Raw genomic sequence first — 922746 nt, 5'->3', positions numbered from 1 at the left:
ACGTTCATGAACACGCAGATCCTGAGCATCGGCTCGCTTCCGAGACCCATTTCCTGCGGCGGGATCTCCTCGCTGACGGAGGAGACGAGACCGTCGGCAGGGCTGATCACGATGTCGTCATCCTGCGGCACGACGCGCTCGGGATCGCGGAAGAAATAGGCGCACCAGAGCGTGGCGAACAGACCGATCCAGAACAGCGGATCGGCGATCCAGCCGAGAATGAGCGTCGCGACGAGAAAGATCGCGATGAAGGGGTAACCCTCCTTGTGGATGGGTACGATCGCCTTCCTGATCGAATCGAAAACGGTCATCTTAATCCTTGGCTCCGGGGCGCTGTTTTGCGCCGTTCCTGTGGTTGACGCGCGGGAAGCTTACAGGTTCCCCCGTGTCTTGAAAATGGTTCTCCGCGACGGCGGGCGCGGGCGGTCAATTGGCCGGATCGAGCCGCATGATCACGCCCATATCGTCGCTTTCCCGCACTTCGCGCAGGTGTTCCTCGGCAAGCGTCGCTTCCCGCTGGCGTTCCCACATCTGCGCATAAAGGCCGTTCATGGCGATCAGGTCGTCATGGGTGCCGCGCTCGGCGATCTCGCCGCGCTTCAGAACGATGATCTCGTCGGCGCCGATGACGGTGGAAAGCCGGTGGGCGATGACGAGCGTCGTGCGGTTCTTCGAGACGACATCGAGAGCGGCCTGGATTTCGCGCTCCGTATGGGTATCGAGCGCCGAGGTCGCCTCGTCGAGCACGAGGATCGGCGGGGCCTTGAGGATCGTGCGGGCGATGGCGACGCGCTGCTTCTCGCCGCCCGAAAGCTTCAGCCCCCGCTCGCCGACCTGGGTGTCGAAACCTTCCGGCAGTTGCCGGATGAAATCGCCCACCTGGGCAAGTTCGGCCGCCGCATTCACTTCCTCGTCGGTCGCCGACGTCCGGCCGTAGCGGATATTGTAGGCGATCGTGTCGTTGAACAGCACGGTGTCCTGGGGCACCATGCCTATCGCTTCCCTGAGCGAATGCTGGCGCACCTCGCGCAGGTCCTGCCCGTCGATCGTGATCGCGCCCTCGTTGACGTCGTAGAAGCGGAACAGAAGCCGGGAAATCGTTGATTTGCCCGCGCCTGTCGGCCCGACGATCGCCACCGTCTTGCCGGCCGGCACCTCGAAGGAGACGCCCTTGAGGATCGGTCGCGCAGGATCATAGGCGAAGTGCACATCCTTGAAGGCGATCGCGCCCTGGCGGATCTGCAAGTCCTCGGCATCGGGCTTGTCGGTGATTTCCGGGTCGACCTCGAGGATATGGAACATCTCCTCGATATCGGTCAGTCCCTGGCGGATTTCGCGGTAGACCGAGCCGATGAAGTTGAGCGGTATGGCCAGCTGGATCAGCATCGCATTGACGAAGACAAAGTCGCCGATCGTCTGCGTGCCGTTCTTCACCGCGATTGCCGAAAGAACCATCATCACCGTCATGCCGGCGCCGAAGATGACGCCCTGGCCGAAGTTCAGCCAGCCGAGCGAGGTCCAGATGCGGGTCGCCGCCGTTTCGTAACGGGCCATGGAGGCGTCATAGCGGCTGGCTTCCATGTCCTCATTGCCGAAATATTTGACGGTTTCATAATTCAGGAGCGAGTCGATTGCCTTGGTGTTGGCGTCGGTGTCGCTGTCGTTCATCTGCCGGCGGATGGCGATGCGCCAGTCGCTGGCCTTGATGGTGAACCAGACATAGAGCACGACGGTAACGGCGGTGATCGCCAGATAGTCGAAGCCGTAGCCCCACCAGAAGATGATCGCGACCAGGACGAATTCCAGCACGGTCGGCAGCGTGGCAAGGATGGTGAACCGGACGATGGTTTCGATGCCCTTGGTGCCGCGCTCGATGATACGCGAAAGTCCACCGGTCTTGCGCGACAGGTGGAAGCGCAGCGCCAGCCTGTGCATGTGCACGAAGACGCGGTGGGCGAGCTGGCGCACGGCATATTGGCCGACGCTGGCAAAGAGCGCGTCGCGCAGCTGGTTGAAGCCGAGCTGGCCGATGCGGGCGAGGTTGTAGAACAGCACCAGCGTGATCGCGCCGAACAGGAAGGCCGGCAGGATGGTGTTGATCTCCAGTTCGCCGGTCAGCGCATTGGTCGCCCATTTGAAGGAGTAGGGGACCATGAGCAGGATCAGCTTGGCGATCACCAGGGCGATCGTCGCATAGACGACGCGGCGTTTCAGGTCCGGGCGGGTGGACGGCCAGATATAGGGCCAGAGATTGATGATGGTCTGAAGCGGATTGGCTGAATCCGCTGAAACGGTTTTCTGGCGGTCTGCCATGTTAATCCCCCGGCTCAAGGCGGGTTTGCCGAGCCAAAACAAATAAGGTTCAAAGACGGGAAAACGACGCACAGGGCGTCGTTTTGTCATGCGAGATAGGGTCGTCTGCGACCGATTGCAATGCCGGCACGGCGTGTTTGCCGCAATTGCGCCTTATTGATCGGCCGGCGGAAGCTGGTATTCCGGGCCCACCGGCATGCCTTCCAGCAGGCGGCGGTGGATGGTTTCCGCCTCGCTGTCCGGCAGTGGCTCGACGGGCACGGAGAACACCTGTCCGGGAAGAATGAGGTCCGGATTGACGATCTGGGTTTCGTTGGCGAGGTAAATCGTGGTGTAGCGGACGCCGCGACCGTAGACCCGGCGCGAGATCCGCCACAGATTGTCGCCGCGGCGAATGATGACGGCATTGTCGCTGCCCTGAAGCTGCGGCTGGACGAAGGTCCGGGTGCCGTCGGTCTGCTCGGCGCTGGTGCCGTCGGCATTGGTCGAGATCGCGGCAATCTGGTTGCCGGGCGGCCGGTCGAAGGGCACCACGGCGCGGGCGACCACCCGGTTGTCGGCATCGAGCATGTCGACGCGGATGGTGTGGAGCCCGACGGAAACATCGGTCTTCGCCTCGAGCACGTAATTGCCCTCGACATTGACCGAGCCCTCGGCCACGAGCGCATCGTCGACATAGCCGCGAATGGTCGCGCCGATCTCGCCTTCGCCGGCGACGAACAGCGTGTCGTCCTCGATCTCCACCGCCTTGATGCTGACGGTGACGGCGACGGGCTTCTGGTCGGATAGGGGTTCCTGCGCCGCCGTGACCGCCTCGGCCGTGTCGCGGTCGCCGCCGCGCGTCTCGACGTTGACGGCGGGAAGGTTGGTTTCCGTGTCGCGGTCGCCGGACGTCTCGCCGGTGAGCATGTCGCGATCCTGACCATTGTCCGGCGCGCCGGCCTTTTGATCGTTTCCGTCGGTCTCGCGGGTCGCTACGACAGTATTCTCGGGCGTTGTTGTCGTCTGCAGTTCCGGCGCGGAAATGATTTCCGAGGCCTTGCCGGGCTCGGTGATCAACGCAAGAAGCTCGCCATTATTGCCGTCGGGTATGGAAACCGTAGCCGTTTGCTCGGAGCGCACCGTCCGTCCGTCCGGCATGGTGACGCTCAGATAGAGCAGATGATCGCCGGGTGAAAGCGGGGTCTCGACGATGGCGACGAAATCGCCGGATTCGGTGACATCGGAGGAGGCGAGGACGTTTTCCTCCTCCTTTACGTCCAGAACACCGAGCGGCTCGGCGCCGCCGGCGATCACGGCGGTGCCATCAGGTTCGACGCGCAGGAGGTCGAATGTGGGAATCCGTAGCGTCGCCTGCTGCTGCTCAACCGTTTGCTCTTCCGTATCCTCGGTCACTCCGGCATCCGGTTCGGCGGTTGCGGCCTCGTCCTTCGGTTCCTTGCGCGAGACCTCTTCCTGCATGTCGGGACTGGGGGGCTCCGTTTGCGGTGCAGCAGTCTGCGTGCTCGGAGCAGGTTGCCGGTCGGCGGAAACATCCTCGCCCCGGTCGCGCAGCGCAAAATAGGCGCCCGCCGCAACCAGCAGCAGGACAAGCACGGCAATGATGACACGTGTGTTGTTGTTCTTCATTCGTCACTCCAGACACGGCGTCACGCAGACGACGTCAATTCGCTGAAAACGCTAGCGATAGTGCGGTTTATACACAAGTGTTCATTCGCGCCTGCGGGAAAGCGTGAACAAGGTAAACGCCTGATTGTGGTCGATTTGCAATGCGCTTGACCGGGAACAGCCAAATGGGGTTCATTAAAACCATGACAAGCGAACACGACACGATTCGATCCGTATGCGTATATTGCGGCTCGAGACCCGGAACATCCGCGACCTATATGGCCGCCGGCAAGGCGCTCGGAACGGCCATCGCCAAGGCCGGCTACCGCCTCGTCTATGGCGGCGGCACGAAGGGTATCATGGGCGCCGTCGCCGAGGGCGTGCTGGAAAATGACGGCCATGTGGTCGGCATTATCCCGGAGTTTCTGGTGGACATGGAGGCGACCCGCCATCAGCTCGAGGCGCTTGACGAATTGCTGATCACGCCGGACATGCACGTTCGCAAGCACACCATGTTCGAACGCGCCGATGCCTTCGTCGCGCTGCCGGGCGGTATAGGCACGCTGGAGGAAATTGTCGAGATCATGACCTGGGCGCAGCTCGGTCGGCATTCGAAGCCTATGATCTTCGGCAATGTCGACGGTTTCTGGAACCCGATGATCCAGCTGCTCGAACATATGAGCGGCGAGGGATTCCTTCATACCAGTCATCAGGTTCGGCCGCGCATGATCGATGACGTTGGCGACATCCTGCCGACGATCGAGGCGCTGTGGGCCGAACAGGATGCCGATGACGAGGGCGAGAGCCATATCATCAGCCGTCTCTGATTCGGTCAGCCGTCGCGTCGTGCGCGCGGCTTGACGCTCAGTCGTTGCCGGCGGCGGCGTTCAGGCGGTCGATATCCGGCACGGTGACATGCCGGTTGTTTTCCACGAGAATCACCTTTTCCTTGCGCAGCTTTGTCATCTGGCGGCTGACCGTCTCGATGGTCAGGCCGAGAAAGTCGGCGATGTCGGCGCGCGACAGCGGCAGGTCGAAGGTGCAGCCGTCGTCGGCCTCCGGGTCGATATGGGTGGCGATCAGATGCAGGAACGAGGCGACCTTCTCGCGCGCGGTCTTGCGGCCGAGCGTCAGCATCCAGTCGCGCGCCTCGTCGAGCTCCTTCAGCGACTGGTCGTAGAGCTTGTGTTCCAGGCCGGGCGTGTCGGCGATCATCCGCTCGATTGCGGCGCGGGGAAAGGCGCAGATTTCCGTCGCCGTCGCCGCTTCCGCCGTAAGCGAGCTTTCGCGGGAGAACGGCCGGCCGAGAAAATCGGGCGCGAACTGCAGGCCGACAATCTGCTGGCGGCCGTCCGCCATCATCTTGGAGAGCTTGACCACCCCGCGCAGGATATTGGAGTAGCTGTTGACGTTCTCGCCCTGGCCGACGACCTCCGTGCCGGGATCGATCGTCCGCTTCGAGGACTGCTTGTTGAGTGCAGCCAGCTGTGAACCGTTGAGGACCGAGCAAATGCCGCCATGGCGCGCCTCGCAGGCCCGGCAGACCTGGGGTATGACGTCATCATCGGTTGCGAAATGCGGCTTCTCATCCATGGTTTCACCAAATCGCAGCCCGTTTTCGAGGCTGCCTTCAATCTTTCGACCCGTCTAGACGCCCTTTGCCCGGCGCGCAACCGTTTAGCGGCCGGCGCGGACGGATGACATCTTCATTCCTTGATTAAAGTCAAAGCCGGGGTGAGCGCAAGGCGATAACGACAATCTGGTTCCGCATGAGCAAGGGTTTTTCGCCATGACATCCAGCCGGCAGTTGCTGAAGACGTTTTCGCGCCCCGTTCCGCGCTATACGAGCTATCCGACGGCGCCGCATTTTCACGGCGGGATTTCGGGAGCGGACGTCAGTTCCTGGGTGAGGGCGCTTTCCCGGGAAGACAAGCTTTCGCTCTACGTCCATATTCCCTATTGCGACCGGCTCTGTTGGTTCTGTGCCTGTCACACGAAGCATACGCTGCGCTACGAGCCGATCACTGCCTATCTGGAAAGTCTCCGCGACGAAATCAAGAGCGTCGGCGCAATGGTCCCGTCCGGCGTCAGGGTTACCGCCCTGCATTGGGGCGGCGGATCGCCAACGATGCTGACACCGGACGACATGCGCCGGCTGATGGGGTGGTTGCGGAACGCATTCGACTTCGCCGATGACGCGGAGATCAGCGTCGAGATGGATCCGAACGATCTCGACGAGGCGCGCTACGATGCGCTTGCCGGGATCGGCGTGACCCGCGCAAGCCTCGGCGTTCAGGATTTCGACGAGCGTGTGCAAAAGACCATAAACCGTCTGCAGAGCTTCGAGCAGACGGCCGCCGTGATTGCCGCCATGCGCGCGCGCGGCGTGCGCTCGGTCAATTGCGACCTGCTCTACGGCCTGCCGCACCAGAACCTTGAGACGCTGTCGCGCACCGTCAAGCAGATCATTTCACTTCGCCCGGACCGGATCGCGCTTTTCGGTTATGCGCATGTTCCGTGGATGAAGAAGCACCAGACGCTGATTCCCGAGGACGCGTTGCCGGATGCAGAGGCCCGGTTCGAGCAGATGACCCTTGCCGGCGATATGCTGGCGGCGGCCGGCTATCAGCCGATCGGTATCGACCATTTCGCGCTTCCCGGCGACAGCCTGGCGGCTGCGGCGAGAACAGGAAGGCTGCATCGCAACTTCCAGGGTTATACAGATGACGGCGCGGATGCATTGATCGGGCTCGGAGCCTCTTCGATCAGCGAGGTGAAGGAGGGCTACTGGCAGAATATTCCGGCGATCGGCGAATATCGCCGTCTGGCGGAGGCCGGCGAACTGCCGGTCGTGCGCGGCATTGCGCTTGATGACGAGGACCGGCTGCGCCGCTTCGTCATCGAGAGGGTCATGTGCGCCTATGGCTTTTCCGCCTGCGAGCTGCGTGCCCGTTTCGGCGAGGCGGCCGAGCACGTGATGGCCGAGGCAAGGGCCTATGCGCGTCACAATCCCGAGATCTGTCGCTTCGACGCCTTCGGTTTTCGTCTGGAAAATGCGGCATTTCCCTTCGCCCGCTCTGTTGCCGCGACTTTTGATACCTATCTGGAAGGCGGCCGGGGACGACATTCCTCGGCGGTCTGATCAAATGTCGAAAAATGAGCATCCGATGCCCCGTGGCCATTGGCTTTTCGCCAATCTTTGCCTATGAGAAGGGCTGAATTGATAGTTTGAAGAGGTACAGGCGTGAGCGCTACATTCGATAAAGTTGCCGATATCATCGCTGAAACGAGCGAAATCGACCGCGACAAGATTACGCCGGAAAGCAACACGATTGACGATCTGGGCATCGACAGTCTTGATTTCCTCGATATCGTCTTTGCCATCGACAAGGAATTCGGTATCAAGATTCCGCTCGAAAAATGGACTCAGGAAGTCAATGAGGGCAAGGTCGATGCAGATGAATACTTCATCCTGAAGAATCTCTGCGCCAAGATCGACGAGCTGAGAGCGGCCAAGAACGCCTGATTTCGTCAGGCAGCCCTCTTCTGCGGACAAGCTTCGGGGCCTGCCGTGGCTTCCGTTTCCTGGCCGTGAACGATGCAGGCGGGAGAGGCTGAAGGCATTCATGCTGCTCGAATACTTCCAGATGATCGACGAGATCGTGTCCGTGGACATTTCCGCGGGCCGGATCGTCGCGCGTTCGACGGTGCCGGAGAAGAGCCCCGTGTTCGAAGGGCATTTTCCCGGCATGCCGCTTGTGCCGGGTGTGCTGTTGATCGAGACCATGGCGCAGGCCTCCGGCATGCTGCTTCTGGGCGTGAACAACTGTTCGGCCATGCCCTTCCTGATGATGGTCGACAGCGCCAAGCTGCGCAGCTTCGTCGAGCCGCATGCCGTGCTCGATATCGAGGCGGCGCTGGAGCACGAAGGCTCGGGCTTTGCCGTGACCAAGGCGAAGATCGCCTCCGCGGGCAAGCCGATCGCCAGTGCGCAGCTGAAATTCCGCACGCTTTCTTTTGAAGACAATGATCTGGCGCCGATCGTCAGGCGACGGGCCGAGGAAGTCGGCCTCTTCGCCGCGATCGAGAACGGCCAGACCGTGGAAAGGTCCTGAAATGACGAAATCGGACAATGATGTCGTTGTCACCGGTATCGGGCTTGTGACCAGTTTCGGCGTCGGCCAGGCGCCGCATGTCGCCATGCTGACCGGCGGCGCGGCGCCCGATATGCGCGTCGATGACGAAATCTGCGCGCCCTATCCGGTGCATCCGCTGCCCGAGATCGACTGGAAAGACCAGATCCCGAAGCGCGGCGACCAGCGCCAGATGGAGAACTGGCAGCGCCTCGGCGTCTATGCCGCCGGTCTGGCACTCGATGACGCCGGCGTGAAGGGCAATGAAGACATCTGCTCGACCATGGACATGATCGTGGCCGCCGGCGGCGGCGAGCGCGACATTGCCGTCGACACGATGATCGTCAACGAGGCGCGCGAGCGCACCGACCGCGAAATCCTGCTGAATGAAAAGCTGACGACCGAACTGCGCCCGACGCTTTTTCTCGCGCAGCTCGCCAATCTGGTTGCCGGCAATATCTCGATCGTCCACAAGGTCACCGGTTCGTCGCGCACCTTCATGGGCGAGGAAGCCGCTGGCATTTCGGCTGTTGCCACGGCATATGCCCGCATACTCGCCGGCCAGTCGACGCATACGCTCGTCGGCGCCTCCTTCGTGGCCGAGCGGCGCGACATCCTGTTGATGTTCGAGGCGGTTCATGCGCTGTCGCGCGGCAAATGGGCGCCGCTCTGGGACAGGGCCGCCGAGGACGATGGCGGTATGGTCATGGGTTCGGCAGGCGCGTTCCTGGTACTCGAATCCCGCGCCTATGCCGAGGCGCGCGGCGCGCATGTCTACGCAACGCTTGCCGGCGTCGAGGGCGATCGCGGCAAACGGGATGACGGCAGGTTTGAAAAGCGGCTGGGCCGGCTCTTTGCCGATGCGGGCTTTGCGGGCGGAGAGGGCGAGGCCGTCTTCTCCGGCGCCACCGGTCTGAGCTCGCTGACGAAGCAGGAAGCCGACTTCCTGAGGACAAGTTTCCCGGCAACGCCGCTGCGCGGCTATACCGGCATCACCGGCCACGCCATGGAGGCCAATTTCCCCCTCGGCATTGCGCTGGCCGCACTTTCGCTCGATGCCAAGGCGCCGGTGCCCGTCTTCAATGACGGAGAGGCATCGATGTCGGCGCGGGCCGAGAAGATCGCCGTGACCACCGTCGGCCTGCAGCGCGGCGAAGGTGTTGCCGTGCTTGTCGGCGAGAAGTGAGAGAGGACGGGCAGATGAGCAAATTTACCGATCACCTTGGCCGTCCGCTGGTTGCCGTCACCGGCATGGGCGTCGTCACCTCGCTCGGGCGCGGTCTTGCGGACAACTGGAAGAAGCTGACCGGCGGCGTTTCCGGCATACACGCGATCTCGCGCTTTCCGACCGACCACCTGTCCACGCGCATTGCCGGCACGGTGGACTTCATCCCGTCGGAGGCAAACCCTGTCGCCCGTTCCTACGCCTTTGCCGAGGCGACGATCGAGGAAGCGCTGGAGATGGCCGGGCTTTCCGGCGATTTCGATGCGCCGCTGTTTCTTGCCGCTCCGCCGGTCGAGCCGGAATGGTCGATGCGTTTCGACCTTGCCGACCGCGCGCCGCCGCCCAGCGAAGACAACGACGCCTATATCCGCTTTCTGGCCGCCATGCGCGAAAAGGCCGATCCGGCCTTCCACGAGGCCGTGATGTTCGGTTCGATCTCGGAGCGGATTGCCGAGCGATTCGGCACGCGCGGCCTGCCGGTGACGCTGTCGACAGCCTGTGCTTCCGGCGCCACCGCGATCCAGCTCGGCGTCGAGGCTATCCGCCAGGGCCGCACCGACAGGGCGATGACCGTTGCCACCGATGGTTCGGTGACGGCCGAAGCGCTGGTGCGCTTCTCGCTTCTGTCCGCGCTTTCGACCCAGAACGATCCGCCGGAAAAGGCCTCCAAGCCGTTCAGCAAGGATCGCGACGGCTTTGTGATTGCGGAAGGGGCGGCAACGCTCATTCTCGAATCGCTGGAAGCCGCCCATGCCCGCGGCGCGACCGTTTACGGCATCATCCGCGGCTGCGGCGAGAAGGCGGACCATTTCCACCGCACGCGGTCCTCGCCCGATGGCGGACCGGCGATCGCCACCATCCGCGCGGCGCTTGAGGATGCCGGCCTCGGCATTGACAGGCTCGACTATATCAACGCCCATGGCACGTCGACGCCGGAAAACGACAAGATGGAATATTCATCGCTCAAGGCCGTCTTCGGCGAGGAGATGATGCCGTCCATCCCGCTGTCGTCGAACAAGTCGATGATCGGCCACACGCTGACGGCGGCCGGCGCAGTCGAGGCGGTGTTCTCGTTGCAGACCATGCTGACGGGCGTGCTGCCGCCGACGATCAACTACAACACGCCGGACCCGACGATCGAGCTCGACGTCGTGCCGAATGTGAAGCGAGAGGCAAGCGTCTCCTCCGTGCTTTCCAACTCGTTCGGATTCGGCGGGCAGAATGCCTGCCTGGTGATGACGCGCGAACCCTCCTGAGGGAGGATCGCGCCGTAAGTTTGCGAGTCGGCCTAAGGCCGTCTTTTCGAAATGTTGAAGGAATGACCCATGCGCGCATTGCAGCTGACAGACGACCGCAAGATCGAGCTTATGGATGTTTCCGAGCCGGAAGCGCCCGGTCCGGGCGAGGTGACGCTGCGACCGAAGGCGGTGGCGCTCAACCATATCGATGTCTGGGGCTGGCGCGGCATGGCCTTTGCCAAGCGCAAGCTGCCGCTCACCATCGGTGCGGAAGCCTCCGCCATTGTCGAAGCGATCGGCCCCGGTGTTTCCAATGTTCTGCCGGGTGATCTCGTCTCGATCTATGGCGCGCGGGTCTGCGGGCGTTGCAAGGCCTGTCGTGAGGGCCGGGACAATCTGTGCGAACATGTGGGCGGCGTCCATGGTTTCCATCTCGACGGCTTCGCCCGAGACAGGATCAACATTCCCGCCCGCCAGCTCGTTGTCGCGCCGCCCGGCGTTGACGCGATTGCCGCAGCGCTGGCGCCGGTGACCTTCGGCACGGTGGAGCACATGCTGTTCGACAATGCGAAGCTCCAGCCGGGCGAGACCATCCTGGTGCACGCCGGCGGTTCGGGCATCGGCTCGGCGGCGATCCAGCTTGCAAAGAAGATGGGCTGCACGGTGATCACCACAGTGGGCTCCGAAGACAAGATGGAAAAGGCGCGCGCGCTTGGCGCGGATCATGTGATCAATTACCGCGAAGACCGGTTCGAGGGCGTGGTCCGCAAGCTGACGAAGAAGAAGGGCGTCGACGTCGTTTTCGAGCATGTCGGCGCGGAAACCTGGGCCGGATCCATGCTGTCGATGAAGCGCGGCGGTCGCCTTGTGACCTGCGGGTCGACCTCGGGCGTTTCCACCAACGTCAATCTGATGATGCTTTTCCAGCAGCAACTGAAATTCTTCGGCTCCTTCGGCTGCCGGATGGAGAACATGGCGGACGCCATGCAGAAGATGGCGCAGGGCATCATCCACCCGGTCATCGATACGCTTGTCGATTTCGACGGCATCGACAAGGCGCTGGAGCGGATGGAAAGCCGCCAGGTCTTCGGCAAGATCGTGCTTCAGATCGGCGACTGAGCGCGTCGTGCTTCTTGCATCCGAATGGAGGCACAAGGGACACTTCAGGCGTCCGGTGTTGTTAAGCTTGGCGTAAACAAGAATCGTCGTTAAAAGGCGGGCAGCGCGGTTTATTCGCGCTGCCCGCAGTCAATTCTGGGATCCTGATTCGTGAAATCCTCCATCACCCGCATCGTGCTCAAGGCCCGACAGTTCCAGCAATGGCTGATAGCCTATCTGGTATTCGGACTTCTCTCCGTGATGAAACTGTTTCCGGCGGACGGTTCGATCAGGTTTGCCGACTGGGCGATGCGCAAGATCGGACCCTATACCGGCCGGCACAAGCTGGTGCTTGAAAACCTGCGCTGCGCCTTTCCCGAGATGGAGGAGGCGGAAGTCGAGCGGATCGCGCTTGCCAGCTGGGGCCATATCGGCCGGCTCGCGGCGGAATACGTATTTCTCGACGAGCTTTTCGATTTCGATCCGGAAAGGCCGGACGCGGGCCGCATCGAAGTGGCGGGCGTGGAACGTTTCATGGATCTTTTGGCACTCGACAAGCCGTTCATCGTGTTCACGGCCCATACGGCGAATTTCGAGCTGCTTCCGGTCGCTGCCGCATCTTTCGGGCTCAACGTCTCGGTCCTCTTCCGCCCGCCGAACAATCCCTATATCGCCGAGAAGGTCTTCCGCTTTCGCCGCAAGCGCATGGGCGAACTCGTGCCCTCCCATGCGGGCTCCGCCTTTGCGCTCGCCAGCGCGCTCGATGCGGGCAGGGGGGTTGGCGTCCTTGTCGACCAGAAGTTCAAGCGCGGTTCGCCGTCGTCCTATTTCGGCCAGGAGGTGCGCACCAACCCGCTTCTCGCCAAACTTGCGCGCCAGTTCGATTGCAAGATATTTCCCGCGCGCTGCATCAGGCTGCCGGACAACCGCTTCCGCCTCGAGCTCGAAGAGGAAATGCCGCTTCCCCGGACGGAGAAGGGCGCGGTGGACGTGGCCGCCACGGCCCAGGCGCTGAACGACAAGGTGGAAAGCTGGGTGCGCGAATACCCGGAGCAATGGCTCTGGTACCACGACCGCTGGGCGCGCCGCAAACGATAGCGGAGCGGACGACGCCCGATTATCTCAGGCGTCCGGCAACGAGCTCCTGTTCGAAAGACAGGTGGCGCCTCAACGCGCCGAAAAGGCCGCGCAGCATGTAGCCGACCGCTTCGGTATTGACCGTGCTGCCGTTTGCAAGCCGGCGCAGGACGTCGGTGACCTCTTCGGCAAAGCAAAGGTCTTCGAAGTGTTCATAGGTCAGTCGGTCGAGCGCCTCGGCGACGGCGCGTGCGCCGGCCGCGCGGCGGATCGCCGGAAAAACCTGCATTTCTTCCGTTTCCTGCGCCGTGCGCAGCGCCGGCACCAGTTCTTCGGCCAGTCGCCGACAGTCGCCGCGATTGACATTGGCGGGAAGCGAGTCGGCAACGTCTTCCAGTGCTTCGCACAGGCGCCGGATCGCGGCGTGGGCCTCGCCCATCGCCACGCTTGCCGGGTTGTTCGTTTCGGGTATCTGCTGGGTCAATTGCGTGTCCAGGCAATCAGTCGCGAGGGTTTCGGCCGTCATGCGTTCCTCCCTGCTGACTCGACCGTTCATGCGCCATTTGCGGTCAAATGCGCTCCGCCTTCATTGACTTAGGTCAAGAATGGCGATGTTGCCGCTTCCCCGCGCGTGAACGCTGTGCATTGCTGATGCCCGGAAGGCCTGCAAATGTCATGAAACTCACAAGTGCGACGGATAAGACATTCCCGTAAAAGGTATATGAGCAGACCGAGAGGAAATGCCATGAATGAGATGTCGACTGACCACGGTCGCCTGGACCGGGCCAGAAGCGTTCAGTTCTATATCGACGAACGTCCCTACTGGGTTGACGGCACGGAAGCGCCGCCTCCGAAAATGACGGGAACCCAGTGGCGCATCTGGTGGCTGTCGGTCGCCGGCAAGTTTTTCGAAGGTCTGGTGGTGTTCATGACGGGCGTCGCCATGCCGCTGATCGCATCGGAATTCAGCCTGAACGCGACGCAGCACGGCATGGTCGGTTCGGCTTCTCTGTTCGGCATTCTCATCGGCGCCAGCGCGCTTGGCGGGCTTGCGGACCGGTTCGGCCGCAAGCGTGTCTTCATCATGGAACTCGGCCTCTTCATCGCCTTCCTTACGGCGATCATCTTCACCCAGAGCTTCTCCTGGCTGATCGTCTGCCTGTTCGGCATGGGGCTGGCGCTCGGATGCGACTACCCGACCGCGCATCTGGTGATTTCCGAAAGCACGCCGTCGAAGACACGGGGCGGGCTGGTGCTGTCGGCCTTCGGTTTTCAGGCCGTCGGCGCGATCTTCGGCACGCTGCTCGGCTATGTCATCCTGACCCTCGATCCCTCGATCGGGGCATGGCGCTGGATGTACGGCGTGGCGATCATTCCGGCGCTCGCCGTGTTCATCGGCCGGTTCTTCATCCCCGAAAGCCCGCATTGGCTTGCCGTCCATGGCCGCGGCAAGGAGGCCGAGTCGGAGCTGCAGAAGCTTCTGAAACGGGTGCCGGCCTATCCGACCAAGGTCAGCGTCTCCGAGCCGCCGCAACTCGCGCACAAGAAGAGGACCGGCTATCGCGCGCTGTTCCAGAGGCACAATCTGCGGCCGCTGATCCTGTCCTCCGTGCCGTGGTTCCTTCAGGATCTCGGTACCTATGGCATCGGCATCTTCACGCCCACCATTCTGGCCGCGACCGTTGGCCACAAGACCGAACATGTCCGCAATGTCGCCGATCTGGTGAACAACGACCTGATCGCCGCCAAGGGAACGGCGCTGCTCGACCTTCTGCTTCTGGTCGGCATCATCGGCGCCGTTCTGCTTGCCGATCGCATCGGCCGCATCCGCCTGCAGGTCTTCGGCTTCATCGGCTGCGCCGTCGGCCTGTTCATCGCCGCGCAGGCCGGAAGCTACTCGGGCCCGACGCAGACGGCTCTGATCTTCACCGGTTTCATGCTGTTCAACTTCATGACCAATCTCGGCCCGAACGCCCAGACATACCTGATCGCGGGCGAGGTGTTTCCAACCCATATCCGCGGCACGGGCGCGGGATTTGCCGCCTCCTTCGCCAAGATCGGCGCCTGCATGACGGCCTTCCTGTTCCCGGTCCTGCTGGCCGATATCGGCACGACGGCGCTGCTCTACGGTCTGGTCGCGACTTCGCTGCTCGGCGCGGCGGTAACCTTCTTCTTCCGCATCGAGACGCGCGGCATCAGTCTTGACGGCCACCATTGAGACCATAGTAAAAGCCCGGCCTCGTTGCCGAGACCGGGCTCTCTTCTTTTCCGCGAACCGCTATCAGTTGGCAGCGGAGCGGGCGGCTTCAAGCCAGGTGTTGACCTGGTCCTGATTGTCCTCGATCCACTTGGCGGCCTGGGCCTGAACATCATCATCGCCGTTGTTCATGGCGGAGTTCTGCGCGAAGATATCCGGCAGCGGGATCGATACTTCCTTCAGAAGCGCATCGACGGCCGGGTTGTCGGCGAGGAACGCGTCATTGACGACCGGAACGATGTCGTTGGCGACAAAGCCCATGTAGCAGGGATCGGCGACGCAGGTGTCGAGGCCCTTGGCCGGAGCCGGCAGTTCGACGCCTTCCTTCTGCGGCACTTCGATCCACATCACGTCCTTGCCGGGTGCGAGCTGGTCAACGGTCCAGTTCGGCGTCCAGGTGTAGAACAGGATGTGCTCGCCGTTCTGGTAGGCGGCGATCGCATCGGCCATGGAGGCGGAGTAGCCGGCCTTGATCGGGTTGATCGAGTCGCCGAGATCAAAGTCTTCCATGTGCTGCGAAATCGTCAGCTCGCAGCCCCAGCCCGGCGGGCAGGCGACCAGATCGGCCTTGCCGTCGCCATTGCGGTCGAAGGCTTCCTTGACTTCATCGCGCTTGAAATCGTCAAGCGTCTTGATGTCGAACTCTTCGATGGCCGCCTTGTCGACGAGGTAACCCTGAAGCGCGCCGCCCTTGGCAACCGCGCCGTCGACGCTGGCCTTGCCTTCGAAGGTCGATTCATAGGTCCTGTGCAGCGGGAACCAGCCGTTGACCCAGAGGTCGACGTCGCCCTGCGAGACGGCCTGATAGAAGGCCGAGGCGCCAAGGGTCATCGGGCCGGTCACGGTGTAGCCGAGGTCCTCGAACATCTGCTTGTAGATTTCAGCCTGGAACCAGCCGGTGTCCCAGTCGGCCTGGGCCATGCGGATGGTCTTGCCGTCGCCGGGCTCCTGCGCGAATGCGGCGGTGGCCGGCACAAGGCTGGCCGCGCCGATCATCAGGGCAGCGGTGAGCTTGCTGAGATTGTTGTTCATGAGTGTTTCTCCGTTTCTACGTGTTGCGGCGTCGCGCCAGCGGGGAGGCGGGCGCTTCGCCTTGGCTACGGGATCGGAGATCCCTTGAAAGCGGCCCTCGGGCCGCCCTCGTGCTTATTCGGCGGCCTTTTTCTGGCCGCTGAAGAGTGTTCCCAACGCCTGACGGAAGGTCATCCGGTTGGGATCGGAAGGCTCGACGAGACCCTGGGTGATGCGGTCGAGCACGATTGCCAGGACCACGATGCCGACGCCGCCGGCGGTCGCGCCGCCGACATCCAGCCGGCCGAGGCCGGTATTGACGACCTGTCCGAGGCCGCCGGCGCCGATGAGCGCTGCGATGACAACCATCGACATGGCGAGCATCAGGGTCTGATTCAACCCCGCCATGATGGTGCGCATGGCAAGCGGCAGCTGAACCTCGATCAGCGTCTGCGTGTAATTCGCGCCGAAGGCCTCCGAGGCCTCGATCAGGTCCGTGCGCACGTTGCGGATGCCGAGATTGGTCATACGGATGATCGGCGGCAGGGCGAAGATGATGGTGGCGATGATGCCCGGCGCCATGCCGACGCCGAAAAGCATCACGATCGGCACAAGATAGACGAAGCTCGGCACGGTCTGCATCACGTCGAGAATCGGCCGTACGACGCGCCACAACATGTCGCTGCGGGCAACCAGAATGCCGACCGGGACGCCGATGATGGTGCAGAAGAACACCGAGGTGAGGATCATGGCGAGCGTCGTCATGGTCTCGGGCCACAGGCCGATCAGGTCGACGAAAAGAAACCCGAATATCGTCACCAGCGCCATGGTCCTGCCGACGATCCGCCAGGCGAGAAGCGCGAAGATCGCGGTCATCGCCAGCATCGGCACCCATGCGAGGAATGTATCGAGCGCCATCAGCACCTGGTTGACGGGCACCTGAAGGGCACGAAAGAACGGCCGGAAATTGGGAACGAGGAAGCCCCGGACGAAGTCATTGACCCACGTGTCGAACGGGATCGTGAAATACTGCGATGGATCTAGCAAATCTCTGGTCTCCTGTCGGCTTATTCCGAAGCCGGCTGGCCTGCAGCCGGTTTGTTCTTCTCTGCCTCGGGTTCTTCGGTCTCCGTTTCAGGCTCCTCCGGATCGGCGGCGAGCTGCTCGAAGATCTGGTCCTGCGAGACAACGCCGACGAGCTTGCCGTCATCATCCGTCACGGCCATCGGCACGCCGGCCTGGGCGGCGCCGTAGACCTCGTTGAGATAGGCCTCTTCCGGCACGGTCGGCGGTTCGGCGAACATCACCTCGCGCACCGGCGTGTCACGCGGGCACTGGAGCGTGTCGGAGCGCATGAGAAGGCCAACGGGCACGCCGCGTTCCACCACATAGGCCAAATCCGACTTGGCCTTGTCCATGACGGCCAGCGCGTCGCGCGCAGTCGCATCGACCTTTACCCATGCGGCATCGTTGGATATGTCGGATACCTTGAAGACGCGGCTGCGGTCGATGTCCGAGACGAAGGCGCGCACATAGTCGTCGGCCGGCTGCGAGACGATTTCCTGCGCGGTGCCCACCTGGACAAAGGCGCCGTCCTTCATGATGGCGATGCGGTCGCCGAGGATCATCGCCTCGTTGAGGTCGTGGGTGATGAAGACGATGGTCTTCTTCAATTCTTTTTGAAGAACGATCAATTCGTCCTGCATCTCGCGACGGATGAGCGGGTCGAGCGCGCCGAACGGTTCGTCCATCAGCAGGATTTCCGGATCGTTCGCCAGACCGCGGGCAAGGCCGACGCGCTGCTGCATGCCGCCGGATAGCTGGCTCGGATAGCTGCTGGCATAGGCGTCGAGCCCGACCTTGGCGAGCGAGGCCAGCGCCTGTTTGTGGCGCTCCTCCTTGTCAACGCCCTTCAGCTTCAGGCCAAAGGCGACGTTATCAATAATCGTTTTGTGAGGAAAAAGAGCGAAGTGCTGGAAAACCATGGTGATTTTCTGTCTGCGAACTTCCCTCAGGGCTTCCTTGCTGCAGTTGGCAACATCGACATCGTCGATGATGATCGAGCCGGATGTCGGCGGGATCAGGCCGTTCAGCGTGCGCACGATGGTGGATTTGCCGGAGCCCGACAGGCCCATGATGACGAAAATCTCGCCTTCATGGACATCAAAGCTCACATTGTCGATGCCAACGGTAACACCGGTGGCCTTGAAGATTTCTTCCTTGCTCTCGCCGGCTGCGAGGCGACGTGCCCCTTCGCCGCTGTCATCGTTGAAAAGCTTGGAAACGTTCTTAGCGGTCAGTTTGACAGTCATACCTCTTCCTTATTCGGCAACAGGGGATGAGGGTCCCTGAGGCGTCCGTTCGACGGTTGAGCCTGCGCATTGCCCGCGCGGGCAATGCAAGGGGCCGGGGATGCGACGTTCGCATCCATCCGGACATGTCTCTCGCATCCGAGCGAAAGCGCAGGATCGGCAAAACCGGCCCGGCGAATGTCCGCGATACCCCGGAGCTCAAAAGAGCCCGACAAGGCCGCCTTGTCTATTGTCAGTTCAACGATTGAGCGGCCCCCGCTGTGTAGAATTATGGCGCTGGAATGTCAAATTTCCGGCGCCCAAGTGTCACGTATCTGGTCATGGAATGGAAATAGGGTGATTTTCGCCGTTTCAAGGGGAAGGGACGGGCAACTGGCGGGCTTTCGGCTTGAACCGCCGGCGCGGGCAGAGTAGTCCAGAGGGAATTTGATCGACACGGCGAGACGGGTAAAATCTTGATCGATCCCTATGAAGTGCTTGGCGTAGACCATGATTGCGACGAGAAGACCGTGCGGGCGGCCTATCGGCGGCTGGCCAAGGAAGCCCATCCGGACAGCGGCGGCGACGAGGAGCGTTTCGCCCGTCTGCAGGCGTCCTATGATCTTCTGAAGGATCCGGTGCGGCGCAGGGTTTTCGATGATACCGGCTATGATCCCGAACTCGCCGATCCGAAGGATCTCAAGGGCCTGATGCTGCTGGAGCCGCTCGTCAACGAGATGATCCTGGACGATCGCGAGCCGGGCAGTTTCGATCCGGTTGCGGCGATGCGGCGCAAGCTTTCCGACGACATTCTCAAAAGCCGCTTTCATATCCTGGAGCTGGAGCGCCATCGCGCCCGGGTTCGCAAGCATATGGACCGGCTCGGGCGGCGCAAGCGCGACAGTTCGACGACCGATGTGCTCGGATCCATGCTGCGGGCCAGAAGCGAGTCGATCGGCGAGGCGATCCGCAATGCCGAGGACCAGATCGAGGCGATCGAGCAGGCCTATACCATGCTCGAGGGTTATGCCTACGAGCTTGAGAACGACGAGAGCGTCGACGAACAGACCGATGCCGACGGCAAGGCGGCCGAGTAGCGCCGGCCGGCCGAGGCCGTGAAGCGGGGGATATCTCATGACGACGATGGAATGGTCGAAACTGCTCGATCTCGAACGGCTGTTTCTGACATCGTCTCAGGAGAGGCCGCGCCGTCCCGCCTATGATCAGGATGCCGACCGCATCACCTTCTCGGCGCCCTTCCGGCGGCTTGCCAACAAGACCCAGGTTCACCCGCTCTATGACAACGACCATATCCACCACCGCCTGATCCATTCCGTGGAGACGGCGAGCGTCGGCCGTTCGCTCGGGCTCGAGGTCGGCTGGTGGCTTGAACAGGAAGGCAAGATCGAAAAGGGCGGACAGGCGACGGTCGCCGGTCTCGTCCATGCGGCGTGCCTTGCCCATGATATCGGCAACCCGCCCTTCGGCCATTCCGGCGAGGCGGCGATCGGCGCATGGTTTGCGGAGAGGTTTGAGCGGGGCGAGGGGCTTTTTGCCGATCGCGAGGCCTGCTTTGCCGAGGAATTCGAGGCGTTCGAAGGCAACGCCCAGGGTTTCCGCATCATTGCCGGACTGGAAATGCACCGGCGCGGCGGCATGCGCCTGACGCATGGCACGCTCGGCGCCTTCCTCAAATATCCGGTCACGGCGCGGACCCGAAAATCCGTCGCCGCGCGCGATGGCGGCCTGAAGAAGTTCGGCGTGTTCGAAACCGAGCGGGAGGCTCTCGAAGCCGTGGCAACCCGGACGGGGCTCATCGCCGGCGACATATCGGCAAGCTGGTGGCGGCGGCACCCGCTGGTCTATCTGGTCGAGGCGGCGGACGATATCTGCTACAACATCCTCGATCTCGAGGACGCCTTCACCGCAGGCGACCTGTCCTATCGCGAGGCAGCCGGGATGCTGTCCGCCGTCGCCGGAACGACTCCGCGCGACGACCGTGGCGATACGCCGTCCGAGAAGATGGCCTTTCTGCGCGCCGTCGCCATTCACAAGGCGTTTGAAGATTGCAGCGCCGCCTTCGGCGCGCATTATGACGCGATCATGAGCGGGACTTTCGCCTCCGGTCTCGTCGAGGCATCGGCCCAGGCGGATCGGTTTGCCGAGATCGGCCGGCTTGCCAGCGAACGCATCTTCACCTCGCCGCGCAAGACGGAGCTTGAGGTGATGGGTCGCAATCTCGTTCATCGCATTCTGGACGGGGTGCTGCCGGTGCTGGAGGCGCTCGCCGAGGCGGATTTCACTGAGGAACGGATCGAAGGCTATCCCCGCCAGTTGCAGCGCGCGCTCGGCATCGATCTGCGCCGGGCGCGCGACCCTTATTCCGCGCTGCATACGCTTGCCGACTATGTATCGGGGATGACGGATCGCTATGCCGTCAAGATTGACCGGATCATTTCCGGTTGACGAGCCAAGTAGCGCGCTTCGGAAATACTCAATAGATTGGCATGTTCTTTGGCAACTCTGCATTGCATGTCATGCGTTTATTCGGTCTTTGCCAGCAAAGCAATGCGACAAAACCTCAGGAAAAGGATCTACACGTCATTCCGCTCTTGCTGAAAATTCAGAAATCGTTGACTCTTCGATCATGATGCCCGCAGGGAGATGTTTATGGCTTGTGTTATTCCGTTGAAGTGTCTCCGGCATGCCTGAAGGTATCGCGCAACACCACGACGGTTGGTTCGAACTCGCCTTGCGGGCGGGCCGCATGGTGGCCTGGGAGCAGGATCTCGTCACCGATCATGTCAGCCGTTCGGACAGTTCGGTTGATCTCATCGGCATAGGATCGGGACCCCTTTCCGGCATTCTCGAGCGGATCCACCCTGATGACCGGCATTTGCGCGCGGGCCTCGGGCGGTCCGGCAGGCAGGAGGAGGAAGTCGTCTTCCGGTTCATGACAGCCGAGGGCGGACAGATATGGCTCGCAACCCGGGTGCGCCGGGTCTCGCCCGAGCGCCTGATCGGCATCAGCTTCGATGTCACGGAGGCGAAGACCGCCCAGGATCGCATCCGCGAGATGGCCCTCCACGACGACCTTACAGGTCTTCCGAACCGGACCTGTTGCGCCGAGCATCTGGAACGCGCGATCGGCGGCGCTCATCCCGACGGCGTCGCCCTGATGGCGCTCGACTTTGATTATTTCAAGGAAATCAACGACAGTTTCGGGCACGAGGCCGGCGATTTCTTCCTGAAGACCATCGCCGGACGGCTCAGGGCCCTGAGCGGGAAGGGCGTGACCGCGGCCCGACTCAGCGGCGACGAATTCCTGGTGATCGCGCCGGGGCTCGACCGGCAGGAGGCCATGGCGTTTGCCCGCAAGCTCGCCCGCCGGGTGGGGCAGCCGGTCGAATATCGGTCGCAAACGCTGTGGGCGGGCGTGAGCATCGGCCTCTCGCGCTACCCCGACGACGCGGAGACGGCCGACGGCCTGGTGAAAGCCGCCGACATCGCGCTTTACCGCGCCAAGAACAGCGGCCGCAGCCGGACGGTCGCGTTCAAGCCTGAGATGGGGCATGTGGTCGAGGAGCGGCAGCGCCTGCTCTCCGAACTCCGCGGGGCGCTGCGCTACGGCCAGGTGCAGCCGTTCTACCAGCCGAAGATCGATCTGCGCACCGGCAGGATCACCGGTTTCGAGGCGCTGGCGCGCTGGTTTCACCCCGAGCGCGGCATCCTCACGCCGGTTTCATTCCAGGCCGCCTTCGAGGATCCGCATCTCAGCCTTCGGATCACCACCTACCTCTTTCGCCGGGTGCTGGTGGACCTGGTCAATCTCCGCCGGATCGGCCTGGATCCCGGGACCATTTCATTCAACCTGTCCAACGCCGCCTTCGGTCATCCCAAGATTGTCAGGCGCATTGTTGCGGCGCTCGAGACATTCGATATACCCGCCGAGAGCTTCGAGATCGAGGTCACGGAAAATGTCCTGTTGAACCGCAACGAAATCGTCGCGCGCCGTAAGATCAATCATCTGCGCCGCAACGGGATCCGCATTTCGCTGGACGACTTCGGCACTGGCAATGCGTCGCTTTCGCATCTCCAGACCTTCAGGGTCGATACCATCAAGATCGACAAGAGCTTTGTCGATGATATCTGCGATGACGCGAAGGGCCGCGCCATCGTCAGCGGGATCGTGACGATTGCGGGCGCTCTCGGCCTGACCGTTGTCGCCGAAGGCGTCGAAACCATCGGGCAGAAGGAATGCCTTCAGGCCGTCGGCTGTGATCAGGCGCAGGGCTACCTGTTCAGCAGGCCGATGTCGTATGATCGGGTGGTTGATCTGCTCAGAAAGGAGACGGCCGACCAAGGCCGGTGACCGGCGGCGGCCCGCGTCCGTTGTGCGGCCTATCTGTGCAGCGATGCGTCGTGAAAGTGTTCGGCGAAAAAATCGCCGAAGATGAAGGGCGCCGCGGTCCAGACGCTTGTCCACAGCAGCGCGCCGACCATGTTTGCCAGCAGGAAGGGCCGCCAGCCCATTGCCATCATGCCGGCGACAATGCCGTTCAGCTGTCTGAGGATGACGACGAACCGCGCGCCGACGACGACGACCGTGCCGCGCCTGGCATAGAGCCCCTCGATCCACTCGCGCCTCTGGTCGTTGAGGCCGATGTAGCGGCCATAGCGTTCAATGACGGTCCGCCCGCCATAACGGCCGATCGCATAGCCCGTATTGTCGCCGAGCACGGCGCCGATGAAGACGGCCAGGAACACGCCCTCGATCGGCAGCTGGCCGCCGGAGGCGAGCAGCGATGCGCCGATGACCGCGCTTTCGCCCGGCAGCGGCGCGCCGAGCGATTCCAGATAGACGATGAGGAACAGCGCCGCGACGCCGTAATGGCGCAGATAGGGTTCGATCAGCGCGATCGATTCGTGGATGAGATGCATGTCCGCTCCTCGTGCCGCTGTGCTTCGGTCTGGTTCCGCCGGTTTTCGATGCCTGCGAAAGCCGAAGGCAACATATTTTGCCTTGTTAATAAAGGGCGGGCGGCGAGGACGGTCAAGAAGGCTGCATCGGGCGATCGCGGCAGGGCCGCGGGACCGCGGCGACCGGAGACTGTGGATAACTGGTACGCCCTAGGGGAATCGAACCCCTCTTTCCAGAATGAGAATCTGGCGTCCTAACCGATAGACGAAGGGCGCATGCGTTGGCCGCAGGCGGCATATATTGGCGGTCGCCATCTCTGTAAAACAGGGGTGGTTGCCGTCAGGCAGACAATGAGTGGCACGCCCTAGGGGAATCGAACCCCTCTTTCCAGAATGAAAATCTGGCGTCCTAACCGATAGACGAAGGGCGCGCATCTCATGTTTTACGGAATTGCCCGAGGCTCTCCCGCCGGTCAGCGAAAACACGTGATCCGAGGCTCGCCCCGGACCCACGGCGACGCGGCTTTCAACCGCGCGCGAATGGCACGCCCTAGGGGAATCGAACCCCTCTTTCCAGAATGAAAATCTGGCGTCCTAACCGATAGACGAAGGGCGCGTGCGTTCGCTGGGCGCCCTTATAATCAGGCAACAGAATTGCTGCAAGCGTAAAACAGCGATTTCTTCAAAAAAACGACATGTTCAGACAGATCGTTCGGGCTTTGGTGTAACCGATTGATTTTAATGGCAAGATGCCGCGCCCTACGGCGCGGCATGAAGGCCCGTCACCAGCTTCCCGTGTTTGGCATCGACGCCCAGGGCTCTTTCGGCTCCAGCGGATCGCCCTCCTGAAGAATCTCGATCGAGATGCCGTCGGGCGAGCGGACGAAGGCCATGTTGCCGTCGCGCGGCGGCCGATTGATGATCACGCCGGCATCCGACAGCTTCTGGCAGAAATCGTAGATGTTTTCGACGCGATAGGCGAGGTGACCGAAATTGCGGCCGCCGTCATATTCTTCCGGATCCCAGTTGTAGGTCAGCTCCAGCTTCGGCACGTGTTCGCCGTCGCCGTTTTCGATGTCCTTCGGCGCGGCGAGGAAGATCAGCGTGAATCGGCCCTTGTCGTTGTCGATCCGGCGCACTTCCTTGAGGCCCATCAGGTCCCGGTAGAAGCGCAGCGAGGCATCGATATCCGTAATGCGGACCATGGTGTGGAGGTAATGCATATTCTCTTCCCTGTTGTTTGTTCGGCAGAAGGCTTTCGCACGATAGCGGGACCCGCTTGGCGGGGTCTTGCGTTTAGAACTTGCGGGAACCCTCGGTATGAATGTTATTCTTGTGACAAGAATCAGTTAATTCGCAGCCGGGTTTTTTCAAGGAGCGGGGCGGTATGGCCGGAAGGTCTGAGGCAGAACGATACTCGGCCGGAGAAGAGGCGGGCACGGAAACGGGCGAACTGCTGGAGGTTACCGGGTTCGTGAAATGGTTCGACGTCGGCAAGGGCTTCGGCTTCGTCGTGCCCGACAACGGCATGGAGGATATTCTCCTGCACGTGACCTGCCTGAGGCGGGACGGCTACCAGACAATCCTTGAAGGCACCCGCGTCGTGGCGCTGGTGCAGAAGCGCGAACGCGGCCTGCAGGCTTTCCGCATCCTGTCCATGGACCAGTCGACCGCGGTTCACCCCTCGCAGCTGCCGCCGGTCAAGACCCATGTTCAGGTCGAGCCGTCGAGCGGGCTCGAGCGGGTCCTGGTCAAGTGGTTCAATCGCGAGAAAGGGTTTGGTTTCCTGACCCGCGGCGAGGGGACGCAGGATATTTTCGTGCATATGGAAACGCTGAGGCGCTACGGCATTACCGAGCTTGTGCCCGGCCAGAGCGTGCTGGTGCGTTTCGGCGAGGGGCCGAAGGGCCTGATGGCGGCCGAAGTCCACCCCGACATGCCGACGGCCAACCGGCGCACGCATTGAGGCCGCGCCGGCCGCTCTCGGCGCCGGCTGCCGGCGGCATCGAAACGAACGCCTCGCAGTCCGGCCTTCCGCCCGTGCCGATATTGCCCTCGCGCAAGGACAGCACGAGTCCTCGAACCCGGCTGTATCGACGCTCTATCGGAAAGGATATGGGATGAAACGCGGTCTCGGCAACAGGGCGCTCGCCGTCCTGATCGGGCTTGTCGCAATACTGGCGGCGGGCATGGCGTCGGCAGAGGACGACGTCGTCCTGTTTCCTGTCTCGCAGTTGACGCTCCACACGGAAACCGGGGATTTTCCGCTTGTCGTCGAGGTCGCCAGGGACCCGCGGCAGCGGCAGCGCGGGCTGATGTATCGCACCGAGCTTGCCGCGGATCGCGGCATGATCTTCGATTTCGGCCAGACGCGTCCGGCCTCGATGTGGATGGCCAACACGCTGATCCCGCTCGATATGGTCTTCATCCGGGCCGACGGCACGGTCTCGGGCTTTCACGAAAACGCCGTGCCAGGGTCGAAGGCGGTCATCAGCTCATCGGAGCCCGTGCGCTACGTGCTGGAGATCGGCGGCGGCAAAGCGGAAAGCTACGGCCTCAAGCCGGGCGACCGCGTCAGCGGCCCGGCGCTTTCATATTAGAGCATCGGGCGAAAAGTGGAAACCGGTTTTTCGACAGCCCGACGCGACCAAGGGAAGAAACAAGCTGATCCTGCGCTTCACGCCAGGCGCAGGATGATCCCGGCGGAGCTTTGGCAAAAGCCATTTTCCTGTTGCGGCGACGGTGCCTTCGGTGTATCCGGGCCGCAGTCGGAGTGTAGCGCAGCCTGGTAGCGCATCTGGTTTGGGACCAGAGGGTCGGGAGTTCGAATCTCTCCACTCCGACCATTTGAACGCACTGAAATCGCTAGAGATACTGATTTCATTGGTTTTTCGGCCAACTTTCTGTTACAAAACACGTAACAAAATGGAAGTTGGGAATGTCTTCAAAGCACCGCTATCTTCTCAATCGCGACGGACGCTATTTCGCCCGGATCGTGATCCCGAAGCCTCTTCGGCCTTTCCTCGAAAACAAATCAGAACTTCGCGAACCGCTCGGACCTGACCGACGCACGGCGATTGCGCGCCTAGATGTGGGCTTTCAGGAGGTTGTCCATTCGGAGCGGACCGGACATCCCGGCCCGCTGCTGGCGTTTCCTGTCTCAAATAAGGTGATTTCGTGTTCCGCCGAACGTGACGGAACATCTGTGCCACGGTCCCGTTTCATCCAGACGCCCTCAATCCAATCCGGGAAGCGCAGATGTACCTTCACCAGAAGCAGACGGAGACCCCGAAGCAGATGGAGAAACAGCAGCGCGCGGATGTCGTCGCGCTCTTGCCGGCCTTGCGGGCGTTTGCCCGCACCTTCTGCAAAAATCCCAACGATGCCGACGATCTGGTTCAGGAGACAATGCTGAAGGGCATTGCCAATCTCGACAAGTTCAAGCCGGGTACGCGTCTCAAATCCTGGCTTTTCACCATCATGCGCAACACCTTTTACACCCAGATCAGGGTCCGCAACAGGGAGACGCCCGGCGAGGAGGATTGCGTGGCCTCTACGCCGCAGACCGATGCCACGCAGGACTGGTCCGTCAGGGGGCGGGAGTTGCAGGATGCGATCTCGCGCCTTCCACAGCATTATGGCGAAGTGCTGGTGCTGGTCCTTGTGCTGGGCGAGAGCTACGAAGACACGGCCGAAATCTGCGGATGCGCGATGGGCACGGTCAAAAGCCGGGTCAATCGTGCCAGGCAATTGCTGCTGGAAGAGCTCGGCGAGAGCCGGTAGGGGCTTTCCGGCCCGGACGGTATTTAAGCGGGAACACAGCGGCACCCTTGTTGTTCGGAGGAGAACGTCGGCACTTTCGCCGGCACGACAGCAAGGAGTGAGATAATGGCAAAACCGACAGCAGGTGATATTCTCATCGAATGCCTGATCGACTGGGGCGTCGATACGATCTTCGGCATTCCCGGCGACGGCATCAACGGCGTGATGGAGGCGCTGCGCAAGCGCAAGGACGAGATCCGCTTCATTCAGGTGCGTCATGAGGAGGCGGCCGCGTTCGCGGCCTGCGGTTACGCGAAGTGGACCGGCAAACTCGGCGTCTGCCTCGCGACGTCGGGTCCAGGCGGCATTCATCTGCTGAACGGGCTTTACGACGCCAAACTTGACGGCCAGCCCGTGCTCGCCATTACCGGGCTGCAGTTCCATGACCTGCTCAATACCCATACCCAGCAGGATGTCGAGCTCGACAAGCTCTTCATGGACGTCGCCGTCTACAACACCCGCGTCATGGGCCCCGCCCATATGGAGAATGTCGTTGAACGCGCCTGCCACACGGCGCTCGGCCAGCGCGGGGTTGCCCATATCACCATTCCCGTCGACGTGCAGTCCCAGCCGGTGTCCTCGAAGCGCCGCTCGGCACGTAATGTTGCCGGGCATGCGCTCGGCGCGGATTTCGGCCGCAGCGCTGCAGTGCCGGCAAGGCAAGAGCTTGAGAAGGCCGCCGCGGTGCTGAATTCCGGCAAGCGCACTGCCATACTGGCGGGGCAGGGCGCGCTCGATGCCGGCGAAGCGCTGGAGCGGATTGCCGAAAAGCTCGGTGCGCCCATCGTCAAGGCGCTGCTCGGCAAGGGTGCGGTCGCCGATGACAGCCCCTATACGACCGGCGGCATCGGCATGCTGGGCACGTGGCCGTCCCAGGAGGTGATGGAAAACTGCGACACGCTGCTGATCGTCGGGTCGAGCTTCCCCTATATCGAATACTATCCCGAGCCCGATCAGGCGCGGGCGGTGCAGATCGATCTCGATTTCTCTCGTATCGGCCTGCGCTATCCCGTCGAATGCGGGCTGGTGGGCGAGGCGGGCGCGGTTCTCGACCAGCTCGAGCCGCTGCTGGAATCGCGTACGGACTACTCCTTCCTTGAGAAGGCGCAGGAGAACATGGCGGAATGGCGCGATCTTCTGGCGGAACGCGGCACGCTGGACGAGGAGCCGATGAAGCCGCAGGTCGTGGCGCATGAACTTGACCGGCTACTTGCGCCGGACGCCATCATCGCGACGGATTCGGGCACCGTGACGACCTGGGCGGCGCGCTACCTCACCATGAGCGGCGAGAGGATGTTTTCCTGCTCGGGCACGCTTGCCTCCATGGCCTGCGGGCTGCCCTACGCCATTGCGGCGGCCGTCGCCTATCCCGAAAGACAGGTTGTCGCCTTTGTCGGCGACGGCGCCATGACGATGCTGATCGGCGAGCTTGCCACCTGCGCGCGCTACGGACTGAACAACCTAAAGGTCATCGTGATCAAGAACAACGCGCTCGGGCAGATCAAGTGGGAACAGATGGTCTTCCTCGGCAACCCGGAATATGAGTGCGACCTGCAGCCCGTCGATTTCGAGATGATTGCGCGGGGTTTCGGTGTCGACGGCTATCGCATCGAGAAGCCGAAGGATTGCGGTCCGCTTCTGGAACAGGCGCTCTCCGCACCCCGACCGGCCGTCGTCGAGGCCGTTGTCGATCCGCACGAGCCGCCGCAGCCGCCGAAGGTAAGTGCCAAGCAGGCTGCTCATTTCGCCCGTTCGCTGGCGCGCGGCACGCCCGAGCGCAGCAAGATCGCGCTGACCGTAGGTTCTGATGTCGTGCGTGAGGTGCTGTAGGACGCCCGATCTCTCTCGGGTGAGAACGCCGGCCACAAGAACGGCCCGCGCAAAACTGTTGCGCGGGCCGTCGTCCTTTCGGCTGGGCTATCATGGCCTCGAATTTCAAGATGCGTCCGATCGCCACCTGTGACTGGGGGTCTCCTCCCTTTCAGTTCAGGGTGTCACTGCGGTTCAAGTGCGTGCTGCGGCGCCCGATTGGCCTCAGCCGCATTGTCTTCATTGGTGAGGCCAAAGATAACGACAGCTGCGATTGCGGCGATGATGGCGGCGGTGGCAATAAGCATCCAGATGGTCATGATTGTTTTCCTTCAAGCGGCCCGAGAAGGGACGAGCGGCGGCCGGAAAGGCCGCCGCGATTTGCGGGAAACCGCAGGCCTACTGGCTGTTGTCTTCCACCGAGCCCGGCGGCTCCACAGCCGGGGCGATTTCCGTCTGCGACGGCGAGGCTTCGCCCGCCGAGGACGGTTGCTGGCCGGTCAGTTGTTCATCGACAGTGGGTGAGGGCGTGCCATCCTGCTGGGCCGCGGCCGGCGGTTCTTCTCCCTCCGGCGTCGCTGCGGTATCCGCCGCTCCGGCAGCGCTGCCCTGCGGGGCCGTCGTGTCGGTTTCGGCGGCCTCTGCAGCCGCCGCGGAGCCTGGCGGCATCCGGTCGGTGCCGATCGGTTCATCGATGGTCGTGCCATCGGCTGCGGCCACCCTCCAGACGGTGTTGCCGGCATCATCAGCCACGAGGAGCGCACCGGTGCCGTCGATCCCGACGCCCACCGGTCGGCCACGGGCCTCGTCACCATCGAGGAAACCCGTGACGACATCCTGCGTGCTTGCAGCCGGCTCGCCGTTGACGAACGGCACGTAGACGACCCTGTAGCCGTTGAAAACGGTGCGGTTCCAGCTGCCGTGCTCGCCGATGAATGCACCGCTCGCATAGTCCTCCGGCAGGGCGGAGCCGTGCGAGAAGGTCAGGCCGAGCGAGGCCACATGGCTCGAAAGTGCATAGTCGGGTGCAATGGCCTTTTCGACCATGTCCGGTCTCCTGGGGTGGACGCGTTCGTCGACATGGTCGCCGTAATAGCTCCAGGGCCAGCCGTAGAACGCGCCTTCCTCGACAGAAGTCATGTAGTCGGGCACCAGGTTCGGACCGAGTTCGTCGCGTTCGTTGACGACGGTCCAGAGTTCGCCGGTGTCGGGGTTGAATTTCAGGCCGTTCGGATTGCGCAGCCCCGAGGCGTAAACCTTGGATGCTCCTGTTTCGCGATCGACCTGCCAGATCGCGGCGCGTCCCTTTTCGGCCTCAAGACCATTTTCAGCGACATTGGAATTCGAACCGACGGAAGCGTAAAGCGTCTCGCCATCAGGGCTCAGCGCCAGATCCTTGGTCCAGTGGTGGTCGATCGGTCCGCCCGGAAGCGGCGTAAGGACTTCGGGTTCTGCGGTGATCTCGTTCTGGCCGAGTTCGTAAGGGTAGGTCAGGATCGCGTCGGTCGCTGCCACATAGAGCGTGTCATCCGCCCAGGCGACGCCGAAGGGGGAGTTGAGGCCGGTCAGGAGATCATGGCGTTCGTCCACCGTGCCGTCGCGGTCGCTGTCACGCAGGAGCGTGATGAGATTGCTCTCCTTCTGCTCGCCGCCGCCGCCGTGGGCCATCGACATGATCCAGCCGCGGATCAGGTCCTTGGGCCTGTTCGGCGGCTCGCCAGCCGGACCACGACCCTGCACGACCAGCACATCGCCATTGGGCAATGTGTGGACGGTACGGGGGTTTGCCAGATCCTGCGCGTAGGCGGAAATTGTCAGGCCTTCGGGGACGTCGGGCGTCTCGCCCTCCTGCCAGCCGGTGACTTCGGCGACTTTCATGCTGGGCAGGAGCGCAGAGGTCGGCTCGGGCAGGACCGGATTGGCGCCGATCTGCTCGGAAGGTTGAACCTCGTCGCCATTGCCGCAGGCGGCAAGCGGGACGAGGAGGGTAACGGTGGCCAGTAGGCCGGCGATACGGCTCTTGTGGTTTGTCTCAGTCATGATTGAGCCTCCATTCCTGTGCGAGCGGACGGACCGCCGCTAGCCATAGCGTGATCAGGATCACGACAAAGGTGATGGTGGACAGGATCAGTCCGTTCGGGACGACCGCTTTCCAGCCGTCGCCGGCGTGGACAAAGCTATTGAAAATGCCGAGGACGAGAACGACGGCAAAGCCGATCGTCTCCGGAATGGCAGGCCTGGTGGCCTCCGAGCGGAAGGCGTCAACGAGGCCGGCAATGACGGCAATCGCGCCGAAGACGAGCCCGCCGAAGAGCAGCCATGCGGAAAAATTCTGCCACATCAGCATGGACGTTCGCCAGTATAGGATATCTGTGAACAGCGCGAAGGTGAAAGCCACCAAGGGAAACGGCACGAAAACGGCCCGAAGCGGATAGCCGTGATCAGGTTTCAGTTGCGAATGCATGGGCGTGCCCTCCTAAAAGTGTCTGTCTTCTGGACGGGCACCCAACAATCCCTTGCGACGATTGTTCCAACGCGGCGATGCTGGTTATTCCGGCGCGGTGATGGCCGGGCTGGCCTGCTGCTGGTCGGTGTCCTCCCGCCAGGGATAGAACATCGTCGACAGCGCGAGCAGAATGATCAGGACGAGGCCGCCTATGAAGACGAGCCGGGCGAAACGCGTACGCAGGACCGTCGTCCCTTGCTTTGCGTTCTCTTCTGACGTGATCGTCCTGTCCTGATCTGTTGGTTCTCTCTCTGGTGCCATGAAGCATTCTCCATCGGTGATACCTGGTTGCGTGCCGAACCTTATCCCCCCGCTTTTGTTCCAGAACGCCGAGGACGCCGTTCTATCGGTCGATTTCGTGACCCATGCGCGGCGTTTTTCAGCGGTGGGCGGGAACATCGGGGCGGTTTCACAGTTGGCAGGGCGGCGAATGCGAACGAGCCAGTTCAGGCTGTCATTCCCTTTCGCGGATCATTGCTGAACACCAGGGAGGGACCCGAAATGTCTTTGACCAAATACACGTCCACGGTGGCGATTTGTGCGCTGTTTGCGAGCGGCGTCTGCGCCCAGGATCAGCCTGTTGGCGATACGGTGAACGAAACGGACGCGCTGCGATCAGGCGAGACACTGTCCGTCGACGTCACGCAGTCGCAGATACTCGGGTCGGAACTGCTGGGAGCCACCGTCTATACGACTGGGGGACCTGATGGCGAAGCCGTTGGCGACGTCGAAGATCTGCTCGTCGGACAGGACGGGATGATTGCCGGTCTGGTCATCGGCGTCGGCGGTTTTCTCGGACTTGCCGAGAAGAATGTCGCTGTTCCCTTCACGCAGGTGGAGCAGTATCGCGACGATCAATATATGCTCCATCTGACGCTCGCCACGAGCCGTGAACAGCTCGAAGGCGCCCCGGAATTCGACTATCGCGCGGTTACGCCCACGCCGGAATTGCAGACGGGCATCTCCGGCAGCTCTGACATGGCAAGTGAGCGGGGCGACCGCTCGCCTGATGCGGAAACCGCCCCCACAAGGCCGATGGATCGAATGGCGGGCGAGGGAAGCAGCAGGGCGCCGGACGTCGACGGCGACATGAGCGAAAGCGAACTCAGCGGCTCTCCTGCCGGCACGATCTGGCGAGATGCCGAAAGTGTTTCGAACGCGAGTTTGCGGGCCGAGGAGCTGCTTGGCGCCGATGTCTTCGGCGGTAATGGCGATCAGGTTGGCGATATCGGGGATGTCATCCTCAAGCCGGAAGGCGGAGTGCAGGCCTTCATCGTTGATGTCGGTGGCTTTCTCGGTATCGGCGAGAAAGAAGTGGCGATGTCAGCCGAGAATCTCGACGTGCGGAGCAATAACGGAGATTTCGCGGTCTTCACCCGGTTCACGGTGTCTCAGCTGGAAGGCCAACCCGAATATGATGCCGATGCCTTCAACGAAAATCCGGGTGAATTCATGATGCGCTGAACTGCAGCCACGACGAAAGCAGAAATGCCGTGCGGTCCGCACGGCATTTTTTCTGACAAGAGGATGGTGAGAGGCGCCCGGCTCAGGAGGCTTTGTCTTCCCGCTCCTTCAGGGATTGCTGCAACTTCAGGGCCAGTTCCAGCAGGCGGTCAGGGATTGGCTCCTGTTTGATTTCAGACAGTAACTCGGCGGTCTTGCGATCCAGATATGCATCTGTGCTCCGTGCTACCTCCGCGTCCTTGTCATTGTCTTTTGCCATTGCTGTTTGGTCCCGTTTTCCTGTGTCTTCATCTCTTCATATCGTTACGGTGCTGAAGCCCGAACGGTTTGATTTCTTCGCAAGGACCGCTGATTCAATCAAAACGCCTCGATGCTGAGCGCATTCGCCAATGCGGACTAGCCTTATCTCATAGGGGCCTCGATGGACAGCGCTTTCAAGGCTCTTCGTCTGACCGCGTTTGCCGGACCATGGAATTTGCGGTTGAGTAACCTTCAAGGCCGCCGCCATCGCTATGGGCGACCAATCGAGTACGGGGAGCGGAAAGCGTGACACGTGTTCATTCCAGCTTGCCCCACTCCGGATTCCATTCGGCGTCTTCTTCCAGTTCCACCATGACCGGTCCCCCGGTGTCGTTGCGGTTTTCCGCAAGGCGAATGGCTTCTGGCATGGGGAGTTCCTCGGTCGGATAATAGGGCGTGTCCTCATTGCCGAAGTCGATCGAGTCGACAAAACCGTAGGAGCGCTCGCCGCGCTGGACGACCCTAAGGAGAACGGTGTCGCGGGTCGCGGCTTCCTTCGAATAGCGACGGAATGCGGGTGCCATTTTCTTTCCTTTCTTTCATCTGGAGGCCTCAGAACTGAAGCGCCCGAGCGTTGTTCCCGGGTTTTTGTCCGGCGCCGACGGGAACATCCCCGCCTTCTTGCTGTTGGGGACGAACAGGACCGAAAGGAAACCCGATGTCTCTATCCGCAATCCTCTGGTTTTTCGCGGTTGCTATCGGACCGGTGCTGCTTGGAGGTGCCATTGCCTATGGCAAGTACCGGGAGCGCCGTTATTCGAGCCGGGAACAGGCGGAAAGCCGCGCCTCGGTCGAGCGCCTCTATCAGGAAAAAGGGGACGAGCCGGAAAGCGCAAGTCCCGAACCAGATCGACACCATAGAAAGGTCAATTCATGACAACCGATCAGAGTTCACGGCAGACGAGTGAGCGAACTGCAGATCGCCAGCGCGACATTCAGGATGAAATCCACGAACGAGACCGGCGCGAGGCGTCGGCGGGCGAGGACGGCGCGATGCAGGCGGGTGCCCGGCATTATCCCGTGCCGCCAATGCCCGAGCAGCGTCTTTCAAAGCCCGGTGAGGAGCACGAACTCGAACCGCGCCCGATGTATGATGCGCCTTTCTACAAGGGCTCGGAAAAGCTCAAGGACAAGGTGGCGATCATCACCGGCGGTGATTCCGGCATTGGCCGGGCCGTCGCAATCTTCTATGCCCGTGAAGGCGCGGATATCGTCGTCTCGTATCTGTCGGAAGATACCGATGCCGAGGAAACGAAGCGCGCCGTGGAGGCGGAAGGACGCAGGTGCATTCTGAGTCGCGGCGATGTCGCAGACCTTGCCTATTGCCAAAGCCTCGTCGACGAGGCGGTGAGCGAGCTCGGCAAGCTTGATATCCTGGTGAACAATGCGGGCTTTCAGGTCCACGCCAATGAGATCGAGGATCTTTCGGCAGAGCATTTCGACCAGACGATGAAGACCAACCTCTACGGTCTCTACAACATGTGCAAAGTTGCGGTCCCCAGGATGGGAAAGGGTGGCGCGATCGTGAACAGCGGTTCCGTCGTCGGGCTTCACGGCAAGGCGCAACTGCTCGATTATTCGATCACCAAGGGCGGCATACACGCCTTCACCCGCTCGCTTGCTTCCAGCCTGATCCCGCGCGGCATCAGGGTGAACGCCGTTGCCCCGGGGCCGGTCTGGACGCCGCTCAATCCGTCGGATCGGGAAGCCGAGGATGTCGCCCAGTTTGGCGGATCCGTGCCGATGAAGCGGCCAGCCCAGCCGGAGGAACTGGCTCCGGCCTACGTGTTCCTCGCATCGGCTCATACATCGAGCTACATTACCGGTGAGGTTTTGCCGGTGACGGGCGGCGGCTAAAAGCGGCTCGCAGACCATGTGTCGGGCCGCCGCGTTTCAGGCGACCCGATGGAGGGGGAGAGAATTCACCCGGCCATCTTGTTCAGGTGAGCATCGAATTGCAGGGACTTTCCCCCGTGTCCGGCAATGCCTTCCTGCAGTATCTGACCTCCTCGCTCATGGTTTCAGCTCCTTCGTGATGACCCTTTCCGGGCCGGGAGGCACTTTAATTGTGAGGGCGCATGGTTGTTCTATTAGCGCCCGCGATAATCGTCATGACAATGCAGGAACATTGCGCCGTTCTCCCTGTTGGGACACTGCCTCGACAATGAGGAAACAGGGAGTAGCAAAATGGCAGACGAAAGATTGAGACATATACGCGATCGCGAACGGAACATCCCGTCGCGCCCGGGGCGGGGCCGTCCGGCGCAGGAGGACTGGCAGACGGACGATCTCGGATATGCCGATCGCCGTGCCCGCCAGGGCAATCCGCGCTATGAAGAGGAACGCTATTATTCAGATTATGACGAATTGGGCTTTCCGTTGTTTCCCGGCCTCTATCCGCCGGCCCGCAGCCATCCTGACCATTATTACGGATGGGACGATGCGCGCGGGCGCGGCAGAGGACGAAATGACCGCGACTTCTGGGACAAGGCCAGCGATGAAGTTCAGTCCTGGTTCGGCGATGATGATGCCGAGCGGCGTCGTGAGGCCGACCATCGCGGCAAGGGGCCGCGCGGCTACAAGCGCTCCGACGCACGCATCAACGAGGATGTTCATGACCGCCTGACCGACGAGCCGACGCTGGATGCGAGCGACATCACGGTCTCGGTCGATAACAGCGAGGTGACGCTTGACGGCTATGTCATCGGCCGGCGGCAGAAGCGCCGGGCTGAGGATTGCGTCGACAGCGTCTCCGGAGTTACCCATGTTCAGAACAATTTGAGGGTGAAGCCGCAAGGCAGTTTCGACTCCCCGGCCTCGCAGCAGAACAACGACGAGCGGTAGACGGCGTTGGGCCAGACGGCTGCAATGCCGTCCGGTCCTTCGTTCGCCGCGTTCCCCCGAAAAGACATCAACCTTGCACACCCAAAAAGGCCCGCCGCTTGCAAGCGGCGGGCTTCAACGTGTCATATTTGCACCCGGCTGCGGGCGCTTGATCAGTTATTGCCGGTATGCCCCTTGGGCAGGACCGCGGTGACGCTGGCGGCGACGGGATCGCTGGCCGGGAAACTGTCTTCCAGCCCCTCTTCAAGCGCACGCTCCCGAGCAGCTTCTTCGTCCCGCGCGGAAATGGAGCGCGCCAGCCCACTGATCACCGCACGGGCGGCGTATTCCGGATTTTCGACCGGCTCGGGGAAGACGACGGTTACGTCAGCGTTGTTCACCGTTTTGAAGACCACCGTGCGGTGATCCGGCGTTGCGTGGACAGCTTGTGATGTCATGGTTTCAATCTCCGTGGCGACATGTCCCGCCTAATCGCGATCATGGCTGCTTTGTTCCTGCCAATTGGCGAAAACGGTTCCGGAACATATTGCGCGGGATCGGATTAGGCGGGCGAACCGAGTGTCAAGGAGGTCGGTATCTCGACATCAGCCAAAGACGATAACGCCAGGCCCGGCTGGCCGTGGCCGCAGATCATCGCCGTCGCAGTTCTTGCGCTCATCGCGCTTGCCGCCTGGAAGCTCGCCAATCTTCTCCTCCTGGTTCTGGGCGCGAGCCTGATTGCGCTCGTGCTTGTTCGCTCCGCCGCGATGCTGAGCAAGCTTTCCGGCATCGGCTATCGGCTCTGCCTGATTGCAACGGTGTTGCTGTTCGCCCTGTCGCTGTCCGGCTTCTTCTTCTTTCTCGGCGCGCGCATCGCTTCCGAAATGACGCGGCTTGCCGGCGAGTTGCCGCAGACCATGTCGGCGGTTGGCGACTATATCGAACTCGGCGAAGTGGAAGACTGGCTCGGCGCCCACGCGCAATCCCTTATCGGGGACAGCGCAATGCTCGGCAACATCACCGGCTTCTCGACGGGGCTTGTCTCCGCGGCGGCGGGAGCCCTGCTGATGGTCGCAGGCGGGATTTATTTCGCAGCCGATCCGGCCGTCTACCGTCGCGGCCTGCTGGCTCTGGCGCCGGCCCGTGCGCGCGCGAGGTTCGATGAACTGCTCTCGGCGCTTTCCGACGCGCTCTTCCACTGGTTTGCCGGCCAGCTCGTGGCGATGGTCATCATCGGCGTGTTGACCACGGCGGGGCTCGCGAGCCTGGGCATCTCGTCTGCTTTCGCTCTCGGGCTGATTGCCGGCGTTCTCGAGATCGTGCCCTATATCGGGCCGATTGTCAGTGCCGTGCCGGCCATCGCCGTGGCGCTGACCGGCGGCATCTGGGACGCCGTCTGGGTGGTCCTGCTTTATCTCGTCATCCAGCAGGCCGAAGGCGTGCTGATCGCGCCGCTGATCCAGAAACGGTCGGTGCATATTCCGCCGGGATTGATGATCTTCGCCGTTCTGGGATTCGGCGGATTGCTCGGCGTCGGAGGTCTTCTCATGAGCGCGCCGCTCACGGTCGTCGCTTTCGTGCTCGTCCGGAAGATTTGGGTCGAACGCCATGTGCCCGTCACCGGGGCATCGGCCAGGCGGGGCGAGGCCTAGTTCAGCACGCTCCGGCCATCCTTCAGGCGCATCTCATCAAGCGTCGACAGCAGCCATTCGAGGCGCGAGGCATCGGCGGGCTTTTCCTCCACATGGGTGATCGCGTGCTCGAGCGTCCGTTCGACCAGCCTGTCGGCGGCTGCATCATCGGTGATCAGCAGACGCGCAGCGAGCCGGAGGCTCGGCACGAGTGCGACAATGTCCTCGCCGTCTTCCTTGGCGCGGTCCGTTTCGGGGCGATCATAGGTCGAAACGAGGGAAGCGATGATTTCGCGGATACCGTTCGGCTTCGGCAGCGTGCTGACGAAGCGGAACCGGTCGGGGATGATAATCTCGGCGCATCCGGAAAAGAACACGAATGGTGTGTGGTTCTGGTGCAGGATATCCGCCAGCGGGAACACCGGCGTGCCGTCGAGATTGATATCGAGGACGGCGGCATCGGCCTTGCCGAGATGGGGGATGGCCTGCGCGATGGACGAGACGGGCCCCAGCACGCGGGCGCCGATCTTTTCAAAGGTGCGGGAAAGGTTTCGGGCGATCAGATATTCGTCCTCCACGATCAGGATCCGCGATCCGCGCAGCCTGTCGAGGTTTCCCTGAAGGGCGTTGTCATCGCGGTCCCGGATATCCTTGTCCGGCATTTCCGGTTGGTATTGCATCTGAGGCCTCCTATTCGGTGAATTTCAGTATGCACGACGCAGGGATCACCGGCCGAAGACGGTCGGTGTTCCAAACGCATTCGCGACTGAACTTACCTAAAAAGCAGGTATCCCGATGGAGTGGCCGGCTTCCTGAACAGCACGCGCGGGAACGGTTGCTGTTCCCTTGGATGCATGCTCGCGGGTTTCGCAAGTGCTTGTCCGGCATGGATAGACGTTGCAACCTTGGCGAGGACCATACGCTCATCATCCCCCGAATGATACCCCTCCATGCGAAATCGGCACGGAGGCCCTATTCCTCGGCGGCATTCAGCTTGTCGAAGGGCACGCTGATTGTGGCGGTCAACCCCGAGGGCGTATATTCCGTTTCGATCGTTCCGCCCAGGCGATAGGAGATCTCGCCCTTGATCAGAGTGCTGCCGAAGCCATGGTTCTCGGGAGGCTCGATCGGAGCCTCGCATTTTTCCTGCCAGTTCATCTGGAAATGACCGTCGCTGACGAGCCAGGTGACCTCCACCTTGCCGCCGCTGGTGCTGAGCGCGCCGTATTTCGCGGCATTCGTCGCCAGTTCATGAACCACCATGCCGAGCGCCAGGCTGCTTTCGGGTGCCACCTTCAGTTCCGGGCCGTCAAGGGTGATGCGGGGAAGGCTGAAGGGCTCCAGCCCGGTCGTCAGGATCTGCCGGATCGAAGTCTGCCGCCATTGTTCGCGCGACAGGAGCACATAGGCGCGCGACATGGCATTGAGCCGGCCGACGAGCGCGCTGTGGTATTGCTCGACGGAGGAAGAGGAATCGAGCATCTGATCGGCCACGGCGGAGACCACCGCCAGCATGTTCTTGACCCGGTGATTGAGCTCGGAGATCAGTACCTTCTGATGCGCTTCCGCTTCCTTGAGATTGGTGATGTCGGTGAGCGTGAACACCGCGCCGTCGGTTTTTCCGCCGGCGGTGCGGTAAGGCAGGATACGCGCCAGAAAGGTCCGTGCGCCGCCATCCTGCCGGATGTGTTTTTCGAGCCCTGTTTCCGTCGCGAGAACCGTTGCGAGGTCGTCTGCCAGGTCCGGATAGTCAAGCGTGTTTGAGAGCTCGGTGAGGGGCCGGCCGATGTCATGGCTTCTGAGGTTGAAGTGGGCGCTCGCCGCCGGGGTGAAATTGCGCACGACGAGACTTCGGTCGAGAAAGATCGTGGCGATTTCGGTGCTGGCGAACAGATGCTTCAGGTCGTTGTGGACCCGGCCGAGCTCCTCGATCTTGCTGTTGAGCTCCGCGTTGATGGTGCCCAGTTCCTCGTTGAGCGACTGCATTTCCTCCTTGGAGGCTTCAAGCTCCTCGTTCGTCGACTGCGCCTCCTCGTTCACCGACATGAGTTCTTCATAGGAGGACTTGAGCTCCTCAAGCGCGGTCTCGTATTCCTCGATGGTCGAGTGCATGCGCTCGCGCGTTTCCTGGAGTTCTTGCTCAAGGCCCGCGACTGCGTCCGCGCCGGGCGAGGGCACCTGACGGTCGGAAAGCTCGGGCCTCGTGCCGGTCGTCTCGAACAGCACCAGATAAAGCGGATTGGCGTCGTCCTTGCCGTGGCGCAGGGGGTCGATGGTGATGCGCACGAGTTGTGGACGTTCGCCAGCCTGCTCGAATGCGATGTTTTCCTTTACCACCCTCTCACCGCGGGACATCGCTTCGGCAAAGGCGGCCCTCAGCTCGAGCCGCAGACCGTATTTCGCCATCGCCAGCAATTGCCGGTTGGGCAGGCCCTGCTGGGCTTCGAGAAACTGCCCGGTGCGGGCGGAATAGTAGACGATATCGCCATCCTTGTCGGTGACGACATGTGGCGGCGAGAAGTGTTCGAGCACCTGTTTTTCGACATTCGTCGTCAGCGCAAAGCCCGACGACCCGCGGCCTTCGCCGCGCCCGCCCGCATTGCGCGGCACGGAAGGCCCTTCGCCGAAGAAATGGCGCAGATGGCTGGTCGGGTTGGCGTAGGGGCTCGCCTGATAGATGCGGTTGCGCTTGTCGACAGGCGTGAACAGATCGGTATGGCGGCCGATGCTCTCGGATGTGCCGAGGAACAGATAGCCCGTGGGCTTGAGCGCATAGTGGAAGGTCGGGATCACCCGGTTCTGAAGATCCGGGCCGAAATAGATCAGCAGGTTGCGGCAGGAGACAAGCTCCATGCGGGAATAGGGCGGGTCCTGGATGACGCTGTGCGGGGAAAAGATGCAGAGTTCGCGGATATCGTTCTTGACCACATAGCCGGTGCCTTCGCGGGTGAAGAACCGGCGCCGCCGCTCTGCGGACACGCCCTCCAGCAGGATGTCCGGGTAGCGGCCAGCCCGCGCCACGGTCAGCGCGTCCTCGTCGATGTCTGTCGCGAAGATCTGGACGCGGGGCTTTGGCCCCTCATGCGCGTTCAGATATTCCCGCACCAGGATGGCGATCGAGTAGACCTCCTCGCCGGTCGCGCAGCCGGGCACCCAGATGCGGACGCTGTCGGCAGCCCGCTTGTCCTTGAAGATGCGGGGCAGGATGTCGTTGGCGAGGGTCTCGAACGCTCTGGCATCGCGGAAGAAGCTTGTCACATTGATCAGCAGGTCGCGATAGAAGGCGTCGACCTCTTCCTCGTCCTTCTCGAACAGGTCGAGATAGTCCTCGATGCGTTCGATACTCTTCAACTGCATGCGGCGGCGGACCCGGCGCAGGAAGGTCTTGGTCTTGTAGCCGGAAAAGTCGTGGCCGGTATGCTCCTTCAGAACCGAGCAGATCGACAGGCGAGCGGCATCGAGGATGCGGTCAACGTGATCGTCATCGCGTTCCAGGTCAGCAAGCAAAACGAACCCGCGAGCATAGTCGGCGAGCCGCTGGCCCATGTGCCCGGCTTCATCTGTGATGTCGATCACGCTTTCGCTGAGCGTATTGCGGAACTCACCGGATTCTGACGAAGAGGCATCGCTCGCCTGCGCCAGCGTGAGGCCGCCTTGTTCCTTGATCGCCTTTGCGCCAAGCATCCCATCAGGGACGGAGAGGATCACCGCTGCGGCATGGTCGCCCTTATCCCTGGCAATCGCGCTCAACAGTGCATCGGCGGGGCGAAGCGCGGATGTTTCCGAGGACGTCAGCATGCAAAAGGCGCCGTCACGGATCGAAAGCGATGCGCCTTCCGTGGCGAGATAGACGTTGCGCTTCTCCAGCCGCCGGCCGTCCGTCGCCGTTACCACCGGCATCGACGTCAGGCTCCTCAGGGTTTCGACAAGCTCTTCGGTGTCTCCGTCGTGGTGGACCAGAAGCACGAACGCCATGTCATGGTCGTGCGGCAGACCCCGGAACAAGCGCTCGACGGACCCGATGTCCCGCGCCGAGGCGCTTACACCGACTGTCAGGAAGGAATTTGGAGTGGGCATCGTGCGGGTTCCTGTCGTGGATCTTCATGGATGAGCCGGAGATTCGTCAGGGCCATTGGCCATTCATATCGCGCCAATCGTGATCGTGCAAAAAAGCCGACATCTTCACCTTGATCCCTGGCAAAGGAGACAGGCTGGGCGACGGCTTGATCGCGCGATACCGGTAAATGGCAGCATGCGAGAAGGTCATGCTGCTCATCCCGTGGACGGTTAGCGATCCGCCCTGTTTCATGCTTCCATTCTCCGCTCACACCGCGCCCCGCGACAGATAATCCACGAATGTCAGCAGCAGCAGCGCTGCGAGCCAGAACAGCGCGCCGGTGCCGAACAGGCGGATCATCGGCGTCTCGTGGCGCATGCCCATGAAGAACCAGAGGACCAGTCCCGCCTTCAACGCCGCAATGAACAGGCCTGTGAACAGGCTGACGGGGCCGGTGAGCACATGGCTTGCCAGCACCGTCAGGCCCAGCAGGAGGGCAAGAAACAGCCAGATGACGGATGTCTGCAGATATTGGCGCATAGCGATCACCGCGCGAGATAGAGGACGGGAAACAGGAAGATCCAGATGATGTCGACCAGATGCCAGTAGGTGGCCGCCGTCTCGGTGGCCGTGGCGCCTGCCGGGAGCTTCACGCGTCGGGAATGGATGAGCCATGCGAACAGGCTCAGCACCACGATGCCGATCGTCAGATGCAGGGCATGGAGTGAAGTTGCGATCAGGTAGATGTTCATGAACAGATGCTCGCCGGGCGAAGTGAAATCGGTTCGGGCGCCGGGCAGGGGCAGCAGGCCCTCCTGATACTCGCTCCAGTATTCATAGGCCTTGAGGCCGAGGAAGGCGGCGCCGAGCACGGCCGCAAGCGCAAGGCAGAGCGAGACCGGCCTCGTTTGGCCGGCGCGCGCCGCCTTCACCGCGATCGCCACAAGTGCGCTCGATGTCAGCAGGATCATCGTGTTAGCGGCGCCGATCGCCACATGCATCTTCTTCGAGGCGGCGATGAATTCTTCCGGGTGCAGGTAATGGGCAACGAAGATCACGGCGAACAGGCCGCCGAACAGCATGATCTCGCTTGCGAGAAACAGGTAGACGCCGAGCATGTCGGCCTCGCGCTGCTGCCCGCGCGTGCTGTAGGGCTCCTTCAGGCGCGGCAGATCCTCGGTCATCGGCTGTCCTCCTTGTCGACCGGATAATCGTAGGGCCTGCCGGTGACGGTCGGTATCTCGACGAAGTTGTGCTTCGGCGGCGGTGATGGCACCGTCCATTCGAGCCCGGTCGCGCCCCAGGGATTGGCGCTCGCGCGCTTGCTGGCGACGAGCGAATAGCCGAGATAGACGAAGGGCAGCAGGTAGGCGAAGCCGAGCAGGGTCGAGCCTGCGGACGAGAGGACATGCAGCGTCTGGAACTCCGGTGCATAGACGTGGTAGCGCCGCGGCATGCCGAGAAAGCCGAGGATGAACTGCGGAAAAAATGTCAGGTTGAAGCCGAAGAAGATCGTGGCTGCGGTGATCCGGCCCCAGGTGAGCGGGTACATCCGCCCGAACATCTTCGGCCACCAGAAATGCAGCGCGCCGAAATAAGCCGAGATCGTGCCGCCGACCATGATGTAGTGGAAGTGGGCGACCACGAAATAGGTGTCGTGGACATGCACGTCGATGGAGAGCATCGCCAGTGCCAGCCCCGTCAGCCCGCCGACGACGAAGAGCCCGATGAAGGACATGGCGAACAGGAAGGGCGGATCGAGCAGGATATTGCCTTTGTAGAGCGTCGCCGTCCAGTTGTAGACCTTGATACCGGAAGGGACGGCGACGGCGAGGCTGAGGAACGAAAACACCGCGCTTGCATACATCGACTGACCGGAGACGAACATGTGGTGGCCCCAGACGAAGAAGCCGATGATCGCGATCGCGATCGACGAGCCGGCGACGAAGCTGTAGCCGAAGACCGGCTTGCGGGCGGCGGCGGCTACGAGCTCGCTGATCACGCCGAGCGCCGGCAGCACCATGATGTAGACCGCCGGGTGGCTGTAAAACCAGAAGAGATGCTGGAACAGCAGGGGATCGCCGCCGAGTGACGGATCGAAGATGCCGAGGCCGAACAGCCGCTCGGCTGCAATCAGCACCAGCGTGATCGACAGCACCGGGGTTGCCAGCACCAGGATGATCGACGTGGCGTAGTGCGACCAGACGAAGAGCGGCATCCGCCCCCACCCCATGCCGGGCGCGCGCAGCTTGTGGATGGTGACGATGAAGTTGAGGCCGGTCAGGATCGACGAGAAGCCGACGATGAACACGGCGGCGGCAACCAGCACGACATGGCCGTTCGAGAACATCGATGACAGCGGCGTGTAGAAGGTCCAGCCGGTATCGACGCCGCCGACAAGCAGCACGATCAGCGTGAACAGGCCGCCCAGCATATAGATGTACCAGCTCAGGAGGTTCAGCCGGGGAAAGGCGAGATCGCGCGCGCCGATCATCAGCGGGATCAGGAAATTGCCGAAGACATTGGGGATGGACGGGATCAGGAAGAACCAGACCATGATGACGCCGTGCAGCGTGAAGGCGCGGTTATAGCCCTCATTGGTCAGCAGATCGCCTTCGGGCGTCAGAAGGTCGGCGCGCACCAGCCCGGCGGCTGCCCCGCCGACCAGGAAGAAGAAGGTCACCGAAATCAGGTAAAGGACGGCGATGCGCTTGTGATCGGTGGTCAGCAGCCAGGAGCGGATGGTATGGCCGGCATCGAGATAGCTTGGCGGGTTTTCGGTCACGGCGTGTCCTCCGTCGTGGCGAGCGACTTGATATAGGCGACGAGCTTCATGACCTCGTCCTCGCTGAGCACGTTCTTGAATGTCGGCATGATCGGCGGATAGCCGGCGGCGATCTCGGACTGCGGCAGCAGGATGCTGTCGCGGATATACTGGTCATCGGCCGTCACCATGCTGCCGTCGGCAAGCGGAACCGGGCTGCCGTAAAGCCCTTCGAGATCGGGCGCTTTCACGGTGGCGGCGGGCCCGTGGCAACCGCTGCAGCCATTGCTGCGGAAGAGTTTTTCACCCTCCGCCGCCAGCGAAACATCGGTGCCGGACTGCTCCAGCCAGGCGGCGAAGGCGGGTTTTTCCATGACGATGAAACGGCCGGTCATTTCCGAATGGTCGGCCCCGCAGAATTCCGCGCAGGCGAGTGCATAGATGCCGGGCTTGTCGGCCTCGAACCAGAGCGAGGTATAGCGGCCGGGAACCACATCCTGCTTCAGCCTGAGCGCCGGAATATAGAGGCTGTGGATCACATCCTGCGAGGCCATCGATAGTCTGACGGGCTCGCCGACCGGCACATGCAGTTCGTCGATCTCGCGCTGGCCGCCGGCATGCTCGAATTTCCACATCCACTGTTTGGCGACGACGTTGATCTCCATCGCATCCGGCGGCGGCTGATGGACGGTGAAGAACATCCGTGTCGACCAGACGAACAGCGCCACGATCAGGATGAAGGGGATCAGCGCCCAGGAAATCTCGATCAGGGTGTTGCGGTTGACCCGGTCGCTGCGGTCCGCCTTGCGGCCGGCGCGGTATTTCCAGGCATAATAGGCGATCAGGATGAAGACCGGCGCCGAAAGCGCCACGACCAGTGCGGTGAACACCCACATCAAAAGGTCGATCCGGCCGCTATAGGCGGAGGCAGATTCTGGCCAGAGCGCGATGAAATCGCTCATTCCGCCGCCTCCTTCCGCTTCCGGCGTTCGCGCATAAGCGCCACCGCGATCAGCCCGCCGCCGGCAAGCGCCGTCAACCCGCCGCCGATCCTCAGCATGGATTGCACCAGCGAGCCATAGCGGCCGGTGACCGGGTCATAGTGGTAGCAGAGCAGCAGGATCTGGTCGCCCCAGTCGCCGATCCTGCCTTCGCCGGCCTCCGTCAGCGCCAGCTTCATGTCAGTCGGCTGCGGCGTCAGGCCATAGATCCAGCGGCTCAAATGGCCGTCGCGGGTCAGGAAGGCGGTGGCGGCGACATGGGCGTACTGGCTGATGCGCTCGTCATAGGCATAGCGATAGCCGAGTGCGTCGGTCACCGCGCGGATGTTTTCCTTCGTGCCGGTCGTCGCGTGAATGCCGCTCATGTCGATGTCCGGGAAGGATTTTTGCAGCACTGCGAGGTCGGCACGGGCAACCTCCGGCCCTTCGGCCGGATCAATGCCGAAGGCGATCATGGTGAAATCCTCGCCCGGCTCAAATTCCTGCGCCCGGATTGCCTGCATGACGCCCGAAAGCGTCACCCCGCAGATGTTCGGGCAGTCGTGCAGAACCGGGACCAGCACGATCGGCTTTCCGTCAGCAAATTCGGCGAGCGTCACCGTCTCGCCATCGGCGTTCCGAAAGGGCAGATCGAGGGGGATCTCGGCGTCCGGCCGCTCGTCAATGCCCGCAAGCCCGAACGGGTCGAAATTGGCGTCGCGGGCGGCGAGTGCTGGAACGGCGAGAAGCGCGAGGAGCAATGCCAGGAACGGGAGCTTCGTCATCGGCCATCTCCATTGGTATCGTTCGGCCAGCCGCGGTCGGCGAGGATGTCGATGGCGCGAGCGGCGGGAATGCGGATGCGGCCGTCCTCGCTGCGGCCGTAGGTTTCGACAAGGCGTCGGTTGCTTGCGTTCAGCGCGTCAAGATCGGCCTTCGGATAGACTTCCAGCCGTGGGCCGGCGACGGGCCTTTCGGCGGTCCGGACGGGCGTCGGTTCGCGATCCGGCACGCTGAAAAGGCCGGTGAGGAAAGCGACGAAGGCCAGCGACACGGCCACGAAGACCACGAGGAGGGCGCCGGCATAAAGGACCATGCGGACGGAGACGTCGCGCTGTTCATACTTGGCGCCTTTATTGTTCTCGTTCATGACCGGGCCTCCCGTGGCGGGCGAAACCCGGCGCTTGCGGCGAGCATCAGGCCCGCGCCGGAAAGGAGTGCCACGGCAAGGCCGCCGCGGCCGGGAAGCGCAAGCCAGAGGCATTCGATCGCCTTGCCGCCGAGGAGGATGGCGGCGAGCGCCACCGTCCAGCGTCGCGACTGGCGGATCGGGGGGAAGAGCAGGAGCGCTGCAGGCAACGCGCCGCTTGCCGCCAGCAGGTATTCGACATAGCGCCAGAGCCCCGCGCTGCGCGGCGCGAACCATTCGAGCCCGGCGGCGGAATTGACGTTCCAGGACACGAAATACTGGATGTAGGCGAAATAGAGCCAGAACAGCACGGCGACGAGCAGCAGCGTGCCGGAGAGCGGCAGGCGCGATGCAGGGGCTGAAAGCACGAGCAGGCAGAATGCGATACCGACCTGGAGCGACAGCACATAGAGCGCGAGGCCGGAGGAAAAATAGCCCGGCGCAAGCGGCATCAGCCACAGGCTTGCCGCCAGCCCCTGCAGGATGACGAACAGGATGAGGGCCACGGCCGCTGTGGCGCGGGAGCGCGCCGCGCACCATGGCGCGAGCAGCAATGCCAGCAGGAAGCCGATCGTTACAAGCGCGTAGGACCACTCGTTGAGAAACAGAGCACGGAAGGTGGTGTCACGCTCCATCCCCTGCCAGCCGTAAAGTGTCGGCGAGAGCAGAAGCAGCGGCAGAAAGGCCACGAAGATCGGCGCAAGCCGGACGAGACCCGCCGTCGCCCCGGCGAGTTCATGCTGCCAGCGTCCGCCGGTAAGCGCCATGACGAGCAGCAGGAAGGCAGCGCCGATCGGGATGGCGCTCGCGAAAACGCTGGCCGCGAGCAGGCCGGCGAGGCCCGGTTCCGGCCGGTCGACGATCAGCAGTCCGGCGACCGCCAACAGCAGCAGGCCGACAACCAGGCGGATCAACGGGACGGTCGGTCGAAGGGTCATGGCCGCGGCTCCGCAAGCTTTTGCCGGTCTTCCTCCGATAGCAGCCGCTCCGGCGCGTCCTGGCTGAGCTGCAGCGCCTTGACATAGGCCGCGATCGCCCAGCGGTCGCGTGGCGGAACGCGGCCGGCATAGGAATACATCACGCCATAGCCATCGGTGATGACGTCGACGATATGGCGCGGATCGACGTTGCGCAGACGCTCGGAATGGAAGCTCGGCGGGGCGGGAAAGCCGCGCGAGGGGATGCGGCCATTGCCGTAGCCGGCGGGATCATGACACGGCACGCAGAAGATCGCGTAACGCTCCTGCCCCCGCTCCAGCAGCGCGCGGTCCATCGGCGGGCGGGTCTGACGCGCGGCGATCTCGGCCGGGGCGCTGCGCGAGACCGTGCCCTCCGGCGGATGCTGGAGCGCCTTGCCATCGGGAAACAGTGAGCTTTCCTCATAATCGTCATAGCGCGGCTGGTGGTCCATGCCGTCACAGGCGGCAAGGATGAGAAGACAGGCGAGTAGGGGCAAGGGCTGCAGGGTCATGACGGCGCCTCCGGCAGCGGCACCAGTGCGACGGTTTCTGCGCCGAGGTTCTTCAGGTCATCCGGGGTTCGCGCGGTGTCGAAGTGCTCGTCGGTGGCGTGGACGAGGATGTAGAAGCGGTCGCCGGCGGAAAAATCCGGGATCTCGAAATCTGGGTGATGCAGCTTCGGCAGCCGGCAGGACAGAAGCGTGCCGATCACCGCGAAGACGATGGCAGACATCACCGCGACTTCGAGCGTGATGATCGGCAACGGCTGCCAGGCGAATACGGGCCGCCCGCCGATATTCAGCGGATAGGCGTAATTGGCGTAAAGCTGCACGCCGAGCCCGGCAAACGCGCCGAAAAGCCCGCCGGCAAGCGTGATCCAGGCAACGCGATGATCGCCGGCGTCGAGCGCGTCGGCGATCTCCTCGGAGAAATAGGGGCCGAGAACGTCCAGCTTGCTATAGCCGCGCTGCCGCAATGTTGCGAGATGGCTTGCCAGACCTTCCGGCCCGGCGAAGCCGGCGGCTGCGGCGTGATAATGCGTCTCGGAGCGGTCAGCGGGCATGGCGGGCCTCCTCTGACGCCTTTTTCAGCTCGAAGCCGGAGACGATCGGCAGCAGGCGGACGAACAGCAGGAACGGCGCCAGGAAGACGCCGATCATGCCGGCAAACAGCGCCCAGTCCCAGAGGCTTGCCTGAAACGTGCCCCAGGAGGAGACGAGATGATCGCGGTAAAGCCCGGTAACGATCAGCATGTAGCGCTCCATCCACATGCCGGCGGCGACCGAAACGCCGATGGCGGCAAGCAGCAGGCTGTTTCGCCGCACGCGCCGCAGCCAGAGCAGTTGCAACGGCACGAAATTGCTGATGACCGCGCCCCAGAAGCTCCAGGCATAGGCGCCGGAAAGCCGGTCATGCAGCGTTTCGAGCTCCGATTGTTCGCCGGAATAGAGCGCGTTGAAGATATCGGCGAGGTAGCCGTAGGCCGTCATCAGCCCGACCGCGAGCAGGAGCTTGCCGATCAGGTCGCTATGGGCATCGGTCAGAATGTCATCGAGCCGGAAGGCGCGCCGCAGCACCGCCATGATCACCGCCACCACGGCAAAGCCGGAAAACACCGCGCCGCAGAGGAAATAGGGCGGAAAGATCGACGAGTTCCAGCCGGAGATCGGGCCGCCGCCGAGCAGCAGCGAATAGGCCGCGGTGATGATGAACACCATCGTGACGGCAAGTCCGGCGCAGAGCCGATAGGCCTGCTCCCAGCGCCTCCAGTGCCGCATCGAGCCGCGCCAGCCAAGGGCGGCGAGCCCGTAGCAGACCTGCCCGAGGCGGCCCTTTGCGCGGTCGCGCAGACGGGCGAAATCGGGGATCGCGCCGACATACCAGAAGGCGGCGGAGGCCACGAGATAGGTCAGCACGGCAAAGAAATCCCAGGAGAGCGGGCTCTTGAACTGCGGCCAGATGCCCATCGTGTTCGGATAGGGCGCCGTCCAGTAAAACAGCCATGGCCGGCCGAGATGGAGGATCGGATAGAGCCCGGCGCAGATGACGGCGAAAAGCGTCATCGTCTCGGCAAAGCGGTTGAGTGCATTGCGCTGTCCGACGCCGGTCAGGAGCAGCAGCGCGGAGATCAGCGTTCCGGCATGGCCGATGCCGAGGAACCAGATGTAGTTGACGATCGGAAAGCCCCAGGCGACCGGGATATTGTTGCCGAACACGCCGACGCCGCGCCAGAAGAGTACCGTGACGGCGACGGCGAAGCAGAGGAGCAGCAGCAGGGCGAAGGCGAACGAGAGCGCCCACGCCCGTGGTGCCGGAAAACCGAGCGGCAGATCGGTGACGGCGTCGATCCGTTCGGCAGAAAGTGGTCTTGCCTCCGCCATCACCCCTCCACCCGTGCGAGATAGGATGTGCGCGGCTTGGTGTTGACCTCTTCCAGCAGCAGGTAGTCGCGCGGCTCCGCCTTCCGCCGGCTGACCTCGGTGTCAGGATCGGCGACATCGCCGAAGCTGATCGCCTGTGTCGGACAGGCCTGCTGGCAGGCCGTCACCACCTCGCCATCGCGGAGCGGCCGGTTTTCGCGGTCGGCGTCGATGCGCGCGGTCTCGATCCGCTGGACGCAGTAGGTGCACTTCTCCATGACGCCGCGCGAGCGGACGGTGACCTCCGGATTGCGCATGGCGCGAAGCTGCTCGGGGTCGTCGCCGGTATAGTCGAACCAGTTGAAGCGGCGCACCTTGTAGGGGCAGTAGGAGGCGCAGGTGCGGGTGCCGATGCAGCGGTTATAGACCTGTACGTTGAGCCCGTCGGAACTGTGGACGGTGGCATTGACCGGACAGCCCATCTCGCAGGGCGCGTCCTCGCAATGCATGCAGGGCACGGGTTGGAAATAGGAAAGCGGCGCCTCCGGCGGGCCTTCGTAATAGCGGTCGATGCGCAGCCAGTGCATCTCGCGCCCCTCGGCCACAAGGTCCTTGCCGACCACCGGAATATTGTTCTCCGCATTGCAGCCCACGACGCAGGCATTGCAGCCGATGCAGGCGTCGAGATCGATCGACATGCCCCAGGCCGGGCTGGTCTTTGGCTTTTCCGGATAGAAGCTTCCCGGCTTTTCTTCGTGCTTTGCGGCCGCCTGACGCGATGCCTCGGCGGTGACGGTCCTGACGAAATCATGCCCCTCCATCGCCTGGTGAAGTTGGGTCGAGGCGAGCTTTTCGCGCGCGCCCGATTTCTTCAGCGTGACCCCGCTTAGCCTGGTGCGGCCCGCCACCAGCGAATAGGCATTGGTGCCCAGACCATCGGCGAGCGTACCGAAGCTTCGGTGGCCATAGCCGAGGGTGAGGGTGAGTGTCTCGGCCTGCTGGCCGGGCAGGATCCAGACCGGGCCTTCCGCCGTTCTGTCGCCATGGCGGAGCCGGATGACGTCGCCGGCGGCGAGGCCTTCATGCTCGGCAAGCGCCGGGCTGATGAGGATCGGATTGCCCCATGTCAGCTTGGTCATCGGCTTCGGCGTTTCCTGAAGCCAGCCATTATTGCCGAAGCGGCCATCCCAGACCGACGGATCCGGCTGGATGAGCAGGGTGAGCGCGGCGTCTTCCGGGGTCGGCATCGCCAATGGCCCGCCGGCGGCTTCAGGTGGGGCAACCGTCGCGGCCGCCGTGCCGTCAACGAAGCCCGCAAACAGGGCTTCATTCCATTGCGCGTCAAAATCGCCCGTAAGCCGCGCGCGCCACGTCGCCATCACGATCGCGCGGGCATCCGTCTCGGCTTGGCCCATCAGGTTGGCGATGAGCGTATGTGGCGAGCGGACCGCATAGAAGGGCCGCACCAGCGGCTGGAGGACGGTCGCCGTGCCGTCGACCGCACGCGCATCGCTCCAGCTTTCAAGGTCGTGAGGGATCGGCAGGTGCCAGTGACAGAGCGCGGCCGTCTCGTCGAAATAAAGCCCGGCATGCAGCGACGTTTCGACCTTGGCCATCGCTCCGGCGAAAGCGGGCGGTCCGGCATAGGCGGGGTTGCAGTCGAGGACGAACAGCGTCGAAACCGCGCCCGCATCCATGTCATCGATCAGGCTGTCGAGATCGCGCTGGCCGGCCGGCGTTGCGGCGACGGGTTCGGTGAAGGCGAGCGTCTCGCCGATCGCGCCGAGACGCTGGTTGATCCTGCAGGCAAGCGCATGCAGCGCCGGCGCGTGATGCGCCCCGACCGTCACCAGCGCCCGGTCCGGCCGGGCCTCGATCGCCGTTGCGGCGCGGTCTACCCAGCGGCTGTCGCTTTCGCTCAGTTCCGGCGCCTCGTCGATGATGCCAAGCCGTGCCGCAAGCGCCGACAGCAGGGCCGGCATTCGCTGTTCGGCGGCGATCAGCCGCTCGTCGGCGCGGGCTCCGGTAAGGCTCGGGCTGGCCTCGGCCACAAGGATGCGGCTCTCGCCGTCGCCATCGCGAAAAGCCTTGCGTCGTTGGCTCCATTGCCGGGCGTTGACCGACTGGCGCGGGCCGGGGCCCAGAAAATCATCGGAGAACGAGAGGATGGTTTCGGCGCGGCTGAAATCCGGCTGCGGCATCAGCGCCCGGCCGAAGGCGGCCTCGGCGCCGAGAATGCGATTGTCCTCGTTGACCGGTTCAGTGACGTGCCAGCGCGCCAGCGGCCAGCGGGCAAGCAGCGCTTCAAGCTGGCGGATCATTGTGGGGGAGGTGATCTGACCGGTGAGAATGCTGAGCCCCGCGCCGGCGGTCGCGTCCAGGGTCGCGCGTTTTTCCGCCAGAAAGGCGTCGAAGGCTGCCCAGCTTGCCGGGTCGCCGAATTCCCTGGGCGCCTGCGACCGGTCGGGGTCGTAGAGGCCGAGGAGGGCTGCCTGCAGAAAGACATCGGTGGCGCCGCCGGTGGCCGGATGATCGGGATTGCCCTCGAGCTTCACCGGTCGGCCCGCGACCGTCTGACCGAGAACGGGGAGCGCATAGCCGGAAAGCCGCGTGGCGGTCGCATAGAGCACCGGCTTTTCGCGGCTTGCGGCGGCGCGCACATAGGGCAGCGCGTTCTCGTCAGAGCGCGCCTCGCAGCCCGTGAGCCCGGCAAGCGCGAAGGAAGCGGCCATGGTCTTCAACAGCCCGCGCCGGGTGATGCCGTCGCCGATGGCCTGAAGCGCCGGAAATTCCGACGTCAGGAAAGCGTTGAACTCCTCCGTGGCTGACAATTGCTCCAGTCCGCGCCAGAGCGCCTTGCCCGAGCGGCCGTCGAGATGCTTGCGGAAGATGTCGGATTCTTGCGTCACGTGCCCTCCTTCATCGGTGACAGACATTGCAGTCGTCGAGACGGTCCGGCTCGATGCCGCGCGCCTCGACGACGAGCGCGCCGTAATCGCGATGCGCCGCGAGATCGTCATCAAGGCTCGACCAGTCCATGCGGGTGACTTCGCTCGGGGGGCGCAGTTCGGGGGCGGGATCGCGATGGCAATCGAGGCACCAGCCCATCTCGAACGGCTTTGCCTGTTTCATCAGCGGCATCTGGTCGACGCGTCCGTGGCAGGTCTCGCAGGGCACGCCGGTGGCCACATGGATCGAGTGATCGAAATAGACGTAGTCGGGAACCCGCGCGACGCGGTTCCACTCAAGCGGCTCTCCCGTGGCGAGGCTCTTGCGCACCGGCGCCAGCATCTCCGCATCTGTCCAGATCTGCGAATGGCAGGTCATGCAGGTCTCGGTCGGCGGCAGGCCGGCTTGCGCGCTGGTTTCGACCGTGTCGTGGCAATAGCGACAGTCGATGCCGAGTTCGCCGGCATGGTGCTGATGGCTGAAGGGGACGGGCTGTTCGCTGACCCAATCGACGTCGGTGCGATAGCTGGAGCTCGCCGCCGACCACCACAGCGCGCCGCCCACCACCACGGCAAGCGCGACCGCTCCGGCGAAAAGCCGAAGCTTCGCATCCGCTGAAGCGCTAAAAATCTGTGCCACGCCGGCCCCCTTGATCGGCGTCGCCCCATGGGAGCAACTTTCTGATTAACACCGGCACTCTCGTTCGGTTCCGGTTCCTGGCGCTGGTCACGCAAATCCAGCAGGTCTTCGTTGAAGTCGAACATCCAGGCTTGGGATTTGTTCCTGAACTTTTCCCGGCGCGGAACATTTGCTGCCCGATCAGGTTCGATGGGCAGCCGAGATCGTTTTCCCCGACAGACAAGGAGCATTGCCCATGACTGCAATCAGCGAAGACACAAGCATTGCAGCGTCAGCCGAGAGCGAGGGTCCAGGCTCGCCGCAGGTCGGGAGACATCGCATCGTCATCGTCGGCGGTGGCTTTGGCGGGCTTGCCTGTGCATCAAAACTCGGCGGCGCGCCGGTCGATGTGACGCTGATCGACAAACGCAACCACAATCTGTTCCAGCCGCTGCTCTACCAGATCGCGACGGCCATCCTTTCGCCCGCCGATATTTCCGAGCCGCTCCGGCGCACGCTCGGGAAAAAGCGCAATGTCGACGTGGTGATGGCCGAAGTCGTCGGCATCGATGCGCAGCGCAAGGCCGTGCTGACGCGGGACGGCGCACCGGTGGAATACGATACGCTGGTGATCGCAACCGGCTCCGTCGACAATTATCTGGGCCATGACGAGTGGAAGCCACACGCCCCCGGCCTCAAGACCAATCGCGATGCCCGGCAGGTGCGCGAGACCCTGCTTCTCGCCTTTGAACGTGCCGAACTGACGCTCGACCCGGACGAGCGCCGCAAGCTTTTGACCTTCGTGATCGTCGGCGGCGGGCCGACCGGGGTCGAACTCGCCGGCGCCATCGCCGAACTGGGCGTTTTTCTGCTTCGGCGCGATTTCAGGAACATAGCCCCCGAAGAGCTGAACATCATCCTGCTGGAGGCCGGGCCGGGCATTCTTTCGGGCTTTGACGAGAAGCTTTCGCAGTATACGCTGAAACGGCTTGAGGCTAGGGGCGTAGATGTCCGCGTCAACACACCGGTCGAGGCGATCGCTGCTGAAGAGGTCGCCGCGGGCGGTGAAACAATCCCGACCGGCTGCGTCATATGGGGTGCGGGCGTCAGGGCGACGCCGGTGGCGGAGTGGCTGGGCGTGGAGCCGCAGCGTGGCGGCCGGGTGGCGGTGGCGGCCGATCTCAGCGCCATCGGCTTCGAGGATATTTACATTCTCGGCGATGCGGCTTCGGTTCAGAGCGAAGACGGGCCGTTCCCGGCGCTGGCGCAGGTCGCCAAGCAGCAGGGGAAATATCTCGGCAGGAAGCTGCGACGAAAAGCCGAAGGCCGTGATGATGATACACCGTTCCGCTTCCGCAATCGCGGCATCACCGCCGTCATCGGCCGCAATGCGGCGGTGTTCCAGTCCGGCCGGTTCAAGCTGACAGGCCGCCTCGCGTGGTGGCTCTGGGCGATCATCCACGTCTACCTGCTGGTGAACTTCGAAAAACGACTGCTCGTCAGCGTTCAGTGGCTCTGGACCTTCCTCACGGGGCAGCGCAACGCCCGCCTGATAGATGATGAGTCATGATCGATTGGAATTTGCGGAAAGTCTCCTGCCGAAGAGAGAATACCGTCTCGGTGTACTTTGCCTATGTTAGAACACCCGCAAGTAGTGTTCTCAGGCCAGAGGCTTGGTTTTCAGCTTTTTCGGCGTGGGCCCGAGGAATCAGGTCATCGAGTTGGTTGTTCAGATGGCAACTGACGATCTTGTCGACGGCGGCGGACAGATAGGAAAGTGGCTCAACCTCATCGAGCTTGGCCTTTTCGATAAGCGAGGCGATGGTCGCCCGGGGTTCGACCTTGGTGCCCGTGCCTGCGAACAGGCACTTTTCCGATTCAGGGCAATCGGCCGGATGGAACGCTCGACGGTATTGGAATCGATCTCGATACGACTGTTATTGATGGACGGGTCCCGTCTCTCGCCGATAAGTGCAATTGTCGCCGCTGGATCCACATAGCTGCACAATTGCGCAAATCGACCGGTCGGGAGATGACGTAAATACCGTCGATACCTTTTGACGGATCGTGAATGGGCTGTAATTGCCTCACTGATACCGCCGGCCAAGCCCGGTGGGTGGCCACGGAAAACGAATATAAGGGAAGTGGTGAACGCGATCCTTTATATTGCGGGCAGCGTCAGTCAATGGCGGGCTCTGCCGAAGGACTTCCCCCGTTACCCGATGCCAAGAGAGGGGCTGCCGCCTGCCTGTCCAGACGCGGCCCCTGCGGTTGCTTTCCGGATAAAAGGCAGGAAGCAAGAGGTGCGAGACCTGAAGACCGAAACATGTCGGTGAACACGTCGCTTCGCTCTGGATGATGCCGGGATGGCGGAGGAGGTGGGATTCGAACCCACGGTACGCTTTCACGCACGCCGGTTTTCAAGACCGGTGCCTTAAACCGCTCGGCCACTCCTCCGTGAGGGCTGCGCTGCAGGTCGGCGTTGTTGCGACCGTCGTCCATGCAGCGTTCCGCGCTTTATCACCGCTTTCTTGCAGCGGTCAATGCCGTATTGGAACGCCGTGCGTTCCTTCGGACGCACAAAGGACGTTCTAACCTATTGAATCTTCGCATCGGCCCGAGAATCGATTCCGATTATCGGGCCGATGCGCTAGCCCGCCTGCGCCGGTATGCTCCTCCCACGCCTGTGGTTGCTGTGCTTCCGGCAATTGCGGGTTGAACACGGCTCTCGAATTTGCTACGCGCCTTAAAGCGGCCACTAAGTCTCCGCATAGGGGACGATATCCAAATTTCAAGATGGCGGTTTCAGGCGAGGTTTTCCCGCCGGCCGGTCAAGACAAATGGAAGAATTGCTGGCATGAGAGAGTTCCGGTTATCCGCTTCGGTCGCAATCTTGGCCGTGACAGCCATGCTGAGTGCTTGCACGACCACCGGAGATACATCCGAAAAGGCCGGGGATGAGGCCAAGGACGCCACGGAGACTGCTGGAGAGCAGACGGCAACTGCCACGAGTCTCGGTTACCAGAAGATCGGCAAGCCCTATCAGGTGAGGGGCAAGTGGTATACGCCCAAACATGTCGAGGAATATTCGAAGGAGGGGCTCGCCTCCTGGTACGGGCCGAACTTCAACGGCGGGCGCACCGCCAACGGCGAGACCTACGACATGAACCATCTTTCGGCGGCCCACAAGACGCTGCCGCTGCCGAGCTATGTCCGCGTCACCAACAAGAAGAACGACAGCTCCGTCATCGTGCGCGTCAACGATCGTGGTCCCTTCGTTTCCGGCCGGATCATCGACCTGTCGAAAAAGGCGGCCGAGATGCTCGACATGACCCATGAGGGCGTTGCCGATGTGCGCGTCGACTATATCGGTCCCGCGCCGCAGTCGCCCGATGACATGGATTATCTTCTCGCGTCCTATGAAAAGAAGGCCGTGCCGGAAGGCGTCGATCCCGGCCGTTTCGGCGAAGCAGGCGTTCAGGTTGCGCAGGCGGAAGCGAAGCCTTCGGCCGAGCCTTCCAACACGCTGTTGGCCCTCGTCGAGAACAAGGCCGAGAAGAAGCCGGCGGCGACGGCCGCCAACATGAAGGTCGCGGCAGTCGCCTCCGCAAAGGCGCCGCAGGAGGCGCTGGCGCTCGTCGACAGCGCGCCCGAAGCGCCGACAAGCGCAGCCGGAAAGGCGGCGGAGTCCATCCTGACCGACGATGCGAGCCTGCCCGTCGTCGCGCCCATTCCGTTTAAAAAATAGGGCCCCGCGCCCCCGGGGCTTTTTCCCGCCGCCGAAATCCTCTAAACCGGCGTCTGTCGGGACAAAAGGCGACGGACGACATGGCTGAACAGGGCATTTTCATCAGTTTCGAGGGCGGGGAAGGCGTCGGCAAATCGACGCAGATCCGGCTGCTCGCCGAACGCCTCGGCATGCTGGGACACAAGGTTCGCGTTACCCGGGAGCCCGGCGGTTCGGCCGGCGCGGAGGCCGTGCGCCATGTTCTGCTCTCCGGCGCTGCCGAACCCTTCGGCGTCGGCATGGAGGTGCTGCTGTTCGCCGCCGCGCGCAACGATCATGTCGAGGAGATCATCCGGCCCGCGCTCGCGGCGGGACAAATCGTGCTCTGCGACCGGTTCATGGATTCCTCAAGGGCCTACCAGGGGGCGACCGGCCCGCTGGCGCCGGCATTCGTCGCCACGGTGGAGCGGGTCGCCGTGAACGGCGTTCGCCCGGACCTGACGCTGATCTTCGATCTCGATGCACTGGAAGGATTGAAGCGGGTGCGCGGGCGGCTGCCGGAAACCGCGCTTGCCGGCGCGCCCGACCGTTTCGAGAAGGACGACATCGCCATTCACGCGGCGCGGCGGCAGGCATTTTTAAGCATTGCCGAGGCCGAGCCCGAGCGTTGTCGGGTCATCGATGCCGCGGCCGCGCCCGAAACGGTTGCCGGGGCGGTCTGGCAGGTCGTGTCGGAAGTCCTTGCCTCCCGCAATCTCGGGAGTGGCGCCGATGGCTGACGAACTGCTCCTGGAGGGCGCTGTCGAGCCTTCGCGCAACCGCCATCTCTTTGGTCACGGCGAGGCCGAAGCCTATCTCGCCCAGTCCTATCGCGGCGGCAAGGGACATCATGCGCTGCTTCTGGAAGGGGCGGCCGGCATCGGCAAGGCGACGCTCGCCTTTCGCTTTGCCAACCACGTGCTGCATTTTCCCCATCCCGCCGATGCGCCGGATCACCTGATCGAGCCGGACCAGACATCGCCGCTGACGCGCCAGATCATCGCCGGCGCATCGCATGACCTTTTGCATCTGAAGCGCCCGGTTGATGCGAAGAGCGGCAAGCTGAAGACCGCGATCACCGTGGAGGAAGTGCGCCGGGCTGGCCACTTCCTGTCCCAGACCTCGGGAACCGGCAATTGGCGCATCGTGATCGTGGATGCGGCCGACGACCTTAATCGCAATGCCGCCAACGCAATTCTGAAAATCCTCGAGGAGCCGCCGAAAAACGCTATGTTCCTGTTGATTTCGCATGCGCCGGGAAGGCTCCTGCCGACGATCCGCTCGCGCTGCCTGCCGCTGCGCCTGCGCCCGCTGGCCGCGCAGGACCTGGCTGCGGCGCTCGGCGCGCTCGGCCTTTCTGCGGGGGGGCAGGACGAAGAGCGCATGGCGGCGCTCGCAAACGGCAGCGTCGCCGAAGCCCTGAAGCTGGTCAACTATGGCGGGCTGGAGATCATCGATGCCTATGACGCCGTGCTGGAGGGAACGGTCGCCAAGGCGCGTCTCGTCATGCACAAGCTCGCGGATACGGTTGCAAAGCGCGAGAACGAGACCATTTTCGATTTTCTGCTCGGCCATATCGACGGGGACATCAAGACGCGGGCGCGCGAGGCGGCACTTTCCGGCGATCTCCCGCTTGCCGAAAGGCTGGCCGGTCTGTCCTCCAGGATCGCGGCCGACGTGGCGGAAGCCGATGCCTACAATCTCGACCGCAGGCAGCTGGCGCTCGATCTGCTGTCGCGGCTGCGAACCACGCTTGAGCCCCCGGGCGCCGACGCCTGAAGCAGGTTTGACTTGATGCGCTGATTGAGGGGCGGTAAGACCGGTCAGATTTCAGCACCGGTTCCGGATTTCAGCGGACGCCGGCTTGCCCGCAATATCAGAAACGTCCCGGAGCGAACCGGCTCCCAGACAGCCATGCACACGGACAGCGGAATGAGCGACAACAACAGGTATTTCATCACAACGCCGATCTTCTATCCCAACGGCGCGCCGCATATCGGTCATGCCTACACCATGATCGCCACCGACGCGCTTGCGCGTTTCCGCAGGCTGGACGGCATGGATGTGCGCTTCCTCTCCGGCACGGACGAGCACGGGCAGAAGATGCAGCAGACCGCCGAAAAGGAAGGCGTCGCCCCGATCGAGCTGGCGGATCGCAACTCGGCGGTCTTCCGCGGTCTTCTCGCCACGCTCAACTGTTCCAATGACGATTTCATCCGCACCACGGAAGAACGCCATCGCAAGGCCGTGCAGGCGCTGTGGAAGCGCATGCAGGAGAATGGCGACATCTATCTCGGCAAGTATGGCGGCTGGTATTCGGTGCGCCAGGAGGCCTATTTCGACGAGGGCGAGACCACGCTCGGCGAAGACGGCGTGCGTCGTGAGCCGCTCGGCTCCCCGGTCGAATGGGTCGAGGAGGAGAGCTATTTCTTCAAACTGTCGGCCTATGGCGAGCGGCTGCTCGAATATTACGACGACCACCCCGATTTCATCGGCCCGGCGGAGCGGCGCAACGAGGTGATCTCCTTCGTCAAGTCGGGCCTGAAGGATCTGTCGATCTCGCGCACGACCTTCGACTGGGGCGTGCCGGTTCCCGGCGATCCGGACCATGTCATGTATGTCTGGGTCGATGCGCTGACCAACTATATCACAGCGCTCGGCTTTCCGGACGAAAACGGGCCGCTGTGGTCCTACTGGCCCGGCATTCACATCATCGGCAAGGACATCATCCGCTTCCACGCGGTCTACTGGCCGGCCTTCCTGATGTCGGCGGGCGTGGCCCTGCCGGAACGGGTCTACGCCCACGGCTTTCTTCTCAACAAGGGCGAGAAGATGTCGAAATCCGTCGGCAATGTCATCGATCCCTTCAATCTCGTCGACCATTTCGGGCTCGACCAGATCCGCTATTTCATGCTGCGCGAGGTCTCCTTCGGCCAGGACGGCAGTTACAGCGACGAGGCGATCGGCACGCGCATCAATTCTGATCTCGCCAATGGCATCGGCAATCTCGCCAGTCGCTCGCTGTCGATGATCGCCAAGAACTGCGACGGCAAGATCCCGGAATGCGGGCCGCTGACGGCTGAGGACGAGGCGATGCTGGCCTCTGCCGACGGCGTCATCGAGACGGTGCGCGAGGCGATGGAAAAGTTTGCGATCCACAGGGCGATGGCGGCGATCATCGGTCTCGTCTCGGAGGCCGATCGCTATTTTGCCGGGCAGGAGCCCTGGGCGCTGCGCAAGACCGATCCGGACCGCATGGCCACCGTCCTTTACGTCACGGCGGAAGTCGTGCGCCAGGTCTCGATTCTGCTCCAGCCGGCCATGCCGGCCTCGGCGGCGAAATTGCTCGACCTGGTGTCAATTCCGGAAACAGAACGCGATTTCGCGCATTTGGGAAAGACGGGCCGGCTGAAATCGGGCACGCCGCTTGAAAAGCCTTCGCCGGTCTTCCCGCGTTACGTTGCGCCCGAGGAATAGGAATTCATGCTGATCGATAGCCATTGCCATCTCGATTTTCCCGACTTTGACGCCGAACGCGACGACCTCGTGGCGCGCGCGAAGGAGGCGGGTGTCGCGCAGATGGTGACGATCTCAACGCGGGTGAAGAAATTCAATCAGATCGTTGAAATCGCTGAAAAGTACGAGAATGTCTTCTGCTCTGTGGGAACCCATCCGGCCAATGCCGATGAGGAACTCGATATCGGCACGGACGAACTCGTCCGTCTGAGCGGCCATCCGAAAGTGGTGGCGATCGGCGAGGCGGGGCTCGACTATCACTATCAGCCGGAAAAGGCCGACGCGCAGAAAACCGGGCTGAAACGGCACATCGCCGCCGCGCGGAAAACCGGCCTGCCGCTTGTGATCCACAGCCGCGATGCCGATGACGACATGGACGCGATCCTGCGGCAGGAAACGGGCGAGGGCGCGTTCCCTTTCATCCTGCATTGCTTTTCTTCCGGGGCGGCGCTGGCCCGCACGGGGGTTGAGCTTGGCGGCTACGTGTCCTTCTCCGGCATCCTGACTTTCAAGAAGTCCGATGAGCTGCGCGCCATCGCCGCCGATGTGCCGATGGAGCGCCTTCTGGTGGAAACCGACGCGCCCTATCTGGCGCCGACGCCTTTTCGCGGCAAGCGCAACGAACCGTCTTACGTTGTCAACACCGCGCGGGTTCTGGCCGAGGTCAAGGGCGTGAGCGAGGCGGAGATGGCCGATATCACCACGGAGAATGCCTTTCGCTGCTTCTCGAAGATGACGCGGGTCTGACCTTGGTCTACCGCCGCCGCTTCACCATTCTGGGCTGTTCTTCCTCGCCGGGCGTGCCGCGCATCACCGGCGACTGGGGCGCTTGCGATCCCGATAACCCGAAGAACCGGCGCACCCGTACGGCTTTTCTCGTCGAGCAGATTGCACCTGACGGCGGGGTGACGACGGTTGTGATCGACACGGGGCCCGATTTTCGCGAGCAGATGGTGCGCGCAGGCGTGAAACGCATCGATGCCGTGTTGTTTACCCACGCCCATGCCGATCATATCCACGGCATTGACGACATCCGCGGCTATTTCCATGCCCAGCGCCAGCGCATCCCCGTCTATGCCGACGAGGCGACGATGGCGCGTATTCTGGAAGGCTTTGCCTATTGCCTTGAGACCCCGAAAGGCAGCGCCTATCCGCCGATCGCCCGTGCCAATATCATCACGGATATCGGCAGCCCGGTCGAAGTCGACGGCCCGGGCGGCGTGATGCGGTTCATGCCGCACCGCCAGCAGCATGGCGACATCATCTCGCTCGGATACCGACTGGGCGGCGTTGCCTACTGTACGGATGTCAGCGATTTTCCCGCCGAATCCGTTGCGAAACTGCGCGATCTCGACCTTCTGGTGATTGACGCGCTGCAATATCATCCGCATCCGAGCCATCTTTCGCTCGGGCAGGCGCTTTCCTGGGTGGAGCGCCTCGGCGCGAAGCGCGCGATACTGACGCATATGCACATTCCGCTCGACTACGACATCGTGGCGTCCGAAACCCCAGCCCATGTCGAACCCGCCTTTGACGGGTTGAGCGTCGAGTTCTCGGTCGCGGACGAAACGGTCTGAATTAAAATTTTACCCTTCAGTTCAGTTTGCGTATTGCGATTGCGCGGCATCTCCGCGCTCGCGTATTTCGGCGCTAAATGCGTGATCCCTCAGGTTAAACTGACTACGACGAAAGTCTGTCAACCCCAGAAAACAGCAAATCCCTGTTGAAATCGGGAGCGATTTCTGCCCATTCTTTGTCCGTTCTGGAAATTTGAGGTTGATTTAGGCAGCGCGAATTGCAGTATGAAGCCGGATTGCTTGAGAAGGCCCGTACAAGAATTGGGCCCGCGAGGTCCACAATGACAAGGGGACAAAATGGCTGAAAACCGGGGTGCTTCGGTTAAGTACGATAGTGTTCAAAAGAGTTATGACGGCGAAAGCCTCGTTGTTAAGAAATTAAATCTGGATATTCCGCCGGGCGAGTTTTTGACCATGCTCGGTCCCTCCGGCTCGGGCAAGACGACCTGCCTGATGATGCTGGCCGGTTTCGAGCCCGCCACCTACGGCGAGATCTATCTCAACGAAAAGCCCATCAACAACGTGCCGCCGCACAAGCGCGGCATTGGCATGGTGTTCCAGAACTACGCTCTGTTTCCCCATATGTCGGTCGCCGAAAACCTCGCCTTTCCGCTGCAGCTTCGCAACATGGGCAAGGCCGAGCAGGAGGAGAAGGTCAAGCGCGCGCTCGACATGGTGCAGCTCGGCAGTTTCGGCGGACGCCGCCCGGCGCAGCTTTCCGGCGGCCAGCAGCAGCGCGTGGCCGTCGCGCGCGCCCTGGTGTTCGATCCCGAACTGGTGCTGATGGACGAGCCGCTCGGCGCGCTCGACAAGCAGCTGCGCGAGCAGATGCAGTACGAGATCAAGCATATTCATGACAACCTCGGCGTGACCGTCGTCTATGTGACGCATGACCAGACCGAGGCGCTGACCATGTCGGACCGCGTGGCGGTCTTCAATGACGGCGTGGTGCAGCAACTGTCCGAGCCGTCGATGCTCTACGAAAACCCGCAGAATTCGTTCGTCGCCCAGTTCATCGGCGAGAACAACAAGCTGAGCGGGACGGTGACCGAGATCCGCGGCGACGAATGCGCGGTCAAGCTCGACGACGGCACGGTGATCGTTGCCGACAAGGTGAATGTCGACAATGTCGGCGATCGCACAACCATTTCGCTCCGGCCGGAGCGTGTCGAAATCGTTCCCACCGATGATCATGCCAACACCATTACCGGCACGATCGAGGAACTGATCTATCTTGGCGACCATATCCGCGTGCGCATGAATGTGTGCGGAAACGACGAATTCGTCGTCAAGGTTCGAAATCGCGGCGAACGCTGGGATCTCCATGAAGGCAAGCAGCAGACCATCGGCTTTGCCGCCGGCGACTGCAAGGCTCTCGATCCCGTCGCGTAACAGCAACTGCCGGTCCTCTTGACCGGCGGTTCTCGAAAATCCGGGCTTTGAAGGTCCGACCAATCATCTCGAAGAAGGGGAAGAAAGACTATGAAATCCAAGTCTATTATTCTTGCACTGGCGGCTACGCTCGCCACGTCGACGGCCGCTTATGCCGAACAGATGACCATCGTTTCGTGGGGCGGCGCCTATCAGGCTTCGCAGAAGAATGCCTACACGGATCCCTACATGGAAATGAATCCGGATATTGAAGTTGTCTGGGACGAATCCTCGAATGAGGCCGTTGCCAAGCTGCGCGCCATGAACGAGGCCGGCAATGTGACGTGGGATCTGGTGGACGTCGTTGCCGCCGACGCCATGCGTCTTTGCGACGAAGGGCTCGCCATGGAGTACGATCCGGACGAACTTCTGGCGCCTGCCCCGGACGGCACGCCGGCTTCGGAAGACTTCGGCGATCTGATCGTCTCCGATTGCTTCATTCCGCAGATCGTCTATTCGACGACCGCCGCCTACCGTCCGGACCTGCTGCCGGAAGGCGCGCCAGAGCCGGAATCAATCTGCGCCATGTTCGACACGGAGACCTATCCCGGCAAGCGTTCGCTCGAGAAGCGGCCGATCAACAACATGGAATGGGCTCTGATCTGCGACGGCGTTGCCAAGGAAGACGTCTATGACGTGCTCGAGACGGAAGAGGGCCAGGATCGCGCCTTCGCCAAGCTCGACACCATCAAGGACGACGTGATCTGGTGGTCGGCCGCCGCCGAGCCGCCGCAGCTTCTGGCCGACGGCGAGATCGTCATGGGTTCCTCCTATAACGGTCGCTGGTTCTCCGCGATCGTTGAAGAAGACCAGCCCTTCAAGATGCTCTGGGATGCGCAGGTGTTCGACCTCGACGGTTGGATCATTCCGGCCGGTCTGCCGGAAGATCGCCTCGCCATGGTCAAGGACTTCGTCAAGTTCGCGACCGACACCCAGCGTCTTGCCGACCAGGCGGCCTACATCTCCTACGGCCCGGCCCGCAACTCTTCGGCTCCGCTCGTCGGCAAGCATGCCGAACTCGGCGTCGAAATGGGTCCGCACATGCCGACCGCTCCGGAGAACTCCGAGAACGTCTTCGTCTACAACTACGAATGGTGGGCTGACTACCGCGATGACCTGGACGCCAAGTTCCAGTCCTGGCTGGTACAGTAAGAGCCATTTGCTCTGACGATATCGTGGAAGGGCCGGCTCCGGCCCTTCCGCACCGACAACGGACCAAGGCCGCATCAGACGGTCGAGCATGATGGCCGAAGGCCGAACCAGCAAAAGAAGCGGGGACCATGAGCGACACGACCTCCAACACGGCGGAGAAGTTGACGACTTCCGACGGCAAGCCGCTGAAGGCGAGCTTTGCAAAGGCGCTGCGCCGGCAGAAGATGCGCGCCCTCATCCTCATCGCGCCGCTCCTGCTGTTCGTGCTGATTTCCTTCGCAGCGCCGATCGTCGATATGCTGTTCCGCTCGGTGCAGAACGAGATTGTCCCCGAAACGCTGCCGCGCACGGTAACCGCGCTTGAAAGCTGGGATCCGGCTTCAGGCGAACTGCCCGATGAATTCGTGTTTGCCGCGCAGCGCGATGACCTGATCATTGCTGCCGAGCGCAAGCAGCACACAAGACTTGGCTCGCGTCTCAACTATGAAATGACCGGCATGTCGAGCCTTTTCCGCAAGACCGGGCGCCGCGTTGACGATTTCGGCGAGATCTTTACCGAGCAGTTTGAAGACCTGAACGGGGCCTGGGTCGAGCCCGCCACATGGGTGTCCCTGATGGCCTCCGAAGACTGGATCGCGGCGCAGACCGAATGGGCCTCTGCAGACGATGATACGGTTGCCGAACCTGCCTTCGAGGTCTCCGAAGCGGCGAAGGAAGCGTTGCCGCGTACTGCAGAGATCTATGCCGGATTTGCCAATGTCATCCAGACCGAAGACGAAGACAGCCCGACGGAAGAAGAGCCGTGGAACCCTGTCTATGCAGCGCTTTACGGCGACCTGATCGCCAATCCCGATGCGGCTGCCAATTATTCGGGCGCAACGGCTGAACTCCTGGCGACCGCTGCCGCCGCTGTTCCAGATTTCGAGGCGACCACGGCGCGTGAGGAATTCATCGACGCCGACGAGGACTGGGGCTCACTCGACGTCTGGCAGACGCTCTATCGCTTCAAGGGGCCCTATACGGCCGGCTATTATCTCGCCGCGCTCGACGCCCAGATGACGGCCGACGGGATCGAAATGGTGCCGGAAGACCAGCGCATCTATCTGCTCCTGTTCATGCGCACGCTGGTCCTGAGCGTGGTCATCACCTTTTCCTGCCTCATTCTCGGCTACCCGATCGCCTTCCTGCTCTCGCATCTGCCGCTCCGCTCCGCCAATCTCCTGATGATCCTGGTGCTTCTGCCGTTCTGGACATCGCTTCTGGTCAGAACCTCTGCGTGGAAGGTGCTGTTGCAGCAACAGGGCGTCATCAACGATATTCTGGTGTTCATCGGCCTTGTCTCCGATGACGGACGGCTTGCGCTGATCAACAATGCGACGGGCACGGTCATCGCCATGACCCATATTCTGCTGCCCTTCATGATCCTGCCGCTCTATTCGGTGATGAAGACGATATCGCCGACCTATGTGCGCGCGGCGAAAAGCCTGGGCGCGACGGACTGGACGGCCTTCTGGCGGATCTATTTTCCGCAAACCGTGCCCGGCATCGGCGCCGGCGCCGTTCTCGTCTTCATCCTGTCGATCGGCTACTACATCACCCCCGAGCTCGTCGGCGGCACTTCCGGTATCTTCATCTCCAACCGGATCGCCTACCATATCTCGAGTTCACTGAACTGGGGCCTCGCGGCTGCGCTCGGCACGCTGCTTCTGGTCGTGGTTCTGCTCTGCTTCGTCATCTATGACAAGCTCGTCGGCATCGACAATGTGAAGCTCGGATAGGAGAGGGACCATGGCCAAACTGCCCCCATACATGACCACCGGCCAGCGCGTCTGGCACTACGGCTTCCGGGTGATCTGCGGACTGATCTTCTTCTTCCTGATCTTTCCGATCCTGGTGATCATTCCGCTCAGCTTCAACGCGACGGACTTCTTCACCTTCACGCCTGAAATGCTGTCCTTCGATCCAGCCGGCTATTCCTTCAAGCATTACCAGGACTTCTTCACCAATCCCGACTGGCAGCAGGCGCTCAGGAACTCGGTGATGATCGCGCCGGCCGCGACGCTTCTGGCGACCGGCTTCGGCACGCTGGCCGCCATCGGCCTGTCGCAGAGTCATGTGCCCTATCGCGGCGCCATCATGGCAATCCTGATCTCGCCGATGATCGTGCCGCTGATCATCTCGGCCGCCGGCATGTATTTCTTCTATTCCCGCCTCGGTATTCAGGGCACCTATTGGGGCGTCGTTCTGGCGCATGCCGTGCTCGGCACGCCCTTCGTCATCATCACCGTGACGGCGACGCTGGTCGGTTTCGACCGGTCACTGGAACGGGCGGCGGCGAGCCTCGGCGCAAACCCGGTCACCACCTTCTTCAAGGTGCAGATGCCGCTGATCCTGCCTGGCGTGATCTCGGGCGCGCTGTTTGCCTTCATCACCTCGTTTGACGAGGTGGTCGTGGTACTGTTCGTCGGCTCTGCCTCGCAGAAGACGCTGCCCTGGCAGATGTTCACAGGGCTGCGCGAGCAGATTTCGCCGACGATCCTGGCCGTCGCCTCCATCCTGGTGACGATCTCGATCGTTTTGCTGACGGTGCTGGAGCTGTTGCGCCGCCGTTCGGAAAGACAGCGCGGCCTTTCGCCGGGCTGACGGGTCCTATTTCGATCCGCACCGTCGCGCCCTCCGTAGAGATGTGTGAACCGCATTTTTCCGGAGGGCGACGTGTCTTTATCACTGCTGATTTCCGTTTTCATCGGGCTTTGCCTTGGCATGGCCGGCGCTTGGGCCGTTCAGAGGCTCACCGGCAACAGCGGCTGGATCGATACGATCTGGGCCGCTCTCACAGGGCTTGGCGGGCTCTCCGTCATCGTCTTCTCGGAAGCCGGAAACCCGGCGCGCAAGTGGCTCGCCGGCATTCTCGTCGGGCTCTGGGCCCTGCGGCTCGCCGGCCATATCGCCACGCGCAGCGCCGGCAAGAAGGATGACCCGCGCTATGCCGCGCTGATTGAGGAATGGGGTGATAGAGCCGGGCCGCGGCTGCTGTGGTTCCTGCAGATCCAGGCGTTTGCCGCCTTTGTCCTGGCGCTGTCGATCTATGGCGCAATTCTCAATCCGGCGCCGTTTCCCGGCGTTCTCGACGGACTGGCCCTCGTTGTCGCCCTGATCGCGATCGCGGGCGAGGGGACAGCCGACTGGCAACTTTCGCAGTTCAAGCGCAAAAGCCCGGAGGGCAAGACGGTCTGCGATATCGGTCTGTGGGGCTATTCGCGTCATCCGAACTATTTCTTCGAATGGACCTGGTGGTGCGCCTGGCCGCTGCTGGCGCTTGCCGGTTTCCAGTCGTTCCTTCCCTTTGTCCTGTCTCTCCTCGCGCCTCTGATGATGTATTGGCTGCTCAACCATGTGTCGGGCATCCCCTATCTGGAACAGCATATGGAGCGTTCGCGCGGGGAGGCGTTCAAGGCCTACCAGAAACGCGTCAACGCCTTCTTTCCCTGGTTTCCGGACGGTAAAAAGTCAACGTCTTCAGCGCTTTGAGCCGAGTATATGATGTTCAATAACAAATCCGGACATGAGGGCGTTTGCCGCGCCGACCCGCTTGGCGGGGCGGCCGGCGCCACGGCTCTGGTGCTGGCGCTCAACAAGCCGGTCTACCCGCTCTATGTCTGGTTCCTGGCCGAAAGCGCGTTTCATCTCTCCCTGCTGACCGCGCTGACCATGCCGCTCTATCTCGTCGTCTGGCATCTGTCGCGTATCGGCAAGGGGCGTGCGGCCCGTCTCGGCATGGTGATTGTCGGCGTGGTCGACACGTTGGCGATCGCCTTTGTTCTCGGCGGGGAGAGTGAGACGCTTGCCTTCCTGTTCGCCTGCCTGATGCTCGCCGGACTTTGCTTCTACCGCACGGAGGTCTGGCTCTCGCGCGGACTTGTCGCGGCGATCTTTGTCCTGTTTGTCGCCCTTGAGGGGCGCATCGGAGCGCCGTTGATGCCGGTTGCGGCAAACGACATGCGAAACCTTGCCTTTCTCAACGTCACCGGAGCGGCTGCGCTTGCCGCCTTCATCATGCTGCGCCTCCCGAGGGCGGAGCGGCCTGAGTGAACTTCAGAGCGCCGGCTTCATCAGGTGGAATTGCGCGACGTCGATCCGTCCGGCGCTGAAGCCGGAGGCGCAGTAATTGAGGTAATAGCGCCACATCCGGCGGAAGCGCTCGTCGAAGCCGAGCGGGTGGATTGCCTCCCATTCCGATAGGAACCGCTTTTCCCATTCCAGCAGCGTGCGCGCATAGTCGTTGCCGAAAGAGAACAGGTCCTTCACCGCCAGACCGGCGCTCGATGCGCCCTTGCGGAAGGTTTCAATAGAGGGAAGCATGCCGCCGGGAAAGATGAAGTGCTGGATGAAATCCGGATTGTTCCGGTAATCGTCGAGGCGGTGATGCTCGATCGCGATCGACTGGATGACGGCCGTGCCGCCGGGCGCCAGCCGCTGGTTGACCGTGTCGAAGAAGACCGGCCAGTTTTCCTCGCCCACGGCCTCGAACATCTCGATCGAGACGATTTTGTCAAAGGTGCCCCGGCAATCCCGGTAATCCTCGAGCCGAATGTCGGTCTGCGCGGCAAGGCCATTGTCGGCAAGCCGCTTGCGGGCGAATTTTGCCTGCTCCTCGGAAAGCGTCAGGCCGGTGACGTGGCAGCCGGTGGTTCTGGCCGCATGCTCGGCAAAGCCGCCCCAGCCGCAGCCGATCTCCAGGATCCGGTCTTGCGGGCCCACCTGGAGGCAGGCGAGGATGCGATCGTATTTCGCCGTCTGCGCCTCCGGCAGGGATCGCTCGCGGCCCTCGTAGAGCGCGCTCGAATAGGTCATCGTCTCGTCGAGCCACAGCTTGTAGAAGGCGTTGCCGAGATCGTAGTGGAAAGCGATGTTGCGCTTGCTGCCCGTCTTGGTGTTGGCGCGCAGGCGGTGGCGCAGGCGGCTCATCTGGGTGAACAGATAGGAGGAGGAGAGCGTCTTCGACAATTCCTCCTCATTGGCGATCGCCAGATCGATCACCGCGCCGAGATCCGGCGTATCCCAGTCGCCGTCAATATAGGAGCGCGCAAAGCCGAGGTCGCCCTCGCTCAAAAGGCGGAAGAGCGGGCGGGGGTTATTAAGACGGATTTCCGCGGCAGGGCCAGCCTTGGCTCCGGAGACGCGGGTGCTGCGGCCATGGGGGAAACGAAGCGTCAGCGAGCCGGTGTTGATCCTGGCCGCCATGCCGGCGATCGGCTTCTGCCAAAGTTTCAGGCTCTTTTGCGGTGCGTCTTGATCATTCATCTCGGTCATCGGCTCTGTCCGTTCGCGACGGGCCGCCCGCGACAACGCTTTGAACGCGCAATGCGGATGGCCGGTGTTTGAATACCGGTATTCCCTTCATCAACAGACGTAAAGCTTCGAGGTGGATCCCCGCAATGATTTTGATGGTCATCAGCGGATAGGCCGCAAAGGCGGAAAGAAGCGCACGGTCGGAGAGCGCCCCGCGCTTGCCGTTGAAGGCCGCGAACAGAAGCGGACCTTCGCCATCCTTCTCGTTGATCCGTACCGACACCGTTTCGCCGGGCGGCGCGATGGAAAAGTGATAGGTGCACTCCATCGGGATGAAGGGGGAGACGTAAAGCTGCTTTTCCGCCGTCTGCCGCACGGGCCGGCTGTCATCGGCGACGGGGATGACGTAGGTCATCCGCTCTTTGAACGTGTTGCAGACCTCGTAGAGGATCGCGACGAGGCCGCCGTTTTCGCGGTAGCAGAAGTAGACCGTGAGCGGGTTGAAGACATAGCCGAGAATGCGCGGATAGCAGAGCATCTCCACACGGGCGACCGGCTCGGAAATGCCGGCTCGCTCGACTTCGCCCAGCGCCCAGGATTTCAACCCGCCGCCGTCAAGAGCGCCGTGATCGCGGTCATGGACGCTGAAGAGGGCGAAGCGGTTGTGACCGAAGAGCCGCATTGCGCGATCAAGCTTCGGCAGCTCGTCAAGGTCGATCAGCAGCGAGAACACGCGGTAGTGCAGCCGATGCGTCTTCGGCCGGTGACGCCGGTGAATGACATCGCCTTTGAAGAGGGCGGAGTTCCAGCTCATTCGGCGGCAACCAGGTTCGGTTGAAGGTGGATGCGGCCGGACTCGTTTTCCACCGACCAGGGGCGCCGGACGCCGCCGAGCGCTTCCGCCACAGCGAGGCCCGACTGCAACCCGTCCTCGTGAAAGCCGCTGCCGAAATGCGCGCCGCAATACCAGACATTGCCGCGTCCCTGGATCCGCCAGAGGTCGTGCTGGGCCTCGATCGCGCCGCGGTCGAAGAGGGGATGGGTGTAGGTGTAGCTGGCATGGATTGCATCCTCACGGATGGGCTCGGCCGGATTGAGCGTCACGAACAGCGGATAGTCCTCATCGATATTCTGCAGCCGGTTCATCCAGTAGGTCACGCACAGCGAGATGTCGTCGGCCCTCTTTCGCTCGAGATAGTTCCAGCTCGACCAGACCTTGCGACGTCTCGGCATCTGCCGCTCATCACTGTGCAGATAAGCATCGTTGACGGTGTAGCGAAAGGCCGAGAGAAGCTTTTTCTCGGTTTCGCCGGCATCCGCCAGCATGGCAAGCGCCTGGTCGCCATGCGTTGCGACGACGACGGCGTCGAATCCCTGTTCCTCGCCATGATCGAGCGTCAGGCGCACGCCAGTGTCGATACGATGGATCTGCCGGACCGGCGTCGAAAGGCGGATATCGCCGTTGATCTGCTCCAGCATGCGCGTGACGTAACTCCGGCTGCCGCCGGACACCGTGCGCCACTGGGGCCTGTCGACGAGCGTCAGAAGCCCGTGACTTTCAAAGAAACGGGTGAAGGCGGCCAGAGGGTAGGCGCGCATCTGATCGGCCGTGGTCGACCATATCGCCGCGCCCATCGGCAGGATGTGATCTTCGACAAAGCGTCTGGAATAGCCCTTGGCGTCGAGATAGTCGCCAAGCGTCAGCTGAAGTCCGGACGTCTCCTTCGCCGCTGCCGGCGCCTCCCGATAGAAGCGGAAGATATCATAGACCATCCGCCAGAAGCTGAAGCGCAGGATATTGGACTTCTGCGCCAGCATGGTGGCGATGTTTGTGCCTCCATATTCGAATGCGCCGTTGTTGAGCGAGGCCGAGAACGACATGTCCGAATCCTCCGTGGCCACGCCGAGATGGGAGAACAGGGCGGTGAGGTTCGGATAGTTGCGTTCGTTGTAGACGATGAAGCCTGTGTCGACGGGGATGTGCCGGCCGTCAATGACCGCATCGGTAGTGTTCGAATGGCCGCCGGGGCGGCTGTCGGCCTCGAACAGCGTGACATGGGCGGATTTGCTCAGGAGCCATGCCGCCGAGAGGCCGGAAATGCCCGAGCCGATGACGGCAATCTTCCTGTCGGCGCGGAACTTCCGGTGGGCCTTGTCCAGCGTGTGATGCATGCGCGGTTTTCCTCTGTTCTTTGCCCTGAATAACGTCTCCGACAGCCGGACGGATTGAAATCGGAAGAAATTTGTTGGAACCTTCAATCCGGTTGGAAAACCGCGCCGTTATAGCTGGCATGACAGACCTTGCTCATCATATGCCGGCCGCCGGCACGGTTTCCAGCGCCGCCCGCTCCAGGGCGGCACCCATGATCGTGGGACTGCGGATGCCAAAGTCGAAAGGCCCAGCCTTGCCGGAAATGACGGCCGAAGAAATGACGCTCTGTCTGGTGCGGACCGGACGGTCGCGCGATGTCGCCTCCTTCGAGCGCCTGTTCGTCCATTTCGGTCCGCGCATCCGCAGCTTCATGCTGAAACGCGCGCTCGACGGACAACTGGCCGAGGAACTGATGCAGGAGACCATGATGATGGTCTGGCGCAAGGCCGCGCTGTTCGATCCGCAGCGCGGCAATGCGTCGGCCTGGGTCTTCACCCTTGCCCGCAATGTGATGATCGACAACCTGCGCAAGGCGAAACGTCCTGAATTCGATCCGACCGATCCTGCTTTCGTGCCGGATGCCCCGGAGACGCCGGACATCAATTACGAACAGGATGAAACTGCCGTACGGATCCGGCAGGCGCTGGCCACCTTGCCGGAGGAACAGGCAGAGTTGCTGCGCATGTCGTTTTTCGAGGATATTTCACACAGCATGATCGCTGAAAAGACCAATTTGCCTCTCGGGACCGTGAAGTCCCGGATCCGGGCCGCGTTTTCCAGACTGAAAGCGGCGCTTGGAGAAGACCGATGACCCCGATCACCCACCACATCTCTGATGCCCTGTTGCTTGAATATGCCGCCGGAACGCTGGAGGAAGGCTGGAGCCTTGCAGTTGCCACCCATCTCGCGCTCTGCCCCGATTGCCGCAAGCGCCTTGCGCTGATGGAGGCCGCGGGCGGCGCGCTGATGGAAAGCATCGCGCCTGAGACGACGCCCGAGCGCGAGCGCGAGAGCTGGGAGGCCATGCTGCAGCGGCTGAAGGCAGAGCCGGCCGAAGCGCCCGAAAGCGAGACGAAGCCGGCGCCCCGGACAATCGACGACGTGGACCGGGCGATCCCGGAACCGTTGCGCTCCTATATCGGCGGTTCGCTGGAGGCGGTCGAATGGCGTCGCCTCGGCATTGGTGCTGCACAGTATCAGGTTCCCGTTGATGGCGACCTCAACGTCAAGCTGCTGCGCGTCGGGCCCGGCCGGCCCCTGCCCGAACACGGCCATGGCGGCCGCGAGCTGACGCTGATCCTGAAGGGCTGCTATCGCTGCGATGGCGAGGCCTTCGGTCCCGGCGACTTCGACGAGGAGGACGAGGAGACGGTGCACGAGCCGGTGGTGACGCCGGATGGCGAATGCATTTGTCTGATCGTGACCGACGCGCCGCTGAGGTTCAAGAGCCGCATGATGCGCGCCGTCCAGCCGTTCCTGGGCATATGAGGAGGCGTCGATGACCCGCTACCTGATCGCCTTCGCCGTCATGGCCGCCTGTTTCTCGGTTCTCGACTTCATCTGGCTCGGCACGGTCGCTTTCAGCTTCTACGAGGCGCATATCGGCCAGTTGCTGCTGCCTTCTCCGAATTGGACCGCCGGTTTAAGTTTCTACTTTATGTACTTGATCGGCATATATTATTTCGTTGTTTATCCCGGGGTGAAGGCGCGCTCCTGGCTGAAGAGCCTCGTCAATGGCGCGGCGTTCGGCTTCATCGCCTACGGCACCTATGACCTGACCAACATGGCAACGCTGAAGGACTGGTCCTGGGCCGTCGTCGGCGTGGACATGGCCTGGGGCACCTTCGCGACCGGACTGACCGGCTTCCTCAGCACCTTTGCGACCGGGCGGATCATGGCCCGCCGGGCCCGCGCTTGACTTCACCGCGCATGTGGCATTCAAACGGCTGATCGTCCACCACGCGGATTGCCATGTTCAAGCTCACCCGTCCCGCAACAGCCGAGCGCGAAATCAAGAGAAGCCGGTTTGCGACCATCGCCGCGCCGATCGCCGACGAGGCGGCTGCGAAGGCCTTCATCGCGGAAAATTCCTTCGCCGATGCGAGCCACAATTGCTGGGCCTGGCGGATCGGCGCCGACTATCGTTTCTCCGATGACGGGGAGCCGGGCGGGACGGCCGGCAAGCCGATCCTGCAGGCAATCGAGGGCCAGGAGGTCGACAATGTCGTCGTGGTCGTCTCCCGTTGGTTCGGCGGGGTGAAACTCGGCACGGGCGGGTTGGCGCGTGCCTATGGCGGCAGTGCCGCGGAGTGCCTGCGCGAGGCCGAGAAAGAAGAGATTATCCCGACCATCATGCTCTCCGTCGCGATCGCCTTTACCGATCTGGCGCTGGTGGAATCACGGCTGGAGGCCTTTGACGACATCGTCACGGCCGCGCGGGATTTCGACGCTCAGGGTGCGGTGTTCCGCCTTGTGGTGCCTGATGCGAGGCTTGTGCCGCTCGCCGAATTGCTGCGTGACCTCACGAACGGCCGCGCTGTGATCGATCCGGACATTCTGGCTGATCCCGCCTTTTCCACCTAAAAAAACGTGGCTCCGCCGCTTTCTTCCGCGAGCGCCGGGCCTATTTAGCCTATGGTGATGAGGCGCTGCGGGAACCGGTGTGGTTTGCGCGGCGTTTTGACCGATCGATTTCTCTTTTCCGACAGAGGTGACCTTCATGCGCATGACTGCCCCCATTCTCGCTCTCGCCGTGCTTGCCGCCGGCTGCACCCAGCGCTCCGAAACGATCGGCGCCATGCCCGTCTCTCCGGGCGAATACGAGGGCGCGAGCTGCGCGCAGCTCTCTTCGCTGATGGTCTCGGAGAAGGACAGGCTGGAAGAGCTCTCGCGCCTGCAGGACGAGGAAATCGTCGGCGATTTCCGGGTGATGGGCGCAAATCTGGGCGCGGTGGCGGCCGAGGGCGCGGGCAACCAGGAAAACGCGATCGCCTATGCCAAGGGCAAGGTCAACGCGATCGACATCGCCATGCGCCGCAAGGGCTGCGCGATGTGAGCATCGCGCCCGGCGCGCGATGATGCGATGCGCCGGGCGGTCTGCCTTGGCGGATCGCATCCTTGTGTGTAGAAGAGGGCGACGCAGCGGAAAAGGCAGAGAATTGCATGACATCGGCAGGCGAACCGGAGGGGGAACGCCCCGAGGCTGAGGCCTCTTCCGGAAAGGCGCGCGGGGCGGCCCCCTGGCTCTGGCCCGGGCTGGTCGCCGCCTCCGCCGCCCTTGTCGTGCTGCTTTCCCTTGCCGGCCTTCCGGCCGCTCTGCTGCTCGGGCCGATGCTCTCGGCCATTGCCTTCTCCTTTTTCGGTTTTCGCATCGCCGTGCCGCGCGCGCCCTTCAGCCTGGCCCAGGGCCTTGTCGGGCTGCTGATCGCGCGGACCATGACATGGCCGGTGGTGCAGGAGATCGGCCATGACTGGGCGATTTTCGCCGCCGGGGTGCTGTCCGTGGTCTTTGCCGCCGTCGCCCTTGGCTGGCTTCTGGCGCGGTTCCGGGTGCTTCCGGGAACGACGGCGATCTGGGGCGCCTTTCCGGGCGCCGCCACGGTGATGACGCTGATGTCCGGCGCATTCGGCGCGGATATGCGGCTCGTTGCCTTCATGCAATATACCCGCGTCGTCATCGTCACCATCGTTGCCGCCACCATTGCCCGGCTCTGGACCGGAACCGGCGGCGGGGGCGCGCCCGAGCCCATCCTCTGGCTGGCGATGCCGGACTGGCAGGCGCTGCTGCAGACGCTCCTCCTCGTCGTCATCGGCGTCGTCATCGGCCGCCGCTCGGGCCTTCCGGCGGGCGCGATGATCGTGCCGGTGATCATCGGATCGGCGCTCAATGTTGCGGGCCTCGTGACAATCGAACTGCCGCAGCCGCTGCTGGCCGCCTCCTATGCGCTGGTCGGCTGGGCGATCGGCGCGCGCTTTGACCGCGACGTCATCCGCCATGCCAGCCGGGCGCTGCCGCGCGTGCTCGCTTCCATTCTGGCGCTCGTGGCGATCTGCGCGGTGTTTGCCTTTCTGCTGGTGGAATTCGCCGGCATCGATCCGCTGTCCGCCTATCTCGCCACCAGTCCCGGCGGCGCGGATGCGGTTGCCATCATCTCCGCCTCGACCGATGTCAACGTCGCCTTCGTCATGTCGATGCAGATCGCCCGCTTCTTCTTCGTCATGGCGCTCGGGCCGATGCTGGCGCGCTTTGTCGCCAGGCGGAGCCATTTTTAGGATAAAGCGCAAATAGCGTTGTCGGTCGAAGACGATCGGGTTAGCCTCAGCCAACCACAAAATCAGGGTCAGGCGGAGGAAATCCCATGTGCACGCGCATCTTCTATGAAACCGGAACGTCAACCTATATCACCGGCCGCTCGATGGACTGGCGCGATGTGACGATGGAATCGGACCTCTGGGTGTTTCCGCGCGGGATGGCCCGCAATGGCGGCGTCGGCGAGGGCTCGGCCACCTGGACCTCCAAATACGGATCGGTGATCGTCGCGATCTACAATCTCGCCACTTCCGACGGCATGAACGAGGCGGGCCTTGCCGGCAACATGCTCTATCTGGTGGAATCGTCCTATGGCGATCCGGCCGAGCGCAACAAGCCGCTGATCTCGGTCGGCGCCTGGCTGCAATACATGCTCGACAATTTCGCGACCGTCGCGGAAGCGGCCGAGGCCATGGCCGACGACCCGCTGACGGTGATCACCGGCGAGGCGCCGAACGGAGCGCCGGCGACCGTGCATCTGGCGCTTTCCGATGCCTCCGGCGACAGCGCGATCTTCGAATTCGTCGGCGGAAAGCTCACCATCCATCATAGCCGCGACTACAAGGTGATGACCAATTCGCCGACCTATGACCAGCAGCTTGCGATCAACGGCTACTGGAACCTTGTCGGCGGCAAGAGCTTTCTGCCCGGCACGGTGAACGCCGCCGACCGCTTCGCCCGCGCCAGCTACAACCTGAAATCCGCAACGCCGCTCAAGGACCGCCGCGCGGCACTCGCCTCCGTGTTCTCGCAGGTGCGCGCGATCTCGACCCCGCTCGGCATGTCCGACCCCGAAAAACCCAACATTGCCTCCACCCTCTGGCGCACCGTCGCCGAACACGAACACCGCCGCTACTATTTCGACTCCGTCATCAACCCGTCGGTGTTCTGGGTCGATCTCGCGGATTTCGATCTCTCCGAGGGCGCTCCGGCAAAGACGCTGGGGCTGAACGATCCGGCACTGCCGGGCGGGGATGTTGCGGGGCTGATGAAAGAGGCGGCGCCGTTTGAGTTTCTGGTGCCGTGAGCAGAGAGGTCCAAAGGCTTGATCTTCTCAAAGACGTTTTCTGCCCAACCAACTGGGTCGATCGCACTCTGCTGTGCAACGCCGAACTTGCGGAGTCGGATCCAGATGCCGATTCTGCATTTTCCTGGGACCTGACCTCAATCAAATGCCTTGCCCATAAAAACGGCTAAATCTTTTTATAACTTGGGTTTTCCTTTACCATTTGCGTGATGGACGATGCTCGGACGGCTTCAGATAAAAATGGTGGCTTTTTTAGTTCTGCTGGGCTTTATGGCAGCAGCGGGAGCAGGCCATGCGTTTGAGAAACCGTCCGAAAACCTCTGTGTCGTGTTGGCTCTGTCGCATGAAGCGCCGGGGGATATCTCGTCCGGCTGCGACAAGACCGTGCCTCACGACAGCTGCCTTGGTCATGCCAGTTGTGTGCTCTATATCGAGCCTGATATTTCTTCCGGTTGGTTTGCTCCCATAGGCACTGGCGGCTCGGTCGGGCTGGTAAATTTTATAACTGGTCTGTCGCTGCCGCCGGATACCCCACCTCCCATTATCGTTCTCTGAGCTGTTCTGCATCAAGCCGCTGCCGGCCACTTCGGCCTTCTCGAGCCGAAACTGGCGGCGCCATGGCAGAACGAACGAGTCCCTCGGTGCGTCCAACGACGTGCCGGCGCGATCCAGTCGCAAACATGGGCAATCCCGCCCGTGCGGCTGATCCTGATGACAATACGCTCAGAAGGGAGATATCCATGAGCAAGTTTCTTATCGCATCTGCGATTGTTCTCACCCTCGGCGCTGCGGCTGCCGTAGCGAACCCGGCTCACCATTCGGATGGCCAAAACGGCATGATGATGGGCGAAGGCATGATGCCGGGGAATGTAATGGGCAGGGGAATGATGAATTCCGACATGATGGTCGTCATGCTGGACACCAACGGCGACGGCGCGATTGCGCTCGCTGAATTCCAGGCCATGCACGAGCGGATGTTCCGTTATCTCGATACCAATGGCGACGGTCAGCTTGACGCCTCCGAACTGGCTGCGCATCACGACGGCTTTACCCCCGACGCGGATCAGGAGTGAGACCCATGCACCATACTCTTGCCAGAGCCGCGCGCCTTGTCACCACGGTCGGGGTTTCCGTCATGCTCGTCGGCGTCTCCGCCGCTTTCGCGGCCGGTCCGGCCATTCCCGAGGGCACGGGCATGACCTCATGGGTCGAAAACGGGGAGGGTGGCGTCTACCTTCTCGAGTTGCGTGAGGGCGGTTTGCCGGAAGGTGAAGCTTCTGTCGTTGGCGAGGTGCTTAGCGACAGCAATTGTGCACCGGATGCCGACAATATCAACCATTGCGAAAACGTGATCCGCTTCTCCGATGGCAGCACGCTAATGGCCGTCAATAACCACCGCATGGCCGTCAACCGCTGCCTGAGGCGTGGCGAGAAAGTCTACGTTTCCAATCTGGAAGAAGGTTGGCTTGTTGTCAGTACCGGTGCTGAGTGAGGGCGACGAATACTGACTGAAAGCAAGGAGGCCGGCGTTTCCGCCGGCCTCAAATTACATTTAGCGTTATGGTTCGCGCTTACTCCGCAGCCTCCGCATACGTACTCATCGGCGGGCAGGCGCAGGCCAGGTTCCGATCCCCATAGACATTGTCCACGCGGTTGACCGGTGGCCAGTATTTGTCGACGCGGAAGGCGCCGGGGGGGAAGCAGGCTTGTTCGCGGGAATAGGGATGGTTCCATTCGCCGACGAGATCTTCCACCGTGTGCGGGGCGTTCTTCAGCGGGTTGTCCTCCCGGTCGGCGCGGCCTTCCTCGATATCGGTGATCTCGGCGCGGATCGCGATCAGGGCGTCGCAGAAGCGGTCAAGCTCGGCCTTGGTCTCCGATTCCGTCGGCTCGATCATCAGCGTGCCGGGGACGGGGAAGCTCATCGTCGGCGCGTGGAAGCCGCAATCGATCAGGCGCTTGGCGATATCGTCGACGGAGACGTCGGCGCTGTCCTTCAGCGGGCGCGTGTCGATGATGCATTCATGCGCGACGCGGCCCTTGTCCGACTTGTAGAGCACCGCGTAGGAACCTTTGAGCCGTGCGGCAATGTAGTTGGCGTTGAGGATCGCCACGCGGGTTGCCTGCGTCAGCCCTTCGCCGCCCATCATCAGGCAGTAGCTCCAGGAGATCGGCAGGATCGAGGGCGAGCCGAACGGGGCGGCCGAGACCGCGCCGCCATCCGCATCCGTCGCCGGATTGCCGGGCAGATGCGGCGCCAGATGCGCCTTGACGCCGATCGGCCCCATGCCCGGACCGCCGCCGCCATGGGGAATGCAGAAGGTCTTGTGCAGGTTCAGGTGGCTGACATCCGAGCCGATATCGCCCGGCCGCGAAAGCCCCACCATCGCGTTCATGTTGGCGCCGTCGAGATAGACCTGACCGCCATATGTGTGCGTGATCTCGCAAACCGCCTTCACCGTCGCCTCGAACACGCCATGGGTCGAGGGATAGGTGATCATGCAGGCGGCGAGATTGTCGGCATGTCGCGCGGCCTTTGCGGCGAAGTCATCGAGGTCGATATCGCCATTGTCGCGCGATTTGACCGGCACCACCTTCATGCCCGCCATCTGGGCGGAGGCCGGATTGGTGCCGTGCGCCGAGGTCGGGATCAGGCAGATGTCGCGATGCGCCTCGCCATTGGCGCGGTGGAAGCGGCGGATCGTCAGAAGCCCCGCATATTCGCCTTGCGCGCCCGAATTCGGCTGCATGGAGAAGGCGTCATAGCCGGTGATGGCGCAGAGTTTTTGCGACAGATCCTCGATCATCTCGCGATAGCCGAGCGCCTGGTTTTCCGGCGCGAAGGGATGGATATCGGCGAATTCCGGCCAGGTGATCGGCAGCATTTCCACCGTGGCATTGAGCTTCATCGTGCAGGAGCCGAGCGGGATCATCGCCCGGTCGAGCGCCAGATCGCGGTCGGCGAGGCGGCGCATATAGCGGGTCATCTCGCTTTCGGCGCGGTTCATGTGGAAGATCGGATGCGTCATGTAAACGCTTGTGCGCAATAGGCTTTTCGGCAGGCGATAATCCGCCTCGAACTCGGCGATCGAGAATTTTCCGCCGAACGCCTCCCACACCGCTTCCACATGGGCGGGACGGGTGCGCTCGTTGACCGAGATACCGATCTTCGTTTCGCCGACCTTCCTCAGATTGACGTTGTTTTCCACCGCGTTCCTGAGGATCAGGCCCTGAAACGCGCCGACCTCGACCGTGATCGTGTCGAAGAAGGTTTCGGGCTCGACGGTGAAGCCGAGCGCTTCCAGCCCCTTGGCCAGCAGCACGCCCTTCCTGTGGACCTGCTGGGCAATGGCCTTCAGCCCGTCGGGACCGTGGAAGACGCCGTACATGGCGGCCATGACGGCGAGCAGCACCTGGGCGGTGCAGATGTTCGATGTCGCCTTTTCGCGGCGGATATGCTGTTCGCGCGTCTGCAGCGCCAGACGATAGGCGCGGTTGCCGCGGCTGTCGACCGAGACGCCGACAAGGCGGCCGGGCATGGAGCGCTTGTAGGCATCTTTCACCGCCATATAGGCCGCATGCGGGCCGCCATAACCGAGCGGCACGCCGAAGCGCTGGGACGAGCCGATGGCGATATCCGCATCCATCTCGCCCGGCGATTTCAGGAGCGTCAGCGCCAGCGGATCGGCGGCGACGGTCGCGATCGCCTTCGCCTCATGCAGTGCGGCGATCACGTCGGTGAAGTCGCTCACATGGCCGTAGGTGCCGGGATACTGGAACAGCGCGCCGAAGACGTCCTCGGCCTTCAGGTCGGTAAACGGATTGCCGATGATGATCTGCCAGCCGAGCGGTTCGGACCGGGTTTTCAGGAGCGCGATCGTCTGCGGGTGGCAGTTCTCGTCGACGAAGAAGGCGGTTGCCTTCGATTTCGCCACGCGGTTGGCCATGGCCATGGCTTCTGCCGCCGCCGTTGCCTCGTCCAGAAGCGAGGCATTGGCGATGTCGAGGCCGGTGAGGTCCGCCATCATCGTCTGGAAGTTCAGGAGCGCTTCAAGGCGACCCTGGCTGATTTCCGGCTGATAGGGCGTATAGGCCGTGTACCAGGCCGGGTTTTCCAGAATGTTGCGCTGGATCACCGGCGGCACGATGGTCGGGTTATAGCCCTGGCCGATCATCGAGATCATCGGCTTGTTCTTGTTGGCGGTCTCGCGCAGCTTGTCGAGCGCCTCGCGCTCGGTCATCGCCGGGCCCCAGGCAAGCGGCTGCTCCTGGCGGATTTCGGGGGGCACGGTGTCATCGATCAGCGCGTCGAGACTGTCATAGCCGATCGTCTCCAGCATTTTCGCCATCTCGACGGGCGAGGGGCCGATATGGCGGCGGTTGGCGAAGTCGTAGGGCTGGTAATCGGTGAACTGGAATTCGGCAGGCGTCGTCATCAGGCGATGAACTCCTTGTAGGCCGCTTCGTCCATCAGCGCATCGGCATCGGCGGGGTTGGCGAGCTTCAGCTTGAAGAACCAGCCGCCCTCCATGGGCTCGGCGTTGACGAGCTCGGGATTGTCGGTGATCGCTTCGTTGACTTCGGTGATCTCGCCGGCAAGCGGGCAGAACACGTCCGATGCGGCCTTGACGGATTCAACGGTCGCGGCATCGTCATTCTTCTCGAAGGTCGCGCCGACTTCCGGCAGTTCGACGAAAACGAGGTCGCCGAGCTGTTCGGCGGCATGCGCCGTGATGCCGACGGTCGCGATGCCGTCCTCGATCTTCAGCCACTCGTGTTCTTCGGTAAATTTGATGGTCATGGCAATAAGGTTCCCGCTCAGCGTTTGTAGGTGGGTTTGATAAAGGGGGTGTCGGTAATGGTGACGGGCAGGAATTTCCCGCGCACCTCGGCATAGAGGGTCGTGCCGGTCTCGGCGTGGTCTGCTGCCACATAGCCCATGGCGACAGGCACGCCGACGGAGGGGCCGAAACCGCCGGAGGTGACGTGGCCAATCTCGGTTGCGCCCTTGTCATCGGCAAAGAGTTTCGCCGGCGGGCGGATCGGCGCGCGGCCTTCCGCCTTCAGCCCGACGCGCAGGCGCTTTGCACCTTCGGCAAGCTGCTGCAGGACGATATCAGCGCCGGGAAAGCCGCCTTCGCGATCGCCGCCGGGCCTGCGGGCCTTCTGCATGCCCCAGACGAGCGAAGCCTCCACCGGCGTCGTGGTCGTGTCGATGTCGTTGCCGTAAAGGCAGAGCCCGGCTTCGAGCCTCAGCGAATCACGTGCGCCAAGGCCGATCGGCTCGCAGTCCTCATGCGCCAGCAGCGCGCGGGCGAGCGCCTCGGCATGTTCGGCGGGGACCGAAATCTCGAAACCGTCCTCGCCGGTATAGCCGGAGCGCGAAATCACGCAGGTCACGCCCAGGATTTCGCAGGCGCGCACATCCATGAATTTCATCTCGGCAACGGCCGGGCAGAGCGGGGCCAGCACGTCTTCGGCCTTGGGACCCTGCAGCGCCAGAAGCGCCTTGTCTTCGAAATGCGTCTCGACCTCGCAAAGGTCCGAGAGGTAGGCCTTCATATGGGCAAGGTCGGCATCCTTGCAGGCGGCGTTGACGATGACGAGCAGGTGATCGCCGCGATTGGCGACCATCAGGTCGTCCAGAATGCCGCCTTCCTGATTAGTGAAGAAGGCATAGCGCTGGCGGCCGGGCTTCAGCCCGAGGAGGTCGACCGGCGCCAGTTTTTCCAGCGCGATCGCCGCATCGGCGAGGTTGCCGGAGCGCGGTTTCAGCCAGACCTGACCCATATGCGAGACATCGAAAAGGCCTGCCTTTTCACGGGTATGCAGGTGTTCCTTGAGAACGCCCATCGGATATTGCACAGGCATGTCATAGCCTGCGAACGGCACCATGCGGGCGCCGAGCTCCAGATGAAGCGCGTGAAGCGGGGTTTTTTCTAGCGGTTCTTGCGAGACCAAGACTTGCCTCCGGATTGCGTTTGACGAAAACGCCGGCTCAAAGGGGTGGGCGCGTGTGACACGCCCGTTTCGAATGAGCCCCCTCTGTCCCGTTTGCCTGAGATTATTATCCCTTCGGCCGGTCCCGGCGGATGCCGGACCTTGTCTCCAGAGTTCAGAAACACGCGCTGGTCCTTTGGCCTGAGAGTTTCCGGGGCAGTTGCTCCTTCGGCACCGCTTCACGAAAAAGCGGGTTCTCCCAACGCGAATTTTCAAACGGATTATCCAAGTTGTGGCGGGATTTGCAAGAGGGCACGGCATGCCGGTGCACCGAAATTGGCGCAAGCCCCGCATAACGCGCGTAGAGGCTTGTGAATTGAAGCAAAGCCAAGCTAGGATATTAGGGCACTCTGGCTGGCGTTTCCATTATCCAGGCAGAGCGCATGGGAGGCGTTCATGCGCCGCGCGCATTCGGTTTAATGCGGGAACCGCTGCGGTCGGGACTAGAAGGAAATGCAATGCCTCAGATCGTCTCTCATGCCCTGATCGCCGCCATCGGCGGCGGGCTTGGCGCAGCGTGCCGCTACCTTGTCGGTGTCCTCGCCATTCGCGTTATCGGCCACGGTTTCCCCTGGGGAACATTTATCGTCAATGTTCTCGGCTCGCTTTTGATCGGACTTCTGGTCGAAGCCGTGGCCCGCCTTTTGAACCAGTCCGCGGAAATGCGCATGTTCCTGGTGACCGGCTTTCTCGGGGGCTTCACCACATTCTCGTCTTTCTCGCTCGATGCGATGAATATGATCGAGCGCGGCGACTACATGCCTGCGCTCGTCTATGTCGGCGCCAGCGTCGCGCTCGGCCTGGCTGCCGTATTCGCGGGCCTCGCGATCGGGCGTATGGTGTTCTAAGACCATTTCATTCCGGCGCGTCATGCGATAGAAGCCACGGCTTGAAAGAAGGGTTTTTCGCACGATGGCGGGCATTGAACATATCAAGGTGGATCAGGACGAGGCGGGCATGCGTCTCGATCGCTGGTTCAAGCTGCATTATCCGGGGCTCGGCTTCGGCGCGCTGCAGAAGCTGCTGCGCTCAGGCCAGATCCGCGTCGACGGCGGACGGGTGAAGAGCGACACGCGTGTCGAGCCGGGTCAGATGGTCCGCATCCCGCCAATGAATGTCGATCCGAAGACGTCCGGCCCCATACCGGGCAGGGACCTCAAGCACTCGCCCGACGGCGAGCTTCTGTCGCGCATGCTGTTGCATGAGGACGAGCGCGTTTTCGTGCTGAACAAGCCGGCCGGTCTGGCGGTGCAGGGCGGCTCGGGCGTGGTCCGTCATATCGACAAGATGCTGGAGGCCTGGACCAACAAGAAGGGCGAGAAGCCGCGCCTCGTCCATCGCCTTGACCGCGACACCTCCGGCGTTCTGGTCGTCGCCCGCTCGCGCCGCGCCGCGCAGTCGCTCACCGACGCCTTCCGACAGCGCACCACGAAGAAAACCTACTGGTCGCTGGTCAAGGGCGTGCCGCGCAAACGGGAAGACAAGGTCTCCACCTGGCTGGTGAAGGAGCAGACGCCGGACGGCGACAGGATGCGGATCGCCAGGCACGGCGAGCCCGATTCCGACCACGCTGTTTCCTATTACCGGGTCATCGATACGGCAGCCCACACGCTTTCCTGGCTGGAGATGGAGCCCTATACGGGGCGGACCCACCAGCTGCGCGTCCATGCGCTTCATATCGGCCACCCGATCATCGGCGATCCGAAATATTTCGACGACGATCCGAACTGGGAATTCCCGGGCGGTATCCAGAAGCGGTTGCATCTGCATGCCCGCCATATCGATGTGCCCCATCCCGACGGCGGCAGGCTGAAGGTCACGGCACCCATGCCTCCGCATATGGTGCAGAGCTGGAATCTGCTCGGCTTCGATGCCGATCGCGAAGATCTCGACAAGGATTGACATGAAGCTCGTATTGTTTGACTGCGACGGCACGCTGGTCGACAGCGCCGTGCGCATCCATGAGACCATGCGCCGCGCCTTTGTCGCCTTCGGTCATCCGGAACCGACCCTTGCCGAGACCAAGACGATCATCGGCCTGTCGCTCGACTACGCGATTGCCCGGCTGCTCGGCCGGCACCGGATCGACGACGAGGTTCTGGCGATCCGGGTGAAGTTCAAGTCGCTCTTTGCCGAGGTCCATTCCGATCCCAACATGATGGAACAGCTGTTTCCGGGCATTGCCGAACTGATTGGCGGCCTTGCCGCGCGCGGCGATGTGACCATCGGCGCCGTCACCGGCAATTCGCGCCGGGGCCTCAGCCATGTTCTGGATCTGCACGGACTGGCGCCGCGATTTACCGTTTCACGCACCGCGGATGACTGCCCCTCCAAGCCGCATCCTGCCATGGTGCTTGAATGCTGCGCGGAAGCGGGCTTCAATCCGGCCGATGCCGTGATCATCGGCGACGCGGTCTTCGACATGGAAATGGCGGCGAAGGCCGGGTCCCATGCGATCGGGGTGGCCTGGGGCTACGGCGAGATCGCCGATCTGCAGGATGCCGGAGCGGGCGCGATCGTCTGGCATCCGGAAGAGATCCTGAAACTTGTCTGAGCCGGGAGTGCTCCTCATGAAGCTGGTGCTTTTTGATTGTGACGGTACGCTGGTCGACAGCCTGGCGATCATTCAGGAGACCATGGCCCGCACCTTCCGCGCCTTCGGACACGAGGCGCCGGATGAGCAGGCAACACGCGGCACGGTGGGCCTGACGCTGGACGTGGCGATCGCCGGGCTACTGGGGCGTGAAGATGTCGATCATGAATGCCGGGACATGATGGGCTATTACCGCTCGCTTTTCGCCGAGGTGCGGCGTGATCCCGCCATGCAGGAAAAACTCTATGACGGCGTCGCCGCCATGCTGGCGCATCTCTTCCTGCAGGACGATATTCTCGTCGGCGCGGTCACCGGCAAGTCGCGGCGCGGGCTCGACCACATGCTGAAAACCCATGGCTACAGCGAAAAATTCATTACCACGCGCACGGCCGATGACTGTCCCTCCAAGCCGCATCCGGCCATGGTGCTGGAATGCTGCGATGAAACGGGCATGCGGCCGGAGCAGGCGGTGGTGATCGGCGACACGGTGTTCGATATCCAGATGGCCCGTTCCGCCGGCTCCGCGGCCGTCGGCGTTTCCTGGGGCTATGGCACGCCGGATGCGCTGAAGCTCGCCGGCGCGGCGGCGATCGCCGAGACGCCGGATGACATTCTGAAATTCGTTCTGAAGGGTGCATGATGACCAATGATCCCATCCGCCGGTCGCAGGAACTGATGCGCGCCGAATTGCCGAAGAAATTCTACGCCGAGGCAACCATCGCCGCGGAAGACGGGGGCTTTGCGGTGAAGCTCGACGGCCGGCCGGTCAAGACCCCGTCGCGAAAGCCGCTGATCCTGCCGACGGCGGCCGCTGCCGAGCATGTACGGGCCGAATGGCAGGCGCAGGAGAAGGTCATCGATCCGGCGAAAATGCCGATGACGCGGCTTGCCAACACCATCATCGACGGCGTGGCCGTGAATGCCAACGCGGTGTTCGAGGAAATCGTCAGCTATGCCGGCAACGACATGCTGTTCTATCGCGCGGAAAGTCCGGAGGAACTCGTTGCCCGGCAGGCCGAGCGCTGGGGGGCGGTGCTTGACTGGATGGCCGAGGAATATGGCGCGCGCTTCGTGCTGGTCGAAGGCGTTATGTTTGCCGAACAGCCTGCGGAAAGCCTTGAGGCCTTCCGTAGGGAACTGGAGCATCACCGGGCGCCCTTCGAGCTTGGCGCCTTGCATGTGATGACGACGCTGACCGGTTCGGCGCTGGTGACGCTGGCCCTGGCGCGCGGCCGCCTGACGCTTGACGAAGCCTGGGCGCTCGGCAATCTCGAGGAAGACTGGACGATCGAACTCTGGGGCCATGACGAGGAAGCCGCCCGCCGCCGCGCCAAGCGGTTCGAGGACATGAAAGCCGCGCATGATTTGTTCGTTGCGCTGGGGTAGGCGACGCGTCGGTCTGGCCCCGTAATCTCCCCCTCAAGGGGGAGATTGATTGCTGCGAAACACTCAAGAAACGCGGTCACCACATTTCATGGCGAATACCTGCCGAGCCCCTCACACCCGCTCGGCGTGCCAGCGCAGGTGATCGTCCATGAAGGTGGAGATGAAGTAGTAGGAGTGGTCATAGCGCTCGTGCATTCTCAGCGTCAGCGCGATGTCCGTATCCTCGACCGCCGCCTCGAACAGCCAGGGCTTCAGGCCCTCCTCGAGAAAGCCGTCTGCCGTGCCCTGGTCGATCAGAAATTCCGGGAAGCGGGCGCCGGCGGCAACCAGCGCGCAGGCATCATGCTTGCGCCATGCATCCGTGTCGGTTCCGAGATATTTCTCGAACGCGCCCTGCGCCCAGGGCGACGTTGATGGCGAGACGATCGGGGCGAAGGCCGAGCAGCTTCTGTAGCGATCGGGATATTTGAGTGCGAAGGTCATGGCGCCGTGGCCGCCCATGGAATGGCCGAAAATCCCCTGACGATCCATGTCGGCGCGGAAGCTGCCGGCGATCAGCGCGGGCAGTTCCTTGGTGATATAGGTTTCCATCCGGTAGTTCAGCGCATAGGGGCTTTCGGTGGCGTCGACATAGAAGCCCGCGCCCTGGCCGAGTTGCCAGTTGGTCAGCGAATCGGGAACGTCCTTGCCGCGCGGGCTCGTGTCCGGGCAGACGATGATCAGGCCCAGTTCGGCCGCCATGCGGCGATACTCGCCCTTTTCCATCACATTGGCATGGGTGCAGGTGAGCCCTGAGAGATACCAGAGCACAGGGCAGGGGCGTTCGGTCGCCTGCGGCGGCACGAAAACCGCGAATGTCATCTCGCAGTTACAGGCTTCCGAATCATGGGAAAAGACGGCCTGCATGCCGCCAAAGGCCGTGTTTTCGGACAGGATGTTCATGATCTTCCCTTCGTTTCGTCATCAGGCTTGGCTTGAATGGATTTCGCCTGCCGGCAGAGCCGTTCCATGGTCTGCAGGAAGGCCGAACGGTCCCTCGGCGAAAAGGCGGCGTTATAGCCCTTGCTCTCGCCGGTCTCACGCAGATGCTGGCCAAGGTCGCGCATGGCCCGCGCCATACCGATATTGGCCTGATCGAACAGCCGGCCGGTCGGCCCGGTCACCAGCGCGCCGCCTGCCACGCACTGCTCGGCAAGCGGCACATCGGCGGTGACGACGATGTCGCCGGCGCCGGCGCGTTCGGCGATCCAGTCATCGGCAGCGTCAAAGGCGCCGGAGACGATGACATTGCGGATCATCGGATCGCGCGAGGGCCTGAGACCGGAATTGGCCACGAAGGTGACCGGCAGGCCGTGGCGCTCGGCGACCTTGATCACCTCGGGCTTTACCGGGCAGGCATCGGCATCGACATAGATCATCCGGCGACTTCCGTTTGCACTCCGGCGGCATCACGCACCATGTCGATATGCGGGATGCCGTCCTCCAGATATTCTTTCGACACGGTCTCGAAACCGAAGCCCGCATAAAATCGCTCGAGATGCGCCTGGGCGGAAATCGCGATCGGGGCGCCGGGCGCAAGTCTTTCGCAGGCGGCGACCGCTTCGCCCATCAGCCGTTCGCCAAGCTTTTGTCCCCGATGGGAGGGCGCGACGACGATACGGCCGATACGCGCCTTCTTGTCCGCTCCGGGCGCGAAGATGCGACCGTAAGCGACCGGCTTTCCGTCCTCGAGAAGCCGCAGGTGAAGCGCATCCGCGTCCTTGCCGTCGAGCTCGGGATAGGGGCAGTTCTGCTCCACCACGAAGACATCGACTCGCAATCTGAGCACGTCATAAAGTTCGCCCGCAGTGAGCGCATCCATGCGGGCGATATCGACGGTAAGCGAACCCATCAGTAGACGACGACCGAGCGGATGCTTTCGCCCCTGTGCATCATGTCGAAGCCCTTGTTGATGTCCTCGAGCTTCAGGAGGTGCGTGATCATCGGGTCGATCTCGATCTTGCCGTCCATGTACCAGTCGACGATTTTCGGCACATCCGTGCGTCCGCGCGCGCCGCCGAAGGCCGTGCCCATCCAGGAGCGACCCGTCACAAGCTGGAACGGCCGGGTGGAGATTTCCTGGCCGGCGCCGGCAACGCCGATGACGACGGACTTGCCCCAGCCGCGATGCGAGCATTCGAGCGCCTGGCGCATGACGGTGGTGTTGCCGGTGCAATCGAACGTGTAGTCGGCGCCGCCGATCGTGTCATTGCCGCGCTTGGTCAGGTTGATCAGATAGGGGACGATGTCCTCGCCGATTTCCTTAGGATTGACGAAATGGGTCATGCCGAATCGCTCGCCCCATTCCTTCTTGTCATTGTTGAGGTCGACGCCGATGATCATGTCGGCGCCGGCAAGGCGCAGGCCCTGGATCACGTTGAGGCCGATGCCGCCGAGACCGAAGACGACGGCGGTCGCGCCGACTTCCACCTTGGCCGTGTTGATGACCGCGCCGACGCCGGTCGTGACGCCGCAGCCGATGTAGCAGACCTTGTCGAAAGGCGCTTCGGGGTTGATCTTTGCGACCGCGATTTCCGGAAGGACCGTGAAGTTCGCAAACGTCGAGCAGCCCATATAGTGATGGATCGGCTTGCCGTCGAGCGAGAAGCGCGAGGTGCCGTCCGGCATCAGCCCCTGGCCCTGTGTCGAGCGGATCGCGGTGCAGAGATTGGTCTTGCGCGACAGGCAGGACGGGCATTCGCGGCATTCCGGCGTATAGAGCGGGATGACATGGTCGCCTTTCTTCACCGAGGTGACGCCCGGCCCGACGTCGACCACGACGCCCGCGCCCTCATGGCCGAGGATCGCCGGGAAGATGCCTTCCGGATCGGCGCCGGAGAGCGTGAAGTCGTCCGTGTGGCAAAGGCCCGTCGCCTTCACCTCGATCAGGACTTCGCCTTCCTTCGGGCCTTCAAGTTGAACGGTCATGACTTCGAGCGGTTTTCCTGCTTCGACCGCTACGGCTGCGCGCACATCCATCGGTGTCTCTCCACTATCGCCTTTGTTGTCCGTCAATCTTTGGCATGGTCGCTCCTTGATCCGCAAGCTCAAGTCTGCGTGATCGCGCATTTCTCCCGTCTTCCCGCTCCCTGGCCGGGCGGACTGGCACTTTTGCCCGGTTTTGGCTATGAAGGGCGACCAGAACCGGAAAATCCGGCATGCCCAACGGGACGGAAAGGCCGACTATGATGGAAGAGGAACTTTACGGCGACGATACGCTGGGCGGGCGCCTGCTCGCGGCCCGCGAAAGCGCCGGACTAAGCCTGGCGGAACTTGCCGGGCACTTGGGGGTAACGCGCGAGACGGTGAGGAACTGGGAATGCGACCGCTCGGAGCCGTCGCTGGAAAGGCTTGTCCGGATCGCCGGCCATCTGAATGTCCGCCCGCTGTGGCTGATTTCCGGCGATGTCGAGAAATCCCTTCCGGGCCACCGGCAGAAAAGCCTCAACCTCAAGGACGTCGTCATCGAAGTCAATCATGTCGGCCATGCGGGGCGCTATCCCGATGCCATCAAGCGGCCGCGCCGGCCCGGGCCGTTCGGCTTTACCGTAACCGGCGGACGGACGCTGCACTAAGGTTTCAGCGCGCCTCTGCCGCTGTTTCGCCGAAGACCTCCTCAAAGGCCTGCCGCAGACAGATATCGACATCCTCCGTCGTCACCGGCAGGCCGAGGTCGACAAGGCTGGTGACCCCGTATCCCGAAATGCCGCAGGGAACAATGCCGGCGAAATGCTCGAGATCCGGCTCCACATTGATCGACAGGCCGTGAAAGCTGACCCAGCGGCGCAGCCTGATGCCGATGGCCGCGATCTTGTCTTCGGCCGGGGAGCCATCCGGCAGGGGCGGGCGCTCCGGCCGTTTCACCCAGACGCCGACCCGGTCCTCGCGCCGCTCGCCGCGCACATTCATCCTGTCGAGCGTCTTGATGATGGTCTCCTCGATCGCCGCGACGAAGGCGCGGACATCGCGCCGCCGCCGCTTCAGATCGAGCATCAGATAGGCGACCCGCTGTCCGGGGCCGTGATAGGTGTATTCGCCGCCGCGTCCGGTCTCGAAGACGGGAAAGCGGTCGGGCGTCAGGAGGTCCTGGCGAACCGCGCTTGTGCCGGCGGTGTAGAGCGGCGGGTGCTCGACCAGCCAGACAAGCTCGTCCGCCTCGCCGCGCGCGATCAGGTCGACCTCCCGTTCCATGGCGGCAAGTGCTTGCGGATAGGGGACAAGCCCCTCCGAAACCCGCCATCTTACCGGCGGCGCGCCGGGTTCGGCATGCATCAGAAAATCGATTTCGCGTCGTTCCATGGCTCTGTCCTTCGACTTTCTCCTTGCAGATTTCACGGCCGGCGGCAAGGCGAAAGGGCGGGAGCAAAAGGCCGGTCCGGAGGCGCTTGAAAGTTTGTCCCGCCGAAATGAAAAAAAACCGTCACAGACGCTTGTGCGCCGAGAAGGCTTTTGCTACATGCAGCGGCGCCGGCACAAACCGGCCCTACCACGATGCGGTCGTGGCGGAATTGGTAGACGCGCAGCGTTGAGGTCGCTGTGGGGCAACCCGTGGAAGTTCGAGTCTTCTCGACCGCACCATCAGCCAGCCAGTCAGGCTCGGTTTTGCTGCTTATCCTATCGATATCACCATGTCGGAGCGCGATTGCCAGAGGCGCTCTTTTGTTGTGCTGCCTCCTGTCCATGAGCATGCTGTTTTGGCGATGAGGAGGGGGATCTGACCGTTTGCAGGCATCTATGCCTACGAGCACCCGCTACCGAAGCGTCCTGCCGATCTCGACAGTCGGACCCGGCCGCGCCTGTTTCTCCTGGCAGGTGAAACCTTTCCGAGGCCCAGGCGAAGCGGTATCCAAGAAGACGCTGACATAACGCCTTGAACGACAATGTCTGGCCGGCGGCGACCGTGTGCATGCCGATTTCCGTTGCGGCGTTTCGCTCGGCTTTCGGCCTCCTCAGTCTTGAACTGCCGATCTGGCGGGCCGCACCGACTGACGTTCGACCAGGCTGACGGGGATGAAATGGTGGGAGGAGGGGGCGCGCGCCGGGCCGGTGATTGCCTTCAGCGTGGCGCTGGTCAGCGAGGAGAGCGACTGGCGGACGGTGGTCAGCCGGTGCGAGGACCAGTCGGAAATCGGAGCATCGTCGAATCCGATCACCGAGACATCGCCCGGAACGGACAGGCCAAGCTCATGGCGCGCCGTATTCATCACACCGAGCGCGATCTCGTCGGTCACGCCGAAAATCCCGTCAATGCCGGGCTTCGCGAGCAGGCTGCGCGCTGCTTCGATACCTGTCTCATAATTGTTGCGACCCTGGCTCCACTGGCTGACCGGCACCCGGTTTGCCTCCATCACGGCGATAAAGGCCTCTGCGCGCGCCAGCTTGGCGGAGGTGCGGGATTCCGACACGACAACGGCCACGTTGCGGCAGCCGGCCGCAATCAGCCGCTGTGCGGCAAGCGCGCCGCCGGCAGCCGAATCGGCCTCGATCTGGTCGACAAGACCAATATTCTCCGGCAGCGGCCGGTTGATGAGAACGAGACGCGTGCCATTGGCCGCGGCGAGCCGCATCAGCGTGTCCGGCACGGCCCCCGACAGCAAGACCACCGTTCGCACCCGGTATTCAAGCAGTTTTGCGAGTGCGTTTTCCACATCGTCCCGCGCGCCCGCCAGATTGAGCAGCATGCATTGCAGCCCGTATTCGTAAAGCGCCGCGGTCAGCGCATCGACCTGCGCCGAGATATAGGGGTTGGAGAGATTCGCCCCGACAAGGCCCACAAGATCGGAGCGTTCCTTGTGCAGCGTGCGGGCGAGGAGGTTGACCCGGTAGCCAAGCTCTTCTGCCGCCTTCATCACCCGGGCTCGGGTCTTCGGCGCAACGCTGGCCCCCTCGGTGAAGGTGCGCGAGACGGCCGAGCGGGAAACCCCGGCCAGACGGGCGACATCGGATGCGGAGACAAATTTCTCGACCATGGCGTAGCTATGTCCAGCGCGCGGCGACAAGCAGATTGCGCAGCCTGACCTCTTCGGCAAGGTCGAGCATCGGCGGCAGGGGGTAGCTCTCGTCCAGGCCGCGCAAGGCGCGCAGGTGAGCGAGTGCGGCATCGAAGCCGTCGAAACTCTCGCCCGCGAAGGCGGACAGCCAGAGCGCGATCAACGCGACCGAGCGCGAGCGCCCGCCGCGGCAATGGACCAGAACATGGCCCTTGCGATGTTTCGGGTAATGCGGCTTGGCCGGAACATAGCCGCGCATCAGGCCCTCGATGGTGTGGACGGCTGCGGCGAGAAGATGCGGGCTGTTGCCCGCGCCGTCGATCATGCCGAGCTGGTAGCGGCGGACATGCGTGCCATCGGCCAGCCTCAGCGGGCCCGGAAACATGTTGATCGAAACGTTGAGCGTTTCGGTAATCCCGGCTTCAAGCAGGCAGGCAGCGTCTTCGGCCGCGGCGAGATTGCCGAGATAGAGCGTTTTCTCGTGCGGGCCGAAACCTTCGATCACCGGATATAGAAGCGGGCGGACATCCTCGCGCGCTTCGGCTTCGGGAACATGGTCGGGGATGCCGAGGCGTTTTTCCGTCATGGTCTATATCTCCGTCTCGGTTTCCAGTCTTAGCCGCGCGCCGAGGGCACGGGCAAGTTCCGGGGCCATGGCCATGTCGACAAAGGCGGGCAGAACCTGCCGGGAACCGCAATGCTCGGCGAGCGCGAGGATATCACGCTTGCGCGGATGGACGTTCCAGGGAAGCCAGACCGCCTCTTCGCGCCCGATCAGGGCCGCTGCCGGCGTGCCGTTCGGGACATGGCTTGAAAAAACGAAGCGGAATCCGCCGCGTTTCAGGAGTTCGGCCGAAAGACCGGCCTCGGCGTTGGATTCCGTCGCCACAATCACCTGGTGGGGTTGCGCGGTTTCGCCATTCACGACCGGAAATCGCTCGCCCGTGGCCGCTTCGACTTCCTCGCCGACCACCGCGCTGACGTGCACGGAAAGACCGTGCGAGGCCATCGCCAGCACCATATCCGTGCCACGACCGGCAGCGGGACAGCACAGCACGGCGCCTCCTCCGGCATAGTCGGCCATTGCCGAAATCTGGTCGCCGAGATCCTGTTCGCGGTCACCGTAGGATGCATCGACCAGAAGCGTGGCTGCCTGAGGAGGATAGTCGAAAGGCATGCCTTGCGATTCGAGGCTGATATCCCCGGTGTAGATGAAACCGCCTTTTTCCGTCTCCAGGTGGAACCAGACGCCGCCAGGCGCATGGCCGCAGCGGCCGGTCGAAAGCTTCAGCCCGTCGACATCGAAAGCGCCCCGCTCGGGAATGGCGTGCGCCGTTTCCGGACAAAGGCTGCCGCGAAGGAAATCGAGGGTTCTTGCGGTCGCGAATACCGCTGGGTTTCCGATCTCGCCGAGACGCTCGAGAGAACCGGCGTGATCCTTGTGCGCATGGCTGAGGAAGACGGCATCCACGGCGCCGATCACATCGATGTCGGGATGTTCGCCGGCATCCAGGCCATCGCCGAAATCGAACAGGATACGTTTGCCGCCCGCCTCGACCAGAGCGATGGCGGCGCTCTTGCGGTTCAGGCCGCTGATCACGTTCAGTCGTGCCAAGGCAACACTCCTTGCGGAAGCCTTCTCGCGAAGGTGAGACTGACAAGCATCAGCGTGAGGATGACCAGCACCATCAGGCAGCCGACAGCGGCGGCCAGCGTCGAAGATCCGGCTTCCTCGAGGAATATGATCATCGGACCGATGGTCTGGGCGCGTGAGGAAACCAGCAGCACCGACGTCTGGATCTCGTTGATCGCCGTCATGAAGACAAGGATGGCGGAGGCCGCAGCGGCCGGGGCGAGAACCGGCAATATGATATCCTTGAGCCTGCGGAAAATCCCGGCGCCGACCACTTGCGCGGCCTCGTCCAGCGAGCGCTCGATCTGTTCGAAGCCGCCCAGGACCGGCTGCAATGCCAATGCCAGAAAGTTGGAGAGATAGGCCGCGAGGACGACCCAGACCGTGCCGTAGAGGCCGGTTCCGAGAACCGGCAGAGGCTTCAGGAAAAACAGGATCATGGCGACGCCGATGATGATGCCGGGAAGCGCATAGGCAAGCTGGGAGGAGAGGTAGAGCAGGCGCGGGGCGACGCCCCGACGCCAGCTCAGAAAATAGCCGAGCGCGAGCGAAACGGGAATGAGGATCGCGACAGCGAGCCCCGTCAGCCAAAGACTGGTGAAAAACGCCTCCCGAATGCCTTCGTGATGAAAGAGCGCATTGGAGAAATTCTCGAAGGTCAGCGTCTCCAGATTGAGCGGCTGTCCGTAGCCGCGCACCAGGGCCGAGCCGGCTAGCGCCGAAAGCGGCAGCGCCAGCGCGAATACGAGATAACCCCACGCCAGAGCCGTGACCGGAAGGCGGAAATGCCCGAGCGGGAACTTGAACGGCCTGGAAACGCCATCGACGCGCTGGTCGCCCATGCGGCTCAGGAAACCGGCGGTGCCCATGCCGAGAATGGTCAGCACGGCAAGCAGCAGGGCCAGAAGCGCCATGTCGTTGAGCGCCGACGGACCATAGGAATTCAGCTGCCGATAGATGAGCGTGATCAGGGTCGGAACGCGGGCTGGTATGCCGAGCATGGCCTGGATACCGAAATTGCCGATCGATGAGACGAAGGCAAGCGCTGCTCCGGCGAAGATGCCGCCGCGGATCAGTGGCAGGATGATGCCAAGCGTCGCTCTAAAGGGTGTGGCGCCGACCGCGCGGGCCGCTTCCACCAGATCGGCGGGAACGCGGCGCAGGTTGGCCCGAACGGCCAGAAAAACCAGCGGGGCATTGTAGAGACCGAGCAGGAGGACGATGCCGCCGGCAGAATAGAGCGGATGGCGCATGCCGGGCTGAAGCGAGAAACCCAACAGGTTCATCACCGGGCTTGCCGGCGAAAATGCCTGAACCCAGGCGAGCGCGATGACTTGCGGGGGGATCATCAGCGGCAGCACGAATCCGAACACCCAGGCAGTCCGCCCGCGCATGTCGCTGGCGCCGACGAGAAGTGCTGCGATCGTTCCGGCGACCGTGGCAAGCGCGGTGGCTGAAAGCGAAATCCAGATCGTGTTGAAGGTCGCTTCGAACACGCGGCGCCCGCCCAGAACATCGGCCAAGCGGTCGAGCTCGAACCCCGTGCCCGTGACGAATGCGGCGTAAACGAGCCGTCCGAGCGGCAGAATTGACAGGATGCCGACAAACAGCGCCAGCACCAGCATCAGCGTGCGCTCGTTGCGCAGCAGGCTGCCGAGGGTGGAGAGCGTCCATATCGGACGCTCTCCCGTCGTTGCGGTTGATACGGACATTGCGGTTACAGGCCGAAGATCTCGGCGAACTGCTCGCGCACCTGTTCGTTGCTTTCGACGGCTTCATCGACATCATAGCCGATCAGCTTCATTGAGGAGAGATCGGGATAGCCTTCCGGCGCGGCGACCCCCGGCAGAAGCGGGATATTGCCCTGGGCGGAGACCAGTTCCTGGCCTTCCTTCGAGAGCAGGAAATCGACGAATTTCTTCGCGGCTTCCGCGTGTTCGGTCGTGCTCATGATAGCGACCGGCTCGCCGATGAAGGACACGCCTTCCTTGGGCGCGATGTAGTCGACGGGCGAACCGTCAGCCTTGGCGCGCAGCGTGTTGGCATCGACGATGATGGCATATTTGGCCATGCCGGAGGCGACGGCCTTGGTTGCCGGACCGTTGCCGCCCTCGGGCACGATGTCGAGATCGTTCAGGCCTTCATAGAAGTCCCAGCCGATTTCCGGCGTGTTGATCAGCGCATGCAGGTGGTTGAGGGCGGCGCCCGAATAGAGCGGGCTCGGAACCGCGATCATGCCGCGATTGTCTTCGACCAGGAGGTCGTTCCAGCTTTCGACCGGCTCGGCGATCTCGGTGTTGTAGGCGATGCCTGTGGTGATCGCCTTGGTGCCGAAGAAGGTCATGTCCTTGTCGTAGGCAGCCTTGTCATAGCCTTCGACGGGCGCTTCGGGATAGGCCATCAGGTGACCGTCGGCCTTCAACGTTCCGAGGTTGATCGGATCGGCAACAAGCAGGACATCGGGCTGGATGTTGCCGGCTTCGATTTCCGCACGCATCACATTCATCAGCGCGGAGGTGCCGTTGCGGGTCCAGTTGACCTTGATATCCGGGTTGGCGGCCTCAAAAGCGTCGACCGTCTCCTGGGCCTGTTCCGGCGGCTGGCTGGTGTAAAGCGTGATGGTTTCCTCGGCGTGTGCCGCCGAGAAGGCAAGCGTGCTGATGGTTGCAAGGGCAAGCAGGGAGAGTTTCATCGGGGATTTCCTCGATTGTTGGGTGCTAGGCATGTTCGGTTTGCAGGTCCGGAAGGACCCAGCCGTCTGCAAGCGTGACGGCTACGCGCTGCCCGGCTTCGATGCGCGCCGGGGCAGGGACGTTCATGAAAAGGGTTTGGTCGTCCGGACCGATCGAAAGCTCGACCCGCAATATGTCGCCGCGATAGGTGACGCGGCGGATGGTGGCGCCGAGGCCGCCGGTCTCGGTCAGCTTCAGGTCGCCGGGGTGAAAGGCAATGCGCGCTTCCTCGCGGGGCAGGGCCGAAGGGCGGTTTCGCACCCGCACCTGCTCGCCGAAGAAGCGGGCGAAGCCATAGCCGCTGCGGTCGGGCCGGAAATCAGCAATCTCCGCAATCTGGCCCTCTCCGATAAAGGTCGCGACCATGTCATTCGCCGGTTGACTGTAGAGATCGGAAGGGCTGGCGAACTGGCTGATCCTGCCATTGTCCATCACGGCGACGCGGTCGGCAAGCGCAAGGGCCTCGGACTGGTCATGGGTGATGTAGAACATCGTCGCGCCCGAGGCCTTGTGGAAGCGGGCAAACTCTTCCTCCATCTCGCCGCGCAGATGGACATCCAGATTGGCAAGCGGTTCATCGAGCAGCACGAGCCCGGCATCCATGGCAAGGCAGCGGGCAAGCGCCACGCGCTGACGCTGCCCTCCCGAAAGCGCGGCCGGCCGGCGGTCTGCGAATTCCGTCAACCCGACCGTCTCGAGAACGCGTGCCGTGCGCGCCGCGCGTTCGCCGCGCCCCAGCCCCTTGATCCTGAGGCCATAGGCGACGTTGCCGGAGACCGTCATGTGCGGCCACAGCGCATAGTTCTGAAAGACGACGCCGATGCCGCGCTCCTCGGGCGGGACATGACGTCCCTCGCCGGAAAGCAGCGCATCGCCGACCCGGATTGTGCCGCGGTCGATCGGCTCGAAGCCGGCAAGCGCGCGCAGCAGCGTGGTCTTGCCGCAACCGGACGGGCCGAGCACCGCCACGAACTCGCCCGAGCGGATGGAAAGCGAGATCCCGCGCAATACGCTGGTCTTGCCGAAAGACTTGTCGACTGTCTCGATTTCGATGGCGCTCATGCGTGTTGACCCGACGTGTCGGTCGCAGGCCGGAAATCCGGCCAATGACCATGGGAGAGGCGTTTTGCACTGCTGTGCAATCTTCGCCGCCATCAATGCACCGGGCATGTGACAGTTCTGTTTCAGTGCGTTTTCGGTTTTATGAAGATTTGCTTTTCGGGCGCGCACCGCGAACCAAGACCGTGCCGGAAACGTTCGCATCGAGGCTTTGTGCTGACTGCCCGGTTCCGAGCCGGTGAACGAGACACAGTCACTTCGTTGCCGATGATCCGGTCTGAAATCTCCGACGCGGTCGGCCGCTTTGCGTTGCTGCGTTCGGAAAACCGGCGGGAGCCCCGGAAAGCAGAAATGAAGGAGAAAGATTTGTGTTCCTCAACCTGGCAAACACCCCCCGGTACGGTCCGCCGTCAGGTCAAATTCAGATACAGCCCGCTTGGCTCTATCGTCTCGATGCCGGCATACGGGCTTGCGTGCACCGTCAGCAGCCAGAGGCTTGTTGTTGCTGCAAGCACATAGAGGAATATCGCTATACTCCCCGCGCGCGTCCTGTCTGCGTGCGTCACGGCGATCGTAAGCGATGTCAAGATGGTCAGAGTCAGCAGCATATACCATTTATACTGATTGACGGTCGTGCTGGCGATGGCGAGGCGCACATCGCGCGTTTCCTGCAGGTCATTGAAAATGGCAACGGTCTGATTGATGATCGGCGCGGGCGCGTCGCCCTCGGCGATATCCATGATGATGATACGTATTTTCTGAAGAGCCTGCTCGACCGAAGCCGCCGGATGAAGGTTTCCGTTGGCGCCCCATTCGTCCGAGATCACCGTTTCACGATAGAACTCCATCGCTGCTTCAAGGTCAGGCCTGTTCAGGACCTCGGCGTCTGCGTTCCCGATCAGTCGATTGATCGCGGAACGTTCCGAGGTGAGCTCCTGGTCGGCCTTTGCATGCAGCGTCCAGATATCGGCAGCAACGAAGCCGAGAGACAGAGCCCAGGATGTCGCAATCGTTCCAATGAAGGCGCCCAGCGGAATGACGAGAGCATCGGTGCGCGCAAATCGGGCAAACAGGCGCAGAACCCAATAGGTCACGGCGAACAAGGCAAGACCGAAGACCAGAAACAGCAGGATTGAGGGGACCAGTGCCAGGTTCAGGAAATACGACATTGAAATCCATTTCAGGGAAAATTCGGAATACGCTTTCCTGAAAATAGAATTGCCCGGTTAAAGATCTGGTTACTGAAACGCTCGCCTGCCGGCAACAAACCGCACGCCCATCGCTGTTTCTGTGGAACCGCAGAGATGCAGCTGGCTTCTATGAAGGCAACTGCTTACAAAAGGCGATGATGGAAGTAAAATCGGTTTTCAGGTTGCCGGACCGGGGGAAACACATTGAAGAAATATATCCTTGCATGCGCTTTGTCTCTATGTGTTCCGCAAGTGCTCCATGCGGCCGACAGTGTCACTGCGCCCCCGGAAGCCCCTGCGGCGCGTGCGTCTGACTGGGCGCTTCAGATCACCCCCTATCTGTGGGCAACCGGCGTCAAGGGGAAGGTTTCTCCCTTCGGCGTCGGGCCGACCGTGAACGTCGACCGCTCTTTTTCCGAGGGTCGGGACGGGCTGAATATAGCCGGATTTGTCAATGTCTGGGGGCGCTACGACCGTTTCGTTCTCTCCGCGGACATGATGTATACGGATACGAGTGACGAAAACACGTACTGGTTTCCGGGCACATCGCAACTGCCGCCCTTTGAAGCGACCGGCAAACTCAATACCAGGCAGTTCATGGCCACCGTGCAGGGCGGATACCGCGTTGTCGATACGCCCGCTTTTACGTTCGATGCCTTGGCCGGCATACGTCTGTGGCATGTTTCGAGCGAAATCACGGCCAGTGGACTTGGCAGATCGATCAGTTATGACGAAAGCTTCGGTTGGGTCGATCCCGTTGTCGGCGCTCGTGCGTTTTTCAATGTGACGGACAGGTTGTCGGTTCAGGCTCAGGCCGATATCGGCGGCTTTGACGTCAACTCCGATTTGACCTGGTCCTTCCTTTCGACGGTGAACTATACCTTCACCGAGCACCTGTCATTTTCCGCAGGCTACAAGATCGTCGACACCGACTACGAAAAAGACGGTCATGTCTATGACACGAGACTGAGCGGGCCGGTTGTGGGGCTTACCTACCGCTTCTGAACGGGATCAGTAGGCAGCCGCGCTTTGAATGAAAAGGCCCGTCGAGTTTATCTCGCGGGCCTCTTTGCGTTGCGGTTGGTTCGGCCACCACAGGGAAATGCGGTGGCCGGCATGTCTCAGTTGACCGGTTCGAACTGGAAGGGTTCGGCGGGTTTGAATTCTGCCGAGACCTCGCCTGACTTGAGTTTGACCATGTCGACGCCCAGATCCAGCATCCGCACCCCGGCCTCAGCCGCGAAATCCAGATTGTTCAGGTCGACCCAGAACAGGTTCGGCGAAATGGCTGATTCAACATAAAAAAGCTTGTCCTTGTGGTCCGCGACCACTCTCCAGCGCGTGGTGGAAAGGTTCGGCGCGTCCGGCGTGTTGATGCCATAGGGAACAGACGCATTGCGGATCACGCTCATGGCGGCGGCTGCCGCGATACGCGGTTCATCCGACTGAACCACCATGTCGATATAGGTGTCGGCACGGGTAAAACGATCGGGAGAACGGGTCGTGCCGGGCAGCGACTCACGCGGATTGACGTCCTGCCAGTACCTTTTGATCGCCAGTTGCTGGTCGTATGGCGGATCGTTCGTCATGGTGCGGTATTGCGGGCCGTGATGGATGACCAGTTCGCCGTCCAGCCATTCCAGAATGGCGCTGTCACCGCTGGCGTCCGAGAGGGAAAGATGCACCTTCGCCAGGCGGCCGGGCTGATCGGGAACGTCGGCAGTCACCACGTCGAAAGGATTGGCTTCCATATCGGCGACCGCCTCGGCAACGCTGCCGTAATTGTCCAGGAAATACTGTGCCCAGATCGACAGCGATATCTCGGGCCTTGACCCGTCATTCTCGGGGTATTCGGACGCCACCAGCCAGAGCATGTTGGCCACCAGACCGGCTTCGTTCATGCCGTCCACGGTGGAGAAGTCATAGCCAGAGACAATCATGCTTCCGTATTTCGACGTCCAGGTCAGCGAATTCTCGCCCGCCTCGCCATTTCGCTCCATGCCGCGCGGAAACACCCACAGGTTGGAAAGCATCGGCAGGCTCCAGTCCATGGAACGCGCCGTCAGAATGCGGTCTTCCGGACCATGATAGACAACGCGCGTGCAGGCGTCAGCGATTGGGGCCGCAGCGACGGACAGAGTAACTGCCAGTGTCAGACTACGCCAAAGCGATCTGTTTGCTTTCAAAATCATCCCTCCGGTTTTGTACAGCGGTCACCCTTTGAATCTCAGGGAGGCAACCGGCCGAACCAGCTTGGATGCTCGCGAGCGGGTTGGTCAAGGTTAAGTGACGACAAACACATCGCAATTCACCTGAAACTGAAGTTTGCCTGTTCTGTCAGGCAGGCTGTCCCGGCGTGGAATGGGTCCTGCACTGTTGCGGCTGCGGCCGGTCAGAGATTGTAGTAGAACGGCGCCAGAAGGGCGAACGCGACGGCGATGATGACCACGAGCGGAAGGCCGCCGCGCACAAAATCCGCGAAGCTGTAATGCCCCGGGCCCATGACCATAAGGTTGGTCTGGTAGCTGATCGGCGTGGCGAACGAACAGTTTGCCGCATAGATCACCGCGGCGGCAAATGCCAGCGGCGGCGCGCCGATCTGGTGGGCCATGTTGAGGGCGATCGGCATGAACAGCGCGGCCGCCGCATTGTTCGACAGGATGTTGGTCATGATCGCGACCGTGACGAACAGGATTGTGATCGCGATCACCGCCGAGGAGCCGCCGGCCAGCGCGATGGCGCCCTGGGCTATCAGGGCCGCGCCTCCCGAGACCTCCAGAGCCGTCGCCATCGCGATAGAGGATCCGATCAGGAGGAAGATCTGTCGATCGAAGGCGCGGGCGGCCTGCTGCAGGGAGAGGCAGCCGGTTGCGATCATCGCCAGCGCGCCGAGCACGGCGTTGACCGCGATCGGCGAAACGCCGACGGCGGAAAGCCCGACGACGGCGGCAAAGATGATGAAGGATATCAGGGCGCGGCTGCGGGGCGGAACGGACTGCGCCGAATGCTCGAGCAGAAGGATATCGTGGTTGCCGCGCATCGACATGATGTCGTCCTCCGCGCCGGCCAGCAGAAGCGTATCGCCGGCCTCGAGCCGGAGGAAGCCAAAGGCGCCGCGTCCCATGCGGCTCTTGCGCCTGATGCCGACGATCGTGACGTGAAAACGCGGCTGAATGCCGCAAAACCGGACCGTCCGTCCCTCGAAGCGCGAACCGGGCGCGATGACTGCTTCGGCCAGATGATAATTCGGACCCTGCCGGCGGGAAGCGTGCATATGCGCTTCCTCTTCCGTTTCGCCGAAGGTGACCGCTTCGCCGCCGGCAATCAGATCCATGAAGGCCTTGCGATTGGCCGATATCTGCAGAAGATCGCCGGGCTGAAGCCTCAGTTCTTCGCTGAAGGGCGGGAAAAGCACCTTGTCCTCGCCGTCCGAAGCGCGAACGATCGAGTGCAGGGAAAATGGTCTGAGCTGCGGGAAAAAGCCCGAAATCGGCAAAAGCCCGGCAAACCGGCTTCCTGCCGTAATGGCGATTTCACCGATGAACTGGGCTCCGTCGCCGTCATTGCTCGTGCGCAGTTCGGTCTGTCTCGCGCTCAAGAGCCGCGGCAGGAAGAAGAGCACGTAGACATATCCGATCACCGCCAGGATGACGCCCATGCCGGTGATATCAAAAAAGCCGATTTCAAGTCCGCTCTCGGCCGCTATGCCGGCGGCGATCATGTTGGTCGATGAGCCGATGACGGTTGTCATGCCGCCAAGGATCGTGATGAACGAGAGCGGCATGAATATCTGGTAGGCGGGCAGGCGGAATGTCGCGGCAAGCGAGGTGAGCACGGGAATGAAGATGACCACCACCGGCGTGTTGTTCAGGAAGGCCGAGATCGATCCCGCCACGACGAGAATCAGCGCCACGCCCATGCGCGGTCGACTGCCGCAAAGTCTGCCGACGTGGCTCGTGATTCCCTCCATCGCGTCTGTGGCAAACAGTCCCTTGCCCACAATCAGAAGCGCCAGGACCGTGACGAGCGCGGGCGATGAGAAGCCGGACAGAAGCTCCGTCAGGCTCAGCGTCGCGCCGTTCGGGCCTTCGTAAGGGACGATGCCGTAGATGAGAAGCAGCGCCGCAAGCACGCTCAGCGATATCGCTTCGATGGAAAACCTGTCGAGAGCGAACATGACGATCGCCCCGAGCACGACGATGAACGTCGAAATCAGATAGAAATGATCCACTGTATTGCAGCCTGAAATTGAATACTGAAATAAATTATCGCTGTACGTCGCACAGGATTATCAAAATTCCTCCACAAAAGCCATGGCCGGTAGCGTTGCGCGACAGGCGGAAGGAAGTTTGTGGGCAAACCCGCCGCCTTCGGCCTCGCGTCCCTGACAGCCGGACACCTGTCGGCTTGCGTTTGCCCGGCTTATGTGAAAATATCCGCGCAGAACGGCAAATTCTTTTGAAGGCAATTTTTACTCTGCGGATTTTCAAAGCGGTCTGGCTTGCTGTCCGCGTCACGCCGCTCTATTTTGTATGAAGTTTCGATCCGGACGTTCTTGTCCCGCATTGTTATAATAATTGCAGTGTATTTTGTTGACTTAAGAGTTTTTGCATATTTCTAAAGGTCTATCCCTAAGACGGTTTTGAATTTCAATTTCAGGAATAGAAATGTCCCTTACGCATCTGCAACGGTTGGAAGCAGAATCCATCCATATTTTCCGTGAAGTCGCTGCGACATTCTCTCGTCCGGTCATGCTCTATTCGATCGGCAAGGATTCGTCGGTGATGATGCATCTGGCGATGAAGGCCTTCTACCCGGCCAAGCCGCCGTTTCCTTTCCTTCATGTCGACACGACCTGGAAGTTCCGGGCGATGTATGATTTTCGCACGAAGATGGCCAAGGATCTCGGGATCGATCTCCTCGTGCATGTCAATCCGGAGGGCGTGGAAGGCAAGATCAATCCGTTCGATCATGGTTCGAATACCCACACCCATATCTGGAAGACGGTCGGTCTGCGCCAGGCGCTCGACAAGTATGGCTTTGATGCGGCTTTCGGCGGCGCCCGGCGCGACGAGGAGAAATCCCGCGCCAAGGAACGCATCTTCTCCTTCCGCAATGCCCAGCATGCCTGGGACCCGAAGAGCCAGCGTCCGGAAATGTGGAAGACCTACAATACCCGCGTCGGCAAGGGCGAATCGATCCGCGTGTTCCCGCTGTCGAACTGGACCGAGCTCGACATCTGGCAGTACATCATGAAGGAGAATATCCCGATCGTGCCGCTCTACTTCGCGGCGAAAAGGCCGGTCGTCGAAAGGGACGGCGCGCTGATCATGGTCGATGACGAGCGCATGCCCATCGGACCGGACGAGAAGGTCGAGGAGAAGATGGTGCGCTTCCGCACGCTCGGATGCTATCCGCTGACAGGCGCGGTCGAATCCGAGGCCGATGACCTTCAGGGGATCGTCCGCGAGATGCTGACGGCGCGCACATCCGAGCGCCAGGGACGCATGATCGACAAGGATGAAGCCGGGTCGATGGAGAAGAAGAAGCGCGAGGGGTATTTCTGATGAACGAGTTGACCGATTTTTCCGGCGACATGATCGAATACCTCGCCGAGCAGGAGAAGAAGTCGCTGCTGCGCTTCCTGACGTGCGGGTCCGTTGACGACGGCAAGTCGACGCTGATCGGACGCCTGCTTTACGACACCAAGCTGATCTTCGAAGACCAGCTCGCCTCGCTCGAGAGCGACAGCGCCAAGCATGGCACCACGGGCGCGGACATCGATTTCGCGCTTCTGGTCGACGGGCTTGAATCCGAGCGCGAACAGGGCATCACGATCGATGTGGCCTATCGCTTCTTCGCCACCGCCAAGCGCAAGTTCATCGTCGCGGACACGCCCGGCCACGAAGAATATACCCGCAACATGGCCACCGGCGCCTCGACGGCGGATCTTGCGATCGTGCTGGTCGACAGCCGCCAGGGCATTCTGCGCCAGACGCGCCGTCACTCCTACATCGCCTCTCTGCTTGGCATCCGCCACATCGTGGTCGCGATCAACAAGATCGACCTGATGGACTATTCCCAGGAGGTGTATGACAAGATCGTCGCCGACTATCTGGAATTTGCCAAGGATCTTGGCTTCGAGACGATTGTCCCGATCCCGATGTCCGCCCGCTACGGCGACAACGTCACCATGCCGTCGGAAAACATGCCCTGGTATCAGGGGCCGGTATTGCTGGACCATCTCGAAACCGTTCCGGTGGAATCCGACCTGATCGAGAAGCCGTTCCGCATGCCGGTCCAGCTCGTCACCCGTCCCAACCTGAACTTCCGCGGTTTCTCCGGCGAAATCGCCTCGGGCCAGGTCGCAGTCGGCGATACGGTCACCGTGGCCAAATCGGGCCAGGCCTCGAAGGTCCGGCAGATATCGACCATGGATGGGGATCTCGCGCGCGCGGAAGCGGGGCAGGCCGTCACGCTTGTGCTCGATGACGAGATCGAGGTTTCGCGCGGCAACATCCTGGTTGCGCCGGAAGAGCGTCCGAATGTGGCCGACCAGTTCCAGGCCAAGATAATCTGGTTCGATGCCGACGCGATGATTCCCGGCCGTTCCTACATCCTGCGCACCGAGGCGGACTCGACGCCCGCAACGGTGACGGCGCTGAAATACCACGTCAACGTGAACACGTTCGCGCATGAAGCGGCCAAGGCCCTGCACATGAACGAGGTGGGCGTCTGCAACATCTCGACCCAGGCGCCGATCGTCTTCGATGCCTACAAGGACAACCGCACGACGGGCAATTTCGTCATCATCGACCGGCTCTCCAACAAGACCGTTGGGGCCGGCATGATCGACTTTCCGTTGCGCCGCGCGCAGAACGTCCACTGGCAGGCCGTCGAGGTCAACAAGAAGGCGCATGCCGAGCTCAAGGCGCAGAAACCCGCCGTCCTCTGGTTCACCGGCCTTTCCGGCTCCGGTAAGTCGACGGTCGCCAATGCGCTGGAGAAGATTCTGCATGCCAAGGGCAAGCACACCTACATGCTTGACGGCGACAACATCCGCCACGGTCTCAACCGTGACCTGGGCTTTACCGCCGAAGACCGCGTGGAAAACATCCGCCGCGTCGCCGAGGTCGCGCGGCTGATGGCCGACGCCGGCCTGATCGTGCTGGTCTCGTTCATTTCGCCCTTCCGCTCCGAGCGACGGCTGGCGCGCGAGATGATGGATGACGACGAGTTTGTCGAGATTTTCGTCGACACGCCTCTGGAAGTATGCGCCGAGCGCGATCCCAAGGGCCTGTACAAGAAGGCGCAGGCCGGCGAAATCGATAACTTCACGGGCATTACCTCGCCGTATGAGACGCCGGAAAATCCCGAGATCCACCTGCACACCGTCGGCCACGAGCCGTTCGAGCTGGCGGGCCGGATCGAGGAATACCTGTCGAAGCTCGAGCGGAAGGACTGAGGGCAATGGCAGGAATGGACCAGGTCTTTCTGGACGCCGCGCTCGAGGCCGGCAGGGCGATCATGAATGTCTACGAGAACGGCATTGATGTTTCCTACAAGGACGATGCCTCTCCGGTGACGATTGCCGATGAAAAGGCCGAGGAAATTATCCTCGGCCATCTCGAAGGGGCTTTTCCGGATATTCCGGTGGTTGCCGAGGAATCGGTCGCCGCCGGCCGGGTGCCCGATATCGCCGGCAAGTCATTCTTCCTTGTCGATCCGCTCGACGGGACGAAGGAGTTCATCAACAAGCGTGAGGATTTTACTGTCAACATCGCGCTGATCGAAGGTGGCGTGCCTACAGCCGGGATCGTTTATGCTCCAGCCAAGGGTGTCGCCTATCGCACGGTTGCGGGCGGAGCTGAAAAGCTCGTGATCGCGGACGGCGCGGTCACCGCGGCGGCGCCGATCAGGGTGCGCGAAAAAGGCGGCGAACTGGTCGCCGTTGCCAGCCGCTCTCACAACAGCCCGGAAACCGAAGCCTTCATGAAGGAGATCGGGGTCTCCGATTTCACCTCGGTGGGGTCCTCCCTGAAGTTCTGCATCGTCGCCGAGGGGCTGGCCGATGTCTATCCGCGTTTCGGCCGGACGATGGAATGGGATACGGCTGCCGGCGACGCGGTTCTGCGTGCGGCCGGCGGCATCACGGTTGGCCTGGACAACGCCAGCCTGCCTTATGGAAAGACAAACCAGGCTTCCGACAGCGATTTCGCAAATCCGTTCTTTGTCGGCTGGGGTAGCTCTCGGGCCGGCTAGGCGTTCATCAGCCGGCGCGTTTTTTATTTTTCCTTCCCTTTCCGGGAAGGGTTGAGTTTTGATGCCGATCCCGGATCGGGTTCGTATTTTCGACTACGCTGCAATATGACATTTTGAGCTAAAGAGATTTGACTATGAAAATCGTAGTGTCCGGGATCGGCTATGTGGGTCTCTCGAATGCCGCTTTGCTTGCCCAGAAGCATCAGGTCGTGGCCGTTGATCTGGATCCGGGGCGGGTGGCTGCCGTAAACGAGCGGCGATGCCCGATCATAGACCATGACATCGAGGATTTCTTCAAGAACAGGCAACTCGATCTCGTCGCCACCACGGACGGCGCTTCCGCCTACCGGGATGCCGATTTCGTGATCGTGGCGACGCCGACGAACTACGACCCCGGCAATGATCATTTCGACACGTCTTCGGTGATCAGCGTCATCAAGTCTGTCATCGAGGTCAACCGTCAGGCGACGATCGTCATCAAATCGACGGTTCCGGTCGGTTTCGTCAATCGGGTTCGTGCCGACCTTGCCACGGACCAGGTCATCTTTTCGCCGGAATTCCTGCGGGAAGGGCGCGCCCTTTACGACAACCTCCACCCTTCCCGGATCATTGTCGGCGAGCATTCGGAACGCGCGCGGACATTTGCCGATCTGCTGAAGGAGGGGGCTGTCACCAAGGATGTGCCGGTCCTTTTCACCAATCCTTCGGAAGCCGAAGCGATAAAGCTGTTCGCCAATACCTACCTTGCCATGCGCGTCGCGTTTTTCAACGAATTGGACAGCTATGCGATGGCCCATGACATGAACACGCGGCAGATCATCGAAGGAGTCGGACTCGATCCGCGCATCGGCAGCCACTACAACAACCCGTCCTTCGGCTACGGGGGTTATTGCCTGCCGAAGGACACCAAGCAGCTTCTTGCGAATTACTCCGAGGTGCCCCAGAACCTTATCAAGGCCATTGTCGACGCGAACCGTACCCGCAAGGACTTCATCGCGGAGCGGATTCTTTCCCGCAAGCCGAAGGTCGTCGGCATCTACAGGCTCGTGATGAAGACCGGTTCCGACAATTTTCGCCAGTCCTCGATCCAGGGCATCATGAAAAGAATAAAGGCCAAAGGCATAGAAGTCGTCGTCTACGAGCCGTCCCTGCTCGACGACAGTTTTTTCAACTCGAAGGTCGTCAGCGATATCGACGAGTTCAAGTCGATCTCCGATGTCATCGTCGCCAACCGGCTGAAGGATGAGATCTACGATGTTCGTGACAAGGTCTTCACGAGAGACATATTCAACAGTGATTGATACGAGGCGTCCGGAGAGCCGAAATGAATAAGAAAAACGTGTTGGTATTTGGTGGTTCTGGCTTCATTGGCTCCCATCTCATAAGGGCCCTTTCAGAGCAGGCAGACTCCAATATCTATAGCGTGGATATCCGGCAGCCCAAGGTCAGGACAGAGGGCGTGACCTACATCACCGGCGATGTACGCGATCTGTCAGGCTTTGAATTCGACCAGGATGCGGATGTCATCTACAATTTTGCCGCCGTGCACACCACGCCGGGGCACGAAACCCACGAATATTACGAGACCAATATCCGGGGAGCGACGGAAGTAACGGCATTCGCCCGGCGAAAGAACTGCCGGACGATCGTCTTCACGAGTTCGATCTCCGTCTACGGACCCAGTGAAGAGGCAAAGACGGAGGAGTCCGCTCCGGCGCCTGAATCGGCCTATGGCTGGTCGAAATGGCTGTCCGAAGGCATTCATCGGGCCTGGCTCGAGGAGAATGAACAGCACCGGCTGGTGATCGTCAGGCCGGCCGTCATTTTCGGTCATCGGGAGGGCGGCAATTTCACGCGCCTTGCGAAACTGCTGAAGAAAGGCTTTTTTGTCTATCCGGGCCGGAAAGACACGATCAAGGCGTGCTATTACGTCGAGGACCTGTTGTCGTCCGTCAACTATGCGCTCTCCCTCAACGAACGTTATGTTCTGTTCAACGGCTGCTATCCGGACCGCTACACCCTTGAACAAATCGTAGAGACCTTCAAGACTGTGGAGTTCCACGATGCGCGGACTTTCCTTTTGCCGCGGTTCGTTGTCAGCATGGTGGCGATGGGTTTGAAGCCTTTCTCCACAATGGGGCTCGGCGTCCATCCCGACAGGGTGACGAAACTCGTCCGCTCGACCGATATCATTCCCGGTTGGCTCGAAGCGCAGGGACAGGCCAAGCCGGACATGCTGGCTTCCGCTCTTCAGCGGTGGAAGTCGGATTCGCGCGGTTCATTTGAGTAAATATACGATTATCGATCTTCTTTTTTCGGACAGGTTTCATAAGGATTTACATCAGTGATTGTTGCCATCCTTTCAATCTTGCTTCTGGTATGCATATTCCTCGTGGTTTATCCTTATGCGATCTATCCGCTCATCCTGCGGCGCCTGCCTTCACGCGCGATCTTGCGGGAAGAGGGAAACAGCCTGTCTGCGACCCTGGTATTTTGCGCCTATAACGAAGCGCAGGTTATCGGCGAGAAGATCGCCAACATCGAGAAGCTGAAGGAACGCCACCCGGATCTGGAGGTTCTCGCCTTTGACGACGGGTCGTCCGATTCGACCTTCGAGCAGCTCGATGCGCGCAAGGACCTGCTGACGGTTGTTCGCGGCGGCGGGCGGAACGGCAAGGCGCACGGCATGAAAAGGCTCGCTGCGATGGCGACCGGCGACATCATGATCTTCACCGACGCCAACGTTCTGCTGAAGGAAGATGCCATCGACAGACTGATGGCCTGGTATGCCGATCCGGACGTGGGCGGCATTTGCGGATCTCTGCATTATCTCGGCGGTGCGGATTCGACCACGGCCAACGTCGGATCGCTATACTGGCGGCTCGAGGAGTATCTGAAAAAGGAGGAGTCGCGCACCGGCAATGTGATGGGCGGAGACGGCTCCATCTTTTCGTTGCGCCGGGCGCTTTATCCCAGCTTTCCGGATACGGTTCTGGATGACCTCACCGTATCCATGGCCGCGGTCTTCAGCGGCAAGAGGCTGATCAAGGTGGAAGACGTTATCGCCTATGAACGCCTGGTGGCCCTGCGGAGCGAGGAATATGCCCGGAAGGTCCGCATCGCCGCCCGTGCGTATCACACCCATCTGTTCCTTTCTCCGCAACTGAAGAAAATGCGGCGCCTGGACAAGTTCAAATACGCATCGCGGAAAATGGTTCGCTGGTTCGGCGGCTTCTTCCTGCTGCTGGGCGTGGCGATCGCCGCCGTTCTGGCCGCAATGATTTCCTGGTACCTGTTCCTTGCCGGCGTGGTCGTCCTTGGCGCTTTCGTGGTTCTGGGGCTGAAGGCCCAGCATGGCCCCGTGGCCTCGCTGATGGAGATCATTCTGGCATTGCTCGCCACATTGCAGGGCGTTTTTCGCGCCATGCGCGGCAAGACATTCGCCGTCTGGAATCCCGCCAAATCGCGGTAGCCGGCCTTTGTTTCGCCGCAAAGCGGACATGGCGCGCAAAGCACCGACAGGCAAGAAAGAGGAGAGAGCACGACATGGTCACGATTATTCCTGATGACGCCCTGCGGCTCGGCCTTGGATGCAGCCGGCTCGGCTCGGTGAACGGCAGCACGGGCGATGAAGCGCGGGCCTTGTTGCGTGCCGCGCTCGATGAGGGCGTCCGTTTCTTCGACACGTCAAACATCTATGCCCAGGGCGACAGCGAGCGTTATCTCGGGGAAGTTCTCGGTGACCGGACAGATTGCGTGATCTGTTCCAAGGGCGGTAAATACCTGTCGCTGACGAAGCGGGCCCTGGTGCCGTTCAAGGGGATGCTGCGCAAGGTGGCGCGGCGCTCCGGCAGCGCCCGCGAAGGGGTCGCGCGCATCCGTTCGAACCCGATGCCCACGCGCTGGGACGGTCCTTTCCTGACATCCAGCCTCGAACAAAGCCTGCGGCGCCTGAGGCGCGAACGACTCGACATCTACATGCTGCACAGTCCGTCTGCCGAGGTTCTGAAGGCAGGTGAGGCGATGCAGGCGCTTGAGAAGGCGCGCGATGCCGGCAAGACCCGATGGATCGGCGCGTCGGTCGATGATCCGGACGCCATGATGGCCGCCCTCGCGGATCCGCGCGTCGAGGTGCTGCAGGTGCCGCTCCATCCCGGCGACGCCAGCTTCGATGCGGCGATGCTGCGCGCAGCGGAACAGGGCATCGCGATTGTGGCGCGCGAGGTTCTGGGCGGACCGAAGGTGATCTCCGGCAGCGTTTCCGTCGCCGCATTCGCGGCCGAACGCATTCCCGAAATGGTCGCCCGCAGCGATGTGGCCGTCACCCTCGTCGGCACGACGAAAACGGAACATTTGCGTGCAGCCGCCGGCTACGCGCGCTAGCCCGAAAATCGGAATCGATTTTCGGAAAGCGCGATGCGTCAATTTCAATAGGTTAGAGCGCCCTTTATGCGTCCGAATGGACGCACGGCGCTCCAAAGGATCGGGCGGTTCCTCAGCATCACCCGATGCTCTGGCGCAGCTTCAAGGTTCGGTCGGCTCAGGACAAAGTCTTCAGCAGGTCCCGTGCGCGCTGTTCCCAGGAAAACCTCTGGGCGCAATCTTCGAAGGCGGTCTTTTGAAGCGCGTCGAGGCGTTCCGTGTCGTCGATCGTATCGCAGATGAGGTCGCTCAGGGACGCAAGGTCCGGCGCGCTGAGATAGCCTTCGCCGCGCGCCGTCGGCAGCCCGCTGATTGCTTCGTCGAGGCCGATGATCGGCAGGCGCTGGAAGATGTGTGACAGCAGGCGCAGCTTGAACCCGCCGCCCACGGTATCGGCAATGATGCCGGCGCGCGCGGATGCGATCAGCGCGTCGAGGTCATCGACAAAGCCCAGCGCGCGGGCCTTGGGATAGTCCGCCTTCAGCGTCGCGCTGAGCGCCTCGTCCATATCGCCGACGATGACGATTTCGACGCCGGCTTCCGTGAGCGGGCGATAGCCCACCTTCATCCAGTCCAGCAATATCTGCCGTTTCTGCTGTGCCCTGCGACCGCCGAGGAGAAGCACGCGGCGCGGCACGGCGGAATCGATGCGGCGCTCTTCCGCCACCGGCCCGTCATATCCCGGCGTCAGCAAAAAGTAGTTTTGCCGCGGCGCTATTTTGCGGAATGCCGACGCATCATTCTCGTTGATCACGGTCACGAGATCGCTTCGCTTGAGCAATCTCTCTTCCTGGCGGCGGACCTTGTTCAGGTCGAGAGCGGCTGCGAAACGTGCAACAGGGCTGAGGCCGTAGGCTCCGTATTTCGAACGCCGCACTTCATACTCCTGCTCGTGCGACAGGTAGACGAGGCGCACGGCGGGGCGGGATCTGCGATAGGCCTCGAGCTTCGGCAGGGCATGTGCCGTGCCGATATTGTCGAGAATGATAACGTCCCAGTCTTTCGTCAGCAGGGAGTCCAGTTCGGCATGCCATTGAGGCGTCGCGCCCTTCCATGCGATCAGCGGCCAGCGCGAGAGCACCGATTTGGCCCGACCCTCGCGCTGCGGGCCAGCCACGTGCCAGTCGACGCCCTTGACCGCGCGCCGCGCGGCGCCGCTTTCGGCGCACAGCACCGTCAACGGCGCGACGCCCGCTATCGCTTCGATCACGCCGCGTGAATAGACGGCGTCGCCGGCAACCGCCGGCGGGTAGGGCAGGACCTTCGACAGAAAGAGAATTCTGGGCGTGTTGGGCGGAGGCGCTTCGTGCTCCTCGGTCTGGGCATATGATGTCATATCGGAGGTGACCTGGTTCATGAGGCGGAAACGGATGCGCTTTCGGTTGAGGCGGCGACATTGATCTGGTGCGTGATGCGCCAGGACAGGTCTGCGCCGCCAGGAGTCTCTTCGGGTTCGAGAACCAGAATATGGGCATCGCTGCTCTTGAGATAGCGAAACGCCCATTGCCCGGTCGACAGATCCGCGATCCTGCCGCGCAGAACCTCGAGGCGCACGCGAACGTCCTCGCGGAGAAAGACGACCTCCCGCTGGTCGCGATCGCTCACCTCCCACTCACGCGGTATGGTCAGCCGCACGCGCGGGCCTGTGCACGCCCCTTGCCAGCGATCCGTGGCGGCGAGCCCATTCGGAATGAGCTGCAGTTCGCGCCGGAGCTTAAGACCGTCGGGAAGCTGAAGCTCTCCCGCGACCGCGCGTCCGTCTGTCGCTTCGGCCTCGACCAGCCGCGCCTCGGCCAGCCGCCCGACGCGGAAGCAGCCGTAATAGCTGACCGGTTCCAGTCCCTTGCAGCTCGGCCCGTTATGGCTTTGCGCCGAGCGTTCGTACATCCGCCGCGGACCGGTGGAGTATTGATACGTCCCAGGATCCGCAACAAAGCGAAGGCCCGCCACATCGATCTCGGCGGAGAGGAAATCGGCATGGCCGTGTCCCGGGTTCCATCGCGGTCCGATCGGTCCGGCGTCAAGAAGAGCGAAGATGCCGCCGTCGGCCAGTCTCGCATATCCCGCCTGGGGCAGAAGTTCGCTGGCATTGAAGCGCGCCGGTTCGATGACGCTATGGGCCGGCGGCACTTCGCCGAACCACGAATCGTTGAAGAGCGCGATCTCGCCGTCGGGATGGGTCATGAACGACCACGCCCGTTTGGCGCGCTCGAGGCGTTCGGCGGCAAGCCCTCGGGTCTTCTCGGACAGAAAGGGCGTTTGCGAGAAGACCTGCAGGGCCATCACGGAAAGCCCCTGATACATGGCGGACCGTTCGGCAAGGAGGCCGTCGGGCAGAATGCAGGCGTGGATGATGCCGGCAACGTCACGATCCAGCTTCCGCTTCAGACCGGGGGGCACATCCTCGGCATGGGTGTAGTAGAAGCAGAGCGCCGCGAGATTGCGCTCGACGTGGTTGTTCTTGAGCTCATGTTCGATGTTTTCTTCCACGAAAGCGACGTTCCAGCGCAGGAACTGCTCGATGTCATCGCAAAGCGCCGCGGGCAAGGTATCCTGCCGCCGGGCGATGAGATAGCCGCTGAGTACGGCAAGGATCCGGTGTGACACGCTGTAGGGAAACCAGTAGGACGAAAAACAGCCCGGACGGTCGAAACGCGCCTCGGCGCGATATCCGGCGAGCATTTCGGCGACGGCTTCGTGGTGAAGGGTCTCTCCGTCGATCAGCATCGGGCAGATGAACCCCATGTGGGCGAGCTTCATGCGCCAAAGATGAAAATCATTCTCGGCCGCAACGGTGTGGTGCCAGTCGATGCTGGCTGGCCCGCCGAAATCGACTTCCTGCCCGAAAAAGGAAAAACGACCCCGGGCGGCATCGTCGATATGGTCGCGGTACTCCTCCCGGTAAAACGCGGCCACGGCCTGGGCCATCGAGGCGGCCGGTGATTGCGCGCTCAGACTGCCGGGTGCGAGCTTCGGCACGCCGGCTGCCAGCCGATCGATCCTGCGGGCGTAGTGCTCGGGCCTGCGCGGCGCCAGCTTGTTGCGGGCAAGCCGTTTCAGATGGTAACCGATCATCCGGGGCGACAGGCGGGAAACGGCCTGAAAGGTCGAAAGGCTGATCATTGGCCAGTCCTTTTCAAGGAGGTGTAAGTGGGGGCTGACAGCTGCCGCCGCATTTCTGCCGGCTTCCTGATCACAGTCGGATTGAGCCCGGAATGGATCCGATCGGTTCGAAACTTGTCGTGGGCTTGACCGCCACGCCATCCGGCCCGGCGCCTTGTATGAGCAGGGTCAGCTCGTTGAGGTGCAGAAGAAAGTCCGGCGAAAGGAACTGTTTCTCGTCGGCCTCGATCTCCCGCGCCATTTCCGCCACGCCAACCAGCTTGTCCTGGGCGTAAACCTCGCGCCGGCGCACGAACTCGATCAGCCGCTGGCGTAGCGACGAGCGCATCTGCTGGTCCTTTTCAACGGCCGCAGACTTCCAGTTCTTTACCAGTTTCTGGCGCTTCCCGCCGATGCCGAAGAGCTTTCCGAGAAGGGGATGCGCCCGCAGCGTATGCAGCTTCCGCGCGCTCAGGCTTCGCTTGGAAAATCTCTCGAGATAGACCGGCGACTGGTAGTGGCGGTAGCTGTCGGCGCTCACCTCGCCGGCATCGCCGATGACCCGCATCCTGTGGTCGCGCGGCGCGACGACGCTGCAGGTAATGCGCGCGGCGGCGCCGTTGGCAAAGGAAAGGTTGGCGACGGAGTAGTCGGGAGTTCCCGAAAAACCGGCAACAAGCGGCGATTTGGCGGGAAGCAGTTCGCTTGAAAAGGCGGTCACGGAAACAGCCGGGCCGAGCAGGCCGCATATCCATACGAGGTGATATCCGACATGCTCGAAGGTGCAGCCTTCGTTGATTTCCTCGACCACCGGCCACGGCGCGTCAGTCGCGCTGCGTACCTTCTCGAACTCCATCAGATGGATGGGGTTGTCGTCCAGTTCCGCATAGATCAGCCGCGGCGAGCCGATCCGCCCTTTTTCGACCGCATCGAAGATGGTGCGCACGGAATCGCTGAAAATATTGCTCGGCGCCGCGTAAAGCCGGACCCCGTGGGCGGCAGCCAGCTCAAACAGTTCCCGCGATTGCGCCAGGTCAGTGGTCAGCGGCTTTTCGGAGTAGACATGCTTGCCCCGCATCAGGGCTTTTTTGGAGACTTCGAAATGCGAACCGATATTGGTCAGATTGACGACGGCATCAATGTCAGTGTCGTCAAGCAGGGCTTCGTAGCTGTCATAAGTCCTGAAACCGTAATAATCCGAGACTTTGCGCATCCGCTCGGACTTGACATCGAAAACCCCCGCAATCTGCAGTTCGGGATGCGCTCGGATGGTCTTCATGTAAATATCGAACACGAATCCACAACCTACGAAAGCAATATTCATGCCCTTGGTCGACTCCACGAAATATGTCTGAAATAGTTTTAAAGTAATATTTTTGCACAAATTCAGCGGGCCAAATTGCGGCCCGTTTCCGAGTGCGGATATTGCGGTCCGGCTGCGCGGATGTCAAGCCGAACGCCTGTCCCGGTCGCCGCCGCGCCGATGCGGCGTGCCGGTCCGAAGCGCCGCGCGCTGTCGTCCACAGGTCGTTTCGCCGTATCGGCTGTCCGGGATGGAAAAACGCTCCGGACAGCGGCTATCATCGTCGTTGAAATGGTCGCACGCCGGTTCGGGCGGAATCCGCGACCGGTGAAGAGGAGGGGATTCGCGCAGTGGTTTCGAGCAGTTCAGGGATTGATCGCACCGGCATCTGGCTGAAGGGGGACTGGCACCTTCACTCCCGGCACAGCAGCGATTCGACCAACAATCCGGTCGAGAAGATCATCGGTTTTGCCGAGCGCCACGGATTCGACTATCTGACGATCACGGATCATGATGTGCATGTGGGCGGCGATGTCGCCGGTCATACCTGGTCCGACCCGGCCTATCGCTCCGACCGGCTGCTTCTGCTCTATGGCGCCGAGCTCACCGCGCCGCGCGGACACGTCAACCTTTACGGCACGCAGCCCTATGACCACCAGCGCTTCTTCGACCATCGCAACGTGCGGGACTGGGACCTCGCGGCCCTGAAGCGGGAAAGCGCCGTCCACTGGTCGGCGAACCATCCCGTCACAAGCAACCATTACGGTTTTTCCTTCGATCTTGCCGATTCCATCGAGGTCTGGAACGGGCCGATGTGGCCGAAGAACGCGGCCAATGTCCGCGTCTGGGACAATATGCTCCTGTCCGGGCGGATGATCGGCGCACGCGGCGGCTCGGATGCCCATCACGGCGTTCCCGACCGGCCGGAACTTGCCAGCCAGTGGACGCCGGAAGCCACGATGAACTATGTGGGAACGCCGACGACCTGGGTTTTTGCCCGCGAGCGCAGCAGCGACGCTCTGCTTGAGGCGCTTGTGGCCGGCCGGGCATGCGTCTGCGCCAACCCGTTCAATCCGCGCGTCGAACTTGTCGCCGATGCAGGCGGCGACGCCGAGATGATGATGGGCGACAATGCCAAAGCCGAAGGCCAGCCGGTCTCGTTCGAGGTTCGTCTGTCCGGGGGCGGACCGGAAGGCACGGCCTATTCGGTCAGGATCATCAAGAACCGCGAGACCTTCGCGACCCTTCCCGTCGACCCCAAGACCCGCACCGCGCGCTTTACCGATAGGCCTGCGGCCGGCGAACGGAGCTACTACCGCGCGGAGGTGGACGGACCGCAGGCCGCCTATGCCGATGTACCGGGCTCCATGGCGCTGTCCGCCGACAAGGTCGCGCTTTCGAACCCGCTCTATTTTAACTACGACCCGGGTTTCTGACCCGAAGAAACAGGACCGTTTTCGTCAAACGGACACTATCGCTTCCGGGTTGAAGCCGGGCGGCAACGGTTCCGGTCGTTCGATTGCGATGTTTTCCAGGCGCAGGTCCTCGGCGTTGCATGCAAAGACCGCCGGCATGCCGCCGGGGTAATCGACAAGGCCGATTACCCGGCCGTCAGCACCCTTGCGCCAGGCATTGGCGCGGCCTTCCGACGCCGGCGCTTCCGCAAGGTCGGCAGGCGTCGGCCGAAGGTCGTAGCAGAGTGCCGTGCCGTAGGCGCCCGGCCTCTGGTGGAGCGCTACAGTGCGCATCTCGATGTTCTCGATGCCGCCTCTGCGTTCGCTATAGAGATTGATCGCGCCCTCCATAGACCCCGAAATGTTTTCGATGATGACGCCGCTGATCCTGCCTGCGGGCGTTGTTTCCGGACGGCGGTCGACAAGATTGATCGTCAGTGCTTCGCCCGAGCCCCAGAACCCGGGCGGCGTCTCGCGGCAATCCAGGCTGATATCCGAGAAGCGGACGTTTTCGACCACTCCGCCGTCGCGCGAGAAGATGCCGAGGCCCCGATTGGAGGCGATCACTTGGCAATTCCGGAAGGTGATATCGCGAAAGTCACCGAAAGATTCGGTCCCGATTTTCAGCGCGCAGGAATGCGAGCGCACGCGGCAGTCGGCGACTTCGATCCCTTCGCATGCGCCGACGACGGTTCCGTCAGGCCGGCAGGAGGTCTTCAGCACAATGCCGTCGTCGGCGGTGGAGATGTCGCAGCGAGAGACTGTTACGTCGCGGCAGCCGTCGATCACGATCCCGTCCGTGTTCGGCATGGTGAGGGCGTTTTCGACCCGGACGTCGTTGATCGAAAGGCCCTCGCAGTTGACGAAGTGAAGCGTCCACATCGGCGAGTCGGTCACGCTGAATTCGGACAGGGTCACCTGCGTGCAGCTGTCGAGGACCAGCAGGCGGGGGCGATGCGTTGCGGGCGTGAGCGTTCCCATTTCGGCATCCTCGCCCGTTGCAAAATGCTTCCCGCCGCAGACGATGCGTCCCTTGCCGGTGATCGCGATGTTGCGGGCGTGCGCGGCGGAGATCATCGCCCGGTCGCTGTCCTCGGCGATGACGCGCACAGGATGGGCGGCATAGGCGTCATAGTCCGGCAGAAACTGCAGCACGGCGCCATCCTCAAGTCGCAGTTCGACGTTCGAAATCAGCTCCAGGCCACCGCAAATATGGGTTCCGGCCTCCAGGATAACGACAAGCTGTGTGCTTGCGGCGGTGCGAATGGCGCCCTGGATGCGGGTCGTGGCGTCGCCGCCGGCCGCGGGAATACGAATTTCCTGCACTGACTACTCCCAAAAAAAATTTCATGACTCTCAACGCATTCAGGGAGTCAGAACTGGACAAGAGCGAAATTATTTGCAATTTTCAACCGAAATTTCTACCGAAAATGAAAAAAGAAAAGCGATGGCAGTGTAAAAAATTTCACTGCCTTGCAGGGATGGAGGACATTCTGGCCAATTATTCGAAGATCTTTCATCTCGTGGAACTGCTTTCGGAGCGGATCTTCACGCCGACGGAAACCACCGTTGATCTCCGCTACCGCCAGGCGCCGCCTTCGGAGCGGGCGCTCATGCTGCAAGGTCCTCATGAGGACTGGTCGCCGGTGACGCCGGACACCGTCTGGGGCGAGCCGCAGAGCTATTTCTGGTTTGCCGGCAGTGTGCGGATACCCGATACTCTTGAAGGAAAAAGGATCTGCCTCGGCATCGAGGCGATGTTCGGGCGGGTGATGGGGCGCTCCGATCCGCAATGCCTCGTGCGCGTCAACGGCGAGATCGTCCAGGGCGCGGACTATAACCACCGCGAGATCCTTCTGACTGCCAGGGCGTGCGGCGGCGAGCGTTTCGACATCATGATCGAGGCCGGCACGATCGAGGATCGCCGCCAGCTTGGCTTTGCCGGGCGGTTGCTGGTGCATGACCTTGAGGCGGAGGCGCTCTATTACGATCTGCGCGCGCCGCTCGACGTCGCCAAGCATCTCGATATCAACGACCATCGCCGGGATTTTATCCTGAAGACCGTCTATCAGGCCATCAATGCGGTGGATTTCAGGCCCGGAAATCCCGCGCGGTTTGCCGAGAGCCTCGAGACGGCGAGCGCGATCGCGGAAGGGATATACATGGCCGGCGATACCGAGATCGCCCCGCACATCACCGTCACCGGTCACACCCATATCGATGTCGCGTGGTTGTGGCGCATTCGCGAGACGCGGCAGAAGATGGCGCGGTCCATGGCGACGGCGCTCTCTTTGATGCGGGAATATCCCGAATACCGTTTCATGTATAATCAGGGCCTGCTGCTCGATTATCTGGAACAGGACTATCCGGCGCTTTTCGCCGGCATCAGGGAACAGCACGGCGAGGGCAGGTTCGAGATCGAGGGGGCTCTGTGGCTCGAGCCCGACGCCAATATCACCTCCGGCGAATCGCTTGTCCGGCATGTGTTGCGCGGGGTCCGCTATCACGTCGAGAAATTCGGCGTGCGGCCGCGTATCCTGTGGCTGCCGGATACGTTCGGCTACTCCGCCGCCATCCCGCAGATCATGAAACTCGCCGGGCTGACGGTCTTTGTTACCCACAAGCTTTCCTGGAACGATACCAACCGCATGCCGGGCGAGGTGTTCTTCTGGCAGGGGATCGACGGCACCCGCGCGCCGACATATTTCCTGACCACCCAACCGGCCGACAGCACCTCGATCGGCACCACTTATTGTCCGGACCTGAAGGCGAGCCATGTGATGGGCGCCTGGCGGCGCTACGCCCAGAAGGAGACCAATGACGAATTGTTTCTCGTCTACGGCTTCGGCGACGGCGGCGGCGGGCCGACGCGGGAAATGCTGGAGCATATCCGGCGGATGGAACGCGGTATCCCGGGCTGCCCGCGCGTGTCGCAGGGCTTCATGGGGCCGGTGCTCGAACGGATCGTCGGACGAATGCATGAAAGCCCGAAGGAGTATCCGGTCTGGGTCGGGGAGCTTTATCTCGAATTCCACCGCGGCACCTTCACCTCCGTTGCCAAGGTGAAGCGCAACAACCGGCGGGCCGAGGCCATGCTCCGGGAGCTGGAAGCGCTTGCGAGTCTGGCGTGGTTCTCCGCCGGCATCGATTATCCGGAGGCTGAGATCAGGGCGCTCTGGGACATCGCGCTGCTTAACCAGTTTCACGATATTCTCCCCGGCTCCTCGATCGGGCTTGTGTTTGACGACAGCGATGAGGACTACGCGACCTTTTTCGCCCGTGCGGAAGCGTTGCGACGGCGCCTTGCGTCCTGCGTCGCGAGCGAGGGCGAGACGCTCCTGGTCAACGCGCTTGGAAGGCCGAGAGGCGGTCTGGTCAGGATTGCCTCCGAGGCCCCCCTCCGGCTTGGCGATCGCGGCTCGCAGGTCCTGGTGGCGGCAGACGGCACGCTTTCGCAGGCGGTTCCCGTCGATGCCATTCCGGGGCTTGGCGCCGTGCGCCTGACGCTGGCCGCATCACCCGAACCGGCGGCGGGCGATGGCGGGCTTGCGGTCACGCCGAACCGGCTCGAGAACGCGTTCCTGCGCGCCGAATTCGACGCCGGCGGACGTCTCGTTTCGCTGGTCGACAAGAAGAGCGGGCGCGAGTGCCTGACAGGCGTTGCCAACCGGTTGCAGGCCTACCGGGACTTTCCGGAACAGTTCGATGCGTGGGATATCGACCGCACCTTCGAGGATCAGGTCTTCGAGATCGACGGGCTGGTGAAGGCCGAGGTCGTCGAGACAGGTCCGTATCGCGCGGCCCTGCGCTTCGAATGGCGCTACGAGGCCTCGCGCATCGTCGAGGTCGTTTCACTCGAAGCGGAGAGCCGGGCGTTGGAGTTCGACAGTTTCATCGACTGGCGCGAGCACAATACGATGGTGAAGGCCGCCTTTCCGCTGGCCGTTCGCACCGCGGATTGCGATGCCGAGATCCAGTTCGGTCATGTTACCCGGCCCACCCATGCCAACACGAGCTGGGACCAGGCGCGATTCGAGAGCCCGATGCATCGCTGGGTCTCGCTTTGCGAAGACGGCTTCGGCGTTGCGCTGCTCAATGACTGCAAATATGGCTACGACGCCCGCGACACGACGATCCGGCTGACGCTGCTGCGGTCGCCGACCTATCCCTGGCCCGAGGCGGATCAGGGCGAGCACCGGTTCCGCTATGCCATCATGCCGCATGACGGGCTCGGCTCCGTTTCTCTCGCGGCCGAGGCCTTCAATCACCCTTTGATGCCGGTTGCAGGCAGCGGCGATGGTTCCACAGCAAAGCTTACGCCGCCGTTCTCCGTCGACAACGACGCGATCGCCGTCGAATCGGTCAAGCGCGCCGAGGATAGCCGCGGACTGGTGGTGCGGCTCTGGGAGCGGCGCGGCGCGCGTCAGAACGCAAGGCTGACGCTTGACGCAGCCGTCAAAAAAGCGAGGGAAGTCGATCTGCTGGAGGAAGCTGTTGTCGACCTCTGTCCGGAAGCGGGTATTCTGACGCTTGGTTTTGCTCCGTTCGAGATCAAGACTCTGAAGCTGGAGCGGGAATGAGAGAGCACGCCGAGGGGAACTGATATGGCCAAAGGCGATAAGGTCGGCATGCGCGAGGTCTCCGAGCGCGCCGGCGTGGCGATTTCGACCGTTTCGCATGTGATGAACGGCACGGCGCCGATTTCGGAGGAAGTGCGCGAACGCGTGCTGGACGCCGCCCGGGACCTCGGTTATCTGGCGCGGCGCTCCGCCAGGGCTTCAATCAATGCGGTCAACAGGGCGCTTCTCGCCGTGCCTGAGGACGCCCTGCCGGACAGCGACGTCAATCTCGTCTCGTGGACGATCCTCAATGCCCTGACGCGCGACTGCGAGGCGCGCGGGGTGCGCCTGGTGCCGCACACGCTGCGCCGCGACGACCCCGTGGGCCGTGTCGGCGCGGAGGCGCGCGCCGCCAGGGCGGACGGGATCATCGTCATCAATGATGATCGCAGCGCGCTTCTCGACGCGATCGGGCGTTCGGGCATTCCCTCCGTGCTGATCAACGGCGAAGACCCGAACATGCACATCGACAGCGTGACGCCGGGCAATCGCTTTGCCGCGCTGAAGGCGACCCGGCTGCTCCTCGACAGAGGCCATCGCAGGGTCGTTCATCTGACATGGTCCGGGCGCAAGACGGTGGAGCGCCGCGTGGACGGATTTCTAGACGCATTCCGCGACCGCGGTCTGCCGCTTTCCGACGCGCTCGTCATCAGGGCGGAGGGGTTCGAGCCGCGGCATGGCGAGGCGGCGGTGAAAGCCTGGCTTGAAGCCCATCCCGACCGCGAGGGCGCGACCGCTCTGTTCTGCGCCGCCGACAATCTCGCTTTCGGCGCCATGCGCGCGTTGAAACAGGCCGGGCTCCGCGTGCCGGAGGATCTGTCCGTCATGGGGTTCGACGGCGTGGCGCTCGGCGAACTCCACAGTCCGCCGCTCACGACCGTCAGCGTGCCGCTCGAGCAGTTCGGGCGCGCTGCACTCGATCTTCTGGAAGCGCGCGCGAAGAGCGGGCAGGGGCCGCGCGCCGCCCACCGCCTGGAACTCGGCTGCGATCTGGTATTGCGCGAAAGCATATCGCCGCCGACAGCCCAACCGTCTCAGAACATTGAATAAAAAAAATTTCATGAATTGAAATGGAACGCATTTCGCTTTCATGGAATTTTTTTATTGATAAATGCCGCATTTCCTTGTTAAAAAGGTTCAGAAATTGGGGTGAGGCCGGCAAGTCGAGGGTTTGCTGTGCCATTTCATGTTTCGATGGGAGGATATCAATGCAAAAATTTTTACGATCCGGCACGCTTACGCTTGCCCTTCTGGCAAGCGTCGCCATTCCGCAGGCCGCCAATGCCTTTCAGGAATCGCCGATGCTGAAAGCCATGGTTGAGGCGGGCGAGCTTCCGCCGGTCGATGAGCGTCTGCCGGCGAACCCGACCGTGGTCGATGCCGTTGAGGTTGGCGAATATGGCGGTGTCTGGCACCGCGCCTATCGCGGTCCCGGCGATCGCTGGGGGCCGACCAAGCTGCTGGAAGAGCGCGTCCTGAAATATGTGCCCGACGCGGACGGCAACATCACGCTCGTGCCCGCCTATATCGAGAGCTACGCGGTCAATGAGGATTCGACGGAGTTCACCTTCACGCTGCTCGAGGGGCTGAAATGGTCCGACGGCGCGCCGGTGACCACCGAAGATGTCGAGTTCTGGTACAAGGACGTCTTCCTCAACAAGGCGCTGACGCCGACGATCGACCCGACCTTCTCGCCGGGCGGCGAGCCGATGAAGCTCGAGGTCAAGGATGACCGCACCTTCACCGTCAGCTTCGCGCAGCCTTATGTCTATTTCCTGAATATCCTGGCGAAGGATTCGACCGGCGAGCCAAGCCTGGACCGCCCGTCCTTCCTGTTCCCCAGCCATTATCTGAGCCAGTATAACGATCATTACGCCAGCGCTGAGGAGCTCTCGAAGGCGGCAGAGGAGTTCGGCGTCCAGCGCTGGAGCGATCTCTGGGGCTCCAAGGGGCCGGTCACCTCATGGTGGCAGAATCCGGACCTGCCGGTGATCACCGCCTGGAAGATCGAGACGCCCGCGCCGGGCAATGTCGTCACCATGGTACGCAACCCCTATTACTGGGCCGTCGACCAGGAGGGCAACCAGCTTCCCTATATCGATCGCATCGAGCATCGTCTTTTCGAGGCGGCGGACTCATTCAATCTGATGATCGTTCAGGGCCAGATCGACATGCAGATGCGCTACGTCAATTCGAGCGACTTCACCTTCTACAAGGAGAACGAGGAGAAGGGCGGTTACCACGTCGGCACGTGGAAATCGGCCAATGTCTGGTCGTTCGTTCCCAACCTCAACGTTCAGGACGAACAGCTGAACAAGCTTTTCTCCAACAAGGACTTCCGCCACGCGCTCTCCGTCGGGATCGATCGCGAAACGATCAACGAGCTCGGCTTTGCCGGTCTCGGAGAGGCCCGCTCGGTGTCCCCGATCTCCGGCTCGCCCTATTTCAACCCCGAATGGGAAACGCACTGGACGGAATATGACCCCGACCTTGCCAACGAGCTTCTGGACAAGATCGGCCTGAGCGAGCGCGACGACGACGATTTCCGCCTGCTTCCGAATGGCAAGCGGCTGCAGATCGTGGTCGAGGCCTACCAGGATTTTGCAGCGCCGATACTGGAGATCGCCGCCGACTATTATCGCGATATCGGCATCGAGCTGTTGCCGCGCATCATCGACCGCACCCAGTGGGACGACAATCGCGACAACAACAACTTCCAGATCCAGTATACGCCCGTCGACCGCCTCTCGGTCGTCTCCGCCGACCCGCGCAACATCATGGGCAATGACAGCTACGCCCAGCAATATTACGCCTGGTACGAGACCGACGGCGAAGCCGGTATCGAGCCGCCGCAGGATGCCGTGATCCGCCAGATCTGGGCGGATTGGGAGAAGGCCTCCGTCGCCGGATCCATGGAAGAAGCCGATGCCGCGCTCAACAGCATGATCGGCGCCTTCGTCGACGAAGGCTATGTCATCGGTCTGGTTGGCGAGGTTTCCATCCCGGTGATCGTGAAGAACGACTTCATGAATGTCCGCAACGGGCTTGTCGAAGACGACATCACGCGCGGCGTGGGCCTCGGTCAGACCCAGCAGTTCTGGATCGACCAGAACAAGCAGTAACCGACAGGCAAAGCTCCCTCCCGAGCAAGGGTTCCGCGAGAATGCGGAGCCGGCCGGCCGCCCGTTTGTCCGCGGGCGGCCGGTGGGTGGCAATGCGGAGAGCAGACGATGGCAAACTTCCTCTGGCGACGGCTTCTATGGGCGATTCCGACCCTGATCGTCGTTTCCTTCATATCCTTCATCATCATTCAGCTTCCGCCGGGCGATTATGTCACCGCCTATGCTGCCGAGCTTCGCAACAGCGGTGAATACATCACCGCCGCCCAGGAAGATGCGATCCGCACGCAACTCGGACTGAACGATCCGATACTCGTGCAATATGTGCGCTGGATCGGCAACATCCTTCTCCACGGGGATTTCGGCCAGTCCTTCCACTGGAACGCGCCGGTTTCCGAACTGATCTGGGGACGCCTGGCGCTGACGCTGCTGCTGTCGTCGCTGTCCCTGGTGTTCACCTGGATCATCGCCATCCCGATCGGCGTCTATTCGGCCCAGCGGCAGTATTCGATCCTGGACTATGTCTTCACCGTGTTCGGTTTTCTCGGCAAGGGCATTCCCGATTTCCTGCTGGCGCTGATCCTGATGTGGATCGGATTTGCCTGGCTCAACATCGATGTCGGCGGCCTGATCTCGCCGCGTTTCGAAGGCGCGCCGCTGTCGCTGGCGAAGATCGGCAACATCCTTGAACATGTCTGGATCCCGATCGTGGTGCTGGCGACGGGCGGCGCGGCCGGCCTCATCCGGGTGATGCGGGCCAATATGCTGGACGAACTCGGCAAGCCATACGTGGAAACGGCCTATGCGCAGGGGCTTTCCGAGCGCCAGGTGGTCTGGGGCTATCCGGTGCGCGTCGCGCTCAATCCGTTCATCTCGACGGTCGGCTGGGCGCTGCCGGCGCTCTTTTCCGGCGACGTGATCACCGCCGTCGTGCTCAACCTGCCGACCACGGGACCGCTGATGCTGCAGGCGCTGAAGATGCAGGACATGTATCTCGCCGGCGCCTTTATCCTCATCCTCAGCGTCTTCACCGTCATCGGCACGCTGCTCTCCGACATTCTTCTTGCGTGGTCCGACCCGCGCATCCGTTACGCGTGAGGCCTTCATGACCTACGAGACTTCCGTTTACGCAGAGGAAAACGAACTGGCGACGGCCGAACAGGGCATCTACACCGCCAATTCCTGGAAGCTGATGTGGTGGCGCTTCCGCCAGCACCGGCTCGCGCTGGTTTCGCTGATCTTCCTGGTTCTGGCCTATCTCGTTGCGATCTTCGCAGAAATCGTCGCGCCCTATGCCCCTGATTCCATCGAACGGCTGGAAACCTTCGTGCCGCCGCAGATGGTGCGCTTCGTCCATGAGGGCGAGCTGACGCGGCCCTTTGTCTATGAACTGAAGCGCACGCGCGATCCGGAGACGGCACGCGTTACCTATGTCGTCGACAAGTCCAAGCCACTGCCGATCAAGTTCTTCGTGCATGGCGAGAAATACAGGTTCTGGGGCATCTGGAAGGCCGACCTGCATCTCTTCGGCATCGACGCCCGCCGCCAGAAGGTCAATCTTCTGGGCACGGACTCCCTTGGGAGGGATCTGTTTTCGCGCCTCGTCTACGGCGCGCGCGTGACCCTGTCGGCCGGCTTGATCGGCGTGTTCTTCGCCTTCGTGCTCGGCCTCTTCTTCGGCTCCATCTCAGGCTATTACGGCGGCTTCATCGACACGGCGATCCAGCGCATGATGGAGTTCATCCGCTCAGTGCCGACCATTCCGCTCTGGATGGGGCTTGCGGCGGCCCTGCCGATCGCCTGGAACCCGCTCTTCGTCTATGTGCTGATCACCCTCATTCTGGCGCTGATCGGCTGGACGCATCTCGCCCGCGTCGTGCGCGGCCGTTTCCTCTCGCTGAAATCCGAGGACTACGTGATGGCCGCCCGCCTTGCCGGCGCCTCGGAATACCGGGTGATCACCAAACACATGCTGCCGGCCATGACCTCGTACATCATCGCGGCGATGACGCTTGCCGTGCCGGAGATGATTCTCGGCGAGACGGCGCTGTCCTTCCTCGGTCTCGGCCTCAGGCCTCCCGTCGTCTCCTGGGGCGTGCTTCTGCAGGATGCACAGAACCTCCGTTCCATCTCGCTCGCCCCCTGGCTGCTTGCGCCCGGACTTGCCGTGGTCGCGGTCGTGCTGGCCTTCAATTTCCTCGGCGACGGCCTGCGTGACGCGGCCGACCCCTACGGACAATAGGTTTTTCCATGCTGGACAAGACGAACAACAAAATGCCTCCGGAGCGGCTCCTGCAACTCGACGGAGTCGAGGTCGCCTTCAAGACCCGCGACGGGCTGGTGAAAGCGGTCGACGGCGTCAACTATCATGTCGATCGCGGCGAGGTGCTGGGCATCGTCGGCGAGAGCGGTTCCGGCAAGTCGGTCACGGTCAGGGCGATCATGCGGTTGCTGGCCAGGAATGCCGAGGAAGGGAAGGGGGAGATCCGCTTCAATCCGGACGGAGACACGGAGTACCGGCTTGACGGGCTGAGGCGCGACAGCCGGCTGATGCGGCAGTTGCGGGGCGGACGGATCGGCATGGTCTTTCAGGAACCGATGACGGCGCTTTCGCCCGTGCATTCGATCGGCACCCAGATCATGCGCACCGTCATGCTGCATCGTCGCGTCGGCAAGGAGGAGGCGCGCGCCCGCGCGATCGATCTCCTGGCGCGCGTGCAGCTTCCCCAGCCGGAACGCCTTGTCGACAGCTATCCGCACCAGCTTTCCGGCGGCATGCGTCAGCGCGCCATGATCGCGCTCGCGCTTGCCTGCGATCCCGCACTTCTGATCGCCGACGAGCCGACCACGGCGCTTGACGTCACCACGGAGGCGCAGATCCTCGAACTGCTGAAATCGCTGCAGCAGGAACTCGGCATGGCGATCGTCTTCATCACCCACAATTTCGGGGTGGTCGCCGACATCGCCGACCGGGTGGCGGTGATGTATCTCGGCCGCGTGGTGGAGACGGGGCTTGTCGACGACATCTTCTACAATCCGCAGCACCCTTACACGCGGGCGCTGCTCGGCTCCATTCCGCGTCTCGGCCAGAAGAAACAGAGACGGCTGAGCGTTATCAAGGGCTCGGTGCCCGACCCCTACAACATTCCCTCCGGCTGCGTGTTTCACACGCGCTGTAATTACGCCGATCCATCGGTCTGTTCCGTCAGAACGCCGCCGCGCGTGCCTTTCGAGCGTGGACAGGAGGCGCTGTGCCACTTTGCCGGAAAACTGCCGGAGGCCGGACAATGAGCGACGCCACCAACAAGACCCTTTCCATGCCCGACGACGTCCTGATCGCCGTGCGCGGCCTGAAAAAGCACTTCACCGTCAAGGGCGGGAAGAAGGGGCGCGAGTTGAAGGTGCTGCGCGCCGTGAATGACGTCAGCTTCGACATCCGCAAGGGCGAGACCTTCGGCCTCGTCGGCGAAAGCGGCTCGGGCAAATCCACCGTCGCCCGATTGATTCTCAGGGCCTACACGCTGACCGGCGGTCAGATCCTCTTCCGCGAGCAAGACGGCAAGGTGATCGACATCTCGGCGATGAGCGACAAGGAACTGCGGCCGGTGCGGCGCGAGATGCAGATGATCTTCCAGGATCCCTATTCCTCGCTCAATCCGCGCATGACATTGCTCGACCTCATCGGCGAGCCGATGGTGGTGCATGGCTATTCCAAGGACGAAATCGCCAAGCGGGTGGGCGAGCTTCTGTCCTTCGTCGGCCTGAGACCCGAATACGCGACGCGCTACCCGCATGCCTTCTCCGGCGGCCAGCGCCAAAGGATCGGCATTGCCCGCGCGCTGGCGCTTTCGCCGGCCTTCATCGCGGCCGACGAGGCCGTCTCCGCGCTCGATGTGTCGGTCGCGGCCCAGAACATCAATCTCCTGCAGGATTTGCAGGAGCAGTTCAATCTCACCTATCTGTTCATCACCCATGACCTCGGCATGGTCGAGCACATCTCCGACCGGATCGCGGTCATGTATCTCGGCGAGATCGTCGAACTCGGGGAGACCGACCGACTGTTCTCCCGTCCGCGCCATCCCTATACGGAAGCGCTTCTGGGGGCTGTGCCGCAGCCCGATCCGCGCAAGCGTTCGTCGGAGAGGCGCGGCGTGCTGAAGGGCGAGGTGCCGGATGCCTCCGACCCGCCCTCGGGATGCGCCTTTCACCCGCGCTGCGCCTATGCGACGGAGCGCTGCGCCGCCGAGAAGCCGGAGCTTCGTGAGGTCGATGGCCGTGCGGTGCGCTGCCATTACGCCGAAACGCTGACGCTTCGAGGCGTCGCAGACGGGGCCGAGGCATGACGCTGTTTTCCGTTGCCGATCCCGCGCCGCCCGCGGACGTGCGCGACGCGGACTTCGCGCTGGCCGAGAGGCATCGCCCGGTGCTGATGCTCGATCAGGCCGAGCCCGCGCCGCCGCTGGCGATGGGCTACAGCGTGGTCCGGGAGGCTCAAAAGTCTCCTTCGTCGAAATTCCGGCTGACGCCGCCTGACCGCGGCGCGGTGATCGAATACGCGATCTGGCATGACTGGGATATCCAGCACCTCTACGACCTCGAGCACGTCTGGGTCCATCTCGACCGGCGAGGCGATGTCATTCGGGTCGAGGGATCGATGCATGGCATGCGCGTCTCGATCGATGATGGCAGCGGGTTGCCGGAAATGCGCAACGGACGGCCGGTGCTCTATGTCGAACCGGGAAAACACGCGCTCTGGGGCGTTTCCCGGATCATGCAGTCCATGAGCGGTTCGAAGATTGCCGAAATGTGCGGCCGTGAGGCAGGCGCGGGCGGCATTCATGCCGGCAACGCATTTGCCGAGGCCGGTGCCTGGAGCGCGTCAGTCGGGGAACACCGTTTGGCAAGGCTCGCCATGAAACGGGCCGCCTTTGTTCCGCGCTTCGCATTCGTGACGGCCGAAGAACCGGTCCTCATGCCGTGGAAAACGCTTGAGGCCTGGATACCCGAGCGGATGAAAGCGCTGATCGCGGCGCTTCCCGGGAGGGTGCCGCATCTCGCCGCTGTGTTCCTCGATTGCGGCGACACGCTGATCGACGAGGCGACCGAGGTGAAGAAGCCCGGCAGCGAAGTGGTGGTTCAGGCAGAGGAGATTCCCTTCGCCATGGACGCGGTTCGCACGCTCCACGGACTCGGCTACAGGCTGGCGCTGGTTGCCGACGGACCGCGCGAGACCTTCGAGAACATGCTGAAGCCCCGCGGCATCTGGGACCTGATGGAATGCCACGCGATTTCGGGCGATGTCGGCGAGAACAAGCCATCGCCGAAGATGTTTTCCGCAGCCCTTGCCGGCCTTGGCCTCGGCGACGGCGACCGGTCCCGCATCATCATGGTCGGCAACAATCTTGCCCGCGACATTCGCGGCGCGAATGATTTCGGCCTGATCAGCCTCTTCGTCGGCTGGTCGAAACGGCGGACCCATGTGCCGGCGGATGCCTCGGAGGAGCCGCATTTCCGCATCGACCGGCTCGACCAACTGGTTTCGAGGATCGAGGCCATCGAACTTTGCCTGCCTGTCCGGGAGAATGAACATGTCTGAACGCGCATGCTTTGTTACGCACACGGGCGAGACCGTGACCGCGTTCGCCCTGGGGCGGCTGGAAGCCAGCTATTATCCCGGAGCGGTGACGCGCGGTGTGGACAATGTCGACTACAAGTTCATCAACGGCTTTGTCGATGTCGGCGAATTGCCCTGCCGGACCGCGGTTCGCGCCGAAATCGCCGGCCGCACGGTTGCGCTCGATGATGATTTCGAGATCGTCTCGACCAATCTTCCGGGCTTCAATCGCAGGCTGGAATTCTCCGGTTTCTGGCACCGCCCGACGCGGCTTTCCCGCTGGGTCCGCACCCGGCTCATCCCGCCGGCAGGCGGCAGTTACCCCTTCCGCCTTACCACCTGCGGCGGCGTCCACATCTTCGTTGATGGCAAGAAGATCGCAGCCTTCGAGCCCTATACCCGCAACGCGGCGCAGGAGACGGAAATCGTCCTGCCGCTGGCACAAGGCGGTTCCGATCTGGTCATGCTGGTCGAGGAAATCGCCGAGCGCGACACCAATTATTTCGTCGAGCTGACCTGGCTCGGCGAGGGGCCGCTTGCGGCGGAAGTGCCTGGTAACGCCGATGGCAAGACGCTTGAAATGCTGATGGCGCTTGCCCGCGCCATCCGGCCGGCCCACGTCGTCTTCGGCGAAGGCGAGGATCTGCGTCTTGTCGTCGACCAGCCCGCGGCATCGGCCGTCACAATCGAGGCGAAAGTGCATCAGAGCGTCCACATGCGCCATCTGCCGCCGCTGTTCGAGGCGGTATCGACGCTTGCGGTTGGCGATAAGGAGGTGGCATTCGCCCTGCCTGAGGGTCTTCCCGATGGCTATCACGAACTGAATATCGCGTTTTCGCTCGGCGAAAGCCGCATCAACCGCACGATTGCCTTCGCGCTTCTGCGGGATGAGAGGCCGCAGCGTCTGACCGGCGATCTCGACGCGCGCAAGCGGGCGGGGCTTTCCTGGCTCGCGGAGCACGGCGAACTCAGGATCGGGCGCGTTCTGGCCCGCCTTGCGCTCGGCCGCGATCTCGACGAGGGCGACCGCGCGGCGCTCGAGGACACGCTCGATGCGATCGACACGCGGCGGGACTGCTCGGACTTCGTCATCGTTCCGCTGTTGTGGATCTATGCCGATCATCGCGAAGCGCTGCCGCCTTCACTTCGTACGCGCATCGAGGCGGCCATTCTCGGCTATCGTTACTGGATGGACGAGCCGGGCAATGACACGATGTGGTTCTGGAGCGAGAACCACGTCCTCTGCTTCCATGTCGCTGAACTGATCGCCGGCGGATTGTTCGCGGAGAACGTCTTTGCCAATTCCGGCATGAACGGGCGCGCGCATGCTGCCCTCGCGGAAAAGCGTCTCGCGCGCTGGTTCGATGCGGTCGAGGATCACGGTCTCGCCGAATGGAACTCGGCGGCCTATTACCCGATCGATTTCATCGGCCTTCTGGCGCTGCAGCGCTTTGCCGGTGAGGGGCTCAGGGCGCGGGCCGAGACGATTCTCGACCGGCTGTTTTCCATGATCGCGCTGCACACAATCAACGGCGTCTCCGCCGGGTCGATGGGCAGGGCCTATGACAAGGAGCTGCGCGCCGGGCCGCTGTCGGAACTCGCGCCCTTTGCAACCATCGCCTTCGGAACCGGCTGGCTCAATCGCGGTGTGGCGGCGCTGCCGATGTTCTGTGCCGGCGATTATGTTCCACCTGAAGATGTTGGCCAGTTCGTCGACCCGCCCGAAGGCCGGGCAATTTCCGCCCATTACGTGCAGGGCTACGGACGGGCGGCCCGGCTTGCGCTTTACAAGACCGCAGGCGTGCAGCTTTCCGCGAGCATCGATGCGGCGCCCGGTGCAAAAGGCCACCAGCAGCACCTCATCGACGTGCAGGCTGCAGGTCATCCCATGGCCCGCGTCTGGGTCAATCACCCGGGCGCGGACGACCCCTGGGGCACGGACAGGCCGTCCTACTGGGCGGGCAACGGCGTCATGCCGCGCGTCGGCCAGCACCGGAACTGCTGCCTGTTCCTGAGCGACCTCGGCGAAAACCCGCGCCTTGCCTTCACCCATGCCTATGCGCCGCTCTCCGTCTTCGACGACCATATCGCGGGAGAAGATTTCCTGGTGCTGCGCTCGGGGGAAAGCTTCGTCGCGTTGAAGGCGACGGGACCGATCGAGCCGGTCGGCGAAGGACCGGGGGCGGGCATCGAGCATCGCGTCCGGGGAAAGCGCAGCGGCTGGGCGATCATGGTCGGCGCCCTTGGCGGCCGGGAACTGGCCGAGCTTGCCGCGATGGCCGAAGAAACGAGCCTCCGCCTCTCGGATGATTCTCCGAACCTCTTCTGCGAGGGGCCGCTCACGCCCGCGCTTCGTCTCGATTATCGCGACGGCCTTTTCGTCGAGGGGCGGCACGCGCCTTTTCCGACCGAGTCGCAAACGCCTGAAATCGCCTGGCTCACAGCTTTCGCCGTGCCGGCTCCGAACTGAAAAGACAAGAACAATGCACCACGACAGACAGGAACTTCTCGGCTATCTTCAAAACGTTGCCACCGGCCTTTCGCGGATCAGAGGCATCAACGAAACAGCGCCGATCACCGAAGGCACATTCTCGATCCAGTTTGACGAGTGGGACTGGGAAATCGGAGTCGGCGTCTACGGGCTTTACCGCCATGCCTGCCAGACCGGCGATCTGGACCTGATCGGCGCGCTTGCCGACTGGTATGAGTGGCAGATTTCGCGCGGCCTGCCGCCGCGCCAGGTCAATTCCACGGCGCCGATGCTGGCGCTCTCCTTCCTGATCGACGATGTCGACCGGCCCGAATGGGAGGCGCTGGTCAAGGACTGGGCCGAATGGCTGATGACGGGGCTTGCCCGCACCGAGGACGGCGGCTTCCAGCACGTGGTCAAGGAGCGGATGAATGACGGCGAATTGTGGGATGACACGCTGTTCATGACATGCCTGTTCCTGGCGCGCGCCGGCAAGCGCTTCGACCGGCCCGACTGGGTGGAGGAGGCGGTGTATCAGTTCATGATCCACACCCGCTATCTCGGCGACGCGAAGAGCGGCCTCTGGTATCACGGCTGGACCTTCAAGGGACGCCACAATTTCGCGAACGCGCTTTGGGCGCGCGGCAATTCCTGGATCACGATCGCCATTCCCGAACTGTTTTCGATCGTGGAGACCCTGCCGCCGGCAACGCATCGCTATCTGACGAATGTTCTGTCGTCTCAGGTATCGGCGCTCGCCGAATTGCAGAATGAGGAGGGCTTTTTCTACACCCTTCTCGACGACCCCTCGGCGCCGATCGAGGCATCGGCGACTGCCGGCATCGCCTATGGCATCTCCCGAGGCATTTCGCTCGGCATCCTGCCGCGGACTTTCCGCCCAGTTGCCGACAAGGCGTTTCGCGCCGTTCTCGGCTGCATCGGCGATGACGGCATCGTGGCTCATGTCTCCGACGGCACGCCGATGGGCCACACGCTCGACTTCTATCGCCGTATTCCCGATATCCCTGCGCCCTATGGCCAGGCGCTGACCATGCTGATGCTGGTTGACGCGCTGGCGCTGTCGGCGGAAACGGAACGCTCGCGGGTCTCGTGAATGCTTGCCGCAAGAGGTCGCGCCGGTTCGTCTTTCGGGCGTGCGCCCGGAGCGGCTGCGGCATGGGATGGATTTATGGCCGTCCTGATCCGGGGCAATTATCACAAATCAGGTTAGAAAGTCTCCATATCTATATGAAAATAAATCCTAATGTATTTCGCATGTGGTGCTTGCGTCCAGCACATTTCGTCGCTGGGGTCAGGCCGGTCGGTGAAGATCGCGAAAAAAACATTTCGGCAAATCCGTCGCTGGATATATGAATGGCGCCTCTGACAAACGGAGGAGAAAATGGCCGCGAGACTGTCCGTCAACCTCAATGCGATCGCCCAGCTGCGAAACCGCCGGGATTTGCCCTGGCCGAGCGTGCGCCATCTCGGCAGGATCGCGCTTGACGCCGGCGCCTATGGACTGACGGTTCATCCCCGGCCCGATCAGCGCCATATCCGTTTTTCAGATCTTCCGGTTATCCGCGCCCTGATCGATGACGAGTTTCCGCAGGCGGAGTTCAATATCGAAGGCTTTCCGAGCGATCATTTCATCGGTCTTTGTCTGGAAAGCCAGCCGGAGCAGGTGACCCTGGTGCCGGACGACCCTGCCCAGTCGACCTCCGATCACGGCTGGGACTTCATCGCCGGTCGCGATCTTCTGAAGCGCACCGTCGCGCGGCTGAAGAAGAAGAGAATCCGCGTTTCGCTGTTTGCCGATGGCGATTCGGGCAGGGCGCAGCTTGAGGCCGCGCGCGACAGCGGCGCAGACCGGATCGAGCTCTATACAGGGCCTTATGGCGGCGCCTATGACCGGCCGGAACAGCAGAAAGCGATTGCCGCGCAGCTCGGCGAAACCGCTGCTATCGCTCTTGAACTCGGCCTCGGCGTCAATGCGGGACACGACCTGACGGTCGGCAACCTGCCGCTGCTGGCGAACCATATTCCGCATCTCGCCGAAGTGTCGATCGGCCATGGGCTGACCGCCGACGCACTGGAATACGGCATGGCCGAAACGGTCCGCCGGTTCCGCCGCGCCTGCGGGGAACACGTCTGAAACGCGCGACGGCTGCATGCCCGGCCGAAACCGGGCATGCTGATGGGTTTGCCAAACGCCCTAGAAAGCGGCCTTGTTTTCCTCGAAGAAGGCGCGCAACGAACGCGGCTTCCTGCCGGTAAGCCGTTCGAAGTCGTCATTGACGATATTGAAGCCGCCGGCGCGGATGTTTTCGTCGGCGCTGACGGAAAGGTCGATGACGAAGGGCGGCAGACCTGCCGCGGCGAGGCCTTCGCGCAGGGTCTCGCTGCTGATGTGGTCGACCTTCAGCGGCTTGCCGGTGATCTCGCTTGCAAGCACGGCTATGTCCTCAACCGTGCGGCTATCACCGTCGTTCAGCGTCAGAATGCTGTTCTCGTCGCTGTCGGACAGAAGCGCCGCCGCGATGGCGCGGGCGCAATCCTCGTGGCCGATGAAGGATTGCTTGCCGTCGCCGGCAGCACTCGCCCATACCCCTTGCGAAAAGGCATGCGGCAGGCTCATCAGCAGGTTTTCCTGATACCAGCTGTTGCGCAGGATGGTGTAGGAGAGGCCGCTTGCGATGACGGCTTTTTCGGAGCCCAGATGGTCGGGCGCGAAACTGATTTTCGAGTGTTCGGGATCCGGCAGCGATGTGTAGACGAGGTGTTCGGCCCCCGCCTTCTTGGCCGCCTCGACGGCGGCGGCGTGCTGGACGACTCGGTCAGAGCCCGGATCGATCGCGTCTGTGGAGATGATCGCGATCCGTGTCGCGCCGGCAAAGGCCTCTGCCAGCGAGGCGGGGTCATTGAAATCCGCCCGGCGCACATCCACGCCCTTTTTCGCATAGTCTGCCAGCTTTTCGACCGTGCGCGTTGTGGCGATAATCTGGTCGGCCGCCTTTCCCGAGGCCAGCAGAATATCCAGCGTCTCGCGTCCAAGCTTGCCCGAGGCGCCCGTCACCAGAATCGTGTTGTCCGTCATGATCTGTCCTTTCATCATGCCCGATAGAGATATGGTCTCGAAACGAGACTGAACTTCATGTATGGATCGTCCGGCGATTGTAAAGAAGGCATCATTTTGTGCCGGGGTTACATCCCTGTGCCTGCAGACGGGAGTTTTGATCGATGGACAAGAGTGTCGGCGAGCGGACGGAGGCTCTTCTGGGAGCGGGAGAATTAGAGTCCTGTCCCGTGCGGGACGTGCTCGCCCGTGTTTCCGGCAAGTGGAGCACGCTTCTGCTTCTGGCGCTCAGCGACGGCCCGCGGCGGTTTTCCGAACTGAAGCGTTTTGCCCCCGATATTTCACAGCGCATGCTGACGAAGTCCCTGACCGATCTCCGGCGGGACGGATACATCACCCGCAAGGTTTATCCGACGCAGCCGCCGCAGGTGGAATATGCATTGACGGAGGAGGGGACCTCGTTTCTTGCCGCCTGGCAGGGCGTCGTCGTCTGGGCTAGGGAAAACCGCGACCGCGTTCACGCGGCAAGGAGGCGTTTCGACGCCGAAGCGAGCGGGGACTGATCAAAAGCAAACACCCCGGCGCAGGGGAATGCCGGGGTGCCTGTTGGAGGTCGTTTGGAAGATATACCGCCTTAACGACGGCGATGTCATTCTTGTTCCCCGATATGGTTAATTTTCGCGCGTTTTCAATCCAGACGGCGAATGAAAGCGGCGAAAGCGGGGGAGCCTGCCATCAGCGCCGTGCATGAACGGGGCCAGACGCAATGGCGGGCGCGGCATCCGGCCGGCTTCGCAAACCGTGCCTCTCGATGCGGGCGTTGAGGCGGTCGGGGGCGAAGACCGCAGGGAATGCCGCGGTCGATGATCATTGACAAATATGATTATTATACTCAAGAAAAGAGACTGTGTTCCCCAGCTCCCGGATTCTCCTGATGCCTTTCAGACTTCTTGCTGCCGCGCTCTTCGTCCTTTGTCTTGCCGCAGGCGGACTTGCACGGGCCGAAAACACGATCGAACACGCGATGGGCATAACCGAGGTGCCGTCGGAGCCCCGGCGGGTGGTCACATTGACCAATGAAACCACCGAGGCCGCCCTTGCCGTTGGCGTCAGGCCGGTCGGCGCGACGCGCTCCTGGTATGGCGATCCCTGGTACCCGCATCTTGGCGACAGGCTTTCCGACACGGCAGACCTTGGTACGGAGCTTGCCGTGAATGTTGAGCTGGTCGCGGCGCTTGAGCCCGATCTCATCATCGGCAGCCGCAAGCGGGATGAGGAAATCTACGGTCAGCTCTCGGCCATTGCGCCGACGGTCTTCGTGGAAGGCCTTGGCGCCTGGAAGGACAATCTCGCCTTTGTGGCGCGCGCGCTCAATCGGCAGACGGAAGGCGAGGCGGCGCTCGCGTCCTATGAGGACCGCGTGAAAGCTCTGCGCGGCGGGCTTGGAGAACACGCCGGGGAGCGCGTTTCCGTGGTCCGTTTCGTGCCCGGCCAGACCTATCTCTATCTGCGGGGAAGCTTTCTGGGTCATGTGCTGGCCGATGTCGGCTTCTCCCGCCCCGTGCAGCAGCAGGGTGACGGACTTTCCATCGCGGTCGGGCGTGAAAGCATCCCTGATATGGATGGCGATCGGATATTCTGGCTGACCTATGACAGAGGCGACGGCAAGGGCGAGGAGGCGGCTGCCGCGTTTCTCTCCGACCCCTTGTGGGCACGCCTGCCGGCAGTCCGGGACGGCCGGGTAAGCGAGGTGGATGACGGCGTCTGGGCGACGGCGGGCGGTTGGTTTGCGGCGCAGGCCATGCTGGATGACCTTGCCGATATCTACGCCGTGTCGCTGCCGCCGATATCAGGCGAAGGCAGCAAGCCTTAACACTTGCAGCGCCGAAGCCACTGACCGCGGCCCTATTTCGCCGTTCCGCGACGGGTGAAGGGTACGATCACGGGCATTTCCTCGCCCGGCAGCGACAGAATGCGGCAGTCGATGCTGAAAACGCGGCTGATCAGTGATTCGGTCAGTACCTCGCCTGTCCGCCCCTGGGCAGCGATCCTGCCGTCTTTGAACAGGACGACATGGTCGGCATAGCGCAGTGCGTGGTTGAGGTCGTGCAGAACGATGACGAAACTGCGTTTTTCCCGGCGGTTCAGCATCCGCAGGAGATCAAGAATTTCCAGCGCATGCGCGATATCGAGGTGATTGGTCGGCTCGTCGAGGAAGATGCGGGGCGCATCCTGCGCAAGCGTCATCGCGATCCACGCCCGTTGCAGCTGTCCGCCGGAAAGCTGGCCGAGACTGCGCGCGCGCAAGGCCGTCATTCCCGTCGTCTCCAGCGCGCCGTCAATGGCCCGGCCGTCTTCGGCAGACGGCGCGGAAAAACGGCTGCGCCGGGCATAGCGGCCAAGCATGACGAGATCTTCGACCGTCATGTCCGGCGGCGCCTCGGGTGATTGGCTGAGCATGGCGATCTCCCGGGCAAGCTCCCGCGACGTCCAGTGGGAAAGCGGGCGCCCGGCCACGCTGACATTGCCGGATTGCGGCATATGGAGCGCCCGCAGGACCTTCAGCGCGGTGGATTTTCCGCTGCCATTCGGCCCGCAGAAGGCGATGATCTCTTCCTCGGGCAAGGTGAGGTCGATGTTGTCGAGCGCGCTGAACCCGTCATAACTGGCTGAGAGCGCCGAAAGGGTTGCGAGCGTATCAGCCATTGCGGACTTGCCTCCGTAAGATGAGTAAGAGGAACAGCGGCGCGCCGATCAGCGCGGTCACGGCGCCTGCCGGAAGCTCCAGCGGGCTGGCGATCGTTCGGGCAAACGTGTCCGCGGCAAGCACCAGGATGCCGCCGATGAGTGCGCTGCCCAGAAGGTAACCCGACCTGAACTGGCCATGGAACAGCCGCGCGGCGTGCGGCGCAATCAGCCCGACGAAGCTGATGGCTCCGACCTGCGAGATCGCAAGGGCGGTCAGCATCACCGAGAGCACCAGAAGCCCGATCCGGTGACGGTTGACCTGCAATCCCGTCGTGATCGCCGTTTGCCGATCAAGGACGATCTGCCGCAACGGCAGGCGCATGAGAATGAGGACCGGAACGCTGAGCGCGAGCCCCGCGGCCACGACGCCGACATCCATCCAGTGCGCGGCGTTGACCGACCCGGTGATCCATTGCAGAGCCTGGCTTGCGCGATAGACCGGACCGACGATCATCATCAGCGTGACGCAGGCCTTGGCGAGCGCGGCAAGGGCAATGCCATAGAGAATGAGACGGACCGGATCGTTGCGGGCCCGGTCGGCCACCGTCAGCAGGCCGACGAGAAACGCGAAGGCAAACGCGCCGGCGACGGCCGCCAGCGGCTGCCAGTGGATCGAAACCGTCAGCACGTTGGCGTCGTCGGAGAAAAACCACAGGAAGGTAACCACGCCGAGTGCGGCGCCATCGGTCACGCCGAGAATGGAGGGGGCGGCCATGGGGTTGCGCAACGCCCGCTGCAGGATCGCGCCGGACAGACCGAGCGCCATGCCGGCGAGCGTGGCCAGCGCAACGCGTGGCAAGCGGAGCGTCCACACGATGATCTCATCGGTCCGGCTGCCATTGCCGAGAAGCGCGGCGGCAACCCTTGAAGGCCCGATGAAGCTCGAGCCGAGCCCGGTCGCGACAACCAGGCCGCCGGCCAGGATCACGAGCAGTGCGGCTATGGGGAGCGGACCGGTCTTCACACGCCGACCCCGCGCAGCCGTTTTGCTCTCAGAAGATGGATCAGGAACGGCACGCCGACAAAGGCCAGCACCGCGCCGATGGGCGCTTCGCCCGGCGCCACGATCAGCCGCGCCAGAATATCGGCAAGGACGGCAATGATCGCGCCGGTCAGCATGGCCAGCAGCGACAGGGCCAGGAAACCCGGGCGGGCCGCCATCAGCCGGCGGGTGATATGCGGCGCGATCAGGCCGAGAAAGGCCACCGGACCGGACATGGCGACGGCGCCGGCGGACAGCAGGGCTGCCAGCGTCAGCGCCGAAAGGCGCGTGCGGGCCACATCGACGCCGATACCGCTGGCGCTCTGATCGTCGAGCTGCAGCGCGTCGATGGAGGTCGAAAGGGCGGCTGCGCCGGTGAAGGCGATCGCCAGCGCGCCGACTCCGATAGAAAGGAGCGGCAGGGGCCGGTCGGCGAAGCCGCCGGAAAGCCAGAACAGCAGGGTCTCGAGCGCTGTCTCGTCGATGAGCAGGACAAGCTGCGTAAGCGAGGCCAGCATTGCCGTGACCGTGACCCCGACAAGAAGTATTCCCGTCGGCCCTGCGGCTGGTCCGAGCGCGCCCGAAAGCCCGAATACCAGGGCTGCCGCCGCAAGCGCCCCGCCAATTGCCAGAAGCCCGATTCCGGCGATCGAAACGGCGCCCAGAAGCACGAGGCCAAAGGCAACCGCGAAAGCGGCTCCCGCATTGACGCCAAGAAGGCCGGGCTCGGCCAGGGGATTACGCGTAACGGCCTGCATGAAAAGACCTGAGAGCGAGAGCGCGGCGCCGGTCAGGACCGCGTTGAGCGTGCGCGGAAGCCGCAATGTCCGGACTATGATTTCGGAAGAACTTTCCGCGCCGCCAAAAAGCGCCTGCCATACCGTTGCCGGCCCATAGACGTGGACGCCGAGATGCAGGCTGGCAATCACGGCGATCAGCAATGTCAGCAGGAGCAGCAGCAAGGTGCGTATCACGACGTTCCATCCTTCCGGGGACGATTTGACATTGCGGAGTGCGACGGTCAACTTTAAAACAAAATATGAAAGTAATAGTCAACTTGAGGAATCCGATGCCGTCCTTGACCAAACTCGCCGCGCTTGCGGCTTTCGCGATAGGGCTCTGCTCTACGCCTCTTTCCGCGCGCGATGTGAAGGATGCGATGGGGACCGTGACCGTGCCCGACGATCCGCAGCGTGTGGTGGTTCTCACAAACGAGGGCACCGAAGCCGCGCTTGCCCTTGGCGTTCGGCCCGTCGGCGCCGTCAACTCCTGGCGCGGCGATCCGTGGTGGAATCATATCGATGACCAGATGGGCGCGGCTGTTCCCGTCGGTACGGAAAGCGCGGTGAACCTTGAGATGATCGCGGCACTCGAGCCGGACCTCATCCTTGCCAATCGCCAGCGCCAGGAGGAGGTCTATCCGCAGCTCAGCGCCATCGCGCCGACGGTGATGTCCGGGGAATTGCGCGGTGACTGGAAGGTGAATTTCAGGCTCTATGCCGATGCGCTGGGACTTGCGGACAAGGGCGCCGCGGAAATCGCTGCTTATGACGAGGCGGCCGCCGATCTCAGGGACAGGCTTGGTGATGCCGTTGACGAGAAGGTATCGGTCATACGCTTCCTGCCCGGCCAGATCCGCATCTATCAGCTCGACAGTTTTTCCGGCGTGCTGCTGAAGGATATCGGTTTTGACCGGCCCGAGAACCAGAATGTCGATGCCTTCGCCATCCGCACCGGAAAGGAAAGCATTCCCGACATGGATGGCGACCGCATCTTCTATTTCACCTGGGAGACCGGAAACGGCGAGGGCGAGGCGATGGAGAAGGACGTGCTCGGCGATCCGCTCTGGCAGTCGCTTTCGGCCGTCCGGGCAGGCAGGGCTCACGCCGTTTCGGATGCAGTCTGGAACACTGCGGGCGGCATCATCGCCGCGCGGCTGATGCTTGCGGATATCGCCCGCATCTACGGCGTGCAATAGAGGGCGCGCCCGCGCGCCTGTTCAAAACCCCCATCGCATCTGCGGCGCGACCGGCCGCGCCCTGCCAGACGCGACGGAGACTACTCCTCGCCGCGCTCGGCCTGTCGCTCGACGATCGCGAGGGAGGAGCGGGCCTCCTGAAGCAGCGGCTCCAGGTCCTCGCCGCGCTCGCTGGCCTTCGTGCGGCTTTCCAGTTCCGTGATGATGTCCTCGAGGCGCTGTCTGCGATCCTCCACGGGATCGCCTCCGAAGGTCTGTGCAGAGATCTGGCGCGTGGTGATTTCCTCGGCGACGCTTTCGACGTCGCCTTCGCCGCCGACAGGGGAATCAAGAGGGTCGGCCTTACCGTCTTTTGGGCCGCCTTTTGGGTCGTCTTTTGGCTGGTCGGTCATTTGTTTGCTCCTTTCAGAGGTTTCAAACGTTTGCCCGACAACTTTGTTCGGCAGATTGTCGCAGAGCGTTCAGCTCCGGCGTTTCATCGCCGGAGTTTTCCGCCGGGCGGCCCTCGGGGCGGGCGCGGCGCGGCGTGCGAAGCGGCAAATTGATTTTACAAACGGCCGGACAACGGCTAGTGTTTCGAAAATATGGGACAAAGACGGTATTCTCAGTAGTTTCAAGAGCAATGGTTTCTGGCGGCAGGCCTCGCGTTTTCATACTAAATCCTTTTCGGGAAACACGCCTTTAATCCTGATCGCATTCTTCGGCTATTCCCTGTATCCAGCATGGGGAACCGGATTCGGGTTGAGCGTTCAATATTGGAAATCAATGGTAAAATGAAAAAAGCACTTATTACGGGCATAACGGGACAAGACGGTTCATATCTCACCGAATTTCTGCTTGAAAAAGGCTATGAGGTACACGGCATCAAGCGCCGCGCATCGCTTTTCAACACGCAGCGCGTCGATCACCTTTACGAGGATCCGCATTTCGACCATGCGCGCATGCGGCTGCATTACGGCGATCTTTCGGACACCTCGAACCTGACCAGGCTCGTTCGCGACATCGAGCCCGACGAGATCTACAATCTCGGCGCCCAGTCGCATGTCGCCGTTTCGTTCGAGGCGCCGGAATACACCGCCGACGTGGACGGAACCGGCGCGCTGCGGCTGCTTGAGGCCGTTCGCTTCCTCGGGCTGGAAAAGAAGACGCGCTTCTACCAGGCCTCGACCTCGGAGCTTTACGGGCTGGTGCAGGAAATACCGCAGCGCGAGACGACGCCGTTTCATCCCCGCAGCCCCTATGCGGTCGCCAAGCTCTATGCCTACTGGATCACGGTGAACTATCGCGAAGCCTATGGCATGTATGCCTGCAACGGCATTCTGTTCAACCATGAAAGCCCGCGCCGCGGCGAGACCTTCGTCACGCGCAAGATCACCCGCGGCCTGTCGAACATCGCGCTCGGCCTGGAGCCCTGCCTTTACATGGGCAATATCGACAGCCTGCGCGACTGGGGACACGCCAAGGACTATGTCCGCATGCAGTGGATGATGCTGCAGCAGGATGCGCCGGAAGACTTCGTCATCGCCACCGGGGTTCAGTATTCGGTCAGGGAGTTCATCACCTGGGCGGCCTCGGACCTCGGGATCAGCCTTGAATTCTCCGGCGAGGGCGTCGACGAGATCGGCACGGTCTCCCATGTCGAGGGCGACCTCGCGCCGAATGTGAAGGTCGGCGATGTGATCGTCAGGATCGATCCGCGCTATTTCCGCCCCGCCGAGGTGGACACGCTGCTCGGCGATCCGACCAAGGCGAAGGAAAAGCTCGGCTGGGTGCCGGAGATCACGGCCCGCGAGATGTGCCGCGAGATGGTCGCCTCCGATCACAAGGCCGCCCGGCGCTACGCGCTCCTGAAGGCGCACGGGCTGGATCTGCCCGTCAGTCTGGAGGGTTGAGGATGAGCTACGACCTTTCGGGAAAGCGGGTCTGGGTTGCCGGACATCGCGGCATGGTGGGCGGCGCCTTGGTGCGCCGTCTTGAAGGCGAGGGATGCGAGATCGTTACCGCGGGACGCGACGTGGTCGATCTGGTGGACCAGAAGGCGGTGCACGCCTTCATGGCGGAGGCGAAGCTTGATGTGGTCGTGGTCGCCGCCGCCAAGGTCGGCGGGATTCTGGCCAATGACACGCATCCGGTCGATTTCCTCTACGACAATCTGATGATCGAGAGCAACATCATCCACGCGGCCCATGAATCGGACGTGGAGCGGCTGCTGTTCCTCGGCTCGTCCTGCATCTATCCGAAGATGGCCCCGCAGCCAATTCCGGAAGACGCCCTGCTGACCGGACCACTGGAGCCGACGAACGAGTGGTATGCGATCGCCAAGATCGCCGGCATCAAGCTGTGCCAGGCCTATCGCAAGCAATATGGCCGCGACTGGATTTCGGCGATGCCGACGAACCTCTACGGGCCGGGCGACAATTACGACCTGCAGTCCTCCCACGTGCTGCCGGCGCTGATCCGCAAGTTCCACGAAGCGAAGCAGGCGGGCGCCGCGGAGGTGGTCGTGTGGGGCACGGGCACGCCGCTGCGCGAATTCCTCCACTGCGACGACCTCGCCGACGCGCTGGTGTTCCTGCTGAAGGAGTATTCCGGCTACGACCACGTCAATGTCGGCTCGGGCGTGGAGGTGACGATCCGCGAACTCGCCGAGACGATCGCCGCGGTCGTCGGCTACGAAGCCCGGCTCACCTTCGACAGCACGAAGCCCGACGGCACGCCGCGCAAGCTCATGGACAGCAGCCGGCTGCACGCCATGGGCTGGAACCGCGCCCGCTCGCTGAAGGACGGCGTTGCGGACGCGTATGAGGCTTTTCTGTCCGGTGAGCAGAGATGATTAAGAGATATGTCGCCGCGTTGATCTGGATTGCTCTGGCGATTGTTTCCCGCTTCCCTTCGCAGCAATTTCGGAAGTTTCTATATTCGAAGCTGTTTGGGATGAAGCTTGGCAAGTCATGCGCGATATACGGCGGAGCCGAAATCCGCAAACCCTGGTGGGTCGCTATCGGGGCGGGCTCTTCAATTGGCCACCGCGTTACGTTGGATGGCCGTGGCGGACTCGAGATCGGCAAGAACGTCAATATCTCGAGTGAAGTTATGCTCTGGACGGCACAGCATGACTACAATGATCCCCATTTCAAGACGTACTATAAGAAAATCACAATAGAAGATTGGGTTTGGCTAGGTCCACGTGTGATTGTTCTGCCGGGCGTGACGGTGGCTAAGGGGTGCGTCATTGCCGGAGGAGCTGTCGTCACAAAAGATACAGAGCCATTCGGTCTCTATGGCGGCATACCGGCGAAGAGAATTGGCGAAAGGTCGCAAGACGTAGTTTTTGATTATTCACCTGGAAATAAATATACCCCTTTTGTTTAATTAATAACTGGAGTTTAGATTTTGTCTGATTTTAAAGGGCGGACGAAGAAATTTCTTCAACGTGCCTTGATGGGCACAAGACCATCTTTTGTTATCGCAAGTTTCGGGCGTTCAGGTAGCACGCTTATTTATGACGGAGTGATAGATGGCTTAGTCCGCGATATGCCGAGAGTGCTGCGTCCGCTGACTAAACGCCTGGCCGCAAACCAATCGTGGGCACTTTCTGAATCCGAACTTATGCGCGGTTGTGTCTATAAGACACATGATTACCCAGAAGGCCTTAGTTCCACCTCTGACGTAAAGTGCATTTTTTTGTTCGGCTCGCTGGCCGACGCGGCGCTCTCGGTTCATTCAAGTGTTGAGAGGTTCGGGGAGGATTGGACAAAATTGCATTTTAAGCATCTTAAGTCTGACGATTCGCATGAGAGCATTCTTGACTTTGATGTGCTTCGTTTTGAGGACCAAATGCGTCGATGGGGAACGTATAGAGAGCACCCTGTCTTGTGCCTTCGGTATGACAGACTTTGGGAAAACCAAAATGTCATTAGCGACTTTTGCGGTTTTCCAGTCGTTCTGCCCGCAAAACGTGAGCGAGTAGCTAAGTCCTACCGTCCTGATCTTGTTGCGCAGGCGCAATCTACATATGGTCAATTGGACGAGTTCTTTGGGGCGCTCCCGGATAGTTTTATTGCAGGCACGCAGGATCATATTCTGGCGAAGAATTTCGACAGCGACAATGTCTAGTGTTACCGAGCGCTTTGTTCGAGGCAACTTTGTACGCTCAAGCGGCATTATTATCGCCGCCTTCCTCACGACTGCGATCACCAACGTTGTTTTATTAGGTTGGCTCGCTAAGTACGGTGGTTTGGAAGTCGTGGGTACATGGGGCTTCGTGAATGCGTTGCTCCTATACACGCTGATCATCGATTTCGGGTTCACGGACTCTCTTACCCGAAAGACGGCGCTTGACGGAACGGCTGCAGCGATGTCCTGCATCGTCTGGCTGTTCTCCCGATTGCTGCTGCCCGCGATATTGCTCGTCTCGGGAATATTTGCGGTGGCTTTCTTTGTCCCATACGGGTCGCACTTTATCGCCGGCGGCGCGCTTGCCATTGCGTCCGGCTTGTTTCAGTTGGCAAGCAACTGGTTGATCAGCGTGAGGCTGGGCAATCATGAACAGTTCTGGTTCAATGTAAAAACGATCTTACGCGTGCTTACGCAGGCTTTGGCCGTCTTCCTGTTGTACGAGCCGGAAAGCAACAGTCCGGCGTTGATTTTCGGAACAGGGCTGCTTTTGGGAAGCTTGGTGGAAGCGCTTCTCGCTCTTTTGCTGTCTCTGAAATTCGCATCGAGTTGGCGTCGGCGTCGCGAGCATCCGACCGACTTTGCCGCGCTGAAAGGCCTGTCACGGGGTTTCGGTCTCACCAGTGTCCTTCAGCGGGTTCAACAACCTGCCTGGCAGACCGTCGTTATGGTCTTCGGAGGCACTGCGGCGCTCGGCGTTTTTACGATTGCAATGCGAATCCCCATGATCATTAACTCATCGATCAGCGAGGCGCTTCGTGTTCTGCTGCCGGGTTTGAGCCGACTTCAAAAAGACGGTGAGAAAGATTCGCTGTTGCGTTTGATTCGTGATGCTACGCTCTTGCAAATATTGGTTGTCGTTCCGCTGTGCTTTTGTTTCCTGACCTTCAATAGCGATTTTTTCATAATCTGGTTAGGTGAAGCAAACCCGCTGCTGCTCGAAAGCACGCGTATCATCACAATCGGAATTGCGATTCAGAGTATTGGCGTTCCTTATTTCTGGGCTCTCCAGTCCTTCGGTGATGCGCAGAAAATTTCAGTTTCAACGTCCATCAGCCTGGCCGCAATGATTTTGCTGGGAGGGGCCGCCCTGTATCTTTCTGACGGAAATCTTGTATATTTTTCATATGTTTTTCTGGCGACCCGTATATTTAATGTCGGCCTCATGATGCGGTGGTGTCAAACTAGATGGGATGTTGTCTTCTCTAGCCTGAAACTTATCGCGTTTCTTCCGACAGTTGCGTTTCTGGCGTTCGTTGCGGTGGCGGGTTGGCTGTGTCACACTCTGGCTTTAGGGGAAACGCCGCTGATCAGGTTGATAACGGGGGCAGGCACATTCTTGACTGTCTACGCAGCCGGGCTTCTGCTGATGTATCGCAAGAAGCTCTTTCACCGGTCCCTGTCCCGAGTTTGATCTACCGGATCACAAGCACTTCGACCCGCGCGGAACCACAGGCCAATTTCATTTACTCGCTGAGCAAGTCTTCAGAATAATGTCAAAGTCATTTGCTTCAACACTCCCATCAACCAGTGAACGCCGTAAGCGCGTGGCGTGGGGTGAGTATGCGGTTATTTGTTTTCTCATAGTTCTGATCACCCAGCCATATTCGAAGTTTATATTCGGCAACAATTGGATCGAGGTCGGTCGCGGAGAGATCGTCGATACCGACTACCGCACGGTGATGATCTCCAGAATATCAACCATCATTGTTATACTCGGGCTTGTTTTGGTTTCCGCAGCGGCCAGAACGGACACTCGCAGAATATCAAGGGCACTGAAAATTTGGCTTCCTTTTCTTTGTTATATTACATTTACCTTGCTGTGGCGGCATGATTTTCAGACGATTTTTCGCTATGTAAACTTTGTTGCAGTAATTGTTGCCGTCGTTATATATGTAAGTCTTCCAGGTCGTGGAGACCGTTTTCTTCATTCCTATTTTGTTGTTACTATCGGAATGCTCACTTTCAGTCTTTTGTTGATGGTAGTTGGCTCAAAGTTAGTATATTTTTACAATGGTTATGATTTTCAATATACGGCGCTTACGGAACAGAAGGGTCTTCTGGCTTTTTATGCCTCAACAACGACGATTTACTCCTTCATAAAATACACACAGAAGCAGAATAAATATTTTTACCTTTTCTGTCTTGTAGTTTCTTTAATTAATTTGATTCTTTCTACAACTGTTACATATTATTTTGCAACATTGGTGGCGATATTTGCTATTGGCCGGTTCAAGCTTGTTGGTTACGCCTTTCTTTTTCTCGCGGTTACTCTACCTTTCTTTTTCGAAGTTTTTTCTTCTTTTTTTCAATTGATAGGGAAGGACGTTACGCTTACTGGTCGTGTGTATCTCTGGCGATACACGCTGGAACATTCGCAGGGGTTTTGGGCCATATTTGGTCACGGCACGGCTTATGTCAGCGAAACGCCCGGATGGAAGTATATGATGCAGCAGTATTTCCCAACAGGTGCCTTTGCCATTCCGCATTCGCATAACCTCTGGGTTGAGACAATCTATAAGTACGGTATCATTGGTTTTTTTATATTATTGTATATTTTTGTTCGCGCTGCCAGTGCTCGTCGGCCTAAAGGGTACAAAAACGGCGTAATTTTCAAGTCGTTTTTTATTGTTTATATTGTATCCAGCGCCGCTAACGTTTTGTTTTATCAGACTGCAATGCAAGGTATTTTGTTTATGGTTTTGGTTACTCAGTTGTCTCTATTTTCAAGCGAACGATTTCGTAGAGATCTGGAAAGTGTCTAGGCGAGTTGAAGGAAGTGCTATTCGAATAGCCAGAAAACTCTATTTCCTGTCTGCGGTCGCGATTTCGGGTCGTTCCAGAGCCTCGGGCGGCCCTTTGCGTGGATCATTGCGATGAAAACCTTCACCTATTTTGAACCCAAGACCGAGGGGCACAGCGCCATCTGGGCCACTTGGCTGCTCGAGCGGCTGCTGCGCCACGAGGCGGGCATGCCGGTGCGGCTGGCGGCGGGCGCGGCGCTGATCGAGCGTTTGCCGGCGGCCCTCAGGGACGATCCGGCGCTGTCGATCGATCCGCTGCCGGACGGCGAGATGCGCGCCCTGATGGAGGGAAGCCTTGTCGCACGGGGTCTTGCGCAATGGGGCAAGGCGCGGCGGCTGCTTGCCGAGCGACCGGGCGTCTGTTTCATTCCGGCCTTCGACCACGCGCTGCTCGGCGCCTGCGTCGACCGGCGGCCCGTCGACGGCATCATCACCGGCATCATCTTCCGTCCGCCGAACCATTTCGGCCTCACGCCGTCCCTGAAGAGCAGGGTGGATACGGCGCGCCGCCGCGCCATGTATTTCGCCTCCCGGCGCCGCGCCACGCCCTTCCTGTTCACGCTCGACGAGACGGCGGCCCGCGACAGGATGACCGCCGGTCGGCTGCTGTTTTCGCCCGATCCCGCGCCCGACCTCTCGCTGCTGGCGGTGCCTGGCCGCAAGCCCCGCGATGACGGCCGCCGGGGCCTGCTGATCTTCGGTGCGCTCTCCCGCCGCAAGGGCGTGGTGACGCTGCTGCGTTCAATACGCCATATCGCGCCCGAGAGGCAGCGCGGGCTTGCCCTGCGCATGGTCGGACGCATCGCCGGGGAGGACAGGGCGGAGATCGAGGCGGCGCTTTCCGAATGCAGGTCCGCAAACCCCGACATGGCAATCGAGCTGGTGGACCGCTTCGTGACCGACGCGGAACTGGCGCAGGAAGTCGTCAATTGCGATGTGGTGCTTGCCCCCTACCAGAACCATGTGGGCTCGTCCGGGGTGCTGTTCTGGGCCGCTGCCGCCGGAAAGCCGGTGATTGCCCAGGAGACCGGCCTGATGGGATATCAGGCGCGCCTGCACCGGCTCGGCACGACCACCGACACGACCGACCCGCAAGCGCTGGCGCGGGCGATCGAGGGCGAGCCGGCGATTTCGCGCGAGGATGCCGGCGCCTTCGTCGCCGAACATACGGCGGATAATTTCGCGCGGTCCATTTTTGACCGGCTTCTGGCTTGAATTCTGCCTGCGGAGGGCATAACCCCGCTGCTGGAACGTCCCGCATGCGCGGCGGACGCGCCGTGACGGCCGTCCGCCCTTCGCGCCGCAAGCGGGGAGGGCGTGTGGCCCCGTATCCCGAGACGCAGGGGACAAGCTTTGAAGATCTGGGTTTTGACGGACGGGAAGATCGGCGACCGGGTGCAGTGCCTGGGCGTCGTCTCGCGCCTCGGCGCGCAAGCCGAGGAGAAGGTGATCGTTCCGGGCAAGCCCTGGGAATGGTGGATGCCGCGCGGGCCGGTCCCGCCGAAGCATCGGCCCGGCCGGCCCGACAGCCCGATTTCGCCGCCCTTTCCCGATGTCGCGATCGCCAGCGGCAGGCGGATGGTGCCCTATCTGAAGGCGGTGAAGAAGGCCTCCGGCGGCAAGACCTTCACCGTCTTCCTCAAGGATCCGCGCATCGGCGCATCGGCGGCGGACCTGATCTGGATGCCGCGCCACGACCGGTTTCGCGCCGACAATGTGCTGGTGACCGACACCGGCCCGCATCCGCTGACTGAGGAAGCGATTGCCGAAGCTGTCGCCGAGCGGCCAGAGGCCTGGGAACGGCTGCCGTCTCCCCGTCTTGGCCTGCTGATCGGCAACCCGGTCTCCGGCACGCGTGACGAGGCCGCCGCGCTGCGGCATTTCATGGCGCAGATCGATCACGCGAAATCGGAAGTCGGCAGCATTATCGTCACCCAGTCGCGCCGCACGCCGGAGACGGTGATGACGGCGCTCCGCGCGCGCCTTGCCGGTTTTCCGCACTGGATCTGGTCGCCGGACGAGGCCAATCCCTACCGGGCGCTGCTCGGCTTCTGCGACATGCTGGCGGTGACGGGGGATTCCCACAACATGGTGAGCGAGGCGCTTTCCACCGGCAGGCCGGTGTTTCCGCTCGCCCCCTACGCGCTCAACCCGAAGCTGGCGGGTTTCCTGAAACGGCTGGAGGAAGCCGGGCAGACGCGCCCCTTCGACGGCCCGCTTCGCCCATACAGTTATGACCGTGTGGACGCGACCGAGGAGATCGCCGCGGCGATCAGGCGCGGCCTTGCGGCGCACGGCCGCAAGGGCTGATCGTCAGGCGGCGTCAGGCCGTGCGGATCGGATCCTCGGGGAAGGCGAGCTGTTCGCGCGCGCGCCATTCCGGCTTCACGTAATTGATGATCAGCGACTTGCGCACGCCCGCGATCGGCCGTTTCTCGAAGCCGTGCCAGGTGTTGTCCGCCGGCACGAAGATCATCGCCAGATTCGGGCCGAAGGGCGAGCGGCCGATATGCTCTTCCTTGGAGGCATAGATGTCGGTCCCGAGAGTCTCGTGGCCGGGTTCGTCGGAAAGATAGACCAGCAGCGTGAACAGCTTGACGCCGATATCGGTATGCGGCTCCAACCAGAATCCGTCCGTGTCCTGGGCATATTCGATCCTGAGGCTTGAGCCTTCGAGGCGCGTGCCGAAGGTCTTCGCGATGAAACCGGACACGTCCGGCGACTGGAAGGCGGCGGCGACGGCGGCGCAGCTGTCATACTTCGCCTTGTTCTCCTGGTCGAAATAGTGCCGGCTCTTGTTGTGGACCTCGCGCGTGCCGGAGACGCCGCCGAGATCCGGCCGCGGAAAATCAAGGGCCTGAAGGTCGGCAAGCAGGGCGCCGGGAAACAGGTCCTTGACCAGCCAGTGCCGATAGGGGGTCGGGTTTGCCTCGGCATTCGCAAACGCCGTTTTCACGTGTTCGCCGACATTGCCGTATTTCGCTTCAGTCATATTGGAAACCATTCTGCGTTTGAACTGGCGCAACCCTACATGCATCGCCGATGCCGCACAACTGCCCGGGCGATCAAGCGCCAGACCGGCTATTTGCCGGGTTTGCCGGTCTTGCTCCTGCGCCGGCCGCGCTGTTTCTGCTCGGCGGGATCCTCATAGGAGCCGGCACCGATCTTGCCGCGCTTGACCGGATTGTCATCGCCGCCGCGCGGCTTTTCGGTGCGCCCTACCGTCATCTCGTCCAGCGTGTTCTTGCGGAAAAGCGGCCGCGCCGTGTCGGTGCCCGGGCCCATGTCATCGAGCGACGGGCGGGCGAAATAAGAGCCGCTGTCGTCGCCCGATGATTTCGGCGCTGCCTCGGCCTGGCGCGATTCGGCTTTCTCCAGCTTGTCGTCCATGCCCTCGAGTTCGGCGGCCTTCAGCCGCTTGATCTCGTCGCGCAGCCGTGCGGCGGTTTCGAAATCGAGATCGGCGGCGGCGTCGCGCATCTGTTTTTCCAGCGCTTCCAGATGGGCCTGCAGATTGTTGCCGACAAGATGTCCGTCCTTGGCAAAGCCCTTGCCGCCCTTGGCGCCGATATCGGCGCGGACATGGTCCTTCTCGTAGACCGAATCGAGAATGTCGGAGATTCGCGCCTTGACCGATTCCGGCGTGATGCCGTGCTCTTGGTTGTAGACGAGCTGCTTCTCGCGGCGGCGGCTGGTCTCGTCCATGGCGCGCTGCATCGAGCCGGTCACCTGATCGGCATAGAGGATCACCCGGCCATCGACATTGCGGGCCGCGCGGCCGATCGTCTGGATCAGCGAGGTCTCCGAACGCAGGAACCCCTCCTTGTCGGCATCGAGGATGGCGACGAAGCCGCATTCGGGAATGTCGAGACCCTCGCGCAGAAGGTTGATGCCGACCAGCACGTCGAAGGCGCCGAGCCGGAGGTCACGAATGATCTCGATTCGCTCCAGCGTGTCGATGTCGGAATGCATGTAGCGCACGCGGATGCCCTGTTCATGCAGATATTCGGTGAGGTCCTCGGCCATGCGCTTGGTCAGCACCGTCACCAGCGTGCGGTAGCCCCTGGCGGCAACGTCGCGGATCTCGCTCAACACGTCGTCGACCTGCGTCTTCGCCGGACGCACCTCGACCGGCGGATCGATCAGCCCGGTCGGACGGATCACCTGCTCGGCGAAAACGCCGCCGGACTGTTCCATCTCCCAGCCGCCGGGCGTGGCCGAAACGGCGATCGTATCGGGGCGCATCGCGTCCCATTCCTCAAAGCGCAGCGGCCGGTTGTCCATGCAGGAGGGCAGGCGGAAGCCGTATTCGGCGAGCGTCGCCTTGCGCCGGAAGTCGCCGCGATACATGCCGCCGATCTGCGGAATGGTGACGTGGCTCTCGTCGATGAAGATCAGCGCGTTGTCCGGGATGTATTCGAAGAGGGTCGGCGGGGGCTCGCCCGGTCTGCGTCCGGTCAGATAGCGCGAATAGTTCTCGATCCCGGGACAGGAGCCTGTCGCCTCCATCATCTCGATATCGAAACGGGTGCGCTGTTCAAGCCGTTGCGCTTCCAGAAGGCGTCCAGCCTTTTCAAGCTCCTGCAGGCGTCCCTTCAACTCCTCCTTGATCGCCTTGATGGCCGCGTTCAGCGTCGGGCGCGGCGTGACATAGTGCGAATTGGCGTAGATTTTCACCGATTGCAGGTCGCCTGTCTTCTGCCCCGTCAGAGGATCGAATTCGGTGATCTGGTCGATCTCGTCGCCGAACATGGAGATGCGCCAGGCGGCATCCTCAAGGTGGGCGGGGAAGATCTCGATCGTATCGCCGCGCACGCGGAATGAACCGCGCTGGAAATCCATGTCGCGGCGCTTGTATTGCTGGGCCACCAGATCGGCGAGCAGTTGTCGCTGGTCGAGCGTGTCGCCGACGGACATCTGGAAGGTCATCGCGGTATAGGTCTCGACCGAGCCGATACCGTAGATGCAGGAGACCGAGGCGATGATGATGCAGTCGTCACGCTCGAGAATGGCGCGGGTCGCGGCGTGGCGCATCCGGTCGATCTGTTCGTTGATCGAGGATTCCTTCTCGATATAGGTGTCCGAGCGCGGCACATAGGCTTCCGGCTGGTAGTAGTCGTAATAGGAGACGAAATACTCGACCGCATTGTCCGGGAAGAAGTTCTTGAACTCGGAATAGAGCTGAGCAGCAAGCGTCTTGTTGGGTGCCAGGATGACCGCCGGGCGCTGCGTCTCCTCGATCACCTTGGCCATGGTGAAGGTCTTGCCCGAGCCGGTGACGCCGAGAAGGACCTGGCTGCGCTCACCGTCGTTCAGACCGCCGACGAGGTCGCGGATCGCCGTCGGCTGGTCGCCGGAGGGCTTGTATTCCGTTTCCATGCGGATCGGGATGCCGCCCTCGGACTTCTCCGGACGGTCCGGCCGGTGCGGCGTCCAGATCTTGCCGTCCTTGAACAGCGGATTGCCGCTCTCGATCAGCTTGGAGAGCGCATCGACTGTCGCGGTAACCGCGCCAGGCGCGAGGTTCTTCGCGTCTTCCAGAGAGACGTCGACGCCGGAGACCGGATTGAGGCCGGCGGCCGCGCGCGTTTTCGGGTCGGATGACGCGCCGATCGAGACGCCGCGCGACGTTCGGCCGGCTTTGCTCTGTTCTCCCGCGCTGTCCTTGCGCTCGGAGGCTTTCTTGCGGTGCTTGCCCGCCTTGGAGGCGAGCGATCGCTGCGATTCGACCGCCTCGGACTCGGCTTCGGCCTCGAGTCCGGCGAGCCAGTCCGCCATCGAACCTTCGCCGGCTTTGCCCTCGAAGGACGCCTGCGGCGCTTCCTCGAAGCCGGAGTTCCTGTTTTGTTTGCTGAGTCTGTTTGCCATGAGATGAATATGGAGAGAGTCCTGCAAAAAGAAAAGAGATGGAGGGTTCAATTCAGAACAAAAACAGAACTGAATTTTGCTCGCGCGAAGCGATTTTTCAGGATGCGTTCGCCCGAATCTGACGTACAAGACAAGCGTTTGGGTCGGTCGATCTCACGGGAGTCGCTAAATGCCTTTTTCTTTTTCCCCGGCGGCTTTCTGGCCGGTGGTCATGCTCGTATGTTCCAATGTGTTCATGACCTTCGCGTGGTATGGCCACCTGAAGTTCCGCGGGGCGTCGTTATTGGTCGTTGTCATGATCAGCTGGGGCATTGCCTTTTTCGAATACTGCCTCGCCGTTCCCGCCAACCGCATCGGCGCGGCTGTTTATTCCACCGCCCAGCTCAAGACGATTCAGGAAGTGATCACGCTCACCGTGTTTACCGGTTTTTCCGTGTTCTGGCTCAAGGAGTCCCTGACCTTCAACCATCTGATCGGTTTTGCTCTGATCGCTGCCGGCGCGGCCTTCATATTCCGGGCCTGACCATCTGTGACGCCGCAACGTCCGGGTGAGCCGGTTGTGCTGGCCCGGACGCTTCAGTTCCTGAGCACGACATAGGCGCGGATGAAGCCGTCATAGAGCATGCGGCCGCGCCAGAGGGCAAACGGCCAGACCCACCAGACGAACAGAACCAGAAGCGTCGCGGCGTTGAGCACGAGGATGTCGGCAATGGCGCGCTGGTCGGTTCCCACGGTCTCGAGCATGGCGACGGCCTCGGAAACGGAGGCGGGCTTCGGCGCGTTGGCGGCAATGACGAACTGGAAAAGATTGTTGGCGATCAAGGGCCAGAACTTGAGGTATTCCCGCGTGACGGTCTTGCCCGGCGAGAGCGGCGGCGGGTCCCTGGCGAGCGCGTCCGTGGTTACGCGGAGCGCCATCAGCCGCTTGCCGGGCGTCCAGCCGAGGAAGATCGTCGACAGCGCGAGCGCCAGCGGGAAGGCGAGGAGCTGAAGCGAGGAGACGGCGCGCTCGATCAGCGGCGAGGGAAAGACGGGATCGCCATTCCCGTCAAGCTGGATGGAAACGGAGCGGGTGAAGGTGCCACCGTTCTCGCCGGTGCGGCTCTCGGTAACCATGGCCAGGCGCTTTTGCGGCAGGAAGAAACTGTCGACCGTGCAAGACTGCGCGCTCATGGTCGTGCCGTCGCCTTCCGTGCCCGGCCAGTTCTGCTCGATCTCGGCAAAGACCGGCAGGCTTCTGTCCGCCGGCTGGCAGACGCGGGTGTGGAAGAAGGAACTGGCGACGCCGTCCCTCAGCCCAGGGCTCGCCAATGCCAGCGCGCCGACCGCGAATGTGGCGAGAATGCCGAAGATGAGGAAGTCGACGAGCAGCGCCGCCAGCCGGCGCAGGAACAGACGCGGCGGGCGCTGGGGAGCTGCGGTCTGGTCGGTCATGCTTCACTGTCCGCTTCGCTGATGGATGGCTGCTTCGTTTTCGGCACGGGAGCAGGCCTGCCGCTGTCGTCCATCGCCACCATCACGAACTCGGCGGCCGTCACCTTCTCGCGCCGCGGCCGGTCATGGCGATGAACCCAGGCCTCGACGTTCACCGTCATCGAGGTGCGGCCAATCTTCTTGAACTGCGTATAGACGCAAAGCGTATCGCCGATCTTGACCGGCTTTTCGAAGGTGATCGAGTTGACCGCGACGGTGACCGTGCGCATGCCGGCATGTTCCGAGGCGGCGACGAAGGCGCCGAGGTCCATCTGCGACATCACCCATCCGCCGAAAATGTCTCCCGCCGGGTTGGTATTCGCCGGCATCGCCACGGTTCTGAGCGTCAGATCGCCCTTCGGTCTTTCGTCCACTGATTCTTCTCCTCTGACGGCGCATGCAGCAATCTACCCTCCGGCCGGGCCCGCGCAAGAGCCGGCTAGCCCATCGGCCCGAAAATCGGGTCTGATTTTCGGAAAGCACGATGCGTAGATTCAATAGATTAAAGCGCTCTAATGAGAAGCGCGGCGCGGCAAAGCTTTTGTTTACATATGTCTGTTTTACTCGCTCACAGGTTTCAACCCTGGGCACGATGAACGGTATGGCGTCTTTTTCTCATCTGCGAAACGCGGCTTCCCTGACGGCTGTCTCCCTTCTCCTTGCGGGTTGCTCGATCGGCGGATTGATGACGTCGTTTTCGGTCGATACCAGCCCCAAGGATACCCAGGTGGTCACCCGCAGCCAGGCGGCCAGGGGGCAGGCTGCCGCCGTGGCTTCCGCCACTGCCCCGCGGCCTTCCGCCGCCGCGCTTGCGCAGGATGATCCGCCGCCTGAGAGCATCGAGCAGCTGATCGCCGAGACGGAGACCTCGGCCGGCCTGCCGATCGACAGCTATCTCGGCTTCAACGAAACCGAAGACAGCGCCGACGTCGCCGCGATTGCGGACGCGGAGGCGAAAGCCGCCGAGGCGCAGACGGCGGCGGCCACGGATCCGGGCATCGACCCGATCAACACGGCATCGCTTCTGCCCCATGTTGATCCCGGTGCGGGGACGGACGCAGGGCAGGGGGGCGCGGCCGAGCCGAAACAGAACCGCATACCGGGCCTGATGCCGCTGGCCGAGCGGCAATGCCGCAGCGAACTCAACGCCATGGGCGTCACCTTTTCAGAAGTCGAGGCGATCGCATCGGGCAGCCAGTGCGGCATTGCCTATCCGGTCAAGCTACAGAAACTGCCGGGCAATATCGCGATCTCGCCGGATGTCACCGTCAATTGCGAGACCGCGCTCGCCTTTGCCCAGTGGGTCCAGAACGACGTGGCGCCTGCGGTGCGCGTGCGTTATCTCACCGGCCTGAAATCGATCGAAACAATGGGCGGCTATTCCTGTCGCCGTGTGAACAACGGCACCAATTCGCGCACCATGTCCGAGCATTCGAAGGGCAATGCCATCGATGTCGGCGGCTTCACGCTCAATACCGGCAAGGCGATCGACGTTTCTCCCAAGGGGTTCTTCGCCTTCCGGGAGAAGGGTCTTTTGAAATCCGTCCGCGCCAGCGGCTGCGCGTATTTCAGCACTGTGCTCGGACCAGGCTATCCCAAGCATGATGACCACTTTCACTTTGATTTGAAGCAGCGCTCGTCCGGCAGGACCTACTGCAACTGATCGCCTCGCTGCCGCAGGCGGGCCGGTAACGGTCCGAAGGCCGGGCAGGCGCGTCTTTCCACCGCAATCACCCTGCGTTTCATCGCAAGCTCCAGAGACGTAACGTTTCGCGCAAGAATGCGTAACGTTACGTGCCGTGCCGACAGGCGGCAGCGTGCCCTGCGCACAAGGCGTGATGTTCGAGAATGTTCGATTTCTCGCCCTTAGGTTGCGCCTCATCTTGCTTGGGATTGCTTGCGAGCAGGGCCGTCGGGGAATGCAGACCGGAGCGCGCGGCGGCGCGGAATTTTTTCTTAATGACAAGGCCTGAAGATCGGCATTAAGATCGGATCAGTCTCAGGGAGCTTGAAACGGTTGCGGTACATACAGATATGAACGTCAACGAAGACCGGTGTACGCGGCCCAGAATTTGAAGGACGGACGGAGTTAATAGGAATGATCGCGATGTCGATCCGGATGCAGAACGACCCTTCCAAGAACGGGGGCAATCCGAACCGCGGAACGGCGGTGATCGCGCGCACCAAGCCCAAGACGAAGAAACCCAGCCTCTACCGGGTTCTCCTGTTGAATGATGACTACACACCAATGGAGTTTGTAATCCATATTCTGGAGCGTTTCTTCCAGAAGGATCGCGAGGCGGCGACCCGCATCATGCTGAACGTCCACAATAACGGCGTCGGCGAATGCGGAGTCTTTACCTATGAAGTGGCGGAGACCAAGGTCAGCCAGGTCATGGATTTTGCGCGCCAGCACCAACACCCATTGCAATGTGTCATGGAAAAGAAGTGAGGATCTGATCGTGCCAACATTCTCTCCCAGTCTCGAAAAGGCGCTGCATCAGGCTCTAACCTATGCAAATGACCGGCACCATGAATACGCGACGCTGGAGCACCTGCTCCTGGCGCTGATCGATGATGGAGATGCCGCCGCCGTCATGGGTGCCTGCAATGTCGACCTCGACGCCCTGCGCAAGACGGTCACCGAATATGTCGACACCGAGCTTGCCAATCTGGTGACCGGTTACGACGAGGATTCCAAGCCGACCTCCGGCTTCCAGCGCGTCATCCAGCGCGCGGTGATCCACGTCCAGTCCTCCGGTCGCGAGGAGGTGACAGGTGCCAATGTGCTCGTCGCCATCTTTGCCGAGCGCGAAAGCCATGCGGCCTATTTCCTGCAGCAGCAGGAAATGACGCGTTACGACGCGGTCAACTATATCTCGCACGGGATCGGCAAGCGGCCGGGCTCGTCGGAAATCCGCACGCCGCGCGGCGCCAATTCCGAAAACGAGGATACCGACGGTGCGGCTCAGCAGGCCGATGAAAACGGGCGCAAGCAGCCCGACGCGCTAAAGGCCTATTGCGTCAATCTCAACGAGAAGGCGATGAGCGGCAAGATCGACCCGCTGATCGGTCGCGATGCCGAGGTCAACAGGACCATCCAGGTCCTGTGCCGCCGCTCGAAGAACAATCCGCTCTATGTCGGCGACCCCGGCGTGGGCAAGACGGCGATTGCCGAGGGTCTGGCGAAGCGGATCGTCGAAGGCAAGGTGCCGGAAGCACTCATCGATGCGACGATATTCTCGCTCGACATGGGCACGCTGCTCGCCGGCACGCGCTATCGCGGTGACTTCGAGGAGCGGCTGAAGCAGGTGGTCAAGGAACTCGAAGAGTATGAGGGGGCTGTCCTCTTCATCGACGAGATCCATACGGTGATCGGCGCGGGAGCGACCTCCGGCGGCGCGATGGATGCGTCGAACCTGCTGAAGCCGGCGCTCTCCTCGGGTGCTATCCGCTGCATTGGGTCGACCACCTACAAGGAGTACCGCCAGTTCTTCGAAAAGGACCGCGCGCTGGTGCGTCGGTTCCAGAAGATCGATGTCAACGAGCCCTCCGTGGACGATGCCATCGAGATCATGAAGGGACTGAAACCCTATTTCGAGGAATACCACAATCTGCGCTATACCAACGACGCCATCAAGGCGGCGGTGGAACTGTCGGCGCGCTATATCTCCGATCGCAAGCTGCCGGACAAGGCCATTGACGTGATCGACGAGAGCGGCGCGGCGCAGATGCTGCTTCCGGTCTCGCGCCGGCGCAAGATGATCACCGAGAAGGAGATCGAGGCGACCGTTGCCACCATGGCCCGGATCCCGCCGAAGTCGGTGTCCAAGGACGACGAGCAGGTGCTTGCCAATCTCGAGCAGGAACTGCGCTCGGTGGTCTATGGCCAGGACAAGGCGATCGACGCGCTTGCGACCTCGATCAAGCTTGCCCGCGCGGGTCTGCGCGAACCCAACAAGCCGATCGGCTCCTATATCTTCTCCGGCCCCACGGGCGTCGGCAAGACCGAGGTATCGAAGCAGCTTGCCTCCTCGCTCGGCGTCGAGCTTCTGCGCTTCGACATGTCGGAGTATATGGAGCGGCACACGGTGTCCCGCCTTCTGGGCGCGCCTCCCGGCTATGTCGGCTTCGACCAGGGCGGCCTTCTGACCGATGGCGTCGACCAGCACCCGCATTGCGTCGTGCTTCTGGACGAGATCGAGAAGGCGCATCCGGATATCTACAATATCCTGCTGCAGGTGATGGACCACGGTTCGCTTACCGACCATAACGGCAAGAAGATTGACTTCCGCAACGTGATCCTGATCATGACGACCAATGCGGGCGCTGCCGAAATGTCGAAATCGGCGATCGGGTTCGGTTCGTCGCGGCGCACCGGCGATGACGAAGAGGCGCTGAACCGCATCTTCACGCCGGAATTCCGCAACCGTCTCGATGCGATCATTCCGTTTGCGCCGCTGCCGACGGAGGTTATCCATCAGGTCGTCCAGAAGTTCGTTATGCAGCTCGAATCGCAGCTTTCGGAGCGCAACGTCACCTTCGAACTGGAGGACAAGGCGGTCGAATGGCTGGCCTCGCGCGGTTATGACGAGAAGATGGGCGCCCGCCCGCTCTCGCGCGTCATCCAGGAGCACATCAAGAAGCCGCTCGCCAACGAGATCCTGTTCGGCAAGCTGAAGAAGGGCGGCGTCGTCCGCGTTGACGTGAAGACGGACGAGAACGGCGGGCAAGAACTGACGCTCGATGCCATTCCGGACTCGACGCCGGTCAAGCCGTCCGAACTGAAGTCGGACGGGCCGAAGGGCAAGGCCGGCAAGAAAGGCTCCAAGTCCAGCAAGTCCGCCGCCGACAGCTGAGCGGCGTGCACATGACGAACTGTGGAAGCGCCGGGCCCGTTGCCCGGCGTTTTCTTTTGAAGGTCGCTCTGAAAAGAAGGGGCGCGACGGCGGCCCGCGCGCTTGGAGCGCGAAGGCTGGCCTCGACTTTCGGTTTGGCGCCCGCCGCTGTAGTGGTACAGTTCCGCCCATGATTGAGACACCCGGATTTCAACGCTGGCGGCACAGCGCGCCGAAAGCTGAAACGCACATCGTCTTTCCCGACGGTTGCCGTGATCTGCTGGTCCTTCGCCCGCCTTGCGCGCCTGTTCGGGTTCTCGTGACCGAGATTGATTTCCTGCCGCGCCGGGCCGCCCTCGATTCCGGCGTCGAAATCGAAGGGTTTCGTCTTCGTCCGGGCGCCACGATCTCGCCCATGGCGTTGGAGGCGATTGCCGCGTCGCCCGAATGCGTCGAGACGATCCTCGGAGAGGAATGCCAGTGGCGCGACAGCCTGGACGACGTGATCATGGCGTTGAGCGAGCCGGGCGCCACCGTCCTGTCGGCGTCCAAACGCCTCGGCGTATCGGTGCGCACGCTGCAACGGTCTTTTCTCGGCCGCGCCCTGCCTCCGCCCGATTTCTGGCGACTGCTGGCCCGTGCCAGACGCGCCGTCGGAATGCTGCGGTCGGAGATGCCACTTGCCGAAATCGCCGACGCCTGTGGCTTCAGCGACCAGGCGCATATGACGCGCGACCTGACGCGATGGTTCGGCGTGACGCCGGCGGGGTTGCGCCGGCATCAGCCTATGCTCGCACTGCTCTGTCAGCCGGCGCTTGGCAACTGGACCGGCGAGCAGATTTCAACGAGATAGCCATTCGGATCGCAGACATAGGATGTCGTCTGGCCCCAGGGTTCGTGACGCACCTCCTGCACGGGTCTTGCGCCGGCGGCGAGCGCGCGATCGAAGCCGGATCGGACGTCATCGGTCTCGAAAGCGATTTCGAAAACCGGAGATTCGGGGCGGGGCTTGCCCGGCGCCTTGCCGAGTTCGCGCATCAGCCGGGTGGAGGAAAAGGCGAGCTTCGTCTCGCCGGTGGCGAGCTCGCCATAATCTCCCGATTCATGCAGGAAGCTCCGCTTCATGTCAAAGGCGCGCTCGTAAAAGTCGAGCGTTTCGGCGACATTGTCGACGTAAAGGATCGTGTATCTCAGGATCATGATGGTTCTCCGGTTGGGTGGTTCCGAAGACCATTCTGCGCCGTGCGGCTGCCCCGGTCTTGAAAAATCACGACACAAGCACGTTGGCGTCAGGGGGAGATGGGCAACCACGCGCGCCAGTCAGCCCTGTCAGCCGGTGTGGGCGGGCGCCAACAGGGTGAAAGGCGGAACAGATCTAGAAGTTTTTCGCGATGCCGAGGCCGCCATAGGTCAGCCCGCTGTTGGGGCTTGCGAGTTCCGCATTGGAGGAATGGCGCACGGTGGCCGTGATGCTCCAGCTGTCGTCGAGGTCAACGCCGAAGGCGATATACTCGTGAAACAGAAGGTGGGAGCCGATGCCCGGGCCGCGGCCGCCATATTCATCAAGGCTGCCATTGGAAAGGGCGCCGCCGAAACCGATATCGATGAAGGTTGGGCCGGCAACCGGGAACTTCCAGCTTGCGCCGGCCATGATCTGCGACGATTCGTCCGCCGTCGAGATGCTGGCGCTCAGAAAGAAACGGGGATGCAGGAACTTGTCGAAGCCTTCCCGGCCTTCGCTGTGGAGCGGGTCGAAGAACAGGCTGGGAATGAGAAAGACGCCCTTCTCGAAATCGGAGTTCGAACCGAGCGAGGCGGCGACTTCAAACCGGGCCTCGTCGAAAATGCTCTCTTCGACAACCGGGGACGGGCCTGCGGGAGATCCGGCATCCGCCGCGAAAGCAGATCCCGCGCCCAAGGCCAGACAGGCCATCAGGGCGGAGGGCCTGAGAAACGATACTGAAGTCATGCGTCTTTCCAATCGGCAAGCAATCCCCGATCGCCTGGAAGACCGACCGGATTTCAGACTGCATTACTGACGATTCCATTCTCAACGTCAAGCTTAAGTACGACTGATTGACGGGTCAGGAAGCGAAGAGTTTCAGGCTGTGGCGATCATGTCGAGGGCGGATTCGAACAACCGCCTTCCGTCCGTTCCGCCGTGAGCCGGTTCGATCAGGTTTTCCGGATGCGGCATCATGCCCAGCACATTGCCCTGTTCATTGACCAATCCGGCGATGTCGTTGATCGAACCGTTTGGATTGGTGTTCTCCGCATAACGGAACACAACCTGATTGTTGTCCTCGATGCGGGCGAGCTCGTCGGCCTCGGCAAAGTAGTTGCCGTCGTGGTGGGCGACCGGGCAGTTGATGATTTCGCCGGCTTGGTAGGCCGAGGTGAAGGCGGTGCGGTTGTTGGCGACCTGAAGCCGGACCTGGCGGCAGACGAATTTGAGCGAGGCGTTGCGCATCAGCGCGCCGGGCAAAAGGCCGGCCTCGAGCAGGATCTGGAAGCCGTTGCACACGCCGATGACGCGTACCCCGGAACGGGCCTTTTCCGCGACCGCGCGCATGACCGGCATGCGGGCTGCGATCGCCCCGCAGCGCAGATAGTCGCCATAGGAAAAGCCGCCGGGAATGATGATCAGGTCGGCTTCCGGCAGTTCGGTCTCGGTCTGCCAGACGGTCACCGGGTCATGGCCGGATATGGTGCGGATCGCGGCGAACATGTCGCGGTCGCGGTTGAGGCCGGGAAGCTGGATCAATGCGGTTTTCATGGCGTTCGCTTTCTTGCCTTCGCTCAGGCCTGGGTCAGTTCGATCGCGTAATTTTCGATCACCATATTGGCCAGAAGCTTCTCGCACATGGCGGCGACATCGGCCTCGGCCTTGGCGCGGTCGTCTGTGTCAAGCGCAAGGTCGAAGACCTTGCCCTGGCGCGCGGCGGACAGGCCGTCAAATCCAAGACCGTGCAGGGCGCCCTCGATCGCCTTTCCCTGCGGATCGAGAACGCCGTTCTTCAAGGTAACGATGACGCGTGCATTGATCACTGGTTCAATCCTCAATCTGCTATTTGACAAGCACCGGGCCGGCGGCGCGGGCGGGTTCGTTCTCGTTCATGATGCCCAGCCGGCGGGCAATTTCGGAGTGGGCATTGGGTGCTGCGCCACCGCGCGCGTCGCGGTCCATCCGCTGGCGCGTCTGCAGGTCGATGAGGCGGCAGGAATCCGGCGAGATCTCGTCGGCCAGGATGATGCGCATCATGTCGCCTTCGAACAGGCGGCCGCATTCGATCTTGAAATCGACAAGCTGCATGCCGGCGCCGAGAAACAGGCCGGACAGAAAATCGTTGATGCGGATCGCCAGCGCCACCATGTCGTCGAGCTCCGGCGGTACGGCCCAGCCGAAGGCGGTAATGTGCTCTTCTGTCACCAGCGGGTTGTCGAGTTCGTCCGATTTCAGCGAGAACTCGACAATGGAGCGGGGAAGGGGCGTGCCCTCCTCGATGCCGAGCCGGCGCGAAAGCGACCCGGCCGCGATATTGCGGACGGTCAGGATGAGCGGGATCATCTCCACCTCGCGCACGAGCTGCTCGCGCATGTTGAGGCGGCGGATGAAATGGGTGGGAATGCCGATCGCGTTCAAATGGCTGAAGACATATTCGGAGATGCGGTTGTTGAGCACGCCCTTGCCGTCTATGACCTCACCGGAGATGCCCGGCTCGGCATCGTCCTTGAAGAACTGGATCAGCGTTCCGGGCTCGGGGCCTTCATAGAGTATCTTGCCCTTGCCTTCAAAAACCCGGCGGCGACGATTCATTTTTTGTCTCGTATCGTTGGCGTGGCATTGGCCCACGCGTTATTTCAGTCTCTCTCGCTGGAATAGCGAAGTCGTGCGGCTTTCTCAATCAAAACCAAGCGTTTTTCAAGGCATTTGCTTCCAAGGGTTGACGGGGCGGCACCCTCGGAGCCGATTTTATCTTGGATTTTAAACGATCTTATTAAAATAGTTAAATCTGACTGCTTTTCAAATGTCAGTTTTGAAGCCATTCTCGTCTTCAGAGGAAACGAGCCGCCGCGGCGCGGCAACAAGGAGGTGGACATGTCCGGATCGATCTTCACCGATCGCGAGCGTGCCTTCGAGGCAGCCTATGTGCAGCAGGAAGCCGCGCGCTTTCGCGTGATTGCGCGACGCAACCGGATGCTTGCTGCCTGGGCAGCGGACCTTCTTGGCCGCGATGATCTCGAAATATACGCAAGCGAAGTGATCGCCGCTGATTTCACCCATGCCGGCCATGACGACGTTTTGAAGAAGCTGATGCGCGATTTCGCCGAGGCGGGCGTCAATATTGACGAGGAGACCGTGCGGACGAAGATGCAGGCCTTTCTTCAGGCTGCCAGCCGGCAGAGCGAGCAGATCTGAGTTTCAGGAGATATCCCCGCCCAGCAGCATCACGTCAAGCGGGGCGCCGGGCCGCACCGCATCGTCTCCGGGCGGACGGACGATCAGGCAATCGGCGTCGGCCAGGGCGGCGATCAGTGACGAATCCTGGCTCTCGCAGGCAGCGACCCGTTTCTCGCCCCGATCGGTGAAACGGGCGCGCATATAGTGGCGACGCGGCCCGTTGGGTCCGATCGCCTCCGCGGCGAAGGCCCGGCGAAGGCGATTGCTGGCGGGAAGCGCAGCGAGACGACGGATGAGCGGTTCGGCGAAGATCAGCGCGCAGACATAAGCCGAGACGGGATTGCCGGGCAGGCCGAGCACCTTCATGTCGCCGAGATTGCCGACCATGAGCGGTTTGCCCGGCCGCATGGCGATCTTCCAGAAATCGAGCGACATGCCCAAAGACTGCAATGTCGGGCCGACGAGATCGCGGTCGCCGACGGACGCACCGCCGATGGTGATCAGGACATCCGCGCCCCATCGGCGGGCGCGCTGGACCGCAGCCTCGATCGCGGCCACGTTATCACGGGCGATGCCGAGGTCGCGGGTCTCGCCGCCGTTTTCGCGGGCAAGGGATTGCAGCGCAATCCCCGCCGAAGCTGAAATCTGGCCCGGGCCGGGCATTTCTCCCGGCGGCACAAGCTCGTCCCCGGTGGCCAGCACGGCGATTTTCGGACGGCGATGGACGGGCAGCGTCCCGTGGCCGCCGGCGGCGGCGAGAGAGAGGTTGCGCGCGTCAAGCAGACGGCCTTCAGCGAGCAGAACCTGCCCTTCGCGAAAATCCTGCCCGGCGGCGCGGATATTCGCGTTTTTCGCCACAGACTCCGTGATGCGGATACGGTCGCCCATGACTTCCGTATTCTCCTGAATCACGACGCTGTCGGCGCCTGGCGGCAGCGGCGCGCCGGTGAAGATCCGAATCGCGGTACCGGGGGCGACGGACATTTCCGGCGTCTCGCCGGCGGCAACCGTGCCGATCACCGAGAGTGTCGCGCCGGTCGTTGCATCGTCGGACCTGACCGCATAGCCGTCCATGGCAGAGGCGCTGAAGGGCGGCTGGGTGATGCGCGAGAGCAGATCTTCGGCCAGCACGCGACCGTCGGCCTCGACCAGATCGCAGGTTTCCCTATCCGGGATCGGCAATACGCCGTCCAGCAGGATAGCGAGCGCTTCGTCAACGGGCAGAAGCGAGCCGGCCATGATCTATGCCTCCGATCGTTTGTAGTCGCCGCTCGCGCCGCCGGACTTCTCCACGAGGCGGATCGCGCCGATTTCCATCTCCCTGTCGGCCGCCTTGGCCATGTCGTAGATCGTCAGGCAGGCGACGGAAACGGCCGTCAACGCCTCCATCTCTACGCCGGTCTTTCCGGTAAGCCGGGTCGTGGCCGTAACGCGCAGGCCGGGCAGGGCGGCATCGGCAACGATATCGACCGCGATCCTGGTGAGCATCAGCGGGTGGCAGAGCGGAATGAGATTGGCGGTCTGCTTGGCGCCCATGATCCCGGCAAGGCGCGCGGTGGCGATCACGTCACCCTTCTTCGCATTGCCGCTTTCGATCAGCGCCAGCGTCTCGGGCTTCATGCGCACGAAACCTTCTGCCGTGGCCGTGCGAACGGTCTCGTCCTTGCCGCCGACATCGACCATATTGGCCGAGCCGTCGGCCGCGATATGGGTCAGATTTGCGGGCCTGTCGCTCATTGCGCCGGAAGCCCGGCGTCAACGCCAGTCAGAAGCGCGCGTGTCGCGCCAGCAATATCGTCCTTGCGCATCAGGCTCTCGCCGACGAGGAAGGTGGTGATGCCGCTCTTTTTCAGACGTAGACAATCGTCATGGACGAAGATGCCGCTTTCTCCGACGAGCAGCCGGTCGTCCGGCACCATCTTCACCAGGCGTTCGCTGGTCTCGAGCGTAACCTCAAAATTCCTGAGATTACGGTTATTTATACCGATCATTTGAGAGGAAAGCTTAAGCGCGCGCTCGCATTCTTCCTCGTTATGGACCTCAAGCAGCGCATCCATGCCGAGTTCGAAGGCGGTCTCTTCCAGCGCGCAGGCCTCGTCATCGGAAAGGCTTGCCATGATGATCAGGATGCAGTCGGCGCCCCAGGCGCGGGCCTCGTGCACCTGATAGGGCTCGAACATGAAATCCTTGCGCAGCGCGGGCAGGGCGCAGGCATTGCGGGCGGCGGCGAGGAACTCGGGCGCGCCCTGGAAGCTCGGCGTATCGGTGAGCACCGAAAGGCAGGCCGCGCCGCCCGCCTCGTAGGCCCTGGCAAAGGCTGGCGGATCGAAATCCGTGCGGATCAGACCCTTGGAGGGACTCGCCTTCTTGATCTCGGCGATCAGGCCGAAACAGCCCTCGTCCTGTTTGCGACGGAGCGCTTCCAGAAAGCCGCGCGGCTTTTCCTGGTCGGCTGCGCGCGCCTTCAGCTCATCGAGCGAAACCTTCGCCTTGGCGGCGGCGATTTCCTCGCGTTTGTAGGCTTCGATCTTTCGCAGGATGTCGGTCATGGCCGGTCCTCAGCCTTCGCTTTTCTGGTTGGAGACGGCAACGAGCCGATCGAGCGCGAGCGCCGCGTTGCCGCTTTCCAGTGATTGGGCGGCGATCGACATCGCGTCGGCGAGCGTCTCGCCCTTGCCGGCGATCATCAGGGCGGCGGCGGCATTGCAGAGCGCAATGTCGCGATAGGCATTGCGCTCGCCGGAAAGCACCTTGCGCAGCGCCGCGGCGTTGACCTTGCCGTCGCCGCCGCGAAGCGCGTCGAGCGTCACTGCCTCGACGCCGAAATCCTTTGGCGTCAGCGAATATTCGCGGATCTTGCCGTCAGAGAGTTCAGCGATCTGCGTGGTCCCTGTCGTGGTGATTTCGTCGAGCCCTTCGCCGTGCACGACCCAGACGGTCTCGGACCCGAGATCGCGCAGCACCTCGGCGAGCGGCACCAGCCATTGCGGTGCGAACACGCCAAGCAACTGGCTCTTTACGCCGGCCGGGTTCGAAAGCGGGCCGAGAAGATTGAAGATCGTCCGCGTGCCGAGTTCGACCCGCGACGGGCCGACGTGGCGCATGGCCGCATGATGCTTCTGCGCGAACATGAAGCCGATGCCGGCTTCCTCAAGGCAGGCCTCGATGATCTCCGGACCGGTATCCAGTTCCACGCCGAGTTCCGACAGGCTGTCGGCCGTGCCCGAACGCGAACTCAGAGCCCGGTTGCCATGCTTTGCCACCGTCACTCCGGCGCCGGCCGTCACGATGGCGGCCAGCGTCGAGATATTGTAGGTGCCCGCGCCATCGCCTCCGGTGCCAACGATATCGATCGCGTGGTCCGGCGCATTGACCGGCAGCATCTTCGCGCGCATCGTCGTGACGGCGCCGACGATCTCGTCGACCGTCTCGCCCTTGACCCTCAGCGCCATCAGGAAACCGCCGATCTGCGAGGGCGTGGCCTCGCCCGACATCAGGATATCGAAGGCCTGGCGGGATTCCTCGCTCGAAAGCGACTGGCCGTCGGCGACCTTGGCGATGAAGGGTTTCAGTTCGGACATGGCTTTTCTCGCTTACTGCAGGTTCACCGCCTGCTGTGCGAGCGTCTGGTTGATCGAGACGCCGTACTCGCTCTGCAGCTTGTTGATCATTTCATCGAGGATATCGTCTCCGGCCGAAGACGCAATGGCGGTAATGACCTGGTTGTCACCGCTGGTCTCCAGCGTATCGGAAGGATTGACCACGGTCGCCACCGACAGGACGATCTGCTCGGTCCCGCCATCGCGCGGGGCGGTCGCCACGGTTCCGAGCGGGCCGCTGAAGGCCGCGGCGATGGCCTCGGGGCCGAGGTCGCTGTTCTGCGAATTGCGCGTGATCGACGGGCTCTGCTGAACGTCGATGGCAAGATCGTCGGCCACCTGCTGCAGGCTCTCGCCGTTCTCCACGCGCTGTTTCATCTGGTCGGCCCTGGCCGCGAGCGCGTCGCGCTGCTGTTCGGCCGCCCAGTCGGCCTCGACCTGGCTGCGGACCTCATCGAAGGTACGATCGCGCGGCGGGGTAATATCTTCGACCTCATACCAGACCACGCCCCCGTCATTGAGGTTCAACGGCAGGTTCTCAAGGCCGGTATCGCTTTCGAAGGCGGCGCCGACAAGCTCGGTACCCAGCGGAATGTCATCGATCGGGTTGCCGTCCGGATCGCGGCCATTGGCGTCGATGGCGTCGATCGTGACCGCTTCGAGGCCGAGGCTCTGTGCCGCCTCGGCCATGCTGGCGCCGCCGGCGCGCTGGTCCTCGTACTGGTTCTCGACGTTCAGGATGTCGTCGGCGGCCTGCTGTTCGGCAAGCTCCGTGCGGATCTGGTCCTCCACGTCGGCAAGCGGCGTCGTGCTTTCCGGCTGGATATCCGTCACGCGCACGATCACCGGACCGAAATTGCCCTGGACGACGCCGCTGACGCCGCCTTCCTCGGGAATGGCAAAGGCTGCCTCGTCGATCGCCTGGTCGGGGAACCGGCCCTTCTCGTAGATGCCGAGCGTCACGTCGGCCGGCGTGCGACCGGCTTCGGAGACAAGCTGGTCGAAGGTCTTGGTGCCGTCCTCAAGCGCCTGGGCGGCCTGTTCGGCGGTAGCCTGGTCGGCGAAGGTCATCTGCTGGATCCGGCGCTCTTCGGGCGTCGTGTAATTGGCGATCCGAGCCTCGTAATCGGCCCTGACGGCGGCATCGGAGACCGCGCCGGGATCGGCGATGTCGGAAGGGCGGAGCGCGACATAGGAGATCTTGCGATATTCGGGCGCGCGGTAGGCGGCCTGGCGCTGTTCGAACCAGGGCTGAAGAACCTCGTCGCCCGGCGACTTGATCGGCGCGACAAAGGCGTTGTTGAGAACGATATAGTCGACCACGCGGCTCTGGGAGCGGTATTCGCGGATGGCATCCACGAGCGTTTTCGGCGGCACGAAACCGTCAGCCATGCCGTCGACGATCTGGGAACGCACGGCGACTTTGCTGCGCTCGGCCACATAGTCATCCTCGTTGAGGCCGACATTGCGCAGGAGCGCGCTAAAGCGCTGGCGGTCGAATCGCCCGTCGGCGTTCTGGAAGGCGGGATCCTGGGCGATGATCTCGGCAAGCCGGTCTTCGGAGAGGCCGAGATTCATGTCGTCGGCAAGCTGGTCGAGGGCAGCACCCGCAACGAGCTGGGCATAGACCTGCTGGTCGACGCCGATCATGCGGGCTTCCTCGCCGGTCAGCCGGCGGCCGAACTGGTTGCTCAGGCTGTTCATCTGGCGTTGGTAGGCAAGGCGGTATTCATTTGCCGAGACGGTCTTGTCGCCGACCTGTACGACCACATCCGAATTGCCAGAAAACAGCGCGCTCGAGGCGCCCCAGACGCCGAACGAAATGATCAGCAGGATCAGCAGGAGTTTCGCGACCCAGGTCTGGGCGCCTTTGCGCATTGTTTCAAGCATTCTCGAGCGGTCCCTGTTTTCCGGTCATAAGGGTTTGTGACGCTTCTTAGACGAAGATTGAGCGGAATTGAAGCCATAGCTGCATGCGCGGCTAAAACAGGGAGCCCAAGCGAATTAACCAAGCGCTAACCATAAACATTAAGCATGACGGCCAATTCTCCCGTCGCAAGAAGTTCTTAATTTACTGCAGTCCAGAATTGCAGGCATGCGAGACCGGCCGCCGGACAGGGCCGGCGATAAGAGGTTCGAGCGTTTCTTTGCTGGAGGTGACATGCGTAATGTGAGTTTGCGGCTGAAGGCGGCCCGTTCGGTCTTCCTGAGTTCGTCCGCGCTTTTCCTCCTCTGGGGCACGCCGGGCGTTGCAGCCGACTTCCTGTGGACCGGCGCCGAATCGACCGACTGGTACACGGCCAACAACTGGCTCGAAAACGGCGCGGCCACGACCAATACGCCCAAGGCCGGTGACAACGTTACCATCGATACCACGACCAATGCGCCCGTTCTGCCCACCGATGGCGGCACGGAATATATCAACACGATCATTATCGGAAGAACCGCGACCGGTCAGATGACATCGAATGCGACGATCAACGGCGAGAACACCCGCCTTGGTTCGTTGGCCGGCGGCAACGGCACGCTGACGCTCGGTGCAGGCGGCGCGATTCAGATGGATAAGTCGATCATCGTCGGTGATTTCGGTACTGGCAGGATCGGCATGACGGACGGCGCCACCGGGCAGACCGCGTCGATCATTCTCGGCAATTCAGCAGGCAGTTCGGGTACAGTCACGCTTTCCGGCAGCGGAACCAGCCTGAGGACCTACGGCAGCGGCGACAACGGTCTGTCAGTGGCAAACAGCGGTACCGGCACACTGACGGTTTCCAATGGCGCCTATCTGGAATCGGATCAGGCGATCATCGGCCGCCATGCCGGTGGTGAGGGGAGCATCACGCTTTCGGGCACCGGAACGGAATGGAACGGCTATGGGGCAACGACGATCGGTAGCAGTGGCACGGGTACGGTTCTGGTTGAAAGCGGCGCGCATGCGATCAGCGGATCCCTGACGATTGGCGAGAATGCTTCTTCTCTCGACAATGAAGCGACGGTCACCGGCAGCGGTTCACTGTGGAACGTCTATAACGACATTTCGCTCGGCGGCAATGTGAACACCGGCGGCACGGGCGGCGAAGGCACGCTTTCGGTCCTCAATGGCGCGACCATGACCGCAAGCAATGCCTATATCGGCAATGTTTCGGGCGGCGAAGGAACCGCCTATGTCGACGGCGCGGGTTCGAAGCTTCAGCTTTCCGCCTCGCTCAGGGTCGGGCGCAATGGCGATGGCCGCCTGGCGGTTTCCAGCGGCGGTTCCGTTTCGGCGGATTTCGCGCTGGTCGGGGCCAATGAAAACAGCACCGGTCTTCTCGTCATCACCGATGCCGGCAGCGAAATGACGCTCACAAATCGCATGACGGTCGGTGCCACGGGCGAAGGCCTGCTGGATCTGGAAAACGGGGGCACGCTGAACTCGAACGGCGGCATAATCGGGCGCGACGCCGGCAGCGTCGGCGTCGTCGGCGTTCTGGGCGGCGCTGCGTGGAACAATACCTCTACCCTGGATGTCGGTTCCGAAGGCACAGGTCTTCTCGATATTTTCGACGGTGGCACGGTGACCAACGGCACGGCCAGGATCGGGACGAACGCCACGGGACAAGGTGTTGTCGTTGTAAGCGGCGCGGGTTCGTCCTGGGCCGTGGATGGCGGCATCACCGTCGGCGTCGAGGGCGAAGGCCTCTTGCTCGTGACCGATGGCGGCACCGTCACCTCCACGGCGAGCACGCTTGGATCCGCCGCCGATTCGATCGGCATCGCGATGATCGACGGCGCCGGGTCGTCATGGGCGATCGAAGGCGACCTGACAGTCGGCGAGGACGGCAATGGTGCGCTGGTTCTGTCAGACGAGGGAACGCTTTCGGCCGACAACCTTGTGCTGGCAGAAAATTCCGGCTCGGTCGGCATCCTTGTCATCGGCTCGATCCCCGACGAGGATCCTGCGGCTCCCGGAGCGCTTGACGTCAACGAGCTGTCCTTCGGCGACGGACAGGGCTATCTCATCTTCAACCACACCTCCTCGGACTATGAGTTTTCGAGCCCGATCAGCGGCACGGTCGATATCGAAGCCTATGCCGGCACGACCATTCTGACGGCCGACAACACCAATGAAGGCAACACCTATATCGACACGGGCGCTGAAATCCAGGTCGGCAATGGCGGTATGACCGGCACGCTGCAGGGCAATGCGGCAATCGAAACCGGCGGCAAGCTGAGCTTTGCCCGCTCCGACGACATCGAATTCGCCGGCCTCCTGCGCGGCACCGGCACGGTCTCGCAGAAAGGGCCGGGCACGCTGCGGCTGACGGCCGACAACGACCAGTTCGCAGGCACGCTCGAGGCGGAAAGCGGCACCTTCCTGGTGGACGGTTCGCTTCGCGGCACGAAAGCGGATATCAAGGCCGGCGCATCCTTCGGCGGCTCGGGCGAGATCGGCTCGACCACGGTGCGCACCGGCGGCACCTTCCTTTCCGGCGACGAGAAGGGGTCGATCACGGTCAATGGCGACCTCGACTTCGAACCGGACGCGACCTATGCGGCCGTGATCCAGACCAGCCAGGTTCCGGCCAAGGTCACCGGCACGGTTGCCTTCGATGAAACCGAGCTCGATGTCGACTTTGTCGATGGCGGCGAGTTGAAGCAGCAATATACGCTGCTGGAGGCCGGCGAAATCACCGGCACCTATGAGGCGCCGCTTGCCTCGCTGCCCTCGCAGTTCCGCGGAACGATCTCGCAGGATGCGAACAGGCTCAACATGTCGCTCGCCTATGTCGGCGGCAATTTCAATTTCTCCGCCCTCGGCAGGGGCGTCAACGATCAGCTGGTCAAGGCCTTTAACGACGGCGTGCCGCTGACGGGAACCTTGTCTGCCGGCATGCTGCAATCGGGCAGCGCCTATGAGGCGGCGATGACGACCCTTGGCGGCGAACTGGGCATCAACGCGACGATGACGGCCAATCTCGGCATGCAGGATTTCCTGCGCCGCTCGTCCAATCCAAGCCGGTTGTTCGCCGGATGGCGGCCGATCGAGGAAAAGGACGAGGACACGCTTCCTTCGGCAGGCGAAACATCAGCGCTTGCCTACTGGAACCTCGGCACGCCGTCGAGCCGCCAACCGCAATGGGACTGGGCCTCGGCCGGTCGCGGCGCGACCTATGGAGGAGCTTACGGAAGTTCCTACGGCGCGCCCTACGCGCCATATCGCTCCCTGACGCCGGCCAATTCGATCTGGCTGGAGTATAACGGCGAGACGGCGAGCGTGGACGGCGATTCAGGCGCCGGCAATTCCGGCGCCGACATCACGGGCAATATCGTCGAGGGTGGCTATCTCGCCCAGCTGGACGATACGACCGCGATCGGTTTTGTCTTCGGCGGCGGGCAGACGCGCTACGACCAGACCGAACAGAACGGCTCGGCCGATAGCCAATCTCTTCATGCCGCCGTCACGGCGGCCGGGCAGACCGCGCAGGGGCTTTACGGCCTGGCAACCGTCGGTCTCGGCGTCGACAGTATCGACACCGAGCGCACCGTTGCCTTCGGAACGACGAGCGACCGGCTGCGCGGCAGCTATTCCGCGACCACGTTCGGCGGTCGGTTCGAGGCGGGGGGCCGCATCGTCAACGGCGGCATGGCCTTCATACCGTTTGCAGCGGCAAGCGCTGTCTACACCAGCGCGCCGTCCTATCAAGAGGAGGTTGCCGCCGGGCTTGGCAGTTCGGCGCTTGCCTATTCCGATTCCAGTCTTTTCCGGGGAACCGTCGAGGCCGGCCTCGGCTTTGACACGGCGGCCGGGGACTATGCGCAGCGCTTCTCGTTCAATTCGCGCGTCTCCTATCTCTACCGCTATGGCGGCGGCGGCAATGCGAACGCCAGCTTCCTGGCCTTGCCCGGCTACGGTTTCTCCATCTCCAGCAATGCGCCGACGGGCAGCGCCGTCACGGCCAATATCGGCGCGCGCATCCAGCTGACGCCGCAGGCCGATCTTTCGCTCGGCGCCTACGGCGAATGGGGCGCGGAATATTCGGCGCTGATCGCCTCGGCCAAGCTGCGCTACATCTGGTAGCGCCGCTCTGACAGGCCCTTGCGGGCGGGTTTCGACAATCGCTTGAAGCTCGTCTGCTTTCATGCCATCAAGGGTGCCTCTCAAAGGAGGAGCCTGATGTCTCTTTCGCACCGAGCCACGCGTCCGCTTGATCACCTCGTGCTGCCCGTCGTCGACCTGGCGACGGCAAGGCTTCGGCTGAGCGCGCTCGGCTTCAGCGTCGCGCCGGAGGCTCGCCACCCGTTCGGCACTGAAAACGCCTGCGTCTATTTCACCGACGGCACCTATCTCGAACCACTCGGGATCGCCGATCTGCAGATCTACGGGAATCACATTCGCGACGGCCTCGAATTCGTGGCGCGCGACCGCGCCTTCCGCTTCCGCGTTGGCGAGGATGGGCTGTCAGCAATCGTGTTCAAGAGCGAGGACGCGTCCGCCGACCACGAGGCTTTTGCGGCGGAAGGCATCGCCGCGGGCGGTCTCTTCCGCTTTACGCGCCGGTTCCAGCGCGAGGACGGCAGCGAGGCGGAAGCCGGTTTCCGGCTGGCCTTCGCGGCGGATCCGCGCGCGCCGGACCTCTTCTTCTTCACTTGCGAGCGGCTGTTGCCGTTGAGCCCGCCGGAAGCGCTGATGGCGCACCAGAACGGCGTGACGGGCATTGCCGAAGTGCTGATCGGCGAGGATAACCCGATGGAATTCGAGCCCCTGCTGCAGCAGCTCGGCCATTGCCATGAAACGGAGATCCATCCACACGGCGTGACGGTGGAGGGGATCGGCGCAGACATCTCCATCTTTACCCATGCGCATCTGAGCGATCGCTTCGGGATTTCCCCGCCTGACACAGGACGCGGTCTTGTCGGCAGGGCGATTGCCTTCGAGGCAGCGGATATCGGCAATACCGCTGATATTCTCGCCAAGAACGCGGTTCAGCACATAGCGGCGGACGGAATGATCTGCGTTCCGCCTGCGCCCGGACAGGGCGTGACATTCATATTCAAGGAAGCATGACATGAACAATCGGACCGTTTCGGCCGGTGAGGGCGCGGCGAAGGTTGCCTTTTCCAACGACGGAAAACTGTCGCTGATTGCCGGACCCTGCCAGATGGAAAGCCGCGACCACGCCTTCATGATGGCGGGGCGACTGGTCGAGATCTGCCGCGATGCCGGGATCGGCCTCGTCTACAAATCCTCCTTCGACAAGGCCAACCGCACCTCGCTCAATGCCGAGCGCGGCATGGGTCTGGAGAAATCGCTGGAAGTCTTTTCCGATCTGAAGCAGGAGTTCGGCTTCCCGGTGCTGACCGACATTCATACGGAAGCGCAATGCGCAGAGGTGGCGAACGTCGTCGATGTGCTGCAGATCCCCGCGTTCCTGTGCCGGCAAACCGACCTTTTGATCGCCGCCGCAAAGACCGGACGTGTCATCAATGTCAAAAAGGGTCAGTTCCTGGCGCCCTGGGACATGAAGAACGTGCTCGCCAAGATCGTCGACAGCGGCAATGACAACGTGCTTCTCTGCGAGCGCGGCGTCTCCTTCGGCTACAACACGCTGGTCTCCGACATGCGCGCTCTGCCGATCATGGCCGAAACCGGCGCGCCGGTGATCTTCGATGCCACCCATTCGGTGCAGCAGCCGGGCGGGCAGGGCGGCGCGACCGGCGGCCAACGCGAATTCGTGGAAACCCTGGCGCGCGCGGCCGTTGCAACGGGCGTTGCCGGCGTCTTTATCGAAACCCATCAGGACCCCGACAACGCGCCATCCGACGGGCCGAACATGGTTCCGCTTGATCAGATGCCGCGACTTCTTGAAAAACTTCTCGCTTTTGACGCAATCGCGAAGGAAAGATAGTCTCGGCTGAGGCGGGCGTCCGCATTTTCATGGCGTCCGCCCGGAAAATTTTTCATTCGTCATAGTTCTGGCGAATGAACTGCTTTATGCAGTTTTGCTGCAATGCTCAGGTGACCCAAGACGCCGGACGCATTAAGAAAAATCCCAGCGCCTCGGCGCGCCCGTTACAAATTCGAACAGCAAGGTCGACAGGTAGACAGACATGACGACAATCACCGACATTCTCGCCCGTGAAATCCTCGACAGCCGTGGCAATCCCACGGTCGAGGTGGATGTGTATCTGGAAGACGGCACCATCGGGCGCGCCGCCGTGCCTTCGGGCGCATCGACCGGCGCGCATGAGGCCGTTGAGCTGCGTGACGGCGGCGAGCGCTATCTGGGCAAGGGCGTCGAGAAGGCCGTCAATGCCGTCAATACGGAAATCCTCGAAGCCATCGTCGGCCTGGATGTCGAGAACCAGATGGAAATCGACCAGACGATGATCGAGCTCGATGGCACGTCGAACAAGGGCCGTCTCGGCGCCAACGCCATCCTCGGCGTTTCGCTCGCTTCCGCCAAGGCCGCGGCGACGGCCTGCGGCCTGCCGCTCTACCGTTATGTCGGCGGCACCTTCGCCCATCTCCTGCCGGTTCCGATGATGAACATCATCAATGGCGGCGAACACGCCGACAACCCGATCGACTTCCAGGAATTCATGATCATGCCCGTCGGCGCCGACACGCTGCGCGACGCCGTGCGGATGGGCTCGGAGATCTTCCACACGCTGAAGAAGGAACTCTCCGCCGGCGGCTTCAACACCGCGATCGGCGACGAGGGCGGTTTCGCTCCGGCGCTTCCCAGCACCATCTCCGCGCTCGACTTCATCATGAAGTCGATCGAAAAGGCCGGCTACAAGCCGGGCGATGACGTCTATCTCGCCATGGATGCCGCCTCGACCGAATTCTACAAGGACGGCAAGTACGAGATGGAAGGCGAGGGCAAGACCTTCTCTTCCGGAGAAATGGCCGCCTATCTCGCCGACCTCATCGGCAAGTACCCGATCTTCTCGATCGAGGACGGCCTGGCCGAAGACGACTGGGATGGCTGGAAGGAACTGACGTCGATGATCGGCGGCAAGTGCCAGCTCGTCGGCGACGACCTGTTCGTCACCAACACCAAGCGCCTGAAGGACGGGATCAAGATGGGCGTCGGCAACTCGCTGCTCGTCAAGGTCAACCAGATCGGCTCGCTGACGGAAACGCTCGACGCCGTCGAGACCGCCCACAAGGCCGGCTACACCTCGGTCATGTCACACCGTTCGGGCGAAACCGAGGACGCCACGATCGCCGACCTCGCCGTTGCCACCAATTGCGGTCAGATCAAGACCGGTTCTCTGTCGCGCTCCGACCGTCTGGCGAAATACAACCAGCTGATCCGCATCGAGGAAGAACTCGGCGCCCAGGCCGTCTTTGCCGGAAAGTCGATCCTGAAGGCCTGATCGGCCTGAAGGTTTGCTGTTTGATTTGGTCTGAGATGCCCGTGGCCTGTGCCGCGGGCATTTTTCTTGGATGGGTGTAGAGGCGGGGCCGATCGGAGCCCCCGCCTTTCTATTCGTGGCGCAGAGCCTCGATCGGGTTCATACGGGCCGCGCGGCGGGCGGGGAAGAAGCCGAAGATGATGCCGATCAACGCCGAGAAGGCAAACGCACCGAGGATCATCCAGGGGGCGATGACGAAAGGCACGGAGAGATACTGAACCACCGCATAGGCGACGGCAAGACCCGCCACCACGCCGACAATGCCGCCAAGCAGCGACAGCACGACCGCCTCGACCATGAACTGAAGCAGCACCTGGCGTTCCAGTGCCCCGACGGTCAACCGCAGCCCGATCTCGCGGGTACGCTCGGTCACCGATACGAGCATGATGTTCATGATGCCGATGCCGCCCACAAGCAGGCTGACGGCCGCTACGGCGGTCAGCATGCCGGTGAGATGGCTTTTCGTGCCGGTCACGGCATTGGCGATCTCGGTCATGTCGTTGACTTCGAAATCATTGGCCCGTCCGGGCTGGATGTTGCGGCGCTGGCGGAGGAGGGCGGTGACGTCGGCCTCGAGATTTTCGGTCGAAACGCCATCGCGCGCGGCCAGAAGGATGCTCTCGATATAGCTGTCGCCGCCGACGCGGCGCTGGAAGGCGCTGATCGGCATCAGCACGATGTCGTCCTGGTCGCGGCCCATGCTGCTCTCGCCCTTTTCCCCGAGCGTGCCGATCACCGCGCAGGAAACATTGCCGACGCGCACATTGCTGCCGACAGGGTCATTCTCGCCAAACAGTTCGCGCCGCACGGTTGCGCCGAGAATGCAGGCGGTGTCGCCGCCGCCGGACGCCGCCGCGCGGGAGAAATCGCTACCGGTCTCGATAGACCAGTCCTGGGCGGCGAGAAAATCGTCATTGGTGCCGATCACTGTCGTCCTGCGGTTCTCGCCCTCGGCAACGACCGTCACCGTCGAGATATTCTGCGGCGCGACGGCGCGCAGATCCGGCACCTGGTTGCGCAATGCGGCGATATCGCGCTCGCTGAAGCCCTTTGCAGCCTCCGCCGGCGCGCCGGGCGCCCGCTGGCCGGGCCTGACGAACAGGATATCGGTTCCAAGGCGGGCGACCTCGCTGCGCACCTGTTCGGCCGTGCCGTTGCCGATCGTGACCATGGCGATCACCGCCGAAACGCCGATGACAACGCCGAGGACGGTCAGGAAGGAGCGCAGCAGGTTACGGCGGACGGCGCGAAGCGCAAGCTTGATCATCTCAAGAAACATGGCCGTTCTCCTGTCTGTCACCGCGTCCCGGCCGGTAGCCGCGCTCGAGCGCGCCATCGAGGAACTGCATGCGGCGGCTGGCATAGCGCGCCACGTTCTCCTCATGCGTCACCATGACGACGGTGATGCCGATCTCGGTGTTGAGGCCGGTGATCAGTTCCATGATCTCGTTGCTGGTGCGGGTATCAAGGCTGCCGGTCGGCTCGTCGGCGAGCAGGACGGCGGGCTCCGTGATCAGCGCGCGAGCGATCGCCACGCGCTGCTGCTGGCCGCCGGAAAGCTCCTGCGTGCGCTGGTCGAGACGATCGGCGAGACCGACCTGGGAAAGCGCGAACTCGGCCCGCTCGCGCCGCTCCCGACGGTTGACGCCACGATAGAGCAGGGGCAGTTCCACATTCTCGAGCGCCGAGGAGCGCGGCAGAAGATTGTAGCGCTGGAAGACGAAGGCCAGGAGGTGGCGGCGCAGCAGGGTCAGCTTCGTCGTCTTCAGTTCGGTCGTGTCGACCCCCTGAAAATAGAACTGCCCGCTGGTTGGCCGGTCGAGCCAGCCGAGGATGTTCATCGCCGTCGACTTTCCTGACCCGGAAGGTCCCATGATCGACACGAACTCGCCGGCCTCGATCGCGAAATCGACGCCGTTGAGGGCGACGATCTCGGCCTCGCCGGTGCCATAGGTCTTGTAGACATTGCGGAATTCGATGAGCGGCGCCGTCGTCATGATCCTACCTCACTGCCCGTTTCTGCCGGTTGCGGTGATGACCTTGTCACCGGCGCGCAGATCGCCGCCGGTCACGGCGGAAAACCGGCCGTCGCTGGCGCCGACCGTGATCTCAACCGCCATGGGTTCGCCGTTGCGCAGGATCCAGACCGTGCGCGCGTCGCCCTCTGCGGAGCCGGCCGCCTCGCCGGGCGGGGTGAAGCGCAGCGCCGCATTCGGGACCAGAACGGCGTCCGGCGTCTCGTCCACGAGAATATCGGCCGTTGCCGTCATGCCCTGGCGCAGGAGCAGGTCCGAATTGTCGACGGCAAGCACGGCCTTGTAGGTCACGACATCGCTGTTGAGTTCGGAGGCATAGCGGATCGACCGGATCTCGGCCGGAAAGCGTCGGCCGGGAAAGGCCTCGACCGCGAACGACGCCTTCTGGCCCGGCTCGACCTGGCCGACATCGGCTTCGTCGACATTCACCCGGAGCTCCATCTCCGTCAGATTGCCGGCGATCACGAACAGTGTCGGGGCTTCGAGCGAGGCGGCGACGGTCTGGCCGACATCGACATTGCGGTAGAGCACGACGCCATCGATCGGCGAGCGGATGGTGGCCTTGCTGAGGCGCAGTTCGGCAAGCTCGAGCTCGGCGTTCGCCACCGCAAGCCGCGCCTCGGCGCTCTGCTGGTCGGCAAGGGCCGCGGCATGGGCGAACTGCGCGTCCTCCAGTTCCTGGCGCGGCGCAACGTCGCGCTCGGCGAGCGTGCGCGTGCGCTCCATCGTCGCCTTGGCGGATTCGAGATCGGATTTAGCCGCCGCGACATCGGCCTCGGCGGCAGCAAGCTTCGCCTTGGCGCTCAGGATATCGGCCCTCAGCTCGTCGGTCTCCAGTTCAAGGAGCGTGTCGCCTGCCTTGACCGCGTCATTGAAGTCGGCGCGCACGGCCTTCACCGTGCCCGACAGTTCGCTCGATATGTCGACCCTGACCGTCGGCTCAATCGCGCCGGTGGCCGCGACCGTCACCGTCATTGGCCCGCGCTCGATCTCCTCTGTGACATAGGTTGGCTTTGCCGCGACGATCTGCAGATCGCCGGATGTCAGATAGCGGTAGCCGGCATAGCCGCCGGCAGCCAGCAGGACGACGAGGATGATCGCCCCCCAGGGCATACGAAAACCGCGCCGGGGCTTGTCATCGCCAAGGATGGCATGAATATCAGGCACTTGCGGGCGAGGGCGCTCATTGGCATCCGCGCCGCCGCGCCGGCCGGTTCTGTCCATGTCGGAGGACATTGTCGAATAGCTCCTGTCTGGGGCTGCGCATTTGACGATTTGCCGCGACTATGGCCACGAAGCGGCGCGCATGCAAGCCGTTGCCGAAGCGAAAATGAGGCCGGTGCGCGGACGATCCGTTCAGGCCCCGAAGCCAACGCCCGCATTCGGCCTGGCCGCCTGCCGTCTCACGCGATAGCCTCGGAAACGAATCGTGTTATCGTAAAGTCAATGAAAGTTCGAACGCGGCGCCGGACGCCGGGAAGAACAGAACGCACATCCGTGGAGGAAATCCCTTGAGCCATCGTCGTCTTGCAGCCATTGTCACCACGGCGTTCCTGAGCGTCGCGTCGTTCAGCCCGGCCTCTGCGACATTGCCGGACGGCGCAAGCTCTCTCAGCGAAACCTATCAGGACTGGCGCGTCGAATGCGTCTCGAACGGAGAGACTGACCGCTGCGTGATGGTTCAGGTTCAGGTTGCGCAGGAAGGCGGGCAGCGCGTCATTTCCGTCGAGCTCAATGCGCCGGCCGCCGATCAGGCCCAGGGCGTCGTCGTGATGCCGTTCGGCTTTGCCCTGGCCCAGGGCGTCACGCTTTCGATCGATGCGGAGACCGACGGCCCGAAATTCGGGTTTTCGACTTGTCTGCCGCAGGGCTGCTTTGTTCCGGTGTCGATCGATGCGAACATGCTTGATCGCCTGAAGAGCGGCGGCACGCTTCACATCAAGGGCATGCCGATCAATGGCAATGAGATGGTCGACTACACGATCTCCCTCAAAGGGTTCACCGCTGCCTTTAACCGCTTGAATGCGTTGCGTTAAATCGCTGCGCTATTTCCCGTATGCAAACGGCTCCGCGAACAGACCGTCCGGAGCCGTTTCTGTCTTCGGCAACGCGTGAGTTCCATAATCTACCTTATGCGATTTTTGCATTGCCGGAACTGGGGTCGCCCCCGGACAAGCGTTGCGTCCTCAGTTCGCCGGCAGATCGCCCCGCGCCCAGCCTTCCTGCGTCTCTGCCATGAAGTCGGCATATCGCCCCTCGGGGATCGCGGTGCGGATGCCCTGCATCAGGGACTGGTAGTAATGCAGGTTGTTCCAGGTCAGCAACATGCCGGCGAGCGATTCATTGGCGCGCACGAGATGGTGCAGATAGGCACGGGAGTAATCGCGCGCAGCCGGGCAATTGCTTTCCGCATCCAGCGGCCTGAGGTCCTCTGCATGGCGGGCGTTCCTGAGGTTCACCTTGCCGCGGCGCGTGAAGGCGAGACCGTGACGCCCTGCCCTGGTCGGCATCACGCAGTCGAACATGTCGATCCCGCGCGCCACCGATTTCAGAATATCGTCGGGCGTACCGACGCCCATCAGGTAACGCGGCTTCGTCGTCGGAAGCTCGGGCAGCGTCGTCTCCAGCATCGCCAGCATGACCTCCTGCGGCTCGCCGACCGCAAGGCCGCCGACGGCATAGCCTTTCAGGTCGAGATCGGCCAGGCCGCGCGCCGAACGGATGCGCAGGTCCGGAATGTCGCCGCCCTGGACGATGCCGAACATCGCCTTGCCCGGCTGGTCGCCGAAGGCCTCGCGGCAGCGCTCGGCCCAGCGCAGCGACATCTCGGTCGATTTTTCGATCTCCGCCCGCTCCGCCGGCAGCCTGACGCACTCGTCAAGCTGCATCTGGATATCGGAACCCAGAAGCCCCTGGATCTCGATCGAACGCTCGGGGCTCATGTGATGCACGCTGCCGTCGATATGCGACTTGAAGGTGACGCCCTTCTTCTCGTCGATCTGGCGCAGCGCCGCGAGCGACATCACCTGAAAGCCGCCGGAATCCGTCAGGATCGGGTATTTCCAGCGGATCAGCGAATGCAGACCGCCAAGTCGCGCCACGCGCTCGGCCCCCGGCCGCAGCATCAGATGGTAGGTGTTGCCGAGAATGATGTCGGCGCCGAGGTCGCGCACCTGGTCAAGATACATCGCCTTGACCGTGCCGGCGGTTCCAACCGGCATGAAGGCCGGCGTGCGGATTTCGCCGCGCGGCATGGTGATCGCGCCGAGACGGGCATTGCCGTCTGTGGTCTTCAGGGTGAACTGAAATTCTTGGCTCATACGTCTTTCCTGAACAGCAGGCTGGAATCGCCGTAGGAATAGAAACGGTAGCCGGTTTCGATCGCATGGGCGTAGGCCGCGCGCATCGTCTCCAGCCCGCAAAAGGCCGAAACCAGCATGAACAGCGTCGATTTCGGCAGGTGGAAATTGGTCATCAGCATGTCAACGGCACGGAACCGGTAGCCGGGCGTGATGAAAATGCCGGTCTCGCCCTCCCAGGCGTTGATTGTCCCGTCTTCCGCGGCGGCGCTTTCCAGCAGCCTGAGAGAGGTGGTGCCGACGGAGATGATCCGCCCGCCGCGCGCCTTCACCGCATTCAGGGCTTCGGCGGTTTCCGGCGTTACGATGCCGCGCTCGAAATGCATCACATGGTCGTCGGTGTCGTCGGCCTTGACCGGCAGGAATGTCCCCGCCCCGACATGGAGCGTGACGAAATGTTTCTCGATGCCGGCCTCCTCCAGCGCGGTCAGAAGCCGCGGCGTGAAATGCAGGCCGGCCGTCGGCGCGGCAACCGCGCCGTTTTCACGGGCATATATCGTCTGGTAGTCGTCGCGGTCCCTGCCGTCTTCGGCCCGTTTGGAGGCGATATAGGGCGGCAGCGGCACGTGGCCGACCCGCATCAGCGCTTCGTCAAGCGCAGCGCCGCGGGCATCGAATGTCAGTGCCACCTCGCCCCCTTCCCGCTTTTCCTCGACCGTCGCAGAAAGCGAGATCGCACGATCGGCAGAAACGAAACGCAGCACGTCGCCTGGCCTGATCCGCTTGCCCGGCCGGGCAAAGGCATGCCAGACATTGTCGGCCTTCCTGAGATGCAGCGTGGCCGAGACCGGCACCTCCTCGCCGCCTTCGCGGTGGCGAACGCCCTCGAGCTGCGCCGGGATGACCTTCGTGTCGTTGAACACCAGCGCATCGCCGGGTCTTAGAAAGGCCGGCAATTCACTGACAATGCGGTCTTCGAGCGCCGGAGCGCCGTCGGGTCGCACCAGCAGCATGCGCGCGCTGTCGCGCGGATTTGCGGGCCGCAAGGCGATATTCTCGTCCGGAAGATCGAAGTCGAAGAGGTCTACGCGCATTGTATCAGGACATTTCTCAAATTCGAAAACCCGCCGGCTGGCGCCGGACGGGTCTGTTGCTTGTTCAATCACAGCGTCATGCTCGGGCCTGACCCGAGCATCCAATCCCATAAGCCGCGAGCGGCGGTTGCGGTTCTTGAAAGACGTTGTGCCTCCGCAAATCAACGCCAAAACATGTCGTGTCGAACCGTGTTTGGATCCTCGGGTCAAGCCCGAGGATGACGCTGCAGCGGGAGGAGCAAATCCTGCGTCCCCTCGCCCAATCAAGCGTCCGCTGCCACCTTCATCGAGATGATGTGGTCGGGGTTGCGGACGGGCTCGCCGCGTTCGAAAGCATCAACGGCGTCCATGCCTTCGACGACCTGGCCCCAGACGGTGTACTGCTTGTCGAGCCAGGGGGCATCGGTGAAGCAGATGAAGAACTGCGAATTGGCGGAGTTCGGGTTCTGCGAGCGGGCCATCGAGCAGGTGCCGCGTACGTGGCGCACGGAGGAGAACTCGGCCGGAAGGTCCGGCTTGTCCGAACCGCCCGTGCCGGCGCGGCCTGCATTGCCGCCCTTCTTGCCATGCTCGACGTCGCCGCCCTGCGCCATGAAATCGGCGATCACGCGGTGAAAGACGACGCCGTCATAGGCGCCCTCGCGGGTCAGTTCGCGAATGCGGTCGACATGCTTGGGGGCGACATTCGGAAACGCCTCGATGACGACCTTTCCCTTGGTCGTCTCCATGATGAAGGTGTTTTCCGGGTCTTTGATTTCGGCCATCTGGTTCTCCTGTGGCTGAGCGGGAGCATAATCCGAGTGAAGCGAGGATGGACGGGATTATGCGGCTGAAACAAATGGGATAGAGCGCCCATCAGATGCAATCGGATCGACAGGCGCCCTATGTCGAAACGGCTTACTGGCTGACGGTCGCGCTCAGGATCTTGTCCGGATTGCTGACCTTGCCGTTCTGCGCGGCGTCGCCCTTCTTGATCTTGTCGACATTATCCATGCCGTCCACGACCTCGCCGATGACGGTGTACTGGCCGTTCAGATGCGGGGCATCGTCAAACATGATGAAGAACTGCGAGTTAGCGGAGTCCGGGTTCTGCGAACGGGCCATGCCGACCACGCCGCGCTTGAACGGAATGTCGGAGAATTCGGCCGGCAGGTCAGGCATATCGGAACCGCCCATGCCAGCCTTGTTGAGATCAAAGCCGTCCTCGGTATCACCGAACTGGACATCGCCGGTCTGCGCCATGAAGCCGCCGATCACGCGGTGAAAGACCACATTGTCATAAGCGCCTTCCTCGGCCAGTTCCTTGACGCGGGCGACGTTCTGCGGCGCTTCCTCATCGAACAGCTCGATGACCACCGGGCCATCGGTCGTGTTGAGGGTCAGAAGGTCTTTGCCATCCTTTGCCTGTGCCATCCCGGTAAGCGAGACCACAGACATCATCGTGGCCGCAGCCAGTCCCGTAATCGTCTTCCTCATGGTTTTCTCCTTGAAATTCGTTTCCTCTAACCGGGCTTTAGCGTTGGAATTTCGCCCTGAGCGCGGCTGCCACAAAATCCGGCACAAAGCGCTCCACATCGCCGCCCATGGCAGCGACCTGCCGCACCAATGTGGCCGATATCGGACGGGATAGCGCCATTGCCGGCAAAAATACGGTCTGGATATCCGGCGCCATGGTCTGGTTCATGCCGGCCATCTGCATTTCGTAGGCGAAATCGGTGCTGTCGCGCAGGCCGCGGATGATCATGCCCGCGCCATTTTTCCGCGCAGCGTCAATAGCAAGGCCTTGAAAGGCCACGACGGAAAGATCATTCGCTCTTTGCGGCAGGTTTTCGGCGACCGCACGGCGCAGGAAGTCCGCGCGCTCCTCAAATTCGAAGAGCGGCTTCTTGCCCGCATTGATGCCGATGCCCAATACCAGCCTGTCGGCAATATTGAGCGCCTGCAGCACCACGTCGAGGTGGCCATTGGTCATCGGGTCGAAGGAGCCGGGGTAAAAAGCCGTTGCCATTCGTCATGCCTCGGTTTCAGTCTCGGCCTTTTGTCATGGAATGTGGCAAGCCGCAAGCCGCATTCCAGCAAGGCTCTGAAAAGGAAAAGCCGGGCACGACGGCCCGGCTTTCCATGTCATCCTCGCAAGGCTCAGGCCTCGCTGTCGCCCTCGCCTGTTTCGGCGGCGGGTGCGCCGTCGGCCGAAGCCTCTTCCGCGCCTTCGTCCTCGACGGGCTCGGCCTCTTCGGGTTCTGAGATGACCTCGACGGAGACGACCTTTTCGTCAGCCCCGGTCTTGAACACCGTCACGCCCTTTGTGGCGCGGCTGGCGATGCGGATATCGTCGACCGGCACGCGGATCAGCTGTCCCGCATTGGTGACCAGCATGAGCTGGTCACGGTCGAGAACCGGGAAGGCCGCGACCAGGCGTCCGATCTCGCCGGTCTTCGACGTGTCGGTGGCGCGGATGCCCTTGCCGCCGCGGCCGGAGATGCGGAAGTCATAGGACGACGAACGCTTGCCGAAGCCCTTTTCCGTCACCGTCAGGATGAACTGCTCGCGGAACTTCAGTTCCTCGTAGCGATCATCGCTGAGCGTGCCCTCTTCCGCGACTTCCTCGCCGACTAGCGCGATGTCCTCGCCCTCCCCGGTCTCGGTGCGGCGCTCGAGCGCGGCGCGTTTCAGATAGGCGGCGCGTTCCCAGGGTTCGGCGTCGTTGTGGCTGACGATGGTCATCGAGATCACCTCGTCGCCCTCAGCCAGCGCGATGCCGCGCACACCGATGGAGTTACGTCCGGCGAAGACGCGGATGGTGGGAACCGGGAAGCGGATCGCCTGCCCCATGGCCGTCGTCAGCAGCACGTCGTCATCCGGCGTACAGGTCCAGACCGAAAGAATGCGATCATTCTCGTCATCGAGCTTCATCGCGATCTTGCCGTTGCGGTTCACCTGGACGAAGTCCGACAGCTTGTTGCGGCGGACCGTGCCGCGGGTGGTGGCGAACATCACGTCGAGCTCGGCCCAGCTTTCCTCGTCCTCCGGCAGCGCCAGAATGGAGGTGATCGCCTCGCCCTGCTGCAGCGGGAGCATGTTGATCAGCGCCTTGCCGCGCGATTGTGGCGTGCCGATCGGCAGACGCCAGACCTTTTCCTTGTAGACGATGCCGCGCGAGGAGAAGAACAGCACCGGCGTGTGGGTATTGGCCACGAAGACGCGGGTGACGAAATCCTCGTCGCGGATCGACATACCGGCGCGGCCCCTGCCGCCGCGCCGCTGGGCGCGGTAGGTATTGAGCGGCACGCGCTTGATGTAGCCGTTGCGCGACACGGTGACGACCATGTCCTCGCGGGCGATGAGATCCTCATCGTCCATGTCGGGGCCGCCCTCGAGAATTTCGGTGCGGCGCGGCGTGCCGAATTCATCCCGAACGGCGATCAGCTCCTCGCGGATGATCTCCTGGATCTTCACGCGTGATGACAGGGTCTCGAGGTAATCCTTGATTTCATCGCCGATCTTGTTCAGCTCGTCGCCGATCTCGTCGCGGCCAAGGGCCGTCAGGCGCGAAAGGCGCAGTTCCAGAATGGCGCGGGCCTGTTCCTCGGAAAGCTGATAGGTGCCGTCCTCATTGATCTTGTGGCGAGGATCGTCGATGAGGCGGATCAGCGCCTCCACATCCTGCGCCGGCCAGTGGCGTTCCATCAACTGCTCGCGCGCCGTCTGCGGATCGGGCGCACGGCGGATCAGGTTAATGATCTCGTCGATATTGGCAACGGCAATGGCCAGGCCCACCAGAACATGGGCGCGTTCGCGCGCCTTGCGCAGCAGGTATTTCGTCCGGCGGCTGACGACGTTTTCGCGGAAGGCGACGAAGGCCTTCAGAATGTCGAGCAGATTCATCTGCTCCGGTTTGCCGCCGTTCAGCGCAACGAAGTTGCAGCCGAACGAGGTCTGCAGCGGCGTATAGCGGTAAAGCTGGTTCAGGATGACGTCGGCATTGGCGTCGCGCTTCAGCTCGACGACGACGCGGTAGCCTTCGCGGTCGCTCTCGTCGCGAAGGTCGGAAATGCCCTCGATGCGCTTCTCGCGCACCAGATCGGCCATTTTCTCGATCATCGTCGCCTTGTTCACCTGGTAGGGAATCTCGGTGATGATGATCTGCTCGCGGTCGCCGCGCATCGGCTCGATCGTCGCCCGCCCGCGCATGATGACCGAACCGCGGCCCGTCTCATAGGCCGACTTGATGCCGGCGCGGCCGAGGATCTGCGCCCCTGTCGGAAAATCGGGACCCGGAATGATCTGCATCAGCTCCGGCAGTTCGATTGCCGGGTTCTCCATCACCGCGATGGCGCCGTCGATAACCTCTCCGAGATTGTGGGTCGGAATGTTGGTCGCCATGCCGACGGCGATGCCGCCGGCGCCGTTGACCAGCAGGTTCGGGAATTTCGCCGGCAGAACCACAGGCTCGGAGAGTGTGCCGTCATAGTTCTCGCGGAAATCGACGGTCTCCTTGTCGAGATCGTCGAGCATGGTATGCGCGACTTTCTGCAGCCGGCACTCCGTATAGCGCTCGGCCGCCGGCGGGTCGCCGTCAACGGAGCCGAAATTGCCCTGCCCGTCGATCAGCGGCAGTCTGAGCGACCAGTCCTGCGCCATGCGCGCCAGCGCGTCATAGATCGCGGCATTGCCGTGCGGATGGTACTTACCCATGACGTCGCCGGTGATGCGGGCGCACTTCATGTATTTCTTGTTCCAGTCGACGCCGAGTTCCGACATGCCGTAGAGGATGCGGCGGTGGACCGGCTTCAGCCCGTCGCGCACGTCCGGCAGCGCGCGGCTGACGATTACGCTCATGGCATAATCGAGATAGGAGCGCTGCATTTCTTCCACGATGGAAATGGGCTCGATGCCCGGCGGGAGCCCCCCGCCCGATGGTGTCGTTTGATCAGTCAAAATGAATCACGATCTCAAGCTAGAATCATATCGCGCGTTTATAGCCGAATCCGACGCCGAACGCCAATTTGGCGGGGCCTTCCGCGGTGGACAGAAGCGGCTTTTCTCAGATTTAATTCGGATTTGACGGCGGAGTTGTGGCAGGGTGTCGAAAGCGCGGGCAATGCCACTCTGGGTTTTCTCCGGACGACCAGTGCCTGCACCCTTGGGATCAACGGGATCGGGACATTTCAATGGCAGACATGGGCACGCTCCTGAGCGGCTTCACCACATTGATGGTGACGATGGACCCGCCCGGTATGGTGCCGATCTTCCTGGCGCTGACCGTCGGCATGACGCAGGCGGAGCGCCGGCTCGTCGCCGTGCGCGGCGCGCTCATCTCCTTCTGTCTTCTCGTCGCCTTTGCGCTTATCGGCGATCGCATTCTCGGCGCGCTCGGCATCTCCATGAGCGCCTTCCGCATCGCAGGCGGCATCCTTCTGTTTTGGATCGGCTGCGAGATGATTTTCGAGAAGCGACAGGAGCGCAAGGAAAGGACCACCGAGACCGCGATCACCAAGGACAATATCGCCCACCTCGCCGCCTTCCCGCTGGCCATGCCGCTGATCGCGGGCCCCGGCGCCATTTCGGCGACGATTCTTCTGGGCTCGAAGATGGAAACGGTGCTCGACAAGCTGGCACTGGTGGGGGTGATCTTCATCGCTTCCTTGGTGGTGCTTCTGGCGATGCTAGCCGCTGGGCTGATCGACCGGTTCCTGGGCGAAACCGGTCGCAATATTCTCACCCGCATACTCGGCATGATGCTGACGGCGCTTGCCGTGCAGTTCGTCATCGACGGTATGCAGACCGCATTTCACCTGACGACTGTTACAGGCTGAAATGCGCTAGTTTTCGATAAAGCCGAGCAGGGTTTCGGCGAAGGCTTCCGGTTCCTCCAGCGGCGGCGTGTGGCCGCTATTGGCAAAAACCACGCGGTCAACCTTCCTGAATACCGGTAGAATGTCATCCCAGCTGTCAGGCGGCGCTATCAAATAGTCGCTTGCGCCAAGCGCGATCAGCACCGGCACCTCGATCTTCGTCGCCAGCGCGCGAATTTCTATGTCACGAAATACCTCGCCCCACAGATGATCAAAGACCCGATCGTTGATCGGAATTCCCTGCCATAAGGGGCGGGCATCGTAGCCAGGATCATGCCAGCTGCGCGCGCCGAGGCGCACGAGCAAGTGCCGAAAGCGGGCGCCGGGCTCTGCCGCGATATCTGCGTCGAGTTGAGCGAGATCCTTCGCAAGGATCGCTTTCCGTTCTGCATCTGCGTGAGCGTCAAACCGATGCTCCGCTGCTTTGAGCATCAGTTCCGATTGGCTTGGCGCGGTTGCGACCATCACAACGTGACTGACACGGTCCGGGAAACGAGCGGCATAAGCAAGCGCCATATAGCCGTGACCGGAGTGCCCCAGTATAGCAAAGCGTTTCACGCCGAGCTGACGGCGAACGCCTTCAATATCGTCGACGATCCGATCCAGACTGAAATCGTCGTCTGCTTGCCCATCGGTGCGAGCAGCGAAACCGCAATGGTCAAGAAAGTAGAAGCGGAATCGGTCTCGCGTGAACGCGGGGAAGCAGCGCGCGTAATAATCCGCGCTGCCAATGACGAGAACAGGCTCGCCCTGCCCCTCGCACCTGTATGTAAGTAGAAAGCCGCCACGCTCCACAGAGCCGGAAAAATCGCGCGCATGCGCGGCCGCGGAAAGAACATCTGACATGTCATGATCCCATAGAAAAGCGATCGCCGTCTGCATAGGCAGACAGACACCAAAACCGGCAGACGAGTTCGAACGATCAAGCTCACTGCCGCCTTCATTGGTTTGGTGCAATCGTCGCTAACGGACCAGTTTCATGTACGAGACTCCAATCCCGGCATTTTCATACGCTAGGTTTATCGGGCAACTGTCATCACATCGCAAGAGGGAGGATGCCAGGTGAGTAATCAGCAGGCCTCAAAACGGAATGTCGTCGTCGAGGTCCTGCGAGAAACCGCCGCCGCCACCGCTGCTGCGGCCGCCGCCTGAGGCCGGCTGGGAGCCGTAGTCGTCATAACCGCCGCCCTGGCTGCCGCCAAAGCCGCCGCCGCCCTGGCCGCCGCCTTCGCCGCGACCGTCGAGCATGGTCAGCGTCGAATTGAAGCCCTGCAGAACGACTTCGGTCGAATACCGGTCCTGGCCGCCCTGGTCGGTCCATTTGCGCGTCTGCAGCTGGCCCTCGATATAGACCTTGGCGCCTTTGCGCAGATATTGCTCGGCGACCTTGCACAGGCCCTCATTGAAGATGACGACGCGGTGCCACTCCGTGCGCTCCTTGCGTTCGCCGGAATTGCGGTCACGCCAGGTTTCCGAGGTTGCGACCCTGAGATTGGCGATCGGCCGGCCGTCCTGGGTACGCCGGATCTCCGGATCCGCTCCGAGATTGCCGACGAGGATGACCTTGTTTACACTACCTGCCATGAAACCACCTGTTTGGCCGCAATCGCGGCCCTCTTGAAGAATTTCGCGCCAGCATAAACGATCTGCCGCATGGCGACCAATGGCGGGCGTGAAATCCACAATAAAAATGTTCTTTATTTGTTCTAATGCGCTGATATGATGCCGTCAACCGATTCATTTCTCGCGCCGTATTTAAGGCAGAGCCTCGACAGCCCGTCCCTGCGAACTACATAAGAACCGATTTTTTCTTGCCGAGAAGCCGAAAGCCATGAGCGAACTCAAAAATATCTCCATTCGCGGCGCGCGCCAGCACAATCTGAAAGGCATCGATGTCGATCTTCCGCGCAATTCGCTGATCGTGATGACCGGGCTTTCGGGCTCCGGCAAGTCGTCGCTCGCCTTCGACACGATCTACGCGGAAGGCCAGCGCCGCTATGTGGAGAGCCTGTCATCCTATGCGCGTCAGTTCCTGGAGATGATGGAAAAGCCTGACGTCGACCGGATCGACGGTCTGTCCCCGGCGATCTCGATCGAGCAGAAGACGACGTCGAAGAACCCGCGCTCCACGGTCGGCACGGTCACTGAGATCTACGACTATATGCGCCTTCTGTTCGCGCGCACCGGCGTGCCCTATTCGCCGGCAACGGGTCTTCCGATCGAAAGCCAGACGGTGACGCAGATGGTCGATCGCATTCTGGACCTTGAGGAGCGCACCCGGCTCTATCTGCTCGCGCCGCTCGTGCGCGGTCGCAAGGGCGAGTTCCGCAAGGAGCTGGCGGAGCTGCAGAAGAAAGGCTTTCAACGGGTCAAGATCGACGGCGCATTCTACGAGATCGCGGAGGCGCCGAAACTCGACAAGAAATACAAGCATGACATCGATGTCGTGGTCGATCGCGTCGCCGTGCGTTCCGATCTTGCCACCCGGCTTGCCGACAGTCTCGAGACCTGTCTGGAGCTTGCCGAGGGTCTGGCGATTGCCGAATTTGCCGACAAGCCGCTGCCCGAGGGCGAGACGGCGGCCGGCGGCGCGAAGAACAAGTCGCTCAACGAAACGCATGAAAGGCTTGTTTTCTCGGAGAAATTCGCCTGTCCGGTTTCGGGTTTCACGATTTCCGAGATCGAGCCGCGCCTGTTCTCCTTCAACAATCCCGTCGGCGCCTGCCCGACCTGTGACGGACTCGGCTTCCAGCAGAAGATCGATGAAGGCCTGGTCGTTCCCGACCGCGCCAAGAAGCTCTCCGACGGCGCGATCGCGCCCTGGGCAAAGTCCTCCTCGCCCTATTACAGGCAGACGCTGGAGGCGCTCGGCAGGCATTTCGGCTTCAAGATGACCGAGCGCTGGGACAAGCTGCCGAAGGCCGCGACGGACGCGATCCTGAACGGCACGGAGGAGAAGATCGAGTTCCACTATGCCGACGGCGCCCGCTCCTACAAGACGACGAAGACCTTCGAAGGCATCATGCCGAACCTCGAGCGGCGCTGGAAGGAAACGGATTCTGCCTGGGCGCGCGAGGAGATCGAACGCTACATGTCGGCGGCTCCCTGCCCGGCCTGCAACGGCTACCGGCTGAAGCCGGAGGCGCTTGCCGTCAAGATCGATGGCCGTCATATCGGCCATGTCAGCGAAATGTCGATCAAGGGCGCGCGCGACTGGTTCGACGGGTTGCCCGAGCGGTTTTCGCAAAAGCAGAACGATATCGCCGTGCGCATCCTGAAGGAAATCAACGAGCGGCTGCGTTTCCTCAATGATGTCGGGCTGGAATATCTGACCCTGTCGCGCAATTCCGGCACGCTTTCGGGCGGCGAGAGCCAGCGCATCCGTCTTGCCTCGCAGATCGGCTCGGGCCTCACCGGCGTGCTCTACGTGCTCGACGAGCCCTCCATCGGCCTGCATCAGCGCGACAACACGCGGCTTCTCGACACGCTCAAGCATCTGCGCGATATCGGCAATACGGTGATCGTTGTCGAGCATGACGAGGACGCGATCCTCGCCGCCGACTATGTGCTCGATATCGGTCCCGCCGCCGGCATTCACGGCGGCGAGGTGATTGCCGAGGGGACGCCCGCGGCGATCATGGCCAATCCGAAATCGCTGACCGGACAGTATCTGAGCGGCGTGCAGGCCGTCGCCGTGCCCGCCGAACGGCGCAAGCCGAAAAAGGGCAAGGCGTTGAAGGTCGTCGGCGCGCGCGGCAATAATCTGAAGAACATCACCGCCGAAATCCCGCTGGGCATGTTCACCGCCGTGACCGGCGTCTCCGGAGGCGGCAAGTCGACCTTCCTGATCGAAACGCTCTACAAGGCGGCGGCGCGCCGGATCATGGGCGCACGCGAAAACCCGGCGCCGCATGACCGCATCGAGGGGCTGGAATTCGTCGACAAGGTGATCGACATCGACCAGTCGCCCATCGGCCGCACGCCGCGCTCCAACCCGGCGACCTATATCGGCGCCTTCACCCCCATCCGCGAATGGTTCGCCGGCCTGCCGGAGGCGAAGGCCCGCGGCTATCAGCCCGGCCGTTTCTCCTTCAACGTCAAGGGCGGGCGCTGCGAGGCCTGCCAGGGCGACGGCCTGATCAAGATCGAGATGCACTTCCTGCCGGATGTCTACGTCACCTGCGACGTCTGCCACGGCCAGCGCTACAATCGCGAGACGCTGGAGGTGCATTTCAAGGGCAAGTCGATCGCCGACATTCTGGAGCTGACGGTCGAGGAAGGCGTCGAGTTCTTCTCAGCCGTCCCCTCGGTGCGCGACAAGCTGCAGACGCTGCAGGATGTCGGGCTTGGCTATATCAAGGTCGGCCAGCAGGCAAACACGCTGTCGGGCGGCGAGGCCCAGCGCGTCAAGCTTGCCAAGGAGCTGTCGCGCCGCTCCACCGGCAAGACGCTCTATATTCTCGACGAGCCGACCACTGGCCTGCATTTCCACGATGTCGCCAAGCTGCTCGATGTGCTCCACAAACTGGTCGAACAGGGCAATTCCGTAGTGGTGATCGAGCACAACCTGGAAGTAATCAAGACCGCCGACTGGGTGATCGACATCGGTCCCGAGGGCGGCGACGGCGGCGGCGAGATCGTCGCAACCGGCACGCCGGAGGACATCGTCAGGGAGAAGCGCTCCTATACCGGCGTCTACATGCAGGAGCTGCTGGAGCGGCGTCCACAGAAGAAAACGGAAGCGGCGGAATAGAAGGGGAGCTGAAGCGATGACATCCGAGGCAGGTGAAATCCGCGCCGGGATCGGCGGCTGGACCTTCGATCCGTGGAACGAGAGTTTCTATCCGGACAAGCTGCCGAAAACCCGGCAGCTGGAATATGCTTCGGAGAAGTTGCGGATCATCGAGGTCAACGGCACCTATTATTCGTCGCAAAAGCCCGCCACCTTCGCCAAATGGGCGGCGAGCGTGCCGGATGGTTTCGTGTTTTCGCTGAAGGCGAGCCGCTATTGCACCAACCGCAAGAAGCTGGCCGAAGCGGAAGGCTCGATCGAAAAATTCCTCAATCAGGGGATCACCGAGCTGGGTGACAGGCTCGGACCGATCCTCTGGCAGTTCATGCCGACAAAGAAATTCGAGGCGGACGACTTTGAGGATTTTCTGAAACTTCTGCCGCAAAGAATTGACGGAATTGAGCTTTCCCACGCGATCGAAGTCCGGCATCCGTCGTTTGTCACGCCGGAGTTCGTCGGGCTGGTGCGCCGCTATGGCGCGACGGTGGTCTGTGCGGATCATCCCGAATATCCGATGATCGCCGATGTCACCGGCGACTTCGTCTATTGCCGGCTGCAGAAGGGCGCGGATGACAATCCGCATTGCTATTCGGATGACGAGATGGACCGCTGGGCCGGACGGCTGAAGACATGGGCCGAGGGCGGCGCGCCGGATGACCTGCCGCTGCTTGACGAGACGAGCCCGAAGAAAACGCCGCGCAACGCCTACGCATTCTTCATCACCAATGGCAAGGTCCGCGCGCCCGCCGGCGCGATGGCGCTGCAGCAGAAGGTCAGCTGATTGCGCTCAAGGGCGGCAGGTGGTTCGGCAAATCCTCCGCCGTCAGCCCCTCGCCGGCGCGGCTTGCCGCTTGCCCGTGAAGCCAGGCGCCTGCACAGGCCGCCTCGAAGGTCGGCATCCCCTGCGCCAGAAGGCCGCCGATGATCCCTGCCAGAACGTCGCCGGAACCCGCCGTTGCCAGCCAGGGCGGGGCGTCCGCGTTGATGGCGATACGGCCGTCCGGGGCCGCGATCACGGTATCCGCGCCCTTGTAAAGCACGATCGCATTGGCGCGTTCGGCCGCACGGCGGGCTTTTTCCGGTTTGCCGCTATCTTCGTCGGCGGCGATATCGGGAAAGAGCCGCGCGAACTCGCCCTCATGCGGCGTCAGCACGCAATGCGGATCGGCGCCCGATAACAGCGCGAACAAGGCATCGGGCTCTTCGGCAAAGGATGATATCCCGTCGGCGTCCAGCACCAGCGGCCGGGAAGCCAAGGCCGAGACGAAAGCCCGCGCCTTTTCTCCAATGCCGAAACCCGGTCCGAGCACGAAGGCGGAAAGGCGGCTGTCTTCAAGCCATTGCGCAAGCTCCGCGGCATCGCCGATTGTCTTCACCATCACCGCGGTCACCTGGGTCGCAACCACCATCGCCGCATTCGCCGGCACGGCGAGCGTCACCAGCCCTGCCCCGATCCTGAGCCCCGCCGTCGCGGAAAGCCGCGCCGCGCCCGTGGCCGACGGCCCGCCGCTGAAGACGCCGAGATGGCCGCGTTTGAACTTGTGCGAGAAAGCCGCGGGCGCGGGCAGCGAGCCTGCGAACAGATCCGGCCCGTTGAGATGATGGGCCCCGCCCGCCTCTTCAAGAATGCGCTGCGGTATGCCGATGTCGAAAACCTCCAGTCTGCCGCAATGCTCCCGCCCCGGCAGCAGGTAGTGACCCGGCTTCGCCCGCATGAAGGTGACCGTGTGGTCAGCCCTGAAGGCGGCGCCCATAACCTTGCCGGTCAGTCCGCTGATGCCGGACGGCAGGTCGACGGCGATCACGGGTACCGCGGCTTCGCTCACCTGACGGGTCATTGTGCAGAGCGCACCGGAAAGCGGGCGCTGCAGCCCGGCTCCGAACAGGGCATCGATGATCACCGCGCCGGCGGTTGGCCGGTACTGCTCCAGCGGCCTGCCGTCCACGCTGCAGGCCTGAAAGGCGCGTCGGGCGTCGCCCTTCAGATTTTCCGGATCGCCCAAATGAAAAAGCGCAACCGCGACGCCCGCCTGTTTCAGCGCCTCTGCCGCGACATAGCCGTCTCCGCCGTTATTGCCCGGGCCGCAAAGGACATCTGCTCTCAGGGCCTCGGGATAAAGCCGCAGAAAGGCGGCGGCGACCGCGCGGCCGGCCTTGACCATCAGCCCGTAGCTGTCGATGCCGCTATCGGCCGCAAGCCGATCGGCGCGCCCCATCTCTGCCGGTGTCAGAAGAAGCATGTCGGAGACCTCCGTGATGTGCCGACGAGTAGAACGGCAAATGCGTCTGGAGCGCAAGCGCCGCTTCGATATTGTTCATACAATAATCAATTGCCTATTATTTAAACACGAATGTCTGCCAAATCGTCAGGCAACAGCCATATTTCCCGGTGAAAAAGTCCTGCCCTTGACGCAGCTCCGCCTTTTGACGAGCCTTATTTCGGTGGCACATCAGCAAAGCTGCGGCTTCTGTAAAAACACCCTTCCCTTTTGGTGTGATTGCGGGACAATATGATCAAACTGGCATGCAATGTGCATATGAAGTTCCGAGCGGGCCTGTGCCTGCTTCAACGGGAGAAGCGGAGAGCAATTTTCTCATGAAAAAGATCGAAGCGATCATCAAGCCTTTCAAGCTCGACGAAGTGAAGGAAGCCCTTCAGGAAGTCGGCCTGCAGGGCATCACTGTCACGGAAGCGAAAGGCTTCGGGCGCCAGAAGGGTCACACGGAACTTTACCGTGGCGCCGAGTACGTCGTCGACTTTCTTCCCAAGGTCAAGGTCGAGGTTGTGCTGGCAGACGACAATGTGGATGCCGTCATCGATGCCATCCGCAATGCCGCGCAGACCGGCCGCATCGGCGATGGAAAAATCTTCGTTTCCAATGTCGAGGGCGTCGTGCGCATCCGCACCGGCGAAACCGGCGTTGACGCCATCTGATCCATCCCTCCGCTTTCCATCCGGAAAGACGGGGAATCCCTATCGTCATCTTCTTATGCAAGGAAAACGTTAAATGACGACAGCTGCTGAAATTATGAAACAAATCAAAGACAACGACGTCAAATTCGTCGATCTGCGCTTTACCGATCCCAAGGGCAAGCTGCAGCACGTGACGATGGACGTTTCGGCTGTCGATGAAGACATGTTCGCCGACGGCATCATGTTCGACGGTTCGTCGATCGCCGGCTGGAAGGCCATCAACGAGTCGGACATGGTCCTCATGCCCGATACCGAGACGGCCCATATGGACCCCTTCTTCGCACAGTCCACCATGGCTGTTTTCTGCGACGTTCTCGAGCCGCTTTCCGGCGAAGCCTATAACCGCGACCCGCGCGGCACGGCCAAGAAGGCTGAAGCCTATCTGAAGTCGACCGGCATCGGCGACACCACCTTCTTCGGCCCCGAGCCCGAATTCTTCGTCTTCGACGACGTCCGCTTCTCCGCCGAACCCTACAACACCGGCTTCCAGCTCGACAGCACCGAACTGCCGTCGAACGCCTATACCGAATACGAAACCGGCAATATGGGCCACCGTCCGCGCACCAAGGGCGGCTACTTTCCGGTTCCGCCGGTCGACAGCGTCCAGGACATGCGTTCGGAAATGCTGACGGTTCTCGCCGAAATGGGCATCACCGTCGAGAAGCATCACCACGAAGTGGCTTCCGCCCAGCACGAACTCTGCATGGTCTTCGACACGCTGACCCGCATGGCCGACAAGACCCAGATCTACAAGTACGGCGTCCACCAGGTTGCCCATGCCTATGGCAAGACCGCGACCTTCATGCCGAAGCCGGTCTATGGCGACAACGGCTCGGGCATGCACGTGCACCAGTCGATCTGGAAGGACGGCAAGCCGACCTTCGCCGGCGACGAATATGCCGGCCTGTCGGAAACCTGCCTCTATTACATCGGCGGCATCATCAAGCATGCCAAGGCCATCAACGCCTTCACCAACCCGCTGACCAACTCCTACAAGCGTCTGGTCCCGGGCTTCGAGGCGCCGGTTCTGCTTGCCTATTCGGCCCGCAACCGTTCGGCCTCCTGCCGCATTCCGTTCGGCTCCTCGCCGAAGGCCAAGCGCGTTGAGGTTCGCTTCCCCGATCCGGGTGCCAACCCCTACCTCGCCTTCGCGGCCCTGATGATGGCTGGCCTCGACGGCATCAAGAACAAGCTCCACCCCGGCGACGCCATGGACAAGGATCTCTACGACCTGCCCAAGGAAGAACTGAAGGAAATCCCGACGGTTGCCGGTTCGCTGCGCGAAGCGCTCGAGAGCCTGGATGCCGACCGCGCCTTCCTGACGGCCGGCGGCGTGTTCGACGACGACCAGATCGACGCCTATATCGACCTGAAGATGGAAGAAGTGCTGCGTTTCGAAATGTCGCCGCACCCGGTCGAATTCGACATGTACTACTCGGTCTGATTGCAGCCCGGGCAGTCTTTCGGACAGCTCAGGACCGGTCGCCCTCGGGCGGCCGGTTTTCTTTTTACTTTCAAGAGCTTTTGCGGCAAATCCGATGCGCCTCTTGCAGTCTCCGTGGTGCGTTTCCATATAGTATCCGAAAGGAAATGCTCATGAAGATACGCGAAGCGAAATACAATATCGGCGACATCGTCCGTCATCGTACGCTTCCCTTTCGGGGCGTCATATTCGATGTGGACGCGGAATTCTCCCGCACCGATGAATGGTATAATTCCATTCCGCCGGAAATCCGGCCTGACAAGGATCAGCCTTTCTATCATCTCGTCGCCGAAAACGACGAGAAGGGATATGTGGCCTATGTCTCCGAAGGCAATCTCGAACATGATCTGAGCGGCGAACCGCTGCGCAACCCGCAGATCGGCGAGATTTTCACCGTGACGGACAACGGACAGCTTGCCCCGCGTTACGCAGTCTCCCACTGATGCGACGCGGGCGCTGACCCCGACATGAAAAGGCCCGGCCGCCATGAGGCGACCGGGCCTTTCTTTTTGTACGGATGTGCCGGATCAGTTGCCGCCGGTGGCGCTCTGCTGGGCTTCCTCGATCTTCTTGCGGCGATCGACGGCCATCTTCTTGATCGATTCATCAAGATTGCGCTGGCTCTCGACGAGGTCGGGCTGGCTGATCGGGTCGCCGTCATATGCGGCTGTGAAACCGGAGAGCGTGACGTCGACCGGGTTCGGCTGCTGACGAACGTTGACCGAGGTGAAGGTCACCTTGCCGCCGCGCTTCATGGCGTTGACCAGCGTATCCGTCAGCGGCGCCTGGGCGATGCACTGCTCGTTGGTGCACAGCGCATAGTCGACCCGCTGCGGGTTGGCATTGTCAATCTGCATGGTCACGCCGGCCGGGATCACGCGGAAGGTCGGCACGGTGATCTGCAGCATCGGCTGGCCGTTGCCGCCCTGGGGCGTGATCAGGCCGACGGCGGTCAGGACCTGGCCGTTTTCGGCGCGGGCATAGTTCTGGACGATGCAGACATTGGCCTGACCATTGTCGTTACAGGTCTTGAACCAGCCCTGCGTGGGCAATCCGTTGCCCTGCTGGGCCGCCTGCTGGGCTGGCTGCTGGTCCTGGGCCGAAGCGCCGCCGGCGGAGATGCCGGCAATCGTGAAAGCGCAAACCGCGACATGCTTCAAAAATCTGGCGCGTGAAAGCATGAAATTTCTCTCCTGGTTCGTCTGCATGAGGTCAATGGTGCTGGAACCTGCATGCCTAATGTTACCGAAATGCGGCAGACCATCCCTCATTCGGGCCTCAACCGCCAGTGTTTCCCCTGATATCGTCACATTGGTTCGTGTTCCACCCCCGAAAACGTCTAAATTGCCGCGAGACGGCAGAAACCCGCCCGTATTTCGCAAGGCGCGGCGCCCATGCTAGTCTCGGGCATCAAAGGATCAAGACAGGACGAATCGATGCGCATCATTGTTCCTCTCCTCTTTTCCGTGGCATGGGCGGGTGCGGCCGTCGCCGATCCGCTCCATGGCATCGCCATGCACGGCGACCCGGCGCTTTCGCCGGACTACGAGCATTTCAGCTACGTCAATCCCGATGTCAAGAAGGGCGGCGAGATCACCTACGGCGTGGTCGGCTCCTTCGATGCGCTCAACCCCTTCGTGCTGAAGGGCATGCGCTCGTCGGCCAGGGGGCTGTGGGACGAGGTGCTGGGCAATCTCGTTTTCGAGCCGCTGATGCAGCGCTCGCGCGACGAGCCGTTCACGCTCTACGGCCTGCTTGCCGAAAGCGTGGAATGGGACGATGACAGAAGCTATGTCCAGTTCAACATGAACCCCAACGCCAAATGGTCGGACGGCGAACCGGTGACCGCCGACGACGTGATCTTCACCTTCAACCTTTTGAAGGACAAGGGCCGCCCGCCCTATAACCGTCGGCTTGCGCTGGTCGAGTCGATGGAAAAGGTCGGCGACGACAGCGTGAAATTCACCTTCAACGCCGATGCCAACCGGGAAACGCCGCTGATCTTCGCGCTGATGCCGGTGCTGCCGGAACATGCGATTGATCCGGAAACCTTCGACACCGATACGATGACGACGCCGGTCGGCTCCGGGCCCTATTCCATCGCCAAAGTCGAGCCCGGCCAGCGCATCGTCTACGAGCGCCGCGACGATTACTGGGGCAAGGACGCGCCTTCGATGGTCGGCTTTGCCAATTACGACACGGTCACGATCGACTATTACCTTCAGGATTCGACCCTGTTCGAGGCCTTCAAGAAGGGCGCAGTCGATGTCTATCTCGACGATGACCCCAGCCATTGGGCGCGCGCCTATGATTTTCCCGCGGCCAGTGACGGCAAGGTGGTGAAGGATGTGTTCCACCCGAAGACGCCGACCGGCATGCAGGGTTTCGTGTTCAACACCCGCCGGCCGAAATTCGAGGATGCGCGGGTGCGCAAGGCGCTGTCGGATGTGTTCGATTTCGAATGGGTCAACAAAACCCTGTTCAACAATGCCTATCAGCGCACGCAAAGCTACTGGCAGAACTCGACGCTCGGCGCCTATGGCAATCCGGCGAGCGAAGCCGAACGCGAGCTGCTGGGCGATGCGATCGACGTGATCGATCCGGCGATCCTCTCCGGCGACTACGCCATGCCGGTCACCGACGGTTCCGGTTCCGACCGCAAGGTTCTGGGCGCTGCCGTGCGTCTTCTGGCCGAAGCCGGCTACAAGATCGATGGCGGCAAGATGATCGGGCCGGACGGCAACCAGCTTTCCTTCGAGGTGATGACCACCAATTCGGCCCAGGAGAAACTGGCGCTCGCCTACCAGCATTCGCTGAACCTGATCGGCGTTGCGATGACGATCCGCACCGTCGATGACGCTCAGTACCAGAAGCGGCTCAACACCTTCGATTATGACATGATCGTGCTGGTGGCGCCGGGCTTCTATTTCACCTCGTCGCTCTCTCCGGGCGCCGAGCAGGTCTGGCGCTGGGAATCGCGCTCGCGCGACATCGAAGGCACGTTCAACTTCGCCGGCGTCGCCAGCGCCGATGTCGACCGGATGATCAACGACATGCTGGAAGCCCGCTCGACCGAGCATTTCACCGATTCGGTGCGCGCCTTCGACCGGCTTTTAGTCAACGGCCATTACATGCTGCCGCTCTATCACCGCGAAGGCCAGTGGGTGGCGCGCTGGGCGACGATTGAACATCCGGCCGAAACACCGATCTACGGCTATCAGCTGCCCACCTGGTGGGATGCGTCCGCGCAGTGAGGTTTCGGTTGCCTGATAACTGCCTCCGGACCAAGTCCGAGCATGACTCCAGAATGTAAGGCTGCGGTCTCCGAGCGCGGCAATTCTTCGTATTCAAGGAAAGGAACGGCATGAACACCGTAACAGTCGACGCCGTCATCGATGTTGTCTGCCCGTGGTGCTATCTCGGCAAGGCCCGTCTCGACCGCGCCATCTCCGCGCTCGAGGGGGATGTCGACGTGATCGTGCAGTGGCGTCCCTTCGAGCTCGATTCGACCATTCCGCCGGAAGGCGTCGACAACCAGGCGATGCTCGCCGAAAAGCTCGGCAGCCCGATCCGCCGCGACGAGATGCATGAACAACTCACAAATCTTGGCCGCGAGGAAGGCATCACCTTCAATTTCGACCGTATCCTGATCCGGCCGAACACGCTCGATGCCCACCGCCTGCTGCTCTGGGCCCACACCGAAAGCATCGCCATGCAGAATGTGGTGGTCGATCGGCTCTACAAGGCCAATTTCGAGGAGGGGCGCAATCTCGGCGACCACGCGGTTCTTGCCGATATCGCCGCGGAAAGCGGCATGGACCGCGAGATGGTCGCGCGGCTTCTTGCCAGCGACGCCGACATCGAAGTGGTGCGCAACGAGATCGCCAATGCCGAGAAGATGGGCGTCACCGGCGTGCCCTTCTTCATCCTGAACCAGAAATACGCGCTGAGCGGCGCCCAGCCGGCCGAAGTGCTGCAGAACGCGCTGCAGCAGCTGGTGTCGGGCGACATCGGCAATGGAGACGGAGCCGCCTAGGCTGCTGACAAACCAATAAGGCGCGAGCTCCTACCGCCCGCAGGCTTACCTACGGGAGTCATGCTCGGACTTGATCCGAGCATGCAGGCGACTCCAGTTATTTAATTTAGAAAAACTTATTGTGATCTCTTGTCGTGCTGCCTGGATCCTCGGATCAAGTCCGAGGAAGACGCCGAGTGTGAGGATAGGTTTGTCAGCAAGCCGGGGCCGCCTAACCGGCTTCGGCAATCTTCGATAGCTTGTTCATGATGATCGCGGCCTGGCCGAGGCGCTTGTCCGGCGTCGGCAGGTCGCGGTTGAAGAACACGCTCTGGTCCGGCCTGATCTTCGCCGAGACGCTCTGCTCGGCGATGAACTGCACCAGTCCCGCCGGGTTCGGAAATTCCTTGTTGCGGAAAGTCACGACGATGCCCTTCGGTCCGGCATCGAGCTTCTCGACATTGGCCGTGCGGCAGAGCGATTTGATGAACACCACCTTCAGAAGCGACTGCACAGCCTCCGGCATCGGCCCGAAGCGGTCGATCAGTTCCGCGCCGAAAGCGTCGATATCGCCGGCATCGGTCAGTTCGCCAAGGCGGCGATAGAGCGCCATTCGAAGGTTCAGGTCCGGCACATAGCTCTCCGGGATCATCACCGACGTTCCGAGCCCGATCTGCGGCGACCAGTCGCTGCCGCCCGCGTCCTCGTCGCCCTTGGCCTCGGCGACCGCTTCTTCCAGCATCTGCTGGTAAAGCTCGAAGCCGACCTCCTTGATGTGGCCGGACTGTTCCTCGCCCAGAAGATTGCCGGCGCCGCGAATATCGAGATCGTGGCTTGCAAGCTGGAAGCCGGCGCCGAGCGTGTCGAGCGACTGCAGCACTTTCAGCCGCCGCTCGGCGGTATCGGTCAGCCGCTTGTTGGCCGGCAGCGTGAACAGCGCGAAGGCGCGAATCTTCGAACGGCCGACGCGGCCGCGCAACTGGTAGAGCTGGGCCAGACCGAACATGTCGGCGCGGTGGACGATCAGCGTGTTGGCCGTCGGTACGTCGAGGCCGGATTCCACGATCGTCGTTGACAGCAGAACATCATAGCTGCCGTCGTAGAAGGCGTTCATGATGTCCTCGAGCTGGCCCGCCGCCATCTGCCCGTGGGCAACGGCAACCTTCAGCTCCGGCACTTCCGCCTGCAGGAAGGCCTGCACCTCTTCCAGATCGGAAAGCCGCGGGCAGACGTAAAAACTCTGGCCGCCGCGATAGTGCTCGCGCATCAGGTTCTCGCGGATCACCAGTGGATCGAAGGGCGAGATGAAGGTCCTGACCGCCATGCGGTCGACGGGCGGCGTGGTGATCAGCGAGAGTTCGCGCACGCCGGTCATGGCAAGCTGAAGCGTGCGCGGAATGGGCGTCGCCGAAAGCGTCAGCACATGCACGTCGCTCTTCAGCTCCTTCAGCCGCTCCTTGTGGCGCACGCCGAAATGCTGCTCCTCGTCAATGATCAGGAGGCCGAGATTGGCGAACTTGATCGAGGTGCCGAGGAGCGCATGGGTGCCGACCACGACATCGACCTTGCCCTCGGAAAGATCCTTCTTGGTCTGGGCCAGTTCCTTGGCGCTGACGAGGCGCGAAGCCTGAGCGACCTTGATCGGCAGTCCGCGAAAACGTTCGATAAAGGTCTTGTAGTGCTGGCGCGCGAGAAGCGTCGTCGGCACCACCACGGCCACCTGGACGCCGTTCATGGCGGCCAGGAAGGCCGCACGCAGGGCCACTTCGGTCTTGCCGAAGCCGACATCGCCGCAGATCAGGCGGTCCATCGGCCGTCCGAGGCCGAGATCGCCGCGCACCGCCTCGATGGCGTTATACTGGTCCTCCGTCTCCTCATAGGGAAAGCGGGCGGCGAATTCGTCATAAAGCCCCTCGGCCGCCACCAGAGGCGGCGCCGTGCGCGTTGCCCGTTTGGCGGCGATCGCGATCAGTTCGTCGGCCATGTCGAGAAGCCGCTTCTTCAGCCGCGCCTTCTTCGCCTGCCATGCGCCGCCGCCAAGCCGGTCGAGCGGCACGTCGGCGGCATCGGAGCCGTAGCGCGACAGAAGCTCGATGTTCTCCACCGGCAGGAACAGCTTGGCATCGTCTGCATAATGCAGTTCCAGGCAATCACGCGGCGCGCCCGCCGCCTCGATCGTTCTCAGTCCCGTAAACCGCCCGATGCCGTGTTCGGCGTGAACGACCAGCGATCCTTCATCCAGTCCGGAAACCTCGGTGATGAAGTCACTGGCTTTCCTGTTCTTTCTGGTCTTGCGTATCAGCCGGTCGCCGAGAATATCCTGCTCGCCGATCACATGCAGGTCGCCGGTCTCGAAACCGCCCTCAAGACTGAGGACCGCGCTCGCCGCCTCGCCCTTGGCAAGGCTCTGAAGGTCCGCAAGCGCCTTGACCGGCTTGATCTTCGAAAGCCCGTGTTCCTTCAGGACCTGCAGCAGACGATCGAGCGAGCCCTCCGACCAGCCGGTGATCAGCACCTTGCCGCCCTTCGAGCGCGTGTCGGCAATATGCCGGACGGCCTCCTCGAACACATTCGCCCGCTCGCCGTCTTCTTGCCTGCGCGCCTGCGCGGCAACGGCCCAGCGCGGGCCGGCATGGGCCTCAAGCGCGATCACCGGCTTGCCGAGCGAGGATGCCTCGTTGAAGGGCGAAAGCCGCACGGCCTCGCTTGCTTCGAGACCGGCGACAAATGCCGTCTCGTCGAGATAGAGCATGTCCGGCGGCACGGGCTTGTAGGGCGCGCCCTGCCCGGCATGGGCGGCGCCCAGATTGGTGCGCCGGGCCTCGTAATAGTCCTCGATCAGGTCAGCACGCTCGCTCGCGGCCTCGCGCGCCGTATGGTCGAACACGATCCGGAAGCCGGAAAGATAGTCGAACATGGTCTCCAGCCGCTCGTAAAACAGCGGCAGCCAGTGTTCCATGCCGGCATAGCGACGGCCTTCCGAGACGGCCTGGTAGAGCGCATCGTCGCGCGTCGAGGCGCCGAAGAGCGACAGGTAGTTCTTGCGGAAGCGGGCGATGTTCTCGTCGTTCAGCGTCACCTCGCTCATGGCGTTGAGCGTGAAGGCCTTGACCGAGCCGATGGTGCGCTGGGTCGCGGCATCGAAGGCGCGGATTGATTCCAGCGTGTCGCCGAAGAAATCGAGCCTCAGGCCGTTCTCTTCTCCCGGTACGAAGACGTCGAGAATGCCGCCGCGCACCGCATATTCGCCGACGGCGCGCACGGTCGGCACGCGCTCGAACCCCGCATCGGTCAGCCGACGGACGATGACGTCCATATCGATCACCTGCCCGGCGCGGGCGGAAAAACCGAGCGTCGCGACGATCTCGCGCGGCGGCAGTTTCTGCAGCATGGCATTGACGGTGACGAGGATGATCGCCGGATGCGGCTTTTCGGCATGGGCGATGAGGCCGGAGAGCGCCGAAAGCCGCCGTGCGGAGGTATCCGCCCCCGGCGAAACGCGGTCATAGGGCAGGCAGTCCCAGGCGGGCAGCGTCAGCACCGGAATGTCGGGCGCGGCAAAACCGAGCATCTGTTCGAAATCGCCAATCCGCTGGCCGTCGGAGAGCACATAGGCAACCGACTGGCCGGCGCGCGCCATCTCCGCCAGCACCAGCGGTTCGGTGCCCGGCACGGCATTGGCGATGGTGACGGCGCCGCTGAGGCCATCCAGCTTTTTCGGGTTAAATCCGGCTATCATGTTGTCGCAAAAATCTTCAGATATCTTTTTCAACCGGATCGAAATCCGGCCTGTATGCGCAAATGCGTTCGAAGAGCGGAATACGCAAGTGGTCTGGCACCGGTTCGGCGCCGTTGATCCATCTGATCAGGTCATTGTCTTCCTCGGCCATGATCGTTTCGAGCGCAGTGAGCGTCTCGTCATCCATGTCGGCAAGATTTTCCTCGGCGAACTGGCCGAGAACCAGATCCATCTCGCGGATGCCGCGGTGCCAGCAGCGAAACAGGATCCGCCTGCGACGGGGATCGAGGTCGGCGCTCGAACGTTTCAGACCGGTCATTTCAAAAACCTTCTTTGTTGATTGGTCTCTATAACCGCTCGTTTCGCGCTTGTCAGCCTTGCCAAAGCGCTTCCTTCGGTCCAATTGGGAATAATGCGCCCGGCTCTGCTCGACCCCCTGTTCGCGCCCGTCACCTCGCTTGCGGGGATCGGGCCGAAACTTGAGAAACTGCTCGCGCGCCTCACAGGGCGCGAAGACGAGGCGCGCGTCATTGATCTGGTGTTCCACGCGCCGACGTCGCTGATCGACCGACGGCTGAGACCCGGCATCGCGCACCTGCCCGAAGGCGCGATCGTGACGGTGGAAGGCCGCGTCGACCGGCACCAGCCGGCCCCGGCGCGCTCCAGCGCGCCTTACAGGGTGTTCATCCATGACGATACGGGCGAACTGACGCTGACCTTCTTCCGCGCCAAGGCCGACTGGCTGGAAAAGGCGCTTCCCGTCGGCGAGACGGTGCTGGTCAGCGGCCGGGCCGAATGGTTCAACGGCCGGCCGTCGATGGTGCATCCCGACTACATGGTGAGCGCCGACAAGGCCGACACGCTGCCGGACTGCGAGCCGGTCTACCCGATGACGGCCGGACTTTCGGCCAAGGTTCTGCGGCGGGCAATCGAGAATGCCAATGAGCGGGTCCCCGATTTTCCCGAATGGATCGATGGCGAGATCGTCAGGCGTCAGGGCTTTCCGGCGCTGAAGGAGGCGCTTCTTTCGCTTCACAACCCGCGCGACGCGACCGATCTTGACCCGCAGGCCCCGGCACGGCGCAGGCTTGCCTATGACGAACTTCTGGCCGGCCAGCTGTCGCTCGCCCTTGTGAGAAGCCGGATGCGGCGCGCCAGGGGAAGGCCGGTTAATCCCACAGACGCGCTTTCGGGCAAGGTTCGCGCCGCCCTGCCCTTCGCGCTGACATCCGGCCAGGAAGACGCCGTCTCTGCGATCCTGGCGGACATGGCCCAGGAAACGCGCATGCTGCGCATGCTCCAGGGCGATGTCGGCTCCGGCAAGACGGTCGTCGGGCTTCTGGCGATGCTGGCGGTGGTGGAGGATGGCGGCCAGGCCGTGCTGATGGCCCCGACCGAGATCCTCGCGCGCCAGCATTTTGAAGGCATCGCCGCGCTGGCGGAAAAGGCGGGCGTAACGGTCAAGCTTCTGACCGGCAAGACAAAGGCGGCCGAGCGACGCGTGATAGAGGCGGAGATCGCCGACGGCACGGCGCGGATCGTCATCGGCACCCACGCATTGTTTCAGGACAATGTCAGCTATCATGACCTCAGGCTGGCGATCGTCGACGAACAGCATCGCTTCGGCGTTCACCAGCGGCTGAAGCTCACCGCCAAGGGCATGGCGCCGCATCTTCTGGTGATGACGGCAACGCCGATCCCGCGCACGCTGGTGCTGGCGGCCTTCGGCGACATGGATGTCTCCAACCTGACGGAGAAACCCGCGGGACGAAAACCGATCCAGACGGTCACCATCCCGGCCGAGCGCATCGGCGACGTGGTCGGCCGGTTGCGGCAGGCGCTGAATGAAGGAAAAAAAGCCTACTGGATCTGCCCCCTGGTGGAGGAGTCGGAGGCCGTCGATCTGGTTTCGGCGGAAGAGCGGCGGGAAACCCTGGCAAAGGCGCTCGGGCCGGAGACTGTCGGGCTCGTGCATGGCCGCATGTCGTCCGCCGAAAAGGAAGCGGCGATGGAGGCGTTCAAGAGCGGCGAGACCCGGCTTCTGGTGGCGACGACGGTGGTGGAAGTCGGCGTTGATGTGCCGGACGCCACAATCATCGTCATCGAGCATGCCGAGCGCTTCGGCCTTGCCCAGTTGCACCAGTTGCGCGGCCGGGTCGGTCGCGGCGACGAGGCCTCGTCCTGCATTCTGCTTTACAAGGGGCCACTGTCGGAAACCGGCCGGGCGCGGCTCTCCGTCCTGCGCGAGAGCAATGACGGGTTCCGGATCGCCGAAGAGGACCTTAGGCTGCGTGGCGAGGGCGAGCTTCTCGGCACGCGCCAGTCCGGCATGCCCGGTTTCCGTTTCGCCCATCTGGAGGCCCACGGCGACATTCTGGCCCTTGCCCGCAAGGACGCCGCCTATGTGGTCAACAGGGATCCGGAGCTTCAGGGCGAACGCGGCAAGGCCCTGCGCATGCTACTCTATCTCTTCCGTCGCGACGAGGCGATTCGCTACCTGAATGCCGGATAGCCCGACGTCAGACCTCGCCGAAGAAGGCCCGGTGGAAAGCCACCTCGCCCTCCGGCATCTCGTCCTCAAACGGCAGAATGAGGAGATTTTCGGCGGGAACGCCCTTGTGCGAGATGCCGGGCTCCGCCCGGAAGCCGAAGCGATGGTAGAAGCCGGGATCCCCGACCAGAACCGCGCCGCGCGCGCCGTCATCCTTCAGGAGTTCCAACCCGCCGAGCATCAGCGCCGAGCCTATGCCCTTGTTCTGATGGTCCGGATCGACGGCAACGGGGCCAATGCCATACCAGTCCCTTGCACCGCCGGAAAAGCCGACCGGAGAAAAAGCGATGTGACCGACGATCCGATCGTCTTTCTCCGCCACCAGCGCAAGCGAGAGCGCGCCTGCTCCTCTCAGGCGGCGAATGATATCCGGCTCGCTGCCGTCGCTGTGGGGATGCCCATAAAAGGCCCGGCGCACAAGCGCATCCACGGCACGGACATCGCTGAATTGTTCACGGCGTATCTTCATCTTCGTGATCCTCCTCGTGGCGGAGATTATCACATTTGCTAGCCCGGTCGCTTGATCCGGCTCACTCCACCGTCACGGCCTTGGCGAGGTTGCGCGGCTGGTCGGCATCCGTGCCCATGAACACTGCGGTATGATAGGCGAGCAGCTGGATCGGCAGGGCGAACACCATGGGCGCGATGAATTCCGGCATGTCCGGCAGCACGATCGTTTCCATGGTCTTGAGGTCGGACGCCGCCGCGCCCGCCTCGTCGGTGATGAAGACGATGCGGCCGTCGCGGGCGGCGACCTCCTGCATGTTGGAGACCGTCTTTTCGAAGAAACGGTCATGCGGGGCGATGACGATGACCGGCATGTTCTCGTCGATCAGCGCGATCGGCCCGTGCTTCAGCTCGCCCGCGGCATAGCCCTCGGCATGAATATAGGTGATTTCCTTCAGTTTCAGCGCGCCTTCCAGCGCCAGCGGATAGCTGGTGCCGCGGCCGAGATAGAGCACGTGATGGAAGCGCGACAGTTCCCGCGCCAAGCGCTCGATCTGGGGCTGCACCGCATGCAGCACCCGGCTCATCAGGCGCGGCACTTCGGAAAGCTGGTGCACGAGGGTTTGCTCCTCCTCCGGCGACAAGGTTCCCCGTTCGTGCCCCGCCCTGAGCGCCAGCGATGCCATCAGCGCGAGCTGGCAGGTAAAGGCCTTGGTCGAGGCGACCGAGATCTCCGGGCCGGCGAGAATCGGAAAGACCGCATCGGCCTCGCGGGCAATCGTCGAACCGGTGACGTTGACAAGCGCGCCGGTCTTCACCCCGTTTGCCTTGCAGTAACGCAGCGATGCGAGCGTATCGGCGGTCTCGCCGGACTGGGAGATGAACAGCGCCAGTTGGTCTTGCGCCAACGGCATTTCGCGATAGCGGAATTCCGAGGCGACGTCGATCTCGACGGGAAGCCTGGCGAAGCGCTCGATCCAGTATTTGCCGATCAGGCCGGACAGATAGGCGGTGCCGCAGGCCGCGATCGCCAGCTTCGAGACATTCGAGAAATCGATCCCGTCGCCGCCCGTTTGCGCGCGCTGATTGGCAAAGTCGCAATAATGGCCGAGCGTGTGCGAGATCACCTCCGGCTGGTCGAAGATTTCCTTCTCCATGAAGTGGCGGTGATTGCCCTTGTCGATCAGCATCGAGGCGAGCTGCAGCGGCTGACGCTTGCGGGAAACGGGCGCACCGGAGAAATCGCAGAACTCGACGCCGTCACGATCGACGATCGCCATGTCGCCGTCCTCGAGATAGGAAATTCCCGCGGCAAAGGGCGCAAGCGCGATCGCGTCCGAACCGACATACATTTCCGAGGCGCCGTAGCCGACGGCAAGCGGCGGACCGTAGCGGGCAACATAGAGCGTTTCCGGCCGGTCCTGGAACAGGATCACCAGGGCGAAGGCGCCGGTGACCCTTTGCAGCATGGCGAGCACCGCGTCACGCGGCGCAAGGCCATCACGGCGGTGCTTGTCCAGCAGCCGAGCAACGACTTCCGTGTCGGTCTCCGTCTCGAAGACCACGCCGTCCGCCGCAAGCTCGGCCCGCAGTTCGGCGAAATTCTCGATGATGCCATTATGGACCACGGCGACATCGCCGGCGACGTGCGGGTGCGCATTGGTCTCGTTCGGTACGCCATGGGTCGCCCAACGGGTGTGGGCTATGCCGGTCACGCCGTCGACCGGATCTTGCGAAAGACGGGCGCGCAGATTTTCCAGCTTGCCTGGCGCGCGCCTTCGAGAGAGCGCTCCGTCAGCCTCGATGACGGCGATGCCGGCGGAATCATAGCCGCGATATTCAAGCCGTTTCAGAGCATCGACAAGCCGCTCGGCGACGGGCTCGCGGCCGACAATTCCGACAATTCCGCACATTCCGCTGTTCTCTCCGCTGAAATTCTAGGATTTTGATTGCTTCGCCGCCTTGATGGCGAGCGCGCGGGCGCGGATCAGTTCGGCCCGCCCTTCCCTGTTTTCCTGCCGACCCCGCGCGATCGCCAGCGCATTGTCCGGCACATCGGTGGTGATCACGCTGCCGGAACCGACATAAGCGCCGTTGCCGATCGCAACCGGCGCGACCAGCGCCGAGTTGGAGCCGATGAAGGCGTTGTCGCCGATCGTGGTCCGCGCCTTGTTGACGCCGTCATAATTGCAGGTGATCGTCCCCGCGCCGATATTGGCCTTCGCGCCTATGCTGGCGTCGCCGATATAGCTCAGATGGTTGACCTTGGCGCCGACGCCGATATCGCCGTTCTTCACTTCGCAGAAATTGCCGACCTTGGCATCGTCATGCAGTACCGCGCCGGGTCTGAGGCGCGCAAACGGCCCCACCTGGCTGCCGGAAGCGACCGAAGCGCCTTCGATATGGCTGAAGGCATGGATGGTGACGTTGGCGGCAATGCGCACGCCCGGTCCGAACCAGACATTGGGTTCGATCACCGTGTCGGGGCCGATCTCTGTATCATAGGACAGGAACACCGTCTCCGGCGCGATCATGGTGACGCCGGAGAGCATCAGTTCGCGGCGGCGGCGCGCCTGCCAGATGCGTTCCAGTTCCGCGAGCTCCGCGCGGTTGTTGCAGCCAAGCACCTCTTGCGGGTCGGCCATCACCACGCTCGCCCGGCCGCCCTTTGCAAGCGCCACTTCCACCACGTCGGTCAGGTAGTATTCGCCCTTGGCGTTGTCATTGCCGATGGCATCGAGGAATTCGAGCGCGCGCCGACCGTTGATTGCCATCAGGCCGCTGTTGCAGAGCGTTACCGCGCGCTCGTCGGCGCTCGCATCCTTTTCCTCGCGGATTGCCGTCAGCGCCCCGTCGCGCACCAGAAGTCGGCCATAGCCCGTCGGATCGGCGGCTTCGAAGCCGATGACCACCACGTCACTGCGTTCGGCCAGCGCCGTGCGGGCCCGGCCGAGCGTTTCGGCGGTGATCAAGGGCGTATCGCCATAGGTCACGATGAGGTCGTCAAAACCTGCTGCAATCGCCTCGCGCGCGGCGAGCACGGCATGGGCGGTACCGAGGCGTTCAGTCTGCTCGAAGGTCCTCAGGGTCTTGTCCGCGGAAGCGCAGGCGGCCGCCACCTTGTCGCCGTCGCGGCCGACGACGAGCACGGTCTCGTCCACGCCGGACCGTGCAACGGTGTCGACCACATGGGCCGCCATGGCGCGGCCGGCCACTTCATGCAGCATCTTGGTCTTGTCCGATTTCATCCTGGTGCCGTCGCCGGCGGCAAGAACAATGGCCAGAGCGCTGCGTGACATGAAACCTCCATCTGCGAACCGGTTACCGCTTGTAGCGGATTCGTGCCCGAGACCTATTCAAAAATTATGAATGAAGTTTATCCGTTTCGGGCATGAGGCGGGCTGCAACAAAAAAGGCGCCCTTTCGGACGCCTTTCCTGTATCAGTTGTGCCTGGATTACTCCGAACTCGGAATGGTGCCGTCCACACCTTCGACCAGAACATTCAGTCCGAGCAGCGTGCCGTCATCGGCGGTCTCGCCTTCGGCAAGCCACGGCGTGCCGTCCTGCAGCGTGACCGGGCCCGTAAACGGCTTCAGTTCGCCGGAAATGATCTTGGCTTCGGTCTCTTCGGCCAGAGCCTTCACGTCATCGGGCATGTTGGTATAGGGCGCCATGGACAGGATCCCGTCCTTCAGGCCGTCCCAGCTCTGCTCCGAGGTCCAGCTGCCGTCCTGAACCGCCTTGACGCGCTTGATATAGTAAGGCGCCCAGGTATCGAGGATCGCCGTCAGCTGGGTTTCCGGACCGGCCTCGATCATGTCGGAAGCCTGGCCGAAAGCCTTGATGCCGCGCTCGGCGGCGATCTGCATCGGCGCGGTCGTGTCGGTGTGCTGCGCCAGGACGTCGACGCCCTGGTCGATCAGCGCCTTGGCGGCGTCGGCCTCGCGGCCCGGGTCGAACCAGGTATTGGCCCAGACGACCTTGGTCGTGAAGTCGGGGTTGACCGACTGCGCGCCGAGCTGGAAGGCATCGATGCCCATGACGACTTCCGGGATCGGGAAGGAGCCGATATAGCCGCCGATGCCGCTCTCGGAGATCGAGCCGGCAATGACGCCGGAGATGTAGCGGCCTTCATAGAAACGCGAATTGTAGGTCGCGACATTGTCGGCGGTCTTGAAGCCGGTCGCGTGTTCGAATTTGACATCGGGATATTTGGCGGCGACCTTCAGGGTCGGCTCCATGAAGCCGAACGACGTGGTGAAGACGATGGTGCAGCCGGAGCGGGCCATGCGCTCGATCGCGCGCTCGGCGTCCGGGCCTTCCGGCACGTTCTCGATATAGGCGGTCTCGATGCCGAGCGTGTCTTCCAGCTCCTGGCGGGCAATGTCGTGAGCCTGGGTCCAGCCGCCGTCCGTCGCCGAGCCGACATAGACGAAGCAGGCTTTCACGTCTTCCTGGGCGCTCGCACCCGAGGCGGCGAAGCCGGCAATAGCAGCCGCGGATGCGGCGAGGGTCAGTTTCAGGGATTTCATCGTTCACCTCTTTCGGTTTGATCGAATATGACAAGTTTACCGTGCCTAGCGGTCCGGCACAAAGGGTTTGCCAAGCGCCGCCGGGGTATTGATCAGCGTCATCCTGCGGTTCTGCGAGATGATGACGAGGACGAGAATGGTCACGACATAGGGCAGCGCCGAGAGGAACTGCGAGGGAATGGCGATGCCGAAGGCCTGGGCGTGAAGCTGGCCGATGGTGACCGCGCCGAAGAGATAGCCGCCAAGCAGCACGCCCCAGGGCCGCCAGGAGGCAAAGACCACCAGCGCCAGCGCGATCCAGCCCCGGCCCGCCGCCATGTTCTCCGTCCATTGCGGCGTGTAGACCAGCGAGAGCTGCGCGCCGGCAAGGCCCGCGCAGGCGCCGCCGAACATGACGGCAAGATAGCGGATGCCGATGACGTTGATGCCCAGCGCGTGAGCCGAGGCGTGGCTGTCTCCGACGGCGCGCAGCACAAGCCCCTTGCGCGTCCTGAACAGGAACCAGGAGGTTCCGGCGACGATGGCGATCGACAGGTAAAAGAACAGGTCCTGATCGAAGAGAAGCGGCCCGATGAAGGGAATATCGGAAAGCAGCGGAATATCGAATGACGGCATTTTCACGCCCGCCCGGCCGACAAGGCTTTCGCCGATCATTGCCGAAAGCCCCTGGCCCAGGATGGTGAGCGCCAGGCCGGTCGCGACCTGGTTGGCGACCAGCGTCAGCGTCAGGAAGCCGAACAGCAGCGAGAAGATCGCGCCTGTGGCGAGACCCGCCAGCATGCCGAGATAGGGCGAGCCGGTGGCATGCGCGGCGGCAAAGGCGCCGACGGCGCCCATCACCATCATGCCTTCGACGCCGAGGTTCAGCACGCCGGCGCGTTCGCACACGAGTTCGCCGATCGCGGCCAGAACCAGCGGCGTCGACGCCGTAATGACGGTCAGGAGAATGGCTTCGACGATCATGACGCTTTCCCCTCAGACGACTTGCCCGCGAAAATGACCCGCACCTTGTAGAGGATCAGCGTGTCGCAGGAGAGAACGAAAAACAGCAACATGCCCTGGAACACGCGGGTGACCTTGTCGGAGACGCCGAGCGTGAACTGCACGCCCTCGCCGCCGATATAGGTCAGCGCTAGCACGAGGCCCGAAACGATCGCGCCGAGCGGATTGAGGCGGCCGAGAAAGGCGACGATGATGGCGGTGAAACCGTAGCCGGGCGAAATCTGCGGTTGGAGATAGCCGAGCGCGCCGGAAATCTCGCTGATGCCGGCAAGCCCTGCCAGTCCGCCCGAGAGCAGGAAACAGAACCAGACCATCTTTCGCGACGAAAAGCCGGCGAACCGCCCTGCCCGCTGAGACTGGCCGATGACGTTGACCTCGAAGCCCTTCAGCGTGAAGCGCATCATGAACCAGACGACGAAGGCGGCCAGGATGGCCAGAGCGAAGCCGTAATGGGCGCGTCCGGACGAGACCATTTCGGGCAGCATGGCGGCATCGACGAATTCGCGCGTCTGCGGAAAGTTGAAGCCCTGCGGATTGCGCCAGGCGCCGCGCACCAGCCAGTCGAGGAAAAGCTGGGCGACATAGACGAGCATCAGCGAGGTCAGGATCTCGTTGGTGTTGAAATAGTTCTTCAACAGCGCTGGAATGCCGGCATAGAGCGCGCCGCCGACGGCGCCCATCACCAGCATGATCGGCAGCAGCAGCGGCGACGACCATTCGTAGAAATAGACCGGCACGATGGAGCCGACGATGGCGCCGACGGTGAACTGGCCCTCCGCGCCGATGTTCCAGATGTTGGAGCGGTAGCAGACCGTGAGCCCGACCGCGATCATGATCAGCGGCGCAGCCTTGATCATCAGTTCATGCAGCGACCAGATGTCAAACAGCGGCTCGATGAAGAAGCTGTAGAGCGCCTCGATCGGGTCCTTGCCCAGAAGCGCGAACATGATCGCGCCGAAAAACACGGTCAGGCCGAAGGCGATCAGCGGCGAAAGCAGCGAAAACAGCGGCGAACTGTCGGCGCGCCGTTCAAGTTCAATGCGCATCGGCGGTCTCCACATCCTTGCCCGCATCCTCGCCATGGATGCCGCCCATCAACAACCCGATCCGCTCGCGCGTCATCGTCTCGGCCGGATGGCTGTCGGAAAGCCGCCCCTCGGAAATGACGGCGATCCTTGTCGCGATCTCGAAGATCTCGTCAAGGTCCTGCGAGATGACCAGCACGGCGGAGCCCGATTTCGCGAGATCGACGAGCGACTGGCGGATATGGGCCGCAGCGCCGGCATCCACGCCCCAGGTCGGCTGGTTGACGATGATGACCTTGGGCTTGCGGTCAAGCTCGCGCCCGACGATGAATTTCTGCAGATTGCCGCCGGAAAGCGAGCCCGCCGCCGGGTTCTCGCCGCTCTTGCGCACATCCATGAAGCCGGCGATTTCGCCGGTTCTTGCGCGTGCGACAGCGCGGCGGATGACCCTCAGCGGACCGCCGGCCAGAAAGGTCTCCGATTCGGCCTGATTGCGCGCAAGGATAAGGTTTTCCGAAAGCGTCATGCCGGTCACCGCGGCATGTCCGTGTCGCTCCTCGGGAACGAACCCCGCGCCGAGCTTTCGCCGGGCGTTGATGCCCTTGGCGCCGACAGGCTGGCCGTCGATCTGGATGGAAATGTTGTCGTCCACCGGATATTCGCCCGAAAGCGCGTCGAACAGTTCCGACTGGCCGTTGCCCGCCACCCCCGCGATCGCCAGGACCTCTCCGGCCTTGACCTCGAGATAGATGTTCTTCAACGCCGTTGAGAACGGGGTGCGCGCCGGCGCGGTCAGCCCCTTTGCCTCAAGCAGGACCCTGCCGGCCGTCATCGCTTCCGGCCGGGTGATCTCGGATACTTCGCCGCCGACCATCATGCGGGCCAGCGAGGACGCCGTCTCGTTGCGCGGATTGCAGTCGCCCGTCACCTTGCCGTGGCGCAGCACGGTCGCCTTGTCACAGATGCGCTGCACTTCCTCCAGCCGGTGGGAGATGTAGAGAACCGACCGTCCCTCCGCCTTCAGCTTGGCGAGCGTCTCGAACAGCCGGTCCGCCTCCTGCGGGGTCAGCACCGATGTCGGTTCGTCGAGGATGATCAGGCTCGGGTTCTGCAGCAGCGCGCGCACGATCTCGATTCGCTGGCGCTCGCCGACCGAGAGATCGGCCACATGGGCGCGCGGGTCGAGCGGCAGGCCGTACTCGACCGAGAGCCTGCGTGATTCTTCCGCGATCTTCGCAAGCGAAATGCCCGGATCGAGCGACAGCGCGATGTTTTCGGCGACCGTCAGCGCCTCGAACAGCGAAAAATGCTGGAACACCATGCCGATGCCGATCTTGCGCGCGGAAGCCGGCGCCTCGATGCGCTGCGGCTTGCCCTCCCACAGGATTTCGCCTTCGGAGGGCTCCAGCACCCCGAACAGCATCTTCACCAGTGTGGATTTGCCGGCGCCGTTTTCGCCGAGCAAAGCGTGAATTTCGCCCTTGTCGACGTTGAGATCGATGCCGTCGCAGGCAGCAAAGGTACCGAAATATTTCGTCAGACCCCGGACGGACAGGAGCGATCCGCCCGCCTGATTATTGTTTTGGTTCAAACTGCCCTCCGGTCTTCACCCGAAAACGCATACCGGGTCCTGCCGCACGCATCATGCCCCGGAAATTGACTAAAAAATAGAACTTCCCCCGTATTGCGTATAAATGAAGCACGAACCCTCATTGAAACGCAATGACTTTTGCCGGTTTCCCAAAGACTTTATTCAACTAAGCGGCGGCCCCGTCAAAACTCGGCCCGGGTCTCGGCCGCTCGTGAGCCGAGCTTCGGCAGAAACTGAAGCACCATTCCGATGAGATAAAGATACACGCCGCTTGCGACGAACAGAGCCTCGATGAAGACCGGCGCATCGAACCGGGCGAGAAGCGCGATGAAGCCGGTGACACACCAGACCGCGAAGACGCCGAGATTGAGCGGCCGCAGCCGTTTGACCCGGACCGGATGCAGGAAGTTGACCGGAGCGAAGGTGAGCGCCACCGAGACGAGAACGATGGCCATGGCCAGAAGCGAGGATGGCTGGATGACGAAGAAGGAGAAGACGACCATGTTCCAGACGACGGGAAAGCCGGAGAAGAAGTTCTCATCGGTCTTCATGCCGCTGTCGGCATAATAAATGGCACTGGAAACAACGATCAGCGCCGCTGCAACGAAGGACATCGGCTCGCCGATCATGTGCGACTGGTAGAGCGCGAAGGCCGGCAGCAGCACATAGGTGACATAGTCGATGATGTTGTCGAGCATGACGCCCGACCAGGTCGGCAGCACTTCGCTGACCTTGAGGCGGCGCGCAATCGGTCCATCAATGCCATCGACCAGAAGTGCGGCGGCAAGCCACCAGAACATCGCGACGAATCGCCCTTCCGCGGCGGCGACCACTCCGAGGAAAGCCAGAAACGAGCCCGATGCCGTCAGGATATGGACGGAAAACGCCCGGATCTCCGCGTAAGGTACTCTGCGCCGACTGAATAAACCCATTCGATTTCCGTCACGTTCCGGCCTGAAACGGCCCTGTGGCCTCGATACCCCCACAATGCACCAGAACCGGCCCGAGGTACAAAAAAAACATGTTTTTCCATAATTTTTCGCGGCAAAACCGGGAAAGCCGCATTATATCGGATGCTGACGGTTCCCGGTTGAGACGAGGTTTTTCAGATGTCGGATTATGAGATTGCCGTTGTCGGCGGCGGACCTGCCGGAATGATTTCCGCGCTGGCGCTTGCCCGCGCCGGACGAAAGGTCGCGCTTGTCGCGCCTGCGCCGAGGGTGAGCGACCACCGCACCACGGCGCTGATGGATCACTCGATCGCGCTTCTCGCCCGTCTCGGCCTCTGGCAGGCGATCAAGCCGGAGGCGGCGCCCCTGAAAACCATGCGCATCATCGACGGCACGGGCCGGCTTGTGCGGGCGCCAACGGTCGCCTTCCGATCCGCCGAGATCGATCTTGAGGCTTTCGGCTACAATATTCCCAACAGGGTTCTCGTCGCCAGACTTGCGGATGCGGTGCGGGGCGAACCCAACATTGCTCATCTCGAAAGCAGCGCCGAGACGGTCCTTGCAGGCAAGGACGCGGTTTCGCTGACGCTTGCCGACGGCGAAGCGATTTCGGCCGATCTCGCGGTCGGCGCAGACGGGCGGCGTTCGAAGGTGCGCGAAAGCGCCGGCATTTCCGTCAGGCAATGGACCTACAAGCAGTCCGCCGTTGTGCTCAATTTCGCTCATGCGCTCGCCCATGACGATATCTCGACGGAGTTTCACACCCGCGGCGGCCCCTTCACCCAGGTGCCGCTGCCGGACAGGCACCGCTCCAGCCTCGTCTGGGTGATGGACACGCCGGCCGCGGAAGCCATGGCCGCCCGCCCCGAGGAAGAGATTGCTCAAGCCATCGAAGAGCGCATGCAATCGCTGCTCGGTAGCGTTTCGGTCGAAGGGCCGGTGCAGAAATGGCCGCTCTCCTCCATGGTGGCGAACCGCTTCGGCAAGGGCCGGATGGTTCTCGTCGGCGAGGCCGCCCATGCGTTTCCGCCGATCGGCGCGCAGGGGCTCAATCTTTCGCTGCGCGACATCATGCGCCTCGCCCGTATGCTGGACGGCATCGACGGCTCTAAGATCTCTTCGCGGACCGGCGAGCGCTATGACTTCATGCGTCGCTCGGACGTCTGGAGCAGGACGGCGAGCGTCGATTTGCTGAACCGTTCGCTGCTCGCCGATTTCATTCCCGCCCAGCTTGCCCGTTCGGCCGGACTTTACATGCTGTCGGCCGTGCCGCCGCTGCGCCAGTTCGCCATGCGCGAAGGCGTGGAGCCGCTCAGAGGCGTCAAGGCGCTCTTTGCGGGCTAGAGCGCCTTGCGTCCTTTAGGACGCACAAAGGACGCTCTAACTTATTGAATCTGCGCATCGTTCTTTTCGAAAATCGATTCCGATTTTCGAGCCGATGCGCTAGAGCGGGATCACGCTCCCGTCGATCAGCGCCAGGAGCACGGCAAGCGTGGCGGCCGAGCAGACGGTGGTGATCAGGATCGTCGCCGAGGCGCGCTCGTACCAGATGCCGTATTGCTGGGCGATGACGAAGACATTGGTGGCCGTGGGCAGCGCCGCCAGCAGCACCGCCGCCTCGACCCAGACCGGATCGAAGCCGCCATGGATCATCATGAAGGCATAGACCAGAAGCGGGTGAAGGACGAGCTTGGCGGGCACGATATAGCCGATCTCAGCCGGCACGCGTTTCACCGGCCTGAGAGCAAGCGTCACGCCCATGGCGAAGAGCGCGCAGGGCGCGGCCGCCTGCGCCAGATAGTCGACCAGTCTGTCGAAGGCTTCCGGCACGGGGGCGCCTGTCGCCGCAACCGCAAAGCCGAGCGCGGTGGCAATGATGAAGGGATGCAGCAGCGCCTTTGCCAGCACCTGGCGGGCAAGCGCGCTCTTGCGCACGGTCCCGCCTTCAGCCACCGCCATCACCGTCGGCGCCACGATGAAATGCAGGGCGTTTTCGAAACAGACGATCAACGCCACCGGCACGGCCGCCGCCTCTCCCAAAGCCAGAAGAGCAAGCCCCGGCCCCATATAGCCGATATTACCGTAGGAACCGGCAAAGGCCTGGATCGTGCTTTCGCGCACGCCGTTGCGCTTCCAGAAATAGCCGGCGGCAAACAGGGCCAGAAAGACGCTGTAGGTCGCCATCAGGTCGACCGATATGAAATCAAGCCTTGTCAGTTGGTCGAAGGGCGTGTTCGAGACGAGCTTGAAGAACAGCGCCGGAAGGGCGGCATAGACGATGAAGATATTGAGCCAGACGAGCCCCTCCTCCTTCTGCCTGATGATCTTCGCGGCGATGAAGCCGACGGCGATCAGCCCGAAGAACGGAAAGAGAAGCTGGAAAATGCCTGACATTGCGCGAAACCCCGGGTTTCGCAGGCCCTAGCCGATTTGCGAGAGAACGGGGAAGGTCTGCTGGAACCAGATCGCCATATCCGCAATGAAGCCGAAAAGAAAGGCGAGCCCGGTGAGAATCAGCAGCGCGCCCATAGTTTTTTCCACCGCGCCCAGATGTCTTCGAAAGCGCGAGAGGAAGCGCATGAAGGCGCCCGAAAACAGCGCCGCGATCCAGAAGGGCACGGCAAGGCCGAGCGAATAGATCGCCAGCAGCACAGCGCCGTTGGCAACGGTCGCCTTGGTCGCCGCCACCGCGAGGATCGCCCCCAGAACCGGACCGATGCACGGCGTCCAGCCAAAGGCGAAGGCAAGCCCCATCACATAGGCGCCGGAAATGCTTGCCGGCTTTCCGCCGCCGTGAAACCGCGCCTCGCGCGACAGGAACGGGATTCTCAACACGCCGAGGAAATTCAGCCCCATGATGATGATGATCACGCCGCCGACCTTGGCGAGGATATCCATATATTGCCGCAGCAACTGGCCGATCGACGATGCCCCTGCGCCGAGCGCCACGAAAACCGTCGCGAAGCCGAGGGTGAAGAACAGCGCCGGCAGGAGAACGCTTGCCGGCCGGACCTTGGTGTCGCCCTTGAACTGGTCGATCGAGATCCCGGCCATGTAGCACAGATAAGGCGGCACCAGCGGCAACACGCAGGGAGACAGAAAGGACAGCGCGCCGGCAAATAGCGCGGTCCACAGCGAGATATCACCAATCGACACCAGGTATTCTCCCGTTTGCCAGCCAGGGAATTCTAACAAACAGATTCAGAAGAATCCCCTAAGGCCTTGTTTTATCTTATTGCCGTGTTCCCGCCTCACCACCGGTCCCTGACCTGCGCGGAAGCGGGCGCCGGCGCCGGCGCGCATCGTTCAACCAGCAACACATGCGACGCGGGACCCGCCGGCTTCATAAACCAGAGCGCCGATCAATTCCAATCACCTTTCGGCAAAGTTTCCGTGACGCCGAATTGTCGTTACAAGCCGAATTTCCGGGTTGACCTTCGCAAAGACCCTTTCTATGTTCCGCCCACTTTCCGCTGGCCCTTTGCACAGGCGCCGGACGAGGGAGCGCGTAGCTCAGCCGGTAGAGCAACTGACTTTTAATCAGTAGGTCCAGGGTTCGAACCCCTGCGCGCTCACCAACAAAATCAAGGCTTTAGGCCTACACATCCTCTCAGAAATAGCCTAAAATACCCGGACACACAGTGGACACAGTTTCGAGGGTGTCATGGGCTCGCATTACATACTGGGTGACAAGGTCAGAATTTACCGCCGCGAGAACAGTTCGGTCTGGCAGGCACAGGCCCGGCTGGAAGGCAAAAAGTGGCGCGTCAGCACCAAAACAGATAGCCTGGCGCAAGCCAAGGAGTTCGCTGAAGACTGGTATTTTGAGCTACGCGGCAAAAGCCGGGTCGGTCAATTGACCGCCGAGCGCACCTTTGCCGATGCCGCCAAACAGTTTCTACTGGAATACGAGGCGATCACCAACGGTGAACGTAATCCGCGCTATGTCAAGGATCACGCCGCCCGCCTCAGGAATCACCTGATCCCCTACTTTGGCGACAAGCCGCTGTCCCAGATCACCGCAGGCATGGTGCAGGATTACCGAATCATTCGCCTACAGCCGAACGCAGACACCGGCAAGGTGCCGACCCGCAGCACCCTCCACCATGAAACCGTCACACTGCGGCAAGTTATGAAAACCGCCCTGCGGCACGGCTGGCTAGCCCACCTGCCCGACTTCTCAGCCCCCTACCGGGCTTCAGGAAAAATCAGCCATCGGGCGTGGTTTTCGCGGGAAGAGTACAAGAAGCTCTACACCTACACACGTGAACGCGCCAAGTCAGCCGTGGGGCTGAACTGGCAGCACGCCGCCGAACAGCTGCATGACTATATTCTCTTCATGGCCAACACTGGCCTGCGGCCGGATGAGGCCAATAGTCTGGAGTACCGTGATGTGACGCTTGATGAAGGCGAAGAGGGTGACGACCCGATCTTGCTGATCGAAGTGCGCGGCAAACGGGGTGTCGGGTATTGCAAGAGTACGCACGGCGCGGTTCAGCCCTTCAAACGGCTGGTCGAGCGCAATCGTCCGCGACCAACTGATCTCGTGTTCCCGCAAGATCACAAGAAGCAGTTCAACCGGGCGCTCACCGACTGTGACCTCAAATTCGATCGCGAAGGCAATCGCCGGTCGGCTTACAGCCTGCGGCATACCTATATCTGCCTCCGCCTGCTGGAAGGTGCCGATATCTACCAGATCGCCAAGAACTGCCGCACCAGCGTCGAGATGATCGAAAAGCACTATGCCGTGCATCTCAAGAACACACTGGATGCCAGGGCCATCAACGTGCGACGAAAAGCATGATCGGTTGTCGAATCATCTTGTTGCAATCCAGGATTCATAACGGCAAAGTAACGTCAGTCGTTGCTACCGAAGGTTTCTGGTGTGGATCAGGTTATCCGGATAGAGCCGATACACTGCCGTGTGAAGAATGTTTCGCGCGGCAACGGGCCTGCCGATAATCCCCATTCTGTTGTCGCGGCGGCGGCCTACCTGTCCCGTACGCGGATCAAGGATGAGCGCACCGGGCGGATTCATCGCTATACCCGGCAGGATACCGATATTGTCCACGAAGCAATCCTGCACCCGTCCGACGCACCGGACTGGGCCAGTAACCGCACGGGCTTGTGGAATGCGGTGGAAGCTGCCGAGCGGCGCAAGGATGCCCGTCTTGCCAAAAGTCTGGAAGTGGCCATTCCGCGCGACCTTGATGCGCAGCATTGGCCCGCGCTGATGGAAACCTTCGCTGCGCGGTTTGTCGCCATGGGTCTGCCGGTCCACTACGCCATTCACAACAACGCCGATGGCACCAATCCGCACTGCCACCTGCTGTTGGCGACCCGTGTGCTGGAAAGCACCGGCTTTGCCAAAGCCAAGTTGGCCGCACTGAACAAAAAGTCCTTTGTCGATGACACGCGCGCCCTGTGGGCCGACACCTGCAATCTGTTTCTGGCCGCAGCCGGAGCGGGCGTGCGGTTTGACCATCGCAGCTACAAGGCACGCGGCATCGCCAAAGTGGCAGGCACTCACCGGGGACGTCGCCGTCCCGATCGCAGCTGGATGAGGGAGATATCCATGCGTCAACGCCCTACCCCTGAAGATATTGAACGTTACCCGCATCTGACCGCGCTCAGTGACTGGCCGCCGCGCACGAACGCGCCGGAATGGAGCTTCTCACGGGAAGAACGCGAGGAGCTGAAGCGCTACATCGCGGACCACCCCGAACCCAAGCGGGAGTTTCGGCACGACGATGGCCATTTTGAAGACTGGATCAAGCGTAAATGGCAGGAACAGGAAGAAGCGCGTCAGCCACGTGTTATAAGGCTTGAACCTGAACAGGAAGGGAGCGAGCCGACACCGGAAGAACGGCAGCGTCAGGAAGAAGAGCGCCAGCGCGATGAAGAAGGCATGCGGCGCGATGACGCTGCGCGCCTGCCCGTTACCCAGTCCGAGAGCGAGCGCCTGGCAGAAGCCCGCAAACATGGCGATGCCGAGGTTCAACGCGTTGAAAAGCAGATACTGGAAGAGCGCCTTGCCTATCTGGAGCGCAAAGACTGGGATGATTATGCAGCAGGCATGGAACGCCGGTACGAAGAAGAATATCTGAAATCGGATCACACGACTGAGATCCTGCGCGACACGCTGGGCAAGGCTGAAGCTGACCGTTTGCTGAAGTATGCCCACACGGACGAGCAGTTCCGCCGCATCTTCAAAGACCCGGAGCATGCCATCAAGCGCTTCAATCTGGCCTTGAAGGATATGGGAGAAAAGCGAGCGCTGGAAGTGTTGGTTCGTGAGCCTAACCGGATCAGCCCGACCAAGGATTCGTGGCGGGCAACCTTCCAGCATTCAACACTGGAGCGAGAGGAAGCCCGCGAGGCGCGGCGCAACGTCACTGAATCCTATCAAGTGACGAAGGAAGCCGTTGAGAAAGAACGCGACGCCCGGCGTGCGGCCGAACGGCACGAAGAAGAAAGGCAGTGGAAGCGCTAGCGGCGCGAGCGCTCCAGCTCCCGGCCAAGCTCTTCCATCATGAGAGCTTCACGACGGCCTTTAGGCTCGGCTGAACGGACATCATGCACCAGCAGCTGAAATTCCTTGTAGGTGCGCATGCACCACGGAATGTTCAGCCGCAGCACCCGAACCACGAACCATGCCAGCATGTATTCGAGGTTGAAACGGATCGACGGACTGAATTTCATGCTGCCTATGATAAAACAGCCTGAAACAAAGCGCGAACAAAAACCTGATTATTTATGTGGTAATTGCTTGATGTAGGTCTCGTTGCGGATAGCCTCGATGCGCTTGTCGAGCGGCGGATGGCTGTGTAGCAGGCCATTGAACATCAGGTTTTCATAGGCGGCCAGCGCGTGGCGTGGCTTGCCGTCATCGGCTTTGATTGCTTCCAGCGCTCCAATCATGGCTTGTGGACTGGTCAGGCTGGCTCCGATGGCATCCGCATAAAACTCCCGTTGACGGGAAAAGCGCATGATCTCCATTTCGGAGACGAAGGTGAACAGCTTCAGCGCCAGCATTTTGAGTTTGCGGAACACCAGAAAGAACGTCAGCGAGTCCCGCACGCCATAGGCATAGGTCATGCGCTGCATATCATTGCTGGCGATATGGCCGAGCTCGTGCGCCAAGATGGCTTCGAACTGGTCGCCGGTGGTCTTTTCGATGCAGCCGCGCGTGAAGGCAATCATGGCATTCTCGCGGGATTGGCCGCAGGCAAACGCGTTGATGCTGTGGTCCTCGAAATGGCCGACGTAGCGGACCGGTGGCAATCCCATCGACTGCGCCATGGCCTGCACCTTGTCGTAAATCGGATGCCCTTCCGGCAGGAACGTGATCTTGAGGTCTTTGGCGACTTTGCCGGACTGTCCGCCCACCCGGTTGGCAAAAAACTTGCCGCCCACATAGGTCCACACGGGCAAGCCGAGAAAGACCCAGAGCAACTGAACCGCCATGGTCGCCATGGCGAGCGGCAGCAGGGTCAGGAAGATCACCGCCAACGGGGTGGCACTCATGCCGAACAAGAGGCCAAGAAACTCCACCACAATACCGATGATGCCCCCGATGGCGGCACCCACCATCAGGAAAAGCACGGTTCGGGTCATCGGATTGGCAAGTCGGCTGGCGTCGATTGTCGGGGGCTGCGTTATTTCCTGTTCCATGTCAGTCCACACCTTTTGCTGGCGATCGGGTCGAGATGCCAGGGGATGAGGTCTGCTTTCACGCGCAGCCCTCCCCTGAAGAAATGCAAGGCGTTGCGCGGTTTGGCCGGGTTATGCGACGCCATGAACGTTTCGACTTCCTGCGGCGTCATCAGCTCGCGGCCGTGCAGTGACAGGGCTTCGTTGATGGAATACGACGCCGAGCCGCCGCCCAGCGATGTCCCGACCGACCCCGGCATCAGCAGGGCCTTGGTGTCCTTGCCCAGATGGTCGGAGATATACTGGCTGGTTTCGTGGTCATCCGTGCCGAAGAATGACTTGGCTTCGGCTTGCATGAAAGATTGCCAGTTGGTCGGGTATTTCTGCTTGAGCGTGGCCATATCCTGCAGGAAGAACCACAGCCGCACCCCTGCCCCGGCATGTGTCCTCAATGCGCTGACAAACCGGTCGGAGGCATCCAGCATCAGAAATTCATCCAGCAGGAACAGGACCGGGATATCCGGCTTGGTCTTGTTGCGCAGCATGGCGTCCAGAGCGTTGGCGAAGACCATCTGCACAAATGTGGAGTACGGGCCAATCGCATCGAACGGCAGCACCAGATAGACCGTGATGTTGCGTTCTTTCAGGCCCTCAAACAGAAAATCGGAACGCGCGGTGGCGCGGCGCAGTCCCTTGGTGTCCCAGATACTCATATGCTGGCCGATACTTTCGATCAACCGGGGAATACCGACGTCGCGTGTCTTGCTCTCGACGGCTTTGGCGGCGTTGCGGATAAATGGGTCATCTGTGCCGCGCATATCCTTCAGCAGGCTGGTGAAGTCCCTGTCATAGCCGGACACGCGGTCCCGCAGGGCGCCGATATTGCGTTCGGCGGGGTCGGCATAGTGGGCGTAATAGAGCAAAGCACCCGCCAGAAAGCCGATCGCCTCATTGGCGAAGAACGGCTGTTTGTCATCCTGCTGGCGCGGGTAGATCATTTCCGCCAGTTTGGTGGCGTCACGGTCGTTGTTAATCGTGTCCAGCGGGTTAAACCCGTCGGTGAATGTTTTCAGTTTCCCTTCCTCGAACGGATTGAGGATATAGACCGGGCCGACGTTTTCGTCGCGCCACCTGCCTGTGGCTTCGACCAGCTCGCCCTTGGGGTCCAACACCACGGCAGAGCCGCGATAGCGCAGCAGGTTCGGAATGATCTGCATCGCGCCCTTGCCCGTGCGGGTCGGCGCAAGGGTCAGCAGGTGGCTTTCGCCATTCCAGTGGATTGGTTTGCCGGTTGCCTTGTCCCGCCCGAAATAAATCCCGTCAGGCGTTTCATCGGCGTCATTCAGCAGTCCGGCATCTGCCAGATCGCTGCCGCTGGACCATGCAGCGGAGCCATGAATTTTAGGTGGGTTGCGCAGAAGCTCGGCTTGCTGTTGGAGAAGCGCCAGGGTGCGGTTGGCGGCGGCGATAATACCCTCATAGGGCTCGCCCTTGAGTACCGCCGAGACGACGGTATCGACCGTGATCGGATCATAGCCTTGCTGCAGGAGCTGGCGGCGCAGTGACGCGGCCTTGAGGTTGCGGCCGATCTTGGTCGCGGTTTGCACCATCGCCTGTGACGAGCGAATGGTATCGCCCAGCCGCAATGGCTCGGTCCCGCCAAGCTTGACCGGCATTTTTGTCAGGTCCGCAAACGGATCGTCCCCGCTCATCCTGCATCAACCCCCCAGTATATGCTGGATATTGCAGGTAATCGAAGCAGGTTGACGCAGGGTTGTAAATACCTGCGGTAGCTTTTATGAAGACCGCTCTCTTGACGGGCATCAGGTCCCGTCAAATGCAGTAAAAGCGCACTTACATGTTGCCTCAGCCGGGAACCCGGCGAAATGCAACATTGCGGCGTTCGAAACGGCGCGAAGCGACCGTCCCGAACCCCGAAGTGCGGCGGGGGATACCCCCTGCACCCCCTCCGTGCGACTCGCCGTGTCCGTATTTTACCTTCGAACGTCGCACTCTTCGCAAGATGCGCCCGGCTCTGCCGGGCTCTGCTGCGGTGCCCGCAGCAAGGCCGTTACCGGCCGCAGCGCGGGTGCCGTAGGCGGGCATGAACACGACCGACCTTGCGAGCCCGCATATCAATCCAATAAAGAGCGTATCTGAGTTCTCAGCGGATCAAGAGTGCCGTTAAAGCTATCGATCATGGCTTGCAGAAACGCATCCGGCTGCAGGTTATCTTCATGCAGCTCATATCCGGCGTTTCGAGCCAGCATCGTCAGATAGACAAGCTGTGAACGACCATTACCCTCTCGGAACGGATGAATTGCGTTGAGCTCCGACAGAAACCATGCGGCTTCGGTCGCGAACTCATCTTCATCCCCTACCTCGGCCAGACAGCCCTTCCGGGCCAGTTTGGAGAACAGCTTTGTCGCTTCCGTTTCGATATGCTCGGGATAGCAGAACATGCTGCCGCCTTTGCTGGTGCGGATTGTTCGCACCTGCCCTGCCCAGCTATAAACATCCTGGAAAAAGTGTCGATGGACGGCGCAGTAATGGGAAAAATTCAGATCACCATCCGGCAGGTCCTCTTCGGCCCGCGAATGGAACATCAGCTGTTCGAACTCGTCGAGCTCATCCTGATCCCGCAGATCAGCCTTGTTGCGCAGAACCTGAGTGCCGGGAAAGCACAAAGGGTCTTCGATCGCATCATAGCGCGACACGACACTCAGCCCTTCTTGAACGCCTTCGTGACCGCAGTACGATAGGCATCCCCTTTAAGATTGGACGACGCCAAACTCTTGGAAAGTGATCTTGACGCAGGCTTGAGGGACAGCCCCTCAACCGCCGCAAAACGCTCCGCTTTGCCCGCACCGATAGGCCGGGTGATAAATTTCCCGGAAACTGCAGAACGACTGATTTTTGTGCTCTTTGCCATGCTTTCAAAATACCATCTTTTATGGCTTCATGCCTATCTATTTATGGGCCCCGGCGCAAGATGTCCCTGACGGTCCAAAAAACTGCACCCTGTTCTTTAGTTCAAAAATTCTGGCTAAAATTTGCATTGCCAATTATACTTTTCATGTATTCCAAGGGGAGGAAAACATGTCGAAATTACCAAAGTATACACTGTCGCATGATGAGGCAAAAAAGGATTGGGTTCTGAAGCAGGATGGTGCCGATCGAGCCACGAAGCGCTTTGAAAGCAAGTCCGAAGCGACCAAAGGCGGTGCTCTTTCGGACGCTCTGGGCAAATCCGGTGGGTCAGTAAAAATCCAGAAACAGGATGGGAAATATCAGGAAGAACGGACATTCCCCCGCTCCAAAGACCCCAGAAAGTCCAAAGGCTGATCAACGGAGGTTTTGCACTTCATGAATATTCTACCAAGTTGTTCGATCAAAAATCTGGCTGATTGCGAGCCACGCCAACTCGTACGCGTGGTGGAGTATGGCAGAGACGCTGATGCACTCGGCCTGGTCGCGGATATTGAAGGCAATGAGGGAGCACGCGCGATTATTGTACTGAACGAAGCCATTCCCGCTTATTCGATTATCAACAGCCCTGAGAGCTATCAGGTTTTGGCCTTTGTCGCCCAACCGTCCCTCGTTATTGATCCTTTCTGCGGGTTTGAAACTCAACCCGACAGGATATTCAGTGCGCCAGGCTGCATTAGCCGACATCATAATCGCTGGCTGATGCGAGTCCGTGAAAAGCACAGCAGCTTCAGACCGCGTCAGGCTAGTTTTGATCTTGAGACAGGCAGGCTCATCGATCTGGTAGAAGAACTGCGCAGCGCTGTATTCTTCGGTAAATGGTGCCTAACCCTTCCGAATTCGGAACCGCATGAAAAAGCCATTACCGTTGCCAGCTTTGAATGGAAAGCGCCCCAGAATTCATGACCAAACTCTTTTTTTCATACTCCCACGCTGACGAAACATTTCGCGATACCCTTGAAAAACATCTGGCTGCGATGAAGCACGAAGGGCTGATCGATACATGGCACGACCGGCGGATTCCGGCGGGCGACGAACTTGACACTGCCATTGACGAAAACCTCGAGCAGGCCGATGTCATTCTCCTGCTGGTCAGTTCTGATTTCATCGCGTCGCGCTATTGCTACGATATCGAGATGAAACGGGCTCTTGAACGGCATCATGAACGGACATCTCGGGTCATTCCTGTCATCCTCCGGCACTGCGATTGGCAAAACGCCCCCTTTGCCAAGCTGTTGGCTGCGCCAACTGATGGCAAGCCTATCAAATCTTGGGCGGACATTGATGAAGCCTACACTGATGTGGTTGGTCATATCCGTCGGGCACTTGCGGCAATGGGAGCAAGCCCAAAACAACAGGAAGCCACGCAGCAGGCCCCATCTGCAGCCAAGTTTGGTTTTGCCGAGCCGGAAACGGTCTCCTCGCCCCATGCCTCGGCCCGCTCTAGCAATATGCGTGTCAAAAAAACGTTCTCGGATGCTGACCGGGAACGTTTTCTGGAAGATAGCTTTGCCTTTATGAGCCGCTTCTTTGAGAACTCGCTAAAGGAGTTGGCAGATCGGAATCCCGGTATTGAGGGACGCTTTCGGCAAATAGATGCCAATCGCTTTACCTGTGTGATTTACGCTGATGGCAAGGCTATTTCACGGTGCAAGATCATGTTGGGAGGCATGTTTGGAAGGGGTATCACTTATTCCGCGAACGACAGCGCTTCAGACGGTAGTGTCAATGAGAACCTGTCTGTCGAAAACGACGACCAGGACCTCTACTTCAAACCCCTGATGGGCGCTGGCTTTTATAATCGACAAGACAAGGCGAAACTCAGCACGGAAGGCGCGGCAGAATTGTTCTGGTCCATGCTGATGTGGCCGCTGCAGTGAAGTCGGCGGGGTTCTATTTCTGACCGCTGTTCTTTTCTGGGTAGCGCTCTCGATACGTCTCTGTAGCGAAATCAATAAAGGTTACGGCAGCGCCAACTGCCAACCGTGCATGACGAGGCTCAAGACCGCGATGTTTGCCATCACGTCCGTGTCCCGTACCGTATAGACCGCGCAACTCCGCGAGATATTTTGTCAATGCTGATAGATTTTGCAGAATGAGACGAACTTTTTCCGCTCCTTTTGCTTCATCTGGAATACCTTCTGGAACGAGCTTCAACTCTTTGGAAAGTGCTTTGGTCAACTCGGGCAGGCTAGCTGAACGAGAAATTTTGACACCGCGTTTTGCCAAGATGCTTTTGCAACATGTTTCGACGAGATCTTTTGCGGTTCCAATGGCCAGCGCCGGATCACGATCGACTGCGTTTTCCAGGCGCTCGATCTCTTTTTGCATCCAGCCTGCATCCAAGGCGTCCGCAACATTTCTTGCGCGTGAGATTGAACGGCCACCAGCATTTTCCACCCTTTGAGCAACGAAACGGGGGCGCCCTGCGATCTTTTCAACTTCGACTAACTGCCACCCTACAGGCCTTAGCTGATCGTTGAATTGCTGAACCAATTTCAGCGCCTCGTTCCGATCCGGGCGCACCACCGGATGCACGATCTCACATAGAAATCTCAGAAACTGGTCCGTAGGACCTTTGAGCAGATTGAATCTTTCGTCGTTGTAGATCCAGTCGTCATCCCAGTCTTCCGGATTATTCACGCGATGCTGCCATATGTCGCCTGCAGCATCAGGAAAACGGCTATCATACGATGCCATGGATTTAAGATCATAAAGCCGTTGCAGAAATTCCACCTCTTCGAGGCATCCGCTCCACTTCACATTTTCGATTTTAAGCCCATCAAGGATATTTTGTTTCGCTAACCGCGATATATCATCACTCTGTTGACGCCAATCCGGCCGTGGTCTGGCCTCAGGAACGATTTTTACACTGAACCAGTCGTCGGTATACTGCCTAACGATCGATTCTATTCGCTGACTGACTTGCTCTTCCAGTGCTTCACGATTTGTGCCCAACTGCGCGTATCGCGCCGGCTCGATCCGAAGAAAAATCGTCCAAATATCCGTTCCACCGTTCCAGTTGTCATATCCGGTTTGATCAACCTTCGGGACCGCTCGCCGTAAGACATCCACTGCCTCTGACATACCTTCAGCAGCGAGCAATTCGGCTGCCGTCGAAAGATAGGTTTCAAACTGTTCGTCAATATAGCTCAATGTTGTAGGCCTCAATTTACACCGCCGCGAGGCATGGTCATTTTCTTGCTAGGTGTTTGATATTTTGACCTATATTAGAACACTCGGCAAACATTGATTGCAACCTAACCCACATTCTCCCCCTTCCCCCCACACCGGTGCTGCCCCCTCCCTGCCCGCTTGCGCACGCGTGGCCTTCATCGGTTGTAGGATGTTTGGTTCTGTCTTGCTTTGATGCGCCGGTCCGATTGGTGGGGTGCTGCCCTGCCCACGGTGGATATGTGGGTCGGGCGGTGTGGTGTTTGCGGTGCATTCCTCAGGTGTGGAGCCGGGCTTCCCTTGGCCGGTTTATTCGCCAAGCTGGGCTGATCCGGTTCGCGCGCAATGGTCTTCCACCGCAAGCGGTCTCCCGAGAAGACCATGCACTTGGCCCTCGAAGATCATCCTCGTTGCGTTGGCGACCGGCCGCATGGGTGGCCGGCATAACCAACAGAGGAAATGCACCAATGGCAAAACAATACACACCGAAAATCCCGTCCCACGAAGTCTTCCACGTCGTGGGTGAAAAGGACAAGGCACGCTGGACCAAGATCGGGATCGGCTGGCGGCATCAGGACGGCGACGGCATGAACCTGATCATCAACTACACGCCGCTGGTTGAAGGCCGCACGGTTGTGCGCAAGATCAAGGCCAAGGAGGCGGACGTATGAACACCGTTAGCCTGGGAATGGGGGCGGAGTCCGTGTACTTCGCCCAGCCTTACAACATCGATGCCGTCGGGTTCTACTTCACCGATCTGGCTGACTATCAGGACAAGGCTGCCAAAGCCGTCGATCGCTTTGGCTTCCCTGTCGAAGAGTTCGAGCTGCAGTACATTGATGGTGACTATGCCGAGCTGTTCAACGCGTTGAGCGTCAGTCAGGCCAGTCTGGCAGACTGGTTCGAGCTCGTTGACGAGATCGATGACGTGGATGACCGGTATGTTATCGCCTGCCATCTGGCTGGGCTCGGTGTCGCCGTTGGCGAGATCGCCGGGCAATGGGATGACTACTGGCTGTATCGCGATAGTGCGGCAGACTATGCCGCCGAGCTGGTGGCCGATTGTTACGAGCTGCCGCAGCAGCTCGAATACTACATCGATTACGAGCGCATGGGACGGGATATGGTGCTGAATGGCGATATCGTGGAAATCGAGCGTGAGCTCATCCTCATCGGAGGGTGAGCTAAGCGCAGTTCAACGGAGATATAAGAATCTAACTCCGATATCCAGAAGAAATAATTTCCATATCCTTGATGCAACTCTGATCTACAACTGAAACAATTACCGCTGATTTATCAAATATCCAAGAGCTACGATGTAATGGGCTTCCCTCAATAAATGCGGACCTAACTAAAGTTGGGGCAGGTAAATTTCGAATTTCTCGCAGCTTACGTTCAGTTGCAACTAGTAAATCGACAAGACGGTGGTCTAGTGGGTGGCTTAAGTCTAGTTTAAGCTCATCTGACCGCATAGGCCGAACCAGTGTATCTACTCCGTTTTGCCGCAAGGACCTCAAGGCTGGCTCATGCGCCTCGTAAATTTTCCGAAGCAATTTCCAATGAGTATTTTGTATTAAATCAATGCCATATTTAATATCAATAGTAGCCCTGATTACAGCATTCGTATATCCGTCAGGTTCACCATCCTCTTTATGATTAATACGCAATCGTCTACAAACCGATTCAGACCACTCTTGGCTAAGGTCATATGCTTCCTGAAAAAAATAGTTCCCAGTGCCTAACCAATTTCTTCTAGCGGGTGACGGCCTGAATCCGTGTTCGATAATATGTCGTGCACGACATAACGAAGTTCCATGATAACATAAAATCAACATAATGGCCGGCCGCAGCAAAAAGCGGGGACTAGTTTCCCCGCTGATATAATCTTTTACTCGCCAAAAACTCCACGAGCACTTCTTCGTCTGTTGGTCCCTGATCATAGGGATCGACATCCGCAGCATTTTTTAGCCGATCATTTACCATTTGCGCAACGGCCTTCTGAAAAGCTGGATCAGCAAGGTATCGATCGTATTCTTCATCAGACAACGGCTGCTGCACTAATAATGAATCTTTCATTGGTCCCTCCTTGTTCACCTCAAGATGAGCCAACTCGGAACCCGCCGCTGCGGCTTCCGCAACGGCTCTTTTTCGAACTAAACGTGATGTCGGTACCCAATTCCACCTAAATTGGAAGAGGATCCACAATATATGTAAGAATGTTAAAGAAAAATTCACAAAAAGGGAATAAATAAATAATTTTTCAAATTTATAACCAATCGTATTCGACAAATCACTAATGTTCGACAATTCACTAATGGATGAGCCGATGTAAATCGTAAATAGGCAGATTGTAATAAACGCAATTATAAAATTTATAGAATTAATCCATTCATCCAATACCGCAGATATACTAAATCTTCTATCGCTCCTCTCAACCCAGAAGCTTTTCAAGCTAAGCACTCTGTGCTTGCTCAAAATAAAATCTAACTTATCATTCTTCCATGAGCTTGCCATGTTTGCATGCCTAATCGGCGCAAGCGCAAAAACTGCTAAAGGAATAGCTATAAGCAAAAAAACAACTGCGGTCATGGCGATATCGAACTTCGATCTCCTTTTTTGCATTAACTTGCAGGCAGGCTCTTAATTTCAAGGCGTATCCTAGCTTTCTTCACTGAATTTATTCCATTTTATGTTTTTTTTGAGAGGTTGTTGCCATAAATCCACACAGGTCGCCAAAACATGACCAGCAATGCATTTAAGAGCCATGCCATACTGGCCACGAGCCCCACGAGCTCTGTGGCCAGTATCAGAATGACGATGGTAATGAGGATCAGTGTTACCACTCGATCACCAGTTCAGGGTATTCGATGGAAGGTGGGCGACAGATCGGGTCGATGACCATGATGGTGCTGCGCCACCTGTACCGGAACCCCTGCTCTTCCAGCCATTTTTCCAGTTGTTGGGCGGCTTCGGTCTGTTTGAGGTCGAACGGCAGCTGTTGTTCGATGCGGTATTCGCGGTAGCCCTGGGAGGCTGCGTTGTCGATCTCGGTGGCGATGTTGGCGAGGCCGAACAGAGTGGCGGCGTAAGTGTCGCGGGCCCTGGTGGCCATGAGGTACGTACTTTCGGCGCGTTTCATCGGGCGGCACTCCCCAGATAGGTATCGGTGATGCTGATGCGGCCGTGGCCGAGCTCAAGGGCGATGGTCTGGCGGGCTGTGCGGTCAGCGGTCTTCTCTTCCGGAGTCATGTCCTGCCAGAGCTTGCCGCCGTTGATGGGGCATGGCTGGCCGGTCAGCACCTTGTAGCGTTGCTGGGCATAGGTATGCCGGAACCCGTGGGTGTTGCGCATCCCGGCTTTCAGCGTCTGGTACTCGTACTGTTTGAGCTGTTCGACATAGGTCAGCTGCGGTGGGATCAGGGAGCCATCGCCGGGCACCAGCTTCTGCAGGTGTTGCAGGACCTGTCGTTGCTGGAGGGTGGTTATGGGGATGACGCGCGGGCGGCCGCCTTTGGTCCAGCTGGCTTTAAGGCTGATTAGGTCCCGGCCGATCGCGTACTGTGGCCGGAACTTCATCGCCTCCTCCCGGCGCAGGCCGAAATGGGCCTGCAGCAGGATCGCACCCTTGATGTACGGGCAGGTCAGTTTGTTGAACTTCTCCTGGCTGAACTGTTTGGCGCGGTTGCGGGTTGCGTTGGTGCGGTCGTTGACGCCGTAGCGGGCGTTGTCGCGGTGGATCACGTTGGACTTGTCGACCTTCTCTGCCCACCAGCGCAGCCAGGTGAGCCGGTTGCGGATCGTGGCGTCGGTATGCTCGTTGTCGAGCCATTTCTCGACAAGGGCGTCAACGTGTTTGGATTTGAGTGATTTTGCGGCGGGCATCCGGTAGCCGAGCTCCCGGAGCTCGTTGGCCATGGCGGTGAGACCGCGCAGTCTGTTTGCCTGTGTGCCATAAGAGCCATCCCGATTACGGCGGCACAGCCGTGTCAGGTCCATTGTCAGATCGTCCATCTTTCCTTGCTTCCATTGAGTGGTTGCTGAGTGTTGATGGCCGATGCCTGTCCTTGGATCAGGTCACCCCGCGACGTTACATTCGCGGACTGGCCGGAATGCGTAGGTTCTCCTTTCGTGCGGTAAAAAGCCTCCCTTGACCGGTCTGGGGACCGGCCATACTGGTTTGCCCTGTTGGGCACCGGTACGCTCCGCCGACGGGCGACACGTGTCGGGTTTAGCGCAGCCGAGGTGGCGCGCGGCTGTGGTGAGCAGGCATGTGCTCTCCTTTCGTGAGTGGTGAAACGGTAGGGTAAGATGGATCGCGTTTGGCACTTGATCCGGGAGTCATGCTGGCGCAAGCCGCTGATATGTGCCACAAATTTATGCAGAAAATGATCGGGACGGGTGCGTCATCGATGCGTAACGCGCGGGCATTTGTGCTGAAACCGCAGGTATCATGGGGTGTGGTGGGTTCCGTCACTACCTGATGTCACGGTAGTGACGGAACACGCCGCCGCCCGCCCTGTCCGACATAGGACGTCGGACAACACGGTCGGTGGCTCCGCAACGCTGATCGTGGTGATGGCGCGTAAGTGCGTGAGGGGAACGCCTTCCCCTGTCTGCAACCCGTGGAGAACGGTTTTACGCCACCCCTTCTGAGGGAGAGCCCGCAACGCCCCTGCCCGGTGAAGCCGGCATCAGAGTTTTAGCCACACGAAAGACCCCAATTCGGGCCACCTATTACTTATCAGAAGGCGACTTCTTTTGCTTTCCTTCGCGCTGCCTGACAAGCTCAAAGAAAGGTGGGGTGCCTTCTCCTACAGGCACTACTACGTCGTCGTCGGACCGGACAGCAACAGCATCAATATCATGTGGGCCGATCTCCCAAGCCTCTCGTACATTGAATTGTCTCTTCAAGATCGCCTGTTCCATTAGCAAGTTAGGAGTGCCAACACCATCTAGAGCAACGGGAACAAGATAATATGCACCAGAGGCTTCCAAGTGCTCACAGAAACGATCAAGGTTTGCATGATTTTCTACTGTCATGGTATTCATTCGGGATGTATTAACAAGTGTCTTTCCAGATAGACCTGTTAACGCAAATAGATTCTGGGTAATGTGCCCTCGGTAATGGAATGGATTTTGGCGATCTATGCCCTTGATCACAGAGATATGGAGTGCATCGTGGGTGTCTTCCTTCCCAAAACGCTCTATCCATTCTCCAAAAATTGCTTCTCCTTTTGAAGAATTCGCGAACATCAAGCCCAGAACGGGAGGCTCTCCCAGCGCGGACACGCCGTACATCATACCCTTCCATTCTGCTGCGTCCCAAAGCCGAGGGTTGATGATTGCTTGAACCACAATGTCATCGTGCCTGCGAATCTCATCAAAACCTTGGGGCCGTTCCTCTTCATCACCCGCTGCGCGAGGAGGCAGTTCGTTGATCGCCGGAGAATCAGGTGCATTTGAAGTCATCGGGAAAGGCTGTCCAACGAAGTCACTCCAATCGGAAATGCTTCCCGCATGTGTACCAAAAACTCTATTCCTCGCGATACCTGCGCGACAAAACATTGTAGCTCGTTCAAGACCATTCTCGACTTGAACTAATTCTTCAATGGTCTTTTCAGGATTTCCAATTACTGCCACACTTACTAAAGCATGGATGCAATATGAAATGATATGTTCGTTGTAATTCCCGATGTTGGAAAAATCAGTAAGTTGCCAATTGGTTGGGACACTCACTTCCATTACACGATTGTCGTCTACTGTAATTGATGCATCCTGGATATCGTCGAGTTGACGAATTCGGACTTTCAGCTTTTCCGTATGAGGGAGAACGTCGGTATTGAGCAAAGTAGCAGAAAACCCCTCAATCGCAGCTGCATATGTCTCCGCTTGCAGCACTCCTTCAAGTATGCTTGAGGTCTCAATTTCGATATCAACGCCCAATATTTTGGTTTGAACACCACTGAACATATCATCAAATAGAACGACGCTCTTCGGAAGGCTGCGGCATGCAGGCTGCGACGCGAGCAACGTCATCATTTCATAGAAATCTTCGTCTTTTTCCTCTTTGGGGATCGATCCATCTGCTCTCAATGCATCAATGTGCCCAAGGCGATAGAGTAGTGTTAAGCGCGCTGAAAACAACATCAGCCCTTCCAACACATCAGGTAGTCCCTGCAGTCGTCGGACTTGCTCAGACGGCTGAACTATAAATAGGCATGAAAGCAACCTATCAAGCTCGGTGAGCTTGGTATTCAACATTGCTTCGCTGTCCTCATCAAGCGGCGCGCTACGACCGATAGCTTGCAGAAAACGAACTGCACTGAGGAAATCGAAAACATGACCCAACTGTAAAGACACCAACGCGAAAAGGTTAAGAGCGGGAATGGTCTCAACCCGCAATTTTCCTTCAATCTCGGAAAGAGCCAAATACTGAATGATCGCAGCTAAAACAGCGGCCCGGGCGGCCCAATAAAGGCCAGCCCCACGATAACCCACTGTCAGATAGTAAAGTGCTTTTGCCTGATCCTCTCTACTTTCATCCTTTGAAAGGTAGAGGACGGCACGACCGAGCCATTTAATGCCGTCGATGGGTTTTTCCGCATTAAGCTTACGTTCCCCTTGCTGAAGGTAGAAGGTTCCAGCTTTGACCTCCTTACTGCGGTCGGCCATGAATTCAGCTAGGGTTTCCACGAGGCGGTCAAAGGCTTCGCTATCTGGCATGAATTCAGCAATAGCGTTGACCATTGCTTCAATTAGATCTGCTGGATATTCGGCCAACCCCGCAGCTCGATGAATAATATCGATCAGATCCAACCAGATAGAATCAAAATCTCGTTGCTCTCCTAAAAGAGTATTTTCGCTCATGCGCCGAAAAACAAGTAACGTCTCTGCATGCAAAGCGTTACTGGGTCGTGACCCGTCTGCGGCTAAATCTTCCAGCTTATCCTTGAGCCGTTTTGTCCTCTCAACAAAAAAAAGTTCTTCAGAAGTTTCATACCCTTTTGACACCCGACCAGCTAAAATTTGATGGAGATTGCACACTTTCGCAATATGGACCGCATGCTCGCTCGCAAACGCTATTTTCTCCACTTCCTCGTATTGCTGATTCATAATCTCGACATCGTCGAACCACCAAAACGCGGTCCAGGCATATTCGTACACTGCACGTAAATGTTGATAGGTCATACCGTATTTCTTCGCGTACGTAATTGCCCTTGAAAAGCGACCTTCGGTCTCGAACCTAGGCTTTTCAAGTTCTCTTGAAAGTCGTGCAGCTTCAAACGTGTCAGTGACTGCCTGCGTCTGCTCTTGAACGGTTGACCCCTGCTTTACCAACCGGGCTTCCAACTCATCTAACGTTTGCTGACGCTTAAAATCTCTCGGACCCAACTTGATCCTATCAGGTTGATATTCCCCAGCTTTTAAGTGCTCATGAACTAAGTCCTTATGACTATGAGAAAATACACGATCAATGATCCATTCTCGGTCGAGAATCGTAACACTGATGCCGTATTGCTCTTTCAGTTCATCTTGGATTCGAAGTCGGTCACGCTGCCGAGTGGGACGACTCGTGATAAATATGATCCGGCCATAATCGCGCTCTGTATCGACGATTCCTTTGACGTCAGACCGCACCTTTTCGGACCAAACTTTCTTTGTGCTGAACGCAAATCCCCAACGCTCAGCCCCGCTCTTGCCATCACCAACATACCAGCGTTCTGAAATTTGTTCATCAACGGGGTATGTTTCAGTGTCGACCTTACCATCTCCACCGCCTTCCGGCCCTGTTTGAGGACGTAAGTTCGGGCAAAGTTCACGCTCGCTTAATTTGCGGCAAAACACTTCAAAATCTTTATGCTGGTTGCGCGCCGTGAGCGTTTCCAGATGATGGCTCAGCTCAGTTTCGCTCAACCTATAGGCATCCGTGCATTCGCTATCTGAATAAAGATAGGGACGTTTGCTTCTCATCAGCTCTGAAGGCGTAGGCAGGCGATTCATGCATCTTTCCTCATAAGAGAATCTTATCACAGACCTAAAAATTGAAGCCAAAATTTACGCGAAAATATATTTCTGTAAAAAATAATTGTTCTAAACTTTATATTACAAATAATACGGTAAAAAATCCCCTTTTATCACAGTTAGCGTCCATGGCATTTTTTGTACTTCTTGCCGCTGCCGCATGGACACAGCTCATTGCGCCCAATTTTCTTGCGCTTGACCGGGCGAGCTCTTTTCGTTGGCCTCTGGTTGCCAACCCGTCGGCCGCGTTCTTTCATTTGCCTTGCATCTTCGTAAACATGCTTGTTTTCGGCGGTTTGCGCGGCTGGAACACTCACCGAAAAGGTTTCAGCGCTGTGATACTGTCCATCAGGACTTACATCGATCAGCAGCCCTATTGGATTGGCGAGGTCGAATGCCAAAGAAGCTGCACTTGCTTTGTCATTAACTGTTTGCCAATCGACGTCAGTTCCATGTCTTTGAAGCCACAAAAAAATCGGCAAGTTGTCTTTCGAAAGAACAAAATATCGGAAAGACCGCTCTGGCAATGTTAAGCGAAGCTCATGAAGGCTCTGCGCAAATTCATCTCGTCCCTCCTCACCTAAATCGCGAATACGACCTTCAGCCGAAAGCCAGCCAGGTGAGCGAGTAGTGCCTATAGCTTTAAGTAATCTTAGCAGTTCATCTGGGAATGTTTGGCTAGGCAGCGGCTCACCTTCCCAATCTGGCCCCTCAAAGCATTTGTCGATGACCTCGCTCATACGATCCCACAGAACGAGGTCATTGCCTTTCAATTGATCAACCAAATCTTGATCAAAACGGTTCTTTGTTAGGTAGGCGCCCAAATGGTCAAACTCGTCGAACAAATGAGCGCGACGTGTTCCAGCGACTGTTTGTCGAACCTCCATGTAATGAACAAATTGACCTGGTGTGCTGAGAAATCGCTTCAGTACGAACAAATCATCGATTGAAAGCGAGATGAACGCATGTTTCCCAAGCAACGGTTCAATATCTGGCAGCTCCTTGCAAAAGGCTGAAAATGGAGAGAACGACTCGACCGTCAGGCCGATCGGAATCATCAACCGATAGTCAGCACGACGGACGCGACCACATTCTTTGTACTCCCCATCCACCAAGTGATAGAGCGTCACCTCGTCTGCAGAGTTCAGATAGTTAAAGAATCTCTCGCATTGCTGATACGCTTTGATTACGAGATCCTTTACCGACTGGGCGTGACGGCCAAAATCAAGCGCCGGTGATGCAATCGTGGCCGCCGCGCCCGCTTTTGCTTCGACCAAAAACAAGACATCATCCAATAGGATCAAGGTGTCATTCTCACACCATTGCTTCGTTTTAGGATCTTTGTAGTAAACTTCATTCAGTACAGTTGCATCAGGGAGTTGAAAAGCCAGAATATCGGCGAATGCAGCTTCACTCATCGCCTTCTGACGCTCTTTGAAGAGCTCTTTGTAATCGGGTTTTCGTTGAAGGAGATTATAGAGTAGAGTGCGATACCCCGCATCTCTCATCGAACACGGATCAATGGCATAGTAGCCATTTTCCAACTGGATTAAGGGTTTTTTGCGTGCTGGCAGCGTCCGGTACGGAGTTCCAGAAAGATCTCCAGCAGCAAAAAACTCTGTTTCTTCTCCTCGTTGATATGCAAGGTCGGACAAGAGTAATTCCGGCAATTCCGTATGGCGACTTACGTTCGAGACTCCTCCTCTAAACATATCCTCCATTGCATGACTCGCGGCTTTGAGGTTTAGAGCGCCAGAATCCTTCAATTCATCAACGACATCTTCCAAAGGCCTATTTTGCTCTTGAGAGAAAGCCTGCGCGGCCTCAAATTGCTTCATCATTTCCGCCATGGCTGCAACATGACCGCTACGCATCGCATCGGCCATGTCCTGAAACCCTTCTGCGATCTCAGCGGCACCTACCCCATAGACTTCGTGTAAAACATCCTCATGAGGTGTCAGCACATAGCGATAGAATTCTCCTTCCAGCACTTGATACCGATTTCCGCGCAGCAATACCCAATTGGCTTTCGCTCGATATTCGATTTCCCTCGTGTCGGGGCCAAATGCTCCATTCTTACTATCGACGGAAGTGGCTATCGCGAAATCCATTGCTCTGGCTAGCAGCTTTCTCGCGAGTTGAAACAACTGGGTACAAAGCGCCTCATCGAACTTTGTATCTGCAGGCTCCACGTCTGAGGCAAGTACAGCGTGAACGTATTCAAGTAAGAACTGATTTTCGTTGATTAAATCACATGGGCCATCGAATTCTTGGTCACCACCCTCTTCGACTCCCCCTGCCATAGCTTTGAATAGATAACGGGAATAGAGATAACCAAGGAGGTCGTGAGGTGGCATCGAGCGGATCAAATCGCGCATTTCCGCTGCAATATCTTCCATCTCTCTTTGCAAAGAAACGATTGATTTATCGAGATTATTAGCGGCCATGAAACTTACCCCTCCGTTTGCATGTATTCAAAACAAAACAGAACAAAAAGCCAAAGGATATTTACAAAAAATAGCGGTAGTTTCCCCTTCTTCCGTTGTGACAGACCGACTGACAGCGTCAAGGCGCCTTCGGCCCGCTGTGCGGCAAGGCCTTGACCCTGCCAGTCGGCCTGTCGGTGGCTTGGGAAGGGCAAATGGTGAGGTGGCGGCAAAGGTGCCGCATCAGCGCCGGTAGTAGGCGTTCCAGGCAAGTCTGATGTCCGCAAAGGTCCATTCCTTGCGGCGGCCGTTGACGGGGCTTTGGCGGAAGGTGCAGTCGGCGAGGCCGGACTCTCTCTGAAACTTCATGAACCAGGCGGTGGATTTGGGTTTGTTGGTGTTCGTGGGCTGGATGTTGCGGATGATGCCGTTATGCGCCCAGCGGTCGCGCGGGTTGAGGATCGTGGTGGGATCGGTCAGGTAGCTGCGCAGGTCTTTGAGGGTGAGGTCTTCCGGGGTCTGGGTGAGCTCGTGGCGGAGCTGAGAGACGGTGAGCTCGGCGGCGCGTTGACCGGCTTGTTCCAGCAGATCGCGCAGTTGGGCGTTGGTCAGGACAACCGCTTGCAGGGCTTCCATGGTGGTGGCTTTCGTTGGTTGGGAGGATGCGAGGTCGCTAGGGTATTGCCGCACGGGCTGGAAATGACGTCAACGTTATATGCCGAGAAGTGATCCGAGTTTTTCGGTGACGGGGCGCAGTGGGTCGACCAGGCCGAGGTCGTAGATCATGGTGGTCTCGATGTTGCCTTTGTGGTCGACGTAGTGGGAGACAGCGTCTCTTGATACCCCCTGCCCGGTCAGCATTAGGGAAATCGCGATCCGTTTGAGATCGTATAGCTGGAAGTAATCCGGGACATCAGGATGATCGCGAAAGCGTTTGGAAATCTTCTGAAAATTATTGCGGCTCTTTGAGTGGTCGATGTGGCATGGAAATACGTGTTTGGCATCGGGCCAGCGTTGGCGCTGGGCAATGACCAGATCCGCCACGCGCGGATGGATCGGGACGGATCGATAGGCATATTCTGACACGCTGCGGGACAGCTTCAGGCCTTTGGTATTATGTTTATGCCAGATCAGCTGTTCCAGGTCGAAATGGTCGAACTCGGCCTGGCGGACCTCGTTCGGGCGCGCCATTGTCAGCAGCAGGATGCCCATATAGGCGCAGAACTCCACCATCTGCTGGTTCATCTGCACGGCTTTGTTATGGACGAGCACCGCATCCCGTTTGGCCAGGCCGGTCTGTTCCTCAATTATCGGCAGGTCATCCTGCGGTGGATTGAAAATCACATGCACCAGTTTGCGGATTTGCGGGAGAGTGTAGTCGCGCCGGTGGCGCACCGTGTGCCGCAGATCGATCGGGTCGGCAGGATTGCGCATGTCGATGAGCTGCATCTTCAGTGCCCAGTTGTACATCGACTTGACGTGCCGAAGTGCCGCGTTTGCCTGATAGTCGCTGGTGATCGCATTCACAAAGGCGGCCACCATACGCGGGGTCACCTGCTCGGCGCTGCAGTCCGCGTATTTAGTGCCGAACGCTTGCTGTGGCCGTCGGCGCGGCCCCCCTTTGGCTGGTGCGCCTTCGAGTATCAACCACGGTGCAACCAATGACCGGAAGCTTCGTTGATGCGCAGGGCTCAGCCGATGCAGCTTGCCGGTATGGTATTCGGTGATGAGCTCCCGGACAGTCATGGTGTGGACCTGCCGGTAATCCGTATAGTCTGCTGCCGGGTTGCGACCGTCGTTGATATTCAGCTCGCGCTTCAGCACCATCATACGGGCGGAAGCGACCGACAGGATGCGCGCATCACCCAGCACATGGCGAACGCGTTTACCGTTAAAGCGGAAGGCATGAACGAAGGCTTTTTTGCCGCTACAGGTGACCCGCAGACCGAGCCCGGCAATTGCGCCATGCCGAACTTTCCCATTTCCTCCGATGGGGCAATCCCAGATGATCTCCTGCTGTTTTGAAGCTGGGCAGGTAGCAGTCCTCACCAGCTCGTCTGTAAGAAATATCTGAGCCATTAGAACGGGTGCCGTGTAACGCTCATGTAACCGGATTATACAATTTAATAGAGTATTGGTGCAACTAAAGCACGCATCATTTTTAGAAAAATGATGATTTTCAAATGCTTGTGCAACCTGCCATTTTACCAGTGTTGCATATTTGTCACAATCATAATCCGTGTGTCCGGGGTTCGAGTCCCTGAACCGCCACCATATTTTTCAATAGCTTAGCAAATACCCATAAAATTTCATCAAGTTTATGTAACCGTGGTGTAACCAATTGATCGGCGCTAACGATGGTTAACTTGCACAAATGCAACAGCACTTACCACTAACAGGAAAAATACCTGCATGGAGTTCTCCTGTCCTGGGGGTGCGGGGGTAGCAGGCTCAAATCCTGTCGTTCCGGCCAATTATTTCAACAGGTTACATGGCACGAACCATCTCAGTGCCGATCGTAAAAATTCCCGTGAAAAAGAGAGCTACGCATGGATACAACTGTTTGGTAAACTGAAAAAATGAAACTACTACAACTGTCAAAAACAGATTGCGGAAAGGCTTGGTTGAGCAACTTCGATACTGCCGACAGAGTGGCGGCACGGTCGTTGCTCGACAGCCTTTTATTGCTCAACCGGGATGAGGTCTCTGAGCTGATTCAAGAGCAACTGTTGACGCTTGCCTCGGAACGCTCAGGCAAACGGAAGTCAGTAGCACTGTACGCCGAGCGTGAGTTCCAAGAAAAGCAATTATTCACAACAGAGCAAATCAAACTGCCGAACGGTTTGACTAGAGAGCGTGCAATAGGCAAAAAAGGACCTCCCTCCGTGCAGCCCATCAGAGGTGGGCGGCGAGTCGGGAGCGAGGGTCTTATTAGCTCACTGATTTCTCAAGCGGTAAAAAAGCACTCAGGGATATTTATCAATACTCCTGGACCTGACCGGTTTCGTAGCAAACATAATCCCATTTCGACTATCGCAATTGTAACCGACTTCATAGGTTCGGGAAATCGTGTCCTTTCAATGCTGGATAAATTATGGAATTTGCGAACGATCCGATCGTGGCACAGCACCAAGCTAATCGACTTTGTGGTGATAGCAGCTGCAGCGACGAGCGATGGCGCGGCGGTGGTCGGATCGCACATTACTCATCCCGACGTTCGCGTCGGCAGGACTGTTCCGACCCTTAGCTCCTCAAAGTTCGATCGACACTGCAGTGACTGGGAAGAGCTTCTTGGGAAGTTTGCAGAAGACCACCCCGATGATGAATACGTTTGGGGATATGAACACTCCGCAGCGATGGTCTTGTTCAACTATGGCATTCCAAATAATGCTCCTTCTATTTTGTGGAAAGCCATAGGCGCTATAAAGCCGTTATACATCGGCAACGCCCCTGCTGAACTAAGCCCCCTATTTTGGTCAGGATCAAAAAGAGAGCAAGTCGAACGAGCAGCGCAAGAAAGGGGGCATGAGCTGGATTCCACAATTGACGTCAAAGAGCAGATGATTCTCTTGGTTCTCCAGGAACTGAGGGGCCGTTTCACACATAAAAAACAATTGGATAAAAAAGTACGGGAGCTTTCAGAAAGATTGTCCCTTCCGGCAAACGACATCGTGGAAGCGTTGAGTGTTGCCTACCTGAAAAATCTAATTGAGGCTAACGGGAGGCTTACTGACAAAGGATATGATGAATTGCGCGCTCAAAGTATCAGCAGAGAGCGAGATATTGTAGTTCCCACCACCAAAAAACCGTACTATCCTATAGCCCTGAGAGCTTCCAAGGTGCCATCTAGTACTCACCGTTCGAAAGAGCGGTCATGATGGTTACTTACACTAATCGTCAAGGGCACTGGGGTTTCCCAGCGCCGTCGATGGAGCGCATGATTGCACGTCTCTGGGCAAAGCAAGCAGTCCCGGAGGGACACAGTCGTTTGCCTTCATTGCTTCCTTTGCCCACAGCACCCGTACCGGGTGAAAGTAGATGAAGCATCCTTGGGACTCTCAAACTTTCAGGCGCGGAGCGCGGGAAAATGGTCTCGACGCGGTCTCGATCGAAGCTGCTCTTTCAATCGCGAAAGCTATTAAAAGTACCGCTCCAGATCTTCCTGTTATCTTCTCATTGTCTCATCTAGCGCATCTCGTTGATGTTTCCCCGAAGCACTTGAGGCCAATTGTCGACCGGATGAGCGACCCATACCGTCATTTCCGTTTACGAAAGAAAAGCGGAAGAAAGGGTAGCAAAGCTCCACGTCGAAGATATCGCGATATCTATGCTCCACAACCACACCTGTTGCGAACACAAAGGTGGATCGCTCAAAACATCCTGAACGTCCTAAAGCCTCATTCATCCAGTTTTGCCTTCGCGCCTGACAGCGACATGCTCGACGCTGCCACACAGCACTGCGGTTGCACATGGCTTCTGAAAATGGATGTCAGCAATTTCTTCGAGTCAATAACGGAACGCCAAGCCTATCAAGTCTACAGAGGCTGTGGGTATACAGCATTACTGTCATTTGAACTCGCCCGGCTTTCCACACGGTCGGTCGATCAGAAGCACTACTTTCATTTACAAGAATCAGAGTTTCCGCATCCGGAAGCTGTAGAGGGATATCTACCGCAAGGAGCCCCAACAAGCCCTATGCTAGCAAATCTGGCTGTCCGTCCTTTGGATATGAAATTGAAGAGAATCGCTGCAGAACTGGGATGGAAGTACACCCGTTATGCCGATGACATGGCATTTTCAACAGATCGCGTCAGAACCAGAAAAGAGGCTCTTCAACTAAAAGCTATAGTGGAAACTGCTCTAACGCGATTTGGACTTTCCGTGAATCAAAGCAAGACAAGAATTTCTCCACCAGGAGCTCGAAAAGTTTTGCTGGGGCTTCTTATCGACCGCGAAAGACCTCGACTCACTCGTCAGTTCAAGGACAATATCGAAACCCATCTTTATGCACTAAATCACGCGAAAATTGGTGCTCAGGCTCACCGTGACAAGCGGGGCTTCAGCTCTATAACGGGAATGCGACATCACATAAGGGGACTGATAGCTTTTGCCCACCATGTCGATCCAGATTACGCACAGAAGTTGTATAAGGACTTCAATCGCATTAAATGGTAATATTTCCTGCTATAGTGCTGTTTAGAGCCACGAAAAAAGGCGACGGTTTCAAACCGTCGCCCACACTTTTTTTCCAATGTTGACCGTTACCGCAGAGCGCCGCAGACGTTCTGATTGGTCACCGCGATATGGTCGAATCTCGTCTTTGGCGGCGGCATCGTGTTTGGAATGTCGTATTCAAAGCGCTTCCCGCCGTAATGGCAGGACACCTCGTGACTTTGATCGAGCCAGCAGTTGCTGACAATGCCGCCGTCGAAATCAAGAATACCGTGACCGTTGCCGACAACCTCACCTTCACCGTTGTAGGTAATCAGCTCGCCACTCTCCAGCAGCACACGGGTTTTGCCGTACGCTTCGACATGCAGGCGTTTGACACGCCCTTCATCCGAATGCACGCGCTTCTCACCGCTGAAACCGAAGGTGCAGGTATAGCCGTCTTTATCGAGCTCACTCCAGCAAGCAAAATCTTGGTGCGAGGCGAATTGGTCAATTTTGAGGTTCATGACCTCGGAACTCCACGAAGCCGGGCTGCCCCACCAACCCCAGCAATACATGCCGCCGCCCTTTTCCCGTGCGCACACTTCCTGCCCGTTGGTGAAGACGTCATCGATCTCGCGGCCCTGAACCACACGTGTCGGGGGATTGAGTTGGCCGGACTGGTTGTTACCCCAGCAGAAAATCTGATCCTTCGTGTCGAGCACGCAGCCGATGACGCCGGCGAGGGACAGTTTCTTGACCTTCATGCCGACCGGCGCATAGCGGTGCCAGTCATCCTCTCCCCAGCACGCGAGATTGTCCTGATCCGTGATCCCGCAGGCAAAGGTGGTCTGGATTTCATAATCCCTGAACTTCACGCCGGATGGAGGCTGCGCCGAAGGGGCAAGATTCCCGCCCCAGCACATGATTTCAGATGTGTCGGAGGCTTCGGTGCTGCAGGAAACGAGTGTGCCGACGCAGAGCGTCAGCACCATGAGCTGTCTGTTTTTCATCGGCTTGCCCTACTGGTCGCGTGATTTGACGGCGTTATAGGTACCGATGCCGATCTGGGCGAAACCCTTGACGATCATACCACTGCCGAACATGACGACGGCCGGTCCCCAGAGCAGGCCGATGATCGTGCAGCAGAATATGATGCCGACGACCACGACCAGAAAGCCATTGAATATCGTGAAGATGCCATTGACTATATTCACAGTCCCTCTCCTGAACGCGCATTTCCGCAGAAATGCCTTGGCGATCAGTGCAACAGAATTACCAATTCTGCTTTTCTTGAGGGAATCCGGGCCCTTTAGTGCTTGATAATGACAGCGTCAATGATTACGAAACCATTAAAGCGCTTCTAACATTCTGTTGTCGCTTGTGTTTTAGCCGTGCAACACAATTGGTAATACTGTTGCAGCATGGGCACGATTTTGGATTGACCGGGAATTCATTCACAACCACGACTGGTTGCGGACCTTGCTGTGTGCGACAACATTGCCCAAAAGGTGCGCGACATAACAATGAACAACGCATGCGAAATGCGGCTCTATGACGAGAGCAACGACCGGCTTTATATCAACCCGGCCGAACGGCAGCGGCTGATCGAGGCGGCAGAACAAACGGCTGATCTTCAGGCTGGCACGCTCTGTCTGACCCTTCTCTATACCGGCTGTCGGATATCTGAAGCGCTGGAGCTGACCGTTTTCTCAGTCCAGCCGGAATCGCGATTGATTTCGGTGCGCTGTCTCAAGAAGCGTAAACGGCATGTCATCCGGGAGATACCGGTGCCTCCTGCCCTGATTGCCCGGCTGGAACAGGTACACTCGGTCAGCCTGCGTCAAAAGACTGATACGCAAAATCCCTGGCTGTGGGCATCCCATGGCAGCCGGATCAATCGATCGACGGCCTATCGCTGGGTCAAACAGGTGATGCAGGAAGCCGGGATTGCCGGGCGGCATGCCAGCCCGAAAGGCTTGCGGCATGGCTATGGCATTCATGCGATCCGCTCAGGCATTCCCCTGCACATGCTCCGCAAGTGGATGGGGCACGCCTCCATGACCACAACCGCGATCTACGCCAGCGCTATCGGCCGAGAGGAAATCGAACTGGCAGATCGAATGTGGTGACAGAGTAGGTCAAAAATACTATCTAGCGGCCACATTTCTGGACACAATATCGGACACACTGAAAATACTGTTTGATTTTACCGTTTAATATCAATCTATTATGGATAGGCTACGTAAACTTTTAATCAGTAGGTCCAGGGTTCGAACCCCTGCGCGCTCACCAAATTCAGATAGCAATGAACCATTAATCGCGGCGAGCGACGGCAACGCGGAATTTTGACGCGTGACCATCCGGCTGGTCGGCGGCCGGTTTTTGAGAGATGGACTCTTTCGCCTTGCGGAACACAGTGAGAACAGATATAAACGTTCTGTATTTGTTTCGAAGGCAAGGGGTTGACGATGCTGACGCGCAAGCAACAGGAACTGCTTTATTTCATCCATGAACGGATGAAGGAGACAGGCATTCCCCCGTCCTTCGATGAGATGAAGGAGGCGCTTGATCTTGCCTCGAAGTCGGGCATCCACCGCCTGATCACGGCGCTCGAGGAGCGCGGCTTCATCCGCCGGCTTCCCAACCGGGCCCGGGCGCTTGAAATCCTGCGCATGCCGGAGAGCATGGGCGCGCAGCCGCCGCGCCGCGGTTTCTCGCCAAGCGTGATCGAGGGCAGTCTCGGCAAGACGCCGCCGCCGAAGCCGGCCGCCGGCGCTTCCGATAGCGGATCATCCGATATTCCCGTCATGGGACGGATTGCGGCCGGCGTCCCGATTTCGGCCATCCAGGAAAACACCCACGCCATTGCCGTCCCGTCCGAGATGCTGGGCACCGGCGAGCACTATGCGCTCGAGGTTCAGGGCGATTCGATGATCGATGCCGGTATTTTCGACGGCGACACGGTGATCATCCGCAACATCAACACTGCCTCCCCCGGCGATATCGTCGTCGCGCTCGTCAATGACGAGGAGGCGACGCTGAAACGGTTCCGCCGCAAGGGCGCTTCGATCGCGCTGGAAGCGGCCAACCCGGCCTATGAGACTCGGATTTTCGCCTCCGACCAGGTCAAGGTTCAGGGCAAGCTTGTTGGCCTGATCCGCCGCTACCACTGAAGAAGGCGAGCCGCGCGGGCAGCGTGATCGGCGCTGCATATGCCCCGGAGCGCCAGTCATAGAGGCGATGCCGGTTCCAGGGCCGTGCCACCGATGCGATTGCGGGAGTGATCGTAACCGCTATCTCGTTGCAGTTGGCGGGCGCGATGGCTTCGCCGCGCGCACCCGCGGGCCGGTTTTGGGCAAAGATTTCGGGATCACTGGCGTCCGGTGCAGGAACGGTCGCAGCTTCGCCGTTTGAGCTAGTGCGTTTCTGCCTTTCATTGACGCGCGGAACCGCTTTATCTGTCTGTTGTGATGCATTTTCGCGGACGTCAGGTGATTCCCTCTGACTGCCCGATGCGCTGGTCGGCCGCGCGGCTTCGTCGGCCTCTGCCCGTTGCGCAAGGTCCGGTTTCGGGCCGGCGCGCGGGCTATCCGTTGGGGCGGCGCCTGCATTGCCCGTCAATTCCGGATGGCTGTCCTCCCAGACGGTCCCTGGCGCGTCGTCGCCGATAACATAGTCAAAATCGCCGAATAGCCCGACGCGCGCATGTGCATTCATGTCCAGTGTTGCGGCAGGGCTGGATGGCTTTGCCTCATCCGGCGTTGCGCCGTCATCCGGTGGTTCGATTGTAAACCGCAGGGCGCCGGTCTGGCGGCGCATCGCCGGCGTCACCAGGAAACTGCCGGAACGGCAGGCCTCGAATCCCGGCCGGTAGACGCTGATGACGATATCGGCGCGGTCGCAGGCCGCGCCGGTGAGCGCGGGCCGGAAAACCTGGGCAACGCGGAGTGGTCGGGCCTGCGCCGACGCGCCTGAAAGCGCCGCCACGCACCATGCGTCTTTCTCGCAGATGAAGCGACCCGGCCGGGCGGCCGCGGCCGCGCTATCGGCTTCAAAAGCGGCGTTCGCCGCGCGCATCCGTTCCCTGTCAAGGCGCTCGAAACGATCGACCCCTTCGAGCAGGACCGCGACCCGTTCGCCTTCGACGGGAAGCGCTGCCGCCTTTATCGCGTAGGCGCTTCGCCACTGCTCGTAAATGAAGGCGGGCGGACGGCTCTTGCTGAGGGCGGCTGCGTTACCCGTCAGAAGCGCCAGCAGTGCGCCGTCCTCCGACACCAGCAGAACCGGCGCGCCATCCTCGCGCGGAAGGATGAGAAGGCTGAGGGCGAGCGTCATCGGCACGAGTCCCGTCAAGCGGAGGCGCGTGCGCAGCAGCACCAGCAGCATGAATCCGGCAAGGAACAACAGCAGGAAGCCGGGCGGCATCGCGCCCGTCTCGAAGGCGCCGCCGAGACCGTCCACCCATTTCGCGATCCCGATCACCCAGTCCAGGCCGAGCCCCATGGCCAGGAGAAACGGCGCATGCAGGCCGAGGGGCATGGCCAGCATGGCGAGAAGCCCCGCCGGCATGACGAGGAAGGTGACGATCGGCATGGCCAGCAGATTGCCGAGGAGGCCGTAGCCGGCCACGCGCTGGAAATGGGCCATGGCGATCGGAGCGGTCGAAAGCCCTCCGATCAGCGCGGTCATCACGATGCCGGATGCGGCCAGAAGGATGATCCGCGCCAGGGCATGCGGCTTGAAGCCGCCCTCCCCGGCATGCCGCTTCTGCCAGAGACTGTAGCCCGCGATCAGCGCCAGCGTCGCGGCAAAGGACATCTGCATGCCGGGTCCGATGGCTTCCGACGGCGACACGGCCAGTATCGCAAGAGCGGCGAGCGCGACATTGCGCAGGCTGATCGCCGGTCGGTCGGCCACCGCCGCGGCCAGCATGATGGCGAGCATGATGAAGGCGCGCCGCGCCGAGACCTGCATCCCGGAGATCGCGAGATAGAAGGCCGCGGCGAAAATCGCCGTAAGCGCCGCCAGTTTCTTCGTGGCGACCGCCTCGGCGGCTTTCGGCGAGAAGGACAGGACCAGCCGCAGCGCGGAAAAGAAGATGCCGGCGGCAAGCGCCATGTGCAGGCCCGAAATGGCGATCACATGGGCAAGGCCTGCATTGCGCAGGGCATCCAGCGTCTCGTCGCTCATCGCCCGCCGCTGTCCGGTGATGATCGCATTGGCGAAGGCGCCGGACTCGCCCGGAAGCACGGCGCGGATTCTTGAAGCGATCGAATCGCGCAGACTTTCGATCCAGCGGCCGGCGGCATCTCCGGCGGATTGGGCGATCCCCTGTTGCGGAAGCGACGCGGGTGCCGGCAACGGCTGCGGGGCGCCGTAGAGGAAACCGACCGCGCCGATACCGTCGAAATAGGAGAGAAACCCGAAATCGACCAGACCGGGCAGCGCCGGGCCGGACGGCGGGGAAAGACGCGCGACGCCGGTCATCGCGCCGCCGATCCCGACCGGCGGCGACTTGCCGCGGGCCACAAGCGTGACCCGCTCCGGCGCACGGCGGATCGCCGGCTCTTCCGTTGCAAGGACCCGCACGACATAGCGCCATCCGCTGTCGGTCGGCTCGCGCGCCTCGACGAGGCCGGTGAGGCGCGTGGTTACGGGCGAATCCAGCATGACCGTCGAAAGTCTGAGGACCTCGAACTGCGCGAACACCGCGCCCGTCAGGAATGCCGCGGCAAGGCCGGCCGCAAGCCTTCCCGCCGGTCGCCCATGCCGCAGCATCGACCACGAAAGGACGGCAATTGCCCAATAGAGCAGCAGGCCCCAGAACGCAGGCGATACAGGCCTCGAAAACCACCATGCCGCGCCGAATGCCATCAACAGCGGGACAAACAGAAAGGCCCGGCCGAAGGCGAGTTCCTCGCCAGCAAGCGCGACAAAACGCCCCACCGGTCGTTGCGGACCGGCATAAGCGCTCCGGTTGTACGGCAAGGCACGGAATGGCCGCCTCAAACGGCGGCGGGCATGCCCCTTCCAGCGGCCGCCCCTTCCGCCGGGGCGGCGTTCCAGGCCTTCAGATTGCTCCCGTTCCTCTTCCATTCCGCCCGCCCGCGTGCAACGTCCGGTATCGTGTATCCGGTCGCAATGAAATGCAACGTTGCAGGCGGAGACGGTCGGCAAATTTTCCTTTTCAGATCATGAAAAAACTTGCTAAACGCAATTATAAATCATCAATTGCACCGCAACATGAACCGTTCAGCGGCTTGGCAGCGGCGCATCGATCCTATACCTAGTTCATACCTTTGCTCGTGTATCTCACGCGTGTCGCGCTGGAAGATTTGGAGGATAGCATGACGGAAACTGGCAAACTCATCTTGGACGGACAGGAACTGGAACTGAACGTCGAAGCAGGCACCTTCGGTCCAAAAGTGCTCGACATCGCCTCGCTCTACAAACAGTCGGGCATGTTCACATACGACCCTGGCTTCACCTCAACCGCGTCGTGCAAGTCCACGATCACCTACATCGACGGCGACCAGGGCGTGCTGCTGCATCGCGGCTATCCGATCGACCAGCTGGCCGAAAATGCGGACTTCCTGGAAGTGTGCTATCTGCTGCTGTTCGGCGAGCTGCCGACGGCAACGCAGAAGAAGGATTTCGACTTCCGCGTCACCCACCACACGATGATCCATGAACAGTTGACGCGGCTCTTCACCGGCTTCCGCCGCGATGCCCATCCGATGGCTATCATCTGCGGCGCGGTCGGTGCCATGTCGGCATTCTACCACGACTCGATCGACATCTCGGACCCCTACAAGCGCGAGATCGCCAGCATCCGGATGATCGCGAAGATCCCGACGATCGCGGCGATGGCCTACAAGTACCATGTCGGCGAACCCTTCGTTTACCCGCGCAACGACCTCGACTATGCGGCGAATTTCCTGCACATGTGCTTCGCCACGCCGTGCGAGGAATACAAGGTCAACCCGATCCTGTCGCGCGCCCTTGACCGCATCTTCATCCTGCATGCCGACCACGAGCAGAACGCTTCGACCTCGACCGTGCGCCTCGCCGGTTCTTCGGGCGCGAACCCGTTCGCCTGCATCGCGGCCGGCATAGCCTGCCTCTGGGGCCCGGCGCATGGCGGCGCCAACGAGGCTGCGCTCAACATGCTCGAGGAAATCGGCTCCGTTGACCGCATTCCCGAATACATCGCCCGCGCAAAGGACCGCGACGACCCCTTCCGCCTGATGGGCTTCGGCCACCGCGTCTACAAGAACTATGATCCCCGCGCCAAGATCATGCAGAAGACCTGCCACGAGGTTCTGGGCGAGCTCGGCATCAAGGACGATCCGCTCCTCGATGTGGCCATGGAACTGGAAAAGATCGCGCTGACGGACGAGTACTTCATCGAGAAGAAGCTCTATCCGAACATCGACTTCTATTCCGGCATCACGCTGAAGGCGCTCGGCTTCCCCACCACCATGTTCACCGTGCTGTTCGCCCTTGCCCGCACGGTCGGCTGGATCGCCCAGTGGAACGAGATGATCGAGGATCCGGAACAGCGCATTGGCCGTCCGCGCCAGCTCTACACGGGGGCCGCCGAACGCGATTTTGTGGCGATCGCCGATCGCTGACAGCGCGCTTCGAGAACGCGCAGAAACGTCGAAGGCCGGTCCATGTGACCGGCCTTTTGTGTATCGTGCTCCGAGCGGATAACGTCTTTTTTGGGCGGGGATCGGGAGCGACGGAAGCAAGGCGGAGGTGAGGCCGAGCGGGGAAAGGCGCTCCCAAGCGGAAGCGCTCGATCCCCGCAGGGCTACTCGGCCAGCATGCTCTCCAGCCGCTGGGCCTCGGCGCCGGGCACGCGGATGTCAAGGGTAACGGAGCCATCCTCAAGGTCGCGGCGCGCGTCAACGATCGCGTGTTCGTAGATCCACGGCAGAAGATGAAGCCTGTCCGGCGAAAGCATGATGGTCGTTTCGGTGAGAACGCCCGCCAGCCGCGCCGCGATCTGTTCCACGAGCGCATCGACGCCCTCGCCGGTCACGGCAGAAACGCCCATCACCGCATCGCTGGCAGCCGCCCGCGCCATCAGCGCGTCGTGCTCTTCGCTCTCAAGAAGGTCAAGCTTGTTCCAGACCTCGATGATCCGCTCGTTCTGCGCCTTTTCGTCAATGCCGAGTTCGCCGAGAATGCGCAGCACGTCGTCGGACTGCGCATCGCGCGCGGGATCGGCCATGTCGCGCACATGGAGTATCAGGTCGGCCTCCAGCACCTCCTCCAGCGTCGCGCGGAAGGCAGCGACGAGATGGGTCGGAAGGTCGGAGATAAAACCCACAGTGTCGGACAGGATGACGGTGCGTCCATGCGGCAGCTTCATGCGCCTCAGCGTCGGATCAAGCGTGGCGAACAGCATGTCCTCGGCCAGCACCCCTGCCCCGGTGATCCGGTTGAACAGGGTTGATTTTCCGGCGTTGGTATAGCCGACGAGCGCCACAATCGGATGCGGCACCTTCTTGCGCTTGGAGCGATGGAGCTTTCGCGTGCGCACCACCTGCTCAAGCTCGCGCTCCAGCTTGGTGATCCGTTCGCGCAAGAGCCTCCGGTCGGCCTCGATCTGGGTTTCGCCGGGACCGCCCATGAAACCGCCGCCGCCGCGCTGGCGCTCCAGGTGCGTCCAGCTTCTGACAAGGCGGCCGCGCTGATAGTTCAGATGCGCAAGCTCGACCTGCAGTCGTCCCTCCTTGGTGGAGGCGCGCTCGCCGAAGATTTCGAGAATGAGCCCGGTTCGGTCGATGACCTTGGCCACCCATTCCTTCTCGAGATTGCGCTGCTGAACGGGGGAAAGCGGATGATCGACGATGACGAGGCCGATGTTGCGTGCATCGAGCAGTTCGTCGATTTCCTTGATCTTCCCGGTCCCGATCAGCGTCGCCGGACGCGGTTCGTTGACCGTGACGATCTCGGAGGCAACGACATCGAGCCCGATCGCGCGGGCAAGGCCGACGGCCTCCTGCAGGCGGCTTTCGGGCGCGCGCGACGTCGCTTCGCCCTCGCTGCCGCGCTGCGCCTTGATGACCGGAACGAGAACCAGCGCCCGGGATGAATCCCGGTTCTCATACTCGCTTTCAGGAAAGAATGTATCGGTAATGGAAGATCACCAGATCAGGAGGCGTTGTCGTCGTTCTCGAACATCTGCACCGGCTGGCCAGGCATGATCGTCGAGATCGCATGCTTGTAGACCAGCTGGGAATGCCCATCGCGACGCAACAAAACGCAGAAATTGTCAAAAGACGTGACAACACCCGTCAGTTTTACCCCGTTGATGAGAAAAATCGTGAGCGAGATCTTCTGCTTGCGGACAGTATTGAGAAAAAGATCCTGCAAATTCTGAGAACGTTCCGCCATGGCGCCGCTTCTTTCTTACTCTTGCCGGCCAGCGGCCGGTGCCCACCTCATATGCGTTGCTTCCAAAGCATGGAAACAACCAGTCAGGCCTTGGTGGTAGCAAATTGACAAGGCTTCCGCAACGGCGAAAACCGATCGCTCGCCGCGACGCAACGCCGTACGCACCCGGAATGTCAGAAATACTGGATCGAGACCCTGAACAGCTGTTCCACATGACGCACGGCGGAGGCCACGGCGAACAGGATGACACGGTCATGCGGCTTGATCTTCAGATCGCCGGTCGGGCGCAGGATCGCATTGCCGCGATAGACGGCGCCGATGCGGATGCCCTCCGGCAGATCGAGATCGCGGAACGGCGTTCCGACCAGCGGTGACGTCGTCAGCGCTTCCGCCTCGATCACCTCGGCCGCTCCCTTCTGCACGGCATAGACCGAGCGGATACGCCCCTTGCGGACATGCTGGAGCACGCGCGAGATGGTGACGGCGCGCGGGTTGATATAGGCATCGATCCCCAGCGACTTGGTCACCTCGTGGAAGGACGGATTGTTGAGCAGCGCCAGATTCGACTTGCAGCCGAGCTGTTTGGCGATCACCGAGGCCAGGATATTGGTCTGGTCGTTATTGGTGAGGGCGACCATCAGATGCGCGTCGGGTACGTCGGCCTGGATCATGATGTTCTGATCGAGCGCCGATCCCTGCAGCACGATGCCGTGGTGCAGCGCATCGGAGACGGTGATGGCCTTTTCGCGGTCGAGCTCGATCATTTTCAGCCGCGTCTTGGGCTGCAGTTCCTCGATCGACTTGGCCACGAAGAAGCCGATATTGCCGCCGCCGGCGATCACGATCCGCCGCGCCTCCTGCTCCTCATGTCCGAAAAGCGCCAGAGTGCGGCGGATATGCTCCTGCTCGCAGACGACATAGACGAGATCGCCGGCGAGAATCTGGTCCGTCGAGTGCGGAATGATCACTTCCTCGTCGCGGTAGATCCCGGTCACGGTTGCGTTCAGATCGGGAAACAGCTGGCTCAGCTGCATCAGCGGCGTGTTCAGAACCGGGCAGTCGTCATTGCATTCGACCGCCAGCATCGCGATCTTCTCATCGGCAAAACGCACGATATCGGTCGCGCCCGGAAAGGAAATGCGCCGCAGCACCATCTTGCCGACCTCGACTTCCGGCGAGATCGTCACGTCGATCGGCATGTGGTCGCGCGAGAAAAGATCCGAATAGTGCGAATGCAGATAGCTCTGCGAGCGGATGCGGGCAATCTTGGTCGGCACGTTGAACAGGGAATGGGCCACCTGGCAGGCCACCATGTTGATCTCGTCGTGCAGCGTCACGGCGATGATCATATCCGCCTGGTCTGCGCCGGCCTTGGCCAGCACGTCCGGATGGGCGCCGTGGCCGACATAGCCGCGCACGTCGAGCAATTCGGTAATGGCGGCGATCAGCGAGGCTGACGTATCGATGACGGAGACATCGTTATATTCCTGGGAAAGACGTTCGGCGATGCCGAATCCGACCTGGCCCGCGCCGCAGATAATGATTTTCATCAGGCCCCTCTGGGGTTTTGGAGTTCCGGTGGCTCAGCGGACCGCAATCTGCCCGGTTTTCCGTCAAATGCCAAGGGACTTCAGCTTGCGGTGCAATGCCGAGCGTTCCATGCCGACGAACTCGGCGGTCCTGGAAATATTACCGCCGAAACGGTTGATCTGGGCCATCAGGTAGTCGCGTTCGAAGCGCTCGCGCGCCTCCCTGAGGGGCAGCGTCATGATATGGGCGTCGCCCGAGGTCTGGATCTGCGGCAACACGTCGGAAAGGTCCGCAGGCAGCAGTTCGGCGCCGATCGGCTGGGCGGCATCCTCCTCGCGCGAGAGGATCAGCAGGCGCTCCAGATTGTTGCGCAACTGGCGGATATTGCCGGGCCAGTCATGCGCCTGGAGGATGGCCATGGCATCATCGCCGATCCGGCGCTGGCGGATGCCCGCCTGCTCGCAAAGCTGGCGCATGATGAAGTCGACGAGGAAGGGAATGTCCTCCCGCCGCTCGGAAAGCGCGGGGATGCGCACCGGCACGACGGCGAGGCGGTGGAAAAGGTCCTGGCGGAACAGGCCATCGTCGATGCGCGCCCTGAGATCGAGCGCGGTCGATGACAGGATCCGAACATCGACCGAAACCCGCCGGCTTCCGCCGACGCGCTCGAACTGCTGGTCGATCAGAACGCGCAGGATCTTCTTCTGCGTTTCGAGCGGCATTTCGCCGATCTCGTCGAGGTAGAGCGTGCCGCGATGGGCGCGCTCGAGTGCGCCGGTCTTGCGGCTCCGCCCGCCGCCCGGCTCGACGCCGAACAGTTCTGTCTCCATGTTCTCCGGCGTGATCGCAGCGGCATTCAGCGCCACGAAGGGCGCTTCGGCGCGCTGGCTCTTCCTGTGCATCAGCCGCGCGACGATCTCCTTGCCGGAGCCCGAACCGCCGAAAATCATCACGCGGCTGTTGGTCGGCCCAACCTTGTCGACGGTCTGGCGCAGTTGCGAGATCAGCAGCGAAGAGCCGACGAGCTCGTCCGGATCGCCGCTCTTGCGCTTCAGCTCCTGGACTTCCGACTTCAGCCGCGAATTCTCCAGTGCCCGCTCGGCAATCAGCACCAGCCGGTCGGCCTTGAACGGCTTTTCGATAAAATCGAAGGCGCCGCGCTTGATCGACGAGACCGCGGTCTCGATGTTGCCGTGGCCGGAGATCATCACCACGGGCAGGTCGGGATAGCGCTGCTTGATCTCTTCCAGGAGCGCCAGCCCGTCCAGCCGGCTGCCCTGCATCCAGATGTCGAGAAAGATCAGGCGCGGCACGCGGTCGGCGATCGCGGCGAGCGCGCTGTCGCTGTCATGGGCGACGCGCGCCTCATGCCCTTCGTCGGAAAGGATGCCCGAGACGATATCACGGATATCCGCCTCGTCGTCGACGACGAGAATATCAGAGGCCATCTTGTTCTTCCTTGTCTGTTTCCTCGCGCGCGCGTTCGCCGTCATGGACATGCGGCAGTTCCACGCGGATCATCGCGCCCCTTCCCCCGGCAAAATCCGCCGGAGCGTCATGGAGTTCAAGCTTGCCGCCATGTTCCTCGATGATCTTGCGAACGATCGCGAGACCGAGCCCGGTGCCTTTCTCGCGCATGGTAATATAGGGTTCAAGGATCATGTGACGGTTTTCGACGGGCAGGCCCTTGCCGTTGTCGATGAAATCGATGACGTAGCGATCCCGCGCCCTGTCGAACTCCGCGCGCACAAGGATTTTTCGCTCTCCGTCAAACTCCGTTACCGGAACGCTTTCAACGGCTTCCACGGCGTTTTTCAGAATGTTTCCGAAGGCCTGACCAAGCATCCTGTCATCGAAGAGCCCCTCAAGCGGCGCATCGCCGAGTTCGCGCAGGAAGGTGATGTCGGTCCGCCCGATCTCCAGCAGGAACACGGCGTCGGAGAGAATCCGGCGCAGGTCCCCGGCCGTTTTGGAGGGTTTGGGCATCCGCGCGAAAGATGAGAACTCATCGACCATGCGGCCGATATCGCCGACCTGGCGGACGATTGTATCAGTACACTGGTCGAAAACCTTCCGGTCTTCCTCGTCCTCGATCTTGCGACCAAAGCGGCGCTTGATGCGCTCGGCGGAAAGCTGGATCGGGGTCAGCGGGTTCTTGATCTCGTGGGCGATGCGGCGGGCGACATCCGCCCAGGCCGTGGAGCGCTGGGCAATGATCAGATCGGTGATGTCATCGAGCGTAATGACATAGGAATTCGAGGCGTTGCGGCTGTCCTCGCGCGTCACCTGAACCGAGAGCGTGCGCTCCTTTCCGAGCCGGAGCAGATTGATCTGGCGCCGGAAATTCTGCCGGCGGCGGCGCATCGCCGCCGTCATAACCATGTCGATCTCCGGCGATATGTCGACGAGCTTGCGGCCGATCAGCTCGTTGCCCTTCACGGCCAGAAGCTCTTCCGCCGAAATGTTGACGATGGTGATGGTGCGGCTGTCATCGACGCCGATCACGGCGGCCGTCACGCCCGACAGCACGGCCTCGATGAAGCGCCTGCGGTCGTCCACCTCGTCCTTCGCCAACAGGATTTCGCGCTGCTGCGCCCGGATCTCCGCGATCATCTTGTTGAAGGTGCTCGACAGCCGGCCGACATCGCCGTCGATGGTGCGCACCGGCACGGCGACCTTCATATCGCCGGACGCGACCTGGTCGGCGGCGCCGATCAACAGGCGGATCGGCAACACGATGCGGTCGGCGACGGCGATGCCGGTCCAGATCGCGGCGAGCAGCACGATCAGAGCAAAGCCGAGATAGAGCACGCCGAAGGCCACCTGGATCGAGAAACGCCCCTCCTCCATGGTCGAGTATTCGGAGACATTGTCCTCGATCATCCGCATCGCGCCCATGACGTTGGGATCGACCGCGCGCACGGTGTAGAGAAGGCTGTCGGGAATAGCTTCGAGCGCGATGATCGCGCCGACGAGGTTGGTATCCCCCGGCGGAATCAGCGTCGGCGTGCCGGACGCCGCCTTTTCCAGCGCATCCTCCGGTATGTCCGGCAGCACCGTCTCGTCGCCCAGATCGGCCTGCGCGATGACGCTGCCATCGTCACGCATCAGGAAGGCGCCGAGCATGCCGCGTCCGCGCGCCTGGCGGGTCATCAGGTCGGCAAAGCCGGTCCGGTCAAGAAAGTAGAGCGACCTGTTCCGCTCCAGATCATTGCCCATGGAGAGCGTCTGCCCCTGCAGATAGCTCGCATTCTCCATCATGTAGGCCTGGGCGACATTCAGCGAAGACTGGACGATCGACTGGGTGCGCAGCGCGAACCAGCGGTCGAGGCCGGCATTGAGCGTCAGCGTCGCGAAGATCGCCACGACGATCGCCGGCGTCACCGCCACGATCGAAAACAGAGCGACGATGCGGATGTGGAGTTGCGCCGCAGCGCGTCCGCGCTTTCGCGCTTTCAGCAAGCGCACGACCTCGCGGCTGATCAGGAAGATCATTGCGAGCACGAAGATCGAGTTTGCCGCGACCAGTCCGACGACGACCCTGCCGGTCGGCTTGATCGGGGTCAGACCCAGCAGGACGAAAAGTGAAACGAAGGCGGTGACGAGCGCGCCGACGACAAGGAACATGCCGGGGGACTTCAGAATGGCGCGCGCACCGCCGCCGCCATAGGCCGCGTCGCCGCCCGGCGCGCCGTCATCATCGGGCTGCGCCCGGAACAAAACCTCTGCCTTGCCGTCGTCTGCTGTCATGCCTGCCGATCTCAAACGCCCTCTCGCCGAAGGACGGCGAAAGCGCTCAAGGGCACACGCGGAAAAGCTGAACGCCACCCGTGCGATTCCATCCCTTGGAGAAGGATATGCAACAGAATGTGGCACAAATGCAACGGAAAGCTGGCCGGAAGGCCGCCATCACCGCATTGTCAGGACGAGCTGCGCGAGCTGCGGTAGACCGAGACGCCGAGCTCGCGGATTTTCTTGCGCAAGGTGTTTCGGTTGAGGCCGAGAAGATCGGCCGCGCGGATCTGGTTGCCGCGCGTGGCCGTCAGTGCGGCGAGGATCAGCGGGTACTCGACCTCGTTCAGCACCCGCTCGTAAAGCCCCGGCGGCGGCAGGCTCTCGCCGAAGCTCGCGAAATAGCTGCGCATGTTCTCCTCGACGGCCTGGGCAATGGTCGGCATCCCGGTTCTGACCTGCGCGCCCTCGGCGGGGGCATCCGGCTGGTCGGCCTGCAGCTCCTGCTCGACGATCTCCCGGGTGATGACGTCCTGGGGATAGAGCGCCATCAGCCGGCGCACGAGATTTTCAAGCTCGCGCACATTGCCCGGCCAGGGATAGGCCTTCATCGCATCGATCGCCGCCTGCTCGAACCGTTTGCCGCCAAGGCCCTCGACCTCGCCCTCGTTGACGAAATGACGGACAAGATCGCCGATATCCTCGGCGCGTTCGCGCAGCGGCGGCAGGCGCAACGGCACCACGTTGAGGCGATAGTAGAGGTCCTCGCGGAAAAGGCCCTGGTGGATCGACTGCTTGAGATCCTTGTTGGTGGCGGCAACGATGCGCACATCCGTGCGGATCGGCGTGCGGCCGCCGACCGTGGTGTATTCGCCCTGCTGCAGCACCCGCAGCAGCCGCGTCTGCGCGTCCATCGGCATGTCGCCGATCTCGTCGAGGAACAGCGTGCCGCCCTCGGCCTGCTCGAACCGGCCGGAGGAGCGGGTCTGCGCGCCGGTGAAGGCGCCCTTCTCGTGGCCGAAGAGTTCCGACTCGATCAGGTCGCGCGGGATTGCGGCCATGTTGATGGCGACGAAGGGGCCGTTGCGGCGCTTGCCATAGTCATGCAGCGCGCGCGCCACAAGCTCCTTGCCAGTGCCGGATTCGCCGGTGATCATCAGCGTCAGGTCGGTCTGCATCAGGCGGGCGAGGACGCGGTAGATCTCCTGCATGGCGGCCGAGCGGCCGACAAGCGGCATGCCGTCCTGCATGTCGTCGCCGAGCGGGGCCGGCTTGCGCTTCGGTTCCGACAGCGCCCGACCGACAATGGCGATCAGCTCCGTCAGATCGAAGGGCTTGGGCAGATAGTCATAGGCGCCCTTTTCCGAGGCGCGCACCGCCGTCATGAAAGTGTTCTGCGCGCTCATGACGATCACCGGCAGTTCCGGACGCGACTTCTTGATGCGCGGCAGAAGATCGAAGGCGTTCTCGTCCGGCATGACCACGTCTGTCAGCACCAGGTCGCCCTCGCCGGACGAGACCCAGCGCCACAGGGTCGCGGCATTGGAGGTGATACGGACATCGTAACCGGCGCGGCTCAGCGCCTGGTTCAGCACGGTGCGGATGGCTGCGTCATCATCTGCGACAAGGATCGTTGCTGTCATTGTTCTTTTTCCGTTTTCGGGTCGGCCTCGGCGGGCAGGACATCCTTGGAAACCGGCATGAGGATCCTGAATGTCGTGCGGCCGTTCATGTTCTCGCATTCGATGATCCCGCCATGGGCGCCGATGATCTTGGCAACCAGGGCAAGGCCCAGCCCCGTGCCGTTCGGCTTCGTGGTGATGAAGGGATCGAACAGATGCGGCATAAGATCGGGCGGGACGCCCGGACCATTGTCCTGCACGCAGAATTCGAGCGGCAGGGATATCTTTTCCCGCGTTCCCGCGACCGACATGCGGATGCCGGGCCGGTAGGCCGAAGTCAGGATGATCTCGCCGTCCGGCTTGTCGACCACGGCCTCCGATGCATTCTTGATCAGGTTCAGGAAAACCTGAACCATCTGGTCGCGGTTGGCGAAGATCAGCGGCAGGGACGGGTCATACTCCTCGGTGATCTTGATGTTGCGGGCAAAGCCCGCCTTGGCCAGCGCCTTCACATGGTCGAGCACGGAATGGATATTGAGCGGCACGCGGTCGATCGGCCGCTCGTCGGAAAATACTTCCATGCGGTCGACCAGCGAGACGATCCGGTCGGATTCGTCGCAGATCAGCCGCGTCAGGGCCCGGTCCTCGTCGCTGGCATTGGTTTCCAGAAGCTGCGCCGCCCCGCGAATGCCGGAAAGCGGGTTCTTGATCTCGTGCGCCAGCATGGAGGCAAGCCCCGTCACCGAGCGGGCTGCGGCGCGGTGCACGAGCTGCCGGTCGATCTTGTCGGCCATGGAGCGGACCTGGAAGACGAGGACGACGGAGCCCTCCTCGCCGACCGGCGCGACATAGATATCCACCAGCTTGTCCTGGCCGAGGCGCGGCGAGGACAGGTCGACGCGGTACTCGTTGACCGGCGCGCGGCGCTCGCGCACCTGCGAAATGAGGGCCAGAAGCGGGCTGTCGAAGGGAATGAAATCGGAGAGCGCCTTTTTCGCAAGATGCGCGGCGCTCGCCCCGAAAAACACTTCGGCCTCCCAGTTGGTGTAGGAAATGCGGCCGTTCTCCTCGATCAGAACGACGGGGTTCTGGATCGCGTTCAGCACTTCGAGCGCGACCATTTCCGCGGCCTTGCGCATGCCGCCAGCATCGGTGGTCATGCGGCGTTCCTTTCTCCGTCCGTGCGCGTCAGCAGACCTGTCAGCCGGCTGATGACGCGATCGGGATTTGTCTCTGTCATGATATGTGCTCTTTCGGCGCCGTCGATACCGGGGGCGAGTCGGTCGAGATACCAGCCGAGATGCTTGCGCGCATGGCGCACGCCCACATCCTTACCGTAAAACGACAGCATGTCCTGGTAGTGTTCAAGCGCGGTTTCGATCTTCATCGCCAGCGGCGGGTCGCCGGCGCCGGCGAGGATCCCGGCGTGCCAGGGCCGCCCCTGGCACGCCCGCCCGACCATGACGGCGGTGATGCCGGGACGCGTCAGGAGGTATTCGACATCGCCGCGACTTTCGATATCGCCGTTGGCGATGAACGGCACCTTGACGACCTCCGCGACAGCGACAACCGCGTCCCAGTCGGCGCTGCCCTTGTAGAACTGCATGCGCGTGCGACCATGCACGGTGATCGCCCTTGCGCCCGCGGCTTCGGCGCGGGCGGCGAGATAGCGGGCATTCATACTCTCATGATCCCAGCCAAGCCGCATTTTCACCGTTACCGGCACGCTGACGGCGGCGACCGTTGCCTCGATGATGGCAAGCGCGCGTTCGGGCTCGCGCATCAGCGCGGAGCCGGTGTAGCCGCCGACGACCTTCTTGGCGGGGCAGCCCATGTTGATGTCGACGATGTCGGCGCCATTCGATTCGGCAATCCGCGCGGCCTCGGCCATGAAATCGGGATCGCGGCCGGCAAGCTGCACGACATGCGGCTTCAGCCCCGCCCCCTTCAGGCGCGCCCAGCTTTCGGCGGTGTTGAACGTCAGTTCGCGACTTGCGATCATCTCGGTAACGACCAGGCCGGCGCCGAAGCGAAAGGCGAGCTTTCGGAACGGCAGATCGGTGACGCCGGACATCGGCGCCAGAATGACGCGGTTACGGATCCCGACATTGCCGATGGCGAAAGAATCCGATGGATCAGGATGGGACAAATGGCTATCTTTCATGCAGCACATCATATTGCCCTATTTTTAGACAAGTCGGTACTCTTTGCCAAGCGATTTCGCCGGCAACTTACAAAATTTAGGCATATGCTGGAAAATTGGTGCAATCCGGGTAAGTTCGCGCCAACCGGAAACGAGTCACAGGTACATATCTGATCATGACAGCAGGCAAAAGCTTCAATCCCGGCATTGTCGTGGTCGCCGCGGGTCGCGGAGAACGGGCCGGAACATCGAAGGAAGGGCCGAAACAATATCGTCCCATCGGCGGTAGCCCCGTGATTTCACACACGCTTTCCGGTTTTGCCGAATGGGGCGGGGCAACCGCCGGCATTGTCGTGGTCATTCATCCCGATGACGAGGCGCTCTTCCGCGACGCTCTGTCGCATGTGCTCAAGGCCGAGAACATCCGCTTCGTGCATGGCGGCGCAACCCGTCAGCAGTCTGTTCTGTGCGGTCTCAGGGCGCTCGAGCCGCAGACCCCCAGCCATGTGCTGATCCATGACGCCGTGCGTCCGTTCTTCGATGCCGCGCTGATCGAGCGCATCTGCGCTGCGCTGAAAGCCGGCGACACCGCCGTTCTGCCGGCCATTGCCGTCGCCGATACGCTGAAACAGGCGGACGCCCGCCACATGGTGGCCGGAACAGTACCGCGCGCCGGGCTCTTTGCCGCCCAGACCCCGCAGGCCTTTGATTTCGACACGATCTACGCCGCCCACAAAAGGGCGGCCGAGGAAGGCCGGCTCGATTTCACCGATGACGCCGGCATTGCCGAATGGGCGGGCCTTGGCGTGCGCCTGGTGGACGGGCTTGCCGACAATGTGAAGCTGACCTTCCGGAGGGATATCGCCATGGCCGATGAAAAGCTTTCGCGCAATCCGATTGCCGATATCCGCACCGGCAACGGCTATGACGTGCACAAACTGGTGCCCGGCGACGGCGTAACGCTCTGCGGCGTGCGCATCCCCAATGACATGACGCTATCAGGCCATTCGGATGCCGATGTCGCCTTTCACGCGCTGACCGATGCGTTGCTTGCCACCTGCGGCGAAGGCGATATCGGCGATCATTTTCCGCCGTCCGACCCCCAATGGAAAGGCGCGGCCTCGAATATCTTTCTGGCGCATGCGGCGAAGATCGTGCGCGGCCATGGCGGCGTCATCCTCAATGCCGATGTCAGCCTGATCGCCGAGGCGCCCAAGATCGGTCCGCATCGCCAGGCGATGCGCCGCGCGATCGCCGACTGCCTCGGCATCGATCTGTCCCGCTGTTCGGTCAAGGCGACCACCAACGAAACCATCGGCTTTGTCGGTCGCGGCGAAGGCATTGCCGCGATTGCGACGGCAAGCGTCAGCTACGGAAACATGCGATGATCAACGCGGATATCGAGGAACGGGCGAGGCTCCTGATCGAGCGCTGCACCAGGGCCGGCAAGACGATTGCCACGGCGGAAAGCTGCACGGGCGGCCTGATCATCGGCGCGCTGACCGATATTGCCGGCTCGTCTGCCGTTGTCGATCGGGGCTATGTGACCTACTCGAACCAGGCGAAGATCGACATGCTCGGCGTCAGCGCCGAAACGCTGGCAACGGCCGGTGCGGTCTCGCGCGAAACGGCGCTGCAGATGTCGGCCGGCGCGCTCTGGCGTTCCGGCGCCGATCTCGCCGTTGCCGTGACCGGAATTGCCGGACCGAGCGGCGGTTCGGCCGAAAAGCCCGTCGGTCTCGTCCATCTTGCTGCCCGCGATCGTTGGGGCCACCTGCATCACATCGAAAGCCGCTATGGCGACATCGGCCGCGACGGCATAAGGATCGCCACGGTACAGACCGCGCTCGGCATGCTGGAAGGGCTTATTCAGTCGTAGATCTTGTCGGCCCGGGCCTCGAAGGCCTCGGAGAACTTGCGGAAGGCCCGGTCGAACATCGAGCCCATCATCGCCCCGAGGATTCGGTTCTTGAACTCGTAATTGATGTAGAACTGCACGGCGCAGGCATCCTCGCCCTCGGGCTGGAAATGCCAGCAATTGTCGAGAAAGCGGAATGGTCCGTCCACATAGCTGACATCGATCCGGCGTTCGTCGTTGTTCAGCAGCACCTGGGTGGTGAAACTCTCGCGGATTCCCTTGTAGCCGACCGTCATGTCGGCGATCAGCAGAGTCTTGCCGTCCTTTTCCCGCGACGAGCGCACCGACAGCGCCTCGCACAGGGGCAGGAATTCAGGATAGCGCTCGACATCGGCAACAAGGGCGAACATCCGGTCGGCGGAGTGGTGGACATGTCGTGTAGTCTTGAACTCGGGCATGGTTTTCAGCTAATGGCCCGCGCCCGAAAGCGCAAGCAATTCGTTCACCGCGCGGTGCGATTTCAACACGCAGACCGGCACGCCCGCTCCGTTCAACTCGATCACGCGCTCCATTTTCGGTGCGGTCAGCCTGTTGAAATTCCAGATATAGCGCAGAAAGGCGAAGTCAATCCGCTCGGGGCACCCCGGCGCCATATCGACTCTGACCTCGCCATAGGAACCGGCTATGCGCTTCATCGCGCCGAAAAGACTGACCAGTCGCGGCGGCGCAAGCCAGAGCACAAGGTCGGCGCGCCTGAGACGCAGCGGCATCGTCTCGGTATTGTTGCCGTCAAACACCCAATCATCGCCATCGGCGTACGCCGCGACGCTGGCGACGATATCGGACCGCTCCCGCATCACCCAGCCGGGCAGCCAGAAGACATCGCGATCCATGGAGACGTAGGGCAGATCGAACCGGGCGCAGATCCGGCGCGAAAGCGTTGACTTGCCGCTTCCCGAACAGCCGATCACCATGATGCGCCGCGCGGTGTGCAAAAGCACGGCGGCTTCCCTGACGGCGATCTGTCTCATGAACTCCCCCAACAAAGGAAAAGGGGTATACAACCCGCCTGCAACCCAGACAAGCCCTTGATCATGTTAGGGTTAAGGCGGACGCCGCCGGCAGAGGGGTCGGCCCCCTGCTCTATTCCGCTGCCAGCTGGGCTAGTTTCTTCGCCCGGTTCTCACGCAACCGCGCGAAGTCTTCGCCGGCGTGGTGGGAGGAGCGCGTCAGCGGGCTGGAAGAGACCATCAGGAAGCCCTTTGTATAGGCGACCGTCTCGTAGGACTTGAACTCTTCCGGCGTCACGAAACTGACCACGCGATGGTGCTTGCGGGTCGGTTGGAGGTATTGCCCGATGGTGAGGAAATCGACATCCGCCGTCCTTAGATCGTCCATCAGCTGCAGAATCTCGTTCCGCTCCTCGCCGAGCCCGACCATGATGCCGGACTTGGTGAACATGTTGGGATCGAGTTCCTTCACACGCTGCAACAGCCGGATCGAGTGGAAGTAGCGCGCGCCGGGGCGAACGGTCAGGTAGTTCGACGGCACGGTTTCCAGATTGTGGTTGAAGACGTCCGGACGGGCGGCCACCACGCGCTCCAGCGCGCCGGGTTTGCGCAGGAAGTCCGGCGTCAGCACCTCTATCGTGGTCGATGGCGACGCCGCGCGGATGGCCAGGATCACCTTCTCGAAATGCTCCGCACCGCCGTCGGCGAGATCATCGCGGTCGACGGAGGTGATGACGACATGGCTCAGGCCCATCTGGCTGACGGCCTTGCCGATGTTCTCCGGCTCATCCGGATCGAGCGCGCCGGGACGGCCCGTGGAGACGTTGCAGAAGGCGCAGGCGCGCGTGCAGATCTCGCCCATGATCATGAAGGAGGCATGCTTCTTGTCCCAGCACTCCCCGACATTGGGACAGCCGGCTTCCTCGCAGACCGTGACGAGCTTGTTCTCCTTCACGATGCCGCGGGTTTCCTGATAGCCCTTCGAGGTCGGCGCCTTCACCCGGATCCAGTCCGGCTTGCGCATCACCTCCGTGTCCGGCCTGTGCGCCTTTTCCGGATGACGGACCCTTTTGGGGGCATTGCCTGTCGTATCGAGAAGCGTAACCATTGCTTATCCTTGCGTGCCGCCGAGCCCGGAGGCCCGGACGGCTTCTCATGCAAACTCTTGTCAGCGCTTTATCAGGCGCCCGACCCAGATCAGGATCACCGCGCCGATGAAGCCGGCGATGAGGTAGCCGAGCCAGCCGCCGAGGGCAATGCCGAACAGGCCAAGAATGGCGTTCGCGACAATGGCCCCGACAATGCCGAGGATAATGTTCATGATGACGCCCATCTTGGACTCCATGAACTTCTCGGCAAGCCAGCCTGCGATGCCGCCGATGACGATGGCGGCGATCCAGCCTACACCCTGTTCTTCCATGAAATGCGCTCCCTTCTCTTTTCAGTGTTGAGGCAGGCCTCCTTCGGGCCTGCCCGGCCACCATAAAGGAATCACGCGTTCAGTGCACGCCCATAAGCATCCAGCACGCTTTCCTTCATCATTTCCGACAGCGTCGGGTGCGGGAAGATCGTGTGCATCAGCTCTTCCTCGGTGGTCTCGAGGTTCATCGCGACGACAAAGCCTTCGATCAGTTCGGTCACTTCCGCGCCGACCATATGGGCGCCGAGAAGCTCGCCGGTCTTCTTGTCGAACACCGTCTTGACCATGCCCTGGTCCTCGCCGAGCGCAACTGCCTTACCGTTGGCGACGAAGCTGTAACGGCCGACGCGGACGTCATAGCCGGCTTCCTTGGCCTTGGCTTCCGTCAACCCGACAGAGGCGACCTGCGGATTGCAATAGGTGCAGCCGGGGACCTTGCGCTTGTCGAGCGGATGGACGTTCTTTTCGCCCGCCAGCTTCTCGACGCAGATGACGGCCTCGTGCTCGGCCTTGTGGGCGAGCATCGGCGGGCCGGCGACGTCGCCGATGGCATAGATGCCGTCAACATTGGTCTTGCAATAGTCGTCGATGACAATGCAGCCGCGATCGGTCTTGATGCCGAGCTTTTCCAGCCCGATATTCTCGATATTGCCCTGGACGCCCACGGCCGAGATCATCCGGTCGGCCGTGATCTTCTCGACCTTGCCGTCCTTGGTCTCCACATGGGCGGTGACGTTGTCGCTGCCTTTCTCCACCTTGGAAACCTTGGCTTCCAGCATGATCTTGACGCCGCGCTTTTCCAGCCGCTTCTGGGCGAATTTGGCGATCTCGGCATCTTCGACCGGCATGACCTGCTTCATCACTTCGACCACCGTCACATCGACGCCGAGCGAACGGTAGAAGGAGGCGAATTCGATGCCGATCGCGCCCGAGCCCATGACCAGCAGCGACTTCGGCAACTTCGCCGGCTTCAGCGCGTCGAAATAGGTCCAGATCAGCTTGCCGTCGGGCTCGATGCCCGGAAGCGCGCGCGGACGGGCGCCGGTCGCGACGATGATATGCTTGGCCGAATAGGTGCCGGCGCCGAGCGCATTCTTCGGCTTCGGCGCCTGCGGCTCGACGATCTTCTTCTTGACCTCGGAAACGGTGACTTCGCCGGGCTTCGACAGCGTTGCCTCGCCCCAGATGATGTCGACCTTGTTCTTCTTCATCAGGAAGCCGACGCCGGCATTCATCCGCTCGGCAATGCCGCGCGAGCGCTTGACGATGGCTTCGAGGTCCGCCTTCACCGAACCGTCGACGGAAAGGCCGTATTCCTTGGCATGGGCGGTGAAGTCGAGAATCTCGGCGGAGCGCAGCAGCGCCTTGGTGGGAATGCAGCCCCAGTTGGAGCAGATGCCGGCCATGTGCTCGCGCTCGACCACGGCCGTCTTGAGACCAAGCTGCGCCGCGCGGATTGCTGCGATATAGCCGCCAGGACCGGCGCCGATGACAATGACATCATAGTTCTGGGACACGGGGCTCATCTCCTTTGCGAGGAGCCGGGCGGCTGCCCGGCCCGATTGAGGGGGATGCCGCGTCTCTTACGCGCTCAGCATCCCGTATATTTCATCTTTCAGAACCATTCGGCGCTTGCGCATCACTTCCATATGCGCATCGTCGGTCGGTTCGATCTTCGTTTCCGCGCGATGAACCGCGCGGTTTACCTCGTGATATTCGTCAAGCAACCTGGCAAAGCGCGGATCCTCGACTTTCAACGCATGCATCCTGTCGACCAGATCCGGGAATTCATCGGCCAGTTCGTGTGGGGTATTCGACATTGGACAGTTCCTCCTGTGATTGAAGACGATATCCAACGCTAAGCTTTGCCGGGTCCTGCTCCTTGATTCCTGTCAAATCCGATGTCGATCACAGACCGAGCATCATGCGCACCATCGGCTCGAGACCCCGGCCGATCGCCCTTGTGTTTTCCGCATCCAGATGAACGCCGTCGATCGGGCTTGCCCGGGCGACCGAGGCCGTATCGTAAAAGCCGCACCCCAGGTCATCGGCGATTTCGCTGTAATAGGTCGAGAGCATCTGCGATTGCTCGACAACCCCCTGCAGAAACCCCATGCCGGTATCGTTCGCCGTGGGCACCGCATGCGGCGGCGAGACCACGAGAATGTCCGGGGCATCATCTCCGAAGGAATAGGGATGCGAACGGACGATCTCGATCAACCGCTTGAGGCCGCTGCGCGCGCCGAACGCGCCGCCGCCCGTCCAGGGCTTCAGGTCATTGGTGCCAAGCATGATGATGACGAGATCGAGCGGCGTATGGCTGGCGAGAAGCGTCGGCAGAACACGCACGCCGTTGCGGTCGGCCGCCGCTCCGTGATCGTCATAGGCCGTGGTGCGGCCGCCGAGCGCTTCGCAGAGGACGTGAACGCCCTCGCCCAGAGCCTTCTGCAGCACCATCGGCCACCTGTCCTCATGGGCATGCCGGCCGTTTCCGACCGGATCATGCCCGAAGGTCAGGGAATCACCGTAGCACAGGACAGTTTTCATGACGCATCATCCCTGTACAAGACCTGTCAGACCAGCATCGATATCGGGTTTTCGATATAGCCCTTGAACGAGGCCAGGACCCGGGCCGCCAGCGCGCCGTCAACGCAGCGGTGGTCGGTCGAAAGGGTCACAGACATCATCGTCGCGATGGTGATCTCGTCGTTCTTGACCACGGCCCGCTTTTCGCCCGCGCCGACCGCGAGGATCGAGGCGTGCGGCGGGTTGACGACGGCCGCGAAATCCTTGACGCCCATCATGCCCATGTTGGAGACCGCCGTGGTGCCGCCTTGATATTCGGCCGGCTTCAGCTTCTTCTCCCTGGCGCGCTTGCCCATGTCCTTCATCTCGTTGGAGATGACGGACAACGGCTTTTCCTCGGCCTTGCGGATGATCGGCGTGATCAGTCCGCCCGGAATGGAAACGGCAACGCCGACGTCCACATGCTTGTGCACGACCATGTTGCTCTCCGTCCAGGAGACATTGGCTTCCGGAACATCTCGCAGCGCCAGAGCCATGGCCTTGATCACCATGTCGTTGACCGAGAGCTTGTAGACCGGCTTCTCGTCCTTGACGGGCGCTGCCTTGTTGAGCTGGCTGCGGAGCGCCAGCAGCGCCTCCAGTTCGCAATCCACCGTCACATAGAAATGCGGGATGGTCTGCTTGCTTTCCTGCAGGCGTTTGGCGATCGTCTTGCGCATGCCGTCATGCGGCACGAGTTCGTAGGAGCCTTCCTCGAACAGCTTGAGGATGGCGTCTTCCGACTGGGCCTGCGGGATGGGTGCGGCGGCAGCCTTCTCGCCGGCGGGCGCTTCCGCCTTCGGCGCGGCCTTGCCGGCGCCCTCGCTGACGGCCTTTTCGATGTCGCGCTTGACGATGCGGCCGTGCGGGCCGGAGCCGGAAAGGGCTGCAAGATCAAGCCCCTCTTCCTTGGCCAGACGACGGGCGAGCGGCGAGGCGAAGATGCGCTCGCCGTCGGCCTTGGGTGCCGCCGGGGCCTCGGGTTCGGGAACCGGGGTGTCGGACGAGGGGATGCCGCCCTTGGCGACAGCATCCCCGGTCTTCTCTTCCTTCGGCGCCTCGGCCTTGGCTTCCTGCTTGGGCTCTTCCCTGGCGGCCGGCGCGGCATCGCCACGGTCCGCCGCCTTGGCGGCTTCGGCGGCGTCTTCGCCTTCTTCGGCAAGGATCGCGATCAGCGCATTGACCTGCACGCCCTCAGTGCCTTCCGGCACCACGATCTTGGCGACCGTGCCCTCATCGACGGCTTCGACTTCCATCGTCGCCTTGTCGGTTTCGATCTCGGCGATCACATCGCCGGCCGAAACGCTGTCGCCTTCCTTCACCAGCCATTTGGAGAGGTTGCCCTCCTCCATGGTCGGGGAAAGCGCCGGCATCGTAATCTTGATCGGCATCGAACGTCTCCCTTACTTGTAGCAGACGGCCTTGACCGCATCGATGACTTCACCGACGTTCGGCAGGGCGAGCTTTTCGAGGTTCGCGGCATATGGCATCGGAACATCCTTGCCGGCAATCGTCATGATCGGCGCATCGAGATAGTCGAAGGCCTGCTGCATGACGCGGGTCGCGATCTCGGTTCCGACGGAGGACTGCGGGAAGCCTTCCTCCACCGTGACCAGGCGGCCGGTCTTCTTCACCGATTCGACAACCGTCGGCAGGTCCATCGGACGGATGGTCCTGAGGTCGATCACCTCGACGTCGACGCCATCTTCCGCAAGCTTTTCAGCCGCTTCGACCGCATAGGTCATGCCGATACCGAAGGAGACGAGCGTCGCGTCCTTGCCCTTGCGATGGATGCGTGCCTTGCCGATCGGCAGGACGAAGTCATCCAGTTTCGGCACTTCGAACTTGTGACCGTAGAGGATCTCGTTTTCGAGGAAGATGACCGGGTTCGGATCGCGGATCGCAGCCTTCAGCAGACCCTTCGCGTCAGCCGCCGTATACGGCATGACAACCTTGAGGCCCGGAATGTGGCTGTACCAGGCGGCGTAGCACTGCGAATGCTGCGCTGCAACACGCGCCGCGGCCCCGTTCGGACCGCGGAACACGATCGAACTCTCCATCTGGCCGCCGGACATGTAGTGGGTCTTTGCCGCCGAGTTGATGATCTGGTCCATCGCCTGCATGGCGAAGTTGAACGTCATGAACTCGACGATCGGCTTCAGCCCGGCAAGCGCCGCGCCGATGCCGACGCCGGCAAAGCCGTGCTCGGTGATCGGCGTGTCGACGACGCGCTTGGCGCCGAATTCCTGCAGCAGGCCCTGCGTGATCTTGTAGGCGCCCTGATATTCGGCGACTTCCTCGCCCATGACGAAGACATCGCCGTCGGCGCGCATTTCTTCCGCCATGGCGTCACGCAGCGCTTCGCGCACCGTCGTCATCACCATTTCCGTGCCTTCCGGAATATCCGGATCGGAAGCGGCTTCGGCGGCCTTCGGCTCGGCGGGAACCGCGTCGGGAGAGGCCTGCGGCTTTTCTTCCTGAGCGACTTCCGGAGCCTTGGTTTCCTCAGGAGCCTTGGTGGCGGCCTCGTCGATATCGTCGGCGCTTTCGCCCTCTTCGAGAAGAACGGCGATCGGCGTATTGACCTTGACGCCCTCGGTGCCTTCGGAGATCAGGATCTTGCCAATCGTGCCCTCGTCGACGGCCTCGACTTCCATCGTCGCCTTGTCGGTCTCGATTTCGGCCAGGATGTCACCGGCGGCGACGCTGTCGCCTTCCTTCTTGAGCCATTTGGTGAGGTTGCCCTCTTCCATCGTCGGGGAGAGCGCCGGCATGAGAATATTGGTAGGCATTTATATCCCTCCCCGTCTTAGCGCAGGATGTCGGTGTAGAGCTCGGAAACATCCGGCTCCGGATCGGTCTGGGCGAAATCGGCAGCATCGGAGATGACCGAGCGCACATCCTTGTCGATGGCCTTCAACTCATCTTCGGTGGCCCACTTCTTCTCGATCAGACGCTTCTTGACCTGTTCGATCGGGTCGTGTTCGGAGCGCATCTTCTGCACTTCGTCCTTGGTGCGGTATTTCGCCGGGTCGGACATCGAGTGGCCGCGATAACGATAGGTCATCATTTCGAGGATGATCGGCCCCTTGCCGGAGCGCGCGTGGGCTTCGGCTTCTTCCGCCGCGGCCATCACCGCGCGCACATCCATGCCGTCGACCTGCTTTCCGGGAATGCCGAAGGAGGCGCCGCGCTTGGAGAAGTCGGTCTCGGCCGAGGAACGGGCGACGGAGGTGCCCATCGCATAGCGATTGTTCTCGACGACATAAACGACCGGGAGCTTCCACAGCTGCGCCATGTTGAAGCTTTCGTAGACCTGGCCCTGGTTCGCCGCGCCGTCGCCGTAATAGACGACCGTGACCTTATTGTCCTCGCGGTACCTATTGGCGAAGGCCAGGCCCGTGCCGAGGGGAACCTGCGCGCCGACGATGCCGTGGCCGCCGTAGAAGGCCTTCTCCTTGGAGAACATGTGCATCGAACCGCCCTTGCCCTTGGAATAGCCGGAACGGCGGCCGGTCAGCTCGGCCATCACGCCGCGCGATTCCATGCCGGTGGCCAGCATGTGGCCGTGGTCGCGGTAGCTGGTGATGATCTGGTCACCGTCGTTCAGCGCCATCTGCACGCCGACGACAACGGCTTCCTGGCCGATATAGAGGTGACAGAAACCGCCGATATAGCCCATGCCGTAGAGCTGGCCGGCCTTTTCTTCAAAGCGGCGGATCATGAGCATTTCGCGATAGGCGTGAAGTTCCTGGTCGCGATCGAAATCGACGATCTTGCCGCTTTCTTCTTTTTTGGATGATTTCCGTGAGCCGGACGCTTGGGACGCCATCAAAACCTCCTTCTGAAGGAAAGACGTGGATTTGGGCGACACAATAGGGCGTTTTGTGCGGCACGGCAATGCTAGATTTGCCGCCAAAATTTGTATAATAACTTATTGAAATATATCAATAAAGACGATATTAACCGAAATTCGGTTTATTTGAGATTCCGCTCGAAAATCACGATCTCGTCCGGCTTCAGCAGGTTGAGCGCATAGCGCGCCTGCTCGTCCAGCGCATCCTTCATCAACGACCCGTCGGACAGCATGCGGACGCGTTCCTCCATCGCCTGGCGCTCGCTCACGAGCCTCTCCAGCTTGCGCTCATTGAGCGCCTTGTGGGCCTCGAAACGCTCGGCGGCGATCAGGCCGTAATCACCATGGATGGAGTGATAGACAAAATAGCTCATGAAACAGGCCGTGATCGCCGGGACGATGAGTCGGCCGTAAAACCGTGGTTTGTGATGGCGGGTCCACATGAGGCTGTCCGGAATTTACGCAGTACACTGATCCTGACTGTAGCCCGTCAACCTTAACCAAGACTAAAGCGCCCGCCATTTTCATGGCGGGCGCGACAATTTGCGAGGAAGCGGGAACAGGGCCGGCTTCTGCGGACTTTGCGGCGACGGGCGCTCAGCCGACGAAGGCCCGTTCGATGACGAATTCGGACGGCTTGTTATTGGCGCCCTCGTCCATGCCCGCCGCCTCCAGAAGCGCCTTCGTGTCCTTCAGCATCGCCGCCGAACCGCAGATCATGCCGCGGTCCGTTTCCGGGTTCAGCGGCGGCAGGCCGAGATCGTCGAAAAGCTTGCCGCTCGAGATCAGGTCGGTGATCCGGCCGGTGCGCTCGAAGGGTTCGCGCGTCACGCTGGCATAATGCGTCAGCTTGTCGCCGACGACCTCGCTCAGGAGTTCGTCATTGTGAATTTCGCTGAGGAGATCGAAGCCATATTGCAGTTCGGCTACCTCCCGGCAGGTGTGGGTCAGGATCACCTCGTCGAACTTCTCGTAGGTTTCCGGTTCGCGGATCAGGCTGGCAAAGGGCGCGATCCCGGTGCCCGTGGAGAACATGTAGAGGCGCTTCGCCGGCGTCAGCGCATCGAGCACCAGCGTGCCTGTCGGCTTCTTGCGCATCAGCACGATGTCGCCTTCCTGGATGTTCTGCAAATGCTGGGTCAGCGGGCCGCCGGGCACCTTGATCGAGAAGAACTCCAGTTCCTCGGCCCAGGAAGGGCTCGCGATCGAATAGGCGCGGTAGATCGGCTTGCCGTCGACCATCAGCCCGATCATCGCGAATTCGCCGGAGCGGAAACGGAAGCCGTCGGGCCGCGTCATGGTGAAGCGGAACAGACGGTCGGTATAATGCTGAACGCTCAGCACCTTCTCGCCGTAGACTCCGGCGGGCAGTGTCGCGGCAAATTCCTCGGTCGTGGCTTGCACATTCATGTCGACGTCTCGTCCTGTCTGCTGCACGCCGGAATGGGACCGGCGCAATCAAAATTCCGCGCATTGGCGACTGTCTACGGGCTCAAATAATACCCTCGGCGAAAGATTGCAAAGGCGGATATGCTAAAAAACCTGCCTCAACTGGTCATATTTTGGCCGTCCGGCGCCAGCTGTAGCCGCCCGGAACGGCTGTGTTGCGGGCAGAGGGCTGGTAGTGACGGTTGACGGACGGAAGGCGTCCTGCGCTGAGCCGACTGATCGCCGTCTTGTTCTCGACCGCGAAACTGTCGAAGCCGCATCGCAGCATCAGCACCAGCGGATCGATCAGAACGTCACCCACGGCGCGAAGCTCTCCGCGATAGCCCAACCGCTCGCGCAGCAAGGTTGCCTGCGAGAAGGCCCGGCCGTCGCTGAATGCATTGAAGGTCAGCGCGACGATCTCGATACGATCGAGCCAAGGCTCCAGTTTCGCCGGATCGTCGAAAGGACTGAGCACAACGCCAAGGCCTTCATTGCCATCAAACCCGTTCTCAAGCAGTTCGGCAAGAGGAACCAGTCTCCGCTCGCCTTCCCCGGCCTTGCGCTCCTCGGTTTCGACCACCCAGGGATCATTCTCGACGAAGCCTGTCTCTCTCCAGATCATTGTCATTGTTCTCTCCTCAGGCGGCCCTGGCTTTTTCGGGATAAAGCGCGTCCTTGAAGGGCTGTGCGCCGAGCCTGCGATAGGCTTCGATAAAGGTCTCGGAGCGATCCGTGCGCAGGTGCAGATAGGTGTCGACGATGGTTTCCACCGCATCGGTCACCTTTTCCGGCTCGAAGCCGCGCCCGACGATCTCGCCGATCGAGGTGTTTTCATCCGCCGAACCGCCCAGCGTGATCTGGTAGAGTTCCGCGCCCTTCTTCTCCACGCCCAGAAGGCCAATATGGCCGACATGGTGATGGCCGCAGGCATTGATGCAACCGGAAATCTTGATCTTCAGGTCGCCGATCTCCGCCTGGCGCGCCGGATCGCCGAAACGCTCCGAAAGCTGCTGGGCCAGCGGAATGGAGCGGGCATTGGCGAGCGCGCAATAGTCGAGCCCGGGACAGGCGATGATATCGGTGATCAGTCCGGCATTGCCGGTCTCAAGGCCCGCCTCCTTCAGCGCCGCATAGACGGCCTGAAGATCGGCCCGTGCGACATGCGGCAGAACGAGGTTCTGCTCGTGGCTGACCCGGATTTCATCGAAACCGTAGCGCTCGGCGATATCGGCGACGGCTTCCATCTGCATGTCCGTCGCATCCCCCGGAATGCCGCCGATGGGTTTCAGCGAGATGGTGACCATGGCGTAGTCATCGCGCTTGTGGGCGGCGGTGTTGCGGGTCAGCCAGTCGAGATAGCCGCTGTCGGCCGTATCGAAGCGATCACGCTCGCGGGCCGGAAGTTCGGGAAGCGCGAAATAGCGACGGATCGCATCAATATCGCCATCGGGCAGCGTCAGTTCGCCGTCCTTCAGCGCCTCGAACTCGCGCTCGATATCCGCCTTCAGCTCCTCAAGGCCGGTCTCGTGGACCAGGATCTTGATTCGCGCCTTGTACTTGTTGTCGCGGCGGCCGTTGAGATTGTAGACGCGCAGGATCGCCGTCGCATAGGCCAGAAGGTCGGCCTCAGGCAGGAAATCGCGCACCTTCTTGGCAATCATCGGCGTGCGCCCCTGCCCGCCACCGACATAGACGGCAAAGCCAAGTTCGCCGGCATCGTTCCTCTTCAGGTGCAGGCCGATGTCATGGACCTGGATTGCCGCGCGGTCGCGCTCGGCCCCCGTCACGGCGATCTTGAACTTGCGCGGCAGGAAGGAGAATTCCGGATGCAGCGACGACCATTGCCTGAGGATTTCCGCATAGGGACGCGGATCGGCAACCTCGTCGGCCGCAGCGCCGGAAAAATGGTCGGCGGTGACATTGCGGATGCAATTGCCGGACGTCTGGATCGCGTGCATCTCGACTTCGGCGAGGTCGCTCAGGATTGCCGGAATGTCTTCGAGCCTCGGCCAGTTGAACTGGATGTTCTGCCGCGTGGTGAAGTGGCCGTAGCCCCGGTCATATTTGCGCGCGATATGGGCAAGCATGCGCATCTGCCGGCCGTTCATCGTGCCGTAGGGTACGGCGATCCGCAGCATGTAGGCGTGAAGCTGGAGGTAGACGCCATTCATCAGCCTCAGCGGCTTGAACTGGTCCTCGGTGATTTCGCCCGAAAGCCTGCGTTCAACCTGATCGGTGAACTGCGCGACGCGTTCCCGGACAAAATCATGGTCGAATTCGTCGTAGCGATACATGTCACGCCTCCACATGTTCGGGTTTGGCGGGCGCATAGCCCGCTGCGTAGGGGATCGTGGGCCCCTCGGCGCGAATGCGCTCGCGCAGCCTGACCGGCCAGATCCGGCCATCGGGCCGCTCGTCGACGTCGATCACGGCAACATCAACGATCAGATTGCCGGAGAAGTCGCGCTTGCCGATCTCGTCCAGGCTTTCAATAGCGGCTTCATGGCGGGCGACGAGCGCATGCTGCAGATCACGCGTCCAGCGACCGTTGGCGTCGAGCCAGACGGCAAGGCCATCGGTCAGGCGGTTGGCGGTCAGAACCTTAGCGGACATGGAGGGCTCCCGTGAATTTCTCTTCGACAAGATTGTTGTTGAACGCGAGCGCGCTCGAATTCTCAAGACTGGCGCCGGCAACCGCATCGCCGATGATCACCATGACCGGCCCCGTCAGGTCCTCGCGCGCTTCAAGCTGCGGCAGCTCGGAAAGGACGCCGTGGAACAGCCGGCGGTTCTTGCGGCTCGCATTCTCGACGACGGCGATCGTGGTGTCGGCGGAAACGCCCGCTTCCTGCAACCGGGCGCCGAGCTTTGCGGCGACGGAACGGCCCATATAGACGGCAATGGTGGCACCCCGGACCGCAAGCGCGGCCCAGTCCGGCAAGGTGTCGCCATTAAGGTCGTGGCCGGTCGTAAAAACCAGTGTGGAGGCAACGCCGCGCAACGTCATCGGCAGGCCGAAGTCGGCGGCGGCGGCGGAAGCGGAGGTGATGCCGGGCACCACTTCATAGGAAACGCCGGCAGTCCTGAGCGCGGCCATTTCCTCGCCGGCCCGGCCGAAGATCAGCGGATCGCCGGATTTCAGGCGCACGACGCGCTTGCCTTCCTTGGCAAGTTTCACCAGCAGGTCATTGATTTCATTCTGCGACTTCGAATGGCAGTTCTTGCGCTTGCCGACAGAGATGCGCTCCGCGTCGCGACGCCCCATATCGACAACGGCCTGCGGCACCAGCGCATCGTAGGCGATCACATCGGCTTCCATCAGCAGTCTGTGGGCGCGGATGGTCAGCAGGTCCTCCGCTCCCGGTCCCGCGCCGACAAGCGCGACATGGCCCGACACGGCGGAGCCGTCGGAGATGATCTCATCGGCCAGGCATTCAGCTTCCAGAAGACGCCCCTTTTCGACGGCACCTGCGACCGAGCCGTTGAAGAAGCGCGACCAGAAAGCCCGTCGCGCGGCCCCGCGCGGGATGCTGGCATCCACCTTGTCGCGCAGATTGGCGGCAAGCCGCGCCAGCGGCCCGAGCGAGCGCGGCAGCATCGTGTCGATCTGGGCGCGGATCATCTGCGCCAGCACCGGCCCCGCCCCTTCCGTGCCGATGGCGACAGCCACCGGCGGACGGGTAACAAGGGCGGGCGTATAGAAATCGCAGTCTTCCTTCTGGTCGACGGCATTGACCGGAACGGAAAGCGCACGGGCGCAGCCGGCGATCAGGTGATCCTGCTCCGGCTCGCCGGTCGCCGCGAAGGCAAGCACCGCGCTGTCAAGCTGCTCGGCGGCAAACGGCGCTTCGACCAGGCGCGCGCCATGAGCGACCAGAAAGGCGCGGTAGTCCTCGTCCGGGTTTTCGCCATAGGCGGCAATCTCGGCACTGGTCTTCGCCATTAGCCGCGCCTTGGCGTAAGCCTCCGCACCGGAGCCGAAAATTGCGACCTTGCGGCCCTCAACCCGGAAAAATGCCGGAAACGCCGACAGCAATTCTTCGTTAGCGACCATCTTCGAGCAGTCCTTCCATTGATACCGGAATGATGAACTGCGTTGGCCCGCGCTTGAAGAAACGAAAATGCGCGACGATGCGCCGGAGAACATTTCATTCCTCAATTCCGGCATCGGCACAGCAAATTTGGCCTTCGCGGGCATCTCATCCCTTGCGCGCGAAATGACTGCCCCCTTAACTGAGGGCGCAAAAGAGCCTGCGAGCAAGGGGAACATGCATGAATGATGCGCTTTTGGCCGAACGCCTGCTTAACGTCATCGAACAGGATATCCTGCCCCTCACTTCGAAGGGGGTCGAAGCCGGCAACAAGGTTTTCGGCGCCGCCATTTTGCGGAAATCCGATCTCTCTCTCGTCATCGCCGGCACCAACGACGAGACGGCTAACCCCCTCTGGCACGGCGAGGTGCACACGCTGAAGCAGTTTTACGAATTGCCGGTGAAACCCGACACGAAGGAGCTTCTGTTCCTCTCCACCCATGAACCCTGCACCATGTGCATGTCGGCGATCACCTGGGCCGGGTTCGACAATTATTTCTATTTCTTCAGCCACGAGGATTCGCGCGACAGCTTCGGCATTCCCCATGACCTGAAGATCATGAAGGAGCTCTACGGGCTCGAGCCCGGCGGCTACCGGCGGCACAATGCTTTCTTTGAAGCGCGTTCGATCGTGGACATGGCCAATGCTGCGGAAGAACCGGAGAGCAGCCGTTTCCTGGCCCGGATCGAGAGAATCAAGGCGAGCTATGCGCTTGCGTCCGAGACCTACCAGTCGCATAAGGGCGAGACCAGCATCCCGCTTGGATGACATTTCCGACGCAACGGAGCATTCCATTGGAGCCTTCCCGCGACATCGCCCGCCTTATCGACATCATGGCAGCCCTTCGTGATCCGGATAGCGGCTGCCCCTGGGACATCAAGCAGAACTTCGAAACCATCAAGCCCTACACGATCGAGGAAGCCTATGAGGTGGCCGACGCGATCGAGCGGAAGGATTTCGACGATCTGTGCGACGAACTCGGCGATCTCCTGCTGCAGGTCGTGTACCACGCCCGCATGGCCGAGGAGGACGGCCTTTTTGCCTTCGGCGATGTCGTGCATGCGGTCACCGCGAAAATGATCCGCCGCCACCCGCATGTCTTCGCCCGCAACGACGCGGATACGCCCGAGACGGTGAAGATCCAGTGGGACGAAATCAAACGGCAGGAAAAGGCCGATCGTGCAGCACGGCGCGCAAAGGCCGGCGTCACCGAAGATTTCAAGGCGGGCCATCTCGGCAATGTCCAGCGCAGCTTCCCGGCTCTGACGGAAGCGCTGAAGCTGCAGGAACAGGCCGCCCGCATCGGTTTCGACTGGTCGGAACCCGAGCCGATCCTCGACAAGTTCGAGGAGGAAATCGGCGAGCTGCGTCAGGCATTGACCAGTGGCGATCAGGCAAAGATCGCTGACGAACTCGGCGATCTCATCTTCGCCGCCGTCAATCTCGGTCGCCACGCCAAGACCGACCCCGAACAGGCGCTGCGCGGCACCAACACGAAATTCAGGCTTCGGTTCAATCATATAGAGCGGTCTCTTGAGAAAAACGGCGAAAGTCTCGACGCCGCGACGCTGGAGCGCATGGAAGCGCTCTGGCAGGATGCCAAGGCGATCGAACGCAGGCTGAAGTAGGTCGGAACGGAAAAGGCCGCAGCGCCTTCGCGCCGCGGCCTCTCTTTTCAGGAACGGGCCTATCGCCGGCCTCGTCTCGTTACATCTTCATCGGAACCGTGAAGAACAGCGTCTCGCCGGAGCTGTCATCCACGCCGTCATTGTCGGTCACGGCATAGGCCGTGCCGTCGGCAGCGATGGTGAAGCCCTCGATCTTGTCGACGACATAGCCGTTGGTGGCCGACTTCATCAGCGGCAGAAGGTCGACGACTTCCTGCTTTTCGACAACGGGAAGCTCCGAGCCGATCGCGGCCGGCTTCATGTCGGCAAGCGATACCTTGAACAGCTTCTTGACCTTTGCGGCCGCGCCGATCTGGTTGTCACGCTCGACGATATAGACGTTCTCGCCATTGGCTGTGATTTCCGAAAGGCCCATCCAGCCCTTTTCCGGCGTTTCCAGCGGATAGGAGACCGCGCCCCACGCGCCTGTTGCCGGCGTATAGGCCAGAAGCTTGACGAAGCCCTTGGCGTCATCGGCCCATTCGCGCTGCACGGCCATCCACAGCGTCAGATCATCGCCCTCGCCCACCGTGGTGATGCCTTCCATGCCGAAGCGCGTCTGGTTGGCAAGGAGTTCCTCCGGCAGGTCGATGGTTTCGGTGATCTCGCCTGTGCCGTCGATGTGGAGAACGGCGTGCGGCACGTCCTTGTCGGGATTGCCTTCAGACGCCAGCCAGAAGCCGCCATTGCCGTCGACGGCTACGCCCTCGAGGTCGAGCTTTTCGGCAGGCTCGCCATTGCGGGTCACGCGGATCGCGTCGGTGATCAGCGCCGGCTTTTTCGAAGCGTCGATGATGAAGACCGAGGGCTGGCCCGAATAGAAGCTGTCATTGACCGCATAGAGCTTCGAGGCGTCCGCCGGATCGGCAGCAAGACCGGAGAGCGCGCCGAAGCCGATCAGCGGATCGCGGGAGACGTCGGAAGCGATCTGCGGATAGTCCGCCTCGCCCTCTTCATAGGCGTAGAGCATCACATGGGCGCGCACGCCGCCGTCGGGGCCGAGGTCTTCCTCATTGGCGGTGACCAGCAGGTTGCGGGCGGGAATGGCGACGCCGCTTTCCGGTCCGATGCCGGACGGCAGAAGCTGGACCAGTTCGGGCGCATCCTGGACATTGTCATTGTAGACGCCGACGACAGAGCCGCGCTCGGACATGACGAAGAGGTAGTTGGTATCGCCATACTGGCCGACGATCAGGCCTTCCGGCTCGACGCCCTTCTTGCCGGCGCGCTTGTCCGGGAAGTGACCGATGGAGGCTACGGCGCGCTCGAAGGAAGCGCCGGCCTCATGCAGCAGTTCACCGGTATCGGAGAAGATCGAGAAGCCGCGCGAACCGCCCTTGTAGTCGCCCTCATTGGCGATGACGAAGCGGTCATTGTCGAGCCACTTGACGGTGTCGGGCTCGCGCGGAACGTCGTTCAGCGAACCGGTAAAGTCGAGCTTGCCGCCCTTCTCGGTGTCGATGCCCGTCAGGTCAACCGTGCCGGCGGAGAAGTGAGCCTTCACCGCGCCGGTATTGCCGTCGACAATGGCGATGCCGTTGTTTTCCTGCATTGTCACGACGATCTCGTTTTCGTCGTTGATGTCGATGAATTCCGGTTCCGGATCGCTCGGCGCGGTCAGTTCCTCAAAGCCGGTCATGGCGACGTGTTTGGTCGTAGCGCAATCGGCAACACCGTCCTTCAGCGAGATGATCACCAGGTCGCCGGCAGGCATCTGCGGAATTTCGCCGTCGTTCAGGTCCTCGTCGCGCTCGTTCTCGATGGCGACGGCCACGATCGAGCCATCGGGAGACACGGCGACCGAATCGGGCTGGCCGCCGAGGTCGCACTGCGCCTCAAGGGTCTTCGACGCGATGTCGATGACGCCGAGGAAGCCGGAGGGCGCGGTGAAGCTTTCCGAGGTGTTGACGCCGACAAAGGCCTTGGCACCGGAAACGGCAACCGAGGTCGGTTCGCCCTCAAGCTTGATGGTGCCGGCGGCCTTCGGCGCGCGCGGGTCGGCAATGTCGATGAAACCGACGGCTTCAAGCGGGCTGTCGGAATAGACGAGCATGTTGCCGTCCTCGGTCGCGGTGATGATCTCCGCAGAGGTGGCGCTCGCGGCGTCCATGTCTGCCGGAAGGTTTTCGTTGACGGCGAAAACGGCGATGCGATTGAAGACCGGGTCGGCGGATGCCGGAATGGCGGCCGATGCAAGAAGCGCGGCGGTAAGCGCCGCACCGGAAAGGCGCAGTTTCATGGGGTTCCCTCCTGGGATTGAAATACCGGAGGGTTGTGCGTCATGCCCGTGACAGGATGATTACGTCTTGATGACGCCGGCATGACAGATTTGTCTCAGCGCTCCCGCCTGCGCTCGATCATCATGATCGAGAGCGACGCGCCGAGGATCATCAGTCCGCCGACCCAGAACAGCGTGTCGGGCGAAAATCCGAAGACCAGCCAGCCGCCGAGCACGTTGAGCGGCAGCTTGAGGTCATCGAAGGGCTGGACGTAAGCTGCATCCGCGCTGGAATAGGCAAGTGTGAGGAAATACTGCGCCAGCACCGTCATCAGCCCGAGCGCCAGCATGATCCAGATGGCGTCGCCCATGGGCACGGCGAAACCGCCGCCGACCGCGACCAGGGCGTTAATCGGCGTCAGCAGCATCAGCAGCCAGACGGTGATCGATTCCGGCCGCTCATGCGCCGTCAGCTTCTTGGTGATCAGCGATGTTCCGCCCCACAGCAGCGCGGAGAGAACCGGCAGCAGCGCCGCCCAGGTGAAGCTCGCAGACCAGGGCTGGAGGATCAGCAGCGCACCGGAAAAGCCGACGGCCGTCGCGATCCAGCGCGACGGACCGACGCGTTCGCCCAGAAACAGCTTGGCGCCAACGATGATGAAGAAGGGCGACGTCATCACCAGGGCGATCGCCTGGCTGATCGGGACGGACTGAAGACCGAACACCCAGGCCTGCACGCCGAGCGCGGAAAGCGCCACACGCGCTATGTGCTGACCGGGATAGGCCGTGCGCATGACTGCAAGCCCCGTGCGCCACAGATAGGGAATGGCGAACAGCAGGGCGATCCCATACTGCCAGAAGGCGACGGAGGAGGACGCAAAGCCCATCTTCATGGTCAACTGCTGGATCAGCACATTGCCTGCGGCGTACACCACGCCGGCAAGCACCATCCAGAATGCGCCGGTCAATGCTGGAGAACGATAGATTGCCTTGCCCATACGGTCTCGATCCTTCACAGCGCTCAAGGCGCACCGAATGCGGGACGACGCATGGTTGCCGCGGGCCATCGGCGAAAACCGGACCCGCGTCAGCCTGCATTCTCTTCCTTCCGGACTTTGACCGTCGGCTCCGGTTTCGCACCGGATCTGCTGACCCTTTCCCGCGCTCTGCGGGAAGGCGCTCGCGGGCTTGCGTCGGAAACGCTTACCGCCGGTGGGGAATCTCGCCCCGCCCCGAGAATGTGCCGCAGAAAGCCCTGCTCGCTGCGGCGATTTGTCGGCTCAGATGTAATGAACTGCAGGGGGTCCGGCAAGTCTTATCTGTGAGCCGGCTTGGTAACTGTTCGTCAACAATACAGACAACAAAAAACCCGGAGCGGAACGCTCCGGGTCAACAGCCTGTCAGAAGACGGCGGATGCTTAAGAGTTGCAAGCTTCCTTGAGACCCTTGCCGGCCGTGAACTTCGGAACGTTGCGCGCCGGAATATCGACCTCGGCGCCCGTCGACGGGTTGCGGCCCTTGCGCGCGGCGCTGTGCGAAACAGTAAAGGCGCCGAAGCCGGCGAGGCGCACTTCGCCGCCGTTCTTCAGTTCGCCCTGCACGGCGTCGAATACGGCGTCGACAGCAGAAGCGGCATCGGTTTTGGACAGACCGGCCTTTTCGGCAACGGATGCTACGAGTTCACTCTTGTTCATGTTTCCACCCTTTCTCAAATGGTTCGAAACGGATCTCTTGTTTCTCGGGCCCCGGCGACGCTTTGACCGACACCCGCTGACATTCAAAAGCCCTGCGTTTCAAGGAATTGCAATAGGCTTGGGGCAATTTGTACGGAAAAGGCCGACCAAAGCGCGACCTCAGGGACCCCTTTTCCACAGGAGCCCCTGAAAAGTGGCGATATTTCGGCCTTAATGCGCCACGGTCTTGTTCGATTCGGCGTCCGATTCATCGGCGGACATGGACACCGGATCGGTCTCCGGGTCCCACTCGATCGGCTGCGGCATCTCCAGAAGGGCATGCTGCAGGACCTCGCCCATGCGTGACACGGGCACGATCTCCAGGCCGTTCTTCACATTGTCCGGGATCTCCGGAAGGTCCTTGGCATTCTCTTCCGGGATCAGCACCTTGGTGATGCCGCCCCTCAAAGCCGCAAGCAGTTTTTCCTTCAACCCGCCGATGGGCAGAACACGTCCGCGCAGCGTGATCTCACCCGTCATCGCCACGTTCTTGTTGACCGGAATACCGGTCATCACCGAGACGATCGCGGTGGCCATGGCGACGCCCGCCGACGGTCCGTCCTTGGGCGTCGCGCCCTCCGGGACATGGACGTGAATGTCATTCTTGTCGAACATAGGCGGCTTGATGCCGAAGTCGACAGCGCGCGAGCGGACATAGGATGCCGCCGCCGAAATCGACTCCTTCATGACGTCGCGCAGATTGCCCGTCACCGTCATGCGGCCCTTGCCGGGCATCATCACGCCTTCGATCGTCAGAAGCTCGCCGCCGACCTCCGTCCAGGCAAGACCGGTGACCACGCCGACCTGATCGTCGCCTTCCGCCTCGCCGTGGCGGAAGCGCTGTACGCCGAGATAGTCCTCGAGGTTGTCGGCCGTGATATGGACGGCAGTCTTGTCGCCCTTGACGATCTCGGTCACCGCCTTGCGGGCAAGTTTCATCAGCTCGCGCTCAAGGCTGCGCACGCCCGCCTCGCGGGTGTACTGCTGGATCGTCCGCGTCAGCGCGGCATCATCGACCGAAAACTCTTCCGGCTTCAGCGCATGCTCGCGGATCGCCTTCGGCAGCAGATGGCGCCGGGCGATTTCCAGCTTCTCCTGCTCGGTGTAGCCGGCAATGCGGATGATCTCCATGCGGTCCATCAGCGGGCCCGGAATGTCGAGCGTATTCGCCGTGGTGATGAACATCACGTTGGACAGGTCATATTCGACTTCCAGGTAATGATCCATGAAGGTCGAGTTCTGTTCCGGGTCCAGCACCTCGAGCAGAGCCGAGGACGGATCACCGCGGAAATCTGCGCCCATCTTGTCGATCTCGTCGAGCAGGAAGAGCGGATTGTTCTTGCCGACCTTCTTCATCGACTGGACGATCTTGCCGGGCATCGAGCCGATATAGGTGCGGCGATGACCGCGGATTTCGCTTTCGTCGCGAACGCCGCCGAGCGCCATGCGCACATATTCACGACCCGTCGCCTTGGCGATCGACTGGGCAAGCGAGGTCTTGCCGACGCCGGGCGGGCCGACGAGGCAGAGGATCGGCCCCTTCAGCTTCTTGGCGCGCGCCTGCACCGCGAGGTACTCGACGACGCGTTCCTTGACCTTCTCGAGGCCGAAATGATCCTCTTCGAGCACCTTCTCAGCAAGCTTCAGGTCGCGCTTGATCTTCGACTTGGTATTCCACGGCAGGCCGGTGAGCCAGTCGAGATAATTGCGCACCACGGTCGCTTCCGCCGACATCGGGCTCATATTGCGGAGCTTCTTCATCTCCGCCTCAGCCTTTTCGTGGGCTTCCTTGGTGAACTTCGTCTTCTTGATGCGCTCCTCGAGCTCGGCCATCTCGTCGCGGCCGTCCTCGCCCTCGCCGAGTTCCTTCTGAATGGCCTTCATCTGCTCATTCAGGTAGTATTCGCGCTGGGTCTTCTCCATCTGCCGCTTGACGCGGGTACGGATGCGCTTTTCGACCTGCAGAACGGAGATCTCGCCTTCCATGAAGCCGAGCGCCTTTTCCAGACGTCCCTTGACGCTGGTGGTTTCCAGCATTTCCTGCTTCTCGGTGATCTTGATCGCAAGATGCGAGGCAACCGTGTCGGCAAGCTTCGAGTAGTCCTCGATCTGGCCGGCAGCGCCGACAACCTCGGGGGACACCTTCTTGTTCAGCTTCACATAGTTCTCGAACTCGGAAACCACCGAGCGGGCCAACGCCTCGATCTCAACTGCATCTTCCTCCGGCTCGCCGAGCATCTCGGCATTGGCCTCGTAGAAGTCGTTCTCCAGGCGCACGTCGCCGATGGCCGCACGCGCCTTGCCCTCGACCAGAACCTTGACGGTTCCGTCGGGCAGCTTCAGCAGCTGCAGCACATTGGCGATCGTGCCGATGCGATAGAGCGCATCGGGTTCGGGGTCGTCATCGCTGGCGTTGACCTGGGTGACCAGCATGATCTGGCGGTCGGCATTCATCACCTCTTCCAGGGCGCGAATGGACTTCTCGCGACCGACGAAGAGCGGAACGATCATGTGGGGGAAAACCACAATGTCACGCAATGGCAACACCGGGAACGCAGCATTTTCCGCTGCAGGCGCGTTCTGCGTCATGTCTTTTTCCTTTCAGGCAGCCCGGCGGTTAACCGGGCATTGACGGACTGCTGGGAGACAGTCCGAGCGTTCTTTTCAGTTGTTGCGGAACAAGTGGCGCTTTGAAAGGCCGATTTCAACCTTTGCCCCGTTTTCGAAGGAACAACGGGCCAGCGCAGGCGTTGGATCAGGTTCGCCGTCAGAAACGACGAAGGCAGGGACCCTGCCCTGCCTTCCCAGTCATGCCTGCCCGACGCCAGGCCTATGCCGAGGCGTTCGCCTTGTCGTCCGAGCGATTGGCGTAGATGTAGAGCGGCTGAGAGGTTCCGGAGACCACTTCGTCCGAAATCACCACCTCGCGCACGCCCTTCATCGCCGGCAACTCGAACATTGTGTCGAGCAGGATCTTCTCCATGATCGAGCGCAGGCCGCGCGCGCCGGTCTTTCGCTCGATGGCCCTGCGGGCAATCGCTGTCAGGGCATCTTCGTGGAAGGTCAGTTCGACGTCTTCCATCTCGAAAAGACGCTGATACTGCTTCACCAGAGCGTTTTTCGGCGCCGTCAGAATCTGGACAAGGGCTTCCTCGTCGAGATCCTCCAGCGTTGCAATCACCGGCAGGCGACCGATAAATTCGGGGATCAGCCCGAACTTGACCAGGTCCTCCGGCTCCAGGTCACGCAGCACGTCGCCCACCTTGCGGTCGTCGGCCGCCTTCACCGAAGCGCCGAAGCCGATCGACGTGCGTTCGCCGCGCGCGGAGATCACCTTGTCGAGGCCGGCAAAGGCGCCGCCGCACAGGAACAGGATATTGGTCGTATCGACTTGCAGAAATTCCTGCTGCGGATGCTTGCGGCCGCCCTGCGGCGGCACGGAGGCAACCGTGCCTTCCATGATCTTCAGCAATGCCTGCTGCACGCCCTCGCCCGAGACGTCGCGGGTGATCGACGGATTGTCGGACTTGCGCGAAATCTTGTCGACCTCGTCGATGTAGACGATGCCGCGTTGGGCGCGCTCGACATTGTAGTCGGCCGACTGCAGCAGCTTCAGAATGATGTTCTCGACATCCTCGCCGACATAGCCGGCCTCCGTCAGCGTCGTCGCGTCCGCCATGGTGAAGGGCACGTCGATGATGCGGGCCAGCGTCTGGGCAAGATAGGTCTTGCCGCAGCCCGTCGGGCCGACCAGCAGGATGTTCGACTTCGACAGTTCGATGTCGGAACTCTTGGAGGCGTGAGACAGACGCTTGTAGTGGTTGTGCACCGCCACCGAGAGAATACGTTTCGCATGGCTCTGGCCGATCACATATTCGTCCAGAACGCCCATGATTTCCTGCGGCGTCGGCACGCCGTCGCTCGACTTCACCATCGAGGTCTTGTTCTCCTCGCGGATGATGTCCATGCACAACTCAACGCATTCATCGCAGATGAATACGGTCGGGCCAGCGATCAGCTTGCGGACTTCGTGCTGACTCTTGCCGCAAAAGGAACAATAGAGCGTGTTCTTCGAGTCACCGCCATTGTTACCGCCGACTTTGCTCATTATCACTTCCTTCCAGTCAGCCGTTCCTTCATGTGAACGGCCTCATATTTTCGCTTCCACCGCACGTCCAAATGCTTTCAAAACATCAGGGCAACAAAACGACGCGGCAGATTTACAAGGCAACAGGCGCAAACGCGAAACAACGCCATAACTCCAAAAACCGGGATAACATCTCCGGTTTTCCATACTATTAACGGCTTCAGCACCGGTTTAAAGCCAAAAAACGCAATCGTGATCCCGAATCGCCTTCAATGCGCATCCGGTTCCGTGTCACGCCGAAAGCATTCCGACCGACGCGGGAGAGCGCCGCTCGATAACCGATACGTCGGATTCCTGGCTGAGGATCAGTTGCCGCCCTCGATTTCGCTGCGCGATGTCATGACCTTGTCGATCAGGCCCCATTCCATCGCCTCGCCGGCATCCATGAAATGGTCACGATCGAGCGTCTTTTCAACCTCTTCGTAAGTCTGTCCGCAATGGCGGACATAGACCTCGTTGAGGCGGCGCTTCATCTTCAGGATATCGCGGGCGTGGCGTTCTATATCGGATGCCTGGCCCTGGAAACCGCCGGAGGGCTGGTGCACCATGACCCGCGCATTCGGCGTGGCAAAGCGCATGCCCTTTTCGCCGGCGGCCAGCAGGAGCGAACCCATCGAGGCCGCCTGGCCGATGCACAGCGTCGAAACCGCCGGGCGGATGAACTGCATCGTATCATAGATCGCCATGCCGGCGGTCACCACGCCGCCGGGCGAATTGATGTAAAGCGCGATTTCCTTCTTCGGGTTCTCCGCCTCGAGAAAGAGGAGCTGGGCGCAGATCAGAGATGCCAGATGATCCTCGACCGGACCGGTCAGGAAGATGATCCGCTCCTTGAGCAGGCGGGAATAGATGTCATAGGAACGTTCGCCGCGATTGGTCTGCTCGACAACCATGGGCACAAGCGCCATCGCGGTATCTACGGGATTTGTCATGTCTGTCCTTCGGCCGGCTGATCGGAACCGTTTTCAATCGAATCTTTCATTGCTCTCCTACATAGAGTGCCAGACCCGGTCACTTCAAGAGATGGATTGCGTCACCGCGCCGCAGTTGGCGGCGGCTTGCCTGCCGCGGCGCGGGATTTGGCCCGGAAGCAAAGCCGGGAAGATTACGGCATCCAGATTTAAATCGTTTAACTTCAGAAATGGTCCATGGCGAAATGTGGTGCCTCCGCGGCAGGACGGGTATGAACCCGCACCGTGTTGTTGAATTCTGGGAGCGGTCTTCGGCTTTGCACTATAATCTGACAGCCGTTCTTGCCTGGGCGGCGGACTGCATTCTGCTCTCCGTCCTGCTTTTGCCGCTCTGGCTGCGCAACAGGGACCGACTGTTCATCCTGCTCTGGTCGGCAGCGCTTGCCCTGATGGGGCTCGGGCTTCTGGGCCTGACCTATGTCACAGCGAACGCACGGCTTTTGCTTGCATTGCCGGTTGCCGCGCTTGTCAGCGCCGAAGCGCTGTCGGCGGCAGGCCTGCTCTCGCTTTACGGCAAGGACCGGCCGCTCCGCTTCACGGCGCTTTGCGTCTGCCTCTGGTTCGTCGCCTTCGTCCTCTTCAGCCTGTCCGCACTCGGGCCTGTCGCCGCCGTCGCCAGTTATTGCCTCGCCGTCATCGCCATTGCCGTCTATGTCCCGCACTTCCTTTTCCGCCATGCCGCATTCGAGGAGGTGCGCTTCCATCTGGCCATTCCGGCGATTTTCCTGCTCGAAGCCCTGTCGGCTCTCGCCGTCGCAGTCTTCTATGTCTTGGAAAAACCGGCCGTTCTGCATCAGGGCACGCTGACGTCGATCACGCTGGTCGCGGGCTTCGTGCTGTTTTCGGCGAAGGTCTGCCTGGCCGTCTGGCTGTCGATCGAAAAATACGAATTCCACCTGAGGAAACTCGCATTCCATGATCCTCTCACCGGCATTTTCAACCGCCGAGGCTTTTTCGAGAGGATCGGCGAGCGTCTGAAAACCGCCGCGCCCTCCGACCTTTTCGCCTATCTGGCGATCGACATCGATCATTTCAAATCGGTCAATGACCGCTTCGGGCACAGCGCCGGAGACGTCGCGCTCATCGCATTCACGCAGACCGTGGAAGAAGAGGTCGGCCGGACGCATCTCTTCGGCCGGACCGGAGGCGAGGAATTCGCCGTCTTTCTAAAGGTCGACAATGTTCGCACGGCGACCGGCCTTGCCGAGCGAATCCGGGGCCGGCTCGCCGATGCCGGTCAACGCCAGGCTGCCGGCTCGTCGCCGCTGACCGTCAGCATCGGCATCGCGGTTCAACCGGGGGCCGGATTCAACCTGGAGAGAATGCTCTCGCAATCCGACCAGGCGCTCTACGAGGCCAAGAACGGCGGCCGCGACCGCATCATTGCCTACGGGCCCGAAGAGACGCCGGCGCCGGCGGACCGGCTTCAGGCGTGACTGCTTCCGCGCGGTCCTGTGGATAAGCCTGAACGAAAAACGGGCGACCCTGTGGATCGCCCGTACTCGGCATCGTCTCCGGCTTCGTCCGTCCGTCAGATCCTGGCGAAGGCCTGCTCGAGATCCGCAATGATATCAGCAAGATCCTCGATGCCAACCGAAAGGCGCACTACATCCGGCCCGGCGCCGGCGGCAACCTGCTGTTCCGGCGTAAGCTGTGCATGGGTTGTGGATGCGGGGTGGATAACCAGTGACTTGGTGTCGCCGATATTGGCCAGATGCGAGAACAGTTCAAGCGCCTCGACAAAGGTCTTGCCGGCCTCGTAGCCGCCCTTCAGGCCGAAGGTGAAGACGGCGCCCGCGCCCTTCGGCGAATAGCGCTGCTGCAGGGCGTGGTTCTCGTCGTCCTCAAGCCCCGGATAGCCGACCCAGGCCACCTTGTCCGACTGTTTCAGCCACTTGGCGACGGCAAGCGCGTTGTCGCAATGGCGCTGCATGCGCAGCGGCAGCGTCTCGATACCGGTCGCGATCATGAAGGCGTTGAACGGCGAGATCGCCGGTCCGAGGTCGCGCAGGCTCAGAACGCGCGCGCCGAGCGCAAAGGCCATGCTGCCGAAAGCCTCATGCAGCACGATATTGTCATACTCGACCCGCGGTTCGCTCAGCATCGGGTAACGGCCGGATTTCGACCAGTCGAAAGTGCCGCCGTCGACCAGGATGCCGCCCATGGAATTGCCGTGGCCGCCCAGGAACTTTGTCAGCGAATGCACGACGATATCGGCGCCGTGTTCGATGGGCCGGACGAGATAGGGCGATGCCATGGTGTTGTCGACGATCAGCGGCAGGCCGTAATCGTGCGCGACCTTGGCGATCGCGGCGATGTCGACGAAGGTGCCGCCGGGGTTGGCAAGGCTTTCGATATAGACGGCCTTGGTGCGCTCGTCGATCTGGGCGGCGAAGCTGTCGATATCGCCGCTGTCGGCCCAGCGCACGGACCAGCCGAAATTCTCGAAGGCATGGCCGAACTGGTTGATCGAACCGCCATAAAGCCGGCGCGCGGCGACGAAATTGTCGCCCGGCTGCATCAGCATGTGGAAGGTCAGAAGCTGCGCGGAATGGCCCGAGGCGACCGCGAGCGCCGCCGCGCCGCCCTCAAGCGCCGCCACGCGCTCTTCCAGAACCGCCGTGGTGGGGTTCATGATGCGCGTGTAGATATTGCCGAATTCCTTCAGCCCGAACAGCGCAGCGGCATGATCGGAGCTGTTGAAGACGTATGACGTGGTCTGGTAGATCGGCGTCGCCCGCGCATTGGTCGCGGTGTCGGGCGCCGCTCCGGCGTGGATCGACAGCGTCGAAAAGCCCGGTTCTCTGTTGTCCATCAAGTATTCCTTCCCTGTTCTGCGGACCGTCCATAGATCTTCCGGCCGGTCCTGTTTTGATCAAGATCAATGTCGCCTTTTATACAAACGTCAATATCGCTGTCGACCAATAGGAGCATCGCAATGGACGTTCTGACTGAGGACAATCGCGCCGGCGACCGTTATGCCGATTGGCGCGACGCCGCCCATTTCGAAGGCGAAGAGGCCGCCCTCCTGGCTTTTCTCCAGCGGATCGCCGAAGAGGACATTGCCACGGCCGAGCCGCGCGACGCCAGCGAAATGAGCGAAATGATGAAGGCGCTCAACATCGATCCGGTGGAGGCGGAATTCCAGTATCGCCGCCTTTATTACGGCATGCAGGCCAATTGCGCGGGCTGCCGCGCGAAAGAGCGCTGCCGCAATGATCTGGCCTGCTGCACGGCAGACCGACATTTCCGCGAATATTGCGAGAACGCCGAGATCCTGAGCGAGATGCGCGCCGATCCCGACCTGCTGCGCTTCGAAGGCTGAGCCGGCCTCAGCCGATCAGCCGCGGATATTCGATCGCCGGGCACCGGTCCATCACCACGTCCAGCCCCCTCGCCCGCGCTTTTTTCGCAGCCTCCTCGTCGACGATATCGAGTTGCATCCAGATCACCCCGGGCGGCGGATCGAGCGCCAGCGCCTCGTCCACAATGCCGCCGACATATTCGGATGCGCGAAAGATATCGACCATGTCGATGGCGCCGGGGATCGCGGCAAGACTTTCATAGACGGTCTCGCCATGAATTTCTTTTCCCGCAAGCCCGGGATTGACCGGCACCACCGCGTAACCCTTCGACAGCAAGAAACCCATCACCCGATGGCTCGGGCGTTCCGGTTTCGGCGACGCGCCGACAAGCGCGATGCGTTTGACCGAGCGCAGAATGTCACGAATTTGTGCATCTTTTTCCGCAGGTTGCGTCATGGTGCTGAAATTCTCCTTATGGTATAAAACCCTGGTGCATGAGCATGGAGGAGCCCCGACAAGGGCATTGGGTAGATCATGAAGCTTTTTCTCGCAACAGCAATGCTCCTGGCAGCGGCCGGTTCCGCAACGGCGCAGGAGCCGATCAATCGTTACGACATTCAGGACATGACCTGCAATCAGGTCCACGGCATTCTTGACCGCGAGGGCGCCGCCATCCTGCGTTATCCGTCGCCGAGCGGCAGCGGCCGCATCCTCTATGACCGCTACGTCGACAGCCCGACCATCTGTTTCGGCCAGGGCGGACATGCCGTGCAGCGGGTCGTGCCGACCAGGGACACCAAGGGTTGCCCGACGCTCTCCTGCAGGCCCGGCCCGCCGGAATGCGACACGCTCGGCTTTGACATGTTCTATTGCGACAATGACAACTGAACGCTTCGCCTGATCAGCGCTTCAGGCCCAGGCTCCGGTAGCCGGGCTCTTTCGGAAAAACGACGCCAGGGCTTCACCTCCTGTCGATCGGTTGTTAAGCTTTTGCTGATCTCCGATGGTCTTTTCTCAAGCTTCGTCATAAGCGGAGCCGGATGATCGCTCCGGCAGATGCAGGCGCCCGCTGCCGGTTCCTCCAGGACGCCAGGCAAGGAAAAGAGCTATCCATGGCAGAAAGCATCGCACATTACATTGCCCGCTATCTCGGCGCGGCAGGGGTGAAACGCATCTGGGGCGTGACCGGCGATTCGCTGAATGGCCTCAGCGACAGCATCGGGCGGCTGAAGACGCTTGAGTGGATGGGCACCCGCCATGAGGAGGCAGCCGCCTTCGCCGCCGGCGCGGAGGCGCATCTTACCGGCGAATTGGCGGTCTGCGCCGGTTCCTGCGGGCCCGGCAACCTGCACCTGATCAACGGTCTTTATGACTGCAACCGCAACCACGTTCCCGTCCTTGCGATCGCCGCCCATATCCCGTCCTCCGAGATCGGCAGCGGTTATTTTCAGGAGACCCATCCGCAGGAACTCTTCCGCGAATGCAGCGTCTACTGCGAATTGATCTCCTCGCCCGAACAGATGCCCTATGTGCTCGAAGTCGCCATGCGCACGGCAATCGCGAAGAAGGGCGTCGCCGTCATCGTCCTGCCGGGCGACGTCGCGCTGAAGGACATGCCGGGCGATACGGCAATCCGCTGGAATGCGCCGGTCGAGCCGGCCATGACGCCGCCCGAGGCGGAGATCGACAGGCTCGCCGAACTGCTGAACAACGGCAGCAATATCACGCTTCTGTGCGGCGCAGGCTGCGCCGGAGCCCGCGACGACGTCCTGGCCCTTGCCGAGGCATTGCAATCGCCCATGGTGCACGCCATGCGCGGCAAGGAATTCATCGAATATGACAATCCCTATGATGTCGGCATGACGGGGCTGATCGGCTTTTCTTCGGGTTACCACGCGATGGAATCAGCCGATACGCTGCTCATCCTCGGCTCATCCTTCCCCTATCGCGCCTTCTACCCCGAGGAGGCGCAGATCGCGCAGGTCGACACCCGCGCGGAAGCGCTGGGCGCGCATACGCAGGTCGATCTCGGCATTCTTGGTGACGTTGGCTCCACAATCCGCGCGCTGCTGCCGAAGCTGAAGAAAGACCGGAGCAGCAAGTTCCTCGACAATGCCGTCAAGCACTACAGGAAGGCCCGCGAAGCGCTGGACTCCCTTGCCTCGGAGAGAAGCGCCAAGGGTAATATTCACCCGCAATATCTCGCGAAACTGCTCAGCGAAAAGGCAACGGAAGACGCGATCTTCACCTGTGATGTCGGCACGCCGACAGTCTGGGCCGCCCGCTATGTCGGCATGAACGGCAAGCGCCGGCTGATCGGCTCCTTCTCGCACGGTTCCATGGCCAATGCGCTGTCACAGGCCATCGGCGCCCAGGCGATCGATCCGGACCGGCAGGTCATTGCCATGTGCGGCGATGGCGGCTTTTCCATGCTGATGGGCGATGTCCTGTCGGTCACGCAACTGAACCTGCCGATCAAGATCGTGGTCTTCCACAACCGCTCGCTTGGCTTCGTCGCCATGGAGATGAAGGCCGGCGGCTATATCTCCGATTCAACCGATCTCAGCAGCCCCGATTTTGCCCGCATCGCCGAGGCTGCCGGCATGAAGGGCATCAAGGTGGAAGACGCCAAGGCGCTGCCCGCAGCCCTCGACGAGGCGCTCAAGACGCCCGGTCCCGTGCTGGTCGATGTGATGACGGCGAAACAGGAACTCGCCATGCCCCCGCAAATCACCATGGAACAGGCCAAGGGCTTCAGCCTCTACATGATGCGCGCGATCCTCAACGGCCGCGGCGACGAACTGGTTCAGCTGACGAAGACAAACCTGCGCTGAGATCATTCAAGAAAAAAAGCCCGCCGGTCTGGCGGGCTTTGAAAGCATCCGGCAAGACCAATCGGCCTCAGCCGACGATCTCGGTTTCGGAGAACCAGAAGGCGATTTCGCGCGCCGCGGTTTCCGGAGCGTCGGAACCGTGAACCGAATTTTCGCCCATGGACAGCGCGAACGTCTTGCGGATCGTGCCTTCGTCGGCCTTTTCCGGGTTGGTCGCGCCCATGATCTCGCGGTTCTTCAGGACGGCGTTTTCGCCTTCGAGAACCTGAACGACGGTCGGGCCGGAGCACATGAACTCGACGAGCTCACCGAAGAACGGACGCTCCTTGTGCTCGGCATAGAAGGCTTCGGCATCGCGCTTTGCCATCCACACGCGCTTGGAGGCGACGACGCGCAGGCCGTTTTCCTCGAAAACCTTGGTGATGGCGCCGGTCAGGTTGCGCTTGGTGGCATCCGGCTTGATCATCGAAAAAGTGCGTTCAATCGCCATATCATTCGTCCTCTGGCAAATTTCGTTTCGGGAAATTCGGCCGGTGTATAGAGGTGTTTGAAGCAAAATGGAAGCGTATCCGGCAGCGCAATCCGCCGAAAAGGCGGGCAATCTCAGCCTTCCTGCGTGAATTCGAGGCAGCGCTCGAACCAGTTCGCCACGGGATCATTGGGGTCGAGCAAGCCGGTATTTCCGGTGAGCGCCGCCCACTGGAACGCGCCGAAGACGATATAGTCACAGAAGAGAGGTTCGTTTCCGCCAATAAAAGGCTGAAATTTCAGCATGTTGCGGAGCGGCGCGCATTTTTCGGGAAAGGCGGCGATCTCCGCCTCGCGGCCCGTGACCACCTCTTCCAGCGTGGCGCCGAGGCGCGCCTCGCGGCTTTCGCGGAAATAGGCCTGATCGACCGGCCCCAGCATGTCATGAATGTGTTTTACCGCAATGCGCGTCACCGCCGGATGCAGCGTGGCCTGCGACCAGGCCTCGACAAAACGCGCCATGGCAAGCCCGCCCTCGCCCGAAAACAGCGAGGGCCGGTCCGGGTAGGTCTGCTCCAGATAGATAGCGATTGCGAAACTGTCGGCAATCAGCTGATCGCCATCCCGCAAAATCGGCACGGTTTTGGAGAACCCGTTCTCAAGCTTGGCAATCTCGGTGAAGCCGACCGGCTTCTCCTCGAAATCCAGGCCTTTGTGTTTCAGCGCCAGGACGACCTTCCAGCAATGCGGTGAAAAGGGCACCGAGCCATCGGCGCCGCAAAGCGAATAGAGTACTCGGCTCATGGCATGACTCCTTCTGTCAAAGAACAGAATGTGCTGCGCTGCGAAAAGTTTCAAGACCGGTGCGCGATTGCCGCCGGCGTAGTATATCCTTAATACCAGTGCGCGGACCATTGCTGCTAGAATTGAGCCTCGTCATTTTTGAGGAGGACAGAATGGCAGCGAAGAAGATTCTGATGATCACCGGCGACTTCACCGAGGACTACGAGACCATGGTGCCGTTCCAGACCCTGCTTGCCGTCGGCCACACGGTTGATGCGGTCTGCCCGGGCAAGAAGGCGGGCGATACCGTCCCGACGGCGATCCACGATTTCGAGGGAGACCAGACCTATTCGGAAAAACCCGGTCACCGCTTCGCCCTGACGGCGGATTTCGAGACGGCCGATCCGGCCGCCTATGACGCGCTGGTAATCCCCGGCGGGCGTGCGCCGGAATATCTGCGGCTCGATGAGCGGGTGCTCGCGCTCGTGAAGCACTTCTTTGCCGAAAACAAACCGGTTGCGGCGATCTGCCACGGCGCGCAGATCCTTGCCGCCGCCGATGTGCTGAAGGGCCGGCAATGCTCGGCCTACCCGGCCTGCGCTCCGGAAGTGCGGCTTGCCGGCGGCGCTTACGCCGATATAGCCGTCACCGACGCCGTGACCGACGGCAATCTCGTCACCGCGCCGGCGTGGCCCGCCCATCCGGCGTGGCTTTCGCAGTTCATGAAGCTGCTCGACGCCTGAGACGCCAAGGCCCGGCTCGGCGCTCTCCCTTGACCCTGCGCCGGGCTGGAGCGTTGTTCAGCTTTTCCTGGAAACGCACTATACTGCGTCCGGAAAAGGGAGGAGATCATGTGCAGACTGTTCATCGAGGCTGACCCAACGCTTTGGGAAAGCACGACACGCTCGATCCGCATCGACGGCATGGTGACGAGCGTCAGGCTCGAGAATTTCTTCTGGAACGTGCTTGCCGAGATCGGCGGACGCGATGGCCTTGCCACCACGCAACTGATTGCGAAACTCTATCACGAGGCTCTCGAGGCCGGCCATGACAGCGGCAATTTCACCTCGTTTCTGAGGGTCTGCTGCGGGCGCTATCTGGCACTGCAGCTTTCCGGCGACATTCCGGGCGGCCTGCCGATCGGCAGGCTCGACGCGCTTTCGATCCTGAAGCGGGAAAAGGAGCGCGGCCGCGCCGTGGCCTGATACGGCCCATCAGGCCGGCTGATATCCGCCATCGCATGTTTTCATGAGGCGAAAGGCGGCGCTTGTCTTATGATCGGCGCACCCGTTCATTGCCACGCAAGAGAGACACATGTTGCAGCACTACCGCATGTTCGCCGCCTATAATGCCTGGGCCAACGCCTTCGTTTATGACGAGGCCGCGGAGCTTTCCGACGACGAGCGCAAGCGCGATCTGGGCGCCTTCTTCCGCTCCGTCCATGCCACACTGAACCATGTGCTCTATGCCGACCGGATCTGGATGACCCGTTTTGCCGGCGCCGATACAGGCCCGGTCAAACTCGATACGATCCTCCACGACGATTTCGCCGCGCTCAGGGACGACCGCGAAAGAGAAGACCTAAGGATCATCGCCTTCGTCGACGGCATGGATGCGGTCCGGCTAGAGGGGGCGTTTTCGTATACGCGCGGCACGCCGCCGAAAGACTATACCGACCGTTATCAGACGACGCTCGCGCATTTCTTCAACCACCAGACCCATCACCGCGGCCAGGTCCACGCCATGCTGACCATGCTCGGCCGGCCGTCGCCGGCAATCGACCTCCTCTATTTCCTCAGAAGCGAAGACGGCCGTCGGTTCGCCTGAATTTAGGGGCGGCGCGGCGGCTCTCCGTCTTGCCAAACGCGGGCGTTTCAGACACAACCGCTGCCATGATCTCGATATCCGACCTTTCCGTCCGCATTGCCGGACGTCTGCTCATCGAAAACGCTTCCGTCTCCATTCCCGATGGGATGAAGGCGGGGCTGGTCGGCCGCAATGGCGCCGGCAAGTCAACGCTCTTCCGCGTCCTCACCGGCGTGCTTTCGCCCGAGACCGGCACGGTGTCGCTGCCGAAGAAGGCGCGCATCGGCCAGGTGGCGCAGGAGGCGCCGGGCACGGAAGACCCGCTGATCGACATCGTCCTTGCCGCCGACAAGGAGCGAGCGGCGCTGATGGCGGAGGCCGAGACAGCGACCGACGCGCACCGCATCGCCGAGATCCAGACGCGGCTGGTCGACATCGATGCCCATTCGGCTGAAGCCCGCGCGGCCAGCATCCTCTCCGGCCTCGGCTTTGACGAGGCGGCGCAGAAGCGTCCGGCGTCATCGTTCTCCGGCGGCTGGCGCATGCGCGTCGCGCTTGCGGCCGTGCTGTTTTCCGAACCCGACCTGCTGCTGCTCGACGAGCCGACAAACTATCTGGACCTTGAGGGCACGCTCTGGCTCGAAGACTATATCCGCCGCTACCCCTACAGCGTCATCATCATTTCGCACGACCGCGATCTCCTGAACACGGCCGCGAACGCGATCATCCATCTCGACCAGCGAAAGCTTACCTTCTACCGCGGCTCCTACGACCAGTTCGAGCGGCAGAAGGCGGAAGCCGACGAGTTGCAGATAAAGGCGCGCGCCAAGAACGAGGCGCAGCGCAAGCACCTGCAGAGCTTCATTGATCGCTTCAAGGCCAAGGCCTCGAAGGCGCGCCAGGCGCAAAGCCGCATCAAGGCACTGGAAAAGATGGGCACGGTTGCCGCCGTGATCGAGGATCACGTCCAGGGCTTTTCCTTCCCGGAGCCGGAAAAGCAGCCCGCCTCCCCGATCATCGCCATCGAGGATGGGGCGGTCGGCTACACGCCCGGCCAGCCGATCCTCAAGGACATCAATCTCAGGATCGACAATGACGACCGGATCGCGCTTCTCGGCGCCAACGGCAACGGCAAGTCGACCTTCGCCAAGTTCATTTCCGGAAGGCTGAAGCCGGAATCGGGCACGCTGAAACTCGCGCCGCATCTTTCGACCGGCTTCTTCGCCCAGCATCAGATCGACGATCTCGTGCCGGACGAAAGCGCGGTTGCCCATGTGCGCAAGCTGATGCCGACGGCAACCGAGCCGAAAGTGCGCGCCCGCGTGGCGCAGATGGGCTTGGCGACTGAAAAGATGGATACGCCGGCGCGTGATCTTTCCGGCGGCGAGAAGGCGCGGCTCCTGATGGGCCTTGCCGCCTTCCACGCGCCGAACCTGCTGATCCTCGATGAGCCCACCAACCACCTCGACATCGACAGCCGCAATGCGCTGGTGCGGGCGCTGAACGACTATCCCGGCGCCGTGATCCTGATTTCGCATGACCGGCACCTGATCGAGGCGACGGTCGACCGGCTCTGGCTCGTCCATGACGGCACGGTCAAGGCCTATGACGGCGATCTGGAGGATTACCGCGACCTGATCGTCTCCGGCGGCAGAAAGGCGCAGAAGGCTGAAGCACCCAATGCCGAGGCGCGCTCGAAATCCGTCCAGCGCAAAAGCGCCGCCGAACGCCGCACCGCCCTCGCGCCGTTGAAAAAGAAGATCGATACGGCCGAGAAGAAAACGGCAAAGATCGAGCAGATCATCGCCAGGCTCGACGCCGACCTTGCCGATCCCAAGCTTTATGAAAGGGCTCCGGAAAAGGCCAAGGTCATGATCCAGGCCCGCGCCAACGCGGCGGCAGAGCTTGCGAGGATCGAGGAAGAATGGCTCGCGCTTTCGGCGCAATATGAAGAGGCCATGGCCGACTGAGTTTCATTCCCCCGGCCCGGCCAAGCCTTAGCACCGCGGCCTTCGGCTACGGGCCCGAGGGTTGGCCGGTTTCGGGATGAAAGAAGACGATGCGCATGTCCCTGGCCATGCGGTCCAGCCAGGGTTTCGGCAGGTGCTCGATCAGCATGCCGTTCCGCACGACCGTGGAATGGCTGCAAACGACGCGGTAACCGGTCGCTTCGCCCTCAGGCGTCGGTAGATTCTCGCGCAGTTCCCAGCGCACGGCGACCCCATCGGCGAGATCGACCCGCCGGCTGATGCCGCCGCTGGACAGATTGGCGCCGATATGGCGGATATTGATGTCATCGACACACGGCAACGGTCTCGGGTTCATGAAGCCGAACAGTCGGTCATGCTGAAGGATATCCCTTCGGGCATAGGGCCAGACGAACTGCCGCAGGAAATGCTGATCGGCAAAATGGCGCGAGTTGAGCGGCGCCTGCAGGAAACGGTTGACCAGAAGGCGCATCGGCGGCAGGGCGCCGGCAACCGCGCCCCAGAGGCCCGCCAGAAGCAATTCGGTATGGGTGAACCAGTCGCGAATGCCGTGAAACTGTCTGCCGCTTTCCACCCACTCCCTGACAGTCTCGGCTTCCCGCGCGCTGATCAGGGAATCCGCGTCGCGGAAAATCACGCGGTGCGCCCCGTTTTCGTCAAGGGCAGCGAAGCGCCACATCGGTCCGGGCCAGCGCCGCATCTTCTGATCGGCGAAAACGATCTCGGCGCCTGCCTCTCTCAATTGCCTGATGGTCACCCCGGGCACCGACTTGTCGACATAGAAGCGGCATGTCCAGTCGGGATAGACGCTTTCGCGCGCCCGCGCGTTCATCACCGCCGTCTCGCAGTAGCGCGGCCGGTCGCCGTATAGCGAGAATGAAATGATGTTCCGCTCGCGCGTTGCCGCAGACGGCGGGGGCGGACGGACGGCGGGCAAATCCTGTTCGGCTGCACATCCGAAGATCGCGTCCCTGAGCTCCAGCGCCCGGCGACCATATTCGCCCGCCTTCCGGTCGTCCTTCTTCTCTCCCCAGGCGTGGGAGAGGGCATCGAAAGCCACGAAGTGCCGGGGATCGAACGACAATGATCGCTCGGCGGCCTCAATCGCATCGTCAAAGCTCCCGAGCCGCAGATGGCAAACCGCGATGTTCGACCAGATCACGGGATTGTCCGGCTGAACCCCGGCGGCGGCGCGTGCGAACGCCAGCGCCTCGCCATAATTGGCATAGTTGTAGGCGCGGTTATAACCTTCCCAGAAAGACGACAGTTGCGAACTCACGGAAACACCAGAAGGCGTTCCGGTAATCAGATTGCTTTGAAAATCCATCTTCGCGCGGCAGCCTCCAAAGTAACCACCGCAGCAGAATAACAAAATAATATATTAAATAAACACGCCCGATTTATATTAGTTTCACCTGAATATAACATCTATATTCTTGTGTTTACCTGTTATCTCCGGTCAGGCGCGCATGCGCTCCGGCACGGCGTCGGACAGCGTGTCGCCGGGCTTGATCCCGAGGCGATCCAGAACGGCGGTCATCAGCTTCGACTTGTTCATGGTGTAGAAATGAAAGTCGGCGACGCCGCGGGCGACGAGGTCCTGCACCTGTTCGGCGGCAAGGTCGGCCGCCGCCTCGAAGCGCCCGTCCGGATCGTCATCGAGCCCCTCGAACCGCCGCTCGACAAAGGCCGGCACGCTTGCCCCGCACATGGCGGCGAACCGTTTCAGCTGGGCCAGGTTCTGGATCGGCATGATGCCGGGCACGACGGGAATGGCGATGCCGGCGCGGCGCACGTCGTTCAGATAATCCTCGAACACGTCATTGTCGAAGAAGAACTGTGTCAGCGCCCGGTCGGCCCCGTTTTCGGCCTTGGCTTTCAGCATGGCAACATCGGCCGCGCGGTCGGCGCTTTCCGGGTGCTTTTCCGGATAGGCGGAAACCGATATATCGAAATCATCGATCGCCTTCAGCGCCGAGACGAGAGCTGCCGCATTGGCATAGCCGCCCGGGTGCGGGCTGTAGGCCGTGCCGATACCGCCCGGCGGGTCGCCCCTCAGCGCCACGAAGCGGCGAATGCCGGCATCGCGGAAGCGGCGGATCACGTCGTCCACCTCCTCCTTGCCGGCCTTCACCACGGTCAGGTGCGAGGCCGTCTGAAGCCGGGTTTCGTCGACAAGGCGCTTCACCGCCGCATAGGTCGGCGCCTGGCTCGTCGCGCCCGCGCCGTAGGTCACCGATACGAAGCCGGGTTCATAGGCCGCGAGCTCTTCCACGGACCGCCACCAGCCGGCTTCGGCCTCGGCGGTCTTCGGCGGAAAGAACTCGAATGAAAAGTCGATCTCGCGCTTGCGGCCGAGCGGCTCTGTGCTTTCGGACATGGTTCAGACATTCCTCGCATACTGTGTTTCGGCTTCTTCCGCAGCCATCAGGATCCGGCGGTCGCGCCCGAGCCAGACGGTGACGGTGAGCGAGCGCCCCGCGGCGCCGGAAAAGGGAAGATCGACGACGTTCTCGACATCGAGGCCCGCCGCTTTCATCCAGTCGGACATCGCCTGGTGGGAAAAACCGAGCCTGAGATGGGCATGGTCGGAGCGCAGATATTCAAGATCGTGCGGGGCGAAGTCGATGACGACAAGCCGCCCGCCCGGCCGCATCACCCGCGCGGCCTCGGCGATCGCGCGTTCGGGGTGTTCAAGGAAGTGGAGGACCTGGTGGATGATCACCAGATCGAAATCCTCGTTCTCAAGCGGCAGGTTCAGGATATCGCCGAGACGCACCGCAGCCTTCGTCACGCCCTCGGCATCCAGATTGGCGCGGGCGACGGCCAGCATGTCACGGCTGGCGTCGATCCCGACGGCACGGCGGTAGAGGTCTTTCAGCAGCAAGAGCATGCGGCCCGTGCCGGTGCCAAGGTCGAGAACGCTTTCGACGCGTTTCGCGCCGATCAGCCTGACAAGGCATTCCTCGATCTCCGCCTCGGAGATGTGCAGGCGCCGCATTTCGTCCCATTCACCGGCGTGCTGGGCAAAATAGGCAAGCGCCTTCTCCGAGCGCGCCTGCTTGACTGCGGCAAGACGGGCCGCGTCGCGGCTGAGCGCCGAATCGCCTTCCGAGGCGTTCTTCAGGAGTTCGCGTACAAGGCGGGCAGGCGCCCCCTCCTCCTTCAGCCGAAAATAGGCCCACGCGCCTTCCTGGTAGCGGTCGATCAGTCCGGCTTCTCCCAGAAGCTTCAGATGGCGGGAAATGCGCGGTTGGGACTGGCCGAGAATGTCCGTCAGGTCGGAAACCGTCAGGTCGCCCGCCGCCAGAAGCGCAATCAGCCTGAGCCGCGTGGGCTCGCCCACAGCTTTCAGGACATCAACCAGATCGTCGAGATCGAGCTTCGTCATTTCCCCTCGCCTTCATCAAGATATAAAGATATGTTTATATCGAAAATAGACCGAATGCAAGTCTCGCCGCGATGGATAAGAGCGAAGCAGGCGCTGTTGTGGCCTGAAGGCGCGCATTCAGGGCGGCCCTTCTCATTCGGGACAGTTCGTTCCGTTCGTCCCGACGCGACGAGAGCCCTTTCCCCTCGCGCCCAGCAAGGCGGCCCGGCAGGAACAGACAAGCAGAATAGCCGGCAAGACAAGATAGCCGCCGAGAACGAGAACCTGCCCCTGCCAATGGCGCGCGCCGTAGCCGGCTCCGCAAGGCGTGCCGCTGAAAACTGCGCCGAGCCAGGCCTGCCGCGTCAGGAAAAGCATGACCGCAGCCACAGCCAGGGTGACAATCGCCCCGCTCGGGCTCACGACGCCCTTGGCCATGCCCCAGAGGACAAGGCAGATGGCGCCAGCCAGAAACGGCGACGACAAAACGGCGCCGGTCACGAACGGCCCGTCGGCCCCTTGGGTGCACGTGCCGGTGAACCCCAGAAGCTGAAGTGGCAGGGCCGGCAGAGCGACGATCCCGGCCGACCATGTCCACAGGCGAAAGAAGGCCAGCACCGCTGACAAAAACAGCAGCAGGCACAGGACTATCCCTCCGATAGCAAGGATGTGCGTCACGTCTTGCCCTTTGCAGACAGGGAGATGCTTTCCGGAACTCAGTGAAATCCATAGAGCCTTTGCGCCGCGGAATCCACCTGAAGTTGATCGTCAGTCCTCGTGGTCGCGGGTCGGGAACTCCGGCCGACGGAAGGTGGAGGAAACCATGGTGAGGCCCGCGCCGATCGCGCCGACGGTGAAGATCACCTGCAGACCGGCGCTGGTGGTCGCCGCCAGCATCATGTCGGATTTCTCGAGCGGCTGGACGGTGATTTCCAGAAGACCGATGATCCATTGGGCGGCAGCGCTGCCCGGCACCATGGGAATGCAGCCGGCAACGGCGATGGCATTGCCGACGCGGCGGACCGGAAAGGGCGTGTTGTAGGAGAGCTCCACGACCAGCGCGACGGCCACGGCTGCGGCAAAGGATGCGGCTTCCAGCGGCCAGCCGTGCAGCATGCAATAGGTTCTCACCGCCAGAGCCAGCGCGCCGGCCAGCGCGGCCCAGCCGAGATTGCGGTAGCCGAAATTGAACAGCACGCCGAACCCGGCAGCGGCAACCGCCCCGAAAAAGGCGTGGTGGGCGATGTTGGGCGCCGATTTCACCGCATCCTGCAGACCGCCGCCCAGCACGATATGCGCCGCGCCGACGCCCAATGTAATAAAGACGAGGATCATCGCCACGGTGACGAAGCGGGCGCTGCCGAGCGTCGGAAAGCCCTCCATGATGTCCGTCTGCGCGTTCATCGACGGCACGCCCGGCACCAGCATCAGCACGGCGGCGCTCATCGAGGTGTCGATCATGGCGCTGCCCATGGCCATGGCGCCGATACCGGACAGCACGGCGGCGGCAAAGGCGACCGTGGCGGTGACGACGAAGGCATTGTAATGCCGCTCCAGCAGCATCAGCCGGATGTACTGGCCGATCATGCTGGCGATCAGCGTCGTGACGAAGGCCGGCGCATCGGCGCCCAGCAGCCTTCCGAATGCGGCGCAGGCCAGCCCGGCGGCAAAGACGTTCAGCAGCTTGTGATGCTTCGGCGTGGACGTGGTCGCTGCGGCCAGCTTCTTCTCCACCGCATCAGCCGTCAGCCCGCCCCTGCCCGTTTCGGCGCAGATTTCGCGAACCCGGTGGTTGATGCGCATGTTGACGCCGTGATGGCCGACCCCGATCATGTGCGTCGACGAGCAGACGCCGTCGCCGACCGTCGTCGAGATCGAGGCGAAACCGACGCGGATATCGGCGCTCTTGACGCCGAGGCCAAGCGCCACCTTCTTGACGCCCTCGCGCACGACGGCGGACTTCGCCCCGGTCTCCATCAGGATGCGCCCGGCCTCCAGCGCGACGAGGGCAGTCTTTTCCAGCGTTCTCTGCCGGAACAGAAGCTCCGCAACCCCATCGTCATGCGCGCCTTCGCGGATCTCGTCGGCCGGTGAGCCTGTTTCAGTCATTGCCTCTCCTGTCGCGCATGCGGCGTTTGGGAACGGGGATCAAGTTGCGGGCTTCGCCTCGTCGGCAGGCCGGCGGCGAAACTAGACGCAGCGCACGCATTCGCCTTGCTCTATGTCAAGCCGGCCGCGCAGGCTGCCTCCTGATCCTAGCCAAAATGCAAAGAAGTGAAAACAGGGTCAGCCGAGGATGACGGAGCTGCGCAGAAATCGCAAGTACTAGCGCAAGTCGATCCCATTTATGACAGTTTTACGACAGTTGTGTGACGGTTTTTTAAAAGGAAACACGGGTTTTTCCCGGTTTATGAATTTTTTACAACATGCTATGCTTGCCTATATTTCGTTGTTATACGACTTCCGTTTTCAACCAAACCTCAAAAGGGCTATCTGATGAAAATCGGAATTTTTACCAAGGGCGCTAAGGTTGCTGCCGTTGCCGCCGCTATGGTCGTAAGCGGCACTGTCGCTCAGGCTGCAGACACCTCGCTGACGGGCTCCGGCGCCTCTTTCCCCTTCCCGCTCTACTCGGCCTGGTTTAAGGATTTTGGCCAGAAGACCGGTATTGAAGTCAACTACCAGGCCAAGGGCTCCGGCGGCGGTATCGAAGACTTCACCAACCGCGTAGTCGACTTCGCAGCCTCCGACGCTGCCATGAACGACGAGGAAATGGCCAAGGTTGACGGCGGCGTCGTTCTTCTGCCGATGACGGCCGGCGAAGTTGTTCTTGCCTACAACCTCGACGGCGTTTCCGAACTGAAGCTGCCGCGCGACGTTTACCCGAAGATCTTCCTCGGTGAAATCACCAAGTGGAACGACGAAGCCATCGCCGCCGCGAACGAAGGCGTCGACCTTCCCGACGAAAACATCACGGTTGTCGTTCGCTCCGACAGCTCGGGCACCAGCTTCAACTTCACCAATCACCTTGCAGCCATCTCCAAGGAATTCGAAAGCACTGTCGGCGGCGGCAAGACTGTTCCGTGGCCGAAGGCTTCGAACTTCGTTGCCGCTCCGGGCAACCAGGGCATCACCGCCACGGTCAAGCAGACCCCCGGCGCGATCGGCTACATCGAGTATGGCTATGCCCAGCAGACCAACACGCCTTATGCCCTGCTTGAGAATCAGGCCGGCAACTTCGTGAAGGCCGGTCCGGAAGCCGGCAGCGCCGCTCTCGCCTCGGCTGAACTCGACGAAAACAACGTCGCCTTCATCGTCGATCCGAAGGGCGAAGAAGCCTACCCGATCGCCACCTTCACCTGGATGCTGTTCTACAAGTCCGGCCAGGATGCCGACACCGTCGCAGCGCTCAAGGAAATGATCAACTACGGCCTGACCACCGGCCAGACGATGGCCGACAAGCTGGGTTACATCCCGCTGCCGGAAAACATCATCGAAATCAACAAGAAGTCGATGGAAGAAATCGGCGGCTGATTTCGGCCAATTCAAGATTTTGCCGGGGCGTAACATGTTGCGCCCCGGCTTTCGTGGAAAAGAATACACGCAGACATTTATGCTCTTTCCAGTCAGATCGCGATACTCGTCCCGATCGCCGTTACCAGGAGCCCCCTGATGGCCGACAAGCCGAAAACCGTTATGCCACGCGATGGCAGTGTTTCGCGACCACCGACCGCTTTCGAATACGGTTACGACAAGTCCTTTCGCTTTCTGACATTCTTCGCAGGCCTGATCACGATCATCCTGCTGATCTACATTTTCTACAAGATCGGCTCGCAGGCCGCTCCGGCGATGCGTGAATACGGTCTTTCCTTTCTGACGACTGTTGAATGGAACGCGAATACGAACGATTACGGTATTCTCGCCGAAATCTGGGGCACGCTCTATTCCTCGCTTCTGGCGCTGCTTTTCGGCGGCGGCCTCGGCATTGCGGTCGCGATCTTCCTGACCCAGGGTTTCCTGAACGCCCGTCTTGCCTGGATCTTCCGCCTGATCGTCGAAATGCTCGCCGCGATCCCGTCGGTCGTCTACGGCCTCTGGGGCATCTACGTCCTCATTCCGGCCATCCGGCCGATCGCCCGCTGGCTGCATGATACGTTGGGCTTCGTCCCGTTCTTCTCCACCTCGCTTGCCGGCCCCGGCATGTTTCCGGCAATGATCGTTCTTTCGATCATGATCCTGCCGACGGTCGCCGCAATCTCGCAGGACGCCTTCAAGGCCATTCCGCTGAAGGTGCAGGAAGCCGCATACGGCATGGGCACGACCAAGTGGGAAGCGATCCGCAAGGTCATCCTGCCGACGGCCTCCGGCGGCATCTTCGCCTCGCTGGTTCTCGGCTTCGGCCGCGCGCTTGGCGAAACCATGGCGCTCGCCATGCTGATCGGCAACACGCAGCAGGTCTCGCTGTCATTGTTTTCGCCGGCGACAACGCTTGCATCGCTTCTGGCCTCGACCTTTCCCGAGGCTGGCGCCAACCAGATCGGCCCGCTGATGTATGCGGCCGTCGTGCTGCTGATGATCACGATGGCGGTCAATATCATCGGCACGATCATCATGAACTACACCGCGCGCCAGACGGTCACGTAAGGCTTGAGAGGGGATCGAAACCATGACCGATGAAACCACGATGAATCCCGAGGTTGTCGCGCTCGGCAATCCGAATCTGAGCTTCTCCTTCGCCGAACGGCGGACGCTGATGAACTTCATCCAGACCTTTATCCTCTGGATCCTGGCCGGCATCGCCGCCATTCCGCTGATCTCGGTCCTGTGGATGCTGATCAGCCGCGGCGGCGTGCGCCTCAGCCTCGCGATTTTCACCGAGCTTCCGCCGGCGCCTTTCGAGCAGGGCGGCGGCATCGGCAACGCCATCGTCGGCACGCTTGTGATGGTGGCGATCGGCTCGGCGATTTCGATCCCGATCGGCGTCCTCGGCGGGGTCTATACCGGGCTGATCAATCCCGACGGCAAGTTCGCCTCGCTCGTCCGCTTTGTCGGCAAGGTGCTGACCGGCTTTCCCTCGATCCTCTCCGGCGTCTTCGTCTATGCCTGGCTGGTGATCGTGATGAAGACCTACTCGGCGGTTGCCGGCGGTCTATCGCTCGCCATCCTGATGTTGCCGACGATCCTGCTGACCTCGGAACAGGCTTTCCGCATGGTGCCGCAGCGCATGAAGGATGCCGCTTACGGCATGGGCTGTAATGCCACGCAGGTTGCACTGAAAATTGTTTTGCCGACGGCGCTGCCAGGTGTTATGACCGGCGTAATGCTCGCGGTAGCGGGTGCGTCCGGTGAATCGGCCCCGCTTCTGTTTACGGCACTCTTTTCGAATTACTGGATCGGAAGCTTTACGGAGCCGACAGCATCATTGTCGATTTTGATCTACAATTTCTCGGCAATGCCCTATGAAAACCAGATTGAACTGGCGTGGACGGCTTCCCTGGTACTGGTGCTGATCGTGCTCGTCTTCAACATTCTCAGTCGCTCGTTCGGCACCCGCCGCGTGTAAGAGAAACAAGGTCGCTTATCATGTCTATCGAAATGGAAATGAACAAGGTTGAGGCCACCGCCGCAAAGCGGGACGGCGGCGATGTCGCGATCGGCGCGAACATCGACAAGATCTATTACGGTGACTTCCTTGCCGTGCGCGATTCAGCCGTCAACATCGAAAAGGGCAAGATCACCGGCTTCATCGGCCCCTCGGGCTGCGGCAAGTCGACCGTGCTGCGCTCGCTCAACCGCATGAATGACCTGATCCCGATCTTCCGCCTTGAAGGTCACGTCCATTTCCTCGGCCAGGACGTCTACGGCAAGAATGTCGATCCGGTGGTTGTCCGCCGCCACATCGGCATGGTGTTCCAGCAGCCGAACCCGTTCTCGATGAGCATTTTCGAAAACGTCGCATTCGGCCTGCGCCTCAATGGCTTCAAGGGCGACATCAACGGCCGCGTCGAGAAGGCGCTTCGCCGCGCCGCGCTCTGGAACGAGGTCAAGGACAAGCTGAAGCAGAACGGCCTGTCGCTTTCCGGCGGCCAGCAGCAGCGCCTTTGCATTGCCCGCGCCATCGCCACCGAACCGACGGTGCTGCTCATGGACGAGCCCTGCTCGGCGCTCGACCCGATCGCCACGCGCCAGATCGAGGAACTGATGCTCGAGCTGAAGAAGGACTACACGGTCGCGATCGTGACCCACAACATGCAGCAGGCGATCCGCGTCGCCGACAAGACGGCCTTCTTCTCCGTGGACATGTCGCAGGGCGGCCGCACCGGTTTCCTCGTCGAGGTCGGCGACACCAAGCAGATCTTCGAGAACCCGAAACAGCAGCTGACCAAAGAGTATCTTTCGGGCGAGTTCAGCTGAGGCTGTCGTTCCACTCGGACTTTTTTCGCGGGCGGCTTTCTTCGCAGAGCCGCCCTTTTGATTGTTCTGCGCGCAGGCGGTCACCCAGGCAGGTTCGGGCCTGCCATTGATCTGAACCCCTGCCCGCCCTACCATTGGCCACATCATTCAATCGTTTCGCGGCCTTGCGCATGCGAGAAACACCGGTCTTGAGGCACTGAAACGCAACATGTTCAAGCACAGCCTTGACCTTGCCAGGATTGAACAGAAGCTGCGCGACACCCAGCGTCAGTTCGACCGCATCAATGCGGTCCTGACCATGCATCGCGACGGCATGCCTGACAGCGTCGTCGAGCACATGCTGGAAGGCTACGCCTATGTGAACGGCCTGTTGCGGGAGGGTACGGATATCCTCAAGCTCGGCCAATTCCATCACCTGCTCGAGCTCAACCATCTGGTCCTGTGCGGCTCCTCGCGTGAAGCCCGGTCGGAATTCAGCAACCATATCCTGCGCACAGAAGAACATTTCTACGATCGCGAGGCGGGCGATATCGGCGGGCTGGTCGACTGGTACCAGCGCGCCAAGGGAAAACCGGTGCGCAAGCGCGCCGCCGGCGTCTATGTGCGCGTCCTCAGCCGCCCGCAACTCTTCATCGAGGGCAACCATCGCACGGGCGCGCTGATCATGAGCTATATCCTCTGCCGCGAGGGGCTTCCGCCCTTTGTGCTCGCCCCGGAAAATGCCGAGGCCTATTTCAACCCGTCGACGCTGGTGCGCGACGCGCACAAATATTCGATGGACGAACTGGTGAAGATCCCGAAGCTCAAGCGTTACTTCGCAAAGTTTCTGGAAGAAACGGAAGACGACAGCCTCGTGGTGAAGACGAAATCGCTGGAAGCAACCTGAGCGGCTTCAGCTCACCTTGACCACGATGCGTCCGCGCACCTTGCCCGCCAGGATCTCTTCGGCGACCTGCGGAAGATCGGCAAGAGCCACCTCGCCTTCGGTCACAAGCGCGATGTGATCCGGCGACAACTGCGCCTGCAGCAATCGCCACGCGGCCTCGCGGCGCTTCCTCGGCGCCATCACCGAATCGACGCCGATCAAGGTCACGGAGCGCAGGATATGCGGCATCACGGTCGCGGGAAGATCCGCCCCGCCGGCAAGGCCGCAGGCCGTCACAGCGCCGCCATAGACCGTCTGCGCCAGCACATTGGCAAGCGTCGTCGAGCCGACGCTGTCGACCGCGCCGGTCCAGCGTTCCGCCTGCAGCGGCTTTCCGGCTTCGGAAAGCTCGCGCCGATCGATGAAATCGGAAGCTCCGAGCTGGCGCAGGTAGTCATACGTCTCCGGCCGGCCGGTGGAGGCGGTGACGTTGAAGCCGAGCGAGGCGAGAAGCGCCACGGCACAGGAGCCGACGCCGCCGGCAGCGCCGGTGACCAGCACCTTTCCCTCTTCCGGGGAAACAACACCCCAGGCCAGCAGCTGGTTGACGCAAAGTGCAGCCGTATAGCCGGCCGTGCCGATCGCCATCGCCTCTTTCTGGGTGAGCCCTTCGGGTTGCGGCATCAGCCATTCAGGCTTCAACCGCTGATAGGCGCTGTAGGCGCCCCATTCCGTCTCCGACATGCCGTTGCCGTTGGCGATCACCTTGTCCCCGGGCCTGAAGGCCTCGGAGGCCGATTCGACGACCGTTCCGGCAATATCGATGCCGGGCACCATCGGGAAGCGGCGCGCGATGCGTCCCTTGCCGGTGACCGACAGCCCGTCCTTGTAGTTGAGGCTCGAATAATCGACCCGTACAAGGACAGGCAGATCCGGAAGGTCGGACAGGCTGAGCTCCGCCAGGCTTGCCTTCGGATTGTCCTTGGCGCGGATCAGCAGAGCTTCAAAGGTTTCGGTCATCATGCACTCCCTGTTTGCCGGGAGGATAGCGTCGTCATCGCGCCGATGGCAATGCGTCCTGTCAATCCGAGATGGCGACGCGCGCCACTGCGATCTGTGCTGCCAGCGCGGCGTTGTTCTTCACCAGCGCGATGTTGGCGGCAAGACTGCGGCCCTCCGATAGCTCGTTGATCCGGGCAAGCAGGAACGGCGTCAGTTCCTTGCGGGTTATGCCCTTCTCGCTGGCTTCCCGGAGCGCGTCCTCGATCGTCCCATCGATGAAGTCGTGGCTGAGGGCATCCGCTTCGGGAACGGGATTGGCGACAAGGATGCCGGTTCCGGTTTCAAGCGCATCGTGCAGTGCCATGGCTTTCGCAATATCCTCGGCGCTGTCCATGCGATGGTCGGCCGGATAGCCGCTCGAACGCGTGAAAAATGCCGGGAAGTCATCGCTTCGATAGGCCATCACCGGCACGCGCTGGGTTTCCAGAACTTCCAGCGTCTTCGGAATATCGAGGATTGACTTCACGCCGGCGCAGATGACGGTGACGGCTGTCCGGCCGAGTTCGGTCAGGTCGGCGGAGATATCGAAGGTCTGCTCGGCGCCGCGGTGAACGCCGCCGACGCCGCCGGTGGCGAAGATCGGGATGCCGGCAAGGGCGGCGATCTTCATCGTCGCCGAGACCGTCGTTCCCGCCGTCTGGCCCTTGACCATGGCGACGGCAAGGTCCCGTCCCGATGCCTTGACGATGCCATCCTCGACCTTCGCGAGGCGCTCGATGACATCTTCTTCCAGGCCGGCATGCAGCTTGCCGTCGATCACCGCGATCGTTGCCGGAACCGCGCCGTTTGCCCGCACCGCGGCCTCGACCGCAAGCGCGGTCTCGAGATTGGCCGGATAGGGCATGCCGTGGGTGATGATGGTGGATTCGAGCGCCACGACCGGCTTGCCGCCGGCAAGCGCGGTTTCGACTTCGCCGCTCTTGATGATTTCGATGTCAGACAAGATGATCTCCTGATGTGGCGTCGAGCCGATAGAGATTGGCCTCGACAAAATGGTTGGACAGGTCCGGATGGACGCTCGATGCCGTCTCGGTGGTCAGCGAGCCGATCAGCGCGCCCTTGCGCACGGCTTCGGTGAGCGTGTCGTTCCGGGAAAAGAAATTGAGCGTTCCGGCGATCATGGCATCGCCTGCGCCGGTCATGTCGATGGGCTCCGCCCTGACCACGGGAATGTGGGTTGTGCCGTCCTGCGCGCAGACCACGACGCCGAGCGTCCCGCACGAAAGGATGACTGCGGTGGCTCCGGCTTGATGAAGAAACTTGGCTGCATCATGCATGCCGTTGATATCACGAGAAAATACCTTTCCGAGATAGGCTGCGGCCTCATCCAGGTTCAGGAACAGAAGGTCTATCCCGTCAAGGCATCGCGGCAGACGCTTCACCTTCGGCGACGAGACCGCATCGATAGCAAGCCGGAAGCGACCGTGCGGACGTCTTGCGATGAGGGTGGCGAGCGTTTCGGCCGGCAGGTTGCAGTCGGCAAAGACCAGGCTGGCGGAGGCAATCGCGGGCCAGGCCTGCTCGATCATCGCCGGCGTCAATTGATCGAAAATCGCCATGTCGGCGATGCCATAGGCAAGTTCCCCCGTGGGCTCGAGGATCGCCGCATACTCGGCCGTACGCTGGTCGGGAAGCGCAACGGCATGGGCGACGTCAACCCCGCGCGCGCTCAGATGGGCGAGAAGCGAGCGCCCGTTCTCGTCGTTTCCGACGGCGGTCACAAAACCGGTGGTCGTCCCAAGCAAAGCGAGGTTTTCCGCAACGTTGCGCGCCACGCCGCCGTAGCTGCGCATGCCCTCAACCGGGTTGGAGGTGCCGGCGATCAGGGGCGTGCGGGCGAGATACTTACGGTCGATCACCGCGCCGCCGATAACCAGGACGCGGCCCTCCGGCGGCAGGACATAGCCCCGGCCGAGAATATGACCGCGCTCCGTCAGCCGCATGATATGCGCCGCCACGGCCGGTCGCGAAATACCGAGCCTCTCGGCCATGGCCTGCTGGCCGGCAAAGGGGTCCTCGCGGATGAGGCGAAGAAGCGCGCTTTCGAGAGGACTGAGTTCCGGCATGAGAGTGCCCTGCTTGGATAATGACGCCCGTATATAACAACAGTTACTATCAAAACAACTGTTATTTGGCGTTCTTCGTCGATCGGGCGCTGTCCGGCGTCCGGCCAGACATCCCTCCGCGCCTGCCGTCCGTCATTTTGAGGCGCCCGGCAAATTGGCCGTTTTTTACCAAAGTTTAGCCTCCGAATGCCTTTTTTCCCCGGCATCGCAGTGCTATAGCCCTCGGGACTTCTTGCAACAAAAGGGCGTTTTCGACGGCGCCCGCTAGACGAGGATGGATAATGACGAAGATCAAGGTGGCAAATCCGGTCGTCGATCTCGACGGCGATGAAATGACGCGCATCATCTGGCAGTTCATCAAGGACAAGCTGATCCTGCCCTATCTCGACCTGCCGATCGAATATTACGACCTGTCGGTCCAGAACCGCGACGCCACCGACGACCAGGTCACCGTCGATGCCGCCAACGCCATCAAGAAGCATGGCGTCGGCATCAAATGCGCGACCATCACGCCCGATGAAGCCCGCGTCGAGGAATTCGGCCTGAAGAAGATGTGGCGTTCGCCCAACGGCACGATCCGCAACATCTTGGGCGGCGTGATCTTCCGCGAGCCGATCATCATGCAGAACGTGCCGCGCCTGGTTCCGGGCTGGACCCAGCCGATCATCGTCGGCCGTCACGCCTTCGGCGACCAGTACCGCGCGACCGATTTCAAGTTCCCAGGCAAGGGCAAGCTTTCGATCAAGTTCGTCGGCGAGGACGGCAAGGAGATCGAGCACGAAGTGTTCGACGCCCCCTCCTCCGGCGTTGCCATGGCGATGTACAACCTCGACGATTCGATCCGCGATTTCGCCCGCGCCTCGCTGAACTACGCGCTGATGCGCGGCGTTCCCTGCTACCTCTCCACCAAGAATACCATTCTCAAGGCCTATGACGGCCGCTTCAAGGACCTGTTCCAGGAAGTCTACGAGAACGAGTTCAAGGAACAGTACGAAGCCAAGAAGATCTGGTACGAGCATCGCCTGATCGACGACATGGTCGCGGCCGCGCTGAAATGGTCCGGCGGTTACGTCTGGGCCTGCAAGAACTATGACGGCGACGTCCAGTCCGACATCGTCGCCCAGGGCTTCGGCTCGCTCGGCCTGATGACCTCGGTCCTGATGACGCCCGACGGCAAGACGGTGGAAGCCGAAGCCGCCCACGGCACGGTGACCCGTCACTACCGCCAGCACCAGAAGGGCCAGGAGACTTCGACCAACTCGATCGCCTCGATCTTCGCCTGGACCCGTGGCCTCGCCCATCGCGGCAAGCTCGACGGCAACGAGGAACTGACCAACTTCGCCCACACGCTGGAGAAGGTCTGCATCGACACGGTCGAAAGCGGCCACATGACCAAGGACCTGGCGCTGCTCATCGGCCCCGACCAGCCGTGGCTGTCGACCACCGCCTTCCTCGACAAGATCGACGAGAACCTCAAGAAGGCCATGGCCGCCTGAGGCGGACCATTCTGCCAATAAGCATGAGAAACCCGGCCCTCGCGCCGGGTTTTTGTTTGCGGTGAACCGAATATGTCCGCGTCTCCGTTCCTTCACGCTTCGCGATCTTCCGGTGAACCAAAGTCGTGCGGGTCATCGCGCGGAAATGCCTTCACACGCTTTCGGTTTTGGATAACAATACCGGATGTGAGCCGCTGAGGAGATCCGTTCGGGCATCGGGAGGTGCCGCGCGGAAGCGGGAGGAGATACCGATGGCTTATGGTTCAAGGCCGGCGGCAAGCCGCGCCCATGCCGATATCGTGACCGCAACGGCGCTTTCCGCAAACGGCCCCGCGCGCTCGTCCGTCGCCGCGTCCTGGTGGCGTTCGCTGGTTCAGCACGGCCTCGACCCCGCAGGCGCCAGGCCGCGCCGTGCCGAAACGCTCAGCGGACCGGAACTGAAACAGCGGATGGAAAATTCCGATCTGCTGATGCATGTGGCGCGCGCCAAGCTCGATCATCTCTACAAATGCGTCTCGCTTTCCGCCTGCGGCGTGTTCCTCAGCGATGCCGATGGCGTCGTCCTCGATGCGCGCTGGCGCAGCGGCGACCAGACGAGTTTCGAAAGCTGGGGCCTCAAGCCCGGCCGAAGCTGGTCGGAGGCGGCTGTCGGCACCAATGGCATCGGGACCTGCCTCGCCGAGGAGCGCGCTCTGATCATCCATCGCGACGAGCACTTTCTCGATCGCAACATCTCCATGAGCTGCATCGACGCCCCGATCTACGGCGCGGATGGCCAGTTGATCGGCGCGCTCGACATTTCGTCCGCCCGCAGCGACCAGACAGCGGCCGCCAACCAGATGATCGCGGCCCTGGTGCGCGAGACTGCGCGGAAGATAGAAGCCGACTGTTTCCGCCACGGGCATAGCGGGGAGCGGGTGATCCTCGTCGATGACAGCGAGGAAGGCGGGACCGCCGGCGGGGCCGCAATTGCGCTCCTGGCCGTTGATGAAAACGACCTCGTGATCGGCGCCACGCGCGCCGCCCGTCTGGCGCTGGGCCTCGCCCCTTCCGGTGCGTTCGCGCCCGTCCCCGCCGACGACCTGCTGGCGGTCGGCGCTTCGCAAACCGGACTTGCCTCTGCCGAGCGCGCCGCCATCCTCAAGGCGCTCGCCCGCCAGCACGGCAATGCGAGCCGCGCCGCCGAGGAGCTGGGGATCGGTCGCGCCACGCTCTACCGCCGCATGAAGCGGCTCGGCCTTTCCTCCCGTTGCTGAACGGCGATACCACGCCACGGCGCAATGATCCGCCGCAAACGCCGCGTGCCCTCGCCGTTTTGGCTCCCGGACTGTCTCAATAGCGAGACAGTCTTCGGCTCCTGCCGGTTTGACAATGATGACAAATATCAATCATGCGCCGACATTGAACTCCTCGACAGTGTTCAGGATGATTTCTGGGAGGAAACGCAATGAACGAGATGACCAAGCCCGAAGGGCTGCTGAAATCCCCGTTCCGGGACCGCTACGAAAACTTCATCGGCGGCAAGTTCGTCGCGCCGAAGAACGGCCGCTATTTCACCAATACCACGCCGATCACCGGCGCCGCGATCAACGAGATCGCCCGTTCCGACGCCGCCGACATCGAACTCGCCTTGGATGCGGCCCACGCCGCGAAGGCGAAATGGGGCTCCACAGCGCCGGCCGAGCGCGCCCGCGCGCTCCTGAAGATCGCGGATGTGATCGAGGCTAACCTTGCCCTGATCGCCACCTGCGAGACCTGGGACAATGGCAAACCGATCCGCGAAACGATGAATGCCGACATTCCGCTGGCCGCCGACCACTTCCGCTACTTCGCCTCCGCGCTGCGGGCCCAGGAAGGCACGATGAGCGAGATCGACGACGACACCGTCGCCTATCACTTCCATGAACCGCTCGGCGTGGTGGGCCAGATCATTCCGTGGAACTTCCCGATCCTGATGGCCGCCTGGAAGCTGGCGCCGGCGATTGCCGCCGGCAATTGCGTGGTGCTGAAGCCGGCCGAACAGACGCCCGCCTCGATCCTGGTGCTGGCGGAGCTGATCGCCGACATCCTGCCGCCCGGCGTGCTCAACATCGTCAACGGCTTCGGGCTTGAAGCCGGCAAGCCGCTGGCGCAGAGCTCGCGCATCTCCAAGATCGCCTTCACTGGTGAGACGACCACCGGGCGGCTGATCATGCAATATGCCACCGAGAACCTCATCCCGGTGACGCTGGAGCTCGGCGGCAAGTCGCCCAACATCTTCTTCAAGGATGTGATGCGCGAGGATGACGGCTACCTCGACAAGGCGGTCGAGGGCTTCGTGTTCTTCGCGCTCAACCAGGGCGAAGTCTGCACCTGCCCGTCCCGCGCCCTGATCCAGGAAGACATCTACGACGCCTTCATGGAGCGCGCCATCGCCCGCACCAAGGCGATCATCCAGGGCGACCCCCGCGCCGACAACACCATGATCGGCGCGCAGGCCTCGAGCGAGCAGAAGGAAAAGATCCTGAGCTATTTCGATATCGGCCGTCAGGAAGGCGCGGAAGTGCTTCTGGGCGGCAAGGCGGCCGATCTCGGCGGCGAGCTTTCGGGCGGCTACTATATCGAACCGACAATCCTCAAGGGGCACAACAAGATGCGCGTGTTCCAGGAGGAAATCTTCGGGCCCGTCGTCTCCGTCACCACCTTCAAGGACGAGGCGGAAGCGCTCGAAATCGCCAATGACACGCTCTATGGCCTTGGCGCCGGCGTGTGGTCGCGCGATGCCAATACGTGCTACCGCTTCGGTCGCCACATTCAGGCAGGCCGCGTCTGGGTCAACAACTACCACGCCTATCCCGCGCATGCGGCCTTCGGCGGCTACAAGCAGTCGGGCATAGGGCGTGAAACCCACAAGATGATGCTCGACCACTACCAGCAGACCAAGAACCTGCTGGTCAGCTACTCGACCGAGAAGGTCGGCTTCTTCTGAGAACACAAGAAGAGGGTGACAAGCCCCCTCCTCCCTGAAGGCGGACGGAGCCCATGCTCCGTCCGCCCACGGCAATGGAAGGAAAGCCCATGGAAACGCCCGCCATCAACTGCGTCACGGACCAGACCCTGCCTGCGGGCGCGGAACCGGGTTGCCGCGTCACCGCCACGCTTGCGGCGCGCGCTCTGATCCGCGAAATCCAGTCCGAGTACGGCGAGATCATGTTCCACCAGTCCGGCGGCTGTTGCGACGGCTCATCGCCGATGTGCTACCCGAAAGCCGAATTCCGTCTCGGCAGCGGCGATGTTCTGCTCGGCGAGGTCGAAGGCGCGGAAGTCTGGATCTCCGGCCCGCAATTTTCCGCCTGGAAACATACCCAGCTCATCCTCGACGTCGTTCCCGGCCGCGGCGGCATGTTCAGCCTCGACAATGGCCGCGAGAAACGGTTTCTGACCCGGTCGCGGGTTCTGAGTGATGAGGAACAGGCGGCGCTGGGAGAAAAAGACCGTGGCCGGAGCGGCGCTTGAAACCAAACTGTCAGCCCGCCGGCTGTCCGACCCGTTATTCCTGGCTCTGACCGATTCCTCCGCTCCAGACGGAGGAACGGCATTTATGCCTTGCCTTTCCGCGGCGGATGGGCAAGAACATAAAAAGAACACCGGGAGACACTTATGAGCAGAATTACCTTGTACACCAACCCGCTTTCGCGCGGTCGGATCGCGCGCTGGATGCTGGAAGAGGTCGGGACGGAGTACGAAACCCACATTCTGACCTATCACGGTACGATGAAGGACCCCGCCTATCTGGCGCTCAACCCGATGGGCAAGGTGCCGACGATTGTCCATGACGGCAAGGTGGTGACCGAATGCGCCGCGATCTGCGCCTATCTTGCCGACGCCTTTCCCGAGGCCGGGCTTGCGCCGCCGCCCGCCGACCGCGCCTCCTACTACCGCTGGCTGTTCTTCGCGGCAGGCCCGCTCGAGGCTGCGGTGGTCAACCGGACCTTCGGGTTCGAGGTGCCGCCCGAGCGCGAACGCGCCGTCGGCTACGGCAATTTCGAGCACGTGATGGACGCGCTCGACCAATGGCTTTCGGAAAACCCGTTTATCGCCGGTGACAGCTTCACCGCAGCCGATGTCTATGTCGGCGCGCAGATCAACTGGGGCGTGCAATTCGGCACGGTCGACAAGCGGGCGTCTTTCGCGGCCTATGCAGAGCGCATATCCACCCGCCCGGCCTTCATCCGCGCCACCGCGCTGGATGACGCGGCGGCGGCGGAGATGGCGTAGCGGTAGATCCGGGCTGCGACCTTTGCGCACGCACCCGCGCGTCTGCCGTCTTCCGTCTTGCCGCTTCATCCATTCGGGCATAAGCCGGAAGCGCAGGAGACGGATGCAGGGGATGCCCGATGGATGATCTGCACTTCTATACCAACCCGCAGTCGCGTGGTTGCATCATTCGCTGGATGCTCGAGGAAATCGGCGTCTCCTACGAGACACATGTGCTGGCCTATGGCGGCGCGATGAAGACGGCAGACTACCTTGCGGTAAACCGCATGGGGAAGGTGCCGGCCATTCGCCATGGCCTGGCTGTCGTCACAGAAGTCGCCGCCATCTGCACCTACCTGGCCGAAACCTTTCCCGAAGCCGGCCTCGGGCCAAGCCCTGGCGAAAAGGCCGACTATTATCGCTGGATGTTCTTCGCCGCCGGTCCGCTCGAAGAACTCGTCACCAACCACGATATGGGCTTCGAGGTTCCGCAGAAGCGCCAGGGCATGATGGGCTATGGTCGGGCTGAAGATGTGACCGCGACACTGGAACAGGCATTGGTCGACAGACCCTATGTCTGTGGCGACCATTTCCGCGCCGTCGATATCTATTTCAGCTCGCAGCTGATCTGGTGCTTCAACGCCGGCGCTATCGAGAAGCGGCCGGTCTTCGAGGCCTATGCCGATCGCGTTTCGGACCGCCCGGCGCTGAAGCGGGCCACCCGCCTTGACGAGGAGGCGCTGGCCAAGATGAAGGCCGACGCAGCCTGAGACCCTTGAGCCTCAGGCAATGCCGGTCCGATCCTCAGGCCGCCGCATCATCCACGCCGCTGCCGTCATTCCCCGGGATATAGTTGAGCACCGGTCCGAGCCAGCGTTCGACCTCCTCCACCTCCATGCCCTTGCGGGCCGCATAATCCTCGACCTGGTCGCGCTCGACCTTGGCAACGCCGAAATAATAGCTGTCGGGATGGCCGATATAGATGCCGGACACCGACGAGCCCGGCCACATGGCATAGCTTTCGGTCAGTTTCACGCCGGTCGCCTTCTCGGCGTCGAGCAGGTCGAAGAGCGTGCGCTTCTCGGTATGGTCGGGCTGCGCCGGATAGCCGGGGGCCGGCCGGATGCCGCCATAGGGCTCGCCGATCAGTTCGGCATTGGTGAAGTTCTCGTCCGGCGCATAGCCCCAGAATTCGCGGCGCACGCGCTCGTGCATCCGCTCCGCGAAGGCCTCGGCAAAACGGTCGGCAAGCGCCTTGACCATGATCGAGGAATAGTCGTCATTGGCGCGCTCGAAGCGCTCCGCGATCGCGATCTCCTCAAAGCCGGCCGTGACGACGAAGCCGCCGACATAGTCCTTTTTGCCGCTTTCGACCGGCGCGACGAAATCCGAAAGCGCCACGTTCGGCCGGTCGCCGCGCTTGGAAAGCTGCTGGCGCAGGGTGAAGAAGGTCGCCAGTTCTTCTTCGTGGCTCTCGTCCTTGTAGAGGCGGATATCGTCGCCGACGGCATTGGCCGGCCAGAAGCCGATGACCGCGCGCGGGCGGAACCATTTTTCCTCGATGATCTTCGTCAGCATCGCCTGCGCATCGGCATAGAGCTGGCGCGCGGTTTCGCCCTGCTTCTCGTCGTCCAGAATGTTCGGAAAGCGGCCCTTCAGTTCCCATGTCTGGAAGAACGGCGTCCAGTCGATATAGCGGGAAAGCTCCTCGAGGTCATAGTCGTCGAAAACCTTTGTGCCCAGAAATGACGGCGCGTGCGGCGCATACCCGTTCCAGTCGACCTTCACGTGGTTGGCGCGCGCGGCGGCGAGCGGCAGGCGGTTCTTCTGCGCCTCGGCCCGGCGGTGGCTCTCGGCGACCTTGGCATATTCCTCCTGAATGCCGGCGATATAGCCGTCCTTCAGGTCCGGCGAAAGGAGGTTGTTGACCACGCCCACGGCGCGGCTCGCATCCGTCACGTAGATCGCCTGGCCCTTGTTGTAGGCCGGGTCGATCTTCACCGCCGTATGGGTCCGGCTGGTGGTCGCGCCGCCGATCAGAAGCGGGATGTCAAAACCCTGCCGCTCCATTTCGGAGGCCACATGCACCATCTCGTCGAGCGACGGCGTGATCAGGCCGGACAGTCCGATGATATCTGCCTTGTGCTCCTTCGCCGCCGCCAGGATCTTTTCCGCCGGCACCATCACGCCGAGGTCGATGATCTCGTAATTGTTGCAGGCAAGAACGACGCCGACGATGTTCTTGCCGATGTCGTGCACATCGCCCTTCACCGTCGCCATGATCACCTTGCCGTTGGAGCCGCCCTCTTCCGCGCCGCTCAGGCGCTTTTCCTCTTCCATATAGGGCAGCAGCACGGCAACGCCCTGCTTCATCACGCGCGCGGATTTCACCACCTGCGGCAGGAACATCTTGCCGGCGCCGAACAGGTCGCCGACGACGTTCATGCCGGCCATCAGCGGGCCTTCGATGACGTGCAGCGGCCGCTCGGCGGCCTGCCGCGCCTCTTCCACATCGGCCTCGACATATTCGGTGATGCCGTTGACGAGCGCGTGTTCAAGCCGCTTTTCCACCGGCCATTCGCGCCAGGCGAGATCCTGCTTGCGCTCTTCCGCCTTGCCGGTTCCGCGATAGCGCTCGGCAATATCGAGCAGGCGCTCGGTGGCGTCCGAGCGGCGGTTGAGGACGACGTCCTCGCAGGCCTCGCGCAGTTCCGGATCGATGGTCTCGTAGACGATCAGCTGGCCGGCATTGACGATGCCCATATCCATGCCCGCCTGGATGGCGTGATAGAGGAACACAGCATGCATGGCCTGGCGCACCGGCTCGTTACCGCGGAAGGAGAAGGAGAGGTTCGAGACGCCACCCGAGACATGCGCGTAAGGCAGGTTCTTGCGGATCGCCCGCGTCGCCTCGATGAAGTCGACGCCGTAATTGTCGTGTTCCTCGATCCCGGTCGCAACGGCGAAGATGTTCGGGTCGAAAATGATGTCTTCCGGCGGAAAGCCGACCGTCTCGGTCAGGATCCTGTAGGCGCGCGAACAGATCTCGACCTTGCGCTCGAAGGTGTCGGCCTGGCCCTTCTCGTCGAAGGCCATGACCACGGTTGCCGCGCCATAGTCCCGGATCAACTGCGCCCGCTCGATGAACTGTTCCTCGCCTTCCTTCAGCGAGATCGAGTTGACCAGCGACTTGCCCTGGGCGCATTTCAGCCCGGCCTCGATGATTTCCCACTTCGAGGAGTCGATCATCAGCGGCACGCGGGCGATATCCGGTTCGGCGGCGATCAGGTTCAGATACTCGACCATCGCCCGCTCCGAATCGATCAGCCCCTCGTCCATATTGATGTCGATGATTTGCGCGCCGGCTTCCACCTGGTCGCGGGCGACATCGAGCGCGGTCGCATAGTCTGCATTGGTGATCAGCTTGCGGAACTTCGCCGAGCCGGTGACATTGGTGCGCTCGCCGACATTGACGAAGGGAATGTCCCTGGTCAGGTGGAACGGCTCGAGACCCGAGAGCGACAGAACCGGGCGGTGTTCCGGCACTTCGCGCGGCGCGAAATTGGAGGCGACCGCAGCGATCGCGGCGATATGCTCGGGCGTTGAACCGCAGCAACCGCCGAGGATGTTGACAAGCCCCTGCTGGGCAAAGGGGCGGATCAGCCCGGCCATCTCCTCCGGATCCTGATCATACTGACCGAACTCGTTCGGCAGGCCGGCATTGGGATAGGCGCAGGTGAAGGTGTCGGCAACGCCCGACAGCTCCTGCAGATGCGGCAGCATCGCGTCCGCCCCGAGCGCGCAGTTGAGCCCGATCGTGAACGGGTCCGCATGCGACAGCGAATTCCAGAAGGCGGTCGGCGTCTGGCCGGAGAGCGTGCGGCCGGAAAGATCGGTGATCGTGCCGGAGATCATCAGCGGCAGTTCGATCCCCTTGGCGCGAAACGCCTGGCGCGCGGCGAAGACGGCGACCTTGGCATTCAGCGTATCGAAAATGGTCTCGATCAGGATCAGGTCCGATCCGCCGTCGATCAAACCCTCGATCTGCTCGCGGTAGGCATCGCGCAATTGATCAAAGGTTACAGCGCGATAGCCCGGATTGTTCACGTCCGGTGAGATCGAGGCGGTGCGGTTGGTCGGACCGACGGCGCCGGCGACAAAGCGGCGGCGGCCATCTTCCTGCTCGGCCCGGATCGCCGCACGGCGGGCAAGGCGCGCGCCGTCGCGGTTCAACTCGTAGACCATCTCCTCCATCTGGTAGTCGGCCTGGGCGATGCGGGTGCTGGAAAAGGTGTTGGTCTCCAGAATATCCGCGCCGGCGATCGCGTATTCGTAATGGATATCCTCAAGCGCCTTCGGCTGACTCAGAATCAGAAGGTCGTTATTGCCCTGCTGGTGGCAGGCGCAGCCGATGAAGCGGTCGCCACGGAAATGGTCCTCGTCGAAGCCCAGCCCCTGGATCTGGGTGCCCATGGCGCCGTCGAGGATGAGGATGCGCTCGCGCGCGGCCTTTTCCAGGGCAGCGCGGATTTCCTTGCCGCTGCGCCGCGGCGCCTCTTCTCCGAACAGTTCGTCAAGCATGAGCCATCTCCAGTTTTCGAGGCCATGAATTCACATAAAGATATCTTTATGTCAACATGTCGATAGCGCCGGTTTTACCTCCCGCGACCGTTCGAAGGGGATTGTCCGCCTGCGGGCGACGTTTTCCGGCATTCTTTGCGCATGATCAAGCGGGATGCAAATCGGAATTGAGATGCTATCCTGCGCGCTATATAAACTAATCAACTGACTGAACGGAACATGCGCGGCCATTTCGGATGCCTCATCCGACAGTAGCGATCAACATTTCCCGCGCGCCGGCGCAGCGCGCGGTTGCATCAAAGGGAGGGTTACCCATGAAACCGAAGATCAACACGCTTGTCGCCCCGCCGCGCTGGATCAACAGGCCCTATCACCGCGAATGGCTCTGGAAGCAGGCGAACGACCTTTTCGACTATTTCCAGTACCGCTCGGTCAACCCGAAGGGCGGTTTCTTTGAATTCGACAAGGACGGCAAGCCAACGGGCGGCGAAAATCCCGTGCGCGGCATCCACACGACCGCGCGCATGGTCCACTGCATGGCCATCGGCCATCTTCTCGGGCGGCCCGGCTGCGACGACCTGATGGACCACGGCATGCACTATCTGTGGGAGAACCACCGCGACAAGCAACGCGGCGGCTATTTCTGGCAGATCAATGAGGACGGCCCGCTCGGCGAACCGACGAAACAGGCTTACGGCCACGCCTTCGTTCTGCTTGCGGCCTCATCCGCCAAATTCGCCGGTCATCCGCTCGCCGACGCCATGATCGCGGACGTCACCGAGATCATCAACAAGCATTTCTGGGAGGAAAAGCACGGCGCGGTCGCCGAGGAGTTCGAAACGGACTGGACGCCTGTGCCCGGCTATCGCGGCCAGAACTGCAACATGCACATGACCGAGGCGCTGATGGAGGCCTACGAGGTCACCGGCGATATCGAATATCTGACCAAGGCCAAGCGCATTGCCGAGCTGATCATCCACAAGCATGCCCGCGAATGCGGCTTCCGCGTCGCCGAGCATTTCACCGAGGACTGGAAGGTCGACCACGACTACTCCGGCAACGAGATGTTCCGCCCGTCCGGCACCACGCCCGGCCACTGGCTGGAATGGACGCGTCTTCTGCTGCAGCTTCACACGCTCACCGGCCGCTCGCACAGCTGGATGCCGAAGGCCGCGCACGAGCTCTTCGTCTCCGCCTTCAAGCTTGGCTGGGACTATGAAAAGCGCGGCATGTTCTACACGCTCGACTGGGACAACAAGCCGAAGAACCGGGCCAAGCTCTGGTGGCCCCATTGCGAGGGCATCGGCGCCACGCATTTCCTGACCTCCCATTTCGGCCAGGACATGCACATGTATGCCTATCGCAAACAGTGGAGCTTCGTCGCCAATCATCTCATCGACCATGAGAAAGGCGGCTGGCACGAGGAGCTTTCGGAGGATCTGGTGCCGCAGGCAACGCTTTTCCCAGGCAAGAGCGACATCTACCACGCGCTTCAGGCCTGCCTCATTCCGCTCTACCCGGCGCTCGGCAGCCTTCCGGAAGTGATCTTCCGCGAAGTCAAGCATTGAACAATTGCGATATTCAGTCAGGTGAAAACATTGCGGGCCTTCGGGGCCCGCTTTATATATGCGCTGAAGCGAAATGCCCCTCACAGCGACAGGACAGGAAAATGGCAGCGAAGATCTTCATCGACGGCGAACACGGCACGACTGGGCTGCAGATCCGCACCCGCATGGCTGAACGCCGCGACGTCGAGCTTCTGTCGATCCCGCATGAGGAACGCCGCAATCCGAAGATGCGCGAAGACCTCATCAACAGCGCCGATATCGCCATCCTCTGCCTGCCCGACGACGCCTCGCGCGAAGCCGTCGGCATGCTCGCGGGCAATAACAGCGTGCGCGTCATCGACACGTCGACGGCCTATCGCGTCAATCCCGACTGGGCTTATGGCTTCGCCGAGATGGACAAGGACCAGGCCGAGCGCATCCGTGGCGCCCGGTATGTCGCCAATCCCGGCTGCTACCCGACCGGCGCGATCGGCCTCATCCGTCCGCTGCGGGCCGCCAGCGTCATTCCGGACAGCTATCCGGTCACGATCAACGCGGTCTCCGGCTACACCGGCGGCGGCAAGAACCTGATTGCCCAGATGGAGGATAAAAGCCGCGACGACCACATCGACGCGCCGCATTTCCTTTATGGCCTCAACCTGGCGCACAAGCATGTGCCGGAAATGACCACGCACGGCCTTCTGCCGCGCGCGCCGATCTTCTCGCCGTCCGTCGGCCGCTTCCCGCAGGGCATGCTGGTTCAGGTGCCGCTTTACCTCGAGGAGCTTGAGGGCGAGCACAATCAGGAAAGCATCCACGCGCTGCTTTCGGAATACTATGCCGGCCAGGACATCGTTCGCGTCGTGCCGCTTGCCGAAAGCGGATCGCTCGTGCGCCTCAATGCCGAAGAGCTTGCGGGCCAGGACATCATGAAGATCTACGTCTTCGGCGGCGGCGCTCATGTCAATCTGGTCGCCCAGCTCGACAATCTCGGCAAGGGCGCATCGGGCGCCGCCGTCCAGAACATGGACCTGATGCTCTCGGCCTGATCGGTGAACAATCCGTCGACCGGTTCGCCCGTCGCGGCCGATCGCCCGCCTCGCTATATTGGGTTAAAGCAATCAGCGAGGATTTGTCCGATGTCTACGCAATCGCGTCTTCCCGTCTTCTTCATTCCCCATGGCGGCGGTCCCTGGCCGTTCATGCACGGGCCCGAGGGCATTCTGCCGCCGGGTGACCCCTGGAAGGAGCTGGAAGTCTATCTCAAGGGCTTCGACAATGCGCTCGGCCGCCGCCCGAAGGCGGTTCTGGTGATCTCGGCCCATTGGGAAAAGGTCGACAGGTTGACTGTCTCCACGGCAGCGCACCCCGGCATGTATTTCGACTATTACGGCTTTCCGCCGCATACGTTCGAGCTCGACTACCCTGCCCCCGGCGCGCCGGACGTTGCCGAGCATGTGCGTGACGTGTTGGCGTCCGCCGGCATTGAAACGGCAACGGATTCCGAGCGCGGCTTCGACCATGGCGTCTTCATCCCGTTCATGATGATGTACCCGCAGGCCGATGTGCCGATCGTGATGATGTCGCTCGACCCGGATCTTTCGGCCGAGACCCATTTCAGGATCGGCGAGGCGCTGCAAGCGTTGCGCGACGAGGATATCCTGATCGTCGCCTCGGGCCTTTCCTATCATAATATGCGCATGTTCTACCGCCAGGACGAGGCCCATGCGGCGGCGGCAACCCGGTTCGACGACTGGCTGAAGGATGCGCTTTCGATCCAGGCGCCCGCGGAGCGCGCGGCCCGGCTCGCCACATGGACGCAGAACCCGGATGCGCTGGAATGCCATGTGCCCGACCACGACCACCTCGTGCCGGTTTTCGTTGCGGCCGGCGCTGCCGGCGAAGACACAGGCAAGCAGGTCTTCCAGGGCAATTTTCGCGGCAAGCCCTATTCGGCCTATCGCTTCGGCTAGAGCATTTCGCAGTCAGATGGAACCATCTGACGTTAAGCGAAAATGCGCAAAACAAATGGATAGAGTGGTTGCGCGTTTCCAAGAAAGGCGGAACCGCTCTTGTCCCTCTCAGACCTCTTCGATGAGAGGCCTGCGATAGCCGCGCAGATGGCCGGTGACGAGGATCAGCACGATGATCGCGCCGGCCTGATGCGAAAGAGCCAGCCACAGCGGCATCTGCAGCACCAGCGTGAAGATGCCGAGCACCGCCTGCAGGAGGATGACGATCAGGATCGTCAGCGCGCCGCGCGCATGCTGGGAGAGCTCCAGGTCAAGCCCGCGCGCCACCGCGCCGCGCCACTCCGCCACATAGTGCAGAAGCGCCAGCAACAGCAGGACATAGCCGCCCATGCGGTGGGTGAACTGCACCGTCTTCGGGTTTTCGAAGAAGTTCAGCCATGCCGGTTGGTGCAATAGTAAATCCTGCGGCACGATCGCGCCATCCATCAGCGGCCAGGTATTGTAGGAAAGCCCGGCATCAAGCCCGGCAACAAGCGCGCCGAGATAGATTTGGATGAAGGCCGCGACGAGAAGCACGATGGCAAACCCGTGCGAAGCGCGCGTCGGCGGGTCTTCATGGCGGCGGGGCTTCAGCCCGCGCGCGATGTACACGCAGGCCGCAATGATCAGACAGGCCATGACCAGATGAACGGCCAGGCGGTACTGGCTGACATCGGTGCGTTCCGTCAGGCCCGAAGACACCATCCACCAGCCGATGAAGCCCTGCAGTCCGCCGAGCGCCAGCACCCCGGTCAGCGGCCAGCCGAGCCCCTTCGGCAGGCGCTTCGACATCCAGAAGAACAGAAGCGGCAGCGCGAAAATCAGCCCGACCGCCCGCGCCAGCAGGCGGTGGCTCCATTCCCACCAGAAGATGTTCTGGAATTCGGCAAGCGACATGCCCTTGTTCAGAAGCTGGTATTCGGGAATCCGCTTGTAAAGTTCGAACTCCTCCTGCCATTCGGCGAGGCTCAAGGGCGGGATGATGCCGTGGATCGGCTTCCACTCGGTGATCGACAGGCCAGACTGCGTCAGCCGCGTCGCGCCGCCGACCAGCACCAGACAGAACAGCGTCAGAACGACGAAATAGAGCCAGCCCCGCACGAGCGCGGCGTTGAAACGCTGTTCGCTCTCGGCAAGGGCGGGGGAAGTTGCGTTTGCCATCGGCCGTTTTCTCCAGTCAAACCAGCATTGCCGTCACTACTCATGTGCATGAAGCGGCGGTTCGCATCGGCCGGGCTTCACACATGCCGATCGACGGCATAGTCTCACCTCACTTCATAAGGGGGGAATTGCGACCGTGCCAGTCAGATTGCGTAAATTTATCGGAACGATCCTCATCGTCACGCTGGTGATTGTCTATGCCCTGACGGCCACAACCCTGGCAACCGTCGTGCTGGACGGGCGGTCCGCCTGGGCCGCCCTTCTCTATTTCTTCCTGACCGGCCTTCTCTGGATCATTCCGGCCATGTTCATCATCAAATGGATGGCCGGGCCGCCGGCGAACCGGCGTTAACCCCGTCTCGGCGATGATTTTTCGACGGCGCGTGGAACCGCCGAAGATTTTCCACATTGGAAATGGTATAGATCGTCAACAGAGACAACGCTCGCCGAAGGCATCACGACCATGATCACATCGCAACAGATCCGCGCCGCCCGCGCCCTGCTCGGGCTTTCGCAAGATGAGGCTGCGGCCTTGACCGGCGTGGACCGGGAAGCGCTGGCCAAGGCAGAGACCGACGGCGGCGAACGCGATTTCGCCGTTGCGGACGCGCTGGAAAAAGCCTTCGCAAAGAAGGGAATCGCCTTCATAGAGGACGGCGAAAACGGCGGTGGGCCCGGGGTTCGTCTCGCCCATTCCATTGATCCCTGCGACGGCATTCGACCGGAAGATCTCAACGCGACGAATGACGGCTGACAGCCGCTCGGCCTTCACACCTCCGGGCGGATGATCAGGCCTTTTTCTGCCATCGCCCGCCCTCGCCCTGCTGCCAGTAGGTCAGGCTGTGGTCGCCCTGACGCAGCGCCTTCCACTGGGCGCGCGCCTTGGTGAGTTCGTCGCCGTCGTGACCATCGAACATCACAACGACGCGGCTGTAATCGTCGACGTCGCGCACCTCCGCGCCCTCGACGAAAAAGCGGATATCGGCGCGGTTGGCGTTGGCGCCCGCCGTCGTCAGCAGCACCGGCTGGGTTTCGCCATTGTCTTCGGCATCGGTTCCGTGCGGAATGAAACTGTCGGCGCGGAAGGTCCACAAGATGCCGTCCAACCGGTCGCGCTCCGCCTCGCTTGCGGTCTGGATCGCGACCCGCCAGCCGCGCTCCAGGCTTTTCTCGACGAGCGGCGGCAAGGCGGCCTCGCGCAGGGATTCCGTCAAATGGTAGAACAGGATCTCCGTCACAGGCTCGCCCTCCCCGTTCAGCCGCGCGTTTCGTAGTGGCAGCGGACCAGTTCGTCGAGAAGACGCACGCCGAATCCGGAGGCCCAGCCGCGGTTGATCTCGCTTTTCGGCGCGCCCATGGCCGTGCCGGCGATGTCGAGATGGGCCCAGGGCGTCTCGCCGACAAAGCGCTTCAGGAACTGGGCCGCCGTGATCGAACCGGCATAGCGCGAACCGCCGGTATTGCGCATATCCGCGAACCGGCTGTCGACCATACGGTCATACTCCTCGCCAAGCGGCAGTCGCCAGATTTTCTCGTCGGTCGTGTCCGCCGCCTTCGCCAGTTCGGCGCAAAGCCCGTCGTCATTGGAAAACAGCCCGGCGCGGTGGGCGCCGAGCGCCACCATCACCGCGCCGGTCAGCGTTGCCAGATCGATCATGAAGCGCGGCTTGAAGCGCTCGTTGCAGTAATAGAGAGCATCGGCCAGCACCAGACGGCCCTCGGCATCCGTGTTGATCACCTCGATTGTCTGCCCGGACATCGACGTGACGATATCGCCGGGGCGTTGGGCATTGCCGTCCGGCATGTTCTCGACGAGGCCGAGGATGCCGACGGCGTTGACCTTCGCCTTGCGCGCGGCCAGCGTGTGCATCAGGCCGATGACGGCAGCCGCGCCGCCCATGTCGCCCTTCATGTCCTCCATAGAGGCCGCCGGCTTGATCGAGATGCCGCCGGTGTCGAAGACGACGCCCTTGCCGACAAAGGCGATCGGACGCTCGTCGGTTTCGCCGCCATTCCATTCGATGACCGCGAGAATAGGCGGACGAGTCGAACCTTGGGCAACGCCCAACAGCGCGCCCATGCCGAGCTCGCGCATCTTTGTCTCGTCCAGGATTTCGACCCTGGCGCCGAGTGATTCGAGCTCCTTGGCCTTGTCGGCGAATTCGCGCGGGCCCAAAACATTGGCCGGCAGATTGACCAGTTCTCGCGCCAGCATCACTCCGTCGCCGATCGCCTTGCGTTCGGCAAAGGCCGTTTCGGCGGCATCCGGATCCGTAGTCACGATCTCGACAGCAATCTCCTTCGCTTCGTCGTCTTCATCCCGACCGGTGGTCTTGAACCGGTCGAAATTATAGCCGCCGAGCATCATGCCGAGGGCGAATTCGGCGACATTGCCGGCAACCGTTGCAACGCCTGCCGATTCGGCAAAGACCACGAGCGTCTCCGCCTTCGGCGCGAGGCTCGCGGCCTTTCCGCCGGCTCGAAGATAGCTGTTCGCGACAAGTTGATCGGCCTTACCGAGACCGAGCACGATGATCCGCGCCGCTTCGCTGTCGGCGGGCGAAAGAAGGTCGAGCGACGATGCGGGCTTGGCCTTGAAACCGGCGGTCGCGGCGGCCTTCCGGTAAAGCGAATCAATCCCGCCAAGCGCCTCGGAACCGGCCGGAGCGCCGCCCTCCGCGGCAAACGTGATGACCGTCTTGTCAGTGATATCTGCCGTTTTCACAAAGGAAATCGAGAATTTCATAGTCAGTGCTCCGGTGTTTCGGGAATGCGCGTCGCAGTTTTGCCGTCAGGTTGTAGCAAGGGAAATCTACCCCTTGTTAACGCAACGGGTCGAGAACGGTTGACCCCGTCCTCATAACACTTAAAACCACCAAATAGGAAACGCCGTGCTTCATGCATGACGAACGAAACCGGATGACCCGCATTTGCCAAGTTCCAGACCGAAAAGATGGCTGACAGACTCATCCGGTCGCCTTGGCGACTTGCCGCCGCTCAAGGCGGCGTTCGTCATTCTGTTTGCCCTGTGGTGGCTGATCCTCCTGTTGTTCTATCTGTTCCCCGGGATTGACATCGGCGCCTCGCGCTTCTTTTTCAGCCAGACGCATTGCGCCACCAGCACGCCGGCAAACGTGGTGTGCGGCAGTTTTCCGATCGCCCGCGACGCGGCGCTCGGCCTGCTGCGCGATCTGATCTTCTATCTGCCGATCATCCTCGGCGTAGGCATTATCATCCGTTTGTTCATGGCCTGGTCGCACCATGGCGCGACCTATGACGGCCGCCTTGTCAAACGGCTGCTGGCGGGCCTTACTGCCCTCATTCTTGGTCCCGGCATCCTCGTCAATCTCATCCTCAAGGAGCATTCGCACCGGCCGCGGCCGCGCAACACCGATCTGTTCGGCGGCGATCTGAGCTTTGTGCCGGCCGGTGATTTTTCAGGCGCCTGCGGCTCGAACTGCTCCTTCATCTCCGGCGAAGCGGCAGGCGCAGGCTGGCTTTTCTGCTATGCCGTTTTTCTCGTGCCGGACCGGTTCAAGCTTCTCTTCTCGCCGCCGCTGATCGCGCTCGCCCTGGCCTCGCCCGCCATGCGGCTCGCCTATGGCGGCCACTATCTCTCCGACGTCATTCTCGCCTGGCTGGGATCGGTCGTCGTCTTCACAGGAACACTTTATTTTTTCACCAGAAAGGAAACGGCAAGCATTGCGTGAGCGGATTTCCCGCGCCCGACAGGCCTGAACCTGCATGAAGATACTGGAACGCTACATCCTGGCCCGCGTGGTCCGCCTGTTCCTGGCAACCCTGTTGCCGGTGCTGGCGATTCTGTGGCTGACGCAGGTGCTCGGCCGAATCAACCTCGTGACCGACAGCGGCCAGTCGATTCTCTCGTTCCTGACGCTCGCCACGCTGATATTGCCCACCGTCATCCCGACCGTGCTGCCCTTCGGCCTCGTCCTCGGCGCCGCCCAGACGCTGACGACGATGAACAATGATTCGGAGCTGGCCGTCATCGACGCTGCGGGCGCCCATCGTTCGATCATCTACCGGCCGATCCTGATCTTTGCCGTGGTTCTCTGTGCCTTCTCCTTCGTTCTCGACAATTACATCGAGCCGAAGTCGCGCGCCGAAGCGCGAACGCTGATCGCCTCGGTCTATGCCGACCTGCTGTCCACGGTGATCGAGGAAAAGACCTTCCGCGAAATCGAGGACGGGCTATACATCCAGATATCGGAACGGCTTTCGGGCCGCGTGCTCAAGGGCCTGTTCGTCGCCGACTACCGCGAGCCGGAGAACTCCTACATCTACTATGCCCGCGAAGGCGCGGTCGACGAAAGCGGAAGCCAGCTGATCATGAAGAACGGCCAGGTCCAGCGCGAGGACGAGACCGGCAACGTCTCCATCGTCCAGTTCGACTCCTACAGTTTCGACCTGTCGGAACTGACCAGCGACCGCAGCCAGGCTTCGCGCAAGGCGACCGACCGCAGCCTGGGATTTCTGCTCAATCCCGATCCCGAAGACCCGGACTACAAGGCCAATCCCGGCGCCTATCGCGCCGAACTGACGCGGAGACTGACCGACTGGTCGCTGCCGCTGATCTACGCGATCTTCACCATCGTCATCGTCGGCGATGCGCGTTCGCACAGGGAGCGGCGCATCCCGCCCATGGCGACCGCCTTCGTGCTGACGCTGATTCTGCGGCTCATGTCACAATTTTCGACAAACCGCGCCGAAAGCGAGGCGCTGTTCGTCCCGATTTCCTATGGCATCGTCATCGTTCTGTTTGCCGCCGGCCTCGTCCTCCTGCTGAAGCCGAGACGGGCCCGCAGGCATGCGAGCCTGCTTGAGCGGGTCTATGCCGCTTCGAATCGTCTCCTCGGTCGACGCGCCCGCAATGACGGAGGCGCGGCATGATCTTCTCCGTTCTCGGCCGCTATTTCTTCACGCGCTATCTGATAACGGTCGGCTGGTTCTTTTTCGGCGTGATCTCGATCATCTACCTGATCGACTTTTCCGAGGTCATCGGCAACATCTCGGTCGAGGCCGGTCAGGGCACGACGGACGCGATGCTGATCACGGCGCTGCGCCTGCCCTATATCCTGCAGCAGACGGTCCCCTTCATCGCACTGTTTTCGGCCATGGTTGCCCTGATCGCGCTCAACCGTCGCAACGAACTGGTCGTCACCCGGTCCGCCGGCATTTCCGTGTGGCAGTTCATCATGCCCTTCGTCATCGGCGCGGCGCTGCTCGGCGCGGCAAGCGTCGTTGCGCTCAATCCGCTTGCCTCCTGGACCCAGAAAAAGGCGCTCGGGCTCGAGGCGATCGGCCATGGCCAGGACCAGACCGTGCCCTGGCTGCGGCAGCTGACCGACGGTCAGGATACGATTATCGGCGGCCGCGGCATCGCCGAGAGCGGAACCGAACTCCTGCAGGCCGTGGTGATCTACTTCGATGATCAGGGCGCGCTCTTCAAGCGCCAGGACGCCGAAAGGGCCGTGCTCAGCAATGGCTGGTGGACGCTTTACGACGTGACCGAAACCGAGGTCGGCGAATTATCCACACATCGGGACGAGGTCCGCGTCAAAACCAATCTCGACGAGCAGTTCGTGCAGCAGAACCTCGTTCAGCCAGACCTTGTAAGCATTTTTGCACTGCCGAGACAAATTGACCTCGCCCGCCAGTTCGGAATTTCATCCAAAGCTTTGGAAACGCAGTATAACTATTTGTTATCCCTCCCTTTCCTTTTGGTGGCGATGACCCTTATCGCAGCCACGGTCTGCCTTAAGTTTTCGCGCTTCGCGCAGTCTCCGGCCGTTATTTTGGGTGGAATCCTGTCCGGCTTTCTGCTTTATGTGACGAGTGTTCTTGTAAAGGCGTTTGGCAGCAGCGGAGTTTTGTCGCCGCTTCTTGCGGCCTGGATTCCGGTGGTCGTGGCGATGGCTTTGGGTCTGACGATATTACTGCATCAGGAGGACGGTTAGTGTCCCGGCGAGTTACGAGTAAATTGGGCCTTGCCGGGCTTCTGGCGCTTGCCAGCGCGCTGACGCCGGTCAGCCTGCTGGCGCAGACGGCAGCCTCCCCGAGCATTGAGGAAGACTACGGTATTTCGGTCCCTGACGATGATTCGGGGCCGATGCTGCTGACGGCCAACGAACTCGTCTACAATCACGACACCCAGATGGTTTCCGCCGTCGGCGGCGTGCAGATATATTACGCCGGCTACCGCATGGTCGCCAACAGGGTGGAGTATGACCAGAAGGCCGGCCGGATGATGGCCTATGACGGGATCGAGGTAATCGACCCCGACGGCAACCGCCTGAGAGCCGAGAAGCTTGACGTCACCGACGACTTCGCCAACGGCTTTCTCGACGCCATCAGCGTCCGCACGCCCGAAGACATCGCCATCGCCGGCGAGCGGGCCGAACGCATCGACGGCACAAAGATGGTGCTCGAGAACGGCGTCTACACGGCCTGCATTCCCTGTGCCGAAAACCCGGAGAAGCCGCCCTTCTGGCAGATCCGCGCCCAACGCGTCATCCAGGACGGCGAGACCCGCACAGTCCGGCTCGAAAGCCCCCGATTCCAGCTCCTCGGCCATACGATCGCGGTCCTGCCGTCGATCACGGTTCCCGATCCGAGCGTGAAGCGCAAGCGCGGTTTCCTTTTCCCCTCAATGAGCATCGGCGAGAATCTCGGCGTCGGGTTTTCCCTGCCCTATTACATTCCGATCTCACCCAGTTCCGATGTGACATTCACCGGAACGGGTTATACCGAACAGGGTTTCCTGCTCGAGGCGGAATACCGCAAGCGTTATCGCAACGGCCAGCACACGCTGCGTTTCGCCGGCATTGACCAGATGGGCAGCGACCAGTTTACCGGCGGCACGACCGATGCCGAGGTGAACGGGCGCGCCATGATTGCCTCCACCGGCCAGTTCCAGATCAATCCGCGCTGGGTGTTCGGCTGGGACGCGATGGTCCAGAGCGACAACAATTTCGCCCGCACCTATTCCATCGACGGCCATGACGACAAGATCTTCAACAACCAGGTCTATCTCGAGGGTCTTGGCAAGCGCAGTTCGGTTTCGATCAAGAGCAATTATTTCGACGTCCAGGACGCCGACAGCGAGGATGCCGCCGAAAGCAAGCAGGCGATCGTGGTGCCGGTCATCGATTATGACTATATCGCGCCCGAACCCGTTTTCGGCGGCCAGTTGTCGGTCACCAACAATCTGACCAATATCGTGCGCCGCAAGAACGACGTCGTGCCGACAAGCGTCAATGACCGTTTCCTCGGGCTGAAGGGAAACAGCACGCGCCTGACGAGCGAGGTCGAATGGGAGCGGACGTTTACCACAGACGGCGGCCTGCAGCTCAGCCCGCTGCTTGCCGCCCGCGCCGATGGCTACCTGCTGAATGTCGATGATCCGAACCGGATCAACAACGGCGCCTATACCTATGCCGGTAATTTCGTCGATCAGGACGCCGCCGCCCGCGCCATGGTCACCGCCGGCCTGGAGATGAACTATCCGATCCTGATGACCAACAGCTTCAGCTCGCACATCATCGAGCCGATCGGCCAGGTTTTTATCCGTCCGGACGAGCAATATGCGGGTGGCCTGCCGAACGAGGATGCGCAGAGCTTCGTCTTCGATGCGCTGACCCTGTTCGAACGCGACAAATTCTCGGGATATGACCGGGTCGAGGGCGGCACACGCGCCAATCTCGGCTTCCGCTACCGCGGCGTCTACGATTCAGGCGTGCTGGTCAACGGACTTTTCGGCCAGTCGTTCCAGCTCGCGGGCAAGAACTCCTTCGCCTCCCCCGACCTGGCAGGCGTCGGCATCGATTCCGGTCTGGAATCGAAACGCTCCGATTATGTCGGCGCAGCCTCGGTTTCCTTCCCCTTCGGCCTTTCCCTCACGGGCGGCGCGCGCTTCGACGAGGAAGACTTCACGCTGCAGCGGACGGATTTCGGCGTCGGCTACACGTCGCGCTGGTTCGACACGGCGCTCGACTACACCAATATTCTCGCCCAGCCGGGCTACGCCTACAATGAACGCAACAGCGAGATCAAATCGACGAGCACCATCCGCCTCAACGACAATTGGGGCGTCTCCGGCTCGCTGACCTATGACCTGGCCAACAATGTCCTGACCAATCGCTGGGTCGGCCTGACCTATGAAGACATCTGCACGATCTTCTCGATCACCTATCAGGAAGACTGGGACAACGACAATCGCGCGGCTGTCGACTGGACGATCGGCGCGCGTCTGACCTTCCGCACGCTCGGCGACATCGTCATCGGCAGCGACTCCTTCAATTGAGCGATACGCCTCTCCGATCCGATCAATGCCTTGCTTTTGCCCCTAAAATGGACAAAACATTGCCATCGGGAGATGGGCATGGATCGCGAAATTACATGTCCACGAATGAAACAGACAGTTTATGGCACCACGCCTCGGGAGGGGCGGCAGACCGGCGCTGGGCCCGCAGTCCGGGAAGGCTGCGCCCTGCCGGACAAGGCCGGACAAGGTGTCGCGCCGGGATCTGACGGCGCACGAAGCTGTTGAAAGGAAAGAACATGACTGCCGCAAGATTTTCAGTGACCGCCTTTGCCGCCGCCATGATCGCCACGGCAGGCATTGTCGGCGCCGCGCCGCAACCGTCCTTCGCCAGGACCGTCGACATCGCCGTCATCGTCAACAACGTTCCGATCACCAATGACGATATCGCCAAGCGCCGCAATCTCCTGCGGCTGATGGGGACCAAGGGCAACCTCAACGAGAAGGCCCGCGAGGCGATGATCGACCAGGCGCTGAAACAGTCGGAGATCGCGCTTCGCAACATGTCGGTCACCCAGCCGGAGGTGGACGAAGCCTTCGCCAATTTCGCCAACAGCAACGGCATGTCCGTTGCCCAGATGAGCAGCGTTCTGGATCAGGCCGGCGTCGGCGTCGATCACTTCAAGTTCTACATCGCCGTCTCGATGAGCTGGGGCCAGCTCCTGCGCGCGCGCTACGGCGGCAACTCGCTCCTGCCGGAAGACCAGTTCATTGCCCAGCTGGAAGAGGCGGAGAAGGAAGGCAAGAAGCCCGAGACCACCGAGTATATCCTGAAGCGCATCGTATTCGTCGTGCCGCAGAAGGAACGCGGCTCGCTGCTTGCCAAGCGCAAGCGCGAGGCCGAGGCCGCACGATCCAAGTTCCCGGGATGTGACCAGGCGATCTCATTCGCCGCGACAATGAACGACGTGACCGTTCTCGACTACGGGCGCTTTCTGGAGCCGCAACTGCCAGCAGAGTGGAAAGACGCGGTCACAAAGGCCAAGGGCGATACGACGTCGGTGCAGACCACGCCCTTCGGCGCGGAGTTCCTCGCCATCTGCGAGCGCAAGACAACCTCCGACGATTATGCCGCGCGTCTCGTGCTCAGCGCCGAAGAAGACTCCGCCGAAGTAGACCGTGACAACGAGAGCGAACAATATATGGACGAACTGAAGAGCAAGGCCCAGATCGTCACCCCGGGCAAGTCCTGATCGCCGCGGAATGATGGCTGATCTTCCCCTTGCCCTTTCCCAGGGAGACCCCGCAGGCATCGGGCCGGAGATCGCGCTCAAGGCCTGGTCTCGACGCCGTGAAACAGGGTTGCCGCCGTTTGTCTATCTCGGCGATCCGCGCATTCTGAAGGCCCGTGCGGCGATGCTGGGCATGGATGTGCCGGTCGCGGTTTCGGCTCCGGAGGCGGCAGTCGCCGCGTTCGGCGCGGCGCTGCCGGTTTTCGCCATCGACGCGGCGGCGCCCGTTTCGCCCGGAAAGCCTGATCCGGGGACATCCGCCGGCACGATTGCCGCAATCGAAACGGGAGTGAAGCTCACCATGCGCGGAAAGACCGCCGCGCTCGTGACCAATCCGATCGCCAAGTCAGTGCTCTACAGTTCAGGCTTCCGCTTTCCCGGCCATACCGAGTTTCTGGCCGAACTCGCGCGGCGCGAGACGGGAACGGAGTATCGTCCGGTGATGATGCTCGCCTGCCCGGCCCTGCGCGTGGTGCCCGTCACCATTCACATTCCCCTTGCCGACGTTCCGGGCGCGCTCGACCAGGCGCTGATCATCGACACGATCCGGATTACCGCGCGCGACCTCGCCCGGCGCTTCGGCATAGACGCGCCGCGCCTTGCCGTTGCCGGTCTCAATCCGCATGCAGGCGAGCAGGGCACGATCGGCCGCGAGGACGAGGAAACGGTGCGACCGGCGCTGGAGGCACTGCGAGCGGAAGGCATCGATGTCACCGGCCCGCTTCCCGCCGACACCATGTTTCACGCCAGCGCCAGGAAGCGCTATGACGCGGCGATCTGCATGTATCACGATCAGGCGCTGATCCCGGTCAAGACGCTCGGCTTCGAGGAAGGCGCCAACGTGACGCTCGGCCTGCCCTTCGTGCGAACCTCTCCCGACCACGGGACGGCCTTTGACATTGCCGAACGCGGCGTCGCCGATCCGAGAAGTCTCGAAGAGGCGCTGAAGCTCGCCGCACGGCTCGCGCGCGGTTCCGAGGACCGCGGATGAGCCAGATCGACGATCTGCCGCCCCTGCGCGAGGTTCTGGCAAATCATGAGTTGAACGCAAAGAAAGCGCTCGGCCAGAATTTCCTGCTCGACCTCAACCTGACGCAGAAGATCGCCCGCACGGCCGGCAACCTTGAAGGCGCGCATGTCATCGAGGTGGGTCCCGGCCCCGGCGGGCTGACGCGCGCCATCCTCTCGCTCGGCGCGGAACGGCTGACGGTGATCGAACGCGATTCGCGCTGTCTTCCGGCGCTGGAGGAGATCGCCGGCCACTACCCGGGAAGGCTCGAGATTATCGAGGGCGACGCGCTGAAGGTGGATTTTGCCGAGATCGCCAGCGGCAGGCCGGTGCGCATCATCGCCAATCTGCCCTACAATGTCGGCACGCAATTGCTGGTGAACTGGCTTCTGCCGCAAGACTGGCCGCCCTATTGGCAATCGCTGACGCTGATGTTCCAGAAGGAAGTCGCCCAGCGCATTGTGGCCGTGCCCGGCGGCAGCCATTACGGACGGCTCGGCGTGCTTGCCGGCTGGCGGACCGAGGCGCGCATCGCCTTCGATGTCCCCCCGCAGGCCTTCACGCCTCCGCCGAAGGTGACCTCCAGCGTCATCCATCTCACCCCGCGCGCGGAGCCGATCGCGGTTGAGGCCGCCGCGCTCGAGAAGATTACCCAGGCCGCCTTCGGCCAGCGCCGCAAGATGCTGCGCCAGAGCCTCAAGGCGCTCGGCGGCGAGACGCTCCTGCAAAAGGCGGGTATCGACCCGACGCGGCGGGCCGAAACACTCGCCGTCGCGGAATTCTGCACGCTCGCGCGCTGTCTTTGATCCGGCCTATTCGGACAGCAACGCTTCGACATGGCGGGGGATGACGCTCTCATATTCGCGCTTCGCCCGCTCCGCCCGCAGGATCGAGCGCACAAGATCATAGGCGTCTTCAAGGTCGTCGTTGACCACCACATATTCGTAGTCGCGCCAGCGCGAGATCTCGCCGGTCGCGTTTTTCAGGCGAACCTCCATCGCGGCCTTGCTGTCTTCCGCGCGCGCCATCAGCCGCTCCTTCAGCACCTTCATCGAGGGCGGAAGCACGAAGATGCCGACGACATCGCGCGGCAGGGCCTGTTTCAGCTGTTCCGCGCCCTGGACATCGATGTCGAACAGCACATCGCGACCGGCCGCAAGCGACTCCTCGACCGCCGCTCTGGGCGTCGCGTAGAAATTGCCATGGACCTCGGCCCATTCGAGAAACGCGCCCTCATCGCGTCTGGCAATGAACGCGTCGGGCTCCAGGAAGAAATAATGCACCCCTTCCTGCTCGCTCTTGCGGCGCGCCCGGGTCGTTGCGCTGATCGACAAATCGATCAGCGGGTCTTCGGCAAGAAGCCGCCGCGCGATCGTCGACTTGCCCGCGCCGGACGGGGCCGCCAGCACCAGCATGATCCCGCGTCGGTTTACAGCATTGCTTTCTGCCATCGCTCTACTCCAGATTCTGTATCTGCTCGCGAAACTGATCGATGACCGTCTTCAGTTCCAGTCCGGCCGCCGTCACCGCGACGGCGTTCGACTTCGAACAGATCGTGTTGGTCTCGCGATTGAACTCCTGCGCCAGGAAATCAAGCCTGCGCCCGCATGGCCCGCCCTGCCGCAAAAGCGCCCTCGCGGCTTCGACATGGGCGTTCAGCCGGTCGATTTCTTCCTGCAGGTCGGCCTTGGTGGCGAGCAGCACCGCCTCGGCGTAGAGCCGGTCCGCGTCGAGCGCGGGTGCGGCCTCCACCAGTTTCGCCACCTGCTCGGAGAGCTTTTCGGCAATCGTTGACGGAGAGCGGGAGGGGTCGCGCGCAATCGTTGCCGTCAGCGTTTCGATCCTGTCGATCTGGCGGGAGAGAACCGCGACGATCTTCTCGCCCTCATCGCCGCGCATGTCCGCCAGCCTGTCGAGCGCGCGATCGAGATCATCAAGGATCATGCGGTCGCGCGTTGCGATTGTCTCCTCGCTCTCCTCGACCTCGCGGAACTCGGCAACGCCGCGCATGCCGAGAAGGCCCTCCATGGTGAGCGGCCTGTCGTCAACGGCATCGCCGAGGCGCGCCTTGAGGTCGAGCACAGCCTGCAGCGCCGCCTCGTTGACGGCGAGTTCCAGCCTGCTCTCGGCAAGGGCGATCGACAGTGCCACCTGGACATTGCCGCGCGACAAACGGCCGGAGAGACGCTTGCGGACCTCACTCTCCAGATGATCGCTGCCCTGCGGCAGCCGGAGCCTGAAATCGAGCCCCTTGCCGTTGACGGATCGGAGTTCCCAGGACCAGCGATAGCGCTGCCAGTGCCCCTCGCTGCGGGCAAACCCCGTCATGGATTGCGGCTTCATGTCTTCCCCTCTTGCCCTCGCCCGGCAAGACCGGACATTCGCGGCGCAAACTACAGCATTTTCCCCGTGACGCTAAGCCGGCACGCCCAACGAGACGTCAATTCGCGCCCTGCTCGGCTTCAATCCTGCGCCAGCGGCGAACATTTGCATTGTGTTCGTCGAGCGTGCGGGCGAAGGCATGTCCGCCGGTGCCATCGGCGACAAAGTACAGGTCTTCGGTACGGGCCGGGTTTGCCACCGCCTCGAGCGCCGCCCGGCCGGGATTGGCGATCGGCCCCGGCGGCAGGCCGTTGATCCGATAGGTGTTGTAGGGCGTTTCCTTGTCGAGATCCGACCGGTAGATCGGCCGGTCGGACGGTTTGCCCTCGCCGCCGAAAAGGCCGTAGATCACAGTCGGGTCCGACTGCAGCCTCATGCCCCGCTCCAGCCGGTTGAGGAAAACGGCTGCGACCTGCGGCCGCTCGGAGGCAATGCCCGTTTCCTTCTCGACGATCGAGGCAAGCGTGACGAAATCGTCCTTGTTGTCGATCGGCAGACCCTGGTCCCGCTTCAGCCAGATCTCGTCGACCATGCGCTGCTGGCCCTCGCGCATCTGCTCGATGATCTCCGTGCGGTCCGTCCCCCGTGAGAAACGATAGGTCTCCGGCATCAGCGTGCCTTCGGGCGGCAGTTCCTCAGGCAGGTCTCCGCTCAGATTGGGATCGGAGGCGAGCCGGTCAAAGACCTGCCGGACGGTGAAGCCCTCGGGAAAGGAAATGCTGTAGAGAATGGATTTTCCCGATTCGAGCAGTGCGGCCACCTCGGACATGGAAGCGCCCGCCTTGATCTCGTAATCACCGGCCTTGAGCGTCTCGCCGTTTCTCAGATGGGCCGCCGTCACATAGCGGAAAATGCGCGAGTCGCTGACAATGCCGTTGCGCTCCAGATCCCGTGCTATGGTGGCAAGGCCCGCGCCGGCGCGCACGGTAAACTCCGCATTGACCGTCAGAGGGCCGGGTTCATTGTAGCTCGACTTCGCGTAGTAATAGATGCCGCCGACGGCCACCGCCGCAAGCACCAGCAGCGTCATGACGAAATTCAGGAAGGTCACGAACTGGCTCTTGGCCTTCCTGGAACGCTGGACGGGCTCGGGAACGCGCTCCGGCCGCAATGCCTCCCTGGCGGATTTCGGCACGACCGGCCGGCGGTCGTCTCCCGCGTTCTCGCCGTTCTTACGCCCGTTTTCCTGGTCAGAACCGCGCACCGGTAACCTCTCAAACAAAAACGGCCGCATCTTCCGATGATGCGGCCTCACACATCCTTGCCTGCGAAGGAGCAGAATCACAGCAGCAACGATATCGAATCCAAAGCCGAAGCCGTTGAACCTAGATAAGAAAACGGCCTCAAGATGTCAGCCGTTTCTTTTTCCCATCCACAAGGCTTGACGGCCGGTCAGCCGTCGTAGCGACGCAGGACGAGCGAGGCATTCGTCCCGCCGAAACCGAAGGAATTCGACAGCGCCACGTCGATATTGCGCTTGCGCGCGACCTTCGGCACGAGATCGATCGGCGTCTCGCGCTCGGGATTGTCGAGGTTGAGCGTCGGCGGCGCGACATTGTCGCGAATCGCAAGCGTCGAGAAGATCGCCTCGATCGCGCCGGCAGCACCGAGAAGATGACCGGTCGCCGATTTGGTGGACGACATCGCCACCTTGCCGGCATCCTCCCCCAGAAGCCGCTCGACGGCGCCGAGTTCGATCGTATCGGCCATGGTCGACGTGCCGTGGGCGTTGATGTAGTCGATCTCGCCCGGCGCAATGCCGGCGCGCTTCAGGGCCGAGGTCATGCAGCGGAAGGCGCCTTCGCCGTCCTCGCTCGGCGCGGTGATGTGGTAGGCATCGCCGCTGAGCCCGTATCCGACCACTTCCGCGTAGATCGTCGCGCCGCGGGCCTTGGCGTGTTCGAGCTCTTCAAGGACTACGATGCCGGCGCCCTCGCCCATGACGAAGCCGTCGCGGTCGACGTCATAGGGACGCGAGGCGCGCTGGGGATCGTCGTTGAAATCCGTCGACAGCGCCTTGCAGGCGGCAAAGCCGGCAAGCGACAGGCGGCAGATCGGCGATTCCGCGCCGCCGGCAACCATCACATCCGCATCGCCGAAGCCGATCAGCCGGCTGGCATCGCCGATGGCGTGCGCGCCGGTCGAGCAGGCGGTGACGACCGAATGGTTGGGTCCGCGCAGCTTGTGGCGAATGGAGACCTGGCCGGAGGCCAGATTGATCAGGCGGCCGGGAATGAAGAAGGGCGAGACACGGCGCGGACCGCGGTCGCGCAGGGTGTAGCCGGCTTCCACGATACCATCGAGACCGCCAATGCCGGACCCGATCAGGACGCCCGTCGAAATCTGGTCGTCATCGCTTTTCGGGTGCCAGTCGGCGTCGTTCAGCGCCATGTCGGCGGCGGCCATGGCATAGATGATGAAGGGGTCGACCTTGCGCTGTTCCTTCGGCTCGAGCCATTGATCCGCGTTGAAGGTCCCGTCGCTGCCGTCGCCCAACGGGATCGAACAGGCGATCTTGGCCGCCAGGTCTTCCGTCTCGAAAGCGGTGACCTTGGATGCGCCGTTTTTGCCTTCCAGCAAGCGCGACCAGGTGACCTCGGTTCCGCATCCCAGCGGCGTTACCATGCCCAGACCGGTGATTACTACACGCCTCATTGGTGGATCGCCCCTTTTCAGTTTCTTTTCGCCTCCGGCGCCGTTACGGAACCGGGTCGCCGCCATCCCAGCAAAGCGGCATTCTTATCCCTCGGTTGAACCGGGCGGCCAAGGAGACCGAACCATATTTGTCGGCCAAAGCAAGGCGCGCAGTGTCGACGCCGATGGCTGCCGGATCCGGTTCAGGATAAAAAAATGGCCCGTTTGACCGGGCCGATCAAGGCGGTATTCGGGCAATGCCCAGAAAACCGCCTGCTATTTGTCGTTCGATCAGGCCTGGGCCTTCTCGATAAACTTGATCGCGTCGCCGACGGTCAGGATGGAGTCGGCTGCATCGTCGGGGATTTCGACACCGAACTCTTCTTCGAAAGCCATGACCAGCTCGACAGTGTCGAGCGAATCTGCGCCCAGATCGTCGATGAAGCTGGCGCTTTCAACAACCTTGTCGGCGTCAACGCCCAGGTGGTCAACTACAATTTTCTTAACGCGTTCTGCGATATCGCTCATGTCGGTATCCTCGACCTGTCTCAAGTTCGATGGGATGCGCCAGGGCACCCCTTGAAAGTTAACGCCGTCCTATCCCTCGCTTCACGAAGAGATGTGGCGGCAAACACGTGAACCAACGCCCACATTGGAAAAAACCGGCCCGCAGGACCGGATCATCTCCGCTGGACTGTTCTTGGCAGTCCCGGCCCGCTTACCATGCTTTGTTCACGGCGCAAAGCCAAAAAAGCGCCGGTTTGCGGCGAGCGCGGGCATTTCAACCGCTCGCGTTCGCCAAAACGCGCCCCTTCGCTCAGACCATCACCATGCCGCCATTGACGTGCAGGGTCTGGCCCGTGACATAGCTCGCCTCGTTGGAGGCAAGATAGGTGACGGCGGAAGCGATGTCATCCCCGCTGCCCATGCGCTTCATCGGCACGGCGGAGAGAATGCCTTCCTTCTGCTTGTCATTCAGCTTGTCGGTCATAGCCGTCTCGATGAAGCCCGGCGCCACGCAGTTGACCGTGACGTTGCGGGGCGCGACTTCCTGCGCCAGCGATTTCGAAAAACCGATCATGCCGGCCTTGGCGGCGCAATAATTGGCCTGCCCCGGATTGCCGGTGACGCCGACGATCGAGGTGATGTTGATAACGCGACCGAAGCGGCGGCGCATCATCGGATGCATGATCGCCCGCGTCAGGACGAAGGCGGCGGTCAGGTTGACCTCCAGCACGCTTTCCCAGTCGGCATCGCTCATGCGCACGAACAGTCCGTCCTTGGTGATGCCGGCATTGTTGACCAGAATGTCGATGCCGCCGAGGTCTGCCTCGGCCTTCTCGCCGAGCGCCTTGACGGCGTCGCGGTCGGAAAGGTCGGCGGGAAACACGTGCGCCCGCTCGCCGAGATCGGCGGCCAGAGCCTCGAGCTTGGCAGCGCGCGTTCCGTGAAGGGCGACGGTTGCCCCCTGTGCGTGCAGCTGGCGGGCGATCGCCTCGCCGATGCCGCCGCTTGCGCCGGTTACGAGCGCCTTGCGCCCAGTCAGATCCAACATGTCAGAACCTCGTCCCGTAATTTCCGTGTGTCAGGGTCCGCGCGCGGCGAACCAATGTCAATCCATTCAGCCCTTGATGGCCTTCAGCACGCCGTCAATGTCATCGGGTCCGCCGACGGCAATGCCGTTGACCGAGCGATCGATGCGGCGCGCGAGACCCGTCAGCACCTTGCCGGCGCCGATCTCATAAAGCGTCTCGACCTCGTTGGCCGCAAACCAGCTCACCGTTTCGCGCCAGCGCACCCGGCCGGTCACCTGGGCGACCAGCAGGCTTGCGATCTCTTCCGGGTCCGAGACGGGTTCGGCGCGCACATTGGCAACCACCGGCACGACCGGCGCGCCCTTGCGCACTTCTGACAGCGCTTCCTCCATGGCATCGGCGGCAGGCGCCATCAGCGAGGAATGGAAGGGAGCCGACACCGGCAGCAGCAGCGCGCGCTTTGCGCCCTTGTCCGTTGCCAGCGCAACGCCCTTTTCAACGCCGGACTTTTCGCCGGAAATCACCACCTGGCCGCCGCCATTGTCATTGGCGATCTCGCAGACGCCGGCCGAGGACGCTTCCTTGCAAACCGCCTCGACATCCTCGAAGGCAAGCCCGATGATCGCCGCCATGGCGCCCTTGCCCACCGGCACGGCCTTCTGCATGGCGTTGCCGCGGATGCGGAGCAGCCGGGCGGTATCGGCGAGCGAAAACGTGCCGGCCGCGCAGAGCGCGGAATATTCGCCGAGCGAATGACCGGCCACATAGGCGACATCGTTTTTCAGGTCGAGGCCCTCGGCTTCCAGAACGCGGATCACCGCGAGCGACACGGCCATCAGCGCGGGCTGCGTATTGGCGGTCAGCTGAAGCTGGTCTTCCGGGCCTTCCCAGATCGTGCGGGACAGTTTTTCGCCGAGCGCGTCATCCACTTCCTCGAAGACGAGTCTTGCGGCGGTGAATTCATCCGCCAGCGTCTTGCCCATGCCGACGCTCTGGCTTCCCTGTCCGGGAAAGGTGAATGCGACTGTCATCTGCGGTCCCCTTGAGCCTCTCTTACCTTCTCTGTTCGCCGCGGCCGGCAAGAACCGCCGCGCGTCAAAGGCCTTCCATTTGACGTTTCGGCTGCTCGAGTCAATAGGCTCAGTGCGGACATCAGGCGACCGGGCGCGCCTCATTTGTGCCGCCGAAGCTTGCGCTTCGGCGCAATCCGGCTAGATTTCGTCAAAATCCTCCACGCTCAACTTTCAGGTAATTTCATGAAAACCAATCATTTAGGCCGTACCGGAATCGAAGTATCGCAAATCTGCCTTGGAACCATGACCTGGGGCACGCAGAACAGCGAGGCGGAAGCCCACGCCCAGATGGACTATGCCGTGGAAAACGGCGTGAACTTTTTCGATACCGCCGAAATGTATCCGGTCACGCCCTTGAGCGCGGAGACCTATGGCCGCACGGAAGAATTTGTCGGCACCTGGTTCGCGGGCCGCAAGAAGCGCGAGGATATCGTTCTCGCGACCAAGATCGCCGGCCCCGGCCGCCCGTGGGTGCGCGAAGGCAAGCCGATCACCCCGCAGGCGATCCGCAATGCGCTTGACGCCAGCCTGAAGCGGCTGAAGACCGACTATATCGACCTCTACCAGATCCACTGGCCCAATCGCGGCCATTTCCACTTCCGCAATTCCTGGACCTATTCTCCTTACGGCCAGGACCGCTACCAGAGCCATGTCGACATCGCCGAGACGCTCGACACGCTGGACAGGCTGGTGAAGGCCGGCAAGATCCGCGCCATCGGTCTTTCGAACGAGACGGCCTGGGGCACGATGCGCTATCTCAACCGCGCCGAACAGAACGACCGGACGCGGATTTCCACCGTCCAGAACGAATACAGCCTGCTCTATCGCCACCACGATCTCGATATGGCCGAGCTTGCCTATTACGAGGATGTCGGCCTGCTTGCCTTCTCGCCGCTCGCCACCGGTCTCCTGACCGGCAAATATCTCGGCGGAACGGTGCCCGCCGGCTCGCGCGCCTCGATCCAGCCGGAGCTTGGCGGCCGCCGCAAGCCGCAGCAGGAGCCGGCCGTTAAAGCCTATCTCGCCGTTGCCGAAAAGCACGGCCTCGACCCGGCGCAGATGGCTCTCGCCTTCGTTCTGTCGCGCCCCTTCGTCACCGCCGCGATCATCGGCGCGACCTCGATGGAACAGCTGAAGACCAATATCGCCGCCCACGAACTGACGCTGCCGGAAGCGGTTCTGGACGAGATCGCCAGGGTTCACCGGCAATTCCCGATGCCGATCTGACGGCAAAAGCCGGCGGCATATTGTTTCCGCGCGGCCACGCCCCATATGCGGTCGCTGGGACGCAATTTACGCCGGTTTATCAACCGGCCTGGCAGGGACAGGGACCGGAACTTGGACTACCTCTACATAACGCTCGGCCTCCTCGGACTTTACTTCGGCGCGGAATGGCTGGTCTCCGGCGCGGTGGCCACGGCGCGGCGGATCGGCATTTCACCCCTGATCGCATCGCTCGTCATCGTCGGCTTCGGCACATCGCTGCCGGAACTGCTGGTCTCGGTCAGGGCCGCGCTCACCGGCGCGCCCGGCATCGCGCTCGGCAATGTCGTCGGCTCCAACATCGCCAATATCCTGCTGATCGTCGGTCTTGCTGCCGTCATTTTCCCGATTGCCGGCTGGGACCGCTCCGTCCGGCGCGACGCGGCGACCATGGTAGCGTCAGCCGTTGTCCTTCTTTTTCTTGTCCAGTACGAGGTGATCGGTCGCCTCGCGGGCATCATGCTGCTGGCAATCCTCGCCCTGTATCTTTTGCGCACCTACATGTGGGCGCGCAGGACCGGCGCAAGCCTGAATGACGACGTCGAAGTCGATGTCGAGGCCATGCCGGTGTGGAAGATGGGATTGCTGATCGTGGCGGGCCTCATCGTTCTGCTTTTCGGCGCGGAATTCCTGATCCGCGGCGCGACCGAGCTTGCCGCCCATTTCGGCGTGTCGGATGCCGTTGTCGGGCTCACTGTCGTCGCCGTCGGCACCAGCCTGCCGGAACTGGCGACCGCCGTCGTCGCCGCGACCCGCCGCCATTCCGATGTCGCTATCGGCAACGTCACCGGCTCCTGTATCTTCAACACGCTCTGCATCCTCGGCGCCACCGCGGCCATCGCGCCGCTGCCGGTATCAGACGGCTTCGCCACGCTTGACGTGCCGGTAATGCTGGCGGCAAGCGTGTTTTTCGCGGGGATGCTGTTCTTCGCGCCGAAGTTTCACCGGGCGACGGGCGTGGTGATGGTGGTGGTTTATGCGGGGTATATCGCCTATCTCGTTTGACAAAGGCTTCAGCGGCCTCGAATTTCATCCCCCGATTCAGTCACGTGCTCGCATGTCGTGCAGGCGGCAATATGTTCGCGCGTCGGCCTGCGCGTGTTAACCCGGCTTTGCCTAATCGGCGCCAGGCTCGGCACCCAATTTACGCCCTTCGGTTGTCTCCTGCTTACTCACATGTTGGGACAGAAACAGGATGGATGTCACAGGTCGCTTCCGCCTGCGACGGGCAAAACCGGGGGCTGCTCGATCGTGCAAATCAACAAGACCGTCATCATTTCACTGCTTCTCTGTCTGCCGATTGGCGCATGGGGGGTGCTTGCGCCTGAGCAGATGGCGGCGAGCGTTCTGGGCTTCACCAGCTATTTCATGATCGGCGCCAGCTGGTGGTGGCTTGGTCTGTGTTCGGGTTTCGTGATTCTCGCCGCCTTTCTCGCCCTTGGCCCCTACGGCAACATCCGGCTCGGCAAGGATGACGAGAAGCCGGAATTTTCCTATTCATCCCGGATCGCGATGCTGTTTGCCGGCGGCATGGGCGCAGGGCTTCTCTTCTGGGGTGTTGCCGAACCGGTAACCCATTTCGAGAACCCGCCGGTCGGCGTCGGCGGATCGGCGGAAGCCGCGCGCCAGGCGCTCGTGATCACCAACCTGCACTGGGGTCTGCACGTCTGGTCGATCTACGGCGTGTGCGCTCTTGTCATCGCCTATTTCACGTTCCGTCTCGACAAGCCGCCGCTGATCTCGACGCCGCTGCGCGGGCTTTTCTCGGGCAGATCCGCCGAAGCTGCCGCAACGACGGCGGATGTCCTTAGCGTTGTTGCCGTTGTCAGATTGACTGCAAAAGCAGCAATTTCCGCGCCGTCGGCTTCTTCGATCCGAATCGACACGATACCGGTCCGGTTCGTTTTTCAGGAACGCCGCCGCGCGCCCGTCCGCCGCATTGGACCGGCATGAATGGAGAGAGCTTGCAATAGGAAACTTGTTAGTATAACAAGCAAGAAACTTAACCGAGGAATTTCAATATGCGGGCGATCATTGTGAAAGAGTTCGGCGCAGCCGATCAACTGTGTCTTGCAAGCCTACCCGCGCCTTCAGCGAACGAGGGCGAGATCGTTATCGATGTCGAGGCGGCCGGCGTAGGGCTCTTGGACGTCCTGCAGCGCAGGGGCCTTTTAGGTGGCACTCTGCCCGGTTTTGTTCCGGGCGTGGAGGTCGCGGGCACGGTTGCCCGCGTTGGCGCAGGGGTTGACGCCGCGCTCGTTGGAAAACGCGTCTTCGCCCTGGGTCAGGGCGGTTATGCCCAGCAATTTGTTGCCCGGGCCAGCAGGATGGTCGTGCTGCCTGAAAACGTTTCTGCCGCGGCGGCCGTTTCCCTCGGAACGAGTGCATTGGTGGCACGCTTCAGCCTCAGGCGAGCGCGACTTCAGGCCGGCGAAAGCGTCCTAGTCCGAGGGGCCAGCGGCGGCATCGGTTCCATGACGGTCCAGATGGCCGTGAATTCAGGAGCGGTTGTAACCGCCCTGACGAACGCCGCCGCCGCCGATCGTGTCGGAGCCCTCGGGGCCGAGCATGTCATACGGCGGGGCACCGGCGCCCGGCCCGACGGTCCCTTTGACGTCATCATCGACCCCGTAGCCGGCGACGATGGACCCGATATGGTCGCAGCCCTGAAGCCGAACGGACGTTACCTTGTGAACGGCGCGGCTGCCGGTTTTCCGCCCTCCGGCATTGATCGCGTCATGCTGCAGAACTTTTCAAGGTCGCTCACCTATTCGCTGTTCAGCCTTGATTCGGTGCGCGACGACGAATTGGTCTCCGCGGCAGAAGATATTTTCTCCGAGGCCGCAGGCGGAGCGCTTCGCCCGCTGATCGCTCAGATACTTCCCCTCCATCAGGCGCCACAGGCGCATGAGATGCTGGAGTCAGGAGGCATTTTTGGCAAGATCGTGATACAGCCGTAGAAAGTGCTCAATACGCGGCAGTGAGGTCCAGCCATGAAAGAAGGCCGTGTTCGGCAAACGCAGGAAGAGCGTCGGGACGAGTCGGAACAACGCATGCTTGCCGCCGGCATGCGCCTTGTCGCCGAGCACGGCCCCGAGAAGCTGACATTAACCGAAGTTGGCAGAAGCGCCGGCTATAGCCGGGGATTGCCTGCCCATCACTTCGGCTCGCGGGAACAGTATCTCAAGGCGCTGGCATCACACGTGGCGATCGAGTTTGATCAGACGCTTGCCTCGGCAGGCTCCGTTTCGGGGCTCGATGCTGTTCTCGAGATTACGCGAGCGGTGCTGGCACAGCTCCATGCGCATCCCTCACGGGGGCTCGCGACCCATGTCGTCCTGGCAGACGCCCGAAGAGACCAGGCCTTGTCCGAGGATATAGCGAGCTTGCGCGACAAAACCCTCGCTCTCCTGGCAAGCCACATAAGGGAGGGCATTCGGTCAGCCGAGATCCGAAGCAACGTCAGTCCCGAAATCGCCAGTCTGCTCATCGCTGCCGGTATTTGCGGACTCATTGACAGCTGGCTGGCCGATCCTGGTTTCAGCATCGCGACGGCCGGCGACCAATTGATCGACATGATTGAACTCGGACTCTCTGGCGAAGCGGCCACTTCTCGCAATACGGGAGTTGGATCGAAAGTCGGATGACGAAGCATTCCGTTGTTTCCCGTGCCGGCAGCAGCCGGGAAGCGCGCAGCGACGGGCCTTTTGTCCCTCCCCCTTGCATTCGGCCCGAAAATCCGTATAAGCCGCTCATCCAAAGGTCCGGTCTTCAGGCTGGTGGCTGAACGGAGGGCTGTTTTCGCCGTGGCGAGAACGCTTGGCGCGTAAAAGACGCCTGCCTCCCGTGTCGCCGCTCTCGACCGTCTCGTCTAACGCTTTTCTTGCCGGGTTTTCCCCTCAGGAGCAGTCGTTGAGGCTTAGCCGCCGAAGTCCGGGTCCTGGAAACGCAAGAAAGGCAAATATCAATGGCACTTTACGAACACGTGTTCCTGGCCCGCCAGGACATTACGGCGCAGCAGGTTGACGGCATCGTCGAGCAGTACAAGGGACTGATCGAAGAGCATGGCGGCAAGGTCGGCCGTATCGAGAACTGGGGCCTGAAGTCCCTCACCTACCGCATCAAGAAGAACCGCAAGGCGCATTACGCGCTGATGGACATCGACGCGCCGGCTGCCGCGATCCACGAGATGGAACGCCAGATGCGCATCAACGAGGACATCCTGCGCTACATGACCGTCAAGGTCGAAGCGCATGAGGAAGGCCCCTCGGCCATGATGCAGAAGCGCGACCGCGACGACCGTCCGCGCCGCGACGGCGGCCGTGACAACCGCGATCGTGGCGACCGCGGTGATCGTGGCGACCGCGGCGATCGCCGTCCGCGCAGCTGATTGCGAGATTTAAGGAGTTTTTATCATGGTAGCTATCGCCTCCATCCCGACGCGTCGTCCGTTCAACCGTCGTCGCAAGACCTGCCCCTTCTCCGGCGCCAACGCTCCGAAGATCGATTACAAGGACGTTCGTCTGCTGCAACGCTACATTTCCGAGCGCGGCAAGATCGTTCCGTCCCGCATCACGGCCGTCAGCCAGAAGAAGCAGCGTGAACTCGCCCGCGCCATCAAGCGCGCCCGCTTCCTCGGCCTCCTGCCCTACGTCGTTTCGTAAGGTTCGGCTTCAAGGTTTTGGCGGGCGGGGCCGGCCTTCGCGCTCCCCGCCCTCCGTGTTCTCTGTGTCATCCTCGGGCTTAACCCGAGGATCCAGGCCAGGTTTTCCGGGCGTCATGGATGCTCGGGTCAAGCCCGAGCATGACACAAGAGAGATTGGCTCCGGCGCGGTGGGCGCGCAGCAGCCAGAAAATTGAACCCAGGTTGGGAAACTTGATTTCCCTAACTGCTCGAAGGGCAGGACAGCGGATGAAAACACTCAATGCAAAGACAGTGCTGATCGGCGCGCTTGCCGGCGTCGCGGGCTTCATGCTCGCTTATGCCGCGAGTTTCAACGCGCTGTTTTCAACGCTGCTTTCCGCCGCCTCCGCCCTTCCGATCCTGATTGCCGGCCTCGGCTGGGGCAATGCCGCCGCCATCGCGGCGATCATCGTGGCAGGCGGACTCGGCGCGACCATGGTCTCGCCATTCTTCGCTCTCTACACGCTCGCCATCACCCTTGTGCCCGCCGGCTGGCTCAGCCATCTCGGCAACCTGGCGCGCCCGGCAAGCGAGATCGGCGGCCCGGAAGGCCTGACCGCCTGGTACCCGCTTTCCGATATCCTCATGCATCTTTGCGCCGTCATCACGCTGGCGCTGATCGTTCTCGGCTTTGCCGCCGGATACGGACCCGATGCGACGGGCGAACTGATCGACGCCTTCATGCAGGCGCTGGCGATGCAGAACCCGGACCTTGCCGCCGACGCGGCGCTGGTGGCGCAGTTCAAGTCGATGTTCGTGGTCATGCTGCCGATCGTCCAGGGCGCGACCTCGGTCATCCTGCTGTTCGTCGCCTATCATTTCGCCGCGCGGATCGCGATTGCGTCGGGGCTGACGAGCCGGCCGCGCGAGGATGTGGCGAAATCGCTGCGCATGCATCGCAATGCCATCTTCGTGTTTCTCGCGGCGCTGGTCGCGACCTTTTTCGGCGGAACGATCGGCCTCATCGGCGCGGCCTGCCTCGGCGCCTTCGGCGGCGGCTTCCTGCTGGCCGGCCTTGCCCGCATGCATCTGGCCGCGCGCGGCCAGAGCTGGGGCGTGCCGGTCATCATCCTCTCCTATCTTTCGCTGATTTTCACCTTCCCGGCCCTGATCTTCGTGGTGATGGGTCTTCTCGACACACGGCGGGCCATTGCTCTCTCGCCGGGAGCAAATCCGCCCGGAAATGACGACGACACAGACGACAACGAAAGGAACAACCCATGGACGTAATCCTGCTTGAACGCATCGCCAAGCTTGGCCAGATGGGCGAAACCGTGAAGGTTCGCGATGGCTATGCCCGTAACTACCTGCTGCCGACCGGCCGCGCGCTGCGCGCCAACGCCGCCAACAAGGCCCGTTTCGAAGCCGAGCGCGCTGTGCTGGAAGCCCGTAACCTCGAGCGCCGCAACGAAGCCCAGAAGGTTGCCGACACGCTTGACGGCAAGTCCTTCATCGTTGTTCGCTCCGCCGGCGAAACCGGCCAGCTCTACGGTTCGGTCGCAACCCGCGACATCGTCGAGATCCTCGGCGAGGAAGGCTACAAGATCTCCCGCAACCAGGTGGTTCTCAACCACCCGATCAAGACGGTCGGTCTGCACAAGGTCGAAGTCCAGCTCCACGCGGAAGTCTATGTCACCGTCGAGCTGAACGTCGCCCGCACCGCCGAGGAAGCCGAGCGGCAGCTCAAGGGTGAAGACCTCACCTCCGCTGACGCCATCTACGGCGTCGATGAGGACGCGCTGCGTCCGGAAGACTTCTTCAACCCCGATGCCGACTACGACCTCGACGAGGACGAAGGCGAAGAAGCCGAAGCCGCTGGCGAGGAAGAAGGCGAAGAGGAAGTCAAGAACGCCTGATCGGCGGCTTGAAGCTTCGGATATCAAGGGCCCGGCCTTCCGCACAGGAGGCCGGGCTTTTCTGTGGTATCATGTACCTTCACACATCCGAATCATGTCAAGGTCGACGGCCTGTTTTCGCCTCGTCCGCTTTTGTCTGGCCCTGCGCCCTGTGGATTGCGGGCAAGACTGGAGAATGTGATCGCGATGACGGTGAGCGGGTGCGGATGATCCGCTAGTGATAGTTTGCCAAGCCAGTCCCAGGACACCGAGAAAAGACCGATCATGAATGACATCGCGCCTTCCCTTTCCTTCCAGACGCCCGGCGCGCAGCAGACGCGTGAGGCGCCGAACAATCTGGAAGTCGAGCAGGCCCTGCTCGGCGCGATTCTCGTCAACAACAGCGCCTTCTACCGCGTGTCGGACTTCCTGAAGCCGGAGCATTTCTACGAGCCGCTGCACCGCAGGATCTACGAGCTTGCCGGCGATACGATCCGCATGGACAAGATCGCCAACACGATCACGCTCAAGACCCATCTGCCCTCCGACGTGAAGGTCGGCGACCTGACGGTGGCGCAATATCTCGCGCGGCTAGCCGCCGAGGCCGTCACCATCATCAATGCGGAAGACTATGGCCGCACCATCTACGACCTGGCGCTGCGGCGGCAGCTGATCGAGATCGGCGAGGATATCGTCAACACCGCCTATGATGCGCCGATCGACCTGCCGCCGTCCGAGCAGATCGAGGACACCGAGCGCAAGCTGTTCGCGCTGGCCGAGACCGGTCGCTATGAGGGCGGCTTCCAGTCCTTCGAGAACGCCGTGACGATCGCCATCGACATGGCGAGCAAGGCGTTTGAAAGCGATGGCCATCTCTCCGGCATCTCCACCGGCCTCAACACGCTCGACGCCAAGATGGGCGGTCTGCAGCGCTCGGACCTGATCATCCTCGCCGGACGTCCGGGCATGGGCAAAACCTCGCTCGCCACCAACATCGCCTGGAACGTCGCCTCCGCCTATGAGCCGGAAGTCCTGCCCGATGGCACGGTCGAGGCGAAACAGGGCGGCGTCGTCGCCTTCTACTCGCTCGAAATGTCCGGCGAACAGCTCGCCACCCGTATCATCTCCGAGCAGACGGAAGTCTCGTCTTCGAAAATCCGGCGCGGCGACATCACCGAGGCCGATTTCGACAAGCTGGTCGCCTGTTCGCAGACCATGCAGAAGGTTCCGCTCTATATCGACCAGACCGGCGGCATCTCGATCGCCCAGCTTTCCGCCCGCGCCCGCCGGCTGAAGCGCCAGCGCGGCCTCGATTTGCTCGTGGTCGACTATGTGCAGCTGATGACGGGTTCGAAGAAATCCGGCGAGAACCGCGTGCAGGAGGTGACCGAGATCACCACCGGGCTGAAGGCGCTCGCCAAGGAACTGAACGTGCCGATCATCGCGCTCTCACAGCTTTCCCGCCAGGTGGAAAACCGGGACGACAAGCGACCACAGCTTTCCGACCTGCGCGAATCGGGCTCGATCGAGCAGGACGCGGACGTCGTGCTGTTCGTCTACCGCGAGGAGTATTACGTCCAGAACCTCGAGCCGCGCGACCCTGACGATCCGGCCTATGACGAGTGGAAGATGAAATACGAGAAGGTGCGCGGGACGGCCGACGTCATCATCGCCAAGCAGCGTCACGGCCCGACGGGCACGGCAAACCTCGCCTTCCAGGCCGCCTATACCCGCTTTGCGGATCTTGCCGACCCGTCCTATGCGAGTTTCGACGATTAGGCATGGGCGAAATGGCGTGAACGCGCTATGATTGCCGAGATTCTGCAATAAACGGCGATTTCATGTCTGAATTTTCGAACGATCTCAACGATGAACCGCTGCAGGAAGGGGAAATCCCCTTTTCGGCGGCTCCCGCCCGGCTGAGCGTCGATCTCGGCGCCATTGTCAGCAACTGGAAGACCATGCGCACGCTCTCCGGCAGCGCCCGGACGGCGGCCGTGGTCAAGGCCGATGGCTACGGTCTCGGGATCGAGGATGTCGGCGAAGCGCTTTACGGCGCGGGCGCTGCCGATTTTTTCGTCGCCGTGCCGGATGAGGGCGCGACGCTCAGGCGGTTTGCGCCCGATGCCCGCATCTTCGTCCTCTCCGGCATGTGGCCCGGTACGGAAGAGCTCTTTTTCGAACATGATCTCGTGCCGGTATTGGCGAGCACCGAACAGCTCTCCTTTTTCTTCGCGGCGGTCGCGGAATATGGCGATTACCCCTGCGCGCTTCAGGTCGACACCGGCTTCAACCGGCTCGGCCTCACCGTGGAGGAAGCGCTGGCGCTTGCCGGCGATGTCTCGCGGCCGGCGAGCTTCGAACCCGTGCTCATCCTCTCCCATCTTGCCTGCGCGGACGATCCCGCCTCGCCGATGAACAAAAAGCAGCTCGAATGGTTCCGCATCGCGGCCGCCGCCTTCGAGGGCGTCGAGGCCAGCCTGTCGGCCTCTGCCGGCATCTTTCTCGGGCCGGACTATCATTTCGATCTCACCCGTCCCGGGATCGCGCTCTACGGCGGCGATTCGCAGCCGGGCACCGCGCGGAAGCTCAGGCCCGCGGCACGGGCGGAGGCCAGGATCGTCCAGATCCGCAATGCCCGCGCAGGCGAAACCGTGAGCTACGGCGCGACCTGCCGGCTTTCCCGCGACAGCCGGCTGGCCATTGCCGCGGCCGGCTATGCCGATGGCTATCATCGGTCGCTTTCGGGTTCCGGCGCGCCGCTGCGCGATGCCGTCAATCCCGGCGGCTTCGGGTTTGTTGCGGGACACAAGGTGCCGATTGCCGGGCGGATCACCATGGACATGACCATATATGACGTGACCGATGTTCCGGAGGAGGCAATCCGCGTGGGCGACTATATCGAGCTGATCGGCCCCAACCTGCCGCTGGACGAGGCGGCCACGGCGGCCGGAACGATCGGGTATGAATTGCTCACCTCCCTTGGCTTGCGTTACCGTCGCCGCTATATCCAGCCGGACTGACGCTTTTTCCGACAAAGAAGAGACCTTGGCCAAACAGAAGACCCAGTTCATCTGCCAGAATTGCGGCAGCATCCATGCCCGCTGGGCGGGGCGATGCGATGCCTGCGGCGCCTGGAACACGATCGTCGAGGAAAATCCCTCGGCCGGCATCGGCGGCGGTCCGGCCCGCGCACCGAAGAAGGGCCGGCCCGTGGCCCTCGTCAAGCTCGACGGAGAAAGCGAGGAGGCGCCGCGCATCGCGAGCAAGATGGCCGAGTTGGACAGGGTGACCGGCGGCGGCTTCGTGCGCGGCTCGGCGGTTCTCGTCGGCGGCGATCCCGGCATCGGCAAATCGACGATCCTGATGCAGGCGGCGGCGGCGCTGGCACGCCAGAACCAGCGGGTGATCTATGTCTCGGGCGAAGAGGCGATCGCCCAGGTCAGGCTTCGCGCGCGCCGCCTTGGCGCGGCGGATACCGAGGTGCTTCTCGCCGCCGAAACCAATGTCGAGGACATTCTGGCGACGCTTGCGGAAGGGCCGCGGCCGGACCTCGTCATCGTCGATTCGATCCAGACGCTCTGGTCGGATCAGGCGGAAGCCGCGCCCGGCACGGTGACCCAGGTGCGCACCGGCGTGCAGGCGATGATCCGCTTTGCCAAGCAGACGGGCACGGCCATGGTGCTCGTCGGCCATGTGACCAAGGAGGGACAGATCGCAGGGCCCCGGGTGGTCGAGCACATGGTCGACGCCGTGCTTTATTTCGAGGGCGAGCGCGGCCATCACTACCGCATCCTGAGAACGGTGAAGAACCGCTTCGGCCCGACCGACGAGATCGGCGTGTTCGAAATGGGCGACACCGGCCTGCGCGAGGTGGCCAATCCCTCGGAGCTTTTCCTGGGCGAGCGCAACGACAAGGCGCCGGGCGCAGCCGTCTTCGCCGGCATGGAGGGCACGCGGCCGGTTCTGGTGGAGGTGCAGGCGCTGGTGGCCCCGACCTCGCTCGGCACGCCGCGCCGCGCCGTCGTCGGCTGGGATTCGGCCAGGCTCTCGATGATCCTGGCCGTGCTCGAGGCCCATTGCGGCGTCCGGCTCGGCAATCACGACGTCTACCTCAACATTGCCGGCGGCTACCGCGTCACCGAGCCCGCGGCAGACCTTGCGGTTGCAGCAGCGCTCATTTCCTCGCTCGCCGGACTTGCTCTCCCGCCCGATTGTGTCTATTTCGGCGAGGTCAGTCTTTCGGGAGCGATACGACCGGTGACCCATGCCGCGCAACGGCTGAAGGAAGCCTCAAAGCTTGGTTTCTCGCGCGCCGTTCTGCCTTCGGGTTCGGCGGAAATTGCGCCAGGCAGCGCAAACGGGCTAAAAGGGCTCGAAGCCTTGCCGGAACTTGTGGCCGATATCGCGGGCATGAAGCCGGAGACCGCAGCGGACGACAGCGATTGAGGCGCCGGCGGGCGCAACGGCCATGCGTGTGCGGGCCACGACAAGCGGAGCAATGAATGCCAGTAACCCTGTTCGATCTGATCGTCCTCGGCGTTGTCCTGTTCTCGGCCCTTCTCGCCATGGTGCGCGGCTTCTCCCGCGAAATCCTCTCGCTTCTGGCCTGGGGGCTTTCGGCCGCGATCGCCTATGTCGGCTATCCTTTTCTTGCGCCGACATTCGAGGGGTTTCTGGACGATCCGCGCATGTCCATGGCCGGCGCCTTCGCCGTCATCTTTCTGATCGCGCTTGTGCTTCTTTCGCTGGTGACCACGCGATTTGCGGATTATATTATCGACAGCCGCGCCGGCGTGCTGGACCGTTCTCTCGGTTTCGTCTTCGGCCTTGTGCGCGGCGTGCTTATTCTTGCGGTGGCCGTCGCGTTCTGGAACTGGCTGGTCGGCGATGCCCAGAGCCCCGACTGGATCCGCAACGCCAAGTCGAAACCCGCGCTCGACATGCTTGCCGCCAAGCTGGAATCCTATCTGCCCGGCGGCGGGGAGTTGGAGAGTTCGCTTGACCGCGACCAAAGCCGGCTACTGGCAATGATTGACGGTAACGCCATTTTGAAGTTCCGGCCGGATGCCCGGCCTATCTGATATCTCTAGTACTGTCTGGATGAACCTGCTTTCGCACGAGCCCTGCCCCAGCCATTTCCGGATCACGCGATGACCACCAGTTTCGACGACTATGACGATTTCAGCCTTGACGACGATACGCTGCACGAGGAATGCGGCGTCTTCGGCATTCTTGGCCATCCCGATGCGGCGGCGCTGACCGCGCTCGGCCTGCACGCGCTGCAGCATCGCGGCCAGGAAGCGGCCGGCATCGTCTCCTATGACGGCCAGCAGTTCCGCTCCGAGCGCCATCTCGGCCTCGTAGGCGACCACTACACCGATCCGGCCATGCTGGAGAGCCTGAAGGGCTCGATGGCCATGGGCCACGTGCGTTACTCCACGACCGGCGGAACGGTGCTGCGCAACGTCCAGCCGTTGTTCGCCGAACTCGGCGTCGGCGGCATCGCCATTGCCCATAACGGCAACTTCACCAACGGCCTGTTCATGCGCCGCAAGCTGATCTCCGACGGGGCGATCTGTCAGTCGACATCGGATACCGAGGTCGTGCTGCACCTGATCGCCCGTTCGCGCGCCAAGACATCCTCCGACCGCTTCATCGACGCCATCGGCCAGATGGAAGGCGGCTATTCGATGATCGCGATGACCCGCACCAAGCTGATCGCCGCGCGCGACCCGACGGGCATCCGCCCGCTGGTGATGGGCGAATTGAACGGCAAGCCGATCTTCTGTTCGGAAACCTGCGCGCTCGACATTATCGGCGCCAAGTTCATCCGCGATGTCGAAAACGGCGAGGTCGTCATCTGCGAGCTGCAGCCCGACGGAACGGTCTCCATCGACAGCCGCAAACCCGCGCTGAAACAGCCCGAACGGCTCTGCCTGTTCGAATATGTCTATTTCGCCCGCCCCGATTCCATCGTCGGCGGCCGCAATGTCTACCAGACGCGCAAGAACATGGGCGTCAATCTCGCCCGCGAGGCGCCCGTCGAGGGCGACGTGGTCGTGCCCGTTCCCGATGGCGGCACCCCGGCGGCGATCGGCTATGCGCAGGAAAGCGGCATTCCCTTCGAGCTCGGCATCATCCGCAACCATTATGTGGGCCGCACCTTCATCGAGCCGACGCAGCAGATCCGCGCCTTTGGCGTGAAGCTGAAGCATTCGGCAAACAAGGCGGTGATTGCCGGCGCGCGCGTGGTGCTGATCGACGATTCGATCGTGCGCGGCACGACGTCGGTGAAGATCGTGCAGATGCTGCGCGAGGCCGGGGCGAAAGAAGTGCATATCCGCGTTGCCAGCCCGATGATCTATCATTCCGACTTCTACGGCATCGACACGCCCGACCGAGACAAGCTGCTTGCCAACAACCACGAGACGCTCGCCGACATGTGCAAGTTCATCGGCGCGGATTCGCTGCAGTTTCTCTCGATCGACGGGCTCTACATGGCCGTCGGCGGCGAGAAGCGCAACAACGCCCTGCCGCAGTTCACCGACCACCAGTTCACCGGGGACTATCCGACCCGCCTGCTCGACAAGGAGCATGAGGGCGAGTTTTCCAAGATCGAGCTTCTGGCCGGCAACGGCTGAAGCCTGAACACGTCCGGAGACAACATCATGAGCAAGTCACTCGAAGGCCGGCTGGCGGTCGTCACCGGCGCCTCGCGCGGCATCGGCTATTTCACCGCGCTGGCCCTGGCGAAAGAAGGCGCGCATGTGATCGCCTGCGCGCGCACCGTCGGCGGGCTCGAGGAACTCGACGACGCGATCAAGGCCGACGGCAACGGCTCGGCTACGCTGGTGCCGATGGACCTTGCCGATATGGGCGCGATCGACAGGCTCGGCGGCTCGATCTTCACGCGCTGGGGCAAGCTCGACATCATGGTCGCCAATGCCGCCGTCCTCGGCGTCGTCTCGCCGCTCGCCCATCTGGAAGCCAAGGTGTTCGAACAGGTGATGGCCGTGAACGTGACGGCGACGTGGCGGCTGATCCGTTCGCTCGAACCGCTCCTGCTGCAGTCGGATGCCGGGCGCGCGGTGCTGATCTCCTCCGGCGTTGCCCACACCTGCCGCCCCTTCTGGGGCGCCTATGCCGCCTCCAAGGCCGCCGTCGAGGTTCTGGGGCGCACCTGGGCCGCGGAAACCGCACACACCGCGATCAAGGTCACGAATTTCGACCCGGGCCGCACCCGCACCGCCATGCGCGCGCAGGCGGCCCCCGGCGAGGACCCGATGACGCTGCCGCATCCAAGCGAAGTGGCGGAAAAGATCGTGCCGCTGGTCAGCCCCGACTTTCAGGAGAGCGGCAGGCTTTTCGTCTCGCGGGAAGACCGGCTGAAGGATTATCGCCTGCCGGAATAGGCACGGCAGGGAGGAACATGATGGCGCAATGGCTGAACGAACCGGCTGAATGGTCGGAAGAGAACGGGACGCTGGAACTGGTGACCGACAAGGCTACCGATTTCTGGCGCAAGACCTTCTACGGCTTTACCCGCGACAGCGGCCATGCCCTGCTTGAGCCGGTCGCCGGCGATTTCTCGGCCAGCGCGACCGTCACCGCCGATTACGAGACGCTTTACGATCAGGCCGGCCTCTTCCTCAGGATCGACGAGACCCACTGGATCAAGGCGGGCATCGAGTTCACCGACGGGCTGATGCACTTCTCCACCGTCGTCACCCGCGATGTCTCGGACTGGTCCGTCATTCCGCTACCTGACGCAGACCCGCAGATACCGGTCTCGATCCGCATCACCCGCCATGATGACGCCGCGCGCGTTCAGTTTCATCTCGGCGACGGCCGCTGGCAGATGGCGAGGCTCTGCCCCTTCCCCGCCTCGGACGCCCTGATCGGCATGACGGCCTGCACGCCGGAACGGGCGGGACTGAGGGTCCGCTTCTCCGGCTTTTCGGTCGGCGCTCCCATCCCGCGCGACTTGCACTGAGCGGGAGTCAGGCCCGGCGCATGCGCCACATCAGACCGGCGCAGACCACCAGACACACGCCGCCGCACAGGCTGACCGCCACAAACCCGATACCCGCGTAGAGAGCGCTCATCAAGAGCGGCCCGAAGAACACCGCGATATAGGTGGCGGTGGTGTTGAGGCCGATCAGCGTTCCGCGGGCTTCAGGCTTGCGTTGGGCGAGAAGCAGGACGGTCAGGTTCAGCCCGAAATGGTTGAAGATGCCGAGCAGGAATGTCGCCGCCAGCGATGACCAATAGGCTTCCGTGGCCGGATAGAGCAGCAGATAGAGAAGCGCCGAGCCGCAAAGCAGGAACGGAAACAGCCTTGCCGGGCCGGCCCGGTCCACATGGCGGGCCGCCGCGCCGCCGACGGCGAACCCGATCCCGTATGTCATGACGGCGAGGCTTGCCGCCGCGGCGCCGATGCCGAGCGTTTCCCGCATTCTCAGACCGAGCAGCGCATAGGTGCCGTAGAAGACTGTCATGAACAGGAGGCCCGTCAAGAGCATGCTGACGACGCCGGGAACGCGGAACAGGTCGCGACGGCGGTGGACGGCCTCAACGCTGCCCGGGCGCTGTCTGTCTCCGGTCAGAGCGAAGGTGAGGCATGCCAGCAGGGCCAGTGCGGCGAGCCCACCATAGGCAAGCCGCCAGTCCATTACATCGCTCAGCATTGCCGAAAACGGAACACCGACAATCAGCGAAAGCGACCAGCCGGAGAGGACGATGCCGAAGGTGCGCGCGCCCTCGCCGCTCGGGGCCGAACGAACGGCCTGGGAGTAGATCGCCGGCAACAGCACGCCCGTCGCAAGGCCAGCCAAGGCCTGAAAAAAGGCAAGCGCCTGCCAGGCCGGGCTTGCGGCGGATCCGGCAAAGCCAAGCGCAAGCACCAGCGCGGCGCCGCCCAGCACCACCCGCATGGCGTTGCGGTCGATCAGGCGGGAAAGAAAAAAGGCCGAAAAGGCGGCCGCCGCCCCGAAAGCGGAGATCGCCCGCGTCACCGCGACCGGCTCCGCGTCGAGCGTCCGCGCCACGTCGCCGAGGATAGGCCCGAGAATGAAGGAGTTCGCGCCGATCAGGAACACGCCGATGACCAACGCTGCCAGCCGCAGGCGTTGAAGAAGGATAGAATGCACGGGAAAGCCTATGCGCGGTGATTCACTTCAAGCCATTATCCGTGATCACCGGCGACAATCAACCGCGACCCTCACGCCTGTTGCTTCGCGATCCAGTCGTGATCCGGATGGTTCTTGAAGCGCCATTTGCGCATCGGCCCTGCCATGACATTCAGATAGTACATCTCATAGCCATGCGGCGCGCCGCAGGGATGATGGCCCTTCGGCACCAGCACCACCTCGCCGTCATGCACAGCCATGGTCTCGTCCAGTTCGCCGTCCTCGGTGAAGACCCGCTGGAATCCGAAGCCCTGCGCCGGGTTCAGTCGGTGGTAATAGGTCTCCTCCAGATAGGTCATATCCGGAAATTTATCCTCGTCATGCCGGTGCGGCGGATAGGAGGACCAGTTGCCCGCCGGCGTGAACACTTCGGTTACCAGAAGACTGTCGGCGATGTCGCGGTCTTCCATGGCGATCGGGTGAATGAAACGGGTGTTTGAGCCCTTGCCGCGCTCTTCCAGGCCGATATTGTCGATCACCTGCGCCTTGTGGCCGCCCTTGCCGGGGGCCGAGCAGACGGCGAGCGTGCAGTCCGTTTCAGCCCTCGCCGCCCATTCGGCATGGTCCGGCACATAGACGGCGGCAGGCTTTTCCCGCTCGAACACGTTCATGCGCTTGCCGAGCATGCCGAAGTCCTGCCCGGCCCCGGAAATCGCGGCCTTGCCCTCGACCAGCACGAGAATGACCTCGCGGTCCTCCGTCTTTTCCGAGACGGTCTCTCCGGCGGAAAGGCGATAGAGCCCGAAGCCGACATAGCCCCAGCCGGCGCTTTCGGGCGTGATGTCGTGAACCTTGCCATGGGTTCCGTTCGGCTTGACCAGCAATCGGCTCATCTCGGTTCTCCTCGTCTTCTCTCTAATTCAGTCCGGCTTCCTCAGCCGCCGCCTTCAGCGCCTTCAGCCCCATACTCTGATATTTGAACGGGTTGCGCACGGCGGGGTCCTGTTCGGCCTCGATCACGATCCAGCCGGAATAGCCGTGTTCCGCGGCAATCTTCAGCACCGGCGTGAAATCGACGATCCCCTCTTCGTCGCCAGGCACGGTAAAGACACCACGCCGCACGCCCTCGAGAAAGCTCAACCCCTCGTCCCGGACCTGCTTCATGATTTCGCCACGCACATTCTTGGCGTGGATATGCCGGACGCGGCCCATATGGCGGCGCGCCAGCGCTTGCGGATCGCCGCCGCCGAAGGTCGCGTGGCCGGTGTCGAGCAGAAGATGCACATCGGGACCCGTCAGCGCCATCAGCCGGTCGATCTCGGATTCGCTCTGAACGATCGTGCCCATATGATGGTGATAGACGAGCGCGATGCCATCCTCGGCGCAATAGGCCCCGATCGCATCGAGCTTTGCGGCAAAACCGTCCCAGGCGGCATCGTCCAGCACCGGACGTTCCGAGAGCGCAAGCGCGTCATTGCCGTGAATGGCATTTGATGTCTCGCAGACGATGCAGACCTTTGAGCCCTGCGATTTCAGCAAGTCGAGGTGCGGGCGGATCGCGGCCTTCTCGTCTTCAACCGCATGCGTGAGCAGGTTCAGCGAGTGCCAGCCGGAGACGAATTTGAGGCCATGGGCGGAGAGTACGGCCGAAAGCGCTTCCGGTTCGGTCGGGAACTTGTGGCCCTTCTCAATACCGTCAAACCCGATTTCGGCGGTCTCGGACAGGCAGGTTTCAAGCGGGATGTCAGCGCCGAGGCTCTGGTCGTCATCATTCGACCAGGCGATCGGATTGGTTCCGAAGAGGATCATGATTTCACCCTTTCAAAGGCAAAAGGAACTCAGTCAAAGGCCCGCTGGCGGGCGCGGTCCTTCAGATAGTTTTCACGCGCCGCATTCACTTGCGTGCGTTCGGAAACTTCCGGCACGGCCACATCCCACCAGTTGCCGCCGGCTTCCGTGGTGATCATCGGGTCGGTGTCGATCACGATCACATGGCTGCGGTCGCTGGACTTGGCGCGCTTCAGCGCTTCCTCCAGCGCTTCGATGCCATCGACCTTCTCCGCGATCGCGCCAAGGGCGGCGGCATGGGCGGCAAAGTCGATATCCGACGGCACGACATGACGCGCGGTATCGATCAGATTGTTGAAGCTCTCGCCGCCGGTCGCGCGCTGAAGCCGGTTGATGCAGCCGAAACCGCGATTGTCGAGCACGACGACGGTGATCTTCTGCCCGAGCATGACGGAGGTCGCGAGTTCGGAATTGGCCATCAGGTAGGAGCCGTCGCCGAGCATGACGATGACGTCGCGCTCCGGCAGCGCCATCTTGACGCCGAGGCCGCCGGCGATCTCGTAGCCCATGCAGGAATAGCCATAGTCGAGGTGGTAGCCATTGGGGCGTTCGGCCTGCCAAAGCTTGTGCAGCTCGCCCGGAAGTCCCCCGGATGCGCAGACCACAATCGCATCCACCCCGCTCTGGCGCTGCACCGCGCCGATCACATGCCCGTCGCTCGGCAGCGCATTGCCGGCGGGCGCATCGGTCGCGGCAGCAACGGCAGCCATCCACGTCTCTTTCAAAGCGGGATCGATCGCGGGCGCCTGATGCCCGCCCAGCTTCTCGCCCAGCATTTCCAGGGCAACCCGCGCATCGGCCACCAGCGGCAGGGCATCATGCTTGTAGCTGTCGAAGGCCGTGACATTGATCGCCAGAATGCGCCGCGCGGGGTTCTTGAACACGGACCAGGAACCGGTGGTGAAATCCTGAAACCGCGTGCCAAGCCCGATCACCAGATCGGCCTCCGCGGCAACCGCATTGGCAGCCGACGCGCCGGTGACGCCGATCGAGCCGAGGTTGAGCGGGTGGCTGGCGGGAAGCGAGGACTTGCCGGCCTGGGTTTCGGCAACCGGGATCCGATGCTTTTCAGCAAAGGCTTTCAGCGCCTCCGTCGCCCCGGAATAAAGTACGCCGCCGCCCGCCACGATCAGCGGCCGTTTGGCAGACCTGATGGCGTCAACCGCCCGGACGAGCGCATCCGCATCCGGCGCAGGGCGGCGCTGATGCCAGGTCTTTTCGGCGAAGAAGCTTTCCGGCCAGTCGAAGGCTTCCGCCTGAACGTCCTGGCAGAAGGAGAGCGTGACGGGACCGCAGCGTTCGGGATCCGTCAGTGTCGACAGCGCGCGCGGCAGTGCGGTCAGCAACTGTTCGGGCCGGGTGATCCGGTCGAAATAGCGGCTGACGGGACGGAAGCAGTCATTGGCGGAAACCGTCGCGTCATCGAAATCCTCGACCTGCTGCAGCACCGGATCGGGCGCGCGGCTGGCGAAGACATCGCCGGGTATCAGCAGCACCGGCAGGCGGTTCACATGGGCGAGCGCGCAGGCCGTCACCATATTGGTCGCTCCGGGGCCGATGGAGGTCGTCACCGCCATGGCCTGACGGCGGTTCTTCGCCTTGGCATAGGCGATCGCGGCATGCGCCATGGTCTGCTCGTTATGGCCGCGCCAGGTGGGAAAGCTGTCGCGCACGCCATAAAGCGCCTCGCCAAGCGCCGCGACATTGCCGTGGCCGAATATCGCCCAGCAGCCGGGAATGACGGGATCGCCGTCCTCGTTCTTCTGGGCAATCAGATAGCGCACCAGTGCCTGCGCGGCGGTCAAGCGGATCGTTCTCATCAAAACGCCTCATCTCTTTCATGCTGTGTCGCAGCCTGCCGGGCCTCGTCCCAGTAGCGGCAGAAGCTGCGGTATTTTCCCGTCATTTCGGCCACGGCCTCTTCGTCGCTGATTGTGCCGGAGAGCCAGGCCCGCGCCGCGTCGGCGAAGATCGAGCGGCCGACAGCAAACCCCTTGACCAGCGGAAAACGCGCGGCCTCGGCAAAGCTGGCCGCCAGTTCCTCTTCCGGGGCATCGAGCCCCAGAACGACGATACCGCGGGTATGGCGGTCATTGCGCTCGATCGCCGCACACACATTGAACCAAGCGGCCTCTGTTGTCAGCGGCTCCAGCTTCCACCAGTCGGGATAGATGCCGATCTCGTAAAGCCGCTCGATCACCCGCGCGGCGCTCATATCATCCGTCTCACCATGCTTTGATGACACGACCTCCATCAGGAATTCCAGCCGGTTTCGTCGCGCGGCGGCAAAGAGCCGCGTCAGCGTCGCTTCCTGCTCGGCCTTCAGCGCCGCATCATCGTCCGGATGGTAGAAGCACAGGACCTTGACCACATGCTCGGCCGGCCATTCGGCAAGCCCGCCCATGTCCTCGCCAAGCTCCGGCTCAAGCGTGAGCGGGCGCGAACCCGGCCATTCGGTCGGTCGCCCGATCCAGAGACCGGTTCCGGCTGCCTTGTAAAGCGAGGAACGGCCGATCCGGCTGTCGCAGAGAATGCCATACCCCGGCCTGCCGTCGGCCACGTCCAGCGCCGCTTTCAGGCAAAGTTCCTTGAAGGCGCCCAGCCTTTGGGCCGGAACCCCGCACTCCTCGGCCATGTCTTCAAGCTGGATCCGGTGGTCGAAGGCAAAGACCCGCATTTCCGGCCAGTCGCCGTGCCGGTTGGTCGACCAGTGCAACTGTTCCAGCGCCTTGTCCTTGCGCAGCGCCAGCGTGGTCGAGCCATGCGCCAGGAAATACTCGAGCTCCGTCAGGCTGGGATAAGCCGGCGTGCAGCCGTGGCGCGAAACGGCGAAGGCGCCGCAGGCATTGGCGATCGTCAGGCTCTCGGCCCAGCCCCGATCCGTCAGCCATCCCTTCAGGAGCCCGGCCATGAAGCCATCGCCTGCCCCCAGAACATTGAAGACCTCGATGCGGAAGCTCCTGCCCGCAACGCCGCCGTCGATATCATCCGGAATAGCGCCCTCGAAGGCGGAGGCTCCGGCGGCGCCACGCTTCAGCACCAGCGTCGCCGCGCTCACCTTGCGCACATTCTTCAGCGCCTCAAGCGTATCCGTCGTGCCGCCGGCAATGTGGAACTCCTCTTCCGTGCCGACGATGAGATCGAAGAGATGCAGCGTTGATTGCAGCTTGGCGGTCACTTTCTCGGACGCAATGAAGCGGTTTTCGCCGTCGCCGTGACCGGAAAGCCCCCAGAGGTTCGGCCGGTAGTCGATATCGAGCGCGGTGCGCGCGCCGTGCTTGCGGGCAAGGTTCAGCGCCGTCAGCACCGCCGCCTCGGTCTGCGTGTTGGAAAGATGCGTGCCGGTGGCAACCAGCGAACGCGAGCGCGCAATCAGCGCCTCGTCGATATCGTCTTCGCAGAGCGCCATGTCGGCGCAGTTCTCACGATAGAAGATCAGCGGAAACTGATCCTCGTCCCGGATGCCCAGGATCACCAGCGCGGAGAGCCGTTGCGGATCGGTGACGACGCCGGTGACGTCTACCCCTTCCCGCTCCAGCTCTTCGCGGATGAAGCGGCCCATATGCTCGTCGCCGACGCGGGTGATCAGCCCGGATTTCAGCCCGAGACGCGCCGCGCCCGTCGCCATATTGGTCGGCGAGCCGCCGAGATATTTCTCGAAGGACAGCATATCTTCCAGCCGACCGCCGACCTGCGCGCCGTAAAGGTCGACCGAGGAACGGCCGATCGTGAGACAATCGAGTTCATGCATGCTCTAGACAGTGCCTCCCAGCGAGGATTCGAGTTCGACAAGTTCGCGCCCGCCCGCCATCAGGTCCTGCAACTGCTCGGCATTGATCTCGCCGCGCTTGGCTGTGCCAAGCGTCTTGCCGTGATTGATGACGGTGAAGCGATCGCCGACGGCAAGCGCATGACGGACATTATGGGTGATGAAGACGACGCCGATGCCCTTCTTGCGCACGGCATCGATGGTGGAAAGCACATTGGCCGTCTGGCGCACGCCGAGCGCCGAGGTCGGCTCGTCAAGGATCAGCACCCGCGCGCCGAAATAGACCGCGCGGGAAATGGCCACCGTCTGCCGCTCGCCGCCTGACAGCGTGCCGACAGCCTGATCGGCCGAGCGCAGATGAATGCCCATCTTCGCCATTTCCTCGACGGTGATGGCGCCCGCCTTTTTGTGGTCGAACACCTTGATCGGGCCGATGCGCCGCTCGGGCTCCCGGCCCATCCAGAAATTGCGGGTCACCGACATCAGCGGGATCATCGCCAGATCCTGATATACCGTGGCAACGCCTGCGGCCATCGCGTCGCGCGGATCGTTGAAACTGACTTCCTTGCCATCGACAAGGATGCGGCCATAGCTCGGCTTGTGCACGCCCGACATGGTCTTGATGAAGGTGGACTTGCCCGCGCCATTATCGCCAAGGAGGCAATGGCATTCCCCGGCCATCACCGAGAGCGAGACGCCGGCCAGCGCGATCACCGGGCCGAAATGCTTTTCGATTTCCTGAAGTTCGATCAGAGGTGCGCTCATCTCTAGCGTTCTCCCGTGATGCGACGGCGGATATAGGTGTTGAGGATGACGGCAAGCAGCAGGATGACGCCGAGGAAGACGCGGAACAGCGAGCTCTCGACGCCCGCGAAGAACAGGCCCTGCTGAACCACGCCGAAGATCAGCGCGCCAAGCGCCGCGCCGATGACGGACCCGTAGCCGCCGGTGAGCAGCGCGCCGCCGATGACCACCGAAATGATCGCCTCGAACTCCTTCAGAAGGCCGCGGTCTGCCGCCGCCGAGCCGAACTCCATCACCTGGCAGGTGGCAAAGATGGTGGCGCAGAAGGCCGTCAGCATGAACATCAGGATCTTCACCCGGTTGACCGGCACGCCGACATAACGCGCGGCCTGGGCATCGCCGCCGGCGGCGAAGATCCAGTTGCCGAATTTCGTCCGCACCAGAAGGAAATGGCCGAGCACGATCAGGATCAGTGCCCAGACCATCAGCATCGGAATGCCGTCGACGACGGGCTGACCGGCGCGCGGGCCGGCGACGAAGGTCGCGATCATGTCATTGTCGGCAAGCCAGCGGAAGAAGCCGCCGAACACCTTGCCGCCGAAAAGCGCGGCGACGAAATCACCCTCGGACGCCTCGCGCACGCCGCCGATGATCGTCTTGCCGGTGGTCGAGATGGCGATGAAGATCGTCAGCCCTCGAAGGATGAACAGGAAAGCGAGCGTGACGATGAAGGACGGCAGGCCGGTGCGGATCACCAGAAAGCCGTTCAGCGCGCCGATAGCGAGCGCGACGGCAAAGGCGGTGATGATCGCAAGCCAGGCGGGCCAACCCCACTGCACTGTCAAAAGCGCGATGATGATGCCGGAAAAGCCGATCATCGAGCCGATCGACAGGTCGAATTCACCCGCGATCATCAACAGGCAGGCACCGACGGCGATGATGGCGAACTGCGCCGAGACCGTGCCCCAGTTGATGAAGCCTTCGGCCGAAAACATTCCACTGTCGCCGGCAATCATGGCAAACAGCACGAAGACGAGAATGGTGCCGCAGATGGAGCCGAGCTCCGGCCTGATCAGCGCCTTGCGCCAGCGCGGCACCGGGCGCATGCGCTCCTCGAGGATCAGTTCCTCGATCGGCCGGTGCGGCTTTTGTTCATGGGTTTTGGACATCAGATTGTCTCCGCCACGTAGGCAATGGTTTCCCGCGCCGGCGGCGCGTTTTCGCTGCCTGCCGTACCGGGCGTCTCAAAAAACCGGCGGTTGCCGGCCAGGACGCCGCGCGGCAAATCCGCGCGGCGTCGCCATTGTCAAACGTCAGCGATACTGACCGGCGTATTTTTCAACCAGTTCGATATTGCTGTCGGTGATGAAGCCGGGCCCGGAATTGATCGAGTTGCCCGGCATCACGCCGTAGCGGGCGTAGTTGGTCAGGATGACCACCGGCAGATAGCCCTGCAGATAGGGCTGCTGGTCGATGGCGAAGTTGATCGTGCCGGCCTTGATCGCATCGGCAATGCCGCTCGAAAGGTCGAACGTACCGAAATAGACCTGCCCCGCCTTGCCGGTTTCATCAAGCGCGGCAATCGTCGGCTCAGCCGAGTTGGGGCCGAGCGTCAGGATCGCGCCGGTATCCGGATTGGCGTTCAGATAGGCCATCACCTTCGACTTGACCTCGGACGGGTCCATGCCGCTGTCGATCATCTGCTGGCCGAGCTCAACGCCCAGACCATCGGCAAAGCCCTGGCAGCGCTCAACGGATGCCGGATTGGTGATGTAGTGGTTGACGCACAGGAAGCTGTCGGCATCCGATTCCTTCTTGGCGCGCTCGCCGGCAAGCTTGCCCGCCATATATTCCGGCTGGCCCACATGCATCATCGCGCCGAGCTGCTTGGACTGCTCCTCCGTGCCCGAATTGATGGTGATCACCGGAATGCCCTTGGCCACGGCATCCGAGATCGGACCGGAAAGAACGTCATAATCGGCGATCGTGACGATGATGCCGTCCGGATTGGACGCGGCCGCCTGCTGGACGATGCGGCCCATATCGGCAAGGTCGCCGGTCGGGGGGTTGCGGTATTCCACTTCGACATCCATCTGGTCGCCCGCGACATTGATCGCGTTCTTGATCGTGTTCCACCAGCTGTCGCTGTCGGGCGCATGCGAGATCAGCACGAAGCGCTCGCCCTCGGCCCAGGCCGCGGCGGGCGCCAGGCTCGTCAGTGCAACGGCAGCAGCCGCCAGCGCAAGAAATCTGCTTTTCATCTTCAAGTCCTCCTCCAAGGGATGAATTCGCCCCGACCTCCTCCCGGCAAGGGCAATATCGGAACGCGAAACCGGTTCACGCCCCGGGAGGGAATTTAAATTCCATTCTGTGACGATTGCAATATTTATTTTCTATTTTTTCCATTCTTGCGTGCGGCGCCCACGGACACTGCAAGCGAGATCGCCAGCGACAGCGATCCGGAGAGGGCCCGGAAGGCGCCGACATCGGGTTCGGCCACGTTGAGCGTGGTGGCGCCGAGCCGCACCAGCGGGCTGGTGACGTAATCGGTGATGGCAACAAGGCCTGCGCCGCGCGCCCTTCCCGCTTCCGCGATCTCCAGCGTGCGCTCGGTATAGGGAGCAAAGGTGACGGCGAGCACGGCATCATTGGGCCGAATGGCATACTCCAGCCCGAGCCCCGCAATTCCCGTATGCAGCATTGCCGGAATATCCATCTTCTCGAAGGCATAGGCGAGATAGGAGGTGACCGGAAAGGCACGGCGGAAGCCGACGAGGTGGATGGTCTCGGCCTTTGCCAGCATCGCCACGGCCTCGTTCAGCGCTTCCGTCTCGACCGAGGCCAACAGGTTCTCAAGCGACAGACGGCCGACCTCTACGAATTCGGCGAGCAGCGCCGCCGGACTGTCGGAACCGTGATTCCTGAGCGAGTCGATACGCGTCGCATAATCCGGCCACTTGCGCGAATAGTCGCTCCGGAACAGACGCTGCATCTGGGAAAAGCCCGAAAAGCCAAGTTCCTGGCAGAACCGCATGAAGGCGGAAGGCTGAACGCCGGCCTCCGCCGAAAGCTCGGCCACCGTCGAGACCGCCACCCGGTCCGGATTGGCGGCAACGAAATCGGCGCATTGCTTCAGGCGCTTGGGGAAGCCCGGTGAGCGCTCCGCGAGACGGGCAAAAAAGGCGTCGATCGTATCGGGCGCATCACTTTCATGGTTGGGCATGGGCAGCTCCGCTATTGCACTTGACATATTCTACATTTGATGTTTTTAGAATTTTTATTCCATTTTCACAAGCGGCACAAGATCGTTCGCCGATACGGAATAGCGGGAGGATATATGACTGTATCGATTGCACTTTTGGGCGCAGGACGGATAGGCCGCGTTCACGCGCGCGCCGTCACCTCGGTGGCAGGCGTCCGGCTCGCCGCCATCGCCGACGCAAATGCTGAAGCCGCCGGCGAGATTGCCGCGCTTTACGAGACCGTTGTCTCGACGATCGACGATATCGCCGCCGATGACACTATCGACGCGGTGATCATCGCCACGCCGACCGGGACCCATGCCGATCTGATCGAGAAATTCGCCCGCGCCGGCAAGGCGATCTTCTGCGAAAAGCCGGTCGATCTCGATTCGGCCCGCGCCCGCCAGTGCCTTGCCGTCGTTGCGGAGACCGGGACGCGGCTGATGCTCGGCTTCAACCGCCGGTTCGATCCCAATTTCCAGGCGCTGAAGCAGACGATCGCCGACGGCAAGATCGGCAATCCGGAAATGCTGCATATTATTTCCCGCGACCCCGCCCCGCCGCCGATCTCCTACCTCGCCTCCTCCGGCGGCTTCTTCAAGGACATGACGATCCATGATTTCGACATGAGCCGGTTCCTGCTCGGCGAGGAGATCGAGACCGTGCAGGCCAGTGGCTCGGCGCTGATCGACCCGGAGATCGGCAAGATCGGCGATTTCGACAGCGCCTCGACCATCCTGACCACCGTTTCCGGCCGCCAGTGCACGATTTCCAACTCGCGCCGGGCCACATTCGGCTACGACCAGCGGATTGAAGTTCTGGGCTCGAAAGGCGCTGTTTCGGCGGAAAACCTGCGGCCCGCGTCGATCGAGCTGGCAACGGCCGAGGGTTTTCTGCGGCCGCCGATCTATGACTTCTTCATGACCCGCTATGTCGACGCCTTTGCCGCCGAAATCCGCAGTTTCGCTGAGAACCTGAAATCGGGCGCGGCGATGTCGCCGAGCGGCGATGACGGTCTGAAGGCGCTGGAGATCGCGGAAGCCGCCGATCTTTCGGCGCGCGAGAAGCGCCTGGTCTATGTCTCGGAGATCCGGGGCTGAGCGTCTTGCCGAAGCCCGAGGCAATGCGAGATTCGAGGATGGGGACTGCTCGAAACGCTGCCCGGCGTTTCGGGCTATTGCCCATGCAGGCACATTTCAGCGGCGGTAAAACGCGCCGGCAGGCTCGATCCGGACGACGGGATTTGCGATAGTGGCGGTCTCTGCCACCTCAAGGAATCGCTCTTGCCCGATTGCACCCTCGCCGAACCGCTCGCCGTCCTCAAGGAAATCTACGGCTACTCGAAATTTCGCGGAAAACAGGCCGCCGTGATCGATCAGGTCGTCTCGGGCGGCGATGCCGTGGTTCTGTTCCCGACGGGGGCCGGCAAGTCGCTCTGCTATCAGGTTCCCGCCCTCTGCCGCCAGGGCGTCGGCGTGGTGATCTCGCCGCTGATCGCGTTGATGCGCGACCAGGTCGAGGCGCTGAAACAGCTTGGCGTCCACGCAGCCGCGATGAACTCCTCGCTGTCGCAGGAGGATTTCATCGCAACGCGGCGGGCCCTTGCGCGCGGCGAAATCGACCTTCTCTACGTCACGCCGGAACGCGTCGCCACGGCCGGTTTCATGGAGATGATGCGCGACCTTCAGATCGCGCTCTTCGCCATTGACGAGGCCCATTGCGTCTCCCAGTGGGGCCATGATTTCCGCCCGGAATACCGCGCGCTCGACCGGCTGGCGGAGGCCTTTCCCGGCGTGCCGCGCATGGCGCTGACGGCAACGGCCGATCCCCATACCCGCGAAGACATCATCGAACGGCTGGCGCTCACGAACGCGGCGGTCTTCACCACCTCCTTCGACCGGCCCAACATCACCTATGAGATCGTCGAGCGGGCCCAGCCGCGCCGCCAGCTTCTCGACTTCCTCTCACGCCACAAGGGCGAGAGCGGCATCGTCTACTGCCTCTCGCGCGCCAAGGTGGAGGAGACCGCGGAATGGCTGAACGGCGAGGGCATAAGAGCGCTCGCCTATCATGCCGGCATGGCGCGCGAGGTCAGGGACGCCAATCAGGACGCGTTCCTGAAGGAGGACGAACTCTGCCTTGTGGCAACCGTCGCCTTCGGCATGGGGATCGACAAGCCGGATGTGCGCTATGTCGCCCATCTGGATCTGCCGGGCTCCGTCGAGGCCTATTACCAGGAGACCGGACGCGCGGGACGCGACGGTCTTCCGGCCGATGCCTGGATGGTCTATGGCATGGCCGACGTCACCCAGCGCGGTCGCATGATCGATCGCTCCGCCGCCGCCGATGAGATCAAGCGCGTCGAGCGCGCCAAGCTCAATGCCCTGCTCGGCATATGCGAGACCGCCGATTGCCGCCGCCAGGCGATCCTTGCCCATTTCGGGGAAAAGCACGAAGGCGGTTGCGGCAATTGTGACACCTGCCTTTCGCCGGTTGAGACCTGGGATGGAACGGAAGCCGCAATCAAGGCCATGGCCGCGATCTACCGCACCGGCGAGCGCTTCGGCGCGGGCCATCTGATCGATGTGCTCACCGGCAACGAGACCGAACGGACGGAACGCTTCGGCCATACGACCATGCCCGTCTTCGGCGCCGGCAAGGACATCGCGCCCAAGACCTGGCAATCGGTCTACCGGCAATTGCTTGCCAAGGGGCTGATCCGGGTCGACCATGAGGCCTATGGCGCGCTGAAGCTCGAGGAAGGGGCGCGCGCCGTGTTTCGGCACGAGCAGTCGCTGCGCTTCCGGGTCGATCGGGCGCCGAAGGGCAAGGCCTCTTCCGGCACGCGCAGACGCAACGACGCCAAGGCCGCGCTTTCCGAACAGGATCAGTCCCTGTTCGAAGCGCTGCGCGCCACCCGCACGGCGCTTGCCAAGGAACTCGCCGTGCCGCCCTATGTGATCTTTCCCGATACGACGCTGATCGCGCTTGCCAGCCATCGGCCAGGTTCCGCCGAGGCCATGCTCGAAATCCAGGGCGTCGGCAAGACCAAGCTGCAGCGCTATGGCGCGGAGTTTCTCGACACGATCCGCGCGCACGGCTGAGGCGAACGCGCGCCTCATCAGCCGCGTTTTCTCTCTGGCCGATGGAACAATTTCCCCTGCCCACCTGTTTTCCGGATGAGTGTCCTAACCAGAGGAGAAATTGCGATGAGCAAGATCGACAAGGATAAGGAAACGGAACGCACGCTGCGCCAGGTCGAGCACATGGGCGCCGGAGGCCATCTCGGCGGCACCTATTTCGGCCAGGAGCCCGACGCCAGCACCTCTCAGAACCACGGCCGCTCGCGCCCGAACGGCAACAGCCAGTCGTGACGATCGCTTGCCGCAAGCGGCATGTTCGCAATCCCGCCGCTTCGCATGATCGGCGGGATTTTCATTGATTTCGCCAGAAGAGAGGACAGTCGCCATGGCTGAAGCAAAGACAGCAAAGCTCTACCGCATGGTCATGCCCGACCATATCTGCCCCTACGGACTGAAATCGCGTCATCTTCTGAAATCCAAAGGATATGACGTCGACGACCATCACCTGAAAACGCGGGAGGAAACCGACGGCTTCATGGAGGAGCACGGCGTCGAGACGACGCCGCAGACCTTCATCGACGGCAAACGGATCGGCGGCTATGACGACCTGCGGGTCTTCTTCAAGCTCGATCCGCCGCCGGAAGAACAGAGCGACACGAGCTACACGCCGGTGATCGCGATCTTCGCGGTTGCGCTTCTGCTGGCGCTCGGCCTTTCCTGGCATCAATACGGCAATCCGCTGACCCTGCGCATGGTCGAATGGTTCATTTCGCTGTCGATGACCATCCTCGCCATCCAGAAGCTTCAGGATGTCGAAAGCTTTTCCACGATGTTCCTGAATTACGACCTTCTTGCGCGCCGCTGGGTGCCGTATGGCAGGATCTACCCCTTCGGCGAGGCGCTTGCCGGCATATTGATGACGGCGGGCGCTCTGGTCTGGATCTCTGCGCCCGTCGCCCTCTTTATCGGGCTTGTCGGCTCGGTCAGCATCTTCAAGGCGGTCTATCTCGACAGGCGGGAGCTGAAATGCGCCTGTGTCGGCGGCTCGTCCTCCGTGCCGCTCGGCTTCGTCTCGCTGACCGAAAGCCTGATGATGACGCTGATGGGCATCTGGATGCCGCTGAAGGCCTTGCTGCTGTGACAAGGGCGGACAGGGCACGGTCGCCCTGCCCGCGTCGTTCTCTCAGCCCTCAGCCAGGCTTTCCTCGGGCGCAGGCTCTTCCGCGTTCCCGGCGATGATGATCGGCACCAGAAGATCGCCCCAGCTCCTGGTCCCGCCGTGGTGACGAGCCGAGCGGATGATCTCGACGGAAACCCCGGCATCGACCGCCCGCATGACCGACTGGTTCAGCCGGTGCAGATCATTGGCGACCATGCGGATTGCCGCCTGCTGCTCGCTGCTCATCCGCGTCGATTGGGCCTCGGCGCGTTCCTTGACGTTGATCCTGCGCGTCATTTCTTCTCCTCCTCTTCGGGAAATAATCTATTCCGCCGGCCTATTCGGCCGCCTGGAACTGCGCGGTTTCGGTTGATTCGCCCATCGCCGTGGTCGAGCCCGTGCCGCCGGTGATCGCCATCGAGACGGCATCGAAATAGCCGGTACCGACCTCGCGCTGGTGACGGGTCGCGGTATAGCCGTTGGCTTCCGCCGCGAACTCGGCCTGCTGCAACTCGCTGTAGGCGGCCATCTGACGGTCGCGATAGCCGCGCGCCAGTTCGAACATGCCGAAATTCAATTGATGGAAGCCGGCAAGGGTGATGAACTGGAACTTGTAGCCCATGGCGCCGAGTTCCCGCTGGAAGCGCGCGATATCCTCGTCGCTCAGGTTCTTCTTCCAGTTGAAGGAGGGCGAGCAGTTATAGGCGAGAAGCTTGCCCGGATGGTGCTTGTGCACGCCCTCGGCGAATTTGCGCGCCTGCTCCAGATCCGGCTTGGAGGTCTCGCACCAGATGAGATCGCAGTAAGGCGCATAGGCGACGGCACGGGCGATGCAGGCCTCGAGCCCGTTGCGGACGCGGTAGAAGCCCTCCGCCGTGCGGCCGGCATCATAATCGACAAAGGGCTGGTCGCGCTCGTCGATATCGGAGGTCAGGAGCTTGGCCGCCTCGGCATCCGTGCGCGCGATGACCAGCGTCGGAACGCCCATGACGTCGGCGGCAAGCCGGGCGGCGGTCAGGTTGCGGATATGGGCCGCCGTCGGGATCAGAACCTTGCCGCCGAGATGGCCGCATTTCTTTTCAGAGGCCAGTTGGTCCTCGAAATGAACGCCGGCAGCGCCCGCCTCGATATAGGCCTTCATGATCTCGAAGGCGTTGAGCGGCCCGCCGAAGCCGGCTTCCGCATCGGCGACGATCGGAGCGAACCAGGTCTCGACAGAAAGCCCACTTCTCTCTGATATCTCAATCTGATCAGCACGTTGAAGGGTTTTGTTGATCCGCTTTACAAGCTCGGGGCCGGCATTGGCCGGATAGAGCGACTGGTCCGGATACATGGCGGAGGCGGTATTGGCGTCGGCTGCGACCTGCCAACCGGAGAGATAGATCGCCTTCAGCCCGGCGCGAACCATCTGCATGGCCTGGTTGCCCGACAGCGCGCCGAGCGCATTGACGAAATCATCCTCATGGATCAGCTTCCAGAGCCGCTTGGCACCCTCCTCCGCCAGCGTCGAGCGGATGCGGACCGAGCCGCGCAGCCGCTTGACGTCGTCCGCGCTGTAGCTGCGCTCGATGCCGTCAAACCGGCCCTCTGCGGCGCCCTCGACAAGATTGTAAAATTCAGACATGCCCATTCCTCCTCTTCCAGGCAATTTGAAAGTCGACCGGTGCTAAACACCACTTGGCGACAGTTCATGTGACATTTTTTACTGAATTGATGATTGCAAATCTACAGAATTGGCTTAGATCAAGCGCGAATTCGGGTTATCTTGTATTCTGCTTGACAGAGACGGCAAGTAAAACTGTAAAATTTGTAAATCATCAAATCGGCCTGGAGGAGACCGGATGACGGAGAAGAAGATTTTCGCGGGGCCGCGGCTGCGGCGCATCCGCAAGGGCCTTGACCTGACGCAGACGGCGATGGCCGAGGCGCTTTCGATTTCGCCCTCCTATCTCAACCTCATCGAACGCAACCAGCGGCCGTTGACCGTGCAGCTTCTGCTCAAGCTCGCCGCCGTCTACAACATCGATATCGGCGAACTCCAGGGCGAAAGCTCGGGCACCATCAGCCAGTTGAAATCGGTGTTTTCCGACCCGTTGCTTTCGGGAGAACTGCCCGGCGACCAGGAACTCGTCGAAGTGGCCGAAGCCGCGCCGAACGCGGCGATCGGCATCATCAAGCTTTACCGCGCCTATTGCGAACAGGCCGCCCGACTCTCCGACCTCTCCGCGCTTCTTGCCCATGACGGGCGTGAAACCCACCTGCCGGGCAAGCGCCTGCCGCACGAGGAGGTGCGCGACGCAATCTCCCGCCGGCCCTATTTCTTTGATTCACTGGACCGCGCGGCAGAAGCCCTTCACGCAGAGCTCGCCCCCGGCGACGAGCTTTCGGCCGCCCTGAAAACCTGGCTGATGCAAACTCACGGGATCACCGTCAGGATCCTGCCGCCGCATGCCATGGTCAATCTCGGCCGCCGTTTCGACCGCCACACGATGCGGCTGTTCATCTCTGCCCGTTTCTCTCCGCGCGACCGAAAGCGCGAGATCGCCATCGAAACGGTGCTCCTGGGGCTGGCCGACGAGATCGCCGCGGAAGTGAAGGCGCTCGACCTGTCGAGCGACGAGGCCCGCCGCATCGCCCGGTTCGAACTCGCCCGCTATGCGGCGCTGGCGCTGATGATGCCTTATGGCCCATTCATCGAAGCCGCCCGCCGGGACCGGTTCGATATCGGCCTTCTCAGCGGCCGTTTCGACGTTTCCTTCGAGCAGGCGGCTACCCGTCTCGTCAGCCTGCAGCGGCTGGAGAATGCCGGACCGGCCTTCTTCGCCATGGAGATCGACCAGGCGGGCAATATCTTGCGCCGCATCGGCGCGGAAGGGTTTCCGCATGCGGGTTTTCGCGGCGAATGCCCGCGCCTTGATCTCTATGACGCCTTCAGCCAGCCCGGCCGGATCGTCTCCCGACATGTGGAAATGCCGGACGGCGTCGGCTATCTGACGCTTTCGCGCACGCTGGAAGGACCGGAACCGGCGCTCGGCGAACGCCTGCATGTGACGGCGATCCTTCTCGGCCTGCGCTGGGACAAGGCATCGGCCACGGCCTATGCAGAAGACGGCGGCGCGCGGGCGGGGTCCGTGCCCGTCGGGCCGGTCTGCCGCCTGTGCGAACGCCCGGGCTGCCTGTCGCGCGCCGAGCCTCCGGTCACCCGGCCGCTCGGCCTTGACGAGATGGTCGCCGGTCTTTCGGCTTTCGACTTCCGCTGAAGCGCCGCGCAGCCAGACGGTAACATCTGACGCCCAAAGACGCCTCAAAGCACATGGATAGAGCGCTTTCGCGATGCGGAGAACAGCAGACGCGCTCTAGAACCGGTTGGTCCAGCGCGGGTGGATGTCATCGATCACAAGCGAATGGCTGTGCGTCCTGTGTCCTTTGAGGTGCGGATGATCAAGCGGCAGGTTGTCGTGGCTGTGCTCGATCGCTTCGTCCTCGCCCGCCGGCCACTGCGAGAGACTGATGACAACGCCAAGGCCGGCAAGAGCGGCCAGAGCCAGAAGGGCGGCCACCGCGCCGAACGCAGTCATGAGCCAGCCCGAAAGCGGATAGGTCAGCAGCCAGCAGGCGTGGGAGAGCGCGAACTGCGCCGCAAACAGGGCCGGACGGTCCTCAGGGTGGGCAGAACGGCGCAGCAATCGCCCCGATGGCGTCAGCACCGCCGAGTAGCCGAGACCGACAAGAAACCAGGCGACAAGCAACGCGAGCCAGACAAACCCACCAAGAGCAATTTCCGCCGCGAGCGCCGCAAGCGCCGCCGCCATCAGTAGGGCGCCGGTGAGCATCACCGGCCTGTCGGGAACCCGGTCGAGGACCTTTGGCAGCAGGATTGCGGCAGTCATCGATCCGGCGCCGAATGCGAACATCGTCCAGGCGAGATCGCTCGCCGAGAGGCCCAGCAGACCGCGCACCAGCACCACCGAATTGACCAGAACCATCGCGCCCGCGGCGGCAACTGCAAGGCTGAGCGCCAGAAGCCCGCGCAGACGCGGCGTGGCGAGATAGATGCGGATGCCGCGCGTCGTCCGGTCGTAAATGCCGCGTGGCTCTGCCGCCCTGGGGCTCGGCAGAACCACCGAGACGACGAGCAGCGCCGAAGCCAGGAAACCGGCGACCGTGCCGAGAAACAGCGCATCGTAGCTCATTGCCGCCAGAAGCAGGGCGGCAAGCGTCGGGCTGGCGATATTCTCCAGGTCGTAGGCAAGCCGGGACAGCGACAGCGCCCGCGTGTAGCGTTCCTCTTCCTTCAGCACATCCGGGATGGTCGCCTGGAATGTCGGCGTGAAAGCGGCCGAGGCCGATTGCAGCAGGAAGATCAGCAGATAGACCTGCCAGACGGCGGTGACGAACGGAAGCGCAAGGGCGCACGCCGCGCGCACCAGGTCGAGCGCAACCAGAAGCCGGCGGCGGTTCATGCGCTCGGCAAAGGCGCCGGCAATCGGCGCGATGCCGACATAGGCCACCATCTTGATGGCGAAGACCGTGCCGAGCACCATTGCCGCCCCCTGCCCGGCCAGGTCATAGGCAAGCAGCCCGAGCGCGACCGTCGCCAGTCCCGTGCCGAGCAGCGCGACGATCTGCGCGAGGAAGAGATGTCGGTAGGTGCGGTCGGCGAGAATGTCCAGCATCGGGGCCTCAGAGATAGCGGGTGATTGCCTTCAGTTCGGCGCGCCCGGTCTCGGCGCCGTCCGCGTCGAGGCAATGGTCCACGTGATCATGGATGAGCGCCTGCTTGGCATTGCGGATCGCGCTTTCGACGGCCTGAAGCTGCTGGGCGACATCCAGGCAGGGACGCCCCGCCTCGATCATCGCGACAACCGAACCGAGATGCCCCTCGGCCCGCTTCAGCCGCGCGACGATCCGGGGATGGCTTTGATGACGATGTTCATGGCTCATGCCCCGATATTATCCACCCGGGGAGGATATGAAAAGGGGTGGAAAAACCCCCATTGGACCACCGACGTGCGTTCCGGCCGCAAGCGGGCGAAATGGAAACCGGGAAAACAGCATGCAGAAGGACAGAACGAGGCCGACCGAAAACTGCCGGACTCAACACGCCACGAAGACAAAGGGAAGGAAAATGGTGGGTGATGTAGGTCTCGAACCTACGACCCGCTGATTAAGAGTCAGCTGCTCTACCAACTGAGCTAATCACCCACGAGACACATCGCTTTCGCGTCGTGTGAGGGCCGTATAATGGGGATTCGGCGGATTGTCCAGCGTCCTGTTTCATTTTTTTGACGCCAATTTCCTTTTCTTTACAAAGCCCCGAACACGGCCGCGAAAACGCGCTAGAGCAACGTGCCGCGCGCCACGCACACGGCCTGGCCGCCGATGCGGGCGGCGCTGATCTCCCCGCCAGGCCCGGTCTCAAGGTTCAACCTGATATAGGAGGGCCGCCCCATTTCGACGCCCTGTTCGATGACGAAGGAATGGGACCCCTCGCCCGGCGCGTCGAAATGCTGGATGGCGCCCGAGAACGCCGCGGCGGCGGATCCGGTCGCCGGGTCCTCGGTAATACCGTCGGTCGCAAACATCCGGGTGTGAAAATGGATATCGTGTCGCACACCGCCGCGGGTATAGACATAGGCCCAGACCGGGAGCCCCTCGATCAACGGAGAAAAGGAATTCCAGCGACGCGGATCGAAGTCGATTTTCTCCGCAACCCCGAGATTTCTGACGGGGATGAGCGCGAACGGAACGCCCGCCGACCAGATCGTTGGAACATGATTTTCAAAACCGATTTCGTCGACTCCGATGCCAAGCGCCTCGGCAAGATTTTCACGCGCAATCTTCTCAACGCAGCGATGCGAGAGTTTTGGCAGATCGAATTCGGCAAAGCTGGCGGCATCCTGCCTGAGTTTGACGGCACAGCGCACCGGGCCGATCTTCTCGCCGATGACGGAGACCATGTCGATCTCGCTGTCGCTGCCGTGCTGGCGCTCGGCGAGCGCGATCGCGGCGCCCACGGTCGGGTGGCCGGCAAAGGGCAGTTCCCCGCCCGGCGTGAAGATGCGCGCGGCGGCCGACTGCGACACATGGTTCGGCGCCAGCAGGAAAATCGTCTCGGAGAGGTTGAACTCGCAGCAAATGGTCTGCATCTCGTCATCGCTCAGCCCCTGGGCATCGAAGACGACGGCCAGCGGATTGCCATGATAGCGCTCCGCCGTGAACACATCATAGATCGCATATTCCCGCATCTCAGCAAAAGCTCCTCTGCCATTTCGCCGCACAGTCTACCCTCTTCCGCGCGTGCCGAAAACAAGATCCAGCACGGGCGGCATGGAATGGGCGTAATCGAAATCGTCCCTGTTGTCGCCGGTTATCGCCAGAACGGCATCGATTTCCCCTTCCCTATCCCGGCGCATATGGTCGCGGACCCGCTCCATCAGGCCGGCCGCGTCAAGCGACGACTGGAAGAAGCGATAAAACATGACGATCTGGCCGCACCATGCGCAGAAATAGTCCGGCTCGGGCTCCATGTCGTCAAGCGCGAGGCCGGTCTCCTCGGCGACCTCCCGCGCCATGTTGGCATCAAGATCGATGCGGCCATCGACGATGTCATCCTCCTCCAGAGAGCCGGAAGCGCAGTAGACCTTGCCGGCATTGGCTGTGATGCTGCTCATGCGAATGGCAATGATCGCCCCGTCGGCCGAGCGGATGACCGGCATGCCGAAACTGTGGAAGGTCCGCGGCTTTTCGTCCTGGCAACGCCACCAGAGGTGATAGGCGTAAGGAACAAGCTGCCCCGTCGCCCTCACCGCGCCGTCGCACAGGTTCACCTGGTTGAGCGCCACAAGGCGACCATTGAAGAGATGGGGGTTGGCAGCCTTCTCGCGTTTCCAGTTCTCAGCGACCTCGGCGTCGAAGCGCTGAAGGCCGACCGGATCCTCCTCCGTGACGCGGATGTCGATCTCGCGGATCGGAAAGGCCTCGTTTTCCGGGGGCCAGTCCTGCGGGGCGGTCAGAAGCGAAACGGGCATGAGAAATCCTGCTGAAATGTGGGTATGACAGAGCGGGCACCTGCACGCTATAGGAGAGGCCCGCCAAACAAAAGGCCCGCCATGACGATGACGGGCCTTGCACGGATGGCAATGAAAAACGCCGGAAATCAGGCCGCGGCGGCCAGTTCCTCGGTCAAGACCGCGCCGAGACGCCTGATGCCCTCATCAATGACTTCCGGAGCGGAACAGGAAAAGGACAGGCGCAGGTGGTTGGGCCCGCTGCCATCGGCATAAAAGGCGTTGCCCGGCACGAAGGCGACCTTGGCGCTCTTCAGCGACACCGGCAGAAGGGCCGCTGCATCCATGCTTTCCGGCAGGGTCAGCCAGACGAACATGCCGCCTTGCGGTCGCGTCCACTCGACGCCGGTCGGCATGTAATCGGCAAGCGCCTTCAGCATCGCGTCGCGGCGCTCGCGATAGACGGTGTTGATCTTTTCGGCCTGCGCCTCGAAATGCGCTTCCGCCACGCGCGCGATCGCCATCTGGTTGATGGTCGGCGAATGCAGGTCGGCGGCCTGCTTGGCGAGAACCAGGCGCTTGATGATCGGCGTCGCGGCGCAGACCCAGCCGACGCGAAGGCCGGGCGACAGCGTCTTGGAAAAGCTGCCGCAGTAAAGCGTGCGGGTGTTCTCGATACCGCCGGAGCGCTCGCAATCCATCGCCAGCAAGGTTTTCTGCCGCTCGCCTTCATAGCGCAGCGCCCGGTAGGCGGCGTCCTCGATCACCGCGATATCGAGCGCTTCGGCAATATCGAGCAGCTTCTCGCGCTCCATCTGCGACAGCGATTCGCCGGTCGGATTGGCGAAGTCGGCCGAGAGATAAGCGAACTTCACGCGGCTTTCGGCCTTTTCCGCTGCCTGCGCATAGGCTTGCGGCGCGGCGTTTCGCGACAGGTCCAACTTATCGTAACGCGGTTCATAGGCGTTGAAGGCCTGCAGCGCGCCCAGATAGGTCGGCCAGTTCACCAGCGCGGTATCGCCCGGCGAGAGCATCAGCTTGCCGAGATAATCGAGCGCCTGCTGCGAACCGGATGTGATGAAGATATTCTCCAGGTCAGCATCGATGCCGCGCGCGCGCATGCGCTTGACGATCCACTCGCGCAGGCGCGGATAGCCCTCGCTCACCGAATATTGCAATGCCTGCCCGGCCTCGGGACCGGCGAGAATATCATTATAGGCCGCCTGGAATTCCGCGGCAGGAAACAGCGCCGGATCCGGAATCCCGCCCGCGAAGGAAATGATGTCGGGCTGGTCGAGAAGCTTCAGAAGTTCGCGGATTTCGGACGCGCCCATGCGTTTGGCGCGCGTCGCGTAGATTTTTTCCCAGTCAAGCATGGGGGTTTCCTCGAAGTCTTTTTTGGTGGCCGTAGATGACCATAGCCGTCCATTTAAGTCAACAATACTGACCTATTTTTCGTGCGGTTTTCGCAATTTTCTGTCCATATTCGCGGCCCCGGCGTAATTTTGTGTAATTTCGAGGCGAGATCAAGGTTGTAAGTGCCATATGATGTCACGAAAGCGTCATAGAACGCATGGCACACTCGGAGCCTGATCGGGAGAGGAGACGTCGGATGGCAGTCAAGGTCGGGACCTTCAATCTCAACAATCTGTTTTCGCGGTTCAACTTTCAAGCCGAGGTCGCGGCGGATCCCGACATCGACGAGGGCGGGCTGACGCTCACCTTCGCCCCGAATGAGGTCGATGTGCGAACTTTCATGGGCAGGTTGGTAAAGCAAAAGGATCCGCAGGACACGGCGGAAATCGCGCGACGGATTCTCGAAATCATGGATGTCGACGTGCTTGCTGTTCAGGAGGTCGAACATGTCGAGATCCTGCGCAAGTTCAATCGCGACTATCTTCGCGGTCTCTACCCGGAGGTCGTGCTGGTTGAAGGCAACGACACACGGCTGATCGATGTGGGGCTGCTCTCGCGGCTCCCGATCGGCCCGATTACCTCTCACCAGGCAGCGCGGCACCCCGATGCGCCCCGCAAGCGCGTGTTCGGCCGCGATCTCGTACGCGTCGATATTCTCGACGCGACCGGCGAGACCGCCTTTTCCGTCTACAACACGCACATGAAAAGCCACTATGTTCCGTTTGATGAAGATCCGGTCGAGGGCGCCCGACGCGCGAATGAGCGACGACGGCAGCAGGCCGAGATGACGCGGAAGATCATCGAAGCGGAACAGGGCGAAAACGGCCGCTTCGTGCTCTTGGGCGACATGAACGACCCGCCGGACTCGCCCTATCTTGCTCCGATGACCGTTATCGCCGGCCGGCCGCTCGTAAACGGCCTTGCGGACGCCAGGGAGACGCGGCCGCCAAAACCCGAGTCGCCGGGACAGGGTGACGGACCGACGGAAACCAACTGGACCCATCGCTACAATCCGCCAGGTCCGGCTCTGCCGCTTTACGAGCAGTATGACCAGATCTGGCTCAGTCCCGCGCTTGCGCCAAGGCTTCAGGAAGCCTTCATCGACCGGCGCACGAAACATGGCGGGGATGGCAGCGACCACGACCCTGCCTGGATTGTCCTCGATCTCTGAGCCCGAATCCGAAAAGGCCGGCGCAAGGGCCGGCCTTCCCGTATCCGTTCGCGCGGACGCGAAAACTCAGTTGCGCTCTTTGTCGACCAGCGCGCCCTTCTTGATCCAGGGCATCATGCCGCGCAGCTTCTCGCCGACTTCCTCGATCTGATGACGATCGTTGAGACGGCGAGTGGCCTTGAAGCGGGCAGCGCCCGAGTGCCATTCCTGCATCCATTCGGCGGTAAACTTCCCGGTCTGGATGTCCTTCAGCACGCGCTTCATCTCGGCCTTGGTTTCCTCGGTGACGATACGCGGACCGGTGACATATTCGCCCCACTCGGCCGTGTTCGAAATCGAGTAGTTCATGTTGGCGATGCCGCCTTCATAGATCAGGTCGACGATCAGCTTCACTTCGTGCAGGCATTCGAAATAGGCCATTTCCGGCGCATAGCCGCCTTCGACCAGGGTTTCGAAACCGGCGCGGATGAGCTCGACCAGACCGCCGCAGAGAACGGCCTGCTCGCCGAAGAGGTCGGTCTCGCACTCTTCCTGGAAGGTCGTCTCGATGATGCCGGCGCGACCGCCGCCAACGCCGGAGGCATAGGAGAGCGCGACATCGAGCGCGTTGCCGGAGGCATCCTGCTCAACGGCCACGAGGCAGGGAACGCCGCCGCCGCGCTGATATTCGCCGCGCACCGTATGGCCGGGGCCCTTCGGCGCGATCATGATGACGTCGACGGTCTTCTTCGGCTCGATCAGGCCGAAATGAACGTTGAGGCCGTGGGCAAAGGCGATCGCCGCGCCGTCGCGGATGTTGGGCGCGATCTCGCTTTTGTAGATGCCGGCCTGCAGTTCGTCAGGCGTCGCCATCATCATCAGGTCGGCCCAGGCGGCCGCGTCGGCAACGGTCTTGACCTCGAAGCCGTCGGCTTCGGCCTTCTTCGCGGTGGCCGAACCGGCGCGCAGCGCGATGACGATGTTCTTCGCGCCGCTTTCCTTCAGGTTCAGCGCATGGGCGCGGCCCTGCGAGCCGTAGCCGATGATGGCGACCTTGCGGCCGTTAATGAGGTTGATATCCGCATCCTGATCGTAATAAACACGCATTGTCTTTCCTTCCCTTGACAAAAGCTTCGCCTGACCGCGCCCTGCGGCAGGCAATTCATGCGGCCGCAAAAAGCGTCCAGAATCTTTCCACAGCCCGTTCGGCCCGGCGCCGGAACAGGCTGCGATCGGCAGCCTCCCCAAGCAGGAAGCGAACATGGCTGTCACCGACGATAAGGCCATAGAACACGCGGTAGGCCTCGTCGCCGTTATCGAACACCAAAAGCCCGGACCGCCGCCCGTCCTCCAGAAGCGCCCTCGCCCGCTGGTCGATCTGGGCGCGGCCGCGCTCCAGCAGCAAGCGGCCAAGCTTCTGTCCGTCCTTGGTCACGCGACCGATCGCAAGGCGGTTGAGCGCGAGCGAAACATCGCCGGCCAGCACCTCGAGCAGGTCCTGTGCGAAGGCAGAGAGGTGATGGCGCAATTCGTCGGCGTCAAGCCTGTGGCCGGCGCTCTCGAATGTCCTGACCTTGCTGGCCTGATAGGCGATCATGGCGGAAAGCAGGCCGTCGCGGTCGCCGAACCACTTGTAGAGGCTTTCCTTGGAACAACTGGCCGCGCGGGCGATGCCCGCCGTCGTGACGGACTTCTCCCCGCCTTCGACAAGCAGCCTGAGCGCCTGTTCGAGAACCGCCTGCTGGCGGGGCGTGAAATGAAGTTCGGTGTCGACGTCGTCGATCAAGGTCCTGCTCTCGCATCTGGTACGGTACGGTACGGTACCTATTGCAGCAGTTTCGCGCCGCCGTCAAGCGGTCAAAACGGCGAATTCGCGCATTGGGGCCGGGTAGGAAGCTTCGGGCATGGAACCGAGAAGAGGTCCAGGTGGCGCCTTCCGAGCCGAAGGCGGACTTTCAAGCTGCGCACACCGCGTGGCCCTGCCGCTTTCCCCGCCTCCGGCCGAGACAAAATACAAGTCTTCATCCGCCAGACGCAAAGCCGCAAATAGCGGCTCAACCGCTGCAGGACAGGGCCTCCAGGCGAGCGTGGCGCCATGCACGAAAAAATTTAATCAAACGATTGACTATGGAACGCAGAGAAACTATCTTTCTTTCAACAGCACGGGCGATCCCTTCCGCCCGTCCCGTCTTCATCGTGATGCGGCTCCTGATCGGCACGTCTCTGCCCTCAGTCTTGCACGTTTACGATGACCTCCGGAAACACCCCGGCAGAACCCTGCGCCGGGGTGTTTCTCGTTTGTCCCCCTGTCGATATAGTCAGGCCGGGTTTCGCGCCGCATTGCCCGTTGGAACCGGCGGGCGACCACCGTTCTTTCCCGGCAGGCTCGCAGACCAAGCTGCCCCCTTGGCGCGAACCATTCGCCAGCCTTCCCGCTTATTCATTCACGCGCGCGAACGTCTCGAAAAACGCCTTCGAGCCGCCGTCGGGCGCCTTGCCGACGCCCCATCGCATCAGGGTCGAGGCGTCCTCGGAAAAGCACCAGTACTGGCCGATGACCACATCGCCGTCGAGCTGTTCAAGCACCTGGAATTCGCGCGCGCTAAGCTGGCGGATGCGCACTTCGTTGTAACGGGCATTGCCCGCAATCGGCGCAGGCTCGTCATCGAGCGTCGCATCGAACTTGTTGATGTAGAGCTTGTCGGGATTGGTGTCGTTGACGCCCTCATAGGCCAGGAAATTCTCGGCAAAGCGCATGGTCAGCGTCAGGCGGAAGCCGGCCGGAAACTGGCCGTTGCTCCAGTAGCTTTGCGGATGCTCGGAACGGTAGACGCCGCTCAGGCGCGTATTGTCGAAGCGTTTCGGTTCGATGGCGGGAAGGCCCCGGCCCGTGGCGAGATCGTCAATCAGCATGGTGGTGTCTTTCATTCTGTAAGTCGATTGTCGAAAAGGCCGTTTGCGGATCAGGTTCCGCTCCGGCCCGAATTGCGAAGGGTCGGGTCAAGCTGGTCGCGCAGCCAGTCGCCGACGATGGATACCGACAGCGCCAGGAAAAAGATGATGGCGCCCGGGAACATGGTGAGCCACCACGAGGTCAAGAGCCGGTCGCGCCCGTCGCTCATGATCTGGCCAAGACTTGTCATCGGCGGCTGCACGCCAAGGCCGAGAAAGCTCAATGCCGTTTCCAGAAGCACCGTCAGCGGCAGGTTGATGGTGAACTGCACCAGGATGACGTTGAAGATATTGGGCAGGATATAGCGCAGGTAGATTCGCGCGGATGATGCGCCCAGAACCCGCTCGGCTGTGACATAGCCGCGTTCGCGCACGGAAAGCGTTGAGGCGCGAACCAGACGGGCATAATTCTCCCAGCCGCTGAAGCCGACCATGATCACGATCAGCAGCAGGCTGCTCTTGAACAGCGCGAGCACGAAGAGCGCGATGATGATGATCGGAACCGAGGCCTGCACATCGACCGCCATCATGATCAGCGTATCGGCCTTGCCGCGCCGTCCGCCGGCGATCAGCCCCAGAAGCGAGCCGAACACCGCGCCGATCAGCGTGCCGAAGATGGCGACCAGAAGCGTCACCTTCGCGCCCATGGCAAGGCGGGCCAGCAGATCGCGCCCGCGCCCGTCCGTGCCCAGCACGTGGTCCCAGGTGCCGCCGAGAAAGACCGGGGGCTCGAACCGGTCGAGCAGCGAGGTCTGGCGGAAATCGTAGGGCGTGAGGAAACCGCCGAAAAGGGCGAACAGCACGAACAGGATGACGAAGCCGATGGCGATGCGCACCGCAAGCGGCATATCGCGGAAGGTCGTCATGACGCGGCCCTCCGGATTCGGGGGTCGAGAAACGAATAGAGGATATCGACCGCGAGGTTGGCGAAGGTCATGGAGAAGGTGACGGCCAGCACCAGGAACTGGACCACGGCGATATCGCGGGTGGCGACCGAGCGCACCAGCAATTGCCCGACGCCCGGCCAGGCGAAGACCTGCTCCGTCACCACCGCGCCGGCGACCAGGCTGCCGAGGCTGAGGCCGAGCATGGTGACGATCGGAATGGCGGCATTGGGCGCGGCATGCCGCCACAGCCGTCTTGAAGCCGGAACGCCGCGCGCCTCGAGCGCCATCATGAAGGGCTGGTTGATCGTCTCCAGCAGCGAGGACCGCGTGAACCGGGCGAATGCGCCCATGGAGGCAAGCCCAAGCGTCGCCGCCGGCGGCAAGAGCAGAAGCAGCGAAATCTGGCCGTTGGCGGCCGCGCCGAAGAACACGCCGAAGACCAGCGCGCCCGTCAAAATCACCACGAGACCGAAGAAAAAGTTCGGCATGGCGAAGGCGAAGACGGAAAAGCCCATCACCAGCCGGTCGATGAAGCTGTTGCGGTTGAGCGCGGCGACCGCGCCGATGGAGATGCCGAAGATGACCGCGATGGCAAGCGCCGTTCCGCCCAGCATCAGGGTCGCCGGAAGCCGTTCGAGAAACAGCGTCAGAGAGGATTTTCCGGTGTGGATCGAATAGCCGAAATCGCCCTGAAACAGGCCGAGAACGTAGTTCGCGTATTGAACAGGCAGCGGCTTGTCGAGCCCCAGCTTGACGCGATAGGCCTCCACCACCTCGGGCGGCGCATCCGGCGGGGCGAGCGCCTGCGCCGGATCGCCCGACAGGCGGATGAAGAAGAACACGATCGTCACCGCGATCAGCAGCGTCGCCAGCGAACGCAGAATGCGGAACAGGATGACCCGGGTCATGAGGGATCGCCTCCCGTGGCAGTGACGCGTGCGGCGCGCGCAAGGGACGATGTCGCACGGCCGGCTCGGTCGGGAACCGCATCGAGCAGCGTTCTTGTGTAGTCATGGGCCGGCGTCACCAGCACCTGCGAGGCCGGTCCCTGCTCCACCGCCTCGCCGCGATACATCACCGTCACTTCATCGCAGATCGAAGCGGCAACGCGAAGATCATGGGTCACGAACAGCATGGCAAAGCCGAGCTTTTTCTGCAGCGACGCAAACAGCGCCAGGATTTGCGCCTGGATCGAAACGTCGAGGGCCGAGATCGCCTCGTCGGCCACAAGAATTTCCGGCTCCACCACCAGCGCGCGGGCAATGCAGAGCCGTTGGCGCTGACCACCGGAAAATTCATGCGGAAAACGGTCGAAGGCCTGTTCGGGCAGGCCGACCAACGCAAGCATTTCGCGGGCGCGTTCAGCCGCTTGCTTCCGGGTCGCGCCGTGGATCAGCGCGCCCTCGGCAACGCTCCACCCGGCCTTCTGGCGCGGGTTCAGCGCGCTGAACGGGTCCTGCTGCACAAGCTGGATACGTTTGCGCATGGCGCGCGTCATGCCGTTTTCGCCGATATCGGTGCCATCGAGAAGCACCGTCCCACCGGAGAGCGGCTCGAGCTGGAGGATGCCGCGCACGAGCGAGGACTTGCCCGATCCGCTCTGGCCGACGAGGCCATGGGTTTCGCCGCGCTTCAGGGTGAGCGATACGCCGCGCACGGCCTCGATGGCGCGAGTGCCGAAAACGCCGTCGCGCTGATGATAGGTGATGGCGATATCGCGCGCTTCCAGCACCACAGGTGCCGCCCGCTCGGGGGACGCATTCGCGCCGGGACGCGGCAGGCTTTCGAGCAGACGGATCGTGTAAGGATGCCGCGGCGCCTCGAAGATCGTATCGCGCGTGCCGGTTTCCACGACCTCGCCCTCGCGCATCACCATCACTCGGTCGGCGATATCGGCGACGACGGAAAGATCGTGGGTGATGAACAGAAGGCCGGCCCCGAATTCATGCTGCAGCTCGCGGATCAGCGCCAGGATTTCCGCCTGCGTGGTCACGTCGAGCGCGGTCGTCGGCTCGTCTGCGATCAGGAGCGCCGGCTTCAGCGCCAGCGCCATGGCGATCGCGATCCGCTGGGCTTGGCCGCCGGAAAGCTGGTGCGGATAGGATTTGTGGATGCGCTCGGGATCGGCAAGCCGCACGGCCTTGATCATCTCCATGGCGCGGGTCCGGCGCGCGCGGGCCGAACCCATGCTATGAACCTTCAGGAGTTCCTCGATCTGCTTTCCGACCGTCATCACCGGATCAAGGGTAGCCGCCGGCTCCTGGAAGATCAGGCCGATCCGGTCGCCACGGATACGGCGCATGGCAGCGGGATCGCCCGCCGGCAGCGGCGCGCCCTCGAACACGATCTCGCCTTCGGTCTTCTCCAGCCCGCGCGGCAGCATGTCGAGCAGGGCTTGCGCGGTGATCGACTTGCCCGAGCCGCTTTCGCCGACGAGGCAGACGCATTCGCCCCGCCGGATCGAAAGATCGAGGCCGCGGACCGCATGGTCGCGGTCCGCGCCCCCCGGCAGCGCTATCGTCAGGCCGCGGATTTCAAGCAGGTCGGTCTGACGGTCCGGCACCGGCGTTTCCTAGGGTTCGATCGTCAGGAAGTCGCTGGTGAAGATCGTCAGCTGCGAGCTGCCCGGATCCCACTCATATTTGTCGCTCATGGCGAAGGTCTGGACGTTGCGCCACAGATACATGCCGGGCGTCACGTCTTCCCAGTCCTTCACGAGGTCGAGATAGGCGGCATTCTTCTCCTCGAAGGTCTGCGCCCGCTCGAACCGCTCGCCATCCTCCAGAAACGCCTCGGTCGGGGTCCAGGTGCGGTGGGCGGCGGTCACGCGGCTCGACGACGGGCCCCAGTCCAGCCAGAGCGGACGGTAGGGGTCGCCTGTGAACTCCGACGACATCGACATGTTGAGCATGTGGAACGGACGCTGATAGGCGAGCGAGAAATTGTCGACGATGTTGAGTTCGACATTGATGCCCATGTCGCGCCACATCTCGACCATGTATTCGGCCGCCGCCTCGTAGTTCGGGTAGAAGCCGCGCACGATGTTCCAGGTCAGCGTCTGGCCGTCATAGTCGCTCTCGGCCAGGAGCTCGGCCGCGCGTTCCGGATCATAGCTGTAGGTCGCCTTGCGGTCGGGATCGAAATAGGGGCCGTATTCCGGGAAATTGAACGGCGTCGGCGTGAAGGTCATACCGTTCCACAGCGCCTCGGTAATGGCGTCGCGGTCGATCGCCATCACCATCGCCTTGCGCAGATTGGCATCGACCAGCGGGTTGTCGTCCATGCCCTCGATGGTGAGCGTGTTGAAGGCGAACATCGGATAATTGCCGATCTGGTCGACGATCAGGTGAATGCCGTCGGTCGCCTCGACCGCCTCCAGCTGGTCGATCGGAACGCTCATGATCAGGTCGTAGTCGCCCGAGACGAGGCCGGCATAGCGCGTCGAGAACTCGGGCACGATCTTCCAGGTCACGCTTTTGAGCGGCGGCGCGCCGTCCCAATAGTCGTCATAGGCGACGGCCACGGCATGGTCGGAGGGATCGAAATCCGTGATCATGTATGGCCCGGTTCCGATCGGCTTCTGGCCGAAGGCCTCGGTTCCGACGCTTTCATAATAGTCCTTCGGCAAAACATAGCCGATCGGCGTCGTCAGGCGGTTGATGAAGGTCGGGTCGGGATAGGCGGTCTCAAGGTCCACGGTGTAGTCATCGACGACGGCGACGCCGACGAGCCCGCGGGCATAGTTCTTGCCGCGCGGCGCCAGAGGCTTTTCGCCCCACAGGCGCTCCTCGGACAGCGAGAAGGCGACGTCCTCGGCGGTCATCGGATCGCCGTTCTGGAAGGTCACCCCTTCGCGCAGATGCAGCCGCCAGGTGGTCGGCGTCACCTGTTCCCAGCTCGTGGCAAGCCCGGGAATGATCGTGTTGCCTTCCGGATCTTCGAAGTAGTTCCGCTTCACCAGCGTGTCGAAGACATTGCCGTAAACCCGGCCGCCGGTGGTCGAAAGACCGATCACCGGGTCGAGCGTCGACCAGAGATTGTCGACGGCAAAGGCGAAATCCGGACGGCTATCTTCCTGCGCGAAGGCCGGCGCGGTGGCAAGCGGCGATACGCCTGCGCCGAGCGCAAGCATGGCGGTCGTCAGTAGCGTTCTGCGTTTCAACATGATGTGCGATCCCTCTGAAAATCGTTTCTTCCGGCGCGCCGGCGGCCCGCCCTTATGCTGACGATGCTGTCGCGATGCTTCAGGCGGTTTGCCGCCCCCGGCGCATCGCCGCCGGTTCAAATGTGTAGTCGCGCTCGTTTGCGAGCGACGGGATGGATCGGCGGACCGCTTCAACCTTCGAAAGGTCGAGATCGGCGACCGCAAGCCCGATGCGCTTGCCCATGTCCGCCACGACCGTGCCCCAGGGATCGACGATCATCGACTGGCCCCAGGTTTCGCGCCCGTCATCGTGCTGGCCGCATTGGGCCGCCGCCACGACATAAGCGCCGTTCTCGATGGCGCGGGCGCGCAGCAGCGTCGGCCAGTGCGCCTCGCCCGTCGACATTGCGAAAGCGGACGGGATGAACAGGACTTTTGCGCCGGCATGGGCATAATCGCGGTAGAGATGCGGAAAGCGCACATCGTAGCAGACCGACATGCCGAACGGCCCCCACGGCGTCTCGGCGAGCACCGCTTCCCCGCCCGGCGCATAGCGGTCGGATTCGCGGCGCGAGACCTCGCCCGGCAGGTCGACGTCGAACAGATGGATCTTGTCGTAGCGCGAGACGATCGCGCCGCTGCCGTCGATCAGGTGACTGGTGTTGGAGAACCGGCCGCCATCCGCGCCGGCAAGCGGCGTCGAGCCGGTGTGGATCCACAGCCCGTATTTCGCCGCAAGCTCCCGGCAGGCGGCAATGAACGGATCCCGCGCCTCGTCCGTGACGGAAAGGCGGGCGGAAGCCACATCCTTGTTGACCATGCCGGACGCCTCCGGAAGCGCCAGAAGCTCCGCGCCCGCCGCATGGGCCTCGGCGGCAAGACCGGTGACGATCTCGATATTGCGCGCATGGGTGTTCGACGCGCACATCTGCGCCATCGCCAGCCGGAGTTTCGCGCGGTCGCCCGCTGTCGTTGTGGTCATCCTCGGTCCCTCCGACCGGTTAGCCATGCCTTCGAAAGCGGCAGAGCTGAAAAATACATCAACGACAGGCTAAGGTGAGAAATTCGACAAAAAAAGTACAAAATTTCCCCTTCCCGTCTATAAATCTAACATATTCTTGCATGAGCCGGGAGAGACCGACATGGCCCAGGATCGCTTGCCGCCACTGAGGGCGCTGAAAACGCTGGAAGCCTTCCACCAGAGCGGATCGGTGACGGCGACGGCGCGGGCGCTGAACGTCTCGCACTCCGCCATCAGCCACCAGTTGAAGCAGATCGAGGACTGGGCGGGCATTCGCCTGATGCGACGCGACGGACGGCAGACGGCGCTGACGGAGGCCGGCGACAGTCTGGCCCAGGTCATCAACGAGAGCTTCGGCGCCATCCGGCACGAGATCGACCGGCTGACGATGCGCGAGAAACTGCCGGTCTCGGTCGCCGCGCTGCGTTTCGTCATCCCCAACTGGCTGCTGCCCGAAATAGAAGCCTTCATGGCGGAGCATCCGGACGTTTCCGTTTACGTTCAGGAACATATATCGGACCAGCCGGTCAGCCCGGAACCCGATCTTCTGATCGGCTTTTCGCTTGACGGCCAGGTTCCGCCGGGAGCCGAGCCGATCATTCCGGGAGCGGCAATCCCGGTCTGCGCGCCGTCCTATCAGGCTCGGCATGCGATCGGAGGCGAAGCCGACCTCGCCCGCGCCACGCTGCTGCACGACGAGGATATGCGGATGTGGCGCACATGGTTTGCGGCTGCGGGGCTGGCGCCGCAATACGAAGGCGAGACGCGACGCCTCTTCTTTTCCGGCTCCGCCCTGATCTGCGATGCCGCGCGACAGGGGCTCGGCGTCGCGCTGTGCCGGGAGGCGCTGATCGAACCCTATCTCGAAAAGGGCGAACTGGTGCGCCTGTCCGATATCCGGATCGATAATGCCTCGGTCTACTATCTGGCGCTGTCGCAGCACGGCATGAACCGCCGCGCCGCAATCGCGCTTGCCGACTGGTTGGCCGAACGCAACCGCGGAAGATGGAAGCCTGCAGACAGCCGCCGACGGCGATCCCGGCAGGCAGGCGCTGAATGACGCGGTTTCCATTGCTTCAGCGCGACTTTAATGGTGGAATTGCGCGGGCTTCATATCGAGGGAAACGATGCTCACTTCTCGCGATCCCGCAAACAAGACGGCCAGGTTGGTAATTGACCAGTTCCGGTGCGTCTCGGACCCCGAGGCGTCTGGGTTCGAGACAGTGCTGCCGTCGGGACGGTGCCAGATCATCTTCAGTCTTGCCGGTAGGTCGCTTCTGGATGGCGCTTCGAATGGCCGGCCATTGGCGGTGTTCCAAGGGCCTTCCACAACGGCCAGGCAAATACCACGCCGACCCCAGCAGTCGGCCTGCGGCATCAGCTTTCGGCCCGGCGGGGCCGGCGCTCTGTTTCGCAGGATCGATGGATTTGCGGATCAGGTCGTTGATCTGACCGGGCTTCTTGGGAAGCGCGCGGAGAGCCTCCGCGAGGAACTGCGAGAGCTCGGACCGCATGCGGCGCGGCTCGAGCGGCTCGAAAGCACAATCGTGTCCCTCGTTGAGGATACCCGTTCCCTGGAGTTGATCTCGCGCGGGCTGGAGGATCTGCGTGCCGGCAGGACTGTCCGCGAGGTTAGCCATGAACTCGGACTATCGTCGCATAGCTTCAGGAAGCTGTTTCTTGTCAATGTTGGCCTGACACCCAAGACCTATCTGGGGATCGAGCGGTTTCGAAGCGCTCTCGCCCGGATGACAGAGGCCTCCTCGCTCTCGGACCTGGCGCTGGACGCACGCTATTCCGATCAGTCTCATATGACACGCGAGGTCACGCGTTTCGCGTCCATGTCTCCGGGCCGCCTGCGCGCGAGCGAACGACCCTATCCGGGACATGTCCGACCCCGTTGACTTTCATTCAAGACGCGCTGCGTCACGCTGCCTATCTTGCCCGGGTGACAAGACAAAAACGGAGCGAAAATGCAGGGAAAAACAACACCAAAGACCGTCTTTACGCGCCTGATCGTGCAGGATGTCGATGCCGCCGTCGCACTCCATCAAGAGGAATCGGGCGCCGAGACGGTCCTTCCGGTCAAGGGCCGCGGGTACGGCAAGCGAGAAGAACACGCGCGCGATCCCTCTGGCCATCTTTGGATACCGCGCCGAGGTGTGACGGTATGAGCGTGCGGCGTATCGTTGCGAATGTTGCCGCAGAGTCGGTTCCGGAGGTACAGGCATTCTATACCGAACTCTTCGACCTCGACCTGCTCATGGATCTCGGCTGGATCGTCACCCTCGGTTCGGATCTGACGGCCAAGACGCAGTTGAGCATCATGAGCGAAGGCGGCTCCGGGGCGCCGGTTCCGGACCTTTCCGTGGAAGTCGACGATGTCGACGCGGTGTATGCCCGCGCCGCCAGGATGGGCTGCGAGATTGTTTACGACCTGAGAGACGAGGCGTGGGGCGTCAGACGCTTCTTCGTGGCCGACCCGACCGGCAAGCTGATCAACATCCTCTCGCATCTAGCGTAACAATTTGAGAGACGCCAATCAAGTGTCGCAGGCGCCCGGCGACCGCGTCGGGGCTCACCATCGGCACTGGGTCGCCGAATACCGGTCCGGCCTTATGCAGGCGAACCGTTTCTGCTCTGTCATGAACACGGGAACTTGAAGGAAGCGAAATCGCCTCTTGACCCCTCGCTTTGTCGGCCATTTGGAATTTTGGATTTGAAAACATCCGGTTCGGAGTGCTAACGGACTGCCAACCTTTTCCAAGCGGTTTCCTGCAGGTTTTCTCGCCGGTTTCCAGCGCAGCAGAAGAGAATCCGATGGCAGAACATGTCTCCGGCCCGACCGAGCGACCGGTTGCTGAAACCGGCTCGCCGATGGTCAGCTTTGAAAAAGTGACCAAAACCTTCAGCAGCCGGGAAACCGGAAAGAACGCCTTCAAGGCGCTCGACAATGTCACCTATACCGTTCCGCGCGGCGCAATCACCGGCATAATCGGCCGCTCGGGCGCCGGCAAGTCCACGCTTGTGCGCCTGGTCAACGGTCTTGAACGTCCGAGCGAAGGCCGCGTCATTGTCGACGGCACGGATGTCGCGGCGCTTGACGAGGTGGCGCTTCGGTCCGTCCGGCGCTCGATCGGCATAATCTTCCAGCACTTCAACCTGCTGTCCTCACGCACGGTCTATGACAATGTCGCCATGCCGCTCGAGATCGCGGGCATGGCAAAGCAGGACATCAAGAAGCGGATCGAGCCGCTGATCGATCTCGTTGGCCTGTCGGAGCGCACGCGCCATTACCCGGCCCAGCTTTCCGGCGGACAGAAGCAGCGGGTCGGCATCGCCCGCGCGCTGGCCTCCGAGCCGAAACTGCTTCTGTCGGACGAGGCAACATCGGCACTCGACCCGGAAACGACCCAGCAGATCCTCGGCCTTCTGAAGACGATCAACCGCGATCTCGGCCTGACCGTGCTGCTGATCACGCATGAGATGGAAGTGGTCAAGGCCGTCACCTCGCGGGTTGCGGTGATGGACAAGGGACAGATCGTCGAGAGCGGCCGCACCTTCGATGTCTTCACCGCGCCAGAGCACGAGACCACCCGCTCGATGCTGGCGGCCCTGCCGGGCGGCAGCCTGCCGGATTGGATCGGCCGCCAGGTAATTGCCGACCCCAAGCCCGGCTGCAATGCGCTTCTCCGCCTGCGTTTCTTTGGCAAGACCGCTGACCAGCCATTGGTCTCGCGTCTGATGGCGGTGCTCGGAAGCCCGGTCAACATCATCGCCGGCACTGTCGACGAGATCGCGGGGGAACCCTATGGCACGCTCTATGTCGCCTATTCGGCCGATCCGTCGGTGATGCGGAAAGCGGACCAATTCTATGCCCAAAGCGGTCTGAACGCGGAGGTCGTCGGCTATGTCGCCTGATATGCTCATCTCTCTTCTGACCAAGGGCACGCTGCAGACGCTGCAGATGGTCATCGTCTCCGGCCTGATCGGAACCGCGCTCGGCCTGCCGATCGGCATTTTCCTGGCGACCAGCGGCAAGGGCGAGCTTCTGCAGGCGCCGTTCCTCAACCGTCTCGTCGGCCTGATCGTCAACGCGACACGGTCCACGCCCTTCATCATCCTCGTGGTCGCGATCATTCCGTTCACGCGGCTCGTCGCGGGAACGTCGATCGGCACCCAGGCGGCAATTGTGCCGTTGACGGTTGCCACCATCCCCTTCTTCGCGCGTCTGGTCGAGAGTGCGATCCGCGAGGTCGACAAGGGATTGATCGAGGCTGCGCGCGCCATGGGCGCGACGCCGATGCAGATCGTCATCAAGGTGCTGCTGGCGGAATCGAAGCCCGCCATCACGCTCGCCTTTACGCTCACCATCGTCAGCCTGATCGGCTATTCCGCCATGGTCGGCGCCGTCGGCGGCGGCGGTCTTGGCGATCTCGGCATCCGCTATGGCTATCAGCGCTTCATGCCTGGCGTCATGCTCGCCGTCGTCGTCGTGCTGATCGTGCTGGTGCAGGCCATTCAGAGTGCCGGCGACCGTCTGGCGCGCAGCTTCGACAAGAAGAACCGGAGCCAGTAAGGCTCCCGTCGGAATGGCGTATGACGTGAAGTTCTCGACCCGTGCGTTGGCAAGAAATTGCGCCAATGGCCCAACTTTGGAAACCGGATTTCTTTAGAACCGTTCGGCTCCTCGATAGATCGATAAAATTACCAGGAAACACAGCGCACCGGAGAAACCGGTGCGCCGGCGTCAAGGACAATAGAAATGAAATTCGCAACCCCATTTGCCGTACTCGCCATTGCATCCAGCCTTGCCGCTGGGACAGCCCTTGCCAAGGACACGATCACCGTCGGCGTCACGCCCGGTGCGCATGAGGAGATCCTCGAAGAGGTTCAGAAGCTTGCCAAGGAACAGGGCCTTGATGTCGAGATCGCAACCTTCAGCGATTACGTCGTGCCCAACCAGGCGCTGAATGACGGTGACCTCGATCTCAACAGCTTCCAGCATGTGCCGTATCTCGACAACCAGGTTGCCGATCGCGGCTACGACCTGAAAGCCGTCGGCAAGACGATCATCACGCCGATGGGCATTTATTCCAACAAGGTCGAAAGCGTCGACGATATTCCGGAAAACAGCCGTGTGGCGATCCCGAACGATCCGACCAATGGCGGTCGTGCGCTGCTCCTGCTGCAGGCCAAGGGCGTCATCAAGCTTGCCGATGGCGCCGGGCTCAAGGCAACGCCGCTGGATATCGTTGAAAATCCCAAGAATATCGAGATTCTCGAGCTGGATGCTGCACAGCTGCCGCGTGTTCTCAATGATGTTTCGGTCGCCGCGATCAACACCAATTATGCGCTCGATGCCGGCTTCAACCCGATCGAGGACTCGATCGCCATCGAGAGCCCCGACAGCCCCTACGCCAACGTGATCGTCGCACGCACGGAGGATGCGGACGCCGACTGGGTCAAGCAGTTCGTCGAAATCTATCAGTCCGATGAGATTCGCAGCTTCATCGAAAATACCTATGGCGGCGCGGTCGTCCCGGTCTTCTGATCAGACCGCCATGAGCGGGAAACGTCTCTGCCGTACAGCGCCCGGCTTTCGCGGTGAAAGGCGTTCCCGCAGCAACGACCGTGTCTCGCCGAGGCAGCAATCATATGCTCCCTCGGCGAAGCCTTTAGAGCTGGGTTCTTCTTTGACATGGCCGTGGTTCTTAAGGCTCCATTGACCCGCCGCTGATAGGCCTCGCGACACGTGGCCTGAGTTTTTGGCTGTCGATCGACCAGCGACCTGATCATTGATGAGGATTTAGAACAGGGGAAGGTTTCGGTCTCGGCGAATATCCTTGCCATCCAGAATGATCACCTCGCCCGCGGCCTTCTGCTCGCCGCTGCCGATCGTGTAGTCGAACTTCACGTCGACGAACCGAAACGCCGAGAAGTTCTCGCGCACCTCCGGTCGGTCATTCAGCGAGAGGATAAACCGGCCCTTGATCCCCGCGAGGCGCTCCGCCATTTCGGCAAAGTCGGCGCGCTTGGGCCCAAGCTAACTCACGACTATTTGGAATCTCAGATAACTGAGAGAATGCCTGTCATTATAAAGTCCGCACCGGATGTCACGCTCGCACGAATACGGATGACGCTGAGAAATCGAGCCCGGGAAAAATATTGGTGGAAAGCGCGGCTGCATCAAGACCGAACTGTCGATACAGCATCGCCGCAGCCACCTCACGAATGTCACCCGTGGGCATTAGGTCACGATTTGCATAAAGTTCGCCGTCACCGACACCTGGCCACTGCCCCATGACCCGTCCACCCGGAAAGGCACCGCCGGCGACAACCGCGCACCCTCCTGTCCCGTGATCAGTTCCACCGGTACCGTTCTGACGCGCCGTGCGCCCGAACTCCGTCATTGCGAGAACGACCGTTTTGCCCCACGCAGCCGGGCCCATCTCGCGCCGCAGGGTCATTATTGCAGTCGAAAGATTATTGGTCGATCGAGCGAAAAGGTCGAACTGGCCGGCATGGGTATCCCAACCATTGATCGAAAATGCAGCAATCCGGTAATTTTCTCTCAGAAAACCGCCCGCCAACCGCGCCAGCCCCTCGGTCGAGGCCTCGATCTTCTCGCCTGCGAAAATTTCGTCGGCGCTCATGTCTGCACTTCGAGCCTGCCGGAATGCGCGGGCAAAGTCCTTGTCGCGGGAATAGAGCGCCTCAAAGAACTGGATCTCATCGGCTGCAATCGGCACATCGGCTTTCGGCGACCACATCTCGGCATCTTGTTCGCCCTGAAGTATGAGATCCGACTCTGATGCGACGTCAATAGCCCTGAGGCGGCCTTGCTGCGACAGTCCGATTGCCCTGTTGAGCCAGCCATCTTGGCCTGCCCGGCCGTTTCCACCAGTCTCCAGAATGTCCTGTCCGTCAAAATGGCTACGGGCATTGCGATAGGGCGTCGAAACCGCGTGAACGAAGCTCAGTTCGCCGCGCCTCCACAGCGGGTAGAGGTCTCGGGCCGCCGGATGAAGACCGAAATAGCCGTCGAGATCATAGAGCCCGCTGTCCGGCGTCATCGCAAGTTCGGGACGCAAAACACGGAAGGCAGGATCGCCATAGGGCTGAACCAGATCAAGCCCGTCCATGGCCCCTCGCAATATGATGGCTACAAACCTGTTGTCGCCGTTGCCTTCAGCAAGGGCAAAGCGCGTCGTCAGCGGCATCGCAGCAAGAGAGCACGCCCCGCCAAGCAAGGCTCGCCGTGTAGGATTGAATGTAATGGACATCGCATTACTCCTAGCGAAGGTTGAACTCCGGTGAGGCCAAAACCAGGGTTACAGCGGCCATCCGGTTCGGTGCCCGCTTCACGAGTGTCCTGGTATTCTCGGTCAGTAACGGTCCGAGAGCATGCTCGGCCAATAGGGAAGGATCAGGGGCTCCCCCGAATTTGCGAACGATGTTTCTCGCAATGACGATACGCCCCGCCAGCTGATTCCCATTCACCCAGCTCGCTCGGCCGCTTTCAAACCCCTCAGGACTGGGTGGGTCCCAGACAGGCTGGCCCAGTCTTTGCAACCAATAGCTGACCAAGTTTCCCAGCTTTCGGTCAACAACAAGTGAATTCCCGTCTACTCCCAGCGCTCGCAGTGACGAAACAACGTAATCGAAAGGTTGCTTGATATTCTGAGGTGGCATAGCAAGTGCTTTCGACGCCGAAAGCATCGCCTCATAAACCGCCGGTAGATTGCCGCCTGTCCGCGTCCAGACCGCAATCATGTTCGACACCACGTCAGAGGGAGGATGTTCGGAAAGGAAATAACGCGCGAGCTTGCCGCTGATATACCGAGCAGTCTCCGGTCGTGACGCAAGGTCATCAAGAAACGTCTCGATCTCGACGATATCGTCTCTTTCAGCCCCGTACGATTTATCTAGGATAGAGAACGTACCCGGCTCAGCACGTTTGTCGTCGAAGATCGTTCTTGCGGCACCGCGATCAACAGTAAGGCCCGTGAGAAGAAATGCTGCTTGACGCACGTCTGTCTGCGTGTATCCGGAGCCGGCACCCATCGTGTGCAGTTCCAGCAACTCGCGACCATGATTTTCGTTCAATCCGCGTTTTCCAGCCCGAGCCGAATTGGGTCCTACGGAGAGCCATTGGTCGAGATAGAAGAGCATTGCAGGGTGCAGGGTTGCCGATTTCAGCAGCGTGGCAAAATTGCCGGCCAGGTTGGGCCGTATCGCCTCTGCCTCGAAAAGCGGCGCGAAAAGTCTCATATCTTCGTTTTTTCTGAACGACACAGAGAAATGGTCGGCCCAGAAACTCGCAAGCCGCTCACTAAAGCCATTGGGAGAGGCGACGGATTGAGCGATCCTAGCGTTGACATCGTCACGAAATCTCTGGTCGTTCTCCTGACGAATGGTTCTCAGCGCTTCGCGCAAGGGTTCGCCTTCCAGCGTCTTGCGGGTATCGCGTCGCTTGTTGAATGTCCGGACCGCCCGTTCCCTGACGGCTTCCACTCCCTCGCATGGAAACAGCAGCACTTCCGACTTCGCAGAGCGCAGTTGTCGTGCGATCCCTTCCGGGGTGCTGGGCGCGTCTTCGCCGGGCCGGAGCCCATAGCCGAAGCGCACCGCCGATATAGCGGATTGCCTGGACATGATCGTTCTCTTTATGTCTGCTGCGATTGATTAAGGACGACGCGACCAACAGTTGCTTCAGCTAGAAATTTTTGCCCGTCCTGCAATTCGTATTTGGAAACTTACGTGCCAATTGCGGAGACAATGTTGCAATATTGGGACCGTTGGATGACCAAACCGACTCCGGCTGAATCACAAAGCATTCAACGGAGCGATATAGTGGTTTAAGTGCTGGCGGACAGCAGGCCGCCCAGGACCCGGGTAGCAAAAAGGCCGGTGAAGTGTTCGCGTCACCGGCCTATTCAACTTACAAGAATACGAAATGCATTCTTGGCAAAGCGCATTTGGTGACTGGCTTGGCCGAAATAGTTCGATTAGAGTAATCATGGCCGTGCATCCGGGGGGATCGTATGGTCGCCTTTGCAAGGCATGGTCCTTGGGGGTCAAGGGACACAGCGAGGTTGGGGATGGAATCTGAAGCTCTCGAGCAGGTCGGGCACCTGCCGTTCTATATTACAGGCCCGGGTCAGACAGACGGTCTCATGGTCGGGATCATCATTCTGGCGCTTGTCGGCGTTGTTCTGATCGGCGTGTTCTACCTTTATCTGCACGCCTGGGACTGTCCTGATTTTTGTGCTCTGGCGTGGTAACTGCTCTTTGAGGAGACCCACGTATGAGCATCGACAAAGAACTCTTGGACCGCCTGATGCAAGGGCGCTCGCCCGGTGATCTTTTCGGCAAGGACGGTATCCTGTCCGAACTGACAAAAGCGCTGGCCGAACGCGCCCTGAGCACCGAGATGGACGTCCATCTTGATGAGGAACGGGCTGAGGCTGTGCCCGAAGGCCATAACCAGTCGGCAAACCGTCGCAATGGCTCCAGCAGCAAGACGGTGACCACCGACAGCGGCAAGGTGGTCCTCGACATTCCTCGTGACCGCAACGGCACCTTCGATCCGGTGCTGATCGCCAAATACCAGCGCCGCTTTCCCGATTTCGACCGCAAGATCATCTCGATGTATGCCCGGGGCATGACAACGCGCGAGATCCAGGGGCATATCGAGGAAATCTACGGCGTCGAGGCCTCGCCCGGCCTGATTTCCGCGATCACCGACAGCGTGATGGATGAGGTCACGGCATGGCAGAACCGCCCTCTGGAGCCCTGCTATCCGATCGTCTTCATGGACGCGATCCGGGTCAATATCCGCAGCGACGGCGTGGTCTCCAACAAGGCGGTGTTCGTGGCGCTGGCCATTCTGCCGGACGGCACGCGCGACGTGCTGGGCCTGTGGTTCCAGGCCAATGAAGGCGCCAAGTTCTGGGCCAGCGTGCTGGGCGACCTGCGCAATCGCGGTGTCCAGGACATCCTGATCGCCGTCGTCGATGGTCTCAAAGGCTTTCCGCAGGCCATCGAGGCCGCCTTCCCGAGAACACAGGTTCAGACCTGCATCGTCCATCTCCTGCGCCATTCCATGAACTTCGCCAGCTACAAGGACCGCAAGGCCGTCGCCAAGGCGCTCAAGACGGTTTACACCGCCGTCAATGTCGAGGCGGCGGAAGAAGCGCTGGCGACGTTCGAGGACAGCGATCTCGCCAGGCGTTATCCGGCGATCGTGCCGAGTTGGCGAAAGGCCTGGAACGAGGTCATCCCGTTTCTCGACTATCCGCCAGAGGTGCGCAGGCTGATCTACACGACGAATTCCATTGAGGCTCTGAATTCGAAAATCCGCCGCGCCGTCAGAACCCGCGGCCATTTCCCGAGCGATGAGGCAGCGGCCAAGTTGATCTATCTGGCCCTCAATGCTACCTCAACCGAGTGGAAGCGTTCAGTGCGAGAATGGCACGCCGTCAAAAGCCAGCTCGCAATCATGTTCGAAGAACGTTTTCCTATGTCCTGAAACAGCGCCAGGGCACAAAATTCTAGACAGTCTCACGCCTGGGACTGTCCTGATTTTTGTGCTCTGGCGTGGTAACTGCTCTTTGAGGAGACCCACGTATGAGCATCGACAAAGAACTCTTGGACCGCCTGATGCAAGGGCGCTCGCCCGGTGATCTTTTCGGCAAGGACGGTATCCTGTCCGAACTGACAAAAGCGCTGGCCGAACGCGCCCTGAGCACCGAGATGGACGTCCATCTTGATGAGGAACGGGCTGAGGCTGTGCCCGAAGGCCATAACCAGTCGGCAAACCGTCGCAATGGCTCCAGCAGCAAGACGGTGACCACCGACAGCGGCAAGGTGGTCCTCGACATTCCTCGTGACCGCAACGGCACCTTCGATCCGGTGCTGATCGCCAAATACCAGCGCCGCTTTCCCGATTTCGACCGCAAGATCATCTCGATGTATGCCCGGGGCATGACAACGCGCGAGATCCAGGGGCATATCGAGGAAATCTACGGCGTCGAGGCCTCGCCCGGCCTGATTTCCGCGATCACCGACAGCGTGATGGATGAGGTCACGGCATGGCAGAACCGCCCTCTGGAGCCCTGCTATCCGATCGTCTTCATGGACGCGATCCGGGTCAATATCCGCAGCGACGGCGTGGTCTCCAACAAGGCGGTGTTCGTGGCGCTGGCCATTCTGCCGGACGGCACGCGCGACGTGCTGGGCCTGTGGTTCCAGGCCAATGAAGGCGCCAAGTTCTGGGCCAGCGTGCTGGGCGACCTGCGCAATCGCGGTGTCCAGGACATCCTGATCGCCGTCGTCGATGGTCTCAAAGGCTTTCCGCAGGCCATCGAGGCCGCCTTCCCGAGAACACAGGTTCAGACCTGCATCGTCCATCTCCTGCGCCATTCCATGAACTTCGCCAGCTACAAGGACCGCAAGGCCGTCGCCAAGGCGCTCAAGACGGTTTACACCGCCGTCAATGTCGAGGCGGCGGAAGAAGCGCTGGCGACGTTCGAGGACAGCGATCTCGCCAGGCGTTATCCGGCGATCGTGCCGAGTTGGCGAAAGGCCTGGAACGAGGTCATCCCGTTTCTCGACTATCCGCCAGAGGTGCGCAGGCTGATCTACACGACGAATTCCATTGAGGCTCTGAATTCGAAAATCCGCCGCGCCGTCAGAACCCGCGGCCATTTCCCGAGCGATGAGGCAGCGGCCAAGTTGATCTATCTGGCCCTCAATGCTACCTCAACCGAGTGGAAGCGTTCAGTGCGAGAATGGCACGCCGTCAAAAGCCAGCTCGCAATCATGTTCGAAGAACGTTTTCCTATGTCCTGAAACAGCGCCAGGGCACAAAATTCTAGACAGTCTCGCACGCCTTGCCTGAGCGGATGGCGCACAGCAGCAACGCCTTTCAGTTGCAGCTGGTGGGCGTGCTCGCGCTTTTGTCCCTATTCACCCACAACAACATATTCTGGATTGCCGCGCTTCTGATCGTTGCCGTACGCGTTCCTGACTTCCTTACGCCCATCAATTCGATAGCGCACTCGCTGCACCGAATTGCACATGGGCGGGACCTGCGCGAGGCGGACGTTCCGCAAAGCGAAGAGAATGATCAGCCCGAAGCCACGCCGACCGAGGATGTCGCTCCACCAGCTGAAACGTCTGCCGAGCCTTCGAAGAAGGAGGGCGACGGTCATGCTTGAACTGCTGTTCTGCTCCCTTTTTACAATTCTGCCCGATTTCCTCTATCGTCGCTACAAGCAGGGCAAGCGCCTCGGCCGCGAGATCAATCTCTTCACCGTCTGGTACGAATTGCGCTGGGGCATTACCGGCTGCACCGTGCTGACGATACTGCTGATCACAACGGTTTTCTTCTACCATCCGACCTCGACGACCGTGTCCTCCTACTTCCGTACGGTCTCGATTCTGCCGGACACCCCCGGCCGGGTGACCGAAGTCTATGTGAAAACCGGGGATACGGTCGAGGCCGGAGACGTGATCTTCACCCTGGACGACCGGCAGCAGCAGGCGGCGGTAAGCGCTGCGCGTGAGAAGGTTGCCGAGGTCGAAGCGCAGCAGGCCGTTGCCGAGCAGGAACTTGAGGCGGCGAGAGCCACGGTTGAGCAGGCGCGCAGCGCGCTTGATCACGCCCGGATCGAACTGGATCGCAATCTGGGTCTACAGCAGAGAAATGCGGATGCCGTGGCCCAAAGGGTCATTGATGCGCTTCAGAGCAGCGTTTCGGAGAAACAGAGCGCGCTGGACGTCGCCCTTGCAAATCGTCGCGCGATCGAGGCGCGCATCGAAACCCTGCTACCCACCCAGAAGGCAGGCGCGGAGGCCGCGTTGCAAGAGGCGGAAGTCGCGCTCGACCAGCGCAGCGTCAGGGCTGGTATTGCCGGCACTATTCAGCAGTTTCAACTGCGACCCGGCGACGTCGTCAACCCGTTCGTTCGGCCTGCGGGCATCCTCGTGCCTCAGGATCAGGAAGAGGGGGTCTTTATCGCCGGGTTCGGCCAGTTGACGGCACAGATCATCCATCCCGGCATGATCGGCGAGCTGGCATGCGCAACCCAGCCATTTAAGATCATTCCTGTCGTTGTCGACGGCGTTCAAGATGTGATTGCAGCAGGGCAATTCCGCCCGTCCGATTCACTGATGGACGCGAATGATCGCAGCGGCAATCCAGGCACGGTCATCGTGCGGCTTCGCCCTCTTTATGATGGGCAGGCTGCGTCGATCCCGCCGGGCAGCGCCTGTATCGCCAATGTCTACACGAGCAATTACGACAAATACAAGGACCCGGATATCGGCTTTGGACAAAGCCTGCTTTTGCACATGATTGATACGGTCGGCATCCTGCATGCCGCTTTGCTTAGGCTCGAGGTGATACTCCTGCCGGTCAATCAACTCGTGCTGTCGGGAGGACATTGAGTTCTGGATCGCCGCAGGAAAAGACAGCGTAATCCGCATGAATAGCAGTTGGTGGAAAGCGCTTTGGGTCGCGTTCGGCCTTGAGCTGGTTGAACGCCCAAGAGATCGATAGTCACCCGCCCTTCAACGCCTTGAGCACCTGCATCAGCCCATCGGACAGCCACACCCCGAACCCGGTCCCGGCCATGGCGGCGCCGAGGATGTAGCCCCGACCGATCTGCTTGATCTTCTGGTATTCGGCGACGAACTCCTCGGTTTCGCCGATCCGCTGTGACAGCGCCTTGTTCTGCTCGAGCAGACGTGCGTTCTGGTGCTCGACCGTGTTCAGACGGTCGTGGATTTCATCATTGCCGCTGCGGTTTTCGTCCACCTTGCGGATCAGGGCATCGAGCTTGCCCTGAACCTCTCCCAGATGACGCGCGAGATCGACCGTCATGCCCTGCCCTCGTTATTTGTTGATTGCGCGAAGCCCGGCAACGCCCGAGCCGACATAGAAGACCCACTGGATCATGTTGCCCGCCCAGGCATCGAGCGGGGCGGGAAAGGCGGCGATCGTCCAGGGCTGCGCATAGATGCAGTCCGGGCACCAGAGCATGTTGTAGAGGCAGATCGCCGCCCACCAGACGGCAAGCGGCACGAGAAAGAAGTCGGCAAACAGCCAGAACCACGGCACGGCGAACTTCGCCTTGTTGAGCGCCGCCATTTCCCGTGTCTCGGCAACCACCTGTCGCAGATATTCCGCCGTCAGTTCGGCCTCGATCTTCTCGCGGTCGTTTGCCTGTTCCACCCGCCTTTCGATCAGGTCGGCGGCGCGGTCGAGAAGACCGCCCGCCCCCATCTTGGCGAGACATGACAGAAGGGCGGCGATCATACCCACACCTCGTGACCGGTCAGCGTGTTGATCCGGCGCGCGATCACATCGCGGTAGCGCCAGGTGAACCAGAGCGCTGCGGCAACGGCCACGCCGCCGACAGCCCAGCCGACCGGCAGGCCGGAGGCCCAGGCGAGCGCGCCGGTGGCCACTGCCGAGGCTCCGGATTTTTGTGCCGCATCCTTCACGGCCTTCATGTCCCGGCGCAGCTGGGCGATGGTCGCCGGGCCGATGATGCCGTCATTCTTCAGATGCGGATGCGCCATCTGATAGGCGAGCACGGCCGCTTTCGTCTTCTCGCCGAACCAGCCATCGATCGCGCCCGGATCAAAGCCGCGTTTAGAGAGCATGGTCTGGACATCGCGCACGACGGGATCGCCCGTCTCGGGGACCGTGCCCGTCGCCTTGCGCGGAACGCCTTCGGGCGCGGAAGCATCCACACCGGTATAGACGCCCTGTTCGAACAGCAGCGCCTCTTCCCGGCGCCGGCGGACAAGCCCGGGCAGGCGCTTGCCCTTCGAGGTGTTGTAATGCGTCGCGAGATAATCGGCCGCCGCCTTGAGCTTGCCGGCGCGCCAGAGCGTGCCGAAGCGCCATTTGCTCACCACGCGGCCACCGAGATTATAGGCAGCACTTGTTGCGGCATCGAGCTGATACTGCGTGCGATCCGCCGGCGAATGGGCAACGACTTCCTTTGCATAGCCCTGATTGAGCACGGCGCGGAAGATCCGGTCGCCGTCAGCAACCGAGATTGTCGTCTTGCCGGGGACGATCCGCGTGATCCCGATCTTTGCCAGTTCCAGCCGGCAATAGGGCGAGTTCATGGTGAAGCCGGCATAAAGCGTCGGCGTGCCGGTTGGATCGCGATAGGCAACAGTCGGAGCCCCCTCGTGACCGCGCACGAAGGCTGCCCCCGGTTCGGAGACCGTGGTGATTTCCATTTTCTGTTTTCCCTTGGATAGTGTGCCGGTCAGTCCGGCATTACATCAGGCCGGCAATCGGTCAGGCCGACAAATGATCAGGCAAAGCGTTCGGCCGGCGTTGCCGGTTCGGGCGCGACCACATGGGCCGCCAGTTCCGCCGGCAGCGCTGTGCCGTCGGCGAGACGGAGATTGACGTGATAGCCGGCGACGACCGCCATCTCCGGATAGGCTATGCCGTCACCGCCGGTTACGGTCTTGCCGGTCGGGGCATAGACGAGACCGTCGCAGGCCGCGCCCACGGGCTTGAGCGCCAGCATGCCCGCCGGCAGGCCGGTATCGCGGTAGCCAAGCCGGGCTTCGCCCTCTTCTTCATACGGGACCGTCACCCCGGCGGCTTCGAGAGCGGCCAATGTCTCGGCATGGTCTTCGAACTTCAGGAACACATCACGCATGGGCCATCGCCTTTCCTTCAAGCGCCGCGTCCGTCATCCGGAACGGCCAGATCACCAGTTGATCGTACCAGCCGGCGGCAAAGCGATCGGCCGTCGTCGCGTTCTCGTCGCGGCCGAGATAGATCTTGGCTGTATCACTCAGCAGATCTCGGCTTGCCGTCACTGCGGCATTGCCATTGTAGGAGCCGCCGACTTCGCCGTCGTTCCTGTCGAAGGTGAACGTGGCGCCGGCGCGCGGCGATGGCTTAACCAGGCCGGACGCGAGAACAGTCGTCATGTCTACATTCAGATCGGCTCCCGAGAAGCCAAGCAAGGGGTAGTAGCTCGCCCCGCCAACGATCCGTCCGACAAAGCCGGTGAGACCCTCGAACTGAACCATCAGCGAGGCCTCGTCTCGCTGCATCAATGCGGCCACGGCATCGGTCAGCCGCGCATTGTCCGCCGGCCGCGTAACGGCCGAGCCGTGTGTCGGAATATAGGACGACGGAAACAGCCCCGCCTCAACCTGGGGACAAGCGACATAGGCAACGCAGCCTGCCGGCACCCTAACTTCAAGAAGATCGGCCGGATTTGTGTTTCCAACCACGATCTCCGCCGTATTGGTGGACACGCGTCGATAGGCGTCCGGGGTGGTCGGCTTTACAGGATAGCCGCCGTAACCGGTCCTCATGGCGATGCCATCGGTTCCCCGCATCCATACGGAAAAAACCTTGGGCGACGTGCTGTCAAAGGTGGTCAGAAAGCGCAGATTGGCCGCGTCGGCGCCCGCGGTATTGTCAAGCTTGTAGCACTTCCCCGCCGTCAGCTCCGCAAGGCCAGCAGCGGTCAGCGCCTCGGTATCGTCCACGACGGAGAGTATGGCATCGTCCGCTGATTGACCGGATTTGGCCACGTTTGTGAGCGTTGCAGGCGCGGCATAGGCATTGAGCACATTAGTCGCCGGTCCTTCGAGCAGCAATTGCCGCCGTCCGTTGGTGAAGTCGAAGCGCGGCACATTCGCCGCCGCGATCCTGATCACGCCGCCCTCATCGACATAGGTCGCCGAACCCGGACGGGTAAAATCAATCATCTCCGCAAAGCCTGCATTCCGCATGGCTCACCTCGCATATCGGTCAGTGGAAAAATCAAGAATAGCGGCCGGCGATCTTCCGATCCTGTCGGCATCGCCCGCCGCATAGGCCGGCAGCTCCCACCAGCCTTCGGTGATGGCGTAACGGTTGCCGCCAAAATCCAGAATGGCGGCAGGCCCGAGCATCAGCCCCGTGCCGGCGTCAGCGGCCGGAAAGGCGGCGGACGCCCACCAGCGACCGCGCCCCGCCGGCCGCATGGCCGCGAGGCTCAGTCCGATTGTCAGTGATGGCATGGTCCTACTCCGGCCAGTGGATATCTGAGGCAAAGTCTGCCGGGATCGGCGAGAGATCCTTCAGCACCCGGGCGGCGAAGATATGCGCCTGCTTGTGGGCAAGGGCTGCCCGCCCGAGCGCATACAGGGTCGCCGCATCCATTTTGTGCGTGCTGTTATCGGCGGCGATCCAGACAAAATCGCTGTCGCCGCCATGCCAGCGATAATCGCCGGCCTCAGCGCCATTGATCATGGCGCCAAGGGCGGCCGTTGCCGCGCCGGCGATGTTCTCCCGGTCCTCGGCCCGGGATTGGTAAAGAACGCCGTTGAAGACGAAGCCTGCCGCAATCCTGCGGTCGCGCTCGGCATCGACGGCATTGCGAAGCACGCGGTTTGCACGCTCCTGGACGAAGGCCTCGACCGCATCGCGATGCGCATCAAGCATGGCATGGAGATCGTCCGGCGTCGGAAAGGGTGCATCGATCTGCCAGTCGAGGATCACCGCCGACCCGATACGCTCGCCGGTGTCGTCATCGACAATATGGCCGGTACGGAAGTCTTTTCCCGGTTCCGCTTCGGGATAGGCCAGCGACAGAAGATAGCCGAGCGTATCGTGATCGAGATCCGGATTGAGCGCATTGGCGCTGTCTGGCGTGAGTGTTGTCGCCATTACTGGTTCCTCGCATATTTGGCCCGGACATAGATCTCGCGCACCGCCCAGTCATAGTTCTGGCAACGCAGGCCGGTGATGAACATGCCATCCGGGCAGTCGACCGTATTGCCGGTCGTCTGGACCGTGCCGATCTCATAGGTGCCGCTGTCATGCTGGACGCGGGCGCCGGCAGCGGCCCGGCTGTTGGCATAGGCCGACGCCCTGCTTTCGATCCGGTTGGAGATGGCGTTGAAGGCATCGTTACTGCCCCAATTGCCCCATACCGAGCCCCCGATATTGCCGTCGGTGTAGATGTTCCAGCTCCCGTTTGAGAGCCGGCCGTCACTGCCGAAGGTATACTCCCTTCCGCGCGACCAGATGAAGCCATCGCCATTGTTGCGCTGACCGACCTCGACATAGCTGTTGGCGCCATTGTTGGAACGGAACTCGATCCGGGCATCGCTCTCTCCGCTCGCCTGGAACGAGGCGAGCGTCGCGCCATCGAAGAGCACCCGCATAAACCCGGTAAGCGTTCCGCCGTTTGTTGCGTAAGCGCCGAGCTTGTTGAGGGCATCTGCCGCATCGCCGGCCGTCATCAGGTCGTTGGTGAATTCGGTTCCGCCGGCGCTCAAAAACCCGTGCCCGTCCGGATCCACCTCCCCGATCGCGACATCGGCTGCCCCGTCGAAGACATAGAGCTTCCACGGCTTGGAGGCCGTGCTGATCCACATCGTGCCGCTTGTCGCATAGGCCGGGCGTTCCACGCCGCTATGCATGGAGAGGCCTGCCGCCCGAAAGCTGTTGATATTGGCCGCAAGCTGCGAACCATTGGTGACGGTCGGGTCGATCGTCACGTTGTTATACTGCGTCATGCATGCACCTTTCCGTAGCCGGCGGCCACATAGTCGAACGTGCGCTCGACCGGCGTGCCGGACTGGTCCTTGAACACGATGTCAAAGCCGCTCTCATCCTTGTTTGCGATCTCGTAGAAGTCGCCGAAGCGAAGCCCCTGGGCCGAGACAGAAAGCCCGGTCAGGCCGAAGTAAGGCGGATCAAAGCCGATCCGCCGGCCGCCGGTCGGCACGGCAAGATTGTTACCGCTCAGGATCCTGTCGGGCATGTCGACCGTCAGTTCGGCCCGCGCCACGATCGGCGTGATGTTGTCATCCACCGAAGAGAGCGCCAGCCGCATCTGATAGGCCCGCGTCGCCACATCGCCGGTCGCCGCTTCCCGCCAGTCTGACCACATGGCGCCGACCGACTTGTGAGCGAAACGGGTCCGATCAATGCGGAGCTAGCGCTCAAGCTTGCAAGATACTTTCGCACGAGCCCTGAATTCTGGATGCACATGCAGGCAAGCTACGATCTCCATATCGCCGCCAACGCGCTTGGAGATCAGCTGGAGACGATATCTGAACTCGAAAGCCTAGCCGACGTAACGCACCCAATGCGTCGCCCGCCTCAACCACGGTCCGATCGGCTCGCGCCGTGACAGCCGCCCGTCTAGATGATGCAGGCAAAGGCCATCCTCGAGCAGAATGCCGGAATGGCACGGCACCTTCGACACAAGCCGCATGAAGAACACATCGCCGGGGCGAGCTTCCAACGCATCGACCGCCCGGAAACCCGCCTCTTCAAAATGATCGGCAAGCAGGTTCTCGCCCTCCTCCCACCAGCATTTGGAACGGGCGAAGTCCGGAAGGCGGATGCCGCGTTCCTGCCAATAGCAACTGCGCACCAGCCCGTAGCAGTCGAACACGCCCGGCACGAAGGATCGGCCCGTCAGCGGCGCATCCAGACAATGATCGCCCCACCACAAGACAGGCGTCGTCACCTCGCCGTCACAGCTCACGATCGCGAAGGGAATATGCGCCGCGATCTGACTGTCCATATCCGCGTTTGACGGCCAGTGCGGATGCACTTTGGCATTATGACTGTGAATGACGGCTTCTGACTGGAACCTCAGCCAGGTCTCGGCCGGCATTTCGAAGCCGTTCTCTGACGTCCCGATCTCCATGCCGAGCACCTCGCGCCGTCCATCGGTGTTGACGCCGACGGCAATGATGACGGCGACCGAGACAATGCGACCGCCACGCCGGACCTTCATGTAGGTGGCGTCGATCCACAGATAGGACCAATCGCCCTCAATGGGCCTGTCGAGGAACGCTTTGACCTTGTCGTCAATCTCTTCGCACAGCCGGGAAACCTGGCTTTTGGAAATACCGCTCATGCCCATGGCCTTGACCAGGTCATCGACCGAGCGGGTCGAGACGCCCTGGATGTAGGCCTCCTGGATAACAGCCGTCAGCGCCTTTTCGGCCATGCGCCGCGGTTCGAGAAAGCTCGGGAAGTAACTGCCTGACCGAAGCTTGGGAATGCGCAGTTCCACAGTTCCCGCACGCGTCTCCCAATCACGATCTCGATAGCCGTTGCGCTGGGCGAGCCGAAAGGCGCTCTTCTCGCCATAGCCCGCGCCGGTCTTCGCGCCGACCTCCAGCTCCATCAGCTTCTCGGCTGCAAAGGCCCTCGGGCTTGACCCGAGGGTCATCGCCAAAAGCAAATCGGCGTCGGCACTCTTCTCAACGAGTGAGCGCAGGTTCATCATGTCGTTGGTCATCGGTGGTCTTTCCATCAGGTTGAGCTTCAACAACCCGACCTTACCGGAAAAACACTGTTGACCACCCGTCAGCTACACCACGCTGCGGGACACGATCATGGAGATCATGGAGACCCTTGGATAGGGAATGCGCGCTTCCAAAACGGCAAAACAATGTTTTTCGATTTTGATGATTTTGGGCATGGCCCTTTCGTGCTCGATCTGAGCACCGCCGTATGGCACTTCGCGCATGAGGAAAGTGAGCAAAACACCGCCATGACGAAAGCGTTGATCACCGGATATCAGAAAGTGCGTCCTCTGTCCGCGTCTGAGCTGGAAGCACTTCCCCTCTTGGTAAAACTTGACGAAGTTCGTTCCCTCTTGTTCCTCGCTCGCCATTTCACCTTGTCAGATGACATGTGGAACAAAGCCTTTGAGGGGGCAAAAAGGGTATTCTCATAGTCGCAGAATACCCACGACCCGCAACGGGTCGGTCTTGCTTCGGCTTCAGTACCTCCCTCCTGTTCAGTGCCGGGCATTCCAGGGGTCGATAACCGGAACGCCTGCCGCGTCGAAGGCGCTGGCATCGCGTGTCGCAACCGCGAAACCATGGGCGGTTGCGATGGCCCCGATGTAGCCGTCAGGCGTCGGAAAGCCCCTGCCCGCCTTGCGAGCTGCCACGGCAAGGTCGGCATAGTGGCGAGCCGCATTGCTATCAAAGGCGAGGATTCTGCCCTCGAACAGCGGCAGCATTCCGTCGAGCGTGGCGGCGAGCTTCTGCTTGCGTCGCCCCTCCGGCAGCGCGCCGATGCCGAACAGGAGTTCCGCGACGGTCACGCTGGAGATGTAGAGCGTTTCGGCAGCCTGTTCGTCCAGCCAGTCACGCACGGCAAGGTCCGGCTCCGGCTTCATCGCCTCGGAGACGACATTCGTATCCAGAACGATCATTCAAAGCTCATCGGCGTGGCGGGCGTCTTGTCGCGGGCCTGTTCCAGCGCCCCGAAATCGGCATTGGTCAGCCCGGCCTTGCGGCTCAACGCCGACAGGGCGGAGCCGAGGCGCAGGCGTTCGGCGGGACGCACCGCCGATTCCAGAATGTCGCGCATTTCCGCCTCCGCGCTGCGGCCATGCTGGGCCGCGCGCACCTTGAGGGCGCGGTGGGTCTCGTCGGAGAGGTTGCGAATGGTGACGGCAGGCATATGATAGCACCTCCTGAAAAGTGATAGCTACGATAGCAATATAGGGAAAATGCTATCACACGGCAAGGTGTGCCTGGCTATTGTTCCATTCCGTCGAGGTGATCCGGCCGCGCGGGAAAGCCGCGCGGCCGCGATTTTTTCCAATGGAAGACCGGAACCGTTTTCGCAGTCCCGGCCCGCCTTTCATTCTGCCGCGACGTGTAAGACTTTGACGCTATCGACCTCCGGCCTGTCCTCGGCAGCGGAGACTTCCTGCTGGTCATCGATCGGCCATGCGGGCCGTTCGGTGCGCAGCACGGGCGGTAGCCAGCCCGTTCCGGCCAGAAGCCGCTCGGCAGCTTCCGCCATTTCCGGCTTCTTCCTGTCCGCGATCCGCTCCGCCGCCTCGTCGCCAAGGGCATCGCGCACGGCGGCGAGGATTTGCGCCTTGGTGACCCGCCCGAGATAGGCGCGCACCGTGGGCGTCCAGTGCGCCGCCATATCGAGCGCAACCGTCGTCGCCAGCCTGTCGGCAGTGGCAAGAGCATGGCGCTTGTGGGCCTCCCACGGCTGTTTGACGGCATTGACGGTCAGCGAGGCGCAATGGGCGAACAGCGCCATGACGCTAGCATGGTCCAGATCGGCGATGAAGCCCCACAGGTCCGCCACGTCGCACGGCATGTCCGCCGCCCATCCGGCATGGCGATCCTCCAACGCCTTCGCCGCCGCCGTGCCCTCGATCCCCTCCGCGTGGCTGGCGAGGTAGCTGCTCGTCGGGCGGATGTCGAGGCAATGAGCGTCCCCGCCGCCGCGATAGAAGGTCTGTGCGGCGAGCGCATGGGTGACGGCGATCAAGGCCATGTCCGGCTGCTCGCCAAGGGCGAGACGCAGCGCAAGGGTGCGATGCGCGGTCAGGTCTCGGATAAGCGAGTCCGACAGCGGCTTGCCGTCTTCCTCCGCGTCCTCGTCCTCCGGCTCATGCCGACCGATCATTCCTGCGGAAGATGTAGCTAGGGACTTTTTCGGCTTGAGCGCCGATAAGTTCGTGCGGAAAGTATCGGCCGGGGCCATCGCCTTCCCCTTGTCCGCATGGAAGCATCGCAGAAATGCGCCAAAGGCGTCCACATCGATGACCTCGCCGACTATCTGGACAAGAGACGGGCGGCGGCGGTCAAGGAATGTGAACAGCTACAGGGGTTAAAATGATGGCTAAGAGGTTATGGCTCGGCGATTTGCGCGATTCAACGACGTAGAGAGATGGCTCGGTTTCTCACGACGCTGCTGGATGAGAGAGGAGCCAGAAGGAAAATCGAAGGCGAGGCATCACCATGCGCGCTAGCTCCGCCGTTCGATACACAACACTTCATCGAACGTCATTTCACGCGCGAGCGTTGCCATAAGCTCTGCTGCGGGCATGGCACGCGCGAGCGGCGCACCTTGCCCCGCCCATTGCGCACCGTAACCAGCCTCGCCGCCGGCTTTGGCGGCGGCGTGAAGGGCCTTTCCGGCGTCGTAGGCAATGGGATAGTCGGGCGGCGTGGTTCCGCGAAGCGTTGTTTCCGCCAGTTCCGTGAACCGGTTGGCAAGCGCGCGCCGGCCGGCCGGAAATCGCGGTTGTCAGCCGCGTGTGGAATGCGCCCTGCCCCTTCAGCGCCGCGCGATAGTCATCATCGGCGGCCGACTCGGGACAGGCAATAAAGGCAGTGCCGAGTTGCGCGGCGACCTTGACGGCTTCGGCCTCGGCAAGGCTCGTCGCCGTCGCGAAAAGTCGAATGCCGGCTTTCTTCAGCGCAGCGATCGTTTCAGCCGGCGGCAGGCCGAAATGAAAGCTGACGACCGCCGGCTTTTTCTCGACCAGAAGAGACAGCATCTCCGGGTCATCGGAAAAGCTCTTGTAGATGACGCGCAGATCGCACGGCGGCGCGGCGCCGAATTCGGCGAAGACGGGCTCGAGTGCCGCCAGCCATGCCGCCTCCCGCTCCGGGTCCTGCACGGCCGGGCCATGCGCGAAGACGTTGACGTTGAAGGGCCGGTCCGTTTGGGCGAAGGTTTCGTCGATCATCGCGCGGGCACCAGCGACATCGCTCGCGCCAATGCCGATCGAGCCAAGCCCGCCAGCGTTTGAGACCACCGCCGCCAGCGCCGGGGTCGAGACGCCAGCCAACGGTCGTGATCGTCCGCATGGGGTTGGTCTCTTCGCCTGTATCGGGGTTTATCCGTTGATGGTCTGTCAGGCATTGCTCTGGAAATCCGACATCGACAGCGCCACCTAAGTGCAGAATGGTCGAGGGCTGGCGGCCGAGCGGCACGAGGGTACCAGAGCGGAAAGATGACGGTACAGTTCGACTTCGACAACAGCTACGCGCGTCTCGGCGCCGCCTTCCATCGGCCGACAGTGCCGACGCCCGTCGCCGCGCCGCCTCTTCTGAAGCTGAACCGTCGGCTCGCCGAGGAACTCGGGCTTGACGCGGATCAGTTGGTCAATGCTGAAGGGGTTGAAATCTTCGCCGGCAACCGGCTCCCGACAGGCGCAGAGCCGATCGCGGCCGCCTATGCCGGACATCAATTCGGAAACTTCGTGCCGCAACTCGGCGACGGGCGCGCCATCCTTCTTGGCGAGGTTGTCGACCGACAGGGCCGGCGTCACGACATTCAACTGAAGGGGGCCAGCTCCACCCTTTTCTCGCGCAACGGCGACGGACGGGCCGCGCTCGGCATCCCAACCACGCGGGCGCTGGCCGCGGTCGCCACGGGAGAGCCAGTCTACCGGGAAACGGCGCTGCCGGGCGCGGTCCCTACGCGTGTCGCCTCCAGCCATATACGCGTCGGCACGTTCCAGTTCTTCGCGGCACGGGGCGATGCCGCCGCGGTTCGCCAACTCGCCGACCATGTGATCGACAGGCATTATCCCGAAGCCGCGGACGCTGCCAATCCCTACCGCGCTCTTCTCCAGACCCCTGCCTGGCTTGTCCGTCACAGCGCGGTCATCGTGCTCGAATGATCGGGGCGACAGCCTGCCATGCGCGTCGGCGCAGGCGATACAGCGATGGGCAGTGAGATCGGCCGGATCCACCGGCGCCGGAAGGTCGCGCTGAGATCGCTGCGCATCTGACGAGCGATTTCTGACGGGAACGCAGGCGTACTGACGGAGTTGAAACAAAAGGCTCCCGGTTGACCATGGCATTTCAATTTTCGCCGGAGTTTGGAGGACGAGGTTGTGAGAGAAATCGGAAACTGGCGGCATATTTGTGTCGATGCCCAACGCATGTTCGCTGAAAACACGCCGTGGCATTTGCCCTGGATGGCAAAAGTGCTGCCCCAGCTTCTTGAAGTGTCCGAAAATCACGTCGCCCGGACAATTTTCACGCGCTTCATTCCTCCGCAGCGTAAGGAAGATTTGGCAGGAGGCTGGAAGGTCTATTACCAGAAATGGTGGATGATGGCTGGCGAGCATCTGCCGCAAGAAATGGTCGAACTGATGCCCGTGCTGCGCGCACTTGTTCCGCCCGCTCGCATCTTCGACAAGATGACCTATTCCCCTTGGGTCGACGGCAGGCTTTATTCCCGGCTGCAAAAGGAAGACGTTGACTCCGTCGTTGTCACCGGTGGCGAAACCGATGTCTGTGTGCTCGCGACCGTGCTCGGTGCCATTGATCTCGGCTTTCACCTGATCGTGCTGAGCGATGCCGTCTGTAGCGGTGCCGACGAAACCCACGACGCCGCAATCAACCTGCTGGGTGAGCGCTTCTCAGTCCAGCTTGAGCTGGTGAAGACGGAGCAGTTTCTATCGCTCGTGTCCCCATGAGACAGGCGAAGCGTGGGAAAATCGGCTGTTGAGCTTTCGAGCATCCGGGCGGAACATTTCACCGCCGCTCTTGTTGTGGGCTTCCTACAACAACAAAGGAGAGAGACTCATGGTCACCATGGTCGGCAACGAAGGAGGCATCGAGCAACTCGTCGAGGATTTGTTGTCTCTCGAACACGATGCCATCGCTGCATACGATTCCTGCATTGAGCGGCTGAATGACAAGTCGCTCAGCGCGAAGATCGCCGAATTCAGAGAGGATCATCTGCAACACGTCGAGATCCTGAACGACATGGCGCGCGAACTCGGCATTGAAGCGCCGAGCGAAGGCGACATGAAGGGGATGTTGACCACGGGCAAGATTGCCCTCGCGGACCTGATGGGCGATTCCGCGATCATAAAGGCGATGAAGACAAACGAGGACGACACCGTCACAGCTTACGAGCGCGCCTCGCGGCATGACGATGCGATCCCGCAATCGAAGGCCTTCTTTACGAAGGCGCATCAAGACGAGTTGCGTCATCGGGAGTGGATGGAGACCACCGCCGAATCAATATGATCTTTCGGTCGCCGCCCGGAATGAAGAGCAGCAGTCGGCGACGCAGTAGTTGACGCTGGCGAAAGCCGGAGCCGGCGCAGAGGTGCCGGTCTCCGGTTTTTCGTTATCGGCACGGACTTATACCCGAGCGGAACGCGCTGCTGCATCACGCGAGAAACTGCGAACCCGGCTTCGGCCGATCGGCAAGGCATCGGACCAAACAACGGACGTCCCGCGCAAGGCGGGCGTCGAAAACCTGTTGGCGCCCCGACTTTTCTGCCTTGGCATTCGACGGCGTCCGAAAACCGCAGCACCCATAGCGAAAATTTGAAGGGACAGGTTCATGTCACATCAAACAGAACATCGACAATCCCGCCATCCCATAGCCCACTGGTATGCCATTCTGCTTGGAGCGCTGCTGGTCCTGCTTGGCGCCGTGATCGGCACCGGCGGCGTCTGGCTGATTGCGCTTGGCGGCTCCTGGTACTATCTCATTGCCGGATTGGGCCTTGTGGCTTCAGGCGTACTGATGACAAAAGGCAAGATCTCCGGCGCGCTCGTCTATGGCGCGACCTACATTTTCACGCTTGTCTGGGCCCTGTGGGAAGTGGGGCTGCAGGGCTGGCCTCTGGTGCCGCGCCTTGTGGCGCCCACCGTTATTCTCGCGCTTGTCGCGCTTGCGGTGCCTGAGCTGCGCCGCCGCGATCCGGCGCTGTGGCGCGGCGGTCGGAGCGCGACCGCTGCGACAGCGGTGCTTGCGGCAATCGGCATCGGCGCGCTGACGGCGCAATGGTCCGAAGAGCCATCCGCCTTCGCCCAGGCCGATGACAACGAAGAAACGCAATCCGCGGCTGAAGCGCCCGCCGACCTGCCGGGCGGCGTCGTGCTGGAGCCGGAGAACGAGCCGGGCGAGCGAGCGATGACGCAGAGCGACGCCGACGCATCGGAAGCCGGCGAAACCCGTCCGGCACTGGCGATGCGCGAGGCGGGAGAAGACTGGCCGGCCTGGGGCGGCAGCATCCATGGCGACAAATATTCGCCGCTCACCCAGATCACACCCGAAAATGTCGGCGAGCTGGAACGCATCTGGGAATTTCACACCGGAGATCTTCCCGGACCGGAAGCCGAGGGGAAATACTCGCCGGAAAACACGCCGTTGAAGATCGGCGACAAGCTGTTCGCCTGCACCCCCATGGGCAATGTCATCTCGATCGATGCGCGGTCGGGCAAGGAGGAATGGCGCTTCGATCCAGGCGTGCCTGCAGATGCAATCCCCTATGGCGCGACCTGCCGTGGCGTCAGCTATTTCGAAGTGCCTGATGCCGGTCTCTACGATCCTTGCGCGACGCGCATCATCTGGGGAACGCTCGATGCCCGCCTGATCGCCATCGATGCCGAAACCGGTCAGCGTTGCAACGACTTCGGCGACAATGGCATGGTCTATCTCGAACGCGGCCTCGGCGAGACCGTTCCGGGGTGGTATGCGATGTCGTCACCGCCAACCATCGTGCGCGGTGTGGTCGTTGTCGGTGCCCAGGTGACGGACGGCAATGCGGAGGATTCGCCGTCCGGCGTCATTCGCGGTTTCGATGCCGTTACCGGCGAATTCGAATGGGCCTGGGACATGGGCCGCCCGGGCGATACGAGCCAGGCCGGGCCCGACGAGGTTTATACGCGCGGCACGCCCAATATGTGGACCATTGCCGCCGGCGACGAGGAGCTTGGCTATGTGTACCTCCCCCTCGGCAATTCCGCGGTCGATTATTACGGTTCCAATCGCAGTGAAGCGGAGAACGAATATTCGACGTCTCTGGTCGCGATCGACGTGACGACGGGCCGACCTGTCTGGCACTTCCAGACGGTCCATCGGGACGTCTGGGACTACGACCTCGGCAGCCAGCCGACACTGGTCGATTTTCCGACCGACGAGGGCTCCGTCCCGGCACTGGTTCTCGCCTCCAAGCAGGGGGATATCTACATCCTCAACCGCGAGACCGGGGAATCGCTGTTTCCCGTGGAGGAACGTCCGGTCCCTGGCGGCGGCGTTGAGCCTGACTATATTTCCCCGACACAGCCTTTCTCCGCCTATCACACGCTGGCCTTTCCGCGGCTGGAAGAGAAAGACATGTGGGGCATGTCGCCGATTGACCAGCTCTGGTGCCGCATCCAATTCAAGCGGTCGCATTATGATGGCATCTATACCCCGCCGACGACGGAACAATACTGGATACAGTATCCGGGTTACAATGGCGGCAATGACTGGGGTTCGGTCGCTGTCGATCCGGAGCGCGGTCTGCTGATCGCCAATTACAATAACATGCCGAACCACAACAGGCTGGTGCCGCGCGAAGAGGCAGACGAAGCCGGGTTGCGGGCCATCTATGAACCGCCGACGAAAGGAGAATCCCCGCTCGGCGAGGCGGGCCCGCAGATCGGCGCGCCCTATGCGATCGACGTCAATGCAGGCTGGCGCGTCAAATTTACCGGTTTGCTCTGCAAGGAGCCGCCCTATGGCGGAATTCGCGCCATCGATCTGGCCACAGGCGATACGGTCTGGGATCGACCCTTTGGTTCAGCGGCCAGGAACGGACCTTTCGGCATTCCCTCCATGCTGCCGATCACGATCGGCACGCCGAACAATGGCGGTCCGGCCGTCACCGCCAGCGGGCTGATCTTCATCGCCGCGACCACGGACAATCTGATCCGCGCGATCGACTCTGAAACCGGCGAAACGCTCTGGAGCGACCGACTGCCGGGCGGCGGTCAGGCCAATCCGCTCGTTGTTGAAGTCGCGGGGCGGCAGTTCGTGATCATCTATCCCGGCGGCCATCACTTCATGGAGACGCCGATCAGCGACACGATCATCGCCTACGGTCTGCCCGAGAGCTGACGGAAGCTTTCGCGCAATAAACGTGCCTTGAATGGCCGATACGGGCCCGCCTCTCCTCAAGGGAGGCGGGCTTCTCTTGGGCGGCGTCGAGGTCCTGCTCATCGCAAAGTGCCGTTACGATGGCTGTTCTGGCCGAAACGCTCAAGTCTTCCGGCGCGTCGGCCAGCGACCGAGCATCACCCGTTTGCCTTTCCACGACCGGAAAGCCTCAGATAGAACACGCTGACGGCGGGGACGACGGCGAGGGTGAAGAACGAGCCGACCAGAATGCCGAAGCCGAGCGCGACCGCTGTCGGGATCAGGAACTGGGCCTGCAAGCTGGTTTCCAGAATGAGCGGCGTGACGCCAAGGAACGTCGTCACGGTTGTCAGGATGATCGGCCTCAGGCGCTCCACCATGGCGTCGACCACCGGCCTGGGACTGCCGCTTTCGGCACATTCAAAGGTGCGGATGACCAGAAGCAGGGCGTTGTTCAGCAGAATGCCCATCAGCCCGATGAGGCCGAACATGGACAGGAGCGTCAATTCGAGGCCCAGCGCCCAATGCCCGAGTATGGTGCCGACGAGCCCGAAGGGCAGAACCGTCAGCAGGATCAGCGGGCGCGTATAGGAACCGAAAGCCAGCGTCAGAAGGGCGTAAATCCCTAAAAGCGCGAGGACAGCATTGCGCAGCAGCGCCGGCGCGAAGCGGCTCTGCTCTTCCTGCTCGCCGCCCAGCGTGATTTCGAGATCCGGATAATCCTGCCGCAGTTGCGGCACGGTTTCCGTCATCAATTGATCCGTCACCTCGCTGCCGGTGGTCGAGCCGCCCGTGACATCGGCGGTGACCGTGGTCACGCGACTGCCGTCGATCCTTGTGATCGTCGATGGCGCCGGCTGGAAGGCGAGGTCAGCGACCGTGCCGATCGGAACCAGCCCGCCCTCGGCCGGCAGCCGCAGGTCCTGAAGATCGGCGATGGTACCGCGGTCCGATGCCGGCAGGCGCACGCGCACCTCCACCTCTTCGCGGTTGCGCTGAAACTCCGTCGCCACGGCGCCGAACAGCGCGTTGCGAAGCCCCCGCGCCACCGAGCTCAGTTCAACGCCAAGCGCCCGGCCCTGATCTGAAAGCGTGGCGACGACTTCTTCGGAGGACGAGCCCCGGCTGTCCCTGACGGCGGTGACGCCGGCTTTTTCAACGAGCGCGCTCCTGATCCGGTCGACCGCGGCTGCGCGCGCCTCCGGGGTGCCGGCCGCAATATTGAGGACGATATCGGCGCCGATGCCGACCTCACTGGTGGAAAAGCTCAGCGAGCGCGCGCCGGCAATCTCGCCCGCCTCGGCGCGCCAGAGGTCGACCAGTTCGCCGGCGGAAAAGTCGCGGCTCTCGGCATCGGCAATCTTGACCTCGATGCGCGCCGTGCTGGCGGCTGTACTTTCCGTCCCGCCCGGCGGACCGCCGGAAACGGCGGGAATGCCGATCAGGATGGCGCTTGCCTGGCGGATATCGCCGGCATCGCTGCCGGTCTGCTCGGCCAGTTGGCCAGCCGCCCGGTCCATCGCCGCTGCCAGCGTTTCGGCTTCCGCGCGCGTGGACGCCACCGATGAGCCATCGCTCATCTGCAGTTCGGCGGAGACGAAATTGCCTTCGATGTCGGGAAAGAACACGAAACGGACGAAACCGAGCGTCAGCGGCGCCAGCGAGGCAAGCAGCAGGCCGAGGCAGAGCACCAGCGTCGGTCCCGGATGACGGTCGACCGTTTCGGCGACCCGGCGAAAACGGGTATCGGCAAAACTGTCGATCCGCCCGCCGACCTGCCGGCGCAGCGGATCGGCCAGACGTCTTGGCGAAAACCGGCGCGGCTCGCCGGAGCGCAGATGGGAGAGATGCGTGGGAAGCACGAAGAAGCTCTCGACCAGAGACAGACCGAGCACCATGATGACCACGGCGGCCACCGGCGCGAGGAAGGAGCCGGAAAGGCCCGGAATGAACAGCAGCGGCACGAAGGCGAGGACGGTTGTCGCCACCGAAAAGAAAACCGGCCGCGCCATTCGAAGCGTTCCGTCGATGGCCGCCTGCGGGCCGGATTTGCCGGACTGGCGCTCGGTGTAGATGGCTTCCCCGACCACAATGGCGTCGTCGACCACGATGCCGAGCGAGAGGATGAAGGCGAACAGTGAAAGCTGGCTGATGCTGACGCCGAACAAGGCCATCAGCGCGAAAGTGCCGATGAAGGACACGGCGATGCCCACCGAGACCCAGGCCGCTATGCGGATGTCGAGCGCCAGCGTCAGGATGACCAGGATCAGCGCCGCGCCGATGATGCCGTTCTTGACCAGAAGGTCGATCCGGCCCTGAAGCGATGTTGCCTGATTGCGCCACTCGGTGAGCGTCACGGTTTCCGGCAGGCGCGGTTCGAGCTCGTTTTCGAGGTAGTCCTGCGTCAGGCTGACGATGTTGAGCAGCGGTTCACTTCCGGCGCGGAAAACATTGACGAAGACGGCGGGCTTGCCGTCGATCTCGGCCAGCACGGGGTCTTCGGCAAGCCCGTCGGAGATTTCAGCGAAATCCTCAAGCCGCACCTGCGCGCCGGCCGGCGAGGAAAACATCACGATCTCCCCGATCGCCGCCCCGGTATCGCGTTCGCCGGCGGTGCGCACCGAAACGCGGTCCTCCGGCCCGTCAAGCGTTCCGGCGGAATAGTCGGCGGTCGCATTGCCGATGCGCTCGGCAAGCGCGCCGAGCGTCGTGCCATAGGCGAGAAGCTGCGCCTGCGGCACCTCGACCGATATGCGGTCCTCGGGCGCGCCGCTAATCCTCACCTGCGATATACCGTCGATGGCCTGGAGATCCTCGCGGGCGGAGACGGCGATCGCCTTCAGCGTGTCCGCAGGCAGATCGCCGGAAAGGACGAACTGTATCGCGAGTTCCTCCGGCTCGACCTCGACAATCACCGGTTCTTCGGCGGACTGGGGTAGCGAGGTGAGACTTCGGACCTCGGTCTGGATATCGTCCTTCACCGTCTCGGGGTCCGCCCCGCGCGTCAGGTCCGCGATTATTCTCGCCTGTCCTTCGCTCGCCGTGGCGGTGATCTTGCGGATGCCCTCGATGCTGCGGATCGCCGATTCGATCGGCTCGACGACGGAATCGGAGACATCCTGCGCCGTCGCGCCCGGATAGGTGACGGTGATGCTGATGGTGCCGGTCGAAAGGTCGGGGAAGTTCTTGACCGTAAGCGTGGCAAGCGACAGAAGCCCCGCCGCCACCAGCCCGACCAGAAGAAGATTTGCAAAAACGCCCGTCTCGAAAACGCGCCTGATCAGCCAGTTCATTGCGCCGCGCCACCTGCCGTATTTGCGCCGGAGGTATTGCCGCCGGTTGCGGTTGCGCCTGCGGCGGAGGACGCCGAGCCGGAGGCAATGTCATCCGGCACATTGACAAGGCCTGAGGGAGCCGAAGCGATACGGTTCGCGACCGGGTCGGAGAGATCGCCGACGGTGACCGGCTTATCGCCATCGACCCTGACCTTTAGCCCGTCGACAGGCGTGTCCACCGGCGTCAACAACAAACGTCGTCCATCAAGATCGCCGCTCAGAAGAACCGCGCCCTCGATCCGCCGGCGCACTTCCGCCTCCAGCCGAACCAGCCTGTTGTCGCTGTCGACGCCCCACACCTGCTGGCCGGCCTGCACGACACCTGACGGGGCTGCGAAAGGGCTTTCTTCATCGGGAAGGGCGAAATGGACGCGAACGACCTCTCCGATCCTGAGCGCCGGCGCGCCTTCGTCGGCGACGAAGGGATTGCGGATGCTGACGATAACCTCGGTGGTTCTGGCGGATGATTCGATGCGCGGAATGACGGCCGTGACCGTGCCGATCCGAACGTCTTTGACTTCGCCCTCACCCCGCACGGGGCGGATGCCGACGGGCTTGCCCAGAAGCGCGGCCTCCCCGCCCAGAAGCGCGAAATCGCGTTCGGAAAGCCCGACAGCCGCCTCCGCATATCCCGCGAGCGCAGCCGTGCCGACGCTTGTGCCGGCGCTGACCAGTTGGCCCCGCGCCGCATCGGCGCTCAGCACCACGGCGGGAAACGGCGCTTCCAGGCGCGTATCGTCGAGCGCGATCTCCGCGCTTTGGCGCTGAGCGCGCGCCGAAGACAGGCTGGCGCGGGCGCGCTTGACCCGTGCGGCGGCATCCTCGGTCGTGGCTTCCGGCGTTGCGCCGCGCTCGGCAAGCTGGTTCTGGCGATCGAGATCGGCGCGGGCTTCATCGAGGCTTGCCTCGGCCTCTTCAACAGCGGCCTGTGCAGCCTGCAGATCGGATCGGAAACGGGCGTCATCGAGCTCGATGACGAGATCGTCCTCGGCCAGTCGGCCGCCCGCGGCGAAATTTTCGCCGATCCGTTCGATGCGTCCGCCAACCTCCGGCGCCAGAACCACCTCCGCGCCCGAACGGACCAGCGCCGTTTGCGAGATCGTCAGCGGCTGGTCCAGTTCGACGGGGCTGGCGACCCTGACCAGCGGCGCGGCCGGCGCTTCCGCCTGGGTCTCGTCCGAGGACCAGAAGAAACCGAAGGCGGCGACAGCGCCGCCTGCCAGCAGAACCACAATGGCAATCGCCCAGCCAATAAGCTGTGTTCGGTTTTCGCGGCCTTTGCCGTCTTCGGGCATGATGTCGCTCGCTCGTGGAGGATAACCTTTGCGTGCGCCGCGATGATGCGGCGGGGTTCATAAGTTGAACCGGCGGGACGGCAGATTGTTCCGATTGCCCGAGAACTGTTGAAAGCGCCGCCCGTACCTCGGTCTCAATTCCCTCAGCGTCTGCCGCCCGCACCCACCACTGCGTTGATCGCGAACCAAGATATGGGCGGCTGGAGTGGGGCGACAGAGCTGACCGTTCGGATCGCCGGTTGCTCGGCGATGGCGTCTGAAAACTTCGTCAGGCGGCGGATTGGTTATGGCTGCCGCCGTCGCGCACGACGCCCTTCAGGCTGCGTCCGGTGTGGCTGAGACTGCCGCGGGCGGCATCCGCGAGCGAGACGATACCGCACATGCGCTTGTTGTCGTCCAGCACGACCAGGCGGCGCACCTGGATATCGCCCATATTGGCGAGAACGTCATCCACCTCATCCGTGTCGCGGCAATATTTGACGTCGGTGCTCATCACCTCGCTCACCTTGCTGCGCCCGTCGAGGCCCGTGGCAACGCCGCGCGTGACGATGTCGCGGTCCGTCACCATGCCGACCAGCCGGTCGTTTTCGCCCACCGGGAGGAAGCCGATATCTTCATTCGTCATCCGCCTGGCGATTTCGACAATGATGTCGTTGGGTTTCGCAAGGGCGACGTCGCGTGTCATGATTTCTGAAATTCGCATCGTTTTCTCCTTGGCGTTTTCTCCTTGGAGCCCGCCCAACTGCAGGCCGCGCGGAATGTTCCAGCGGAATTCCGGCGACGGATCTGCGAACAATTTCCCTCCCTCGCTGTTAGGCGCGGACCGGGCCAAGGCCCGCAACAAGAGGAGATTGTTTCATGAGAACGAAGATCTTTACGCTGACCGTCGCAGTGGCGGCGCTGGCTTCCAACCTCGCAATGGCCGCGGATGGAGACCGCGTTCAGGGCAGCCTTGCCGGAGACAACATCAGCGGAACGGTGACCATGCTGGAGACCGCCTCCGGCGTCGTCCTGGTTGAAATCAACGCAGAAGGTCTGCCGGAAGGAGAGCACGGCTTTCACGTGCATGAAGTCGGTCAGTGCGATGGCGAAAACGGCTTCAAGAGCGCGGGAGGTCATCTCGCGCGCGGGCTCGAGCACGGCATCAAGAGCCAGAATGGTCCCCATCCGGGCGACATGCCGAACCTGCATGTGGGATCCGGCGGCATCGCCAAGGCCGATGTTTTCGTTCGCGGCTTCACGCTCGGGCGGACAGGCAATCAGCGCATCCTCGATGGCGACGGATCGGCGGTGATCATTCACGCCGGTTCCGACGACTACAGCACGCAGCCTTCGGGCGATGCGGGCGATCGCCTCGCCTGCGCCGTGCTTGAGCCGGTGGAGTGACCGAAAGCGGCCGGACCAACATGAGTCCGGCCACATGTACCGGCGAACACAAACCGACAGGAGAACAGAAGTGGTAGATCCGAAAGCAAGCCCAGCGAGGGGACCGCTTCCCGCGCCGCAGACACAGCACGAAAGGCCGAAAGCCTCTGCTGAGGCCAGCGACCTGAAGAAACCGAAAGAGGTCTGGAAGGAAGGCGAGACGACGCCGACCGCAGACGATGCCGACCAACCGCTTTCAGAGCGGGTTGGCGATTCCGCCGATCTTGACGCCGCCAGCCCATCGCCCTACGGCGTCGAGAAGCAGGCGGACAAGGTGGGTGCGCAAACCGCCAGGGATGGAAAGCCGCATCGGGTCAAGGACCGGAAATAGCAGAATTGTGCTGTCACTCAGCCGAGAGGCGGATCGTTTTCCAGAACGATCCGCCTCTTTTCGCGTTGTCAGCGCCGCTCGGCATTTGCCGACAGGGCGGGCGCGGGAGACCGGCCTGCACCGCTTGCATGCACTGGGAGCACGGGCGCGCTTCCACGGAACCAGTCGATCGTCTGTTTCAGGCCGTCCGAAAGCTCCGTGACGGGTCTCCAGCCGAGCAGGGACAAGGCGCGGCCGATATCCGGGCGGCGGCGTTGCGGGTCATCCACCGGCAGCGGCCTGTCTTCAAGGACAAGCTCCGTGGCCGTCAGCTCAGCCACTTTCTCGGCGACCTCACGCACCGTATATTCGCCGGGATTGCCAAGATTCACGGGAAGGCCAGGATTCTCGGGGCGGTTCATCAACCGTACAAGACCTTCAACGAGATCGTCGACAAAGCAGAAGGAGCGGGTCTGACTGCCGTCGCCATAGATCGTCAGCGGTTCGTCACGAAGAGCCTGGAGGATGAAATTGGAAATTATCCGCCCGTCGTCGGGCCGCATGCGCGGGCCATAGGTATTGAAGATGCGGGCGATCCGCGCATCCGCCTCGCCGCGACGCAGCCGGTCGAAGCAGAGTGTCTCCGCGGCGCGCTTTCCCTCATCATAACAGGCGCGCGGACCGGTGCAGTTCACATTGCCCCAGTAATCTTCCTTTTGCGGGTGCTGCTGCGGGTCGCCATACACTTCGCTGGTCGAAGCCTGAAGAAAACGCGCCGAATGTTTGCTGGCGAGCTTCAGAAGCTTGTCCGTCCCGATCACGCTCGTCATCAACGTATGGGTCGGATCCTGCTGGTAGCGCGGTGGCGAGGCCTGGCAGGCGAGGTTGTAGATCTGGTCGATCTGCCCGTCGATTTCCAGATCCGAGCAGATGTCGTGGGCGATGGAGCGGAACCGCATCTTGCGCGACAAATGCTTCAGATTTGCCTTGTCGCCCGAAACATAGCTGTCAACGCAGATGACATAATGCCCCTCCGCTAGAAGGCGTTCGCAAAGATGCGAGCCAAGAAAACCGGCGCCGCCGGCAACAATGATGTGTTTTGGTCGCTCTGTCATTTTCGGCATCGTTTTGAAGTCCTCAATTATGGGCTGCGCGCGCGGCGGCAAGGCACCGCCACGGCAGCGGCCCGCCATGTCATTGCAGATGCTTGTCCGACAGCAACCGGCTGAGCATGCCATGCGGAGATTTACCTCCGGAGTGCCCAGCCTTGGTCGTCCTCGGCGAAGATGCTCCTAACCGGGCGTTGAAGCTTTTGTTCCCATTGATGAAGGCGGTCCGTTTAAGGGCCACAGACGGGACGGATGATCGGCCTGCGAGCGAGGAACATTCGAACCGATACGATCGTTTTCTTGGCAGCGCAGGCGCAATTGGCCGCACACGCTCTATCCGTCTTTCGACCACTCAGAGAAAATGCATGGGAAAAGGCTTGCATTGTTCCTGGATGGCACGCCGACCGTGCTGATATCCGACGGCAGACCCGACCTGAGGGCGTTGAAACGGTCCCGGGTGAGCCTGGAGGACGTCCTGGCGACAGCGCGCCAGCTTCACGGGCTGGAACGTCTCGACCAGATCAAGTCGGCGGTTCTGGAAGCGGACGGCGGTGTCAGCATCATTCCGCGATAGACGGCTCGACCCTCGCAAAAGGCGCGGTTTACGGCGACTCCGGAACCTTTCTCCACCTCACCGGTTCCGGAACAGCCCGCCGCGCGGAAACGGTGGGGCCGTCGGCAACGGATCGACAGAAGAACCAGCAAAACACACCGAGGAGTGAGCATGCCCGATCATTCGAAGTCCAAGAAGCGCATCGAAAAGGATGCCAAACCGCAATTCGCAAAGAAGCAGTCCGGCGGCGAAAGCGACGGCGTGGCCAGCGCCAAGCCGACCGTGATCACCGGATCGGAGGACGCGACCGTGCACCGTCTCCCACCGAACAAGGCGGAGAAGCCGAAGAAGGATGAGCGGTAGACGACGCCATCGTCCGTCAGTCGAATCTCACGAAGCCCTTGACAAAGCCGTCGGGTCTGGCCGCCGCGTCGTCCAGCGCCTCGCCGAGACGATCCAGCGGATAGCTGTGGGTCAGGAGCGGCCAGGGATTCAGCCGTCCCGCGACAACGGCCTCGATGGCTTCCGTCGTGCCCTTGCGATAGGCTTCCGGCGCGCGTTCATGGGCGTTGATGACGTCGAGGCCGCGCCAATTCCAGAGCTGCATGTTGACCTGTCTCGGGCCGTCCTGGTGGTAGCCGGCGATAATCAGGCGACCACGCTCGGCGCAGAGTTCTGCGGCAAGATCGAGCGGCCACTGCTTTCCTGCGGTTTCAATGACCACATCACAGAACCGGCCTTCGGTCAGTTGGCTGACGGTTTCTATGATCTGCCAGTGGTCGTCCATGGCGATCGTCGTTTCCGCCCCGAACTGCTCCGCCAGTTCGAGCGAGGATTGCCGCCGGGAAATCGCAATCACCTCCGCTCCGGCATTGGCGGCAAGCTGCGTGAGCAGGGCCCCGAGGAAGCCGATGCCTATGATCGCCACCCGGTCGCCAGGCCGGATACCGCTGCGATGAAAGATGTTCATGGCGCAGCCGAGCGGCTCGCCCGGCACGGGACGGCCATCCAGTTCCTTCGGCAAGGGGACGATTTCATCCACCTGGGCGATGTCGTATTCGGCAAAGCTCGCATGGGAAAGCGTTGCCACCCGCTGGCCGAGCAGACCGGGATCGACATCCGCGCCGATGCTGTCGACAAGCCCCCAGCCTTCATGGCCGAGATCGCCCGGCGGCAGCGGAAACTCCATCCACTCCGGACCCGACCATGGCACCAGATTGGAAGCGCAGACGCCGCACCCCTGCAGCCGGACGCGCACTTCGCCGGCCTGCGGCGTCGGCAGCGGCCTCTCCTCGATATGCATGCGTCCCGGTCCGGTCACCACGGCAGTCCGCATGGTGCTGCGGGCCGAAATGCGTTCCATGATGTCGCTCTGATCGTTCGGGAATAACGTCATCTCAACTCCTTTCCTGGTTGAGCCCTCGAACTGGAAAAGACGCCAAAGGTTCCGGAAGAAGCCGCGCCCGATGCTCCAGGTCGGAACAATGCGCCGCGAAGGAGGTTCTGGGGCTCCGATCAATTGGATCAGCAAAGGGCGTGAAGACCATGTGGACATGGCTCGATCAACATGGCGCGGCAGTCGACAGCCTGCTCGGCGGCGCAACCCTGGTCGTGTGGGTTCTGTACTTCCAGCTTCTGCTCACCACCTACCGGCATCGCTCGCGGCCCAAAATACTCATCAACCGTGCCGGCGGCGACACAACGGACACGCATTGCATCATCACGAATATGAGCGCCGAACCGATCTATCTGGAATCAGTGTTGCTGCATGTCATCGGGGAGAAGGGGGACCAGACCTTTGCGCTTTCCGACGTCGGCGCCGGCAACCAGAATGGAAGCAGTCAGCAGAAATGGTATCAGGGACCGCTTGCAAGCGGAGAACTGAGCGATATCGGCTCCTACCGCTCGATCCTCGAACGGTTCCGCAGGGGCGAACTTCAGGAGATCGGCAGCGCTGATTTCGGAGCGATCCAGTCGCTTACGGTGATCGCCGTCGCCTCTTACACCGCGCGCGAGAGCCTGATTGCGGCCGAGCGCACCTTCGATCTTGTGGAAGACGAGACCCTGCTGCGACCGCGGCGCTATGCCGCGACCCAGATCCGTTCGGGCCGCCGCCGCCGCCAGATCGAGGACTTCATGGTGGACAATACTGCGGGCAAGCTGCCCCGCTGCAATATCAGGGGCGGCAAGGACCACTGTCCGCCGCTTCCGCAGCGCGGGCCGGCGGCGGACGGCTGAACATCGTCTGATTGCCCATGCCGCCGTGTCCGGTTCCATTCTGGATATCGGACTGCGGCGTCGGGAACATTCTGCGGCCTTTGCGGTTCACCGGTTCGAGCGCACACACTGTTTCAAAGGATTTCAGCCGATGACCTTTCTCGGCTTGACGGCGGAAATGCTGGCGCGAATTCAGTTCGGCTTTACCGTCTCGTTTCATTTCGTCTTTCCCGCCTTCTCGATCGGCACGGCCTGCTATCTGGCGACCCTGAACGCGCTCTGGCTGTGGAAGCGCGACCCCGCCTATCTGAGGCTCTTCGACTACTGGAAAACCATCTTCGCCGTGGCGTTTGCCATGGGCGTCGTCTCCGGCATCGTCATGAGCTACCAGTTCGGCACCAACTGGTCGGTGCTGTCTGAAAAGGCCGGCGCCATCATCGGCCCGTTGATGGGCTATGAGGTGCTGACGGCGTTCTTCCTCGAGGCCGGCTTCCTCGGCATCATGCTATTCGGGCGGAAGCGCGTCGGCGACGGGCTGCACATGGTGGCCGTCTGCATGGTGGCGCTCGGCACGCTGATCTCGGCCACCTGGATTACCTCCGCCAACAGCTGGCTGCACACGCCGGCGGGGTTCAGCCGCGATGCCGCCGGCCACTTCCTGCCGGAAGACTGGTGGGCGATCATCTTCAATCCGTCCTTTCCCTATCGCGTCACCCACACCGTGCTCGCCGCATTGCTGACCACGTCCTTCGTCATCGGCGGGGTCGGGGCGTTTCATCTGCTGAAGAACGCCAACAACCGGCAGGCGCGGATCATGTTCTCGATGGCGATGTGGATGGCGGCGATTGTCACGCCGATCCAGATATTTGCCGGCGACCAGCACGGCCTCAACACACTGGAACACCAGCCGCAGAAGATCGCCGCGATCGAGGGCGATTACGAGACCCATGAGGATGGCATGCCGTTGATCCTGTTCGGCATACCCGATGACAGTGCGGAGGAGACCCATGCGGCGATCGAGATTCCGCGGCTCGGCTCCGTCATCCTGCGTCACAGCTGGGACAAGACGATCAGGGGCCTGAAGGAATGGCCGCGCGACGAGCGCCCGCCGGCGCTGCCGGTGTTCTTCACCTTCCGCATCATGGTCGGGATCGGCTTCCTGATGCTGGCGATCGGCCTGTGGTCGCTATACGCTCGCTATCGCGGCACATTCTATGAAAACCGCTTGCTGCAGAAGGTCGTGATCGCGGCGAGCCCCTCGGGTTTTATTGCCGTTCTGGCCGGCTGGTACACGACCGAGATCGGCCGCCAGCCCTACACCGTCTACGGCCTGCTCAGGACATCGGACAGCCTGTCGCCGGTGAGCGCGCCGGCCGTTGGCGCTTCGCTGATCGCCTTCATCCTTGTCTATTTCGCGGTGTTTGGCGCAGGCGTCTTCTATCTCCTGAAACTGATGCGGCGGCCGCCCGAGACCGGCGACGACCATGACCTCAAGGAAGGACCGCTGCGATCCTCCGGCATCACGCCGGGTCCGGGCGAAGCGACCGGGGAGAACGACCAATGAGCTTCGATCTTGCCACCATCTGGGCCGCGATCATCGCCTTTGCCGTGCTTGCCTATGTGGTGATGGATGGTTTCGACCTCGGAACCGGCATCCTGATGCCTTTCTTCCGCAAGCGCGACGAGCGCGACCTCCTGACCACAACGGTTGCGCCCGTCTGGGATGGCAACGAGACCTGGCTGGTGCTGGGCGGCGGCGGGTTGATGGCGGCCTTTCCGGTCGTCTACGCCACGGTCCTGCCGGCGCTTTACATGCCGGTCATCCTGATGCTGCTGTCGCTGATCTTCCGCGGCGTCGCGCTCGAGTTCCGCTGGCGGAGCGAGATCCGGCGCGGCTGGGACACCGGCTTCTTTGCCGGCTCGCTGGTGGCGGCCTTCATGCAGGGGATCGCGCTTGGCGCGCTGGTTCAGGGCATCCGCATTGAGGATGGCCAGTATGCCGGCGGCTGGTGGGACTGGCTGACGCCGTTCTCGCTCGTCACCGGCATTGCGCTCGTCATCGGTTACGCGCTTCTGGGCGCGACCTGGCTCAACCTCAAGACCGAAGGCCCGGTACAGGCGCGGGCACGCCGGCTTGCCGCGCCTACGACCATTGCCATGATCGCCGCGATCGCCATCGTCTCGCTCTGGACCCCGTTCATCAACCGGGTCTATTTCGAGCGCTGGTTCGGCTGGCCGACGGCCTTCTTTTCGGCGCTGGTGCCGCTCGCCGTGATTGCCTGCGCGTTTTGGCTCTGGATCGGGTTGGATCGCAAAAAGCATCTCCAGCCGTTTCTCGCGGCGCTGGGCCTGTTCGTCCTGAGTTATGCCGGCCTCGGCATCTCCTTTTACCCCTATATGGTACCCGGCGCGCTCACCATTGAGGAGGCCGCCGCTCCGGAGAGTTCCCTGCGTTTCCTGCTCGTGGGCGCTCTGGTCCTGATCCCGATCATCCTCGCCTATACCGCCTATGCCTACTGGGTTTTCAGAGGCAAGGTCGACCTTTCCGAGGGCTATCACTGATGCCCGGTCGGAAGTGGCTGAAGCGCCTGGGCTGGTTCGTCTGCTACTGGGTGATCGGCGTGGCGGCAATGTTTGCGCTCGGTTACGTCATCCGATTGGTCCTGTCCTGATCGTGGTCCCATCATTTCTCGGAACATCGTCCAGTCCGTTCAGTTGGGCGGGCGAACCACATGCCAGGAAAGGACAAGATCATGACTGGACGACTGGACGGAAAGATCGCCCTCATCACCGGAGCCGGTACAGGGATCGGGGAAGCCATCGCGCACAAATTCGCCAGGGAGGGCGCAAGGCTGCTGCTTGCCGGCCTGCCCGGCGATCCGATTGATGACGTCGCTGCCGCCATCCGCGACAAGGGCGGCGAGGCGGAAACCTCCCCCGGCAATCTCGGCGACCATGGCGTTGCTGAAACCTGTGTTGCGGAAGCCATCAAGCGGTATGACCGTCTCGACATCCTGATCAACAATGCGGGGGTGTTTCTTGAGGCCGCTGAGTGCCAGGACTACTCCGTCGAGAATTTCGACCGCACCATAACCGACAACGTCCGCTCGGTATTCCTGATGACCAAATACGCGCTTCCGCATCTGCAGGAGACGCACGGCGTCGTGATATCCGCCGGTTCGGAAGCCGGAGAAGTCGGCGAAGCGAACAACACGCCCTACGGGGGAACCAAGGGTTTCGTGCACGCCTTCATGCGCGGCGTCGCGTTTGAGCAGGGCAAATATGGCGTGCGGGCGAATTGCGTCTGCCCCGGGCCGGTGGACACGGCCTGGACCCATACCGAGACCGGCCCGATGAACGATCAGATGGAGAAGATGACGCTCGCGGGCACCGTGCTCGGACGCCGGGGCACGCCGGAGGAAATTGCCAATGTCTACGCCTTCATCGCTTCGGACGAGGCGTCGAACGTTACCGGCGCGCTATGGTATGTCGACGGCGGCACGACGATCGCCAAGGGCGGCCCGGGCCAGATGGTTCCGGACGAGCTGAAAGCCGAGCCCGAGACGGATCTCGATCTCGGGCACAGCCGCGACGGCATGAAGGGCAAGGACGCCGTCAGCAAAATCTGAGGTCGTCGCCTCCGGCCTCCCGGGCCGGAGGTTTCCTTGCTTCATTCAGGGGGAGCCAGGAGCCACCGCGCCGCTACCCCTTGCGCTCAGCTTTTGCCGGAGCCCGGTTCGGCCATCTTGCGGTGCTGGGCCGCCAGCCTTTCGCTCGATACCATGCCGGAAGCGGCGGCCATGGCCTTGTTTTTCCAGCCCGCGACGACATCGCCCTCCCCTGCCATCATCGCGCCGTAACCGGCCCTGGCGACCTTTTCCGGATCGTCCTTGTCGCCCTGCCCGATCGCAGTATCGGTAAGGCCGGCGCGTTCGAAGAACGCGGTATCGGTGGCGCCCGGCATCAGGCAGGTGACAGTCACGCCCGTGTCCTTCAGCTCCTCGCGCAGGGCGAATGAGAAGGAATTCACGAAAGCCTTGGTGCCGTTATAGACCGCCTGGAAGCTTCCGGGCATCAGCCCGGCGATCGAGCCGGTGAACAGGATCCGGCCGTCACCGCGTTCGCGCATTTGCCGGCCGAGCTCATGCACCAGCGTGATCGTGCCGCTGATATTGGTATCGACGACCTGTTGCGCGTCCTCCAGCGCCTGATCGAGGAAGCCGTGGCCGAGACCGCGTCCGGCATTGGCCATCAGCAACCTGACCGGTTTGCCGGTCTGCTCGATGGCATGGGCGAAACGGGCGACACCCTCGCGCGTCGCCAGATCGACCTCCGCCGCATAGACCTTGACGCCCATTGCCGTCAGCTTGTCGGCGGCGGCCTGGATATCTGGCTCGTTCGCCGCGATCGCCAGGTCGTAGCCGTCTTCGGCCGCGCATTTCGCCAGCTCGAAACCGATGCCCGACGATGCGCCGGTAATGACGGCAAGCTCATTCTTCTGATCATTGCTCATGGTTTCATGATGGCCTTGATGCAGCCATCCTCCTTGTTGCGGAACGTCTTGTAGAGTTCGGGACCGTCCTCCAGCGACGCCGTGTGGGTGATGACGAAGGACGGATCGATTTCGCCGCGTTCGATGAGGTCCATCAGCTTCGGCAGGTAGCGCTGCACCGGGGTCTGCGCCATCTTGAAGGTCAGGCCGCGATTGATGGCGGAGCCCATCGGCACCTTGTCCAGAAAGCCGCCATAGACGCCGACAATCGAGACCGTTCCGAAATTGCGGCAGCAATGGATCGCCTGTCGCAGGACGTGCGGACGGTCGGTGCCCATGAAGGTCGCGACCTTGATCCGGTCCAGCCGGGAATCCCAACTGGCCGAGGCATCGGCCTCCGTCCCAACAGCGTCGATACAGGCGTCGGCGCCGCGGCCGCGGGTTAGTTCCATGATACGGTCGTAGACGTCGTCCTCACGGAAATCGATCGTCTCCGCGCCGCCTTTTCGGGCGAGCTCCAGCCGCTCGGGCACGGTGTCGACGGCGATAACGCGTTCGGCGCCGAGAAGGAAAGCCGAGCGGATGGCCATCTGGCCGACCGGCCCGCAGCCCCAAATGGCGATGGTGTCGCCGCGCTGAATATCGCAGTTCTCGGCCGCCATGTAGCCCGTCGGGAAGATATCGGAGAGAAACAGAACCTGTTCATCCGTCAGCCCCTCCGGCACCTTAGCAGGGCCGACATCGGCAAAGGGGACGCGCAGAAATTCCGCCTGGCCGCCGCTATAGCCGCCGAGCAGGTGCGAATAGCCGAAGAGGCCGCCGGGGGAATTGCCCCAGAGCTTACTGACCTTGTCCCTGTCGGGGTTCGAGCGTTCGCAGCCGGAGAAATATCCGCGCTTGCAGAAGAAGCATTCGCCGCAGGCGATCGTGAAGGGAACGACCACCCGGTCGCCGACCTTGAGATTGCTGTTGTCGCGGCCGACTTCCGCGACCTCGCCCATTGCCTCGTGGCCGATGACGTCGCCATGGTGCATTTCCGGGATCGTGCCCTCGTAGATATGGAGGTCCGAGCCGCAGATGGCACAGGCCGTGACCTTGATGATTGCATCACGGCCATCCTCGATCTCGGGATCGGGCACGGCTTCGCAGCGGATATCGTGTTTTCCTTGCCAACGCAGAGCTTTCATTGGGCGTCCTCCTGTTGGGGCCCCGGTTGCCGCGCGCTCGCCGCGCGGCCTTCCCGGTCGATCCCTGGTTGAGCGCCTAACTGAAGTCATCCCGTTTGGTTCCGGATTCTTCTTGTCGTTTGGACGACGGTGCGAACAATCCGCCGTTTCAATCGTTTGGGCACAGAATGACGGCGGTGTGACCGCCGCACCAACAAAGGAGACGGCAGAAATGAAAGCGATCCGCATCCACGATTTCGGGACGCCCGAGGTTCTGAAGCTCGAGCAGGTCGAGCGGCCGGAGCCGGCCGCTGGCGAGGTTTTGATCAAGGTGCTTGCCGCGAGCGTCAATCCGGTAGACTGGAAGATCCGTTCCGGCGATTACGGCGCCGTTGGCGAGGACAGGCTGCCGATGATCCTTGGCCGCGATATCTGCGGAGACGTCGAGGCGCTTGGCGAAGGGGTCGGACACATTGCCGTCGGCGACCGCGTGTTCGCCTTTCTCGAGATGAGCCGCGGCGGCTATGCCGAGTATGTGGCGGTGCCAGCAGAGCATCTCGCCGCCGTGCCGCAATCGCTGAGCGCCGAGGAAGCCGCGGCCGTTCCGCTTGCAGGCCTCACCGCTTGGCAGGGTCTCATCGATCACGGCGGGCTTCAGCAGGGCCAGCGCGTCCTCGTCCATGGCGGCGGCGGTGGCGTCGGTCATCTTGCCGTTCAGATCGCAAAGGCGAAGGGCGCCTGGGTGGCGACGACGGTCTCGCCCGAAGACATGGAATTCGCGCGCAAGCTCGGCGCCGATCAGGTCATCGACTACAAATCGGAAATCTTCGAGGACGTCCTCGATCCGGTCGATCTCGTGTTCGACCTGATCGGCGGCGAAACGCGCATGCGTTCGTTTGAGGTGCTGAAGGAAGGCGGCATCCTGGTCTCCACGCTCGGCGAGCCCGACCGGGAAACCGCCTCGAAATTCAAGGTCCGCACCGCCGGCTACATGGCCAAGCCCAACGGCGGCCAGCTCGCCGAGATCGCCGAACTCATCGAGCGGCGCAAGCTGCGGATTTCCGTGCAGAACACGTTTCAGCTTTCCGAAGCGGCGAAGGCCCAGGCGGTTCTGGAAAACCAGCATACGCAGGGCAAGGTGGTACTGAGCGTGACCTGAGAAATATCGGCGCCGACGCCCGCTCAAGGGGTGTCGGCGTCGCCCGTGGCGCTCGGCGGCACGTCTTCGATGGGCGGATGCCGGGTCGGCGCTTCAACCGGCGCTGCGTTGAACCGATAGACGCCGACCACCGCCAGCAGCATCAGAACTGCCACCACGAGGGCCAGAGTAAGCGGGGAGAGACCGTTCTTGAACATGATTTACCCAATCCATAGCGCGTGTTTCGGCGTTGGATGCCGTTTCATTGCTCATCAAACTTGAAGGACCTGCGAATGTTCCTGTTTCAGCGCGAAGCGCATAAATCGTCGCGACCGTCTGAAGGCGGCAATGGCAGGGCGAGGCTCGGATCCTTCCCATGTTCACTGGGGCGAGGACATCTTCAGTGAAAGACGAAATGGACGATGAGGTCTACATTCTGGAACAGGCGGGCCTTGTCTATGTCAGCGACCGGGACCCCGGCATCTCGCGCGAACGCCGCGGCCGCGGCTTCAGCTACAGGATGCCGGATGGCGCTCTGGTGCGCGACAAAGCAATGCGTCGGCGGTTGGATGCACTGGCGATCCCGCCCGCCCATGAACGCGTCTGGATCTGCATTCGACCTGATGGCCACCTGCAGGCAACAGGCTACGATGCCCGCGGGCGCAAGCAATATCGCTATCATCCGGACTGGCGGGCGCTTCGGGAGGAAAAGAAGTATGACCAACTCGTCGATTTCGCGGCGGCCCTGCCGCGGATCCGCCGACGCGCCCGTAGCGATGCCGAACAGTTCGATGATCTTTCCCGCGCCGTCCTCGGCGCCATGACAATGCTTCTCGACGCCGCGCATTTAAGAATAGGTAACCGTTCCTATCTCGAGGAAAACGGCACCTACGGCGCCTCGACCCTGCTCAAGCGGCATGTGCGTTTCGGCGATCACCTGGAGCTCGAATTTGCCGGAAAGGGCGGACGGCGAGCGCGCCGCCGACTGCAGGCGCCGCGCCTGCAGCGTGTCCTGGAGCGGATCGCGGACCTGCCCGGTCGCCAGCTCTTCGGCTGGCGGGAGGAGGACGGCACGCCGCGGTCCATCGATTCCGGACAGCTCAACGCCTATCTCGCCGAAATTGCCGGCGCACCGTTCTCGGCAAAGACCTTCCGCACCTGGGGCGGGACCGTCGCCGCCTTCGACGTGGCGCAACGGAATATCCGCAACGGAGAGACGCCGCTCATCAAGACCATGTCGGAAGCTGCCGCGAGCGAACTTTCCAACACGCCGACCATCTGCCGCAACAGCTACATCCATCCCGCCGTGCTGGCGCTTTCCAATGACGCGGCGGAGCGCCGCCTGTTGATGCGCCAGGCGGCGCGTCCGGCAAAACCGATCAACGGTCTGCGGGTATCCGAAAGCCGCCTCACCGCCTTTCTGAAAGGCGCGCGGCGGCTTTCGTAAGTCTCTGCGCTAAATAGCGGCGCCGATGCCCAGCAGCGCGAGCACGAGCAGGATCAGGAAGATCGCGATCGCGATGAAGAACAGGATTTTCGCGATTTTGGCGGCGGCGGCTGATACGCCGGTAAAGCCGAAAAAGCCGGCCACCAATGAGATGACCAGAAAAATCAGTGCCCATTTCAGCATTTAATGCTCCCTTGATCGTTGAAATTCAGGCCCGGCTCTGGCCGCGAGGCAGGCTCGCGGTCGTCCGGCGGTCGGGCCTCATGCCCGCGAAACGAATTTGTTGAACCGGCTCGTCTCGCCGTCGCTTGTCTCTTCCTGATAGAGAAAGGCGAGATCATTCTGTTCGAAGATACGGAAGAACTCTTCCCACTCAATGGGCTCCAGGTTCTCCTCCGGCTCGGCGAAATCGATCCGCAGGATGCCGCCTTCGCCACCCGCCGGTACGATGCTTGGCCGACCGTCGCGGGATTCGGCCCAGCGGCGGATTTTTGCGTGATCTGTCGTGGTCTGTGTCATCCGGACACTCCTTTGCAATGTTCGCCCCGCCCAATCATCAGCTTGCCGATTTGGTTCCCGAAAAATCTCCGCGTCGGGTCTTTTCTCGCAGGTCGATCGATATCGGCCATGGGGATGTCCTCTTGAATTGTCTCAATCGATGGAGTGACCAAACGTCTGAAACGCTTTTTTGTTCGCGGCGGGAACATGTGCCGGCCTCGCCTGTTGGGCGGCAATGCCCATCAGACCAAGGAGCTGACATGCCCGCGAAATCAAAATCCCAGCAGAAGGCCGCCGGCGCGGCGCTTGCCGCAAAGCGCGGCGAACAGAAGAAAAGCGACCTCAAGGGGCCGGCGCGGCAGATGGAAAAGTCAATGTCGCAGAAGGAGCTGGACGAACTGGCATCCGGAGAGCGCAAGGGAAAACCTGAACACAAATCCTGAGCCACGCCTGCGGCCTTCTCGTTCCCCGGCCTTGTCACTCATTGGCCGGGGGCAGCGCCCTTTCCTCGGCGGGTGTCGACTGCCTTTCGACGGCCGGAGGGTCGGCATTCTCCATCGGTTCCTCCGGTGCGATTTCGAGATTGTAGTAGAATTCCACAGCCGCCCAGGCAACGAGGGCGAGCGCGGTTGATACCGCAAGGATGACGAAGATGCGGGGCGAGCGACGCCCCTGCCTGGCTTTCTTGGGCGGGATGTCGGGTTCCATGGCGTCCTCCTATCTTGTGTCTTTACACGGACCAAGCACGGACCGCCTTTCGCGGCTCCCTGCCCTCGCAGTCGTCACTCCGGCAGCGTTATGCTCGCCGGCTGCTGACCTGTGTCCTCACGCCATGGGAAAAAGAGCGTTGAGAGGGCCAGCAAGATGAAGAGGACGAGTCCGCCAATGAAAACGATCCGCGCAGAGCGCGTTCGAAGGACTGTCGTACCTTGTTTCGCCTTCTCTTCCGGGATGGTCGGTCCACGTGTCTGATCGCTGGCCGATTTGTTCTCTTTCGCCACGTCACAATCTCCATCTGTGAATGTCCGTTTGGCGCCGAACAGGCGCATGCCGGTTTTGTTCCAGCGGCGCAGAAGCGCCCTCGGTTTGTCGGGAACATCGCGGCGCGTTCACGGTTGGCAGGTCAGTGGGCGGGACAGAACGCGTCGTTTCCGTTTGCGAGAATCTGCAACAACAGAAAGGGACATTGATATGTTCATGACCAAGTTCACAGCCACCACCGCCGTGTGCGCCGTTCTGGCGGGCACCGCCTGGGCCCAGAGCCAAACTGATGCCGACACAATGCAAAACACGGCCGCCATGCAGACGACCGATATCCACTCCGTGCAGGTGTCAGAAAAACAGATCCTCGGAACGGATCTGATGGGCGGCACGGTCTACACCAACCCGGGTCCCACCGGCGAAGCTGTCGGCGATGTCGACGATCTGCTCATCAGTCAGGATGGGGAAATCGCCGGGCTGATTATCGGCGTTGGCGGTTTTCTGGAAATCGGCGAGAAGAACGTCGCCGTTCCATTCGACAAGGTCGAGCAGAACCGTGACGACCAGGGCATGCTGTACCTGACACTCGCCACAAACCGCGACCAACTGCAAAGCGCGCCTGATTTCGACTATGGCACGGTCAGGCCCTCGGCAGACCTGCAAACCGACATTTCCCGCGATAGCGATACCGCGCTTGATCGAAGCAACCGCTTTCCCGGAGAGGAAACCGCTCCGACAAGGCCGAAAGACCAGATGGCGGGCGAAGGGAGCAGCAGAGCGCCGGACATCGAGGACCGGATGGCCGACAACGCGTTTGCTCAGTCGCCCGCCGGCATGGCCTGGCGCGATACGAAGCCGGTCTCACACACCAATCTGAGGGCGGACGAGTTGCTTGATGCCGTGGTTTACGGTGAGAGCGGTGATGAGATCGGCGACATCGGGGATGTGATTCTTCGACCGCAGGGCGAGGTCCAAGCATATATCGTCGATGTTGGCGGCTTTCTCGGTATCGGTGAGAAGGAAGTTGCAATCGCTTCGCAAAATCTCAACGTGCGGCGTGACGGCGATGACTTTGCGGTCTTCACCCCATTCAGCGAGACAGAGCTTGAGGGGCAGAAGACCTACGACGCAGAGGCTTTTGCAGACAACCCGGACAATTTCCTGATGCGATGAAACCGACAGGTTCCCGAATACACAAACGGGGACTGTCCTGATTTTTGTGCTCTGGCGTGGTAACTGCTCTTTGAGGAGACCCACGTATGAGCATCGACAAAGAACTCTTGGACCGCCTGATGCAAGGGCGCTCGCCCGGTGATCTTTTCGGCAAGGACGGTATCCTGTCCGAACTGACAAAAGCGCTGGCCGAACGCGCCCTGAGCACCGAGATGGACGTCCATCTTGATGAGGAACGGGCTGAGGCTGTGCCCGAAGGCCATAACCAGTCGGCAAACCGTCGCAATGGCTCCAGCAGCAAGACGGTGACCACCGACAGCGGCAAGGTGGTCCTCGACATTCCTCGTGACCGCAACGGCACCTTCGATCCGGTGCTGATCGCCAAATACCAGCGCCGCTTTCCCGATTTCGACCGCAAGATCATCTCGATGTATGCCCGGGGCATGACAACGCGCGAGATCCAGGGGCATATCGAGGAAATCTACGGCGTCGAGGCCTCGCCCGGCCTGATTTCCGCGATCACCGACAGCGTGATGGATGAGGTCACGGCATGGCAGAACCGCCCTCTGGAGCCCTGCTATCCGATCGTCTTCATGGACGCGATCCGGGTCAATATCCGCAGCGACGGCGTGGTCTCCAACAAGGCGGTGTTCGTGGCGCTGGCCATTCTGCCGGACGGCACGCGCGACGTGCTGGGCCTGTGGTTCCAGGCCAATGAAGGCGCCAAGTTCTGGGCCAGCGTGCTGGGCGACCTGCGCAATCGCGGTGTCCAGGACATCCTGATCGCCGTCGTCGATGGTCTCAAAGGCTTTCCGCAGGCCATCGAGGCCGCCTTCCCGAGAACACAGGTTCAGACCTGCATCGTCCATCTCCTGCGCCATTCCATGAACTTCGCCAGCTACAAGGACCGCAAGGCCGTCGCCAAGGCGCTCAAGACGGTTTACACCGCCGTCAATGTCGAGGCGGCGGAAGAAGCGCTGGCGACGTTCGAGGACAGCGATCTCGCCAAGCGTTATCCGGCGATCGTGCCGAGTTGGCGAAAGGCCTGGAACGAGGTCATCCCGTTTCTCGACTATCCGCCAGAGGTGCGCAGGCTGATCTACACGACGAATTCCATTGAGGCTCTGAATTCGAAAATCCGCCGCGCCGTCAGAACCCGCGGCCATTTCCCGAGCGATGAGGCAGCGGCCAAGTTGATCTATCTGGCCCTCAATGCTACCTCAACCGAGTGGAAGCGTTCAGTGCGAGAATGGCACGCCGTCAAAAGCCAGCTCGCAATCATGTTCGAAGAACGTTTTCCTATGTCCTGAAACAGCGCCAGGGCACAAAATTCTAGACAGTCTCCACAAACGCCGTGCAAGCCGCACGGCGTTTCCGCGAGATCTCAGGCAAACGAGGCTTATCAGGATTTGTTCTCCCGCTCGTTCAGCGCCTGCTGCAGTTTCACCGCAAGCTCGAGCAGGCGGTCGGGCACAGGCTCCTGCTTGATCTGGGAGAGGAGCTCTGTAGTCCTTTGATCCAGAAACGCGTCGGAACGCTCGGACGCAACTTTGTTCTTGTCATTGCCTTCTGCCATCTTATCGCCTTACTTTGTTCTCGGGCATATTTTTGGGTTGTCATACGACGCTACGTCTCCGGAGCGCCGGTAGATTTAAACTGTTTGATGCGATCGGTTGGCAGAAGCAAATTGTCGCTCGCGGAACAAATACTACGTTTGCCCGCGAGGGAATTCTCGGATAGCCATGATCTGTGGGCGTTTTCTCGTCCGCTATCCTTATAGCTGTTATCGCTCCCTCGACGCAACTGAGGTTGGTTCAGTTTTCCGTGTAGGCAAACGCCTCCGCTATACATCGGAGGTGCCTTCGTTCATGGACATCCAACTCGCTCGGCCGACGCTTGTTTCAAACAAAATGACCGGAACAAAACCCAGCCGACTTGGTTTGGCGCTGGTTGGACAAACAAGAGGACAAACCATGACCGATAAACCATCCGGCGCCCCTCCGGGCACGAGCGATGAGCGGCCCCGTTGGGAAGGCCCTGAAGAAAGCCGGCCAAGCGCGTATAAGCCGGCCAGGGACGACCCCGGCAAGGATCGCGATGCCATGCGGGAAAATCTCAATCATCCCCGCAAGCGCGACCTCTCCGATGCCATGAAAACAAGACGTGACGATAGAGACCGGCCCACCGAAGGCCCGGCTGACGACAAATGAGGGAGGAGACGACGATGGGACATTTCGCAAGGTGGGTTGCGCCGGTAAATCTCGGCTTCGGCGAAGACGGCCCGCTTGCCGTCAAAGGACCGTCCCAGGCCCGCAACCTGCTCGCGGAAGACTGGCCGCGCCGGCGCGGGCGGCACTACCATGCGGCCGTGAGTTGTTGCGAGCGCGCCGTTGCACAGCCGGGATGGCTGGAAATGTCGAGAGAGGCCTTCATCGCCGCCGCGCTGGAGGCCGGGCTTTTCAGCGGTCATTCGGGGCGTGCCCGCAATTTCGTGCCGGGCGCCACCGGTCCCGGGCCGCATCGTCCCCCGATGCTGTAGATTGCTTGTTCCGGCGCGGCGGGTGAATGGTCAGCTCTTTGCCCGACGCTCCGGAAACGCTCGCGGCCGACCGGCAAAGACAGTCACTCCGCCAAACGACGCTTCTCAGCGTTTTCGCACATTCTCAAGGATAAAGCCGCTTGCGGGGCCTGTGGGCACGGTTCCCAGCGGAACATCCAGTTCCTGCTCCGGCACATCAAAGGCCATATGGTATGTCAGCAGCCGCACAGCCTCTGCAATCAGCGCGACGGTCGCTTTCTCGCCGGGGCAGCGGTGCGACTGCGCCGTTTCGCCTCCGCCCTGCGGAACAAAGCGCTCCCTGTCCTTCTGCCAGGAAAGGTCCCGCTCGGGACGGAATGCGTCCGGTTCCGTAAACCAGCGCGGATCGTGGCAGGTTCCATAGAGATCGAACAACAGCCACTGACCTTTCTGCAGGCGGTAGCCGTAGCACTCGGCGTCACGCGTCAGTATGCCGCCGACGAAGGGGAAGAAGGGCGCATAGCGGCGCACCTCCTCGGTAAACTGGATGAGGCCCTCGCGACTGCCATCGGCAAAACGCGCGCGCCAGGCGGGCTTTTGGTGCAGCATCAGCGCGGCAAAGGTAATATAGCGGCCAACCGCCACGATCGGCCTCAACAGGTTCAGCACTTCTACCGCCGCAACTGAGGCAGGAAGCGGACGGCCGTCGGCATCGCGATAGCCGGCGATCTCCGCGATCGGCGCGCCTTCGCGTACCTTGCGCCTGCCGGAACGGACTGCCCTGATCTCGGCCTGCAAGCGCCTTTCCAGCCGGCGGCGGCGCAAAAGGGCGGTAACCGTTGCCGGACGGAAGCGGCCTGCGTTTTCCACCATGCCCGCAAGCACGGGTGCATCACGCTCTACCGATTGCTGGTTCGCCGGCAGGCCGGCCCATGACAGCGCCGCTTCGGCGAGCGTTGTTTCGGCGGCGGCGGCGAGCGATATCCGCCCTCGCCTTTCCCATGCCGCAAACCTGCGCAGCCAGGCGTCCTCGAAACGGGTCACCAGATCGTCGACGTTCGATGGATGACTGACCAGCATGCGCACGAACATCGCCTTGCGATGGCGGTGCGCCTCTCCGTCGAGTTGCTGGACGCTGTGCTTGTCCTGCAGCAGGCGCAGCGTCGTGCCGGGCGTCGCGCCGCGCCGGGTCACCGTATCGCCGGTATAGAATAATTCGGCGGCTTCGGGACCGGAAACACAAACGACGTCGCGCAGCATCAGCCGTGTGCGCCAGATCGGCGGAGTCCGCGTCGCAAGACGGCGCGGCAGGAAGAGATAACCCTCGCGCAGAAGTGCAAGGGTCTGGTCCTCGATGATCGATGGCTTTGGCAGTCCGCTCATTCCAGCTTGCCCCTTCGCGGATCCCATTCTGCGTCTTCCTCCAGCTTCACCATGATCGGTCCGCCGGTGTCGTTCCGGTTCTCGGCAAGCCGGATCGCCTCTGGCATCGACATCTCCTCGGTCGGAGAAAGGGGCGTGTCCTCATTGCCGAAGTCGATCGAATCGACAAAGCCGATGGCACGGTTGCCGCGCTGAACGACCCTGAGAAGGACAGTGTCGGGCGTCGCGGCTTCCTTTGAATAATGACGGAAGGTCAGGGTCATCTCTTTCCTTTCTCTGAACGGACGTGCCGCAGAACTGGGTTGGCAGACGGTTGTTCCAGGAATTTTGCGCGGCTGACGATGGCAGAGCGTCACCGGAGGCGATCAAGCGCGACGGTAGAGACGGTTTGGCGGCGCTTGCCGCCGTTTCAGTTCGAGGGCTGTTTCTGTGCGCCACGCGAATATCGCCGGCTTGGACAGAAAGAGAGGAACCGCGAGCCCGTCGGCTTCGTTAGGTTCAGAGGGACCAAATCGAGACGGAGCCCATGATGAACCAGCAAGAAGTGAGACTAAGGAGCCGGCAACACCAGGAGGTGGTCGAACTCATCCCGGCGCTCCGGGCGTTCGCCCGAACCTTCTGCCGCAATCCCGACGACGCCGATGACCTGGTTCAGGAGACGATGCTGAAGGGTATCGCCAACCTCGACAAGTTCAAGCCGGGAACAAGGTTGAAATCCTGGCTGTTCACGATCATGCGCAATACCTTCTACACCCAGATCAAGGTGAGGAACCGTGAAGCGCCCGGCGAAGAAGATTGCGTCGCCAGCCTGCCGCAAAATGACGCGACGCAGGACTGGTCGGTCAGGGGGCAGGAACTGCTGGATGCGCTGGCGCGCATTCCGCCGCATTACCGCGAGATGTTCGTCCTGGTGATGGTGCTCGGCGAGAGCTATATCGATGCTGCCGAGATTTGCGACTGCGCGATCGGAACCGTGAAAAGCCGGGTAAACCGGGCGCGTCAACTGCTTCTCGAAGAACTTGGCGAGGTGCAGTAGCCAGTTTTCCTGAGGCCCGATTCCACCAGCGCTGTTTACTGAGACTTCGACCTCCGTTCAACACGTCCCCCAATCGCGACGACAAAGATTTTGTTCCATGAAATCCGTGAAAGCCGGACGGGAACATATCGGCAGCGATGGACAGGATCGCGTGTTGACGACGGCCATGGAAAGCGACGGCGGCCAGACGCTCAGTTGAGAATGCTTCGGCCCTCGACGAGACGCAGATCCTCAAGCGTCGAGAGCAGCCATTCCAGCCGGGACATTCCGGCAGGTCTCTCGTCGACATGGGCGATTGCGTATTCGAAGGTCCGCTCCACAAGCCGGTCGGCGGCGGCGTCATCGGCGACAAGCAGCCGGGCGGCCAGCCTCAGACTCGGCATCAGCGTTATCACATCTTCGCCGTCGCCCTCGGCGGCAACTGTCGCAGACCGGTCATAGGTCGCGATCAGCGACGCGATGACTTCGCGGATTCCGTTCGGCTTCGGCAGCGTATTGATGAAGCGGAAACGATGGGGAATGATGATTTCCGCGCATCCGGAGAAGAAGACGAAAGGCGTGTGGTTCTGGTGCAGGATATCCGCCAGCGGAAAGACCGGCGTACCGTCGAGATTGATATCGAGGACGGCGGCATCGGTCCTGCCGAGATGGGGGATGGCCTGGGCGATGGACGCCACGGGCCCCAACACTTTGGCGCCGACCTTTTCGAAGGTGCGGGAAAGGTTCTGGGCGATCAGATATTCGTCCTCAACGATCAGGATCCGCGATCCGCGCAGCCTGTCGAGGTTTCCGTGCAAGCTGTTTTCGTCAGGATCCTGTAGACCGCTGGAAGGGGTTTCCGGTAAGAGTTGCATCTGCGATCTCCAATTCGGTGAATGTGTCAGTAGGCACGACGCAGAGCTCCCCGGCCGAAGACGGCCGGCGAAACAAACGCATTCGCGACTGAACTTTCCTTAAAAGCAGGTATCACGATGGAGAGGCCGGCTTCCTGAACAGCACGCGCGGGAACGGTTGCTGTTCCCTTGGATGCTTGCTCGCGGGTTTCGCAAGTGCTTGTCCGGCATGGATAGATGTTGCAACCTTGGAAGACCATACGCCCATGATCCGCCGAAAGACACCCCAAAGGTAAAATCGGCCTGAAGGCCCTATTCCTCAAGGGCATGCAGCTTGTCGAAGGGAATGCTGATCGTCGCGATCAGTCCGGAAGCTGCGTACTCGGTTTCGAACGTGCCGCCGAGGCGATAGGATATCTCGCCTTTGATCAGAGTGCTGCCGAAGCCGTGGTTCTCAGGTGGCGCGATCGGCGCTTCGCTTTCACCTGGAAATGACCATCGCTGACAAACCAGGAGATTTCGTCTTGTCAGTTGTAGTGGTTGGTGCTGATGACCAGAGGGCGCGGGCTATTCGCGCACCCAGTCAGCGCCGCTAAAGTGGTGGAACAGCGCGACCCTCCGGCGAAAGGCCGAAGCTTCGCATCCGCTGCAGCGCTGAAAATCTGTGCCACGCCGGTCTCCTTACAGCGTCTTAGCCATCAATCGCGGTGAAGGCTTATGGAAGTGAAGCACCTCCCGGCGCGTTCTGTTCCGGCCTTCACCGCGGTCAGGCAGCCGTAAACCTTATCCGACCTGCGCCTTCTGCGCGCCCGTGCCAGGCCGGGCCTTGCCGAGATCGGGCTTCTGGCCGAGCGGATCGGGCTTTTCCACAACGGTGAATTCGGAGCGGCCGTCGAGCGATTTGCCTTCGGTCCAGCGGCCCTCGGGCGTCGGCTCGTCAAGCGAGGTATTAAGGAAGTAGTAGGAGTGCTCCAGAGCCTCGTGATCCTCGGGCGTCGTGTTCGGGATCGGAAGCTGTTTCTCCATGCCGCCGAGCTCTTCAATGACGGCAAGCCACTGCTGCTGGTGCATTGTGTCGCGGGCGATCAGGAAGGAGAGCATGTCCTTCATGCCGGCATCATCCGTCATGTTGTAGAGCCGGCTCGCCAGCACGCGGCCGCCCGATTCCGCGGTGACGTTGGCGAGCATATCGGTCGCGATATTGCCGGTGGCATAGACATGACTCATGTCGAAGGGCACGCCGTTCGAGTTCACGGGCATTGCAGACAGGCCCGAAGACAGAATATGGCGCGGGTTCATGCCGCCGAGGATGGCATTGACGATCGGATCTTCCGCCGCCTTTTCCTGTTCGGAGAGCGGCGCGCCCTCTAGATTGAGCGCCACGGCATGGCCCAGGAACTCGATATGCGACAATTCCTCTGTCGCCGTCATCATCAGCAGGTCGCGGTATTTGCTGTCGCCGCGCGCGCCCATTGCCTGGAAGAAGTACTGCATGGCAACGCGGATCTCGCCCTCGATGCCGCCGATCGCCTGCTGGAGATGCTTGGCAAACAGAGGATCGGGCTTGTCGACGGTCACCTTGTACTGAAGCTTGGCGGAGTGATGAAACATGGGTTTTTCCTCTTTGTGGTCGTGGAGGTCCCCTAAGCAAAGAGGCTCGGAAATGTTCCCGCCGGATGGCGCAGACGAACTTCTGTTTATGAGATCATTTTTGAGCGGCAACGTCGAACGGATGCCAGGGGATCGCGATCTTGGATTTGCCGGAACATCGGAGCCCCGATCCGGTTAGGCACAACGGCCAGTCCCATCGCCGGCCAAACCTGAATCGAAAGGAGAAACCGATGGCAAATGCCGACAAGAAACACTTCGGACCGGGTTCTCACGGAAAGAGCAGCGGTGAAGGCGCCATGACCAACCTCGAAGACGAGGTTCTGCCGAAAGACAAGGTGCTTTCCAATCGCGACAAGGCGCGCCACACCGAGGAACGCGGGCTCGACAGCAAGAATGTCCAGAATGAGGAATACAAGGACCATAGCGCCAACCGCCGCGACGGCGATTAGGCGTCGTGGAAGGAAATGCCGCAGCGTCGGGCGACCCGCCCGGCGCTGAGCCTTTGCGATCAGTTGCTTGGGTCCATGGCGTGGGGCGGGGCGTTTTCCGGCTGATCACCAGTGCCGCTGCTCACTCTGCCAATGGCAAAGGCAGCGATGATCACGGCGATAATGACTGCTGCACCCGCGATGATCCAACGTCTCATGTTCTTCTCCTTTTGATGTCACGCGAAGGCGAACCGTCGTCGCCTGCCGCAAGCAGCGGTTTGAGCCGGCTCATGCAAGCTCAATCGAGGCGCGGCGCCGGCTCGGCCGCAAAGTAGCGCTCGGCGCTCTCGACGAGGAACACTTCCGGCTCCGGGTTTTCGAGAATAGCGAAACCGGCGCTTCTGAGCATGGCTTCCACGGCGGCCTTGTTGGGTATGAACCAGTTGGTCGGATCGTCGGCGTAGCGTTGTTCGACGAAGTGAAGTTTCGGAAAGTCCGGCCGATCGAACAGCGCTTGCTCGTCGAATGAGTAGTTTTCCGCAAGCTCCGACGTTTGCTGGCTGCCGCGCTGCAGCGACTGGAACAGCATCTTGTCGCCCACCACCGTTTCATGGAGCAGATCGAGCGCTAATAGCGGGTGACGCAGATGGTAGAACACGCCCATGAACAGCACCAGGTCGAAGGTTTCCTCAAGCTGGCGCAGATCGTAGACCGACATCTGGCGGTATTCGATGTCGACGCCGTATTGTTCAGCGGCATAGCGAGCCTGCGCCAGATAGCGTTCGTCGGAATCGATGCCGAGCACGCGCCCTGCATTGCGGCGTTTCATCTCAAGCGCGTAAAAGCCGGCATTGCAGCCGATGTCGAGGACGCTCTGGCCCTCCAGATCGTCGGGAAGCACGTGGCTGAAGCCGGCCCACTTCATCGACGGAAAGTCGCCGAGGAAATGGTCGGGCGCCGTATCTATGCCGTTGATCCGCAGATTGTGGAACCATGGCCCGAGCGCCGCAATATCGGCTTCAGTCTTGTTGCGATCGATTGTCGTCATCGTGTTCCTCCTTGTCATGATCAGACCGCTGAGGATGCGGTCGCCGACGCCTCGGCGCGCCGTCCCTTCAGGCTGGCGAGCGCCGCGATCAGTTCCTCCGCCCGGGCCCGGCCGGTGTGGTCCGCCATCACGCGCCGGCGCGCCGCATCGGCGATTTCGGCCAGGCGTCCGTCATCGGTTTCGGTGAGCGCCGCGACAACGGCTTCGCTGTCCGGTGCGAGAAGGATCGCTTCGCCGTCCGGCAGCAGTTCCTCCAGGCCGGGCCAGATATCGCTGATCACCGGCGTTCCGCAGGCGGCGGCCTCGAACAGCCGCACGCTCGGCGACCAGCCGGCGCGGACCATATCCTGGCGGGTGACGTTGAGAGTAAAACGCTGGCGGCTGTAGAAATCGGCATGCTCGGCTGGCGGCACGTGTTCGATCCGCTCCACATTGTCCGGCCAGTCGATCGATGCGGGATATTGTGCGCCGGCAACGACGAATTTCTTCTCCGGCAGTCTTCGCGCCGGTTCGATCAGCAGGCGTTCAAGCACCGGTTGGCGGTCATCGCTATAGGTGCCGAGATAGCCGAGATCCCATTGCCGCGGCGCGCCCGTCGGCCGATAGAGATCGGGATCGACCGAGCAGTAGAGCGCTTCGGCGCGCTGTGCGCGGTAATCGGTTTCCAGACGCTCCAGATTGGCCCCGCCCGAGAAGGAGAAATAGATGTCGAACAGCGGCACCTGGTCGCGGGTGATGTATTCCTCATTGTCCTCCTGAAGACGCCGTAGGGTAACCGGCGTGTCGATATCGTAGAAGCACAGCCGTTCGGGTTGCAGGGCGGCAACCGCCGCGATCACCTCCGCCCCGTGTGGCACGTAGGAGCCGATAATGACCGCATCGGCCCGCCGGATCGCGTGGCCATGGCGGTCGACGAGGTCCTGGGGCGTGTCGAAGTAGTCGAGCTCGCAGAAATCGGGATGGGGCATATCCCGGTTGGCCGAAAACCACGGGCGCTCGCATTCCAGGAACAGGGTCCGGTGGCCGAGCGCGCGGGCGCCGCGCAGCAGCGAGCGGAAGGTCGTGGCATGGCCATTGCCCCAGGATGAGGAAAGCGTCATGCCGATGACGACGATGGTCATGGGCGTATCGGTTGCGGGGCTGGTCATGCGGCGTTTTCCTTTGCCTTGAAGTGGTCGCGAAATGCGCGATCGACGATTTCGGCGCGGTCGGCATAGGTGTGGTCGCGCAGCACCCGCTGCATCGCCGCCCTGCCGATCGCGCGGGACCGGTCATGGTCAAGGCCGGCCAGCAGTTCGGCAACGTCGCGGCCGTCGCGCGCCACCAGTATTTCCTTTTCCGGTTCCAGGAACATCTCGATCCCTTTCCAGTCGTCGGTGATCAGGCAGGCACCCGCGCCGGCGGCCTCGAACACCCGCGTCGCCGGCGAGAACCCGGTCTCTGCCATGCTGGCGCGGGCAATGTTGAGCACCGCCATGGGCGTGACATTGAAGGTGTTGTGATCGCCTGTCGGCACATGGCCGATAGCCCGCACATTCGACGGCATCGCCTTCGATTCCCAACCGGAGCCGCCGAGGATGAATTTCCTGTCCGGAAGGCTTTCCGCCGGTTCCAGCAGGAAATCTTCCACGCGCGCCTCGCGATCGGGCAGCCGGTTGCCGAGAAAGCCGAGATCGGCCTCGAAGCGCGGGTCTGGCGGAACGGGATGATGGGTGTCGGGATCGAGCGCGTTATAGACCGGCAGGCAGGCGCGCGCGCCGAGCCCGCGATAGGCGTCCACAACCGGATCACCGCCGCCATACGTGCAGACCATGTCGAGCGCCGGAAGCGATCTTCTGAGCGGATGGTCGGGCGCTGCAGCGAACTCGGCAAGCGTCGCTGGCGCGTCGACGTCCCAGAATATCTTCAGCGCGTCCTTGCGGGCCGAAAGCAGGAGGGACTCAAGCAGGGCGTCGTCCATAAAGCCGACGCCGCTTGCCTTGATCACCACATCAGCCGCGCTTGCCTTTGCCGCGGCCTCGCGCATGGCGGGCAGCGTTCCGGAATAGACGACGACATGGCACCAGTCCGGCGGTTCGATATCGCGGTGCGCCTGCCGATCCAAAACATCCGGCTCGTAGAAGGTGATATCGTGGCCAAGACCGGCAAGCGCCTTCAACAGGCCCCGGTAATAGGTCGCCGCGCCGTTCCAGTAGGACGACAGCAGGCTTGATCCGTAAAATGCGATCTTCATCTGGAAACTGCTCCTTCCGCGATCGCCGGCTGTTTGCCGCCGATCTGCTCGATGATGGTGAGAAGTTCGTCGACGCGATGTTCGCAGGTGTGGCGCGCCCTGATGGTTTCGTATCCGGATTTGACGAGCGATGTCGCGAGATCGGGATCGAGGAGGACGGCGCGGAGCTGACTGCGCATCTCGTCTCCGCTTTCCGCCTGCAGGTAATCCGTTCCCGGCCGGAACAGGCCCTCGGCATCGCGCCACGGCGCGCAGATCAGCGGAATACCGCTCGCCAGCGCCTCGAACACGCGAATGGTCGGGATTCCCGGAAGGGATTCCACATAGGGCCGGCGCGGAATATGCACCGTCACCCGGTGGCGCGCGAAGGCGAGCGGCACATCGGCATTGGCGATCCAGCCGCGATAGTCGAGCCGGGTCTTCGCCAGCGCCTCCAGCGCTTTGGGTGGGTAACGCACGCCATGCACGGTTCCGGTAAGGCCAAGCGCGCGCGCCGGTTCGATCAGGAATTCGCTGAGCTCGCTCGACCGCTCGTCATCGCCCCAATTGCCGATCCAGACGAGATTGCGCGAGGCGTCTTCGTCCGGCAGCGGGTGGAACAGCGCGGTGTCGGCCGCCTCGTGCCAGACGAAAACGCGACTGCCCCAGCCGGCCTTCAGGTATCGCTCCTTCAAGGTCGCGCCAAAGGCAAGCACGCCGTCATAGCCGTCGAGATCGAGGCCGGCGATTTCGGTTTCGGCCGAGACGGCGCGGTGATGGGTATCGTGAAACAGCAGGAGGAACTTGCCACCCTGCCGCCGCAGCCTTCCGAGCTTTGCGACCAGCGCCGGATCGGTCCATTCGTGAACCACCACGACATCGGCATCGCCGATCAGCGCTTCGTGGTCAGCATCATCGTCGTAAGTCTCGCTTTGATGATGCGGAAAGTGATCGTGAAAGCGAGCGAGCGCCGCCGGCCCCTGATCCGCAAGCAGGTTTTCTCGGCTCCAGCTCCCCTCTTTCTCAAGCGCCAGCGCCGTATGACCGCGCCGCATGAGCGCGCGCATGACGCCGCGCAGGAAGTGGGCGTTGCCGTGGTTCCAGTCGGAGACAAGCGAATGGGTGTAGAAGATAAAGCGCATATTACCTCACCGTCCGGCCGGCTCCGGCCGTGTTCAGGAGTTCCCGGTAGAGCGCCGTCATGGCGGCGGTCTGCGATTGCGGTGCGAAGTGAAGGCTTCGGTCCATCGCCCGGCTGGCGATCTGCTGCCGCAGAGGGGGATTGCCTGCCAGATGATTGATCGCATGGGCGAAGGCCTGCGGCTCGTGCGGATCCGCGAAGACCGCCGCGCCCTCCCATAATTCGCGGTAGGTCGGAATGTCGGCAAGCACCAGCGCCGCGCCTGAAGCCGCCGCTTCGAGCGCCGCGAGCCCGAAAGGCTCGTAGAGCGACGGCGAGGCAAAGATTGCCGCCTGCGCCATCAGCGCCATGGTCTCGTCGTAAGGCAGCGCGCCACGATTGATCGCGTGTTCGATCCCCGTTTCGCTGCCATCGGGGCCACGGGCGCTGCCGGCAAGCACCACCGGCCACCAGGCGCTGAGGGCTGCCTCATCCAGCGTCCGCGCATTCTTGGCTTCGTCCCACCACCGCCCGGCGGCGAAGACGAAGTTCTGCTTCGGCGCCGGGGCCGGCGCGGCGCAGAGCGCATTGTGGACAATCTTCAGGGCGACAATCTCGCCATAGGTCCTAAACAGTGCGGCGGCATGACTTCCGCTCGGCACGACCACGGCATCGGCATTGTCGAAACCGGTGCGGTTGAGGCGCCTGTGCCAGGCGAGCATGTCGTTTTCCTCGCCCGCGCACATCGCCTCGAACCATGTCGGCAGGCAGGAGTGGCTGACCGCCACGATCGGCACATCGACCTCGAGACTGGCAGCCTGCGTCGGCAGGTTGACCTGAACGATATGGGCATCGAACGCCTCGCGGGCCTCGGCGACCGCCTTGGGAACATCGGCCAACTCGTGCCCGTCAGTCACCATCCAGTCCAGCGGCATGTCGAACCAGCGCAACCGGCCGATGCGTTCGGCCTCGGCAACCTGCTCGGGCCGAGGCGCGGGTCCGAAGCCGGCGAAGCAAATTTCAACCCCGTTTTTCTTCAGCTGTTCGCCAAGCGCCACGGCATAGCGCCAGAGACCGCCGACCGCGTCGACCGTCATCAGTACCCGCAGCGGTTCGTCGTTCCCGTGCTGCGCAACGTTCGCCCCTTGGCCGGCCGCGCCATCGCGCTGGACCCAGACATCTCTCGGATCCTGTTTCATTCCGCGGCCCTCCGGCGCTGTTCACGGTCCCCGCCGGAAAACCGGTTTTCACGAAGCCAATCGGCGAGCGTGCGGATGCCCCGCCGCCATTCCGTCTGCGCCTGCCAGCCGGTTTCCTCGATCAGCCTGCGGGTGTCGGCAACGAAGTAAAGCTGATCGCCCTCGCGCCAGCCCTCGTGACGGACATCGACCGGATGACCGACGATGCGGCCGATTTCACGCAGCAACTGGAGAAGGCTCACCGCATTCTGCGAACCGCCGCCAAGGTTGAACACCCGTCCCGGCATCTTTTCGATCCGCGACAGGAGCAGGCGATAGGCGCGGACCGCGTCGCCAATTTCGAGAATGTCGCGAACCTGCTTGCCATCACCGAAGATGGTGATCGGTTCGCCGGAAAGCGCCTTAAGCAGAAAATGCGCGACCCAACCCTGATCCTCGGTTCCGAACTGCCGCTCGCCGTAGATGCAGCTCATTCGCAGCACGCCGGTCGGAATGCCGTGGCTGCGGGCATAGTCGAGCACATATTGATCTGCCGCGCCCTTCGAGCAGCCATAGGGCGTGTGGAAATCCAGCGGCCGCGTTTCCGCCACGCCGTGACGGCGCAGGATGTCGTCCAGCGGAGTGTAGCGCTCTTCCTCTTCGACAAGGCTGATGTCCTCAAGACTGCCATAGACCTTGTTCGTTGAGGAAAAGATCACCGGCGCGCGACGGCCTGACCGGCGAACGGCTTCCAGAACATTGATGGTGCCGCGTGCATTGATCTCGAAATCGTCGAGCGGATGGACGAGGCTCGTCGTTACCGCCGTCTGTCCGGCGAAATGAAACACCGCACTCGCGTCCGCAAACGCGTTTTCGATCGCCGGCAAGTCGCGCACATCTGCCAGGAACGGATGGGCGCGGTCGCCGTGCCGATCTTTCAGCCAATGCAGGTTCTGGTCCACGCCGAGCCGGCCCAGATTGTCGAGGATCACCACATCTTCGCCATCACAGAGCAGGCTATCTGCGAGATTGGCGCCGATGAAACCGCAGCCTCCGGTAATTACCACGGGGCGGATGCCTTCATTGATGGCAGGCGCTGGAAGGTCGGCAAATTCGGCAAGCCGTTGCGGACCGCCTTCCGTCAGCAGCCTCGCCAGGAGTTTCGGCCGATTGGAGCGGTCGACGACCCCGAGATGGTAGTGCCGCGGGTCGAACCAGTGCCCCTCCTGCACGGCGACGTCTCCCGGGATGTCGCGCCAGCCATACCAGTAGAGCCTGTCGGCGCTGGATTTCATGGTGTCGACGAAGTGGCGGACCTGCTCGAGTTCGCCGTTGCGCCATGTCGAATAGCCGGCCTCGGTGATCCAGATCGCCGCGTCTTGATTGTAGCGCTCGACGACGTTGCGCATCTCGCCCATATGATGGTCCCAGCCGGCCCAGGTGTTCTCCTCGCTCTCCCAGGTGCCGGGAAAACCGTGAAAGCCGACGGCATCGACAACGCCCAGCACGCCGCGCTCGCCCATCAGGTTCAGCCAATAGGGATCAAACGGGCTGGGGCCACCGAGAACCGTTTTCCAGCCGCGTTTCTGCGCCCAGTAGGCCGCGCCGCCGACCATCTCGCAGAACATCTGGAAGTCGGTGTCGAGCCGCCAGTCCCAGTCGAGCAGGTTGTTCGGCTCGTTCCACAGTTCGATATGCTCGAAGTGGCGGCCATAACGGGTCAGCACATGATCGACGAAATCGGCGTAAGCCTTCAAGTCATGCGGCGGACCGGAGGTCTTGCCGGTGCGCGACATCGACGGCGGCGTATAATGGATGCAGGGCAGAAGGTCGATCGCCGGGCCTATTTTCGGGATCAGCCAGTCGAACCATTCCTCGCCGCCCGGGGCGAGATATTCGGCCCAGGAAACATGGGTGCGCAGGAAGCTTGCGCCCGACTCGAGCAGGCCCGGAAGGGTCTCCTCAGCCCATTCATATTCACCCGGTCGGAACCATTCGACAAATCCGTAGGGTTTCTGGTGAAAGGGGCGCCCGCTCATGATACCAGCCCCCGCGATTCGAGTTCATGCCGCATCTGGCTGGCGTTGTCGACAACCGCCACGCTGCGGACCCAGGCCGTGAATTCGTCAAGCCCGTCTTCGAGGAAGCACTCGGGGGCAAAGCCGAGCAGGGATTGCGCCTTGGAAATATCCGCGAAGCAGTTGCGGATGTCCCCCTTGCGCACCTTGCCGAGGATCTCCGGCCGGATATCGGACCGCTCCATCGCTTCTGCCAGCAGTGTGGCGACGTCGGCCACGCGGTAGGCGCGGCCGCTGCCGATATTGATGACTTCGCCGCCAATGCCGGACGTTTCAAGCGCAAGACGGAAGGCCGTCGCCACATCGCCGACATGGACGAAGTCGCGGCGCTGTTCCCCGTCCTCGAAGATCAGCGGCGCTTCTCCGGTGGCAAGGCGGGAGGCGAAGTTCGCCAGAACGCCGGTATAGGGGTTGGAAAGCGCCTGCCCCATGCCGAACACGTTGAACAGCCGGAGAGCGACGGTCTCGACGCCATAGGCCTCGCCGAAGATCAACGCCTGGCGTTCCTGGGCGTATTTTGTCAGCGCGTAGATCGAGGCGAGGTCAACCGGCTTGGTCTCGTCGGTGGCGACCGGCCGCAGCGCTTCGCCGTCCGCAGCGCGCACTTCCCAATCGCCTGCCGCAATGTCGCCGGGCCTGCGCCGTGCGCTTGAGACATGCCTGCCTTCGCGATCCTCGTAGCGACCTTCGCCGTAGACGCTCATCGAGGAGGCGACCACCAGCTTGTTGATGTTCCGGCCGATCATGGCTTCCAGCAACACGGCCGTTCCGAGATCATTGGCGCCGACATAGCGCGCGATCTCGTACATCGATTGGCCAACCCCCACCTCGGCGGCGAGGTGAATGACGCCGTCAACATCCTCGAGCGCCTGATCGAGCGCGGCGCGGTCGCGGATATCGGCACGGACAAGTTCGGTCGCGTCGTCAAGGGTGACGGAACCGCCCTGATGAACCTGATCAATCAGAGCGTCATAGATCTTGACCTGATAGCCGTGGTTGACGAGTTCGTGGGAGAGATGCCGGCCGATGAAACCCGATCCGCCGGTAACAAGAATTTTCGCCATGGGTCACCTGCTGAAATACTTGATGCTTTTGGGTTTGAAATCGGGCTCCCAACTGCAAAGGCGGGTAATTGTTCCTGATGTATTTCGGACAGCTGAAACGGCCGGGGTTCTTCTTCTGGAACATTCGGGAAATCGCGCGGTTTGAAGAGCGCTTCGCCGCCGCTCCCGGCGCCAGAAAAAAACGCAAACCTCGGAGAAGAAGGCATGAACATCAGCCAGACAACAACGAGCCTCACCGCCTCCAGGCCGGCCACGACAAAGCCGCGTGTCGGTTTTCTGGGCACCGGCTGGATCGGCCAAAACCGGCTGAAAGCGATCGCGAACACGAAGCTGGTGGAGATCGCGGCGGTGGCCGATGCCAATGATAAAACGCTTGAGCAAGCGCATAAGCTTGCGCCGACGGGCATTGCGTGCAGCTCGCTTGACGAGCTTCTTGCCTGCGATCTCGATGCCGTGGTGATCGCCACGCCGAGCGCCAGCCATGCGCGCGAGGCTATCGCAGTGCTTGAGGCCGGCAAGGCCGCCTTCGTCCAGAAGCCGCTCGGACGGACAGCGGCCGAGACCGCCGACGTGATTGCGGCCGCGGAGCGGAACGACCGGCTTCTTGGCGTGGATTTTTCCTACCGCGCCACGGAAGGGCTGGAGGCGATAAGGCGGATGATCGCAGGCGGCGAACTCGGCCGCGTCTTTGCCGTCGACCTTGTCTTCCACAATGCTTACGGCCCGGACAAGGCCTGGTACTACGACAGGTCGCTTTCCGGGGGCGGCTGCGTCATCGACCTCGGCGTCCACCTCGTCGACACCGCGCTCTGGTGCCTTGGCTTTCCCGACGTGTGCTCCGTTCACGGCCGGCTGTTCCGGAATGGGGTTGCTCTCGCAAGAGGCTCGGACGAGGTTGAAGACTTCGCGATAGCCGATATTGACCTTGCCGGCGATGCGCGGGTCTCGCTGTCCTGCTCATGGAATGCCCATGCCGGAAAGGATGCCGAGATTTCCGCTCGGTTTCATGGCAGCGACGGCTCGGCTCTCTGGCGAAACATCGATGGCTCCTTCTTCGATTTCGCCACCGAGCGGCATCAGGGCACGAACCGTGCGATTGTCGGTGAAGAGCGCAGCGATTGGTCCGGAGGCATGGCCAGTTGCTTCGCCCGGCGCTTGTCGCAGGGCTGCAGCTTCGATCCGGACATTCGTCACGCTCTCGCCGTCGCTGACGTGCTGGACAGGATCTATGGCAGGTCTTGAGGTTTGGCGGCCTGGCTACGAACGGAGGCGTCGCAACGGGCTTTCGTCACCATGCGCGGGCCGGGAACCGCTCAGTCAGCGCCGAAAAGATCGCGGGTGAAGACCTTCTCCGCCACATCGTGGATTTCGCCTGTCATCCTGTTGGCAAGGATCAGTCCCGCTTCGCTTTTGAACGCTTCCAGATCCTGGAGCACGGGAGAATTGAAGTAGGCGCTGCTCTGCAGCGTTGGCTCGTAGATGACAACCGGTATGCCCTTGGCCTTGATCCGCTTCATGATGCCCTGAACGGAGGATTGGCGGAAATTGTCGGAGCCCGCCTTCATCACCAGCCGGTAGATGCCGACCGACTTCGGCTTCAGCGCGATGATGCGCTCGGCGATGAAATCCTTGCGGGTGGTATTGGCGTCAACGATGGCGCGGATAAGGTTCTGCGGCACCTCTGAATAATTGGCCAGAAGCTGCCTTGTGTCCTTCGGAAGACAGTAGCCGCCATAGCCGAAGGATGGATTGTTGTAATGGTCGCCAATGCGCGGATCGAGGCCGATGCCCTCGATGATCTGCCGCGAATCCATGCCATGGGTCACGGCATAGCTGTCGAGCTCGTTGAAATAGGCGACGCGCATGGCGAGATAGGTGTTGGCGAACAGCTTGATTGCCTCGGCCTCCGAGGCGCCGGTGTAGAGCACCGGAACATCCTTCCTCAGCGCGCCTTCGACCAGAAGGCCGACAAAGGTCTCCGCCCGGGCGGAACGCTCGCCGATGACGATGCGCGAAGGATTGAGGTTGTCGTAAAGCGCCCGCCCCTCGCGCAGGAATTCCGGCGAGAAGATGATGCGGTCGGTTTGAAAGGCCAGCCGCGCGCGGTCGGTAAAGCCAACCGGCACGGTCGATTTGATGACGATCGTGGCGGCGCTGCCCGAGGCCAGCACATCACTTATAACCTTGGTCACCGACGAGGTGTCGAAGTGGTTGGTCTCGGGATCGTAATTGGTCGGCGTGGCAACAATCACGAAATCGGCCTCGCGATAGGCGGCCGCCGCCTCCGTCGTCGCCTTCAGCCGCAGCGGCTTTTCCGCCAGATAGCGTTCGATCTCGGCGTCGCCGATCGGGCTCCTGCCGGCATTCAGCGCATCAACCCGCCCCGGATCGATATCGATGGCCACCACCTCATGGTTCTGCGCCAGCAGCACCGCGTTCGAAAGCCCGACATAGCCGATACCGGCAACCGCGATTTTCATGTTTCACTCCAGCTGTTTCAGTGATCTTGCCAGGATGGCGGCATCTGCAGGAACATCACTCGCCCCGACGCAGACAAAGCGCTGCATTGCCCCGGCTCCTCGTCCCGGTTCGGATGCTGCCAAACCCGGCGCCTGCCCAATTGTTCCCGCGCCGCAGGACCAGCAAGCACCAGACAGAGCGTCGGCTGGAACATTCCCAGCCCCCTGCAGTTGGGTGCAAAACAAGCCCAAGACGCAGGAACTGTGGATGGCGAGGCTGCGCGACGGAATCCGGAGCGCAGAAAGCTGCCTCCGCCTTCTGAAGGACCGAGGAAATCCGCCTAGCCGCGCGGGATTCTTCGGTCTCTGAGCCGCCGGCCCGCCAACCTAATGGAAATGACAACCGACACCGGGAGATCGACATGCCGCTCAAAGCAATTGCACTCAATGCAACACTGAAAGCGTCCAGCAACAAAGCCCCATCCTCGACCGATCGCATGCTTGAGGTCATCGCAGAAGCATTTTCGAAACACGGCGTCGAGATGGAAACGGTGCGCCTCGCAGACCACGACATAAAGCCGGGCGTGAGCGCCGACGAGGGCGAAGGCGACGCGTGGCCCGGCATCAGAGAGCGCATCCTTGACGCCGATATTCTCGTGATGGGCACGCCGATCTGGATGGGTCAGCCATCGAGCGTGAGCAAAAGAGCCCTGGAGCGCATGGATGCATTCCTGAGCGAAACCGACGACGCCGGTCGCATGCGAACCTTCGGCAAGGTCGCCCTTGTCGCCGTCGTCGGCAATGAGGACGGAGCACATCATGTGTCGGCGGAGGTCTACCAGGCGTTGAATGACGTGGGTTTCTCGATACCCGCCAACGCGGTCGCCTATTGGGTCGGCGAAGCGATGCAGTCCGTCAATTTCGTCGACTTGAAAGAGGAGCCTGCCAAAGTGCAGACAACCATCGATATGGCCGTCTCCAACTCCGTGCATCTGGCGAGGTTACTTGTCGATCACGCTTATCCTGAGCCGAGCTCCTAAAAGCATCTTCCCGAATTTAGGCACCCGCCAATGTCGGCCAACGATCTTGCAATCAGACTCGGTGCAGCCGCCCGTCAAGACGCGTCAAGAGACGGCACAGCCCGGCATCTCTTGGCACACAGACCCCGCGCGAGAATCGAACAGCCGCAGATCATTGGCACCTTTCAATTTTGTCGGGTTTGGTCATCGTCGCCTCGGTCCCTGCTGGTTTCGGCCCTTGGTGAGATGAACCGCTCCAACACGCGGACGGCTGTCACCAACAGGATGCCCAGGAAGAGCGCGGTAGACAACAAAATGTACTGTCCAGCCCCCGCCGCTATGCCAAGGGTGGCAGCGAGCCAGAGATTGGCGGCCGAAGTCAGATTATGCACTTCACCGCGTGAGAAAAAGATCGTTCCCGCCGCAATAAAGCCGATTGCCTGCGCCAATCCTTGAATGACACGGAGGGGATCGAGGCCGGCAATGCCACTTCCGGTATGCAAATCTTCGTACAGGAGGAGCGCCGACAAGGTAATGGCGGCAGAACTCAGTCCAACCAGTCCATGGGTCCGAATACCAGCGGAGATTCCCCGAAGCTCCCGATCGAGCCCTATGACGATACCGCAACTGGTGGCGGCAAGCAGACGGATGATGATTTCTGCTTCTGTCATTGCGGTTCCCTGATGTGGCGGCCTTATCAACGAAATTCCATGGTTGCCTCCCTCGGCCGGCCAGCCCGTAAATCGCGGAGAGGTCCTAGGACAAGAAAGGCCCCGCCGGTTAGCACCAGCGGCGGCCAAGCGCTATGCGCTACTTGGAAATCTGGAAATCAATCCCACCATCCTTCGTCAACGCTTTCCCTCTCTTCCAGCTGCTCTTCGGAGAGGCGCGTGACGTAGGCGTAGCTTTTATCGTCAACGGCGACGAGCTTCACGTCTTCCACTGGCAGCATCACATGCTTGTCGCCAATATCGAGAAATCCACCGACTTCGGCAACGATGCCGATCATTTTACCTTCGCGGTTGAGGATCACATCTTCGATTTCACCGATATCGTTCCATCCTGCACCGGCTTCGGTGTAGTATGTTTCGGTAGCCCAAGACCCTTCGTCGTAAGCCTCATTCATGGTGTAGATGGTGCCGCCAGTGATGTCGCGGGTCCGGATCAGGTTGGAGTAGTCGGTCATTTGAGCCAGAACTGGCGCAGAAATCAGAGCGGCTGCAGCGGTGGTCAGAAAAAGGCGTTTCATGGATTCCCTCCAAGCTAGTTTGCAAAATTATGACATGGTGCGATCCGTTGGCATCGCATCTGCCATTGCCCGCCCTATTCCACAGCTCAGGCTTTTGTTCCGGTTTTTTTCACAGTAGATCGGCCGTTTGGTCGAAAGCCGCTGAACTTTGTCACGTTTGTCCAAACAGTCTGATCCGGCAATTTCAGGATTCTGGAACTTGGATTCATCCTCTGTTCACGCTCGCGCCACGAGCGCGGGTAACCTGATAAGTCAGGCTCAGCATGCCGATCTGCAGAAAGTCGAGGGAAAGCTCCGTGCGCAATAGCGGATAGCTCGCGATCAGCAAAGTCGGCTCAACAGTCCGGCCTTGTCGAGCGCGCCGGCTAAAAATCGTTTTCCAGTGTCAGTTCGCCGATCTTCGCATGAAGGTTTTTGACATCGACGGCAGGCGCCGCATCTTCCTTGCGTCCATCACCGAAGACGTTCATCGCCCCTCGAGCAATTGATCTTTCCATTGCTTGATCTGATTGGCGTGAACGTCGCCTGGAATTAATGTTCACGGTCGTTCCGACGTTCCTATGGGGCATTGGTCGTTCGTTGTTCTGCGCCGAGGCACCTTGACACCCTAAACGTTTAGCATTATCAACATAACCATACTAAACGTTTATGACGCAGATAAACGTTGAGCTTGGGCGGAGGAAATGATGCGCAGGAAAACGATGCGTGACGTCAGCGTTGCCACGGGGCTTTCAACCTATACCGTTTCGCGCGCCCTTTCGGGAGCGGACGGCGTTTCGGCGGAATCCCGCGCGCATGTCCTCAAGGTTGCCCGCGAGATCGGCTATATTCCCAATCGCGCAGCGCAGGAGTTGCGGCGCGCCAACCGTGATTCCGTCGCCGTCATCACCGCCAGCACATCCAATTCCTACTATCTCGATCTGATGGAGGGCATCCACCACGCGCTCAGATCCACAGGACGCGCCGTCATCGTCGGCGATATCGCGATTGACGGCGTATACAGCGCCGAACTTGAAGATCAACTCATCCGACGCCTGATCGAATCGCGCACGGCGGGCGTGATCGCCACTCTGACGCTAAGGCCTGAAAACCTGAAGCTCCTTGACCAGTGGGACGTGCCGGTGGTCTTCGTCGACTCAGATCCGCCTGAAGGCGCCGGACATTATCCAAGCGTTACAACAAACAACTATGAGGCCAGCCTTACCGTCGGCGACCACATCGCCTCGCATGGCTATGGCAACTGGCTTCTTCTGATGTATCCGGATAAGTGGTCCACCCGCTTCGAACGCGAACGTGGCATACGGGACGCCGCCACAAGGCACGCGGCTGATCTGATCGTTATCGAATGCGAAAACAATGATCTCGCTGCGCAGGAGGCATTGACACGTCACCTCGAAGGAGCAGCCCGTCTGCCTGACGTGCTGATTGCCGGCAATAATCCGCTTCTGCTCGGCGCTCTCAAGTTCTGCCGCGAGAAGACAATCGGTATTCCCGGAGACATGGCTGTGGTCAGCTTTGACGATTTTGCCTGGGCGCCGCTGATGGATCCGCCGCTGACCGTTCTGGACGAGGACAGCAAATCCATCGGCAGTCGCGCCGCCGCAACGCTGACGGCCATCATCGAGCAGCAGATCGAAAGCGAGAAACGCGGCCGGTCCACGAAACCGGATTATAAACCCGAATACAGACAGCAGATGCCGGCACGACTTGTCGTACGGCGTTCGTGCGGCTGCACTTCTGACACAAGGGAGAGAAACTAGAAAACCGACCGGAGACCAGCCGGTTTCCAGGCCTCTAAAGGCAGCTAACCAATCCGCCGGACAATTCTCCACCTGCGTGCTGGAACACGCCGGAAGGGAAGCGTTTTGCCGGAAGCATCGCCGGAAGCGATGTTGATCAGTCGTTCAATGCAATCCGGAGCGATTTTTAGCGAACAGCTCCGCATCACCAAGGGAGGTATAGTATGAAAACGAAATCCTACACAAGGTCGGGAAGCCTGTTGGCCGCCTCGGCGCTGGCAGCACTCATGGCCTTTTCCCCCGCCAACGCGCAAGACCGGCAATTGCCGGACAAGATCGAGAAGATCGGGCTGATGGTACAGGATATGTCCAATCCCTTCTTCTCCGCCATGGAGAAAGGCGCCAAGGACGCCGCCGACCGGCTCGGCGCATCGCTCAACACTCAGGATGCGCAGCTGGACCTGTCGCGCCAGTATACGCAGATCGACGCTTTCATCCAGCAGGGTGTGGACCTGATCGTCATTTCGTCGGTGGATGAAGCAGGAATCGAACCTGCCATTGAACAGGCGAAGGCCTCGGGCATTATCGTCATGGCCGTGGACACGCCGGCCCATGGCGCCGATGCCGTGATCATGACCGACGCCGTTCAGGCAGGTGAGAAATCCTGCCGTTACCTGTTCGAGCAGATGGGCGGCGAGGGCAAGGTCCTTCTTGTCGACGGCACGCCGATCCAGACCATCATCGACCGGATCGACGGCTGCAACAATGTGCTCAAGGATTTCCCCGGCATTGAAGTCGTAGGGCACCAGTCCTCGATGAACGACAGGGCCTCGGGCCTTGCCGTCACCACCGACATGCTGACGGCAAACCCCGATGTGAACGGCATTTTCGGTATGAACGACCCCTCCGCGCTGGGCGCGGTCCTTGCGGTCGAACAGGCTGGCCTTGCCGATCAAGTGGTCGTGACCGGCGTTGACGGAAGCCCCGAAGGCGTCGACGAACTGAAGCGCGAAGGCTCGCCCTTCATCGGAACGGCAACGCAGAACCCGGCACAGATGGTCCGCGAAGCCGTGCGGATTGCCGAGGACATGATTGCCGGCAATCCCCCGGAAGAAACGACCATTCTCATCCCGAGCGTCCTGGTGACGCGCGACACGGTCGACGAATATCCAGGCTGGTAAGAACCGGTCTACCCAGTCGGCATGCAATACGGGTGCACAGAGCGTCAAGGCGCTCTGTGCATTGGGAAAGGAGCGCCTCATGGCAGGCCCAACTGATAACCCTGAACCGCTGTTGAAACTGGAATCGATCAGCAAGCGCTACGGCGCAACGCTGGCGCTCGACAATGCCAGTTTCGATCTTCGCGCAGGAGAGGTTCACGCCCTTATGGGCGAAAACGGCGCCGGCAAATCCACCCTGATGAAGGTTCTGGCCGGCAACATCACCCGCGACAGCGGACGCATCCTGATGGACGGCAAGAAAATCGAAATCCGCTCGGCACGCGATGCCCGCGCCCACGGCATCGCGATCATTCACCAGGAATTGAATACCGTTCCGCAGATGACAGTCGCCGAAAATCTAGGCCTCGGTCAGGAACCGGTCACAGGACTGAGGATGCTGGATCGTCGCGCCATGCTGGATTCGGCGCGCGAGAAACTCGCCACGATCGGCTCCGACATCGATCCCCGCAAGCCGCTAGGCTCGCTCAGCGTCGGACGACAGCAGATGGTCGAGATCGCCCGCGCCATCGGTGAAAACGCACGCGTTCTGGTGCTCGACGAGCCGACGGCCGCACTTTCACGCGCAGAGGCGGAACAGCTCTATACGCTGATCGCGAAGATGCGGGCCGAGGGCGTCGGCCTCGTCTATATCTCACACCGCATGGAAGAGGTCTGGCGTCTGGCCGATCGCGTCACGGTTTTCCGCGACGGCTGTTACGTCGGCACTAGCCGCATGGAGGACACATCCCCTCAGGAGGTCGTCCGCATGATGGTCGGCCGGTCCGTCGGGCACCTCTACGAACACCCCGACCGCAATCCGGGAAAATCCGTCCTCAGTGTTCGTGATCTTTCCGGAGACGGGGTCGAGGGTCCCGTCAGCTTCGATGTGCACGCAGGCGAAGTGGTCGCCATGGCCGGTCTTGTCGGCGCCGGCCGTACCGAGGTCGCCCGTTTGATCTTCGGCGCCGGCCGCCGCACGAGCGGCACGGTGTTCGTCAACGGGCGGCCTTCCGAGCCAGACGGTCCAAGCGACGCGATTGCAGACGGCATCGGCATGCTTCCCGAGGACCGCAAGGTACAGGGGCTGTTCCTCGACCACACGGTCGCGGCGAATATCTCGATCAGCTCATTGCTGCAGTTCGTGCGCGCGGGCGTCCTGCGTGAAAAGCTGGAGCGGGAAGCAGTCGAACAGGAGATGAAGCGCCTCAACCTGAGGAGCAACGCCATCCGCCTGCCCGTCAAGGCGCTTTCAGGCGGAAACCAGCAGAAGGCGGCGGTTGCCCGCTGGCTGCTGCGCGACAGCGACGTGCTCATCATGGACGAGCCCACGCGCGGCGTCGATATCGGCGCCAAGCGCGAAATCTACGAGATGATCCAGGAGCTTGCCGAGGCAGGCAAGGCCATACTGGTGATTTCCTCCGACCTGCCGGAGGCGATCGGCATCAGCGATCGCGTCCTGGTCATGCGGCACGGGCGTATCGTTCATGAAATGCCGTCGGCATCCGCAACCGAACAGGACGTCATGTTCCACGCGACCGGAACGGCAGCGCAAAACGCGCCGGCCGGCGAAGAGGTGTTACAATGAACCAGAAAGATGAAGCCGTTCGCCGGCAGCCGGTGCAGATGGAAAAGGAACCGTTTGATTTCGCCCGCTGGTGGGACCGTGTCGGTATTCTGATCGTATTGCTGGCGCTGGTCGTGTTCATGTCGATCTTTGCGCCGAACTTCGCGCGGATCGACAACCTTTTCAACATCGCGCGCTCGATTTCGGTCAATGCCATTCTGGCAGCCGGGATGACCTTTGTCATCCTGACCAAGGGTATCGACCTTTCCGTCGGCTCGACGGTCGCCGTTTCCGGCGTCGTCGCCGTGCTGGCGGCCATCGCAGGCGTGCCGGCCCCGATCGCCGTCCTCTCCGGCATGGCGGTCGGCGCGGCCTGCGGTGTCGTCAATGGCGCGCTGGTCGCCTATATGGGTCTTGCACCCTTCATCGTGACGCTCGGCCTGATGACCTTCCTGCGCGGGCTGGCCTATACCATGACAGAAGGCCAGCCGATCGTCTCGAGCAGCCTCAACTTCAAGGCGTTCGGCAGCGGCTATATCGCGGATGTGCCGATCCCCGTCATCACCATGATCGTCGTCTATTTCATTGCCTGGTTCGTTCTGGAACGCACACGGTTCGGACGGCACATCTATGCCGTGGGCGGCAATGAAGAGGCGGCGGAGCTGGCCGGCGTGCGCGTCAAGCGGATCCTGACGGCGGTCTATGTCATTGCCGGCCTTTGCGCGGGCCTTGCCGGCGTCATTTTCGCCGCCCGGGTGATTTCCGCGCAGCCAACGGCGGGCACCGGTTACGAACTTGATGCGATCGCGGCGGTCGTTCTTGGCGGCACCAGTCTTTCAGGCGGTCGCGGCCGGATCATCGGCACGCTGATCGGCGCCGTCATTCTGGGTGTTCTGAGCACCGGCCTGATCCTGATGGATGTACCCTTCTTCACCCAGCTTCTGATCAAGGGCGTGGTCATCATTTTCGCCGTTGCCATCGACAGCCTGAAACAGCGCACATTCCACTTCGGTTTCCTGTCGCGCAAACAGGTCCCCCGTCAAAGCTAGAGCAACACGCAAAGGGTCCAGCACCCTTTGTCCCTCCCAGACTTCAATCTCACGTCTTGTGAAAGACCGACACCATGACCTACCGTATCCGGATCGAAGATCCGCTCAATGGCGCACGCGTGCGCGAGCCGATCGTCTTCACCGTCAACGCCGCCATCGACGCGCCGCTCCTTTGGGCCAAGACCGACGATGGCGAGAAAATTCTCTGCCAGAGACTGAACCAGGGCTCCAACGCTCTGCAGACGCGCTTCGTCGCGACCGTCGACGTCAACCAGACGGCAACTCTGGATCTGGCGGAAGCCTGTGAAACGCTGCCGGCCGATATCGCGCCGGTGATCAGCGAAAAGCAAGGCCGCGAAACCGACTGCTTTGTCCGTCTCGACACCGGCGCCTTCGACCTCGAACTCTGCTCGGGCAAGGCAGAGGGGCTTGGCTCCTCGAAATGGGGCCTGCGGCATTTTCGGGCACTGAGCGACGGCTTCGAACTGCTGCCGTCCGGAAACAATGCCATCGGCGGTTTCTATGGTCCTTTCTTCACCCCGGAAAACGGGCTCATCAATCCGCCGGAACACACGATGGTCGAAATCGAAATCATCGAAAAGGGGCCGGTCATGCATCACTATCGCATGCATGGCCAGATACCCGACGGGCTTCTGGACGAACTGAAGGGAAAGTCCTTCTCAATCGACTGGACGTTCTACGCCGGAACGCCATTCTTCGAGCGCCGCTATGATGTCACGCCATTCCAGACGGTAATCAATGGTCGATCGGTCACAAACAAGATCACGGTCGGGGATGAGTTCGAAGGCGGCAAGGGAAAGCTGGTCTTCGATCGCTTCGCCGCCTATGGCGGAACGCGCTACCGGGCGGGTGACCCCTATGCCGGAGAACTGGTCGATATGGTCGCGGATACGGTCAGGACCGTGAAATCCGGCAGCGCCAAGCTTGAGGAATTCAGGGCGGAACTCGCAGATATGGAATCCGCCCACTGGGATCTTTACTGGCGGTTGTTCTGTGCCTGGGAAGGGGTTTTGAGCGACGATGAGATCCGCGACAGACTGGCGCAGGTGTGTGCATCTGCGCATGTGAAGGCTGATCTCAACGACCGCGAATGGATCATCACGGATGAACCCGTGGACGTCTCCGCCCTTCCCCACGAAACCATCTTCCCGGGACCGGCGAACAAGACCGTCGAATTCGATCAGGAAAGCGGTCGCGCGATGGTCTGGTGGACCTCGAAAGCCTCTGGTGCCTTCCAGATCGTTCAGCGCAAACAGTCGGGCTGGGTCAACTGGGGCTCGAATGGCGAAAACGAATGCCCGGAACTGCCGGTCGGCGTCGACATCAAGACCGCCTATGGTCCGTTCGCAGAACGCTGGATGCAGATCGCAGATCAGCTTGAGACCGCATTGAACGTCAGTGTTGAGGTTCTCTAGCTGTGATCTTGCAGAAGGCTGTTCATTCGGAGCAGACCGAGGAGACTGGAGTTACCACGCTTCAGCATTCACCTGAGGCTCCGAATGCACGGATCGAGCAATGGGAATGGCGCCGATGGAATAGCTTACGGCCTGGCGACTGACACTGGCAAAGGATCTCTTGCGCAAGCGGGAGTTGAGCGTAAGCGCAATTGCCTGCCAAGTCGGCTTCAGTTCCGCGAGCGCCTTCAGCGTGGCATTCGGTCGAAGCGTGGGCATGTCACCGGCGCGCTATGCGCGCGAGGCGGCCGAGGAGTTCGAGGGGGCCACCGTCTGATGCAGCTTGCCGAGCCTGCCCACTGAGAAAAGGAGCAGTCTCCAAAGGGGTGGCAGCCTTTCGGCAAGCGTGCCGAGGAAATCGTCGGGGGTAAGCTCGATGCGTAGATTCAATAGGTTAGAGCGCCGTGCGTCCGAATGGACGCACGGCGCTCTAGCCCTTTTCGCATCCGACGAGATTGGAAAGAGGTACAAATGAGCTGGAGCAAGCTGATAAGACAATGTCATCGCTGGCTGTCGATCGTTTTCACCCTGATCGTGATCGGCATCTTCGGCGCCCAGGGGTTCGGCAGGGAACCCGCCGAATGGGTGTACTTCCTGCCCTTGTTCCCGTTGTTCCTGATGCTGGTCACCGGTCTCTATCTGTTCGCGCTGCCCTATTTCAGCGGGCGACGCGGCAAGTCAGACGAGTGAGGCCGACGACAGTCGGATGTTAAAGGAGAAATGGCGGTCCTGGCGGACAGTGCCACCAGGACGTGGTCTGAGCAAAGAACGCGACGATGGCCAGGAAACCCGGCAATTCTTCTTCGCGCGATCTTCTTGCCGGCACGAACAAGAAAGCACCCGCCAAAGTGTTCCTGTCACGGCGATCGAGATGGTCCCTGACGGCTATTCCACCGCTTTTTCCAGGGCGGCGATGTCGATCTTGCCCATCGTCATCATTGCCTCGAAGGCGCGTTTGGCTTTGTCCCTGTCGGGTCCCGTCGTCAGGTCGAGCAGCAGTTTCGGCGTGATCTGCCAGGAATGGCCCCAGCGGTCCTTGCACCAGCCGCAGGCGCTTTCCTGTCCGCCATTGCCGACGATGGCGTTCCAGAAGCGGTCGGTCTCTTCCTGATCTTCTGTGACCACCATGAAGGAGACGGCCTCGTTCGGCGTGAAGTTGGGGCCGCCATTCAGGCCGACGAACTTGCGCCCGAGCACGGTGAATTCGACGGTCAGTTCGTCGCCTTCCTTGCCGCCGGGATAATCGGAGGCGGCGGTGTTCACGCGATCGACATGGCTGTCGGGAAAAGTGGCGGCATAGAACGCGGCCGCTTTCCTGGCTTCGCCGTAATCGTACCAAAGGCAGTTGATGATCTCGGTCATGACGTTTCTCCCTGTGTCTGTTGTGGTGGGTAAGCCGCCCCGGGCTAGGACGCGACGCGGGCTATTCGAAGAACCCTTTCGGTGTCGTCCCTTGAAGGAAGGGTTCGATGAATGCGTGCAGAAGCGCGGGCTGGTTGATGACCGCGGTGTGGGAGGTCGCCGGCATTACCGCGAGCCGGGAGGCCGGCAGCGGTTGGCCCATGTCGCCCATCACCCCGCCGCCCAGCAGGCGGAACATCGCGACTGAATGTTCCAGCGTCGCGACATCGGCGTCGCCGGTGATGATCAGCACCGGGGTCTCCAATGCTGCCACGTCCTCGCCCCAGGCCATCGGCTCATGCTCGAGCGCGATCAGCTTTTCGACGAGCGCGGGAAACCCATCCGGATCGGCCGCCAGTTCCCGGTATTCGGCGGCAAACGGCATCTCCAGGAACATCTCGACACTCATCTGCGGGACGAAGTCCCTGAAGGCGGGCTGCCAGCCTTCGTAATCATACGCCACCGATGCTGCGACAAGCTGATCGACCCGCTCAGGAAAGTCGATGGCGAACCGCAGCCCGGCGGCCGCGCCCATGGAATAGCCGAATATGTCGGCCTTCTCGATCCCGACTGCGTCCATGAAGGCGGCGACATCGCCCGCAAGGTTCGGATAGGTGATCGGCCGGTCGATGTCGGTGGTGCGGCCGTGTCCCTGGAATTCCAGCGCATAGACCTTGTGCGTCTCGGCGAGCACCGGGATGATCTCGCCCATCGCGGGGATGTTCATATAGGCGCCGTGCAGCACGATCAGCGGATCGCCCTTTCCGGAGACCTCGTAATACATCTTCATACCGTTGACCGCGACGCGATCGCCTGTCGGCTCCTCATCGGCCAATGCCGGGGCGGCGACCGCGAGCAATGCGGTCAGAATGACCATTCGGAACATGATTGTCTCTCCCTGCTTTCGTTGAGGTCCGCTCAGGCGGAGCCCTTGGCGCCCTCGAAATTGAGCATCCACGGCGTGCCGTACCTGTCGGTGAACATGGCGAAGCGTTCTGCCCAGAAGGTTTCGCCGGGCGCCATCTCGACGCTTTCCGCATCCTCTGCCAGCGCGTCGTGGATGCGGTCGAATTCCGCGCGCGAGGACGGCGCGATCGATACGCGGAAGCCGGCTGGCTTCCTGTACATTTCGGTCGGGACGTCCGAGGCCATGACCGTGGCATTGCCTAAACTCATGGCCATGTTCATCACCAGATCGTCGCCGCCGGGCATCCGGCTTTCCGGGTCGGGCGCATCACCGTTGCGGAAAACGCCGCCGATCTCGCCGCCGAGCACCTCGGCATAACGGGTCATCGCCTCGAAGCAGTTGCCCTTGAAGAAAAGATAGATTGTCGGTTCCATGTCAGTTCCTCCCTTACGGTTTATGCCGCCTTCAACGGCGACGATTGGCTACGGCTCCGCCGCAGCGTTGAAGAATTCCCTCTGGGCAGTGAACGCGCGTCTGAAGGCCGGTCGCGCTTCGGCACGGGCCACATAGGCCGCGAGATTGGGATATTCTTCGAGCAGCCCCGATCCGCCCAGCCTGCGCAGAACATCGGCCGTCATCAGGTCGCCGGCGCTGAAACGGCCATCGAGCCAGTCGGCATTGCCGAGGCGGTTGGACAGGTCGGTCAGCCTGGCGCGAATGCGGTCCTCCACAAGCGTCAGGCGCTGCTCGAACCAGTTTTGGTCCCGTTCGAGATAGAGGACGACCTCCCGGTCGACGATCGTGGGTTCGATGGTGCTGAGCGCGGCAAACATCCAGTTGATCGCCCGTGCCCGCGCGGTCGCATCCAGCGGGAGCAGACCGTTATGGCGATCGACGATGTGAAAGACGATTGCGCCGGTTTCAAACAGCGCGAGGTCGCCCTCCTCATAGGTCGGGATCTGCCCGAACGGCTGCAGGGTCCTGTGCGCGGGTTGCTTCATCGCGGCGAAAGACACTGGTCGCACGTCGTAAGGTTGGCCAACTTCCTCGAGCGCCCAGCGCACCCGCATGTCGCGCGCCAGCCCCTTCCCGCCATCGGGCGAACGCTCAAAGACGGTGATGGTGGGCCCGGAGTCGCCGTTCAGCTGCTGGAGGCGTGCCTCAGTCATACGCGTCGTGCCTCCGCCACCACTGGTACGGTCTGGTCTGCGGCGTTCCTTCGGGCGCGTCCTCCCAGTCTTCCTGCCGGCCGAGGGGCGTCAGGTCGAGCAGAGTCCAGACCGTGCCGAGCGTCTCGACCCCGCGACCGGTCGTGTAGTAGGTCCGGTAGATGTCCGCGCCATCGCGATAGAAAACGTTGAGGCCGAACCCCGAAGACACGTCGAAGTCGGCGTTGAAACTGTCCCGTGTCTCGTACCAGGGCATCGACCAGCCCATGCGCTTTCGGAACGCCGCGATCTCGCTAATCGGCGCTTTCGACACGAAGACGAGCGTGGTGTTGCGGGCGTGAAGATGGGAGAGATGCGGGATCTGGTCGGCGACCATGCAGCAGCCTGCGCACGGGCTCGGATCCGCGGGCTTCAGCATATGATGATAGACGATGAGTTGCCGACGGTCGTCGAACAGGTCAGCCAGCGTGCCGGTGCCTTCGGGCCCGGTGAAGGCATACTCGCCATCGACCTTCGTCCACGGCATGCGCCGCCGCCTTGCGGCCAGCCGGTCCTGGGCACGGGTCAGGTCCTTTTCCGCATCGCGCAGGTCGGCGAGTTCGTTGCGCCAGGCATGCGGCGATGTTGTTTGGCGAACGACACCGGACACCATCTTCGTCTCATGGTCTGAAATTCCAGTCATGTTATGAACCTCCTCCTCAGGAACCTGTCGCACCGCTCTTCGATGGCCTCTCGAACAGGAGCAGCAGATAGCGTTTCAGATGATCGACGCTGTCGCGCGCGATGGCGCGGCCACCCGTCGCCTTGGCCAGTATGAATGCACCCTGCAGCACGGCCTGGGTATGCGCGGCCAGGCTGGCGGGCGTCCAGTCCGCCACGATCCCGCGCGCTTTCATCGCAGCCTCGATATCGGGCTCAAGCGTGGCCGCATGCCCGAAAATGCTTGCCGCGCAGGCATCGCGGATCGCCGGATTTGACCCATAGACTTCCTGCGTCATGGTGCCGACGAGGCAGGTAAACTCGGCGAGATCGCCCTCGATGATCGCCTTGCGGAACTCGATATAGCCGATCAGCCGGTCGAACGGATCATCATGGTCGTGATAGGGGGCGCCGGCGAAGAATGCGCCGGTGGTGGCCGACCAGTGCTCCGCCGCCGCGATACCGAGCGCGTCCTTGCTCTTGAAGTGATGGAAGAAGGCCCCCTTGGTCACGCCCGCGGCCGAACAAAGTTCGTCGACGGTGGTGGCCGTATAGCCCTTGGCGCGGATCAGCGACAGCGCCGCATCAAGCAGCTTCGATCTCGCATCCGGCTTTGGGGTCGTTTTGGACATGCGTCGCCTCCTGTTCCGGGAACACATACCAACTAGTCGGTTTGATGTCAAACGCGACGATGATCGCGCAGGGCTCATGAATGCAGTTGCAAGCTGAAGGCGGCGATTACCGCACCGACGGCCGATTCGTATCACCGCCATTGCTGACAATTGCGCGCCATACAGCACTCAACCCCTCCAGCGTTACCGCTGAGTGGAGCTTTAACTGCCCCGTTTGGGCACTTTCTTCCGCCGTTCTGACATTTTTTCCTTGCCCCCACAAATCCTAATGTTATTAGGGTATCTGCTTATAAAATTAGGATATAGAAACGGCAATGGCGAGAGCAGGTTTGACGCGCGAGAAAATCATAGAGGTCGCCGGTAGCCTGGCGGACGAGTCGGGCTTTGAAAAGCTGACACTCACAGCCGTGGCCCGGCATTTTCAGGTTCGCTTGCCGAGCCTTTACGGTCACGTTGCCAATTCCGACGATCTGAAAAAGGGCGTCGCGCTGCTGGCGCTGGGACGGCTGGCGGAGCGGGCGGAAGATGCCGTCGCGGGACGATCCGGGAAAGATGCATTGCGGGCACTGGCAAATGTGCATCGTGAATTTGCGTGCCAGCATCCGGGCCTGTTTCACGCTATCCGCTATCCGCTTGATCCCAGTGGCGCTCCCGGAAACGGCGGCACGCGCTTGGCCAGGGTGAGCCTCGCAATGCTTCGCGGCTACGGCCTGCCGGAGGATGAGAGCGTCCACGCCATCCGCCTTTTCGGTTCGTTCGTGCTGGGCTTCTCCCTGCTCGAAACGGCAGGAAGCTTTGCACACAGACCACCTCCTTCTGAGCTTTCGTGGGAGCGCGGCATAGATGCTATCGACGCTCTCATTCGAAGCTGGAGCAAAGACTGAACAATCGAATTTCCAGCAATACCCGGCAAAAAAAATGAACAATCTCGCAGTCACCACCCCCATCACCGGATCCCTGCTCAAGGGCATCCTGGACCTGGAGGAGACGGAGTTCGGCCTGCTCCCGCACCGCCTGCCGGCATGGGCGCGCGCCCAATATCCAGACCCTCAGCTTGGATTCGTCGAAGCCGAAACCTCCGGTGTCCGCCTGCGGTTTCGCAGCAGCGCGACCGCGATCGAGCTCGATGTTCTTCCGACCCGAAGGGAGCTTGTCGGGGTGCCGCCCCGACCGAAAGGCGTGTTTGACCTTTGCATCGACGGGCAATTGCAAGCACAGCAATCGGCAGAGAGCGCCACGCTTTTGCGCACGGACCTGTCCACCGGCACAACGCGTCGCGAGCCGGGAATTGCGGAAACGTTGCGCTTTGCGAACCTGCCCGACGGCGAAAAGCTGTTCGAGATCTGGCTTCCCCACAATGAGATCGTAGAACTCGCGACCATGCGATCGGATGCTCCCATCAAGCCGGATACCGACGCCGGTCAGCCAGTCTGGCTCCACCATGGCAGCTCGATCAGCCAGGGTTCGAACGCGGCTTCTCCGACCGGGATCTGGCCGGTGGTTGCTTCGCGTATGGAAAATTTCGATCTCGTCAATCTGGGCTTCGGCGGCAATGCCCTGCTCGATCCCTTCGTCTCGCGCGCAATGAGAGATACATCCGCCGATCTTGTCAGCGTCAAGATCGGCATCAATCTCGTCAATGCGGATCTGATGCGTCTGAGAGCTTTCGTGCCCGCCGTTCATGGCTTTCTGGACACGATACGCGACGGTCATCCGGAAACGCCGCTTCTTGTCATCTCTCCGATATTCTGCCCCATCCACGAAAACACGCCTGGTCCTGGCACATTCGATCTGAAAGCGCTGGCAAAGGGGGAGATCAGATTTGAGGCAACAGGTCGACCCGACGAAGTAAATGCCGGGAAACTGACCTTGTCCGTCATTCGGGAGCATCTGAAAGCCATTGTGGAGCAGCGTCGCACGAGCGACCGGAATATCCACTATCTGGATGGTCTCGCGCTTTATGGGGAGCACGATCATTCCATGTTGCCCCTGCCGGATCAACTGCATCCGGAGGCAAAGGCTCACCTGCTGATCGGACGAAGGTTTGCCGCACGCCTAAAGAGACGTTGGCAATGATCGATCCGCCCCCCTTCGGCTATTGGGAAGAGTTTGGGCGGTCGCGCTCTATCCCATCGCGGGCTTGTCAGCGCCCGCGTCTCCGCCTTCCTCGACCATCTGCGGGCGGCCTTTCCGGAGGACTGCCCGAAGAGCTCGCCCGCTATGTCGAGAAGGGACAGCGATAGCCACCCGTTGTTACAGAAAGCTGGAACCGGGTTCGGCCACGGCCCGCATCATTGGTGCACGCCGGCGGCCCTGACGAAGCCGATGAAGGCCTTCAGCGCGGCCGATGGGTGCCCGTCCAGGGGGCAGTACAGAAAGAAACCGGGTTGGGCGGGGCAGAATTCCGTAAGCACCCGCACGAGGCGGCCCGCCTCCGCCAGCGGCGCAACGAGCCTGTCGGGCAGGCAGGCGAGACCCATGCCGCAAAGCACCGCCTCGCGCAGAATGCAGGTGTCGTCGACCGGGCCGGTTACGACCGCACGCCTCAGGACGTGAGGGACGCCGCCCATGCTCAGGACGCCAGGCTGGTTTCGGAAGGCGCCCTGGTGGGGATTGCCGGCGCACCGGTGCAGGTGCGCAATCCGGATGCCGCCGGCGTCAAAAGGCAGGACGGTGCGTTCTTGTCTTCCGGTCTGCCCATCGCCGGCTTCGCGGAGATCGAGGCCGCCAGCCTGGAAGAGGCTGTCGACAAGGTTTCGCAGGTTCCCTGCGCCGTCGCCCGTGGCGTTGTCGAAGTGTGGCCGCTGAAATAAACGTTCAACAGCACTGAGGGAGAGAAGAAATGGCGAAGCTCGTATTCGGTATGAACGTATCACTGGACGGCTATGTCGATCACGACAGGTTCGCACCGGACCCCACGCTCTTCCGGCATTTCATCGACGAGGCTGAGAGACAGGTGGGCAGCATCTACGGCCGCAAGATGTATGAGATCATGCGGTACTGGGACGAGGACCATGCCGACTGGGAGCCGGAGGGAGCAGCCTTCGCTGCTGCCTGGCGAAAACAGACGAAATGGGTCGTCTCCCGAACCCTGGGCTCGGTCGGTCCCAATGCAAGGCTGGTCGGGGATGATCTGGAAAGCGCGGTTCGCCGGCTGAAAGCCGAGCACGACGGGGAGATCGAAATCGCCGGTCCAAACCTGGCGCGAAGCCTCACAGACCTAGGACTGATCGACGAGTACCGGCTTTACCTTCATCCCGTCGTACTCGGTCATGGCACGCCTTGCTTCGCCGGCCCCCGGCCGCCACTCCAGCTGCTGTCGCATGACCGGATTGGCGAGAATGTGGTCAGGTTGGCCTATGTTCCTGCATGATCTCTCGCCGTGCTCGGCGGCGAGCTACGTACGGTCCTGACAGGCGGCCCCGTTATGCTCCGGCACATCGCCGATCTCAGCCATCTTGGCATCCAGCTTTTCCAGCATGTCACGGAAAATCTCCGCATATTCCGGGTCGCCGGCGCGATTGTGCAGTTCAAAGGGATCCGCGTCGCAGTCGAACAGCTCCCACTCGGGCGGATCATCGCCCGATGTAGCCCCGATCTGGCCGAGCGGCTCGTTGTACCAGTAGATCAATTTGTAGCGCTCGGTCCGAATGCCGTAATGGGCGAACGCATTGTGGATGACATCCTTGTGCATCCAGTAGCGATGATAGGCGACATCCTGCCACTCTTCGCCCGCCCGGCCTTCGAACACCGGCCGCATGCTCGTTCCCTGCATGTAGGAGGGGACAGGTACGCCGGCATAATCGAGAAAGGTCGGTGCGAAATCGACATTCATGGCGATCTTCCCGGAAATGCCGCCCGGTTTTATCCCGTCGGGATAGCGCACCAGAAACGGCATCTGCAGCGATTCCTCATACATGAAGCGCTTGTCGAACCAGCCGTGCTCACCCAGGAAAAAGCCCTGATCGGAGGTGTAGATGACAACCGTGTTTTCGGCGAGCCCTTCTTCATCCAGATAATCGAGGAGACGGCCGACATTGTCGTCGATCGACTGCACCGTTCTCAAATAGCGCCTCATATAACGCTGATACTTGAATTCGGCGAGTTTTTGCGGATCGGTGAAGGTGAAGTTTTCGCCAGTCTTCACATCGATCAGCGTCAGGCTTTCACCCTCCGTCAGTTCCGGCACCTTACGCATGTGAACATTCGGATGCTCGAACAGCAATGCGCCAACCTCCGAGCCGCCTTCGGGCTGCACCAGGCCGAGATCCTCATAGGTCATGTCCGAGCGCACCCGCATCTTCGCCTCCTTCGCCGCCGTCGCGCGGTTGGCGTAATCATCGGTGAAGCTGTCTGGCAGCGGCAGGTCCTCCTCAAACATGTCCTCGTGCTTGTGGTCGCAGACGAAATGCCGGTGCGGCGCCTTGTGGTGACACATCAGGAAGAACGGCCGCTCCCTGTCGCGGGCCTTGATGAAATCAATGCTCATGTCGGTGGTGATGTCGGTGACGTAGCCCGGATGCACCTTCGGGCCATCGCGATCGATGAAGATCGGGTCGTAATAGACGCCCTGCCCCGGTATCACTGCCCATTGATCAAATCCGGTCGGCTCGTGCGCCTTTCCCTCACCGAGATGCCACTTGCCGAAGATCGCCGTCTGGTAACCGGACTTTTGCAGGTGTCTGGCGACGTTCGGCAACCGGTTGTCGATATGGGTATCGAGCGTCGTCACCAGGTTCACGTGATTATAGGTGCCTGTCAGGATCGCGGCGCGGCTTGGCGTGCAGATCGAATTGGTGACATAGCAACGGTCGAGCCGCATGCCCTCGTCGACCAGCCGGTCAAGATTGGGCGTATTGTTGAGCCCGCCGCCATAGGCCGAGATCGCACGGGCGGCATGATCGTCGGACATGATGAAGATGATGTTGGGTCGCATGGATCTGCCCCTTTATGTCAGTTCTGGTCCGCGGCAAGCGAGATGCCGGCAAGCGACCGTCCCTCACTGTCGAAGAAATGGGTGCGTCCCGACAGCACCACACCGGTTGCAACGCCCATCGGCGTGTTGGTGCCGCCGGGAACCCGCACCACCAGTTCCTGGCCCCATTCGGTGGCGACATAAACGAACTCGCTCTCGCCGAGACGTTCCACCACGCTGACCGTGCCGGTGAAATGGCCCCTGTCCGGCTCCGTGAGCGTCATCTGGTCGGCCCGTAGCCCCACAACGGCGGTTCGCGCCGCGTCCTCACCTGAAAGCGTGACGGCGCTTTTATCCCTGAAACGGAATGTCAGGTCTTCCCCGCCTTCGAGATCAAGAAAGTTCATCTTCGGCGATCCGATGAAACCGGCGACGAATAGATTTGCCGGATTCTCGTAAAGCTCCATCGGCGCGCCGATCTGCTCGACCCGGCCTTTGCGCAGAACCACGATCTTGTCCGCCAGCGTCATGGCCTCGACCTGGTCGTGGGTCACATAGATCATCGTGGAGCCTGCCAGCTGCTGATGCAGCTTGGCCAGTTCGAGACGGGTCGCGACCCTGAGCTCGGCGTCGAGGTTCGACAGCGGCTCGTCGAACAGAAAGACCTGCGGATGACGCACGATGGCCCTGCCGATGGCAACGCGCTGGCGCTGTCCGCCGGAAAGCTGTTTCGGCTTGCGGTCCAGAAGGTCCTCGATCTGCAGGATTTTCGCCGCTTCGTTCACGCGCCTGGCCACTTCGGCTTTCGGCGTACCGTTCATCCTCAGTCCGAAGCCCATATTCTGGTCGACCGTCATGTGCGGATAAAGGGCATAGGTCTGGAATACCATGGCGACGCCCCGGTTTGACGGATCGACATCATTGACCCGCTGCCCGTGGATCTCGAGGTCGCCGCCGCTGATCTCCTCGAGTCCGGCGATCATCCTGAGAAGCGTGGACTTGCCGCAGCCTGACGGGCCCACAAAGACAGCGAACTCGCCCTTTTCGATCTCGATGTCGACGCCGTGGACGACCTCAAGACCGCCATAGGATTTCTTGATGTTCTTGAGACTGACGCCAGTCATGTCTGGTCTCTCCCAAATAGCTCAGCAATCATCCCTTCACCGCCCCGGCGAGGCCGTCGATGAAGTAGCGCTGCAGGAACAAAAACAGGACCACCACCGGAAGGATGGAGATCGTGGAAGCGGCGGTCATGCCGCCCCAGTCGATGAAGTTCTCCCCGCGAAAGGCGTAGACGCCGACCGAGAGCGTCCGGATCGAGGGATTGGCGAGCGTGACGACCAGCGGCAGCAGGAAATCGTTCCAGGCATAGAGCGTCTGCATCACCACGACCGTGACAACGATCGGGCGGGCAAGCGGCAGCATGACGTACCAGAAAGTCTTGACGAAGCTGACGCCGTCCATCTTGGCCGCTTCTTCGAGCTCGTTCGGTATCTGACTGAAATAGCCGGCAAACAGGAGAACGAAGATGACGAAGGACCCGCCGCAGGTGGCCAGCATCACGCCCCAGAGCGACTGGCCAAGCCCGATGCGCGTCAACAGGTCGAAGATCGGGATGATGGTATAGCCCTGCGGCACGAAGATCGTGAACGCGATCAGCGCGAAGATCAGCCCGCGCCCGACGAACCGCCGGCGCCCCAGCACATAGCCCATCATTGAGGAGGCGATCGTGACAAGGAGAACCGACCCCACCGTGACGAAAACGGTGTTGAAGAAATAGGAGCCGATATTGGCCTCTTTCCAGGCGCGAACATAATTTTCGAACGTCGGCCGCCCGGGGATCAGCCCCTCATTGGCGAAGATCGCGGCATTGTCCTTCAGCGACGCCGAGACCATCCACAACAGCGGATAGATCCAGACGGCGCAGACCGCTGCCAGCACGACGGAGACCAGAACGCGGCGCATGCGCGGCGTCAGCGCCGGCTGCCGGATTGCAACACGGGCATCATGCGGCATGGGGCTTCTCCCTGTTGCGCAGGTGGCGAACCGCCAGCACCTGAAGAATGGTCAGCGACATGATCGCCAGTCCGAAGAACACGCCCGCCGCACTGGCATAGCCGAGACGCGGTATGGCGCCTGCGGTGGCAAAGGCGTAGCGGAAGATATAGACCTCCATCACTTCCGAGGCGAAATAAGGTCCACCCTGGGTCATCGACATGATCAGCGGAAACACGTTGAGCGCGCTGATGGCAGAGATCAGCGCGATGACGATGGCGAAGGGCATGATCATCGGCATGATGACGTAAAGCGTGACTTGCCAGCCCTTCACGCCATCGAGCTTGCAGGCCTCGTAGAGTTCGGCGGGAACCGTCTGCAGCGCGGCCAGCCAGTAGACCATGGTGACGCCGACCCATTTCCAGACATAGATCGCCGCCAGCGTCCACAGGACCAGGTCCGGGTCACCGAGGAAGTCCAGCGGCCGCGACAGCAGACCGATATCCAGGATGGCCATGTTGATCGGCCCGTTGAAGGGCGACAGCATGATCGTCATCACGATGCCGATGACGGCGACCGGCGTCACCACCGGCAGAAAGATCATCGTGCGAAAAAGGGCCGAGAGCTTCAGAAGCTTGTTGTTCAGGATGATCGCGATGATCAGCGAAATGATCATCTGCGCGGGCACGGTGCTGAGCGTGAACAGAAATGAACGCCCGAATGCATTCCAGAAGAACGGATCGCGAAGCAATTCGACATAGTTCGCGAGCCCGACGAATTTGGCATTGGCATCGAAGCCGGACCAGTTCAGCAGCGAGAAATATTCCGCCGCAAAAATCGGGTAGAGAATGAAGGCGCCGAAGATGAGCATGCCGGGAACGAGGAACAGATAGTCGATGCGGCTGCTCCAGATCCGTGCGCCGAGACGGCGCCTCAGACTGGATGACACGGTGAAATCGGACATGGGATAGTTTTCCTGACTGCGGACCCGCCGCCGGCGGCGGGCCCTTTTCGCCTGCTTCCAGCCTCAAAGCGCCTCGTAATCCGAAGCCACATAGTCTTTCGACGGGTCCCAGTTGGGGAAGACGAGATCGTCACGGCTGACATTCGCCCCATTTTCCTTCGCCGTCTTGAAAGCGGCATCCAGCGCCGTATTGGTGGCCGAGACCAGCTTGGTCAGTTCGCCCTTGATGTCGGTTGTCTGGCCGGTGAACAGGCCCTGAATGGTCTGGGCGGCGTTCGGGGTCGGCTCCTGATAGATGCTGGCGACGGCCGCAAGCTCCGGGTTGCGCGCGAACGGGTTGGGCGAAATGCGGATGGTCTGCTCGAACATCTGCAACGCCTTTTTCGATCGCGCCGACATCGTCGATTGCTCGACAGCCTTCGGGAAGATCGGCGGATCGGAGGAGCCAACGACATTGCCCCACGCGATCTGGCCCTCTTCCGTGCCGAGATAATGGAAAATATCGGCGGCAACGGAAGCGTTTTTGGACTTCGAATAGATGAACATCGTGTTCGACGCCGATGCCAGTGAGCCGACGATGGAGTAGCCACCCTTGCCGGGGGTCGGCGCTATGCCGAAATCGAAATTCGGGTTCTCGCGCTCCCACTGGGGAATATTCCACGGCCCCTGGAGGATCATGCCGGCAGCGCCCTGCGGCATCATTGCGCGCGCCTGCGGTGCATTGATGCTCATCACGCCGGGGAAGATCGAGCCGTCCGACTTCAACGCCAGCAGAAGCTCGATGGCGCCGACGATTTCGTTGGCGTCGAAAACCACCTCGCCGGTGCGGAAATCGACGCCGTTGCCGATCGACGTATCGCCGCAGGCCAGGCCGTTGGTCTGTGCCAGCGTCCGGCAGGCATCCCACCAGCGATTGACCTGGTTGCCGCCGATAATGAAGCCGAAGGCGCGCCCGGCATTCATCTCGGTAACCTTGGCCGCCGCCGCGCGGAATGTATCCCAGGTAAACGGCGTCGCCTCCGGGTCATAGCCGGCATCATTCAGGTACTTCCGGTTATAGAGCGTGAAAGCCGAACTGACGCGCGCCGACGTGTATGGCAGGCCATAGGTCCTGCCATTGAAGACATTCAGGCCTTCCAGAAATGCGCCGGGCGGAAATTCCTGCTTCCAGGTTTCGATATCCGGGATGAAATCGTCGTAGGCCTGAACCCAGCCCTCGTTGACGGCGTAGGCCGGCGGCATGTTGAGCGGCAGGTTGAAGACGTCCTGTGCGGTATTATTGCGGATGCCGAGCGGCAGGACCTGGTTGATCTCGTTCCAGGGCAGCCCATCATAGACCACTTCAATGTCACGCGCCCTGGCGTATTCAGGGAAGAACGCCTTGTAGAACGTCGCCTTCTGATCGCCGCTGTCGAGCCAGCGAAATGGACCGTCGGCATTGATCGGGCCGATGGGGGCCGGAATATCAAACTCCTGCGCGAAAGCCCGTCCGGCGCCGGTCAGCGCCAGCGCGCCGAGCGCTGCGCTGCCAGCCAGGAACTGGCGGCGTTTCATCGATGTCATTTGCGTCATAGTCTCCTCCCTTGGCGCCACCTGACCGGTTTTCGGTCAGGACAGACCCGACACGTAAATCTACCATTTTCCGTTTACGAACGGACACGCCTCCTCAGGCGAAAACAGTTCGCAGCCAACGTATGACGCCAACCGCAAATCTCCTCCTGCAGGCGGCGTCGGTAAACCATTCGATGACGGTTGCGAACTGACGGATATCAATTGAAGTTATCAAAAACAAATGCCATTCTTTGCTGCAGCGATAATGGAATTTAATAGCTATGCTGGACAGAATGAGCCTGCTTTTCCGCTTCCGTACGATTGCCGAAGCGGGCAGTGTACGCAAGGCATCGGAAGTCCTGAACGTGACCCAGCCCGCGCTTTCGCGGTCGCTGGCGCAACTGGAGGACTTCTACGATGCCAAGCTGCTGGAGCGCCATGCCCGCGGCGTTCGGCCGACACCTTTCGGCACCAAGCTTCTTTCAACGATTTCGCGGCTTGCCCGCGACTGGGAGCTCGCCGAAGCGGAGCTGGCGGGCAATGACCCGGCCGCCGAAGGTCGGTTGCGCATTCATGCCGGGCCGTTGTGGTCCTCCGTCGTGCTGCCGACGATAACCTCGAAACTGCATGCGCAATTTCCCAATCTGACGCTTGAAATGGCGCCGAGCGTAGCCGGATCATCGCAGGCGTTGATCGACGGGCTAATCGATGTTTCGTTCGGCGGGCTTTACGCGGAAAGCGAACATCCCAACCTGGAGACACGCGCCTTTTCCAAGATCTGCGACCGCCTCGTTGCCCGCGCCGATCATCCGATCCAGCAATGCCGCGCCGACGATTATGAAGCCGTGCATTGCTACCCATGGATCATCTATTCCGCCGATCCGATCTACGAGGCGGAGACGCTGCACGCCGTCATGGAACGCACCGGGCGACTGCCGCAGATCAGGGTGAGATCAAGCTCTCTTCTGGCCATTTTCCGCCTTCTGCAGGACGGCGACTATCTCTGCATCCTTCCCGATGCCGCCGCCCTCGGCATTCCCGGTCGCCCGATCCTGACCGTGCCGATCGAGCTTGGGCGGCGAAACTCAGACACCGGAGCGGTTTACCGCAAGGCGATCAGCCATTATCCGCCGCTTCAGGCGCTGATGGCGTTGTGCGCGGACTATTTCGAGACCATCGACCAACGCCTCGCATAGCGACCTCACGCACCGGCAACCCGCGGCATGCGGGTGGGTTCGGATTTCATGATGCCTTGTATCATGGCATGAAGCATCCTGACCTTGAGGTCCTGCGAAGCGGGATCATCCCAGAGATTGTCGATCTCGCCGGGATCATCCTGAAGGTCGAACAGTTCGCCGAAATGGCCCTGACGGTAAACCGTGATCTTGTAGCGCCGGTCGACATAGGTCTCGACATGCGGCATCACCGGATTGTGCCGGTTTTCGCATAAAATGAAATCGCGCGCTTCCGGTCCGCCCTGCCAGTTCGACCATTGCGAGACGCCCTGCATTTCGCCGGGCACGGCAATGCCGGCGGCCTCCAGAAAGGTCGGCGCCAGATCGACAAGGCTCTGCATATCCGCATTGACCGCGCCGGCGGCCACCTTGCCCGGCAGCCTGACGATCATCGGCAGACGCAGCATGTCCTCATAGTGAAACGGTCCTTTGGCGATGAGGCCGTGCTGACCGAGAAAGTGGCCGTGATCGGTGGTGAACACCACCAGCGTATTCTCCGCCAGGCCCATGTCGTCGAGCCTGTCCAGAATGCGGCCGATCTCGGAATCGAGAAAGCTCATCATTCCGAAATAGGTGGCCTTGTCCTTCTTCAGATCTTCTTCCGGATAGAGATGGCTTTCACAGCCATGCGCCTGATAGGGATCATGCCAGTCTCCGAAATCCGGATTTTCCTCCTGTGTCTTGCCAAAATGCGGCGGGTTGCGGTCATGCTCACCGGGCGTGACCCGATCGATTTCCATGTCGTCCGGATCGTACATCGACGCCCATGGCTCGCTGACGGTGTAAGGCGGATGCGGATCGTGAAAGCTCGCCCATAGAAAGAACGGCTTTCCGCTGCGGCCATGCTCGTCGAGATAGGCGATGCTGCGTTCCGCGGTCCACGTCGTATAGTGCATGTCGGCGGGGAGAGACCATGAACGGTCAAGCCGGGTGTAGCTGCCCTTCTTGCCGGTGCGCGGCGCTTTCGCAGCATTTTCGCCCGAAAGCGGCTGGAAATAGTCGCGCCAGTCGACAAGCCCCTTCTCCTCCATCCAGATCGCATAGTGCTGGCCTGCATGGCTTTCATCGGCGTGGTTGCGGGCAAGTTCCAGGTGTTCGAACCCATACCAGGTCCGGTTAAACCCCCGCCAGAAATCAAGGTCGCGCAGGATCGGCTGACATTCGAGCGATTCGGACTCCGGAGTGCTGGCAAGCGGCTGAAAATGCGCTTTGCCGACAAGCGCGGTATTGTAGCCTGCGGCTATCAGGTGTTCGCCGACAGTCGGGACATCCTCCGGCAGCTTGACCCCGATTGTCCAGGCCCCGTGATGCGATGGGTACTGCCCGGTGATGATGCTTGCCCGCGATGGCGTGCAGACTGGCGAGGAGCAGTAAGCCCGGTCAAAACGCGTCCCTTCCCGGCACAAGCGGTCAAGGTTTGGTGTCTTCAGTCCTGGATCACGAACTCCAAGCGCGTTGTAGTGTTGCTGATCGGTGGTGATCAGCAAAATATTCGGCCTCGTCATAAACGCCTCCCATCCCGACGCCGCACCATAGCGAAATGCGGCGGCAGGAGTTTTCGAAAGGCGTAACCGCTTCATGCAACAATTTTATCGCTCGCAGGTCGGAAGTGTTTCGATCGGAATTCCGTCAAAGCGAAGGCCGAATGACATTTCCGGCATTCCAAGAAAGAGCTTGTGCAAAATCTCACGATCAGTGGACAGACATGGCTGGTGTAGGCGCCTCCGCCGCTTCACATGCGAACGGAGGAACCTCACGGTTTCCATCGAGGCGACCACGGATTTTGCCGATCTCGAAAGCGATGCCATCGACGCGAGCATTCTCGCCGGCAACAAGCGCACGCCACGGCCACGTCCATGCGCCGCTCTTGCACTCAGCCGGGCGAGCTGTCGGTAAAGCGAGTGAGTTCAATGTCGCGAAGAGGAACGGGCTTCGAGTACAGGAAGCCCTGAAGGCTGTCACAGCCAATCCTGATCAGACCGGCGTCCTGAAATGACGTTTCCACGCCTTCCGCGGTCGTCTTGAGGCCACTCGCGTGGGCCAGTTCAACAATGGCCCGGATTATAGCCTCATCGCCGGCTTTCTCGCCGAACCCCCGGACGAAGCTTCTGTCGATCTTGATGCGATCGACATTCAGGGTTCGCAGCCGGCCAAGCGACGAGAAGCCAGTCCCGAAATCATCAATCGCGATCTGCACGCCTATTGCACGCAGGGCGTCGAGATTCGCGACGACGGCAGAGGCCTCGTCGGTCGCGGCTGTTTCAGTCACCTCCAGTTCGAGAGCCTGCGGCGACAGTCCGGTGGACAACAGTATATTTTTGACTTTTGCGGCGTAGCCTTCGTCGCGGAGTTCGATGCCGGACACATTGACGGCAACGGACTTCCCGGACCACTCAGCTGCGGCGGTGCAGGCCTCCCGCAAGACAAACGCGCCGACAGCATCGATCAGCCCGGTTTCTTCCGCTACGGGAATGAACAATTCGGGAGAGATCGAGCCGAATTTGGGATGTTCCCAGCGCAGGAGCGCCTCGTACCCTTTGACCCGATGGTCGCGAGCGTCAATAATGGGTTGATAGTGAACCTGAAATTCATTGCCGGCCTTCAGGGCCGCACGCATATCCCCTTCCATCTCCTGGCGCCTGCTGAGCAACTGGTCCATATTCTCGGAAAAGAAGGTATACCGGCTGCGGCCGGAGTTCTTCGAAAAATACAGGGCAACATCAGCCCTCCGAAGCAGGCTGACACGGTCATTGCCATCGCGCGGCGCCAGCGCCACTCCAACGCTCACGCCGACAAAAACTTCCTGGCCGCCGAGCACAAAGGGACGGCGGACAGAATCGACTATGCGCTGGCAGATACCATCGACTTCCCCCACGCTGACCTTTCCCCTGAGCATCACGGTAAATTCGTCCCCGCCGACGCGCGCAACGACATCGCCCTGACGCACGATAGCCTTCAAACGTTGACCGAATTCGCGAATCAAAGCGTCACCTGAAGGGTGGCCTAGCGTATCGTTCACTTGCTTGAACCGATCCAGATCGAGGAACAGAAGGGCGCTCGCCCCTCCCTTGGTCAACTCGACATCGACGTACTCGTTGAAATAGTTTCTGTTGGGAAGCTCGGTCAACGGATCGTGGAGCGCCATGTACCGGATCTGCTCCTCGCTCGCCTGCAGCTCTTTTGAACGGTTGTGATAAAGGAACAGAGAGAACGCAATTGCGCAAAGTGCCAATACAATAAAGGCGGACAAAACCGGGATAAGCTTTGATAGCATCGTTTCACCCGGGTGATGGGGATGCCACACCATGTATCCCAAAACGGATCCATCAGCCGCATAGAACGGCAGGCTGGAATAATGCGGCGCATCGCTCGCCGACCATGAAAAATGCAGGTCTTCAAACAGATAGTCGGTCTTCAGCTCTTCGATCAGGCTTCCGTCAAGGAAGCGCACAGCCACGTGAACGCTTTCCTCACCGGGTGTCTGTTGAATGTCACCGGTATCGGAAACGATTGGCTTGACGCTGACGACAGCGGGACGCCCCTGGATGACGGCCAAATCAGATACGCCGGGCGTGAGTACGGTATCGCTGACCTGGCTGTCGTCGCCGACCCGAAGCTTGTCGCGAAGAGCAAGAACCAAAGGCAGAGCTTCGTCCTCGACTACGCTAAACGCATCCGGAGCCCGCTGTCCGCCATCTGCAAACGCGTAAACTGCTTGATTCGAGGGATCGAGAACATAGGCCTGATCGAGTCCGAAGTACTCATGCATCCAGGCTCCAAGATTATTATCCATCCATTCGCTGTCACGCGCGCGCACCTGTTCGACGGCATCGTCCCATACAGTCACACTTTCCTGATTGTGGGCGACCTTGGAACGCTGTTGAGAAACAACGAGTTGAGCCAGACTGGCCTGTCGATTGTACGACACGCGATCGGCCTCCTGACCCGCCCAGATCAGGAGCCCCAAGACGCCAAGGCCGATGCAGCCGGTCAACACCAATATTGGCAGGGCGCGCTTGAGAAGGAAACCCGAGTATTTGAGAGAAACTGTCTTGCTGCGCATTTTCGAAACCTGCCATGTAATTAGAAAACTATGAAGGAACACAATCTTCCGCACAAGAGAGTGTCCCCCGACCTCTTGTCCGGAACAGCCCACCAGCCTCGTCTCGCGCCGCTTGGCCGGAGCGGGATTCTTCCCCGGAACACGGGAAGGTATCCGTCTGGACGAATATCCTTGCCGACCGGCATGAACACCTCGCCCACCGGCTTCTGCCCGCCGCTGCCGATCGTGTAGTCGAGCTTCACATCGGCGAACTGAAACGCCGAGAAGCGCTCCCGCGCCTCCGGCCGGTCATTCAGCGAAGGGATGAACCGTCCCTTGATCCCTGCGAGCCGCTTCGCCATTTCAGCAAGGCCGGCACGCAGGAGGCTGTCCCTGCTGCACCCCGTGTCGCAGCCCAAATAGGGCGGGTCGAGCCGGAACAAAGCCCCCTTCCCTGTCATAGCGGTTGATAAAGGCGCGCCAGTCGAGGTCTTCGATAACGACGCCGGAGAGGCATTCACACGCCGCGTCGCCAGCGCAGGCAACCGGGTGCGGCGCGGTTTCGTCGTGCTTGCCGGACGGAACCATGAATATTAATGGCGTTGTTCGTGGCCGCGACGTATATTCACCCTTCCTAATGAATCGGCAGGGTGCAAAGGTTCTTGGGGTTTGGAGGAGGATATCATGTGTCAGGATTGTAAAGACAGGGCCGTAACCAGGCGCAATCTGCTCAGGGGCGGCGCCGCTGCTTCGCTCGCGCTTCCCTTCGTATCGAGCGCGTATGCGCAGGAGCCAGGCAGTGCGCCGATGGCTGCTCCGGCTTCGCCCGACGAAGCGCTGCAGCGCCTTGTGGATGGCAACAAGCGCTACGTGGATGGAACGCCGAATAATACCGACCACTCGGCCGGTCGCTACAGTCGCTCACAGGGCCAGCAGCCCTTTGCCGCTGTCGTTGCCTGTTCTGACTCCCGCGTCATTCCGGAACTGATATTCGATCAGGCTCCCGGTGATCTGTTTGTCGTCAGAGTCGCAGGGAATTTCCTCAATGAAGACGGCATAGCAAGCCTGGAATTTGCCACCGCCGTGCTCGGCATTCAGGCCGTTCTGGTGCTCGGTCACACCAGTTGCGGCGCCATCAGCGCCACGATCACGTCGATTGAGGACAATGAACTGCCGCCCGGCCACCTGCCGAGCCTCGTGAACGCGATCCGCCCGGCGGTCTATGACGTGATCGGAAACAATCCGGAAAACATGCTTGAAGCCGCTACCGCTCAAAATGCGATAATCAATGCGGAGAAAGCAGTCGCAACCGGCCCGATCCTGTCCGATTTTGCGGCCAATGGAAAGATCAAATCCTCCGCCGGCGTTTACGACATCGCTACGGGCGTCGTGACCTTCTTTTAGGCATTCGGCATGCCGGGCCGATCCCTTCGTCCGGCCCGGTATGTCCCCAACCGCGCTCCGTAAGTAACCGGCATGTTGTCGTCCAGGCGAGAACCAAAGGCCTATGGCGCTTCCCGGCGGTTCCTCTCACCCGTCCTTCACCGTCTTCAGATCCTGCATCAGCCCATCGGAAAGGCACTGCGAACACGGTCCCGGCCATGGCCGCGCCGGAGATGCAGCCTCGACCGATCCGCCTGATCTTCTGGACTTCGGCGACGAACGCCCCGGTTTCGTCGAGGAGCCGAGGCGGGTCAGTTCTTCGGTAAGCGCGGGGGACCTGTTCCGCGGCGGTTACCCGAGACCACTGGGTCCCAAGGGGCCCGGCAGTGTTGTCGCTCAAGGCTTTACACCTGTTTGGGCACTGCTATTTTGGGTGGGCAACACGCGAAACGTAGCAGACGATGATTACCGACGCCGATGATTTCTTCACCAAGGGCTGCGGTCGATGCGAGCGCTTCGACACACCGGACTGCTCGACCCGTCAATGGATCGACGGCCTCAATAACCTGCGTCGCATATGCCGCGACATGGGGCTGGAAGAGACCGTGAAGTGGGCCCACCCCACCTACATGCATGCAGGTCGCAACATCGCGATCTTCGGCGCGTTGCGTGGCGACTTCCGGTTGAGCTTCATGAACCCAAGCCTCCTGAACGACACAGACGGTGTGCTTGAGCCGCAAGGGCCGAACAGCCGTACGCCGGGAATGATCCGCTTCACCGATGCGGCGCAGGTCGGCGGGATGGAACCGGTGATCCGGGCTTATCTGCGGCAATTGATGGATCATGCCGAGGCGGGCACGAAACCGCCGAAGGCGCACGCCGAGATCGACATGCCCGATGAGCTGGCCGAGGCGCTGGATGCCGATCCGGAACTGGCCGAAGCGTTTCATGCGCTGACCCCCGGGCGACAAAGAAGCTATATGTTCAACCTCAACCAGGCCAGAAAATCGACGACCCGCGTCGCCCGTATCAAGAAGTTCCGCGACAGGATCATCGCCGGCAAAGGCGCGATGGAGCGCTAGATCGTTTCCGCATTTCCTGGAAACGCGGAAATGATCTATCTATTTGTTTTAGCGCATTTTCGCGGACGTCAGATGTTTCCATCTGACTGCGAAATGCTCTAGCACACCGGCCCGAAGATCGGAGTCGATTTTCGGAAAGCACGATTCGTCAATTCAATAGCTTACAAGCCGGACCGGCCCGGCATCGTCTCACCGTTTCTCGATGATCCCGACGCCGGGCGGGCTTGCGGAACCATCAATGCCCCTCAGCACTCCTCATGGAAAGGTGAATTTGAAATTGTGGCAGGACGCGCAGTAGTTTTCCTGCGGCGCGTGCTGCAGATGGCACAAGGAACATTCGGCGAAGGGAGCGCCGTGCGGCGAGCTGTGCGGGTTGGTCGGGGACGCGTCGGCGGATCTTGCGCCAAGCGCTTCCAGCGGCCCGTGACAGTCGAGACATACCCCTGTTTCCGGCTCCTCCGGCGCCTGCGCATTCCCGTGGCATGTCGCGCATTCCAGCCCCGAAAGGTAATGGGTGTGGTCAAGGTGGAGCCTTCCCTCCAGGGCAAGCGGCGTTCCCGGAACATGGCAGTCCCGGCACCCGTTCATCGTCATCCCTTCGACAGGAGGGTGGGCATCGGGAAGAACGGCTCCGTCGACATGGCAGGCGCCGCAGGCGGAAGGCGTCACGGCATCGGCGACGGTCGCGCTCGTCTTGATGCCGGCGGCGCCCCCCACATCGCGCAAATACCCTGAAGACTGAAACAGAAGGGCGTGTCGCCGGTCCTCCCCGAAGGCGGCATTCAGCGCCTGCAACTGGCAGATGCTCCGCTCGGCCGAGGACATATTCTCCAACGCCGGATCCTGAGAGACCGCCGTTTCAAGGGTCGAACACGCGATATCCTGCGCGCCGGATGCCGGCGGCGCTGCTGCGGACGCCCAGATAGCCGCCGCCCACAACACAAGGGCAACCACTTGGCCTATGCTTGCCTGTTTCATCACGCGAAGCTCCCTTTGAAATACCGATGCGGCGCGCAACCCTTCGCCGCATCGCGTTTAGGCACCGCGCCTCCATCCGAAAACCGGAGGCGCAGGAAGCAGCGGCGCCAGAGCGCCAACCTGTGGAATCGACACATCGCGCTTTCCGAAAATCGATTCCGATCTTCGGGCCGATGCGCTAATCCCAGCGCGGTGCGGCCGCGGCATTGCGCCCGGCGATCCGGCCGAACACGAGGCAATCCGCATAGGCGCAGGAGCCGAGGCGCGAGGCCCCGTGCACGCCGCCGGCAACCTCCCCGGCGGCATAAAGACCGGTAATCGGCGCGCCCGAACGGATGTCGAGCGCCTGCGCATCGGCATTGATCGCGCAGCCGCCCATCGTATGGTGAATTTTCGGCGACAGCCTGACCACATAGAAGGGCGGCGTGGCCACCGTTCCGATATCGGCCGGCAGGTAGCGCCCGAACGCCCTGTCGGCGCCGGCATCGAGATCGCGGTTGAAGGCGCCGATCGTCTCCAGCAAGGGCTCCAGCGGGATCTGATGCGCGTCTGCGATCGCCTCGAGGCTGGCATATTCCCTGACGACGCCGGCGCTCATCATGCTCGCGAGATCTTCCGTGTCACCGCCGGTTGCCTTGGCATAACCCGCAGCATCGGCGATGGCGATCGTCTTGTTGCCCGCCGCGAGAATGGCGTCGGCGCGCGTCTTGCGGTCGGCGTTCTCGTTGACGAACCGCTTGCCGGTCAGCGTGTCGATCCAGAGCCCGTAGGAGGCAGTGACCTCCTGCACGAAATGCGGCGCTCGGCCGAAACCGCGCTCGTCGGGACTGGCCCAGGGGCCAAGCTGGATCCATGACGGCTGCACCAGGATGCAACCGATGCTGAGCGCCTCGCGCAGCGCTTCTGCGGTTGCGCCCGGCTGGTTGGTCGTATCGAGATCACCGCCGAGACGAGGATCCTGCAGCGCCCGGAAAGCCGGATCGGCGCCGAACCCGCCCGTTGCCAGAACGACCGCGCGGCTGGCCCTGATCGTCATCGGCGTTCCGCTTTCAAGATCGGGATGCCTGAAATTGCGGTGCACCAGAACGCCTTTTACACGACCGTCTTCATCACGGATGATACGCTTGAGAAGCATACGCATGCGCGGTTCGACGCCCAGTTCCTTCAGCTTTTGCAGCTGCGGCACGATGATGCCCGAGCCGCTTTCCGCCTCCAGTCCGTAGGAACGCGGCACCGAGTGGCCGCCCATGTGCACAAGCCCGGCATACCGGACGCCCAGCTCATCGATCGTCCACTGCACCGTTTCCATCGATTTTTCGGCGACGGTTCTGGCAAGTTCGGGCTGGTTGAGCCGCAATCCGGCTCTGAGCATGTCCTCGTAAAGGCTCTGCGGCGAATCTTCGATCCCCCGCTCGGCCTGGAGCGGCGATCCCGCCGCAGCGATCACGCCGCCGCTGATGATCGAGTTGCCGCCGGGCGTGCGCATTTTCTCGAGCAGTGCGACGGATGCCCCCGCCTTGGCGGCCTCATAGGCGGCGGCCAATCCGGCAAAACCGGTCCCCACCACCACGACGTCGACAGTCTCATCCCATTCGGCTGGAAGTTCGCTTGTTTGCGCAGATGCTCCGGAAGCGGAAAGCGCAAGACCGCCGAGAACGGTCGATGCGCCGGCGCCGAGCACCTGCCTGCGGCTCAGCCCGCGGGGATCGTCTCTGGACTTCTCCATGGTGACCTCCTCTGTCATCCGCTGAACACGCGTCGCAGAGACCGCAGGTCGGGCAGTCGGGCGACGGCCATTCAACAGAGCCATTCTCCGCAGGCCAATCGCGGGCCGCATTGATCCCTGTCAACGGACCATGTCAAAGCCGCCTCATGGCCGCCGGCTTCAGCACCGGCGGGGGCCCGACCGGGCAGGAGATCGGACAACTGGACGCATCTTGCGGCAACGGGGACGGCTTGACTTGCGGACAGTTCGGGGACACATCCTTGCTCATGATCAACACGCGTCTCCATCTCCGCTCTCATCGGGTGTGCCTCATCGCAGGCAGATAACCCCCGGCCTGGTCGCGTCGCGCCCCGGTCGCGGGGCATAGGCCGTTTGCCACCGGGCGTTTGAGACGGCGCCTGTCAAGCGACACGAAAATCCTCAGACAGAGACCACAACGCCCGCGCGCGGCGTTCATTGTGCTGCTCATACCAGCAAGGAGACGGACTGTGCCTACCAACCACAAGAAACAACGCAAACCGTTAATTGTCCTGACGCAAACCGACCACAAGCGGCTTTCGCTTCTCGCCGAACAGTTTGACGACAAACATGCCGATCTGGCCGACGTGCTGTTTACCGAGCTCGAGCGCGCCCGCATCGTGGCGGACGAACGCATAGCCGACGATGTCGTGCGCATGGGAACGACCGTTCGCTTCACCACCGACCTCGGAGAGGACCGACAGGTAACGCTCGTCTACCCGGGAAAGGCCGATATCGCGGAGGGCCGGGTTTCCATCCTGACGCCGATCGGCACGGCGCTGATCGGCCTGAAGGTCGGACACGCGATCGACTGGACCACACGGGACGGCCGGATATGCCGCCTGACGGTGGAAGCCGTGAGCCAACCGCGCGCCCGGACAGACGGTTAGGCCGTTCATCTTCAGGCAAAGGCGCCCTTACATCCCGGTCGCGCCCTGATCGGACCGGGCATCATCGCGATCCCGGCGTGACGGTTCTTGCCGCAGGCAAGGCAGGCGAGGGAGCCCCGGGGCCGTGCTCGCGCCCGGCCGCGCGGTCACCCTCCCCGTCCTTGGCGCGAAGCGGCTCAGGCGTTTATGCTTCGAGTTGACGATCAACAAAGGGTTCGGACAGACCATGGACGCATACGGACATCTGAGAATCCTGGTCAGTCTCATTCTGGGGCTGGCGATCACGCGCGTCCTGTCGGGGCTGGCCCGCCGCCTGCAGGAGCCCGTTAAGACAGATCGCAGGCATGCACAGATCGTCTGGTCGCTCGTCGTTCTCCTGAGCGCCGTGCACTTCTGGTGGTGGGAGTTCGCCCTTCGCTTCATCGATCACTGGAACTTCTGGATCTATATCTTCATCCTGTCCTACGCCTCGCTATTCTTCCTGATGTCGACGCTGCTCTATCCGGATCACATTCACGAACATGCCGACAGGGAAGAATTCTTCATTCGCAGGCGACATGCGTTCTTCGCGCTGTTCGCCGTCTCCTTCGGGTTCGACCTGGTCGATACGCTGATCAAGGGGCGCGACCATCTCGCCGCACTTGGCATCTGGTACGGCGTCCGTCTTGTCGCGGGCGCGGCCATAGCGTTCACGGCGATGAGAACGGCCGACAGCCGCAAGCTCACCTGGCTGGGCCTGATCTGGCTGGCAGGCAGCATCGTCTGGATCACGGTGCTCTACGGCGGGCTGGACTGAGCCCCGCCTCCCGCGCCGTCCTCGGCCCGGATCGCCCGCCGCACGCCGGAGGCGCGCCTCCGGGTGTACCGCCAGGCGCATGCTCGTATCTTGCGGTATTTCTTTACCGAAGACGATCGTCTACTGTTTGCGGCGAAACAAAGGGGGCTGGAGGAGAGCATTGCGCGTCGGCCCAGGTTCCAAGACCTCGGAAAAGAAAACGGGAGATCCGATGAAATACGCTCTTGCAGCAATCGCCATTCTGGCCGCAACGTCAGCCTCTGCCAACGACCCGCTTCTGGAAGACGCGATCGAATTCACAGGGCAGATCTTTTACCTCGACACCGGCGTCCCGGGTCTCGTCATTGCCGCCGTGCGGGGCGACGAGAGCGCCGTTTTCGGCTTCGGCGAAGTTGCCAGGGGCAGCGGCCTGGAGCCGGATGCCGACACGGTGATCGGGGTCGGGTCCGTGACCAAGACCTTCACGGGACTGTCGCTTGCATCGCTCGCAGCACAGGGCGTCGTTTCCCTCACCGATCCCGTCGGGTCGCATGCCGGGGTGGTCGACGCCCTGCCCGGAGAGGACGGACGACAGATCCGTCTGATCGACCTTGCCACTCATTCAAGCGGCCTGCCGCGCGAACTCGCGCCTGTCGAGGGCGTCGAAAAATACAGCGATGCCTCTTTCGCGGCCAACCTTTCCGATGCCCCGCTGCTCTTCGCCCCGGGAAGCGGCGTCCTTTACTCGAATGTCGGCTTCGATGTCCTCGCCATGTCGCTTTCCGACATTGCCGGCGCGCCCTATGCGGACCTGCTGAAATCCGACGTTCTCGATCGCATCGGCCTGATGTCCACCAGCTATGAACGCCCCCAGGGCGCAAATGCCATGGCCGGCTACGACTGGAACGGCAATGAAATCGATCCGGGCGACCCTATCGAAAACCGCCAGGGCGCGTCGGGCCTTTATACGACCGCAAACGACATGCTGCAGTATCTGCGCTGGAACCTTGACCGCTTCGGCGAGAATGACGCGGAGATGCGCGCCTTGAGCCACGCGGCGTGGTTGATCCGTGACGGTCTGGATCCGGTCTCCGGGATGGATGAGTCCGGCCACATGAACGCGATGGGGCTCGGATGGGTCATTATGATGCCCGAAGGCGACCGGCCGCTGATCATCCAGAAAGCAGGAGGCACCGACGGCGTCTTCAGCTATCTCGCCTTTGCGCCGTCGCGCGGCGTCGGGATTTTCATGGCCATCAACCAGTTCAACTTCTCGGCCAGCGCGGAAATGGCCCAGGTCGTCAATGGCCTGATCGCATCGCTCGCGCCGCGTTGACCGGCGTCGCGCCAGCCTGCCGCCTTCCAGGCCGCCAGGCGGTCATGGATGGCGGCGGTCGAGGCGCCCTCGCCTTTCGGTCCCGCTATCCAGCGGCAGGGCAGACCAATTCCTCTGAATGGTCGTTGCTAAAGCCAGGCCGATTGCCCGCCCGTATCCGAGGGCCCTTCGGTGATGCCCTTGATCAGCACGCGCCGCGAACTCTCCAGATGGGCATGCATGGTCTTGCGCGCAGCCTCAGCGGTTCCCTCGACAATCGACCGGTAGACGTCCGCATGGCCGATGAAATCGGGCCCGTAAAACTCCGGGTGGCTGGCTTCGATGTGATAGAAGCGCTCGAATTCGCGGAGAACGCCGACGACGCAGCGGTGGAGCCTTTCATTGCCCGAGGCGATGGCGATGATCTCGTGAAAGGCGTTGTCGATCCGGATCATGCGGGCGATTTCGCAGGCGTCGGGCTTCATCTGCGGGGGCGTAAGGGCGCTGGCTTCGAGCAGTTCCTCAAGCTCGCATGACTGCCGCGCCGAGATATGCGCGGCCGCAAGCGCCGCCGCCTCGCCGTCGACCAGCGCCCGGAAGGCGAAGAGATCCCTGATGGCGGACATGTGCAACGGCGTCACCATGTAACCGCGCCGCGGAATTGCCTGGACGAACCCCTCCATCTGAAGACGGGCGAGAGCCTCGCGCACCGGCGTCTTGCTCATTTCGAGATGGCGCGCCAGTTCCGCTTCGGTGAAATCGTGTCCCGGCTCCAGACTGCGCTCGACGATGCGCTCGCGGATGCGCTCATAGGCCTTGTCGGTCAGGGACGGCGTCCTGCCGCGGCCGTCGACGATATCGTCCCGCCATTTGAAAACGCGCTCTGCTGCCATTTCGGCTCCACCCCGCTTCTGATTGCGTGCGTTGACTCTAAAAGGTTGATACCTTATTTGCAATGTATACCGTAATATATTATGGTGCGTATTTCCAGAAAAGCCTTCTTTAAAGGCAGAAGCTCAGGCGGCACCGTCCACCACACTTCGGCGCGCCGTCACTGACCGAAACGGAGCCAATGGCTAGCTATATCGCAAGACGATTCGTGCTCGGCGTAGCAGTGCTGCTTGTCGCCATGACCATTCTCTTCCTTCTGATCTACACGGTGCCCGGCGACCCGGCGACGATCGCGCTCGGCCCGCGCGCCAGCGAATTGCAGAAGGAGGCATTCCGGCTGCGCATGGGGCTCGATCAGCCGCTCGCGGTGCAGGCGCTGAATTTTCTCTGGTCGCTACTGCACGGCGATCTGGGCACGGACATCCTCAACCAGCGCCCGGTCACGCAAATGGTGCTCGCGGCGCTTCCCAAGACCGTCCTGCTCGCCGTTACGGGTCTTGGCTGGGCGGCGCTCATCGGCATCCCGCTCGGCATCTGGGCGGCGCTGAGGCCCGACAGCTGGACCGACCGCATCATCGGCTTGATTTCAACCAGCGTCGTCGCGCTTCCGGCCTTCCTGATGGCGATCTACGCGCTGATCCTGTTTTCCGTGCAGTTGGGCTGGTTTCCCTCCATCGGCGCGGGAGAGCCGGGCGATTTCGGCGACCAGATCCATCACCTTGTCCTTCCCGCCTTTGCCGTCGGCGTCGCCTGGGTCGGGTATATCGCGCGGCTGGTGCGCGTCGCCATGCTGGAGACGCTGGCGGAGCCGCATGTGCGCACCTATGAGGCCTTCGGCGTCGGCAAGGCGCACATCGTGCTGCGCTGCGTGCTGCCGATCGCGATCATACCGGTGATTTCCGTCCTCGGCGTCGGCATGGGCAATCTCCTGTCCGGCGCGGTGCTGGTCGAGGTCGTGTTCTCGCGCCCCGGCCTCGGCTCGATGGCCTATGACGCGGTGATCAGCCGCAACTTTCCGGTCGTTCTGGGTTCGGTCGTCGTAACCACGGCGCTCTATGTGGTTGCCAATTTCCTCGCCGATATCGCCATCGCCATGCTCGATCCCCGCCTTGCGGAGAAAGGTTGACCCTTGACCGACGCCACTGCGAACATCACCCCTGCGGCCGCCGCTCCGCGGCGTTTCGCAACGCTCGGACGACTGATGCGCAACCCGACGGGCGCGATCGCGACGATCGTCATCCTTCTCTTCATCGCCGCCGCCCTCGCCGCTCCGCTCGTCGCGCCCTATGACCCGAATGCGATCGTCCCCAGGGTCAGAATGCAGGGCCCCTCCCTTGCCCACTGGCTGGGAACCGACCAGCTGGGGCGCGATCTTCTCAGCCGCGTGATCTTCGGCACGCGCACCGCCTTCAAGGTCGCCCTGCTCGGAACCGGCGGCGCGCTGATCGCCGGCATGGCCATGGGCATGGTCGCCGGCCTCGGCTCGAAGCTTGTCGACAGCCTGTTGGTGCTCGTCAACGATTCCGTGAAATCGCTGCCCCTCGTCCTGTTCGCGCTGGTGCTCGTCTCGATCTACGGGCCATCCATGACGACGCTGATCTTCGTGATCTCGGCGTCCATGGCGCCGGGCTATTTCCGCGTCGTGCGCAACCAGGTACTGGTGCTGCGCAATGCGGATTTCGTGGTGGCGGCCGAGGCGATCGGTAGTTCGCGCGCCCGTCTCGCCCTCTCCCACCTTCTTCCAAACCTGATCGGCCCGATCTTCGTGCTGGTCGCCATGGATATTCCGGCCGTCATCGGCATCGAGTCCGGGCTGAGCTTTCTCGGTCAGGGCGTCCAGCCGCCGCAATCGAGCTGGGGCAACATGCTGGCCGAGGGCTACACCTATGTCCGCCAGGCGCCGCACATCGCGGTCGCGGCCGGGCTTCCGATCATCATCGCCACCATCGCATTCACCTTTCTCGGCGAAGCGCTGCGCGATGTTCTCGACCCCCGCAAGATCGCAAGGCGCTGACCGTGACGAAACCACTCCTGTCCATGAAGAATGTCAGCATCATCTATCCCGGCGAAAGGGGGGATGTCCGCGCCGTGCACAATGTCTCGCTCGACGTCGCGCCGGGCGAAACGCTCGGCCTCGTGGGCGAAAGCGGCTCGGGAAAGTCGAGTCTCGCATCCGCCATGCTCGGCCTTTTGCCGGCCGGCGCCAGGATCGAGGGTTCGGTCCATTTCGAGGATCGCGAGCTGACGGCTCTCGACGCGGCCGAACGCAGGCGGTTGCGCGGCTCCGCCATCGCGACCATCGCGCAGGATCCGTTCACGGCGCTCAATCCCGTCCTGCGGATCGGCCGGCAGATGGTCGCCTTCCAGCATTGGCACAGGGAAATGAGCAAGGCCCAACGCTGGAGGCGCGCGGTCGACATGCTCGAGAAGGTCGGCCTGTCCGATCCCGAAACCCGCATGCGCCAGTTTCCGCACCAGCTTTCCGGCGGCAGCCGGCAGCGCGTCGCCATCGGCGCGGCGCTGCTGGCCGAGCCGCGCCTTCTGATTGCCGACGAACCGACGACGGCTCTCGATGCAACGACCGAGGCGCAGATCCTCGCCATCATGCGCGATGCCAAGGCCGGCTTCACCGGCGCGACGGTGTTCATCACGCATGATATCAGCGTCGTATCGCGCGTCTGCGACCGGGTTGCCGTGCTCTATGCCGGCGAATTGCTGGAAACAGGGCCGGTCAGCGCGGTTCTCGCCAATCCGCAGCACCCCTATACGAAGGCTCTGCTGGAATGCGATCCGGCCCGCATCGACAGGCCGACCCGCACGCTGCCGACCATTCCCGGAACCGTTCCCGCGCCGACGGAGCCGCGCAAGGGCTGCAGCTTTGCCCCGCGCTGCCGCTCGGCCTTCGCTCCCTGCGCCACGGAGCGCCCGCCGCTTGCCGCCTGCGGCCGCGACTGGAACAGCGCCTGCCATCTGGTGACCGCATGAGCAAAAAGGACCATCTCCTCGAAATCGACGAGCTCGAGGTCCGCTATCCCGCGGCGGGCCTTTTCGCGCGGCTGCGCGGGGCGGAAGGCTTCGTGACCGTGCTGCCCGGCACGTCGCTTGCCATCGAACGCGGAACGACGGTCGGCCTGATCGGCGAAAGCGGCAGCGGCAAGACCACGCTCGGCCGCGCGGTCATGGGTCTCGCGCCGATCTCCGGCGGCCGGATCCGCCTCGACCGCGACACGGTGACCTCTCGACGCGACAGGCTCTGGCCGGGCATGCGCCGCAAGACCGCCTTCATGTTTCAGGATGCCGTCGCCTCGCTCGATCCGCGTATGCGCCTCGGCCTGTCGGTGACGGAGCCGCTTGTGGTGCATCGCATGCTGGAAGGCGACCGCCGGGAAAAAGCGATCGCGCTCCTGGGTCTCGTCGGCCTCTCGCCCGATTTCGCCGACCGCTACCCGCACGAGATTTCGGGCGGCCAGGCGCGTCGGGTGAGCGTTGCCCGCGCGCTGGCGCTGAAACCGGAACTGGTCGTGGCGGACGAGCCGACAGCCGGCCTCGATCTTTCCGTCCAGGGAGAATTACTGAACCTACTCAATGATTTGCAGGAGAAGCTTCATGTTTCCTTTCTGCTGATCACGCACAACCTCGCCGTCGCGCGCCATGTCACGGACCGCATCGCGATCATGTATCTCGGCCGCATCGTCGAGGAAGGGCCGTCAGAGACGGTCTTCAGGGCGCCGGCGCATCCCTATACGCGCGCGCTGCTGGCGGCCAAGGAAACGGTCGATGTCGACCGGCTGATTTCCGGCGAGATTCCGAGCCTGAAGCAGCGCCCGGCGGGCTGCGAGTTCCGCACGCGCTGTCCCATTGCCCGCGCCCTCTGCGCGGAGAAGGCGCCGCGCCCGCAGCGCCTGGAAAATGGCCACAGCGCGGCCTGCCATTTTGCCGCGACCGCGCAAGGGTCGGCTCCCTCTCCGCGCGACACGCTCAACCCACCTGAAAGCCAAACGAAGGAAGACAATGACCATGAGTGAATTCAAGATCACCCGACGCCAGGCGATGCAGAGACTGGGCGCCGGCGGACTGGCGGTGGCCGTTGCCAATCTGGCCGGGACGCAGGCCGTTTTTGCGCAGGAGAACAAGGTCCTCAAGATCCGCAATGACGGCGACATGGAACGCCTTGACCCGGCAAGCCGCGGCGGCTGGTACGACGAAACCGTCATGTTCGCGATCTTTTCCGGGCTGGTGCGCTACGGAGACGGCGACAACTGGGACTGGGAGCTGGATGCGGCTACCCTCCTTGACGACGGCGACCCGATGAACATCCGCTTCGAACTGCGGCCCGGCATCCAGTTCACCAACGGCTTCGGCGAGATGACGGCGGAGGACGTGAAGTTTTCCTTCGAGCGTTTCGCCGATCCGGCCGTCAACGCCGTCTACGGCTCCGACTGGGCCGCGCTCGACACCGTCGAAGTGACCGGAAAATACACCGGCGTCATCCGCCTGAAGGAGCCCTTCGCGCCGCTCTTCACATCGACACTGCCGAATGCCTCCGGCCTGATCATCTCGAAAAAGGCTGTGGAGGCTTCCGGCAATGCCGATATTGCCACCGATCCGCTGGCCTGCTCCGGTCCCTACCAGCTTGCCGAATGGCGACCGCGCGAGATCATCCGGCTGACGCGCAATCCCGGCTGGGTCGGTCCCAGGCCCTACTACGACGAGATCGAGCTCTACCCGATCGCCGACGTGACCTCGGCAGAGACCGCTTTTGCCGCAGGCGACCTCGACTGCACGCAGATTGCCGTCAACTCGATCCCAGCCTATGAGGGCACCGACAACACGCTGACGGTCAAGCCGGCGCTCGGCTATGCCTGGATCGGCATGAATGTCGAAAATCCGAAGCTTGCCGACCTCAAGGTTCGCCGCGCGATCCAGCATGCCGTCAACGTTCAGGAAATCGTCGATGCGACCTTCGGCGGCGCGGTCGATCCCGCATACGGCCTGGTTCCGCCGCCCCTGCCTGGCGCGCGCGACAGCGTTCTTTACGGGTATGACCCGCAAAAGGCCAAGGCCCTGCTGCAGGAAGCCGGCGCGGAGGGGCTGGATCTTTCTCTGACCTTCGGCACGGACCCTGACATCATGATTGTCGCACAGGTGCTGCAGGCGCAGCTCGCCCAGGTCGGCATCAACCTCTCGATCCGCCAGATGGACAGCGCCACGATGATTGCCGAGGCGCAGGACAACGAGGGCGGCGGCTACAAGAATATCGACCTGATCATCGAGCCGTTCACGACTACGCCGGACCCGAGCTGGGTGACAGAGTGGTTCACCTGCGAGCAGGTCGGCGTGTGGAACTTCCAGCGCACCTGCTCGCCCGGGTGGGATGCGAAGAATGCCGCCGCCGTGAAGGAAACCGATCCGGCGAAGCGCGAGCGGATGTATGTCGCGCTGCAGAACGAGCTGGAGGAAACCGGCGCCTATATCTTCCTTTATCACGGCGTCAACGCCTGGGTAACGAAGCCGGGTATCGAGCCCGCCTTCAAGCCGGATGCTCAGATCGCCTTCCTGCGCGACTTCAAGGCGTCCTGAACCTGAAACAAAGGCGGCGGACCGGCCGTGCCCGCCGCCCGAACCGCAACAGAGCGACGAGCGAGCAGTCTCTTGCAGAACTTTACCGTGCGCGCGACCGGCGACAGGCCGGCGCCCTTCCGACAGATCGTCATCCCTCTTTCCGACGGCACGCGGCTGACGGCGCGCCTGTGGCTGCCTGAGGCGCCGGCAGCCTCCCAGGTCCCGGTCGTTCTCGAATGGATCCCCTATCGTCAGTCGGACGGCACGGCGCTTGCCGATGCCATGATGCACGGCTACTTCGCCGAATGCGGCATTGCCGCCTGCCGCGTCGACATTCGCGGCTCGGGCAATTCCGAAGGCCTGCTGCATGACGAGTATCTGAAACAGGAACAGGACGATGCCCTCGAGGTGATTGCCTGGCTTGCGGCGCAGGCGTGGTGCAACGGCAATGTCGGCATGATCGGCATTTCATGGGGCGGCTTCGCCGGCCTGCAGATCGCCGCGCGCCGCCCGCCGGCCCTCAAGGCGATCATCACTGCCTGTTCGACCGACGACCGCTACGGTGACGACGTTCATTTCATGGGCGGCGCGCTCTTGAACGACGGCCTGCAATGGGGCGCCGGACTCTTCACCCAGCTCGGACGTCCGGCGGACCCGAAACATGCCGGACAGAACTGGCGCGACATCTGGATGCACCGGCTGGAAAATATCGAGCCCCCGCTTGCCGGCTGGCTGTCGCACATGGAGCGCGACGATTTCTGGAAGCACGGCTCCGTCTGCGAGAATTATGGCGATATCGACTGCGCCGTCTTCGCCGTCGGCGGCTGGGTCGACGGCTATTCCGATCCCATCCTCAGGCTGATGCAGAAGCTGAATGTTCCGCGCAAGGGGCTCATCGGGCCGTGGACGCACATGTATCCGACATGGGGCCAGCCCGGACCGCGGATCGGCTTCCTGCAGGAATGCATGCGCTGGTGGCGCCACTGGCTACTCGACGACGACACGGGGATCATGGACGAGCCGATGCTGCGGCTCTGGGTCGGCGACGATCCGAAGCCGGATGCGGCCTCGCCGGAGATCGGCGGCAGCTGGATCGGGCTTGAAAGCTGGCCGCCGGAAGCGCCCGCAAAGACGCTTTATGCCGATGATCGTTGCCTTTCCGAAACGCCCGGCGGGCCCGCGGGCGCGATCGTTCTCGACAGTCCGCTGACGCTGGGCGCGACCGGGGGCGAATGGTGCCCACTCGACGCCGGCGGCAACGGGCCGGAATTCGCTTCCGATCAGCGCCCCGACGACGGGCAGTCGCTTTGCTTCGACACCCGGCCGCTCGATCACCCGCAGCATCTCGTCGGCCATGCCGCCCTGAAGCTCAGGCTCTCGTTTGCGGGCGAGCGGGCGCTGATTGTCATCCGCCTGAACGAGGTCAAGGCCGACGGCACATCCGCGCGGGTGACCTTCACGGCGCGGCGTCTGAGGCGACCGGAAGGCGTCGCGCCGGGCGAAGCCTTCGATATCGCAATCCCCGTCAATGCCGTCGCGCACCGGTTCTCGCCCGGCAGCAGGCTGCGGCTTGCGCTGTCGACCAGCTACTGGCCGATGATCTGGCCGGAAGCGCAAGACAACGCCATGTGTATCCAGCCCGAAGGCCTGCAGCTGAGCTTGCTCGGCATGCCGCCCGGGGCCATCCACGACCAGCCGGCGTTCGGCGCGGCGCTGCACGCGATGCCCGTTTCCTGCAAGACCGTCGCGGCCCCTGAATACAGGCGCACCACGGTTACCGACCAGGCAACCGGCAGGGTCGCCCTTTTTTCCGAGGACACGCCATCGACATGGGAAATCGACGGTCTGTCGATCACCTCCCGCTATGATCACGACTATTCCATTCTGCCCCGCGACGGCGGGTCGGCGCGCGCCGGCTTCCAGTTTGCCCAAACCTATGAGCGCGACAGCTGGAAGGTTTCGATCGAGACGGACACGCAGGTTTTCCGCGAGGACGGCAAGCTCGTGCTCACGTCGCGCTTTGCCGCGTATGAGGCGGATCGCCAGATCTTCGAACGTCTGTGGACCCACAGCTTTGATGAATGAGAGAAAAGATGAACGACGCGCTTGAAGTGATAAGGGTGCCCGCGCGCCGGGGCCGCATGGTGGCGCTGAACGCCGGAGACACCGTTGACGTCGTCAACATCCATGGCGGCCAGGTGGTCGACACATGGGCTTTCGCCCGCGACAACCCGGCGGAATACATGTCGATGGAACACAGCCACGTCCTGCATTACCGGCTGAATTTCAGGCCGGGCGACGCGCTTTGCACCGATCGGTGGCGCACCATCTTGACCTTTGTCGAGGATACCTCGCCGGGCATTCACGATACGCTTTGCCCGGCGTGCTGCGCGCCGAGCTACACTATCTTCTATGGCCATGAAGGCTACCACGACAATTGCAGCGACAACCTGAAGGGACAGTTCGAAGCCCTCGGCGTGCCGTTTCACCGCGTGCCGACGCCGTGGAACCTTTTCATGGAAACGATTGTCGAGAACAGCAATGACATGAAGGACATGCCGAGCACGACCGGAGCCGGGCATTATGTGCGCCTGCGCGCCGAAATGGATTGCTACTTCGCCGTCTCCGCCTGCCCGCAGGACCTGATCGTCATCAACGGCGAAGACGGCGTGCCGCGCGACATCGCGCTGCATATCCGGCGGAGAACGGGAAAGCTGGTGGCCTAACCAGGACGAGCGCGCCGGCGCCGTCCGGCGCGAGACAATGCATGTCGAAGCCCTCACGGAAGGGCTTAGACGGCAGATCGCGCCAGCCGCCCTGAACCCGTCAGATCAGACCATACTGACTGGCTTTCATCCTGAGGAAGCCAAGCCCGTCCGTCAGCACTTCTTCCCGGGCAGGCGCGACATCCCGCCAGACCGAAAGCGCTTCGGCGACCTGCGGAGGAACCGTGATGAAGCTTTCCATCGCCATGCCGCCCTTGTAGTCGATGGCCGCCAGCGCGGTGAAGACTTCGTCCCAGGCGATGGTATCGCGCCCCGGCGTGCCCCGGTCCGATGCAGAGAGATGGATGTATCTGAGGTGTTCGCGCGCCTTGAGGATGCCCTGGGCAATGCCTTTTTCCTCGATATTCATATGGTAGGTATCGAGATGCACGAAGACATTGTCCGCTCCGATTTTCTCGCACAGCATCACGGCCTGGTCCGATGTGTTCAGCAGGTGGTTTTCGTAGCGGTTGACCGCTTCCAGTCCGTAATCCATGCCCTTTGTCTTGGCATAGGCCGCCGCCTTCTCCACCACGCGGGCGGTGGCGTCGTATTCGGCCTCGGTCGGCCGCTTGCCGGTGCGCTGGCCAAGGCCGCCATAAATCACGCCGCTCATGGCTTTCGCGCCGATCGCGGAGGACTTGTCGATCGCCATGAACAGAAACTCCAGAGCGCCCTCCGGATTGTTCGTCGGCAGCCGGTCGAGCGGAAGCCCGAGGGAGCAGACGCACTCGACTTCGTTCTTTTCCAGCAAACCGCGGGTATGGGCCGCATCGACGCTTTCCGGATCAAGCATGGTGATCTCGAGGAAGTCGATGTCGTACTTGACGGCCTCGGGAATGGCAAACTCGGCCGCCGCACGGTTCCATTCCATCGCCCACATCGCGGTGTGAACGCCGAACCCACTGATACTCATTGTTGTTTTCCTTGATGCAATGTTGAAGGGGAAGGTTTGGTCCTAACGCTGCCGACGCTGCCGACGCTGCCGCGTCGGGACCAGAGGTAACGCGCCACCATGACGGAGAGCAGGATGCCGCCCCAGAGCGCCGTTGCCAGATGCTGGTTGGTGCCGAGCAGGTTCAGCCCGGAGCCGATGATCTGCAGGATGACCAGCGCAAGCACGACGTTGGAGACGCGTCCGAACCCGCCGAACGGATCGACCCGGCCAAGAAAGCACGCCAGAACCGTGATCAGAAGATAGGCTTCGCCGTGGCCGACGCGCACCGAATTGAAGCGGCTCGCCATGATGATGCCGGCAACCGCGCACATGAAGCCCGACAGCGCGTAGATCATGGTCAGGGTGAACCGCGTATCGATGCCGGAATAGCGCGTCGCCTCCGGATTGGAACCAAGCATGAAGATGGAGAATCCGAGCCGCGTGCGGTTGAGAAGCAGCGCCCAGAGCCCGACGCAGACCGCGAAGACGATCAAGGGTGCGGGAATGCCCAATACGGTCCCCTGCCCCAGCGCCGAAATCGCGGGCGGAAAGCCGGAGATGCTGCCGCCGCGGGTCAGAAACTCTCCCAGCCCGCGCAGGAAGATCATCATCGCAAGTGAAGCCAGAATGGGATGCGCCCCGGTATAGGCAATAATCGCCCCGAGCGCCCATCCGATCACGACGCCGCTCGCAAGAGCGGCCACGACAGCCAGCACGATCACCCCCAGACCGGCATCCGCGCCGCCGCCCCAGGTAATGACCCAGGCCAGAACGAGCCCCGAGATGTTGGCTGAAAAGGTGATGGCCAGATTGAGCCCGCCCGACAGGATCGGGATGAACATCGCCAGCGTCAGAAGTCCGAGCTCGGGAAGCTGGAAGGCGATTGAAGAGAAGGTCGCCCCCGTCAGAAACCGGTCCGAAAGCGAACCGAAAAGCGCCATCAGGGCGAGCAGCACGACAACGAGGCCGACGATTTCGCTGGCGGCGGCGGTTCTGGGAAAAAGACTTGTCAAGGCACGCGTCATTTGGCGACTCCTGTCTGGCCGGCGCTTGCCTTGAAGCGGCGCAGCTTTTCGTTCACGAGCCCCAGCGTCTCGGCCGACATCGCAATGGCGATCAGGATGATCGCGCCGACAATCATGCGGAAGGCATAGGGCGAGATGCCGAGCAGGTTGAGACCGTTCTGGGTGATGGCGATCAGGGCCAGCCCCAGGACGGCGCCGAGCAGCGTGCCGCGGCCGCCGCCAAGGCGCGCGCCGCCCAGGACGACTGCGGCCAGCACTTCCAGTTCCCGCCCGTAGAGGGCGTTCGGCACCACTTCCTGGGCGTAGTGGGCCTGCATCAGCCCGGCAACGCCGGCACAGGCGCCGAGCCAGCAATAGGCGAGATAGTGCATCGCGCCGATATTGATGCCGAGACGTCGCGCGCCTTCGGTGTTGTCGCCCATGGCAAACAGCTGGCGGCCGAAACTCAGCCGGCGCAGAAGCAGCCAGGTCGCGAATACGACCACGGCCATGACGGCGACGGGCAGGGTGATTTCCGCCCAACCCATCGCCGTTTCCTGCTCGAAGAGAACGACGCGATCCACCATCCAGTCCGGCAGCAGGTAGATCGAAACGCCACCTGTCGCGAACATCAGAAGGCCGAAAAAGAGGTTGAACGTGGCAATCGTCACGACGATCGATATGATCCGGAAATGATAGATCATCGCCGCATTGACGGCGCCCAGCATGGCTCCGAACCCGATCGCCAGGGCAAAACCGGAAACCCAGTTGCCGCCGCCGAACTGCATCAGCGTCGTCGCCAGAAGATACTGAACCACCGATGCGGCAACGGCGAAGGATATGTCGATGCCGCCTGCGATCAGAACGACCAGAAGGCCCGCGGCGAAGATGATGTTCACCGCCGAATAATTCAGAATATCGAACAGGTTGACGAGCGTGAAGAACGTATCCGTCGTTGCGGAAAGGCCGACCACGATCAGCGCGATGACGGCGGAAAGCCAAAGCTCCGTTCCGGTCAGTCTTGGAAGAAATCTACGCATGGACCGCCTCCTCGATGCGTTCGATATCGGTTTTGGCCGGCTCAAAGGTCTCGACGATCCGTCCGTCGCGCATATGCAGGACGCGGTCGGCATTGAAATAGACCTCCGGCGTTTCATCGGAAATCAGAAGGATCGCCATCCCCTTGGCCGCCAGATCGCTGACGATGTCGAAAATGCCCGCGCGTGCGCCCACATCGACGCCCACCGTCGGGCTGTCGAGGATCAGCAGCTTCGGATTGGTGGCGAGCCATTTTGCAAGCACGATCCGTTGCTGATTGCCGCCGGACAGGCTGGAAACCGGGTCCGTCGTCTCGCCGATCTTCACCCGCAGGCGGCCGATCCAGTCGTCGACCAGCCTGTTCTTCTTCGCCGCTGACAGCAAACCGTTGCTGAGCAGGCGATCGAGAACGGAAATGACGGTGTTGTCGGCAATCGACTGCGGCTGAACCAGCCCAAGCGACAACCGGTCTTCCGAGACATAGGCGATACCGGCCCCGATCGCGTCCCGGTTCGACATCATCCGAAGCGGCTTGCCCTCCATGACGATCTCGCCGTCGTCGGGGTAGTTCATGCCGAACAATGTCAGGGCGAGCTCGGTCCGTCCCGCGCCGAGGCGCCCTGTCAGACCGACGATTTCGCCCGGGGCGATGTCCAGATCGATGTCCTGATATTCTCCGTGGCGCGTCAGACCGCGCACGGAAATCAGCGGCGCCGAGCTGCGCGGTTGGGGCGCGCGCACTTCATAATCGAAGCTGCGCCCGGTCATCAGCTCGGTCAGGCGCGCCTGGGTCATGCCCTCGGTCGGATAGGTGCCCACGTAACAGCCGTCGCGGAGAACCGTCACCCTGGAGCAGACGTCGAGAACCTCCGCAAGCCGGTGGCTGACGAAGACGATGGCGACCCCCTGCTCCGAAAGTCGCCGGACGATTGCGACCAGCGCCTCCGTTTCATGCCGCGACAGCGACGCCGTCGGCTCGTCCATGAAGACAAGCCTGGCGTCGGCAATCAGGGCGCGGGCGACGGCGACCAGTTGCCGGTTGGCGATCGACAGCGACGAGACCTTCGCTTCCAGATCGATCGAGACGCCAAGACGCTCCAGAATGGCCGCGGCCTCGCTGCGCATGGCCTTGTGATTGACGAGTCTGGGCTTGCCGCCGAGATTGCGCTCGAACGCGATGTTCTCCGCGACGCTCATCTCGGGAAACAGCGCGAGATCCTGCCAGATCACCTGAATGCCCATTTCGCGGGCCTTGGCCGGGTCGAGATCGCTCATGTCCCGGCCGTCCCATTCCATCACCGCGCCCGGCTCCGGCTTGTGGACGCCGCTGACCGTCTTGATCAGCGTCGACTTTCCGCAACCGTTCTCGCCGGCAAGGCAAAGCACTTCGCCGGGCCAGACATTGAATGTGACATCGTCGAGCGCCTGCACGCCGCCGAAGCGTTTGGAGACATGCTCGAGGCGCAGCAGGCACGGGCCGTCGCCGGCCGACGCCTCAAGGGGCATTCGCTCGTCCGTCATGGATCCACCTGGTATGTTGAAAGGGTCGGTTGTCGTCCGCGCCCGGCACGGCGGAAAAGCCGCCGGCAGCCGGGCGCAGACATTTTCGCTACAGGCCGAGGGCTGCCAGATCGTCGACGGTATCCTTGTTGATCTGCACGAGCTGATCAACGATGATGTCGCGCCCCTCGAAATCGGGATCGATGACGCCGAGCCCCTCGATGTCCATTCCGGCCTCGATTTTCTCGCCATTGACAAGCATCGTGCCGAGCGTCACGAACACCTCTCCGGCCTGTTTCGGGTTCCACATGAACCCACCGGAGAGCACGCCGTCATGCACGAGCTTTCTGCCCTGTCCCGGCGAAAAGGGACCAAGCACGACGACTTCGCCAGACTTGCGGCGCTCCTCGACAGCGCGCGCCGCGCCGATCGGCCCCTGGCTGCCGAAGCCCAGAAAGCCGCCGAGATCCGGGTTGGCCCGCATCAGGTCAAGGGCGGTCTTGCGCGAGGCATCAACGTCTTCCGCCACGCCATAGCGGTCGCCGACGAGCTCCATGTCCGGGTAGTTTTCCTGAATATAGGCAATGGCAGCATCAGCCCAGGCATTGTGCAGGGGCACCGTGAGGCCGCCGACGAAGACGGCATATTTGCCTTGCCCGTTCATCATTTCGCCCAGTTGCTTGCCGTAGGCTTCTCCGAAACCGACGGCCGAGGCCAGTTCGAAATCCCAGTCGACATTCTGCTGATCGGGCGATTCATGGGTCAGCACGATGATGCCCTGGTCGCGTGCGCGCTTCAGCACCGGCTCGAGCACCGCCGCGTCATTGGGCACGACGCCGATGACATCGACGCCCTGGGCAATCAGGTCCTCGATCGCGCGGACCTGAAGCGCCGGATCGGCGCTGGTCGGCCCGATCATGAAACCGTTGACGCCGAGCTCCGCGGCCTTCTCTTCAATACCCGCTTCCATGGCGTTGAACCACGGAATGCCGCCGATCTTGGCAACAACGCCGATGGTGGTCTGATCCTGTGCATGGACTGCTGTTCCGGCAAACGCCGTCATCACGGCCGCCGCCCCTGCTAGCAGCGTGCGACGGGTCATGGTCGTAAAGGCCATTGGGCTCTCCTCCTGTTGAAATCTCCACATCCGGTGGCGGCCTCCTACTGCCGCGTTCCACCGAATATGTTTAGCTAAAACCTTTTAGCTTGCACTGTCAACCCGGTTTTGCGATTGTAAATCAGCGTTGGGAACGCTAATCGGAATGACCGAAACCGGATGAAGACATGCCAAAACCGAGGAAAAGACCGACGATTCGCGACCTTGCGGAGGCCGCCGGCACCTCCGTTTCGACGGTCAGTTTTGTCCTCAACGGGACCTGGCAGAAACACCGAACCAACCCGGAAACGGCCGAGCGCGTTCTCGCGCTTGCCGCCAAGCTCGGTTATCAGGCCAATCAGCGCGCGCGCGCCCTGCGGCTCGGTCGCTCTTCCCTTGCCGGCATGATCATTCCGCACCATCGCAACCGCTTTTTCGCCGGGCTGGTCGAGAATTTCGAGAGCGAAGCGCGTGCCCGCGGGCTCGTGCCGATCGTCGTGAGCACGCAACGCAACCCCGAGATCGAGCGTCAGGTTGCCGCCAAGCTTGTGATGCAGGAGGTTGAGCTTCTCGTCGTTGCCGGCGTCGAAAACCCGTCGGACATCAACCGACTTTGCCACAACAAAGGCGTGCGCTGCGTCAATGTCGACCTTCCCGGGCCGGACGCGTTTTCGGTTGTCACCGACAATTTCGGCGGCGCGCGAGACCTCACACGCCGCCTGCTCGAAGGGCTCGAGCCCACGGCCCGCGCTATTTTCCTCGGCGGACGGGAGCATGAATATGCCACCGATCGCCGTATCGAGGGCTTTCTGGCGGGCATGCGCGAAGCCGGCCGGACAGCCGGCGAGGCCGACATCGTCCGTTGCGGCTACAGCCCTGTCGCCGCGCACGACGCGCTTTCAAAGCTGCTCAACGACACAGGCAGTCCGCCGCTCGCCATGCTGGTCAACTCTATCACGGCCTTTGAGGGTTTTGCGACATTCTGGCGCGACCGGCCGGACCTTGCCGGCAATGTGCGCGTGGCCTGCTTCGACTGGGACCCGTTTGCCGCCTGCCTGCCGGTAAAGACCATCATGCTCAGACAGGATGTCGAAAACCTGATCAAGGTCTGCTTTTCCTGCTTCGACGGCGAAGAGGACCGGGCGGGAGAAATCTCGGTCGTCCCGCCGCGCCTGATCATCGACGGTCTCGGCCCCGAATATGAATAGCCGTGTTCGGCAACCAACCGCTTTTTGACTGGGAGAACGCACATGGACAAACAGGTAGAACCGGACCAGCTCGCTGTGGAGCTGGAGAAGATCGCCTCCGGCGACCGACGCCGGATTGTCGCTCTGGCAGGCCCTCCCGGCGCCGGGAAAAGCCATCTGGCAGACGCTCTTTTCTCCCGTCTGAACAACCGGTTGCCGGAAAAGGTTCAGGTCCTGCCGATGGACGGCTTCCACTTTGACGACATGGTGCTGACGGCGCGCGGCGATCTGGCGCGCAAGGGCGCGCCCCACACCTTCGATGCCGGCGGCCTGCTGTCGGCACTCAGACGCATCCGGGCAGATGACGGGGAGGAAGTGGCCGTACCGGTCTTCGACCGGTCGATCGAGATCGCCCGCGCGGGCGCGCGCATCATCGGGCCGGAAGCGCGACTGATCATTGTCGAAGGCAATTATCTGCTCCTGGACGACGAACGCTGGCATCCGGTAACGGCAATGTTCGACAGGACGGCCTTTATCGACGTGCCGGAAACGGTGCTTCGCGACCGGCTGGAAGCCCGCTGGGCGCATCTGCCCCCGGAAGAGCGCATGCGAAAGATGGACGGCAATGACCTCCCGAACATGCGCCTTGTTCTGTCAAAAAGCCGCCCGGCCGACTATCGGGTGGTGAACGGATGACGAACCGGCTGCTATAGCTTCGACGAGACGGGGCCCGGAGCCACGGACAACGTGTCTCGGACGGGTCTTGTTTGCGGTCCCCGGGCACTTCAAGGACGCCGGGTAACAGATGGAGTGCAGCGGGCGCCGCCTTGGCATAAGGGCATTCGCACCAAGGGCTCCGTCGTGATGTCGCTCATCAGCGTGAGAATTCCACTGCCCGGACACAAGCCTGCCCCGGCGGGGCAACACGAATGCGGCCGTTTCCTGACGGTCAGCTTCTTTGCGCGAAGCCGGGATAGCGGCCGCTCGCCAAAGGTGGATCCACGCGCCTCTTTGTCCGGGATAGTCCGATCCCCGGGAGCCGGGCCGGATGGCCTTTTCCGATCTGCCTAATCGGTTGGAGAGCGACACCCGTTGCGGCTATGGTGAGGGTGCGAGATGTTCCTCTTGCCGATCCGGCAGGGCATTTCTCGTGAGGGAGTGGAATGGATAGCTGGCATACCGGCAGTGCGGTTCGGTCGCGTTTCTTCAGATTGCGCGCAGGCGCGGCCTTCGTTTTGCTTTTGCTGACACTGGCCGGGACCGCTGCCGCGTGGAAAGTGGCCACCGATCGTTCTCGCGGCTATGTCCAGCGCCAGGCCGCCGAAACGCTGGCCGTTCAGGCGGAGGTCCTCAACGGCGTGCTGGAAAAATACCGGCTCGTTCCGCCCCTTCTTGCGCGGCAGGATGAAGTCGCGCTGCTGTTTTCAAGCCTCGCCTCCGAGGTTTCCATTCAGAGAAGGGCGCGTTCGCTTGCGGAAGAAATCGCCGGCCTTTCCGGCGCGCGGGATGTGGCCTTCTTTGCCGCCGACGGCAAGCTGCTGGCTGCGGCGCGGGATATCTTCGGGGACGAGCCGGCCGGCCGCGCGGAGCTTTTAAGAGCGGCGAACGAAAACCGGCTCGGCCGCACCACAGCCCTCATCAAGGGCAAAAGCCGCGTTTATGCCTTCGGGGCGGGCGTCCGCCGGAACGGGCAGTTGCGCGGCGTGGTCGCCGTCTATGTCGGGTTCGATGCGGTGGAGCGCACCTGGGCGCTTTCTGCCGATCCGATTTTCGTGGCGGACAGCGACGGCATCGTCTTCCTCTCCAACCGCCAGGACTGGCTGCTGAAACCTGTGTCGGAGATCGATGCCAAGTTCGGCACGGGCGGTCACACCACGCATATCGATATCATGCGTGACCTGCCGCTGATGGGCTGGCAGCTTCATGTCCTGGGCAATCGCAGCCGTATTGTTTCCGCACAGTCCGCGACCATCGGCTTTTCGCTGCTGATCTTTCTGCTTGTGGGCGTGATCGTTTTTTTCGTGATCGGCCGGATCGAGGATCGTATCCTGCTGCGGCGGCGAGAACGGGCCGCGGCCCTGCGTCTCGAACGCGCCGTGCGCGACCGGACGAAGGAGCTCAGCCGGGCAAACCGCAACCTGTCGCACGAAATCGAGGAACGGATCGAGGCAGAACGGGAATTGAAACGCGTTCAGCACGAACTGATCCAGGCCGCCAAGCTCGCCGGCGTCGGCCAGATGGCGGCGGCACTCAGTCACGAGATCAACCAGCCGCTGGCCGCGATCGAGACCTATGCAGGCAATACCCGGAAAGCGCTGGCGCTGGGCAGGCAGGAGCTCGCCGCCGGCAATCTGGACCGCATCACGGCCATGGTCGCCCGCATCTCCGAGCTTTCTGGCACACTGTTGTCGTTTTCGCGCAAGCCCGAGACAAAGCTGCAGCGCGTGGCGGTGCAGGCAGCGCTGCACGAGGCGCTGATCCTGATCCGGCCGAAGGCGGAACGGGCCGGGGTCGCAATCGCTGTCGATCCGGCGCTCGATGGCGTGATGGTGGAGGCTGGGCGGATCCGGCTGTCGCAGGTGTTCGTCAACCTCTTCGGCAATGCAATCGACGCGCTCGAGGGGCGCGCGGACGGGCGCATTGCCGTGGAGCTGAAAAGCGCCGGCGACGAGATCTTTCTGCATGTCCGCGACAACGGCCCTGGCATCGCGCCGGAACTGGCGGGCGAGGTGTTCGAGCCGTTCTTCACCACCCGTACCGGACAGGGGAGCGGCCTGGGACTATCTATCGTCTATAACATCATGCAGGATTTCGGTGGCAGTGTTACGCTTTTGCGGGCCGAGGGCGGCGCGGTCTTCGAATTGCGGCTGAAGGCGGCGAAGACAGACTAGGGAGATTTCGACAGGTCATGGCAATGCAGACGGCAACACCGCTCGTTTATCTGGTCGATGATGATGACGATCTGCGCCACGCGCTGGCGCAGGGGCTGGAGCTCGAGGGCGTCAATGTGGCCGTGCATGACAGTGCCGCACCCGCGCTGGAGCGCATTACCCATGAGGCCTATGCCGTGCTCGTTACCGATATCCGCATGCCGGGCATGGACGGCATGGCGCTCCTGAAATCGGCGCTTTCGATCGATCCAACCTTTCCGGTAATCCTGATCACCGGGCATGGCGACGTGCAGATGGCCGTCGACGCGATGCGCGCCGGCGCTTATGATTTCATCGAGAAGCCATTCCAGGCCTCACGCCTCTACACCGTCATCGACCGCGCGCTTGAGAAGCGGCGCCTTGTGCTTGAAAACCGCACGCTGCGCTCGGAGCTTGACGGTCATGACGCGCTGTCGCTCCGGCTGGTGGGGCGGACGGAGGGGATCGTCAGGCTGCGCGAGCAGATCGCCATGCTTGCCGACACCGATGTCGATGTGCTGGTGCGCGGCGAAACCGGCGCCGGCAAGGAAGTCGTCGCCCGCGCACTGCACGAAACCGGCGCGAGAGCGAAAGGCAATTTCGTTGCGATCAACTGCGCGGCCGTGCCGGCCGATATGATCGAGGCAGAGCTTTTCGGCCATGAGGCGGGCGCTTTCACCGGCGCGAGCAAACAACGGATCGGCAAGCTCGAACATGCCGATGGCGGCACCGTGTTTCTCGATGAGATCGAGTCCATGCCGCTCGACCTTCAGGCCAAGATCCTGCGCGCCATCGAAACCCGGACCGTCGAGCGGCTCGGCTCCAACAAGCAGATCGCGCTCGATATCCGGATCGTCGCGGCGTCGAAATCGGACCTCAAGCTTGAAAGCGATGCCGGGCGTTTCCGGGCCGATCTCTACTATCGGCTGAACGTCGTCACCCTCGATATTCCGTCGCTTAAGGAACGCAGGGACGATATCCCTCTGCTGTTCTTTTTCCTGGCTCGGGATGCGCGGGCGCGGTTTCGCCGGGAGATACCGGAGATTTCACCGCTTCTGCAGGCCGAACTGATGGCGCATGACTGGCCCGGCAATGTCCGCGAACTGAGAAACTATGCCGACCGTTTCGTGCTTGGCCTCTGGCGCGGGTTCGACAATAGCGAACCGAACGAAGCCGCCATCACACCCTCGGCAGGCCTGCCGCTTGCCGACCAGATGCGGGCTTTCGAGCGACAGGTGATCGCCAGCGAGCTTGCTCGCCACGACGGCGCGCTAAAGCCCACCTATGAGGCGCTGCAAATCTCCCGGAAGGGGCTCTATGAGAAGATGAAGCGGCTCAGGATAGACTATGTCGACGATGCCGAGTGATCTTCGCAATGTGTCGTTTCCTACCCATTTGGGCGCCAGACAATGTGTCATTGCCGACACATTTGCGCCGCCATGCTCTTCTCCCGAAAATCTGAAAATCGTTAAGCCACTGTTTCAAAGCCATTATTGACGTTTGGCAAGAACTGGCACGCTGCTTGCTGTTAGAATATCGGCAGCGGCGGAGAGGGACGTCGCGGGAGGATTTCCAGATCAACCCAGTTGGCGCTTGAGATTGCCGCTGCCGTGAAACCAGGTGCTGGCCGCGTTCGACCAATACGATGGCGGCCTGCCGGGGCGAAAGCCCCATCCGACACGATTTGGGTTTAACGGGAGGACGTAAACCATGAAGACATTTCTGACTGCCGCCGTTTCCGCCGTAGCGCTTTTTGCCGCGGCCTCCGCCGTTTCCGCCGCCGATCCGGCCTGCAGCGACGACGAGATGGTGATCAAATTCAGCCATGTGGTCGCCGATCAGGGTCACCCGAAGGGCGATGCCGCGCGCATGCTGGCCGATCGCGTCAATAGCGAGCTCGACGGCGAAGCCTGCATGGAGGTCTTCCCCAACTCGACGCTGTTCGACGACGACAAGGTGCTTGAGGCGCTGCTGCTCGGCGACGTCCAGCTGGCGGCCCCCTCGCTTGCCAAATTCGAAGCCTATACGCTGAAATACCGGCTCTACGACCTGCCCTTCCTGTTCTCCAGCCTCGATGCGGTGGAAAAGTTCACCACCAGCGATGCCGGCAAGGGCATGCTCTCGGCCATGGAAGACAAGGGCTATATGGGGCTTGGCTACTGGTCCTCGGGCCTGAAGCAGTTCTCGGCCAACAAGCCGCTGATCATGCCGAGCGATGCGGCCGGGCTGAAATTCCGGGTGCAGACTTCGGATGTGGCGGTGGCGATGATCAACGCGCTCGATGCCTCCGCCCAGAAGCTCGCCTTCAAGGAAGTTTACGGCGCGCTGCAGACCGGCGTTGTCGACGGGCAGGAAAATACCTGGTCGAACATCTATACCCAGAAATTCTTCGAGGTTCAGGACGGCATCACCGAGACCAACCACCAGCTTCTCGCCTATCTGCTGGTCACCTCGACCGACTGGCTTGACGGTCTCGATCCGGATTTCCGCGACCGCTTCCTCAAGATCGTCGAGGAAGTCACGGCTGCGGCCAACGCTTCGGTCGCGGCGACGGAAGAGGAAAACCGCGCCAACATCATCGCCGCCGGCAGCGAGGTGCGGGTGCTCTCACCCGAGCAGCGCCAGGCTTGGGTGGATGTGATGAAGCCGGTCTGGGCCGAGTTCGAAGGCGACATCGGCGCCGACCTCATCCAGGCGGCGGTCGAATCCAACAACTAGAACAATTCCGGGTGCGCCGGTTCGTCGCCGGGAACAGCTGAAAAGCGCCGAACGGCGGACAGGAGGGCAGTGCGGGCACGACCGCGCTGCCCGCAGTTCACCTGATTCATCGAGAGGGGACCTGCCATGGCCGCCTACTGGCCTTACTTTGCTCTGATTTTGATCCTTGTTCTGCTTTATCTGGCCGAACGGCGCCATCGCGCCCTCGTCACCCGGCTGGAGGAAAACGTGCTGGCGACGCTGCTTGCGGCGATCACCGTGATCTCGTTTGCGCAGGTCGTCATGCGTTACGGCTTCAACAGCGGCTGGGGCGGCGCGCTCGAACTGACGCGCATCCTGTTTGCCTGGATGATCCTGTTCGGCATGAGCTATGGCCTGAAGACCGGCCTGCATCTCGGCGTCGATGCGCTGATCCGCACACTGCCGCACCGGGCCTTCCGTGTTTTCGCGCTTTTCGGGGCGCTTGCCGCGCTTCTTTACGCGGTCATCCTCTTGTCCTCCGACTGGCTGCAGATATTCGGCGCCCATTCCAAGGGCGGCGCTGTGTTCTACTGGCATCGCTTCTTCAAGGCGGGGATCGGGCTCGACGATTTGCACTACCCGATGTTCATGCAGGAGTGGTTCGGCATGCAGGACAGGGTCCAGCGCTGGATCGCCTACATCATCCTGCCCGTGGGACTGGCCCTTCTCGCCTACCGTTCAGTCGAGGCCTTTATCCAGATATGGACCGGCGAGCGCGAACTCGTCATCGCCGGCCATGAGGCTGAAGAGCTGGTGGCCGAAAACAAAGACGTGCTGAAGGATTAGCCCCATGGAAATCGCCATTCTGTTTCTGCTGGTCTTCGGCCTTCTGTTTGCCGGCGCGCCGGTTGCCATTTCGCTCGGCCTGTCATCGGTTCTGTTCATCGCGTTTTTCTCGCGCGATTCCATGTCCTCGGTGGCGCTGCAGCTGTTCACCGCCTCACAGAACTATACGCTTCTGGCCATCCCCTTTTTCGTGCTCGCCTCCGCCTTCATGTCAACCGGCGGGGTAGCGCAGCGGCTGGTGCGGTTTGCAATAGCCAGCGTCGGCCATTTTCGCGGCGGTCTCGCCATGGCCTCGGTGCTGTCGTGCATGCTGTTTGCGGCGCTTTCCGGGTCTTCGCCGGCAACCGTCGTCGCCATCGGCACGATCGCCATCGCCGGCATGCGGCAGGTCGGCTATTCGAAGGAATTTGCCGCTGGCATCATCGCCAACGCCGGCACGCTCGGCATTCTCATCCCGCCATCGATCGTCATGGTGGTTTATGCGGCGGCGACCGATGTGTCCGTCGGGCGCATGTTCCTCGCGGGCATCATTCCGGGCCTGATCGCCGGCTTCATGCTGATGGCGGCGATCTATGTGATGGCGCGGATCAGGAAACTGCCCGCAGAACCCTGGAAGGGCTTTCTGGAGATCGTCGAAGCCGGAAAGGATGCGGGCTGGGGGCTGTTCCTGATCGTCATCATTCTCGGCGGCATCTATGGCGGCGTCTTCACGCCGACGGAAGCGGCCGCCGTCGCCGCCGTCTATGCTTTCCTGGTGTCGATCTACATCTATCGCGACATGGGGCCGCTCAAGGGGATGCGCTGGATCGAGGAAACCGACAGCCGGCGTACGAGAACCGGTTTTTTGGCCTCGGTCTATGGCGTCTCCTTCCTGCTGGTGTTCCTGATCCTCGCCTTCTTCGCCACCGATGGCATAGAGGCCGCATGGGCCAGCCTGACATCAAGGGTCATCGCCGGCGTCGTTCTCGCCATCGGCGTCGTCATTGCCTATACGCTCTGGCGCGGGGAGAATGCGCGGGCGAGCCAGGTGCCGGCCTATCTCTTGGCCGGCGTGCCGATCTGGTATCGCAACCTGAAGGCCAATATCCTCAGGACGCCGTTCTGCCTGTCCCATCCCGATACCCGCCAGACGACAGTAAGCGCCGCCAAGACCACGGTGATGCTGATGTTCATCATCGTCAATGCGCTGCTCTTTGCCCATGTGCTGACGGCGGAACGCATTCCGCAGGCGATCACCTCGGTCATGATCGACGCCGGCTTCAACTGGTTCACCTTCCTGATCGCGGTCAATGTGCTGCTCCTGATCGGCGGCCAGTTCATGGAGCCGTCCGGCCTTCTGCTGATCGTCGCGCCGGTGGTGTTCCCGATCGCAATGGAACTCGGCGTCGACCCCATCCATCTCGGCATCATCATGGTGGTCAACATGGAGATCGGCATGATCACCCCGCCGATCGGGCTCAATCTGTTCGTCACATCGGGGATCACGGGCATGAGTCTGATCAAGGTGGTGAAGGCCGCAGCGCCCTTCGTGGCGGTGCTGTTCGTGTTCCTCATCCTGGTCACCTACGTGCCGTCGATTTCAACGGCACTGCCCTACTGGCTGATGGGGCCGGAAATCGTGACGCGGTAACCTTTTGCGACCAGTCCCCCGGTGGTTCTCTTGTCTTCCGGGGGACTGTTGCAACGCATGGGCACAATGCGATCCTCAGCGTGAAACAAGGCCAAGCGGAAGGCGAAGCAGCGGCGTTGCGTGATCAGATTTCGATCTGCATGCCGAGTTCGACCACCCTTTCAGGCGGCAGTTTGTAGAAAGCCGTTGCCCTGAGTGCGTTGCGGTTCAGCACGGCAAACAGCTTCTCCTGCCAACGGCGCAGGAAGGAGGCGTTCTGAGACGGGATGATCGTTTCATGCCCGACGAAATAGGTGACATGCTCGAGATCGATGCTGTCGTCGGTCTCGCCGAGAAGCCTGAGCGCGACCGGAATATTCGGCGACTGCATGAACCCGTAATGCACATGCACCACCGAGAAATTCTGCCCGAGATCCCTGACTTCAAGCCGCTGGCGGGCGTTCACCTTCGGCACCTCCTCGCTCTCGACATGCAGGAGAATGATCCGCTCGTGCAGCACCGGCAGATGCCAGAACTGATGCAGGAGCGCCGGCGGCACGTGCGGCAGCGATGCCGTCAGGAAAACCGCTGTTCCCGGAACCCGCGGGACATCCTTGTGGCGCAATTCTTCCAGAAACGCATCCAGAAATTGCCCCTTCCGGTTCAGATAGGTGATGAGGCGGCCTCGACCGGCCGCCCAGGTGCGCATGACAATGAAGACCCCTCCCCCGACCGCCAGCGGTAGCCAGCCGCCCTCCATGATCTTCAGGCTGTTGGACACCAGGAAGGTCAGGTCGATCAGGGCAAGACAGATTATGAGCGGCAGGACGAAGCGGGCTTTCCACTTCCACCGGTAAACCATCACGAAGTAGAGCAGAATGGTAGTAATCACCATGGTCGTGCTGACGGCGATGCCATAGGCCGCCGCCAGGTTCTCCGAACTGCGGAAGGCCAGCACCAGCGCCACGGTGGAAATGGCCAGAAACAGATTGATCGAGGGGACATAGATCTGCCCGGTCTCTTCCGCGGATGTCTGGCGGATCTCGACGCGGGGAAACTGCCCGAGCTGCACGGCCTGCCGTGTCAGGGAAAAGGCCCCGGAGATGACGGCCTGGGACGCGATGATGGTCGCGACCGTTGCCAGCAGGACCAGCGGAATGCGCAGAAAGCCGGGCGCCAGGCCATAAAAGGGCTCGCCCGCATGGGCGCTGTCGGACAGCACCAGAGCGCCCTGCCCGAAATAATTGAGGACGAGGCAGGGAAAGACGCAGGCAAACCAGGCAAGCCTGATCGGCGGGCGTCCGAAATGCCCCATATCGGCATAAAGCGCCTCGCAACCGGTGACGGCGAGAAACACCGCGCCCATCACGACAGCCGTCATGCCCGGTCTTGCAAGGCCGAATTCCACCGCATGGACCGGGCTGAGCGCCTTCAGCACAACCGGGTGATGAATGATCTGTGCAAGGCCAAGCAGAGCGATCGTCAGGAACCAGACGAGCATGATCGGCCCGAAAAAGACCGCGACACGGGCCGTACCACGCCATTGGACCGCAAAAAGCCCGAGCAGGATCAAGATGGTGATCGGGACGATATAGCCGGCGATCGTCGGCTCGACCGTCTCGACGCCTTCTATCGCGCTCAACACGGAGATCGCCGGCGTGATCATGCCGTCGCCATAAAGAAGGGCCGCGCCGAACAGGCCGACCACCAGCAAGGCGCCCTTGCCCCTGCGCGAAGCGCCGCGCCAGGGCTGGAGAAGGGCAAGAAGCGCCAGAACCCCGCCCTCCCCGTTATTGTCGGCGCGCATGACCAGCAACAGGTATTTGAGCGAAACGACGATCACCAGCGACCAGACGATCATCGACAGAATGCCGAGCACGGAGGTCTCGTCCGGCGTCGCCTTGCCGAGCGCCGTGCGGAAGGCATAGAGCGGGCTGGTGCCGATATCGCCATAAACGATGCCAAGCGCCGAAACCGACAAAGCTGCCAGCCCTGCCGGCTGCTTTTTTTCGTCCTGCCCGGTCGTCAACGTCCCGCCTCCCGAGAAATACGCGCGACCCAGCCGACGCGATTTTGTGGTGGTTTCAGATTTTCCGCGAATATCCAAGGGCACGCGATGCAAACACGCCGCATGCCGATACCGCCCGGTCTTCGCGCCGGCTGATCATTCCTCGTCTTCCTTGCCTTTGGCGCCGCGCGTTATCGCGCCGCGAAGCCCGCCGCTGACGAGGGCGTTCACATCATTGGCAACCAGCAGCGGATCGATGCCGCCCCAGGTCATGAGATAGCGCGAGCGCCACTCCGGCGCGAACTTGTCCTTGTAGTCGCGCAGGCCCGCGAAATTGTAGAAATGGCCGCCAAGCCGGGAGACGGACCCCGCCACATGATCCCAGATTCTCGGGTGACGAGAGGATTCCAGTCCGGTCAACGGCGCCATTCCCAGCGAGAATTGCCGAAAGCCTTCCTGCCTGAGAGCAAGCATCAGCGCGACAAAAAGGAAATCCATGGTGCCCGACGGCGCGCTGGAGGCGTGGCGCATCAGATCGATGGTCCCGACTTTTCGTGTCGAGGTCTCGAAGATATTGGCGAAGGCGACGATCCGGCTCTCCGTGCGCACCAGCGCCAGCCGGAAGTTCTGAAGATAGTCCTCGTCGAAACGGCCAAGGGAGAACCGCTTTTCCCGCACATGTTTCTCGCCGAGCCATTCGTCCGAGACCGATTTCAGTTCCGCGATCAACGCCGCGGAATGGGGAGGCGCGGCAATCTCCATCCTCAGGCCGTCGCGCGTCGCGCGGTTATAGGCCTGCCGGAGCTTGCGCCGTTCCGGCCCCTCCAGGGCAAAGGTTCCGAGATCCACCACAGCCTCCTCACCGAGCTTGCTCGGTATGAAACCGGCATCGACAAAGGTTGCCAGGTCGTCGGCCGCGATCTGATAGAAGGCCGGCCGGCAATTGGCCCGCTTCGCTTCGGAGACGAAGGCATCGATCAGTTCCGCCGTCGCGTCTTTCTGTCCGACAGGACGCCCGAGGGCCACGAAGCTGCGGCCATGACGGCCATACATCACAAAGGCCTCTTTATCGTCCGAAAACAGAAACAGCTTGTCTCCCGAAAGGGCAAAATTCGCATCGGGATCATCCTGCCTTGAAATCACGGAGCGGACGAGATCGATATCGGTTTCAAAGTCAGACGGCGTTGCCCCTGCCCCGGGTCTCAGCGCCAGAAACAGAAGGGCAATCAGCGACACGGAAACGCTGACGCCGGCCGTGCGCAGGGCCCGCGGCATGTTTGCGTCGAATGCGAACTGCCACCAGCGGGCATGGGAATATTCGGCATCCTGGTGGGCGAACAGGAAAAACAGGACAACGCAAATGGCAAAACCGGCCCAAAGCGCAAGCGATGTCATGGAGTGCTGGCCGGCTGAAAGCGGCGTCCTGCGATCGAAACGATCCCGTGAGACCCAAAGCACTGCCGCCAGAAAGGCAAGCGCGAAAGCCAGATCGAAATCGAGCCGCTGAAGCAGCAGGGAAATGACAGCGAGGCCGAGAATGGCAATCGCCATGTAGAAGGCGCTGCGGGAACGCGCGCGCAAACCATTGGCAAGCACGATGAGAATGCCGCCGGCAACACCCATGATCACGTTGGAAAACTCGAAGAGGCCGACCGGAACCGCCGGCTGCAACTCATCAAGAATGGCCTTCGGGATCGGCACGATGCCATCCAGAATGAGGAAGAGCCCTGCGAGGAAGGTCAGGCCGGCGGCGGCGGTCGGCATCAGGGCGGTCAGGGAAGAAAGCACAGAAAGCGCGCTGAGCGCCTTTCCCGTCGGCTTGGCAAGAGGCGCTATTCTTTCGCGGATCTCCACGCCGACAAGGATGAGGACGCCGGCCAGAAGCGGCAGAAGGTAGTAGATGATCCGGTAGACGAGCAGCGCCGCGGCGATGCCGGCCGCCTGGTCCGACACCGTTGCGAATGCCCCGAGGATGACGGCCTCGAAAACGCCGATGCCGCCCGGAACGTGGCTGAGCACCGCCGCGACGGCAGCCGCCGCAAAAACCGCAACGAAGGTCGGAAATGTCACGACCGCCGATGCGGCGGGCGGCAGCAGAATATAGAGCGTTGCCGCCGCGAAGATGATGTCGAGGAGCGAGAACAGAATCTGAAGCGCCGCATCGCGGGGCGGCGGCATGACAAATCTGAAACGGCCAAACCCGATCGGATGCCGGGCGATCGAACTCCAGGCAACAGCGATCGTCACCACGGCGAAGGCGGCAAGCGCCGCAACCCTGATCGTATCGATAGAAAGCGGAACGAAGTGCTCCATGGCCGCCGGATGCCAGGCGATCGCCGCAAACCCGATCACGGTGACGCCGACGCCGAAGGCCATGGCGCAATAGGTGGAGACCACGGTGATATCGGCTAGGGAGAGGCCAAGACCGCGATAGAACCGATACCGGACGGCGCCTCCGGACAGGACGGCAAGCCCGATCGAATTGCTCAGCGCATAGGCGGTAAAGGAGCCCAGTGACAAGGTTGGCAGGGGAACCCCTTTGCCGACATAGCGTAGCGCCGACCAGTCATAACCGATCAGCGCCGCATATCCGCCGGCGGTGGCCAGCACCGCAACAAGCAATGAATGTGTCGGCGTCAGTTTTATTCGGCTGATGACCTCGGAAATCGTGATCCCGTGCAGTGCCTCATAGACGGCGAATGCGCCGAGGCCGAACAGAATGAACGTGGCCAGCACAGGTCCGAACTTCCGGACGAATGAGACTGCTCCGCGCTTGGCCTGTATGGGTTGATCGCCTTCAGAAACCATGGATGACCCGACAAAAAGGGCGGCCCGAAGAACCGGCCGCCTAACCGTTCGGAATCGTAACGTGCGGTTGGCCGATGGTCAATTTGCCATGGCCGCTTCATCGTGCCTGAACACAGGCAACATGTCACATGACCGGTCCTACCTCGCCGACATTCTGAGCTGCGCCAATCCCAGCAGAAATCCAGTCCACAAGGCGATGATGTGGCCGATGTCGGCAAGCGGATCAAAAACAAATGCAATCTTCAGCCCGATCATCAGGAGCACGACCGCCAAAAGCGGAAACCGCCAGCGCATGCCGGAAAGGGCAAGACCGAGAAGCCCGAACCCGCCCAGCGACATGCCGACATCATGCGCCGCCGACAGGCCGACGCCGTCCGGCCACAGGCCGATCCCCAGCAACAGCAGGCACGAGGCCGCAAGGTCGAAGGAGAAGAACAGGACAAGAGTCGAGACGCTGCCCCGATTCCATTCCGTATAGCCCAGAATGGCGGCCGCGAAGAAAAACTGGCGGATAAGCATGCCCCGGTCGTGAGACAGAAAAGTGGCCGTCACGAACCGCCAGATTTCTCCCGACCACACGGCATCCTTGCCGATGCCCCAGTCTGCGAGAGCGTGCGCCGGCAATTCGCCGGAAAACGTACCGGCCAGGGCATTGGCGACCAGCATGACCGCCAGAAACGCCAGCGTGAAACGAAAGCGCCGGAGTGTTGCATAGAGTGTCAATATATCAATCCACTCCGGAATGCGGCGGACAATCAGGCTATTATTCTGCCAAAGGCGGAAGCCGCCGCAGATAACCGTTTAGCCGGGCTGCCGCCGAAGGCGAGAGCGCGGCGCTCGCCGCGTTTCTGATCGGTCTGGTTCATATCCGCCCCTTCACGTTTTCGCTGGATCGAACCAGCCGCCGGGCGGGGCAAAGCTTGTCATTTTCCCGGTGCCCCAGGAGCCGGGTTTGTATGTCTCCGGCTGGGCCTTGTCGTCCAGGATCGGCTCGAAGATCGTCCAGGCGAGTTCGGCGGCATCCTCGCGCGTGAACAGTTCACGCCGGCCGGCCATGGCATCGCCGATCAGCCGGTCATAGGGCGCCAGATCACCGACCCCGTCATCGACGGCCGCAAGCTCCACGGCCTCGCCGCGCATGTCCTCGCCCGGCGACTTGCGCCGCGCGCCAAGGCCGATCGCGATTTCCGGGCCCAGCCGAAAGCGGACATAATTGGCACTGGAATGCTCCACCGTGTCGAAAAGCGCGACCGGCGGGCGCTTGAACCGCACCACGACCTCGGTCGCGTGAACGGGCAGGTTCTTGCCGGCGCGGATGAAGAAAGGCACGCCGCTCCAGCGCCAGGTATTGAGGTGGAACCGCACGGCGGCAAAGGTTTCCGTCATCGAGCCGGCGGCAACGCCCGGCTCATCAAGGTAGCCGTCGAACTGGCCGCGCACCACATCCTCGTGGGTCAGCGGCGGGATTGCCTTGAGGATCTGCACCTTTTCGTCCACCAGATCGTCGGACGAACCGGTCACCGGCGGCTCCATCGCCAACAGCAGCAGCACGTTGACCAGATGGTTCTGGATCACGTCGCGGATGCAGCCGACCTCGTCATAGAACTTGCCGCGTCCAGCAACGCCGAAATCCTCGGCCATGGTGATCTGGACGCTGTCGATATGGTCGCGGTTCCAGACCGGCTCCAGAAAGGCGTTGGCGAAGCGGAAATAGAGCAGGTTCTGGATCGCCTCCTTGCCGAGGAAATGGTCGATGCGGAAGATCGCATCCTCCTCGAACACCGCATGCAGCACGGCGTTGAGCGCCTCGGCCGATTCCAGATCGCGCCCGAACGGCTTTTCCACCATCAGCCGGGCGCCGCTGGCGATCCCCGCCTTGTCGAGCCCGCCTGCGACCGTTTCAAACAGCGATGGCGGGATGGCGAGATAATAGAGCGGGCTTTTGGCGCCCCCGAGCGTCTCGCGCAGCGTGTCAAAGGTCGACTGGCTGCGATAATCGCCGGAAACATAGGATAGAAGCCCGGTGAATTTCGCAAACACCGCCTCGTCGATCGCCTCGACATGGGTCTCCACCGCGTCCCGGGCGCGGGCAATCAACTGGTCGAGGGTCCAGTCGTCGAAGGCGACGCCGATCACCGGAGTCACCAGCGCTCCCCGCTTCACCATGGCGTAGAGCGAGGGGAAGATCATCTTGTGGGCCAGATCGCCGGTCACGCCGAACACGACCAGGGCGTCGGATTTTTGCTCCATCATCGTCTCGATCTCCGCCCCGTCACGATTTTTCCAGATGGCCGCCGAAGGCGTAGCGCATCGCCGAAAGAATCTTACCCGCAAATTCCGCCTCGCCGCGTGAGGAGAACCGATCGAACAGCGCCGATGACAAGATCGGCGCCGGGACGCCCGTTTCAATCGCCGCCTGCAATGTCCAGCGGCCCTCGCCCGAATCCGACACCCTTCCGTCGAAACCTTCCAGATGCGGGTTCTCCTTCAGCGCCGCCGCGGTCAGGTCCAGAAGCCATGAACCGATCACCGAGCCATGACGCCAGACCTCGGTGACGGCCGCGAGATCGATGTCGAACTGGTAATATTCAGGGTTCGAGAGCGGCGTCGTCTCGGCGTCGACCTCGCGTTCTGCCTTGCCGGCATTGGCCGCCTTCAGCACGTTCAGCCCTTCGGCATAGGCCGCCATCACGCCGTATTCGATGCCGTTATGCACCATCTTGACGAAATGGCCCGCCCCGGTCGGCCCGCAATGCAGATAGCCCCGCGATGCCGTGCCCGTGGATGCGTCCGGCGCTGCCCCCGCATCGGCGCCCGGCGCAAGAGAGGCGAAGATCGGGTCGAGCCGCTTGACCGCGGCCTTAGGCCCGCCAATCATCAGCGAATAGCCCCGCTCGAGACCCCACACCCCGCCCGACGTGCCGGCGTCGATGAAGTCGATACCGGCAGGCGAAAATTCCGCGGCGAGGTCGATTGCGTCGCGATAGTGCGAGTTGCCGCCATTGATGATGGCGTCGCCCTTTTCGAGCTTGTCCGCAAGGTCGCGGGCAATCCGCGGCGTGATCGCCGCCGGCAGCATCATCCACACCGCGCGGGGCTTTTCCAGCCTTGCGACAAGGTCCTCGACCGAGCTGGCGCCGACCGCGCCTTCCTTGACCAGCGCGGCGACATTGTCGGCGTTGACATCATAGACGACGCATTCATGGCCGTCCTTCATGAGACGCCGCACCATGTTGGCGCCCATCCGCCCGAGCCCCATCATTCCGATCTGCATGTCCAAACTCCGTTTCCTGTGCTGGTTCGCTCTACTCGCCGACGCGAACGGTGAAATCTACATTCTCCCACTGTCCGCTTTCCGGCCAGAAGAAAGTGAAAATCACGGCATGTCCCGGTTCCACGCCCTTCAATTGCAGATCAGCGAAATGGGTCCCGAGCCCCGATGTCTTCGTCTTGATGTCCTTGACGGTCGACCAGCCGTCGGCGCTCCAGTGGATAATTGCCGCATCCGCCAGTTCGATCCTGAGCTTCTTGCCGAGCGGGATTGTGGTCAACCTGTTGACGAACCGCCATATCCGCAGTTTTGACACTGTGTGCCTCTCGATATAACGGCTCCGGCCCTGCGGCGGCATGTCGAACACGGCGCCATCGGCGAGCGAGCGCAACAGTTTGATATGCTCCGAATGCGCCCAGACCAGCGGCATCGCGCTGCCCGAGGGGCGGCCGAAAAACAGCTCACGATCCGGCATGTCGGGGCCATCCCAGCTTTGCTCCGGGAGCAGCCCGCCGGCATTGGCGGATTTTTCGAGCGTTTGAAGCAGGGCCTTGGCCGTATCGGTCCGTCCGGCGGCAAGCTCGTAATGGGCGCGCTCGCCGGCCAGCAGAGGCCAGGGCCGCCCCTTTCCGATTCCGTCGAAAGCCCGGCCGTCCTCGTGCTCGCCGTAACCGTCGCCGGTGTAGCGGTACCAGAGCGGGCCTTGCGGCAGTTCCCTCCGCAGCGTGTGGTCGATCGCCTTGACGGTATCGACGATATGGGGATCGTCCGCCGCGCGCAGCCCGAAGCGCACCAGCGCCAGCGCGTCCGGACTGATCACGGCATCGCTCGCCATGATCGAACGGTCGGGCGTCTGGTTGCGGATCTGCGTTTCGCCCGCCGGACCGGCGGCATCCGTTGCCCCGGGCGCGGCAATGCGGACGTAGTAGCCCGCGATGTCCAGTGCCCGGCAGAGTTCCGGATCGCCCTCGAAGGTCCATTTCTCGATCTGCTCGTTCCAGCAATCGGCCGTCTCGCGCAGATGGTTGGCCGCTTTCTCTTCGCCCTCGGCTTCCAGAATATCTGCAGCGGCCAGCAGGGCCGTGATTTCGACCGCGAGCGTGAACGGGCTGTATCCGCCGTCCTCTTCCCAGCGGTCTTCTCCGGTGGAAGGACCATTGGCGAGGATATAGCCGGCGGCGCTCTTGATCATCGGCAGAAAGCGGCGCATCGTCTTGCTGTTCAGATGGCCCTGACGCCGCAACATGTCGGCAAGCAGGATCGGAAAGGCGCACTCGTCCATCTGGACGCCATGCCAGTAGGGCTTGCCGTCGAGCCAGAAGTTCTGCGCCCAGCGGCCGGAGGGTTGCTGCAACTCGCGCAGATAATCGAGGATCGCCAGCGCCTCTTTCGCGTCGCCCGCGGCCAGAAAGCCGCCGGCCGTCTCGACCAGGTCGCGCGGCCACACAAGATGGTAGCCGCCAAGATCGTCATCGCCTTTCGAATAGCCCCAGGGGATCGAAAGGCTGGCAACCGCGGCGCCGGGCCGGTCCGACGCCCGGTGGGTCGCGAGCACCGCTGTCGAGACGCGATAGGCGTTGATCCCGTCTTCCGCCTTGTGATCGAGCGGGACCAGACCGTCCTGCCACTTCCGCCAGCCGGCTATGAATCTATCCAGAGCATGGTCGAAGCCGTCCTTCAGGCTCCGCGTGGCGGCGGCGGCGGCTTCGTGTTCGGTCTGGCCGAAACCGAGCGCCAGAACCACGGAACCATCGCTGCCGGAAAAATCGATCTCGCCGGCCAGCGCCACATTGCCGTCATCGGCGCGCTGGTACTGGTCGACGAGCCGCCCATGCCGGGACAATTGCTGCCAGCCATCCGACGTTCCGACGAAACCGGCGGACATTGCCCGCCAAGGCGCGCTTGATACCAGCGCCAGATAGCGGGAACGGCCGCTGGCAAACAGCACCGGCGCGCTCTCGAATTCGCCGATCCAGGTGGAGTTCGATGCGCCGGCATTGACCAGATGCGGCGCCAGAAGCGCGGTCACCCGGTAATCGCGGGTCCTGCCCTTGAGCGCGCTGAACGAAATGCGCTGGAGGACGACCGCCCGCGCCGGATCGCTGATGATCTGCTTTCTGATCCGGTAGGCGCCATCCAGGGCGGTGTTGACGATCGAAAAGGCCGGAACGCCATCCTCGAGCGGCGTTGTTTCCTGCTCGCAATCGCGCTTTTCCTCAGAGAAATAGCCATCCGGGCCGGTCACGAGGAAACCGAAATCGCGGGTGCAGGCGCTGTCGACACGGGGATAATATATCTCGTTGAGAATGCCGTGGCTGAGCGTAAACCAGACCGGCGAAGCCGTCGCAAGCGCGGTGCCGACCCCGCTCTTGGCACTCGATGTCCACCTGGAACCGATACCCGGCGCGCCTGCGGCAAAATCGATCATGTCGCTCATCTCTGCTTCCTCCGACAAATGTGACGCCGTCCGTTTTGCGGTTTCAAAACCAGTCCCGCTATTGAGAACCTATAGCAGGGCAAACTGTCCTATATATTTCCCGTGGATTGCAAGTATGCCAAGCCGCCAGCCCTGCACCGCGGGATATGACAAAAACGCGGTGCAATTGCGGACGGCCTGCTGTTCCGGCGAACGCGCGAGAAGCAGACCCGCGATGGACCTGGACTGAAGCCCGAGAGCCGAAAGCAGCGGCGCGCGCTCAAGGTCGCTCCTTCGACGCCTCTCAAGAACGGGGAGCATCCCGCCGTCGACGCGGATGATCTGGCTGCCATCGAACGCGTCAGGAGATTGATGCCGCCCTTGGCCGCCCGTATGGAGCGCGAACGTGGCGCGCGCCGCCTGGATGCCGGCATGTGGATCAGGATATCGACCCCCTCGGCATCCACGTGTTCGAATGCGGCAATGACGGCATCCTCGGCCGTAACGTCGAACCACGCCTCGTGCATCGTGTGGCCGACAGCGCGCATCTCGTTCGCGGCGACGGCAAGCCGGATCGCATTCATGCCGTTGACCACCTGTGCGCCGCCGCTCCCGGACCTTGTCTCAACCGGGCAGATTCCCCGGTCCTCCTTTCTGTTCCCGAGACCTGGCAATCTCGTCCGAAATGGCCTTGAGCCACAGTGAGACTGCGACAGCGCCCCCGTCCTTCACGCCTTTGGCACGATCGCCGAGATACGCTGCACGTCCGAGCGAGGGTTGCATCTCGGCAGTTGCATCGGCGCCGGATTGTGTGGCTGTGACAGCGGCTTGGAATGCGTCAAGAGGCTCGGCGCCGTCGGCAAGGCCCTTCGCCAAGGCATCGGCAGCCGGACGCAGGGCATCGATCATTGTACGGTTTCCGACCCGAGCGCCACCGAGTTGCTCGACAGCATCGACCGCGGCAGAGAAGGCGGCGGACCAGTCCCGGGCCGAGGCTTCGGCCTTACCCTGCAGGGCGCTGGCCGCGCGAACAAGCCCTACAGCATAAAATGGGCCCGAACTCCCGGCGATGGCCCGCCGGAGCGCGTCCCCGATCTCCGCGCAGGCGGATTCGGGTGTATTGAAGGCGGTCTCGGACAGGGCACGGATTGCTTCGGCGCCACGCACCATGCTGGCGCCCAGATCGCCATCGCCGGCCTGGCTGTCGAGATCGGCGAGAAGGGTTTCGGCGGCGGTCAGTTCGCGCGCGACCGCCAGTGCGCAGGCACGGATCTGTTCGGCCTGATCACCCTTCGCATACGCCCTCGTCACGGTGCTTGTTGCCGGCGCGGCGAGGATGCGACGTTCAGACGCGATCCTGCCGTCACCGCCCCAGGCGCGCACTTCGGTGGGCGCGTCAAGCGCGGCAAGCAACGCATCCGTCAGTGGCAGAATGCTGATGGAGCAGCCCGGCATGTCGAGGGCGGATAGATAGACGCCGCAATAGAGGCGCTCGACGCGCAGCCCCGCTTCGCGGGCGCGCGCCAGAGCACGCCTCGCGACGACAGTCAACTCGATCGGCGGTGTTGCGCCAAGGCCGTTGACGAGAATGGCAACCCGCCGATCGCGGTCAAGCGCCTTGTCGGCGACGATGGCGTCAACCATGCGATCAACGAGGGCGTCGGCAGATTGCATGGGGACCCGCTCGACGCCCTTCTCCCCATGAATGCCGAGACCGATTTCAATCTCCTGTTCCCCGAGGGCGAAGCCCGGCTTGCCGATGGAGGGCACAGTGCAGGCGCCAAGCGCCACGCCCATGGTGCCGACGGCCTCAGCCGCTTGGCGCGCCAGCGCCGCAACCTCATCGACCGGCAGGCCGCGTTCGGCAGCGCTTCCCGCAACCTTGTGCACAAGAACTGTACCGGCAATGCCGCGGCGGCGCTCGGGCGCAACTGTGTCCCTCAGCGCCACGTCATCGGCAACAACGACGATTTCGGTGGGAATACCCTGTGCCGTGGCCATTTCCGCGGCCAGGCCGAAATTGAGGCGGTCACCGGTATAGTTCTTGACGATAAGCACCGCGCCGCGCGGCCCGGCGACGGCCTTGATGCCGGCGAGAACGGCGTCGACGCTCGGAGACGTGAAGACATCGCCGGCAATCGCGCCGGCCAGCATGCCCATGCCGACATAGCCGGCATGTCCGGGTTCATGGCCGCTGCCACCGCCCGAAAGCACGGCGACCGGTCGCTCATCCACGGGACGATCATCCCAGCGGACAAGAACGTTTTCCGTGTCGAGAAGCGCGAGACCGGGCGTGGTGTCCAAAATCCCTTCGAGCACTTCGCGAACCAGACGGCGCGGATCGTTGATGAGTTTTTTCATGGGCTTTTGCCTGTGTAAAATGTCAATTGTTGAAGCCAGCCATCCGCGGCGGGGCGAGCGAGATTTCCGGCACAAGACCAAGCGTGAGCAGGAAAACGACCTGAATCGCATGGAACGGCAGCATGGCAGGACTTATGGTTTCGATCCAGAGCTTGCTGACGCTGGCTGCGGCAAAATGACAGGAGCCGACCGGCGGTGTCGTCAAGCCGACCACGAGGGCGTCGGCGAACTTGACGGTGCCCCTGATGGCGCGCAATGCCGTCACCAGTTCCGCCGTCAGGCGAACTTCAAAAAAGCGGTCGTCATCCCTTCCTCAAGGGTCATCAGGCGTGTTCGCCACGCCGCGTGCGGGCAGACGCATATGCGCGCCCGCCCGCATGGTTCGGTCTGGTTCATTCGGCCGACAGGTTGGCTTCGGCAGACTGGACGGCCGCCATGAAGCCGTCCACCTGGTCCTGATCAGGCATCCTGCGGCAATTGCAGGGCACGCTCCTCGAGGAACTCGGACAATCCGTAGGGGCCGTTTTCACGGCCATAGCCGGAGTGCCTGAAGCCGCCGAACGGGGCGTCCAGGTTAAAGGGCGCGCCATTGATATCGATCTGTCCGGTCTCCATACGCGCGGCGAAGCCTTGCGCGCGCGCCTCATCCCGAGACCAGACCGCGCCGGCAAGCCCATACTTCGTTCCATTGGCAATCGCCAGCGCATCATCCTCGTCGCGATAGCAGATGATCGACAATACGGGCCCGAAAATTTCCTCCTGGGCGATGGCGCTTGCGGGATCGACACGTCCGAACACCGTCGCGCGCACGAAGTGGCCGGGACCGTCAACCGGTTCGAGACCGCCTGCAACCAGCTCCGCGCCGCTTTCGATCCCCTTGCCGATATAGTCGAGCACCCTGTTTTTCTGGCGTTCGGAAACCAGCGGGCCAAGCCGGGTCTGATCGTCAAGCGGATCGCCGGGAACGAAGCGGCTTGCCGCCTTTGCCGCGATCGCCCTCGCCTCTTCATAGCGGCTTTCCGGCACCAGCAGGCGCGTCAGCGCCGAACAGGTCTGTCCGCCGTTCAAAAAGCAGGCACTGACGGTGTTCTTGACGGCGCGCTCCAGGTCGCCATCCTCGAGAACGACGGCGGCGGACTTGCCGCCGAGTTCCAGCGACACACGCGTCAGGTTTTCGGCCGCCAGCCGGGCGATGCGCTTGCCGACAGCAGTGGAGCCGGTAAACGAGATCATGTCCACGTCCGGGTTCGTCACCAGCGCCTCGCCAACGCTTTCGCCATCCCCCACGACGAGGTTGAACACGCCGGCGGGCAGGCCGGCCTGGTCAAGCGCCTCGGCGAGCAGGAAGGCGCTGAGCGGCGCGACCTCGGAGGGCTTCAGGACGACCGTGCAGCCGGCGGCGAGCGCGGCCGCGACCTTTGCCGTTACCTGATGCAGCGGATAGTTCCAGGGCGTGATACAGGCAACGACGCCGACGGGAACCTGAAGAATGCGCGAATTTGCAAGCCGGGTCTCGAAGGCATGGGTTTTGGCGCGCTCGGCATAGCGTTTCCATGCCTCGAGCGGCAATCCTGCCTGGATCGCCCGGCTCATCTTGATCGGCATGCCGACTTCGCTCGTTATCAACTGCGCGATGTCCTCGCGGCGGCCCTCGAGCAGTTCGGCGGCGCGCGCAAGGATGGCGCCACGTTCGGGGCCGGTGGTTGCCGACCACGTCGCAAATGCCCCGCGCGCGTCGCTGACGGCCCTGGCGACATCGGCGGGGGAACCGGCGGGCACTCTGCCCACCGGCTCCAGGCGCGCGGGACTGGCGATGACAAATTCGCCCGTTCCCTCTGGCGGAGCCCAGGCGCCGCCGATGTAGAAGCTGTCGTAATTCATCATCTCGTCCTCCTTCTTGACAAAGCGTCAGATCAGCCTTCGTAGACCCAGGGCTCGATCGGCGTTTTCGACATGCACTCCGCGCCGTCCTCGGTGATCACCCAGGCGCGCTCGTAGCGCAGGCCGCCGACGCCCGGCAGGTTGCAGGTGAGCGCGATGATTTCCATGAAGCCGGGCTGCATCACGTAGTCGGGCTCGCTGACATATTCCATCGCGAAGTCGGTGAAGGACGGATACCATTCATTGCCGAAGGCGCCGATGCCGTGGCCGAAGCCGCGGATCATGTCGCCCCAGCCCTTTTCGACCGTGAAGCGGCGGACATCGCCGGCGACGTCGCCGATCGTGCGACCGGGTTTAAGCGCCGCGGTCAGATAGTGGCAGCTTTCCACATAGGCATCGATCAGCTTCTGCTGCTCCGCCGTCGGCTTGCCCATGATGGCGTTGTGGGAGACATCGCCGAGCATCATTTCATACATGGCGTGCAGGTCGATCAACAGGAACTCGCCGCGCTGGACGACCTTGCGGGTCGAGGGCGTGCAGGCCCCGGTCCATGTGCGGTGGCCGGAAGCGATCTCCTGGCCGCCCGTGAATGTCCAGGCGAATTCGCTGCCGAGGTCGCGCGCCGCCTGCTCGGCAATGCCGGCGATCTCCGTCTCGGCCATGCCCGGACGCGCGACGCGGCGAACCGCTTCCTGCGCGGCGTCGGTGATGGCGGTTGCCTGCCGCATCAGCGCAATCTGCTCGGGCTCCTTGATAAGCATCAGGTGATCGATCGGCTTGGTCAGGTTGGTCAGTTCGGCCTCGGGCAAGGCGGCCTCGAGCGTCGTGTATTCATGCCTGGTGATCATGCCTTCGGGCAGATACCAGGAATAACCGTCCTCGACGGCCACCCGGCCGGCGTGCAGGCCGAGTTCGCGGATACGGCGCACGGCCATCTCGATCATCGAATGGCGGCCATAGCCGACGACATTCTCGAGCCAGCCCTCGGCGAGAATGCGCGGCGCATCCATGTTGACGGTAACGAGCTGGATCTCGCCCTCGGCCGGAACGATCACGACGCTGCGCCACGGCACGAAGCCGCCGGAGACGTGGGTGATGGTCTTCAGACGCGTGCCGACGAGGACGTCGATGCCCTGTTCGCGCAGCATGGACTGGAAGCGCGCGAGACGCTTCTGGAAATCGATATGAACCTGCATTGATTGAACTCCTGGTATGCTAAAGGTTATTCTTCAGTTCGCGCTTCAGGATCTTGCCGGAAGCATTTTTCGGGAGAGAAGAAACGAATTCGACCCGGCGCGGCCGCTTGAAGCCGGCAAGCCGCTCGGAACAATAGGCGATCACCTGTTCGGCATTCGGCCCCGCCGCGCCGTCTCGGACGATGACGGCCACGACCATCTCGCCCCAGACCGGATCGGGCATGCCCACCACCGCGCATTCCAGAATGCCGGGGTGGCTCGAGAGCACGTCTTCGATTTCGCGCGGATAGACATTTTCGCCGCCGCTGATGATCAGGTCGGATTTGCGATCGACGATATAGACGAAACCTTCCTTATCCATCCGGCCGAGATCGCCGGCGGTGAACCAGCCATTGTCGAGAACCGCGGCGGTGCGGGCCTCATCCTTGTAATAGGCGTCGAAACGGCCTTCGCAGCGCGAGAACACCTCGCCGATTTCGCCGGCAGGAAGGGGGCGGCCCTGCTCGTCGCGGATCTGGACTTCGGCGCCGAAACAGGGCTGGCCGCAGCAGCGCTCCTTGCGCCACTGGTCTTGCGGGTGCAGAACCGTTATGAAGCCGCTTTCGCTGGCGCCGTAGAATTCATGGAGCACCGGCCCCATCGCCTCCAGCATGCGGGTCTTGGTTGCAGTCGACAGCGCCGCCCCGCCCGTGACGACCGAACGCAATGCGGAAAAATCGGTTTCGGCGAAACGCGGCTCCTGCAGCAAGAGGTTCAGCATGGTCGGCACCATGAAGGTGGCCGTGATCCCTTGCGTTTCGATGGTCTCGAGCACGCGCGCTGCGTTGAATTCCGGTTCGATGTAGATGCTGCCGCCGGCCGCCAGCACCATCAGCGGCATGAAATGCACCCCGTGGAAGAACGGCGAAAGCGCCAGAAAACGGTCGTGGCGTGTGTAGCCGAATTCGATAATGCCCGCCCAGATGCACATTGCCGTGCGCTGGAAGGAGCGATGGAGACCCTTCGGGTTTCCGGTCGTGCCGGAGGTGTACATCATCCAGTACGGCGCCAGCGGGTCGACCGTTATCGCCGGATCATCATCGGCTGCCTCCTCCAGGAGGCTTGCCCATGAGAGGGCGTCTCCGATGACCGGGTTTCCGATCACCAGGACACGCTCGACCTGGGGAAACAGGCGCCGGTTAGCCGCGATCTCGTTCTGCGCGCTTTCACCGATCACCAGGAAACGGGCGTCCGAGTGTTCCAGCAACACGGCCATTTCCGTGGTTCTGAGCCAGAAATTGAGCGTGACGAGGCGCATGCCGAGCCGGGCTGCAACATGGAAGAGCTCCATATATTCGATCGAATTGCGTGCATAGACGGCTATGGCGTCCCCCGGTCGGGCCCCCATGGCGAGAAGGCCGTTGGCGAGCCGGTTTGTCCGCGCATGCAATTCTGCAAATGTGAACTGCCGGTGCGCATCGGCAAGGCAGACGGCGTCCGGCCATTTGACGGCATTGGCGGCAAGCGCGTCGGAAAGTGTCAGCATGGGTTTACCTCAAAGTCCCAGATAGGCCTTGCGCAGGCCGTCATCGTCGAGAAGGTGTTCGCTGGTGCCGGCCATCACGATCCGGCCATGCTCGATGACGTAGCCGCGCGATGCGAGCTTGAGCGATCGTTTCACGTCCTGTTCCACCAGCAGGATCGTCACGCCCTCGCTGTTGATCGCCGGCAGTTTGGCGAAGATGTCCTTGACCATGACCGGGGCAAGGCCGATGGAGGGCTCATCGAGCAGGAGCAGTTTCGGCGAGGTCATCAGCGCGCGGCCGATTGCCAGCATCTGCTGTTCGCCGCCGCTGAAGGAACGCGCAAGCTGGCGCCGCCTTTCCTTCAGGCGCGGAAACAGCGAATAGATCCATTCGAGATTGCTGCGGGTCTTGCTCCCGTCTTTCAGGATGTCGCCGCCGACGAACAGGTTTTCCTCGACATTCATGTGCGGGAACAGCCGGCGGCCCTCCATCACCTGGGCGATCCCGAGCCGGGCGATCTGGTGGGCGGGCTTTCCGGATATGACCTCGCCCATGAACCGTATCTCGCCGGACGTTGCGGGCAAGGTGCCCATGACCGTGCGGATCAGCGTGGTCTTGCCGGCCCCGTTGGCGCCGAGAATGCTGACGATCTCGCCGGCCGCAACCGACAGCGAGATCTCTTCCAGAATGCGGATATCGCCATAACCGGAATGGAGGCGTCGAATTTCGAGGATATCAGTCATCGTCCCCTCCCAGATAGGCCGCAATCACCGTCTGATCGGCCGCGACATCGGCAGGCAGGCCGTCGCCGATCTTGACGCCGTGGTGCAGCACGACGATGCGGTCGGAAACGCTCATCACCGCATGCATGTTGTGTTCGATCAGCAGCACGGAAAGCCCGTCCGCCGCGAGATTGCGCAGCAGGTCGAGCATTGCAGCCGTCTCCACCGTGGTCAGCCCCGCCATGACCTCGTCAAGCAGCAGGATGCGCGGTTCGGTGGCCAGCGCCTTGGCCACCTCCAGCCGCTTGCGCCCGGCAAGCGTCAGCGTTCGGGCGCGCTGGGTGGCGCGGCCGGCAAGCCCGACACGCTCCAGCACGGCCATCGCCAGCCTTTCGGCCTCAGGGCGACCGGGATGGCGCAGAAAGGCGCCGATCGCGACGTTTTCCAGCACCGTCATGTCGCCGAAGGGGCGGACGATCTGGAATGTCCTGCACAGGCCCATCCGGCAGATCGCCGGCGGCGAAAGCCGGTCGATCGGCCTGCCGTCGAAATGGACACTGCCGCGGGTCGGCTTCAGAAAGCCGGATGCGATCGAGAACAGGGTGGTCTTGCCGGCGCCGTTGGGGCCGATCAGGCCGACGATCTCGCCGTTTTCAACCTCGAACGACATGTCCCTGATGGCCGTCATCCCGCCGAAGGTTTTGGCAACATTGCGAAATTCAAGCAGCGCCATCATTCTTCTCCAGAGAGGGTCTTGTTTTTGAACGGGAAAGTGACGCGGCGATGCGGCCGAAAATTGCGACGAGGCCGCGCGGTTCAAAGGCGATGACCAGCATCAGAATCAGGCCGTAGAGCAACATGTCGGCGCCGACGATGCCGCCGGTGAAACGGCGGGCCGCCTCTTCGCCGAGAAGCAGCAGGACGGCGCCGAACATCGGACCCCACAGCGTGCCCCGCCCGCCGATGATGCAGACGACGGCGATCTGAACGCTGAGCGCCACGCCAAAGACCTTTTCCGGGCTGATGAACAGCACGAACTGGGCATAGAAGGTTCCGCCGATCGCAGTCATGGCGGCGCTCAGCACATAGGCCATGAGCTTGTAGCGCCTGACATTGACGCCGAGCGCGAGGGCTGCCTCCTGGTCATTTCTGATCGCGGTCAGATAGGCGCCGAAACGCGAGCGCAGGACGGCACGGTTGATCAGGAAGGCGACAGCGACCATCACCACCGCCACGGCGTAATAGAATTCCTTGCGGGTGTGCTGGAACATCGCCGGCGCGTCGCGCAGCAGCGTTACCTCCAGTCCGCGCGGTCCGCCGAGCAGACCGTGCGTATTTTCCACGATGATGCGCAGAACCATGGTGGCGGCAATCGTCGCCAGCGCGAAATAGGCGCCCCGAAGCCGGAAGCAGGGCAGCCCGATGAGGGCGGCCAGTGCGCCGGCGATCACCGCGCCGGCGAGCATGCCGATCCATGGGGTGAGTCCGAAATCGATGAACAGCACGGTGGAACTATAGGCACCGATGCCGAACCAGGCCGCATGGCCGAGCGAGAGCTGACCGCCGATACCGCCGATCAGGTTCCAGGCATAGGCAAGATAGGCGTAGAGCAGAACCAGAATGACGATCGAGAGCGAGTAAGGATTGGAAAAGACGAAGGGAATGCCAAGGACAAGAACCGCGACAAGGCCTCCGATAAGCAGTTTCGATGGCATGGTCATTCGCGCTCCAGTCCAAACAGACCCGCCGGCCGGACGTAGAGTACGGCGAGAAATACGATGAAGATCAGGGCTTCGGCGAAGGATACGGGCACGAACTGCGCGCCGACGGATTCGAGAATGCCAATGATGATCCCGCCCCAGAACGCGCCGCCGATCGACCCCATGCCGCCCAGTACGACGATGATGAAGGCGCGCAGGCCGAAAATGTCGCCCACGAACGGGTTTACCGGATAAAGCGGCACCAGCAGACAACCGGCGACGCCGACGACCGCGAGGCCGATTGCGAAGGACATCTGGTAGACATGGGCGCTGTCGATGCCGAGCACGCTTGCGGCTTCCCGGTCCTGGCCGGTCGCGCGGATCATGCGGCCGCTGCGGGTCTTGCCCAGATAGATGATCACGCCGATCGTCACCAATGTGGCGATGACAAAGCCCGCGATCTGCGGCAGCGAGAAGATCAGGTCACCGATCAGGACGATCTCGTTCGACCAGTTGCCGGACATGACCTGGTAATCCGGCCCCGCAATCATCAGGAACAGGTGATCGAGGAAAATCCAGAGGCCGGTGGTGAAGATCAGCACCCCGATCGGCTCCCGGGTTGCTTCCTTGGCGTAGATCGGCTCGATCATGAAGCGCTGGATGTAATAGCCGGCGACAAACAGGATGGCAGCGACGGGAACGATGACGGCGAGAGGATGCAGCCCGAGGCTGCGGGTCGCCCAGACCGCGATATACATCGCGATCATCAGGAATGAGCCGTGGGCGAAATTGATGATTTTCATCACGCCGAACTGGAGGCTGAGGCCCAGGGCAATCAGCCCGTAGACTGCGCCGCTCGCGATCCCGTTCAGGAGCGCCTGAAGTAATATGGTCGACATGGATCGGCCCTTGAATGAGTGTCTGGTGCAGGAGCCGCCCTTCGCGTGAAGGGCGGCGATGCTGACGTTCCATCGGATGGGATCAGTGGGCGGCCTTGCCGGCGGGCCACTTCATTTCGTAGCCGGGCGCAGCCACGGCTTCGGGCCAGACAGTGCGATAGACGCCGTCGGAGATCTGCTGGACGACGAAGCGCTTCCTGGTGTTCTGGCCCTTCTCGTCGAACACGACGTCGTAGCCGAGCAGCTTGGCGACGTCATTGCCTTCGAAACGGGTCTCGGCGAGCGCATCGCGGATTGCGTCCGGCTCGGCGGAGCCGGCGCGTTCCAGGGCGTCCTTGAGGATCCAGACAACGGAATAGGCGACGACCGAGAACTCGGACGGCTCAGTGCCGTATGTCGCGACATAGCTGTCCCAGAAATCCCTGGCGAAGGGGGTATTGATGGTCGATTCGTAGCCGGCCCAGCCATTTGTGCTGACGATGCCTTCCGTTCCGGCCTCGCCGACGGAGGGAATGAAGGACGGATCGACCTGGCCGGCGCCGCTGCCGATGACCGCCTTGGCGTCGATCTGCATCTGCGCGATCAGCTTGTGTAGCTGGATGGCATCGGCGGCATAGGCGGTGACCGAAATCACGTCGGGCTTGCGGCCCTTTACCTTCAGAACCAGCGGCCTCAGGTCCGGCGCATTGGCAGGGTAGGATTCATCAAGCACGACCTCGATCCCGGCCTCGTCGAAGCGCTGGCGCAGGCGCTGCGCCAGATCCTGGCCCCAATCGGTGTTCTCGTAGATGATCGCCGCGGTTTTCGCAGGGTCGCCGGTCTTCTCGTTGGCCCAGGCCACGAAATCGACAACGCTGTCCGCATTGCCCGAAGAGGGAACCTGGGTGGGACGGAACACATACTTGTAGCCGCGCTCGGTGATGTCCGCCTTGGCAGCCAGATCGACGATCCACGGAACGCCGTATTTTTCCGCGACAGCCGTGGCCGGGAAGGTGACGGAACTCTGAAAGGCGCCGATCATGACCGAGACGTCCTCGACGGTGATCAGCCTTTCGGCCTCTGTGAGGGCAACCTTGGGGTCGCCGCGCGAATCCACTTCGAGAAGTTCGATCGGGGCCCCGTCAAGCGATGCAATCCCTCCGGCGGCATTGATCTGCTCGACCGCCATGTGAGTCGCCCTGCTCATCTCCTGGCCGATCGAGGCAGCAGCGCCGCCCGAAAGCGGGATGATATAGCCAACCTTGACGGGATCTGCGGCGGTCGCCGGCAGGGCGGCGGCCATGACACCGAGCGCCGAAAGCGCAGCGGATGCGAGTAATTTCCGAAAACCGTTCATGTTTCAATCTCCTCCTGCTCTTCGTTAAATATGACATCAGTGTCAGCGACAAATTCGCTTATACAAATGTAAAAACCGAAGAGTGACGAATAGATAACTGACACTGATGTCAGTGTCAATCAAAACCCGCCGTAAGTGATTTCCAGAGACCCGCCCATATTGGTCAATAGCAGGAATAATAAGGAAAAATTTCCCGTTTCCGGATCGTATTTACGATTGAAACGAGGTGACATAAATGTCAGTGTTCGAGCCAGGCGCGACGATAATCCAGCAGCGGAAAAACCATTGAAACAGCCAACACACTCCAAGCCTGAGCGCGGCTCGAGCCATGACACCGAGACCCTCATCCTTCAGGCGGCGGAAGCGGTCTTCTCGCAGAAAGGCTACTTCGGAACGACGGTCGCCGATATCGTCGAACGGGCGGGCGTGAGCAGGGGAGCGTTCTATCTCTATTTCAAGAATCGCAACGAGGTGTTCTCGGCGATTCTTGCGACCGTGGTGGGGGAGATGTTCATGCTCTCATCCTCGCGGCAGTCAGGCACGCCGCAGCAGCGCGTTGAAAACGCCAATCGCACCTATATGGAGATGTTCTATCGCCACCGGGCTTTCATGCGCAGCGTCATCCAGGTTGCCACCTTCGATACCGAAGTGGCGGAAACGCTGAACGAACTGCGCGGGAAGTTCATCAACCGCGTCCGCGAACATATCGAACGCGGCGTCGAAAGCGGAAAATGCCATGACGTCGACCCGGACATTGCATCCTTCCTGCTGGTCATCATGGTCGAGTTCACATCCTACAGCTGGCTTTCCTTCGACTGGCAGCCGAAATCCGGCGACTTCGATTTCGACAAGGTCGTGCAGGAGGCAAGCAGCATATGGAGCCGCGCCATCTACAAGGCGCCCGAAGGGGACGCCGGGTCCGGAAACGAAACGTGAAAATTCTTTGCTGCCGGCGCGTTTAGCGGGCGGCAGATCGCCAGGAAGATCGGCGACCTGCGACGTCGGTGAACGACGGTACGCTCGACGTCTTTAGTAACCTTCCCGATCCATGCTTCGCCCGGCGAACGATCGCTTCTTGCGGATAGGGGCAACAGGCGACGTCCCGCGCGCGGGCGGACGCCGCCTGTTGCCTTGCGCGTCAGACCGTGGCCGCGAGCGGCATGGCCGACATGTCGAGACGGTCACCGCTTTTGCTGTCGAAGAAATGAATCTTGTTGGCATCCGCGGTGAAATGCAGGATCTGGCCCGGCTGATAGGACGGGTCCGGCGCAAGGCGCGCGGTGATTTCCGTATCGCCAAGCAGGCAGATGGCATGCGTGTCGGAGCCGAGCGGTTCCAGAACATCGATCCGGGCCGAAAACAGTGCTTCCTCAGGCGCGCAGGGAATGAGGTGCTCCGGCCGGATGCCGATCTCGACCGCCTTGCCGTTCTCGCCGTCGCTGGCAGCGACGACCGGCAGGGAGAATTCGTGGAAGCGCAGCTCCGGGCGGCCATTCTCTGAAACAAGGCGGCTTTCGATGATGTTCATCTTTGGCGAGCCGATGAACTCGCCGACGAAGCGGCTGACCGGGCGCTCGTAGACGCTGACCGGCTTGCCCTGCTGCATGATCACGCCGTCTTTCAGAATGACGATGTGGTCGGCCAGCGTCATCGCCTCCACCTGGTCGTGGGTGACGTAGATGGTCGTGGTCTTGAGCAGGGTGTGAAGGCGCTTGATCTGGGTGCGCATGTCGACGCGCAGCTTGGCATCGAGGTTGGAAAGCGGCTCGTCGAACAGATAGACCTGCGGGCGCCGCACGATGGCGCGGCCCATGGCCACGCGCTGTCGCTGGCCGCCGGAAAGCTGGCCGGGCTTGCGCTCGAGCAACTGGGTGATCTGCAGGATGTCGGCCGCCTCCTTCACCTGCCTTTCGATCTCGGCCTTGGCGACGCCGCGCATCTTCAGTCCGAAACCGATGTTCTCGGCAATCGACATGTGCGGGTAGAGCGCATAGTCCTGAAACACCATGGCGATGTCGCGCTCGCGCGGCTCGAGGTCATTGACGACCTTGCCGTCGATCTTGAGCCTGCCGCCGGAAATTTCCTCCAGGCCGGCGACCATGCGCAGAAGCGTGGATTTGCCGCAGCCGGATGGACCGACAAAGGTCACAAAAGATCCATCCTCAATAGATAAGTCGATACCTTTAATCGCGCGAAACGCGCCGTAATCCTTGACCAGTTTTTCGAGTTCAATGCTTGCCATCAGTGCCTCCCGGATGCCCGGGCCCTATGCTGTTTACCCGGAATTACCATTAATTTCATAGTTTTGCGTGGTCGTCACCGGTCATCGGGCTTGCGGTGGCTGGTGGCGAACCTGACGAAAAATCCGTCTTGCCAAGCTCCGTTGGTATCGCTATATTATCGATAACGTTATCGATATGCAAGCAATGGATTGAATGATGGCGATCGAAAATTTCGGGAAACCGCAGGGTGGTCCTGCCTCCGGATCTTCTACTGCGACCGCCCGGCGCCCCGGCCGGCGCAGCCTGACGGTCTATGGCGACCTGCAGCGCGACATCATGCTCGGCGACATTCCACCGCTCACCGCCATCCTGGAGCTTGATATCGCCGAGCGCTTTGGCTGCAGCCAGAGCACGGCGCGCGAGGCCCTGATCGCGCTTGATCATGACGGTCTGGTCGATCGCCTGCCGCACCGCGGAACATTCGTTGCTGATTCACGGGCGGAAGATGCGCGTGAACTCATCATGATCCGGCGCGAGATCGAATGCCGCGGCGTGCCGCGCATCATGCAGCGCTACGGTTCGCTGCTGCGCAACAGCCTGGTTGAAATCATCATGTCCATGCTTCGCGCCGCGCGGGCCGAAGATGCCTACCTGCTCTCCCAGCTTGACCGTGAATTTCATCTGAAGCTCTACGAGGCGGCCAACCTGCCCTCCGTTCAGCCGATCCTCAGGCGCTGCCTCATCCACAATCACCGCTTCAAGATCCTCAACTCGAAGGATGCACGCGACCTGGTCGAGACGGCCGAGCGACACGAGGCGATCATTGAGGCGCTCGACACCGGCGATGTCGCCGCGGCAAGGGCGGCGCTCTCCCACCACATCACCACGATCGTCGAATTCGGTCCCAGTATTCTGCCGGAAGACGCGCCCGAGGGGAGATGAAGCCATGACGGGGGGAAGTGCACGGGAGGATATCGGCGGCGATCGCTTCGAGGCGCGCGCGAGGGATCGCCTCCTGTCGCCGGAGATGCAAGCCATTCTGACGCGTCTTGCCGAAGAGGATGCAGCGCTCGGCGATCCGACGCTGATGAAGCCCCGGGACGGACGCGCCCAGGCCGAAGCGGTCAACGCCCGCTGGAACCGGAACATGCCAGCGCTTTGCGCGGCAAGCGATTTCGCAATCGAAGGGCCGGACGGCAACGCCGTCGCCTGCCGTCTCATGACCCCGTCGGGCGATGCCCATGGCCTGATCGTCTTCGTGCACGGCGGCGGCTGGGCGTTCTGCAGCATGGCAACGCATGAACATGCCGCCCGCCGCCTGGCAATCGCGGCGAACGCCCACGTCCTCACCTTCAATTACCGCCTGGCGCCCGAGCATCCCTATCCCGCAGGGCTGGACGATTGCGCAGCGGTATGGAACGCCGTGCTCGAAGGGCACGGGCCGCTTGCAGGCCTCGGCAGACCGCGTGCGCTGTCGGGCGATAGCGCCGGCGCCAATCTCGCTCTCGCCCTGATGCTGCGCCAGATCGATGAGGGCGCCGTGCTGCCGGATGCGGGGCTTCTTTTCTACGGCGCCTATGACGACGATTTCGCCTCCCGCTCCTATGTCGACAGCGCCGAGGGTCCCGGTCTGACGCGCGCCAAGATGATGCGCTACTGGGACTTCTACACGCCCGACACATCCGTTCGAAAAAGCCCGTTCGTCTCGCCGCTCAAGGCTGATGACGCCGCGCTCATGAGGCTGCCGCCGCTCTATCTGAACGCGGCGGCGATCGATCCCTTGCGTTCTGACACGGCAAACCTTGCCCGCCGGCTTTCCGCGCTCGGCCGGCAGGACATCTACAGGCTGTATCCCGGTGTTGTGCATGGCTTCATGCAGATGAACCCCGTTCTCGCCGAAGCCCGGACGGCGGCAGAGGAGGCGGCAGACGCCTTCTTGGAAGTTGCGGGCAAAATGAAAACCACTTGAACCGCCCGGAAGGCGGCACAAAGCGGAGGAGCAAATGAGGAAACTACTGACGATTGCGGCGCTTTCAGCGTCGGTCATCGCGTATGGTGCTGCGGCGAATGCCGATGATACCGTGCGCTTCTGGTATCATTTCGACAATGCGGATAACCCGATGTCCGATCTGATCGCCAAATTCGAGGAGCAGAACCCCGGCATCACGATCGAGGCGGAAAACGTTCCCTGGAACAGCTATTACGACAATCTCTACACCTCGATCATCGCCGGCAATGCGCCGGACGCCGCCATGGTCAAGCTGTACGCCCAGCCTCGTCTGGTCGAAATGGGCGCTCTGGTGCCGATCGACGACTATATTTCCAGCTGGGACGGCAAGGCCGACCTTCAGGACGACCTGCTGGACCTCACCAAGGGCCCCGACGGCAACCAGTATTATCTGCCGATCCAGTATGTGGTGCTCTATCTCTATTATCGCGCGGACATGCTGGCAGAACTCGGAATGGAAGTGCCGAAGACCTGCGAAGAGTTCCGCGAAGCGGCAAAGGCGCTCACCCAGGATACCAATGGCGACGGCAATCCCGACATCTACGGCTTCGGCTTCCGGGGCGCCAAGGGCGGCCAGGAACACTGGGGCTCGCTCGTCTTGTCGCGCGATGGAGTCAGCCTTGATCAGCCCGGCGGCCTGACCAATCCGACGGCGATCGAGGGCACGCAATGGGTTGTCGACCTGTTCCAGAAGGATCATGTCTTCCCGCCGTCCGCCCCCAATGACGGGTTCAAGGAAGTCACGGGCGCGCTGAAGGCCGGCAAGACGGCCATGACCATCCACCATATCGGCTCGGCCAACGACATGGTGGCGGCCCTCGGCGACAAGATCTCCGCGACGACCGTGCCGGAATGCGGCGGCGGCCACTGGACGACCTTCGGCGATGAATCGACGGCGATCTTCTCCAGCGCGGAAAACAAGGATGCCGCCTGGAAATGGATCTCCTTCCTGTCGACGACCGGGAACAACAAGGAGTTCAACGAGGCGACCGGCCAACTGCCCGTCACCAAGTCGGATTCGGCCAACTGGACGCTGCATCCCAAGCGCTTCGTCGATGCCACGGTCGCCTCGCTGCCCTTCGCGGTGACGCTGCCGAACACGCCGGAGACCTCGGACTTCGTCAACACGGTCTGGCCCGTCAACATGCAGCGAGCTCTGACCGGCGAGATCACGGCCGAGAAGATGAACCAGAACATCGAAGAGCTCTTCAATCCGTAAGAGTCGCGTAAAAAACCGTCCGGCCCGATTTTCCCGGGCCGGGCTCCTCCCATCCGTATCACCTTCGAGACTGACCCTTTAGCCGGCCCCTGAGGTGTTGGAGCGATAAGGACGCCGGATCAACCGGCGAAAACGGACCATGACCATGACTGCCCCCGATATGCCGGCGGGGCGCGTGGCGCTAGCCAAGCGCGTCTTGCCCTATGCCCTGCTCTCACCCGCCGTACTGGTGACGCTGGCGATCGTTTTCTTCCCGATGATCCAGGCGGCCTGGATGAGCCTGCACGATTATGTGCTGTGGAAACCCAATGCGATCACCTTTGTCGGCCTGAAGAACTTCGTCGCGGCCTTCCAGGATGAAGTCTTCTGGATTTCCCTGAAACATACCGTGATCTGGATCGGCATCACCATTCCCGCCCAGATGCTGCTCGGCCTGGCGACCGCCATGCTCTTGAACCAGGAATTTTCCTGGCGGCCCCTGGCGCGCGCGCTGATTATCATTCCGTGGGCGCTGCCCAGCGTCGTCATCGGCCTGATGTGGGTGTGGATTTATGACAGCAATTACGGCGTTCTGAACGATTTCCTGCTCAGGGCCGACATCATCAAGCAGTCGATCCCGTGGCTCGCCGATCCCGATACCGCGCTTTACGCCATTATTCTGACGCTCACATGGCAGGGCTTTCCCTTCTTTGCCGTGATGATCCTTGCCGGCCTTCAGTCGATCCCGAAGAGCTATTACGAGGCTGCCTCCATCGACGGCGCCAGCAAGTTCCGCCAGTTCTGGCACATCACGCTGCCCGGCATTTCCGGCGTGCTCGTCACCGCCGTGCTTCTGAGAACCATCTGGGTCGCGAACTCGATCGACGTCATCTACGTCATGACCGGCGGCGGCCCCGGATACTCCACCTACACGCTGCCGCTTTATGCCTTCATCAAGGCCCGCACCAATCTCGACTTCGGCTACGGCTCCGCACTCGCCGTGCTCTTCACGATCATGCTTCTGGGTCTTGTCATTGTTTATCTGCGCAAGGTCGGAGGTGACAACAAATGATCGCCGGAAAGAAGTCCAGAACCAGAACCCTCCTGTTCGTCGAACTGCCGATGGTGCTGATCCTGCTGTTCACGCTCGGTCCGTATCTGTGGATGTTGCTGACCTCGCTGACGGCTGAAAATCGGCTGTTTACCGAAGGTCCCAGCATTATCGGCGCCACGTTTGAAAACTATATCCGCCTGTTCAAGACTGTCGGCTTCCTCAACAACATGATCGCCTCGCTGATCGTTGCCGTCGGCACGGTCATCGTCGGTCTGTCGCTCAGCGTCACGGCGGCCTATGCCTTCTCGCGGTTTTCCTTCCGCGGCAAGAAGTACCTGATGATCCAGTTCCTGATCATCAACATGTTCCCGATCGTTCTGCTGATCTTGCCGCTCTTCGTTCTGATGCGCGTGCTCGGTCTGCTCGATACGCATCTGGCGCTGATCATCGCCAACTCCACGGTCGCCATTCCGTTCTCGACCTGGATGATGACGAGCTATATCAACGGCATCCCGAAATCTCTGGACGAGGCCGCCATGACCGATGGCTGCACAAGGATGGGCGCGCTGCGTCGCGTCGTCCTGCCGCTCTGCACGCCCGGCATCGTTGCCACCGGCATCTATATCTTCATCACCTCCTGGAACGAGTACCTCTATGCTCTCACCCTCGGCGGTCAGAACGTGCGCACCATCACGGTCGCCATCCAGACGCTGATCGGCGAATACGAGGTGCAGTGGGGCCTGCTGACGGCGGGCGGCATTGTCGGCGCATTGCCGGCGACAGTGCTGTTCCTGATCGTCCAGAAACGTCTCATCAGCGGCATGACCCAGGGCGCGGTCAAGGGCTGATGGCCAACCACCAACTGTAGAAAAGAGAAAGAAAGCATAACGTGACCAACCCGATCGGTATCATATCGATGCAGTTTGCCCGGCCCTTCGGCCGGGAGCACATGCACCTCTTCGAGCACATCAGGACGCTCGGCTTCGACCTTGTCGAACTGCTCGTCCCTGAACCCGAAGACGGTCTTGACCTCAAGGCGCTCAAGACAGCGCTTGACGAGGCCGGACTTGGCGTGGCGCTGGCCGCCCGCGTCAATCTGCAGCGCTCGATATCCGATGCCGACCGGGACATCCGCGAAGGGGGCATGGGCTATCTCCGCTATTGCCTCGAAATCGCCCACGCGCTCGGCGCCTCAACGCTCGGCGGCCCGCTCTATGGCGCACCCATGGTCTTTGCCGGCCGCGCGCCGACGCCTGTCGCGGAAGACGAAATGAAAGCCCGCGGCGCGCGGGTCATCGAAGGGCTTAGTGTTTTGGCGCCCGAAGCCCAGGCTGCCGGCTGCAAGCTCGCGCTCGAACCGCTCAATCGCTACGAAACCGACGTCATCTCGCTGGTCTCGCAGGCCGTCACCGTCGTCAATGCCGTCAACCACCCGGCCCTCGGCGTCCTTTTCGACACCTTCCACGCCAATATCGAAGAGAAGTCCATTCCCGATGCGATCCGGCTTGCGGGGAACCGTATCGTCTATTTCCAGGCGAACGAGAACAATCGCGGCTATCCGGGCACCGGCCATATCGACTGGACCGGAACCATGCAGGCGCTCGCCGATGTCGGTTATCTGGGCCCGCTGACGCTGGAACCGTTCCGCCGTGACGATGACGAGCGCATCGGCCTGCCGATTGCCCAGTGGCGGCCTCCGCATGAAGACGAGAGCGAGAAGCTGAAATCGGCCATCGCCTTCATCCGGGGCCTTGTCGCAATGACGGGAGGTCGGGCATGACGCTGAATATCGGCTGGATTGGCTGCGGCCGCCATGCAACCCACATGCTGATGCCGCAGCTTGGCCGCAACGACATGCGCATTGCCGCCGTCTGCGACCTCAACCGCGATGCGGCGGTCTCTGCCGCCTGGCAATATGGCGCCGAGGCCGTCTACGGCGATTATTCGGAGTTGATCGCCCACAAGGGGCTTGATGCCATCTGCATGGCCGTCGGGCCGGACCTGCACCGCGTTGCAGCGATCGCGGCGCTGGAAAAGGGCCTTCCGGTGTTTCTCGAAAAGCCGCCGGCACGCGATGCCGCCGGTGCACGGGAGATCGCCGCTGCCGCCGAGAAGGCGGGCAAGCCCGTCATTGTCGGTTTCATGAAACGTTATTCGACCGGCAACCGGATCGCAGGCAACATCCTTCGTGGTGAAAGCTTTGGCAAGGTGCTCGGCGTGACCGGCTCCTATATGTCCGGTCCCGCCTATTTCGCCGGCGTGCCGGATTATTCCGGCTTCTACCTGCACCACTGCGTCCACTATATGGATCTGATCCCGTGGTTCGCAGGATCGGCTTTTGAGGACATGGCGGTGCGCACGGTCGAGACCGCGCCCGGGCATCTGCTGCTTCACCTCAATTTCACCTGCGCAAACGGCGCGATTGGCACGATCGTGATGGGCACGATTCAGTCACGCGGCACGCCGACCGAAGACATCACGATCATGGGCGACCATCGCCGCATCGAGATCGAGAACGTCATCAATGTCCGCTATTTCCGCGATCCGCCCTTCAAGGCCGAGGACCCGGCAGCAACGCTTGCCGGCGGCGCCGACACGCTGAGCTGGACGCCGAATTTCACCGCCGCCGCCAATGAGGATCACAAGGGCTATGCCGCCCTGATGGCCGATGCGGCGAAGGCCTTCCGGGGCGAGGCAAACACAGCCCCCGATATCACCGATGGAGTGAGTGCCATGGCGTCGCTTGAACGCATGACCGCCCTTATCGACGATGATCTCAGGAGACGCCGGAAATGACGGACTGAGGAGACACCAGGCCGGCAGGATGCGCGAACCGCGCCTTTGCCGGAAGACGAAGACGGGGCTTGCCGCGCCCTTCCACAAGCATTGCGGCAAGCCCCTCACAAGGAAAGGAAACACCGTGACAAACAGATATCTTCCAACCCCTGTCCTGCACCGTGTCGTCGAAAAAGACGGATTGGTCTTTGTCGGTGGCACCGCATGCGACGACACAAGTCTCGATATTGCCGGACAGACACGCCAGACCATCGCCAAGCTCGAAACCTATCTTGAGGCTGCGGGCTCCGACAAGTCCAAACTGCTGTTCGCGACGATCTATCTCTCCGATCTCAGCCTGAAACCGGGCATGAGCGATGTCTGGGCTGAATGGATACCGGCCGAAAGCCTGCCGGCGCGCGCCACCATCTGCCCCGGCGACCTCGGCCCGGGCGTCCTGATCGAAGTCACCCTGATCGCCTACAAGTAATGATCCGGGAAGTCTTGGTGTCCGCGCCCCAATGCGCCTCCTCCCGCTTCCCCAGCCTTTCGAGACAAGAAAATGCTGAACAAATCTCCCGCCACCGCCTCGTCCACCGAGCTTGCAAACACCATTCGTGTCCTCTCCATGGACGCCGTGCAGAAGGCTGTTTCCGGCCATCCCGGCATGCCGATGGGCATGGCCGAAATCGCCGTCGCGCTGTGGACCCGCCACCTGAAGCACAACCCGAAGAACCCCGACTGGCTTGACCGCGACCGCTTCGTGCTGTCGAACGGCCACGGCTCGATGCTGCTCTACAGCCTCTTGCATCTGACCGGATACGACCTGTCGATGGACGATATCCGCAATTTCCGGCAATTGCATTCCAAGACGCCGGGCCATCCTGAACATGACGTGACACCCGGTGTTGAGACCACGACCGGTCCGCTCGGCCAGGGCATTGCCAATGCCGTCGGCATGGCCGTTGCCGAAAAGATGCTGGCAGCAAGCTTCAACAAGCCCGGCCACAGAATTGTCGACCACAACACCTTCGTTTTCCTCGGTGACGGCTGCCTGATGGAAGGCGTTTCGCATGAAGCCTGCTCGCTCGCCGGCACGCTCGGTCTCGGCAAGCTGATCGCGCTTTACGATGACAACGGCATTTCCATCGACGGCCATGTCAGCGGCTGGTTCACAGACGATACGCCGAAGCGCTTCGAGGCCTATGGCTGGCAGGTGATCCGCAATGTCGACGGCCATGATGTCGAGGCGATCGATGCCGCGATTGCCGAAGCCAAGACGAACACGAAACAGCCGACGCTGATCTGCTGCAAGACCACGATCGGCAAGGGCTCTCCGACTTATGCCGGGGACGCCCATTGCCATGGCAATGTGCTTGGTGACGCTGAAATCGCCCGCGTGCGTGAAGCGCTCGGCTGGACGCTGCCGCCCTTCGAAGTGCCGGAAAATGTCTATGAGACGTTCAACGCAGAAGAGGCCGGCAAACAAGCCGAAAGCGCCTGGGACGAAGCCTTTGCGGCCTATGAAGAGGCTTTTCCGGCAGAGGCTTCCGAGTTCAAGCGTCGCATGAGCGGCGAGCTTCCTGCCGATTTCGATGCCGCAATGGGCGCCTTCATCACCTCCGCCGAAGGGCTGACGGATACGATCCCGATGCGCAAGGCAAGCCAGAACGTGTTGCAGATGCTGGGCGACGAACTGCCGGAACTGGTCGGTCTTTCCGCTGACCTTGCCGGCTCCTGCCTTTCCATATGGGACAAGATCGAGCCGGTGACGGCGGAAACCGGCGGCAACTACATCTATTGCGGCGTGCGCGAATTCGGCCTCGGCGCAATGATGAACGGCATCTTCCTGCATGGCGGCTTCCGGCCCTTCGGCGGCGGCTATGTGGTCTTCTCCGATTATCAGCGCAACGCCATCCGCATGGCGGCGCTGATGAAGCTCGGCGTCGTCTACGCGCTGTCGCATGACTCGATCGCCGTCGGCGAGGACGGACCGACCCACCAGCCGATCGAGCATCTGGGCTCGCTGCGCCTGATGCCGAACCTTGATGTCTGGCGCCCGGCCGATGCCGTGGAAGCGGCCATCGCCTGGGAAACGGCGCTGAAACACACCGGCACGCCGACGCTGATGTCGCTCAGCCGTCAGGTTCTGCCGCCGCTTGCCCGCTCGGCCTCGCAGGCCGACGCCATCCGCAGGGGCGGCTATGTTCTGGCCGAAGCCGAAGGCACGCCTGCCGCCGTCATCATCGCCACGGGTGCGGAAACCCGCCAGGCGCTCGATGCAAAGGCAGCGCTTGCCAAGGAGGGCATTCAGGTCCGCGTCGTTTCCATGCCGTCGACCTTCGTCTTCGACAGCCAGGACGCAGCCTACAAGGCCGAAGTGCTTCCTGCTGGTATCCCGCGCGTTTCCGTGGAAGCCGCCGGAACCGAGTACTGGCGCAAATATGTCGGCCTTGAAGGCGGCTGCGTCGGTATTGACACGTTTGGCGAATCCGCTCCCCCGCCGGTCCTGTTCGAACTTTTCGGCATCACCGCCGAAGGGGTCGCCAAGACCGTCAAATCGGTGATCGGCTAATCGCGAGGGCCTGTCATCGTAGAGCGCCGCCCTTCCGGCATGGATTGGGGCGGCGCTTGCGACATGAATGAACAATGCCTGGCGCTGGCCGCCGGGCTTGCTGCATAACAAGGAAAGGAGCGTCTTCGCCTATCGAGAAGGCGAACGACGTCTCCGGCATTTTCGGGAGGATACCGCCTTGGCCGGTCACACAATTGAACATGCCGTCATCGGCGAAATCGACGGACAGGCGGTCGATGCCTATCGCCTGAGGGGCGGCGACACGGAAATCGAGGTGATGACCTATGGCGCGATCCTGCGCCGTGTCATGCGCCCGGATCGCAACGGCACGGTCGAGGACATCGTCATCGGCTATGACAATCCGGCCGATTATGTGACCAAGCCCGGCAATGCCGGGGCCATCTGCGGCAGGCTTTCCAACAGGCTCGCTTTCGGCAGGTTCACGCTCGATGGCGTCGACTATCAGCTTCCGACGAATTCCGGCCCGCATCATCTGCATGGCGGGCTTCCCGGTTTCGGCAAGCGTTTCTGGAAGGCCGCACCCGATCCGGACAACAACGCCGTGACCTTCCGCATGGATAGCCCGGACGGCGATCAGGGCTATCCCGGCGCGCTTAATGCGAGCGTGACATACCGTGTTCATGACGGCGGCGCGCTTGCCATCGAGATGGAAGCGGTCACGGATCGGGCCACCATTGTCAACATCATCCATCACGGTTACTGGAACCTTGCCGGCCATGCCAGCGGCAGCGTCGGGAACCAGCATCTGTGCCTGCTCTGCGACGGCTATACGGCGGTGAACGAGGACAAGATTCCGTCAGGCGAGATCGTCGCGGTCGCCGGCACGCCCTATGACTTTACCAAAATGCACCCGATCGGCGACCGGATCGCCGAGACCTGGCCGGGCGTGGGGTACGATCACAATCTCTGCGTCGCCGGTTACGACGGATCGATGCGGCTTGTGGCCGAGGCCGAAGATCCGGAAAGCGGGCGCGGTTTTCGCCTCTTCACAAACCAGCCCGGCGTCCAGTTCTATACCGCCGGCCACTATCGGGCACAACCGACTGAAGGCAAGAGCGGCGCACTATACCGGGAGTTCGCCGGTTTCGCGCTGGAGACGCAGGCCTACCCGGACAGCCCCAACCACGAAAACTTCCCCACCGTCGTGCTGCGCCCCGGCGAAACCTACCGCCACCTGATGCGGTTCGATTTCACGGTGAAACAATAAGGCCTCGCGTTCTCAAACGGAGCGGTGAAAAACCGGAACCAACCACCATCCAAAAGGCCGAAATGGGGGCGCAAAGTTGCCTTTGGAACGAACCGTTTCTTCCGGGATCTTTGCTGGCGCGTTCTGCCGATCACCGTCACCATCGATGTGACGGCGAAGCCCGCCAATATTTTCATGGGGTTATGGCGGAGAGGAAGGGATTCGAACCCTCGATACCATCTCTGGTATACTCCCTTAGCAGGGGAGCGCCTTCGACCACTCGGCCACCTCTCCGGTGAGGGCTCTGATAGGCGTTTTTGTTTCGCCGATCAAGCCTGTGAAAGGAAATCCGGCAAAAAAACGGTGCGGTGCCGGTCCGGCGACGACGAGCCTTTTTTGCGCTGAGCCGCCCGGCTTTATGTACCGTTTTCGGCGGCCGCGGTGTCGGCGGCGCCCGCGCCCGCCCCGCCGGCCACCTGCACGGCCCTGCTGCCAGCGCTGATCGCCGCGGCAAGGCAGCGCTGCGGCGTCCCGCCGTCAAGCCAGGCGTCGACGAAGCCGGCGTTGAACGCATCGCCGGCGCCGGTCGTGTCGACGACGCGGACCGCTTCAGCCGGCGCGTGGATGCGCAGGTCGGAGGCGGCGAGATAGGCGCCGTCCGATCCGGCCTTGATCGCGACGATCGGAAAGTGCCCGGCAAGCCGGGCGCACATCGCCTCCGGCTCGCTTTCGCCGGTGATGACCCGAGCCTCCTCCAGATTGGGCAGGAATACATCCACGCCACGACAGGCGGCGATGAGGCCCGGATCACCGATCAGCCTGTCATCCCAGCTCGGATCAAGCGAGACCGTGAGCCCCGCCGCACGCGCACGCGTCACCAGATCCGGCATTTCGGCAAGCGTCGCGTATTCGGCGATATGGAGATGGCCCGCCCTGCCCCAAGCCAACGCGTTCTCGAGCGTTGCAGGCTCTGCCCGCCCTGCCCGTTTGGTGAGAAAAGCGCGCTCGCTTCCAAGCACGGACGCAACGGTCACCTGTGGGCCGGCATCGTCCACGTGCTCCAGGAAGCCGAGATCGATGCCGCTGGTTTCGAGCTGACGCTCGATGGCGCGCGACAGGGGATCGTGTCCCAACCGGCCGACAAGGGCCGCGTGGCGTCCGATACCGGCGAAATGGGCGGCGGAAATGAAGGCGCCGCCGCCGGCGGCGATTGTCAGCTCGTCGGCGAAGACCTCGCGCCCGAGCACCGGCAGACGGTCAAGTCCGGTGAAGATCAGGTCGCAATAAATCCGCCCCACGCTGAGGACCGCCCGTCTTTCGTCATTTCCGGATGTCATTTACGGCCAAGGCTCTTTTCTGTCGCGGCGTCGAAGAGATAGAGCTTGCCCGGCTGAACCGTGCAGGTGACGCTGCTGCCGACGGCAGGCGAAAGCGTGCCCGGCGAGGTCGCGATCAGCGATTTGCCGCCCACATTCAGGTGCACCATGGTCTCGGGGCCGAGCGGCTCGACGGCCTCCACCACGCCCTCAAGCGTCAGGATCGCGCCCTCCGGTACCGCCCCGTCGACGACCGCCAGAAGGTCATGCGGTCTTATGCCGACCAGCACATCGCCCTCGTCCGCGAAACCGGCCGCCTGGTCGCCGAGCGCCGCTGCCGGCAGCATGTTCATGGATGGCGAGCCGATGAAGCGGGCGGTGAACACATCGGCGGGGTTTTCGTAAAGATCGACCGGCGTGCCCGTCTGCAGGATATAGCCATCCTTCATCACCACGATCCGGTCGGCCATGGTCATGGCCTCGACCTGGTCGTGGGTCACATAGACGGTCGTCGTTTTAAGTTCCTGATGCAACTTCTTGATTTCGATGCGCATCTGCGCGCGAAGCTGGGCGTCGAGATTGGAAAGCGGCTCGTCGAAGAGGAAGGCCGACGGGTTGCGCACCATGGCGCGGCCGATGGCGACGCGCTGTCGCTGGCCGCCGGAAAGCGCTGCCGGACGACGCTCCAGATAGTCGGTAAGGCCCAGAATGCGCGCCGTCTCGTCGATCCGCGCATTCTTTTCCTCTTTCGAGAGCTTCGACGTGTAGAGCCCGAAGCCGATATTCTGGCGCACGGTCAGATGCGGATAGATGGCGTAGTTCTGAAACACCATGGCGATGTTGCGGGCCTTCGGCGCCCGCTCGTTGACCACCGCCTCGCCGATCTTCAGTGTGCCGCCGGTGATCTCCTCGAGGCCGGCGATCATCCGCAGCGTCGTCGACTTGCCGCAACCGGACGGGCCGACAAAGACAACAAACTCGCCATCGGCAATCTCAAGGTCAATGCCATGCACGGCCTCGACCTTGTCATAGCGCTTCACCAGTTTTTCCAGTGCGATTGAAGCCATTATGCTTTTCCCCTCAACCGGTCGAAACATTGACCGCGTTCGCTGGCCGCCGCTTGCATGCGGGCGGCAAGGTCGTCGGCTTGTTTTTGAAATGCGTCCAGATTTTCACGGTAGCCGGCAATGGCGGCATCAAGCGGCTCTTCGGCCGGGCCGCCATAGCGCTTGCGCACGGCAACGAAATACTCCGGCGAAACGATCTCGCGGAAGGCCTCTTCATCGAGAGTCGTCTCGCGGCCGGCATGGTCGGCAAAGGCCTTTTTGAAGGGGCCATAGCCATCCGTACCGAGCGCGCCATCGGCGGCGACCACGGCACGGGCCACGTCGGCGGCAATCTCGTGCGCCTGGCGGAAGGAAAGCGCCTCGCGCCGCACCAGACTGTCGGCCAGTTCGGTGATGGTGATGCAGGAGCGGTCGAGATTGGCAGCAACGCGCCTGCCGTTGATGCGCACCTGGCCGATCAGGCTCGTCATCAGCTCCAGAACGCGCATGCCGCTGTCGAAGGCCTGATAACCCATCACCTGGGTTTCGCCCTCGCTGTCGTTCATGTCGGTAAAGGGCGTGTTGTGCATCACTGTCAGCACGGTCTGGGCGCGGCCCACCGTCTGACTGGCGAGATGGCGCATATGTTCCACCGGCACCGGATTGCGCTTCTGCGGCATGATCGAGGAGATCTGCACCAGCGCGTTCGGCACATAAAGCTGGCCGACCTCGAAACTGGTCCAGAACTGGAAATCCTGAATCAGACGTCCGAGATGCAGGAACATGAGTTCAAGCGCGGAATAGGTCGCCGTGATGTAGTCGACACCGGCAATGCAGCTGTAGGAATTCTGCAACGGCGCAGAAAAACCGAGGAGCTCGGCCATGCGCGCCCGGTCGATGGCAAAGCCGGATGTGGTGATCGCGGCCGCCCCCATCGGGCAGAGGTCCACGATTTTGCGGGCGGCATAGAGACGCTCGATATCGCGGATCAGCATTTCGATCGCGGCGGAGAGGTAGTGGCCAAAGGTGGTCGGCTGCGCCGGCTGGCCGTGCGTATAGGCGACAATCAGCGTGGTCTTCTCACGCTCGGCGGTATCGATCAGGGCCGCCAGAAGCTTCAAGGCTTCGCCTGCCGCAGCATCGATATAGCGACGCAGGTTGAACTTGAACAATGTGTGGTCGATATCGTTGCGCGAGCGCGCCGTGTGCAGGCGCCCGCCAAGATCCGGCCCGAGGCGCGCTTTCAGCTCTTTCTCGATGAGAAAGAAAAAGTCCTCGACCTCGCCGGTGTATTCAAGCGCCGCCGGGTCCACCTCACGGTCGATGGCGACGAGCGCCTCGGCGATCTTTCCGGCCTGTTCTCCGGTCAGGATGCCGGTCTCGGCCAGCATGACGAGGTGGGCGCGGTCGATGGCTCGAAAACCATCGATGAAGTTCGTTTTTGCGCCATCAAACAATGGCTTGAGCACGGTTTCCTTGTAAACCGGATCAGGAAATCTGCTGGTATCGTCTTTTTGGGGATCGTTCGTGTTCATGGGTCTATCCCTTGACGCCCGCCAGCATCACGCCGCGCACGATATAGCGCTGGAAGATGAGGAAGACGAGAAGTGTCGGTATGGTCGCAAGCGCTGCCCCGGTCATGATCATCTCCCACTGGATCGCGGCTTCCACGGCAAAGCTCGAAAGGCCGACAGGCAGCGTGTAGAGCTCGCTCGAGGTGGTGACGATCAGCGGCCAGAAGAAGGCGGTCCAGTTGCCGAGGAAGGTGAAGATGGCAAGCGCCGAAAGCGCGGGCGCGACGAGCGGCATGGCGATCTTCCACCAGATGACGAACTCGTTCATCCCGTCGATCCGGGCTGCTTCCATGAAGTCATCCGGCACGCCCTCGAAGAACTGGCGCATCAGAAAGGTGCCGAAGCCGGTCATCATGCCGGGAAACATGATGCCCCAGTAGCTGTCGAGCCAGCCGAAATTGGCCGACATCAGATACCACGGGATCACCAGCATTTCCGTCGGGATCATCAACGTCGAGAGGATCGCCAGGAAGATGAAACGGCGACCGCGAAAGCGGAATTTGGCGAGCGTGTAGCCGACAAGACTGTCGAAGAACACGTTCGAGCAGGTGACGATGGTGGCCACCAGCAGCGAGTTAAAGAACCAGCGGCCGAAGCCTGTGGTCGTCAGCACCTTCACATAGTTCGAAAATGTCGGGTCCTGCGGGATCAGCCGCAGGTCATAGACCTGGCTCGCGGGCTTCAGCGAGGTGGAGAACATGAAGAGAAGCGGCGTGATCATGACGAGGCCGCCGATAAACAGCAGCGTCCACATCAGCACCCTGCCCGGCCGCACCTTCGGTTTGTAACGCGAGACCGCGTCCTCGTGGCGAAGTTCGGTCATGACTTGTCCCTCAGGATCCAGAGCTGCAGCAGCGAAATGACGAGGAGAATGAGGAAGAGAACGACGGTCTGCGCCGCCGCGTAGCCCATCTGGTAGGACGAAAAGGCCGACTGGTAGATCATCAGCACAAGCGGCTTGGTGGTGCCAAGCGGCCCGCCCGGATCATTCGTGGTCATGTTGTAGACCTGGTCGAAAATCCTCAGGAATCCGATGGAGGACAGCACCACCAGAAACACGGTGGTCGGCTTCAGGAGCGGCAGCGTGATCTTGCGCAGGATCGCCCATTCGCCGAGACCGTCGATGCGGGCAGCCTCGTAAAAGGTCGTCGGAATGGCGCGGAGCCCCGCCATGAAGATGATGATCTGGAAGCCGAGACCGGCCCAGATGGCCGTCACCATGATCGAGGGCAGCGCCTGGGTGGTTGAGCGCAGGAAGGGCTGCTGCGGCAGGCCGAGAGCGGCAAGTACGTCGTTGATGACGCCGATCGGGGCCGGCTGATAGAACCAGCGCCAGACCCAGGCCATGGCCGCCGCCGTCGTCAGGAACGGCATGAAATAGAGCGCGCGGATGAGGCCGTGGCCGAAGCGCACGCGATCGAGAAAGAAGGCGATGGTGAAGGACAGCACCAGCGAGATCGGCGTGCCGAAGATCAGATAGGCGAAGGTGTTCTTGAACACCTGCCAGAAATCCGGATCGGTGAAAAGCTTGGCGTAATTTTCAAAGCCGATGAATTTCGGCGGACGCATCAGGTTCCAGTCCGTCAGCGACAGCCGGAAGGCGTCGAGCGTCGGGTAGAAACGGATGACGCTGTAAAACAGCACGGGCAGCGCCAGAAAGGTCCAGACCCAGACAAGGCGCTTGGTGTGCATGGAAAAACGGTCGGCAAAGCCGCCGCCCTCGGGGCGGCCGGCGGCCGCCCCCTTGGTGTTTTCAGCCTGGAGAGACATCGGCCCGATCCGGCTTACATCGCGTCGTCGATGATGGCCTGTTCTTCCTCGGCCGCTTCCTTGATGCTGTCGGCAGGCGACTGGCCGTTCAGGATCACGCGGTTGACCATGTCGATGGCGACCTGACGCTGGGCGGCCTCATCCACGAACAGCGTGGTGTGGGCGTAGTCGAGCCCCTTGAGGAACGGGCCGTAGATCGGGTTCGAGGTGTTCTCGTCCGTCAGCGCCACGGCGCGCCGCGCCGGCAGTTCGCCGACCACATCGAGCCAGATGCCCATGGCTTCCGGCGATGTCAGATAGGTCAGGAATTTTTCCGCAGCCTCGAGCTCCTCGCCTTCGACCTTGGCGCCGATGCCGTTTGCAAAATAGCTCGAATAGTTGGAGCGCATGCCGTCGGCATTGGCCGGCAGCTCGGTCACGGCCCAGTCGAAATCCTCGATCTGGCTGAAGGAGCCGAGACGGAAGGTGCCGTCGATGGTCATGCCCGCCTTGCCGGCGCGGAAGGCGGCCTGGCCTTCGTCCATGAAGCCGGACTGGCCGATTTTCTCGTTCATCTGCAGGCCGGTGTAGAATTCCAGCGCCTCGGTGCCTTCCGGGCTGTCATAGGTCACCTTGCGGTAGTCGTCCTCATAGGGCACGCCGCCGAACTGGCGCACCAGCACTTCGCGCCACCACTGGTGATCCTGGCCGGCCATGTCGAGGGTCATGCCCTCGGTCACCATGTTTCCGGCATCGTCGAACTTGGCGATCGCCTTGCCGGCGGCCACCAGTTCATCCAGCGTCTGCGGCGGGTTTTCCGGGTCGAGGCCGTTCTCCTCGAAAAGCTTCTTGTTGTAGAACAGCGCCAGCGAGCGCACGGCCGTCGGCAGGCCGTAATATTCGCCGTCGCGCTTCATCGCGGTCACGATCGGGAAGAACGCGCTCTCGATCTGGTCATGCGGGAACGCATCCTGCGGCAGCGGCTGCAGAAGCCCGCCGGCGACGAACTTGTCCAGCCAGCCATAGAAGAGCTGCATCACGTCCGGGCCCTTGCCGGCCATGTTGGCGGCGACGATGCGGGTCTGGTAGTCCGCATAGGGAAAGTTGACCTGCTTGACGGTGATATCCGGATTGGCCGCCTCGAACTTCTCGATCAGCTGATCCATCGCGTTGACGCGGGTCTCGTAGATATACTGCCAGTACTCGATCTCGACGGCGTTCGCCGAATTGACCGAGACCATGCTGATGCCGGACATCAGGCCGGCGAGCAGAAGTGCCTTGCGCATTGAAATCTCCACTTCCCCATGTGCGGCGTCCCGCCGCGTCCGGGGCTTTTTGTTCCCGAAAGCCGTCTGCCAGGGGCGGCGGCCGTTGTTCGCTTTATGCAGGCGCCAGCTGCGCCATCGGGCGCCGTTTGTCCGGCGCCTCGGCGATACGGTCGCGTGACGCCGCGCGTTTGTCAATAAGATAATCTAGTTGAATTATTATATTGACGATAGAAGGGACCGACCCCAGACTGAGACCATCGGAAAGCGGACGGACATGAACGACAAGACACGCGCGCCTTCGGCTATCGGCAACAACCCGGAACGAAACCGCGAGCATAACCGCCGCGTGGTCCTCGACCTGGTGCGCCAGCACGGCATGCTGGGGCGGATGGAGATTGCCCGGCGCACGCATCTGACGGCGCAGGCGGTTGCCAATATCGTCGACGATCTCGTCGGCGAGAACCTGCTGATGTCCACGGGGCGGCGGCGCACGGGACGCGGTCAGCCGCCGATCCAGTTTGCGGTGAACCCGGAGGGCGCTGCCACGATCGGCGTCGAGATCGCGACCGACCAGATGGTCGTGACCGCGCTCGATCTGACCGGCGTGCTGCGCTACAAGCGCATTGTCCCCCTCGCCGACACCACGCCCGAACGCACCCTGCCCGTGTTCGCGCTAGAGGTGGAACGGGCGCGCAAATCGGTCGAGGCCCCGCTTCTCGGCGTCGGCGTGGTGATGCCCGGACCGTTCGGCATCGAGGGCATGAGCTTTGTCGGTCCGACCACCCTTCCCGGCTGGAACGGCATTGACGTCAAGGCGGCACTGGAGACCGCCTGCGGCATTGATGTAACGCTGGAAAACGATGCCGCCGCGGCCGCCGTTGCCGAAAGGCTGTTCGGCGCTGGCCACGCGATCTCCCATTTCTGCATGCTCTATTTCGGCACCGGCATCGGGCTTGGCATGATCCAGGACGGCGCGCCCTATCGCGGCGCCTTCGGCAATGCCGGCGAGATCGGCCATGTGCCGGTCGTGCCCGGCGGAAGGCCTTGCCCCTGCGGCCAGCACGGCTGCCTGGAACGCTACGCCTCACTTCATGCGCTGCATGAACGCTTCGATGCCTGTGACAGAGAACGCCCACAAATATCTGAAATTGAATCGCTTTTTGAAAGCGAAGATCCAGTGGTGGAAGCCTGGATCGCGGAAGCGGCGACGCATCTTTCCACCGTTGTCGGCCTGCTTGAAAACATCTTCGATCCGGAAACCATCATTCTGAGCGGCGCGTTTTCGGACGCCGTCATGGACGCGCTGATTGCCCGCATGCCGGCGCTGCCGTCATCGGTCGCCGCCCGCTCGAACCGCGCGAAACCGCGCGTCATGCGTGGCCAGACCGGACAGTATACGGCCGCCCTCGGCGCCGCCGCCCTGCCGCTTTTCGAGATCCTGACGCCGAAACTCGAGACATTGCCGCCCGCCCGGCAGGTGGCCTGACAAACAGAACCAACGGGGAACGACATGCTTACGCCGCGCCAGCGCATCGAACAGGAAATGGCCTCATCTTCGCTTGTCCGCCTGCACAGGGCGCTCTCCCGGCTGAAATCGCCGGTGACGATGATGAACACGGGCGCGCATCCGGATGACGAACAGTCCGGCATGCTCGCCTTTTTCCGTTTCGGGCTCGGCATGCGGATCGTGGTTGCGTGTTCGACGCGCGGCGAAGGCGGACAGAACGTGCTGGGGCCGGAGCGCATCGGCGCGCTCGGCGTGCTTCGAACCCGCGAGATGGAGGAGGCCGCCCGCGCGCTCGACGCCGATATCCACTGGCTCGGCCACGGGCCGGACGACCCGGTGCATGATTTCGGCTTTTCCAAGGATGGCGATGCCACTTTCGCCCGCTGGGGCGAGAAGCGCATCGTGGAGCGCCTGGTGCGCGCCTATCGGGCTGAACGCCCCGATATCGTCATACCGACCTTCCTCGACGTTCCCGGCCAGCACGGCCACCACCGCGCCATGACGCGGGCCGCCGAGACCGCCATCCGCCTTGCCGCCGACGAGACAGCCTATCCGGAGCATTTCGCCGAGGGACTGAAGCCCTGGCGCGTTGCCAAATACTACCTCCCCGCATGGTCGGGCGGCGGTGGAACCTATGATGACGACCTGCCCCCGCCGCCACCAACCGTCACCGTGACCGCCGACGGGCGCGATCCGGCAACGGGCGCCGATTATGACCGCATCGGCGAATGGTCGCGCTATTACCATGCCTCGCAGGGCATGGGCTGGTGGCCGGAACGACCGGATCATGCCTGGCAGTTGCACCTGCTGCTCGGCCCCGACGGCAGCACGCCGGAGGAGACCATCCTCGACGGACTGCCGAAGACACTGGACGATCTCTGCGTCGGCGAGGCCGAGACGCTCACAGGTGATCTCGTGACGGCCGATGCCGCGATCGCGGCGGCGATCGCCGCCTTTCCCGATCGCGAGGCCGTGACCCGCAGCCTCGTCTCCGCCGCAGGCACGATCGAGGCCGCGCTCAACGCCGCCCCCGATGGCTTCATCGAAAGCCAGGGACACAGGCTCACCCGCAAGCTCGCCGAGATCGATGCGGCGCTTCTGGAAGCTGCGGCGCTGTTCGAGCGCGCCTATGGCGAGGCCGAGTGCCTGACGCCGGGCGGCGAGACAACGCTGACCGTTGTTTTGAGCGAGGATGCCGACACGTCAACAACCGCCATAACACCGCACCTGCCGCGCGGCGTCACGGCGTCAAAACCTGAGACGAAGGCCTGCATCTTCCGCTTCCCCCTTGCCGTCGCCGACGATGCGCCCTTGACCAACCAGTATCCGCCGCTCTGGTCATCGCTCGGCGGCAATGGTCCCGTCTCGGTGCGGCTTGAAACTGAAATTTCAGGCCGCAGGGCCACGGGTCATTTCGACCTCGAAACGGCCTTGCCTGTCGTTCCTGCCCATTCCCTCACCTTGAAGCCGAACGCATTTATCGTTCCAATACAGAATATTAACCATAGTTTCTCATTCACCGCACAAAGCGACGATCCAAAGCTCACGCTTCACTTTAACGCGCCTGAAGGGTTTCGGGTGAGCGGAACGGGCGCGCAGTTTCGCCTCGACCTGCCGCAGCAGGCAACGCCCGGCCTCGCCCATATCATCCCGGAAATCGACGGCCATCCTGCCGCCAACATCACGCCCTTCGCCTATCCCCATATCGGCCGCAACCGCTTCGTCCGACCGGAGGTTCTGAGCGTTCTCACCCTCGACCTCGCCCTGCCCGAAGGCGCGAAGATCGGCTATGTCGGCGGCGGCGCGGACAATGTCTTCCTCTCGCTGAAACGCATGGGGCTCGATGTCACCGAGCTTGATGCGGCTGCCCTCTCCGGCGATCTCTCCGCCTTCACCACGATCGTCATCGGCATCTTCGCCTTCGGCACCCGTCCGGATCTTGCGGCGGCGACAAAGAAATTCCACCGCTTCGCCGAGGATGGCGGCCACCTGGTGACGCTCTATCACCGTCCCTCGGACGGCTGGTCGCCCGAGGCAACGCCGCCGCTTTATCTCAGGATCGGCTCGCCATCGCTGCGCTGGCGCGTGACCAACCCCAATGCCGAGGTCGAGGTTCTGGCACCCGACCATCCGCTCCTCACCGGTCCGAACCGGATCACCGCCGATGACTGGGCGGGCTGGCACAAGGAACGCGGGCTTTATTTCGCTGCCGAGTGGGACGATGCCTATCAGCCGCTTCTGGCCATGCATGATGCGGATGAAAAGCCGCTGAAGGGCGCGCTCGTTTCGGCAAGGATCGGCAAGGGCCGGCACACCCACACCAGCCTCGTGCTCCACCACCAGATGGACCGGCTCGTCCCCGGCGCCTTCCGCCTGATGGCCAACCTGGTGCAGCCGGCATGACACATTGAGCGACAAGGTAACAGAGACGAAGAACGCCGCCGGCCAGGGCATCGCCTGGCTTCTGACGGACATGACGCTGGTGACCTTCATGAGCGTTCTGGTCAAGGCCAACAGCGTCGCCTATCCGGCCATCCAGCTCGTCTTCATCCGTGCCCTCGTCGGCCTTCTCTTCATCCTGCCGATGGTCGTGAAGAACCGCGCGGCGCTGAAAACGATGCGCTATCCATTGCGCAATGCCTTTCGCGTCGCCTGCAACGCCATCGCGCTCACCTCGAACTTCCTCGCCTTTGCCATGCTGCCGCTGGTGATGGTCAACGCGCTCGGCTTCACCCGGCCGCTGGTGACCATGGGTCTTGCCGCGCTTCTGCTCGGCGAGCGCGTCGGGCGGCTGCGATGGCTCGGCGCGGCGATCGCCTTTGGCGGCGCGCTTATCATCGTCTCGCCGAATGAGGTCGAACTCAATCCCGGCCTGCTGGCGGTGCTTGCCAGCATCCTCTTCGGCGCCATGGCGACCATCCAGACGCGAAAACTGGCCGAGGAGAGCACGATCGTGATGATGGCGTTTTATACGGTCGGCCTCGTGCTGCTCACGGGCCTGCCGGCCCTCTTCGTCTGGCAGCCCGTGCCGCTTGCCCACTGGCCGGCACTGGCGCTGATCGGATTCCTGGCCCAAGCCGGGCAATATTGCTGGCTGAAGGCTTATCAGAAAAGCGATGCAAGCCTTCTGGCGCCCTTCGGCTACCTCTCGGTGTTCTTTTCCGCCGCCGCCGGCTTCTTCTTCTTCGGTGAAGTCCCGCCGCCCCGCATCTTCCTTGGCGTTGCGGTCATCCTGATCGCGCTTCAGGGAACGCGGTTCCTCGAAAGGCGGCGCCGGACATGAAAATGCCCGCGCTTGCGCACGGGCATGTCGGTTCGTCGCGAAAAGGGCCGAAGGATCAGGCGTAGGACGGTTCCCGCCCCGCCTTCACGGCCTCGCTGACAACGCGCGCGGTCTGGCGGGCAAGAACGATTTCCTCATCCGTCGGAATGACGCGGACTTCGACGCGGCTTTCCGGGCAGGAGATGATTTCCGCATTGGCGTTGTTGGCGTCGTCGTCCAGTTGAACGCCGAGCCAGCCGAGACGATCGCAGATCATCTTGCGGATGACCGGCGAGTTCTCGCCGATGCCGGCGCTGAAGACCAGCGATTCCATGCCTTCCATGGTGGCGACCATGATCGACAGTTCGCGGCAGGCGCGGAAGACGAACAGATCGATCGCCTTTCTGGCGTTCGGGTCTTTGCTTTCCATCAGCACGCGCAGGTCGCCCGAAATGCCGGAGACGCCGAGCAGGCCGGACTTGTAGTACAGCATGTGCTTGATTTCGGCCGGTGTCAGGTTCTCCGCTTCCATCAGCGTCAGAACCAGGCCCGGATCGACCGTGCCGGAGCGCGTGCCCATCATCAGCCCGCCGAGCGGCGTCAGACCCATGGTCGTGTCGATAGCCTTGCCGTTGCGCATGGCGCACATGGAGGAACCGCTGCCGAGATGGGCAACGACGGTGCGCTTCTTGACCAGATAGTCCGAGATCTCGCGCAGGCGATCGGCGATATAGGTGTAGGACAGGCCGTGGAAGCCGAAGCGGCGGTATCCCTTGGCTTCATATTCCAGCGGAATCGGGTAGCGCGCGGCGCGCTCGTCGATATTGACGTGGAAGGCGGTGTCGAAGCATGCGACCTGCGGGAGGTCAGGACGGATGCGACGGAAAAGCTTGATCGAGGCGAGGTTTGCCGGCTGGTGCAGCGGGCCCATCGGGATCAGCGTTTCGAGATAGGAAACGATCTCGTCATCCAGCAGCACCGGATCGGCGAACCGGCCGCCGCCGTGAAGCACGCGATGGCCGACGGCCTGCAGCGGGCTGTTTACGGTGTAGGGCTTGATGACGCCAAAAATGCGCTCAAGCATATCTTCCTGCATATGTTCCCCGATTTCGAGATCCATATTGCAGATTTCCTTGCCGCCGGCCTCCTTGACCACGAGGCGGGGGTTTTCGTTCACGCCGTCGAACTGACCGCGCAGAACAAGAGAAAAATGATCACCCTCGACTTCGTAAAGACGGAATTTGAGGCTGGATGATCCGGCATTCAATGCCAGTACTGTGCCATTCATAATCGCTATCCAGAAATGGTGAGCGCACCGCCCTGGGAGGAGGCGGTGCGCGAGGCTTCAGAAAATTGGATCAGCCCTTGGGATAAGGCCATTTCCAATCGAGAATCTCCGGCATGTCTTGACCATGCTCGCGGACATAATCGTGGTGTTTGGCGCGCATTTCCTTGAGATAGTTCAATGCGGCCGCACCTCTTTCGCCAAATCCGCCGGCACGTTCGATCGCATCCATGGCCAGATGGTAGCGGTCGAGGCGGTTCTGGACAACCATGTCGAACGGCGTCGTCGTCGTTCCCTCTTCAACATAGCCACGAACGTGGATGTTGTTGTGGTTGTGACGGCGGTAGGCCAGGCGGTGAATGAGCCAGGGATAGCCGTGATAGGCGAAGATGACCGGCTTGTTCTCGGTGAAGAGCGCATCGAAGTCCGCATCGCGAATACCGTGCGGGTGCTCTTCCTTAGGCTGTAGGGCCATCAGGTCGACGACGTTGACGACCTTGACCTTCATTTCCGGCAGCTTCTGGCGGAGAATGTCGACAGCCGCCATCATTTCCAGCGTCGGAACGTCACCAGCCGAAGCCATGACGACATCGGGCTCTTCGCCTTCCGGCACATTGCTTGCCCACTTCCATTCGCCGAGACCGGCATCGCAATGCACGATGGCTTCCTCGATCGACAGCCATTGCGGCTGCGGCTGCTTGCCGGCAACGATGACGTTGACGCGGTTGTAGGTGCGCAGAATGTGGTCACCAACCCAGAGAAGCGTGTTGGCATCCGGCGGGAAATACGTGCGGACAACGTCGGCCTTCTTGTTGACGACGTGGTCGATGAAGCCGGGATCCTGATGGCTGAAGCCGTTGTGGTCCTGACGCCATACATGCGAGGTCAGCAGGTAGTTCAGCGACGAGATCGGCTTGCGCCATGCCATATGCTGGGTGGTCTTCAGCCACTTCGCATGCTGGTTGAACATCGAGTCGATGATGTGGATGAAGGCTTCGTAGCACGAGAACAGACCGTGGCGGCCCGTCAGCAGGTAGCCTTCCAGCCAGCCCTGGCACAGATGTTCGCTCAGGACTTCCATCACGCGGCCGTCGCGGGCAACGCCTTCGTCATACTCGAGGATGTCGGCCATCCAGACGCGGTCGGTGACTTCGAAGACATCCTGCAGGCGGTTCGAGGCGGTTTCATCGGGGCCCATCAGGCGGAAGTTGCGCTCCTCGGCGTTGAGCTTCATGACTTCGCGCAGCAGCATGCCGAGACGCTTGGTTGCCGAGGTCATCACGGCGCCAGGCTGCGTCACGTCCACCGCGAGTTCGCGGAAGTCGGGCATCTTCAGTTCCTTGCGCAGGACGCCGCCATTGGTGTGCGGGTTGGCGCTCATACGCAGGTCGCCTTCGGGCGCCAGCGCCTTCAGCTCGGGTATCAGCTTACCGTTTTCATCGAACAGCTTTTCCGGGCCGTAGCTCTTCAGCCAGTCTTCGAGCTGGCTGCGGTGATCGGCGTTCTGGCGGGCTTCCGAGATCGGAACCTGGTGCGAGCGCCAGAAATCCTCGACCTTCTTGTTGTCGACGAATTTCGGGCCGGTCCAGCCCTTGGGGCTCCTGAGGATGATCATCGGCCAGCGCGGCATTTCGTAGACCGTGCCTTCGGCGCGGGCTTCCGACTGGATCTCGCGGATGCGGGCGTAGCACTCTTCCATGACCTCGGCCATGCGCTGATGCATGTATTCCGGGTCGTCGCCTTCCACGTAGAAGGGTTCGTAGCCATACCCCTGGAAGAGGTCGGTCAAATCCTTCTTGCTCATCCGGGCCATCAGGGTCGGATTGGCGATCTTGTAGCCGTTGAGGTGGAGGATCGGCAGAACGGCGCCATCATTGATCGGGTTCAGGAACTTGTTCGAGTGCCACGAAGCGGCAAGCGGGCCGGTTTCGGCTTCACCGTCGCCGACGACGCAGGCAACGATCAGGTCGGGATTGTCGTAGGCCGCGCCGAATGCGTGGACCAGGGCGTAACCCAGCTCGCCGCCTTCATGGATCGATCCGGGCGTCTCGGGTGCGACGTGGCTCGGAATGCCGCCGGGGAACGAAAACTGCTTGAACAGCTTGCGCATGCCTTCCGCGTCTTCCGTGATCTCCGGATAGACTTCGGTATAGGTGCCGTCGAGATAGGCATTGGCGACCAGACCGGGGCCGCCGTGACCGGGGCCGCAAATATAGATCGTGCTGGCATCGTATTTCTTGATGATGCGGTTCAGGTGAACATAGATGAAGTTCAGGCCCGGCGTCGTGCCCCAGTGGCCGAGCAGGCGCGGCTTGACGTCTTCTTCGGCGAGCGGCTCCTTCAGCAGGGGGTTGCCCATCAGATAGATCTGACCAACCGACAGGTAATTGGCCGCCTGCCAGTATCTATTCATCAGATCCAGTTCTTCGGGCGCCAGAATATTCCGGGCTCCATCAGGCGTGATCTGTTCCATGTCGATTCCCCTTTTCGAAATCAAATTGGCGTTTAAATCGATTTGCTATATCCCTCAGACCGGTTTGAGATCACATGACCTAAATCAACCGAAGCGCGGCGGCAGAGATTTTCCGGCTCTCTCACCGAGGGATTTTGCATCGCTGGCGAAGCGCCGGCGGCGCCCCGTACTCAACGACATAGCAGTTCTTCATGCGCTTTCAACGACTTGACGATTGCAAACTTTGATGCAGCGATCATATAACGTCAACCGTGACAGACTTTTGGCGGACGCAGAATATTTTCAGTAATTCGTTTCGCGGCACAAATCGGCCATTGCCCCTCGACGGCGCGCCGCCGATCTGGCATTGGCAGAGCCAAGTTCACCGGCCGTTCCGGTGCCCGGACTAAACTGAAACACGCCGGTGGCAAGCGCCGGCCAACCTTGCGGTTTGAACGATGCCCGACACCAGCATATCACCGAACCCCATCCACGTCATCGGCGGCGGCCTTGCCGGCTCCGAAGCGGCATGGCAGATCGCCAGTCGCGGCATTCCGGTGATCCTGCACGAGATGCGCGGCGTGCGTGAGACGGCGGCCCACAAGACCGACGGGCTCGCCGAACTGGTCTGCTCCAATTCCTTCCGCTCCGATGATGCGACCAGCAATGCCGTCGGCGTCATCCACGCCGAAATGCGCATGGCGAACTCGCTGATCATGGCCTGCGCGGATGCGCACCAGGTGCCGGCCGGCGGCGCGCTGGCGGTCGACCGCGACGGTTTTTCCAACGCCGTCACCGAAAAGCTTGCAGCCCATCCGCTGATCACGATCGTGCGCGAGGAAGTCACCGCGCTGCCGCCGGAGGACTGGGACCAGGCGATCATCGCGACCGGGCCGCTGACGGCCCCTGCCCTTGCCGAGGCGATCAGCGCAAAGACCGGCAAAGAGGCTCTCGCCTTCTTCGACGCCATCGCGCCGATCGTCTATCGCGACACGGTGGACATGGATATCTGCTGGTACCAGTCCCGCTACGACAAGGTTGGGCCCGGCGGCACGGGCAAGGACTACATCAACTGCCCGATGAACGAGGCGGAGTACAACGCCTTCATCGACGCGCTGATTGCCGGCGACAAGACGGACTTCAAGGAATGGGAGGGCACGCCCTATTTCGACGGCTGCCTGCCGATCGAGGTCATGGCCGAGCGCGGCCGCGAGACGCTGCGCCATGGCCCGATGAAGCCCATGGGCCTCACCAATGCCCACAAGCCGGATGAAAAGCCCTATGCGGTCGTCCAGTTGCGCCAGGACAACGCGCTCGGCACGCTCTACAACATGGTCGGCTTCCAGACCAAGCTGCGCTACAGCGCGCAAAAGGACGTGCTGAAGATGATTCCGGGCCTTCAGGACGCCGAATTCGCCCGCCTCGGCGGCCTGCACCGCAATACCTATCTGAACTCGCCGACGCTGCTCGACGGAACGCTGGCGCTGAAGGGCCGTCCGGGCCTCCGCTTTGCCGGCCAGATCACCGGATGCGAGGGGTATGTGGAAAGCGCCGGCATCGGACTTCTGGCCGGGCGATTCGCGGCGGCCGAACGTCTGGGTCGCGACACCGTCGCCCCACCGCCGGAAACGGCGCTGGGCGCGCTGCTCGGCCATGTCACCGGCGGGCATATCTCGCACGAGGAAGAAGGCGGCAAACGCTCCTTCCAGCCGATGAACATCAATTTCGGCCTGTTCCCCGAGCTCGAGCCCGGCGCGCTGATCGATCCGGAAACGGGAAAGCGCCCGCGCGGCAAGGCCAAGTCATCGGTGAAGAAACAGCTCGTCGCCAAACGGGCGCTGGAGGCGTGCAAGGCCTGGGTGGACGCCTGACGGGACTTTCCCGGGGAGGTCAGCGGGCGTTCAGCATCCAGGTCGAGACGTCCGCGGCGTCCTGTTCGCTCAGGAAATGGTAATTGCCGCTGAAGAAATCGCTCTCGGGGAAATCGACCTGAAGGCCGTTGGCTTCGGGCAAGGCACGCAGGCGATACTCGCTCTGCCGGACGATGATCGCCTGCCCCTTGCCGCGCCGCGAGCGGTACATGCCGACCTTGCCGTCGGCAAGCCTCAGGAAAAAGGTTTCCAGCTCGGTATCGCCGATGACGGAAGCGACCCGTTCGTCGGGATAGCTGCGGTTGAATTCGCGGCGCGCCCAGCCATGGGCTTCCTCAACCGTGAACCCGCCGTCTGATTTCTGCACTTTCGCCCGGCCGAAGAAATAGTACGCAACAATGGCGGCGACCACGGCAACGAGAAGCCATACCCAAGTTTCCATTCGCCAGCATCCTCCTGTTGCGACATTTGAGGCTCGATGTCCCGCAGAAATGCGCCTGATGGGAAAGTCCGCGCGATCGGTCGAAAGCGATCCGCGAGCCTGCGCCAGAGCTTCAAGATAGCCTTTAAAACTTACGAAACAGCAAAGCGCGCATCATCACAAGCTGCCTCTTCCACTGCGAAGGCCGCACCGTGTGTTCCAGCGCACTTTCTCCCAAAGCCTCGGCCTTTACAAGAATGTTCTCCGAGGCTGACATAGGAAGATAGGCCGGCGCAAGCGTTTTCGCGATCCGCCCCTCCGCCCTGAATCTGGCGAGGTGGGAAAGACCGAACGCGGCGAAGGCGCGGATCGCGTTGCCGACCCGCTCGCGATCGCTGGCGATCAGGAAGCTTTCCCGATCAAGACCCGTGGCGGACAGGATTTCGGCGGGCACGAACACCTGACCGGCGGCCCTGTGACGCGGCAGCAACAGGATCGAACCGGCAACGGCCTGCGCCACGCCCGCGTGACCGGCGGTCGTCGCGCCGGCAGCGGCCGCCGTCGGGTCGAGCACGAGGCTCGCGAGCTGAATGAGCGCCGAGGCCGTTTCGCCGGCATAGCCTTCGAAATCCGTCGTCGTGTCCATCGGGTCGTCGTAGAGGTCGAAGATCCGCGCTTCGCACATGCGCGCCAGCGGATCGCGCGGAAGGTTGTAGGTCTCTATCGCCGCAAGAAGCGCTGCAGCAGTCGGGTTTGCCGCCGTCGATCCGTGGTCGGCGCCCTCGAGCAGGTCACGCCAGTATTGCAGCCTGACCTCCCCCGGCAGAGGCTCGCTGACGCGGTCGCGCACCCGGGCCAGTTCGGCATTGAAGAGATAGAGCGCGGCAAGGGCCTGTCGCTTGTCCGCGGGCGAAAGCAGCGCGGCCAGATAGCGGTCGCGATCGGCCTCGCGCAGTTCGGCAAGCAGAAGTCGTTCGGTTTCGGCGTGATCGGTCACGCGCCTTGCTCCAGTGCGTTTGAGACCGTTTGTCGTTTCAAACGGCGATCAGCGCGGCGGCGACCGCGCGCTCTTCTCCGAGCAGAATGTTGTAGGTCCTGACCGCCGCCCCGGTATTCATCGGATCGGCGACGATCTTCTTTTCACGCAGGGCCTCGCGCAGCGGCCTGGGCAGGATCACCATGTCGAGGCCGGTTCCGACCAGCAGAACCTCGATATCGTCGGCCTGGTCCAGCACCCGCTCGAAGGCGGCAATGCTCATTTCCTCCGGCGAGGTCACGTCCCAGCCGTGAATGCCGGACGGCACGCACAGGAGAGAGCCGCGATGCGACATGTCGGCAAAGCGGAAGCCGCCATTGCCATAGGTGTCGATCGGCGCCTTGCCCGGAAAATGCGCCTCGCGAATCTCGATGCCACGCGCCATCGGTTCAGATCCCCGTCACGGTTCCCTGTTCCTCGGGCGCGCCTTTCTCCTCATCCTTCTTCTGGAAAGTGTCCGGGCGGAGCTTGAAGGCGATCAGGATCGGCGCCGCGATATAGATCGACGAATAGGTGCCGATCGCCACGCCGAACAGCATCGCGAAGGTGAAGGAGCGGATCACCTCGCCGCCGAAAAGATAGAGCGCGGCAAGCGCCAGCATCGTGGTCAGGGCCGTCAGGATGGTGCGCGACAACGTGTGATTGATCGAGATGTCGAGCAGTTCCGGCAGCGGCATCTTCTGATATCGCCTGAGGTTCTCGCGCACGCGGTCATAGACCACCACCGTATCGTTCAGCGAATAGCCGACGATCGTCAGCACCGCGGCAATACTGGTGAGGTTGAACTCGACCCCCGTGAGCACGAAAATACCGATGGTCAGGAGAACGTCGTGGGCGGTCGCGATGATCGCGCCGACAGCAAACTGCCATTCAAAGCGGAACCAGATATAGATCAGGATCGCGATCAGAGAGGCGAGAACGCCGATCGTGGCCGAGCGGGACAGTTCGCCGGAGACGACCGGACCGACAACCTCGACGCGGACGAAATCATAGCTGCTTTCCAGAGAGGAGCGGATCTTGGAAATCGCGCTCTGTTCGGCATTCGCGCCGCCGTCCTGCGCCGGGACGCGGATCAGCACGTCCCTGTCGGAACCGAATCCCTGGGCCTGCACGGCGCCGATATTGAGGTTGTTCAGGTCGGAGCGGATCTGGCCGATATCGGCGGGGCCGGATTTCGATTCCACCTGCACGACCGAACCGCCGGTAAAATCAATACCGAGATTCATCCCGTGGGTGGCAAAGCCGACGACCGAGGCGACTGTCAGGATCGCCGAAGCGGCGAAGGAGATCCTGCGGAAACTCATGAAAGAGAAGTTGATCCCGTCGAACATGCCGGTGCGGATGCCCTTCGGCAGTTCCTTCGGACGGCGGCGGCGAACCCATTCGGAAATCATGAAGCGCGTCAGGTAGAAGGCGCTGAAGATCGTGGTCAGGATACCGATCGCGAGCGTGACGGCGAAGCCGCGCACCGGACCGGAGCCGAGGAAGAACAGGATCACGGCCGCGATCAGCGTCGTCAGATTGGCGTCGATGATGGTTCCGAAGGCCTTGCGGAAACCTGCATCGACCGACTGGACCACGCTTCGCCCGTTGCGTCGCCGCTCCTCGCGGATGCGTTCATAGATCAGCACGTTGGAATCGACCGCCATGCCGATGGTCAGCACGATGCCGGCAATGCCCGGAAGGGTCAGCGTCGCGCCGATGACGCTCAGGAGCGCGATCAGCATCACGATGTTGAAGAACAGCGCGATATTCGCGACCAGGCCGAACATGCCGTAGAAGACGACCATGAAGATGACGACAAGGCCCGCGCCGATGACGGAAGCGAGAACGCCCGCGCGGATCGAATCGGCGCCAAGGCTCGGACCGACCGTGCGTTCCTCGACCACTGTCAGCGTCGCCGGCAGCGCGCCGGCGCGCAGCAGCACGGCAAGATCATTCGCGCCCTGCACCGTGAAATTGCCGGAAATCTGCCCGGACCCGCCGAGGATCGGCTCGTTGATCACCGGCGCGGACACGATCTGGTTATCGAGCACGATGGCGAAGGGACGGCCGACATTCTGCTGCGTCGCCTGCGCAAAGCGCTGGGCGCCGCGCGAATCGAAGCGGAAATTGACGACCGGTTCGTTGGTCCGCTGGTCGAAGGCCGCCTTGGCATCGACAAGGTCTTCACCGGAAATCAGCGCACGCTTTTCAATCACGTAGGGCACCGGCGGATCGTCCATCGAGTAAAGCACTTCATCGCCCGCCGGCGGACGGCCCTCGATGGCGTCCTGCACATTCACCGATGTATCGACCATGTGGAAGGTCAGTTTCGCGGTCTGGTTCAACAGCGACTTGAGACGCTGCGGGTCATCGAGCCCGGGCACCTGGACGATGATGCGGTCGTCGCCCTGGCGCTGGATCAGGGGCTCGGTGGTGCCGAGCTCGTCGACGCGGCGGCGGATGACCTCGATCGACTGCTGCACGGCCGAGCGCATGCGGTAGTCGATCCCCTGTTCGGTCAGCGCAAGCCGGATCAGCCCGTTGCCGTCGTCATCGATGGTCACTTCCTGGAAAGTGCCGCCGTTCAGCGTGCCGGCGTTGACGTATTCGGCGAGCGGCTGCAGCGCCTCTTCGGCCGTCACATATTGGTCGGGATCGGTGATGCGCACCTGCGCCGTCTCGCCCGAGCCGGAGAGGCCGGTATAGCGTACCTGCGCCTCGCGCAGATCGGCGCGGACATCGTCGACCAGCGTGTTCATGCGATCGGTGACGATATCGCTGCGGTCAACCTGCAGCATGATGTAGGAACCGCCCTGAAGGTCGAGACCCAGCGTGACCCTGCTGTCCGGCATCCATCCCGGAAGCTTCGCCAGTTGCTGGTTGCTGAGGAGATTCGGCGTGGCAATGACCACTCCGAGCGCCACGACAAGCCAGATGAATAGGGTCTTCCAACGGGAAAAATACAGCATGGAGGTCTCGGTTCGTCGGTTTACACGAAGCAGACGACGCCTTTCGGCATCGTCCTTTCTATTCTCGGCCGGCCGGCCGGGACAGTTCGGCCCCGGTTCGAGCTGTGGCAAAGCGATACCGGCCCAATGTCGCTTTTTGTGGGCGACACCGGGCCGGGCTCATGCTCGTCAGCTTTTCGGCTTGGCATCCTCGGTTTTCACCGGCTCGCCCTTCACGCGCACGTCGGACACATAGCTGCGCATGATCCGGACCCGCACGCCTTCGGCAATCTCGACTTCAAGTTCGCTGTCGTCGACCACCTTGGTAACCTTGCCGACGATGCCGCCGCCGGTTACCACCTGATCGCCGCGCCGGATCGCGGCCAGCGTTTCCTGCCGTTTCTTGGCCTGGCGACGCTGCGGGCGGATGAGCAGGAAGTACCAGATCGCCATCAACGGCACGAACAGGAAGATCATTTCGAGACCCGATCCCATCGCGCCTGCGCCGCCCGCTGCCTGGGCGTAAGCCGTGCTAAACATGTTGTCTACAACTCCTCAGACCATGAACGGGGCTCATGCCCCTTGGATGTGTCGCCGGTATATAGTCGGAGGCCAGTTCAATGCAACAACAGCCGTAAAAACAAGCGTGCTTTTTGGGGGGAAGCGATCATTTTGCCGTCATTTCGACCTTGCAAGCCCGGCAAAAACCGAAAAGCTGTGCGCCTTATCGCCTTTCTTTTCAATGTCACGGGAGTGCAGACTTGGACAAGACATCCGAAAGCGCGCTGATCGCCGAAGTCAGACGCCTGGCCGATGCGCTGGAGCGCCTGGGGCCGGCGAGGCCGCGGGAAAATGACCTCGACGCCGCCGACTGTTTCGTCTGGAAGCCGGAGGAACGCTATCTTTCGCCCGTCGTAGCCCCCAGCCGCGTTCCCCTTGCGCTGATCCGGGGCGTCGACCATGTGCGCGACATCCTGCACGAGAACACGCTGCGCTTCGCCGAGGGTTTTCCGGCCAACAACGCGCTCCTGTGGGGCGCGCGCGGCATGGGGAAGTCCTCGCTGGTGAAAGCGATCCACGCCGAGATCGCCCGCAAGCCTGCAATGAAGCTGAAACTGGTGGAGCTCTACCGGGAGGATATCGGTTCGCTCGGCGCGCTTCTCGACATTCTCAAGACGTCGCAGTACCGGTTTCTGCTGTTCACCGACGACCTGTCCTTCGATCATGATGACGCGGCCTACAAATCGCTGAAGGCGGCGCTTGACGGCGGCGTGGAGGGGCGGCCGGAAAATGTGCTGCTCTATGCCACCTCCAACCGACGCCACCTGATGCCGCGCGACATGATCGAAAACGAGCGCTCGACCGCGATCAACCCGTCCGAGGCAACCGAGGAAAAGGTCTCGCTGTCCGATCGCTTCGGTCTCTGGCTCGGCTTTCACAAGTGCAGCCAGGACGACTATCTCGCCATGATCGACGGCTATGCCGCCCATTTCGGGCTTGAAGGCGGGAAAGAAGCGCTGCACGCAGAAGCGCTGACCTGGGCAACGACGCGCGGCGGCCGTTCGGGTCGCGTCGCCTGGCAGTTTGTTCAAGATGTAGCGGGGCGTCAGAGGAAACACCTGGCCGGCTGAGGCAGAGGGTGGGCAGGACGCCCTGCCCTGCCCAGGCCTCAACCGTTGAGGTAAGGCATCGGGTCGACGGCCTTGGTGTTGTCGCGGACCTCGAAATGGACCATCGGGCGCGTCGCCTTGCCGGTCATGCCGGAAGTGGCGATCGTCTGGCCGCGCTGGACGCTGTCGCCGCGCTCGACCTTCAGTTCCTCCGCATAGCCGTAGACGGTCACGCGGCCGTCGTCATGACGGATGAGGATGGCATTGCCGTAGTCGGACAGTCCGTCATCGGCATAGACGACGACGCCGTTCTCGGCGGCCTTGATCGGCGTGCCCTGCGGCACGGAAATGTCGATGCCTTCGGAAAGCTCGTCGCCGTCCGGCTGGCCGAAGCCGACCACCACAGCGCCCTTCACCGGCCAGCGATAGGTGGCGATGCCGGTCCCTTCGGGGACGTCCCCTCCGGCGTCACTGCGAACGGCGACTTCCTGGACGACAACCTCTTCCTGCTCGACCGCCGGCGGCTGATAGGGTTTCGGATTGCCCGAGGCAGCGTTTTTTTGCTGCGTCTGCTGCGGCGCCGGCTTCTGCGCAGTCTCCACCGGCGTCACCGGCTGGGCCGGAGCGGCGCCGCCGGTCGGGATGGCAAGTTTCTGGCCGATACGGATATTGGACGAGGTCAGACCGTTGGCGGCCTTCAGCGAATCGACCGTGACGCCATTGGCCTTTGCAATCGTATAGAGGCTGTCGCCGCTCTGGACGGTATAGACGTTGCCGCCTGCAGGCGTGCGCCCGTCACCGTTCTGGCCGGTCGATGCCGAGGACGTGGCGCTTGCGCCGGTTGCGCCGGCGCTCTGTTTTTCGCGGCTGCTCGGCGTGGTCGGCAGCACGGCGACGCGTTGATCGGGCACGTTGGACGGCGTCGGAACGGGGGATGCGGGCGGCAAGCCCTGGGCCTCGGCCGTTGCCTTGGCGGCAGACGACTGGGTGGAGACCAGCGGCACGAGCAGCACTTGGCCGGAGCGCACCTGCGAGGCGCTCGTCAGCCCGTTGAGCCGCAGGATATCCTGTTCCGTCGCGCCGTTGCGCGCGGCAAAGGCGGCAAGCGTCTCGTCGGAACGGATCATGACGCGTTTGGTGGCGACATCCTGGGTGCGCGACGGCAGGCTGCTCGGCGCGCCGACGGTGGCCTGCTCGCGGCTGTAGGTCGCGGACGGATTGGCCGGCTGGGTCACGGCCGCGGTCTGGACCGGTTGCGGCGACGGCAGGTTGCCGCTCTGCACGGCAACCGGCGTCGTTGCCATGCGGGCGCCCGAGCCGGCGGTGGTCGCGGTATTGATCGGCTGACGGCTAACGACGGCCGATCCGGAATTCTGGGAGGGAAGCGCCTGGTAGCCGCCGCTTCCGACATTTTCCGGTGGCACCATCTGCCGGTATTGCGGAACGCCGGAGACCGAACCCGTCGTCATCGTATCGGGGCTGCTGCCGAGCCGCGCGCTCTGTGAACTGCAGCTCGCGGCCATGATGGCCAGCGCCGAAACGAACAGAATACGCTGTGTTGCCTTGCCGCCTTCCGGCACACCTGAAATACGCATGAACCGACCCTGTACGCTTGAACTCTTTACTGCACCGTTTTTAACCCTAACAGAGTTACCGTGCGGTTAAGGCGCGGGCGACAATGCGAAAAATCGGTTTGAAGAGGGTTCGGAGAGACGGCCGGGTGATCTCTGCGAGAGGCAGAAACACCCTTTCCGGAAGGCTTCAGAACGCTTTCGAAAGGCCGCGTTCGGCGGCAAGATAAGGAACCTCGAACAGGTCCTGGCGCTCGAACCGGCTGCCGATCCGCGTCATGCGCACCATCAGGGGCGGTGCGCCCTCACGCAGCAGCGGCGCCATGATCACCCCGTTGGAAACAAGCTGTTCGACGCGCGCGCGCGGAATTTCGGGCAACGCCACAGTGTAGAGAATGCGGTCGAAGGTCCCCTCGCCGCTCAGGCCCTCGCGCCCGTCGGCCTGCCGCACCACCACACTCTTCAGCGAGAGATCCGCCATGCGCTTGCGGGCAAGGTCGGCGAGCGTGCGGTAGCGCTCGACGCTCAGCACCCGCTCGGCGACCCGCCCCATGATGGCAGCCGTATAGCCGGAACCGGTTCCGACCTCGAGGACGCGCTGGCCGGGCTTGACCTTGAGAATGTCGATCAGGCGGATGGCAAGGTCCGCGCCTTCCATGAAGGCGCCGCATTCGATCGGGATCGACCGGCCGGAATAGGCATAGGGCGACATGTGCGAGGGCGTGAAGGCGGAGCGCGGCGTGGCCTCGACGGCGGAGAGAAGATCGAGATTGGTGACGCCGCTGGCCCTCAGCCGCATCACCAGGGCCGCAAAACCCTCACGTTCCTGAAGCTTCGTCGCCACCGTCCAACCTCGTCATCTACGCAAGCGCTTCTGTGATCCTGTCGCGAACCGCATGATCGGTCAAGTCGAGCTTCAGCGGCGTCACAGAGACATGATTCTCGCCGACCGCGTTGAGGTCGCTGTCATGGGCAAAGGCGCTGAGCCGCTCGCGGAATGTCAGCCAATAGTAAGGAAGGCCGCGCCCGTCCGTACGTTTCTCCACCGAAAGGCCCGATTCGAGCTTGCCCTGCGCGGTCACCCGCACGCCCTGAACCTCGTCCGGCGCACAACAGGGAAAGTTGACGTTAAAGAACGTGCCTTCCGGCAGTTCCAGCGGCAACAGCTTGCGGATGAGCGGCAGGGCGTGGCGCTCGGCCACCTCCCAGGGAAAATGGCGGCCGTTATCGTAACGCCCGGCCTGGCTGAGCGCGATCGACCGCACGCCCTGGAGCGTGCCCTCGATTGCCGCGGCGATGGTGCCGGAATAGGTGACGTCGTCGGCCATGTTGGCGCCGGAATTGATGCCCGACAGGATCAGATCCGGCGCGTCCGGCAAGACCTCGCGCACAGCCATGATAACGCAGTCCGTCGGCGTGCCGCGCAGGGCATATTGCCTTTCGCCCATCTGGCGCAACCGAAGCGGCTCGGAGAGCGTCAGCGAATGGGCAAGCCCGCTCTGGTCGGTCTCAGGAGCGACGGTCCACACATCGTCGGAGAGTTCCGCCGCGATCTTCTGGAGCACGGCAAGGCCGGGGCCGTGAATGCCGTCGTCATTGGTCAGCAGAATGCGCATGATCGTGCCTCACCCTTCCGCTTCGATCTTCGTCCTGCCGCCCATATAGGGGACGAGGACGTCCGGGATGGTCACCGAACCGTCTTCATTGAGATAGTTCTCGACCACGGCAATCAGCGCGCGGCCGACGGCCACGCCCGAGCCGTTCAGCGTATGGACGAAGCGCGTCGCCTTCTCGTCTTTCGCCCTGTAGCGCGCATTCATCCGCCGCGCCTGGAAATCGCCGCAGACCGAGCAGGAGGAGATTTCGCGATAGGTATCCTGTCCGGGAAGCCAGACCTCGATGTCATAGGTCTTGCGGGCGGAGAAGCCCATGTCGCCGGTCGAAAGCGCCACGACGCGGTAATGCAGGCCAAGCGCCTGCAGCACGTCCTCGGCCGCCGACGTCATCCGCTCCAGTTCGTCAAGCGAGGTCTCGGCATCAGTGATCGACACCATCTCGCATTTTAAAAACTGATGCTGGCGCAGCATGCCGCGCGTGTCGCGGCCGGCCGATCCCGCCTCCGAACGGAAGCAGTAGGTGAGCGCCGTATAGCGCAGCGGCAGCGTTTCGGCCGGCAGGATGTCGCCGGCGACGAGATTTGTGAGCGGCACTTCCGCGGTCGGGATCATCCAGCGATCTTCCGAGGCCTTGAACAGGTCCTCGGCGAATTTCGGCAGCTGGCCGGTGCCATAAAGGGCCGCATCGCGCACCAGAAGCGGCGGGCTGACCTCTAGGTAGCCATGCTTTTCGGTGTGCATATCGATCATGAACTGGCCAAGCGCCCGCTCAAGCCGGGCGAAAGCGCCGGTCAGAACCGTGAAGCGCGAGCCCGAAAGCTTGGCCGCGCGCTCGAAATCCATGCCGCCGAGCGCCTCGCCGATTTCGAAATGTTCCTTCGGCGGATGGTTCCATGTCGGCTTCTTGCCCCATGTGCGGATCTCGACATTGGCATCCTCATCCTCGCCGACCGGAACATCATCGAGGGGTATGTTGGGAATGCCCGACAGGAGCTCTTCGAGGGCGGCGCTCACCGAGCGTTCCTCTTCCTCGAGCGTCGGCATGGCCGTCTTGATCTCGGCGACTTCGGCCTTCAGTTTCTCGGCAAGCGCGCTGTCCTTCCTGCCCATGGCAGCGCCGATCTCCTTCGAGGCGGCATTGCGGCGGGACTGCATGTCCTGCAGCCGCTGCAGAACGGACCGGCGCTTCTCGTCAAGTCCGACGATTTCTGCCGCAAGCGGTGCGGCACCGCGCGTCGCGAGCGCCTTGTCCAGCACTTCCGGGTTTTCGCGAATCCATCTGATATCGAGCATCGTTCCTGCTTTCCCATGAAGAAAAGGGCCGCCGTCGCATCTGCGCCAGCGGCCCTCTTGTGCCCAACTCATCCCCAAAGCGCAAGCCACGCTTTGCGGATATCGCCTAAGTTTCGTCTTCAGGTTCGGAAGCGACGTTCTCGGCCTCTTCGTCCTTCTCTTGCCTGCGCCGCCGCTCAACCAGTTTGGCGGCATAGATCGCCACCTCGTAGAGCAGCACGGTCGGCAGCGCCAGACCGAGTTGTGACAGCGGATCGGGCGGCGTCAGAACGGCGGCGATGACGAAAGCGATGACGATCGCGAACTTTCGCTGCTTGGCAAGCCATTCCGCGGTGACAAGCCCTGCCCGCGACAGCAGCGTGGTAACCACAGGCAGCTGAAACACCAGCCCGAAGGCCAGCACCAGCGACATGATCAGGCTCAGATATTCCGAAACCTTGGGCAGAAGCGAGATCGCCACCTCGCCGCCTTCCGGCGCCTGCTGCATGCCGAGGAAGAACAGCATGACGACGGGAATGAGGAAGAAATAGACGATCGCGCCGCCGATGATGAACAGGACGGGAGACGCGACAAGGAATGGCAAAAAAGCCGAACGCTCGTTCCTGTACAGCCCGGGAGCGACGAAACTGTAGACCTGGAAGGCAATCACCGGAAAGGCCAGCAGAAGGCCGCCGAAGAGCGAAATCTTGATCTGCGTGAAGAAGAATTCCTGCGGCGCCGTGTAGATCAGCTGCATCTTGTCGGGATCGAGGCCGGACCAGATCACCGCCCATTTATAGGGCAGGACGAGAAGGTTGAAGAGATCCTTGGCAAAGGCAAAGCAGAGCAGAAAGCCGGCAAAGAAGGCGGCCAGCGACCAGACCAGCCGCTTCCTGAGCTCGATCAGGTGCTCGACAAGCGGCTGCGGCTTGTCGTCGATATCATTTCCGGCGCTCATCGGCCGTTCCTCCGCCCGCCCGAGCGTCCCTTGCCTGATTTCGTCGGCCGCGCAGTTCCCCTGTAGCCGGCGCGGCGGCTCATCAGCCCGTCATCCTGACGCTTCGACACAAGCTCCGTCGCCTGTTCCTCGTCTTTGCGGACGGCCTTCTGGAAAACGTTCTCCGGCGTGAAAGCCGGCTGTGCGCCGGGCGTCGGATAGGAGGCTTTCGGCAGGTCCGGCTTGTCGGCGGTCGTCTTCGGCTTGTTTTCCAGCGATGTCGAAGTCTTCAGGTCCGACTGGATATCGCGCGCCGTCTGGCGCAAAGGATTGACGGCATCACGCAACTGATTGGCGGGATTGAGCTTTCTCACATCCCTGATGGCGGAGGAAACGTCTTCCATATCCGCCTCTTTCAGCGCGTCATCCATCTGCGAACGAAAGTCGGTGGCCATGCGCCGCATCTTGGTCATGGTCTTGCCGAAGGTCCGCAGGACATGCGGAAGCTCCCTCGGGCCGACGACGACGACCAGCACGATCGCCACGACCAGAAGCTCCGTCCAGCCAATATCAAGCATTCACATTCTCCTGCGGACAGCCTTCAAGGGCTGCCCGGCGCCGTGTCAGCCCTGCTTGGTCTTTTCGTCTGCCCTGTGCTCGACGGTCTTGTCATTGTCCGACGGTTTTTCCTCGTCGTCGGAAATGCCCTTCTTGAAGCTCTTGATGCCCTTGGCGACATCGCCCATCAGTTCGGGAATCTTGCCGCGGCCGAACAGCAGGACGACAATCGCGAGAATGATCAGCAATTGCCAGATACCGAGATTACCCATGGCCAATTCTCCTGTTACCACTTTGTCTCAGGTGTAAGGGGTTTACGGTTGTTTTTCAAACATCAAAATCGCTTCATCGGCAACAAACAGAAAAACACGGCTTATACCTTCGGCGAGCATGCCGGCGCCGATGCTTGCTTCCACCACCCGGCCGCCCTCTTCAAGACCGAGAGTCAGATGTTCCGAGGTGCCGAGATAGCGGCGGCTGATCACGCCGGCCGGCACCGCGCCCGGCTGCTCCACCGTGGTCACGCGGATATCGCTGAACCTGACGGCGAGGGTCAGATCCGCATCGTTCACATTTTGCGGAGCGCGGCGCGCGCCGAAGGGGGTTTCGACGATGCCGCTGCGGGCAACGGCGTCAAACCGGTTGATCTCGGAAAAGAAGGACGCGGCGAAAACGCTGCCGGGATGCTGGAACAGCTCGCGCGCGCCGCCTGCCTGCACGAGCTCGCCATCCTTCAGCAGCGCGATCTGGTCGGCCATGCCCATCGCCTCCTCTGGATCATGGGTCACGATCACCACCGTCGCGCCGGTCTCGCGCAGAACCGAGAGCGTGTCGGCCCGCACCTGCTCCTTCAGGCGCGAATCAAGGCCGGAAAACGGCTCGTCCATCAACAGCACGGAGGGCTTGGGCGCGACCGCGCGGGCAAGCGCCACGCGCTGCTGCTCGCCGCCCGAAAGCATGTGCGGATACTTGCCCTCGTAGCCGGCAAGCCCGACCCGCGCCAGGGCTTCGGCCGCCGCCGACCGGCGCGCCGGCTTGGAAAGATGCGTCAGGCCGAAGGCGACGTTGGCCGCCACCGTCATATGCGGGAAAAGCGCGAAATCCTGGAACATCAGCCCAACGCCGCGCTGCTCCGGCGGCAGAAAGGCGGAAGGGCCGGCGACCTCGACGTCATTGATCAGCAACCGCCCGCCGCGCGGCACCTCAAGCCCGGCCGCAATCCTGAGAAGCGTGCTCTTGCCGGAACCGGACGGCCCGAGAAGGCACAGCACCTTGCCGGGAGAGGCCGTCAGCGACACGTCGCGAACGACGTCGCGCCCGCCATAGCCGTGACGGATATGCTCGAAACGCAATCGGGCGGCCGTGCCGCTTGCGCCTAGGTTCAGCGCCTGAAGGTTCATCGTCGCTCCAGAAAATCCCGGTACGGCCGGTTCCGGCCGCTATTTTTCTAGAGCTTATTCATCATGTTTGCCGCCCGGTGTCAAAAGGCCGAGATCCTCCAGATCGGCGGCCTCCAGCGGATCCTCGTCATCGGCGAGGTCCTCGTCATCATTGAGGGGCAGCGGAATCTGGAAGCCGGGCGGGATGCGGCCTGAGAGGAGTCCCGCGCCCCGAAGCTCGTCGAGCCCCGGAAGATCGCGGATCTCCTCCAGGCCGAAATGATCGAGAAAGGCGCGCGTCGTGCCCATGGTGACGGGCCGGCCAGGGGTGCGGCGACGCCCGCGAAAGCGCACGAAGCCCGCCTCCATCAGCACGTCCAGCGTGCCCCTGGAGGTCTGGACGCCGCGAATTTCCTCGATCTCGGCACGCGTCACCGGCTGGTGATAGGCAATGATCGACAGCACTTCGAGCGCCGCGCGCGTGAGTTTGCGCGCCTCGCGCTCGCCGCGGTGGATAACGAAGGAAAGATCGGGCGCGGTGCGGAAGGCCCAGTGATCCTCGACGCGCACCAGGTTGACGCCGCGATTGGCATAGGTCTCCTTCAATCCCGCCATCACCGCACCGACATCGATACCGCCCGGAATGCGCTCGGCGATATAGGCCTCGCTGACCGGTTCCGCCGAGGCAAACACCAGCGCCTCTGCGATGCGCGCAGCCTCAAGCAGCAGTTCCGGGCTTGTCGCGGTGATGTCGTCGGATCCGTCGATCTCGTCGTCGTCGCTCATTCGGCAGCCTCCCCCGGAGCGGCGTCGGACTGCGGCAATCGGCCGCTGCGGCGCCGCATCAGGATGGGCGAAAACGCCTCCTCCTGCCGCAGGTCGAGCCGCCCCTCGCGCACAAGCTCCAGCGATGCGGCAAAGGTGGAGGCGATCGCCGTGCGCATTTCTTCCGGACGCGTGAGATAGCGCAGCAGGTAGCGGTCGAGCGCCGTCCATTCGCCGATCTCGCCGATCATCTCCTGCAGCCGCTCGCGCGCATCGGTCAGCGACCAGACGAGACGCTTCTCGATGGTCACTTCGCTGACGGCCTGGCGCTGGCGGAGGTTGGCATAGGCATCGAGAAGCTCGTAAAGCGTCGCCGTATAGGCAGAGCCGGTCTCGTCGGGAATATGCTCCGGCGCGCCGCGCTGAAAAACGTCACGGCCGAGCCGGTTGCGGTTGACGATCTTTTCGGCGGCATCGCGCATCGCCTCGAGCCGCTTCAGCCGGTGGGCGAGCGTTGCCGCCATGTCCTCGCCCGAGGGCTCCGCGTCGCTCGCCCGGCGCGGGATCAGAAGCCGCGACTTGAGATAGGCGAGCCAGGCCGCCATCACCAGATAGTCGGCGGCCAGCTCGATGCGGATGCGCCGCGCGCTTTCGATGAACGCGAGATATTGTTCGGCAAGCGCCAGAACGGAGATACGCGCCAGGTCGACCTTCTGCGTGCGGGCGAGATGCAACAGCAGGTCGAGCGGGCCTTCGAAGCCGCCGACATCGATCACCAGCACCGCCTCGCCCGCGGCGCGGACCTCGACGGTTCCGTTCGGGTCTTCCGGGAAGAAATCGTCCTGCACGCGCCTTACCCCTTCCCCGCAAGCACATCATCGAACCGGCGCGCCAATGCCGCAAGATCGCTGTCATCGGCCTCGGGCGGTTCGCCAAGCGCGTGTCCGGCCCGCGCCAGCGCCGCGCCTGCAAGCAGCGGCGCCTCGTCGGCAACGGCACGCATCTCGGCCATATCGCCATTGCAATGCAGGACGATGTCGACGCCGGCGGCAGCAACCGCGCGCGCCCGCGTGGCGATATCGCCGGAAAGCGCATTCATCGAGATATCGTCGGAAATGATCAGTCCGTCAAAGCCGATTTCGCCGCGCATGACCTCTTCGACCAGTTTGCGGGATGCCGAGGCCGGGTTGTCCGGATCGATCGCCTCGAACAGAACATGGCAGGTCATCGCCATGGTGATCCCCCGGATCTCTCGAAACGGCCGAAAATCCGTCTCCCGCAACGCGGCAAGCGGGGCATCGACCACCGGCAGGCGTTTGTGCGAGTCGAGCAGGCCGCGACCGTGGCCCGGCATGTGCTTGATCACCGGTCGCACGCCGCCGGCCTTCAGTCCCTCAGCCTGGGCGGTCGCAAGCGCGATCACCTGGTCCGGGTCGCAACCGAACGCCCGGTCGGCGAGGAAGCCGGCGCCCGGTTCCGGTGGAATATCGAGCACCGGGGCGCAATCGCAATCAATGCCGGCGGCGACGAGATCGGCGGCCATCAGACGGCCGCTGAGAAAGGCCGCTTCACAAGCCGCCGCCCTTGAGGTTTCATAAAGCGCGCCGATCGCGGACGCAGCCGGATAGTCGCGCACCAGCGGCGGCCGCAGACGGCGCACCGTGCCGCCTTCCTGATCGACAAAGACCGGCGCATGCCAGCCGACGACATCGCGCATGGCGTCCGTCAGCGCCCTGACCTGGGAAAGGCTCTCGACGTTGCGTCTGAACAGGATGAAGCCCCAGGGCTGAGCGGCGCGGAAGAAATCTCTCTCCTCCGCGCTGAGGCGTGTTCCGCCGCACCCCAGAATCATGGCCTTGCGTGTCTCGGTCATCCGCGAATCATAGTGGTTTCCCGCCAAAGCGCGAAATTTGCCCGCCCGTCATGCACAGCTTTCTTCCGTCGAAAGACGCCGGAGCCGGGCCTACCGGGGTACAAAGCAGCTGCCGCCCGCTGCCTTGAAGCTCTCGCAGAGCGACAGGGCATCCGAAAGGCTGTCGGCAGGAATACGAACCCGGTAATAGGTCCCCCGCTCGGCAATATCGGCTCTGACAATTTCCACCGGACGACGCCCGAGCACCGCAGGATATTGTGCGGCAAGGCGCCGGTAGGCCTGCTGCGCCTCCGCTTCCGTCGGCAGCGAGGCGATCTGCATCGCATAGCGCGACGACGGCGCTGCGCTCGTCGCGGGCGCGGCACCGGTGGCAGGCGCAGCCGTTGCGACCGGCTGGCTCGGGGCGGCGGGCGCGGCTTGCTGTCGCGTGGCCGGCGGACCGCCGGTCGTCGACCGCGGCGTCGGGATCGGAACATTGGCGATGCCGAAATCCTCAACGGGCGCGGCAGGCTCATCCGCCGCTTCGCCCGCCGCGATATCCTGACCGGCGAGACCCTCGGCCTCCGGCACATCCGTCGCGCCGTTCAGCACATCGGCGACGGAAGGCGTATCGGTGTCGCCCGGCGCAGCCGCGCCGGAATCGGTCGCGGTTTCGGGCGGAACGAGGCTTCCAGCATCATCGGGGGAAGCGGCCACGAAACCGCCCGCGCCGCCGGCGCTGCCGCCCGTGTCCGTCGCCTCGGGCGCCGCGCGCTCGACAAGCGTCCCGTCGGGACGCACGATGATGGTGCGCACCCGGCGCGGCTCGACAACGCCGCCGCCGGTCTGCCCGGCCGCGTTGTCGGCCACGCTATCGGCAAGCGGATTGGGCGCGATCTCGTTCACGTCAACCGGCTCCTGGTCGGAGGCGATCAGGCTGCCCTGACGGGGCGCGGCCTCGAGCGCCTGCGAGGCGTCGTTGAAGATCACATTGTCCTGGTTCGGAACGACCTCGCCGCCGGGATCTTCCGGCGCTTCCTTCACGCTCGTATCGTCGGCGGCAATGATGACCGGGCCGCCCTCGCCGGCGCCGCCGAGATAGCGGAGCCCGGCAAAGACCGCCAGCACGGCGATGACGACAAAGGCAAGGCCGAACAGCAGAATACGGCCATAGCCCATGAAGGTCACGGCAAGCCATCCCGGCCGCCGCTCCTGCTCGTCGCTGTCATAATAGCTTTCGTCGGCGATATCCGCATAGGCAGGCTGCGCGCCGGCAGGCCGGTTTTCCGCGAGCAGAAAGCCCTCCTCGAGCGCGCGTTCAATGTCATCGTCATAGACGCGATCGTTCTGCGGGTGCTGAACCTCTTCGCCGGCCGGCTCCGGATCGCGCGCGGGCTCGCTCAGCGGATCGACGAGCGCCGGCTGGCTGGCCAGCATATCGGCAAGCTCCTCGTCGAGATCGAACTCATAAACGGGCGGCGGCGGCTCGCGAACGGCCTCGGTTTCATCGGCCATACGCGGCAGGTCGAGATCATCAACCGGCCGCGGCATCTCGTCGGTCGGAACGATGGCCGCCGGATCGAACGCATCGTCGCGGCCCGCTTCTCCGGCGCCGGCCTCCTCCAGCGGTTCGGGACCGTCGTTTCCGGGACGGGACACGTCGGCAAGCTCGAGCTCGAGTTCGTCGAGATCGAGCGCCAGGTCATTTTCATCCTGTTCGATGGCCGTATCGGTCGTTGCCTCATCGTCGAGGCGATAGGGCGCTGCCCAGTTCCCGCTTCCGGAACGCTCGTCTTCCGGCATGGCGGCTGGCTGTTCTGCGCCATGGGACGGCGCGGCAAACAGCGTATCGGGATGAATGCCCTCTTCTTCCGCGGGCGGAGTTCCCTGGCCTTCCTCTCCGGGAAGGTCGAGAGAAGCGATCGATTGTCTGAGTTCGTCTTCCAGGAAACCTTCGCCAAGGTTCATCCCGTCATGATCCGGGACATCGGCAATCGGCTCTTCCGTCCACTCCTGCGGTTCGCGAGCGGCTTCCCGCACGGGCGGGTCCAGCGGATGGAAGGATTCGAACACCAGCGGCGGAGCGCGCGGTTCCGGCGCGGGCTCCGGCATTGCGGGCTCTTCCGGCGTGTCGTCAGTCGCCGGGTAATGGCCGGGAAAGGCGTTGAATTCACGCAGCAATTCGTCGGCCAGGTCGTCGGCAGTCTCGGCGGCGCGGGGCCTTTCCGCCTCGCGCGGGGCGATCAGCCGCGCCAGTTCGGCGAACGGATCGTCCGCGTCCGTGTGTGCGGGACCGGCTTTCCCGTGATCCGGCTTGTTGTTATCTGCCATCTTCTTCCACCGATGCTGCCCCGCGCCGCCAAGGGCGCGAGATAAGTGCGGATGGGACGGTCTCTAGCGCATTTCCTGCGGTGCATCCGTACCCGTCAGAGCGAGGCCGGAACGCAGGACGGCGGCCACGGAAGAAACCAGTCCCAGTTTTGCAAGCGTCGATTGTCTATCACCCTCATTAATAAAGCGTAATTCCGTCTTTTCTTTTCCCTTGTTCCAGTGGGAATGGAAGTTCGACGCAAGATCATAGAGGTAAAAAGCCAGTCGATGCGGCTCTCGCATCAGTGCAGCCGACTCCACAACCCGCGGATATTCGGACAATTTTGCCACAAGTTTGAGTTCTTCCGGCTCGAAATCCGCATCGAGGACCGCCTTTTCCAGAGATTTCTGGGAAATATCGAGTCCGGGAAAGGCTTCCTGCGCCTGTCGCATCACCGACATCGAGCGCGCATGGGCATACTGGACGTAGAAAACCGGATTGTCCTTGGATTGTTCGGTCACCTTGGCGAAGTCGAAATCCAGCGGCTCGCTACTCTTGCGGTAGAGCATCATGAAGCGCACGGAATCGCGGCCAACCTCATCCACCACCTCGCGCAGGGTGACGAAATTGCCGGAGCGCTTCGACATCTTCACTTCCTCGCCGTTGCGCAGCAGCTTCACCAGCTGGCAGAGCAGGACGGAGAGCTTGGCGTCGTTGCCGGCGACCGCTTTCGCCACCGCTTCCAGCCGCTTGACATAGCCGCCGTGATCGGCGCCGAGAATATAGACCATCTCATGGAAGCCGCGGTCATACTTGTCCTTGAAATAGGCGACGTCGGCGGCAAAATACGTATAATTGCCGTCAGACTTGATCAGCGGCCGGTCGATATCGTCGCCGACTTCCGTGGAGCGGAACAGCGTCTGCTCGCGGTCTTCCCAGTCTTCCGGAAGCTGGCCCTTCGGCGGCGGCAGCGTGCCCTTGTAGACATGCCCCTTGAAGGTGAGATCGTTGATCGCGGTGCGGATCATCGAGGCATCATCGGCATGCAGCGTGCGCTCGGAGAAGAACACTTCGTGACGGACATTGAGCGCCGCGAGGTCCTCGCGGATCATGGCCATCATGGCATCGATCGCCCTGTCCTTGACGATCGGCATCCACTCTTCTTCCGGGAGGTTGTGAAGCGAGGGCCCGAACTCGGCCTTCAGCGCCTCGCCCACGGGCACGAGATAGTCGCCGGGATAAAGTCCTTCGGGGATGGCGCCGATCGTCTCGCCGAGCGCCTCGCGGTAGCGCAGGAACACCGAACGCGCCAGCACGTCGATCTGAGCGCCGGCATCGTTGATGTAATATTCCTTGGTCACGTCAAAGCCGGCGTAGTCAAGAATATTGGCGAGCGTATCGCCCACGACCGCGCCCCGGCAATGGCCGACATGCATCGGCCCCGTGGGATTGGCCGAAACGTACTCGACATTGATCTTGCGGTTCGCGCCGGTCGCGCTGCGGCCGAAATCCTCCGCCTCGCCGAGGGCTGCGACCAGCATGCGCTTCCAGAAGGCATCGGACAGGCGGATATTGATGAAGCCCGGACCGGCGATCGACAGTTCGGCGATATCCGCGTCGCTTTCAAGCGCCGCGACGATTTCACCTGCAAGATCGCGCGGTTTCTTGCCCAGCGGCTTTGCCAGAACCAGGGCGGCATTGACGGCGATATCGCCATGGCTCGGATCGCGCGGCGGCTCTACCACCAGGCGCGAGAAATCGAGCGCGTCGCGTTTCTCCGCAATCGCCGCAATCGTCAGCAGCCGTTCGTTCAGTCTTTGCTCAAAATCGGTGAAGAGGTTCATGTCATGTTCCATGGGCCGCCTTGCGGCGACAAAAGGCGCTTTTAGCGGCGGCTCTAGCGCAAATCGGGGGTATGGTCAAACAGCTGCCGGTGGGTCTTCTCGGCATAGGTATCGGTCATTCCGGCCAGATAGTCCGCCACATGGCGGGCCCGCTGCGCCGCGGTCAGCGCCTCCACACCGTCGGTCCACGGATGCGAGCCCATCAGTTCCGGATCGGCGAAATAGGCATCGAACAGCTCGCTGACGATCTGCGCCGCGCCGGCGCGGATCTTCATGATGTCCGGATGGCGATAGATATGGCCAAAGAGCAGCTTCTTGATCTGCCGGTCGATTTCGGCCATTTCCGGCGAAAAGGTCGCAAGCGTGCGTCCCGCCAGCCGGACATCGTCGGCGCTTCCGGGCCGCGCCTCTCTGAGGTTGGCCTGGGTCACGCCGATCACATCCTCGACCATGGCCGTGATCTGGCGGCGCATGATCTCGTTGGTAAAGCGGGCATCCTCGAGCTTGGGATAGCGATCACGCACCTCGCGCATCAGGCCGGCGAGGAAGGGCACCTCCTCCAGCATCTCGTAGGTCAGATAACCCGAGCGCAGCCCGTCATCGATGTCGTGCGTGTTGTAGGCGATATCATCGGCGATCGCGGCGACCTGCGCCTCGAGGCTTGCATGGGTGGAAAGCCAGAGGTCATGACGCCGGCTGTAATCGATGATCGGCTGCGGAACGGGGCCGTCGAGCCCCTCGCCGCCCGGCGTCTGAAGCGGCCCGTTGTGCTTCACCAGGCCTTCGAGCGCTTCCCAGGTGAGGTTGATGCCGTCGAAATCGGCATAGCGGCGCTCCAGGCTTGTGACGATCCTGAGCGACTGGGCGTTGTGATCGAACCCGCCGTAATCCGCCATCTCTTCGTGCAGCGCGTCCTCGCCGGTATGGCCGAAGGGCGTATGACCGAAATCATGCACCAGCGCCACGCCCTCGGCGAGGTCCTCGTCGAGCCTCAACGCCCGGGCAAGCGAACGGGCGACCTGGGCAACCTCGATCGTGTGCGTCAGTCGCGTGCGGTAGTGATCGCCGTCCTGGGCGATGAAGACCTGGGTCTTGTGCTTCAGCCGCCTGAACGCGGTCGTGTGGATGATCCGGTCCCTGTCGCGCTGGAAGGGCGAACGCGTCAGGCTGTCGGTCTCGGGAAAGAGGCGGCCGCGGCTTGTCCAGGGGTCGCAGGCATAGACCGCGAGCGCGACGTCGCCGAAGCCGAGTGCCGATCTGTCGATTGTCATTTTCTATCCTGTTGCGCGAGACATGCTTTTTGCGAAACACGGAGAACCCGGATGCAAATTGACCGTTGACGGCCTTCATCGGCGTTCTTAACTAAGATTGGACATGATTGAAAGCCATCGCCGCTTCCGGCGCGGTGGCAAAAGAAATCCTTGCGGCTCCGGGCATTGCAGTTTGGCTCGGGAAGCCGCGCGGCCGGAGAATTGAGATGGATACCCAGACAGTGACGCTTTCCGATGCAGCCGCCCGGCGGATCGCATCGATCATCAGCAGCGACAACGACAAACACGCCCTCAGGGTTTCCGTGGAGGGCGGCGGCTGTTCCGGTTTTTCCTACAAGTTCGACCTTGTGGAAGGCCCGGAAGAAGACGACGTGGTGATCACCAAGGACGACGCGACCGTGCTGATCGACAGCATCTCGCTGGTCTATATGGCCGGTGCGGAGATCGACTTCGTCGACAATCTGCTCGGCCAGTCCTTCCAGATCCAGAACCCCAATGCCGTGGCAAGCTGCGGCTGCGGCACCAGTTTCGCGATCTGATCCGGTCGCAGCCTGAACCGATGCCGGAAATTGACAGAGGCCGCGCCGGAAAGCGCGGCCTCTGTCATTTGGCGGGCTGTCAGTCCTTGATGGCCTTGCCGGCATTCTCCGGAATGACCAGCGAAAGCAGGATCGCCGAGAGGCCGGAGAGCGTGATCGGCGTTGCAAACACCTTCTGGATGATGTCTGGCATCTGCTGCATCGACTGCGGCACGAGGGTGACGCCGAGGCCGAGGCCGAAGGAGACCGCCATGATATAGACCTTGCGGTGGTCGATCGGCTCGGAGGCGAGGATGCGGATGCCGGCGACGGCGATCGAACCGAACAGCACGACGGTGGCGCCGCCGAGCACCGGCTTGGGGACCAGCAGGAAGGCGCCGCCGATGACCGGGAAGAAGCCCATGACCACCAGGATGCCGGCGATATAATAGCCGACATGGCGGCTCGCCACGCCCGTCATCTGGATCACGCCGTTGTTCTGGCTGAAGGTCGTGTTCGGAAAGGTGCAGAACAGTGCCGCGATGCCGGAATTGATGCCGTCGGCGAGAACGCCGCCCTTGATCCGCCTGAGATAGACGTCGCCCTGCACCGGCTCGCCCGAAATCACCGAGTTGGCCGTCAGGTCGCCCGTCGTCTCGATTGCCGTGATCAGATAGACGAAGGCGATCGGAATGAACAGGCCGAGATCGAAATCCAGACCGTAGCGCAGCGGCTGCGGCACGGCAAACAGCGGCTGCGTGCCGAGCCGAGAGAAGTCGACCATGCCGAAGAAGATCGAAACCACGAAGCCGGCCAGGAGGCCGAGCATGATCGCCGCAATCCGCACCATAGGGACCTTCGAGAAGGAGAAGAAAATGATCACGGCGACGACCAGAAGGCCGAGGAAGATGTTGACCGGGGCGCCCAGTTGATCGCCGGCCCCTGCGCCGCCCGCAAAATCGGTGAAGCCCGATTTCACCAGCGACAGGCCGATGACGGTGATGACGATGCCAGTGACGGTCGGCGTGACAATGCGGCCCATCCTGGTGATGAACTGGCTCAGCACGATCTCGACCACGCAGCCGACAAGGCAGAGCCCGAAGATCATCGCCAGGATATCCTCGGGCGTGCCGCCCCTGCCCTTGACCGCGAAACCGGCGGCGAGAATGACCCCGAGAAAGGCGAAGCTGGTTCCCTGCACGCTCAGGAGCCCGGAGCCGACCGGACCGATGCGCCGGCACTGGATGAAGGTGGCGACGCCGGACACGAACATCGACATGGCCAGAAGGTACGGCATGTTTTCGCCGAGACCCAGCGCGCCGCCGATGATCAGCGTCGGCGTGACAATCCCGATGATGCTGGCGAGTATGTGCTGGAAGGCCGCCAGGAAGGATGCGTGCGGCGAAGGCACGTCGTTGAGCTTGAAGATAATGTGGTGGTGCTCCGCACTCGGATTTTGTTCGCTCATGATTTCTCTTTCGAAGGCGGCCGAAGCCGCGCGTTGTCCCCTGCTGCTAGCAATTTCAGCAATGCAATTTCCGTGCCACGAAATTGTCACATTTCCCGGTCGCCTTGCAATTCCTTCTTCTGCACCCCGTCGGTTCACGCGGCGTTTGCAAATCGCGGGCGTCCTCTGCATAAGGGTGAGCTAGAAGCACCGAAAGGCGGCCCCATGAAGATCTCGACCTGGAACATCAACGGCATCAAGGCGCGGCTGGACAATCTCCTGGCCTGGCTTGAGGCGGAGGCGCCCGACATTGTCTGTCTGCAGGAGATAAAGTCGCAGGACGAGGCCTTCCCCCGGGCGCCGATCGAAGCACTCGGCTATCATGTCGAGACCCATGGCCAGAAGGGCTTCAATGGCGTCGCGCTGATTTCGAAGACCGCTCCGGACGAGACCAATCGTGGCCTGCCGGGAGCCGAGGATGATATCCAGGCGCGCTACATCGAGGGCGTTTTCAGCATCGCCGGCGGCGTTTTGCGCGTCGCCTCGATCTATCTGCCGAACGGCAATCCGGTCGACAGCGACAAGTACCCCTACAAGCTCGCCTGGATGGAGCGATTGAAAGGCCATATTTCACAAAGGCTTAAGCTGGAGGAACCGCTTATTCTCGCCGGCGACTACAATGTCATCCCACGCCCCGGCGACTGCCATGACCCGGCCGTATGGGCGAATGATGCATTGTTTCTGCCGGCCACTCGCGAGGCCTTCAACGCGCTTCTGGCCCTCGGCCTCTACGACGCGGTGACGAGCACGAACGATGCCGGCGGACAGTATAGCTTCTGGGACTATCAGGCGGGCGCCTGGCAGAAGAACAACGGTATCCGCATCGATCACATGCTGCTGTCCTGCGAGGCCGCCGACAGGCTGCGCTCGACCGTGATCGACAAGAAGGTGCGCGGCTGGGAGAAGCCGTCCGACCACGTGCCGGTGACTGCAGTTTTTGATTGCGACTGGCCGTAGACCGCGCCCGACAGAACCTTGCCCGAGAAATCCTGATCTCCGACGAGCGCATGCAACGACAATGTGCGCGAAATCGACCGTCAGCCCCTGTTGGAGCTGCTCACGGAAACAACAATCAAGGGTTGCCTGTGCTCATATTTTGCGCAAGCGCGATGGCGCCGCGGCGGTCGTTCTCATCGACAACGGAGAAACACTTTTCCTGCAGCTCGCGGATCCACGAGCAATCGCCGGGCGCGCAACGATCCGCGGCCATGGTTAGATAGGCAAGGCCGAGCACCGGCTGACCCTCATTGAAAACGAGATCGCCGAACACCGCCATGGCGCCGACATTGCCGTTCTTGCGGGAAAGGTTCAGCCATTTCTTGGCCAGGCGCACATTCTTGGCCCCGCCCTCGCCGTTCAGGATCATCCGGGCAAGGCGGAACTGCGCCTCGGGGCTGCCGAATACCGACGCAGCCTGGAAATAGAGCTGACGCGCCTGTACCAGATCCACTTCGACCGGCGTGCCGGCAATGCCCGTCTGGTAGTAGCCTGCGAGCGCCAGCAGGGCATTCACATAAAACCCCGTGTCGGGAGAACCCGGCTCGACATCGTGATTGACGATCTCGGCATAGGCCTTGAAGGCCTCGTAATCATTCTCGGGAACGCCGTCGCCATAGGCATACATATTGGCGAGCGCCCAGCGCGAACCGGTATGCCCTTTCTCCGCGGCATAACGATAGGCTTCGACAGCCTTTTCCTTGTCGCCGTTTTGATAAGCCTTGAAACCGAAACGAAAGAGATCGAACCGGCCGGATTCTTTCGGAACGTCCGTGGTAATATCGAAGGCCCGGGCAGGTCGCCCGACGCCGTAGCCGATCATCAGGCTTGCCATCACCACGACAATGCCGATCTGTCTGTGACCTGTCTTATCCATCATCATTGAACGTTTCTTCACCGAAACACCTGACCGGACACACCTGCCCGGCAAAAAAGCCGGCGGCGCCGATCCACGGCCGGACCGAAAACCCTGGCTCGCCGACAACGCCACCAGACCCTTCTGATGCTCTTCCTTTGTGGCGGGAAATGGACGGCCTTCTGCCAAATGCTTTTACGTGAAATTCTGCTGAATTACTGTGACGCAAGCGACACACTTGCAAGTTTGAGTCTGAAAACGCGGCCAAACCAGACACTTGGCCGCAACAGGGTTAAGACAGCATCACCGGTGAACGCCCCTTGGCCGCGCCGGAAGAACCGCGATCAAGTGTTGCCTAAAGACCATCGCCATAATAAAGCTCTTGGCCGAAGCGGACGTGGCGAAACAGGTAGACGCAAGGGACTTAAAATCCCTCGACCGATTGGTCATGCGGGTTCGAGCCCCGCCGTCCGCACCAGCCCCCCCCCCCTCACGCGCGCGAACATAGAGAAGCGGAATAGCCCGGGCGCGCCGCCTCCGGGCAGCGATGCCGGCCACGCATTCGGCGCGTCCGGATGCGCAAGGCTGCCATTGCCGGAAAGAAGGGCCGTCGTGCAGGTTGCGCCCTGCCCATGCGCAAACCCAAAACAGAAAAACCCGGCCGCAAGGACCGGGTTTCTCCAAACTAGACCTGAGCGCTTCTTAGAAGTCGCGCTGCAGACGGAACCAACCGCCCCAGGTGTCGTCCTTGAAGTAGGAGTCCGGCAGGTCGGCATAGTCGAAGTTGACCTTGGCGGACAGACCGTCAACGATCTCGTAGTCAAACAGAGCGCCGAAGGTGTAGAAGCTCTTGTTCGAAGCCGTCGGGATGTTGACCGAGGTCCACTGGATAGCCGGCGTGATGGTGAACTTGTCGGTCACGTCAAGAGCGTAACCGGCAGCCAGCTGCCATTCGGCGTAGACGGAGTTCGGAAGCGGACCAGCGAAGGGGTAGCTGTCGAACCAGTCATCGAAGGTGTTGGCGTATGCGTTCCAGCCGGAAGCCCACGAAGCACCGAGGTCAAGCTGACCCGGGCCGAGAGCAAGGGTCGTCATCGCACGAACCGAACCGTCTTCGTTGAAGGTGTCGTAGCCACCGTCAACCTTGAAGCCGATACCGCCGGCCTGGAAGCCGACACGACCGGAAACGCCGATGCGGGCCAGATCCGGATCGCCGGTGTAGCCAACCTGCGAAGCCGTCAGAGCGTCAAGCGAGAGACCGGCTACGAAGCCGTCGCCCGTGAAGACGTAACGCATCGAGTTGAACTTGGTGTTGCCCGACAGGTCGTCGATTTCGCCGACGAGACCTTCATCCCAGTAGCTCTGGAAATAACCGGCCTGGAAGCCGCCGAGAGCGAGGTAGGTCTGGTCGAGACCGAAGGTCGTGCCCGAACCGCCGGCGCTGTGGGCTTCGGCGTTCATCTTGATGACGCCGGTCAGGACACCGAGCTCGGTTTCCGTCTTGCTGGCGATGTCAAGCTGCGCCTTGGTGAAAACGTCCCAAGTGCCGGGCGTGGAAGCGGCCCACATCGGGCTCTGCTTGCTCAGGGCGCTGACCTGGAAACGGACGTAACCGCCGATGTCGAGGCAGGTTTCGGTGCCCGGGATGTAGAAGTAGCCGGCACCGAAGGTGTCGCAGACTTCGACGTAGTTGGCAGTTACAGGCTCGATGACCACAACCGGGTCGGCAGCCTGAGCGCCGGAAGCTGCTGCAACTGCTGCAGCGGAGCCGAGGAGAAGGCTCTTCACGTTCATAATGACCTCCAAATAAGGTTTAAAGCGGGTCTGGGATTTTCGCCGAGGCGTTCCCTGCCCCATCCCCTGGTTTCAAGAAGACCGGGCCGTCTCGCCCTCACTTCCGAGGTTGAACATACAAGACCGCGTCACGATCGCAATCACCAATCATCCGGTTTGTCGTCTTCAGGTCGTCCTTACCTGCTTGCTGTTGCGGATTGGCAACAAGTATCCCCTCCGGAGCGGCAAATCTTTACAAAAGGTAAAGAAAACAAGAGCGAAACAGACGCCGGATCGCGGTCGGGAACGAACGAATCCGCCTTAAGAAGGCGTTTCCGGGCGAAAATCCGTCCGTCGCAACACGACATTCGCCCGGAACAGCCTGCCGTCCGCACGCGATTTGGACGGGAATCACCGCGCATGCCGTCCGCCGCACCGATGAACGAGACCGGTAAAGCCAATGCGCCGCGTCCCCGGCGCCATCATCAAACGGTCCGCCCTTGCCAGTTGCCGGGGCTGCCGCCCCGGCTTAAGGCATCAGACCAGTTCCACGTCCACGACGCCGGCGACGGCCCGCATGGCCGAGGCCACCTCGGGGGACAGGCGATACTTGCCCGGCAACTCGACCTCGATCTCGCGAAGCCCGTGATCCTGGATGACGACAAACGATACCAGGCCTTCGCCATTCTCATTCAGGTGGCGCGCGAGCGAGGCGATCGGCGAATCGTCGCGCAGGAAGATCCGCATCGCCTTTTGCTGGCGCACAGCCTCCTCCTCGAGCGACTGGACCGTCTGGATGCGCATGCCGATCCCTTCCGGCCGCATTTCGGCGGAAACGGTAATGACGACCGATGTGCCGGGCTCCAGCAGATCGCGGTACTGATAGAGCATCTCCGAAAACAGCACCGCCTCGAACTGGCCGGTGGCATCTGAAAAGGTAACGATGCCCATGCGGTTGCCGGTCCGGGTCTTGCGTTCCTGCTTGGCCACCACGGTGCCCGCGAGCCGGCCGCGGTCCGAACCGTTCTTCACCGAAAGCTGGAACGCCGAGAAAGCCTGTACGCGCATCTTCGCCAGAATATCGGCATAGGCATCGAGCGGATGGGCCGTCTGATAGAAGCCGAGCATCTGGTATTCGCGCATCAGCCGTTCGGAGTCGGAAAGCGGCGTATAGTCCGGGAGCACGATCTTGGAGACCTGGCCGGCGCTTCCGAAGATATCGGCCTGGCCGCTGGCGCGATCCTCCTGGGTCCGCTGGGCAAGGCCGATGATGCGATCGAGTCCGGCCAGAAGCGCCGCGCGGTCATGCCCGAAACAATCGAACGCGCCGGCGCAGATCAGGCTCTCCAGAACCCGGCGGTTGACGAGCTTGGGGTCGATGCGCTGGCAGAAATCCTCAAGATCGGCAAAGGGTCTCTCGCCGCGCGCCGCGACGATATGATCGACGGCCGCATCGCCGACGCCCTTGATGGCGGCTAGCGCATAGTAGATCCGGTCCTCGCCCGGCTCGAAATGCCGGTGGCTCGTCTGGATCGACGGCGCCACCACCTCGATGCCGAGCCTTCGGGCGTCGTGCCGAAAATCGTTCAGCTTTTCGGTATTGGCCATGTCGAGCGTCATCGACGCGGCAAGGAACTCCACCGGATAATGCGCCTTCAGAAAGGCAGTATGATAAGAGACGATGGCGTAGGCGGCGGCATGCGACTTGTTGAAGCCGTAATTGGCGAACTTCGCCAGAAGATCGAAGATCTCGTCCGCGCGCTGTTTCTTGACGCCCTTTTCGACCGCGCCCTCGACGAAACGGACGCGCTGCTTGTCCATCTGCTCCTTGATCTTCTTGCCCATCGCGCGGCGCAGAAGGTCGGCCTCACCGAGCGAATAGCCCGAAAGCACCTGCGCCACCTGCATCACCTGTTCCTGGTAGATGATGACGCCCTGGGTCTCGGCGAGAAGATGATCGATCATCGGATGCACCGACTCGATCTCCTCCTCGCCGTGCTTGCGCGCATTATAGACGGGGATGTTTTCCATCGGCCCCGGCCGATAAAGCGCGACAAGGGCGATCAGGTCCTCGATCCGGTCCGGCCTCATCCCGATCAGCGCCTTGCGCATGCCGGCGCTTTCCACCTGGAACACGCCGACCGTCTCGCCGCGGGCCAGCATGTCATAGGTGTCGTGATCATCAAGCGGAACCAGCGACAGGTCGACCTTGATGTCGCGCCGGGCGATGAAGTCGACCGCCGTCTTCAACACCGTCAGCGTCTTCAAACCGAGAAAGTCGAACTTCACGAGACCGGCCTGCTCCACCCATTTCATGTTGAACTGCGTGACCGGCATGTCCGAGCGCGGATCGCGATACATCGGCACCAGTCGCGAAAGCGGCCGGTCGCCGATCACGATCCCGGCGGCATGGGTCGAGGCATGCCGGTAGAGCCCCTCGATCTTCTGAGCGATCGCCAGCAGACGCCCGACGATCGGCTCTTCTTCGGCAGCCTCCTGGAATTTCGGCTCGTCCTCGATCGCCTTGGCAAGCGTCACCGGATTGGCCGGATTGTTGGGCACGAGCTTGCTGATCCGGTCGACCTGCCCGTAAGGCATTTCCAGCACGCGGCCGACATCGCGCAGGGCGGCGCGCGCCTGCAGCGACCCGAAAGTGATGATCTGCGCCACCTGGGCGCGTCCGTATTTCTGCTGAACGTAGCGGATCACCTCCTCGCGCCGGTCCTGACAGAAATCGATATCGAAGTCCGGCATCGACACGCGCTCGGGGTTGAGAAAGCGTTCGAACAGAAGCGAGAAGCGCAGCGGATCGACATCGGTAATCGTCAGCGCATAGGCAACAAGCGAGCCCGCGCCCGAACCGCGGCCCGGACCGACGGGAATATCATGTTCCTTGGCCCATTTGATGAAGTCGGCAACGATCAGGAAGTAGCCGGGAAATTTCATGCTCTCGATGATGCCCAGTTCATAGTCGAGCCGCTCGACATAATCCTGGCGACTGTGCCCCTCGCTCAGCCCCACATGAGAGAGCCGCGCCTCAAGCCCCTCGACGGCCTGTCGGCGCAACTCGAGCGCCTCGGCCCGTTCGGCCTCCTCCGGATCCTCGGAAGCGCCGGTGAAGCGCGGCAGGATCGGACTGCGCGTCTGCAGGATGAAGCTGCAGCGCCGTGCGATCTCGACCGTATTGTCGAGCGCCTCGGGAAGGTCGGAAAACAGTTCCGCCATTTCCGCCTGCGTTTTCATGAAGTGGTCCGGCGTCAGCCTAAAACGCCGGTCGTCGGAGACGATGGCATTATGCGCGACGGCCATCAGCGCGTCATGCGCCTCGAAATCCTCGCGCGCCGGGAAAAAAGGCTCATTGGTTGCCACCAGCGGAAGTTCAAGCTCATAAGCCAGATTGATCACATGGCGTTCGCGCTGAAGATCAAAAGCACCCTGACGCTGCAATTCGACATACAACCGGTCGCCGAAAAGCGTCTTGAGCGCTTCCAGACGCTCGCGCGCCTTGGCCTCGAAACCCGAGGCGAGCGCCTGGTCGATCGGACCGCCCGGCCCGCCGGTCAGAACGATCAGACCGTCCGCCCGGCCTTCCAGCCAGGACTTCCGGATATAGATGCTGTCATGCGCCTCGCCGCCGAGATAGGCCTCGCTGACGAGGTGCATGAGGTTCGCATAGCCCGTTTCATTGGCCACGAGAACAACGATCGCCGGCAGTTTTGCCGGGAGGTGGGACCCGCCGCGCCGATCGCCCTCGCCGCCATCTTCCATGTCGATCGACAGCTGACAGCCGATGATCGGCTGCAGCCCCTCCCCGATCGCCTTCTGCGAAAATTCGAGCGCGCCGAACAGATTGTTCGTGTCGGTGACGGCAACAGCCGGCTGCCGGTCGTCAAGGGCAAGCTTCAGGATTTTTTTGAGCGGCAAGGCTCCCTCAAGAAGGGAATAGGCCGAATGGGTCCTCAGGTGAACGAATCGAACCGCTGCCCCGCCCGACCGGTCATCGCCGCCGTGTCCGATCACATCTGCCATTGCCTGCTCCGTCGTGCCTTACCGTGGATCCTGATCCTCGCAGGCCGGCCCGGCCCGCGCAACGCCAACAAAACATATGCACAGAAAGCTCGCGTCGCCGTGGGGCGGCGGGCGTATTTACATTGAGCTGACGATCAGCGCCATGCTGGTCAGGAACAGCGTGATCGAGAAGAATGCCGCCACATCGCGCAGAATTTCCGTCATTTTCGCCTCCGTTTCGCTTTATGTTTTTATTATGTTACCTTTTTGTTCCTTTTGCAAGCATCCTCGGAATATTTTCCGCCGTGGCCTGCCAAATCGGGCCGCGCCTAAGCCGAAGCCTTCGTCGGCATGGGCGGCGTAGGCGCGGCCTAATTCCGGCCATTCAGATCAGCCCGCCGATTTCTCGAAAGCTATCGGTCTGCGTAAGCAACTGCGATGGCCGTGAACGGGCGATGAACGAACCCGCTATGCGGCAAACGCGCACCGCTGTCCGGGGGAGCAGGCGACCGTTGCACTTGTCGCCGAGGCAACACGCCTGATGACACACGAGATGTCATTCGAAGTGCCCGAACAGTCTTTAAAACGCGGAGATGTAAATGATGCCAAGTAGTGGCGCTGCGGGCTTCCTTTGCCAGAGCAACCGAACGGTTCGGTTCGCACACGCTGTTCCGTTCAGGCCAACTCTCCTCTGTGGTCAAGGGAAGAGCTGCGGGCTACCATTCAGGCGACTGGCCAAACCCGCAGATACTGGCAAGTTCCGCGTATGCGCCCGCGCACGCGCCTAGAACTGGCGCTGGCGCGGTCAGCCCGGGACCGTTCGGAAAGGCAAGCACGCGCCCGCCAGCTTCCTGGATAAGGCAGTAGCCAGCGAGGCAATCCCATGCGCTCATCCGCGGTTCAACGTACCCGGTGAGGCGACCGGCGGCGACCCAGGCCAGCATCAAGGCGCCCGACCCGTAGCGGACCCACCCTGCCCCGGCCTCTGACAAATCGGCCAGCATGCGCCCGACACGCTCGCTGGAGACGCGGTCATTGGCCCCGACCCCCAACAGGCCGGACCTGAGATCCCCGTCCAGAGCGCGGACGGGCTTGCCGTTCAACGTAGCCCCTTGCCCTCGCGCCGCGACGAACAGCTCATTCAGGACCGGCACATAGATCACGCCGAGGATCGGGCCGTCCTCGTCACAGGCGCCGATCGACACACACCAGCCGGGCAATCCGTTAAGATAGGGAGCCGTGCCGTCAATCGGGTCAATCACCCAGGTTACGCCGGAACTGCCTTCGCTCAAGCCGTGTTCTTCGCCGAGTTGCGCATCTAGCGGGAATGATGTGTTCAGCCCGTCCCGGATGAGCGTTTCGACTTCGAGATCCGCCTGGGACACCAGATCGGTCACATGGCGTTTTTGCCGCACCAGCAGTTCCTCGCGGTTCTCGAAATAGGCAAAAGCCAGCTTCCCGGCGCGCCTGGCAAGCTCCGTTGCCGTGTTGAGCCTGCTCTCGGTCATGATTGTTCCGGTCATGCATGCTCCTGCGGAATAAGCGCGACGCCCCTCGGGCGAACTTCAAGCCGGACGTTTGAACCGGCTGGCAACGGTACTTCGCTTTCGTCATCGACCACGAATATGCGTCCTAGCGGACCATCGATCTCGTATTCGACATGATCGCCGAGATAAGCCGAGGAGGCGATTGTACCCGGAACCCCCTGCCCTTCAGATCTGACCTTCATGGCATTGGCATGGAGCGACAGCCGAGCCGGGCCCGGTTTGATACCGCGCGACGGCAGCGCGATGGTTACTCCGCCCACATCGACCTTCGCAATATCGCCTTCGATAGACCTGACATGCCCATCCACCACATTGGCCTCTCCGATGAAGTCGGCAATGAACTCGGACGCCGGCGCCTCATAAAGCTCTCGCGGTGACCCGATCTGAGCGACCTTCCCATCCTTCATGACAACAATGGTATCGGAGACAGCGAGCGCTTCTTCCTGATCATGCGTGACGTAAACAGCCGTGAAACGAAGGCGCTGCTGCAGCGTGCGGATATCCGTGCGCACCTGGCGACGCAGTCGGGCATCGAGATTCGAAAGCGGTTCGTCGAGCAGCAGGACCTGCGGCTCAAGAACGAGTGCGCGCGCCACGGCGACGCGCTGCTGCTGGCCGCCGGAAAGCTCTGCCGGCAGGCGGCCTGACAGACCGGAGAGCCCAACGACTTCGAGCGCCTCTTCGGCGCGCTTGCGCGCCTCACCTGATTTGATACCGCTCGCTTCAAGTCCGTAGGCTACATTCTGGCCAACGCGCATATGCGGAAAAAGCGCATAGCTCTGGAACACCATCGATACGTCGCGCCTGTCGGCGGGCAGGCGGGTGACATCCTCGCCACCGATCATGATCTGGCCTTCGGTAGGGCTTTCCAGACCCGCCAGCATGCGAAGGGTTGTCGTCTTGCCGCATCCAGAGGGTCCGAGCAGCGTGACAAGCTGGCCCGGCTCAATGTCGAGCGAGAGATCCGGAATGGCGGTGAAATGGCCGAAGCTCTTCCGCACATTGCGAAACGCCACGGCACCTTTTGTATGAGTCATCCGAGTGCTTCCTTCTTGATGGGGGCTGCGGCGCCCTTCTCTTCTCTTCGGCGAATGCGACGTTCGCCGACCAGAAGCTGAAAGCCGCCAATGACCGTGATCATCACCAGGATCAGAACCGAGGAATAGGCAATGGCAATGCCGTATTCCCCGTTCTCGACCAGGCCAACGATGTAGGCGGTCGCCATGTTATATTTCGCGCTGACCAGAAAGATCACAGCTGAAATCGAGGTGATTGCGCGCACGAAGCTGTAGACCAATGCTGCCAGGATGGCCGGGCGCATGAGCGGCAGGATGACCTTGCGCATCGTGCGGCCCGAGCTTGCCCCGAGGGTCAGAGAAGCCTCGTCAAGCGATCCGTCCAGCTGTGACATGGCCGCCACGCCTCCCCGCACGCCGACCGGCATGTTACGGAAGACAAAGCAGGCAATCAGGATCACCGCCGTACCCGTCATCTGCAGAGGCGGAAGGTTGAATGCCATGATGTAGCTGATCCCGATGACTGTGCCGGGAATGGCAAAGCTCATCATCAGAGCAAATTCGAAGACAGAGCGCCCCGGAAATCTCTGCCGCACAATCAGCCAGGCTGTCAGAAGTCCGACGGCGGCGGTTAGCGGCGCGGCGATCAGCGCGATTTCCATTGTGGTCCAGAAGCTGTCCCAGGCAACGCCTATCCAGCGGATGCCGTTTTCCCAGCTGATACCGAATGCCCTCGTGTAGTGCGCAAGCGTCAGCGAGTGATCAAGCCCCCAGATGCTAACGAAGCCGCCGAAGAGGATCATCGCATAGACCGTGATGGTGAATACGGCCCAGATAACAGCTACGGTTATCACCGGGATGGCTACACGATGCGGCAGCTGTATATGCCGGCCGCCATCCCCTTTCCCCGTCACGGTCGAGTAATTCTTGCCGGAAAGCCACAGGCGCTGAGCAAGAAAGGCCGAAAGCGTGAACACCAGCAGGACTGTGGCGAGTACTGCCGCGCGCGCAGGATCATTCTGCGCACCGACGACAGCAAAGAATATCTCTGTCGACAGAACGCCGCCCGAGCCGCCGAGGACCAAAGGATTGCCGAAGTCGGCCATGGATTCGATGAAACCGATCAGGAACGCATTGGCCAGTCCGGGCGCCATCAGTGGCAGCGTAACCTTGCGGAAGGTGCGCCAGCGGTCCGAGCGCAGCGTCTGGCTTGCCTCTTCCATGGATGGGCTGATCCCATCGACCACGCCGATCAGAACAAGGAAGGAAATCGGCGTGAAGCTGAGCATCTGGGCAATCCAGATACCTGTCAGCCCATAGAGCCAGCGTCCCAGCTCCAGCCCCGTCACGGCTTCGATCACATTGGTCAGGGTGCCGGAGCGACCCAGCAGCATGGTCAGCGCAAGGCCGACGACGAAGGGCGGCGTGATAATCGGCAACACCGTCAGCAGCCGCAGCGATTTCTTGAAACGAAACCCTGTTCTGGTCGCCACGAGCGCGAAGACCAGCCCCAGCAGCGTTGTCCCTGTCGCTGTGCAGATGGCCAGAAAGAAGGTGCGCCAGGCAACACCGCAATTGCCGCCGGCAAGGCAGGCAAGTGACCAGATCTTCGGGTCAATGATGTTCCTGCGCACGCCCTCCGTCGTGAATGAGCCATCGAACTCCTGAAAGGCGCCGGTGAACATGGACACCAGCGGATAAAAGACAAAGACCGCGACAAGCAGCACCAGCAGCGTAATGCAGGCGAGTACGAAGGCATCGCCCTTCAATGCGCCGCGCTCGGCGGCTCCGAAGGCGATCATCAACGCAAAGACGGTGCCAATGACCACGGCACCTGCCCCAAAGGCCGGCTGTCCGGATATTTCCCCGAAGGTGGCCTCCAGAAGGCCCCAGTTCCAGCCACGCATGCCGATCGAAAGGCCCTCGACCAACATCCAAAGAAGTCCCGCAACGCCGATATTGACCAGAGCGCGTCCCCGATCCCCCGGGCGTCGTGTGACACGCAGATAGAGTGCGGCAAGAAGCATGATAAGAAGCGGCAGGAGCTGCCAGCGGCCTGTAAGGAGCTGGGCAATGCCCGGCCACAGGTTGTCTGAAACGACGAAATCACTCAGCCATTCGAAGCTGAAAAATCCGGAGCGGACTCGATACCAAGGCAGGGCGATGAAAGCGACAATCGCCGCCGCCAGGATCAGATCGAGCCTGCGGTTGTCTCTGGATGTCATGACACTGTCCGATGAGTTCAGGGGCGCGAACGCAGGCAGGCTCCAGCCTGCCTGCGTCTGGTCACGTTATTGGAGCGGCAGGGACCCGATTTCATCGTCCCACCGTGCCAGCAAGGCCTTGCGCCTTTCCGCGCTGCCATATTCGGCAAAGTCATAGTCGATCAGCTTGATCGTCGACAGGTCCGGCGCCTCTTCGGGCGGCGTCGCGCTGGCATTTGACGGAATCTGGAATGAACCCGCTTCCGGCATCATGTTCTGCACCTCTGCCGTCAGCACCCAGTCATAGAAGGTCTTGGCCGCTTCCGGGTTCTGCGCACCCTCGATCATGGACATGGAACCGATTTCATATCCCGTCCCCTCGCAGGGGGCGACGACTCCGATCGGGAAGCCGGACACCGCCTGAGCGACGGCATCATGCTGAAAGACAATACCCAGCCCCGTTTCACCGCGTGCTGCCGCTTTCACGGGAGCACTGCCGGACTTGGTGTACTGCGAGACGTTCGCATGCATTTTCTTCAGAAAATCGAAAGCTTCGTCCTCACCCATCAGCTGGACGAGCGTTGCAAGCGTCGTATAGGCCGTGCCGGACGAGTTCGGGTCGGCTATCTGGATCTCGCCCTTCAAGGCAGGATCCAGCAAGTCGGCCCAGCACTCCGGGGCGGTGATGCCCTTTTCCGCAAACAGCTCTTTGTTGTATCCCCAGCCCAAAGCGCCGGAATAGACTCCCACCGTACGGAAATCAGAGACTTCTGCCTGTCCTTGCGCCCAGTCCTGCAACTCGGCCAGCATGGGTGACTTGTATTCGGCGGTCAGCCCGTCATGTCCGGCCTGAAGATGAGGGTCTCCCGTCCCTCCCCACCAGAGATCGGTCTGCGGATTACGGGCTTCGGCCCTGATTTTCGCATAGGCCTCACCAGATGACATTCTCACCATGTTCACATCGGTATCCGGATGGCTGCTCTCGAACTCGGTGACAAGCCGCTCACAGATGACGACATCGGCCGAGCAGATCAGGTTCAGCTCATCCGCCATGGCGCTGGCGGGCAACATTATTGCTGCGCCCGCAAGGGCGCACTTCAATGTATTCATGTTCTCCTCCCATTCCCGTTTCCGGGTGCTGGCTTGATGCACAGCTGTGCATTACCTTGAATTTAAAATTTCCTTATGTCAATAAACTGTAGCAATTTGGCGCTAATTTTATGAAATATGCCAATGCACAGGTTTGCAAGAAGTTGGATTGATGAGAGCTCAGGTAAGTGCAAAAGATGTAGCGGAGCTGGCCGGGGTCTCTCGCACGGCGGTTTCTAGAGCCTTCACGCCAGGCGCTTCCGTTTCCTCCGAAACCCGCGCAAAGGTCTATGAGGCGGCCGAGAAGCTCGGATACCAGGTGAACAATCTGGCGCGCGGTCTTCTGACATCGAAAACGGGGATTGTCGCTCTCATCGCGGCCGAGATTAACACGCCCTATCGGTCCACCCTGCTTGCCGCCCTTTCGAGCCAATTGCAGGCTGCCGACAAGGTCGGCATGCTGATCAATACGGACCGGTCGGACGAAAGCGTCGCCCAGGCCTTGCGCCAGGCCATTTCCTATCGCACGGAAGCGGCGATCATTCTCTCCGGCATGCCGGACACATCGCTGGCCGAGATTTGCCTGCGCAATGGCATGCGCCTGGTCCTGATCAATCGCGATGAAGAGCGCGCCGGCACGCTTCAGCTAAGGCTGGACGACGCTGCTGCCGGGCGCCAAGCGTTTGCCGCCTTGTTCGCCGCGGGTTGCAGGCGCATGGCATTTGCCTCATCACTGGCGGGAACCCCAAGCCTCGAGGACCGACGCAAGGGCTTTGCTGCCGCTGCGGCTGATGCAGGCTTGGCACTCATCGAAGATGCAAGCGGCATGACCTCCTATCAGACGGGGCTCGATGTCGGTATGCGCCTGCTGACCCGGCCGGACCGTCCGGATGGCATTTTCTGCTCGACCGACCTGATCGCGTGCGGCGTGCTCGATGCTGCCCGCCAGCGACTGAAATTACGTGTGCCCGAAGATGTTTCCATCATCGGCTTCGATGATATCGAGCAGGCCGATTGGGACAGCTACAATCTGACGACCTTCAGTCAGCCCGTTGATGATTTTGCCAAGGCTGCAGTCAGCTACCTTTCCGAGCCTGGGCATAATGAGCCGCGTTCGATCATCCTGTCCTCCCGCATGGTGTGGCGGAAGACCGTCCGAGACTAGGACCTTCAGAATCCAGATCCCTGCGATCAAGACAGCCACGGGCATCCAAGCGAACAAGAGTGGACGATCGACGCCTCCGGTATGATGCTGGTGCCTTCTCCCCGTTTCGACCGCTCGAATGGACGTAGGCCCCTAAGGAATCAGCGCGTTCCCTCGGATTCTCCTGCTGTATTCAGATGCGGAAAGCCGAAATTCATTTCCGGCTTCCCGCTTGCTCGATGCTATTTAGCGATTGTTCACGATCCAGAAATCCTGCCAGTCCTGAAGCTTGGCAAAATCATCCGCTGTGGTCGCGGAGTCGGTGACATGCAGCTGGTCGCGGACATCGAACACGCCGGAATGCTCGTCTTCGGGCATGACCGCATTTTCGTTGGTCGAGATCTTGCCGTCGGAGAGCTGCGGCGCCATGCCCTCGCCAGTCATCATATAGTGCACGAACAGCTTGGCGGCGTTCGGGCTGTCGGTTCCAGCCGCAATGACAGCGACGCGCGGCGTCAACTGACCGACAAATGGCTTCAACCCTTCGCAAATCCCCATGCTGTAGCCATCACGGTCGGCATGGCGGAAGATGGCCGCGCTGAGCAAGCCCATAAACGGCTTTTCCTGTCCCGGAGCGCCGATGATCGGACCGACATCGGAATCGCCCTTGGTGACGACCGGCTGGTTGGCGGCGAGTCGCTTCACCCATTCGGCGGTGGCGCTCGCTTCATCGGTCTCGAGCGGCTCGCCGAAATAGGCTTCATAGGCCTCGGCCATTTTGTCGTCTGAATTGGTGGCAAGCTGGTTGAACCAGAACATGGTTTCATTGCGCAGGAGCGGATCGGGGATGGCCACGCGCCCCTTCCAGTCCGGTTCCGTCAGCGCCCACATGTTGTCGATCGGGCAACCGTCGGTATAGACCGCGTCGTTATAGGCCCAGACCCACGGATTGAGGCTGGTGATCGCCGGGTTGCGGTAGTTTTCAGGAACCTCATCGGCAAGATCCGGTGGGAACCAGCTCACGCCGAAGCCCTGCGGCAGGATCTGCGAAGTGACCGACGGCAGGTTGCTCATGTTGAAGACATCCGTGCGCACATTGTTGGACTGCGCCTCGCGGGTGATGACCTGTTCCTGCTCGGAAGCGGACATTTTGACGCCCGTCGCCTGAACGCCGTATTTCTCCGTGAAGTTCTCGGCCATCGTCACAATCTTGCCGGTGGCGTCGATGACCGTGATCGGTTCTTCCTGACGCGCCGCTTCGATGAGGGCGTCAAGCGAGTAGTCCGAATCGGATATGCCGAGATCCTGCGCATTGGCGGTGGACGACAGCAGCACCCCGCCAAGCGCAAGAGCCGTGGTTGCCAGGATCATGGTTTTCATGAGTTTCTCCTCCAGATTAATCCGGTTTTCTTGGGTAAAGATGGAATCGCATGCCGCTCTCAGGCCGTTGCGATCCGGTTGTCCTCGCTGTCGAAAAGATGCAGGTGGCCCCGCTCGACAGCGAGATTGACGGCATCGCCGGCGCGATGCGACGGCGTGCTCTCTGTGATGGCGAAGACCTTGCGGCCTTCGACAAGCAGCTCGATGATCCAGCTTCCGCCGGTCGGCAACACATCGTTCACGCGTGCGCCTGCGGCAACGACGCAGTCCGGGCCGGCGTTTTCTCCCTCGGGAAGAACACGGATCGCTTCGGGCCGGATGCCGACGGTCGCGACTTTCGCCGGCTCTGCATGATCAGCCAGCATCGTCCGCGTCCAGGTGGCGAGAATGCCGGTGTCGCCATGGGAGACATCGATGAAGTTGATCGGCATGCTTCCCACGAAGCCCGCGACAAACCGGTTCGCCGGTCTTTCATAGATATCCGTCGGATTGCCCAGCTGCTGGAGCGTGCCGTCGCTCATCACCGCGATTGTCGTGGCGAGCGTCATGGCTTCCCACTGGTCGTGGGTCACGAAAATGATCGTCGCCCCCATTTCGCGGTGGATGCGTTTCAGTTCCGCGCGCATTTCCAGCCGCAGCTTGGCGTCCAGGTTGGACAGCGGCTCATCCAGCAGGATGATGCCGGGGCGGGTCGCAAGCGTCCGGGCCAGTGCGACACGCTGCTGTTGCCCGCCGGAAAGCTGGCTCGGATAGCGATCGCGATACTGGGCGATCGAAAGCGTCTCCATCACTTCGGCAACGGTCTTGTCGCGTTCGCTCTGCGGCACTTTCCGAAGCCTCAGCCCGAATGCGACATTCTCTTCGACGGTAAGGTGCGGCCAAAGCGCATAACTCTGGAAGACCAGGCCGAGCCCCCTCTTTTCAGGGGGCGTATAGATCCCGTCATCGACCGAAACGATCGGCTTTCCATCGATCAGGATCTTGCCATCCGTTGGGTGCTCCAAACCGGCAAGCATGCGCAATGTCGTCGTCTTGCCGCAGCCCGAAGGGCCGAGAAGGCAGAGGAATTCGCCATCGGCGATTTCGATGTCCAGGTTCTCGACGGCCTTCGGCGCATTCTTCGCATAGGCTTTCGAAATGTTTACGAGATTGATATTCGACATGATTACTTCCCCAACCCGTCAGAGAGCGAACTTCTGGTGAGCTTTTGCACGCCCAGCGTTCCGAAAAAGGCGATCGCGCAGATCATCAGCACGACCGCGTTGGCCGCCTGGCTGTATCCGTAGTCGACGAGACGGATGGCATAGGTGGTGAGGACGTCGGTGCCGGGAACGGCGAGGACGACGACGAGGCTCAGTCCCTTCAGGCCGGATATGAACGGCAGAAGGATGCCCGAGACCAGCGAGCCGCGCTGGATCGGAATGACGACCGAGCCCAACCGCCGGAACCACCCGGCGCCGGCGATGCGCGCCGCGTCCTCGGGATCCCTGCCAAGCTGCATCATGGCGGTGATGCCCGCGCGGGATGCAAAGGGCATCTGGTCGGCGACGAGCGCCAGAAACAGAATGATCGACGTCCCGTAGAGTGCCGGCAGCGGGCCGCGCGGAAAGGCGAACATGACCAGATAGGCCGCGGCAAAGGCAATGCCGGGAACCAGATAGGGCATGAATGTGATCTGGCGCAGCAATCCGCCGACGAAGGGGACCGGCGATCGCACGACCGCGAAACCCACCAGCAGTCCGAGAATTCCCGAGCTGACCGCCGCTCCGCCGACGATGGTCACCGTGTTCCATGTCGCGGCCCAGAATTCCGGCGTGAGAAGAATACCCTGATGCAGTGCTGTCGTCTCGAGGTTGCGCCCCAGCCAGAAATCCAGGGTGAAATTGTCCAGCGCGAAGACGCCGGGACGCAGCATCACCGTGGTCAGCCCCAATGCCAGAAGCGGAATGGCTGCGCTGACGGTGAAAACGAGAAGGGCGAAGCCGGTCGCCGGAAGCCGCCATTTTCGCAACGGCGTCACCCTGTTCATCGCGCTTTTTGAACCGATCGTCTCGAAACGGCGCGCTTCCTTCAAAAGACGCATGTCGATGAGAATGGAGACGGCGCCGAGCAGAACGATCGTTCCGGCCAGGACGGCGGCGACGCCGGTCTGGCTGGTGCTGATCGCGCGGAACAGCGAGGTGGCAAGAACATCATAGCCGACGGGAACCCCGACGATATAAGCCACGCCGAAGTCTCCGAGACATTTGGCGAAGATCAGTGTTGAAGCGGAAACCAGCGCCGGCAGCATCAAGGGCAATATTATGCGGCGCGCCACGTCCCATCGGCCGGCGCCGAGAATGCGGGCGGAATCCTCAAGTTGAGAATCGAACTTGCGCAGGGCGTTTCCGAAAAGCAGGATCACGAAGGGCGTGTAGTGCAACGCCAGGATCAGCGTAATCGGCAGGAAGCCGTAGGCGAGCCAGTCCGGCGGCTCGAAGCCAACCGCCTCCGCCCAACTGGTGGCGCCGCCGGTCGTCCGGTTTTTGAAAAGGGTCGTCCACGCCAGGGCAAAGGTCCATGACGGCAGCATGTAGGGAACGATGAGCGCGGTCGAAAACCAGCGTTTTCCCGGAAGATCGGTGCGACTCAGGAGCCAGCCGAGCGGTGTGCCGACGACAAGCGCGACGACGATCGCACCCGCCGCGATGGTCGCCGTATTGAAAAGCGGCGTCCAGAAAACATCCCGGGCGATGGGTGAAAGCATGACCCGCTGGACGTAATAGGTTGTCAGCGCCCCCACCTCTTTTCCGGTGCGCGCCTGCTCGGCGTACTGAACCCGGAATGCATCGGCCAGCAACAGAAGGACCGGCGCGGCAATCAGGTAGAAGAAGAGTACAAGGAGAACGATGGCGAGCAGTCCCGCCGGCTCGTTCGCCGCAATGCGGCTGTAGTAAAGCCAGCGATGGATCCGGCTTTTGCCCCTGACCGCGGGCACAGTCGTCCCCGGTGGCGATCCCGTGAAAGATCCCATTGAAGTTTACCTCGGCTGTTGCGTGTGTGAGTGAGCGGCGCCGTCGGGCGCCGCCGCTTCGGCTAGGCTCTATTCCGCCATGGCATTTGCCCTGCCCATGACGTCGCGCACCGTCGCCCAGCTGTCCTTGTAGGAAAGCGGAATGAAATTGGTGTCGCCATTGAATTCCGCCTGCATCTCCGGCGGGAACAGAAAGCCGAAAAAGCAGCGTTCCAGGGCGGATGACAGCTCCGGATCGAGATCATGCGCATAGACAAACGAGGATGTCGGAAAGAGCGGGCTTTCATAAATGATCCGCACGCTCTCGGGATCGATCATGCCCCTGTCCGCCATGCGCTCGTAGACATCCGACGCGACGGCGGCCATGTCGTAATCGCCGGCGACCAGTCCAAGCAGGGACTTGTCATGTCCGCCGGACATGATCGGCATATAGTCGATGTCGGGTCGCAGCCCCTGTTCGGGGAACAGGGCCCGCGGCGCGAGGTTTCCGGAATTGGACAACGGACTGGAATGCGCCACCCGCCGGCCCGCAAGGTCGCTGAGCTTGTGATAGGGAGACCCCTTGCGCACCACGGCGATCAGACGATAGCCCCGGACCTCGTCGCCTATTCCCTTGGTGGCGAAAGGCACGGCGCCGGCCTCGCGAACGGCCGTGACCGTCGATCCCGTCGCGAACCCGGCGAAATGCAGACGGCCCGATTTCAGAGCCTCGATTTCGGCGGCACCGGTCAAGACGGGATAGTAGACTATCTGCCGTTCGAGGCACTGGCCCAGGTGGTTGGTGAAAGGCTTGAAGAGCTCGGCGTAAACCGCCGGATCCTCGATCGGCGCATAGGCCCAAACCAGCGTCGGCGGGTTCCTCCACAACGCCGGATCGGCGGGAAGGTCGGCGACGAGATCATTGTTGCAGTCGCTGTATGGCGCCGCCAGATAGGGTCTGGCGCATTGCTCGGCATTCGCGCCCGCCATGGCGGCCGACGCGCAAACGGCAATGGCGCAAGCCAGCAAGCCTGTTCTTCCTGCGTTCGTCAAAGTATAGTCTCCTCCCGGGCCAGGAGAACGCGCGTGCGGTTTCGCCTTGGCCCTTGGGAGAAGAGACTAGGCGGATTTTCTGTCAGAGTCCTGTCATGGGAAGAAATGCGAATACTATTAGTTGAAGACTCCGAGGACCTTGCCGACGCCATTGCGACAAAGCTGCGCCGCGAGGGGCACGATGTCGAACATGTCGGCGATGGCGAGCGCGGCGAGGACTATGCCATGAGCGACGGTTTTGATGTCGTCATCCTCGACCTCAACCTTCCGAAACGCGACGGTTTTGAGGTTCTTTCGGCGGTGCGTCGGAGCGGAAGCAGGACGCCGGTTCTGGTCATGACAGCCCGTAACCAGATTGCTGACAAGGTGGGATTGCTCGATCTTGGCGCCGACGATTACATCGTCAAGCCCTGCGATCTCAGCGAGGTGGCGGCTCGGGTGCGCGCGCTTGCACGCCGCAGCAGCGGCATAACCACGGGTGAGATCGTCTTTGGCGACCTCAGACTGGACATCAATAACCGGGCGGCCAGCCTTGCCGGCGCGCCGCTGGAGCTCGGCCGCCGCGAATACGATATGCTCGAGGCGCTGGCCAAAGCGCCTGGCACGCCGGTCAACAAGGAACATGTCGTGGTCAGGCTTTTCGGTCATGATGACGCGGGCACGCCCAATGCGGTGGAACTGCTGGTCTCTCGTCTGCGAAAAAAACTGCAGGGCGCCCAGGTCGAGATCGTCACGCAGCGCGGCGTCGGCTACATCTTGCGGCAAATAAGCAGCCAAGGTTAAGACGTCTGCCCAAGAGGAGAAACCGGAGCAGGAAATGACCGACGGCCTTTCAATCCGGCAGCGGCTGGCGCGCCTTTCGATCGAAAAAGCGGTGATTGCAAGCGCCGGGTTCGTGTTTCTTCTCGCCGGGGCCCTGATCTACAACACCGCCTACAACAACGCCTATCGCGCCGCCGATGAGGCCTTTGACCGCGTGCTGGGAGCGGCAGCCCTGGCCATCGCCGATACCGCCGCCTATGAGAACGGCAACGTCATCGTCGATATCCCCTATTCGGCCTTCGCCATCCTGGGAACGACCCAGATGAACAGAATATTCTATCGGGTCGTGGCGCCAAACGGGTCGGTCGTCACCGGTTCTCCGGTTCTGGGCCTCGATATCGAGACGCCGCAGACCCCCTCTCTCAGGCTTTCAGACGGAACGATGGACGGCGAGCCGGTGCGCATCGCGGCCGTGGCGCGCTACAGAACCGACGCGACAACCGGAGATGCGGGATGGATTGACGTGTTGGTCGCCGAAACGCGGGAATCACGCAACGCTCTGACCAGCCATCTTATCGTCGACTCGCTTGTTCCCGCAGCGGCCGTCGCGGTCGCCGCCTTTCTCCTTATGTGGGGCGGCATCCGCCTTGCGTTCCGGCCCCTGCGCTCGGTGGCGAGGGTTCTGCGCAACCGAGCCCGCTCCGACCTCAGCCCGATTTCACGGGACGTCCCCAGGGAAATCGAAACGCTCGTCGTCGCACTCAACGATTTCATGGCCCAGCTCGCCTCGACGCTGGAGGGGCTGCGGCGCGTCACGGCCGATGCCGCCCATCAGCTTCGCACGCCACTTGCGGCGCTGCGCGCGCAGGCAGAGGTCGCGCTCGACGAAACCGATGCCCGGATCATGCGCGACAGGGTCGCGAGGATCCATCGCAATGCCGCAACGGCCAGCACCTTGGCAAACCGGTGGCTCACGGACGCAACGCTTCTGCACAAACTCAAGATGCGGGAGGCGGAGACCGGCGACCTCTCCGACTATGTCGAGGAAGCACTGAACCGCATCGGCAGCAATGGCGAGTTCGCGGAAGGTCTTCGCCGCATGGAATTCTCCCGCCCGGACCAACAGGTCCTCATCGACGCCGATCCGGTCGGAATGATCGAAATGATCCGCAATCTGATCGAAAACGCCTTTCTGCACGCGCCGGGTCCGACGCGCGTGGCGGTCACGACAAGGCGCGGCGAGGCCGTTCTGACCGTTTGCGACAAAGGGTCCGGTATCGCGCTCGACCGCAGGGAAGCCGTTTTCGAGCGCTATGTGCGGGACCGGATGGACAGGCCCGGCTCAGGCCTCGGCCTCGCCATCGCCCGTGAGGTCGTCAGCGCGGCGCACGGAACAATCGAACTCGACGAAGCGGACGGCGGCGGATTGCGGGTGGAGGTCCGCCTTCCAATCCCAAATGCCTCCGGCACAGACAAGACGCCCCGCAAGCCCTGGTTTCGGGCGGGCTGGATCAGGTTTCCGGCATTCGCGTTCCTGAGCCTGGCAACGCTCTTGCCTCCGGCAGACCTGAATGCGCAGCAGCCGGAGCCGGGCCTCACGATCGTAAGCACATTGCCGCGCGACAATATGAGTCCCCTACTGGACTGGATTGCCGGGCGCTTTCCCTCACTGGCCATCAACTACACCTCGCTCCGTCCGCCGCAGATTGCCGCTTTGGTCAGAACACCGACCTTCGGTTCCGCTGATATCGTGCTTCTTCCAGCGCCGGATATTTCCGTCTCGCTGAGCAACAATGGCTTCGTCAGGCCATTGGCCGACTTTATAGCCTCGACGGGACCGGACGGGCGCCCGGCGCACTGGCGCAACGAACTCTTTGAAATGCATTCCGATCCCGCCGTCTTCGTGATCCGCAAAGAAGGTACCATGGCAACAGGTGACCTGCCGACGACAAGACTGGCCCTCGCACGCGCCCTGGAGCAGTCACCAAGCCCCTATTACCAACGCATTGGTATCGTCAACGTTGGGATCGACAGCATTTCCTACCTTCTCGCCACACAAGATTCGCTTCGCTCAGCTCTGTCCTGGCGGCTGGCGCGTGATTTCGGAAGCGTACAGGCACGGATATTCGAAACCGGCGCTGAACTGCTTACAGCACTTGCCGCCGGCGAGATCGACCTCGGATACAATATCCCCCTCTCCAGTGTCATCTCTGCACAGGCAAATGGAGCGCGGATCGACTATATAGAACCTCAGGACTACCTATTATCGGTTCCCTGGACAATCTTCGTCCCAGACAAGTCCACTCATCCGCTTGCTGCCTTCGTCGCCGCAGAGATATTATCAGCGGAGGGACGCGCAGTCTTCGCAAGCGACGTTCTTGGGCTTGCTATCCGCGCTGATGCGCCCGGAAGCGAGCAAAGAATAACTCTGGGTCCAGAGTTGCTTGTCTTTCTTGACACCATCAAACGTGGGCGCTTTCTCGACAACTGGTTTCAGCTTGTTACAACGGAATAGCAATGGCTTGCGCGCCGGACGGCGGCGCCCAGAACTGGCGACGGCCTTAGTCTTCGCCATGTTCAGAGCTTCGATCTCGTCTTCGGTCGCAGCGGCTTCGAGTTCTTCGAGCTGCAGCTCCATCTGGTCGATCACCTACCCTGACAAGTCAGCTGAAAGGTAGCGCTGAAGCCGGATGGACCATGGCGGAAGAAGATGGCGGACAAGCCGCCATCTTCTTCCGACTTAAGTTTTCGAGAGTATCGAAATTCAGGCGGCCGACGACTCCTCTGGCTGCCGTGCGATGCAGCCGGATCTCGTTGAGAGGAACCGTATCCGTCACGACATCGCCAAAGGATGCCGCGCCCGGGGATGCGGATCTGCCAGATGCGGACACGGCATCATCAATGCAAAACTACCTGGCAAAGTGTGCTTCTTACAATCAACTTTCATCGGCACTGCGCGACCCGCATATCAGCGCATCAGGCTCGGAAGGCCTGTCGACAGGATCGGGAATGCCGTTACGAGGATCAGCACCACGACCGGCGGGATGAGCCAGGGCAGGATTGCGCGGGCCAGCCGCTGGAACGGTATTTTGCCGACCTGGGCGACGATGAACAGCGCCATGCCCATGGGCGGGGTCAAGATCGAGATCATGAGATTGAGGACAATGATGATGCCAAAATGTACCGGGTCGATACCGTAGCCAAGCGCGATCGGCACCAGGATCGGCACAACGATCAACAGGATCACCAGGCTCTCGATGAAAGCGCCGAGAACGAAAATCATCAGGTTGACCGCGATCAGAAAACTGATCGGATCATTGGTAAGCTTCAGAAACAAGTTCGTAATCTGCTGCGGCGCCTGTTCCCGGGCCAGGACGAAACCGAGCAGGCTGACACCGGCGATGATCGTGGCGATCGAGGCCGAGGTTGCCATGGTTTCATAGAGCGCGTTCCATAGGCGCTTGAAAGTCAGCTCGCGGTAGAACAGCAGATCGATGAGAATGGCGTAGATGACGGTGACCGCCGCCGCCTCCGTCGGTGAAAAGTAGCCCGAGAAGATGCCGCCGATGATCACCAAAGGCGTCAGCAGCGCTGGCAGAGAGCCGAAGAACAACGAGACGATCTCGGACGGGCCGCGCCGAGTTTCGACCGGATAGTTCCGTTTCCGCGCAATGAAATAGACCATCACCATCAGCGAGAAGGCGCACAAAAGTCCGGGAACGACGCCGCCCAGGAAGAGCGCGCCGATCGAGGTGTTTGCGGCAACACCATAGAGCACCATGGTGATCGAAGGCGGCACCAGCGGACCAATCATCGATGAAGCGGCCGTGACGGCGCCGGCGAAATCGTCGTCATAGCCTGCGTCGCGCATCGCCTCGATTTCCATCTTCCCAAGCCCGCCCGCATCGGCCATGGCCGACCCGGACATTCCTGAAAAGAACAGCGATGCCAAAATGTTGACGTGGCCGAGCCCGCCGGTGATGTGGCCGACAAGCGCCCGTGCGAAACCGAATAGCTTTGACGATATCCCCGCCGAATTGAGGATCGCGGCGGCGAGCAGAAAAAGCGGAACGGCAAGTAGCGGAAAGCTGTTCAGTCCGTCCACCATGCGCAATACGGCAAAGCTCAACCCCATGCCGGACACGTAGAAATAGCCCATCGAGACCAGGATCATGGCGACCCCGATCGGCACGCCGACGAGTACGAGGAGAAGCCAGGCGCCACCAACCATCGCAAGGATCATGATGCCAGCCCTTCTTCGTCTCGACGGAAAAGCCCGATCAGGCGGAAGGTCACGCGCCAGGCGACGAGGACAAGACCGATGAGGGCGGCGAGATACAATGCACCATCGGGCAATGACAGCGTCACGCTCTCATTGCGCCAGGTTCTAAGCACGGTGAAATAGCCGATCCGGACGAGGTTCAGCACGACGCCGAGATAGGCTAGATCGATGAGCGTGAACAGGATCTTGCGCCCGCGCGTACCGAGCATCGAGCCGAACAGGTCCATGCGGAGCTGGCTATTGGTGCGCTCTGCCTCGGCGATGCCGATAAAGGCCATCCAGACCCAAAGCCACCGTGCCAGTTCCTCGGTCCAGATAGGCCCGGTGAATAATGGCGTTCGCCCAAGGATCTGTATCAAAAGCACGACGATAAGACCGCAAAAGATCAAGGTCGCGGCGATGCCTTCCGGGCTGTAGATGCTCCGCGGCTTCATGTTTGCTCCTCCGCACTGGAATAACGGCGCGGCCGGCTCGCGCCGACCGCGCCAAATCCTATTCGCCACGCACTTCTGCGATAGCACCCTTGCCGAACTCAACTTCGAGTTCATCATAATAGGGCTGCATGGCGGCACGGAACGGAGTCAGGTCGGGCTCGGTGATGGTCAGTCCGAGATCCTTGAACTTGGACATAAGACTTGCCTCGGAGGAAAAGGTCAGTTCGTCGTTGACCTCGCCGCCGGCCTTGGCAGCCTCGACGACCCAGCCCTGTTCCTGCTCGTTGAGGCTGTCCCATGTGTCGAGGGACACCTGAATCGCCTGGGATGCAATAAAGTGGTTGGTAATCGCGATGGCGCTCTGCACCTCGTAGAACTTCATCGCCTCGATCGTGGGCAGCGGGTTCTCTTCGGCATCGACCTGATTGGTCTGCAGGGCGAGATAGACCTCCGCGAAGGCCACCGGCGCCGGTGTTGCGCCGACAGCCTTGGCATAGGCGATGAGGAACGGCACGTTCGGTGTGCGCATCCTCAGGCCCTTGAGGTCATCCATGGCGTTGATTGGCCGGTTGGCGGTTGTCTGACGCGTGCCGTAGTACCAAAGATCGACGACTTTTACGCCTTCGTCCTCGAACTTGGCTTCCATCTTCTGACCCCAAGGGCCATTGACGATCCTTTCGAGTTCCGGGAAATCGCTCACGACATATGGCGCGCCGATAAGCTTGAGTTCAGGAATAACATAGGACATGTCCGGATAGCCGGTTGTGGCCAGGTCGAGTTCGCCGGCCTGAAGCATGGCGACCATCGCCTTGAAGTCACCAAGCTGGGACGCCGGAAACAGCTTCACGGTCAATTCACCACCCGAAACCTCTGCCAGTTTTTCCTGGAACGCCACCATGCCCTTGTACAGGTTGGAGTTCTCGTTGTCTTGGGATCCCATCGACAGTTCGCGCGCTTCGGCGGTGCCCACCATCACGGCCATGACCGCGGCAGCGGCGAGCAATCTATTGAATTTCATGTTTTCCTCCTTTTGGTATTTTTATGACTCGGTTCGTTCGGTCGATCCTTCGCCGGCGGCTAAGCGCCGGGAAAAAAGCCGCGATCGGTAGGAGCGCCGCATGTGGTGCTCCATGATGTCGGTGGCGCGAACGACATCGGCATCGATCATCGCCTGGAAAATCGCCTGGTGTTCCCCGAAGACCAGGCGATCATGAGCTTTCTGATCCGGATCCGGCGGGCGGCGGGCGAGCAGCTCTGAAACGAACAGATCGTGCAGCGTCAGGATGATGGGGTTATCGACCACTGAGACCAGCGCGCGATGGAAGGCGATATCGGTACCAGGAAAAGCTGGCGTACCGATCGCGGCCTCATTGGCCTCAACGGCTGCATGGATCCTTCTGATTTGCGCATTGTCTGCTCTGATAGTTGCCTCGCGAACGGCGCCGATCTCGATAAAACCGCGGGTCTGTTCGAGATGGGCGATACTTTCGGCGTCTCCAAGGATTTCGCGAATAACGCCACCAGCACCACGCAGGACATCGCTGAGCGAGGGGGAAGCAGCGCGCGGTCGGCGCCCACCGCCACCGCTGAGATAGCCGCGCAGCTGCATCATGGCCAAAGCCTCGCGCACTGTCGGGCGCGAGGCATCGAAACGGACGCAGAGGTCACGCTCCGTGGGAAGCGGATCACCGACGGCGATCTCACCACGAATGATCTCGCCGATCAGGGCATCAGCAATCGCCTGCGCTGCCTGGCGCGGAGTTCCATCGTCATCCTGAAGCGCTGAAAACACCAAATTTCCCTCCGCTCCCATATCTCTGTCTAACTGAAAAATCATTTTGGTAAGTCCATTTTTCGATTTAGTATGAAATAAAATATTTATTGTCAAACCAAAATGACTCTGGCACACAGAAGTCATGCTTGGAGCCCGATTTGGTAAGATCGGGCGGATCTCTAGACGTAATGGACCTCGAAATGACGAAAAGACTTGGCGGCATGTATGCTGCTCTTTTGACGGCGATGGACAAGGACGGCGCATTTTCGCCAGAGCGCCAACGCGCACTAAATACCTATGTGCTCTCACAGGGGCTGAACGGCCTCTATGTCGCCGGCAGCAGTGGTGAGTCCGGACTGCTGGAAAGCGCTGCCCTGAGCGACCAACTCGGCATCGTCGCCGAAGATGCCAGAGGCCATGACGCGACCTTGATCGCCCATGTCGGCCTGCCCTCGCTCGCCCATTCGATCGCGCTGGCAAGACGAGCGGAGTCGCTGGGCTATCATGCCCTTTCAGCGCTGCCGCCGCACTCATATCCGTTTTCCGATGACGAGATTTTCGCCTATTATGAGGCGCTGTCTGAGGCGACTGCGCTGCCCCTCATCGTTTACGAAATCCCGGTCCGGACCGGCCGCCCGCTTCCGTTCGATCTCCTTGTTCGCATCCTTGACCTCAGGGGCGTCGCCGGTCTGAAATTCTCCTCGATGGATCTTTTCAAGTTCGCGTCGCTGCGCCGCGCGCGGCCTGAATCTGTCTTTTATTTCGGCTTCGACGAGGTTTATGCAGCAGCGGCCACGCTCGGGTCCGACGGCGGCATCGGCACCACCTACAACCTGCTCGGCGGGCTCTATGTCGAGATCGCGAATGCCATCGAACGTTCCGATATCGCGCGGGCCCGTGAACTCCAGGGAATCTCACAGCAATTCGTTGAGATTCTAGCCGAGGTCGGCGTCATGCCCGGGGTCAAGGCCGCTTTCCGCCTGCACGGAATCGACATCGGCCCGTCGCGTGCGCCCATGGCCTTGCGCGGTCGGGATCCGGAAGCACGCATCGCTGCATTCCTGAAGCGGCCGGAGGTGGCCAAATGGCTGGGCTAACCGCATCAGAGCAAATCCGTGGCGTCTGGGCCACCGTCATGCTGGATGTCGGCGCAGACGGAGTGCCCTGCCTCGAATCGATAGAAGCTCAGGTGGAAGCCTTAGCCGCTGCCGGCGTCGACGGCATCTACTGCAATGGCACGACGACGGAATTCCACTGCCAAACCGAGGATCAGTTCGTTTCCGTGGCGAGCGCCACTGCGGTTTCCGCGCGGCGGGTTGGGCTGCCATTTCAAATCGGTGCATCACACCCGATGCCGCAGGGCACCCTTCTGCGTCTTGCAGCCGCGCGCGCTCTCGCGCCGTTGGCCATCCAGGTCACCCTGCCGGACTGGACGCCGATGCGTGAGGAAGAGGTGTTGCGCTTCCTTAAGGGGTGTGCCAGCGCCGCTGAGGACGTTGCGCTGGTGCTCTACAATCCGCCGCACGCCAAAACGGTGCTTTCGCCCGATACGCTCGCCATGCTGACCCTGGAGGTGCCGCAGCTAGCTGGCCTCAAATGCGCTGGCGGCGACGAAAACTGGTATCACGCTATGGCTCCGGTTCTGAAGAGAATTTCGGTGTTCATCCCCGGGCATTTCTATGCCAGCGGCACACAGATGGGCGCGCACGGCTCTTATTCGAACATGGCCTGCCTCAATCCCGCAGCTGCCGTTGCGTGGGCGCGCCAATGCTCCAACGACCCGGAGGGGGCAATGGACCTCGAAAAGCGCATTTCCGCCTTCATGGGTGAGGTCATCAGACCTCTGCTGGCAAGGGGCTATTTCGGCAATGCAGTCGACAAGGCAATGGCCGTCGCCGGCGGCTGGACGCGGATAGGCGCCGCCATGATGTGGCCCTTCGACGGCGTACCGGCCGCAGACATTGCGCGTATTCGCAGTGCAGCCAGAAAACTTCTGCCTGAATTCGTCTAGTCGCTTTCAGCTTCGTTCAAGATATTTTCCGTCCGCCACGAACCGCCTGACACGTGGCCTCCCCTGACGGGCGCCGGCTATCGTCTTTTGGAAAACCAGCAGCCGTCAGTCCGTTGTCGGCCCCGTTGGGTTTATCATGTTCGCCTATTCTCCTGGCGGACAATGGTGGCCGAAGGAGTATCAACATGGGAATAGCACAGTATGATCCAGCCGCTTGCGGCAGGCCTGCATGGAACGCCGGACGAATGGTCGGTGTTAAGAAACCCCTGAAGCAGCGCCAGATCTGGGCGATCCGCTTCTTTCTCGATCGCGAAGGGCGAATGCGTGATCGCGCCCTGTTTGATCTCGCCATAGACAGCAAGCTTCGAGGCTGTGATCTCGTCAAGATCAAGATCGGTACGCTGGTTTCAGGGTCGTCGATCCGGACCCGCGCCATGGTGGTTCAGCAGAAAACCGGCCGACCGGTTCAGTTTGAGATCACAGCGGACGTGAGAGCGAGCTTGCTCGCCTGGTTGGAGCGAAGAGGTGGAACTGTTGACGACTACGCTTTCCCCAGTCGGGTCGATCCTGCCGGTCACTTGGGCACCCGGCAATACGCACGATTGGTCGATGAATGGGTGAACCCATCGCACTGGCATGAATTTTAGCTGTAGAAATCCACAATCCGCTTGCCGTTGAAATCGCGTACGACGAAGGGTGTATCGAAGACCTTTTGCAGCATCGTCTCCTCGATGATTTCGGCCGGCGACCCCTCGGCGGCGATGCGACCTTCACGCATGGCGATGATCCGGTCCGAATAGGCGGAGGCGAAATTCAGGTCGTGGACGACCAGCACGACCGTCTTTCCGAATTCATGGGCCATGCGCCGGATCAACCGCATCGTCGCCACGGCATGTTTGACATCGAGATTGTTCAGCGGTTCGTCGAACAGCACGTAATCGGTATCCTGCGCCAGCACCATGGCGAAGAAGGCCCGCTGCCGCTGGCCGCCGGACAACTGGTCGAGAAACCGGTCCGACAACCCCTGGAGGTCGGCAAAGACGAGGGCGTCATCGATCCGGCTTGCATCTTCGGCGGTCAACCGCCCCCGCGAATAGGGAAAGCGCCCGAACCCGACGAGATCGCGCACCGTCAGCCGCGCTGCGATGTGGTTTTCCTGGCGCATGATCGAAAGCTTGCGCGCCAGCACATCGTCAGCCGTTTCCGCAATATCGAGCCCGCCGACACGAACCGCGCCGCTGTCCGCCTTCATCAGCCGGCTGACGACAGCGAGAAGGGTCGATTTACCGGCGCCGTTGGGACCGACGATACTGGTAAGGCCGCCTGTCGGGATTGTCAGCGTCACGTCATCGAGCACGCGGGTGGAGCCGTAGCTTTTTTTGATATTGCTGATTGCGATCATCGGAGATTTCCCCGCAGAAGCAGAAAGATGAAGAAGATGCCGCCGGCAAATTCGACGATGATGGACAGCGCCGTCCCGAAGGAAAAGACCCGCTCCAGAACGGTCTGGCCGCCGACAAGGGTGATCGCGGCAAGCAGCACCGCTGCCGGCAGCACAACGCGATGCCGCCCGTCCGGCATGATCATATAGGCAAGGTTTGCCACCAGAAGGCCGAAGAATGTGACGGGCCCGACCAGCGCGGTTGCGACCGAAACCAGAATGGTGACGACGAAAAGCGTCAGCGTCACCACGCGCTTGTGGGATACACCCAGCGCAATCGCCGTTTCGCGCCCTACCAGAATCACGTCAAGGTCCGGCAAAAGCCGCCAGCCGAGAACCGAGACGGCGAGGATGATCACCGCAGAGATGCCGAGCAGCTCGGTATTGGCGGTGTTGAAGCTTGCAAAGAACCGGTCCTGCAACACCACGAAATCGGTCGGGTCGATCAACCGCTGCATGAAGGCGGAAAGGCTGCGAAAGAGACCCCCGAACAGGATACCGACAAGCATGACAAGATGAATGCTGCGGGCGGCGCCGGAAAACAGCCAGCGAAACAGCAGCAATGCAAAGCCGCTCATGACCGCAGCCTCGAGCACGAACATCACGCGTTGATCGATGGCATTGAGCCCGCCTGCCCCGAGCGCGAACACTAAAAACGTCTGCAGCAGGATATAGAGCACATCAAACCCCATGATCGAGGGCGTCAGGATGCGGTTGCCGACAATGGTCTGGAACAGCACGGTGGAGACTGCAATCGCATAGGCAACCAGCAGCAGGGCCGCAAGCTTGACGCCGCGAAAGCCAAGCACGAAGGACCAGTTGCCGCGGGCGCCAAGCGTCATGAAGGCAACGGTCGACACGAGCGCCAGGGCAGCCAGCCCGGCGATGATCAGTGCGCTTTTGCGGCCTCTTTGATCAGCGTGCATGCGCTTCCTGCCGCAGGAGAAGATAGAGGAAGATCGCCGAGCCGAACACGCCCATCATCGTGCCGACGGGAATTTCGTATGGCGCAATGATCAGGCGACCGGCGATATCGCAGGCAAGCACCAGCACCGCCCCGCTATAGGCAATCCACGGCAGTGTGCGCCGCAGGTTGTCGCCCATCACCAGGCTGACGACGTTGGGCACGATCAGACCGACAAAGGGGATCGAGCCGACGGTGACGACCACCGATGCCGAAATCAGCGAGACGATGGAAAGCCCCGTCAGCATGGCACGGCGGTAGTTGAGCCCGGTCGATATGGCCACGGCCTCACCGAGACCGGCAAGCGTAAACCTCGCCGCGGTGACGTAGGCGACAACACCGAGGCCGAAGGAAATCCACAGCAGTTCATAACGACCGCGCAGGACCATCGAAAAATCACCGTTGGTCCAGGCGCCGAGCGACTGCAGCAGGTCATAGCGATAGGCAATAAAGCTGGCGATCGCGGAAATGACGCCGCCCAGCATGATGCCGGTCAGCGGCACCATCAATACCGCGCGCGCCGGAATTTGCCGCACCAGCCTGAGGAACAGCGCTGTGCCGGCCATCGCAAAAATGGCCGCCAGCAACATTTTGCCGATCACCGGCATTCCGGGAAAGAACAGGGCCGCCGTCAGCATGCCGAGGGCAGCGGATTCCACCGTGCCGGCCGTGGACGGTTCGACGAACCGGTTCTGCGCCAGCATCTGCATGATCGTACCGGCAATCGCCAGTCCGCCGCCGGCAAGGAGCAGCGCCAATGTGCGCGGAAGCCGGCTTGCCAGCAATACAAGTCCGCCGTCCCCTGCCCCGAACAGCGATGAAAGCCCAAGCGTGCTCGCACCCGTCAGGAGGCTTGCGAGAAACAAAACGAGGCCAAGAACAATTGCGGAAAAAATGCGGATCATGAAAGTCTACTTTTCAGCTCCCGGCCTTATGCGGCGCGCGTCGCCCGGGGTCAATGGCACAGGCGTCCGGGTTCACGCCAAAGTGTGCGCCCATCGCACGACACGGCAGAGACATGCTTGCCAGCCATCTCTTTTTGAATATGTTGACCAACACAATCAAGTATAAGGAGTCTCCCGTGAGAATCGACGCAATCCACCGCGCCACGCTCGTCGCCGCCATCGTGATCGTTCCGACCGTTGCCGCCGTGCCGGCGCTTGCCGAAACCATGACGATCGAGCATGCAAGCGGCAGCACCGAGGTTGAAGCGAACCCCGAGACCGTCATTGTCTACGACCTCTCCGCGCTCGATACGCTCGATGCACTGGGCGTGCGCGTGACAGCCGTGCCGGATACGCCGATGCCGTCGTCCCTTTCTGAGTTTTCCTCCGATGACTACGAGAAGGTCGGCTCGTTGTTCGAGCCGGATTTCGAGGCCGTCAACGCGCTGCAGCCCGATCTCATCATCGTTGCCGGCCGCTCGCAGGCAAAATACGACGACCTGTCGAAGATCGCCCCGACGATCGACCTGACGATTGCCAATGATGCTTTCCTCGAAGGCGTTGAAGGCAATGCCCGGCTTCTGGGTGAACTCTTCGGCAAGCAGGAAGAGGCGGAAGCCGAGATCTCGGCCCTGGAGACCATGCTGGAGACGCTTCAGGGGCTGACCGAAGATGCCGGAACCGCACTTGTGCTGCTGACAACGGGCGGCAAGGTTTCCGCCTTCGGCCCCGGTTCACGCTTCGGCGACGTCTATGACCTCTATGGCTTCGAACCGGCCGACGACACGCTCGATGTCGGCACGCACGGACAGGCGGTTTCGTTCGAATATATCATGGAGCAGAATCCGGACTGGCTCTATGTGCTCGACCGCGACGCTGCCATCGGCCGTGAAGGCGAAGCAGCGCAGCAGCTTCTCGACAACGAACTCGTCGCACGCACCAAGGCCTGGCAGAACGACCAGGTAATCTATGCCGATGGCGGGCTGCTCTATCTTGCAAGCGGCGGCGTGCGCGCGCAGAAGGCTTTGGCCGAACAAGTGTTGGAAGCGCTGAAGGACTAAAATCCTGGCGGCAAGCGGCACGGTAGAGAATCGATTGGTCAGGGGTCACTTCCCCAGCGAGGAATGGTCGTTCCACGACCGGCCGGCCTGCTTCCGTGAAGAGTTTCGGGTGCCGTCAGGCGTACGAAAGTCGCCGAGGAAGGAACCTGCGGACGGCGAAGGCAGGACTATGGGGATTTCGATTTTGAGCCCATCCCGGAGCTGACGTGGATGAACATTTTACGCACTGTACCTGTTGCGACCCGGCCGTTTCGGCGTGTTTTGGAGCTGCGGTGTCGGGGAAACATATGCCGGTGAATGGCCTGGTCGGCCTCGGTCATGGTGATGGAGGCGCACGGGAGCGTTACCTCGGGCGGAATATCGCGGGCAGGCGTTGTGGCTATGCCATGCCGGGTCATGACGCATGCTCCCGGTTCGCCGCCGCCGATTCAGGTGGCCCGCGCGGCTGGCGCCAGCGTTCAAACACCTCGATGACGATCATGCACCCGCCGCAGCAAGGACATTGCGGTCGTATGACGGTGGGCTCGTCAGTTGCGTCGTGATCGGACGGCGGGATAGCGTTCAGGAGTTCGCGGGCGTGTGCGACACAGGTCTTGCGGGAGCCGCCGGCGAGCAAGCCGTAATGGCGAATGCGATGGAAGCCCTTCGGCAGAATATGGATCAGGAAGCGACGGATGAACTCGGCCGTGGCTAACGCTATGATCTGCTGCCGGTCCGCGCCGTCGCGGCGATAATCCTTGTAGCGGAAGGTGACGCCGTCCTTGTCGAACGAGATCAGACGACTGAAGGCTCATGGGTAAAGGGGGTTGGCATCGCCGATCCCGGCACAGGAGCGCAGATGGCGCCGGGCATGCACACCCGCATCGGTTCGGTCACGAAGACCTTCACGGGAACCGTTATTCTGCAACTCGCTGAAGACGGCCTTCTTTCGCTGGACGACACGATTGGCGCCTATGTCACGGGCATTCCGAACGGCGATGAAATCACGTTGCGACAACTGGCAAATATGACGAGCGGTGTTGCCAGCTACACCGCCTCGGAGCGGTTTGTGGACTTGTACCTTGAAGACCCGAACATGTTTTTCTCACCCGAGGATCTGGTAGCCTACGCTGTCGAGAACTCTCCGCTGTTCGAACCCGGTTCTGAATTTGACTGCTCCAACACCAACACGATCCTGCTTGGAATGGTGATAGAGAAAGTCACCGGTCAACCGGTCGAGACAGCTCTGAGAACAATGATCTTCGAACCGCTCGGTCTGGAAAACACGATCTGGCCAGGCAGGCAGACCGCAATCCCCGCACCATACGCGCGCGGTATCTCGCTGCAAGGTTATGACGCGACCCCCGAAGCCCCGCTGGACGCTACCAACTGGAACCCGGCATCGCTTTGGACCGCTGGCGAAATCATTTCAGATGTCGATGACCTGCTCACCTATGGCAGGGCCCTGGCAACCGGTCACGGCCTTCTTGAAGCAAAATTGCAGGAACAGCGGCTGCGCTCTTTCCAGGGGCCTGCAGACTATGGCTTGGCGCTGCGTTGCACCGACGGCTGGGTCGGACATACCGGTGAACTGCCGGGATACACCACCGTCGTCTATTACAATACACAAACCGACACGACCGTGGCCATACAAACCAACAGCGACATTCCTTCGGGCGATTGCGGCGAGGCCGAGGTTCTGCCCTCCAATCCGCACGGCATAGCGTGCTCCCTGCCCGCCATGCGCATTTTCAATGCCGTAGCGCCTCTTCTTGGTGGCACAGCAGCCCCGTGAGGCAATTGCGATGCCATCAGCGAGCACTTCACCGAACGTAATCTGATTGTCGTGCTGCGGGCTTGGCATTCAATATTCCGACGCTCGCCTTTGCCGTGCTTTGCATCAGCACTGGCATCACGCTCTCGCGCCCGACCTTCATGGCGGGCCTCTTCGTCCAGGTTCCTCAGGCACGGCGAGGCGATGTCATGGGTGCGATCCAGTCCCGCGGTGCGGTGACGGACATTGCACGCCCGATCGTTGCCGGCTTTATCCTCGGATTGGGTCTTTACGGAGTATGGATCGAGGCGGTGGTGGCGATCGCGCTGACCGGAGCGTTCATCGCATACACGCGCCTGCGTCGCGACGATGGTCCCGAGGCAATAGAAGCCCGAACTGACACCGAAACCTCGGCGCATGGCGACAGCGCGCCCTTAGTTGGACCGGCATCGAATTCGAACTAATATTCGCTGGGATCTACGGATTTGATCGCATTCTCACCGATGAAGGACGGCGGCGAACGCGTTGCTTCGGCCGCTTTCGTCTTATCGATTCGAAAAGCGGTCAGACTGGATACGGCCCCGTTTCTGCCGGTCCGGAAGGCGACCCCATTTCAGTCATTGAAGCTCCACCATCGATCGCTTGAAACATGATCTACGACAAGTCACATGCCCGATATTTCGGCAGGACAGATTGTCAGCGAGGATCGAGCTCTGTTCATTGTTTGCGAGCGCGGCTTTATGTTTGAGTGTTTTCAAAGGCCTCAATCGCCAAGCGACCATGAAACGTTATACAAACCTCTCTCTCTTGCGTGGCGGGGTAGTTGCAGCCTATTGTTTCGTGGATTTCCTGTTCAAATTACAACCAAAACAGATACTGTCCCTCATCAAACGCACTGCTCCGTAAGTTCCACAAACAGGGAGACAACCCGCATGCAAAAGAAACTTCTGCTTTCCGCCTGCCTCGCTCTTGTCATGGCCGCGCCTGCCCTGGCGGCAAACCCGCAGCCGGACGAAAAACTGGCTGATAACCAGAACCTCAATTATTGGCTGCTCGATGCGATCAAGACCAAGGATCCGCAGCTCAACAGCGCCGCGGAAGGCTCGGATGTGGCCCGGCAGTTGTTCGAGGGACTTTACAATCAGGACAATGCCGGAAACCTGGTGCCGGGTGTGGCGACTGATCACGACCTTTCGGAAGACCAGACCGTCTACACCTTCCATCTTCGCCCCGAGGCAAAATGGTCGAATGGCGACCCGGTGACTGCACAGGACTTCGTCTACGCCTGGCAGCGTCTTGTCGACCCTGCAACAGCTTCGACATACGCATGGTATGGAGAACTGATGAATGTGAAGAACGCCTCCTCTATCGTTGCAGGCGAGACCGATCCGTCCGAGCTTGGCGTCAAAGCCGTCGATGACCACACGCTGGAAGTCACGCTTGAAAGCCCGATCCCCTATTTCACCAAGATGATCACCCACACCTCGACCTTCCCCGTGAACAAGGCGGTGGTCGAGGAATATGGCGACCAGTGGACCCTGCCGGAAAACATGGTCGGCAATGGCGCCTACAAGCTCGTTGAAGACAAGCTCGGTCAGGACCTCACGCTTGAGCGCAACGAGAATTACTGGGACAGTGACAATACCGTCATCGACAGCATCCACTTCCAGGCGATCAACGACAAGAACGCGGCGTTGACGCGCTATCTGGCCGGTGAGCTGGACTATATCGAGCTGCCGTCCGGCCAGTTTCCGCGCCTGAAGGAAGAATATCCGGACCAGACCCATGCCGTGCCGCGTTCATGCACCTATGCCTATCTGTTCAATGTTTCCGACAAGGGGCCGGAAGCCTTGAAGGATGTGCGGGTGCGCAAGGCGCTGTCCTATGCGATGAATCGCGACATCATCGTCAACAATATCACCCGCGGCGGCCAGAAGCCTGCCTATAGCTGGACCTATTACGCCACCGCCGATTTCACGCCGCCGGTGACCGATTATTCGCAATGGTCCCAGGAAGAGCGCAATGCGAAAGCTGTCGAGCTGCTCAAGGAAGCCGGCTACGACAAGAGCAACCCGCTGGAGCTGACACTTTCCTACAATACCTCTGACGACCACAAGAAGATCGCCATTGCCGCCCAGCAGTTCTGGAAGGCCATCGGCGTCAACGTCACGCTCAACAACACCGAGTGGAAGGTCTATCTCGATAATCTCAAGAACTACAATTTCGATATCGGCCGCTACGCCTGGTGCGGCGACTATGACGAAGCCTCCACCTATCTCGACTATTTCCGCACCGGCGGCATGAATTATGGCGGGTTCTCCGATCCCGACTACGATGCCGCGATGAAGGCATCGCTGACAGCCAAGGATCCAGCAGCCGACTATGACAAGGCGGAACAGATTCTTGCTGAAGAGATGCCGCTTGTGCCGATCTACTTCTATTCGAAGCCGGTCATGGTGCCTGCCGACCTGAAGGGTCTGCCCGTCGAAAACGTGCTGCAGAACTGGTACGCGAAAGACCTCTATCGCGTAGCCGACTAAGGTCTGAAACCGGCTTCGCGGGCGGCGAACTGGCCGCCCGCGAGGCTGAATCCTCCGTTTCGTCCGGATCCGCGCGCGCCTTGATAACAAGATGTTTGCGGGCGGTAGACCGGATCAAAAGGCCGAGCCAGACCGATCATGACCGGTTACATCATCAAGCGCCTGTTTGTGGCGATCCCGACAATCCTGTTGCTGATTGTCTTCTCTTTCTTTCTGATGCACGCCGCCCCGGGCGGACCGTTCTCCTCCGAGCGCGCCCTGCCGCCGCAGGTGCTCGCGAATATCAACGCCAAATACGGGCTCGACCAGCCGCTGTGGCAGCAGCTTGTCGATTATGTCTGGGGCATCGTTTCCCGGTTCGATTTCGGCCCGTCATTCGTCTATCCGGACCAGACGGTGAACTCGATCATCGCGCAGGGCTTTCCCGTAACGCTGACCTATGGGTTGCTGTCGGCGATCGTGGCGGTGCTTGTCGGGGTCACGCTGGGCGTTGTTGCGGCCGTGAGGCACAATAGCTGGCTGGACAGCCTGGCCGTCGGCATTTCGGTTGGCGCGCAGGTTCTGCCGAATTTCGTCATGGCGCCGATCCTTGTGCTGATCTTCACCCTGTGGCTGCGCTGGCTGCCGGGCGGCGGTTGGGAAGGTCTCGGTCACCCGGCCTATATGGTCATGCCGGTGATCGCTCTTTCGACATCCTATATGGCGTCGTTGGCCCGCATTACCCGTTCATCCATGCTGGAAGTGCTGAATTCCAACCACATTCGCACGGCAAAGGCCAAGGGGCTGCCGATGCGCCGGGTGGTGATGAAACATGCGCTGAAACCGTCTCTGCTGCCGGTCATTTCCTATCTCGGACCCGCCTTTGTCGGCATGATCACCGGTTCGGTGGTGATCGACATGTATTTCTCGACCGGCGGCATCGGCAAGTTCTTCGTCGAATCCGCGCTTAACCGCGATTACGCCGTGATGATGGGGATCACCATTCTGCTCGGCGCGCTGACCATCGCCTTCAATCTTTTTGTCGATATCCTTTACGCCTGGATCGACCCGAAAATCAGGTATTGAGCCATGCTGATTGAAAGAGAGAAGATTCAAAGCCTGTCCGAGGCGATGGCCGATGAAGCGGAGAAAGGGCGTTCCCCCTGGGCGGACGCCCGCGTGCGGTTCTTCAAGAACCGGCAGGCCGTTATCGGGCTCTGTCTGCTGATCTTCGTGATCGCCTTTGCCGTCTTCGGTCCGTTCATCGCCCGCTGGTCGATCGACGAGATCGACTTCATGGTGATGGGCGACATCGTGCGCGAAGGCGCGCCTTCCTTTGCCAACGGGCACTATTTCGGCACGGACGATCTCGGCCGCGATCTTTTTGCCCGAACGGTGCTTGGCACACAAATCTCCCTTGCCGTCGGCCTCATCGGCGCGTCGATCGCGGTGATCGTCGGCACGATCTACGGCGCGGCGTCGGGATTTCTCGGCGGCCGGATCGACAACGTGATGATGCGCACCGTCGATATCCTGCTTGCGATTCCCTACATGTTCGTTCTGATCCTGCTGCTGGTCATGTTCGGCCGATCGATCGTGCTGCTTTTTGTCGGCATCGGGCTTTTGTCCTGGCTCGACATGAGTCGCATCGTCCGCGGCCAGACATTGTCGCTGAAAGGCCGCGAATATGTCGAGGCCGCACGGGCGACGGGCGTCGCCTCGAGCACCATCATCCGCCGCCATGTCGTGCCCAATCTTCTGGGCGTCGTCATCGTCTATGCGACATTGCTGGTGCCGGGCATGATCCTGTCGGAGAGCTTTATCTCCTTCCTCGGGCTCGGCGTCCAGGAGCCGCTGACCAGTCTCGGGGCGCTGATCTCTCAAGGTGCCGCGACGATGAATTACGGCACGCTCTGGCAGCTCATCTTCCCGCTCTTTTTCTTCATCGTCACGCTGTTTTCGTTCTTCTTCCTGGGCGATGGCCTGCGCGATGCGCTTGACCCGAAGGACCGCTGACATGGCGCTTCTCGACGTTTCCAATCTGGATATCCGGTTCACGACCAATTCCGGACCCGTCTTCGCCGTTCGCGGCGTCGACTTCACCCTTGATCCCGGCGAGACGCTGGCCATCGTCGGCGAAAGCGGATCGGGCAAGAGCCAGACGGTGTTCGCGATGATGGGTCTTCTGGCCGCAAACGGCGAGGCCACCGGCTCGGTAAAGTTCGACGGAACCGAAATCCTCAACGCCCCGCCGAAGGTCATCAACCCCATCCGCGCCAACCGCATGGCGATCATCTTCCAGGACCCCATGACCTCGCTGAACCCCTATATGCGGGTTTCCGAACAGATGGCGGAAGTGTTGCAGCTCCACAAGGGCATGTCGAAACGCGCCGCGATTGCGGAAAGCGTGCGCATGCTGGATGCCGTGCGCATTCCCGATGCGAAGTCGCGCGTCAATCTCTTTCCGCACGAATTTTCCGGCGGCATGCGTCAGCGCGTGATGATTGCCATGGCGCTGCTCTGTCGCCCCGAAGTGCTGATTGCCGACGAGCCGACGACCGCGCTCGACGTCACCGTTCAGGCCCAGATCATGCGGCTGCTTTCCGACCTTCAGCGCGATTTCGGCATGGCGCTGATCCTGATCACCCATGATCTCGGCGTGGTTGCCGGCGCGGCCGAGCGGGCGATGGTGATGTATGGCGGGCAGGTCATGGAAAAGGGGCCGGTCGATGCGTTGTTCAGGAATGCGACCCACCCCTACACGCGCGGACTTATCGGCTCCATACCGCGCGTTGACCGCAATGACGATGCGCTGCGTTCCATTCCGGGCAATCCGCCCAACATGGCGCGCCTTCAGCAAGGCTGTCCGTTCGCGCCGCGCTGTGATTTTGCCGGAGAGGACTGTCTGGACCACCTCGACCCGCTGACCGAGTTCGCCCCTGGCAGGTTGCGCGCCTGCAACAGGCCGATCGCCGAGGTGACCGGCGGTGAGATCGAAGCCAAGGGAGATGTCCAATGACGGCAGATGTTCTTCTGAAAGCGGACGATGTCCGCGTCACCTTCGAAATTCACCGCAGGGGCAGCATGCCCTGGCAAAAGCCTCTGTCCCTGCACGCCGTCAATGGCGTCAGCTTCGAGCTGCGTCCGGGCGAGACATTGGGCATTGTCGGCGAATCCGGTTGCGGCAAGTCGACGCTGGCGCGCGCCATCATCCGCATGGTGCCGGCAACGGGCCAGGCGCTGTGGAACGGCCGGACGAACCTGCTGGACCTGTCCGACCGCGAAATGCTGAAATATCGCAGCGATATCCAGATGATCTTTCAGGATCCCCTGGCAAGCCTCAACCCGCGCATGAAGGTCGGCGATATCATCGCGGAACCGCTCATCACCCACCAGAAGGGCATGGCGAAGCAAGAGGTCCGCGAACGGGTGCAGGAGATGATGAGCCGCGTCGGGCTTCTGCCCAACCAGATCAACCGTTATCCGCATGAGTTTTCCGGCGGCCAGTGCCAGCGTATCGGCATCGCGCGCGCTCTGATCGTCCGTCCGAAGCTGATTATATGCGACGAGCCGGTCTCGGCGCTTGACGTATCGATCCAGGCCCAGGTCATCAACCTGCTGATGGAATTGCAACGTGAACTGGGCCTTGCGCTGATGTTCATTGCCCACGACCTGTCGGTGGTCAAGCACATCTCGACGCGGGTCATGGTGCTTTATCTCGGGCGCGTGATGGAAGTGGCGCCGAGTGACGAGCTTTACGCCGCGCCGCAACATCCCTATACGCAGGCCCTGCTTTCGGCCGTGCCGATTCCCGATCCCGAGATCGAGCGCAACAAGAAAGCGCTTCCCATTGAAGGCGACTTGCCGAGTCCCCTCAATCCACCATCCGGCTGCGTTTTCCGCACACGTTGCCCCCGGGCGACCGCAATCTGCGCCGAGGAGATCCCGGCTCTCCGCAACGATCCGGGCAAGGGGCCACAACACAGCTTCGCCTGCCACCACCCCGGACCGGGGACAGAGGCCTTGCGCGCATGATTAGGCTCGCCACCCGTGACACCCGGAAAGCAACCACATGATTCCGTAGTTGCGACATGGCAATGCCGTTGCGGTCGTCTGCATGGGCGGTCAGCGGCATTGGTGGATGAGTTGCCGAACCTTTGCTTCTTCGCCTCTCGAAAGATCGGGTGTGCACGACATGCCGCGCACGATCGTCTGTTGGCCTTGTTAGAGTCTGTTCAAGAAAGCGGATAGCGCGCGAGCCTCCATGACCGATCTCGAGCGCGCCGCCCGCTTCCTCTATCTCCAGCGCCTCGCCTTCGGCGGCAAGGTGTCGGGGCGCAACTTCGGCGTCAGCAAGACCACCGGCGCCCGCTTCAACCTCGTCAAGCTCGCATCGACGCTGGAGGACATCCACGAGCGCCTCGCCGGCGTCGTCATCGAATGCCTGCCCTGGCAGGACTTCATCCGCCGCTATGACCGGCCGGGCATGCTGTTCTATCTCGATCCGCCGTATTGGGGAAACGAGGCTGACTATGGCGCCGGCGTCTTCGTCCGGGAGGATTTCGAGGCGATGGCGGAGGTCTTAGCCGGCCTTCAAGGCACCTTCATCCTGTCCTTGAACGCCGTTCAAGGCGTCTTCGAAACCTTCTCACGGTTCGACATCGAGGAGGTCGATTGCACCTATTCGATATCGGAGGGGAATGGGAAGGGCGTGAAGGAGGTAATAATACTTGCAAGACAGCGCGAAAACGCACCACTTTAGGGAAAAGCCGCCAACCCGCCCCCAAGAGGAAAGACCATGTTCGACCGGTCACTGATAGTTGGATATTCGCCAAAACGGGGTCTTGATGCGGGCCTCCTAGCCGAAACCCTTCTATTCTATCAGGAATCGAGTTTGGTGTTAAACACTGCAAACCTTGTGGCCTTATTCAGACAGATTGGGGAGGACAATATTTGCCGACTTGTCGATGAAGAATACATTCAGGTCTCTTTCCTTCGACCTGAATTCAGCATGAGCAAGACATCCCGGAATTTTGTTAACTATTACGAGCCAGTCCAATTATTTATTGAGAGGAGAATGGATGGAAAAAATCCATTCTCCGTCGCTGAACTGATCACGATGAACTTTGAACGACAAGGGTTTGCCAAGGATGAAGCGTCGCGGCTGGGAAAGAAGTTTGAGCGGCTCCTGAGGGTCGAGAAGTTTCGGCTTTCAGGGAAAGATATTCCGATAATGGGCATGATTAAACAAGACATGAAGGATATTGCCTATCTAGATTCGGCAGCAAAGACCTATGTGGAGACAGTCTTTCCGGGATTTAGGGTTCCTTCGCAGTGGAAATTCAAACTTCAAGAGGCAGGAGACGGATATGCTGTCGAATCGAATTACGACTTCGCAAAATTGAATCGCGATTTTGGGACACGAATGGGTGGCGAAGTGATCGACAGCTCAAAGCTGTTGAGTGAACTCGTACGTAGCCGCGCGGAAATGGTTCTGGCGGCGAAGCATAAGGCTGAACTTGTCGCCGATCCCGTTCGTCTGCGTTTGATGCAAACGAAGTTTGACCTGATGCTCCTGCGAAGAGCTCAAAGCGACTCTGAAATGCAGTTATTTCAAGGTTGTCAGCTGCAGGGCAAAAACGTTAGAGAGGTTATCAATCATGGAGAGCGCTCGTTCAGCGAGTTTATCGATTTGCTGGATGAAACTCGCAAATTCAAGGAGTGGCTAAAAGGCGTTGACCCAGAGCTTGGCCTTGTTTCGGAATACAACAAGGCCATTCTAGCACGGCAGTGGTTCGATTATCTTCCAGCCAAGGCTACTCGTTTTTTCATCTTTGCGGGGGCCGGATTATTGCTTGATGCTGCGGTAACCGGTGGAGCTGCAGCGGCGGCTGGCCTGGGATTGGGCGCGGCCGATATGTTCTTGCTAGAACCAATTTTAAGAGGCTGGCGTCCTAATCAGTTTGTGCAAGGCGACCTGCTCGATTTCGTTCGTCCAGGTGCGGACTAGTCGACCGTGACATCGATCTGATTTTGAGGACGTCCAGTTTGCGATCAATGAAGCCTCCCAGTGATCGCAAAGTCTCCGTCCAGAAGCAGTTTCATTTCTGTCCGGACGGCAGCGGCGCGCCACAGCGGGCGCAGAGATTTCCGTGTTGAGGCTGGTTCATTTCTGCGCCAAAGGTGGCCGCGCGCCACAAACAGAATTTGCTGCCACTCGATTTTGCGCGCCGCGCCATCCGATTTTGCGCGCTACAGAATCAAAGTCGACGTGAAAGGCCTTCAAACGCCCTTTGAAAGGTCTTCAAAAGTTCCGTGAAAGCTTCAAAAAATCGGCGTTTCAAAAACTGGTTACTGCAAAACCAGCTGTCAAAATTGCAAAACCGCGCGTCACGCTACAGCGCGTCACGCTACACTCGAACAATCAACTTGTGGTGCGCGTGGAGGGACTCGAACCCCCACACCTTGCGGCGGCAGGACCTAAACCTGCTGCGTCTACCAATTCCGCCACACGCGCCAAGACCGGATCTGGTCACCAGCCCGCTCCTCTTAGGCGAGCGACGCGGCAGATGCAAGGTCGTTGCAATGTTTCGGCATCGATCCGTCCACCATCCTGAACCGACCTGCAGATATCAGGCCGGCCGAAGCGAAGGCCGACGGCAGACCCCTCCATCAGCCATCACCACCCTAGAACAACCATTGATAGAAAATAAAAAACAAAAGCATTCCGGCCGCGATCCAAGGCGCGACCGGCTTTCGCGGAAGGACGGGGCGGTCAGTGCTGTGCCTCGTCTCCCGAACCACTCTCGTAACGGTCCTTGACATCCTCGATGATCATCATCAACGCCTCGCGCTTTGACTGGCACGCCTTTTCACGGCCGAAACGCTCAATGAATTCAGCGTGTTCCGTTGTGATGACCGTCGACAGACTGGTCAGCCCCCTATCCTTGAAACTGCGTCTGAAATTCCGCATGTAGCGGTTCCAGGCCGTGCGTTCCTCTTCGGATCGTTCAGCTTTTCGGCTGTCCTTGTCCACCCCGCTTTGCGTCATACCAAAACCTCTCCTGTTTTGAAGTTTCACCAACCAGTGCGAGCACTCTACGCATTTACAATTATAACTTCAGTATCCATGAAGTAAATACGAACACGACAATATTCTTACATGTATAAAAATGCTCGATGTCGCGATATATATTCATTACACGTAAATATTAATCGACAGAAATTGACAAACAATATCAAAATAAATTCGTTAATATTCGTTACATGTTTGATGGTTTGCATATTTCGGTCGCATAAACTTTACTTCGATCAAATTAGATGCGTTCATTGCGTTATCCTATCGGCTCAACAAATACTCTGGGTTGTATTGGGCAATATAGGATAATTTTCCTATTTAGCAACCCGCAAAATCGGAAAAGCTTCTGATGAACACACCGCCAGGGCGCCGCACGGCGCGCGCGGTCATCGCCCATGCCCGATCGGGGGAGGACTGTTTGACGAAAGGCAGGGACGATGGAAGGGCGTCGCCTTCTTTGCGGGCACGGCTATCAGGCGGCGGAATGGTCACGGTCGACGACGAGCCCGTCCTTCAGGGTCAGGCGCCGGTCCATCCGCTCCGCGATGTCGAGATTATGCGTCGCAATCAGCGCCGAAAGCCCGGACTGGCGGACGAGCGCCTCGAGCGCCTCGAACACATAGCCGGCCGTGCCGGGATCGAGATTGCCGGTCGGCTCGTCGGCAAGCAGAAGGCTCGGCGCATTGGCAACCGCCCGGCCGATCGCCACGCGCTGCTGCTCGCCGCCGGAAAGTTCCGCCGGCCGGTGCTCGGCGCGATGGCCGATCTTGAGATAGTCGAGCATCTGGTCCGCGCGCTCGGACGCCTCGCGCGTGGAAAGCCCCGCAATCAGCTGCGGCAGCATGATGTTCTCGCGCGCCGTGAATTCCGGCAGCAGGTGATGGAACTGGTAGACGAAGCCGACATCATTGCGTCTGAATGCCGTTCTGGCGTCATCGTCAAGCGCGGAGGCCTCCCTGCCGTTGACAAACACCTCGCCGGCGGTCGGCTTTTCCAGAAGACCGGCGATCTGCAGCAGGGTCGACTTGCCGGTGCCTGACGGCGCCACCAGCGCCACCATCTCGCCCGGCATGAGCTCCAGCGACGCACCGTTCAATATCGTCAGCACACTGTCGCCCTGCCCGTATTCATGCACGATCGACTTCAGTTCCAGAGACGGATTGGCCACATTGTTCTCCCGCTATTCGTAGCGCAGCGCCTGGACAGGATCGAGCCGCGAGGCGCGCCAGGCCGGAACGATCGTCGCGATGAAGGAAAGCGTGAGCGACATGATCACCACCGTGAGCGTTTCCCCGAGACTCATTTCGGCCGGCAGCGTGCTCAGGAAGTAGAGCTGCGGATCGAACAGCACCGTCCCGGTGACCCAGGAGAAGAACTGGCGAATCGACTCGATGTTGAGACAGACGATGACGCCCAGGAACACACCCGCAAACGTGCCGACGATGCCGATCGCGGCCCCGGTCATGAAGAAGATCCGCATGATCGCGCCGGACGTCGCGCCCATGGTCCTGAGGATCGCGATATCGGGGCCCTTGTCCTTCACCAGCATGATCAATCCGGAAATGATGTTGAGCGCGGCGACGATCACGATCAGCGTCAGGATCATGAACATGACGTTGCGTTCCACCTCCAGCGCGGAGAAGAAGGTGCGGTTGTTCTGCCGCCAGTCCGAGATCGCGATGTCCTCGCCGGCGGCCTCTCGGATCCGCGGGATCACCTGATCGACATCATCGGGGTGATCGACGAAGACCTCGATGCTCTGCACATGACCGCCGGCATTGAAATAGGACTGTGCCTCGGCGAGCGGCATGAAGATGATCGAGGCGTCGTATTCCGACATGCCGATCTCGAAAATGCCGGAGATCGTATAGGCCTTTACGCGTGGATTGACGCCGAAGGGGGTCACGTCGCCTTCCGGCGAGATGAGGGTGATCTTGTCGCCGGCAAACAGCCCGAGAGAGGCGGCCATGCGCGACCCGACCAGAACCCCCTCGCCCGCGGTATAGCCGACCATGTCGCCCTCGACGATATTGTCGGAGACGGTGTCTAGCTTCAGCATGTCGTCCGGACGGACACCGCGGACCAAAGCGCCGCTGCCCGCCCCGCGCGCGCCGGAAACCAGCGCCTGGCCTTCCACCAGCGGAAAGGCGAGACGCACGCCCTCGACGCCCTCGAGGCGCTTCGTCAACGCCGCATAATCGGAAAAAGGCTCGCCGGCGGGCAGAACGACGATATGGCCGTTGATGCCGAGAATGCGGCTGACGAGTTCGCTGCGAAACCCGTTCATCACGGCCATGACGATGATCAGCGTGGCAACGCCCAGCATGATGCCGAGGAAGGAGAAGCCGGCGATCACCGAAATGAAGGCCTCCTTGCGGCGCGAGCGCAGATAGCGCCACGCGACCATGCGTTCGAAAACGGAAAAAGGCTTCGCTTTCGCGGGGATCTCCGCAGTGTCCTTCGCGGGTTCGGCCGCAGCCATCTTGACGTACTCCTCAGCGCCCGGCGGTGAGCATGGCAATGGCGGCGTCCGCCGACATCGCCTCGCGCGCGCCGGTCCGGCGGTTCTTCACTTCGACTTCGCCGGCAGCCACGCCGCGCGGCCCGACGATGATCTGGTTCGGAACCCCGATCAGATCGGCAGTCGCGAACTTCGCCCCCGCACGCTCGTCGGTGTCGTCATAGAGAACATCGAGACCGGCATTGGAAAGCGCCTCGTAGAGCTGCTCGCACGCCGCGCCGCAGGCATCGTCCGAAACCTTCATGTTGATGATCACCGCATCGAATGGCGCGACCGAATCCGGCCAGATGATCCCGTTTTCATCATGAGAGGCTTCGATGATGGCGGGAACAAGGCGCGTCGGGCCGATGCCGTAGGAGCCCATGTGGACGGGGTGTTCCTTGCCGTCGGGGCCCTGGACCACGGCATTCATCGGCTCGGAATATTTGGTGCCGAAATAGAAGATGTGACCGACCTCGATGCCGCGCGCGGAAAGCCGCTCGCCTTCCGCCAGCGCGCCGAAGGCATCCGCGTCATGCATCTCGTCGGTCGCCGCATAGAGCGAGGTCCACTGGTCGAATATGCCCTGAAGCTTCTCGATATCGTCGAAGTCGAGGTCTTCGGCCGGAATGTCGAACTTGACGAAATCGCGGTGGCAGAAGACTTCCGATTCACCGGTCTCGGCCAGAATGATGAATTCATGGCTGAGATTGCCCCCGATCGGGCCGGTATCGGCGCGCATGGGAATGGCGCGCAGGCCGAGCCGGTCGAAGGTTCTCAGATAAGCGGCGAACATCTTGCGATAGGAATGCTCCGCGCCCTCGCGCGTCAGGTCGAAGGAATAGGCGTCCTTCATCATGAACTCGCGTGACCGCATCGTGCCGAAACGCGGACGGATCTCGTCGCGGAATTTCCACTGGATGTGGTAGAGATTGAGCGGCAGTTGCTTGTAGGACTTGACCGAGGAGCGGAAGATTTCCGTAATCATCTCCTCGTTCGTCGGGCCGAACAGCATGGCGCGGTCCTGCCGGTCGGTGATCCGCAGCATTTCCTTGCCATAGGCCTCGTAACGTCCGCTCTCGATCCAGAGATCGGCCGATTGCATGGTCGGCATCAGAAGCTCGACAGCGCCGGAACGGTCCTGTTCCTCGCGGATGATGCGGTTGACCTTGTCGAGGACGCGCTTGCCGAGCGGCAGCCAGGAATAGATGCCCTGCCCGTGCTGGCGGATCATGCCCGCCCGCAACATGAAGCGGTGCGAGACGATCTCCGCCTCCTTGGGGTTTTCCTTCAGGATCGGCAGGAAATAACGGGAAAGACGCATCGGAGGCTGCTTTCTTGTCGCCATCCCGGCGTGCCGGGAATCGATTGCATATTGGTTTTATTCCCGGCCCTTTTAGCGGCTTCTTGCAGGAAATTAAAGCCGCGAAACGGATGGAGAACAAACGGCCGGCGGAAGGCCGCCCAAGCATCCTGACGAATGTCAAGCACTTGAAACGTTGCAGAACACAATAAAGTGTTTGTCAAACTGAAAAACCTTTCGCAGTGTCGCAAAAATGCAAAATAAGGGATGACAAGGCCCAATCATTGGGCTAGGTTAAGCCCATAAAACAGGCAGGGAGCTTAAATTCTTGCCTTTTCTTCGCGGTCAAGTCTTGGGAGGATCGATCCTGGCGCGCTTGTTCGCAGCCCCGGAAACGGAACGGATCACGCGATACTTGAAAAACAAGGCCCGAGGCCTTGTTTTTTTTTGTTTTTCTCAAACTTGCTCTCGCCGCTGCCGTTAATCCTTTCTTTGCCACGAAACAAGGCCCCGGCGCCCCCGGCGTTGACCCTTTGCGCCGATTGCCTGAAAACGGCCTGACGACTTCGCGCAATGAGAGTTCTCAGGCCTTGATCCGCAACTCCGTCCCTTCCCTCGCCGCCGCGGCCCTTCTGACCTGGCTTTCCCCTTTTGCCGGAACGGCCAATGCCGCCGACATCTCCGATGCCTTCTATCTCGATCTTTCCGGTGGCCCGGCTGCCTTCATGCTGCACATGAACGAGGATGCGGTCGACGATCTCATTGCCGACACCTATTGGGGCATGGATGGCCGACTGGGCATCTGCAGCAAGGGACCGATCAACCTTTGCGGCGGAATGACCGGGTTCGTGGCGCTCGGCGACGCCACCCGGGAGATCGAGACGCGGGACGGCGGCGGGAAGACCGATACGCAGCTAAGCTCAATCGGCGCCTATGTCGCGGCCAGGGGCAATCTCGGCCTCGTGACGCTTTCGCCCTATGCCGGCTATCGACAGGTCTTTGGCGATGTGACGATCGAAGACAATACCCGGTTTGCGCCTTCGGACATCGACAGCGGCGCCTTCTACGGCGGGCTCGAGACCAGCATCAAGTTCTTCCCCACGGCTCTGGAGCTCGGCGCCCGCTTTGAATACGGCCGCTCGACCGGCGACAACGACGCGAACGATTACGACTACGGCCTCGGCAGCGCATTCCTGCGCATGCGGTTCTAGCGCATCGTGCTGTGGAGCAGTTCACAGTCAGATGGGGACATCTGACGTCCGCGAAAATGCGTCAAAACAAAGAGATGGAGCGGTTCTGCGGTTCCATGAGCGGCGGAAGCGCTGGATCATGACGTCCAGAACAGGGCCGAGAGGTCCTCGAGCCCGTAGCCCAGAACGATCACGACGCCATACCATGCAGCAAAGACGAGCGCCGCCACCAGCGACGTCCAGAGGATCACGCGCCAGGGGCGAAAGCGGTGCGGCGCGCTGGCGGTGGTGCCGGGCACCACATTGCCCTCCTCGTCCTGGGTGCGCAGGCCGAAAGGCAGGACCGCAAACAGCGTCACCCACCAGATGACGAAATAGACCGCGAATGCGGAAAACAGCGACAAGGCTTCCTCCCGTCCTGACAATGCGCCTTGACGACACCTAGACCGTTTCGACGGTCGGATGCAACTCTTCAACCGGAACATCCGCCCGCCGAAAGTGTTTGCCGGGAAAGCGCGGGAATATCCCGCATGCGCCATTGATGATCCGAGGAGGGTGTACCATGACAGCCAGGGCAAGCGAGACGGCGATTGTGAAAGCGGTTCTGGACCGCTATCCCCGAAGCTATGCGCAGATGCTTGGCATCGATTTGGGGAAGAACACGCCTGCGCCGCTCTTCCAGTGGCTCGTCTGCGCGCTGCTGATGAGCGCGCGGATCAGCGCAGACAAGGCCCAGGAGGCCGCGAAGGCGCTTTTCGACGCCGGCTGGACGACGCCGGACAAGATGGCCGCAACGTCGTGGGAAGAGCGGGTGAAAGTGCTGAACGAAAACGGTTATGCGCGCTATGACGAAAGCACGGCGCGTTACCTGGTCGACACGCTCGACCTGCTGGACAAAAACTACGGCGGCGATCTGCGCAGGCTGAGGGATGATGCCGGTCGCTCGCCCTCGGAAGAACGCAAGCGCCTGAAGGACTTCAAGGGTATCGGCGAGACCGGCGCGGATATTTTCTTCCGCGAGGTCCAGCGCGCCTGGGAAGAACACTATCCCTTCTGCGACGCCCGCGCGGCAAAGGCCGCCGAAAGCCTCGGCCTGCCTGCAGATGGCGAAAGCCTTGCGGAACTCGCGGGCGGCAGGCAAGCCCTGCCCCGCCTTCTGACCGGCCTGGTGCGCACCGACCTCGACAAGGCGAAGGACGACATTCTCATGGCCGCCGCATAACGGACAAGGGCGCCGCGGCGGCGACGCCCTTCGAAACACGCCGTCAATTCTATTCAGAAACAGTCGGCCAGAAGCGCTTTCGTGTTCTCCAGCGTCATCTCGACCGGGTTGCCGCCGGTGCTCGGGTCCTCGAGCGCCATCACGGCGAGTTCCTCGATCCGGTCGGGCGCGATGCCCATTGCCGTGAGGTTTTCCGGTACGCCAAGTTCTTTGCGAAATTCCAGAACGAAATTGTAAAACCCGTCGTAACCACCTGAAATTCCGAGATAATCAGCGGCAAGCCTCAGCCTGTCTGCAATCTTGTCGCGGTTGAAGCGCAGCACCGGCGGCATGACGACGGCGTTCGTCATGCCGTGATGAGTGTTATAGACGGCGCCGAGCGGATGCGAGATCGCGTGGATCGCGCCAAGGCCCTTCTGGAAGGCAACCGCTCCCATGGCGGCTGCGCTCATCATCTCGGCACGCGCCTCCAGGTCTTCCGGGTCGTTATAGACGCGCGGCAGATTGTCCTTCACCAGTCGCATGCCCTCCAGCGCAATGCCGTGCGACATCGGGTGATAATGCGGCGAGCAATAGGCCTCCAGGCAGTGGGCAAAGGCATCAAGCCCCGTGCCGGCGGTGATGATCTTCGGCATGCCCACCGTCAGTTCCGGGTCGCAGATCACTACGCCCGGCAGAAGCTTCGGGTGGAAGATGATCTTCTTCACATGGGTTTCGGAATTGGTCAGCACCCCTGCCCGACCGACTTCCGAGCCCGTTCCGGCGGTGGTCGGCACGGCGACGATCGGCGCGATCGCATAGGCGTCGGCCCGCGTCCACCAGTCGCCGATATCCTCGAAGTCCCAGACCGGCAAAGTCTGGCCCGCCATCATCGCCACCAGCTTGCCGAGATCGAGCCCGGAGCCGCCGCCAAAGGCGATAACGCCGTCATGGCCGCCCTCCTTGAAGGCGGCGATGCCGGCGGCAAGGTTCTTCTCGTTCGGGTTCGGATCGACATCCGAAAACAATGCCGAATCGAGCCCTCCCTCGGAAAGGATTTTCAGCGCATTCCTCGTGATCGGCAGGCTTGCCAGCCCCTTGTCGGTCACCAGCAGCGGATTGGCCATGCCGAGGCTCTTGCAGGCATCGGCAAGCTCGGCGATGCGGCCCGCGCCGAACTTGATCGTGGTCGGATAACTCCAGTTGGCTGTGAAGCTCATTGTGTGACTTTCTTCAGATGGTACGACTTCGGCCGGGTCAGGTTGTGGTAGCCGATAACGGAGAGCGAGCCGCCGCGGCCGGTATTCTTGCAGCCCGTCCAGCAGAGGCCCGGATCGAGATAGTCGGCGCGGTTCATGAACACGGTGCCGGTTTCGATCCGGGCGCCAAGGGCGGCGGCGCGGTCGGGATCGGCCGTCCAGAGCGAGGCGGTCAGGCCGTATTCGCTGTCATTCATCAGGGAAAGCGCCTCCTCGTCGGAGGCGACCTTCATGATGCCGACAACCGGGCCGAAGCTCTCCTCGCGCATGACGCTCATCGAATGGTCGACATTGACGAGCACCTGCGGCGCGAGATAGGCGCCGCCGTCATCTTGCGGAAACAGTTTCGGGTCGACCAGCGGCGTGGCGCCGGCGGCGATCGCTTCCTCGATCTGCCTGCGCACCACGGCGGCAAAGCGCCTGTTCGCCATCGGCCCGAGCGTCGTGGCCTCGTCAAGCGGGTTGCCGAGCTTGTAGGCCGAGGCAAAGGTGGCCGCCTTTTCAACAAAGGCGTCATAGAGGCTTGCCGTCACATAGATACGCTCGATGCCGCAGCAGCACTGGCCGGCATTGAACATCGCCGCATCCATCAGCGTCGCGACCGCCGCATCGAGGTCGGCATCCTCCATCACATAGCCCGGATCCTTGCCGCCAAGCTCCAGCCCGAGCGGCGTAAAGGTGCCGGCCGCCGCGCGTTCGATCTGCCGCCCGCCTTCCACCGAACCGGTGAAGTTGATGAAGTCGAAGCTCTTTGCGGCAATCAGCTCGGAACTCGTCGCATGATCGAGAAAGATGTTCTGGAACAGGTCTTCGGGAATGCCCGCCGAGACGAAGGCCGTGACGATGCGCTCGCCGACCAGAAGCGTCTGGCTCGCATGCTTGATGATCACCGCATTGCCGGCAATGAGCGCCGGTACGATAGTATTGATCGCCGTCAGATAAGGGTAGTTCCACGGCGCGATGACGAAGACGACGCCGTGCGGCTCGCGGGCGATATAGCGGCGGAAATTGCCGCTGTCCTCAAGCGCGATCGGCGCCAGACCTTCGGCCGCGACGCTTGCCATATAGTCAGCGCGCTCGTTGACGCCGCCGAACTCGCCGCCATAGCGCACCGGGCGGCCCATCATCCAGGCAAGCTCCTGCACCACCTCGTCGCTCATGGCATTGAGCGCCTTGACGCCCGCCTGAACCAGCGAGAGCCGCTCTTCCAGCGGGCGCTCCGCCCAGCCCTTCTGGGCAGCGCGCGCCCTTGCAACAGCGGCGCTTGCGGTGGCGGCGGAAACCGCCTCCCGCTCGGCGTAAACCGATCCGTCGACCGGCGAAATACATTGGATCATCGTCATGGCCGTTCCAACTCAACCTTTCTAGCATGCAAGTGTTTTGACATGACCCGCCGCCCCGTATGCAAGGATGGCGCGGTCACGCGTGATAATCGTCAGGTCATGCTCGCGCGCGGTGGCGATCAGGACTCTGTCGAAAGGATCCTTGTGGGCGAGCTGCGGCAGAAAACAGGATGCAAGAAGTATTTCAGCCGTGGCTGCCAATTCGCCGACCTCTGCGGTCCGGAGAAAATCTCCATACCAGCGCTCCGGTGATTTTGTCGTACTGAGCCGCCCGCAGGCAATGAGCATGCCAAGTTCCCAAGCGGTCATTACCGAAACGGATACCGCCTCACCGCTTGCGGCAGAAGCATTAAGAGCATCCCGCGCTTCCTTGGCGACGGACGCGCCCTGGGCCATCCAAACCACAGTGCAAGTATCCAGCAGGAACCGGTCACTCATTGTAGAGTTTACCTTCCCACGCAAATTCCGTCGGCTCGGTCAGATCCACCCCCTCACCTATCGTGATCGTTCCCTTCATGCAGCCGAAAATCGGATGCTCCCCGACGCGAGGCGCACGGTTTTCACCCGTGGCTGCGTCGCGTGTCTTGCGAAAGACAAGCTTTTCACCTGCGATATCCACGGCTTCTGTCTCATAGCCCGCCCGAAGCCATTGGTCTGTCATCACATTGTTTGTGGGGTTGTTGCTCCACCACGCGCGGTGCTTCTTGGAAGAAGGAAGCTTGCGGCCAAGGATTTTTTCGATCTCAGAGAAGCTCATAGGAATAAGCTCGCGTGATTGATGCGAGAGATAGATACCCAACGGATCGTACTTGCTCATGACGACATCTCCTTTCTGATTGAACCAACCAGAAAGTAACCCAAAGAAATATGAATGTAAAGTGTGTGTTTATATGTGTTTATTTATGCCCTCTCAAATCCGCGCGCGATCTCCCAGTCGGTGACGCGGCGGTCATACTCTTCCTGTTCCCACTCGGCAGCGCGGCGGTAATGGTTGATGACGCCGTCGCCGAAGGCTGAACGCAGGAACTCGGAAGCGTCCATGGCCTCTGCCGCCGCCCGCAGGGTCTTCGGGATCTCGCGGATATCGCTGCCCGCGCCATAGGCGTCGCCCACATAGGGCTCTTCCAGCGTCATCTGTTTCTCGATGCCGTCGAGGCCCGCGGCAAGCTGTGCGGCGAAGGCCAGATAGGGATTGAGATCGGCGCCTCCGATGCGGCACTCGATGCGGATGCCCTTGGTCTTTTCGCCGCAAAGGCGGAAACCGGCCGTGCGGTTGTCGCGCGACCAGATCGCCTTGGTCGGCGCGAAGGTGCCGGCCATGAAGCGCTTGTAGGAATTGATGTAGGGTGCCAGAAAATAGGTGATCTCGGCCGAATGGGCGAGCAGGCCCGCCACATAATGCTCCATCAGCTTCGACATGCCGTATGGACCGTCCGGATCAAAGAACAGCGGCGTCGCGTCATCCGCGCTCCAGAGCGACTGATGCACATGCGAGGAGTTGCCGGCGGCATCAAAATTCCACTTGGCCATGAAGGTGACGGCCTTGCCCTTCTGCCAGGCGATCTCCTTGCAGGCGTTCTTGATGATGGCGTGGCGGTCGGCCATGGTCAGCGCGTCGCTGTAGCGCACATTGAGCTCTTCCTGGCCCGCATCGGCCTCGCCCTTGGAATTTTCGATCGGAATGCCCGCGCCCTGCAAGCCGTTACGGATTGCCCGCATCACATCTTCTTCCTTGGTGGTCTGGAAGATGTGATAGTCCTCATTGTAGGCGCTGGAGCGCTTCAGCCCGCGATAGCCGGCCTCCTCCGCGCTTTCGAAGGACTGGTTGAAGAGGAAGAATTCAAGCTCCGTCGCCATCATCGCGCGAAAGCCATGTGCCTCGAGACGGCCGATCTGCTTTTTCAAGAGCGCGCGCGGCGAATGCGCGACTTCGCTGTGGGTCGCGTGATCCTCGACATCGCAAAGCACCAGCGCCGTGCCCTCCAGCCAGGGAATGCGCCTGAGCGTGCCAAGGTCCGGTTTCATCGTATAATCGCCATATCCCGCCGCCCAGCTGGTCGAATCATAACCGGAGACGGTGTTCATCTCCATGTCTGTCGCCTGGACATAGTTGCAGCAATGGGTTTCCCTGAAGCCGCTCTCGACGAAATATTCGGCGTGGAAGCGCTTGCCCATCAGCCGGCCCTGCATGTCGACCTGGCAGGCCAGCACGGTGTCTATCCGCCCCTCGGAAACATCCCGCTTCAAGTCGTCGAATGTGTAGCTTGCGCTCATCAGGCTCTTCCTGTGGTTCATGCAATCGTCCAGAGCTGGAACACTCCGGACGATCGGTGTCAATGGTGTGGCGGCGTGAGTGGCACAGGTGCGCTGTTCGCGCCTCCCGCCCCTTGTTCCGCGTCACCCTCGGGCTTGACCCGAGGGTCCAGGCAGCGTTTCCCGTGTCGCCTGGATGCTCGGGTCAAGCCCGAGCATGACACGTGAGAGGAACGGGGGCTAATATAGAAGCCCCGCCCCGGTCGCAGCCCCTATCAACCCGCGCGGTAGGGCGGGCCGGCGGCCTTCATGTCGGCCTGATACTGCTTCAGGATCTTGACCACTTCCGCCGTACGCTCGGTCTCGGCGGCAATCTCGTCCCAGAAAGCGTCGGCGGCATCTTCCACCGTCTTCCATTCCGCATCCGGAATGGTCGTCAGCTTCAGCTTGTCGCCATGGGCGCGCAGCCGCGCCTCGCCGCCCCAGTACCAGTGCAGGCGATGCAGGTGGGAGCTATCCGTGCACATGCGGAACAGCACTTTCAGATGCTCCGGCACTTCCGCCCATTTGTCGGAATTGACGAAGAAAGAGCCGCACCAGCCGCCGGAGATATTGTTGGTCAGGAAGTAGTTGGTCACATCGGCCCAGCCGACGGTGTAGTCCTCGGTAATGCCCGACCATGCGAGACCGTCGAGTTCGCCCGTCTGCATGGCGACTTGCACGTCTTCCCAGGGCAGCGTCACCGGAACGACGCCGAACTGCGACAGGAACTTGCCGGCCGTCGGGAAGGTGAAGATGCGAAGCCCTTCGAGGTCCGACAGGCTCGTCACCGGATTGACGGTGGCGAAGTTGCACGGGTCCCAGGCGCCGGCGGAAATCCACTGCACGCCGACTTCAGAATAGGCCTTCTCCCAGATCTCGGCGAGACCGTATTCGTAAAACAGCGTCGGCACGTCGAGGCTGAATTTCGAGGCGAAGGGGAAATAACCGCCGAACACCTTGATATCGAGCGGCGAGTTCATCGAGTCGTCGTCCGATTGGACGGCGTCAATCGTGCCGCGCTGCATGGCGCGGAACAGTTCGCCCGTCGGCACCAGCTGATCGGCGGTAAAGAGCTGGATCTCCATCTCGCCGTTGGCGGCGGTGTTGAAGGCGTCGATCGACGGCTTGATGACATGTTCGGCAAGCGCAGGCCCCGCATAGGTCTGCAGGCGCCAGGTGATCTTGCTCTGGGCGCGGGTGATGGCGGGCGCGGCAAGCGCCGTGGCGCCGGCTGCGGTCGCAAGGCCCGCATTCTTCAAAAAACTGCGTCTGTTGGTCATTGCTGCTTCCCTCTGTTTTGCTTCTCAGCTCTTGTGCGACCCGACCGCATGCCGGGCCCTCCATTTCCAAGCGTCCGGACGGACCGGACGCACTCCAGGGCGCTTCAGCCACTCTCCTCAGCGCGCATAGACGAGGTTCGGCAACCACAGGGCAATCTGCGGAAATGCCGTGACGATCGCCAGGCCGGTGATCATGATCATCACGAACGGCCAGACGGAGCGGTAAATATCGGTCAGCGAAATCTCCCGCGGGGCCATGGCCCGCATCAGGAACAGGTTGTAGCCAAACGGCGGCGTCATATAGGCGATCTGGCAGGTGATGGTGTAGAGCACGCCATACCAGACGAGATCGAAGCCGAGATGGCCGACAAGCGGCACGTAGAGCGGCGCGACGATCACCAGCATCGCCGTATCATCGAGGAACGTGCCCATGATGATGTAGGAAATCTGCATCATGATCAGGATTTCCCAGGGGCCGAGATCCCAGCGCTCCAGCAGCAGAGTTTCCAGCGCCCGCACCGCGCCAAGCCCGTCGAACACCGCGCCGAAGCAGAGCGCCGCCAGGATGATCCACATGAACATGCAGGAAATGCCGAGCGTCTGTTCCATGGTGCGGTTCAGGAGCTTCCAGGTGAGCCGCTTCTTGACGAGCGCGGCAACGAGTGCGGACAGCGCGCCGATGGCGGCGCTTTCCGTCAGGCTGGTCACCCCCATCAGGAACAGGCCCATCATCAGGAAGAAGATGAGGAAGGGGATGATGCCGGCGCGCAGGAGCTTCAGCTTCTCGCCAAGCGGCATGTCGCGCTCTTCCTTCGGCAGCGAAGGGCCGAGCGCCGGGTTCAGGCGGCAGCGGATAACGATGTAGATGATGAACATGGCCGCCAGCATCAGCCCCGGCAGCGCGCCCGCGACCCAGAGCTTGCCGACGGGCTGGCGGGCGATCATGCCGTATAGCACGAGAACCACGCTCGGCGGCACCAGAATGCCGAGCGAGGAGCCCGCCTGGATGACGCCGGACACCATGATCTTGTCATAGCCGCGCCGCAGAAGCTCAGGCAGTGCGATCGTCGCGCCGATCGCCATGCCGGCGACCGACAAACCGTTCATGGCCGAAATCACCACCATCAGGGCAATCGTGCCGACGGCAAGCCCGCCCGGCAGACCGCCCATCCAGACATGGAAGGCCTTGTAGAGATCCTCGGCAATACCCGATTCCGACAGCATGTAGCCCATGAAGATAAAGAGCGGCAGCGTCAGCATCGGATACCACTTCATCAGCTTCATGCCGGCGGAAAAGCCGATCTCGTAGCCGCCGGTGCCCCACAAGAGGGCCGAGGCGACAACGCCGACAAAGCCGATGGCGGCAAAGACGCGCTGGCCCGTCAGCATGGTCAGCATCATCGAGAAGAACAGCAGAAGCGCGATCATTTCATAGGAGAGGTTCATGCGATCGGCCTCCCCAGCGCCTTGGCGAGGTCCTTGAAGAAGATCGAGGTGGTCTGCAGGAACATCAGGAAAATGCCGAAGACCATGGTAATCTTGATCGGCGCCATATAGGGCGACCAACTGGAATAGGAGGTCTCGCCATATTTCAGCGCGTAGCTGGTGGACGAGATGCCGCCGATCAGCAGGAAGATCAGATAGGTGAACAGCATGAACACCGTGAGCGCATCGACAATGGCCCTCTGGCGCGGCGTCCAGCGGCCATAAAGCAGATCCATGCGCACATGGCTGTCGAGCTGCAGCGAATAGGCGCCGCCGACGAGGTAATAGGCCGTCATCACGAACTGGGCCATCTCCAGCGTCCACAGCGACGGGTTGAAGAAGGTCTTGGACACCGATGACCAGAGCAGAATGCCCATCATCACGAAGATCAGCCACATGGCGATGCGGCCGACCACGCGGTTGAAACCATCGACATAACGGACATAGGTCTTGATCGCCTCAGGCATCAGGCCACCTCCCGCCTGCCGTCAAGGCATTCGTTCAGGAGGCCGGCAACGAAGCCAGCGACCGCGCCCTGCCCTGCCGCATCGGCGATCAGGTCATTGCGGATCTCGATCATGACGTTCGGCAGCTTGCGCGGCAGCGCGTGGCGACGCAGCGTGTGGGTCACGCCGTCAACCGGCGCATAGGGTTCGTTGCGGCGCACATCATAGCCGCCGACAGCTTTGGCCCGGTCGAGCATGCAATCGGCAAGCCTCTTGTCGGCATCATGCAGGATGCCGATTTCGACGTCGCGCCTTTTTCCCTTGAAGACGGGCGTGAAAGAATGGACCGTGACCAGCACGGTCTGACGCCCGATGCGCTCGTCCAGGACATCATCGATGCGCTCGTGAAACGGAAGATAAAGCGCCTCCGCCCGCTCGGCCTTCGCCACCGGGCCGAGCCCGCGATTGCCGGGAACAGCGTGAATTTCGCTGATCTCCGGAATGGCGTCGGCGGCCTCCGGCGGCCGGTTGCAGTCGTAGACAAGACGGGAGAAGCGCTGGTGAACCAGCGCGGCGTCGAGCGCTTCGCTCAACAGCTTCGAAACCGCAAGCGCGCCCGGGTCCCATGCGATATGGCTTTGCAGAAGTTCGGCGGAGAGGCCCATGTCGCCAAGGCAATCGGGTATGGCACGGCCGGCATGCTCGCAGACCAGCACGACCTCGCTTGGACCCGATGCGCGCTCGACAATCACAGGCGCGCCGTCTCGGGCGCTCAACAGCCCCGGCTTTCCCAACATCTGTTCCCCTGCATTTTCTGCAATTCTCGGTTTTGTAAATAGTTCTTCAGATTTCGTGCGCTGTCAATCGCACTTTGAAAACTTCTATTCATTTTTGCCGTTGACGGATGGGCCGCGCCGTTTCTAAATGCCGGGGAAACAGGAGACGAAGATTGACCGACGGGTCCCGAACAGTCGCCGACATCATCGCCGGGCGCTACGGCGAACTCACGCGCTCGGAAAAACGCCTCGCCGACACGATCAGCGAAAACTACCCGGTCTCCGGCCTCGGCAGCATCACCACGCTTGCCGAAAACGCCGACGTGTCGACGCCGACGGTCGCGCGCATGGTGCAGAAGCTGGGCTTCAAGGGATATGCCGAGTTTCAGGCGCGCCTGCACCAGGAGTTGGAGGCCACGCTCTCCAATCCGATCGCCAAACACGACCGGCTGGCGCGCAATGTGCCGGACACGCATATCCTGAACCGTTTCGGCGAGGCGGCGATGGACAATATGCGGCGCACATTGTCACAGCTTGATCAGGAGACATTCGGCGGAGCGGCGGCCCTGCTCTCGGATCTCGACCGCGCCGTCTATTTCGTCGGCGGGCGCATCACCGGGGCAATCGCCAGCTATTTCTATACCCACATGCAGGTCATCCGGCCGAAGACGACGCTGATGTCGTCCAATTCCGGTTCATGGCCGCAGCACATGCTGAACATGGCGGAAGGCGATGTTCTGGTGATCTTCGACATCCGCCGCTACGAGCAGGACATGGCGACGCTGGCGCGCGTGGCAAGCGAGAACGGCGTCGAGATCCTTCTCTTCACCGACCAGTGGGCCTCGCCGGTGACGAAATTCGCCCGCCACACCTTCCGTGTCCATATCGAGGCGCCGTCCGCCTGGGACTCGTCCGTCGTGACCCTGTTTGTGGTGGAGGCGCTGATCGAGGCGGTGCAGGCGAAAAGCTGGGACAAGACCCGCCAGCGCATCAGCCAGCTGGAGGGTCTTTTCGAACAGAGCCGGCTGTTCAGGCGGCCGGGTTAGGGCAGCGATTTCGGCCAAAGAAGCAAGAGGGAGTGGCTAACGACGGCGCCTCTACCCGAAGAAGAGTCATGCTCGGGCTCGACCCGAGCATCCAGGCGACACGGAAATTGCGTCACCCTCGGGTCAAGCCCGAGGGTGACGCAAAGAGAGGAAAGAAGCGCTCTACGAGCATTCACGCAGCTGCGGAAACTCTCACCCGATCTTGTTCACAAACACCGTCACCACCGGCTTCTTGCCCCAGCACTCGTTGGCGGCAGCGCGGACGGAGCGGCGGATGGCCTCCTTGACCATGCCGAGATCCTTGCGGCGCGAGCGCGGAATGCTTTCGACGGCGCCGAGCACGGCATCGAACAGCACGTCCTCCATCCGCTCGTCCTCGTCATCGAAGCCCGGAAGGCCGATCGGCACCACGTCCGGATCACCGGCGAAATCGAACTTGCTGTTCAAGACCACATTGACCGCGACATGACCGACGAAGGAGAGCTTGCGACGCTCACCGATGCCCATCTCGTCAAAGTCTCCGATCAGCTTGCCGTCCTTGAACACGCGGCCCGCCTCGACCTTGCCGATCACCTCCGCGGGGCCCGGGGCAAGGCGCAGAACATCGCCATTCCTGACGCGCGGAACCTGGGAAATGCCGCTCTGTTCGGCGAGTTCCTTCTGGGCGATCAGATGGGCTGCCTCGCCGTGAACAGGCACGAGAATTTCGGGCCTGATCCATTCATACATCTGTTTCAGCTCGTTGCGGCGCGGATGGCCGGAGACATGCACCAGAGCCTCGTTGTCGGTCAGGATATGAACGCCCTGCTCCACCAGTCCGTTCTTGATATCCTGGATCGCCTTTTCGTTGCCGGGAATGGCGCGCGAGGAAAACACCACGAGATCGCCGGCGGCAAGCGCCACATTGCGCATCTCGTCGCGTGAAAGCTTGGCAAGGGCGGCGCGCGGCTCGCCTTGCGAACCGGTCAGGATCGCGACCACCTTGTCGCGCGGGATATAGCCGAACTCATCCTCGTCGACGAACGGCTTCACGCCCTCCATCATGCCGAGATCACGGGCGACGGCGACCGCGCGCTTCAACGAGGAGCCAAGCAGCAGCACCTGGCGACCCGCCTCGTCGGCGGCCTTGGCGATCGAGCGGATGCGGCCGATATTGGAAGAAAACGTGGTCAGCGCGACGCGGCCTTCCGCGTTTTCGATGACCGCCCTGAGGCTTGCCGAAATCTCCTCTTCGGAGGGCGACACACCGTCGCGCATGGCGTTGGTGGAATCGCACATCAGCGCCAGAACGCCATCGTCGCCGATGGCACGGAACCGGGCTTCGTCGGTCTTGGGGCCGAGCGTCGGCGCATGGTCAATCTTCCAGTCGCCGGTATGGACGATATTCCCGAGCGGCGTGCGGATCGAAAGCGCCATCGGTTCCGGGATCGAGTGGTTGACGGGCACGCCCTCCACCGTGAACGGCCCGACATTGATGGTGTCGCCGGCCTTGAAGATGGTCACCGGAATTTCGCGCATCCAGCTTTCATATTCGCGCTTGGCCTCCAGCAGGCCCGCGGTGAAAGGCGAAGCGTAGATCGGCACGTTCAGTCCCGGCCACAGCGTCGCAATCGCGCCGTAGTGATCCTCATGCGCATGCGTGATGATCATGGCTTTGAGGTTGCCGCGCTGTTCGCGCACGAATTCGATATCGGGCAACACGAGATCGACCCCGGGCAGATCGGGCCCGGGAAAGGTCACGCCGCAATCGACCATGATCCATTCGCGTTTTTCCGCGGGACCGTAGCCGTAAAGGGCCAGGTTCATACCGATTTCGCCGAGCCCGCCGAGGGGCAGGAAAACCAGTTCGTTTTTATTGTCCGCCATTTAAGCGTTATCCGTTCTTATTGTTATCGAAGAAGACATCGCCAGCAGCAAAGGTGCGCGTGCCCTCTTCCGTTTCAAGTTTCAGCATGCCGGCGTCATCGATGCCGGCAAAAAGCCCGGAGACCTGCTCGCGGGCCAGATTGATGGTGATCCGTTCGTTGATGCCGCAAGCGGCAGCGCGCCAGCGGGAAACGGTCCGGCCGAGGCCACGCCCGCCATCCCAGATCGAAAGCTCATCCGCCATGATCTCGAACAGATGGGCAAACAGAACGTCAGAATCGGCGCCGGCGACATAATCGGCCAGTCTTGCCACCGGATATGGGGTCCCTTCCGGCGAAAATCCAACATTGATCCCGATACCGATGACAACCGCGAAACGGCCGTCGGCCAGTTTGCGCGCTTCCAGCAGAATGCCGCAAACCTTCTTCCGGTCGATCAGCACGTCATTCGGCCATTTGATCGCGACCTCGCTGCCATGACCGGCCATCATGCTGCTGATCGCGCCATGGACGGCGACGGCCGCGACCAGCGGAAGCGATGAGACAGCAGCAAGAGGGGCCGGATCAACAAGCAGAAGCGAGGCATAAAGATTGCCTCGCTCAGAAATCCAGTTGCGGCCGCGTCGTGCCCGTCCGCCTGTCTGCTCGTCCGCCGTGATCCAGAGAAGGCCGGGGTCACCGGCCTCGGCCCGCTCCATCGCGGAAAGATTGGTCGAGGCGACTGAACCAAGCGCCTCATGCCGATAGGCCGCGGCGGGGTTTCCCCCCGCCATCTAGAACAGCGCCGCGGCGGCGGACTGCGCGGCCGTGTTCAACGGACCGCCGAACAGCAAATAGCCGATGGCAAAGAGACCGCTCAGCCCGAAGACGAAGCGCAGCTCCACGGCAACCCGGGAGAACTCCACGGTCGGCTCATCGAACCACATGACCTTGACGATGCGCAGATAGTAGAACGCGGCCACAACGGAGGAAAGCACGCCGATGATCGCCAGCGTATAGAGCTCGGCGTTGATCGCGGCCAGGAACACGAAATACTTGCCGAAGAAGCCCGCCAGCGGCGGAACGCCCGCAAGCGAGAACATCAGCGCCGTCAGCACCACGGCCATGACCGGCTTGGTCTGCGAAAGACCGGCGAGATCGTCGATGTTCTCGACATTGCCGCCTTCCTTCAAACGCATCGCCATGATGATGGCGAAGGCGCCGAGCGTCATGAACAGGTAGATCGCCATGTAGATAGCAACGCCGCTGACGCCGACTTCCGTGCCGGCGGCAAGACCGACCAGCGCGTAGCCCATATGGGTGATCGAGGAATAGGCCATCAGCCGCTTGATGTTGCGCTGGCCAATCGCCGCGAACGCGCCGAGAACCATCGAGGCGATGGCGATGAAGACCACGACCTGGCGCCACTGGTCAATGGCCGGACCAAAGGCATCGATCAGCAGGCGGATGATGATCGCCATGGCGGCAACCTTCGGCGCGGAGGCGAAGAAGGCCGTCACCGGCGTCGGCGCGCCCTCATAGACGTCCGGCGTCCACATATGGAAGGGAACGGCCGAAATCTTGAAGGTGATGCCGGCCAGCACGAACACCATGCCGAAGATGAAGCCGAGACCGGTCTCGCCGAGCGAGATCTGGGTGGCAATCGCCTCAAAACCGATATTGCCGGTAAAGCCATAGATCAGCGATATGCCGTAGAGCAGCATGCCGGACGACAACGAGCCGAGAACGAAATATTTCAGGCCCGCTTCCGTGGAGCGCAGGCTGTCCCGGTTGATCGCCGCGATCACGTAGAGCGGCAGCGACATCAGCTCGAGCCCCATGTAGAAGGCCAGCATGTCGTTGGCCGAAACCATCAGCATCATGCCCGTGGTCGACAGCAGCATCAGCACCGGAAACTCGAAACGGTCGAGATATTCCGGCTCCTCGTGGCCGACAGACAGGATCATCGACAGCGCCGCGCCAATCAGCACCAGCACCTGCATGAAGCGGGTGAAGGCGTTGAAGGTGAGCGAGCCGTTGAAGGCCGTGCCCGAGCCCGCCCAGAACAGAGCGACGAAAGCCGCGATCAGAAGAAAGACCGAGAGGCCGACGATCACCTGGCCGCTCTTGCGGCCGGCAAATGCGCCGATCATCAACAGGACCATGGCGCCGATCGAAAGGATCAGCTCCGGCATGATCAGCTTCAGACTTGAAAGTAGGAGTTCCGAGGTCATGTCCAAAAGATCCTGTCTCAGTATACCGGCAGCGCGATGTTCTTGGTGGATTCCAGAACAGCGTCATAATGTTGAACGATCTGGGCTACCGGCCCGTGGATCGCCGCGAAGATCGGTTCCGGATAGACGCCGAAGAAGATCGTCAGGATGATCAGCGGGTAGAGTACGAACTTCTCGCGCGTGGAAAGATCGAGCAGCGCCTTGAGGCTGTCCTTTTCCAGTGCGCCGAAAATCACGCGGCGGTAAAGCCAGAGCGCATAGGCCGCCGAAAGGATGACGCCCGTCGCCGCGAACACGGCCACCCAGGTATTGACCTGGAAGACGCCGACAACCGTCAGAAATTCGCCGATGAAGCCCGACGTGCCCGGAAGCCCGACATTGGCCATGGTGAAGACCATGAAGGCGACCGCGAATTTCGGCATGTTGTTCACAAGCCCGCCGAAGGCCGCGATCTCGCGGGTGTGCATGCGGTCATAGACGATGCCGACGCAGAAGAACAGCGCGCCGGAGACGATGCCGTGCGAGAGCATCAGGAAGATCGAGCCCTCGACGCCCTCGGTGGTGGCCGAGAACATGCCCATGGTCACATAGCCCATGTGCGCGACCGAGGAATAGGCGATCAGCTTCTTCATGTCGGTCTGCATCAGCGCCACGAGCGAGGCGTAGATGATGGCGATGATCGACAGCGCGAAGATGAACGGCGCGAAGTAATAGGATGCGTCGGGGAACATCGGCATCGAATAGCGCAACACGCCGAAGCCGCCGAGTTTCAACAGCACGCCCGCCAGCACGCCCGAGGCCGCCGTCGGCGCCTCCACGTGGGCGTCCGGCAGCCAGGTGTGCACGGGCCACATCGGCATCTTCACCGCAAAGGACGCGAAGAAGCCGAGGAACAGCCAATATTGCAGGTTCACCGGGAAATCATATTCCAGCAGCACCGGAACGCTGGTCGTGCCCGTCACCCAGTACATCGCCATGATCGACAACAGCATGAAGACCGAGCCGGCGAAGGTGTAGAGGAAGAACTTCAGCGAGGCGTAGACGCGCCGCTCATGGCCCCAGATGCCGATGATCAGATACATCGGGATGAGGCCCGCCTCGAAGAAGATGTAGAACATCACGATGTCAAGCGAGACGAAGACGCCGATGATCAGCGTTTCCAGAATGAGGAAGGCGATCATGTAGGCCTTCACCCGGTAGGTGATGGCTTCCCACGAGGCGAGGATGCAGAGCGGCATCAGCACCGTCGTCAGCAGGATGAACAGCATCGAGATGCCGTCAACGCCGAGATGGTAGGCGATGCCGGTCCCCAGCCACGCGTGATATTCGACCATCTGGAAGTTCGGGTCCGCCGGGTCGTAATTGACCCAGATGAAGAGCGACACCACGAAGGTGAACAGCGTGGTCAGAAGCGCGACATTGCGGATGTTGCGCAGACCCGTCTCGTTGTCGTCGCGGGTGAACAGGATCAGCACCACGCCGATGAGCGGCAGGAAGGTGACTGTCGTGAGAATTGGCCAGTCGCTCATTACAGCGCCCCTCCGAGCATCATCCACGTTACAAGGGCGGCGAGGCCGATCAGCATTGCAAACGCATAGTGGTAAACATAACCGGACTGCAGCTTGACCACGCGGTTGGTGACATCGACGACCAGCGCCGCGATGCCGTTCGGTCCGAACCGGTCGATCACGCCCACATCCCCCTTCTGCCACAGGAAGTGCCCGAGCTTCTTGGCGGGACGGACAAACAGGAAGTCGTACAGTTCATCGAAATACCACTTGTTGAGCAGGAATGCGTAGATCCGCGGGAAGGCTTTTGCCGTCGCTTTCGCCGACGAGGGCTTGATCAGATACATGTAGATCGCGGCAGCGGTACCGATCAGCATGGCGAAGAAGGGCGAGAGCTTGACCCAGAGCGCGACGTGGTGGTGCTCTTCAAGCACCTCGTTATGCGGCCCGGTGAACAGCGCGCCCTTCCAGAACTCGGCATAGTGATGGCCGTAGAAGAACTCGGCGAAGACCACGCCGGCAAACAGGGCGCCGACCGACAGGACGACGAGCGGGATCAGCATGACCCAGGGCGATTCATGCACGTGATGCATGACATCGGAGGACGCGCGCGGCTTGCCGAAGAAGGTCATGAAGATCAGGCGCCAGGAGTAGAAGGCCGTCAGCACCGCGGCGATCACCAGCGACCAGAAGGAGAACATCGCCAGCGGGCTTGCCGAAACAAAGGCCGCCTCGATGATCGCATCCTTGGAGAAGTAACCGGCAGCGCCGATGACCGTGCCGGGAATGCCGACGCCGGTGATGGCGAGCGTGCCGAAGATCATGCCCCAGAAGGTGATCGGGATATGCTTCCTGAGGCCGCCCATGCGGCGCATGTCCTGATCGCCGGAAACGGCATGGATGACCGAACCGGCGCACAGGAACAGGAGCGCCTTGAAGAAGGCATGGGTGAAGAGGTGGAAGACCGCCGCGCCGTAGGCCCCTGCCCCGAGTGCTGCAAACATGTAGCCGAGCTGCGAACAGGTCGAATAGGCGATCACGCGCTTGATGTCGTTCTGAACGAGACCGATGGTCGCCGCAAAGAGCGCGGTGATCGAACCGATCAGCGTGACGAAGGTCAGCGCCGACGGCGACAGTTCGAACAGAGGCGACATGCGCGCCACCAGGAAGACGCCCGCCGTCACCATGGTCGCGGCGTGGATAAGGGCCGAAACCGGGGTCGGGCCTTCCATGGCGTCCGGCAGCCAGGTGTGCAGCAGGAACTGCGCCGACTTGCCCATCGCGCCCATGAACAGCAGCAGGCAGATCGCGGTGATCGCATGCATCAGGGTGAGGTCCATGCCGAGGAAGTGCAGCACCGGAACCTGTTCGCCGGCGGCGACCGCGACCGCGTGATCATCGGCGATACGCTCGGCGGCGGCAAAGATCGGATCGAAATTGATCGTGTGCGCGAGGAAGAAAAGGCCGGCAATGCCGAGCAGGAAGCCGAAATCGCCGACCCGGTTGACGATAAAGGCCTTCATGGCCGCGGCGCAGGCCGACGGCTTCTTGTACCAGAAGCCGATCAGCAGATAGGAGGCGAGACCGACGCCTTCCCAGCCGAAGAACATCTGCAACAGGTTGTCGGACGTCACCAGCGACAGCATGGCGAAGGTGAAGAGCGACAGATAGGCGAAGAAGCGTGGCCGATGCGGATCGTCATGCATGTAGCCCACCGAATAGAGGTGGACGAGACAGGAGACCGTGTTGACCACGACCAGCATGACCGCCGTCAGCGTATCGATCCTGAGCGACCAGGCGACGTCGATGTCGCCGGAAGAGATCCACTGCATCACCGGCACCTGGATCACCAGGTCCTCGGCATGGCTGAGGAAGCCGACCGAGATGAAGACGTACCAGGACAGGACCGCCGCCACCGCCATGAAGGCGATAGTCACCCATTCGGTGGCCTTGGCGCCGATCCGGTTTCCGAAGAGGCCCGCGATGAGGAAGCCGAGCAACGGCAGGAAAATGATGAGTTTGTAGATCATCTGGAGGTCAGCCCTTCATCATATTGACGTCTTCGACCGCAATCGAGCCGCGGTTGCGATAGAACACAACGAGGATCGCCAGTCCGATCGCCGCTTCCGCCGCCGCCACCGTGAGGATGAAGAGCGCGAAGACCTGGCCGACCAGATCGTTCAGGAAGGCGGAGAAGGCGACCATGTTGAGATTGACCGAAAGCAGGATCAGCTCGATGGACATGAGAATGATGATGACGTTCTTCCGGTTCAGGAAGATGCCGAAGACGCCGATCGTGAAAAGTATGGCACTGACCGTCAGGTAGTGGGAAAGTCCGATTTCCATTGCTCTGTCCTTGAGTCCGTATCCCTGCTGAATTCTCTTAAATTATAGGCCCTGGCCAGGCTTGACCTTGACGACCTCGTGCGCCGTTTCCGGCGTGCGCGCCACCTGCCTGCCGATGTTCTGGCGCTTGACGTCCGTGCGGTGCTTGAGCGTGAGCACGATCGCGCCGATCATGGCCACCAGCAGGATGAGGCCCGCCACCTGGAAGAAATAGGCATAGTGCGTGTAGATCACATCGCCGATCGCCTGCACGCTGGACCGTTCCGAAAGCGGCGGCATCGGCATGGCGGTGTTGGAGGCGATCTCGGGGGAAATGAAGGTCCCGCCGACAACGATGATCAGCTCGGCCAGAAGCACGACGCCGATCAGCGCGCCCACCGGCGCATAGCGCAGAATGCCGGACCTGAGCGCGGTGAAGTCGATGTCCAGCATCATCACCACGAACAGGAACAGCACCGCGACCGCGCCGACATAGACGACGAGCAGCAACAGGCCGAGATATTCCGCGCCGGCCAGAATGAACAGCGCAGCGGCGTTCACGAACACCACGATCAGGAACAGGACCGAATGGACCGGGTTCCGCGCGGAAATGACCATGAACGCCGAGGCCACGGCGATAAACGCGAAAATATAGAAAAAAAGAGCCTGGAGACCCATCTTGGTGCCTTCTCTTCCTGTACGTCGCGGAAACTCCGGACGCGTCTCATTGAAAAACCGGCCGCGCGGGCAAGCCTTCCGTTCTCAGATCGTTTCACCGGTCGGCGTCACGCCGCCCGGCCACTTGCTCTTCGCCGCTCAGCGATAGGGCGCGTCCATCGCGATATTCTGCCCGATTTCGCGCTCCCACCGGTCGCCGTTGGCGAGCAGGCGTTCCTTGTCGTAATAGAGTTCCTCGCGCGTCTCGGTGGCGAACTCGAAATTCGGCCCCTCGACGATGGCATCGACCGGACATGCCTCCTGGCAGAAGCCGCAATAGATGCACTTCACCATATCGATGTCGTAGCGCACCGTGCGGCGCGTGCCGTCATTGCGGCGCGGACCGGCCTCGATGGTGATCGCCTGCGCGGGACAGATCGCCTCGCACAGCTTGCAGGCGATGCAGCGTTCCTCGCCGTTGGGATAACGGCGCAGCGCATGCTCGCCGCGAAAGCGCGGGCTCACCGGTCCCTTTTCAAAGGGATAATTGACCGTCGACTTCTGGGCGAAGAAGTAGCGCATCGTCAGAAAGAACGCTCCGACGAACTCCTTCAGGAAGACGGCATTGAAAGCCTGAGCAACAGAACCCATTTCAAATTCTCCAATCCGGCGCTTCGAGAAGCGCCATCAATCAGCCCACCCAGCCGGTCAGTTTAACAACGAAGGCGACGACGACGACCATGGCGAGCGACAGCGGAAGGAAGACCTTCCAGCCGAGACGCATCAGCTGATCGTAGCGGTAGCGCGGAACGAATGCCTTCACCATGCCGAACATGAAGAAGCAGAGGCAAACCTTGATCAGGAACCAGATGACGCCGGGCACCCAGTTCAGCACCGCGACATCGATGATCGGCAGCCAGCCGCCGAGGAACAGCGTCGTCGTCAGCGCGCACATCAAGACGATGGCCGCATATTCGCCGAGCATGAACATCATGTACGGGGTCGAGCCGTATTCCACCATGAAGCCCGCAACCAGCTCCGATTCGGCTTCGGGAAGATCGAAAGGCGGACGGTTGGTTTCGGCAAGGGCGGAGATGAAGAAGACGATGAACATCGGGAACAGCGCCAGCCAGTTCCAGTCAAGGAACGAGTTCGGCAGGCCGAGCATGGTGCCAAGACCTGTCTGCTGGGCAAAGACGATGTCCGAAAGGTTCAGCGAGCCGACCGTCAAAAGAACGGTGACGATGACGAGGCCGATCGAGACTTCGTAGGACACCATCTGCGCCGCCGAACGCAGCGAGCCGAGGAAGGCGTATTTCGAGTTCGACGCCCAGCCGCCCATGATCACGCCGTAGACCTCAAGCGAGGAAATGGCGAAGATGTAGAGGATGCCGATATTGATATTGGCGATCACCCATCCGTCCGCAACCGGCATCACCGCCCAGGTGGCGAGCGCCAGCGTCACCGAGATCAGCGGCGCCAGCAGGAACACGACCTTGTCGGCGCTCGCCGGAATGATCGGCTCCTTCAGCACGAACTTGAACAGGTCGGCAAAGGACTGGAACAGGCCGAAGGGACCCACCACATTCGGGCCGCGACGCATCTGCACGGCAGCCCAGATCTTGCGGTCGGCCAGCAGGATGAAGGCGATACCGACAAGCAGAAGGACCAGCAAAAGCAGCGACTGACCGACCATGATCAGCCCGGGCCAGAGATAGGTTGAGACAAAAGAATCCATTGTTCGGTCCTTATTCCGCCGCTGCCTTGAAATTGTTGCGCGCCAGCGCCGAGCATTCGGCCATCACGGCAGAGGCCCGGGCAATCGGGTTGGTCAGGTAGAAATCGGTGATCGGCGAGACGAAACCGGCTTCTGCGAGATCCCCACCCTTCGACGCCGCCGTTTCGACGGCCTTGATATCAGCGTCAGCGACCGCGTCAAGCGCGGCGAGATGCGGATATTCGCCGTAAAGCGCGGCCCGCAACGCCATCAGCGAGTCGTAAGGCAGCGTCTTGCCGAGAATGCCGGACAGCGCCCGGAGCACCGCCCAGTCCTCGCGCGCGTCACCCGGCGCAAAACCTGCGCGGTTGGTCATCTGCACGCGGCCCTCGGTATTGACATAGGTGCCCGATTTTTCCGTGTAGGTTGCCGCCGGCAGAACCACATCGGCATTCATCGCACCGGCATCGCCGTGCGAACCGATATAGACGGTGAAGCCGGCCTTCTTGGCGGAGAAATCAAGTTCGTCGGCGCCGAGCAGGAAGAGGACGTCCGTATCGCCCAGCATTTCGGCCGCGGTCTTGCCGCCCTCGCCCGGTACGAAGCCGATGTCGAGACCGCCGACCCGCGCCGCCGCCGTATGCAGCACGGCAAAGCCGTTCCAGTCCTCGCTCACCGCGCCGACATCGCCGGCAAGCTGCGCGGCCCTGGCCAGCACGGCCGCGCCGTCGTCGCGCGTCAGAGCGCCCTGCCCGACCATGATGATCGGACGTTCGGCCTTCTTCAGCACGTCGAGGAAGCCGAGCGAACCGGAGGCGAGGTCGGACAGCGTCTGCGGGCCGGCGCCGAGATATTCGTAATCATAGCGCAGGTCCGCCTGTTCGCCGATCACGGCGATCGGGAAATTGGCCTTGCGGAAGCGCTTGCGGATGCGCGCATTCAGCACCGAGGCCTCAAACCGCGGATTGGCGCCGATGATCAGAAGAGCGTCAGCCTTTTCAATGCCTTCGATCGTCGGGTTAAAGAGATAGCTTGCGCGGCCGTTTGCCGGATCAAGCTTTGCGCCGTCCTGACGACAGTCGATATTGGCCGAGCCGAGCGAAGCCATCAGACCTTTGAGCGCGTACATTTCCTCAACCGTCGCCAAATCGCCGGCAATTGCGCCGATCCGGTCGCCGGACACGCCGTCGAGCGCCGACTTGATGGCGGCGAAGGCATCATTCCAGTTCGACGCCTGAAGGCGGCCGTTGACGCGGATATAGGGCTTGTCGATGCGCTGGGTGCGCAGGCCGTCCCAGATGAAGCGGGTCTTGTCGGAGATCCACTCCTCGTTCACCTCTTCATTGACGCGCGGCATGATGCGCATCACTTCGCGACCGCGCGTATCGACGCGGATCGCGGAACCGACGGCATCCATGACGTCGATCGATTCGGTCTTGTTCAGCTCCCACGGACGGGCGGTGAAGGCGAAGGGCTTGGAGGTCAGCGCGCCGACCGGGCAGAGGTCGACGACATTGCCCTGCAGTTCCGACGTCATCGCCTGTTCCAGATAGGTGGTGATCTCCGCATCCTCGCCGCGGCCGATCAGGCCGAGCTCGGAAATACCGGCCACTTCCGTGGTGAAGCGGACGCAGCGCGTGCAGTGGATGCAGCGGTTCATCACCGTCTTCACCAGCGGGCCGATATACTTGTCCTCGACGGCGCGCTTGTCTTCCTGGTAGCGCGAGGCGTCGATACCGAAGGCCATGGCCTGGTCCTGCAGGTCGCATTCGCCGCCCTGGTCGCAGATCGGGCAGTCGAGCGGATGGTTGATGAGCAGGAATTCCATCACCCCTTCGCGCGCCTTCTTCACCATCGGCGTCTTGGTATAGATCTCCGGCAGCGAGCCGTCCGGGCCGCCGCGAATATCCTTGACCCCCATGGCGCAGGAGGCTGCCGGCTTCGGCGGCCCGCCCTTCACCTGAATGAGGCACATGCGGCAATTGCCGGCGATCGACAGCCGCTCGTGAAAGCAGAAGCGCGGGATTTCGGCGCCCGCCGACTCAGCCGCCTGCAGCAGCGTGTAGTGGTCGGGAACCTCGATTTCCTTGCCGTCTACAATCAGATTTACCATATCCGTTTTTCCCGCTTCGCCGATGATCCGAAAGAGACCGCCGGCATTCCGTTCTCGATTGCGTACGCCCGCTCCGGGTTTCGCCTCAAGCCTTGTGTTCTTTCCACAGCGCGAGCAACGCGCCAACATCGATGCCTTCGATCGTCATGCCATGCAAACGGCATTCGCTGATCGAGACGCCCGAAAGATTGGCATCCGTCACCGTCATGCCGGAAAGGTTTGCGTCCGTGACCGTCATGCCCGAAAAGTTGGCGTTGCTCACCTTCCAGCCCGACATGTTCACGTTGTGAAACTTCGAACCGGACAGATCGACATCATCAAAGACCGAGCCCGAAAGACAGCTCTTGCTGGCATCGATTTGGTCGACCTGATCCTGGAATTTCATCAGTCTACTCCGCCGCTTCCATCACCGCGCCTTCCGACGTGGCGTTGGCCGTGTACTGGTCGATCCGCTTTTCGATTTCCGGACGGAAATTGCGGATGAGGCCCTGGATCGGCCACGCGGCCGCATCGCCGAGCGCGCAGATCGTGTGGCCCTCCACCTGTTTGGTGACTTCGAACAGCATGTCGATCTCGCGCTTCTGCGCCTTGCCGACCACCATGCGTTCCATCACCCGCCACATCCAGCCGGTGCCCTCGCGGCACGGCGTGCACTGGCCGCAGCTTTCATGCTTGAAGAATTCGGCAAGCCTTGCGATCGCCTTGATGATGTCGGTGGACTTGTCCATGACGATGGCGCCGCCGGTCCCGAAGGAGGACTTCACCTCGCGCAGGCCGTCGAAGTCCATCTGCACGTCGATCATGTCCTCCCCCTTGACCACCGGGCAGGACGCGCCGCCGGGGATCACGGCAAGCAGGTTGTTCCAGCCGCCGCGAATACCGCCGCAATGCTTTTCGATCAGCTCGCGGAAGGTGATGCCGAGGCTTTCCTCCACCACGCAGGGCCGGTTCACATGGCCGGAGACCATGAACACCTTGGTGCCGACATTGTTGGGACGGCCGAAGGAGGAGAACCAACTCGCGCCGCGCCTGAGGATCGTCGGCGCAACCGCGATCGACTCGACGTTGTTCACGGTGGTCGGTAGACCATAAAGACCCATATTGGCCGGGAACGGCGGCTTCAGCCGCGGCTGGCCCTTCTTGCCCTCAAGGCTTTCCAGAAGCGCCGTCTCCTCGCCGCAGATGTAGGCGCCGGCGCCGTGATGGACATAAACGTCCATGTCCCAGCCGCACTTGTTGTTCTTGCCGAGCAGGCCGGCCTCGTAGCACTCGTCGATCGCCGCCTGCAGCGCCTCACGCTCGCGCATGAACTCGCCGCGAATGTAGATATAGGCCGTATGCGCGCCCATGCCGACGCCCGCCAGAAGGCAGCCCTCGATCAGGTGATGCGGATCATGCCGCATGATCTCGCGGTCCTTGCAGGTGCCGGGCTCGGATTCGTCAGCGTTCACAACGAGATAGTGCGGACGGTCATCCTTGGGCATGAACGACCATTTGAGCCCCGTCGGAAAGCCCGCGCCGCCGCGGCCGCGAAGACCCGAATCCTTCATCTCCTGAACGATCCAGTCGCGGCCCTTGTCAACAATCGCCTTGGTATTGTCCCACGAGCCGCGCGCCATCGCGCCCTTCAGCGACTTGTCGCGATGGCCGTAGAGGTTGGTGAAGATGCGGTCCTTGTCTTTTAACATGCTTCACTCCTAACGCGCTGTTCTGCCGAACACTTTTTCATATTCCTCGATGCCACCCTTGGCCAGCACGCCCGCCTGACGCTGCCACTCGTCGCGCTCGATGCGGCCGCCGAGTTTCAGCGAGGCATTGACCCAGGCGCATTCGCCCGGCGTCCATGCGGCGATCTGTTCGAACGTGTAGATGCCGATGTCGTTCAGAAGCTTCTCGATCTTCGGGCCGACGCCCGAAATCATCTTCAGATCATCCGGGTCTTCCGGTTTCCGGTCAGCAGCCGGCGGCCGGTCGCCTTCGGCGCCGTCGAGCGCTTCCGGCGAACCGGCGCCCTCGTCGGTCTCGTCGTCAGCGCCGGCGTCATCATCATCATCGTCCGTGAGCGAGGTGAACCCGCCTTCCGGCGCGGAGAACCAGCGGTCAATCTGGGGGCCGGGCTTGATCTCATCGCCGCGGCCTGCCTCGAAGGCATCGATGATTTCTTCCAGCCGTTCCGGCGTCAGGTCCTCATAGGCATCCTTGAAGATCATCACCATCGGCGCGTTGGCGCAGGCGCCCTGGCACTCGACCTCTTCCCAGGACAGCGTGCCCTCGGCATTCGGCTCAAGGGCTTCGGGACCGATCTTCTTCTTGCAGACATTGATCAGGTCGCCGGCGCCGCGCAGCATGCAGGGCGTGGTGCCGCAGACCTGGATATGCGCCCTGGTGCCGACCGGCTTCAGTTGGAACTGGGTGTAGAAGGTCGCGACCTCGAGTACTCGGATCAACGGCATGGAGAGCATATCGGCGACCTTCTCGATCGCGGCACGCGTCACCCAGCCTTCCTGTTCCTGCGCCCGCATCAGAAGCGGGATCACGGCGGACTGCTGGCGGCCTTCGGGATATTTCTTGATCGTGGCTTCGGCCCAACGGGCATTTTCGTCTGAAAACGCGAAAGCGGCGGGCTGGACATTCTCATCGGCTAGTCGACGAACGGACATGCTCTCTTATACCTCTTCGGAGGTTCTGTTCACAGCTCTTGCATATCCCATGTTCTGGCACCGGCCTTCAACCGGTCCGGGACAGCAAAAAGCGTTTCTTGACATTGCAAGGGCGTCAGCGATCACCGGTCCACCTCACCGAACACGATGTCGAGCGTCCCGATGATGGCGGTGACGTCGGCAAGCTGATGGCCCTTCGACATGAAGTCCATCGCCGAAAGATGGGCAAAGCCCGGAGCGCGAATCTTGCAGCGATAGGGCTTGTTGGTGCCGTCGGAAACGAGGTAGACGCCGAACTCGCCCTTCGGCGCTTCAACGGCGGCATAAACCTCGCCTTCCGGCACGTGATAGCCCTCGGTATAGAGCTTGAAGTGGTGGATCAGCGCTTCCATGGAGCGCTTCATCTGCGCCCGCTTCGGCGGCACCACCTTGCCGTCCATCGAATTGAACGGGCCGGTCCTGGCATCGCCGAGGAGCCGTTCGACGCACTGCTTCATGATCTTCACCGATTCGCGCATCTCGTTGATGCGCAGCACCCAGCGGTCGTAGCAGTCGCCGTTCTTGCCGATCACCACGTCGAAATCAAGATCGGAATAGCATTCATAGGGCTGCGCGCGCCTGAGGTCCCAGGCCGCGCCCGAACCGCGCACCATCGGGCCGGAGAAGCCCCAGGCAAAGGCATCCTCGAGCGTGATATTGCCGATATCGACATTGCGCTGCTTGAAGATGCGGTTGCCCGCCAGAAGCGCCTCGATATCGTTGAGCTTTGCCGGGAACTGCTCGCACCACTTGCCGATATCCTCGACCAGTTCCGGCGGCAGGTCCTGATGCACGCCGCCGGGCCGGAAATAGGCCGCATGCATGCGCGCGCCGCAGGCACGCTCATAGAACACCATCAGCTTCTCGCGCTCTTCGAAGCCCCAGAGCGGCGGCGTCAGCGCGCCGACGTCCATGGCGGCGGTGGTGCAGTTCAGAAGGTGGTTCAGCACGCGGCCGATTTCGGAGAACAGCACGCGAATGAGCTGCCCGCGAATCGGGATCTCGACCTCCAGCAGCTTCTCCACGGCCAGCGCGAAAGCGTGCTCCTGGTTCATCGGCGCCACATAGTCCAGCCGGTCGAAATAGGGCACGGCCTGAAGATAGGTCTTGGTCTCGATCAGCTTCTCGGTTCCGCGGTGAAGCAGGCCGATATGCGGGTCGACGCGCTCGACGATCTCGCCGTCCAGCTCCAGCACCAGACGCAGCACGCCGTGCGCGGACGGATGCTCCGGGCCAAAGTTGATCGTGAAATTGCGGACATTATGTTCAGTCATGCCGATGGATCCTGTTGTGCAGCATAAGCCGCAAAGAACTCTGCGGACGTCATCTTCTTGGTATCGTTGGCGAAGTCGTAATTGTCCGGCTTTTCGTCGACGAAAATCTCGCTGGTGAAGCGGAAGCGTTCGGGCTGATCGAAGGCCTGGGCGGAGACAACGATATCGGAGCCATCCTGCATGCGCCAGAAGAGCGTCGATCCGCAGGTCTTGCAGAAAACGCGCTCGCCATAGTCCGATGACTTGTAGACGCCAAGCATATCCTCGTTCTCGACCTCGACGGCCGTGCCGCAGTCGACGCCGAGAAAACCGGCGCCGCCGCTCCAGCGACGGCAGAGGCTGCAATGGCAGACCCCCATCTCGTCGCTTGCTGGCGTCGCGGTAAAACGAACCGCGCCGCAGATACAGCCGCCGGAAAGACGTTCAGCCATTGCGCCCTCCTCAGCTCGCCTTCTCGTCACCCGGCAGGACATATTCCGGTCCTTCCCAGGGGCTCAGGAAATCAAAGCTGCGGAACTCCTGGCGAAGCTCGACGGGCTCATAGATCACGCGCTTGGCTTCCTCGTCATAACGCAGCTCGACGAAACCGGTGGTCGGGAAGTCCTTGCGCAGCGGATGGCCCTCGAAACCGTAGTCGGTCAGGATGCGGCGCAGATCCGGATGGCCGGAGAAGGGAATGCCGTACATGTCCCAGGTCTCGCGCTCGAACCAGTCGGCGCCGGGGAAAATGGACGTGATCGAGGGAACGACTTCGTCCTCGTCCACCGCCACCTTGATGCGGATGCGCATGTTCTGGGTCGGCGACAGGAGATGGTAGACGACGTCAAACCGCTGGGCCCTGCCCGGCCAGTCGACGCCGCAGACGTCGATGATGTTGACGAAAGCGCACTGGCCGTCATCGCGCAGGAATTTGGCGACATCAACGATCGCCGCCGGCGTGGTGAAAACGGTCAGTTCGCCATGGGCGATGCGGGTATCCGTCACGCCCTCGCAGGCTTCGCGGATATGGGCGCCGAGATCGTTCAAAGCTTCACTCATCATTCTCTCCCGCCGCTATCGCTCGATCGTCCCGGTGCGCCGGATCTTCTTCTGCAGAAGAAGAACGCCGTAAAGCAGCGCCTCGGCCGTGGGCGGACAGCCCGGCACGTAAATATCGACGGGAACGACCCGGTCGCAGCCGCGAACAACGGAATAGGAATAATGATAATAGCCGCCGCCATTGGCGCAGGAGCCCATGGAGATGACATAGCGCGGCTCGGGCATCTGGTCGTAGACCTTGCGCAGCGCGGGCGCCATCTTGTTGGTCAGCGTGCCGGCAACGATCATCACATCCGACTGGCGCGGCGAGGCGCGCGGCGCGAAGCCGAAACGCTCGCAGTCGTAGCGCGGCATCGACATCTGCATCATTTCCACGGCGCAGCAGGCAAGACCGAACTGCATCCACATCAGCGAGCCGGTGCGCGCCCAGGTGATCAGCTGCGCCGACGAGGTAACAAGGAAGCCCTTGTCGGCAAGTTCGTTGTTGATTTCGCCGAAAAAGCGGTCGTCAGCGCCGACCGGCTTGTTCGTCATCGGATCGACCACGCCCTTGGGAACCGGCGCGACCAGCGTTTCGTCCTGGCTCACTCCCATTCGAGTGCTCCTTTTTTCCATTCATAGATGAAGCCGATCGTCAGCACGCCGAGGAAGACCATCATCGACCAGAAGCCGAACCAGCCGATATCGCCGAAGGACGCCGCCCATGGAAACAGGAAGGCCACTTCGAGGTCGAAAATGATGAACAGGATCGCGACAAGATAGAAGCGGATATCGAACTTCATGCGCGCGTCATCGAATGCGTTGAAGCCGCATTCATAGGCCGAAAGCTTTTCCGCATCGGGCGCCTTGAAGGCCAGCGCGAAGGGCGCGACCATCAGGGCAAGCCCGATGATGAGACAGATAGCAATAAAGATGACGATCGGAACGTAGGAACTGAGGACTTCAGCCATAAAAACACCCTTGCCGTTTGGTGGCGCCCGGGTCAGCGCACCCGCAGGATAAACCGCGAGACCGAAAATTGATAGATGTCGGGGTTGTGGTTAGCGCAGCCGACGCGCTCGCGCAAGCCATTGCGACTTCATTTCATGGCGCTGCAACAATCTTTCGATAAGGGAATGCGGCGCTTTTGCGTCGCCTGCGGCCTTTCGAACAAGGTGCGGCAATTTGCTGCGCTCTCGGAGGGAGGGCCGGCTGCCGCCATGACGGTCCGCAAGTCCGGAACCAAGGTCAGCCGGGACGAACTTTATTCGCGCGGGAATCGCCGCACCCTGGCGAACAGGACCGACCAGTCGCGTGCGACAGATTATACCGCCTGCGCCACAACGCAGCAGAAGATGAAAAACATGAAGGGGAAGGAGAAAATGGCGCGAGTGACGGGGCTCGAACCCGCGACCTCCGGCGTGACAGGCCGGCACTCTAACCAGCTGAGCTACACCCGCGCATTTGGCCGTTTCAGGGGCAAGCGCTTGTTTTCGCGAGCGCTTGTCTGTCTGGCGTGAGCGGCTGTTTAAGGGGGTCGCCTGCCACTGTCAAGCGACATATCTCGCATTTCTGTTTTTTTTGCGCGTGCCTTGCGGTAAGGCCCGGAAAACCGGCAAAATCGCCACCGGAAAAATACTCGCCGGCCTTGGCTCCGGTTCTGACGACAGCACTTTTCTCTTCTCCCGAGAACGAATCCGAGCGGATCGATCCATGCGTCCTGCAAGACCGTCTGCGTCATTCACAGGCTTTTTGAAAAAAAACGCAAGTTCGGCAAAAACCCTCTTGCGATTTTCGTCCTATCCGCCTATTTCACGCACCACCAACACGGGCGGGCGATTAGCTCAGTTGGTAGAGCGCCTCGTTTACACCGAGGATGTCGGGAGTTCGAGCCTCTCATCGCCCACCATCCCCTTTTTAGGGCACTGTTTTCCCATCATAATTTCCTCAATATGTCTCATCGGCGTTTTTCGCTTTTGAAAGTGAGACATTCCTGTTCCTGAAGCGTTCGACACGCTCGAAGGCATTTCGGGAGAGACGGCGCTTTTCAGCTTCGCGAATGTAGATCTGTGCCGTGCTGAGATTGCGCCATCCGAAGGCCGCGCAAAGCTCCGGCGCTGACACTTCGCTTTCAGCCATGATCACGGCGGCAGCCTTGCGAAGCCCATGGGCGCTGCAACGCTTCAGTCCGGCCTGATTGCACCATTCGCGCATCTTGTTGCCGAGACCTTCTTTCACAAAGGGCTTGCCGAAGCTGGTCACCAGATAGGCCAGATCACCCGTCTCTGTACGTTCGAGCGCTTTGATAAGGTCAGAGGTCATCGGCACCTCAATCAGCACCGGAAAGCGATCACGGTTCTTTTCAGCGGTGAACTTCAGCCAGCGCCGCCCGTTGATCATGGTTTCGTGCTGGCGGCCGAGTCGGCATGCGTCGGAGATCCGCGCGCCGACATTGATCATGATTTCCATCGCCAGACGCGGCTTACTGCCTAGCGGATGAAAGGCGCGGAACCGGTCAACCTCTTCCGGCGTCCATGTGTGGAAGCCTTCCGACTTATTGTTGATCTTGCCCACACGCGCCGCCGGGTTTTCCACGGCAAGCTTTTCGTCAATCGCCCAGTTATAGAGTGCGCGCATCACCTTCACGAGCTTGTCAGCTGCACCGGGCGTTTCGCGGCGCTTGAATTGGCTGGCCTCCATGTCCTTCTTGCGGAACTTCTTGTAGGGAAGCGCACCGGCCGTTTCACAGAACCGCAACAACACACTGCGCTTGTCGCGCCGGGTGGCCTCATTGAGCCGCTGGAAGCGCTGCGAGCGAAAATACTGATCGACCAGCCAGTCGAAGGTTTCTTCGCGAGGCGCTTCCTTTTTCGGTTCAGCCATACCATTAAGGACGGCCAGAGCCGCCCAATACTCAGCCATGAATTCCGGTGTGATGTTCCCCTGATCATCCTTGTACGCCGCCTTGATCCGCACTTTTGGCTTACCAACTTGGCGCACGTAATAGCGCGGGTTTCCGCGCCGATCAGGATCAAACACACAGTAGCGCAATCGGGTTTTCATCAGGCCACCATCCCATCAAAGGGATTCTCATCATCGTCCTGGCTTTCGCCATCTTCAGAAAGACGGCTCCAAGCCGCCCTCACCTTCTCAGTGTCCCAAAGCATCACACCGCCGATCTTGCGCCCCCTCGGCATGCGTCCATCAGAAACCCATGCCTTGAAAAGCGAAGTCGAGATTGCCAGCGATGCCGCCGCCTCTTCTGCCCGTAACGCAAAACGGGGGATCGTCACTTCCCGCAAACTGCTACCTGCCATCTTATTCTTTCCTCGTTTTTCGGTCTCAGCCTCTCCCCGCCATGAGTGAACACGGGGAGAGGCCTTTGCAGCGGCGGACAAAGGATTACGCCGCTAACCAGTCACCTGCGCTTGACTGGCGTTTCGGCGAAGGCGGATTCGGAGACACCCTCGCCGATCTTTGCCCGCATCAGTTTCTGACGCGGACGTAAACGGTCGTTGCAGCGGCGGGCGCAGCGGCCACGGCATGGCCGACAAGCGTGTTGCCCTCGCTCGTGGCCGAGATGGCCGTTCCGTCCCAATAGACGGCCTCACCTTCGCCGAGACTGTCGCCTGCGGCCTTGGGCAGGTCGAAGACGCCTTCAAGCGATACGGCCAGTCTCTGGCCTTCTGCGGCGCCTGTGGTGGCAACGCCAAAGAGCGATCCGAAGAGATAGGCCTGCCCGGAGGCAAGCCCGCCAGCGGGCGCGGTGAGATCGACAATGTTGCCGGGCTGGATGAAGTTCTTCATGGCCTGTAGCCCTTTCGTCCCTGAATGTTGAAGATGCGCGGGTTCGCCTGTGTGGGAACCCCGAGTTCGGCCTGAAGCCTGCGGATGTAGGCTTGCAGGGAAGTGCGGTTTGCAGCGGTGTAGGTGATGCTCTCGCCGTCATAAGAGAGCGTGACGGCGCTCTGACCGATTTCGAGCTTGTGCAGCGCCTGCTTTGCTTCGCTGAGTTGGGCCTGAAGCTCTGTGCGCTCGTCCACTGTCATCAGCCTACCGCCTCAGTGTGATCGAGCCGGGTCCAGGAACGCCATTCCAGCCAGCCGAGGCCGAAGTCCTGCCGGATCTTGAAGTCGATGGCATCGGTGTCGAAGTTCTGGCGGCTGTCGGTGAAGGGCGCTTCATTGCCGCGCAGAAGCACACGGGTCGCCCCGTCCATCTTGGCAGGCTCAGCTACCAGCCAGCTACGCTTTGCGTTGCTGAGACGCGGCTCCGAGACAACCACCAGCTTTCCCGCCAGCGGGTTGACCTCCGCCATATTGGTCGGCGCTGTTGCCAACACCATACGCACGGCGTCAGCTTCATATTCCGGCGGGACAAGCCAGTGGGTCGGATACACACCGATGATCACGTCGCCCTTGCCCTTCCGGCGCGACATGGAGGAGCGGAAGGCCAGAACCTGCCGGGACTTCTCCAAAAGAAGGTTGATGTCTTGAAGGGCATCGCCAGTGTCGGCCGGGTCTTCGAAGACACCAATATTGCCCCGGCTGGCATGGAACACGGCCTTACCGTCGGCCATCTTCGGGCCTGCCCCGTCACTCTGTTCGAGGAATGCGACCTGCCGGTCTGCAAGGTCAGCGGCAAGCCTGCGGCCATACTTGGACCCCATATCGCCAAGCCGCGAACCGGCATTGATCGAAAGCTCGCGGGAAACGGACGTTACCCCGCCAATGGTCGAGACAAAGATCGTCTCGCCGCTTTCGTCAACGTAAGAGGCCTTGTAGTGGCCGTTTTCCAGCTTGTCGCCAATGGCAAGCGTCGTCCAGTCAACAAGGCCGGAGGTTTCCTTGTTGAAGGTCTCGACCGTCGTCTCGCCGAAGAGCGTGGCAATCGGGGAGAGTGCCGCTTCATACTCCCGGCGCATGGAGAGATTGAACGTCCCGCCCGCGATGATCGCATAATCGGCGGTGGCGGCAGCGTTGCGCAGAACCATCGCATCGGAAAGACCGGCGATGTTCTGCCCGGCATTGCGCAGGATCCGGCGGGCGAAGGCGGCTTCGCCTTCGGCAAAGACGGCGGAAGCGGCCCCGGTCGGTGCCTGTCCCCGGTTGATGGCGTCAAAGGCATCGATGGCCGCACGGCAAAGCACCTGCGGGTTATCGAGCGTGTCTTCATTGTGGTTTCCGGCGCTGCGAACCAGCGGTGCAGTGCCGAGGCTTTCAAGCAGGCCGCGCATGCGAGCTTCATTGTCGCCGCCACGGGAAAGCACGGTGTCAATCGTGGCGTCTGCGATGCCTGCCGAGCGGGCAATCGTGCGCAGCGTTGCATCATCGAGACCGGCGTTTTCGTTGCCGGTCTGCGTTTCTGTTTCCATGGTGTCCATCCTCACAAAGGCGTTTGCGTCTGCCGGGTTGATGACAAGCGAACCCTCAACGAACCGCCCGGCAACGGCGCGTCGCATCGGCTTTCCCGTCTGGCCGTCCTTCGACTTCTGCCAGCGGGAAACGGTGTAACCGACCGAGAAACCCGTCTGCGCACCATCCTTCAGGTTGGCGGCAAGGGCGTCATTGTCGGCACGGCCGGAAAGCACGGCATCGGCGACAAGCGCGCGCCTGCCGTCGATGGTCTCAATCCGGAAGTTGTTCATGCGGCCGACCGTGTCGCGGACACTTTGGGAATGGTCGGTCTGAAGCGGCAGGCTTTCGGGCAGGCCTGCGGCAAAGAAGGCATCGAGGTCGAGCACCTCGATATGATCGCCGCGATCAACCGGCGCTTCGGTGGCAGCAATCACGGTGAAGCTGCGGGTTTCGGGATCGTATGAGTTCGGGCGCGCTTGCGTCCTGCGCATGAGAAGCGTCATTCTTCGATGGCCTCCTGTTCCGGCGCTTTGGCCTTGGCTGTTTTTGGGGTGAAAGTGTCGGCCGCAATCTCGGCCTCGACCGTTTCGAAGTCGCGGCCCCGGCCTTCGATGACTTCCTTGCGGCTCTTGAGGCCCGCATCGACCAGATCGATATCGGCCTGCGCTTCCTTCATCGGGTCCACCTGCGGCCACGAGGGCTCGATCCATTCGGGATCCTCGATCTCGACCGAGAGATTGCCGCGAAGCGCTTCAATGGCTCGCCAACGGCGATAGAGCGGCACGAGAAAGCCATCGATGATCAGAAGGGTGCGGCGGGCATCCGCCTTGCGCCGTGCCGTCAGGGCACCGCCACGGAAGCTCGAATAGTTCACGCCCTCAAGATCGCCGATCAGATCCTCGTAGGTGCAGCCGATGGCAGCGGCCACCTGCCGGTAGAGGATCTTGAGGAAAGCAGGCAGGTCGCCCGCCTCGCCGCCTTCGGCCATGTCAACGCTTTCGCCGGGATTAAGGCGAACCGTTGCGCCCGGCTCCATGGAGGGCTTCACATCGCCGCTGAAGACGTCCGAGCCGTCCGGCGTGGTCAGAAAGGCGGTAAAGAGCGCCGCCACCTGAAGCTTTTTAAGCCCGGCATCAACGGCAATGCTGGCCGTGTTCAGAACAGGCAGGACCGAGACCAGCGGGGAGATGCCACGCGTCTGGCCGGGAAACTCACGTTCGAAGATATGCAGCACGTTGGCAGCCTCGAAGCGCTGCGACGGGCGATAGACGCCAAAGGGATCGTCCGGCGACTGCGGCAGGATCCAGTAAGCGACGATGCGGTCGAATTCATCGAATTCAACGCCCGCAATGATCACCCGGCCATTGCCGAGGTCTTCGCTCTTTGCCCGTTCAAGCTGATCGGGGTGCAGCATCTGGACGGAAACCTCGCCCTCAAGGGAGCGCATCAGCGCCAGCGCTTCGCCGTAGACGGCCCAGGAGCGGGCCACGGCGCGTTGAAGGGAAAGCAGGCTCTGTTCTTCGGAAGGGTCAAAGCGGCGGCTGTTGAAGCCCTTGGCGATCTCTGCATCCGCATGCTTCAGACGAACGCCATCACCGACCAGCATGGAGACGATGATCTCGACAGCAGAGCGGACAACCGGGTCGTTCAGATAAAGCCCTGCGACGCGCTGACCGACGATCTGCGTGGACGCGCGAATGTCCCGGCTTGCGGACACTGTGCGGGGATCATCAGGCCAGAAGGCCGCAGCGTTCACGCTACGGCCATGCTTTGCGTCCGTTTTGTTCCTCTTGTGAAAGAGTTTTCTAATATAGGATGCCATCAGCTTATCTATTCGCTCCCGTTATGACCGGTCGGCTTAGTGGTTGGCTTGAAGCGCTTCGAGCAGGGCTTCGGCGGTCATCCGCTCCCGTTCAACGGGGGTCGGAAAGGCTTCGGGGTCGAGAAGCTGAAGCGAGAACAGAACCGATTTGTAGATCTCGAACAGGTCGAGGAAGCTTGCGGCATTCCAGCCGATCCGGTTCCGGTTGTCGGCCGTCTTCAAAACCGTCTGAAGCGAAACCGTCGGCGAATAGAATTCGATATCGACCTCGGCGTCGTCGTGTTCTTCGGCGTCGTCGTCGCTCATGATCACGGCGACCGTGTTCACCAGAACATCATCCAGCCGGGTCTCGTCTTCGCCGTGCTCCCGTGCTGCCCGGTCGATGGCCTCAAAGCGCGGCAGCAGCGCCATTGCAGCTTCAATCGCAAACTTGGCCTGTGCGCCCTGTGCGGTCATGCCCTTGACGGCCGTGGCCGTGCAGATGTCGGCAACGGAGTAATAGCTCCATCCCTTTTCCTGTTGCGTACGCGGAAACAGGCCATTGCGGATCCGCCATTTGTTGAACGTGATCTGCTTCACGCCGACGACGGCAATCATGGTGGAGAGGGGATAGATATATTCGGGGGCAGTCTGCTTCGGTTTCATGAGCGCATTAAAACCACATCCGAACAAAAAATACCAGTGTATTATTTTGGATTATTCCCGGCCCGTTTCATCTCATTAACTCCAGGCTGGTTATCTCAGGTCGCATTTCCCCGGACGAAATCCTGATAGACCAACAGCGGCGCGGCGCGATTCGCTGCCCGGCGTCCGACCTTTTCCGAAAGCAGGTCGGTCGCTACACGGACACCGCTAAGGTCGAAGCCGTAATGGTAGCTCCATTCCTGCGGTCCGGTATCTTTGACCCTGTATTCCTCATCCTGATCGAGTTCTTCGGTCCAACCGCAAAACGGCTCGTTCTCGTCGCCATTGATTTCGAGGTCGCGGTCATACGATGCGCCGGGAAGTCCTGACGTCGTCCAGCCAAGCCAAGGCTCGTATTCCGAATTGTCGACTTCCCGCTCGTCATCGCAGGACATGGCGTTATTGGAAAACTGCCCCTGATTGGGCCATCCGTTCACCGGCTCGTCGCTGCCGTCGTCCTCGTCTTCCGCCTCGCCGTCATAGGCATCGAGGATCATCAGCAGGTTTTCGACCGCGTCCTCGATCTTGCGCTTCAGCTCTGGGGTGAGTTCTGTAATGCGGACATAGTTGTCCCGTTCGCGAAAATGAGCGTTCATTCGCGTTGCTCCGTTGATGCTTTTCAAACCAAGTGATAGTTTATCTATCACGTGACACCTTATCGATCAATAGAAAATCATATGATATGAAACCGATCACAAGTGATCAAATCCGAGCTGCTCGTGCTCTGCTCCGCTGGACTGCTAACGACCTGGCGCAGGCAGCAAAAATCGGAGTAGCAACCGTCCGCCGCGCAGAGGCGCAAGACGGTGAGTTGTCAATGACTGAGGCAAATAGGTCTGCTGTAGTTGCAGCACTGGAAAAGGCGGGAGTAGTATTCGTCGAAGAAAATGGCGAAGGTGCCGGAGTTCGCTTTAAGAAGCGTTGATCAAAGGCGCATCCAGGAAAATGCGGGTACGTTGGTATGAGTGACGACGCCGAATATCAAAAAGATAGTGTACACTGTGTCCAGTGCGCCGAATCCATTCCCGCCGGAGCAACCAAGTGCAAGCATTGCGGAGGTTTTCAAAACTATAGAAGGCACTTCGAAATTTCGAATGCCGCGCTGGCATTGACAGTCGCAATACTTTCAGTGGGAACGTTGTTAATAGATAGAATCCCTTCCCTGATGAGGTATATCGCTTCAGAGCAGATGACTCTTGGTGTTTATGCGCATATCACGAGTGTCTCGATGGACAGCCTCACTGTTGTGTTTTTTAATGGCGGGAATGGCACCGTATGGGTCGATGGAGGCGCACTTTGCCATACGGTGAGTGTTAGCGACTCTGATGACCTTATCCTCGAAGACATTGGCTTTATTAGGCCCGTAAAAGAATCCGAAGTTACAGGTGCGTTCGTCTTAGGTTACGAAACCGATACTGGAAAATCAGGCTTCTTTTTACGACCCGATGAGACAGCCGAGAAAATGTACCACTCCAAATGGTTGATGCAGAACTACCTTGAGTTTGATCGAGATTCACACGAAGAAGTTCAGCGTGGATGCTTCATATCAATCACGTCCATGAATGGTGAAGAAGGAGCGGTAGTGCCAGTAATGAACAACATCTGGCATCACGCCCTGATTGAGGGCGTAAGCGAAATAGACGAAGAGAAATTTCCAAAAAAAGCGGATGGGCTCTGGTGGAATTCGGATTATGAATTTCTGCCCACAAAATAATATCGACCACTTAAAGCAAATTCGGAGCCCCAAAAGGTTGAAAGAAGAAATACAAATTTACCCAAAAGGTTTTGTTTTAAAATCTCCGGATTGGTGGGCGAAGTACTCTCCAATGGTGATTGGATTGAGTTTTCTATTCGGCGTAAGCTACACTTTGGGTGAGTTAGCCGTAATCGGCAATGGAGTAATTTCTTATGTAAGCCTATACGACATTATAGGTAAAACATTAATAGTTTCACCAATTATATTCTCTATGATATCTATTTTTATGATATTTGTCGTTAGCGCCGACGGCGCCGGGATGGTTGGTGACCCCCCGCTCAACAAGGAAGGAAAAAACCTTGTATATGCTTTTCTTCTGATATTAATAATTTGGCCGCTAAAATTATTCCTTCCTTACAAATATTTCGTATTCTTCTCTTCTTTTGCGATTTTGTTTGCAACCATGCTACTGCACTGGAGCCTAGAAGATAGATTCTCGGGGAAAATACCTCCTTTTATTCACTTCGTTTCAAACGTAATTATATTTATGGCGATAATTTATAATTACTCTGTTATTAATACATTTATTAAATATTATTCTGAATCAAATATAAAAGGAATATATTCTATTTGTACAGACAATAAATGTGTGGACTATAGATTAATTAGAAGGTTTCATGATATCACGGTAGCAAGAAATGTTTCTGACAACGTAGTTACATACATAAAAAGCGACAAAATAGATAAGATAAAGTACAAATCAGAGAGAGAAGATGCTAAAGGGCTTGATTTGAGTGTATTTTATGAATTGGGTGTTTCTTTGGGAAACCGGATAAAGAGTTTATTTGACTAGGGGTCGGCCTGATTCTTTTGAGACTTACTGCAACCATTTGCTCCTTACCACCCTCTGCACCTCCTGCCGACCCTGCGGCAAATCATGCCTCAGATCATCCGCCCGCTGAAGCCAGTTCACATTGACCAACTGCCGCGCAGCAAAGCCATAGACAACACAGTCCAGCGCCTCGGCCGCCCTTCCGGGTATCCGCTCAAAGCGCCGTGACGGCTGCCCCCGCGAATAGCGCACCACCAGCCGCTCACTGGCAAGCTGTTCGAACCAGACAGGCGGTAGGTCATTCGCGAAGCGGATCGTGCGCCCACGGGCCAGCCTCGCCACGATATGGGCCTTCAGGCCATCAACCCCCACCAGAAACAGATTGCCGCCGCGCTTGGTCTTTGAGCGCTCGATCCATTGCCGGTTCCCGGCGACACCCTTTCCCGCAACGATCTTGCGCCGGTAACGCGGAAAGCAGAAGGCATAGACCCGCTCCATGGTCTCGCCGTCGCCGCTGTCGACCACGGCGGCATCAAGCCCCATGCGCCCGCCGAGGGCATGCGGCCAGCGTGTCGAGAGCAGGCTTTCGAGTTCGGCCCACGTTTCCTCGTCGTGCGGACTGCCCCAGATGACGCGATGACCGAGGACCAGGCACTCGCCCGCTTCCGTCCAGCCGAGAAAGGAAATCTCAAGCCGGTCTCTCTGGACGTCAACGCCCGCTGTGAGCGCAAGCGCCTCTTGCGGGACCGGTTCAAGCCCGAAGGCCTCGCGGCGGCTGTAGAGGTCATTCTCGTCCAGCTCCTCGCCTGCCTCGTTCCAGCCTTCGGCCAGAATGGTGTTGGTGAACACCTGCAACAGCGCCGGGTCATCCTTGGCGGTAAGAAACTCCTTCGCCAGTTTGGCCCATGAGGCGTTCGCCAGAAGCGACACAAGCGCGTTGAGGCGGAAACCCGCATGATCGGTCACTTCGGGCTGTGTGGCCCGCCAGCGGCCGTCTGAGACCATTTGCGGCTTCCATCGTTCTTCGATCTCGCAGCCGCATGACGGGCAGTGATAGGCGGCGCGCTCCGGCTCGCCCTCTGGCCACTGGATATCCTTCCACTGGATCTCGTGGAATTCGCCGCATTCCGGGCACGGAACCTCAAACACCCGCTTGTCGGATTGCTCATAGGAGCGCAGGACGTGGCTTGTATTGGCATAGACCGGCGTTGAACCGATCACGATCTTGCGGTCGGCAAAGGACAACGTGCGCCGTTCGGCCAGCAGGATCGGCGAGCCTTCCGCGCCGTTCTCCATCCCGTCCACCTCATCGCAAAGCAGAACGCGGACATTGTGGCGGCGCAGGTTACGCGGTGCCTTGGCCGCAACAACCTTCAGAGAGCCGCCGGGAAAGCGCCTTGCCATGAGCGTGTTGCGCTCGCCGTCGCTGCCGCCACGGGCCAGAAGCCCGGTCAAGTCCGGCGAGGCGTTGAAGATCGGCTCGATATCCGAGACCATGTAGTCGCGGCAATCCGCTTCTGTCGGCAAAAGGCAGAGGATCGGTGACGGATCATTGGCGATATACCCGGCAAGGGCGCCGGTCAGCAGCGTTGTGAAGCCAACGCGGACGGGTTTGACCAGCGTGACGCGCTCGATAAGCGGATCACCGATGGCATCGGCAATATCGCGCTGGAAGGGCCAGAGGCGGACGGAACCGGGCAGCGCCGACACGTCATCGGGCAGCATGATCGTTTCCTCGATCCAGTCGGAAAGCCTGCGCTTCGGCGGCGGCATCAGGGCAGCGAGGGCGCTTTTGCGAACGTTCGCAAGGGTGTCAGTCGTCATTGGCGAGATCCTCAAGGGCGCGGCGGAGTTCGTTGTCGAAGACTTCGACGTCATGCGGGGTCAGGTGCGGCAGAAGCTGGCGGACGCGGGAGGGAACGGCGAGGACGCCAGCGCGGACCTTGCGCAGGACCGCCGCCCATTCCCGCTCGACGTCCGAGGCATGAACCAGTTCCTTGCGCAGGATGGCGTTCTTGATCTCGGCCGCGTCGGCCTGTTCCTTCGCCAGCCGGGCGCGCTCTGCGGTGAGCGAGGTCTTTTGCTTTTCCTCTCCGAACAGCGTTGGCCCCTTGGCGTGAGAGGCGGCGCGGGTGTGGTTGATGTTCTCGGAGATCCAGAGCTTGCCGCGCGCCACGTCGATCTTGCCATCTGCCTCGACCGGCAGGCCCTGCTTGACCATCTGCGAGATGCGTCCAGGCGAGACCTCGACAAACTTCGCGAAGGCCGATTTCGAAAGGCTTCGCGGCATCTGCGAGAGCGCCGGATCGGCGGTATTGCTATGCGTTTCCTGCATACCCATTCCAAACTAACCAATTGTTTTTAGGTATAAAATTTACTCTCAGTGACTGAAATCGCGGGGTGCCAAATACCCGCATCAGGGCCTAAAGGAAGGACCCGAGCGCGGTCTCTGGCCGTCATATCCGCCCTCTCTGCCCTGTCATCGCGCCGCAATCCTCAGGACGTTGCCCGCCTCGCTGATCGCTTCCTCCCTCAGGGCTGCATCAAGGCGCGCAAGGAAGCCGTCAAAGCCCTTCGGGCCGCAGTCGGGGAAATGGACCAGCTGATCCTGCGCAGGCGGCAGCGGCCAGCCTCTCTTGCGATAGACCGCTGCCCATTCACGCCACAGGCGATTGTCCTTCGAGGCTGCAACGGGTTCCATCTCATAAGCCAGATCGTCGAAGGCCTCTGCCCAGTGCTCGGGGTTCCCGAGGTTCTCGTAGACGTTCGGCCATCCATGGTTCGCTTGGTGATCCATCAGCCACTCGGGCCTTGGGTCTCTGCGAACGATAGGCGGTGGTGGTGGCAGTGGTCCCGGTCCCTTGATCAAGGCAGACAGCACTGCAACCGCCGCTGAGGCTGGCGTGATGTTGTGAGAATGCAACCTACTCCCTTCATCCCGAACCTTCTGCTCTTCGGCTGGCTGTTGCGGGAGCGGGGTGATTTCGGCTTCCGCGCGCGCGCCTAACTCAAAGGGTTCATTCAAAGATTTATTCAAAGAGTTTGTAGGAAACTGGCTTCTACCTTTTGCACCGTCAGATTTCCACGTTTCGGACGTCGGATTTCCACCTTTCGCAGCGTCAATTTCATCGTCCTGCACAAAACGTGGAAATGTGTTTCCACCTTTTTCAGCGAGGATTTCGGGCTGTTCTTGCTGCTCCGAACGCTTCAAAACAGCGAAGTAGGTCAACGTGCAGTTGCGCCCGCCCTTGCCCTTGGTCTTCAAGTGACCGCGCTTGGCAAGCAGGCGGACAGCGCTCTGGACTGTGCGCTCCGTACAGCCGACTTTCTCCGCCAGCGTGGCATAACTCGGCCATGCGCTGAAAATGCCGCTGTCGTTGAAGCGCTGGCGATTGAAGTGCTTGGAGATGAAGAACGCCACATTGGTGGCCGCGCTCTTGCTCAAAGCCTCGTCTTCGAAAACCTGATCAAGCCATGACAGGCGCAGGCGGGTATAATCGTCAACGCTCATGCCTGCCTCCCCTGCTCGACCTCACGGCCCAGCTTGGCCGCGACGCTGGCCTGAAGGGCGCTCAGCTGGAAGCGTTCAGTCAGGGCTGAAATGATCGCACTGCCGACGTCATAGCGCTTCTTGTGAAGCGTCTGCGTAACTTGCGAAGTCGGGTGATTCGCAGGCTGAAAACGTGAGACACCGGAAATTGAAAAACACTGTTTTCGTTGATCTTTTTCTTTTGTCTCAAATGCCCGTAAGCGGTTGGTTTCTTTTGCAGCAGGCGGTTTCTCATCGCCCACCATCCCTTCCCAGCCAAGATTTTCTTTTTCGCCGCGACGGATTCGGTTTCGGCTTGTGGCGGTTGTTTTCAATCGTTTGTGCTCAGGCTTCATCGTCGGAGACGGCGAACTCTTGAGGTTTTCCGCGTTTCGCGGCGGCGCTCGCCTTCGGAAGCGCTGACGACGCATAATATTAGCAAATCAAACGCTTAGCAGAGATGCTTTGGCCGCTAGAAGCCAGCAAGCCAAACAGCCCGTCAATCGTGTAATTTCCTCAACGTTAACAATAAATTACATTGTTATAATGCCTTGATTGCGCTGCCATTCGGGATTATACTTTGCCATATCGGGAGAGGAACCGAACATGGCTCGCTACAAATGTACCGATTGCATGATGGTGCAGGATACTGGGCGCGTTTGCCGCCGTTGCGGCAGCTATAGCCTCGCTGCGCTGGAAACGCATAGCGGAAGCGCGGTCGAGAAAGAGCAGCACACGCAAATGCCCGCCGCGGCGTCGTTCAACATGCCGGTGTGGATCTCCTTTTTCGGGATCGCCATACTGACGAGCTACCTGCTGATCTTCCACATGTAGCCGGTCTGCGGCAGCCAGCGCGCGACGGCAAACCGCGAATGATCATCAAGGACGGTGAGCGGATGACACCAGTCCCCCGAGACGAGCTGAAAACGTCCTTTGAAGTCCATCTGCCACAGCAGGCTTGGCGCTTCGCGCGCGAAACGTCCATAAGCCGGGCCGCGCGCTCGTGCGTTGCGTTCCCTTTTGTGACGGACCAGGATAGCATGGACGGACGAGGCCGCCGGCGGATCGTTCCCCGAACGCTCCGGCATGCACGCAATCTTGCGGGCACCCTAGGCTGGACGCGCATCGCGCACCGCCTGCTCGACCGCCCGATCGGTGCGCCGCGGACTGCTGTGCGGACGCCGCGAGCGATCCTGCGCCGCCTCGCCTGACCTGACACGCTTCAACCAGACATAACCCGCCTGGCGAGATATACCGAAGCGCAGGCACAATTGCGAAACATTCGCGCCCTCAAGCGCACAAAGTCGGCAAAACGCCAACCGTTGATCCACCGCAGACTTCGCCTCCCACCCCATCCCAACCTCCCGGATTGCTATCCGGGAAGTGTCAGGCATATCTCCGAACATCTGTCAGGTAAGTATCAAGGCCGTACAACAAGCCCGAGCATGACGGCCGGGAATTGGAGCAGGCTTTGTCAACACACTGAGCCGCCCGGCCCTTGTCCGGCACCCCCGCAAAGCCCCGCACCCGCCAGACAGACCCGGAGCAGTCAGCGGGACACGATCCGGGACCGGCCTCGTGCGCCCCGGCGCCTGCGATGCGGGCGCGCAAGGTCCGAAAGAAAACCGGCGAGACCGACAAAGCGCCAAAGGGCTTCCGCCTGTTGAGAAAGCCCGGCCTGTTCTTCGTCTGGATCGCCCTTGCCTGTTCACGTCTCGGCAGCACGAAGCTTCCGACGGCCCGTTCAGGCCGTGCGGTGCTTCTCGCCGTCGGAAAACAGCGATCTGCCGTTCTGGTCGACGATCTGCTTGCCTTTCTTGAGGCTCCACTCGATGGCTTCGTCCTGCGAGGCGAACAGGTCGGCCCGGATGAAGGTGCGAACCAGCGTCTCGTCACCGACTTCCTTCTCGATCCGGCCCTGAAGCCGGTACTGGGCGCCCTCCTTCACCGGCTCGGCGAAGATGATGCAGTCCTCGTGAACGATCGACTTGACGGCCTGCTCGTTCTCCTGGCCGCCGCCAGCGCCGGAAAACAGAGAACCGAGCTTCGAGAAAAACGATGCCATAAAACAAAACTCCCTTTTTAAGCGTTCTTAACCGATCGTTCCGGGTTTCGCCAGTCTCGCGCGGGTCTTTGGACCGCGACAAAGCTTCTTCCCCGCGCTCAGATGATCAGGTTGGCCAGGATCTCGTTTTCGGTGATATCCTGATATCTGAGACCGCTTTCCGTCATCTTCTCAAACAAGGCGGCGAAATTTTCCGGCTTCGCGGTTTCGATGCCGATCAGGATCGAGCCGAAATTGCGCGCCGATTTCTTCAGATATTCGAAACGGGCGATGTCATCCTGCGGGCCGAGAAGATTGAGGAAATCCTTGAGCGCTCCCGGGCGCTGCGGCAGCCGCAGGATGAAATATTTCTTGAGCCCCGCATAACGCATCGCCCGCTCCTTGACGTCCGGAAGCCGGTCGAAGTCGAAATTGCCGCCGGAAACCAGAACGACAATCCTGCGGCCGCGCACCCTCTCCGGCGGCAGCATGGAAAGCGCGGTCAGCGCCAGTGCCCCCGCCGGCTCCAGCACGACCCCCTCGACATTCAGCATCTCGGTCATCGTCGCGCAGATCGCGTTTTCCGGCACCAGCATCACCTGTTCGGGCGAAAACCGGCCGAGCGCCGCGAAATTGGCATCGCCGATCCGGGCGACGGCGGCGCCGTCGACGAAATTGTCGACCTCGTCCAGCGTCACGATTTCGCCCGCCTCAAGCGAGCGCCTCAGGCTCGGCGCGCCCGCGGGCTCCGCGAAGAGGAAGGCCTCGTCAGCAAGCTGCCCGTTGAAGTAACCGGTAATGCCCGCCGAAAGGCCGCCGCCGCCGACCGGCATGACGATCAGGTCCGGCAGCCCGCCCTCCTCCGGCCATTCGGCCTCGATCTCGGCGGCAACGCTCGCCTGTCCCTCGATGATGTCGGGATCGTCGAAAGGCGGCACCATCACGCCGTCATTCGCTTCGACAAAGGCCTTCGCAGCTGCGTAGCAGACATCGAAGATATCCCCGACAAGCTCGATGCGGATGTGACCGGCACCGAAAATCCGGGTCTTGTCAATCTTCTGCTGCGGCGTCGTCACCGGCATGAAGACGACGCCCTGAACGCCGAAATGGCGGCAGCAATAGGCAAAGCCCTGGGCGTGATTGCCGGCAGAGGCGCAGGCGAACACCCTGTCGCCGCCGCCTTCGGCCATGCGCTTGCGCATGAAGTTGAAGGCGCCGCGCAGCTTGTAGGAGCGCACCGGCGTCAGGTCCTCGCGCTTCAGATAAATGTCGGCCTCGAACGCAGCGCTCAGGTGGGCATTGCGCTGGAGCGGGGTCGGCCCGAACAATTGCCGCAAGGCCGTGGTCGCTTCTCTCACTTCGTCGCGCATTCTTCTGCTTCCCATTGAGTTTGTGCCGCTACACCGCTATGGCATAGATCACGGGTTTGGAAAAACCCCGCTAATGACACAGAGTATGACAGGGTACGGTCTCCTTGAACGCCACTCTATTGCGGTCTGCTTTCTATATCGCGGCCATTTGCGGGATCTACCTTGCCGCCGCCATGTTCGTGCCGGCCATGGCCGACCTCTATTATGCCAATGACGACTGGCAGGTCTTCGCCATCTGCGGCTTCATGGTGGGCGGCACCAGCGTCGTCACCGCCGTCGCCATGCGCGGCAATCCTCCGCCCTTCAGCCGCAGGCTTGGCTTTTTTCTCGTCAACCTCCTGTGGATGACCTTCGCGCTGGTCGGCTCGATCCCGATCTTCCTGGCGCGCGGGGACCTGACCTTCGCCCAGGCGCTGTTCGAGGCCGTCTCGGCCATCACCACCACGGGCTCCACGGTCCTGACAGGCCTGGACGACGCGGCGCCCGGCCTCCTGCTCTGGCGCTCGCTTTTGCAATGGATGGGCGGCATCGGCATCGTCGCCCTCGGGCTCTTCATCCTGCCGTTCCTGCGCATCGGCGGCATGGCCTTCTTCAAGATGGAATCATCGGACACGAGCGACAAGCCCTTCGCCCGCATGGCAAGTTTCACCAGGGCGTTCCTGGCCATCTATGTCGGCATCACCATTGCCTGCGCTGTCTCCTACGACCTGGCAGGCATGTCGCATTTCGATGCCGTCAATCATGCGCTGACGACGGTGGCGACAGGCGGCTTCTCGACGCATGACGCCTCGTTCGGCTATTTCGACAATCCGAGGCTGCTCTTGATCGCAAGCTTCTTCATGACGCTGTGCAGCCTGCCCTTCTCGATCCTGATCCTGTTCGTGGTCCGCGGCCGTCTCGATACGCTGCGCGACCCGCAGATCATCCTGTTTCTGTCCTATCTGGCGATCGCGGCCTTTCTTCTGGCGCTCTATATCAGCCTCGACGGGCAAATGGACTTCGTCAACGCGCTGGTCCAGTCGCTGTTCAACGTGTCCTCCATCCTGTCGACCACGGGTTTCGCCAGCACCGACTACACCGCCTGGGGGGCGTTTGCCGTGGTGATGGTCTTCTTCCTCACCTTCATGGGCGGGTGCTCGGGCTCGACGGCCGGCGGCATCAAGTCCTACCGCTTCCTGATTCTCTACAACATGCTGTCCACCGGCATGAAGAAACTGATCTATCCGAATGCCGTCTACTCGATCCGCTACGGCCGTCTGAGCGTCGATTCGGAGACGCAGCGCGCCGTCTCGATGTTCTTCACGGCCTATATTCTTCTGTGGGCCTTCGGCAGCCTCGCCATGGCCGCCTTCGGCTATGACCTGATCACGGCGACGTCGGCCGTTCTGACGGCGCTCTCGAATGTCGGCCCGGGTCTCGGCAATATCATCGGCCCCTCCGGCAATTTCTCGAGCTTCGCCGATCCGGAGCTTTACCTTCTGTCTGTGCTGATGCTGCTCGGCCGTCTCGAAATCCTCACCGTCGCCGTCATCCTGATGCCGATGTACTGGCGGGGCTGAAGTGCCGGAAAACCGTGCAGCAGCGGCGGAGGAGCTTCCATTTCGGCCTGAACCGCTTTATTGAGTGGCGAAAAGCGCCGAACGTCGAAAACCAATGCGGGATGCTCTTGTCTCATGACACTTTCCAACACTCAGGCGATCACGCCTGAACTCGTCGAAGCCCACGGACTGAAGCCGGACGAATACGAGCGGGTTCTGGAGCTTATCGGCCGCGAGCCGAGCTTCACCGAACTCGGTATTTTCTCCGCGATGTGGAACGAGCACTGCTCCTACAAATCATCCAAACGCTGGCTGAGGACGCTGCCGACCACCGGGCGGCGGGTTATCCAGGGGCCGGGCGAAAATGCCGGCATCGTCGACATCGATGACGGCGACTGCGTCGTCTTCAAGATGGAAAGCCACAACCACCCCTCCTATATCGAGCCCTATCAGGGGGCGGCGACCGGGGTCGGCGGCATATTGCGCGACATCTTTACCATGGGCGCGCGCCCGGTTGCGGCCATGAATGCGCTGCGCTTCGGCGCGCCGGACCATCCAAAGACCCGGCACCTCGTCTCCGGCGTCGTTGCCGGCGTCGGCGGCTACGGCAATTCCTTCGGCGTGCCGACGGTCGGCGGCGAAGTGGAGTTCGACGCCCGCTACAACGGCAACAATCTGGTCAACGCCTTTGCCGCAGGCATCGCACGATCTGACGCGATCTTTTACTCGGAAGCCAAGGGCGTCGGCCTGCCGGTCGTCTATCTCGGCGCAAAGACCGGTCGCGACGGGGTTGGCGGCGCGACCATGGCATCCGCCGAATTCGACGAGGATATCGAGGAAAAGCGCCCGACCGTGCAGGTTGGCGACCCCTTCACCGAAAAATGCCTTCTGGAAGCCTGCATGGAACTGATGCAGACCGGGGCGGTGATCGCAATCCAGGACATGGGCGCTGCGGGGCTCACCTGCTCGGCCGTCGAGATGGGCGCCAAGGGCAATCTCGGCGTCGAGCTCGATCTCGACCGCGTGCCGGTGCGCGAAACGGAAATGACGGCATACGAGATGATGCTGTCGGAAAGCCAGGAGCGCATGCTCATGGTGCTCGACCCGGAAAAGGAAGAGGAAGCCGAGGCGATCTTCCGCAAATGGGGTCTTGATTTCGCCATCGTCGGCAAGACCACCGACGATTTGCGGTTCCGCGTGCTGCACCGGGGCGAGGAGGTTGCCAACCTGCCGATCAAGGAACTGGGCGACGAGGCGCCGGAATATGACCGCCCATGGCGCGAGCCGGACAGGCGCGGCGAACTGCCCGCCCATCTCGTCGAGGCGCCGAATGACTATAACGCCGCGCTTCTGAAAATCATCGGCGGTCCGAACCAGTCGAGCCGGCGCTGGGTCTATGAGCAGTATGACACCCTGATCCAGGGCAATTCGCTGCAGATCCCCGGCGGCGATGCCGGCGTCGTGCGCGTCGACGGCCACCCGGTGAAGGCACTCGCCTTTTCCTGCGACGTGACCCCGCATTACGTCGAGGCCGACCCCTTCGAGGGCGGCAAGCAGGCGGTTGCCGAATGCTGGCGCAACATCACCGCCACCGGCGCGGAGCCGCTTGCGGCAACCGACAATCTCAATTTCGGCAATCCGGAGAAGCCGGAGATCATGGGCCAGTTCGTCAAGGCGATCGAGGGCATCGGCGAGGCCTGCCGCGCGCTCGACTTTCCGATCGTTTCCGGCAACGTCTCGCTTTACAACGAAACCAATGGCGAGGCGATCCTGCCGACGCCGACCATCGGCGGTGTCGGGTTGATTGCAGACTGGCGCAAGATGGCGCGAATCGGTTCCTTTTCGGAAGGCGACCATGTAATTCTCATCGGCGCCGACGGCGAACACCTCGGCGCAACCGCCTATATGCGCGACGTTCTCGGCCTCATCGACGGTCCGGCGCCGACGGTCGATCTCTATGTCGAGCGCCGCAACGGCAATTTCGTCCGCTCGGCCATCACCAACGGCCAGGTCACAGCCTGCCACGATATTTCCGCCGGCGGCCTGGCCGTCACGCTTGCCGAAATGTGCATGGCCGCCGACAAGGGCATGAAGCTGAGCGTCGAACAGGCGCGCGGCCTGCCCCATGCCCTGCTGTTCGGCGAGGATCAGGCCCGCTATGTGATCACGGTGCCCGCCGAATACGGCAACTTCGTCTGCGCTTCGGCGGAAGGCAGCGGCGTGCAGTTCCGCCGTCTCGGCAAGGTCGAGGGTGACGCGCTCGAGATCGATGATCTCATTTCCCTCTCCGTCGGGGAGTTGCGCGAGACCCACGAAATGTGGTTCCCTCGCTTCATGTCCGCGGCAGGCGGCAACGGCCCGTCGGCGGAAGAACCGGCGGCAAACGAGGAGCACTGAGCATGGCAATGAGCGCGGGCGAAATCGAAGACATGATCAAGGCAGCCATTCCCGACGCCACGGTCACGATCAGGGATCTGGCGGGCGACGGCGATCATTTCGCCGCCGAGGTCGTGTCGGAAAGCTTCAGGGGCAAGACCAGGGTGCAGCAGCATCAGATGGTCTACGACGCCCTGAAGGGGAATATGGGCGGCGTGCTGCATGCGCTGGCCCTTCAGACATCGGCTCCGCAATAGCGGAGCCCGCCGGCGGTTTACGATGAATGCCGGCAATGATTGATTTCTGCCGGTTTCACATGCTTTGGACTTGGCGGTTGTCAATCGATCGATTATATGCTGAAAGCAAATAAACGCTGCGGACCTTGAACCCGTATGTGAAAGGATTGCCCATGAGTGACATCAACACCTACATCAAAAGCGAAGTCGACGGGAACGACGTCGTCGTCTTCATGAAGGGAACCCCGCAGTTTCCGCAGTGCGGTTTCTCCGGACAGGTCGTGCAGATTCTCGACTATCTCGGCGTCGACTACAAAGGCATCAACGTGCTGGCCGACGGCGATCTGCGCCAGGGAATCAAGGATTATTCCAACTGGCCGACCATTCCCCAGCTTTACGTGAAGGGCGAGTTCGTCGGCGGCTGCGATATCGTGCGCGAGATGTTTCAGGCCGGAGAGCTGCAGGAACATCTGTCCTCCAAGGGCGTGGCGGTGCGCGGCGCGGCATAGGCGCCGGTCACCGGCAGGGTTTTTCCCGACGGGCAGGCGCCCATGCGGCTGCCCGGACAGCATTTTGCAGACCTTCAGGAACGGGCGTCGCGCATGCGGCGCCTTATTTTGCTTTCAGGATTAATTGTTGTGACAGAGACATTACAAAGTGCGGGACCTCTGGTGCGCAAGGCGCCCGGCAAATGGGAGCTGGTCGCGATGATGGCGGGGCTGATGGCGCTCAACGCGCTGGCCATCGATATCATGCTGCCGGGCCTCAAGCAGATCGGCGCCAGCCTCGGCGTCGAGGCCGAAAACCAGCATCAGTTCATCATCACGTCCTATGTGCTGGGCTTCGGCGTGGCGCAGCTTGCCTATGGCCCTCTGGCGGACCGGTTCGGGCGCAAGCTGCCGCTGCTTGTCGGCCTGGTGATCTATTTCATCGGCGCGGTTTTCTGTGCCTTCGTACCAAGCTTCACCATGATGCTTGTGGTGCGCTTCTGTCAGGGGCTCGGTGCGGCGGCAACCCGCGTCATCTCCGTCGCGGTCGTGCGCGACCTTTACGGCGGCCGCAAGATGGCCGAGATCATGTCGCTGATCATGATGGTCTTCATGATCATTCCGGTGATCGCGCCGTCGATCGGCCAGACGATCATGCTGTTCGGCGACTGGCATCTGGTCTTCGTGTTCCTCGGGCTCGCAGCGCTCGGCAATTTCTTCTGGGTCACGTTCCGCCTGCCGGAAACCCAGCACCCCGAAGACGTGATCGAACTGACGCCGAAGGCGGTGCTGCACAGTTTCGCCTATGTGCTGAGCAACCGCGTTGCGCTGTTCTACACGCTTGCGACCACCTTCATCATGGCCTGCATCTTCGGCTTCGTGACCTCGGCGCAGCAGGTCTATGTCGACATCTACGGGCTCGGCACGCTGTTCCCCCTCGCCTTTGCCGGCATCGGCATCATCATGGCGGGTTCCTCGCTCGCCAATTCGCGGATTGTCGGCAGGATCGGCATGCGCAGGCTTTCGCACGGCGCGTTGATCGGCTTCGTTGTGACCAACGGCGTCTGGCTGGCGATCGACCTGATGTTTGCCGGCGCCATGCCGTTCTTCGTCTTCTACGTCATCTTCGCCATCGCCTGGTTCCAGTTCGGCTGGATCGCGCCGAACTTCAACGCGCTGGCGATGGAGCCGCTCGGCCATGTGGCGGGCGCGGCGTCCTCGATCCTCGGCTTCGCCAGCACGGCAGGCTCAGCGCTGCTCGGGGCGGTGATCGGCCTTTCCTTCAACGGCACAACGACGCCGATGATCGCCGGTTTCTTCATCTTCGGCGTCATCGCCCTCGGCTTCACGCTGATTGCGGAAAAAGGCAAGCTGATGCAGCCGCATAACCCCGAAGTCTGACGGCGCTTGCACAATTGCGGCACTGAGACATGTTTTCAGCCTCGGTTGCGCCATGACAATGAACGAAAGCGCTTCCGGGAAAAGTGGATACCGGTTTTCCCGGAAGCGTCGTTTCAAAAGGTTAGACCGTCTTTTTTCCGTCCGAATGGATGTACGGCGGTCTAACCGCCGTTCCCGGCGGAGCAGCCGCAATAGGAGAGGCTCGGATACCAGTCCGCTCCCCTGCCTTCGGGCGTCAGGTCAAGCAAAACCCAGAGCGGGTCCATCTCGTCCGCCCCGCGCGGGTCCTGGCCCGGATCGGCCATGTCATTGGTCATTTCCTCGCTCCAGAAATGATGGATCGTCCCGTCGCGTCGCGTGAACACCGCAAAGCCCGGCTGGTCCCCATCCTCGGCGCTGACATAGGTGCGCGTGTAGGCCCCTTCCGTATCCGAATAGAACGGGATCTGCTTCCAGCCTCGGTCGATCTTCCATTGCAGCAGCCGTTCGATCGGCGAACGCGCGACGACGGCCACGCTGACGCGCTGCCGGAAATCCTCGATCTTGCCCTCCCAGGCGGCGATCAGAGATGTGCACATGGGGCACGGAGCCGCGCGCTGCGGCCCGAACATGAAACTGTAGATGACCAGCGTGTCCTTGTCGCCGAACAGGCTGGAAAGGGTCACCTCGCCTGACGGCCCGACAAAGGGATAGTCGCGCGGAACCTCGCCGCCCGCCGGCAATTGCCGGCGCAGCGCCGCGACGGCCTCATTTTGACGCCTCAGCCTGATCTCCTCCACCAGAAGCGCATTGCGCGCCTCGCGATAGGCTTCGCTCTCGTTCGGGAAGCGCGCCTTGTTCCTGCCCGCCAGTTCCTCGGCAGGTATCAATCCATCAGTCATCTCCGGTCCTCCTCGCAACGGCATGATTTATGTTGATATCAACATAAATCATGCCGTTTAGCAATGCTTTCGCGATACACCGGACCAGGCGGATCGAAATTTGCTAAAGCGTGAAGACCTTCTCCCGCAGCTCCCGCCAGCTCTCCTCGTCCGGCGCGCCGAGAATGCCGCCGTCGAGGTGGTCGGGACGGTAGGGCGAGCCGTCATAGCGGGCGATGTAGCCGCCCGCCTCCTGGCCGATCAGCACGCCGGCCAAATGGTCCCAGGGCATCAGCTTAAAATAGGTGATGAAATGCAGGCCGCCGGCGGCAAAGGCTCGGTATTCCACCGCCGCGCAGCGGTAGCTTGCGGCAAAGCGCAGCTTCACGGTGTTCGCCATCAGCTTGGCCCGCTTCTCGTTCGGCATGAAGGCGACCGAGGCCGTGCCAAGCATTTCCGGAAGCGCGACGGGAGCGGCAACCTTCATCCGGCTCGACGAGCCGTCGGCCCGCTTCAGCCATGTGCCGCCGCCCTTTTCCGCGATCATGAAATCATCGCCCATCGGATCGTAGATCAGACCGGCCACCGTCTCGCCCCTGGAGACGACCGCGACCATGACGCCAAAAGCGGAGATGCCGTGGGCAAAGTTGAACGTGCCGTCGATCGGATCGACGACCACGGCAAGCTCGGCATCCTTCAGCTTGTCAAGCAGCGACGGATCGGCGGCGACGCCCTCCTCGCCGATGAAGACGGCTTCCGGCAGGATCTTCTCGATGCCGGCCTTGATCACCCGCTCCGCGGCGGTATCGGCAATGGTGACGAGGTCGCTGGCCTCGGTCTTTTCCGCCACATCCTCGTCGCCCAGCTTGCGAAAGCGCGGCAGGATCTCCTGCTTTGCGGCGTCGCGCATCAGCCCGGCGATGGCGTCGAGCGTTTCGGAAGTCAAATTCATCTGCTGAAATCCCTTTGGCATAAACTGACACCGGTTAAATCACGCCCGAGCCCGCAAAGTCCATGGCCGGAGGGCCAAAGCGTCGCGCTTTGTCGTTGACATTTTCAAGAAACCCGACTATCTCCGCGCCAACAACGGCCTTGGGCCGATGTTTCACCGACATGTCCCGTGGTTTTCCGGGCGCTTTTTTCCGCGAAAACCTGTCAGGATCTTCCCTCGGGAGGAACCAAAGGAGGGCGTGTTTCCTTGGAGCCGGCGAAGGTCGGTTCTTTTGTTATGACTTAAAGGAAATACGATGAGCAAGCGCGAATCGTCCAAGCATAAAATCGACCGCCGTATGGGCGAAAACATCTGGGGCCGTCCCAAGTCCCCGGTCAATCGCCGCGAATACGGCCCCGGCCAGCACGGCCAGCGCCGCAAGGGCAAGCTCTCCGACTTCGGCGTGCAGCTGCGCGCCAAGCAGAAGCTGAAGGGCTATTACGGCGAACTGCGCGAAAAGCAGTTCCTGGCCATCTTCGAGGAAGCCAACCGCCGCAAGGGCGACACCGGTGAAAACCTGGTCGGCCTGCTGGAAAGCCGCCTCGACGCGATCGTCTACCGCGCCAAGTTCGTTCCGACGGTCTTTGCTGCCCGTCAGTTCGTCAACCATGGCCACGTCACGGTCAACGGCACCAGGGTCAACATCGGTTCCTACCGCTGCCAGCCGGGCGACGTCATCGAGGTTCGCGAGCGCTCCAAGCAGCTTGCCAGCGTTCTCGAGGCAACCCAGCTCGCCGAGCGCGACGTTCCGGAATATATCGACGCCGATCATTCCAAGATGGTTGCGACCTACGTACGGGTTCCGGCGCTTGCCGATATCCCCTACCCGGTCATCATGGAACCGAACCTCGTCGTCGAATTCTATTCGCGCTGATTTTTCTCACGCGGATTGCACTTCGAAAAGCCGCTCCTCCGGGGCGGCTTTTCTTTTGTCTGGTGCATGTTGCGTTTAGTGTGGGTATCAAACCCCGAGAGGACGACCATGGACCTGCAGGCCATTGCCGACGACATTGTGCGCGATCTCAGCCCCAGGCTCGGCGAGGGCAAGGTGGCCGACTATATTCCCGAACTCGCCAAGGTGGATCCGAAGCAGCTCGGCATCGCGATCACTACCGTCGACGGCAAGACCTATCGCGCCGGTGACGCGGAGACCGCCTTCTCGGTGCAGAGCATTTCCAAGGTGTTCATGCTGACGCTGGCGCTCGGCAAGGTGGGCGAGACGATCTGGCGCCGCGTCGGGCGCGAGCCCTCGGGTTCGGCCTTCAACTCGATCATCCAGCTGGAGCACGAGCACGGCATCCCCCGCAATCCCTTCATCAATGCCGGCGCCATCGTGGTCTCCGACATCGTGCTGGCCGGCCACCGCCCGCGCGAGGCAATCGGCGAGTTCCTGCGTTTCATGCATTATGTCGCCAATGACGAGAGCCTCTATATTGACGAGGCGGTGGCCCGATCCGAGCAGCGCACCGGCTATCGCAACTTCGCGCTCGCCAATTTCATGCGCGGCTTCGACAATCTTGAACACCCCGTCGACCATGTGCTCGGCGTCTATTTTCACCAATGCGCGCTTGCCATGAACTGCGTCCAGCTTTCCCATGCCGGCCTGTTCCTTGCCAATCGCGGTACCAATCCGCTGACGGGCTTTTCCGTCGTTTCGCCCAGGCGCGCACGGCGCATCAGCGCGATCATGCTGACCTGCGGCCATTATGACGGCTCCGGCGATTTCGCCTTCCGGGTCGGCCTGCCTGGCAAATCGGGCGTCGGCGGCGGCATTCTCGCCGTTGCCCCCGGCAGGGCCTCGATCGCCGTCTGGTCGCCGGGGCTTGACGAGACCGGCAATTCTCTGCTTGGCAGCATTGCGCTGGAAATGCTGGCCGCGCGCACCGGCTGGTCGGTGTTCGGCACCTGAGCGGAACGGCCGGCGATGCAAATGCTGAATGAAAGAAACGACACCATGAGCGACGCAGAGACCCTCGACGAGATCACGCCGGAAGACAGTGCCTTCCGCGCGCTGTTTGCCGATGCGCCCTCCTCGGTCAGCTTCCAGCGGTTGCGCAAGCGGCTGTTGCGGCAGGTGCGTCAGGCGATCTCCGACTTTTCCATGCTTGAAGGCCAAAAGCGCTGGCTGGTCGCGCTTTCCGGCGGCAAGGACAGTTACGGACTTCTCGCCGTGCTGATGGAGCTGAAATGGCGCGGGCTGTTGCCGGTCGAACTGATCGCCTGCAATCTCGATCAGGGCCAGCCGAACTTTCCCAAACATGTCCTGCCCGACTATCTCGAAAGCCTCGGGATCAAATACCGGATCGAGTACAAGGACACCTATTCGATCGTCACCGACAAGCTTGCGCCGGGCTCCACCTACTGCTCGCTCTGCTCCAGGCTCCGGCGCGGCCATCTCTACCGGATCGCACGCGAGGAGGGCTGCGACGCCCTCGTCCTCGGCCATCACCGTGAGGATATCCTCGAAACCTTCTTCATGAATCTCTTCCACGGCGGCCGGCTTGCCACCATGCCCGCGAAGCTCCTGAATGATGACGGCGACCTGACGCTGCTTCGCCCGCTTGCCTATGCGGCCGAGGACGATCTGGCGCGCTTTGCCGAGGCCATGCGCTTTCCCATCATACCCTGCGACCTCTGCGGCTCGCAGGACGGGTTGGAACGCAACGCCATGAAAAAGATGCTGGCCGACATGGAGACGCGCATGCCCGGCCGCAAGGAGGTGATGCTGCGGGCGCTCTGCAATGCGAATCCATCGCATCTTCTCGATCCGAAGCTATTTGATTTTGCCGGACTACGGCCTCAAACCGATTGAACGCCGCCCGCCCGCAGAGGCCGTTTCCGGCCCGCGATATTATGTCAGTTTCACTAAACTTTCGGTCATCTTCCTGAAAATAGACGGTTCCGCGCCTCGCGGCCTTGCCGTTTGTCTGCCACGATGCCACAAAAGGCCACCATCAAACACGAGAGGTGATGTCGTGGAAAAAGCAGAAATCGGCCTGATTGGTCTGGGTGTCATGGGCTCCAACCTCGCCCTGAACATTGCCGAAAAAGGCAACAGAATCGCCGTTTACAACCGCACGGTCGACAAGACGCGCGCCTTTTACGCAGGCGCCGGCGACCTTCAGAAAAACATTGTTCCGACCGAAACGCTTTCGGAATTCGTGGCCGCCATCCGCCCGCCGCGACCGCTCATCATCATGATCAAGGCCGGCGATCCGGTCGATCAGGAAATCGAAAAGCTGCGCCCCTATCTCGGCAATGGCGACATCATCATCGATGCCGGCAATGCGAATTTCCATGACACCCGCCGCCGCTTCCAGGAGCTGGAAGGCACGGGCCTGACATTTATCGGCATGGGCGTTTCCGGCGGCGAGGAAGGCGCGCGTCACGGTCCCTCGATCATGGTCGGGGGCACGGAAGACAGCTATGCCCGCGTCGAGAAAGTGTTGACCTCGATCTCGGCGAAATATGCCGACGACCCGTGCTGCGCCTGGCTTGGCCCGGACGGCGCCGGCCACTTCGTCAAGACCATCCATAACGGCATCGAATATGCCGACATGCAGATGATCGCCGAAATCTACGGCATCCTGCGCGACGGCGTCGGCATGAGCGCCTCGGAAATCGCCCATGTCTTCAGCGAATGGAACAATGGCCGCCTGAACTCCTTCCTGATCGAGATCACCGCCAAGGTGCTGACGGCGACCGATCCGGAAACCGGCAAGGCCATGCCCGACATCATCGTCGATGCCGCCGGGCAGAAGGGCACCGGCCGCTGGTCGGCGATCGAGGCGCAGCAGCTTGCCGTGCCGGCCACGGTGATCGAGGCCGCCGTTGCCGCCCGTTGCCTTTCGGCGATGCGCGGCGAGCGCAAGGCGGCCGAGCCGATGTTCAACAAGGAAGAGCTCGAATTCAGCATTCCGCCAGGTCCCTGGCTCAACCGTGACCTGGAACTGGCGCTCTTCGCCGCCAAGATCGCGGCTTACGCGCAGGGCTTCGACGTCATGGCCTCGGCATCGGAAGAATACAGCTGGAACCTGCCGATGCCCGAGATCGCCCGCATCTGGCGCGCTGGCTGCATCATCCGTTCGCAGTTCCTCGACGAGATCACCAAGGCTTTCTCCGAAACGCCGGATGTCGCCAACCTGATCGTAACGCCTGCCTTTGCCGCCATGGTCAACGAGTGCCTGCCGTCGCTGCGCCGCATTGTCGCCGCCGCGACCTCCGCCGGCCTTCCGGTTCCGGGTCTCGCCTCGGCGCTCACCTATTTCGACGCCTATCGCCAGTCGCGCGGCACCGCCAACCTGATCCAGGCACAGCGCGACTTCTTCGGCGCCCATGGGTTCGACCGTCTCGACGGCCTCGACATCCATCACGGCCCCTGGGGCAGCGGCGCGGCCTGAGGAAGGGGCGTCGCACGATCATGAAACGGAAAAAGCCCCGCCGGCGCGGGGCTTTTTTTTCTGCAAGGTTCTCGTTCTGCGGGGCTCCCGGAACAGCGAAGAGCGGCTACTCCGCGTGGATCGCCACGCGATTGCGGCCATCGCGCTTGGCCTCGTAAAGCGCCTTGTCGGCATTCTTGATCACCGGATAGACCGAGGGCTCATCTTCGGACGACTGGGCGACGCCGGCGCTGACCGTTACGGTGACGTCGCCGCCGAAAACCTCGCCGGCAAGCTGTTGCCTGATATCTTCTGCAATGCGCGCGGCATTGCTCAGGAGCGCATCATTGAGGATGACGCAGAACTCCTCGCCGCCGTAACGCACCACCAGGTCGCTTCCGCGGATGCGCCGCGAAATGATTTCGGCAAAGCGCGCCAGCACGGCATCGCCAAAACTGTGGCCGTGCGTATCATTGACGGTCTTGAAATGGTCGAGGTCGAACATGATGACGCAGAAGAGTTCGGTCGTGTCGTGGTTCGGATTGCGCCGCTCCAGCACTTCCAGCGCCCGCCGGTTGGAAAGGCCGGTCAGCGCATCGCGTTCGGCAAGCTCCTTGAAGGTGTTGTGCTCGACTTCGCGGTTTTCTTCCATCGCCAGGAGATAGCCGAGAATCATCGTGCCGAGCACATTCCTGACAATCAGCACCGGCAAGGACTTCGCCGCCGTGTTGATCACGAAATCGAGCGGCATCAGAAGAACGCTGGAAAGGCTGAGAGAAATCGCAAGCCCGAGAAGCGCAAGGTTGCCAAGATCGCGCCTCGAGCCGCGAATGCGCACGAAGACGAGCGCGATGACGGCGGCCATGATGATGCTGACCGTTCCGGGCAGCATGCCGGCGCCGCCAATGGATATTCTGACGGCGACGGCGACGATGCAGGCAATCAGCGCCGCCCAGAAGCCGCCGAAAAGCGCGGCCAGGCCCACCATGACAACGCGGATGTCAACGATGATGCCGGGACCGACCACCAGCGGATCGATCATGGTTATGGCTGCGCCAAAGCTGAAGAGGACGCCGATCGCGGGCCCCGACCAGAGCGACGGCAAGCGAGAGCGCAGGATGGCGCGGTAGGTCAGAATGACCAATGCGGCCAAACCCACTTTCTCCAGCATGCTCGCGAGAATACCGAAACTCTCTATCATCAGTCGCTGTCCCGCTTTCCGGTTTTTCGCCCGTTCTCATGATCCGGCAAGAACGACGGTTGATGCCTCCCGTGCCGAAAACGCCTCGCGGCGCCGCAGCTCTGCTTCATCGACAACTTTTCGGGGGTACTCATCACGCTATCGGGGCGTTGGTACGGTTAATGCCCCGGTCACTACAAGTAAAAAATGTCCATAAAGGCTAACCATCCCCTGCTCAATCCCTTTATACGATGCCGGCCGGCTTGATCGGCAGCGCGGAATGGCACAAAACTCGAGGCACCGCTGAAGCAGAAAGAAAGCCCGGCAATGTCAGCAACCGTATTTCCTCCGCCGCCCGCCACAAATCTTCCGATCATCGGACTGGCAGAGCGCTTCCCCGTTCGCCGCGTCTATTGTGTCGGACGCAACTACGCGGCCCATGCGGTGGAAATGGGACACGACCCTGATCGCGAAGCGCCGTTCTTCTTCCAGAAAAACCCCGATAACCTGCTTCTGCCGGGCCTTTCCTTTCCCTATCCGAGCCGCTCGGCGAATGTGCACCACGAGGTCGAGTGTTATGTGGCGCTCCAGGCCGGCGGCAGCGATATCAACCTTGAGGAGGCTCTCGACTGTATCTACGGCTATGGCGTCGCAGTGGATTTCACGCGACGCGATATCCAGGACGAGGCCAAGGCGAAGGGCCGGCCCTGGGAGATGGCGAAGGCCTTCGAGCATTCGGCGCCGGTATCCGAAATCGCGCGCGCTGCGGATATCGGCCATCCGGGCGCAGGCGCGATCACGCTTTATCGCAACGGCGCGGAAACCCAGCGCGGCGACCTCAGCCAGATGATCTGGAAAGTGCCGGAAATCATCGCGGAACTGTCTCGCTACGTCACGCTTGCGCCCGGCGACATCATCCTGACCGGAACGCCCTCCGGGGTGGGGCCGGTTTCGCGCGGCGACAGGATCGTTTGCGCGATCGACACTGTCGCAAAACTTGCATTCGACGTGATCTGATATACTCTCACGTTTCCCAGGAGGACGGAAATTGACGATTTACGCGCTCGGCGACCGCCGACCGACACTTCCCGCGCAAGGCGCATTCTGGATCGCACCCGATGCCGCGGTGATCGGCAACATCATCATCGGCGACGATGTCGGTATCTGGTTCAGGGCCGTGCTGCGCGGCGACAACGAACCGATCACCATCGGCGCCGGCAGCAACATACAGGACGGCGTGATGATCCACACCGACATGGGCGCGCCCGCGACCATCGGCAGGGGCTGCACGATCGGCCATCACGCCATCATTCACGGCTGCACGATCGGCGACAACAGCCTCGTGGGCATGGGCGCCACCATTCTCAACGGCGCGGTTATCGGCAGCAACTGCCTTGTCGGCGCCAATGCCCTGGTGACGGAAGGCAAGACCTTTCCCGACAACAGCCTTATCGTCGGCGCTCCGGCGAAGGCGGTGCGCACGCTCGATGCGGCCTCAATCGAGGGTCTGCGCCGCTCGGCGACAAGCTATCAGGAAAACTGGAAGCGGTTCGAACGCGAACTCACGGTTATCGGAAGCGGTTCAACCGGATGAATCCGTCGCCGTTCATCACCTTGCCGAAACGCGACCAGGCGCTTGACGAATTGATCGGCAGGCAGCTTTCGCGCAAGGGCTGGGTGCTGACATTTCCGCCGGAACTCGAAGAACGGTTCAATGCCCATATCCACGCCAGCCGCCATCGCCAGATCGTCCGCACTGCGCTGGTCGGCATCGCTTTTCTGTTTGCCTTCGTTATCGTCGACCTGGTCTACCGCCCGAACCTGATTGTGGAGCTCTCGATCATCCGGGCAGGCGTTATCGGGGTGCTGGTGGCAGCGCTGTCACTGGTGATCGCGCAGCGCCACGACACGCGACTGCCGGGACTGATGTCGATCCTCGGCATCTCCGTCGCCTCGCTCGGAGCCGGGTTGATGCTGGTTACGGTCGGCAATCCGATCGTGCGCTATGAGCCCTATACCTTCATTCTCGTCGCCGTCATCGCCAATATCGCCCTGCCCCTGCGCCCGCCCCAGGCGCTTCTGGCCTCGGGGATCAACTTCGCCATCGCCGTCTACTTCATCCTGCCTCTGCCGACGCTCACTTCCGACGAGAAGACCTCGCCGCTGATCTTTCTTCTGGCGACGACGACGCTGACGCTGCTCGCCAACCTTCGGATCGAGACCATTGAGCGAAAGATCTTCCTGCTTTACCTGCGCGAGAAGCTGCGCGGCGAGGCGCTCTTGAGCGAGTATCGCTCGCTCGATCATATCTCCAACACAGATGCGCTGACCGACCTTGCCAACCGGCGCCTGTTTGACGAATGCCTGCGGCAAAGCTGGGAGACGGCGCGGTTCAGCGGCGAGCCTCTCACCCTGCTGATGATCGATATCGATCACTTCAAGGGCTACAACGACACCTACGGCCATCCGGCCGGCGATGAGTGCCTCAAGCAGGTTGCCGCCGCGCTCAAGGCGAGCACGCGCGCCGAAAGCGACCTGCCGGCGCGTTTCGGCGGCGAGGAATTCGCGCTGGTGCTGCCGAACTGCGAGGAAAATGGCGGGCTGAAAATGGCCGGCCGGATCCACGAGGCCATCGCCCGGATCGACATCCCGCATGCGACAAGTCCGCTGAAGCGGCTCTCCGTCTCGATTGGCGTTGCGACCGAACGCCCCTCCAGGACGCATCACGAACCCCGCAGCCTGCTGATACGGGCGGACCGGGCGCTCTATGCGGCCAAACAGGCAGGCCGCAACCTGACCTCTCTCGACAATCCGGGCGAGGAAGACCGGCAGCCTTCGGCGGCAAAAAGCGGTAGCGGCACGGCCGAGCAAAAAGCTTCCTGACCGGCGCGTATGCCATTCAGCTTCGGCAGGCCTCGCACAGGCCGCGCATTTCCACCGTCATCCGCTCGGGCCTGAATTTCCTGCTCTGCGCCAGCGCCGCCAGCGCATGCTCGATTTCATGGGCATGGAACTCGATCACCGCGCCGCACCCCTCGCAGATGGCAAAGGCGGTCATGCCGTGATGGGTGCAGTCCTCGTCCGGATGGGCGCAGGCGACATAGGCATTCATGCTCTCCAGCCGGTGCACCATGCCGGCATCGGTGAGTTTGTCGAGCGCGCGATAGACCTGAAGCGGCGCCTTGAAACCGTGATCCCTCAGCCTGTCGAGGATGGTGTAGGCGCTGAGCGGCCCGTCGCTGCCGGAAAGGCAATCGAAGACGAGAGACTGGTTGCGCGTCAATTTACGGGTGGCTATGGGCATCGGAAAACCTCCTTCATGCGCGTCGGACTGCAAGAGGCGCCAGGCCGGCAACGAAAAGCAGCATCGCGGCAACGACGATCGAGGGTCCAGAGGGCGTATCGTAATACAGCGAAGCGTAAAGGCCCATCACCACCGAGACAGCGCCGATCATCGAGGCGATCATCGCCATGGCCTCCGGCGTCCGGGCAAAGCGGCGCGCGGTCGCTGCCGGCACGATCAGCAGCGACGTGATCAGCATGATGCCGACGATCTTCATGGCGATCGCAATCACCAGCGCCATCAGCAGCATGAAGACAAAGCGCGCCGTCTCGGGCCGCAGGCCTTCCGCCTGCGCGATTTCCGGCGAGACGGTCGCGGCGAGCAGCGGCCGCCACAGGGCGATGATCGCGCCGACGACGACCAGGCCACCCAGCCAGACGATGGCAATATCGGCACGCGTCACCGACAGGATGTCGCCGAAGAGAAAGCTGATGAGGTCGACCCGGACCCAGGTGAGGAAGGAAACGATCACCAACCCGACGGCGAGTGTCGAATGGGCGAGAATGCCAAGCAGGCTGTCGGTGGAAAGCGCCCGTCGGCGCTCCAGCAGAATGAGCAGGACCGAAATCGCCGTCGCGACCACGAAGACGCTGAGGGTGAGGTTGACGGCAAAGAGCAGCGAGAGCGCCACGCCGAGCAATGCCGAGTGCGCCATGGTATCGCCGAAATAGGCCATCTTCCGCCAGATGATGAAGCAGCCGAGCGGCCCCGCCATCAGGGCAACGCCGATGCCAGCAATCAGCGCGCGGGTGAAGAAATCGTCAAGCATGGGATTTCTCGCCGTCAGGATGCGCGTGGTGACCGTCCTGCGGATGACAATGGTCGGTCAACGAGCCATCGGCATGGCGCACCCGGCCGTCCGGCATATGGGTGTGGTCGTGATGATGGCGGTAAAGTGCCAGCGCGCCCGATGCCCGCCCGCCGAACAGCGCCTGATAGGCCTCGCTGCCGCTGACGGCCTGCGGCGTCCCCGTGCAGCAGACATGGCCGTTGAGACAGACCACCGTATCGGTCTGCGCCATCACCACATGCAGGTCGTGCGAAATCATCAACACGCCGCAGTCCTGGCGGTCACGGATCTTCGAGATCAGCTCGTAAAGCGCAATCTCGCCGGAATAGTCGACGCCCTGCACCGGTTCGTCGAGCACCAGCAGATCCGGTCTGCGGGCGATTGCCCGGGCCAGAAGCGCCCGCTGGAACTCGCCGCCCGACAGGGTTTGAACGCTTGCCTCTTCCATATGAGACAGGCCGACCGCCTCCAGCGCCTCGGAGATCTCCGCGCGCGACAGCGATCCCGTGACCGTCATCAGCCGACGGACGGTCAACGGCAGCGAGTGATCGATATTGAGCTTCTGCGGCACATAGCCGATCTTCAGGCGGGACGCGCGCCACACCCTGCCCTCGTCCGGCTCGAACACGCCGATCGCCATCTTCGCGCTCGTCGATTTGCCGGCGCCGTTCGGCCCGATCAGGGTGACGATCTCACCGCGGCGCACATCGAAGCTGACGCCGCGCACCAGAAAGCGCCCCTCGCGCCTGATCCCGGCATCCTGCATCGAAACCAGCAGTCCGGCCTCGTCATTGGTCTTGGTCAATTTGTGAAAACTCCGTCTTGCGGCGTTCTATGACATACGTTATAGCATTACGCAATTGATGTAATAACATTACATTCCCATGCAAGTGAGGTCCTGATGAAATCCCTTCATACGCTTCTTCTCGCAACGGTTGCCGTTTCGGCCGCAGGCGCCGCCATCGCGGACGACAACCTGAAGGTGGTCACATCGATCAAGCCGCTCTATTCGCTGGCAACTGCAATCACGGCCGGAACGGAGACCGAGACGACGCTTCTGGTCAAGGGCGCGGCCTCGCCGCACACCTACAGCATGGCTCCCTCCGAGGCCCGCGCCCTGCAGGAGGCCGACGTCGTGTTCTGGATCGGACCGGCGCTCGAGCACTTCCTCGACAAGCCGCTCGAGGCGCTCGGCGGCAATGCCGAGATCGTCGAGCTGGAGGAAGCCCCCGGCGTGGAAACGCTGGAACCGCGCGAGGGCGGCGCCTTCGACGTTCATGACCACGATCATGAAGGCCACAACGATCATGACGAGGATGCGCATGCCGAGCACGACCACGACGACCATGTCGAAGCCGGAGACGAGCACGAGCACGAGCACGAAGAAGCCGGACACCATCATGACGGAGAAGTCGACCCGCATATGTGGCTCGATCCGGTGAATGCACGGGCCTTCGCCGCCGCCATGGCCGAAACCCTGTCTCAACGCGACCCCGCCAACGCCGAAATCTATGCGGACAATGCCGCGAAACTGGAGACCAGACTCGACGAACTGACCACCGGCATCCAGGCCCAGATCGACAGCGTTCCGGCAAAACCCTATGTGGTCTTCCACGACGCCTATCACTATTTCGGTCATCGCTTCGGCGTCGAGGCGGCAGGTTCGATCACCGTCAATCCGGAAGCGACGCCGAGCGCCCAGCGCATTCGCGAAATCCACGAAAAGCTGACGGAACTGGGAGCGGCCTGCGTCTTCTCCGAACCGCAATTCCCGCCGAAAATCATCGACGCGGTAATCGAGGGAACCGACGCCCGCACCGGCATTCTCGACCCCCTGGGCGCCGGCCTTGAAGACGGACCCGACCTCTACTTCGTTCTGCTGGAAAACCTGGCCGGCAATCTGACCGACTGCTTTGTGGCCGAATAAAACGCCATGAAGACTTCCCCCGGGCACGCGCATGGTCGGGGGAAGTGGCCTGCGGGTGTCGTAGCTGCCACCCGCAGGCTTTTTTTTTATTTCTTGCGTTCGGGGCCTTTCCGCTCGGCCGATCTCGCCCAGATGTTGATATTGGCGTCGAGCGCGTAGGTATCGATTTCCGCCAGTTCGGCATCGGTGAAATCGGGATTGTCGAGGGCTGCCACGCAGTCGGTCACCTGTTCGGGACGGCTCGCGCCGATCAGCGCCGTCGTTACCCGGCCCTTGCGCAGCACCCAGGCGAGCGCCATCTGCGCCAGCGTCTGGCCGCGCCGCTCGGCGATCGCGTTCAGCGCGCGGATATGGGCGATCGTCTCGTCCTTCAGGAAGGCCTGCTGCAGCGACTTGCCCTGGGCGGCGCGGCTGTCTTCAGGGATGCCGTTCAGATATTTGGACGTCAGCATGCCCTGCGCGAGCGGCGAGAACACGATCGAGCCGAGGCCGAGTTCCTCCAGCGTATCGAGAAGCCCGTCATCCTCGACCCAGCGGTTGATCATCGAATAGCTCGGCTGGTGGATGACGAAGGGCGTTTTCAGTTCCTTCAGGATCGCATAGGCCTCGCGGGTGCGCAGCGAATTATAGGACGAGATACCCACGTAAAGCGCCCTCCCCGAACGGACGATATGGTCGAGCGCCAGCATGGTTTCCTCAAGCGGCGTGTCGGGATCGAAGCGGTGCGAGTAGAAGATGTCGACATAGTCGAGACCGAGCCGTTTCAGGCTCTGGTCGCAGGAGGCGATCATGTATTTGCGGCTGCCCCATTCGCCATAGGGACCCGGCCACATGCCGTAACCCGCCTTTGACGAGATGATCATTTCATCGCGCAGGCCGGCGAACTCCTTCTTCAGGATCGAGCCGAAAGCCGTCTCGGCGGTGCCCGCCGGCGGGCCGTAATTGTTGGCGAGATCGAAATGGGTAATGCCGCTGTCAAACGCCGTCTGGCAGATCGCGACCTTGCGCTCGCGCGGCGTGTCGTCGCCGAAATTGTGCCAGAGCCCCAGCGAGATCGCCGGCAGTTTCAGGCCGGAATTGCCGCAGCGGTTATATTTCATCGTGTCATAGCGGGTTTCGGACGGTGTCCAGCTCATTATTGTCATCCTGATTTCGACGTGGCGCCCCGGTTCCGGGACGGAACCTTCGCGTAAAGAGGCGCTCGTGGGAGAAAGCGCGCGGCAAAAGGCCGCCCGCCATTGGGAAAATCCAGGCCGGACTATAGTCCATTCGCCTGCAATGATCCATGTTCTTGGCCACCGAGCCGAAGGGATCGGTTGGCGCGATCGGATTGAAGAACGGCATCATCCGCCAATGCGGCCGCTTTCCCTGGCGGCTATCCTGCCATCTCCCGTCGAGATCAGGAAAGGCAAACATCATGACAAGGACCGTTCTTATCACCGGCACGTCGAGCGGCCTCGGCCGCGCTGCGGCGCGGCTGTTCCAGGTCAAGGGCTGGAACGTGGTCGCGACCATGCGCGCGCCCGAGAAGGAAACCGAGCTGACGCGTCTCGACCGCACGCTCGTCGCACGCCTCGACGTGGAGGACCAGAGGTCGATCGAGAAAGCCGTCGAGGCCGGCATTTCGGCCTTCGGGGCGATCGACGTGCTGGTCAACAATGCCGGCTACGGCGCCTTCGGGCCACTGGAGGCGACGCCGCTCGAGAAGGCCCGCCGCCAGTTCGACGTCAATGTCATGGGCCTCATCGCGGTGACGAAGGCGCTGCTGCCGTACTTTCGCGCCCAGAAGAGCGGCGTGATCGTCAATATCTCCTCGATCGGCGGGCGGATGACCTTTCCGCTCGGCGCGCTCTATCACGGTACGAAATTCGCCGTGGAAGGCCTGTCGGAATCACTGCATTTCGAGTTGGAGCCCCTCGGCATATCCGTGAAGATCGTGGAGCCGGGCGGCATACGGACCGATTTTTCCGGCCGCTCCCTCGACTTCAGCAATGATCCAGCGCTGGAGGAATACCAGCCGGTTGTGAACACGCTGCTTGAGGCCATCGGGCCGATGATGGAAAACGGCTCGTCGCCGGAAACCATCGCCGAAGTGGTCTATCGCGCGGCAACCGACGAAACGCCGCAACTGCGTTTTGCCGCGGGCGATGATGCCGTGGTCATTCTCGAGAGGCGCGCTGCAAGCGATGACGCGACCTTCATCGGCGGTCTCAAGGCGCAATTCGGCATGGGCAACTGACGCCGCATCATGCAGAATGCGTTGATGGGTCGAAGCGTTTCCAGGAAGAGCGGAAGCGCTCTATGAGGGATGAAGCCACATATGATGACGACCGGCTATGCGCTTGACGCCACGTGGCGTCCGCTGCTCAAGGATCTCGGCCTTGTGCCGGCGGACGTCCTCAGGCGCGCCGGGCTTGCCGATGATCTTCTGCAGCGTCCCGGCCTCCGGCTCGCCTCGGAGGACTACTATCGTCTCTGGGAGGCGGTCGCGCAGGACGACCGACTCTTTCCCCTGAAACTCTGCCGGGCCATCCGCGCCGAATCCTTCTCGCCGCCCCTGTTCGCCGCCCTGTGCAGCCCGAATCTCGGCGTGGCGCTCGGCCGCATCAAGGCCTACAAGAAGCTGATTGCGCCCATGCGCCTCGACCTCATCGAAACAGAGGATAGTGTGACGGTCGAGATGACATGGCTTGATACGCCATTCCGCCCGCCGCAAAGCATGATCCAGTTCGAACTGCTTTTTGCCGTGACGCTCGCGCGCATGGGCACGCGCGAACAGATCAACCCGGTCGAGGTCGAAACGACCGCACTGCCGGCCCAGGCCGGGCCCTTCGAAAACTTTCTCGGCGCGTGCATGAAACCGGCCGCGCGCAACGCCGTGACCTTCTCCGCAAGCGATGCCGCCCGCCCCTTCCTGACCTCGAATGAAAGCCTGTGGGACGCATTCGAGCCAGGCCTGCGTGAACGGCTCGCCGATCTGGAGGAAGGCGCAACGACCGTCAGACGGGTGAAGGCCGCCTTGCTGGAAGGCCTGCCAAGCGGGCTCGCCTCGATCGAGGCGGTGGCGGCCAAGCTTTCTCTGAGCAAGCGCACGCTGCAAAGACGGATCGAGGCGGAAGGCTGCTCCTACCAGCAGATACTGCAGGAGACGCGCGAGTCCCTGGCCTGGCACTATCTGACGACAACGGCATTGCCGTCGGCTGAGATCTCGTTTCTTCTCGGCTTCAGCGAGCCGAATTCCTTCAACCGGGCGTTCCGGATATGGACCGGCCTTACGCCGGAAGGCGCGAGACATGCCGGAAGGGTCGGAACGCCGCCGCAGCGACGCTCCGCCTGAGGGCAAGGCATAAGGCCCTGTTACCGCAGAAGCGCCGCGGCCGCCTCGGCGTCGAGGGCCGCCGGCTGGGTGCAGGTCGTCGACAGCGGCACGAAAGCGCCGGTTTCGCCCGATTTCAGGATCGCGGCCATCACGTCGACCCCATGCAGCGCGCGTTCGAGCGAACAGCGGGCGTCACGCCCCTCGATCAGCGCCATCGCCATATCCGCCAAGCCCGCCGTGCGGTAGTTTGCCCGCCCGCCCTTGTCGAGGTTCTGGTTCGCCTTGCCGAAGGGATGATCGCCGAGGTCCAGCACCTCAACGGCGCCGTCGCGCCCGGCCGCCTCCACCGTTCCGCCGAAGAAATTCGGATCGGGCACGAACAGCGAGCCTTCCGTTCCGTAAAGCTCCATGGGGGAATGGCGATGGGCAAAGACATCCCAGCTTGCCGCAAGCGAGACCGTCGCGCCGCTCTCGAATTCCAGAAGCGCATGAATGTTGGTCGGTGTCTTGACCGGGATGATCTCGCCCTTGCGCGGTTCGGACGTGATGGTGCGGGTTTCGTTGGCCATTGAGGTCAGCGCCGCAACCCGCTTCACCGGGCCGATCAGGTTGATCAGATTGGCGATGTAGTAAGGCCCGAGATCGAGCACCGGCCCGCCGCCGGGCAGGAAGAAGAAGTCCGGATTCGGGTGCCACATCTCCATGCCCGCGCTCATCACATGGCAGGTGCCGGAGGTGATCCGGCCGATTTCGCCCTCATCGATATATTTGCGGGCGCGCTGGTGGGCGCCGCCGAGAAACGTATCCGGCGCGCAACCGACGGCGAGGCCCTTTTTTGCGGCGAAGCGCCCGAGTTCCTTGCCCTCGTCGACGGAGAGCACCAGCGGCTTTTCCGAATAGACATGCTTGCCGGCTTCCAGCGCGCGCCGCGACATTTCGTAATGCGCCGCCGGAATGGTGAGATTGACGACGACGTCGATCTCGTCATTGGCGAAGAGTTCGTCGACGCCTTGCGCGATGACGCCGTATTCCTCCGCCCGCGCCTTGGCCGCGGCAGCGTTGATGTCGGCGCAGGCCAGCACTTTCAGCCCCTTGAACATCGGCGCGAGCGAAAAATAGGTCGCGGAAATATTGCCGCATCCGAGGATGCCGACACCCAGTTCCTTGGTCATGTTTGCCTCGTTCAGAAGGTCTGGAAAGATGCGATCGAACGCTCGATCAGCCGGTCGATGTCGTTCGGATTGTCATGCTCGACGATGTAATGCTTGATCGGCATCGACTTCAGCACCTTCATCAGGCCCTTCCAGTCGACCGTGCCGTAGCCGACATCGGCCCAGCCATCCTCGTCCTCGTTCTCGCCTTCCTCGGCGATATCCTTCACATGAACGGCGGTGATCCGCTCCTTGAAGAGCTCGATCCAGAAATAGGGATCGGCGTCGCCGCGGATTACCCAGGCGATATCGGCTTCCCAGGCAAGCGACGGGCCGCCGGCCATGATGTGACGCATCGGCGCCGTGCCGTCGGGCAGAAGCTCGAACTCGAAATTGTGGTTATGCCAGCCGAAGACGAGGCCGGCGTCGCGGAAGGGTTTGCCGGCTGCCTCGAGCCGCGCGCCGAATTCCTTCCACCCCGCGGCCGTATCGGGCCGCTGGTCGGGCAGGAGGAACGGGCAGAACACGCTGTCCATCTTCAACCTGGAGGCAATCTCCAGGACTCGGTCGGGATCCGTCTCCAGCATGGCAAGGCCGAAATGGCCGGTCGGCATCGACAGGCCGATTGCCTCGAGGTCGGCGGCCAACCGGTCGAGGCCGGCCTCGTCGAGATCGTCATAAAGCGCGCCGTAGCCCTCGACCTCGCCATAACCCGCGGCCGCGAGCTTTTTGAACACGCCCGAAAAGGGCTGATAGTTGCGCGCGCTGTACAGTTGAAATCCGAGTTTCGTCATCTCTTCCTCCCGGCAGTTGCGTGCTGCCGAACTCCGCATTGAGACCGGCGCGGACATGCGCCGGCAAAGGTGTTTCCGTCCCGCAATTCTACCGCGTTTGCCCGAAAGGGAAAGCCGGGACTTTCCAATTGCATCAGAGCCTGAGCTCCGTTTCCGCGTCGAACAGCGATGCCAGTTCCATGGCGAAGGCGAGCCTGATCTGCTGTCCCGGCTTGTAGCGCTTGTTGCCGCCGACGCGCACCGTGAACAGATGGCCGGCATGTTTCAGCCACAGGAGATTGTCCGCGCCCATCGGCTCCTCGAGATCGACCACGGCCTCATGCACCTCCTGGCCGGCCTGGATCTCGTCATCGACCATCACATGTTCCGGCCTGACGCCGAGCGTGACCTTGCCCGACGACGGCAGAGGGCCGTTGCCGTCATAACCCTCGAGGGCAAAGTCGACGCCATTGGACCGGAAGATCGTCTTCCCGTCCTTTTCCGCCAGTTCCCCGCCAAGGAAGTTCATCGAGGGCGAGCCGATGAAGCCTGCGACGTAACGGTTGACCGGGCGGTTGTAGATCGTCGTCGGCTCGTCGAGCTGCTGGATGACGCCGCCGCGCATGATCGCGATCCGGTCGGCAAGCGTCATCGCCTCGATCTGGTCATGGGTCACATAGACCATCGTGTTTTCGAGCGACTGGTGCAGGCGCTTGATCTCGACGCGCAACTCCGACCTCAGCTTTGCGTCGAGATTGGACAGGGGCTCGTCGAACAGGAAGACATCGACATCGCGCACAAGCGCGCGGCCGATGGCGACGCGCTGGCGCTGGCCGCCCGAAAGCTCGGCGGGCTTGCGCTTCAGAAGCGGTTCGATCTGCAGAATTTCGGAAGCCCGCTTGACGCGCTTTTCGATCTCAGCCTTGGAGACCTTGGCAACCTGCAGTCCGAAGGACAGGTTCTTCTCCACCGTCATCTGCGGATAGAGCGCATAGGACTGGAACACCATGCCGATGCCGCGATCCTTCGGTTCGAGCCAGGTCACGTTCCTGTCCTTGATGAAAATCTGCCCGGCGGTAACGTCCAGAAGCCCGGCGATGCAGTTCAGAAGCGTCGACTTGCCGCACCCCGACGAACCGAGAAGCACCAGGAACTCGCCGTCCTGGATATCGAGATCGAGATTTTTCAGCACGTCGACGGCGCCGAAGGAGAGCGAGAGATCCTTGATTGAAACACTCGTAGTCATCATTCACCCTTTCACCGCGCCGGCGGCGATGCCGCGCACGAACAGCGGTCCGGAAACGAAATAGACGGCCAGCGGAACGAGGCCGGTCAGAAGCGTTGCCGCCATGTTGACGTTGTATTCCTTGACCCCCTGCACCGCATTGACGATGTTGTTGAGCTGCACCGTCATCGGATAGTTCTGCTGGCCGGCGAAGATCACGCCGAAGAGGAAGTCGTTCCAGATGCCGGTCGTCTGGATGATCATGCCGACGACGAAGATCGGCAGCGACATCGGCAGCATGATGCGGAAGAAGATCTGCCAGAAGCCGGCGCCATCGACGCGCGCCGCCTTGAACAGCTCCTCCGGCAAAGAGGCGAAATAGTTGCGGAACAGGAGCGTCAGGATCGGCATGCCGAAAATGGTATGGACCAGCACGATGCCCGGAAGCGTCGAGAACATGTGCAGTTCGCGCAGGATGATCACCAGCGGATAGAGCATCACCTGGTAGGGAATGAAGGCGCCGAAGAGCAGCACCGTGAAGAAGAATTCCGAGCCCTTGAAGCGCCAGTTCGCCAGCGCATAGCCGTTGACCGAGGCGACCGCGATCGAGACGATGATACCCGGAACGGTGATCTTGACCGAATTCCAGAAGCCGACGCGGATGCCTTCGCAGTAGAGCCCGGTGCAGGCCTGGCTCCACGCCTTGACCCAGGGTTCGAAGGTGATTTCGACGGGCGGCGCGAAGATATTGCCCATGCGGATTTCCGGCATGCCTTTCAGCGACGTCACCACCATCACGTAAAGCGGAATGAGATAATAGACTGCGGCGACGAACAGGATGGAATAGAGAATGATCCGCGACGGCGCGAAGCGGCGCCTGGGGCGCGGGCCCGACGGTTCATTGGAAGCAACTGCACTCATCATCCCCACCTCATTTCTTCTTGTCTCTGAATTCCATCAGCGCCCAGGGCACGAGGATGATGAAGACGGTGACCAGCATCACGGTCGAGGCGGCGAGCCCCTGGCCGATATTGCCGCGCTGGAACATCAGGTCGTAGACATATTTGGCGGGCACTTCCGAGGCGAATCCAGGCCCCCCCTGCGTCATGGCGACGACGAGGTCGTAGACGCGCACGATGCCCGAGGCGACAATGACGAGCGTGGTCACGAACACGCCGCGCATCATCGGAATGACGATGAAGAGATAGGTCCGCCAGGCAGGAATGCCGTCGACCTTGGCCGCTTTCCAGATTTCTCCGTCGATGCCGCGCAGGCCCGCCAGCATCAGCACCATGACAAGCCCCGTTCCCTGCCAGAGCCCCGCGATCACCAGCGCATAGATGACCGTGCTCTTGTTGCCGAGCATGGCGAAATCGCCTCCGGGCAGGCCAAGATCATCGAGAAACTTCGGCACGCCGAGGCCGGGATCGAGGATCCATTGCCAGACGAGGCCGGTGACGATGAAGGAGAGCGCGAAGGGATAGAGAAAGATCGTGCGGAAGGTGTTCTCGAAGCGGATTTTCTGGTCGAGCAGCGTCGCCAGAAGAAAGCCGACGACAAAGGAAAAGACGAGGCTCAAACCGCCATAGATCAGGAGGTTGACGATCGCCACATTCCAGCGGGTCGTGTCGAACAGGCGGTCATACTGGGCAAGGCCCACGAAATTCTCGCTCGGCAGAAGCCGCGAGTCGGTGAATGAATAGATAACCGTCCAGGCGGTGCAGCCGATGAAGATGACCACGGCGGTCAGCATCATCGGGATTGCCGCGATCTTGGCGTTCAGATTCTTGAACAGACCGAACGGACGGCGAGCAACAGCAGCCATTGCAGCTCCCCTCACAGATTGGCATGGGACCGGCAGGCGAAGGGGCAGAGCCCGTCAGAGCTGAGCCCGCCCCTTCCCTGTTCGGCCGAGGCTTACATGGCCTGTTCGATGATCGACTGCTGCTGTTCGAGCGCCTCGTCGACCGTCATGTCGGAGGAGAAGAACTCCAGCGCAAGGTCCGTGATCTGGCCCTGCGTATCGGAATCGAGCAATTGCTCGGTCGACGGCAGGACGTTGTCCGGATTGGCGAGGATTTCGAGACCCTTCTTCATGCAGGCATTGGCGGCTTCGAGATCGACATCGCCGCGCACCGGAAGCGAGCCCTTGACGAGGTTGAACTCGACCTGGGTTTCCGGCGAAACCAGCATGGAGGCCAGCTCGAGCTGGGCCGCCGTGATCTCTTCGTCGTTCGTCTTGGGGAAATAGAAGGCATCGCCGCCCGTATCGAGCACCGGGTTGTTGCCGAGCCCGGGAAGGCAATCATAATCGACGCCGGCCTCCTGGCCCGCCTGGGCGAATTCGCCCTGCGCCCAGTCGCCCATGATCTGCGCGGCCGCATCGCCCTGGATCACCATATTGGTGGCGACATTCCAGTCGCGACCGGAATAGGCGTCGTCGACCATGTCGCGCGCCTGGGCGAATGCTTCCCAGATGGCGCGATTCTCGTCGCTCATCACGGCGTCGGGATCCTTGTCGCCGTTGACGGCGAGATAATTGTCGACGCCGCCGATGGCGACCTGCATCACGTTGCGGATGCCGTCGACCTGCCAGGGCTGGCCCGTGGCGAGCGGAATGACGCCGGCTTCCTGCAGCGCCGGCGCCGCATCGACCAGTTCCTGCCAGTTGGTCGGCACCGGAATGCCGTTGTCCTCGAACACGTGGCGGTTCAACCACATCCACTGCCAGGAATGGATATTGATCGGCACGCAATAGATACGGCCGTCATATTCGCACGCCTCAAGCAGCTTGGCGGGACGGATCTTCTCGCGCCAGTTTTCCTTCTCGGCGAGATCCGTCAGGTCCAGCATCAGGCCGGCCTTGATCAGTTCCTCGGCGTCGCGGCCGGTGTTCATCTGGGTCGCGCCCATGGGATTGCCGCCGAGAATGCGGCTGATGATGATCGGGTTGGCGGTCGAACCGGAACCGGCGATGGCGCTGTCCACCCAGTTGTTTCCGGTTTCGTTGAAATTGTCAGCCAGCACCTTCACGGCCGCAGCCTCGCCGCCCGATGTCCACCAGTGGGTTACCTCAAGGTCGGTCGCGCCGGCTGCGACAGGCATGGCTACGCCGGCTGCCAGAGCGGCGGTGAGAATTGCATGTTTCATACTGTCCTCCCAACTGAAACGTTGCCGGAAAAAGGTATGCGAAAGCCAAATAAGGCGCAACCTTTTTGTTCCGTTTTTTGTCAAACTACTACTTTCGACCTAAGGCGCAGATCCGATATACCTCAATATTCTGCATTGCAGCTTTAGTTTAAAGTTCTGTTTTTGTTACGTTAATATTGATTTTTCTGCAACACACGTCAAGCTTGTTCGCATCCGCAACATCCTGGCAACCGACAGTTCCACGCGCATGTATCCCGGCCTTAAATAGTCTGCCTAACACGCGACAGCTATTTTTCTGTATCGTTACAGCAATTCTCGCGCTAGACTGCTGACAACCGGCAGGCGCCAAGCAGGGCCGGCTTGACCGGCGCTACGGAGGGGCGTCGGGAGGGAGGCTCCGCCAGATCCGGATGCAGGGCGGGCGAGGACGCTCAAAAACGACAAGAATGCGCGCAGGATTGGCGTTGCCAGCGAGAATCAGCGTATCGTTGCATTTCAGGCCGGATCCGTCCTGTTGTCCGATACGCTCCGTCAGCAGGGAGGAGACGGGCCGCAGGGCCCGTGCGATCGCGTGGCACGCGCGACGCGGGAGATGAAAGACGTCGATGAAGCCCACGACCGGAAGATCGCGCGAGACAAGCAATGCGCGCCCGACACTGAAGACCATTGCCTACATGACCGGACTCGGCGTGACGACGGTCTCCCGCGCGCTGAAGGACGCGCCGGATATCGCCGAGCACACCAAGGAGCGCGTTCGCCTCGTCGCCAAGCAGCTCGGCTACATGCCGAACCGCGCCGGCGTCAGGCTTCGCACAGGCAAGACCAATGTGATCGCGCTCGTCCTCAGCATGGAGGAAGAGATCATGGGTATGTCCGGCCAGATGATATTCGGCATATCGGACGTCCTGTCGGACACGCCCTATCATCTGGTGCTGATGCCGCAGCCGATCCATCACGATCCGATGGCGCCGATCCGCTACATTCTCGACACCGGTTCCGCCGATGGCGTGATCATCTCGCGCATCGCCCCGGAGGACCCGCGCATCGCCCTGATGCGCGAGCGCGGCATGCCCTTTGCCGCGCACGGCCGCACGGAGAGCGACCATGACTACCCCTTTCACGACTTCGACAACGACGCCTATGCGATGGACGCTGTGGAAAGGCTTGCGGAGCGCGGACGCCGCCGCATCGTCTGCCTGCAGCCGCCGAGCCACCTCACCTATTATCGCTATTTCCGCGCCGGCTTCGAGCGCGGCCTCAGCCGTTTCGGCCTGCAGGAAACGCCGCTGACCTCCGTCAGCACCGATTCATCGCTGTCGGAAATCCGCAACGGCGTGCTGGCGGCGCTGTCTTCATCAACGCCGCCCGACGGGGTTATCGCCTGTTCCGGCAGCAGCGCCGTCCCGATCATGGCCGCACTCAGGGCGCGCGGCCTGAAGCTTGGGGAGGATGTCGATCTCGTCGCCAAGCAACCGGCGGACTTTCTTAACTGGATCAGTCCTGAGATCATCGCCATGAGCGAGGATTTCAGTCAGGCAGGCCGGGAACTCGCCCGCGCCGTGCTCGCCCGGATCGAGAACCGGTCATCGCCGCCGCGACAGAGCATCAGCAAGCCGGACTGGTCCAACGCGCCGCTGTTGAAGACCGCGCAATCACGCTGAAGAAGCCCGGAAAGCGGAGCCGGCCTGCGGACCTCAGCGGTCCGCGCGCACGGCGACAGGCGCCGGACGGGTGACGACGAAAGCGGCGCAACTCAACAGAACCAGGCCGACGGCAAGCTGCAGCCAGAGGAAAGCCGAGGCGAAATAGAGCACGGACAGAAAGCTCACCCCCATCGCTGTTACCGCCAGGATCTTGGCGGGGGTGGCGATCGCGCCTTCGTGGCGCCACTGGCGAAGATGGGCGCCGTAGCGGGGATGGTTCATCAGCCGGGCTTCAAGCTCCGGCGAGGATCGCGCAAAGGCCGCGGCGGCAACAATCAGGAACGGCACCGTCGGCATGATCGGCAAGAACACGCCGATAACGCCCAGCGCAACCATGATCCAGCCGATGACGAGTAGAACCCTGCGTTTCAATGTCCTGTCTCCTGCAAAGCCGGCTCTTCCATAAATACAAATCGCGCTTCAGTCCAGTAACAGCACATATGGGTTTGAAAACGGGCTATTTTTAGAACATTTTCAGGAAAAGTGGATACCGGTTCTCCGTCCGCAAACGCGCACGAACAGAGAGAAAGCGCTTTGGCGATCCCCCCGGAGAAAAGCGGAGGCGCTCGAGGCTTCTCAGGGAAGCGGCGCTTCGACGCCGCGCTGCTCCTCGGCGCCGCGGATCACCGATTCGATCAGCCTGTCCCAGTCGCTCGGCTCTTCAGGCTGCTGCGTGCCGGTCCGGGAAGACCCGCCACCCTCGGCGGGCGTCGGAACGGGAATTGCGGCCTGGTCGCCGGCGGTCGCGTCTTCGGCCTCACGCCGGCGACGTTCCTCCTCCTCGCGGCGCAGGCGCTCGGCCTCCTCGCGCTGGCGGCGCTCCAGCGCCCGCTGTTCCGCACGGAATTCGTAAAGCGTCGCCTCGCGCCTGAGGCGCTGCTTTTCCAGAATATCGGCCTGCAGCCGCTCCACGCGCGCGCGTTCGCGCTCGACCGCTCTGAGAGCGAGGAAGTTGTTCACCTCTGTCAGATCGAGGCTGCGAACCGGATCGGAAAGCGTCCCGTTGAACCCGATGGTGAAGCCGGCGCTTGCCCCCTCCTCGCTCGCTTCGCCGAGTTTCAGCGCCACATCGACCGAGGCTTCCAGGTCGCGTTCGGCTAGGTCGGTTCGCAGCGCGCCGTAGACCCGCGCTTCCGGCAGGTCGACGAAGACATTGCGGGCCTGAAGCACGCCGTCGGTGATGCTGAAGGGAATGGCGATATCGCCTGCGGCAAAGCTGCCGTCGCCAAAGATCAACGACCGCATTTCGTCCTCGATCGCCGCATTGGTAACCTCGGTGCCCTGCGAATCGGCCCAGGCGAGCAGCGGATCGGTGACGGCGAGATCCAGCCCCGCAATGACGGGCGATTTCAGCGTCAGCATGCCGGAGCCGCTTGCATCAGCCATCAACCCGACCGCCGTGTCGGCCGTCGTTTCGACCACGAGGCCGAGATCAAACCGACCGCTGGCAACCGGCCTATCGCCAGCCTTCCACAGCGTCTCCGGCAGGGCAGCATCGGCGAGGTTGAGCTGCGCCTGGAAATAACCGTCGCCGCCCGAATTGCCGAGTTGCAGGTCGCCCGAAAGCGTTCCGTCGAAGAGCCGTCCGGCAAGGCCCGTCACCGTCAGCCCGCCGCCGCGGAAGCCCACCGTGCCGCTCATGCCGGTCACCGGTTCCGGCAGGCCGGCGTCAAAGGCCGCGGCCTGAACGTCGATATCGGCCTCGGCCGTGCCGAAATAGGCGGTCCCGAAGGGCGTATCCGGCAACCCCTCCGGCCCCAGGACGAAATTCGGGCCGAACACCGCTTCCATCAGCCAGGCAAGATCGAGACGGTCGAGGGAGAGCGCCCCGTCAAGCCGGGCGACGGGTTCACCGCGCCTGAGCGCCAGACGGCCCGTCACGCCATTGCCATCGAGATCGCCCTCGATGGCGGAGAGCGCGAACTGCTCCGGGGTGACGTCGAGGTTCGCCTTGACCGAGAGCGGCACGCCGAAGGCGGTTCCCGGCACGGCAAAGGCATTCATGGCAAGATAGGGCTCCAGATCGGGGCTTGCGAGCGAGAGGGAATAGCGGCCGGCCAGGAAATCTCCGGCTTCAAGGCTCGCCTCGCCCGAGGCGGTAAACCGGGTTTCGCCGCTTGCCGCCCTGAGGCCGACTGCGACCGGTCCCTCCCCCTCAGACCGCTCAAATGACAGAGAGAGCTGCGCGCCCGCAGGCGCCGGAATGGGCAGCGGCGCAAGACCGGCCTGGCCGAAGACGATCGCCGCATCCGGGTTGGAAAGCTGCACCTGCCCGCTCACCCCGCCCGGTCCCAGAACGGCGTCGCGCCGCCATGAACCGGAGATGCGGCTGCCATTGGCGCTGCCCGAAAAGACCGCGGAAATGGCCGTGCCATCCTGTCCGAAGGCGAGATCGGCCTCGGCTTCGGCGTTCCGGTACCAGACGGCGTTTTCCGCCAGCATGGTCAGGAACGGATGCGCGCCGAACCGCTTCTGGAGCGTGGCGACGAAGCCGGAGATATCCTCTGCGGAAAATGTCAGACGCCCGGAGCCTGACGGCAGGTCGCGATCCGTCCGGGCCTGCCCGGAAAGCGTGATCGCCGCGCCCGCAAGGTCGCCGATCTCCAGATGATCAACGGAAAGCGCGCCGGACTGGTAAACGAACGCCGTGTCGACAAGCGCTGCGTTCAGATCGAAGGCATTGACCGCGCCGGCCCTCAGCGATGCGCGAATGCGGTGGCGGCTCAGGCCGCTGTCGATATTCTCGCCGACCATCAGTCCCGCCAGCGCCCGCAAAGCATTGAAATCGATGACATTGCCGGAAAGGTCAAGATCGAGTTCAGGCGTCGCCGCACCATTCGACCGGCGCGACATGGCGCCATCGAGCACGGCGTCGCCGGCAACGATCTGCAGGTTTTCGAAGATCTGGCTTCCGTCCGCCAGATCGACATCGGCCGAGAAGCCGGCGCGATCGAGCGCGCGGATCTCGGCGCTGACGCTGCCGGTCAGCCATTGCGAAAGGCCCGAGGGCTGACGCGAGGCGACGAGCAGCGAACCGGTGAACGACGCCTCCTCCCCGAGCGAAAGCCGGCCCGCGGCCTCCACCTGGGTGCGGCCCGGCAGTTCGGCCGAACCGTCCTCGATCCGCCAGCCGTCGCCGTCCGGCGCCGCGTCGAGAACGATCGAGCGGATCGTGGTGTCGCCGGAAACCAGCGCCGGCAGACGGAAGGTCACCGTGCCCGGCAATTGCGGGATCGGCACCTGCTGCAGGAAACCGACCAGCATGTCGAGCCGCTCGCGCGCGTTCGGCGTCGCCACCCTGCCCTTCTTGAGATTGGTGTCGTAGTCGGAAAGCCGCTCGACATTGAACTGCTGGCCGTCCGCCGTCAGAAGGAAGCTGCCGCCCGGGCGCGTATCGAAATTGGCCTCGCCCGAGATCACATAGGGATCGACGCGCGTGCCGATCTCAAGCCGGTATTCGGAAATGGAGATCGATTCATTGGTCAGTTCGAACTGGCCGCTGGCGCGCGGCGGCGGCACGTCCTGCGCGTCTTCCTGGGTGACGGCGAGGCGGAAACCGCCGGCATAGACCGGCTTTCCGTCCTCAAGCGCGACATCGCCCTCAAGCGCTGCTGAAACCGGCCATTCGGCAGGATCGGCCGAAAGCCTCAAACGCATCGTTGCCGTTTCCGGATCCGGCCGGCCGGTGAGGATGCTGAAGGCGCCGGCATGCCCGTCGAGCACGGCATTGCCCTCCATCCGCCACGGGCCCTCGATTGCGTTGGCCGAGAGCATGGCGTCAATATCGGACACCGTGCGCAGCCGGTCGCCGGCATGATCGGCCAGGCGGATTTCGCCGTCTCTGATTTCCACGTCCTCGAACACCACCCGCCGGACAGAGAGCGGCGCGCTGCCGGTCGCCGTCCACGACAGCGCGCCGGTCTCGTCAAGCGTCAGGTTGAGGACCGGATGCTCCAGCAGCATCTTGAAGATGCGGATTTCGCCGCTGAGGAAAGGCGCAAGCTCCGCATCCATGGAAAAGGCATCGGCCGTTGCCAGCGGCGCGCCCGAAGCATCTCGCCCGACCCTGACGTCATGCATGGTGATTGCGGGAAACGGCAGAACCCGGACATCGACATCGCCGACTACCTCGACCTTCTTGCCGAGCGCCCGGCCGGCCTGAACCTCGAATTCCTGACGGAAGCTGCTCCAGTCGACGAAATAGGGAACGACCAGCGCCGCAGACAGCAGAAGAACCAGCAGAGCCCCGATGAAAACAAGTATTCGTCCCAGCAATCTCGCGGTTCCCTTACGTCATTCGCCCGGCCAGCCCCGGCGCAGTCGGGCGGAGGCCCGCGGCGCCGATACCGCTCTCAATCTCAGACGCCCCGTCTCACCCGGCGCCTCGTTGCTGCGAACCTATCACGGTGCGCAAATGCAGGCCAGTTCGGCTTCCCGCACAAAGACAGTTTTGGCGTGTTTCGTCCTTCAGAAAATCTTGCCCGGGTTGAAGATATTGTCCGGATCGAGCGCCTCTTTGATCGCGCGCATGGCGGCAACCGCCGTACCGATCTCGTCAGCGACGACCCTCTTCTTGCCCTGGCCGACGCCGTGCTCGCCCGTCGCCGTTCCGCCCATGGCGATGGCCCGTTCGGCAAGCCGCGTGGTGAAGGCCTCGACGCGGGCGATCTCTTCCGGATTGTTCTTGTCGAACAGGACGAGGAGATGAAAATTGCCGTCTCCCGCATGGCCCACAACGGGCGCCAGAATGCCCTCGCGCTTCACGTCTTCCTGGGTCTCGCGCACGCAATCGGCAAGCCGCGAGATCGGCACGCAGACATCCGTCGACAGACCGTCGAGCTCGGGGGCAAGCGCCCTGCCGGCCCAATAGGCGCCGTGACGCGCCTTCCACAGCTTCGTCCGTTCCTCGGCATTGGCGGTCCACACGAATTCCGAGCCGCCGCATTCGGCCGCGATCTCGGCGAACTGCGCCGACTGCATGGCAACGGCCTCCTCGCTGCCGTGGAACTCCAGAAGCAGCAGCGGCGCCTCGGGAAAATCGAGCCCGGAATAGGCGTTGCAGGCCCTGACCTGGAGCGCGTCGAGAAGCTCGATCCGGGCGACGGGAATGCCCATCTGGATCGTCATGATCACCGCATTGCAAGCCTCTTCCAGCGTCTCGAAGGAAGAAACCCCGCCGGCGATCTTTTCGGGAATGCCGGCGAGCTTCAGCGTGATCGAGGTGATGATGCCGAGCGTGCCTTCCGCCCCGACGAAAAGCCGCGTGAGGTCATAGCCGGCGGACGATTTGCGCGCGCGCCGCCCGGTGGTGATTTCCTCGCCGTCGGCGGTCACCACGGTCAGCGCCAGCACCACGTCCTTCATCGTGCCGTAGCGCACCGCATTGGTGCCGGAAGCGCGCGTTGACGCCATGCCGCCGAGCGAGGCGTTGGCCCCGGGATCGATCGGGAAGAACAGGCCGGTATCACGCAGATAGTCGTTCAATTCCTCGCGGGTGACGCCCGGCTCAACGCGACAGTCGAGATCTTCCGCATTGACCTCGAGCACACGGTTCATGCGCGACAGGTCGATGGAGATGCCGCCTTCGGGCGCATTCACCTGGCCCTCGAGCGAAGAGCCCGTGCCGAAGGGAATGACCGGCACCTTGTATTCCGCGCAAAGCTTCACCGCCGCCTTCACATCCTCGGAACTCTCGGCAAAGAACACCGCGTCCGGCAGCTGCGGCGGCAGGTAGGTCGTGGTATGGGCATGCTGGGCGCGGAAGGCCTCGCCCGTCTGCACCTTGTCGCCGAAACGCTCCCTGAGCAGCGCGATCGCCTCCTGCGCCGCTTGCGGGTCGCGCGGTCGCGTCTGAACGTCTTCAATTGCCAAAACTTGCACTCCGAACCTGTTTTGCCGTAGCCTCCGAAGGCCCGGCCGTCTCAGCGTTGTATGCGAGGATCGCCGCCTGCGTCCAGTGCCGGCCGGCATTGCAGATCTCAACTTACGGCTTTCGCGATGAATGATCTTCAGGATGTGATAGCGAACCTCATCGGCGCCCGCCGCGTCACGCTTTCCCAATTCGCCTCGGGCGACCTTTCGGCGTTGATGCTCGCGGAGACGGAGGACGGAAGGCAATTCGTCGTCAAGGGCGGCCCGGCGCCCGCGGTCGAGGGCGAGATGCTGCGCCTGATCGCCGCGACAGGCGCGCCGGCGCCGGAGGTGGTCGCCGCCAACGAGCGCGTCCTGATCATCACCAGGGTCGAGGGACGAAGCGGCTTTGCCGGCGCCCAGGCCGACCTCGGCCGATCGCTTTCAAAGCTTCACGCGGCAACGGGCGAGCAATACGGCTTCGATCACGACTATGCCTTCGGCACGGTCGCGATCAAAAACGACCGGACCTCTTCCTGGATCGCTTTCTGGCGCGACCGCAGGCTGTTGAACAATATCGGCGACATTCCCGCCGACCTCGCCCGGCGGGTCGAGCGACTTGCCGGCAATCTCGCCACCCATCTGCCGGACGCGCCGCCCGCCGCCCTTCTTCACGGCGACTTGTGGTCGGGCAATGTCATGGCCTCATCCGGGCGCGTCACGGCCTTCATCGACCCGGCCTGCTATTACGGCCATGCCGAAGTCGACCTCGCCATGCTCAACCTGTTCGGCAGTCTCGATCAGGGCTTCTACGCCGCTTATCCGCGACTTGAGCCGGGCTACCTCGAGCGGCAGGCGATCTACAGTCTCTGGCCGGCGCTCGTGCATCTTCGCCTTTTTGGCGGCGGCTACCGTTCGATGGTAGAAGGCTTTCTGTCCCGCGCCGGCCATTGAGGCGGCTGTTGCCGCAACGGTAGCCACGCGGAGATTTCGGTTTATGCTAGTAACAGTTTTTTGAAATCGTCTGATTCCATTGCAGAGTTCATCTTGACCCGTCTTACCAGGACCGCCATCAATCCCGACAGGCACTGTGTTTTCGCGCCGGCCGCGTTTCAGGCTTTGCCCTTCCGGGGCCAGTCGAAGGCGACAAAGACGCCAATCAAAGCCGGATGCGGCACGACGCATATCAGGACATGTGAATGACAAGAACGCTGAAAGTCGCGGTTGTCGGGCTCGGCATCGGCCGCAACCACATTCAAAACGGCTACCGCACCAATACCGACCGTTTCGAGGTCGCGGCACTCTGTGATCTCGACGAGGCGCTGCTGAAGGCAAACGGCGCGGAATTCGGCATCGAGCGGCTTGCGACGGACTACCTCGAGATCGTCGGCATGGACGACATCGACGTGATCGACATCTGCACCCCGCCGGCAACCCACAAGACGATGATCGTCGCCGCCCTGCAGGCCGGCAAGCACGTCATCTGCGAGAAGCCGCTTGTGGGATCGCTTGCCGACATCGATGAACTGCTCGACGCCGAATCGCGCTCCTCCGGCCATGTGATGCCGATCATGCAGTATCGCTACAATGATGGCGCCCAGAAGGCGCGTCACATCATCGCCTCGGGGCTTGCCGGCAAGCCGCTGGTTGCGACCTGCGAGGTGCACTGGCTGCGCGGCCCGGACTACTATGAAAAGGACTGGCGCAGGAGCTGGAGCGGCGCGCTTGGCGGCATTTTGATGAACCATGCCATCCATGCCAATGACCTGATGTTCTATCTGCTCGGCCCGGTGCGATCGCTGTTTGCGCGCACGGCGACGCGAGTGAACCGGGTGGAGGTCGAAGATTGCGCCAGCATCAGCGTCGAGCTTGAATGCGGCGCGCTGGCCACGACATCGGCGACGCTCGGCTCGGTGGAACCCTTGAGCCGCATGCGGCTGTGCTTCGAGAATGTGACCATCGAGACCGACAGCCGCCCGGATTTCACGGCCGACAAGGCGCCCTGGCGTTTCGTGCCCGCCAACGCGGCGATCGGCAGCAAGATCGATGAGGCGCTCGCCGGTTTCACGCCGCCGCCCTCCGGCTTTGCCGGTCAGATGCAGGATTTCCACAAGGCGATCTGCGAGAAGACGCCATTGCCGCTGACCCTCGGCGATGCGCGGCAAAGCCTCGACTTCGCGACAGCCGCCTACTGGTCGGCCAAGACGTACAGCGCGGTGGCCCTGCCCATCCTTCCCGACCATCCCTTTTACAACGGTTGGCAGAACGCCTTCTGACGCAAAGCGCCCGGACATATTCTGCCCGGGCGCGTTGAATGATCGGATTCCGAAAAGCTCAGTAGGAGGCGGCGTTGTCGATCGACTGGCCGGCATCCTGGGTGGCATCGATCGCGTTGGCGGTATCCTGACCCATGCCCTCGATCGTGTTGCCGCAGGAAGCGACGAGAGCGCTCATGGCGAACAGGGTGAAGGCTGCGATGATTTTTCCCTTGAACATTTGCATCTCCTGAATTTGCGTCGGGTTGCCTGTTCAACGTTCCTGAAGCCCCCGGGTTCCGCGGCGATGCGTCATTTTCGGCCGAGCGAACGTATCCACAGTCCGTCCGCCCGTTTTCCACAGCCGGTCCCCGGCTTTTGCACAGCTCGGGCGTGGCTTTGTCGCGCGCTGTGACGCGCCGCCCGCTCCCTGAAAATTGATGGAAAACAACTGGTTTTCTCCGTTCGCGCCCCCATCTACCCTGAAGCCGACCAAAGGAGGAACAAACGTGCACGACGACGAAGCCGGAGCTGAACCGAGATCCCACGAAGGCGACAGGCTTTCAGAGATTCTCGCCTGCCTGCGTCCCGGGCCGGACGGTCGTCTCAGCCTCGAACAGCTCGACGATGCGCTGGCGGAGCGCTCCTTCGGTGCCTTCATCGTGCTGTTTTCGATCCCGAACCTGATCCCGCTGCCGCCCGGCGCCACCTTGCTTCTCGGCCTGCCGCTGATCCTCGTTTCATGGCAGATGATGGTATCGCGCCACACGCGGGTCTGGCTTCCGGAGCGAATCGCGCGGTTCTCCGTCGACGGCGCGCGCGGCATGGCCATCCTTGACCGCGTCCTTCCCTGGTTGCGGTGGATCGAAAGCGCCGTCCGGCCGCGCTTCTGGTTTCTGGAGACGCGCCGGGCCGAACGCGCCCTTGGGGCATTCGCGCTTCTGCTGTCGATCGTGGTGTTCTTTCCGATCCCCTTCGGCAACTGGCTCCCGGCGCTTGCCCTCGCGATCATTGGCCTGTCAGCTACCGAGCGCGACGGTTACGGGCTGATTATCGGCCTTGCGGTCGGTGTCTTCTCGATCCTGCTGGCGAGTCTCGTGATCGTTGCCGCCGGCGCGCTGATCGCGCTGCTTTTCTGAGGCCGCTCTCAGGCCACCCGGCTTTGCCGTTCGGTGGGACGGAAGGCGTGACGGATGGCGTCGGCGACCGCCTCGACCAGTTCGCCGCGCTGTTCGGAGAATTTCAGGCGGATTTCATAAAAGCCGAGCTCCGGAAGCCCCTCCGCCTTGCCCAGCACCTCCATCCCGTCCGACAGGTAATAGGAGGCGATCGGGGCAACGGCGAGATCGGAGAGGACGGCGGCGCGCTGGACCATGGTGGTCGCGCTCATATAGGCGACGCGATAGGCCCGACCGATCTCCGTCAGCTTCTCCACGGCCTCGTTGCGCCACGAACAGCCCTGCTCCCACATCGAAACCGGCAAAGGGTCCTTCGTATGTGCCGTGCCGCCGCAGGCGCCCACCCAGACAAGCCGCTCGCGCAGAATGAGTTCGCTGTCCTCATCCGAGGCGCCCTTGCCGGAATTGAGCAGTGTGAGATCGAGCCGCTGTTCGCCGAGACGCCGGCGCAGACCGACGCTGTTGTCAATGGTGACGTCAACCATGACGCCGGGGAAAGCCTCGGCGAAGCGCTTCAGGATCGTCGGCAGGATGCGCTCGCCGATATCATCCGTCGCGCCGAGCCGGACCACGCCGTGCATGTCCGGATGTCTGAAACGCGACATCGCCTCGTTGGAGAGCGCGAGCATGCGGCGGGCATAGGTCAAAAGCGTCTCGCCGCTGTGGGTCAGGCGCACCGAGCGGGCGTCGCGCACGAAGAGCGACACGCCAAGCTGCTCCTCCAGCCGCTTGATCTGCATGGAGACGGCCGACGGCGTCCGGAACACGGTTTCCGCAGCGCCGGAAAAACTGCCGGTCTCGGCGATCGCGACAAAGGTGCGGAGAATGTCGTTGTCGAGGACCGGTAACGGCGTCTGCAGGAAATTGGCCATGGAGCGCTCCATCAATTCAATTTTGTTGATGAATACCATAACTACATTTCGTTTGATTGAATGTCAAATACACCTACCTTGGCATTAGGTCATCAAGAGACGTATTGAAGGAGACACGAAATGGGACTGTTCATCATCCTCAGACATCTGGTCGCCCCGTTCGCCAGGCTCGCAGAACAGCGCGATGAAGCTGCCCGCAAGGCGCTGAGAGAACGCAATGTCAATCGCATCCCGCCGCATCTGCGCGACGACATCATCGCCCGCGAAGAGCACTGGCGCTATGACTGAGACGCGCGGTCGCCGCTGATCCCCGGCGACCGCCTTTCACCGCGTTGCAGCAACGGCGGCCCACAAGGTCGCCCCGGCCTCGGAGCGGTTGCAATGAAGCGAATGCGCAACGCTTCATAAAAAAATCACAAACCGGATCGGGATCGGCTTTGCTGGCGCATTTGTCTGTGTCAGTGTCGCAATCAGACTATTGGCGGCCATATTTCTTGCAGAAGTTAATTCCACAAGATCAGATTCCGGCTTTGACTGCGGCGGTGTGTGCACAATGGTGAGATCGTTCGTTTTTTATCTGGTTCCTCAATTCTCGCTCCTGCCCTTCTCGGGCGCGATCGAGACATTGCGCATTGCCAACAGGATGCTCGGCTTCGAGGCTTATCGCTGGCGGATCACCTCCGGCAATGGCCAGAAGGTCTGTTCCTCGAGCGGCATCGCCGTCGATCCGGACACCTCGCTTGCCGATGAGCGCCGTTCGCTGATGGGCGAGAAGCGCCCCGATCTCGTGCTGGTCTGTTCCGGCGTCAATGTCGAGGATTACGACAACAAATCCTTCGAGGCCTGGCTGCGCGAGCTCAACAACCGCGGCTGCGGCATCGGCGCGCTGTGTACGGCCGCTCATCTTCTGGCCCGCGCCGGCCTGCTCAAGGGCAGGCGCTGTGCGATCCACTGGGAAAACATGCCGGGCTTTTGCGAATCCTATCCGGAAATCGACGCCCATGCGGACCTGTTCGAGATCGACCGCAATATCTACAGCTGTGCCGGCGGCTCCGCCTCAATCGACATGATGCTGCATATCATCAGCCGCGAGTTCGGCGACGGTCTCGTCAACGCCGTCTGCGAACAGGCGCTGACAGACCGCGTGCGCCCTTCCTCCGAGCGCCAGCGCCTGCCGCTTCGCGCCCGTCTCGGCGTCCAGAACGGCAAGGTTCTGCAGATCATCGAACTGATGGAGGCCAATCTGGCCGAGCCCCTGTCGCTGGTCGAGATCGCCGAAGCGGTCGGCCTGTCGCGCCGCCAGGTGGAACGGCTGTTTCGCCAGGAAATGGGCCGCTCGCCGGCGCGTTATTATCTGGAGATCCGGCTGGACCGCGCCCGCCGCCTTCTGGCGCAGTCGACCATGCCGGTCGTCGATGTGGCGGTCGCCTGCGGCTTCGTCTCGGCCTCGCATTTTTCCAAATGCTACCGCGAGATCTACCAGTGTTCGCCGCAGCAGGAGCGCGCGCTGCGCCGGCAGGCGCGCATGAGCATCGGCGACAACACGTTCAGCCTCGCCGTTTGAACTACCCCTTGAGCAGAAGCGTCACCCAGCCTTCGCGCCAATAGGTGCGCACATGGCGCATGCCCTGGGCGCGATAGGCCGCCAGCACCTTCCAGCGCTGTGTTTCCAGAATGCCGGAGAGGATGACCGAGCCGCCGGGCAAAAGGTTCGCGCGCAGGCCGGGCGCGAGTTTCATCAGCGGGCGGGCGAGGATATTGGCGATCACCAGGTCGAAGGGGCCGTGCTCGGCGAAGGCGGCATGGTGAAATCCCGGCGCGGTGACGAAATCGACGCCCGATACAATGCCGTTCTGGCGCGCATTCCAGCGGGCGACCTTGACGGCGACATCGTCGATATCGGTCGCCAGAACCGGGATCGGCCGGAGCTTGCGCACGGCCATGGCCAGGACGCCGGTTCCCGTTCCAAGATCAAGCGCGTTGCGCGGTGCCTCGGCCTTCAGCAGCGTGTCGATCATCTCCAGGCAGCCGGCGGTCGTGCCGTGGTGGCCGGTCCCGAAGGCCTGTCCCGCCTCGATCTCGAGCGCGATGTCGCCGGGCCGGCGGTCTTCGCGATCATGGGCGCCATGCACCAGAAAGCGCCCCGCACGCACGGGCTTCAACCCCTCAAGCGACCTGGCGATCCAGTCGACGTCGGGGATGACTTCCTTTTCGACCTCCGGCCTTTCGGCCTCCGGGAAAAATCCGAGTGCAGCCTCGAAAACCGCGCGCAGCGCCTCTTCCTCTTCCGCCTCCAGATAGACCGAGGCTTCCCATATGCACGCCTTCTCGTCGATCTCCATGGTCGCCAGCGCGTAGGGCGCCTCGCCGAGCTGCTCGGAAAGGGCGTCCAGAACGCGGCCCGCCCCGGCCTCATCGGTGGTGACATAGAGTCGGATCTGGGTCACTGCGGTCTGCCCTTTCGATGGCCGAGAGGCCCGTGCGTCCATTCGCACGCACAAAGGACGCTCCAGCCTGTTGAATCGACGCATCGTGCTTTCCGAAAGTCGATTCCGATTTTCGGGCCGATGCGCTAGAAAGATATGAAACGTGGCGATACCGCCCCGTTTGACGCAAGGCAAGCCTCAGTTGACCAGGTTCTCGAGCTTCTTTACCGCCACCTCGGGATTTTCGCCATAGGCGATCGTGCCCTTCAGCACCCCGCCGTCATCAAGCAGGAAGACCGAAGCGTTGTGGTCCATGGTGTAATCGCCGTCCGGCTCGTTGGGGTCGAGCGGCACCTTCTTGTAGTAGATGCCGAACTCGTCGACCATCGCATGCACCTTGTCCGGATCTCCTGAAATCGCTTCGATCCGGTCCGTCACGTTGGAGAGATAGCGGTGCATGATCTCCGGCGTGTCGCGCTCCGGATCGACGGTGATCCAGTAGGCATTGATCTTGTCGCCGTCGGGATCGACCTCGTTGAGCCAGCCGTTCATCTCGTAAAGCGTGGTCGGGCAGACCTCCGGGCAATGGGTGAAGCCGAAGAAGATCGCCGTCGGCTTTTCCCTCAAGGCCTCCTGGGTGATTGTCGAGCCGTCGCCCGCCGTCAGCTGGAATTCAGGGCCGAAGGGGATGTTCATCATCTCCTCGTTGGTCTTGCCGATCTCGTAGACCAGCCAGACGATGAGTCCGCAGACGACAATCACCGAACCCCAGAGAACGCGCCGGAAAATCTTCATTGTCTCTTCCCTTCAGGCCCTCCGGCCTCAGTCTTGCAGCAATCCGTGCCTGCGGTGCCATTCCTCGAGCGAAAGATCCGGGTAGCCCTCGAAATGCACATGACCCTCGCCCTCCGGCACATCGACCCATGCAGCCTTCGAGCCGAGCATGATATGCACGATCTCCGGCGGACGCGGCAAGGGCGTGTCGACGACGGAGGCGACCGGGTGGACGAGCTCCGGCCAGCGCGGATCGAAAAGATAGAGCGCCGAGCCGCAGGCCCCGCAGAAATGCCGCTCGGCCTCGCTCTCGCCGTCATGCATGCGGGCGTGATAGAAGCGCTTGTGCTCCGCACCGGAAACGTTGAGCGTCGCGGCATCCGCACCGATGTTGATGGCATAGCCCCCACCCCCGCCGGATTTGCGGCAGATGCTGCAATAGCAGCGCTGGTAGGGCACCGGCGTTTTGCTTTCCACGGAAAAGCGCACCTTTCCGCACTGGCAGCTGCAATCGAGTCTGATGGTCTCTCTCCCTCTTTCCGCCTGTTCGCCTCGCCTATTCAGGGGCTCCATTTTCCCAGACGACGTTCTGCCCGTAAAGCGGCACCGTGGACATCGACATCTTCGCCGATCCTTCGGTGATCTCGCGCGTGTGCGCCAGATAGATCAGCGTGTCATTGGCGCGATCATAGATGCGGTTGATCACCAGGTTCTTGAAGATCAGCGAGCGGCCCTGCTTGAAGACCTCCTCGCCGTCCATCCCGAGATCGATATCGCCGATGCGGATCGGTCCCGTCTGGCGGCAGGCGATGGAGGAATTTGAGGGATCCTCGAACCAGTTGCCGTTCGACAACCGGTCGATCACCGAACGGTCGAAATAGGCGATATGGCAGGTCACGCCCTCGATTTCGGGATCGTGCAAGGCTTCGATCTCGATGTCGTTGCCAACCCAGTCGACGCCGACTTCGCCGACCTGTTCGGCCATTGCCGAGGTCGCCAGGAGCAACACCCCCGCAACGAGGGAAACCAGATATCCACGCATGCCTGCACTCCGTCTCACGTTCCGATATCTCAGGAGATAAGAGCGCGCGCCCGCTTTACAAGCGCGGCGGCACGTCTCACCCGCCGATCAGCGCCAGCCATTCATCCTCGTCCATGGTCTGCACGCCGAGCTCCTCCGCCTTCTTCAGCTTGGAACCCGCGCCGGGGCCGGCGACGACGATATCCGTCTTTTTCGATACCGAGCCGGAAACCTTGGCCCCGAGGCTTTCCGCCTTGGCCTTGGCCTCGTCGCGGGTCATCTTCTCGAGGCTGCCGGTAAAGACCACCGTCTTGCCGGCGACGGGACTGGTCGTGTCAATCTTCTGCGCATCGTCAAGCGGCGTCACGTCTTCCAGCAGACGGGCGATCACGGCAACGTTCTGTTCTTCGGCAAAGAAGTCGACCAGCGCGCGGGCAACCACGGCTCCGATGCCGTCGATATTGTTGAGATCGTCCCAGGCATCCCCCTCGCCTGCTGCCGCCTCCCGCATCGCCTGTTCGAAGGCGGCGTAGGAGCCATAGGAGCGGGCCAGAAGCTTCGCCGTCGTCTCGCCGACATGGCGGATGCCGAGCGCAAAGATGAAGCGCGGCAGCGCGATCTCGCGGCGTCCATTGATCGACTGGAACAGGTTGGCGACCGAGGTTTTGCCCCAACCGTTGAAATTCTCGAGTTTCGTCAGCGCCTCGGCCTGGCGTCTTTCGAGCGTGAAGATGTCGGGCGCCGTGCGGATCGCAAGCCCCGGGTCCTCATGCTCGAAGAAGAAATCGACCTGCTTGCTGCCGAGCCCCTCGATATCGAAGGCATTGCGCGAGACGAAATGCTTCAGATGCTCGACGGCCTGCGCCCGGCAGGAAAAACCGGCCGTACAGCGGCGCACGGCGTCCACCTTGCCGCTCTTCTCATTGATGTCGCGCACCGCATGGGCGCCGCATACCGGGCAGTGGTCGGGAAATTCGTAAGGTGTCGCATCCTCCGGCCGTTTTTCCGGCAGGATATCGACGATCTGCGGGATGACGTCGCCGGCCCGCTGGACGATCACATAATCGCCGACGCGAATATCGCGGCCCTCGCGAATCGGCTCGCCGTTCGAGCCCTTGCCGGCGATATAGTCCTCGTTGTGCAGTGTCGCATTGGTGACGACAACACCGCCGACGGTGATCGGCTCAAGCCTGGCCACCGGCGTCAGCGCGCCCGTGCGGCCCACCTGAATGTCGATGGCGATGAGCCGGGTGATCGCCTGCTCGGCGGGGAATTTATGCGCTGTCGCCCAGCGCGGCGAGCGCGAGCGGAAACCGAGCCGCGCCTGAAGGTCGAGCCGGTCGACCTTGTAGACCACGCCGTCGATATCATAATCGAGGTCCCCGCGCTTGACGCCGATCTCGTGATAGTGCGCCAGCAGGTCATCGACGGAGGAGAGCCGCTTCATCAGGGGGTTGACCGGAAACCCCCATTCTTCGAACGTCCCGACCATGCCCATCTGGGTATCGGCCGGCATCTCCGACATCTCGCCCCAGGCATAGGCGAAGAATCTGAGTTTCCGCTTTTCCGTCACCTTCGGGTCGAGCTGACGCAGCGAACCGGACGCGGTATTGCGCGGGTTCACATAGGTCTTCTCTCCAGCCTCGGAGAGCGCGGCGTTGAGCGCGGCAAAATCGCTCTTCGCCATATAGATCTCGCCGCGCACCTCGACGATCTCCGGCGCGCCGTCCGGCAGGCGGTTCGGGATTTCGGAAATGGTGCGGACATTGGCTGTCACGTTCTCGCCCGTGGTGCCGTCGCCGCGCGTCGCGCCGGAGATCAGGCGACCGTTTTCATAGCGCAGCGACATCGACAACCCGTCGATCTTGGGCTCGGCGGTAAAGGCGATCGAGCCGTCCGGCAACTGGCCGAGAAAGCGATAGACCGAGGCGATGAAGTCCTGCACGTCCTCGTCGGAAAACACGTTGCCGAGCGAGAGCATCGACACGGAATGGGTGACAGGCGCGAAGACCTCCGAGGGCGCGGAGCCGACGCGGGCCGAGGGGCTGTCTTCACGCACGAGATCGGGAAAGCGCGCCTCGATTTCATCATTGCGATGTTTCAGCGCGTCATATTCGGCGTCCGTGATCTCGGGCGCGTCCTTGCCGTGATAGGCAGCGTCATGGCGGGCAATTTCCTCCGCCAGAAAAGCGAGTTCCGCCTCGGCCTCTTCCCGGGTCATCTTGTCGGTCGGGACCTTGTCTTTCGCCATTGCCGCGCGCTCCTTCGTATCATCCGGACGCATTAGAGCATTTGGCGCGCGCTCGGCAAGTTCAAAGACCGGCAGCGGCCGAAAGCCCGTCTCCCGGCGCGCTATCGCCCTTCAGAACCGAGGTGTCGAGCAGCGCCGTCAGCGGCAGATGGTCGGACGCCGCGCGTGCCAGAAGCGAATCATGCACGGCGAGATCGGCCACCAGCCCGTCGCGGTTGGCGATGATCCGGTCGAGCGCCAAAACCGGCCATCGCGCCGGAAAGCTCGCCCGCGCCGGCGGCAGGGAACCGAAGGCCGCCTCGAACTTCTTCAGCGCCGAACCGTCGCCGAGCCGCCATTCATTCATGTCGCCCATGATCACCGAGGGCGCCTCGACGCGCCGGCCGAGAAGCCCGATGATGTGATCGGCCTGCTGGCGGCGCGCCCAGCGCAGAAGGCCGAGATGAACGGCGGCGACGCGCAGGGAAATACCGTTGTTGAGCGCGATGTCGGTCACCAGCGCGCCGCGCGGCTCCAGCCCCGGCAGTTTCTCGCGGTGGATGTCGCGCACCGCGCCGTCGCGGAACAGGAGCACATTGCCGTGCCAGCCATGGGCGCGCGCGCTCGCCTCCACGGGCACGGCCACCAGCCCGGTTTCCGCCTCGATCCGTTTCAGGTCAAGCAGGCCGGTGCGCTCGCCGAAGCGCGTATCGGCCTCCTGCAACGCGATCAGGTCGGGACTGATCTCGCGGATCACCTCGAAGATCCGGTCGGGGTCGAAGCGCCCGTCGACGCCGACGCATTTATGGACATTGTAGGTCGCGACCTTGAGGCCGTCCCCGTTTACGGGCACGGCGGCATCGGGCCGCTTTCCGTTTTCGCGGAAGGAACGCAGCACAGCATTGGCAAGGGGAGATTTGATCGGGCTCATTGTTTCACTTTGAGGAACTGGCGTCTCACCCTTCTATATTGGGTCTCGATCACAGATAGGGCAAGCCCAGCCACAATATCCGGTCGCGCAGCCGGTAGACGAAGGGCCGGCTTTTCAGCGCCTTGCGCGTCACTTCCGTCGAGCGCTCACGCGCGGCGACGATCCGCGCTTCGATCTCACCTGCAAAGTCCGCATCGAAGACTTCCATGTCCGTCTCGAAGTTCAGCCTGAGCGAGCGCGAGTCCATGTTGGATGAGCCGAGATAGGACCATTTTCCGTCAACCGTCATCAGCTTGGAATGGTTGAAGGGGCCGTTGTCGCGCCAGATCCGGCAGCCATTCTCGATGATCTCGTCGAACTGCGCCGTCATCGCCCGGTCGACGAGGCCGAGATTGTTCTGGCCCGGCACGATGATGTCGACCGTCACGCCGCGCCGCGCCGCCGTGGCAAGCGCGGAAACCAGGTCGCGATCCGGCAGGAAATAGGGCGACATGATCAGGACGCGGTCCTCTGCGACCGAGAGCGCGCCCATGATCATGTTGTTGTTGTTGGAGAGGTTCCGGTCCGGACCGGAGGGCACGACGCGGGCGATCAGCGGCCCTTCGTCGGACGACGTCTCGGCAATGTTCCAGGCCTCGCCATCGAGCGCCTCGTGCGTTTCGAAATACCAGTCGGCGGCGGCAACCGTGAAATAGTCGGCAACGGCGGCCCCCTTCAGCATGAAATGCGTATCCTGGGCGGCGTTCGGACCGGTAAAGGCCGCGCGGATATTCATACCACCGGCAAACACCGTCTCGCCGTCGATGACGAGAATTTTCCGGTGGGTCCGGAGATTTGCATAGGGCAGCCGCAACCTGAGCAGCACCGCGCCGTTGAAGGTGGCGACGCGGATGCCGTGCGCGCGCAGAAGCTTTGTAATGCGCGGGCGCGAATAGCGCGCGCCGATGGAATCGACGAGGATACGCACCTCGACGCCGCGCTTGACCGCGTTTGAAAGACTTTCAACGAAGCGCTGCCCGATCGCGTCACTGTCGAAGATGTAGGTTTCCAGAAGGATGGAGCGCTCGGCCTTGTCGATCGCTTCCAGCATCGCCGCATAGGCCTCGTCGCCGGTTTCCAGCAGGCGGACCTTGTTGCCGGCGGTGGCGGGCATGCCGGTCACCGTGTTGCCCAGCATCCACTGCCCGCCCATGCGCGGGCCGAGATCCGCCACCACGCGCTCGCGGTCGACCCTGTGCTTCTGCTCCTCGTGCGCCACGGCATCGGGAACACTCTGCCGCTTGTCGCGCACCGACTGCCGACGCATGCGGTTGATGCCGGCCACGGCATAGATCGCCGCGCCCAGAATGGGCGAGAGCATGATCACGCCGACCCAGCCGATCGCGGCGCGCACCTCATCCTTGGTCATGGTGGCGTGGATCGCCGCCGTCGCCCCGAGGACAAAGGAGATCACCGCCAGAATATGCGGCCAGTAGTGTTCCAGAAAAACGTTCATCAAGGGCAATCCCGTTGGTTTGGCGCGTCTTGCCCGCCTTTTCGGCATGGCCGGGGCTGACCTTATATCAGCAAGCTTTGAATTTCCTAACTGTCGCCGGACAAAAGCTTCGCCGCCGCGGCGCGCGCCTCCGCCGTCACCTTTGCGCCGGCCAGCATGCGGGCGATTTCCTCCTGGCGCTCCTCCGGCCCGATCACCGCCACGCGGGTTGCCACCGTATCGTCCTTGCCCTTGCCGTTCCCGGACTTGGAAATCAGATAATGCCCCTTGGCGCGCGCGGCCACCTGCGGCGCGTGCGTGACCGAGAGGACCTGAACATTTTCGGCCAGCCGGCGCAAGCGCTGGCCGATCGCGTCGGCTACCGCGCCGCCCACGCCGGTATCGATCTCGTCGAACACAAGCGTCGGCGCGGAGCCCTTGTCGGCGAGCGCCACCTTCAGCGCAAGCAAGAAACGGGAGAGTTCGCCGCCGGAGGCCACCTTCATGATCGGCCCCGGCCGCGTTCCGGGATTGGTCTGCACCTCGAAAGACACCGTGTCGATGCCTTCCGGCCCGGCACTGCCGTCATCGCTCGTGACCACGGCGGCAAAGCGCGCGCGCTCCAGCTTCAGCGCCGGCAGTTCGGCCATGACGGCGGCGGAAAGCTGTTCGGCGGCCATATTGCGGCTCGCGGAAAGCGCCTTCGCCTTCTCGAAAAAGGCCTTTTCCGCGGCCTCGGCCTCGGCGGCAAGCGCCTCCAGCTTCGCCTCCCCGGCATCGAGTTCTTCCAGGTCGCCGACCATGCGCTCGGCAAGGGCGGGAAGCTCGGTCACCGGCACATTGTATTTGCGCGCGGCGCCCCTGAGCGCGAACAGCCGCTCCTCGACGCGCTCAAGCTCCTGCGGGTCGAAGGCGGCGCGCTCCAGCGCGGCTTCAACCTCCATCTGCGCGTTGGAAAGCTGTTCGAGCGCCGAATCGAGCAGGTTGACCGTGTTCTCGAGCAGGCCCGGCGCCTCGTGCGACTTGCGCTCCAGCCGGCGCACCATCGATGCGATCATCGGCACGGGCGAGGCATTGCCGTTCAAAAACTCGAGCGCCTCGGAAATGTCGCCGGCGATCCGCTCCGACTTCATCATCGTCGCGCGCCGCTCGGCCAGTTCGTCCTCCTCGCCGTCGACCGGGGAAAGTGCCTGCAGCTCCTCGACCGAAGCGCGCAGGAAATCGGCCTCGCGCTCGGCCTCCTCGATCTGGGCGCGGTGTTTCTTCAATCGCCGCTCGGCATCGCGCCAGACTCGGTGGAGCCCGGCCACGGCCTCGACATCGCCGGAAAGGCCGCCGAAAGCATCGAGAAGGCGACGATGCCCGTCCGTGTCGATCAGCGCGCGCTCGTCATGCTGCCCATGGATCTCGACGAGGAGCCGCCCGGCCTGCCGCATCAGCTGAACGCTCACCGACTGGTCGTTGATGAAGGCGCGGGTGCGCCCGTCGGCGGACTGCATCCGCCGGAAGATCAGATCGCCTTCGTCATCAAGATCATTGTCGCGCAGGAGCAGGCGCACGGGGTGGTCCATGTCCACATCGAACACGGCGATCACCTGGCCGGCATCCTGGCCGTGACGCACGAGCGAACCGTCGCCGCGCGCGCCGAGCGCGAGCGAGAGGCTGTCGAGCAGGATGGATTTGCCGGCGCCGGTCTCTCCGGTCAGGACCGAAAGACCGGCGCCGAGATCAAGTTCCAGCCGCTCGATCAAAACGATGTCTCGAATGGAAAGCTGGACTAGCATTTTGGTGTTCGCGCCCTGGCGAAAAAGAGTTAGCTGGGGGTCGCGCTGGAAACAGAAGAGCCCCGGCCGGCCGATTTCGGCTCAAGCCCCTGCTTGTTCAGCAGGTTATAGGCACGCTGGTACCAGACGCTGTCGGGATAGTTGTGGCCGAGAACCCAGGCCGCGTTCTGGGCTTCCGGAATCACGCCCATGGCATAATAGGCCTCGACCAGCCGCTCCAGCGCTTCCTCGATCTGGTTGGTATCGGAATAATTGTTCACGACCGCGTTGAACCGGGAAATCGCCGCGACATAGTCCTTGCGCTCCAGGTAATAGCGGCCGACCTGCATGTCCTTGCCGGCGAGCTGGTCGCGGGCGTAGCGGATCTTGGCGCGGGCGTCGGTCACATATTCGGAGTCCGGATAGTTGTCGATCACCTTCTGCATCGCCTCGATCGTCCGTTCCGAGATCGCCTGGTCCTGCGTCACATCGACGATTTCCTTGGAATAGGAAAGGCCGACCAGATACTGGGCATAGGCCGCGTCCTTGGAGTTCGGATAGAGCGACAGGTAACGCTTGCCCGAGGTGACGGCCGCCTCGTATTTGCGCGAGCGATACTGCAGGTAGGTCTGCATGATCAGCGCCTGACGGGCGTAGTCCGACAGCGGGTTCTGGTCCTGGATCGACTTCAGTTTTCTCAGCGCCTCGCTGACCTTGCCGGCGTTGATATTGGCAAGCGCCTCGTCATAAAGCTGCTGCGGCGGATCGGCCTCATACTGCAGCGTGGTGATGTCGACGTCCTTGTCGCGGGAGCATCCGGCCAACAACACGCTTGCACTGAGAACGATGGCAACCGGAAGCGCGGCTGCGCGAAACGCGCCGACATTGGTTTTCTTTTTGGTACCAGCCATTCTTCGAGCCTCATTTGCAGCGTCAGTGGATCGCATTTCAAAGTCGAAGGACGTTTTACGCATATCCCGCAGGCAAGAGCAATCTCACGTCGCGGAAAATCCGATAAATTTCTGCGGAGGAGCCGCAGCCATGAAGGGTGTCGCGCATCCGGAAAAACACGTTCTGGATGCACCCCCGTCAGCATCGGCCATGAAAAAGCCGGCGCTCCGAAAAGCCGCCGGCATTGATGGCAACGGCCCGCCCCGGATCAGGAAACCGGGCCGGCGGCGACGACGTCTTCCTGACGCAGGCGAAACGGCAAGGCGCCCCGGGGCGAAACGATGACGCAGGCGCCGGGCGTTTCGAAAAGCTTGCGCACGGCCGCCGCGTTCAGCGCGTGGCCGCCGCGATAGGACCGGAAACTGCCGGCAAAGCGCATGCCCATCATCGCAAGATCGCCGACGGCGTCCAGCGTCTTGTGGCGCACGAATTCCTGCTCGTAGCGCAGGCCCTCGGGATTGATCACGCGGTTATCGTCGGAGATCACCACGGAGTTTTCCAGCGAGGAACCGAGCGCGAAGCCGCGGGCCCACATCGGCTCGACATCGCGCATGAAACCGAAGGTCCGCGCGCCCGACAGTTCCTTGCGGAAGGTCGCCGCGCTCATATCGCCGGCCCATTTCTGACGGCCGATCACCGGCGTGTCGAAATCGATCTCGACCTCGAATCGCGTCCCGTCATAGGGCGTGAACTCGGCCCAGCCGGCGCCGTTTTCCACGCGCACGGTCTTGGTCACCTTGAGATAGCTGCGCTTTTCGGGAAGCGTTACGATTCCGGCCTCGTCCAGAGCCTCGACGAAAACCCGCGAACTGCCGTCCATGATCGGCATTTCCCCGCCCTCGACAGCAACGACCAGGTTATCCACGCCAAAGGCATAGAGCGCGGCCATCACATGCTCGATCGTCGCGATCCATTCGCCTGGATGCTCGCCGAGCACGGTGCAGAGCGCCGTCGGGCCGACATTGTCGGAAACGGCCTGAAACGCGGAAATGCGCCTGCCGCCGGCATAGCGTTCGAAGACGATGCCGTGGTCGGCCTCGGCCGGCTGCAGCGTGATGGTCGCCGGCTTGCCCGAGTGCACACCGATCCCCGAAATCCTGACGGATTTGGCTACCGTTGTCTGCAAACCGAAAAATCCTGACGACATATTCACGCCCTTATCTCAAATCTTACTCAAAAACACGGCTGGCGGGGACGCCCATGCCCGGAAGGTCCGGCGCTGAAGCGTGCTGCGCCCGATTCACGCGCTTGGCATGTAATTACGCATTGGCCCTTGCGAATCCAAATCACTGTTTCTTTCCGTATGTTACGAAAGTCGAAAAACCCGGCCGCCAGAGGCGACCGGGCTCACTTCGCGAGAAGGTTTTCGAATAAACGGTTAGCGCTTCCCTAACGCGGGAAGCGGCAGGACCGTGGCGGATCAGTTCGCCTGGCGACGCAGGAAGGCGGGAATATCGAACTGATCGTCATCCTGGCGGGCGGCGGGCTGCTCCTGAGCACGACGCGGCGCGTAAGGATTGTTTTGCTGAGGCTGCTGCGGCGCCTGCTGGCGGGGCGCCTGCTGCTGCTCGTGATGCCCCTCGAAGCTTTCGTCGCCGCGCCCGAGCGTGTTCGACAGGCGCTTGAACAGGCCCTTCGGGCCGCGCTCTTCATGCTCCTGGCGACGGCTGGCGCTCATTTCCGGCTGAACCACCGGCGGAAAGTCGGCGACTTCCGGCATGCGACGCGGCTCGGCGGCCTGCTGGCGCGGAGCCTGCTGCGGGGCCGGAGCCGGCTGGCTCGGGGCCTGCTGGCGCGGCGTCTGGTGCTGCGGCTCGGCTGCGAAGATCTGGCTCTTCGGCTGCATGTTCATGCCCGGCTGCTGCGGCTTCTGCTGCGGCGCGCGGGAGACGGCCATCTGCAGTTCACGTTCCATTTCGGCCTCCGCCGAACGGATCGTCTCCGCGATCGGGTCAACCGCGCGCGGCTGCGGCGCAGGCTGCGGGGCGGACGGCTGCGGCGCCTGGCTGAAGGTCTGGCCGCCATTGCTCTGGCCGCCATTGACGCTGCGGATTTCCGGACGGGCCTCGCGGCGCGGCTCCGGGACATCCTCATAGCCTTCTGCCAAGGACCGGTCGATGCCGGTGGCAACGACGGAGACGCGAATGATGCCTTCCAGTTCCTCGTCGAAGGTGGCGCCGAGGATGATGTTGGCATCCGGGTCCACTTCTTCGCGGATACGGGTTGCGGCTTCGTCGACTTCGAACAGCGTCAGGTCACGACCGCCCGTGATCGAGATCAGCAGGCCCTGCGCGCCGCGCATCGAGGTTTCGTCGAGCAGCGGGTTGGCGATCGCGGCTTCTGCGGCCTGCATCGCGCGGCCTTCGCCGGATGCCTCGCCCGTGCCCATCATCGCGCGGCCCATCTCGCGCATCACCGAACGGACGTCGGCGAAGTCGAGGTTGATCAGGCCTTCCTTGACCATCAGGTCGGTGATGCAGGCAACGCCCGAATAGAGCACCTGGTCGGCCATGGCGAAGGCGTCCGCGAAGGTCGTCTTGTCATTGGCGATCCGGAACAGGTTCTGGTTCGGAATGACGATCAGCGTGTCGACCGATTTCTGCAGTTCCTCGATGCCCGCATCGGCAAGGCGCATGCGACGCTGACCTTCGAACTGGAACGGCTTGGTGACGACGCCGACGGTGAGAATGCCCTTGTTGCGGGCGGCCTGTGCCACGATCGGCGCGGCGCCCGTGCCGGTTCCGCCGCCCATGCCGGCCGTGACGAAGCACATATGCGTGTTGTTGAGGTGATCGATGATTTCATCGATGCACTCTTCGGCAGCGGCCCGGCCGACTTCCGGCTGGGAGCCTGCGCCGAGACCTTCGGTCACGCCGACGCCGAGCTGGATGACGCGTTCGGCCTTGGTCATGGTCAGCGCCTGGGCATCAGTATTGGCGACAACGAAGTCGACGCCCTGAAGGCCGGCCGTGATCATATTGTTGACGGCGTTGCCGCCGCCGCCGCCGACACCGAAAACGGTGATGCGCGGCTTCAGTTCGGTAATATCTGGCTTTTGAAGCGTAATCGTCATTTGGTTTCGTTCCTTCTCGCTATGGCCGCACCGCCAAGCCGGCCAATCTCTTGGTGTTCTTTAAAAACTTTCCCTGAACCACTGGCCGACGCGTGACAGACGTCCGCCTCCCGATGGCAGAAAACCCCGCTGTTCGCCGCCATAGGTCTCGCTTTCCGCAAGCTGCGGATAGATCAACAGTCCCGCTGCCGTGGCAAAGGACGGGCCCTTGGCCGGAAGCGGCAGACCGGAAACGCCCATCGGACGGCCGATCCTGACATTGCGGCTCAAGATGCGCCGCGCGAGTTCGCACAGGCCGATCAGCTGACTTGCGCCGCCGGTCAGCACCACCCGTTTGCCGACAACCGCCGAATAGCCCGAAAGCTGGATACGGTCGCGGATCAGCTCGAGCGTCTCCTCCACCCGTGCCCGGACGATCTTCGACAGCAGCGCCTTGGAAATCTGGCGCGGCTGGTCATGGTCGTCATGGCCGATCGAAGGCACCGCGATCATCTCGCGTTCGTCCGCGCTCGAGGCGAGCGTCGAACCGTGAACGCATTTCAGCCGCTCGGCATCTTCCAGGCGGGTGGACAGGCCCCGCGCGAGATCGGTGGTCACATGATGCCCGCCGAGACTGATCGCGTCGGTATGCACAAGCCGGCCTTCGGAAAAGACCGAAATCGTCGTCGTGCCGGCGCCCATGTCGATCGCCGCGCAGCCGAGTTCGACCTCGTCGTCGACAAGGGCTGCAAGTCCGCTGGCATAGGGCGTCGCCACCATGCGCTCCACCGAAAGATGGGCGCGGTTGACGCAGAGTTCGAGATTGCGCAGCGCCAGCCGCTCGGCTGTGACCACATGCAGGTCGACGCCGAGCGTCTCGCCATACATGCCGAGCGGATCGCGGATGCCGCGCTCGCCGTCCAGCGTGAAGCCGGCCGGCAGCGAATGCAGCACCTGGCGCTCGTCGTTGATCGAGCGGCGCGAGACGGCCGACAGCACCCGGCGCAGATCCGAGGCATCGACATCCTGGCCGCCAAGATCGATCGCCGCCGTATAGGTATCGCTCTTGATGCGACCGGCCGAGACGTTGACGATCAGGCTGTCGATCGTGATGCCGGCCATGCTTTCGGCCGCATCCACCGCCTGGCGGATCACATGCTCGGCCGCATCGAGATTTACGATGACGCCGCTCTTGATGCCCTGCGAACGCTGATGGCCGATGCCGATGATCTCGATATTGTGGGTGCGCCCCGGGAGGATCTGGCTTTCGGCGCGCGGGGTCAGCCGCGCGATCATGCAGACGATCTTCGACGAGCCGATATCGAGCACGCTCACGATATGCGTCTTCTTCGCGGAAAGGGGTTTTGCCCGGCCGAAGCCGGCGCCGCCGAACAGGCTCACAGGCGCCTCCCCTTGTTCTTGATTGTCTTTTCGAGCGCCTCCGTTGCCGCCTGACGCCGCTCCATGGCTTCGGGCGTCAGCTGTATGGCGATCCGGTCCTCAAGCCTGAGATCGACGGCGGCGATCTCGCGCTCCAGGATCGACCGGCTCTCTTCAAGGCTCTTGAGACGCCCGAGCGCGGTTTCCGTTTCCTGCTGCGGCAGTTTCACGATCATGCCGTTGTCGAGATAGAGGTCCCAGCGGCGGCCGTCGACGCGCTTGTAGGCGCGCACGCGCTCGGAAAGCGCCGGCCAGCCTTCGAGCAGGCCGTCGATGTCGGCGGCGGCAAAATTGCCGCCCTGGCCGAGAACCAGGGGAAGCCGGCGAAATTTCGGCGCGCTGAGCGGGCCGATGACATTTCCGTTCTGCTCGATCATCAGTGTCCGGCCGTCTTCCTGCTGCCAGAGCGCGTAAGGTTCGCGTTCGGTCAGCGTGATCTTCAGCGTCGAAGGATAGATCTTGCGTACATCGGCTTCCGCCACCCATGGCAGGTTCAGAAGCTGCCCGCGCGCCAGCTGGACGTCGATGCCCCGCAGCGAATAGGCGCCTTCGAGGCCGAGGCTTTGCAGAATGGCGATCTCGGAGGTCTGCTCATTGCCGGATATCTCGATATCCTCGACCGCAAAGCCGGCAATCTGGAAGGCCGCGCGGCGCAAAAGGTCGCCCTTGTCGGCAACGGCAATCGCATTCGCGCCGACGGCAACGAAGAAGACGAGCGCGGCGAGGCTTCCCGCATGGCGCGGCACGGGCGTGCGGCCGGTGAGAAGGCCGGTCGAAACGCGGACCACGCGCCTGACGGGACGCGGCAGGACGCCGCTCCGTCCGACGGGTTCGCTGCGGCCGTTCTCGGCCGTATCGCCCTTTTTCGCCTTCATCGCAAACACGAAGCGTCCTCCACCATCCACCGGAGAAATGCACCAAAATCATAGCCGGCATCGGCAGCCATCTCGGGTACCAGGGAGGTTTCGGTCATCCCGGGCTGGGTGTTCACCTCCAGCCAGATGATGCCGTCCTCACCCAGCGTCTCGTCGAAACGGAAATCCGAACGGGAAACGCCGCGGCACCCGATTGCCTGATGCGCCTGAACGGCCAATGATTGAATCTTTTGGTAAATATTCGGTTTAATTTCCGCAGGCAGAATGTGTTTCGATCCGCCGGGCCGATATTTGGCGTCGAAATCGTAGAATTTCTGGCCGACGGGAACGATCTCGGTCACGCAGAGCGCCGTGCCGTCCATCACGCCGCAGGTGAATTCGCGACCCTTGATGAAGCGCTCGACCATGATCTTCTCGCCGAAGGTCCATTCGTTAGACGAGATCGATTGCGGCGGATTTGCCTGGTCCTCGTCGACGATCAGCACGCCGAAGGACGAGCCCTCGTTTATCGGCTTCAGAACATAGGGCGGCGCCATCGGGTGGGTATTGCCGATCTCGCCGCGCTGAAGAATAAGGCTGTCCGCAACCGGAACGCCGCAAGCGGCAGCAACCCGCTTGGCCTGGGCCTTGTCCATGGCGAGCGCCGAGGCCAGCACACCGGAATGGGTATAGGGGATTTCAAGATATTCGAGGATGCCCTGCACCTTCCCGTCTTCGCCGAAGGGGCCGTGAAGCGCATTGAAGGCGACATCGGGCTTTAGTTCGGAAAGCACGGTGGCGACATCGCGGGTCACGTCGATCCGGCTGACGCGGAAGCCTTCGGCTTCCAGCGCATCGGCGCAGGACTTTCCCGACGCCAGGCTGACCTGACGCTCGGAGGAAAACCCGCCCATTAATACAGCCACATGTCCGGAACTCATACCCGTCCCCGCCTTTGCCGGCAAAAGCCGGACCAACACCTGGAATACCGCTTTTTTGAGGAAAGCGTTTCTTGTCCCCATTAGTGAAGGAGGATGGTTAATGAAGTGTTTACTTTGGTTAACCGGATGAGAAAAAGCTGTTCCGGTTGAGGCTTTTAGCCCCGCCTGACAGCGCTAACGCCCTGCCACAAGCGCCTTGCCGCGCCGGGTCTCAATCCAGATCCTGAGGCACGAATTCGTAGACATCGCGGCCAGCGAGGAAACGTCCGACGCGCCGGATTTCCCATTCCAGCAGGATGCCGGAGTGGTTGTAGACGCGTTCGCGCACGGTCTCGCCGAGATATTCCAGATCGTGGGCCGACGCATTGCCGCGATTGATCATGAAGTTGCAGTGCATCGGCGACATCTGCGCACCGCCGATCATCAGACCGCGACAGCCTGCCTCGTCGATCAGCCGCCAGGCCGACTGGCCGTCGGGATTCTTGAAGGTTGAGCCGCCGGTCTTCTCCTGCACCGGCTGAGCGGTCTCGCGGTGGGCACGCACCGTCTCCATCTCGTCGCGAATCGCCGACCGATCCCGGGCAAAGCCCTCGAGCAGCGCGCCGGTGAAGATCACGCCCTTCGGCACGGCGGCGGAGCGATAGTCATAGCGCATGGCCTCGCGCGGGATCGTCACTTTCTCGCCGCTGCGGTCCAGACCATAGATCTCCACCACGCGTTCCGAAATTTCCGTGCCGTGGGCGCCGGCATTCATCGCCAGCGCGCCCCCAAGCGAGCCGGGAATGCCATACATGAAGGAGAACCCGCCAATGCCCTGATCCATGGCAAAACCGGCGATATGCTTGTCCGGCGAAATCGCGCCGGCGATGATCCGGTTCTCGCCCGCAACCTCCTGCTGGCCAAACCCCTTGGCCGAAAGGCGCACCACCGCGCCGGAAAGCCCACCGTCGCGCACCAGCAGGTTCGATCCGACGCCGATGACGCTCAATGGCACATCCGCCGGAAGCGCCCGCAGAAACAGCCGGAGATCGTCCTCATCGAGCGGCTGGAACAGAAGCTCGGCCGGACCGCCGGCGCGCAGCCAGGTCACCCGCTCCATCGCCGTATTGGGCACGAGCCGGCCCCGCAGTTCGGTCGCGGCCTTGCCGAGCCTTGCGATCAGTTCTTTACCGTCAAGCATGGATCCGCTCCATCACGCCGTTTCTTCGAGCGCGAGCGGCAGGCGCGCGGCCCACTGGGTGATGCTGCCGGCGCCGAGCATGACGACGAAATCGCCCGGTTCGGCGACGCCGGCGATGCGTGCCGCCAATTCTTCCTCGGCGGCGAGATAGCGCGCGTCGCGGTGACCGGCGGCCCTTATGCCGGCAGCGAGCGTTTCGCCGTCATAGCCTTCGCGGGGGTCTTCGCCCGCCGCATAGACGGGGGCGATGAACACCGTGTCGGCATCGTTGAAGCAATTGGTGAAATCCTCGAACAGGCTCTCCAGCCGCGAAAAACGATGCGGCTGGTGGATGGCGATGATCCGGCCGTTGCAGGCCTCGCGCGCGGCGCGCAGGACGGAGCGGATCTCGACCGGGTGATGGCCGTAATCATCGAAGATCTGCACATCGTTCCAGGTGCCGACCAGCGTGAACCGGCGCTTGACGCCGCCGAAGGCCGCAAGGCCCTTGCGGATGTCGGCTTCGGAAATATGCAGCCGGTCGGCAACGGCAATGGCCGCCGTCGCGTTCGAGACGTTGTGGCGGCCGGGCATCGGCAGCGCCAGGTTCTCGAGCTTCACCGAAGGCCGGCGGCGGCGGCGGATATCGACGTCGAAGATCGTGTGGATGCCTTCATTGCGGATATTGGAGAAGCGCACATCGGCCTGGCGGTTCTCGCCATAGGTGACGATGCGCCGGTCCTCGATCTGGCCGACAAGCGACTGTACTTCCGGATGGTCGAGGCACAGCACGCCGCAACCGTAAAACGGCACGTTCTCGACGAACTGGCGGAAAGCGGCGCGCACGCCGTCAAACGTACCGTAATGGTCGAGATGTTCGGGATCGATATTGGTGACGACGGCGATTTCGGCCGGCAGTTTCAGGAAGGTTCCGTCGGATTCATCCGCCTCGACCACCATCCATTCCCCCTCGCCCATGCGCGCATTGGTGCCATAGGCATTGATGATGCCGCCGTTGATGACCGTCGGATCGAGATTGCCGGCGTCAAGCAGGGCGGCAACCATCGAGGTCGTCGTGGTCTTGCCGTGGGTGCCGCCAATGGCGATCGCGTCACGAAAGCGCATCAGTTCCGCCAGCATCTCGGCGCGGCGAACCACCGGCAGGTGTTTTTCGCGGGCGGCGACGAGTTCCGGATTGGCGCGCTTGATCGCCGAGGAAACGACAACCACTTCCGCATCGCCCAGATTCTCGGGCCGGTGACCGATGGAAACGGCAATGCCCTTTTCGCGCAATCGCTGAACATTGGCGCTTTCGGCCTGGTCGGAGCCCTGAACCTGATAGCCGAGGTTCTTGAGAACCTCGGCAATGCCGCTCATGCCGATACCACCGATGCCGACAAAATGAACGACACCGATCGCCTGAGGCATTTTCATCTTTCCGTTCCTTCAATCTTTCTGCCCGACGCCAGAGCCTCAGCCATGTCGGCGAGCCGTTCCGTCGCGTCGGGTTTGCCTGCGTCCTTTGCCGCGAGCGCCGCGGCAGTCAGTTTCTCCGGATCATTCACCGCTTCGGTTAACAATTCCGAAAAGCGCTCGCCCGTCAACGCGGACTGGCGCACGACCTCTGCCCCGCCGTTCGCCGAGACCAGCGCCGCATTGGCCGCCTGGTCATGATCGAGCGCATGGGGATAGGGCACATAGATCGCCGGACGCCCGATAACGGAGAGCTCCGACACCGTCGAGGCGCCGGAGCGGCAGACGACGAGATGAGCCTCTGCGATCCGCCGGGCCATGTCGGAGAAGAAGGGCGAGATGTCCGCCGGAATGCCGAGTTCGGCAAAGCGCGCGGTCACCTGATCGACATCTTCCGGCCGCGCCTGCTGCGTGACGCGGAACAGGGCTCGCATCTCGGGCGAAAGGCGGGCAAGCGCATCGGGAACGGCATCGGCAAAGAAATGGGCCCCCTGGCTTCCGCCGAAGACGAGGAGGTTGAAGGGCGCGTCCACCGTCCGCTCGTCATAGGCGGTCTTCGCCGCCTCCAGAACGGCAGGCCGTACCGGATTGCCGGTCGGGAAGATCTTGGCGCCGAGCGGCTCTCCCTCGCCCGTCAGGAAACCGCCGGCAATGGCGTTGACGCGCGGGGCCAGCATCTTGTTGGCGCGCCCCATCACCGCATTCTGCTCATGCAGCATGGTCGGAATGCCGCTGGCCGCAGCCGCATAGAGCGGAGGCACCGTCGGATAGCCGCCGAAGCCGATCACCGCGGCAGGCCTGAACGCGGCGAACAGCGACCGCGCCACGCGCGAGCCCTTGAACAGCGTGAAGCCGGCCCGGACGATCGAGATCGGGTTCTTCGAGCCGATCGTGGCCGAAGGCACGATGTGGATCTTCTCCGCCGGAAAGCTTCCCGAATAGCGCTCGGCGCGACTGTCCGTCACCAGATGGACCGTGTGGCCCCGGCGTATCAGTTCATGCGCCAGGGCTTCCGCCGGAAAAACATGTCCACCGGTCCCGCCGGCGGCGAGGAAGAAGAGCTTGCTTTCCATGGTAAAACCTATTCCGCTGGGACGCCGCGCGATCGGCCCGGCTGAAAGAAATGGTCCTGTCGGGCGCGCTTTTCCGGCCGGTGGCGCGTCAGGGCCAAAATAAAGCCCGCGCCGACGCAGGTTGCGATCATAGACGAGCCCCCGGCCGAGATCAGCGGCAGGGTCATGCCCTTGGCCGGCATCAGTTGCAGCGCGACGCCGATATTGATGATCGACTGCATGCCGATCTGCAGCACGAGGCCGGCGACGGCGAAGCGGGCGAAGTCATCACGTTCGCGATAGGCGTGCGTCAGCCCGCGCAGCACGATGAAGGCGAAGATCGCGACGATGAACATGCAGAACAGGATGCCGAATTCCTCCGCCGCGACGGAGAAGACGAAGTCCGTATGGCTGTCCGGCAGGCGGCGCTTGACGATGCCCTCGCCTGGCCCGAGACCGAAAAGCCCGCCCTGCTGGATAGCCTTGGCGGCAAGTTCGACCTGGAGATTGTCGCCCTCGCCGGTGAGAAACCGGTCGATACGCGAGGTCACGTGCGGCAGCCAGGCATAGGCCGCGAGAAAACCGGCAACGCCCGCGCCCGCGAGCCCGGCAATCCAGATCCAAGACATGCCGGCCATGAAGAAAATGCCGCCCCAGACGATGCCCAGAAGCACGGTCTGACCGAAGTCCGGCTGGGCGATCAGGAGCACGGCGGAAATGATGAACAGCAGTCCGGCAAAGAGATTGCCCGGAATCTCCGGATAGCGGTGGTGCTCGGCAAACAGCCAGGCGCAGACCACGGCGAAGGCAGGCTTGAGGAATTCCGACGGCTGCAGCGAAAAGCCGGCCAGCACGATCCACCGTCTTGACCCGTTATTGGCCGTGCCGATGAAGAGCGTCGCGACCATCATCATCAGCGAACCGACCAGGATGATCACGGCGAGCCTTCGGATCATCCGCGGCGAACAGAAGGAAAGACCGATCATCACGGCAAGCGACGGCGCAAGGAAGATCGCATGACGACGGACGAAGTGGAAACTGTCATAGCCAAGGCGATCGGCAACGGCGGGCGAAGCCGCGAAGGAGAGCATGAAACCGATGCCCATCAGCGCGATGAAGGCCGCGAGCAGCCATCGGTCGATGGTCCAGAACCAGTCCGCGATCGGTCCGCGTTGAACGCGAGAGACCATGGCTTATTTCCCCTTGCCGCTGTCATCGGGCGGGCTTACGCCGTCAAGCGCCATCACGGCGCTGACGAAGGCATCGCCCCGTTTTTCGAAACTTCCGAACTGATCGAAACTGGCGCAGGCCGGCGACAGGAGAACGACCGGCGCCGCCCTGTCATCCGCCGCCGCGTCGCCCGCCGCATCGCGCACCGCCTGTTCCAGCGTGCCGGACAGCACGATTTCACTCCGGCCGGCAAGCGTCTCGGCGAAGGCGTCTGCCGCCTCCCCGATCAGATAGGTTTTGGCGATCTTCGGAAAGAAGGTCTCAAGCGCGGCAATGCCGCCCTGCTTTGCCCGTCCGCCGGCAATCCAGTAGATCGTGTCGAAGGTCTTCAGCGCGGGCGCTGCGGCTTCCGCATTCGTCGCCTTGGAATCATTGACGAACAGCACCCTGCCGCGCCGCGCGATCGGCTGCATGCGGTGGGCAAGCCCCTTGAACGTCGCGATGCCTTTTTCGATTTCAGAATCAGAAAGCCCGACCGCACGGCAGGCGGCAATCGCCGCGGCGACATTCTGGCCGTTATGCGCGCCGCGCAAAACCGCATGACCGGAAAGGTCGACAACCACGCGGCCATCGCCGGCTGAGACAATGGCCCGCCCGTCAAAGGCAAGACCCGCCTCGACATGGGTGATATCCGCCGAAACCGGGACAACCGCATGGCCGGCATCGATCAAACGGCGTGCGATGGCGCGGCAATAGTCGTCATCAGCGCCGACGACCGCGGTCGCAGCGCCGGCAACCAGCCGCGCCTTGATCGCCGCATAGCGGTCCATGTCGCCGTGCCGGTCGAGATGGTCCGGCGTAAGGTTCAGAAGAAGGCCGACATCGGCATCGAGCGTCGGCGCCAGGTCGATCTGGTAGGAGGAGCACTCGACCACGTAGAAACGCTCCGGCGCAAGCGGATCGAGGTCGAGCACGGCGCGTCCGATATTACCCCCAACCTGAGCGTCGCGACCGGCGTCCTTCAGGATATGGCCGATCAGCGCCGTCGTCGTCGACTTGCCGTTGGTGCCGGTGATCGCGATCAGCCTGGCCTCGGGGCAGGTCGCACGGCGCTCGCGGGCAAAGAGCTCCACATCGCCGATGATTTCGACGCCGGCGGCCTGCGCCAGTTCCACCGTCCAGTGCGGTTTGGGATGGGTGAGCGGCACGCCGGGCGCCAGAACAAGCGCGTCGAAGCTATCCCAATCCGCCTCCCTCAGGTCGGCCACGGCAATACCCGCTTCGGCCGCCGCCGCCCGGCTTTCCGCGCGGTCGTCATAGGCGACCACATCCGCGCCGCCCGCCACAAGCGCCTTCGCGCTCGCGAGGCCCGAGCCGCCGAGCCCGAAAAGAGCGACTTTCTTGCCGGAAAAGACGGAGACCGGGATCACGGATTGTTTTCCTATCGAAGCTTCAGGGTCGAAAGGCCGATCAGGGCGAGGCCGAAGGAGATGATCCAGAAGCGGATCACGACCTGGCTCTCGGTCCAGCCGAGCTTTTCGAAATGGTGGTGGATCGGCGCCATCAGGAAGACCCGCTTGGCGGTCTTCTTGTAGACGGCGACCTGGATGATAACGGAGAGCGCCTCGAGCACGAAAAGGCCGCAGATGATCGCCATCACGATTTCATGCTTGGTGGCCACCGCGACGGACCCGATCAGCCCGCCGAGCGCCAGCGAACCGGTATCGCCCATGAAAATCGCCGCGGGTGGGGCGTTGAACCATAGAAAACCCATGCAGGCGCCGATGACGGCGGAGAGCAGCACCACGAGCTCGCCCGTGCCAGGCACGTAGTTGATCTGCAGATAGGTTGCGAAAACCGAGTTGCCGACCACATAGGCGATCAGCGCGAAGGAGCCGGAGGCGATGATCACCGGCACGGTGGCAAGCCCGTCAAGCCCGTCGGTCAGGTTCACCGAATTGCCGGCGGCGACGATCACGAAGGCGCCGAAGGGAATGAAGAACCAGCCGAGATCGATGATCACGTCCTTGAAGAACGGAAAGGTCAGCGCCGAGCCGAGCGTCGCGCCGTCGATCGTCGCCAGATTGGCGGCATACATCATGAAGGCGACGGCAACGCCGGCGATGATGAATTCGAAGAACAACCGCCGCCTGCCGGAAAAGCCCTTGTCGGACTGTTTGGTGACCTTGAGATAGTCGTCGTAAAAACCGATCGCCCCGAAACCGAGCGTGACCAGCAGCGTTGCGACCACATAGGCGTTTGAAAGATCGGCCCACAACAGCGCGGAACCGACAATGCCGGCGAGGATCATCAGCCCGCCCATGGTCGGCGTGCCGGCCTTCTTGAAATGCGTCTGCGGACCGTCTGCGCGGATCGGCTGGCCCTTTCCCTGCCTGATTCTGAGCGCGGCGATAATGCGCGGACCGAAGAGGAAGACGATCAGGGCCGAGGTGAAGACAGCAGCGCCGGAGCGGAAGGTGATATAGCGGAACAGATTGAAAAACTGGAACTTGTCGGACAGCTCCACAAGCCAAATCAGCATGAACGCCCCTTTCCAGCGACGGCGGAACGCGCCGAACCAGCCCCCGAACGGGCCGCAACCGGCGCTTCATAATTGCGTATCTCGCGGCATGTCAAACGTCTGTTTACCACGAAAATCGTTTATCAGCGGTTTATCACCGCGCGGGATAGGCCCCGGTCAGTCTCGCGACGATCCTGCCGAATCCCAGCCCGTTGGATGACTTTACCATCACCGTGTCTCCGGCCGCGACCGCGCCGACGGCGAATTCCGCCAGTTCGTCGGCATTCGCCCGGTATTCCACAGCAATACTTTCCGGAAGAGCGTCTCTGAGAACCTGCATATGCTCTCCCGCAAGCCAGACATCGGTGACGCCGGCCGAGACCAGCGGCCCGGCAAGCGCCTCATGCGCTTCGGCGGCATAGTCGCCGAGTTCCAGCATATCCCCGAGTATGGCGATCCTGCGTCCGTCGCCCGTGCCCGCGCCCAGCAATTCCAGAGCGGCGCGCATCGAGGCCGGATTGGCGTTATAGCTTTCATCGATCAGGGTGAAGCTGCCATTGCCGATCGAAAGCAGCCGGCGCTGCCCCCTGCCCTTCAGCTGTTCGGCATTCTCGAGCGCTTCCAGGGCTGCATGGGCGTCGCCGCCGGACATGGAGATCGCGGCAAGCGCCGCAAGCGCGTTTTCCGCCATGTGCTGGCCGGGCAGACCGAGATTGAAGGAAACCGGCTCTTCCGTGCCGAGCAGCGCCTGGACGTGCCCCTTGTCGCCGACGGTGCGGTAGTCGAGCAGGCGGAACAGCGCCTTGGCATGCTCGCCGAAGGAAACGATCTGCGCGCCGCAATTCTTCGCGACCCGCGCGAGCGCCTCGAATTCCTCGATATCGCGGTTGATGACCGCCGCCCCCTCCGGCTCCAGCCCCTCGAAGATCTCCGCCTTGGCGGCGGTGATTTCCCGGAGCCCGGAAAAATTGCCGATATGAACCGGCGCGATCGTCGTCACCAAAGCGACATGCGGGCGCACCAGTTTTGTCAGCGGGCGGATTTCGCCGGAATGGTTCATGCCGATCTCGAACACGCCGAATTCGGTGTCGGCAGGCATGCGCGCGAGCGTCAGCGGCACGCCCCAGTGATTGTTGAAGGAAGAGACCGCCGCATGGACCTTGCCGGAAGCCTTCAGCCCGCGCGCGATCATCTCCTTGGTCGAAGTCTTGCCGACCGAACCGGTGACGGCGATGATCCGGCCGGAAACGCGGGCACGGGAGGCCTCGGCGAGGCGCACCATCGCCTCCAGCACGTCATCGACCACGATCATCGGACAGGTGAGACGCCCGAGCGCCGGCAGCTTCGCCTCGGAGATGACCAGAAGCCCCGCGCCGTTGGCGGCGGCAAGCCCTGCGAAGGAATGGCCGTCCACCCGGTCGCCCTTGATGGCGAAGAAGGCTTCGCCGGGCGCGATCGAGCGGCTGTCGATGGAAATGCCGTTGACGCCTTCCGGCAGTTCGCCCAGCGGACGGCCATCCATGGCCGCGACCATTTCGGCTGATGTCCATAGCAAACTCACGGTCAGATACCCTCCAGCGCTTTTTTCACTTCGTCAATATCGGAGAAGGGGCGCGTGACGCCGTTGGCCGTCTGCCCTTCCTCATGCCCCTTGCCGGCCACGATCAGCGTATCGCCGGTCTTCAACAGAGAGGCCGAATGGATGATGGCCTCGCGGCGATCGCCGATCTCGATGGCGTCGGGCGCGGCGGCCATGATCTCGGACCGGATCACGTCCGGCTCCTCCGAACGCGGGTTGTCGTCGGTGACGATCACGATATCGGCAAGCCGCGCGGCGATCTCGCCCATGATCGGCCGCTTGCCCTTGTCGCGGTCGCCGCCACAGCCGAAGACGACGATGACGCGGCCGGTGGTGAAGGGCCGGACGGCGGCCAGAACCTTTTCCAGCGCGTCCGGCTTGTGGGCATAATCCACATAGGCCAGCGCGCCGTTTGCCGCCTTGCCGGCAAGCTGCAGCCGGCCGTCTGCGCCTTCGAGTTTTTCGAGAGCGGCAAGCGCATCCTTTGCCGGAACGCCGGTGGCGACCGCAAGGCCGGCGGCGACAAGGGCATTCGATATCTGGAATTCACCGGCCAGCGGCAGGCGCACCTCGTGGATCGCCCCCTCATGCAGAACTTCTGCAAACTGGCTGTCGCGCTTCTGCTCGGCGCGTTTCAGCGTCAGGAAATCGCCTTTGCGGCCCACCGTCAGCACTTCGTGCCCGGCCGCTTTCGCGGCCTCGGCGGCGCGGCCCGACCATGCGTCGTCGGCGTTGATGACGGCCGGCAGGCCGCGCGGCAGAACCCGGTCGAAGAGATGCATCTTGGCGGCGAAATAATGTTCCACCGTCGGGTGGTAATCCATGTGGTCGCGCCCGAGATTGGTGAAGCCGGCCGCCGCAAGGCGAACGCCGTCAAGCCGGTACTGGTCGAGCCCGTGGCTGGAGGCCTCCATCGCCGCATGGGTCACGCCGTCGGCAGCCAGTTCGGCGAGCAGCGCATGCAGGACGGCGGGATCCGGCGTCGTCAGCGCGCCATAGTCCTTGCGGCCCGGCGCCGTCACGCCGGTGGTGCCGATCATGGCGGCAGGATGCCCGGCATGGGCCCAGATCTGGCGCGTGAAGGCGGCCACCGAAGTCTTGCCGGCCGTTCCGGTCACGGCGATCATGGTCTGCGGCTGGGCGCCGAAGAAACGGGCGGCGGCAAGCGCGAGGAACAGGCGCGGATTGTCGACCTGCAGCACCGGTATCCTGGCGCTGTCGAGAGCGGTCGCGCTGACGGCGATCGCAGCTCCCCTTTCGGCCGCATCCTCTATATAGGCCGCGCCGTCGGCCCTGGTGCCGGCAATGGCGACGAACAGGGCGCCGGGCTTCGCCGTCCGGCTGTCGGCGGTCACCCCGGTGATCTCGATCGCGCCGGCGCGCCCGGCAAGCGCCGCATTCAGTTCAGGAAAGGCCGTTCCGGCAAGCATCCGCATCAACATTGTCGATATCTTCTCTTAATCTCCGGCATTGTCCAACGCTGCCCAAGGCCGGTCTCGGGCCGGGCCGGCCCGAATCATATCTCAATATCCTGCAAGAAGCGCATTGCCTTCTTGTCCGAAATCAGGGTCGACCCCAAGGATGGGCGCGATGCGACGAATGACCTCGCCGGTCATCGGGCCGGCGTTCCAGGCAGCCGTACGGCCGGGGACCCCCTCAACCTTCTTGGCATCGTCGATCGTCACCAGGACGACATATTGCGGGTTGTCCATGGGAAATGCGGCAAGAAATGCGTTGAAATTGCGATCTTTCGAATATTTGCCGTCAATGATCTTTTCCGACGTGCCGGTCTTGGCGCCGACGCGATAGCCGGGCACCTGCCCGTTCCGGCCGGAGCCGTTCGTGCCGTTCAGCCTCAGGAGATAGCGCATCTTGTCGCTGGTTTCCTTCGAAACCACGTGCCTGGCGACCCGATCAGCCTCCTCGCGGCTGCGCGGCAGGAAGGTCGGCGTCAGAAGCTTGCCGCCGTTGACCAGCGCGGCGGCCGCGGCGGCGGTCTGCAGCGATGTCGTGGTCACGCCCTGACCGAAGGAAACGGTCGCGGAGAAAACGCCGCCCCATTTCTGCGGCCGCTGGGGCGTTCCCGCGCCGCCGATCTCGGTGTCGACCTTGTCAAGCAGGCCGAGATCCTCCAGGAATGTGCGCTGATAGTCCGGGCCGACGGCGGCGGCGATGCGCGACGCGCCGATATTGGAGGAATAGGTGAAGACTTCCGGATAGGTCAGGATCCGGTTCTGGGCGTGGTCGTCGCGGATGCGCGAGCGACCGAAGATCAGAGGCGTTTTCGCGTCAACCAGGCTGTCCATCGTGAACTTGCCGGACTCCAGACCCATCGCCAGCGTGAAAATCTTGAACGTCGAACCCATTTCGTAAACGCCGGTGATCGCATCGTTCAACATACGCGGATCGGTGGCGGGCGGCGGATTGTTCGGATCGAAGTCGGGCACCGAGGCGAGCGCGACGATCTCGCCGGTATTGACATCGAGAACGGTGCCGGTGGCGCCGATGGCATGGAATTTGTTGACGCCTTCCACCAGCACATCGCGCAGGATGCTCTGGGCGCGCAGATCGATCGAGGTCTCGAACGGCTTCAGGTCCATCGCGCCGGACAGGCCAAGGCCCATCAGGCCGGAAATGCCGTCGGTCCTGTCCATATAGCGCTCGATGCCGGACAGGCCGTGATTGTCGATATCGACGAGGCCGAGAATATGGGCCGCCTGGGGCCCGCCGGGGTAGAAACGGTGCACTTCCGGACGGAAGCCGACGCCGGGCACGCCGGCGGCGAGCACCTGGCTCTGCTGTTTCGGCGTGATCTGGCGCTTGAGCCACACGAACTCACCCTTGGAATTCAGCAGCCGGTAGGCGCGCTTGGCATCGAGATCGGGGAAGATCGGCAAAAGCGAATCGAGAACGTCGTCGGCGCTGGTGATCATCGACGGGTCGGCGTAAAGCGACATCATCCGGACATCGGTGGCAAGGACGGCGCCGTTGCGATCGACGATATCCGGACGTCGCGCCAGCGTCAGCGGCATGGCCGCGCGGGCAACGGTGCCATCCTCCTTGGCCAGCGAATAGTGAACCAGCCTGCCGCCGATGATGGCGTAAACGGCGACGAAGGCGACTGTGACAAAGGCGACGCGGCTGCGCGCCAGGTTAACGCGCTTCTTCGCCGTTCCCTGAAAAACATCCGGCTGCGCCGTGTCGTCGGCGCTGCGTTCCGCGGCTCTCGGCTTTCTCTTGAAGATGCGGGGAAGGTTCATCATGGTGTCACCGATCCGGTTATGACGATATCCGTGCCGTCGGGCGCGTCTCCGGCCATCAGCGGCGGAAGGTCTTCCGGCTGAGGCTCCGGCGCAATCGGCGGAAGCTGGTCAAGGGTCGCGATCTGTTCGGGCTCGGCCGGCTGAAGGCCGAGCTCGGCGGCGAAAAACTCGGAGAGCCGCGCCATGCGGGCGGGCTGGGTCAAAAGCGCCTCGTCGGCCTTCAGCAGGTCGATATTGTTTTCCTCGAGCGCGATCTGGTCTTCCAGGCTGCGCACCTCATCGAGCGTCGCTTCGGCGCTGTATTTGATCGTGTAGGTGACGGTCGCGGTCGCCACCATCACCAGAATGAGAATGAGATCGAGCGGGCGCAGCATCAGTTCTCGAAGCCTCCAAGGCGGTGAATGTCGGCAAGGGCCGGCAGACCGAAGGCATCAAGCCCGGTTTGCGGCGCGGGAACATCGGTGCGGATCGCGACCCTCAGCTTGGCCGATCGCGCGCGGGGATTTTCGGCGGCCTCGGCATCGCTGGCCGAAACCATGGCCTTGCCCTTCTGGAAAAACAGCGCCGGCTCCGGCTCGACCGCCGGCAGATGGCGCGAGCCGCCGGCCTTGCCGAGACGGGCACTGACAAACTGTTTGACGATCCGGTCTTCCAGCGAGTGAAAGGTGACGACGGCCAGCACGCCGCCGGGCTTCAGCGCACGCTCGGCAGCCAGAAGCGCGCCGGCCAGTTCGCCGAGTTCGTCATTGACATAGACGCGCAGCGCCTGGAACACGCGGGTCGCCGGATGGATCTTGTCCTTGGCGCGGCGCGGCGTGACGATCTCGATCAGCCCGGCAAGGTCGCGCGTGGTGACGAAAGGCTCGTCCTGACGGCGCTTTTCGATGGCGCGGGCAATGCGGCCCGCATTCTTCTCCTCGCCGAGAATGCCGAAGATCCGGGTCAGGTCCGAGACCTTGGCGCGGTTGACGACATCGGCGGCCGAAACGCCCTCGCCCGACATGCGCATGTCGAGCGGGCCGTTCTTCTGGAAGGAGAACCCACGCTCGGCCTCGTCGATCTGCATGGAGGAAACGCCGATGTCGAGCACGACGCCGTCGAGCCCGCCTTCGGGCGCGAACCGATCAAGAGCCGAGAACTGGGTGTGATGGAGCGTCAGGCGGTCGCCATAGGCCACCAGCATGTCTTTCGCCGCGGCAAGGGCTGTCGGGTCGCGATCGAGACCGATAACCGTTGCGCCAGCCTCAAGCAGCGCCCTGGAATAGCCGCCGGCGCCGAACGTGCCGTCGAGAATGACCTTGCCGGGTGCCGGTGCAAGCGCACCCAGCACCTCGGCAAGCATGACCGGAATGTGGCGAACCGGTCCGCCATTGGCATCCTCGCTGCCAAGTGTCCCCGACATTCCGCATCCTCGTCCGTTTACCCGCCGGCACGCGGCCTCGAACGCGCCCTGCGCGCCTCGGCCTGTGCCTCCTGAAAGGCCTGCGGCTCCCAAAGCTGGAAGTGGTCCGCACGACCCACGAAAGTGACCTCCTTGTCGATGCCGGTGAAGTCGCGGATGAAATCCGTGATCATCAGCCGCCCCTCGGCATCGAGTTTGGCAAACACGCCGCCGCCATGGATCAGCAGCGACATACTGTTCGCCTCCGCTGAAAACGGGTCCTCCTGATCGATCTGCCGCTCGAAGCGATCGAGCAGATCGGGACCACCGATGGAAATTGCGGGGAAGATGAAATCCTGGAAGCAGTAGAGCTCCGCAATCTTTCGTTCTGCGAGCACCGTGCGGAAGACCGCAGGCACCGAGACCCTCCCCTTCGCATCGATCTTCTTGGTCGCATTGGAAAGAAACCGGTTCATGACGCAAAACCACCGAAGACCCTGGCGGCCTTCGTTCGACAGCCCACTCCAAAAAAGACACAAAAAACCCGCTTCGCCCAAAGGGCGAATTCAGCATGAAATGCAAAGACTTAGAACTGATTTGCCGCCCAAATGCCGCAGACGGCGAACTCGTGGTTAATGGGATAACATGGGCAGAATTGGGCGTCAATGGGACAACCTGCTATTAACCGGGCCGGAAAGCGGCTTCAAACCAGCATTTTATCAGCCGGCTGTTAATGAAAGCTTTCCGTCGCAACCGCCTGAAAATATTAGAAATATTTGATAAGACGCGGAGCTTGCGACAGACGCGTGGCGCGCCTGCCCAAAACGGGCCAAAGAGGGATAAGAAAGACCAGTTGGCCTGTAAGCCGGGTTCTGTATGGCTCTTGCGGTTTCCCGCAGAACGTGGCGGCCATTCATCTGGGACAGCGCTTGCGCGCTGCCTCTCGCAACCCACCCGGATGACCGGCCTGGAAACAGGCTGGCGTCAAGCGCCGCGTCATCCCTATTCGGTTTTGCTCCCGGTGAGGTTTACCGTGCCGCCATGCGTTGCCGCCGGCGCGGTGGGCTCTTACCCCACCCTTTCACCCTTACCCTGCCTAAAGGCGGGGCGGTTTGCTTTCTGTGGCACTGTCTCTGGGGTCGCCCCCGCCGGACTTTCTCCGGCACCGTGTTTCCGTGGAGCCCGGACTTTCCTCACCGTGCCGCCTTTCGGCATTGGCACAGCGCGGCCGCCCGGCCAACTGGTGCGGACGTCCTAATGGGTTTTGTGGCCGAAGGGAAGCCGTTTTGCCGCCATGGCCGTCAGTCAGGAGAAGGAGGGCGCGAAATCGACGCCGTAGCCTTCATCGGCAAGCGCGCCGCCGGCCATCAGCACGGCGCCGAGCCGGCCGATCTCGTCGGAACTCTTCGCGCCCGCGCCGCAGCCCGCCGTCATCACAGCGATCCTGTCCGACGGCGAAAAACCGATCATCGGATAGCCCGAGGGGGAATAGGAGGTGACGCAGGTGCCGGTCGTCGACTGCAAAACGCGGATGCCCGGCATCAGGTCGCAGAGAATGCGCGTCAGATGTTCGCGCGTGGCATTGGTGCCGCGCGACTTGAACCAGGCCCGCACATCCGCCTCTGTCTCCAGCGGCACATCGTCAGGGTCGCCGCCGATCTTGATGTAGAAGCGGCCGTCCGGATAGCGGATCGGCGGCAAAAGATAGATCCCGTCGACATCGAACTCCGGCTTGTAGATCAGGCTCGGCATGGCCTTCAACGCCTCCGCCTCCTCTTCGCTCACCTCGAAATAGGCGACCGTGCGGGCAAAGACTGTCAGGTCGAGATGCCCCGGCAGAATATCCGGATTGATGGAGAAGCCGCCTGCGGCGACCAGAACCTTGTCGGCGGTATAGACCGCGCCGTCTGCCGTTTCGACGCGGACGCCCGCGCCGTTCTCCCGCACCTCAGTGACGGTCGCCTTGATCACGGCGGCGCCGGCCTTTTTGGCGAGAATGGTCTGCGCGGCGACCATCCGGCGCGGCGAGATGAAGCCCGCCCGGGACGGCTCGTAGACTCCCTCTGTCCTTTTCGCGAACTCGAAATAGGGAAATTTCTCGACAAGGCCCTTGGCGTCGATGATTTCGGCGTCGGCGCCGCAGCTTCCCGCCGCCTCCATGATCGTCTCGACATACCGGCCGCGCGACCGGGCGGGACCGACGATCAGCGCGCCGACTTCGTTGAAGATTTCGATGCCGCTTTCCCGCTCGAGCGCGCGATAGCGGCTGATCGAGCGGTTGGCGAGACGCGCCCAGACCGGGTCGCGGTCGATGGTGCGGGTGATGCGGCCTTCGTCATAATGGCTTGCGAAAACGCCGTCGTGGTTCGCCTTGTCGGCGGGCTCGTCCGGGCCGATCACGGCAACGCCGTCTTCCATCCCGGCCAGATGCCGGGCCGCCGCGGAGCCCATCAGGCCGCGCCCGACGATGATCGTCCTGAAATGTGCTGTCATTCCCACCCTCTATGGCCCTTTGCCCCGGCGCATCATCGCACCGGATGGTTCATGGTCAAGGTCCCGAGACCTTGAGCACAGACCGGCAGGAACGCAAGAGCAACCTTGGTCGCCGTTTATTCGGCAGCAATGCCGGGACGTCTAGCACGACGCAGCGCGCATTCTCTTGCGCACGATCAATTCGAGAGGTCAGTTCCCGGCTGCATCATAGAGAACGAAATTCGTCTCGATCAGTTCCTCGGACGGGTCTTCGAGGTTCGCCTCGTAGATCGGATCGATGACAAAATGCTTGAGCACGAAGCGGCCGTTTTCAAGCGTCCACTTACCTGATGAATAGTCATCGCCCAGCCCCCGCCACTTGGCAAAGGAGGTGATCGTGTTGGTCTCGGGATCGAAGCTCGGATTGACCAGCAGCGTTTCGGCGGAAAAGCCGTTCACCTTAGGCGGCGCGGCGAGCTTCGTCTGATCGATGTCGTCATCGGCATAATCGAGCGTGAATGCGGGCACGGCGAAGGAGACCGGCAGCATCGCCTCGGCAGCATCCTCGTTGGGCGCGAAGACATAGGCAACGACGATATTGTAGGCGGCGAGGTAACAATTGATCTCGAACAGCGTGCCTTCCCGCTTGATCGGCGCCCCGTCCCAGTCCTTTTCCTGCCATAAGACGTCATAGGCGACATCCTCCAGCCCCTCGAAATCGGCAGCCAGATCGGCATCGCAGCTTTCGGGATAAAGCGAGAGGATCATGTCCCGCGCCTTCGCCAGCCGGCCATCCTCGGCGGATGCTCCGCCGGCCGTCGCCAGGGCCAGAAAGCAAAGCAGCCCGCGAAGCGGCATCTCAGGCCGCCTTCCGCTCACGCTCGATCGCCTCATATGCGGCATTGATGCGCGCCATGCGGTCATTGGCGGCGGCGTGGAATTCCTTCGGCACGCCGCGCGCGATCAGCCGGTCGGGATGGTTTTCGGCAACCAGGGCACGGTAGCGGGTGCGGATGGTCTTGAAATCGTCGCTGCGCGAAACGCCGAGAATGCCATAAGGGTCGCGATCGCCCATATCCATGTGGCGGGCGCAGATGGCGGTGAAGCGCCCCTCGCTGATGCCGAAGATTTCGGCAACGCGGGCGAGGAAGGCGAGCTCCTTTTCATGCACCGCGCCGTCGGCCTTGGCGATGTGAAAGAGCCCGTCAATGATCTCCTCCAGCAGCGGGCAGCCCTCGTCGCCTTCCGCGCACAGGTTCTTCAGCTTGCGCGCATAGGCCTCGTAGCCGGCGATATCCTGGCGGGCGAGATTGTAAAGCCGCGCGACATTCTGCCGCTCGCCCTCCGGGATTTCGAAAATCTCGTGGAAGGCGTTGACCTCCTCGATGGAGACGAAACCGTCGGCCTTGGCCATCTTGGCGGAAAGCGCGATCAAGGAGACGGAGAACGCGACCTGACGGCGCGTTTCGGGATCGCCCTCGAAAAGCGTGCGCACGGCCTCGACGACGCTGGTCAGCACAGTGCCGGCGGACTGGCTGACGAAATTGACCAGCTTTTCCCAGAATGACATTTACGGTCTCCCGGCGGTGGCGAACCGCCCTTTCAAGTCCTGACAGATTGGACAAAAAACGCGTGTCGCGCAAGTCGAACCGAGCGGTTCAATTTCACTTTTTTGCGACGCGCGCAGATGGTCCCGCCCGCCGCGACGCCGCGCTGAACGCAAAACGGGAAAGTTTTGCGATTGCCCGCAAGACACAGCCAGGGCTATAGACTACGCCTGAAGCGCGAATAGCAGGGGACGGCGAGCGATGGAACGCAAGAATACATTCAATTTCGGCTATTTTCTGGTGGCCTTTCTGGTCATCGTCGGTTTCCAGATGTGGTTTACGTCGCGCGACGTCGCCCAGATCAGCTATTCCGACATGATCAACTATATCGAGAAGGGGCAGGTCCAGTCCGTTTCCATCGCCGACAACACCATCCAGGGCCAGTTCAAGGACGCCGTCAACGGCAAGGACTATTTCGTCACCTACCGCGTTCCCCAGGAGCTCGCGGTCGATTTCGACAAGTACAAGGTCGATGTCACCGGCGTTCCCGACCACACGCTTCTGACCAAGATTCTCTCCTGGGTCCTGCCGATCGTCCTGTTCTTCGCCATCTGGGCCTGGTTCTTCCGCAAGTTCGCCGAAAAGCAGGGCATGGGCCTGGGCGGCATGATGAATGTCGGCAAGTCCAAGGCGAAGATCTATGTCGAGCGCAAGACCGGCGTGACCTTCGACGACGTTGCCGGGGCCAACGAGGCGAAGACCGAACTGAAGGAGGTCGTCTCCTTCCTGACCGAGCGCGACAAGTTCGGCCGTCTCGGCGCGCGCATTCCCAAGGGCCTTCTGCTGGTCGGCCCGCCCGGCACCGGCAAGACGCTGATTGCCAAGGCCGTTGCCGGCGAGGCCGATGTCACCTTCTTTTCCATTTCGGGTTCCGAATTCGTCGAGATGTTCGTCGGCGTGGGGGCCGCGCGCGTGCGTGATCTCTTCAAGCAGGCGCGCGAAATGGCCCCCTGCATCATCTTCATCGACGAACTCGACGCCCTCGGCCGGGCCCGCAATTCCTTCGGCGGCGGCGGCAATGACGAAAAAGAGCAGACGCTGAACCAGCTTCTGGTCGAGCTTGACGGCTTCGACCCATCCGCCGGCATCGTCATCCTGGCCGCCACCAACCGTCCGGAAGTGCTGGACCCGGCGCTGACCCGCGCCGGCCGTTTCGACCGCCAGGTGGTGATGGACCGCCCCGACCGCGAGGGCCGCGCGGCGATCCTTTCCGTCCATATGAAGAAGGTGAAGCTCGCCGACGAAGTGAGCGCCGACGAGGTCGCCGCCCTCACCCCGGGCTTTTCCGGCGCCGATCTTGCCAATCTGGTCAACGAGGCGGCGATCTTCGCGACAAGGCGCGACGGCGAGTTCGTGACCATGGAAGATTTCACCCTGGCCGTCGAACGCATCGTCGCCGGCTCCGAACGCCGCGGACGGCTGCTGAACCCCGACGAGCGCGAGCGCGTCGCCTTTCACGAGATGGGCCATGCGCTGGCCGCCGCGGCCCTTCCCAAGACCGATCCGGTCCACAAGATCTCGATCATCCCCCGCTCGATCGGCGCGCTCGGCTACACCATGCAGCGCCCGACAGAGGACCGCTTCCTGATCACCGCCGGCGAGCTGCGCGACCGCATGGTCGTGCTTCTGGCGGGCCGCGCGGCGGAGGATATCGTCTATGGCGAGATTTCCACCGGGGCATCGGATGACCTGGCGCGCGTCACCGACATCGCCCGTCAATATGTGATGAGCTTCGGCATGGACCCCGAGATCGGCCAGGCGGCGCTGGAGCAGCAGCGCATGCAGTATCTGGACGGCGCGCCGGGTATGGGCAAGCCGAAGGACTATTCAGACGTCACCGCCCGCGAGGTGGACCTCGCCGTGCGCAAGCTGATCGACGCCGCCTATGAGCGCGCCAGGAAGCTTCTCTCCGAGCGCCGCAAGGACCTCGACGAAGGCGCGAAAATCCTGCTGGAAAAGGAAACGATAACCCCTGACGACTTCCCGCCGCTGGTCCAGCAGCCGCTGGCGCAGACTCGGGTTTTGTCGTAGCCGCCAGGACGTTTCCCTCAAGCTTCCTAGACTGGTTCATACTGGGCGCAGACGCTTGTTGATGACGAAAACGCTTCCCCTCATGGCGCCCCCGTTGCCGAAATGCATCACGGCTCCGCAGAAACAGAGATTGTATCACTGATTATCAATACACGTAAGATTGCGGCCGGCATTCTTTCAAGCATCCTCTGTTCATTCTTCAGGATGAGAGGGGAAAGACCATGCGGTATTCAGCCATCGCAATTAATGAACGGCATCAAACCGGACATTTCTTCAGGCAGAGTTTGATCGCGACTGCCTCGACCATATCGATCGCGGCGTTTTCAACATGCCTTGCAGGCGGAAGCGCCAAGGCGGACGGCGGAGCATGCGGCCCCCCTTCCAACAATCTGGTCATCTGCCAGAACGCCTCTTATGGAGACATTACCTACACTGCCGGAACGCGTCTGACGCTGATCCTGAACAACGACAATATGGTGGTCAACGGGACAGTCGCGGTTTCCACGACCCAGACATCCGGCAATGCTGACTCGGAAATCGATCTCAATTCATTCCAGCGCATAAACGGAACAGTTTCTTCAACCAGCGCTGGAGGTCAGAGCCTCGTCTACACTTATGACGGACTCGTTGACGGGAAACTTGTCAGCACCTCGGCGGGCCAGGGCAACGTGTCCGTCACGCTTTCGGGCACTGAAGTTGTTGGCGCGACCAATTCAACGCTCGTCGAGGCACTTCACAACGGCAACGGCGACTCATTCATCATCTTGCAGCAGTCACCTGACCAATCGACCTCCTCCATCAGTGTCCAGTCCACTGGTGGCCAAGAGGCTGTTGCCGCTCATTCCAAGGTGACAGGTTTCCTTTCGGAAGCGAAGATCACGATGAACGGCGGCATGGTCACCGCCCAAGGTGCGAACAGTGTCGGTCTATTTTCGGAAGCGGGAGAGGGCGAAGCCTACGTCAAGGTTTCGGCGGGCAACATCTCGTCGGATGGGACAGCGATACGGGCCATAACCGACAAGAGCGGTTTGAACGGTCATGCCACGATTGAGATCGGCGAAACCAACGTTTTCGTCGGAAGACCCGGTATCACCGGTCTCATCGAGGCACAGTCCAGAAACGTCGATTTCTTTTTCAACGCGGGAATGCTGGCGCATGATGGCGCGGCCGTTGTTCGGCTCGAAGCTTACGGCATCAACGTCCAAACGGGGCCGAAAACCTTAATCGAGTCTTCCGGCGTCGGTACAGCCGGCCTGGAAGTGATTGCCCAAAGCGCGACCGTCAGTATGGATACACCCGATTTCAGAGCCAATACCCTTAACGCGAAAAGCATCCTCCTGAAAGCAGCCGGCGATGGGGCGCGTTTCAGCCTCGACAGCAACGCAGCCGATATCGATGCTTTGGGTGTGGGTGCCAGTGCAATCGTCCTCGACGCCAACCAGAAAAAAAACGTCACCTTTGAAGCATCTTTCGAACGCGGTGAATACTCTGTGGACGCTTCATCAAAAGCGGTCATTGAAGTGATTGCTGCGGACGGCACCAATGCCACGCTGAATTTCAAAGGTGCGTCAATCGAGCCTGTAGACTCGGCGAGGACGACGACAGGCAATGTTGTCCTGATCAGCGCGCCCCAAAGCGCTCAAGGTGCATCGGTCACGCTCAACATCGCAACTCACACCGAATTTGGCTGGTTTGACAATACCGCCATACGCAATACGGTCGACAGCAGCGGCTTCCAATTGAATATCAATGTCGAGGATACGGGTTTCGTGAGAGGCAATACCGTACTCGGCGGCGGAGCATCCACATTCACCATGAATGGCGGCTCTTTCGACGGAACCATCTATGGTGATTATGATCCGTTCGTGCATTTGTCATCGCCGATCGTCAACACCTCGAACGACCACTTTGTCTGGAATGGCGGCGACATCACCGGGAGTTTCCGTGGGCAAGACGGCAGCGATCAGGTCACAGTCAGCCTGAAAAAAGCCCCCTTCGATATCGAAGCATTCACCTTCGATGGCGGCAACCAGAATATCTCCGTCCAAAGGGACGTGGATGTGTTTACCTTTCAGTCAACACGTGTCCTGAAAACCATCGATGCAAACAAAATCGTCAATTTCGAAAAACTCATCCTCGACGACTCAACTGTCTCAATATCGCAGGGCACCTTGTTCCTGTACAATTATGGTCAACCCCTCAGCTATGATTACGGGGACCTGATCCTGAGAAACAACAGTCAGTTGACATACATGCGGGGCGACAACACGGATGTGTTGGCAAATATCATCATTCAGGACAAGGACAGCGCCTTTATCGCACTGGGCCATGGACAGATATCGGCCGGGAACAACGTTTTCAACAGCGGAACGATTTCCTTGAAGAACGGAGTTGCCGATGGGCTGTTCTTCGTTGCCGGAAACTACACTGGCAATGGCGGCTTCGTCTCGCTCGACGTGGACTTCTCAAGGGCGACGGCTGACACTATTGTTCTCTCCCGTAACATTTCGGGCAACACGACGGTTCAGGTCGCCCCACACGGAACCGTAACATACCCCCAAGCCATTCCGATTATCAGAACGAATTTGCCCCCGTCACCCTCGGCCTTCTCGCTTCAAAACGGCCATATCACGGTAGGTGCGTACACCTACAATCTGACGCTGGAGGGGCAGAACTTCTACCTGTCTCCGGCCTCCGGCGTTTCGAGCCTCTCTTCTGGAGAGCTGGAAGCGCTCAAGGGAACCGCAGCGTCCGTGCTTGCAGATGCCGGCGTCAATTTCCAGCCCTACATCCCCCTCTACGAGGCCTATCAGTCGGCGCTTCTGGAGATGACGCGGCTGCCTTCGCTGAAGACGCGGTCGGGCGGGCGTTATGAAGGCGGCGCGGCGCTTTCCTCCGGGCCGGCGCCGGATGCCGTCTGGGGTCGCACCGGCGGCGGGTTTGCCCATTTCGATCCGCAGTCGTCCACCACCGGCTATGACTACGACATGTCGAGCTTCGACATTCAGGCGGGTCTCGACGGCTTGTTCCTCGACAGCGCAGATGGGGCGCTCGTCGGCGGCCTCACCGCCCACTACCGCACCGGCGAGGCCAAGGTGCATTCGCGCTACGGCGACAGCAAGCTCCACCCCGACGGCTACGGCATCGGCGGCACGCTGACCTGGTTCGGCGCTGACGGGTTCTATGCCGATGCCCAGGGCGAGCTCACCTGGTATTCGAGCGAGCTGAAGGCCGAGAACCTTCCGTTTGCGCCCGAAGACAGCGACGCCTTCGGCTATGCGCTCTCGCTGGAAGCCGGGCAGGCTTTCGGCATCGGCGACGGCATTGCCCTCACCCCGCAGGCGCAACTGTCCTTCGCTTCGGTCGAGATCGACAGCTTCACCGGCGCCTATTCCGATCATGTGAGCTTCTCCGACGGTGAGAGCCTGCTGGCCCGCGCCGGTCTTGCCGTCTCCAGGGAAAGCGCCTGGCAGGATGTCAATGGCGAAGCGCGTTCGGCCAATATCTACGGCCTGGCGAACCTCTATTACGAGTTCCTCGGCAAGACGACGGCCACTGTCACCCAGGCGCTCGACTTTTCCTCCGAGCCGGATGATTTCACCGGCGAGATCGGCTTCGGCGGCTCGATCGACTGGCAGGCGGGCAAGCTGCGCTATTCCGCCTTCGCCGAAGTCACCGCCTCCACCGGTTTCGACACCGGCTCCTACGGCTATGGCGGCAATGTCGGGCTGAAGGTCAGGTTCTGACAGCCAGGCGTCTCGAAAGCCCCGCGCCGCTGCAAATCGCACGGCGCGGGGCTTTTTTTTGCTGCGGAAATGCGGACCTGGCTTTCGCCTTGGGTAAACCGATTTTATTTGCGCCCGGTCTTTACACCGGCGAGCGCCTGTCGCATCCATGTCGCACGGCCGGTGGATAGTGCCGGAAGCATTGATGAAAGGGGTCCGATGTCTCGTCACAAAGTCGCCATGCTCACCGCCGGGGGGCTTGCTCCCTGTCTGTCATCCGCCGTCGGCGGTCTGATCGAGCGCTACTCCGATATCGCACCCGCAGCCGAGATCATCGCCTATCGCTCCGGCTATACCGGGCTTCTGACAGGCGACAGTTTTTCGATCACCCCCGCCATCCGCGAAAAGGCCTATCTGCTGCATCGCTTCGGCGGCTCGCCCATCGGCAACAGCCGGGTGAAGCTGACCAACCAGAAAGATTGCGAAAAGCGCGGCCTTGTCGGCGCCGGCGAGGATCCGCTGAAGGTCGCGGCCGAGCGGCTTGCCGATGACGGCATCACCATTTTGCACACGATCGGCGGCGACGACACCAACACCACGGCGGCCGATCTTGCCGCCTATCTGAAGAACAACGGCTATGACCTGACGGTGGTCGGCCTGCCGAAGACCGTCGACAACGACGTCAAGCCGATCCGCCAGACGCTCGGCGCGCTGACGGCGGCCGAATACGGCGCGGCCTTCTTCGACAACATCTCCAACGAACAGAGCGCCGCGCCGCGCACGCTGATCGTGCACGAGGTGATGGGCCGAAATTGCGGCTGGCTGACGGCGGCCACCGCGCGCGCCTATCTCGAACGGCTGAAGACCGTGGACTATGTTGACGGCATGCTGATGAACCCGGCGATGAAGATGATCGACGGCGTCTACCTTCCGGAGATGGCCTTCGACCTTGAGGCCGAGGCCGCGCGGCTGAAAGAGGTGATGGCGAAAAACGGTACGGTTTCGCTGTTCGTCTCCGAGGGCGCATGCCTCGACGCCATCATCGCCGAGCGCGAGGCGGCCGGCGCTGCCGTTACCCGCGACGCCTTCGGCCATGTGAAGCTCGACACCATCAATGTCGGCAACTGGTTCTCCAAGCAGTTCGCCGACCTTCTCGGCGCCGAGCGCGCCCTGGTCCAGAAATCCGGCTATTACGCCCGCTCCGCGCCCGCCAATGCGGATGACCTGCGGCTCATCCACTCCATGGTCGACCTTGCCGTGGAAAGCGCGCTGGACGGCGTCTCCGGCGTCACCGGCCACGATGTCGAGCGCAGCGGACAGCTGCGAACGATCGAGTTCGACCGTATCAAGGGCGGCGGCCATTTCGACCTGGAAACGCCCTGGTTTGCGGGCGTCATGGAAGAAATCGGCCAGGATTTCGCCCCCGCCGATTGACCTTTTCATCCCCCGGGGCTTTTATGGACCCGCGGATGGAGGAACCCGAGTGAGTGTAGAAACCGCGGCCCTTTATGCCGCGCTGGCCTTCGTGACCTTCCTCATGCCGTCCGGCAGGATGCTTGAATTTGCAAGGTGGCATTGCCAGCGCCGGCTGAAGGCGAGCCTGTCCATCGCCATGGGGATCATCGTCGTCCGGGCCGTCTTCTTCGCGGCGGGCCTCGGCGCTTCGGTGGCGCTCGTCTACGCGATGCCCGACGGAAGGGCGCTCGCAGCCGTCGCGGCGTCTGTCTTTCTGGCCGTTTTCGCTGTGAGAAGACTTGTCGCGCTGAAGCGGCCCTCCCCGATCGCCGGAAACGACAACCTGCCGGCAAGGACTTTTCATGCCCGTCTCTGGTACGGCATCCGTTTCGACACGCGCCCGGCGGGCGAAGTCCTTCTGGCCGCCGCAACCGCGATCTTCTTTGTGCCTTCAGGCCTGCCCGGACGTTCGACGCTTGAGCTTTTCGCAGCCGCCCACCTTGCGGCAAGCCTTCTTGCGCTTCTCGTCTACGGTGTCTTCGCCCGCGCGCTTCTTGCCCGCGTCAACCGGCGGCTTGACCGCTCGCGCCAGGAACGGATAGCCAGGCTGCTGCGTTCGGGACTTCCGAGCGTATCCGCCCGCTTTCGCAGGGATGCGGCCTGAGCCGACGCTCGCCTGTGGATTGTGACCGCCCGTCATCAAAGCTTAGCAGTAACCGTCTAGTTCGGGGAGGAGGCGCGCGTCCGCGCGCCGTCAGCGACGGAGCCGCCGATGAGCACTGCCGAACAGGATTTCCGCCAGACCGAGAAGACCAGCCGGCTGAACGCGGCCCTTCTGCAGCACAAGGCCTTTTCGAAGGAAGGGTTTTCGGAACGTTTCTTCGGCCTTTTGTTTTCCGGCCTCGTCTACCCGCAGATCTGGGAGGATCCGGATGTCGATATCGCGGCGATGGAACTCGGACCGGAGCATCGCGTCGTCACCATCGGTTCCGGCGGCTGCAATGTGCTGGCCTACCTGACCCGCGCGCCGGACCGTATCGATGTCGTCGATCTCAACACCCACCACATCGCCCTCAACCGGCTGAAGCTCACCGCCTTTAAGCGGCTGCCGGACCATGAGGCCGTGCTCCGGCTCTTCGGCAATGGCGCGAAGGGCAACGTGCGGCTCTACGACACCCATATTGCGCCTCATCTCGACGCAGAGACCCGCAAGTACTGGGAAAGCCGGGACAGCCTCGGCCGACGGCGCATCACCGTGTTCGAGCGCAACATCTACCGCACGGGCCTGCTCGGCAACTTTATCGGCGCGGGCCATGTCGTGGCCCGGCTGCACGGCGTGAAGATTTCCGAACTGACGGAGGCGAAGTCGCTGCGCGAGCAGCGCCGTTTCTTCCAGGAAAAAATCGCGCCGCTGTTCGACAAGCCGCTCATTCGCTGGACCACGTCGCGCAAGTCCTCGCTGTTCGGCCTCGGCATTCCGCCGCGCCAGTATGAGGAGCTTGCCCGCGCCAGCACCGACGGAACGCTGGCCTCGGTGCTTTGCCAAAGGCTGGAAAAGCTCGCCTGCCATTTTTCGCTGAAGGACAATTATTTCGCCTGGCAGGCCTTCGCCCGCGCCTATCCGAACGACGGGGAAGGCCCGATGCCGACCTACCTGCAACGCGAAGCCTTCCCGCTGATCCGCGACAATGCGGACCGGGCGAGCGTGCATCACGCAAGCTTCACCGAGTTGTTGCGGGAAAAGCCGGCAGCGAGCGTGGACCGCTATGTGCTGCTTGATGCTCAGGACTGGATGAATGACGGCCAGTTGAACGACCTCTGGCGCGAGATCACCCGCACCGCGCGCGACGGCGCCCGCGTCATTTTCCGCACGGCCGCCGAACCTTCGGTGATCGAGGGTCGCCTGGCGGACGAGAGCGCAGCAGGCTGGCGTTATCTCGAGGCGACCTCGCGCGAGCTCGGGATGATGGACCGTTCGGCCATCTATGGCGGCTTCCACATCTATGAAAAGGTCTGATATGGCCGACGCTCACGAGACCGCCGGCAACCAGGCCGAAGCCATGGACGCGATGTATCGCTATCAGCGGCACATCTACGATCTCACCCGCAAATACTACCTCTTCGGCCGCGACCGGATGATCGACAGGCTTGCGGTGCCCGAAGGCGGAACGGTGCTCGAAGTCGCCTGCGGCACGGGGCGCAATCTCAGGAAGATCGCCGCCCGCTATCCCGACGCGCGCCTTTACGGCCTTGATATCTCCGAGGAGATGCTGATCTCCGCGCGGGCGAATTTCGCGGGAAGCGACGCCAGGCCGTTGCTCCTGGCCGCGGACGCCTGCCATTTCTCAGCGGCAGGCTTTGGCGTTGCCGGCTTCGACCGCATCGTCATCTCCTATGCGTTGTCGATGATCCCGCAATGGCCGCTTGCCGTCTCCGCCGCGCTCGATGCCCTCAACAGCGGCGGATCGCTGCATGTCGTCGATTTCGGCCAGCAGGAGGGACTGCCGCGTCTTTTCCGTGCCGGTCTTCACCGCTGGCTCGGGCACTTCCATGTGACCCCGCGCGCAAAGCTCCACGGTGTGCTACAGGCTGAGGCTGCCGCGCGCCGCGCTGATTTCCGCTTTGAGGCCATCGGCCGCGGCTATGCGTGGCACGTCGTGATCACGCGCGCGTGATCACCGGCCAGGTTGCTTCAGCGCCCTCTTAATGAAAGCTTAGGTGGTCTGATATAGGTTGCGGAGCATATTTGCGCGCCCGCCGGCCATGGCTGGCCGAGGTTTACTTGAGGAGACGCCCATGATTTCCAGAACCATCCGAGCGGTTGTGGTGGCCGCCGGTTTTACTTCGCTCTTTGCCGGCTCCGCCGCCGCCCAGCAATGCGGCGGCGATTTCTCGCGCTTTCTGTCCGGCGTGAAATCCGAAGCCGTGCAGCGCGGGCTTTCGCCGAGCGCGGCCGATGCCGTGCTTTCCGGCGCTTCGGTGAGCCAGAGCGTGCTCAAGATGGACCGCGCCCAGGGCGTCTTCAAGCAGACCTTCCTCGAATTCTCCCAGCGCACCGGCAGTTCGGCCCGCCTGAATATCGGCAAGCAGAAGATCCAGCAATATGCCGGGACTTTCGATCGCGCCCGGCGCGAATTCGGCGTTCCGGCCGGCGTACTCACGGCCTTCTGGGCGATGGAGACCGACTTCGGCGCCGTCCAGGGCAATTTCAACACACGCGATGCGCTGGTGACCCTTTCCTACGACTGCCGCCGTCCGGAAATTTTCCGTCCGCAGCTGTTGGCGCTGATCGAGATGACCCAGCATGGCGATTTCGATCCGGCGACGGAGACCGGCGCGTGGGCCGGCGAACTCGGCCAGGTGCAGATGCTGCCGGAAGACATCATCCGCTACGGCGTCGACGGCGACGGCGACGGGCATGTCCGCGTCAAGAAGAGCGCCCCCGACGCTCTGCTGACGGCCGCCAACTTCATCCGCAGCCTCGGCTGGCGCGCGGGCGAACCCTGGATCCAGGAAGTGACGCTGCCGGGCAACCTGCCCTGGGACAAGACCGGCTTCGGCGGCGGCCTGACGGCCGGCCAGTGGTTCAAGCTCGGCGTCCAGCCGCGCGACGGCAACACGCGCTTCGCCAACCTGCCGACGGCGCTGCTGATGCCGCAGGGCCGCAAGGGCCCGGCCTTCCTCGCCTATCCGAACTTCAATGTCTATCTGGAGTGGAACCAGTCTTTCATCTACACGACTTCGGTCGCCTATTTCGCGACCCGGTTCGAGGGGGCTCCGGCCTATGACAAGGGCAATCCCGATCCGGGCCTTTCCGACAGCCAGATGAAACAGCTGCAGACCATCCTGTCGCGCAAGGGTTTTGACGTCGGCAAGATCGACGGCATTCTCGGCGCCGGAACCCGCGATGCGGTCCGCTCGGTCCAGATGCAGCTCGGCATGCCCGCCGACGGCTGGCCCACGCCGCAATTGCTGCGCGCCCTTCAGTAGTTTCGCCCGGGATCAAAAAAGGCCGCTGCGGTTTTCCCGCCGCGGCCTTTTTGATTCGGTCATCGTCGGCGCGCGTGGATCACGCATCCCCTCCCCGGCTGGCGCGTCATGCCGCCGCGCCGCCGGATTTCAATCCGCCATGCCCCGAGAACGCGCGTGCGCACCAGCAAAAAAGCCGGAGGCTCGCGCCCCCGGCTTTTCAATTCATCGCTCACGAAAGACGCGTCTTACGCGGCTTCCATTTCCGCTTCGGCTTCGGCGCGGGCCTTGTCGGCAGCGCCCTTGGCGTCGGCATCACGGTCAACGAACTCGATGACGGCGAGCGCGGCATTGTCGCCATAGCGGAAGCCGGCCTTCATGATGCGGGTGTAGCCGCCGTTGCGCTCGCTGTAGCGCGGAGCGAGAACGTCGAACAGCTTCTTGACGGCCTCGACATCCTTGACCTGCGAGATCGCCTGACGGCGGGCATGCAGATCGCCGCGCTTGCCGAGCGTGATCAGCTTTTCGACGATCGGGCGAATTTCCTTCGCCTTCGGCAGAGTGGTGACGATCTGCTCATGGGTGATGAGCGAAACAGCCATGTTTGCAAACATCGCCTTGCGATGGCTTGCCGTTCTGTTCAGCTTGCGGCCTGCATTCTTATGGCGCATTGCTAGTCTCCTTCACTTGCAGGCAGTTGCCCGCAGTATGACTGGTTAGTACTGATCCTCGTACCGCTTGGCGAGGTCCTCGATATTTTCCGGCGGCCAGGCCGGCACTTCCATGCCCAGATGCAGGCCCATGGAGGCCAGCACTTCCTTGATCTCGTTCAGAGACTTCCGACCAAAATTCGGCGTGCGCAGCATTTCGGCTTCGGTCTTCTGGATGAGATCGCCGATATAGACGATATTGTCGTTCTTCAGGCAGTTGGCCGAACGGACCGAAAGCTCCAGTTCGTCGACCTTCTTGAGAAGGGCCGGGTTGAAGGCGAGTTCGGTAACATCGTCCTCTTCCTGATCCTTCTGCGGCTCCTCGAAGTTGACGAAGACCGAAAGCTGGTCCTGGAGAATGCGGGCCGCGAAGGCAACCGCGTCTTCACCGGAGACCGAACCATCCGTCTCGATCGTCATCAGAAGCTTGTCATAGTCGAGAACCTGGCCCTCACGGGTGTTTTCGACCTTGTAGGAGACCTTGCGGATCGGCGAATACAGGCTATCGACCGGGATCAGTCCGATCGGCGCGTCTTCCGAGCGGTTGCGCTCGGCCGGCACATAGCCCTTGCCGTTGTTGACCGTGAACTCCATGCGGATTTCAGCCGCTTCATCCAGCGTGCAGATAACGAGGCCCGGATTGAGGATCTCGATATCGCCGACGGTCTGGATGTCGCCCGCAGTCACCACGCCCGGCCCCTGCTTGCGCACGACCATGCGCTTGGCTTCATCGCCTTCCATGCGGATGGCGATTTCCTTGATGTTCAGCACGATGTCCGTCACGTCCTCGCGGACGCCCGGGATCGAGGAGAATTCGTGCAGCACGCCGTCGATCTGGACGGCGGTGACGGCGGCGCCGCGCAGCGACGACAAGAGAACGCGACGCAGCGCGTTGCCGAGCGTCAGGCCGAAGCCGCGTTCCAGCGGCTCGGCGACGAGCGTCACCTTCTTGGCCCCGCTGGAGGTGAACTCCACCTTCGAGGGCTTGATCAGTTCCTGCCAGTTTTTCTGGATCATGTTTCTACCTTTCGTTCGCCGCACTATCCAATCGTGACGGCCGAGCTTCGTAGAACCGGCGCTTCATTGCCGAGACGCCGGAGCAAAATGACAGACGATTAAACGCGGCGCTTCTTGCGCGGGCGGCAACCATTGTGCGGGATCGGCGTCACATCGCGGATCGATGTGATGACGAAACCGGCAGCCTGGAGCGCGCGCAGAGCCGATTCGCGACCGGAACCGGGACCGCAAACTTCGACTTCCAGCGACTTCATGCCGTGTTCCTGAGCCTTCTTGGCGCAGTCTTCGGCAGCGATCTGGGCTGCAAACGGGGTCGACTTGCGCGAACCCTTGAAGCCCTTGGCACCGGCGGACGACCAGGCAATGGCATTGCCCTGTGCATCCGTGATGGTGATCATCGTGTTGTTGAACGACGAATTGACGTGGGCGACGCCCGACGAGATATTCTTGCGCTCGCGGCGGCGAACGCGGGTGGCTTCCTTGGCCATGACTTCCCTTTCGTTGATCTCTTCACCGCCGTAGTCCCAGCGGCTCCACCGACCGGACCTTTTGCAAGGCCCCGATCATCTACGCAGAAAGCCGGCGTGAAACCGCCGGCTTGTTCCGGAATGAAAATATTCCGTAGATTACTTCTTCTTGCCTGCAATCGCCTTTGCCGGACCCTTACGGGTGCGGGCATTGGTATGCGTGCGCTGGCCGTGAACCGGAAGGCCGCGACGGTGACGCAGGCCGCGGTAGCAGCCAAGGTCCATCAGGCGCTTGATGTTCATCGAGTTCTCGCGACGCAGGTCGCCTTCGACCATGTAGTCGCGGTCGATCTGTTCACGGATCTGCAGAACTTCCGCATCCGTCAGCTCATGCACCCGGCGTTCTGCCGGAATGTTGGCTGCCGTGCAGATGTCCTGCGCGAATTTCGGTCCGATCCCGTGGATATACTGCAGCGCGATTACAACGCGCTTGGCAGTCGGGATGTTGACGCCAGCAATACGAGCCACGCCGATTCTCCTTAAGCATTGTCTATTGGGCAGCTAGCGGAAACTGCCGGTTTCTTATCGACGGGAAGCCCGCCTCAAACAGCTCTTGCGCAACATCTTCCCGTGGCAAAACCCGTCCTGTTCGAAATCAAAAAGGACCTTGACGGTTCTGCCCCATGTCGCGAGTTGGAGCGCTCATAGCGGAAACAGCGCTTCAATGCAACCGTTTCCTTCACTTTTGTGCCGCCCGAAGACCGTGAGAGCCTCCGGGCGTACAGAATTCATGTTTGCCGGCCGGCGCGGATCGTCAGCCGGGAAGCCGCGGCGGGAATCACGCGCTCGCCAGAACTTTCTCGATGCTGGCGGTCACGGTGTCCATGTCGGCCATGCCGTCGACGGAGCTCAGCTTGCCCTTGGCATAATAATAGCCGATCAGCGGCGCCGTCTCCTTGTAATAGGCCTTCAGGCGCTTCTCCACCGTCTCGCGGTTGTCGTCCGGTCGACGCTTGAACTCGGTCGAGCCGCACTTGTCGCAAACGCCCTCCACCTTCGGCTTGTGGAACTCGTCATGGTAGCCGGCGCCGCAATTGGCGCAGCTATAGCGCCCGGCGATTCGCTCCGTCAGAGTCTCGTCGTCAACCTGGATCTCGATGACTGCGTCGAGTTCGATGCCCTTGGCGGACAGCATCTTTTCGGTGGCATCCGCCTGCACCAGCGTGCGCGGAAAGCCGTCAAGGATGAAGCCGTCCTTGCAGTCGTCCTGATCGATTCGCTCCGAGACGATGGCGATCACGATATCATCCGAGACAAGACCGCCGGCATCCATGACCGCCTTGGCCTTCTTGCCGACTTCGGTCTCCGCGGCCACGGCGGCGCGCAGCATGTCCCCCGTCGAGAGCTGCGGAATGCCATGATTGGCCACGATACGCTGCGCCTGCGTTCCCTTGCCGGCGCCGGGCGGTCCCAGAAGTATAAGTCTCATCGTCCCCTCTTTCCTCCCCGCAATTTCGATTTCTTGATCAGCCCCTCATACTGCTGGGCGATCAGATGTCCCTGTATCTGCGATACGGTGTCCAGCGTGACGCTGACGATGATGAGCAGCGACGTGCCGCCCAGCGCCAGCGAGACGCCCGTGCGCGCCACCAGGATTTCCGGCAGGATGCACACGAACACCAGATAGATCGCACCGACCACCGTAATGCGAGTCAGAACATAGTCTATGTACTCGGCCGTACGCTCGCCCGGACGGATGCCCGGAATGAAGCCGCCATGGCGCTTCAGATTGTCCGCCGTCTCCTTCGGGTTGAAGACGATGGCGGTGTAGAAGAACGCAAAGAACGCGATCAGCGCGCCGTAGGCGACCATGTAGAGCGCCTGGCCGTGGCCGAGCGCCGCGATCGTCGCCGTCGCCCAGCTCGGCAGCTCGCTGGAGGAAAAGCCTGCAAGCGTCGCCGGAAGCAGCAGCAGCGAAGACGCGAAGATCGCCGGGATCACGCCCGAGGTGTTGAGCTTCAGCGGCAGGTGCGACGTATCGCCCTGGAACATGCGGTTGCCGACCTGGCGCTTCGGATACTGGATCAGCAGACGACGCTGCGCCCGCTCGACGAAGACGATCAGCGCGAAAATGGCGACCACGACGACCAGAATGCCGACGGCGACGAAGGCCGAGATCGAACCGACGCGCGACAGTTCAAGAAGGTTGCCGACGGCAGCCGGCAGGCCGGCGACGATGCCGGCGAAGATGATCAGCGAAATGCCGTTGCCAATGCCGCGCGAGGTGATCTGCTCGCCGAGCCACATCAGGAACATCGTGCCGCCAACCAGCGTGACGACGCTCGACAGGATGAAGAACCAGCCCGGATCGGTGACCAGATTATTGCCCGACTGCAGGCCAATGGCGATGCCGTAGGCCTGGGCGGTCGCGAGCACCACCGTGCCGTAGCGGGTGTACTGGTTGATGATCTTGCGGCCTTGCTCGCCTTCCTTCTTCAGCGCTTCAAGCGAGGGCACCACGGCCGTCAGAAGCTGCACGATGATGGAGGCCGAAATATAGGGCATGATGCCGAGCGCGAAGATCGCCATGCGTTGGACTGCGCCGCCCGAGAACATGTTGAACATGCCCAGAATACCTTCGGACTGGCCCTGAAAGGCCTGCGCATAGGCATCGAGATTGATGCCGGGAAGCGGAATATGCGTGCCGAGCCGATAGACGAGGAGCGCGAGAAGCGTAAACCAGATGCGCTTCTTCAGGTCCGTCGCCTTCGCGAAGGTCGAGAAATTGAGATTGGATGCAAGTTGTTCCGCTGCAGAAGCCATGCGTATCTCCGCGTCGCCGCACGGCCGCGACAGGCGCCCGGTGCGATTAAGTGCCAGATCGCCTCAGCCGAGATGCTGCCCTTCAGGGGCGCTCACCGGCATTCGCGATAAACCACCCGCAGGACACGAACGATCGGGCCGGCCGGTGGTCGAGGCACATATGGAAGAAAAAACGCCCGGTGTGAAGCACTCCGGGCGATCATTTTTCAATTCAGCGCTTTTACTCGGCGTTCGTCGCGCCGGCCAGCACGGTTATCGAACCGCCGGCCTTCTCGATCTTCTCGATCGCCGGCTTCGAAGCACCGGCGACCTCAAGCGTGAGCTTCGCCTTCAGTTCGCCGTCGGACAGGATGCGAACACCGTCCTTCACGCGGCGAATCACGCCGGCTTCCTTCAGTACTTCGGCGGTCACCGTGGTCTTCGCGTCCAGCTTCTTGGCATCGACGGCGGCCTGCAGGCGGCCGAGCGAGACCTCGACGAAGTCCTTGGCGAAGATGTTGGTGAAGCCGCGCTTCGGCAGACGGCGGTAGATGGGCATCTGGCCGCCTTCGAAACCGTTGATGGCAACGCCCGAACGCGACTTCTGACCCTTGACGCCGCGGCCGCCGGTCTTGCCGGAGCCCGAGCCGATGCCGCGGCCGACGCGCTTCTTGGCGTGGGTTGCGCCTTCGCGGTCCTTGATTTCGTTGAGTTTCATAATCTTCTCCCGTCTCACTTCTCGTCGACGACGCGCACGAGATGGGACACCTTGTTGATCATGCCGCGCACAGCAGGCGTATCTTCCAGGGTGCGGACGCGATGCATCTTGTTGAGGCCGAGACCGATCAGCGTCTGGCGCTGGACGGCGGGACGGCGGATCGGGCTGCCGATCTGCTCAACGGTGACAGTCTTCTTGGTGCTAGCCTTGGCCATGTTCGCCTCTCTTACTCGTCGACAACAGCGCCGGCGGCCTGGCGGCGAGCCTGGAGCGTGGCGTATTTGAGGCCGCGCTGCGCTGCGATGTCCTTCGGATGCATCTGGCTCTTCAGGGCATCAAAGGTGGCGCGGACCATGTTGTAGGGGTTGGACGAACCGGTCGACTTCGCAACCACATCGGCAACGCCCAGGGTTTCGAAAACGGCGCGCATCGGACCGCCGGCGATGATGCCGGTACCGGCCTTGGCGGTGCGCAGCAGAACCTTGCCGGCGCCGTGGCGGCCCTTGACGTCGTGATGCAGCGTACGACCGTCGCGCAGCGGCACGAAAATCATCTCGCGTTTGGCGGCTTCCGTCGCCTTGCGGATGGCTTCCGGCACTTCGCGCGCCTTGCCATGGCCGAAGCCGACGCGGCCCTTGCCGTCACCAACGACGACGAGCGCTGCAAAGCCCATGCGGCGGCCGCCCTTGACGGTCTTGGCCACGCGATTGATGGCAACGAGCTTGTCAACGAATTCGCTGTCGCGCTCATCCCTGTTCTGGCGATCGTCGCGCGATCCCCGTCTGTCCTGTGCCATTGTCCTGTTCCTTTTTCTTTTCCGGGTGCAATCGGCAAATGTGAAAGCCGCTTCCGCCATTTCTGGCGAGGGGCGGCCGGTGTGTGACCGAAGGCGACTTGAGTTCCGAAGAGACAGTATCGCCTTGGCCGGATATCGGGAGCGCCCTCTCGATGAGGGGCGCTCGAAGCTTCATCAGAAGCTCAGGCCACCTTCGCGGGCGCCGTCGGCCAGAGCCTTGATGCGACCGTGAAAGATGAAGGCGCCGCGATCGAACACGACTTCCTTGACGCCCGCCTTGGTGGCGCGCTCGGCAACGAGCTTGCCGACGGCTTCGGCGGCCTCGCGGTCCGCGCCGGTCTTCAGCGAAGACTTGAGCGAAGCGTCGAGCGTCGAGGCGGAAGCCAGCGTGCGGCCGGCCGTATCGTCGATGATCTGGGCGTAGATGTTCTTGGACGAACGGTAAACCGACAGACGCGGACGGCCGTTTGCCACTTTCTTGACCTGGCGGCGCACGCGGCTGGCGCGGCGTGCAATGGTTTCTTTCCTGCTAGCCATAACGCGTGTTCCTTACTTCTTCTTGCCTTCCTTGCGGACGATGCGCTCTTCCGCGTATTTCACGCCCTTGCCCTTGTAGGGCTCGGGACCGCGATATTCGCGAATGTTCGCAGCGACCTGGCCGACGACCTGCTTGTCGATGCCGGTGACGGTGATTTCCGTCGGCTTCGGGCAGGCAATCGTGATGCCTTCCGGCGGCTGATAGACAACTTCGTGGGAGAAGCCGAGCGACAGCTGCAGGTTCTTGCCCTGCATGGCCGCGCGGTAGCCAACGCCGTTGATCTCGAGCTTGCGCTCGTAGCCTTTGGTGACACCATTGATGATGTTCTCAACCATGGTCCGGGACATGCCCCACTTGGAGCGGGCGTCCTTGGACTGGTTGATCGGGGAAACAACGATCGCGTTGTCCTCGAGCTTGACGCTCACTTCGTCATTGGCGACGAAGGAGAGCTCGCCCTTGGGGCCCTTGGCTGTGACTTTCTGGCCTTCTACGGTCGCAGTCACACCAGCCGGAACCTGAACGGGCTTTTTACCGATACGAGACATTTTCTCTACCTGTCTGTTTCGTTAGGAGGAACGACCCGGATCTTAGAAGACCGAGCAGAGAACCTCGCCACCGACATTCTGTTCGCGCGCCTGGTGATCAGCCATCACACCCTTGGGGGTGGAAAGGATCGTGATACCCAGACCGTTTGCGACCTGCGGAATGGACTTGACCGAGACATAGACCCGGCGGCCCGGCTTGGAAACGCGGGCGATCTCGCGGATCACGGACGCGTTTTCGTAGTATTTCAGCTCGATTTCGATCTCGGACTTGCCGTTCTCGAATTCGGTCTGGGTGTAGCCGCGGATGTAGCCTTCGGCCTGCAGCACGTCCAGAACGTGGGCGCGCAGCTTGGAAGCCGGCGTCGTCACGGAGGACTTGCGACGCGAGGCGCCGTTGCGGATACGGGTGAGCATATCGCCCAGGGGATCAGACATTGCCATTGGACGCCTCCTTACCAGCTCGACTTGACGACGCCCGGCACCTTGCCGGTGTTGCCGAGATCACGCAGCGCGATACGGGACATGCCCAGCTTGCGGTAATACGCACGCGGACGGCCGGATACTTCGCAGCGGTTGCGGATACGCGTCTTGGAGCCGTCGCGGGGCATGTCCGCCAGCTTCAGGGAAGCGCGGAACCGCTCTTCGATCGGCAGCTCCTGGTTCTTGATGATCGCCTTCAGCGCGGCACGCTTCTCTGCGTCCCGGGCGACCGTCTTGCGGCGGCGCTTGTTCTTTTCGACTGCGCTTACTTTCGCCATGTCGTTTTCCTTTTCTACGCTCGTCGTTACGGTTATTTGCGGAACGGGAAGTTGAACGCTGTCAAGAGCGCCCGTGCTTCGTCGTCCGTGTTCGCCGTCGTGCAAACGATGATGTCCATGCCCCACATCTGATCGACCTTGTCGTATTCGATCTCGGGGAACACGATGTGTTCCTTGATGCCCATGGCGAAGTTGCCACGGCCGTCAAAGCTCTTCGGATTGAGGCCGCGGAAGTCGCGAACGCGCGGCAGCGCGATGTTCACCAGGCGGTCAACGAATTCATACATGCGGTCGCCGCGCAGCGTCACCTTGGCGCCGATCGGCATGCCCTCGCGGACCTTGAAGCCGGCGATGGAGTTGCGCGCATGGGTGATCACGGCCTTCTGGCCGGCGATCGCCGAGAGGTCAGCTGCGGCATTGGTCGGCTTCTTCGAATCGCCGACAGCCTCGCCGACGCCCATGTTGATCACGACCTTGTCGAGGCGCGGGATCATCATCGGGTTGGCGTAAGAAAAGCTCTCCTGCAGCTCAGCGCGGATCTTTTCGTTGAAAACCGTCTTCAGGCGCGGCTCATACTTTGCTTCAGCCATCGATCACTTCTCCCGAACGCTTTGCATAGCGGACCTTCTTCTCACCCTCGACCTTGAAGCCAACGCGAGTCGGCTTGCCGTCCTTCGGATCGGCGATCGCGAGGTTCGAAAGGTGAACCGGCGCTTCCTTGGTGATGATGCCGGCTTCGGTGGTCTGCGTCTGCCGCTGGTGGCGACGCACGACATTGATGCCCGAAACGACGGCGCGGTCTTCCTTCGGGAAAACCTGTACGACTTCACCGGTGCGGCCCTTGTCCTTGCCGGCGATCACGACGACCTTGTCGCCCTTTTTGATTCTCTGCATGTTCCGCGCTCCCTTACAGAACTTCCGGAGCCAGGGAGATGATCTTCATATGGCTCTTGCCACGCAGCTCGCGCGGAACCGGCCCGAAGATACGCGTACCAATCGGCTCTTTGTTGTTGTTGATCAGAACGGCAGCATTGCTGTCGAAGCGGATGACGGAGCCGTCAGCGCGGCGGATGTCCTTTGCCGTGCGAACGACAACGGCCTTCATCACATCGCCCTTCTTGACGCGTCCGCGCGGAACAGCCTCTTTCACCGAAACGACGATGATGTCGCCGATAGAGGCATATTTACGCTTGGAGCCGCCCAGAACCTTGATGCACATGACACGACGCGCGCCGGAATTATCCGCCACGTCGAGGTTTGTTTGCATCTGAATCATATCAGGTCGCCTTCTTGTTGTTACCGGCCCGGTTGGGCACCTCTGCCCCCTAGACCAGCTTAATCGACACGTATCAAAGCGCCCGCCCTGCCAAAACCTGACCCGGCGGTCGCTCGAATTTCCTGTCCAGCACTTTCAAAACCATGCGGCCCGAAAAGGATTTCTTTCGGGGCCTGCACCGCGTGCAAGAGCCAGAGCGTCTTCTTGTAGCGTCTTTCGGGGCCCGGGGCCCCTTTCGAAGGGGAAAGCCCTTACGGAAAAGGCCGCCCGTTGCCGGACGCCCCCGCATCTCGATGCCGTGCTACATACAGATATTTCGCCAAAGCGCAAGGGCCCGGGCGAAATAGCTGTTCAATTTTAAAAGTCAGGCCTGGGCGGAGACCACCGTCCAGCGCTTGTCCTTGGAGATCGGCGCGCATTCCTCGATGAATACGGTATCCCCGATCTTGTACTGGTTTTCGGCGTCATGCGCCTTGTACTTTTTCGAGCGGCGTACAGTCTTCTGCATCAGCGGGTGGGCGAAACGACGCTCAACCCGGACTACGACCGTTTTATCGTTCTTGTCGCTGACGACAACGCCTTGCAGGATGCGTTTAGGCATTTTCTTGTCGGTCCTCTATAGTTCTCAGGCCTTGGCGGCCGCCGCCTTCTGGGCAGCAATGGTTTTCACACGCGCGATGTCGCGGCGCACTTCCTTGATGCGCGCCGTTTTTTCCAGCTGTCCGGTCGCCTTCTGGAAGCGCAGGTTGAACTGCTCCTTCTTGAGCTTGGCGAGCTCGTCCTTGAGCTGGTCTTCGGTCATGGCGTGTACGTCAGAAGTTTTCATCGGTACCACTCCTTACTCTGCGATACGCTGGATGAAGCGCGTCTTGACCGAAAGCTTGGCCGCGCCGAGGCGCAGGGCTTCACGAGCAATGTCTTCGCTCACACCATCGATTTCGAACATGATCCGGCCGGGCTTCACGCGGGCCGCCCAGTAATCGACGCCGCCCTTGCCCTTACCCATACGCACTTCGGTCGGCTTGGAGGTGACCGGCGTGTCAGGAAAGATACGGATCCACACGCGACCGGCACGCTTCATGTGACGGGTGATCGCGCGGCGGGCCGCCTCGATCTCGCGCGCGTTGACGCGGTTGGGTTCCTGCGCCTTCAGCCCATATTCACCGAAAGCCAGATCGCTGCCGCCCTTGGCTGCGCCATGGATGCGGCCCTTGAACTGCTTGCGGTACTTTGTACGCTTTGGCTGCAACATTTTCTTCTATCTCCGAACTTCGCGGAAAACGCCGTTGTCAGGCGTTTTCGCGGCGGCGATTGTTGCCGCTGTTACCCTTGTTGTCGCCCTCGGTCGCGCGACGCTCGGAGGCCATCGGATCGTGCTCAAGGATTTCGCCCTTGAAGACCCAGACCTTGATGCCGCAAATGCCGTATGCGGTTTCAGCTTCGGCCGTGCCGTAGTCGATGTCGGCGCGCAGCGTGTGAAGCGGAACGCGGCCTTCGCGGTACCATTCGGTCCGCGCGATCTCGGCGCCGCCGAGACGGCCCGAGCAGACGATGCGGATGCCCTCTGCGCCGAGACGCATGGCCGACTGCACCGAGCGCTTCATGGCGCGGCGGAAGGCAATACGGCGTTCCAGCTGCTGCGCGATCGACTGCGCGACCAGCGTGGCGTCAGTTTCCGGCTTGCGCACTTCAACGATGTTGAGGTGCATTTCCGAGTCGGTCATCGTCGCAAGCTTGCTGCGCAGCTTCTCGATGTCCGCGCCCTTCTTGCCGATGATCAGGCCCGGACGCGCCGAATGGATGGTCACGCGGCACTTCTTGTGCGGACGCTCGATAACGACCTTGGAAACACCCGCCTGCTTCAGTTCCTTCTGGATGTAGCTGCGGATCTTCAGGTCTTCGTGGAGCAGCTTGCCGTATTCGTGATTGTCAGCGAACCAGCGGCTGTCCCAGGTGCGGTTGACGCCGAGACGGAAACCGATCGGATTGATTTTCTGACCCATTATGCGGCCTCCTCTTCGACTTCACGGACGACGATCGTCAGATGCGAAAACGGCTTGAGGATGCGCGATGCGCGGCCCCGGCCACGGACCATGAAGCGCTTGGCGACAATCGACTTGCCGACATAGGCTTCCGCGACGATGAGCTGGTCAACGTCGAGGTCGTGGTTGTTTTCAGCATTGGCGATGGCCGATTCGAGCGTCTTGCGGACGGTCCCGGAAACCCGCTTCTGCGAGAATTCGAGATCGGCCAGGGCCCGGTCAACCTTCTTGCCGCGGATCATGGCGGCGACGAGGTTGAGCTTCTGCGGGCTGACGCGGATCGTGCGCGTAACGGCCTGCGCCTCGTTTTCCTTAAGCCGGCGTGCGGCTTTTGCCTTGCCCATTGTTACTTCCTCTTCGCCTTCTTGTCGGCGCCGTGACCGTAATAGGTCCGCGTCGGTGCAAATTCACCGAACTTGTGGCCGACCATCTCTTCCGACACGGAGACCGGAATGTGCTTGGAACCATTGTAGACGCCGAAGGTCAGGCCGACGAACTGCGGCATGATCGTGGAACGGCGGCTCCAGATCTTGATCACTTCGTGGCGACCGCCTTCACGCACCTTCTCAGCCTTCTTGAGAAGATAGCCGTCAACAAACGGTCCCTTCCATACTGAACGAGCCATTTCAGACTACCTCTCTTACTTCTTCTTCTGGTGGCGCGAGCGCATGATGAACTTGTCTGTCGACTTGTTCTTGCGCGTGCGCTTGCCCTTGGTGGGCTTGCCCCAGGGCGAAACAGGGTGGCGACCACCGGATGTACGGCCTTCACCACCACCGTGCGGGTGGTCGATCGGGTTCATGACGACGCCGCGAACATGCGGACGCTTGCCCCGCCAGCGCGAACGACCGGCCTTGCCGTCATTCGTGTTGGAATGGTCGGGGTTCGATACAGCGCCGATCGAAGCAAGGCAAGAGCCAGGCACGAGACGCTGTTCGCCGGAGTTCAGGCGAAGGATCGCCATGCCCTGGTCGCGGCCGACGAGCTGCACATAGGTGCCTGCCGAACGGGCGATCTGGCCGCCCTTGCCCGGCTTCATCTCGACGTTGTGCACGATCGAGCCGACCGGAATGTTCTGCAGCGGCATCGCATTGCCGGGCTTCACGTCGATCGCGCTGTCGGCGGCGAGAACCTTGTCGCCAACGGCCAGACGCTGCGGCGCCAGGATATAGGCAAGCTCGCCGTCCGCATAGTTGATGAGCGCGATGAAAGCCGACCGGTTGGGGTCGTATTCCAGACGCTCGACCGTGCCCTCGACGCCGAACTTGCGGCGCTTGAAGTCGATCATGCGGTAGGTGCGCTTGTGACCGCCGCCCTGGAAGCGGGCCGTCACGCGGCCGTAGTTGTTACGACCGCCTTTCGAAGACAGGCCCTGCGTCAACGCCTTGACGGGCTTGCCCTTGTAAAGCTCCGAACGCTCGACGATTACCAGTTGGCGCTGGCTCGGCGTTGTCGGATTGAATGTTTTCAATGCCATTTTCTCATTCCCTATTGGGTCTTTACCCTACCGGGTCTGTTTCAAACGCCGGTCGTCACGTCTACGGACTGACCTTCGGCCAGCGTGACGATCGCCTTCTTGACGTCCTTCTGCTTGCCGGAGAAATTCCGGAAGCGCTTGATCTTGCCCTTGCGCACGAGCGTGTTCACGGACTTGACCTTGACGCCGAAGAGCTCTTCGACAGCGGCCTTGATCTCGGGCTTGCTCGCATTCTTGGCAACGTTGAAGACAACCTGGTTATTGTCCGAAACCAGCGTCGACTTCTCGGTAATGACCGGCGAAACGATCACGTCGTAATGGCGGATATCGCTCATTTGAACCGCTCCTCCAGAGCTTCGACTGCGGACTTGGAAAGCACGAGCTTTCCGCGGCGCAGAATGTCGTAAACATTGATGCCCTGAACCGGCAGAACATCGATATTCGGAATGTTGCGCGCGGCAAGCTTGAAGTTGCCGTCGACTTCCGAACCGCCGATGATCAGAGCGTTTTCCAGGCCGAGGCCGGCAAACTGCGCGATGAGCGCCTTGGTCTTTGCTTCCTTGGCGACGAGGTCATCGACAATGATGATGTTCTCGCCCTTGGCCTTGGCCGAAAGCGCATGTTTCAGGGCCAGCGCGCGAAGCTTCTTCGGCAGGTCATGCGCATGGTCGCGAACAACCGGGCCGTGGGCGCGACCACCGCCGCGGAACTGCGGCGCACGCTTGGCGTGGTGGCGGGCATTGCCCGTGCCCTTCTGCTTGTACATCTTGGCGCCGGTCAGAGCGACTTCCGAACGACCCTTGACCTTGTGGCTGCCCTGGCGCTTCTTTGCCAGCTGATAGCGAACCATGCGGGCGAGGATGTCTTCGCGCGGTTCCAGGCCGAAGATCTCGTCCTTCAGGCTGACCTTGCCGGCGTCCTTGCCCTCAAGTGTTTTGACGGTGAGATCCATTACTCGGCTCCATTGGTTTCAGCCGCGCGCAGGCCGGCGGGCCGCGGCGCATTTTCAGGCACACCGGACTTCACAGCGTCGCGAACCGTGATCCAGGCGCCCTTGGAACCGGGAACGGCTCCCTTGACGAGGATCAGACCGCGCTCTTCATCGGTGCGGACGACTTCGAGGTTCTGGGTGGTGACGCGGGTCTGGCCCATGTGACCAGCCATCTTCTTGCCCTTCCAGACCTTGCCCGGATCCTGGTTGGAACCGGTCGAACCATGCGAACGGTGCGAGATCGAGACACCGTGGGTGGCGCGCAGGCCGCCGAAGTTGTGGCGCTTCATCGCACCGGCAAAACCCTTACCGATGGTGGTGCCGGTCACGTCGACGAGCTGACCCGACACGAAATGGCCGGCCGTCAGTTCGGCGCCGATCTCGAGCAGGTTGTCTTCGGAAACGCGGAACTCGACCAGCTTGGCCTTGGGTTCGACAGAGCCCTTGGCAAAATGGCCGCGCAGCGCCTTCGACGTGTTCTTGACCTTCGAACGGCCAGCACCGAGCTGAACAGCCGTATAGCCGTTTTTGTCTTTCGTGCGCGTTGCGACGACCTGGCAGCCGTCCATTCGCAAAACTGTTACCGGGATATGCTCTCCTGCGTCATTGAAGACGCGGGTCATTCCCACCTTCTGTGCTATTACACCTGAACGCATCGGTTCGTTCCTTTTAGAGTTCCGGCCAGGCCCTTGCGGTCCCGGCGTGTCTCTGTTTGGGACGTCATGCGCATCGCATCAAGGCGCGCGCAGCGATTGGTCCCGTTTAATTATCCCTACCCTGAAAGATCAGAGCTTGATTTCGACGTCGACGCCGGCAGCCAGATCGAGCTTCATCAGAGCATCGACCGTCTGGGGGGTCGGATCGACAATGTCGAGCAGGCGCTTGTGGGTGCGCATTTCAAACTGCTCGCGGCTCTTCTTGTCGATATGCGGACCACGGTTGACCGTGAACTTCTCGATCCGGGTCGGCAGCGGAACCGGACCGCGCACATTCGCGCCCGTACGCTTGGCCGTGGAAACGATCTCACGCGTGGAGGCATCAAGGATCCGGTGATCAAACGCCTTCAGGCGGATGCGGATATTCTGGCCGTTCATGCGACTCGTCCTTGTCTTCTTATTCTTCCCGCCTTCTCGTCATCGATCAGGCGCATTCGTTGAACTTCGACCGCTCTCTTCAATCTTCAAAAGTAGGGACAGGTTGCCCCGTCCCTACCTCGCAATCAAAGTGCCTGTCGCGCGTCGATTACTCGACGATCGATGCCACGATGCCGGCGCCGACGGTGCGGCCGCCTTCGCGGATGGCGAAGCGCAGCTTTTCTTCCATCGCGATCGGAACGATCAGCTCGACGTCAACCGTGACGTTGTCGCCCGGCATAACCATTTCCGTGCCTTCCGGAAGCGTGACGACACCCGTCACGTCCGTCGTGCGGAAGTAGAACTGCGGACGGTAGTTGGTGAAGAACGGCGTGTGGCGGCCGCCCTCATCCTTCGTCAGGATGTAGGCTTCTGCCTTGAACTTCGTGTGCGGCGTCACCGAACCGGGCTTGCACAGGATCTGGCCACGCTCGACCTGGTCGCGGTTGATGCCGCGGATCAGCGCGCCGATGTTGTCGCCGGCCTGGCCCTGGTCGAGCAGCTTGCGGAACATTTCAACGCCGGTCACCGTCGTCTTCTGCGTCGCCTTGATGCCGACGATCTCGACTTCCTCGCCAACCTTGACGATGCCGCGCTCGACGCGGCCGGTCACGACCGTGCCGCGGCCGGAGATCGAGAACACGTCCTCGATCGGCATCAGGAAGGGCTGGTCAACCGGACGCTCGGGCGTCGGGACATAGTCGTCCACGGCCGCCATCAGCGCGCGGATCGCGTCTTCGCCGATTTCCTTGTTGCTGTCTTCCAGAGCGGCAAGAGCCGAACCCTTGATGATCGGGATTTCGTCGCCGGGGAACTCGTAAGAGTCCAGCAGCTCGCGCACTTCCATCTCGACGAGCTCGAGCAGCTCCTCGTCGTCGACCTGGTCGACCTTGTTGAGGAAGACGACGATCGCCGGAACGCCGACCTGACGGGCAAGCAGGATGTGCTCGCGGGTCTGCGGCATCGGGCCGTCGGCGGCCGAGCATACCAGGATCGCGCCGTCCATCTGCGCAGCGCCGGTGATCATGTTCTTCACATAGTCGGCGTGGCCGGGGCAGTCGACATGGGCGTAGTGACGCTTGTCGGTCTCATATTCGACGTGCGCCGTCGAAATGGTGATGCCGCGCGCCTTTTCTTCCGGCGCCGCGTCGATCTGGTCATACGCACGGAAGTCACCGAAGAACTTCGTGATCGCAGCCGTCAGTGTCGTCTTGCCGTGGTCAACGTGACCGATCGTGCCGATGTTGACGTGCGGTTTGCTCCGCTCAAACTTTGCCTTTGCCATTTTAGGCTCCTATTCTTTCCAGACCCCGCAAGGGGGCCAACTCGTTAAGGTGACGACCCCGGTTACTTCGAACCGGAATACTTCGCCTGAATTTCCTGCGCGACGTTCGAGGGGACCGGCGCGTTGTGATCGAAGGTCATCGTGTACTGCGCGCGGCCCTGAGACATCGAACGCAGCGTGTCGACATACTTGAACATGTTCGCGAGCGGAACCTCGGCCTCGATGACCGTTGCGTTGCCGCGCGGCTCCTGGCCCTGGATCTGGCCGCGACGGGAGTTCAGGTCGCCGATGACGTCGCCAACGTAATCTTCCGGGGTCACCACCTCGACGCTCATGATTGGCTCGAGGAGCTGGGCGCCGGCCTTGCGGGCAGCTTCGCGGAAGCAGGCGCGCGCGGCGATTTCGAAGGCGAGGACCGAGGAGTCGACATCGTGGTAGGCGCCGTCGACGAGGGTGGCCTTGATGCCGAGCATCGGGAAGCCGGCGAGCGGACCCGACGACAGAACGCTTTCGATACCCTTCTGGACACCGGGGATGTATTCCTTCGGAACCGAGCCGCCGACGATCTTGGATTCGAAAACGAAATCCTCGCCGTCCGGATTGGGTTCGAAGATGATCTTGACGCGGGCGAACTGACCCGAACCACCCGACTGCTTCTTGTGGGTGTAGTCTTCTTCGTGGGCCTGCGTGATCGTTTCGCGGTAGGCAACCTGCGGCGCGCCGACATTGGCCTCGACCTTGAACTCGCGCTTCATGCGATCGACGAGAATGTCGAGGTGAAGCTCGCCCATGCCGGCGATGATCGTCTGACCGCTCTCCTCGTCGGAGAACACGCGGAAGGACGGGTCTTCGGCAGCGAGACGGTTGAGCGCGATGCCCATCTTCTCCTGGTCGGCCTTGGTCTTCGGCTCGATCGCGATGCGGATGACCGGCTCGGGGAATTCCATCCGCTCCAGAATAACGGGCTTCAGCGGGTCGCAGAGCGTGTCACCGGTGGTGGTTTCCTTCAGCCCGGCAAGCGCAACGATGTCACCGGCATAGGCTTCCTCGATGTCCGAACGCGAGTTCGAATGCATCTGCAGCATGCGGCCGACGCGCTCGCGCTTTTCCTTGACCGTGTTCATCACCGAGGAGCCCTTTTCGAGCTTGCCCGAATAGACGCGGCAGAAGGTCAGCGAACCGACGAAGGGGTCGTTCATGATCTTGAACGCCAGCATCGAAAGCGGTTCGTTGTCATCAGCGTGGCGCTCGATATCGGCTTCGGTCTTGACGTCGATACCCTTGATCGACTCGATGTCGATCGGCGACGGCAGGAAGTCGACGACGGCGTCGAGAAGCGGCTGGACGCCCTTGTTCTTGAAAGCCGAGCCGCACAGCATCGGGAAGAACTGAACGCCGATCGTGCCCTTGCGGAGGAGCTTGCGGATCGTGTCATTGTCCGGCATTTCGCCTTCGAGATAGGCTTCCATGGCGGCTTCGTCGATCTCGACGACCGCCTCGATCATCGCTTCGCGCCACTCTTCGGCCTTGTCCTTCATGTCAGCCGGAATATCCGTGATATCCCACTGCGCGCCGAGGTGTTCGCCATCCCAGACAAGCGCCTTCATCTCGATCAGGTCGATCACGCCGGCAAAGTCGTTTTCGGCGCCGATCGGGAGCTGAATGACAACCGGTGTCGCTCCGAGACGGGACTTGACCATCTCGACCGAGCGATAGAAGTCGGCGCCGATCTTGTCCATCTTGTTGCAGAAGATCATGCGCGGAACGTTGTACTTGTCGGCCTGGCGCCAGACGGTTTCCGTCTGCGGCTCGACGCCGGCATTGGCGTCGAGAAGGGCGACCGCACCGTCGAGCACGCGCAGCGAACGCTCGACTTCGATGGTGAAGTCGACGTGTCCGGGGGTGTCGATGATGTTGAAGCGGCGCTTCTTGCCGTCGCGGCCCTGCCAGAAGGTGGTGGTGGCAGCTGAGGTGATCGTGATGCCACGCTCCTGCTCCTGCTCCATCCAGTCCATCGTGGCCGCGCCGTCGTGAACTTCACCGATCTTGTGGGACTTGCCGGTGTAGAAGAGGATGCGCTCGGTCGTCGTGGTCTTGCCAGCGTCGATGTGCGCCATGATACCGAAATTACGGTAATCTTCGATTTTATATTCGCGAGCCATGATGTTAGGCCTTCCCTCGTATCTGAATTACCAGCGGTAATGGGAGAATGCGCGGTTGGCGTCGGCCATCTTGTGCGTGTCTTCACGCTTCTTGACGGCAGAACCCCGGTTGTTCGCAGCATCCATGAGCTCGCCGGACAGGCGCTCGATCATGGTGGTTTCGTTACGCTTGCGCGCGGCCGCGATCAGCCAGCGGATGGCGAGCGCCTGACGGCGCTCGGGACGGACGTCGACCGGAACCTGGTAGGTCGCACCGCCAACGCGGCGCGAGCGGACTTCAACGTGCGGCGCGACGTTTTCGAGCGCCTGATGAAAGACCTCGATCGGGTCCTGCTTCATCTTGCCCTCGACGGCGTCGAGCGCGCCGTAGACGATCGTCTCGGCGACCGACTTCTTGCCATGCAGCATGATGGCATTCATGAACTTACTGATCACCAGATCGCCAAATTTGGGATCCGGGTTGATCTCACGCTTTTCTGCGCTGTGGCGTCGTGACATGCTTTTGTCTCTCAACAGTTGCGGCGCTTAAAACGCGGAGAACCTCGCGCAGCGCCAGAAGAATGAAAACCGAATTACTTCGGACGCTTGGCACCGTATTTCGAACGGCGCTGCTTACGGTTCTTGACGCCCTGCGTGTCGAGAACACCGCGGATGATGTGGTAACGCACACCCGGCAAGTCCTTGACGCGGCCGCCGCGAATCATGACGACGGAGTGTTCCTGCAGGTTGTGGCCTTCGCCCGGAATGTAGCCGATGACTTCGAAGCCATTGGTCAGGCGGATCTTGGCAACCTTACGCAGAGCCGAGTTCGGCTTCTTCGGCGTCGTGGTGTAGACGCGCGTGCAGACGCCGCGCTTCTGCGGGTTCTGTTCCAGCGCGGGAACCTTGTTCCGCTTGACCTGGGGCTGGCGCGGCTTGCGGATCAGTTGGTTTACGGTAGGCATATACCCATCCCTTTAGAATTCGTGTCTCGTCGCCCTTATGGGGCATTTCAATGCCGTCACCGGCGAACAGAAGCACTTTCAGCGTCTATATGCGCACAAGCACGGCCCGACCCGCCTACCCGGCAGATGGACCTTAAAGCAGAGGACACAGGCGCCTTGCCGCGTCATGCGTGCAGCATTTGATCTTCAACGTGCTGTATGAGAACCTAGTCTGAGGTGAACTCCGGGACATTTGGCTTCCCGAACGGCCATGCCTCACATGGGTTCTGTTGGCGCCGACATACTCATTTCGGTTAATGCCGTCAAGCCCAAAGCCCCGAAATTCTGGAATCTCCGGGCCTGCGACGCCTCCTTTGCGGGCGGCCATGGCGCATCGGGCAATATTGACGGCTCTCAAGGCGCGTCCGACGCAATATTCTGTCGCCGGGCCGCGCCTTCGCCGGAAAGCACGATCCGCGTCGCAACGCCGATTCTCTCCAGAAACACGCGGTCGTGGCTGATGACGAGGAGCGCGCCGTCATAGGCGTTGAGGCCCGCCTCCAGCGTCGCCAGGCTTTCAAGGTCGAGGTGGTTGGTCGGCTCGTCGAGGATCAGGAGCTGCGCCGGACGGCTTCCGCCGATCGCGACGGCGAGCCCCGCCCGCAGCAATTCGCCGCCGCTCAGATCGACAACCCGTTTCAGCGCCTCGTCGGCGCGGAAACGGAACCGCGCAAGCGCCGCCCGGCAGGCATTCTCGCCGTCATGCGGGTTGAGGCGCCTGAAATTGTCGCGCACGCTCGCCCCGCGATCGAGCAGGGACACCGCCTGGTCGAAGAGCGCAAAGGGCACGCAGATCTCCGCCGTTCCGCCAAGCGGCCGTAGCCCGCCCGAAAGCGTCTTTACCAGCGTCGACTTGCCGGCACCGTTGCCGCCTTCGATGGCCACGCGCTCGGGCCCGGTCATCTCGAAGGAAAGATCGCGGAAGAGCGGCGCTTGGGCATCATAGCCGCCGGCCAGGTGGTCCGCCTTCAGCAGCCGCCGCCCGGCGGCAAGCCCCGAGGGCGGGAGGGTGATTGCAAAGGGCGCGACCACCTCGAGGCGCGCCTTGGCCTCGCTGAGCGCCTCCGCCGCCTTTTCGGCCTGCCGCTCTTTGAGCGCGTTCTGCCGGGCTGCCGTTGCCTCGGACTGCGCCTTCATGCCGTCGAGCACCATTTTCGGCATGTCGTTGCGCTTGCGCGCCTTGCGCCCCTTGGCATCGGTGCGCGCCTTGCGTTCCGCCCGCTGGCGCGCGGCCGCGGACGCCTGCCGCACCTCTCGCTCCGCTTCGCTCAATCTTCGTTCGCGGTTTTCGATTTCGGCAGCCTTTTCCCCTTCATAGAAGCTGTAATTGCCGCCATAGCGCGTAATGCCGAGGCTGGTCAGCTCCGCGATTTCCATCATCGCTTCCAGCAGTTCGCGGTCATGGCTGACCACCAGCGCTCCGCCGCGCCAGCCGCCAAGAAAGTCCATGAGAAGCTTTCGCCCGGCCGCGTCGAGATTGTTGGTCGGTTCATCGAGCAGGATGAAGTCCGGATCGTCATAAATGAGCGCCGCCAGCCGCGCCCGCGTCAGCTCGCCGCCGGAAAGGCTGACAAGCGGGGTCGTCAGCGGATAGGCGATGGCGAACCGGGACAGGGCGGCGACTGCCTTTTCCTCGGCGAGCCAGTCAATGCGGCCCATGGTCTCGAGGCTTGCCCTGCCCTCGCTGGCCTCCCTGATCATCTCAAGCATGGCCGTAATCGCGAAACAGTCGGCAAGCGTCTCGCCGTTTTCGGGTCGAACCGTCTGGTCAAAGAGCGCGAGCCGGCCCGCAACGGAGACAGTGCCGGACGATGGCGCGATCTCGCCAGCGATCAGCTTCAGCAGCGTTGTCTTGCCGACGCCATTGCGCCCGACAAGCCCGGTCAGCCCCGGGCCGAAGACAGCGTCGAGATTATTGAAAAGAGAATGGCCGTCAGCAGTTGTGAAGGACAGGCCGGAAAGCGTGATGGTCGCGTGCATAATAAAGAGTTCTCCCGTAAAGCCAGTGTGTTTGCTGTCTTCAGGTGAGAAATCATTGGCGGCACGTCCCTTGTGATCACGGTTGAGCTCTCATCTACCCCCGAAGGACGGCGATTTCAAGACGGGCCCGCGCCAATCGCCGGATCGCCAACTTTCAATTGCCCTCGTCTTGTGAAAAGAAGGGCCGAACGGAAACGAGAGGCAGAAAACATGATCGCTATTCCCGGCTACACCAGCGACGGCGAGCGCATGGTCTTCATCATCACCGGCAAGGTCTATCACGAATGGAACGGTGAGGCGGAAGTGCATGTGCTCATCGCCGCCCCGGACGAGGATACCGCCGTACGCAACACGCTGAACGCGCTGGCAAACGAAGGCTATTCGGAAGCCGATCTCGACCAGATCGGCATGATTACCGAAATTCCGGACGAGGAGCCCCACGCCTCCGCCTACCAGACGGCGCTCGAGGGCGAGGTGGCGATCGTGAAGCTTTCGGGCTGAGGGCAAGGCGCACCCTCGGCGGACGGAACAACCTTTGCCTCCGGCAAATTCGCGCCCAGCGGGCAATCCCGCTTGCTTTATCGCGGCGCTTTGCCCACACTCCCCGCTATAAGAACAGGGGAACATCAAGGGGTTCTTCCGGCGCTATCCGGAGGTCCCTTTACCGCCGGCAAGGACGCAGATGTCAATCAAAGCAGCGATCTACCACCTTACCCACTACAAATATGACAATCCCGTCAATCTCGGACCGCAGATCATCAGGCTGAAGCCGGCGGCCCACTCGAAGACCAAGGTCATCTCGCATTCCCTGAAGGTCACGCCGGAGAACCACTTCGTCAACTTGCAGCAGGATCCCTACGGCAACTACCAGGCCCGCTTCGTCTTTCCCGAGCCGGTGACCGAGTTCAAGATCGAGGTCGATCTCGTCGCCGACATGACCGTCTACAATCCCTTCGACTTCTTCGTCGAGGAACAGGCGACCAAATACCCCTTCGAATATGACGAGGCGATCCGCGAGGACCTGTCGATCTACATCAGGCCGGAGCCGGTGGGACCGCGGTTGAAGGCCTATATGGATAAGCTCGACCTTTCGCCCGGCCAGGGCACGGTCGACATGATCGTCGGCATCAATGCCCGCCTGCAGCACGACGTCAATTACATCATCCGCATGGAGCCCGGCGTTCAGACGCCGGAGGAAACGCTGGAGCGGGCCTCCGGCTCGTGCCGCGACTCGGCCTGGCTTCTGGTGCAGATCCTGCGCAATATAGGCCTCGCCGCCCGCTTCGTCTCCGGCTACCTGATCCAGCTCGAGCCGGACCTGAAGGCGCTCGACGGGCCTTCGGGCACCGATCATGATTTCACCGACCTGCATGCCTGGGCGGAAGTCTTCCTGCCCGGCGCGGGCTGGATCGGGCTTGATGCGACCTCCGGGCTTCTGACCGGCGAAAGCCATATTCCGCTGGCCGCAACGCCGCACTACCGCAACGCTGCGCCCATCACCGGCGGCTATTTCGGCAAGGCGGAGACCAGCTTCGACTTCGACATGACGATCAGGCGCGTCGCCGAGCATCCGCGCATCACCAAGCCGTTTTCCGACGAAAGCTGGGAGGCGCTCAACGCGCTCGGCAACAAGGTCGACCGATTGCTCGAAGAAACCGACATGCGGCTGACCATGGGCGGCGAGCCGACCTTCGTCTCGATCGACGATTTCGAGGCCGATGAATGGAACACCGGCGCCGTCGGTCCGACCAAGCGCGGCCTCGCGGACGAGCTGATCCGGCGATTGCGGCAGCGCTTCGCCCCCGGCGGTTTCCTGCATTACGGCCAGGGCAAATGGTATCCGGGCGAAAGCCTGCCCCGCTGGACCTTCTCGCTTTACTGGCGCAAGGACGGCGTGCCGATCTGGAACAACCAGGACCTGATCGCCGAGGAAAAGCGCGAGATAAAGGTCGACGAGAATGATGCCGGCCGCCTGCTGCAGGCGATCGCCAACGAGCTCGACGTCGATCCCGAACTCGTCACCCCCGCCTTCGAGGACCCGGCCGAGTGGCTGATCCGCGAGGGCAATCTTCCGGAAAATGTCGACCCGTCCAATTCGAAGCTGAAGAACGCCGAGGACCGCGCCCGCATCGCCAAGGTGTTCGAGCGCGGACTGACCCGGCCGACCGGCTATGTGCTGCCGGTGCAGGCCTGGCAGGGCCGCGCTTCCGGCCTCACCTGGGTTTCGGAAAAATGGACGACGCGGCGCGGGCGCATCTACCTGATCCCCGGCGACAGCCCGGTCGGTTTCCGCCTGCCGCTCGATTCGCTCGCCTGGATCCCGCAGGCGCAATATCCCTTCATCAATCCGCTCGACCCCTCCGTCAGGCGCGAGCCCCTGCCCGACTACAGGCGCGACGAGGGTCGGCCGCTGCCGCAGGCGAGCTTCACCCCCTTCGAGGAAAGCCCGCAGCCGGCCATGCCTGCCTCCGGCGCGTCGATCGGTGGTCATGTGCGCACGGCGATCTCGATCGAGCCGCGCGACGGCAGGCTCTGCATCTTCATGCCGCCGACGGTGACGCTCGAGGAATATCTCGACCTGATCGCCTCGGCCGAACGCGCGGCCGAGAAGCTCGGCCTGCCGGTTCATATCGAGGGTTATCCGCCGCCGCATGACGAGCGCATCAATGTCATCCGCGTCGCACCCGACCCCGGCGTCATCGAGGTCAATGTCCATCCCGCCGCCAACTGGAAGGAATGCGTGGAGACGACGACGGCGCTCTACGAAGAGGCCCGGATGACGCGGCTGGGCGCCGACAAGTTCATGATCGACGGACGCCACACCGGCACCGGCGGCGGCAACCACGTCGTGGTCGGCGGGGCCAATCCGGGCGACAGCCCCTTCCTCAGACGTCCGGACCTGTTGAAGAGCGTGGTGCTGCACTGGCAGCGCCATCCCTCGCTCTCCTACCTGTTCTCGAGCCTGTTCATCGGACCGACAAGCCAGGCCCCGCGCATCGACGAAGCCCGGCACGACGCGCTCTATGAGCTTGAAACGGCGATGGCGCAGATCCCGCATCCGAAGTCGGGCGTCATGCCGCCGCTGCCGTGGCTCGTCGACCGGCTGTTCCGCAACCTGCTGATCGACGTCACCGGCAATACCCACCGCGCCGAGATCTGCATCGACAAGCTGTTCTCGCCGGACGGACCGACCGGCCGCCTCGGCCTTGTCGAGTTCCGCGGCTTCGAAATGCCGCCGAATGCGCGGATGAACCTTGCCCAGCAATTGCTGGTGCGGGCGCTGCTCGCCCGGTTCTGGAAGAACCCGCTGGAGGGCAAGTTCGTGCGCTGGGGAACCGCGCTCGCCGACCGCTTCATGCTGCCGCATTTCATCTGGCAGGATTTTCTCGATGTCCTGCAGGACCTGAAGGAAAACGGCCTGGAGTTTCGTCCCGAATGGTTCGAGGCGCAATTGCAGTTCCGCTTCCCCTTCTTCGGCGAGGTCGAGTATGAGGGCAACAGGCTGGAGCTCCGACAGGCGCTCGAGCCGTGGAACGTGATGGGCGAACAAGGGGCGCCAGGCGGCACGGTTCGCTATGTCGATTCCTCCGTGGAACGTCTGCAGGTCCGCCTCGAGACGCGGGCGCCGGAGCGCTATATCGTCACCTGCAACGGCCGCAAGGTGCCGCTGAAGGCGACCGGAACCAACGGCGTTTCGGTGGCGGGCGTGCGCTTCAAGGCCTGGCAGCCGGCCTCGGGCCTGCACCCGGTCCTGCCGGTCAACTCGCCGCTCACCTTCGACATTTACGACACATGGTCGGCGCGATCGGTCGGCGGTTGCATTTATCATGTTGCGCATCCCGGCGGGCGGAACTATGAGACCTTCCCGGTTAACGGCAACGAGGCGGAGGCCAGACGGCTTGCACGTTTCGAGGCCGCCGGACACACTGCCGGCGGCTATACGGTATTCGGCGAAGCGCCGTCGCCGGAGTTCCCGCTGACGCTGGACCTCAGGCGCCCGGCAGGGCTTTGAGGCGATTGGCGATCGGGCCCGGCGCCTGATTTTGCGTCGGACACGACACATGGCGCACCGGGGTTCATTCGCCTGATTCTCCCGCGCCGGCAAACGGGCGGCATGGACCGTCCCGACCGAACCGATTTGTGGCGGACAAGGGATCCCTCCCCGCACCAGCGGCCGGGGTCTTCGACAATGGGCGGCAGGAAGCGCTCCAGATGGCAGAACCGAAGGCGGAGATTTCCGCCGACAAGCATATGGCTGACGAGGACCACGAGGCGGAACCCGCCATCGCCTGGAACGCCCGGGACTATGTGCCCCTTCCCGGCGTGCCCGACGAGATGGTCAACGCCGAGGGGAAGGTGCGCCCCGTCTGGCAGCCCTTCGTCAACGCGCTTTCCGGCATGACGGCGTCCGAGCTTTCCGAGCGCTTTGCCCGCGCCGATCGCTATCTGCGCGACGCCGGCGTGTTCTACCGCGCCTATGACGGCCAGGATGACACCCGCGCCTGGCCCTTCTCCCATATTCCGGTGATCATCGACGATGACGAATGGCAGGCGCTGGCCGACGGGCTGAAGCAGCGCGCCGATCTTCTGGAAGCGATGATGGCCGATTTCTACGGCGAGAACCGCCTGGTCTCCGAAGGCTTCATTCCGCCCGCCCTCGTCGCCTCCAACACCGAGTTCCTGCGACCGCTCGTCGGCATCGACCCGCCTGGCGGCCATTACCTGCATTTCGTCTCCTTCGAAGTCGGGCGCGGGCCGGACGGCAAGTGGTGGGTGCTGGCCGATCGCGCCCAGGCGCCCTCCGGCGCGGGCTTCGCGCTGGAGAACCGGGTCGCCGCCTCGCGCGCCTTTTCCGGCATCTACGGCGACATGCATGTGCGGCGCGTGGCGGGGTTCTTCGGCGCCTTCCGCGATGCGCTGCAGGGCGATCCGGCGGGCAATGAGGGCCGCATCGGCGTGCTGACGCCGGGTCCGGCCAACGAGACCTATTACGAACACGCCTATATCGCCCGCTATCTCGGCATCTCGCTTCTGGAGGGCGAGGACCTGATCGTCGTCAACGACCGGGTGATGGTGCGTACCGTGGCCGGCCCCATGCCGGTCAGCGTGCTGTGGCGCCGGCTTGATGCCGGCTTCACCGATCCGCTCGAGCTCAACCCGAATTCGCGCATCGGCACGCCCGGCCTCGTCAGCGCCATTCGCGCCGGCAATCTCACCATGGTCAATGCGCTCGGCTCCGGCATGGTGGAAACGCGCGCGCTGCTCGCCTTCCTGCCGGCCCTGTCGCGTCGCCTTCTGAACGAGGAACTGAAAATCCCGTCCGTCGCCACCTGGTGGTGCGGCCAGGAAAACGAGCGTCGCCACGTGGCCGAGAACCTCGACCAGATGCTCATCGGCCCGGCCTATTCGCGCATGCCGTTCTTTGACGATTCCGGGCAATCCTTTACCGGCGAGCGATTGCGCGCGCGCAAAGAGGGGTCGGTTGCCCGCTGGCTCGACAAGCGTGGCCCCTGGCTTGTCGGCCAGGAAGCGGTCAAACTGTCGACCGCGCCCGCCTTCATTGACGGCAAGCTGGCGCCGCATCCCTTCTCGCTGCGCGTCTTCGCCGCCCGCACCCGCGACGGCTGGAAGCTGATGCCCGGCGGTTTCGCCCGCATCGGCTCTTCCGACGACGTCGCCGCGATCGCCATGCAGTCCGGCGGCAGGGCCGCGGACGTATGGGTTGTCAGCCAGACGCCGGTCGCGCGCCCGACGCTTCTGACGCAGGAAAGCCGCATCCCGCGCAACAAGCCGGCAAACCTGCCGAGCCGGGCCGCCGACAACCTGTTCTGGCTTGGCCGCTATATCGAGCGCGCGGAAGGCAATCTGCGCATCCTGCGCGCATGGCACGGCCGGTTTGCCGAGGTGGACGATCGCGGCCAGGCGCTTCTGACGCGGGTGGAAGCCTATCTCGACCAGATCGGCCTCGACCTTTCCGAGGCCGCCCTGCCGCCGAGCCTCCTGCGCGACATCGACAGCGCCGTCTATTCCGCCGGCAATATCCGCGACCGTTTCTCACCCGATGGCTGGCTGGCGCTGAATGACCTGTCGAAGACCGCGCGACGCTTCGTCGACCGGGTCAAGCCCGGCGATGACGCCGCCCATGCCGTGACCGTGCTGCTGCGCAAGCTTGCCGGCTTTGCCGGTCTGGTGCACGAAAACATGTACCGTTCCACGGGCTGGCGTTTTCTCTCGATCGGCCGCTATCTGGAACGCGGTCTGCACATGACCCGGCTTCTGGGCGAGCTTTCGGGCGCGGACGCACCCGACGGCGCGCTCGACATGCTGCTCGAGATCGGCGACAACGTGATGACCCACCGGCGCCACTACAATGTCTATACGGATCACCTGACGATCACCGATCTTCTGGCGCTCGATCCGCTCAACCCGCGATCCGTGCTGTTCCAGCTGAATCAGATCCTCGCCGAGGTCGAGAAGCTGCCCGACCACGGCTACCCGACGCAGATGTCGCCGCTGCACCGCGAGACGGTGCGGGTGCAGGCGGGCCTCGCGGTAATGACCGCCGACACGGTTTCGACGGATTACTACCTGACGCTGGAGCGCGATTTCGAGGCGCTGTCCGACTGTCTTGCCCGAAACTATCTGTGAGGGACGATGCTTTACGACCTCTCCCTCAAGATGGAATACCGCTACGACACGCCGGCCTCGCTCGCCCGCCACATTACCCGCGTGATGCCGCTCTCGATCGCCGGGCGACAGCGGCTGATCGCCGGCCATGTGAAGTTCGACCCCGAGCCCGACGAGGAACGCGGCTTCATCGACTTCTTCGGCCATCCGGCGATCGCGACGCTGGTCAACCAGCCGCATCAGCGTTTCGCCATCATGATGAAGGCCCGCGTCAGCATCGACGCGCCGCGCACCATGCTGGAATTCGCCACGACGCTTGCCGAACTGAAGGGCGAATATGACCGCGTGCTCGATCTCGGCCGGGATTCGCCGCACCATTTCATCGGCCCGAGCCCCCGCATTCCGCTCGACCGGAAGATCGGCGCCTATGGGCGAAGCCTCGCGGCTGCCGACAGCAGCGTCTACGCCATCGCCAGGACGATCTGCGCGCGGGTGTTCGAGGATTTTGCCTATGACGGCGAGGCAACGACCGTCGACAGCACGCCGGCGGAGGCCTTCGCGCTGCGCCGCGGCGTCTGCCAGGATTTCTCCCATGTGATGATCTCCGCGCTTCGGATGATCGGCATTCCCGCGGGCTATGTCAGCGGCTACCTGCGGACGACCCCCCCGCCCGGCAGGCCGCGCCTTGAGGGCGCGGACGCCATGCACGCCTGGGTGCGGGTCTGGTGTGGCATTGCCACTGGATGGGTCGAGTTCGACCCGACCAACAACATGGAAGCCGGCGCCGACCATATCGTCGTCGGCTATGGCCGCGACTATGGCGACGTGGCGCCGGTGCTCGGGATGATGAAGACCTATGGCGAACACCAGGCGACCCAGGCCGTGGACGTGATTCCCGTCCAGCAACCCCAGTCCGCCTCCTGACGCATCGCGCTGTTGCGGCGCAATATCAGCCGCCCCCGCGCTCGCGGCATACGCTCCGCGACGCTCTCCTCACGGGAAGGCGCGACGGATTGCCATCTTGCTGCCGCACAACCGCGGTTAGAACAGCGGCATTTGATGGTATGACGAGAATTTCCGATGCGAACTCATCGGTTTGTTGCAAGCGCGTCATATCAGTGCATAAATTGGACGCAAGGATAACAGCATACCGGTCCTCCTCAGCGGGGAGACTGTTTTACGGCGCCGCGTATTTCGAAAATTCCAGCCATTTTTGACTGAAAAGAGTTTGACGGAAAAAGCCAATGAGCAAACTGACCCATCCCGACCTGCCCCTGCCGACGCCCCGCCCCCACGATGTTGACGGACTGGCTGCCGACATTCTGGAAAAGCTGACCTACCAGGTTGGAAAGGACACGATCGTCGCCCAGCCGCATGACTGGCTGCGCGCCGTCATCCTGGCGGTACGCGACCGGATCACAGACAAATGGATGGAATCGACCCGCAAGACCTACGAGGCCGGCTCCAAGCGCGTCTATTATCTATCGCTCGAATTCCTGATCGGCCGGCTTCTGCGCGACGCCATTTCGAACCTCGAGATGATCGAGGCGATCAACCAGGCGCTGGCGAAATTCGACGTCAGCCTCGCCGCGCTTGCAGGACTGGAACCGGATGCGGCGCTCGGCAATGGCGGTCTCGGCCGGCTTGCCGCCTGTTTCATGGATTCCATGGCGACGGTCGACGTGCCCGCCTATGGCTACGGCATCCGCTATGTGAACGGGCTGTTCCGGCAGGAAATCGCCGACGGCTGGCAGGTGGAACTGCCGGAGAACTGGCTTTCCCACGGCAACCCCTGGGAGTTCCATCGCCGCGAAAGCACGCATGAGATCAATTTCGGCGGCAAGGTCGACATCATCGAGGAGGCAGGCAAGGAGCCGCGCTATGTGTGGAAGCCGGCCGAGCGCATGATCGCCGAGGCCTATGACACGCCGGTGGTCGGCTGGCGCGCCAAGCGCGTCAATACGCTGAGGCTGTGGTCGGCCGAGCCGATCGACCCGATCCTGCTCGACAAGTTCAATGCCGGCGACCATATCGGCGCGCTGCAGGAAAGCACCAAGGCCGAGACGCTGACCCGCGTTCTCTACCCGGCCGACGCCAACCCGGCGGGGCAGGAACTGCGCCTGAGACAGGAATACTTCTTCTCTTCCGCCTCGCTGCAGGACATCTTGAACCGGCACATGCAGCAGTTCGGTGACATCAAGCTTCTGCCGGAAAAGGCCGCCATCCACCTCAACGACACGCATCCCGCGATCGCCATCGTCGAAATGATGCGTCTCCTGGTCGATATCTACGGCGTCGAGTTCGACGATGCCTGGGAGCTGACCGTCGGCACCTTCGCCTACACCAACCACACGCTTCTGCCCGAAGCGCTGGAAACCTGGCCAGTGCCGCTGTTCGAACGCCTGTTCCCGCGCCACATGCAGCTGATCTACGCGATCAACGCCAAGATCCTGCTGAAGGCCCGCAAGGAGGCGAACGCCACCGACGACGCCATCCGCCAGATCTCGCTGATCGACGAGGGCGGCGAACGGCGCGTGCGGATGGGCAATATCGCCTTTCTCGGCTCGCATTCGATCAACGGCGTCTCGGCGCTCCATACGGAGCTGATGAAGGAGACGGTGTTCTACAATCTGCATCGCCTTCATCCCGACCGCATCAACAACAAGACCAACGGCATCACCCCGCGACGGTGGCTCAAGGAGTGCAATCCGGGCCTGACCGGCCTGATCCGCGAGGCGATCGGCGACGATTTCCTCGATGACGCCGAGGAATTGCAGGCGCTCAACAGCCTCGCCGAGGACAAGGCCTTTCAGGAGAAATTCCACGCCGTCAAACGCGAGAACAAGGCGCGCCTTGCCAATCTCATCGGCGAACGCATGGGCACCCGCATCGATCCGTCGGCCATGTTCGACATCCAGATCAAGCGCATCCATGAATACAAGCGCCAGCTTCTGAATATCATCGAGGCGGTTGCCCTTTACGACCAGATCCGCTCGCATCCGGAGATGGACTGGGTGCCGCGGGTCAAGCTCTTCGCCGGCAAGGCGGCGCCGAGCTATCACAACGCCAAGCTGATCATCAAGCTCGCCAATGACGTGGCCCGCGTCATCAACAACGACCCGTCGGTGCGCGGGCTTCTGAAGATCGTCTTCATTCCGAACTACAACGTCTCCACGGCCGAGGTGATGATCCCCGCCGCCGACCTTTCCGAGCAGATTTCCACGGCCGGCATGGAGGCGTCGGGCACAGGCAACATGAAATTCGCCATCAACGGCGCGCTGACCATCGGCACGCTCGACGGCGCCAATGTCGAGATGCGCGACTGGGTCGGCGCTGAAAACATGGTGATTTTCGGACTGACGGCAGAAGAGGTTGAACAGGCGCGCGCGAAAGGTCACAATCCGCGCGAGATCATCGAGGGTTCCAAGGAGCTTTCGCAGGCGTTGTCGGCCATTTCCTCGGGCGTGTTCTCGCATGACGATCCGGGCCGCTATGTCGACCTCATCGGCGGACTGTACGACCACGACTGGTTCATGGTCGCCGCCGATTTCGATGCCTATGCCGCCGCCCAGCGCGAAGTCGATGCGATCTGGAACGATCGCACCGCCTGGAACGTTAAGACAATCAGGAATACTGCCCGCATGGGATGGTTCTCGTCCGACAGGACGATCAGGGAGTATGCACACGACATCTGGAGTGCTTTATGAAAAAGCCGGAATCAGACGGTCCGGAACAGGCGCGGGGCGGTTTCCCCGCGCGGGAGGAAATCAACGCGATCCTGAATGCCACCCACGGGGATGCCTTCTCCGTGCTCGGCATCCACGATATCAACGGCAGTCACGTCGCACGGTGTTTTCTGCCGGGGGCGGAAACCGTCGAGGCATTCGACCTCGACGGCAAGCCTCTCGGCAAGCTGACATGCCTCGATGAAGCCGGGTTCTTCGCCGGCCCCGTCGACATCCCCGGTTTCGTGCCGATCCGCTACCACGCCACACGCGGCGGGGCGGAATGGACGGTGACCGATCCCTACAGTTTCTGGCCCGTGCTCGGCCCGATGGATGACTATTACGTCCGCGAGGGCTCGCATCTGAGACTGTTCGACAAGCTCGGCGCACACCAGATGACCCATCAGCGGGTGAAGGGCTTTCACTTCGCCGTCTGGGCGCCGAACGCCCGCCGCGTTTCGGTCGTCGGGTCCTTCAACGGCTGGGACGGACGGCGCCACATGATGCGGTTCCGTCGCGATTCCGGCGTCTGGGAAATCTTCGCGCCCGAGGTCGAGCCCGGCCAGCCCTACAAGTTCGAGATCATCGGCGCCGACGGCAATCTCCTGCCGCTGAAGGCGGACCCCTTTGCCCGCCGCAGCGAGCTGCGCCCGCAGACCGCCTCGCTGACGGCCGCCGACCTGGAGCAGGAATGGGACGACGAGGCCCACCGTGAACACTGGGCGAGCGTTGACCGGCGACGCGAACCGATCTCGATCTACGAGGTCCATGCCGGTTCCTGGCAGCGCCATGATGACGGCTCGTTCCTCTCCTGGGACGAACTCGCCGACAGGCTGATCCCCTATTGTTCGGACATGGGCTTCACCCATATTGAATTCCTGCCGGTCTCCGAATATCCCTATGATCCGTCCTGGGGCTACCAGACGACCGGGCTTTATGCGCCGACGGCCCGTTTCGGCGAGCCGGAAGGATTCGCCCGTTTCGTCAATGGCTGCCACAAGGTCGGCATCGGCGTCATTCTCGACTGGGTGCCCGCCCATTTCCCGACCGACGAGCATGGCCTCCGGCAGTTCGACGGCACCTCGCTTTACGAGCATGCCGATCCGCGCCAGGGCTTTCATCCGGACTGGAACACGGCGATCTACAATTTCGGCCGCACCGAAGTCGCCTCCTTTCTCCTGAACAACGCGCTCTACTGGGGCGAGCGGTTTCATGTCGACGGGCTCAGGGTCGATGCCGTCGCCTCGATGCTTTACCTCGACTATTCGCGCAAGCACGGCGAATGGGTGCCGAACGAATATGGCGGCAATGAAAATCTCGGCGCCGTCCGCTTCATCCAGGAGACCAACAAGGCCGTCTACGGCAATCATCCGGAGATGATGACGATCGCCGAGGAATCGACCGCCTGGCCCAAGGTCTCGCAGCCCGTGCACGAAGGCGGTCTCGGCTTCGGCTTCAAGTGGAACATGGGCTTCATGCACGACACGCTGAGCTATCTCGCGCGCGAGCCGATCTACCGCAAGCATCACCACCAGGAAATCACCTTCGGCCTGCTCTATGCCTTCGCCGAGAACTATGTCCTGCCGCTCTCCCACGACGAGGTGGTGCACGGCAAGGGCTCGCTGATTGCTAAGATGGCTGGCGACGACTGGCAGAAATTCGCCAATCTGAGGGCCTATTACGCCTTCATGTGGGGCTATCCAGGCAAGAAGCTTCTGTTCATGGGCCAGGAATTTGCCCAGTGGAGCGAATGGAGCGAGGCCCGCGGACTGGACTGGAACCTGCTCGACTATCCGACCCACGAGGGCATGCGCCGCCTGGTGCGCGATCTCAATTTCACCTACCGCTCCAAGAAGGCGCTGCATGCGCGCGACTGCGAGCCGGAGGGCTTCGAGTGGACGATCGTCGATGATCACGACAATTCCGTCTTTGCCTGGCAGCGCAAGGCGCCGGGCGAAAAGCCGGTTATCGTCATCTGCAATTTCACGCCTGTTCCGCGCGAGGACTATCACGTCCCTGTGCCCAAGGCCGGGATCTGGCGCGAAATCCTGAATACCGACGCCGAAATCTACGGCGGCAGCGGCAAGGGCAATGGCGGGCGCGTGCGCGCCGACGTCCATGGCCACGGCGGCATTTCCGCCACCCTGCTTCTGCCGCCGCTTGCAACCATCATGCTGGAACCGGAAGAGTGAGTGAGAGGGAGGGAAGGATGAATACGCGCACTGGATACCCCCTGGCCCGTGACGCCATGGCCTATGTTCTGGCCGGCGGTCGCGGCAGCCGATTGAAGGAGCTGACCGACACGCGTGCAAAGCCCGCGGTCTATTTCGGCGGCAAGACCCGCATCATCGACTTCGCGCTGTCGAACGCGCTCAATTCCGGCATCCGGCGCATCGGCGTCGCCACGCAATACAAGGCGCACTCGCTGATCCGACACCTGCATCAGGGGTGGAACTTCTTCCGGCCTGAACGAAACGAGAGTTTCGACGTGCTTCCCGCCTCCCAGCGCGTCTCGGAAACGCAGTGGTACGAGGGCACGGCCGACGCGGTCTATCAGAATATCGACATCATCGATTCCTATGGCCCGGAATACATGATCATCCTGGCCGGCGACCACATCTACAAGATGGACTATGAGGCGATGCTTCAGCAGCACGTCAACGAGGGCGCCGACATCACCATCGGCTGCCTGGAAGTCCCGGTGGAAGATGCCAAGGGCTTCGGCGTCATGCATGTGGACGCCACCGACAGGATCGTCGATTTCGTCGAGAAGCCTGCCAATCCGCCGGGCATTCCGGGCAACGAGAAGATGTCGCTCGCCTCCATGGGCATTTACGTCTTCAATACCAAGTTCCTGTTCGAATGCCTCTACCGCGATGCAGCCGACCCGACATCGAGCCGCGATTTCGGCAAGGACATCGTTCCCTACATCGTCAAGAACGGCAAGGCGATGGCGCATCGCTTCTCGCAAAGCTGCGTGCGCTCGAGCTTCGAGAAGGAAGCCTATTGGCGCGATGTCGGTACGATCGACGCCTATTGGCAGGCCAATATCGACCTCACCGCCATCGTCCCCGAACTCGACATCTACGACAAGTCCTGGCCGGTCTGGTCCTATTCGGAGGTGACGCCCCCGGCGAAATTCGTCCATGACGACGAGAACCGCCGCGGTTCGGCCATCTCCTCGGTGGTCTCTGGCGACTGCATCATCTCCGGTTCGCAGCTCTACAAGAGCCTGCTGTTTACCGGCGTCAGGGCGAATTCCTATTCCCGCCTCGAAGGCGCCGTCATTCTCCCCCATGTCCATATCGGACGGCACGCGCGGCTGAAGAACGTGGTCATCGACCACGGCGTCCATATTCCCGAAGGCCTCGTCGTTGGCGAGGATCCGGACCTGGATGCCCGCCGTTTCCGCCGCTCGGAAAACGGCATTTGCCTGATTACACAGTCGATGATCGACAGATTGGATAACTAAGACATGAAGGTCCTTTCCGTTGCATCGGAAATCTACCCGTTGATCAAGACGGGTGGCCTTGCCGATGTGGCAGGCGCCTTGCCGCTTGCCCTTGCCGGCCTTGGCGTCGAAACCCGCACCATCGTTCCGGGTTACCCGGCGATCATGAAGGCCGTCGAGGGGCATGCCGAAAAGGTTCACACCTTCGGCGACCTTTTCGGGGAATGGGCAACGCTCCACGCAGCCAGATACGAGGGCCTCGACCTTCTGATCCTGGACATTCCGGCGCTTTTCGGCCGTTTCGGCAATCCCTACAATTCCGCGAGCGGGGAAGGTTATTCCGACAACTGGCGCCGTTTCGGGGCGCTGTCCAAGGCGGCGGCGGAAATTGCCGCCGGCGTGCTTCCGGGATGGGAGCCGGACCTCGTCCACTGCCATGACTGGCAGGCGGCGTTGACGCCGGTCTACATGCGTTTTGCCGACGTTCCGGAAAAACCCTCGATCCTCACCATCCACAACATCGCGTTTCAGGGCACGTTCGGCCCCGAGATCTTCCCCTGGCTCGGCCTTCCGGCCCATGCGATGGCCGTGGACGGCGTCGAGTATTACGGCAATGTCGGCTTCCTGAAGGGCGGCTTGCAGACCGCCTGGGCGGTGACCACCGTCAGCCCCACCTATGCGCGCGAGATCCAGACGCCGCAATACGGCATGGGGCTCGAAGGCCTGATCGCCGCACGCGCCCATACCGTCCACGGCATCGTCAACGGCATCGACACCGATGTCTGGAACCCGACGACGGACAAGACGCTCGCCAGCCGCTACACGCCGAGCCGTCTGCGCCTGCGCGAACCCAACCGGCAGGTCCTGAGCGAGCGCTTCGGCCTCGATGACGACAATTCGCCGATCTTCTGCGTCGTCTCGCGCCTGACCTGGCAGAAGGGCATGGACCTTCTCGCCGAAGCCATCGGACCGCTGGTGGCGATGGGCGGCAAGCTCGCAGTGCTCGGCACCGGCGAGCATCACCTGGAGGAAGCCTTCCGCAACGCGGTGCGGCTCTATCCCGGGCGCGTCGGCACGATCATCGGCTATGACGAGACGCTGTCGCATATCCAGCAGGCCGGCGCCGATGCCATCCTCATTCCCTCGCGTTTCGAGCCTTGCGGCCTGACCCAGCTTTACGGCCTGCGCTATGGCTGCGTGCCGGTTGTCGCGCGCACCGGCGGTCTGGCCGACACCATCATCGACGCCAATCCGGCCGCGCTCGATATGAAGGCGGCGACGGGCATCCAGTTCTCGCCGGTGGAAACCTGGTCGCTGGTCCACGCCCTGCGCCGCGCCGTCAACCTTTTCGAGGACAAGAAAAACTGGATGCATATGCAGAAACAGGGCATGAAGAGCGACGTGTCCTGGAAATCCAGCGCCAAACTTTACGCCGACCTTTATTCAAGCCTATTCGTGTGACGGTTCGAACATCATGACCAAGACCATTGCCACCAAGCCCTTTGACGGCCAGAAGCCCGGAACCTCGGGCCTGCGCAAGAAAGTGCCGGTTTTCGCCCAGCCGCATTATGCGGAAAACTTCATCCAGTCGGTATTCGACAGCCTCGAGGACTATCAGGGCAAGACGCTGGTGATCGGCGGCGACGGGCGCTATCTCAACCGCGAGGTGATCCAGACCGCGATCAAGATGGCCGCCGCCAACGGCTTCGGCAAGGTCATGGTCGGCCAGGGCGGCATTCTGTCGACGCCGGCTGCCTCCAACATGATCCGAAAATACCAGGCCTTCGGCGGCATCATCCTCTCGGCCAGCCACAATCCCGGCGGCCCGAACGAGGATTTCGGCATCAAATACAACACCGCCAATGGCGGCCCCGCGCCCGAGCGCATCACCGATGCGATCTATGAGCGCACCAAGCTGATCGACCGCTACCGCATCTCCGAGGCCGACGACGTGCCGCTCGACAAGCTTGGCACCTACAAGGTCGATGACATGGACGTGGAAGTCTTCGATCCGGTCGCAGACTATGCGGCCCTGATGGAGGAATTGTTCGATTTCGACGCGATCCGTTCCTATATCGCCGGCGGTTTCCGCATCGCCTTCGACGCAATGAGTGCGGTAACCGGCCCCTATGCCAGGGAAATCATCGAGAACCGTCTTGGCGCGCCGGAGGGCTCGGTGCGCAATTTCGTGCCGCTCGAAGATTTCGGCGGCCACCACCCCGACCCGAACCTCGTCCATGCCAAGGAACTTTATGACGAGGTGATGAGCGCCGACGGCCCCGATTTCGGCGCGGCCTCCGATGGCGACGGCGACCGCAACATGGTGGTCGGAAAGGGCATCTTCATCACGCCGTCCGACAGTCTCGCCATCCTTGCGGCAAACGCGCACCTGGCGCCTGCCTACAAGGGCGGCCTTGCCGGGATCGCCCGTTCGATGCCGACCAGCCAGGCCGCCGATCGGGTGGCCGAGAAACTCGGCATCGAGGCCTATGAGACGCCGACGGGCTGGAAATTCTTCGGCAATCTGCTCGATGCCGGCAAGGCGACGCTGTGCGGCGAGGAGAGCTTCGGCACCGGCTCCAGCCATGTGCGGGAGAAGGACGGGCTGTGGGCCGTTCTGCTCTGGCTCAACATCCTGGCCGTGCGCGGCGAGACCGCGTTCGACATCGTCAAGAAGCACTGGGCCGAGTATGGCCGCAACTATTATTCTCGCCACGACTATGAGGGCATCGAAACCGAGGCGGCCAACGGCCTGATGGACGCGCTGCGCGGAAAGCTTGCCGCCCTGCCCGGCACCACGTTCGGCGACCTGACCGTGAAGGAAGCCGACGACTTCGCCTATCACGACCCGGTCGACGGCTCGATCAGCCGGAACCAGGGCGTGCGCATCATGTTTGAAAGCGGTTCCCGCGTCGTCTTCCGTCTTTCCGGCACCGGCACGTCCGGAGCGACGCTTCGCGTCTATCTGGAGCATTTCGAGCCGGACCCGGCCCGCCATGAAGAAGATACGCAGAAGACGCTTGCCGGGCTGATCGCCTATGCCGAGCACGTCGCCGGCATCAAGGAACGCACCGGCCGCGATGCTCCGACCGTGATTACCTGAGATACCGATGCGTGACCATGAAGCAAGACCCGGCGTGAGGGTTCTCGACCGGGGCGTCGAATTTTCCGTCTATTCGGAGAATGCGGCAGGTATGGAACTCTGCCTGTTTACCCCGGACGGCACGGAGACCGCGCATCTTCCGATGTCGCACGAGCGTAGCAATATGTTCCGCCTGCTCGTTGACGGGCTGAAGCCCGGCCAGCGCTACGGCTACCGCGCCTTCGGACGGTACGATCCGATGGCCGGACACTGGTTCGATTCCTCGAAGCTTCTTGTGGACCCGTACGCGCGCGAAATCGATGCACCCTACCGCTATGATCCCAGGCTCGGACAATATGGCGTCGAGACGGCCGACATCGTGCCGAAAAGCGTGGTGGTTCCAGATCTGGGCGACGAACCCGGCCATATCGACCTGCCGGACGGGGCCTTCATCTACGAGGCCGGAGTAAAATCACTGACGAAGCTCAATCCGCACGTGCCCGAAAGCATTCGCGGCACTGTCGCGGCCCTCGGACATCCCGCCGTGGTGGAGCATCTGCAGAAGATCGGGGCTGACGCGATCGAACTCATGCCGGTGACGGCGTGGATCGACGAGCGCCATCTCAGGGATCTCGGACTTACCAATGCCTGGGGCTACAATCCGGTGACCTTCATGGCGCCCGACCCGCGGCTCTGCCCTGGCGGAATCGCCGAACTGCGCGAGGCGGTGGAAGCCCTGCACAAGGCCGGTATCGCCGTAATCCTCGATCTCGTCTTCAACCACAGCGGCGAAAGCGACCAGTTCGGCGGCACGCTGAGCTTCCGCGGTCTGGACAACGCGACCTATTACCGTCTGGCCGAAGACGACCCTTCGGTGTTCATCAACGACACCGGATGCGGCAACACGATCGCCTGCGACCACCCGATGGTGCGCCGCTATATCATCGACAGCCTGCGCTTTTTCGCCACCCAGGCGGGCATTGACGGCTTCCGCTTCGATCTCGCGCCCATCCTCGGGCGCACCCGGCAAGGCTTCGATACCCATGCCGAGACGCTGGATGCCATTCTCTCGGACCCGGCGCTGAAGGGCAGGACCATGATCGCCGAACCCTGGGATATAGGTCCCGGCGGCTACCAGCTTGGGCACTTCCCGGCGCCCTTTCTGGAGTGGAACGACCGCGCGCGCGACGACATGCGCCGGTTCTGGCGCGGCGATCCGAACATGACCGGCCTGCTCGCGGACGCCCTGTCGGGCTCCTCGCACATCTTCTCCGTGCGCGACCAGCATGTGACCCGCTCGGTCAATTTCATCGCCGCCCATGACGGTTTTTCGCTGCACGACGTGACCGCCTATGTGCACAAGCACAACGGGCCCAACGGCGAGAGCAACCGCGATGGCCACGACGAAAACTTTTCGTGGAACAACGGCATCGAGGGCGAAACCGACAATGGCGTGGTGCTGTCACGCCGCCGGCAGGACATCAAGGCGCTGCTTGCCACCCTGTTTGCCAGTCGCGGCGCGATCATGCTGAAGGCCGGCGACGAGGGCGGCATGACCCAGTACGGCAACAACAATGCCTATTGCCAGGACAACGAGACCACCTGGATCGACTGGCATGCAATGGATGACGACCTGATCGCCTATACCGGAGAGCTGGCCGCCCTGCGCAGGCAGTTCTCGGTCTTCTCCGAAACCGGGTTCTTCACCGAGGACGAGGTGACCTGGCTGCGTCCGGACGGCGATAGCATGTCCGTCGAGGACTGGGAGGCGGCGGAATGCGACAGCCTGAGCGTCGTGCTCTCGACCACGGAGCGCGCCAGCGGACGTCCGACGCGTCTTGCCATACTGATCAATCGCAGCCATGGGGAAATGGCCTTCCGCCTGCCGGAGCGCGACGCCCACGGGTGGCACAGCCTCGCCGACCGGAAACGCGGCATCGTCGAGATCGCGCTTGCGCCCCGTTCGGTATCGTTTTATGCGGAAATGCTCTCCGAGGCCGGATAGGCCAACCAACAACAACCGTGCGCAGCCGAAAGTAGACCATGGCCAAAGACATTTCGCTCTCTGAAGTGAAGGACTATATCGGCCATGAGGTCGGTCTGTCGCGCTGGTTCACCGTCGACCAGACGATGATCGACACCTTCGCCGACGCCACGCTCGACCATCAGTTCATCCATACCGATCCGGAACGCGCCCGAGCCGAAACGGCTTTCGGCGGTACGATCGCCCATGGTTTCCTGACGCTCTCGCTGCTTTCGGCGATGAATTATGATTGCGTGCCGAAGGTGCGCGAACAGACCATGGGCATCAATTTCGGCTTCGACAAGGTGCGGTTCATGACCCCTGTCAAAAGTGGCGCGCGCGTGCGCGGCCGCTTCACGCTCAGGGACGCACGTTTTCGCGGGGCCGAGCTGCTGGCGATCAATTACACCGTGAGCGTCGAAATCGAGGGCGAACGGAAGCCGGCGCTGACCGCCGACTGGATCACGCTTGTCCAGTTTGCCGCCGAAGATCGCCCGGAAACGGCCTGACCGGCCTCACCGGACCGCGTCCTTCGCGCCCTGATCGAGCAGGCCGAAGACGTAAGGCGCGAAGGAGCGCCAGCATTCCACGCGGAAGGTGTTCTCCTCCTTGCGGAACAGCACGATCTCGGCCTTGCCGAGAACGGTGCGTACCACCTTGCCGACGGGAAAGCTGGCAAGCCTCAGGTCCTGCGGGCAGGCGGCGTTGATCGCTGCCGCCGCACCCGGCCCGTCGACCATCACCGCGACGTTGCGGTGGGAGACGTCAACGGCGGAGAACGGCGTTTCGATCCCCTGAAGCCGCGACATCAGATCGTCGCCATATTCGTTGATCACCAGCCATTCATCCGGCCCCAGCCAGAAGGCATAGCGGCCATCCTTCATGGCCGATGACAGCGGCGCGCGCGGCAGGTCGATCTCGAGGGCGCCGGAAAGCGCCCCGAGCGCAGTCTCCCCGGCCCTGAGCGAAAGCCGCGTGGCATCGGCGGCGACCACGAGGCGGGCAAGGCCCGAGCCGCCAAAGGCGCCGGCAAGCGGAAATGCGCGTGTCGCAACATGTTCTTCAGCCATGGATGCGCGCTCCTTCCTTGTCATAGAATACGGTATCAACCACCTCGACGGCGATATTGCGGTCCGGCATCGGCACGTAGAGCGTCTGGCCCTTCAGCGCGTGACCGTTCTTGACCACCGCCATGGCGATGCCGCTCTGCAATGCCTCCGACCAGTAGGCCGACGTCACATGGCCGAGCATGGGCACCGGTTTGGCCGAATTCGGATCGGCAACGATCTGCGCGCCTTCCTCCAGCACCAGCCGCGGATTGTTCTTGACCAGCAGGCCGACAAGCTGCTTGCGATCCTCGGCGACGAGATCCGGGCGCTTGAGCCCGCGTATACCGACGAAATCACGCTTTTTCTTCGACACCGCCCAGCCCATGCCGGCATCGAACGGCGTTACCGTGCCATCGGTATCCTGACCGACGACGATATAGCCCTTTTCCGCGCGCAGCACATGCATGGTCTCGGTACCGTAGGCGCAGGCCCCGAAGCGCTCGGCACGCTCGAAAATCGTCTTCCAGACGGAAAGCCCGTAATCGGCCGGCACATTGATCTCGAAGCCGAGTTCGCCGGTAAACGACACCCGGAAGAGCCGTGCCGGAACGCCGCAGACGGTGCATTCGGCAAGGCTCATATGCGGGAAGGCATCGGCGGAAATATCGACGCCCTCGACAAAGGGGGTGATGATCTCGCGCGCCTTCGGCCCCTGCACGGCGATGACGGCCCATTGCTCGGTCGCAGACGTCAGCCACACCTTTAGATGCGGAAACTCGGTCTGCAGATAGTCTTCCATCAGGTTGAGAACACGCGGCGCGCCGCCGGTCGTGGTCGTCACGTGGAAGCGGTCCTCCGCAAGCCTGCCGACAACACCGTCGTCATAGATGTAACCGTCCTCGCGCAGCATCAGACCATAGCGGCACTTGCCGGGCTTCAGCGTCGACCAGGCGTTGGAATACATCAGGTTCATGAAGGCCTCGGCATCCGGTCCGACCACCTCGATCTTGCCGAGCGTCGAGGCATCGAAAAGGCCGGCCGCCTCGCGCACCGTCCGGCATTCGCGATTGACCGCATCATGCTTGGTCTCGCCGGGACGCGGGAAATACCAGGCACGCTTCCAGTTACCGACATCCTCGAATGCCGCGCCCTCGCCTTCCGCCCATTCGTGGATCGGCGTTTTGCGGGCCGGATCGAAAAGAGCCCCCCGCGAATGGCCGATCAGCGTGCCGAAGGTCACCGGCGTGAAGGGTTGCCGGAACGTCGTCAAACCCACCTGCGGGATCGGCCGGTCCAGCATCTCGGCGGCGATGGCGAGACCGTGCATGTTGGAAAGCTTGCCCTGGTCGGAGGCCATGCCATTTGTGGTGAAGCGCTTGATATGCTCGATCGAAGCCATGCCCTCATGCACGGCCTGGCGGATATCCTTGGCGCAGACATCGTGCTGATAATCGATGAAGGCGCGGGCATGGCTGTCGGCGCTCTCGTCTTCGCCCAGCATGCCGCCGGTCCACGTACGGGCGTTTTCGGCCGCTATATCGGCAAGGCCGCCGCCGGCCGCAGCCGCCTCGCCGATGATGGCGTGAATCGCGTCCGTGCCGTTGCAGGCGCCGACGCAGACGGAATTCTGCGCATGCGTGCCGGGAACGAAGCGCTGCTCATCAGCATCGAAAACCAGCTTGCCGCGCGCCTGGGAAAAGAGATGGACGGACGGCGTCCAGCCGGCGGAGGTGATCAGCGCGTCGACATCGAAGCTGCGCGTCTTGCCGCTATCCTTGTCCTTCACCTTCATGGAGGAGACGCGGAGCCGCCCCTTCGTTCCAACAACGGTGTTGTTGGCAAGAATTTTGATGCCGAGCGCCCTTGCCTCTTCGTCAAGTCCTGCGCCCGCCTCCATCCGGCTGTCGACGATGACAGAGACATCGACACCGGCCCTCTTCAGGTCAAAGGCCGCCTCATAGGCCGAATCGTGGGCGCAGAAGACGCCGATGCGCCTGCCCACGGCAACGCCATAATGATTGAGATAGGTCCGTGCGGCAGAGGCCAGCATGATGCCGGGCCGGTCGTTTTCCGGAAACACCATCGGCCGTTCGATCGCGCCGGTGGCGAGGATAACCTCGCCCGCGCGCACCTGCCACAGCCGCTCGCGCGGGCCTTTGGCCCTGGCATTCGGCAGGTGATCGGTCAGCCGTTCGCAAAGCGCGACGAAATTGTGGTTGTAATAGCCGAAGGCGGTCGTGCGCGGCAGGACGCGGACATTGTCCATGCCTTTCAACTCTTCCACGGCGGCAAGCGCCCACTCATAGCCCGGCATGCCGTCGATGGTCGTGCCGCTTTCATATTGAAGCGCCCCGCCCGGCTCCGGCTTTTCATCGCAAAGGATCACATCCTTACCTGTCCTGGCTGCGGAAAGGGCTGCCGTCAGCCCGGCAAGACCCGCGCCAACCACCAGCACATCGCAGTGGATATAGCGGCAGGCATAGGTGTCCGGATCGTCCTCGGTCGGCGCTTCGCCGAGTCCCGCGGCCCTGCGGATCAAAGGCTCATAAAGCCTGTGCCAGGCAATACGCGGCCACATGAAGGTCTTGTAGTAGAAGCCGGCGATGAAGAAGGGGGAGAGGAAATCATTCACCGCGCCGGCATCGAAGGAGAGCGACGGCCAGCGGTTTTGCGAGGACGCCTTCATGCCATCGAAAACCTCCTGTACCGTGCCGCGCACATTCGGCTGACGTCTGGCGCTGTCGCGGGCAATGTCGAAAAGCGCATTCGGCTCTTCCGAACCGGCCGTCAGGAAGCCGCGCGGACGGTGATATTTGTAGGAGCGGCCGACCAGATGCACGCCGTTGGCCAGCAGCGCGGAGGCGAGCGTATCTCCCTCAAGGGCCGTATAGGTCTTGCCGTCGAAAGAAAAGCGGATGGTCCTGGCCGGCGTGAGCCGTCCCTTGCCGGCAATGCGCAATGCGCCGCTCATCGGCCTTCTCCCTCAAAATCCGCGCGCTCGGGTTTCGGTTCGCCGGTCCTGTAGATCTTCAGGAACCGGTCGGACACGGTGTCGCGCACGGCGTTGAAGAAGCGGCCGCAGCCATGGACATGGCGCCAGCGCTCGTAGTGAATGCCCTTGGGATTGGCGCGCATGAAAAAATAGTCCGCAAACGCCTCGTCGGAAATCTCCGCGATATTTTCCGGTCGGGCGATATGGGCTTCGCCGGCGGCGGCAAATTCCAGCTCGCTTCGCGCTTCGCCGCAATAGGGACAGTGGATGAGCAGCATGTTCTAGTTCCCTTCCAGTTCGGGCAGGGCTTCGGGCAAGGAGAGGATCATGTCGAGCAGCGGACGCGGCGCCTCCAGCTGCGGCATATGGCCGACGCCTTCAAGCGCATGAAGCTGGACGCCGATGGCGCCGGCGAGCTGGTGGCCGCGCGAGATCGGGATCCACGGGTCCTTCTCGCCCCAGATCACGGTGACCGGACAGTCAATCGTCTTCAGCCTGTCGGCAAATTCGTCGGTGAAACGCTCGTCGGCCTGGGCGAACTGCCTGTAGAAGCTCGCCTGCCCCTCGGGCGTCAGCCAGGGCGAGGCGAGTTCGTGCAGCTCGTGCTCATCGAGCTCGCTCACCAGCGCGCTGCGGATATAGGCTGCGACAATGGCCGAATGGATGTGCGGCGGAAGCGGCGTGAAGGCATCGATATGACGGCTGACATGTTCAAAAAATTCAGATCCCCAGGGGCTGACGGCCACGACGTTCATCAACAGAAGATCGGCAAAGGCGACGTCATGCAGGAGATTGGCCCTGAGCGTCACCGCGCCGCCGAAATCATGGGCAAAGACACTGGGTCGGTCGAGCTCCCAGAACTCGACCACCTCCTTGAAGACGCGGCCCTGCACATCGAGCCCGGTCGCCTGCCCGGGATCCTTGGCCGAGCGGCCAAACCCCGGCATGTCGTACCAATAGCAGGTATAGGCTTTTGACAGCGGCAGGATCATCCGGTGCCAGGAAAAGGACGACCACGGCCAGCCATGGGCCAGTACCAGCGGCGGCCCCTCGCCGGCCGACCCCCAGGCAACCGTGCCTGCACTCGTTTCTGTCTTGTTGTTGACGGTCCAGAGCATATCAATACCCCGTCCATTTGTTTCGTTTTACCTTTTTCGTAGCCTCACGATCGTATGCAACAAGAGTACCGGCCAACTTCGTTACAGCGACAGCGTCTTCCATAGCATCATGATAGCCGCCTCGATAGAATGGAACTCGAAACTCTGAACAAGCATCTTCCAAGGAAATTCGAGTTCTATTTTTGCCTTTCCGCGAGACATAGTGACATGCTCGTTTCATAGTACAGTAGAGTGGACGCTCGATTGCGTGCTTAAAACCAGCCCTCTCAAACTCACGCGAAAGGAAACCAGCGTCAAATTCACAGTTGTGAGCAACTATGGGAAGGCCCTCTAGAAACTCTAGCAGCATCTCTGCGTTCTCGGCAAAGTTGCCCTCACCCTCGACATCGAAATCAAAGATTCCGTGAATATTGGACGCCTCGGTGGGGATGCTCCGCTCAGGATCAAAGAGACCATAGTAGTTCGGAAGCTCTGCCTCTTGATCACTTAAGAGGGCATCAAAGTCGGCTCGTATGGCTCCTACAGCAACTATTCTATCTCGCGATGGCGAAAGCCCAGTCGTTTCGACATCGATGACAACCGCTTGAGACAAGGAAGCAAAGGAAGTTCCCCTTACGGATCGCATACCACCCCCCTATTAATTAATGCGCGACGGCGGCAGCTGCCGCCTCGTCGATCAGGCGGCCGCTGCGGTAGCGGTCAAGCGTCAACCCGGCGGCAAGCCTGTGCGGCTCGCCCCTGGCGATCAGATGGGCGAAGAGGTGGGCAGACCCCGGCGTCGCCTTGAAACCGCCCGTGCCCCAGCCGCAATTGACGAAGAGCCCCGGCACCGGCGTGACGCTCTGGATCGGCGAGCGGTCCGGCGTGTTGTCGGTGATCCCGCCCCATTGCCGCATCATCTTCACCCGGCGAAAGATCGGGAAAAGCTCGCAGATCGCGTCGAGCGTATGCGTGATGATCTGCAGGCCGCCGGTCTGGGAATAGGAATTATACTGGTCGGTTCCGGCGCCGATGACGAGTTCGCCCTTGTCGGACTGCGAGATATAGGCATGCACCGAATTCGACATGACGACGCAGGGAAAGATCGGCTTCAGCGGCTCGGAGACGAGCGCCTGCAGTGGCTGGCTTTCGAGCGGCAGGCGGACATCGGCCATCGCCATCACCACCGAATTGTGGCCGGAGGCGGAGACGCCGATCTTCCTGGCGCCGATGAAACCCTTCGAGGTTTCAACCCCGGCAACGGCCCCGTCCGCCCCGCGACGAATGCCCTTTACTTCGCAGTTCTGGATGATATGCACGCCCCGGTCGGAGGCCGCGCGGCCATACCCCCAGACAACCGCATCGTGGCGCGCCGTGCCGCCGCGCCGCTGCAGAGCCGCGCCGTTGACCGGATAGCGCGCCGTGGCCGCGATATCGAGCGGCGGACAGTACGCCTTCGCCTGGACCGGCGTCAGCCATTCATTGTCGATGCCGTAGAGCCGGTTGGCGTGGACGTGGCGCTTGAACGACTGGCGGTCATGTTCGTTATGCGACAGCATCATCACGCCGCGCGGCGAATACATGACATTGTAGTTGAGATCCAACGCGAGGCCTTCCCAGAGCTTCAGGGAATGCTCGTAGATATCCATGCTCTCGTCATAGAGATAATTGGAGCGGACGATGGTGGTGTTGCGGCCGGTATTGCCGCCGCCGACCCAGCCTTTTTCGATCACGGCAATATTGGTGATGCCGTGTTCCTTGGCGAGATAGTAGGCCGCGCCCATGCCGTGGCCGCCGCCGCCGATGATGATGACGTCGTATTCCGGCTTCGGCTCGGGCGAGGTCCAGTGCTTTTCCCAGCCCGTATGGTGCCGCATGGCCTCGCGCGCCAGGGCGAAAACGGAATATTTGCGCATCGGAATGCTCCCTCGGGCCGGCTTGCCTGTTTGTCCTTACCCTATACCAATCGCAAATCGGAAAGTGACGCAACGTCCTTTTTGCGACGCTTTTGCCGCCTGCGCTCGACATCGAAATTTTCGGGGTTGCGCGCGGACGGCAAGCGCGCTAACGACGCGCCGCGTTTCGGGCCCGAAGCTTCTGCGGCGAAACGGGCGCAATCGCCTGCTATCCAGCGCGCGGGGGCTGGACTTCACCGCCGAAATCTGATACTCGCGACGCCAAATGTCGGGCAGAACCCGACGATGACAAGCAACACTGCCTGACGCGCAAGTATTTGCCAGGCTGAACGACACCAACGAAATTTAAGGAACGGGATACACGTGCAAGTACTTGTCCGCGACAACAATGTTGACCAGGCTCTCCGCGCTCTGAAGAAGAAAATGCAGCGCGAAGGCATCTTCCGCGAAATGAAGATGCGTGATTTCTACGAGAAGCCCTCGCAGAAGCGCGCCCGCGAAAAGGCCGAGGCGATCCGCCGCGTTCGCAAGCTGGCCCGCAAGCGCGCCATCCGCGAAGGTCTGGTTTCGCGCTGATTGTCGTTATTTCGGCACATTGAACATGTTGTGATGGCGGGAGCGTAGGCCCCCGCCTTTTTATTTGCTAGATATTTACCTTGCGACGGTAACGATGCCCGCGCGTCTGCACTTTGCGCGCGACGAGACACGAAACGAGGGACGGATATGACTGAGATGACTGCTGGCACATTCATGACAGGCGCCGGCCGGAAGCTGAGGCTCGCCCTCCTCTTCGGCGCCGTCGGCATGCTCGCTGCCTGCCAGAGCTCCCAGATGATGAACCAGAACGTCGTCTCGATCGACGCGACTCAGGGTTCGGAGCAGAACATCGCATCCCTGACCAATGTGATCGCCGCCAACCCCAACGATCCGGAAGCCTATAATGTGCGCGGCGCCGCCTATGGCCGGGCCGGCGAGGACCGGCGCGCGATGGAAGACTTCAACAAGGCGATCGCGCTCAACCCGAATTACTACCAGGCCTATGCCAACCGCGCGCTGATCGAGCGCAGCCTCGGCCAGCGGATGGACGCGCTGAACGACTATAACCGGGCCCTGCAGATCAATTCGAACTACGACGTCGCCTATATCGGGCGCGGCAATCTCTACCGCGAGGCCGGCCAGCAGAACGATGCGTTCAACGATTTCACGCGAGCGATCCAGCTCAACACGACCGATGCGCGCGCCTATCACAATCGTGGCCTGATCTACCAGCAGCGCAGCCAGCAGGAGCTGGCGATCGCCGATTTCTCCAAGGCGATCTCGCTCTCGCCCAAGGCTCCGCAGCCCTATAATGGTCGCGGCGTCTCCTATCTGGCGCTGAATGACGACCAGAACGCCCGCGCCGATTTCGACAAGGCGCTGGCGCTCGACCAGCAGAATGCCGAGAGCTGGGCCAATCTCGGCCTGATCTTCGAGCGCCAGGGCGATTTCACCAAGGCGGCCTCCTATTATCAGCAAGCCAAGAGGCTGAACCCGAACTATCAGCCGGCGCTGCAGGGCCTGCAGCGGACAATCGGCAGTGCGTGAGCGGATATTCTATCGGCGCAGCGTGAGATTGACCGGCAGGGTGAAGCTCTTCTGCGCGCCCGCGTAGCTTTCCGGAAACGGCCCGAAGGAGCCTGCTGCCCGCGCGCGCTGCAGGACAACCGCATCCACCTGGCTGTTTCCCGAGGAACGCGCCAGCGACAGGGCGGCGATATTGCCTGAACGGTTGAGCGTCAGCCGGATGGTCACCGTGGTCGTGAGTGGACCGAGATCACGATAATAGCGTTCCGCCGCAACCGACCGGGCAAGCCGTGCCTGTACCCTGCCCGCATAATTTGCCATTGCCGCCGCGCCATCGCCTGACGAACCGCTGCGCGATTCGGCTGCCTGGGTGGCTCCCCGCTCGGATGTGCCGCTGACAGACCCACGGCGCGCATCGCGCGCCGACTGGCCGCCGGAACCGGCGCTCTGACGCTGCGCAACCCTTCTCTGCTCGGCGGCCTGTTCACGCTGGCGCTCTGCCTGGGCCTGACGGGTTGCCACCTGGTCTTCAGGAAGCGGCTCTGATTCCCAGGGGTTGGGCTGAGGAACCGGCGGCGCGATATCATAGGCAAGTTCAGGGTCATCTTCCTGCGCCGTAATCGTCTCCGCCTGCGGCATCTGCGCTGCAAGTCTCTCGACTGGCGGCGGCGCTTCGACCTCCTCGGTCTCGGGGCGCGCGGCATAAGCCAATTCGGGCGGAGCGGCCACTTCGGTTTCGGGCGGTGGCGCGACCTCGGAGACGAGCGGCGCTGCAGGGGCCACAGTGTCCGGGGCCGTCGCTTCGCTTGGCGCGACAGCCAGCACCTCGGGTTCGGGGCTAGAAAGCGCTGCCGCAGGTGCTGCTTCGGTCGCTTCCGTGGGAACCGCCTCGGCCGCCTCAACCGGCGCTGCAGTTACCGTTTCGGCTGCCGGCGTGGTCTCAGCGAGCGTTTCGACCGGCGGCGGTTCGGAGACTTCGGGGCTCAGGCTCTCGACCTCGGCGGTAGCCGCCTGTTCCACCGGAACCGGCTGGGCCTCGACCTCGGTTGGCTGAGCCTCTTCCGCGCCACTGGCAGCCGCATCGACATCGCCATTGCCCAGCATCACGACGCTGACGACGGCTCCGCCCTCTTCCTGCGGCGCTTCGGGAATGATTTCAGTCACATGCATGGCCATGGCAAAGACCGCGCCATGAAAGAGAACGGAAACCAGCGCAGCCACAGGCAGGCGTCTGCCTGTCGAGGCCTTTTCGTTGCCGCCATTGACGCGCGGCAGGGGGATGCTGCCGAAATCTTCCTGTTCGGCTGCCAGTTCAGGCACATCTTCGGCCGACGCAGGCTCATCGGCCTTGGTTGCGGCGGCAACACCGGCTGCCGCCTTCAGTTCCAGGACGACGGCGTCGAGATCGGCAGGCTTGCGGCTGGCCGGCGCCACGACAGGCGCATCCGCCTTTGCCGCGGTTTGCGGAGGAGAAACGGGCTCCACCGGCTCCGCGTCGCGGACACCGCCCGGCAAACCCATCGCAAACATCGCCCTGTCATCCGTCATCGGCAGCTTCGTCTTGGCATGTCTTATTGTCTTATTGGTCTTGGCGCAGAGCGCGCAGTGTCTTGTCGACCGGCGTCTCAGCCGTCGAAGGGAATGCCGGCTTTCGAACCGGTTTCAAGCTCTGCCATGCAATCGGCTCCGGCCACATCGCAGACCTTGAGGTCGTTGAGCAGCAGGCCGCCAAGCGCATCGCAGCCCGCGCCCGGCAGTTCGAACTGGCGCACCCGCATCTTGCCGGCCGGCAGCGACAGGAAGTCGAGCATGGTCAGCCTGTCAACGACGCCCTCCGTGTCGAACAGCGCCACTTCAGCCTGCAGGCTGTCGATCGGCGCCGACAGGTTGTTTTCCACCAGGAAGGTCAGCTTGCAGCCATTGTCGGTCGTATCCAGCGCATTGAGCGAGATCGAAAGTCCCGCCTTTCCGTCCGCCGGCATGGCGGCATCGCCCGTGGCGGTCTCCTGGGCCAGGATCGGCTGCGACAGGGCGAAAAGCGCGGCGGCGGCGCATGGGAAAATTTTCATTTCTCAAATCTCCGGCGGTTTTGGATCGGAAGTGTCGGGCGGCGGACGTGCTGCCCGGCGACACCCCATCCTATCGCTCACTTCGGAAAACGTCTATTGCGTGGATAGACAAAGGTGACTAATAGAGTCAACTTATAAAACAGGATTCGAAGATTCAAGTTTTAACCCGAACAGACAATATCGATCAGGATGAATGACGACAAAACGGCCGGACGGGCCGAAGCAAGCGAAAACGGCGCACCCGTGCTTCAAAGCGAGACGCTCTTCAAAGGCGGCAATGAGGTCATCATTCGCCACCAGGGCTCCGACTACCGCATGAAGATCACCCGCCAGGGCAAACTAATTCTGAACAAGTAAGACGAGACGAGACCGATGACGACCAAGACACCCGAGGATATCCGCGCCTTCCGCCGTGACAACCCGAAGATGCGCGAGCGCGATATAGCCTCGCAGCTCGGCATTTCCGAAGCAGAACTCGTTGCCGCCGAAGTCGGCCTCACGGCAACCCGCATCTCTCCCGAACCGGCCCACCTTCTGGCGCATGCCGAAGGCTTCGGCGAGATCATGGCGCTGTCGCGCAACGAGAGCGCGGTGCATGAGAAGATCGGCGTCTTCGAAAACATCAGGAGCGGCAAGAAGGCCGCGATCGTGCTGGGCGAGAATATCGACCTCAGGATATTCCCCAGCCGCTGGGCCCACGCCTTTGCCGTCACCAAGACGGATGACGAAGGCCGTGAAAAGCTGAGCCTGCAATATTTTGACGTCACCGGCGCCGCCGTCTTCAAGGTGCATTGGCGTCCGAAATCCAATATCGACGCTTATCGCGCCTTCATCGAGGCTCACAGGCTGGATGACGATAGCCAGACGATCGAGACGGGCGAGATCATGGCCCACGATGCCGATCACGCCCGCGACCCGCAGGCCGTCGATGTCGAACTTCTGCGCGACCGCTGGACGGCGCTGACCGACACCCACCAGTTCTTTGGCATGCTGAATGACTTGAAGGTGCACCGCCAGACCGCCATTTCGACGGTTGGCGACGACTACGCCTTCCGCCTTGCCGATGATGCGGTCGGCACGATGCTGCACAAGGCCGCGGAAGATGAAGACCTGCCGATCATGGTGTTCGTCAACAATAACGGCATCGTGCAGATCCATTCCGGTCCGGTGAAGAAGATCGTCGAGATGGGGCCCTGGATCAATGTCATGGACCCGACCTTCCACCTGCATCTGCGCCGCGACCACATTGCCGAGGCCTGGCTGGTGCGCAAGCCGACGAGCGACGGCCACGTCACCTCTGTCGAGGCCTTCAACGCGGAAGGCGAGATGATCATCCAGTTCTTCGGCAAGCGCATGGAAGGCTATGCAGAGCGTCCGGCCTGGCGGGCGCTGGCCGAAAGCCTGCCGCGCCGCAACGAAACCGCAGCCGCCTGAGGAGAGACATGTCTGCCATCTTATCCGCGCTGAAGACCGCGCCCCTCATCGCCGGCCTTCTTCTGGCCGACGCCACGACGGCATCGGCCGCCGAGCCGCTCGAGGATACGTCGGCGCTCGTCACCATCGGCGGCTCCGTCACCGAGATCGTCTACGCGCTCGGCGCGGGCGATGCCGTGATCGGCCGCGACACGACCAGCACCTATCCGCCGGAAGCGCTCGCGCTCCCCGATATCGGCTATATGCGCCAGCTTTCCCCGGAGGGTATCCTCTCCGTCAATCCCTCCGCCATCATCAGCATCGAGGGCGCCGGGCCGCCGGAGACGATGGAGGTGATGGAGAAGGCCGATGTCGACCTCGCCATCGTTCCCGAAGACTACAGCCGAGACGGCATCATCGGGAAGGTCACCGCCATTGGCACGCTACTTGGCCTTGAGGACAGGGCCAGTACGCTTGCCGACGAGATCGCCGCCGAACTGGATCCGATTCTCGCCAGAAACGCCGCACGCGCGCCGGACGAAAGAAAGAGCGCGATCTTCATCCTCAGCCTGCGCGGCGGCAAGGTGATGGGATCGGGCACAGGCACGGCCGCCAATGGCGTGATCGAGGCCGCGGGCCTCGAAAATGCTTTCGGCGATATCGAGGGCTACAAGACGCTGTCCGACGAGGCAGTCATCGAGGCGGCCCCCGATGTCATTCTGCTGATGGATGGCGCGGCCGGCAACCACGTACCGAAGAACGAGGATATCGCATCCCAGCCGGCCCTGGCCCTGACGCCGGCCGGCGAGGCCATGGCGATCTACCGCATCGATCCGGTCGGCATGATGAATTTCGGCCCGCGCTTCGGCGAGAACCTGTCGAAGCTGACGGCTGAAATCTACGGAGAATAAAGCGCGCATGGTGGTGATCGACACGCTGACATCGGCCGGAAGGCGGCTCAACTGGCGCGAAAGCGGCGACCGCTCGCATATCGCGGCTTTCACCATACTGGTGCTTGCCGTGGCCTCGGTCTTCGCGGTTCTGGTCTCCGTGGCCAACGGCGCATCGGATGCCTCGGTCTTCGATGTCGGTCGGGCTATCCTCACCGGCAATGCGGATGATGCACTCGCCGCGCGCGACCGCATCATCGTCTTCGATATCCGTTTGCCCCGCGCCATCATGGGCTTTCTGGTGGGCGCATCGCTCGCGGTCTGCGGCACGGCCATGCAGGGCCTCTTTCGCAATCCGCTGGCGGACCCCGGCCTGGTCGGCGTTTCCGCCGGCGCGGGCCTTGGCGCGGTGGTGATGATCGTGCTCGGCGGCACGGTCGCCGCGCCGCTGACCAATCTCCTCGGCTTCTATGCTCTTCCCGCCGCCGCCTTCCTGGGCGGACTGGCAACCACGCTGACGCTTTACCGGATCGCGACGCGGCACGGCCAGACATCCGTTGCCACCATGCTGCTTGCGGGCATTGCGCTGTCCGCTCTGGCCGGAGCCGCCACCGGCTTTCTCGTCTACCTTGCCAATGACCAGCAATTGCGCGACCTCACCTTCTGGTCGATGGGATCGCTCGCCGGCGCCACCTGGACCAAGATCTGGGCGATCGCGCCGATCATGCTGGCGGCCTTTGCCGTCCTGCCTTTCATGGCGCGCGGGCTCAACGCCATCACGCTTGGCGAGGCGACGGCCTACCACATCGGCATTCCCGTGCAGCGGCTGAAGAACATTACCATTGTCGCGGTGGCGGCCGCGACCGGCGCGGGCGTTGCCGTTTCCGGCGGCATCGGCTTTGTCGGCATCGTCGTGCCGCATCTCCTGCGCCTCGTCATCGGCCCGGACCATCGCTATCTGCTTCCGGCCTCCGCCCTTCTCGGCGGCGCGCTTCTGGTGCTGGCCGATCTGTTCGCGCGCACCATCGTCGCGCCCGCCGAACTGCCGATCGGCATCATCACCGCAACCGCCGGCGGCCCCTTCTTCCTGTGGATCCTCTTGAAGAACCGCTCGCGCCTCAACCTGTGACCGCATGACCATGATCACCACCTCCCGGATCTCCGTGGCGCTTTCCGGCCGCCCGGTTCTCAACGACGTTTCGCTCGAGGCGCGCGCCGGTGAACTGACCGCCATTTGCGGCCCGAACGGCTCCGGCAAGACGACGACGCTGAAGGCGATTGCCGGCGATCTGAAATCCGAGAGCGGCAAGGTCGCCATCAATGGCGCGGATATCGCAGCGCTTGCGCCGTGGCAGCTTGCCGAATTGCGCGGCGTGCTGCCGCAGGCGTCCAATCTCGCCTTCCCCTTCACCGTGACCGAAGTGCTGCGCATGGGTCTTTCGGGCCGCAGCCACCGCGCGGGTGAAGCCGACCGGCAGACCATAGCAAAGGCCCTGAAGGCTGTCGATCTCAACGGCTTCGAGGGGCGTTTCTACCAGGAGCTTTCCGGCGGCGAGCAGCAGCGCGTCCAGCTTGCCCGCGTGCTCTGCCAGATCGAGGCGCCGGTCGCCGACGGCTCGCCGCGCTGGCTTCTCCTCGACGAGCCTGTGGCAAGCCTCGACATTCTCCACCAGCTGGCGATCATGCGCCTTGCACAGAGCTTCTGCCGCGCCGGCGGCGGCGTCATCGCCGTCATGCACGATCTCAACCTGACGGCGCTCTTCGCCGACCGGATCGTCCTGATGAAGGATGGAAGCGTCGCCGCAGCCGGTACGCCAAAGGATGTGCTGACCGACGACAATCTCTACGCCGTCTTCGGCGCACGGCTTGTCGTCAACCAAGCACCAACGGACGGCACAACCTTCGTCCTGCCGCACAGCGCACTGTGAAGGCTGACGGCTGAAAGCCTAAGGCTGGTACCGGTAGAAATGCATCCGCGTATCGCCGAATTCGCGCTCTTCCAACGGCGCAAATGCCGAAGGAAGCGCAGGGCTGACGTCGGCCGTCTCCTCCAGAATGACGAGCGCATCCGGTTTCAGCCATCCGCCCTCGCCGGCCGCCGCAATCGCCTTTTCGCCGAGCCCCTTGCCATAGGGCGGGTCGGCAAACAGCAGATCATAGGGCTCCAGCTTGCCGACGCTGCCGAGCTTCGTTGCATCCCGGCGCATGATGCGGGTGCGGCCTGCGAGCCCGAGCGCTTCGATATTGGCCCAGATCAGACCGCGCCCCTCGACGCCGTTTTCGACAAAGGTCGCGGCCCTTGCCCCGCGTGAGACGGCTTCGAGGCCCACCGCGCCGGTGCCCGCGAAAAGCTCCAGCACGCGCGCGCCCTCCACCGCATCCGGGTAGCCATGGGCCAGGATGTTGAACAGGCTTTCGCGGGTGCGATCCGTCGTCGGCCTGATCTCAGAGGATTTCGGAGTCGCGAGCGAACGCCCGCGAAACTCACCGCCGACGATCCGCATTGCCCCTCGGCCCCTTGCCGCCTGCACCACCGCGTGGCCGGTTATTGCCCTCCGGCTTGCCGCGCTTGCCGTTGTCGGGACGTGCGGCGCGCTTGTCGCCCGAAGGACGCCCGCCTGCCGGACGGCCTTCACCGCGCGGCGGACGGCCTTCGCCGGCCGGACGTTTCGGCCCGGAGAAACGCTTTTCGCCTCCGGCCGCCGCATCACCCTCGGCGCGCGGCTTGCGCGGCCCCTTGACAAAACCGCCGCCGGGCTTGCCGCCCTGCGGTTTTCCGCCGCCTCTTGCCGGCCTTGAACCAGCCGGGCGTGCTGCGCGCGGGCTATCGCCCTCGCCCCGGCGGCGTGAATCCTTGCGGGCGTCGCGGCGGGCGTCCTCACGGGCCTTGTCCTCGGCCTTCTTCTTCGCCTTGGGGCCGAGCGGACGGGCACCGGCGGCCATCCAGACATTGGCGGAGCGGGTATTGCGCTCGACATCGCGCACCGGCTTTTCCTCGCCCCTGCGCTTGGTATCGAGCCGGTCGCGGCCACGCTCGGCGCGCTCCTGCCGGTCAAGCTTTTCCCTGCGGGGGCCACGCTTCGGCGCCTCGGCCTCAGCCGGCTTCGGCACGGCGGCCTCGCCGTCATGATAGATCGGCGCATCGAAATTGGCGCCGGATTCCTCGATCAGGCGCGGCCCCAACTGGTCGCGCAGCGTGCGTCCGCGCACTTCCAGCACATTGCCCTCGGCCAGCTCGCCCAACTGGAAAGGCCCGTAGGAGATGCGGATCAGGCGCGAGACCTCGAGACCGAGCGCGCCGAGCACATTCTTGATCTCGCGGTTCTTGCCCTCGCGCAGCCCCATGGTGATCCAGACATTCGATCCCTGCTCGCGATCCAGCGTCGCGTCAATCGCGCCGTAGAGCACGCCGTCGACGGCAATGCCGTCCTTCAGCTTGTCGAGGTCGTCCTGCGTGATCCGCCCATGGGCGCGCACGCGGTAGCGGCGCAGCCAGCCTGTGGCCGGCAGTTCCAGCACGCGCGCAAGCCCGCCGTCATTCGTCAGGAGAAGAAGGCCTTCGGTGTTGATGTCGAGACGGCCGATCGAGATGACGCGCGGCAGGTCCTTCGGCAGCTTCTCGAACACTGTCGTCCGGCCTTCCGGATCGGCATTGGTCGTCACCAGGCCGGCGGGCTTGTGATAGATCCACAGCCGCGTGCGCTCGATGCCGCGGATTTCCTCGCCATCGACCTCGATCTTGTCGGCAAGCGTCACGTTCACGGCCGGGCTTTCCAGCACCTTGCCGTTGACCTTGACGCGGCCGTCGAGGATCATCCGCTCGGCATCGCGCCTGGAGGCGACGCCGGCGCGCGCCAGGATCTTGGCGATACGCTCCGGCGCGCGTTCATCGGCCTGCGCCTTCGGCGCGTCCTTGGCCGATGCCGGCTTGCCGGCAGGCTTGCCCGAAGGCTTTCCGCCGCGTTTGGGGAATTTGTCTTTCTGGTTCATTTCGCTTTGCCTGTTGATCCCGATCCTCTAACAGGACAGGAAGAATTGGTTAAGAGGAAACTTGTCAAAATGGCCGCGGGCAGCGATTTCATGGCATTGGCGCTCGATGAGGCGGAGGCCGCCGGCGCGCGCGGCGAGGTGCCGATCGGCGCCGTCATCGCGCTGGACGGAACGGTCATCGCCGCGGCCGGCAACCGCACGCGCGAACTGAATGACCCCACGGCCCATGCCGAAATCCTCGCCATCCGCGCCGCATGCGAGATCATCGGCTCGGAACGGCTTCCCGGCGCCCATCTCTACGTCACGCTTGAACCCTGCGCCATGTGCGCGGCGGCGATCTCGTTCGCCCGCATTGCGCGGCTCTACTATGGCGCTGCAGATCCGAAGGGCGGCGGCGTCGATCACGGCGGCCGCTTCTTCGACCAGCCGACCTGCCACCATCGGCCGGAGGTCTATTCCGGCTTTTCGGAAACCCGCGCTGCGGCGCTTCTGAAGGACTTCTTCAGCGAGCGTCGCTAGAGCGCCGTGCATCCATTCGGATGCACAAAGGACGCTCTAACCTATTGAATCTACGCATCGTGCTTTCCGAAAATCGATTCCGATTTTCGGGCCGATGCTGTAGGCTTCATTGGCCGGCAAAGGCCGAGAGCGCCTCGTCTTCCAGGCGGTAGCGGATCCATTCGCTCTGCGGCTTGCCGCCGACGCCGTCATAAACGCGGATCGCATCGACATTCCAGTCGAGCACGCTCCATTCCATGCGGCCGCAATTCCTTGTCACCGCAACCTCGGCAACGGCGCGCATCAGCGCCTTGCCCAGCCCCGCGCCGCGAAACTCCGGCGACACATAGAGGTCTTCCAGATAGATGCCGTTGCGCCCCTGCCAGGTGGAGAAGGTAAAATAATAGACCGCGAAACCGGCGGGCTTGCCGTCAATCTCGGCAATCAGGCCGCCCGTCACCGAGCCCTCGCCGAAGATCGCCTCGGCGAGCCCCTCTTCGGTGGTCTCGACCTTGTCCAGCGCCTTTTCGAATTCGGCGAGCTCGCAGACAAAGCGATAAATGGTAGCCGCGTCGGCGCGCTCTGCCGGCCGGATCAAATGGTTCATCATATTCCCCGGAAAAGACCCGCCTACTCCTGGCCGGCGTTCTTGGACGAATCGAGGAAGTCCTCGGTCTTGCCGCTCTTGCAGTTCAGGAACAGGAAGCAGCGGTCCGGATCCTTGCCCTCGGCCAGCTTCTGCCGGCGGCGTTCCTTGGCGCGCTCGGGATCGCCCAGGTCATTGAGCGCCTCGGGGCTGGAGGGCGTGCGGTATTCCTCCGGCGGATCGATCAGGTAGCGCCGCTGAGTGATGTCGATCGAATTGGCCTCCGTGCGGGCCTTGCGGAAGGCCTCGAGCTGTTCCTTCTCGGTCAATTGGCCCGTGCTCTTCGCGCCGACGAGCGGCGACTTGTAGAACGGGTTGTCCTCATTGTCCTCGATCTCCTGATAGACGCGCTCGCGCTGTTCTTCCGGCGATTCGATCCAGTTCGGATTGTCGACAGAGGCCACGGATTTCTGCGGCGGGACAAGCGGCTGGCCGGCCATGTTCTTCGACGGCTTCACCAGTTCCGGCCGGGCCTCGTAGTCGATATCGGGCTTATCCGGATTGATCACCAGAACAGCCTCTCCCAGATCCTCGACCAGCTGCGTGGTGGCGGACGTGCCGGTGCCATAGGTCGGCGCGCTGACGCAGGAAGCAAGCGAAGCGGCGCCCGCAAGGGCGAGTGCAAGTTTCATCGAACGGAAAACAAAGGTCATGCGCTCTACTACCACTCCTTCGATCAGCAAGCCACCGCATCCCGGGCCGGCCGCCGATCTCGTTCTTTCCCTGGCGCGCCGGTCTCCCGAAAATCCGGTTCGACCCGACGCACTCCGGCACCGCTGGCGCCACTTACTCTTCCGGCGATCTGCCATCATTCGGCGACAAATCCGGCGAAAACGCGACATTCCTACCGCAGAACGGTCTTTTTCGCAATTCGTCCAAGGAATTGCAGCCGGACGAAATTTCGCCCGGCTGTCCTGTTCGCTCAGGCCTTGCCGGCCAGTTCCCGCAATGCCGCCGCATCGCGCGCGGAGACATCCGGATAATCGGGATCCGAGCCGACATCATCGGTGATCCGCCAGGAGCGCGCGCATTTGCGGCCCTCGGCAAGCGCCGGCACGACGGCGACATTGGCGACGTCGGGCAGGCGGAAAGCCTCTACCGGTCCCTCGCCTTCCTTCACCGTGATCGCCGAGGTGATGCAGATCTCCTCGAAATCGCGGTCATCCAGCGCGGCCAGAAGCGTCTTGTCGTTGACGTAGACGACCGGAGCCGCTTCCAGCGATGAACCGATCCGCTTGTCCCGACGTTCGACTTCCAGCGCGCCGGTGACGACCTTGCGGACCTCGCGGACTTTCAGCCACTTGGCCGCAAGCGCCTCGTCCTTCCAGTCGGCGGGCACGGTCGGGAACTGTTCCAGATGAACAGAAACGGCCTCCGGATTGCGCGACAGCCAGGCCTCTTCCATGGTGAACGGCAGCATCGGCGCAAGCCAGGTCACCAGGCAGTCGAACAGCCTGCGGATGACGACGAGGGCCGAGCGGCGGCGCAGCGAGGACGGCGCATCGCAGTAGAGCGCATCCTTGCGGACGTCGAAGTAGAAGGCCGAAAGCTCGATATTGGCGAAATCCGTCAGCGCGCGGGCGATCTTCTTGAATTCGAAGTCGTCATAGCCCTTGCGCACGAGCTGGTCGAGTTCGGCCAACCGGTGCAGCATCAACCGCTCCAGCTCCGGCATCTCGGGGATCGCGATCTCCTCGCCCTCGTCATGGGCAAGCGTGCCGAGCATCCAGCGCAGCGTATTGCGAAGCTTGCGATAGGTGTCGACATTGGTCTTGATGATCGTTTCGCCGAGGCGCTGGTCTTCCCAGTAATCCGTGGTCATCACCCAAAGCCGGAGGATATCGGCGCCGGATTTCGCCATCACATCCTGCGGGAACACCTGATTGCCCAGCGATTTCGACTGTTTGCGGCCTTGCTCGTCCATGGTGAAGCCATGGGTCACGACGGCGTTGTAGGGCGCGCGGCCGCGCGTGGCGCAACCGACCAGAAGCGAGGACTGGAACCAGCCGCGATGCTGGTCGGAGCCTTCGAGATAAACATCGGCCGGCCATTTCAGGTCCGGACGGTCTTCAAGGACGAAGGAATGGGTCGAGCCCGAGTCGAACCAGACATCGAGAATGTCGGTGACCATTTCCCATTCCTCATTCGCCCGGCTTCCAAGGAAACGCTCGCGCGCGCCCTCGGCAAACCAGGCGTCCGCCCCTTCATTTTCGAAGGCCTCGAGGATGCGGCGGTTGACGGCCTCGTCGACCAGCACCTCACCGGCCTTGTTCGCGAACAGGCATACCGGCACGCCCCAGGCGCGCTGGCGCGAGAGCACCCAGTCGGGCTTGGTCGTGATCATACCGTTGAGACGGTTCTTGCCGGCGGCCGGCACGAAGCGCGTATCGTCGATGGCCGAAAGCGCGCGGGAGCGCAGCGTCGTCTGATCGCCGAGGTCCTTGTCCATATAGACGAACCATTGCGGCGTGTTGCGGAAGATGACCGGCTTTTTCGAGCGCCAGGAATGCGGATAGTCGTGCTTGATCCGGCCGCGGGCAAACAGACGATCGGCGGCGATCAGCGCCTTGATGACGCGGTCGTTCGCATCGCCCTTCTTGCCGTTGTCGTCCATGACGCGGGCAGCCCCGCCTTCAGCCGACGGACCGAAGCCCGGAGCCTCGTCGGTGTAGAAGCCATCGTCTCCCACCGTGAACGGGATCTTGGCCGAGACGCCGCGCGCTTCGAGGTCGCGGGCACGATCCATCCACGCGTCAAAGTCCTCGCGGCCATGGCCGGGGGCGGTGTGGACAAAGCCCGTACCGGCATCGTCGGTGACATGGTTTCCAGCTAGCAACGGTACTTCGAAATTGTAGCCTAGAGCTGCGAGCGGATGAGCACATGTGATACTCGCGACTTCATCGGATTCGAGATGGGTAAGCATCTCCAACTTGACTTTAGCTTTGGCTGCGCACTCCTCATAAAGGCTATTTGCCAAAACAACGCGCTCTCCCTGTTGCGGCCCATACTCGTTTTCTGCAGCCGTGACCTCGTAAAGCCCATACGCTACGTTTGGCGAATAACTGATGGCACGGTTGCCGGGTATCGTCCAAGGAGTGGTAGTCCAGATAAGGACAAAAGCTGACTTGAGCTGAGCCAAACGTTCGGAAGCCTTATCTGGGTCGTTGAGGCGGCGAGCTTCGTTGACACTCGCCTCGACCACCGGAAACTTCACCCAGATCGTGTCCGACTGGACCTCGTGATATTCGACTTCCGCCTCGGCCAGCGCCGTGCGCTCGACCACCGACCACATCACCGGCTTGGAGCCGCGATAGAGCTGGCCGGATTTGGCGATCTTCAGGAGTTCGCCGGCGATCCGCGCCTCGGCATGAAACGCCATGGTCGTGTAGGGCTTTTCAAAATCGCCCTCGATGCCGAGCCGCTTGAATTCCGCCGTCTGCACGTCGATCCAGTGCTGGGCGAAGTCGCGGCATTCCTGGCGGAATTCGTTGATCGGCACCTCGTCCTTGTTCTGGCCCTTGGCGCGATAGGCTTCCTCGATCTTCCATTCGATCGGCAGGCCGTGGCAGTCCCAGCCCGGCACGTAGTTGGAATCGTAACCGCGCATCTGGAAGGAACGGGTGATCACATCCTTCAGGATCTTGTTCAGCGCATGGCCGATATGGATGTTGCCGTTGGCATAGGGCGGGCCGTCATGCAGCACGAATTTCTCGCGCCCGGCGGCGTCCTCGCGCATCTTCCTGTAAAGATTGATCTCCTCCCAGCGGGCGACAAGCTCGGGCTCCTTCTTGGGAAGGCCCGCGCGCATCGGGAAGTCCGTCTTCGGCAGGTAGAGGGTTTGGGAATAGTCGATCGTGTCTCTTGTATCGCTCATGGTTTCGCGGCTTTTTCTCTGGTGCGGCGCCTGAAACGGCGCGCTCTCGCAAGTCTTTAGGAAAACTGTCGGTGGCAGGGGCGTGACAAACGCCGAAATCCCGGACCTTCCGGCGCCCTGTCAGGCTGCGCGGAAAGCCGGGCCGATAATTCGAATGATGCGAAACCGTATCCCAGTCATCATGGGGCCGTCTTTACGGCTTTTTGCCCGGGATGAAAAGAGGAAAGACGGAAAAGCCGATACCCCCGGTCCGAAGAGGCCGGCGCTCCGGCGCGTCCTGCTTTAAGACAACGCGCCGGGCAACGACGATCAGTCGATATCCTCGACCGCGGCACCCGCCCCGCCCTCGATGCGGTGGGCAAGGGCCGCTTCCATGAACGGGCTCAGCGCGCCGTCGAGAACGTCGGACGGCGAGGTGCTTTCAACACCGGTCCTCAGATCCTTCACCAGCTGATAGGGCTGAAGCACGTAGGACCGGATTTGATGACCCCAGCCGATATCCGTCTTCGAGGCCGCTTCCTGATTGGCCGCTTCCTCGCGCTTCTGCAGTTCCGCCTCGTAAAGGCGGGCGCGCAGCATGTCCCAGGCCTTCGCCCGGTTCTTGTGCTGGGAACGCTCCTGCTGGCACTGCACAACGATCCCGGTCGGGATGTGGGTGATGCGCACGGCAGAGTCCGTGGTGTTGACGTGCTGGCCGCCGGCGCCGGATGCCCGATAGGTATCGATGCGGCAGTCGCCTTCATTGACCTCGATTTCGATCGAATCATCGATCACGGGATAGACCCAGACCGAGGAGAACGAGGTATGGCGACGGGCATTGCTGTCATAGGGCGAGATGCGCACCAGGCGGTGAACGCCCGATTCGGTCTTCAGCCAGCCATAGGCGTTGTGGCCCTTGACGTGGATGGTCGCCGACTTGATGCCCGCCTCTTCCCCGTCATGAACTTCCATCACCTCGACCTTGAAGCCCTGGCGCTCGGCCCAGCGGATATACATGCGCAGAAGCATGTTCGCCCAGTCCTGGCTTTCCGTACCGCCGGCGCCGGAATGGACTTCGAGATAGGTGTCGTTGGAATCCGCCTCGCCCGAAAGCATGGCCTCGACCTGCTGGCGCTCGGCCTCGGCGAGAAGCGTCTTCAGGCTTTCCTCGGCGTCCTTGACCACCTCGTCGTCGCCTTCCTCCTCGCCGAGCTCGATCAGCTCGATACTGTCGGAAAGCTCCGTCTCGATGCGGCGCACGGAGGAAATGCCGTCGTCCAGAAGCTGGCGCTCGCGCATCAGCTTCTGCGCCTCGCTCGCGTCGTTCCAGATATCGGGATCTTCAGCCTTGTTGTTCAGCCAGTCCAGCCGTTTGATTGCCTGATCCCAGTCAAAGATGCCTCCTCAGCAGGGTTACAGCCTGCTTGATTTCGTCGACAACGCCTTCGATTTCCGCTCGCATGGTTCTTTCTGCTTCTTTCAAGATTGTGATGGCCGGTGAATAAGGGGGCAAGGCGCGGATGTAAACCCCGCCTCACCCCTCCACCAGGCTCAGTAGAGGCCGCTGGAGCCGGTCGAGATCGCCTTGTTGGCCTGCGAGGAGTCGCGCAGGATCTGCTCCGGCGGCACATAGCCGCTCATGTCGATGATATCGAGCGCCTCTGCGGGCCCCGTGCCGGGCTTGAAGGCCTCGGCGATGACGCCGGGCCCGGAACCGCCGGCGCGCATGCCGGTCGAGCGGTTGACCAGAATGTTGGTCATGCCCTCCGGCTCGATGAAGTTTTCAACCGGCAGTTCCTTCAGCGCATCGGTCATGAATTCGTTGAAGATCGGCGCGGCGAGACCGCCGCCCGTGCCATGGCGGCCAAGGGTCGCCGGCTGGTCGAAGCCGATATAGAGGCCGGCCACGAGGTTCGGCGTGAAGCCGACGAACCAGGCGTCCTTCTCGTCATTGGTGGTGCCGGTCTTGCCGGCGACCGGGCGATCGAGCTTGACCGCGCTGGCCGCCGTTCCGCGCTGGACGACGCCCTCCATCATGGAGGTGATCTGGTAGGACGTCATCGGATCGAGCACCTGCTGGCGGTCGTCGATCAGGATCGGCTCGGCCTGACCGGACCACTCCGGCGCATCGCAGTTCTCGCAGATGCGTTCCTCATGCTTGAAGATGGTCTTGCCGTAGCGGTCCTGAATGCGGTCGATCAGCGTCGGATTGACCTGCTTGCCGCCATTGGCGATCACCGCATAGGCGGAAACCATGCGCATGACGGTGGTTTCGCCGGAGCCGAGCGACATGGCGAGCACCGGATCCATGTGATCGTAGATGCCGAAACGTTCGGCATAATCGGCAACCGTTTCCATGCCGAGGTCGTTGGCGAGGCGCACGGTCATCAGGTTCTTCGACTTCTCGATGCCGGTTCGCAGCGTCTGCGGACCTGAAAAACCGCCTGCATAGTTCTGCGGCTTCCACAACTCGCCGCCGGACTCGATCTCGATCGGCGCATCCATGACCACGGAGGCCGGCGTGTAGCCATTGTCGAGCGCCGCGGCGTAGACGAAGGGCTTGAAGGAGGAGCCCGGCTGGCGATAGGCCTGCGTCGCGCGGTTGAACTGGCTTTCGGAGAAGGCGAAGCCGCCGACCATGGCCAGAACGCGGCCCGTCTGCGGGTCCATGGCGACAAGGCCGCCCTGGACCTTCGGCACCTGCCGCAGCCGGTAGGTGTCGCCCTCGCCGGTCGCTTCCACATAAACGACATCGCCGGGCTTCAGCACGCCTTCGGGGCTCTTTGCATTCGGCTTGCCCTTTTCGAGGAAACGATAGGCCCACTTCATGTCATCGGCCGGGATGAAACCGGTCTCGCGCGCCGTATCCACCTTGCCGGCGGCATCGATCTGCGGGCGGATGCCGATCTCGGCTCCCTCGCCGCTCACGCCGAGCACAACTGCGATCTTCCAGTCCGGCACATCCCAGAGCGGCCGCATCTTGGCAAGCTCCGGGCCCCAGTCGCCGGTGATCGACACCTCGGCGATCGGTCCGCGGAAACCGGCCGCCTCGTCATAGTTGATCAGGCCATCGCGCAGCGCCTTCTGGGCATCGAGCTGCATCTTCGGGTCAAGCGAGGTGCGCACCGAAAGCCCGCCTTCATAAAGCATCTCCTCGCCGTACTTGTCCTTCAGCTCGCGGCGGACGGCCTCGGCGTAATATTCATCGCCCGCGATCGGCCGGTTGCGGTGCGTCGAGACGACGCCGAGCGGTTCGGCGCGCGCCGTTTCGGCTTCCTCGGCGGTGATGTAGCCGTTTTCCTCCATCCGGCTGATCACCCAGTTGCGGCGCTCGATCGCGGCTTCGGGATGGCGGTAGGGATCGTAATTGGCCGGCCCCTTGAGAACGGCCGCGAGATAGGCGCTCTCGGCGATCGTCAGGTCGGAGACCGGCTTGTCGAAATAGGAAAGCGCGGCATCGGCGATGCCGTAAGCGTTCAGGCCGAAATAGACCTCGTTGAGGTAAAGTTCGAGGATCGTATCCTTGGAGTAGGCCTGCTCGATGCGGAAGGACAGGATCGCCTCCTTGACCTTGCGCTCATAGGTCTGGTCCGACGACAGAAGGAAGTTCTTGGCGACCTGCTGGGTGATGGTCGAAGCGCCGACGGGGCGGCGACCGGTGCCCATATTGCGCACATTGGTGATGATCGCGCGCGTCAGGCCGACGACGTCGACGCCGGGGTGGGAGTAGAAATTCTTGTCTTCCGCCGACAGGAAGGCGCCGCGCACGCGCATCGGGATGGCGTCGATCGGCAGGAACAGGCGGCGCTCATGGGCGTATTCGGCCATCAGTTCGCCATTGCCGGCGTAGATGCGCGTCGTGACCGGCGGCGTATATTGCGCAAGCACCTCGTAGTCCGGCAGATCCTTGGCGACATTGTTCAGATAAATCCCGACGCCGATCGCCACCACGACAAAAAGCGCGCAGGCGAGGCCGAAAAGATATCCGATAAGCTTGATCACGTTCACGTCTGTTGAATCCTGTCTCTGGCGAGGCTGGCCGAACTTCCCTCGTGCCGAAATGGTCTCATGCCGGCGCATTTTCCAAATGACCGCAGATACCGCCCCGAGCCCGTGTTGAAAACACCCCGAGCACCTTTTTACAACGAATGTGCGCTTTTTGCGACGCCGCTAAAATGTTGTTTCGACGCATGGATCGATCCGGTGCGGCTGTTGCTCATCCGCCACCGGAGACGAGCGGGTGTCGATACCGCTTGACCGCCTCCACCAGCCGGTCCACCAGCCGGTCGCGCCATTCCGGATCGAGCATGCGCCTCTCGTCCTCGGCATTGGAGAGGAAACCGATCTCCAGCAGGATCGAGGGAATGTCCGGCGCCCTCAGCACCATGAAGCCCGCAAAGCGATGGGGATTGTTGATCAGTCCGATCTGCCCGCTGAACGAGGCAACGACCCTGTCGGCAAGCGAAATCGAAAAGCTTTGGGTCTCGCGTCGCGTGAGATCGAGCAGGATGTCGGTCACCTCCTCGGGCTCGTTGTCGGTCTCGATCCCCATGATCTCGTTGGACAGGTTTTCGCGCCGGGCAAGGGCAGCGGCAAGCCGGTCGGAAGCGCGGTCGGAGAGCGTGTACACCGTCGCGCCGGAAATCTCGGGCTGGTCGAGCGAATCCGCGTGAAACGAGATGAAAAGGTCGGCGCCGTGCTGTCGCGCCAGCTCCACCCGCCTGGAGAGCGAAAGATAGACATCCGAATCGCGGGTCAGAAAAGGCTCGTATCCCGGCTCCTGCGCCAATCGCCTGGCAAAGGCGCGGGCGAAATCGAGCGTGATCGTCTTTTCCAGCGTCTTCGTGTCCTCGCCGATCGCGCCGGTATCGATGCCGCCATGACCGGCATCGACGGCGACGACATAGGTGTCGTCGTCGACGGGCGTCGCAAGGCTGTCGGTGAAGGCGTCGCCCGCCTCGGACTGCCGGCGCTCCAAGAGGGCGGCGAAGCGCGCGGCGTCGGCAATCGCTAGATCGATCACCAGACGGGCGCTGCCCCCCTCCTCCTGCCGAACCTCGCCGAGCGTCATCTGGATCGGCTCGCGCGCCGAAAGCACGATGCGGGACTGGCCCGGTCCGGTCGCGCCGTAGCGCACATCGCTGACGAGCCCGCGCGGTTCGACCGCGTCGGCGGCAAACCCGAAGGCCGTGCTCGGAAGGGTGATCACCAGCCGGGCGGGATCCTTGAGGTAATGATAGCTGAATTCCGGCGAACGGTCGAAGTCGACCACGAGGCGGGCCCGCGCATCATCGCCGACAAGAAGCGCGTTATAGGCGATCAGCGGCGCCTCGGCATCCGCGTCTTGCGCGCTGGCGCGCGCAGCCGGCGCAACGGCCGTTGCAAGCAGGACCAGCAGCGCCGTGAACGCAAGCAGGCGCGCTGCGAACGCATATTCGAACAGACCTTTGCCGCCGGCCACATTGCGTCCCGTCATGCCACCTCTCGTTTTTCGCAGGCCCCGGCCGCGAAGATGCACTTCATCCGTGTATTACCGTAAATGCCGCCCCGCCGACAAGGCCAGGACCATGAACGCCACGGTGATGGCGAAACAATGGCCCGCCGGCCTTTCGCGATCTCCGGCGGACAAAACCGAAAGCGGTCGCTGCCGAACGCGGCCCTTCAGTGCCATGATTCGTCGATCGCTCAAATATAACCGGGGATTGGATTTTTCTTGCTATTGCAGCATGGAATACATACTAATGTGGTTCAGGTGGAGATTTATGACGGGACGATTGCGCGCAAGGGCAGCCGGTCTCTTGTTGATTGGCGCCATATGGAGTGACGGATCACCCGCGTCCTTCCACCACCGAACAGAATATCTTCGCCGTTATACGTGTTTCTCAAAAATCGTTTCGGCGTAAGGGTCAATGCTCTTCGGGCGATCCCCTGAGGGCATATTCATCGCCTCTCTACTCGAGAGGCCCGTTAATATTGGTTTCGACTGGTTTCATATGAGAACGAAGCGTCAATTTCTTCCATCGGCCTTTCCGCCCGCAAGCGGCGACGGACTGATTCGAGAAGCAGCCGCCCGCGTTTCGTTGCACCGGTCGAACGCACATTCATCCGGCGCAACTGCAGGCAACCGTTTCCGGGACAGGACGAGCGTCCTTTCGGAGACCGGCGAGCGACTGCGCCGAGGAGCTCACTATAAATGGCAGACAAAATGCTCATCGACGCCTCTCATGAAGAAGAGACGCGCGTCGTCGTTGTTCGTGGAAATCGCATAGAGGAGTTCGATTTCGAATCGCAGCACAAGAAACAGCTGCGCGGCAACATCTATCTTGCAAAGGTCACGCGGGTCGAGCCCTCTCTTCAGGCCGCGTTTGTCGACTATGGCGGCAACCGCCATGGCTTCCTGGCCTTTTCGGAAATCCATCCCGACTATTACCAAATCCCGCTGGCCGATCGCGAAGCCCTTCTGAAGGAAGCAAGCGAGGAAGATGACGGCGACGACGCCGAGGCCTCCATCACCGAGCCGGCCGAGGCCTCCGAGAAGGCAGCCGAGGCCGACGGCAAGCCGAAGCCCCGCACCCGCAGGGGCCGGGCGAAGTCGCGCTCGAACAAGGCCGACAGCAAGGCCGACGAGGCGACGCAGGAACCGGAAAAGGCCGCAGGCGCCGAAGCATCGGCAGAGGCTGCGGACGCTTCCGAGGCGAAGGCCAAGACCGAAGCAAAATCCGACGACGCGTCCGAGGCAGCGGCAACCGCTGAAACGACTGAAGCCACCGAGGAAACGGCGAAGCCCAAGCCCCGCAGGCGCCGCAAGCCGGCCGCCAAGAAGGCAGCGAAAGGCGAAGCGGAAGCCGCGCCCGAAGGCGGTGACAATACGGCTTCCGAAGACCAGGCTTCGGGCGAAAACGGTTCCGACGACGAGAACAAGGGCGGCCCGACCCATATGGCGGCCGAGGTCGACGCCGACACGATTTCCGAAGACGTTGATGATGACGACGACAGCGTCGAATCCGTCGGCGCCGAAGACGCGATGGAAGAAGTGCCGGACAACGGCCACCGCCGGATGCGCAAGCAGTACCGCATCCAGGAAGTGATCAAGCGCCGGCAGATCCTGCTGGTGCAGGTCGCCAAGGAAGAGCGCGGCAACAAGGGTGCGGCGCTGACCACCTATCTTTCGCTTGCCGGCCGCTATTCGGTGCTGATGCCGAACACCGCGCGCGGCGGTGGCATTTCCCGCAAGATCACGAATCCGGCCGACCGCAAGCGGCTCAAGGAAGTCGCCAAGGGCCTCGAAGTGCCGCAGGGCATGGGCGTGATCCTGCGCACCGCCGGCGCCAACCGCACCAAGGCCGAAGTCAAGCGCGACTTCGAATATCTGATGCGGCTTTGGGAGAACGTCCGCTCCAAGACGCTGACATCGACGGCGCCCTGCCTCGTCTACGAGGAAGGCAGCCTGATCAAGCGATCGATCCGCGATCTTTACAACAAGGACATCAGCGAGGTGATCGTTTCCGGTGACGAGGGTTACCGCGAGGCGAAGGACTTCATGAAGATGCTGATGCCGAGCCACGCCAAGGTGGTTCAGCGCTATCGCGACATTCACCCGATCTATTCGCGCTCCGGCATCGAGGCGCAGCTGGACCGCATGCTGCAGCCGCAGGTGACGCTGAAATCGGGCGGCTACCTGATCATCAACCAGACCGAAGCGCTGGTCGCCATCGACGTCAACTCCGGCCGTTCGACGCGCGAGCACTCGATCGAGGACACCGCGCTCCAGACCAATCTGGAGGCGGCGGAGGAAGTGGCGCGTCAGTTGAGGCTGCGCGACCTTGCCGGCCTTGTCGTCATCGACTTCATCGACATGGAGGAAAAGCGCAACAACCGCGCTGTCGAAAAGAAGCTCAAGGAATGTCTGAAGAACGACCGCGCCCGCATCCAGGTCGGACGGATTTCCCATTTCGGCCTGCTGGAAATGTCGCGCCAGCGCATCCGCGCATCCGTTCTGGAATCGACCACCCAGGTCTGCAGCCATTGCGGCGGCACCGGCCACGTGCTCTCGCAGTCCTCCGTTGCGCTCCACGTGCTGCGCGGCGTCGAGGAATACCTGCTGAAGAACACCACGCATAACATCACCGTGCGCACCACGCCGGAGATCGCGCCCTATCTGCTCAACCAGAAGCGCAACACCATTGTCGATTACGAGAACCGCTTCGGCGTCGAGATCATCGTCGAGGCCGATGGCGATCTCGAGAACAGCCATTTCGAGATCGATCGCCGCGATCCGGTCGAAAATCCGGTGAAGATCGAAGCGCTGTTCAACTTCATCGACGAGCCGGAAGAAGACGTCGCCGAAATACCGGATGCCGACGAGGCGGATGAAACCGACAACGCGCCGGCGAGCGGCAATGCCAATGGCAGCAATGCCAGCGACAGCAATGGCGACGACGAAGGCGGCCGCTCGCGCCGCAAGCGCCGCCGTCGTCGGGGCGGCCGCAATGGCGGCCAGCAGAACGGCAGCAGCGCAGAGAGCGAACAGTCGCAGGACGATGACGACAGCGGATCGCCCGACGACAACGCCCAGGACGCCTCGAACAGCGGCGATGACGACGACAAGCCGCGCCGCAAGCGCCGTCGCGGCAAGCGCGGCGGTCGCCGCAACCGCAGCGAAGACGATGCGCAGCAGGAAACCTCCGGCGATACGGACGAAGCGAAGGGCGAGGACAACGCCTCCGAGACCGTCGCCGAGAAACAACCGCAGGAAACCGCAACGGCTGACGCGTCTGAAGCCCCGCAGGAGAGCGCGGCGGAAGCACCCGAGAACGCGGCAGGCGAGACCGTGACGGAAAAGCCGGCCGAGGAAGCAGCCGAGACCAGCGTCGAGCAACCGAGCGAGACTACGGAAGACGAGGCGATGGCCGAGATCGAAGGCCGCAAGCCGCGCCGCCGCCGCAAGCCGAAGGCCGAGAAGACCGAGGCCGTCGCCGAGGAAACGCTCGCCGAAGCCGCCGAGGCTAAGCCGGAGACGGACGAAACACCCGCGGCGAAGGAAGAGCAGCCTTCGGCCGAGGAGGCCTCAACAGCCGACGCGGAAGCCGAGCCGGAAGCGACGGAGACGCCTGCCGATGATGAAAAGGCGGAAACCAAGCGCGCCAATCGCGGCGCCAATATCGCCTCTTCGGAACCGGTCGTGACCTCCAACGGCGCGGAAAACGACGACGAGCCCGCCAAGCCGAAGCGCGGCTGGTGGCAGCGTCGCGGGTTCTTCTGAGCCTGAAATTCCGAACAGATTGGAAGCGCCGCCGTTTTCGCAAAACGGCGGCTTTTTTTCTATTCAGGTTGCTTCAGCGGTTGAGCGGCGGGCCGTCGGCGACATGACCTGCATATTGCGGAAGATCATCCGCGATCCGGTGCCAGGGCGCCTTAGATCGCACGAAGATGTGGTCGCCCGGGCGAATGGTCGGAGCCGTGTCGAGCGTTCCCATCGCCACATGGACATAGGCGCCGTCGCGCACGCGCGAATAGAGCAGCGCGCCGCAGGCGGCGCAGCGCGCATCATGATTGATGGCATCGCCGTGGAGAAATAGATCTGCGGGTTCGCAGACAAGTTCGAACTTGTCTGCCTCGATCCCGGTGAAGGGCTTGAAGGCAGACCCTGTTGATTTCTGGCAGTCCTTGCAGTGGCAAAATGCGGCATAGGCGAAATCATCCGCCACGCGATACCGCGCCTTGCCGCACAGGCAGCTTCCCGTCAGCATCGTCGTCCCTCCCCGCTCTTCAACCCTTCTCCGGCAACCAGTTGCCAAGGCGCTCCACCGCCTGGCGGATCTCGGCCTCGGTTCCCGCATAGGAAAGCCTCAGATAGCGACCGCCGGTCAGCGGATCGAAATCCGCCCCGGGCGTTGCCGCGACGTCGATTTCGGCCAGCATCTTGCGCGAGAATGCCACGCTGTCATTGGAATAACCACTGACATCGACATAGGCATAGAAAGCGCCGTCCATGGGCGAGACCACGGGAAGTCCGATCTCCGGCAGCGCCCTGATCAGGAAATCACGGTTGGCGCGGTAGATTGCGCGGTAGCCGTCGAGCTGAGGGCGGGCATCGAGGGCGGCTTCGGCTGCGATCTGCGAGAGCTCGGGCGCGCTGATATAGATGTTCTGCGCCAGTTGCTCGAACACGCGGACAAGCTTCTCCGGCAACACCATCCAGCCGACGCGCCAGCCGGTCATGCAATAGTATTTTGAAAACGAATTGATCACCACCGCCGCGTCGGTGAAGGACAGCGCCGTGGCCTCCTCTCCGGAAAACACCAGCCCGTGATAGATCTCGTCGGAGATGAAGGCCGTGCCGCGCGCTTCGCACCAGTCGGCAAGGCGCTTCAGCGCCGCCCGGCCGGTGACGGTGCCCGTCGGGTTTGCCGGGCTTGCCAGAAGCACGCCCTTGATGGCGACGCCCTCAATGCGCTCCGCCTCCTCCAGCGCCTCGGGCGTCAGCGTGAATGCGTGCCGCTCATTCGCCTCCACCTCGACAACCTTGAGGTCCAGCGCCTTCAGAATGTTGCGATAGGCGGGATAGCCGGGCCGCGCGATCGCGACGGCATCGCCGGCATCAAACAGCGCCAGAAAGGCGAGATTAAAACCCGCCGACGAACCGGTCGTCACCGCGATGCGCGCGGGATCGACATCGACGCCCATGCGGACCCGGTAATCGCGCGCGATCGCCTCGCGCAGGCTTTGAAGGCCGAAAGCATCGGTATAGCCCAGACGACCGTGGTCGAGGGCGGCACGCGCCGCCTCAAGCGCGCGGTCGGGGGCGGGATGGGAAGGTTGGCCGACGGCGAGCGAGAGCACCGGACGTCCGGCCTTCCTGCGGCGGTTCGCCTCCGCCAGCACGTCCATGGCCAGGAATGAATCGATTTCGCTGCGTTTCGACGGCATTCTGCTTCTTCCCTTTCACAACGTCCGCTTGGCGGACGGTCCCCATCGGGATTGAACCATTCCCGGGGCCTCTGCAATCCTTCCGAACAAAAAAACGGGATTTCCAGGCCTGGCCGCTGGAATTGAAGGCTTTGCTATGGACATCGCCGCCTTTTGCGCACAATTGGTTTCTAGCTGAAATGATCGTGTCATGCAGGAAGGGGAAATCATGTCATCAAAGGGACTGACGCTTGCCGTCGTCGCGATTTTCGCGACCGCCGTCGCGTCTGCCGCGGCAACGACCGCCGCGATCTACGGTTTTGCTTCCCCGCAGCCGCGGGAGCAGGTTGCAGCGCCCGCAACCGACGATTTCGGCACGCGGGTGCATGACTATCTGGTGGCCAATCCGGAAGTGCTGCTTGACGTTCAGGTTGCCCTGCAGCGCAAGCAGGCCGAGGAACAGCAGCAGGCCGCGCAGGCCGCGATTGCGGAAAACCAGGACAGGATTTTCCAGCCTGAATTCGATGCGGTGCTCGGCAATCCCGACGGCGCCATCACCGTCGTCGAGTTCTTCGATTACAATTGCGGCTATTGCCGTCGCGCCCTTGCCGACATGGACGAGATCATCGCCGACAATGACGATGTGCGTTTCATCCTGAAGGAGATTCCGGTTCTGGGGCCGGAATCGCAGGCCGCGCAGCGCGTGTCCTACGCTTTCTTCAAGGTTGCGCCGGAAAAATATCCGGATTTCCATCGCGCCCTGATGGAAGCGGGCAACCGCGCCACCGATGAAAGCGCCCGCGCCGTCGCCTCGGCCTTCGGCGTGAACAGCGACCAGATCGACGCGGCGATGGCGGAGTTCCCGCCCGAGGCCGCGCTTCAGGAGCATTTTGCGCTGGCAAGCGCCGTCGGCGTTACCGGAACGCCTGCCTATATCGTCGGCGACACGATGCTGCACGGCGCCATCGGCGCGGATCGCATCCAGCAGGTGATCGACAACATCCGCGACTGCGGACAGGGAACCTGCTCTTGAGCTTCTCGCCTGTGCGAAGCTTAACCAAGGCGTTTCGTCGTCCGGTCTTTGGGCTTTTCCTGAATGACCTGAACGTCTATAGGTGAAGGCGAAACTGGAATTGACGGATGACACGCGTAATCTTTGTTCTGAACGGACCCAACCTCAATCTTCTGGGCAAGCGCGAGCCGGGCATCTACGGCGCGTTGACCCTGGAAGCCGTTGAGGAGGCCTGTCGCCGGGAGGCTGAATCGCTCGGCTTTGAGGCCGACTGCCGCCAGAGCAATCATGAAGGCGTTCTTGTCGACTGGCTTCACGAAGCCAACGAAAAGGCGGCCGGTGTCGCCATCAATCCGGGTGCCTACGGGCACACATCCATTGCGCTTCACGACGCCATACGGGCCATCAGCGTGCCTGTCGTGGAGCTTCACATTTCCAACATTCATGCCCGTGAGCCCTTTCGCCACAAGACCATGACATCGGCAGCGGCGAAGGGGGTAATCTGCGGCTTCGGCCAGGACAGTTACCTGCTTGCGCTTCGTGCGCTGAAGACGCTCTCGGAATAAAAAGAAAAAAGGAACACCACCCATGGCAGATCAGAAGAAGGCAGTCGACGCGAAGCTGGTGCGCGAACTCGCCGTTATCCTCAATGACACCGACCTTACCGAAATCGAGGTCGAGCAGGACGGCCTTCACATTCGCGTCGCCCGTGAAATAACCGTCGCGCCGCAACAGGCCATGGCCTATGCACCGGCTCCGGCGGCAGCGCCGGCAGCAGCTCCCCAGCCGGCAGCGGCCGAAGCGCCGGCAGCGCCCGCCGCGAGCAATCTCGACCAGGCCATCAAGGCGCCCATGGTCGGCACCGTCTACCTTGCTCCCGCCCCCGGCGCCCGTCCCTTCATCGAGGTTGGCGCGAACGTCAAGGAAGGCCAGACCCTGCTCATCATCGAGGCGATGAAGACGATGAACCAGATCCCTGCGCCCAAGAGCGGCAAGGTCACCCAGATTCTCGTCGACGACGCCCAGCCGGTTGAGTTCGACGAACCGCTTGTCGTGATCGAATAACGGGTCAGAGAGAATGTTTTCCAAAATCCTCATCGCCAATCGCGGCGAAATCGCGCTCCGCGTCCAGCGCGCCTGCAAGGAGCTCGGCATCGCCACCGTTGCCGTGCACTCCACCGCAGATGCGAACGCGATGCATGTGCGCCTTGCCGACGAGAGCGTGTGCATCGGCCCGCCGTCTTCGCGCGAGAGCTACCTCAACATCCACCAGATCGTTGCCGCCTGTGAGATCACCGGCGCCGACGCCGTGCATCCCGGTTACGGCTTCCTCTCCGAAAACGCCAAGTTCGCCGAGATCCTGGAAGCCCACGGCATCACCTTCATCGGCCCCACCAGCGAACATATCCGCATGATGGGCGACAAGATCACCGCCAAGACGACCGCCGAAAATCTCGGCATCCCGGTCGTCCCCGGTTCCGGCGGTTCGGTCGACACGGAAGAGGACGCGATCAGGACCGCCGACGAGATCGGTTATCCGGTGCTGATCAAGGCAACGGCCGGCGGCGGCGGTCGCGGCATGAAGCTTGCCCGCACCCGCGATGATCTGCTGGAGGCCTGGAGCACGGCCCGCGGCGAGGCGGCAGCGGCCTTCGGCAATGACTCCGTCTATATGGAGAAATATCTCGACAAGCCGCGTCATATCGAGGTGCAGGTCTTCGGCGATGGCGAAGGCGACGCCATTCACCTTGGCGAGCGTGACTGCTCGCTGCAGCGCCGGCACCAGAAGGTCTGGGAAGAAGCCAACTCGCCGGCGCTCAATGTCGAGCAGCGCATGCAGATCGGCGAGATCTGCGCCGATGCGATGCGCAAGATGAAATATCGCGGCGCCGGCACGATCGAGTTTCTCTATGAGAACGGCGCGTTCTATTTCATCGAAATGAACACCCGGCTTCAGGTGGAGCACCCGATTACCGAAGCCATTACCGGCATCGACCTGGTGCATGAACAGATCCGTGTTGCCGCCGGCGCCGGGCTCTCGGTCAGCCAGAAGGATGTCGCCTTCTCCGGCCACGCGATCGAATGCCGCATCAATGCCGAAAACGCCCGGACCTTCCGTCCGTCGCCCGGCACGATCACCCATTTTCACGCCCCGGGCGGTCTTGGCGTACGCATCGATTCCGGCGTCTATCAGGGTTACAAGATTCCGCCCTATTACGACAGCCTGATCGGCAAGCTCATCGTCCACGGCCGCACGCGCGTGGAATGCATGATGCGGCTCAAGCGCGCGCTGGATGAGTTCGTCGTTGACGGGATTGACACGACGCTGCCGCTTTTTCAGGATCTGATCGCCAACCAGGACATCGCCAATGGCGACTATGATATCCACTGGCTGGAACATTATCTGGAAGACAAGGCTGACGCCTAATCCCGCCTGAGCAAAGCGCGGATCGACGGGATCAGGCGACCAAACAATTGGATAATGCCCGTTTCGAACCGCTGCGGGCGGATAGAGACGGGCTCTGAGCAACTGAGAGGCCATGGAAAAGAACGCCGGAAAGAGCAGCAGGATTACGCCGGAGCTGCTTTTGAATGCCTATAGCATCGGCCTCTTTCCCATGTCCGAATCGGCCGATGACACCGAGCTTTTCTGGGTCGAACCGGAAATTCGCGGCATTATTCCGCTCAACAAGCTGCACGTCTCCCACAGCCTGCGCAAGTTCATGCGCAGGTCCCCTTACGAAATCCGCTTCAACCATGATTTTGATGGCGTGATCGCCGCCTGCGCGGAACCGGCCCCCGACCGACCGCAGACCTGGATCAACCACGAGATCCGCACGCTCTACAAGTCGCTCCATGCCATGGGCCGCGCCCATTCGGTGGAGGCCTGGCAGGACGGCGCGCTTGTCGGCGGGCTTTACGGCGTCTCGCTGAAGGCGGCCTTCTTCGGCGAAAGCATGTTCTCTCGCCGCCCGAACGCCTCCAAGATCTGCCTCGTGCATCTGGTGGAGCGCCTGCGCGCCAATAACTTCCTGCTGCTCGACACGCAGTTCACCACCGACCATCTGAAGACGATGGGCGCGATCGATATTCCCAAGGAAGAATACATGACGCTGCTGAATGCGGCGCTCGTCTGGCCCGATCAGCCGTTTCCGTGAACGCCGCCTATGCCTGCCGGTTGTTGAACTCCGCGAGCCAGGGTTCGGCCGGATCGGGCTTGTGGAAGACGAGCCCCTCGCCCTTCAGCCAGTCTCCGAGATAGCGGAAGAAATCGTCCGAGCTATACTGCACGGGCCTGTAGCGCGTGTTCCATTCGCCGGGCACGAACTCTCCATCCGCATTGCGCCTGCCGCCGCTCCAGTCATCCCATGGGGCCTGCGGGTTGATGTGCGCGCCGATGCGGGAGTTGAGGATCACGCATTTGCCGACGGCCTCCAGCACATCAAGCGAAATCGTGCCTTCCGGCGGATGATCGAATTCCGAGGTTTCGGCAAGCCGCGTGCGGTAGCCCTTGACATTCGCAATGCCGTAGGGCGATGCCCTGACCGTCTGGAACCACTGCCGGCCAAGCGAGAATGTGCCGGCAAGCGCGGCCTCGCTGCCGTCATGGGTAAAGTCGCATTCGTTGAAGACGATGCCGTAGCGCGTGTGCATGTTGGTCGAGGGGGCGACCACATAGGCATGGTCGACGCGGCTGCCGAGCGAACGGATTTCGCAACGATCGAAATAGGCGGTCGCGCGGCCGAAGATAAAGTCGATATCGCCCTCGACATCGCAGTTGGAATAATAGGAGCGCACCGTCATGCCCGGCACGCGGCCCTTGAAGTAGAGCGTGTCCTGGAAGCTTGAAAAACGCACATGGTCGAAATGGACGCGGTCGGCATTGTGGACCAGCGTCGCCACGGCCTGGTGCCAGCCTTTGGCGAACTGGCCGGCCGCATTCTTCGGCCCGCCCTTGCCGTCCTCGCATTTCGAGTTCTTGTCCGCTCTATCGCAATTGTAGGCGTTCCGGATGCTGAGGTTCTTCGCCTGAAAGCCATCATTTTCGACCCTAAGCACGCAGGCGTTTTCCGTCGACAGACGATCAAGCGCCGCATTGGCATGATAGATTTCAGCAATCTCGGGCGCGTAATCATCAACCGCTGTCCCGAAGGTTGCCAGAAAATCAGGCCCGCTCATGCCCTGATCAATCGTGGCACGGATCACCGTCTCCTGCGGCGCGTTGCCCGTTCCGAACAGCGTGATCGCGACAGACCGGTCGCCGACGATGAGGCGCGGCACGATGACCGTCTCGTCGTAAATGCCGGGGCGAACGGCAATATAGATGCGGTCGCCCCTCTTGCCCGCGGCGGCATCACGGACGGCCTGGCTGACGGCCATCTGGACGGAGGAAAAGTCTCCGCCTTCTTTGGCGACGGTATAATCCGCCCGCACCTTGGCGCCGCCCGCCATGAAGGCATCCGCCTTAGGGTCCCATGGGTCGATGCATTCGGCCCCGGCGCGCCCGGTATATTTCAGAACTTCGAGATAGTGAAACTTCTCGGCCTCGGCGGCGCTCAGTTGGGGACGCGCATCGGACATGGCGGGCCTTCGCAATATGTTCGGAGATCAGGGAGCGGGAATGCTTGCCTCGCTGACGCAATCGGTCAGCCAGACGTCATAGATCGGGTCTTCCACGGCATTGAGCGCCGGCGAATCGGCAAACATCCAGCCGGAGAAGATGCGGGAGACTTCGTTCTGCAGCGACACCTTGTCGACCTGGACAAAGGCATCGACCTGCTGTTCCTCGGTCTCGTCACGCGAATAGCAGACGCGCGGCGTTACCTGCAGGCGGCCGAACTGCACCGTCTCGCCGACATAGGCGTCGAATGTGTAGGTGCGCCCGGTAATCTTGTCGATGCCGCCGAAGACGGCGACCGGGTTTTCCACCCGCGCGGCAAGAGCCGGACCTGCGACAAGGCCCGTCGCCGCAAGGCCGAGCGAAAGAGTAATGAGACGGCTCAATGCACGGAAATCCATGGATCATCCCTTGATAACAAAAAGCGCGACCGATGCCGCGCTTCATTTACAGACTGACATGAAGGCCAGCCTACCGTCAGATTGCGGCAAAAACCTTACGCGCCCGGTGTCCAGGCGTCGTAGTCGCCCGTTACCTTGTTGCGTTCGCCCTGAACGGCGAGCGAGCCCTTGGGGCGATAGGCAAGCGCGGTGCCCGTCTGGTTCGGATTATGCGGCTTTTCCCATTCGCGCGCCGTGTAGGCAGCCTTGGTCGGCGGCGTGTCGGTGCGGTGGTGCATCCAGCCGTGCCAGCCGGGCGGAATCGCGGAAGCATCGGCATAGCCATTGTAGACGACCCAGCGGCGCTTCAGGCCATAGGTCGACATGCCGCCTTCGTAGTAGACGTTCCCGAACTGATCCTCGCCGACCTTCTTGCCGAAGCGACGCGTGAACAGATCCGTGCCGATGGTCGAGCCGTTCCACCAGGTAAACATCTTCGCCAGAAAGCTTGCCATTCTCTTTCCTTACGTCTTGGACCGCGAACGCGGCCGATTTTCTAAACTCGTGTATGGCGCGTCATGGCGCGCTTGTCCAGAGCGGCGGACCGCCTCAGGCGCCTTTCAGCTTCATTTTGAAGCCGAGATGGGATGGCGTGAAACCGAGCCGTTCATAGAAACGATGGGCATCGGTACGGCTGCGGTTCGACATCAGTTGCACCAGCCGGCAGTCCTTCGCCCTCGCCTCCGCGATCGCCGCCGCGATCATCCTCGCGCCGATGCCGCGGCCGCGCCGATCGGGATGGGTCTGCACTGCCTCGATCGTCAGCATTGCACTGCCGCGACCGGTAAGGGTTCGGGTAAAGGAGGTCTGGAGCGTGCCGACGACCATGCCGTCAAGCTCCGCCACATAAAGCGTATCATTGGCCGAGGCGGCGATCGCATCGAAGGCGGCGCGATAATCGCCATAGGCTTCAGGATCGGTGGTATCGCCGTGGCCGCCAAGGTCATCCGCCGCGAAGATCGCAATCAAAGCCTCAAGATCGCCAGGCACCGCCTCACGGATCACCAAACCGTCGATGTCAGACACCGGGCAGGTCCTTTTCCATGATGATCGCCGGAATGCCGGAACCGCAGGTGCCGCAATTCTCGGTCCGCCCGGCCTCGCTCATGCCATGCGCCTGATAAAAGGCCAGTGCGGCGTCATTGCCGATGACGACTTCGAGCGCCAACTTTTTCGCATTGGGAAAACAGGTTTCGATCTCGGCGAAGAGATCGCGGCCAATGCCCTGGCGTTGGCATTCAGGATGGATGTAGAGCTGGTGCAGGTTGACGACATCCGCACGCTTCTTCGAAGGCGCCGCATAGGCCATGCCGCCGATGCGCGTGCCGTTGTCGGCGACAAGGAATTCCCCGCCCTTGCGTTCCAGCCGGTCCTTCACCGCCTTTGGCGAGTGCCAGCCCGCGACCATCTGGTTGACCTTCTCTGCGCCCAGCAGCGCATCATAGGTGTCGTGCCAGGAGGTATCCAGCAGCGCGCAGACGGCCGGAATATCGGTTTCCATCGCTGTGCGAACGAAGAACAAAAGGCTTACTCCGTAACGCCCAGCTTTTCCTTCACCAGCGCCTGCACGGCCTGCGGATTGGCCTTGCCCTTGGACGCCTTCATCACCTGGCCGACAAACCAGCCGGCAAGCGAGGGCTTGTCCTTGACCTTTGCGGCCTGCTCCGGATTGGCGGCGATGATCTCGTCGACGATCTTCTCGATCGCGCCGGTATCGGTCACCTGCTTCATGCCGCGCTCTTCGACGATCTGCTTCGGGTCGCCGCCCTCGTTCCAGACGATCTCGAACAGGTCCTTGGCGATCTTGCCCGAGATCACCCCTTCCTTGATCAGCGACAGGATGGCGCCGAGCTGTTCCGGCGAAACCGGCGTTTCGTCAATGCCCTTGCCGGCCTTGTTCAGCGCGCCGAGCAGATCATTGATGACCCAGTTTGCCGCAATCTTTGCATCGGAGAGGCCGACCAGCTTTTCGTAATAGTCGGACACCGCCTTGTCGGAGACGAGCACCGAGGCGTCATAGACGGAAAGGCCGAGATCGCCCACAAAACGCGCCTTCTTGTCGTCCGGCAATTCCGGCAGGTCCTTCGCCAGCTCTTCGATGAAGGCATCGTCGAACTCAAGCGGCAGCAGGTCGGGATCGGGGAAGTAGCGATAATCATGCGCGTCTTCCTTGGAGCGCATCGACCGCGTCTCGCCCTTGACCGGATCGAACAGGCGGGTCTCCTGGTCGATCACGCCGCCCTCTTCCAGTATGTCGATCTGGCGGCGGGCCTCGCTTTCGATGGCCATGCCGACGAAACGGATCGAGTTGACGTTCTTGATCTCGCAGCGCGTGCCAAACTCACCGCCCGGCTTGCGCACGGAGACATTCACATCGGCGCGGAGCGACCCCTCATCCATATTGCCGTCGCAGGTGCCGAGATAGCGCACGATGGTGCGAAGCTTTGTGACATAGGCCTTGGCCTCGTCGGCGGAACGCATATCCGGCTTGGAGACGATCTCCATCAGCGCCACGCCCGAACGGTTGAGGTCGACGAAGGAGAACGAGGGATGCTGGTCATGCATCAGCTTGCCGGCGTCCTGCTCCAGATGCAGGCGCTCGATGCCGATTTCGATATCCTCGAAATTGCCCTCTCTGTCCGGCCCGAGGGAGATGGTGATCGTGCCCTCGCCGACGATCGGGTCCTTGTACTGCGAAATCTGGTAGCCCTGCGGCAGGTCGGGATAGAAATAGTTCTTGCGGTCGAAGATCGAGCGCCTGTTGATCTTGGCCTTGAGGCCGAGACCAGTGCGCACCGCCTGCTTGACGCATTCCTCGTTGATGACGGGCAGCATGCCGGGCATGGCCGCGTCCACCAGCGAGACGTTGGCGTTGGGCGCCTTGCCGAATGTGGTGGAGGAGCCGGAGAACAGCTTCGCATTGCTCGTGACCTGCGCGTGCACCTCGAGACCGATGATGACTTCCCAGTCGCCGGTGGCGCCGGGGATCAGGCGTTTGGGATCGGGCGTGCGGGTATCGACAATGGTCATGGTCAGCTCATCGTTCATCTGCGGAAACTTGTTCGTGAGGTAGAGCAAATGGGGGCAAGACGCAAGCGATAGGGTGCGCTGCCGCACGCCAAAAACCTTGACCTTGCGCGCCTGCGGGCGTATTTCCTTCGCGTCAACCTGGAGTTTGGATGTCAAACCGATCGGAATCCCGGTAAGGGCCCTGCCCGCCTTGCTTTGTTGAAGCAAGATGCGCGCAGCGGCCGGAAACCATGAGCCCCGCCGACGAACGCGTCAGCGGGAACATGTTTTTGTGCGCCTTCCCGGCGCCAACCCGGATTTGACGACAATGGACATCTCGCGCAATGAACAGCGCATCCTGCACCTGCTCGCACAGGGCGGCAGGATCGAACTGACACGCACCGAAACCCGAAAGATCGAGAAGGTCGACTGCTTCACCCGCGACGGCTGGCTCTATCCCGGCCTCGACATCACTCTGTTTCGCAAGCTGAAGGCCAAACGCGCCATCCGCTCCAAAGGCGGCAGGCCGTACCAGATCACCGAACGCGGGCTGCGGCTGGTCAGAAGCCAGCCCGACAACACGTAGCAACGGCAGACGGGAGAGGCCGCGCGCCTCTCCCGAGCACTCGTGGCTGCTTTTCGCCCGACGCGTCTACCGCAGGGCTGCGATCTCCGCTTTCAGTCCGTCATATTCCTCAGCGAAACCGCCGCTCTGAACCGGCTTTTTCGCGCGGCGATACCAGTAGCCGGCGTTCCACGTATCGCCTTCGATGCGATGGCAGAGCGCATGCGCCGCATCATAGGGCATCTCGCCCTCATGCGCCTGGCAGATTTCGTGCACCGCCTCCCATTCCGGACCGACGGCGAAGCCCGCCTTGGCGAGGCTTTCGAGCGCCGCGTCAAGGGCTGCCAGTTGGTTGCTGCTCATGAGAAATCTCCTCCTGTTTCTTGCCCGGTCATGCCCGCCAAACGGACTCAGGGCCGCCACCTCACCTCGCCGGCATGCGGCAGATGCTCGAAGGCCGGGCGGCAGAGAAAATAGCCCTGCGCCAGTTCCACGCCCAGGTCCCGCAGCATGGCAAGCTCACCGGCAGTCTCGACGCCTTCGCAGACGAGATCGATCCCCATGTCCCGCGCCATGGCGACGAGATGCTTGACCATGATGCCGCGCCCGGCGCTCTTGTCGATGCCGCGCACCAGTTCCATATCCAGCTTCAGGATATCGGGCGGCATGTTGGCCAAGAGCGACAGACCGGAATGACCGGCGCCGAAATCATCCACCGCCGTCAGGAAACCAAGCTCACGGTAAAGCGTCACGATCGCGTTGAGCTTGTCGGTGTCGGCAACCTCCGATTCCGTGAATTCGAAGATCAGTCGGTCGCTGGACACGTCGCACCGCCTGCCGGTTTCGAGGGTGAGCTGGATGCAGGCGCGCGGCTCGTAGATCGCCCGCGGCATGAAATTGATCGAAAGCTTCGCCCCGGTTTCCATCAGGCCGAGATGCGCCGAAAGCTCGATCGCCTTCACCCGGCATTGCTGATCGAAGGCATAGAGATTGTCATCGCTCAGCTGCGCGAACAGCGTTCCCGCGCCCTCGCCCTTCGTTCCGCGCGCCAGCGCCTCGAAAGCGAAAACCGAACCGTCCCTGAGATCGACGATCGGCTGAAAAGCCATCGAAAAATCAAACGGCAAGGTCTCGGCGTTCAGGCATCCGATACATGATCCGGACATTCAAAAAACTCTCGTCTTAAACGATGCGCTAAGGGTTACCTAATGCATCCTGACCACAAGAAAAGCCCGGCTGCCTGTTTCAGGCAACCGGGCTTCCTGCATTTTCTTCCAAAAAAGCCTTACTCGACGGAGAATTCCAGCGGCTTTGCCTGCTTGATGGCTTCATGGCCGAGCAGCTTGTCGAGCACTTCCGGGGACGGCTGTTCGTCGACATAGAGAAGCGCGATCGCATCGCCGCCCTGATTGTCGCGGCCGAGCTGGAAGTTGGCGATATTGACGCCGGCCTGGCCCAGCGTCGTGCCCATGAAACCGATCATGCCGGGCACGTCGGTGTTGGAGATATAGACCATGTGACGGCCGACATCGGCATCCATGTTGATGCCCTTGATCTGGATGAAGCGCGGTTTGCCGTCGGAGAACACCGTGCCGGCAACCGAACGGGTCTGCTTTTCCGTCGTGATCGTCAGCTTGATATAGCCGTCATAGACGCCCGACTTGTCGCGACGGGTCTCCTGCAGGATGATTCCCTTGTCCTTCAGCATGATCGGCGCGGACACCATGTTGACGTCGGCCACCAGCGGACGCAGCAGGCCGGCGAGCAGTGCGCTCGTCAGCGCCGTGGTGTTCATCTGCGCGAAATTGCCGTCGTAGAGAACCTCGACTTCCTTGATCGGGTTTTCCGTCACCTGGCCGGCGAATTCGCCGAGCACTTCGGCGAGCTTGATCACCGGCTTCAGGCGCGGCGCTTCATCGGCCGAGATCGACGGCATGTTGATGGCGTTGGTGACGGCGCCCTTCAAGAGATAATCCGACATCTGGTCGGCAACCTGCAGCGCGACATTTTCCTGGGCTTCCGTGGTCGAGGCGCCGAGATGCGGCGTGCAGACGACGTTTTCCAGGCCGAAGAGCGGGCTCTCGGTGGCCGGTTCGGTCTCGAACACGTCAAAGCCGGCGCCGGCGACATGGCCGGACTTGATGGCTTCGGCAAGCGCTGCCTCGTCGACGAGACCGCCGCGGGCGCAGTTGATGATGCGGACGCCCTTCTTGGTCTTCGCCAGCGCCTCGGCATTGAGAATGCCGCGGGTCTTGTCGGTCATCGGAACGTGCAGCGTGATGAAATCAGCCTTGGAGAGAAGCTCGTCGAGGTCGACCTTGGTGACGCCCATCTTCTCGGCCTTTTCCTGCGACAGGAAGGGGTCATAGGCGATCACGTTCATCTTGAGCCCGATGGCGCGGTCGCAGACGATCGAGCCGATATTGCCGGCGCCGATGACGCCGAGCGTCTTGCCGGTGATCTCGACGCCCATGAATTTCGATTTTTCCCACTTGCCGGCCTGGGTCGAAACGTCGGCGGCCGGGATCTGGCGGGCAACGGCCAGCATCAGCGAGATGGCATGTTCGGCGGTCGTGATCGAGTTGCCGAACGGCGTGTTCATGACGATGATGCCGCGGCGCGAGGCGGCCGGGATATCGACATTGTCGACGCCGATGCCGGCGCGGCCGATGACCTTGAGGTTGGTCGCGGCCTCGATCAGCTTCTCGGTCGCCTTGGTGGCCGAGCGGATGGCCAGACCATCATACTGGCCGATGATCTCGAGCAGCTTTTCCTTGTCCTTGCCGAGTTTCGGCTGGAAGTCGACATCGATGCCGCGATCCTTGAAGATCTGGACGGCGGCTTCCGACAGGGCGTCGGATACGAGTACGCGAGGTGCCATGGTGGGCCTCCTTCAAAATGGGGTAATTGTCGGGAATGATGAGCCCGCGCCTTTCCGTCAAAGGCGGCGCGAGCCTTGTCAATTCGCCTCGCTTAAGCCGCGAGCTTGGCTTTTTCGGTTTTGAAGGCCCAGTCGAGCCAGCCCATCAGGGCTTCCATATCGGCGGTTTCCACCGTGGAACCGGCCCAGATGCGAAGACCGGACGGCGCATCGCGATAGGCGCCGATGTCATAGGCCACGCCTTCCTTGTCGAGCGCGGAGACGATCGCCTTGGCAAAGGCAGCCTGGGCCGCATCATCGAGCTTGACGACGTCCGGATCGACGATCTTCAGGCAGACCGACGTATTGGAACGGGTCGCCGGGTCTTCGGCCAGGTTCTCGATCCAGTCGTTCTTCTCGACGAAATCGAAGATCACCTTTGCATTGGCGTCGGCGCGGGCAACCAGCCCGTCAAGACCGCCAACGGATTTCGCCCATTTCAGCGCATCGAGATAGTCCTCGACGCAGAGCATGGAGGGCGTATTGATCGTCTCGCCGACGAAGATGCCTTCGATCAGCTTGCCGCCCTTGGTCATGCGGAAGATCTTGGGCAGCGGCCATGCGGGCGTATAGGTCTCAAGACGCTGAACGGCGCGCGGCGACAGGATCAGGATGCCGTGGCCGCCCTCGCCGCCCAGAACCTTCTGCCAAGAGAAGGTAACAACGTCGAGCTTGTTGAAGTCGACCTTCTGCGCAAACACCGCTGAAGTGGCATCGCAGATGGTCAGGCCCTTGCGGTCGGCCGGAATGAAGTCGGCATTGGGCACACGCACGCCGGAGGTCGTGCCGTTCCAGGTGAAGACCACGTCATTGTCGAAATTGACAGTGGAAAGGTCGGGAAGCTGGCCATAGGGCGCTTCGATCTTGCGCGCGTCCTTCAGCTTCAGCTGCTTGATCACATCAGTCACCCAGCCGGCGCCGAAGGATTCCCATGCGAGCATGTCGACGCCGCGTTCGCCGAGCAGCGACCAGAGCGCCATCTCGACGGCGCCGGTATCGGAAGCAGGCACGATGCCGATGCGATAGTCGCCCGGTACGTCGAGCACTTCGCGGGTCAGGTCGATCGCCTCTTTCAGCTTCGCCTTGCCGATTTTCGCGCGGTGGGAACGGCCAAGGGCAGCGTCATTCAACGCTTCGGGCGTCCAACCGGGACGCTTCGCACACGGGCCAGAAGAAAAGCGGGGATTGACCGGACGCACGTCCGGTTTGGTCATATCTGTCATATCTCTACCCTTTCAGATAGTAGCCTCTCGTTGGGGAGAGGTGTCCCGCCGCCGGATATACGGGAGGCTTTGAAAATAGGCAAGGGAAAAGATGACTTGGTGATGACTGCGGGCTGAGATGTGCCTTCTGGGCCGCAGGGAGGCCCATGGCGCCCGGCAGGCCTGAGCATGCGGGCATTGAAACGGGCGGCGCAAAGCCGCCCGTTGCCTTTGTTTTCACACGCCTATTCCGGAGCGCCGAGTTCGTGGGCGGTCTCGTAGCCGTCCATGGTCCAGGTCTTGATGCCCGATGCATCGAGGTCCTGCTTCATCAAGTCGACAAAGCGGATATCGCTATTTTCGTAAGTGCGGAAGAAGAAGCGCTTGTTGGCCGTATCAACGGCGGACGTCCACTGCGTGTAGTCGGAAACCGTGTTGCCGTGTTCATCCTTCTCCTCTTCGCGCGCGACGCCGCGCGGAATGTCGAAATTGTTGAGGATGTGGAAAGCCTGGAAGATCGCGTCGTTGCCGCTCGCGCTCGCCTCCACGCCGTGCGAATAGATCGCGGCGCGCACAAAGCGCGACGGCGAGGTGAAATCACCCGGCATGCCGAGCAGGCCCGTGCCCTGCCCCAGCCCCTCGATTGTCACATCTCCGAGCTTTTGCGGCGGCACATTGTCGACCCCGAGATTGACGTAGTTCTGCAGGTTGGTCATGTGCCAGTCGAAGGGCGGATTGTTGGTAAAGGTGCCGAGCGGATTGTCGCTCACCTGCAGCGTGCCGCCGACATATTCGATCACGATCGTCTCGCCGGAAGCATCGGTGACGACAAAGTGCACCGGCAGAACCATGTTGAACTGCTTGAAGATGACAGGCGCAACGACGATATCGGAAAGCGCCGCCTTCACCTCGTCGACCGTGGCGAAATTGTCGAGAATGTAGGAGCCAAGCTGCCAGGACGCCATCGTCTTGCCGGCCTCTTCCGGCTTGTAGGGCTGGTATTCTGCCGCCTGGGCAAAATAGAAAAGGCCCATGGAAAGACCTTTCTCGTTCACGCCGTCGACAAGATAGGGCAAGCCCATCGGATTGGCGCCGATGCTGGCATATTTCGCATCCCAGCCGAGGCCGGTCTTGCCATCCGGCGTTTCCCCGGTGCGTTGCGTGCCGCGCGGCACCAGGATGACGGAGGCGTCGAGATCGACGTTGAACTCCATCGTGCGCGCGCGCACGACATCGCCGTCTTCGGCCGTCAGCGTGATGCCCGTGCAGGCCTCGGCCACGGAGGCGGAGAACATAACGGAAGCCAATGCCGCCGCCATGAAGGTCCTGCCCTTTGAAGAAAAGATTTTCATGAAACTTCATCCTTGCAATTGAGGCGATCCAATGGATTTCGATTACCGAGGCGAAGCTCTTGAAGACGCTGTGCCTGCAACCTCCCGGACCAGTAAAATCAATAGCTTGACAATCTTTTCCGCGTCAACGAACCAGAAGAGGTAGTCCCAATTTTGGTCTGAGGGGCGCATGCAGCCGGCGGGCCGTAAAGGACTTGCGAACAAGGAGGCGACAGCGATCCTCTGGCGCTATAGGCCGAGCCGGCCCACAGCCCAGGCATAGCCGTCCTTCACGGCGTCGACGGGCGCGACGAGCACGGCCCGGACCTGCGCCTTGTCTGGCAGAACGGAAACGGCCTTGTCCAGAGCCCCGTCTGCGAGGATCAGCAACCTGTTTCCATGCTCCGGCACGTGGCCGTCATTCCCGGGCTGCGGTCCGGCAGCAAGCCTTGTCTGCTCTTCGGGTATCCCTGTCACGGCCATGCCGCCGAGCGCCGTTTCAATCGGCTCATCCTCGGACCGGCAAACTCCGATGACGCTCGCATATTCGGAATATTTGTAGTGGCTGAGATCGCGCTCCAGCGCCTCGTCGCACAGAGCGACGCTTTCATAGGTATCCGGCGCGGTATCGATATACTGGCACCGGGTCAGGCTGTCATCGCAGCCGAGAATGGTCACCACAATCAAAGCTGCCACAGACATCTGCCAGTCCTCCTGCCTAAAAACCCAGAAACGCCGTAGCGCCGGGTGATCCTGCAACAGGAATATGGCCAGATTCGTCCGGCCACGACCGAACCGGCAAGAGAACCGAAGAGAATATGCCTGAGGGCGCCGCCACTTCGGTGGATGCACCAGACCGCGGGATATAACGCGCCAGTCGCCGCGCCCGCGTTCAGATCGTGAGAAGTCCGGTCTTTCGGATGGCCTCAGGCCGCGTCGCGCACGTTGGCGATCACATCGATCAGGCCGGAGACGACGCGCTCGACCTGCGCCGGATCGTCGCCCTCCGCCATGACGCGGATCAGCGGCTCGGTGCCTGACGGGCGGATGACGAGGCGTCCGCGACCCTTCAGCTCCGCCTCGGCATCGGCGATCGCCTGTTTGACGTTGCCGTCCTCCAGCGGCACCGCGCCCGCCGCGATGCGGACATTGCGCAGAAGCTGCGGCACCGGTTCGAACTTGCGGCAAACCTCGCTGACGGGCTTGTCCGCCCGCTTGACGGCGGCAAGGATCTGCAGCGCGGCCACGAGGCCGTCGCCGGTCGTGCCGAAGTCGGAGAGCACGATATGGCCGGACTGTTCGCCGCCGACATTGTGGCCATGTTTGCGCATGTATTCCACCACGTAGCGGTCTCCGACCTTCGTGCGTGCGAGTTCCAGCCCCCTGGCGTTCAGGTGGCGCTCTAAACCGAGATTGGACATCACGGTCGCGACCAGGCCATTGCCCTTGAGTTCGCCGTCATCGGCAAGGTTGCCGACGATCACGGCCATCAGCTGGTCGCCATCGATGATGTTGCCCTTCTCGTCGACGATGATCACCCGGTCGGCATCGCCATCGAGCGCGATGCCGATATCGGCGCGCACCTCATGCACCTTGGCCTGCAGCGTCTTCGGATAGGTCGAGCCGCATTCCTTGTTGATGTTGAGGCCGTTCGGCTCCGCCCCGATCGTCACCACGTCGGCGCCGAGTTCCCAGAGCGCCGTCGGCGCCGCCTTGTAGGCCGCGCCGTTGGCGCAGTCGACGACGACGCGCAGACCGTGCAGCGTCACATCCCGGGGAAGCGTGCGCTTGACGAATTCGATATAGCGGTAGATGTCGCCCTCGACGCGGCTGGCGCGGCCGATCTCGTTGGAACGGGCAAGCTGGGAATAGAAATCGTCGCGATCGACCAGCGCCTCGATCCGGGCCTCGATCTCGTCCGACATCTTATAGCCGTCGGGACCGAAAAGCTTGATGCCGTTGTCGGCATAGGGATTGTGCGAGGCGGAGATCATGACGCCGACATCGGCCCTCAGCGAGCGCGTCAGCATGGCGACGGCCGGCGTCGGGATCGGGCCCAGCAGGTAGACATTGAGCCCGGCGGCGGTAAAGCCCGCGACCAGCGCGTTTTCCAGCATGTAGCCCGAAAGCCGCGTGTCCTTGCCGATCACAACGCGGCGGGCATGGTCGTTGCGGCGGAAGATCGTGCCGACCGCAATCCCGACCCGCATGGCGAGATCGGGCGTCATCGGGAAGGTGTTGGACTGTCCCCGAATACCGTCGGTTCCGAAATACTTGCGTGCCATGTCGTTCCTCGTCTGGGCCGCCGCAGGGGCAACCGTCATGTCTCTGCCGGGCGTGTTCCAGCGTCCTATTGGCAGAAAACCCGCCTCAAGGCACATAAAATAACGTCAACAACGCTAACACGACGTTACCGGAACGTGCAGCGCGGAACGTCCGCCTTCTGTGAGATTGCGTGGATGCAGGCATTCCTGGGTCAGAGTTCGATGCGCAGAAAGAAAAACCGCCGGGGCTGCCGGCGGTTCAGCTTCTCAGTTCGGCTGCGGCTCGAAGCCGTCGCCTTCCTTGCCGTCCGAAGGCTTGCCGGAAGGAGCGTCCTTCTTCGGCCCCATGGAAGGCACCGCAGAGCCGCGCGAGGGCGGCGTGTCGTCGCCGAGATCGCGCGCGGGCTTTTCGCCCTGCAGGATCGCCTTGATCTCGTCGCCGGAGAGCGTCTCGTATTCGAGCAGGCCCTCGGCAACAGCGACGAAGCCGTCATGGTTCTCCTTGAGGATCTTCGTCGCCTCGACATAGGCCTCGTCGATCAGGCGCCGCACCTCGGAATCGATCTTCTGCGCGGTCGATTCCGAGACATTCTTCGACTGCGACACCGAATGGCCGAGGAAGACCTCCTGCTGGTTCTCGCCGTAGGAAACCTGGCCGAGCTCGTCGGAAAAGCCCCATTGCGTCACCATCGCACGGGCAAGCTTGGTTGCCTGCTCGATATCGGAGGATGCGCCGGAGGTGATGTTGTCCTTGCCGAAGGTGATCTCCTCGGCAACGCGCCCGCCCATCATGATTGCAAGCCGCGAGATCATCCATTTGTAGCTCATGGAATAGCGGTCGCCCTCGGGCAGCTGCATCACCATGCCGAGCGCGCGTCCGCGCGGAATGATCGTCGCCTTGTGGACGGGATCGGCCACCGGCACCTTGAGCGCCACCATCGCATGTCCCGCCTCGTGATAGGCCGTGAGCTTCTTCTCCGCCTCGGTCATCGCGGTGGAACGCCGTTCGGCGCCCATCATGATCTTGTCCTTGGCGTCCTCGAACTCGGCCATGGTGACGAGGCGCTTGTTGCGCCGCGCCGCCATCAGCGCCGCCTCGTTGACGAGATTCATCAGGTCCGCGCCGGAAAAGCCCGGCGTGCCGCGGGCAACCACCTTGAGGTCGACATTCGGCGCCAGCGGCGTGTTGCGGGCATGAACCTTGAGGATGCGCTCGCGCCCGACGATATCCGGGTTCGGCACCACGACCTGACGGTCGAAACGACCGGGACGCAGGAGCGCGGGATCGAGAACGTCGGGACGGTTGGTCGCGGCGATCAGGATGATGCCCTCATTGGCCTCAAAGCCGTCCATCTCCACCAGAAGCTGGTTCAGCGTCTGCTCGCGCTCGTCATTGCCGCCGCCGAGACCGGCGCCGCGATGACGGCCGACCGCATCGATTTCGTCGATGAAGATGATGCACGGGGCGTTCTTCTTGGCCTGCTCGAACATGTCGCGCACACGGGATGCGCCAACGCCGACGAACATTTCAACGAAGTCGGAACCGGAAATGGTGAAGAACGGCACATTGGCCTCGCCGGCGACCGAACGCGCCAGCAGCGTCTTGCCCGTTCCGGGCGGGCCAACGAGCAGCACGCCGCGCGGAATGCGACCGCCGAGACGCTGGAATTTCTGCGGATCGCGCAGGAATTCGACGATCTCTTCCAGGTCCTGCTTGGCCTCGTCAACGCCGGCGACATCGTCAAAGGTCACCCGGCCGTGGGCTTCCGTCAGAAGCTTGGCCTTGGACTTGCCGAAGCCCATCGCGCCGCGCGAACCGCCCTGCATCTGGCGCATGAAGAACAGCCAGACGCCGAGGATCAGCAGCATCGGCAGAAGCGTGCCGACATAGCTCAGTATGCCGCCCGAACCATCGCTGACCGGCTTGGCCGTGACGTCGACATTGTTGTTCTCGAGCTTGGTGAGCAGGTTGTCGTCGATGACCGGGGCATAGGTGTGGAAGGGCGAGCCGCCACTGGTGTAGGTGCCGGTGATGTTGTTGCCGGTAATGGTCACTTCCTTGACCCTGCCGGCTTCAACGCTGGATACGAATTGCGAATAGGCCACCTGGTTGCCGGTGTTCTGCGACGGCGTCGACTGGAACATGCTGAACAGCGCGACCAGCAGCAACGCGATTATCGCCCACAGCGCAATATTGCGTAGGTTTGGGTTCATTAAACTCCCCGAAATCATATTTCCGGCACGTCACAATGCCGCTGAATTACGCCTAACATAGGGTCCGTGCCATGTCTTGCCAAGACAAGCCGGTCCCAAGATTCATTTTCTCACCGCAAATAGGCCGGGGCCGGATCGGGATAGGCCGGACGGGCGAAAGCCGCCGCTATCGCATTGGCGAGCGCAAGTTCGAAACCCGGCAGGAAGCGGTCGAACGGCGCCAGGAACGGCGTACAGGAAACGACTTCGAACGGCGGCAGGGCGGGACGAACCTTCCCGGCAAGCCGCGCGAGGCGGCGCGGCAGGAAAGCTTCCGCGCCGGAGCTTGCCGCATCAACGCCGGCAGGGGCAACGCGCAGCGTTTCGCTCGAGCGGTTTTCAATGCGAAAACGCCCGTCCCAGATAACGGACCGGCCCGGCGGGATCTCGTTTTGCCCGAGGTCCCGCCCCTCGCGCACGACGAACAGCGCGTCACGGTGCTTTTCGAGCAGGCAGCGCCCGGCGGTCATGCGTGCGCCGTGCGGGCCCGCACACAACGCCATGGCCCGCTCGAGCGCCGCGCCGCCAGGCCCATAGGCCAGGCCGCCGAGAACGGGAATGAGCAGGTTGAGAAGGTAGCGCGCCGGCGCCGGTGCGTCTGTCAGAAGGCGCGCATCGAGTTCGGCAAGGACGCCCTCGCGGAGCGTGGCGGCCGAAGCGAAGAGGCTCGCAGCCTCCTGAGACAGAGCCCGGCGCACCCGCGCGGCGCTTTCCGCCTCGCCCGCCAGGGCCTCGACCCGGTCTCGCACCATGCGGCGAACGCGCACGCGTTCGAAGCGCGCGTCTTCATTGCTCGGATCGTCGATCCAGCAAAGGCCGCGCCCATCGAGAAACGCCCGGATCGTCCCGCGCCGGACCCGTAGAAACGGGCGCACGACCCAAATCGCGGCATCGACCAGCGTCCTCTCGGCCATGCCGCTCGCAAGAGCGGACCCGTTGCGCGCGCGGCGCATGGCAAGGGTCTCGGCCTGATCCTCCATCGTATGGGCAAGCGCGATGGCGTGGGCGCCGAGACGCTTCGCCTCTCCGGCGAGCAGCCGGTAGCGGGCGTCGCGGGCGGCTGCCATCAGGCCGGATGCGGGCTTCTCGCCCGTCCAGCGCAATGTGGCGTGGGCAATGCCGCGGGCGGCGCAGAAGGTTTCGACCCAGGCGGCCTCTTCGGCCGCTGCTGCGCGCAGGGCATGGTCGACGGTCGCGGCCGAAAGCCTGACATCCTCCCTTCCGGAAGCGCGCCGGGCCTCGTCAAGCGCCGTCAGCAGGCCGATCGAATCGCCGCCGCCGGAAACAGCGACGAGGAGATGACAGTCTTTCTTGAGCGAAAGCAGGAATTGCCGTGCAACGGCCTCAACCGCGCAGGCATTGGAGGAAACGGCGGCGGGCGCCGGCGTCAACATCCGTTGGCCGTCAGTTCCGCGCTCGCCTTGTCGAGAACCGCGCGAGCGGCGTCCGGATAGCGTACGGGCACTTCGGCGAAAGTAGCGCAGGCGGCGTCCTTGTTGTCCATGCCGGCCAGCGACTGGCCGAGCTTCAGCAGCATTTCCGGCGCCTTGTCGGATGTGCCATAGGCCTTGTAGGCGTTCAGGAAGGTCTTGGCGGCTTCGTTGAATTTCTGCTGCGCCAGCATCGATTCGCCGAGCCAAAAGCTCGCATCGGGAATGAGCGGACTGTTCGGATAGCTCAGCACGAATTCGCCGAAGGCATCCTCGGCCTGCTGATAGTCGCCCGAAAGGATGAGGTTGTAGGCGACATTGTAGAAGGCGGCATCATCGCCGCCGCCTTCCGCGCCCTCCGGAAGGTCGGGCGAGACCTCGCCGGGCATGGTGGCGTCATTCATGGCGCTGTCGGGCATCGGCGGAAGGTTGTCGATCGACGCCGTTTCACTGTCCAGTCCGCTGCCGGATGAAGGCGGCGCGGCCATGCCGCTTTCCAGATCCTGCAGGCGGAATTCCATATCCTCCTGCAATTTTCGGATCCGCTCTTCCATCTGCAGCAGCTGGAAGCTCAGGTCCTCGACCTGGCCGTTGAGGTTCCTGACCTGCTCCTCAAGCTGCATGATCCGCATGGCCGGGTCGGTTGCCTGAACCTGAACCACTTGTCCTTGTCCGCCGCCGGTTGCCGGAAACAGCGACAGGCCGGCGGCCGAGGCGCTTGCCTGCATGCCGAGGACGGCGGAGCCTGCCAGCAGACACAAAATTGCTTTTCTCATGATCCCTTTCCCAAAAACTGTCCCTGAAACCAGTAAAACAGACCTGCATGTTCACCGACATGCCGTTTTCGGCCATATTTAGATCAAAACGCATTTTCATGCACTGCGGACACAAAAAAACCGGCCCAAGGCCGGTTTTTTCTTCATCTTTCAGTCCCGATCAGCTTCCCGCGCCCTTGAGCACGGTCACCGTGCGGCGGTTCTGCGACCAGCAGGAGATGTTGTCGCAGACGGCGACGGGGCGTTCCTTGCCGTAGGAGATCGTCGAGATCCGGTTGGCCGGAATGCCGCGCGAGACGAGGTAGTTCTTGGTGGCCGTGGCGCGGCGGGCGCCGAGCGCCAGATTGTATTCGCGCGTGCCGCGCTCGTCGGCATGGCCTTCGACGCGGATGGCATAGCTGGTGTAGCGCTGCAGCCACTGGGCCTGCTTGTCGAGAGTCTGCGCGGCGATCGGCGTGATCGCGGCCGAATCGGTCTCGAAATAGACCGTATCGCCGACATTGAGGTCGAAATCCTGGACGCTGCCCGGAGAGGCGACGCCCGCATTGGCGCCCGCCATGCCCTGGCCGCTGCCCGGCAGGTTGTCCTGCTTGGATGCGCAGCCGGCAAGGCCAAGCGCCATGACCGCGCAGAGCGCGACGATAGCAGGCCTCATCGCCCTTTTCCTGGAAAGGCCTTCAACTCCAAGCGTGGCTCGGCTCATTACCGCTCTCCTTCAAGCGTTCCAATCAAAAGTCCAGCACCCTTCGGCCGGACCAGATACGCGTTTTTTTCTAACGTGACGGCCGTGCGCTGATCGCGTCTTGCGCACCTGCCGACATTGACGAAATGACCTATCAAATCGCCGTTAATCCCCCCTCAACAAACACCGTTAACAAAGGGTGAATGCGAGGTCGAAAAACTCGGGCGCCGCTATTCGAGAAGCGGCGACCAGGCCGGATCGGAGGCAAAGTCAGGCGTCGAAATACGCTGTTCGTTATAGCCTGTCAGGTCGATGGAATAAAGGTGCGGGCCCCCCTCGCCGGCATTCTGGCGGAAGAACATCAGCACGCGGCCGTTCGGCGCCCAGGTCGGGCCCTCATTGTGGAAGCCGGTGGTCAGGATGCGCTCGCCGCTGCCGTCCGGCTTCATCACGCCGATGGAGAACTTGCCCCCGGATTGCTTGGTAAAGGCGATGAGATCGCCGCGCGGCGACCAGACCGGCGTCGAATAGCTGCCGTCGCCGAACGAGATGCGGTGCTGGTTCGAACCGTCGGCATTCATCACGTAAAGCTGCTGGCGCCCGCCGCGATCGCTCTCGAACACGATCTGGTTACCGTCGGGCGCATAGGAGGGCGAGGTATCGATGGCAGCCGTGCTGGTCAGCCGGGTCGTGGCGCGGGTCCTCAGGTCCATCGTATAGATATTGGCATTGCCGTCCTGTTGCAGGCTCATGATGATGCGCTGGCCGTCGGGCGAGAAGCGCGGCGCGAACGTCATGCCGGGGAAATTCCCGACGACCTCGCGCTGACCGGTCTCCAGCTGCAGCAGATAAACGCGCGGCTGGTCGTTCTCATAGGACATGTAGGTGACTTCCTGCCGGTTGGGCGAGAAGCGCGGCGTCAGCACCATGTATTGGCCGTCGGTCAGCATCCGCACATTGTAGCCGTCCTGGTCCATGATCGCGAGCTGGCGCTTGCGCGCCGTCTTGGGTCCGCTCTCGGAAACGAAGACGATGCGGCTGTCGAAATAGCCCTGTTCGCCCGTCAGCGCCTGGTAGATCGAGTCGGCGATGATATGGGCAACGCGGCGCCAGTTGTCGGGCTGGGTATAGAACTGCTGGCCGATGATCTGCTGGCCGGCATAGGTGTCCCACAGCCGGAATTCGGAGCGCAGGCGGCCATCCGCCTCGCGGGTGACGCGGCCGACGACGAGCGCCTCGGCGCTGATCAGTTGCCAGTCCTGAAACCGCGGCGTCTGGTCCGGATCGTTGATCTGCTGGATGAAGGCGGAGCGGTCGACCGGCTTGAACAGGCCGGAACGCTGAAGATCCGCGGCGATCACGCCGGAAATGTCCGCGCCAAGTCCGTCATCCGAAATGAAATCGGTGATCGCAATCGGCAGCGGCTGGACATTGCCGCGCGAGATGTCGATCTCGACCAGCGCATAGGCCGGGGCCACGAAAGCGAGGCCGAGGCCGGCCCAGGCGACAGAAAGAAATACGAGACAGCGTTTGAGCATGACAGGTCAGGCCTTTCAGCGTTGAGTGCGACGGTCTGATGCGGCGGGTTTAGTCCCTCCGCTTTCCTCCGGTTAACCGTTAAAGCATCTGGCTTGGGTCGAAGTTCACGATAACTTCGCTCCAGGCGTCATATTTTTCCGGCGGAAGTTGGACGAAGGGCGAGGATTTCAGTACCGCGCGGCGGGCCCCGCCGGCAAGAATGCGCCGCGCGCTCTCGCTGCCGCCGGTTGCCGTCACCTCTGGCGTTCCGACAATCGCACCGGATGGATCAAGCTTCATGTGTATGCGTATGCGCACGCCTTCCGCGCCGTCAAGCCCGGCAAGGATCGACCAGTTGCGCTGGATCTGGCCGCGAAGCGCGTCGAGCTCGCTCTGGGAAAGCTGCGCTGAATTGCTGGGGCGCTGCGTGCCGAGGGCCGCCGGCGTTTCCGTGCGCCGCGCGCCGCCGCCGGTTGCCTCGGTGCGGTTCAGGAGCGCGGCGATGTCGTCGACATTGAAGTCGTCGGTTTCCGTGGAAGCCGTCGTCTGGCTGTCGGTTTGCGGGGCTTGCGCCGTGCGGGTCTCGCGCAGCGCCGGCTGCGCGGGACGGCGCGTCGGCAGGGGCGCCTGATCCGGGAAGGCCAGTTCAGGCTCTGCCGGCTCGGCTGGCGGAGCGGGCTCCGGTTCGGGCGCGCTGGCCTCGGCCGGCTCCGGCGTTGGCGCGGGTGCGGGCTCGGGCGTTTCAACGGCTTCCGGCTCCGGCGCGGGTTCAGGCGCCGGGGTCGGCTCGGGCGCAGGTGCAGGCTCGGGCTCCGGCGCGGGCGCCGGTTCAGGCGTGGGCTCGGGACGCTGTGCGGGTTCGGGTACAGGCGGCGGGGCCTCCGCGACGTCCTGCTGCGGCGCAGGCTCGGGCGTTTCGGCGGCGGAAGGCGTCGGCAGCGCCGCCTGCTCCTGTTCCACATTGTCAGGCGTCGCCTGTTCCGCCCTGTTCAGGTCGATCTCGTTTTCGCCGACATTCTGCGCATCGGCCACCTGGTCCTGACGCCGCGTCGGGACGGGTGCCGCGATCTCGGCAAGCTCCGCGTCCTGATCGCCTTCCTGCACCTGGGTGATGTCCTGAACCGGGATCAGCGTCACCGGCAGGGCATCGACATCCGCCACTTCCATGGACGGCGGCGTGCCGAGCAGAAACACTGCCCAGCCGATGACCAGACAGTGCAGAACGAAGGAAATGGCGAAGCTGCGCGTCATGGCGGGAAATCAGCTATCCTGTTCCTGCAGGGTCACCAGGCCGATATTCTTGAAACCCGCCGCCGAAATCCGCGCCATTACCCGCATCACCGTGCCGTAATCGGCATTGGCGTCGCCGCGCACATAGATGCGCTCGGAATAGCCGGTCGTGGCGATCGCCTCAAGCTTCGGCACCACCTCGTCGATGCCGATTTCGGTTTCCTGCAGATAGATCTGGCCTTCCGGATTGACCGAAATCGTGATCGGCTGGGTATCGGAATTGAGCGCCTGCGCCTGCGTCTCAGGCAAGTCGATCGGCACGCCGACGGTCATCATCGGCGCGGCGACCATGAAGATGATCAGAAGCACGAGCATGACGTCGACGAGCGGCGTCACGTTGATTTCGCTGACGGGGCCGCGCCGCGCGCGTCTTCGTCCCCGGCGGCTGCCGCCCGTGGCGCTTGTTCCTGCGGTCATTCCCATATCGCAATCTCCCTCGGATTATTCCGCGGCCGGGCGCGACTGGAGTTTCTCGTCGATCTGGCGCGACAGGATCGCGGCGAATTCGTCGGCAAAGCCCTCCATGCGGCCGACAAGCTTTCCGCTGTCGGCGGAGAACTTGTTGTAGGCGACAACGGCGGGAATGGCGGCGACGAGGCCGATGGCGGTTGCCAGAAGCGCCTCGGCAATGCCGGGAGCGACGACGGCGAGATTGGTCGATTTCGAACCGGCGATCGCCTGGAAGGAGGTCATGATGCCGACAACCGTGCCGAACAGACCGATGAAGGGCGCCGCCGAACCGGTGCTGGCGAGGAAGCCGAGGCGGGCCTCCAGCTTTTCCGATTCGCGTTGGATAGCGACATCCATCGCCTTTTCCACGCGCATCTGCAGGCCGACGGGGGCACGCGCGCCGCGCTCGAAGGATTTCTTCCACTCGCGCATGGCGGCGACGAAGACTGCCGACATGCCGGAGGTCTTGCGCTCCGACAGGTTCGAATAGAGCTTCTCCAGCGAGGTGCCGGACCAGAAGGCATCCTCAAACTGGTTATAGGCGCGGCGTTCCTTGTTGTAGGCGATGATCTTCTCGATCACGATCGCCCACGTCCAGACCGAGGCGGCGATCAGGCCGATCATGACCAGTTTGACGATCAGTCCGGCCTGCATGAAGAGCGCCAGAAGGCCGACATCGGCGTGTGCTGCTTCCAACCCAAGCTGTTCCATGTGACGTAAGTCCTTGAATATATGGGCCCGGTTGACCGGGCGGGTACGGTTAGAGCCGCCTGCGAGACAGTGTTCGGTTTGCAATGGGATTGCGAAGCTTCCGCATATTAGCTCCATCTCGTATAAAAACGTGGTGAAACCTAGGCAAAAAAAACCGAAATCCCGCTGCTCGCATGAAACATGATCATGGTTAACGCCCGGTTACCAGAAGGTCCAAAGCCCCTGAAAACCATGGAGACAGCCAAAGATCACGCCGTCGCAGGGCGATGGCTGAATTCCTTCACATAATACTCATGTTTTATCAAGCCCGATGCGGCAAGCTCAGGCCTGGCCGCCGCTGGCCTCGAGCAGCAGTGTCGCCGCCAGATCGTCCGGCATCCGGCGCGCGCGGCCATGCTTGTTGATGACGACCACGGTGACGGTCGCCGTCGTCAGAAGCACGCCGGCCGCTGAAATCGACTGCTCCAGCACCATGCGCGCGCCGGTCGCCTTCTTCGTTCTGGTCGTGATTTCCAGAATGTCGTCCATGCGCGCAGGCCGGATGAATTTCAGGTCCATGTGGTACACGGCAAAGGCGAGGCCCTCGTCGTCGATCGTATGCAGCGTGCGCTGTTCGACGCCGAGGCAGCGCAGGTAATCGGTCCGGCCGCGTTCGAGGAAATGGAGATAGCGGGCGTGATAGACGATGCCTGAGAAATCAGTGTCCTCATAATAGACTCGCTGATGCAGACGATGTTCGCCGCCTTCGAGCCTGCCGCTCAAATCCGGTACATTTCCGCCGCTTCTGTCGGTCATCTCAAACCTCGTCTCGTCGTTCTGCGTCGTGTCCTAGTCCAGTGCAAGGCGGCTTCGCAATGACGAAAGCAAGATCGGAAAGGTCTCTGTGGCGGTATTTGAAGAGATTGCGTAAAAAAAACATTGCATTTATGTCATACTGGTTTCGGTTAACACCGAGTTTCACTGCATGACAAAACGGATCGGAGTGGTTCCATGAAAATTGCGGTTATGGGCGGAGACGGGTTCATCGGATGGCCCACATCGCTGCATCTGTCTGATGCCGGACACGAAATCCACATCATCGACAACCTGTCGCGGCGCTGGATCGACACCGAGCTCGGCGTCCAGTCGCTGACGCCGATGGACTCCATCCAGGAGCGCACCCGCATCTGGCACGCCGAGACCGGTCGCAGGATTCATTTCCACCTGATCGATCTCGCCAAGGATTACGAAATCCTGAAGAAATGGCTTGCCGAGGAAAAGCCGGACGCGATCATCCATTTCGCCGAACAGCGCGCCGCTCCCTATTCGATGAAATCCGACCGGCACAAGAACTACACGGTCGACAACAATGTGAGCGCGACGCACAATCTCCTGAACGCGCTGGTCGAGATCGGTCTCGATTCCCACATCATTCACCTCGGCACGATGGGCGTCTATGGCTATTCGACCGTCGGCGCGGCGATCCCGGAAGGCTATCTGCCGGTGGATATCGAGGCGACGACCGGCGAGAAGGTCAGCCAGGAAATCCTCTATCCGTCGAATCCCGGCTCGATCTACCACATGACCAAGTGCCTGGATCAGCTTCTCTTCGCCTTCTATGCCAAGAATGACGGCCTTCGCATCACCGACCTGCATCAGGGCATTGTCTGGGGCACGCACACCGAGCAGACCAAGCGCCATCCGCAGCTGATCAACCGCTTCGACTATGACGGCGACTACGGCACGGTGCTGAACCGCTTCCTGATCCAGGCGGCGATCGGCTACCCGCTGACCGTCCACGGCGTCGGCGGCCAGACCCGCGCCTTCATCCACATCCAGGATTCGGTGCGCTGCATCGAGCTTGCGCTCAACAACCCGCCGGAAAAGAACGCCCGCGTCGAGATCTTCAACCAGATGACGGAAACCCATCGGGTCCGCGATCTGGCCAAGATGATTTCCGAAATGTCCGGCACCGAGATTGCCTGGCTGCCCAACCCGCGCAAGGAAGCGCCGGAAAACGACTTGATCGTCAGGAACGACAAGTTCCTCTCGCTTGGCCTCAACCCGACGACGCTGAAGGAAGGGCTTCTGGAAGAGATTGTCGATATCGCCAAGAAATACGCCTATCGCGTCGACCGCAAGCGCGTTCCGGCCGTTTCCGCCTGGACCAAGGACATTGCCACCAAGATCAACCGCGATCCCGAAGGCAAGTCGCTGAAATCGGTTTCGTGATTTGATGCCTGATCCTTCAAACGAAGGCGTCCGCCGCAGCGCGGACGCCAAGGCTCCGTTCGCCTTCGTCACGCTTGTCACCAACGCCGACTATGCGATGGGTGCGCTGGCGCTTGCCCGCTCGATCTTCCTGACCGGCACGCCGGCTGATGTCGTCGTGCTTTTCACTGGCGGCACGCCGGAGGAGAGCCTGAAACAGCTCGAAGATATCGGCTGCCGGATGATCGGCGTCGACCACCTGCCCTTGTCGGATGCGTTCAACGCCCGCCATGCGCGGCGCGAAGTGCATGGGAATGCGCCCTTCACCAAGGGCCGCAAGCCGGACTTCCACACGCCGCTCGACAATTTCTGCAAGCTGAGGCTCTGGCAACTGGTCGAGTATCACGCCGTCGTGTTCATCGATGCCGATGCCATCGTCCTGAAAAACATCGACAAGCTGTTCTTCTATCCGGAATTTTCCGCGGCGCCGAATGTCTACGAAAGCCTCGCCGACTTCCACCGGCTGAATTCCGGCGTCTTCGTTGCCCGCCCGAATGTCGCGACATTCGAGGCCATGCTGGAGGCGCTCGATGCGCCGGACGCCTTCTGGCGGCGCACCGACCAGACCTTCCTGCAGACCTTTTTCCCCGACTGGCACGGCCTGCCGGTGTTCATGAACATGCTGCAATATGTCTGGTTCAACATGCCGGAACTCTGGAACTGGTCCGATATCGGCGTGCTGCACTTCCAGTATGAAAAGCCGTGGGAAGAGGATCATCCGCGCGCCGAAGCGCTCAAGCCGCTGATCGATCTGTGGTGGGCCTATTTCGACGGCGATCGGATCCCCGATATCGCATCGCTCGAGAACCCGAAAAAGCCGGCATGAAACATCTTCTCGTCAGCGGCGGCACCGGCTTCGCCGGCCGCTACATCGTGGAGGAATGCCTTGCGGCCGGCCACAAGGTGACCGTCGCGGGACGCAGCCCCCCGGCCGACCGGCTGTTTTCCCCGGCCGTCGGCTTCAGACCGCTCGACCTTGCGGAAAAGAACGTCCCCGAAGCCTTCTTCAACGGGATCGACGGCTTCGTCCATGCCGCGTTTTCCCATCTGCCGGGGCGCTATCGCGGCGGCGAGGGAGACGATCCGGCGGGCTTTCTCAGCCTGAATGTCGATGGGTCCATCGCCCTGTTCGAGGCCGCGCGGAAGGCGGGCGTAAAGCACTGCCTGTTTCTCTCGAGCCGCGCGGTTTTCGACGGCTATCCCGCCGGCACGCCGCTTGCTGAAACGCTCGCGCCCAATCCGGAAAGCCTGTACGGCAAGGCCAAGCTGGAGGCGGAGAAAGCGCTTTTTGCGCTTGCCGCACCCGGTTTCGTGCCCGTCAGCCTCAGGGCGACCGGGGTTTACGGAAACCTCTATCCGAACAAGTGGGAGAGCCTGTTCTCGGATTATCTGGCTGGCAGGACGATTAAGCCGCGTGCGGGAAGCGAGATCAATGGCCGCGATCTCGCCGGCGCCGTGCTCGCCGTGCTCGGCGCCCACATACCCAAGGTCTCGGGCAAGGCGCTCCACGTTTCAGACATCGTGATCGACAACCACACCATTCTGGCGCCGCTGAAGGCCGCGCTCGCCGCCCCCCATCCCCTGCCCGCGCGCGCCGACCATGATCAGGTCAGCGTCATGGCCACCGGCCGGCTCAATGCGCTCGGCTGGCGCACGGGCGGCATGCCGCTCTTCTCCGCCACGCTGCAGACCCTGATCGAGGGGTTTTTGGCCCGCCATCCCGGTTTGCGGCCATCGTGAATTTGATCTGACCGCTCCCAGACCCTATCTCCGGCATGCTATCGTGAAGCGCCCAAGACCGAAATGACCACAGGATTTCTCAATGAGCCGATTTGACCTCATCATATTCGATTGCGACGGCGTTCTCGTCGATTCGGAATTTCTCGCCGCCCAGGTGGAATCAAGACTGTTGAGCGAGGCCGGATACCCGATCACCGCCGGCGAGATCGGCGAACGTTTTTCCGGCCTGACCTGGCGCGATATCCTGCTGACCGTGGAGAAGGAGGCCGCGATTCCGCTGCAGGCCAACCTGATCGAGCAGCACAAGACCATCCTTGACGAGCGGCTGAAGCGCGAGCTGCAGGCCATCGAGGGCGTGCGCGAGGCTGTGGCCCAGCTATCCGAGCCGCGCTGCGTCTGCTCCAATTCGACGGAAGACCGCATCAAGGCGATGCTGACCAAGGTCGGCTATATCGACCTGTTCGAGCCGAACATCTTTTCCGCCGAAAGCCTCGGGCCCGACCGGGTCAAGCCCAAGCCGGACGTCTTCCTGCATGGGGCTGAAAGGTTGGGCGCGCGTCCCGGGAACACGCTGGTGATCGAGGATTCCGTTCACGGCATCACCGGCGCGAAGGCCGCCGGCATGCGCGTCGTCGGCTTTACCGGCGCCTCGCACACCGGACCGACTCACGCCGACAAGCTGACCGAGGCCGGCGCCGAGACGGTGATCCACCGCATGGAAGACCTGCCGGCGGTCGCAACCGCGCTGCTGGAATGGTCGGACGCTGTCTGACGGCGTCCCCACCCCTCAAGGCAATCAGTCGATGCCGAGCCTGACCCGGGTATTTTCCCCGGCGGTCACCGGCACCGGCAGATCGTTTGCCCTGAACAGGAACTGCGTCGAGAGCCCCTCGGCCGGCAGTTCAACCTCCTGGACCGTGACCTTGTCGTAGAGCGCCACGTCGCCGTCGACCACCTCGACGCGCACGGGCACCTTGTATGTGCCGGGCCTTGCCTTCGGTCCTCCGATCAGGCGACCGGCGACGGCGACCTGCAGCAGGAGCTGGTCGCCCGTCGGCGCGACGGTGCAGGTGCGCGTGTATTCGGCAAGCGAGACCTGATAGACGAGATTTTCAGCCGACGTTGAACCGGCCGGCGAATAGACGCGATCAAAGGCCTGGTCATCATCCAGCATCGCCTTGGGGCAGATGCGCGAAAGCGCCGTCAGGTTGACGCCGGGCGTGATCGGCTGGGCGGGCTGAGGCTCCGGTTCGGGCGTGGCCGTGGAGCAGGCCGCAAGGCCGGAAAGGGCCACGACGGCGGCCAGGCGGCGGGTGGTGCGAAATGACACGGCGAGTATTCCTTTCCTCTCTCAAGGGCTTTTCAAGCCCTCCGGCTTTGTTCTATATCAGCGCGAACGCAAGAATTCGACTGTCTGGCATGACCCGCAGGCACGAGGCATGAAAGACGCCTTGCCGAGATAACCGGTAAGGCCAAAGCGTGCCACAAGCTAGACATTTTCAGGAACCTGGCAAGCATAAAGGGGCTTTGCGTGGACTATATTTCGACGCGGGGCGACGCCCCGACCCTCGGCTTCTCGGACGCGCTTCTCGCTGGACTTGCAGCCGACGGCGGCCTCTACCTGCCGCGCGAATGGCCGAAAATGACGGCCGACGAGATCCGCGCGCTTCGGGGAAAATCCTATCAGGACATCGCCTTTGCAATCATAAAGCCCTTCATCGGCGGCGAAATTCCCGATGACCGCCTCGAGGCGATGATCGAGGAGGCCTATGCCACCTTCCGCCATCCGGCCGTGACGCCGCTCGTCCAGAGCGACGCCAACCGCTTCACGCTTGAACTGTTCCACGGCTCGACGCTCGCCTTCAAGGATGTCGCCATGCAGCTTCTGGCGCGGCTGATGGATTATGCGCTCGAACAGCGCGGCGAACGCGCCACGATCGTCGGCGCGACCTCGGGCGATACCGGCGGCGCTGCAATCGACGCCTTTGCGGCCAGCACGCGCACCGACATCTTCATCCTCTTCCCGCACGGCAAGGTCTCGCCGGTGCAACAGCGGCAGATGACCACGCTCGGCGCCGCCAATGTTCACGCGATCGCCGTCGAGGGGCATTTCGACGACTGCCAGAACCTGGTCAAGGCGATGTTCGCCGATCCCGGCTTCCGCAAGGAGGTCAGGCTCTCCGGCGTCAACTCGATCAACTGGGCGCGGATCATGGCGCAGGTGGTCTATTATTTTACTGCCGGCATTTCGCTCGGCGCGCCGGATCGTGCGATCGACTTCACGGTTCCCACAGGCAATTTCGGCGACATTTTCGCCGGCTACGTCGCCCGGCAGATCGGCCTTCCCGTCGGCCGGCTGGTCATCGCCACCAACGAGAACGACATCCTCGCCCGCACGCTCGAGACAGGGCGCTACGAGATGCGCGGAGTCGAGGCAACAACCTCGCCCTCCATGGACATCCAGATCTCCTCCAATTTCGAACGTCTCCTGTTCGAGGCAAGCGGACGCGACGCCGGCTATGTCCGCCGCGCCATGGCGAGCCTCAAGCAGTCCGGCGCCTTCGACATCGAGGAGGAAGCGCTTGAACGCATCCGCGCCGTCTTTGCCGCCGGGCGCACGGACCAGCAGGAGGCCGCCGCCGAAATTGCCCGCACGCTTTCGGATACCGGCGTCCTGATCGACCCGCATACGGCGGTCGCCATGTCGGTCGCCCGTTCTCACCAGGCCTCAAACCCCATGGTTGTCCTCGCCACGGCGCATCCGGCCAAATTCCCTGCGGCCGTAAAATCGGCCAGCGGTATTGACCCCGCGCTTCCGGCGTGGCTTGCTGGAATGATGGACAAGGAGGAGCGTTTCAGTGTCCTTCCCCCCGACCTCGATACGGTGGAAGCGTTCGTTCGCAACGGACTGAGCACTGGAAGCCAACGATAGGAAGCAGGATCGCATGACAGTAGAGTACACCCGGCTGCCGTCCGGGCTGACCGTCGTCACCCAGAACATGCCCCATATCGAGAGCGTGGCCATCGGGACATGGATCAAGTCTGGCTCGCGCAACGAATTCGCGAACGAACACGGCATCGCCCATCTTCTCGAGCACATGGCCTTCAAGGGCACGAAGCGCAGGACCGCGCGCCAGATCGCCGAGGAGATCGAAAATGTCGGCGGCGAGGTCAATGCCGCGACTTCGACGGAGACGACGTCCTACTATGCGCGGGTCCTGAAGGACCATCTGCCGCTCGCCGTCGATATCCTCGCGGACATCCTCACCAATTCCGCTTTCGACGAGGAGGAGCTTGCGCGCGAGAAAAACGTCATCATGCAGGAGATCGGCGCGGCAAGCGACATCCCGGACGACGTGGTGTTCGACAATTTTGCGGGCGCGGCCTATCGCGACCAGATGATCGGTCGACCGATCCTGGGAACCGCCGAAACGGTGATGGGTTTCACGCCGGACGATATCCGCCGCTATCTCGCCCGCAACTACACCACCGACCGGATCTATATCGTGGCAACCGGCGCGGTTGACCATGACGCCTTTGCGCGCCTCGTCGCCGACCGCTTCGCGGCCCTGCCGCAGAAGCCCGCCACGCCGCCGCTCGTCGAGCCCGCCAGCTACACGGGCGGCGAGGCGCGCGAGATGCGCACGCTCTCCGATGCGCAGGTCATTCTCGGCTTTGAAGGCCCGGCCTACCATGCCCAGGATTTCTACTGCTCGCAGATTCTCGCGAATGTGCTCGGCGGCGGCATGTCGTCGCGTCTCTTCCAGGAAGTGCGCGAGATCCGCGGGCTCTGCTATTCGGTTTACGCCTTCCACTGGGGCTTTTCGGATTCCGGCGTCTTCGCCGTGCATGCGGCAACCGGCGGCGACCAGTTGCCCGAACTCGTCCCCGTCATCATCAACGAGCTGCGCGAGGCCGCCGAAAGGGTCGACCCGACGGAAATCGAGCGTGCCCGGGCGCAGATCCGCGCCCAGCTTCTGATGGGCCAGGAAAGCGCCGCCGCCCGCGCCGGCCAGATCGCGCGCCAGGTCATGCTCTGGGGCCGTCCGATCCCGAACGAGGAAATGATGATGCGAATCGAAAACATCACGCCGAAGAGGCTGACCGACCTGGCCGGCCGCGCCTTCTACAATGCCCGCCCGACGCTTTCCGCCGTCGGCCCGATCGAGCAGCTGGCGCCGCTTGAGGACATCGTCGACGGTCTTTCGTTCGAGGAAAAGAAGGCCGCCGGTGCGGGCGTCTGAACGTACGATGGCAAGGATGGAACCGAAGATCGTCCTGATAGGCGGCGCCGGGCCGCTTGAGCGGAGACAGTCAGTTGTTCGCCTTCTTCGCCGCGCCTGACGCCCTGCGGCGACGCCGGTTTGCCATCCGCTCGGACACGCATGTTCTGCGCCTGCCGCGCGTTTCCGACTATCAGGCCTGGCGGCAGCTGCGCATCCGCAGCCGTTCTTTCCTTCAGCCATGGGAACCCCTCTGGAACGTCGACGAAATGACAGAGCGGGCCTTCCGCAGGCGGATAACGCGGCTCAACCGGGAATTCGACGAGGGCAGCAGCATTCAGCTGTTCATCTTCCTCAGGGAGACCGACACGCTTGTCGGCGGCATCACCATCGGCCTCATCCGCCGCGGCGTCGCGCAAATGTGCATGCTGGGCTACTGGATGGGCGAGCCCTATGCCGGCAAGGGCCATATGTTTGCCGCACTTCAGGCCGTAATTCCCTATATCTTTCATGAGTTGAGGTTGCACCGCATCGAGGCCGCCTGTATCCCCTCAAACAATCGCAGCGCTTCGCTTCTGCAAAAGGCAGGCTTCACCAAGGAGGGGCATTTGCAAAAATACCTTCGCATCAACGGCCAATGGCAGGATCATCATCTCTATGCCCTGCTCAAAGATGATCACGACGCCAAAGGGAATTGAAGACCGAAGATGCGAATGCCCGCACATCTCCGCCGGCTCGGCCGCCAGGCCCTCGCCATCATTGCACTGGCCATGGCGGTCTTCTCTGCCGCCATCCCGGCGCTGGCGCTCGAGCCCGTCGAGGTTTCGCGCGGCGATGTCGCGATCGACCTGACCAACCATGTCGACCTCTACCCCAATGAAGGCAGCGTGCTGCAAATCTCCACGGTGCCCGATGCCAACGGCATCCGCCGCCGTATCGAGGTGCGTTCCGGCAACGCCGAGCATTCGGGCGACTGGGCCGTCTTCTCGCTGGCCAATATTTCCGACGAGCAGCTTGATCGCCTGATCGTCGCTCCGCATTTCCGCCTGCCCGGCTCGGGCATGTTCTGGCCGGACCTCGGCTCCTCGCGGATCGCGGCGATCACGCCCTCGGAGGGTTTCGCGCTCAACCGTGTGGCAAGCGACGATGCCGACGTGTTCTCGATCACGCTCAATCCCGGTGCTGTGATCACCTTCGTCGCCGAACTCGACACGGCGGACCTGCCGCAGCTCTATCTCTGGCAACCGGATGCCTGGAAGGATACGGAAAACGCCTTCACGCTCTACCACGGCGTCGTGCTGGGCATTGCCGGCCTGCTGGCGGTGTTCCTCAGCATCCTGTTCGTGGTCAAGGGAACCTCCGTGCTGCCGGCGACGGCAATGCTGGCCTGGTCGGTGCTGCTCTATGTGGCGATCGATTTCAGCTTCCTCAACCAGCTGATCCCGCTCTCGCCCGGCGACCTGCGCATCTGGCGCGCCAGCGCCGACGTGGCGATCGCCTTCAGCCTGGTGGTGTTCCTGTTCACCTATCTGAACCTTGCGCGCTGGCATGCCCAGCTCGGCTATGCGGCCGCGGCCTGGGGCGTGCTGCTGATGGCGCTTTTCGGTCTGGCGCTGTTCGACCCCCCGGCCGCCGCCGGCATCGCCCGCATCTCCTTCGCCGCCACGGTGCTCGCCGGGGTCGTGCTGATGGTCTATCTCAGCCTTCGCCGCTATGACCGGGCGATCCTGCTGATGCCGGCCTGGGCGCTGATCGTCGCCTGGCTGTTTGCCGCGTGGATGACGGCCACCGGCCGTATCGACAACGACATCGTCCAGCCGGCGCTCGACGGCGGCCTCGTGCTCATCGTGCTGCTGCTCGGCTTCACCGTCATCCAGCATTCCTTTGCCGGCGGCGCCTATCAGCCCGGCCTGTTTTCGGATCTGGAGCGCCAGGCGCTCGCCCTGCTCGGCACGGAAGCGACGGTATGGGACTGGGACGTGGGACGCGACCGGATCGTCACGGAGCCGGACTTCGCGCCCAAGCTCGGTTTGGCCGCCGGCACGCTCAACGGTCCGGCCCGCTCCTGGCTGCAATACCTGCACCCCGGAGATCGCGACCGTTTCCGCTCGACCCTCGATCTCTTCCTCGAATGGCGACGCGGCCGGCTGAAACTCGAATTCCGCGTCCGCGCCAATGACGGTCACTACCACTGGATGCTGATCCGCGCGCGGCCGGTGCTTTCGACGGATGGCGAAGTGATCCGCTGCGTCGGCACGATCACCGACCAGACCGACCAGAAGGTCAGCACCCAGCGCCTGCTACAGGATGCCGTCGTCGACAATCTGACCGGTCTTCCCAACCACACGATCCTCATCGACCGCCTGAGTTATCTGGTCGCGCTGTCAAAGACGTCGCCGCACATGCGCCCGACGCTTATCGTCGCCGACATCGACCGGTTCAGCGATATCAACGAGACGCTGGGCTTTGCCGCAGGCGACAATATCCTCATCGCCCTGACACGCCGCATCCAGCGGCTTCTGAAACCGGAAGACACGCTGACGCGACTTTCGGGCAATGCCTTCGCCATCGTGCTGCAGTCGCAAACGGAGCCCGACGCGGTCGCGGAATTCGCCGATGCCCTGGTCGCCGCCATCGATGTGCCGATCACCTTCGAAAACCGCGAGATCGCGCTGACGGCCTCGATCGGCATCGCCTCCTGGCACGATGCCCCCGGCTCCGCCGAAATATTCCTCGAGGATGCGCGGCTTGCCATGCTGCGCGCCAAGCGCATGGGCGGCAACACGGTGGAGACCTACCGCCCGGCGCTGCGCATGCTCGACGACGAGCGCAAGCGCGTCGAAGCCGATCTCGGACGCGCCATCGACCGCAAGGAAATGTCGGTCTTCTACCGTCCGGTCATGCGGCTCGACAGCCACAAGGTGGCCGGTTTCGCCTGCGTGTTGAGCTGGAAGCATCCCCAGCGGGGAGAGATATCCACAGGCGAGATCTTCGAGATCAGCCGCGAGGCGGAACGCTCGGCCGAACTGGTGCTTTATACCGTGCGCCAGGCGCTTGAAGACCTCGCCGGCTGGCAGCAGACGCTGCCCAAGGTCCGCCCCTTCGTCTCGATCGAGCTCAACTGCACGGAGATGCTGAGAACCAGCACATTGATCGAACTGGAAAGCCTCGTGCGCCAGTCCGAAAACGCGCCGCGACAGGTCGTCTTCTCCATTCCCGAAGACGTTGTCCAGAAGGCGCCGGAACAGGCGAAGCTCGCGCTGCAGTATCTGCGCACGATCGGCGCAGGCGTCACGCTTTCCGGCTTCGGCAACGGGCACGGCTCGCTCACCCTGCTCAAGGGCTTCCGCTTCGACGCCGCCTATGTGGACAACGCCGTCTTCAAGCTGAACAACGAGACCCAGACGGATGTCGTCAAGGCTTTTGCCGAACTGGCGTCCAGGCTCGGAACCGCGGTCGGCGTCACCGATGTCGGCACGGAGGTTGACGCGCAGGCGCTGGCCGACGCGGAGTGCACCTATGCCAGCGGCCCGCTCTACGGCGCCTCGGTCGCTGCGCCCACAGCACTGCGCCTGCTCAAGGAAGTCGCCGCCGGGGAAGCGTGAACGTCAACGCTCAGCGACTGTCCTGTTTCGTCTGGCGGACCAGAAGCCCCAGAACGAAATCGAGTTTGCGGATGATCTCGGGGGTCAGGACGAAGGGATAGAAATCCCGCTGGCCCATGGACTTGTGGATGGCGTTCATCGCCAGCGTCAGCGGCACCCAGGCATCGGCCAGCCGTTTTCCGCTCTCGCAGCTATAGGGATCGCCGAGCGGCTCCAGACTGCCATCGTCCAGCATCAGCCCGAAAGCGCGCGCCGTCTCCAGCGTATCGACGATATGGAGCGCATGGGCGAAGCTTTCGGCAAAATCTTCCCACGGATGCGTCGAGGCATAGGCGCTGACGAAGTTCTCCGGCCAGCCCGGAGACGGGCCGTTCTCGTAATGGCGCTGCAGCGCGGCCTGATAGTCTTCCCGCTCATCGCCGAAGAGCGAGCGAAATTCCTCAAGCCTTCCGCCGTCGCGCACCAGCCTGTCCCAGACGTAATGCCCGACCTCATGACGGAAGTGACCGAGCAGCGTCCGGTAGGGTTCGTTCATCTGCTGGCGCGCGATCTCGCGGGTGACGTCGTCGGCCTCGGCGACCCTCAGTGAGATGAGGCCGTTCTCGTGGCCGGTCATGGCCGGCTGGAGATTGCCGTTCTGGTCGACCGTGTCCTCGAGAAAGTCGAAGACGAGGCCGCCGTCCGGATCCTCGCCCCTGGTCGGCGTCTCGACGTTCCAGCGCAGGAGCGAATAGAAAAGATGGCGCTCGGCCGCCACGATCCTGCCGAACCGCGCAAGGCCGTTGTCAGTGCCGGTGTCCGGGATAAGATTGTTGTGCCGGCAGGACGGACAGAACGGCTCGTCGCTGCCTTCGGGCAGAAGCCAGTTGCAGACATTGAACCCGGCGTTCTGACAAAAGCGGAACTGGCGCCGCGTCTCGTCGGCCTTGTGCCAGTTGACGGAATCGACCGGCTTGAGAGCATACATGGCAACGCTCTGCGGATCGAAACCCAGCCGGTGGCCGCAGGCGACGCAGACCTCATTGTCAAAATAGACGGTCTGACCGCAATGGTCGCATTCGAAAATCTTCATCATGGCCTCGCAATTGCGGCCGCCACGATCGACGGCCGTCAGCGCCCTGTAAACGGAAATGCCGTCATTTTGTTTCAGGCATGTCCGATCGTGGAAGAGAGCGAGGATGGGCGAACCCCCATCGAGAAGAGCGCGCGCTCATATTTGCCATCCAGATCGCGGTCGAACAGCAATTCCTCGATCGCGGGACAGGTCAGCCAGTCATTATTGGCAATCTCGCTCTCAAGCTGGCCGGGCGCCCAGCCGGCATAGCCGAGGACCAGGACCGCCCTTTCCGGTCCCTTTCCCGCGGCAACCGAGCGCAGGACGTCGAGCGTGCCGGTCATGAACAGTTCATCGGTGATGGGAATGCTGCCGTCGCCGGCGTAGTCGTCGGAATGCAGCACAAAACCGCGGCCGGGTTCCACCGGTCCGCCGCAGAGCACGGGAAAATCGCCGATTCCGGGGGCGGAGACATCCGGGGCATTCTCATCCATCAGCTTGAGCTGTTCCAGCACTTCGGGAAAGGTGACGGACTGGGCGCGATTGATGACGAACCCCATCGCGCCATCCTCGGAATGGGCGCAGATATAGATCACGCTGCGTTCGAAATCGCTTTCCGCAAGCTGCGGCATGGCGATCAGGAACTGGCCGTCGAATGGGCCGCGTTCACGCTCCGTCATCAGGTTGTCAAACACATCGGCCTCCAGCAAAGTGTCCGCGCCGCTTTCGAAATTCATCCTAGGCATAGGTTAAACATGGGGCAAGGTCACGCGATGTTCAAATCAAATTGTCCGAAAAGGCGATGAGAAGCGTGGCAGGAGGCCCGCGCCTGCGCTAAGTGTCTAGCCATGAGACCTTTGACTCGCCACTTTGTCGTTGCCGCCATCGCGGCCTTTGCTCTTGCCGGCACGGCGCAGATGTCTTTCGCTGCCGCAACGCCCTGGGCTGAGGATACCGGCGGACGCATGCGCGTGATCCTCACGCCGCCAACGGATGACGGCACGATCGAGGCCGCGCTGCAGGTCGAACCGGATCCCGGCTTCATCACCTATTGGCGCGAACCGGGCGAGAGCGGCATCCCCCCGCAGATCACCGTGACCGGTACGGGCGATGCCCGGCTCGAGGCGATCGGGTACCCCGTGCCCAAGCGCCTGAAGATCGCGAACGTGACCGACATGGGCTATGACGGCCCGGTGACCTTTCCGCTCACGCTGAGGGTCGCGCCCGGCCCGCTCCCGTCCCTTACCGTTACCGCCTTTGTCGGGCTCTGCAAGGATATCTGCATCCCCTTCCAGGCCAGTTTCGACATTCCGGCCCGGGCCGAAGCATTTGAGGAAACGCCAGTCGACAAGGCCATTCTGGCCGTTGCCCGCACGACGCTGCCCGAGAGGCCGTCGGCGGATTTCCGGGTCGACGAGGCATCTCTCAGCGCTGACGGCCTCAGGCTTGCCCTCACGCTTCCCGATCCCGGCGCCGGTGACGAGATCACCCTTGCCAACAGTCTCGGCTATATTGTCGAGGCGCCTGCCGGAAGGAGGGAAAACGGGCAATATCTCATCGACATCCCCCTGTCCGCCCTGCCCGAGGATGCAGATCCGCAGAAGGGTGACTGGCTGCTTCTGGCGAAATCCGGCGGCCGGGCCATGGAAACGCCGCTTGTCATCGCGCCCGCGCCACCCTAAGTCCTTATTGCGCTTTTTCAACACACGCAAAGAGGATTTCAAAATGTCGATTGCCAAGGGAGACAGCCTGCCGTCAGCCACCTTCATGGAACTGACGGAGAACGGGCCGGAGAAAGTCGCAAGCGATGAATTCTTCAAATCGAAGCGGATCGTGCTGTTTGCCGTGCCGGGCGCCTTCACGCCCACCTGCTCCATCAACCACCTGCCGACCTATCTGGAAAACCGGGACGCGATCCTCTCGCGCGGCGTTGACGAGATCGCCGTCATTGCCGTCAATGACCCCTTCGTCATGGGCGGCTGGGCCAAGGCGACGGGCGGCGAAGGCAAGATCCGCTATCTGGCCGACCCCGACGGCGCCTTTGCCAAGGCGCTGGGCATGGAGCTCGATCTTTCCGGAGCCGGACTCGGCACGCGCTCCAAGCGCTATTCCATGCTGGTGAAGGACGGCGTCGTGGAAGAACTGAATGTCGAGGACGATTCCGGCGAAGCCACGGTTTCCGCGGCGGCCACCATTCTGGGCCAGCTCTGACGCTTGTCCGCCGGGCCGCCCATTCGACGGCCCGGCCCTCAAGGCCTTTAATGCCCCGCGCGCTCCGCTGAGCGCCGGACCGCTTGCTTTCCGCCGCACAAGGCTGCAATGATCAGGATGTCTCTGTTTTCTGGGGCATCGGTCGGAAATGCGACAGCCGGATCCGAGTGTGATGAAGCGTGAAGTCCTGAAACCCCTCCGCTCGATCGGCACGATCCTCATTGCTGCCGCCCTTGTGGCCGCGACGCCCTTCGTCGTTCCAAACGGCATGGACGCGATGCGGCTGCTTGCGGCGCATGACGATCCGGTTGCGATCACCGATTACCGTCTGGACCGGCTTGCCCCCTCGGAATACGAGGTGGCGATCCTCGAAGCGCTTGCGGATGACGACCCGGACCTTGCGGGAAGCGTGCTGGCGCTCGCCGACAGCCGCGGCATTCCCGTCGACGGCGCGTTGCGCGAACGCACCGAGGTCGCCGTCTTCAACGAGAACAGTCTCGGTAACCGGCTCTCGGACATGTTCGAGGGGGCGCTGACCGGCCGGCCCGACAGCGCGGCAGGCCTGATCGGTGCGGTCGCAACCGATCTCACAACGGTCGGCGACGTTCGCGACATCATCATAGAAGGCGGCGCCTACCTCTCCGGCGAGGACTACGATCCCTTCATTCTCGGCATTTCCGTCGCAGGCATCGCGATCACCGGCGCGGTGATCCTGTCAGCAGGTTCGGCGACCACGGCGAAGGTCGGCACAAGCGCCTTGAAGGCCGCCGGCAAGGCCGGGGCGCTGACGGCGCCGCTGCGCCGTTCCTTCACGCGCCTCTCGCGCCAGGCCGTGAACGCGCCTGCCTTGCGCACGGCCGTTCCCCTGCTCAAGCGCGGCAATGTGCCGGCGGCAAGCCGGGCGCTTTCCGCCTCGCTTAACGCCAAGCCGCTGCTGCGCATGCAGGATGCCGCCGCCAATGTCGGCACAGTGATGACCAAGCAGGGGCTGCGGGCGGGAACCGACATGCTGAAAGTTGCCGACACGCCGGCCGACCTCACCAAATTCGGCAAGCTTTCGGCGCGTGTCGGCAAGCGTTTCCGCGCGATTGTGTTTCTGCTGGGCTCCGGCGCGGTGACGCTGAGCGGCCTTCTGCTGACCGCGGCAGGCTGGACCACGTCCTTTGCCGTCTGGCTGGCGGGCGCGGCCTATTTCGGCTTTCGCTTGCTCCGGTTTTCCTGGCGCATCGCGCTCTTGCCCTTCGGCCGTCTGCTTGTCCGCCTGATCGCGTGAACGCGCTCAGACCTTCATGTCAAAGACAAGAATACCAGACTGACCACCCGCGGCGGCGGCCACGATCTTTTCGCCCACCGCCCTGTGGTCGGGATGGTCAAGATAGGCATCGCGCGCGGAGGCGTCCTCAAAGGTGACGGCGAAACCGTCGGCATAGCCGCTGTCGAGGCCTTCCGGCGAAACATTCGGCCCGCCCTTCACATCGACGATCCCACCTATGACGTCCTTCAGCGCGGCGATGCCGGCATAGATGGCTTCCTTTTCGGAAGCCGTGACGTCCTGGCGAAATCGAATGAATACGCAATGCAAGATCATGAATTTCCTCCAGAATGGCGGCCTGGCCTGCGCCTTCACCGACCCTTCTTATATGGTTCCATCCCCAGGCGCGCCAGTTCATCGGCACGCTCGTTTTCTTCATGGCCGGCATGGCCCTTCACCCAGAAAAGCGTCACCTGATGGCGGTTGCGCTGCTCTTCCAGCGCCTGCCAGAGCTCGACATTCTTGACCGGCTTTTTCGCCGCCGTCTTCCAGCCGTTCTTCTTCCAGCCGTGAATCCATTTGCCGATACCGTCCTTCAGATAGACGCTATCGGTATAAAGCGACACCGCGCAAGGCTCCTTCAGCGCTTTCAGCGCCTCGATCGCCGCCATCAGCTCCATGCGGTTATTGGTCGTGAGCCGTTCTCCTCCCGAAAGCTCGCGTTCCTTCTCGCCATAGCGAAGCACCGCGCCCCAGCCGCCCGGTCCGGGATTGCCCGAACAGGCCCCGTCGGTGAAGATCTCGATCGTTTTCATGTTCACGACAGCCCGTATTCGCGTGCGCTCCTGACCGAGCGGTGGAAGCGCAGATAGCGAAGATATTCCAGCGGATCCTTCTTGACCACCAGCGCGCCCTCAGGCGTCGTCAGCCAGTCATAGAGCCGGGTCAGGAAGAAGCGCAGCGCCGAGCCGCGCGCCAGCAGCGGCAAGGCCTCGATCTCGGCGGCACTCAGTGGCCGCACGCTCTGATAGCCCTCGATCAGCGCCCGCGCCTTGGTGACATTGAAGGCGCCGTCCTTTTCGAAACACCAGGCATTGAGGCAGATCGCCAGGTCATAGGCAAGAAAATCATTGCAGGCGAAATAGAAGTCGATCAGGCCCGAGAGAGCATCGCCGATGAAGAACACGTTGTCGGGAAAAAGATCGGCATGAATGACGCCGTCGGGCAGGTCCACCGGCCAGCGATCCTCGAGCAGCGCCAGTTCGTCTGTGATTTCGCTTTCAAGCCCCGGCTGGACCTCATCGGCGCGGACGGCGGACTTGTCCCAGAGATCGACCCAGCCTTTCAGCGACAGCGCGTTCTCGCGGCGGATCGGAAAATCCTTCCCGGCGATGTGCATGCGGGCAAGCGCCGCGCCCAGTTCGCGGCAGTGGCGCGCCTCGGATTTCCTGAGCCACATGCCCTCCAGGAACGAGATCAGCGCCGCCGGCCGGTCACAGAGCCGCCCGTAAAGCGCGCCGTCCGAGCGTTCAAGCGGCAACGGGCAGGACAGACCCCGCTCGGCCAGATGCTGCATCAGCCCGAGATAGAACGGCAGGTCGTTTTCATCGACCCGTTTTTCGTAAAGCGTCAGGATCAGCGAAAACCGGTCCGTGTGCAGCAGGAAGTTCGAGTTCTCGACGCCCTCGGCAATGCCCTTGAAGGACAGGAGCGTGCCGCAGTCGTAGGCCTGAAGGAAATCCTTCAGCTCGACCTCGTTGATGTCGGTGTAGACGGCCAATGCAAATCCTCGATGGAAAACCTGCTGCTGGTTTTCACGATGGCCGCGTCGCTGTCAAGCAAACACGACAAGAACAGCGAGGCCGAACCGCCTACCGCCCGTTGACGAAGGCCATATCCTCGACCGTCAGCTCGACATCACGCAGTTCCCGGTTCACCAGAAAATGCTCGTTTTCGATTGCGGTTTCCGCAAGCTCGACCGTCGCTTCGAAACGGTCGCGGAAGGCTTCGATGATTTCGTTGACGACCACTTCCGGCGCTGAAGCGCCGGCAGAGATACCGAGCGTTCCAATCTCGCCGATCGCATCGAAATCGAGTTCCGAGGCGCGCTGGACCAGGATGGCGCGCTTTGCGCCGGCGCGGCTCGCGACCTCGACCAGGCGCTTGGAATTGGACGAATTCGGCGCGCCGACGATGATGAAGAGGTCGCTGCCCGGAGCGGCAGCCGACACGGCCTCCTGCCGGTTGGTCGTCGCATAGCAGATCGAATCGGCCGATGGCGCGGTCAGGTTGGGAAATCTTTCCTGCAGTTTGGCGATCACCGCCGCCGTATCCTCCACCGAAAGCGTGGTCTGGGTGACGTAGCCGAGATTGTCCGGGTCGGCGGGCTCGTATTTTTCAGCGTCCTCCACCGTCTCGACGAGCGACACGGCGCCCTCGGGCAATTGCCCCATCGTGCCGATGACCTCCGGATGGCCGGCATGGCCGATCAGCACCACATGGCGGCCGAGCCGTTCATGGCGCATGGCCTGCTTGTGCACCTTGGAAACCAGGGGGCAGGTGGCGTCGAGATAGAAGAGATTACGGCTTTCGGCATCCGCCGGCACGGATTTCGGCACGCCATGGGCGGAAAACACCACCGGCTGGTCGCGGTGTTCTGCCGGAATCTCGTCAAGCTCCTCGACAAAGATCGCACCCATGGCCTCGAGCCCTTCGACCACATAGCGGTTGTGGACGATCTCGTGGCGCACATAGACCGGCGCGCCGTAGCGCTTCAGCGCCAGAACCACGATCTGGATTGCCCGGTCAACGCCCGCGCAAAAGCCGCGCGGCCCGCACAGACGGATGGTGAGTGGGCTCTTGGTCATGTCGGGCTCTTTCGTATCTGTCATTCCGTCGCCTTTTGCTCGTCGCCCCAAGATGGGTTTTCGGCGCGGCAAATCAACGCCCGCAACTGATACCAATGATGACGGTCCCTTGTCCAATGCGCGTTGGCGCCGGATGTGGACGGAAGCGCGACAACGGGGATATCGCCGATGCCGGTTTCCAGCGGACCGCAGCGGATCGTCCGGTCAGCAAAGAATATGCGGGCGGCTGTCAGGCTGGTGAAGGCGATCAGCTTCGGCCGGAAGTGCAGCATCTTTTCGCGAAAGCCCTGAAGGTCGAAATGCTTCTCGCTCAAGACCCGGTCCATGCCGCTTTCGACCTGGTTGAGGTCCGTCAGCCCGATGCCGTAATCGAGCAACCGCCGGAAATCTGCCGGATCGATCCGCTCCAGCGTCAGGCCCGTCTCATGCAGGGTGCGATAGAAGCGGTTTGACGGGTTGGCGTAAAAAGAACCGGTGCGGGCCGAGATCGTGCCCTTGGCGGTTCCGCAGAACACGATCCTGAGACCAGGCGCCAGAAGATCAATCACGGTGGCGGCGCCTTCTGAGCACCAGCACGCCGACCCCGATGGCAAGCACGGCCGCCAGCCCGTACCAGGTGAAGGCGTATTGCAGGTGGTTGTTGGGAAAGGAAATGCGGGTGACGCCGCCGACCGGCAGACCGCCGGGATTTCCCGCATCGCCAGCGTCGATGAAGAAGGGCAACATCGTTTCTCCGTCAAGCCCGGCGGAATCCGCCATGGCGTCAAGGTCCTTCCAGTAAAAGATGTTTTTAGACAGATCGTTCTCGGGAACGAGAAAGGACGGCTTTCCCGAAAGGCGCTCGCGCGCAAGGCCGGTTATGGTGACAGTCCCCTCCACCTGACCTTCGGCCCGCGTAGCAGCCTCCTTCCTGTCGAAGGGCACAAAGCCGCGGTTGACGAAGACGATCCGCCCGTCCTCGAGCCTCAGCGGCGTGTAGATGTAATAGCCGGACAGGCCCTCGAAAGTCGCGAAATAGTGCCGCTCGCGGTCATGTTCAAACGTACCGGTAACCGTTACCGGCCGGTAGCGGATATCCGCGCCCTCCGCCGCCATCGTCTCGATCTCGGCTAGCGACACCGGCGGCGAAGCCAAGCGGGCCTCGACGGTCGCCAGCAGGTCTTCCTTCCAGTGGAGCCGGCGAACCTGCCAGTTGCCAAGCAGGATCAGCGCCGTGAAGGCAACAAACGCCAGCGCGAGCCCGAAAATGCCGAAGGGCGACAGACGGCGCTCAGGCATCGTCGGAGCGATCGATCACGCCTTCCGCGGCGCTGTGGCGATATTGCAGGCCGATCAGTACGCCCTTGAAGGCCCTGAGCGCGCCAAGCGACAGCGCGATGGTGACCGGCACCCAGATGAGCGCATGCACCCAGAGCGGCGGCGAATAGGAAATTTCCGTCCAGAGCACCAGCGCAATCACCAGAAAGCCGACGGCGAACATGACGAAGACAGCCGGCCCGTCGCCCGAATCGGCAAAGCCATAGTCGAGCCCGCAGTTCTCGCATTCCGGCTTCAGCGTCAGGAAGCCGTCGAACAGCTTTCCCTTGCCGCAGCGCGGGCAACGGCCGGCAAGGCCCGGCAATATCATGCCTGCGGGTTTCCGATTGTGGTCGTGATTTGACATGGAACGGTTCGCCCCGCAACGAGACCGGCGCGGCGCCTCTTACTGAATGACATCCCGCCACTCTTCATGGCGGATACTGAGCGCCTTGAAGAACGGACAGAGGGGTACAATTTTCCAGCCGCCCTGGCGCGCCGCATTGACGGCATGTTCGGCGAGCGCCTGACCGACGCCCTTGCCGCGCAGCGCGTCGGGCACGCCGGTGTGATCGATGATGACAAGCTTCGTGGATGCGCGCGAATAGGTCATCTCGGCTTCATGGCCATCGACATTGGCGAAATAGCGCCCGCCCGAAGCGGTCTTTTCTTCATGGATATCGATGACGGTGCCTCACAAAAGAAAGACGGCCGCCGCATTTTCTGACGCGGCGACCGTGAACTTAGGATCAATGTCCGGTTTCGGCAAGCGGCGCGCCCCAGCCGCCCCAGATATAGATCGTGAAGAACAGGAACAGCCAGACGACGTCGACGAAGTGCCAGTACCAGGCCGCCGCTTCGAGCCCGAAATGTCGCTCCGGCGTGAAGGCGCCGCGCGCGGCGCGCACCAGACAGACGATCAGAAAGATCGTGCCGACGATGACGTGAAAGCCGTGAAACCCGGTCGCCATGAAGAAGGTCGCGCCGTAGATCGAATTCTTGAAGGCGAACGGCGCCTCGTAATATTCGTAGGCCTGAACGCCGGTGAACAGCAGGCCGAGCACTACCGTCAGCGTCAGCCCCTGGATCAGCCCCTTGCGATCGCCATGCAACAGCGCATGATGCGCCCAGGTCAGCGTCGTGCCGGACAGGAGCAGGATGACCGTGTTGTAGAGCGGGAAGTGCCAGGGGTCGACAACGGCAATGCCCTCAGGCGGCCACGTACCCCCCGTTGCCTCGACGCGGGAGGCCTGGATTGCCTCTCCGGTAAACAGGCTCGCATCGAAGAAGGCCCAGAACCACGCCACGAAGAACATCACCTCGGACGCGATGAACATGATCATGCCGTAACGCAGATGCAGCGAGACGACCGGCGTATGATGACCCTCCTGCCCCTCCTTGATCGTATCCGACCACCAGCCGTGCAGAACGTAGAGAACGACGACCAGACCGATCAGGAACAGCCATGGCTGCGCCAGATTGAGTCCGAACATGGTGAACGACCCGCCACTCAGATAGCGCATGTAGCCGACGCCGCCGAAGGCCATCAGGAAAACGCCGATCGAGGCGACCAGCGGCCAGGGGCTCGGGTCGATGATGTGGTAGTCGTGGTTTTTGTGTTGCGTTTCCGCCATTGATGGTCCCCGTTTCCTCTCCCACGCAGCATAAGGGCCGAATTCGCTGCGTTAATCAATCCCCGCAGATGACAATCCGCAATTCACGCCGGCCGGTCAACTTTTTGAACCGGCAGCCTTTACCTCCAGTGCCGCAGCTTCGGAAGCGGCAGGCAGATCATGCTCGAAAAATGTATAGGACAGGGTGAGCACCTTGATGTCCCTGGTCTCCTCGGCCTCCGTGATCGCCGGATCGACGAAGAACACCACCGGCATTTCCAGCGTCTCTCCGGGCGGCAGCGTCGTATCGGTAAAGCAGAAGCACTCGACCTTGTTGAAATAGGCTCCGGCCTGCAGCGGCGTCACGTTGAAGATCGCCTGACCGTTGATCGGTTCGCTCGATTTGTTACGCGCCGTAAACATGACCTGCACCGTCTCGCCGATCTTCGGCGACACGGAGGACTGCATCGGCTTGAATTCCCAGTCGAGGCCCGGCGCGACATTGGCGTCGAAGGTGACCTTGATGGTCTTGTCGAGGATGGTGTTCGAATATTGCTCGACGCGCTGGGCCGTGCCGTTATAGCCGGTCACCTGGCAGAATATCCGGTAGAGCGGCACGGCGGCAAAGCTCATGCCTGTCATGCCGACGACGAAGACGAGGCACATCGCGACGATGGCGCCGTTGTTGCGCGGTTTCTGTCTTGTCTCCTCCGTCATGCCTTCCCTCTCCTCAGGCCGAACCGAACTTGACCATGGTGATGACGTAGAACAGCACCACCAGGCCGAACAGAAGCAGGCCGAGCGCGATGTTGCGCCCCCGCCGGGCCTTCTTCTGCTTCTCTGTAAGCTTGACTGTCTCGATCATGGCGCCCTCAGCCGACAAGCATGAAGACGGCGCGATCGACAATCAGCGCGGCGAAGACCGAAAACAGGTAGACGATCGAGAAGCCGAACATTTTCCTGGCCGGCAGCATGCGCTGATCCCCCTCGGGCATCGCCCGGACTTTCAGCGCGGCATAGACGAAATAAGCGCCCATCCCCCCGGCAAAGACGGCATAGAACGGGCTCGCGAGGCCCGTCAGAGCGGGCGCGACCCCGGCAATCGCCGTCAGCACGGCATAGGCCAGCATCTGGTTCTTGGTCGATTGCTCGCCGGCGACATTCGGCATCATCGGGATGCCGACATCGTCATAATCGCGCATCTTGAACAGCGCCAGAGCCCAGAAATGCGGCGGCGTCCACAGGAAGGTGATGGAAAACAGAATGATGCTGTCCAGCGAGATGCCGCCGGTGACGGCCGCCCAGCCAACCATGGGCGGGAAAGCGCCCGCCGCCCCGCCGATGACGATGTTCTGCGGCGTCGAGCGCTTCAGCCACATCGTGTAGAAGACGGCGTAGTACAGAATCGTGAACGCCAGCAGCCCGGCGGCAAACCAGTTGACCGCAAGGCCGAGCGTGGCGACGGAAAAGCACGACAGCGCGATGCCGAAGGCAAGCGCCTCCTGACGCGATACGCGGCCGGCAGGGATGGGACGCCTGGCCGTGCGCGACATGACGGCATCGATATCGGAATCATACCACATGTTGAGCGCGCCAGCGGCCCCTGCTCCGGTGGCGATGCAGAGAATCGCGATCGCGCCCATGACCGGGTTGATCGGGCCGGGCGCCAGGAACAGCCCGGCAAAGGCCGTAAACACCACCAGCGACATCACCCGCGGCTTCAAAAGCGCGAAGTAATCGCGCGCCGTCGCCTCCGATAGGCCGATATCGGCATGTCCCAGGCCGGTCTCGCTGTCCAGTACTGTCATTCTGTGCTCAGTCTCGTTGTTTGAGAAAGCCCGCGCGCCCCAGGTCGGCGCGCGGCCTTCAATGCGTTTCAGTGGCGCAACTCAGCGCACGCGCGGCAGTTCCGACCACTGGTGGTAGGGCGGCGGCGAGGAAAGCTGCCATTCGAGCGTGGTTGCGCCCGGACCCCAGGGATTGTCGCCAGCCACCCGCTTTTTCGCAAAGGCCTCATAGATGCCGTAGAGGAAAATGAGAACCCCTATGGCCGAGATATAGGAGCCGTAGGACGAAACAGCATTCCAGCCGGCAAAGGCGTCAGGATAGTCGATATAACGGCGCGGCATGCCCGAAAGACCGAGGAAGTGCTGCGGGAAGAACACGAGGTTCACACCGACAAACATGACCCAGAAATGGATATGGGCCACGCGCTCATTATACATGTAGCCGGTGATCTTCGGGAACCAGTAGTACCAGCCTGCGAAGATCGCGAACACCGCGCCGAGCGACAGCACGTAGTGGAAATGCGCGACCACGTAATAGGTGTCGTGCAGCGAGCGGTCGAGCCCGGCATTGGCGAGCTGCACCCCGGTCACGCCGCCGACGGTGAACAGGAAGATGAATCCGATCGCCCAGACCATCGGCGGCCTGAAGCTGATCGACCCGCCCCACATGGTGGCGATCCACGAGAAGATCTTCACGCCCGTCGGCACCGCGATCACCATGGTGGCGAAGACGAAGTAGCGCTGCGTGTCGAGCGACAGACCCACCGTATACATGTGGTGCGCCCAGACGATGAAGCCCACGGCGCCAATCGCGACCATGGCATAGGCCATGCCGAGATAGCCGAAGACCGGCTTCTTCGAGAAGGTCGAGATGATGTGGCTGATGATGCCGAACCCCGGCAGGATCAGGATGTAGACTTCCGGATGACCGAAGAACCAGAACAGATGCTGGTAGAGGATCGGGTCGCCGCCGCCGTCGGGCGAGAAGAACGTCGTGCCGAAGTTGCGGTCCGTCAGCAGCATGGTGATGCCGCCCGCCAGAACCGGCAGCGACAGAAGCAGCAGGAAGGCGGTAGCCAGAACCGACCAGGCGAAAAGCGGCATCTTGTGCAGCGTCATGCCCGGCGCGCGCATGTTGAGGATCGTGGTGATGAAGTTGATCGCGCCGAGAATGGACGAGATACCCGCCACATGCAGCGCGAAGATCGCCAGATCCACCGCCGGCCCCGGCATGCCCGCGGTCGAGAAGGGCGGGTAGAGCGTCCAGCCGCCGCCGACGCCGTTGGATCCCGCCGGCCCTTCCACGAACATGGACATCAGCAGCAGCAGGAAGGCGGGAACAAGCAACCAGAACGAAATATTGTTGAGGCGGGGAAACGCCATATCCGGCGCACCGATCATGATCGGGATCATCCAGTTGGCGAAACCGCCGATCATCGCCGGCATCACCATGAAGAAGATCATGATCAGGCCGTGCGCGGTCGTGAAGACGTTATAAAGGTGCTTGCCCTGGTCGACTGCGGCGGCGCCCGCGTCTCCGTAGACCATGGAGGCAAGGCCGTTGAATATCTGGATGCCGGGCTCCTGCAGCTCCATGCGCATGGCGACAGAGAGCGCGCCGCCGATGATGCCCGCGCAGATGGCGAAGATCAGGTAGAGCGTGCCGATATCCTTGTGATTGGTCGACAGGAACCAACGGGCGAAAAAGCCGGGCTTATGGTCGTCGTCGTGAGCGGTGTGCGTGCCTGCTTCGGCCATGTTCGTCTCCCTCCCCCTCAGTCTTTGTCCGCAAGCAGAACGGCGTCCTGCTGCGCATTGTCGATACTGGCCATCAGCGCCCTGTTGGCGGCTTCCACATCCGTTGCGGCGGAAGCTTGCCAGGCCTCGAACTGCTCGGCCGAGACCGCGCGAATCGCGATCGGCATGAAGGCGTGGTCCTTGCCGCAAAGCTCGGAACACTGGCCGTAATAGATGCCCTCCTCATCGGCCTTGAACCAGGTCTCGTTGAGGCGACCGGGCACGGCGTCGATCTTGATGCCGAAGGCCGGCATGGCGAAGGAATGGATGACATCCGTGGGCGCGGCCGTCACCAGGAGGCGCACGGTCTCGCCCACTGGCACCACCATTTCGTTGTCGACGGCAAGAAGCCGCGGATAGACGGCCTTGTCTTCCTTGCCGTATTCGGCGCGCTGGTCTTCCGTCAGCATGTAGGAGGAATAGGAAATCTCGCCGTCCTCGATTTCCGGATAGTCATAGCTCCACAGCCACTGGGTCGCCGTCGCCTTGACCGTCAGCTTGGGATCTTCCGGCATGGTCAGCTGCGCCGTCAGCAGGTTGAAGGACGGCACGGCGAGGAACAGGAGGATGAGAACGGGCGCGACCGTCCAGACCACCTCGATCATGGTGTTGTGACTGGTGCGCGACGCTTCCGGATTCTTCGACGCCCTGAAGCGCACCATCACGGTGATCAGCAATGCCAGAACGAAGAGCACGATCGGCACGATAAACCAGAGCGTATACTGCTCGAACCAGCGAATCTGATGCATGATCGGCGAAGCCGCAGGCTGCATGCCCATTTCCCACGGCTTGGGCTGCGCCGCATAGGCGCTGCCCGTGCCCGCAAGACAGAGAAGAGCTGCCACGCATGCTCTGGTCTTGTTCATCACGTTGAATTCTCCCTCCATCGTTTGACCGTGGTCAAACCGGACCCTTTCCAAGGACGCTATATGGCACAAAGGCCTGAATCGCGTTTAAGGCCATGATAACATCTATTTACGCTCGCGCACGCCTCTGCTGCGCGCAGCGGCGCAGAAGGTGTACCCGTTTTTCTCCCTCAGTCACAATTATGCCATAGCATTTGCCGATTTGAAGCGTCAAATTGTCTCACGCGGAGGGAACAAGAATCATAAATTTCGTTTAGGCTTTGCTCTCCGCCGTGGCGCGGCGGCGTTGAAAATTTCGCCTGAAACCTGCAAAACCCTCGCGGAAGACAAAGCCTTATCCATTTGATGCAGGACACCGCGCCATGCCCACATTTCCAGCAAACCGTCTGACGCACGCAATGAGCGCCGCAACCGCGCTCGCGATTGCGCTGATTATGCTCTCCGCCATGCCGGCGAGCGCCCAGGAGAATGCCGCGCCGGAAACCGCCGCGCCGACGACCGGCCGGAGCATTGATCTCGGCGGAGAGCAGGACCCTACCACGGTGCGCGCGAATCACGGCGCATGGTCCATGATCTGCGACCAGCCTCCCGGCTCGACGCTCGAACAATGCGCGCTGATGCAGAACGTGATCGCCGACGACCGGCCCGAGATCGGCCTTTCCATCGCGGTGCTGAAGACCGCCGACCGGCAGGCGACCCTGCTCAGGGTGCTTTCCCCCCTCGGCGTGTTCCTGCCAGAAGGTATGGGGCTTTTCGTCGACGGCGTGAACATCGGCAAGGCCGCCTTCTCGCGCTGCTATCTCGACGGTTGCTATGTGGAGGTGGATATCGACGAGGACCTGATGAAGATCCTGCGCGCCGGCACCGAGGCCGTGTTCACGCTGAATTTCTCCATCGACCAGGACACGATCGGCATTCCGGTGGACCTTTCCGGCTTCGGCGAAGGCTTCGACGCCCTGCCCTGATATTGCGCCCGTCACATCCTATATGGAGGCGTGACACGGAAAAAGGACGAAAGCCATATGACGGACCGCGACCTGATCAGCCATTTCGACGCCGACGAAACCACGATCCGCGACATCGTTTCGGATACGCTGCATGGCGCCGATGACGGCGAACTCTATGTGGAATACAGCCAGAACGAATCGCTGACCTTCGATGACGGCCGGCTGAAGAGCGGCTCCTTCAACACCGGCCACGGCTTCGGCCTGCGCGCGGTTGCCGGCGAGGCGAGCGGCTTTGCCCATGCGGGCGAATTGTCCCTTGGCGCGCTCAAGCGCGCCGCCGCGACCGCCAAGGCCGTCACCTCCGGCTATGCCGGCACCTATGCCGAACCGCCGCGCGGCACCAATACCAGGCTTTATTCGGATGAAAACCCGATCGGCGCGCCGAGCTTCGAGGAGAAGGTCAGGCTTCTCGGCGAAATCGATGCCTATCTTCGCGAACGCGACCCGCGCGTGCGCCAGGTCTCGGCATCGCTTGCCGCAAGCCATCAGGTCGTCGATATCCTGCGAGCGGACGGCTACCGTGTCGGTGATGTCCGGCCAATGACGCGGCTCAATATTTCCGTCGTCGTCGGCGAGGGCGACCGGCAGGAGACCGGCTCCTTCGGCATCGGCGGACGGGAAGGCTTTGCCGACCTGTTCGCCCGCCAGGATTGGCAGTCGGGCGCGGAAGAGGCGTTGCGCAAGGCCTTCGTCAATCTCGAGGCAATCGAGGCGCCGGCCGGAACCATGGACGTCGTGCTCGGCAATGGCTGGCCGGGCGTGATGATCCACGAGGCCGTCGGACACGGACTGGAAGGCGATTTCAACCGCAAGGGCCTTTCCGCCTTTTCCGGCCTCGTCGGCGAGATGGTCGCCGCCCCCGGCGTCACCATTGTCGATGACGGCACGATCGCAAGCCGGCGCGGCTCGATCTCGATCGACGACGAGGGAACGCCCTCGGGCTATAACGTACTGATCGAGAACGGACGGCTGACGGGCTACATGCAGGACCGCATGAACGCGCGGCTGATGGGCGTCGCCCCCACCGGCAACGGCCGCCGTCAGTCCTATTCGGACCTGCCGATGCCGCGCATGACCAATACCTATATGCTCGCCGGCGACAAGACCAAGGACGAGATCATTGGCTCGGTGAAGAAGGGCATCTACGCCGTTACCTTCGGCGGCGGGCAGGTGGATATCACCTCCGGCCAGTTCGTCTTCTCCTGCACCGAGGCCTATCTGATCGAAAACGGCAGGATCGGAGCGCCGATCAAGGGCGCGATGCTGATCGGCAACGGACCGGACGCGATGAAGCGCGTTTCCATGGTCGGCAACGACCTTGCGCTCGACAACGGCATCGGCAATTGCGGCAAGGCCGGCCAATGGGTGCCGGTCGGCGTCGGCCAGCCGCATCTCAGGCTCGACCAGGTGACCGTCGGCGGCACGCAGGCTTAGCGTTTTTTTTACCGCTCATGATGTTTGATGGGCGCCATGTATTGCGTACCCGAATCTTCAGGCATCGCCGCGGGCGAAACCGGACTTGTCATCCGTCCATTCACGGCGGATGACAATGCCCGGCTGACCGCGATCTGGTATGCCGCCTCGCGCATCTCGCACCCCTTCCTGCCGGACGACCTCCTTTTGCGCCAGCGCCGCGAGATTTCCGAAAAATACTTGCCGGACACGGAAACCTGGGTCGCCGTCAGGAACGGTGACCCGGTCGGCTTCATCGGCCTGATCGATCAGTTCATCGGCGGGCTGTTCGTTTCGCCGGATGTCCAGAGCCTCGGCATCGGCGGACGGCTGCTCGACCATGCGTTTGCCCTCAAGAGCAAGCTGGCGCTTGAAGTCTATGCCGCCAACACGCGCGCGGTCGCCTTTTACCGTCGCCACGGTTTCTGCGGCGTGCGCCGCCGCGAAACAGACGACAACGGCCTGCCGCATCCCCTGATCCTGATGCAGAAACCATGCCCGGCCGGCCAAAGACGCCTCGGCCAGCTACAGAATCCGACGCGGTAGCAAGACCTCACTGCGCGAGATAGGCCTCGAGTACGGCGACAATCAGCCCGTGGTCGTCGGCGCTGGCCAGGCCGGAGACGGTGATGGCGGCAAAGACGCCGGCGCCCTTGATCCGCACCGGAAAACTGCCGCCGTGATCTGCAAAATCCTTGAGATCGAGGCCGATTTCCGGGCCGATGGTGCGGCCCTTGC

Annotated in this window: 859 protein-coding genes, 13 tRNA genes, 1 other RNA gene, 9 pseudogenes and 2 riboswitches (2 of these 884 cut by a window edge); of the genes and pseudogenes, 357 read left to right on the top strand and 525 right to left on the bottom strand. The window is 62.0% G+C overall.

Going from position 1 to position 922746, the window contains the following annotated elements:
- From JET14_RS10720 to JET14_RS10710, 3 genes are all read right to left on the bottom strand, one after another.
- Positions 1-311, bottom strand: partial view of a phosphatidylserine decarboxylase gene (locus JET14_RS10720; protein WP_200333444.1) — the 5' end (the start) only. Its footprint begins 388 nt before the window's first position; 311 of the gene's 699 nt are visible here — the first part of the coding sequence; it begins with the start codon at positions 309-311; the stop codon falls past the left edge of the window.
- A 115-nt stretch (positions 312-426) separates the two neighbouring features.
- The gene (locus JET14_RS10715; protein ID WP_200333443.1) at positions 427-2313 is read right to left on the bottom strand and encodes an ABCB family ABC transporter ATP-binding protein/permease; all 1887 of its coding nucleotides are present in this window, start codon (positions 2311-2313) and stop codon (positions 427-429) included.
- Positions 2314-2466: 153 nt separating this feature from the next.
- The gene (locus JET14_RS10710; protein ID WP_200333442.1) at positions 2467-3942 is read right to left on the bottom strand and encodes a LysM peptidoglycan-binding domain-containing protein; all 1476 of its coding nucleotides are present in this window, start codon (positions 3940-3942) and stop codon (positions 2467-2469) included.
- 182 nt (positions 3943-4124) lie between these two features.
- On the opposite strand from JET14_RS10710, the gene JET14_RS10705 reads away from it, so the two are divergent.
- The gene (locus JET14_RS10705) at positions 4125-4748 is read left to right on the top strand and encodes a TIGR00730 family Rossman fold protein (protein WP_200338067.1); all 624 of its coding nucleotides are present in this window, start codon (positions 4125-4127) and stop codon (positions 4746-4748) included.
- A 37-nt stretch (positions 4749-4785) separates the two neighbouring features.
- Here the strand turns inward: JET14_RS10705 and JET14_RS10700 are convergent, their stop codons facing one another.
- Entirely contained in the window at positions 4786-5514 is a 729-nt protein-coding gene (locus tag JET14_RS10700; protein ID WP_024707085.1) for a Crp/Fnr family transcriptional regulator, read from the bottom strand.
- A gap of 196 nt (positions 5515-5710) precedes the next feature.
- Between JET14_RS10700 and hemN the strand changes: the two genes are divergently transcribed.
- The 7 genes from hemN to JET14_RS10665 all read left to right on the top strand — a co-directional run bounded on the left by hemN (position 5711) and on the right by JET14_RS10665 (position 12713).
- Positions 5711-7063 carry an oxygen-independent coproporphyrinogen III oxidase gene (hemN, locus tag JET14_RS10695; RefSeq protein WP_200333441.1) on the top strand — a complete coding sequence of 451 codons (1353 nt, stop codon included), beginning with the start codon at positions 5711-5713 and terminating at the stop codon, positions 7061-7063.
- Between the two features lie 102 nt (positions 7064-7165).
- Positions 7166-7447, top strand: a complete 282-nt coding sequence (locus JET14_RS10690; protein ID WP_138749545.1) for an acyl carrier protein — start codon at positions 7166-7168, stop codon at positions 7445-7447.
- A gap of 100 nt (positions 7448-7547) precedes the next feature.
- A complete protein-coding gene (locus tag JET14_RS10685; RefSeq protein ID WP_183482529.1) occupies positions 7548-8036 on the top strand; it encodes a 3-hydroxyacyl-ACP dehydratase FabZ family protein in 489 nt (162 codons plus the stop codon).
- Between the two features lies 1 nt (position 8037).
- The gene (locus JET14_RS10680; RefSeq protein ID WP_200333439.1) at positions 8038-9240 is read left to right on the top strand and encodes a beta-ketoacyl-ACP synthase; all 1203 of its coding nucleotides are present in this window, start codon (positions 8038-8040) and stop codon (positions 9238-9240) included.
- A gap of 14 nt (positions 9241-9254) precedes the next feature.
- Positions 9255-10535: a beta-ketoacyl-ACP synthase gene (locus JET14_RS10675; protein WP_200333437.1), complete on the top strand. Its 1281-nt coding sequence runs from the start codon at positions 9255-9257 to the stop codon at positions 10533-10535.
- Positions 10536-10604: 69 nt separating this feature from the next.
- Positions 10605-11636 carry a zinc-binding dehydrogenase gene (locus tag JET14_RS10670; RefSeq protein WP_200333435.1) on the top strand — a complete coding sequence of 344 codons (1032 nt, stop codon included), beginning with the start codon at positions 10605-10607 and terminating at the stop codon, positions 11634-11636.
- Positions 11637-11786: 150 nt separating this feature from the next.
- Complete coding sequence (locus JET14_RS10665) at positions 11787-12713, top strand: lipid A biosynthesis lauroyl acyltransferase (RefSeq protein WP_200333433.1); 927 nt, start codon at positions 11787-11789, stop codon at positions 12711-12713.
- A 19-nt stretch (positions 12714-12732) separates the two neighbouring features.
- Here the strand turns inward: JET14_RS10665 and JET14_RS10660 are convergent, their stop codons facing one another.
- Positions 12733-13218 carry a hemerythrin domain-containing protein gene (locus tag JET14_RS10660; RefSeq protein ID WP_246750285.1) on the bottom strand — a complete coding sequence of 162 codons (486 nt, stop codon included), beginning with the start codon at positions 13216-13218 and terminating at the stop codon, positions 12733-12735.
- Between the two features lie 219 nt (positions 13219-13437).
- Here JET14_RS10660 and JET14_RS10655 point away from each other — a divergent pair, with 219 nt between their 5' ends.
- Positions 13438-14910, top strand: coding sequence for an MFS transporter (locus JET14_RS10655; RefSeq protein WP_200333430.1), 1473 nt, complete (start codon positions 13438-13440; stop codon positions 14908-14910).
- Positions 14911-14973: 63 nt separating this feature from the next.
- Here JET14_RS10655 and proX read toward each other — a convergent pair whose 3' ends face one another.
- The 3 genes from proX to JET14_RS10640 all read right to left on the bottom strand — a co-directional run bounded on the left by proX (position 14974) and on the right by JET14_RS10640 (position 18272).
- Complete coding sequence (proX, locus tag JET14_RS10650; RefSeq protein WP_200333428.1) at positions 14974-15981, bottom strand: glycine betaine/L-proline ABC transporter substrate-binding protein ProX; 1008 nt, start codon at positions 15979-15981, stop codon at positions 14974-14976.
- Positions 15982-16095: 114 nt separating this feature from the next.
- On the bottom strand, positions 16096-17007 hold the full coding sequence (locus JET14_RS10645) for an ABC transporter permease (protein WP_200333426.1): 912 nt from the start codon (positions 17005-17007) through the stop codon (positions 16096-16098).
- Between the two features lie 20 nt (positions 17008-17027).
- Positions 17028-18272 carry a quaternary amine ABC transporter ATP-binding protein gene (locus tag JET14_RS10640; RefSeq protein WP_200333424.1) on the bottom strand — a complete coding sequence of 415 codons (1245 nt, stop codon included), beginning with the start codon at positions 18270-18272 and terminating at the stop codon, positions 17028-17030.
- A gap of 455 nt (positions 18273-18727) precedes the next feature.
- On the opposite strand from JET14_RS10640, the gene JET14_RS10635 reads away from it, so the two are divergent.
- From JET14_RS10635 to JET14_RS10625, 3 genes are all read left to right on the top strand, one after another.
- Positions 18728-19348 (top strand): J domain-containing protein, encoded by a 621-nt coding sequence (locus JET14_RS10635; protein WP_200333422.1) that lies wholly within the window; start codon positions 18728-18730, stop codon positions 19346-19348.
- A gap of 37 nt (positions 19349-19385) precedes the next feature.
- Positions 19386-20717, top strand: a complete 1332-nt coding sequence (gene dgt, locus JET14_RS10630; RefSeq protein WP_200333420.1) for a dGTP triphosphohydrolase — start codon at positions 19386-19388, stop codon at positions 20715-20717.
- A gap of 238 nt (positions 20718-20955) precedes the next feature.
- Positions 20956-22623 (top strand): putative bifunctional diguanylate cyclase/phosphodiesterase, encoded by a 1668-nt coding sequence (locus JET14_RS10625; protein ID WP_200333418.1) that lies wholly within the window; start codon positions 20956-20958, stop codon positions 22621-22623.
- A 29-nt stretch (positions 22624-22652) separates the two neighbouring features.
- On the opposite strand, the gene JET14_RS10620 is transcribed toward JET14_RS10625, so the two are convergent.
- From JET14_RS10620 to JET14_RS10600, 5 genes are all read right to left on the bottom strand, one after another.
- On the bottom strand, positions 22653-23171 hold the full coding sequence (locus JET14_RS10620) for a DedA family protein (RefSeq protein ID WP_200338065.1): 519 nt from the start codon (positions 23169-23171) through the stop codon (positions 22653-22655).
- Between the two features lie 201 nt (positions 23172-23372).
- A tRNA-Glu gene (locus tag JET14_RS10615) sits at positions 23373-23447 on the bottom strand.
- Between the two features lie 80 nt (positions 23448-23527).
- Positions 23528-23602: transfer RNA gene (locus JET14_RS10610), tRNA-Glu, on the bottom strand.
- A gap of 110 nt (positions 23603-23712) precedes the next feature.
- Positions 23713-23787 (bottom strand) — tRNA-Glu (locus JET14_RS10605).
- A gap of 166 nt (positions 23788-23953) precedes the next feature.
- Positions 23954-24394 (bottom strand): VOC family protein, encoded by a 441-nt coding sequence (locus JET14_RS10600; RefSeq protein WP_200333416.1) that lies wholly within the window; start codon positions 24392-24394, stop codon positions 23954-23956.
- 164 nt (positions 24395-24558) lie between these two features.
- Here JET14_RS10600 and JET14_RS10595 point away from each other — a divergent pair, with 164 nt between their 5' ends.
- From JET14_RS10595 to JET14_RS10575, 5 genes are all read left to right on the top strand, one after another.
- Complete coding sequence (locus tag JET14_RS10595; protein WP_024707104.1) at positions 24559-25137, top strand: cold-shock protein; 579 nt, start codon at positions 24559-24561, stop codon at positions 25135-25137.
- A gap of 154 nt (positions 25138-25291) precedes the next feature.
- On the top strand, positions 25292-25771 hold the full coding sequence (locus tag JET14_RS10590; RefSeq protein WP_200333415.1) for a DUF192 domain-containing protein: 480 nt from the start codon (positions 25292-25294) through the stop codon (positions 25769-25771).
- Between the two features lie 169 nt (positions 25772-25940).
- Positions 25941-26017, top strand: a tRNA-Pro gene (locus JET14_RS10585).
- A 451-nt stretch (positions 26018-26468) separates the two neighbouring features.
- The gene (locus JET14_RS10580; protein ID WP_200338064.1) at positions 26469-26954 is read left to right on the top strand and encodes a sigma-70 family RNA polymerase sigma factor; all 486 of its coding nucleotides are present in this window, start codon (positions 26469-26471) and stop codon (positions 26952-26954) included.
- A gap of 105 nt (positions 26955-27059) precedes the next feature.
- Entirely contained in the window at positions 27060-28823 is a 1764-nt protein-coding gene (locus JET14_RS10575) for a thiamine pyrophosphate-dependent enzyme (RefSeq protein WP_200333413.1), read from the top strand.
- Between the two features lie 164 nt (positions 28824-28987).
- Here JET14_RS10575 and JET14_RS22915 read toward each other — a convergent pair whose 3' ends face one another.
- The 4 genes from JET14_RS22915 to JET14_RS10560 all read right to left on the bottom strand — a co-directional run bounded on the left by JET14_RS22915 (position 28988) and on the right by JET14_RS10560 (position 31569).
- A complete protein-coding gene (locus JET14_RS22915; RefSeq protein WP_281435272.1) occupies positions 28988-29122 on the bottom strand; it encodes a hypothetical protein in 135 nt (44 codons plus the stop codon).
- A gap of 79 nt (positions 29123-29201) precedes the next feature.
- Positions 29202-30842, bottom strand: a complete 1641-nt coding sequence (locus tag JET14_RS10570) for a PQQ-dependent sugar dehydrogenase (RefSeq protein WP_200333412.1) — start codon at positions 30840-30842, stop codon at positions 29202-29204.
- On the bottom strand, positions 30835-31266 hold the full coding sequence (locus JET14_RS10565; RefSeq protein WP_200333411.1) for a DUF2231 domain-containing protein: 432 nt from the start codon (positions 31264-31266) through the stop codon (positions 30835-30837). Before JET14_RS10565 ends, JET14_RS10570 begins: the two co-directional genes overlap by 8 nt.
- An 84-nt stretch (positions 31267-31350) precedes the next feature.
- The gene (locus tag JET14_RS10560) at positions 31351-31569 is read right to left on the bottom strand and encodes a hypothetical protein (RefSeq protein ID WP_200333410.1); all 219 of its coding nucleotides are present in this window, start codon (positions 31567-31569) and stop codon (positions 31351-31353) included.
- A 27-nt stretch (positions 31570-31596) separates the two neighbouring features.
- On the opposite strand from JET14_RS10560, the gene JET14_RS10555 reads away from it, so the two are divergent.
- Entirely contained in the window at positions 31597-32772 is a 1176-nt protein-coding gene (locus tag JET14_RS10555) for a PRC-barrel domain-containing protein (protein WP_200333409.1), read from the top strand.
- Between the two features lie 82 nt (positions 32773-32854).
- On the opposite strand, the gene JET14_RS10550 is transcribed toward JET14_RS10555, so the two are convergent.
- Both JET14_RS10550 and JET14_RS10545 read right to left on the bottom strand, forming a co-directional pair.
- Positions 32855-33031 (bottom strand): hypothetical protein, encoded by a 177-nt coding sequence (locus JET14_RS10550; protein WP_200338194.1) that lies wholly within the window; start codon positions 33029-33031, stop codon positions 32855-32857.
- Between the two features lie 298 nt (positions 33032-33329).
- Positions 33330-33596 carry a hypothetical protein gene (locus tag JET14_RS10545; protein WP_200333408.1) on the bottom strand — a complete coding sequence of 89 codons (267 nt, stop codon included), beginning with the start codon at positions 33594-33596 and terminating at the stop codon, positions 33330-33332.
- A gap of 134 nt (positions 33597-33730) precedes the next feature.
- Here JET14_RS10545 and JET14_RS10540 point away from each other — a divergent pair, with 134 nt between their 5' ends.
- The 3 genes from JET14_RS10540 (at position 33731) to JET14_RS10530 (ending at position 35916) form a co-directional block, all read left to right on the top strand.
- Positions 33731-33949, top strand: coding sequence for a hypothetical protein (locus tag JET14_RS10540; RefSeq protein ID WP_200333407.1), 219 nt, complete (start codon positions 33731-33733; stop codon positions 33947-33949).
- On the top strand, positions 33946-34929 hold the full coding sequence (locus JET14_RS10535) for an SDR family oxidoreductase (protein WP_200333405.1): 984 nt from the start codon (positions 33946-33948) through the stop codon (positions 34927-34929). The genes JET14_RS10540 and JET14_RS10535 overlap by 4 nt, the downstream gene beginning before the upstream one ends.
- 330 nt (positions 34930-35259) lie before the next feature.
- Positions 35260-35916 carry a BON domain-containing protein gene (locus JET14_RS10530; RefSeq protein WP_200333403.1) on the top strand — a complete coding sequence of 219 codons (657 nt, stop codon included), beginning with the start codon at positions 35260-35262 and terminating at the stop codon, positions 35914-35916.
- Between the two features lie 152 nt (positions 35917-36068).
- Here the strand turns inward: JET14_RS10530 and JET14_RS10525 are convergent, their stop codons facing one another.
- Entirely contained in the window at positions 36069-36353 is a 285-nt protein-coding gene (locus tag JET14_RS10525) for a hypothetical protein (RefSeq protein ID WP_200333401.1), read from the bottom strand.
- Between the two features lie 138 nt (positions 36354-36491).
- On the opposite strand from JET14_RS10525, the gene JET14_RS10520 reads away from it, so the two are divergent.
- Positions 36492-37547, top strand: a complete 1056-nt coding sequence (locus tag JET14_RS10520) for an AI-2E family transporter (protein WP_200338063.1) — start codon at positions 36492-36494, stop codon at positions 37545-37547.
- Here JET14_RS10520 and JET14_RS10515 read toward each other — a convergent pair.
- From JET14_RS10515 to JET14_RS10445, 15 genes are all read right to left on the bottom strand, one after another.
- Complete coding sequence (locus tag JET14_RS10515; protein ID WP_200333399.1) at positions 37544-38206, bottom strand: response regulator; 663 nt, start codon at positions 38204-38206, stop codon at positions 37544-37546. The two genes, JET14_RS10520 and JET14_RS10515, sit on opposite strands and share 4 nt — an antisense overlap.
- Positions 38207-38498: 292 nt before the next feature.
- Positions 38499-41603, bottom strand: coding sequence for a CheR family methyltransferase (locus JET14_RS10510; RefSeq protein WP_200333398.1), 3105 nt, complete (start codon positions 41601-41603; stop codon positions 38499-38501).
- 46 nt (positions 41604-41649) lie between these two features.
- On the bottom strand, positions 41650-41835 hold the full coding sequence (locus tag JET14_RS10505; RefSeq protein ID WP_200333396.1) for a hypothetical protein: 186 nt from the start codon (positions 41833-41835) through the stop codon (positions 41650-41652).
- 15 nt (positions 41836-41850) lie between these two features.
- The gene (locus JET14_RS10500; protein ID WP_200333395.1) at positions 41851-42123 is read right to left on the bottom strand and encodes a cytochrome C oxidase subunit IV family protein; all 273 of its coding nucleotides are present in this window, start codon (positions 42121-42123) and stop codon (positions 41851-41853) included.
- 5 nt (positions 42124-42128) lie between these two features.
- Positions 42129-42767, bottom strand: coding sequence for a cytochrome c oxidase subunit 3 (locus JET14_RS10495; RefSeq protein ID WP_200333394.1), 639 nt, complete (start codon positions 42765-42767; stop codon positions 42129-42131).
- Positions 42764-44368 (bottom strand): cytochrome c oxidase subunit I, encoded by a 1605-nt coding sequence (locus JET14_RS10490; RefSeq protein WP_200333393.1) that lies wholly within the window; start codon positions 44366-44368, stop codon positions 42764-42766. Before JET14_RS10490 ends, JET14_RS10495 begins: the two co-directional genes overlap by 4 nt.
- Entirely contained in the window at positions 44365-45309 is a 945-nt protein-coding gene (gene coxB, locus JET14_RS10485) for a cytochrome c oxidase subunit II (protein ID WP_200333392.1), read from the bottom strand. Before coxB (JET14_RS10485) ends, JET14_RS10490 begins: the two co-directional genes overlap by 4 nt.
- Complete coding sequence (locus JET14_RS10480; protein ID WP_200333391.1) at positions 45306-46112, bottom strand: SCO family protein; 807 nt, start codon at positions 46110-46112, stop codon at positions 45306-45308. The genes coxB (JET14_RS10485) and JET14_RS10480 overlap by 4 nt, the downstream gene beginning before the upstream one ends.
- Complete coding sequence (locus JET14_RS10475) at positions 46109-46477, bottom strand: hypothetical protein (RefSeq protein ID WP_200333390.1); 369 nt, start codon at positions 46475-46477, stop codon at positions 46109-46111. The genes JET14_RS10480 and JET14_RS10475 overlap by 4 nt, the downstream gene beginning before the upstream one ends.
- Positions 46474-47454: a hypothetical protein gene (locus tag JET14_RS10470; protein ID WP_200333389.1), complete on the bottom strand. Its 981-nt coding sequence runs from the start codon at positions 47452-47454 to the stop codon at positions 46474-46476. The genes JET14_RS10475 and JET14_RS10470 overlap by 4 nt, the downstream gene beginning before the upstream one ends.
- Positions 47451-47987 carry a c-type cytochrome gene (locus tag JET14_RS10465; RefSeq protein ID WP_200333387.1) on the bottom strand — a complete coding sequence of 179 codons (537 nt, stop codon included), beginning with the start codon at positions 47985-47987 and terminating at the stop codon, positions 47451-47453. The genes JET14_RS10470 and JET14_RS10465 overlap by 4 nt, the downstream gene beginning before the upstream one ends.
- Complete coding sequence (locus tag JET14_RS10460; protein WP_200333385.1) at positions 47984-48538, bottom strand: DUF3341 domain-containing protein; 555 nt, start codon at positions 48536-48538, stop codon at positions 47984-47986. The genes JET14_RS10465 and JET14_RS10460 overlap by 4 nt, the downstream gene beginning before the upstream one ends.
- Complete coding sequence (gene nrfD / locus JET14_RS10455) at positions 48528-49856, bottom strand: NrfD/PsrC family molybdoenzyme membrane anchor subunit (protein ID WP_200333384.1); 1329 nt, start codon at positions 49854-49856, stop codon at positions 48528-48530. Before nrfD ends, JET14_RS10460 begins: the two co-directional genes overlap by 11 nt.
- Entirely contained in the window at positions 49856-52744 is a 2889-nt protein-coding gene (locus JET14_RS10450) for a TAT-variant-translocated molybdopterin oxidoreductase (RefSeq protein WP_200333383.1), read from the bottom strand. Before JET14_RS10450 ends, nrfD begins: the two co-directional genes overlap by 1 nt.
- A gap of 10 nt (positions 52745-52754) precedes the next feature.
- A complete protein-coding gene (locus tag JET14_RS10445; RefSeq protein ID WP_200333382.1) occupies positions 52755-53423 on the bottom strand; it encodes a cytochrome c3 family protein in 669 nt (222 codons plus the stop codon).
- A 235-nt stretch (positions 53424-53658) separates the two neighbouring features.
- Between JET14_RS10445 and JET14_RS10440 the strand changes: the two genes are divergently transcribed.
- On the top strand, positions 53659-54972 hold the full coding sequence (locus JET14_RS10440; protein WP_246750283.1) for an NAD(P)/FAD-dependent oxidoreductase: 1314 nt from the start codon (positions 53659-53661) through the stop codon (positions 54970-54972).
- 159 nt (positions 54973-55131) lie between these two features.
- On the opposite strand, the gene JET14_RS23055 is transcribed toward JET14_RS10440, so the two are convergent.
- Positions 55132-55398 carry an IS66 family transposase gene (locus JET14_RS23055; protein WP_246750621.1) on the bottom strand — a complete coding sequence of 89 codons (267 nt, stop codon included), beginning with the start codon at positions 55396-55398 and terminating at the stop codon, positions 55132-55134.
- A 61-nt stretch (positions 55399-55459) separates the two neighbouring features.
- Between JET14_RS23055 and JET14_RS22740 the strand changes: the two are divergent.
- Positions 55460-55615, top strand: a pseudogene (locus JET14_RS22740) (transposase); the annotation flags it as partial.
- A gap of 154 nt (positions 55616-55769) precedes the next feature.
- Here the strand turns inward: JET14_RS22740 and JET14_RS10425 are convergent.
- A tRNA-Ser gene (locus JET14_RS10425) sits at positions 55770-55859 on the bottom strand.
- A 442-nt stretch (positions 55860-56301) separates the two neighbouring features.
- Between JET14_RS10425 and JET14_RS22910 the strand changes: the two genes are divergently transcribed.
- From JET14_RS22910 to JET14_RS10365, 12 genes are all read left to right on the top strand, one after another.
- A complete protein-coding gene (locus JET14_RS22910; RefSeq protein WP_281435297.1) occupies positions 56302-57150 on the top strand; it encodes a septal ring lytic transglycosylase RlpA family protein in 849 nt (282 codons plus the stop codon).
- 80 nt (positions 57151-57230) lie between these two features.
- Positions 57231-57908 carry a dTMP kinase gene (gene tmk / locus JET14_RS10415; RefSeq protein WP_200333377.1) on the top strand — a complete coding sequence of 226 codons (678 nt, stop codon included), beginning with the start codon at positions 57231-57233 and terminating at the stop codon, positions 57906-57908.
- A complete protein-coding gene (locus JET14_RS10410) occupies positions 57901-58947 on the top strand; it encodes a DNA polymerase III subunit delta' (RefSeq protein ID WP_200333375.1) in 1047 nt (348 codons plus the stop codon). The genes tmk and JET14_RS10410 overlap by 8 nt, the downstream gene beginning before the upstream one ends.
- 153 nt (positions 58948-59100) lie before the next feature.
- A complete protein-coding gene (gene metG / locus JET14_RS10405) occupies positions 59101-60645 on the top strand; it encodes a methionine--tRNA ligase (protein WP_200333373.1) in 1545 nt (514 codons plus the stop codon).
- A 6-nt stretch (positions 60646-60651) separates the two neighbouring features.
- A complete protein-coding gene (locus JET14_RS10400) occupies positions 60652-61431 on the top strand; it encodes a TatD family hydrolase (RefSeq protein WP_200333372.1) in 780 nt (259 codons plus the stop codon).
- Positions 61432-61433: 2 nt separating this feature from the next.
- Positions 61434-62261 (top strand): MBL fold metallo-hydrolase, encoded by an 828-nt coding sequence (locus JET14_RS10395; RefSeq protein ID WP_200333371.1) that lies wholly within the window; start codon positions 61434-61436, stop codon positions 62259-62261.
- Between the two features lie 297 nt (positions 62262-62558).
- Positions 62559-63653, top strand: coding sequence for an ABC transporter ATP-binding protein (locus JET14_RS10390; RefSeq protein WP_200333370.1), 1095 nt, complete (start codon positions 62559-62561; stop codon positions 63651-63653).
- Positions 63654-63743: 90 nt separating this feature from the next.
- A complete protein-coding gene (locus JET14_RS10385) occupies positions 63744-64844 on the top strand; it encodes an extracellular solute-binding protein (RefSeq protein WP_200333369.1) in 1101 nt (366 codons plus the stop codon).
- A gap of 128 nt (positions 64845-64972) precedes the next feature.
- Positions 64973-66622 carry an ABC transporter permease gene (locus JET14_RS10380; RefSeq protein WP_246750282.1) on the top strand — a complete coding sequence of 550 codons (1650 nt, stop codon included), beginning with the start codon at positions 64973-64975 and terminating at the stop codon, positions 66620-66622.
- 10 nt (positions 66623-66632) lie between these two features.
- Complete coding sequence (locus JET14_RS10375) at positions 66633-67487, top strand: ABC transporter permease (protein ID WP_246750281.1); 855 nt, start codon at positions 66633-66635, stop codon at positions 67485-67487.
- Between the two features lie 120 nt (positions 67488-67607).
- Positions 67608-68375, top strand: a complete 768-nt coding sequence (locus JET14_RS10370; protein WP_200338059.1) for a DUF1295 domain-containing protein — start codon at positions 67608-67610, stop codon at positions 68373-68375.
- A 12-nt stretch (positions 68376-68387) separates the two neighbouring features.
- Entirely contained in the window at positions 68388-68936 is a 549-nt protein-coding gene (locus JET14_RS10365) for a hypothetical protein (RefSeq protein WP_200333368.1), read from the top strand.
- Positions 68937-68939: 3 nt separating this feature from the next.
- Here JET14_RS10365 and JET14_RS10360 read toward each other — a convergent pair whose 3' ends face one another.
- Genes JET14_RS10360 through JET14_RS10350 form a run of 3 tightly spaced genes read right to left on the bottom strand, consistent with a single transcriptional unit; the run spans position 68940 to position 72308 of the window.
- Positions 68940-70157: an SAM-dependent methyltransferase gene (locus JET14_RS10360; RefSeq protein WP_246750280.1), complete on the bottom strand. Its 1218-nt coding sequence runs from the start codon at positions 70155-70157 to the stop codon at positions 68940-68942.
- Positions 70141-70950 carry a DUF1365 domain-containing protein gene (locus JET14_RS10355; RefSeq protein WP_200333367.1) on the bottom strand — a complete coding sequence of 270 codons (810 nt, stop codon included), beginning with the start codon at positions 70948-70950 and terminating at the stop codon, positions 70141-70143. The genes JET14_RS10360 and JET14_RS10355 overlap by 17 nt, the downstream gene beginning before the upstream one ends.
- Entirely contained in the window at positions 70947-72308 is a 1362-nt protein-coding gene (locus JET14_RS10350; protein ID WP_200333365.1) for an NAD(P)/FAD-dependent oxidoreductase, read from the bottom strand. Before JET14_RS10350 ends, JET14_RS10355 begins: the two co-directional genes overlap by 4 nt.
- 191 nt (positions 72309-72499) lie before the next feature.
- On the opposite strand from JET14_RS10350, the gene JET14_RS10345 reads away from it, so the two are divergent.
- From JET14_RS10345 to JET14_RS10300, 10 genes are all read left to right on the top strand, one after another.
- Positions 72500-73099: a sigma-70 family RNA polymerase sigma factor gene (locus JET14_RS10345; protein ID WP_245308955.1), complete on the top strand. Its 600-nt coding sequence runs from the start codon at positions 72500-72502 to the stop codon at positions 73097-73099.
- Complete coding sequence (locus JET14_RS10340; protein ID WP_200333363.1) at positions 73096-73776, top strand: ChrR family anti-sigma-E factor; 681 nt, start codon at positions 73096-73098, stop codon at positions 73774-73776. Before JET14_RS10345 ends, JET14_RS10340 begins: the two co-directional genes overlap by 4 nt.
- A 10-nt stretch (positions 73777-73786) precedes the next feature.
- The gene (locus JET14_RS10335; protein ID WP_200333361.1) at positions 73787-74206 is read left to right on the top strand and encodes a DUF2177 family protein; all 420 of its coding nucleotides are present in this window, start codon (positions 73787-73789) and stop codon (positions 74204-74206) included.
- Between the two features lie 53 nt (positions 74207-74259).
- The gene (locus JET14_RS10330; protein ID WP_200333359.1) at positions 74260-74871 is read left to right on the top strand and encodes an IMPACT family protein; all 612 of its coding nucleotides are present in this window, start codon (positions 74260-74262) and stop codon (positions 74869-74871) included.
- A gap of 136 nt (positions 74872-75007) precedes the next feature.
- On the top strand, positions 75008-75343 hold the full coding sequence (locus tag JET14_RS10325) for a hypothetical protein (RefSeq protein WP_200333357.1): 336 nt from the start codon (positions 75008-75010) through the stop codon (positions 75341-75343).
- 107 nt (positions 75344-75450) lie between these two features.
- Positions 75451-76560: an AbrB family transcriptional regulator gene (locus JET14_RS10320; protein ID WP_200333355.1), complete on the top strand. Its 1110-nt coding sequence runs from the start codon at positions 75451-75453 to the stop codon at positions 76558-76560.
- 86 nt (positions 76561-76646) lie between these two features.
- A complete protein-coding gene (locus JET14_RS10315; protein WP_200333354.1) occupies positions 76647-77624 on the top strand; it encodes a linear amide C-N hydrolase in 978 nt (325 codons plus the stop codon).
- Between the two features lie 216 nt (positions 77625-77840).
- Positions 77841-78179, top strand: a complete 339-nt coding sequence (locus tag JET14_RS10310; RefSeq protein ID WP_200333353.1) for a hypothetical protein — start codon at positions 77841-77843, stop codon at positions 78177-78179.
- Positions 78180-78364: 185 nt separating this feature from the next.
- Positions 78365-78697: an EF-hand domain-containing protein gene (locus JET14_RS10305; protein WP_200333352.1), complete on the top strand. Its 333-nt coding sequence runs from the start codon at positions 78365-78367 to the stop codon at positions 78695-78697.
- 5 nt (positions 78698-78702) lie between these two features.
- A complete protein-coding gene (locus tag JET14_RS10300) occupies positions 78703-79116 on the top strand; it encodes a hypothetical protein (protein WP_200333351.1) in 414 nt (137 codons plus the stop codon).
- 79 nt (positions 79117-79195) lie between these two features.
- Here the strand turns inward: JET14_RS10300 and gcvP are convergent, their stop codons facing one another.
- Genes gcvP through gcvT form a run of 3 tightly spaced genes read right to left on the bottom strand, consistent with a single transcriptional unit; the run spans position 79196 to position 83519 of the window.
- Complete coding sequence (gene gcvP / locus JET14_RS10295) at positions 79196-82060, bottom strand: aminomethyl-transferring glycine dehydrogenase (RefSeq protein WP_200333350.1); 2865 nt, start codon at positions 82058-82060, stop codon at positions 79196-79198.
- Positions 82060-82425, bottom strand: coding sequence for a glycine cleavage system protein GcvH (gene gcvH / locus JET14_RS10290; RefSeq protein WP_138748983.1), 366 nt, complete (start codon positions 82423-82425; stop codon positions 82060-82062). The genes gcvP and gcvH overlap by 1 nt, the downstream gene beginning before the upstream one ends.
- Before the next feature lie 17 nt (positions 82426-82442).
- Positions 82443-83519 (bottom strand): glycine cleavage system aminomethyltransferase GcvT, encoded by a 1077-nt coding sequence (gene gcvT, locus JET14_RS10285; RefSeq protein WP_246750620.1) that lies wholly within the window; start codon positions 83517-83519, stop codon positions 82443-82445.
- A 224-nt stretch (positions 83520-83743) separates the two neighbouring features.
- Positions 83744-83836: riboswitch (glycine riboswitch) on the bottom strand.
- Positions 83837-84082: 246 nt separating this feature from the next.
- Between gcvT and crcB the strand changes: the two genes are divergently transcribed.
- The 5 genes from crcB to JET14_RS10260 all read left to right on the top strand — a co-directional run bounded on the left by crcB (position 84083) and on the right by JET14_RS10260 (position 87603).
- Positions 84083-84472: a fluoride efflux transporter CrcB gene (gene crcB / locus JET14_RS10280; RefSeq protein ID WP_200337931.1), complete on the top strand. Its 390-nt coding sequence runs from the start codon at positions 84083-84085 to the stop codon at positions 84470-84472.
- A gap of 64 nt (positions 84473-84536) precedes the next feature.
- On the top strand, positions 84537-85526 hold the full coding sequence (locus tag JET14_RS10275; RefSeq protein ID WP_200337930.1) for an RluA family pseudouridine synthase: 990 nt from the start codon (positions 84537-84539) through the stop codon (positions 85524-85526).
- Between the two features lies 1 nt (position 85527).
- Positions 85528-86178: an HAD-IA family hydrolase gene (locus tag JET14_RS10270; protein WP_200337929.1), complete on the top strand. Its 651-nt coding sequence runs from the start codon at positions 85528-85530 to the stop codon at positions 86176-86178.
- A 16-nt stretch (positions 86179-86194) separates the two neighbouring features.
- A complete protein-coding gene (locus JET14_RS10265; protein WP_200337928.1) occupies positions 86195-86857 on the top strand; it encodes an HAD-IA family hydrolase in 663 nt (220 codons plus the stop codon).
- Positions 86857-87603 (top strand): ATP12 family chaperone protein, encoded by a 747-nt coding sequence (locus JET14_RS10260; protein WP_246750592.1) that lies wholly within the window; start codon positions 86857-86859, stop codon positions 87601-87603. Before JET14_RS10265 ends, JET14_RS10260 begins: the two co-directional genes overlap by 1 nt.
- Positions 87604-87714: 111 nt before the next feature.
- Here the strand turns inward: JET14_RS10260 and fghA are convergent, their stop codons facing one another.
- From fghA to JET14_RS10240, 4 genes are read right to left on the bottom strand one after another with little or no spacing between them, the layout of a single operon-like run.
- Complete coding sequence (fghA, locus tag JET14_RS10255) at positions 87715-88545, bottom strand: S-formylglutathione hydrolase (protein WP_200337926.1); 831 nt, start codon at positions 88543-88545, stop codon at positions 87715-87717.
- Positions 88542-89021 carry a YaiI/YqxD family protein gene (locus tag JET14_RS10250; protein ID WP_200337925.1) on the bottom strand — a complete coding sequence of 160 codons (480 nt, stop codon included), beginning with the start codon at positions 89019-89021 and terminating at the stop codon, positions 88542-88544. The genes fghA and JET14_RS10250 overlap by 4 nt, the downstream gene beginning before the upstream one ends.
- The gene (locus JET14_RS10245; protein WP_200337924.1) at positions 89018-89494 is read right to left on the bottom strand and encodes a GNAT family N-acetyltransferase; all 477 of its coding nucleotides are present in this window, start codon (positions 89492-89494) and stop codon (positions 89018-89020) included. Before JET14_RS10245 ends, JET14_RS10250 begins: the two co-directional genes overlap by 4 nt.
- Positions 89494-90621, bottom strand: coding sequence for an S-(hydroxymethyl)glutathione dehydrogenase/class III alcohol dehydrogenase (locus tag JET14_RS10240; protein ID WP_200337923.1), 1128 nt, complete (start codon positions 90619-90621; stop codon positions 89494-89496). Before JET14_RS10240 ends, JET14_RS10245 begins: the two co-directional genes overlap by 1 nt.
- Before the next feature lie 206 nt (positions 90622-90827).
- Here JET14_RS10240 and JET14_RS10235 point away from each other — a divergent pair, with 206 nt between their 5' ends.
- Positions 90828-91217, top strand: coding sequence for a helix-turn-helix domain-containing protein (locus tag JET14_RS10235; RefSeq protein ID WP_200337922.1), 390 nt, complete (start codon positions 90828-90830; stop codon positions 91215-91217).
- A gap of 4 nt (positions 91218-91221) precedes the next feature.
- Here JET14_RS10235 and lipB read toward each other — a convergent pair whose 3' ends face one another.
- Entirely contained in the window at positions 91222-91941 is a 720-nt protein-coding gene (lipB, locus tag JET14_RS10230) for a lipoyl(octanoyl) transferase LipB (protein WP_200337921.1), read from the bottom strand.
- Between the two features lie 194 nt (positions 91942-92135).
- On the opposite strand from lipB, the gene JET14_RS10225 reads away from it, so the two are divergent.
- Positions 92136-92220 (top strand) — tRNA-Leu (locus tag JET14_RS10225).
- A 371-nt stretch (positions 92221-92591) separates the two neighbouring features.
- On the opposite strand, the gene JET14_RS10220 is transcribed toward JET14_RS10225, so the two are convergent.
- The 7 genes from JET14_RS10220 to JET14_RS10190 all read right to left on the bottom strand — a co-directional run bounded on the left by JET14_RS10220 (position 92592) and on the right by JET14_RS10190 (position 100225).
- A complete protein-coding gene (locus JET14_RS10220) occupies positions 92592-93611 on the bottom strand; it encodes a LacI family DNA-binding transcriptional regulator (RefSeq protein WP_200337920.1) in 1020 nt (339 codons plus the stop codon).
- Positions 93612-93618: 7 nt separating this feature from the next.
- On the bottom strand, positions 93619-94218 hold the full coding sequence (locus tag JET14_RS10215; protein ID WP_200337919.1) for a dual specificity protein phosphatase family protein: 600 nt from the start codon (positions 94216-94218) through the stop codon (positions 93619-93621).
- Positions 94219-94221: 3 nt separating this feature from the next.
- Complete coding sequence (locus JET14_RS10210; protein ID WP_200337918.1) at positions 94222-95247, bottom strand: MBL fold metallo-hydrolase; 1026 nt, start codon at positions 95245-95247, stop codon at positions 94222-94224.
- Complete coding sequence (locus JET14_RS10205; protein WP_246750591.1) at positions 95235-96977, bottom strand: ABC transporter permease; 1743 nt, start codon at positions 96975-96977, stop codon at positions 95235-95237. Before JET14_RS10205 ends, JET14_RS10210 begins: the two co-directional genes overlap by 13 nt.
- 5 nt (positions 96978-96982) lie before the next feature.
- Positions 96983-97957: an ABC transporter substrate-binding protein gene (locus JET14_RS10200; protein WP_246750590.1), complete on the bottom strand. Its 975-nt coding sequence runs from the start codon at positions 97955-97957 to the stop codon at positions 96983-96985.
- Between the two features lie 25 nt (positions 97958-97982).
- A complete protein-coding gene (locus tag JET14_RS10195; RefSeq protein WP_200337917.1) occupies positions 97983-99059 on the bottom strand; it encodes an ABC transporter ATP-binding protein in 1077 nt (358 codons plus the stop codon).
- A 407-nt stretch (positions 99060-99466) separates the two neighbouring features.
- Positions 99467-100225 (bottom strand): hypothetical protein, encoded by a 759-nt coding sequence (locus JET14_RS10190; protein ID WP_200337916.1) that lies wholly within the window; start codon positions 100223-100225, stop codon positions 99467-99469.
- Between the two features lie 225 nt (positions 100226-100450).
- Here JET14_RS10190 and JET14_RS10185 point away from each other — a divergent pair, with 225 nt between their 5' ends.
- Positions 100451-101251: a hypothetical protein gene (locus JET14_RS10185; protein WP_200337915.1), complete on the top strand. Its 801-nt coding sequence runs from the start codon at positions 100451-100453 to the stop codon at positions 101249-101251.
- A gap of 116 nt (positions 101252-101367) precedes the next feature.
- Here the strand turns inward: JET14_RS10185 and JET14_RS10180 are convergent, their stop codons facing one another.
- Positions 101368-102438 carry a linear amide C-N hydrolase gene (locus JET14_RS10180; RefSeq protein WP_200337914.1) on the bottom strand — a complete coding sequence of 357 codons (1071 nt, stop codon included), beginning with the start codon at positions 102436-102438 and terminating at the stop codon, positions 101368-101370.
- A 200-nt stretch (positions 102439-102638) separates the two neighbouring features.
- On the bottom strand, positions 102639-104477 hold the full coding sequence (locus JET14_RS10175) for an SLC13 family permease (protein WP_200337913.1): 1839 nt from the start codon (positions 104475-104477) through the stop codon (positions 102639-102641).
- Between the two features lie 430 nt (positions 104478-104907).
- Between JET14_RS10175 and cysD the strand changes: the two genes are divergently transcribed.
- The 7 genes from cysD (at position 104908) to JET14_RS10140 (ending at position 112891) form a co-directional block, all read left to right on the top strand.
- Entirely contained in the window at positions 104908-105813 is a 906-nt protein-coding gene (gene cysD / locus JET14_RS10170; RefSeq protein ID WP_200338055.1) for a sulfate adenylyltransferase subunit CysD, read from the top strand.
- Positions 105813-107711: a sulfate adenylyltransferase subunit CysN gene (gene cysN, locus JET14_RS10165; protein WP_200337912.1), complete on the top strand. Its 1899-nt coding sequence runs from the start codon at positions 105813-105815 to the stop codon at positions 107709-107711. Before cysD ends, cysN begins: the two co-directional genes overlap by 1 nt.
- Positions 107712-107716: 5 nt before the next feature.
- Positions 107717-108508 carry a 3'(2'),5'-bisphosphate nucleotidase CysQ gene (cysQ, locus tag JET14_RS10160; protein WP_200337911.1) on the top strand — a complete coding sequence of 264 codons (792 nt, stop codon included), beginning with the start codon at positions 107717-107719 and terminating at the stop codon, positions 108506-108508.
- A gap of 134 nt (positions 108509-108642) precedes the next feature.
- Positions 108643-109809, top strand: coding sequence for a nucleotide sugar dehydrogenase (locus JET14_RS10155; protein ID WP_200337910.1), 1167 nt, complete (start codon positions 108643-108645; stop codon positions 109807-109809).
- A 23-nt stretch (positions 109810-109832) separates the two neighbouring features.
- Positions 109833-110798: an NAD-dependent epimerase/dehydratase family protein gene (locus JET14_RS10150; RefSeq protein ID WP_200337909.1), complete on the top strand. Its 966-nt coding sequence runs from the start codon at positions 109833-109835 to the stop codon at positions 110796-110798.
- 54 nt (positions 110799-110852) lie between these two features.
- Complete coding sequence (locus JET14_RS10145; protein ID WP_200337908.1) at positions 110853-111980, top strand: glycosyltransferase; 1128 nt, start codon at positions 110853-110855, stop codon at positions 111978-111980.
- Positions 111981-112054: 74 nt separating this feature from the next.
- A complete protein-coding gene (locus JET14_RS10140; protein ID WP_200337907.1) occupies positions 112055-112891 on the top strand; it encodes an aldo/keto reductase in 837 nt (278 codons plus the stop codon).
- Positions 112892-113048: 157 nt separating this feature from the next.
- Here JET14_RS10140 and JET14_RS10135 read toward each other — a convergent pair whose 3' ends face one another.
- The 3 genes from JET14_RS10135 to JET14_RS10125 form a co-directional block, all read right to left on the bottom strand.
- Positions 113049-114266, bottom strand: a complete 1218-nt coding sequence (locus JET14_RS10135; RefSeq protein WP_200337906.1) for a glycosyltransferase family 4 protein — start codon at positions 114264-114266, stop codon at positions 113049-113051.
- A 17-nt stretch (positions 114267-114283) separates the two neighbouring features.
- Positions 114284-116053 carry a heparinase II/III family protein gene (locus JET14_RS10130; protein ID WP_200337905.1) on the bottom strand — a complete coding sequence of 590 codons (1770 nt, stop codon included), beginning with the start codon at positions 116051-116053 and terminating at the stop codon, positions 114284-114286.
- Between the two features lie 70 nt (positions 116054-116123).
- Entirely contained in the window at positions 116124-117416 is a 1293-nt protein-coding gene (locus tag JET14_RS10125; protein WP_200337904.1) for a Gfo/Idh/MocA family protein, read from the bottom strand.
- Positions 117417-117685: 269 nt separating this feature from the next.
- Between JET14_RS10125 and JET14_RS10120 the strand changes: the two genes are divergently transcribed.
- Positions 117686-118771, top strand: a complete 1086-nt coding sequence (locus tag JET14_RS10120; RefSeq protein WP_200337903.1) for a CehA/McbA family metallohydrolase — start codon at positions 117686-117688, stop codon at positions 118769-118771.
- A 24-nt stretch (positions 118772-118795) separates the two neighbouring features.
- On the opposite strand, the gene JET14_RS10115 is transcribed toward JET14_RS10120, so the two are convergent.
- Entirely contained in the window at positions 118796-120115 is a 1320-nt protein-coding gene (locus tag JET14_RS10115) for a glycoside hydrolase family 28 protein (protein ID WP_200337902.1), read from the bottom strand.
- 155 nt (positions 120116-120270) lie between these two features.
- Between JET14_RS10115 and JET14_RS10110 the strand changes: the two genes are divergently transcribed.
- From JET14_RS10110 to JET14_RS10060, 11 genes are all read left to right on the top strand, one after another.
- Positions 120271-123369 (top strand): alpha-mannosidase, encoded by a 3099-nt coding sequence (locus tag JET14_RS10110; protein ID WP_246750589.1) that lies wholly within the window; start codon positions 120271-120273, stop codon positions 123367-123369.
- A 24-nt stretch (positions 123370-123393) separates the two neighbouring features.
- Complete coding sequence (locus JET14_RS10105) at positions 123394-124458, top strand: LacI family DNA-binding transcriptional regulator (protein ID WP_200337901.1); 1065 nt, start codon at positions 123394-123396, stop codon at positions 124456-124458.
- 158 nt (positions 124459-124616) lie between these two features.
- Entirely contained in the window at positions 124617-126530 is a 1914-nt protein-coding gene (locus JET14_RS10100) for an ABC transporter substrate-binding protein (RefSeq protein WP_200337900.1), read from the top strand.
- A 108-nt stretch (positions 126531-126638) separates the two neighbouring features.
- Positions 126639-127625 (top strand): ABC transporter permease, encoded by a 987-nt coding sequence (locus JET14_RS10095; protein ID WP_024709476.1) that lies wholly within the window; start codon positions 126639-126641, stop codon positions 127623-127625.
- A 7-nt stretch (positions 127626-127632) separates the two neighbouring features.
- Positions 127633-128769 (top strand): ABC transporter permease, encoded by a 1137-nt coding sequence (locus JET14_RS10090; protein WP_200337899.1) that lies wholly within the window; start codon positions 127633-127635, stop codon positions 128767-128769.
- Positions 128770-128777: 8 nt separating this feature from the next.
- Positions 128778-129818: an ABC transporter ATP-binding protein gene (locus JET14_RS10085; protein ID WP_200337898.1), complete on the top strand. Its 1041-nt coding sequence runs from the start codon at positions 128778-128780 to the stop codon at positions 129816-129818.
- Positions 129815-130870 carry an ABC transporter ATP-binding protein gene (locus JET14_RS10080; protein ID WP_200337897.1) on the top strand — a complete coding sequence of 352 codons (1056 nt, stop codon included), beginning with the start codon at positions 129815-129817 and terminating at the stop codon, positions 130868-130870. Before JET14_RS10085 ends, JET14_RS10080 begins: the two co-directional genes overlap by 4 nt.
- Positions 130867-132123 carry an HAD family hydrolase gene (locus tag JET14_RS10075; RefSeq protein ID WP_200337896.1) on the top strand — a complete coding sequence of 419 codons (1257 nt, stop codon included), beginning with the start codon at positions 130867-130869 and terminating at the stop codon, positions 132121-132123. The genes JET14_RS10080 and JET14_RS10075 overlap by 4 nt, the downstream gene beginning before the upstream one ends.
- A complete protein-coding gene (locus JET14_RS10070; RefSeq protein WP_200337895.1) occupies positions 132116-134611 on the top strand; it encodes a hypothetical protein in 2496 nt (831 codons plus the stop codon). The genes JET14_RS10075 and JET14_RS10070 overlap by 8 nt, the downstream gene beginning before the upstream one ends.
- A 13-nt stretch (positions 134612-134624) precedes the next feature.
- Positions 134625-135725: a glycoside hydrolase family 88/105 protein gene (locus tag JET14_RS10065; protein WP_200337894.1), complete on the top strand. Its 1101-nt coding sequence runs from the start codon at positions 134625-134627 to the stop codon at positions 135723-135725.
- Between the two features lie 288 nt (positions 135726-136013).
- Complete coding sequence (locus tag JET14_RS10060; protein ID WP_200337893.1) at positions 136014-136766, top strand: pyridoxine 5'-phosphate synthase; 753 nt, start codon at positions 136014-136016, stop codon at positions 136764-136766.
- A gap of 60 nt (positions 136767-136826) precedes the next feature.
- On the opposite strand, the gene JET14_RS10055 is transcribed toward JET14_RS10060, so the two are convergent.
- On the bottom strand, positions 136827-137708 hold the full coding sequence (locus JET14_RS10055; RefSeq protein WP_200337892.1) for an SDR family oxidoreductase: 882 nt from the start codon (positions 137706-137708) through the stop codon (positions 136827-136829).
- Between the two features lie 143 nt (positions 137709-137851).
- Between JET14_RS10055 and JET14_RS10050 the strand changes: the two genes are divergently transcribed.
- Complete coding sequence (locus JET14_RS10050; protein ID WP_200337891.1) at positions 137852-138250, top strand: winged helix-turn-helix transcriptional regulator; 399 nt, start codon at positions 137852-137854, stop codon at positions 138248-138250.
- A gap of 371 nt (positions 138251-138621) precedes the next feature.
- Entirely contained in the window at positions 138622-139560 is a 939-nt protein-coding gene (locus tag JET14_RS10045) for an ABC transporter substrate-binding protein (protein WP_200337890.1), read from the top strand.
- Positions 139561-139592: 32 nt separating this feature from the next.
- On the opposite strand, the gene JET14_RS10040 is transcribed toward JET14_RS10045, so the two are convergent.
- Genes JET14_RS10040 through JET14_RS10030 form a run of 3 tightly spaced genes read right to left on the bottom strand, consistent with a single transcriptional unit; the run spans position 139593 to position 142391 of the window.
- A complete protein-coding gene (locus JET14_RS10040; RefSeq protein ID WP_200337889.1) occupies positions 139593-140393 on the bottom strand; it encodes an ABC transporter ATP-binding protein in 801 nt (266 codons plus the stop codon).
- Positions 140386-141399: a FecCD family ABC transporter permease gene (locus JET14_RS10035; protein WP_200337888.1), complete on the bottom strand. Its 1014-nt coding sequence runs from the start codon at positions 141397-141399 to the stop codon at positions 140386-140388. The genes JET14_RS10040 and JET14_RS10035 overlap by 8 nt, the downstream gene beginning before the upstream one ends.
- A complete protein-coding gene (locus tag JET14_RS10030; RefSeq protein WP_200337887.1) occupies positions 141396-142391 on the bottom strand; it encodes a FecCD family ABC transporter permease in 996 nt (331 codons plus the stop codon). Before JET14_RS10030 ends, JET14_RS10035 begins: the two co-directional genes overlap by 4 nt.
- 95 nt (positions 142392-142486) lie before the next feature.
- Between JET14_RS10030 and JET14_RS10025 the strand changes: the two genes are divergently transcribed.
- Entirely contained in the window at positions 142487-143395 is a 909-nt protein-coding gene (locus JET14_RS10025) for an ABC transporter substrate-binding protein (protein WP_200337886.1), read from the top strand.
- 80 nt (positions 143396-143475) lie between these two features.
- Here the strand turns inward: JET14_RS10025 and JET14_RS10020 are convergent, their stop codons facing one another.
- A complete protein-coding gene (locus JET14_RS10020; protein WP_200337885.1) occupies positions 143476-143787 on the bottom strand; it encodes a hypothetical protein in 312 nt (103 codons plus the stop codon).
- A 381-nt stretch (positions 143788-144168) separates the two neighbouring features.
- On the opposite strand from JET14_RS10020, the gene gmd reads away from it, so the two are divergent.
- The 8 genes from gmd (at position 144169) to JET14_RS09980 (ending at position 152685) form a co-directional block, all read left to right on the top strand.
- Positions 144169-145287, top strand: coding sequence for a GDP-mannose 4,6-dehydratase (gene gmd, locus JET14_RS10015; RefSeq protein ID WP_200337884.1), 1119 nt, complete (start codon positions 144169-144171; stop codon positions 145285-145287).
- A 2-nt stretch (positions 145288-145289) separates the two neighbouring features.
- Positions 145290-146228, top strand: coding sequence for a GDP-L-fucose synthase (fcl, locus tag JET14_RS10010; RefSeq protein WP_200337883.1), 939 nt, complete (start codon positions 145290-145292; stop codon positions 146226-146228).
- A complete protein-coding gene (locus JET14_RS10005) occupies positions 146225-146767 on the top strand; it encodes an acyltransferase (protein ID WP_200337882.1) in 543 nt (180 codons plus the stop codon). Before fcl ends, JET14_RS10005 begins: the two co-directional genes overlap by 4 nt.
- Positions 146768-146788: 21 nt before the next feature.
- Positions 146789-147511 (top strand): hypothetical protein, encoded by a 723-nt coding sequence (locus tag JET14_RS10000; RefSeq protein ID WP_200337881.1) that lies wholly within the window; start codon positions 146789-146791, stop codon positions 147509-147511.
- Positions 147504-148985 (top strand): hypothetical protein, encoded by a 1482-nt coding sequence (locus tag JET14_RS09995; protein ID WP_200337880.1) that lies wholly within the window; start codon positions 147504-147506, stop codon positions 148983-148985. The genes JET14_RS10000 and JET14_RS09995 overlap by 8 nt, the downstream gene beginning before the upstream one ends.
- Positions 148986-149064: 79 nt before the next feature.
- Positions 149065-150336 carry an O-antigen ligase family protein gene (locus tag JET14_RS09990; protein ID WP_200337879.1) on the top strand — a complete coding sequence of 424 codons (1272 nt, stop codon included), beginning with the start codon at positions 149065-149067 and terminating at the stop codon, positions 150334-150336.
- A 111-nt stretch (positions 150337-150447) separates the two neighbouring features.
- Complete coding sequence (locus JET14_RS09985; protein WP_200337878.1) at positions 150448-151590, top strand: glycosyltransferase; 1143 nt, start codon at positions 150448-150450, stop codon at positions 151588-151590.
- Positions 151591-151728: 138 nt separating this feature from the next.
- Complete coding sequence (locus JET14_RS09980; RefSeq protein ID WP_200337877.1) at positions 151729-152685, top strand: mitochondrial fission ELM1 family protein; 957 nt, start codon at positions 151729-151731, stop codon at positions 152683-152685.
- Positions 152686-152698: 13 nt separating this feature from the next.
- Here JET14_RS09980 and JET14_RS09975 read toward each other — a convergent pair whose 3' ends face one another.
- Together JET14_RS09975 and uvrB are read right to left on the bottom strand one after the other, a co-directional pair.
- Positions 152699-153367 carry a 2OG-Fe(II) oxygenase gene (locus JET14_RS09975; protein WP_200337876.1) on the bottom strand — a complete coding sequence of 223 codons (669 nt, stop codon included), beginning with the start codon at positions 153365-153367 and terminating at the stop codon, positions 152699-152701.
- Between the two features lie 89 nt (positions 153368-153456).
- Positions 153457-156243: an excinuclease ABC subunit UvrB gene (gene uvrB, locus JET14_RS09970; RefSeq protein ID WP_200337875.1), complete on the bottom strand. Its 2787-nt coding sequence runs from the start codon at positions 156241-156243 to the stop codon at positions 153457-153459.
- 169 nt (positions 156244-156412) lie between these two features.
- Here uvrB and JET14_RS09965 point away from each other — a divergent pair, with 169 nt between their 5' ends.
- Positions 156413-156766 carry a DMT family protein gene (locus tag JET14_RS09965; protein WP_200337874.1) on the top strand — a complete coding sequence of 118 codons (354 nt, stop codon included), beginning with the start codon at positions 156413-156415 and terminating at the stop codon, positions 156764-156766.
- 53 nt (positions 156767-156819) lie between these two features.
- Here the strand turns inward: JET14_RS09965 and JET14_RS09960 are convergent, their stop codons facing one another.
- The gene (locus JET14_RS09960; protein WP_200337873.1) at positions 156820-157677 is read right to left on the bottom strand and encodes an RDD family protein; all 858 of its coding nucleotides are present in this window, start codon (positions 157675-157677) and stop codon (positions 156820-156822) included.
- Positions 157674-158045 carry an acyl-CoA thioesterase gene (locus JET14_RS09955; RefSeq protein WP_432443083.1) on the bottom strand — a complete coding sequence of 124 codons (372 nt, stop codon included), beginning with the start codon at positions 158043-158045 and terminating at the stop codon, positions 157674-157676. Before JET14_RS09955 ends, JET14_RS09960 begins: the two co-directional genes overlap by 4 nt.
- A gap of 356 nt (positions 158046-158401) precedes the next feature.
- Between JET14_RS09955 and JET14_RS09950 the strand changes: the two genes are divergently transcribed.
- The 4 genes from JET14_RS09950 (at position 158402) to JET14_RS09935 (ending at position 163407) form a co-directional block, all read left to right on the top strand.
- The gene (locus tag JET14_RS09950; protein ID WP_200337871.1) at positions 158402-159379 is read left to right on the top strand and encodes an extensin-like domain-containing protein; all 978 of its coding nucleotides are present in this window, start codon (positions 158402-158404) and stop codon (positions 159377-159379) included.
- Positions 159380-159814: 435 nt separating this feature from the next.
- The gene (gene clpS, locus JET14_RS09945; RefSeq protein ID WP_024707881.1) at positions 159815-160168 is read left to right on the top strand and encodes an ATP-dependent Clp protease adapter ClpS; all 354 of its coding nucleotides are present in this window, start codon (positions 159815-159817) and stop codon (positions 160166-160168) included.
- Between the two features lie 10 nt (positions 160169-160178).
- Positions 160179-162575, top strand: a complete 2397-nt coding sequence (gene clpA, locus JET14_RS09940; RefSeq protein ID WP_200337870.1) for an ATP-dependent Clp protease ATP-binding subunit ClpA — start codon at positions 160179-160181, stop codon at positions 162573-162575.
- Positions 162576-162873: 298 nt separating this feature from the next.
- Positions 162874-163407, top strand: coding sequence for a helix-turn-helix domain-containing protein (locus JET14_RS09935; protein ID WP_200337869.1), 534 nt, complete (start codon positions 162874-162876; stop codon positions 163405-163407).
- Here JET14_RS09935 and JET14_RS09930 read toward each other — a convergent pair.
- The 6 genes from JET14_RS09930 to JET14_RS09905 form a co-directional block, all read right to left on the bottom strand.
- Entirely contained in the window at positions 163359-163754 is a 396-nt protein-coding gene (locus JET14_RS09930; RefSeq protein ID WP_200337868.1) for a VOC family protein, read from the bottom strand. The genes JET14_RS09935 and JET14_RS09930 overlap by 49 nt on opposite strands.
- A gap of 175 nt (positions 163755-163929) precedes the next feature.
- Positions 163930-164523, bottom strand: a complete 594-nt coding sequence (locus JET14_RS09925) for an acyloxyacyl hydrolase (protein WP_200337867.1) — start codon at positions 164521-164523, stop codon at positions 163930-163932.
- Positions 164524-164655: 132 nt separating this feature from the next.
- Entirely contained in the window at positions 164656-165330 is a 675-nt protein-coding gene (purQ, locus tag JET14_RS09920) for a phosphoribosylformylglycinamidine synthase subunit PurQ (RefSeq protein WP_200337866.1), read from the bottom strand.
- 23 nt (positions 165331-165353) lie between these two features.
- Positions 165354-165602, bottom strand: a complete 249-nt coding sequence (purS, locus tag JET14_RS09915) for a phosphoribosylformylglycinamidine synthase subunit PurS (protein WP_024707875.1) — start codon at positions 165600-165602, stop codon at positions 165354-165356.
- Positions 165603-165621: 19 nt separating this feature from the next.
- Positions 165622-166371, bottom strand: coding sequence for a phosphoribosylaminoimidazolesuccinocarboxamide synthase (locus JET14_RS09910; protein ID WP_200337865.1), 750 nt, complete (start codon positions 166369-166371; stop codon positions 165622-165624).
- A gap of 44 nt (positions 166372-166415) precedes the next feature.
- The gene (locus JET14_RS09905; protein ID WP_200337864.1) at positions 166416-166601 is read right to left on the bottom strand and encodes a hypothetical protein; all 186 of its coding nucleotides are present in this window, start codon (positions 166599-166601) and stop codon (positions 166416-166418) included.
- Between the two features lie 52 nt (positions 166602-166653).
- On the opposite strand from JET14_RS09905, the gene JET14_RS09900 reads away from it, so the two are divergent.
- Entirely contained in the window at positions 166654-166974 is a 321-nt protein-coding gene (locus JET14_RS09900; protein ID WP_200337863.1) for a DUF1476 domain-containing protein, read from the top strand.
- A 3-nt stretch (positions 166975-166977) separates the two neighbouring features.
- On the opposite strand, the gene JET14_RS09895 is transcribed toward JET14_RS09900, so the two are convergent.
- From JET14_RS09895 to JET14_RS09875, 5 genes are read right to left on the bottom strand one after another with little or no spacing between them, the layout of a single operon-like run.
- Positions 166978-168195: a molybdopterin molybdotransferase MoeA gene (locus JET14_RS09895; protein ID WP_200337862.1), complete on the bottom strand. Its 1218-nt coding sequence runs from the start codon at positions 168193-168195 to the stop codon at positions 166978-166980.
- A gap of 3 nt (positions 168196-168198) precedes the next feature.
- A complete protein-coding gene (gene moaC / locus JET14_RS09890) occupies positions 168199-168693 on the bottom strand; it encodes a cyclic pyranopterin monophosphate synthase MoaC (RefSeq protein ID WP_200337861.1) in 495 nt (164 codons plus the stop codon).
- A complete protein-coding gene (trpC, locus tag JET14_RS09885; protein WP_200337860.1) occupies positions 168690-169505 on the bottom strand; it encodes an indole-3-glycerol phosphate synthase TrpC in 816 nt (271 codons plus the stop codon). Before trpC ends, moaC begins: the two co-directional genes overlap by 4 nt.
- 9 nt (positions 169506-169514) lie before the next feature.
- Entirely contained in the window at positions 169515-170537 is a 1023-nt protein-coding gene (gene trpD / locus JET14_RS09880; protein WP_200337859.1) for an anthranilate phosphoribosyltransferase, read from the bottom strand.
- A gap of 12 nt (positions 170538-170549) precedes the next feature.
- A complete protein-coding gene (locus tag JET14_RS09875) occupies positions 170550-172445 on the bottom strand; it encodes a SurA N-terminal domain-containing protein (protein WP_200337858.1) in 1896 nt (631 codons plus the stop codon).
- A gap of 271 nt (positions 172446-172716) precedes the next feature.
- Here JET14_RS09875 and JET14_RS09870 point away from each other — a divergent pair, with 271 nt between their 5' ends.
- From JET14_RS09870 to eno, 4 genes are all read left to right on the top strand, one after another.
- Positions 172717-176616, top strand: a complete 3900-nt coding sequence (locus tag JET14_RS09870; RefSeq protein ID WP_200337857.1) for an autotransporter domain-containing protein — start codon at positions 172717-172719, stop codon at positions 176614-176616.
- 96 nt (positions 176617-176712) lie between these two features.
- Entirely contained in the window at positions 176713-177603 is an 891-nt protein-coding gene (locus JET14_RS09865) for a VOC family protein (protein ID WP_200337856.1), read from the top strand.
- 1 nt (position 177604) lies between these two features.
- Positions 177605-178444 carry a 3-deoxy-8-phosphooctulonate synthase gene (gene kdsA / locus JET14_RS09860; RefSeq protein WP_200337855.1) on the top strand — a complete coding sequence of 280 codons (840 nt, stop codon included), beginning with the start codon at positions 177605-177607 and terminating at the stop codon, positions 178442-178444.
- Between the two features lie 202 nt (positions 178445-178646).
- A complete protein-coding gene (gene eno, locus JET14_RS09855; protein WP_138749032.1) occupies positions 178647-179921 on the top strand; it encodes a phosphopyruvate hydratase in 1275 nt (424 codons plus the stop codon).
- A gap of 109 nt (positions 179922-180030) precedes the next feature.
- Here eno and JET14_RS09850 read toward each other — a convergent pair whose 3' ends face one another.
- Genes JET14_RS09850 through JET14_RS09840 form a run of 3 tightly spaced genes read right to left on the bottom strand, consistent with a single transcriptional unit; the run spans position 180031 to position 183232 of the window.
- Positions 180031-181239: an ABC transporter permease gene (locus JET14_RS09850; protein WP_200337854.1), complete on the bottom strand. Its 1209-nt coding sequence runs from the start codon at positions 181237-181239 to the stop codon at positions 180031-180033.
- Positions 181229-181957 (bottom strand): ABC transporter ATP-binding protein, encoded by a 729-nt coding sequence (locus tag JET14_RS09845; RefSeq protein ID WP_200337853.1) that lies wholly within the window; start codon positions 181955-181957, stop codon positions 181229-181231. The genes JET14_RS09850 and JET14_RS09845 overlap by 11 nt, the downstream gene beginning before the upstream one ends.
- A gap of 9 nt (positions 181958-181966) precedes the next feature.
- Positions 181967-183232, bottom strand: coding sequence for an efflux RND transporter periplasmic adaptor subunit (locus JET14_RS09840; protein ID WP_246750588.1), 1266 nt, complete (start codon positions 183230-183232; stop codon positions 181967-181969).
- A 275-nt stretch (positions 183233-183507) separates the two neighbouring features.
- On the opposite strand from JET14_RS09840, the gene JET14_RS09835 reads away from it, so the two are divergent.
- The gene (locus JET14_RS09835; RefSeq protein WP_200337852.1) at positions 183508-184032 is read left to right on the top strand and encodes an invasion associated locus B family protein; all 525 of its coding nucleotides are present in this window, start codon (positions 183508-183510) and stop codon (positions 184030-184032) included.
- Between the two features lie 150 nt (positions 184033-184182).
- Here the strand turns inward: JET14_RS09835 and tgt are convergent, their stop codons facing one another.
- From tgt to gyrA, 6 genes are all read right to left on the bottom strand, one after another.
- A complete protein-coding gene (gene tgt, locus JET14_RS09830) occupies positions 184183-185316 on the bottom strand; it encodes a tRNA guanosine(34) transglycosylase Tgt (protein WP_200337851.1) in 1134 nt (377 codons plus the stop codon).
- Complete coding sequence (queA, locus tag JET14_RS09825) at positions 185313-186389, bottom strand: tRNA preQ1(34) S-adenosylmethionine ribosyltransferase-isomerase QueA (protein WP_200337850.1); 1077 nt, start codon at positions 186387-186389, stop codon at positions 185313-185315. The genes tgt and queA overlap by 4 nt, the downstream gene beginning before the upstream one ends.
- A gap of 263 nt (positions 186390-186652) precedes the next feature.
- On the bottom strand, positions 186653-187153 hold the full coding sequence (locus JET14_RS09820; RefSeq protein ID WP_200337849.1) for a peptidylprolyl isomerase: 501 nt from the start codon (positions 187151-187153) through the stop codon (positions 186653-186655).
- A gap of 133 nt (positions 187154-187286) precedes the next feature.
- Positions 187287-187865 (bottom strand): peptidylprolyl isomerase, encoded by a 579-nt coding sequence (locus JET14_RS09815; RefSeq protein ID WP_200337848.1) that lies wholly within the window; start codon positions 187863-187865, stop codon positions 187287-187289.
- A gap of 37 nt (positions 187866-187902) precedes the next feature.
- Complete coding sequence (coaD, locus tag JET14_RS09810) at positions 187903-188397, bottom strand: pantetheine-phosphate adenylyltransferase (RefSeq protein ID WP_200337847.1); 495 nt, start codon at positions 188395-188397, stop codon at positions 187903-187905.
- Between the two features lie 131 nt (positions 188398-188528).
- On the bottom strand, positions 188529-191327 hold the full coding sequence (gene gyrA / locus JET14_RS09805; protein WP_200337846.1) for a DNA gyrase subunit A: 2799 nt from the start codon (positions 191325-191327) through the stop codon (positions 188529-188531).
- Positions 191328-191560: 233 nt separating this feature from the next.
- On the opposite strand from gyrA, the gene JET14_RS09800 reads away from it, so the two are divergent.
- The gene (locus tag JET14_RS09800; protein ID WP_200337845.1) at positions 191561-192205 is read left to right on the top strand and encodes a MarC family protein; all 645 of its coding nucleotides are present in this window, start codon (positions 191561-191563) and stop codon (positions 192203-192205) included.
- 6 nt (positions 192206-192211) lie between these two features.
- On the opposite strand, the gene JET14_RS09795 is transcribed toward JET14_RS09800, so the two are convergent.
- The gene (locus JET14_RS09795; protein WP_200337844.1) at positions 192212-193090 is read right to left on the bottom strand and encodes an alpha/beta fold hydrolase; all 879 of its coding nucleotides are present in this window, start codon (positions 193088-193090) and stop codon (positions 192212-192214) included.
- 234 nt (positions 193091-193324) lie between these two features.
- Positions 193325-193828: a single-stranded DNA-binding protein gene (locus JET14_RS09790; protein WP_200337843.1), complete on the bottom strand. Its 504-nt coding sequence runs from the start codon at positions 193826-193828 to the stop codon at positions 193325-193327.
- 247 nt (positions 193829-194075) lie between these two features.
- Here JET14_RS09790 and uvrA point away from each other — a divergent pair, with 247 nt between their 5' ends.
- Both uvrA and JET14_RS09780 read left to right on the top strand, forming a co-directional pair.
- A complete protein-coding gene (gene uvrA, locus JET14_RS09785; protein ID WP_200337842.1) occupies positions 194076-196997 on the top strand; it encodes an excinuclease ABC subunit UvrA in 2922 nt (973 codons plus the stop codon).
- A 16-nt stretch (positions 196998-197013) separates the two neighbouring features.
- On the top strand, positions 197014-197817 hold the full coding sequence (locus tag JET14_RS09780; protein ID WP_200337841.1) for a DUF72 domain-containing protein: 804 nt from the start codon (positions 197014-197016) through the stop codon (positions 197815-197817).
- Here the strand turns inward: JET14_RS09780 and JET14_RS09775 are convergent.
- Entirely contained in the window at positions 197810-199276 is a 1467-nt protein-coding gene (locus JET14_RS09775; protein WP_200337840.1) for an NAD(P)H-hydrate dehydratase, read from the bottom strand. The genes JET14_RS09780 and JET14_RS09775 overlap by 8 nt on opposite strands.
- A 356-nt stretch (positions 199277-199632) precedes the next feature.
- On the opposite strand from JET14_RS09775, the gene JET14_RS09770 reads away from it, so the two are divergent.
- The 3 genes from JET14_RS09770 to hspQ all read left to right on the top strand — a co-directional run bounded on the left by JET14_RS09770 (position 199633) and on the right by hspQ (position 201936).
- Entirely contained in the window at positions 199633-199971 is a 339-nt protein-coding gene (locus JET14_RS09770) for a P-II family nitrogen regulator (RefSeq protein WP_024707846.1), read from the top strand.
- 73 nt (positions 199972-200044) lie between these two features.
- Positions 200045-201454 carry a type I glutamate--ammonia ligase gene (gene glnA / locus JET14_RS09765; protein WP_024707845.1) on the top strand — a complete coding sequence of 470 codons (1410 nt, stop codon included), beginning with the start codon at positions 200045-200047 and terminating at the stop codon, positions 201452-201454.
- A gap of 152 nt (positions 201455-201606) precedes the next feature.
- Positions 201607-201936 carry a heat shock protein HspQ gene (hspQ, locus tag JET14_RS09760; protein WP_138749051.1) on the top strand — a complete coding sequence of 110 codons (330 nt, stop codon included), beginning with the start codon at positions 201607-201609 and terminating at the stop codon, positions 201934-201936.
- 84 nt (positions 201937-202020) lie between these two features.
- Here the strand turns inward: hspQ and JET14_RS09755 are convergent, their stop codons facing one another.
- A complete protein-coding gene (locus JET14_RS09755) occupies positions 202021-202674 on the bottom strand; it encodes an invasion associated locus B family protein (protein ID WP_200337839.1) in 654 nt (217 codons plus the stop codon).
- A 255-nt stretch (positions 202675-202929) separates the two neighbouring features.
- Between JET14_RS09755 and JET14_RS09750 the strand changes: the two genes are divergently transcribed.
- Positions 202930-204747, top strand: coding sequence for an extracellular solute-binding protein (locus JET14_RS09750; RefSeq protein ID WP_200337838.1), 1818 nt, complete (start codon positions 202930-202932; stop codon positions 204745-204747).
- Positions 204748-204857: 110 nt separating this feature from the next.
- Complete coding sequence (locus tag JET14_RS09745; RefSeq protein WP_200337837.1) at positions 204858-205529, top strand: DsbA family oxidoreductase; 672 nt, start codon at positions 204858-204860, stop codon at positions 205527-205529.
- 211 nt (positions 205530-205740) lie between these two features.
- Here JET14_RS09745 and mfd read toward each other — a convergent pair whose 3' ends face one another.
- Both mfd and JET14_RS09735 read right to left on the bottom strand, forming a co-directional pair.
- Entirely contained in the window at positions 205741-209247 is a 3507-nt protein-coding gene (gene mfd / locus JET14_RS09740) for a transcription-repair coupling factor (RefSeq protein WP_200337836.1), read from the bottom strand.
- A 16-nt stretch (positions 209248-209263) separates the two neighbouring features.
- Positions 209264-209566: a succinate dehydrogenase assembly factor 2 gene (locus JET14_RS09735; RefSeq protein WP_200337835.1), complete on the bottom strand. Its 303-nt coding sequence runs from the start codon at positions 209564-209566 to the stop codon at positions 209264-209266.
- A gap of 93 nt (positions 209567-209659) precedes the next feature.
- Here JET14_RS09735 and recG point away from each other — a divergent pair, with 93 nt between their 5' ends.
- Positions 209660-211759 carry an ATP-dependent DNA helicase RecG gene (gene recG, locus JET14_RS09730; RefSeq protein WP_200337834.1) on the top strand — a complete coding sequence of 700 codons (2100 nt, stop codon included), beginning with the start codon at positions 209660-209662 and terminating at the stop codon, positions 211757-211759.
- A gap of 7 nt (positions 211760-211766) precedes the next feature.
- Here the strand turns inward: recG and JET14_RS09725 are convergent, their stop codons facing one another.
- The 8 genes from JET14_RS09725 to pcsA all read right to left on the bottom strand — a co-directional run bounded on the left by JET14_RS09725 (position 211767) and on the right by pcsA (position 221328).
- The gene (locus tag JET14_RS09725; RefSeq protein ID WP_200337833.1) at positions 211767-212267 is read right to left on the bottom strand and encodes a GNAT family N-acetyltransferase; all 501 of its coding nucleotides are present in this window, start codon (positions 212265-212267) and stop codon (positions 211767-211769) included.
- 61 nt (positions 212268-212328) lie between these two features.
- A complete protein-coding gene (glmS, locus tag JET14_RS09720; protein WP_200337832.1) occupies positions 212329-214158 on the bottom strand; it encodes a glutamine--fructose-6-phosphate transaminase (isomerizing) in 1830 nt (609 codons plus the stop codon).
- Positions 214159-214182: 24 nt separating this feature from the next.
- Positions 214183-215544 carry a bifunctional UDP-N-acetylglucosamine diphosphorylase/glucosamine-1-phosphate N-acetyltransferase GlmU gene (glmU, locus tag JET14_RS09715; RefSeq protein WP_200337831.1) on the bottom strand — a complete coding sequence of 454 codons (1362 nt, stop codon included), beginning with the start codon at positions 215542-215544 and terminating at the stop codon, positions 214183-214185.
- Between the two features lie 157 nt (positions 215545-215701).
- A complete protein-coding gene (locus JET14_RS09710; protein WP_200337830.1) occupies positions 215702-216778 on the bottom strand; it encodes a BMP family ABC transporter substrate-binding protein in 1077 nt (358 codons plus the stop codon).
- A gap of 45 nt (positions 216779-216823) precedes the next feature.
- Positions 216824-217741 (bottom strand): ABC transporter permease, encoded by a 918-nt coding sequence (locus JET14_RS09705; protein ID WP_200337829.1) that lies wholly within the window; start codon positions 217739-217741, stop codon positions 216824-216826.
- Positions 217738-218826, bottom strand: coding sequence for an ABC transporter permease (locus JET14_RS09700; protein ID WP_200337828.1), 1089 nt, complete (start codon positions 218824-218826; stop codon positions 217738-217740). Before JET14_RS09700 ends, JET14_RS09705 begins: the two co-directional genes overlap by 4 nt.
- Entirely contained in the window at positions 218816-220396 is a 1581-nt protein-coding gene (locus JET14_RS09695) for an ABC transporter ATP-binding protein (RefSeq protein ID WP_200337827.1), read from the bottom strand. The genes JET14_RS09700 and JET14_RS09695 overlap by 11 nt, the downstream gene beginning before the upstream one ends.
- 182 nt (positions 220397-220578) lie before the next feature.
- Entirely contained in the window at positions 220579-221328 is a 750-nt protein-coding gene (gene pcsA / locus JET14_RS09690) for a phosphatidylcholine synthase (RefSeq protein WP_200337826.1), read from the bottom strand.
- A gap of 177 nt (positions 221329-221505) precedes the next feature.
- On the opposite strand from pcsA, the gene JET14_RS09685 reads away from it, so the two are divergent.
- Positions 221506-222690 carry a UbiH/UbiF family hydroxylase gene (locus JET14_RS09685; protein WP_200337825.1) on the top strand — a complete coding sequence of 395 codons (1185 nt, stop codon included), beginning with the start codon at positions 221506-221508 and terminating at the stop codon, positions 222688-222690.
- A 99-nt stretch (positions 222691-222789) separates the two neighbouring features.
- Here the strand turns inward: JET14_RS09685 and JET14_RS09680 are convergent, their stop codons facing one another.
- On the bottom strand, positions 222790-223740 hold the full coding sequence (locus JET14_RS09680; protein ID WP_200337824.1) for an AEC family transporter: 951 nt from the start codon (positions 223738-223740) through the stop codon (positions 222790-222792).
- Between the two features lie 27 nt (positions 223741-223767).
- Complete coding sequence (locus JET14_RS09675; RefSeq protein ID WP_200337823.1) at positions 223768-224502, bottom strand: cytochrome c biogenesis CcdA family protein; 735 nt, start codon at positions 224500-224502, stop codon at positions 223768-223770.
- Between the two features lie 346 nt (positions 224503-224848).
- Here JET14_RS09675 and JET14_RS09670 point away from each other — a divergent pair.
- The 3 genes from JET14_RS09670 to JET14_RS09660 all read left to right on the top strand — a co-directional run bounded on the left by JET14_RS09670 (position 224849) and on the right by JET14_RS09660 (position 227839).
- Positions 224849-224924: transfer RNA gene (locus JET14_RS09670), tRNA-Lys, on the top strand.
- 86 nt (positions 224925-225010) lie between these two features.
- Entirely contained in the window at positions 225011-226150 is a 1140-nt protein-coding gene (locus JET14_RS09665; RefSeq protein ID WP_200337822.1) for a tyrosine-type recombinase/integrase, read from the top strand.
- An 81-nt stretch (positions 226151-226231) separates the two neighbouring features.
- A complete protein-coding gene (locus JET14_RS09660; protein ID WP_200337821.1) occupies positions 226232-227839 on the top strand; it encodes a MobA/MobL family protein in 1608 nt (535 codons plus the stop codon).
- On the opposite strand, the gene JET14_RS09655 is transcribed toward JET14_RS09660, so the two are convergent.
- The 5 genes from JET14_RS09655 to JET14_RS09635 all read right to left on the bottom strand — a co-directional run bounded on the left by JET14_RS09655 (position 227836) and on the right by JET14_RS09635 (position 231931).
- The gene (locus JET14_RS09655; RefSeq protein WP_200337820.1) at positions 227836-228048 is read right to left on the bottom strand and encodes a hypothetical protein; all 213 of its coding nucleotides are present in this window, start codon (positions 228046-228048) and stop codon (positions 227836-227838) included. The two genes, JET14_RS09660 and JET14_RS09655, sit on opposite strands and share 4 nt — an antisense overlap.
- A 48-nt stretch (positions 228049-228096) precedes the next feature.
- Positions 228097-229020, bottom strand: a complete 924-nt coding sequence (locus JET14_RS09650) for a M48 family metalloprotease (protein WP_200337819.1) — start codon at positions 229018-229020, stop codon at positions 228097-228099.
- Complete coding sequence (locus JET14_RS09645; RefSeq protein WP_200337818.1) at positions 229005-230711, bottom strand: type IV secretory system conjugative DNA transfer family protein; 1707 nt, start codon at positions 230709-230711, stop codon at positions 229005-229007. The genes JET14_RS09650 and JET14_RS09645 overlap by 16 nt, the downstream gene beginning before the upstream one ends.
- A 423-nt stretch (positions 230712-231134) precedes the next feature.
- On the bottom strand, positions 231135-231716 hold the full coding sequence (locus tag JET14_RS09640) for a Fic/DOC family protein (protein WP_200337817.1): 582 nt from the start codon (positions 231714-231716) through the stop codon (positions 231135-231137).
- 5 nt (positions 231717-231721) lie between these two features.
- A complete protein-coding gene (locus JET14_RS09635) occupies positions 231722-231931 on the bottom strand; it encodes a hypothetical protein (RefSeq protein WP_200337816.1) in 210 nt (69 codons plus the stop codon).
- Between the two features lie 167 nt (positions 231932-232098).
- On the opposite strand from JET14_RS09635, the gene JET14_RS09630 reads away from it, so the two are divergent.
- From JET14_RS09630 to JET14_RS09620, 3 genes are read left to right on the top strand one after another with little or no spacing between them, the layout of a single operon-like run.
- Positions 232099-232344, top strand: a complete 246-nt coding sequence (locus JET14_RS09630) for a DUF2188 domain-containing protein (RefSeq protein WP_200337815.1) — start codon at positions 232099-232101, stop codon at positions 232342-232344.
- A 21-nt stretch (positions 232345-232365) separates the two neighbouring features.
- Entirely contained in the window at positions 232366-232893 is a 528-nt protein-coding gene (locus tag JET14_RS09625; protein WP_200337814.1) for a hypothetical protein, read from the top strand.
- The gene (locus JET14_RS09620; RefSeq protein ID WP_200337813.1) at positions 232890-233867 is read left to right on the top strand and encodes a toll/interleukin-1 receptor domain-containing protein; all 978 of its coding nucleotides are present in this window, start codon (positions 232890-232892) and stop codon (positions 233865-233867) included. The genes JET14_RS09625 and JET14_RS09620 overlap by 4 nt, the downstream gene beginning before the upstream one ends.
- Before the next feature lie 13 nt (positions 233868-233880).
- On the opposite strand, the gene JET14_RS09615 is transcribed toward JET14_RS09620, so the two are convergent.
- Positions 233881-235143: an abortive infection family protein gene (locus JET14_RS09615; RefSeq protein ID WP_200337812.1), complete on the bottom strand. Its 1263-nt coding sequence runs from the start codon at positions 235141-235143 to the stop codon at positions 233881-233883.
- 485 nt (positions 235144-235628) lie between these two features.
- On the opposite strand from JET14_RS09615, the gene JET14_RS09610 reads away from it, so the two are divergent.
- Complete coding sequence (locus tag JET14_RS09610; protein ID WP_200337811.1) at positions 235629-235832, top strand: hypothetical protein; 204 nt, start codon at positions 235629-235631, stop codon at positions 235830-235832.
- Positions 235829-236344, top strand: coding sequence for an antirestriction protein ArdA (locus tag JET14_RS09605; protein WP_200337810.1), 516 nt, complete (start codon positions 235829-235831; stop codon positions 236342-236344). The genes JET14_RS09610 and JET14_RS09605 overlap by 4 nt, the downstream gene beginning before the upstream one ends.
- 680 nt (positions 236345-237024) lie before the next feature.
- Here the strand turns inward: JET14_RS09605 and JET14_RS09600 are convergent.
- From JET14_RS09600 to JET14_RS09570, 7 genes are all read right to left on the bottom strand, one after another.
- Positions 237025-237750 carry a hypothetical protein gene (locus JET14_RS09600; protein ID WP_200337809.1) on the bottom strand — a complete coding sequence of 242 codons (726 nt, stop codon included), beginning with the start codon at positions 237748-237750 and terminating at the stop codon, positions 237025-237027.
- Between the two features lie 247 nt (positions 237751-237997).
- A complete protein-coding gene (locus JET14_RS09595) occupies positions 237998-238300 on the bottom strand; it encodes a hypothetical protein (RefSeq protein ID WP_200337808.1) in 303 nt (100 codons plus the stop codon).
- Positions 238297-239172, bottom strand: a complete 876-nt coding sequence (locus tag JET14_RS09590) for a phage integrase N-terminal domain-containing protein (protein ID WP_200337807.1) — start codon at positions 239170-239172, stop codon at positions 238297-238299. Before JET14_RS09590 ends, JET14_RS09595 begins: the two co-directional genes overlap by 4 nt.
- A gap of 723 nt (positions 239173-239895) precedes the next feature.
- Complete coding sequence (locus tag JET14_RS09585) at positions 239896-243162, bottom strand: hypothetical protein (RefSeq protein WP_200337806.1); 3267 nt, start codon at positions 243160-243162, stop codon at positions 239896-239898.
- A gap of 140 nt (positions 243163-243302) precedes the next feature.
- On the bottom strand, positions 243303-245630 hold the full coding sequence (locus JET14_RS09580; RefSeq protein WP_200337805.1) for a YecA family protein: 2328 nt from the start codon (positions 245628-245630) through the stop codon (positions 243303-243305).
- A gap of 222 nt (positions 245631-245852) precedes the next feature.
- Entirely contained in the window at positions 245853-246245 is a 393-nt protein-coding gene (locus JET14_RS09575; RefSeq protein WP_200337804.1) for a hypothetical protein, read from the bottom strand.
- A gap of 75 nt (positions 246246-246320) precedes the next feature.
- Positions 246321-247688: a tyrosine-type recombinase/integrase gene (locus JET14_RS09570; protein WP_200337803.1), complete on the bottom strand. Its 1368-nt coding sequence runs from the start codon at positions 247686-247688 to the stop codon at positions 246321-246323.
- A gap of 545 nt (positions 247689-248233) precedes the next feature.
- Between JET14_RS09570 and JET14_RS09565 the strand changes: the two genes are divergently transcribed.
- Complete coding sequence (locus JET14_RS09565; protein WP_200337802.1) at positions 248234-249487, top strand: phosphoribosyltransferase-like protein; 1254 nt, start codon at positions 248234-248236, stop codon at positions 249485-249487.
- Between the two features lie 160 nt (positions 249488-249647).
- A complete protein-coding gene (locus tag JET14_RS09560) occupies positions 249648-250784 on the top strand; it encodes a reverse transcriptase family protein (RefSeq protein ID WP_200337801.1) in 1137 nt (378 codons plus the stop codon).
- 86 nt (positions 250785-250870) lie between these two features.
- Here the strand turns inward: JET14_RS09560 and JET14_RS09555 are convergent, their stop codons facing one another.
- Both JET14_RS09555 and JET14_RS09550 read right to left on the bottom strand, forming a co-directional pair.
- The gene (locus JET14_RS09555) at positions 250871-251773 is read right to left on the bottom strand and encodes a hypothetical protein (RefSeq protein ID WP_200337800.1); all 903 of its coding nucleotides are present in this window, start codon (positions 251771-251773) and stop codon (positions 250871-250873) included.
- A gap of 9 nt (positions 251774-251782) precedes the next feature.
- Positions 251783-251977 carry a hypothetical protein gene (locus tag JET14_RS09550; protein ID WP_200337799.1) on the bottom strand — a complete coding sequence of 65 codons (195 nt, stop codon included), beginning with the start codon at positions 251975-251977 and terminating at the stop codon, positions 251783-251785.
- A gap of 270 nt (positions 251978-252247) precedes the next feature.
- Here JET14_RS09550 and JET14_RS09545 point away from each other — a divergent pair, with 270 nt between their 5' ends.
- Positions 252248-252892, top strand: a complete 645-nt coding sequence (locus tag JET14_RS09545; protein WP_246750587.1) for a tyrosine-type recombinase/integrase — start codon at positions 252248-252250, stop codon at positions 252890-252892.
- A 339-nt stretch (positions 252893-253231) separates the two neighbouring features.
- The gene (gene lexA, locus JET14_RS09540; protein WP_200337798.1) at positions 253232-253936 is read left to right on the top strand and encodes a transcriptional repressor LexA; all 705 of its coding nucleotides are present in this window, start codon (positions 253232-253234) and stop codon (positions 253934-253936) included.
- Here the strand turns inward: lexA and JET14_RS09535 are convergent.
- Entirely contained in the window at positions 253890-256709 is a 2820-nt protein-coding gene (locus tag JET14_RS09535) for a ComEC/Rec2 family competence protein (protein ID WP_200337797.1), read from the bottom strand. The two genes, lexA and JET14_RS09535, sit on opposite strands and share 47 nt — an antisense overlap.
- Before the next feature lie 401 nt (positions 256710-257110).
- On the opposite strand from JET14_RS09535, the gene gltA reads away from it, so the two are divergent.
- Positions 257111-258397: a citrate synthase gene (gene gltA / locus JET14_RS09530; protein ID WP_200337796.1), complete on the top strand. Its 1287-nt coding sequence runs from the start codon at positions 257111-257113 to the stop codon at positions 258395-258397.
- A gap of 182 nt (positions 258398-258579) precedes the next feature.
- Here gltA and hflX read toward each other — a convergent pair whose 3' ends face one another.
- The 8 genes from hflX to dusB form a co-directional block, all read right to left on the bottom strand.
- Positions 258580-259914 (bottom strand): GTPase HflX, encoded by a 1335-nt coding sequence (hflX, locus tag JET14_RS09525; RefSeq protein ID WP_200338051.1) that lies wholly within the window; start codon positions 259912-259914, stop codon positions 258580-258582.
- A 14-nt stretch (positions 259915-259928) separates the two neighbouring features.
- On the bottom strand, positions 259929-260171 hold the full coding sequence (hfq, locus tag JET14_RS09520; RefSeq protein ID WP_024706884.1) for an RNA chaperone Hfq: 243 nt from the start codon (positions 260169-260171) through the stop codon (positions 259929-259931).
- Between the two features lie 173 nt (positions 260172-260344).
- Positions 260345-261721 (bottom strand): Trk system potassium transporter TrkA, encoded by a 1377-nt coding sequence (gene trkA, locus JET14_RS09515; protein WP_024706883.1) that lies wholly within the window; start codon positions 261719-261721, stop codon positions 260345-260347.
- 63 nt (positions 261722-261784) lie between these two features.
- Positions 261785-263149 carry a sigma-54-dependent transcriptional regulator gene (locus JET14_RS09510; protein WP_200337795.1) on the bottom strand — a complete coding sequence of 455 codons (1365 nt, stop codon included), beginning with the start codon at positions 263147-263149 and terminating at the stop codon, positions 261785-261787.
- Positions 263139-265451 (bottom strand): sensor histidine kinase NtrY-like, encoded by a 2313-nt coding sequence (locus tag JET14_RS09505; RefSeq protein ID WP_200337794.1) that lies wholly within the window; start codon positions 265449-265451, stop codon positions 263139-263141. The genes JET14_RS09510 and JET14_RS09505 overlap by 11 nt, the downstream gene beginning before the upstream one ends.
- Before the next feature lie 170 nt (positions 265452-265621).
- The gene (ntrC, locus tag JET14_RS09500) at positions 265622-267076 is read right to left on the bottom strand and encodes a nitrogen regulation protein NR(I) (RefSeq protein ID WP_024706880.1); all 1455 of its coding nucleotides are present in this window, start codon (positions 267074-267076) and stop codon (positions 265622-265624) included.
- Positions 267073-268215, bottom strand: coding sequence for a two-component system sensor histidine kinase NtrB (locus tag JET14_RS09495; protein WP_200337793.1), 1143 nt, complete (start codon positions 268213-268215; stop codon positions 267073-267075). Before JET14_RS09495 ends, ntrC begins: the two co-directional genes overlap by 4 nt.
- A complete protein-coding gene (dusB, locus tag JET14_RS09490; RefSeq protein WP_200337792.1) occupies positions 268212-269228 on the bottom strand; it encodes a tRNA dihydrouridine synthase DusB in 1017 nt (338 codons plus the stop codon). The genes JET14_RS09495 and dusB overlap by 4 nt, the downstream gene beginning before the upstream one ends.
- Before the next feature lie 146 nt (positions 269229-269374).
- Here dusB and JET14_RS09485 point away from each other — a divergent pair, with 146 nt between their 5' ends.
- Together JET14_RS09485 and JET14_RS09480 are read left to right on the top strand one after the other, a co-directional pair.
- On the top strand, positions 269375-270586 hold the full coding sequence (locus JET14_RS09485; RefSeq protein ID WP_200337791.1) for a bifunctional 2-C-methyl-D-erythritol 4-phosphate cytidylyltransferase/2-C-methyl-D-erythritol 2,4-cyclodiphosphate synthase: 1212 nt from the start codon (positions 269375-269377) through the stop codon (positions 270584-270586).
- A complete protein-coding gene (locus JET14_RS09480) occupies positions 270583-271077 on the top strand; it encodes a CinA family protein (RefSeq protein ID WP_200337790.1) in 495 nt (164 codons plus the stop codon). The genes JET14_RS09485 and JET14_RS09480 overlap by 4 nt, the downstream gene beginning before the upstream one ends.
- Here the strand turns inward: JET14_RS09480 and JET14_RS09475 are convergent.
- The 16 genes from JET14_RS09475 to cysG form a co-directional block, all read right to left on the bottom strand.
- On the bottom strand, positions 271068-271514 hold the full coding sequence (locus JET14_RS09475; protein ID WP_024710188.1) for a type II toxin-antitoxin system RatA family toxin: 447 nt from the start codon (positions 271512-271514) through the stop codon (positions 271068-271070). The two genes, JET14_RS09480 and JET14_RS09475, sit on opposite strands and share 10 nt — an antisense overlap.
- Before the next feature lie 9 nt (positions 271515-271523).
- The gene (locus JET14_RS09470) at positions 271524-272087 is read right to left on the bottom strand and encodes an AAA family ATPase (protein ID WP_200337789.1); all 564 of its coding nucleotides are present in this window, start codon (positions 272085-272087) and stop codon (positions 271524-271526) included.
- A gap of 112 nt (positions 272088-272199) precedes the next feature.
- Entirely contained in the window at positions 272200-273174 is a 975-nt protein-coding gene (lipA, locus tag JET14_RS09465; protein WP_024710186.1) for a lipoyl synthase, read from the bottom strand.
- Between the two features lie 60 nt (positions 273175-273234).
- Positions 273235-273486, bottom strand: coding sequence for a GlsB/YeaQ/YmgE family stress response membrane protein (locus JET14_RS09460; RefSeq protein ID WP_200337788.1), 252 nt, complete (start codon positions 273484-273486; stop codon positions 273235-273237).
- Positions 273487-273557: 71 nt separating this feature from the next.
- Positions 273558-275003, bottom strand: coding sequence for a dihydrolipoyl dehydrogenase (lpdA, locus tag JET14_RS09455; protein ID WP_200337787.1), 1446 nt, complete (start codon positions 275001-275003; stop codon positions 273558-273560).
- A 66-nt stretch (positions 275004-275069) separates the two neighbouring features.
- On the bottom strand, positions 275070-275306 hold the full coding sequence (locus tag JET14_RS09450; protein WP_200337786.1) for a YdcH family protein: 237 nt from the start codon (positions 275304-275306) through the stop codon (positions 275070-275072).
- A gap of 88 nt (positions 275307-275394) precedes the next feature.
- On the bottom strand, positions 275395-276033 hold the full coding sequence (locus JET14_RS09445) for an SGNH/GDSL hydrolase family protein (RefSeq protein ID WP_200337785.1): 639 nt from the start codon (positions 276031-276033) through the stop codon (positions 275395-275397).
- A 26-nt stretch (positions 276034-276059) separates the two neighbouring features.
- Complete coding sequence (locus tag JET14_RS09440; protein ID WP_200337784.1) at positions 276060-277442, bottom strand: pyruvate dehydrogenase complex dihydrolipoamide acetyltransferase; 1383 nt, start codon at positions 277440-277442, stop codon at positions 276060-276062.
- A 12-nt stretch (positions 277443-277454) separates the two neighbouring features.
- Complete coding sequence (locus JET14_RS09435) at positions 277455-278843, bottom strand: pyruvate dehydrogenase complex E1 component subunit beta (protein WP_200337783.1); 1389 nt, start codon at positions 278841-278843, stop codon at positions 277455-277457.
- Between the two features lie 17 nt (positions 278844-278860).
- Positions 278861-279883, bottom strand: a complete 1023-nt coding sequence (pdhA, locus tag JET14_RS09430; protein ID WP_152534654.1) for a pyruvate dehydrogenase (acetyl-transferring) E1 component subunit alpha — start codon at positions 279881-279883, stop codon at positions 278861-278863.
- A 146-nt stretch (positions 279884-280029) separates the two neighbouring features.
- On the bottom strand, positions 280030-280350 hold the full coding sequence (locus JET14_RS09425) for an FtsB family cell division protein (protein WP_024710177.1): 321 nt from the start codon (positions 280348-280350) through the stop codon (positions 280030-280032).
- A 154-nt stretch (positions 280351-280504) separates the two neighbouring features.
- A complete protein-coding gene (locus tag JET14_RS09420; RefSeq protein WP_200337782.1) occupies positions 280505-281317 on the bottom strand; it encodes a ferredoxin--NADP reductase in 813 nt (270 codons plus the stop codon).
- A 145-nt stretch (positions 281318-281462) separates the two neighbouring features.
- The gene (locus tag JET14_RS09415) at positions 281463-281966 is read right to left on the bottom strand and encodes a DUF934 domain-containing protein (RefSeq protein WP_200337781.1); all 504 of its coding nucleotides are present in this window, start codon (positions 281964-281966) and stop codon (positions 281463-281465) included.
- A gap of 10 nt (positions 281967-281976) precedes the next feature.
- Entirely contained in the window at positions 281977-283632 is a 1656-nt protein-coding gene (locus JET14_RS09410; protein WP_200337780.1) for a nitrite/sulfite reductase, read from the bottom strand.
- Position 283633: 1 nt separating this feature from the next.
- Positions 283634-283951, bottom strand: a complete 318-nt coding sequence (locus JET14_RS09405) for a DUF2849 domain-containing protein (protein ID WP_138749094.1) — start codon at positions 283949-283951, stop codon at positions 283634-283636.
- Positions 283941-285392 carry a siroheme synthase CysG gene (cysG, locus tag JET14_RS09400; RefSeq protein WP_200337779.1) on the bottom strand — a complete coding sequence of 484 codons (1452 nt, stop codon included), beginning with the start codon at positions 285390-285392 and terminating at the stop codon, positions 283941-283943. Before cysG ends, JET14_RS09405 begins: the two co-directional genes overlap by 11 nt.
- Before the next feature lie 67 nt (positions 285393-285459).
- Here cysG and JET14_RS09395 point away from each other — a divergent pair, with 67 nt between their 5' ends.
- The 3 genes from JET14_RS09395 to mazG are packed head-to-tail and all read left to right on the top strand — an operon-like array spanning position 285460 to position 287058.
- On the top strand, positions 285460-285618 hold the full coding sequence (locus JET14_RS09395) for a hypothetical protein (RefSeq protein WP_200337778.1): 159 nt from the start codon (positions 285460-285462) through the stop codon (positions 285616-285618).
- On the top strand, positions 285611-286198 hold the full coding sequence (locus tag JET14_RS09390; protein WP_200337777.1) for a nucleoside deaminase: 588 nt from the start codon (positions 285611-285613) through the stop codon (positions 286196-286198). The genes JET14_RS09395 and JET14_RS09390 overlap by 8 nt, the downstream gene beginning before the upstream one ends.
- Positions 286199-286224: 26 nt before the next feature.
- The gene (gene mazG, locus JET14_RS09385) at positions 286225-287058 is read left to right on the top strand and encodes a nucleoside triphosphate pyrophosphohydrolase (RefSeq protein ID WP_200337776.1); all 834 of its coding nucleotides are present in this window, start codon (positions 286225-286227) and stop codon (positions 287056-287058) included.
- Between the two features lie 79 nt (positions 287059-287137).
- On the opposite strand, the gene JET14_RS09380 is transcribed toward mazG, so the two are convergent.
- The 6 genes from JET14_RS09380 to clpP all read right to left on the bottom strand — a co-directional run bounded on the left by JET14_RS09380 (position 287138) and on the right by clpP (position 296127).
- Positions 287138-289336: an esterase-like activity of phytase family protein gene (locus JET14_RS09380; RefSeq protein ID WP_200337775.1), complete on the bottom strand. Its 2199-nt coding sequence runs from the start codon at positions 289334-289336 to the stop codon at positions 287138-287140.
- 95 nt (positions 289337-289431) lie between these two features.
- Positions 289432-290313: a DMT family transporter gene (locus JET14_RS09375; RefSeq protein WP_200337774.1), complete on the bottom strand. Its 882-nt coding sequence runs from the start codon at positions 290311-290313 to the stop codon at positions 289432-289434.
- Positions 290314-290407: 94 nt separating this feature from the next.
- Positions 290408-290559, bottom strand: a riboswitch (FMN riboswitch).
- A 174-nt stretch (positions 290560-290733) separates the two neighbouring features.
- A complete protein-coding gene (locus JET14_RS09370; protein WP_256389217.1) occupies positions 290734-291096 on the bottom strand; it encodes an HU family DNA-binding protein in 363 nt (120 codons plus the stop codon).
- 123 nt (positions 291097-291219) lie between these two features.
- On the bottom strand, positions 291220-293637 hold the full coding sequence (gene lon / locus JET14_RS09365; RefSeq protein WP_200337773.1) for an endopeptidase La: 2418 nt from the start codon (positions 293635-293637) through the stop codon (positions 291220-291222).
- A gap of 241 nt (positions 293638-293878) precedes the next feature.
- A complete protein-coding gene (gene clpX / locus JET14_RS09360) occupies positions 293879-295156 on the bottom strand; it encodes an ATP-dependent Clp protease ATP-binding subunit ClpX (RefSeq protein ID WP_200337772.1) in 1278 nt (425 codons plus the stop codon).
- Positions 295157-295500: 344 nt separating this feature from the next.
- The gene (clpP, locus tag JET14_RS09355) at positions 295501-296127 is read right to left on the bottom strand and encodes an ATP-dependent Clp endopeptidase proteolytic subunit ClpP (protein ID WP_200337771.1); all 627 of its coding nucleotides are present in this window, start codon (positions 296125-296127) and stop codon (positions 295501-295503) included.
- Between the two features lie 251 nt (positions 296128-296378).
- On the opposite strand from clpP, the gene JET14_RS09350 reads away from it, so the two are divergent.
- Positions 296379-297602: a GGDEF domain-containing protein gene (locus JET14_RS09350; RefSeq protein ID WP_200337770.1), complete on the top strand. Its 1224-nt coding sequence runs from the start codon at positions 296379-296381 to the stop codon at positions 297600-297602.
- A 95-nt stretch (positions 297603-297697) separates the two neighbouring features.
- Here JET14_RS09350 and JET14_RS09345 read toward each other — a convergent pair whose 3' ends face one another.
- Positions 297698-298981, bottom strand: coding sequence for an O-acetylhomoserine aminocarboxypropyltransferase (locus JET14_RS09345; protein ID WP_200337769.1), 1284 nt, complete (start codon positions 298979-298981; stop codon positions 297698-297700).
- A gap of 123 nt (positions 298982-299104) precedes the next feature.
- Between JET14_RS09345 and JET14_RS09340 the strand changes: the two genes are divergently transcribed.
- Complete coding sequence (locus JET14_RS09340; RefSeq protein WP_200337768.1) at positions 299105-299491, top strand: hypothetical protein; 387 nt, start codon at positions 299105-299107, stop codon at positions 299489-299491.
- A gap of 7 nt (positions 299492-299498) precedes the next feature.
- Here the strand turns inward: JET14_RS09340 and JET14_RS09335 are convergent, their stop codons facing one another.
- A complete protein-coding gene (locus JET14_RS09335) occupies positions 299499-299927 on the bottom strand; it encodes a CoA-binding protein (protein WP_200337767.1) in 429 nt (142 codons plus the stop codon).
- 78 nt (positions 299928-300005) lie between these two features.
- Here JET14_RS09335 and JET14_RS09330 point away from each other — a divergent pair, with 78 nt between their 5' ends.
- Together JET14_RS09330 and poxB are read left to right on the top strand one after the other, a co-directional pair.
- On the top strand, positions 300006-300359 hold the full coding sequence (locus JET14_RS09330) for a hypothetical protein (RefSeq protein ID WP_024709583.1): 354 nt from the start codon (positions 300006-300008) through the stop codon (positions 300357-300359).
- A gap of 224 nt (positions 300360-300583) precedes the next feature.
- Positions 300584-302305, top strand: coding sequence for a ubiquinone-dependent pyruvate dehydrogenase (poxB, locus tag JET14_RS09325; RefSeq protein ID WP_200337766.1), 1722 nt, complete (start codon positions 300584-300586; stop codon positions 302303-302305).
- Between the two features lie 67 nt (positions 302306-302372).
- On the opposite strand, the gene ndk is transcribed toward poxB, so the two are convergent.
- Together ndk and JET14_RS09315 are read right to left on the bottom strand one after the other, a co-directional pair.
- On the bottom strand, positions 302373-302795 hold the full coding sequence (ndk, locus tag JET14_RS09320) for a nucleoside-diphosphate kinase (protein ID WP_024709581.1): 423 nt from the start codon (positions 302793-302795) through the stop codon (positions 302373-302375).
- A 113-nt stretch (positions 302796-302908) separates the two neighbouring features.
- The gene (locus JET14_RS09315) at positions 302909-303577 is read right to left on the bottom strand and encodes a glutathione S-transferase family protein (protein WP_200337765.1); all 669 of its coding nucleotides are present in this window, start codon (positions 303575-303577) and stop codon (positions 302909-302911) included.
- A gap of 152 nt (positions 303578-303729) precedes the next feature.
- Here JET14_RS09315 and JET14_RS09310 point away from each other — a divergent pair, with 152 nt between their 5' ends.
- The 4 genes from JET14_RS09310 (at position 303730) to JET14_RS09295 (ending at position 307332) form a co-directional block, all read left to right on the top strand.
- Complete coding sequence (locus JET14_RS09310; RefSeq protein ID WP_200337764.1) at positions 303730-304299, top strand: DJ-1/PfpI family protein; 570 nt, start codon at positions 303730-303732, stop codon at positions 304297-304299.
- Between the two features lie 108 nt (positions 304300-304407).
- Complete coding sequence (locus tag JET14_RS09305; protein WP_200337763.1) at positions 304408-304761, top strand: ribbon-helix-helix domain-containing protein; 354 nt, start codon at positions 304408-304410, stop codon at positions 304759-304761.
- Positions 304762-304870: 109 nt separating this feature from the next.
- Positions 304871-305383 carry a DinB family protein gene (locus tag JET14_RS09300; protein WP_200337762.1) on the top strand — a complete coding sequence of 171 codons (513 nt, stop codon included), beginning with the start codon at positions 304871-304873 and terminating at the stop codon, positions 305381-305383.
- A gap of 65 nt (positions 305384-305448) precedes the next feature.
- Complete coding sequence (locus JET14_RS09295) at positions 305449-307332, top strand: ABC-F family ATP-binding cassette domain-containing protein (RefSeq protein WP_200337761.1); 1884 nt, start codon at positions 305449-305451, stop codon at positions 307330-307332.
- Positions 307333-307378: 46 nt separating this feature from the next.
- Here JET14_RS09295 and JET14_RS09290 read toward each other — a convergent pair whose 3' ends face one another.
- The 5 genes from JET14_RS09290 to JET14_RS22730 all read right to left on the bottom strand — a co-directional run bounded on the left by JET14_RS09290 (position 307379) and on the right by JET14_RS22730 (position 312829).
- Positions 307379-308629: a tetratricopeptide repeat protein gene (locus tag JET14_RS09290; protein WP_200337760.1), complete on the bottom strand. Its 1251-nt coding sequence runs from the start codon at positions 308627-308629 to the stop codon at positions 307379-307381.
- 180 nt (positions 308630-308809) lie between these two features.
- Positions 308810-309730, bottom strand: a complete 921-nt coding sequence (gene metF, locus JET14_RS09285) for a methylenetetrahydrofolate reductase [NAD(P)H] (RefSeq protein WP_200337759.1) — start codon at positions 309728-309730, stop codon at positions 308810-308812.
- A gap of 3 nt (positions 309731-309733) precedes the next feature.
- On the bottom strand, positions 309734-310741 hold the full coding sequence (locus JET14_RS09280) for an ArsR/SmtB family transcription factor (protein WP_200337758.1): 1008 nt from the start codon (positions 310739-310741) through the stop codon (positions 309734-309736).
- Positions 310742-310873: 132 nt separating this feature from the next.
- The gene (locus JET14_RS09275; protein WP_200337757.1) at positions 310874-311398 is read right to left on the bottom strand and encodes a hypothetical protein; all 525 of its coding nucleotides are present in this window, start codon (positions 311396-311398) and stop codon (positions 310874-310876) included.
- A gap of 90 nt (positions 311399-311488) precedes the next feature.
- Positions 311489-312829 (bottom strand): threonine/serine exporter family protein, encoded by a 1341-nt coding sequence (locus JET14_RS22730; RefSeq protein ID WP_246750586.1) that lies wholly within the window; start codon positions 312827-312829, stop codon positions 311489-311491.
- A gap of 387 nt (positions 312830-313216) precedes the next feature.
- Between JET14_RS22730 and pstS the strand changes: the two genes are divergently transcribed.
- From pstS to JET14_RS09240, 5 genes are all read left to right on the top strand, one after another.
- On the top strand, positions 313217-314254 hold the full coding sequence (gene pstS / locus JET14_RS09260) for a phosphate ABC transporter substrate-binding protein PstS (RefSeq protein ID WP_200337756.1): 1038 nt from the start codon (positions 313217-313219) through the stop codon (positions 314252-314254).
- Between the two features lie 138 nt (positions 314255-314392).
- Complete coding sequence (gene pstC, locus JET14_RS09255) at positions 314393-315364, top strand: phosphate ABC transporter permease subunit PstC (RefSeq protein ID WP_200337755.1); 972 nt, start codon at positions 314393-314395, stop codon at positions 315362-315364.
- Positions 315365-315386: 22 nt separating this feature from the next.
- A complete protein-coding gene (pstA, locus tag JET14_RS09250) occupies positions 315387-316283 on the top strand; it encodes a phosphate ABC transporter permease PstA (RefSeq protein ID WP_246750585.1) in 897 nt (298 codons plus the stop codon).
- Between the two features lie 20 nt (positions 316284-316303).
- Positions 316304-317134, top strand: a complete 831-nt coding sequence (gene pstB / locus JET14_RS09245) for a phosphate ABC transporter ATP-binding protein PstB (RefSeq protein ID WP_200337754.1) — start codon at positions 316304-316306, stop codon at positions 317132-317134.
- 208 nt (positions 317135-317342) lie between these two features.
- Positions 317343-318020: a hypothetical protein gene (locus JET14_RS09240; RefSeq protein ID WP_200337753.1), complete on the top strand. Its 678-nt coding sequence runs from the start codon at positions 317343-317345 to the stop codon at positions 318018-318020.
- A 6-nt stretch (positions 318021-318026) separates the two neighbouring features.
- Here JET14_RS09240 and JET14_RS09235 read toward each other — a convergent pair whose 3' ends face one another.
- The 3 genes from JET14_RS09235 to JET14_RS09225 all read right to left on the bottom strand — a co-directional run bounded on the left by JET14_RS09235 (position 318027) and on the right by JET14_RS09225 (position 321127).
- Positions 318027-319019, bottom strand: coding sequence for an MDR family oxidoreductase (locus JET14_RS09235; RefSeq protein WP_200337752.1), 993 nt, complete (start codon positions 319017-319019; stop codon positions 318027-318029).
- A gap of 61 nt (positions 319020-319080) precedes the next feature.
- Complete coding sequence (locus tag JET14_RS09230; protein ID WP_432443074.1) at positions 319081-320004, bottom strand: pseudouridine-5'-phosphate glycosidase; 924 nt, start codon at positions 320002-320004, stop codon at positions 319081-319083.
- A complete protein-coding gene (locus tag JET14_RS09225) occupies positions 319997-321127 on the bottom strand; it encodes a carbohydrate kinase (protein ID WP_200337751.1) in 1131 nt (376 codons plus the stop codon). The genes JET14_RS09230 and JET14_RS09225 overlap by 8 nt, the downstream gene beginning before the upstream one ends.
- A gap of 281 nt (positions 321128-321408) precedes the next feature.
- Between JET14_RS09225 and JET14_RS09220 the strand changes: the two genes are divergently transcribed.
- The 6 genes from JET14_RS09220 to JET14_RS09195 all read left to right on the top strand — a co-directional run bounded on the left by JET14_RS09220 (position 321409) and on the right by JET14_RS09195 (position 327629).
- Complete coding sequence (locus JET14_RS09220; RefSeq protein ID WP_200337750.1) at positions 321409-322623, top strand: NADP-dependent isocitrate dehydrogenase; 1215 nt, start codon at positions 321409-321411, stop codon at positions 322621-322623.
- Positions 322624-322874: 251 nt separating this feature from the next.
- Positions 322875-323879: a GAF domain-containing protein gene (locus JET14_RS09215; RefSeq protein WP_200337749.1), complete on the top strand. Its 1005-nt coding sequence runs from the start codon at positions 322875-322877 to the stop codon at positions 323877-323879.
- A gap of 200 nt (positions 323880-324079) precedes the next feature.
- Positions 324080-325591 (top strand): aldehyde dehydrogenase, encoded by a 1512-nt coding sequence (gene adh / locus JET14_RS09210; RefSeq protein WP_200338047.1) that lies wholly within the window; start codon positions 324080-324082, stop codon positions 325589-325591.
- Between the two features lie 89 nt (positions 325592-325680).
- Entirely contained in the window at positions 325681-326118 is a 438-nt protein-coding gene (locus JET14_RS09205; RefSeq protein ID WP_246750584.1) for a DUF779 domain-containing protein, read from the top strand.
- A 144-nt stretch (positions 326119-326262) separates the two neighbouring features.
- Positions 326263-326880, top strand: a complete 618-nt coding sequence (locus tag JET14_RS09200; protein WP_200337748.1) for a glutathione S-transferase family protein — start codon at positions 326263-326265, stop codon at positions 326878-326880.
- Between the two features lie 119 nt (positions 326881-326999).
- Positions 327000-327629, top strand: coding sequence for a glutathione S-transferase family protein (locus JET14_RS09195; RefSeq protein WP_200337747.1), 630 nt, complete (start codon positions 327000-327002; stop codon positions 327627-327629).
- Between the two features lie 34 nt (positions 327630-327663).
- On the opposite strand, the gene metH is transcribed toward JET14_RS09195, so the two are convergent.
- Positions 327664-331440 (bottom strand): methionine synthase, encoded by a 3777-nt coding sequence (gene metH, locus JET14_RS09190; protein ID WP_200337746.1) that lies wholly within the window; start codon positions 331438-331440, stop codon positions 327664-327666.
- A gap of 314 nt (positions 331441-331754) precedes the next feature.
- Here metH and JET14_RS09185 point away from each other — a divergent pair, with 314 nt between their 5' ends.
- The 3 genes from JET14_RS09185 to JET14_RS09175 all read left to right on the top strand — a co-directional run bounded on the left by JET14_RS09185 (position 331755) and on the right by JET14_RS09175 (position 334960).
- Positions 331755-333008, top strand: a complete 1254-nt coding sequence (locus tag JET14_RS09185) for an AGE family epimerase/isomerase (protein WP_200337745.1) — start codon at positions 331755-331757, stop codon at positions 333006-333008.
- Positions 333009-333109: 101 nt separating this feature from the next.
- On the top strand, positions 333110-334036 hold the full coding sequence (gene argC, locus JET14_RS09180; RefSeq protein WP_200337744.1) for an N-acetyl-gamma-glutamyl-phosphate reductase: 927 nt from the start codon (positions 333110-333112) through the stop codon (positions 334034-334036).
- A gap of 90 nt (positions 334037-334126) precedes the next feature.
- Entirely contained in the window at positions 334127-334960 is an 834-nt protein-coding gene (locus JET14_RS09175; protein ID WP_200337743.1) for a DODA-type extradiol aromatic ring-opening family dioxygenase, read from the top strand.
- Between the two features lie 108 nt (positions 334961-335068).
- Here the strand turns inward: JET14_RS09175 and JET14_RS09170 are convergent, their stop codons facing one another.
- The gene (locus JET14_RS09170) at positions 335069-336160 is read right to left on the bottom strand and encodes a COX15/CtaA family protein (RefSeq protein ID WP_200337742.1); all 1092 of its coding nucleotides are present in this window, start codon (positions 336158-336160) and stop codon (positions 335069-335071) included.
- Positions 336161-336296: 136 nt separating this feature from the next.
- On the opposite strand from JET14_RS09170, the gene JET14_RS09165 reads away from it, so the two are divergent.
- On the top strand, positions 336297-336512 hold the full coding sequence (locus tag JET14_RS09165; protein WP_200337741.1) for a DUF2842 domain-containing protein: 216 nt from the start codon (positions 336297-336299) through the stop codon (positions 336510-336512).
- Between the two features lie 111 nt (positions 336513-336623).
- On the top strand, positions 336624-336914 hold the full coding sequence (locus JET14_RS09160; protein WP_200337740.1) for a helix-turn-helix domain-containing protein: 291 nt from the start codon (positions 336624-336626) through the stop codon (positions 336912-336914).
- Positions 336915-336948: 34 nt separating this feature from the next.
- Here the strand turns inward: JET14_RS09160 and JET14_RS09155 are convergent, their stop codons facing one another.
- Both JET14_RS09155 and JET14_RS09150 read right to left on the bottom strand, forming a co-directional pair.
- Positions 336949-337398: a DNA polymerase III subunit chi gene (locus JET14_RS09155; protein WP_200337739.1), complete on the bottom strand. Its 450-nt coding sequence runs from the start codon at positions 337396-337398 to the stop codon at positions 336949-336951.
- Between the two features lie 17 nt (positions 337399-337415).
- Positions 337416-338912, bottom strand: coding sequence for a leucyl aminopeptidase (locus JET14_RS09150; RefSeq protein ID WP_200338045.1), 1497 nt, complete (start codon positions 338910-338912; stop codon positions 337416-337418).
- 178 nt (positions 338913-339090) lie between these two features.
- Between JET14_RS09150 and JET14_RS09145 the strand changes: the two genes are divergently transcribed.
- From JET14_RS09145 to rsmA, 7 genes are all read left to right on the top strand, one after another.
- Positions 339091-339870: a phosphatase PAP2 family protein gene (locus JET14_RS09145; protein WP_246750583.1), complete on the top strand. Its 780-nt coding sequence runs from the start codon at positions 339091-339093 to the stop codon at positions 339868-339870.
- Positions 339871-339904: 34 nt separating this feature from the next.
- Positions 339905-341071 (top strand): LptF/LptG family permease, encoded by a 1167-nt coding sequence (locus JET14_RS09140; RefSeq protein ID WP_200337738.1) that lies wholly within the window; start codon positions 339905-339907, stop codon positions 341069-341071.
- Positions 341068-342138: an LPS export ABC transporter permease LptG gene (lptG, locus tag JET14_RS09135; protein WP_024709545.1), complete on the top strand. Its 1071-nt coding sequence runs from the start codon at positions 341068-341070 to the stop codon at positions 342136-342138. Before JET14_RS09140 ends, lptG begins: the two co-directional genes overlap by 4 nt.
- Positions 342139-342290: 152 nt before the next feature.
- Positions 342291-344483 (top strand): LPS-assembly protein LptD, encoded by a 2193-nt coding sequence (locus tag JET14_RS09130; RefSeq protein ID WP_200338043.1) that lies wholly within the window; start codon positions 342291-342293, stop codon positions 344481-344483.
- A 257-nt stretch (positions 344484-344740) separates the two neighbouring features.
- Positions 344741-345694, top strand: a complete 954-nt coding sequence (locus JET14_RS09125; protein ID WP_200337737.1) for a peptidylprolyl isomerase — start codon at positions 344741-344743, stop codon at positions 345692-345694.
- A 13-nt stretch (positions 345695-345707) separates the two neighbouring features.
- Positions 345708-346724 carry a 4-hydroxythreonine-4-phosphate dehydrogenase PdxA gene (gene pdxA, locus JET14_RS09120; RefSeq protein ID WP_200337736.1) on the top strand — a complete coding sequence of 339 codons (1017 nt, stop codon included), beginning with the start codon at positions 345708-345710 and terminating at the stop codon, positions 346722-346724.
- The gene (gene rsmA / locus JET14_RS09115; protein WP_200337735.1) at positions 346721-347548 is read left to right on the top strand and encodes a 16S rRNA (adenine(1518)-N(6)/adenine(1519)-N(6))-dimethyltransferase RsmA; all 828 of its coding nucleotides are present in this window, start codon (positions 346721-346723) and stop codon (positions 347546-347548) included. Before pdxA ends, rsmA begins: the two co-directional genes overlap by 4 nt.
- Before the next feature lie 6 nt (positions 347549-347554).
- Here rsmA and gmk read toward each other — a convergent pair whose 3' ends face one another.
- From gmk to fabD, 7 genes are all read right to left on the bottom strand, one after another.
- Positions 347555-348193, bottom strand: a complete 639-nt coding sequence (gmk, locus tag JET14_RS09110; RefSeq protein ID WP_200337734.1) for a guanylate kinase — start codon at positions 348191-348193, stop codon at positions 347555-347557.
- Between the two features lie 4 nt (positions 348194-348197).
- Complete coding sequence (locus JET14_RS09105) at positions 348198-349085, bottom strand: YicC/YloC family endoribonuclease (RefSeq protein ID WP_200337733.1); 888 nt, start codon at positions 349083-349085, stop codon at positions 348198-348200.
- Positions 349086-349182: 97 nt separating this feature from the next.
- Complete coding sequence (gene mltG, locus JET14_RS09100) at positions 349183-350358, bottom strand: endolytic transglycosylase MltG (RefSeq protein WP_200337732.1); 1176 nt, start codon at positions 350356-350358, stop codon at positions 349183-349185.
- A gap of 158 nt (positions 350359-350516) precedes the next feature.
- Positions 350517-351779, bottom strand: a complete 1263-nt coding sequence (gene fabF, locus JET14_RS09095; protein ID WP_200337731.1) for a beta-ketoacyl-ACP synthase II — start codon at positions 351777-351779, stop codon at positions 350517-350519.
- A gap of 270 nt (positions 351780-352049) precedes the next feature.
- Positions 352050-352286 (bottom strand): acyl carrier protein, encoded by a 237-nt coding sequence (locus tag JET14_RS09090; RefSeq protein ID WP_018062986.1) that lies wholly within the window; start codon positions 352284-352286, stop codon positions 352050-352052.
- A 289-nt stretch (positions 352287-352575) separates the two neighbouring features.
- Positions 352576-353313, bottom strand: a complete 738-nt coding sequence (fabG, locus tag JET14_RS09085) for a 3-oxoacyl-[acyl-carrier-protein] reductase (RefSeq protein ID WP_200337730.1) — start codon at positions 353311-353313, stop codon at positions 352576-352578.
- Between the two features lie 66 nt (positions 353314-353379).
- Entirely contained in the window at positions 353380-354324 is a 945-nt protein-coding gene (gene fabD, locus JET14_RS09080; protein ID WP_200337729.1) for an ACP S-malonyltransferase, read from the bottom strand.
- 225 nt (positions 354325-354549) lie between these two features.
- Here fabD and JET14_RS09075 point away from each other — a divergent pair, with 225 nt between their 5' ends.
- The 9 genes from JET14_RS09075 (at position 354550) to rplI (ending at position 362169) form a co-directional block, all read left to right on the top strand.
- Positions 354550-355593: an aldo/keto reductase gene (locus tag JET14_RS09075; protein WP_200337728.1), complete on the top strand. Its 1044-nt coding sequence runs from the start codon at positions 354550-354552 to the stop codon at positions 355591-355593.
- 111 nt (positions 355594-355704) lie between these two features.
- A complete protein-coding gene (locus JET14_RS09070; protein ID WP_200337727.1) occupies positions 355705-356634 on the top strand; it encodes a calcium/sodium antiporter in 930 nt (309 codons plus the stop codon).
- Between the two features lie 246 nt (positions 356635-356880).
- The gene (locus JET14_RS09065) at positions 356881-357582 is read left to right on the top strand and encodes a BCCT family transporter (protein ID WP_246750580.1); all 702 of its coding nucleotides are present in this window, start codon (positions 356881-356883) and stop codon (positions 357580-357582) included.
- Positions 357583-357650: 68 nt separating this feature from the next.
- Positions 357651-358589 carry a quinone oxidoreductase family protein gene (locus JET14_RS09060; RefSeq protein ID WP_200337726.1) on the top strand — a complete coding sequence of 313 codons (939 nt, stop codon included), beginning with the start codon at positions 357651-357653 and terminating at the stop codon, positions 358587-358589.
- Between the two features lie 33 nt (positions 358590-358622).
- Positions 358623-359276, top strand: coding sequence for a TetR/AcrR family transcriptional regulator (locus JET14_RS09055; protein ID WP_200337725.1), 654 nt, complete (start codon positions 358623-358625; stop codon positions 359274-359276).
- Between the two features lie 320 nt (positions 359277-359596).
- Positions 359597-360019 (top strand): 30S ribosomal protein S6, encoded by a 423-nt coding sequence (gene rpsF, locus JET14_RS09050; protein ID WP_200337724.1) that lies wholly within the window; start codon positions 359597-359599, stop codon positions 360017-360019.
- Positions 360020-360044: 25 nt separating this feature from the next.
- A complete protein-coding gene (gene rpsR, locus JET14_RS09045; protein ID WP_018062978.1) occupies positions 360045-360293 on the top strand; it encodes a 30S ribosomal protein S18 in 249 nt (82 codons plus the stop codon).
- A gap of 248 nt (positions 360294-360541) precedes the next feature.
- Positions 360542-361543 carry a DUF2232 domain-containing protein gene (locus JET14_RS09040; protein ID WP_200337723.1) on the top strand — a complete coding sequence of 334 codons (1002 nt, stop codon included), beginning with the start codon at positions 360542-360544 and terminating at the stop codon, positions 361541-361543.
- Complete coding sequence (rplI, locus tag JET14_RS09035) at positions 361534-362169, top strand: 50S ribosomal protein L9 (protein ID WP_200337722.1); 636 nt, start codon at positions 361534-361536, stop codon at positions 362167-362169. Before JET14_RS09040 ends, rplI begins: the two co-directional genes overlap by 10 nt.
- Before the next feature lie 92 nt (positions 362170-362261).
- On the opposite strand, the gene JET14_RS09030 is transcribed toward rplI, so the two are convergent.
- Entirely contained in the window at positions 362262-362444 is a 183-nt protein-coding gene (locus tag JET14_RS09030; RefSeq protein WP_200337721.1) for a hypothetical protein, read from the bottom strand.
- On the opposite strand from JET14_RS09030, the gene JET14_RS09025 reads away from it, so the two are divergent.
- The 7 genes from JET14_RS09025 (at position 362434) to JET14_RS08995 (ending at position 370144) form a co-directional block, all read left to right on the top strand.
- Positions 362434-363927 (top strand): replicative DNA helicase, encoded by a 1494-nt coding sequence (locus JET14_RS09025; protein WP_200337720.1) that lies wholly within the window; start codon positions 362434-362436, stop codon positions 363925-363927. The two genes, JET14_RS09030 and JET14_RS09025, sit on opposite strands and share 11 nt — an antisense overlap.
- Before the next feature lie 62 nt (positions 363928-363989).
- Positions 363990-365171: an alanine racemase gene (alr, locus tag JET14_RS09020; protein WP_200337719.1), complete on the top strand. Its 1182-nt coding sequence runs from the start codon at positions 363990-363992 to the stop codon at positions 365169-365171.
- A gap of 25 nt (positions 365172-365196) precedes the next feature.
- Positions 365197-366597, top strand: a complete 1401-nt coding sequence (gene radA, locus JET14_RS09015) for a DNA repair protein RadA (protein ID WP_024709523.1) — start codon at positions 365197-365199, stop codon at positions 366595-366597.
- A gap of 56 nt (positions 366598-366653) precedes the next feature.
- Positions 366654-367232 carry a CvpA family protein gene (locus JET14_RS09010; RefSeq protein ID WP_200337718.1) on the top strand — a complete coding sequence of 193 codons (579 nt, stop codon included), beginning with the start codon at positions 366654-366656 and terminating at the stop codon, positions 367230-367232.
- Between the two features lie 69 nt (positions 367233-367301).
- Positions 367302-368792 carry an amidophosphoribosyltransferase gene (purF, locus tag JET14_RS09005; RefSeq protein ID WP_200337717.1) on the top strand — a complete coding sequence of 497 codons (1491 nt, stop codon included), beginning with the start codon at positions 367302-367304 and terminating at the stop codon, positions 368790-368792.
- A 27-nt stretch (positions 368793-368819) separates the two neighbouring features.
- The gene (locus tag JET14_RS09000; RefSeq protein ID WP_200337716.1) at positions 368820-369563 is read left to right on the top strand and encodes an SDR family NAD(P)-dependent oxidoreductase; all 744 of its coding nucleotides are present in this window, start codon (positions 368820-368822) and stop codon (positions 369561-369563) included.
- A gap of 20 nt (positions 369564-369583) precedes the next feature.
- Positions 369584-370144, top strand: a complete 561-nt coding sequence (locus tag JET14_RS08995) for a DUF1349 domain-containing protein (protein ID WP_200337715.1) — start codon at positions 369584-369586, stop codon at positions 370142-370144.
- A gap of 7 nt (positions 370145-370151) precedes the next feature.
- On the opposite strand, the gene JET14_RS08990 is transcribed toward JET14_RS08995, so the two are convergent.
- The 9 genes from JET14_RS08990 to JET14_RS08950 all read right to left on the bottom strand — a co-directional run bounded on the left by JET14_RS08990 (position 370152) and on the right by JET14_RS08950 (position 380863).
- Positions 370152-371300 (bottom strand): MFS transporter, encoded by a 1149-nt coding sequence (locus tag JET14_RS08990; protein WP_200337714.1) that lies wholly within the window; start codon positions 371298-371300, stop codon positions 370152-370154.
- A 71-nt stretch (positions 371301-371371) separates the two neighbouring features.
- The gene (gene iolB / locus JET14_RS08985) at positions 371372-372172 is read right to left on the bottom strand and encodes a 5-deoxy-glucuronate isomerase (protein ID WP_200337713.1); all 801 of its coding nucleotides are present in this window, start codon (positions 372170-372172) and stop codon (positions 371372-371374) included.
- Positions 372173-372194: 22 nt separating this feature from the next.
- A complete protein-coding gene (iolE, locus tag JET14_RS08980) occupies positions 372195-373088 on the bottom strand; it encodes a myo-inosose-2 dehydratase (RefSeq protein ID WP_200337712.1) in 894 nt (297 codons plus the stop codon).
- A 29-nt stretch (positions 373089-373117) separates the two neighbouring features.
- Positions 373118-374947 (bottom strand): 3D-(3,5/4)-trihydroxycyclohexane-1,2-dione acylhydrolase (decyclizing), encoded by a 1830-nt coding sequence (iolD, locus tag JET14_RS08975; protein WP_200337711.1) that lies wholly within the window; start codon positions 374945-374947, stop codon positions 373118-373120.
- A complete protein-coding gene (locus tag JET14_RS08970; protein ID WP_200337710.1) occupies positions 374947-376878 on the bottom strand; it encodes a bifunctional 5-dehydro-2-deoxygluconokinase/5-dehydro-2-deoxyphosphogluconate aldolase in 1932 nt (643 codons plus the stop codon). Before JET14_RS08970 ends, iolD begins: the two co-directional genes overlap by 1 nt.
- A 3-nt stretch (positions 376879-376881) precedes the next feature.
- Positions 376882-377661, bottom strand: a complete 780-nt coding sequence (locus JET14_RS08965; protein ID WP_138749160.1) for an ATP-binding cassette domain-containing protein — start codon at positions 377659-377661, stop codon at positions 376882-376884.
- A 2-nt stretch (positions 377662-377663) separates the two neighbouring features.
- Positions 377664-378746 carry an ABC transporter permease gene (locus JET14_RS08960; protein ID WP_432443082.1) on the bottom strand — a complete coding sequence of 361 codons (1083 nt, stop codon included), beginning with the start codon at positions 378744-378746 and terminating at the stop codon, positions 377664-377666.
- Between the two features lie 207 nt (positions 378747-378953).
- On the bottom strand, positions 378954-379901 hold the full coding sequence (locus JET14_RS08955) for a sugar ABC transporter substrate-binding protein (protein ID WP_200337708.1): 948 nt from the start codon (positions 379899-379901) through the stop codon (positions 378954-378956).
- Positions 379902-380026: 125 nt separating this feature from the next.
- Positions 380027-380863, bottom strand: a complete 837-nt coding sequence (locus tag JET14_RS08950; RefSeq protein ID WP_200337707.1) for a MurR/RpiR family transcriptional regulator — start codon at positions 380861-380863, stop codon at positions 380027-380029.
- A 114-nt stretch (positions 380864-380977) separates the two neighbouring features.
- Here JET14_RS08950 and iolG point away from each other — a divergent pair, with 114 nt between their 5' ends.
- The 4 genes from iolG to JET14_RS08930 all read left to right on the top strand — a co-directional run bounded on the left by iolG (position 380978) and on the right by JET14_RS08930 (position 385106).
- Positions 380978-381982 carry an inositol 2-dehydrogenase gene (iolG, locus tag JET14_RS08945; RefSeq protein WP_200337706.1) on the top strand — a complete coding sequence of 335 codons (1005 nt, stop codon included), beginning with the start codon at positions 380978-380980 and terminating at the stop codon, positions 381980-381982.
- A gap of 183 nt (positions 381983-382165) precedes the next feature.
- On the top strand, positions 382166-383986 hold the full coding sequence (recQ, locus tag JET14_RS08940; protein WP_246750579.1) for a DNA helicase RecQ: 1821 nt from the start codon (positions 382166-382168) through the stop codon (positions 383984-383986).
- 105 nt (positions 383987-384091) lie between these two features.
- The gene (locus tag JET14_RS08935; RefSeq protein WP_200337705.1) at positions 384092-384256 is read left to right on the top strand and encodes a hypothetical protein; all 165 of its coding nucleotides are present in this window, start codon (positions 384092-384094) and stop codon (positions 384254-384256) included.
- A 94-nt stretch (positions 384257-384350) separates the two neighbouring features.
- Entirely contained in the window at positions 384351-385106 is a 756-nt protein-coding gene (locus JET14_RS08930; RefSeq protein ID WP_200337704.1) for a glutaredoxin family protein, read from the top strand.
- Positions 385107-385148: 42 nt separating this feature from the next.
- Here the strand turns inward: JET14_RS08930 and JET14_RS08925 are convergent, their stop codons facing one another.
- On the bottom strand, positions 385149-385421 hold the full coding sequence (locus tag JET14_RS08925) for an SMc00767 family acetate metabolism repressor (RefSeq protein WP_200337703.1): 273 nt from the start codon (positions 385419-385421) through the stop codon (positions 385149-385151).
- A 40-nt stretch (positions 385422-385461) separates the two neighbouring features.
- Positions 385462-386748, bottom strand: a complete 1287-nt coding sequence (aceA, locus tag JET14_RS08920) for an isocitrate lyase (protein WP_200337702.1) — start codon at positions 386746-386748, stop codon at positions 385462-385464.
- 217 nt (positions 386749-386965) lie between these two features.
- Between aceA and JET14_RS08915 the strand changes: the two genes are divergently transcribed.
- Complete coding sequence (locus tag JET14_RS08915; RefSeq protein WP_200337701.1) at positions 386966-388384, top strand: helix-turn-helix domain-containing protein; 1419 nt, start codon at positions 386966-386968, stop codon at positions 388382-388384.
- 96 nt (positions 388385-388480) lie between these two features.
- Here JET14_RS08915 and JET14_RS08910 read toward each other — a convergent pair whose 3' ends face one another.
- The 6 genes from JET14_RS08910 to JET14_RS08885 form a co-directional block, all read right to left on the bottom strand.
- Positions 388481-389800: an MFS transporter gene (locus JET14_RS08910; RefSeq protein ID WP_200337700.1), complete on the bottom strand. Its 1320-nt coding sequence runs from the start codon at positions 389798-389800 to the stop codon at positions 388481-388483.
- Positions 389801-389807: 7 nt separating this feature from the next.
- Positions 389808-390068 (bottom strand): metal-sensing transcriptional repressor, encoded by a 261-nt coding sequence (locus tag JET14_RS08905; RefSeq protein ID WP_200337699.1) that lies wholly within the window; start codon positions 390066-390068, stop codon positions 389808-389810.
- 185 nt (positions 390069-390253) lie between these two features.
- A tRNA-Lys gene (locus JET14_RS08900) sits at positions 390254-390329 on the bottom strand.
- 134 nt (positions 390330-390463) lie between these two features.
- Positions 390464-391372 (bottom strand): PhzF family phenazine biosynthesis protein, encoded by a 909-nt coding sequence (locus tag JET14_RS08895; RefSeq protein ID WP_200337698.1) that lies wholly within the window; start codon positions 391370-391372, stop codon positions 390464-390466.
- 36 nt (positions 391373-391408) lie between these two features.
- Entirely contained in the window at positions 391409-392155 is a 747-nt protein-coding gene (locus JET14_RS08890) for an NUDIX hydrolase (protein ID WP_200337697.1), read from the bottom strand.
- Positions 392156-392283: 128 nt separating this feature from the next.
- Positions 392284-393510, bottom strand: a complete 1227-nt coding sequence (locus JET14_RS08885) for a PLP-dependent aminotransferase family protein (RefSeq protein ID WP_200337696.1) — start codon at positions 393508-393510, stop codon at positions 392284-392286.
- Positions 393511-393746: 236 nt separating this feature from the next.
- On the opposite strand from JET14_RS08885, the gene JET14_RS08880 reads away from it, so the two are divergent.
- Positions 393747-394721, top strand: a complete 975-nt coding sequence (locus JET14_RS08880) for an endonuclease/exonuclease/phosphatase family protein (protein WP_200337695.1) — start codon at positions 393747-393749, stop codon at positions 394719-394721.
- 66 nt (positions 394722-394787) lie between these two features.
- Here JET14_RS08880 and ilvC read toward each other — a convergent pair whose 3' ends face one another.
- The 8 genes from ilvC to JET14_RS08840 form a co-directional block, all read right to left on the bottom strand.
- On the bottom strand, positions 394788-395807 hold the full coding sequence (gene ilvC, locus JET14_RS08875; protein ID WP_200337694.1) for a ketol-acid reductoisomerase: 1020 nt from the start codon (positions 395805-395807) through the stop codon (positions 394788-394790).
- A 55-nt stretch (positions 395808-395862) separates the two neighbouring features.
- Positions 395863-396486, bottom strand: coding sequence for a TetR/AcrR family transcriptional regulator (locus tag JET14_RS08870; RefSeq protein ID WP_200337693.1), 624 nt, complete (start codon positions 396484-396486; stop codon positions 395863-395865).
- Positions 396487-397136: 650 nt separating this feature from the next.
- Positions 397137-397628 (bottom strand): hypothetical protein, encoded by a 492-nt coding sequence (locus tag JET14_RS08865; RefSeq protein ID WP_200337692.1) that lies wholly within the window; start codon positions 397626-397628, stop codon positions 397137-397139.
- Positions 397629-397663: 35 nt separating this feature from the next.
- Positions 397664-398518 carry an ABC transporter permease gene (locus JET14_RS08860; protein WP_200337691.1) on the bottom strand — a complete coding sequence of 285 codons (855 nt, stop codon included), beginning with the start codon at positions 398516-398518 and terminating at the stop codon, positions 397664-397666.
- The gene (locus tag JET14_RS08855) at positions 398515-399447 is read right to left on the bottom strand and encodes an ABC transporter permease (RefSeq protein ID WP_018064484.1); all 933 of its coding nucleotides are present in this window, start codon (positions 399445-399447) and stop codon (positions 398515-398517) included. Before JET14_RS08855 ends, JET14_RS08860 begins: the two co-directional genes overlap by 4 nt.
- The gene (locus JET14_RS08850) at positions 399444-401102 is read right to left on the bottom strand and encodes a dipeptide ABC transporter ATP-binding protein (protein ID WP_200337690.1); all 1659 of its coding nucleotides are present in this window, start codon (positions 401100-401102) and stop codon (positions 399444-399446) included. The genes JET14_RS08855 and JET14_RS08850 overlap by 4 nt, the downstream gene beginning before the upstream one ends.
- A 9-nt stretch (positions 401103-401111) precedes the next feature.
- The gene (locus JET14_RS08845) at positions 401112-402704 is read right to left on the bottom strand and encodes an ABC transporter substrate-binding protein (protein WP_246750578.1); all 1593 of its coding nucleotides are present in this window, start codon (positions 402702-402704) and stop codon (positions 401112-401114) included.
- Positions 402705-402783: 79 nt separating this feature from the next.
- The gene (locus JET14_RS08840) at positions 402784-403665 is read right to left on the bottom strand and encodes a carbon-nitrogen hydrolase family protein (RefSeq protein WP_200337689.1); all 882 of its coding nucleotides are present in this window, start codon (positions 403663-403665) and stop codon (positions 402784-402786) included.
- A 160-nt stretch (positions 403666-403825) separates the two neighbouring features.
- On the opposite strand from JET14_RS08840, the gene JET14_RS08835 reads away from it, so the two are divergent.
- The 7 genes from JET14_RS08835 (at position 403826) to JET14_RS08805 (ending at position 409258) form a co-directional block, all read left to right on the top strand.
- On the top strand, positions 403826-404764 hold the full coding sequence (locus tag JET14_RS08835) for a LysR substrate-binding domain-containing protein (protein ID WP_200337688.1): 939 nt from the start codon (positions 403826-403828) through the stop codon (positions 404762-404764).
- Between the two features lie 67 nt (positions 404765-404831).
- Positions 404832-405608, top strand: a complete 777-nt coding sequence (locus JET14_RS08830; protein ID WP_200337687.1) for a helix-turn-helix domain-containing protein — start codon at positions 404832-404834, stop codon at positions 405606-405608.
- 69 nt (positions 405609-405677) lie between these two features.
- The gene (locus JET14_RS08825) at positions 405678-405878 is read left to right on the top strand and encodes a hypothetical protein (protein ID WP_200337686.1); all 201 of its coding nucleotides are present in this window, start codon (positions 405678-405680) and stop codon (positions 405876-405878) included.
- Positions 405875-406228, top strand: coding sequence for a VOC family protein (locus tag JET14_RS08820; protein ID WP_200337685.1), 354 nt, complete (start codon positions 405875-405877; stop codon positions 406226-406228). The genes JET14_RS08825 and JET14_RS08820 overlap by 4 nt, the downstream gene beginning before the upstream one ends.
- A gap of 353 nt (positions 406229-406581) precedes the next feature.
- A complete protein-coding gene (locus JET14_RS08815; protein ID WP_200338040.1) occupies positions 406582-407625 on the top strand; it encodes a methionine ABC transporter ATP-binding protein in 1044 nt (347 codons plus the stop codon).
- Positions 407615-408283 carry a methionine ABC transporter permease gene (locus JET14_RS08810; RefSeq protein ID WP_200337684.1) on the top strand — a complete coding sequence of 223 codons (669 nt, stop codon included), beginning with the start codon at positions 407615-407617 and terminating at the stop codon, positions 408281-408283. Before JET14_RS08815 ends, JET14_RS08810 begins: the two co-directional genes overlap by 11 nt.
- 186 nt (positions 408284-408469) lie before the next feature.
- The gene (locus JET14_RS08805) at positions 408470-409258 is read left to right on the top strand and encodes a MetQ/NlpA family ABC transporter substrate-binding protein (protein WP_200337683.1); all 789 of its coding nucleotides are present in this window, start codon (positions 408470-408472) and stop codon (positions 409256-409258) included.
- Between the two features lie 255 nt (positions 409259-409513).
- Here JET14_RS08805 and JET14_RS08800 read toward each other — a convergent pair whose 3' ends face one another.
- From JET14_RS08800 to JET14_RS08790, 3 genes are all read right to left on the bottom strand, one after another.
- The gene (locus JET14_RS08800) at positions 409514-409720 is read right to left on the bottom strand and encodes a hypothetical protein (protein WP_200337682.1); all 207 of its coding nucleotides are present in this window, start codon (positions 409718-409720) and stop codon (positions 409514-409516) included.
- A 100-nt stretch (positions 409721-409820) separates the two neighbouring features.
- Positions 409821-410990 (bottom strand): DUF1501 domain-containing protein, encoded by a 1170-nt coding sequence (locus tag JET14_RS08795; protein ID WP_200337681.1) that lies wholly within the window; start codon positions 410988-410990, stop codon positions 409821-409823.
- A 10-nt stretch (positions 410991-411000) separates the two neighbouring features.
- On the bottom strand, positions 411001-412362 hold the full coding sequence (locus JET14_RS08790; protein WP_200337680.1) for a DUF1800 domain-containing protein: 1362 nt from the start codon (positions 412360-412362) through the stop codon (positions 411001-411003).
- Between the two features lie 446 nt (positions 412363-412808).
- On the opposite strand from JET14_RS08790, the gene JET14_RS08785 reads away from it, so the two are divergent.
- The 5 genes from JET14_RS08785 to JET14_RS08765 all read left to right on the top strand — a co-directional run bounded on the left by JET14_RS08785 (position 412809) and on the right by JET14_RS08765 (position 417159).
- Positions 412809-412991 (top strand): hypothetical protein, encoded by a 183-nt coding sequence (locus JET14_RS08785; protein ID WP_200337679.1) that lies wholly within the window; start codon positions 412809-412811, stop codon positions 412989-412991.
- A gap of 23 nt (positions 412992-413014) precedes the next feature.
- Positions 413015-414238 carry an IS256 family transposase gene (locus JET14_RS08780; RefSeq protein ID WP_200337678.1) on the top strand — a complete coding sequence of 408 codons (1224 nt, stop codon included), beginning with the start codon at positions 413015-413017 and terminating at the stop codon, positions 414236-414238.
- A 98-nt stretch (positions 414239-414336) separates the two neighbouring features.
- Positions 414337-415560 (top strand): IS256 family transposase, encoded by a 1224-nt coding sequence (locus JET14_RS08775; protein ID WP_200337678.1) that lies wholly within the window; start codon positions 414337-414339, stop codon positions 415558-415560.
- 53 nt (positions 415561-415613) lie between these two features.
- Entirely contained in the window at positions 415614-415928 is a 315-nt protein-coding gene (locus tag JET14_RS08770; RefSeq protein ID WP_200337677.1) for a hypothetical protein, read from the top strand.
- On the top strand, positions 415921-417159 hold the full coding sequence (locus JET14_RS08765; protein ID WP_200337676.1) for an HlyD family secretion protein: 1239 nt from the start codon (positions 415921-415923) through the stop codon (positions 417157-417159). The genes JET14_RS08770 and JET14_RS08765 overlap by 8 nt, the downstream gene beginning before the upstream one ends.
- A gap of 112 nt (positions 417160-417271) precedes the next feature.
- Here the strand turns inward: JET14_RS08765 and JET14_RS08760 are convergent, their stop codons facing one another.
- The 11 genes and pseudogenes from JET14_RS08760 to JET14_RS22720 all read right to left on the bottom strand — a co-directional run.
- Entirely contained in the window at positions 417272-417595 is a 324-nt protein-coding gene (locus tag JET14_RS08760; protein ID WP_200337675.1) for a hypothetical protein, read from the bottom strand.
- Between the two features lie 12 nt (positions 417596-417607).
- Entirely contained in the window at positions 417608-418030 is a 423-nt protein-coding gene (locus JET14_RS08755) for a hypothetical protein (protein WP_246750576.1), read from the bottom strand.
- On the bottom strand, positions 418027-418971 hold the full coding sequence (locus JET14_RS08750) for a glycoside hydrolase family protein (protein ID WP_200337674.1): 945 nt from the start codon (positions 418969-418971) through the stop codon (positions 418027-418029). Before JET14_RS08750 ends, JET14_RS08755 begins: the two co-directional genes overlap by 4 nt.
- A 77-nt stretch (positions 418972-419048) precedes the next feature.
- Complete coding sequence (locus JET14_RS08745; RefSeq protein ID WP_200337673.1) at positions 419049-419405, bottom strand: hypothetical protein; 357 nt, start codon at positions 419403-419405, stop codon at positions 419049-419051.
- Positions 419398-420474, bottom strand: coding sequence for a phage head spike fiber domain-containing protein (locus JET14_RS08740; RefSeq protein ID WP_200337672.1), 1077 nt, complete (start codon positions 420472-420474; stop codon positions 419398-419400). Before JET14_RS08740 ends, JET14_RS08745 begins: the two co-directional genes overlap by 8 nt.
- A gap of 27 nt (positions 420475-420501) precedes the next feature.
- The gene (locus JET14_RS08735) at positions 420502-420768 is read right to left on the bottom strand and encodes a hypothetical protein (protein ID WP_200337671.1); all 267 of its coding nucleotides are present in this window, start codon (positions 420766-420768) and stop codon (positions 420502-420504) included.
- A 4-nt stretch (positions 420769-420772) separates the two neighbouring features.
- On the bottom strand, positions 420773-421417 hold the full coding sequence (locus JET14_RS08730) for a DUF4376 domain-containing protein (protein WP_200337670.1): 645 nt from the start codon (positions 421415-421417) through the stop codon (positions 420773-420775).
- Complete coding sequence (locus tag JET14_RS08725) at positions 421417-422271, bottom strand: hypothetical protein (RefSeq protein WP_200337669.1); 855 nt, start codon at positions 422269-422271, stop codon at positions 421417-421419. Before JET14_RS08725 ends, JET14_RS08730 begins: the two co-directional genes overlap by 1 nt.
- Positions 422268-422648: a hypothetical protein gene (locus tag JET14_RS08720; protein ID WP_200337668.1), complete on the bottom strand. Its 381-nt coding sequence runs from the start codon at positions 422646-422648 to the stop codon at positions 422268-422270. The genes JET14_RS08725 and JET14_RS08720 overlap by 4 nt, the downstream gene beginning before the upstream one ends.
- Before the next feature lie 177 nt (positions 422649-422825).
- A complete protein-coding gene (locus tag JET14_RS22725) occupies positions 422826-423290 on the bottom strand; it encodes an NlpC/P60 family protein (protein WP_246750616.1) in 465 nt (154 codons plus the stop codon).
- A gap of 105 nt (positions 423291-423395) precedes the next feature.
- A pseudogene (locus JET14_RS22720) lies at positions 423396-424016 on the bottom strand (IS256 family transposase); the annotation flags it as partial.
- A 57-nt stretch (positions 424017-424073) separates the two neighbouring features.
- Here JET14_RS22720 and JET14_RS08710 point away from each other — a divergent pair.
- Complete coding sequence (locus JET14_RS08710) at positions 424074-424457, top strand: phosphotransferase enzyme family protein (RefSeq protein WP_200337666.1); 384 nt, start codon at positions 424074-424076, stop codon at positions 424455-424457.
- 63 nt (positions 424458-424520) lie between these two features.
- Here the strand turns inward: JET14_RS08710 and JET14_RS08705 are convergent, their stop codons facing one another.
- The 3 genes and pseudogenes from JET14_RS08705 to JET14_RS08695 form a co-directional block, all read right to left on the bottom strand.
- Complete coding sequence (locus JET14_RS08705) at positions 424521-424943, bottom strand: type II toxin-antitoxin system VapC family toxin (protein WP_200337665.1); 423 nt, start codon at positions 424941-424943, stop codon at positions 424521-424523.
- Positions 424940-425194 carry a FitA-like ribbon-helix-helix domain-containing protein gene (locus JET14_RS08700; RefSeq protein WP_200337664.1) on the bottom strand — a complete coding sequence of 85 codons (255 nt, stop codon included), beginning with the start codon at positions 425192-425194 and terminating at the stop codon, positions 424940-424942. Before JET14_RS08700 ends, JET14_RS08705 begins: the two co-directional genes overlap by 4 nt.
- 183 nt (positions 425195-425377) lie before the next feature.
- Positions 425378-426151 (bottom strand): annotated as a pseudogene (locus tag JET14_RS08695) (chromosome partitioning protein ParB); the annotation flags it as partial.
- Here JET14_RS08695 and JET14_RS08690 point away from each other — a divergent pair.
- A complete protein-coding gene (locus tag JET14_RS08690) occupies positions 426033-426374 on the top strand; it encodes a pyocin activator PrtN family protein (RefSeq protein WP_432443073.1) in 342 nt (113 codons plus the stop codon). The pseudogene JET14_RS08695 and the gene JET14_RS08690 sit on opposite strands and share 119 nt — an antisense overlap.
- A gap of 177 nt (positions 426375-426551) precedes the next feature.
- Here the strand turns inward: JET14_RS08690 and JET14_RS08685 are convergent, their stop codons facing one another.
- Positions 426552-427337 carry an NAD(P)H-dependent flavin oxidoreductase gene (locus tag JET14_RS08685; RefSeq protein ID WP_246750575.1) on the bottom strand — a complete coding sequence of 262 codons (786 nt, stop codon included), beginning with the start codon at positions 427335-427337 and terminating at the stop codon, positions 426552-426554.
- Between the two features lie 165 nt (positions 427338-427502).
- Here JET14_RS08685 and JET14_RS08680 point away from each other — a divergent pair.
- From JET14_RS08680 to JET14_RS08665, 4 genes and pseudogenes are all read left to right on the top strand, one after another.
- Positions 427503-428165: pseudogene (locus JET14_RS08680) on the top strand (protein adenylyltransferase SelO family protein); the annotation flags it as partial.
- Between the two features lie 225 nt (positions 428166-428390).
- Positions 428391-428978 (top strand): cysteine hydrolase family protein, encoded by a 588-nt coding sequence (locus JET14_RS08675; RefSeq protein ID WP_200337663.1) that lies wholly within the window; start codon positions 428391-428393, stop codon positions 428976-428978.
- A gap of 109 nt (positions 428979-429087) precedes the next feature.
- A complete protein-coding gene (locus JET14_RS08670; protein WP_200337662.1) occupies positions 429088-429537 on the top strand; it encodes a DUF892 family protein in 450 nt (149 codons plus the stop codon).
- A 322-nt stretch (positions 429538-429859) separates the two neighbouring features.
- Entirely contained in the window at positions 429860-432406 is a 2547-nt protein-coding gene (locus JET14_RS08665; RefSeq protein WP_200337661.1) for a membrane-bound PQQ-dependent dehydrogenase, glucose/quinate/shikimate family, read from the top strand.
- A gap of 176 nt (positions 432407-432582) precedes the next feature.
- Here JET14_RS08665 and JET14_RS08660 read toward each other — a convergent pair whose 3' ends face one another.
- From JET14_RS08660 to JET14_RS08650, 3 genes are all read right to left on the bottom strand, one after another.
- On the bottom strand, positions 432583-435717 hold the full coding sequence (locus JET14_RS08660) for an efflux RND transporter permease subunit (RefSeq protein WP_200337660.1): 3135 nt from the start codon (positions 435715-435717) through the stop codon (positions 432583-432585).
- Positions 435714-437054 (bottom strand): efflux RND transporter periplasmic adaptor subunit, encoded by a 1341-nt coding sequence (locus JET14_RS08655; RefSeq protein WP_200337659.1) that lies wholly within the window; start codon positions 437052-437054, stop codon positions 435714-435716. Before JET14_RS08655 ends, JET14_RS08660 begins: the two co-directional genes overlap by 4 nt.
- A 268-nt stretch (positions 437055-437322) precedes the next feature.
- Positions 437323-437757 (bottom strand): CBS domain-containing protein, encoded by a 435-nt coding sequence (locus JET14_RS08650; RefSeq protein ID WP_200337658.1) that lies wholly within the window; start codon positions 437755-437757, stop codon positions 437323-437325.
- A gap of 155 nt (positions 437758-437912) precedes the next feature.
- Between JET14_RS08650 and JET14_RS08645 the strand changes: the two genes are divergently transcribed.
- Together JET14_RS08645 and JET14_RS08640 are read left to right on the top strand one after the other, a co-directional pair.
- Entirely contained in the window at positions 437913-438440 is a 528-nt protein-coding gene (locus tag JET14_RS08645; RefSeq protein WP_200337657.1) for a superoxide dismutase family protein, read from the top strand.
- Between the two features lie 70 nt (positions 438441-438510).
- Complete coding sequence (locus JET14_RS08640) at positions 438511-438810, top strand: hypothetical protein (RefSeq protein WP_200337656.1); 300 nt, start codon at positions 438511-438513, stop codon at positions 438808-438810.
- A gap of 68 nt (positions 438811-438878) precedes the next feature.
- On the opposite strand, the gene JET14_RS08635 is transcribed toward JET14_RS08640, so the two are convergent.
- Entirely contained in the window at positions 438879-439913 is a 1035-nt protein-coding gene (locus tag JET14_RS08635; protein WP_200337655.1) for a UDP-glucuronic acid decarboxylase family protein, read from the bottom strand.
- Positions 439914-440274: 361 nt separating this feature from the next.
- Here JET14_RS08635 and JET14_RS08630 point away from each other — a divergent pair.
- Positions 440275-440472 (top strand): annotated as a pseudogene (locus tag JET14_RS08630) (YetF domain-containing protein); the annotation flags it as partial.
- Between the two features lie 150 nt (positions 440473-440622).
- On the top strand, positions 440623-440814 hold the full coding sequence (locus JET14_RS08625; protein WP_200337654.1) for a hypothetical protein: 192 nt from the start codon (positions 440623-440625) through the stop codon (positions 440812-440814).
- Positions 440815-440830: 16 nt separating this feature from the next.
- Here JET14_RS08625 and JET14_RS08620 read toward each other — a convergent pair whose 3' ends face one another.
- Positions 440831-441847 (bottom strand): MDR/zinc-dependent alcohol dehydrogenase-like family protein, encoded by a 1017-nt coding sequence (locus JET14_RS08620; RefSeq protein ID WP_200337653.1) that lies wholly within the window; start codon positions 441845-441847, stop codon positions 440831-440833.
- A 140-nt stretch (positions 441848-441987) separates the two neighbouring features.
- Here JET14_RS08620 and JET14_RS08615 point away from each other — a divergent pair, with 140 nt between their 5' ends.
- The 5 genes from JET14_RS08615 to JET14_RS08595 all read left to right on the top strand — a co-directional run bounded on the left by JET14_RS08615 (position 441988) and on the right by JET14_RS08595 (position 446297).
- The gene (locus tag JET14_RS08615) at positions 441988-442689 is read left to right on the top strand and encodes a hypothetical protein (RefSeq protein ID WP_200337652.1); all 702 of its coding nucleotides are present in this window, start codon (positions 441988-441990) and stop codon (positions 442687-442689) included.
- A 130-nt stretch (positions 442690-442819) separates the two neighbouring features.
- On the top strand, positions 442820-444232 hold the full coding sequence (locus JET14_RS08610; protein ID WP_200337651.1) for a cytochrome ubiquinol oxidase subunit I: 1413 nt from the start codon (positions 442820-442822) through the stop codon (positions 444230-444232).
- On the top strand, positions 444229-445230 hold the full coding sequence (cydB, locus tag JET14_RS08605) for a cytochrome d ubiquinol oxidase subunit II (RefSeq protein ID WP_200337650.1): 1002 nt from the start codon (positions 444229-444231) through the stop codon (positions 445228-445230). The genes JET14_RS08610 and cydB overlap by 4 nt, the downstream gene beginning before the upstream one ends.
- Positions 445230-445340, top strand: a complete 111-nt coding sequence (locus JET14_RS08600) for a DUF2474 domain-containing protein (RefSeq protein ID WP_200337649.1) — start codon at positions 445230-445232, stop codon at positions 445338-445340. The genes cydB and JET14_RS08600 overlap by 1 nt, the downstream gene beginning before the upstream one ends.
- Before the next feature lie 81 nt (positions 445341-445421).
- A complete protein-coding gene (locus JET14_RS08595; protein WP_200337648.1) occupies positions 445422-446297 on the top strand; it encodes an SDR family NAD(P)-dependent oxidoreductase in 876 nt (291 codons plus the stop codon).
- Positions 446298-446383: 86 nt separating this feature from the next.
- On the opposite strand, the gene JET14_RS08590 is transcribed toward JET14_RS08595, so the two are convergent.
- The gene (locus JET14_RS08590) at positions 446384-447181 is read right to left on the bottom strand and encodes an SDR family NAD(P)-dependent oxidoreductase (RefSeq protein ID WP_200337647.1); all 798 of its coding nucleotides are present in this window, start codon (positions 447179-447181) and stop codon (positions 446384-446386) included.
- Positions 447178-448347: a zinc-dependent alcohol dehydrogenase gene (locus tag JET14_RS08585; protein WP_200337646.1), complete on the bottom strand. Its 1170-nt coding sequence runs from the start codon at positions 448345-448347 to the stop codon at positions 447178-447180. Before JET14_RS08585 ends, JET14_RS08590 begins: the two co-directional genes overlap by 4 nt.
- A 211-nt stretch (positions 448348-448558) precedes the next feature.
- Between JET14_RS08585 and JET14_RS08580 the strand changes: the two genes are divergently transcribed.
- Positions 448559-449485 carry an NADP-dependent oxidoreductase gene (locus tag JET14_RS08580; RefSeq protein WP_200337645.1) on the top strand — a complete coding sequence of 309 codons (927 nt, stop codon included), beginning with the start codon at positions 448559-448561 and terminating at the stop codon, positions 449483-449485.
- A 23-nt stretch (positions 449486-449508) separates the two neighbouring features.
- On the opposite strand, the gene JET14_RS08575 is transcribed toward JET14_RS08580, so the two are convergent.
- Positions 449509-449682, bottom strand: coding sequence for a hypothetical protein (locus tag JET14_RS08575; protein ID WP_200337644.1), 174 nt, complete (start codon positions 449680-449682; stop codon positions 449509-449511).
- 197 nt (positions 449683-449879) lie between these two features.
- Between JET14_RS08575 and JET14_RS08570 the strand changes: the two genes are divergently transcribed.
- Entirely contained in the window at positions 449880-450911 is a 1032-nt protein-coding gene (locus JET14_RS08570) for a DNA topoisomerase IB (RefSeq protein WP_200338038.1), read from the top strand.
- Positions 450912-450920: 9 nt separating this feature from the next.
- Here JET14_RS08570 and JET14_RS08565 read toward each other — a convergent pair whose 3' ends face one another.
- Complete coding sequence (locus tag JET14_RS08565; protein ID WP_200337643.1) at positions 450921-451094, bottom strand: DUF1328 domain-containing protein; 174 nt, start codon at positions 451092-451094, stop codon at positions 450921-450923.
- Between the two features lie 78 nt (positions 451095-451172).
- On the bottom strand, positions 451173-451430 hold the full coding sequence (locus tag JET14_RS08560) for a hypothetical protein (protein WP_200337642.1): 258 nt from the start codon (positions 451428-451430) through the stop codon (positions 451173-451175).
- Between the two features lie 239 nt (positions 451431-451669).
- On the opposite strand from JET14_RS08560, the gene JET14_RS08555 reads away from it, so the two are divergent.
- Complete coding sequence (locus JET14_RS08555; protein WP_200338037.1) at positions 451670-451852, top strand: DUF3008 family protein; 183 nt, start codon at positions 451670-451672, stop codon at positions 451850-451852.
- A 34-nt stretch (positions 451853-451886) separates the two neighbouring features.
- Here the strand turns inward: JET14_RS08555 and JET14_RS08550 are convergent, their stop codons facing one another.
- Both JET14_RS08550 and JET14_RS08545 read right to left on the bottom strand, forming a co-directional pair.
- Positions 451887-452117, bottom strand: coding sequence for a hypothetical protein (locus JET14_RS08550; protein WP_200337641.1), 231 nt, complete (start codon positions 452115-452117; stop codon positions 451887-451889).
- 74 nt (positions 452118-452191) lie between these two features.
- Positions 452192-452410 (bottom strand): hypothetical protein, encoded by a 219-nt coding sequence (locus JET14_RS08545; RefSeq protein WP_200337640.1) that lies wholly within the window; start codon positions 452408-452410, stop codon positions 452192-452194.
- A 190-nt stretch (positions 452411-452600) separates the two neighbouring features.
- Between JET14_RS08545 and JET14_RS08540 the strand changes: the two genes are divergently transcribed.
- Positions 452601-453563 (top strand): PRC-barrel domain-containing protein, encoded by a 963-nt coding sequence (locus JET14_RS08540; RefSeq protein ID WP_200337639.1) that lies wholly within the window; start codon positions 452601-452603, stop codon positions 453561-453563.
- Positions 453564-453649: 86 nt separating this feature from the next.
- Complete coding sequence (locus JET14_RS08535; RefSeq protein WP_200335118.1) at positions 453650-454873, top strand: IS256 family transposase; 1224 nt, start codon at positions 453650-453652, stop codon at positions 454871-454873.
- A gap of 92 nt (positions 454874-454965) precedes the next feature.
- Here JET14_RS08535 and JET14_RS08530 read toward each other — a convergent pair whose 3' ends face one another.
- On the bottom strand, positions 454966-455139 hold the full coding sequence (locus JET14_RS08530) for a hypothetical protein (protein WP_200337638.1): 174 nt from the start codon (positions 455137-455139) through the stop codon (positions 454966-454968).
- 292 nt (positions 455140-455431) lie between these two features.
- On the opposite strand from JET14_RS08530, the gene JET14_RS08525 reads away from it, so the two are divergent.
- Both JET14_RS08525 and JET14_RS08520 read left to right on the top strand, forming a co-directional pair.
- Positions 455432-455773 (top strand): hypothetical protein, encoded by a 342-nt coding sequence (locus tag JET14_RS08525; protein WP_348648107.1) that lies wholly within the window; start codon positions 455432-455434, stop codon positions 455771-455773.
- Between the two features lie 14 nt (positions 455774-455787).
- Entirely contained in the window at positions 455788-456102 is a 315-nt protein-coding gene (locus JET14_RS08520) for a DUF982 domain-containing protein (RefSeq protein WP_200337637.1), read from the top strand.
- Positions 456103-456207: 105 nt separating this feature from the next.
- Here the strand turns inward: JET14_RS08520 and JET14_RS08515 are convergent, their stop codons facing one another.
- Together JET14_RS08515 and JET14_RS08510 are read right to left on the bottom strand one after the other, a co-directional pair.
- Positions 456208-457464 carry a cytochrome P450 gene (locus JET14_RS08515; protein ID WP_200337636.1) on the bottom strand — a complete coding sequence of 419 codons (1257 nt, stop codon included), beginning with the start codon at positions 457462-457464 and terminating at the stop codon, positions 456208-456210.
- Positions 457461-457727, bottom strand: a complete 267-nt coding sequence (locus tag JET14_RS08510; protein ID WP_200337635.1) for a hypothetical protein — start codon at positions 457725-457727, stop codon at positions 457461-457463. The genes JET14_RS08515 and JET14_RS08510 overlap by 4 nt, the downstream gene beginning before the upstream one ends.
- Positions 457728-457993: 266 nt before the next feature.
- On the opposite strand from JET14_RS08510, the gene JET14_RS08505 reads away from it, so the two are divergent.
- A complete protein-coding gene (locus JET14_RS08505; protein ID WP_200337634.1) occupies positions 457994-458500 on the top strand; it encodes a sigma-70 family RNA polymerase sigma factor in 507 nt (168 codons plus the stop codon).
- Positions 458501-458691: 191 nt separating this feature from the next.
- On the opposite strand, the gene JET14_RS08500 is transcribed toward JET14_RS08505, so the two are convergent.
- Positions 458692-459297 carry a response regulator gene (locus tag JET14_RS08500; RefSeq protein ID WP_200337633.1) on the bottom strand — a complete coding sequence of 202 codons (606 nt, stop codon included), beginning with the start codon at positions 459295-459297 and terminating at the stop codon, positions 458692-458694.
- A gap of 819 nt (positions 459298-460116) precedes the next feature.
- Positions 460117-460944 carry a manganese catalase family protein gene (locus JET14_RS08495; RefSeq protein ID WP_200337632.1) on the bottom strand — a complete coding sequence of 276 codons (828 nt, stop codon included), beginning with the start codon at positions 460942-460944 and terminating at the stop codon, positions 460117-460119.
- A 230-nt stretch (positions 460945-461174) separates the two neighbouring features.
- Between JET14_RS08495 and JET14_RS08490 the strand changes: the two genes are divergently transcribed.
- Entirely contained in the window at positions 461175-461393 is a 219-nt protein-coding gene (locus JET14_RS08490; RefSeq protein WP_200337631.1) for a hypothetical protein, read from the top strand.
- A 59-nt stretch (positions 461394-461452) separates the two neighbouring features.
- On the opposite strand, the gene JET14_RS08485 is transcribed toward JET14_RS08490, so the two are convergent.
- The 8 genes from JET14_RS08485 to JET14_RS08450 form a co-directional block, all read right to left on the bottom strand.
- Positions 461453-461590 (bottom strand): hypothetical protein, encoded by a 138-nt coding sequence (locus tag JET14_RS08485; protein WP_200337629.1) that lies wholly within the window; start codon positions 461588-461590, stop codon positions 461453-461455.
- Between the two features lie 80 nt (positions 461591-461670).
- Entirely contained in the window at positions 461671-462420 is a 750-nt protein-coding gene (locus tag JET14_RS08480) for a TIGR04290 family methyltransferase (protein ID WP_200337628.1), read from the bottom strand.
- 20 nt (positions 462421-462440) lie between these two features.
- Positions 462441-463568, bottom strand: a complete 1128-nt coding sequence (locus JET14_RS08475) for a CgeB family protein (RefSeq protein WP_246750572.1) — start codon at positions 463566-463568, stop codon at positions 462441-462443.
- Entirely contained in the window at positions 463565-464653 is a 1089-nt protein-coding gene (locus JET14_RS08470) for a CgeB family protein (RefSeq protein ID WP_200337626.1), read from the bottom strand. Before JET14_RS08470 ends, JET14_RS08475 begins: the two co-directional genes overlap by 4 nt.
- Entirely contained in the window at positions 464650-465774 is a 1125-nt protein-coding gene (locus tag JET14_RS08465) for a CgeB family protein (RefSeq protein WP_200337624.1), read from the bottom strand. Before JET14_RS08465 ends, JET14_RS08470 begins: the two co-directional genes overlap by 4 nt.
- A gap of 1 nt (position 465775) precedes the next feature.
- The gene (locus tag JET14_RS08460) at positions 465776-466951 is read right to left on the bottom strand and encodes a glycosyltransferase family 4 protein (protein WP_246750571.1); all 1176 of its coding nucleotides are present in this window, start codon (positions 466949-466951) and stop codon (positions 465776-465778) included.
- A complete protein-coding gene (locus JET14_RS08455) occupies positions 466948-468969 on the bottom strand; it encodes an NAD-dependent epimerase/dehydratase family protein (RefSeq protein WP_200337623.1) in 2022 nt (673 codons plus the stop codon). The genes JET14_RS08460 and JET14_RS08455 overlap by 4 nt, the downstream gene beginning before the upstream one ends.
- Positions 468966-470072 carry an NAD-dependent epimerase/dehydratase family protein gene (locus tag JET14_RS08450; protein WP_200337622.1) on the bottom strand — a complete coding sequence of 369 codons (1107 nt, stop codon included), beginning with the start codon at positions 470070-470072 and terminating at the stop codon, positions 468966-468968. The genes JET14_RS08455 and JET14_RS08450 overlap by 4 nt, the downstream gene beginning before the upstream one ends.
- A gap of 204 nt (positions 470073-470276) precedes the next feature.
- On the opposite strand from JET14_RS08450, the gene JET14_RS08445 reads away from it, so the two are divergent.
- Complete coding sequence (locus JET14_RS08445) at positions 470277-471314, top strand: Gfo/Idh/MocA family protein (RefSeq protein WP_200337621.1); 1038 nt, start codon at positions 470277-470279, stop codon at positions 471312-471314.
- A 71-nt stretch (positions 471315-471385) separates the two neighbouring features.
- Here JET14_RS08445 and JET14_RS08440 read toward each other — a convergent pair whose 3' ends face one another.
- Positions 471386-472552 carry a nucleotide sugar dehydrogenase gene (locus tag JET14_RS08440; protein WP_200337620.1) on the bottom strand — a complete coding sequence of 389 codons (1167 nt, stop codon included), beginning with the start codon at positions 472550-472552 and terminating at the stop codon, positions 471386-471388.
- Between the two features lie 401 nt (positions 472553-472953).
- Here JET14_RS08440 and JET14_RS08435 point away from each other — a divergent pair, with 401 nt between their 5' ends.
- The gene (locus JET14_RS08435) at positions 472954-473571 is read left to right on the top strand and encodes a flavodoxin family protein (RefSeq protein ID WP_200337619.1); all 618 of its coding nucleotides are present in this window, start codon (positions 472954-472956) and stop codon (positions 473569-473571) included.
- Between the two features lie 164 nt (positions 473572-473735).
- Here JET14_RS08435 and JET14_RS08430 read toward each other — a convergent pair whose 3' ends face one another.
- The 3 genes and pseudogenes from JET14_RS08430 to JET14_RS08420 all read right to left on the bottom strand — a co-directional run.
- On the bottom strand, positions 473736-474221 hold the full coding sequence (locus tag JET14_RS08430) for an MgtC/SapB family protein (RefSeq protein ID WP_200337618.1): 486 nt from the start codon (positions 474219-474221) through the stop codon (positions 473736-473738).
- A gap of 158 nt (positions 474222-474379) precedes the next feature.
- Positions 474380-474799, bottom strand: coding sequence for a PRC-barrel domain-containing protein (locus tag JET14_RS08425; RefSeq protein ID WP_200337617.1), 420 nt, complete (start codon positions 474797-474799; stop codon positions 474380-474382).
- Positions 474800-475167: 368 nt separating this feature from the next.
- Positions 475168-475322, bottom strand: a pseudogene (locus JET14_RS08420) (IS3 family transposase); the annotation flags it as partial.
- 163 nt (positions 475323-475485) lie between these two features.
- On the opposite strand from JET14_RS08420, the gene JET14_RS08415 reads away from it, so the two are divergent.
- The 7 genes from JET14_RS08415 to JET14_RS08385 all read left to right on the top strand — a co-directional run bounded on the left by JET14_RS08415 (position 475486) and on the right by JET14_RS08385 (position 482536).
- Positions 475486-476559: a LacI family DNA-binding transcriptional regulator gene (locus tag JET14_RS08415; RefSeq protein WP_200337616.1), complete on the top strand. Its 1074-nt coding sequence runs from the start codon at positions 475486-475488 to the stop codon at positions 476557-476559.
- A 203-nt stretch (positions 476560-476762) separates the two neighbouring features.
- Complete coding sequence (locus JET14_RS08410) at positions 476763-477719, top strand: ABC transporter substrate-binding protein (protein ID WP_200337615.1); 957 nt, start codon at positions 476763-476765, stop codon at positions 477717-477719.
- A gap of 79 nt (positions 477720-477798) precedes the next feature.
- Entirely contained in the window at positions 477799-479343 is a 1545-nt protein-coding gene (locus tag JET14_RS08405) for a sugar ABC transporter ATP-binding protein (RefSeq protein ID WP_200337614.1), read from the top strand.
- On the top strand, positions 479340-480371 hold the full coding sequence (locus tag JET14_RS08400) for an ABC transporter permease subunit (RefSeq protein WP_200337613.1): 1032 nt from the start codon (positions 479340-479342) through the stop codon (positions 480369-480371). Before JET14_RS08405 ends, JET14_RS08400 begins: the two co-directional genes overlap by 4 nt.
- A 74-nt stretch (positions 480372-480445) precedes the next feature.
- Positions 480446-481807 (top strand): hypothetical protein, encoded by a 1362-nt coding sequence (locus JET14_RS08395; protein ID WP_200337612.1) that lies wholly within the window; start codon positions 480446-480448, stop codon positions 481805-481807.
- Between the two features lie 160 nt (positions 481808-481967).
- Complete coding sequence (locus JET14_RS08390) at positions 481968-482123, top strand: helix-turn-helix domain-containing protein (protein WP_348648106.1); 156 nt, start codon at positions 481968-481970, stop codon at positions 482121-482123.
- Between the two features lie 194 nt (positions 482124-482317).
- Positions 482318-482536 (top strand): hypothetical protein, encoded by a 219-nt coding sequence (locus tag JET14_RS08385; RefSeq protein WP_200337611.1) that lies wholly within the window; start codon positions 482318-482320, stop codon positions 482534-482536.
- Between the two features lie 195 nt (positions 482537-482731).
- On the opposite strand, the gene JET14_RS08380 is transcribed toward JET14_RS08385, so the two are convergent.
- From JET14_RS08380 to JET14_RS08355, 6 genes are all read right to left on the bottom strand, one after another.
- Entirely contained in the window at positions 482732-483208 is a 477-nt protein-coding gene (locus JET14_RS08380) for a VOC family protein (protein ID WP_200337610.1), read from the bottom strand.
- A 61-nt stretch (positions 483209-483269) separates the two neighbouring features.
- On the bottom strand, positions 483270-484133 hold the full coding sequence (locus JET14_RS08375; RefSeq protein ID WP_200337609.1) for an alpha/beta fold hydrolase: 864 nt from the start codon (positions 484131-484133) through the stop codon (positions 483270-483272).
- A gap of 32 nt (positions 484134-484165) precedes the next feature.
- Positions 484166-484588 (bottom strand): VOC family protein, encoded by a 423-nt coding sequence (locus JET14_RS08370; protein WP_200337608.1) that lies wholly within the window; start codon positions 484586-484588, stop codon positions 484166-484168.
- Between the two features lie 48 nt (positions 484589-484636).
- The gene (locus JET14_RS08365; protein WP_246750569.1) at positions 484637-485323 is read right to left on the bottom strand and encodes a glutathione S-transferase family protein; all 687 of its coding nucleotides are present in this window, start codon (positions 485321-485323) and stop codon (positions 484637-484639) included.
- Complete coding sequence (locus tag JET14_RS08360) at positions 485316-486005, bottom strand: DUF899 domain-containing protein (protein WP_200337607.1); 690 nt, start codon at positions 486003-486005, stop codon at positions 485316-485318. The genes JET14_RS08365 and JET14_RS08360 overlap by 8 nt, the downstream gene beginning before the upstream one ends.
- A gap of 16 nt (positions 486006-486021) precedes the next feature.
- Positions 486022-486654 carry a TetR/AcrR family transcriptional regulator gene (locus JET14_RS08355; RefSeq protein WP_200337606.1) on the bottom strand — a complete coding sequence of 211 codons (633 nt, stop codon included), beginning with the start codon at positions 486652-486654 and terminating at the stop codon, positions 486022-486024.
- A 329-nt stretch (positions 486655-486983) separates the two neighbouring features.
- Here JET14_RS08355 and JET14_RS08350 point away from each other — a divergent pair, with 329 nt between their 5' ends.
- Both JET14_RS08350 and JET14_RS08345 read left to right on the top strand, forming a co-directional pair.
- Positions 486984-487538: a TetR/AcrR family transcriptional regulator gene (locus JET14_RS08350; protein ID WP_200337605.1), complete on the top strand. Its 555-nt coding sequence runs from the start codon at positions 486984-486986 to the stop codon at positions 487536-487538.
- Positions 487498-488730: an SGNH/GDSL hydrolase family protein gene (locus tag JET14_RS08345; RefSeq protein WP_200337604.1), complete on the top strand. Its 1233-nt coding sequence runs from the start codon at positions 487498-487500 to the stop codon at positions 488728-488730. The genes JET14_RS08350 and JET14_RS08345 overlap by 41 nt, the downstream gene beginning before the upstream one ends.
- A 215-nt stretch (positions 488731-488945) precedes the next feature.
- Here the strand turns inward: JET14_RS08345 and JET14_RS23050 are convergent, their stop codons facing one another.
- Positions 488946-489119 carry a hypothetical protein gene (locus JET14_RS23050; protein ID WP_432443081.1) on the bottom strand — a complete coding sequence of 58 codons (174 nt, stop codon included), beginning with the start codon at positions 489117-489119 and terminating at the stop codon, positions 488946-488948.
- Between JET14_RS23050 and JET14_RS08335 the strand changes: the two genes are divergently transcribed.
- Positions 489042-489467 (top strand): transcription initiation protein, encoded by a 426-nt coding sequence (locus tag JET14_RS08335; RefSeq protein WP_246750568.1) that lies wholly within the window; start codon positions 489042-489044, stop codon positions 489465-489467. The two genes, JET14_RS23050 and JET14_RS08335, sit on opposite strands and share 78 nt — an antisense overlap.
- A 29-nt stretch (positions 489468-489496) precedes the next feature.
- Positions 489497-490027 carry a dihydrofolate reductase family protein gene (locus JET14_RS08330; RefSeq protein WP_200337602.1) on the top strand — a complete coding sequence of 177 codons (531 nt, stop codon included), beginning with the start codon at positions 489497-489499 and terminating at the stop codon, positions 490025-490027.
- A gap of 24 nt (positions 490028-490051) precedes the next feature.
- On the opposite strand, the gene JET14_RS08325 is transcribed toward JET14_RS08330, so the two are convergent.
- The 5 genes from JET14_RS08325 to JET14_RS08305 form a co-directional block, all read right to left on the bottom strand.
- Positions 490052-491590, bottom strand: a complete 1539-nt coding sequence (locus tag JET14_RS08325; RefSeq protein WP_200337601.1) for a sulfatase family protein — start codon at positions 491588-491590, stop codon at positions 490052-490054.
- Positions 491591-491607: 17 nt separating this feature from the next.
- Positions 491608-492693, bottom strand: a complete 1086-nt coding sequence (locus JET14_RS08320) for an ABC transporter ATP-binding protein (RefSeq protein WP_200337600.1) — start codon at positions 492691-492693, stop codon at positions 491608-491610.
- Between the two features lie 28 nt (positions 492694-492721).
- On the bottom strand, positions 492722-493585 hold the full coding sequence (locus JET14_RS08315; protein ID WP_200337599.1) for a carbohydrate ABC transporter permease: 864 nt from the start codon (positions 493583-493585) through the stop codon (positions 492722-492724).
- Positions 493575-494528, bottom strand: a complete 954-nt coding sequence (locus JET14_RS08310) for a carbohydrate ABC transporter permease (RefSeq protein WP_200337598.1) — start codon at positions 494526-494528, stop codon at positions 493575-493577. The genes JET14_RS08315 and JET14_RS08310 overlap by 11 nt, the downstream gene beginning before the upstream one ends.
- 63 nt (positions 494529-494591) lie before the next feature.
- Positions 494592-496100 carry an ABC transporter substrate-binding protein gene (locus tag JET14_RS08305; protein ID WP_200337597.1) on the bottom strand — a complete coding sequence of 503 codons (1509 nt, stop codon included), beginning with the start codon at positions 496098-496100 and terminating at the stop codon, positions 494592-494594.
- Between the two features lie 260 nt (positions 496101-496360).
- Between JET14_RS08305 and JET14_RS08300 the strand changes: the two genes are divergently transcribed.
- Positions 496361-497275 (top strand): LysR family transcriptional regulator, encoded by a 915-nt coding sequence (locus JET14_RS08300; RefSeq protein WP_200337596.1) that lies wholly within the window; start codon positions 496361-496363, stop codon positions 497273-497275.
- Between the two features lie 5 nt (positions 497276-497280).
- Here the strand turns inward: JET14_RS08300 and JET14_RS08295 are convergent, their stop codons facing one another.
- The 3 genes from JET14_RS08295 to JET14_RS08285 all read right to left on the bottom strand — a co-directional run bounded on the left by JET14_RS08295 (position 497281) and on the right by JET14_RS08285 (position 501799).
- The gene (locus tag JET14_RS08295; protein WP_200337595.1) at positions 497281-498819 is read right to left on the bottom strand and encodes a sulfatase family protein; all 1539 of its coding nucleotides are present in this window, start codon (positions 498817-498819) and stop codon (positions 497281-497283) included.
- 368 nt (positions 498820-499187) lie between these two features.
- Positions 499188-501377 (bottom strand): putative bifunctional diguanylate cyclase/phosphodiesterase, encoded by a 2190-nt coding sequence (locus JET14_RS08290; protein ID WP_200337594.1) that lies wholly within the window; start codon positions 501375-501377, stop codon positions 499188-499190.
- Between the two features lie 20 nt (positions 501378-501397).
- A complete protein-coding gene (locus tag JET14_RS08285; RefSeq protein WP_200337593.1) occupies positions 501398-501799 on the bottom strand; it encodes a hypothetical protein in 402 nt (133 codons plus the stop codon).
- 226 nt (positions 501800-502025) lie between these two features.
- On the opposite strand from JET14_RS08285, the gene JET14_RS08280 reads away from it, so the two are divergent.
- A complete protein-coding gene (locus JET14_RS08280; protein ID WP_246750567.1) occupies positions 502026-502760 on the top strand; it encodes a carbonic anhydrase in 735 nt (244 codons plus the stop codon).
- A gap of 440 nt (positions 502761-503200) precedes the next feature.
- Positions 503201-503821 (top strand): YdeI/OmpD-associated family protein, encoded by a 621-nt coding sequence (locus JET14_RS08275; protein WP_200337592.1) that lies wholly within the window; start codon positions 503201-503203, stop codon positions 503819-503821.
- Between the two features lie 255 nt (positions 503822-504076).
- On the opposite strand, the gene JET14_RS08270 is transcribed toward JET14_RS08275, so the two are convergent.
- Positions 504077-504799, bottom strand: a complete 723-nt coding sequence (locus JET14_RS08270) for a cytochrome c3 family protein (RefSeq protein ID WP_200337591.1) — start codon at positions 504797-504799, stop codon at positions 504077-504079.
- A gap of 178 nt (positions 504800-504977) precedes the next feature.
- On the bottom strand, positions 504978-506525 hold the full coding sequence (locus JET14_RS08265; RefSeq protein ID WP_200337590.1) for a flavocytochrome c: 1548 nt from the start codon (positions 506523-506525) through the stop codon (positions 504978-504980).
- Between the two features lie 488 nt (positions 506526-507013).
- On the opposite strand from JET14_RS08265, the gene rnk reads away from it, so the two are divergent.
- The 3 genes from rnk to ampH all read left to right on the top strand — a co-directional run bounded on the left by rnk (position 507014) and on the right by ampH (position 509544).
- On the top strand, positions 507014-507433 hold the full coding sequence (gene rnk, locus JET14_RS08260) for a nucleoside diphosphate kinase regulator (protein ID WP_200337589.1): 420 nt from the start codon (positions 507014-507016) through the stop codon (positions 507431-507433).
- A 226-nt stretch (positions 507434-507659) separates the two neighbouring features.
- Complete coding sequence (locus tag JET14_RS08255) at positions 507660-508229, top strand: hypothetical protein (RefSeq protein WP_200337588.1); 570 nt, start codon at positions 507660-507662, stop codon at positions 508227-508229.
- A 211-nt stretch (positions 508230-508440) separates the two neighbouring features.
- Positions 508441-509544: a D-alanyl-D-alanine-carboxypeptidase/endopeptidase AmpH gene (gene ampH, locus JET14_RS08250; RefSeq protein WP_200337587.1), complete on the top strand. Its 1104-nt coding sequence runs from the start codon at positions 508441-508443 to the stop codon at positions 509542-509544.
- A gap of 128 nt (positions 509545-509672) precedes the next feature.
- Here ampH and JET14_RS08245 read toward each other — a convergent pair whose 3' ends face one another.
- Entirely contained in the window at positions 509673-510416 is a 744-nt protein-coding gene (locus JET14_RS08245) for a GntR family transcriptional regulator (protein WP_200337586.1), read from the bottom strand.
- Positions 510417-510595: 179 nt separating this feature from the next.
- On the opposite strand from JET14_RS08245, the gene JET14_RS08240 reads away from it, so the two are divergent.
- From JET14_RS08240 to JET14_RS08210, 7 genes are all read left to right on the top strand, one after another.
- Positions 510596-511540, top strand: coding sequence for an ABC transporter permease (locus JET14_RS08240; protein ID WP_200337585.1), 945 nt, complete (start codon positions 510596-510598; stop codon positions 511538-511540).
- 3 nt (positions 511541-511543) lie between these two features.
- Entirely contained in the window at positions 511544-512428 is an 885-nt protein-coding gene (locus tag JET14_RS08235) for an ABC transporter permease (protein WP_200337584.1), read from the top strand.
- Between the two features lie 2 nt (positions 512429-512430).
- The gene (locus JET14_RS08230; protein WP_246750566.1) at positions 512431-513399 is read left to right on the top strand and encodes an ABC transporter ATP-binding protein; all 969 of its coding nucleotides are present in this window, start codon (positions 512431-512433) and stop codon (positions 513397-513399) included.
- Positions 513396-514439 (top strand): oligopeptide/dipeptide ABC transporter ATP-binding protein, encoded by a 1044-nt coding sequence (locus JET14_RS08225; RefSeq protein WP_200337583.1) that lies wholly within the window; start codon positions 513396-513398, stop codon positions 514437-514439. The genes JET14_RS08230 and JET14_RS08225 overlap by 4 nt, the downstream gene beginning before the upstream one ends.
- Positions 514432-515994: an ABC transporter substrate-binding protein gene (locus tag JET14_RS08220; RefSeq protein ID WP_200337582.1), complete on the top strand. Its 1563-nt coding sequence runs from the start codon at positions 514432-514434 to the stop codon at positions 515992-515994. Before JET14_RS08225 ends, JET14_RS08220 begins: the two co-directional genes overlap by 8 nt.
- A 72-nt stretch (positions 515995-516066) precedes the next feature.
- Positions 516067-518061: a CocE/NonD family hydrolase gene (locus tag JET14_RS08215; RefSeq protein ID WP_200337581.1), complete on the top strand. Its 1995-nt coding sequence runs from the start codon at positions 516067-516069 to the stop codon at positions 518059-518061.
- Positions 518062-518069: 8 nt separating this feature from the next.
- A complete protein-coding gene (locus tag JET14_RS08210) occupies positions 518070-518702 on the top strand; it encodes a DUF1989 domain-containing protein (RefSeq protein ID WP_200337580.1) in 633 nt (210 codons plus the stop codon).
- 100 nt (positions 518703-518802) lie between these two features.
- Here the strand turns inward: JET14_RS08210 and JET14_RS08205 are convergent, their stop codons facing one another.
- From JET14_RS08205 to JET14_RS08185, 5 genes are all read right to left on the bottom strand, one after another.
- Entirely contained in the window at positions 518803-519657 is an 855-nt protein-coding gene (locus JET14_RS08205) for a sugar phosphate isomerase/epimerase family protein (protein WP_200337579.1), read from the bottom strand.
- Positions 519654-520703 carry an ABC transporter permease gene (locus JET14_RS08200; protein ID WP_200337578.1) on the bottom strand — a complete coding sequence of 350 codons (1050 nt, stop codon included), beginning with the start codon at positions 520701-520703 and terminating at the stop codon, positions 519654-519656. The genes JET14_RS08205 and JET14_RS08200 overlap by 4 nt, the downstream gene beginning before the upstream one ends.
- Positions 520700-521722 (bottom strand): ABC transporter permease, encoded by a 1023-nt coding sequence (locus JET14_RS08195; protein ID WP_200337577.1) that lies wholly within the window; start codon positions 521720-521722, stop codon positions 520700-520702. Before JET14_RS08195 ends, JET14_RS08200 begins: the two co-directional genes overlap by 4 nt.
- The gene (locus JET14_RS08190; protein ID WP_246750565.1) at positions 521715-523241 is read right to left on the bottom strand and encodes a sugar ABC transporter ATP-binding protein; all 1527 of its coding nucleotides are present in this window, start codon (positions 523239-523241) and stop codon (positions 521715-521717) included. The genes JET14_RS08195 and JET14_RS08190 overlap by 8 nt, the downstream gene beginning before the upstream one ends.
- 88 nt (positions 523242-523329) lie before the next feature.
- A complete protein-coding gene (locus tag JET14_RS08185; RefSeq protein WP_200338029.1) occupies positions 523330-524322 on the bottom strand; it encodes a substrate-binding domain-containing protein in 993 nt (330 codons plus the stop codon).
- A gap of 182 nt (positions 524323-524504) precedes the next feature.
- On the opposite strand from JET14_RS08185, the gene JET14_RS08180 reads away from it, so the two are divergent.
- The 7 genes from JET14_RS08180 to JET14_RS08150 all read left to right on the top strand — a co-directional run bounded on the left by JET14_RS08180 (position 524505) and on the right by JET14_RS08150 (position 533567).
- The gene (locus tag JET14_RS08180; RefSeq protein ID WP_200337576.1) at positions 524505-525524 is read left to right on the top strand and encodes a LacI family DNA-binding transcriptional regulator; all 1020 of its coding nucleotides are present in this window, start codon (positions 524505-524507) and stop codon (positions 525522-525524) included.
- A 42-nt stretch (positions 525525-525566) separates the two neighbouring features.
- Positions 525567-526199, top strand: a complete 633-nt coding sequence (locus tag JET14_RS08175) for a nucleoside/nucleotide kinase family protein (RefSeq protein WP_200337575.1) — start codon at positions 525567-525569, stop codon at positions 526197-526199.
- Between the two features lie 467 nt (positions 526200-526666).
- Entirely contained in the window at positions 526667-528394 is a 1728-nt protein-coding gene (locus JET14_RS08170; RefSeq protein WP_200337574.1) for a sensor histidine kinase, read from the top strand.
- Positions 528395-528411: 17 nt separating this feature from the next.
- Positions 528412-529779, top strand: a complete 1368-nt coding sequence (locus tag JET14_RS08165; protein WP_200337573.1) for a sigma-54-dependent transcriptional regulator — start codon at positions 528412-528414, stop codon at positions 529777-529779.
- Positions 529780-530122: 343 nt separating this feature from the next.
- On the top strand, positions 530123-531130 hold the full coding sequence (locus JET14_RS08160; RefSeq protein ID WP_246750564.1) for a DctP family TRAP transporter solute-binding subunit: 1008 nt from the start codon (positions 530123-530125) through the stop codon (positions 531128-531130).
- 126 nt (positions 531131-531256) lie between these two features.
- Positions 531257-531937: a TRAP transporter small permease gene (locus tag JET14_RS08155; RefSeq protein WP_200337572.1), complete on the top strand. Its 681-nt coding sequence runs from the start codon at positions 531257-531259 to the stop codon at positions 531935-531937.
- 4 nt (positions 531938-531941) lie between these two features.
- Positions 531942-533567, top strand: coding sequence for a TRAP transporter large permease (locus tag JET14_RS08150; RefSeq protein ID WP_200337571.1), 1626 nt, complete (start codon positions 531942-531944; stop codon positions 533565-533567).
- 124 nt (positions 533568-533691) lie between these two features.
- Here the strand turns inward: JET14_RS08150 and JET14_RS08145 are convergent, their stop codons facing one another.
- The 16 genes from JET14_RS08145 to JET14_RS08070 all read right to left on the bottom strand — a co-directional run bounded on the left by JET14_RS08145 (position 533692) and on the right by JET14_RS08070 (position 555649).
- Positions 533692-535575, bottom strand: coding sequence for a potassium transporter Kup (locus tag JET14_RS08145; RefSeq protein WP_432443071.1), 1884 nt, complete (start codon positions 535573-535575; stop codon positions 533692-533694).
- A 135-nt stretch (positions 535576-535710) separates the two neighbouring features.
- The gene (gene mprF, locus JET14_RS08140; protein WP_200337570.1) at positions 535711-538290 is read right to left on the bottom strand and encodes a bifunctional lysylphosphatidylglycerol flippase/synthetase MprF; all 2580 of its coding nucleotides are present in this window, start codon (positions 538288-538290) and stop codon (positions 535711-535713) included.
- A 210-nt stretch (positions 538291-538500) separates the two neighbouring features.
- Positions 538501-539085: a hypothetical protein gene (locus JET14_RS08135; RefSeq protein WP_200337569.1), complete on the bottom strand. Its 585-nt coding sequence runs from the start codon at positions 539083-539085 to the stop codon at positions 538501-538503.
- Between the two features lie 153 nt (positions 539086-539238).
- Positions 539239-540615 (bottom strand): glucose-6-phosphate dehydrogenase, encoded by a 1377-nt coding sequence (zwf, locus tag JET14_RS08130; protein WP_200337568.1) that lies wholly within the window; start codon positions 540613-540615, stop codon positions 539239-539241.
- A 19-nt stretch (positions 540616-540634) separates the two neighbouring features.
- A complete protein-coding gene (gene gnd, locus JET14_RS08125) occupies positions 540635-541636 on the bottom strand; it encodes a phosphogluconate dehydrogenase (NAD(+)-dependent, decarboxylating) (RefSeq protein ID WP_200337567.1) in 1002 nt (333 codons plus the stop codon).
- Positions 541637-541667: 31 nt separating this feature from the next.
- Positions 541668-544070, bottom strand: a complete 2403-nt coding sequence (locus tag JET14_RS08120) for a glucan 1,4-alpha-glucosidase (protein WP_200337566.1) — start codon at positions 544068-544070, stop codon at positions 541668-541670.
- A gap of 603 nt (positions 544071-544673) precedes the next feature.
- Positions 544674-546410 (bottom strand): dihydroxyacetone kinase family protein, encoded by a 1737-nt coding sequence (locus JET14_RS08115; RefSeq protein WP_200337565.1) that lies wholly within the window; start codon positions 546408-546410, stop codon positions 544674-544676.
- A 22-nt stretch (positions 546411-546432) separates the two neighbouring features.
- Positions 546433-546675, bottom strand: a complete 243-nt coding sequence (locus tag JET14_RS08110; protein ID WP_200337564.1) for a TRAP transporter large permease subunit — start codon at positions 546673-546675, stop codon at positions 546433-546435.
- Between the two features lie 194 nt (positions 546676-546869).
- Positions 546870-548294: an aldehyde dehydrogenase family protein gene (locus tag JET14_RS08105; protein WP_200337563.1), complete on the bottom strand. Its 1425-nt coding sequence runs from the start codon at positions 548292-548294 to the stop codon at positions 546870-546872.
- A 29-nt stretch (positions 548295-548323) separates the two neighbouring features.
- Entirely contained in the window at positions 548324-549487 is a 1164-nt protein-coding gene (locus tag JET14_RS08100; RefSeq protein ID WP_200337562.1) for a M24 family metallopeptidase, read from the bottom strand.
- Between the two features lie 19 nt (positions 549488-549506).
- Entirely contained in the window at positions 549507-551012 is a 1506-nt protein-coding gene (locus JET14_RS08095) for a class I adenylate-forming enzyme family protein (protein WP_200337561.1), read from the bottom strand.
- Between the two features lie 9 nt (positions 551013-551021).
- Positions 551022-551726, bottom strand: a complete 705-nt coding sequence (locus tag JET14_RS08090; protein ID WP_246750614.1) for an ABC transporter ATP-binding protein — start codon at positions 551724-551726, stop codon at positions 551022-551024.
- Between the two features lies 1 nt (position 551727).
- A complete protein-coding gene (locus JET14_RS08085; RefSeq protein ID WP_200337559.1) occupies positions 551728-552450 on the bottom strand; it encodes an ABC transporter ATP-binding protein in 723 nt (240 codons plus the stop codon).
- Positions 552434-553429, bottom strand: coding sequence for a branched-chain amino acid ABC transporter permease (locus JET14_RS08080; protein WP_200337558.1), 996 nt, complete (start codon positions 553427-553429; stop codon positions 552434-552436). Before JET14_RS08080 ends, JET14_RS08085 begins: the two co-directional genes overlap by 17 nt.
- A gap of 2 nt (positions 553430-553431) precedes the next feature.
- On the bottom strand, positions 553432-554313 hold the full coding sequence (locus tag JET14_RS08075) for a branched-chain amino acid ABC transporter permease (protein ID WP_024706900.1): 882 nt from the start codon (positions 554311-554313) through the stop codon (positions 553432-553434).
- An 82-nt stretch (positions 554314-554395) separates the two neighbouring features.
- Positions 554396-555649 carry an ABC transporter substrate-binding protein gene (locus tag JET14_RS08070; protein WP_200337557.1) on the bottom strand — a complete coding sequence of 418 codons (1254 nt, stop codon included), beginning with the start codon at positions 555647-555649 and terminating at the stop codon, positions 554396-554398.
- A gap of 285 nt (positions 555650-555934) precedes the next feature.
- On the opposite strand from JET14_RS08070, the gene JET14_RS08065 reads away from it, so the two are divergent.
- Positions 555935-556585 carry a TetR/AcrR family transcriptional regulator gene (locus JET14_RS08065; RefSeq protein ID WP_200337556.1) on the top strand — a complete coding sequence of 217 codons (651 nt, stop codon included), beginning with the start codon at positions 555935-555937 and terminating at the stop codon, positions 556583-556585.
- A gap of 202 nt (positions 556586-556787) precedes the next feature.
- Here JET14_RS08065 and JET14_RS08060 read toward each other — a convergent pair whose 3' ends face one another.
- A complete protein-coding gene (locus tag JET14_RS08060) occupies positions 556788-557891 on the bottom strand; it encodes an ABC transporter ATP-binding protein (protein WP_200337555.1) in 1104 nt (367 codons plus the stop codon).
- Positions 557892-558087: 196 nt separating this feature from the next.
- Between JET14_RS08060 and JET14_RS08055 the strand changes: the two genes are divergently transcribed.
- From JET14_RS08055 to JET14_RS08010, 10 genes are all read left to right on the top strand, one after another.
- The gene (locus JET14_RS08055) at positions 558088-558813 is read left to right on the top strand and encodes a GntR family transcriptional regulator (protein ID WP_200337554.1); all 726 of its coding nucleotides are present in this window, start codon (positions 558088-558090) and stop codon (positions 558811-558813) included.
- 4 nt (positions 558814-558817) lie between these two features.
- Positions 558818-559840: an alpha/beta hydrolase gene (locus JET14_RS08050; protein WP_200337553.1), complete on the top strand. Its 1023-nt coding sequence runs from the start codon at positions 558818-558820 to the stop codon at positions 559838-559840.
- A 34-nt stretch (positions 559841-559874) separates the two neighbouring features.
- Positions 559875-561098, top strand: a complete 1224-nt coding sequence (locus JET14_RS08045; RefSeq protein ID WP_200337552.1) for an ABC transporter substrate-binding protein — start codon at positions 559875-559877, stop codon at positions 561096-561098.
- 139 nt (positions 561099-561237) lie between these two features.
- On the top strand, positions 561238-562149 hold the full coding sequence (locus JET14_RS08040; protein WP_246750563.1) for a carbohydrate ABC transporter permease: 912 nt from the start codon (positions 561238-561240) through the stop codon (positions 562147-562149).
- Positions 562146-562979, top strand: a complete 834-nt coding sequence (locus tag JET14_RS08035) for a carbohydrate ABC transporter permease (protein ID WP_138750241.1) — start codon at positions 562146-562148, stop codon at positions 562977-562979. The genes JET14_RS08040 and JET14_RS08035 overlap by 4 nt, the downstream gene beginning before the upstream one ends.
- A gap of 41 nt (positions 562980-563020) precedes the next feature.
- Positions 563021-563911 (top strand): sugar phosphate isomerase/epimerase family protein, encoded by an 891-nt coding sequence (locus tag JET14_RS08030; protein WP_246750562.1) that lies wholly within the window; start codon positions 563021-563023, stop codon positions 563909-563911.
- Positions 563908-564927, top strand: coding sequence for a Gfo/Idh/MocA family protein (locus JET14_RS08025; RefSeq protein WP_200337551.1), 1020 nt, complete (start codon positions 563908-563910; stop codon positions 564925-564927). The genes JET14_RS08030 and JET14_RS08025 overlap by 4 nt, the downstream gene beginning before the upstream one ends.
- A gap of 124 nt (positions 564928-565051) precedes the next feature.
- Positions 565052-565396: a RidA family protein gene (locus JET14_RS08020; RefSeq protein WP_132313911.1), complete on the top strand. Its 345-nt coding sequence runs from the start codon at positions 565052-565054 to the stop codon at positions 565394-565396.
- Between the two features lie 72 nt (positions 565397-565468).
- Entirely contained in the window at positions 565469-567481 is a 2013-nt protein-coding gene (tkt, locus tag JET14_RS08015; protein ID WP_200337550.1) for a transketolase, read from the top strand.
- Positions 567482-567659: 178 nt separating this feature from the next.
- Positions 567660-568709, top strand: coding sequence for an aldose epimerase family protein (locus tag JET14_RS08010; RefSeq protein WP_246750561.1), 1050 nt, complete (start codon positions 567660-567662; stop codon positions 568707-568709).
- Positions 568710-568892: 183 nt separating this feature from the next.
- Here the strand turns inward: JET14_RS08010 and JET14_RS08005 are convergent.
- The 7 genes from JET14_RS08005 to JET14_RS07975 all read right to left on the bottom strand — a co-directional run bounded on the left by JET14_RS08005 (position 568893) and on the right by JET14_RS07975 (position 575659).
- Positions 568893-568982 (bottom strand) — tRNA-Ser (locus JET14_RS08005).
- 122 nt (positions 568983-569104) lie between these two features.
- Complete coding sequence (locus JET14_RS08000) at positions 569105-570025, bottom strand: carbohydrate kinase family protein (protein WP_200337548.1); 921 nt, start codon at positions 570023-570025, stop codon at positions 569105-569107.
- The gene (locus JET14_RS07995; RefSeq protein ID WP_200337547.1) at positions 570022-571071 is read right to left on the bottom strand and encodes an ABC transporter ATP-binding protein; all 1050 of its coding nucleotides are present in this window, start codon (positions 571069-571071) and stop codon (positions 570022-570024) included. Before JET14_RS07995 ends, JET14_RS08000 begins: the two co-directional genes overlap by 4 nt.
- The gene (gene argH / locus JET14_RS07990) at positions 571071-572585 is read right to left on the bottom strand and encodes an argininosuccinate lyase (RefSeq protein WP_200337546.1); all 1515 of its coding nucleotides are present in this window, start codon (positions 572583-572585) and stop codon (positions 571071-571073) included. The genes JET14_RS07995 and argH overlap by 1 nt, the downstream gene beginning before the upstream one ends.
- Before the next feature lie 4 nt (positions 572586-572589).
- The gene (locus JET14_RS07985) at positions 572590-573447 is read right to left on the bottom strand and encodes a carbohydrate ABC transporter permease (protein ID WP_200337545.1); all 858 of its coding nucleotides are present in this window, start codon (positions 573445-573447) and stop codon (positions 572590-572592) included.
- Positions 573444-574394, bottom strand: coding sequence for a carbohydrate ABC transporter permease (locus tag JET14_RS07980; RefSeq protein WP_200337544.1), 951 nt, complete (start codon positions 574392-574394; stop codon positions 573444-573446). The genes JET14_RS07985 and JET14_RS07980 overlap by 4 nt, the downstream gene beginning before the upstream one ends.
- Before the next feature lie 14 nt (positions 574395-574408).
- A complete protein-coding gene (locus tag JET14_RS07975; RefSeq protein ID WP_200337543.1) occupies positions 574409-575659 on the bottom strand; it encodes an extracellular solute-binding protein in 1251 nt (416 codons plus the stop codon).
- Positions 575660-575915: 256 nt separating this feature from the next.
- Here JET14_RS07975 and JET14_RS07970 point away from each other — a divergent pair, with 256 nt between their 5' ends.
- The 3 genes from JET14_RS07970 to JET14_RS07960 all read left to right on the top strand — a co-directional run bounded on the left by JET14_RS07970 (position 575916) and on the right by JET14_RS07960 (position 580431).
- Positions 575916-577127, top strand: coding sequence for an ROK family transcriptional regulator (locus tag JET14_RS07970; protein WP_200337542.1), 1212 nt, complete (start codon positions 575916-575918; stop codon positions 577125-577127).
- A 24-nt stretch (positions 577128-577151) separates the two neighbouring features.
- Complete coding sequence (locus tag JET14_RS07965; RefSeq protein ID WP_200337541.1) at positions 577152-579551, top strand: PIG-L family deacetylase; 2400 nt, start codon at positions 577152-577154, stop codon at positions 579549-579551.
- Between the two features lie 70 nt (positions 579552-579621).
- Positions 579622-580431: a DMT family transporter gene (locus JET14_RS07960; protein WP_200338024.1), complete on the top strand. Its 810-nt coding sequence runs from the start codon at positions 579622-579624 to the stop codon at positions 580429-580431.
- A gap of 55 nt (positions 580432-580486) precedes the next feature.
- Here JET14_RS07960 and JET14_RS07955 read toward each other — a convergent pair whose 3' ends face one another.
- Positions 580487-581698 carry an acetate/propionate family kinase gene (locus JET14_RS07955; protein WP_200337540.1) on the bottom strand — a complete coding sequence of 404 codons (1212 nt, stop codon included), beginning with the start codon at positions 581696-581698 and terminating at the stop codon, positions 580487-580489.
- Between the two features lie 70 nt (positions 581699-581768).
- Entirely contained in the window at positions 581769-584168 is a 2400-nt protein-coding gene (locus JET14_RS07950; protein ID WP_200337539.1) for a phosphoketolase family protein, read from the bottom strand.
- A gap of 437 nt (positions 584169-584605) precedes the next feature.
- On the opposite strand from JET14_RS07950, the gene trmFO reads away from it, so the two are divergent.
- Positions 584606-586018, top strand: a complete 1413-nt coding sequence (gene trmFO / locus JET14_RS07945; RefSeq protein ID WP_200337538.1) for a methylenetetrahydrofolate--tRNA-(uracil(54)-C(5))-methyltransferase (FADH(2)-oxidizing) TrmFO — start codon at positions 584606-584608, stop codon at positions 586016-586018.
- Between the two features lie 19 nt (positions 586019-586037).
- Here trmFO and JET14_RS07940 read toward each other — a convergent pair whose 3' ends face one another.
- The 5 genes from JET14_RS07940 to yajC form a co-directional block, all read right to left on the bottom strand.
- Complete coding sequence (locus JET14_RS07940; protein WP_024709181.1) at positions 586038-586460, bottom strand: hypothetical protein; 423 nt, start codon at positions 586458-586460, stop codon at positions 586038-586040.
- A 124-nt stretch (positions 586461-586584) separates the two neighbouring features.
- The gene (locus JET14_RS07935) at positions 586585-587436 is read right to left on the bottom strand and encodes a phytoene/squalene synthase family protein (RefSeq protein ID WP_200337537.1); all 852 of its coding nucleotides are present in this window, start codon (positions 587434-587436) and stop codon (positions 586585-586587) included.
- A 37-nt stretch (positions 587437-587473) separates the two neighbouring features.
- On the bottom strand, positions 587474-587860 hold the full coding sequence (locus JET14_RS07930) for an Mth938-like domain-containing protein (RefSeq protein ID WP_200337536.1): 387 nt from the start codon (positions 587858-587860) through the stop codon (positions 587474-587476).
- A gap of 4 nt (positions 587861-587864) precedes the next feature.
- On the bottom strand, positions 587865-590429 hold the full coding sequence (secDF, locus tag JET14_RS07925) for a protein translocase subunit SecDF (RefSeq protein ID WP_200337535.1): 2565 nt from the start codon (positions 590427-590429) through the stop codon (positions 587865-587867).
- Positions 590430-590597: 168 nt separating this feature from the next.
- Positions 590598-590948: a preprotein translocase subunit YajC gene (gene yajC / locus JET14_RS07920; protein WP_024709313.1), complete on the bottom strand. Its 351-nt coding sequence runs from the start codon at positions 590946-590948 to the stop codon at positions 590598-590600.
- 221 nt (positions 590949-591169) lie between these two features.
- Here yajC and JET14_RS07915 point away from each other — a divergent pair, with 221 nt between their 5' ends.
- Entirely contained in the window at positions 591170-592039 is an 870-nt protein-coding gene (locus tag JET14_RS07915) for an ATP-binding protein (RefSeq protein ID WP_200337534.1), read from the top strand.
- A gap of 38 nt (positions 592040-592077) precedes the next feature.
- Here JET14_RS07915 and JET14_RS07910 read toward each other — a convergent pair whose 3' ends face one another.
- From JET14_RS07910 to JET14_RS07845, 14 genes are all read right to left on the bottom strand, one after another.
- The gene (locus JET14_RS07910; RefSeq protein ID WP_200337533.1) at positions 592078-593613 is read right to left on the bottom strand and encodes a peptidoglycan DD-metalloendopeptidase family protein; all 1536 of its coding nucleotides are present in this window, start codon (positions 593611-593613) and stop codon (positions 592078-592080) included.
- Positions 593614-593779: 166 nt separating this feature from the next.
- Positions 593780-594433 (bottom strand): protein-L-isoaspartate(D-aspartate) O-methyltransferase, encoded by a 654-nt coding sequence (locus JET14_RS07905; RefSeq protein ID WP_200337532.1) that lies wholly within the window; start codon positions 594431-594433, stop codon positions 593780-593782.
- Between the two features lie 16 nt (positions 594434-594449).
- Positions 594450-595205: a 5'/3'-nucleotidase SurE gene (surE, locus tag JET14_RS07900; protein ID WP_200337531.1), complete on the bottom strand. Its 756-nt coding sequence runs from the start codon at positions 595203-595205 to the stop codon at positions 594450-594452.
- 9 nt (positions 595206-595214) lie between these two features.
- Complete coding sequence (serS, locus tag JET14_RS07895; protein ID WP_200337530.1) at positions 595215-596498, bottom strand: serine--tRNA ligase; 1284 nt, start codon at positions 596496-596498, stop codon at positions 595215-595217.
- Between the two features lie 106 nt (positions 596499-596604).
- Positions 596605-597435 (bottom strand): twin-arginine translocase subunit TatC, encoded by an 831-nt coding sequence (tatC, locus tag JET14_RS07890; protein ID WP_200337529.1) that lies wholly within the window; start codon positions 597433-597435, stop codon positions 596605-596607.
- The gene (gene tatB, locus JET14_RS23045) at positions 597432-597992 is read right to left on the bottom strand and encodes a Sec-independent protein translocase protein TatB (RefSeq protein ID WP_200337528.1); all 561 of its coding nucleotides are present in this window, start codon (positions 597990-597992) and stop codon (positions 597432-597434) included. The genes tatC and tatB overlap by 4 nt, the downstream gene beginning before the upstream one ends.
- Positions 597993-598037: 45 nt before the next feature.
- Positions 598038-598244 (bottom strand): twin-arginine translocase TatA/TatE family subunit, encoded by a 207-nt coding sequence (locus tag JET14_RS07880; protein WP_024709305.1) that lies wholly within the window; start codon positions 598242-598244, stop codon positions 598038-598040.
- Between the two features lie 42 nt (positions 598245-598286).
- Complete coding sequence (locus tag JET14_RS07875) at positions 598287-599372, bottom strand: ABC transporter ATP-binding protein (RefSeq protein WP_200337527.1); 1086 nt, start codon at positions 599370-599372, stop codon at positions 598287-598289.
- 54 nt (positions 599373-599426) lie between these two features.
- Positions 599427-600137 carry an SMC-Scp complex subunit ScpB gene (gene scpB / locus JET14_RS07870; protein WP_200337526.1) on the bottom strand — a complete coding sequence of 237 codons (711 nt, stop codon included), beginning with the start codon at positions 600135-600137 and terminating at the stop codon, positions 599427-599429.
- Positions 600134-600964 carry a segregation and condensation protein A gene (locus JET14_RS07865; protein WP_200337525.1) on the bottom strand — a complete coding sequence of 277 codons (831 nt, stop codon included), beginning with the start codon at positions 600962-600964 and terminating at the stop codon, positions 600134-600136. The genes scpB and JET14_RS07865 overlap by 4 nt, the downstream gene beginning before the upstream one ends.
- A gap of 5 nt (positions 600965-600969) precedes the next feature.
- The gene (gene nagZ, locus JET14_RS07860) at positions 600970-601989 is read right to left on the bottom strand and encodes a beta-N-acetylhexosaminidase (RefSeq protein WP_246750560.1); all 1020 of its coding nucleotides are present in this window, start codon (positions 601987-601989) and stop codon (positions 600970-600972) included.
- 90 nt (positions 601990-602079) lie between these two features.
- Entirely contained in the window at positions 602080-604299 is a 2220-nt protein-coding gene (locus JET14_RS07855; protein ID WP_200337524.1) for an SPOR domain-containing protein, read from the bottom strand.
- A 63-nt stretch (positions 604300-604362) separates the two neighbouring features.
- Complete coding sequence (gene argS / locus JET14_RS07850; RefSeq protein WP_200337523.1) at positions 604363-606123, bottom strand: arginine--tRNA ligase; 1761 nt, start codon at positions 606121-606123, stop codon at positions 604363-604365.
- Between the two features lie 53 nt (positions 606124-606176).
- Positions 606177-607394, bottom strand: coding sequence for a deoxyguanosinetriphosphate triphosphohydrolase (locus JET14_RS07845; protein ID WP_200337522.1), 1218 nt, complete (start codon positions 607392-607394; stop codon positions 606177-606179).
- 206 nt (positions 607395-607600) lie between these two features.
- Here JET14_RS07845 and erpA point away from each other — a divergent pair, with 206 nt between their 5' ends.
- The gene (gene erpA, locus JET14_RS07840) at positions 607601-607933 is read left to right on the top strand and encodes an iron-sulfur cluster insertion protein ErpA (protein WP_024709298.1); all 333 of its coding nucleotides are present in this window, start codon (positions 607601-607603) and stop codon (positions 607931-607933) included.
- Between the two features lie 79 nt (positions 607934-608012).
- Here erpA and JET14_RS07835 read toward each other — a convergent pair whose 3' ends face one another.
- A complete protein-coding gene (locus JET14_RS07835; protein WP_200337521.1) occupies positions 608013-609380 on the bottom strand; it encodes a uracil-xanthine permease family protein in 1368 nt (455 codons plus the stop codon).
- A gap of 204 nt (positions 609381-609584) precedes the next feature.
- Here JET14_RS07835 and xth point away from each other — a divergent pair, with 204 nt between their 5' ends.
- On the top strand, positions 609585-610376 hold the full coding sequence (xth, locus tag JET14_RS07830; RefSeq protein WP_200337520.1) for an exodeoxyribonuclease III: 792 nt from the start codon (positions 609585-609587) through the stop codon (positions 610374-610376).
- A 115-nt stretch (positions 610377-610491) separates the two neighbouring features.
- On the opposite strand, the gene JET14_RS07825 is transcribed toward xth, so the two are convergent.
- Positions 610492-611250, bottom strand: coding sequence for a tetratricopeptide repeat protein (locus JET14_RS07825; protein ID WP_200338022.1), 759 nt, complete (start codon positions 611248-611250; stop codon positions 610492-610494).
- A gap of 412 nt (positions 611251-611662) precedes the next feature.
- On the opposite strand from JET14_RS07825, the gene JET14_RS07820 reads away from it, so the two are divergent.
- A tRNA-Leu gene (locus tag JET14_RS07820) sits at positions 611663-611749 on the top strand.
- A gap of 224 nt (positions 611750-611973) precedes the next feature.
- On the opposite strand, the gene JET14_RS07815 is transcribed toward JET14_RS07820, so the two are convergent.
- Positions 611974-613065, bottom strand: coding sequence for a porin (locus tag JET14_RS07815; protein WP_200337519.1), 1092 nt, complete (start codon positions 613063-613065; stop codon positions 611974-611976).
- Between the two features lie 516 nt (positions 613066-613581).
- Entirely contained in the window at positions 613582-617073 is a 3492-nt protein-coding gene (dnaE, locus tag JET14_RS07810) for a DNA polymerase III subunit alpha (RefSeq protein ID WP_200337518.1), read from the bottom strand.
- A 76-nt stretch (positions 617074-617149) separates the two neighbouring features.
- Between dnaE and JET14_RS07805 the strand changes: the two genes are divergently transcribed.
- Positions 617150-617416, top strand: coding sequence for a hypothetical protein (locus JET14_RS07805; RefSeq protein WP_200337517.1), 267 nt, complete (start codon positions 617150-617152; stop codon positions 617414-617416).
- Between the two features lie 352 nt (positions 617417-617768).
- Here JET14_RS07805 and JET14_RS07800 read toward each other — a convergent pair whose 3' ends face one another.
- From JET14_RS07800 to JET14_RS07785, 4 genes are all read right to left on the bottom strand, one after another.
- Entirely contained in the window at positions 617769-618575 is an 807-nt protein-coding gene (locus JET14_RS07800; protein WP_200337516.1) for an inositol monophosphatase family protein, read from the bottom strand.
- Complete coding sequence (locus JET14_RS07795) at positions 618572-619636, bottom strand: ABC transporter ATP-binding protein (protein WP_200337515.1); 1065 nt, start codon at positions 619634-619636, stop codon at positions 618572-618574. Before JET14_RS07795 ends, JET14_RS07800 begins: the two co-directional genes overlap by 4 nt.
- Complete coding sequence (locus JET14_RS07790; protein ID WP_200337514.1) at positions 619633-621840, bottom strand: ABC transporter permease; 2208 nt, start codon at positions 621838-621840, stop codon at positions 619633-619635. Before JET14_RS07790 ends, JET14_RS07795 begins: the two co-directional genes overlap by 4 nt.
- 66 nt (positions 621841-621906) lie before the next feature.
- A complete protein-coding gene (locus JET14_RS07785; protein ID WP_200337513.1) occupies positions 621907-622929 on the bottom strand; it encodes an ABC transporter substrate-binding protein in 1023 nt (340 codons plus the stop codon).
- A 151-nt stretch (positions 622930-623080) separates the two neighbouring features.
- Here JET14_RS07785 and JET14_RS07780 point away from each other — a divergent pair, with 151 nt between their 5' ends.
- Positions 623081-624073 (top strand): LacI family DNA-binding transcriptional regulator, encoded by a 993-nt coding sequence (locus tag JET14_RS07780; RefSeq protein WP_200337512.1) that lies wholly within the window; start codon positions 623081-623083, stop codon positions 624071-624073.
- Between the two features lie 225 nt (positions 624074-624298).
- Here JET14_RS07780 and JET14_RS07775 read toward each other — a convergent pair whose 3' ends face one another.
- From JET14_RS07775 to phnD, 4 genes are all read right to left on the bottom strand, one after another.
- Entirely contained in the window at positions 624299-625432 is a 1134-nt protein-coding gene (locus JET14_RS07775; RefSeq protein WP_200337511.1) for an ABC transporter substrate-binding protein, read from the bottom strand.
- 59 nt (positions 625433-625491) lie between these two features.
- Complete coding sequence (locus JET14_RS07770; RefSeq protein WP_200337510.1) at positions 625492-626595, bottom strand: ABC transporter ATP-binding protein; 1104 nt, start codon at positions 626593-626595, stop codon at positions 625492-625494.
- A 2-nt stretch (positions 626596-626597) separates the two neighbouring features.
- Positions 626598-628409, bottom strand: a complete 1812-nt coding sequence (locus JET14_RS07765) for an ABC transporter permease (protein WP_246750559.1) — start codon at positions 628407-628409, stop codon at positions 626598-626600.
- Positions 628410-628514: 105 nt separating this feature from the next.
- Positions 628515-629477: a phosphate/phosphite/phosphonate ABC transporter substrate-binding protein gene (phnD, locus tag JET14_RS07760; protein ID WP_246750558.1), complete on the bottom strand. Its 963-nt coding sequence runs from the start codon at positions 629475-629477 to the stop codon at positions 628515-628517.
- Between the two features lie 105 nt (positions 629478-629582).
- On the opposite strand from phnD, the gene JET14_RS07755 reads away from it, so the two are divergent.
- Positions 629583-630260: a response regulator transcription factor gene (locus JET14_RS07755; RefSeq protein WP_200337508.1), complete on the top strand. Its 678-nt coding sequence runs from the start codon at positions 629583-629585 to the stop codon at positions 630258-630260.
- Positions 630261-630294: 34 nt separating this feature from the next.
- Positions 630295-632754, top strand: a complete 2460-nt coding sequence (locus JET14_RS07750) for a sensor histidine kinase (protein WP_200337507.1) — start codon at positions 630295-630297, stop codon at positions 632752-632754.
- A 3-nt stretch (positions 632755-632757) separates the two neighbouring features.
- Here the strand turns inward: JET14_RS07750 and JET14_RS22710 are convergent.
- The 5 genes and pseudogenes from JET14_RS22710 to JET14_RS07730 all read right to left on the bottom strand — a co-directional run.
- A pseudogene (locus tag JET14_RS22710) lies at positions 632758-632889 on the bottom strand (hypothetical protein); the annotation flags it as partial.
- Positions 632890-633207: 318 nt separating this feature from the next.
- Positions 633208-634482, bottom strand: a complete 1275-nt coding sequence (locus tag JET14_RS07745; RefSeq protein ID WP_281435295.1) for a TRAP transporter large permease — start codon at positions 634480-634482, stop codon at positions 633208-633210.
- Positions 634479-634955, bottom strand: coding sequence for a TRAP transporter small permease (locus tag JET14_RS07740; RefSeq protein WP_200337506.1), 477 nt, complete (start codon positions 634953-634955; stop codon positions 634479-634481). The genes JET14_RS07745 and JET14_RS07740 overlap by 4 nt, the downstream gene beginning before the upstream one ends.
- Before the next feature lie 58 nt (positions 634956-635013).
- Positions 635014-635973: a sialic acid TRAP transporter substrate-binding protein SiaP gene (locus JET14_RS07735; RefSeq protein WP_200337505.1), complete on the bottom strand. Its 960-nt coding sequence runs from the start codon at positions 635971-635973 to the stop codon at positions 635014-635016.
- 21 nt (positions 635974-635994) lie between these two features.
- Positions 635995-636873, bottom strand: a complete 879-nt coding sequence (locus JET14_RS07730) for an FCD domain-containing protein (RefSeq protein ID WP_246750557.1) — start codon at positions 636871-636873, stop codon at positions 635995-635997.
- A gap of 44 nt (positions 636874-636917) precedes the next feature.
- On the opposite strand from JET14_RS07730, the gene JET14_RS07725 reads away from it, so the two are divergent.
- The 3 genes and pseudogenes from JET14_RS07725 to JET14_RS07715 all read left to right on the top strand — a co-directional run.
- Positions 636918-637826 carry a dihydrodipicolinate synthase family protein gene (locus JET14_RS07725; protein WP_246750556.1) on the top strand — a complete coding sequence of 303 codons (909 nt, stop codon included), beginning with the start codon at positions 636918-636920 and terminating at the stop codon, positions 637824-637826.
- The gene (locus JET14_RS07720) at positions 637814-638740 is read left to right on the top strand and encodes a dihydrodipicolinate synthase family protein (RefSeq protein WP_200337504.1); all 927 of its coding nucleotides are present in this window, start codon (positions 637814-637816) and stop codon (positions 638738-638740) included. The genes JET14_RS07725 and JET14_RS07720 overlap by 13 nt, the downstream gene beginning before the upstream one ends.
- A gap of 185 nt (positions 638741-638925) precedes the next feature.
- Positions 638926-639360, top strand: a pseudogene (locus JET14_RS07715) (integrase); the annotation flags it as partial.
- Between the two features lie 23 nt (positions 639361-639383).
- Here JET14_RS07715 and JET14_RS07710 read toward each other — a convergent pair.
- Genes JET14_RS07710 through JET14_RS07700 form a run of 3 tightly spaced genes read right to left on the bottom strand, consistent with a single transcriptional unit; the run spans position 639384 to position 642050 of the window.
- Positions 639384-640142, bottom strand: coding sequence for an iron ABC transporter ATP-binding protein (locus tag JET14_RS07710; RefSeq protein WP_200337502.1), 759 nt, complete (start codon positions 640140-640142; stop codon positions 639384-639386).
- On the bottom strand, positions 640139-641107 hold the full coding sequence (locus tag JET14_RS07705) for an iron chelate uptake ABC transporter family permease subunit (RefSeq protein ID WP_200337501.1): 969 nt from the start codon (positions 641105-641107) through the stop codon (positions 640139-640141). Before JET14_RS07705 ends, JET14_RS07710 begins: the two co-directional genes overlap by 4 nt.
- Entirely contained in the window at positions 641097-642050 is a 954-nt protein-coding gene (locus tag JET14_RS07700; RefSeq protein ID WP_200337500.1) for an ABC transporter permease, read from the bottom strand. Before JET14_RS07700 ends, JET14_RS07705 begins: the two co-directional genes overlap by 11 nt.
- A gap of 140 nt (positions 642051-642190) precedes the next feature.
- Between JET14_RS07700 and JET14_RS07695 the strand changes: the two genes are divergently transcribed.
- Positions 642191-643150: a siderophore ABC transporter substrate-binding protein gene (locus tag JET14_RS07695; protein WP_432443070.1), complete on the top strand. Its 960-nt coding sequence runs from the start codon at positions 642191-642193 to the stop codon at positions 643148-643150.
- A gap of 394 nt (positions 643151-643544) precedes the next feature.
- Here JET14_RS07695 and JET14_RS07690 read toward each other — a convergent pair.
- Positions 643545-643934, bottom strand: a pseudogene (locus tag JET14_RS07690) (transposase); the annotation flags it as partial.
- Here JET14_RS07690 and JET14_RS07685 point away from each other — a divergent pair.
- The 9 genes from JET14_RS07685 to JET14_RS07645 all read left to right on the top strand — a co-directional run bounded on the left by JET14_RS07685 (position 643854) and on the right by JET14_RS07645 (position 653432).
- A complete protein-coding gene (locus JET14_RS07685; RefSeq protein WP_200338016.1) occupies positions 643854-644924 on the top strand; it encodes a serine hydrolase domain-containing protein in 1071 nt (356 codons plus the stop codon). The pseudogene JET14_RS07690 and the gene JET14_RS07685 overlap by 81 nt on opposite strands.
- A 62-nt stretch (positions 644925-644986) precedes the next feature.
- A complete protein-coding gene (locus JET14_RS07680) occupies positions 644987-645367 on the top strand; it encodes a hypothetical protein (RefSeq protein ID WP_200337499.1) in 381 nt (126 codons plus the stop codon).
- 468 nt (positions 645368-645835) lie between these two features.
- Complete coding sequence (locus JET14_RS07675; protein ID WP_200337498.1) at positions 645836-647443, top strand: peptide ABC transporter substrate-binding protein; 1608 nt, start codon at positions 645836-645838, stop codon at positions 647441-647443.
- Between the two features lie 138 nt (positions 647444-647581).
- On the top strand, positions 647582-648508 hold the full coding sequence (gene oppB, locus JET14_RS07670; RefSeq protein ID WP_200337497.1) for an oligopeptide ABC transporter permease OppB: 927 nt from the start codon (positions 647582-647584) through the stop codon (positions 648506-648508).
- 3 nt (positions 648509-648511) lie between these two features.
- Positions 648512-649438 carry an ABC transporter permease subunit gene (locus tag JET14_RS07665; protein ID WP_200337496.1) on the top strand — a complete coding sequence of 309 codons (927 nt, stop codon included), beginning with the start codon at positions 648512-648514 and terminating at the stop codon, positions 649436-649438.
- A 1-nt stretch (position 649439) separates the two neighbouring features.
- On the top strand, positions 649440-650441 hold the full coding sequence (locus tag JET14_RS07660) for an oligopeptide/dipeptide ABC transporter ATP-binding protein (protein WP_200337495.1): 1002 nt from the start codon (positions 649440-649442) through the stop codon (positions 650439-650441).
- Positions 650438-651457: an oligopeptide/dipeptide ABC transporter ATP-binding protein gene (locus JET14_RS07655; RefSeq protein WP_246750553.1), complete on the top strand. Its 1020-nt coding sequence runs from the start codon at positions 650438-650440 to the stop codon at positions 651455-651457. Before JET14_RS07660 ends, JET14_RS07655 begins: the two co-directional genes overlap by 4 nt.
- Before the next feature lie 229 nt (positions 651458-651686).
- On the top strand, positions 651687-652184 hold the full coding sequence (locus JET14_RS07650) for a DNA adenine methylase (protein WP_432443069.1): 498 nt from the start codon (positions 651687-651689) through the stop codon (positions 652182-652184).
- Between the two features lie 36 nt (positions 652185-652220).
- The gene (locus JET14_RS07645; RefSeq protein WP_200337494.1) at positions 652221-653432 is read left to right on the top strand and encodes a hypothetical protein; all 1212 of its coding nucleotides are present in this window, start codon (positions 652221-652223) and stop codon (positions 653430-653432) included.
- 422 nt (positions 653433-653854) lie between these two features.
- Here the strand turns inward: JET14_RS07645 and JET14_RS07640 are convergent.
- The 5 genes from JET14_RS07640 to proS form a co-directional block, all read right to left on the bottom strand.
- Positions 653855-653939: transfer RNA gene (locus JET14_RS07640), tRNA-Leu, on the bottom strand.
- 258 nt (positions 653940-654197) lie between these two features.
- A complete protein-coding gene (locus tag JET14_RS07635; RefSeq protein WP_200337493.1) occupies positions 654198-654473 on the bottom strand; it encodes a hypothetical protein in 276 nt (91 codons plus the stop codon).
- A gap of 499 nt (positions 654474-654972) precedes the next feature.
- Entirely contained in the window at positions 654973-655668 is a 696-nt protein-coding gene (locus tag JET14_RS07630) for an ABC transporter ATP-binding protein (protein WP_200337492.1), read from the bottom strand.
- Positions 655669-655680: 12 nt separating this feature from the next.
- Complete coding sequence (locus JET14_RS07625; protein WP_200337491.1) at positions 655681-656982, bottom strand: lipoprotein-releasing ABC transporter permease subunit; 1302 nt, start codon at positions 656980-656982, stop codon at positions 655681-655683.
- 13 nt (positions 656983-656995) lie between these two features.
- Positions 656996-658324 carry a proline--tRNA ligase gene (gene proS, locus JET14_RS07620; RefSeq protein ID WP_200337490.1) on the bottom strand — a complete coding sequence of 443 codons (1329 nt, stop codon included), beginning with the start codon at positions 658322-658324 and terminating at the stop codon, positions 656996-656998.
- A 569-nt stretch (positions 658325-658893) separates the two neighbouring features.
- Between proS and JET14_RS07615 the strand changes: the two genes are divergently transcribed.
- On the top strand, positions 658894-659514 hold the full coding sequence (locus JET14_RS07615) for a hypothetical protein (protein ID WP_200337489.1): 621 nt from the start codon (positions 658894-658896) through the stop codon (positions 659512-659514).
- Positions 659515-659630: 116 nt separating this feature from the next.
- Here the strand turns inward: JET14_RS07615 and JET14_RS07610 are convergent, their stop codons facing one another.
- Positions 659631-659897, bottom strand: a complete 267-nt coding sequence (locus tag JET14_RS07610; protein ID WP_200337488.1) for a DUF1467 family protein — start codon at positions 659895-659897, stop codon at positions 659631-659633.
- 158 nt (positions 659898-660055) lie between these two features.
- Between JET14_RS07610 and JET14_RS07605 the strand changes: the two genes are divergently transcribed.
- A complete protein-coding gene (locus JET14_RS07605) occupies positions 660056-660715 on the top strand; it encodes a hypothetical protein (RefSeq protein WP_200337487.1) in 660 nt (219 codons plus the stop codon).
- 53 nt (positions 660716-660768) lie between these two features.
- Here the strand turns inward: JET14_RS07605 and JET14_RS07600 are convergent, their stop codons facing one another.
- The 9 genes from JET14_RS07600 to JET14_RS07560 all read right to left on the bottom strand — a co-directional run bounded on the left by JET14_RS07600 (position 660769) and on the right by JET14_RS07560 (position 669599).
- Positions 660769-661914 carry an iron-containing alcohol dehydrogenase gene (locus JET14_RS07600; protein WP_200337486.1) on the bottom strand — a complete coding sequence of 382 codons (1146 nt, stop codon included), beginning with the start codon at positions 661912-661914 and terminating at the stop codon, positions 660769-660771.
- Entirely contained in the window at positions 661911-663296 is a 1386-nt protein-coding gene (locus tag JET14_RS07595) for an aldehyde dehydrogenase family protein (RefSeq protein WP_200337485.1), read from the bottom strand. The genes JET14_RS07600 and JET14_RS07595 overlap by 4 nt, the downstream gene beginning before the upstream one ends.
- 21 nt (positions 663297-663317) lie before the next feature.
- The gene (locus JET14_RS07590; protein ID WP_200337484.1) at positions 663318-663734 is read right to left on the bottom strand and encodes a type II toxin-antitoxin system VapC family toxin; all 417 of its coding nucleotides are present in this window, start codon (positions 663732-663734) and stop codon (positions 663318-663320) included.
- A complete protein-coding gene (locus JET14_RS22705) occupies positions 663727-664113 on the bottom strand; it encodes a DUF7662 domain-containing protein (RefSeq protein WP_246750552.1) in 387 nt (128 codons plus the stop codon). Before JET14_RS22705 ends, JET14_RS07590 begins: the two co-directional genes overlap by 8 nt.
- An 83-nt stretch (positions 664114-664196) precedes the next feature.
- Positions 664197-665570 (bottom strand): glutamine synthetase family protein, encoded by a 1374-nt coding sequence (locus JET14_RS07580; RefSeq protein WP_200337483.1) that lies wholly within the window; start codon positions 665568-665570, stop codon positions 664197-664199.
- A gap of 254 nt (positions 665571-665824) precedes the next feature.
- Positions 665825-666871: a TRAP transporter substrate-binding protein gene (locus JET14_RS07575; RefSeq protein ID WP_200337482.1), complete on the bottom strand. Its 1047-nt coding sequence runs from the start codon at positions 666869-666871 to the stop codon at positions 665825-665827.
- A 117-nt stretch (positions 666872-666988) separates the two neighbouring features.
- Entirely contained in the window at positions 666989-668317 is a 1329-nt protein-coding gene (locus JET14_RS07570) for a TRAP transporter large permease (RefSeq protein ID WP_200337481.1), read from the bottom strand.
- Positions 668314-668823: a TRAP transporter small permease subunit gene (locus JET14_RS07565; protein ID WP_200337480.1), complete on the bottom strand. Its 510-nt coding sequence runs from the start codon at positions 668821-668823 to the stop codon at positions 668314-668316. Before JET14_RS07565 ends, JET14_RS07570 begins: the two co-directional genes overlap by 4 nt.
- A complete protein-coding gene (locus JET14_RS07560) occupies positions 668823-669599 on the bottom strand; it encodes an N-formylglutamate amidohydrolase (RefSeq protein WP_200337479.1) in 777 nt (258 codons plus the stop codon). Before JET14_RS07560 ends, JET14_RS07565 begins: the two co-directional genes overlap by 1 nt.
- Before the next feature lie 152 nt (positions 669600-669751).
- Here JET14_RS07560 and JET14_RS07555 point away from each other — a divergent pair, with 152 nt between their 5' ends.
- Positions 669752-670624 carry a MurR/RpiR family transcriptional regulator gene (locus tag JET14_RS07555; protein ID WP_200337478.1) on the top strand — a complete coding sequence of 291 codons (873 nt, stop codon included), beginning with the start codon at positions 669752-669754 and terminating at the stop codon, positions 670622-670624.
- Between the two features lie 192 nt (positions 670625-670816).
- Here JET14_RS07555 and JET14_RS07550 read toward each other — a convergent pair whose 3' ends face one another.
- From JET14_RS07550 to JET14_RS07460, 19 genes are all read right to left on the bottom strand, one after another.
- Entirely contained in the window at positions 670817-672490 is a 1674-nt protein-coding gene (locus JET14_RS07550) for a ribonuclease J (RefSeq protein ID WP_200337477.1), read from the bottom strand.
- A 7-nt stretch (positions 672491-672497) separates the two neighbouring features.
- A complete protein-coding gene (locus JET14_RS07545) occupies positions 672498-673262 on the bottom strand; it encodes a biotin--[acetyl-CoA-carboxylase] ligase (protein ID WP_200337476.1) in 765 nt (254 codons plus the stop codon).
- Positions 673263-674702 carry an NADH-quinone oxidoreductase subunit NuoN gene (nuoN, locus tag JET14_RS07540; protein WP_200337475.1) on the bottom strand — a complete coding sequence of 480 codons (1440 nt, stop codon included), beginning with the start codon at positions 674700-674702 and terminating at the stop codon, positions 673263-673265.
- Between the two features lie 17 nt (positions 674703-674719).
- Positions 674720-676231: an NADH-quinone oxidoreductase subunit M gene (locus JET14_RS07535; protein ID WP_200337474.1), complete on the bottom strand. Its 1512-nt coding sequence runs from the start codon at positions 676229-676231 to the stop codon at positions 674720-674722.
- Entirely contained in the window at positions 676231-678240 is a 2010-nt protein-coding gene (gene nuoL, locus JET14_RS07530; protein WP_200337473.1) for an NADH-quinone oxidoreductase subunit L, read from the bottom strand. The genes JET14_RS07535 and nuoL overlap by 1 nt, the downstream gene beginning before the upstream one ends.
- A gap of 7 nt (positions 678241-678247) precedes the next feature.
- Complete coding sequence (gene nuoK / locus JET14_RS07525) at positions 678248-678556, bottom strand: NADH-quinone oxidoreductase subunit NuoK (RefSeq protein WP_024707013.1); 309 nt, start codon at positions 678554-678556, stop codon at positions 678248-678250.
- 42 nt (positions 678557-678598) lie between these two features.
- Positions 678599-679213, bottom strand: coding sequence for an NADH-quinone oxidoreductase subunit J (locus JET14_RS07520; RefSeq protein ID WP_024707014.1), 615 nt, complete (start codon positions 679211-679213; stop codon positions 678599-678601).
- A gap of 138 nt (positions 679214-679351) precedes the next feature.
- Entirely contained in the window at positions 679352-679843 is a 492-nt protein-coding gene (gene nuoI / locus JET14_RS07515; RefSeq protein WP_200337472.1) for an NADH-quinone oxidoreductase subunit NuoI, read from the bottom strand.
- Positions 679844-679883: 40 nt separating this feature from the next.
- On the bottom strand, positions 679884-680930 hold the full coding sequence (gene nuoH, locus JET14_RS07510) for an NADH-quinone oxidoreductase subunit NuoH (protein ID WP_200337471.1): 1047 nt from the start codon (positions 680928-680930) through the stop codon (positions 679884-679886).
- Positions 680931-680940: 10 nt separating this feature from the next.
- The gene (gene nuoG / locus JET14_RS07505; RefSeq protein WP_200337470.1) at positions 680941-683022 is read right to left on the bottom strand and encodes an NADH-quinone oxidoreductase subunit NuoG; all 2082 of its coding nucleotides are present in this window, start codon (positions 683020-683022) and stop codon (positions 680941-680943) included.
- Between the two features lie 85 nt (positions 683023-683107).
- Positions 683108-683407, bottom strand: coding sequence for a pentapeptide repeat-containing protein (locus JET14_RS07500; protein WP_200337469.1), 300 nt, complete (start codon positions 683405-683407; stop codon positions 683108-683110).
- 4 nt (positions 683408-683411) lie between these two features.
- A complete protein-coding gene (gene nuoF / locus JET14_RS07495; RefSeq protein WP_200337468.1) occupies positions 683412-684710 on the bottom strand; it encodes an NADH-quinone oxidoreductase subunit NuoF in 1299 nt (432 codons plus the stop codon).
- Between the two features lie 9 nt (positions 684711-684719).
- Positions 684720-685682 carry an NADH-quinone oxidoreductase subunit NuoE gene (nuoE, locus tag JET14_RS07490; RefSeq protein ID WP_200337467.1) on the bottom strand — a complete coding sequence of 321 codons (963 nt, stop codon included), beginning with the start codon at positions 685680-685682 and terminating at the stop codon, positions 684720-684722.
- Positions 685683-685804: 122 nt separating this feature from the next.
- Positions 685805-686995, bottom strand: coding sequence for an NADH-quinone oxidoreductase subunit D (locus tag JET14_RS07485; RefSeq protein ID WP_200337466.1), 1191 nt, complete (start codon positions 686993-686995; stop codon positions 685805-685807).
- The gene (locus tag JET14_RS07480; RefSeq protein WP_200337465.1) at positions 686992-687426 is read right to left on the bottom strand and encodes a GFA family protein; all 435 of its coding nucleotides are present in this window, start codon (positions 687424-687426) and stop codon (positions 686992-686994) included. The genes JET14_RS07485 and JET14_RS07480 overlap by 4 nt, the downstream gene beginning before the upstream one ends.
- 10 nt (positions 687427-687436) lie before the next feature.
- Positions 687437-688033, bottom strand: a complete 597-nt coding sequence (locus JET14_RS07475) for an NADH-quinone oxidoreductase subunit C (protein ID WP_200337464.1) — start codon at positions 688031-688033, stop codon at positions 687437-687439.
- Between the two features lie 15 nt (positions 688034-688048).
- Positions 688049-688627 carry a NuoB/complex I 20 kDa subunit family protein gene (locus JET14_RS07470; RefSeq protein WP_024707024.1) on the bottom strand — a complete coding sequence of 193 codons (579 nt, stop codon included), beginning with the start codon at positions 688625-688627 and terminating at the stop codon, positions 688049-688051.
- Positions 688618-688983 (bottom strand): NADH-quinone oxidoreductase subunit A, encoded by a 366-nt coding sequence (locus tag JET14_RS07465; protein ID WP_024707025.1) that lies wholly within the window; start codon positions 688981-688983, stop codon positions 688618-688620. Before JET14_RS07465 ends, JET14_RS07470 begins: the two co-directional genes overlap by 10 nt.
- A 412-nt stretch (positions 688984-689395) precedes the next feature.
- A tRNA-Asp gene (locus JET14_RS07460) sits at positions 689396-689472 on the bottom strand.
- Positions 689473-689845: 373 nt separating this feature from the next.
- Between JET14_RS07460 and JET14_RS07455 the strand changes: the two genes are divergently transcribed.
- A tRNA-Val gene (locus JET14_RS07455) sits at positions 689846-689921 on the top strand.
- A gap of 38 nt (positions 689922-689959) precedes the next feature.
- Here the strand turns inward: JET14_RS07455 and JET14_RS07450 are convergent.
- The 8 genes from JET14_RS07450 to JET14_RS07415 all read right to left on the bottom strand — a co-directional run bounded on the left by JET14_RS07450 (position 689960) and on the right by JET14_RS07415 (position 696471).
- Positions 689960-691075 carry a tyrosine-type recombinase/integrase gene (locus JET14_RS07450; protein WP_246750551.1) on the bottom strand — a complete coding sequence of 372 codons (1116 nt, stop codon included), beginning with the start codon at positions 691073-691075 and terminating at the stop codon, positions 689960-689962.
- The gene (locus JET14_RS07445) at positions 691075-691329 is read right to left on the bottom strand and encodes a hypothetical protein (RefSeq protein ID WP_024705973.1); all 255 of its coding nucleotides are present in this window, start codon (positions 691327-691329) and stop codon (positions 691075-691077) included. Before JET14_RS07445 ends, JET14_RS07450 begins: the two co-directional genes overlap by 1 nt.
- A 169-nt stretch (positions 691330-691498) precedes the next feature.
- Entirely contained in the window at positions 691499-691819 is a 321-nt protein-coding gene (locus JET14_RS07440) for a DUF2190 family protein (RefSeq protein WP_200337463.1), read from the bottom strand.
- Entirely contained in the window at positions 691816-692061 is a 246-nt protein-coding gene (gene gpW / locus JET14_RS07435; RefSeq protein ID WP_200337462.1) for a gpW family head-tail joining protein, read from the bottom strand. Before gpW ends, JET14_RS07440 begins: the two co-directional genes overlap by 4 nt.
- Positions 692061-693872 carry a hypothetical protein gene (locus JET14_RS07430; protein ID WP_200337461.1) on the bottom strand — a complete coding sequence of 604 codons (1812 nt, stop codon included), beginning with the start codon at positions 693870-693872 and terminating at the stop codon, positions 692061-692063. Before JET14_RS07430 ends, gpW begins: the two co-directional genes overlap by 1 nt.
- Positions 693869-695086, bottom strand: a complete 1218-nt coding sequence (locus tag JET14_RS07425) for a phage portal protein (protein ID WP_246750550.1) — start codon at positions 695084-695086, stop codon at positions 693869-693871. Before JET14_RS07425 ends, JET14_RS07430 begins: the two co-directional genes overlap by 4 nt.
- A 141-nt stretch (positions 695087-695227) precedes the next feature.
- Positions 695228-695836: a hypothetical protein gene (locus JET14_RS07420; protein WP_200337459.1), complete on the bottom strand. Its 609-nt coding sequence runs from the start codon at positions 695834-695836 to the stop codon at positions 695228-695230.
- A gap of 95 nt (positions 695837-695931) precedes the next feature.
- Positions 695932-696471: a hypothetical protein gene (locus JET14_RS07415; RefSeq protein ID WP_200337458.1), complete on the bottom strand. Its 540-nt coding sequence runs from the start codon at positions 696469-696471 to the stop codon at positions 695932-695934.
- Between the two features lie 86 nt (positions 696472-696557).
- Here JET14_RS07415 and JET14_RS07410 point away from each other — a divergent pair, with 86 nt between their 5' ends.
- The 3 genes from JET14_RS07410 to JET14_RS07400 are packed head-to-tail and all read left to right on the top strand — an operon-like array spanning position 696558 to position 698424.
- Positions 696558-696800, top strand: coding sequence for a helix-turn-helix domain-containing protein (locus JET14_RS07410; RefSeq protein WP_200337457.1), 243 nt, complete (start codon positions 696558-696560; stop codon positions 696798-696800).
- 36 nt (positions 696801-696836) lie between these two features.
- A complete protein-coding gene (locus JET14_RS07405; protein ID WP_200337456.1) occupies positions 696837-697589 on the top strand; it encodes a zinc ribbon domain-containing protein in 753 nt (250 codons plus the stop codon).
- Positions 697590-697626: 37 nt separating this feature from the next.
- Entirely contained in the window at positions 697627-698424 is a 798-nt protein-coding gene (locus tag JET14_RS07400; protein WP_200337455.1) for a hypothetical protein, read from the top strand.
- Positions 698425-698448: 24 nt separating this feature from the next.
- Here the strand turns inward: JET14_RS07400 and JET14_RS07395 are convergent, their stop codons facing one another.
- The 4 genes from JET14_RS07395 to JET14_RS07380 all read right to left on the bottom strand — a co-directional run bounded on the left by JET14_RS07395 (position 698449) and on the right by JET14_RS07380 (position 702267).
- The gene (locus JET14_RS07395) at positions 698449-700227 is read right to left on the bottom strand and encodes a phage terminase large subunit family protein (protein ID WP_200337454.1); all 1779 of its coding nucleotides are present in this window, start codon (positions 700225-700227) and stop codon (positions 698449-698451) included.
- The gene (locus JET14_RS07390) at positions 700217-700738 is read right to left on the bottom strand and encodes a DNA packaging protein (RefSeq protein WP_200337453.1); all 522 of its coding nucleotides are present in this window, start codon (positions 700736-700738) and stop codon (positions 700217-700219) included. The genes JET14_RS07395 and JET14_RS07390 overlap by 11 nt, the downstream gene beginning before the upstream one ends.
- A gap of 144 nt (positions 700739-700882) precedes the next feature.
- Complete coding sequence (locus JET14_RS07385) at positions 700883-701914, bottom strand: helix-turn-helix domain-containing protein (protein ID WP_200337452.1); 1032 nt, start codon at positions 701912-701914, stop codon at positions 700883-700885.
- Complete coding sequence (locus tag JET14_RS07380) at positions 701911-702267, bottom strand: hypothetical protein (RefSeq protein ID WP_200337451.1); 357 nt, start codon at positions 702265-702267, stop codon at positions 701911-701913. The genes JET14_RS07385 and JET14_RS07380 overlap by 4 nt, the downstream gene beginning before the upstream one ends.
- Positions 702268-702538: 271 nt before the next feature.
- On the opposite strand from JET14_RS07380, the gene JET14_RS07375 reads away from it, so the two are divergent.
- Positions 702539-702766 carry a hypothetical protein gene (locus tag JET14_RS07375; protein ID WP_024705985.1) on the top strand — a complete coding sequence of 76 codons (228 nt, stop codon included), beginning with the start codon at positions 702539-702541 and terminating at the stop codon, positions 702764-702766.
- On the opposite strand, the gene JET14_RS07370 is transcribed toward JET14_RS07375, so the two are convergent.
- The 4 genes from JET14_RS07370 to ilvA all read right to left on the bottom strand — a co-directional run bounded on the left by JET14_RS07370 (position 702742) and on the right by ilvA (position 705346).
- Positions 702742-703020: a hypothetical protein gene (locus tag JET14_RS07370; protein ID WP_200337450.1), complete on the bottom strand. Its 279-nt coding sequence runs from the start codon at positions 703018-703020 to the stop codon at positions 702742-702744. The genes JET14_RS07375 and JET14_RS07370 overlap by 25 nt on opposite strands.
- A gap of 21 nt (positions 703021-703041) precedes the next feature.
- Positions 703042-703287 carry a helix-turn-helix domain-containing protein gene (locus tag JET14_RS23040; RefSeq protein ID WP_200337449.1) on the bottom strand — a complete coding sequence of 82 codons (246 nt, stop codon included), beginning with the start codon at positions 703285-703287 and terminating at the stop codon, positions 703042-703044.
- 389 nt (positions 703288-703676) lie between these two features.
- Positions 703677-703997 (bottom strand): HlyU family transcriptional regulator, encoded by a 321-nt coding sequence (locus JET14_RS07360; RefSeq protein ID WP_200337448.1) that lies wholly within the window; start codon positions 703995-703997, stop codon positions 703677-703679.
- Between the two features lie 98 nt (positions 703998-704095).
- Positions 704096-705346 carry a threonine ammonia-lyase gene (ilvA, locus tag JET14_RS07355; protein WP_200337447.1) on the bottom strand — a complete coding sequence of 417 codons (1251 nt, stop codon included), beginning with the start codon at positions 705344-705346 and terminating at the stop codon, positions 704096-704098.
- 104 nt (positions 705347-705450) lie between these two features.
- Between ilvA and JET14_RS07350 the strand changes: the two genes are divergently transcribed.
- The 5 genes from JET14_RS07350 to JET14_RS07330 all read left to right on the top strand — a co-directional run bounded on the left by JET14_RS07350 (position 705451) and on the right by JET14_RS07330 (position 711385).
- A complete protein-coding gene (locus JET14_RS07350) occupies positions 705451-706905 on the top strand; it encodes a TrkH family potassium uptake protein (RefSeq protein ID WP_200337446.1) in 1455 nt (484 codons plus the stop codon).
- Positions 706906-707019: 114 nt separating this feature from the next.
- A complete protein-coding gene (gene purL, locus JET14_RS07345; RefSeq protein WP_200337445.1) occupies positions 707020-709281 on the top strand; it encodes a phosphoribosylformylglycinamidine synthase subunit PurL in 2262 nt (753 codons plus the stop codon).
- A gap of 2 nt (positions 709282-709283) precedes the next feature.
- Entirely contained in the window at positions 709284-709517 is a 234-nt protein-coding gene (locus tag JET14_RS07340; RefSeq protein WP_036237030.1) for a BolA/IbaG family iron-sulfur metabolism protein, read from the top strand.
- A 152-nt stretch (positions 709518-709669) separates the two neighbouring features.
- Positions 709670-710005, top strand: a complete 336-nt coding sequence (gene grxD / locus JET14_RS07335; protein ID WP_200337444.1) for a Grx4 family monothiol glutaredoxin — start codon at positions 709670-709672, stop codon at positions 710003-710005.
- Positions 710006-710134: 129 nt separating this feature from the next.
- A complete protein-coding gene (locus tag JET14_RS07330) occupies positions 710135-711385 on the top strand; it encodes a multidrug effflux MFS transporter (RefSeq protein WP_246750549.1) in 1251 nt (416 codons plus the stop codon).
- A 161-nt stretch (positions 711386-711546) separates the two neighbouring features.
- Here the strand turns inward: JET14_RS07330 and JET14_RS07325 are convergent, their stop codons facing one another.
- Together JET14_RS07325 and JET14_RS07320 are read right to left on the bottom strand one after the other, a co-directional pair.
- Entirely contained in the window at positions 711547-712266 is a 720-nt protein-coding gene (locus JET14_RS07325; protein ID WP_200337442.1) for a DUF899 family protein, read from the bottom strand.
- Positions 712267-712369: 103 nt separating this feature from the next.
- Entirely contained in the window at positions 712370-713197 is an 828-nt protein-coding gene (locus JET14_RS07320; protein WP_200337441.1) for an inositol monophosphatase family protein, read from the bottom strand.
- A gap of 295 nt (positions 713198-713492) precedes the next feature.
- Between JET14_RS07320 and rpsD the strand changes: the two genes are divergently transcribed.
- The 4 genes from rpsD to gndA all read left to right on the top strand — a co-directional run bounded on the left by rpsD (position 713493) and on the right by gndA (position 717636).
- Positions 713493-714110: a 30S ribosomal protein S4 gene (gene rpsD, locus JET14_RS07315; RefSeq protein WP_200337440.1), complete on the top strand. Its 618-nt coding sequence runs from the start codon at positions 713493-713495 to the stop codon at positions 714108-714110.
- A 108-nt stretch (positions 714111-714218) separates the two neighbouring features.
- On the top strand, positions 714219-715145 hold the full coding sequence (locus tag JET14_RS07310; protein ID WP_200337439.1) for a glutaminase: 927 nt from the start codon (positions 714219-714221) through the stop codon (positions 715143-715145).
- A gap of 45 nt (positions 715146-715190) precedes the next feature.
- Positions 715191-716048: a tRNA 2-thiocytidine(32) synthetase TtcA gene (gene ttcA / locus JET14_RS07305; protein WP_246750548.1), complete on the top strand. Its 858-nt coding sequence runs from the start codon at positions 715191-715193 to the stop codon at positions 716046-716048.
- A 163-nt stretch (positions 716049-716211) separates the two neighbouring features.
- Entirely contained in the window at positions 716212-717636 is a 1425-nt protein-coding gene (gene gndA, locus JET14_RS07300) for an NADP-dependent phosphogluconate dehydrogenase (protein ID WP_200337437.1), read from the top strand.
- 106 nt (positions 717637-717742) lie between these two features.
- Here the strand turns inward: gndA and JET14_RS07295 are convergent, their stop codons facing one another.
- Positions 717743-718816 (bottom strand): GGDEF domain-containing protein, encoded by a 1074-nt coding sequence (locus JET14_RS07295; RefSeq protein WP_200337436.1) that lies wholly within the window; start codon positions 718814-718816, stop codon positions 717743-717745.
- Positions 718817-719122: 306 nt separating this feature from the next.
- Between JET14_RS07295 and JET14_RS07290 the strand changes: the two genes are divergently transcribed.
- The 3 genes from JET14_RS07290 to JET14_RS07280 are packed head-to-tail and all read left to right on the top strand — an operon-like array spanning position 719123 to position 721678.
- Entirely contained in the window at positions 719123-719812 is a 690-nt protein-coding gene (locus JET14_RS07290; RefSeq protein ID WP_200337435.1) for a fumarylacetoacetate hydrolase family protein, read from the top strand.
- A gap of 31 nt (positions 719813-719843) precedes the next feature.
- Entirely contained in the window at positions 719844-720389 is a 546-nt protein-coding gene (locus JET14_RS07285) for a gamma carbonic anhydrase family protein (RefSeq protein ID WP_200337434.1), read from the top strand.
- The gene (locus JET14_RS07280) at positions 720386-721678 is read left to right on the top strand and encodes a GGDEF domain-containing protein (RefSeq protein WP_200337433.1); all 1293 of its coding nucleotides are present in this window, start codon (positions 720386-720388) and stop codon (positions 721676-721678) included. Before JET14_RS07285 ends, JET14_RS07280 begins: the two co-directional genes overlap by 4 nt.
- Before the next feature lie 16 nt (positions 721679-721694).
- Here JET14_RS07280 and JET14_RS07275 read toward each other — a convergent pair whose 3' ends face one another.
- The 3 genes from JET14_RS07275 to JET14_RS07265 are packed head-to-tail and all read right to left on the bottom strand — an operon-like array spanning position 721695 to position 723694.
- Positions 721695-722093 carry a Fur family transcriptional regulator gene (locus JET14_RS07275; RefSeq protein ID WP_024708025.1) on the bottom strand — a complete coding sequence of 133 codons (399 nt, stop codon included), beginning with the start codon at positions 722091-722093 and terminating at the stop codon, positions 721695-721697.
- A gap of 19 nt (positions 722094-722112) precedes the next feature.
- The gene (locus JET14_RS07270; protein WP_200337432.1) at positions 722113-722907 is read right to left on the bottom strand and encodes a metal ABC transporter permease; all 795 of its coding nucleotides are present in this window, start codon (positions 722905-722907) and stop codon (positions 722113-722115) included.
- Positions 722900-723694, bottom strand: a complete 795-nt coding sequence (locus JET14_RS07265) for an ATP-binding cassette domain-containing protein (RefSeq protein WP_200338014.1) — start codon at positions 723692-723694, stop codon at positions 722900-722902. Before JET14_RS07265 ends, JET14_RS07270 begins: the two co-directional genes overlap by 8 nt.
- A 135-nt stretch (positions 723695-723829) precedes the next feature.
- On the opposite strand from JET14_RS07265, the gene JET14_RS07260 reads away from it, so the two are divergent.
- The gene (locus JET14_RS07260; protein ID WP_200337431.1) at positions 723830-724855 is read left to right on the top strand and encodes a zinc ABC transporter substrate-binding protein; all 1026 of its coding nucleotides are present in this window, start codon (positions 723830-723832) and stop codon (positions 724853-724855) included.
- A gap of 86 nt (positions 724856-724941) precedes the next feature.
- On the opposite strand, the gene mgrA is transcribed toward JET14_RS07260, so the two are convergent.
- Positions 724942-725991 (bottom strand): L-glyceraldehyde 3-phosphate reductase, encoded by a 1050-nt coding sequence (gene mgrA, locus JET14_RS07255; RefSeq protein ID WP_200337430.1) that lies wholly within the window; start codon positions 725989-725991, stop codon positions 724942-724944.
- Between the two features lie 281 nt (positions 725992-726272).
- Between mgrA and JET14_RS07250 the strand changes: the two genes are divergently transcribed.
- Positions 726273-727094 (top strand): SDR family oxidoreductase, encoded by an 822-nt coding sequence (locus tag JET14_RS07250; RefSeq protein WP_200337429.1) that lies wholly within the window; start codon positions 726273-726275, stop codon positions 727092-727094.
- 81 nt (positions 727095-727175) lie between these two features.
- The gene (locus JET14_RS07245) at positions 727176-728192 is read left to right on the top strand and encodes an AraC family transcriptional regulator (RefSeq protein WP_200337428.1); all 1017 of its coding nucleotides are present in this window, start codon (positions 727176-727178) and stop codon (positions 728190-728192) included.
- Between the two features lie 20 nt (positions 728193-728212).
- Here JET14_RS07245 and JET14_RS07240 read toward each other — a convergent pair whose 3' ends face one another.
- The 6 genes from JET14_RS07240 to JET14_RS07215 all read right to left on the bottom strand — a co-directional run bounded on the left by JET14_RS07240 (position 728213) and on the right by JET14_RS07215 (position 734473).
- Positions 728213-729346, bottom strand: a complete 1134-nt coding sequence (locus JET14_RS07240) for a Gfo/Idh/MocA family protein (RefSeq protein WP_200337427.1) — start codon at positions 729344-729346, stop codon at positions 728213-728215.
- Positions 729347-729357: 11 nt separating this feature from the next.
- Positions 729358-730119 carry a sugar phosphate isomerase/epimerase family protein gene (locus tag JET14_RS07235; protein ID WP_200337426.1) on the bottom strand — a complete coding sequence of 254 codons (762 nt, stop codon included), beginning with the start codon at positions 730117-730119 and terminating at the stop codon, positions 729358-729360.
- A 133-nt stretch (positions 730120-730252) separates the two neighbouring features.
- On the bottom strand, positions 730253-731344 hold the full coding sequence (locus JET14_RS07230) for an ABC transporter ATP-binding protein (RefSeq protein ID WP_200338013.1): 1092 nt from the start codon (positions 731342-731344) through the stop codon (positions 730253-730255).
- Between the two features lie 3 nt (positions 731345-731347).
- On the bottom strand, positions 731348-732244 hold the full coding sequence (locus JET14_RS07225; protein ID WP_024708036.1) for a carbohydrate ABC transporter permease: 897 nt from the start codon (positions 732242-732244) through the stop codon (positions 731348-731350).
- A gap of 10 nt (positions 732245-732254) precedes the next feature.
- Entirely contained in the window at positions 732255-733148 is an 894-nt protein-coding gene (locus tag JET14_RS07220; protein ID WP_200337425.1) for a carbohydrate ABC transporter permease, read from the bottom strand.
- A gap of 92 nt (positions 733149-733240) precedes the next feature.
- Positions 733241-734473 (bottom strand): ABC transporter substrate-binding protein, encoded by a 1233-nt coding sequence (locus JET14_RS07215; RefSeq protein WP_200337424.1) that lies wholly within the window; start codon positions 734471-734473, stop codon positions 733241-733243.
- Positions 734474-735078: 605 nt separating this feature from the next.
- On the opposite strand from JET14_RS07215, the gene JET14_RS07210 reads away from it, so the two are divergent.
- Complete coding sequence (locus tag JET14_RS07210; RefSeq protein ID WP_200337423.1) at positions 735079-736134, top strand: LacI family transcriptional regulator; 1056 nt, start codon at positions 735079-735081, stop codon at positions 736132-736134.
- Positions 736135-736167: 33 nt separating this feature from the next.
- Here the strand turns inward: JET14_RS07210 and JET14_RS07205 are convergent, their stop codons facing one another.
- The 3 genes from JET14_RS07205 to JET14_RS07195 all read right to left on the bottom strand — a co-directional run bounded on the left by JET14_RS07205 (position 736168) and on the right by JET14_RS07195 (position 742047).
- Positions 736168-736548 (bottom strand): YbaN family protein, encoded by a 381-nt coding sequence (locus JET14_RS07205; protein WP_024708041.1) that lies wholly within the window; start codon positions 736546-736548, stop codon positions 736168-736170.
- Positions 736549-736752: 204 nt separating this feature from the next.
- Positions 736753-740451 carry an AsmA family protein gene (locus JET14_RS07200; RefSeq protein WP_200337422.1) on the bottom strand — a complete coding sequence of 1233 codons (3699 nt, stop codon included), beginning with the start codon at positions 740449-740451 and terminating at the stop codon, positions 736753-736755.
- Positions 740452-740643: 192 nt separating this feature from the next.
- Positions 740644-742047, bottom strand: a complete 1404-nt coding sequence (locus JET14_RS07195; protein WP_200337421.1) for an FAD-binding oxidoreductase — start codon at positions 742045-742047, stop codon at positions 740644-740646.
- A gap of 126 nt (positions 742048-742173) precedes the next feature.
- Here JET14_RS07195 and JET14_RS07190 point away from each other — a divergent pair, with 126 nt between their 5' ends.
- The gene (locus JET14_RS07190) at positions 742174-742980 is read left to right on the top strand and encodes a fructosamine kinase family protein (RefSeq protein ID WP_200337420.1); all 807 of its coding nucleotides are present in this window, start codon (positions 742174-742176) and stop codon (positions 742978-742980) included.
- A 245-nt stretch (positions 742981-743225) separates the two neighbouring features.
- Positions 743226-744302 carry a Gfo/Idh/MocA family protein gene (locus tag JET14_RS07185; protein WP_200337419.1) on the top strand — a complete coding sequence of 359 codons (1077 nt, stop codon included), beginning with the start codon at positions 743226-743228 and terminating at the stop codon, positions 744300-744302.
- Between the two features lie 58 nt (positions 744303-744360).
- Here JET14_RS07185 and JET14_RS07180 read toward each other — a convergent pair whose 3' ends face one another.
- Entirely contained in the window at positions 744361-744480 is a 120-nt protein-coding gene (locus JET14_RS07180; RefSeq protein WP_244435552.1) for an entericidin, read from the bottom strand.
- Between the two features lie 310 nt (positions 744481-744790).
- Between JET14_RS07180 and JET14_RS07175 the strand changes: the two genes are divergently transcribed.
- Positions 744791-745420: an exopolysaccharide biosynthesis protein gene (locus JET14_RS07175; RefSeq protein ID WP_246750547.1), complete on the top strand. Its 630-nt coding sequence runs from the start codon at positions 744791-744793 to the stop codon at positions 745418-745420.
- 8 nt (positions 745421-745428) lie between these two features.
- Here JET14_RS07175 and JET14_RS07170 read toward each other — a convergent pair whose 3' ends face one another.
- Entirely contained in the window at positions 745429-746331 is a 903-nt protein-coding gene (locus JET14_RS07170; protein ID WP_036237056.1) for a LysR family transcriptional regulator, read from the bottom strand.
- Between the two features lie 120 nt (positions 746332-746451).
- On the opposite strand from JET14_RS07170, the gene JET14_RS07165 reads away from it, so the two are divergent.
- Positions 746452-746619, top strand: a complete 168-nt coding sequence (locus JET14_RS07165; RefSeq protein WP_200337416.1) for a hypothetical protein — start codon at positions 746452-746454, stop codon at positions 746617-746619.
- A gap of 265 nt (positions 746620-746884) precedes the next feature.
- Positions 746885-747895: a GlxA family transcriptional regulator gene (locus JET14_RS07160; RefSeq protein WP_200337415.1), complete on the top strand. Its 1011-nt coding sequence runs from the start codon at positions 746885-746887 to the stop codon at positions 747893-747895.
- Position 747896: 1 nt separating this feature from the next.
- Here JET14_RS07160 and JET14_RS07155 read toward each other — a convergent pair whose 3' ends face one another.
- From JET14_RS07155 to JET14_RS07010, 30 genes are all read right to left on the bottom strand, one after another.
- Entirely contained in the window at positions 747897-748778 is an 882-nt protein-coding gene (locus tag JET14_RS07155; RefSeq protein WP_200337414.1) for a 50S ribosomal protein L11 methyltransferase, read from the bottom strand.
- A 177-nt stretch (positions 748779-748955) separates the two neighbouring features.
- The gene (locus JET14_RS07150) at positions 748956-749552 is read right to left on the bottom strand and encodes an SCO family protein (protein ID WP_200337413.1); all 597 of its coding nucleotides are present in this window, start codon (positions 749550-749552) and stop codon (positions 748956-748958) included.
- A gap of 27 nt (positions 749553-749579) precedes the next feature.
- Entirely contained in the window at positions 749580-750053 is a 474-nt protein-coding gene (locus JET14_RS07145; protein WP_246750611.1) for a GFA family protein, read from the bottom strand.
- Between the two features lie 34 nt (positions 750054-750087).
- Positions 750088-750573 (bottom strand): CreA family protein, encoded by a 486-nt coding sequence (locus JET14_RS07140; RefSeq protein WP_200337411.1) that lies wholly within the window; start codon positions 750571-750573, stop codon positions 750088-750090.
- Between the two features lie 76 nt (positions 750574-750649).
- Entirely contained in the window at positions 750650-752803 is a 2154-nt protein-coding gene (gene ligA, locus JET14_RS07135) for an NAD-dependent DNA ligase LigA (RefSeq protein ID WP_200337410.1), read from the bottom strand.
- 61 nt (positions 752804-752864) lie between these two features.
- On the bottom strand, positions 752865-753713 hold the full coding sequence (locus JET14_RS07130; protein WP_200337409.1) for an endonuclease/exonuclease/phosphatase family protein: 849 nt from the start codon (positions 753711-753713) through the stop codon (positions 752865-752867).
- A gap of 49 nt (positions 753714-753762) precedes the next feature.
- Positions 753763-755208 carry a phospholipase D-like domain-containing protein gene (locus tag JET14_RS07125; RefSeq protein ID WP_200337408.1) on the bottom strand — a complete coding sequence of 482 codons (1446 nt, stop codon included), beginning with the start codon at positions 755206-755208 and terminating at the stop codon, positions 753763-753765.
- An 86-nt stretch (positions 755209-755294) separates the two neighbouring features.
- On the bottom strand, positions 755295-756971 hold the full coding sequence (gene recN / locus JET14_RS07120; protein WP_200337407.1) for a DNA repair protein RecN: 1677 nt from the start codon (positions 756969-756971) through the stop codon (positions 755295-755297).
- A gap of 29 nt (positions 756972-757000) precedes the next feature.
- A complete protein-coding gene (locus JET14_RS07115; protein WP_200337406.1) occupies positions 757001-757861 on the bottom strand; it encodes an outer membrane protein assembly factor BamD in 861 nt (286 codons plus the stop codon).
- Between the two features lie 248 nt (positions 757862-758109).
- Positions 758110-759048, bottom strand: coding sequence for a UDP-3-O-acyl-N-acetylglucosamine deacetylase (lpxC, locus tag JET14_RS07110; protein WP_200337405.1), 939 nt, complete (start codon positions 759046-759048; stop codon positions 758110-758112).
- Positions 759049-759321: 273 nt separating this feature from the next.
- Positions 759322-760974: a cell division protein FtsZ gene (gene ftsZ, locus JET14_RS07105; RefSeq protein WP_200337404.1), complete on the bottom strand. Its 1653-nt coding sequence runs from the start codon at positions 760972-760974 to the stop codon at positions 759322-759324.
- Between the two features lie 60 nt (positions 760975-761034).
- Positions 761035-762354 (bottom strand): cell division protein FtsA, encoded by a 1320-nt coding sequence (ftsA, locus tag JET14_RS07100; RefSeq protein ID WP_024708061.1) that lies wholly within the window; start codon positions 762352-762354, stop codon positions 761035-761037.
- Positions 762351-763268 carry a cell division protein FtsQ/DivIB gene (locus tag JET14_RS07095; RefSeq protein ID WP_200338012.1) on the bottom strand — a complete coding sequence of 306 codons (918 nt, stop codon included), beginning with the start codon at positions 763266-763268 and terminating at the stop codon, positions 762351-762353. The genes ftsA and JET14_RS07095 overlap by 4 nt, the downstream gene beginning before the upstream one ends.
- Positions 763265-764188, bottom strand: a complete 924-nt coding sequence (locus tag JET14_RS07090) for a D-alanine--D-alanine ligase (RefSeq protein ID WP_200337403.1) — start codon at positions 764186-764188, stop codon at positions 763265-763267. The genes JET14_RS07095 and JET14_RS07090 overlap by 4 nt, the downstream gene beginning before the upstream one ends.
- A 211-nt stretch (positions 764189-764399) precedes the next feature.
- Positions 764400-765368 (bottom strand): UDP-N-acetylmuramate dehydrogenase, encoded by a 969-nt coding sequence (gene murB, locus JET14_RS07085; RefSeq protein ID WP_200337402.1) that lies wholly within the window; start codon positions 765366-765368, stop codon positions 764400-764402.
- 12 nt (positions 765369-765380) lie between these two features.
- Positions 765381-766781 carry a UDP-N-acetylmuramate--L-alanine ligase gene (gene murC / locus JET14_RS07080; protein WP_200337401.1) on the bottom strand — a complete coding sequence of 467 codons (1401 nt, stop codon included), beginning with the start codon at positions 766779-766781 and terminating at the stop codon, positions 765381-765383.
- Positions 766778-767893: an undecaprenyldiphospho-muramoylpentapeptide beta-N-acetylglucosaminyltransferase gene (gene murG / locus JET14_RS07075; protein WP_200337400.1), complete on the bottom strand. Its 1116-nt coding sequence runs from the start codon at positions 767891-767893 to the stop codon at positions 766778-766780. The genes murC and murG overlap by 4 nt, the downstream gene beginning before the upstream one ends.
- 8 nt (positions 767894-767901) lie before the next feature.
- Entirely contained in the window at positions 767902-769062 is a 1161-nt protein-coding gene (gene ftsW, locus JET14_RS07070; RefSeq protein WP_200337399.1) for a putative lipid II flippase FtsW, read from the bottom strand.
- A 3-nt stretch (positions 769063-769065) separates the two neighbouring features.
- A complete protein-coding gene (murD, locus tag JET14_RS07065; protein WP_200337398.1) occupies positions 769066-770472 on the bottom strand; it encodes a UDP-N-acetylmuramoyl-L-alanine--D-glutamate ligase in 1407 nt (468 codons plus the stop codon).
- 11 nt (positions 770473-770483) lie between these two features.
- Positions 770484-771584, bottom strand: coding sequence for a phospho-N-acetylmuramoyl-pentapeptide-transferase (mraY, locus tag JET14_RS07060; RefSeq protein WP_024708069.1), 1101 nt, complete (start codon positions 771582-771584; stop codon positions 770484-770486).
- Between the two features lie 133 nt (positions 771585-771717).
- Positions 771718-773124, bottom strand: coding sequence for a UDP-N-acetylmuramoyl-tripeptide--D-alanyl-D-alanine ligase (locus JET14_RS07055; protein ID WP_200337397.1), 1407 nt, complete (start codon positions 773122-773124; stop codon positions 771718-771720).
- 2 nt (positions 773125-773126) lie between these two features.
- Entirely contained in the window at positions 773127-774584 is a 1458-nt protein-coding gene (locus JET14_RS07050; RefSeq protein ID WP_200337396.1) for a UDP-N-acetylmuramoyl-L-alanyl-D-glutamate--2,6-diaminopimelate ligase, read from the bottom strand.
- A gap of 81 nt (positions 774585-774665) precedes the next feature.
- Positions 774666-776405, bottom strand: a complete 1740-nt coding sequence (locus JET14_RS07045; RefSeq protein WP_200337395.1) for a peptidoglycan D,D-transpeptidase FtsI family protein — start codon at positions 776403-776405, stop codon at positions 774666-774668.
- Positions 776402-776779 (bottom strand): cell division protein FtsL, encoded by a 378-nt coding sequence (gene ftsL, locus JET14_RS07040; protein ID WP_024708072.1) that lies wholly within the window; start codon positions 776777-776779, stop codon positions 776402-776404. The genes JET14_RS07045 and ftsL overlap by 4 nt, the downstream gene beginning before the upstream one ends.
- On the bottom strand, positions 776779-777807 hold the full coding sequence (gene rsmH, locus JET14_RS07035) for a 16S rRNA (cytosine(1402)-N(4))-methyltransferase RsmH (RefSeq protein ID WP_200337394.1): 1029 nt from the start codon (positions 777805-777807) through the stop codon (positions 776779-776781). Before rsmH ends, ftsL begins: the two co-directional genes overlap by 1 nt.
- 17 nt (positions 777808-777824) lie before the next feature.
- Positions 777825-778262: a division/cell wall cluster transcriptional repressor MraZ gene (gene mraZ, locus JET14_RS07030; protein WP_200337393.1), complete on the bottom strand. Its 438-nt coding sequence runs from the start codon at positions 778260-778262 to the stop codon at positions 777825-777827.
- A gap of 369 nt (positions 778263-778631) precedes the next feature.
- An RNA gene (gene rnpB / locus JET14_RS07025) (RNase P RNA component class A) lies at positions 778632-779030 on the bottom strand.
- Between the two features lie 61 nt (positions 779031-779091).
- On the bottom strand, positions 779092-780279 hold the full coding sequence (locus tag JET14_RS07020; RefSeq protein WP_200337392.1) for an FAD-dependent oxidoreductase: 1188 nt from the start codon (positions 780277-780279) through the stop codon (positions 779092-779094).
- Between the two features lie 189 nt (positions 780280-780468).
- Positions 780469-781116 (bottom strand): DUF1176 domain-containing protein, encoded by a 648-nt coding sequence (locus JET14_RS07015; protein ID WP_200337391.1) that lies wholly within the window; start codon positions 781114-781116, stop codon positions 780469-780471.
- Position 781117: 1 nt separating this feature from the next.
- Positions 781118-781828 (bottom strand): J domain-containing protein, encoded by a 711-nt coding sequence (locus JET14_RS07010; RefSeq protein WP_200337390.1) that lies wholly within the window; start codon positions 781826-781828, stop codon positions 781118-781120.
- Positions 781829-782066: 238 nt separating this feature from the next.
- Here JET14_RS07010 and ftsH (JET14_RS07005) point away from each other — a divergent pair, with 238 nt between their 5' ends.
- The 7 genes from ftsH (JET14_RS07005) (at position 782067) to JET14_RS06975 (ending at position 793066) form a co-directional block, all read left to right on the top strand.
- Positions 782067-783896, top strand: a complete 1830-nt coding sequence (gene ftsH, locus JET14_RS07005; RefSeq protein ID WP_200337389.1) for an ATP-dependent zinc metalloprotease FtsH — start codon at positions 782067-782069, stop codon at positions 783894-783896.
- 221 nt (positions 783897-784117) lie between these two features.
- A complete protein-coding gene (locus JET14_RS07000) occupies positions 784118-787642 on the top strand; it encodes an autotransporter outer membrane beta-barrel domain-containing protein (protein WP_200337388.1) in 3525 nt (1174 codons plus the stop codon).
- A gap of 198 nt (positions 787643-787840) precedes the next feature.
- Positions 787841-789055 (top strand): pyrophosphate--fructose-6-phosphate 1-phosphotransferase, encoded by a 1215-nt coding sequence (locus JET14_RS06995; protein ID WP_200337387.1) that lies wholly within the window; start codon positions 787841-787843, stop codon positions 789053-789055.
- Positions 789056-789104: 49 nt separating this feature from the next.
- Positions 789105-789740: a hypothetical protein gene (locus tag JET14_RS06990; protein WP_200337386.1), complete on the top strand. Its 636-nt coding sequence runs from the start codon at positions 789105-789107 to the stop codon at positions 789738-789740.
- Positions 789741-789848: 108 nt separating this feature from the next.
- Positions 789849-791093: a DUF3419 family protein gene (locus JET14_RS06985; protein ID WP_200337385.1), complete on the top strand. Its 1245-nt coding sequence runs from the start codon at positions 789849-789851 to the stop codon at positions 791091-791093.
- 1 nt (position 791094) lies between these two features.
- The gene (locus tag JET14_RS06980) at positions 791095-791751 is read left to right on the top strand and encodes a class I SAM-dependent methyltransferase (protein WP_200337384.1); all 657 of its coding nucleotides are present in this window, start codon (positions 791095-791097) and stop codon (positions 791749-791751) included.
- A 121-nt stretch (positions 791752-791872) separates the two neighbouring features.
- Positions 791873-793066, top strand: coding sequence for a lytic murein transglycosylase (locus JET14_RS06975; protein ID WP_200337383.1), 1194 nt, complete (start codon positions 791873-791875; stop codon positions 793064-793066).
- Positions 793067-793293: 227 nt separating this feature from the next.
- On the opposite strand, the gene rplQ is transcribed toward JET14_RS06975, so the two are convergent.
- The 32 genes from rplQ to JET14_RS06815 all read right to left on the bottom strand — a co-directional run bounded on the left by rplQ (position 793294) and on the right by JET14_RS06815 (position 814725).
- Positions 793294-793716: a 50S ribosomal protein L17 gene (gene rplQ / locus JET14_RS06970; RefSeq protein WP_200337382.1), complete on the bottom strand. Its 423-nt coding sequence runs from the start codon at positions 793714-793716 to the stop codon at positions 793294-793296.
- Between the two features lie 45 nt (positions 793717-793761).
- Positions 793762-794772 carry a DNA-directed RNA polymerase subunit alpha gene (locus tag JET14_RS06965; RefSeq protein WP_138748399.1) on the bottom strand — a complete coding sequence of 337 codons (1011 nt, stop codon included), beginning with the start codon at positions 794770-794772 and terminating at the stop codon, positions 793762-793764.
- Positions 794773-794870: 98 nt separating this feature from the next.
- On the bottom strand, positions 794871-795260 hold the full coding sequence (rpsK, locus tag JET14_RS06960; protein WP_018065590.1) for a 30S ribosomal protein S11: 390 nt from the start codon (positions 795258-795260) through the stop codon (positions 794871-794873).
- 138 nt (positions 795261-795398) lie between these two features.
- On the bottom strand, positions 795399-795767 hold the full coding sequence (rpsM, locus tag JET14_RS06955) for a 30S ribosomal protein S13 (protein WP_024708087.1): 369 nt from the start codon (positions 795765-795767) through the stop codon (positions 795399-795401).
- A gap of 310 nt (positions 795768-796077) precedes the next feature.
- Complete coding sequence (locus JET14_RS06950) at positions 796078-796728, bottom strand: adenylate kinase (RefSeq protein ID WP_024708088.1); 651 nt, start codon at positions 796726-796728, stop codon at positions 796078-796080.
- Entirely contained in the window at positions 796725-798062 is a 1338-nt protein-coding gene (gene secY / locus JET14_RS06945) for a preprotein translocase subunit SecY (RefSeq protein ID WP_200337381.1), read from the bottom strand. Before secY ends, JET14_RS06950 begins: the two co-directional genes overlap by 4 nt.
- Before the next feature lie 220 nt (positions 798063-798282).
- Positions 798283-798759, bottom strand: a complete 477-nt coding sequence (rplO, locus tag JET14_RS06940) for a 50S ribosomal protein L15 (RefSeq protein WP_200337380.1) — start codon at positions 798757-798759, stop codon at positions 798283-798285.
- Positions 798760-798773: 14 nt separating this feature from the next.
- Complete coding sequence (gene rpmD / locus JET14_RS06935; RefSeq protein WP_024708091.1) at positions 798774-798974, bottom strand: 50S ribosomal protein L30; 201 nt, start codon at positions 798972-798974, stop codon at positions 798774-798776.
- Positions 798975-798985: 11 nt separating this feature from the next.
- On the bottom strand, positions 798986-799555 hold the full coding sequence (rpsE, locus tag JET14_RS06930) for a 30S ribosomal protein S5 (RefSeq protein ID WP_183489667.1): 570 nt from the start codon (positions 799553-799555) through the stop codon (positions 798986-798988).
- 174 nt (positions 799556-799729) lie between these two features.
- Positions 799730-800092 carry a 50S ribosomal protein L18 gene (gene rplR / locus JET14_RS06925; protein WP_200337379.1) on the bottom strand — a complete coding sequence of 121 codons (363 nt, stop codon included), beginning with the start codon at positions 800090-800092 and terminating at the stop codon, positions 799730-799732.
- A gap of 12 nt (positions 800093-800104) precedes the next feature.
- On the bottom strand, positions 800105-800638 hold the full coding sequence (rplF, locus tag JET14_RS06920) for a 50S ribosomal protein L6 (RefSeq protein ID WP_200337378.1): 534 nt from the start codon (positions 800636-800638) through the stop codon (positions 800105-800107).
- A 42-nt stretch (positions 800639-800680) separates the two neighbouring features.
- The gene (gene rpsH / locus JET14_RS06915; protein WP_024708095.1) at positions 800681-801079 is read right to left on the bottom strand and encodes a 30S ribosomal protein S8; all 399 of its coding nucleotides are present in this window, start codon (positions 801077-801079) and stop codon (positions 800681-800683) included.
- 11 nt (positions 801080-801090) lie between these two features.
- The gene (rpsN, locus tag JET14_RS06910; RefSeq protein WP_138748395.1) at positions 801091-801396 is read right to left on the bottom strand and encodes a 30S ribosomal protein S14; all 306 of its coding nucleotides are present in this window, start codon (positions 801394-801396) and stop codon (positions 801091-801093) included.
- Between the two features lie 32 nt (positions 801397-801428).
- Complete coding sequence (gene rplE / locus JET14_RS06905) at positions 801429-801986, bottom strand: 50S ribosomal protein L5 (RefSeq protein WP_024708097.1); 558 nt, start codon at positions 801984-801986, stop codon at positions 801429-801431.
- Complete coding sequence (gene rplX, locus JET14_RS06900; RefSeq protein ID WP_024708098.1) at positions 801979-802290, bottom strand: 50S ribosomal protein L24; 312 nt, start codon at positions 802288-802290, stop codon at positions 801979-801981. The genes rplE and rplX overlap by 8 nt, the downstream gene beginning before the upstream one ends.
- A 13-nt stretch (positions 802291-802303) precedes the next feature.
- Positions 802304-802672: a 50S ribosomal protein L14 gene (gene rplN / locus JET14_RS06895; protein WP_024708099.1), complete on the bottom strand. Its 369-nt coding sequence runs from the start codon at positions 802670-802672 to the stop codon at positions 802304-802306.
- A 364-nt stretch (positions 802673-803036) separates the two neighbouring features.
- On the bottom strand, positions 803037-803273 hold the full coding sequence (rpsQ, locus tag JET14_RS06890; RefSeq protein WP_024708100.1) for a 30S ribosomal protein S17: 237 nt from the start codon (positions 803271-803273) through the stop codon (positions 803037-803039).
- 24 nt (positions 803274-803297) lie between these two features.
- Positions 803298-803498: a 50S ribosomal protein L29 gene (rpmC, locus tag JET14_RS06885; protein ID WP_024708101.1), complete on the bottom strand. Its 201-nt coding sequence runs from the start codon at positions 803496-803498 to the stop codon at positions 803298-803300.
- Positions 803499-803510: 12 nt separating this feature from the next.
- Positions 803511-803924, bottom strand: a complete 414-nt coding sequence (gene rplP / locus JET14_RS06880) for a 50S ribosomal protein L16 (protein ID WP_024708102.1) — start codon at positions 803922-803924, stop codon at positions 803511-803513.
- Between the two features lie 37 nt (positions 803925-803961).
- Positions 803962-804675: a 30S ribosomal protein S3 gene (rpsC, locus tag JET14_RS06875; protein ID WP_200337377.1), complete on the bottom strand. Its 714-nt coding sequence runs from the start codon at positions 804673-804675 to the stop codon at positions 803962-803964.
- Complete coding sequence (rplV, locus tag JET14_RS06870) at positions 804675-805058, bottom strand: 50S ribosomal protein L22 (RefSeq protein WP_200337376.1); 384 nt, start codon at positions 805056-805058, stop codon at positions 804675-804677. The genes rpsC and rplV overlap by 1 nt, the downstream gene beginning before the upstream one ends.
- A gap of 2 nt (positions 805059-805060) precedes the next feature.
- Entirely contained in the window at positions 805061-805339 is a 279-nt protein-coding gene (gene rpsS, locus JET14_RS06865) for a 30S ribosomal protein S19 (RefSeq protein ID WP_024708105.1), read from the bottom strand.
- Between the two features lie 15 nt (positions 805340-805354).
- On the bottom strand, positions 805355-806191 hold the full coding sequence (gene rplB / locus JET14_RS06860) for a 50S ribosomal protein L2 (RefSeq protein ID WP_138748389.1): 837 nt from the start codon (positions 806189-806191) through the stop codon (positions 805355-805357).
- Between the two features lie 41 nt (positions 806192-806232).
- Positions 806233-806526 (bottom strand): 50S ribosomal protein L23, encoded by a 294-nt coding sequence (locus JET14_RS06855; protein ID WP_024708107.1) that lies wholly within the window; start codon positions 806524-806526, stop codon positions 806233-806235.
- Positions 806523-807143 carry a 50S ribosomal protein L4 gene (rplD, locus tag JET14_RS06850; protein WP_200337375.1) on the bottom strand — a complete coding sequence of 207 codons (621 nt, stop codon included), beginning with the start codon at positions 807141-807143 and terminating at the stop codon, positions 806523-806525. Before rplD ends, JET14_RS06855 begins: the two co-directional genes overlap by 4 nt.
- Positions 807143-807838, bottom strand: coding sequence for a 50S ribosomal protein L3 (gene rplC, locus JET14_RS06845; protein ID WP_024708109.1), 696 nt, complete (start codon positions 807836-807838; stop codon positions 807143-807145). The genes rplD and rplC overlap by 1 nt, the downstream gene beginning before the upstream one ends.
- 129 nt (positions 807839-807967) lie before the next feature.
- Positions 807968-808276 (bottom strand): 30S ribosomal protein S10, encoded by a 309-nt coding sequence (rpsJ, locus tag JET14_RS06840; protein ID WP_018065614.1) that lies wholly within the window; start codon positions 808274-808276, stop codon positions 807968-807970.
- A 148-nt stretch (positions 808277-808424) separates the two neighbouring features.
- Positions 808425-809600 carry an elongation factor Tu gene (tuf, locus tag JET14_RS06835; RefSeq protein ID WP_200334074.1) on the bottom strand — a complete coding sequence of 392 codons (1176 nt, stop codon included), beginning with the start codon at positions 809598-809600 and terminating at the stop codon, positions 808425-808427.
- A gap of 62 nt (positions 809601-809662) precedes the next feature.
- Positions 809663-811762, bottom strand: coding sequence for an elongation factor G (fusA, locus tag JET14_RS06830; RefSeq protein WP_200337374.1), 2100 nt, complete (start codon positions 811760-811762; stop codon positions 809663-809665).
- 27 nt (positions 811763-811789) lie between these two features.
- The gene (gene rpsG, locus JET14_RS06825) at positions 811790-812260 is read right to left on the bottom strand and encodes a 30S ribosomal protein S7 (RefSeq protein ID WP_138748384.1); all 471 of its coding nucleotides are present in this window, start codon (positions 812258-812260) and stop codon (positions 811790-811792) included.
- Between the two features lie 74 nt (positions 812261-812334).
- A complete protein-coding gene (rpsL, locus tag JET14_RS06820; protein WP_018065617.1) occupies positions 812335-812706 on the bottom strand; it encodes a 30S ribosomal protein S12 in 372 nt (123 codons plus the stop codon).
- Positions 812707-813099: 393 nt separating this feature from the next.
- Positions 813100-814725, bottom strand: a complete 1626-nt coding sequence (locus JET14_RS06815; protein ID WP_200337373.1) for an ABC-F family ATP-binding cassette domain-containing protein — start codon at positions 814723-814725, stop codon at positions 813100-813102.
- A gap of 210 nt (positions 814726-814935) precedes the next feature.
- Here JET14_RS06815 and JET14_RS06810 point away from each other — a divergent pair, with 210 nt between their 5' ends.
- The 11 genes from JET14_RS06810 (at position 814936) to JET14_RS06760 (ending at position 834142) form a co-directional block, all read left to right on the top strand.
- Positions 814936-815226, top strand: a complete 291-nt coding sequence (locus tag JET14_RS06810; RefSeq protein ID WP_200337372.1) for a transcriptional regulator — start codon at positions 814936-814938, stop codon at positions 815224-815226.
- 181 nt (positions 815227-815407) lie between these two features.
- Positions 815408-818737 (top strand): DUF2126 domain-containing protein, encoded by a 3330-nt coding sequence (locus tag JET14_RS06805; RefSeq protein ID WP_200337371.1) that lies wholly within the window; start codon positions 815408-815410, stop codon positions 818735-818737.
- Between the two features lie 239 nt (positions 818738-818976).
- Positions 818977-821373, top strand: a complete 2397-nt coding sequence (locus JET14_RS06800) for a circularly permuted type 2 ATP-grasp protein (protein ID WP_200338011.1) — start codon at positions 818977-818979, stop codon at positions 821371-821373.
- A 6-nt stretch (positions 821374-821379) separates the two neighbouring features.
- On the top strand, positions 821380-822276 hold the full coding sequence (locus JET14_RS06795) for a transglutaminase family protein (protein WP_200337370.1): 897 nt from the start codon (positions 821380-821382) through the stop codon (positions 822274-822276).
- Positions 822277-822596: 320 nt separating this feature from the next.
- Positions 822597-825059, top strand: coding sequence for a glycogen/starch/alpha-glucan phosphorylase (locus JET14_RS06790; protein ID WP_200337369.1), 2463 nt, complete (start codon positions 822597-822599; stop codon positions 825057-825059).
- A complete protein-coding gene (gene glgB, locus JET14_RS06785; protein ID WP_200337368.1) occupies positions 825056-827269 on the top strand; it encodes a 1,4-alpha-glucan branching protein GlgB in 2214 nt (737 codons plus the stop codon). The genes JET14_RS06790 and glgB overlap by 4 nt, the downstream gene beginning before the upstream one ends.
- A 17-nt stretch (positions 827270-827286) precedes the next feature.
- A complete protein-coding gene (gene glgC, locus JET14_RS06780; protein WP_138748376.1) occupies positions 827287-828549 on the top strand; it encodes a glucose-1-phosphate adenylyltransferase in 1263 nt (420 codons plus the stop codon).
- A 3-nt stretch (positions 828550-828552) separates the two neighbouring features.
- Complete coding sequence (gene glgA, locus JET14_RS06775) at positions 828553-829989, top strand: glycogen synthase GlgA (protein ID WP_200337367.1); 1437 nt, start codon at positions 828553-828555, stop codon at positions 829987-829989.
- A 13-nt stretch (positions 829990-830002) separates the two neighbouring features.
- Positions 830003-831631, top strand: coding sequence for an alpha-D-glucose phosphate-specific phosphoglucomutase (locus JET14_RS06770; RefSeq protein WP_200337366.1), 1629 nt, complete (start codon positions 830003-830005; stop codon positions 831629-831631).
- A gap of 7 nt (positions 831632-831638) precedes the next feature.
- Positions 831639-833615: a glycogen debranching protein GlgX gene (gene glgX, locus JET14_RS06765; RefSeq protein ID WP_200337365.1), complete on the top strand. Its 1977-nt coding sequence runs from the start codon at positions 831639-831641 to the stop codon at positions 833613-833615.
- A 38-nt stretch (positions 833616-833653) separates the two neighbouring features.
- A complete protein-coding gene (locus JET14_RS06760) occupies positions 833654-834142 on the top strand; it encodes a MaoC family dehydratase (RefSeq protein ID WP_200337364.1) in 489 nt (162 codons plus the stop codon).
- Positions 834143-834148: 6 nt separating this feature from the next.
- Here the strand turns inward: JET14_RS06760 and JET14_RS06755 are convergent, their stop codons facing one another.
- The 6 genes from JET14_RS06755 to JET14_RS06730 are packed head-to-tail and all read right to left on the bottom strand — an operon-like array spanning position 834149 to position 840687.
- Positions 834149-834703 (bottom strand): sarcosine oxidase subunit gamma, encoded by a 555-nt coding sequence (locus JET14_RS06755; RefSeq protein WP_200337363.1) that lies wholly within the window; start codon positions 834701-834703, stop codon positions 834149-834151.
- Positions 834696-837653 carry a sarcosine oxidase subunit alpha gene (locus tag JET14_RS06750; RefSeq protein ID WP_200337362.1) on the bottom strand — a complete coding sequence of 986 codons (2958 nt, stop codon included), beginning with the start codon at positions 837651-837653 and terminating at the stop codon, positions 834696-834698. The genes JET14_RS06755 and JET14_RS06750 overlap by 8 nt, the downstream gene beginning before the upstream one ends.
- A complete protein-coding gene (locus JET14_RS06745; protein WP_200337361.1) occupies positions 837650-837952 on the bottom strand; it encodes a sarcosine oxidase subunit delta in 303 nt (100 codons plus the stop codon). Before JET14_RS06745 ends, JET14_RS06750 begins: the two co-directional genes overlap by 4 nt.
- 3 nt (positions 837953-837955) lie before the next feature.
- A complete protein-coding gene (locus JET14_RS06740) occupies positions 837956-838792 on the bottom strand; it encodes an alpha/beta fold hydrolase (protein ID WP_200337360.1) in 837 nt (278 codons plus the stop codon).
- Position 838793: 1 nt separating this feature from the next.
- Positions 838794-839417, bottom strand: coding sequence for a 3'-5' exonuclease (locus JET14_RS06735; RefSeq protein ID WP_200337359.1), 624 nt, complete (start codon positions 839415-839417; stop codon positions 838794-838796).
- Positions 839418-839433: 16 nt separating this feature from the next.
- Complete coding sequence (locus tag JET14_RS06730) at positions 839434-840687, bottom strand: sarcosine oxidase subunit beta family protein (RefSeq protein ID WP_200337358.1); 1254 nt, start codon at positions 840685-840687, stop codon at positions 839434-839436.
- Positions 840688-841050: 363 nt separating this feature from the next.
- On the opposite strand from JET14_RS06730, the gene rpsU reads away from it, so the two are divergent.
- Positions 841051-841263 (top strand): 30S ribosomal protein S21, encoded by a 213-nt coding sequence (rpsU, locus tag JET14_RS06725; RefSeq protein WP_024710130.1) that lies wholly within the window; start codon positions 841051-841053, stop codon positions 841261-841263.
- 147 nt (positions 841264-841410) lie between these two features.
- A complete protein-coding gene (locus tag JET14_RS06720) occupies positions 841411-842271 on the top strand; it encodes a tetratricopeptide repeat protein (RefSeq protein ID WP_200337357.1) in 861 nt (286 codons plus the stop codon).
- A 9-nt stretch (positions 842272-842280) separates the two neighbouring features.
- On the opposite strand, the gene JET14_RS06715 is transcribed toward JET14_RS06720, so the two are convergent.
- Together JET14_RS06715 and JET14_RS06710 are read right to left on the bottom strand one after the other, a co-directional pair.
- The gene (locus JET14_RS06715) at positions 842281-843798 is read right to left on the bottom strand and encodes an energy transducer TonB family protein (protein ID WP_200337356.1); all 1518 of its coding nucleotides are present in this window, start codon (positions 843796-843798) and stop codon (positions 842281-842283) included.
- A 77-nt stretch (positions 843799-843875) separates the two neighbouring features.
- Positions 843876-844319: a hypothetical protein gene (locus JET14_RS06710; protein WP_200337355.1), complete on the bottom strand. Its 444-nt coding sequence runs from the start codon at positions 844317-844319 to the stop codon at positions 843876-843878.
- A 189-nt stretch (positions 844320-844508) separates the two neighbouring features.
- Here JET14_RS06710 and hemP point away from each other — a divergent pair, with 189 nt between their 5' ends.
- Genes hemP through JET14_RS06685 form a run of 5 tightly spaced genes read left to right on the top strand, consistent with a single transcriptional unit; the run spans position 844509 to position 848550 of the window.
- Positions 844509-844676: a hemin uptake protein HemP gene (gene hemP / locus JET14_RS06705; protein WP_200337354.1), complete on the top strand. Its 168-nt coding sequence runs from the start codon at positions 844509-844511 to the stop codon at positions 844674-844676.
- 15 nt (positions 844677-844691) lie between these two features.
- Positions 844692-845753 carry a hemin-degrading factor gene (locus JET14_RS06700; RefSeq protein ID WP_200337353.1) on the top strand — a complete coding sequence of 354 codons (1062 nt, stop codon included), beginning with the start codon at positions 844692-844694 and terminating at the stop codon, positions 845751-845753.
- Positions 845754-845761: 8 nt separating this feature from the next.
- Positions 845762-846643 carry a heme/hemin ABC transporter substrate-binding protein gene (locus JET14_RS06695; RefSeq protein ID WP_200337352.1) on the top strand — a complete coding sequence of 294 codons (882 nt, stop codon included), beginning with the start codon at positions 845762-845764 and terminating at the stop codon, positions 846641-846643.
- A gap of 7 nt (positions 846644-846650) precedes the next feature.
- Complete coding sequence (locus JET14_RS06690) at positions 846651-847751, top strand: FecCD family ABC transporter permease (protein WP_200337351.1); 1101 nt, start codon at positions 846651-846653, stop codon at positions 847749-847751.
- Between the two features lie 10 nt (positions 847752-847761).
- Positions 847762-848550 (top strand): heme ABC transporter ATP-binding protein, encoded by a 789-nt coding sequence (locus tag JET14_RS06685; RefSeq protein ID WP_200338010.1) that lies wholly within the window; start codon positions 847762-847764, stop codon positions 848548-848550.
- An 18-nt stretch (positions 848551-848568) separates the two neighbouring features.
- On the opposite strand, the gene rsmD is transcribed toward JET14_RS06685, so the two are convergent.
- Positions 848569-849126 carry a 16S rRNA (guanine(966)-N(2))-methyltransferase RsmD gene (gene rsmD, locus JET14_RS06680; protein WP_246750546.1) on the bottom strand — a complete coding sequence of 186 codons (558 nt, stop codon included), beginning with the start codon at positions 849124-849126 and terminating at the stop codon, positions 848569-848571.
- Positions 849107-850612, bottom strand: a complete 1506-nt coding sequence (locus JET14_RS06675; RefSeq protein ID WP_246750545.1) for a pseudouridine synthase — start codon at positions 850610-850612, stop codon at positions 849107-849109. Before JET14_RS06675 ends, rsmD begins: the two co-directional genes overlap by 20 nt.
- Positions 850613-850681: 69 nt before the next feature.
- Between JET14_RS06675 and JET14_RS06670 the strand changes: the two genes are divergently transcribed.
- Positions 850682-851131 carry a nucleoside deaminase gene (locus JET14_RS06670; RefSeq protein WP_200337349.1) on the top strand — a complete coding sequence of 150 codons (450 nt, stop codon included), beginning with the start codon at positions 850682-850684 and terminating at the stop codon, positions 851129-851131.
- Between the two features lie 106 nt (positions 851132-851237).
- On the opposite strand, the gene JET14_RS06665 is transcribed toward JET14_RS06670, so the two are convergent.
- The 6 genes from JET14_RS06665 to JET14_RS06640 all read right to left on the bottom strand — a co-directional run bounded on the left by JET14_RS06665 (position 851238) and on the right by JET14_RS06640 (position 861085).
- Positions 851238-851717, bottom strand: a complete 480-nt coding sequence (locus JET14_RS06665; protein ID WP_200337348.1) for a GNAT family N-acetyltransferase — start codon at positions 851715-851717, stop codon at positions 851238-851240.
- Positions 851718-851740: 23 nt separating this feature from the next.
- Complete coding sequence (locus tag JET14_RS06660) at positions 851741-852409, bottom strand: hypothetical protein (protein ID WP_200337347.1); 669 nt, start codon at positions 852407-852409, stop codon at positions 851741-851743.
- A gap of 269 nt (positions 852410-852678) precedes the next feature.
- Positions 852679-855630, bottom strand: a complete 2952-nt coding sequence (gene ileS, locus JET14_RS06655; RefSeq protein ID WP_200337346.1) for an isoleucine--tRNA ligase — start codon at positions 855628-855630, stop codon at positions 852679-852681.
- A 309-nt stretch (positions 855631-855939) separates the two neighbouring features.
- Positions 855940-857071, bottom strand: a protein-coding gene (prfB, locus tag JET14_RS06650; RefSeq protein ID WP_138748353.1) for a peptide chain release factor 2 whose coding sequence is annotated in 2 segments (ribosomal slippage) — positions 855940-857001 and positions 857003-857071 — 1131 coding nt in all. Because the reading frame shifts where the segments join, the coding sequence is not laid out codon by codon here.
- A gap of 89 nt (positions 857072-857160) precedes the next feature.
- Positions 857161-859611, bottom strand: a complete 2451-nt coding sequence (locus JET14_RS06645; RefSeq protein ID WP_200338009.1) for a penicillin-binding protein 1A — start codon at positions 859609-859611, stop codon at positions 857161-857163.
- Positions 859612-859825: 214 nt separating this feature from the next.
- Positions 859826-861085, bottom strand: a complete 1260-nt coding sequence (locus JET14_RS06640; protein WP_200337345.1) for an N-acetylmuramoyl-L-alanine amidase — start codon at positions 861083-861085, stop codon at positions 859826-859828.
- A gap of 717 nt (positions 861086-861802) precedes the next feature.
- Between JET14_RS06640 and JET14_RS06635 the strand changes: the two genes are divergently transcribed.
- Complete coding sequence (locus JET14_RS06635; protein WP_200337344.1) at positions 861803-864871, top strand: ribonuclease E/G; 3069 nt, start codon at positions 861803-861805, stop codon at positions 864869-864871.
- Between the two features lie 73 nt (positions 864872-864944).
- Here the strand turns inward: JET14_RS06635 and JET14_RS06630 are convergent, their stop codons facing one another.
- Together JET14_RS06630 and JET14_RS06625 are read right to left on the bottom strand one after the other, a co-directional pair.
- Entirely contained in the window at positions 864945-865358 is a 414-nt protein-coding gene (locus tag JET14_RS06630) for a GFA family protein (protein WP_200337343.1), read from the bottom strand.
- A gap of 19 nt (positions 865359-865377) precedes the next feature.
- A complete protein-coding gene (locus tag JET14_RS06625; protein ID WP_200337342.1) occupies positions 865378-866538 on the bottom strand; it encodes a pyridoxal phosphate-dependent aminotransferase in 1161 nt (386 codons plus the stop codon).
- A gap of 208 nt (positions 866539-866746) precedes the next feature.
- On the opposite strand from JET14_RS06625, the gene JET14_RS06620 reads away from it, so the two are divergent.
- The 5 genes from JET14_RS06620 to aat all read left to right on the top strand — a co-directional run bounded on the left by JET14_RS06620 (position 866747) and on the right by aat (position 870687).
- The gene (locus JET14_RS06620) at positions 866747-867550 is read left to right on the top strand and encodes a DsbA family protein (RefSeq protein WP_200337341.1); all 804 of its coding nucleotides are present in this window, start codon (positions 866747-866749) and stop codon (positions 867548-867550) included.
- A 107-nt stretch (positions 867551-867657) separates the two neighbouring features.
- On the top strand, positions 867658-868095 hold the full coding sequence (gene aroQ, locus JET14_RS06615; RefSeq protein ID WP_200337340.1) for a type II 3-dehydroquinate dehydratase: 438 nt from the start codon (positions 867658-867660) through the stop codon (positions 868093-868095).
- A 22-nt stretch (positions 868096-868117) separates the two neighbouring features.
- The gene (accB, locus tag JET14_RS06610; RefSeq protein ID WP_200337339.1) at positions 868118-868594 is read left to right on the top strand and encodes an acetyl-CoA carboxylase biotin carboxyl carrier protein; all 477 of its coding nucleotides are present in this window, start codon (positions 868118-868120) and stop codon (positions 868592-868594) included.
- 13 nt (positions 868595-868607) lie between these two features.
- Positions 868608-869957, top strand: coding sequence for an acetyl-CoA carboxylase biotin carboxylase subunit (accC, locus tag JET14_RS06605; protein ID WP_200337338.1), 1350 nt, complete (start codon positions 868608-868610; stop codon positions 869955-869957).
- Between the two features lie 112 nt (positions 869958-870069).
- Positions 870070-870687, top strand: a complete 618-nt coding sequence (aat, locus tag JET14_RS06600; protein ID WP_200337337.1) for a leucyl/phenylalanyl-tRNA--protein transferase — start codon at positions 870070-870072, stop codon at positions 870685-870687.
- A 7-nt stretch (positions 870688-870694) separates the two neighbouring features.
- Here the strand turns inward: aat and JET14_RS06595 are convergent, their stop codons facing one another.
- The 6 genes from JET14_RS06595 to gatB all read right to left on the bottom strand — a co-directional run bounded on the left by JET14_RS06595 (position 870695) and on the right by gatB (position 875617).
- A complete protein-coding gene (locus JET14_RS06595; protein ID WP_200337336.1) occupies positions 870695-872110 on the bottom strand; it encodes a pectinesterase family protein in 1416 nt (471 codons plus the stop codon).
- Positions 872111-872137: 27 nt separating this feature from the next.
- Positions 872138-872548, bottom strand: a complete 411-nt coding sequence (locus JET14_RS06590; RefSeq protein WP_183486105.1) for a DUF2155 domain-containing protein — start codon at positions 872546-872548, stop codon at positions 872138-872140.
- A gap of 95 nt (positions 872549-872643) precedes the next feature.
- Positions 872644-873042 (bottom strand): NADH:ubiquinone oxidoreductase subunit NDUFA12, encoded by a 399-nt coding sequence (locus JET14_RS06585; RefSeq protein ID WP_183486103.1) that lies wholly within the window; start codon positions 873040-873042, stop codon positions 872644-872646.
- A 94-nt stretch (positions 873043-873136) separates the two neighbouring features.
- On the bottom strand, positions 873137-873604 hold the full coding sequence (locus JET14_RS06580) for a GNAT family N-acetyltransferase (protein WP_200338008.1): 468 nt from the start codon (positions 873602-873604) through the stop codon (positions 873137-873139).
- Position 873605: 1 nt separating this feature from the next.
- Positions 873606-874109, bottom strand: a complete 504-nt coding sequence (locus tag JET14_RS06575; RefSeq protein ID WP_200337335.1) for a GNAT family N-acetyltransferase — start codon at positions 874107-874109, stop codon at positions 873606-873608.
- Between the two features lie 5 nt (positions 874110-874114).
- Positions 874115-875617: an Asp-tRNA(Asn)/Glu-tRNA(Gln) amidotransferase subunit GatB gene (gene gatB, locus JET14_RS06570; protein WP_200338007.1), complete on the bottom strand. Its 1503-nt coding sequence runs from the start codon at positions 875615-875617 to the stop codon at positions 874115-874117.
- Between the two features lie 307 nt (positions 875618-875924).
- Here gatB and JET14_RS06565 point away from each other — a divergent pair, with 307 nt between their 5' ends.
- Entirely contained in the window at positions 875925-876182 is a 258-nt protein-coding gene (locus tag JET14_RS06565; protein WP_024710098.1) for a YjhX family toxin, read from the top strand.
- A 66-nt stretch (positions 876183-876248) separates the two neighbouring features.
- On the opposite strand, the gene JET14_RS06560 is transcribed toward JET14_RS06565, so the two are convergent.
- From JET14_RS06560 to ybgC, 16 genes are all read right to left on the bottom strand, one after another.
- The gene (locus JET14_RS06560) at positions 876249-876524 is read right to left on the bottom strand and encodes a hypothetical protein (RefSeq protein ID WP_200337334.1); all 276 of its coding nucleotides are present in this window, start codon (positions 876522-876524) and stop codon (positions 876249-876251) included.
- 47 nt (positions 876525-876571) lie between these two features.
- The gene (locus JET14_RS06555) at positions 876572-877270 is read right to left on the bottom strand and encodes an EAL domain-containing protein (RefSeq protein ID WP_246750544.1); all 699 of its coding nucleotides are present in this window, start codon (positions 877268-877270) and stop codon (positions 876572-876574) included.
- Between the two features lie 176 nt (positions 877271-877446).
- The gene (serA, locus tag JET14_RS06550; RefSeq protein ID WP_200337332.1) at positions 877447-879042 is read right to left on the bottom strand and encodes a phosphoglycerate dehydrogenase; all 1596 of its coding nucleotides are present in this window, start codon (positions 879040-879042) and stop codon (positions 877447-877449) included.
- A gap of 92 nt (positions 879043-879134) precedes the next feature.
- On the bottom strand, positions 879135-880304 hold the full coding sequence (locus JET14_RS06545) for a phosphoserine transaminase (protein WP_200337331.1): 1170 nt from the start codon (positions 880302-880304) through the stop codon (positions 879135-879137).
- Between the two features lie 224 nt (positions 880305-880528).
- Positions 880529-881635, bottom strand: coding sequence for a linear amide C-N hydrolase (locus JET14_RS06540; protein WP_200337330.1), 1107 nt, complete (start codon positions 881633-881635; stop codon positions 880529-880531).
- Between the two features lie 228 nt (positions 881636-881863).
- Complete coding sequence (locus tag JET14_RS06535; protein ID WP_200337329.1) at positions 881864-882316, bottom strand: hypothetical protein; 453 nt, start codon at positions 882314-882316, stop codon at positions 881864-881866.
- Between the two features lie 224 nt (positions 882317-882540).
- Entirely contained in the window at positions 882541-883899 is a 1359-nt protein-coding gene (gene glmM / locus JET14_RS06530; RefSeq protein WP_200337328.1) for a phosphoglucosamine mutase, read from the bottom strand.
- 246 nt (positions 883900-884145) lie between these two features.
- On the bottom strand, positions 884146-886092 hold the full coding sequence (gene ftsH / locus JET14_RS06525) for an ATP-dependent zinc metalloprotease FtsH (protein ID WP_200337327.1): 1947 nt from the start codon (positions 886090-886092) through the stop codon (positions 884146-884148).
- A 110-nt stretch (positions 886093-886202) separates the two neighbouring features.
- On the bottom strand, positions 886203-887525 hold the full coding sequence (gene tilS / locus JET14_RS06520) for a tRNA lysidine(34) synthetase TilS (protein WP_200337326.1): 1323 nt from the start codon (positions 887523-887525) through the stop codon (positions 886203-886205).
- The gene (gene ybgF, locus JET14_RS06515) at positions 887519-888337 is read right to left on the bottom strand and encodes a tol-pal system protein YbgF (RefSeq protein WP_200337325.1); all 819 of its coding nucleotides are present in this window, start codon (positions 888335-888337) and stop codon (positions 887519-887521) included. Before ybgF ends, tilS begins: the two co-directional genes overlap by 7 nt.
- A 160-nt stretch (positions 888338-888497) precedes the next feature.
- Positions 888498-889040 (bottom strand): peptidoglycan-associated lipoprotein Pal, encoded by a 543-nt coding sequence (gene pal, locus JET14_RS06510; RefSeq protein WP_200337324.1) that lies wholly within the window; start codon positions 889038-889040, stop codon positions 888498-888500.
- A gap of 209 nt (positions 889041-889249) precedes the next feature.
- Positions 889250-890557, bottom strand: coding sequence for a Tol-Pal system beta propeller repeat protein TolB (tolB, locus tag JET14_RS06505; protein WP_200337323.1), 1308 nt, complete (start codon positions 890555-890557; stop codon positions 889250-889252).
- 79 nt (positions 890558-890636) lie between these two features.
- On the bottom strand, positions 890637-891788 hold the full coding sequence (locus JET14_RS06500) for a hypothetical protein (RefSeq protein ID WP_200337322.1): 1152 nt from the start codon (positions 891786-891788) through the stop codon (positions 890637-890639).
- A gap of 9 nt (positions 891789-891797) precedes the next feature.
- Positions 891798-892250 (bottom strand): protein TolR, encoded by a 453-nt coding sequence (gene tolR, locus JET14_RS06495; RefSeq protein WP_024707293.1) that lies wholly within the window; start codon positions 892248-892250, stop codon positions 891798-891800.
- 18 nt (positions 892251-892268) lie between these two features.
- Positions 892269-892988, bottom strand: coding sequence for a protein TolQ (gene tolQ, locus JET14_RS06490; RefSeq protein WP_138748323.1), 720 nt, complete (start codon positions 892986-892988; stop codon positions 892269-892271).
- 321 nt (positions 892989-893309) lie between these two features.
- The gene (ybgC, locus tag JET14_RS06485; RefSeq protein ID WP_200337321.1) at positions 893310-893783 is read right to left on the bottom strand and encodes a tol-pal system-associated acyl-CoA thioesterase; all 474 of its coding nucleotides are present in this window, start codon (positions 893781-893783) and stop codon (positions 893310-893312) included.
- Positions 893784-893978: 195 nt separating this feature from the next.
- Here ybgC and JET14_RS06480 point away from each other — a divergent pair, with 195 nt between their 5' ends.
- The 4 genes from JET14_RS06480 (at position 893979) to JET14_RS06465 (ending at position 897750) form a co-directional block, all read left to right on the top strand.
- The gene (locus JET14_RS06480; protein ID WP_200337320.1) at positions 893979-895199 is read left to right on the top strand and encodes an NAD-dependent epimerase/dehydratase family protein; all 1221 of its coding nucleotides are present in this window, start codon (positions 893979-893981) and stop codon (positions 895197-895199) included.
- 4 nt (positions 895200-895203) lie between these two features.
- Positions 895204-896064, top strand: coding sequence for a glycosyltransferase (locus JET14_RS06475; protein WP_200337319.1), 861 nt, complete (start codon positions 895204-895206; stop codon positions 896062-896064).
- Complete coding sequence (locus JET14_RS06470; protein WP_200337318.1) at positions 896061-896978, top strand: NAD-dependent epimerase/dehydratase family protein; 918 nt, start codon at positions 896061-896063, stop codon at positions 896976-896978. Before JET14_RS06475 ends, JET14_RS06470 begins: the two co-directional genes overlap by 4 nt.
- Before the next feature lie 82 nt (positions 896979-897060).
- A complete protein-coding gene (locus tag JET14_RS06465) occupies positions 897061-897750 on the top strand; it encodes an HAD family hydrolase (protein ID WP_200337317.1) in 690 nt (229 codons plus the stop codon).
- Between the two features lie 24 nt (positions 897751-897774).
- Here JET14_RS06465 and JET14_RS06460 read toward each other — a convergent pair whose 3' ends face one another.
- Positions 897775-898308 carry a hypothetical protein gene (locus JET14_RS06460; RefSeq protein WP_024707286.1) on the bottom strand — a complete coding sequence of 178 codons (534 nt, stop codon included), beginning with the start codon at positions 898306-898308 and terminating at the stop codon, positions 897775-897777.
- A gap of 201 nt (positions 898309-898509) precedes the next feature.
- Here JET14_RS06460 and thrC point away from each other — a divergent pair, with 201 nt between their 5' ends.
- The 4 genes from thrC (at position 898510) to JET14_RS06440 (ending at position 904806) form a co-directional block, all read left to right on the top strand.
- A complete protein-coding gene (gene thrC / locus JET14_RS06455; RefSeq protein ID WP_200337316.1) occupies positions 898510-899910 on the top strand; it encodes a threonine synthase in 1401 nt (466 codons plus the stop codon).
- A 13-nt stretch (positions 899911-899923) separates the two neighbouring features.
- Positions 899924-901222, top strand: coding sequence for a M16 family metallopeptidase (locus JET14_RS06450; protein WP_200337315.1), 1299 nt, complete (start codon positions 899924-899926; stop codon positions 901220-901222).
- 74 nt (positions 901223-901296) lie between these two features.
- On the top strand, positions 901297-901899 hold the full coding sequence (locus JET14_RS06445; protein WP_024707283.1) for a GNAT family N-acetyltransferase: 603 nt from the start codon (positions 901297-901299) through the stop codon (positions 901897-901899).
- A 15-nt stretch (positions 901900-901914) separates the two neighbouring features.
- Complete coding sequence (locus tag JET14_RS06440) at positions 901915-904806, top strand: EAL domain-containing protein (protein WP_200337314.1); 2892 nt, start codon at positions 901915-901917, stop codon at positions 904804-904806.
- A 10-nt stretch (positions 904807-904816) separates the two neighbouring features.
- Here the strand turns inward: JET14_RS06440 and JET14_RS06435 are convergent, their stop codons facing one another.
- Both JET14_RS06435 and JET14_RS06430 read right to left on the bottom strand, forming a co-directional pair.
- The gene (locus tag JET14_RS06435; RefSeq protein WP_200337313.1) at positions 904817-905878 is read right to left on the bottom strand and encodes a zinc-binding metallopeptidase family protein; all 1062 of its coding nucleotides are present in this window, start codon (positions 905876-905878) and stop codon (positions 904817-904819) included.
- Between the two features lie 74 nt (positions 905879-905952).
- On the bottom strand, positions 905953-906540 hold the full coding sequence (locus JET14_RS06430) for a YqgE/AlgH family protein (protein ID WP_024707280.1): 588 nt from the start codon (positions 906538-906540) through the stop codon (positions 905953-905955).
- Positions 906541-906708: 168 nt separating this feature from the next.
- Here JET14_RS06430 and JET14_RS06425 point away from each other — a divergent pair, with 168 nt between their 5' ends.
- From JET14_RS06425 to JET14_RS06415, 3 genes are all read left to right on the top strand, one after another.
- Positions 906709-907542 (top strand): protein-disulfide reductase DsbD domain-containing protein, encoded by an 834-nt coding sequence (locus JET14_RS06425; RefSeq protein ID WP_200337312.1) that lies wholly within the window; start codon positions 906709-906711, stop codon positions 907540-907542.
- Positions 907543-907585: 43 nt separating this feature from the next.
- Positions 907586-908071: a peroxiredoxin gene (locus JET14_RS06420; protein ID WP_200337311.1), complete on the top strand. Its 486-nt coding sequence runs from the start codon at positions 907586-907588 to the stop codon at positions 908069-908071.
- 172 nt (positions 908072-908243) lie between these two features.
- Positions 908244-909344 (top strand): hypothetical protein, encoded by a 1101-nt coding sequence (locus JET14_RS06415; RefSeq protein WP_200337310.1) that lies wholly within the window; start codon positions 908244-908246, stop codon positions 909342-909344.
- 6 nt (positions 909345-909350) lie between these two features.
- Here the strand turns inward: JET14_RS06415 and JET14_RS06410 are convergent, their stop codons facing one another.
- The 14 genes from JET14_RS06410 to coxB (JET14_RS06350) form a co-directional block, all read right to left on the bottom strand.
- Entirely contained in the window at positions 909351-909659 is a 309-nt protein-coding gene (locus tag JET14_RS06410) for a Dabb family protein (RefSeq protein ID WP_200337309.1), read from the bottom strand.
- 35 nt (positions 909660-909694) lie between these two features.
- Positions 909695-910138, bottom strand: coding sequence for a ribonuclease HI (gene rnhA / locus JET14_RS06405; protein WP_200337308.1), 444 nt, complete (start codon positions 910136-910138; stop codon positions 909695-909697).
- A 2-nt stretch (positions 910139-910140) separates the two neighbouring features.
- Positions 910141-911103: a homoserine kinase gene (locus JET14_RS06400; RefSeq protein WP_200337307.1), complete on the bottom strand. Its 963-nt coding sequence runs from the start codon at positions 911101-911103 to the stop codon at positions 910141-910143.
- Between the two features lie 91 nt (positions 911104-911194).
- Positions 911195-912214, bottom strand: a complete 1020-nt coding sequence (ispH, locus tag JET14_RS06395) for a 4-hydroxy-3-methylbut-2-enyl diphosphate reductase (RefSeq protein WP_432443067.1) — start codon at positions 912212-912214, stop codon at positions 911195-911197.
- Positions 912211-912738 (bottom strand): mismatch-specific DNA-glycosylase, encoded by a 528-nt coding sequence (locus tag JET14_RS06390; RefSeq protein WP_200337306.1) that lies wholly within the window; start codon positions 912736-912738, stop codon positions 912211-912213. Before JET14_RS06390 ends, ispH begins: the two co-directional genes overlap by 4 nt.
- Positions 912731-913468: an SURF1 family protein gene (locus tag JET14_RS06385; RefSeq protein ID WP_200337305.1), complete on the bottom strand. Its 738-nt coding sequence runs from the start codon at positions 913466-913468 to the stop codon at positions 912731-912733. Before JET14_RS06385 ends, JET14_RS06390 begins: the two co-directional genes overlap by 8 nt.
- Positions 913461-913817 (bottom strand): DUF983 domain-containing protein, encoded by a 357-nt coding sequence (locus JET14_RS06380; RefSeq protein ID WP_246750543.1) that lies wholly within the window; start codon positions 913815-913817, stop codon positions 913461-913463. The genes JET14_RS06385 and JET14_RS06380 overlap by 8 nt, the downstream gene beginning before the upstream one ends.
- Before the next feature lie 75 nt (positions 913818-913892).
- Positions 913893-914171 (bottom strand): GNAT family N-acetyltransferase, encoded by a 279-nt coding sequence (locus JET14_RS06375; protein ID WP_200338005.1) that lies wholly within the window; start codon positions 914169-914171, stop codon positions 913893-913895.
- 64 nt (positions 914172-914235) lie between these two features.
- Entirely contained in the window at positions 914236-915120 is an 885-nt protein-coding gene (locus JET14_RS06370; RefSeq protein ID WP_024709227.1) for a cytochrome c oxidase subunit 3, read from the bottom strand.
- A 96-nt stretch (positions 915121-915216) separates the two neighbouring features.
- Positions 915217-915816: a cytochrome c oxidase assembly protein gene (locus JET14_RS06365; RefSeq protein ID WP_200337303.1), complete on the bottom strand. Its 600-nt coding sequence runs from the start codon at positions 915814-915816 to the stop codon at positions 915217-915219.
- A 13-nt stretch (positions 915817-915829) separates the two neighbouring features.
- Entirely contained in the window at positions 915830-915964 is a 135-nt protein-coding gene (locus JET14_RS22905; RefSeq protein WP_036237789.1) for a hypothetical protein, read from the bottom strand.
- A gap of 7 nt (positions 915965-915971) precedes the next feature.
- The gene (locus tag JET14_RS06360) at positions 915972-916907 is read right to left on the bottom strand and encodes a heme o synthase (protein WP_200337302.1); all 936 of its coding nucleotides are present in this window, start codon (positions 916905-916907) and stop codon (positions 915972-915974) included.
- Between the two features lie 81 nt (positions 916908-916988).
- A complete protein-coding gene (ctaD, locus tag JET14_RS06355; protein WP_200337301.1) occupies positions 916989-918644 on the bottom strand; it encodes a cytochrome c oxidase subunit I in 1656 nt (551 codons plus the stop codon).
- Positions 918645-918661: 17 nt separating this feature from the next.
- A complete protein-coding gene (coxB, locus tag JET14_RS06350; RefSeq protein ID WP_200337300.1) occupies positions 918662-919549 on the bottom strand; it encodes a cytochrome c oxidase subunit II in 888 nt (295 codons plus the stop codon).
- A 362-nt stretch (positions 919550-919911) separates the two neighbouring features.
- Between coxB (JET14_RS06350) and JET14_RS06345 the strand changes: the two genes are divergently transcribed.
- Genes JET14_RS06345 through JET14_RS06335 form a run of 3 tightly spaced genes read left to right on the top strand, consistent with a single transcriptional unit; the run spans position 919912 to position 922554 of the window.
- On the top strand, positions 919912-920514 hold the full coding sequence (locus JET14_RS06345; protein WP_200337299.1) for an invasion associated locus B family protein: 603 nt from the start codon (positions 919912-919914) through the stop codon (positions 920512-920514).
- Positions 920515-920571: 57 nt separating this feature from the next.
- Positions 920572-921990 carry a metalloprotease TldD gene (gene tldD / locus JET14_RS06340; protein WP_200337298.1) on the top strand — a complete coding sequence of 473 codons (1419 nt, stop codon included), beginning with the start codon at positions 920572-920574 and terminating at the stop codon, positions 921988-921990.
- Between the two features lie 36 nt (positions 921991-922026).
- Positions 922027-922554 (top strand): GNAT family N-acetyltransferase, encoded by a 528-nt coding sequence (locus JET14_RS06335; protein ID WP_200337297.1) that lies wholly within the window; start codon positions 922027-922029, stop codon positions 922552-922554.
- A 7-nt stretch (positions 922555-922561) separates the two neighbouring features.
- On the opposite strand, the gene JET14_RS06330 is transcribed toward JET14_RS06335, so the two are convergent.
- Positions 922562-922746 carry the 3' end of a heme-degrading domain-containing protein gene (locus JET14_RS06330; protein WP_200337296.1) on the bottom strand. 286 nt of this gene lie beyond the right edge of the window, so 185 of the gene's 471 nt are visible here — the last part of the coding sequence; the start codon falls outside the window, past its right edge; it ends in the stop codon at positions 922562-922564.

This window comes from Martelella lutilitoris (assembly GCF_016598595.1).
In the GTDB taxonomy this organism is placed as follows: Bacteria; Pseudomonadota; Alphaproteobacteria; order Rhizobiales; family Rhizobiaceae; genus Martelella; species Martelella lutilitoris_A.
This window is presented reverse-complemented; position numbering and strand designations above follow the sequence as displayed.

Bases quoted from the DNA above. Each gene is read 5' to 3' on its own strand.
- JET14_RS10715 (WP_200333443.1), bottom strand. From the start codon at position 2,313: ATGGCAGACCGCCAGAAAACCGTTTCAGCGGATTCAGCCAATCCGCTT.
- JET14_RS10710 (WP_200333442.1), bottom strand. From the start codon at position 3,942: ATGAAGAACAACAACACACGTGTCATCATTGCCGTGCTTGTCCTGCTG.
- JET14_RS10705 (WP_200338067.1), top strand. From the start codon at position 4,125: ATGACAAGCGAACACGACACGATTCGATCCGTATGCGTATATTGCGGC.
- JET14_RS10700 (WP_024707085.1), bottom strand. From the start codon at position 5,514: ATGGATGAGAAGCCGCATTTCGCAACCGATGATGACGTCATACCCCAG.
- hemN (WP_200333441.1), top strand. From the start codon at position 5,711: ATGACATCCAGCCGGCAGTTGCTGAAGACGTTTTCGCGCCCCGTTCCG.
- JET14_RS10685 (WP_183482529.1), top strand. From the start codon at position 7,548: ATGCTGCTCGAATACTTCCAGATGATCGACGAGATCGTGTCCGTGGAC.
- JET14_RS10680 (WP_200333439.1), top strand. From the start codon at position 8,038: ATGACGAAATCGGACAATGATGTCGTTGTCACCGGTATCGGGCTTGTG.
- JET14_RS10675 (WP_200333437.1), top strand. From the start codon at position 9,255: ATGAGCAAATTTACCGATCACCTTGGCCGTCCGCTGGTTGCCGTCACC.
- JET14_RS10670 (WP_200333435.1), top strand. From the start codon at position 10,605: ATGCGCGCATTGCAGCTGACAGACGACCGCAAGATCGAGCTTATGGAT.
- JET14_RS10660 (WP_246750285.1), bottom strand. From the start codon at position 13,218: ATGACGGCCGAAACCCTCGCGACTGATTGCCTGGACACGCAATTGACC.
- JET14_RS10655 (WP_200333430.1), top strand. From the start codon at position 13,438: ATGAATGAGATGTCGACTGACCACGGTCGCCTGGACCGGGCCAGAAGC.
- proX (WP_200333428.1), bottom strand. From the start codon at position 15,981: ATGAACAACAATCTCAGCAAGCTCACCGCTGCCCTGATGATCGGCGCG.
- JET14_RS10640 (WP_200333424.1), bottom strand. From the start codon at position 18,272: ATGACTGTCAAACTGACCGCTAAGAACGTTTCCAAGCTTTTCAACGAT.
- dgt (WP_200333420.1), top strand. From the start codon at position 19,386: ATGACGACGATGGAATGGTCGAAACTGCTCGATCTCGAACGGCTGTTT.
- JET14_RS10625 (WP_200333418.1), top strand. From the start codon at position 20,956: ATGCCTGAAGGTATCGCGCAACACCACGACGGTTGGTTCGAACTCGCC.
- JET14_RS10600 (WP_200333416.1), bottom strand. From the start codon at position 24,394: ATGCATTACCTCCACACCATGGTCCGCATTACGGATATCGATGCCTCG.
- JET14_RS10595 (WP_024707104.1), top strand. From the start codon at position 24,559: ATGGCCGGAAGGTCTGAGGCAGAACGATACTCGGCCGGAGAAGAGGCG.
- JET14_RS10590 (WP_200333415.1), top strand. From the start codon at position 25,292: ATGAAACGCGGTCTCGGCAACAGGGCGCTCGCCGTCCTGATCGGGCTT.
- JET14_RS10580 (WP_200338064.1), top strand. From the start codon at position 26,469: ATGGAGAAACAGCAGCGCGCGGATGTCGTCGCGCTCTTGCCGGCCTTG.
- JET14_RS10575 (WP_200333413.1), top strand. From the start codon at position 27,060: ATGGCAAAACCGACAGCAGGTGATATTCTCATCGAATGCCTGATCGAC.
- JET14_RS22915 (WP_281435272.1), bottom strand. From the start codon at position 29,122: ATGACCATCTGGATGCTTATTGCCACCGCCGCCATCATCGCCGCAATC.
- JET14_RS10570 (WP_200333412.1), bottom strand. From the start codon at position 30,842: ATGACTGAGACAAACCACAAGAGCCGTATCGCCGGCCTACTGGCCACC.
- JET14_RS10565 (WP_200333411.1), bottom strand. From the start codon at position 31,266: ATGCATTCGCAACTGAAACCTGATCACGGCTATCCGCTTCGGGCCGTT.
- JET14_RS10560 (WP_200333410.1), bottom strand. From the start codon at position 31,569: ATGGCACCAGAGAGAGAACCAACAGATCAGGACAGGACGATCACGTCA.
- JET14_RS10550 (WP_200338194.1), bottom strand. From the start codon at position 33,031: ATGGCAAAAGACAATGACAAGGACGCGGAGGTAGCACGGAGCACAGAT.
- JET14_RS10545 (WP_200333408.1), bottom strand. From the start codon at position 33,596: ATGGCACCCGCATTCCGTCGCTATTCGAAGGAAGCCGCGACCCGCGAC.
- JET14_RS10540 (WP_200333407.1), top strand. From the start codon at position 33,731: ATGTCTCTATCCGCAATCCTCTGGTTTTTCGCGGTTGCTATCGGACCG.
- JET14_RS10535 (WP_200333405.1), top strand. From the start codon at position 33,946: ATGACAACCGATCAGAGTTCACGGCAGACGAGTGAGCGAACTGCAGAT.
- JET14_RS10530 (WP_200333403.1), top strand. From the start codon at position 35,260: ATGGCAGACGAAAGATTGAGACATATACGCGATCGCGAACGGAACATC.
- JET14_RS10525 (WP_200333401.1), bottom strand. From the start codon at position 36,353: ATGACATCACAAGCTGTCCACGCAACGCCGGATCACCGCACGGTGGTC.
- JET14_RS10515 (WP_200333399.1), bottom strand. From the start codon at position 38,206: ATGCAATACCAACCGGAAATGCCGGACAAGGATATCCGGGACCGCGAT.
- JET14_RS10510 (WP_200333398.1), bottom strand. From the start codon at position 41,603: ATGCCCACTCCAAATTCCTTCCTGACAGTCGGTGTAAGCGCCTCGGCG.
- JET14_RS10505 (WP_200333396.1), bottom strand. From the start codon at position 41,835: ATGAAACAGGGCGGATCGCTAACCGTCCACGGGATGAGCAGCATGACC.
- JET14_RS10500 (WP_200333395.1), bottom strand. From the start codon at position 42,123: ATGCGCCAATATCTGCAGACATCCGTCATCTGGCTGTTTCTTGCCCTC.
- JET14_RS10495 (WP_200333394.1), bottom strand. From the start codon at position 42,767: ATGACCGAGGATCTGCCGCGCCTGAAGGAGCCCTACAGCACGCGCGGG.
- coxB (WP_200333392.1), bottom strand. From the start codon at position 45,309: ATGAGCGATTTCATCGCGCTCTGGCCAGAATCTGCCTCCGCCTATAGC.
- JET14_RS10480 (WP_200333391.1), bottom strand. From the start codon at position 46,112: ATGACGAAGCTCCCGTTCCTGGCATTGCTCCTCGCGCTTCTCGCCGTT.
- JET14_RS10475 (WP_200333390.1), bottom strand. From the start codon at position 46,477: ATGAACGAGAACAATAAAGGCGCCAAGTATGAACAGCGCGACGTCTCC.
- JET14_RS10470 (WP_200333389.1), bottom strand. From the start codon at position 47,454: ATGACCCTTCGACCGACCGTCCCGTTGATCCGCCTGGTTGTCGGCCTG.
- JET14_RS10465 (WP_200333387.1), bottom strand. From the start codon at position 47,987: ATGACCCTGCAGCCCTTGCCCCTACTCGCCTGTCTTCTCATCCTTGCC.
- JET14_RS10460 (WP_200333385.1), bottom strand. From the start codon at position 48,538: ATGCCCGCTGACCGCTCCGAGACGCATTATCACGCCGCAGCCGCCGGC.
- nrfD (WP_200333384.1), bottom strand. From the start codon at position 49,856: ATGGCGGAGGCAAGACCACTTTCTGCCGAACGGATCGACGCCGTCACC.
- JET14_RS10440 (WP_246750283.1), top strand. From the start codon at position 53,659: ATGACTGCAATCAGCGAAGACACAAGCATTGCAGCGTCAGCCGAGAGC.
- tmk (WP_200333377.1), top strand. From the start codon at position 57,231: ATGGCTGAACAGGGCATTTTCATCAGTTTCGAGGGCGGGGAAGGCGTC.
- JET14_RS10410 (WP_200333375.1), top strand. From the start codon at position 57,901: ATGGCTGACGAACTGCTCCTGGAGGGCGCTGTCGAGCCTTCGCGCAAC.
- metG (WP_200333373.1), top strand. From the start codon at position 59,101: ATGAGCGACAACAACAGGTATTTCATCACAACGCCGATCTTCTATCCC.
- JET14_RS10400 (WP_200333372.1), top strand. From the start codon at position 60,652: ATGCTGATCGATAGCCATTGCCATCTCGATTTTCCCGACTTTGACGCC.
- JET14_RS10390 (WP_200333370.1), top strand. From the start codon at position 62,559: ATGGCTGAAAACCGGGGTGCTTCGGTTAAGTACGATAGTGTTCAAAAG.
- JET14_RS10385 (WP_200333369.1), top strand. From the start codon at position 63,744: ATGAAATCCAAGTCTATTATTCTTGCACTGGCGGCTACGCTCGCCACG.
- JET14_RS10380 (WP_246750282.1), top strand. From the start codon at position 64,973: ATGAGCGACACGACCTCCAACACGGCGGAGAAGTTGACGACTTCCGAC.
- JET14_RS10375 (WP_246750281.1), top strand. From the start codon at position 66,633: ATGGCCAAACTGCCCCCATACATGACCACCGGCCAGCGCGTCTGGCAC.
- JET14_RS10370 (WP_200338059.1), top strand. From the start codon at position 67,608: ATGGCCGGCGCTTGGGCCGTTCAGAGGCTCACCGGCAACAGCGGCTGG.
- JET14_RS10365 (WP_200333368.1), top strand. From the start codon at position 68,388: ATGTTCAATAACAAATCCGGACATGAGGGCGTTTGCCGCGCCGACCCG.
- JET14_RS10360 (WP_246750280.1), bottom strand. From the start codon at position 70,157: ATGACCGAGATGAATGATCAAGACGCACCGCAAAAGAGCCTGAAACTT.
- JET14_RS10355 (WP_200333367.1), bottom strand. From the start codon at position 70,950: ATGAGCTGGAACTCCGCCCTCTTCAAAGGCGATGTCATTCACCGGCGT.
- JET14_RS10350 (WP_200333365.1), bottom strand. From the start codon at position 72,308: ATGCATCACACGCTGGACAAGGCCCACCGGAAGTTCCGCGCCGACAGG.
- JET14_RS10345 (WP_245308955.1), top strand. From the start codon at position 72,500: ATGATCGTGGGACTGCGGATGCCAAAGTCGAAAGGCCCAGCCTTGCCG.
- JET14_RS10340 (WP_200333363.1), top strand. From the start codon at position 73,096: ATGACCCCGATCACCCACCACATCTCTGATGCCCTGTTGCTTGAATAT.
- JET14_RS10335 (WP_200333361.1), top strand. From the start codon at position 73,787: ATGACCCGCTACCTGATCGCCTTCGCCGTCATGGCCGCCTGTTTCTCG.
- JET14_RS10330 (WP_200333359.1), top strand. From the start codon at position 74,260: ATGTTCAAGCTCACCCGTCCCGCAACAGCCGAGCGCGAAATCAAGAGA.
- JET14_RS10325 (WP_200333357.1), top strand. From the start codon at position 75,008: ATGCGCATGACTGCCCCCATTCTCGCTCTCGCCGTGCTTGCCGCCGGC.
- JET14_RS10320 (WP_200333355.1), top strand. From the start codon at position 75,451: ATGACATCGGCAGGCGAACCGGAGGGGGAACGCCCCGAGGCTGAGGCC.
- JET14_RS10315 (WP_200333354.1), top strand. From the start codon at position 76,647: ATGTGCACGCGCATCTTCTATGAAACCGGAACGTCAACCTATATCACC.
- JET14_RS10310 (WP_200333353.1), top strand. From the start codon at position 77,841: ATGCTCGGACGGCTTCAGATAAAAATGGTGGCTTTTTTAGTTCTGCTG.
- JET14_RS10305 (WP_200333352.1), top strand. From the start codon at position 78,365: ATGAGCAAGTTTCTTATCGCATCTGCGATTGTTCTCACCCTCGGCGCT.
- JET14_RS10300 (WP_200333351.1), top strand. From the start codon at position 78,703: ATGCACCATACTCTTGCCAGAGCCGCGCGCCTTGTCACCACGGTCGGG.
- gcvP (WP_200333350.1), bottom strand. From the start codon at position 82,060: ATGACGACGCCTGCCGAATTCCAGTTCACCGATTACCAGCCCTACGAC.
- gcvH (WP_138748983.1), bottom strand. From the start codon at position 82,425: ATGACCATCAAATTTACCGAAGAACACGAGTGGCTGAAGATCGAGGAC.
- gcvT (WP_246750620.1), bottom strand. From the start codon at position 83,519: ATGGTGCCGTTCGCAGGCTATGACATGCCTGTGCAATATCCGATGGGC.
- crcB (WP_200337931.1), top strand. From the start codon at position 84,083: ATGCCTCAGATCGTCTCTCATGCCCTGATCGCCGCCATCGGCGGCGGG.
- JET14_RS10275 (WP_200337930.1), top strand. From the start codon at position 84,537: ATGGCGGGCATTGAACATATCAAGGTGGATCAGGACGAGGCGGGCATG.
- JET14_RS10270 (WP_200337929.1), top strand. From the start codon at position 85,528: ATGAAGCTCGTATTGTTTGACTGCGACGGCACGCTGGTCGACAGCGCC.
- JET14_RS10265 (WP_200337928.1), top strand. From the start codon at position 86,195: ATGAAGCTGGTGCTTTTTGATTGTGACGGTACGCTGGTCGACAGCCTG.
- JET14_RS10260 (WP_246750592.1), top strand. From the start codon at position 86,857: ATGACCAATGATCCCATCCGCCGGTCGCAGGAACTGATGCGCGCCGAA.
- fghA (WP_200337926.1), bottom strand. From the start codon at position 88,545: ATGAACATCCTGTCCGAAAACACGGCCTTTGGCGGCATGCAGGCCGTC.
- JET14_RS10250 (WP_200337925.1), bottom strand. From the start codon at position 89,021: ATGATCTATGTCGATGCCGATGCCTGCCCGGTAAAGCCCGAGGTGATC.
- JET14_RS10245 (WP_200337924.1), bottom strand. From the start codon at position 89,494: ATGGGTTCGCTTACCGTCGATATCGCCCGCATGGATGCGCTCACTGCG.
- JET14_RS10240 (WP_200337923.1), bottom strand. From the start codon at position 90,621: ATGGATGTGCGCGCAGCCGTAGCGGTCGAAGCAGGAAAACCGCTCGAA.
- JET14_RS10235 (WP_200337922.1), top strand. From the start codon at position 90,828: ATGATGGAAGAGGAACTTTACGGCGACGATACGCTGGGCGGGCGCCTG.
- lipB (WP_200337921.1), bottom strand. From the start codon at position 91,941: ATGGAACGACGCGAAATCGATTTTCTGATGCATGCCGAACCCGGCGCG.
- JET14_RS10220 (WP_200337920.1), bottom strand. From the start codon at position 93,611: ATGGTCGAGAAATTTGTCTCCGCATCCGATGTCGCCCGTCTGGCCGGG.
- JET14_RS10215 (WP_200337919.1), bottom strand. From the start codon at position 94,218: ATGACGGAAAAACGCCTCGGCATCCCCGACCATGTTCCCGAAGCCGAA.
- JET14_RS10205 (WP_246750591.1), bottom strand. From the start codon at position 96,977: ATGTCCGTATCAACCGCAACGACGGGAGAGCGTCCGATATGGACGCTC.
- JET14_RS10200 (WP_246750590.1), bottom strand. From the start codon at position 97,957: ATGAAACTCTCCCTGCTTGCCCTTGCAACCATCAGCACGCTTGCCTTC.
- JET14_RS10195 (WP_200337917.1), bottom strand. From the start codon at position 99,059: ATGAGCGCCATCGAAATCGAGACAGTCGACAAGTCTTTCGGCAAGACC.
- JET14_RS10190 (WP_200337916.1), bottom strand. From the start codon at position 100,225: ATGTCGTATTTCCTGAACCTGGCACTGGTCCCCTCAATCCTGCTGTTT.
- JET14_RS10180 (WP_200337914.1), bottom strand. From the start codon at position 102,438: ATGATTTTGAAAGCAAACAGATCGCTTTGGCGTAGTCTGACACTGGCA.
- cysN (WP_200337912.1), top strand. From the start codon at position 105,813: ATGAACGAGTTGACCGATTTTTCCGGCGACATGATCGAATACCTCGCC.
- cysQ (WP_200337911.1), top strand. From the start codon at position 107,717: ATGGCAGGAATGGACCAGGTCTTTCTGGACGCCGCGCTCGAGGCCGGC.
- JET14_RS10155 (WP_200337910.1), top strand. From the start codon at position 108,643: ATGAAAATCGTAGTGTCCGGGATCGGCTATGTGGGTCTCTCGAATGCC.
- JET14_RS10150 (WP_200337909.1), top strand. From the start codon at position 109,833: ATGAATAAGAAAAACGTGTTGGTATTTGGTGGTTCTGGCTTCATTGGC.
- JET14_RS10140 (WP_200337907.1), top strand. From the start codon at position 112,055: ATGGTCACGATTATTCCTGATGACGCCCTGCGGCTCGGCCTTGGATGC.
- JET14_RS10135 (WP_200337906.1), bottom strand. From the start codon at position 114,266: ATGACATCATATGCCCAGACCGAGGAGCACGAAGCGCCTCCGCCCAAC.
- JET14_RS10130 (WP_200337905.1), bottom strand. From the start codon at position 116,053: ATGATCAGCCTTTCGACCTTTCAGGCCGTTTCCCGCCTGTCGCCCCGG.
- JET14_RS10110 (WP_246750589.1), top strand. From the start codon at position 120,271: ATGGAGGACATTCTGGCCAATTATTCGAAGATCTTTCATCTCGTGGAA.
- JET14_RS10105 (WP_200337901.1), top strand. From the start codon at position 123,394: ATGGCCAAAGGCGATAAGGTCGGCATGCGCGAGGTCTCCGAGCGCGCC.
- JET14_RS10100 (WP_200337900.1), top strand. From the start codon at position 124,617: ATGCAAAAATTTTTACGATCCGGCACGCTTACGCTTGCCCTTCTGGCA.
- JET14_RS10095 (WP_024709476.1), top strand. From the start codon at position 126,639: ATGGCAAACTTCCTCTGGCGACGGCTTCTATGGGCGATTCCGACCCTG.
- JET14_RS10090 (WP_200337899.1), top strand. From the start codon at position 127,633: ATGACCTACGAGACTTCCGTTTACGCAGAGGAAAACGAACTGGCGACG.
- JET14_RS10085 (WP_200337898.1), top strand. From the start codon at position 128,778: ATGCTGGACAAGACGAACAACAAAATGCCTCCGGAGCGGCTCCTGCAA.
- JET14_RS10080 (WP_200337897.1), top strand. From the start codon at position 129,815: ATGAGCGACGCCACCAACAAGACCCTTTCCATGCCCGACGACGTCCTG.
- JET14_RS10075 (WP_200337896.1), top strand. From the start codon at position 130,867: ATGACGCTGTTTTCCGTTGCCGATCCCGCGCCGCCCGCGGACGTGCGC.
- JET14_RS10070 (WP_200337895.1), top strand. From the start codon at position 132,116: ATGTCTGAACGCGCATGCTTTGTTACGCACACGGGCGAGACCGTGACC.
- JET14_RS10065 (WP_200337894.1), top strand. From the start codon at position 134,625: ATGCACCACGACAGACAGGAACTTCTCGGCTATCTTCAAAACGTTGCC.
- JET14_RS10060 (WP_200337893.1), top strand. From the start codon at position 136,014: ATGGCCGCGAGACTGTCCGTCAACCTCAATGCGATCGCCCAGCTGCGA.
- JET14_RS10055 (WP_200337892.1), bottom strand. From the start codon at position 137,708: ATGACGGACAACACGATTCTGGTGACGGGCGCCTCGGGCAAGCTTGGA.
- JET14_RS10050 (WP_200337891.1), top strand. From the start codon at position 137,852: ATGGACAAGAGTGTCGGCGAGCGGACGGAGGCTCTTCTGGGAGCGGGA.
- JET14_RS10045 (WP_200337890.1), top strand. From the start codon at position 138,622: ATGCCTTTCAGACTTCTTGCTGCCGCGCTCTTCGTCCTTTGTCTTGCC.
- JET14_RS10040 (WP_200337889.1), bottom strand. From the start codon at position 140,393: ATGGCTGATACGCTCGCAACCCTTTCGGCGCTCTCAGCCAGTTATGAC.
- JET14_RS10025 (WP_200337886.1), top strand. From the start codon at position 142,487: ATGCCGTCCTTGACCAAACTCGCCGCGCTTGCGGCTTTCGCGATAGGG.
- JET14_RS10020 (WP_200337885.1), bottom strand. From the start codon at position 143,787: ATGACCGACCAGCCAAAAGACGACCCAAAAGGCGGCCCAAAAGACGGT.
- gmd (WP_200337884.1), top strand. From the start codon at position 144,169: ATGAAAAAAGCACTTATTACGGGCATAACGGGACAAGACGGTTCATAT.
- fcl (WP_200337883.1), top strand. From the start codon at position 145,290: ATGAGCTACGACCTTTCGGGAAAGCGGGTCTGGGTTGCCGGACATCGC.
- JET14_RS10005 (WP_200337882.1), top strand. From the start codon at position 146,225: ATGATTAAGAGATATGTCGCCGCGTTGATCTGGATTGCTCTGGCGATT.
- JET14_RS09995 (WP_200337880.1), top strand. From the start codon at position 147,504: ATGTCTAGTGTTACCGAGCGCTTTGTTCGAGGCAACTTTGTACGCTCA.
- JET14_RS09990 (WP_200337879.1), top strand. From the start codon at position 149,065: ATGTCAAAGTCATTTGCTTCAACACTCCCATCAACCAGTGAACGCCGT.
- JET14_RS09985 (WP_200337878.1), top strand. From the start codon at position 150,448: ATGAAAACCTTCACCTATTTTGAACCCAAGACCGAGGGGCACAGCGCC.
- JET14_RS09975 (WP_200337876.1), bottom strand. From the start codon at position 153,367: ATGACTGAAGCGAAATACGGCAATGTCGGCGAACACGTGAAAACGGCG.
- uvrB (WP_200337875.1), bottom strand. From the start codon at position 156,243: ATGGCAAACAGACTCAGCAAACAAAACAGGAACTCCGGCTTCGAGGAA.
- JET14_RS09965 (WP_200337874.1), top strand. From the start codon at position 156,413: ATGCCTTTTTCTTTTTCCCCGGCGGCTTTCTGGCCGGTGGTCATGCTC.
- JET14_RS09960 (WP_200337873.1), bottom strand. From the start codon at position 157,677: ATGACCGACCAGACCGCAGCTCCCCAGCGCCCGCCGCGTCTGTTCCTG.
- JET14_RS09955 (WP_432443083.1), bottom strand. From the start codon at position 158,045: ATGCCGGCGAATACCAACCCGGCGGGAGACATTTTCGGCGGATGGGTG.
- JET14_RS09950 (WP_200337871.1), top strand. From the start codon at position 158,402: ATGACGTCGTTTTCGGTCGATACCAGCCCCAAGGATACCCAGGTGGTC.
- clpS (WP_024707881.1), top strand. From the start codon at position 159,815: ATGATCGCGATGTCGATCCGGATGCAGAACGACCCTTCCAAGAACGGG.
- JET14_RS09930 (WP_200337868.1), bottom strand. From the start codon at position 163,754: ATGATCCTGAGATACACGATCCTTTACGTCGACAATGTCGCCGAAACG.
- JET14_RS09925 (WP_200337867.1), bottom strand. From the start codon at position 164,523: ATGACTTCAGTATCGTTTCTCAGGCCCTCCGCCCTGATGGCCTGTCTG.
- purQ (WP_200337866.1), bottom strand. From the start codon at position 165,330: ATGAAAACCGCATTGATCCAGCTTCCCGGCCTCAACCGCGACCGCGAC.
- JET14_RS09910 (WP_200337865.1), bottom strand. From the start codon at position 166,371: ATGAATCGTCGCCGCCGGGTTTTTGAAGGCAAGGGCAAGATACTCTAT.
- JET14_RS09905 (WP_200337864.1), bottom strand. From the start codon at position 166,601: ATGGCTTCAAAACTGACATTTGAAAAGCAGTCAGATTTAACTATTTTA.
- JET14_RS09900 (WP_200337863.1), top strand. From the start codon at position 166,654: ATGTCCGGATCGATCTTCACCGATCGCGAGCGTGCCTTCGAGGCAGCC.
- JET14_RS09895 (WP_200337862.1), bottom strand. From the start codon at position 168,195: ATGGCCGGCTCGCTTCTGCCCGTTGACGAAGCGCTCGCTATCCTGCTG.
- moaC (WP_200337861.1), bottom strand. From the start codon at position 168,693: ATGAGCGACAGGCCCGCAAATCTGACCCATATCGCGGCCGACGGCTCG.
- trpC (WP_200337860.1), bottom strand. From the start codon at position 169,505: ATGACCGACATCCTGCGAAAGATCGAAGCCTACAAACGCGAGGAAATC.
- trpD (WP_200337859.1), bottom strand. From the start codon at position 170,537: ATGTCCGAACTGAAACCCTTCATCGCCAAGGTCGCCGACGGCCAGTCG.
- JET14_RS09875 (WP_200337858.1), bottom strand. From the start codon at position 172,445: ATGCTTGAAACAATGCGCAAAGGCGCCCAGACCTGGGTCGCGAAACTC.
- JET14_RS09870 (WP_200337857.1), top strand. From the start codon at position 172,717: ATGCGTAATGTGAGTTTGCGGCTGAAGGCGGCCCGTTCGGTCTTCCTG.
- JET14_RS09865 (WP_200337856.1), top strand. From the start codon at position 176,713: ATGTCTCTTTCGCACCGAGCCACGCGTCCGCTTGATCACCTCGTGCTG.
- kdsA (WP_200337855.1), top strand. From the start codon at position 177,605: ATGAACAATCGGACCGTTTCGGCCGGTGAGGGCGCGGCGAAGGTTGCC.
- eno (WP_138749032.1), top strand. From the start codon at position 178,647: ATGACGACAATCACCGACATTCTCGCCCGTGAAATCCTCGACAGCCGT.
- JET14_RS09850 (WP_200337854.1), bottom strand. From the start codon at position 181,239: ATGTTTCTTGAGATGATCAAGCTTGCGCTTCGCGCCGTCCGCCGTAAC.
- JET14_RS09845 (WP_200337853.1), bottom strand. From the start codon at position 181,957: ATGACGACGGCGCCGCTCATCGAATTCCGCAATGTCTACAAGACCTAT.
- JET14_RS09840 (WP_246750588.1), bottom strand. From the start codon at position 183,232: ATGTCCTCCGACATGGACAGAACCGGCCGGCGCGGCGGCGCGGATGCC.
- tgt (WP_200337851.1), bottom strand. From the start codon at position 185,316: ATGAGCCAAGAATTTCAGTTCACCCTGAAGACCACAGACGGCAATGCC.
- queA (WP_200337850.1), bottom strand. From the start codon at position 186,389: ATGCGCGTAGACCTCTTCGACTTCGATCTTCCGGACGAGAATATCGCC.
- JET14_RS09820 (WP_200337849.1), bottom strand. From the start codon at position 187,153: ATGGCCGAAATCAAAGACCCGGAAAACACCTTCATCATGGAGACGACC.
- JET14_RS09815 (WP_200337848.1), bottom strand. From the start codon at position 187,865: ATGAGGAAGACGATTACGGGACTGGCTGCGGCCACGATGATGTCTGTG.
- coaD (WP_200337847.1), bottom strand. From the start codon at position 188,397: ATGGCAACGGCTTTTTACCCCGGCTCCTTCGACCCGATGACCAATGGC.
- JET14_RS09800 (WP_200337845.1), top strand. From the start codon at position 191,561: ATGGCAGACATGGGCACGCTCCTGAGCGGCTTCACCACATTGATGGTG.
- JET14_RS09795 (WP_200337844.1), bottom strand. From the start codon at position 193,090: ATGTCAGATGTTCTTTCCGCGGCCGCGCATGCGCGCGATTTTTCCGGC.
- JET14_RS09790 (WP_200337843.1), bottom strand. From the start codon at position 193,828: ATGGCAGGTAGTGTAAACAAGGTCATCCTCGTCGGCAATCTCGGAGCG.
- uvrA (WP_200337842.1), top strand. From the start codon at position 194,076: ATGAGCGAACTCAAAAATATCTCCATTCGCGGCGCGCGCCAGCACAAT.
- JET14_RS09780 (WP_200337841.1), top strand. From the start codon at position 197,014: ATGACATCCGAGGCAGGTGAAATCCGCGCCGGGATCGGCGGCTGGACC.
- JET14_RS09775 (WP_200337840.1), bottom strand. From the start codon at position 199,276: ATGCTTCTTCTGACACCGGCAGAGATGGGGCGCGCCGATCGGCTTGCG.
- JET14_RS09770 (WP_024707846.1), top strand. From the start codon at position 199,633: ATGAAAAAGATCGAAGCGATCATCAAGCCTTTCAAGCTCGACGAAGTG.
- glnA (WP_024707845.1), top strand. From the start codon at position 200,045: ATGACGACAGCTGCTGAAATTATGAAACAAATCAAAGACAACGACGTC.
- hspQ (WP_138749051.1), top strand. From the start codon at position 201,607: ATGAAGATACGCGAAGCGAAATACAATATCGGCGACATCGTCCGTCAT.
- JET14_RS09755 (WP_200337839.1), bottom strand. From the start codon at position 202,674: ATGCTTTCACGCGCCAGATTTTTGAAGCATGTCGCGGTTTGCGCTTTC.
- JET14_RS09750 (WP_200337838.1), top strand. From the start codon at position 202,930: ATGCGCATCATTGTTCCTCTCCTCTTTTCCGTGGCATGGGCGGGTGCG.
- JET14_RS09745 (WP_200337837.1), top strand. From the start codon at position 204,858: ATGAACACCGTAACAGTCGACGCCGTCATCGATGTTGTCTGCCCGTGG.
- mfd (WP_200337836.1), bottom strand. From the start codon at position 209,247: ATGATAGCCGGATTTAACCCGAAAAAGCTGGATGGCCTCAGCGGCGCC.
- JET14_RS09735 (WP_200337835.1), bottom strand. From the start codon at position 209,566: ATGACCGGTCTGAAACGTTCGAGCGCCGACCTCGATCCCCGTCGCAGG.
- recG (WP_200337834.1), top strand. From the start codon at position 209,660: ATGCGCCCGGCTCTGCTCGACCCCCTGTTCGCGCCCGTCACCTCGCTT.
- JET14_RS09725 (WP_200337833.1), bottom strand. From the start codon at position 212,267: ATGAAGATACGCCGTGAACAATTCAGCGATGTCCGTGCCGTGGATGCG.
- glmS (WP_200337832.1), bottom strand. From the start codon at position 214,158: ATGTGCGGAATTGTCGGAATTGTCGGCCGCGAGCCCGTCGCCGAGCGG.
- glmU (WP_200337831.1), bottom strand. From the start codon at position 215,544: ATGTCACGCAGCGCTCTGGCCATTGTTCTTGCCGCCGGCGACGGCACC.
- JET14_RS09710 (WP_200337830.1), bottom strand. From the start codon at position 216,778: ATGAAATCCCTGAAACTGACCCTCGCCGCATCCGCGGCTGCTATTGCC.
- JET14_RS09705 (WP_200337829.1), bottom strand. From the start codon at position 217,741: ATGATCGTCGAAGCCATTCTCCTGACCGTCATTACGGCGTCGACGCCG.
- JET14_RS09700 (WP_200337828.1), bottom strand. From the start codon at position 218,826: ATGCGCATTGAACTTGAACGGCGCGCCGACAGTTCGCCGCTGTTTTCG.
- pcsA (WP_200337826.1), bottom strand. From the start codon at position 221,328: ATGGGTTTATTCAGTCGGCGCAGAGTACCTTACGCGGAGATCCGGGCG.
- JET14_RS09685 (WP_200337825.1), top strand. From the start codon at position 221,506: ATGTCGGATTATGAGATTGCCGTTGTCGGCGGCGGACCTGCCGGAATG.
- JET14_RS09680 (WP_200337824.1), bottom strand. From the start codon at position 223,740: ATGTCAGGCATTTTCCAGCTTCTCTTTCCGTTCTTCGGGCTGATCGCC.
- JET14_RS09665 (WP_200337822.1), top strand. From the start codon at position 225,011: ATGGGCTCGCATTACATACTGGGTGACAAGGTCAGAATTTACCGCCGC.
- JET14_RS09655 (WP_200337820.1), bottom strand. From the start codon at position 228,048: ATGAAATTCAGTCCGTCGATCCGTTTCAACCTCGAATACATGCTGGCA.
- JET14_RS09650 (WP_200337819.1), bottom strand. From the start codon at position 229,020: ATGGAACAGGAAATAACGCAGCCCCCGACAATCGACGCCAGCCGACTT.
- JET14_RS09645 (WP_200337818.1), bottom strand. From the start codon at position 230,711: ATGAGCGGGGACGATCCGTTTGCGGACCTGACAAAAATGCCGGTCAAG.
- JET14_RS09635 (WP_200337816.1), bottom strand. From the start codon at position 231,931: ATGGCAAAGAGCACAAAAATCAGTCGTTCTGCAGTTTCCGGGAAATTT.
- JET14_RS09630 (WP_200337815.1), top strand. From the start codon at position 232,099: ATGTCGAAATTACCAAAGTATACACTGTCGCATGATGAGGCAAAAAAG.
- JET14_RS09625 (WP_200337814.1), top strand. From the start codon at position 232,366: ATGAATATTCTACCAAGTTGTTCGATCAAAAATCTGGCTGATTGCGAG.
- JET14_RS09620 (WP_200337813.1), top strand. From the start codon at position 232,890: ATGACCAAACTCTTTTTTTCATACTCCCACGCTGACGAAACATTTCGC.
- JET14_RS09610 (WP_200337811.1), top strand. From the start codon at position 235,629: ATGGCAAAACAATACACACCGAAAATCCCGTCCCACGAAGTCTTCCAC.
- JET14_RS09605 (WP_200337810.1), top strand. From the start codon at position 235,829: ATGAACACCGTTAGCCTGGGAATGGGGGCGGAGTCCGTGTACTTCGCC.
- JET14_RS09600 (WP_200337809.1), bottom strand. From the start codon at position 237,750: ATGACCGCAGTTGTTTTTTTGCTTATAGCTATTCCTTTAGCAGTTTTT.
- JET14_RS09595 (WP_200337808.1), bottom strand. From the start codon at position 238,300: ATGAAACGCGCCGAAAGTACGTACCTCATGGCCACCAGGGCCCGCGAC.
- JET14_RS09590 (WP_200337807.1), bottom strand. From the start codon at position 239,172: ATGGACGATCTGACAATGGACCTGACACGGCTGTGCCGCCGTAATCGG.
- JET14_RS09585 (WP_200337806.1), bottom strand. From the start codon at position 243,162: ATGAATCGCCTGCCTACGCCTTCAGAGCTGATGAGAAGCAAACGTCCC.
- JET14_RS09580 (WP_200337805.1), bottom strand. From the start codon at position 245,630: ATGGCCGCTAATAATCTCGATAAATCAATCGTTTCTTTGCAAAGAGAG.
- JET14_RS09575 (WP_200337804.1), bottom strand. From the start codon at position 246,245: ATGGAAGCCCTGCAAGCGGTTGTCCTGACCAACGCCCAACTGCGCGAT.
- JET14_RS09570 (WP_200337803.1), bottom strand. From the start codon at position 247,688: ATGGCTCAGATATTTCTTACAGACGAGCTGGTGAGGACTGCTACCTGC.
- JET14_RS09560 (WP_200337801.1), top strand. From the start codon at position 249,648: ATGAAGCATCCTTGGGACTCTCAAACTTTCAGGCGCGGAGCGCGGGAA.
- JET14_RS09555 (WP_200337800.1), bottom strand. From the start codon at position 251,773: ATGAAAAACAGACAGCTCATGGTGCTGACGCTCTGCGTCGGCACACTC.
- lexA (WP_200337798.1), top strand. From the start codon at position 253,232: ATGCTGACGCGCAAGCAACAGGAACTGCTTTATTTCATCCATGAACGG.
- gltA (WP_200337796.1), top strand. From the start codon at position 257,111: ATGACGGAAACTGGCAAACTCATCTTGGACGGACAGGAACTGGAACTG.
- hfq (WP_024706884.1), bottom strand. From the start codon at position 260,171: ATGGCGGAACGTTCTCAGAATTTGCAGGATCTTTTTCTCAATACTGTC.
- trkA (WP_024706883.1), bottom strand. From the start codon at position 261,721: ATGAAAATCATTATCTGCGGCGCGGGCCAGGTCGGATTCGGCATCGCC.
- JET14_RS09510 (WP_200337795.1), bottom strand. From the start codon at position 263,149: ATGGCCTCTGATATTCTCGTCGTCGACGACGAGGCGGATATCCGTGAT.
- JET14_RS09505 (WP_200337794.1), bottom strand. From the start codon at position 265,451: ATGACAGCAGACGACGGCAAGGCAGAGGTTTTGTTCCGGGCGCAGCCC.
- ntrC (WP_024706880.1), bottom strand. From the start codon at position 267,076: ATGACAGCAACGATCCTTGTCGCAGATGATGACGCAGCCATCCGCACC.
- JET14_RS09495 (WP_200337793.1), bottom strand. From the start codon at position 268,215: ATGACCACCGATGCTGGCGGCATGCGCAAGGCCGCGGAAATGGTCGCG.
- dusB (WP_200337792.1), bottom strand. From the start codon at position 269,228: ATGTGCTGCATGAAAGATAGCCATTTGTCCCATCCTGATCCATCGGAT.
- JET14_RS09485 (WP_200337791.1), top strand. From the start codon at position 269,375: ATGACAGCAGGCAAAAGCTTCAATCCCGGCATTGTCGTGGTCGCCGCG.
- JET14_RS09480 (WP_200337790.1), top strand. From the start codon at position 270,583: ATGATCAACGCGGATATCGAGGAACGGGCGAGGCTCCTGATCGAGCGC.
- JET14_RS09475 (WP_024710188.1), bottom strand. From the start codon at position 271,514: ATGCCCGAGTTCAAGACTACACGACATGTCCACCACTCCGCCGACCGG.
- JET14_RS09470 (WP_200337789.1), bottom strand. From the start codon at position 272,087: ATGAGACAGATCGCCGTCAGGGAAGCCGCCGTGCTTTTGCACACCGCG.
- lipA (WP_024710186.1), bottom strand. From the start codon at position 273,174: ATGGTTACGCTTCTCGATACGACAGGCAATGCCCCCAAAAGGGTCCGT.
- JET14_RS09460 (WP_200337788.1), bottom strand. From the start codon at position 273,486: ATGGAAGAACAGGGTGTAGGCTGGATCGCCGCCATCGTCATCGGCGGC.
- JET14_RS09450 (WP_200337786.1), bottom strand. From the start codon at position 275,306: ATGTCGAATACCCCACACGAACTGGCCGATGAATTCCCGGATCTGGTC.
- JET14_RS09445 (WP_200337785.1), bottom strand. From the start codon at position 276,033: ATGAAAACTGTCCTGTGCTACGGTGATTCCCTGACCTTCGGGCATGAT.
- JET14_RS09440 (WP_200337784.1), bottom strand. From the start codon at position 277,442: ATGCCGATCAAGATTACGATGCCGGCGCTTTCCCCGACCATGGAGGAG.
- JET14_RS09435 (WP_200337783.1), bottom strand. From the start codon at position 278,843: ATGCCTACCAATATTCTCATGCCGGCGCTCTCCCCGACGATGGAAGAG.
- pdhA (WP_152534654.1), bottom strand. From the start codon at position 279,883: ATGGCGTCCCAAGCGTCCGGCTCACGGAAATCATCCAAAAAAGAAGAA.
- JET14_RS09425 (WP_024710177.1), bottom strand. From the start codon at position 280,350: ATGTGGACCCGCCATCACAAACCACGGTTTTACGGCCGACTCATCGTC.
- JET14_RS09420 (WP_200337782.1), bottom strand. From the start codon at position 281,317: ATGAATGTGCAAGCCACGACCGAGGAATTTGCCGCGACACTGCCCGCC.
- JET14_RS09415 (WP_200337781.1), bottom strand. From the start codon at position 281,966: ATGACAATGATCTGGAGAGAGACAGGCTTCGTCGAGAATGATCCCTGG.
- JET14_RS09410 (WP_200337780.1), bottom strand. From the start codon at position 283,632: ATGTATCGCTACGACGAATTCGACCATGATTTTGTCCGGGAACGCGTC.
- JET14_RS09405 (WP_138749094.1), bottom strand. From the start codon at position 283,951: ATGTCCGCTAAGGTTCTGACCGCCAACCGCCTGACCGATGGCCTTGCC.
- cysG (WP_200337779.1), bottom strand. From the start codon at position 285,392: ATGGTCGCTAACGAAGAATTGCTGTCGGCGTTTCCGGCATTTTTCCGG.
- JET14_RS09395 (WP_200337778.1), top strand. From the start codon at position 285,460: ATGCGCGACGATGCGCCGGAGAACATTTCATTCCTCAATTCCGGCATC.
- JET14_RS09390 (WP_200337777.1), top strand. From the start codon at position 285,611: ATGAATGATGCGCTTTTGGCCGAACGCCTGCTTAACGTCATCGAACAG.
- JET14_RS09380 (WP_200337775.1), bottom strand. From the start codon at position 289,336: ATGAAACTGCGCCTTTCCGGTGCGGCGCTTACCGCCGCGCTTCTTGCA.
- JET14_RS09375 (WP_200337774.1), bottom strand. From the start codon at position 290,313: ATGGGCAAGGCAATCTATCGTTCTCCAGCATTGACCGGCGCATTCTGG.
- lon (WP_200337773.1), bottom strand. From the start codon at position 293,637: ATGACGCAGAACGCGCCTGCAGCGGAAAATGCTGCGTTCCCGGTGTTG.
- clpX (WP_200337772.1), bottom strand. From the start codon at position 295,156: ATGAGCAAAGTCGGCGGTAACAATGGCGGTGACTCGAAGAACACGCTC.
- clpP (WP_200337771.1), bottom strand. From the start codon at position 296,127: ATGACAAATCCCGTAGATACCGCGATGGCGCTTGTGCCCATGGTTGTC.
- JET14_RS09350 (WP_200337770.1), top strand. From the start codon at position 296,379: ATGAACCCGCACCGTGTTGTTGAATTCTGGGAGCGGTCTTCGGCTTTG.
- JET14_RS09345 (WP_200337769.1), bottom strand. From the start codon at position 298,981: ATGGACAACAGAGAACCGGGCTTTTCGACGCTGTCGATCCACGCCGGA.
- JET14_RS09340 (WP_200337768.1), top strand. From the start codon at position 299,105: ATGGACGTTCTGACTGAGGACAATCGCGCCGGCGACCGTTATGCCGAT.
- JET14_RS09335 (WP_200337767.1), bottom strand. From the start codon at position 299,927: ATGACGCAACCTGCGGAAAAAGATGCACAAATTCGTGACATTCTGCGC.
- JET14_RS09330 (WP_024709583.1), top strand. From the start codon at position 300,006: ATGAAGCTTTTTCTCGCAACAGCAATGCTCCTGGCAGCGGCCGGTTCC.
- poxB (WP_200337766.1), top strand. From the start codon at position 300,584: ATGGCAGAAAGCATCGCACATTACATTGCCCGCTATCTCGGCGCGGCA.
- ndk (WP_024709581.1), bottom strand. From the start codon at position 302,795: ATGGCGATTGAACGCACTTTTTCGATGATCAAGCCGGATGCCACCAAG.
- JET14_RS09315 (WP_200337765.1), bottom strand. From the start codon at position 303,577: ATGAGCCGAGTACTCTATTCGCTTTGCGGCGCCGATGGCTCGGTGCCC.
- JET14_RS09310 (WP_200337764.1), top strand. From the start codon at position 303,730: ATGGCAGCGAAGAAGATTCTGATGATCACCGGCGACTTCACCGAGGAC.
- JET14_RS09305 (WP_200337763.1), top strand. From the start codon at position 304,408: ATGTGCAGACTGTTCATCGAGGCTGACCCAACGCTTTGGGAAAGCACG.
- JET14_RS09300 (WP_200337762.1), top strand. From the start codon at position 304,871: ATGTTGCAGCACTACCGCATGTTCGCCGCCTATAATGCCTGGGCCAAC.
- JET14_RS09295 (WP_200337761.1), top strand. From the start codon at position 305,449: ATGATCTCGATATCCGACCTTTCCGTCCGCATTGCCGGACGTCTGCTC.
- metF (WP_200337759.1), bottom strand. From the start codon at position 309,730: ATGTCCGAAAGCACAGAGCCGCTCGGCCGCAAGCGCGAGATCGACTTT.
- JET14_RS09280 (WP_200337758.1), bottom strand. From the start codon at position 310,741: ATGACGAAGCTCGATCTCGACGATCTGGTTGATGTCCTGAAAGCTGTG.
- JET14_RS22730 (WP_246750586.1), bottom strand. From the start codon at position 312,829: ATGACTGAAACAGGCTCACCGGCCGACGAGATCCGCGAAGGCGCGCAT.
- pstS (WP_200337756.1), top strand. From the start codon at position 313,217: ATGAAAATCGGAATTTTTACCAAGGGCGCTAAGGTTGCTGCCGTTGCC.
- pstC (WP_200337755.1), top strand. From the start codon at position 314,393: ATGGCCGACAAGCCGAAAACCGTTATGCCACGCGATGGCAGTGTTTCG.
- pstA (WP_246750585.1), top strand. From the start codon at position 315,387: ATGACCGATGAAACCACGATGAATCCCGAGGTTGTCGCGCTCGGCAAT.
- pstB (WP_200337754.1), top strand. From the start codon at position 316,304: ATGTCTATCGAAATGGAAATGAACAAGGTTGAGGCCACCGCCGCAAAG.
- JET14_RS09240 (WP_200337753.1), top strand. From the start codon at position 317,343: ATGTTCAAGCACAGCCTTGACCTTGCCAGGATTGAACAGAAGCTGCGC.
- JET14_RS09235 (WP_200337752.1), bottom strand. From the start codon at position 319,019: ATGACCGAAACCTTTGAAGCTCTGCTGATCCGCGCCAAGGACAATCCG.
- JET14_RS09225 (WP_200337751.1), bottom strand. From the start codon at position 321,127: ATGCCGGAACTCAGTCCTCTCGAAAGCGCGCTTCTTCGCCTCATCCGC.
- JET14_RS09220 (WP_200337750.1), top strand. From the start codon at position 321,409: ATGACGAAGATCAAGGTGGCAAATCCGGTCGTCGATCTCGACGGCGAT.
- JET14_RS09215 (WP_200337749.1), top strand. From the start codon at position 322,875: ATGGCTTATGGTTCAAGGCCGGCGGCAAGCCGCGCCCATGCCGATATC.
- adh (WP_200338047.1), top strand. From the start codon at position 324,080: ATGACCAAGCCCGAAGGGCTGCTGAAATCCCCGTTCCGGGACCGCTAC.
- JET14_RS09205 (WP_246750584.1), top strand. From the start codon at position 325,681: ATGGAAACGCCCGCCATCAACTGCGTCACGGACCAGACCCTGCCTGCG.
- JET14_RS09200 (WP_200337748.1), top strand. From the start codon at position 326,263: ATGAGCAGAATTACCTTGTACACCAACCCGCTTTCGCGCGGTCGGATC.
- JET14_RS09195 (WP_200337747.1), top strand. From the start codon at position 327,000: ATGGATGATCTGCACTTCTATACCAACCCGCAGTCGCGTGGTTGCATC.
- metH (WP_200337746.1), bottom strand. From the start codon at position 331,440: ATGCTTGACGAACTGTTCGGAGAAGAGGCGCCGCGGCGCAGCGGCAAG.
- JET14_RS09185 (WP_200337745.1), top strand. From the start codon at position 331,755: ATGAAACCGAAGATCAACACGCTTGTCGCCCCGCCGCGCTGGATCAAC.
- argC (WP_200337744.1), top strand. From the start codon at position 333,110: ATGGCAGCGAAGATCTTCATCGACGGCGAACACGGCACGACTGGGCTG.
- JET14_RS09175 (WP_200337743.1), top strand. From the start codon at position 334,127: ATGTCTACGCAATCGCGTCTTCCCGTCTTCTTCATTCCCCATGGCGGC.
- JET14_RS09170 (WP_200337742.1), bottom strand. From the start codon at position 336,160: ATGGCAAACGCAACTTCCCCCGCCCTTGCCGAGAGCGAACAGCGTTTC.
- JET14_RS09160 (WP_200337740.1), top strand. From the start codon at position 336,624: ATGATCACATCGCAACAGATCCGCGCCGCCCGCGCCCTGCTCGGGCTT.
- JET14_RS09140 (WP_200337738.1), top strand. From the start codon at position 339,905: ATGAAGATACTGGAACGCTACATCCTGGCCCGCGTGGTCCGCCTGTTC.
- lptG (WP_024709545.1), top strand. From the start codon at position 341,068: ATGATCTTCTCCGTTCTCGGCCGCTATTTCTTCACGCGCTATCTGATA.
- JET14_RS09130 (WP_200338043.1), top strand. From the start codon at position 342,291: ATGCTGCTGACGGCCAACGAACTCGTCTACAATCACGACACCCAGATG.
- JET14_RS09125 (WP_200337737.1), top strand. From the start codon at position 344,741: ATGACTGCCGCAAGATTTTCAGTGACCGCCTTTGCCGCCGCCATGATC.
- pdxA (WP_200337736.1), top strand. From the start codon at position 345,708: ATGGCTGATCTTCCCCTTGCCCTTTCCCAGGGAGACCCCGCAGGCATC.
- rsmA (WP_200337735.1), top strand. From the start codon at position 346,721: ATGAGCCAGATCGACGATCTGCCGCCCCTGCGCGAGGTTCTGGCAAAT.
- gmk (WP_200337734.1), bottom strand. From the start codon at position 348,193: ATGGCAGAAAGCAATGCTGTAAACCGACGCGGGATCATGCTGGTGCTG.
- JET14_RS09105 (WP_200337733.1), bottom strand. From the start codon at position 349,085: ATGAAGCCGCAATCCATGACGGGGTTTGCCCGCAGCGAGGGGCACTGG.
- mltG (WP_200337732.1), bottom strand. From the start codon at position 350,358: ATGCGGCCGTTTTTGTTTGAGAGGTTACCGGTGCGCGGTTCTGACCAG.
- fabF (WP_200337731.1), bottom strand. From the start codon at position 351,779: ATGAGGCGTGTAGTAATCACCGGTCTGGGCATGGTAACGCCGCTGGGA.
- JET14_RS09090 (WP_018062986.1), bottom strand. From the start codon at position 352,286: ATGAGCGATATCGCAGAACGCGTTAAGAAAATTGTAGTTGACCACCTG.
- fabG (WP_200337730.1), bottom strand. From the start codon at position 353,313: ATGTTGGATCTGACTGGGCGCAAGGCGCTCGTAACCGGCGCAAGCGGC.
- fabD (WP_200337729.1), bottom strand. From the start codon at position 354,324: ATGACAGTCGCATTCACCTTTCCCGGACAGGGAAGCCAGAGCGTCGGC.
- JET14_RS09075 (WP_200337728.1), top strand. From the start codon at position 354,550: ATGAAAACCAATCATTTAGGCCGTACCGGAATCGAAGTATCGCAAATC.
- JET14_RS09060 (WP_200337726.1), top strand. From the start codon at position 357,651: ATGCGGGCGATCATTGTGAAAGAGTTCGGCGCAGCCGATCAACTGTGT.
- JET14_RS09055 (WP_200337725.1), top strand. From the start codon at position 358,623: ATGAAAGAAGGCCGTGTTCGGCAAACGCAGGAAGAGCGTCGGGACGAG.
- rpsF (WP_200337724.1), top strand. From the start codon at position 359,597: ATGGCACTTTACGAACACGTGTTCCTGGCCCGCCAGGACATTACGGCG.
- rpsR (WP_018062978.1), top strand. From the start codon at position 360,045: ATGGTAGCTATCGCCTCCATCCCGACGCGTCGTCCGTTCAACCGTCGT.
- JET14_RS09040 (WP_200337723.1), top strand. From the start codon at position 360,542: ATGAAAACACTCAATGCAAAGACAGTGCTGATCGGCGCGCTTGCCGGC.
- rplI (WP_200337722.1), top strand. From the start codon at position 361,534: ATGGACGTAATCCTGCTTGAACGCATCGCCAAGCTTGGCCAGATGGGC.
- JET14_RS09025 (WP_200337720.1), top strand. From the start codon at position 362,434: ATGAATGACATCGCGCCTTCCCTTTCCTTCCAGACGCCCGGCGCGCAG.
- JET14_RS09030 (WP_200337721.1), bottom strand. From the start codon at position 362,444: ATGTCATTCATGATCGGTCTTTTCTCGGTGTCCTGGGACTGGCTTGGC.
- alr (WP_200337719.1), top strand. From the start codon at position 363,990: ATGTCTGAATTTTCGAACGATCTCAACGATGAACCGCTGCAGGAAGGG.
- JET14_RS09010 (WP_200337718.1), top strand. From the start codon at position 366,654: ATGCCAGTAACCCTGTTCGATCTGATCGTCCTCGGCGTTGTCCTGTTC.
- purF (WP_200337717.1), top strand. From the start codon at position 367,302: ATGACCACCAGTTTCGACGACTATGACGATTTCAGCCTTGACGACGAT.
- JET14_RS09000 (WP_200337716.1), top strand. From the start codon at position 368,820: ATGAGCAAGTCACTCGAAGGCCGGCTGGCGGTCGTCACCGGCGCCTCG.
- JET14_RS08995 (WP_200337715.1), top strand. From the start codon at position 369,584: ATGGCGCAATGGCTGAACGAACCGGCTGAATGGTCGGAAGAGAACGGG.
- iolB (WP_200337713.1), bottom strand. From the start codon at position 372,172: ATGAGCCGATTGCTGGTCAAGCCGAACGGAACCCATGGCAAGGTTCAC.
- iolE (WP_200337712.1), bottom strand. From the start codon at position 373,088: ATGATCCTCTTCGGAACCAATCCGATCGCCTGGTCGAATGATGACGAC.
- iolD (WP_200337711.1), bottom strand. From the start codon at position 374,947: ATGAGAACGATCCGCTTGACCGCCGCGCAGGCACTGGTGCGCTATCTG.
- JET14_RS08970 (WP_200337710.1), bottom strand. From the start codon at position 376,878: ATGCATGAACTCGATTGTCTCACGATCGGCCGTTCCTCGGTCGACCTT.
- JET14_RS08965 (WP_138749160.1), bottom strand. From the start codon at position 377,661: ATGAGCGCACCTCTGATCGAACTTCAGGAAATCGAAAAGCATTTCGGC.
- JET14_RS08960 (WP_432443082.1), bottom strand. From the start codon at position 378,746: ATGCGCCCGGTGCCGCGCTGGCGCAAGGCGCTGATCAGGCCGGAGCTC.
- JET14_RS08955 (WP_200337708.1), bottom strand. From the start codon at position 379,901: ATGAAAAGCAGATTTCTTGCGCTGGCGGCTGCTGCCGTTGCACTGACG.
- JET14_RS08950 (WP_200337707.1), bottom strand. From the start codon at position 380,863: ATGCCCAACCATGAAAGTGATGCGCCCGATACGATCGACGCCTTTTTT.
- iolG (WP_200337706.1), top strand. From the start codon at position 380,978: ATGACTGTATCGATTGCACTTTTGGGCGCAGGACGGATAGGCCGCGTT.
- JET14_RS08935 (WP_200337705.1), top strand. From the start codon at position 384,092: ATGAGCAAGATCGACAAGGATAAGGAAACGGAACGCACGCTGCGCCAG.
- JET14_RS08930 (WP_200337704.1), top strand. From the start codon at position 384,351: ATGGCTGAAGCAAAGACAGCAAAGCTCTACCGCATGGTCATGCCCGAC.
- JET14_RS08925 (WP_200337703.1), bottom strand. From the start codon at position 385,421: ATGACGCGCAGGATCAACGTCAAGGAACGCGCCGAGGCCCAATCGACG.
- aceA (WP_200337702.1), bottom strand. From the start codon at position 386,748: ATGTCTGAATTTTACAATCTTGTCGAGGGCGCCGCAGAGGGCCGGTTT.
- JET14_RS08915 (WP_200337701.1), top strand. From the start codon at position 386,966: ATGACGGAGAAGAAGATTTTCGCGGGGCCGCGGCTGCGGCGCATCCGC.
- JET14_RS08910 (WP_200337700.1), bottom strand. From the start codon at position 389,800: ATGCTGGACATTCTCGCCGACCGCACCTACCGACATCTCTTCCTCGCG.
- JET14_RS08905 (WP_200337699.1), bottom strand. From the start codon at position 390,068: ATGAGCCATGAACATCGTCATCAAAGCCATCCCCGGATCGTCGCGCGG.
- JET14_RS08895 (WP_200337698.1), bottom strand. From the start codon at position 391,372: ATGCGGGAATATGCGATCTATGATGTGTTCACGGCGGAGCGCTATCAT.
- JET14_RS08890 (WP_200337697.1), bottom strand. From the start codon at position 392,155: ATGCCCGTTTCGCTTCTGACCGCCCCGCAGGACTGGCCCCCGGAAAAC.
- JET14_RS08885 (WP_200337696.1), bottom strand. From the start codon at position 393,510: ATGCTTGACTGGGAAAAAATCTACGCGACGCGCGCCAAACGCATGGGC.
- JET14_RS08880 (WP_200337695.1), top strand. From the start codon at position 393,747: ATGGCAGTCAAGGTCGGGACCTTCAATCTCAACAATCTGTTTTCGCGG.
- ilvC (WP_200337694.1), bottom strand. From the start codon at position 395,807: ATGCGTGTTTATTACGATCAGGATGCGGATATCAACCTCATTAACGGC.
- JET14_RS08865 (WP_200337692.1), bottom strand. From the start codon at position 397,628: ATGAAAGACACCACCATGCTGATTGACGATCTCGCCACGGGCCGGGGC.
- JET14_RS08860 (WP_200337691.1), bottom strand. From the start codon at position 398,518: ATGACGACCTTCCGCGATATGCCGCTTGCGGTGCGCATCGCCATCGGC.
- JET14_RS08855 (WP_018064484.1), bottom strand. From the start codon at position 399,447: ATGACCCGGGTCATCCTGTTCCGCATTCTGCGTTCGCTGGCGACGCTG.
- JET14_RS08845 (WP_246750578.1), bottom strand. From the start codon at position 402,704: ATGTTGAAACGCAGAACGCTACTGACGACCGCCATGCTTGCGCTCGGC.
- JET14_RS08840 (WP_200337689.1), bottom strand. From the start codon at position 403,665: ATGACCACAACGACAGCGGGCGACCGCGCGAAACTCCGGCTGGCGATG.
- JET14_RS08835 (WP_200337688.1), top strand. From the start codon at position 403,826: ATGGCCCAGGATCGCTTGCCGCCACTGAGGGCGCTGAAAACGCTGGAA.
- JET14_RS08830 (WP_200337687.1), top strand. From the start codon at position 404,832: ATGCTCACTTCTCGCGATCCCGCAAACAAGACGGCCAGGTTGGTAATT.
- JET14_RS08825 (WP_200337686.1), top strand. From the start codon at position 405,678: ATGCAGGGAAAAACAACACCAAAGACCGTCTTTACGCGCCTGATCGTG.
- JET14_RS08820 (WP_200337685.1), top strand. From the start codon at position 405,875: ATGAGCGTGCGGCGTATCGTTGCGAATGTTGCCGCAGAGTCGGTTCCG.
- JET14_RS08815 (WP_200338040.1), top strand. From the start codon at position 406,582: ATGGTCAGCTTTGAAAAAGTGACCAAAACCTTCAGCAGCCGGGAAACC.
- JET14_RS08810 (WP_200337684.1), top strand. From the start codon at position 407,615: ATGTCGCCTGATATGCTCATCTCTCTTCTGACCAAGGGCACGCTGCAG.
- JET14_RS08805 (WP_200337683.1), top strand. From the start codon at position 408,470: ATGAAATTCGCAACCCCATTTGCCGTACTCGCCATTGCATCCAGCCTT.
- JET14_RS08800 (WP_200337682.1), bottom strand. From the start codon at position 409,720: ATGGCGGAGCGCCTCGCGGGGATCAAGGGCCGGTTTATCCTCTCGCTG.
- JET14_RS08795 (WP_200337681.1), bottom strand. From the start codon at position 410,990: ATGTCCATTACATTCAATCCTACACGGCGAGCCTTGCTTGGCGGGGCG.
- JET14_RS08790 (WP_200337680.1), bottom strand. From the start codon at position 412,362: ATGTCCAGGCAATCCGCTATATCGGCGGTGCGCTTCGGCTATGGGCTC.
- JET14_RS08785 (WP_200337679.1), top strand. From the start codon at position 412,809: ATGGAATCTGAAGCTCTCGAGCAGGTCGGGCACCTGCCGTTCTATATT.
- JET14_RS08780 (WP_200337678.1), top strand. From the start codon at position 413,015: ATGAGCATCGACAAAGAACTCTTGGACCGCCTGATGCAAGGGCGCTCG.
- JET14_RS08775 (WP_200337678.1), top strand. From the start codon at position 414,337: ATGAGCATCGACAAAGAACTCTTGGACCGCCTGATGCAAGGGCGCTCG.
- JET14_RS08770 (WP_200337677.1), top strand. From the start codon at position 415,614: ATGGCGCACAGCAGCAACGCCTTTCAGTTGCAGCTGGTGGGCGTGCTC.
- JET14_RS08765 (WP_200337676.1), top strand. From the start codon at position 415,921: ATGCTTGAACTGCTGTTCTGCTCCCTTTTTACAATTCTGCCCGATTTC.
- JET14_RS08760 (WP_200337675.1), bottom strand. From the start codon at position 417,595: ATGACGGTCGATCTCGCGCGTCATCTGGGAGAGGTTCAGGGCAAGCTC.
- JET14_RS08755 (WP_246750576.1), bottom strand. From the start codon at position 418,030: ATGATCGCCGCCCTTCTGTCATGTCTCGCCAAGATGGGGGCGGGCGGT.
- JET14_RS08750 (WP_200337674.1), bottom strand. From the start codon at position 418,971: ATGGAAATCACCACGGTCTCCGAACCGGGGGCAGCCTTCGTGCGCGGT.
- JET14_RS08745 (WP_200337673.1), bottom strand. From the start codon at position 419,405: ATGCGTGATGTGTTCCTGAAGTTCGAAGACCATGCCGAGACATTGGCC.
- JET14_RS08740 (WP_200337672.1), bottom strand. From the start codon at position 420,474: ATGATTGATTTTACCCGTCCGGGTTCGGCGACCTATGTCGATGAGGGC.
- JET14_RS08735 (WP_200337671.1), bottom strand. From the start codon at position 420,768: ATGCCATCACTGACAATCGGACTGAGCCTCGCGGCCATGCGGCCGGCG.
- JET14_RS08730 (WP_200337670.1), bottom strand. From the start codon at position 421,417: ATGGCGACAACACTCACGCCAGACAGCGCCAATGCGCTCAATCCGGAT.
- JET14_RS08725 (WP_200337669.1), bottom strand. From the start codon at position 422,271: ATGACGCAGTATAACAACGTGACGATCGACCCGACCGTCACCAATGGT.
- JET14_RS08720 (WP_200337668.1), bottom strand. From the start codon at position 422,648: ATGTGGTCAGACTGGCGGGAAGCGGCGACCGGCGATGTGGCGACGCGG.
- JET14_RS22725 (WP_246750616.1), bottom strand. From the start codon at position 423,290: ATGGACAGTCAGATCGCGGCGCATATTCCCTTCGCGATCGTGAGCTGT.
- JET14_RS08705 (WP_200337665.1), bottom strand. From the start codon at position 424,943: ATGATCGTTCTGGATACGAATGTCGTCTCCGAGGCGATGAAGCCGGAG.
- JET14_RS08700 (WP_200337664.1), bottom strand. From the start codon at position 425,194: ATGCCTGCCGTCACCATTCGCAACCTCTCCGACGAGACCCACCGCGCC.
- JET14_RS08690 (WP_432443073.1), top strand. From the start codon at position 426,033: ATGTCCGGCTGCTCGCCAAGGGCGAGACGCAGCGCAAGGGTGCGATGC.
- JET14_RS08670 (WP_200337662.1), top strand. From the start codon at position 429,088: ATGGTCACCATGGTCGGCAACGAAGGAGGCATCGAGCAACTCGTCGAG.
- JET14_RS08665 (WP_200337661.1), top strand. From the start codon at position 429,860: ATGTCACATCAAACAGAACATCGACAATCCCGCCATCCCATAGCCCAC.
- JET14_RS08660 (WP_200337660.1), bottom strand. From the start codon at position 435,717: ATGAACTGGCTGATCAGGCGCGTTTTCGAGACGGGCGTTTTTGCAAAT.
- JET14_RS08655 (WP_200337659.1), bottom strand. From the start codon at position 437,054: ATGCCCGAAGACGGCAAAGGCCGCGAAAACCGAACACAGCTTATTGGC.
- JET14_RS08650 (WP_200337658.1), bottom strand. From the start codon at position 437,757: ATGCGAATTTCAGAAATCATGACACGCGACGTCGCCCTTGCGAAACCC.
- JET14_RS08645 (WP_200337657.1), top strand. From the start codon at position 437,913: ATGAGAACGAAGATCTTTACGCTGACCGTCGCAGTGGCGGCGCTGGCT.
- JET14_RS08635 (WP_200337655.1), bottom strand. From the start codon at position 439,913: ATGCCGAAAATGACAGAGCGACCAAAACACATCATTGTTGCCGGCGGC.
- JET14_RS08625 (WP_200337654.1), top strand. From the start codon at position 440,623: ATGCCCGATCATTCGAAGTCCAAGAAGCGCATCGAAAAGGATGCCAAA.
- JET14_RS08620 (WP_200337653.1), bottom strand. From the start codon at position 441,847: ATGACGTTATTCCCGAACGATCAGAGCGACATCATGGAACGCATTTCG.
- JET14_RS08610 (WP_200337651.1), top strand. From the start codon at position 442,820: ATGACCTTTCTCGGCTTGACGGCGGAAATGCTGGCGCGAATTCAGTTC.
- cydB (WP_200337650.1), top strand. From the start codon at position 444,229: ATGAGCTTCGATCTTGCCACCATCTGGGCCGCGATCATCGCCTTTGCC.
- JET14_RS08600 (WP_200337649.1), top strand. From the start codon at position 445,230: ATGCCCGGTCGGAAGTGGCTGAAGCGCCTGGGCTGGTTCGTCTGCTAC.
- JET14_RS08595 (WP_200337648.1), top strand. From the start codon at position 445,422: ATGACTGGACGACTGGACGGAAAGATCGCCCTCATCACCGGAGCCGGT.
- JET14_RS08590 (WP_200337647.1), bottom strand. From the start codon at position 447,181: ATGAGCAATGATCAGAAGAATGAGCTTGCCGTCATTACCGGCGCATCG.
- JET14_RS08585 (WP_200337646.1), bottom strand. From the start codon at position 448,347: ATGAAAGCTCTGCGTTGGCAAGGAAAACACGATATCCGCTGCGAAGCC.
- JET14_RS08580 (WP_200337645.1), top strand. From the start codon at position 448,559: ATGAAAGCGATCCGCATCCACGATTTCGGGACGCCCGAGGTTCTGAAG.
- JET14_RS08575 (WP_200337644.1), bottom strand. From the start codon at position 449,682: ATGTTCAAGAACGGTCTCTCCCCGCTTACTCTGGCCCTCGTGGTGGCA.
- JET14_RS08570 (WP_200338038.1), top strand. From the start codon at position 449,880: ATGGACGATGAGGTCTACATTCTGGAACAGGCGGGCCTTGTCTATGTC.
- JET14_RS08565 (WP_200337643.1), bottom strand. From the start codon at position 451,094: ATGCTGAAATGGGCACTGATTTTTCTGGTCATCTCATTGGTGGCCGGC.
- JET14_RS08560 (WP_200337642.1), bottom strand. From the start codon at position 451,430: ATGACACAGACCACGACAGATCACGCAAAAATCCGCCGCTGGGCCGAA.
- JET14_RS08555 (WP_200338037.1), top strand. From the start codon at position 451,670: ATGCCCGCGAAATCAAAATCCCAGCAGAAGGCCGCCGGCGCGGCGCTT.
- JET14_RS08550 (WP_200337641.1), bottom strand. From the start codon at position 452,117: ATGGAACCCGACATCCCGCCCAAGAAAGCCAGGCAGGGGCGTCGCTCG.
- JET14_RS08540 (WP_200337639.1), top strand. From the start codon at position 452,601: ATGTTCATGACCAAGTTCACAGCCACCACCGCCGTGTGCGCCGTTCTG.
- JET14_RS08535 (WP_200335118.1), top strand. From the start codon at position 453,650: ATGAGCATCGACAAAGAACTCTTGGACCGCCTGATGCAAGGGCGCTCG.
- JET14_RS08530 (WP_200337638.1), bottom strand. From the start codon at position 455,139: ATGGCAGAAGGCAATGACAAGAACAAAGTTGCGTCCGAGCGTTCCGAC.
- JET14_RS08525 (WP_348648107.1), top strand. From the start codon at position 455,432: ATGGACATCCAACTCGCTCGGCCGACGCTTGTTTCAAACAAAATGACC.
- JET14_RS08520 (WP_200337637.1), top strand. From the start codon at position 455,788: ATGGGACATTTCGCAAGGTGGGTTGCGCCGGTAAATCTCGGCTTCGGC.
- JET14_RS08515 (WP_200337636.1), bottom strand. From the start codon at position 457,464: ATGAGCGGACTGCCAAAGCCATCGATCATCGAGGACCAGACCCTTGCA.
- JET14_RS08510 (WP_200337635.1), bottom strand. From the start codon at position 457,727: ATGACCCTGACCTTCCGTCATTATTCAAAGGAAGCCGCGACGCCCGAC.
- JET14_RS08505 (WP_200337634.1), top strand. From the start codon at position 457,994: ATGAACCAGCAAGAAGTGAGACTAAGGAGCCGGCAACACCAGGAGGTG.
- JET14_RS08495 (WP_200337632.1), bottom strand. From the start codon at position 460,944: ATGTTTCATCACTCCGCCAAGCTTCAGTACAAGGTGACCGTCGACAAG.
- JET14_RS08490 (WP_200337631.1), top strand. From the start codon at position 461,175: ATGGCAAATGCCGACAAGAAACACTTCGGACCGGGTTCTCACGGAAAG.
- JET14_RS08485 (WP_200337629.1), bottom strand. From the start codon at position 461,590: ATGAGACGTTGGATCATCGCGGGTGCAGCAGTCATTATCGCCGTGATC.
- JET14_RS08480 (WP_200337628.1), bottom strand. From the start codon at position 462,420: ATGACGACAATCGATCGCAACAAGACTGAAGCCGATATTGCGGCGCTC.
- JET14_RS08475 (WP_246750572.1), bottom strand. From the start codon at position 463,568: ATGACCAGCCCCGCAACCGATACGCCCATGACCATCGTCGTCATCGGC.
- JET14_RS08470 (WP_200337626.1), bottom strand. From the start codon at position 464,653: ATGAAGATCGCATTTTACGGATCAAGCCTGCTGTCGTCCTACTGGAAC.
- JET14_RS08465 (WP_200337624.1), bottom strand. From the start codon at position 465,774: ATGCGCTTTATCTTCTACACCCATTCGCTTGTCTCCGACTGGAACCAC.
- JET14_RS08460 (WP_246750571.1), bottom strand. From the start codon at position 466,951: ATGAAACAGGATCCGAGAGATGTCTGGGTCCAGCGCGATGGCGCGGCC.
- JET14_RS08455 (WP_200337623.1), bottom strand. From the start codon at position 468,969: ATGAGCGGGCGCCCCTTTCACCAGAAACCCTACGGATTTGTCGAATGG.
- JET14_RS08450 (WP_200337622.1), bottom strand. From the start codon at position 470,072: ATGGCGAAAATTCTTGTTACCGGCGGATCGGGTTTCATCGGCCGGCAT.
- JET14_RS08445 (WP_200337621.1), top strand. From the start codon at position 470,277: ATGAACATCAGCCAGACAACAACGAGCCTCACCGCCTCCAGGCCGGCC.
- JET14_RS08440 (WP_200337620.1), bottom strand. From the start codon at position 472,552: ATGAAAATCGCGGTTGCCGGTATCGGCTATGTCGGGCTTTCGAACGCG.
- JET14_RS08435 (WP_200337619.1), top strand. From the start codon at position 472,954: ATGCCGCTCAAAGCAATTGCACTCAATGCAACACTGAAAGCGTCCAGC.
- JET14_RS08430 (WP_200337618.1), bottom strand. From the start codon at position 474,221: ATGACAGAAGCAGAAATCATCATCCGTCTGCTTGCCGCCACCAGTTGC.
- JET14_RS08425 (WP_200337617.1), bottom strand. From the start codon at position 474,799: ATGAAACGCCTTTTTCTGACCACCGCTGCAGCCGCTCTGATTTCTGCG.
- JET14_RS08415 (WP_200337616.1), top strand. From the start codon at position 475,486: ATGCGCAGGAAAACGATGCGTGACGTCAGCGTTGCCACGGGGCTTTCA.
- JET14_RS08410 (WP_200337615.1), top strand. From the start codon at position 476,763: ATGAAAACGAAATCCTACACAAGGTCGGGAAGCCTGTTGGCCGCCTCG.
- JET14_RS08405 (WP_200337614.1), top strand. From the start codon at position 477,799: ATGGCAGGCCCAACTGATAACCCTGAACCGCTGTTGAAACTGGAATCG.
- JET14_RS08400 (WP_200337613.1), top strand. From the start codon at position 479,340: ATGAACCAGAAAGATGAAGCCGTTCGCCGGCAGCCGGTGCAGATGGAA.
- JET14_RS08395 (WP_200337612.1), top strand. From the start codon at position 480,446: ATGACCTACCGTATCCGGATCGAAGATCCGCTCAATGGCGCACGCGTG.
- JET14_RS08385 (WP_200337611.1), top strand. From the start codon at position 482,318: ATGAGCTGGAGCAAGCTGATAAGACAATGTCATCGCTGGCTGTCGATC.
- JET14_RS08380 (WP_200337610.1), bottom strand. From the start codon at position 483,208: ATGACCGAGATCATCAACTGCCTTTGGTACGATTACGGCGAAGCCAGG.
- JET14_RS08375 (WP_200337609.1), bottom strand. From the start codon at position 484,133: ATGTTCCGAATGGTCATTCTGACCGCATTGCTCGCGGTCGCCGCCCCG.
- JET14_RS08370 (WP_200337608.1), bottom strand. From the start codon at position 484,588: ATGGAACCGACAATCTATCTTTTCTTCAAGGGCAACTGCTTCGAGGCG.
- JET14_RS08365 (WP_246750569.1), bottom strand. From the start codon at position 485,323: ATGACTGAGGCACGCCTCCAGCAGCTGAACGGCGACTCCGGGCCCACC.
- JET14_RS08360 (WP_200337607.1), bottom strand. From the start codon at position 486,005: ATGACTGGAATTTCAGACCATGAGACGAAGATGGTGTCCGGTGTCGTT.
- JET14_RS08355 (WP_200337606.1), bottom strand. From the start codon at position 486,654: ATGTCCAAAACGACCCCAAAGCCGGATGCGAGATCGAAGCTGCTTGAT.
- JET14_RS08345 (WP_200337604.1), top strand. From the start codon at position 487,498: ATGCTATCGACGCTCTCATTCGAAGCTGGAGCAAAGACTGAACAATCG.
- JET14_RS08330 (WP_200337602.1), top strand. From the start codon at position 489,497: ATGGCGAAGCTCGTATTCGGTATGAACGTATCACTGGACGGCTATGTC.
- JET14_RS08325 (WP_200337601.1), bottom strand. From the start codon at position 491,590: ATGCGACCCAACATCATCTTCATCATGTCCGACGATCATGCCGCCCGT.
- JET14_RS08320 (WP_200337600.1), bottom strand. From the start codon at position 492,693: ATGACTGGCGTCAGTCTCAAGAACATCAAGAAATCCTATGGCGGTCTT.
- JET14_RS08315 (WP_200337599.1), bottom strand. From the start codon at position 493,585: ATGCCGCATGATGCCCGTGTTGCAATCCGGCAGCCGGCGCTGACGCCG.
- JET14_RS08310 (WP_200337598.1), bottom strand. From the start codon at position 494,528: ATGTCCGATTTCACCGTGTCATCCAGTCTGAGGCGCCGTCTCGGCGCA.
- JET14_RS08305 (WP_200337597.1), bottom strand. From the start codon at position 496,100: ATGACGCAAATGACATCGATGAAACGCCGCCAGTTCCTGGCTGGCAGC.
- JET14_RS08300 (WP_200337596.1), top strand. From the start codon at position 496,361: ATGCTGGACAGAATGAGCCTGCTTTTCCGCTTCCGTACGATTGCCGAA.
- JET14_RS08295 (WP_200337595.1), bottom strand. From the start codon at position 498,819: ATGACGAGGCCGAATATTTTGCTGATCACCACCGATCAGCAACACTAC.
- JET14_RS08290 (WP_200337594.1), bottom strand. From the start codon at position 501,377: ATGCGCAGCAAGACAGTTTCTCTCAAATACTCGGGTTTCCTTCTCAAG.
- JET14_RS08275 (WP_200337592.1), top strand. From the start codon at position 503,201: ATGATTACCGACGCCGATGATTTCTTCACCAAGGGCTGCGGTCGATGC.
- JET14_RS08270 (WP_200337591.1), bottom strand. From the start codon at position 504,799: ATGAAACAGGCAAGCATAGGCCAAGTGGTTGCCCTTGTGTTGTGGGCG.
- JET14_RS08265 (WP_200337590.1), bottom strand. From the start codon at position 506,525: ATGGAGAAGTCCAGAGACGATCCCCGCGGGCTGAGCCGCAGGCAGGTG.
- JET14_RS08255 (WP_200337588.1), top strand. From the start codon at position 507,660: ATGGACGCATACGGACATCTGAGAATCCTGGTCAGTCTCATTCTGGGG.
- ampH (WP_200337587.1), top strand. From the start codon at position 508,441: ATGAAATACGCTCTTGCAGCAATCGCCATTCTGGCCGCAACGTCAGCC.
- JET14_RS08245 (WP_200337586.1), bottom strand. From the start codon at position 510,416: ATGGCAGCAGAGCGCGTTTTCAAATGGCGGGACGATATCGTCGACGGC.
- JET14_RS08240 (WP_200337585.1), top strand. From the start codon at position 510,596: ATGGCTAGCTATATCGCAAGACGATTCGTGCTCGGCGTAGCAGTGCTG.
- JET14_RS08225 (WP_200337583.1), top strand. From the start codon at position 513,396: ATGAGCAAAAAGGACCATCTCCTCGAAATCGACGAGCTCGAGGTCCGC.
- JET14_RS08220 (WP_200337582.1), top strand. From the start codon at position 514,432: ATGAGTGAATTCAAGATCACCCGACGCCAGGCGATGCAGAGACTGGGC.
- JET14_RS08210 (WP_200337580.1), top strand. From the start codon at position 518,070: ATGAACGACGCGCTTGAAGTGATAAGGGTGCCCGCGCGCCGGGGCCGC.
- JET14_RS08205 (WP_200337579.1), bottom strand. From the start codon at position 519,657: ATGAGTATCAGTGGGTTCGGCGTTCACACCGCGATGTGGGCGATGGAA.
- JET14_RS08200 (WP_200337578.1), bottom strand. From the start codon at position 520,703: ATGACGCGTGCCTTGACAAGTCTTTTTCCCAGAACCGCCGCCGCCAGC.
- JET14_RS08195 (WP_200337577.1), bottom strand. From the start codon at position 521,722: ATGCGTAGATTTCTTCCAAGACTGACCGGAACGGAGCTTTGGCTTTCC.
- JET14_RS08190 (WP_246750565.1), bottom strand. From the start codon at position 523,241: ATGACGGACGAGCGAATGCCCCTTGAGGCGTCGGCCGGCGACGGCCCG.
- JET14_RS08185 (WP_200338029.1), bottom strand. From the start codon at position 524,322: ATGACCCGTCGCACGCTGCTAGCAGGGGCGGCGGCCGTGATGACGGCG.
- JET14_RS08180 (WP_200337576.1), top strand. From the start codon at position 524,505: ATGCCAAAACCGAGGAAAAGACCGACGATTCGCGACCTTGCGGAGGCC.
- JET14_RS08175 (WP_200337575.1), top strand. From the start codon at position 525,567: ATGGACAAACAGGTAGAACCGGACCAGCTCGCTGTGGAGCTGGAGAAG.
- JET14_RS08170 (WP_200337574.1), top strand. From the start codon at position 526,667: ATGGATAGCTGGCATACCGGCAGTGCGGTTCGGTCGCGTTTCTTCAGA.
- JET14_RS08165 (WP_200337573.1), top strand. From the start codon at position 528,412: ATGGCAATGCAGACGGCAACACCGCTCGTTTATCTGGTCGATGATGAT.
- JET14_RS08160 (WP_246750564.1), top strand. From the start codon at position 530,123: ATGAAGACATTTCTGACTGCCGCCGTTTCCGCCGTAGCGCTTTTTGCC.
- JET14_RS08155 (WP_200337572.1), top strand. From the start codon at position 531,257: ATGGCCGCCTACTGGCCTTACTTTGCTCTGATTTTGATCCTTGTTCTG.
- JET14_RS08150 (WP_200337571.1), top strand. From the start codon at position 531,942: ATGGAAATCGCCATTCTGTTTCTGCTGGTCTTCGGCCTTCTGTTTGCC.
- zwf (WP_200337568.1), bottom strand. From the start codon at position 540,615: ATGATGGAGCAAAAATCCGACGCCCTGGTCGTGTTCGGCGTGACCGGC.
- gnd (WP_200337567.1), bottom strand. From the start codon at position 541,636: ATGCAGATCGGAATGATGGGGCTCGGGCGGATGGGCGCCAACATGGTG.
- JET14_RS08120 (WP_200337566.1), bottom strand. From the start codon at position 544,070: ATGAGCGACATGATCGATTTTGCCGCAGGCGCGCCGGGTATCGGTTCC.
- JET14_RS08115 (WP_200337565.1), bottom strand. From the start codon at position 546,410: ATGAAAAAACTCATCAACGATCCGCGCCGTCTGGTTCGCGAAGTGCTC.
- JET14_RS08105 (WP_200337563.1), bottom strand. From the start codon at position 548,294: ATGATGAATTACGACAGCTTCTACATCGGCGGCGCCTGGGCTCCGCCA.
- JET14_RS08100 (WP_200337562.1), bottom strand. From the start codon at position 549,487: ATGCAGGTTCATATCGATTTCCAGAAGCGTCTCGCGCGCTTCCAGTCC.
- JET14_RS08095 (WP_200337561.1), bottom strand. From the start codon at position 551,012: ATGCTGACACTTTCCGACGCGCTTGCCGCCAATGCCGTCAAATGGCCG.
- JET14_RS08085 (WP_200337559.1), bottom strand. From the start codon at position 552,450: ATGATGGCGCTGCTTGAATTTCGCAATGTTGCCAAAACCTTCGGCGGG.
- JET14_RS08080 (WP_200337558.1), bottom strand. From the start codon at position 553,429: ATGCCATCGAAACTGCTTATCGGAGGCCTTGTCGCGGTTCTTGTCCTT.
- JET14_RS08075 (WP_024706900.1), bottom strand. From the start codon at position 554,313: ATGTCGACCATATTACTTCAGGCGCTCCTGAACGGGATCGCGAGCGGC.
- JET14_RS08070 (WP_200337557.1), bottom strand. From the start codon at position 555,649: ATGAACGGTTTTCGGAAATTACTCGCATCCGCTGCGCTTTCGGCGCTC.
- JET14_RS08060 (WP_200337555.1), bottom strand. From the start codon at position 557,891: ATGGCAAGCATTGAACTCGAAAAACTGGTCAAGGATTACGGCGCGTTT.
- JET14_RS08055 (WP_200337554.1), top strand. From the start codon at position 558,088: ATGGCGATCGAAAATTTCGGGAAACCGCAGGGTGGTCCTGCCTCCGGA.
- JET14_RS08050 (WP_200337553.1), top strand. From the start codon at position 558,818: ATGACGGGGGGAAGTGCACGGGAGGATATCGGCGGCGATCGCTTCGAG.
- JET14_RS08045 (WP_200337552.1), top strand. From the start codon at position 559,875: ATGAGGAAACTACTGACGATTGCGGCGCTTTCAGCGTCGGTCATCGCG.
- JET14_RS08040 (WP_246750563.1), top strand. From the start codon at position 561,238: ATGACCATGACTGCCCCCGATATGCCGGCGGGGCGCGTGGCGCTAGCC.
- JET14_RS08035 (WP_138750241.1), top strand. From the start codon at position 562,146: ATGATCGCCGGAAAGAAGTCCAGAACCAGAACCCTCCTGTTCGTCGAA.
- JET14_RS08025 (WP_200337551.1), top strand. From the start codon at position 563,908: ATGACGCTGAATATCGGCTGGATTGGCTGCGGCCGCCATGCAACCCAC.
- tkt (WP_200337550.1), top strand. From the start codon at position 565,469: ATGCTGAACAAATCTCCCGCCACCGCCTCGTCCACCGAGCTTGCAAAC.
- JET14_RS08000 (WP_200337548.1), bottom strand. From the start codon at position 570,025: ATGACATCCGGAAATGACGAAAGACGGGCGGTCCTCAGCGTGGGGCGG.
- JET14_RS07995 (WP_200337547.1), bottom strand. From the start codon at position 571,071: ATGGCTTCAATCGCACTGGAAAAACTGGTGAAGCGCTATGACAAGGTC.
- argH (WP_200337546.1), bottom strand. From the start codon at position 572,585: ATGAACACGAACGATCCCCAAAAAGACGATACCAGCAGATTTCCTGAT.
- JET14_RS07985 (WP_200337545.1), bottom strand. From the start codon at position 573,447: ATGACCGAACTTCGCCACGAGGACGCGGTCTCGCGTTACAAACCGAAG.
- JET14_RS07980 (WP_200337544.1), bottom strand. From the start codon at position 574,394: ATGTCTCTCCAGGCTGAAAACACCAAGGGGGCGGCCGCCGGCCGCCCC.
- JET14_RS07975 (WP_200337543.1), bottom strand. From the start codon at position 575,659: ATGCGCAAGGCACTTCTGCTCGCCGGCCTGATGTCCGGCATCAGCATG.
- JET14_RS07970 (WP_200337542.1), top strand. From the start codon at position 575,916: ATGAACGACAAGACACGCGCGCCTTCGGCTATCGGCAACAACCCGGAA.
- JET14_RS07965 (WP_200337541.1), top strand. From the start codon at position 577,152: ATGCTTACGCCGCGCCAGCGCATCGAACAGGAAATGGCCTCATCTTCG.
- JET14_RS07960 (WP_200338024.1), top strand. From the start codon at position 579,622: ATGACGCTGGTGACCTTCATGAGCGTTCTGGTCAAGGCCAACAGCGTC.
- JET14_RS07955 (WP_200337540.1), bottom strand. From the start codon at position 581,698: ATGAATGGCACAGTACTGGCATTGAATGCCGGATCATCCAGCCTCAAA.
- JET14_RS07950 (WP_200337539.1), bottom strand. From the start codon at position 584,168: ATGGAACAGATCACGCCTGATGGAGCCCGGAATATTCTGGCGCCCGAA.
- trmFO (WP_200337538.1), top strand. From the start codon at position 584,606: ATGCCCGACACCAGCATATCACCGAACCCCATCCACGTCATCGGCGGC.
- JET14_RS07940 (WP_024709181.1), bottom strand. From the start codon at position 586,460: ATGGAAACTTGGGTATGGCTTCTCGTTGCCGTGGTCGCCGCCATTGTT.
- JET14_RS07930 (WP_200337536.1), bottom strand. From the start codon at position 587,860: ATGGCGCGTGGCATCGAGATTCGCGAGGCGCATTTTCCGGGCAAGGCG.
- secDF (WP_200337535.1), bottom strand. From the start codon at position 590,429: ATGCTGTATTTTTCCCGTTGGAAGACCCTATTCATCTGGCTTGTCGTG.
- yajC (WP_024709313.1), bottom strand. From the start codon at position 590,948: ATGTTTAGCACGGCTTACGCCCAGGCAGCGGGCGGCGCAGGCGCGATG.
- JET14_RS07910 (WP_200337533.1), bottom strand. From the start codon at position 593,613: ATGCGTATTTCAGGTGTGCCGGAAGGCGGCAAGGCAACACAGCGTATT.
- surE (WP_200337531.1), bottom strand. From the start codon at position 595,205: ATGCGCATTCTGCTGACCAATGACGACGGCATTCACGGCCCCGGCCTT.
- serS (WP_200337530.1), bottom strand. From the start codon at position 596,498: ATGCTCGATATCAGATGGATTCGCGAAAACCCGGAAGTGCTGGACAAG.
- tatC (WP_200337529.1), bottom strand. From the start codon at position 597,435: ATGAGCGCCGGAAATGATATCGACGACAAGCCGCAGCCGCTTGTCGAG.
- tatB (WP_200337528.1), bottom strand. From the start codon at position 597,992: ATGCTTGATATTGGCTGGACGGAGCTTCTGGTCGTGGCGATCGTGCTG.
- JET14_RS07880 (WP_024709305.1), bottom strand. From the start codon at position 598,244: ATGGGTAATCTCGGTATCTGGCAATTGCTGATCATTCTCGCGATTGTC.
- JET14_RS07875 (WP_200337527.1), bottom strand. From the start codon at position 599,372: ATGAACCTTCAGGCGCTGAACCTAGGCGCAAGCGGCACGGCCGCCCGA.
- scpB (WP_200337526.1), bottom strand. From the start codon at position 600,137: ATGAGCGACGACGACGAGATCGACGGATCCGACGACATCACCGCGACA.
- nagZ (WP_246750560.1), bottom strand. From the start codon at position 601,989: ATGACCGAGACACGCAAGGCCATGATTCTGGGGTGCGGCGGAACACGC.
- JET14_RS07855 (WP_200337524.1), bottom strand. From the start codon at position 604,299: ATGGCAGATAACAACAAGCCGGATCACGGGAAAGCCGGTCCCGCACAC.
- argS (WP_200337523.1), bottom strand. From the start codon at position 606,123: ATGAACCTCTTCACCGATTTTGAGCAAAGACTGAACGAACGGCTGCTG.
- JET14_RS07845 (WP_200337522.1), bottom strand. From the start codon at position 607,394: ATGACAATCGACAGATCGGCACTCGGCTTCGGCGACGTCGCGCTCGCG.
- erpA (WP_024709298.1), top strand. From the start codon at position 607,601: ATGGATACCCAGACAGTGACGCTTTCCGATGCAGCCGCCCGGCGGATC.
- JET14_RS07835 (WP_200337521.1), bottom strand. From the start codon at position 609,380: ATGAGCGAACAAAATCCGAGTGCGGAGCACCACCACATTATCTTCAAG.
- xth (WP_200337520.1), top strand. From the start codon at position 609,585: ATGAAGATCTCGACCTGGAACATCAACGGCATCAAGGCGCGGCTGGAC.
- JET14_RS07825 (WP_200338022.1), bottom strand. From the start codon at position 611,250: ATGGCAAGCCTGATGATCGGCTACGGCGTCGGGCGACCTGCCCGGGCC.
- JET14_RS07815 (WP_200337519.1), bottom strand. From the start codon at position 613,065: ATGAACGTGAAGAGCCTTCTCCTCGGCTCCGCTGCAGCAGTTGCAGCA.
- dnaE (WP_200337518.1), bottom strand. From the start codon at position 617,073: ATGGCAGATGTGATCGGACACGGCGGCGATGACCGGTCGGGCGGGGCA.
- JET14_RS07805 (WP_200337517.1), top strand. From the start codon at position 617,150: ATGCACAGAAAGCTCGCGTCGCCGTGGGGCGGCGGGCGTATTTACATT.
- JET14_RS07800 (WP_200337516.1), bottom strand. From the start codon at position 618,575: ATGACCGGAACAATCATGACCGAGAGCAGGCTCAACACGGCAACGGAG.
- JET14_RS07795 (WP_200337515.1), bottom strand. From the start codon at position 619,636: ATGACTCATACAAAAGGTGCCGTGGCGTTTCGCAATGTGCGGAAGAGC.
- JET14_RS07790 (WP_200337514.1), bottom strand. From the start codon at position 621,840: ATGACATCCAGAGACAACCGCAGGCTCGATCTGATCCTGGCGGCGGCG.
- JET14_RS07785 (WP_200337513.1), bottom strand. From the start codon at position 622,929: ATGAATACATTGAAGTGCGCCCTTGCGGGCGCAGCAATAATGTTGCCC.
- JET14_RS07780 (WP_200337512.1), top strand. From the start codon at position 623,081: ATGAGAGCTCAGGTAAGTGCAAAAGATGTAGCGGAGCTGGCCGGGGTC.
- JET14_RS07775 (WP_200337511.1), bottom strand. From the start codon at position 625,432: ATGAAAACCATGATCCTGGCAACCACGGCTCTTGCGCTTGGCGGGGTG.
- JET14_RS07770 (WP_200337510.1), bottom strand. From the start codon at position 626,595: ATGTCGAATATCAATCTCGTAAACATTTCGAAAGCCTATGCGAAGAAT.
- JET14_RS07755 (WP_200337508.1), top strand. From the start codon at position 629,583: ATGCGAATACTATTAGTTGAAGACTCCGAGGACCTTGCCGACGCCATT.
- JET14_RS07750 (WP_200337507.1), top strand. From the start codon at position 630,295: ATGACCGACGGCCTTTCAATCCGGCAGCGGCTGGCGCGCCTTTCGATC.
- JET14_RS07745 (WP_281435295.1), bottom strand. From the start codon at position 634,482: ATGATCCTTGCGATGGTTGGTGGCGCCTGGCTTCTCCTCGTACTCGTC.
- JET14_RS07740 (WP_200337506.1), bottom strand. From the start codon at position 634,955: ATGAAGCCGCGGAGCATCTACAGCCCGGAAGGCATCGCCGCGACCTTG.
- JET14_RS07735 (WP_200337505.1), bottom strand. From the start codon at position 635,973: ATGAAATTCAATAGATTGCTCGCCGCTGCCGCGGTCATGGCCGTGATG.
- JET14_RS07730 (WP_246750557.1), bottom strand. From the start codon at position 636,873: ATGACTTCTGTGTGCCAGAGTCATTTTGGTTTGACAATAAATATTTTA.
- JET14_RS07725 (WP_246750556.1), top strand. From the start codon at position 636,918: ATGGACCTCGAAATGACGAAAAGACTTGGCGGCATGTATGCTGCTCTT.
- JET14_RS07720 (WP_200337504.1), top strand. From the start codon at position 637,814: ATGGCTGGGCTAACCGCATCAGAGCAAATCCGTGGCGTCTGGGCCACC.
- JET14_RS07710 (WP_200337502.1), bottom strand. From the start codon at position 640,142: ATGATCGCAATCAGCAATATCAAAAAAAGCTACGGCTCCACCCGCGTG.
- JET14_RS07705 (WP_200337501.1), bottom strand. From the start codon at position 641,107: ATGCACGCTGATCAAAGAGGCCGCAAAAGCGCACTGATCATCGCCGGG.
- JET14_RS07700 (WP_200337500.1), bottom strand. From the start codon at position 642,050: ATGATCCGCATTTTTTCCGCAATTGTTCTTGGCCTCGTTTTGTTTCTC.
- JET14_RS07695 (WP_432443070.1), top strand. From the start codon at position 642,191: ATGTTGACCAACACAATCAAGTATAAGGAGTCTCCCGTGAGAATCGAC.
- JET14_RS07675 (WP_200337498.1), top strand. From the start codon at position 645,836: ATGCAAAAGAAACTTCTGCTTTCCGCCTGCCTCGCTCTTGTCATGGCC.
- oppB (WP_200337497.1), top strand. From the start codon at position 647,582: ATGACCGGTTACATCATCAAGCGCCTGTTTGTGGCGATCCCGACAATC.
- JET14_RS07665 (WP_200337496.1), top strand. From the start codon at position 648,512: ATGCTGATTGAAAGAGAGAAGATTCAAAGCCTGTCCGAGGCGATGGCC.
- JET14_RS07660 (WP_200337495.1), top strand. From the start codon at position 649,440: ATGGCGCTTCTCGACGTTTCCAATCTGGATATCCGGTTCACGACCAAT.
- JET14_RS07655 (WP_246750553.1), top strand. From the start codon at position 650,438: ATGACGGCAGATGTTCTTCTGAAAGCGGACGATGTCCGCGTCACCTTC.
- JET14_RS07650 (WP_432443069.1), top strand. From the start codon at position 651,687: ATGACCGATCTCGAGCGCGCCGCCCGCTTCCTCTATCTCCAGCGCCTC.
- JET14_RS07645 (WP_200337494.1), top strand. From the start codon at position 652,221: ATGTTCGACCGGTCACTGATAGTTGGATATTCGCCAAAACGGGGTCTT.
- JET14_RS07635 (WP_200337493.1), bottom strand. From the start codon at position 654,473: ATGACGCAAAGCGGGGTGGACAAGGACAGCCGAAAAGCTGAACGATCC.
- JET14_RS07625 (WP_200337491.1), bottom strand. From the start codon at position 656,982: ATGGCTGCGGCCGAACCCGCGAAGGACACTGCGGAGATCCCCGCGAAA.
- proS (WP_200337490.1), bottom strand. From the start codon at position 658,324: ATGCGTCTTTCCCGTTATTTCCTGCCGATCCTGAAGGAAAACCCCAAG.
- JET14_RS07605 (WP_200337487.1), top strand. From the start codon at position 660,056: ATGACAGCCAGGGCAAGCGAGACGGCGATTGTGAAAGCGGTTCTGGAC.
- JET14_RS07600 (WP_200337486.1), bottom strand. From the start codon at position 661,914: ATGAGCTTCACAGCCAACTGGAGTTATCCGACCACGATCAAGTTCGGC.
- JET14_RS07595 (WP_200337485.1), bottom strand. From the start codon at position 663,296: ATGACGATGATCCAATGTATTTCGCCGGTCGACGGATCGGTTTACGCC.
- JET14_RS07590 (WP_200337484.1), bottom strand. From the start codon at position 663,734: ATGAGTGACCGGTTCCTGCTGGATACTTGCACTGTGGTTTGGATGGCC.
- JET14_RS22705 (WP_246750552.1), bottom strand. From the start codon at position 664,113: ATGAGCAAGTACGATCCGTTGGGTATCTATCTCTCGCATCAATCACGC.
- JET14_RS07580 (WP_200337483.1), bottom strand. From the start codon at position 665,570: ATGAGCGCAAGCTACACATTCGACGACTTGAAGCGGGATGTTTCCGAG.
- JET14_RS07575 (WP_200337482.1), bottom strand. From the start codon at position 666,871: ATGACCAACAGACGCAGTTTTTTGAAGAATGCGGGCCTTGCGACCGCA.
- JET14_RS07570 (WP_200337481.1), bottom strand. From the start codon at position 668,317: ATGAACCTCTCCTATGAAATGATCGCGCTTCTGCTGTTCTTCTCGATG.
- JET14_RS07565 (WP_200337480.1), bottom strand. From the start codon at position 668,823: ATGCCTGAGGCGATCAAGACCTATGTCCGTTATGTCGATGGTTTCAAC.
- JET14_RS07560 (WP_200337479.1), bottom strand. From the start codon at position 669,599: ATGTTGGGAAAGCCGGGGCTGTTGAGCGCCCGAGACGGCGCGCCTGTG.
- JET14_RS07550 (WP_200337477.1), bottom strand. From the start codon at position 672,490: ATGGCGGACAATAAAAACGAACTGGTTTTCCTGCCCCTCGGCGGGCTC.
- JET14_RS07545 (WP_200337476.1), bottom strand. From the start codon at position 673,262: ATGGCGGGGGGAAACCCCGCCGCGGCCTATCGGCATGAGGCGCTTGGT.
- nuoN (WP_200337475.1), bottom strand. From the start codon at position 674,702: ATGACCTCGGAACTCCTACTTTCAAGTCTGAAGCTGATCATGCCGGAG.
- JET14_RS07535 (WP_200337474.1), bottom strand. From the start codon at position 676,231: ATGAGCGACTGGCCAATTCTCACGACAGTCACCTTCCTGCCGCTCATC.
- nuoL (WP_200337473.1), bottom strand. From the start codon at position 678,240: ATGATCTACAAACTCATCATTTTCCTGCCGTTGCTCGGCTTCCTCATC.
- nuoK (WP_024707013.1), bottom strand. From the start codon at position 678,556: ATGGAAATCGGACTTTCCCACTACCTGACGGTCAGTGCCATACTTTTC.
- JET14_RS07520 (WP_024707014.1), bottom strand. From the start codon at position 679,213: ATGGGTCTCCAGGCTCTTTTTTTCTATATTTTCGCGTTTATCGCCGTG.
- nuoI (WP_200337472.1), bottom strand. From the start codon at position 679,843: ATGGGTTCTGTTGCTCAGGCTTTCAATGCCGTCTTCCTGAAGGAGTTC.
- nuoH (WP_200337471.1), bottom strand. From the start codon at position 680,930: ATGGATTCTTTTGTCTCAACCTATCTCTGGCCCGGGCTGATCATGGTC.
- nuoG (WP_200337470.1), bottom strand. From the start codon at position 683,022: ATGGTAAATCTGATTGTAGACGGCAAGGAAATCGAGGTTCCCGACCAC.
- JET14_RS07500 (WP_200337469.1), bottom strand. From the start codon at position 683,407: ATGAAATTCCAGGATCAGGTCGACCAAATCGATGCCAGCAAGAGCTGT.
- nuoF (WP_200337468.1), bottom strand. From the start codon at position 684,710: ATGTTAAAAGACAAGGACCGCATCTTCACCAACCTCTACGGCCATCGC.
- nuoE (WP_200337467.1), bottom strand. From the start codon at position 685,682: ATGTCCGTTCGTCGACTAGCCGATGAGAATGTCCAGCCCGCCGCTTTC.
- JET14_RS07485 (WP_200337466.1), bottom strand. From the start codon at position 686,995: ATGACTGAACATAATGTCCGCAATTTCACGATCAACTTTGGCCCGGAG.
- JET14_RS07480 (WP_200337465.1), bottom strand. From the start codon at position 687,426: ATGGCTGAACGTCTTTCCGGCGGCTGTATCTGCGGCGCGGTTCGTTTT.
- JET14_RS07475 (WP_200337464.1), bottom strand. From the start codon at position 688,033: ATGAGTGAAGCTTTGAACGATCTCGGCGCCCATATCCGCGAAGCCTGC.
- JET14_RS07470 (WP_024707024.1), bottom strand. From the start codon at position 688,627: ATGGGAGTGAGCCAGGACGAAACGCTGGTCGCGCCGGTTCCCAAGGGC.
- JET14_RS07465 (WP_024707025.1), bottom strand. From the start codon at position 688,983: ATGGCTGAAGTCCTCAGTTCCTACGTTCCGATCGTCATCTTTATTGCT.
- JET14_RS07450 (WP_246750551.1), bottom strand. From the start codon at position 691,075: ATGAAAACCCGATTGCGCTACTGTGTGTTTGATCCTGATCGGCGCGGA.
- JET14_RS07445 (WP_024705973.1), bottom strand. From the start codon at position 691,329: ATGGCAGGTAGCAGTTTGCGGGAAGTGACGATCCCCCGTTTTGCGTTA.
- JET14_RS07440 (WP_200337463.1), bottom strand. From the start codon at position 691,819: ATGAAGAACTTCATCCAGCCCGGCAACATTGTCGATCTCACCGCGCCC.
- gpW (WP_200337462.1), bottom strand. From the start codon at position 692,061: ATGACAGTGGACGAGCGCACAGAGCTTCAGGCCCAACTCAGCGAAGCA.
- JET14_RS07430 (WP_200337461.1), bottom strand. From the start codon at position 693,872: ATGACGCTTCTCATGCGCAGGACGCAAGCGCGCCCGAACTCATACGAT.
- JET14_RS07420 (WP_200337459.1), bottom strand. From the start codon at position 695,836: ATGAAACCGAAGCAGACTGCCCCCGAATATATCTATCCCCTCTCCACC.
- JET14_RS07415 (WP_200337458.1), bottom strand. From the start codon at position 696,471: ATGAACGCTCATTTTCGCGAACGGGACAACTATGTCCGCATTACAGAA.
- JET14_RS07410 (WP_200337457.1), top strand. From the start codon at position 696,558: ATGAAACCGATCACAAGTGATCAAATCCGAGCTGCTCGTGCTCTGCTC.
- JET14_RS07405 (WP_200337456.1), top strand. From the start codon at position 696,837: ATGAGTGACGACGCCGAATATCAAAAAGATAGTGTACACTGTGTCCAG.
- JET14_RS07395 (WP_200337454.1), bottom strand. From the start codon at position 700,227: ATGACGACTGACACCCTTGCGAACGTTCGCAAAAGCGCCCTCGCTGCC.
- JET14_RS07390 (WP_200337453.1), bottom strand. From the start codon at position 700,738: ATGCAGGAAACGCATAGCAATACCGCCGATCCGGCGCTCTCGCAGATG.
- JET14_RS07385 (WP_200337452.1), bottom strand. From the start codon at position 701,914: ATGAGCGTTGACGATTATACCCGCCTGCGCCTGTCATGGCTTGATCAG.
- JET14_RS07375 (WP_024705985.1), top strand. From the start codon at position 702,539: ATGGCTCGCTACAAATGTACCGATTGCATGATGGTGCAGGATACTGGG.
- JET14_RS07370 (WP_200337450.1), bottom strand. From the start codon at position 703,020: ATGCCGGAGCGTTCGGGGAACGATCCGCCGGCGGCCTCGTCCGTCCAT.
- JET14_RS23040 (WP_200337449.1), bottom strand. From the start codon at position 703,287: ATGGGGTGGGAGGCGAAGTCTGCGGTGGATCAACGGTTGGCGTTTTGC.
- JET14_RS07360 (WP_200337448.1), bottom strand. From the start codon at position 703,997: ATGGCATCGTTTTTCTCGAAGCTCGGTTCTCTGTTTTCCGGCGCTGGC.
- ilvA (WP_200337447.1), bottom strand. From the start codon at position 705,346: ATGCGCGACGAAGTGAGAGAAGCGACCACGGCCTTGCGGCAATTGTTC.
- purL (WP_200337445.1), top strand. From the start codon at position 707,020: ATGACACTTTCCAACACTCAGGCGATCACGCCTGAACTCGTCGAAGCC.
- JET14_RS07340 (WP_036237030.1), top strand. From the start codon at position 709,284: ATGGCAATGAGCGCGGGCGAAATCGAAGACATGATCAAGGCAGCCATT.
- grxD (WP_200337444.1), top strand. From the start codon at position 709,670: ATGAGTGACATCAACACCTACATCAAAAGCGAAGTCGACGGGAACGAC.
- JET14_RS07325 (WP_200337442.1), bottom strand. From the start codon at position 712,266: ATGACTGATGGATTGATACCTGCCGAGGAACTGGCGGGCAGGAACAAG.
- JET14_RS07320 (WP_200337441.1), bottom strand. From the start codon at position 713,197: ATGAATTTGACTTCCGAAACGCTCGACGCCATCGCCGGGCTGATGCGC.
- rpsD (WP_200337440.1), top strand. From the start codon at position 713,493: ATGAGCAAGCGCGAATCGTCCAAGCATAAAATCGACCGCCGTATGGGC.
- JET14_RS07310 (WP_200337439.1), top strand. From the start codon at position 714,219: ATGGACCTGCAGGCCATTGCCGACGACATTGTGCGCGATCTCAGCCCC.
- ttcA (WP_246750548.1), top strand. From the start codon at position 715,191: ATGAGCGACGCAGAGACCCTCGACGAGATCACGCCGGAAGACAGTGCC.
- JET14_RS07295 (WP_200337436.1), bottom strand. From the start codon at position 718,816: ATGATAGAGAGTTTCGGTATTCTCGCGAGCATGCTGGAGAAAGTGGGT.
- JET14_RS07290 (WP_200337435.1), top strand. From the start codon at position 719,123: ATGTCAGCAACCGTATTTCCTCCGCCGCCCGCCACAAATCTTCCGATC.
- JET14_RS07280 (WP_200337433.1), top strand. From the start codon at position 720,386: ATGAATCCGTCGCCGTTCATCACCTTGCCGAAACGCGACCAGGCGCTT.
- JET14_RS07270 (WP_200337432.1), bottom strand. From the start codon at position 722,907: ATGCTTGACGATTTCTTCACCCGCGCGCTGATTGCTGGCATCGGCGTT.
- JET14_RS07265 (WP_200338014.1), bottom strand. From the start codon at position 723,694: ATGCAGGATGCCGGGATCAGGCGCGAGGGGCGCTTTCTGGTGCGCGGC.
- JET14_RS07260 (WP_200337431.1), top strand. From the start codon at position 723,830: ATGAAATCCCTTCATACGCTTCTTCTCGCAACGGTTGCCGTTTCGGCC.
- mgrA (WP_200337430.1), bottom strand. From the start codon at position 725,991: ATGAGCTGGACACCGTCCGAAACCCGCTATGACACGATGAAATATAAC.
- JET14_RS07250 (WP_200337429.1), top strand. From the start codon at position 726,273: ATGACAAGGACCGTTCTTATCACCGGCACGTCGAGCGGCCTCGGCCGC.
- JET14_RS07245 (WP_200337428.1), top strand. From the start codon at position 727,176: ATGATGACGACCGGCTATGCGCTTGACGCCACGTGGCGTCCGCTGCTC.
- JET14_RS07240 (WP_200337427.1), bottom strand. From the start codon at position 729,346: ATGACCAAGGAACTGGGTGTCGGCATCCTCGGATGCGGCAATATTTCC.
- JET14_RS07235 (WP_200337426.1), bottom strand. From the start codon at position 730,119: ATGACGAAACTCGGATTTCAACTGTACAGCGCGCGCAACTATCAGCCC.
- JET14_RS07230 (WP_200338013.1), bottom strand. From the start codon at position 731,344: ATGACTACGAGTGTTTCAATCAAGGATCTCTCGCTCTCCTTCGGCGCC.
- JET14_RS07225 (WP_024708036.1), bottom strand. From the start codon at position 732,244: ATGAGTGCAGTTGCTTCCAATGAACCGTCGGGCCCGCGCCCCAGGCGC.
- JET14_RS07220 (WP_200337425.1), bottom strand. From the start codon at position 733,148: ATGGCTGCTGTTGCTCGCCGTCCGTTCGGTCTGTTCAAGAATCTGAAC.
- JET14_RS07215 (WP_200337424.1), bottom strand. From the start codon at position 734,473: ATGAAACATGCAATTCTCACCGCCGCTCTGGCAGCCGGCGTAGCCATG.
- JET14_RS07210 (WP_200337423.1), top strand. From the start codon at position 735,079: ATGAAGCCCACGACCGGAAGATCGCGCGAGACAAGCAATGCGCGCCCG.
- JET14_RS07190 (WP_200337420.1), top strand. From the start codon at position 742,174: ATGAATGATCTTCAGGATGTGATAGCGAACCTCATCGGCGCCCGCCGC.
- JET14_RS07185 (WP_200337419.1), top strand. From the start codon at position 743,226: ATGACAAGAACGCTGAAAGTCGCGGTTGTCGGGCTCGGCATCGGCCGC.
- JET14_RS07180 (WP_244435552.1), bottom strand. From the start codon at position 744,480: ATGAGCGCTCTCGTCGCTTCCTGCGGCAACACGATCGAGGGCATGGGT.
- JET14_RS07170 (WP_036237056.1), bottom strand. From the start codon at position 746,331: ATGGCCAATTTCCTGCAGACGCCGTTACCGGTCCTCGACAACGACATT.
- JET14_RS07165 (WP_200337416.1), top strand. From the start codon at position 746,452: ATGGGACTGTTCATCATCCTCAGACATCTGGTCGCCCCGTTCGCCAGG.
- JET14_RS07160 (WP_200337415.1), top strand. From the start codon at position 746,885: ATGGTGAGATCGTTCGTTTTTTATCTGGTTCCTCAATTCTCGCTCCTG.
- JET14_RS07150 (WP_200337413.1), bottom strand. From the start codon at position 749,552: ATGAAGATTTTCCGGCGCGTTCTCTGGGGTTCGGTGATTGTCGTCTGC.
- JET14_RS07140 (WP_200337411.1), bottom strand. From the start codon at position 750,573: ATGCGTGGATATCTGGTTTCCCTCGTTGCGGGGGTGTTGCTCCTGGCG.
- ligA (WP_200337410.1), bottom strand. From the start codon at position 752,803: ATGGCGAAAGACAAGGTCCCGACCGACAAGATGACCCGGGAAGAGGCC.
- JET14_RS07130 (WP_200337409.1), bottom strand. From the start codon at position 753,713: ATGAGCCCGATCAAATCTCCCCTTGCCAATGCTGTGCTGCGTTCCTTC.
- JET14_RS07125 (WP_200337408.1), bottom strand. From the start codon at position 755,208: ATGAACGTTTTTCTGGAACACTACTGGCCGCATATTCTGGCGGTGATC.
- recN (WP_200337407.1), bottom strand. From the start codon at position 756,971: ATGCTAGTCCAGCTTTCCATTCGAGACATCGTTTTGATCGAGCGGCTG.
- JET14_RS07115 (WP_200337406.1), bottom strand. From the start codon at position 757,861: ATGGCTGGTACCAAAAAGAAAACCAATGTCGGCGCGTTTCGCGCAGCC.
- lpxC (WP_200337405.1), bottom strand. From the start codon at position 759,048: ATGTCGTCAGGATTTTTCGGTTTGCAGACAACGGTAGCCAAATCCGTC.
- ftsZ (WP_200337404.1), bottom strand. From the start codon at position 760,974: ATGACGATTACGCTTCAAAAGCCAGATATTACCGAACTGAAGCCGCGC.
- JET14_RS07095 (WP_200338012.1), bottom strand. From the start codon at position 763,268: ATGAAGGCGAAAAAGGGCGATACGGCCGAGAACGGCCGCAGCGAACCC.
- JET14_RS07090 (WP_200337403.1), bottom strand. From the start codon at position 764,188: ATGAGTTCCGGACATGTGGCTGTATTAATGGGCGGGTTTTCCTCCGAG.
- murB (WP_200337402.1), bottom strand. From the start codon at position 765,368: ATGCTTGACGGTAAAGAACTGATCGCAAGGCTCGGCAAGGCCGCGACC.
- murC (WP_200337401.1), bottom strand. From the start codon at position 766,781: ATGAAAATGCCTCAGGCGATCGGTGTCGTTCATTTTGTCGGCATCGGT.
- murG (WP_200337400.1), bottom strand. From the start codon at position 767,893: ATGGAAAGCAAGCTCTTCTTCCTCGCCGCCGGCGGGACCGGTGGACAT.
- ftsW (WP_200337399.1), bottom strand. From the start codon at position 769,062: ATGGTCTCTCGCGTTCAACGCGGACCGATCGCGGACTGGTTCTGGACC.
- mraY (WP_024708069.1), bottom strand. From the start codon at position 771,584: ATGCTGATTTGGCTTGTGGAGCTGTCCGACAAGTTCCAGTTTTTCAAT.
- JET14_RS07050 (WP_200337396.1), bottom strand. From the start codon at position 774,584: ATGTTGATGCGGATGCTTGCCGGAACGGCCTTTCCTGAACTGAATGCG.
- JET14_RS07045 (WP_200337395.1), bottom strand. From the start codon at position 776,405: ATGATGAACCTTCCCCGCATCTTCAAGAGAAAGCCGAGAGCCGCGGAA.
- ftsL (WP_024708072.1), bottom strand. From the start codon at position 776,779: ATGCTGCGCCCGCTCGATCTCATTCTCATTCTGGTGATGGTGGCGACC.
- rsmH (WP_200337394.1), bottom strand. From the start codon at position 777,807: ATGTCGGGGACACTTGGCAGCGAGGATGCCAATGGCGGACCGGTTCGC.
- mraZ (WP_200337393.1), bottom strand. From the start codon at position 778,262: ATGAACCGGTTTCTTTCCAATGCGACCAAGAAGATCGATGCGAAGGGG.
- JET14_RS07020 (WP_200337392.1), bottom strand. From the start codon at position 780,279: ATGACAGCACATTTCAGGACGATCATCGTCGGGCGCGGCCTGATGGGC.
- JET14_RS07015 (WP_200337391.1), bottom strand. From the start codon at position 781,116: ATGCCGCTTCGCGGGCTGCTTTGCTTTCTGGCCCTGGCGACGGCCGGC.
- JET14_RS07010 (WP_200337390.1), bottom strand. From the start codon at position 781,828: ATGTCATTCTGGGAAAAGCTGGTCAATTTCGTCAGCCAGTCCGCCGGC.
- ftsH (WP_200337389.1), top strand. From the start codon at position 782,067: ATGGAACGCAAGAATACATTCAATTTCGGCTATTTTCTGGTGGCCTTT.
- JET14_RS07000 (WP_200337388.1), top strand. From the start codon at position 784,118: ATGCGGTATTCAGCCATCGCAATTAATGAACGGCATCAAACCGGACAT.
- JET14_RS06995 (WP_200337387.1), top strand. From the start codon at position 787,841: ATGTCTCGTCACAAAGTCGCCATGCTCACCGCCGGGGGGCTTGCTCCC.
- JET14_RS06985 (WP_200337385.1), top strand. From the start codon at position 789,849: ATGAGCACTGCCGAACAGGATTTCCGCCAGACCGAGAAGACCAGCCGG.
- JET14_RS06980 (WP_200337384.1), top strand. From the start codon at position 791,095: ATGGCCGACGCTCACGAGACCGCCGGCAACCAGGCCGAAGCCATGGAC.
- JET14_RS06975 (WP_200337383.1), top strand. From the start codon at position 791,873: ATGATTTCCAGAACCATCCGAGCGGTTGTGGTGGCCGCCGGTTTTACT.
- rplQ (WP_200337382.1), bottom strand. From the start codon at position 793,716: ATGCGCCATAAGAATGCAGGCCGCAAGCTGAACAGAACGGCAAGCCAT.
- JET14_RS06965 (WP_138748399.1), bottom strand. From the start codon at position 794,772: ATGATCCAGAAAAACTGGCAGGAACTGATCAAGCCCTCGAAGGTGGAG.
- rpsK (WP_018065590.1), bottom strand. From the start codon at position 795,260: ATGGCCAAGGAAGCCACCCGCGTTCGCCGCCGCGAGCGCAAGAATATC.
- JET14_RS06950 (WP_024708088.1), bottom strand. From the start codon at position 796,728: ATGAGACTTATACTTCTGGGACCGCCCGGCGCCGGCAAGGGAACGCAG.
- secY (WP_200337381.1), bottom strand. From the start codon at position 798,062: ATGGCTTCTGCAGCGGAACAACTTGCATCCAATCTCAATTTCTCGACC.
- rplO (WP_200337380.1), bottom strand. From the start codon at position 798,759: ATGAAACTCAACGAAATCAAGGACCGCGAAGGCGCAACCCACGCCAAG.
- rpmD (WP_024708091.1), bottom strand. From the start codon at position 798,974: ATGGCCAAGGCTAGCACCAAGAAGACTGTCACCGTTGAGCAGATCGGC.
- rpsE (WP_183489667.1), bottom strand. From the start codon at position 799,555: ATGGCACAGGACAGACGGGGATCGCGCGACGATCGCCAGAACAGGGAT.
- rplR (WP_200337379.1), bottom strand. From the start codon at position 800,092: ATGGCTAGCAGGAAAGAAACCATTGCACGCCGCGCCAGCCGCGTGCGC.
- rplF (WP_200337378.1), bottom strand. From the start codon at position 800,638: ATGTCTCGTATCGGTAAAAAGCCCGTTCAGGTTCCGGCTGGTGTGACT.
- rpsH (WP_024708095.1), bottom strand. From the start codon at position 801,079: ATGGCAATGTCTGATCCCCTGGGCGATATGCTCACCCGTATCCGCAAC.
- rpsN (WP_138748395.1), bottom strand. From the start codon at position 801,396: ATGGCGAAAGTAAGCGCAGTCGAAAAGAACAAGCGCCGCCGCAAGACG.
- rplE (WP_024708097.1), bottom strand. From the start codon at position 801,986: ATGGCTGAAGCAAAGTATGAGCCGCGCCTGAAGACGGTTTTCAACGAA.
- rplX (WP_024708098.1), bottom strand. From the start codon at position 802,290: ATGCAGAGAATCAAAAAGGGCGACAAGGTCGTCGTGATCGCCGGCAAG.
- rplN (WP_024708099.1), bottom strand. From the start codon at position 802,672: ATGATTCAGATGCAAACAAACCTCGACGTGGCGGATAATTCCGGCGCG.
- rpsQ (WP_024708100.1), bottom strand. From the start codon at position 803,273: ATGCCTAAACGCATCCTGCAAGGCGTTGTCGTCAGCGACAAGAACGAT.
- rpmC (WP_024708101.1), bottom strand. From the start codon at position 803,498: ATGAAAACTTCTGACGTACACGCCATGACCGAAGACCAGCTCAAGGAC.
- rplP (WP_024708102.1), bottom strand. From the start codon at position 803,924: ATGTTGCAGCCAAAGCGTACAAAGTACCGCAAGCAGTTCAAGGGCCGC.
- rpsC (WP_200337377.1), bottom strand. From the start codon at position 804,675: ATGGGTCAGAAAATCAATCCGATCGGTTTCCGTCTCGGCGTCAACCGC.
- rplV (WP_200337376.1), bottom strand. From the start codon at position 805,058: ATGGGCAAGGCAAAAGCCGCACGCCGGCTTAAGGAAAACGAGGCGCAG.
- rpsS (WP_024708105.1), bottom strand. From the start codon at position 805,339: ATGGCTCGTTCAGTATGGAAGGGACCGTTTGTTGACGGCTATCTTCTC.
- rplB (WP_138748389.1), bottom strand. From the start codon at position 806,191: ATGGCATTGAAAACATTCAATCCGACAACGCCGAGCCAGCGCCAACTG.
- JET14_RS06855 (WP_024708107.1), bottom strand. From the start codon at position 806,526: ATGAGCGATATCCGCCATTACGACGTGATCGTTTCGCCGGTCATTACC.
- rplD (WP_200337375.1), bottom strand. From the start codon at position 807,143: ATGGATCTCACCGTCAAAACACTTGAGGGCAAGGACGCCGGCAAGGTC.
- rplC (WP_024708109.1), bottom strand. From the start codon at position 807,838: ATGCGTTCAGGTGTAATAGCACAGAAGGTGGGAATGACCCGCGTCTTC.
- rpsJ (WP_018065614.1), bottom strand. From the start codon at position 808,276: ATGAACGGCCAGAATATCCGCATCCGCCTGAAGGCGTTTGATCACCGG.
- tuf (WP_200334074.1), bottom strand. From the start codon at position 809,600: ATGGCAAAGGCAAAGTTTGAGCGGAGCAAACCGCACGTCAACATCGGC.
- fusA (WP_200337374.1), bottom strand. From the start codon at position 811,762: ATGGCTCGCGAATATAAAATCGAAGATTACCGTAATTTCGGTATCATG.
- rpsG (WP_138748384.1), bottom strand. From the start codon at position 812,260: ATGTCACGACGCCACAGCGCAGAAAAGCGTGAGATCAACCCGGATCCC.
- rpsL (WP_018065617.1), bottom strand. From the start codon at position 812,706: ATGCCTACCGTAAACCAACTGATCCGCAAGCCGCGCCAGCCCCAGGTC.
- JET14_RS06815 (WP_200337373.1), bottom strand. From the start codon at position 814,725: ATGCACGCGACCATCACGCTTTCCGGCCTGTCCTTCACAACTGCTGAC.
- JET14_RS06810 (WP_200337372.1), top strand. From the start codon at position 814,936: ATGATCGCTATTCCCGGCTACACCAGCGACGGCGAGCGCATGGTCTTC.
- JET14_RS06805 (WP_200337371.1), top strand. From the start codon at position 815,408: ATGTCAATCAAAGCAGCGATCTACCACCTTACCCACTACAAATATGAC.
- JET14_RS06800 (WP_200338011.1), top strand. From the start codon at position 818,977: ATGGCTGACGAGGACCACGAGGCGGAACCCGCCATCGCCTGGAACGCC.
- JET14_RS06795 (WP_200337370.1), top strand. From the start codon at position 821,380: ATGCTTTACGACCTCTCCCTCAAGATGGAATACCGCTACGACACGCCG.
- JET14_RS06790 (WP_200337369.1), top strand. From the start codon at position 822,597: ATGAGCAAACTGACCCATCCCGACCTGCCCCTGCCGACGCCCCGCCCC.
- glgB (WP_200337368.1), top strand. From the start codon at position 825,056: ATGAAAAAGCCGGAATCAGACGGTCCGGAACAGGCGCGGGGCGGTTTC.
- glgC (WP_138748376.1), top strand. From the start codon at position 827,287: ATGAATACGCGCACTGGATACCCCCTGGCCCGTGACGCCATGGCCTAT.
- glgA (WP_200337367.1), top strand. From the start codon at position 828,553: ATGAAGGTCCTTTCCGTTGCATCGGAAATCTACCCGTTGATCAAGACG.
- JET14_RS06770 (WP_200337366.1), top strand. From the start codon at position 830,003: ATGACCAAGACCATTGCCACCAAGCCCTTTGACGGCCAGAAGCCCGGA.
- glgX (WP_200337365.1), top strand. From the start codon at position 831,639: ATGCGTGACCATGAAGCAAGACCCGGCGTGAGGGTTCTCGACCGGGGC.
- JET14_RS06760 (WP_200337364.1), top strand. From the start codon at position 833,654: ATGGCCAAAGACATTTCGCTCTCTGAAGTGAAGGACTATATCGGCCAT.
- JET14_RS06755 (WP_200337363.1), bottom strand. From the start codon at position 834,703: ATGGCTGAAGAACATGTTGCGACACGCGCATTTCCGCTTGCCGGCGCC.
- JET14_RS06750 (WP_200337362.1), bottom strand. From the start codon at position 837,653: ATGAGCGGCGCATTGCGCATTGCCGGCAAGGGACGGCTCACGCCGGCC.
- JET14_RS06745 (WP_200337361.1), bottom strand. From the start codon at position 837,952: ATGCTGCTCATCCACTGTCCCTATTGCGGCGAAGCGCGAAGCGAGCTG.
- JET14_RS06740 (WP_200337360.1), bottom strand. From the start codon at position 838,792: ATGCTCTGGACCGTCAACAACAAGACAGAAACGAGTGCAGGCACGGTT.
- JET14_RS06735 (WP_200337359.1), bottom strand. From the start codon at position 839,417: ATGCGATCCGTAAGGGGAACTTCCTTTGCTTCCTTGTCTCAAGCGGTT.
- JET14_RS06730 (WP_200337358.1), bottom strand. From the start codon at position 840,687: ATGCGCAAATATTCCGTTTTCGCCCTGGCGCGCGAGGCCATGCGGCAC.
- JET14_RS06720 (WP_200337357.1), top strand. From the start codon at position 841,411: ATGACTGAGATGACTGCTGGCACATTCATGACAGGCGCCGGCCGGAAG.
- JET14_RS06715 (WP_200337356.1), bottom strand. From the start codon at position 843,798: ATGACGGATGACAGGGCGATGTTTGCGATGGGTTTGCCGGGCGGTGTC.
- JET14_RS06710 (WP_200337355.1), bottom strand. From the start codon at position 844,319: ATGAAAATTTTCCCATGCGCCGCCGCCGCGCTTTTCGCCCTGTCGCAG.
- hemP (WP_200337354.1), top strand. From the start codon at position 844,509: ATGAATGACGACAAAACGGCCGGACGGGCCGAAGCAAGCGAAAACGGC.
- JET14_RS06700 (WP_200337353.1), top strand. From the start codon at position 844,692: ATGACGACCAAGACACCCGAGGATATCCGCGCCTTCCGCCGTGACAAC.
- JET14_RS06695 (WP_200337352.1), top strand. From the start codon at position 845,762: ATGTCTGCCATCTTATCCGCGCTGAAGACCGCGCCCCTCATCGCCGGC.
- JET14_RS06690 (WP_200337351.1), top strand. From the start codon at position 846,651: ATGGTGGTGATCGACACGCTGACATCGGCCGGAAGGCGGCTCAACTGG.
- JET14_RS06685 (WP_200338010.1), top strand. From the start codon at position 847,762: ATGATCACCACCTCCCGGATCTCCGTGGCGCTTTCCGGCCGCCCGGTT.
- rsmD (WP_246750546.1), bottom strand. From the start codon at position 849,126: ATGCGGATCGTCGGCGGTGAGTTTCGCGGGCGTTCGCTCGCGACTCCG.
- JET14_RS06675 (WP_246750545.1), bottom strand. From the start codon at position 850,612: ATGAACCAGAAAGACAAATTCCCCAAACGCGGCGGAAAGCCTTCGGGC.
- JET14_RS06670 (WP_200337349.1), top strand. From the start codon at position 850,682: ATGGCCGCGGGCAGCGATTTCATGGCATTGGCGCTCGATGAGGCGGAG.
- JET14_RS06665 (WP_200337348.1), bottom strand. From the start codon at position 851,717: ATGAACCATTTGATCCGGCCGGCAGAGCGCGCCGACGCGGCTACCATT.
- JET14_RS06660 (WP_200337347.1), bottom strand. From the start codon at position 852,409: ATGACCTTTGTTTTCCGTTCGATGAAACTTGCACTCGCCCTTGCGGGC.
- ileS (WP_200337346.1), bottom strand. From the start codon at position 855,630: ATGAGCGATACAAGAGACACGATCGACTATTCCCAAACCCTCTACCTG.
- JET14_RS06640 (WP_200337345.1), bottom strand. From the start codon at position 861,085: ATGACGGGACGCAATGTGGCCGGCGGCAAAGGTCTGTTCGAATATGCG.
- JET14_RS06635 (WP_200337344.1), top strand. From the start codon at position 861,803: ATGGCAGACAAAATGCTCATCGACGCCTCTCATGAAGAAGAGACGCGC.
- JET14_RS06630 (WP_200337343.1), bottom strand. From the start codon at position 865,358: ATGCTGACGGGAAGCTGCCTGTGCGGCAAGGCGCGGTATCGCGTGGCG.
- JET14_RS06625 (WP_200337342.1), bottom strand. From the start codon at position 866,538: ATGCCGTCGAAACGCAGCGAAATCGATTCATTCCTGGCCATGGACGTG.
- JET14_RS06620 (WP_200337341.1), top strand. From the start codon at position 866,747: ATGTCATCAAAGGGACTGACGCTTGCCGTCGTCGCGATTTTCGCGACC.
- aroQ (WP_200337340.1), top strand. From the start codon at position 867,658: ATGACACGCGTAATCTTTGTTCTGAACGGACCCAACCTCAATCTTCTG.
- accB (WP_200337339.1), top strand. From the start codon at position 868,118: ATGGCAGATCAGAAGAAGGCAGTCGACGCGAAGCTGGTGCGCGAACTC.
- accC (WP_200337338.1), top strand. From the start codon at position 868,608: ATGTTTTCCAAAATCCTCATCGCCAATCGCGGCGAAATCGCGCTCCGC.
- aat (WP_200337337.1), top strand. From the start codon at position 870,070: ATGGAAAAGAACGCCGGAAAGAGCAGCAGGATTACGCCGGAGCTGCTT.
- JET14_RS06595 (WP_200337336.1), bottom strand. From the start codon at position 872,110: ATGTCCGATGCGCGTCCCCAACTGAGCGCCGCCGAGGCCGAGAAGTTT.
- JET14_RS06590 (WP_183486105.1), bottom strand. From the start codon at position 872,548: ATGGATTTCCGTGCATTGAGCCGTCTCATTACTCTTTCGCTCGGCCTT.
- JET14_RS06585 (WP_183486103.1), bottom strand. From the start codon at position 873,042: ATGGCAAGCTTTCTGGCGAAGATGTTTACCTGGTGGAACGGCTCGACC.
- gatB (WP_200338007.1), bottom strand. From the start codon at position 875,617: ATGACCATTGTCGATACCCGCACGCCCGATCCCAAACGCCTGATCCCC.
- JET14_RS06565 (WP_024710098.1), top strand. From the start codon at position 875,925: ATGGACATCTCGCGCAATGAACAGCGCATCCTGCACCTGCTCGCACAG.
- JET14_RS06560 (WP_200337334.1), bottom strand. From the start codon at position 876,524: ATGAGCAGCAACCAACTGGCAGCCCTTGACGCGGCGCTCGAAAGCCTC.
- JET14_RS06555 (WP_246750544.1), bottom strand. From the start codon at position 877,270: ATGGCTTTTCAGCCGATCGTCGATCTCAGGGACGGTTCGGTTTTCGCT.
- serA (WP_200337332.1), bottom strand. From the start codon at position 879,042: ATGGCACCTCGCGTACTCGTATCCGACGCCCTGTCGGAAGCCGCCGTC.
- JET14_RS06545 (WP_200337331.1), bottom strand. From the start codon at position 880,304: ATGACAGATATGACCAAACCGGACGTGCGTCCGGTCAATCCCCGCTTT.
- JET14_RS06540 (WP_200337330.1), bottom strand. From the start codon at position 881,635: ATGAAAATCTTTTCTTCAAAGGGCAGGACCTTCATGGCGGCGGCATTG.
- JET14_RS06535 (WP_200337329.1), bottom strand. From the start codon at position 882,316: ATGTCTGTGGCAGCTTTGATTGTGGTGACCATTCTCGGCTGCGATGAC.
- glmM (WP_200337328.1), bottom strand. From the start codon at position 883,899: ATGGCACGCAAGTATTTCGGAACCGACGGTATTCGGGGACAGTCCAAC.
- ftsH (WP_200337327.1), bottom strand. From the start codon at position 886,092: ATGAACCCAAACCTACGCAATATTGCGCTGTGGGCGATAATCGCGTTG.
- tilS (WP_200337326.1), bottom strand. From the start codon at position 887,525: ATGTTGACGCCGGCGCCCGCCGCCGTTTCCTCCAATGCCTGCGCGGTT.
- ybgF (WP_200337325.1), bottom strand. From the start codon at position 888,337: ATGAGAAAAGCAATTTTGTGTCTGCTGGCAGGCTCCGCCGTCCTCGGC.
- pal (WP_200337324.1), bottom strand. From the start codon at position 889,040: ATGAGCCGAGCCACGCTTGGAGTTGAAGGCCTTTCCAGGAAAAGGGCG.
- tolB (WP_200337323.1), bottom strand. From the start codon at position 890,557: ATGCTCAAACGCTGTCTCGTATTTCTTTCTGTCGCCTGGGCCGGCCTC.
- JET14_RS06500 (WP_200337322.1), bottom strand. From the start codon at position 891,788: ATGACGCGCAGCTTCGCCATTTCCTTCGTTCTGCACTGTCTGGTCATC.
- tolR (WP_024707293.1), bottom strand. From the start codon at position 892,250: ATGGGAATGACCGCAGGAACAAGCGCCACGGGCGGCAGCCGCCGGGGA.
- tolQ (WP_138748323.1), bottom strand. From the start codon at position 892,988: ATGGAACAGCTTGGGTTGGAAGCAGCACACGCCGATGTCGGCCTTCTG.
- ybgC (WP_200337321.1), bottom strand. From the start codon at position 893,783: ATGACCGACAGAAGCGGCGGAAATGTACCGGATTTGAGCGGCAGGCTC.
- JET14_RS06480 (WP_200337320.1), top strand. From the start codon at position 893,979: ATGAAAATTGCGGTTATGGGCGGAGACGGGTTCATCGGATGGCCCACA.
- JET14_RS06475 (WP_200337319.1), top strand. From the start codon at position 895,204: ATGCCTGATCCTTCAAACGAAGGCGTCCGCCGCAGCGCGGACGCCAAG.
- JET14_RS06470 (WP_200337318.1), top strand. From the start codon at position 896,061: ATGAAACATCTTCTCGTCAGCGGCGGCACCGGCTTCGCCGGCCGCTAC.
- JET14_RS06465 (WP_200337317.1), top strand. From the start codon at position 897,061: ATGAGCCGATTTGACCTCATCATATTCGATTGCGACGGCGTTCTCGTC.
- JET14_RS06450 (WP_200337315.1), top strand. From the start codon at position 899,924: ATGACAGTAGAGTACACCCGGCTGCCGTCCGGGCTGACCGTCGTCACC.
- JET14_RS06440 (WP_200337314.1), top strand. From the start codon at position 901,915: ATGCCCGCACATCTCCGCCGGCTCGGCCGCCAGGCCCTCGCCATCATT.
- JET14_RS06435 (WP_200337313.1), bottom strand. From the start codon at position 905,878: ATGAAGATTTTCGAATGCGACCATTGCGGTCAGACCGTCTATTTTGAC.
- JET14_RS06430 (WP_024707280.1), bottom strand. From the start codon at position 906,540: ATGACGGAGCGTGAACGCGGCCCATTCGACGGCCAGTTCCTGATCGCC.
- JET14_RS06425 (WP_200337312.1), top strand. From the start codon at position 906,709: ATGAGACCTTTGACTCGCCACTTTGTCGTTGCCGCCATCGCGGCCTTT.
- JET14_RS06420 (WP_200337311.1), top strand. From the start codon at position 907,586: ATGTCGATTGCCAAGGGAGACAGCCTGCCGTCAGCCACCTTCATGGAA.
- JET14_RS06415 (WP_200337310.1), top strand. From the start codon at position 908,244: ATGAAGCGTGAAGTCCTGAAACCCCTCCGCTCGATCGGCACGATCCTC.
- JET14_RS06410 (WP_200337309.1), bottom strand. From the start codon at position 909,659: ATGATCTTGCATTGCGTATTCATTCGATTTCGCCAGGACGTCACGGCT.
- rnhA (WP_200337308.1), bottom strand. From the start codon at position 910,138: ATGAAAACGATCGAGATCTTCACCGACGGGGCCTGTTCGGGCAATCCC.
- ispH (WP_432443067.1), bottom strand. From the start codon at position 912,214: ATGACAGATACGAAAGAGCCCGACATGACCAAGAGCCCACTCACCATC.
- JET14_RS06385 (WP_200337305.1), bottom strand. From the start codon at position 913,468: ATGCCTGAGCGCCGTCTGTCGCCCTTCGGCATTTTCGGGCTCGCGCTG.
- JET14_RS06380 (WP_246750543.1), bottom strand. From the start codon at position 913,817: ATGATATTGCCGGGCCTTGCCGGCCGTTGCCCGCGCTGCGGCAAGGGA.
- JET14_RS06370 (WP_024709227.1), bottom strand. From the start codon at position 915,120: ATGGCGGAAACGCAACACAAAAACCACGACTACCACATCATCGACCCG.
- JET14_RS06365 (WP_200337303.1), bottom strand. From the start codon at position 915,816: ATGACGGAGGAGACAAGACAGAAACCGCGCAACAACGGCGCCATCGTC.
- JET14_RS22905 (WP_036237789.1), bottom strand. From the start codon at position 915,964: ATGATCGAGACAGTCAAGCTTACAGAGAAGCAGAAGAAGGCCCGGCGG.
- JET14_RS06360 (WP_200337302.1), bottom strand. From the start codon at position 916,907: ATGACAGTACTGGACAGCGAGACCGGCCTGGGACATGCCGATATCGGC.
- ctaD (WP_200337301.1), bottom strand. From the start codon at position 918,644: ATGGCCGAAGCAGGCACGCACACCGCTCACGACGACGACCATAAGCCC.
- coxB (WP_200337300.1), bottom strand. From the start codon at position 919,549: ATGAACAAGACCAGAGCATGCGTGGCAGCTCTTCTCTGTCTTGCGGGC.
- JET14_RS06345 (WP_200337299.1), top strand. From the start codon at position 919,912: ATGCCCACATTTCCAGCAAACCGTCTGACGCACGCAATGAGCGCCGCA.
- tldD (WP_200337298.1), top strand. From the start codon at position 920,572: ATGACGGACCGCGACCTGATCAGCCATTTCGACGCCGACGAAACCACG.
- JET14_RS06335 (WP_200337297.1), top strand. From the start codon at position 922,027: ATGTATTGCGTACCCGAATCTTCAGGCATCGCCGCGGGCGAAACCGGA.